752 protein-coding genes, 15 tRNA genes, 1 other RNA gene, 13 pseudogenes and 1 riboswitch (1 of these 782 cut by a window edge) are annotated in these 877,620 nt (G+C 62.4%); of the genes and pseudogenes, 301 read left to right on the top strand and 480 right to left on the bottom strand.

Annotated elements, in window-relative coordinates; all coding sequences use genetic code 11:
- Positions 1-618: 618 nt before the first annotated feature.
- Positions 619-1,131, bottom strand: a complete 513-nt coding sequence (locus tag JMY24_RS06770; protein WP_236597327.1) for an antitoxin Xre-like helix-turn-helix domain-containing protein — start codon at positions 1,129-1,131, stop codon at positions 619-621.
- Positions 1,132-1,179: 48 nt separating this feature from the next.
- A complete protein-coding gene (locus JMY24_RS06765) occupies positions 1,180-3,231 on the bottom strand; it encodes a hypothetical protein (RefSeq protein ID WP_201701567.1) in 2,052 nt (683 codons plus the stop codon).
- A gap of 232 nt (positions 3,232-3,463) precedes the next feature.
- Between JMY24_RS06765 and JMY24_RS06760 the strand changes: the two genes are divergently transcribed.
- Entirely contained in the window at positions 3,464-3,622 is a 159-nt protein-coding gene (locus JMY24_RS06760) for a hypothetical protein (RefSeq protein ID WP_164853833.1), read from the top strand.
- 205 nt (positions 3,623-3,827) lie between these two features.
- Positions 3,828-4,207, top strand: a pseudogene (locus tag JMY24_RS06755) (DDE-type integrase/transposase/recombinase); the annotation flags it as partial.
- 670 nt (positions 4,208-4,877) lie between these two features.
- On the opposite strand, the gene JMY24_RS06750 reads toward JMY24_RS06755, so the two are convergent.
- From JMY24_RS06750 to JMY24_RS06740, 3 genes are all read right to left on the bottom strand, one after another.
- Positions 4,878-5,072 (bottom strand): hypothetical protein, encoded by a 195-nt coding sequence (locus tag JMY24_RS06750; RefSeq protein ID WP_236597326.1) that lies wholly within the window; start codon positions 5,070-5,072, stop codon positions 4,878-4,880.
- A 367-nt stretch (positions 5,073-5,439) separates the two neighbouring features.
- Positions 5,440-6,183 (bottom strand): acetoacetyl-CoA reductase, encoded by a 744-nt coding sequence (gene phbB, locus JMY24_RS06745; RefSeq protein ID WP_128598212.1) that lies wholly within the window; start codon positions 6,181-6,183, stop codon positions 5,440-5,442.
- 250 nt (positions 6,184-6,433) lie between these two features.
- The gene (locus tag JMY24_RS06740; RefSeq protein ID WP_164853835.1) at positions 6,434-6,994 is read right to left on the bottom strand and encodes a phasin family protein; all 561 of its coding nucleotides are present in this window, start codon (positions 6,992-6,994) and stop codon (positions 6,434-6,436) included.
- A gap of 1,283 nt (positions 6,995-8,277) precedes the next feature.
- Between JMY24_RS06740 and JMY24_RS06735 the strand changes: the two genes are divergently transcribed.
- Both JMY24_RS06735 and JMY24_RS38270 read left to right on the top strand, forming a co-directional pair.
- Positions 8,278-9,081, top strand: coding sequence for a hypothetical protein (locus JMY24_RS06735; protein WP_128585131.1), 804 nt, complete (start codon positions 8,278-8,280; stop codon positions 9,079-9,081).
- Positions 9,082-9,176: 95 nt separating this feature from the next.
- Positions 9,177-9,431, top strand: a pseudogene (locus JMY24_RS38270) (dicarboxylate/amino acid:cation symporter); the annotation flags it as partial.
- Positions 9,432-10,386: 955 nt separating this feature from the next.
- On the opposite strand, the gene JMY24_RS06725 reads toward JMY24_RS38270, so the two are convergent.
- Genes JMY24_RS06725 through JMY24_RS06690 form a run of 8 tightly spaced genes read right to left on the bottom strand, consistent with a single transcriptional unit; the run spans position 10,387 to position 16,905 of the window.
- Complete coding sequence (locus JMY24_RS06725; protein WP_128585132.1) at positions 10,387-10,707, bottom strand: Rieske (2Fe-2S) protein; 321 nt, start codon at positions 10,705-10,707, stop codon at positions 10,387-10,389.
- A 1-nt stretch (position 10,708) separates the two neighbouring features.
- Complete coding sequence (locus JMY24_RS06720) at positions 10,709-11,077, bottom strand: SUF system Fe-S cluster assembly protein (RefSeq protein WP_128585133.1); 369 nt, start codon at positions 11,075-11,077, stop codon at positions 10,709-10,711.
- Between the two features lie 8 nt (positions 11,078-11,085).
- Complete coding sequence (gene sufU, locus JMY24_RS06715; RefSeq protein WP_128585134.1) at positions 11,086-11,541, bottom strand: Fe-S cluster assembly sulfur transfer protein SufU; 456 nt, start codon at positions 11,539-11,541, stop codon at positions 11,086-11,088.
- Positions 11,538-12,791, bottom strand: coding sequence for a cysteine desulfurase (locus tag JMY24_RS06710; protein WP_201701565.1), 1,254 nt, complete (start codon positions 12,789-12,791; stop codon positions 11,538-11,540). Before JMY24_RS06710 ends, sufU begins: the two co-directional genes overlap by 4 nt.
- A complete protein-coding gene (gene sufD, locus JMY24_RS06705) occupies positions 12,788-14,122 on the bottom strand; it encodes a Fe-S cluster assembly protein SufD (protein WP_128596274.1) in 1,335 nt (444 codons plus the stop codon). The genes JMY24_RS06710 and sufD overlap by 4 nt, the downstream gene beginning before the upstream one ends.
- Positions 14,119-14,910: a Fe-S cluster assembly ATPase SufC gene (gene sufC / locus JMY24_RS06700; protein WP_128596273.1), complete on the bottom strand. Its 792-nt coding sequence runs from the start codon at positions 14,908-14,910 to the stop codon at positions 14,119-14,121. Before sufC ends, sufD begins: the two co-directional genes overlap by 4 nt.
- Before the next feature lie 43 nt (positions 14,911-14,953).
- Positions 14,954-16,402 (bottom strand): Fe-S cluster assembly protein SufB, encoded by a 1,449-nt coding sequence (sufB, locus tag JMY24_RS06695; protein ID WP_201701563.1) that lies wholly within the window; start codon positions 16,400-16,402, stop codon positions 14,954-14,956.
- Entirely contained in the window at positions 16,399-16,905 is a 507-nt protein-coding gene (locus JMY24_RS06690) for an SUF system Fe-S cluster assembly regulator (protein WP_128585138.1), read from the bottom strand. The genes sufB and JMY24_RS06690 overlap by 4 nt, the downstream gene beginning before the upstream one ends.
- Before the next feature lie 1,366 nt (positions 16,906-18,271).
- On the opposite strand from JMY24_RS06690, the gene JMY24_RS06685 reads away from it, so the two are divergent.
- From JMY24_RS06685 to JMY24_RS06675, 3 genes are all read left to right on the top strand, one after another.
- Positions 18,272-19,129 (top strand): DMT family transporter, encoded by an 858-nt coding sequence (locus JMY24_RS06685; RefSeq protein WP_236597325.1) that lies wholly within the window; start codon positions 18,272-18,274, stop codon positions 19,127-19,129.
- A gap of 148 nt (positions 19,130-19,277) precedes the next feature.
- On the top strand, positions 19,278-19,880 hold the full coding sequence (locus JMY24_RS06680) for a DUF1326 domain-containing protein (protein WP_128585140.1): 603 nt from the start codon (positions 19,278-19,280) through the stop codon (positions 19,878-19,880).
- Positions 19,881-19,925: 45 nt separating this feature from the next.
- On the top strand, positions 19,926-20,720 hold the full coding sequence (locus JMY24_RS06675) for a DUF2182 domain-containing protein (RefSeq protein WP_128596271.1): 795 nt from the start codon (positions 19,926-19,928) through the stop codon (positions 20,718-20,720).
- 531 nt (positions 20,721-21,251) lie between these two features.
- Here the strand turns inward: JMY24_RS06675 and JMY24_RS06670 are convergent.
- Positions 21,252-21,566 carry a hypothetical protein gene (locus tag JMY24_RS06670; RefSeq protein ID WP_128596270.1) on the bottom strand — a complete coding sequence of 105 codons (315 nt, stop codon included), beginning with the start codon at positions 21,564-21,566 and terminating at the stop codon, positions 21,252-21,254.
- 195 nt (positions 21,567-21,761) lie between these two features.
- Positions 21,762-22,475, bottom strand: a complete 714-nt coding sequence (locus JMY24_RS06665; RefSeq protein WP_128596269.1) for a glutathione S-transferase family protein — start codon at positions 22,473-22,475, stop codon at positions 21,762-21,764.
- 688 nt (positions 22,476-23,163) lie between these two features.
- Here JMY24_RS06665 and JMY24_RS06660 point away from each other — a divergent pair.
- Both JMY24_RS06660 and JMY24_RS06655 read left to right on the top strand, forming a co-directional pair.
- Positions 23,164-24,408 carry an MFS transporter gene (locus JMY24_RS06660; RefSeq protein ID WP_236597324.1) on the top strand — a complete coding sequence of 415 codons (1,245 nt, stop codon included), beginning with the start codon at positions 23,164-23,166 and terminating at the stop codon, positions 24,406-24,408.
- Positions 24,409-24,450: 42 nt separating this feature from the next.
- Positions 24,451-26,211, top strand: a complete 1,761-nt coding sequence (locus tag JMY24_RS06655) for a winged helix-turn-helix domain-containing protein (RefSeq protein WP_128596267.1) — start codon at positions 24,451-24,453, stop codon at positions 26,209-26,211.
- A 138-nt stretch (positions 26,212-26,349) separates the two neighbouring features.
- On the opposite strand, the gene JMY24_RS06650 is transcribed toward JMY24_RS06655, so the two are convergent.
- Positions 26,350-26,601, bottom strand: a complete 252-nt coding sequence (locus JMY24_RS06650) for a hypothetical protein (protein WP_128596266.1) — start codon at positions 26,599-26,601, stop codon at positions 26,350-26,352.
- A 228-nt stretch (positions 26,602-26,829) separates the two neighbouring features.
- Here JMY24_RS06650 and JMY24_RS39880 point away from each other — a divergent pair.
- Positions 26,830-27,038, top strand: a pseudogene (locus JMY24_RS39880) (hypothetical protein); the annotation flags it as partial.
- 202 nt (positions 27,039-27,240) lie between these two features.
- Here JMY24_RS39880 and JMY24_RS39565 read toward each other — a convergent pair.
- Positions 27,241-27,409: pseudogene (locus JMY24_RS39565) on the bottom strand (DUF1269 domain-containing protein); the annotation flags it as partial.
- A 346-nt stretch (positions 27,410-27,755) separates the two neighbouring features.
- Here JMY24_RS39565 and JMY24_RS06640 point away from each other — a divergent pair.
- The 5 genes from JMY24_RS06640 to JMY24_RS06620 are packed head-to-tail and all read left to right on the top strand — an operon-like array spanning position 27,756 to position 32,337.
- Positions 27,756-28,904 (top strand): c-type cytochrome, encoded by a 1,149-nt coding sequence (locus JMY24_RS06640; protein WP_128585143.1) that lies wholly within the window; start codon positions 27,756-27,758, stop codon positions 28,902-28,904.
- Positions 28,905-28,917: 13 nt separating this feature from the next.
- Positions 28,918-30,675 carry a cytochrome c oxidase subunit I gene (gene ctaD, locus JMY24_RS06635; protein WP_128596265.1) on the top strand — a complete coding sequence of 586 codons (1,758 nt, stop codon included), beginning with the start codon at positions 28,918-28,920 and terminating at the stop codon, positions 30,673-30,675.
- Positions 30,672-31,283 carry a cytochrome c oxidase subunit 3 gene (locus JMY24_RS06630; protein WP_128596264.1) on the top strand — a complete coding sequence of 204 codons (612 nt, stop codon included), beginning with the start codon at positions 30,672-30,674 and terminating at the stop codon, positions 31,281-31,283. Before ctaD ends, JMY24_RS06630 begins: the two co-directional genes overlap by 4 nt.
- Positions 31,280-31,987, top strand: a complete 708-nt coding sequence (locus JMY24_RS06625) for a heme-copper oxidase subunit III family protein (protein ID WP_128596263.1) — start codon at positions 31,280-31,282, stop codon at positions 31,985-31,987. Before JMY24_RS06630 ends, JMY24_RS06625 begins: the two co-directional genes overlap by 4 nt.
- 8 nt (positions 31,988-31,995) lie before the next feature.
- Positions 31,996-32,337, top strand: a complete 342-nt coding sequence (locus JMY24_RS06620) for a cytochrome C oxidase subunit IV family protein (RefSeq protein ID WP_128585147.1) — start codon at positions 31,996-31,998, stop codon at positions 32,335-32,337.
- A 183-nt stretch (positions 32,338-32,520) separates the two neighbouring features.
- Here the strand turns inward: JMY24_RS06620 and JMY24_RS06615 are convergent, their stop codons facing one another.
- Positions 32,521-33,078 (bottom strand): hypothetical protein, encoded by a 558-nt coding sequence (locus tag JMY24_RS06615; RefSeq protein ID WP_128596262.1) that lies wholly within the window; start codon positions 33,076-33,078, stop codon positions 32,521-32,523.
- Positions 33,079-33,173: 95 nt separating this feature from the next.
- Positions 33,174-33,548 carry a DUF1488 family protein gene (locus JMY24_RS39225; RefSeq protein WP_413231221.1) on the bottom strand — a complete coding sequence of 125 codons (375 nt, stop codon included), beginning with the start codon at positions 33,546-33,548 and terminating at the stop codon, positions 33,174-33,176.
- Between the two features lie 364 nt (positions 33,549-33,912).
- Between JMY24_RS39225 and JMY24_RS06605 the strand changes: the two genes are divergently transcribed.
- Positions 33,913-34,434 carry a hypothetical protein gene (locus JMY24_RS06605; protein ID WP_236597323.1) on the top strand — a complete coding sequence of 174 codons (522 nt, stop codon included), beginning with the start codon at positions 33,913-33,915 and terminating at the stop codon, positions 34,432-34,434.
- Between the two features lie 156 nt (positions 34,435-34,590).
- On the opposite strand, the pseudogene JMY24_RS06600 reads toward JMY24_RS06605, so the two are convergent.
- A pseudogene (locus tag JMY24_RS06600) lies at positions 34,591-34,750 on the bottom strand (IS256 family transposase); the annotation flags it as partial.
- Between JMY24_RS06600 and JMY24_RS06595 the strand changes: the two are divergent.
- Both JMY24_RS06595 and JMY24_RS06590 read left to right on the top strand, forming a co-directional pair.
- A complete protein-coding gene (locus JMY24_RS06595) occupies positions 34,717-35,163 on the top strand; it encodes an ABC-type transport auxiliary lipoprotein family protein (RefSeq protein ID WP_236597322.1) in 447 nt (148 codons plus the stop codon). The pseudogene JMY24_RS06600 and the gene JMY24_RS06595 sit on opposite strands and share 34 nt — an antisense overlap.
- Before the next feature lie 78 nt (positions 35,164-35,241).
- Positions 35,242-35,742 carry a DUF2244 domain-containing protein gene (locus JMY24_RS06590; RefSeq protein ID WP_128597814.1) on the top strand — a complete coding sequence of 167 codons (501 nt, stop codon included), beginning with the start codon at positions 35,242-35,244 and terminating at the stop codon, positions 35,740-35,742.
- Between the two features lie 38 nt (positions 35,743-35,780).
- Here JMY24_RS06590 and JMY24_RS06585 read toward each other — a convergent pair whose 3' ends face one another.
- Positions 35,781-36,005, bottom strand: coding sequence for a hypothetical protein (locus JMY24_RS06585; RefSeq protein WP_164853801.1), 225 nt, complete (start codon positions 36,003-36,005; stop codon positions 35,781-35,783).
- Positions 36,006-36,136: 131 nt separating this feature from the next.
- Here JMY24_RS06585 and JMY24_RS39560 point away from each other — a divergent pair.
- The 4 genes and pseudogenes from JMY24_RS39560 to JMY24_RS06570 all read left to right on the top strand — a co-directional run.
- Positions 36,137-36,328: pseudogene (locus tag JMY24_RS39560) on the top strand (GlxA family transcriptional regulator); the annotation flags it as partial.
- Positions 36,329-36,350: 22 nt separating this feature from the next.
- A complete protein-coding gene (locus tag JMY24_RS38250; RefSeq protein ID WP_236597338.1) occupies positions 36,351-36,521 on the top strand; it encodes an AraC family transcriptional regulator in 171 nt (56 codons plus the stop codon).
- A 362-nt stretch (positions 36,522-36,883) separates the two neighbouring features.
- Positions 36,884-38,914 (top strand): alkaline phosphatase family protein, encoded by a 2,031-nt coding sequence (locus JMY24_RS06575; protein WP_128597812.1) that lies wholly within the window; start codon positions 36,884-36,886, stop codon positions 38,912-38,914.
- A gap of 266 nt (positions 38,915-39,180) precedes the next feature.
- A pseudogene (locus tag JMY24_RS06570) lies at positions 39,181-40,389 on the top strand (methyl-accepting chemotaxis protein); the annotation flags it as partial.
- A 467-nt stretch (positions 40,390-40,856) separates the two neighbouring features.
- Here the strand turns inward: JMY24_RS06570 and JMY24_RS06565 are convergent.
- The 20 genes and pseudogenes from JMY24_RS06565 to JMY24_RS06480 all read right to left on the bottom strand — a co-directional run bounded on the left by JMY24_RS06565 (position 40,857) and on the right by JMY24_RS06480 (position 58,699).
- Positions 40,857-41,159, bottom strand: coding sequence for a putative quinol monooxygenase (locus tag JMY24_RS06565; RefSeq protein ID WP_128588464.1), 303 nt, complete (start codon positions 41,157-41,159; stop codon positions 40,857-40,859).
- A gap of 143 nt (positions 41,160-41,302) precedes the next feature.
- Positions 41,303-41,710 (bottom strand): annotated as a pseudogene (locus tag JMY24_RS06560) (AMP-binding protein); the annotation flags it as partial.
- 42 nt (positions 41,711-41,752) lie between these two features.
- Entirely contained in the window at positions 41,753-42,565 is an 813-nt protein-coding gene (locus JMY24_RS06555; RefSeq protein ID WP_128597811.1) for an ATP-binding cassette domain-containing protein, read from the bottom strand.
- On the bottom strand, positions 42,565-43,575 hold the full coding sequence (locus JMY24_RS06550) for an ABC transporter permease (RefSeq protein WP_201701561.1): 1,011 nt from the start codon (positions 43,573-43,575) through the stop codon (positions 42,565-42,567). Before JMY24_RS06550 ends, JMY24_RS06555 begins: the two co-directional genes overlap by 1 nt.
- The gene (locus JMY24_RS06545; protein WP_128597809.1) at positions 43,575-44,684 is read right to left on the bottom strand and encodes a sugar ABC transporter substrate-binding protein; all 1,110 of its coding nucleotides are present in this window, start codon (positions 44,682-44,684) and stop codon (positions 43,575-43,577) included. The genes JMY24_RS06550 and JMY24_RS06545 overlap by 1 nt, the downstream gene beginning before the upstream one ends.
- 405 nt (positions 44,685-45,089) lie before the next feature.
- Entirely contained in the window at positions 45,090-46,775 is a 1,686-nt protein-coding gene (locus tag JMY24_RS06540; protein ID WP_128597808.1) for a cation acetate symporter, read from the bottom strand.
- Complete coding sequence (locus tag JMY24_RS06535; protein WP_128597807.1) at positions 46,772-47,095, bottom strand: DUF485 domain-containing protein; 324 nt, start codon at positions 47,093-47,095, stop codon at positions 46,772-46,774. Before JMY24_RS06535 ends, JMY24_RS06540 begins: the two co-directional genes overlap by 4 nt.
- Before the next feature lie 115 nt (positions 47,096-47,210).
- Positions 47,211-48,197, bottom strand: coding sequence for an NAD(P)H-dependent flavin oxidoreductase (locus JMY24_RS06530; RefSeq protein ID WP_128597806.1), 987 nt, complete (start codon positions 48,195-48,197; stop codon positions 47,211-47,213).
- Positions 48,198-48,232: 35 nt separating this feature from the next.
- The gene (locus JMY24_RS06525; RefSeq protein WP_128597805.1) at positions 48,233-49,441 is read right to left on the bottom strand and encodes a CaiB/BaiF CoA transferase family protein; all 1,209 of its coding nucleotides are present in this window, start codon (positions 49,439-49,441) and stop codon (positions 48,233-48,235) included.
- A gap of 40 nt (positions 49,442-49,481) precedes the next feature.
- Positions 49,482-50,294 carry an oxepin-CoA hydrolase, alternative type gene (locus tag JMY24_RS06520; RefSeq protein WP_201701559.1) on the bottom strand — a complete coding sequence of 271 codons (813 nt, stop codon included), beginning with the start codon at positions 50,292-50,294 and terminating at the stop codon, positions 49,482-49,484.
- A gap of 4 nt (positions 50,295-50,298) precedes the next feature.
- On the bottom strand, positions 50,299-51,429 hold the full coding sequence (locus JMY24_RS06515; RefSeq protein WP_128595068.1) for an acyl-CoA dehydrogenase family protein: 1,131 nt from the start codon (positions 51,427-51,429) through the stop codon (positions 50,299-50,301).
- Positions 51,430-51,439: 10 nt separating this feature from the next.
- Complete coding sequence (locus tag JMY24_RS06510) at positions 51,440-52,648, bottom strand: acyl-CoA dehydrogenase family protein (protein ID WP_201701557.1); 1,209 nt, start codon at positions 52,646-52,648, stop codon at positions 51,440-51,442.
- Between the two features lie 12 nt (positions 52,649-52,660).
- Positions 52,661-53,842, bottom strand: a complete 1,182-nt coding sequence (locus JMY24_RS06505) for an acetyl-CoA C-acyltransferase (RefSeq protein WP_128595067.1) — start codon at positions 53,840-53,842, stop codon at positions 52,661-52,663.
- A 38-nt stretch (positions 53,843-53,880) separates the two neighbouring features.
- A pseudogene (locus JMY24_RS38240) lies at positions 53,881-54,155 on the bottom strand (3-hydroxyacyl-CoA dehydrogenase); the annotation flags it as partial.
- Between the two features lie 243 nt (positions 54,156-54,398).
- Positions 54,399-55,346, bottom strand: a complete 948-nt coding sequence (locus JMY24_RS06500) for a LysR family transcriptional regulator (RefSeq protein WP_236597321.1) — start codon at positions 55,344-55,346, stop codon at positions 54,399-54,401.
- A gap of 110 nt (positions 55,347-55,456) precedes the next feature.
- Positions 55,457-55,711, bottom strand: coding sequence for a zinc-binding dehydrogenase (locus JMY24_RS39345; RefSeq protein ID WP_328809171.1), 255 nt, complete (start codon positions 55,709-55,711; stop codon positions 55,457-55,459).
- Between the two features lie 151 nt (positions 55,712-55,862).
- Entirely contained in the window at positions 55,863-57,095 is a 1,233-nt protein-coding gene (locus JMY24_RS06490) for an ABC transporter substrate-binding protein (RefSeq protein ID WP_128595065.1), read from the bottom strand.
- A 100-nt stretch (positions 57,096-57,195) separates the two neighbouring features.
- On the bottom strand, positions 57,196-57,534 hold the full coding sequence (locus JMY24_RS39340; RefSeq protein WP_328809170.1) for an AMP-binding protein: 339 nt from the start codon (positions 57,532-57,534) through the stop codon (positions 57,196-57,198).
- Positions 57,531-57,698 (bottom strand): hypothetical protein, encoded by a 168-nt coding sequence (locus JMY24_RS38230; protein ID WP_236597319.1) that lies wholly within the window; start codon positions 57,696-57,698, stop codon positions 57,531-57,533. Before JMY24_RS38230 ends, JMY24_RS39340 begins: the two co-directional genes overlap by 4 nt.
- Positions 57,699-58,096: 398 nt before the next feature.
- Positions 58,097-58,699, bottom strand: a complete 603-nt coding sequence (locus JMY24_RS06480) for a TetR/AcrR family transcriptional regulator (RefSeq protein WP_236597318.1) — start codon at positions 58,697-58,699, stop codon at positions 58,097-58,099.
- Between the two features lie 165 nt (positions 58,700-58,864).
- Between JMY24_RS06480 and JMY24_RS06475 the strand changes: the two genes are divergently transcribed.
- The 4 genes from JMY24_RS06475 (at position 58,865) to JMY24_RS06460 (ending at position 62,701) form a co-directional block, all read left to right on the top strand.
- Entirely contained in the window at positions 58,865-59,647 is a 783-nt protein-coding gene (locus tag JMY24_RS06475; protein WP_128595063.1) for an SDR family oxidoreductase, read from the top strand.
- A 63-nt stretch (positions 59,648-59,710) separates the two neighbouring features.
- The gene (locus JMY24_RS06470; protein WP_128595062.1) at positions 59,711-60,499 is read left to right on the top strand and encodes a crotonase/enoyl-CoA hydratase family protein; all 789 of its coding nucleotides are present in this window, start codon (positions 59,711-59,713) and stop codon (positions 60,497-60,499) included.
- Between the two features lie 141 nt (positions 60,500-60,640).
- Entirely contained in the window at positions 60,641-61,621 is a 981-nt protein-coding gene (locus tag JMY24_RS06465; protein ID WP_128595061.1) for an NAD(P)H-dependent flavin oxidoreductase, read from the top strand.
- Between the two features lie 303 nt (positions 61,622-61,924).
- Complete coding sequence (locus tag JMY24_RS06460; protein ID WP_128595060.1) at positions 61,925-62,701, top strand: enoyl-CoA hydratase-related protein; 777 nt, start codon at positions 61,925-61,927, stop codon at positions 62,699-62,701.
- A 34-nt stretch (positions 62,702-62,735) separates the two neighbouring features.
- On the opposite strand, the gene JMY24_RS06455 is transcribed toward JMY24_RS06460, so the two are convergent.
- The 3 genes from JMY24_RS06455 to JMY24_RS06445 all read right to left on the bottom strand — a co-directional run bounded on the left by JMY24_RS06455 (position 62,736) and on the right by JMY24_RS06445 (position 64,638).
- On the bottom strand, positions 62,736-63,170 hold the full coding sequence (locus JMY24_RS06455; protein ID WP_128595059.1) for a MarR family winged helix-turn-helix transcriptional regulator: 435 nt from the start codon (positions 63,168-63,170) through the stop codon (positions 62,736-62,738).
- Positions 63,171-63,441: 271 nt separating this feature from the next.
- Positions 63,442-63,924 carry a DUF4440 domain-containing protein gene (locus JMY24_RS06450; RefSeq protein WP_128595058.1) on the bottom strand — a complete coding sequence of 161 codons (483 nt, stop codon included), beginning with the start codon at positions 63,922-63,924 and terminating at the stop codon, positions 63,442-63,444.
- Between the two features lie 402 nt (positions 63,925-64,326).
- On the bottom strand, positions 64,327-64,638 hold the full coding sequence (locus JMY24_RS06445) for a hypothetical protein (protein ID WP_128587911.1): 312 nt from the start codon (positions 64,636-64,638) through the stop codon (positions 64,327-64,329).
- A gap of 279 nt (positions 64,639-64,917) precedes the next feature.
- On the opposite strand from JMY24_RS06445, the gene JMY24_RS06440 reads away from it, so the two are divergent.
- Positions 64,918-66,270, top strand: a complete 1,353-nt coding sequence (locus JMY24_RS06440; protein ID WP_201701553.1) for an MFS transporter — start codon at positions 64,918-64,920, stop codon at positions 66,268-66,270.
- Positions 66,271-66,292: 22 nt separating this feature from the next.
- Here the strand turns inward: JMY24_RS06440 and JMY24_RS06435 are convergent, their stop codons facing one another.
- Positions 66,293-68,830 carry a penicillin-binding protein 1A gene (locus JMY24_RS06435; RefSeq protein WP_201701552.1) on the bottom strand — a complete coding sequence of 846 codons (2,538 nt, stop codon included), beginning with the start codon at positions 68,828-68,830 and terminating at the stop codon, positions 66,293-66,295.
- Between the two features lie 170 nt (positions 68,831-69,000).
- Between JMY24_RS06435 and fabV the strand changes: the two genes are divergently transcribed.
- Positions 69,001-70,197, top strand: a complete 1,197-nt coding sequence (gene fabV, locus JMY24_RS06430; protein ID WP_201701546.1) for an enoyl-ACP reductase FabV — start codon at positions 69,001-69,003, stop codon at positions 70,195-70,197.
- 101 nt (positions 70,198-70,298) lie between these two features.
- Here the strand turns inward: fabV and JMY24_RS06425 are convergent, their stop codons facing one another.
- Positions 70,299-70,928, bottom strand: coding sequence for a glutathione S-transferase family protein (locus tag JMY24_RS06425; RefSeq protein ID WP_128595055.1), 630 nt, complete (start codon positions 70,926-70,928; stop codon positions 70,299-70,301).
- A 236-nt stretch (positions 70,929-71,164) separates the two neighbouring features.
- Here JMY24_RS06425 and JMY24_RS06420 point away from each other — a divergent pair, with 236 nt between their 5' ends.
- Both JMY24_RS06420 and JMY24_RS06415 read left to right on the top strand, forming a co-directional pair.
- Positions 71,165-71,530 (top strand): hypothetical protein, encoded by a 366-nt coding sequence (locus tag JMY24_RS06420; RefSeq protein WP_128595054.1) that lies wholly within the window; start codon positions 71,165-71,167, stop codon positions 71,528-71,530.
- A 206-nt stretch (positions 71,531-71,736) separates the two neighbouring features.
- Entirely contained in the window at positions 71,737-72,669 is a 933-nt protein-coding gene (locus JMY24_RS06415; protein WP_128595053.1) for a LysR substrate-binding domain-containing protein, read from the top strand.
- Between the two features lie 119 nt (positions 72,670-72,788).
- Here JMY24_RS06415 and JMY24_RS06410 read toward each other — a convergent pair whose 3' ends face one another.
- From JMY24_RS06410 to aldA, 4 genes are all read right to left on the bottom strand, one after another.
- The gene (locus tag JMY24_RS06410; protein ID WP_201701544.1) at positions 72,789-74,450 is read right to left on the bottom strand and encodes a GMC family oxidoreductase; all 1,662 of its coding nucleotides are present in this window, start codon (positions 74,448-74,450) and stop codon (positions 72,789-72,791) included.
- 60 nt (positions 74,451-74,510) lie between these two features.
- Complete coding sequence (locus JMY24_RS06405; RefSeq protein ID WP_128595051.1) at positions 74,511-75,728, bottom strand: mandelate racemase/muconate lactonizing enzyme family protein; 1,218 nt, start codon at positions 75,726-75,728, stop codon at positions 74,511-74,513.
- Positions 75,729-77,048 (bottom strand): MFS transporter, encoded by a 1,320-nt coding sequence (locus JMY24_RS06400; protein WP_128595057.1) that lies wholly within the window; start codon positions 77,046-77,048, stop codon positions 75,729-75,731.
- A gap of 217 nt (positions 77,049-77,265) precedes the next feature.
- Positions 77,266-78,717 (bottom strand): aldehyde dehydrogenase, encoded by a 1,452-nt coding sequence (gene aldA / locus JMY24_RS06395; protein ID WP_128595050.1) that lies wholly within the window; start codon positions 78,715-78,717, stop codon positions 77,266-77,268.
- Between the two features lie 270 nt (positions 78,718-78,987).
- Here aldA and JMY24_RS06390 point away from each other — a divergent pair, with 270 nt between their 5' ends.
- Entirely contained in the window at positions 78,988-80,157 is a 1,170-nt protein-coding gene (locus JMY24_RS06390; RefSeq protein WP_201701542.1) for a porin, read from the top strand.
- 10 nt (positions 80,158-80,167) lie between these two features.
- Here the strand turns inward: JMY24_RS06390 and JMY24_RS06385 are convergent, their stop codons facing one another.
- The 6 genes from JMY24_RS06385 to nirB form a co-directional block, all read right to left on the bottom strand.
- Positions 80,168-80,656 (bottom strand): MgtC/SapB family protein, encoded by a 489-nt coding sequence (locus JMY24_RS06385; RefSeq protein ID WP_128585518.1) that lies wholly within the window; start codon positions 80,654-80,656, stop codon positions 80,168-80,170.
- Positions 80,657-80,766: 110 nt separating this feature from the next.
- Positions 80,767-81,462 carry a type IV pili methyl-accepting chemotaxis transducer N-terminal domain-containing protein gene (locus tag JMY24_RS06380; RefSeq protein WP_128595048.1) on the bottom strand — a complete coding sequence of 232 codons (696 nt, stop codon included), beginning with the start codon at positions 81,460-81,462 and terminating at the stop codon, positions 80,767-80,769.
- 106 nt (positions 81,463-81,568) lie between these two features.
- Positions 81,569-82,936, bottom strand: a complete 1,368-nt coding sequence (locus JMY24_RS06375) for an MFS transporter (protein WP_128595047.1) — start codon at positions 82,934-82,936, stop codon at positions 81,569-81,571.
- Between the two features lie 179 nt (positions 82,937-83,115).
- A complete protein-coding gene (locus JMY24_RS06370; RefSeq protein WP_128595046.1) occupies positions 83,116-87,345 on the bottom strand; it encodes a sulfite reductase subunit alpha in 4,230 nt (1,409 codons plus the stop codon).
- A gap of 42 nt (positions 87,346-87,387) precedes the next feature.
- Positions 87,388-87,741 carry a nitrite reductase small subunit NirD gene (gene nirD / locus JMY24_RS06365; RefSeq protein WP_128595045.1) on the bottom strand — a complete coding sequence of 118 codons (354 nt, stop codon included), beginning with the start codon at positions 87,739-87,741 and terminating at the stop codon, positions 87,388-87,390.
- A 32-nt stretch (positions 87,742-87,773) separates the two neighbouring features.
- Complete coding sequence (nirB, locus tag JMY24_RS06360) at positions 87,774-90,314, bottom strand: nitrite reductase large subunit NirB (protein ID WP_201701540.1); 2,541 nt, start codon at positions 90,312-90,314, stop codon at positions 87,774-87,776.
- A 778-nt stretch (positions 90,315-91,092) separates the two neighbouring features.
- Between nirB and cobA the strand changes: the two genes are divergently transcribed.
- Entirely contained in the window at positions 91,093-91,872 is a 780-nt protein-coding gene (gene cobA / locus JMY24_RS06355) for a uroporphyrinogen-III C-methyltransferase (RefSeq protein ID WP_128595044.1), read from the top strand.
- A gap of 79 nt (positions 91,873-91,951) precedes the next feature.
- On the opposite strand, the gene JMY24_RS06350 is transcribed toward cobA, so the two are convergent.
- On the bottom strand, positions 91,952-92,836 hold the full coding sequence (locus JMY24_RS06350; protein WP_128595043.1) for an MOSC domain-containing protein: 885 nt from the start codon (positions 92,834-92,836) through the stop codon (positions 91,952-91,954).
- A 394-nt stretch (positions 92,837-93,230) separates the two neighbouring features.
- Between JMY24_RS06350 and JMY24_RS06345 the strand changes: the two genes are divergently transcribed.
- Both JMY24_RS06345 and JMY24_RS06340 read left to right on the top strand, forming a co-directional pair.
- On the top strand, positions 93,231-93,635 hold the full coding sequence (locus JMY24_RS06345) for a heme-binding protein (protein ID WP_128595042.1): 405 nt from the start codon (positions 93,231-93,233) through the stop codon (positions 93,633-93,635).
- Between the two features lie 175 nt (positions 93,636-93,810).
- Positions 93,811-95,982 carry a malate synthase G gene (locus JMY24_RS06340; RefSeq protein ID WP_128595041.1) on the top strand — a complete coding sequence of 724 codons (2,172 nt, stop codon included), beginning with the start codon at positions 93,811-93,813 and terminating at the stop codon, positions 95,980-95,982.
- 202 nt (positions 95,983-96,184) lie between these two features.
- Here the strand turns inward: JMY24_RS06340 and galU are convergent, their stop codons facing one another.
- Together galU and JMY24_RS06330 are read right to left on the bottom strand one after the other, a co-directional pair.
- Complete coding sequence (gene galU, locus JMY24_RS06335; protein WP_128595040.1) at positions 96,185-97,123, bottom strand: UTP--glucose-1-phosphate uridylyltransferase GalU; 939 nt, start codon at positions 97,121-97,123, stop codon at positions 96,185-96,187.
- Positions 97,124-97,423: 300 nt separating this feature from the next.
- Entirely contained in the window at positions 97,424-97,579 is a 156-nt protein-coding gene (locus JMY24_RS06330) for a hypothetical protein (protein WP_164853494.1), read from the bottom strand.
- 242 nt (positions 97,580-97,821) lie between these two features.
- On the opposite strand from JMY24_RS06330, the gene JMY24_RS06325 reads away from it, so the two are divergent.
- Positions 97,822-99,039 carry an acyltransferase family protein gene (locus tag JMY24_RS06325; protein WP_201701538.1) on the top strand — a complete coding sequence of 406 codons (1,218 nt, stop codon included), beginning with the start codon at positions 97,822-97,824 and terminating at the stop codon, positions 99,037-99,039.
- 224 nt (positions 99,040-99,263) lie between these two features.
- On the opposite strand, the gene JMY24_RS06320 is transcribed toward JMY24_RS06325, so the two are convergent.
- The 3 genes from JMY24_RS06320 to JMY24_RS06310 all read right to left on the bottom strand — a co-directional run bounded on the left by JMY24_RS06320 (position 99,264) and on the right by JMY24_RS06310 (position 105,460).
- Positions 99,264-101,729, bottom strand: coding sequence for a glycosyltransferase family 4 protein (locus JMY24_RS06320; RefSeq protein ID WP_128595039.1), 2,466 nt, complete (start codon positions 101,727-101,729; stop codon positions 99,264-99,266).
- Entirely contained in the window at positions 101,726-103,192 is a 1,467-nt protein-coding gene (locus JMY24_RS06315; protein WP_128595038.1) for a flippase, read from the bottom strand. The genes JMY24_RS06320 and JMY24_RS06315 overlap by 4 nt, the downstream gene beginning before the upstream one ends.
- Before the next feature lie 66 nt (positions 103,193-103,258).
- Positions 103,259-105,460 (bottom strand): NHL repeat-containing protein, encoded by a 2,202-nt coding sequence (locus JMY24_RS06310; protein ID WP_201701537.1) that lies wholly within the window; start codon positions 105,458-105,460, stop codon positions 103,259-103,261.
- Between the two features lie 778 nt (positions 105,461-106,238).
- On the opposite strand from JMY24_RS06310, the gene JMY24_RS06305 reads away from it, so the two are divergent.
- The 3 genes from JMY24_RS06305 to gmd are packed head-to-tail and all read left to right on the top strand — an operon-like array spanning position 106,239 to position 109,183.
- On the top strand, positions 106,239-107,339 hold the full coding sequence (locus JMY24_RS06305) for an acyltransferase family protein (protein ID WP_128595036.1): 1,101 nt from the start codon (positions 106,239-106,241) through the stop codon (positions 107,337-107,339).
- The gene (locus JMY24_RS06300) at positions 107,336-108,100 is read left to right on the top strand and encodes an SGNH/GDSL hydrolase family protein (RefSeq protein ID WP_128595035.1); all 765 of its coding nucleotides are present in this window, start codon (positions 107,336-107,338) and stop codon (positions 108,098-108,100) included. Before JMY24_RS06305 ends, JMY24_RS06300 begins: the two co-directional genes overlap by 4 nt.
- A 39-nt stretch (positions 108,101-108,139) precedes the next feature.
- Positions 108,140-109,183: a GDP-mannose 4,6-dehydratase gene (gmd, locus tag JMY24_RS06295; RefSeq protein WP_128595034.1), complete on the top strand. Its 1,044-nt coding sequence runs from the start codon at positions 108,140-108,142 to the stop codon at positions 109,181-109,183.
- Positions 109,184-109,347: 164 nt separating this feature from the next.
- Here the strand turns inward: gmd and JMY24_RS06290 are convergent, their stop codons facing one another.
- From JMY24_RS06290 to JMY24_RS06245, 10 genes are all read right to left on the bottom strand, one after another.
- Entirely contained in the window at positions 109,348-110,514 is a 1,167-nt protein-coding gene (locus JMY24_RS06290) for a glycosyltransferase family 4 protein (protein ID WP_201701535.1), read from the bottom strand.
- Between the two features lie 52 nt (positions 110,515-110,566).
- Positions 110,567-111,796, bottom strand: coding sequence for a glycosyltransferase family 4 protein (locus JMY24_RS06285; protein WP_128592320.1), 1,230 nt, complete (start codon positions 111,794-111,796; stop codon positions 110,567-110,569).
- Complete coding sequence (locus JMY24_RS06280; protein ID WP_236597317.1) at positions 111,793-113,253, bottom strand: glucose-6-phosphate isomerase; 1,461 nt, start codon at positions 113,251-113,253, stop codon at positions 111,793-111,795. The genes JMY24_RS06285 and JMY24_RS06280 overlap by 4 nt, the downstream gene beginning before the upstream one ends.
- A 63-nt stretch (positions 113,254-113,316) precedes the next feature.
- Positions 113,317-114,501, bottom strand: coding sequence for a glycosyltransferase (locus tag JMY24_RS06275; protein WP_201701531.1), 1,185 nt, complete (start codon positions 114,499-114,501; stop codon positions 113,317-113,319).
- A 75-nt stretch (positions 114,502-114,576) separates the two neighbouring features.
- On the bottom strand, positions 114,577-115,509 hold the full coding sequence (locus tag JMY24_RS06270) for a glycosyltransferase family 2 protein (protein ID WP_201701595.1): 933 nt from the start codon (positions 115,507-115,509) through the stop codon (positions 114,577-114,579).
- Positions 115,510-115,565: 56 nt separating this feature from the next.
- Positions 115,566-117,764 (bottom strand): polysaccharide biosynthesis tyrosine autokinase, encoded by a 2,199-nt coding sequence (locus JMY24_RS06265; protein ID WP_201701593.1) that lies wholly within the window; start codon positions 117,762-117,764, stop codon positions 115,566-115,568.
- 222 nt (positions 117,765-117,986) lie between these two features.
- On the bottom strand, positions 117,987-119,228 hold the full coding sequence (locus tag JMY24_RS06260; RefSeq protein ID WP_128595031.1) for a polysaccharide biosynthesis/export family protein: 1,242 nt from the start codon (positions 119,226-119,228) through the stop codon (positions 117,987-117,989).
- Entirely contained in the window at positions 119,222-119,677 is a 456-nt protein-coding gene (locus tag JMY24_RS06255) for an arsenate reductase/protein-tyrosine-phosphatase family protein (RefSeq protein ID WP_128592331.1), read from the bottom strand. The genes JMY24_RS06260 and JMY24_RS06255 overlap by 7 nt, the downstream gene beginning before the upstream one ends.
- A gap of 65 nt (positions 119,678-119,742) precedes the next feature.
- Positions 119,743-121,191 (bottom strand): UDP-glucose dehydrogenase family protein, encoded by a 1,449-nt coding sequence (locus JMY24_RS06250; protein ID WP_201701529.1) that lies wholly within the window; start codon positions 121,189-121,191, stop codon positions 119,743-119,745.
- Positions 121,192-121,220: 29 nt separating this feature from the next.
- A complete protein-coding gene (locus tag JMY24_RS06245; RefSeq protein ID WP_128595030.1) occupies positions 121,221-122,618 on the bottom strand; it encodes an undecaprenyl-phosphate glucose phosphotransferase in 1,398 nt (465 codons plus the stop codon).
- A 655-nt stretch (positions 122,619-123,273) separates the two neighbouring features.
- On the opposite strand from JMY24_RS06245, the gene JMY24_RS06240 reads away from it, so the two are divergent.
- Positions 123,274-124,851 (top strand): mannose-1-phosphate guanylyltransferase/mannose-6-phosphate isomerase, encoded by a 1,578-nt coding sequence (locus tag JMY24_RS06240; protein ID WP_128595029.1) that lies wholly within the window; start codon positions 123,274-123,276, stop codon positions 124,849-124,851.
- 107 nt (positions 124,852-124,958) lie between these two features.
- Here JMY24_RS06240 and JMY24_RS06235 read toward each other — a convergent pair whose 3' ends face one another.
- Together JMY24_RS06235 and JMY24_RS06230 are read right to left on the bottom strand one after the other, a co-directional pair.
- The gene (locus JMY24_RS06235; protein ID WP_201701528.1) at positions 124,959-126,365 is read right to left on the bottom strand and encodes a transposase; all 1,407 of its coding nucleotides are present in this window, start codon (positions 126,363-126,365) and stop codon (positions 124,959-124,961) included.
- A 568-nt stretch (positions 126,366-126,933) separates the two neighbouring features.
- Positions 126,934-127,230: a YciI-like protein gene (locus JMY24_RS06230; RefSeq protein WP_128591851.1), complete on the bottom strand. Its 297-nt coding sequence runs from the start codon at positions 127,228-127,230 to the stop codon at positions 126,934-126,936.
- Between the two features lie 442 nt (positions 127,231-127,672).
- On the opposite strand from JMY24_RS06230, the gene JMY24_RS06225 reads away from it, so the two are divergent.
- From JMY24_RS06225 to JMY24_RS06215, 3 genes are all read left to right on the top strand, one after another.
- Positions 127,673-127,966 (top strand): PsiF family protein, encoded by a 294-nt coding sequence (locus JMY24_RS06225; RefSeq protein ID WP_128595028.1) that lies wholly within the window; start codon positions 127,673-127,675, stop codon positions 127,964-127,966.
- 235 nt (positions 127,967-128,201) lie between these two features.
- The gene (locus tag JMY24_RS06220) at positions 128,202-128,654 is read left to right on the top strand and encodes a hypothetical protein (protein WP_128595027.1); all 453 of its coding nucleotides are present in this window, start codon (positions 128,202-128,204) and stop codon (positions 128,652-128,654) included.
- A gap of 351 nt (positions 128,655-129,005) precedes the next feature.
- A complete protein-coding gene (locus tag JMY24_RS06215; RefSeq protein WP_128591857.1) occupies positions 129,006-129,593 on the top strand; it encodes a BPSL1445 family SYLF domain-containing lipoprotein in 588 nt (195 codons plus the stop codon).
- Positions 129,594-129,933: 340 nt separating this feature from the next.
- Here the strand turns inward: JMY24_RS06215 and JMY24_RS06210 are convergent, their stop codons facing one another.
- The 11 genes from JMY24_RS06210 to mltG all read right to left on the bottom strand — a co-directional run bounded on the left by JMY24_RS06210 (position 129,934) and on the right by mltG (position 141,187).
- Positions 129,934-131,001, bottom strand: a complete 1,068-nt coding sequence (locus JMY24_RS06210) for a glycosyltransferase family 4 protein (RefSeq protein WP_128595026.1) — start codon at positions 130,999-131,001, stop codon at positions 129,934-129,936.
- A 265-nt stretch (positions 131,002-131,266) separates the two neighbouring features.
- Entirely contained in the window at positions 131,267-132,430 is a 1,164-nt protein-coding gene (locus JMY24_RS06205) for an AAA family ATPase (RefSeq protein WP_128595025.1), read from the bottom strand.
- Between the two features lie 109 nt (positions 132,431-132,539).
- On the bottom strand, positions 132,540-133,949 hold the full coding sequence (gene otsA / locus JMY24_RS06200) for an alpha,alpha-trehalose-phosphate synthase (UDP-forming) (protein ID WP_128591796.1): 1,410 nt from the start codon (positions 133,947-133,949) through the stop codon (positions 132,540-132,542).
- Positions 133,950-134,159: 210 nt separating this feature from the next.
- A complete protein-coding gene (locus JMY24_RS06195; protein WP_201701526.1) occupies positions 134,160-135,395 on the bottom strand; it encodes a mechanosensitive ion channel family protein in 1,236 nt (411 codons plus the stop codon).
- A 266-nt stretch (positions 135,396-135,661) separates the two neighbouring features.
- Positions 135,662-136,018: a Rap1a/Tai family immunity protein gene (locus tag JMY24_RS06190; RefSeq protein WP_006048979.1), complete on the bottom strand. Its 357-nt coding sequence runs from the start codon at positions 136,016-136,018 to the stop codon at positions 135,662-135,664.
- Positions 136,019-136,193: 175 nt separating this feature from the next.
- Positions 136,194-136,934: an ankyrin repeat domain-containing protein gene (locus JMY24_RS06185; protein ID WP_201701525.1), complete on the bottom strand. Its 741-nt coding sequence runs from the start codon at positions 136,932-136,934 to the stop codon at positions 136,194-136,196.
- A gap of 46 nt (positions 136,935-136,980) precedes the next feature.
- Positions 136,981-137,775: a TatD family hydrolase gene (locus JMY24_RS06180; RefSeq protein ID WP_128595023.1), complete on the bottom strand. Its 795-nt coding sequence runs from the start codon at positions 137,773-137,775 to the stop codon at positions 136,981-136,983.
- A 34-nt stretch (positions 137,776-137,809) separates the two neighbouring features.
- Entirely contained in the window at positions 137,810-138,334 is a 525-nt protein-coding gene (locus JMY24_RS06175; protein ID WP_128595022.1) for a GNAT family N-acetyltransferase, read from the bottom strand.
- Positions 138,335-138,427: 93 nt separating this feature from the next.
- A complete protein-coding gene (locus JMY24_RS06170; protein ID WP_201701523.1) occupies positions 138,428-139,462 on the bottom strand; it encodes a DNA polymerase III subunit delta' in 1,035 nt (344 codons plus the stop codon).
- 94 nt (positions 139,463-139,556) lie between these two features.
- Entirely contained in the window at positions 139,557-140,177 is a 621-nt protein-coding gene (tmk, locus tag JMY24_RS06165) for a dTMP kinase (protein WP_128595021.1), read from the bottom strand.
- Complete coding sequence (mltG, locus tag JMY24_RS06160) at positions 140,177-141,187, bottom strand: endolytic transglycosylase MltG (protein ID WP_128592069.1); 1,011 nt, start codon at positions 141,185-141,187, stop codon at positions 140,177-140,179. Before mltG ends, tmk begins: the two co-directional genes overlap by 1 nt.
- A gap of 77 nt (positions 141,188-141,264) precedes the next feature.
- On the opposite strand from mltG, the gene ygfZ reads away from it, so the two are divergent.
- Both ygfZ and JMY24_RS06150 read left to right on the top strand, forming a co-directional pair.
- Positions 141,265-142,365, top strand: a complete 1,101-nt coding sequence (gene ygfZ, locus JMY24_RS06155) for a CAF17-like 4Fe-4S cluster assembly/insertion protein YgfZ (protein WP_128595020.1) — start codon at positions 141,265-141,267, stop codon at positions 142,363-142,365.
- 121 nt (positions 142,366-142,486) lie between these two features.
- Positions 142,487-143,380, top strand: coding sequence for an NRDE family protein (locus tag JMY24_RS06150; RefSeq protein ID WP_201701591.1), 894 nt, complete (start codon positions 142,487-142,489; stop codon positions 143,378-143,380).
- On the opposite strand, the gene JMY24_RS06145 is transcribed toward JMY24_RS06150, so the two are convergent.
- The 5 genes from JMY24_RS06145 to JMY24_RS06125 all read right to left on the bottom strand — a co-directional run bounded on the left by JMY24_RS06145 (position 143,381) and on the right by JMY24_RS06125 (position 148,864).
- Positions 143,381-144,340 (bottom strand): alpha/beta hydrolase, encoded by a 960-nt coding sequence (locus JMY24_RS06145; RefSeq protein ID WP_201701521.1) that lies wholly within the window; start codon positions 144,338-144,340, stop codon positions 143,381-143,383. It abuts the gene before it with no gap.
- A gap of 79 nt (positions 144,341-144,419) precedes the next feature.
- The gene (locus JMY24_RS06140) at positions 144,420-145,313 is read right to left on the bottom strand and encodes an SDR family oxidoreductase (RefSeq protein ID WP_201701519.1); all 894 of its coding nucleotides are present in this window, start codon (positions 145,311-145,313) and stop codon (positions 144,420-144,422) included.
- A gap of 196 nt (positions 145,314-145,509) precedes the next feature.
- Positions 145,510-146,508, bottom strand: a complete 999-nt coding sequence (locus tag JMY24_RS06135) for an NADP-dependent oxidoreductase (protein ID WP_128595018.1) — start codon at positions 146,506-146,508, stop codon at positions 145,510-145,512.
- 166 nt (positions 146,509-146,674) lie between these two features.
- On the bottom strand, positions 146,675-147,160 hold the full coding sequence (locus JMY24_RS06130; RefSeq protein WP_128595017.1) for a PaaI family thioesterase: 486 nt from the start codon (positions 147,158-147,160) through the stop codon (positions 146,675-146,677).
- A gap of 177 nt (positions 147,161-147,337) precedes the next feature.
- Entirely contained in the window at positions 147,338-148,864 is a 1,527-nt protein-coding gene (locus tag JMY24_RS06125; RefSeq protein WP_201701589.1) for an aminotransferase-like domain-containing protein, read from the bottom strand.
- A gap of 214 nt (positions 148,865-149,078) precedes the next feature.
- On the opposite strand from JMY24_RS06125, the gene JMY24_RS06120 reads away from it, so the two are divergent.
- A complete protein-coding gene (locus tag JMY24_RS06120; protein ID WP_128595016.1) occupies positions 149,079-149,435 on the top strand; it encodes a hypothetical protein in 357 nt (118 codons plus the stop codon).
- Positions 149,436-149,539: 104 nt separating this feature from the next.
- The gene (locus tag JMY24_RS06115) at positions 149,540-150,058 is read left to right on the top strand and encodes an LEA/WHy family protein (RefSeq protein ID WP_201701517.1); all 519 of its coding nucleotides are present in this window, start codon (positions 149,540-149,542) and stop codon (positions 150,056-150,058) included.
- Between the two features lie 25 nt (positions 150,059-150,083).
- Here JMY24_RS06115 and JMY24_RS06110 read toward each other — a convergent pair whose 3' ends face one another.
- The 3 genes from JMY24_RS06110 to JMY24_RS06100 form a co-directional block, all read right to left on the bottom strand.
- Entirely contained in the window at positions 150,084-151,262 is a 1,179-nt protein-coding gene (locus JMY24_RS06110) for an acetyl-CoA C-acyltransferase (protein ID WP_128595015.1), read from the bottom strand.
- A gap of 125 nt (positions 151,263-151,387) precedes the next feature.
- Entirely contained in the window at positions 151,388-153,472 is a 2,085-nt protein-coding gene (locus tag JMY24_RS06105) for a 3-hydroxyacyl-CoA dehydrogenase NAD-binding domain-containing protein (RefSeq protein WP_201701516.1), read from the bottom strand.
- 184 nt (positions 153,473-153,656) lie between these two features.
- Positions 153,657-155,342 (bottom strand): 3-(methylthio)propionyl-CoA ligase, encoded by a 1,686-nt coding sequence (locus tag JMY24_RS06100; protein WP_201701515.1) that lies wholly within the window; start codon positions 155,340-155,342, stop codon positions 153,657-153,659.
- A 343-nt stretch (positions 155,343-155,685) separates the two neighbouring features.
- Here JMY24_RS06100 and JMY24_RS06095 point away from each other — a divergent pair, with 343 nt between their 5' ends.
- The 5 genes from JMY24_RS06095 (at position 155,686) to JMY24_RS06075 (ending at position 159,733) form a co-directional block, all read left to right on the top strand.
- Positions 155,686-157,242 (top strand): protein adenylyltransferase SelO, encoded by a 1,557-nt coding sequence (locus JMY24_RS06095; protein WP_128595014.1) that lies wholly within the window; start codon positions 155,686-155,688, stop codon positions 157,240-157,242.
- Positions 157,243-157,292: 50 nt separating this feature from the next.
- Positions 157,293-157,715, top strand: coding sequence for a peptide-methionine (R)-S-oxide reductase MsrB (msrB, locus tag JMY24_RS06090; RefSeq protein ID WP_128592333.1), 423 nt, complete (start codon positions 157,293-157,295; stop codon positions 157,713-157,715).
- A gap of 384 nt (positions 157,716-158,099) precedes the next feature.
- Entirely contained in the window at positions 158,100-158,630 is a 531-nt protein-coding gene (locus JMY24_RS06085) for a septation protein A (protein ID WP_027778365.1), read from the top strand.
- A 1-nt stretch (position 158,631) separates the two neighbouring features.
- Positions 158,632-158,943, top strand: a complete 312-nt coding sequence (locus JMY24_RS06080; protein WP_201701514.1) for a BolA family protein — start codon at positions 158,632-158,634, stop codon at positions 158,941-158,943.
- 10 nt (positions 158,944-158,953) lie between these two features.
- Positions 158,954-159,733, top strand: a complete 780-nt coding sequence (locus JMY24_RS06075; protein WP_128592632.1) for a peptidylprolyl isomerase — start codon at positions 158,954-158,956, stop codon at positions 159,731-159,733.
- 179 nt (positions 159,734-159,912) lie between these two features.
- Here the strand turns inward: JMY24_RS06075 and purL are convergent, their stop codons facing one another.
- Positions 159,913-164,007 (bottom strand): phosphoribosylformylglycinamidine synthase, encoded by a 4,095-nt coding sequence (gene purL / locus JMY24_RS06070; RefSeq protein ID WP_201701513.1) that lies wholly within the window; start codon positions 164,005-164,007, stop codon positions 159,913-159,915.
- 377 nt (positions 164,008-164,384) lie between these two features.
- On the opposite strand from purL, the gene JMY24_RS06065 reads away from it, so the two are divergent.
- From JMY24_RS06065 to pgi, 3 genes are all read left to right on the top strand, one after another.
- Positions 164,385-165,683, top strand: coding sequence for an FAD-dependent oxidoreductase (locus JMY24_RS06065; protein WP_201701512.1), 1,299 nt, complete (start codon positions 164,385-164,387; stop codon positions 165,681-165,683).
- A gap of 101 nt (positions 165,684-165,784) precedes the next feature.
- The gene (locus tag JMY24_RS06060; RefSeq protein ID WP_201701511.1) at positions 165,785-167,371 is read left to right on the top strand and encodes an NAD(P)H-hydrate dehydratase; all 1,587 of its coding nucleotides are present in this window, start codon (positions 165,785-165,787) and stop codon (positions 167,369-167,371) included.
- A gap of 406 nt (positions 167,372-167,777) precedes the next feature.
- Positions 167,778-169,400: a glucose-6-phosphate isomerase gene (gene pgi, locus JMY24_RS06055; protein WP_128595012.1), complete on the top strand. Its 1,623-nt coding sequence runs from the start codon at positions 167,778-167,780 to the stop codon at positions 169,398-169,400.
- Between the two features lie 141 nt (positions 169,401-169,541).
- Here pgi and JMY24_RS06050 read toward each other — a convergent pair whose 3' ends face one another.
- Positions 169,542-170,228, bottom strand: coding sequence for an ABC transporter ATP-binding protein (locus JMY24_RS06050; protein WP_128595011.1), 687 nt, complete (start codon positions 170,226-170,228; stop codon positions 169,542-169,544).
- Between the two features lie 28 nt (positions 170,229-170,256).
- Here JMY24_RS06050 and JMY24_RS06045 point away from each other — a divergent pair, with 28 nt between their 5' ends.
- Together JMY24_RS06045 and JMY24_RS06040 are read left to right on the top strand one after the other, a co-directional pair.
- A complete protein-coding gene (locus JMY24_RS06045) occupies positions 170,257-170,946 on the top strand; it encodes an arylesterase (RefSeq protein ID WP_193414873.1) in 690 nt (229 codons plus the stop codon).
- 117 nt (positions 170,947-171,063) lie between these two features.
- A complete protein-coding gene (locus JMY24_RS06040; RefSeq protein WP_128589651.1) occupies positions 171,064-171,405 on the top strand; it encodes a hypothetical protein in 342 nt (113 codons plus the stop codon).
- Between the two features lie 239 nt (positions 171,406-171,644).
- Here JMY24_RS06040 and JMY24_RS06035 read toward each other — a convergent pair whose 3' ends face one another.
- The 8 genes from JMY24_RS06035 to tig all read right to left on the bottom strand — a co-directional run bounded on the left by JMY24_RS06035 (position 171,645) and on the right by tig (position 180,890).
- The gene (locus JMY24_RS06035) at positions 171,645-173,582 is read right to left on the bottom strand and encodes a SurA N-terminal domain-containing protein (RefSeq protein ID WP_201701510.1); all 1,938 of its coding nucleotides are present in this window, start codon (positions 173,580-173,582) and stop codon (positions 171,645-171,647) included.
- Positions 173,583-173,665: 83 nt separating this feature from the next.
- A tRNA-Asp gene (locus JMY24_RS06030) sits at positions 173,666-173,742 on the bottom strand.
- 56 nt (positions 173,743-173,798) lie between these two features.
- Positions 173,799-173,874, bottom strand: a tRNA-Val gene (locus JMY24_RS06025).
- A 144-nt stretch (positions 173,875-174,018) separates the two neighbouring features.
- On the bottom strand, positions 174,019-174,411 hold the full coding sequence (locus JMY24_RS06020) for an HU family DNA-binding protein (protein WP_268960749.1): 393 nt from the start codon (positions 174,409-174,411) through the stop codon (positions 174,019-174,021).
- A gap of 246 nt (positions 174,412-174,657) precedes the next feature.
- Positions 174,658-177,081, bottom strand: a complete 2,424-nt coding sequence (gene lon, locus JMY24_RS06015) for an endopeptidase La (protein ID WP_128595009.1) — start codon at positions 177,079-177,081, stop codon at positions 174,658-174,660.
- 199 nt (positions 177,082-177,280) lie between these two features.
- The gene (gene clpX / locus JMY24_RS06010) at positions 177,281-178,552 is read right to left on the bottom strand and encodes an ATP-dependent Clp protease ATP-binding subunit ClpX (RefSeq protein WP_006048928.1); all 1,272 of its coding nucleotides are present in this window, start codon (positions 178,550-178,552) and stop codon (positions 177,281-177,283) included.
- A 180-nt stretch (positions 178,553-178,732) separates the two neighbouring features.
- Positions 178,733-179,386 (bottom strand): ATP-dependent Clp endopeptidase proteolytic subunit ClpP, encoded by a 654-nt coding sequence (clpP, locus tag JMY24_RS06005; RefSeq protein ID WP_006048927.1) that lies wholly within the window; start codon positions 179,384-179,386, stop codon positions 178,733-178,735.
- A 157-nt stretch (positions 179,387-179,543) separates the two neighbouring features.
- Positions 179,544-180,890 carry a trigger factor gene (tig, locus tag JMY24_RS06000; protein ID WP_128590116.1) on the bottom strand — a complete coding sequence of 449 codons (1,347 nt, stop codon included), beginning with the start codon at positions 180,888-180,890 and terminating at the stop codon, positions 179,544-179,546.
- 434 nt (positions 180,891-181,324) lie between these two features.
- Here tig and JMY24_RS05995 point away from each other — a divergent pair, with 434 nt between their 5' ends.
- Together JMY24_RS05995 and JMY24_RS05990 are read left to right on the top strand one after the other, a co-directional pair.
- A complete protein-coding gene (locus JMY24_RS05995; protein ID WP_201701509.1) occupies positions 181,325-182,470 on the top strand; it encodes a glycerate kinase in 1,146 nt (381 codons plus the stop codon).
- Positions 182,471-182,534: 64 nt separating this feature from the next.
- Positions 182,535-182,987 carry a MarR family winged helix-turn-helix transcriptional regulator gene (locus tag JMY24_RS05990; protein ID WP_128595008.1) on the top strand — a complete coding sequence of 151 codons (453 nt, stop codon included), beginning with the start codon at positions 182,535-182,537 and terminating at the stop codon, positions 182,985-182,987.
- Positions 182,988-183,619: 632 nt separating this feature from the next.
- On the opposite strand, the gene JMY24_RS05985 is transcribed toward JMY24_RS05990, so the two are convergent.
- Positions 183,620-185,152, bottom strand: a complete 1,533-nt coding sequence (locus JMY24_RS05985; RefSeq protein WP_201701508.1) for a DUF3999 domain-containing protein — start codon at positions 185,150-185,152, stop codon at positions 183,620-183,622.
- A complete protein-coding gene (locus tag JMY24_RS05980; protein WP_201701507.1) occupies positions 185,149-188,511 on the bottom strand; it encodes a DUF2339 domain-containing protein in 3,363 nt (1,120 codons plus the stop codon). The genes JMY24_RS05985 and JMY24_RS05980 overlap by 4 nt, the downstream gene beginning before the upstream one ends.
- A 517-nt stretch (positions 188,512-189,028) precedes the next feature.
- Between JMY24_RS05980 and JMY24_RS05975 the strand changes: the two genes are divergently transcribed.
- Positions 189,029-189,316, top strand: a complete 288-nt coding sequence (locus JMY24_RS05975; protein WP_128594988.1) for a hypothetical protein — start codon at positions 189,029-189,031, stop codon at positions 189,314-189,316.
- Between the two features lie 78 nt (positions 189,317-189,394).
- Here JMY24_RS05975 and JMY24_RS05970 read toward each other — a convergent pair.
- A tRNA-Leu gene (locus JMY24_RS05970) sits at positions 189,395-189,481 on the bottom strand.
- Positions 189,482-189,698: 217 nt separating this feature from the next.
- Here JMY24_RS05970 and JMY24_RS05965 point away from each other — a divergent pair.
- Positions 189,699-190,535: a squalene/phytoene synthase family protein gene (locus JMY24_RS05965; protein WP_128594987.1), complete on the top strand. Its 837-nt coding sequence runs from the start codon at positions 189,699-189,701 to the stop codon at positions 190,533-190,535.
- Positions 190,536-190,602: 67 nt separating this feature from the next.
- On the opposite strand, the gene JMY24_RS05960 is transcribed toward JMY24_RS05965, so the two are convergent.
- Together JMY24_RS05960 and JMY24_RS38225 are read right to left on the bottom strand one after the other, a co-directional pair.
- Positions 190,603-191,766 (bottom strand): DUF1501 domain-containing protein, encoded by a 1,164-nt coding sequence (locus JMY24_RS05960; RefSeq protein ID WP_128594986.1) that lies wholly within the window; start codon positions 191,764-191,766, stop codon positions 190,603-190,605.
- A gap of 469 nt (positions 191,767-192,235) precedes the next feature.
- On the bottom strand, positions 192,236-192,562 hold the full coding sequence (locus JMY24_RS38225; RefSeq protein WP_128589772.1) for a hypothetical protein: 327 nt from the start codon (positions 192,560-192,562) through the stop codon (positions 192,236-192,238).
- 229 nt (positions 192,563-192,791) lie between these two features.
- Between JMY24_RS38225 and ompR the strand changes: the two genes are divergently transcribed.
- From ompR to JMY24_RS05940, 4 genes are all read left to right on the top strand, one after another.
- Positions 192,792-193,526: an osmolarity response regulator transcription factor OmpR gene (ompR, locus tag JMY24_RS05955; protein ID WP_006048917.1), complete on the top strand. Its 735-nt coding sequence runs from the start codon at positions 192,792-192,794 to the stop codon at positions 193,524-193,526.
- Positions 193,527-193,573: 47 nt separating this feature from the next.
- Positions 193,574-194,923, top strand: coding sequence for an ATP-binding protein (locus JMY24_RS05950; RefSeq protein ID WP_128586474.1), 1,350 nt, complete (start codon positions 193,574-193,576; stop codon positions 194,921-194,923).
- A gap of 222 nt (positions 194,924-195,145) precedes the next feature.
- A complete protein-coding gene (locus JMY24_RS05945; RefSeq protein ID WP_013588377.1) occupies positions 195,146-195,694 on the top strand; it encodes a peroxiredoxin in 549 nt (182 codons plus the stop codon).
- A gap of 74 nt (positions 195,695-195,768) precedes the next feature.
- Positions 195,769-196,287 (top strand): carboxymuconolactone decarboxylase family protein, encoded by a 519-nt coding sequence (locus JMY24_RS05940; protein ID WP_128586475.1) that lies wholly within the window; start codon positions 195,769-195,771, stop codon positions 196,285-196,287.
- 99 nt (positions 196,288-196,386) lie between these two features.
- Here the strand turns inward: JMY24_RS05940 and ispF are convergent, their stop codons facing one another.
- The gene (gene ispF / locus JMY24_RS05935) at positions 196,387-196,866 is read right to left on the bottom strand and encodes a 2-C-methyl-D-erythritol 2,4-cyclodiphosphate synthase (RefSeq protein WP_128594985.1); all 480 of its coding nucleotides are present in this window, start codon (positions 196,864-196,866) and stop codon (positions 196,387-196,389) included.
- A 45-nt stretch (positions 196,867-196,911) separates the two neighbouring features.
- Positions 196,912-197,625: a 2-C-methyl-D-erythritol 4-phosphate cytidylyltransferase gene (gene ispD, locus JMY24_RS05930; protein WP_201701506.1), complete on the bottom strand. Its 714-nt coding sequence runs from the start codon at positions 197,623-197,625 to the stop codon at positions 196,912-196,914.
- Between the two features lie 120 nt (positions 197,626-197,745).
- Between ispD and mfd the strand changes: the two genes are divergently transcribed.
- From mfd to mscL, 4 genes are all read left to right on the top strand, one after another.
- Entirely contained in the window at positions 197,746-201,228 is a 3,483-nt protein-coding gene (gene mfd / locus JMY24_RS05925; RefSeq protein ID WP_128594983.1) for a transcription-repair coupling factor, read from the top strand.
- 220 nt (positions 201,229-201,448) lie between these two features.
- Positions 201,449-202,699, top strand: coding sequence for an acetylornithine deacetylase (gene argE / locus JMY24_RS05920; protein WP_128594982.1), 1,251 nt, complete (start codon positions 201,449-201,451; stop codon positions 202,697-202,699).
- A 71-nt stretch (positions 202,700-202,770) separates the two neighbouring features.
- A complete protein-coding gene (locus JMY24_RS05915) occupies positions 202,771-203,805 on the top strand; it encodes a pyridoxal-phosphate dependent enzyme (protein ID WP_128594981.1) in 1,035 nt (344 codons plus the stop codon).
- Between the two features lie 97 nt (positions 203,806-203,902).
- Positions 203,903-204,349: a large conductance mechanosensitive channel protein MscL gene (mscL, locus tag JMY24_RS05910; protein WP_128586479.1), complete on the top strand. Its 447-nt coding sequence runs from the start codon at positions 203,903-203,905 to the stop codon at positions 204,347-204,349.
- A gap of 125 nt (positions 204,350-204,474) precedes the next feature.
- On the opposite strand, the gene JMY24_RS05905 is transcribed toward mscL, so the two are convergent.
- The 3 genes from JMY24_RS05905 to JMY24_RS05895 all read right to left on the bottom strand — a co-directional run bounded on the left by JMY24_RS05905 (position 204,475) and on the right by JMY24_RS05895 (position 208,722).
- Entirely contained in the window at positions 204,475-206,448 is a 1,974-nt protein-coding gene (locus JMY24_RS05905) for a hybrid sensor histidine kinase/response regulator (RefSeq protein WP_128594980.1), read from the bottom strand.
- A 50-nt stretch (positions 206,449-206,498) separates the two neighbouring features.
- The gene (locus JMY24_RS05900) at positions 206,499-207,002 is read right to left on the bottom strand and encodes a response regulator (RefSeq protein WP_128594979.1); all 504 of its coding nucleotides are present in this window, start codon (positions 207,000-207,002) and stop codon (positions 206,499-206,501) included.
- Positions 207,003-207,111: 109 nt separating this feature from the next.
- The gene (locus tag JMY24_RS05895; protein ID WP_128594978.1) at positions 207,112-208,722 is read right to left on the bottom strand and encodes a sensor histidine kinase; all 1,611 of its coding nucleotides are present in this window, start codon (positions 208,720-208,722) and stop codon (positions 207,112-207,114) included.
- A gap of 334 nt (positions 208,723-209,056) precedes the next feature.
- Between JMY24_RS05895 and JMY24_RS05890 the strand changes: the two genes are divergently transcribed.
- On the top strand, positions 209,057-209,548 hold the full coding sequence (locus JMY24_RS05890) for a hypothetical protein (RefSeq protein ID WP_006048904.1): 492 nt from the start codon (positions 209,057-209,059) through the stop codon (positions 209,546-209,548).
- Positions 209,549-209,925: 377 nt separating this feature from the next.
- On the opposite strand, the gene JMY24_RS05885 is transcribed toward JMY24_RS05890, so the two are convergent.
- Positions 209,926-212,448: an AsmA family protein gene (locus JMY24_RS05885; RefSeq protein ID WP_201701505.1), complete on the bottom strand. Its 2,523-nt coding sequence runs from the start codon at positions 212,446-212,448 to the stop codon at positions 209,926-209,928.
- A 219-nt stretch (positions 212,449-212,667) separates the two neighbouring features.
- Between JMY24_RS05885 and JMY24_RS05880 the strand changes: the two genes are divergently transcribed.
- Both JMY24_RS05880 and JMY24_RS05875 read left to right on the top strand, forming a co-directional pair.
- Positions 212,668-213,378 carry an ABC transporter ATP-binding protein gene (locus JMY24_RS05880; protein ID WP_128594976.1) on the top strand — a complete coding sequence of 237 codons (711 nt, stop codon included), beginning with the start codon at positions 212,668-212,670 and terminating at the stop codon, positions 213,376-213,378.
- Complete coding sequence (locus JMY24_RS05875; RefSeq protein ID WP_128594975.1) at positions 213,375-214,181, top strand: ABC transporter permease; 807 nt, start codon at positions 213,375-213,377, stop codon at positions 214,179-214,181. The genes JMY24_RS05880 and JMY24_RS05875 overlap by 4 nt, the downstream gene beginning before the upstream one ends.
- Before the next feature lie 246 nt (positions 214,182-214,427).
- On the opposite strand, the gene JMY24_RS05870 is transcribed toward JMY24_RS05875, so the two are convergent.
- From JMY24_RS05870 to JMY24_RS05855, 4 genes are all read right to left on the bottom strand, one after another.
- On the bottom strand, positions 214,428-214,991 hold the full coding sequence (locus tag JMY24_RS05870) for a DUF6013 family protein (protein ID WP_128594974.1): 564 nt from the start codon (positions 214,989-214,991) through the stop codon (positions 214,428-214,430).
- A 201-nt stretch (positions 214,992-215,192) separates the two neighbouring features.
- A complete protein-coding gene (locus JMY24_RS05865) occupies positions 215,193-216,209 on the bottom strand; it encodes a zinc-binding alcohol dehydrogenase family protein (protein ID WP_128594973.1) in 1,017 nt (338 codons plus the stop codon).
- A gap of 119 nt (positions 216,210-216,328) precedes the next feature.
- Positions 216,329-216,469, bottom strand: a complete 141-nt coding sequence (locus JMY24_RS05860) for a hypothetical protein (protein ID WP_164853481.1) — start codon at positions 216,467-216,469, stop codon at positions 216,329-216,331.
- 12 nt (positions 216,470-216,481) lie between these two features.
- Positions 216,482-217,237: an alpha/beta fold hydrolase gene (locus JMY24_RS05855; protein WP_128594972.1), complete on the bottom strand. Its 756-nt coding sequence runs from the start codon at positions 217,235-217,237 to the stop codon at positions 216,482-216,484.
- Between the two features lie 749 nt (positions 217,238-217,986).
- On the opposite strand from JMY24_RS05855, the pseudogene JMY24_RS05850 reads away from it, so the two are divergent.
- Positions 217,987-218,175, top strand: a pseudogene (locus JMY24_RS05850) (LysR family transcriptional regulator); the annotation flags it as partial.
- A 202-nt stretch (positions 218,176-218,377) separates the two neighbouring features.
- Here the strand turns inward: JMY24_RS05850 and JMY24_RS05845 are convergent.
- The 5 genes from JMY24_RS05845 to JMY24_RS05825 form a co-directional block, all read right to left on the bottom strand.
- Positions 218,378-218,686, bottom strand: coding sequence for a hypothetical protein (locus tag JMY24_RS05845; RefSeq protein ID WP_128594971.1), 309 nt, complete (start codon positions 218,684-218,686; stop codon positions 218,378-218,380).
- Positions 218,687-218,736: 50 nt separating this feature from the next.
- Entirely contained in the window at positions 218,737-221,817 is a 3,081-nt protein-coding gene (ligD, locus tag JMY24_RS05840) for a DNA ligase D (RefSeq protein ID WP_128594970.1), read from the bottom strand.
- 130 nt (positions 221,818-221,947) lie between these two features.
- On the bottom strand, positions 221,948-222,973 hold the full coding sequence (ku, locus tag JMY24_RS05835) for a non-homologous end joining protein Ku (protein WP_201701504.1): 1,026 nt from the start codon (positions 222,971-222,973) through the stop codon (positions 221,948-221,950).
- A 162-nt stretch (positions 222,974-223,135) separates the two neighbouring features.
- Positions 223,136-224,380: a cytochrome P450 gene (locus JMY24_RS05830; protein ID WP_128594969.1), complete on the bottom strand. Its 1,245-nt coding sequence runs from the start codon at positions 224,378-224,380 to the stop codon at positions 223,136-223,138.
- Between the two features lie 152 nt (positions 224,381-224,532).
- Entirely contained in the window at positions 224,533-224,940 is a 408-nt protein-coding gene (locus JMY24_RS05825) for a hypothetical protein (RefSeq protein WP_201701503.1), read from the bottom strand.
- Here JMY24_RS05825 and serB point away from each other — a divergent pair.
- Positions 224,923-225,762 carry a phosphoserine phosphatase SerB gene (gene serB, locus JMY24_RS05820; protein WP_128594968.1) on the top strand — a complete coding sequence of 280 codons (840 nt, stop codon included), beginning with the start codon at positions 224,923-224,925 and terminating at the stop codon, positions 225,760-225,762. The genes JMY24_RS05825 and serB overlap by 18 nt on opposite strands.
- Before the next feature lie 86 nt (positions 225,763-225,848).
- Here serB and JMY24_RS39220 read toward each other — a convergent pair whose 3' ends face one another.
- The 13 genes from JMY24_RS39220 to JMY24_RS05760 form a co-directional block, all read right to left on the bottom strand.
- Positions 225,849-225,980, bottom strand: a complete 132-nt coding sequence (locus JMY24_RS39220) for a hypothetical protein (protein ID WP_268960745.1) — start codon at positions 225,978-225,980, stop codon at positions 225,849-225,851.
- A 36-nt stretch (positions 225,981-226,016) separates the two neighbouring features.
- Positions 226,017-226,478, bottom strand: a complete 462-nt coding sequence (locus tag JMY24_RS05815; RefSeq protein ID WP_128594967.1) for a hypothetical protein — start codon at positions 226,476-226,478, stop codon at positions 226,017-226,019.
- Between the two features lie 171 nt (positions 226,479-226,649).
- Positions 226,650-227,834, bottom strand: a complete 1,185-nt coding sequence (locus JMY24_RS05810; protein WP_201701502.1) for a cystathionine beta-lyase — start codon at positions 227,832-227,834, stop codon at positions 226,650-226,652.
- Between the two features lie 128 nt (positions 227,835-227,962).
- Positions 227,963-228,649 carry a hypothetical protein gene (locus tag JMY24_RS05805; protein WP_201701501.1) on the bottom strand — a complete coding sequence of 229 codons (687 nt, stop codon included), beginning with the start codon at positions 228,647-228,649 and terminating at the stop codon, positions 227,963-227,965.
- A 49-nt stretch (positions 228,650-228,698) separates the two neighbouring features.
- Positions 228,699-229,883, bottom strand: a complete 1,185-nt coding sequence (gene bktB, locus JMY24_RS05800; protein ID WP_128591814.1) for a beta-ketothiolase BktB — start codon at positions 229,881-229,883, stop codon at positions 228,699-228,701.
- A gap of 75 nt (positions 229,884-229,958) precedes the next feature.
- Positions 229,959-230,894, bottom strand: a complete 936-nt coding sequence (locus JMY24_RS05795; RefSeq protein WP_128594964.1) for a sugar kinase — start codon at positions 230,892-230,894, stop codon at positions 229,959-229,961.
- A gap of 3 nt (positions 230,895-230,897) precedes the next feature.
- A complete protein-coding gene (rimO, locus tag JMY24_RS05790; protein ID WP_128594963.1) occupies positions 230,898-232,289 on the bottom strand; it encodes a 30S ribosomal protein S12 methylthiotransferase RimO in 1,392 nt (463 codons plus the stop codon).
- A gap of 234 nt (positions 232,290-232,523) precedes the next feature.
- A complete protein-coding gene (phaR, locus tag JMY24_RS05785) occupies positions 232,524-233,168 on the bottom strand; it encodes a polyhydroxyalkanoate synthesis repressor PhaR (protein WP_201701500.1) in 645 nt (214 codons plus the stop codon).
- Between the two features lie 129 nt (positions 233,169-233,297).
- On the bottom strand, positions 233,298-234,038 hold the full coding sequence (locus JMY24_RS05780; protein WP_128594961.1) for a 3-ketoacyl-ACP reductase: 741 nt from the start codon (positions 234,036-234,038) through the stop codon (positions 233,298-233,300).
- Between the two features lie 210 nt (positions 234,039-234,248).
- On the bottom strand, positions 234,249-235,430 hold the full coding sequence (locus JMY24_RS05775; protein ID WP_128594960.1) for an acetyl-CoA C-acetyltransferase: 1,182 nt from the start codon (positions 235,428-235,430) through the stop codon (positions 234,249-234,251).
- A 127-nt stretch (positions 235,431-235,557) separates the two neighbouring features.
- Positions 235,558-237,432 carry a class I poly(R)-hydroxyalkanoic acid synthase gene (gene phaC / locus JMY24_RS05770; protein WP_128591687.1) on the bottom strand — a complete coding sequence of 625 codons (1,875 nt, stop codon included), beginning with the start codon at positions 237,430-237,432 and terminating at the stop codon, positions 235,558-235,560.
- Between the two features lie 651 nt (positions 237,433-238,083).
- Positions 238,084-238,944 carry a peptidoglycan editing factor PgeF gene (pgeF, locus tag JMY24_RS05765; RefSeq protein ID WP_201701499.1) on the bottom strand — a complete coding sequence of 287 codons (861 nt, stop codon included), beginning with the start codon at positions 238,942-238,944 and terminating at the stop codon, positions 238,084-238,086.
- Positions 238,941-240,218 carry an RluA family pseudouridine synthase gene (locus JMY24_RS05760; RefSeq protein ID WP_128594958.1) on the bottom strand — a complete coding sequence of 426 codons (1,278 nt, stop codon included), beginning with the start codon at positions 240,216-240,218 and terminating at the stop codon, positions 238,941-238,943. Before JMY24_RS05760 ends, pgeF begins: the two co-directional genes overlap by 4 nt.
- Positions 240,219-240,256: 38 nt before the next feature.
- Between JMY24_RS05760 and JMY24_RS05755 the strand changes: the two genes are divergently transcribed.
- Positions 240,257-241,117 carry an outer membrane protein assembly factor BamD gene (locus JMY24_RS05755; RefSeq protein WP_128590908.1) on the top strand — a complete coding sequence of 287 codons (861 nt, stop codon included), beginning with the start codon at positions 240,257-240,259 and terminating at the stop codon, positions 241,115-241,117.
- Between the two features lie 76 nt (positions 241,118-241,193).
- On the opposite strand, the gene rlmD is transcribed toward JMY24_RS05755, so the two are convergent.
- The 6 genes from rlmD to surE all read right to left on the bottom strand — a co-directional run bounded on the left by rlmD (position 241,194) and on the right by surE (position 247,460).
- Entirely contained in the window at positions 241,194-242,660 is a 1,467-nt protein-coding gene (rlmD, locus tag JMY24_RS05750; RefSeq protein WP_201701498.1) for a 23S rRNA (uracil(1939)-C(5))-methyltransferase RlmD, read from the bottom strand.
- Positions 242,661-242,758: 98 nt separating this feature from the next.
- Entirely contained in the window at positions 242,759-243,535 is a 777-nt protein-coding gene (locus tag JMY24_RS05745) for a 3'-5' exonuclease (protein ID WP_027778413.1), read from the bottom strand.
- A 4-nt stretch (positions 243,536-243,539) separates the two neighbouring features.
- Positions 243,540-244,619: an RNA polymerase sigma factor RpoS gene (gene rpoS / locus JMY24_RS05740; RefSeq protein WP_128590902.1), complete on the bottom strand. Its 1,080-nt coding sequence runs from the start codon at positions 244,617-244,619 to the stop codon at positions 243,540-243,542.
- A gap of 11 nt (positions 244,620-244,630) precedes the next feature.
- Positions 244,631-245,569, bottom strand: a complete 939-nt coding sequence (locus JMY24_RS05735) for a peptidoglycan DD-metalloendopeptidase family protein (protein WP_201701497.1) — start codon at positions 245,567-245,569, stop codon at positions 244,631-244,633.
- A gap of 5 nt (positions 245,570-245,574) precedes the next feature.
- Positions 245,575-246,705, bottom strand: coding sequence for a protein-L-isoaspartate(D-aspartate) O-methyltransferase (locus tag JMY24_RS05730; protein ID WP_201701496.1), 1,131 nt, complete (start codon positions 246,703-246,705; stop codon positions 245,575-245,577).
- A complete protein-coding gene (gene surE / locus JMY24_RS05725) occupies positions 246,702-247,460 on the bottom strand; it encodes a 5'/3'-nucleotidase SurE (protein ID WP_201701495.1) in 759 nt (252 codons plus the stop codon). Before surE ends, JMY24_RS05730 begins: the two co-directional genes overlap by 4 nt.
- Before the next feature lie 208 nt (positions 247,461-247,668).
- Between surE and JMY24_RS05720 the strand changes: the two genes are divergently transcribed.
- The gene (locus JMY24_RS05720) at positions 247,669-248,643 is read left to right on the top strand and encodes an NADPH:quinone oxidoreductase family protein (protein ID WP_201701494.1); all 975 of its coding nucleotides are present in this window, start codon (positions 247,669-247,671) and stop codon (positions 248,641-248,643) included.
- Between the two features lie 132 nt (positions 248,644-248,775).
- Here JMY24_RS05720 and JMY24_RS05715 read toward each other — a convergent pair whose 3' ends face one another.
- The 8 genes from JMY24_RS05715 to ffs all read right to left on the bottom strand — a co-directional run bounded on the left by JMY24_RS05715 (position 248,776) and on the right by ffs (position 257,594).
- The gene (locus JMY24_RS05715; RefSeq protein ID WP_128590801.1) at positions 248,776-249,600 is read right to left on the bottom strand and encodes an ABC transporter permease; all 825 of its coding nucleotides are present in this window, start codon (positions 249,598-249,600) and stop codon (positions 248,776-248,778) included.
- A 57-nt stretch (positions 249,601-249,657) separates the two neighbouring features.
- Complete coding sequence (locus JMY24_RS05710; protein ID WP_128590803.1) at positions 249,658-250,470, bottom strand: ABC transporter ATP-binding protein; 813 nt, start codon at positions 250,468-250,470, stop codon at positions 249,658-249,660.
- A 92-nt stretch (positions 250,471-250,562) separates the two neighbouring features.
- Positions 250,563-251,600 (bottom strand): ABC transporter substrate-binding protein, encoded by a 1,038-nt coding sequence (locus JMY24_RS05705; RefSeq protein WP_128590805.1) that lies wholly within the window; start codon positions 251,598-251,600, stop codon positions 250,563-250,565.
- Positions 251,601-251,762: 162 nt separating this feature from the next.
- Positions 251,763-253,022 (bottom strand): CaiB/BaiF CoA transferase family protein, encoded by a 1,260-nt coding sequence (locus JMY24_RS05700; protein WP_128594955.1) that lies wholly within the window; start codon positions 253,020-253,022, stop codon positions 251,763-251,765.
- A gap of 69 nt (positions 253,023-253,091) precedes the next feature.
- A complete protein-coding gene (gene recR, locus JMY24_RS05695) occupies positions 253,092-253,688 on the bottom strand; it encodes a recombination mediator RecR (RefSeq protein WP_201701493.1) in 597 nt (198 codons plus the stop codon).
- A 305-nt stretch (positions 253,689-253,993) separates the two neighbouring features.
- Positions 253,994-254,320, bottom strand: coding sequence for a YbaB/EbfC family nucleoid-associated protein (locus JMY24_RS05690; RefSeq protein ID WP_006048866.1), 327 nt, complete (start codon positions 254,318-254,320; stop codon positions 253,994-253,996).
- Between the two features lie 79 nt (positions 254,321-254,399).
- A complete protein-coding gene (gene dnaX, locus JMY24_RS05685) occupies positions 254,400-257,192 on the bottom strand; it encodes a DNA polymerase III subunit gamma/tau (protein WP_201701492.1) in 2,793 nt (930 codons plus the stop codon).
- A gap of 303 nt (positions 257,193-257,495) precedes the next feature.
- An RNA gene (gene ffs / locus JMY24_RS05680) (signal recognition particle sRNA small type) lies at positions 257,496-257,594 on the bottom strand.
- A gap of 427 nt (positions 257,595-258,021) precedes the next feature.
- Between ffs and trxA the strand changes: the two genes are divergently transcribed.
- The 8 genes from trxA (at position 258,022) to JMY24_RS05640 (ending at position 266,953) form a co-directional block, all read left to right on the top strand.
- Positions 258,022-258,348, top strand: coding sequence for a thioredoxin TrxA (gene trxA / locus JMY24_RS05675; protein ID WP_006048864.1), 327 nt, complete (start codon positions 258,022-258,024; stop codon positions 258,346-258,348).
- Between the two features lie 236 nt (positions 258,349-258,584).
- Positions 258,585-259,853: a transcription termination factor Rho gene (gene rho, locus JMY24_RS05670; RefSeq protein WP_006048863.1), complete on the top strand. Its 1,269-nt coding sequence runs from the start codon at positions 258,585-258,587 to the stop codon at positions 259,851-259,853.
- 190 nt (positions 259,854-260,043) lie between these two features.
- The gene (locus JMY24_RS05665; protein ID WP_128594953.1) at positions 260,044-260,643 is read left to right on the top strand and encodes a MerR family transcriptional regulator; all 600 of its coding nucleotides are present in this window, start codon (positions 260,044-260,046) and stop codon (positions 260,641-260,643) included.
- A complete protein-coding gene (locus JMY24_RS05660) occupies positions 260,640-262,196 on the top strand; it encodes an MFS transporter (RefSeq protein WP_128594952.1) in 1,557 nt (518 codons plus the stop codon). The genes JMY24_RS05665 and JMY24_RS05660 overlap by 4 nt, the downstream gene beginning before the upstream one ends.
- 15 nt (positions 262,197-262,211) lie before the next feature.
- Positions 262,212-263,048, top strand: coding sequence for a M90 family metallopeptidase (locus JMY24_RS05655; protein ID WP_128594951.1), 837 nt, complete (start codon positions 262,212-262,214; stop codon positions 263,046-263,048).
- A gap of 168 nt (positions 263,049-263,216) precedes the next feature.
- Positions 263,217-263,483, top strand: coding sequence for a type B 50S ribosomal protein L31 (locus JMY24_RS05650; RefSeq protein WP_102634036.1), 267 nt, complete (start codon positions 263,217-263,219; stop codon positions 263,481-263,483).
- 330 nt (positions 263,484-263,813) lie between these two features.
- On the top strand, positions 263,814-265,571 hold the full coding sequence (locus tag JMY24_RS05645; RefSeq protein ID WP_128594950.1) for an ArnT family glycosyltransferase: 1,758 nt from the start codon (positions 263,814-263,816) through the stop codon (positions 265,569-265,571).
- A 2-nt stretch (positions 265,572-265,573) separates the two neighbouring features.
- Positions 265,574-266,953: an MATE family efflux transporter gene (locus JMY24_RS05640; protein ID WP_128594949.1), complete on the top strand. Its 1,380-nt coding sequence runs from the start codon at positions 265,574-265,576 to the stop codon at positions 266,951-266,953.
- Positions 266,954-267,167: 214 nt separating this feature from the next.
- Here JMY24_RS05640 and JMY24_RS05635 read toward each other — a convergent pair whose 3' ends face one another.
- Together JMY24_RS05635 and JMY24_RS05630 are read right to left on the bottom strand one after the other, a co-directional pair.
- Positions 267,168-267,605 (bottom strand): carboxymuconolactone decarboxylase family protein, encoded by a 438-nt coding sequence (locus JMY24_RS05635; protein WP_128594948.1) that lies wholly within the window; start codon positions 267,603-267,605, stop codon positions 267,168-267,170.
- Positions 267,557-268,057 (bottom strand): MerR family transcriptional regulator, encoded by a 501-nt coding sequence (locus JMY24_RS05630; RefSeq protein WP_128586631.1) that lies wholly within the window; start codon positions 268,055-268,057, stop codon positions 267,557-267,559. The genes JMY24_RS05635 and JMY24_RS05630 overlap by 49 nt, the downstream gene beginning before the upstream one ends.
- 293 nt (positions 268,058-268,350) lie before the next feature.
- On the opposite strand from JMY24_RS05630, the gene JMY24_RS05625 reads away from it, so the two are divergent.
- Entirely contained in the window at positions 268,351-268,971 is a 621-nt protein-coding gene (locus tag JMY24_RS05625; RefSeq protein WP_201701491.1) for a ComEA family DNA-binding protein, read from the top strand.
- A gap of 103 nt (positions 268,972-269,074) precedes the next feature.
- Positions 269,075-269,611 (top strand): YidB family protein, encoded by a 537-nt coding sequence (locus JMY24_RS05620; protein ID WP_413231220.1) that lies wholly within the window; start codon positions 269,075-269,077, stop codon positions 269,609-269,611.
- A 207-nt stretch (positions 269,612-269,818) separates the two neighbouring features.
- Here JMY24_RS05620 and clpB read toward each other — a convergent pair whose 3' ends face one another.
- Together clpB and JMY24_RS05610 are read right to left on the bottom strand one after the other, a co-directional pair.
- The gene (clpB, locus tag JMY24_RS05615; RefSeq protein ID WP_128586629.1) at positions 269,819-272,416 is read right to left on the bottom strand and encodes an ATP-dependent chaperone ClpB; all 2,598 of its coding nucleotides are present in this window, start codon (positions 272,414-272,416) and stop codon (positions 269,819-269,821) included.
- A 162-nt stretch (positions 272,417-272,578) separates the two neighbouring features.
- Positions 272,579-273,088 (bottom strand): Rrf2 family transcriptional regulator, encoded by a 510-nt coding sequence (locus tag JMY24_RS05610; protein ID WP_128586628.1) that lies wholly within the window; start codon positions 273,086-273,088, stop codon positions 272,579-272,581.
- Positions 273,089-273,386: 298 nt separating this feature from the next.
- On the opposite strand from JMY24_RS05610, the gene JMY24_RS05605 reads away from it, so the two are divergent.
- A complete protein-coding gene (locus JMY24_RS05605) occupies positions 273,387-273,929 on the top strand; it encodes a group III truncated hemoglobin (protein WP_128594946.1) in 543 nt (180 codons plus the stop codon).
- A gap of 115 nt (positions 273,930-274,044) precedes the next feature.
- Here JMY24_RS05605 and moaE read toward each other — a convergent pair whose 3' ends face one another.
- The 6 genes from moaE to JMY24_RS05575 form a co-directional block, all read right to left on the bottom strand.
- Positions 274,045-274,521, bottom strand: a complete 477-nt coding sequence (gene moaE, locus JMY24_RS05600) for a molybdopterin synthase catalytic subunit MoaE (protein ID WP_128594945.1) — start codon at positions 274,519-274,521, stop codon at positions 274,045-274,047.
- Between the two features lie 17 nt (positions 274,522-274,538).
- Complete coding sequence (gene moaD, locus JMY24_RS05595) at positions 274,539-274,796, bottom strand: molybdopterin converting factor subunit 1 (RefSeq protein ID WP_128586625.1); 258 nt, start codon at positions 274,794-274,796, stop codon at positions 274,539-274,541.
- Between the two features lie 24 nt (positions 274,797-274,820).
- Positions 274,821-276,173, bottom strand: coding sequence for a molybdopterin molybdotransferase MoeA (locus JMY24_RS05590; protein WP_201701490.1), 1,353 nt, complete (start codon positions 276,171-276,173; stop codon positions 274,821-274,823).
- A 224-nt stretch (positions 276,174-276,397) separates the two neighbouring features.
- Complete coding sequence (gene thrC, locus JMY24_RS05585) at positions 276,398-277,849, bottom strand: threonine synthase (RefSeq protein WP_128594944.1); 1,452 nt, start codon at positions 277,847-277,849, stop codon at positions 276,398-276,400.
- Positions 277,850-277,857: 8 nt separating this feature from the next.
- The gene (locus tag JMY24_RS05580) at positions 277,858-279,189 is read right to left on the bottom strand and encodes a homoserine dehydrogenase (protein ID WP_128594943.1); all 1,332 of its coding nucleotides are present in this window, start codon (positions 279,187-279,189) and stop codon (positions 277,858-277,860) included.
- Between the two features lie 161 nt (positions 279,190-279,350).
- On the bottom strand, positions 279,351-280,598 hold the full coding sequence (locus JMY24_RS05575) for a pyridoxal phosphate-dependent aminotransferase (RefSeq protein ID WP_128594942.1): 1,248 nt from the start codon (positions 280,596-280,598) through the stop codon (positions 279,351-279,353).
- Positions 280,599-281,162: 564 nt separating this feature from the next.
- Between JMY24_RS05575 and JMY24_RS05570 the strand changes: the two genes are divergently transcribed.
- From JMY24_RS05570 to JMY24_RS05520, 11 genes are all read left to right on the top strand, one after another.
- Positions 281,163-281,537, top strand: coding sequence for an Mth938-like domain-containing protein (locus JMY24_RS05570; RefSeq protein WP_128590785.1), 375 nt, complete (start codon positions 281,163-281,165; stop codon positions 281,535-281,537).
- A 514-nt stretch (positions 281,538-282,051) separates the two neighbouring features.
- On the top strand, positions 282,052-283,773 hold the full coding sequence (locus JMY24_RS05565) for a glycosyltransferase family 39 protein (RefSeq protein ID WP_128594941.1): 1,722 nt from the start codon (positions 282,052-282,054) through the stop codon (positions 283,771-283,773).
- A gap of 25 nt (positions 283,774-283,798) precedes the next feature.
- The gene (locus tag JMY24_RS05560; RefSeq protein ID WP_128591355.1) at positions 283,799-284,170 is read left to right on the top strand and encodes an SMR family transporter; all 372 of its coding nucleotides are present in this window, start codon (positions 283,799-283,801) and stop codon (positions 284,168-284,170) included.
- A 194-nt stretch (positions 284,171-284,364) separates the two neighbouring features.
- Positions 284,365-285,525, top strand: coding sequence for a DegT/DnrJ/EryC1/StrS family aminotransferase (locus tag JMY24_RS05555; RefSeq protein ID WP_201701489.1), 1,161 nt, complete (start codon positions 284,365-284,367; stop codon positions 285,523-285,525).
- 6 nt (positions 285,526-285,531) lie between these two features.
- A complete protein-coding gene (locus JMY24_RS05550; RefSeq protein WP_128591350.1) occupies positions 285,532-286,584 on the top strand; it encodes a glycosyltransferase in 1,053 nt (350 codons plus the stop codon).
- Complete coding sequence (locus tag JMY24_RS05545; protein ID WP_201701488.1) at positions 286,581-287,516, top strand: formyltransferase; 936 nt, start codon at positions 286,581-286,583, stop codon at positions 287,514-287,516. Before JMY24_RS05550 ends, JMY24_RS05545 begins: the two co-directional genes overlap by 4 nt.
- A complete protein-coding gene (locus JMY24_RS05540) occupies positions 287,513-288,556 on the top strand; it encodes a bifunctional UDP-4-keto-pentose/UDP-xylose synthase (RefSeq protein ID WP_128594939.1) in 1,044 nt (347 codons plus the stop codon). Before JMY24_RS05545 ends, JMY24_RS05540 begins: the two co-directional genes overlap by 4 nt.
- Before the next feature lie 13 nt (positions 288,557-288,569).
- Entirely contained in the window at positions 288,570-289,463 is an 894-nt protein-coding gene (locus JMY24_RS05535; RefSeq protein WP_128594938.1) for a polysaccharide deacetylase family protein, read from the top strand.
- Positions 289,464-289,647: 184 nt separating this feature from the next.
- A complete protein-coding gene (locus tag JMY24_RS05530) occupies positions 289,648-290,109 on the top strand; it encodes a peroxiredoxin (protein WP_020065818.1) in 462 nt (153 codons plus the stop codon).
- 355 nt (positions 290,110-290,464) lie between these two features.
- Positions 290,465-292,327 carry a PhoH family protein gene (locus JMY24_RS05525; RefSeq protein WP_201701487.1) on the top strand — a complete coding sequence of 621 codons (1,863 nt, stop codon included), beginning with the start codon at positions 290,465-290,467 and terminating at the stop codon, positions 292,325-292,327.
- A 216-nt stretch (positions 292,328-292,543) separates the two neighbouring features.
- Positions 292,544-293,773 (top strand): C40 family peptidase, encoded by a 1,230-nt coding sequence (locus tag JMY24_RS05520; RefSeq protein WP_201701486.1) that lies wholly within the window; start codon positions 292,544-292,546, stop codon positions 293,771-293,773.
- Positions 293,774-293,852: 79 nt separating this feature from the next.
- Here the strand turns inward: JMY24_RS05520 and rfaD are convergent, their stop codons facing one another.
- The 3 genes from rfaD to JMY24_RS05505 are packed head-to-tail and all read right to left on the bottom strand — an operon-like array spanning position 293,853 to position 296,247.
- On the bottom strand, positions 293,853-294,878 hold the full coding sequence (gene rfaD / locus JMY24_RS05515) for an ADP-glyceromanno-heptose 6-epimerase (protein WP_128594937.1): 1,026 nt from the start codon (positions 294,876-294,878) through the stop codon (positions 293,853-293,855).
- Positions 294,871-295,797, bottom strand: coding sequence for a D-glycero-beta-D-manno-heptose-7-phosphate kinase (gene rfaE1, locus JMY24_RS05510; RefSeq protein ID WP_128594936.1), 927 nt, complete (start codon positions 295,795-295,797; stop codon positions 294,871-294,873). Before rfaE1 ends, rfaD begins: the two co-directional genes overlap by 8 nt.
- 60 nt (positions 295,798-295,857) lie before the next feature.
- The gene (locus tag JMY24_RS05505) at positions 295,858-296,247 is read right to left on the bottom strand and encodes an acyltransferase family protein (RefSeq protein ID WP_128594935.1); all 390 of its coding nucleotides are present in this window, start codon (positions 296,245-296,247) and stop codon (positions 295,858-295,860) included.
- Between the two features lie 319 nt (positions 296,248-296,566).
- Here JMY24_RS05505 and JMY24_RS05500 point away from each other — a divergent pair, with 319 nt between their 5' ends.
- On the top strand, positions 296,567-297,373 hold the full coding sequence (locus JMY24_RS05500) for an SDR family NAD(P)-dependent oxidoreductase (protein ID WP_128586508.1): 807 nt from the start codon (positions 296,567-296,569) through the stop codon (positions 297,371-297,373).
- An 85-nt stretch (positions 297,374-297,458) separates the two neighbouring features.
- On the opposite strand, the gene JMY24_RS05495 is transcribed toward JMY24_RS05500, so the two are convergent.
- The 8 genes from JMY24_RS05495 to JMY24_RS05460 form a co-directional block, all read right to left on the bottom strand.
- Positions 297,459-298,469, bottom strand: a complete 1,011-nt coding sequence (locus tag JMY24_RS05495; protein WP_128586509.1) for an inorganic phosphate transporter — start codon at positions 298,467-298,469, stop codon at positions 297,459-297,461.
- Positions 298,469-299,095, bottom strand: coding sequence for a DUF47 domain-containing protein (locus JMY24_RS05490; protein ID WP_027798850.1), 627 nt, complete (start codon positions 299,093-299,095; stop codon positions 298,469-298,471). Before JMY24_RS05490 ends, JMY24_RS05495 begins: the two co-directional genes overlap by 1 nt.
- Positions 299,096-299,243: 148 nt before the next feature.
- A complete protein-coding gene (locus tag JMY24_RS05485; RefSeq protein WP_020065810.1) occupies positions 299,244-300,629 on the bottom strand; it encodes a replicative DNA helicase in 1,386 nt (461 codons plus the stop codon).
- A 165-nt stretch (positions 300,630-300,794) separates the two neighbouring features.
- Positions 300,795-301,247, bottom strand: coding sequence for a 50S ribosomal protein L9 (gene rplI / locus JMY24_RS05480; protein WP_128594933.1), 453 nt, complete (start codon positions 301,245-301,247; stop codon positions 300,795-300,797).
- 27 nt (positions 301,248-301,274) lie between these two features.
- Positions 301,275-301,550 carry a 30S ribosomal protein S18 gene (gene rpsR / locus JMY24_RS05475; protein WP_006048825.1) on the bottom strand — a complete coding sequence of 92 codons (276 nt, stop codon included), beginning with the start codon at positions 301,548-301,550 and terminating at the stop codon, positions 301,275-301,277.
- A 2-nt stretch (positions 301,551-301,552) separates the two neighbouring features.
- Positions 301,553-301,852 carry a primosomal replication protein N gene (gene priB, locus JMY24_RS05470; protein ID WP_128586511.1) on the bottom strand — a complete coding sequence of 100 codons (300 nt, stop codon included), beginning with the start codon at positions 301,850-301,852 and terminating at the stop codon, positions 301,553-301,555.
- Positions 301,853-301,902: 50 nt separating this feature from the next.
- The gene (gene rpsF / locus JMY24_RS05465) at positions 301,903-302,277 is read right to left on the bottom strand and encodes a 30S ribosomal protein S6 (protein WP_006048823.1); all 375 of its coding nucleotides are present in this window, start codon (positions 302,275-302,277) and stop codon (positions 301,903-301,905) included.
- 365 nt (positions 302,278-302,642) lie between these two features.
- Entirely contained in the window at positions 302,643-303,557 is a 915-nt protein-coding gene (locus JMY24_RS05460) for a LysR family transcriptional regulator (protein ID WP_128594932.1), read from the bottom strand.
- Between the two features lie 156 nt (positions 303,558-303,713).
- Here JMY24_RS05460 and gcl point away from each other — a divergent pair, with 156 nt between their 5' ends.
- The 4 genes from gcl (at position 303,714) to lysM (ending at position 308,494) form a co-directional block, all read left to right on the top strand.
- Positions 303,714-305,489: a glyoxylate carboligase gene (gcl, locus tag JMY24_RS05455; RefSeq protein WP_128586513.1), complete on the top strand. Its 1,776-nt coding sequence runs from the start codon at positions 303,714-303,716 to the stop codon at positions 305,487-305,489.
- Between the two features lie 95 nt (positions 305,490-305,584).
- Positions 305,585-306,394 carry a hydroxypyruvate isomerase gene (gene hyi / locus JMY24_RS05450; RefSeq protein WP_128594927.1) on the top strand — a complete coding sequence of 270 codons (810 nt, stop codon included), beginning with the start codon at positions 305,585-305,587 and terminating at the stop codon, positions 306,392-306,394.
- 105 nt (positions 306,395-306,499) lie between these two features.
- The gene (locus JMY24_RS05445; protein WP_128594926.1) at positions 306,500-307,408 is read left to right on the top strand and encodes a 2-hydroxy-3-oxopropionate reductase; all 909 of its coding nucleotides are present in this window, start codon (positions 306,500-306,502) and stop codon (positions 307,406-307,408) included.
- Between the two features lie 588 nt (positions 307,409-307,996).
- Positions 307,997-308,494 (top strand): peptidoglycan-binding protein LysM, encoded by a 498-nt coding sequence (lysM, locus tag JMY24_RS05440; protein WP_128594925.1) that lies wholly within the window; start codon positions 307,997-307,999, stop codon positions 308,492-308,494.
- Positions 308,495-308,618: 124 nt separating this feature from the next.
- Here lysM and JMY24_RS05435 read toward each other — a convergent pair whose 3' ends face one another.
- From JMY24_RS05435 to JMY24_RS05410, 6 genes are all read right to left on the bottom strand, one after another.
- The gene (locus JMY24_RS05435; RefSeq protein WP_201701485.1) at positions 308,619-309,650 is read right to left on the bottom strand and encodes an asparaginase; all 1,032 of its coding nucleotides are present in this window, start codon (positions 309,648-309,650) and stop codon (positions 308,619-308,621) included.
- Between the two features lie 75 nt (positions 309,651-309,725).
- Positions 309,726-310,652, bottom strand: a complete 927-nt coding sequence (locus JMY24_RS05430) for a CysB family HTH-type transcriptional regulator (protein ID WP_128594924.1) — start codon at positions 310,650-310,652, stop codon at positions 309,726-309,728.
- A gap of 71 nt (positions 310,653-310,723) precedes the next feature.
- Positions 310,724-311,782: a sulfate/molybdate ABC transporter ATP-binding protein gene (locus JMY24_RS05425; protein ID WP_201701484.1), complete on the bottom strand. Its 1,059-nt coding sequence runs from the start codon at positions 311,780-311,782 to the stop codon at positions 310,724-310,726.
- Positions 311,782-312,816, bottom strand: a complete 1,035-nt coding sequence (cysW, locus tag JMY24_RS05420) for a sulfate ABC transporter permease subunit CysW (protein WP_128594923.1) — start codon at positions 312,814-312,816, stop codon at positions 311,782-311,784. Before cysW ends, JMY24_RS05425 begins: the two co-directional genes overlap by 1 nt.
- Entirely contained in the window at positions 312,813-313,709 is an 897-nt protein-coding gene (gene cysT / locus JMY24_RS05415) for a sulfate ABC transporter permease subunit CysT (protein WP_128594922.1), read from the bottom strand. Before cysT ends, cysW begins: the two co-directional genes overlap by 4 nt.
- 150 nt (positions 313,710-313,859) lie before the next feature.
- Entirely contained in the window at positions 313,860-314,909 is a 1,050-nt protein-coding gene (locus tag JMY24_RS05410) for a sulfate ABC transporter substrate-binding protein (protein ID WP_201701483.1), read from the bottom strand.
- Between the two features lie 312 nt (positions 314,910-315,221).
- Between JMY24_RS05410 and lexA the strand changes: the two genes are divergently transcribed.
- From lexA to JMY24_RS05395, 3 genes are all read left to right on the top strand, one after another.
- Positions 315,222-315,872: a transcriptional repressor LexA gene (gene lexA / locus JMY24_RS05405; RefSeq protein WP_128594920.1), complete on the top strand. Its 651-nt coding sequence runs from the start codon at positions 315,222-315,224 to the stop codon at positions 315,870-315,872.
- Between the two features lie 129 nt (positions 315,873-316,001).
- The gene (locus JMY24_RS05400) at positions 316,002-316,358 is read left to right on the top strand and encodes a hypothetical protein (RefSeq protein WP_128588647.1); all 357 of its coding nucleotides are present in this window, start codon (positions 316,002-316,004) and stop codon (positions 316,356-316,358) included.
- A gap of 113 nt (positions 316,359-316,471) precedes the next feature.
- Positions 316,472-317,140 carry a DUF2939 domain-containing protein gene (locus JMY24_RS05395; protein WP_128594919.1) on the top strand — a complete coding sequence of 223 codons (669 nt, stop codon included), beginning with the start codon at positions 316,472-316,474 and terminating at the stop codon, positions 317,138-317,140.
- 169 nt (positions 317,141-317,309) lie between these two features.
- On the opposite strand, the gene JMY24_RS05390 is transcribed toward JMY24_RS05395, so the two are convergent.
- Positions 317,310-317,774 (bottom strand): universal stress protein, encoded by a 465-nt coding sequence (locus JMY24_RS05390; protein ID WP_128588649.1) that lies wholly within the window; start codon positions 317,772-317,774, stop codon positions 317,310-317,312.
- A gap of 276 nt (positions 317,775-318,050) precedes the next feature.
- On the opposite strand from JMY24_RS05390, the gene nodI reads away from it, so the two are divergent.
- Both nodI and JMY24_RS05380 read left to right on the top strand, forming a co-directional pair.
- Complete coding sequence (gene nodI / locus JMY24_RS05385; RefSeq protein WP_128588651.1) at positions 318,051-318,965, top strand: nodulation factor ABC transporter ATP-binding protein NodI; 915 nt, start codon at positions 318,051-318,053, stop codon at positions 318,963-318,965.
- Between the two features lie 28 nt (positions 318,966-318,993).
- Positions 318,994-319,821: an ABC transporter permease gene (locus tag JMY24_RS05380; RefSeq protein ID WP_128594917.1), complete on the top strand. Its 828-nt coding sequence runs from the start codon at positions 318,994-318,996 to the stop codon at positions 319,819-319,821.
- Positions 319,822-319,914: 93 nt separating this feature from the next.
- Here the strand turns inward: JMY24_RS05380 and JMY24_RS05375 are convergent, their stop codons facing one another.
- Positions 319,915-320,337, bottom strand: a complete 423-nt coding sequence (locus JMY24_RS05375) for a hypothetical protein (RefSeq protein ID WP_020065791.1) — start codon at positions 320,335-320,337, stop codon at positions 319,915-319,917.
- 212 nt (positions 320,338-320,549) lie between these two features.
- The gene (locus tag JMY24_RS05370; RefSeq protein WP_201701482.1) at positions 320,550-321,602 is read right to left on the bottom strand and encodes an NADP(H)-dependent aldo-keto reductase; all 1,053 of its coding nucleotides are present in this window, start codon (positions 321,600-321,602) and stop codon (positions 320,550-320,552) included.
- Between the two features lie 141 nt (positions 321,603-321,743).
- On the opposite strand from JMY24_RS05370, the gene JMY24_RS05365 reads away from it, so the two are divergent.
- From JMY24_RS05365 to JMY24_RS05345, 5 genes are all read left to right on the top strand, one after another.
- Positions 321,744-321,956, top strand: coding sequence for a DUF3820 family protein (locus tag JMY24_RS05365; RefSeq protein WP_006048800.1), 213 nt, complete (start codon positions 321,744-321,746; stop codon positions 321,954-321,956).
- Positions 321,957-322,229: 273 nt separating this feature from the next.
- A complete protein-coding gene (locus JMY24_RS05360; RefSeq protein WP_128588657.1) occupies positions 322,230-322,595 on the top strand; it encodes a hypothetical protein in 366 nt (121 codons plus the stop codon).
- A gap of 161 nt (positions 322,596-322,756) precedes the next feature.
- On the top strand, positions 322,757-323,758 hold the full coding sequence (gene dusA, locus JMY24_RS05355) for a tRNA dihydrouridine(20/20a) synthase DusA (RefSeq protein ID WP_201701481.1): 1,002 nt from the start codon (positions 322,757-322,759) through the stop codon (positions 323,756-323,758).
- Between the two features lie 88 nt (positions 323,759-323,846).
- Positions 323,847-323,922, top strand: a tRNA-His gene (locus tag JMY24_RS05350).
- A gap of 382 nt (positions 323,923-324,304) precedes the next feature.
- A complete protein-coding gene (locus tag JMY24_RS05345) occupies positions 324,305-324,577 on the top strand; it encodes a hypothetical protein (RefSeq protein WP_128588661.1) in 273 nt (90 codons plus the stop codon).
- A 113-nt stretch (positions 324,578-324,690) separates the two neighbouring features.
- On the opposite strand, the gene JMY24_RS05340 is transcribed toward JMY24_RS05345, so the two are convergent.
- Positions 324,691-324,933, bottom strand: a complete 243-nt coding sequence (locus JMY24_RS05340; RefSeq protein ID WP_128588663.1) for a DUF6566 family protein — start codon at positions 324,931-324,933, stop codon at positions 324,691-324,693.
- A gap of 150 nt (positions 324,934-325,083) precedes the next feature.
- The gene (locus JMY24_RS05335; RefSeq protein WP_128588666.1) at positions 325,084-325,281 is read right to left on the bottom strand and encodes a hypothetical protein; all 198 of its coding nucleotides are present in this window, start codon (positions 325,279-325,281) and stop codon (positions 325,084-325,086) included.
- Positions 325,282-325,458: 177 nt separating this feature from the next.
- Here JMY24_RS05335 and JMY24_RS05330 point away from each other — a divergent pair, with 177 nt between their 5' ends.
- The gene (locus tag JMY24_RS05330; protein ID WP_128594915.1) at positions 325,459-325,773 is read left to right on the top strand and encodes a hypothetical protein; all 315 of its coding nucleotides are present in this window, start codon (positions 325,459-325,461) and stop codon (positions 325,771-325,773) included.
- 8 nt (positions 325,774-325,781) lie between these two features.
- Here the strand turns inward: JMY24_RS05330 and JMY24_RS05325 are convergent, their stop codons facing one another.
- From JMY24_RS05325 to ssuD, 4 genes are read right to left on the bottom strand one after another with little or no spacing between them, the layout of a single operon-like run.
- Complete coding sequence (locus JMY24_RS05325; RefSeq protein ID WP_128588406.1) at positions 325,782-325,997, bottom strand: TOBE domain-containing protein; 216 nt, start codon at positions 325,995-325,997, stop codon at positions 325,782-325,784.
- Between the two features lie 47 nt (positions 325,998-326,044).
- Positions 326,045-327,058 carry an ATP-binding cassette domain-containing protein gene (locus tag JMY24_RS05320; RefSeq protein WP_128594914.1) on the bottom strand — a complete coding sequence of 338 codons (1,014 nt, stop codon included), beginning with the start codon at positions 327,056-327,058 and terminating at the stop codon, positions 326,045-326,047.
- Entirely contained in the window at positions 327,055-327,921 is an 867-nt protein-coding gene (gene ssuC, locus JMY24_RS05315) for an aliphatic sulfonate ABC transporter permease SsuC (protein ID WP_128594913.1), read from the bottom strand. The genes JMY24_RS05320 and ssuC overlap by 4 nt, the downstream gene beginning before the upstream one ends.
- A gap of 51 nt (positions 327,922-327,972) precedes the next feature.
- Positions 327,973-329,133 (bottom strand): FMNH2-dependent alkanesulfonate monooxygenase, encoded by a 1,161-nt coding sequence (gene ssuD / locus JMY24_RS05310; protein ID WP_128594912.1) that lies wholly within the window; start codon positions 329,131-329,133, stop codon positions 327,973-327,975.
- 416 nt (positions 329,134-329,549) lie between these two features.
- On the opposite strand from ssuD, the gene JMY24_RS05305 reads away from it, so the two are divergent.
- Positions 329,550-329,975, top strand: coding sequence for a hypothetical protein (locus tag JMY24_RS05305; protein WP_128588413.1), 426 nt, complete (start codon positions 329,550-329,552; stop codon positions 329,973-329,975).
- Positions 329,976-330,061: 86 nt separating this feature from the next.
- Here JMY24_RS05305 and JMY24_RS05300 read toward each other — a convergent pair whose 3' ends face one another.
- Together JMY24_RS05300 and JMY24_RS05295 are read right to left on the bottom strand one after the other, a co-directional pair.
- Positions 330,062-331,192 (bottom strand): enoyl-CoA hydratase/isomerase family protein, encoded by a 1,131-nt coding sequence (locus JMY24_RS05300; RefSeq protein ID WP_128594910.1) that lies wholly within the window; start codon positions 331,190-331,192, stop codon positions 330,062-330,064.
- 160 nt (positions 331,193-331,352) lie between these two features.
- Complete coding sequence (locus tag JMY24_RS05295) at positions 331,353-332,351, bottom strand: TetR/AcrR family transcriptional regulator (RefSeq protein WP_128594909.1); 999 nt, start codon at positions 332,349-332,351, stop codon at positions 331,353-331,355.
- Between the two features lie 136 nt (positions 332,352-332,487).
- On the opposite strand from JMY24_RS05295, the gene JMY24_RS05290 reads away from it, so the two are divergent.
- Positions 332,488-333,486 carry an NAD-dependent epimerase/dehydratase family protein gene (locus JMY24_RS05290; RefSeq protein WP_201701480.1) on the top strand — a complete coding sequence of 333 codons (999 nt, stop codon included), beginning with the start codon at positions 332,488-332,490 and terminating at the stop codon, positions 333,484-333,486.
- Here the strand turns inward: JMY24_RS05290 and JMY24_RS05285 are convergent.
- Positions 333,446-333,730 (bottom strand): DUF1488 family protein, encoded by a 285-nt coding sequence (locus JMY24_RS05285; RefSeq protein ID WP_128594908.1) that lies wholly within the window; start codon positions 333,728-333,730, stop codon positions 333,446-333,448. The two genes, JMY24_RS05290 and JMY24_RS05285, sit on opposite strands and share 41 nt — an antisense overlap.
- A gap of 205 nt (positions 333,731-333,935) precedes the next feature.
- Positions 333,936-334,229 (bottom strand): hypothetical protein, encoded by a 294-nt coding sequence (locus JMY24_RS05280; RefSeq protein WP_128594907.1) that lies wholly within the window; start codon positions 334,227-334,229, stop codon positions 333,936-333,938.
- Between the two features lie 162 nt (positions 334,230-334,391).
- Between JMY24_RS05280 and JMY24_RS05275 the strand changes: the two genes are divergently transcribed.
- Entirely contained in the window at positions 334,392-334,583 is a 192-nt protein-coding gene (locus tag JMY24_RS05275; RefSeq protein WP_128588423.1) for a hypothetical protein, read from the top strand.
- 44 nt (positions 334,584-334,627) lie between these two features.
- Positions 334,628-335,008 carry a hypothetical protein gene (locus JMY24_RS05270; protein ID WP_128588424.1) on the top strand — a complete coding sequence of 127 codons (381 nt, stop codon included), beginning with the start codon at positions 334,628-334,630 and terminating at the stop codon, positions 335,006-335,008.
- A 98-nt stretch (positions 335,009-335,106) separates the two neighbouring features.
- On the opposite strand, the gene JMY24_RS05265 is transcribed toward JMY24_RS05270, so the two are convergent.
- Both JMY24_RS05265 and JMY24_RS05260 read right to left on the bottom strand, forming a co-directional pair.
- Positions 335,107-335,439, bottom strand: coding sequence for a DMT family transporter (locus JMY24_RS05265; protein ID WP_413231225.1), 333 nt, complete (start codon positions 335,437-335,439; stop codon positions 335,107-335,109).
- A gap of 10 nt (positions 335,440-335,449) precedes the next feature.
- On the bottom strand, positions 335,450-335,947 hold the full coding sequence (locus JMY24_RS05260; RefSeq protein ID WP_128594905.1) for a heme-degrading domain-containing protein: 498 nt from the start codon (positions 335,945-335,947) through the stop codon (positions 335,450-335,452).
- Positions 335,948-336,276: 329 nt separating this feature from the next.
- Between JMY24_RS05260 and JMY24_RS05255 the strand changes: the two genes are divergently transcribed.
- The 7 genes from JMY24_RS05255 to JMY24_RS05225 all read left to right on the top strand — a co-directional run bounded on the left by JMY24_RS05255 (position 336,277) and on the right by JMY24_RS05225 (position 341,723).
- A tRNA-Met gene (locus tag JMY24_RS05255) sits at positions 336,277-336,353 on the top strand.
- Positions 336,354-336,626: 273 nt separating this feature from the next.
- Positions 336,627-337,172: an NUDIX hydrolase gene (locus JMY24_RS05250; RefSeq protein ID WP_128594904.1), complete on the top strand. Its 546-nt coding sequence runs from the start codon at positions 336,627-336,629 to the stop codon at positions 337,170-337,172.
- A gap of 9 nt (positions 337,173-337,181) precedes the next feature.
- Entirely contained in the window at positions 337,182-337,919 is a 738-nt protein-coding gene (aat, locus tag JMY24_RS05245; protein WP_201701479.1) for a leucyl/phenylalanyl-tRNA--protein transferase, read from the top strand.
- 139 nt (positions 337,920-338,058) lie between these two features.
- Positions 338,059-338,880, top strand: a complete 822-nt coding sequence (locus JMY24_RS05240) for an arginyltransferase (RefSeq protein ID WP_128592519.1) — start codon at positions 338,059-338,061, stop codon at positions 338,878-338,880.
- A 95-nt stretch (positions 338,881-338,975) separates the two neighbouring features.
- Positions 338,976-339,998: a quinone-dependent dihydroorotate dehydrogenase gene (locus tag JMY24_RS05235; RefSeq protein WP_201701478.1), complete on the top strand. Its 1,023-nt coding sequence runs from the start codon at positions 338,976-338,978 to the stop codon at positions 339,996-339,998.
- A gap of 157 nt (positions 339,999-340,155) precedes the next feature.
- Positions 340,156-340,950, top strand: coding sequence for a cystine ABC transporter substrate-binding protein (locus JMY24_RS05230; protein ID WP_128594901.1), 795 nt, complete (start codon positions 340,156-340,158; stop codon positions 340,948-340,950).
- A gap of 113 nt (positions 340,951-341,063) precedes the next feature.
- Entirely contained in the window at positions 341,064-341,723 is a 660-nt protein-coding gene (locus tag JMY24_RS05225) for an amino acid ABC transporter permease (RefSeq protein WP_128591788.1), read from the top strand.
- A gap of 190 nt (positions 341,724-341,913) precedes the next feature.
- Here the strand turns inward: JMY24_RS05225 and JMY24_RS05220 are convergent, their stop codons facing one another.
- From JMY24_RS05220 to JMY24_RS05195, 6 genes are all read right to left on the bottom strand, one after another.
- Positions 341,914-342,891, bottom strand: a complete 978-nt coding sequence (locus tag JMY24_RS05220) for a Gfo/Idh/MocA family protein (protein ID WP_128594903.1) — start codon at positions 342,889-342,891, stop codon at positions 341,914-341,916.
- 272 nt (positions 342,892-343,163) lie between these two features.
- On the bottom strand, positions 343,164-343,904 hold the full coding sequence (locus JMY24_RS05215) for a FadR/GntR family transcriptional regulator (RefSeq protein WP_201701477.1): 741 nt from the start codon (positions 343,902-343,904) through the stop codon (positions 343,164-343,166).
- Positions 343,905-344,200: 296 nt separating this feature from the next.
- Complete coding sequence (locus JMY24_RS05210) at positions 344,201-344,812, bottom strand: flavin reductase family protein (protein ID WP_201701476.1); 612 nt, start codon at positions 344,810-344,812, stop codon at positions 344,201-344,203.
- Positions 344,787-345,656: a class I SAM-dependent methyltransferase gene (locus JMY24_RS05205; protein ID WP_128594899.1), complete on the bottom strand. Its 870-nt coding sequence runs from the start codon at positions 345,654-345,656 to the stop codon at positions 344,787-344,789. Before JMY24_RS05205 ends, JMY24_RS05210 begins: the two co-directional genes overlap by 26 nt.
- A gap of 131 nt (positions 345,657-345,787) precedes the next feature.
- The gene (locus JMY24_RS05200; protein WP_201701475.1) at positions 345,788-347,698 is read right to left on the bottom strand and encodes a serine aminopeptidase domain-containing protein; all 1,911 of its coding nucleotides are present in this window, start codon (positions 347,696-347,698) and stop codon (positions 345,788-345,790) included.
- 178 nt (positions 347,699-347,876) lie between these two features.
- Entirely contained in the window at positions 347,877-348,842 is a 966-nt protein-coding gene (locus JMY24_RS05195; protein ID WP_236597316.1) for a glycosyltransferase family 2 protein, read from the bottom strand.
- A gap of 232 nt (positions 348,843-349,074) precedes the next feature.
- Between JMY24_RS05195 and JMY24_RS05190 the strand changes: the two genes are divergently transcribed.
- Positions 349,075-350,532 carry an oligosaccharide flippase family protein gene (locus JMY24_RS05190; protein ID WP_128594898.1) on the top strand — a complete coding sequence of 486 codons (1,458 nt, stop codon included), beginning with the start codon at positions 349,075-349,077 and terminating at the stop codon, positions 350,530-350,532.
- A gap of 116 nt (positions 350,533-350,648) precedes the next feature.
- On the opposite strand, the gene JMY24_RS05185 is transcribed toward JMY24_RS05190, so the two are convergent.
- The 6 genes from JMY24_RS05185 to JMY24_RS05160 are packed head-to-tail and all read right to left on the bottom strand — an operon-like array spanning position 350,649 to position 358,717.
- Complete coding sequence (locus JMY24_RS05185; RefSeq protein WP_128594897.1) at positions 350,649-351,803, bottom strand: glycosyltransferase family 4 protein; 1,155 nt, start codon at positions 351,801-351,803, stop codon at positions 350,649-350,651.
- On the bottom strand, positions 351,800-354,274 hold the full coding sequence (locus tag JMY24_RS05180) for an NHL repeat-containing protein (RefSeq protein WP_128594896.1): 2,475 nt from the start codon (positions 354,272-354,274) through the stop codon (positions 351,800-351,802). The genes JMY24_RS05185 and JMY24_RS05180 overlap by 4 nt, the downstream gene beginning before the upstream one ends.
- 13 nt (positions 354,275-354,287) lie before the next feature.
- Entirely contained in the window at positions 354,288-355,445 is a 1,158-nt protein-coding gene (locus JMY24_RS05175) for a glycosyltransferase family 4 protein (RefSeq protein WP_128594895.1), read from the bottom strand.
- Positions 355,442-356,620: a glycosyltransferase family 4 protein gene (locus JMY24_RS05170; protein ID WP_128594894.1), complete on the bottom strand. Its 1,179-nt coding sequence runs from the start codon at positions 356,618-356,620 to the stop codon at positions 355,442-355,444. The genes JMY24_RS05175 and JMY24_RS05170 overlap by 4 nt, the downstream gene beginning before the upstream one ends.
- Before the next feature lie 25 nt (positions 356,621-356,645).
- On the bottom strand, positions 356,646-358,184 hold the full coding sequence (locus JMY24_RS05165; RefSeq protein WP_201701473.1) for an O-antigen ligase family protein: 1,539 nt from the start codon (positions 358,182-358,184) through the stop codon (positions 356,646-356,648).
- Entirely contained in the window at positions 358,184-358,717 is a 534-nt protein-coding gene (locus JMY24_RS05160) for a GNAT family N-acetyltransferase (RefSeq protein ID WP_128590977.1), read from the bottom strand. Before JMY24_RS05160 ends, JMY24_RS05165 begins: the two co-directional genes overlap by 1 nt.
- Before the next feature lie 273 nt (positions 358,718-358,990).
- Between JMY24_RS05160 and JMY24_RS05155 the strand changes: the two genes are divergently transcribed.
- The 10 genes from JMY24_RS05155 to JMY24_RS05110 all read left to right on the top strand — a co-directional run bounded on the left by JMY24_RS05155 (position 358,991) and on the right by JMY24_RS05110 (position 372,784).
- Positions 358,991-359,239: an acyl carrier protein gene (locus JMY24_RS05155; protein ID WP_128594893.1), complete on the top strand. Its 249-nt coding sequence runs from the start codon at positions 358,991-358,993 to the stop codon at positions 359,237-359,239.
- Positions 359,236-360,492: an acyl-CoA dehydrogenase family protein gene (locus tag JMY24_RS05150; RefSeq protein WP_201701472.1), complete on the top strand. Its 1,257-nt coding sequence runs from the start codon at positions 359,236-359,238 to the stop codon at positions 360,490-360,492. Before JMY24_RS05155 ends, JMY24_RS05150 begins: the two co-directional genes overlap by 4 nt.
- Positions 360,492-361,556 (top strand): amino acid--[acyl-carrier-protein] ligase, encoded by a 1,065-nt coding sequence (locus JMY24_RS05145; protein WP_201701471.1) that lies wholly within the window; start codon positions 360,492-360,494, stop codon positions 361,554-361,556. Before JMY24_RS05150 ends, JMY24_RS05145 begins: the two co-directional genes overlap by 1 nt.
- Positions 361,553-362,638 carry a DUF1839 family protein gene (locus JMY24_RS05140; protein ID WP_128594892.1) on the top strand — a complete coding sequence of 362 codons (1,086 nt, stop codon included), beginning with the start codon at positions 361,553-361,555 and terminating at the stop codon, positions 362,636-362,638. Before JMY24_RS05145 ends, JMY24_RS05140 begins: the two co-directional genes overlap by 4 nt.
- 41 nt (positions 362,639-362,679) lie before the next feature.
- The gene (locus JMY24_RS05135) at positions 362,680-365,355 is read left to right on the top strand and encodes a glycoside hydrolase family 2 protein (protein WP_201701470.1); all 2,676 of its coding nucleotides are present in this window, start codon (positions 362,680-362,682) and stop codon (positions 365,353-365,355) included.
- Positions 365,356-365,981: 626 nt separating this feature from the next.
- Complete coding sequence (locus JMY24_RS05130) at positions 365,982-366,716, top strand: Crp/Fnr family transcriptional regulator (protein ID WP_006048767.1); 735 nt, start codon at positions 365,982-365,984, stop codon at positions 366,714-366,716.
- A 36-nt stretch (positions 366,717-366,752) separates the two neighbouring features.
- Complete coding sequence (locus tag JMY24_RS05125; protein WP_128594891.1) at positions 366,753-368,162, top strand: undecaprenyl-phosphate glucose phosphotransferase; 1,410 nt, start codon at positions 366,753-366,755, stop codon at positions 368,160-368,162.
- 2 nt (positions 368,163-368,164) lie between these two features.
- On the top strand, positions 368,165-369,118 hold the full coding sequence (locus JMY24_RS05120; RefSeq protein WP_128594890.1) for a glycosyltransferase family 2 protein: 954 nt from the start codon (positions 368,165-368,167) through the stop codon (positions 369,116-369,118).
- A gap of 37 nt (positions 369,119-369,155) precedes the next feature.
- Complete coding sequence (locus JMY24_RS05115; protein WP_201701469.1) at positions 369,156-370,349, top strand: polysaccharide biosynthesis/export family protein; 1,194 nt, start codon at positions 369,156-369,158, stop codon at positions 370,347-370,349.
- A gap of 23 nt (positions 370,350-370,372) precedes the next feature.
- The gene (locus JMY24_RS05110; RefSeq protein WP_201701468.1) at positions 370,373-372,784 is read left to right on the top strand and encodes a polysaccharide biosynthesis tyrosine autokinase; all 2,412 of its coding nucleotides are present in this window, start codon (positions 370,373-370,375) and stop codon (positions 372,782-372,784) included.
- A 242-nt stretch (positions 372,785-373,026) separates the two neighbouring features.
- On the opposite strand, the gene JMY24_RS05105 is transcribed toward JMY24_RS05110, so the two are convergent.
- Positions 373,027-373,449: a helix-turn-helix domain-containing protein gene (locus JMY24_RS05105; protein WP_128589937.1), complete on the bottom strand. Its 423-nt coding sequence runs from the start codon at positions 373,447-373,449 to the stop codon at positions 373,027-373,029.
- Positions 373,450-373,718: 269 nt separating this feature from the next.
- Positions 373,719-374,933 (bottom strand): glycosyltransferase family 4 protein, encoded by a 1,215-nt coding sequence (locus tag JMY24_RS05095; RefSeq protein WP_128594887.1) that lies wholly within the window; start codon positions 374,931-374,933, stop codon positions 373,719-373,721.
- Positions 374,934-375,100: 167 nt separating this feature from the next.
- Here JMY24_RS05095 and JMY24_RS05090 point away from each other — a divergent pair, with 167 nt between their 5' ends.
- A complete protein-coding gene (locus JMY24_RS05090; RefSeq protein ID WP_128594886.1) occupies positions 375,101-376,429 on the top strand; it encodes a glycosyltransferase in 1,329 nt (442 codons plus the stop codon).
- Between the two features lie 63 nt (positions 376,430-376,492).
- Here JMY24_RS05090 and rpiA read toward each other — a convergent pair whose 3' ends face one another.
- The 3 genes from rpiA to rnr form a co-directional block, all read right to left on the bottom strand.
- Complete coding sequence (gene rpiA, locus JMY24_RS05085; protein ID WP_128589941.1) at positions 376,493-377,188, bottom strand: ribose-5-phosphate isomerase RpiA; 696 nt, start codon at positions 377,186-377,188, stop codon at positions 376,493-376,495.
- Between the two features lie 63 nt (positions 377,189-377,251).
- Positions 377,252-377,995: a 23S rRNA (guanosine(2251)-2'-O)-methyltransferase RlmB gene (gene rlmB / locus JMY24_RS05080; RefSeq protein WP_020065733.1), complete on the bottom strand. Its 744-nt coding sequence runs from the start codon at positions 377,993-377,995 to the stop codon at positions 377,252-377,254.
- Between the two features lie 194 nt (positions 377,996-378,189).
- A complete protein-coding gene (gene rnr / locus JMY24_RS05075; protein ID WP_201701467.1) occupies positions 378,190-380,688 on the bottom strand; it encodes a ribonuclease R in 2,499 nt (832 codons plus the stop codon).
- Positions 380,689-380,993: 305 nt separating this feature from the next.
- On the opposite strand from rnr, the gene JMY24_RS05070 reads away from it, so the two are divergent.
- Together JMY24_RS05070 and JMY24_RS05065 are read left to right on the top strand one after the other, a co-directional pair.
- Positions 380,994-381,080: transfer RNA gene (locus tag JMY24_RS05070), tRNA-Leu, on the top strand.
- Between the two features lie 208 nt (positions 381,081-381,288).
- Positions 381,289-381,375: transfer RNA gene (locus JMY24_RS05065), tRNA-Leu, on the top strand.
- Positions 381,376-381,487: 112 nt separating this feature from the next.
- Here JMY24_RS05065 and JMY24_RS05060 read toward each other — a convergent pair.
- The 3 genes from JMY24_RS05060 to JMY24_RS05050 all read right to left on the bottom strand — a co-directional run bounded on the left by JMY24_RS05060 (position 381,488) and on the right by JMY24_RS05050 (position 383,677).
- Positions 381,488-382,234 carry an SDR family NAD(P)-dependent oxidoreductase gene (locus JMY24_RS05060; protein ID WP_128594885.1) on the bottom strand — a complete coding sequence of 249 codons (747 nt, stop codon included), beginning with the start codon at positions 382,232-382,234 and terminating at the stop codon, positions 381,488-381,490.
- Between the two features lie 4 nt (positions 382,235-382,238).
- The gene (locus tag JMY24_RS05055; RefSeq protein ID WP_236597315.1) at positions 382,239-382,796 is read right to left on the bottom strand and encodes a cupin domain-containing protein; all 558 of its coding nucleotides are present in this window, start codon (positions 382,794-382,796) and stop codon (positions 382,239-382,241) included.
- A 137-nt stretch (positions 382,797-382,933) separates the two neighbouring features.
- Positions 382,934-383,677, bottom strand: coding sequence for an SDR family oxidoreductase (locus JMY24_RS05050; protein WP_201701466.1), 744 nt, complete (start codon positions 383,675-383,677; stop codon positions 382,934-382,936).
- Positions 383,678-383,783: 106 nt separating this feature from the next.
- On the opposite strand from JMY24_RS05050, the gene JMY24_RS05045 reads away from it, so the two are divergent.
- The 3 genes from JMY24_RS05045 to madM all read left to right on the top strand — a co-directional run bounded on the left by JMY24_RS05045 (position 383,784) and on the right by madM (position 386,358).
- Positions 383,784-384,707: a LysR family transcriptional regulator gene (locus JMY24_RS05045; RefSeq protein WP_201701465.1), complete on the top strand. Its 924-nt coding sequence runs from the start codon at positions 383,784-383,786 to the stop codon at positions 384,705-384,707.
- A gap of 473 nt (positions 384,708-385,180) precedes the next feature.
- The gene (madL, locus tag JMY24_RS05040) at positions 385,181-385,576 is read left to right on the top strand and encodes a malonate transporter subunit MadL (RefSeq protein WP_128586761.1); all 396 of its coding nucleotides are present in this window, start codon (positions 385,181-385,183) and stop codon (positions 385,574-385,576) included.
- A gap of 14 nt (positions 385,577-385,590) precedes the next feature.
- Positions 385,591-386,358 carry a malonate transporter subunit MadM gene (gene madM, locus JMY24_RS05035; protein WP_128586759.1) on the top strand — a complete coding sequence of 256 codons (768 nt, stop codon included), beginning with the start codon at positions 385,591-385,593 and terminating at the stop codon, positions 386,356-386,358.
- 182 nt (positions 386,359-386,540) lie between these two features.
- Here madM and JMY24_RS05030 read toward each other — a convergent pair whose 3' ends face one another.
- From JMY24_RS05030 to JMY24_RS05015, 4 genes are all read right to left on the bottom strand, one after another.
- On the bottom strand, positions 386,541-387,455 hold the full coding sequence (locus JMY24_RS05030) for a LysR family transcriptional regulator (protein ID WP_128586757.1): 915 nt from the start codon (positions 387,453-387,455) through the stop codon (positions 386,541-386,543).
- A gap of 130 nt (positions 387,456-387,585) precedes the next feature.
- The gene (locus tag JMY24_RS05025; protein WP_164853736.1) at positions 387,586-387,750 is read right to left on the bottom strand and encodes a hypothetical protein; all 165 of its coding nucleotides are present in this window, start codon (positions 387,748-387,750) and stop codon (positions 387,586-387,588) included.
- Between the two features lie 49 nt (positions 387,751-387,799).
- The gene (locus JMY24_RS05020; protein WP_027775273.1) at positions 387,800-387,997 is read right to left on the bottom strand and encodes a hypothetical protein; all 198 of its coding nucleotides are present in this window, start codon (positions 387,995-387,997) and stop codon (positions 387,800-387,802) included.
- 522 nt (positions 387,998-388,519) lie between these two features.
- Positions 388,520-389,221, bottom strand: coding sequence for a FadR/GntR family transcriptional regulator (locus JMY24_RS05015; protein WP_128586755.1), 702 nt, complete (start codon positions 389,219-389,221; stop codon positions 388,520-388,522).
- A gap of 322 nt (positions 389,222-389,543) precedes the next feature.
- Between JMY24_RS05015 and JMY24_RS05010 the strand changes: the two genes are divergently transcribed.
- The 4 genes from JMY24_RS05010 (at position 389,544) to JMY24_RS04995 (ending at position 394,634) form a co-directional block, all read left to right on the top strand.
- On the top strand, positions 389,544-390,554 hold the full coding sequence (locus tag JMY24_RS05010) for a zinc-binding alcohol dehydrogenase family protein (RefSeq protein ID WP_128596971.1): 1,011 nt from the start codon (positions 389,544-389,546) through the stop codon (positions 390,552-390,554).
- A 16-nt stretch (positions 390,555-390,570) separates the two neighbouring features.
- Positions 390,571-391,704, top strand: coding sequence for a mannitol dehydrogenase family protein (locus JMY24_RS05005; protein WP_128596972.1), 1,134 nt, complete (start codon positions 390,571-390,573; stop codon positions 391,702-391,704).
- 90 nt (positions 391,705-391,794) lie between these two features.
- A complete protein-coding gene (locus JMY24_RS05000; RefSeq protein ID WP_128596973.1) occupies positions 391,795-393,081 on the top strand; it encodes an MFS transporter in 1,287 nt (428 codons plus the stop codon).
- 5 nt (positions 393,082-393,086) lie between these two features.
- On the top strand, positions 393,087-394,634 hold the full coding sequence (locus JMY24_RS04995) for a UxaA family hydrolase (RefSeq protein WP_128586746.1): 1,548 nt from the start codon (positions 393,087-393,089) through the stop codon (positions 394,632-394,634).
- A gap of 84 nt (positions 394,635-394,718) precedes the next feature.
- Here JMY24_RS04995 and JMY24_RS04990 read toward each other — a convergent pair whose 3' ends face one another.
- Positions 394,719-395,552 carry an oxidoreductase gene (locus JMY24_RS04990; protein WP_201701464.1) on the bottom strand — a complete coding sequence of 278 codons (834 nt, stop codon included), beginning with the start codon at positions 395,550-395,552 and terminating at the stop codon, positions 394,719-394,721.
- Positions 395,553-395,715: 163 nt separating this feature from the next.
- Between JMY24_RS04990 and JMY24_RS04985 the strand changes: the two genes are divergently transcribed.
- Positions 395,716-396,627, top strand: coding sequence for an AraC family transcriptional regulator (locus JMY24_RS04985; protein ID WP_128596974.1), 912 nt, complete (start codon positions 395,716-395,718; stop codon positions 396,625-396,627).
- A 295-nt stretch (positions 396,628-396,922) separates the two neighbouring features.
- The gene (locus JMY24_RS04980; RefSeq protein ID WP_128596975.1) at positions 396,923-397,930 is read left to right on the top strand and encodes a sulfonate ABC transporter substrate-binding protein; all 1,008 of its coding nucleotides are present in this window, start codon (positions 396,923-396,925) and stop codon (positions 397,928-397,930) included.
- Between the two features lie 99 nt (positions 397,931-398,029).
- Here JMY24_RS04980 and JMY24_RS04975 read toward each other — a convergent pair whose 3' ends face one another.
- The 8 genes from JMY24_RS04975 to JMY24_RS04940 form a co-directional block, all read right to left on the bottom strand.
- Entirely contained in the window at positions 398,030-398,503 is a 474-nt protein-coding gene (locus JMY24_RS04975; protein WP_128596976.1) for a VOC family protein, read from the bottom strand.
- Between the two features lie 465 nt (positions 398,504-398,968).
- The gene (locus tag JMY24_RS04970; protein WP_128596977.1) at positions 398,969-399,235 is read right to left on the bottom strand and encodes a hypothetical protein; all 267 of its coding nucleotides are present in this window, start codon (positions 399,233-399,235) and stop codon (positions 398,969-398,971) included.
- A 117-nt stretch (positions 399,236-399,352) separates the two neighbouring features.
- Positions 399,353-400,195 (bottom strand): IclR family transcriptional regulator, encoded by an 843-nt coding sequence (locus JMY24_RS04965; RefSeq protein ID WP_128596978.1) that lies wholly within the window; start codon positions 400,193-400,195, stop codon positions 399,353-399,355.
- Positions 400,196-400,265: 70 nt separating this feature from the next.
- The gene (locus tag JMY24_RS04960) at positions 400,266-401,807 is read right to left on the bottom strand and encodes an AMP-binding protein (protein ID WP_128596979.1); all 1,542 of its coding nucleotides are present in this window, start codon (positions 401,805-401,807) and stop codon (positions 400,266-400,268) included.
- 26 nt (positions 401,808-401,833) lie between these two features.
- Entirely contained in the window at positions 401,834-403,615 is a 1,782-nt protein-coding gene (locus JMY24_RS04955; RefSeq protein WP_128596980.1) for an ABC transporter permease subunit, read from the bottom strand.
- Positions 403,616-403,625: 10 nt separating this feature from the next.
- Positions 403,626-404,687 carry an ABC transporter ATP-binding protein gene (locus JMY24_RS04950; RefSeq protein ID WP_128596981.1) on the bottom strand — a complete coding sequence of 354 codons (1,062 nt, stop codon included), beginning with the start codon at positions 404,685-404,687 and terminating at the stop codon, positions 403,626-403,628.
- A 10-nt stretch (positions 404,688-404,697) separates the two neighbouring features.
- Positions 404,698-405,759, bottom strand: a complete 1,062-nt coding sequence (locus tag JMY24_RS04945; protein WP_128596982.1) for an ABC transporter substrate-binding protein — start codon at positions 405,757-405,759, stop codon at positions 404,698-404,700.
- Between the two features lie 145 nt (positions 405,760-405,904).
- On the bottom strand, positions 405,905-406,666 hold the full coding sequence (locus tag JMY24_RS04940; RefSeq protein WP_128596983.1) for an enoyl-CoA hydratase/isomerase family protein: 762 nt from the start codon (positions 406,664-406,666) through the stop codon (positions 405,905-405,907).
- 999 nt (positions 406,667-407,665) lie between these two features.
- Between JMY24_RS04940 and JMY24_RS04935 the strand changes: the two genes are divergently transcribed.
- The 3 genes from JMY24_RS04935 (at position 407,666) to JMY24_RS04925 (ending at position 409,662) form a co-directional block, all read left to right on the top strand.
- Complete coding sequence (locus tag JMY24_RS04935; protein ID WP_128596984.1) at positions 407,666-408,433, top strand: glycosyltransferase family 2 protein; 768 nt, start codon at positions 407,666-407,668, stop codon at positions 408,431-408,433.
- Positions 408,434-408,536: 103 nt separating this feature from the next.
- Positions 408,537-408,944, top strand: coding sequence for a hypothetical protein (locus JMY24_RS04930; protein WP_128596985.1), 408 nt, complete (start codon positions 408,537-408,539; stop codon positions 408,942-408,944).
- 91 nt (positions 408,945-409,035) lie between these two features.
- Positions 409,036-409,662, top strand: a complete 627-nt coding sequence (locus tag JMY24_RS04925; RefSeq protein WP_128596986.1) for a dihydrofolate reductase family protein — start codon at positions 409,036-409,038, stop codon at positions 409,660-409,662.
- Positions 409,663-409,754: 92 nt separating this feature from the next.
- Here the strand turns inward: JMY24_RS04925 and JMY24_RS04920 are convergent.
- From JMY24_RS04920 to JMY24_RS04900, 5 genes and pseudogenes are all read right to left on the bottom strand, one after another.
- A pseudogene (locus tag JMY24_RS04920) lies at positions 409,755-410,231 on the bottom strand (substrate binding domain-containing protein); the annotation flags it as partial.
- Between the two features lie 37 nt (positions 410,232-410,268).
- Positions 410,269-411,105, bottom strand: coding sequence for a DeoR/GlpR family DNA-binding transcription regulator (locus JMY24_RS04915; protein ID WP_128596987.1), 837 nt, complete (start codon positions 411,103-411,105; stop codon positions 410,269-410,271).
- A gap of 65 nt (positions 411,106-411,170) precedes the next feature.
- Positions 411,171-412,172: a 4-hydroxythreonine-4-phosphate dehydrogenase PdxA gene (pdxA, locus tag JMY24_RS04910; RefSeq protein ID WP_128596988.1), complete on the bottom strand. Its 1,002-nt coding sequence runs from the start codon at positions 412,170-412,172 to the stop codon at positions 411,171-411,173.
- Positions 412,173-412,234: 62 nt separating this feature from the next.
- The gene (locus JMY24_RS04905; RefSeq protein WP_201701463.1) at positions 412,235-413,569 is read right to left on the bottom strand and encodes a four-carbon acid sugar kinase family protein; all 1,335 of its coding nucleotides are present in this window, start codon (positions 413,567-413,569) and stop codon (positions 412,235-412,237) included.
- A complete protein-coding gene (locus JMY24_RS04900) occupies positions 413,566-414,546 on the bottom strand; it encodes a 2-keto-3-deoxygluconate permease (protein ID WP_128586367.1) in 981 nt (326 codons plus the stop codon). The genes JMY24_RS04905 and JMY24_RS04900 overlap by 4 nt, the downstream gene beginning before the upstream one ends.
- Positions 414,547-414,816: 270 nt before the next feature.
- On the opposite strand from JMY24_RS04900, the gene JMY24_RS04895 reads away from it, so the two are divergent.
- Both JMY24_RS04895 and JMY24_RS04890 read left to right on the top strand, forming a co-directional pair.
- Positions 414,817-415,674, top strand: coding sequence for an AraC family transcriptional regulator (locus JMY24_RS04895; protein WP_128595502.1), 858 nt, complete (start codon positions 414,817-414,819; stop codon positions 415,672-415,674).
- 44 nt (positions 415,675-415,718) lie between these two features.
- On the top strand, positions 415,719-416,126 hold the full coding sequence (locus JMY24_RS04890) for a DUF2000 family protein (RefSeq protein ID WP_128595503.1): 408 nt from the start codon (positions 415,719-415,721) through the stop codon (positions 416,124-416,126).
- A gap of 38 nt (positions 416,127-416,164) precedes the next feature.
- Here JMY24_RS04890 and JMY24_RS04885 read toward each other — a convergent pair whose 3' ends face one another.
- The 4 genes from JMY24_RS04885 to JMY24_RS04870 all read right to left on the bottom strand — a co-directional run bounded on the left by JMY24_RS04885 (position 416,165) and on the right by JMY24_RS04870 (position 422,204).
- A complete protein-coding gene (locus JMY24_RS04885; protein ID WP_128595504.1) occupies positions 416,165-417,814 on the bottom strand; it encodes a methyl-accepting chemotaxis protein in 1,650 nt (549 codons plus the stop codon).
- 130 nt (positions 417,815-417,944) lie between these two features.
- Positions 417,945-419,330: an MFS transporter gene (locus JMY24_RS04880; RefSeq protein WP_128595505.1), complete on the bottom strand. Its 1,386-nt coding sequence runs from the start codon at positions 419,328-419,330 to the stop codon at positions 417,945-417,947.
- Between the two features lie 144 nt (positions 419,331-419,474).
- Positions 419,475-420,860 carry an MFS transporter gene (locus tag JMY24_RS04875; protein WP_128595506.1) on the bottom strand — a complete coding sequence of 462 codons (1,386 nt, stop codon included), beginning with the start codon at positions 420,858-420,860 and terminating at the stop codon, positions 419,475-419,477.
- A gap of 252 nt (positions 420,861-421,112) precedes the next feature.
- Entirely contained in the window at positions 421,113-422,204 is a 1,092-nt protein-coding gene (locus tag JMY24_RS04870) for a porin (protein ID WP_128595507.1), read from the bottom strand.
- A gap of 319 nt (positions 422,205-422,523) precedes the next feature.
- Between JMY24_RS04870 and JMY24_RS04865 the strand changes: the two genes are divergently transcribed.
- The 12 genes from JMY24_RS04865 (at position 422,524) to JMY24_RS04810 (ending at position 434,865) form a co-directional block, all read left to right on the top strand.
- Positions 422,524-423,102 (top strand): UbiX family flavin prenyltransferase, encoded by a 579-nt coding sequence (locus tag JMY24_RS04865; RefSeq protein WP_128595508.1) that lies wholly within the window; start codon positions 422,524-422,526, stop codon positions 423,100-423,102.
- A 279-nt stretch (positions 423,103-423,381) separates the two neighbouring features.
- On the top strand, positions 423,382-424,569 hold the full coding sequence (locus tag JMY24_RS04860) for an FAD-dependent monooxygenase (RefSeq protein ID WP_128595509.1): 1,188 nt from the start codon (positions 423,382-423,384) through the stop codon (positions 424,567-424,569).
- A gap of 58 nt (positions 424,570-424,627) precedes the next feature.
- Positions 424,628-425,167: a VOC family protein gene (locus JMY24_RS04855; protein WP_413231219.1), complete on the top strand. Its 540-nt coding sequence runs from the start codon at positions 424,628-424,630 to the stop codon at positions 425,165-425,167.
- Positions 425,164-426,525 carry a fumarylacetoacetase gene (fahA, locus tag JMY24_RS04850; RefSeq protein WP_201701462.1) on the top strand — a complete coding sequence of 454 codons (1,362 nt, stop codon included), beginning with the start codon at positions 425,164-425,166 and terminating at the stop codon, positions 426,523-426,525. Before JMY24_RS04855 ends, fahA begins: the two co-directional genes overlap by 4 nt.
- Positions 426,522-427,286: an alpha/beta fold hydrolase gene (locus JMY24_RS04845; protein WP_128598685.1), complete on the top strand. Its 765-nt coding sequence runs from the start codon at positions 426,522-426,524 to the stop codon at positions 427,284-427,286. The genes fahA and JMY24_RS04845 overlap by 4 nt, the downstream gene beginning before the upstream one ends.
- Before the next feature lie 60 nt (positions 427,287-427,346).
- Entirely contained in the window at positions 427,347-428,150 is an 804-nt protein-coding gene (locus JMY24_RS04840; protein ID WP_201701461.1) for an FAD binding domain-containing protein, read from the top strand.
- 26 nt (positions 428,151-428,176) lie between these two features.
- Positions 428,177-428,638, top strand: a complete 462-nt coding sequence (locus JMY24_RS04835; RefSeq protein ID WP_128598686.1) for a CoxG family protein — start codon at positions 428,177-428,179, stop codon at positions 428,636-428,638.
- Between the two features lie 30 nt (positions 428,639-428,668).
- Complete coding sequence (locus JMY24_RS04830) at positions 428,669-429,178, top strand: (2Fe-2S)-binding protein (protein ID WP_128598687.1); 510 nt, start codon at positions 428,669-428,671, stop codon at positions 429,176-429,178.
- Positions 429,175-431,526, top strand: a complete 2,352-nt coding sequence (locus JMY24_RS04825; protein ID WP_201701460.1) for a xanthine dehydrogenase family protein molybdopterin-binding subunit — start codon at positions 429,175-429,177, stop codon at positions 431,524-431,526. Before JMY24_RS04830 ends, JMY24_RS04825 begins: the two co-directional genes overlap by 4 nt.
- On the top strand, positions 431,516-432,241 hold the full coding sequence (locus tag JMY24_RS04820) for an enoyl-CoA hydratase/isomerase family protein (protein ID WP_201701459.1): 726 nt from the start codon (positions 431,516-431,518) through the stop codon (positions 432,239-432,241). Before JMY24_RS04825 ends, JMY24_RS04820 begins: the two co-directional genes overlap by 11 nt.
- A 35-nt stretch (positions 432,242-432,276) precedes the next feature.
- Entirely contained in the window at positions 432,277-433,842 is a 1,566-nt protein-coding gene (locus JMY24_RS04815; protein WP_128594447.1) for a UbiD family decarboxylase, read from the top strand.
- Between the two features lie 90 nt (positions 433,843-433,932).
- Complete coding sequence (locus JMY24_RS04810; RefSeq protein ID WP_128594446.1) at positions 433,933-434,865, top strand: LysR family transcriptional regulator; 933 nt, start codon at positions 433,933-433,935, stop codon at positions 434,863-434,865.
- A 111-nt stretch (positions 434,866-434,976) separates the two neighbouring features.
- On the opposite strand, the gene JMY24_RS04805 is transcribed toward JMY24_RS04810, so the two are convergent.
- From JMY24_RS04805 to JMY24_RS04790, 4 genes are all read right to left on the bottom strand, one after another.
- Complete coding sequence (locus tag JMY24_RS04805; protein WP_128594448.1) at positions 434,977-435,768, bottom strand: SDR family oxidoreductase; 792 nt, start codon at positions 435,766-435,768, stop codon at positions 434,977-434,979.
- 91 nt (positions 435,769-435,859) lie between these two features.
- On the bottom strand, positions 435,860-436,600 hold the full coding sequence (gene fabG, locus JMY24_RS04800) for a 3-oxoacyl-ACP reductase FabG (RefSeq protein ID WP_128594445.1): 741 nt from the start codon (positions 436,598-436,600) through the stop codon (positions 435,860-435,862).
- Between the two features lie 43 nt (positions 436,601-436,643).
- Positions 436,644-437,990, bottom strand: coding sequence for an MFS transporter (locus tag JMY24_RS04795; protein WP_128594444.1), 1,347 nt, complete (start codon positions 437,988-437,990; stop codon positions 436,644-436,646).
- A 98-nt stretch (positions 437,991-438,088) separates the two neighbouring features.
- Positions 438,089-439,027, bottom strand: coding sequence for a beta-keto acid cleavage family enzyme (locus JMY24_RS04790; RefSeq protein ID WP_128594443.1), 939 nt, complete (start codon positions 439,025-439,027; stop codon positions 438,089-438,091).
- Positions 439,028-439,236: 209 nt separating this feature from the next.
- Between JMY24_RS04790 and JMY24_RS04785 the strand changes: the two genes are divergently transcribed.
- A complete protein-coding gene (locus JMY24_RS04785; RefSeq protein ID WP_201701458.1) occupies positions 439,237-440,262 on the top strand; it encodes an AraC family transcriptional regulator in 1,026 nt (341 codons plus the stop codon).
- 146 nt (positions 440,263-440,408) lie between these two features.
- On the opposite strand, the gene JMY24_RS04780 is transcribed toward JMY24_RS04785, so the two are convergent.
- The 5 genes from JMY24_RS04780 to guaB form a co-directional block, all read right to left on the bottom strand.
- Positions 440,409-442,277 (bottom strand): serine hydrolase domain-containing protein, encoded by a 1,869-nt coding sequence (locus JMY24_RS04780; RefSeq protein WP_201701457.1) that lies wholly within the window; start codon positions 442,275-442,277, stop codon positions 440,409-440,411.
- A 667-nt stretch (positions 442,278-442,944) separates the two neighbouring features.
- Positions 442,945-443,715, bottom strand: a complete 771-nt coding sequence (locus tag JMY24_RS04775) for a DUF72 domain-containing protein (protein WP_128594441.1) — start codon at positions 443,713-443,715, stop codon at positions 442,945-442,947.
- A 237-nt stretch (positions 443,716-443,952) separates the two neighbouring features.
- On the bottom strand, positions 443,953-445,536 hold the full coding sequence (guaA, locus tag JMY24_RS04770) for a glutamine-hydrolyzing GMP synthase (RefSeq protein ID WP_128586376.1): 1,584 nt from the start codon (positions 445,534-445,536) through the stop codon (positions 443,953-443,955).
- A gap of 221 nt (positions 445,537-445,757) precedes the next feature.
- Positions 445,758-446,564 (bottom strand): hypothetical protein, encoded by an 807-nt coding sequence (locus tag JMY24_RS04765; RefSeq protein ID WP_201701456.1) that lies wholly within the window; start codon positions 446,562-446,564, stop codon positions 445,758-445,760.
- 6 nt (positions 446,565-446,570) lie between these two features.
- Entirely contained in the window at positions 446,571-448,031 is a 1,461-nt protein-coding gene (gene guaB / locus JMY24_RS04760; protein WP_128595300.1) for an IMP dehydrogenase, read from the bottom strand.
- A 245-nt stretch (positions 448,032-448,276) separates the two neighbouring features.
- Here guaB and JMY24_RS04755 point away from each other — a divergent pair, with 245 nt between their 5' ends.
- Positions 448,277-449,254, top strand: a complete 978-nt coding sequence (locus JMY24_RS04755) for a DMT family transporter (protein WP_201701455.1) — start codon at positions 448,277-448,279, stop codon at positions 449,252-449,254.
- A gap of 30 nt (positions 449,255-449,284) precedes the next feature.
- Here the strand turns inward: JMY24_RS04755 and JMY24_RS04750 are convergent, their stop codons facing one another.
- Positions 449,285-449,617 (bottom strand): RnfH family protein, encoded by a 333-nt coding sequence (locus JMY24_RS04750; RefSeq protein ID WP_128595301.1) that lies wholly within the window; start codon positions 449,615-449,617, stop codon positions 449,285-449,287.
- Complete coding sequence (locus JMY24_RS04745) at positions 449,614-450,051, bottom strand: type II toxin-antitoxin system RatA family toxin (RefSeq protein WP_128592344.1); 438 nt, start codon at positions 450,049-450,051, stop codon at positions 449,614-449,616. Before JMY24_RS04745 ends, JMY24_RS04750 begins: the two co-directional genes overlap by 4 nt.
- Before the next feature lie 112 nt (positions 450,052-450,163).
- Between JMY24_RS04745 and smpB the strand changes: the two genes are divergently transcribed.
- Positions 450,164-450,610 carry an SsrA-binding protein SmpB gene (gene smpB, locus JMY24_RS04740; RefSeq protein ID WP_020065648.1) on the top strand — a complete coding sequence of 149 codons (447 nt, stop codon included), beginning with the start codon at positions 450,164-450,166 and terminating at the stop codon, positions 450,608-450,610.
- Positions 450,611-450,848: 238 nt separating this feature from the next.
- Here smpB and JMY24_RS04735 read toward each other — a convergent pair whose 3' ends face one another.
- The 3 genes from JMY24_RS04735 to ppsA form a co-directional block, all read right to left on the bottom strand.
- The gene (locus JMY24_RS04735; RefSeq protein WP_128595302.1) at positions 450,849-451,781 is read right to left on the bottom strand and encodes an SPFH domain-containing protein; all 933 of its coding nucleotides are present in this window, start codon (positions 451,779-451,781) and stop codon (positions 450,849-450,851) included.
- A 60-nt stretch (positions 451,782-451,841) separates the two neighbouring features.
- Positions 451,842-452,297 (bottom strand): NfeD family protein, encoded by a 456-nt coding sequence (locus JMY24_RS04730; protein ID WP_128590932.1) that lies wholly within the window; start codon positions 452,295-452,297, stop codon positions 451,842-451,844.
- A 166-nt stretch (positions 452,298-452,463) separates the two neighbouring features.
- Positions 452,464-454,869, bottom strand: coding sequence for a phosphoenolpyruvate synthase (gene ppsA / locus JMY24_RS04725; protein WP_128590934.1), 2,406 nt, complete (start codon positions 454,867-454,869; stop codon positions 452,464-452,466).
- A gap of 579 nt (positions 454,870-455,448) precedes the next feature.
- Between ppsA and ppsR the strand changes: the two genes are divergently transcribed.
- Positions 455,449-456,264, top strand: a complete 816-nt coding sequence (gene ppsR, locus JMY24_RS04720; protein ID WP_013338896.1) for a posphoenolpyruvate synthetase regulatory kinase/phosphorylase PpsR — start codon at positions 455,449-455,451, stop codon at positions 456,262-456,264.
- Here ppsR and JMY24_RS04715 read toward each other — a convergent pair.
- The 16 genes from JMY24_RS04715 to rpsB all read right to left on the bottom strand — a co-directional run bounded on the left by JMY24_RS04715 (position 456,258) and on the right by rpsB (position 472,868).
- A complete protein-coding gene (locus JMY24_RS04715; protein ID WP_128590936.1) occupies positions 456,258-457,076 on the bottom strand; it encodes a TrmH family RNA methyltransferase in 819 nt (272 codons plus the stop codon). The two genes, ppsR and JMY24_RS04715, sit on opposite strands and share 7 nt — an antisense overlap.
- A gap of 155 nt (positions 457,077-457,231) precedes the next feature.
- On the bottom strand, positions 457,232-458,029 hold the full coding sequence (gene rnhB, locus JMY24_RS04710; protein WP_201701454.1) for a ribonuclease HII: 798 nt from the start codon (positions 458,027-458,029) through the stop codon (positions 457,232-457,234).
- A complete protein-coding gene (lpxB, locus tag JMY24_RS04705; protein ID WP_027775319.1) occupies positions 458,026-459,195 on the bottom strand; it encodes a lipid-A-disaccharide synthase in 1,170 nt (389 codons plus the stop codon). The genes rnhB and lpxB overlap by 4 nt, the downstream gene beginning before the upstream one ends.
- 3 nt (positions 459,196-459,198) lie before the next feature.
- Complete coding sequence (lpxA, locus tag JMY24_RS04700; protein ID WP_128595304.1) at positions 459,199-459,987, bottom strand: acyl-ACP--UDP-N-acetylglucosamine O-acyltransferase; 789 nt, start codon at positions 459,985-459,987, stop codon at positions 459,199-459,201.
- Between the two features lie 88 nt (positions 459,988-460,075).
- Positions 460,076-460,540 carry a 3-hydroxyacyl-ACP dehydratase FabZ gene (gene fabZ / locus JMY24_RS04695; protein WP_128586273.1) on the bottom strand — a complete coding sequence of 155 codons (465 nt, stop codon included), beginning with the start codon at positions 460,538-460,540 and terminating at the stop codon, positions 460,076-460,078.
- 182 nt (positions 460,541-460,722) lie between these two features.
- On the bottom strand, positions 460,723-461,859 hold the full coding sequence (lpxD, locus tag JMY24_RS04690; RefSeq protein ID WP_128595305.1) for a UDP-3-O-(3-hydroxymyristoyl)glucosamine N-acyltransferase: 1,137 nt from the start codon (positions 461,857-461,859) through the stop codon (positions 460,723-460,725).
- 224 nt (positions 461,860-462,083) lie between these two features.
- Positions 462,084-462,605: an OmpH/Skp family outer membrane protein gene (locus JMY24_RS04685; protein ID WP_193414809.1), complete on the bottom strand. Its 522-nt coding sequence runs from the start codon at positions 462,603-462,605 to the stop codon at positions 462,084-462,086.
- A gap of 47 nt (positions 462,606-462,652) precedes the next feature.
- The gene (gene bamA / locus JMY24_RS04680) at positions 462,653-464,965 is read right to left on the bottom strand and encodes an outer membrane protein assembly factor BamA (protein WP_128586270.1); all 2,313 of its coding nucleotides are present in this window, start codon (positions 464,963-464,965) and stop codon (positions 462,653-462,655) included.
- A 67-nt stretch (positions 464,966-465,032) separates the two neighbouring features.
- A complete protein-coding gene (gene rseP, locus JMY24_RS04675; protein WP_128595306.1) occupies positions 465,033-466,448 on the bottom strand; it encodes an RIP metalloprotease RseP in 1,416 nt (471 codons plus the stop codon).
- Between the two features lie 7 nt (positions 466,449-466,455).
- Positions 466,456-467,661: a 1-deoxy-D-xylulose-5-phosphate reductoisomerase gene (locus JMY24_RS04670; protein ID WP_201701453.1), complete on the bottom strand. Its 1,206-nt coding sequence runs from the start codon at positions 467,659-467,661 to the stop codon at positions 466,456-466,458.
- A gap of 10 nt (positions 467,662-467,671) precedes the next feature.
- Positions 467,672-468,493 carry a phosphatidate cytidylyltransferase gene (locus JMY24_RS04665; RefSeq protein ID WP_201701452.1) on the bottom strand — a complete coding sequence of 274 codons (822 nt, stop codon included), beginning with the start codon at positions 468,491-468,493 and terminating at the stop codon, positions 467,672-467,674.
- The gene (gene uppS, locus JMY24_RS04660) at positions 468,487-469,269 is read right to left on the bottom strand and encodes a polyprenyl diphosphate synthase (protein ID WP_128586267.1); all 783 of its coding nucleotides are present in this window, start codon (positions 469,267-469,269) and stop codon (positions 468,487-468,489) included. Before uppS ends, JMY24_RS04665 begins: the two co-directional genes overlap by 7 nt.
- 154 nt (positions 469,270-469,423) lie before the next feature.
- Entirely contained in the window at positions 469,424-469,984 is a 561-nt protein-coding gene (gene frr, locus JMY24_RS04655) for a ribosome recycling factor (protein WP_027775328.1), read from the bottom strand.
- Between the two features lie 100 nt (positions 469,985-470,084).
- Positions 470,085-470,798, bottom strand: coding sequence for a UMP kinase (gene pyrH, locus JMY24_RS04650; protein ID WP_006048674.1), 714 nt, complete (start codon positions 470,796-470,798; stop codon positions 470,085-470,087).
- Positions 470,799-471,019: 221 nt separating this feature from the next.
- Positions 471,020-471,901 (bottom strand): translation elongation factor Ts, encoded by an 882-nt coding sequence (gene tsf, locus JMY24_RS04645; protein ID WP_128586266.1) that lies wholly within the window; start codon positions 471,899-471,901, stop codon positions 471,020-471,022.
- 214 nt (positions 471,902-472,115) lie between these two features.
- Positions 472,116-472,868 (bottom strand): 30S ribosomal protein S2, encoded by a 753-nt coding sequence (gene rpsB, locus JMY24_RS04640; RefSeq protein ID WP_006048672.1) that lies wholly within the window; start codon positions 472,866-472,868, stop codon positions 472,116-472,118.
- A 461-nt stretch (positions 472,869-473,329) separates the two neighbouring features.
- On the opposite strand from rpsB, the gene map reads away from it, so the two are divergent.
- The 3 genes from map (at position 473,330) to JMY24_RS04625 (ending at position 478,930) form a co-directional block, all read left to right on the top strand.
- Positions 473,330-474,139, top strand: a complete 810-nt coding sequence (gene map, locus JMY24_RS04635; RefSeq protein WP_128595307.1) for a type I methionyl aminopeptidase — start codon at positions 473,330-473,332, stop codon at positions 474,137-474,139.
- A gap of 30 nt (positions 474,140-474,169) precedes the next feature.
- Positions 474,170-476,749 carry a [protein-PII] uridylyltransferase gene (locus tag JMY24_RS04630; RefSeq protein WP_201701451.1) on the top strand — a complete coding sequence of 860 codons (2,580 nt, stop codon included), beginning with the start codon at positions 474,170-474,172 and terminating at the stop codon, positions 476,747-476,749.
- Between the two features lie 123 nt (positions 476,750-476,872).
- Complete coding sequence (locus JMY24_RS04625; RefSeq protein WP_413231218.1) at positions 476,873-478,930, top strand: pseudouridine synthase; 2,058 nt, start codon at positions 476,873-476,875, stop codon at positions 478,928-478,930.
- 145 nt (positions 478,931-479,075) lie between these two features.
- On the opposite strand, the gene def is transcribed toward JMY24_RS04625, so the two are convergent.
- From def to JMY24_RS04600, 5 genes are all read right to left on the bottom strand, one after another.
- Positions 479,076-479,609 carry a peptide deformylase gene (gene def / locus JMY24_RS04620; protein WP_128590576.1) on the bottom strand — a complete coding sequence of 178 codons (534 nt, stop codon included), beginning with the start codon at positions 479,607-479,609 and terminating at the stop codon, positions 479,076-479,078.
- Positions 479,606-481,672 (bottom strand): NAD-dependent DNA ligase LigA, encoded by a 2,067-nt coding sequence (gene ligA, locus JMY24_RS04615; RefSeq protein WP_201701449.1) that lies wholly within the window; start codon positions 481,670-481,672, stop codon positions 479,606-479,608. The genes def and ligA overlap by 4 nt, the downstream gene beginning before the upstream one ends.
- Before the next feature lie 192 nt (positions 481,673-481,864).
- Positions 481,865-483,196, bottom strand: a complete 1,332-nt coding sequence (locus JMY24_RS04610) for a cell division protein ZipA C-terminal FtsZ-binding domain-containing protein (RefSeq protein ID WP_201701448.1) — start codon at positions 483,194-483,196, stop codon at positions 481,865-481,867.
- A 117-nt stretch (positions 483,197-483,313) separates the two neighbouring features.
- Positions 483,314-486,832: a chromosome segregation protein SMC gene (gene smc, locus JMY24_RS04605; protein ID WP_201701447.1), complete on the bottom strand. Its 3,519-nt coding sequence runs from the start codon at positions 486,830-486,832 to the stop codon at positions 483,314-483,316.
- A 159-nt stretch (positions 486,833-486,991) separates the two neighbouring features.
- Positions 486,992-488,008 (bottom strand): DMT family transporter, encoded by a 1,017-nt coding sequence (locus JMY24_RS04600; protein ID WP_128595309.1) that lies wholly within the window; start codon positions 488,006-488,008, stop codon positions 486,992-486,994.
- 485 nt (positions 488,009-488,493) lie between these two features.
- On the opposite strand from JMY24_RS04600, the gene dapC reads away from it, so the two are divergent.
- The 6 genes from dapC to cls all read left to right on the top strand — a co-directional run bounded on the left by dapC (position 488,494) and on the right by cls (position 495,189).
- Positions 488,494-489,711: a succinyldiaminopimelate transaminase gene (gene dapC, locus JMY24_RS04595; protein WP_128595310.1), complete on the top strand. Its 1,218-nt coding sequence runs from the start codon at positions 488,494-488,496 to the stop codon at positions 489,709-489,711.
- Between the two features lie 195 nt (positions 489,712-489,906).
- Entirely contained in the window at positions 489,907-490,734 is an 828-nt protein-coding gene (gene dapD / locus JMY24_RS04590) for a 2,3,4,5-tetrahydropyridine-2,6-dicarboxylate N-succinyltransferase (protein ID WP_128595311.1), read from the top strand.
- On the top strand, positions 490,734-491,099 hold the full coding sequence (locus JMY24_RS04585) for an ArsC family reductase (protein WP_128589294.1): 366 nt from the start codon (positions 490,734-490,736) through the stop codon (positions 491,097-491,099). Before dapD ends, JMY24_RS04585 begins: the two co-directional genes overlap by 1 nt.
- 216 nt (positions 491,100-491,315) lie before the next feature.
- Positions 491,316-492,455 (top strand): succinyl-diaminopimelate desuccinylase, encoded by a 1,140-nt coding sequence (gene dapE / locus JMY24_RS04580; protein WP_128595312.1) that lies wholly within the window; start codon positions 491,316-491,318, stop codon positions 492,453-492,455.
- 26 nt (positions 492,456-492,481) lie between these two features.
- On the top strand, positions 492,482-493,366 hold the full coding sequence (gene prmB, locus JMY24_RS04575; RefSeq protein ID WP_128595313.1) for a 50S ribosomal protein L3 N(5)-glutamine methyltransferase: 885 nt from the start codon (positions 492,482-492,484) through the stop codon (positions 493,364-493,366).
- 335 nt (positions 493,367-493,701) lie between these two features.
- Positions 493,702-495,189 carry a cardiolipin synthase gene (gene cls / locus JMY24_RS04570; protein ID WP_128595314.1) on the top strand — a complete coding sequence of 496 codons (1,488 nt, stop codon included), beginning with the start codon at positions 493,702-493,704 and terminating at the stop codon, positions 495,187-495,189.
- Between the two features lie 24 nt (positions 495,190-495,213).
- Here cls and JMY24_RS04565 read toward each other — a convergent pair whose 3' ends face one another.
- The gene (locus JMY24_RS04565; RefSeq protein ID WP_020065613.1) at positions 495,214-495,693 is read right to left on the bottom strand and encodes a glutathione peroxidase; all 480 of its coding nucleotides are present in this window, start codon (positions 495,691-495,693) and stop codon (positions 495,214-495,216) included.
- A gap of 135 nt (positions 495,694-495,828) precedes the next feature.
- Here JMY24_RS04565 and JMY24_RS04560 point away from each other — a divergent pair, with 135 nt between their 5' ends.
- Positions 495,829-497,781 carry an ATP-binding cassette domain-containing protein gene (locus JMY24_RS04560; RefSeq protein ID WP_201701446.1) on the top strand — a complete coding sequence of 651 codons (1,953 nt, stop codon included), beginning with the start codon at positions 495,829-495,831 and terminating at the stop codon, positions 497,779-497,781.
- A gap of 142 nt (positions 497,782-497,923) precedes the next feature.
- Positions 497,924-499,054 (top strand): CaiB/BaiF CoA transferase family protein, encoded by a 1,131-nt coding sequence (locus JMY24_RS04555; protein ID WP_128595316.1) that lies wholly within the window; start codon positions 497,924-497,926, stop codon positions 499,052-499,054.
- Positions 499,055-499,174: 120 nt separating this feature from the next.
- On the opposite strand, the gene JMY24_RS04550 is transcribed toward JMY24_RS04555, so the two are convergent.
- The 3 genes from JMY24_RS04550 to alr form a co-directional block, all read right to left on the bottom strand.
- Entirely contained in the window at positions 499,175-499,453 is a 279-nt protein-coding gene (locus tag JMY24_RS04550; RefSeq protein ID WP_128595317.1) for a DUF2866 domain-containing protein, read from the bottom strand.
- 145 nt (positions 499,454-499,598) lie between these two features.
- On the bottom strand, positions 499,599-500,975 hold the full coding sequence (radA, locus tag JMY24_RS04545; RefSeq protein WP_201701445.1) for a DNA repair protein RadA: 1,377 nt from the start codon (positions 500,973-500,975) through the stop codon (positions 499,599-499,601).
- 107 nt (positions 500,976-501,082) lie between these two features.
- Positions 501,083-502,153 carry an alanine racemase gene (gene alr / locus JMY24_RS04540; protein ID WP_201701444.1) on the bottom strand — a complete coding sequence of 357 codons (1,071 nt, stop codon included), beginning with the start codon at positions 502,151-502,153 and terminating at the stop codon, positions 501,083-501,085.
- Positions 502,154-502,371: 218 nt separating this feature from the next.
- Between alr and lplT (JMY24_RS04535) the strand changes: the two genes are divergently transcribed.
- Positions 502,372-503,679, top strand: a complete 1,308-nt coding sequence (gene lplT / locus JMY24_RS04535) for a lysophospholipid transporter LplT (protein ID WP_128588794.1) — start codon at positions 502,372-502,374, stop codon at positions 503,677-503,679.
- A gap of 61 nt (positions 503,680-503,740) precedes the next feature.
- Positions 503,741-504,550 (top strand): bifunctional hydroxymethylpyrimidine kinase/phosphomethylpyrimidine kinase, encoded by an 810-nt coding sequence (thiD, locus tag JMY24_RS04530; RefSeq protein WP_128595319.1) that lies wholly within the window; start codon positions 503,741-503,743, stop codon positions 504,548-504,550.
- A 10-nt stretch (positions 504,551-504,560) separates the two neighbouring features.
- On the opposite strand, the gene JMY24_RS04525 is transcribed toward thiD, so the two are convergent.
- The 4 genes from JMY24_RS04525 to tsaB all read right to left on the bottom strand — a co-directional run bounded on the left by JMY24_RS04525 (position 504,561) and on the right by tsaB (position 508,228).
- On the bottom strand, positions 504,561-505,646 hold the full coding sequence (locus JMY24_RS04525) for a DUF1853 family protein (protein ID WP_413231217.1): 1,086 nt from the start codon (positions 505,644-505,646) through the stop codon (positions 504,561-504,563).
- An 80-nt stretch (positions 505,647-505,726) separates the two neighbouring features.
- Complete coding sequence (locus tag JMY24_RS04520) at positions 505,727-506,944, bottom strand: uracil-DNA glycosylase (RefSeq protein WP_201701443.1); 1,218 nt, start codon at positions 506,942-506,944, stop codon at positions 505,727-505,729.
- Positions 506,931-507,425 (bottom strand): ribosomal protein S18-alanine N-acetyltransferase, encoded by a 495-nt coding sequence (gene rimI, locus JMY24_RS04515; RefSeq protein ID WP_128595322.1) that lies wholly within the window; start codon positions 507,423-507,425, stop codon positions 506,931-506,933. The genes JMY24_RS04520 and rimI overlap by 14 nt, the downstream gene beginning before the upstream one ends.
- Positions 507,422-508,228, bottom strand: coding sequence for a tRNA (adenosine(37)-N6)-threonylcarbamoyltransferase complex dimerization subunit type 1 TsaB (tsaB, locus tag JMY24_RS04510; RefSeq protein WP_201701442.1), 807 nt, complete (start codon positions 508,226-508,228; stop codon positions 507,422-507,424). Before tsaB ends, rimI begins: the two co-directional genes overlap by 4 nt.
- Positions 508,229-508,449: 221 nt before the next feature.
- Between tsaB and JMY24_RS04505 the strand changes: the two genes are divergently transcribed.
- The 3 genes from JMY24_RS04505 to aceA all read left to right on the top strand — a co-directional run bounded on the left by JMY24_RS04505 (position 508,450) and on the right by aceA (position 512,546).
- Positions 508,450-508,719, top strand: a complete 270-nt coding sequence (locus tag JMY24_RS04505) for an acyl-CoA-binding protein (RefSeq protein ID WP_128595324.1) — start codon at positions 508,450-508,452, stop codon at positions 508,717-508,719.
- 427 nt (positions 508,720-509,146) lie between these two features.
- Positions 509,147-510,769, top strand: coding sequence for a DEAD/DEAH box helicase (locus tag JMY24_RS04500; protein ID WP_201701441.1), 1,623 nt, complete (start codon positions 509,147-509,149; stop codon positions 510,767-510,769).
- Positions 510,770-511,238: 469 nt separating this feature from the next.
- Positions 511,239-512,546, top strand: a complete 1,308-nt coding sequence (aceA, locus tag JMY24_RS04495; protein ID WP_027775357.1) for an isocitrate lyase — start codon at positions 511,239-511,241, stop codon at positions 512,544-512,546.
- A gap of 313 nt (positions 512,547-512,859) precedes the next feature.
- Here aceA and JMY24_RS04490 read toward each other — a convergent pair whose 3' ends face one another.
- Both JMY24_RS04490 and JMY24_RS04485 read right to left on the bottom strand, forming a co-directional pair.
- Positions 512,860-513,294 carry a universal stress protein gene (locus JMY24_RS04490; RefSeq protein WP_020065598.1) on the bottom strand — a complete coding sequence of 145 codons (435 nt, stop codon included), beginning with the start codon at positions 513,292-513,294 and terminating at the stop codon, positions 512,860-512,862.
- A 203-nt stretch (positions 513,295-513,497) separates the two neighbouring features.
- Complete coding sequence (locus JMY24_RS04485; RefSeq protein ID WP_201701440.1) at positions 513,498-514,400, bottom strand: LysR family transcriptional regulator; 903 nt, start codon at positions 514,398-514,400, stop codon at positions 513,498-513,500.
- A 147-nt stretch (positions 514,401-514,547) separates the two neighbouring features.
- Between JMY24_RS04485 and JMY24_RS04480 the strand changes: the two genes are divergently transcribed.
- Complete coding sequence (locus JMY24_RS04480) at positions 514,548-515,411, top strand: (S)-2-haloacid dehalogenase (RefSeq protein WP_128595326.1); 864 nt, start codon at positions 514,548-514,550, stop codon at positions 515,409-515,411.
- Positions 515,412-515,503: 92 nt separating this feature from the next.
- Positions 515,504-517,105, top strand: coding sequence for a malate synthase A (aceB, locus tag JMY24_RS04475; protein WP_128595327.1), 1,602 nt, complete (start codon positions 515,504-515,506; stop codon positions 517,103-517,105).
- 149 nt (positions 517,106-517,254) lie between these two features.
- On the opposite strand, the gene JMY24_RS04470 is transcribed toward aceB, so the two are convergent.
- Positions 517,255-517,656, bottom strand: coding sequence for a gamma-glutamylcyclotransferase family protein (locus tag JMY24_RS04470; RefSeq protein ID WP_128595328.1), 402 nt, complete (start codon positions 517,654-517,656; stop codon positions 517,255-517,257).
- Positions 517,657-517,797: 141 nt separating this feature from the next.
- Here JMY24_RS04470 and JMY24_RS04465 point away from each other — a divergent pair, with 141 nt between their 5' ends.
- Positions 517,798-518,712, top strand: coding sequence for an AraC family transcriptional regulator (locus JMY24_RS04465; protein WP_128595329.1), 915 nt, complete (start codon positions 517,798-517,800; stop codon positions 518,710-518,712).
- A gap of 16 nt (positions 518,713-518,728) precedes the next feature.
- Here JMY24_RS04465 and JMY24_RS04460 read toward each other — a convergent pair whose 3' ends face one another.
- From JMY24_RS04460 to gltX, 5 genes are all read right to left on the bottom strand, one after another.
- A complete protein-coding gene (locus tag JMY24_RS04460) occupies positions 518,729-519,193 on the bottom strand; it encodes a GNAT family N-acetyltransferase (protein WP_128592648.1) in 465 nt (154 codons plus the stop codon).
- 143 nt (positions 519,194-519,336) lie between these two features.
- Positions 519,337-519,413 (bottom strand) — tRNA-Asp (locus JMY24_RS04455).
- Positions 519,414-519,492: 79 nt separating this feature from the next.
- Positions 519,493-519,568: transfer RNA gene (locus tag JMY24_RS04450), tRNA-Glu, on the bottom strand.
- A 178-nt stretch (positions 519,569-519,746) separates the two neighbouring features.
- Positions 519,747-519,822: transfer RNA gene (locus JMY24_RS04445), tRNA-Ala, on the bottom strand.
- Positions 519,823-519,972: 150 nt separating this feature from the next.
- Complete coding sequence (gene gltX / locus JMY24_RS04440) at positions 519,973-521,382, bottom strand: glutamate--tRNA ligase (protein ID WP_201701439.1); 1,410 nt, start codon at positions 521,380-521,382, stop codon at positions 519,973-519,975.
- Positions 521,383-521,782: 400 nt separating this feature from the next.
- Between gltX and JMY24_RS04435 the strand changes: the two genes are divergently transcribed.
- A complete protein-coding gene (locus JMY24_RS04435; protein WP_201701587.1) occupies positions 521,783-522,742 on the top strand; it encodes a patatin-like phospholipase family protein in 960 nt (319 codons plus the stop codon).
- 108 nt (positions 522,743-522,850) lie between these two features.
- Here JMY24_RS04435 and JMY24_RS04430 read toward each other — a convergent pair whose 3' ends face one another.
- The 6 genes from JMY24_RS04430 to JMY24_RS04405 all read right to left on the bottom strand — a co-directional run bounded on the left by JMY24_RS04430 (position 522,851) and on the right by JMY24_RS04405 (position 530,128).
- The gene (locus JMY24_RS04430; protein WP_128595330.1) at positions 522,851-523,516 is read right to left on the bottom strand and encodes a C40 family peptidase; all 666 of its coding nucleotides are present in this window, start codon (positions 523,514-523,516) and stop codon (positions 522,851-522,853) included.
- Between the two features lie 136 nt (positions 523,517-523,652).
- Positions 523,653-525,236: an ABC transporter ATP-binding protein gene (locus JMY24_RS04425; RefSeq protein ID WP_128595336.1), complete on the bottom strand. Its 1,584-nt coding sequence runs from the start codon at positions 525,234-525,236 to the stop codon at positions 523,653-523,655.
- A 77-nt stretch (positions 525,237-525,313) separates the two neighbouring features.
- A complete protein-coding gene (locus JMY24_RS04420; protein ID WP_128589567.1) occupies positions 525,314-526,420 on the bottom strand; it encodes an ABC transporter permease in 1,107 nt (368 codons plus the stop codon).
- Positions 526,420-527,457: a microcin C ABC transporter permease YejB gene (locus JMY24_RS04415; RefSeq protein WP_020065585.1), complete on the bottom strand. Its 1,038-nt coding sequence runs from the start codon at positions 527,455-527,457 to the stop codon at positions 526,420-526,422. The genes JMY24_RS04420 and JMY24_RS04415 overlap by 1 nt, the downstream gene beginning before the upstream one ends.
- Positions 527,458-527,531: 74 nt before the next feature.
- Complete coding sequence (locus JMY24_RS04410) at positions 527,532-529,403, bottom strand: extracellular solute-binding protein (RefSeq protein WP_413231216.1); 1,872 nt, start codon at positions 529,401-529,403, stop codon at positions 527,532-527,534.
- A gap of 377 nt (positions 529,404-529,780) precedes the next feature.
- Entirely contained in the window at positions 529,781-530,128 is a 348-nt protein-coding gene (locus tag JMY24_RS04405; protein ID WP_128595333.1) for a hypothetical protein, read from the bottom strand.
- Between the two features lie 271 nt (positions 530,129-530,399).
- Between JMY24_RS04405 and JMY24_RS04400 the strand changes: the two genes are divergently transcribed.
- The 6 genes from JMY24_RS04400 to JMY24_RS04375 all read left to right on the top strand — a co-directional run bounded on the left by JMY24_RS04400 (position 530,400) and on the right by JMY24_RS04375 (position 535,261).
- Positions 530,400-531,209: a GntR family transcriptional regulator gene (locus JMY24_RS04400; protein ID WP_128595334.1), complete on the top strand. Its 810-nt coding sequence runs from the start codon at positions 530,400-530,402 to the stop codon at positions 531,207-531,209.
- Complete coding sequence (locus JMY24_RS04395; RefSeq protein WP_128595335.1) at positions 531,206-532,945, top strand: fumarate reductase/succinate dehydrogenase flavoprotein subunit; 1,740 nt, start codon at positions 531,206-531,208, stop codon at positions 532,943-532,945. Before JMY24_RS04400 ends, JMY24_RS04395 begins: the two co-directional genes overlap by 4 nt.
- Before the next feature lie 12 nt (positions 532,946-532,957).
- Positions 532,958-533,203: a 4Fe-4S dicluster domain-containing protein gene (locus tag JMY24_RS04390; RefSeq protein ID WP_020065580.1), complete on the top strand. Its 246-nt coding sequence runs from the start codon at positions 532,958-532,960 to the stop codon at positions 533,201-533,203.
- A gap of 39 nt (positions 533,204-533,242) precedes the next feature.
- Positions 533,243-534,265 carry a HEAT repeat domain-containing protein gene (locus tag JMY24_RS04385; protein ID WP_236597313.1) on the top strand — a complete coding sequence of 341 codons (1,023 nt, stop codon included), beginning with the start codon at positions 533,243-533,245 and terminating at the stop codon, positions 534,263-534,265.
- Positions 534,262-534,585 (top strand): DUF971 domain-containing protein, encoded by a 324-nt coding sequence (locus JMY24_RS04380; RefSeq protein ID WP_128595337.1) that lies wholly within the window; start codon positions 534,262-534,264, stop codon positions 534,583-534,585. Before JMY24_RS04385 ends, JMY24_RS04380 begins: the two co-directional genes overlap by 4 nt.
- Before the next feature lie 145 nt (positions 534,586-534,730).
- The gene (locus JMY24_RS04375; protein ID WP_128595338.1) at positions 534,731-535,261 is read left to right on the top strand and encodes a hypothetical protein; all 531 of its coding nucleotides are present in this window, start codon (positions 534,731-534,733) and stop codon (positions 535,259-535,261) included.
- Positions 535,262-535,510: 249 nt separating this feature from the next.
- Here the strand turns inward: JMY24_RS04375 and JMY24_RS04370 are convergent.
- The 7 genes and pseudogenes from JMY24_RS04370 to cysS form a co-directional block, all read right to left on the bottom strand.
- A pseudogene (locus JMY24_RS04370) lies at positions 535,511-536,139 on the bottom strand (class I SAM-dependent methyltransferase).
- A gap of 385 nt (positions 536,140-536,524) precedes the next feature.
- Positions 536,525-536,618 (bottom strand) — tRNA-Ser (locus tag JMY24_RS04365).
- Between the two features lie 189 nt (positions 536,619-536,807).
- Entirely contained in the window at positions 536,808-538,058 is a 1,251-nt protein-coding gene (locus tag JMY24_RS04360; RefSeq protein ID WP_128595339.1) for an aspartate kinase, read from the bottom strand.
- 409 nt (positions 538,059-538,467) lie between these two features.
- Entirely contained in the window at positions 538,468-539,916 is a 1,449-nt protein-coding gene (gene tilS / locus JMY24_RS04355) for a tRNA lysidine(34) synthetase TilS (protein WP_201701438.1), read from the bottom strand.
- A gap of 59 nt (positions 539,917-539,975) precedes the next feature.
- Positions 539,976-540,947 (bottom strand): acetyl-CoA carboxylase carboxyltransferase subunit alpha, encoded by a 972-nt coding sequence (locus JMY24_RS04350; protein ID WP_128589679.1) that lies wholly within the window; start codon positions 540,945-540,947, stop codon positions 539,976-539,978.
- Positions 540,948-541,072: 125 nt separating this feature from the next.
- A complete protein-coding gene (locus tag JMY24_RS04345; protein ID WP_128595340.1) occupies positions 541,073-542,152 on the bottom strand; it encodes a DNA-3-methyladenine glycosylase family protein in 1,080 nt (359 codons plus the stop codon).
- 47 nt (positions 542,153-542,199) lie between these two features.
- Positions 542,200-543,597, bottom strand: a complete 1,398-nt coding sequence (cysS, locus tag JMY24_RS04340) for a cysteine--tRNA ligase (RefSeq protein WP_201701437.1) — start codon at positions 543,595-543,597, stop codon at positions 542,200-542,202.
- Positions 543,598-543,928: 331 nt separating this feature from the next.
- Here cysS and JMY24_RS04335 point away from each other — a divergent pair, with 331 nt between their 5' ends.
- From JMY24_RS04335 to JMY24_RS04320, 4 genes are all read left to right on the top strand, one after another.
- Entirely contained in the window at positions 543,929-544,741 is an 813-nt protein-coding gene (locus JMY24_RS04335; protein ID WP_201701436.1) for a tetratricopeptide repeat protein, read from the top strand.
- Positions 544,742-544,789: 48 nt separating this feature from the next.
- On the top strand, positions 544,790-545,374 hold the full coding sequence (locus tag JMY24_RS04330; RefSeq protein ID WP_027775382.1) for a peptidylprolyl isomerase: 585 nt from the start codon (positions 544,790-544,792) through the stop codon (positions 545,372-545,374).
- A 176-nt stretch (positions 545,375-545,550) separates the two neighbouring features.
- A complete protein-coding gene (locus JMY24_RS04325) occupies positions 545,551-546,045 on the top strand; it encodes a peptidylprolyl isomerase (RefSeq protein ID WP_128589675.1) in 495 nt (164 codons plus the stop codon).
- Between the two features lie 52 nt (positions 546,046-546,097).
- Positions 546,098-546,895: a UDP-2,3-diacylglucosamine diphosphatase gene (locus tag JMY24_RS04320; RefSeq protein WP_128589673.1), complete on the top strand. Its 798-nt coding sequence runs from the start codon at positions 546,098-546,100 to the stop codon at positions 546,893-546,895.
- Between the two features lie 68 nt (positions 546,896-546,963).
- Here JMY24_RS04320 and cysE read toward each other — a convergent pair whose 3' ends face one another.
- Both cysE and JMY24_RS04310 read right to left on the bottom strand, forming a co-directional pair.
- Positions 546,964-547,944, bottom strand: coding sequence for a serine O-acetyltransferase (gene cysE, locus JMY24_RS04315; protein ID WP_236597312.1), 981 nt, complete (start codon positions 547,942-547,944; stop codon positions 546,964-546,966).
- 212 nt (positions 547,945-548,156) lie between these two features.
- Positions 548,157-548,996 (bottom strand): RNA methyltransferase, encoded by an 840-nt coding sequence (locus JMY24_RS04310; protein ID WP_128595342.1) that lies wholly within the window; start codon positions 548,994-548,996, stop codon positions 548,157-548,159.
- 418 nt (positions 548,997-549,414) lie between these two features.
- Here JMY24_RS04310 and JMY24_RS04305 point away from each other — a divergent pair, with 418 nt between their 5' ends.
- Together JMY24_RS04305 and lplT (JMY24_RS04300) are read left to right on the top strand one after the other, a co-directional pair.
- Positions 549,415-550,218, top strand: coding sequence for an inositol monophosphatase family protein (locus JMY24_RS04305; protein WP_128587174.1), 804 nt, complete (start codon positions 549,415-549,417; stop codon positions 550,216-550,218).
- A 227-nt stretch (positions 550,219-550,445) separates the two neighbouring features.
- Positions 550,446-551,744, top strand: coding sequence for a lysophospholipid transporter LplT (gene lplT, locus JMY24_RS04300; protein WP_201701434.1), 1,299 nt, complete (start codon positions 550,446-550,448; stop codon positions 551,742-551,744).
- A 1,008-nt stretch (positions 551,745-552,752) separates the two neighbouring features.
- Here the strand turns inward: lplT (JMY24_RS04300) and JMY24_RS04295 are convergent.
- Both JMY24_RS04295 and JMY24_RS04290 read right to left on the bottom strand, forming a co-directional pair.
- Positions 552,753-554,303, bottom strand: a complete 1,551-nt coding sequence (locus JMY24_RS04295; RefSeq protein WP_128595344.1) for a LamG-like jellyroll fold domain-containing protein — start codon at positions 554,301-554,303, stop codon at positions 552,753-552,755.
- 112 nt (positions 554,304-554,415) lie between these two features.
- A complete protein-coding gene (locus tag JMY24_RS04290) occupies positions 554,416-559,164 on the bottom strand; it encodes an RHS repeat-associated core domain-containing protein (RefSeq protein WP_201701433.1) in 4,749 nt (1,582 codons plus the stop codon).
- Positions 559,165-560,156: 992 nt separating this feature from the next.
- Between JMY24_RS04290 and JMY24_RS04285 the strand changes: the two genes are divergently transcribed.
- Both JMY24_RS04285 and JMY24_RS04280 read left to right on the top strand, forming a co-directional pair.
- Positions 560,157-560,816: a hypothetical protein gene (locus JMY24_RS04285; RefSeq protein ID WP_201701432.1), complete on the top strand. Its 660-nt coding sequence runs from the start codon at positions 560,157-560,159 to the stop codon at positions 560,814-560,816.
- 46 nt (positions 560,817-560,862) lie between these two features.
- Positions 560,863-561,384 carry a hypothetical protein gene (locus tag JMY24_RS04280; RefSeq protein ID WP_201701431.1) on the top strand — a complete coding sequence of 174 codons (522 nt, stop codon included), beginning with the start codon at positions 560,863-560,865 and terminating at the stop codon, positions 561,382-561,384.
- Between the two features lie 66 nt (positions 561,385-561,450).
- On the opposite strand, the gene JMY24_RS04275 is transcribed toward JMY24_RS04280, so the two are convergent.
- On the bottom strand, positions 561,451-563,223 hold the full coding sequence (locus JMY24_RS04275; RefSeq protein ID WP_201701430.1) for an AIPR family protein: 1,773 nt from the start codon (positions 563,221-563,223) through the stop codon (positions 561,451-561,453).
- 1,029 nt (positions 563,224-564,252) lie between these two features.
- Here JMY24_RS04275 and JMY24_RS04270 point away from each other — a divergent pair.
- Positions 564,253-564,636, top strand: coding sequence for a hypothetical protein (locus JMY24_RS04270; RefSeq protein ID WP_128595352.1), 384 nt, complete (start codon positions 564,253-564,255; stop codon positions 564,634-564,636).
- A 33-nt stretch (positions 564,637-564,669) separates the two neighbouring features.
- On the opposite strand, the gene JMY24_RS04265 is transcribed toward JMY24_RS04270, so the two are convergent.
- From JMY24_RS04265 to JMY24_RS04250, 4 genes are all read right to left on the bottom strand, one after another.
- Complete coding sequence (locus tag JMY24_RS04265) at positions 564,670-564,882, bottom strand: hypothetical protein (RefSeq protein WP_128595353.1); 213 nt, start codon at positions 564,880-564,882, stop codon at positions 564,670-564,672.
- A 448-nt stretch (positions 564,883-565,330) separates the two neighbouring features.
- Positions 565,331-565,855, bottom strand: coding sequence for a hypothetical protein (locus JMY24_RS04260; RefSeq protein ID WP_128595354.1), 525 nt, complete (start codon positions 565,853-565,855; stop codon positions 565,331-565,333).
- Positions 565,856-565,886: 31 nt separating this feature from the next.
- Positions 565,887-566,198: a hypothetical protein gene (locus JMY24_RS04255; RefSeq protein WP_128595355.1), complete on the bottom strand. Its 312-nt coding sequence runs from the start codon at positions 566,196-566,198 to the stop codon at positions 565,887-565,889.
- 25 nt (positions 566,199-566,223) lie between these two features.
- Positions 566,224-566,427: a helix-turn-helix transcriptional regulator gene (locus JMY24_RS04250; RefSeq protein ID WP_128595356.1), complete on the bottom strand. Its 204-nt coding sequence runs from the start codon at positions 566,425-566,427 to the stop codon at positions 566,224-566,226.
- Positions 566,428-566,514: 87 nt separating this feature from the next.
- On the opposite strand from JMY24_RS04250, the gene JMY24_RS04245 reads away from it, so the two are divergent.
- From JMY24_RS04245 to JMY24_RS04235, 3 genes are all read left to right on the top strand, one after another.
- Positions 566,515-567,621 carry a hypothetical protein gene (locus tag JMY24_RS04245; RefSeq protein ID WP_128595357.1) on the top strand — a complete coding sequence of 369 codons (1,107 nt, stop codon included), beginning with the start codon at positions 566,515-566,517 and terminating at the stop codon, positions 567,619-567,621.
- Between the two features lie 222 nt (positions 567,622-567,843).
- Positions 567,844-569,364 carry a hypothetical protein gene (locus tag JMY24_RS04240; RefSeq protein WP_201701429.1) on the top strand — a complete coding sequence of 507 codons (1,521 nt, stop codon included), beginning with the start codon at positions 567,844-567,846 and terminating at the stop codon, positions 569,362-569,364.
- Between the two features lie 334 nt (positions 569,365-569,698).
- The gene (locus JMY24_RS04235; RefSeq protein WP_128595360.1) at positions 569,699-570,130 is read left to right on the top strand and encodes a hypothetical protein; all 432 of its coding nucleotides are present in this window, start codon (positions 569,699-569,701) and stop codon (positions 570,128-570,130) included.
- 149 nt (positions 570,131-570,279) lie between these two features.
- Here JMY24_RS04235 and JMY24_RS04230 read toward each other — a convergent pair whose 3' ends face one another.
- The gene (locus tag JMY24_RS04230; protein WP_201701428.1) at positions 570,280-571,605 is read right to left on the bottom strand and encodes a hypothetical protein; all 1,326 of its coding nucleotides are present in this window, start codon (positions 571,603-571,605) and stop codon (positions 570,280-570,282) included.
- 476 nt (positions 571,606-572,081) lie between these two features.
- Here JMY24_RS04230 and JMY24_RS04225 point away from each other — a divergent pair.
- Positions 572,082-572,768: pseudogene (locus JMY24_RS04225) on the top strand (IS5 family transposase).
- A gap of 398 nt (positions 572,769-573,166) precedes the next feature.
- Here the strand turns inward: JMY24_RS04225 and JMY24_RS04220 are convergent.
- Together JMY24_RS04220 and JMY24_RS04215 are read right to left on the bottom strand one after the other, a co-directional pair.
- A complete protein-coding gene (locus JMY24_RS04220; RefSeq protein WP_128595362.1) occupies positions 573,167-573,931 on the bottom strand; it encodes a hypothetical protein in 765 nt (254 codons plus the stop codon).
- Between the two features lie 1,255 nt (positions 573,932-575,186).
- Positions 575,187-575,954 carry a hypothetical protein gene (locus tag JMY24_RS04215; RefSeq protein ID WP_128595363.1) on the bottom strand — a complete coding sequence of 256 codons (768 nt, stop codon included), beginning with the start codon at positions 575,952-575,954 and terminating at the stop codon, positions 575,187-575,189.
- Positions 575,955-577,113: 1,159 nt separating this feature from the next.
- Between JMY24_RS04215 and drt5 the strand changes: the two genes are divergently transcribed.
- The gene (gene drt5, locus JMY24_RS04210; protein ID WP_201701427.1) at positions 577,114-578,595 is read left to right on the top strand and encodes an antiviral reverse transcriptase Drt5; all 1,482 of its coding nucleotides are present in this window, start codon (positions 577,114-577,116) and stop codon (positions 578,593-578,595) included.
- 605 nt (positions 578,596-579,200) lie between these two features.
- Here drt5 and JMY24_RS04205 read toward each other — a convergent pair.
- Together JMY24_RS04205 and JMY24_RS04200 are read right to left on the bottom strand one after the other, a co-directional pair.
- Positions 579,201-579,533, bottom strand: a complete 333-nt coding sequence (locus tag JMY24_RS04205) for a hypothetical protein (RefSeq protein WP_193425111.1) — start codon at positions 579,531-579,533, stop codon at positions 579,201-579,203.
- 117 nt (positions 579,534-579,650) lie between these two features.
- Positions 579,651-580,094 carry a hypothetical protein gene (locus JMY24_RS04200; protein ID WP_128595364.1) on the bottom strand — a complete coding sequence of 148 codons (444 nt, stop codon included), beginning with the start codon at positions 580,092-580,094 and terminating at the stop codon, positions 579,651-579,653.
- A 74-nt stretch (positions 580,095-580,168) separates the two neighbouring features.
- Between JMY24_RS04200 and JMY24_RS04195 the strand changes: the two genes are divergently transcribed.
- Positions 580,169-580,378, top strand: a complete 210-nt coding sequence (locus JMY24_RS04195) for a hypothetical protein (RefSeq protein WP_128595365.1) — start codon at positions 580,169-580,171, stop codon at positions 580,376-580,378.
- A 126-nt stretch (positions 580,379-580,504) separates the two neighbouring features.
- Here the strand turns inward: JMY24_RS04195 and JMY24_RS04190 are convergent, their stop codons facing one another.
- The 9 genes from JMY24_RS04190 to JMY24_RS04150 form a co-directional block, all read right to left on the bottom strand.
- On the bottom strand, positions 580,505-581,281 hold the full coding sequence (locus JMY24_RS04190; protein ID WP_128595366.1) for an energy transducer TonB: 777 nt from the start codon (positions 581,279-581,281) through the stop codon (positions 580,505-580,507).
- 179 nt (positions 581,282-581,460) lie between these two features.
- Complete coding sequence (locus tag JMY24_RS04185; protein WP_128595367.1) at positions 581,461-581,973, bottom strand: hypothetical protein; 513 nt, start codon at positions 581,971-581,973, stop codon at positions 581,461-581,463.
- 58 nt (positions 581,974-582,031) lie between these two features.
- Complete coding sequence (locus JMY24_RS04180) at positions 582,032-583,024, bottom strand: hypothetical protein (protein WP_128595368.1); 993 nt, start codon at positions 583,022-583,024, stop codon at positions 582,032-582,034.
- Positions 583,025-583,094: 70 nt separating this feature from the next.
- A complete protein-coding gene (locus JMY24_RS04175) occupies positions 583,095-583,289 on the bottom strand; it encodes a hypothetical protein (RefSeq protein WP_128595369.1) in 195 nt (64 codons plus the stop codon).
- 121 nt (positions 583,290-583,410) lie between these two features.
- Positions 583,411-583,791, bottom strand: coding sequence for a hypothetical protein (locus tag JMY24_RS04170; protein ID WP_201701426.1), 381 nt, complete (start codon positions 583,789-583,791; stop codon positions 583,411-583,413).
- A 135-nt stretch (positions 583,792-583,926) separates the two neighbouring features.
- Positions 583,927-584,133, bottom strand: a complete 207-nt coding sequence (locus JMY24_RS04165; protein WP_128595371.1) for a hypothetical protein — start codon at positions 584,131-584,133, stop codon at positions 583,927-583,929.
- Positions 584,130-585,059: a hypothetical protein gene (locus JMY24_RS04160; protein ID WP_128595372.1), complete on the bottom strand. Its 930-nt coding sequence runs from the start codon at positions 585,057-585,059 to the stop codon at positions 584,130-584,132. Before JMY24_RS04160 ends, JMY24_RS04165 begins: the two co-directional genes overlap by 4 nt.
- Before the next feature lie 2 nt (positions 585,060-585,061).
- The gene (locus tag JMY24_RS04155; RefSeq protein WP_201701425.1) at positions 585,062-586,297 is read right to left on the bottom strand and encodes a hypothetical protein; all 1,236 of its coding nucleotides are present in this window, start codon (positions 586,295-586,297) and stop codon (positions 585,062-585,064) included.
- 9 nt (positions 586,298-586,306) lie between these two features.
- Entirely contained in the window at positions 586,307-586,618 is a 312-nt protein-coding gene (locus tag JMY24_RS04150) for a hypothetical protein (RefSeq protein WP_128595375.1), read from the bottom strand.
- A gap of 376 nt (positions 586,619-586,994) precedes the next feature.
- Between JMY24_RS04150 and JMY24_RS04145 the strand changes: the two genes are divergently transcribed.
- Positions 586,995-587,456 carry a helix-turn-helix transcriptional regulator gene (locus JMY24_RS04145; RefSeq protein ID WP_236597311.1) on the top strand — a complete coding sequence of 154 codons (462 nt, stop codon included), beginning with the start codon at positions 586,995-586,997 and terminating at the stop codon, positions 587,454-587,456.
- Here JMY24_RS04145 and JMY24_RS04140 read toward each other — a convergent pair.
- Positions 587,434-588,726, bottom strand: a complete 1,293-nt coding sequence (locus tag JMY24_RS04140; protein ID WP_128595376.1) for a tyrosine-type recombinase/integrase — start codon at positions 588,724-588,726, stop codon at positions 587,434-587,436. The genes JMY24_RS04145 and JMY24_RS04140 overlap by 23 nt on opposite strands.
- 196 nt (positions 588,727-588,922) lie before the next feature.
- Between JMY24_RS04140 and mutS the strand changes: the two genes are divergently transcribed.
- The gene (gene mutS / locus JMY24_RS04135; RefSeq protein ID WP_128595380.1) at positions 588,923-591,589 is read left to right on the top strand and encodes a DNA mismatch repair protein MutS; all 2,667 of its coding nucleotides are present in this window, start codon (positions 588,923-588,925) and stop codon (positions 591,587-591,589) included.
- Complete coding sequence (locus JMY24_RS04130; protein WP_201701424.1) at positions 591,576-593,021, top strand: hypothetical protein; 1,446 nt, start codon at positions 591,576-591,578, stop codon at positions 593,019-593,021. Before mutS ends, JMY24_RS04130 begins: the two co-directional genes overlap by 14 nt.
- Here the strand turns inward: JMY24_RS04130 and JMY24_RS04125 are convergent.
- Positions 593,001-593,546 carry an FKBP-type peptidyl-prolyl cis-trans isomerase gene (locus tag JMY24_RS04125; RefSeq protein WP_128587171.1) on the bottom strand — a complete coding sequence of 182 codons (546 nt, stop codon included), beginning with the start codon at positions 593,544-593,546 and terminating at the stop codon, positions 593,001-593,003. The genes JMY24_RS04130 and JMY24_RS04125 overlap by 21 nt on opposite strands.
- Positions 593,547-593,578: 32 nt before the next feature.
- On the opposite strand from JMY24_RS04125, the gene JMY24_RS04120 reads away from it, so the two are divergent.
- Together JMY24_RS04120 and JMY24_RS04115 are read left to right on the top strand one after the other, a co-directional pair.
- Entirely contained in the window at positions 593,579-594,829 is a 1,251-nt protein-coding gene (locus JMY24_RS04120) for a cupin domain-containing protein (protein ID WP_201701423.1), read from the top strand.
- Positions 594,830-595,062: 233 nt separating this feature from the next.
- Positions 595,063-595,326 carry a hypothetical protein gene (locus JMY24_RS04115; protein WP_084166713.1) on the top strand — a complete coding sequence of 88 codons (264 nt, stop codon included), beginning with the start codon at positions 595,063-595,065 and terminating at the stop codon, positions 595,324-595,326.
- Positions 595,327-595,511: 185 nt separating this feature from the next.
- On the opposite strand, the gene JMY24_RS04110 is transcribed toward JMY24_RS04115, so the two are convergent.
- The 3 genes from JMY24_RS04110 to JMY24_RS04100 form a co-directional block, all read right to left on the bottom strand.
- Positions 595,512-597,776 (bottom strand): ATP-dependent DNA helicase, encoded by a 2,265-nt coding sequence (locus JMY24_RS04110; RefSeq protein ID WP_201701422.1) that lies wholly within the window; start codon positions 597,774-597,776, stop codon positions 595,512-595,514.
- A 64-nt stretch (positions 597,777-597,840) separates the two neighbouring features.
- Positions 597,841-598,059: a DUF465 domain-containing protein gene (locus JMY24_RS04105; protein WP_020065556.1), complete on the bottom strand. Its 219-nt coding sequence runs from the start codon at positions 598,057-598,059 to the stop codon at positions 597,841-597,843.
- Between the two features lie 178 nt (positions 598,060-598,237).
- A complete protein-coding gene (locus tag JMY24_RS04100; RefSeq protein ID WP_164853540.1) occupies positions 598,238-599,362 on the bottom strand; it encodes a hypothetical protein in 1,125 nt (374 codons plus the stop codon).
- 162 nt (positions 599,363-599,524) lie between these two features.
- Here JMY24_RS04100 and JMY24_RS04095 point away from each other — a divergent pair, with 162 nt between their 5' ends.
- Complete coding sequence (locus JMY24_RS04095) at positions 599,525-601,873, top strand: Tex family protein (RefSeq protein ID WP_201701421.1); 2,349 nt, start codon at positions 599,525-599,527, stop codon at positions 601,871-601,873.
- Positions 601,874-602,027: 154 nt separating this feature from the next.
- Here JMY24_RS04095 and JMY24_RS04090 read toward each other — a convergent pair whose 3' ends face one another.
- The 17 genes from JMY24_RS04090 to ndk form a co-directional block, all read right to left on the bottom strand.
- Positions 602,028-603,914, bottom strand: coding sequence for a potassium transporter Kup (locus JMY24_RS04090; protein ID WP_201701420.1), 1,887 nt, complete (start codon positions 603,912-603,914; stop codon positions 602,028-602,030).
- 327 nt (positions 603,915-604,241) lie between these two features.
- Entirely contained in the window at positions 604,242-604,832 is a 591-nt protein-coding gene (locus JMY24_RS04085) for a phosphoribosyltransferase (protein WP_020065552.1), read from the bottom strand.
- 3 nt (positions 604,833-604,835) lie between these two features.
- A complete protein-coding gene (locus tag JMY24_RS04080) occupies positions 604,836-606,182 on the bottom strand; it encodes an adenylosuccinate synthase (protein WP_128595383.1) in 1,347 nt (448 codons plus the stop codon).
- A gap of 248 nt (positions 606,183-606,430) precedes the next feature.
- On the bottom strand, positions 606,431-607,582 hold the full coding sequence (locus JMY24_RS04075; protein WP_128595384.1) for an ATP phosphoribosyltransferase regulatory subunit: 1,152 nt from the start codon (positions 607,580-607,582) through the stop codon (positions 606,431-606,433).
- A 228-nt stretch (positions 607,583-607,810) separates the two neighbouring features.
- Positions 607,811-608,002, bottom strand: coding sequence for a DUF2065 domain-containing protein (locus JMY24_RS04070; protein ID WP_020065549.1), 192 nt, complete (start codon positions 608,000-608,002; stop codon positions 607,811-607,813).
- A gap of 42 nt (positions 608,003-608,044) precedes the next feature.
- Positions 608,045-608,950 (bottom strand): protease modulator HflC, encoded by a 906-nt coding sequence (hflC, locus tag JMY24_RS04065; RefSeq protein ID WP_128595385.1) that lies wholly within the window; start codon positions 608,948-608,950, stop codon positions 608,045-608,047.
- Between the two features lie 12 nt (positions 608,951-608,962).
- On the bottom strand, positions 608,963-610,357 hold the full coding sequence (gene hflK, locus JMY24_RS04060; protein WP_201701419.1) for an FtsH protease activity modulator HflK: 1,395 nt from the start codon (positions 610,355-610,357) through the stop codon (positions 608,963-608,965).
- A 47-nt stretch (positions 610,358-610,404) separates the two neighbouring features.
- Entirely contained in the window at positions 610,405-611,577 is a 1,173-nt protein-coding gene (gene hflX, locus JMY24_RS04055; RefSeq protein ID WP_128595387.1) for a GTPase HflX, read from the bottom strand.
- 73 nt (positions 611,578-611,650) lie between these two features.
- Positions 611,651-611,887: an RNA chaperone Hfq gene (hfq, locus tag JMY24_RS04050; RefSeq protein ID WP_006051315.1), complete on the bottom strand. Its 237-nt coding sequence runs from the start codon at positions 611,885-611,887 to the stop codon at positions 611,651-611,653.
- Positions 611,888-612,030: 143 nt separating this feature from the next.
- On the bottom strand, positions 612,031-613,368 hold the full coding sequence (gene der, locus JMY24_RS04045; RefSeq protein WP_128595388.1) for a ribosome biogenesis GTPase Der: 1,338 nt from the start codon (positions 613,366-613,368) through the stop codon (positions 612,031-612,033).
- A gap of 605 nt (positions 613,369-613,973) precedes the next feature.
- Positions 613,974-615,119 carry an outer membrane protein assembly factor BamB gene (gene bamB, locus JMY24_RS04040; protein WP_128595389.1) on the bottom strand — a complete coding sequence of 382 codons (1,146 nt, stop codon included), beginning with the start codon at positions 615,117-615,119 and terminating at the stop codon, positions 613,974-613,976.
- Positions 615,120-615,195: 76 nt separating this feature from the next.
- Complete coding sequence (locus tag JMY24_RS04035) at positions 615,196-615,825, bottom strand: YfgM family protein (protein ID WP_128589056.1); 630 nt, start codon at positions 615,823-615,825, stop codon at positions 615,196-615,198.
- 78 nt (positions 615,826-615,903) lie between these two features.
- On the bottom strand, positions 615,904-617,244 hold the full coding sequence (gene hisS / locus JMY24_RS04030; RefSeq protein ID WP_201701418.1) for a histidine--tRNA ligase: 1,341 nt from the start codon (positions 617,242-617,244) through the stop codon (positions 615,904-615,906).
- 20 nt (positions 617,245-617,264) lie between these two features.
- Positions 617,265-618,581 (bottom strand): flavodoxin-dependent (E)-4-hydroxy-3-methylbut-2-enyl-diphosphate synthase, encoded by a 1,317-nt coding sequence (ispG, locus tag JMY24_RS04025; protein WP_128589058.1) that lies wholly within the window; start codon positions 618,579-618,581, stop codon positions 617,265-617,267.
- A gap of 86 nt (positions 618,582-618,667) precedes the next feature.
- A complete protein-coding gene (locus JMY24_RS04020; RefSeq protein WP_201701417.1) occupies positions 618,668-619,753 on the bottom strand; it encodes a helix-turn-helix domain-containing protein in 1,086 nt (361 codons plus the stop codon).
- 217 nt (positions 619,754-619,970) lie between these two features.
- Positions 619,971-621,122, bottom strand: coding sequence for a dual-specificity RNA methyltransferase RlmN (gene rlmN / locus JMY24_RS04015; protein ID WP_128595391.1), 1,152 nt, complete (start codon positions 621,120-621,122; stop codon positions 619,971-619,973).
- Between the two features lie 160 nt (positions 621,123-621,282).
- Positions 621,283-621,708, bottom strand: a complete 426-nt coding sequence (gene ndk / locus JMY24_RS04010) for a nucleoside-diphosphate kinase (protein WP_006051306.1) — start codon at positions 621,706-621,708, stop codon at positions 621,283-621,285.
- A 319-nt stretch (positions 621,709-622,027) separates the two neighbouring features.
- On the opposite strand from ndk, the gene JMY24_RS04005 reads away from it, so the two are divergent.
- Positions 622,028-622,726 (top strand): Bax inhibitor-1/YccA family protein, encoded by a 699-nt coding sequence (locus JMY24_RS04005; RefSeq protein WP_020065536.1) that lies wholly within the window; start codon positions 622,028-622,030, stop codon positions 622,724-622,726.
- A 117-nt stretch (positions 622,727-622,843) separates the two neighbouring features.
- On the opposite strand, the gene JMY24_RS04000 is transcribed toward JMY24_RS04005, so the two are convergent.
- From JMY24_RS04000 to JMY24_RS03955, 10 genes are all read right to left on the bottom strand, one after another.
- On the bottom strand, positions 622,844-623,617 hold the full coding sequence (locus JMY24_RS04000; protein ID WP_128595392.1) for an MBL fold metallo-hydrolase: 774 nt from the start codon (positions 623,615-623,617) through the stop codon (positions 622,844-622,846).
- 6 nt (positions 623,618-623,623) lie between these two features.
- Positions 623,624-624,763: an outer membrane protein assembly factor BamC gene (bamC, locus tag JMY24_RS03995; protein WP_128595393.1), complete on the bottom strand. Its 1,140-nt coding sequence runs from the start codon at positions 624,761-624,763 to the stop codon at positions 623,624-623,626.
- 124 nt (positions 624,764-624,887) lie between these two features.
- Positions 624,888-625,814: a 4-hydroxy-tetrahydrodipicolinate synthase gene (gene dapA / locus JMY24_RS03990; protein ID WP_020065533.1), complete on the bottom strand. Its 927-nt coding sequence runs from the start codon at positions 625,812-625,814 to the stop codon at positions 624,888-624,890.
- A 43-nt stretch (positions 625,815-625,857) separates the two neighbouring features.
- A complete protein-coding gene (locus JMY24_RS03985; protein ID WP_201701416.1) occupies positions 625,858-626,454 on the bottom strand; it encodes a class I SAM-dependent methyltransferase in 597 nt (198 codons plus the stop codon).
- 17 nt (positions 626,455-626,471) lie between these two features.
- Positions 626,472-627,674, bottom strand: a complete 1,203-nt coding sequence (locus JMY24_RS03980; RefSeq protein ID WP_128595395.1) for a tryptophan--tRNA ligase — start codon at positions 627,672-627,674, stop codon at positions 626,472-626,474.
- Between the two features lie 6 nt (positions 627,675-627,680).
- Complete coding sequence (locus JMY24_RS03975) at positions 627,681-628,343, bottom strand: site-2 protease family protein (protein ID WP_128585994.1); 663 nt, start codon at positions 628,341-628,343, stop codon at positions 627,681-627,683.
- Positions 628,344-628,390: 47 nt separating this feature from the next.
- Entirely contained in the window at positions 628,391-629,026 is a 636-nt protein-coding gene (locus JMY24_RS03970) for an L-threonylcarbamoyladenylate synthase (RefSeq protein WP_128585993.1), read from the bottom strand.
- 178 nt (positions 629,027-629,204) lie between these two features.
- Positions 629,205-630,035, bottom strand: coding sequence for a 3',5'-nucleoside bisphosphate phosphatase (locus JMY24_RS03965; RefSeq protein WP_128595397.1), 831 nt, complete (start codon positions 630,033-630,035; stop codon positions 629,205-629,207).
- A gap of 130 nt (positions 630,036-630,165) precedes the next feature.
- Complete coding sequence (locus tag JMY24_RS03960) at positions 630,166-631,050, bottom strand: alpha/beta fold hydrolase (protein WP_128595396.1); 885 nt, start codon at positions 631,048-631,050, stop codon at positions 630,166-630,168.
- A gap of 103 nt (positions 631,051-631,153) precedes the next feature.
- Positions 631,154-632,053: a ferritin-like domain-containing protein gene (locus tag JMY24_RS03955; RefSeq protein ID WP_236597334.1), complete on the bottom strand. Its 900-nt coding sequence runs from the start codon at positions 632,051-632,053 to the stop codon at positions 631,154-631,156.
- Between the two features lie 213 nt (positions 632,054-632,266).
- Here JMY24_RS03955 and JMY24_RS03950 point away from each other — a divergent pair, with 213 nt between their 5' ends.
- The 3 genes from JMY24_RS03950 (at position 632,267) to JMY24_RS03940 (ending at position 634,408) form a co-directional block, all read left to right on the top strand.
- Positions 632,267-632,791, top strand: a complete 525-nt coding sequence (locus JMY24_RS03950; protein ID WP_027775412.1) for a gamma carbonic anhydrase family protein — start codon at positions 632,267-632,269, stop codon at positions 632,789-632,791.
- 74 nt (positions 632,792-632,865) lie between these two features.
- Positions 632,866-633,813, top strand: a complete 948-nt coding sequence (hslO, locus tag JMY24_RS03945) for an Hsp33 family molecular chaperone HslO (protein WP_128585991.1) — start codon at positions 632,866-632,868, stop codon at positions 633,811-633,813.
- A gap of 211 nt (positions 633,814-634,024) precedes the next feature.
- On the top strand, positions 634,025-634,408 hold the full coding sequence (locus tag JMY24_RS03940) for a hypothetical protein (RefSeq protein ID WP_128595399.1): 384 nt from the start codon (positions 634,025-634,027) through the stop codon (positions 634,406-634,408).
- Positions 634,409-634,560: 152 nt separating this feature from the next.
- Here JMY24_RS03940 and ftsB read toward each other — a convergent pair whose 3' ends face one another.
- From ftsB to JMY24_RS03895, 9 genes are all read right to left on the bottom strand, one after another.
- The gene (gene ftsB / locus JMY24_RS03935) at positions 634,561-634,992 is read right to left on the bottom strand and encodes a cell division protein FtsB (protein ID WP_128595400.1); all 432 of its coding nucleotides are present in this window, start codon (positions 634,990-634,992) and stop codon (positions 634,561-634,563) included.
- Positions 634,993-635,109: 117 nt separating this feature from the next.
- Positions 635,110-636,393, bottom strand: a complete 1,284-nt coding sequence (gene eno, locus JMY24_RS03930; protein ID WP_020065521.1) for a phosphopyruvate hydratase — start codon at positions 636,391-636,393, stop codon at positions 635,110-635,112.
- Positions 636,394-636,590: 197 nt separating this feature from the next.
- On the bottom strand, positions 636,591-637,445 hold the full coding sequence (gene kdsA, locus JMY24_RS03925) for a 3-deoxy-8-phosphooctulonate synthase (protein ID WP_020065520.1): 855 nt from the start codon (positions 637,443-637,445) through the stop codon (positions 636,591-636,593).
- A complete protein-coding gene (locus JMY24_RS03920) occupies positions 637,442-639,115 on the bottom strand; it encodes a CTP synthase (RefSeq protein ID WP_128595401.1) in 1,674 nt (557 codons plus the stop codon). Before JMY24_RS03920 ends, kdsA begins: the two co-directional genes overlap by 4 nt.
- A gap of 121 nt (positions 639,116-639,236) precedes the next feature.
- Complete coding sequence (locus JMY24_RS03915) at positions 639,237-640,040, bottom strand: alpha/beta fold hydrolase (RefSeq protein ID WP_201701415.1); 804 nt, start codon at positions 640,038-640,040, stop codon at positions 639,237-639,239.
- 280 nt (positions 640,041-640,320) lie between these two features.
- Positions 640,321-643,080 carry a DNA internalization-related competence protein ComEC/Rec2 gene (locus tag JMY24_RS03910; protein WP_201701414.1) on the bottom strand — a complete coding sequence of 920 codons (2,760 nt, stop codon included), beginning with the start codon at positions 643,078-643,080 and terminating at the stop codon, positions 640,321-640,323.
- Positions 643,081-643,203: 123 nt separating this feature from the next.
- Positions 643,204-643,992: a TatD family hydrolase gene (locus tag JMY24_RS03905; RefSeq protein WP_128595403.1), complete on the bottom strand. Its 789-nt coding sequence runs from the start codon at positions 643,990-643,992 to the stop codon at positions 643,204-643,206.
- Positions 643,993-644,128: 136 nt separating this feature from the next.
- Positions 644,129-644,872, bottom strand: a complete 744-nt coding sequence (gene lolD / locus JMY24_RS03900; protein ID WP_193414918.1) for a lipoprotein-releasing ABC transporter ATP-binding protein LolD — start codon at positions 644,870-644,872, stop codon at positions 644,129-644,131.
- A complete protein-coding gene (locus JMY24_RS03895) occupies positions 644,865-646,118 on the bottom strand; it encodes a lipoprotein-releasing ABC transporter permease subunit (protein ID WP_128592115.1) in 1,254 nt (417 codons plus the stop codon). The genes lolD and JMY24_RS03895 overlap by 8 nt, the downstream gene beginning before the upstream one ends.
- Before the next feature lie 422 nt (positions 646,119-646,540).
- On the opposite strand from JMY24_RS03895, the gene JMY24_RS03890 reads away from it, so the two are divergent.
- The 5 genes from JMY24_RS03890 to JMY24_RS03870 all read left to right on the top strand — a co-directional run bounded on the left by JMY24_RS03890 (position 646,541) and on the right by JMY24_RS03870 (position 653,588).
- Positions 646,541-647,788 (top strand): regulator, encoded by a 1,248-nt coding sequence (locus JMY24_RS03890; RefSeq protein WP_201701413.1) that lies wholly within the window; start codon positions 646,541-646,543, stop codon positions 647,786-647,788.
- Between the two features lie 49 nt (positions 647,789-647,837).
- A complete protein-coding gene (gene recJ / locus JMY24_RS03885; RefSeq protein WP_201701412.1) occupies positions 647,838-649,544 on the top strand; it encodes a single-stranded-DNA-specific exonuclease RecJ in 1,707 nt (568 codons plus the stop codon).
- Positions 649,545-649,707: 163 nt separating this feature from the next.
- Positions 649,708-650,812, top strand: a protein-coding gene (gene prfB / locus JMY24_RS03880) for a peptide chain release factor 2 (RefSeq protein ID WP_128595404.1) whose coding sequence is annotated in 2 segments (ribosomal slippage) — positions 649,708-649,788 and positions 649,790-650,812 — 1,104 coding nt in all. Because the reading frame shifts where the segments join, the coding sequence is not laid out codon by codon here.
- 182 nt (positions 650,813-650,994) lie between these two features.
- The gene (gene lysS, locus JMY24_RS03875) at positions 650,995-652,581 is read left to right on the top strand and encodes a lysine--tRNA ligase (RefSeq protein WP_236597310.1); all 1,587 of its coding nucleotides are present in this window, start codon (positions 650,995-650,997) and stop codon (positions 652,579-652,581) included.
- A 242-nt stretch (positions 652,582-652,823) separates the two neighbouring features.
- Positions 652,824-653,588 carry a glycine zipper 2TM domain-containing protein gene (locus JMY24_RS03870; RefSeq protein ID WP_201701411.1) on the top strand — a complete coding sequence of 255 codons (765 nt, stop codon included), beginning with the start codon at positions 652,824-652,826 and terminating at the stop codon, positions 653,586-653,588.
- A 97-nt stretch (positions 653,589-653,685) separates the two neighbouring features.
- On the opposite strand, the gene iscX is transcribed toward JMY24_RS03870, so the two are convergent.
- The 10 genes from iscX to JMY24_RS03820 all read right to left on the bottom strand — a co-directional run bounded on the left by iscX (position 653,686) and on the right by JMY24_RS03820 (position 660,893).
- Positions 653,686-653,883, bottom strand: coding sequence for a Fe-S cluster assembly protein IscX (iscX, locus tag JMY24_RS03865; RefSeq protein ID WP_013588918.1), 198 nt, complete (start codon positions 653,881-653,883; stop codon positions 653,686-653,688).
- Positions 653,884-653,898: 15 nt separating this feature from the next.
- Positions 653,899-654,240 (bottom strand): ISC system 2Fe-2S type ferredoxin, encoded by a 342-nt coding sequence (gene fdx / locus JMY24_RS03860; protein ID WP_128592140.1) that lies wholly within the window; start codon positions 654,238-654,240, stop codon positions 653,899-653,901.
- 169 nt (positions 654,241-654,409) lie between these two features.
- A complete protein-coding gene (hscA, locus tag JMY24_RS03855) occupies positions 654,410-656,281 on the bottom strand; it encodes a Fe-S protein assembly chaperone HscA (protein WP_201701410.1) in 1,872 nt (623 codons plus the stop codon).
- 104 nt (positions 656,282-656,385) lie between these two features.
- Positions 656,386-656,913 (bottom strand): Fe-S protein assembly co-chaperone HscB, encoded by a 528-nt coding sequence (gene hscB, locus JMY24_RS03850; RefSeq protein ID WP_128595406.1) that lies wholly within the window; start codon positions 656,911-656,913, stop codon positions 656,386-656,388.
- Between the two features lie 153 nt (positions 656,914-657,066).
- The gene (gene iscA / locus JMY24_RS03845) at positions 657,067-657,390 is read right to left on the bottom strand and encodes an iron-sulfur cluster assembly protein IscA (RefSeq protein ID WP_102630760.1); all 324 of its coding nucleotides are present in this window, start codon (positions 657,388-657,390) and stop codon (positions 657,067-657,069) included.
- Between the two features lie 130 nt (positions 657,391-657,520).
- Positions 657,521-657,934 carry a Fe-S cluster assembly scaffold IscU gene (gene iscU / locus JMY24_RS03840; RefSeq protein WP_020065505.1) on the bottom strand — a complete coding sequence of 138 codons (414 nt, stop codon included), beginning with the start codon at positions 657,932-657,934 and terminating at the stop codon, positions 657,521-657,523.
- Between the two features lie 71 nt (positions 657,935-658,005).
- Entirely contained in the window at positions 658,006-659,229 is a 1,224-nt protein-coding gene (locus JMY24_RS03835; protein ID WP_128591887.1) for an IscS subfamily cysteine desulfurase, read from the bottom strand.
- A gap of 72 nt (positions 659,230-659,301) precedes the next feature.
- Positions 659,302-659,832, bottom strand: coding sequence for a Fe-S cluster assembly transcriptional regulator IscR (gene iscR / locus JMY24_RS03830; protein ID WP_006051269.1), 531 nt, complete (start codon positions 659,830-659,832; stop codon positions 659,302-659,304).
- Between the two features lie 141 nt (positions 659,833-659,973).
- Positions 659,974-660,462 carry a low molecular weight protein-tyrosine-phosphatase gene (locus tag JMY24_RS03825; RefSeq protein WP_128595407.1) on the bottom strand — a complete coding sequence of 163 codons (489 nt, stop codon included), beginning with the start codon at positions 660,460-660,462 and terminating at the stop codon, positions 659,974-659,976.
- A 191-nt stretch (positions 660,463-660,653) separates the two neighbouring features.
- Positions 660,654-660,893 carry a hypothetical protein gene (locus JMY24_RS03820; protein WP_128595408.1) on the bottom strand — a complete coding sequence of 80 codons (240 nt, stop codon included), beginning with the start codon at positions 660,891-660,893 and terminating at the stop codon, positions 660,654-660,656.
- A 266-nt stretch (positions 660,894-661,159) separates the two neighbouring features.
- Here JMY24_RS03820 and JMY24_RS03815 point away from each other — a divergent pair, with 266 nt between their 5' ends.
- On the top strand, positions 661,160-661,687 hold the full coding sequence (locus JMY24_RS03815; RefSeq protein WP_201701409.1) for a hypothetical protein: 528 nt from the start codon (positions 661,160-661,162) through the stop codon (positions 661,685-661,687).
- Positions 661,688-661,896: 209 nt separating this feature from the next.
- Here JMY24_RS03815 and JMY24_RS03810 read toward each other — a convergent pair whose 3' ends face one another.
- The gene (locus JMY24_RS03810; protein WP_128595410.1) at positions 661,897-663,312 is read right to left on the bottom strand and encodes a LutB/LldF family L-lactate oxidation iron-sulfur protein; all 1,416 of its coding nucleotides are present in this window, start codon (positions 663,310-663,312) and stop codon (positions 661,897-661,899) included.
- A 10-nt stretch (positions 663,313-663,322) separates the two neighbouring features.
- Positions 663,323-664,045, bottom strand: a complete 723-nt coding sequence (locus JMY24_RS03805; RefSeq protein ID WP_128595411.1) for a (Fe-S)-binding protein — start codon at positions 664,043-664,045, stop codon at positions 663,323-663,325.
- Positions 664,046-664,224: 179 nt separating this feature from the next.
- Here JMY24_RS03805 and JMY24_RS03800 point away from each other — a divergent pair, with 179 nt between their 5' ends.
- Positions 664,225-665,037, top strand: coding sequence for an IclR family transcriptional regulator (locus tag JMY24_RS03800; RefSeq protein ID WP_128595412.1), 813 nt, complete (start codon positions 664,225-664,227; stop codon positions 665,035-665,037).
- 97 nt (positions 665,038-665,134) lie between these two features.
- Here the strand turns inward: JMY24_RS03800 and pbpG are convergent, their stop codons facing one another.
- A complete protein-coding gene (gene pbpG, locus JMY24_RS03795) occupies positions 665,135-666,316 on the bottom strand; it encodes a D-alanyl-D-alanine endopeptidase (RefSeq protein WP_128595413.1) in 1,182 nt (393 codons plus the stop codon).
- 771 nt (positions 666,317-667,087) lie between these two features.
- On the opposite strand from pbpG, the gene JMY24_RS03790 reads away from it, so the two are divergent.
- Entirely contained in the window at positions 667,088-667,660 is a 573-nt protein-coding gene (locus tag JMY24_RS03790) for a phasin family protein (protein ID WP_128589476.1), read from the top strand.
- Positions 667,661-668,000: 340 nt separating this feature from the next.
- Here JMY24_RS03790 and lpdA read toward each other — a convergent pair whose 3' ends face one another.
- The 3 genes from lpdA to aceE form a co-directional block, all read right to left on the bottom strand.
- Positions 668,001-669,794: a dihydrolipoyl dehydrogenase gene (gene lpdA / locus JMY24_RS03785; protein WP_201701408.1), complete on the bottom strand. Its 1,794-nt coding sequence runs from the start codon at positions 669,792-669,794 to the stop codon at positions 668,001-668,003.
- Positions 669,795-670,055: 261 nt separating this feature from the next.
- Positions 670,056-671,720 carry a dihydrolipoyllysine-residue acetyltransferase gene (gene aceF / locus JMY24_RS03780; protein WP_201701407.1) on the bottom strand — a complete coding sequence of 555 codons (1,665 nt, stop codon included), beginning with the start codon at positions 671,718-671,720 and terminating at the stop codon, positions 670,056-670,058.
- An 85-nt stretch (positions 671,721-671,805) separates the two neighbouring features.
- Complete coding sequence (gene aceE, locus JMY24_RS03775) at positions 671,806-674,514, bottom strand: pyruvate dehydrogenase (acetyl-transferring), homodimeric type (RefSeq protein WP_128595414.1); 2,709 nt, start codon at positions 674,512-674,514, stop codon at positions 671,806-671,808.
- Positions 674,515-674,789: 275 nt separating this feature from the next.
- On the opposite strand from aceE, the gene fixL reads away from it, so the two are divergent.
- The 3 genes from fixL (at position 674,790) to folD (ending at position 679,162) form a co-directional block, all read left to right on the top strand.
- Positions 674,790-677,306, top strand: coding sequence for an oxygen sensor histidine kinase FixL (fixL, locus tag JMY24_RS03770; protein ID WP_201701406.1), 2,517 nt, complete (start codon positions 674,790-674,792; stop codon positions 677,304-677,306).
- Positions 677,303-677,950 (top strand): oxygen response regulator transcription factor FixJ, encoded by a 648-nt coding sequence (fixJ, locus tag JMY24_RS03765; protein WP_128590393.1) that lies wholly within the window; start codon positions 677,303-677,305, stop codon positions 677,948-677,950. Before fixL ends, fixJ begins: the two co-directional genes overlap by 4 nt.
- 351 nt (positions 677,951-678,301) lie before the next feature.
- Positions 678,302-679,162, top strand: a complete 861-nt coding sequence (gene folD / locus JMY24_RS03760) for a bifunctional methylenetetrahydrofolate dehydrogenase/methenyltetrahydrofolate cyclohydrolase FolD (RefSeq protein ID WP_201701405.1) — start codon at positions 678,302-678,304, stop codon at positions 679,160-679,162.
- Between the two features lie 323 nt (positions 679,163-679,485).
- On the opposite strand, the gene JMY24_RS03755 is transcribed toward folD, so the two are convergent.
- Positions 679,486-680,628 (bottom strand): acyltransferase family protein, encoded by a 1,143-nt coding sequence (locus JMY24_RS03755; protein WP_201701404.1) that lies wholly within the window; start codon positions 680,626-680,628, stop codon positions 679,486-679,488.
- A gap of 257 nt (positions 680,629-680,885) precedes the next feature.
- Between JMY24_RS03755 and JMY24_RS03750 the strand changes: the two genes are divergently transcribed.
- On the top strand, positions 680,886-682,994 hold the full coding sequence (locus JMY24_RS03750) for a M3 family metallopeptidase (RefSeq protein WP_201701403.1): 2,109 nt from the start codon (positions 680,886-680,888) through the stop codon (positions 682,992-682,994).
- A gap of 150 nt (positions 682,995-683,144) precedes the next feature.
- Here JMY24_RS03750 and JMY24_RS03745 read toward each other — a convergent pair whose 3' ends face one another.
- Complete coding sequence (locus JMY24_RS03745) at positions 683,145-684,437, bottom strand: amidohydrolase family protein (RefSeq protein WP_128595415.1); 1,293 nt, start codon at positions 684,435-684,437, stop codon at positions 683,145-683,147.
- A 212-nt stretch (positions 684,438-684,649) separates the two neighbouring features.
- Between JMY24_RS03745 and JMY24_RS03740 the strand changes: the two genes are divergently transcribed.
- Entirely contained in the window at positions 684,650-685,348 is a 699-nt protein-coding gene (locus JMY24_RS03740; protein ID WP_128595416.1) for an aspartate/glutamate racemase family protein, read from the top strand.
- 106 nt (positions 685,349-685,454) lie between these two features.
- Here the strand turns inward: JMY24_RS03740 and JMY24_RS03735 are convergent.
- Positions 685,455-685,531: transfer RNA gene (locus JMY24_RS03735), tRNA-Met, on the bottom strand.
- Between the two features lie 114 nt (positions 685,532-685,645).
- Complete coding sequence (locus tag JMY24_RS03730) at positions 685,646-685,933, bottom strand: hypothetical protein (RefSeq protein WP_128586433.1); 288 nt, start codon at positions 685,931-685,933, stop codon at positions 685,646-685,648.
- A gap of 190 nt (positions 685,934-686,123) precedes the next feature.
- On the opposite strand from JMY24_RS03730, the gene xth reads away from it, so the two are divergent.
- Positions 686,124-686,900, top strand: coding sequence for an exodeoxyribonuclease III (xth, locus tag JMY24_RS03725; protein WP_128586434.1), 777 nt, complete (start codon positions 686,124-686,126; stop codon positions 686,898-686,900).
- 70 nt (positions 686,901-686,970) lie between these two features.
- On the opposite strand, the gene JMY24_RS03720 is transcribed toward xth, so the two are convergent.
- The 4 genes from JMY24_RS03720 to glnA form a co-directional block, all read right to left on the bottom strand.
- Complete coding sequence (locus JMY24_RS03720; protein ID WP_201701402.1) at positions 686,971-689,148, bottom strand: prolyl oligopeptidase family serine peptidase; 2,178 nt, start codon at positions 689,146-689,148, stop codon at positions 686,971-686,973.
- 188 nt (positions 689,149-689,336) lie between these two features.
- Complete coding sequence (gene ntrC / locus JMY24_RS03715; protein WP_201701401.1) at positions 689,337-690,854, bottom strand: nitrogen regulation protein NR(I); 1,518 nt, start codon at positions 690,852-690,854, stop codon at positions 689,337-689,339.
- Between the two features lie 48 nt (positions 690,855-690,902).
- Entirely contained in the window at positions 690,903-692,045 is a 1,143-nt protein-coding gene (gene glnL / locus JMY24_RS03710; protein WP_128595417.1) for a nitrogen regulation protein NR(II), read from the bottom strand.
- 143 nt (positions 692,046-692,188) lie between these two features.
- Complete coding sequence (gene glnA / locus JMY24_RS03705; RefSeq protein WP_128586436.1) at positions 692,189-693,604, bottom strand: type I glutamate--ammonia ligase; 1,416 nt, start codon at positions 693,602-693,604, stop codon at positions 692,189-692,191.
- Between the two features lie 438 nt (positions 693,605-694,042).
- Between glnA and JMY24_RS03700 the strand changes: the two genes are divergently transcribed.
- A complete protein-coding gene (locus JMY24_RS03700) occupies positions 694,043-694,507 on the top strand; it encodes a rhodanese-like domain-containing protein (protein WP_020065476.1) in 465 nt (154 codons plus the stop codon).
- 78 nt (positions 694,508-694,585) lie between these two features.
- Here the strand turns inward: JMY24_RS03700 and JMY24_RS03695 are convergent, their stop codons facing one another.
- The 4 genes from JMY24_RS03695 to JMY24_RS03680 form a co-directional block, all read right to left on the bottom strand.
- Entirely contained in the window at positions 694,586-695,416 is an 831-nt protein-coding gene (locus JMY24_RS03695; protein WP_128595418.1) for a competence/damage-inducible protein A, read from the bottom strand.
- Positions 695,417-695,446: 30 nt separating this feature from the next.
- Complete coding sequence (locus JMY24_RS03690) at positions 695,447-696,280, bottom strand: EI24 domain-containing protein (RefSeq protein WP_128595419.1); 834 nt, start codon at positions 696,278-696,280, stop codon at positions 695,447-695,449.
- Positions 696,281-696,430: 150 nt separating this feature from the next.
- On the bottom strand, positions 696,431-697,426 hold the full coding sequence (locus tag JMY24_RS03685) for a sterol desaturase family protein (protein WP_201701400.1): 996 nt from the start codon (positions 697,424-697,426) through the stop codon (positions 696,431-696,433).
- A gap of 63 nt (positions 697,427-697,489) precedes the next feature.
- Positions 697,490-698,509 carry a YVTN family beta-propeller repeat protein gene (locus JMY24_RS03680; protein WP_128595420.1) on the bottom strand — a complete coding sequence of 340 codons (1,020 nt, stop codon included), beginning with the start codon at positions 698,507-698,509 and terminating at the stop codon, positions 697,490-697,492.
- A 576-nt stretch (positions 698,510-699,085) separates the two neighbouring features.
- Here JMY24_RS03680 and JMY24_RS03675 point away from each other — a divergent pair.
- Positions 699,086-701,962, top strand: a complete 2,877-nt coding sequence (locus tag JMY24_RS03675; RefSeq protein WP_128595421.1) for a YadA-like family protein — start codon at positions 699,086-699,088, stop codon at positions 701,960-701,962.
- 315 nt (positions 701,963-702,277) lie between these two features.
- Here the strand turns inward: JMY24_RS03675 and hrpA are convergent, their stop codons facing one another.
- Positions 702,278-706,696, bottom strand: a complete 4,419-nt coding sequence (hrpA, locus tag JMY24_RS03670; protein WP_201701399.1) for an ATP-dependent RNA helicase HrpA — start codon at positions 706,694-706,696, stop codon at positions 702,278-702,280.
- A gap of 23 nt (positions 706,697-706,719) precedes the next feature.
- Between hrpA and argA the strand changes: the two genes are divergently transcribed.
- The 3 genes from argA (at position 706,720) to proP (ending at position 710,709) form a co-directional block, all read left to right on the top strand.
- The gene (argA, locus tag JMY24_RS03665; protein WP_020065469.1) at positions 706,720-708,108 is read left to right on the top strand and encodes an amino-acid N-acetyltransferase; all 1,389 of its coding nucleotides are present in this window, start codon (positions 706,720-706,722) and stop codon (positions 708,106-708,108) included.
- Positions 708,109-708,221: 113 nt separating this feature from the next.
- Positions 708,222-708,497 (top strand): oxidative damage protection protein, encoded by a 276-nt coding sequence (locus JMY24_RS03660; protein ID WP_027799933.1) that lies wholly within the window; start codon positions 708,222-708,224, stop codon positions 708,495-708,497.
- 742 nt (positions 708,498-709,239) lie between these two features.
- Positions 709,240-710,709: a glycine betaine/L-proline transporter ProP gene (gene proP / locus JMY24_RS03655; RefSeq protein ID WP_128595425.1), complete on the top strand. Its 1,470-nt coding sequence runs from the start codon at positions 709,240-709,242 to the stop codon at positions 710,707-710,709.
- A gap of 187 nt (positions 710,710-710,896) precedes the next feature.
- Here the strand turns inward: proP and JMY24_RS03650 are convergent, their stop codons facing one another.
- From JMY24_RS03650 to JMY24_RS03630, 5 genes are all read right to left on the bottom strand, one after another.
- Complete coding sequence (locus tag JMY24_RS03650; RefSeq protein WP_128595426.1) at positions 710,897-711,391, bottom strand: metallophosphoesterase family protein; 495 nt, start codon at positions 711,389-711,391, stop codon at positions 710,897-710,899.
- A gap of 126 nt (positions 711,392-711,517) precedes the next feature.
- Positions 711,518-712,324, bottom strand: coding sequence for a hypothetical protein (locus JMY24_RS03645; RefSeq protein ID WP_201701398.1), 807 nt, complete (start codon positions 712,322-712,324; stop codon positions 711,518-711,520).
- Between the two features lie 2 nt (positions 712,325-712,326).
- Entirely contained in the window at positions 712,327-712,902 is a 576-nt protein-coding gene (locus JMY24_RS03640; RefSeq protein ID WP_128592419.1) for a TMEM175 family protein, read from the bottom strand.
- Between the two features lie 181 nt (positions 712,903-713,083).
- Complete coding sequence (locus tag JMY24_RS03635) at positions 713,084-714,484, bottom strand: FAD-containing oxidoreductase (RefSeq protein ID WP_201701397.1); 1,401 nt, start codon at positions 714,482-714,484, stop codon at positions 713,084-713,086.
- A 126-nt stretch (positions 714,485-714,610) separates the two neighbouring features.
- Positions 714,611-716,908, bottom strand: a complete 2,298-nt coding sequence (locus JMY24_RS03630) for an EAL domain-containing protein (RefSeq protein ID WP_201701396.1) — start codon at positions 716,906-716,908, stop codon at positions 714,611-714,613.
- A 252-nt stretch (positions 716,909-717,160) separates the two neighbouring features.
- Here JMY24_RS03630 and JMY24_RS03625 point away from each other — a divergent pair, with 252 nt between their 5' ends.
- Complete coding sequence (locus JMY24_RS03625) at positions 717,161-717,742, top strand: lysozyme inhibitor LprI family protein (protein ID WP_128595428.1); 582 nt, start codon at positions 717,161-717,163, stop codon at positions 717,740-717,742.
- Here JMY24_RS03625 and JMY24_RS03620 read toward each other — a convergent pair.
- The 4 genes from JMY24_RS03620 to JMY24_RS03605 all read right to left on the bottom strand — a co-directional run bounded on the left by JMY24_RS03620 (position 717,739) and on the right by JMY24_RS03605 (position 721,519).
- Complete coding sequence (locus JMY24_RS03620; protein WP_128595443.1) at positions 717,739-718,281, bottom strand: nucleoside deaminase; 543 nt, start codon at positions 718,279-718,281, stop codon at positions 717,739-717,741. The genes JMY24_RS03625 and JMY24_RS03620 overlap by 4 nt on opposite strands.
- A gap of 87 nt (positions 718,282-718,368) precedes the next feature.
- Positions 718,369-719,511: a BMP family ABC transporter substrate-binding protein gene (locus JMY24_RS03615; RefSeq protein WP_128595429.1), complete on the bottom strand. Its 1,143-nt coding sequence runs from the start codon at positions 719,509-719,511 to the stop codon at positions 718,369-718,371.
- A gap of 159 nt (positions 719,512-719,670) precedes the next feature.
- Complete coding sequence (locus tag JMY24_RS03610; protein ID WP_128595430.1) at positions 719,671-720,024, bottom strand: helix-turn-helix domain-containing protein; 354 nt, start codon at positions 720,022-720,024, stop codon at positions 719,671-719,673.
- A gap of 61 nt (positions 720,025-720,085) precedes the next feature.
- Entirely contained in the window at positions 720,086-721,519 is a 1,434-nt protein-coding gene (locus JMY24_RS03605) for an aminotransferase-like domain-containing protein (protein WP_201701395.1), read from the bottom strand.
- A gap of 167 nt (positions 721,520-721,686) precedes the next feature.
- Here JMY24_RS03605 and JMY24_RS03600 point away from each other — a divergent pair, with 167 nt between their 5' ends.
- Entirely contained in the window at positions 721,687-724,035 is a 2,349-nt protein-coding gene (locus tag JMY24_RS03600) for an FdhF/YdeP family oxidoreductase (protein ID WP_128595431.1), read from the top strand.
- A gap of 50 nt (positions 724,036-724,085) precedes the next feature.
- Here the strand turns inward: JMY24_RS03600 and JMY24_RS03595 are convergent, their stop codons facing one another.
- The 6 genes from JMY24_RS03595 to JMY24_RS03570 all read right to left on the bottom strand — a co-directional run bounded on the left by JMY24_RS03595 (position 724,086) and on the right by JMY24_RS03570 (position 730,648).
- Positions 724,086-724,589, bottom strand: coding sequence for a M48 metallopeptidase family protein (locus tag JMY24_RS03595; RefSeq protein ID WP_128595432.1), 504 nt, complete (start codon positions 724,587-724,589; stop codon positions 724,086-724,088).
- Between the two features lie 79 nt (positions 724,590-724,668).
- Entirely contained in the window at positions 724,669-725,967 is a 1,299-nt protein-coding gene (locus JMY24_RS03590; RefSeq protein ID WP_128595433.1) for an L-fuconate dehydratase, read from the bottom strand.
- 42 nt (positions 725,968-726,009) lie between these two features.
- A complete protein-coding gene (locus tag JMY24_RS03585; RefSeq protein ID WP_201701394.1) occupies positions 726,010-726,951 on the bottom strand; it encodes an ABC transporter substrate-binding protein in 942 nt (313 codons plus the stop codon).
- Positions 726,952-727,040: 89 nt separating this feature from the next.
- Positions 727,041-728,066, bottom strand: coding sequence for an ABC transporter permease (locus JMY24_RS03580; protein ID WP_027775470.1), 1,026 nt, complete (start codon positions 728,064-728,066; stop codon positions 727,041-727,043).
- 16 nt (positions 728,067-728,082) lie between these two features.
- Positions 728,083-729,594, bottom strand: a complete 1,512-nt coding sequence (locus tag JMY24_RS03575) for a sugar ABC transporter ATP-binding protein (protein ID WP_128595435.1) — start codon at positions 729,592-729,594, stop codon at positions 728,083-728,085.
- A 295-nt stretch (positions 729,595-729,889) separates the two neighbouring features.
- Positions 729,890-730,648, bottom strand: a complete 759-nt coding sequence (locus tag JMY24_RS03570; protein WP_128595436.1) for a hypothetical protein — start codon at positions 730,646-730,648, stop codon at positions 729,890-729,892.
- A gap of 118 nt (positions 730,649-730,766) precedes the next feature.
- On the opposite strand from JMY24_RS03570, the gene JMY24_RS03565 reads away from it, so the two are divergent.
- From JMY24_RS03565 to JMY24_RS03555, 3 genes are all read left to right on the top strand, one after another.
- Positions 730,767-730,943 carry a type II toxin-antitoxin system HicA family toxin gene (locus JMY24_RS03565; protein WP_128585363.1) on the top strand — a complete coding sequence of 59 codons (177 nt, stop codon included), beginning with the start codon at positions 730,767-730,769 and terminating at the stop codon, positions 730,941-730,943.
- A 58-nt stretch (positions 730,944-731,001) separates the two neighbouring features.
- Positions 731,002-731,421: a type II toxin-antitoxin system HicB family antitoxin gene (locus tag JMY24_RS03560; RefSeq protein WP_128585364.1), complete on the top strand. Its 420-nt coding sequence runs from the start codon at positions 731,002-731,004 to the stop codon at positions 731,419-731,421.
- Between the two features lie 437 nt (positions 731,422-731,858).
- The gene (locus JMY24_RS03555; protein WP_128585365.1) at positions 731,859-732,233 is read left to right on the top strand and encodes a hypothetical protein; all 375 of its coding nucleotides are present in this window, start codon (positions 731,859-731,861) and stop codon (positions 732,231-732,233) included.
- Positions 732,234-732,521: 288 nt separating this feature from the next.
- Here the strand turns inward: JMY24_RS03555 and JMY24_RS03550 are convergent, their stop codons facing one another.
- The gene (locus JMY24_RS03550; protein WP_128595437.1) at positions 732,522-732,992 is read right to left on the bottom strand and encodes a hypothetical protein; all 471 of its coding nucleotides are present in this window, start codon (positions 732,990-732,992) and stop codon (positions 732,522-732,524) included.
- Positions 732,993-733,586: 594 nt separating this feature from the next.
- A tRNA-Leu gene (locus JMY24_RS03545) sits at positions 733,587-733,671 on the bottom strand.
- A 228-nt stretch (positions 733,672-733,899) separates the two neighbouring features.
- Between JMY24_RS03545 and JMY24_RS03540 the strand changes: the two genes are divergently transcribed.
- Genes JMY24_RS03540 through JMY24_RS03515 form a run of 6 tightly spaced genes read left to right on the top strand, consistent with a single transcriptional unit; the run spans position 733,900 to position 739,853 of the window.
- Entirely contained in the window at positions 733,900-734,967 is a 1,068-nt protein-coding gene (locus JMY24_RS03540) for a LacI family DNA-binding transcriptional regulator (RefSeq protein WP_128595438.1), read from the top strand.
- A gap of 47 nt (positions 734,968-735,014) precedes the next feature.
- Positions 735,015-736,094 carry an ABC transporter substrate-binding protein gene (locus tag JMY24_RS03535; RefSeq protein ID WP_128595439.1) on the top strand — a complete coding sequence of 360 codons (1,080 nt, stop codon included), beginning with the start codon at positions 735,015-735,017 and terminating at the stop codon, positions 736,092-736,094.
- Positions 736,091-736,915 (top strand): ABC transporter permease, encoded by an 825-nt coding sequence (locus JMY24_RS03530; protein ID WP_128595440.1) that lies wholly within the window; start codon positions 736,091-736,093, stop codon positions 736,913-736,915. Before JMY24_RS03535 ends, JMY24_RS03530 begins: the two co-directional genes overlap by 4 nt.
- A 49-nt stretch (positions 736,916-736,964) precedes the next feature.
- Entirely contained in the window at positions 736,965-737,870 is a 906-nt protein-coding gene (locus JMY24_RS03525; RefSeq protein ID WP_201701393.1) for an ABC transporter permease, read from the top strand.
- Positions 737,867-738,979, top strand: coding sequence for an ABC transporter ATP-binding protein (locus tag JMY24_RS03520; protein WP_128585369.1), 1,113 nt, complete (start codon positions 737,867-737,869; stop codon positions 738,977-738,979). Before JMY24_RS03525 ends, JMY24_RS03520 begins: the two co-directional genes overlap by 4 nt.
- Before the next feature lie 46 nt (positions 738,980-739,025).
- A complete protein-coding gene (locus JMY24_RS03515) occupies positions 739,026-739,853 on the top strand; it encodes a phosphodiesterase (protein WP_128595441.1) in 828 nt (275 codons plus the stop codon).
- Between the two features lie 21 nt (positions 739,854-739,874).
- Here JMY24_RS03515 and JMY24_RS03510 read toward each other — a convergent pair whose 3' ends face one another.
- The gene (locus JMY24_RS03510) at positions 739,875-740,372 is read right to left on the bottom strand and encodes a DUF2569 domain-containing protein (protein WP_128595442.1); all 498 of its coding nucleotides are present in this window, start codon (positions 740,370-740,372) and stop codon (positions 739,875-739,877) included.
- A gap of 185 nt (positions 740,373-740,557) precedes the next feature.
- Here JMY24_RS03510 and JMY24_RS03505 point away from each other — a divergent pair, with 185 nt between their 5' ends.
- The gene (locus JMY24_RS03505) at positions 740,558-741,760 is read left to right on the top strand and encodes an MFS transporter (protein WP_201701392.1); all 1,203 of its coding nucleotides are present in this window, start codon (positions 740,558-740,560) and stop codon (positions 741,758-741,760) included.
- 13 nt (positions 741,761-741,773) lie between these two features.
- Here JMY24_RS03505 and JMY24_RS03500 read toward each other — a convergent pair whose 3' ends face one another.
- From JMY24_RS03500 to JMY24_RS03480, 5 genes are all read right to left on the bottom strand, one after another.
- The gene (locus JMY24_RS03500; RefSeq protein WP_236597309.1) at positions 741,774-742,223 is read right to left on the bottom strand and encodes a response regulator; all 450 of its coding nucleotides are present in this window, start codon (positions 742,221-742,223) and stop codon (positions 741,774-741,776) included.
- Complete coding sequence (locus tag JMY24_RS03495) at positions 742,223-742,855, bottom strand: response regulator (RefSeq protein WP_128585374.1); 633 nt, start codon at positions 742,853-742,855, stop codon at positions 742,223-742,225. The genes JMY24_RS03500 and JMY24_RS03495 overlap by 1 nt, the downstream gene beginning before the upstream one ends.
- Positions 742,856-742,973: 118 nt before the next feature.
- Positions 742,974-743,546 carry a ferritin-like domain-containing protein gene (locus JMY24_RS03490; RefSeq protein WP_128595445.1) on the bottom strand — a complete coding sequence of 191 codons (573 nt, stop codon included), beginning with the start codon at positions 743,544-743,546 and terminating at the stop codon, positions 742,974-742,976.
- Positions 743,547-743,629: 83 nt separating this feature from the next.
- A complete protein-coding gene (locus JMY24_RS03485; protein WP_006052455.1) occupies positions 743,630-743,791 on the bottom strand; it encodes a DUF1328 domain-containing protein in 162 nt (53 codons plus the stop codon).
- A 108-nt stretch (positions 743,792-743,899) separates the two neighbouring features.
- Positions 743,900-744,076: a DUF1328 domain-containing protein gene (locus tag JMY24_RS03480; RefSeq protein ID WP_020065435.1), complete on the bottom strand. Its 177-nt coding sequence runs from the start codon at positions 744,074-744,076 to the stop codon at positions 743,900-743,902.
- Between the two features lie 241 nt (positions 744,077-744,317).
- Here JMY24_RS03480 and JMY24_RS03475 point away from each other — a divergent pair, with 241 nt between their 5' ends.
- A complete protein-coding gene (locus tag JMY24_RS03475) occupies positions 744,318-745,871 on the top strand; it encodes a sensor histidine kinase (protein WP_128595447.1) in 1,554 nt (517 codons plus the stop codon).
- A 228-nt stretch (positions 745,872-746,099) separates the two neighbouring features.
- Complete coding sequence (locus JMY24_RS03470; RefSeq protein ID WP_020065433.1) at positions 746,100-746,234, top strand: entericidin A/B family lipoprotein; 135 nt, start codon at positions 746,100-746,102, stop codon at positions 746,232-746,234.
- A 249-nt stretch (positions 746,235-746,483) separates the two neighbouring features.
- Here the strand turns inward: JMY24_RS03470 and JMY24_RS03465 are convergent, their stop codons facing one another.
- Positions 746,484-747,278 carry a DUF4397 domain-containing protein gene (locus tag JMY24_RS03465; RefSeq protein WP_128591907.1) on the bottom strand — a complete coding sequence of 265 codons (795 nt, stop codon included), beginning with the start codon at positions 747,276-747,278 and terminating at the stop codon, positions 746,484-746,486.
- Positions 747,279-747,640: 362 nt separating this feature from the next.
- Here JMY24_RS03465 and JMY24_RS03460 point away from each other — a divergent pair, with 362 nt between their 5' ends.
- Positions 747,641-749,674 (top strand): NADPH-dependent 2,4-dienoyl-CoA reductase, encoded by a 2,034-nt coding sequence (locus JMY24_RS03460; protein ID WP_128595448.1) that lies wholly within the window; start codon positions 747,641-747,643, stop codon positions 749,672-749,674.
- A gap of 60 nt (positions 749,675-749,734) precedes the next feature.
- On the opposite strand, the gene JMY24_RS03455 is transcribed toward JMY24_RS03460, so the two are convergent.
- The 5 genes from JMY24_RS03455 to JMY24_RS03435 form a co-directional block, all read right to left on the bottom strand.
- The gene (locus JMY24_RS03455) at positions 749,735-750,664 is read right to left on the bottom strand and encodes an EamA family transporter (protein WP_128590161.1); all 930 of its coding nucleotides are present in this window, start codon (positions 750,662-750,664) and stop codon (positions 749,735-749,737) included.
- A gap of 425 nt (positions 750,665-751,089) precedes the next feature.
- Positions 751,090-751,335, bottom strand: coding sequence for a pentapeptide MXKDX repeat protein (locus JMY24_RS03450; protein WP_128590158.1), 246 nt, complete (start codon positions 751,333-751,335; stop codon positions 751,090-751,092).
- Between the two features lie 113 nt (positions 751,336-751,448).
- Entirely contained in the window at positions 751,449-752,240 is a 792-nt protein-coding gene (locus JMY24_RS03445) for a molybdopterin-dependent oxidoreductase (RefSeq protein WP_128595449.1), read from the bottom strand.
- A 32-nt stretch (positions 752,241-752,272) separates the two neighbouring features.
- A complete protein-coding gene (locus tag JMY24_RS03440; RefSeq protein WP_128595450.1) occupies positions 752,273-752,911 on the bottom strand; it encodes a cytochrome b/b6 domain-containing protein in 639 nt (212 codons plus the stop codon).
- A gap of 26 nt (positions 752,912-752,937) precedes the next feature.
- Positions 752,938-753,786 carry a DUF1223 domain-containing protein gene (locus JMY24_RS03435; RefSeq protein WP_128595451.1) on the bottom strand — a complete coding sequence of 283 codons (849 nt, stop codon included), beginning with the start codon at positions 753,784-753,786 and terminating at the stop codon, positions 752,938-752,940.
- Positions 753,787-754,347: 561 nt separating this feature from the next.
- Between JMY24_RS03435 and JMY24_RS03430 the strand changes: the two genes are divergently transcribed.
- The 6 genes from JMY24_RS03430 (at position 754,348) to JMY24_RS03405 (ending at position 761,573) form a co-directional block, all read left to right on the top strand.
- Positions 754,348-754,767, top strand: coding sequence for a GreA/GreB family elongation factor (locus JMY24_RS03430; RefSeq protein WP_128590149.1), 420 nt, complete (start codon positions 754,348-754,350; stop codon positions 754,765-754,767).
- A 238-nt stretch (positions 754,768-755,005) separates the two neighbouring features.
- Positions 755,006-755,124, top strand: a riboswitch (TPP riboswitch).
- Positions 755,125-755,215: 91 nt separating this feature from the next.
- On the top strand, positions 755,216-757,147 hold the full coding sequence (gene thiC, locus JMY24_RS03425) for a phosphomethylpyrimidine synthase ThiC (protein WP_201701391.1): 1,932 nt from the start codon (positions 755,216-755,218) through the stop codon (positions 757,145-757,147).
- A 265-nt stretch (positions 757,148-757,412) separates the two neighbouring features.
- Positions 757,413-757,625, top strand: a complete 213-nt coding sequence (locus JMY24_RS03420; RefSeq protein WP_128590851.1) for a glycine zipper 2TM domain-containing protein — start codon at positions 757,413-757,415, stop codon at positions 757,623-757,625.
- Positions 757,626-757,879: 254 nt separating this feature from the next.
- On the top strand, positions 757,880-758,407 hold the full coding sequence (locus JMY24_RS03415; RefSeq protein ID WP_201701390.1) for a hypothetical protein: 528 nt from the start codon (positions 757,880-757,882) through the stop codon (positions 758,405-758,407).
- A 252-nt stretch (positions 758,408-758,659) separates the two neighbouring features.
- Positions 758,660-760,258 carry an L-lactate permease gene (locus JMY24_RS03410; RefSeq protein ID WP_128595453.1) on the top strand — a complete coding sequence of 533 codons (1,599 nt, stop codon included), beginning with the start codon at positions 758,660-758,662 and terminating at the stop codon, positions 760,256-760,258.
- Positions 760,259-760,646: 388 nt separating this feature from the next.
- Entirely contained in the window at positions 760,647-761,573 is a 927-nt protein-coding gene (locus JMY24_RS03405; protein WP_201701389.1) for a DMT family transporter, read from the top strand.
- A gap of 178 nt (positions 761,574-761,751) precedes the next feature.
- Here JMY24_RS03405 and JMY24_RS03400 read toward each other — a convergent pair whose 3' ends face one another.
- Together JMY24_RS03400 and bamC (JMY24_RS03395) are read right to left on the bottom strand one after the other, a co-directional pair.
- Positions 761,752-761,907 carry a hypothetical protein gene (locus JMY24_RS03400; protein ID WP_164853549.1) on the bottom strand — a complete coding sequence of 52 codons (156 nt, stop codon included), beginning with the start codon at positions 761,905-761,907 and terminating at the stop codon, positions 761,752-761,754.
- Between the two features lie 174 nt (positions 761,908-762,081).
- A complete protein-coding gene (gene bamC, locus JMY24_RS03395; protein WP_201701388.1) occupies positions 762,082-763,314 on the bottom strand; it encodes an outer membrane protein assembly factor BamC in 1,233 nt (410 codons plus the stop codon).
- A 343-nt stretch (positions 763,315-763,657) separates the two neighbouring features.
- Here bamC (JMY24_RS03395) and JMY24_RS03390 point away from each other — a divergent pair, with 343 nt between their 5' ends.
- The 3 genes from JMY24_RS03390 (at position 763,658) to JMY24_RS03380 (ending at position 767,669) form a co-directional block, all read left to right on the top strand.
- The gene (locus JMY24_RS03390) at positions 763,658-764,119 is read left to right on the top strand and encodes a DUF2844 domain-containing protein (protein ID WP_201701387.1); all 462 of its coding nucleotides are present in this window, start codon (positions 763,658-763,660) and stop codon (positions 764,117-764,119) included.
- A gap of 264 nt (positions 764,120-764,383) precedes the next feature.
- Positions 764,384-765,649 (top strand): DUF3443 domain-containing protein, encoded by a 1,266-nt coding sequence (locus tag JMY24_RS03385; protein ID WP_201701386.1) that lies wholly within the window; start codon positions 764,384-764,386, stop codon positions 765,647-765,649.
- Positions 765,650-765,791: 142 nt separating this feature from the next.
- Positions 765,792-767,669, top strand: a complete 1,878-nt coding sequence (locus JMY24_RS03380; protein WP_128595457.1) for a glycosyl transferase family 1 — start codon at positions 765,792-765,794, stop codon at positions 767,667-767,669.
- A gap of 204 nt (positions 767,670-767,873) precedes the next feature.
- Here JMY24_RS03380 and JMY24_RS03375 read toward each other — a convergent pair whose 3' ends face one another.
- The gene (locus JMY24_RS03375; protein WP_201701385.1) at positions 767,874-768,446 is read right to left on the bottom strand and encodes a hypothetical protein; all 573 of its coding nucleotides are present in this window, start codon (positions 768,444-768,446) and stop codon (positions 767,874-767,876) included.
- Between the two features lie 302 nt (positions 768,447-768,748).
- On the opposite strand from JMY24_RS03375, the gene leuA reads away from it, so the two are divergent.
- Entirely contained in the window at positions 768,749-770,467 is a 1,719-nt protein-coding gene (gene leuA / locus JMY24_RS03370; RefSeq protein WP_128595458.1) for a 2-isopropylmalate synthase, read from the top strand.
- Positions 770,468-770,596: 129 nt separating this feature from the next.
- Here the strand turns inward: leuA and JMY24_RS03365 are convergent, their stop codons facing one another.
- From JMY24_RS03365 to JMY24_RS03330, 8 genes are all read right to left on the bottom strand, one after another.
- On the bottom strand, positions 770,597-771,364 hold the full coding sequence (locus tag JMY24_RS03365; protein WP_128585673.1) for an amino acid ABC transporter ATP-binding protein: 768 nt from the start codon (positions 771,362-771,364) through the stop codon (positions 770,597-770,599).
- Positions 771,364-772,041, bottom strand: coding sequence for an amino acid ABC transporter permease (locus tag JMY24_RS03360; protein ID WP_128585674.1), 678 nt, complete (start codon positions 772,039-772,041; stop codon positions 771,364-771,366). The genes JMY24_RS03365 and JMY24_RS03360 overlap by 1 nt, the downstream gene beginning before the upstream one ends.
- A 22-nt stretch (positions 772,042-772,063) precedes the next feature.
- Positions 772,064-772,846 carry an amino acid ABC transporter substrate-binding protein gene (locus tag JMY24_RS03355; RefSeq protein ID WP_128585675.1) on the bottom strand — a complete coding sequence of 261 codons (783 nt, stop codon included), beginning with the start codon at positions 772,844-772,846 and terminating at the stop codon, positions 772,064-772,066.
- Positions 772,847-773,194: 348 nt separating this feature from the next.
- Positions 773,195-774,646, bottom strand: a complete 1,452-nt coding sequence (gene hydA, locus JMY24_RS03350; RefSeq protein ID WP_128595460.1) for a dihydropyrimidinase — start codon at positions 774,644-774,646, stop codon at positions 773,195-773,197.
- A gap of 52 nt (positions 774,647-774,698) precedes the next feature.
- A complete protein-coding gene (locus tag JMY24_RS03345) occupies positions 774,699-776,210 on the bottom strand; it encodes an NCS1 family nucleobase:cation symporter-1 (protein ID WP_201701384.1) in 1,512 nt (503 codons plus the stop codon).
- Positions 776,211-776,335: 125 nt separating this feature from the next.
- A complete protein-coding gene (gene preA / locus JMY24_RS03340; RefSeq protein ID WP_128595461.1) occupies positions 776,336-777,664 on the bottom strand; it encodes an NAD-dependent dihydropyrimidine dehydrogenase subunit PreA in 1,329 nt (442 codons plus the stop codon).
- Positions 777,665-777,724: 60 nt separating this feature from the next.
- A complete protein-coding gene (locus JMY24_RS03335) occupies positions 777,725-779,074 on the bottom strand; it encodes an NAD(P)-dependent oxidoreductase (RefSeq protein ID WP_128595462.1) in 1,350 nt (449 codons plus the stop codon).
- A gap of 203 nt (positions 779,075-779,277) precedes the next feature.
- Positions 779,278-780,558 (bottom strand): Zn-dependent hydrolase, encoded by a 1,281-nt coding sequence (locus JMY24_RS03330; protein ID WP_128595463.1) that lies wholly within the window; start codon positions 780,556-780,558, stop codon positions 779,278-779,280.
- Between the two features lie 301 nt (positions 780,559-780,859).
- Here JMY24_RS03330 and JMY24_RS03325 point away from each other — a divergent pair, with 301 nt between their 5' ends.
- Positions 780,860-781,612, top strand: a complete 753-nt coding sequence (locus JMY24_RS03325) for a TetR/AcrR family transcriptional regulator (protein WP_128595464.1) — start codon at positions 780,860-780,862, stop codon at positions 781,610-781,612.
- Positions 781,613-781,637: 25 nt separating this feature from the next.
- On the opposite strand, the gene boxA is transcribed toward JMY24_RS03325, so the two are convergent.
- The 4 genes from boxA to JMY24_RS03305 form a co-directional block, all read right to left on the bottom strand.
- Positions 781,638-782,879 (bottom strand): benzoyl-CoA 2,3-epoxidase subunit BoxA, encoded by a 1,242-nt coding sequence (boxA, locus tag JMY24_RS03320; RefSeq protein WP_128595465.1) that lies wholly within the window; start codon positions 782,877-782,879, stop codon positions 781,638-781,640.
- 87 nt (positions 782,880-782,966) lie between these two features.
- A complete protein-coding gene (boxB, locus tag JMY24_RS03315) occupies positions 782,967-784,394 on the bottom strand; it encodes a benzoyl-CoA 2,3-epoxidase subunit BoxB (RefSeq protein WP_128595466.1) in 1,428 nt (475 codons plus the stop codon).
- Positions 784,395-784,461: 67 nt separating this feature from the next.
- Positions 784,462-786,132 (bottom strand): 2,3-epoxybenzoyl-CoA dihydrolase, encoded by a 1,671-nt coding sequence (gene boxC / locus JMY24_RS03310; protein WP_128595467.1) that lies wholly within the window; start codon positions 786,130-786,132, stop codon positions 784,462-784,464.
- A gap of 114 nt (positions 786,133-786,246) precedes the next feature.
- Positions 786,247-787,242: a helix-turn-helix transcriptional regulator gene (locus tag JMY24_RS03305; RefSeq protein WP_128595468.1), complete on the bottom strand. Its 996-nt coding sequence runs from the start codon at positions 787,240-787,242 to the stop codon at positions 786,247-786,249.
- A gap of 181 nt (positions 787,243-787,423) precedes the next feature.
- Here JMY24_RS03305 and JMY24_RS03300 point away from each other — a divergent pair, with 181 nt between their 5' ends.
- From JMY24_RS03300 to JMY24_RS03270, 7 genes are all read left to right on the top strand, one after another.
- The gene (locus JMY24_RS03300; RefSeq protein ID WP_128595469.1) at positions 787,424-787,891 is read left to right on the top strand and encodes a DUF4863 family protein; all 468 of its coding nucleotides are present in this window, start codon (positions 787,424-787,426) and stop codon (positions 787,889-787,891) included.
- 8 nt (positions 787,892-787,899) lie between these two features.
- Positions 787,900-789,495, top strand: a complete 1,596-nt coding sequence (locus JMY24_RS03295; RefSeq protein WP_128595470.1) for a 3,4-dehydroadipyl-CoA semialdehyde dehydrogenase — start codon at positions 787,900-787,902, stop codon at positions 789,493-789,495.
- A gap of 127 nt (positions 789,496-789,622) precedes the next feature.
- A complete protein-coding gene (locus tag JMY24_RS03290; RefSeq protein ID WP_128595471.1) occupies positions 789,623-791,227 on the top strand; it encodes a benzoate-CoA ligase family protein in 1,605 nt (534 codons plus the stop codon).
- An 8-nt stretch (positions 791,228-791,235) separates the two neighbouring features.
- On the top strand, positions 791,236-792,090 hold the full coding sequence (locus tag JMY24_RS03285; protein ID WP_128595472.1) for an alpha/beta fold hydrolase: 855 nt from the start codon (positions 791,236-791,238) through the stop codon (positions 792,088-792,090).
- A gap of 181 nt (positions 792,091-792,271) precedes the next feature.
- Positions 792,272-792,595, top strand: a complete 324-nt coding sequence (locus JMY24_RS03280; protein ID WP_128595473.1) for a hypothetical protein — start codon at positions 792,272-792,274, stop codon at positions 792,593-792,595.
- Positions 792,596-792,673: 78 nt separating this feature from the next.
- Positions 792,674-794,785, top strand: coding sequence for a phosphocholine-specific phospholipase C (locus JMY24_RS03275; RefSeq protein WP_201701383.1), 2,112 nt, complete (start codon positions 792,674-792,676; stop codon positions 794,783-794,785).
- Between the two features lie 222 nt (positions 794,786-795,007).
- Positions 795,008-796,807, top strand: a complete 1,800-nt coding sequence (locus JMY24_RS03270; RefSeq protein WP_128595474.1) for a methyl-accepting chemotaxis protein — start codon at positions 795,008-795,010, stop codon at positions 796,805-796,807.
- 28 nt (positions 796,808-796,835) lie between these two features.
- On the opposite strand, the gene JMY24_RS03265 is transcribed toward JMY24_RS03270, so the two are convergent.
- The 3 genes from JMY24_RS03265 to JMY24_RS03255 form a co-directional block, all read right to left on the bottom strand.
- Entirely contained in the window at positions 796,836-797,216 is a 381-nt protein-coding gene (locus JMY24_RS03265) for a DUF5594 family protein (RefSeq protein ID WP_128589001.1), read from the bottom strand.
- A gap of 84 nt (positions 797,217-797,300) precedes the next feature.
- Complete coding sequence (locus JMY24_RS03260) at positions 797,301-797,489, bottom strand: hypothetical protein (protein ID WP_087751272.1); 189 nt, start codon at positions 797,487-797,489, stop codon at positions 797,301-797,303.
- Positions 797,490-797,626: 137 nt separating this feature from the next.
- A complete protein-coding gene (locus tag JMY24_RS03255; protein ID WP_128595475.1) occupies positions 797,627-798,535 on the bottom strand; it encodes a LysR family transcriptional regulator in 909 nt (302 codons plus the stop codon).
- 146 nt (positions 798,536-798,681) lie between these two features.
- Here JMY24_RS03255 and JMY24_RS03250 point away from each other — a divergent pair, with 146 nt between their 5' ends.
- From JMY24_RS03250 to JMY24_RS03240, 3 genes are read left to right on the top strand one after another with little or no spacing between them, the layout of a single operon-like run.
- Positions 798,682-800,802 (top strand): 3-hydroxyacyl-CoA dehydrogenase NAD-binding domain-containing protein, encoded by a 2,121-nt coding sequence (locus tag JMY24_RS03250; protein WP_201701382.1) that lies wholly within the window; start codon positions 798,682-798,684, stop codon positions 800,800-800,802.
- 48 nt (positions 800,803-800,850) lie between these two features.
- Positions 800,851-802,059, top strand: a complete 1,209-nt coding sequence (locus JMY24_RS03245) for an acyl-CoA dehydrogenase family protein (protein WP_128595476.1) — start codon at positions 800,851-800,853, stop codon at positions 802,057-802,059.
- Between the two features lie 12 nt (positions 802,060-802,071).
- The gene (locus tag JMY24_RS03240; protein WP_128595477.1) at positions 802,072-803,202 is read left to right on the top strand and encodes an acyl-CoA dehydrogenase family protein; all 1,131 of its coding nucleotides are present in this window, start codon (positions 802,072-802,074) and stop codon (positions 803,200-803,202) included.
- Between the two features lie 218 nt (positions 803,203-803,420).
- On the opposite strand, the gene JMY24_RS03235 is transcribed toward JMY24_RS03240, so the two are convergent.
- The 4 genes from JMY24_RS03235 to JMY24_RS03220 form a co-directional block, all read right to left on the bottom strand.
- On the bottom strand, positions 803,421-804,359 hold the full coding sequence (locus JMY24_RS03235) for an aldo/keto reductase (protein WP_128595478.1): 939 nt from the start codon (positions 804,357-804,359) through the stop codon (positions 803,421-803,423).
- 111 nt (positions 804,360-804,470) lie between these two features.
- Complete coding sequence (locus JMY24_RS03230; RefSeq protein ID WP_128585881.1) at positions 804,471-804,770, bottom strand: ArsR/SmtB family transcription factor; 300 nt, start codon at positions 804,768-804,770, stop codon at positions 804,471-804,473.
- 42 nt (positions 804,771-804,812) lie between these two features.
- Positions 804,813-806,678 carry a biosynthetic-type acetolactate synthase large subunit gene (gene ilvB / locus JMY24_RS03225; protein WP_193425131.1) on the bottom strand — a complete coding sequence of 622 codons (1,866 nt, stop codon included), beginning with the start codon at positions 806,676-806,678 and terminating at the stop codon, positions 804,813-804,815.
- Positions 806,679-806,905: 227 nt separating this feature from the next.
- On the bottom strand, positions 806,906-807,484 hold the full coding sequence (locus JMY24_RS03220) for an AraC family transcriptional regulator (protein ID WP_128595479.1): 579 nt from the start codon (positions 807,482-807,484) through the stop codon (positions 806,906-806,908).
- A 372-nt stretch (positions 807,485-807,856) separates the two neighbouring features.
- Here JMY24_RS03220 and JMY24_RS03215 point away from each other — a divergent pair, with 372 nt between their 5' ends.
- Positions 807,857-808,882, top strand: a complete 1,026-nt coding sequence (locus JMY24_RS03215; RefSeq protein WP_128595480.1) for a GlxA family transcriptional regulator — start codon at positions 807,857-807,859, stop codon at positions 808,880-808,882.
- Positions 808,883-808,890: 8 nt separating this feature from the next.
- Positions 808,891-809,409, top strand: a complete 519-nt coding sequence (gene mug / locus JMY24_RS03210; protein WP_128595488.1) for a G/U mismatch-specific DNA glycosylase — start codon at positions 808,891-808,893, stop codon at positions 809,407-809,409.
- Here the strand turns inward: mug and JMY24_RS03205 are convergent.
- Positions 809,382-810,302, bottom strand: coding sequence for a LysR family transcriptional regulator (locus JMY24_RS03205; RefSeq protein WP_128595481.1), 921 nt, complete (start codon positions 810,300-810,302; stop codon positions 809,382-809,384). The two genes, mug and JMY24_RS03205, sit on opposite strands and share 28 nt — an antisense overlap.
- A gap of 369 nt (positions 810,303-810,671) precedes the next feature.
- On the opposite strand from JMY24_RS03205, the gene JMY24_RS03200 reads away from it, so the two are divergent.
- Positions 810,672-811,346: an antibiotic biosynthesis monooxygenase family protein gene (locus tag JMY24_RS03200; RefSeq protein WP_128585877.1), complete on the top strand. Its 675-nt coding sequence runs from the start codon at positions 810,672-810,674 to the stop codon at positions 811,344-811,346.
- Between the two features lie 65 nt (positions 811,347-811,411).
- On the opposite strand, the gene JMY24_RS03195 is transcribed toward JMY24_RS03200, so the two are convergent.
- The gene (locus JMY24_RS03195; RefSeq protein ID WP_128585876.1) at positions 811,412-811,612 is read right to left on the bottom strand and encodes a copper chaperone; all 201 of its coding nucleotides are present in this window, start codon (positions 811,610-811,612) and stop codon (positions 811,412-811,414) included.
- A 597-nt stretch (positions 811,613-812,209) separates the two neighbouring features.
- Between JMY24_RS03195 and JMY24_RS03190 the strand changes: the two genes are divergently transcribed.
- The 3 genes from JMY24_RS03190 to JMY24_RS03180 are packed head-to-tail and all read left to right on the top strand — an operon-like array spanning position 812,210 to position 816,459.
- Positions 812,210-813,835: an MFS transporter gene (locus JMY24_RS03190; RefSeq protein WP_201701381.1), complete on the top strand. Its 1,626-nt coding sequence runs from the start codon at positions 812,210-812,212 to the stop codon at positions 813,833-813,835.
- A gap of 12 nt (positions 813,836-813,847) precedes the next feature.
- The gene (locus JMY24_RS03185) at positions 813,848-814,924 is read left to right on the top strand and encodes an HlyD family secretion protein (RefSeq protein WP_128595483.1); all 1,077 of its coding nucleotides are present in this window, start codon (positions 813,848-813,850) and stop codon (positions 814,922-814,924) included.
- Positions 814,921-816,459 carry an efflux transporter outer membrane subunit gene (locus JMY24_RS03180; protein ID WP_128595484.1) on the top strand — a complete coding sequence of 513 codons (1,539 nt, stop codon included), beginning with the start codon at positions 814,921-814,923 and terminating at the stop codon, positions 816,457-816,459. Before JMY24_RS03185 ends, JMY24_RS03180 begins: the two co-directional genes overlap by 4 nt.
- A gap of 691 nt (positions 816,460-817,150) precedes the next feature.
- On the opposite strand, the gene JMY24_RS03175 is transcribed toward JMY24_RS03180, so the two are convergent.
- The 10 genes from JMY24_RS03175 to JMY24_RS03130 form a co-directional block, all read right to left on the bottom strand.
- Entirely contained in the window at positions 817,151-817,954 is an 804-nt protein-coding gene (locus tag JMY24_RS03175) for a transglutaminase-like domain-containing protein (RefSeq protein ID WP_128595485.1), read from the bottom strand.
- A gap of 880 nt (positions 817,955-818,834) precedes the next feature.
- The gene (locus JMY24_RS03170) at positions 818,835-820,028 is read right to left on the bottom strand and encodes a GGDEF domain-containing protein (protein ID WP_128595486.1); all 1,194 of its coding nucleotides are present in this window, start codon (positions 820,026-820,028) and stop codon (positions 818,835-818,837) included.
- A 468-nt stretch (positions 820,029-820,496) separates the two neighbouring features.
- Positions 820,497-821,441, bottom strand: coding sequence for an electron transfer flavoprotein subunit alpha/FixB family protein (locus JMY24_RS03165; RefSeq protein WP_201701380.1), 945 nt, complete (start codon positions 821,439-821,441; stop codon positions 820,497-820,499).
- A 22-nt stretch (positions 821,442-821,463) separates the two neighbouring features.
- A complete protein-coding gene (locus tag JMY24_RS03160) occupies positions 821,464-822,213 on the bottom strand; it encodes an electron transfer flavoprotein subunit beta/FixA family protein (RefSeq protein WP_201701379.1) in 750 nt (249 codons plus the stop codon).
- Entirely contained in the window at positions 822,210-823,850 is a 1,641-nt protein-coding gene (locus JMY24_RS03155; RefSeq protein ID WP_128597835.1) for a GMC family oxidoreductase, read from the bottom strand. The genes JMY24_RS03160 and JMY24_RS03155 overlap by 4 nt, the downstream gene beginning before the upstream one ends.
- Positions 823,847-825,070 carry a CaiB/BaiF CoA transferase family protein gene (locus JMY24_RS03150; RefSeq protein ID WP_128597836.1) on the bottom strand — a complete coding sequence of 408 codons (1,224 nt, stop codon included), beginning with the start codon at positions 825,068-825,070 and terminating at the stop codon, positions 823,847-823,849. The genes JMY24_RS03155 and JMY24_RS03150 overlap by 4 nt, the downstream gene beginning before the upstream one ends.
- Positions 825,063-826,841, bottom strand: a complete 1,779-nt coding sequence (locus JMY24_RS03145; protein ID WP_201701378.1) for an FAD-dependent oxidoreductase — start codon at positions 826,839-826,841, stop codon at positions 825,063-825,065. The genes JMY24_RS03150 and JMY24_RS03145 overlap by 8 nt, the downstream gene beginning before the upstream one ends.
- A gap of 12 nt (positions 826,842-826,853) precedes the next feature.
- Complete coding sequence (locus JMY24_RS03140) at positions 826,854-828,035, bottom strand: acyl-CoA dehydrogenase family protein (RefSeq protein WP_128595511.1); 1,182 nt, start codon at positions 828,033-828,035, stop codon at positions 826,854-826,856.
- A gap of 20 nt (positions 828,036-828,055) precedes the next feature.
- Entirely contained in the window at positions 828,056-828,880 is an 825-nt protein-coding gene (locus tag JMY24_RS03135) for an HpcH/HpaI aldolase family protein (RefSeq protein WP_164853553.1), read from the bottom strand.
- A 12-nt stretch (positions 828,881-828,892) separates the two neighbouring features.
- Complete coding sequence (locus tag JMY24_RS03130; protein ID WP_128595513.1) at positions 828,893-830,374, bottom strand: NAD-dependent succinate-semialdehyde dehydrogenase; 1,482 nt, start codon at positions 830,372-830,374, stop codon at positions 828,893-828,895.
- 238 nt (positions 830,375-830,612) lie between these two features.
- On the opposite strand from JMY24_RS03130, the gene JMY24_RS03125 reads away from it, so the two are divergent.
- The 4 genes from JMY24_RS03125 to JMY24_RS03110 all read left to right on the top strand — a co-directional run bounded on the left by JMY24_RS03125 (position 830,613) and on the right by JMY24_RS03110 (position 835,282).
- On the top strand, positions 830,613-831,641 hold the full coding sequence (locus JMY24_RS03125; protein ID WP_128595514.1) for a TRAP transporter substrate-binding protein: 1,029 nt from the start codon (positions 830,613-830,615) through the stop codon (positions 831,639-831,641).
- A gap of 77 nt (positions 831,642-831,718) precedes the next feature.
- Positions 831,719-833,590 (top strand): TRAP transporter large permease, encoded by a 1,872-nt coding sequence (locus tag JMY24_RS03120; RefSeq protein WP_201701581.1) that lies wholly within the window; start codon positions 831,719-831,721, stop codon positions 833,588-833,590.
- Between the two features lie 34 nt (positions 833,591-833,624).
- Positions 833,625-834,335 (top strand): GntR family transcriptional regulator, encoded by a 711-nt coding sequence (locus JMY24_RS03115; protein WP_128595515.1) that lies wholly within the window; start codon positions 833,625-833,627, stop codon positions 834,333-834,335.
- A 17-nt stretch (positions 834,336-834,352) separates the two neighbouring features.
- On the top strand, positions 834,353-835,282 hold the full coding sequence (locus JMY24_RS03110) for a D-2-hydroxyacid dehydrogenase (RefSeq protein ID WP_236597308.1): 930 nt from the start codon (positions 834,353-834,355) through the stop codon (positions 835,280-835,282).
- 285 nt (positions 835,283-835,567) lie between these two features.
- Here JMY24_RS03110 and JMY24_RS38220 read toward each other — a convergent pair whose 3' ends face one another.
- Positions 835,568-836,005 (bottom strand): hypothetical protein, encoded by a 438-nt coding sequence (locus JMY24_RS38220; RefSeq protein ID WP_236597340.1) that lies wholly within the window; start codon positions 836,003-836,005, stop codon positions 835,568-835,570.
- Here JMY24_RS38220 and JMY24_RS03100 point away from each other — a divergent pair.
- From JMY24_RS03100 to JMY24_RS03080, 5 genes are all read left to right on the top strand, one after another.
- Positions 835,962-836,351, top strand: a complete 390-nt coding sequence (locus tag JMY24_RS03100; RefSeq protein WP_236597333.1) for a DUF5131 family protein — start codon at positions 835,962-835,964, stop codon at positions 836,349-836,351. The two genes, JMY24_RS38220 and JMY24_RS03100, sit on opposite strands and share 44 nt — an antisense overlap.
- A gap of 2 nt (positions 836,352-836,353) precedes the next feature.
- Positions 836,354-836,932 carry a deazapurine DNA modification protein DpdA family protein gene (locus tag JMY24_RS03095; protein WP_128595518.1) on the top strand — a complete coding sequence of 193 codons (579 nt, stop codon included), beginning with the start codon at positions 836,354-836,356 and terminating at the stop codon, positions 836,930-836,932.
- Positions 836,854-837,153, top strand: a complete 300-nt coding sequence (locus JMY24_RS39555) for a helix-turn-helix domain-containing protein (protein WP_128595519.1) — start codon at positions 836,854-836,856, stop codon at positions 837,151-837,153. Before JMY24_RS03095 ends, JMY24_RS39555 begins: the two co-directional genes overlap by 79 nt.
- A 422-nt stretch (positions 837,154-837,575) precedes the next feature.
- On the top strand, positions 837,576-837,812 hold the full coding sequence (locus JMY24_RS03085; protein WP_128595520.1) for a DUF4224 domain-containing protein: 237 nt from the start codon (positions 837,576-837,578) through the stop codon (positions 837,810-837,812).
- Positions 837,813-837,919: 107 nt separating this feature from the next.
- Positions 837,920-838,672 carry a phage integrase central domain-containing protein gene (locus JMY24_RS03080; RefSeq protein ID WP_128595521.1) on the top strand — a complete coding sequence of 251 codons (753 nt, stop codon included), beginning with the start codon at positions 837,920-837,922 and terminating at the stop codon, positions 838,670-838,672.
- 241 nt (positions 838,673-838,913) lie between these two features.
- Here JMY24_RS03080 and JMY24_RS03075 read toward each other — a convergent pair whose 3' ends face one another.
- The 16 genes from JMY24_RS03075 to JMY24_RS03000 form a co-directional block, all read right to left on the bottom strand.
- Complete coding sequence (locus JMY24_RS03075; protein ID WP_201701377.1) at positions 838,914-840,149, bottom strand: acyltransferase family protein; 1,236 nt, start codon at positions 840,147-840,149, stop codon at positions 838,914-838,916.
- Positions 840,150-840,331: 182 nt separating this feature from the next.
- Positions 840,332-840,408: transfer RNA gene (locus JMY24_RS03070), tRNA-Pro, on the bottom strand.
- A 61-nt stretch (positions 840,409-840,469) separates the two neighbouring features.
- A complete protein-coding gene (locus tag JMY24_RS03065; protein WP_128585173.1) occupies positions 840,470-840,883 on the bottom strand; it encodes a MerR family transcriptional regulator in 414 nt (137 codons plus the stop codon).
- A gap of 46 nt (positions 840,884-840,929) precedes the next feature.
- A complete protein-coding gene (locus JMY24_RS03060) occupies positions 840,930-841,340 on the bottom strand; it encodes an integration host factor subunit alpha (RefSeq protein ID WP_012433735.1) in 411 nt (136 codons plus the stop codon).
- Between the two features lie 69 nt (positions 841,341-841,409).
- Positions 841,410-843,845: a phenylalanine--tRNA ligase subunit beta gene (pheT, locus tag JMY24_RS03055; protein WP_128595524.1), complete on the bottom strand. Its 2,436-nt coding sequence runs from the start codon at positions 843,843-843,845 to the stop codon at positions 841,410-841,412.
- A gap of 184 nt (positions 843,846-844,029) precedes the next feature.
- Positions 844,030-845,043: a phenylalanine--tRNA ligase subunit alpha gene (gene pheS, locus JMY24_RS03050; protein WP_164853555.1), complete on the bottom strand. Its 1,014-nt coding sequence runs from the start codon at positions 845,041-845,043 to the stop codon at positions 844,030-844,032.
- 158 nt (positions 845,044-845,201) lie between these two features.
- Positions 845,202-845,561 carry a 50S ribosomal protein L20 gene (gene rplT / locus JMY24_RS03045; protein ID WP_006052502.1) on the bottom strand — a complete coding sequence of 120 codons (360 nt, stop codon included), beginning with the start codon at positions 845,559-845,561 and terminating at the stop codon, positions 845,202-845,204.
- 29 nt (positions 845,562-845,590) lie between these two features.
- Complete coding sequence (rpmI, locus tag JMY24_RS03040; protein WP_006052501.1) at positions 845,591-845,788, bottom strand: 50S ribosomal protein L35; 198 nt, start codon at positions 845,786-845,788, stop codon at positions 845,591-845,593.
- A 246-nt stretch (positions 845,789-846,034) separates the two neighbouring features.
- Positions 846,035-846,559 carry a translation initiation factor IF-3 gene (gene infC / locus JMY24_RS03035; RefSeq protein WP_074263967.1) on the bottom strand — a complete coding sequence of 175 codons (525 nt, stop codon included), beginning with the start codon at positions 846,557-846,559 and terminating at the stop codon, positions 846,035-846,037.
- Between the two features lie 49 nt (positions 846,560-846,608).
- A complete protein-coding gene (gene thrS / locus JMY24_RS03030; protein ID WP_128595525.1) occupies positions 846,609-848,516 on the bottom strand; it encodes a threonine--tRNA ligase in 1,908 nt (635 codons plus the stop codon).
- A 251-nt stretch (positions 848,517-848,767) separates the two neighbouring features.
- A tRNA-Val gene (locus JMY24_RS03025) sits at positions 848,768-848,844 on the bottom strand.
- A gap of 138 nt (positions 848,845-848,982) precedes the next feature.
- Complete coding sequence (locus JMY24_RS03020) at positions 848,983-851,226, bottom strand: RelA/SpoT family protein (protein WP_201701376.1); 2,244 nt, start codon at positions 851,224-851,226, stop codon at positions 848,983-848,985.
- A gap of 69 nt (positions 851,227-851,295) precedes the next feature.
- The gene (locus tag JMY24_RS03015) at positions 851,296-851,649 is read right to left on the bottom strand and encodes a RidA family protein (RefSeq protein ID WP_128595526.1); all 354 of its coding nucleotides are present in this window, start codon (positions 851,647-851,649) and stop codon (positions 851,296-851,298) included.
- Between the two features lie 81 nt (positions 851,650-851,730).
- Entirely contained in the window at positions 851,731-852,642 is a 912-nt protein-coding gene (locus JMY24_RS03010; protein ID WP_128595527.1) for an alpha/beta fold hydrolase, read from the bottom strand.
- Between the two features lie 287 nt (positions 852,643-852,929).
- A complete protein-coding gene (locus JMY24_RS03005) occupies positions 852,930-853,571 on the bottom strand; it encodes a CoA transferase subunit B (RefSeq protein WP_128595528.1) in 642 nt (213 codons plus the stop codon).
- A gap of 2 nt (positions 853,572-853,573) precedes the next feature.
- Complete coding sequence (locus JMY24_RS03000) at positions 853,574-854,278, bottom strand: CoA transferase subunit A (protein ID WP_128591947.1); 705 nt, start codon at positions 854,276-854,278, stop codon at positions 853,574-853,576.
- 240 nt (positions 854,279-854,518) lie between these two features.
- Here JMY24_RS03000 and JMY24_RS02995 point away from each other — a divergent pair, with 240 nt between their 5' ends.
- On the top strand, positions 854,519-855,064 hold the full coding sequence (locus tag JMY24_RS02995) for a LuxR C-terminal-related transcriptional regulator (RefSeq protein ID WP_020069520.1): 546 nt from the start codon (positions 854,519-854,521) through the stop codon (positions 855,062-855,064).
- A gap of 137 nt (positions 855,065-855,201) precedes the next feature.
- Here the strand turns inward: JMY24_RS02995 and JMY24_RS02990 are convergent, their stop codons facing one another.
- The gene (locus tag JMY24_RS02990; RefSeq protein ID WP_128591949.1) at positions 855,202-855,645 is read right to left on the bottom strand and encodes an acyl-CoA thioesterase; all 444 of its coding nucleotides are present in this window, start codon (positions 855,643-855,645) and stop codon (positions 855,202-855,204) included.
- A gap of 239 nt (positions 855,646-855,884) precedes the next feature.
- Complete coding sequence (locus JMY24_RS02985; RefSeq protein WP_128591951.1) at positions 855,885-856,661, bottom strand: SDR family oxidoreductase; 777 nt, start codon at positions 856,659-856,661, stop codon at positions 855,885-855,887.
- Between the two features lie 187 nt (positions 856,662-856,848).
- Here JMY24_RS02985 and JMY24_RS02980 point away from each other — a divergent pair, with 187 nt between their 5' ends.
- A complete protein-coding gene (locus JMY24_RS02980; RefSeq protein WP_201701375.1) occupies positions 856,849-858,522 on the top strand; it encodes an electron transfer flavoprotein-ubiquinone oxidoreductase in 1,674 nt (557 codons plus the stop codon).
- Between the two features lie 58 nt (positions 858,523-858,580).
- On the opposite strand, the gene JMY24_RS02975 is transcribed toward JMY24_RS02980, so the two are convergent.
- From JMY24_RS02975 to JMY24_RS02960, 4 genes are all read right to left on the bottom strand, one after another.
- Positions 858,581-860,056 carry a glycosyltransferase family 9 protein gene (locus JMY24_RS02975; protein WP_201701374.1) on the bottom strand — a complete coding sequence of 492 codons (1,476 nt, stop codon included), beginning with the start codon at positions 860,054-860,056 and terminating at the stop codon, positions 858,581-858,583.
- Positions 860,057-860,106: 50 nt separating this feature from the next.
- Positions 860,107-861,207, bottom strand: coding sequence for a chorismate synthase (gene aroC, locus JMY24_RS02970; RefSeq protein WP_128584746.1), 1,101 nt, complete (start codon positions 861,205-861,207; stop codon positions 860,107-860,109).
- A gap of 101 nt (positions 861,208-861,308) precedes the next feature.
- The gene (locus JMY24_RS02965; RefSeq protein WP_201701373.1) at positions 861,309-863,282 is read right to left on the bottom strand and encodes an MFS transporter; all 1,974 of its coding nucleotides are present in this window, start codon (positions 863,280-863,282) and stop codon (positions 861,309-861,311) included.
- 210 nt (positions 863,283-863,492) lie between these two features.
- Entirely contained in the window at positions 863,493-863,951 is a 459-nt protein-coding gene (locus JMY24_RS02960; protein WP_020069514.1) for a CBS domain-containing protein, read from the bottom strand.
- Between the two features lie 241 nt (positions 863,952-864,192).
- Here JMY24_RS02960 and JMY24_RS02955 point away from each other — a divergent pair, with 241 nt between their 5' ends.
- The 3 genes from JMY24_RS02955 to JMY24_RS02945 all read left to right on the top strand — a co-directional run bounded on the left by JMY24_RS02955 (position 864,193) and on the right by JMY24_RS02945 (position 866,964).
- Complete coding sequence (locus JMY24_RS02955; RefSeq protein ID WP_201701579.1) at positions 864,193-865,572, top strand: O-acetylhomoserine aminocarboxypropyltransferase; 1,380 nt, start codon at positions 864,193-864,195, stop codon at positions 865,570-865,572.
- Positions 865,569-866,402, top strand: coding sequence for an alpha/beta fold hydrolase (locus JMY24_RS02950; RefSeq protein ID WP_201701372.1), 834 nt, complete (start codon positions 865,569-865,571; stop codon positions 866,400-866,402). Before JMY24_RS02955 ends, JMY24_RS02950 begins: the two co-directional genes overlap by 4 nt.
- A gap of 241 nt (positions 866,403-866,643) precedes the next feature.
- The gene (locus tag JMY24_RS02945; protein WP_027776586.1) at positions 866,644-866,964 is read left to right on the top strand and encodes an Mpo1-like protein; all 321 of its coding nucleotides are present in this window, start codon (positions 866,644-866,646) and stop codon (positions 866,962-866,964) included.
- Between the two features lie 37 nt (positions 866,965-867,001).
- On the opposite strand, the gene JMY24_RS02940 is transcribed toward JMY24_RS02945, so the two are convergent.
- Positions 867,002-868,315, bottom strand: coding sequence for a YihY family inner membrane protein (locus tag JMY24_RS02940; RefSeq protein ID WP_128595531.1), 1,314 nt, complete (start codon positions 868,313-868,315; stop codon positions 867,002-867,004).
- 165 nt (positions 868,316-868,480) lie between these two features.
- Here JMY24_RS02940 and wrbA point away from each other — a divergent pair, with 165 nt between their 5' ends.
- The 4 genes from wrbA to JMY24_RS02920 all read left to right on the top strand — a co-directional run bounded on the left by wrbA (position 868,481) and on the right by JMY24_RS02920 (position 871,844).
- On the top strand, positions 868,481-869,083 hold the full coding sequence (wrbA, locus tag JMY24_RS02935; protein ID WP_128584750.1) for an NAD(P)H:quinone oxidoreductase: 603 nt from the start codon (positions 868,481-868,483) through the stop codon (positions 869,081-869,083).
- Positions 869,080-869,487 carry a DUF2069 domain-containing protein gene (locus tag JMY24_RS02930; RefSeq protein ID WP_201701371.1) on the top strand — a complete coding sequence of 136 codons (408 nt, stop codon included), beginning with the start codon at positions 869,080-869,082 and terminating at the stop codon, positions 869,485-869,487. The genes wrbA and JMY24_RS02930 overlap by 4 nt, the downstream gene beginning before the upstream one ends.
- A gap of 46 nt (positions 869,488-869,533) precedes the next feature.
- Positions 869,534-870,958: an FAD-binding oxidoreductase gene (locus JMY24_RS02925; protein WP_201701370.1), complete on the top strand. Its 1,425-nt coding sequence runs from the start codon at positions 869,534-869,536 to the stop codon at positions 870,956-870,958.
- 67 nt (positions 870,959-871,025) lie between these two features.
- Positions 871,026-871,844 (top strand): metallophosphoesterase, encoded by an 819-nt coding sequence (locus JMY24_RS02920; protein WP_128595532.1) that lies wholly within the window; start codon positions 871,026-871,028, stop codon positions 871,842-871,844.
- Between the two features lie 57 nt (positions 871,845-871,901).
- Here the strand turns inward: JMY24_RS02920 and JMY24_RS02915 are convergent, their stop codons facing one another.
- Both JMY24_RS02915 and JMY24_RS02910 read right to left on the bottom strand, forming a co-directional pair.
- Positions 871,902-872,060: a hypothetical protein gene (locus tag JMY24_RS02915; protein ID WP_164853559.1), complete on the bottom strand. Its 159-nt coding sequence runs from the start codon at positions 872,058-872,060 to the stop codon at positions 871,902-871,904.
- Between the two features lie 355 nt (positions 872,061-872,415).
- Positions 872,416-873,354 carry a LysR family transcriptional regulator gene (locus JMY24_RS02910; protein ID WP_128595533.1) on the bottom strand — a complete coding sequence of 313 codons (939 nt, stop codon included), beginning with the start codon at positions 873,352-873,354 and terminating at the stop codon, positions 872,416-872,418.
- Positions 873,355-873,509: 155 nt separating this feature from the next.
- Between JMY24_RS02910 and JMY24_RS02905 the strand changes: the two genes are divergently transcribed.
- The 3 genes in view from JMY24_RS02905 to JMY24_RS02895 are tightly spaced (at most 11 nt apart) and all read left to right on the top strand, a layout consistent with a single transcriptional unit that may run on beyond the window.
- Positions 873,510-875,360 (top strand): efflux transporter outer membrane subunit, encoded by a 1,851-nt coding sequence (locus JMY24_RS02905; RefSeq protein ID WP_413231224.1) that lies wholly within the window; start codon positions 873,510-873,512, stop codon positions 875,358-875,360.
- Positions 875,361-875,371: 11 nt separating this feature from the next.
- On the top strand, positions 875,372-877,582 hold the full coding sequence (locus tag JMY24_RS02900; protein WP_201701369.1) for an FUSC family protein: 2,211 nt from the start codon (positions 875,372-875,374) through the stop codon (positions 877,580-877,582).
- Positions 877,572-877,620 carry the start of a DUF1656 domain-containing protein gene (locus JMY24_RS02895; protein WP_128585618.1) on the top strand. It continues 152 nt past the right edge of the window, so only the first 49 of its 201 coding nucleotides appear in the window; it begins with the start codon at positions 877,572-877,574; its stop codon lies beyond the right edge, outside the window. Before JMY24_RS02900 ends, JMY24_RS02895 begins: the two co-directional genes overlap by 11 nt.

The following is an 877,620-nucleotide window of genomic DNA, read 5'->3' as shown; positions in this document are numbered from 1 at the left end:
GGAACTGGCACAACGAAGGCAGCCGAACCAGACACGCAAACCTGGCCGTCGGTCTGCAGGATCTGTCTGAACGGACTGACACGCCCTGCCCGTTCACGCGCGGTCCTTCAATGCTACGTGAGATTCAAACCGTTAAAGACAGAGTCAAACTCAACGTCAAAACCCGACATTTCTAAATAGCTGCCGCCACGACATCTTGAAATGGCTAGAACATCGTGTTGTAGAGGCTAAGTTGTAAAGTCCGCTTTTAGCCACGTTCAAATGTCCGCTTTTTCGACGCGTAAGCTGTCAGTGCGAGAACCTAAAGTTCGAACTTCTCGGGGGCTTTTTGATGCGAATTCACAGAATTGGTGCCAACTGCGAAACGGTCGAAGCATTGCTGCCTCAAAAACCTAGATAGCGAGAAGTCGGTACTTTTCCGTCTTTCTGACGCGTGCGTGCGTTGTTTCGAATCAATGCGTCCCAAGTTGCTCTATGTTGAAGCGATGGGTGCTCAAGGAAATTAAACCAGCTACGTCGGTCTTTGCCGGAATCGCTTTTCAACTGCGCCGGCTCTATACACTCAATCTCGATACTTGGGGCATCATGACTGGACCAAACGATGCCGACGGCAGATATTCAGCCGAGCGAGCTATCGCTCCCGCTCCCGCTTCCGCTTCGGTTCGATTTGGTACTTCGAGAACGACCTGCCGCATGGCTTATAACTGATTCGCAGGCAAATCGTGCGCGCAAGTCGGTATCCACAAGGCTAAGCGCTGTCGCACCCTCCAGCGCGGCGATCGGGGTCTTGAGCCAGGCGAGCGCCGGGTCGAGGGCTTCAAAAACCTCCGCAGCCCGCGCGACCAGGCGCGCAAGTCGCAGCAGCTTAGCTGACTCTTCACGACTCAAGACACCTTCGCGCTTGCGGCGTGCCAAGGTCCGCTTAGGAATATCGAGTGCCTGCGCCAATTCCGCTTGCGTTAAGCCGATTGATCTAAGCATGGCGTCGAGCGCCCGCGATGAAATTCCATGGCGGACCACGTCCACCCACTCAAGACCCGATCGGGGCGCACGCGGGAAGACAGTGCGGCCTTCGAGCAGTGAGTCGGCTGACACCCTTCCGATAAGATTCACGAGTTTACCTTCTGCCATTTGGCATTGATTTTTACACCAAAATGGCAGAATCCATCGGCCGCTGTCCTATCCGATGCGCTGGCACGACGAAGCCGGCCGCCCGAAAAGGATATAGTGAACATCCGTGTTGCTACCGCTTCCGGGAGGTGCAACTTTATTTATGCCGAAGCCAAACGCGGTGAACAGGTTGCCCGGGTCCGAATCTGTCAGTGGCGCCTGCCGAATAGTTACGTAGTCACCGTATCGGTCCGTACCCACATCGCTACCGGTCGTGATGTATGCAACGTAATCTCCCCAGAAACCGACCACATGATTCTCGTAGTTGCCGTTGCCGCCGTACTCAAACGAAATCCCGACTTCCCCGGTACAAAAGTTCGTCGACAACGCCGGATAACCGAATGCGTAGCTGTTATTCCAGATTTGCACCTGCTGGATCTTATTGAAATTATTGCTCCGGTCGAGCGTCACCATTTCAACGTGAGGCTGACTGAAGTTACTGCCAGTCCCTGCGGTCCACGCAAACCATATCTGATTTCCTGAACGCGTTGCGCCGATGATGCCGTTTCTCGGGAAAGAGTTTCCGTTCGGACCATTGAAGTTCTTCGCGAGCCAGTCTCTGCCATCCGGTGTCGTGGAGGTTGGCGCGTTGTTCGCCCAGCTGGAAATGCCGATATCTCGCCAGAAATACGTATTCGAGCCTTCTGCCAATGAGAAAACCCGCAATGTGGCGTTGCCGTTGTGACCCGCCCAGAACACTTCCCCACCTGTGTTCTGTGTGATGTGATCACCCCATGTAATCGACTGAGGCCCATTCGAAGGATTGGTGAAATCGAGCGTGATGGTCCCTCCTGCCTGAATTCCAGTCAAGGACGTTCGAACGACCTGAAATCCGGTGGTGCAGCCGGTGGGACAACCATTGCCGTCACCCGCGTCCCAACTGATATACAGCGAGTTGTTCCCTACGGACAGATCGGGATAGTCAAAGCCGGTGCCGGCGGGCTGACCAAAGAGCTGCGGTGTCAGGTTCCAATAGGTCCAGGCCGTACCACCGCTGCTTTTAATGTCAGCGGGACTTGCCATCGCCAGCCGGTAACCGGTGCCCTGAAGCAGCCACACGAACCGGTCGATGCTCGGCACGTACTGGACAATCTGATCACAGCAAAATCCGACCGCGTCGTTGGGAAATATCTTCGTTGGATCCAATTGAGTAAACGTATTGCCACCGTCGGTCGAGTAAGCAGCGAGCCAGTTTGCCGTGGCGAAGACAACTCCCCCGCCGGATGCACCGCTCGGCTCGGCGCAAACCGCGGCGGAATCGCCGCTGCAGTTGACGCCGGCGGACGTCGCATTCAACCCGTTGTTTGCTTTGAACGTAATCGCTGGTGGATCGCCAAAAGGAGCAGGCATTGCCCCTGTACTGGTGGGTGTTGGCACGCCCGGTACAAACGGTGTCGTCGGTACGGGAGGCGCTGCCTGATTGACGTCGTTATCGAAATGAGGCGGCTGATGGGGAAACCTCCCGCCCTTTACGGTAGAACCTGGAATCTGAATGGTTCCTACGTTGGCCTGACCCGGAGCATCAGGTGGCAAAACAATGACCTGCTTCACGGAAAAGTCGCGCCGTTCCGCTTCGTGGTGCTTGTCTTTATCCTTAAGTTCGTGTTTCTCTTCATGCGCGCGCATATCACGAGAGAAAGGACTATTTCGTACACTCGCGCTGTCTTCCTCATTGTCCTTTTTTTGTAATTCGTAAGTGCCGCGCACAATGAGGACGTACTCTTTTCCTGCAATCAATTGACCACGGCTGAAACTGGCCTCAACGATTGCGCCTCTCCCGGCTCTTATATTGCCAATGCGCAGTGGGAGCGGACTTAGCAGGCCGGCAGCGTTGAGATGGATCGCGTCTATCCTGACGTCGATTACATCTTTTCCACTCGTGTTCACAAGCTCAGCGGCAACCTGAACCGTGTTTGGCTGTCCGAGTGCCGCTCCCGGGGAACCCAACTCAAAGACACGTTTCGACTGTTCTGCAGTAGAGTCGACGACAGCAGCAACGAGAAATGACATCAACAAAACTTTCAGCCACGTCAAGGCTTTGATGGAGTGTCTCACGTTCATGTCTGCCTCCGCTTCTATCCGGCGTCGACGACGCTGCCGGTGACGACCCCACTGTGTGCTAGCGAAAAATGTGAACGACTTTAATCAGGCCGTTACACGAAATTCGCCCGGCCAATGTAGCAAGACAATGCGTGAAATTTTGGACTGTCTACCGTCCGCAGAAAACAATGGGGAGCACGAGTCGGGCAGGAGTGGAATTTTGTGAATATTGTCCTGCCAGGTGCGTAGAACCATGATAGTTCGCAGCGGTTCGATTTCAAGTAACTTCGTGGATAACCGCTGTTTCTTTATCCCTCCCGTGACGTCGGGCAACCTCTTCGTGCTCGTCATGAACGTTGACGCAGACGCGATGACACTCGCCCTTACCATCAAGACGATCGGCATCCAGTAACAACCGGGAAGCGCTGCAACGGCATAAGGCCCAGGATGGATCCCCGGCCCGGATAACCTTGTCCCATGCTTTGGCATGTTATGCCCAGTCGTTTAACTGCTGATTAATTAGGATGCCACATGAGTATAGCCGACGATATCAGCACCGCAACCACGGCGCTGGCCGGCGTTGTCAGGTTGCGAGGCCGGTCGGATAAGATGGCGCGATGAAGAAACCGAATTCGCGCTATCACGGTCACCGTTTTCCCGCTGAGGTCACCAGCTGCGCGGTTCGATGATATTTCCGCTTCCAGTTGAGCCTGCGCGACATTGAAGTGCTGCTGTTCGAGCGCGGCGTGATCGTGACATACGAGACCATCCGATGATCGTGTGACGAGTTTGGTAAGGGCTTTGCTCATCGCGCAAAGCGGCGCGACGCAAGCCGGGTAGTACATCGCATCTCGACGAAATGTTCGTTACGCGTCGTGGAGAACCGTATATGCTATAGCGGGCGGTTGACGAGTACGACGCCGAGCTCGACGTCCTACTGCAAAAGCGGCGCGACATAACCGCGGCCAAACGCTTCTCCAAGCGTGTGCTGCGTTCGTGCTATCTCTGATTGCGACGTCGTCACTTCATAGGATTCCGCTTCAAACTGTCTCCCCACACGGGCAAATGCGCTTGCGTTGGACGGTTTACCGTTACTTCGAGGCCAATGGTGCCAGAGTGCGTGACGCGCACGAGGAGCCAGCTGCCGCCTTCACGTGAACGCCTCAACAAGCGCCATGCATCCCCCAAGTGGCGAGCCTCGACCAGCGAAACTTTCCAACCGGGATTCGCGTCCATGGAGGTATCGGTCTACGAGCGTTCTTCGTCTCCAACCGGGGAAAGAAGAGACTCAAGCAGCCTCCCAAGCCTTGCCCGCTGCTGCGGAGTCAGCCCTCTCGTAGCGCTTACCTGCTGAACTCGTCCGCGCCAGTAGGTCCGGCTGAACACTGAATCTACGCCATCCCCTGACAGAATCCGTTCAAGATGGGCAAGCGCGCCCTCAGCTGTTTGCGGCGTATAAGGGCTCGCCCGACCTGCGGGGCCCTTTTCTATCGTTGTTTTCATCCACTTCTCTCCTGTGGTGACCGATTCAATCCGCTCCGGACGCCAGCCTTCGGTTGAGCCTGTTCCTGTGGAAGTCCGATGCGGCGTGGCCGGCCGGACAGCGACCACGCCCTGCAGGCGACGCGTCGAGGTGATCCATCGCACGCGTGCAGCATCGGCAATGGTTAGCAAAGCTCGACGGTGGCCACCCACGGCATTTTCTCGAACTCTCTGAGAACGTCGTTGAGCGACCCGGCGAACGTTTTGGTAAACGAGATGGTCATGTCCTCGAAGCCACGTTCGCTGCGGGTCACAATCTGGACGCGCTCGACGTCATGCGCGACCGGCATCAGCACCTGCCAGACCGCAGCGACCCGCATGCCGCCGCTCCTCGTACGAACTGTAATCTGATGGCCTGTGCCCGTTGCTAGACTGGCAGTTTCCGGCGGCATCCTTCAGCCCCCTGATATTTTGTCTGTTGTCCATACGAGTGGCGCGATCACATTCGCCCGCGTGGTTGATGCCACCACTCATGATGATTCAGGTGTCGTAGCAGTCTTGCCCGTCTCCGCTCACGGCGATAGTGACCGATCACCATGAGCATCGCGATACCGAGGGCCGAGCCCCCGATGATCAGGCCCATCCAGGTTTCACTCATGACACATTCCTTTGAGCGCGGGTTGTATGTGAATGGCTCACGCCGGTTCGCGCGGTGCCGGTATGAACCGGCCGGGCGCGCGTGTCGCGTTACTGCATATGCTGGCCGCCATTGATCGCGATATTGGAACCGGTCACAAAGCCGGCATCGTCCGAGCACAGGTAAAGCACGAGCGCCGCCACCTCTTCGGGCTTGCCCAGACGCCCCATCGGGATATGCGGCAGGACCTTCGTATCGAGGATTTCCTGCGGAATTGCCGTGACCATCTTCGTCGCAAGGTAGCCCGGTGAAATCGTATTGACGGTGACCCCCTTGCGCGCCACTTCCAGCGCCAGTGATTTGGTGAAGCCGTGCATGCCAGCCTTGGCCGCGGCGTAGTTGGTCTGGCCAACCGAACCCTTGGAACCGTTGACGGACGAGATATTGACGATGCGCCCCCAGCCGCGTTCGGTCATGTCTTCGCAGAGCGGCCTGGTCATGTTGAACACCGAGTCCAGATTGGTGCGAATGACCGCGTCCCAGTTGACCTTGCCCATCTTCCTGAGGGTCATGTCCTGCGTGATCCCGGCGTTATTCACCAGAATATCGACCGGACCGACTTCAACCTGGATCCTTGCCGCACAGTGCTGGCATGAGTCATAGTCGGCGACGTCAACCGGGTACGCGCGGAAGCTACGGTCCCGGGTTTCCATGGCCGCTAGCCATTCGGCTGCGCCGATGTTGTTCGGCGAGTGCGTGACTACAACTGCATAACCCGCGTCATACAGCTTCGTGCTGATCGCTTCTCCGAGGCCGCCCATCCCGCCCGTCACTACAGCGATTCGTTTCGTCATCATTTCCATCCGTGATCGTAGTAACTGCGAGGATCTTGAATACCCAATGGCTGCCTCGCAAAACCCGCCATTGCGTTCCCACAAAGCCGGGCCGCCTCCAGCGTTGAGCAGGAACGGCGTCGGCATTGATTGAACTGCGCGGGTTTTTCTAGGTTTGTGGTATTGCGCGAATGGAGTCCGGTGCGCCTGCGAGCGACAACCAGCCGCGACGGCGCACTGCTCTATAGGTGAAGGGAGCCTCCCACTTGCTCTACGTCTTCTTGGCGCGCTCGTTAGAAGGCGACGCAGCGTTTTCGCTGGCACCGGTGAGCATCGCGGAAACATTGGCCTGCGCGACTTCTACGACGCTCCGAACCGACTTGCGCACCGTTTCCGCCCTGTCGCTGGCCGTCGACAACGCTGATTTCATGGTGACGGCCGGCGTCTCTGGCCCCGCCGGCGCATGCTTTGCCCAGTTACCGATGCGGGCCAGTGCATCGCGGCTGAACTGGTCGCAATACACGTCGATGATCTTTGCCGAGGCGGACTGGGTCGTGACCACAATGTCATGGACTTGCTGCTGGTACGACAACGTCTTTACTACAGCGGACTGGGCCAGGCGCATCGGAGAAGCCAGCCACTCTGCGCCCGCCGCGTCGGGATTGATGTCCTGAAGACGCGCGGTACCTTTGGATAAAACGGAGCGTCCCGCCTGCAGATTCAGGCCGGCCAGTTTCAGTACCCCTTCAAACGCCTCGATGGCCAATGAAAAGGAGGTGAAAACATTCGACTTGTAGCATTGCATCAGTTCGTCACACGAAAATGCGTTCATTGCCTTCCCTGATTGATGTGAAACGATTCCCTGACAGACGCACCGCAATGCCATTGATCTGCTGACTCGGGATTGAGCTCCGCGCTCATCATTGGTACTACTAATGTCTCTGAACGCAACTGCATCACGTATCTCGGGCTCAGCATATAGACGAAACCCCGTGCGCCCGCCTCCCGGCCGGACGGCGAAAGACGATTACAAGCGATTTGTCACGTGCGCCGCGGCCGAGCATCTCGACGACGTGATGCACCGTATGCAGTTACATATAGTGGGATTAGAGGTTTTATTCTAACCGCAAAATGTTACATAATTTTGCGGTGCAGCTAAGTATTTACCCCTATGGTTGTTGACGCAGCCGCTCACAAGAGGTGCTGTTTGAGCAGGTCGAGGGCCGAACAACACCTATAGACTTTCACGTCGCGCGTTTTTGCCAGCGCCTACAAGAATCGGACATCGTCACACGGCACGACGGTTCTGGTCAGCCACGGAGTATCGAGAAGTCCCGGTTTTTTTGACTATCGGATGCGTTGTCTCCCGGGTGTGGCGAGCTTTGGTTTTCGGACAGGCCCCCAGCTCCCCAACGGAAGACGAGTGCCAGAGCGAAACCCTGCAGAAGAAAGACCCGCAACCTGGGATCTACCTGCGCGGTGTCGTGGGAACCATGTTCACCGATGCCGAGGCGATCCGCTATTTCCTGAAGTTGGCTCGCGAATACCAGGCAAACCACGCGACGAACTGAAGATCGATGCACCACCAGGTTCGCTTGCTTCCCAGGCGTCAGTCCGTTCGTCGACCTACTGACCTTGTTCGATGTACTCGAAAAAACAATGCGCGGAGGCAAACCTGTGGATGATCTGTTCGGGGCCAGGACTAAGCCTGTTTGCGTCGCAAAGTTGGCGCTGTTGAAGCCGAGGCCAAGATGATGGAAATCGCTGGGCTTTACCGGTCGGCGAGTGTTGGTGTGGAAGTTCGCTTAGCGCTAGTGATGTTCGTTGGAACTGGATGAAACTAAGCATCAGGGTGGCGTGCTGTCGATCACGGCCTTGCCGCGTTCAGGCTGCGTGTGCCAGATCGCATCAGGCAGTGACCGGCCAGTTAGAGCCGTTCGCGGAAGGTGCATGAACGGCCGTTGCTCGGCTGATTTCTGTCGTTCGCGATGCCGCTGGCCATGACACGAAGGCGCAAAGTATCTCTGGATTGTCCGTCTAGTTCGAACGTTCCCAGACTAGACCCCAACAGAGCAAGCGGCCACTTGGATCTATACTTGGGCAGTTGGAGACACCATGGCTAATCACGACAGGCTGCATCCGCTACGTCCGCTCCTGAAGAATTGGGTCTGGGAGCATGGCCGAATCGGTACTCGCTATCTGGACTGCATCGATGGCCAAATCAAGTTTGACGAAGGCAAGAAGTCGCGCTTCGCGGCCGAAGAATACATTTTCGTGCCGCTCGACAAGGATGCTGACGACGATGCGTCTGTGGAGGGTCCTCAGATCCAGGAGGCGGGTCTTGCCCGGTTTTTGAGGGCAGCGCAGTTGGGCAAGCCGGAGGAAGCCGGCTCTATGGTGGAGGTCCAGCGCGCAGTGCAGGACTGCGTGGAACTTGGCCTGTTCAGCTCATATCAGATTGACGCTCAGGAAGCCTCTGCACGCTATGCGCAGGAGCCCATGTTCGACGATGAAATCCGCGCTGCGGTTGTCGACGATATCCGGCGTATTTACGCAGGCGCGCGCGAGCAACTGTCGCTGTACGATTTCAGTGTACTTTACGGCTTGCCCACTCCGTTGCTCATCAACGAGGCGCCGTTCATCGACTGGCGCGTGCGCGCTAGTCCGGCTCTTCCGTTCGTCTCGCTTCCTCTTGGACCTTACTGCCTGCTGGTGGGTGCGCCGTCGGGCCGGAGCAGCCGAATTGGCCCGGTGGCCTGGAAGTCCGCTGCCACAATGGGACCGTTGAAGGACCACAACCGCCAAATCGCGGCGCACTCACGTTTGTGGCTGGTGGCGACCACCGATGACCAACTCGTCGCTGTACAAAGCCGCTTGGCTGCGGCCTGGAGCCCCAAGCCGGAGGATGCGAAACCCTGACGAAGTCGGCGGGAAACGCGCGCCCGGCAGTGGCCGATTCATGAGGGCCCAGGCGTAAGCGAGACAACAACCTTGCTGTAGAAATACCCATGAAGAAAGGACTGGCTGTTATTTTCGGGGTTTACCGCTTCATGTCGATGGCGATCGCCACGTGCAACACGATCGGCAACAGCGTCGCTACTGTGGTGGTCGCGCGTTGGTCAGGTAAGTTCGACGCCGAAGTCGCCAGGCGTCATCTCTATCCCGAGCGTTATCCGGATGTCGCTTAAGCGGATCAGCGCGCCACGGACAGCAATCTTTCGCCTGAAAACTTCAGCCAGGCGAATCCTCATCCGGCCACGCCTCGATAATTGAAGTTTATCGGGCACACAGCACAGACGCATGGCAGAGGCGGCTGGGATCAGTTCGATCCTGCTGCTTTCCGCTTTCGAGTGCGGAGTCGTTCGCTGAACTCCAATGATCTCCGCCAGTTTGCACTTAACCTCGAAACGCCCACCATGAATATGAGAACTGAAACCGACGCGTTCGGACCCGTGGATATTCCCACGCATTGCTATTGGGGCGCGCAAACGCAGCGCGCGCTGAACGTGTTCGGGGGTGGCAGAAGAGCGCTTTCCCGCTGCGCTTATACACGTGTTCGGTTTGCAAAAAAGGTCGGCGCGCGCGCGCAAACCGCGCGTGCGGCGCTTTTGAACCGCGTCTCGCCGATGCAATCGAGGCAGCCGCCACGGAACTGAGCGAGGGGCGATGGGACGAGCACTTTCCGCTAGGTACAGGGGTTTTTCCAGAACGCTGCACAACGATATGACCTTGGCGAGTGCTTGACTGCCGATCGATTTGCTTTGCATCTTCGGTACGATACAGAGCATCCTTAGCCACAGGAGATCCGGTTCGACGTCCCAGTGCACAAATCCGCACCGGTCGCCTTCGCAAGTAATTAATTGGCAAGTGCCTTGACGAAGGCTTTTTGCGAATCCTGCTTGTTGCAGGGCCTCGTTCCAGCCAAACGCCAAGGTAACGAAATCCTTCATCGTTCGCCGGTACGTGTCAAATAGCCATTCCGAGTCTCCGGGTACGGCCTGTCTGAAATCCAGATTCATAACAACACCCAATCGCGTGAGGCAAGTCTTCACCAGAGTAATGGATACCAGGGATTGGACTCAACCCGTCAGGGCCAGCGAACGTCAACCGATGCCTATTGCCGCTAAACGGCCGGCTCCGATAACCATCCACCGATGTGTGCTGCATGACCTCGCCTCAAATGTTCGCCCAGCAAGACGACAAGCCCTTCCTCTTGACCTCATTTCAATCCCACCGCCCGTCCCGCACCTGGACGGCGCCCGCCTCGATCCGCACCGGAAACACCGCCACATCCTCATAAGCCGGCGGACCCAACACCTTCCCCGTCCTGATGCAAAACCGCGCACCGTGGCGCGGACAGATAACCACGTCGCCTTCCACCACACCGCCTGTCAGGATGCCGCCGTCGTGTGGGCAGATATCCTCGATTGCATAACAGGTACCACCGACATTGAACACGGCAACCTGTGCGCCATCGACCTCGACGCTGCGAACACCGCCGACCGGGAAATCCTCAACCGCGGCGACATCGACCCAGTCAGACATATCAAAGCATCCCCAATTGCAGGCGTGCCGCGTCCGACATTCGCTCTCTTGACCACGGCGGATCCCACACCAGCTCGACGTGCACGTCGTTCACACCGTCCACGGAAAACACCGTATCCTCAACCGTCGCCGGAAAGGTCTGCGCGACCGGACAGCCAGGTGCGGTCAACGTCATGCGGATTTCGACGCGGCCTTCGGCTTCGTCCACGTCAAGACCATAGACAAGCCCCAAGTCGTAGATGTTGACCGGAATCTCCGGGTCGAACACGGTGCGCAGCGCGTCCATCACGCGTTCTTCAAGACGTTCTGTTGTTGCGCCACTGCCAGGCTGTGCGGCCTCGGCTCGCTTCAGCCAGTCGAATGTACTCATCGTCTGCCTCACTCTGTCGAAACGGGGCGGTCCTCGTCGTGCAGCGCGGCATGCAGCGTATGCCACGCAAGCGTCGCACACTTCACGCGCGCGGGAAATTCGCGCACGCCGGACAGCACCGTCAGTTTGCCCAATGCCGACGCGGCTGCCGCCTGCCCTGCAGCGGGTGTTGTCACCATGTCGTGAAAACGTCCGAACAGCGCTTCGGCCTCCTCTTCCGTTTTGCCTTTCAGCGCCTCGGTCATTAGCGACGCGGACGCTGTCGCAATCGCACAGCCCACGCCTTCGAAACTTGCGTCCTTGACGACGCCATCCTCGATTCGCAGATACAGCGTGATCTGGTCGCCACACAACGGGTTGTAACCCTCGGCCTTGTGATTGGCGTCGACCAGCCCATGACAGTTACGCGGCCGCCGGTAGTGGTCGAAGATGACTTCCTGATACAGGTCGCGCAGATCGCTCATGAGCCAAATACCTCCCTGACCCTGCCGAGACCTTCGATCAGGGCATCGATATCCTCACGCGTGTTGTAGAGGGCCAGTGACGCGCGCACTGTCGCCGGTACGCCAAACCGCTGCATCACCGGCATCGCGCAGTGGTGGCCCGCCCGCACGGCGACGCCGTGATTATCGAGAATCGTGCCGACATCATGCGCATGCACGCCGTCGAGCACGAATGACAGGATGCTCGCCTTGTCGCGTGCAGTACCGATAAGACGCAGGCCCGGTATCACCCGCAATGCATCCGTTGCATAAGCAAGCAGGCCGGCCTCGTGCGCGGCGATGACTTCCATGCCGATGCGGTCGACATAGTCGAGCGCCGCGCCCAGCGCAATCGCGCCGGCAATGTTCGGCGTGCCTGCCTCGAACTTCCACGGAATCGCGTTGTATTCCGTTTTCTCGAACGTCACCGAACGGATCATGTCGCCGCCGCCCTGCCACGGCGGCATCGCCTCAAGCAACGCAGCCCTGGCGTACAGCACGCCGATACCAGTCGGCCCGTAAGCCTTATGCCCGGAGAACGCGTAGAAATCGCAATCGAGCGCCCGGACGTCGACCGGAAGATGCGAGATGGCCTGTGCGCCATCCAGCAGCACCGGCACGCCCTTCGCGTGCGCCGCTGCAACGATCAGCTCGACCGGATTGATGCTGCCGAGCGCGTTAGCCAGATGCGTAATCGCGACCAGCCGCGTACGGTCGTTCAACAAGCGCTCGTACGCGCCGGCATCAAGTGCGCCCGTATCGTCAATCGGCACGACTTTCAGCACCGCCCCGGTTTGCTCGCAGACCATCTGCCACGGCACGATATTCGAATGGTGCTCCATCGCGCTGATCAGGATCTCGTCGCCAGGCTTGAGCTGCGGGCGCGCAAAGCTCTGGGCCACGAGATTGATCGCTTCGGTCGTGCCACGTACAAACACGATCTCGTCCGGACGCAGCGCGTTGATGAAGCGTGCGATCTTCGCGCGTGCTGCTTCGAACGCATCGGTCGCACGCTGCGACAGCAGATGCACGCCGCGGTGCACGTTGGCGTTGCTATGCCGGTAGTAGGCGTTTTCAGTGTAGATGACCGAGGCCGGTTTTTGCGTAGTCGCGCCGTTGTCGAGATAGACCAATGGCCGGTCATGCACGCGCTCGCCCAGAATCGGAAAATCGGCCCGCCAGTACTCGACATTGCGCGGATCTGGCGCCTGCATCTGTTCGATCGGCTTCATAGCAGCTCCCTGATGCGTTCGCCTTCCGGGGTGCGCGCGAGCAGCAGCCGTTCGAGCCGACCGCGGAGCGATTCGATGCGCACACGTTCGACAATGTCGCGCGCAAATGCGTATGTCAGTAGCGCCCGCGCCATGCGTTCCTCGACGCCGCGCGCACGCAGATAGAACAGCTGGTTCTCGTCCAGTTGACCAACCGTCGCTCCATGTGTGCATTTCACATCGTCGGCGTAGATCTCGAGCTGTGGCTTCGTGTCGATTTCCGCATCGCGCGACAGCAGCAGGTTGTAATTCACCTGATGCGTGTCCGTTTTCTGCGCATCGCGATGCACGATAACGCGCCCGTTGAACACGCCGCGCGCGGCACCGTCGAGGACGCCGCGGTAGTATTCGCGACTCGTGCCATGCGGCTCTGCATGATCGATGCGCGTGTGGTGATCGACGTGCTGCCGGCCGCCGGCGAAATAGAGTCCGTTCAACGTAGCTTGCGCGTTTTCGGCGTTCAGGCTCGTGCCGATGCCCGTGCGCGACAACGCGCCGCCGAAGGCGAACGCATGCGATGCGAAAGAACTGGCGCGTTGCTGCGCAGCAGCTACCGACGCGATATGAAACGCCTTCGAGCCTTCCTGCTGCAACCGGTAGTGCTGCACGTCCGCCTGTTCGTCTGCGACGATGCGGGTAACCGCATTGGTCCAATACGCGTCGTCGCCCACCCCTACGAAGTGCTCGACGATGGTGCAGCCGGAGCGTGCTCCTGCACGCACGACATTGAACGGCTGCACCGCAAGACCGGCTTCGTCAGTCAGGAATAGCATGTGCAACGGTTGGTCGATGACCTCGCCAGGCGGTAGCAAGACGGCAAAGCCGTCTGCCAGAAACGCCGTGTTTAGCGCGACAAAACCGTCCGCATGAGTTTGTGTGGCAATCGTCGCTTCGAGTCGTCGCGGCATTTCTCTTAACGCCCGCGCGATCGAGCCCACAAACACGCCTTGCGGCAAGCCATTCAGTTTCGACAGACGCGGCACATGACGACCATTGACGAATACGAGTCGATGACCACCAGGGTCCAGCACGAGTTCGTCGACGATGCGTCGCAGGTCGCCATCGTCGGTGCAGCCGTTGCGTTGTGGCGCGAAATGCCAGGGACGCTTGCCAATCGACGACACGTTCGTGTACTTCCAGTCCTCGTGGCGCGTGGTCGGAAAACCGAGCGCTCCGAACTGTTCGAAGGCGCTTCGGCGCGCGGTACGGAGCCACGGCAACTCAGCGCCGGGCAACGTCTTCGCGAGTTGTCCAAAAGCCTGGTGGAAGAAGTCGAGAGATTCGTTTTTCATGGGTGCCCCGCACTTGCTACACTGGGTGCGCTGGCTGATTGCACGGCCTCATCTTCGATCCAGCCATAGCCCTTGCGTTCCAGCTCCAAGGCCAGATCACGCGCCCCCGACTTTACGATCCGGCCGTTCGCCAGCACATGCACGCGATCCGGCACGACGTAATCCAGCAGTCGTTGATAGTGCGTGACCAGCACAATCGCCCGTTCTGGACTGCGCATGCTGTTGACACCGTGCGCAACGATCTGCAGCGCATCGATATCGAGTCCGGAATCCGTTTCGTCGAGAATCGCGAGCCGGGGCTCCAGCACCGCCATCTGCAGGATCTCGTTGCGCTTCTTTTCTCCGCCGGAAAAGCCTTCGTTGACTGCGCGGTACAACAGGGTCTCGTCCATCTGCATCAGCGTCATCTTGTCTTTGACCAGTTGCAAAAACTCCATCGCGTCGAGTTCCGGCTCGCCACGATGCCGGCGCTGCGCGTTCAACGCTGCCTTCAGCAGATAGACATTGCTCACACCGGGTATCTCAACGGGATACTGGAACGCGAGAAACAGACCTGCGTGCGCGCGTTCCTCAGGCGTGAGCGCCAGCAGATCGCGACCGAGATACGAGACCGTGCCGTCGGTGACGACAACGTCCTCGCGCCCTGCCAGCACGTGGGCAAGCGTGCTCTTGCCCGAGCCGTTGGGGCCCATAATCGCGTGCACCTCACCAGTCTTCACGCTCAGATCGATGCCGCGCAGGATTTTCTTGCCGTCGACTTCGACTTGCAAATTGCTGATTTCAAGCATGGTTCCAATCCCTCGCGAATCGCCGTGGGCCAAGCAGTAACGGTTAGCCCACACTGCCCTCCAGGCTGACACCGAGCAGCTTCTGCGCCTCGACAGCGAACTCCATCGGCAGCTCCTTGAAGACTTCCTTGCAGAAGCCGTTCACAATCATCGACACCGCATCTTCCGCAGACAGCCCGCGCTGCCGGCAATAGAACAGCTGGTCTTCGCCGATGCGTGATGTCGACGCTTCGTGCTCGACCCTCGCGGTCGGGTTCTTGACCTCGATATAGGGAAATGTGTGCGCGCTGCAACGGTCGCCGAGCAACAGCGAATCACACTGCGTGTAATTGCGCGCACCTTCGGCCGCACGGCCGACTTTCACAAGGCCGCGATACGCATTCTTTCCGCGGCCCGCTGAAATGCCTTTCGACAGAATCGTGCTACGCGTATTGCGACCGAGGTGAACCATCTTCGTCCCGGTATCGGCCTGTTGATAGTGGTTGGTCAGCGCCACCGAATAGAATTCACCGACCGAGTTATCGCCCTGCAGGATCACGCTCGGGTACTTCCAGGTAATCGCCGAACCGGTTTCCACCTGAGTCCACGAAATCTTCGAATTCGCCTCGCGGCAATCGCCACGCTTGGTCACGAAGTTGTAGATGCCGCCCTTGCCCGATGCGTCTCCCGGATACCAGTTCTGCACGGTCGAATAGCGGATCCGTGCCCCTTCCAGCGCAATCAGCTCGACCACAGCGGCATGCAGCTGATTTTCGTCGCGCATCGGTGCAGTGCAGCCTTCCAGGTAGCTCACATACGCACCCTTGTCCGCAATGATCAGTGTGCGCTCGAACTGCCCGGTGTTCTGCGCGTTGATGCGGAAGTAGGTAGACAGCTCCATCGGGCAGCGCACGCCCGGCGGGATGTAGCAGAACGAGCCGTCGCTGAACACGGCGGAATTCAGCGCAGCGAAGAAATTGTCGGTATGCGGCACCACCGAGCCGAGATACTTCTGCACCAGCTCGGGATGATGCTGCACGGCATCCGAGAACGAACAGAACACGATGCCGAGTTGCGCAAGCTTTTCGCCGAACGTCGTGGCGACCGAGACGCTGTCGAATACCGCATCCACCGCGACGCCTGCCAGGAGTTCGCGTTCTTGCAGCGGCACACCCAGCTTTTCGTAAGTACGCAGCAGTTGCGGATCGACTTCATCGAGACCCTTCGGACGATTCCTCTGCGCCATCGGCGCGGAATAATAGACGATGCTCTGGTAGTCGATCGGCGGATGCCGGACCGTTGCCCAATGCGGCTCGGTCATGGTGAGCCAGTGCCGATAGGCCGCGAGCCGCCATTCGAGCATGAACGCCGGCTCGTTTTTTTTCGCGGAAATAAGCCGGATCACGTCCTCGCCCAGCCCGCTCGGCAACGCGTCGGCCGCCAGGTCGGTCACGAAACCATGCTGGTATTCGCGACTTATCAGGTCGTCGAAACCGGTTGTGGATACGCTCATGCGCAGCCTCCGTCAGTCGTTTTGCGCGCCAGTGGCGTCGCGTTCGTGCGGCGGCCGGGAATGCTGCGCGCGCGGATCGCGCTGATATCGACCGCGCGCAAGGTCGGTCCCGCCATGTCCGCCAGCGTGACCTGCTGTAACGCCTCGTAGATCACGCGATTGACCTTCTGCCAGTTGGCGCGCACCGCGCACACCGCCTCCTGGATGCACAGGCCTGGCTGCGTGCTGCATTCAGTGATCCCGATCGGGCCGTCGACCGCGGCGATCACCTCCGCCAGCGTGATCCGCTCGGGCGGTCGCGGCAGCAGGTAACCGCCGTTCGTGCCGCGCAGCGACTCCACGACACCGCCCCGCGTCAGGACTTTCAGCATCTTTGACACGGTGGGCATCGCGACGCCGGTCGCCGCCGCAATGCTGCTCGCGCTATGGACGGCGTCCGGGTCGCGCGCCATCGCGGTCATGATCACCGTGCTGTAGTCGGCGAGTTTGCTCATGCGCAACATCGCAATACCTCCCGTCTCAATCAGAACCATCTTTGTCCTGATTAGACCGAAATGAAACAGACACGTATGCAGTGAAGGACACCGTCCTGCTTGGGATTTGTAGCCGCGTCGCCGACCGCTTCCCGTTTCCGGAGAAGCATTTTGATGTACGACGGTACTAGATTTCATTCTAGACCTGTATGCAAGACCTTGTTAGTGCATAGGTCTTCGTGAGGAGCGGCTATGGAACGCCATATCGCCCACGATTGCCCACGCGCCCGTCCAGACACCAATTGTTTGACACCTAAAATATCGACCAGATTAAAGGCCAGAATCCACCAGCGGAACGGGCGTTCGTATCGTCTGTGTCGAGGCAGGCCCAGCCCGGCTGTGGTTTGGGCTGTTGACGAACGCGTATCGTGGCTCAACCCCCAGGAGCCGACGTAATCGCCGGGCTGTAGTCGCCGTGACCCGCTAACTTGCCTTCCTTCTGCACAAGATATGGGTGGATTGCTCCGACTTCCGCTGCGGGTCGATGGAGGCGACGGCATGATGCAAACCGCTCACCAAAACTGAACCTTGCTGGAAGAGTCCGAAGCGTGGACGATTGTCGGGAAGCAGCCGCAACTGACTGCCGCGCCCGAGCGCGCCCAGGAGCGAGGCTCTGCATTCCTGTCCGGCCAATGCGTGCAGCGCGCCGTGATTGACGAGTCGACTGCGGAAAGAAGCGTGACCCGCGCAAAAGACGTTCGGAGATTGGCCCTTGACCGCCCAATTAAAGAAGCGGCCATTCGAAAGCTGTGCCGGGAAGCTGCCATTCCGCGGTAATGCGCGCTACAACCTTTGCGATAGTGGTATGAACGGCACCGGGCCATACGCCAGCAGACAGCAGACAGCAAAACGTGCGTCCTGAACGTGCCTTGAAGACGCGTCGTCTTGCTCCTCATGCAAGTCTCAGCTTGGCAATTCTGGGGAGTCTCTCAGGCGCGGACGCCCAGCAACAGACCGATGCCACGACGCCTGCCGAACGGGCGTACGAGACCTTCTTTGTGCAGTGCGGAGGACTGCTGATATAGACAACGCACTCTTTGACATGCCCCGAATGGACGGTGTGACTGCCTCGGGCCGCCAATGTCGCACACGAGGGAATTGCGAACATCCCTATGCCGGGGCACGTGCGTCAATCCGCTAACATCAAACCCGGTCCGAGAGTCCAGAAGCAGATCTGCTTGCACGGCTATCGTCGATTCGCATTCAGTGCCACCATTCTGAACCAGGCGCCGCCCCGACCGTCGACTGTGGATCGCCCCAACACGATCGCCGCTCGCACTGGCAGCGCAACGGCCGGATACTGGCGGAAGATTCAGGGCTTTTAGAGAGATTTTCAGTGTCGCCCGTGCGTGTCACTGTCCTGACGCTGCTTGCAATGGTGGCGTTTGCAGCGAATTCGTTGCTATGCCGGCTGGCCCTCAAGGGCACCGGGATCGATGCAGCGAGTTTTACGTCAGTCCGCATCGCGTCGGGCGCCCTGGCGCTCTCGCTGATAGTGCGGCTCCGGGGCGGCAGGCTGGGCGGCGCCGGAAACTGGCTGTCGGCGCTGGCGCTGTTCGCCTATGCTGCCGCATTCTCGTTTGCATACCTCAGCCTGCCGGCGTCCACTGGAGCCCTGCTTCTGTTCGGCGCGGTGCAGACGACCATGATTGGCTACGGCATCCGAAAGGGCGAACGCTTTGAAAGCCGGCAATGGATCGGATTGATATGCGCGTTGGGGGGGCTTGCCGGGCTGCTGCTTCCCGGTCTCTCGGCCCCACCTCCCGGAGGCGCTGTCCTTATGCTCGGCGCGGGCGTCGCTTGGGGCATCTATTCGTTGCGCGGTAAGGGCACGGGAAATCCCACCGCGGTGACGGCCGGCAACTTCCTGCGCGCTGTCCCACTTGCCGCTGCGCTCAGCGCCGCCATGTCCGCCCACGCTTCGATCGATTGCGCCGGTTTCTGGTACGCAACGGGTTCCGGCGCAGTGGCCTCCGGCATTGGCTACGCCATCTGGTACGCGGCGTTGCCCGGTCTGAAAGCCGGCAATGCCGCCACGGTGCAGTTGAGCGTGCCGGTCATCGCGACGCTCGGCGCAGTCGGATTTCTTGGAGAGAGCGCGACCATCCGAATCGTGTTGGCCTCCTTAGCAATCCTCGGAGGAATTGCCCTGGTTGTGGTGGGTCGGGGAACCCAGCACGACACGCGGGCGTAAAAGCATGGCGAGTCGCGAACCCACACAAGACGCTGCGCCGACGCCATGGGATTTCTTTTATCCCAGCCTCCCCACGTGGGCACGGGGTGCATATATTTAAAGTCTGGTACTGATCATGTCCGGGGAATGCACAACAGCGGAGGTCATCATGAGCTACAGCCTGGAGGGACGCCTACTGGAAGTCTGCGAGTGCAAGGTGCTTTGCCCGTGCTGGATCGGCGAAGATCCCGACAACGGCACTTGCAGGTCGACAGTCGCTTATCACTATGACAAGGGGGCGGTGGACGACGTGGATGTTTCGGGGCTGACGATCGCGCTTGCGTGCTTCATCCCGGGCAACGTCTTGCAAGGCAACTGGCGGGTGATCATTTTCGTCGACGAACGTGCCAGCGATGCCCAATTCGAAGCGCTCGCCAGCGTCTACCGGGGTGAGCGGGGCGGCCCACTAGCCGACTTTGCCAAACTGTTCGGCGACATCGTGGCGATCGAGCGTGCCGCGATCGATTTCGATGTGCGCGAGGGTAAAGGCACTCTCAAGGTCGGCAACACCACCTACGCCGAACTCGAACCCTATCTTGGACCTACAGGCGAGCCGACCAAACTGGTCGAAAGCATTTTCTCGACGATTCCTGGCTCTCCTGCATTCGTCGGAAAGGCCAGCACGTTCCGGATGCAGGATCAGAAGCTCGGCATCGACCTTGATCTGAGCGGCCACAACGCCATCCAGGGGTATTTCACGTTCCAGGCGTGATGCACCTCGCAACCGCAGTCGCTGACATACCGCCCGGGCATCGCAATGAGTGCGACTTCGCAACCCCGTCTGTTCGTGCCGCTGGCGGTCACGCTGGTCGCCGCGGCGTGGCTTACCCTATGGGTTTGGGACAGCAGCCCGTACGCGCGCTACCTGCATCAAGTCGACTGGTCTGAAACCGGTCTGGCCGGGCTGTGCAGCGTGGCCCCGGCAGGCCTCACCGTCATTCCAGCGGTTTTGCATACCGCTGCGTGGCTACTGATGATCGTGGCGATGATGTTGCCAACAATGCTTCCGTTGCTGCAGATATTCGAGCGGTTGACAGCCGCGCTCCCGGACCGGAAGCGCCTGCTGCTGTTCGTGATGCTCGGTTATTTGTCCGTGTGGAGCGTCTTCGGCCTGTTTGCCCACGCAAGCGATGCCGGCCTGCACGAACTGGTGCGGCGGACACCGTGGCTGGTGTGGCATGGGTGGGTCGTCGGTGCCTCAATCTTGGGGCTCGCTGGCGCGTATCAATTCAGTTCGCTCAAGTATCGATGTCTCGACAAGTGCCGGTCTCCGCTGATGTTTGTCAGCGAGCAGTGGCGCGGCGGCAACGTTCGTCGGAACAGTTTCCTGCTCGGGATACGTCATGGCCTGTTTTGCGTCGGATGTTGCTGGACGCTGATGTGCCTGATGTTTGCCGTCGGCACCGGCAGCATTGGATGGATGCTGGCGCTCGGCGCGGTGATGTCGGCAGAAAAGAATCTGCCCCAGGGTCGCAAATTGAGCACGCCGTTAGGCGCCGCGCTGCTGGGATGGGCGGCGCTGATCGTCGTCAACGTCCTTCGACAGGCCTGATCGGCCTGGCTGCGATGTCTGGCGTCGATGCTTGCCAATTTTGTTAGAACCGCTTTCCCTAGTGCCCCAATGTGGGGGCCGCTTCTACCGAAGTAAGATCGTCGCTGTCGGAATGCGGCGTTCGCGACCGTCTGCTTTTGCCGGCACCGATGGCTGCTCAGGGTCGACTACGGAAATTCGCCGAGCACCGGGCCCGCATCGACCACCGGCCTCCCAAGAACTTCCGGGTTGGCACAAAGCGCCGCTCACACCCGTCGCCGGTGGGACATTCAGGGCGTCGGCTCCGCCCCCCACAACCGGCCATCCGAATGCCAAAGACGAAGACGAAGACTCCGTCATCCGCCATTGCCGACACTCGCCAGCCATGTAATTTTGCTGTCGTTAGCCCCGATGGAGGTGAACGCCCGCTTCGCGGACGACCCCGGCCGGGGACCGTCCCGCCGGGCTTTCGAGACTCGACCAGACGTGCGCGTCTGGAAGCGGCCGAAAGCGGCTTCAATTTGTCGCTCAGAGTTTCACAACCTCACCGCCCTAATACGCCAGATAGGCCCGCTCGCGCTCTTTTGCCCAATCCCGTCCCGGCCAGAAGACGATTACAACAATCGGAGTAAGCATGCCAAAGAGAATCGACATACTTATCCAGAACAGGTCATTGTTCTCCAGCAACAGTACGTTCTTCCAGTCAAAGCTCCGGTAATCGATATCGAAAGGATTCGGCTTGTATCCGAACAGCCATGCGATTATCGAATGGGCGTACTCGTGCGGGAAAGCAGAGACCCAAAGAGACAGGATAAAGAAAACGGGCGTGAGCATGACAAAAGCAACAGGTCGTTTTGCATTTTTCATCTATTTACTCCCGGTGCAATTCAAGTTCTCCAGCTTCTTACTCCTGCTTATGACCCGCGATGTTTCCTCGGTTCCGCGCCATTCGTCCGCTGTCTGGCGTGCAGTCAGATGATTTTTATCTCTCATGCATGGGTCTGCGCCATACGATAAAAGCAATACGGCCGTCTTCGGATTATCCGATGCCTTAGGGGTCGTTCACACTGCCGAATCGCTCCCGGTCGTGCCGATCCGGTCATGGATGGCTTCGCAATGGTGCACGAGCGCCGGACGGGAGAGCACGTATTGCTTCAACGGTGTATCGATTTCGTAAAAATAGATATTGGCGACGAAGCCATAGATCGCTGCGTCAACGGTGGCAGGATCGCCGCCGAAAACATAGCTGGTGTCGCCGAACAGATCCGCCACGACGCGCAGATTCGCGATACCTCGCGCATAGACCTGCTCCGGTTCATATCGGCCAATGCCCTGATAGTGGTACCGCAGGCGGTTGTATTCGCGAGCGGCTTCAAGATCATTCGCTTGAACGTCCGGGTGGGCGGCAAGCACGGCGTCGCGAAAGGACGGCCAGAAGCGCTCGTCGCGCCAGCGTGAAAAGCTCATGATCCAGTACAGGTCGTCGAGCGTTCGACGGATCATATAGTCCAGATTCAACTGCTTTCGCGAAAGCGCGCGGTCGATGTCCAGATCGTACTGACGTGTTAAATGAGCGATGATGCTGTCGCTGTCGCCGATCGTATCGTCGCCATCAAGGAGGTAAGGCAATTGACCACGCGGCGCAGGGCTTGTGTCGAGGACATGACGATGCTCAAAGGCGAGCCCGCACAATCGCATGAACGCAAATACCTTCAGACCAAAGGGATTGTTATCGGCGACGCCAAAGAGATCCGGATAGGAGTAAAGCGTCAGCATAAGCACTCCTTTTCTGCGACAGGAACCAATTCACTAACGTCAGAGAGAAATACCGGACATTCGTTGGCCATGCTACTTCATTCTGCCCATTCCAAGGGATAGCCGGCCGCTATGCGTCTGCGGCCAAGGCAAACGGCTCGCAATGCACGGCTCCTGCATCGTTCGAGTTCCGGTCCGCGGGTCGTAGGGTCCGCTGCATAGAGCGGGCAAACGTCGCCATATCGTTGCTGGCTCTGCATGCGTATGCAGCCAGGAACGCCGCCATTGACTGCTCCGTTTCGGGGCGAACCGTCCTGCAGTCAACGATCGCGGCCGCGCATCGACCAGTGTGAGCAGTCGAGAATGAAACCGTTCGCGATGGAGGTGGAAGTCGACATCCTACCGGGTGCCCAAAAGGATTAACGTACCCGGTAGCGCAGTTGTATTCGACGAAACTTCGCGTTTCGATGAAGTATCCAGCGTATCTGTCGATCACGGAACACAAGGCGAAACTAAAGACCTTTCGTCTAAGTGGATTGTCGTCCATCATATTTGAGCCAGAACGATCATGCGCCATCGTGGAAGCCAGATTGACATGGTGGTGGCTGAACACGTCTCTCCGGCGGACGTCCACTTAAAATGGTCGTTGTGCCTGGCGATATCAGGGATTTCCATGCTCGACGATTCGCTCCCATTCCGAAAGGAGTCGATGACAGCGCACCAACGCTGGACCATTCTGGTCGCCAGTACCGGGGGAGCGCTCGAGGTATTCGATTTCGTCATCTTCGGATTTTTCGCGCGAAGCATCGGCAGCGAGTTCTTTCCACCACGAAGTGGCATGTCGCCGGAGACCTTGTCATTTACGGTGCTGGCCATTGGGTACCTTTCCAGGCCGGTGGGAGGCATCTTCCTTGGCCGGCTCGGCGACACGCATGGCCGGCGCCTCGTCTTCGTGTCGTCCGCGATGATCGCCTCTGTTTCGACACTCCTCATTGGAATACTTCCTTCATACGCTGTATGGGGCGCGCCCGCCTCGGCGCTTCTACTCGTACTCCGGCTCATCCAGGGTCTCTGCCTGGGCGGTGAGCTGCCAGGAGCAGTCGTCTACGCCGTTGAAACCGCGCGTGGTAGGCCTGGTGTTCTGTGCGGCATCGTGTTCGTCGCGGTCAACCTTGCGTTGCTTCTCGCGACGAGCATTAATCTTGCGGTGCAATGGGCGTTCACACCCGAGCAAGTCAATGCGTTCGGATGGCGGATTGGCTTCCTGCTTGGTGGGACGGTCGGGCTGTTGAGCTTTGCCCTGCGCCGGACCCTTGCGGAGACCGACGAATACGCGCGGGCCATTGGCGCCCGGCATCGCGAGCCTCTTGCCGCCCTGCTTCGCAACCATTTCGCTCCCCTGACGACAGGCGCTGCCGCATGTCTGCTGGTGGGTGCGTCGGGTGGCGTCTTTATCGGATTCACGCCAAGTTATCTGCAAGGGCTTCGATACGACGCGCAGCAGATCGCGAGTGCCCAGACGCGGTACCTGATCGTCGTGGCAGCCTGCATTCTCGTGACGTCGCACGTTGGCGACCTGATGCCGCGCCGTTATGTTTTCAGGTCGGGAGCCGTCTTGTCCGCGCTGTTCGCACCGTTCTTCTTCATTGCGGCCGCCCGTCACTACGCCAGCCTGCCTGTGCTGTTCGTGATGGCCGGCGTCGTCGCCTCGCTCGCCAACGGAACCTTCGCGTGCGCGATTGCAGAGATGTTTCCAGTCGACGTCCGATTCAGCGGCGTTGCCACCGCCATGAATCTCGGTTTGGCCGCGTCGCTGGGACTGACGCCGCTCGCGGCGAATATCATCGTTTCCAGTCTGCACTGGACGACCGCGCCCGCGCTCGTCATTGTGTTGTGCTCGGCGCTTGCATTCGCGGCGTCATTCGGGATGAAGCGAGAGCGGACGGCGCGCTGACGTCGTCGATGCGAACAGGAACCCGCGATAGCAGGAGCACAGATGAACCCGCCAGAATCCGTCAGGATCGCGGATGTCGAACTCAACATTCAGCGCTACGAATTGCGCCGTGCAGGCGAGAAGGTCAGTCTCGAGCGTCTACCGATGGAGTTGCTGATCCTGATGGCATCCCGTAACGGGCAACTCGTCACGCGTGCGGATATCGTGAGAGCGCTGTGGGGCGCAAATGCGTATCGAGAAACGGACAACAGCATCAATACGGCGATTCGAAAAATCCGCGTCGCGCTTCATGATGATCCGGTGAACCCGCAGCACGTCATCACGGTGAAGGGCAAAGGCTATCGCCTGAATAACGTGCGGCCCGTGTCGGAGGAATCGGTACCCGCCCCGCAGGAAGCCGTGCGGATACTGGTCCTGCCGTTCGAAAACCAGACCGGCGATTCCGGCCAGGACAGTTTCTGCGACGCGCTGGCCGACGAAACCTCCGCCAATGTCGGCATGCTCGATCCGGAGCGCATCCTTGTCATTTCGAGGACGACGGCCGCCCGCTACCGACGGGTCAGCAAAAGTATCGCGGAGATCGCGCGCGAACTATCGATCGACTACGTGTTGGAAGGTTCGCTCAAGCGGGACGGCGTGAAGATTCGTATTCTGGCGCAACTGATTCGTTGCTTCGACCAGGTACAGATCTGGAGTCGCGCGCATGAGCCGATGGCGAGCGGAGCGCTGGAAATCCAGAAAGAGGTTGGAACGGCGCTCGCCCAGGAGGTATCGCCAGCGCTCGCGGAACAGCAACGGCACATGCTGGCGAGACGTTTGCCGGTCGATCCGGCAGCGCACGATGCCTACCTGCGCGGGCGTTACTACTGGACCCGCCGCGTGCACTTCGATGCAGGGTTTGCCGCGCATCACGCGCTGAGCGACGAGGACTTCGTTCGCGCGCGCGGCTACTTCGAGCGCGCGCTAGAACGGGACCCGACTTACGCGCTCGGGTATGTGGGGATGTCAAACGTCTTCGGCGCCACGGCGACACACGGGGTCTGTGCACCGTCGGAGGGCCACCCGAGAGCGCGGGAGGCGGCGTTGCGAGCACTGGAGCTAGACGCAGATCTTCCAGAGGCTCACCAGGCGCTAGCCGGCGTGCACTACTTCTATGACTGGGACTGGCACCGGGCAGAGGAGGAGTTCCTCGAGGCGTTACGGCTCAACCCAAGCCACGCTGAAACGAGCCGCCTGTATGCAAGACTCCTGCTGGTGCTTGGGCGAGAAGCGGAAGGCAGAGCCCAGTTCGAGCGTGCCGAAAAGGTCGACCCGCTCGGGTTCGAAGGGTCACGCGTATTTGGGCTCGTACAGGCGGGCAAATACGACGAAGTGATTCGGGAATGCCAGAACACTGGGCATGGCAACCGCTCCCCGCTTATCTATCAGCTACTGGCAACCGCATATGAGGAGCAGGGTCAATACGAGGAGGCTGTCGAAGCGACCATCGATGCACTCACGCGGTGCAACGAATTCGCCCGCGCAGAGACTATTCGCACGGTCTGGGACTCCGGGGGGTATAAAAAGGTCCTGCAATGGTATTTGCAGGACTTGATGGCGAGGCATCAAAGGCGCTATACGTCGCCGTTTCTGTTTGCGGAAATTTACGCGAGGCTCGACCAGCCGGACGAGATGTTTCATTGGCTCGACGTTGCGCTTGCCGAACATTCGCCGCGCCTGTGTGAACTTCGTACCAACGTATGGTTCCATCGCTTTCGGTCAATGGGGCGGTTCCGGAGTGTCGAAAAGCATATTGGCTACTGAGCCTGGGAGCAAAGCCCCATCGGCTCGGCGGAAGAGTCCCGGGCAGATCTGTAGCCTGCCACCGTTACGCGCGCGATGAGTGTTTTCGCGGACACTCATCGTGCGGGACGGCGGTCGCGCAAAGCCGTTGCGCGGCAGTCAATGGTGGCGGAACGTATTGTTCACGATACGGCTATGCTCCCCGGATTGCTGGGAGTTGCTGAGGTCCGGGTAGACCTGCTGCCGTGCTGTACTCGTTACCATTCCCGCTTCACCCCTTGACGCGTCGGTGACGCCTCCGACATCCTGAGCAGACGGTGCGGTTCCCGACGGTACGGGTTTGTCTTGTGCCCACGCGTGTCCCAGGAACATGCCGATGGCGCAGATTGCCACAATTCGAATCGTCTTCATGTCAATTGTCTCCTATCCACAAGTGCGGAAACGGTCAATGCATGACTGGCCGTAAGGCGATCCCGGACGGTTCCCGCGAGAACGCGGCGTCGCGTTGCTATCGCTTCGTCAATACTGCGATCAGACCGTCTCCTGCGCCATCGACTCAATCTAAAGAAATTGTTAACGCGTGCCAGATTGCGGACTCCTACTCGAAGGGCCGCGCGCATCGTTCCAAAGACATGTTCGACGGTTCGCCGGCGCACGGTCATCGCATCCGGCGTCCCGTTCAAGCATTGGATGGGCTACACGCACTTCCTGACGCGCAGGCTGCCCAATGTAGGTACCGAGATGAGTTTGACGTACTCGCCTACAATCTCACGCGAGTGCTGAGAATCCTGGGCTTTAAGAAGACGATGAAGGCGATGCGGCTGGGAGTGGATGAGCACCCCGCGTGATCCCGAAACAGAGCCCTTAACCTCGCCTGGAACGCATCAGCGGGGTTCACCTTCTCGTCGACGCCGTGATAGCCGTAAGGCAGTCAAACGCGTCGCTGGGTCAGGGTCACACGCCGCAATGAAATTCCATCGGGTTCCACACAACCTGGGTCGTCTGGCGACGTTCGTCCGTCACTAACGTGCTTTATTTGCCGTCTTCTGAAGCGCCGAAGCCAGCACCTGCCAACGTCATTGCGACGACGGCGCCGCCCGCAATGGCGAGCTCCGCGGGAGCGGTACACCAGAGCCACGAGGCCGAGAAGCGCGCCAGTCGCACCGCCGAGCGCCACGCCGCGTTCGACAGAGTGCGCGACCTCGCTGCTTTGCAGCAAGTCGTCGTACGCACGTCGCACACGTGAACAGACCTAAACAGCCGGCGCCCTCGGGAAACGGCCGCCTCGGCGACCAATGCCTGGAGGCGGCCGCTTTGCATTGCATCACGCGGCAAGTGACTCCTCCATTCGCGCGATCCGTATATGGGCGCCCTTTCCCCTTGCGCTGCCTTGCGCGATGCAGAGGAGAGGACTACCTTTGATTTAGAGCCGCTTATAACGCTCAGTGAAGCGGTCCTGGCACAAGCGCCGGCGCAGACAGTACCCGAAGTACGGCAAGGCGGCACAACGACGCCAGGAGCATTTTGTTAGCGGCTCCAGCGAGTGACGCGCAGCGAGGTGACCTATGTCGCTTGCGATTGCCCTGTTCCTGATCATCGTATTGGCGGTGGGGTTTCACTTTGCCAGTCCCTGGTGGATCACGCCGATCGCCTCGAACTGGGTGCGCATGGACGACATGCTGACCATCACGCTTGTCATTACCGGCGCGCTCTTCATCGCGATCAACCTTTTCATCGTGATCGCACTGGTGCGCTACCGCAACCGCAGGGGTCATCGCGCTGCTTACGAGCCGCACAACAGGCGGCTGGAATGGTGGCTGATCGGGCTGACCACTGTCGGCGTGGCAGCATTGCTGGCACCGGGGCTCTTCGTCTACGCAGACTTCGTACGGCCGCCGCCCAACGTGCTGCAGATGGAAGTGCTCGGCCAGCAATGGCAATGGCGCTTCCGCTTTGCCGGCCCCGGAGGCAAGCTGGGCACGACGGACGTCCGTTACATCAGCAACGACAACCCCTTCGGCCTGAACCCCGGCGACCCCAACGGCCGTGACAACTACCTGATCGAGACGCCCGAGGTACACCTGCCGCTCAACCGGCCGATCCAGGTCTTGACACGGTCGCGCGACGTGCTGCACGACTTCTACGTACCGCCGTTCCGTGCGCGCATGAACATGGTGCCCGGCATGGTGACCACCTTCTGGTTTACGCCGACCAAGGCAGGGCGTTACGACATCCTGTGCGCGCAGCTCTGCGGTATCGGGCACTCCAACATGCGCGGCGTGGTGGTGGTAGAAGACGAAGCAGCCTTCTCGCGCTGGCTGGCGAAGCAGAGCACGTTCGCGCTGCGGCAGCAGGCAAGGGTGCAGGCCGCAACCGCCGCTGCAGGCGGCAACGCCCAGGCGCTTGCTGACCAGGGCAAGACGCTCGCAGAGGCCAAGGGCTGCTTCGCCTGCCATACCGTGGACGGCAGTCCGCGCGTGGGCCCCACATGGAAGGGCCTGTACGGCAAGACCGAAACGATGGCGGACGGCAGCACCGCAAAGGTGGACGAAGCCTATCTGCGCGCCTTCATCCGCGACCCGAAGGCCCGCGTCGTGAAGGGCTTCGCACCCATTATGCCGAACTTCGACCTGAGCGAGCAGGAGCTGACCGCGCTCGTGACCTACATCCAATCGCAAGGCGGCCCGGGCGCCATCAGCGCAGCCAAACCCTAGCGGAGCAGACGCAATGCCCTACGCACACACCGACCACGTCCAGCAAAGTTTCTGGACCCGCTATGTCTGGAGCCAGGACCACAAGGTCATCGCCGTGCAGTATTCGCTGACGGCCATCGCCATCGGCCTGGTCGGCCTTGTGTTGTCGGACCTGATGCGGTTGCAGCTCGGCTTTCCGGGCAAGTTCAGTTTCATCGACGCCAACCACTACTACCAGTTCGTCACCATGCACGGGATGATCATGGTGATCTATCTGCTGACGGCGCTGTTTCTGGGCGGCTTCGGCAACTACCTGATCCCGCTGATGCTGGGCGCGCGCGACATGGTGTTCCCGTTTCTGAACATGCTGAGCTACTGGGTCTACCTGCTGGCCGTGCTGGTGCTGGTGGCGAGCTTCTTCGTGCCAGGCGGGCCGACCGGCGCTGGCTGGACGCTGTATCCACCCCAGGCCATCCTGCCGGGCACGCCGGGCGTGGAATGGGGCATCGTGTTGATGCTGGTGTCGCTGGCGATCTTTATTGTCGCGGCAACGATGGGCGGCTTGAATTACGTCACCACCACGCTACAGGCGCGCACGCGCGGCATGACGCTCATGCGCATGCCGCTCACGGTGTGGGGCATCTTCATCGCGACCATCCTGGCACTGCTGGCGTTTCCGGCGCTGTTCGTGTCGGCGGTGATGATGCTGCTCGACAGGACACTCGGCACCAGTTTCTTCATACCGGCCGTAGTGTCGATGGGGCAGACGCTCAAGCATGCCGGTGGCAGCCCGCTGCTGTTCCAGCACCTCTTCTGGTTCTTCGGGCATCCTGAGGTCTACATCGTCGCGCTGCCGGCCTTTGGCATCGCGTCGGACCTCATCAGCACGCACGCGCGCAAGAGCATCTTCGGCTACAGGATGATGGTGTGGGCCATCGTTGCCATCGGTGCGCTGAGCTTCGTAGTCTGGGCGCACCACATGTTCATCGCCGGCATGAATCCGTACTTCGGCTTCTTCTTTGCCACCACCACGCTCATCATCGCCGTCCCGACCGCCCTCAAGGTCTACAACTGGGTGCTGACCCTGTGGCGCGGCGATATCCACCTGACCGTGCCGATGCTGTTTGCCATCGGATTCATCAGCACCTTCGTCCTGGGTGGGCTGACCGGTCTCTATCTCGGCAACGTAAGCGTGGACATTCCGCTGTCGAACACGTACTTCGTGGTGGCGCACTTCCATATGGTGATGGCCGTGTCGCCTATCCTGGTGGTGTTTGGCGGCATCTACCACTGGTATCCAAAGGTGACGGGCCGCATGCTCAACGACACGCTCGGGCGGGTGCACTTCTGGGTCACCTTCATCGGTACCTATGCGATCTACTTCCCGATGCACTATCTCGGCATTCTGGGCATGCCGCGGCGGTATTACGCGTATGAGGGCTACAGCTTCATTCCATCTTCGGCGCAGGCACTCAACACGTTCATCACCGTCATTGCGCTGATCGTTGCAGTGGGGCAGTTGCTGTTCCTGTACAACCTGGCGCGGAGCCTGGTGCGCGGCAAGCGTGCCGACGGCAACCCCTGGCGGGCCACCACGCTGGAATGGCAGACGCCGCAAACGCCGCCAGTGCATGGCAACTGGGGCGCCGCGCCGCCTGTCGTTTACCGCTGGGCGTACGAATACAGCCCTCCGGGGCAGGAGGAAGACTTCGTCCCGCAAAACCAGCCGCCTGCGACGGCGCCTGAACCGTCCTCCCACCCGACGCTTCAACCCGGAGAGGCGCGCGAATGACCACACTGCCCCGCTCCTTCGTTCCTGACGCGCCACCTGTCTCGCCAAATGCGAGCCGCATCGGCCTGATCGTCTTCATGGCGGTGGCAACGACATTGTTTTCACTGCTGCTGTTCGCCTATGCAATGCGTATGCGCGAGCCCGACTGGCAGCCGATCCCGCATCCAGCGCTGCTGTGGTGGAACACCGGCGCGCTGGTGCTGGCAAGCATTGCGATGCAGCGTGCGCGGCAGATCTCGTTGCACCGCGCGGCGTGGCTGGTGGCGGGCGGTGTGCTGGCGGCCGTGTTCGTAATCGGACAACTGGCCGCCTGGCGGATGCTGTCGGCGGCCGGGCAGACCGTCACCGTCAATCCCTCGAATAGCTTCCTTTACCTGCTCACCGGCCTGCACGGGTTGCATGTGCTGGGCGGGCTGGTGGCCTGGGCCGTGACGATCGCGCTTCTCCTGCGCGCGGACCCCTTCCGAACCCACCGCGCCATCGCGCTTTGCGCCATCTACTGGCATTTCCTGCTGGCTGTCTGGCTCGTGCTGCTGGCTGCGATGTGGTGGATCACCCCTGAGTTCGTCGCCGCCATCTGCGGGCCGCTGTATGGAGCCGCGCCATGACCACGCCCACGCTCCCAACCGAATCCGCTGCCACCACGCCCAACGACGCTGGGCCTGACGGCTGGCGCGGCATCGTCACGGACTGGTCGGCCGACCGCGAAGCCTTCAAGGTGCCGTGGGGCAAGGCGATGATGTGGATCTTCCTGCTCTCGGACACCTTCATCTTCAGCAGCTTCCTGATCGGTTACATGACGGTGCGGATGTCGACCACGGTGCCGTGGCCTGACACTTCCAAAGTGTTCGCGCTCACTGTGGGCGGCGTGGATGTGCCTTTGCTGCTGATCGCCATCATGACGTTCGTCCTGATCAGCAGCAGCGGCACCATGGCGATGGCTGTCAACTTTGGCTACCGGCGCAACGCAAAGCGCGCCGCCGCACTGTTGCTCGCGACCGCGCTGCTGGGCGCGACCTTCGTGTCGATGCAGGCCTTCGAATGGACCAAGCTGATCGTCCATGAAGGTATCCGCCCTTGGGGCAACCCGATGGGCGCGGCGCAATTCGGCGCGTGCTTCTTCATGATCACGGGGTTCCACGGCTTTCACGTGAGCTGCGGTGTGATCTATCTGCTGCTGATCGCACGCAAGATCCTGCAGCCGGGGTTCACCGAGCACGGCAACTTCCAGATCGTGGAGATTGCCGGCTTGTACTGGCACTTCGTCGACCTGGTGTGGGTGTTCATCTTTGCGCTGTTCTATTTGTGGTGAGGCAGACCATGGACCACACCGATCCCGCCCATCGACCCGACGCCGCGCATGCCCAGCAGCATCCGATCGGCATCTACCTGAAGATTTGGGGTCTGCTGTTCGTACTGAGCACGATGTCGTACATGGTGGATTACTTCCACGTGCAGGGCCTGCCGCGCTGGGCGCTGATCGTCGTGCTCATGATCGCCAAGGCCGGGCTGATCGTGTCGATTTTCATGCACATGATGTGGGAGCGGTTGGCGCTGGTGTACGCCATACTGATGCCGCCCTTGGGCTTGCTGGTGCTGCTGGTGCTGATGGCTGCCGAAGCGCATCACACCTTCGGCATGCGGGAACTCTTCTTCCACTGATCCCTGCGCCGACCGTTCCTCAGGCGTGTGCCTGGAACGCACCGCTCTGAATAAAAAACGACCCGACAAATGAACTGCACCCAAAGGTTGGATCAGTGTCCAACTTTGCGGGGGGCAGTTCACAAATGCCGGGCCGTTTTTGTTTCCTGGCTCGCTGAAAATCTCGACGAAAAATACCCTCAATCAGGCGTGCTTCTCACTGAATTCGTTGAGCGGTACAGGCTGCTTGAGCGGATCGAAGTCGGCCCACCGCCCTTGTTGCCAGCGGCCGGTCGCGCGTTCAATCGCCGCGCCTCCCGCATCGCGGAGCACCCGTGCGGCGTCCAACTGGCTGTCCGGCGACACGTGTACGGCCACCAGCACACCGGAATCACGGGTTCCTTCGTTGCTGGCTTCATGCGTGCGCATCATCGCGCCGACCAATGAACCGACATACGCACTCACCCCGGCCGCGATCAGCGACACGATAAGCGGCGCCGAAAACGCCGCGAAGATCCCGACGCCGACCACCGCGCCAACCGCTGCGCCAATCGCGACGCCCATTTCGGCACCCTTCGGCGCCTCCGTCGCGTTTGCATCGGCGCTGATATCGCCGCCGGGCCGAAAGCGTGCGTGCTGGCCGATCGGATTGACGAAAAACAATGTGACGTCCTCCTCGACAAAACCGGCATTGATGAGCCGTTGCGCCGCGTCTTCAGCGGCGGGGAATGTCGTAAAGCGTGCTGCGACGATGAGTGACATGTGGCCTCCTTCCATCGTTGACTAGCGGTTGCAGACTATGCCGCCCCACCTCACTCGCGCCGACACAGAGGTGCATGCGGTGGCACGCGCCGCGACTATGCCGTGGTGCCGCGATCGGGTTCCATGCCGTCCACTCTGAACCGTCCGCTATGTAACACTACTCCTTTGCCGCCGTTCTGGTCGATCGCTTCCGCGCAAACCGAACGGATAGGATTGCGCCGTTGTCGAAAGCAGCCATTGAGGCGGATTCCAGCGCGGAATGGGCGTCGAAATGATCTTCCAGTGCCTCGGCGGTAATTGCCGCACTCAACCGGCTCGCCGTCGACGCGCGCCGTAAAGCGCACTGTCAGATTCACGCCGTCGAAGACCGGCCTGTCGTCGGGAAAAGTGATGTGCATTAGGGAATCCTCATAGGCTGGCAGCAGCGGAATTGCACTCATGCCGAACCACCGGATCGTGTCGCCGTTCACTTCGCCGGCCTGGCAGACTTCTGCGTCGAGCCGTCGACGGCGAGCACCGCTGCCTCATAGCCATTCAGCCTGTTAGCCATGCGTTTTCTCCTTCAACGTCGATGCGGGGAGCGTGGCTTCGCAGGCATTTGATCCTCCACTGCGAACTAAAAGATTAATTATCGATCCGCTGGCAGGACTGCCGCGACCAACAACTGACGTGCCTCAAGGGTCTCTTGCACGTACAGTTCATCACGCCACGTCGTCGCCAGAGCGAGGATCATCCGTCGCGGTGGCGATAGCCATGCGGCGCTATCAATCTCGCGAGTTGGAGGACTAGAATGAATTATCCGAATCAGTCGGGAGAGATATTGTGGAACTTCACTTGAATTCCCATCATTTCACACACGGCCGGCCTGACTGGCGGGCAGCCGTGCTGGCAGGCGTCATCGCGGGCGTTGTGTTCCTGGCGTTAGGGGTTATCGTGATGGCACTGATGACAGGCGCAAGTCTGCTGGAGCCCCCACGCATGGTCGCCGCGATCATGCTGGGACGAGGCGCATTGCAATCGTCGCAAGCATTCTCAGTTGGCATCGTGCTCGCGGCCTTTGTGGTGCATTTTGCCCTTGCCATCGTATTCACGCTTATCCTCGGTCTGATCATGACGTCATTCAACCTTGACTCGAGCATGGGGATGGCTTCACTGGCTGGTGGCGCTTTCGCTGCAGTCGTTTACCTGATTAATTTTTACGGCATGACACAGTTTTTTCCGTGGTTCGCAGAAGCACGCAACTGGGCCAGCCTGCTCGTTCACATCGTCTTCGGTATCGTGGCGGCGAATATGTACATGAGACTGGAACGCAACACATCCCGCGGGGTCAAGGCGGACGCGGGCGGCCCGTCGTAGTCCGGTGCCGTGTTGATCAACCGGTCTCCAGAGCAGAAAAGGCTCGCCGCGCAACACATGAGCACCTAGTCGAGATAGGGATGGTGGGCCAGACGAGACGAAAGAAAAGCCAAGCCGGAAGATCGGCCAGCGCCCGAACGGAGCACGCCGTATCGGTGCGAGTTTCTGCTGAACCGGTTGATCGTCATGAATCGGCTCGCCGTCTCTGAAGGCAATGCCTGCGAGCAACAGCTTGATCTTTTCGGGACCGTCGCTGCGGCGCCACGTTTTTCACGCATTTGCGTGTGCGCGTGGTTCGATGACGCACGATCGCGAATACAACGAAATGCGTCGCCAGGTTTTCTTGGGTTCCATCAGCTTGAATGCAAGCAGGACCTGACGAGCCGGCTGCCTCCAGGCGTGTTCATCTTCCCGGACGCGCCGGTGCCGCCCAACACTCGGATGCTCGTCGTCGCGATGCTCGATGCCGAGACCGATGCGTGCGAAACGGTGACATTTCAAGCGGGGTGGACGCTGCAATCGGGGCAGGCCGCCCGCGCTACCTTGACGCAACAGACGACGCTCAAGGCGGCGCTGGAGAACCGCGGCGCGGCGGCGCAGGCCGCTGCGCTGCGCCGCATTCTCGGGGCGTTGGCCGACCGGATCGCCGCGTCGTTCGTCGCGCGCTGGCAAGCTGGAAATGCCGATACATCCCGTCATTCGACGAGGGGCAGCGTCTCGAACGAGTGATACTTACGAAGGCAGAGCGGGCAGCGCGGCACGCGCATTGTCCGTCACGAATGGCCCCACGACGCGGGACTTTCGATCATGTACGCATACTTCAGGCGGTCGTACCGGCCTGGCCCTTTCGACGACGAGGGGGGTGTGCCGAGCCGCGAGTGGCGCATCAAGCGCAACTGCTCCCTCACGCCGCGGCAGTCGCTCGCCGCGACCGTGTTCCTCATGGCGCTCGAGCTCGCGATCGGCGTGGCAGCGTCATTCGCATTCGGCGCGTGGCTCACGCTGCCCTTCTCGATGCTTTGCACCGTGGCCGTCGGCATTGCGTTTATCGCCTACTCCAGGCACGCAACGGACGGCGAGGTACTGACGTTCGCGCCCCCGTTCGTGATCGTCGAAGTACACGAGTGCGGACGCCGCACGATGTATCGGATGAATGCGGCCCGCTTGGCCGTGTCTCTCGGCGACAGCGATGGCGCCGTCTATCTTTGCGACGGCTGGCAGCGTATACCCGTCGGACGGCAACTGCCTGCCGCCGCCCGCGCGGAGTTCGTGCGTCAATTGCGCCGCTTTATCGTGGCCGACTGCTGACATGCTGGCCAATGATGGCCAGGCATGTCTGATTGGCCTCACAGCAACACGCCGGGCGCCCCTACGATGCCGATGCCGCACGCGATGCTCACGCCAGTGATCGGAGCCATGCGAAATGCGCCGCGCACTCGCTCTGCAGCGGGCAACACAGGGCCGCTCGCCAGCGCGATCAGCGGTCCTGCAACCAACGGCATCAGCAAAGCGTTGAGCACGTCGGCGGCGATGTTGAGCGACAGCGGGTCCGACACGCGCGCGACGGACACCGAACTACGACCACTGTTGACCCCGTAGAACCATCGCGCGTCGACCGCATGCAAGGCCAGCGACCAACAGCAACACCACCTTCATCGGTGGCGGATGTTGCGCTCATCTTTCGGTGGCGCTGTTGATCGACATGAACCGGACTTCGCAGGCGTCCTTTGCAACGCTTCTTCACGAACACGGACATACCGACACGCTCGTCGCGCGTGCCCAGCAACAGATGGAGACGACGTTGCAACAGGGCTTCCGGTTAAGCGATCTGGCGGCATCGCTTGCGGTCAGCGAACGCACGCTCAATCGCCGTTTCAAGGAAGCCGTCGGGCTCGCACCTTTGACGTACCTGCAGAATCTGCGTATCGAGGTCGCGAAGCGTTTACTGTGTCGGTTATGGCGATACCAGCACATTCCGGCAATTGTTCAAGCGCAAGACCGGGTTGTCCCCGAGCGAATATCAAATGCGGTTTTCGCGTGCTGCAGCGGCACAGGTAGAAAGCGAGCAAGGCAGCAAACGCAGTTGAGGCCTCGCCTTTCGCCACATCGCGCCAGGACTCCCGTCGTTTCTCTCCACTCTCCCCCGCATCTTTGTTTGTATCCCAAAGTATCTGCAACAGACAGGGAGCGCGTTGAGCTTCGATTACTCACGGTAGCGCGCTCCCTTAAATGCACTGCGGTGCGCCTTCGAGTACCACATGGCCGAGGAGTCGTCGCGTCCGCCCGCCGGCTCGCCACTATCAGACGCATATCAGTGATCATTCGCCATATTCCATGCTTGGCGCCATATGAGACGCTGACGACAGCCCTTTGTAATCCAGGCGACTCTCAACGTTCATAGCCCGCTTCTAAGGTCTTACCGTTGTAACCAACGGTAAGGAGACGGGTAATGGCAGCCTTTCGTTTTTCACACTCATGTAATCAGGGATACTTCCGTATTTCCTTAGCGGCTTTCGCAGGTGCAGCTGCGTTGGCGTTCTCCAGTTGGCCCGCAGGCGTGACTGCTGCAGGTGGCGACCATAAGTTGGAAACGCAAACACCAATTAAACATGTAATCGTTGTAGTCGGAGAGAATCGAACCTTCGACCACGTTTTCGGCACGTATCAGCCGGCACACGGCCAGTCGGTGTGGAACCTGCTTTCGCAAGGCATCGTCAATGCAGATGGCTCGCCGGGTCCGAACTTCAAGAAGGCGCAACAGTACGAGGCGCAGTTGATCGGACCCGCAAGGTTTTCGCTTGCCCCGTCGAACAAGACCCCGTACGGGACGCTGCCTGCTCCCAACACTGGCGGATCACCTACTGCTGCGAGCGACGCAAGCCCGCCACCTTTCGCCAGTCACGATGCGGCTGTTCACGTTGAGGGCGAAGCGCTCGAGGCATCCGACATCGATCAACTGCTAAGCGGCGCATCGGGACTGCCGAAAGATGTGAAGGACTCGCGCGTAGCCAACTACAACGCTTTGCTGAACGGTCCATTTCTGCTTCAACCGCCGCTTTACGACGCGTACATGGGTGGCCCTGTGCACCGCTTCTATCAGGCATGGCAGCAGTCGGACTGCGATCTCGCCCACGCAAGCCGCGAAAATCCGAGCGGCTGCCTCGGCGATCTTTTTGCGTGGGTCGAAACCACTATCGGTGCGGGCAGCAATGGCAAACCACAACCCACGCCGTTTGACGACCAGACCACCGGTGAAGGCTCGAATGCGCTCGGGTTCTACAACGTGAACAGCGGGGACATGCCGTACTTCACGCAGTTGGCGCGGCAATACTCGATGAGCGACAACTACCACCAACCGGTAATGGGCGGCACGGGAGCGAACAGCATCATGATTGGTGCCGCCGACGCATATTTCTATACGGACGGTAACGGCCATCCCGCAACACCGCCATCGGACCAGATTGAAAACCCGAATCCTTTGTCCGGCACCAACAACTGGTACACGCAGGACGGGTATTCCGGTGGCAGTTACAGCGACTGTTCGGATTCGAGTCAGCCGGGCGTCGGTCCCATCCGCCGTTACCTCCAGTCACTGCCCTATCACCCGAAGCCTAACTGCGCGCCAAAGCACTATTACCTGCTGAACAACTATAACCCCGGCTACAACGGCGACGGCACGGTACTCGACACGACTCAATCGCCTTATACGATCCCTCCGTCACCCGTACGGACCATCGGCGACACGCTGCTTGATCGCAACATTGCCTGGAAATACTACGGCGAAGGGTGGCGTAGTTTTATCAAGGATCCGTCGACAAGCGTCTATTGCAACATCTGCAATCCGTTCCTGTATGAGACGTCGATCATGACGAATCAGCAGGTGCGCGATACTCATCTCGCAGATTTGCCGGATCTGTATGCGGACATACAGGCTGGAAACCTGCCCGCGGTATCGTTCGTGAAACCTGGCGGACTGCTCGATGGACATCCTACGTCGTCGAAATTCGGGCTCTACGAGGCGTTCGTAAGAAAACTCGTCGACGCGGTGAAGAGCGATCCGAAGTTGTGGGCCAATACAGCGATCCTCATCACCACGGACGAAGGCGGCGGATACTACGATTCAGGCTACATCCAGCCCATCGATTTTTTCGGCGACGGCTCACGTATCCCTATGATCGCAGTTTCGAAGTATTCCGTAGGAGGACGAATTTCGCACGGCTACGCCGACCACGCGTCGGTGGTCAAATTCATCGAACGGAACTGGGGACTTCCGACGATTACAGAACGCAGTCGTGACAATCTGCCAAATCCTGTCCAGCGCCGCGATAACCCGTATGTGCCAGTAAATTCCCCCGCCATAGGCGACCTGTTCGATCTTTTCGACTTCGACCGGGATTCCGACGATCACGGTCATCACGACGGACGTCACCGGAACGACGAAGACAGCGGCAACGGCGGTAAAGGCTGGTGGCCGTTCTGACTGGACCTTACGTTCTCGCTTGCAAAGCGTGACGACGAGGAGCACGGCTGCGCATGTCGGCGGCCGTCCCCAAGGCCTTTATGTAGTGTGTTTGTGTTTGCGGTGCCAGAACAGTTTCTCCGTGCGTTTCCGTCAAATCTGCTTTCGACTATTCAGATCATCCCATGCACTGCCGTAAACCCTGAGAGTAATCGCCCGACCGCAGACCGCAATGGTGTCAGACACGATGCGCACGGTACGGCGTCCACTTCATCTCTCAGGCTTGCATGAAACTCGCATTGAAGCTCCCGCTCGGCTTTGCCGCGGCACTCTTCCTGATGTTCGCCGGCGCCATGTACGGCCTTTACTCGATGCATCGCTCGCTTGGCGAGTACGACGAGCTTGTGCGCATACACGTCGCGAACGAGCGCATGGCCGCGAATACCCTTGTGAACTTCAAACTGCAAGTGCAGGAATGGAAAGACGTGCTGTTGCGTGGCAAGGACCCGGTAAAACTCGACAAGGGATGGGCCGCCTTCGAGAGACAGGAGCGCCTTGTCGACGACGAGACGAAAGTGTTGCTTTCAACGCTCGATGAGCCCGGTACTCGTGCGATCGTCGAGCAGTTCGCCAACGCGCACGCGAGTATGGGCAATGGCTATCGGAAGGGACTGGAAGCGTTCAAGGCCAACGATTTCGAGCCGACAGTCGGTGACCGGGCCGTGGCCGGCGTCGATCGCGAGCCGGCGCGTTTGCTCGGTGACGTGGTCGAGCAGATCGCGAGGAAGACCGCGGCGATGTCGGCGCAAGCCGACCGTGACGCGCGTCGGGCCGGCGCAATCAGCCTGGCGCTGATGTTGGGTGCCTTCGCAGCGGGACTGAGCGGTGCGATGCTGTTCAGCCGCTCAATCACCCGACCGCTTGCAACTGCGGTACAGGTAGCGCGCAGAGTTGCGCAGGGCGACCTGACTTCGAAGATACACATAGATCGCTCGGACGAGCTCGGCGCTTTGCTGAAAGCACTTGCCGACATGCAATCCAGTCTGCTAAGCGTCGTGGGCACGGTGCGCCGCAACGCGGATGGCGTCGCGATGGCGAGTTCGGAAATCGCGGCAGGCAATCTGAGTCTGTCCGCGCGTACGGAAGAGCAGGCCGCCTCTTTGGAGCAAACGGCGGCCAGCATGGAAGAACTGACGAGCACGGTGCGCCAGAATGCCGGGAATGCGGGACTCGCGTCGTCGCTTGCTGAAAAGGCATCCGACACTGCGACCTCCGGTGGCACCGTGATGCAGAGCGTCGTCAGGACCATGGAAGGTATTAGCGAGAGCTCGTCAGAGGTGAGTGAGATTATCGCGGTAATCGAGGGTATCGCTTTTCAGACAAACATCCTGGCACTCAACGCGGCCGTTGAGGCGGCTCGCGCCGGCGAGCAAGGGCGAGGATTCGCAGTCGTCGCTGGCGAAGTGCGTGCGCTCGCGCAGCGAAGCGCGGCTGCGCGGTCGTTTAATGTCTGAACGGAGGCCCGCGGCGCTAGATATCGCTCTGGGCATGCAAGAACGAGGTCCATGCGTGCCCATCGATCGGGCGGACCGATCACAATTGGTCGGAGCTGGCTGGTAGCAGATCAGGTGCCCGCCCGGGGCCCAGAGGAGTTCGTTCGGCACTGCAGGCGCAACAAGCACGCAATGACCTCGTCCGCCGCAATTTCTTACGGGATAGGCGCCAGCCGGACGCTGCAGAGGAAAAAGGCCATTCGCCATACCTCGCGAAACCAGGAATGACGTCAACGGACTCCTTGAAGTGGGCAGCTACGGCCCTGGCCTGGTCCCCGCAGGATCAACAGATGCCGTCGCGCCGTCCGGTGGACGCTCGTCGCGGATCTCGCCTTCAGCAAGGTTTGCTGCGTCGCCCACGCGCCGGCAGCCGGCTACGAGGTAGTCCTGACCGAACTTCGATTCAGGTTCTACCCGGGCAACTTTGCCGCCAACACGTCGACCTTCTCGATCGTAGGCGGTTGCGCGAAGAGTTCTGGCGCCTGCGCCATCAGCGCCGCGGCGACACGCCCCGACAGATGGGCTTGCCGACCTGCCTCATCGGGGAAGGCGTCGAAGATACCAAACGTCGACGGTCCCAGTCGGAGCCCGAACCACGCGATCGTAGACGGCTCTTCCTGGACGATCGGCAGACCGTCACGGAGGAAGTTTTCTACATCCGCTTCCCTCCCCGGCTTGGCTTCCAATCGAACGAACAAGGCGACATTGACCATTTTCAATCTCCTTCGAGTGTGTTGGTGATGCTACGCCACTTTGGCGGCGTAAGCATCCGTGACTCGCACCGAGTAGACCAGTGCGGCACCGACATTGACCGCAATCGCGACCTCCAGGGCCTCGACGATATGTTCGCGGCTGCCCCTGTTTCACTGCCCGTCGTCCCCGTCGTGTAAAACGCCGTTGCCCGTGTATTCTCGTCAAAGTCGGAAAATTCATAGTTCTCCGAACTTGCGGCAAGCATTGCTGCGTATTCAGTGGAAAGCGGAATGGAGCGCGTAGCGACCTCGCTGCCCTCTTCGTCGCTCCAGACGAAGGTGCACACCGTTTCGAGCTGGACTTAGATCGCCTCGACGACGGGCATAAAATCGGTGTGATCGAACAGTATCTCCACGCCAGCGTGATCGATCGTATAAGCGATCTCTTCCTGTGACAGGCGCACATTGACCGTCTGCAGGACGGCGCCCATCATGGGAACCGCGAAAGAGCATGCAAGATAACGGCGACTGTCCCAGTCCATCACTGCGACGGTGCGACCCGCATCGAAACCGGTCGGCGTTGCCCGTCCGGTCATAGCGTCTGCTTAGTGGACTCAATCCGCGCCACCGGCGCGCATTGCCCGGTACTCCCGTCGCACGATGTCCATGAGTTCGGACACGGAAGTAAGCGCGCTCTTCTGCTCGTAGGTCACCCGGCCTCGCTGCATCAACATGATGCGATCGGCGATATCGAGCGTCTGCGCATAGTTGTGCATGATCATGATGATGGAAAGGCCGCCCTTTTCCTTCAAGCGCATCAGGAGGTCGACGATGAGCCCCGCTTCGCGTGCGCCCATCGCGGCGAGCGGCTCGTCGAGCAACAGAATCTTCGCATTGGAATACACGGCGCGCGCCACGGCGATGGCTTGACGCTGCCCGCCCGAAAGGCGCTCCACGGGCACGTCCACCGAAGGCACATGCACGCCGATATCATCGAGACACTGCGCCGCGCGCTCACGCATCTGCTTGTGGTCAAGCAGCCTGAACGGTCCGCGCCGGACAATCTCGCGGTTCAAAAACATGTTGTGGTAAATACTCAAGGAATTCGCGAGCGCGAGATCCTGATACACGCATTCGATACCGAGCGAACGCGCATGATCGACCGAGCGCAACAGCGTCTTCTCGCCGCCGATGTACAGCGCGCCGGCCGTTTGCTGATGGAAGCCCGTGAGGATCTTGACGAGCGTAGACTTGCCCGCGCCGTTGTCGCCGAGCACACCGAGAATTTCGCCCTTGCCGAGCGTGAGTGAGACGCCGTCTAGCGCGGTCACCGCACCGAAACGTTTGACGAGGCTCTCACCGCGCACGGCGAGCGGCGCATCGGACGTGGCATTCGCGCCTAAGGAGGAGGTTTGCGATTCGTCCATCAGCGCCCTGCCTTACGGCGAATGCGCCCGACGTGGATGTTGAAGATCATCGCCGCCAGAATCGCGGCGCCAAGAATAATGTTGAATGTGAACGCGTTGATGCCGATGAGCGTGAAGCCGTCGTTGAGAATGCCGAGCACCGCCGCACCGATCAGGCCGCCCACGATGGTGCCTGATCCGCCCGTGAGCGGCGTGCCGCCGATCACGGCGGCGGCCACGGCAAGGAACATGATCTGATTACCGCCCGCCTGTGGGTCGATCGAGGTAATGCGAAAGGCTTCCAGGATGCCGGTGAGGCCCGCGAGCACCGCGGCGAGGATGAAGTTGCCGAGCCGCAGCCGGTTCACATGCAGGCCAACTTCACTAGCGCCCAGTGGATTCGCGCCCGCAGCCTGAGTATGCAGTCCCCAGCGGGTATGCCGCAAAAGCACATGCATTGCGAAGGCGATCGCCACAGTCCAGATAATCTCGCTGTAGCCCCACGCTCCCATGAATGCCGAGAATGCAGGCGATCCCGGCGTGGGCGCGGGCGTACCGCGCGAGACGGTGAGCGTGATGCCGTTGATCAGAAAGAGCGTGCCGAGCGTGGTGACGAACGAGGGCAGCCTCAGCCACACCGTCACGGCGCCGTTCACGAAGCCGATGACCGCCGCGGCCGCGAGCCCCACGATCACGGCGAGCCACATGGGCGAACCTGCGTCGTTCGCAAACACCATCATGAACGGCGCGAATGCGAACACCATGCCCGCCGATAGATCGATGTCGCCGCCAATCATCAACATGACTTCGCCGAACGCGATGATCGCCACCGGCGCGATGAACTGCGAAAGGTTGATGAGGCTCGCGTTGGTGAGCAGGAAATCGTGGTTCGCGAATTCAAAGTAAGCGGCTAGCAGCACGGCCACGAGCAGGATACGCAGTTCGGCCGCCCAGTGTGACGCGAATGAAGCCCCCGCGCGTCGGGGCACAGGGGCCGCTTCAACCTTGCTGGCTTCGTTCACTGTATCCATCACGACCTGATTGCGCCGCTCATCGGAACGATTTGCGGCTTGGTGGTCTTGCCTTCATAACGTGTCGAGGTATTGAGGTAGGGCTCAACGGTCTCCCTGGTCACGAATTTCAGGCCGGTGTTGGCGTCGGCCGGCCCGACCAGCCCGCCCGAGGACAGGAACACGAACGCCTGCATCACCGTATAGAAACCCTGCACGTACGGCTGCTGATCGATGGTGAAGTCGAGGAAGCCTTCGTGGATGAGCTGGACCGTGGTCGGCAGGAGGTCGAAGCCGCCACCGTGCACGCCCTTCGACGGAAGGTTCGATTCCTTCATCACCTGCGCGACGCCCTGCGTGCTGCCCGCATCGACGGCGAACATCCCCTTCAGGTTTTGGTGGCCCAGATAGAACGACTTGATCTTTGACAGTTCCTCGTTGACCGTCGCGCCAGTGGCCACGGTCTGGATGTCAATCTTCTTGCCGGACTTCTTGATGGCGTCGCTCGCACCGTCCAATCGCGGCTGAATGTTGAGCTGCCCCGGCGTTGCAATAAAAAGCGCGACCATGCCGCTGTCGATGAGGCTCACGATGCGCTCGCCCATCTGGTAGCCGGAGAGATACAGGTCCTGGCCGACATATGCGAGGCGCGGATTCTTCTTGCCGCGCGGCGCATCGGCGTTATAGGCGAACACCGGAATGCCGGCGTCGAGCGCGGCCTGGATCGGCCTGTCGAAGGCGGTCGGATCGACGATCGGCACAGCGATGGCGTCGGCCTTCGCGGCAATCGCCGAGTTTACGGCGCGGACCATTTCGCCCGCGTCCGAAGTCGCCGAGCCGGTCCACTGATAATCCATGCCGAGCAGCGAGCAGGCATCCTGAATGCCGTATTGCGTGGGCACGAAGAAAGGATTGGTGGTGACGTGATTGACGAACACGATTCTCCACTTCTTATGCGACGGAAAAGCTGCCTCGGCAGCCTGCGCGGTGCCGATCAGCCCGCCAGCACCGCCTGGCCCACCCATCAGCGAGAGCGCCGCGGCTACTCCCGTGCCCCGCATTAGCGCGCGCCGCGCCGCGCTGAATTTGTCAAGGCTGTGTTCCTGATCGTCATCACGCTGCAGTGCCATCTCTTCCTCCGGTTCTTTTCTTCGTTGATCGGTGCGATTGAAGCGGTCGACGTTGAGTCGATCGCATGCAGATGCTGGACGGCAGCGGAGCGCTGCGCAACGCGGAACTCGGGTGTGGAGACGGGCAACCCGATCTGAAAGTGCTGGATATGCGTCGTGTGGTACCGAAAATGTTAGTGCAACGAGGTTGCACCTCCTAATCCATGTATACCCCTAACTAGTCCTGCCATCGAATGGGCCGTAAGGCGATCGCCGAACAAAGGAATCGACAAAGTGAATATGTGGGATTTATGCCCCACGATGAGCACGACGGCGAGCTACCGCAGGAAAACAACTATGTCACTTGCCGTGCAGAGATTTCGCTCGACGCTGCATGTAGCACTGACTGCCTCTTGAATAAGCGCTTCAATGATCGACGGCCGTCATGGGCAGCAAGCCCGTCTGCCCATAAAACTCCTGCAAGGCAAAGGCTTCCCGTTCCCGCTGCGCGCGAGCACTGCGGTCCAGCACCGAGAAGAACCAGATTCCCGCGAACGCGAGGGGCACTGAAACCAGCGCGGGATTGTCGAGGAACACAGGCGCATGCGCGTGATGCAGCACGTCGACCCAAACCGATTTCGACAACAGCGTCAGCAGTACGGCGGAGATTAGCCCAAGCGCACCGCCGATGACCGCGCCGCGCGTCGTCATGCCCCGCCAGAATATCGACGACACCAGCACCGGGAAGTTGGCACTCGCCGCGATGGCTGCCACGAGGCCGACCAGAAACGCCACGTTGACGTGCTCGAAGAGAATACCGAGTCCGATTGCGACAACGCTCAGTATCAGCGTCGCGACGCGCGAGATGCGCATTTCATGTGCCTCGTTCGGTTTGCCCCGTGCGAGCCAGCACGCGTACAGATCGTGCGAAACCGTGGCGGCTCCGGAGAGCGTGAGGCCCGCGACTACGGCCAGGATCGTCGCGAAAGTTACGGCGGCGATGAAGCCGTAGAACAGGTTGCCGCCCACGGCCTGCGCCAGCTTGACCGCAACCATGTTCGAGCCGCCGAGCAGATCGCGAGTGAGATTGAAATGTCCGTCCGTCGCCGTCTTGAAGAACTCGGGATGCTGTGCGAGCAATGCGATCGCGGAGAAACCGATGACAAACGTAAGCAGATAGAAGTAGCCGATGAACCCCGTCGCGATGAATACGGACTTGCGCGCCTCTTTCGCGCTCGGCACCGTGAAAAAGCGCATCAGGATATGCGGGAACCCCGCTGTGCCGAACATCAGCGCGATACCGAGCGACAACGCGTTGAGCGGATCCTTCAGCAGCTTGCCGGGCGCCATGATGCTGAGCGCGCCGGGATGAACGTCGACGGCGCGCCGGAACATCTCCTCGGGACTGAAGCCGAACTGCGCCAGCGCGGTCACAGCCATGAACGTCGCGCCGCACAACAGCAGCACGGCCTTGATGATCTGCACCCAGGTGGTTGCCGTCATGCCGCCGAAGAACACGTAGACCACCATCAGCGCGCCGACGATCACTTCCGCCATCCAGTACTGCAAGCCGAATAGCAACTGGATCAACTTGCCCGCGCCGACCATCTGCACGACCAGATAGAAGACCACGACGACGAGCGACGTGCTCGCCGTCAACAGACGAATCGGCGCCTGCTCGAAGCGGTAGGCAACCACGTCGACGAACGTGTATTTTCCCAGGTTACGCAAGGGTTCGGCGAGCAGGAACATTACAAATGGCCAGCCGACGAGAAAGCCGATCGAATAGATCAGACCGTCGAATCCGAACAGATACACCATGCCCGAAAGCCCCAGGAACGATGCCGCCGACATGTAATCGCCGGCGATCGCGAGCCCGTTCTGGAAACCGGAGATACCGCCGCCCGCGCTATAGAAGTCGCGCGTCGTGCGTGTTCTACGCGATGCCCAGCGTGTGATGCCGAGCGTCACGAGCACGAACAGCAGGAACATGCCGATCGCAACGGGATTCAGTTCGACGTGATTGGGCACCGGGCCTTCGATGCCCGACGCGCGAGCGAGCGAAGCCGTCGATGCGAGACCCGCGTACAGCAGAGAGCGAACGAGCTTCATGCTTCACCCTCCTTCGGGGCGTTGACGAGCAGTGCCCGCATCGAAGGATCGAGCGTGCGGTTCGCGTGAAGCACATACCAGCCGGTCAGCCCGAGCGCCACCGCAATGATGCCGACGCCCACGACAACGCCGATCGTTGTCGTGGCGCCCGCATACAACGGTCGCGCCAGCAGATGTGGCGCCACCGCGACGAAGAGGATGAAGCCGTAGTACGCGGCGATCATCAGCGCAGTCAGCGTGAAGCTGAAACGGCGGCGTGACGCGATGAGCCGCCGGTACGCGGGGCTCGCCTGAATTGAATTGATGTGGCCTTGCTGCATGCGTTTGTCTCCAGCCTGTCGTCCGTTGTCAGAATGAATGAGCCTCTTGGGCTCGATGCAACCGCTCTGCGGGCTTCTGTCGGCACCGCTTGTTTGCTTGAATGCTTGCGCAGCGTCAGTGGCTCGCCAGCCGTCCCATCGCCTGCCGCATGTCGCGCTCGAACCGGCTCACGATGTCGGCAAGCGGTTCGATCCTGTCGGTGAATGCGAGCGACTGTCCCGCAGCGAGCAGCCCCTTCGACCAGTCGCCCGTCACGTACGCGTCGCGGCCAATCTTGCCCGCGACCATCGGCATCAGGTCGCCAATCGTGATGTCCGGGATCTGTGCCTCGAGTTCCTTCACGGCGGCCGTCGTCTCGTTGCGCAGCGTCCGCACGGTATTGCGCACGGACTGCATGCACAGATCGGTATCGGTCGGTCCGGCTTCCACCAGACGGCGCTTGTAGTCGTCGTGCGCCCAGATCTCCTCGGCCACGGCGAAGCGCGTGCCGACCACCACGCCCGAAGCGCCCATTGCGAGCGCCGCGGCAAGCTGCGAGCCGCGACCGATGCCACCGCCGATCAGATAGGGAATGTCGAGCTGACTCTCCGCCCATGCGGCGTTCACGAACGAGCCCACCATGTCGAGTCCGGGATGGCCGCCGCATTCCGCGCCGACGATCGCCACGGCATCGACGCCGACGGCAGCCGCCTTGACCGCGAACCGAACCGCGGGCACCTTGTGGAGCACCTTGACGCCGGCCTCTTTGAGCAGCGGCATGAATTCCTCGGGATTGCGCCCCGAGGTTTCGACGCATTTGACGCCTTCATCGACGATCAGCTCGAACACGTCGCGCATTTTTTCGCCCGGGACGAGCTTCGGCAGCATCGACACGTTGACGCCGAACGGGCCGCCCTCGCACAGTTCGCGGCAGCGCCGGATCTCGGCGCGCAGCGCATCGGGTTCGGGGAAGCTCGCGGCCGTGATGAAGCCGATGATGCCGGCACGCGAGGCCGCAGCGACATAGTCGGCATCGGCGAGCCACATCAGGCCACCGGCGACGATCGGGAGCCGCGTGCCAAACAGTTCGGTCACGGCGTTGGAAAAAGCAGCCTGGCTCATTGGAAAGTCCTTGTGCAATAACGCGCGATCCAGCGTCACACGACGCCTTCTGCCTTCAGTTGCGAAAGCCGTTCGGCGGACAGCCCGAGCAGCGACTGGAGCACTTCGCTCGTGCCTTCGCCGAGTTGCGGCGGGGCGCTGCGGACCGGGAGGCGCGCGCCGTCGAAGCGATACGGCGGTGCGAGCACGTGCGTGCTACCCGCTTCGGGATGCTCGAACGTCGTCAGCAATCCGGCTTGCGACGCGCGCGTCGAGGTGAGCGCCTGATGCAAGCCGAGCACTTCGCCGCACGGAATCCCCGCGCGCGTCAGACACTCGAGAAGCAGCGCGCGCGGTCTGCTGGCAATCTCGCGTGTGAGTTCGGGCACAAGCGTTTCGCGGTGCGTCGCCCGCACGAGATTCGTGCGATAGCGGTCGTCGTCGAACAGATCCGGCCTTTCGATCACCTTGCGACAAAAGCGCTCGTACTGGCCGTTGTTGCCGACCGCAATAACGAGCGGCCCGTCCTGCGCATCGAATACACCGTACGGCACGATCGAAGGATGCGCATTGCCATAGCGCGGCGGGTCCTCGCCCATCAGCATCGACTCCAGCCCGTAATACGAAGTGATCATCAGGCCGCAATCGAACAGCGCCATTTCGACATGACGCCCCTTGCCCGTCTCCCGACGCTGGTACAGCGCGGCCAGCACTGCTTGCGCGGAGTACATCCCCGTGAACAGATCGACGGCCGCCACGCCGAACTTGAGCGGCGGCTGATCGGCATTGCCGTTGAGCGCCATCAGCCCCGCCTCGCCTTGCAGTACAACGTCGTAGCCGGGACGCGCCGCTTCCGGCCCGCGCCGGTCGTACCCGGAGATCGAGCAATAGATGAGGTCCTCGCGTCCTTCCTTGAGTTGCTCATAGCCGAGGCCAAGCTTTTCGGCACCTCCGAACTTGAAGTTCTGGATCACGACGTCGCTCTGGCGCGCCAGCTCCCGCGCGATCTGCTGCCCGTCTGCAGTTTGCAGATCGAGACACACCGAGCGTTTGTTGCGGTTCACGCTGTTGAAATAGGCCGTTTCGGTCGTGCCGACACGTATGCCCCAATCGCGCGTATCGTCGCCGCGCTTGGGATGCTCGACCTTGATGACTTCTGCGCCGAGATCGCCGAGCACCATCGCGCACCACGGCCCCGCCAGCACGCGGGATAAATCGAGAATGCGAACACCGGCAAGCGGCAGGGAGGAATCGAGGTTGGACATGACAGATCCGGAATGACAAAGGATGACGAAGGCGCCGCGTCTAGTGAGAAGTGGCTTCGGACGCGCGGCGCAACGCTGAAAAGTCGGCTGCGCGTTTGTCGAAAAAAGCGTTGATGCCTTCCGCCGATTCGTCGTCGCCAAGCGATTCCGCCATGTAATCGGCTTCGAGGTCGAGCTGCGCTTCAACCGTGTTTCCGCCTGCCTGGCGACACAGACGCTTGATCCGTGCGATCGCCCGCTCGGGTCCCGCCGCGAGCGATTGCGCGAGCGCAACGGCTTCCGACAGCGCACTGCCCGGCTCGACAAGGCGGTTAGCAGCGCCGAGCGCATGCATCCGCTCGCCCGTCACAGGTCGCCCCGTCAGACACAGCTCGGTCATCAGCTGACGGGAGAGGACACCGGACAGAAATGCCGTCGCGCCGCCGTCGGGCGACAGCCCGACCTTGACGTATGCCACGGAGAACGACGCATTGCGCGCGGTCACCAGCATGTCGCACGCGAGCGCGATCGACAGCCCCGCTCCTGCTGCCGCGCCTTCGACTGCCGCGATCACCGGCTTGCCGCAATCGCGCAGCGAGCGAATCATGTCGTGCAGACTTTCGATGCCCGCGCGCCGCTCGGGCGCTGCCACCGCGCGCCGTTGCGCGAGCCGTTTCAGGTCGCCGCCGGCGCAGAACGCGCCGCCCACACCCGTCAGCACGATCGCGCCGACTTCCCGATCGTTTTGCGCCGCTTCGACGGCAGCGGGAAGCGCCTTGTAGACCTCGGCCGTGAGCGCATTGCGCGCCGACGGATTGTTGAAGGACAGCACCTGCACCGCGCCTTCGCGGCGCGCAAGGATAGGTTCGTTCATCGCGTTAGCTCCGGTTCAGAGTGATATAGCGTTCGAGATGGTGATCTTCGTCGCCCAGTTGATGGTCGATCATCACGAGGCGCTTCGCGTAGTGGGCAAGCGGCAGTTCCCACGTCATCCCGATGCCGCCATGCAGCTGGATGGACTCTTCGGCCACTTGTGTACCGACGCGCCCGATCGTGTACTTGGCCGCCGACAGCGCGCGTTCGCGCTCTACCCGGCTCGCGTCAAACGCAGCGGCCGCATTGATGACAGCCGAGCGTGCCTGCTCGATCTCCAGTAGCAGATCTGCCATGCGGTGCTGCAATGCCTGGAAGCTGCCGATCGCGACACCGAACTGCTTGCGCGTGCGCAGGTACTCGAGCGTGTGCTCCTTCGCGACTTCCATCGCCCCGAGCGCTTCGGCGCACAACGCGAGCACACCCGCGCCGATGCTGTGCTCGAGCGTCGTATAACCGGCGTCGCGTTCGCCGAGCAACGCGGTGTCCGGAAGACACACTTCGTTCAGGCAGAGTTCGGCGGCCCGTCCGCCGTCAATCTTCCCGAAGCCGCGCAGTGCGACGCCTTCCGTCTCTCGCGGAACGACGAAGAGCGAGATGCCGTCTTCGGCATCGGCCGCACCGCTGGTGCGCGCCGAGACGAGAAAGAAGTCGGCCTCGGCGCCCTGCTGAACGACGGCCTTCTTGCCCGTCAGCACCCACCCATTCGCACTGCGCACGACCCGCGTTGTCACCTTCGCGAGTTCGTAGTGCGAGCCGGGTTCGTCGTGCGCGAGCGCCGCGACAGCGTGGCCTTCGATCAACCCTGTTATCAGCGCCTTCTGCGCGTCGCTGCCGGCCTGGGTCAGCGCGTGTCCGACGACCAGCGCGCCAAGGAACGGCTCGACCACGAGACCACGTCCGAGACTTTCGAAGACAACGGCAATGTCGAAGCCCCGTCCGCCGAAACCGCCGTCGGCCTCGTCGAAGAGCGCGCCGACGACGCCCAGTTCCGCAAAGCGAACCCATAGTTCGCGGCTGAAGCCCGACTCGCTGCGCGCGATTTCATCGCGCTTCGCGAAGCCGTACTGCTCGCTGACGAAGCGGTTGAGCGTATCCGCCAGCATTCGGCGGTCTTCGGTATGCTGGAAATTCATCGCGATCCTCTTACAGTCCCAAGATCATCTTCGAGATGATGTTCTTCTGGATTTCGTTGGAGCCGCCGAAAATCGACAGCTTGCGGTTGTTGAAGTAGAGCGCGGCGGCGCTCGCGGCCTCGTCGGGGCCGATCGGCGCGTCGTCGAAACCTTCGTGCAGCGCCTCCTCGACAAACGGCTGTGCGTATGGCCCCATCGCGCGGCGCGTCAACGACGACAATTCCTGGCGAATCTCCGTGCCGCGAATCTTGAGCATCGAGCTCTCCGCACCCGGCACGCCGCCGCCCGATACCGCGGCGATCACGCGCAGGTTGGTCGTCTTCATGTTCTCCAGGTCGATTTCGACGCGGGCAAGGCGCGCCGCGAAGAACGGATCGTCGGCGAGCGGGCGGCCGTTGCGCGTCACCTTCTGCGCCGCGCCGCGCAAGCGCGCCAGCGCCGCAACTGAAAAGCCGACGCCCGCGATGTTGGTGCGCTCGTAGGTCAGCAGATACTTGGCGACCGTCCAGCCCCTGTCTTCTTCACCGACGAGATTCGCGGCGGGCACGCGCACATCGGTGAAGAACACTTCGTTGATCTCGTGTTCGCCTTCGAGCGTGATGATGGGACGCACTTCGACGCCGGGCGAGTTCATGTCGACCAGCAGGAAGCTGATGCCCTCCTGCTTGCGTACATCCGTCGCCGTGCGCACGAGACAAAAAATCATGTTCGCGTGCTGGCCGAGCGTCGTCCACGTCTTCTGGCCGTTGACGACGTAGTGCTCGCCTTCGTCGTCGATGCCGCGCACCGCGCTCGTCTTCACCGATGCGAGATCGGAACCCGAACCCGGCTCCGAATAGCCCTGGCACCACCAGTCGGAGCCATCGAGGATGCGCGGCAGCCAGTGACGTTTCTGCGCTTCGCTGCCGTACTTGATGAGTACGGGACCGAGCATGTTCACGCCGAACGGCACGATGCGCGGCGCGCCCGCCAGCGCACACTCGTTTTCGAAGATGAACTTCTGCACGGCATTCCAGCCCGGGCCGCCGTATTGTTCGGGCCAGTGATTCGCGAGCCAGCCCTGTTCGTTCAGGATCGCGTGCCATTCGGCCATGTCGCCGCGCGTGAGGCGCAAGCCGTTGCGCACCTTGCCGGAGAGCCTCGGCGGCAGTTTGTCTTTCAGGAAGCGCACGACGCGCTCGCGAAAGGCTTCCTCTTCGGGGGTAAAGTTCAGATCCATATCCTGTTTCCCTCAATAGATTTCGAACAGGCCAGCGGCGCCCATGCCGCCCGCGATGCACATCGTGACGACTGCGTACTTGACGCCGCGACGGCGGCCCTCGATGAGGGCGTGGCCCACGAGTCGCGAGCCCGTCATGCCGTACGGATGGCCAATGGAGATCGCGCCGCCGTCGACGTTGAGGCGCTCGGACGGAATGCCCAGGCGCTGCTGGCAATAGACTGCCTGCGACGCGAAAGCTTCGTTGAGTTCCCACAGACCGATGTCGCCGACCGTCAGCCCATGGCGTGCGAGCAGCTTCGGCACGGCGAGCACCGGGCCGACACCCATTTCATCCGGTTCGCAGCCGGCTACCGCAAGGCCCCGGAATGCACCGAGCGGGGCGAGGTTCGCGCGCTCGGCGGCTTTCGCTTCCATCACCACGCAGGCCGAAGCACCGTCGGAAAACTGTGACGAGTTGCCTGCCGTGATGTACTTTTCCGGACCCTTGACGGGAGCGAGCTTCGCAAGAGCCTCCATGGTGGTGCCGGGGCGATTGCAGGTATCGGCAGAGACCGTCACCTCGCGCTGACTGACAGTGCCCGTCTCCTTGTCGGTTACGGCCATCGTGGTCGTCACGGGCACGATCTCGTCGGCATAGCGGCCGGCGAGTTGTGCTTGCGCCGTGCGCCGCTGGCTCTCTACCGAGAAACGGTCCTGCGCTTCACGGCTGATGCCGTAGCGCTGCGCCACGATGTCGGCGGTGTCGATCATCGTCATGTAGAGCGACGGCTTGTGCTCGACGACCCACGGGTCGAGCGCGGTCACGCCGTCTTCACGCGTGCGGATGCTGGAAATGCTTTCGACGCCGCCCGCGATCATCGCCGGCGCGCCGTCGACAACGATGCGGCCGGCCGCCATCGCGATGGCCTGCAGGCCGGACGCGCAGAAGCGCGTCACCGTCGTGCCGGCGATCGACAGCGGCAAGCCCGCGCGGATCACGCTCTGGCGCGCGATGTTGCGGCCCGTGTTGCCTTCCGGATAGCCGCAGCCGAGGATCGCATCCTCGATCAGTTCCGGGTCGATGCCCGAGCGTTGTACGGCTGCTCGCACGGCGAACGAAGCGAGCGTGGGACCGGGTGTGATGTTGAATTCTCCACGATGCGCTTTGGTCAGCGGCGTGCGCGCGGTGGAGACAATGACGGCTTCTCGCATGGTCTGAGTCGGCAAAGAGAGATGAAGAGTTGAACGGATCAGGCGGTGTGGTTGAGGCTCGGCAGCGTGGCGCCGCGCTCGTCGAGATCGACGATCAGCGGCGACGGTTGCCAGAACACCGGGTGCTATTTGGCGAACTCGCGGATGTCGGCGGGCACCTTCGCAAGACCAACGGTGTCGGCGTATTGCATCGGCCGCCGCGATGGCGCGCAAAGCCATAGCCGTAGAGCAACGTCACGTCCACATCGAGCGGACGCAGCGCGATGCGCTGATGCACGACGTTCGCGCCTTCGTTGATCATCGCCGCCATGTAGCAGGGGTGGATTGTCGACGGTGACGACAGGAATACGGTTGCGCAGCTCACGCCTGATGGCGTGTGCGGTCGGGTCGGAAGTCATATTCCGCGTCTCCATGTATTTCGTGTTGACTGATTGTTGAATGCGCAGCGCGCATTGACAATCCAACTGACAGTTGACGAACTGTTAACTGAAAATTGACGCCGGACGCGGGAAACTCTTGCGGGGCGAGATGACGCGCCTGTTGATGTGGGCCCGGTCTAGCTCCAGGTTTGGGCGAGCGACAGGATTTCCGCGCGCAGATAGTCGATCAGGGCTTGCGTCGCGGTCGACGGATAGCGATTGGGCAGCGTCACGATATACAACGTGTTCTGCATGCCGGCCACGCGAAAATGCGGCAGGACTCGCAGCAATTCGCAGCTCGTCGGCGCATGCGGCACGTAGGCCGGCAGCAGTCCGATGCCCATGCCCCGACACACGGCTTCCGTCAGAAACGGATAGTCCGATGACTGTAGTGCAGGCTGCATCGTGATCACGTGGACGTCTGTCTCGTCCTCACGGTGCGTGAGCGTCATCGTGACGCGACGGCCGGGATACGCTGAGGCGATCAGCGTCTGCTTTTCGAGGTCGCTCGGGCAGTCGATCGGACCGTGCTGGTTGACGTAGTCGGCTGACGCAACCAGGTTCCAGTCGATCGAACAGATGTTGCGCGCCACGTAATCGAGCGGCGGCGTCACCGTGATTCGTATCGCGACGTCGACTTCCGCTGCGATCATGTCTTCGATCCGGTTGTTGAACGTGACCGTGAGCGTGATGCCCGGATGCATGCGCGCGAACTCCAGCAGCTTGCCGCCGAGAAACATCCTGCCGAAACCGGTGGGCACGCTGATACGAACCCGGCCGCTCAAGGTCTGGCCGAGGCTGTCGATAGAGGCCCGCGCCGTGCTGAGGTCTTCGAGCATGCGCTGCCCGCATTCGTACAGCGTGTGGCCAGCTTGCGTCAGTTCCAAGCTGCGGGTCGAGCGGCGCAGCAATTGCGCGCCCGTTTCGCGTTCCAGCAGTTTGAGCCGCTGACTGATATTCGCGCGCGTCATCCCCAGCTTGCGCGCGGCCGCGCTGAGGCTACGCGATTCGACGATCTCGACGAACAGGCCGATCAGGTTCAGGTCCATGGTTTGATGGTGCGTGCGATTGCGTGGCGATCGCATGCAACCGCTTCCCGTTTGCGGCATAGGCCGATAGTTTAAGTCTGCGTCAACCATGGCCTTCATGCGAATAGCGACGATGGCTTTGCGTCGCTGGTGGCATTAGGCGAAGTTCAGCGCTGCGCGAACGCCGGCAGCGGCCTGGCGTCGTGTGCTGCGCTTTCGGCGGCCGCGAAGGCTTCGTGTGCGCGATCGACGCCGTAGCGGCACGCTACCGGCGGCTTCAACGTGCCCTCGGCCATACGATCGAGCAGACTGCTCAGCGTCCGGCTGCTTTCACTCGCCGCGTTTCGCGCGCGCCACGAGAAGATGAACCAGCCGCGCACCTCGGCAGCAGAGTAGACCAGCGCCGGGGCGAAAACCGGCATCTCGAACGACGCCGGGCCGGTCTGACGATGCGACGGCAACGCTCGCCGTTGCGTTCGATTATTCGCTACGACCAATGTGCCGGGACCTTCCGCACCGATTGCTTCGGCTGCTCGCGGATTGAATTCTGCGGCACCGCGCCGGCGGACAACATCACTTCTTGACAAGCGGACATGCACTTTCCGCCAACGGCCTGAATGCCTTCTCACCCGGTATGACGGCCTTTACGGTGTAGTAATCCCATGGGTATTTCGACTCGGAAGGTTTCTTGGCCTCCACGAGATACATGTCGTGCACCATCAGGCCATCCTCGCGAATTCTTCCGTTCCTGGCAAAGAAGTCGTTGATAGGCAATTCCCGCATTTTCTTCATGACCACGCCGGTTTCGTCGGTTCCGGCGGCCTTTACCGCCCGCAGATAATGCAAGGTGGACGAATAGTCCCCCGCGTCGGTCTGCTCCGGCATACGGTTTGCCAATGCAAAGAACCTTTTGCTCCACTTGCGTGTCTCCTCATCCCGATCCCAGTAAAACGCAGTGGAGAATTCGAGGCCCTGCGCTGCTTGCAACCCGATCGCATGCACGTCGGCAAGAAAGACCAGCAAGCCGGCCATCTGAGGCCCGCCGCTACGCGTGAGCCCGAATTGCTGCGCCGCTTTCATCGCATTGACAAAATCGCCGCCTGCATTGGCTAATCCGATCACCTTGGCACCGGAGGATTGCGCCTGCATCAGGTAAGTGGAGAAATCGGAGCTATGCATCGGGGCCCATGCAGTCCCGAGAACGCTGCCGCCCTCAGACTTGATCGCATTCGACGCATCGCTGACCAATGCTTTGCCGAATGCGTAATCGGCCGCGACGAAGTACCAGGTCTTACCGCCTTGGCGCATCATCTCGCGTGCGGTTGTGCGGCCTAGCGCGTACGTGTCATACACATATTGAACGCTGACGGGCGTGCATTTCGAATTGGTGATCTCTGAACTCGCCGGGCCTGTCGCGATGGCAATCCTGTTTCGCTGACGGGCCAGGTCGATAACAGCAAAGGCGACACTCGAGTTCGTTAGATCAGTAACCATGTCGACGTTGTCACGGTCGAACCATTCGCGCGCTTTGCTCGCTGCGATGTCGGCTTTGCTTTGATGGTCCGCATAGACGACTTCCACCTTGATGTCAGGGTTCTCCTTCATGAAGTCGTCCGCCGCCATTTTGACGGCTTGCACGGCACCGCGTCCGCCGAGCGTCGAATAAATGCTCGACATGTCGGTCAGGACCCCGATCTTGACCACACCATGCGAGAGCTGTGCCTGCGTAGCAATTGCCGATACGCTGGGGAGCACCGCTAACGCAGTGCAGGTCGCCAGCAACACCGCTTTCCCTTTTGTCCACATCGTCTCTCTCCTGTCATCACAAGTGTCAATAGTCGATTGGCGTTGTGGCGAAACCGCTCACAACGGCCTTAATACGGGGACGCTTGCCGGCCTACTCTGCTTATGCTGGGCAAGGAACGTTGCAACCGATCCGACGCACCGCGCAGCGATTGTTTTTTTCGAATACTTGCTTGAGTGACAACGTAAGCGGTGTACCGCCCGACCGCGCGAGGCAACGACCGCGCACGCGCTGGCTACTGGTGGCCACGAACGAGAGATTCTTGTGGGTGAGCATGGCGGCTTTAGGCGCGCCGGTCGTGCCCGTCGTATAGATCATGGCCGCGACCTGCTCCTCGTCCTCCTGCACGGGTTCCGGCTGCGCCAGGTCATTCAGCGGCCCGAGCATCAGTTCGCCGACATAGACGAGCAGCTCACAGTCGCCTGCGCGCGCCCGCGTCACGCAGACGGTTGCGCAAGTGCGTCGACGGCCTCGCCAGGCTCGCCATAGGTGAGCGTGTGCGACTCGTCGGCGGGCGCGGCCTGGTTCGGACACGCCACGGCATGCCGGGCGAACGCTTCTTGAATGCGACGCATGGCCGGAACGAGCGTCTCCTTGAAAGTCATACCGTCTCCTGGATTCTTTTGGTGTCCGTCCGGCCAAGGACATGTTCATCTCATGACGAGTCGTACGGGCAACGAAAATTTTGTAGTGATTTTCGAACGATTGGTCGTTTTTGTCGAGATCAGTTCGCTTTACACCTTGTCAAATGACATTTGACAGTGTCGCCGCCCATACACATCTACCCCCAATGAGGCCACGAGGCACCGTCGGAATCAACGTTTGAATCCATGCAGGAATGCGAACTTGATGTTCGCTGTGGCGGGTTTGATGAACTCTCCTTCCGCGGTCCTGATGACGCGCTCAGTGTTGCGCACAGCGAGGCCGATATGGAATGGGGCGTGTCCCGGCCTCCTCCATGCGCCCGGATGACTGCCGGACTGTCCTGACAGGGGGTAACGGCTCATTCCCGTTCATGCATTGCCAGCAATTGTCGTTTGGCTGCGGCCAGCACCGCGTCAGACCGCTTTTCGTCGGCCATCACCCGGGAAACCACCAGGGCTCCGATCATCGCGCTGACAGCGAATACCGCCTTGTCAGGGTCGTCAGAGCTCAGCGCAGTGTCAATCTGATCGATGAACCGTTCGATGTGGGCCGACATGGTCTCGCGCACCGGCTCGTCCTCACGCGCCACGTCGCCCGCGAGCGCCGCAATCGCACAGCCTGTTGTGCGTGAATCCCGATGCGGGCGACTCAGGTAGCTGCGCACCGTCTTCTCATAATCCGGCGTCGCGTCGCCCCGATTCGCCTCGAATGCGGCCTTGCCATCCTCCATCGCCCGTTCGAGCGCGTGCGCCAGCAACTCCGAGCGTGATGCGAAGTGACCATAGAAACCGCCATGGGTCAGGTTGGCGCTGCGCATCAGTTTCCCGACACTAAGGGATTGCAGTCCGCCATCCCTGATTTGCTCGGCTGCCTGGCTCAAGATGCGTTCTCTGCTGCGCGCCTTGTCCGCCTGTGAGTGTCCCATCGAATGCACCTCATACCTTGTCTTGACATTCTGCATTTTGCCCGTCATTCTCCTGCATGACAATCATCATGCACATAGACAATAACTGCAAAGCCTGAACCGGACGAACCTGGCATTGATCTGGAGGACTACGACGTGCCCTTCGCCAGGCATCTACATCCTGCAGGATGTCCGGCCCCATCCATCGACAAGGAGACTCTAATGACTGCTGTGGCGGATCTCTTCAACCTGAAGGGCCGAACGGCCCTCGTCACCGGCGGGTCCAACGGCTTGGGCCTGCAGATCGCCGAGGCGCTTGGCACCCAGGGTGCCCGTGTGGTGATCTCGGCGCGCAAGGCCGACGCGCTTGAGTCGGCACAGGTACATCTGGCCGGCCTCGGTGTCGACGCAAGCTGGATCGCGGCAGACAACGCCAACGAGGACGATGTCGAGCGCCTCGCCAACGAAGCGATTGAACGCCTGGGCAAGGTCGACATCCTCGTCAACAACGCTGGCGCCACATGGGGCGCAACCATGGCTGATCATCCGCTTTCGGCTTGGGACAAGGTCATGAACCTGAACGTACGGGCGATCTTTCTTCTCACGCAGCAGATCGGAAAGCTGTCGATGATCCCCAATCGCTATGGCCGCATCATCAACCTTGCCTCAATTGCCGGCCTCAGGGGCAACGGTCCCACGGGCCAGCCGACCATCGCTTACAACACCAGCAAGGGTGCGGTCGTCAATTTCACCCGTGCGCTCGCCGGCGAGTGGGGGCCGTACGGCATCACCGTCAATGCGCTCGCGCCGGGCTTCTTCCCGTCGAAGATGACGAGGGGAACGATCGAGAAGGTCGGCATCGAGAAACTGTCCCAGCGCGCGCCTCTGCAGCGCATCGGTGATGACGACGATCTCAAGGGCGCAGCCCTGCTATTCGCCAGTGACGCAGGCAAGCACATGACCGGACAGATTCTTGCCGTGGACGGCGGCGTGACTGCCGTCTGATGCGATCCGGCTTTATATCCAATCCGTTCGAAGTGCCAATCCGCCTCAGCGAAGGAGACGATCATGAGCAATGCAGCAACAACGCCCGAAGTCCGGATGACGATCGAGGACCATATCGCGATCATCTCGGTCGACAACACGGCCAAGAAGAACGCCTTCACCCCGGAGATGATGCAGCAGCTCTCGCAGCGGCTGACCGAGTTCGACGACGACAACAACCTGTGGGTGGCCGTTCTCGATCCCGCTGGCGAACACACCACTGCCGGCCTCGACATGCCTAAGTTCTTCGGCCCAACCGCTACGGCAAAGCCGATCCCCGACGACCAGATCGACCCCTTCGGCCTCGAAAAACGCTGTCGCAAGCCGGTGATATCAGTGGTCCATGGCATTACCTACACGATAGGCCTCGAGCAGATGCTGGCCTCGGACATTGTGATTGCGGCCGACACCGCTCGCTTCTGCCAGATGGAATCGAAACGCGGCATCGCGCCGCTGGGTGGCGCGCACTACCGCTACCTCACCCGCACGGGCTGGGGCAACGCGATGTACCACCTGTTCCTGTGCGACGAATTCCCCGCCGATGAGGCATACCGCTGCGGCTTCGTCCAGGAAGTACATCCATACGGGCGGCACCGCGAGCGTGCGATGGAGATCGCCCGGGCGATCTCCAAGGTCGCGCCGATCGGCCTGCGTGCGACCAAAGCGGCGGCTCTGACCTTCATCGAGCACGGCGAGCAGGCAGCGATTGCCGTCATCCCGCAGATACGCGAAGCGGTCTTCGCATCGGAGGACTTCAAGGAAGGTATTCAGTCCTTTGTCGAGCGTCGGGAGGCCCGTTTCACGGGGCGGTGATTCTGCTGATTCACACGTGAATTGCCACTAGCTTCGGTCCGGCGGCAACGCGTGGAAACGGACGCGGCTTGATGGCATTGCCGGCCCAGTTTCGACGGCTATCCCGGCGCACCACTACCATCCATTCAAGAGAGATTCGCAATGAAGACGCAAATCACCGAATTGTTCGGCATCGAGCATCCCATCATCCAAGGCGGCATGCACTACGTCGGATTCGCCGAACTAGCCGCAGCGGTGTCCAATGCGGGCGGCCTGGGCATCATTACGGCGCTGACGCAGCCCAGCCCGGAGGCGCTGGCGGGCGAAATTCGACGCTGCCAGGACATGACGGACAAGCCGTTCGGCGTCAACCTGACTTTCCTCCCCGCACGCAATCCGCCGGATTACCCGGGCTACGTGCGCGCGATCATCGATGGCGGCGTGAAGATCGTCGAGACCGCTGGGAACAATCCGCAGAAGTGGCTGCCGCTGCTAAAGGAAGCCGGAATCAAGGTGATTCACAAATGCACATCGGTGCGGCATGCACTGAAGGCCGAGAGCATCGGCTGCGACGCGGTCAGCGTGGACGGCTTTGAATGCGGTGGCCATCCCGGCGAGGACGACGTCCCCAACTTCATCCTGCTGCCCCGTGCCGCGGACGAGCTCAAGATACCGTTCGTCGCCTCGGGCGGCATGGCCGATGGCCGCTCGCTTGTAGCGGCACTCGCCATGGGCGCGGCCGGCATCAACATGGGCACCCGCTTCGTGGCGACCCACGAAGCGCCGGTCCACCAGAAGGTCAAGCAAGCCATCGTCGCAGCAACGGAACTGGATACGCGGCTCGTAATGCGCCCGCTGCGCAATACCGAACGCGTGCTGAACAACGCCGGGGTCGAGCGCCTGCTGGAAAAGGAAAGACGGCTCGGCACCGACATCGCCTTCTCGGACATTGCGGACGAGGTAGGTGGCATCTATCCGCGGGTCATGAAGGACGGTGACCTGGACGCCGGTGCGTGGTCATGCGGCATGGTTGCCGGACTCATTCACGACATCCCCACGATCGGCGAGCTGGTCGAACGAATCATGCATCAGGCCGAAGAAATCGTTGCGAAGCGACTTCACGGGATGCTGTCTCAGGCTTGAACAAGGCCGGGTTCGTAGCGCTGGCAGCCTGTGCCGACAGAGTCGCGCCGTCAAGCCGGGTGCCTGACGTGTGACCTCTGGCGCTCGGCCGAAGCGCATGAATACGCCTTCGTCGAGTGCTACATCGACGAGGGGGCAGCCGGCGGCGCAGCTGCATTGATGTCAAGTTTCAGTTAACAGCCCGTCAACTTCTAGCAGGTGTGTTTCGCATGCGAGCAGATTTATACTTCGCATGCGAACATTTAAACGCGGCGTCCCAGAGGAGGTACATCTCGACGCCGCAAATTTTTAGGAGGCAAGCTAATGACCCCGGAAATCAAAGTTGAGCTATCAGGTAGTGGTGTACTGTCCATCACAATTGCGCGGCCGGACAAGAAAAACGCTCTCACTAACGATATGTATGGCGCACTTGCAGATGCCATCGCGAGCGCTAGTGACGACGAGGTCCGTGTATTGTTGATCCAGGCCGATGGAGACACATTCACGGCCGGCAACGACGTCTCGGAATTCGCTGCGCAGTCGACAGGCAAAGGCCCGAAGGAACGCAACGTTGTCCGCTTTCTGCGAGGTCTGGCGAATGCCACTAAACCGATCATTGCTGCAGTCCAGGGCAAGGCTGTTGGCGTTGGAACGACTTTGTTGCTGCATTGTGACTACGTACTTCTCTCCGAAGATGCGCAATTGGTAACGCCCTTCGTGAATCTGGCACTCGTACCCGAAGCCGCCTCAAGCTACCTGCTTCCGTTGCGAATCGGGCATGTCAAGGCGTTCGAAATGTTCGCTCTTGGGGAAGCCGTTCCAGCGAACGCTGCCGTTGCATGGGGTATTGCTAACAAGGCGATCTCCAACGCGGAACTTCGTGCAGAGGCACGCCGTGTCGCCGAGAGAATCGCCGCAAAGCCGATCGGGTCGCTGACCGCGATGAAACGACTGATGCGAGATGCAGAGACACTGGTAGCTCAGATGGATTGCGAAAGCGCCATCTTCGTGGAGCGACTTGCAAGCGCCGAAGCGAAAGAAGCCTTCGCGGCGTTTGCCCAAAAGCGCCAGCCGGATTTCACGAGAATCGTTCGACAATAGGAGCGGTACGCACCAGGGGCCACCTTCGGTGCCCCTAGTTCGGGTTCTCGTCAATGGACGAAAACTTCTCCTGCAAACTTGTCAGCCATCGCACGACGACCTCAATCTCAGACGCTGTAAACCCATCTATCAGCAGGGTATTCAGGTCAGCGAGAACTGCCTTCGAACGCTTCAGTGCAGCGCGCCCGTCTGCCGTCAGCCACAGCCGCGACGCGCGTCGATCGAACTCATCCGCGTGGCGTTCGATGAGACCAGCACGTTCGGTTCGATCGACCAGTCCACTCATTCCCGGCGCCTTGAGGTCAAGGGCTGCCGCCGCTTCATTCGTGAGGGCTCCGTCGTTCTTTGCCAGAAAAAAGAGCAGGCCAGCCTGCGCTGCTGTCACTCCACCGGCGGCTGTCCTCGCCTGCGACCACCGATGCAGGCGGCGCTGACCCACATTCAGTAGATAGACAAGCCGATGATTCATTTTCGAAACCTCGCCCTACGTTCCAGTCACTGGAGGCCAACAGAATAGTAATTCGCATGCGAAATATAACATGCGCCGTACTACAGGAAATGGGAGGCTTTTGCCGGACGCGAAGTTCGACCAGAAGATTTTTGCAAGATAGTTGTGGTTAGCACTTCAGGTTCACGCACTACGTGAAACGTCGCATGTCATGCTCGCTGACCTTCGACGGAAGCCTCGCATGACGACATCCTGGACGATCACCATGATCGATCCGCGAGCCACACCGGCCTCATTCCTTGTCCGGCATCGCCGACGAGTGATGACTGGTAATCAGCCATTGCGTCCCGTCCCAGCGATAGGTGTACGTATAGCGCGCCTTCACAACAACGCCAGTTCTCGCGAACGTGAACGTGTAAAGCCCCGCGTCGACGGCGGAATTGCAGCCGACCTCGACGAAACGAAGGTCGATCTTTCCGGAGGGACTATCTTGCAGAAAGTGATGGAAATAGTCCTCCTTGTCCGCAACCGTCAGACGCGGCTTGCTGGATACCGTCGCGAGAAGAATCGACCGTTGCGCATAGTTGGCGACCACCTTGTGCGGATCGCCGGTTTGCAGAGACTGATTCCATCGATCAAATAACGCCGCGATCTCGCCCTCTGTCACGACCTTGCAACTGCCGGACTGCGCCGACGATGCATTGTTCGAGGCGGTGTGATCTGCGGCGCATCCTGCGAGCGCCAGCGCCAGGACAGCAACGGTAAGCGACTTCATGGCGGCACCTCTTCCTTCAGGAGCAGGAAGAAGCTGCGTACGCGCTTACTCTTCCCGGCAAGTCCGAGGGCGACGCGGAGACAACCTGTGGCCGATCTATTGCTGCGTCCGCAAGCGGGACGCGCTGTCGCCAATTCAGGCAGACCGTATCGGAAAGAACAAGCCGAGTTGAACAAGCACTGTGGGGCTCGTCTGTGCGCTAGCGAACACTTTCTGCCGCTTATCCGCAAGCCGTATTGCATGGCAATGCAAACACGCGCGACGCAGAACCCGCCAGGCTCCGGGCCATCTTCGTAGCGGGACCAAGGGACACCAGGGACAACAGCTCGCAACCTTCGACATCAAATAACGGCACACACTACGTGACATTCGCTAAAGCGTGTCGCGCAGCGCATCTCTGCGCTAGAACTTCGGATGACATTCGAAGTTGACCGACGACGCATGCGTCGTCAGCATCTCCACCCCGCTCACCGTTTCCACATTGATGCTGCTCTGCATGCCGCGCCGCTCGCAGTAATCGCGCGCTTCGTTCAGCGCCTCGCCGTGCGCGCGCGCCCATGCCATGCGTCCGCCCGTCGCGCTTGCCGCGACTGTGTACGTGCCGGGTTTGTCGGTTGCGACGACATGCGTCGAAGATGCGCAGCCGGCAAGCGCGCCTCCTATCGCGAGCGCCGCAATGGCGACGCGAGCCCAATCGCGAAGCTTGTTCAACATGATGCACCTGGATTTTCTGATCGTTTCGTGACCGCGCACCGAGTCGTTTCGGGGCGGTCGGTTCGGTTTTCCCGCAGCCGCAATTATCCGGAATAACGCATGCGAGATCAGCCTCACGGCTCGAAAACACTGTTGCCCTCACATGAACAATCTGTGCAGATGCAGCATCGACGAATGGCGCGCTGGAACTGTTTAAAGCGCTTCCCGAATCGTGGCCGAGCGACTAGTCTGTAACGACCTCTTCAAAACCATCCGGACAATGAACTGGAGGAGACATCGATGGAACTCGAAGCACGTACCATGAAACGTGTGACGGTTCGGCTCGTGCCGTTCCTGATCGTCTGCTATTTCGTCGCCTATCTGGACCGCGTGAACGTCGGCTTCGCCGCGCTGCAGATGAATAAGGCACTCGGGCTTTCCGCAAGCGCATTCGGCTTTGGCGCCGGGATTTTCTTCATTGCGTACTTCTTCTTCGAAGTGCCGTCCAATCTTCTGCTCGAAAAATTCGGCGCGCGCCGCTGGATCGCGAGAATCATGTTCACGTGGGGTTTGCTTGCCGGTGCGATGGCGTATATCCCACATATCGCGCAATACACGGGACTGTCGGCGGCTCATGTGTTCTACGGCTTGCGCATTCTGCTAGGCGTGGCCGAAGCGGGATTCTTCCCCGGCGTCATCTTCCTGCTCACATTGTGGTTTCCCGCCGCGTATCGAGGCCGCGTGGTCGGCTATTTCATGGCGGCGATTCCGCTGTCGACGGTGATCGGCGGGCCGATCTCGGGCGCCCTGCTCTCCATGGACGGCTTCGCCGGCCTCGCCGGCTGGCAATGGGTTTATCTGATCGAAGCCCTGCCCGCGCTGATCCTGGCGTTCGCGGTGTGGTTCTACCTGACCGACAAGCCGGCCGACGCAACCTGGCTCGCCGCCGATGAGCGCGACTGGCTCGTCGCACGTCAGAAGCAGGAACGCGAGCATCGCGAAGCCGTGCATGCCTTCAGTGTGAAAGAAGCGCTCCTCAACCGGCGCGTGCTCGCCATCGCGCTCATCTACTTCGGTGCCAACGCAACCAACTACGGCCTGAGCTTTTTTCTGCCGCAGATCGTCAAGGCCTTCGGTCTGACTAACTTGCAGACGGGCTTCGTGACGTCGCTGCCGTATATCGTCGGCGTAATCAGCATGGTTTTCTGGGGTCGTCATTCGGACCGCAAGCTGGAACGCAAACGCCATGTGGCGATCGCGCTGACGGTCGCAGCGCTCGGCATCGCGGCGTCGGCCGGGCTCGATAATCCAGTGCAGAAAATGATTGCGCTGTCGATTGCCGGCTTTGGTATTTTCGGCTGTCTGCCGGTTATCTGGACCCTACCGGCTGCGTTCCTGTCGGGCGCCGCGGCTGCCGGCGGCATCGCGGCGATCAATTCGCTCGGCAATCTCGCTGGATTCTTCGGACCTTACGCGATGGGCTGGATCAAGGACAGCACCGGCGGTTTCGGCGCGGGACTGCTCTGCCTCGCAGGCGCGGGCCTCGTCGGCGCGGCGGCCGCGCTGCTGCTGCATCACGACCCCTCGTTGGAAGCGTCGGCGGGCACGGCGAGACGCGACGCGTCCGCGCGGCCCCCGGTCGCGGAATACTAGCCGACGCGGCGACGCCTGGCCGTCAAGGCGACCTGCTCGCGGCGCCAGCTTGACTCCCGGCGCCGATGGCGTCCGGCGGCACGACGTCGTCCGGCGTGGGCGTCGGCGCCGATGCCGCCGTGCCGGCGCCCTGCGCGTCGCCGTGCACAGGCTCGCTGCCGAACACCGAAGTCGTTGTCGAGCCGGAAGCCGTTGCCTCGCCGGGCGTCGGCAGCAGCGGCGGTAACGCCCGCGATTCCGCGCTGGCCGCCGCTGCTGCACTGGCAGCAGCCTCAGCCGTCACACCCTCTGCCGCCGCCCCCGGCGAAGCCGTCGCCGCCGGCGCTCGCCGCGTGGTGTTGCGAGCCGTCACGGCCGTCTGAGACTTCACCGCCGGCGACGGAAACAGGTGCTGGAACCACGCCCGCAGCCGCTCGGAACGCTCCGCGAACCAGCCGGGCTGCTGCTCGGTGGCGAACCTCACGCGTGTGTCGACCAGCTTCGAGCGCTGCGCGCGCTGGAAGAAGTCGCCGACGATCGGCAACGCGCTATGCGCGCCCTGTCCCCAGTAGTCGCTGCGCAAGGTCACGCGGCTGTCGTTGAAACCAACCCACGCGCCGGCCACGAGTTGCGGATGAATCAGGATGAACCAGCCGTCCGCGTTGCCCTGCGTCGTGCCGGTCTTGCCGGCCACGTCGCCGCGCACGCCGAAGCGCCCGCGTATCGCCGATCCCGTGCCGCGGTTCACGACATCGCGCATCACGTCGACAAGCGTGCGCGCGGCGTCCGCGGGCAGTTCCTGTTGCGGTTGCGCCGGCGCGAAGTCGGCCAGCACTTCGCCGTTGCGGTCTTCGATGCGCGTGACCATCACCGGCTCCACGTATCCGCCGAGGTTGGCAATCGTCCCGTACGCCGACACCATCTCCTTCAGCGTGACGGGGCTCGTGCCGAGCGCGAGCGACGGCACGGCATCGAGCGGGCTGTCGCGCACGCCCATGGCGCGGGCGAGCCGCGCGACCTTGTTCGGGCCGACCGTTTGCATCAGTTGCGCGGTGATGCGGTTGCGCGAATACGCAAGACCGTCGCGCAGCGTGATCGGCCGCTCGCTCGGCTCTTCTTCGTCGCTCGGACGCCAGACTTCTCCGCCCGCCAGTTGTATTTCGACCGGCTGATCGACGAGTGTGTCGCTTGGCTTCGCACCCGCCTCGAAGGCCGCCGCGTAGACGAACGGCTTGAACGTCGAGCCAGGCTGACGGCGCGCCTGCTGCACGTGGTCGAACGGATCCTGGCTGAAATCGCGGCTGCCGACCCACGCCCTGATCTGGCCGTTGCGCGGGTCCATCGCGAGAAAATCGGCCTGCACGCGGGTCTTGGATTCGCAGACCGACTGCACGAGGTTGCGGTCGGACGACACGCGTTTGAGCGCGTCGTCGTCGGTCAGGCCCGAGTCTTTCGCGGCGCGAAAGTCGGGCGTTTCGCGCAGGAACGCCGCGAGCAGATCCTTGCCGTTCGAACAGCCCGAGCGGCTGCCCCACGCCGCATTGGCGATGCCTTGCAACTGGTTGCCCTGCAGGTTCACCGCCTGGGTGGCCATGGTCTGCAGGCGCGAATCGATCGTGGTGCGCACCACGAGGCCGTCCGAATAGATGTTGTAGTCGTTACGATCGGCCCACGCCGCGAGCCACTTGCGCAGTTGCTGCGCAAAGTGCGGCGCGGGTCCCGGCGGCTCGGTCTGCCGCTCGAAGTCGATGCGCAGCGGGCGTTTTCTGAGCGTCTCGAACGAGGCGGGCGTGAGCTTGCCGAACTTCACCATCTGTGCGAGCACCGTATTGCGCCGCTGCAATGCGCGCTCCGGGTTGAGCACCGGATTGTAGTAGCTGTTGCCCTTCAGCATGCCAGCGAGCGTCGCGCTTTCGAGCACGTTCAGGTCCGACGCGGACTTGTCGAAATACGTGCGTGCCGCCATCTCGATGCCGTACGCGTTGTAGAGAAACGGCACCGTGTTCAGGTACGTTTCGAGAATCTCGTCCTTCGTGTAGAGCGCCTCGATCTTGAAGGCGGTGATCGCTTCCTTCAGCTTGCGGGTCAGCGTCGGCGCACGGCCGATTTCGTCCGGATAAAGATTGCGTGCGAGTTGCTGCGTGATCGTCGATCCGCCCTGCCGGTCGCCGGAAAACGTATGCAGCGCGGCCGATGCCGTGCGCCGCCAGTCCAGCCCGAAATGCTGATAGAAGCGATGATCTTCGGTGGCGATCAGCGCATTGACCACATTCGGCGAGATGTCCTTGAGCTTGACCCACTCGCGGTTGGACGGCTTGAACTCGGCGAGCAGCTTGCCGTCCGCCGAGAGAATGCGCGCGGGCTGCTCGATCTTGGCCTTGCGAATATCGCCGATACCCGGTGTGAACGGAATCAGGATCAGCACATACAGCACGAACAACAGCGGAAGCGCCGCGCAGGCGCGCAGCACGCCCCGGCGGGTCGGATGGCGCAGGTGCCGCAGCGCCCCGGCCACGAGCGGGTTCGCGCGGGTCAGACCTCGGTCGAGGGTCTCCAGAATCAGGGAAATAAAACGCTTCACACCAGTTACCGTCTGCTGGAAAAGGCTGAATCCTACCAAGATGTGCGGCGCGGCTCGATTTCCGGCCGGCGAGGCGGCCCGCTCGGCGCTCCTCATGACCGATCCCGCGCGCCACGCCAGGAGCCGGCGCGGGCCACTATAATGTCGCCAATTCCGACAAGAGGTGCTTCATGATCATCAAACCGCGCGTGCGTGGCTTCATCTGCGTAACCACCCATCCGACGGGCTGCGAGGCCAACGTCAAGGAACAGATCGAATACGTCAAGGCACGCGGTCCCATCGCCAACGGTCCCAAAAAGGTGCTCGTGATCGGCGCATCCACGGGCTACGGACTTGCCGCGCGCATCACGGCGGCGTTCGGCTGCGGCGCGGATACGCTCGGCGTGTTCTTCGAGCGCGGCGGCAGCGAAAGCAAGGCCGGCACGGCCGGCTGGTACAACAGCGCGGCGTTTGAGAAATTCGCGAGCGCAGAAGGCCTGTACGCGACGAGCATCAACGGCGACGCATTTTCGGACGAAGTAAAGGCACGCACGATCGAGGTCATCAAGCGCGATCTCGGCCAGGTCGATCTGGTCGTGTACAGCCTCGCCGCGCCCAAGCGCACGCATCCGAAAACCGGCGAAGTGTTCAGTTCCACGTTGAAGCCGGTCGGCAAGGCGGTCAACCTGCGCGGCATCGACACGGACAAGGAAGTCATCAAGGAAACCGTGCTCGAACCTGCCACGCAAACCGAAATCGACCACACGGTCGCGGTAATGGGCGGCGAAGACTGGCAAATGTGGATCGACGCGCTGCTGGAAGCCGGCGTGCTCGCGGACGGCGCAAAGACGACCGCGTTCACCTACCTCGGCGAAAAAATCACGCACGACATCTACTGGAACGGCTCGATTGGCGCCGCCAAGAAGGACCTCGACCAGAAAGTGCTCGGCATTCGCGAGAAGCTCGCGGCCAAAGGCGGCGACGCGCGCGTCTCGGTGCTGAAGGCGGTCGTCACGCAAGCGAGTTCCGCGATTCCGATGATGCCGCTCTACCTGTCGCTGCTCTTCAAGGTCATGAAGGCGAAAGGCACGCACGAAGGCTGCATCGAACAGGTCTACGGCCTCTACAAGGAGAGCCTGTACGGTTCGACGCCGCACATCGACGACGAAGGGCGTTTGCGCGCGGACTACAAGGAACTGGACCCCGACGTGCAAAACCAGGTTCAGGCGCTGTGGGACCAGGTGACGAACGACAACATCTACGAACTGACCGATTTCAGCGGCTACAAGACGGATTTTCTGCGTCTTTTCGGCTTTGAGATTGCGGGCGTCGATTACGAGGCCGACGTCAATCCCGACGTGCAGATTCCGCGGCTCGTTCAGGTCTGAGCGGTTGCGTTCGTGTTTGCGGGGCCGTTGCGGCCCCGCGTCGTTTGTCCGGGTTGCCCTCTTCCAGTTTCCCTTCTGTTCTCCTCTGCTCGCTGCCGCGCTTACGGCGTGCCGTTGCGGCAGTATTCGCGATAACCGTCGCGCTCCGCGAGACGCGTCATATAAGCGGCCACGGCAGGCAGATCGTCGTGCTCAATCGGCGTTTCGAGCCAACGGTTGATCGACAGCGCGATCAGAATGTCCGCGAGCGAGAACGCGTTGCCCGCGATGAACGCGCCGGTACGCTGCAACTGCCCTTCGACGATCGCCATATGCTTCGCCCAGTTTGCCCGCGACGACTCGATCTGCTGCACGTCGCGATGCGCCGGCGAGTGCCGCACGAGCGCGAGAAACGCGTAACTCCACGAGCGGTTCAGTTCGCTCGCCTGCCAGTCGATCCACTGGTCGCATCGCGCGCGCTCGCGCGGGTCGCCCGGATATAGCGACTCGCCGCGATCCCGGTAGCGGCCGGCGAGGTAGCGAATGATCGAGTTGGATTCCCACAGTACGAAGTCGCCGTCCTTGATGACGGGGACCATGGCGTTCGGATTGAGCGCGAGAAATTGCGGGTCGTTGGTCGGGCGAAACCCCGCGCCCCAGTCTTCCTGCTCGAACGCGAGGCCGAGCTCGGCGCAGGTCCACAGCACCTTGCGCACGTTGATGGATGAAGTCTTGCCGAGGATTTGCAGCATAGGACGTCGGATGCGGTGATCGGGGAAGAACCCGTTACGTTAGCGCCTCGCGGGATTTTCCGCTGCTCGCGCTGCGCCGGCGCGGGCGCCGTGTTGGGACCGCGTTGGGACTGCGTGTGCGCCAGGGTACGCCCGGGAATTGCCGCTGGTGAATTCTGCGTGATATTGTTAATAAATGCGGAGGACGGCTGCACGCCGCCTCCACCGGAAAGCACTTTACCGCAGCGAGCGTCGCCATGAGTGATGTACGCCACCATCTGAGTCCGCGAGACCGTCTGGAGCTGTTGTGCTGGCTCACATGCGGCAGCCTCGGCGCTTATTACCTCAACGAGGACTGGCCCGACGCGGCGTTCCACGTACAGGCCGCCCACAAATGGCTCGACCGGCGCGCGCGCGAAGCCGACTGGCTCTCCATTGCGAAGTTGTCGGCGACCGCGCTGGAGATTGCGCGCAGGCACGCGCGCTTTGTCGACGCCGACTGGGCGCGCGACGCCGTCGAAGAAATCCTGGACACCGACGAACTCGATCCACAAGCCCGGCTCGTGCGGCAGGTTCTTGCGGATTGCGAGAAGGCGTTGGCGGATCGGCGCACGGCGGATTAACTTTTCCAGTAAAACCCGGGTTCACGCGGCTGCGTAACGGTTCGACGAACAGTTCTGCGTTCCTGCCGGTTTCCCGCGCCCTCAGCCGGGAAACCGGCGAAAAGCCCCATGCGGCGTGCATCGCTTCGCGCGCCGCAAACGCTAGAATACCGGGCACATCGCGCACGGCGCGCCTCCTTCCCCGGTCGAACACCTTGAAACGCAAAATGCCCGCGCTGAATGCGCTCAAAGCCTTTGAAGTGGCTGGCCGCACGGGCAGCTTCACACGCGCCGCGGAATTGCTGAACGTCACGCAAAGCGCGGTGAGCCGGCAAGTGCGCCAACTGGAGGCGCAGATCGGCGAGACGCTGCTGCAACGACATCATCACCATCTGGAGCTTTCTGCCGCCGGCCGCGTACTTCTGCAAGCGCTGCAGCAATCGTTCGACCGTATCGAACTCACTGTACGCAGCCTGCAGGAGAAAACGCATCGCAACCGCCTGCGCATCAACGCACCGCCCACCTTCACGAGCCGCTGGCTGATGCCGCGCCTCGGCCGGCTGCGCGACGCGCATCCGCACCTCGAATTGAGCCTGTCCACTCGCGTCGACGACAAACTCGCGGAGTCAGGCGTGCTCGACTGCGCGATCCGCTTCGGTAACGGCGAGTGGGAAGGTTTCGACAATCGTCTGTTGATGAACGAACGGCATATCGCAGTCTGCGCGCCGGCGTTGCTCGCGCGGCAGGCTGGCCGGGCGGCTATCGATCTCAACGAGTTCACGCTGCTGCATGTGCTGGCAAGCACGGATCAGCGTTACCTGACCTGGCAACACTGGCTGAAGGCCGCCGGAATCGAGAATGTGGATACGCGCGGCGGTTATGAATTCGATCTGCTCGACCACGCGATTCGCGCGGCCATCGACGGCCTCGGCGTGACGATCGCAGACCGCCACATGATCGCGCGGGAACTCGCCGAAGGCCGGCTCGTGCAAGTGTTGAACGTGCACGTCGACGGCCACCAGTCGTACTGGCTCGTCACCCGCGCGGGGCAGGACGAGCTGCCGCACGTCACGCTGTTTCGCAACTGGCTGCAGCAGGAGATCTGGCTCGGCGAACGGGCTTTCGAGTCGTCCGAGGCGGTGCCGTTGGGCGACGTGTAGCGATCGCCGCGGCGTGGATGGTGGCTACCGCGTCGATATTGCAGATATGAAAAAGCCGCGCCGATCGATTGTGACCGGCGCGGCGTTTCAGACACCCTCTGAACAAGGGCCAACCCTCATCAAGCAGCGGTGGCGAACTCGGCCACATGAGGCTCGCGCGCGACGTGCGCGGCCGCGTCCTCGAGAATCATGTCGGCGCCCTTCTCCGCGACCATCATTGTGGGCGCATTGATGTTGCCGGAGGTGATGTTCGGAAAGACCGACGCGTCCACCACGCGCAATCCCGCAACGCCATGCACGCGCAAACGCGCATCCACAACGGACGTGCGCGAATCGCTGCCCATCGCGCAAGAGCCGCACAGGTGATAGATGGAGCCGGACTGCTCGCGAAAGTACTGCAGGAAGCTTTCGCGGCTCGCCACCTGCGGCCCCGGCGAGATTTCCTCGACCGTGATTTCCTTTAATGCGGGCGACGCCATTACCTTGCGCACGAGTTCGCAGCCCTGGATCACCTCGTCGATATCCTTTTGCGTAGTCAGCGCGTTCAGGCGGATTTTCGCGGCGTCTTCCGCACGGTTCGACGCGATTTCAATCGAGCCGCGGCTCGTCGGCCGGCAAGGGTTGAACGCAAGCAGGAAACCCGAATACGGTTCCGGTTCCAGATTCGCCTTGTTGCTCTTCGGAATGCGGTACGACAGCGGATTGAAGTAAAGCTGCAGGTTAGGTTGCGCTTCGCGCTCGCTGCCTCTGAAAAAACCGCCCGACTGATTCACACTCATCGCAAGCGGCCCCTTGCGCGTGAGCAGATACTGCAAGCCCAGCTTGAGCTTGCCGACGAGCGGCCGCAGTTCGTCGTTCAGCGTCTTCACGTTCGCACGGTAGTAGAAACTCACGCACAGATGGTCCTGCAAATTCCGGCCAACCGCGGGCAATTCTTTGATCGTCGTAATGCCGTGTTTCGCGAGCAATGCGCTATCGCCGAGGCCGGACAGTTGCAGCAGCTTCGGCGAATCGACCGCGCCGGCAGCGAGAATCACCTCGCGCTTAGCCATGAAACGCCGGGCCACGCCGTTCTGCGTGACGCTCACGCCGATAGCGCGGTGCCTGCCCTCGAAAAGAACGCGATTGGCCAACACATTGTGTTCGACCGTGAGATTCTTGCGCGCGAGCGCAGGATGCAGATACTCGAAACTGCTCGACGAGCGTTGGCCGTTGCGCGTGTTGACATCGTAAATGCCGGCACCTTCGAACTGTGCGCCGTTGAAGTCGTCGCTGCGCCGGTAGCCGGCCTGGTCGCAGCCCTTCAGGAACACATGACAGATCGGATGTGCGGCGTCTTTCATCGGCGAAATGCGGATCGGGCCGTGAGCACCGTGATATTCCGTGTCGCCGAGCGGATGCGATTCGAGCTTGCGGAAATACGGCAGGACGTCGCGAAATGCCCAGCCTGGATTTCCGGCTGCCGCCCAATCGTCGAAATCGTGCGGTTGACCGCGCACGTAGATCATCGCGTTGATCGAACCGGAGCCGCCCTGCACCTTGCCGCGCGGACAATAAATAGGACGGTTATCGAGTTCTTTTTCCGGTTCGCTGTAGTACATCCAGTTGTAGGTTTCGTTGTAGTACGTCTTTGTGAAACCCACCGGAACCTTGAACCAGAACGAGCTGTCCTTGCCGCCCGCCTCCAGCAGCAGCACCGAGTATTCGCCCGACGCCGACAGGCGATTGGCGAGAATGCAGCCCGCCGACCCGGCGCCGACGATGATGTAGTCGTAGTTCATGCTCTATGTCGCCAGAGTGGCGCTCAATCGATTGAATGCTTGTACAAGGCCGCGCGACGTTCAGCCCCTGGCCGGCGCGAGATCTTTCACGTCGGCGGGTTGCGCGGCCATTTGCAGATGCAGGCGCTCGCCCGTGTACGGCGTGTGCTGCGCGACGACTGCCATGTTCAGTTCGACGCCGAGGCCAGGCTCGCGCGACGGGATGATGTAACCGTCTTCCCACTGCAGCGGTTTCGTCAGCACGGCCGCGTGAAAACCGTCCCATGTGCCGATGCTTTCCTGGATCAGGAAGTTCGGCGTGCATGCTGCCAGCTGAATGCTCGCCGCCGCACCGATCGGACCGTTGTACAGATGCGGCGCGATCTGCGCGTAGTACACCTCGGCAAGTGCGGCAACCTTCTTCGCTTCGAGCAGGCCGCCCACGCGCGCCACGTTCAATTGCAGAATAGACGCAGCACCCGCCTGCAGCAGCTTGAAGAATTCGTACTTCGTAGTGAGACGTTCCCCCGCTGCGACTGGAATGCTCGTGTGCCGCGCGACTTGCGCCATCGCGTCTTCCTGACCCGGCGGCACCGGCTCTTCGAACCACAGCGGGTCGTATTTCTCGAGGCGCTTCGCAAGCCGGATCGCCGATGAGGGCACCATCTGCCCATGCGTGCCGAACAGCAGATCGGCCTTGCTGCCCACTGCTTCACGTACCCGGCGGCAGAACGTCTCACAACGGTCGAGTACTTCCATGGACAGTTGATGCCCCGAGTAAGCCGTGTACGGCCCCGCCGGATCGAACTTCACCGCGGTGAAGCCGCGCTTCACGTTCTCGGCCGCGCATTGGGCGGCCAGGTCGGGATCGTCGTAGTCGTATTCGCCGCGGCTGTTCTTCGGGTACAGATACGTGTACGAACGCAGGCGCGGATTGACCATGCCGCCGAGCAACTCGTAAACCGGCTTGCCTGCTGCCTTGCCGATGATGTCCCAGCACGCCATTTCGAGTCCGCTCACCACGCCCATCATCGTCAGGTCGGGCCGTTGCGTGAAGCCGCTCGAATACGCTTCGCGCCAGAGCCGCTCGATATGATGCGGATCATGATCGAGCAGGTAGCGGGAAAACACATCGTCGACGATATGCGTTATTGCTTTCGGATGGAACGTGGCCGAATAGATTTCGCCGACGCCTTCAATGCCGCAATCGGTCTTCAGCTTGACAAAGATCCAGTACATGCCGCCTACGTGCGGCGGCGGTACGGCAACGACATGCGTTTCGAGCGAGACAACTTTCATTTACGCAACCTCTTTCCTGTTGAGCATGCTTCTGAGCGCGAGTCCGGCGAAACCGCCGAGCGCCGCCATCGCGGCCACATAGCCGAAGTACAGCTGATAGCCGAATACGCCCGGGAACGTCTGCGTCAAGTAACCGTTGATGAGCGGAAGAAACACATCGGGCGAATAGCCAAGTACGGAGATGAGACCGATTGCAAGGCCCATCGTGGAAACCGGAATGTTGCAGCGATCCAGCAGCGACCAGTAAAGCCCGCGAATCGCGTAGGTCAGAATGCCGATGAACAGCACGAGAAACACCAGCAGCACATGGCTCGAAATACGCGGCGCGGCCATCAGTCCGATTAGCGACAGCGCGGCGAGGAAGAGCGCGATAACCAGCACGGACACCTTCGAATAACGGTCGCCGAGAAAGCCACCGCCAATGCCGCCGATTGGCCGCATCCACAGCTTCAGAGTGGTGATCGTTCCGGCCATGACGACCGTCAGGCCGATATCGCCTTCGTGCAGATAGGCGGAAAAGCTGTAGGTTGCCCAGAACACCTGGTAGCCGCAGAACACAATGGCTGCGACGAGCCACAATTCGGGAATTTTCGCGAGCGTTGCGAGATCGGCGAATACGTTGCTGCGCCGACGCGCTGCGCGATTCGCGGCGTCGGCGCGGGCGCCCTGCTCGCCTTGCGGATCCTTCACGAGCACAAGCACGACGCCGAGCGCGATGCACAGGAACGCATACATGTAGACGACCATTCTGAAGCCGGCTGCGACAGTCTCGCCTCTCGTCTGCGTTGCCCACGCGAACAGCGTGATGGCGACCGTCGCGAGCATCGCTTCGATGAGACCGCGCCCGCCGTCGAGCAGACCGAAGAAGCGCCCTTGCTCGTTCGTGCCGGCAATCATCGTGACGCGCTTGATGACGGCGGCCCAGAACGTGAGGCCGGTCGACAGGCCCCAGCCGCCGAAGATCAGCATCAGCATCGGGAACGACGGCGCGCTCGAATACCACAGCCCCAGCGCACCGGTTGCGATCAGCGAGAAACAGATCAGCAAGCGCGGCGCGATGCGATCCGCGAGCCAGCCGCTCGGCAGATAGCTCAGCAAGAAAATCGTCCCGAGTGACGAATACAGATAGCCGAGCTGGCTATCGGTGATATGGAACACTTCGAGCATGGTCGGCTGATAGACCTGCCGCAGATACAGAATCGGATAGATCGCGCCGGCGGCGAGCACCAGCAACATCAGCTGCGTATAGCGGCGCCCCTTCGTGTGTTGCAGCGCGGCTTGCGCGTCTGCTTTTATGTCGCCTTTTATGCCTGCTTCCATCTCGCCTAACGCGAGCGCTGCCGGGGTCGAAGACGATCGAACGGGTTGAGATGACACGTGAGCCTCCTGAGGGACACAGTGCCGCATGAGCGGCCTGTGCGTCTCCAATATGTTTTGTTATGAGTGGCAGCGCTTCGCTGCCTCTGGACGAAGCAAGGCAAGCGCACGCCGTGCCTTGCGGACTGCCATGCACGGCGCGGCGCGCGCCGGTTCTACATCAGTACTTCATGACGACGAGACGGGTCTGCGTGAATTCGAGCATGCCGTGCTTGCCGTCGTCGCCGCCGAGCCCCGAGCGTTTCCAGCCCGCATGGAAGCCCTGATACGGATCGGCCGGCGTGCGGTTCACGTAGAGTTCGCCGGCCTCGATACCGTTGGCGACTTTCATCGCGCTGCGGTAGTTCTCCGTGTAGAGCACTGAGGACAAGCCGAACTGGTGGTCGTTGGCCATTTCGAGCGCTTCATCGAGCGTTCGGTATTTGACGACCGGCATGACCGGACCGAAGGTCTCTTCCTGCACGATCTCCATGTCCTGACGGCAGTTCGACAGCAGCGTGGCCGGATAGAAAAAGCCTTTGCGCTCCGCCGACGCAGGCAGCTTGCCGCCCGTTTCGAGCGTCGCGCCCGCTGCAATCGCCCGCTCGACCATCGCGTGGATCGACTGTCGCGACGCTTCATTGACGAGCGGACCCATCAGCGAAGGCTGCTCGCTGCGGTCGCCGAATTCGACCGCGCCCATGTGGCGCTTGAGCAGCGCGACGAAGCGGTCGTGCACGCTTTCGTGCACGTAGACACGTTCGATCGCCGTGCAAAGTTGCCCGCAATGCGTGGTCTTCGAGGCGACCAGTTCACGCGCGGCTGTCTCGAGGTCGGCATCGGCCTCGATGATGGCGGGCGTCTTGCCGCCCAGTTCGAGCGACGGCTTGGCGATATTCTCCTTGCAGTACTCGAGCACCTTGCGGCCCGCGCCGACGCTGCCCGTCAGCGTGATCATGCCGATCCTGGGATGCGTGCAAAGCGCCTGAGCCGTCGCATGGTTCATGGCCAGGATGTTGACGACGCCCGCGGGCAGCCCTGCCTTCTCGACTGCCCGCGCGATTTCGAATGCCGAGGTGGGCGTGTTGTTGCTCGGGCGAACGACCACCGTGTTGCCGGCGATCAGCGCGGGCGCCACCTTGCGCATGAACGTATAGACCGGATAGTTGAACGGGATCAGGCAGGCAACCACGCCGATCGGCTCCCGATGCAGCACGAGGTTTTCATCGGGCGTATCGCTTGGAATGACCTCGCCTTCGATGCGGCGCGCCCACTCCGCGTGGTAACGCGTGATCTGACCGGCGTAGACGGCTTCGCTGGTGGCGTCGGCGACGCTCTTGCCCGATTCGAGCGCAAGCGCGGCGCCAATGTCCGGCGCGCATTCGGTCAACGCGTCGGCGAGCTTGTGCAGATACGCGCCCCGCTCCGCGGAAGGCAGCTTGCGCCACGCTTTCTGAGCGACCGCGGCGGCGTCCACTGCTGCAATGACCTCGGCGGGGCTCGCGGCCGTGACGTGCGCAATGAGCGCTTCGGTGGCGGGGTTGTAGACGGCGATCAATTCCTGATCGGCGCAACCCGCTGCGGCGGCGGGTTCGAGGAAACGGCCGTTGGCAAAGTTTCGGTCGAGTCGCATGTTTGTCTCCTTCTTCTTGCTGTGCGGGAAACGCATGGCCAGTCGTTTCCGGCTTCATGCGAAAGTGCATGAACGGAATTTTTGTCTGGGTCATGACCGGCCACAAGCGAATAATTCGCGGGACAAACATTCGAAAAAGTCACGTTTATCCAGGGATGTGCCTCATTCGAGAACCCGCTCACGAATAGCAGAATCCGGGCTTCGCCAAAAAGCAGCGGCCGCGCCGAGCCTCGGCCACACGCCGCTCATTACCAATGTCTGGAGCTCTCGATGATAAAAAAAACCTTGTCCGCTACCGCTACCCTCAGTGCTCTCGCAGCCCTTGCGTCACTGGCTGCTCCGTGCGCGTTCGCACAAAGCAGCGTGACGCTCTATGGCGTGCTCGACGAAGGCCTCGACTACACGAACAACGCCGGGCACGGCGCAGTGTGGGAGATGGCGAGCGGCTACGCGCAGGGCAGCCGTTGGGGCCTGAAAGGTTCTGAGGATCTGGGCGGCGGCATGAAAGCCGTGTTTCAGCTGGAAAACGGCTTCGACGTGAACTCGGGGCGGCTCGGCCAGGGTGGCCGCATGTTCGGCCGCCAGGCCTATGTGGGATTGAGCGACAGCCGCTTCGGCACGCTCACGTTCGGCCGCCAGTACGACTCGGTCGTGGATTACCTCGCGCAGACCACGGCTAACGGCAATTGGGCCGGCTACCTGTTCGCGCATCCGTACGACAACGACAACACCGACAACTCATTCAGACTCGGCAATAGCGTGAAATACACGAGCCCCGAAATAGCGGGCCTGCAGTTCGGGGGCGTCTACAGCTTCAGCAACGACACGAACTTCGCCAATAACCGCGCGTATAGCTTTGGCGCCCAGTATGCAACCGGCGGTCTGCTGATCGCGGCAGCCTATCTGTGGGCAAACAATCCCGGGGTGGGCGCGACAGGCGCGATCACCGCGAACGACGCGAGTTTCATCGCCGCACGCATGCGCGTTTTCGGCGGCGGCATCGACTATACGTTCGGCTCGGCTACTGTCGGCTTCGCTTATACGAACTCCACCTATAAGAGCCCGACCGGCAATGGCTATGTCGGCATTCCGCTCGCGGCGCCGGGCGTCGCATTGAACACGCTCAGGTATCAGAACTTCGAAGTGAACGGCAAATATCAGTTCACGCCCGCGTTTTTCGTCGGTACGCAGTATGTGTACACGATCGAGAACTACGATGCATCGTCAGGCAGCGTAAAGCCGAAAATCCATTCGGTCGGACTGATGGCGGACTACAACGTGTCCAAACGCACGGACGTGTATGTGCAGGGCGAGTACCAGAAGGTCACGGGGGACTCGACCCATTCGATTCTCGACAACGCGTTCATTCCGGGTGTGCAGGCGCCTTCGTCGACTGGCACACAGGTCGCCGTGCGCGTCGCGCTGAGGCATAAGTTCTAACGCTCGCGTGCTATTTGCCGTCGGGCATGTTGCCTTTTACCAGGCGCGCGCTCAACAGGATCAGCAGCGCGATAACCACGCTGAGAATCGCCGTGGCCTCGCGCCCGAGGCCCGCGGCCACACCGACGCCGGCGCTGAGCCAAAGGCTTGCCGCCGTCGTCAGGCCGCGCACCTCGCGCTGCGCACTGAGCTTCATGATGGCGCCCGCGCCGAGAAAGCCGACGCCGGACACGAGTCCTTGCAGCACGCGGCTCATGTTGTCCTGCGAAAAACCCGCTTGCAGCGGCACGACGACGAACAGGGCCGCGCCCACCGCCACCATCATGTGCGTGCGCATACCGGCGTCGCGCCGCGATATTTCCCGCTCGAAACCGATCACGCCTCCCAGTATCAGCGCGAGCCCGAGACGCATCAGCACCTGCGTTACATCGGCCGGATCCCCGAGATCGGAGAATTCTGCCTTGGCCGTTGCCCACACGGCCTGCCATCCGCTGTTCATGTACTTGCCTCGACGTTTGCGAAAACGCCAAGCATAGCCGGGATGGGCACGTGTGGGCAGGTGGGCCGGCGATAAGTATCAGGCGCGCTGCGCGTTGCGCGAACTACTTATCACGCGCCAGAAGTTTTCTTCACGAATGCGCTTACCACTGCCTCCAGTTCCTTCGTGATCGAAGTCATTACGCCGGCCACGACCGCGAACTCGCGGCCGGTCACGTCCGTGCGGCTCGCCACGATCTGGCCGTTGAAGGACACGATATGCGCTTCTTTCGCGATCGACTTGATCCGCTCGATCAAGTGCTGTTGCTCTTTCTTCTGAGCACGCGCAATGCGGCGGCTTTCCTGTTCGTAGACCGCTGTCACGCCATGCAGGTCGCTGAGCAACGGGTCCGCTGACGCGATCAGGGCCTCGACGGCACGTTCGGGGCTCGCAGAGTCGCGCGCTATGGCGTCGAGCGCTGTGCCCGCCAATGCGATGAAGTCCGTGATCTTCTTCGCGACGTGTCCGCTGCCGCTCCCGTTGCCATGAAAAGCCTCGCGCAGAGCGGGCGAAAAGAGCCCCGGCAGACCATCGCGGCCTTGCACCAGTGCCGCATGACTGTCCGCAAAGGTGCGCAACGTCTCTTGCGCGACGGCGAGCGCGCCCTCGCTTCGACGCAGCGCGAGCATTGCCTTGAAGACGATGCGCTGCGAAAGCATCCGTTGACGCCCTGCAATGTTGATCAACGAGCTCAACACTTCGCTGGACACGTCCGCTTGCGCTGGGTCGGACCGTGCGCCCTGAAGCCGTTCTATTGTTGTGAGCATATCTACTTCTGAAGATGCCGATCGGCGGGCCGCGTCGGCGCGCAATTGCTTGAGCGTCGACGCGGCCGTTGATGCGCTGGGTTACTGCTTGTCGTTACACGGTGCCTTACTCGGTTGCATGAGCGTGCATCACGCCCGATTGCATCGACCACGCCATCCACGGCCGGCGCAGCGCGACGATTGCGACAAACGCACAGGCGGCCAGCGCGCCGAAGGTGGCAAAGCCCATCTGATATGAACCGGTGCTTTCCTTCGCCATGCCCATCACGACAGGCAGATAGAAACCGCCAATGCCGCCCGCCGCGCCGACGATGCCCGACATCAGGCCGGTGCGGCCGGCCCAGCGATGCGGCACGAGCTGGAACGTCGCGCCATTGCCGAGGCCAAAGGCGAGGTACAGGCAAAGCAGCAGCGCAATGCCGCCCGCGAGCGTAGGCATGACCGCGGCGAATACGAAGTCGCACACCGAGATGATGGCGAGCAGCACGGTCAGTGCGCGCACGCCGGAGACCTTGTCCGCGATCAGGCCGCCAAGCGGACGCACGAGCGCGCCGGTCGCGGCGAGAAGCGCCATGAAGAGGCCCGCATCGATCTTCGACAGTTGATAGAGATTGGTAAGCAGCAGCGACACATACGAGGACATACCCACGAAACCCCCGAACGTGATGCTATAGACGAGCATGATGACCCACGTGTCGCGCTCCGCCAGCACCGCGCGATAACGCTTGGGCAGCACCGCGATGGCAAGCAGCGCGCCGATCACCGGCAACAGCAGCACACCGGTCTTGCCCGAACCGAAGATGCCCGCTTCGACCAGCAGCACGAGCACGATCAAGCCGACGAGCGTCACCACGAAGCTGCCGAATGCGCGCAGCACGCTGCCCGTCTTCACGCCGGAGTCGTTCGCCCAGAAGTACAGCGTGATCCCGGCGATAGCGAGCAAGGGCAACGCACCGCCCGTTGCGGCCTGCCAGCCGTAGTGAGTGGCGAGTTGCGGGAACAGGAAACCGTCGAGCACCGCGCCGATGTTCCCCGCGGCGGCGAGTCCCAGCACGAGACCCTGGACCTTCGGCGGATAGTTGCTGCCGGCCATCGGCAATGCAACGGCGAAGCTCGCACCGCCCACGCCGAGGAACACACCGAGCACGAGCAGCAGCGTGTACGACGGAACGAACGGCAGCGCCGGCAACACAATGGTCGGCACGGCCGAGAGCAGCACGCCGAGCAACGCAATGCGCTTACCATGCGCCGATTGATAGAGGTTGCCGAGCGTCACCCGCAAGATCGCTGCGGATAGAACAGGCACAGCGACGAGCAGACCTTGCTGCGCGGGGGTCATCGAGATGCTCTTGCTGATGAACGGCGCGAGCGGGCCATATAGCACCCAGACCGTGAAGCCGGTATCGAAATAGAGGAAACACGCTACCAGCGCGCGCCAGTCTCCACTCTTAAGGGAGCGCATCACGTTTTTCATCAGACATCCTCACTAAACTGATTTTCAGATCATTCGGCTGACCGCATGCATCGTCACGCACCGGAATGATCACTATGTTGGAACCCGCGTTATCTATGCAACGTCTATGCCATGCGGGCCCGATCTTTAATGCAGAACTGCGTACTCGTTGAAGCTTGAATCCGATGCGCGCATCGCGCTCAATAAACGTCGCGTGCGTAGCGTTTTTCCCGCGCGAGGCGGCTCACGTATTCGCTGGCGTTGTCATCGCTCATGCCGCCGTGTTTTGCCACCACTTCTTTCAGCGCGGCGTCGACATCGCGCGCCATGCGATTCGCGTCGCCGCATACGTAGAAATGTGCGCCCTCTTCGAGCCATGCCCACAGCTGAGCGCCGTGCTCGCGCATGCGGTCCTGCACATAGATCTTGTCGGCTTGATCGCGCGAGAAAGCCACGTCGAGGCGAGTCAGCACTCCGCTGTCGCGCAGTGCTTCGAGTTCGTCGCGATAGTAGAAATCGCTCGCGGCATGTTGCTCGCCGAAGAAGAGCCAGTTGCGTCCCTTGTCCCCGCGTGCACGGCGCTCGTGCAGAAAGCCGCGAAACGGTGCAACGCCGGTGCCGGGACCGACCATGATCATCGGCGTATCGGATTGATGAGGAGGACGAAAGTGCGCCGACTTCTGCACGAACACCGGCACGTTCACGTCGCCAGCACGGTCCGCAAGAAACGTCGACGAGACGCCTTTGCGATGACGCCGGCCATTGTTGTAACGCACAGCCGATACCGTCAGATGGACTTCGCCCGGATGCGCTTTCGGGCTCGACGCAATCGAATACAAGCGCGGCTGCAGGCGCTTGAGCATGCCCGTCAATTCGGTCGCGGAGAGCTTCACGGGAAACTCGTGCAGAACGTCCGCAAGCTGTTGGCCCCACAGCCACTGCTTGAGGTCGGTGCGGCGCTCGGGCGTGAGCAGTTCGCGTAGCGCGCCGTTGCTGCTGCGCGATGCGATGAAGGTGAGCGCGTCCGGATTCGGACGTGCAATCTCGTAGTGTTTGCCAAGGGCATCCGCGAGTCGCATCTCGCCCGCACTCGCAACATGCACCGGCGTATCCGCGCTCACGCCTACGAGTTCGATCAGTTCTTCGACCAGTTCCGGGCAGTTGCTCGGCCACACGCCGAGCGCGTCGCCCGCTTCGTATTCGAGGCCCGAGTCGCCCACGCTAAGCGAGAAGTAGCGCGTGTCCTTCGCCGCGCCCTGCTTGTTCAAACGAAGGTTGGTGACGAGCCGCGAAGCGGCGGGACGCGTCTTGGTCGGCACGGCGCCCGGCACCACTGCGTTGATCATGCCGTCCGGCGGCACCGCATGCAGCGCGGCATCTTCTTCGTTGATTCGCACGATCACGCGTTCGAGCCACGCGTCCGCGCTTTCCTGATATTCGCCGTCGCAATCGATGCGCTCCATCAGACGCAGCGCACCCTGCGCGGCGAGACGTTCGTCGAGCCGGCGGCCGTAGCCGCAGAACTGGTCGTAAGTGCGATCGCCGAGCGCGAGCACTGCGAAGCGCACACCGTCGAGACGCGGCGCGCCATCGGCGCACAATTGCGTCCAGAAACCTTGCGCGTTGTCGGGCGCGTCGCCGTCGCCGAAGGTGCTCGTCATCAGCAGCACGTACTGCGCTTTTGCGAGCGTCGACACCGCATAGTCGGCCATGCACGAGGTACGGATTTCGAATCGGGATTCCATCAGACGCGTCGCGTAACGCTCGGTGAGCGATTCGGTGTTACCCGTTTGCGAAGCCCACAGCAACGTGACCTTCGGGCGCGTGCGCACGATTCGCACGCCGGACTCCTGCGTGTCCGCATGTGCGTGGTTCAGCGTCGCATTCGCTGCGCTCGCGTGCGTGGCGCCGCGGCTATAGAGACCCGCGAGCAAGCCGTCCACGTACAGACGGTTCGTGGAGTCGAACGGCGCGCTACCCGGCAGAACCGGCACGGCATCGATGCCGTGTGCTTCCGCCGAACGCAGTCCGCTGACGAAGCCAGCAAGATACGCACGCTCGCGGTCATTGAACGACGGCGTCGGCACCGCCGGCAATTGAAGGAGATTCGTGAGTGCTTCGATACGCGGCATGTTTGCTTCCCTCGCGCTTGCCGGCAGTTCGGTGGATGACGCGCCGCTCGCGGCGCCACTCATCGAGCCGCGCGCCGCCTCGCCTTCTGCCGCCAGTTCGGCCAGCGTGCCGCCGTCCTCAGCCGGATCGGGCTGCACGGTGTCGTGCTCCACGCGGCTTAGCGCAACTGCGCAGAACTTCAGTTCGGGCTGCTGCGAGACCGGATCGATTGCGTCGCTCGTCACCGCGTTGATGCACAGGTCGTCGCCGAAAACATCGTTCCAGTGCATCGGTGCGAAGCAATTGCCCGCGCTCACGCGATCGCTCACCACTGCGGGCAGAACCGCGCGGCCGCGACGCGAGCGGATTTCCACCGGGTCTTTCGGTTTGATGCCGAGCGTGACGGCGTCTTCCGGATGAATCTCGACGAACGGACCCGGGTTCAGCTTATTGAGCATCGCCACTTTGCCGGTCTTCGTCATCGTGTGCCATTGATGCTGCAAGCGGCCCGTGTTCAGCACGACCGGAAATTCGCGATCCGGCAACTCGGCCGGCGCCGCGAAGGCGCGCGCAAAGAACATTGCGCGGCCGCTCGCCGTCGGAAACACGAGCCGCGCACGCGTGCCGTCGGCTCGCTGCAGGAGCGGCTGATTAACGCCGTCGTTGATGTAGCGAAGCGGATTGCGCCCGGCGCAATCGTCGGATGCCAGCGGCCATTGCAAGGGTGTTTCCTTCAGGCGGCGATGGCTCGCACCGCGCAGGTCGTAACCGGTTTTCGGATTCGACGCGCGCGTGATTTCCGCGAAAACTTCTTCGGCGCTTGCGTAGCTGAACGCGTTAGCAAAGCCCATTTCGCAGGCAATTCGCGCGATGATCTGCCAGTCTGGCAACGCCGCGCCTGGCGGCTCGATGCCCTTTTGCATCAACGTGAGATTGCGCTCGGAGTTGATCATCACGCCTTCGGCTTCGGCCCACAGCGCGCCAGGCAATAGCACATCCGCGTAACGGTTCGTCTCGGTATCGAGGAACGCGTCCTGCGCGATTACGAGTTCCGCCGCGCTCAAACCGGCAATGGCGTTCTGCCGGTTCGCGACGCTCGCGACCGGATTCGTGCAGATGATCCAGCAAGCCTTGATCTCGCCCGCGGCCATACGCGCGAACATGTCGATGGTGCCGTTGCCGACCTCAGTACGCAACGTGCCCTTCGGAATGCTCCACAGGTCTTCGATAAACGCTCGGTCTTCGTCGACCAATACGGATCGCTGCCCCGGCAAGCCTGGTCCCATGTAGCCCATTTCGCGACCGCCCATAGCATTGGGCTGCCCGGTCAACGAGAACGGTCCGCTGCCGCGGCGGCAGATCTTGCCCGTCGCGAGATGCAGGTTGCAGATCGCGTTCGTATGCCATGTGCCATGCGTGCTCTGATTGAGGCCCATGGTCCAGCAGCTCATCCACTCCTTCGCGTTTCCGATCATTGCCGCGGCGCGGCGGATGTCGTCGACGCAAAGGCCCGTGATTTGCGCGACGTTCTCGGGTGTGTAGTCGGCGAGAAACGCGGGCATCGCGTCCCAGCCAACGGTGTGCTCGTCGATAAAAGCGCTGTCCGTATGGCCGTTTTCGTGCAGCAGATGCAAGAGGCCGTTGAGCAGCGCGAGGTCGGTGCCGGGCTTGATCTGCAGGAACAGGTCCGCCTTCTCCGCGGTCGCGTTGCGGCGTGGATCGACAACGATCAGTTTTGCACCGGCCTTCACGCGGTCCATCATGCGCAAAAACAGAATCGGGTGACAGTCGGCCATATTTGCGCCGATCACGAAGAACAGATCGGCGTGGTCGATATCGTCGTACGATCCCGGCGGACCGTCCGCACCGAGCGAGAGCTTGTAGCCGCTGCCCGCGCTCGCCATGCACAAGCGGGAATTCGATTCGATGTTGTTGGTGCGAACAAAGCCTTTGGCGAGCTTGTTCACGAGGTACTGCGCTTCTATCGACATCTGGCCCGACACGTAAAACGACAACGCGTCCGGTCCGTGTTCGTCGAGCAGCTTGCGCAAGCGCGCGGCGGTGTCGGTGATCGCTTGCGCCATCGGCAGCGGCGCCGGGTCCTGGCCGCGCGCGTGACGCACGAATGCGCCTTCCAGACGACCCGACTTGCGCAACGCGACGTGCGCCGATTGCCCTTTCGTGCAGAGACGCCCGAAGTTCGCAGGATGCTCCTTGTCGCCGGAAATCTTGACGACCTGTCCGTCCTCGACGTGCAGCACCATGCCGCAGCCAACGCCGCAGTACGGGCACACGGTTTTTACGTTAGTCGAAGACATAGCGGGCAACGTCGAGCAATAAGTTAGTGGAAACCGCGCGACTCAAACCGCGACCCACACCTGGCCGTTCTCCACGCGCGTGGGGAACGTGCTCACCGAATGCGCCGGCGTTTCAAGGCATTCGCCGGTGCGCAGATCGAAGTGATGCTTGTAGATCGGCGAGGCGACCACCACGCGCTCGCCGAGACTGCCGATCAGGCCGCGTGAGAGCACCGCTGCGTGCGAGCCCGGATCGAAGTTTTCGATCGCGTATACGGCTGCCTTGTCTTCGTCCATGTTCACGTGAAATACGGCGACCTGTTCACCGTTGACGAGCGCGCAGACTCCCGTGTTCGGAACGATGTCGTCGAGCGTGCACACAGGCGTCCAGGTTTTCGGCAAGCGGTCGTTACTCATGGCGGAACTCCTTGTTCAATGACGCGAGAGAATCAAACGGTTTCGGCTACGACAGGAATGGCGGCAAGCTTCGATTGACGTTCGTCGTGCGTCGCCGGGCGAATCTGTCCGCGTTCCTCGACGAAGCTCACGGTGCTGTCGGACTGGTCGCTATTGACGAAATGGCGGAAGCGCTTGCGCGTTTCGGGATCGGTCACCGCCTTCTTCCACTCGCATTCGTAGGTGTCGATCACGCGCTGCATGTCCGCTTCGAGTTCGTCGGCCACGCCCAGGTGGTCGTCGACCACCACATCGATCAGATACTGGAGCCCGCCTTCGAGGTTCTCGCGCCACACGCTGGTGCGTTGCAGACGGTCGGCGGTACGCACGTAGAACATCAGAAAGCGGTCGATGTAGCGCACGAGCGTATCGCGGTCGAGGTCGGAGGCGAGCAGTTCCGCGTGACGCGGCTTCATGCCGCCGTTGCCGCACACGTACAGGTTCCAGCCCTTGTCGGTCGCGATGATGCCGACGTCCTTGCCCTGCGCTTCCGCGCATTCGCGTGTGCAGCCCGAGACGCCGAACTTGATCTTGTGCGGCGTGCGCAGGCCCTTATAGCGGTTCTCCAGCTCGACCGCGAGGCCCACGGAATCGCCGACGCCATAGCGGCACCACGTCGAGCCGACGCACGACTTCACGGTGCGCAGCGATTTGCCGTATGCATGGCCCGACTCGAAGCCGGCCGCGATCAGCTCTTCCCAGATGAACGGCAGTTGCTCGACGCGCGCGCCGAACAGGTCGACGCGCTGGCCGCCGGTGATCTTCGTATAGAGGCCGTATTTTTTCGCGACCTGAGCGACGGCGATCAGACCGTCGGGCGTGACTTCGCCGCCCGCCATCCGCGGCACGACCGAATACGTGCCGTCGCGCTGAATGTTGGCGAGGTAGTAGTCGTTGGTGTCCTGCAACGACGCGTGCTCTTTCTTCAGCACGAACTCGTTCCAGCACGACGCAAGAATGCTGGCAACCACCGGCTTGCAGATATCGCAGCCGAGACCGTGGCCATGCTTCGCGAGCAGTTCGCCGAAGCTGCGCACGCCTTCCACACGCACGATGTGATACAGCTCCTGGCGCGAATACGCAAAGTGCTCGCACACATGGTTGTTCACCGCGAGGCCCTGCTTTTTCATCTCGGCCTTCATCACCTGCGTGACGAGCGGCACGCAACCGCCGCAGGAAGTGCCCGCGGTAGTTGCGCATTTGAGCGCGCCGATGTCGGTCGCGCCCGCGCAAACGGCGGCGCACAGGTCGCCCTTCGACACGTTGTTGCACGAGCAGATCTGCGCGGCGTCCGGCAGCGCGTCGACGCCGAGTCCCGGCTTCGCCTTGCCGTCGCTTTGCGGCAGGATCAAAAATTCGGGGGACTCCGGTAGCCCGATGCGGTTGAGCATCATCTGCAGCAGCGTGCCGTATTCGCTTGCGTCGCCGACCATCACGCCGCCCAACAGATACTTGCCGCACTCCGAGACCACGAGCTTCTTGTAGATCTGCTTGCGCTCGTCGCTGAACTGATACGCGCGGCTGCCCGGCGTATTGCCATGCGCATCGCCGATACTCGCGACGTCCACGCCCATCAGTTTGAGTTTGGTGCTCATGTCGGCGCCCGCGAATTCGGCGGGCTCGCCCAGCAGTTGTTTTGCCACCGTGCGCGCCATGTCGTAGCCGGGCGCGACGAGGCCGAAAAGCTGACCGTTCCACAGTGCGCACTCGCCGATTGCATAGATGTGCGGATCGCTCGTGCGGCATGCGTTGTCGATCACGATGCCGCCGCGCGCGCCGAGCGTCAGCCCGCTTTCGCGCGCGAGGTCGTCGCGCGGACGAATGCCCGCCGAGAACACGATCATGTCAGTGTCGAGATGCGTGCCGTCCGCGAACTGCATGCGGTGCGTGCCCTCTTCACCGTCGACGATCGCCGTGGTGTTCTTCTGCGTGTGCACCGTCACGCCGAGTTCTTCGATCTTCGTGCGCAGCACGCGGCCACCGCCTTCGTCGACCTGGACCGCCATCAGGCGCGGCGCGAATTCGACCACATGCGTTTGCAGGCCCATATCGCGCAGCGCCTTCGCGCATTCGAGACCCAGCAGCCCGCCGCCTACCACCGTGCCGGTCTTCGAGCGCGCGCCGCACTCCTGCATCGCCTCCAGATCGTCGATGGTTCGATAAACGAAGCAATCGGTGCGCTCGCGTCCCTGCACCGGCGGGACGAACGGATAGGAGCCGGTCGCGAACACGAGCTTGTCGTACGGCAGCGTCTCGCCGGTCGAGACCGTCACGGTGCGCGCGGCGCGGTCGATCGCGACAGCCTTCGCGTTGAGCTTGAGCAACACGTTCTGGCGTTCGAAGAAGCCTGGCTCGACGAGCGAGAGGTCGTCCGCCGTCTTGCCTGAAAAGAACTCGGAGAGGTGCACGCGGTCGTACGCCGGACGCGATTCTTCGCACAGCACCGTGATGTCGAGGCCGTGCGCGGCGTCTTGCGCCAGACACTCGACCAGTTTGTGACCGACCATCCCGTGACCGATAACGATGATTTTCATGACCGCGGTTTCCTCAATGTGCTGGGCATCGGTCGCCGCCATGCCGTCATCGGCAATGCGGCGCCGGAAATAAAAACGGCGTCCCGCGAACCCAGTCGATGACTGAATTCGGGGGACGCCGTTGTCCTGACCTGGTACTGCGGCAAGTGCTTTGTATGGCACTCGCGGCGGATCCACGTTGATCCGATGGCACGACTAAATGCAAGGGCTGTGCCAATTGCACGCAATGTGGCACGTGCGCCCTATTGCGCGGGGCTTCGCGCACAATTGCACGAGTCGTCGACGCCACGGGCGCGCGACGCATTTCGATGCAAGCCAGCACAGCGATGGTGCGACGCAGCACTGTGCGCGTGCCAAAAGCGGGCGCGTGGCCGGTGCATGCAATTCCAGCACGGCGAGCCCCGGGGCCACGTCGCGCTCTGTTAATGAGCGGCTGGCAGGGCGTCGGCTACGCGTTGGAACGCGCATCGCCGGAGCTTCGACTCGAACGGATACGCCGCGCCGACGTCACCTCGCGCGGCGTTGGCCTGCTCCTTGCATAAACGTTGGCGTATGAATACCGCTCCGGCAACGCAGCCGGCGCAACTCGACGGCATCACCTGGCAAAACACAACGCAGTGCCTCGCCAGATTGCGAATCAATGAGCGGCAAGTGAGCGGCAACTGAGCAGCATCGGACAACGGCGTCCCCTCGTGACCATCACGGGCGGACGCCGTTTTTTGTTTGGCGCCGGCGGCACCCTGCCCGCCGGCCACAGAGAGAAGCTAAGGACATCGCGATGAACACGAACTCGGGCAAGGTCACGTTATTGAGCGCGGGGCCAGGAGAACTGGATCTGCTCACTGTGCGAGCCGCGAACGCCCTCGCCGCCGCAGACGTCGTGCTGCTCGACGATCTGGTCAATCCCGAGATCGTGACGCTTGCGCCGCAAGCGCGCGTGATTCGGGTCGGCAAGCGCGGCGGCTGCCGTTCGACGCCACAAGCGTTTATCGAGCGCCTGATGCGGCGTTACGCGCAGAAGGGGCTGCACGTGGTTCGCGTGAAAGGCGGCGAAGCGCTGCTATTCGGCCGAGCCGGTGAAGAACTCGCGACGTTGCGCGACGCGGGGATTCCTGTCGAGATCGTCAATGGCATCTCGTCGGGCTTCGCTGCCGCGGCGGGGCTCGGCATTTCGCTCACGCATCGCCGTCATTGTCACGGCGTCACGTTCGTCACCGCGCACACGGAAGATCACGGCGAACCGGACTGGGCTGCACTGGCGGCGACCCGAACGACGCTCGCGATCTATATGGGGATGCGGCGTATCGGCAGCCTCGCCAGCGCGTTGCTCGCGAGCCTGCCTGCCGGGACGCCGGCTGCGGTCGTTCAATGGGCTGGCGGCGCCAATGAGCGGCGCTTGCTGACGCGCCTCGACCGCCTCGCGGCCGATGCCACAGATGCGGGCTTCGGCAGTCCCGCGGTCATACTGATAGGCAGCGCGATCGGTGAAAGTGTGGAGACAGGTTGGACGCAAGATGCGTCATCGCGCGATGACGCGACGCATGCTCGCGCCGCGTGAGGGCGTTGCACTTCACGCCAGCGCCAGCGCCACCGCATCTATAGAAACGCGACCGTTGCAAACAGCGGCCGCACATACACTAGTCGCCAAAGCCCAGCTCTGCTTCGACTGCCTGGCCGACGCGCAGCCATGCGCCCGCCCCGCTCGTCACTAGCGCGTTGTTGCCGAAGGTGACTGCGCCGTTTCGCTGCGGGTTCGCACGATAGACGCTCATCGTGTCGGTCGGTTCGTCCGGCCAGTTGGGATCGCGCTCGCCCTTCGCCTGGTCGATGGTCGGCATCGGGCAGCGTGCGCAAAGTTTGACAAGGCGCAGTTCGAGACCTTGCGCGCTGTCCGCAGTCGCATCGTCCACCCTCAGCGTTTCAACATAGTCTTCTTCGTAAGCATCGAGCCCGCTTAACACGAGGTTCGGACGAAAGCGATCGATCGGAATGGACGGTGCGCCCTTCGCATTCAGGCGCGTGTTCAGGTCGTCGAGCGACGCCTGGCCGATCACGAGCAGTGGGAAGCCGTCGGCGAAAAGCGTGGTGGCGCCGCCCACACTCTCCGTATAAGCCGGATCGACAATGCGCTCGCGCTGCGGATCTGAGCGCAACAGTCGCACCGGCATGCCGAGAAATGCGGAGAACCACTCGGCGCATTCGTCGCCGGTGTCGAGTCCATAGGCCGCGTCACGCCAAACCGTGGTCGCGACCCTCGCCGCCGTATCGAGTAGCGCGGCGTCGAGCGGCGTACGCAATTCGCTCATGCCGGGCGCGCGGATCACCAGTTCTTGTGCAGCGATCTCGACCTTGATCAGCGCCATGCGTGGATACGCGCGCTGCGTGAGCATTGCGCCATTCGAGTCGACGGCCATCCAGCCGCGGTCGTATTCGAGGCCCGTGGACAACACGCGCGCTTCGTTCAACGCGATGCCCGCGCAGGATTTGATCGGATAGACAAAAAGCTCGCTGATGGTCGGCATGATGTGGGGCGTGGACGTTGAATGCGCGAGCGGCGGATCACGCACTCGCTCGTTTTTTTATGGCAAGTCTTGAATCAAGGCTCGATTGTAGATCGGTTCGGCGCTGTGGCCGTGTTCGAACGGCGCTGCCGGGCGTCGGTTTCGGGCCGTTTTGCGTCGGGTAATCCCGCATGGCGCTCTTCTGATGCGCCGCTCGGCGCCGGCCATGACAGGTGGCCACTGAAGGCGCCACCGCTGGCGCCACCGATGTCCCACTGAAGGAGGCCGTTTCTTCACATCGCGCTTGGACGTAGAATCCCCAATCAGGCTGATTCGCAAGGGACCTGCCGCGGACGTTCGCCTTTCACGGTCCCTGCACGTCGCACCCTACAATGAACGAGACAGGAAATTGATTATGCTGAGCAAACCCGTGTTGACCGTAGCCGAAACGACCCGGATCCTCGAAGCCGCGCGCGCGGAAGCCGAGAAAAACAAGTGGGCCGTCGCAATCGTCGTGGTCGACGACGGCGGCCACCCGCTCGGCATGCTGCGTCTGGACGGCAGTGCGCCCGCGAGTTCGTACATCGCGACTGAAAAAGCCCGCACTTCCGCGATCGGACGGCGCGAAACCAAGGCGTACGAGGACATGATCAACAACGGCCGCACCGCGTTTCTCAGCGCGCCGCTGCTCGGCACGCTCGAAGGCGGCGTGCCGGTGATCGTCGAAGGCCAGGTGGTCGGCGCGGTCGGTGTATCGGGCGTGAAGTCCGACCAGGATGCGCAGATCGCCAAGGCCGGCATTCAGGCGCTTGGCGTCTGAGTCAGCCATGGCGATGGCTCTACCCATCGCCAACGCGAGCGCAATCACGAGTGCCGTCGTGATTGCGTTGTCCTGGACCCGAAACGCAACAATCCGAAACAGGATCGTCCCAGCAGTAGCCCCAACGCGGGCCGATGTCCCCACGTCGGCCCCACTCAGACAGATGGAGCAGTCGATGACTCAGATGAACCCGCGCGGCGGATTGCAGGTCGCCGCCAATCTCGACCAGTTCGTCGAAACCGAAGCCCTGCCCGGCACCGGAATCGACAGCGCCGCATTCTGGTCGGGTTTCGACGCCCTCGTGCACGAGCTGGCGCCTAAAAACCGTGCGCTGCTCGCCGAGCGCGACCGCCTGCAAACGGAACTGGACAACTGGCATCGCGCCAATCCCGGGCCGGTGCGCGACTTGCGTGCCTATCGTGCGTTTCTTGAAGGCATCGGCTATATCGTGCACGCGCCGGCGAGCGTGAAGGCTACGACCGATGAGGTGGACACCGAAATCGCCGAACAGGCAGGTCCGCAACTCGTGGTGCCTCTGTCGAATCAGCGCTATGCGCTGAATGCGGCGAACGCGCGCTGGGGCAGCCTGTACGACGCACTGTACGGCACCGACGCGATTCCCGAGACCAACGGCGCCGACCGGCAGAAAACTTTCAACCCGGTGCGCGGCGCCGCGGTGATCGCCTATGCCCGCAAGTTTCTCGACGAAGCAGCGCCGCTTGCGAACGGCTCGCATGCCGATGCGACGCGCTATAGCGTGGAAGGCGGCAAGCTGTCCGTCGCGCTGAAGAACGGTACGAGCGAACTCAGGACGCCCGCGCAATTCGTCGGCTACCAGGGCGAGGCGAGCGCGCCGTCGGCGGTGCTGCTCAAACATCACGGGCTGCACTTCGAGATTCAGATCGACGCGAACGATTCGATCGGCAAGACCGACGCCGCGCATGTCAAGGACGTGGTGGTCGAAGCGGCGGTGAGCACGATCATCGACTGCGAAGACTCGGTTGCAGCCGTCGATGCGGACGACAAGGTTCAGCTCTATCGCAACTGGCTCGGTCTGATGAACGGCGATCTGACCGAAGAGGTCACGAAGAACGGCAAGACGTTCACGCGCCGTCTGAACGACGACCGCGTGTACGTCGCCGCGAACGGCACGGCGCCCGTCGTACTGCATGGACGCTCGCTGCTGTTCATTCGCAACGTCGGTCATTTGATGACCAATCCGGCTGTGCTGACGAAGGATGGCGCCGAGATTCCCGAAGGCATTCTCGACGCTGTGATCACAACGCTGTGCGCGCTGCACGACCGCAAGCACAAGTTGAATTCGCGCACTGGCTCCATCTATATCGTGAAGCCGAAAATGCACGGCCCCGCCGAAGTCGCGTTCGCGAGCGAACTGTTCGCGCGCGTCGAAGATCTGCTCAAGCTGCCGCGCAACACGATCAAGATGGGCATCATGGACGAGGAGCGCCGCACGAGCGTGAATCTGCTCGCGTGTATCGCCGAGGCGTCGGAACGTGTGGCGTTCATCAACACGGGCTTTCTCGACCGTACCGGCGACGAAATGCACAGCGCGATGGAAGCCGGCCCGATGATGCGCAAGGGCGACATGAAGTCGAGCGCATGGATTGCCGCATACGAACGCAGCAACGTGCTCGTCGGTTTGCACGCGGGCCTGCGCGGCCGCGCGCAGATCGGCAAGGGCATGTGGGCAATGCCCGACCTGATGCACGCCATGCTCGAACAGAAGATCGCGCATCCGAAGGCCGGCGCGAACACCGCGTGGGTGCCCTCGCCGACCGCCGCAACGCTGCATGCGCTGCACTATCATCAGATCGACGTGCAGGCGGTTCAGCAGCAACTGGAGCGCACTGACTATGCGAGCGTCCGTGACGAACTGCTAGACGGCCTTCTGACGATTCCCGTCGTCGAAACGGCCAGGTGGAGCGCCGACGAAATCCGCGCCGAGCTCGACAACAACGCGCAAGGCATTCTGGGCTATGTGGTGCGCTGGATCGATCAAGGCGTGGGCTGCTCGAAGGTGCCCGATATTCACGACGTCGGCCTGATGGAAGACCGCGCGACGCTGCGTATCTCGAGCCAGCACATCGCGAACTGGCTGTATCACGGCGTGGTGACGCGCGAGCAGGTCGAAGAGACATTTAAACGCATGGCGCAAGTGGTCGATCAGCAGAACGCCGGCGATCCGCATTACAAGCCCATGGCACCCGGGTTCGACACCATTGCGATCAAGGCCGCGCAAGCACTCGTGTTCGAAGGACGCCAGCAGCCGAGCGGCTACACGGAACCGTTGCTGCACAAGTTCCGTCTGCAAGTGAAGAACGGCTGAGCTTGATATCGCGCCGCGGCTCGAAGAAGTTTGAAGTTCGAGCGCGGCAAAAAAGGACGGGCGCCCGCGTGATTCGGGGCGCCCGTTTTCAATGCGCGCGATGTTTCGCGCGCTTCTGCGTGATGCTTGGATGCGATCTCGCGCCAATTACGCCAGTTGCGCCAATTGCACGAATCGCGCGATCAGGCTGTCCCGGCTCGGATCAAGCCGCTTCGGCCGTGTACTGAGGCTCCAGGCTTTCCGGATTTTCCTGCGTATTGCCCTGCGTATGTGCCTGCATGTATGCATGCAGATACGCTTCGAATTCCTCCTTCACCTCCGGATGACGCAGCGCGAACTCCACCGTCGCCTTCAGGTAGCCGAGCTTGCTGCCGCAATCGAAACGCGTGCCGAAGTAGCGATACGCGAGCACCTGCTCTTCAGTGAGCAGCGACTGCACTGCATCGGTCAATTGCAGTTCGCCGCCCGCGCCCGGCTTGAGCGCGCGAATGTGCTTGAAGATGGTCGGCATCAGCACGTAGCGGCCCACCACGCCGAGGTTCGACGGCGCATTGTCAGGCGCCGGCTTTTCCACGATACCCGAGAGCTTGATCACATTGTCTTCCCACTCGCGGCCGTCCACGACACCGTACGAACGGCTGTCTTCGCGCGCGATGGTTTCGACGCCGATCACCGAGCTGTGATAGTGATTGAACGTATCGACAAGCTGGCTCATGACGGGCTTGGAGCTGTGCAGCAGGTCGTCGGCGAGAATCACCGCGAAGGGGCTGTCGCCCACCAGCTTTTCGGCGCACAACACCGCGTGGCCCAAGCCGAGTGCTTCCGCCTGACGCACATAAAAGCAGTCGACGTTGGCCGGTTTGATGCTGCGCACGAGGTCGAGCAGCTTCTGCTTGTTACGCGCCTCGAGTTCAGCTTCGATCTCATACGACTTGTCGAAATGATCTTCGATAGCGCGCTTGCTGCGGCCCGTCACGAAGATCATTTCGGTGATGCCGGCGGCAATCGCTTCTTCGACAGCGTACTGAATCAGCGGCTTGTCGACGATAGGCAGCATTTCCTTCGGACTCGCCTTGGTAGCCGGCAGGAATCGTGTCCCGAGGCCCGCTACGGGAAACACGGCTTTGGTGACTTTCAGCATGGTAGGCATTCCCAGATCGGTTAGAAATTGGTGTCCGCGGGCATGGCGGCCCCGCGACGTGGCCAGAAAGGCTAACAAAAAATCTGCGCTAGATCACGCGTGAATTTCACAAATAATGCTTAATGCGCCCGATTCACATCTATTTGCGCCATTTCTGAAAGACTTAGGCAACATTTACTTTGCAAAATCGAATTGTTTTCGGGCGATTCCGAAAAAATTACCCATGGCGTCGCTCGTGCCGGAGCGCGCGACGCCCTTCCGCCAGCAAACGCATCGGCGTTCATCGGCCCTTAGTGGCCCTTACCGGCGGGCTTCCTCGTTTTCGTCCAGTTGCGGCAGCTTGCCTGGACTGATGCGGAAACGGCGGATGGGCTCATTGCGCAGCGCCTCGCGATAAGCGGAGGCGCCGACGAGGATCAGTAGCACGGCGATGCCGGCAAGCAAATGCAGGTTCATGACTTCACCTCTCATCAGGAGAATCCGTGCTGTAAGTTAGCACGACAAAAGCGATAAATAATTGTCCAGACGCATTCTGCTTATGCGCAATTACAATTGGTCACAAAAGCCGCTTAAATAGAAAAAAGGCTGTCATTTTTTTATTCATTTTTTGTGCGCGCCGTGCACTAGCATGTGATGCACCGCGTGCGCGAATCGCGCGCGCGGACCCGCATTGCATTACTTCAAATAAAGGACCGCGCATGAGCGACTCAGCACTGGATGCCGCCGGCTCATCCCTGCCCCTCTCCCCGCCTTTGAGGCCTGCCGCGCCGCGCGCACAAAGCGACGCACGCGCCGACAGCGCCGGCAAGGAACATGTGATCGATGCAATGCGAGGCTTTGCCGCGCTGCTCGTCGCGTATTTCCATTGCCGTCAGATCGAATGGGTCGGCATGCAGGCGTTTCATCAGAATGCCGGGCATTCATTGAGTTTGAATACGATTGCCGCTTATCTGACTTTCCCTATTGCATGGGGATCGGCGGGCGTGCCGATTTTTTTCGTAATCAGCGGCTACTGCATTCACCGCAGCGGCGCGTTACGGCTCGCTAACAACCCGGCTTACCGGCTGGACGCAGCCAATTTCTGGGTGCGCCGCCTTACTCGCATTTATCCGGTGCTGCTTGCCGCCTTGCTGCTGACGCTCGCGCTCGACTGGTTCAGTCTGCAATTACCGCCTGTCAGTCACAAGATTCGCGAGATCGGCGTAGAGGCGTTTCTCGTCAACCTGTTCTCGCTTCAAGGCGTGGCCGGCAAGACGTATGGATCGAACGGCGCGCTATGGACTCTTTCGCTCGAAGTGCAGTTTTACGCGATCTACCCGTTGCTATTCGCGCTGCGTCGACGTATCGGCATGACCTCCGTGCTCGCGATCGTCGCCGTGGTCAACGTCGTTTCCGCCTATGTGCTCGAACGGCATGACATTCAGTTCTTCACGTCGTACTGGTTTTCGTGGACCCTCGGCGCATGGATTGCCGACGCAAGAGCCCGCACCTCCGCACAGACTGGTTCGCCGCGGTGGCTCTATGCGCTCGCCGCTGCATTCATCGCGCTGGGTTGCGCGGCGTTTCACTACGGTCAATACGGCGCGTTCCAGCTCTGGGCAATCGGCTTCGCGTTCTATCTGTACAAGGCGCTGGAGCGCGGCAACGGCAACCAGCGCGACGGTTGGGGCTTGCGGCTTTTGTCGCGCTTTGGCGACTTCAGCTTTTCGCTGTATCTGATTCATCTGCCGATCTTCGTGCTGCTTTCGTCGCTGCTGTTCCGCTCTTCATTGCAGATGTCGATCTGGCCGTCGTTTGGCTACATGCTGGTGGCCGTGCCGGCCGCTTACGTGTTCTACCGGCTGGTCGAATTACCGGCGATGAAGTGGTCCGCCAGTTTCAAGCCGAAATCCGCTAAAGGCGCGTTCGGGAAGTAGTCGTAAAAAAGCGGGGCGAAAGTCAGTGACGTCCGCCCCGCTGCGCCAAATGACAGGAACCGGCCGAGTCCCTGCCTACCCCGCGTCAATCGTTTCAGTAACAGTGCTTCTGGCAGTGCCTCTCGCCGCATTGTCCGGCGCGCGTCGGCGGTCTCGGGCGCGATTCATCGAGCGACGCGCTTCACCGCCTTCGTGCTTCTTGCAGCACATACAGGTCACGCAGGTCACGCGCCGGCAGCCTTGCCCGGCTCCGCCACACGGCTCAGGATCCGCTCCACGCTCTCGACATAGTTCACCGTACCGAAGCGGCTCAGCGCCGTCCTGTAGCCGTTTTTGACGAGCTTGTCGCGCAGTTCGTCGTTCGAGCGCAGTTCGGCTAGCGCGTCGGCCAAAGCATGAGCATCGCCCGGCGTGCACAGCACGCCGTTCTCGTAGTCGTCGATAATTTCAAGTACCCCGCCCGCGCGCGCGGCCACGACCGGCCGTTGCGCGAGCATCCCTTCGACGATCACCCGGCCGAACGGCTCTGGCGTGATCGACGTGTGCACCACCGCGTCCACCGCGCACATGCAGGCGGGAATATCGTGCTGGAAGCCGAGAAAATGCACGCGGTCGCCAAGACTATGCGCGGCGACGAACGCATGCAGTTCGATCTCGTACTGATCTTCACCGAAGAGCGGCGCGCCAACCAGCACCGCGTGCATGTGCGGATTGAGCACTAGCGCCTGCAGCAGCACATGCTGCCCTTTCCAGCGCGCGAGGCGGCTGAACGAGCCCACCAGAAAGGCGTCTTTCGGCAGGTTCAACTTTTCGCGCAGCGCGGCTTGCGGCACGTTGCGCAAGGCGTCGAACGGTGCCGCGGAAATGCCGTTGAACACTACGTCGATGCGCTTGTTGTCGAAATGCGTAAGGTCGGCGAACGCGCGCGCCGAGGCGGCCGAATTGGCGATCACATGCGTGAGGCCGAGTCGCGCGCACCATTTGATGATCGCGAGCTGCTTGCCGCCGAAATGCTCCGGACTCACGATGTCGCGCAGATGCCAGACCACCGGGCGCCTCGCGAGCTTGCCGGCGACCGCGCCGATCACCATTGCGCGCTGCGTGTTCGCATAGATCACCTGCGCATTGCGCGCGCGTCTGGCCGTCGCGCGAACGAGCGACATCAGGCCCATCAACGCCTGACCCTTCGGCAACGAACCGCCCTGCTTGCGCACGTTGCGCAGCGCGCCCGCATCGAGCACCTCGACACTGGCGCCCGCTTTGTCGAGCGCGGTACGGAACGGGCCGTCGTCGAACAGTACGACTTCCATGCGCGAGCGCAGCGCCTTGACGATTTCGAGCAGCGAAAGCTCGGCGCCGCCTAGTACGCCGCTTTGATCGACAGCGAGAATGCGCGGCGCATTCGCGGCCGGCTCCGCTTCATACGGCGCGTACGGCGGCAGCGTCGCGTTGTGCAGCGCGGGCACGGACGCCCGCACATGGGCGAAAAAGCGTTCCCTGAAGTTCGCTGCGGAAAAACGCTCGGCGTTCGCGCGGCAATCGGTTGGCGAAAAACGCTTCACGTGTCCATCGAAACGCTCGACCGCGGCGATGATCGACTCCGTGCTCTGCTCGTCGAAGAACATGCCGGTCGGACGCGGCTCCGACAGATCGCGCACCGTTTCGAGCGCACCGCCCTTGCCATACGCGATGACAGGCGTGCCGCACGCCTGCGCCTCGACCACCGAAATGCCGAAATCTTCCTCGGCGGCGAAGACGAAAGCCTTGGCGCGGCTCATCCGATCCTTCAACACCTTGAACGGCTGGTAGCCCATGATCTCGACATTCGGCCCCGCCTTCGCGCGAATCTTCTGCATGTCGGGACCGTCGCCGATCACGACAAGTTTTCTCTCAGGCATGCGCGCAAACGCCTCGACAATCAGGTCGATTTTCTTATACGGCACCATCCGCGAGGCGGTCAGATAGAAGTCTTCCTTCTGCGTGCATAGCGTGAACGCTTCGACGTCGACAGGCGGAAAGATCACCTGCGCATCGCGCTGGTAGACCTTCCTGATCCGCCGCGCGATGAAGTCGGAGTTCGCGATAAAGCCGTCCACCGAATTCGCCGTGCGGATGTCCCAGTTCCGGATGTAATGCAAAATGAGCCGCGCCATTGCCGACTTCGGCCCGCTTGTCAGTTTCGACTGCTGCAGATACTGGTGCTGTAAGTCCCACGCATAGCGGATCGGCGAATGCACGTAGCTGATATGCACCTGGTCCGGACCGGTGAGAATGCCCTTGGCCACTGCGTGGCTGCTAGAAATCACCACGTCGTAGGCGGATACATCGAGTTGCTCGATCGCGAGCGGCATCAGCGGCAGATACGTGCGGTATTTGGTGCGCGCGAGCGGGAGCTTCTGGATAAACGATGTGGTAACGGGCTTGCCGCGCAGAAAGCTGCGGTCGTCGAGAAAGTCGACCAGGCTGAACAGGTCCGCGTCCGGAAAGCACGCCACTATCTGTTCGAGCACCTTCTCCGCGCCAGCATAGGTAACGAGCCAGTCGTGCACGATCGCCACGCGCACGGCTTTATCGCCGCGCAATGCCGCACGCCGCGGCGGCGCGTCAGCCGTAGGAACGGTGGTCAGTTCGGCCAGCGCGCTGCGCGTCGGAGCTTGCAGCACGGCTTCTTCAAGGACTTCGTGGTTCATGCGCTTTTCCTCGGATTCAGTCGCAACAGCAGTGAACGCGCTAGATCGCGCAAGGCGGGTGTCATTGTGATGGACCAGGCGATGTTCGCGCCCACCATCAACAGGCCGGCGACGATCGCCATGGCGAGGCCCGGCAGGAAGCTGGAAAGCCAGAGGCTCGCCAGCAGGAAAGCGAGGTGGGCGAGCATGTCGAGCGCGATTTGGCGCGCTCGAATCGCCGAAAGCCGCAACAGCACCGCGTAATCGAATAGCGCGCGGCCGGCCACTGCGATCGCCGCGCCAGTCAATCCGAAATGCGTGATGCCAAACCACAAAGCCCCCGCAAACAAGGGCAATTCGAATAAACCGACGCGCGCGGCCGTGGCCGGATTGACCTGCGACTGGATCAGGATCCGCGTCACGTTGGCCTGGCCCACGAGCCATACCGCGACGATCATGATGCGTCCCACGGGCGCCGCGACGGTCGCGATTTCATTGCCGACCCAAAGATGCAGGAACGGTTCGAGAACCAGCATCGCGATCAACGCGACAGGCGTGAACACGCCGTTGAGAAATTCGAGCGACTGCTGCGTGATGGTGTCGGCGTCCGCGCGGCCTACGGCGGAAAGCCGTGGAAACAGCGTGCGCACCATCGCGGTGGGCACGATGTTCAAGCGCGTCACGAGGTTTTGCGGCACCGTGTAATACGTGACGAAGCGCGCGCCGAGGCTCGTGCCGAGCATCACGCGGTCGAGCGATTCGGCGATCATGTTGGTGACGCTCGCAATCAGCATCCAGCCGCCAAAGTTGAAGAGCCCTTTCGCCACGCCGAACTGCGGCGGCAGAATACTGCGTATTTCAAGCACTTTTAGCGCGGACCGGCCGAGCAGGATCGCGGCGAGAATGCGCGCGAAAACCGCGGCGGCGAGCACGTTCTGCAAGCTCGCGCCGAGCCACAGCGCCGCGCCGAGCGGCAGCAACTGGAACAGGAACGTGCCAATGGTCTGATTCGTGTTGTAGACGCCGAAGCGTTCCGCGCCGTTGATTGCGCCGGCGAACACCCACGAGACGTTCGCAATCGGAATCGCCACCGCGAGCCACGGCAGCGCCATGTACACCTCATGCTGCAGTTCCGGCGACACCTTCGTGAAATACGCGGTGTACAGAAATGCGCCGAAATAAATGATCAACCCGCCGATCACGCCCGTCACGAGATTGAGCCACGTCGCACTCCAGAACACGCGCGCGCTCTCGTCCTTGTTGCCCGACGCGCGCGCCTTCGAAATGTGATTCTGCGCGGCCATGCTCATGCCCAGATCGAGAATTCCGAAGTAGCCGATCAGCGTCCACACGAGGCTGATCACGCCGTAGCGCTCGACGCCGAGCAGCCGGATATACGACGGCACGGTGACGAGCGAGACGAAAGTCGGCAGCACGAGACCGAAGAAGTTGATCGCTACGTTCTTGAGAATGCCTTTGTCCATCGGATGCCCTGGGTTCGACTACGATTGCCTGTTTTTTTCGTCATGCGTGGTGTTGCCGACGAGTCGTCAAGGTTTCCAGCGGTACATCAGCACCTTGCCGCGTGCGTCTTCCTCGACGAATACCAGGTACTCGCCGTTGGCTCGCTTCGCCGCGCTGATGCCGTTGGGTACGTCGACCCAGCCGGACGCCCGACCCACTTCGGGGCCGGGCCGGATCACACCGAGTTCGCGGCCGCTGTCCTTGTCCCACACATGCACCGCGCCCACCGGTTCGACGCCGAAGATGTATTGCCGCTCGACCGTGAGGCCGATAATCGTCGCGATGGGCTTGCTCTGCGTTTGCCATGGCAGCGCGATTGAATAGCGTTGCACCGGCTTGCCGCTCGACCATTTGTCGTAGCGCACCAGCACGCGGCCCACTTCCTTCCAGAAGCCCCGATCGAACGGCGTGTCGGGCGTATAGCCGCTCACGTACATCGTGTCGGTGTCGGGTTCGTAGATCGCGCGATGCAGTTCCGTGAACGGTTGTGGCACCGGGTACTGCGTGAGGTCCGAATATGAATAGACGGGGTTGCCCTTGGCATCCAGACCGCCGAAGCGAAAGCGATAAATGCCCTTGGTGTCACGCGTGCGCCAGATGTCTCCCGCGGTGTCGACCCACCAGCCCCAACCGCCCGCGAGCTTCGTGCCGCTCGTGTTCGGGGCGAATTCGTCGGTATTGAATTTGCCGTCGCCGTTCGTGTCGCGCCAGATCCAGTCGCCGCCCGGCGGCGCGTTCGGCACCCTGGCGACCGCGCGCTCGCGGCCAGCGATAAAGCCGGACGGAATCGCCGTCTCGCCATCGCGTTGCGGATCGAAGCGATAGATCTTCAGATGGTCCGCATACATGTCGGTCAGGTACAGGAACGTGTGGCCCTTCAGCTTGCGGGCAATCGGCAAGCCGGGATACTGATCGGTGTGGAAGACCGGGTCGTCCGGATATTTGAAGCGGTTAGACAGGAATCCGACATATTTCCAGTCCTGCCCCGCGGGCTTCGAAAGATCGAGCTCGAAACGCTTGTTTCCGGTATACACACTGTCTGGCCGCGACGGATCGATCCACGCGCCATCGACGAAAAGCAGTCCCTGCACGAGCCAGTTCTGCTTGCCGTCAGGCGCGTAGCTTTCGAGCGTCGCGCCGAGGCCCGCGCCGATCGGCTCATAACGCGGGCCGATGCCGTTGGTCGATACATAGACGTTTCCGCTCGCATCCACGCCTACGCCTGTTAGTCCGTTGAAACGTTGCGGTCCCGGCCTTCCCGCGACGCCGCTAAAAATCCCGCCGCGCTCGCCCAGTGAGCCCGACTGCGCGTAACGGCCAGCGTTCTTGCTAAAGAACAGCACCTGCTGTCGCGGGCCGTTGTCGGCGATCAGAATGCGGCCTTTCGCGTCGGCGGCGATATCGACTGCCAGGGTATCGGCGGGCAGTTCGATGTTCTCTTCGATGCGCTTGCCGCCCGGCGTGTAGTGCTCGACATGCGGCGCGCGATCGTTGCGCGTACCGCTCAGCACCCACAGCGTGCCGTCCGGCGCAAGCGTGATCCGGCCAGGCTCGTGCACGCTCCACGCGGCCTTCTGCTGCATCGACTCGGCGTCGTACACCTCGATGCGGTCGCGCGCCGTATTGGCCGCATAGAGCGTGGTCTCGTTAGCCGCGAGTCCGCCGATTTCGGCGCTCGTGCCCGTCGGCACTTCGTTCATCATCAGGAAGCCGGCCGCGAGTTGCGCATGCGGATCAGCCGCTTTCGCCGCGGGCTGAAACGGCGCGGCACGCTTTGGATCGGCAATCTGCCGGCGCGAAATGCCGAACCACTGCTTGCCTTTTGCCGGCCACACGCCCTGCTCGACCAGCCGGCCTTTTTCGTTGCCGACCGCAATGGCGACAAAAGCGTACTTGCGATTGATCGCGATCGCGTTGCCGCCGCTGTTGCCCCAGCCATGCGTGCCGCCCGCGAAGCCGACCATCTTGCCGTTCTGATAGACGCTCGCCTCGGCGCCGCTTTCGTCCCACGGCGCATTCGTATAGACCTTGCCGTCGGGCGCGACGGCGATCGCCGTGATGTTGATCTGCGCCCACGTGCCGTCGCCGAAACCAAACGTGTTGCCGATCCATGACGTCTTCGCGTTCAACGCCGTTTCCGCCCGAGCCGTCAAACTGGCTGATGCAGCAGCCAGTCCGACGACGCACGCGAATACCGCGAGCCAGCTTTTGAACGTGAAACGGGGCAAGGTATGTCCTCCAGTCGATGCGAACCGATGCTTTGACAGAACTGTGATGCGGGTACGCGAATATGCGAGCGTGCTGACACGAGCGCCAATGCAAGCGCCATTGCAAGAGTTATGGCAAGCGCCATTCATGAACGCGCGCGGTTATCGGCACATAGCAAACTCAGTGAAAGATGACGGCGCAGCGCGAAGCTTGCTTTCCGGCACGGCGTCAGCACACGCGCCCTCCCGCTTCGGTCACGCAGGCGCGCCACGCTGCGATACGCCGCGTCGAACGAACGCGGTGCGCGGCGCACGCGCAGTCCTTGGCCGCCCAATCCGCAAGGTTCACATTACGCGTAAAAAACGCCGCGACGAAAATCGAAAATAATTCAAAAATATTCGCCGCTTTAAAACGATGCGAAAGAAATCATTTTAAAAATAGATTGAAAGAAAATATGGCCGTCCAAGGTGGCGAACGATCCATGCACGCACCGCTGTCGCTCATCTTTTTACCAAGCCACGCAGTGTGGATGGTCACTTCATCACGTTATTTGCAACCAGAGTGCACCCATCGTCATGAGCGCGACACAAGCATGGAAACGTCGCGCAAATGCATAACGAAACACCCTGTTTCAATCTGATTCATTTATCCATTTCATTCCCGTTTTTTCGCGATTTTCTTTTGCCTAGAATCAATTGCATCAACGTCGCGGCCGCAGCGGGCGCCACTGGCTTTCTGCCCTGCTCGCGGCTCCTCGCGGCTCCTCGCGGCTCTTCCGCTTCACACCATGGACGGTTCATGACTGCTAGCGCACTGCCCACAGCGCCTTCCCATTCACGCCGCATCGTGCAGCTCGACGGCTTGCGCGCGATCGCCGTGTTAGCGGTGTTCGCGCAGCACGCGTTGAAAGCGCCGCTGTGGATGGGCGTCGATCTGTTCTTTGTTCTCAGCGGCTTTTTGATTACCGGCATCCTGCTAGAACGCAAGGCGCGCGAGCAGTCGTACTTCGGCTACTTCTACGCACGCCGTGCACGGCGCATCCTGCCGCCCTATCTGCTGCTGATGGCGGTCTCCTCGATCCTGTTCGGCTTCGGCTGGGCGCAGCACTGGCAGTGGTACGCATTCTTCGCAACGAACATTGGCGACGCGCTGAATCAGAGCGGGCACGACAGCCTCAATGTGCTGTGGTCGCTTGCGGTTGAAGAGCAGTTCTATATCGTCTGGCCGTTCGTGATTCTGTTCGTGCCCGAACGTGCGCTCGCGTGGGTGGCCGCCGCGCTGGTCCTGCTCGTGCCGGTGCTTCGCGCAGTTGCCACGCCCTGGTTCGATTCGTTCTGGCCGATCTATTACCTCACGCCGTTTCGCATGGATCTGCTCGCGGCCGGCGCGCTGCTTGCCGTCGCCGTGCGGCGCGATCGTCACGCACTCGAACCGTTCAAGGGCGTCGCGGTGCTGGGCGTGATCGCTGCCCTCGCCGCGCTCGCCTGGCTGCATCTGCACTTTCCGCGGTTTCGCGCGGCCAATACGCCGCTGTCGAATGCGGGGCTTTACAGCATTTCGTTGGTGCTTTGCACGTCCGTCGTGGTCATCGCCCTGCAAAGCAAGGGCATCGTCAAACGGCTGCTGTGCAATCCGGTGCTCGTGTACATCGGTACGATCAGCTACACGATTTATCTGATTCATCTGAGCGTGCTCTATGCGCTGTGGCCCCTGCAAATGAACCGCTATGTGACCGCGGCGCTCGCGCTCGCTATCACGATCGCGTACGCGAGTCTCACGTGGTTCGGGTTTGAGAAGCGCCTGATCTTCGGTTCGCGCGGCAACTTGCATACGACAACCGTGGCCACCGGTGCGGGCGTGCCGAGCGCTGCGCCGCAAGTACCGCAAAGCCGCGCATGAGATGCCCCGCACGGCCCACGGCGGCCGCGATATTCGCGTCGCTTGCGGCACTGTCTCTGTCTGCGCCAGCCGGCATCGTTCAAGCCGCTCAAGTGCAGGTGCAAGCGCAGATTCAAGCGCAGACACAGGTGCTGATCGACGCATACGGCGATTCGACGACGCTCGGCATTTCATGCAGCGAAGGCCATTGCGCGCCTCAAGCGCAGAACGCCGTGGCTTATCTGCAGGACGAGTTGCAGACGCATCATGGCGACCGTGTGCGCGTGGCCAACTATGGAATGGGCGGCACGATGGCCACGCAATTGCTCGACGGCACGGGCAATCGGCGCGCCGGGCCTACCGCCGGTTTGCCATGGCGCGAACGGCTCGCGGCGTCGCCCGCGCGGATCGTGTTGATCAACTACGGCATCAACGAAGTGATGCAGAACCAGACGCCCGAGCAGTTCTACGCAGCGCAAACCGCGCTCGTCAAAACCGCTCGCGCGCTCGGCAAGGAGCCGGTGCTGGAGACGGCGAATCCGATGCCCGATAACCGGCTGAATGCGCGGCTTGCCTCGATGGTCGCGATGACGCGCCGTGTGGCCGCCGAACAGCAGGTGCCGCTCGTCGACCAGTTTGCGTACATCAGCAGTCTGCCGGACTGGAAGACGTTGATGTCCGACGGCGCGCATCCGAAGCCTGGGTTGTACAGGCTCAAGGCCGAGCAGGATTTTCAGGTCGTCGAACCGCTGGTGCGGCGGCTCCTGGATGGCACGCTCTGAGGTGCTCTTTTTTTCTTTTACCAATATTGAAGGCAAGCTATGAGCCAACCACGCAAAGCGATCATCACCGGTGTGTCCGGACAGGACGGCGCCTACCTGACCAAATTGCTGCTCGACAAGGGCTATCAGGTAACCGGCACCTATCGGCGTACGAGTTCCGTGAATTTCTGGCGCATGCGCGAGTTGGGCGTGCTCGATCATCCGAATCTGCGTCTCGTCGAACATGATCTGACCGACCTCGGCTCGACACTGCGCCTGCTCGAAGGCGCGCAGGCCGACGAGTTGTATAACCTCGCCGCACAGAGTTTCGTGGGCGTGTCGTTCGACCAGCCGGTGACGACCGCCGAGGTGACCGGCATCGGCGCGCTGAATCTGCTTGAGGGCATCCGCATTCTCAATCCGAAGATGCGCTACTACCAGGCGTCGACGTCGGAAATGTTCGGGCTCGTGCAGGCGGTGCCGCAACGCGAGGACACGCCCTTCTATCCGCGCAGCCCCTATGGCGTGGCGAAGCTGTTCGCGCATTGGTCGACGATCAACTATCGCGAGTCGTATGGTCTTTTCGCGAGCAGCGGCATTCTGTTCAATCACGAATCGCCGCTGCGCGGCCGCGAATTCGTGACGCGCAAGATCACCGACACGGTTGCCAAGATCAAGCTCGGCAAGCAGGACGTGCTGGAACTCGGCAATCTGGGCGCGAAACGCGACTGGGGTTTCGCGCTCGAATATGTGGAAGGCATGTGGCGCATGCTGCAAGCCGACGAGCCGGACACCTTCGTGCTTGCGACCGGCCGCACTGAAACGGTCCGCGACTTCGTGCGCATGGCGTTCGCGGCGGCGGATTATCAGATCGAGTGGTCAGGCAAGGAAGAGCGCGAAACGGGCATCGACGTGGCGACCGGCAAGACGCTCGTACGCGTGAATCCGAAGTTCTACCGGCCGGCCGAAGTGGACCTGCTGATCGGCTGCGCGGACAAGGCGCGCGAGAAACTCGGCTGGCAGGCGCAAACCACACTCGAACAACTGTGTCACATGATGGTTCATGCGGACATTGGGCGCAATCAGCATCACGAGACGTTTTAATCAGCGGCCGCGCACGCCCGCATCGCGATGATGCGGGCAACACCGCGGCGATGCAGTGGCGGCGGCACAAAAGTAAGCGTAAGAAAAAGGCGGCGGCTCCCTTGTACTGGAGCCGCCGCCTTTGTCATTTCCTTCCGCAAGTCTCAGCAAATCTCACTGCTCGATCAATGCACCCCGCCCGCGGCAATAGCCTCGCTATACACCGACGCGACCCGTTTCGCGATCACCGAGTTATCGAAGTTCTCGCGCGCATAGCGCCGGCACGCATCGGCATCGGGCAGCTTCAGCGAGCCGCTCAGCGCGCCGGCTAGTCCTGCCGCGATCGCCTTCGCGCCGGTCTCCGGCAGCACCAGATCGGGCGACAGCCCCGCGACGGCCTCGGGCAGGCCGCCAACCGGCGTCACCAGCACCGGCGTGCCAGACGCGAGCGACTCGACCGTGATGAGACCGAAGCCTTCGAGCGCGACTGTCGGCACCACGCTGATATTCGCCGCGCGATAAAGCGCCGCCAGATGCTGATCCGGCACGAAGCCGAGAAGCTTCACGTTGTCCTGCAAGCCGGCCTCGTCGATGCGCGATTGCAATTCGTCCGCGAGACGCCCCTTGCCCGCGATCAGAAGCAGCACATCAGGGTGGCTCGGCTTGAGCAGCTTGACCGCGTCGATCAGATCCTCGAGGCCCATGCGGCGCACGAGACGCCGCACCGCCAGCACGATCGGCCTGTCCTGCGGCAATTGCAGTTTCAGACGCGCCTCGGCGGGCGTGACCGGCAGATTGAATTGTTCGACGTCGACGCAGCCCGGCACCACGCGCACACGCTCCGGCGAGATGCGATAACGCGAAGTGAGAATCTTGCCGAACGCCTCGGACAACACGATGAGACGCGACGAGCGCGCATAGACCGATTGTTCGAGATAACGCTTAGCGCGCTGGCCGAGTGAATCCGCGCCTTCAACATGGCTCTCGTCGGCCCACGGTCCCTGAAAATGCGAGACCTGCGGAATGCCGCGCGTCACGTCGAGGCCCGGAAACGTATAGAGCGCGAAGTGCGACGAGATCACGTCGGGCCGCGACGTGCCGATTTCCTGGCGCAGCGCGCGGCGCGCGGCCATCAACCGCAAAGGTAGCGACTGGCCCGCGGAGCCGAAACCGTTGATCGCGCCGCCCGTGTCGGCGGCGACCTTCGGCGAGCCGGCCACGACGCCGCGCACGGCGACGCCCGCGCCCGGCAGCGCGCCGACGAGCGAGTAGTACATGCGGTCGAGGCCGCCCGCGCGTTCCGGGAACCAGTGCATCCCGATCTGCAGCGATTTGATTGAGCTTGTCGTCATTGTCGTTGCCTCTTTGTATCCGGTGAGTTGTGGTGGACGGTCGCGCGTCGCGTCATTCAACGCGCTTGTGTCCGGCCAGCGTGTTCAGCGTGAGCGCGTCGGTCTTCGCAACCACTGCCGCCTCGGCTTCTTTGCGCCGGCGATTCTTCTGCTGCCCTTCGATCTGCCGATACAGCGCGATATATTGCGCGGCCATGCGCGCCCAGCCGAAACCGGTCGCGAGTTCGTTGGCAGCCACGCCCATCTTGCGACGCGCGTCGTCATCGGCGGCGAGGCGTGCGACCGCTCCCGCAAGCGCCTTCGGATCGTCCGGATCGTCGAGCACGATTCCGCATTCCGGCGTGATGATCTCCGCGCCCCCCGCAGTGCGCGCGGTCACGACCGGCAGCCCGGCCGCCATCGCTTCGAGCAGCGACAGGCTCATTGCCTCGTAACGCGACGGAAACACGAACGCATCGACCGAATGCATCAACACCGGCATCTCTTTGACGAGCCCGAGAAAGTGCACGCGATGCGCGATGCCGAGCGCCTTCGCCTCGTCCGGATACGGACTGCCCGGCAGAAAACCCGCCACCGCGATATGCACGTGCTCGGGCAAATGCTTGAGTGCGGCGAGCACGGTGCCGAGGTTCTTGCGCGGAGTACGCAGATCGCCGACGAACAGCAGCAAGAATGCGTCTTGCGGTAAACCGAACTTCGCGCGATCGCCGGTGGCCGCGGCAAAGCCGCGCGTATCTACGCCGTTGTAGATCACGTCGACACGGTTATCGGGCGTGAGGCCGATCGCGCGGATTTCATCGGCGACCTTCTGCGACACCGCCGTGATGACCTTCGAGCGCCGGTAGGCCCAGCGCTCGAGCAACGCGTTGCAGCGCGTATACACCGACTGATACGCGGACCACGCGCCCTTCGTGAGACCGAACGGGTAGTACTTGCTGCCGAGCCACCCGCTATGCACGAAGTGCGACGTGTTGACGTCGGCAGGCATCCACGTGATAAAGCCGTTCACATGGAGCACGTCGTATTCGCGGCGATGCGAGCGCAGCCACATCGCGCTCTTGAATGCGAACACCTGCTGGCGTAGCAGATTGGTCGGCCACCAGCGGCCGATTTTCATCGGCACCCAGCGTACATTCGGATGAACGAGCAGATCGGGCGCCACGTGCGAGGCGATCAGCGTGACGCCGATATTCTCGTCGAGCGCCGCGCGCGCGATCTCGTGGTTGACGCGCCCCTGGCCGTCGTTATGGCGCACAACGTGCGTGACAATGGCGACTCTCAATCAGTGCCTCCGTGGAAAAGTTGCGTGCGGAATAACGTACCGGCGCGGTTGATTTTTTCGTAATGCACCGCGGAAAGAATTGAAAAAACGCTCATGAAAAGCAGCAGCCCGCCAGTGCCGACCAGCGAATTGGTGAACACCAGCATCGCGAAAGTCGCAAGGCACAGGCTCAGACAAGCGGACACGTACTTGTCGTTGCGCAGCTTGAACGACGCAAGCACGGCGCGCGTCAATAGCCAGACGATGCCGGACATGTAAAGCAGCGTGCCGGGCCAGCCGAGCACGAACGGGATGTTCATCACGCCGCTGTCGAAGTTGCCGTACTGGCCGAGCTGGCCGCCGTCGTTCGAGAGCTTGGTCGAGGTGCCGGTCGCACCCATGCCTTCGCCGGAGACATCCGTAAAGGCCGTTTTGGCGAAGGTTGCATAGAACTGGTTGCGGGCCGCGTAGCTCTGGTCGTCGTTCAGATTGACGATGGTCGACAAACGCGCCTGCATACGCTCGGCCACCGGACCGACGGCGAGGAGCGGCACGCACAGTCCCGCGAGCAACACCGCGCTCGCGACAATACGCACCCGCACCTTGTTGTTGGACTTGATCAGCTGGATCAGCAACGCGATGACCCAGCCGCCCCATGTGGAGCGCACGAGGCTTAAAGCAAACGAAAAGAAACCGAGCGCCGCGGCGACCCAGCGCACGCGATGCGTGGCCGCCATCACGTACACCATCGCGCCCATCATCGCGAACGCGAACGGCCCTGACGAATTCATCGTGCTGAATACGCGCACGCCCATCGGCACCGGGTCGCCTTGCGAGTTCATCTGCGAGCCGAGCATCCACAGTGCGTCCCACTGCGGCATGATGAAAAACTGGATCAGACCGTAGCCGCCCATCACGAGCATGCCCCAGATGAATGTGTTCACTATGGTGTCGCGGTACAGCGGATACTGGCGCGTGTTCGCCATGATGTGAAAGCCGATCAGAATCGGATACAGCCAGTTCGCGAGGTCGTAGGTGGCCGCGAGCGGACCGCTCGAAATCACGCCGACAAGATAGGCGTAGACGAGTCCGAGCAGGATCAGCAGCACCGGAAGGCCGCGCCGTTGTCCGAGCAGCCTGTAGTAGCGTACGAGCGATAACGCGCTGATCATCGTGACGGCGAGCGGCGCGACCTGGATCAGGCTCGTCGGCGTGAACGAGCCTTTGGACCAGTCGGCGAGACGGCGCACTTCCGGGCTCAGGAACCAGAGCCACCACATGAAGCCGATATAGCGCGCCGGGCTCTTGAAGTAGAGCCACAGGCCCGTCCCGATTGCGAGGACCGGAAACGCGAGCGTAAGCACCGTGCCTTGATGCGCGACGATCAGCACGGCCGTGACCAGCCACAGCATGGCCGCGGGCAGCCACTCGCGGCGTTTGCGCGACGCGGTGCGCGGCGCGCGTACGGTGCCGGGCATCCCAGGACCACCCGGCATGCCCGGTGTGGGCGGAAGGTCGGCTCGCGGAAGCGTCGACATCGCTTAGAGGCCCCCGCGCGGTTCTTGCGCGGCGCTGCGTTGACCACGAGCGCCCACCGCCTTGTCCGCGTCCGCAGAAGGCGCCACGCGGCCGCGTGCGGCGGCGCCGCGAGCGCGCAGCATCTCCTGCGTGATCCGCACATGCTGCATGGCGTAGTGCTGCGTGGTCAGATCGCGCGACAGCAAACCGGCAGCCGCTGCCTGCGCCTGGCGCAAGGCGTCTATCGGCGCGGCGGCGAGTCGGTCGACCGCATCGCGCAACGCAGGCGCATTGAACGGCGGAATGTACGCGGCCTCGGCCGCCGGAAAATAATCCTGCAAGGCGCCGACGTCGGTAGCGACCATCGGCTTGCCGACTGCCGCCGCCTCCAGCATCACGGTGATGCCCGACGCGTGCGTGTTCGGCCGCAACGGCACGACGATCACATCGGCCCAGTCATACAGTTCGCGCTGTTTTCTGATGCCCGAAAACAGCGCGATTTCGACGTTCGGCGCGCGCAGCGACGCGGGAATGCGGCGGCGCGTGGCGAGCTTCACCGTGTAGCGCGCGTCGTTGCCGAACGCCTTGATGAGCGTGTCCCAGTCGCGGTCGCGATCGTTGCCGATCGCGGCAATGCGGATCGGCGAATGCGGCTTCCATTCGGTCGGCGGCTTGACCGGAAAGTCGCGCGTGTTCAAACCGTAGAGCAGCGGCTTCGCGTCACGATTGAAATAGCGCTTGCATAACGCAGCGTTTTCGCTCGCGAGCGTGGTCAGCTGATCGGCGCGAGTCATCAGCTTGCGGTACAGCCACTTACGCACGATTCCATACGAAGGCCATTTGTCGAGCAGCCACACGCTTTGCGCGAGCAAAAGCGGCGAGGATTCCGCGCCGGCCTTACGCCCGCTCAGCAAAAGCATCAGCGCGGCCGACAGCCATTCCTGTTCCGTGTGCGTCCAGATCACATCCGAGCGCAACATTTCCGCGCGATTGCGCCATGTATGGATGAAGTCGAAGCCAAACGCTGCCTTCAGAGCGCGCCGAACAAGCCGCATCGGCTTGCCTTCGCGAGCGTCCTGCGAATAGGTGAGCGCAAAGGCGTCCGATTCGGCGTGGTGATACCCGTACAGACAACCGATGTTGTCGCCCGGTCGATAGAAACGCGGATCGGCGCCGTAAAACAGATGAACGTGGACCTTCGTACTCATGCAGACACTCCCTTTGCCGATGCTGTAGCGTGTGAGGCGCTGTGTGCTGCTCGCGCCCGTTGCATTCGCCGCCGCTCAGGCGGTGCGCGACAGCGCGCGCCGGGCTTCGTGCGCGCCGGTACGCACCGCGCGCCAGCGCGACAGCTTCAGGCGCGCCTGTTTCGACACGAGTGCTAGCGCCGCATGCGTGAGGCCCGGATAAACACGCGTGCCGACGAGCGTCCACCACCACCACGCGGTTTCGCGGCGCAACGGCGGCAACTGGTCGCGCAGGATCAGATGGAAATTGAACGCGGCATTGCGCAACGCGGCCATGGTTTGCGCATCGCGCCGGTCGTCGTCGAAACGTTCGGCGGGGAAATGATCGACCGCGACGCGCGGGTCGTACATCAGCTTCCAGCCGGCGTTCTTCACCGCGAGGCTGAACGCCATGTCGTTGTGAACCTGGGCGCCCGCGCCGCGCAGCCTTGCGTCAAAACGGATGTTGCGCACCGCGTCGCGCCGGTAGCTCATGTTGGCGCCCTTCAGAATGTCGACTTCGCGTGCGCTGCCCACGCCGAGATGATGGTTGCCGATGATCTTGCCGTGCGCCGTGACCTTGCCGACCAACGGCCGCTCGCCGTCCAGCACGCGGCCTTTTTCGTGCACCCAGTCGCGCCCGCCGAGCGCGCCGAGCCGAGCGTCGCTCTCAAACGCGGCTGCTATGCGTTGCACCCAGTCGGGATGAGGCGCGGCGTCGTCGTCGGTGATTGCGATCACGTCGCCGTTGGCGGCGTCGAGTCCGCGATTGAGCGCCGCGACCTGGCCAGGCGCTTCGACCAGCGCTACCGAGAGCGGCAGCATGCCCGGCACCGCCGGATCGCGCAGACACATATGGGTCGCCTCGTCGTCGGCGCGCGCCACCACCACGACTTCATCGGGCGCGCGCGACTGCCGTTGCAGCGCCGCGAGGCAGCGCGCGAGGTCGGCCGGGCGGCGGTAAGTCGGAACTAGTACCGTCACTTTCATTGCGATGTCCTTATTGCGATGTCCTTTGTTATTCATCGTCGTGTGCTCCTGCCCGATCAGGTGCTCAGATATTCCTGGACCGCCGCATAGCTGCGGTCGTAGCCGCCGCGAGCCCGCGCCGGCATGCCGTTGAAGATGCCGCCCTGCACGTGCACGCCGGCTGCGCGCAGACGCTTCAACGCGTCGGTGATCTCGCCCTCGCTATGCATGCCCGAACGCATCACGAAGAAGGTCGAACCCGCATACGCGCCGATGATCGACGCATCGGTCACCGCGAGCACCGGCGGCGTGTCGATCAGGATCACGTCGTAGCGTTTCGCAAGACCGTCGAGGTATTGCGGCAGACGCGGCGACATCAGCAGCTCGGACGGATTGGGTGGACGGCGCCCGCACGAAATGAAACTCAGGTTCTCGATCTCCGACGCGCGGATTGCCTCCTCCAGCGAGATCTGGCCGCTCAGCAGTTCCGACAGGCCGTTTTCCTGCGTGCCGCCGAGGAAGCGTTCGAGCACGCCGCGGCGCATGTCGCCGTCGATCATCAGCACGCGCTTGCCCGAATGCGCGAGCAGCACCGCCAGGTTGACCGTGAGGAAGCTCTTGCCGACGCCTGCCATCGGGCCCGTGAGCATGACGATGCGGTTCTTCGCGTCCATCATCGTGAACTGCATCGACGTGCGCAGGCTGCGCAAGCTCTCGACTGTGACGTCCTTGGGACGCGCATTCGCGAGCACCGAGCGCAGACGTTCGCCGCCGCGCTGGAAGCCGTTTTCGAGCAGCGTCTGCTCCGCGCTCATGGGCACGAGCCCGAACACCGGCAGATGGAACGCGCGCTCGATGTGCTCCGGGTCGTCGATGCCCTTGAACATATTGCGGCGCAGGAACACGAAGCCGGTGCCCGCAATCAGCCCGAGGATCGTGGCCGCCGACAGGATCAGCGCCTTCTTCGGCTTGACCGGTGCGCCGGGGCGCAGCGCGGCGTCGACGATATGCACGTTGCCGCCCGTGCCGGCCTTCTGCACCGAAAGCTCCTGCACGCGATTGAGCAGCAGCACGTAGATGTCTTCCGCCACCTTCGCGTCGCGCTGCAACTGCACGGCCTTCACTTCGGTGGCCGGCAGATCGCGGAAGCGGTCCGCGTATTTGGTGCGCTGCGCCTGCAACTCGGCCATCTGCTCGCGCGCGGCCTTGAGCATCGGATGGTCGTCGCCGTAACGCTCGGTGAGTTGCGCCATCTGCAGACGCAAGCCGGCGATCTGCTGCTCGTACTGCACGCTGCCTTCGAGGTACACCTTCGCCTCGTCGCTCGCATTGATCGAGCCGGACTGGCGCTGATACGCGGTCAGCGCGGCCTCGGCGCGTTCCAGGTCCGACTTCAGGCGGGGCTCCTCGCTCTTCAGGAAGTCGAGCATCTTGCTCGCGTCGGCCTGTTTGTTCGAAATATGCTGACGCACGTATGACTGCGCGAGCGCATTGGCGACGAGTGCGGCATGCTCGGGGTTCTTGTCCTCCAGTGAAATCTGGATCACGCCGGTTTGCTTGCCCTGCTCCTGCACGTTGATTGCCGACTGGAACGCGCTGATCGCGTCGAGATCGTTCGCGCGGACCACCGTGAATTCCTCGCCCGGACGCGCGACCAGTTTGTTCACCAGCATCGTCACGCCGCCGCCCTGCGCCTGCTGCCCGACTTGTCCGCGCAGCAGCAGCGCGCCGTTTTCCGCATGCAGTTCGTAACGGCCGCCGTCGAGCGCCTTCATGGTGAGCTTCTGGCCTTCGAGTGCGGGCAGCACGTCGATCGACTCGATGTCGGCCACTTCACCGCCCCACGCATACGACGTCAGGCCGAGCCAAGGCCGCGCCGGCGCGCCGGGCGTCGCCATGCGGGCGGCAATGCTGCCGAGAAGCGGCAGCGTCTTCGGCGTGACGCTGAAGTTCAGCTTCATCTGCTCGACCACAGGACCGACGACGCCGCGGCTTTTGATGATTTCGATCTCGGCGTCTGTCGGCAGCGAGGTCGAGCCGCTCGTGATCGCGGCGCCGGTCTGCGTCTGCGTGAGCGCCTGCGACGTGTTGTCGGCCTGCTCGACGCGCACGTGCGCATCGGCTGAATAGATCGGCTTGGCGAGCACACAGTACGCGCCGGCAATCGCGACGACCGCCGCGGCGATTGCGATCAGCCACCAGATGTCGTCGAGGATCACTTGCAACAGTTGCCCGAGAACGACGTCCTCTTCTTCGGTCCTGAGCGGACCGGTGATGTGTGGAGAGATTTGATTGCTCACGATTCGATCCCGTATCGGTTGCTTTTGCGGTTGCGTGCGTGCATCTGCTTCGGCGTTTGCTTATCTGTTTGCTGATGTGTCTGCTTATCTGCTGATGTGCTCGTTTCGTGCGTTTGCTTCCTGTCTTCGTCTCGGTCCCGCGCCGCGGCCATCGGAGGATGGCGCGGCGCGGCGCGGGGCCGTCGGCGGCTCAGGCGCTTAGCGCGTGAGCTGCTTCAGGTAGAACAGCGTCTGCACGCTCGGCAACACCTGCTGCAACACACGGTTGAACGTGGTCGATGCAGCGGTGCCCACATACACGACGTCCATCGGCTGCAACTGGAACTGCGCGGACAGCATGATTGCGTCGGGCTGTGTCATGTCGAGGCGGTACACGTCCGGCGTCGTCGGATGCTCGCGCATGCCGCGCATCACGAAGATCTGGCGTGGATTGGCGTCCGTATCGAGAATGCCGCCCGCTTGCGTGAGCGCGTCGGCAATCGTGAGACGGCCCTTGAGCATCGGCAGCTGGATCGGCGTCTTCACCTCGCCCATCACGAAGATGCGGCTGTTGCTGCGGTCCGGCACGTTGATCACGTCGCCGTTTTGCAGCATCACGTTCTGAGTGGTGTCGCCGGCATCCAGCATGCGGTTCGCATCGAGCACATAGAGCTTGTTGTTGCGCGTGAGGCGCACGCGCTGGATATCGGCGTCGGCAGTCGTGCCGCCCGAGCGCGTCAGCGCATCGACCAGCGTGAGCGGCACGTCGCTCACCGCGAGCGGGCCAGGCGTCTTCACTTCGCCCGTCACCTGCACTTTCTGGCCGCGGTACGACAGCACGCGCACGTCGACCTGTGGATTGCGGATATAGCGCACGAGGCCGCTCGCGAGCTGATCGCGCAGTTCGCCGACGGTTTTGCCCGCGGCCCGGATGCGGCCGACGAACGGGAAATAGATGGTGCCGTCGGCAGCGATGGTCTGGCCGTACGGATCGGCCTGGCCCGGCAGCGCTGCCGTGTACGGCTGCTGCAACGCGCCGGCGATGGTCTGCGTGCTGGTGCCGCCCGCCGACAGCGTGCTGCCCTGCGGCGTGGTCAGTTCAGGGTGATCCCACACGGTGATGCCGAGAATGTCTTGCGGCGAAAGCCGGTAGACGTATTGCGACGGATCGCTGAAGGTCGACGTGGGCAGCGGGCGCGGCGGCGCGCTTGCTTCGGCCTGGGCTTGCGCAGCGACGACGCTCGCGTCGATTACATGGACCGGATAGGTTTCCGCGGGCTGGCTCTCGTGCTGGCCGTCGTCTTTCAGACGCGACGTGTCGAGATAGTTGCCCGGTGCAGTGGCGCAGGCCGACAGAAACGACGTCAGCAGCAGCGTGGCGGCGAACCTGGCTTTGAGGTTCGCTCTGAGGTTTGCTTTGCGATTCGCGAATGCGTGTGTAGCGTGTATTTTCATCAGCATATTTTTTTCAGCCATCCCATGACCAGGTGTTCGATGAGCACGAGACTCTCCCTGTAAGCGGATTCCTCGCCGCCGTGCGGATCGGCGACGTCGGGCACGTCTTCCCACTTGCCGAGCGGGAAGACCTTGCCGCGCGAAGCCGGATCGAGCGCTTCGACTTCGCTCACCTGCGCGCGCTCGCTCACGAGCACGAGATCGGCGGACCGCACGAGTTGCCGGTCAAGACGCCGCGAATGATGCGTTCCGGAGGCGACGCCGCGCTCGGCGAGCAGGCGTCGCATGACCGGGTCCATGCCGTGACCGTTCATCGCCCGCACGCCCGCCGAATGAAACGCAATCGACCCCGCCGACGCATGCGTGCGCGCGGCCTGGCGTGCCTTGAACAGCATTTCGGCGGCAGGCGATCGGCAGACGTTGGCGTGGCACACGATCAGAACATTGGCGAACATGTCGGGGCTCCGTGAAGATGCGCGGCGGTTCAGCATGCAAGCATGCAAGCGACCTGCGAGCCGGCCTAGTGGCCCGCCTCCGCTGCCGCGAGCGCGTCCGCCGGCGTGAGCGGCAGGCCGTTTGCGCCGACTCGCGCGGGCGCATTGCGCAACGCATGCTGACGGCCGATCGCGTGATACTCGATGCCGAGTTCGAGCAGCGTGTCCGGTTCATACAGGTTGCGGCCGTCGAAAATGAGCGGCGTCTTCAGAATCGCTTTCAGCGCGTCGAAGTCGGGGCTCTTGAAGACCTTCCACTCGGTGAGGATCACGAGCGCGTCGGCGCCTTCGGCAGCTTCCATCTCTTCGCTCGCGAAATGAAGGCGTGAGTGCTGCTGCGGCACGTCCTTCAGATCGAGCGCGAACACGCGCTTCGATTCGTCGATTGCGACGGGGTCATATGCTTTCACGCGTGCACCGCGGCGCAGCAGCTCGGCGATCAGCGCACGGCTCGGCGCTTCGCGCATGTCGTCGGTATTGGGCTTGAACGCGAGGCCCCACACGGCGAACGTGCGGTCCGACAGGTCTTCGCCGAGGCGCGCGACGATCTTCTGCGCAAGCACCTTCTTCTGCGTATCGTTGACGGCTTCCACCGCTTCGAGAATGCGCAGGTTGGCGTTGTGATCGGCGGCCGTGCGGATCAGCGCCTGCACGTCTTTCGGAAAGCACGAACCGCCATAGCCGCAGCCCGCATACAGGAAGTCGTAGCCGATGCGCGGATCGGAGCCGATGCCGCGACGCACGGCCTCGATATCGGCACCCACGCGGTCGGCCAGATTCGCAAGCTCGTTCATGTAGGAGATGCGCGTGGCGAGCATTGCGTTCGCCGCGTACTTGGTGAATTCCGCCGAGCGCACGTCCATGTAGAGCGTGCGTTCGCGGTTGCGGTTGAACGGCGCGTAGAGGCGCTTCATCAGTTCGCGCGCTTTTTCGCCGGGAACGTCCTCGTCGCAACCCAGCACGATGCGGTCGGGCCGCGTGAAGTCTTCGACCGCCGCGCCTTCCTTCAGGAACTCGGGATTCGACACGACCGAGAACATGTGATTGAGATTGCGCTTCTCGAGCTCTTGCGCGACCGCCTCGCGCACGCGCGATGCCGTGCCGACCGGCACCGTCGACTTGTCGACGATCACCTTGAAGCTGGTCATATGGCGGCCGATGTTGCGCGCGGCGGCGAGAACGTATTGCAAATCGGCGGAGCCGTCTTCGTCCGACGGCGTACCGACCGCGATGAACTGGATGTCGCCGTGCGCGACCGCCGCTGCGACATCGGTGGAGAACGTGAGGCGGCCGGCCTTGCGGTTGCGCGCGATGATCTCCTGCAGACCCGGTTCATGGATCGGCACGCCGCCGTTGTTGAGCACGTCGATCTTGCGCTGATCGACGTCGAGACAGAAGACGTCGTGGCCGATGTCGGCCAGACATGCGCCCGTTACGAGGCCTACGTAGCCACTACCGATGATCGTCAGGTTCATGTATTACCTCGCAGGAAATTTGAGTTGGTTCAATATGCGTTGTTGCCGACAAAGCCCTTCCACAACGTCAGCACGACGATCTTGATGTCGAGCCAGAAGGTCCAGTGCTGCATGTAGTACAGATCGAGCTTGACCCGGCCCATCATCTTTTCGATGCGGTCTGTTTCGCCGCGATAGCCGTTGATCTGCGCCCACCCGGTGATGCCCGGCTTGATCCGGTAGCGGTGCATGTAACCCTTCACCAGGTCCTTGTAGATGTCGTCGTGTTCGAGCGCATGCGGACGCGGCCCGACCACCGACATCTCGCCGCGCAGCACGTTGATGAACTGCGGCAGTTCGTCGAGGCTCGTGCGGCGCAGGAACGCGCCGACAGCGGTAATGCGCGGGTCGCGCCGCGTCGCCTGGGTGATCCTGCCGGCCTCTTCCTTGTGCACTTTCATCGAGCGGAATTTGTAGATCTCGAACTCGTTTCCGTCGATGCCCTTGCGCTTCTGGCGGAAGAACACGGGGCCCGGCGAACTGAGCTTGACCATCGCCGCGATCACGAGCATCAACGGAGCGAGCGCGGTCAATGCGGCGAGCGCAAAGAGCCGATCGAAGATGCGCTTGGGCAGCACGCGCAAATCGGTGATCGGCGACGCCGCCAGATTGATCGCCGGCACGCCGAGCAACTCGACCATCGGCTGATTGAAAAGAGTCAGGCTGCGCACATCCGGAATGAAGCGGATATTCACGAAGTCGTTGCGCAGATCCATCACGAAACGATGGATCTCCTTCTCCTTCGAGATCGGCAGTGCGAGCCATAACTCGCGAATCGCGCGCTGACGCACGAGCTCGATCATGCGCTGGTAGTCCCGCTCCACGGGCACGCCTTCGATCGAGTCGGACGTATCCGGGTCTTCGTAAGGGTTGATGGTGGCGTCTTCGTCGAACACCACTACCGGGCTGAAGCCCGCGTCCGGGCGGCTGCGCATCTGCTGGATCAGAAAACGCCCATACGGCGCGCCGCCCACAATCGCCACCGCGCGCTGATTGAAACCTTCGCGGCGCAGTCCGCGCAGAATCGAATAGACGATCACCTTCGTGACGATCAGCAGCACGATGGTGGCGACCGCCCAATACACGAGCCACAGCCGCGACAGACTGTCCGCGCGATGCAGGCTGAAGCTGATCAGCACGCCGGTGACTTCCACCATCGCCCAGCCGCCCGCGACGCGGCACAGCAGGTCGTACAGCGGCTTGCCGCGCCACGACTGATAGATGCCGAGCGCCGGAAAGAACACCACCACGAGCAGGACGTCGAAGGCGAGCGACACGCTTTGCATATCGTCCAGCCACACCACTTCCCCGCTGTGCACGGCCGCCGCGATCGCGGCGCCGAGCGCGACCATCGCGATGTCGATGATTCTCGATAGAACGCTCAGCATGTGCTGCCCCTCAGTTCGTCAGTCAAGTGCCATCCCGTTGGTTAGTCGGCTGGTGGGTTCAAATTACGCGGCCTCTTCAATCCGGCAGCAGCGCACAACGCCGGTATTCGCGTTGGCGAATAATCGCCCGACGCGAAACCGATTGAAGCCGTGCTAATTGCAATTCCGTTCCTCGCATTGCCAACCGGATGCTCGGCCGCAGCGAAAAACGTGTCTCGGAATGAGTGAATGTCCTTCTGCAGGTATAGATAAAGCGTTATTAAAAATCGCTTCGCAAGGCCGCAAAAATCTCAAAATGTATCGGTCAATTTTTTGCGTTTTTTATGCAATTTATTCGGTATATTTTACCGGCAAATATGCGATATCGCGGTGAGAACGGCTTGCGTTGCGCCGATTCACGGCGTTCCCAGGCCTCAAATCTTGTTCGCACCCTACCGCTTGGACCGATAGTCTCGTTCATGCGTCAGCGTAAAAAAATGCGTCGGCTGTTTTTTTCGCTTAATTTTTATTTTTGGAAAAGCAGCGGTGACATTCTTTGTTCACGGGACATTGAATTTATAGCGCGCTTTATATAGTTTTCATTTAACGCGCTTTTATTGATTTCGCCCTTCGTGATAAAACTCGATGCATTCACCCAGCCCCCGAGGAGTCCATCATGACAGCTCCGGTTACGGCCACGTCCGCCGACACCCGGTCCACGCAAGCGACGTCCGCGCACGTCAAACTCAAGGTCCATCCCGTGATTCTGGCGGGCGGCTCCGGCACGAGGTTGTGGCCGATGTCGCGCGAACAGCACCCTAAGCAGTTGATCGGCCTGCTCGGCGAAGATTCGCTGCTGCAATCCACCACGCGCCGTCTCGACGGCCTCGAGGCCGGTTATCCGCTGACCGGGCAACTCGTCGTGGTGGCCAACGAGGAACAGCGCTTCACGACCGCGGAGCAGCTGCGCACGAGCGGCAAACCGACTCGGCTGATTCTCGAACCCGTGGGCCGCGATACGGCGCCTGCGCTGACCGTGGCCGCGCTTTCAATCGCCGCGCAGGACGAGGACGGCATCATGGTCGTGATGCCCGCGGATCATGCGGTAACCGACATCGACGGATTTCATGCAGCGGTTGCCGCAGGCGTGCAGCACGCGGCGGCGGGCAATATCGTCACGATGGGCATTGTGCCGACCCGCGCGGAAACGGGCTATGGCTATATCCGGATCGGCGCGTCTATCGCTACGCCTGGCAATCCTGATGAAACACAGGCACAGGATGCCGCCAACGCAAATGCAGACGCGCACGCTCCGATCACCGCGCACAAGCTCGACCGCTTTGTCGAAAAGCCCCACCTCGAACTTGCGCAGCGCTATGTCGAATCGCGTGAATACTGGTGGAACAGCGGCATTTTCATCATGCGAGCGTCGACGTGGCTGAAGGCGATCCGCCACTTTCAGCCCGCCATTTACGAAGCATGCGACGCGGCTTATGCAGGCGGCAAAGCGGATGGCGACTTCTTCCGCCTGCAGCGCGATGCGTTCAGCGCGTCGCCTTCCAACTCGATCGACTATGCAGTGATGGAGCAACTCGGCAACGATCAGACCGCGGCCTCAGGCATCGTCATGCCTTTGCAGGCGGGCTGGTCGGACGTGGGTTCATGGGATGCGATCTGGGACATCTCTGAGAAAGACGCCGAGCAGAACGTCGGCCGCGGGCGCGTGATGTTCGAAGGCGCATCTTCCACGTTTGCCCATTCGGAAGGACGCCTGATTGCCTGCGTGGGCACGCAGGATCTGGTCGTAGTCGAAACGGCCGACGCCATTCTCGTCGCGGATAAATCGCGCGTGCAGGACGTCAAGAAGGTCGTGGCGCGCATTCGCAGCGAGGGCGGCCTCGAAGCCGCCAATCATCGCAAGGTGCATCGCCCGTGGGGCAATTACGATTCCGTCGACACCGGCGAGCGCTTCCAGGTCAAACGCATTGTCGTGAAGCCGGGCGCTCGCCTCTCGCTGCAAATGCATCATCACCGCGCCGAACACTGGATTGTCGTGCGCGGCACCGCACTCGTCACGCGTGGTGAAGAGCGCTTTATCGTCTCCGAAAACGAATCGGCTTATATCCCGCTAGGCGTTACGCACCGTCTTGAGAATCCCGGCAAGATGCCGCTCGAAATGATCGAGGTGCAATCCGGTTCGTATCTCGGCGAAGACGATATCGTGCGCTTCGACGACACATACGGACGCCAGTGAAGCACTGAATCACGTACGCGAAGTCAGTTGCAGGCACGGCCCTGAATCACAGCGAATGAAGCGGAAACCTGCGGCGGTTGCTCCGACAGCCGCGGGGTACTGCGTGCTCATCCCGCGTGGGAGATGAGTTCTGTGTATGACGGATAACGCTCTGCTGCTTCGCGCTCGGTGACTGCATGTGCTGCCGCGTCGGCAGCATTCACCGCATTTGCAATATTCACCGGGCCTGATGACGCGGTCACTGCGGCCGGTTCGCCCGGATAACGCCGCAGCGGTCCGCGAAACGCAGTCAGAGGACCATGCAACGGCGCGCCATGATGCGCGGCGACCGGCTCCGGCAAATGACGCATGCCGGGTAACGGACGAGCCGGCGCCGCAGCATACGGCGCGTGGCTTGCTGGTCCATTTGGCGCATAGGCAGGCTTGTGCGCTTGCATTGGCGTTGCATGCGGTTGCGGCGCGCGAGCCTGCGGCGCGGCTTGCGCTGCGGCCAGCGTGCGGCACTCGCGATCGACCCACTGCGCCGCCCACTCGAACGCATACTGCTCGGCGGCCTGAGGATCGGCGAAACGCGGACCGACGAGGCCGGAACGCTCCACGCGCCTGCCGTCCATCATGATCTCCGCCCATGCGCGATACATGTCGTTAGGCACGCGCTCGGCGGCGACATAGATCAGATAGCCGTGCCGCTCGGCGACTTGCCGGCCGCGCGGTGCGAGACTCGCCGGCAGCGGGCTGCGCTGCAAGGCCGCTGCCGGCATTGTGCGCGCCGAGGCAATAGCCGAATCCAGACCCTGCATGGCGGCGCCAACCGCACCGGCTTCGCCCATTGCGCGCAAGTCCGCGCGCAGCGCAGGGCGCGGCGCGTAGGCGACCGACGGCGTCGGGAAGGCCGGCGCGCGCGCTACAGCCCGTGGTGCATAGGGTGCGGACGGTGCCGATGGTGTGTACGGTGCGTACTGTTCGGTTGGTGCGACATTGTCGATACCCGCCAACTGACGTGTGATGTCCGCAAACGGATCGGCCGAACGCCAGTTGCGAGCGTGAGACGGAAGAGCCGCGTGCAGCGCATTCGCGGCGTTGCCGCTCGTGCCGGGCGCCTGCCAGGACTCGGGGCTTTTCCACGACACACCACGCGGCGCCTCGTCGCGCGATCTTGAGGTTTCTGCCGCCTGCGCCGCCGGCTTGCCCACAGGCTTCGCCGCAACGAGCGGCGTAGGCTGAGGGACGTACGCGAACGTGCGCCCGGTCCTGGACAGAAGCCGAACCATCTCGAGCAGCGTGCCGTTCAACTGCCATTCTTCAAAACGGCGCCGGCAAGTAGGACCCGAAGGATACCGGCCCGGCAGCTTCGACCACGGCTCTCCAGTGGTCAGGATCCACAACACTGCATTGGCCACGACACGTGGGTCGGCGCGGGGTCGCCCGCGTCGGTTCAGACGGACGGCCGGCTCATCTGAGACAAGCGCTGCCAGCAGCGCCCATTCGTCATTGCTTAGCTCATCGAAAAACATGGATTTTCTCCACGCAGCCTGGCCGGGCCGCGGCTTTGGGCTGACCACGGATTCAACTTTCACGATCCGTGTGTAGCCCTCGGTTGCACAAATATGTTTTGTACGTTCTGTCTGGTGATCAATACCGCCCTGTGTTAGTGCGGTTTGTCCCTATTGCGAAGCACAGAACGTGGTCTCACTCGTGCATGGGAGAATTGTGCACGAAGCATACCATCACCAGGGTTTGCGTGAATATCGTTGCGACAAGTGTTACGGATAGAAACAAACTTCTTTTGTGCATTCGATCATTTCACGTCAAGCCGTAACGGAAATGCTTGCTGCGATAGCACCGGTTTTGCTGTAGCGAGCCTGAGAATTCGCAAAAGCCGCGAATAACCAATACGAATTCGGCGGCGCGACGGCACTCGAAATCTTGCTAAGTCTTTGCACGGCCGCCTGGGCCGGTTCGTTGTGAGCGCATCGAGTGCACGGTGCCGACTCTCGATGACATCGATGTGGCAAGAAAGCCTTCCCGCGTCTTACCAACAACGCGGGCGAAACACCTCGCCCGCACGTTCGTCGGCGTCTTCTAACGGACCGGACTGGCTGCGTCCTCGCCGACCACGGTCGTCCATTCGCGCACGCGCCAGCGTGTCACAAGGCCCGCTTGCACGTACGGATCCGCCTTGGCAAAGGCCTCGGCGGCTGCGGGCGACTCGCCGGTGAAAAGCAGCACGGCGGTGTCGACGGGTTCGTTCAACGCGCCGGCGAGCAGCAGTTCGCCGCGCTCCGCCGCAGCCCACGCAAGTTTCAGATGCCGCTCGCGGTGTGCGCCGCGCTGTTCGAGATAGTCGGGCACAAGATCATAGGTCAACAGGTAGTGCATCGCATGCTCCTCTGGTTGGTCTGACACGTCAGCATCGGCGCCCCAACGCGCACGGCTGCGCGGCAGATAGATTTCAGCATTTCCGTCCGGATTTCCTTACCAATTGCCATTCGTGTGCGGGCGCAGCAAAAAAACAATGCAGCGCGAATTTTTCTCATTCCGGCACTCGCGGCGGCAACGGCCCGATTTACAGCCTCAACTGCATTTGTAGATTAATCTGCAATGCATAACATAATGGCCGGTCGGCGATGCGCCTTTTGAATTCCGCGAATGCCGCAACCGCTGCTCCATCAGGGAAAACGCGCGGGTGCGCATGTCAACGCAAACGCGGTTTTGGCCGTTGATGCAGACAGCATTTGCCATAATGGACCTGCCGAGGGCCGGATGCGTCGACGCCCGCGTGCATGAAGACCAAAACGTTTTTACACCGATGGAGTGTCACATGAAATTTCAATCCGCAATCGCTGCACTGGTACTCGGCACCGTCCTCGCTTCGCCCGCGTTTGCAGAGAACAGCCAGCAAACGAAGATGGCGGACTGTAACAAGCAGGCCGCCGACAAGAAAGGCGACGAGCGCAAGGCGTTCATGAAAACCTGCCTTTCCGCGAAGCCGGCTGCCGCACCCATGAGCCAGCAGGACAAGATGAAGGAGTGCAACGTGCAAGCCACCGGCAAGAAAGGCGACGAGCGCAAAACGTTCATGAAGAGTTGCCTGTCATCCGCGCCGGCTAACTAAGCTGCGGGCATCGCCGGAAAGCGCCGCGCGCCTCGCGCGGCGCCCGATCCTCGCAATATGCTGTCTGCGTTTTTCACATACCCGCTTTCCCCGCCCTTCTCCGTCCCTCTCCGTGCCGCCGCCCGAACGCGCCGTTTTTCTTCTATGATGGCTGCGGAGACGGCCCACCCCACACAATATCCATACGGGCCGCCATCTTGTCGTTGATGCCGAAAAGCATCGATTGGAGGCAAGGATGGTATCGAAGCATAAAAACCGCTGGTTGAGGCGGTGGCTGGTCGTCATCGTATTTTGGGCCGTGCCCGTGGCGATCGTTGCAGTCAGCGAGATTCGCGAGGAGATGGCCTACAACGCCGTCGACCTCGAGCGCGCGCTGACCACCTGGAATTTCACCGACGCACAGCGTGCCGCCGGCGCCCCCGCCCGCTGCCATGGCAAGCCCGACGAGGCGCAAGCCGCCGGTTGCCCGGCCGATGTGCTTGCGGCCAACGCGCCGCGCCAGCAGGACGCCCGCAACGAATACAGCGTGCGCCGCTCTACCCTGATGGTTTATCTGTGGCATGCGTTCGTCGGTTACTGGATCGTGCCGGCGCTCACGCTGCTTGTCGTGGGTGTGCTGATCGGCGGGGTTCGGCGCGCACTCAGGCGCCCGCCGGCGGTCAAGAGCCCGGCTAACCACGGCGGATAGTGTGCGGCGTCGAGACAACACTTTTCGTTCGATCGTGACGCGAATCGCAGGGCATCCGAATCGGTAAAAATTGGCATCTGCATGGGTTTCCGTGCGCCCGCCGCACGACAACCCGCAAGCGAATCGGCGTCGCCATGAGCCCGTTCGATCACGCTTTCTGCGCCCCGCGAGGCTCGTTGCGCGAGCCGGTCAGATTTACAGCGCGTCTTTTTCGATCCCCCGCAAAGCCCCGCCGCATAAGGCTTTTCGCCTATACGTACGAGGGCGCCTTTTAGCGTGCCGTGTGATATAACTCAGAAGGCAGCCGCGCAACTTCCGCAGCTGCGCCCCGGAACCATACGGAGAAAAACGATGCAAAGACGACACTTCATGATGAAGACTACCGCTGCGCTCGCTTTCGGAGGCCTTGCACTTGCCGGTTGTACCACCAACACGGGCGGCCACGACACACCGGCCACCGACGCGTCCAAACGTCAGTCGATCGACGCCAGCGTCGACGGCACCATGTCGCGTCTGTACTCGACCGTGAAGGGTTCACACGAACTCGTCTCGAAGGCGCGCGGCGTGCTCGTGTTTCCGTCGGTGCTGCAGGTTGGCTTCATCGTCGGCGGGCAGTACGGCGAAGGCTCGCTACGCGTGGGCGGCAGCACGGTGGGCTACTACAGCACGATTTCCGGCTCGTTCGGCTTGCAGGCCGGCGCGCAGTCGAAGGCCATCATCTTCCTGTTCATGACGCAGGACGCGCTCGACAAATTCCGCAGTGCCGACGGGTGGTCGGTAGGCGCCGACGCTTCGGTCGCGCTCGTGAAGATGGGGGCGAACGGCGCGGTGGACACCAACACGGCTACGGCGCCTGTCGAGGTATTCGTGCTGACCAATACCGGCCTGATGGGTGATCTGTCGTTGCAGGGCACGAAGGTTTCGCGCCTGAAGATCTGAGAATCTGGCGGCGGACCAGCGGCCTCGCATCGCGAACAACCGCTCGCGGACGTATGCGGGCTGCGCGTCCGTTTCGCCTGATTCCCGCAACGGTGTCCGGGTTGGACGCGGGGCTTGCGCAGTGTGAACCGCGCAAGGCATCGCAGCGCGCGGCAATCTCACGCCAGGCCGGCTCCGCCGCGGAGGCCGGCCTTGCCCACCTTTTATCCGTTCAACTTACGGTTCCGGGAAACGGTGCGCGGACCAGGCATGAGCTTCTCGCAATGCGCAAGTGCGCAAGTGCGCACGTTGGCCCGGGGGCCAATCGTGCTGAACCGTCTGCGCGTCCCGCTCGCGTCGGTCAACGCCCCGAGCTGTCCACCACCTTCAAGCGCGAACGCTTTTGCGCGCGAATCACCGACTGATACGCGTCCACATATTGCTGCGCCATCCGGTGCGATGTGAAGCGCTCCTCGAAGCGCTGACGCACGCCGGCACGCGGCATCTTGTGCAGCCGGTTGACCGCAGCGACCGCGCCGATCTCGTCTTCAACGATAAAGCCGGTCAAGCCGTCTTCGAGCACCTCGGGCACCGAGCCGCGATTGAACGCGACGACCGGCGTGCCGCACGCCATGGCCTCGATCATGACGAGGCCGAACGGCTCGGGCCAGTCGATCGGAAACAGCAGTGCATGAGCGCCTGACAGGAATTCGGCCTTCTGATGATCGGCGATCTCACCGATGAACTCGACGTGCGGCAAGTCCAGTAGCGGCCTGATATCACGCTCGAAATATTCGCGGTCCGCGGTGTCGACCTTTGCCGCGATGCGGATCGGCATGCCGCAACGCCCGGCAATGCGGATCGCCGTGTCGACGCGCTTCTCAGGCGAAATGCGCCCGAGGAACGCGAGGTACTTCTGCTCGACCGGCTGCGGCGTATAAAGCTTCTCGGGCAGGCCGTGATACACCGTGGTCAGCCAGCGAGCTTGCGGCAGCGGATGGCGCTGCGCATTCGAAATCGAAATGACCGGCGCGGTGTTGAATGTGTCGAACACCGGCTGTTGCTCGGGCAGATCGAGGCGGCCGTGCATGGTCGTGACGAACGGTGTCTCCTGCCGCTTGAACACCGAGAACGAGTAATAGTCGAGGTGAAAATGCAGGACATCGAACTCTTCGGCCTGGCGGCGCACGAGTTCCATCAGCAGCATGTGCGGCGCCACGCGGTCGCGAATGCCGGGATCGAGGCGCAGCGCGCGCGGCCAGACGGGCTCCAGCTTCGCGCTCGTCACCGAATCGCCGCTTGCGAACAGCGTCACGTCATGGCCGAGTTCGACGAGCGCCTCGGTGATGTACGACACGACGCGCTCCGTGCCGCCGTATAGCTTCGGCGGCACCGATTCGGTCAAGGGGGCGATCTGCGCAATCTTCATAGTTGTCTCCGTGAACTGACGGCTAGCGGCGCTGACTTGTCCGGCGGCCGGTTGATACCGCCTTGTTAGCGGCGCCGGGACCTGCAAGCAGGTCTTCCGTCTCTCGATTGATGCGCTGAGGCCGGCGCGCGCGCCACAGGCATCGAAGCATTATTCCCTGGCAGGCGCTAAAAAGCGCCCGGTATTGCATTTTTTGGGCGCTGTTACATTCAGCTTACATCGCACGGGACATCGAAATATGAGGGTCGCTCATACGTTTCCGGCCTCAACGCGACGGCCATTTCCACGGCGGTATATCGCGCTCTTCGGCATCGGCGAGACGCGTTGCACCGAAATGCTTCTCGAGCACGATCGACTCGCTCGCGTCTTCGCGCTCGAGTGCCGCGATCAGCCGCGCCGCATGCGATACGACAAGCACCTGTGAGTGCGCGGCGGCCCGCACGATCAGCCGCGCGAGCGCCGGCAACAGGTCCGGATGCAAACTCGTTTCGGGCTCGTTCAACACCAGCAACGCGGGCGGACGCGGCGTCAACAGCGCGGCCACCAACAATAAATAACGCAAGGTCCCGTCTGACAGTTCTGCGCCCTTTAGCGGACGCAGCAGGCCGTGCTGCTGCATCAGGACTTCGAAGCGGCCGTCTTGCGTCGCTACCTCAAGCCGCGAGCCGGGAAATGCATCGTCGATGGCGGCGTCGAGCGCAGCAGGGTCGCCGATCTCGCGAATGGTTTGCAAAGCCGCGGCGAGATCAACGCCGTCGTCGGAGAGCACCGGCGTATGCGTGCCGATTTGCGGCGTGCGCGCGGGCGCATCGACGTCTGTCCGGAAATGGTCATAGAAGCGCCACGAGCGGATCTGTTCGCGCACCGCGATCATCTCCGGCGCGGTGCGCGGGTCGGCGAACTCCGTCATCATGCTGTCAAAGCTCGCGACGGGTTGCGGGACCGTCTGCCAGTCGCCGTTTTCATCGCGCGTGCGCAGCGCCGCTCCTTGCCGGTCCACCAGCAACGCCGACGGCCGCAGCACCGGTCCACTCCAGATGCACTCGCGCTTGATGACGGGATCGAGCACGAACCTGCTTGTACCCGGATGCGGCAAGCCCAAGTCGATTGCATAGCTGAACGGGTCGCCAGCGAAGCCGAGCCGCAGACTCACCGGTGAGTTGCGGGTCGTGCCTTGAACCTCGAATTCGCCGCTCAGCATGCCTCGGGAAAAACGCTCAGGGCCGGCCCATAAGGTGGACGGCAAGCCGCCTTCGCGCGCGAGCGACGTAATCACGCCGCCACGCGCCGTATCGGCAAGCAAGCGCAGCGAACGATAGACGCTCGACTTCCCGCTGCCGTTGGCACCTGTGATGACGTTAAGCCGCCCCAGCGGCACGATCAATTCGCGCAACGACCGGTAACCGGCGATGGCGAGCGCGCTCAGCACGCGGCCACCCGTGGATACGATGTCCCGGAGGCCGCAGGTACCGCGCTACCTCCCTTGCCCCGTTTGCCCCGCCTGCATGCGCACGTCACATCCCGTTTCGGACCGCTCATTACTTATGCCCGCCGCCCACGGCCGGCTTCTGCAGCGGCACGCTGCGCAGGTCACGCAGGAAGCTGTCGCGCCACACGCCGAGATCGTTCTTGCGCAGCGCCGCCATGTTGATCTCGTGACGCCGCTGGCGCGCGTCGAGCGGCATTTGCAGCGCGCGCTGCAACGCCTCGCACATGCCGATCGCATCATGCGGATTCACGAGCAGCGCGCCTGTTAGCTCATCCGCGGCGCCCGCGAAAATGGACAGCACGAGTACGCCCGGATCGTCGGGATTCTGCGCGGCGACATATTCCTTCGCGACGAGGTTCATGCCGTCGTGCAACGGCGTGACGAAGCCGATCTGCGACTCGCGGAACAGCGACATCAATTTCCAGCGGTCGTATTGCTGGTTCAGATAGCGGATCGGCGTGTAGTCGAGGCCCGAATAGCGCCCGTTGATGCGCCCTGCTTCGTACTCCAGATCCTGACGGATTTTCTGGTATGTGGCGACGTCCGAACGCGTGGGCGGCGCAATCTGCACCAGCGTGACGTTGCCGCGCCATTCGGGCGAACGTTCCAGCAGATGCTCGAACGCGCGAAAGCGTTCGACGAGCCCCTTCGAATAATCGAGCCGGTCGACGCTCATGATCAGCTTGCGGCCTTCGAGACTTTGCTTCAGATCGAGCACGTGCTGACGGCTTTCGTAGCGCTTTGCCTGCTCTGCAATCTCGTCCGGAAACACGCCGATCCGGTAGACGCCAGTACGCAGCTTGCGGCCGAACGCTTCGACGAGACCGTTCGACACCGAGCCGCGCGCGTGACGGGTGACGTAATCGTGGAACGCCTCCTGATCGGTTGCGGTCTGGAAACCCAGCAGGTCGTAGCACGACAGCGACTTCACCAACTCCTCGTGCGGCGGAATGTTGAGCAGAATCTGCGGCGCCGGAAACGGAATGTGCAGGAAGAAACCAATGCGGTTCGTGATGCCTTCGCTGCGCAGCGCTTCCGCGAACGGGATCAGGTGATAGTCGTGAATCCAGATCACGTCGTCTGGCTCGAGCAGCTTGATCAGCTTATGCGCGAGCCACGCGTTGACGCGGCGGTAGCCCGCATACTCCTCGCGCTCGTAGCGCGCGAGGTCGTTGCGGTAGTGGAACACCGGCCACAGCGTCGCGTTCGAGAAGCCGCGGTAGTACTGGTCGTAGTCCTTGCGCGTAAGACCCACCGTCGCGAAGGTGACCGCGCCGTCCTGTTCGAGCGTCGGCCCGGCATTGGCGACGGTCTCGCTGACCACGTCGCCGCTCCAGCCGAACCACACGCCTCCGGCATCCTTCAGCGCGCCGAACACGCCGACGGCGAGCCCGCCCGCCGATCCTTTGGTTTCCGTCGGCGTTGCGACGCGATTCGACACGACGATCAGTCGGCCCATGTTGCTAGTCCTCCTTGTTGCGCGCGACATCTGCCAGGGTGCAGCCGGCGCTCGTCACGCAGCGAGCGCCTGACAAACTTTCGCATGGTGCACGCCATGTCGCGCCGAGTTTATGAGTAAGTGGACGGTTCGACCCTTTGACGTCCGATCGGTTGCATCGCCGACGGCGTCGGTCCGAGCAGAAAACTTCATGCGGACGCCTGCGGTCCGCTAGGCAGTTTCTTTTGCCTTGTGCGACGGCGCTGCCGCGGCCGCCGCCTGACCAGGCCGGCTCGCCACCGGGTCTGCCTCAGTATGCGCCGCCGTGCTGCCGGCCGGCGTCCGAGCGCTGCGCGGCACCCAGTCGAGCGGCTCGCCCTTGCCGTTTTCGAGTTCTGCGGACACTTCCGCACGTGCGCGCGGCAGATACTGCGGATAGTGCTTCTGGATGAAGTCGAGCAGCCCTTCGCGTACGCGACAGCGCAAATCCCAGTTGAGCCCGGAATCGAGCGAACTGACGAGCGCGCGCAATTGCATCGAGCGCTCGGTACCCTCGGTGACTTGCAGAACCTGCACGCGCCGGTCCCACTCGGGCGCCGCCTCGACGATGCGCGCAAGTTCCTCGCGCAGCGGCGCGAGCGGCATCCGGTAATCGACGTAGAGAAACACCGTGCCGATAATTTGCGAACTGCTGCGCGTCCAGTTCGAAAACGGGTTTTCGATAAACCATTGCAGCGGCACGATCAGCCGCCGCTGGTCCCACAGACGCACCGACACATATGTTCCGGTGATCTCCTCGATGCGCCCCCATTCGCCCTGAATCACGACGACGTCGTCGAGCCGGATGGGTTGCGACAGCGCAATCTGCAAGCCGGCGATCAGATTGCCGAGCACCGGCCGCGCGGCGATACCGGCAACCAGACCCGCCACGCCCGCCGATGCAAGCAGGCTCGCGCCGATCTGCCGGACATTCGGGAAGGTCATCAACGCGCCGCCCACGCCGACGATCACGATCACGAGCATCACCGAGCGAGCCAGCACTCGCGCTTGCGTATGGATGCGGCGCGCTTGCAGATTGTCGGCGGTATCGAGCGGATGCGCCTGAATGATTGCCTCGCCGATGGCCGCCGCCGAACGCACCGACAGCCACGTCAACGCGCCGATCAGCGCGATCGCCGCGGCGTCGCGCAACGGCGAGATGAAGGTGAGCGTGTCAGGCGCCTCCCACCATACGGCTTCCAGCGCGAGAATGATGAGAACGAACAGCGAAGGCTTGTCGATATAGCGCAGCACGACACTGGTGAGCGGATAAGGCCGCGCGATTCGGGTCACGACACGTGCGCCCACGCGGTGCAAGCCGATGCCGATCAGTACGGCGACGACCGAGATCATCAATGCGCCCAGCCACGTATGCAGCGGTGCTTCGGCGATGCGGTCAAGGTGGTCGAGTTCTTCGAGAAAAGGCATGAAGGACAACCTCCTTTTCGATTGAGTGTGGACAGGCCGGCGGCCAATGAAACGCGGCGACGGCACAAAGTGACGCGCGCCGCGGGACGAACCCGCCGGACGCGCTCGTGAAGGCGCGCTGAAAAACACCGTGAAGCGCCTTCGACGCGGACGCGCGAATCGAAAGATGCGCTCCGCTTTTCGAGCCGGCCGCGCACGTGCAGCGTGGCGTCCGGCTCATGGGAGAACGTGTGTGCGTCGTGCAGCACACGTCCTTTCAGCTCATATCAACTTCCGCTTTTGCAAGGAAACGCTTTGCCGAGTCCCAGTGAGATCGCCGTGCTCGCGTTGTAGCCCGCGACGATCGGATTCTCCGCGATGTACTTGCGTACCGCGTCGGTCAGTTGCGCCGAGCGCGCGTCCTGGGGCAAGCAGAAGTATTGCCCGACGCGCGGGCCCGTAGTGCCGCCGATCGCGTCGATAGTGTTGAAGATGCCGTCGGCGGCGCCTTCGATGTATGCGGCGCACGCACTGCGCGACGCTACGTCGGTCTTCGTGCACAGCTTGTTGAGGTCGCCTCCCGTGAACGCGGCTGCCGACAACGGTACGGCAAACGCGCTGGCGAAAATCAAAGCCCGCAGCATGGTGTTCCTTTCCAGGGTCGTTTATCAGGCGGTCTGTTGCCGCATGCGGACGGCGCGCGAACGCGCCGCAACAAAGTCGTCATTCTGCACTGTTTTGCGATGCGGCAGCAGGCCGGCAGCCGCGATCTCAGGCAAGGAGCGCTGTACACCGGCGTATGCCGGTGCGCCGCGCGCTCTACTTTTGCTGCATCTGCTGCAGACGCGCGGTCAGGCCTTCGACCACGTCCGGCTCCTTGTAGGTCTTCGCGAAATCCAGTGCGGTGAGGCCGATCTGATTCTTGACCGTCAGGTCCGCGCCGTTGTCGAGCAGCAGCTTCACCGTCGAAACATGGCCGCCGCGCGCCGCCATCATCAGCGGCGTGGTGCCGTTCGGGGAGCCTGCGTCCACGTAGGCGGAATGGTCGAGCAGCAGTTTCACGATGTCGTCGTGGCCGTTCGCGGCCGCGTAGTGCAGCGGCGCCCAGCCCTTCTTGTTCACTTCGGCGTCCTTCGCGATCAACTGTTTGACGAAGTCGATGTCGCCGTTCAGCGCGGCCATCATCATCGCGTTTTCGCCGGCTTTGTCCTCGATCTCGACGTTGGTTTTCGGATTCGCAAGCAGCGCGGCGCCGACCTTGTCCGATTTCTCGCGCGCGGCCAGCACCAGAAGCGGCATGCCCTGATTATCGACGCTGTTCGGGTCCATGCCCTTGGCGAGCAGTTTCTTGACACCGTCGACGTCGTCGAACTTGACCGATTTGATCAGCGAATCGATCGGCGCGGCCTGGGCCGGCGCCGCGATCAGCGAACTCAGCGCCGCGCACGCCACCGTGGCCGCCAGCGCGGCGCGGGAGAAGCTGCGGCGCGCCGACGTGCATGCGGCACGGGCCGTTTGAGCGGCTTGCCGCGCGTGGGTCAAAGTGGAATCGTTCATCATGTTTTACTTTAGGGGTGGCCCCTATCCTATTGATGTTTATCCGCTTTCACACCGCGCCGACTGGCGCGGGAAGCTTGAAGAGACGGAAAAAGTTCTGCGTGGTTGCGGCGGCCAGCGCTTCGTCCGTCATGTCGCGCTGCTGCGCAATGAAACGTCCGACATAACTGACGTACGCAGGTTCATTAGGCTTGCCGCGATACGGCACCGGCGCCAGGTATGGCGAGTCGGTTTCGATCAGCAGGCGCTCCAGCGGCACGCGGCGCGCGACGTCCTGCACGTCGGTCGCGCTCTTGAAGGTGACGATGCCCGACAGCGAGATGTAAAAGTTCTGCGCAAGCGCCTGTTCGGCTACGGCCCACGGCTCGGTAAAGCAATGCATCACGCCGCCCGGCTCGCTCGCGCGCTCCTCGGCCATGATGCGCAGCGTGTCTTCCGACGAAGAGCGCGTATGGATGATGAGCGGCTTGCCGGTGGCATGCGCGGCACGGATATGCGTACGGAAGCGCTCGCGCTGCCATTCCATATCGGCGATCGAGCGGCCTTCGAGGCGGTAGTAATCGAGCCCCGTCTCGCCGATTGCGACCACTTTCGGATGCTCGGCCAGCTCGACCAGTTCGGCGACGCTCGGCTCGCGCATGTCCTCGTGGTCGGGATGCACGCCCACCGACGCGTACACGTTCTCATGCCGGCTCGCGATTTCAAGCACGGACGGCAGCGTTTCCAGATCCACCGACACGCACAACGCGTGCGTGACCGAGTGGCTTCGCATATTCTCGAGCACCTGCGGCAGGCGGTCGGCGAGTCCTTCGAAATTGATGTGACAGTGCGAATCGACAAACATGATGATGTCCTGCAAATGAATGACCCGTGGCGGGTCAGGCTGCCGCGCCGTGCGCGCCGAGGCGCTTGCCGAGGATCACCAGATCGCGCTCCACGCCGTCCAGCACGGCCACGCGCGGCAGCGAGCCCCATGTGTCGAAACCGAAGCCGCGGAACAGGCGCAGGCTCGCCTCATTGTGACCGAAGATAAATCCCAGCACGGTGTCGATGCCTAGCGCCGGCGCCGCCGCCAGCGAGGCCGCCAGCAACTGCTTGCCGAGGCCCTTGCCGCGCGCGCTTTCGTCGAGATAGATGCTGACTTCGGCGCTGCGCTGATAGGCGGGACGGCCATAGAAGTCCGAAAAGCTCAGCCATGCGATGACACGGCCAGGCTGTTCGGCGTCTTCGACGACCCATAGGGGACGTTTCTGCGGCCCGTGCGCGTGAAACCATGCAACCCGGCTTTCGACGCTGACCGGTTCGAGATCGGCGGTCACCTGGCGCGAGGCTACCGTCGAGTTGTAAATGGCGACGATGGCAGGCAGATCGTCGAGCGTGGCATCGCGGTAAGACAGGCTCATGGTGCTTTCAGATTGAATTGAAGAAGCGGCTAACGTGTAAAGCGCTAACGGGTGGAAACGACGTTCGCCGCGCGTCTCGGGCGCCGCCTTGCGTCATGCAAAGAGCTCGCGGTAGCCAAGAAACAGCTCCTCGAAAACGAGCCGCGCGTTCAGCGGATGATTCTCGACCGCGCGTTGGCGCGTGACGGCCCGCATGAAGCGGGCGAAAGCGCTCGCGTCGGCTTGCGACGCACAGCGCGTCAACGCCGCCGACGCCTGCGGAAAATACCGCGGCGCGCCCGCGGTGCGCTGCGCCAGCAGATCGTACATCCAGCGTTGCAGCCAGCCGAGCACGAGCGGCACCGGCAGCTTTTGCAGCGCCTCGCCGCACGCGAAGGCGTCGCACTCGGGGCCGGCGGCCAGTTGCTTGAGCGTCCAGTCGCGCAGCGTGCGGTTTTCGTCGCTAGCGAGCGCGAGTGCGGTCAGCGGCGCGCCGCCTGCCTCTGCGAGCAGCGCCGGCGCCTCGGACACGCCTTGCGCCGCGAGCCACTGGGTCGCGGCCTGGGGCGCGGGCAAACTCATCGGCCATTGGCGGCAACGGCTGATGATGGTGGGCAAAAGCCGGTCGATCCGCGCCGACACCATCAGGAACACGACGCCAGCAGGCGGCTCTTCGAGTGTTTTCAGCAGCGCATTGGCCGCCGCAATGTTGAGCGCCTCCGCCGGAGCCAGCACGACCACGCGGGCGCCGCCGCGGTGCGAACCCACGCCGACGAAGTCGAGCAAGCCGCGAATCTGCTCGATCTTGATTTCCTTGCTGGGCGCGCGCGTTTTTTTTCCTTCGTCCGCATCGGCTTTTTCGGCTTTCTCGTCCGCACCGTTACCGATGCCGGCTTCGGCCGCCAGCGCCTCGGGCACGACAATACGGTAATCGGGATGGTTGCCTTGGGCGAACCAGTTGCACGCGACACACGCGCCGCACGGTTCGCCGTTTTCCCGCCGGTCCTCGCACAGCAGGCCCTGCGCGAGATGCTGCGCGAAGCGCAGCTTGCCGATGCCCGCCTGTCCATGCAGCAGCAAAGCGTGCGGCCAGTGGTCGCGCAATTGCTGCAGGCGGTTCCAGTCATCGGTTTGCCACGGATAAATCATCTTTTCTCTTTCTGATCAGTCAGTTGGACGCGTTAGCTGAGATATTGCACGAGAATCTAGTTGGCAGATAACAAACGCTTATATTGATTTAACATCAAAGACTTGCAAGCAACTCTTCAAGATGTTTCTGGATACGCGCAATGCTCTGCGAAGAGTCAATGATAGCGAAACGATAAGGCGCTTCTTCCGCGCGCCGCAGATATTCGGCTCGGGTGCGGTCAAAGAATGCGGTCGATTCGCTCTCGAAGCGATCGGGATCGCGCGCCGCACTGCGCCTCTCGTTCGCGATCTCGGGCGCGAGGTCGAACAGCACCGTGAGATCCGGCTGGAAGCCGCCTTGAACCCAGCGCTCCAGGGTTTCGAGCTTGTCGCGCGGCAGCCCGCGGCCGCCGCCTTGATAGGCAAAGGTGGCGTCGGTGAAGCGGTCGGACAGCACCCAGTCGCCGCGTGCGAGCGCCGGTTCGATTACTTCGGCCAGATGCTGGCGGCGCAGCGCGAACATCAGCAGCGCCTCGGTTTCGAGATCCATCTTCTGATGCAGCACGATCTCGCGGATCTGCTCGCCGAGCGGCGTGCCGCCGGGCTCGCGTGTCATGACCACCGAGCGGCCGGTGGCCGCCACCTTCTGTTCCAGCCGCTCGCGGAACCAGGCCAGATGCGTGGTCTTGCCGGCGCCGTCTATGCCCTCGAACGTAATGAATCTGCCGCGCGCCATTATTGCCCTCGAATGTATTTGTCCACGGCCTTGTTGTGATCGCCGAGGGTGTCGGAAAAGATGCTGCTGCCGTCGCCGCGCGAGACGAAGTACAACGCGCTGGTTTGCGCAGGGTTCATGGCCGCCTGCAGCGACGCCACGCCCGGCAGCGAGATAGGTGTCGGCGGCAGGCCCATCCGTGTGTAGGTATTGTAGGGAGTGTCCGTCTGCAGGTCCTTCTTGCGGATGTGGCCGCTATAGCTCTCGCCCATGCCGTAGATCACGGTCGGGTCGGTTTGCAGCGGCATGCCCACGCGCAGACGATTCGCGAACACGGCGGCGACCATCGCCCGGTCGGATTTCTTGCCGGTTTCCTTCTCGATGATGGACGCCATGATCAGCGCATCATACGGCGTCTTGTACGGCAGGTTCGGCGAGCGCGCGAGCCACGCTTCGTCGAGGCGCGCGCGCATCAGCCGATATGCGCGGCGGTATACGTCGAGATCGCTCGTGTTCTTGTCGAACAGGTAGGTGTCCGGGAAAAACAGCCCTTCGCCGTTGCCGATCGACGCCTCCGGTGCGCCGATCGCGCTCATCAGCTGCGCGTCGTTCATCCCGACGCTGTCGTGCTTGAGCGCCGGATTGGCGTCCAGTTCCTGGCGCATGCGCTTGAACGTCCACCCTTCGATGATGGTCGCGACGTATTCGTTGACGTCGCCGCGAGCGATTTTTTGCAGCACTTCGTACGGCGTAACGCCGGTCTTGAACTCGTAATTGCCCGATTTGAGTTCGCTCTGAAGACCGAGCAGCCGCGTCATGACGATGAACAGTTCAGGCTCGACCGGCACGCCGCCGCGGTTCAGTTGCAGCGTGACGCTGCGCAGACTGCTGTGCGGTTTGACGGTGACGTCGAGTTGCGCGGGGTTAAGCTCGAGCGGGCTGTTGGCCCAGTGGTATCCGCCAGCAATCGCGGCTGCGGCCAGCACGACGATAATCGAGCCGGCGACGAAACATTTCTTGAAGAGGGACATGAAAACGTGACTGGGTTGGACTGCATATAATACTTGTTTGCCTTAGCTAAAGTCAGAATTGACTGTTCCAGGAATCCATGAACACACCGCTCGCTACCGCTTCAGGCAACCCTTCCGCAACTGCTTCAGGCGCTGTTCCTGCCACCTCCGGCGGCGCGCCCTCGGGCCAGTCCGCCACGGCGCTGCCCGTGCTGCCGCGTCCGTCCGCCGATGAGTTCGCCGCAGTGCTCGAACACGGCGCCTACATGGCGCTCACGCAGTTCGGCGTGATCGACGCCACCGGCGACGACGCCGCGAGCTTCCTGCACGGGCAGTTGACCAACGACACGCAACACCTGGACGCCGCGAACGCGCGTCTCGCGGGTTACTGCTCGGCAAAAGGACGGCTGCTGGCGTCGTTTCTGACGTGGCGCAGCGGCGACACGATCCGTCTGCTGGTCTCGAAAGACGTGCAGGCGGCGGTGCAAAAGCGCCTGTCCATGTTCGTTCTGCGCGCCAAGGCGAAACTCGCGGATGCAAGCGGCGAGCTCGCCGTGATCGGCCTCGCGGGCGATGTCCGCAAGGCGCTGTCCGGCGTATTCGACGCGCTGCCCGACGGTGTTCACGTGAAGGTGGACGGCGCAGCCGGCTCGCTGATTCGCGTGCCCGATGCATTCGAGCGTCTGCGCTATCTGTGGATTGGCCCGAAAGCGCAAATCGAAACTCACTTGCCGCAGCTTCGCGAAAAGTTGAAGCAGGTTTCGCCGGCAGTCTGGGACTGGCTCGACATCCGCGCAGGCGAGCCGCGCATCACGCAGCCGGTGGTCGAGCAATTCGTGCCGCAAATGGTCAATTTCGACGTGCTCGGCGCGGTCAATTTCCGCAAGGGCTGCTATCCCGGCCAGGAAGTGGTGGCGCGCAGCCAGTATCGCGGCACGATCAAGCGGCGCACGTCGCTCGCCAACGTGGCGGGCGAACTCGATACGGTGAAGGCCGGCGCCGAACTCTTTCACTCCGACGATCCGGGCCAGCCATGCGGCATGGTGGTGAACGCGGCATCGGCGCGTGACGGCGGCGTCGATCTGCTGGTCGAGACCAAGCTGGCGGCGCTCGAAAGCGGCTCGGTGCATCTAGGCGCGGCGGAAGGTCCGGCGCTGCGGTTCCTCGCGCTTCCGTACGGCCTGCCCACCGAGGTTTGAACGCCCTCCTGGATGCGGCGCGGCGCAGTTGGACGAAAAGGCGCCGCTTTCTCGCGGCGCCCTCGCGAGAACTCCTGCCCGCCATGTCGCTTCCGAAGCCCCCAACAGGGAGACGCCCCCGATGTGCCTGATCGTCTTCGACTGGCGACCCGATGCGGTCGACGGCCCGATCTTCACACTCGCCGCGAATCGCGACGAATTCTTCCGGCGCACGGCCGAGCCGATCGCCTGGTGGAGCGACGCGCCGGGCGTGCTGGCCGGCCGGGACTTGCTGGGCGGCGGGACGTGGCTCGGCATGTCGCGCGACGGCCGTTTTGCTGCCCTGACCAACTACCGCGCGCCGCACGAGATGCGCGCCGATGCGCCGACCCGCGGCACCCTCGTCAGCGACTGGCTGGCTTCGGCCAGCGGCGGCGCGAACGGCAGTGAGAACAGCAGTGAGAACAGCGGTGAGAACCGCAGCACAGACGGCGGCCCGCACGAAACGCCGCTGGCCTATCTGCAACGCGTGGCGAAAACCGGCGACATGTACAACGGCTTCAACCTGCTGGTGGGCGACTGGACGCGCCGCGAACTCGCCTGGTATTGCAACCGCTCTAACGTCGCCCCTGCGCTGCTTACGCCCGGCACACACGGCATCTCAAACGCGGTGCTCGACACGCCGTGGCCGAAGCTCGTCAGAAAGCGGGCCGAATTGAGTACGCTCCTCACGCGCAACCCGATGCCGCCGCTCGAACGCCTGATCGACCTGATGCGCGACCCGCGCGTCGCCCCCGACGATGAGTTGCCTGCCACCGGCATTGCGCTCGAGCGCGAACGGGCGCTGTCGGCGGCGTTCATCGAAACGCCCGAGTACGGCACGCGCGGCACGACGGCGCTGCGGGTAGTCGCGAACGCCGAGATGGTCAGCGTGGCGGTAGCCGAGCGAAGCGACGATAACGGCTCACACCGGATCGCGCGCCCGGGCGACTTCGAGCGCAGCTTCGCGTTCAACGTCGAGCGGCAAATCGCGTAATCATTGCTCGCCGAATGCCGTGCGCAATGCTGCGGCGGCCTCCGCATGCGCGTGCGCAACATCAGGCACGAAGCCGCCCATCTTGAAGAACTCGTGGATCATGCCCGGGTAGCGCCTGAGTGTGACTTCGTTGCCATGGTCGCGCAGCTTCTGCGCATAGGCGTCGCCTTCGTCGCTCAGCGGATCGTATTCGGCAGTCGCGATCCAGGCTGGCGCGAGTCCGCTGAAGTCGGGTGCGCCGCGCTTGCCGTCGAGCGGCGCGAAACGCCAGTCGTCGCGATCGTTCGTGTCGCGTACGTATTGATCGAAGAACCATTGGATCGTCTCGCCCGAGAGCAGGAAGCCGTCGGCAAGGCGCGAGTGCGAATCGGTCTGCTGATAGCCGGCCGTGCCGGGATAGATCAGCAACTGCAGTGAAAGCGCGATGCCGGCGTCGCGCGCGAGCACCGCGCAGACCGTGGCCAGCGTGCCGCCCGCGCTGTCGCCGCCTACCGCAAGCCGCTTGGCGTCGATGCCGAATTCCGCCGCGTGAGCATGCAGCCAGACGAGCGCGTCGAAAGCGTCGTCGACGGCGGTCGGGAATTTGTGTTCGGGCGCGAGCCGGTAATCGACCGACAGCACTGTGCATTTTCCGTCGCGCGCCAACATGCGGCACAGCGCATCGTGCGTATCGATGCTGCCGACCGTGAAGCCGCCGCCGTGATAGTAGATCAATGCCGGAGCCGGCTCGGCCCAGCCCGGCTCGACGGCCTGATAAAGACGCGCGCGAATCGTTGCGCCGTCGCGCGTCGGTACGCGCAGGTCTTCGACGGCGAACATCGGCGCGCTCGCGATCTCGAGAATCGGCGCGCTTTTCTCATACGACGCGCGCGCCGCTTGCGCAGTCATTTCATGGAGCTTCGGGCGCTTTGCGCGCGCGATCATGTCGAGCACCTGCTCGATCTTCGGATTCAGCGGCATGTGACGCAGGTAACGTTGAATGGCGCATACGCGCCGCAGGTTGAAAAGTGGCGCGCGGCACTGCGCGCAACGAGCGGCTCTAGTCGGAACCCGCGTGCCTGACTTCGGGCTTCAGCGACATCGGATCGGTGGGATCGCGCAACTGCTCGATGTCCTCGTGACGCAGTCTCACCGTCGCCATGATCGCCGGGTGCGTAAGGATATAGAAACGGCGCGCGGCGATGGCCTCGAACGTGATGCCGGCAACCTCTGCGGCACTGAGCTTGCCCGATTGCACCGCGCGCTGCAGTTGCTTGCCCGCAGCGATCTGCGAGCGCGTCGGGCGGCTCTCGTTGCGCAGTTCAGCGGGCCGCGAGCGCTCGGCATCGGCGATGCCCGTGGGCACGAACGCCGGACACAGCAGCGAACAGCCGACGCGGCCGCTCGCCTCACGTCCGGCCTGCGCGATTTGCAGGTCGTGATACAGCGTCTCGGTAAGCGACACGACCGCGTGTTTCGACGCGTTGTAGACGCCCATTGCGGGCGGCGACAGCAGGCCCGCGACGGATGCGGTGTTGACGATATGCGCGGGCTCGTTCTGCGCCAGCATGATCGGCGCAAACGCACGCACGCCGTGCGCGACGCCCATTACGTTGACCCCGAATACCCACGACCAGTCGTTGGCGGAACTCTCCCACAGCAAGCCGCCCGAGCCCACGCCCGCGTTGTTGAACAACAGATGCACCTTGCCGAATGCATTGAGCGCGGCTTGCGCGAGCGCCTCCACCTGCGTTGCGCTCGACACGTCGGTCGGCACGCCGATCGCATCGGCCCCCGCCGCGCGCAACGTATCGACGGCCTGCGCGAGCGCGTCGGGGTTCACGTCGGCGAGGACGAGCTTCATACCGAGCGCCGCGCCTTTCTGCGCGAACGCGAGGCCGAAGCCGCTAGCCGCGCCGGTGATGACCGCGACTTTGCCTGCAAATTCGAACATCCATGGACTCCTTTGTGTGCGGCTGCAAGTGCGAGCGCGAGTGCGAGTGCAAGTGCAAGTGCAAGTGCAAGTGCAAGTGCAAGTGCAAGTGCAAGTGCGAGTGCAAGTGCAAGTGCGAGTGCGAGTGCAAGTGCAAGTGCAAGTGCAAGTGCGGCTCCGGGCGCTTTAATCCGCCGGCCGCCGCAATCGCATCACATCAAATCAACCTCACAAGCTGCTTGCCGAAGTTCTTGCCTTTCAGCAAGCCGATGAACGCCTCGGGCGCCGCATCGAGCCCTTGCGCGATGCTTTCGCGATAGTGCAGCTTTTTCTGCGCGACCAGCGTGCCAAGCTGCTTGAGCGCTTCCGGCCAGACATCCATATGCTCGCTGACGATAAAGCCCTGCACGAGCAGACGCTGCGTCAATATCAGCGACGGGTGCTTGAGCGGCACCGGCTGGCCGTCGTAGCCGGCAATGAATCCGCAAAGCGCGATGCGGCCGGCCGGGTTCATGCGTGCGAGCGTCGCGTCGAGCACTTCGCCGCCGACGTTCTCGAAGCAACCGTCGACGCCGTTCGGCGTCGCCGCCTTCAGGTCCTGATAGAGGTTGCCGGCCTTGTAATCGACGCAGGCGTCGAAGCCAAGTGTCTCCACCACATAACGGCACTTCTGCGGACCGCCCGCGATACCCACCGCGCGCGCTCCCGCCTCTTTCGCCAGTTGGCCGACCACGCTGCCCACCGCTCCGCTCGCCGCGCTGACAACGACCGTCTCGCCAGCCTTCGGCGCGATGATCCGGTTCAGTCCATACCACGCGGTTACGCCCGGCATGCCGACCGGTCCGAGATAAGCCGACAGCGGCACATGCGTGTCGTCGACTTTCTGCATACCTGCGCCGTTCGACGTGCCGTACTCCTGCCAGCCGAACATTGCGACGACCTTGTCGCCGACCGCGAACTTCGGATTCTTCGACTCGACCACCTCGCCGACCGTGCCGCCGATCATCACTTCGTCGAGCGGCTGCGGCGGCGCATACGACTTGCTGTCGTTCATACGGCCGCGCATGTACGGGTCGAGCGACAAATAGTGATTACGCACGCGTACTTCTCCGTCGGCAAGCGGTGCAAGCGGTGTTTCGACGAGGCGGAAGTTCTCGGGCGTGACGGCGCCTTGCGGACGCGAAGCCAGCACGAACTGACGGTTGATCTGTGGCATGACGATCGTCTCCTTGGTTTGCTGATTGTGAATTGCCGACTACGGGTTGCGGGCTATGCGTTGCCGACCGCATATTGCCTGCGGCAATGCAGCTAGTCGCGCGCTCGGCCTGCGCTCGGACAATGCGGATGCAAACGCCGTGTGCCTCGCACGCGTTCGCACGTGTTCAGCCGTCGCTAGGACCGGGTTTCGCCAATGGGTCGCTGCGCAAGCGCTGGCGTGTCACGTCGCGGCCCACCGCAAGACGGCGCATGTATTTGAATGTGCCGAGCGCCTTGGCGACGAAGTGCCCTTCGCTATCGCGGATCTCGCCTTCGCAATAGGCCATTGTCGTGGAGCGGTGCAGCACGCGGCCTGTCGCGCGCAACTCGCCGCGGCCGGGCTGCATGAAGTTGACCTTCATTTCGACCGTGACCACGCCGACACCGTCGCCCGCGAGGCTGCGCGCGGCCATCGCGAGCGCAACGTCGGCGAGCGTCATCGTCACGCCGCCGTGCGCGACGTCCCACGTGTTCATATGCTCGGGCAGCAAAGGGAGCGTCACTTCGCTGACGCCGTCCGCCGCCGACACGAGTTGCGCGCCGAGCCGGTCGACAAAGGGGCTCTCGGGCAACGACGCGCCCGTCGCAGTGGATAAAGATGAATCGGTCATTGCGGCTTCAGGTTGGCTTGTCTTGACATGAGGGCGGCGCACAACTCGCAATGAATGTGCGATGCAGCAGCATTCACGCGACGACGCACCGCGCCAAAGGAGAGGAAATGATACCCGCTATGGCGCTGCGCAGTGACGAGCAAAACTTCGGCTCGTGGCACGCGGGGCGCGACGCGTTCACGCCGCTTGCGCCGCCGCGCGCGCGGCCATGGCTGTTGCGAGCCGGCCGAGCTTGAGCACGGCTTCATCCGCGAGTTCGAGGTCCGTGCTCGGACAACTCAGCCTGATGAACCGATCGAAGCGGCCCGCGTTCGAAAACACAGTGCCCGGCATCACACGAATGCCTTGCTTCAAAGCGGCATCGAACAACGCGGCCGACGACACGGCGTGCGGCAACTCGATCCAGAAGAACATGCCGCCAGCGGGCGGCGTAAAACGCGTGCCATCGGGAAAGGAGGCGCCGATTGCCGCCGACATCCGCTCACGCTGCAACCTCAAGCGATCGCGCAAACGCCGCAAATGCCGTTCATACGCGTTCGTTTCGAGAAACCCTGCAAGCACGACTTGCGACAGCTGCTCGTTATGACGCGACTGCGCAAACTTGAGCATGCCGATACGCGGATGCCAGCGCCCGCCGTTGATCCAGCCGATCCGCATGCCGGGCGCGAGCGTCTTGTTGAACGACGTGCAGTGGATCACGGTGCCGTCGGTGTCCCACGCCTTCAGCGAGCGCAGCGGCTGCGCGCTGTCGACCAGCTCTCGGTACGGGTCGTCTTCGATCAGCGCGATGCGGGCTCGCGCGCACAGTTCGACGAGCCTCGCCTTGTGCGAATCGGGCATCACGCTGCCAAGCGGGTTCTGCAAATTCGGCACGACCACCACGGCCTTGATGTCGGGATGGGTTTGCAACGCGAAGTCGAGCGCCTCGATCGCGAGCCCGCTGCTCGGGCTTGCTGGAATTTCGAGTGCGCGCAACCCAAGGCTTTCCAGCGCCTGGAGCAAGCCGAAGAAACAAGGCGACTCGACGGCAACGGTGTCACCCGGTTGCGTCACTGCTCGCAACGCAAGATTGACCGCTTCGATGCCGCCGTGCGTCATGATGATGTCGTCCGCGCCGATCTGAATGCCCGCATCGAGCGCGCGGCGCGCAATGATCGCGCGCAACGCGGGGTCGCCCTGATCCGGCCCGACCGCGGTCAACAATGTCGGCCGCCGGCGCAACGCGCGCAGCGCGGCTTTTTGCAACGCGTCCGTCGGATAGAGGTCCGCCGAAGCGGTCGCACCGCCGAGGTTGAATGCGTCCGGATAGCGTTGATATTGCGAGACGATCGCCGATATCGCCGAGTGAATGCCGACGAACTGCGCGGCCTGCGGCAGGGTCGCTAGATCGGGTTCCGACGCGGCGGGTAACGCAGCGCGTTGCGAAGCGCGCACGAAGTAGCCGGCGCGCGGCCGCGCCTCGATTAGCGCTTCGCGTTCGAGCAGGCGATAGCTCTCGGTCGCCGTCGCGAGACTTACGCCGTGGCGCTGCATGAACGCGCGCATTGACGGCATGCGCTCGCCGGGCCGCAGCACGCCGCTACGGATCGCGCGGCGGTAGTGGCCCGCCAGTTGACGGTAAAGCGGCTGGCTCGCCGTGGAATCGTCCGCAGGCGCGAGGTCCGCGCAATGCGCGGAGCGCGGTGACTGCGTGACGGTGTGCATCGGCGTGTGCGTGTGCATGTAGGTGGATCGGCTCATAAGCCGATGGTGCGCACAGCGGGGGCGCCGCGACAGATACACATTCTCTTCATTTCGACCGATACAGCGTGCCAAACCGCCGTCTTGTAGCGGTTCAGATTGTCGATGACTGAGGCTGTTTTCACGGGCACCTGCTCAATATGCTGGATGGCATGCAAACGGTCTCAAGGAAACGGTCATGTCAACTCGCCCCACCGTCAATCTGTCGCGCCTCGCTGCCGGCCAAGTCGCCCTGCAGGACGTCCGCGCACGAAGCACTGTGGTCGCCGTTGAAGGCGATCTGCAGTTGGCGTTTCGCGATCATTCGCTCGCCTGGCTCGGCGATGCCGTTCCATTGACGTCCGTCACATTGCACGAGGGCCAGTGCTTCGTGGCACGGCAACACGGCATGATATCGATCAGTGCGGCGCATGCGCAGGCTGCGGCCTTCGTGGTGCAACCGTCGCTCGCTGAAAACGGAGGCTGTAGCGCGACAGGTCGAGCCGTGCTTTGGCTGGCCACATTCCTGAAAGCGACGCTGCGGCGCGCAACCTGAGACGCCACCTGAGTAACCACCCGAAAGGCCGCATGAGAGAGCCCCGCGGCCCCGAGATCGCCAGCTACAATGCATGACCCCATCCGCTCTTCGAGGTGCCGGTCATGTCCTTCGTCCGCATGCTGTTCAGCGCGCGTCTGTTCCGCGTGGCCGCGTTATGCGCTGTGTTCGCGCTCACGGTGAGCGGCTGCGCCGGATTCTTCGGCGGCGACCCGTTGCGCGTGAGCGTCGCCGGCATCGAACCGATCGAAAGTCAGGGCTTCGAGATGCGCTTTAACGTCAAACTGCGCGTGCAAAATCCGAACGATTCGGCGGTCAGCTTCAATGGCGTATCGCTCGATCTCGAACTGAACGGCAAGCCGTTCGCGAGCGGCGTCAGCGACCAGAGCGGTACCGTGCCGCGCTTCGGCGAAACAGTTGTCAATGTGCCGTTGACGGTGCCCGCATTTGCCGCCGTGCGCCAGGCATTCGCGTTCGCGGGCGCGATGCAGGGCGGCGCCGCGCAGTCGGGGCAGATTCCCTACATTTTGCGAGGCAAACTCGCGGGCGGCCTGACCGGCACGACGCGCTTCGTCGATCAGGGCGCGTTGAGCCTGCCCGCGGCCGGCACGGCCCTGCCCTGATCACGTGAAGCGCTGACCCAGGTAATTACGCGACTTCGAACAGCCCCGCCGCGCCCTGCCCGCCGCCGATACACATCGTCACCACGACCAGCTTCGCGCCGCGCCGCTTGCCTTCGATCAGCGCATGCCCGGTAAGCCGCGCGCCCGACACGCCATACGGATGGCCGACTGCAATAGCCCCGCCGTTGACGTTCAGACGGTCATGCGGAATGCCGAGCTTGTCGGCGCAATACAGCACCTGCACCGCGAACGCTTCGTTCAATTCCCACAGGTCGATGTCCTCGACTTTCAGGCCCGCCTGCTTGAGCAGCTTCGGCACCGCGAAAACCGGGCCGATGCCCATCTCGTCCGGTTCGCAGCCGGCCACCGCGAAGCCCCGGAAAATGCCGAGCGGCTGCAGCCCTTCGCGCTCCGCGACCTTCGCGTTCATCACCACGCAAGCGGACGCACCGTCTGAGAACTGGCTCGCGTTGCCCGCCGTGACGACGCCGCCCGGCAGCGCGGTGCGGATTTTCGATACACCTTCGAGCGTCGTGTCCGCGCGAATGCCCTCGTCGCCGCTGACGGTCACTTCTTTCGTGTACAACTGCCCAGTCGCTTTGTCGGCGACGCCCGCGAGCACCGTCAACGGCACGATCTCGTCCTTGAACCTGCCGGCTTCCAGCGCCGCCGCGGCGCGCTGCTGTGAGCGCACGCCGTATTCGTCCTGACGATCTTTCGAAATCGAATAGCGTTTTGCGACGTTCTCGGCGGTCTGCAACATCGACCAGTAGATTTCCGGCTTGTTCCTGCTGAGCCAACCGTCGGTCATCATGTGCTGGTTCATCTCGTTCTGCACGCACGAGATGGATTCGACGCCGCCCGCGACGAACACGTCGCCCTCGCCGGAAATCACACGTTGCGCGGCCAGCGCGATGGTTTGCAATCCCGACGAACAGAAACGGTTCACCGTCATACCCGGAACGCTGACCGGCAAGCCGGCGCGCAGCGCGATCTGCCGCGCGATGTTCATGCCCGTCGCGCCTTCAGGATTGGCGCAACCCATGATCACGTCCTCCACGCGCGCCGGGTCCAGCTTCGCCCGTTCGACGGCGGCGTGCGTTACGTGCCCGCCGAGCGTCGCGCCATGCGTCATGTTGAAACCGCCGCGCCATGATTTGGCGAGCCCCGTGCGGGCGGTCGATACGATTACGGCGTCAGTCATGCGAGTCTCCTGCGTGTAGATGGCGATGGTGGCGCATGGGTCGGTGCGGGCGATCTCGCCGCCGCGCGGCAATGACGCGCGCCACCTCTGTCGTTCGATATGAGCGGCGTGTGCTGCGCGCCACGTCAGCCGTTAAAGCCCCGGCCTTGGGCCGCGAGTTCGGCGATGCGCGGCGCAAGCTGCCACGCGTCGCCATTCGGTTGCGATGCGTAGCGGCGAATCGCGCGCTCGACGTTGTAGAGGCCGACCGTGTCCGCGTACAGCATCGGGCCGCCGCGATAGAGCGGAAAGCCATAGCCGGTCAGATACACCATGTCGATGTCCGACGCCTTCGACGCAATGCCTTCTTCAAGAATCTTCGCGCCTTCATTGACGAGTGCGAATACCAGACGCTCGACGATCTCGTCGTCGCCGATCTTGCGGCGCTGCGTATTCGTTTCCTTCGAGTGAGCGACGATCATTTCGTCGACCAGTTTCGACGGATACGCGGTGCGGTCGCCCGCCTTGTAGTCGTACCAGCCGCCGCCGGTTTTCTGGCCGAAGCGCCCCGTCTCGCACAAACGGTCGGCGATCTTCGAATAATGCATCTCCGGATGTTCCTGATAGCGGCGCTTGCGGATCGCCCAGCCGATGTCGTTGCCGGCCAGATCGCTCATGCGGAACGGGCCCATCGCGAAGCCGAATTTTTCAATGGCCCGATCGACTTGCGCGGGCAGCGCGCCCTCTTCCAGCATGAAAAGCGCCTGGCGGATGTACTGCTCGATCATCCGGTTGCCGATAAAACCGTCGCACACGCCCGACACCACCGCCGTCTTTTTGATCTTCTTCGCGAGCTTCATGACGGTGGCGAGCACGTCTTTCGCGGTTTCCTTGCCGCGCACTACTTCAAGCAGCTTCATTACGTTGGCCGGGCTGAAGAAGTGCATGCCGACCACGTCTTGCGGCCGCCTGGTGAAAGCGGCGATCTTGTCCACATCGAGCGTCGACGTGTTCGATGCGAGGATCGCGCCGGACTTCGCAACTTCGTCGAGACGTTTGAACACCTGCTCCTTGACGCCGAGTTCCTCGAACACCGCTTCGACGATCAGATCCGCGTTCTTCAGGTCGTCATAGGAAAGCGTGGGCGTAATCAGCGCCATGCGCTCTTCGAGCGCTTCGGGCTTGAGCTTGCCCTTCTTCACACTTGCTTCGTAGTTCTTGCGGATCGTGGCGAGGCCGCGGTCAAGCGCCTCCTGTTTCGTCTCAAGCAGCGTGACGGGAATGCCCGCATTGATGAAGTTCATCGCGATGCCGCCGCCCATCGTGCCCGCGCCGATCACCGCGACCTGGCGGATCTCGCGCACTGGCGTATCGGCAGGCACGTCGGGAATCTTGCTCGCCGCGCGTTCGCCGAAGAACGCGTGACGCAGCGCACGGCTCTCGGGCGTTTGCACGAGCGCGACGAAACATTCGCGCTCGACCGCGAGGCCCTTGTCGAAGCCGTTCTTCACGCCCGCCTCGACTGCGTCGATGCATTTGAGCGGCGCGGGGAAATTCTTCGCGAGGGTTGCGACGCTATTGCGAGCGAACTGGATAAAGCCTTCGGCATTCGGATGCTCGATCTTGCGCTCGCGCACTTTGGGATGCGGGCCTTCTTTTGCGCCGACCTTGCGCGCGAACGCGAGCGCCGCTTCGGCGAGATCGCCTTCTGCGAGTTCGTCGAAGAGGCCGGAACGGGCCAGCTGCTGCGACATAACCGGCGCGCCGGAAACAATCATGTTGAGCGCGGCTTCGAGGCCGATTGCACGTGGCAGACGCTGAGTGCCCCCCGCGCCCGGCAGAATGCCGAGCTTCACTTCGGGCAACGCGATCTGCGCGCCGGGCGCTGCGATCCGGTAGTGCGCGCCTAGCGCGAGTTCGAGCCCGCCGCCCATCGCCACGCTGTGAATCGCTGCGACCACCGGCTTCGCGCTGCTTTCCACGGTCTTGATGACGGTGGCGAGAGTCGGCTCCTGGGTGGCTTTCGGCGTATTGAATTCGGTGATGTCGGCGCCGCCCGAGAAGGCTTTGCCCGCGCCGGTCAGCACGATGGCCTTGATGGCCGGATCGTTCTGCGCACGCTCGATGCCCTCGACGATTCCCGCCCGGGTCGACAGGCCGAGGCCGTTGACGGGAGGATTGTTCAGCGTGATGACGGCCACGCCGTCATGGGTTGTGTAGTCCACTGCCATCTGCCTGCCTCCGTGCGACGCATCGCATTCTTGAGATGAGGCGGCGCAGCGCGCGCCGCCCGTCCGGTTCCACCAGCCGACTTATGTCTGGCTTAAGTGCTCCAACCTTCGTCTCGAGTTCAGGTCGGCCGTTCCGGTGTCAGCAGGCAGAATACACAAAAAAGCACGCTCGTTCAATTTATCGTCAGGCGGGGTTTCCCCTGGCAAGCGGGCAGTCTCCCTCGTACATCTGGTCTTCCAGCGCCGACGGCAGCACATGGTCGCGGAAGATTTCGCGCAGCTTCAGCTTTTGCAGCTTGCCCGTGGCCGTATGCGGCAATTCGTCGACGAACACCACGTCGTCGGGAATCCACCATCTGGCGACCTTGCCGTTGTAGAACGCGAGCAGTTCTTCGCGCGTCACGTCGAGGCCCGCGCGCTTGACCACAGCCAGCAGCGGACGCTCCGTCCACTTCGGATGAGCGCATGCGATGCACGCCGCCTCCGCGACCGCCGGATGCGCAATGGCGACGTTCTCGACGTCGATAGAACTGATCCACTCCCCGCCCGACTTGATGACGTCCTTCGAGCGGTCCGTGATCTGCAAAAAGCCATCGCGGTCGATGGTCGCGACGTCGCCGGTCGGGAACCACCCGTCCACGAGCGGCGAGTCGTCCTTGCGGAAATACTGGTCGATCACCCAGGGCCCACGCACATACAGATCGCCGAACGCGACGCCGTCCCACGGCAACTCCGCGCCGTCGTCGCCGACGATCTTCATATCCACGCCGTAAAGCGCATGTCCCTGCTTTTCGAGCAGTTTGCGCTGCTCCGCCAAGGGGCGTTGCGATTGCTCCCAGGTCAGCTTCGCCAACGTGCCGAGCGGCGACATTTCGGTCATGCCCCAGGCGTGAATGACCTGTACGCCGTAGTCGTCCTCGAAAGTGCGCAGCATCGCGGGCGGACACGCGGAGCCGCCGATCACCGTGCGCTGGAGCGACGAAAAGCGCACGCCGGCATCGCGCAGATGGTTCAGCAGGCCGAGCCAGACGGTCGGCACGCCAGCCGAATAGGTGACGCGCTCACGCTCCATCAGTTCGAACAGCGACTTGCCGTCGAGGTCCTTGCCGGGAAAAACGAGCTTTGCGCCGGTGAGCGGCGCGGCGTGCGGGATGCCCCAGGCGTTGACATGGAACATGGGGACGACGGGCAGCACGGAATCGCGCGCGGATAAGCTCATTGCGTCGGGCAGCGATGCGCCGAACGCATGCAGCACCGTCGAGCGATGCGAGTACAGCGCGCCTTTCGGGTTGCCGGTGGTGCCCGACGTATAGCAGAGATACGACGCCTGACGCTCGTCGATTGGCGGCCATTCGAAATTGCCGTCCTGTGCGTTCACGAGCGTTTCGTAACTCAGCGCGGGCGTTTGCATCGCCGGCAGATGTGCTTCGTCGGCGAGAGCGACCCAGCCGCGTACTTTCGGGCATTGCGGCGCGAGCACGTCGACGAGCGGCGCGAAGGTGGTGTCGAACAGCACGTAGGCATCGTCGGCATGATTGACGATGTACGCAATCTGGTCGGAAAAAAGGCGCGGGTTGATCGTGTGGCACACGGCGCCGAACCCGGTCGTGCCGTAATAGGTTTCGAGATGCCGGTAGCCGTTCCACGCTAGCGTCGCGACACGGTCGCCGGGCTGAACGCCGAGCGCGATCAAGGCCTGCGCGAGCTGCTTCGCACGCCGTTCGCAATCGCGATAAGTGTAGCGATGCATGTCGCCTTCGATACGCCGCGACACGATCTCGGTGCTGCCGAAATGCCGCGCGGCGTGCGCGAGCAGCGAGGACACGGTGAGGGGCACATCCATCATCTGGCCAAGCAGCGGCATCGTCATAAAGGGTCGTCTCCTGGCCTTTTTCTTTTCAGGGTGCGGACAAGGGAGCGCCGTTAGAGAGAAACCGGCGCGGCAGTGAAATTGCTGAAGCAATCGACAAGCGGGTCATGCATCCGCCAACACTGGAACGTCTGTATCGGCCCACACTCGGGCCGCACTCGGGCCACAGGCGGACCACACACGGTTCACGCACGGTTCACGCAGGGTTCACGCACGGTTCACGCACGGTTCACGCACGGTTCACGCACGGTTCACGCACGGTTCACGCACGGGCCGAATGCCGGCCCACCAGCAGCGCCGCGGGTGCGGACTTACAATATCGGTTAATAGTGAGGCGCTCAACATGTCGTTTTCCCCAAGCATTGCAAGCCTGTCAGGGCCTTTGGCGGCACTTTCCGAAGCTCTTACCACCCCCACCGAAAGCGCGTTTGCGCGGCTCGGCAGCACGTTTCTCACGCGTCTGCCGGCCACGCCGCTGAGCGCGCCGTACCTCGTCGGTTTTTCGGCCGAGACCGCCGCGCTGCTCGGGTTAGAGCCGGGCCTCGAAAAAGATCCGGCGTTCGCCGAGCTGTTTTCGGGCAACGGCACCCGCGAATGGCCGGCAGAGGCGCTCCCCTATGCGTCGGTGTATTCGGGGCATCAGTTCGGCGTGTGGGCGGGCCAGCTCGGCGACGGCCGCGCGCTCGGACTCGGCGAAGTGGAACATGGCGGTCAGCGTTTCGAGCTGCAGTTGAAAGGCGCCGGGCGCACGCCCTATTCGCGCATGGGCGACGGCCGCGCGGTGCTGCGCTCGTCGATTCGCGAGTTCCTCTGTTCAGAGGCCATGCATCACCTTGGCATTCCGACCACGCGCGCGTTGTGCGTGATCGGCTCAGACCAGCCGGTGCGGCGCGAGGAGATCGAAACGGCTGCCGTCGTTACGCGCGTCGCGCCGAGCTTCGTGCGCTTCGGCCACTTCGAGCACTTCTATTCGAACGATCGCACCGACGCGCTGCGCGCGCTCGCCGATCACGTGATCGAGCGCTTCTATCCGCATTGCCGCGAGGCCGACGATCCGTATCTCGCGTTGCTGAACGAGGCGGTGTTGTCCACCGCGGATCTGATGGTCGAATGGCAGGCAGTCGGCTTCTGCCACGGCGTGATGAACACGGACAACATGTCGATCCTCGGCCTGACCATCGACTATGGTCCGTTCGGCTTCATGGACGGCTTCGACGCAGGCTACATCTGCAATCACTCCGACTCGCAGGGTCGTTATGCGTACCGGATGCAACCGCAGATCGCGTACTGGAATCTCTTTTGCCTCGCGCAAGGACTGCTGCCGCTACTTGGCGAACGCTACGAGGAAAGCGCGCGCAACGACAAAGCGATCGAAGACGCACAACGCGTGCTCGGCGGTTTCAAGGACCGCTTCGGCCCGGCGCTCGAGCGGCGCATGGCGGCGAAGCTCGGTCTCGAGACCGGGCACGACGGCGACGCGCAGTTGGTCAACCGCCTGTTCGACGTGATGCACGCGAACCGGGCGGATTTCACGCTGACTTTTCGCAACCTCGCCCGTATGTCGAAACACGACGCGAGCGGCGATGCGCCGGTGCGCGATCTGTTCCTCGACCGCGCTGCGTTCGATGCCTGGGCGAACGAGTATCGCGCGCGCTTGTCCCATGAAACACGCGACGACGCCGCGCGCGCCATTGCAATGAACCGTGTGAACCCCAAATTCATTCTTCGCAATCATCTGGCGGAAACGGCGATCCGCCGCGCGAAAGAGAAGGATTTTTCCGAACTGGAGCGTCTCGCCGCCGTGCTGCGTCGTCCGTTCGACGAGCAGCCCGAGCACGAAGCGTATGCCGGGTTGCCGCCCGACTGGGCGAGTTCGCTGGAAGTCAGCTGCTCGTCATGACACGCAAGTTGCAAGCCGCTCTCACTACAAGCCCGAGACAGGAACCGACCATGAACAATCCCGACGACCTCAAGCACGACACCCCGGCGGTGCAGAAAGACGACGCCGAGTGGCGCGAGCAGCTTTCCGACATCGAATATCAGGTGACGCGCCATGCTGCCACCGAGCGCCCGTTCACGGGTCGTTATCACGATCACTGGGAGCGCGGCATCTATGATTGCGTCTGTTGCGGCACACCGCTGTTCGAATCGGATACCAAGTTCGACGCAGGCTGCGGCTGGCCGAGCTACTTCAAACCGATCGACGGCGAAGTGATCGCCGAGAAAACCGACCGCTCGCACGGCATGCTGCGTATCGAGGTGCAATGCAAGAATTGCGGCGCGCATCTCGGCCACGTTTTCGAAGACGGACCGGCGCCGACAGGTCTGCGCTACTGCATCAATTCGGCTGCGTTACAATTCGACCCCAAGTAACGCAGTGCCGGGAGTCTGCGCGCTCTGTGCCTCAACTGGCGAATTGCGGTCGGCGTCGGCGAGCAGTCTCGCGTCTGCCGGCGCGGCACCGCGCCGAAGCAGCCTTTAGCAGTCAGGCGCGGGCACAGGCAGACATGTGCGGCGCAGGCGACCCGAACCGCAGGTAGACGCAACTGGCAGTAATCTGCGGCATCAGAGGGTGAACTGGTCGTCCGGCGCGGCTCATCGCGTCATGCAGGCCGCACGGTTCACGTGGGCTGCGACGGCAACCGGTTCGCCTCGCCCGACGCCGCGTCCGGTTCTGCGCTGCGTGCCGCGGGGCGCCTCGTGCTCGACGCCGCGCACTTGCCCCTCCGACCCACTCTCCGACTTCCCGTCAGATAAATGAAATTCCTGTTCGATCTGTTCCCGATCATTCTGTTCTTCGTCGCCTTCAAGGTGTGGGGCATCTTCACGGCGACCGCAGTGGCGATCGTCGCCACGCTGGTGCAGATCGCGTGGGTGGCCTTCCGCCACCGTAAAGTCGACCCGATGCTGTGGGTGAGTCTCGGCGTCGTTACCGTATTCGGCGGCGCGACACTCGTTCTGCACAACGACACCTTCATCAAGTGGAAGCCGACTGTGCTGTACTGGGCGTTTTCTGTCGTGCTGATCGTGTCGCAACTCGCGTTCAACAAGAACCTGATCGAAGCGATGATGGGCAAACAGATCACGCTGCCGCATGCGATCTGGGGCAAGCTGAGCGTGATCTGGGCGATCTTTTTCGTGCTGCTCGGACTGCTCAATCTGTTCGTCGCGTACAACTACACGACCGACCAGTGGGTCAATTTCAAACTGTTCGGCGCGACAGGCTGTCTGGTGGTGTTTATCGTCGGACAGAGCTTGTGGCTGTCCAAGTACATGAAGGAGGAATGACATGAGCGATACGTTCATGCACGCCACCACCGCGGAGCGTGCCGCGCTGATCGAAGCGCGCCTCACCGCCGCGCTCGCGCCCGTCGCGTCGATCCAGATCACCGACGACAGCGCTCGGCACGCCGGCCACGCCGGCGCTGCCGCCGGCGGTCATTTCAGTGTCACGATCGTGGCTGCCGCATTCGCCGGCAAGCCCCGCGTGGCGCGGCATCGCATGGTGTATGATGCGCTGGCCGATGGCATGCAGCGCGGCATTCATGCCCTTGCAATCACGGCTTACACGCCCGAAGAATTCGCTTTGTTGCCCCGCTAGGAAACTTCCGATGACCTTGAAGAAAACCCGTCTTTGGGTATTGCTGGCTGCGTTTGCGGCCGCACCTGCATTCGCACAGAACATAGCCGTCGTGAACGGCACGCCGATTCCGAAAGCACGCGCCGACGCGCTGATCGACCAACTGGTTCATCAAGGCCAGCAAAACACGCCGCAACTTCAAATGGCCGTGCGTGAAGAACTCGTCAACCGCGAAATCCTGATGCAGGAAGCGCTGCGCCGCGGCCTGCCGAATCGTCCGGACATCAAGGCGCAAATTGCTGTCGCTCAGCAAACCGTCGTGCTGCGCGCACTGATCGAAGACTTCGTGAAGAAAAACACGCCGAGCGACGCGGAAGTCACCGCTCGCTACAACGCGCTGATCAAGGACGCAGGCGGCAAGGAATATCACCTGCATCACATCCTCGTGGAGAACGAGCAGCAGGCGAAGGACCTCATCGCGAAGATCAAGGGCGGCGCGAGCTTCGAGGATCTCGCCAAGCAATTCTCAAAGGACCCGGGATCGGGCAAGAACGGCGGCGACCTGGACTGGTCGGACCCGAAGGCTTACGTGCCTGAATTTGCGGACGCGGCCACGCATCTGCAGAAAGGCCAGATGTCGGACACGCCGGTGCATACGCAGTTCGGCTGGCACATCATTCGCGTCGACGACGTGCGCAGCATTACGCCGCCGCCGCTCGAGCAGGTGCGCCCGCAGATCGTGCAGCAGATCCAGCAGGAAAAACTGCAGGCATTCGAAGAAGGTCTGCGCAAGAACGCGAAGATTCAGTAAGCGGCGATCCGCAAACTTCGATATTGTTCGCAAAAAGCCCCGTTCAGTTGATGACTGAACGGGGCTTTTTTAATGTCGCGCTCAACGCCGCATTTCGTGTCCGTCAAGGGCGCGCGCGCTGGCGACGCGGGGTACGCAAGGAAGTTGCGGTCCCGCGAGGCCGATCCCGCTCTACCCCATCACCCGAGCCAGCGGCGAGCGTTCTGGAACACGCGCATCCACGGGCTTGCGTCCGTGGCGCCCTCGCCCCAGCCTTCCGGATGCCAGCTCATTTGCACCGCGCGATGCACGCGCTCCGTGTGCGGCATCACGACGGTGAAGCGGCCATCGGGCGTGGTGACGGACGTGATGCCGTCCGGAGAACCGTTCGGATTGAACGGATACTGCTCCGTCGCCTGACCACGGTGATCGACGTAACGCATCGCCACCGCGACCTTCGACGCATCGCCTTGCTGCGAGAAGTCCGCATAACCCTCGCCGTGCGCAACCGCGACCGGAATGCGCGAACCTTCCATGCCGGCGAAGAAGATCGACGGCGACGCCTCGACTTGCACGAGCGAAAAGCGCGCCTCGAACTTTTCCGACTTGTTACGCGTGAACTTAGGCCATGCTTCGGCGCCGGGGATCATCGACGCGAGGCTGCTCATCATCTGGCAGCCGTTGCAGATGCCGAGCGCGAACGTGTCCGCGCGGCCGAAAAACGCCGCGAACATATCGGCCAGTTGCGAGTTGAAGCGAATCGCCTTCGCCCAGCCTTCGCCGGCGCCGAGCGTATCGCCGTACGAAAATCCGCCGCACGCCACCGCACCCGCGAAGTCCGCCAGGTCGGCGCGGCCCGCAAGCAGGTCGCTCATGTGCACGTCGTGCGCGTCGAAACCGGCGCGGTCGAACGCATACGCCGTTTCAAGGTGTGAGTTCACGCCCTGCTCGCGCAGAATTGCCACGCGCGGACGCGCGCTCTTGCCGACGTACGGCGCGGCCACGTCCTCCGCAGGGTCGAAGGTCAGCACCGGGGTGATGCCCGGATCAGCGGCGTCGAGCAGCGCGTCGTATTCCGCGTCGGCGCAAGCCGGATTGTCGCGTAGTCGCGAAATGCGCCAGCTCACCTCGCTCCACGTGCGATGCAGTTCAACACGCGGCGCTTCGTAGACCTTCTTCGCGTCGCGATAAATTTCGATGGTGTCGCGGTCGTTGATCTTGCCGATCACATGCGAGCACGCCGACAGACCGTGCTCGCGCAACGCGGCCAACACCGCGTCGCGGTCGGCCGCGCGCACCTGGATCACGGCGCCGAGTTCTTCGGTAAAGAGCGCGCGGATCGTGCGGTCTTCGCGGCGACCGCTCGTCTGCTTCGCCCAGTCTTTTGCGTCGCCGTAATCCGATTCGTGATGCGGATCGAGCACGAGCATGTCCACATTCAGCGACACGCCGACGTGACCCGCGAACGCCATTTCACATACGGTCGCCCACAGGCCGCCGTCGGAGCGGTCGTGGTAGGCGAGCAGCTTGCCGTCCTGGTTCAGCGACTGGATTGCGTTGAAGAAGCGTTTCAGGTCTTCCGGATCGTCCACGTCAGGCACCGTATCGCCGATCTGCTGCGTAACCTGCGCGAGGATACTGCCGCCCAGACGATGCTTGCCGCGGCCGAGGTCGATTGCGATCAGCACGGAGTCGCCCACGCCGTCCGCACCGCTTGCGCGACGCAGTTGCGGCGTGAGGTGACGGCGCACGTCTTCGACCGGCGCAAATGCCGAGATGATGAGCGAAACCGGCGCGACGACTTCTTTCGCAACGCCGCGGTCTTCCCACTTGGTGCGCATGGACAGCGAATCCTTGCCGACCGGAATGCTGATACCGAGCGCCGGGCACAGTTCCATGCCGATCGCCTTGACCGTCTCGTAGAGCGCCGCGTCTTCGCCCGGTGCGCCACACGCGGCCATCCAGTTCGCCGACAGCTTGAGCTTGTCGAGCGACGCGATCGGCGCCGCCGCGATGTTGGTGACCGCCTCGCCGACTGCCATGCGGCCCGACGCCGGCGCGTTGATGACGGCGAGCGGCGTGCGCTCGGCCATTGTCATCGCCTCGCCGCGAAAGCCCGCGTAGTCCATGGTCGTGATCGCGACGTCGGCAACCGGGACCTGCCACGGGCCGACCATCTGGTCACGCGCCGTCGTGCCGCCCACCGAGCGGTCGCCGATCGTGATGAGGAACGACTTGCTCGCGACCGTAGGATGACGCAGCACGCTCACGGCGACTTCCGACAGCGCGATGCCGGTCACATCCACCGGCTGGACCTTCGGCTCGACGCGCTTGACGTCGCGATGCATGCGCGGCGCCTTGCCGAGCAGCACCTCCATCGGCATGTCGACCGGTTGATGCGCGTTGTCGTCCTTCAGTTCGGGATCGATCAGCTTCAGCTGACGTTCGGCCGTTGCCGTGCCGATCACGGCGAACGGGCAGCGTTCGCGCTCGCACATGGCCTTGAAAGCGGGCAGATCGGCGGGCGCGATGGCGAGCACGTAGCGCTCCTGCGCTTCGTTCGACCAGATCTCGCGCGGCGACAGGCCGCTTTCTTCGAGCTGGATTTTGCGCAGATCGAAGATCGCGCCCTTGCCCGCGCCGTCGACCAGTTCCGGGAACGCGTTCGACAGACCGCCCGCGCCCACGTCGTGAATGCTCAGGATCGGGTTCTTGTCGCCGAGTTGCCAGCACGCGTTGATCACTTCCTGCGCGCGCCGCTCGATTTCCGGGTTGCCGCGCTGGACGGAGTCGAAGTCGAGTTCGGCGGTATTGGTGCCGGTCGCCATTGAACTCGCCGCACCGCCGCCCATGCCGATGCGCATGCCCGGGCCGCCGATCTGGATCAGCAGCGACCCTTCCGGCAGGTCGTGTTTGTGCGTGTGCTGATCCGAAATATTGCCGATGCCGCCCGCAATCATGATCGGCTTGTGATAGCCGCGCACCACGCCGGCAACGTTCTGCTCGTAAGCGCGGAAATAGCCGCCCAGATTCGGCCGGCCAAATTCGTTGTTGAACGCTGCGCCGCCGAGCGGTCCGTCGATCATGATTTGCAGCGGCGACGCAATGCGATCCGGGCGGCCATACGCTTCATGCTTGTCGTTCGGATTGCGATGCGCGAGCGGCTCGGCGACATCGCGTGCGTTTTCCCACGCCTCGACGCCGTCGGGCAATTCGAGATTCGACACCGTGAAGCCCGCGAGACCGGCCTTCGGACGCGCGCCGCGACCGGTCGCGCCTTCGTCGCGGATTTCACCGCCCGCGCCGGTCGCGGCGCCGGGGAATGGCGAGATCGCGGTCGGGTGGTTGTGCGTCTCGACCTTCATCAACGTGTGCGTGAGTTCGACGCTGCGGCGGTAGTGCTCCGGCAGTTCGTTCTCACCAAGCTGCTCCGGCGTGCGCGGGAACCAGCGCTGGGCCATGCCGCCGGCCATGATCGCCGAGTTGTCCGAATACGCGACGATCGTGCCTTGCGGGTTGAGCTTCTCGGTATTGCGGATCATGTTGAAGAGCGAGATGTCCTGCTTCTCCCCGTCGATGGTCCATTCCGCGTTGAAAATCTTGTGGCGGCAGTGCTCGCTGTTGGCCTGCGCGAACATCATCAGTTCGACGTCGGTCGGATTGCGGCCGAGTTTCGTGAATGCGTCGACGAGGTAGTCGATCTCGTCGTCGGCGAGCGCGAGGCCTAGTTCCGTGTTCGCTGCTTCCAGCGCGCGTCGGCTTTGGCCCAACACGTCGACGGTTTGCAGCGGCTTGGCCGGCAGTTCGTCGAACAGATGCAGCGCATGATCGCGCGACGGCGCGACGCTCTCGGTCATGCGGTCGTGCAACGCGGCGGCGACGGCCTCGCGCGCTTCGTCGGAAAGCGCCTTCTTGCCGCCCAGCAGGCCGCTTTTCAGCGTGACCGTGTACTCGACGCCGCGCTCGATCCGGCGCACCTGTGTGAGCCCGCACAGGTGCGCGATGTCCGTTGCCTTGCTGGCCCACGGCGACACCGTACCGAAGCGCGGCACCACCAGAAACGTCTCGGCCGCGCCGCGCTCTCTGGTTTCTTCGAGCGGATGGCCATAGTGCATCAGCGCCTCGATCTTCGCGTTGTCTTCAGCGGAAAGCGGGGTCTGCGCGTTGACGAAGTGCAGATATTGCCCGCGCACGCCCGTGATGTTCGGGTCGATGCGCGTAAGCGTTTCGAGCAGGCGGGTTTGACGGAAATCGGAAAGGGCCGAAGCGCCGGGGAAACACGAGAAGTGGGCCATGGACTTGACGTTGCGTCGCTCAATGATGCCGAAGAGTCGCGCGTGATGGCGACATGAGGCGGAAAGGAAGTCCGGGATTATACCCCGGGAACGGCCATCCAGCGGGCCGCGCCATGGGCCCGGAATACGCTGCGCGCGTGCCGCGAGCGGCGCCCGGGCGGCAGCGCGCATGGCCATGCGCGGGCGTTGACTGCTATCATTCGCCCTTTCATCAGATCGGTGCGAGCAAGGTTTCGGCCTTGCCGCCGGCAGCATGTCGCGAGTCCTGCCCGGATCGGATCCGGGAGTCATGTCTTCGCGCCATGCCCGGCCGCGCCGCATGTCACGCCTAGCGGGGCTCGCACAACGGCCCCCGCCCGGCAAATCGAATCAGAACAATGGATGTCATCGTCATTGGCGGCGGGATTGCGGGCGTCGCCACCGCTTATCAGCTACGCGCCGCCGGCCATCGGGTATGCGTCGTCGAGCGCCACGCCACCGTCGCGCAGGGCGCGACCTATGGACACGGCGGCACGGTCCTGCCGACGCCGCTCGACGTCTGGTTCGGCCCGACTTTCATGGCGAGCCGCCAGAATGCGAAAAACGGTGTGATCAGCAAGCCCGGCTTCAATGGGCCGGCGCGCCAGTTCGTGAAGAAGCTGGCCGAATTGCAGGAGCCGGACGAGTTCGGTCGCCAATACCGGTTGTTGCGTCCGCTTATCGAGCTGTCGCGCGAAGCGATGGCCGACATGGAAGCGCGCTTCGGCTTCGAGTTCGAACAGGCGAGCGGTCTCCTCTATCTGGTCCGTTCCGCGCAGGAGTGGCAGCAGTTGCAGCCCGCGCTCGGGCTGCTGTCGCTCTACGAAGTGCCGCATCATGTGCTGAGCCCTGCGGAATGTGCGGCGTACGAGCATTCGGTGCGCACCGAACCGGAATTCGCGGGCGGCGTTCTGTTCGAACACGAGCGAACCGCCAATTGTCCGCTGTTCACCAAGCTCATCAAGCAGACGCTCGACACCCAGGGCGGCGTGCAGTTCATGCTCGGCTGTGAGGTCTCGGCGATCCGCCTCGACGGCCAGCGCGCCGCTGTTGAACTCGCGCCTCGGCCGGGCGCGGCGTCCCGGTCGCGCGAAGTCGATGTGATCCACGCGGACGCGATCGTGGTCGCCGCCGGTCACGGCAGCCTCCCGCTGCTCGAACGCCTCGGCCTCGCCTTGCCGCTGCATCCGCTGCGCCTGCATACGCTCGTCGCGCCTATCGCACATGAGGAATGTGCGCCGCATGTCGCTATCGTCGACGCGATCAAGCGCATTGGGATCAGCCGGTTGAATCACCGCTTGCGCATTGCGGGCGGTGCGGTCCTGCAAAGTGCCAATCTGATCGACAAGCCGCTCGGTGAAGCGCTGACGAAAGAAGCACTGGCGCTGCTAGGCCAGGCGACACATGACTGGATTCCGGGCGCGGCACGTATCTCCGCGGCCTTGCCTTGGGAAGGCATCAAGCTGCTGTCGCCCGACGGCTTGCCGGTGGTCGGCAACGCGCTGCATCCGCGGCTTTTCGTCAATGTGGGGCACGGGCCCGCAGGTTGGGGCCTCGCGTGCGGCGCCGGCAAGCTGATTGCCGATCTGGTCGCGGGCAAGACGCCGGATCTGCCCGAGGAAACACTCGCCGCGCTGCGGGCGGAGCGGTTCAAGTAACAGCGCGTGCGCCGGAATCGACGCATCGCGCGCACATCGGCACTACCATAGCGATTCCAGACGCTCTCGCACCTTGCACAAAGGTGACCGCCCGCCTCGCCATGACCGAAGCCGACCTTACGCCGCCGACGCTGATTCGCCCGCATAACCGCGCCCTCCCGCTGCTGACGCTGACCGACCTGCGGATCGCGGAATCGCAAGCCGCCGCTTCGCTGCCGGCGCACACGCTGATGGACCGCGCCGGCAAGGCGGCAGCCAGCTTCCTGCTCGAACAGCTCACTCGCGACACGTCGGTTGAAAAATCCAGGCAGCGCGTCTGGCTGATAGCCGGCCCCGGCAACAATGGCGGCGACGCGCTGATTCTCGCGGCGGAGCTGCACAAAGCCGGCATCGCAGTCGAATTGTGCATGCCCGTGGAAGTGAAACCGGACGACGCCCGCTGGGCGCTCGCCACGGCACGTGCATCCGGCGTCGCGATCACCACCGCGCCGCCTGCCTCGCTCGACGGCTACACGTGGCTCGTCGACGGCATGTTCGGCATCGGCCTCGCGCGGACGCTGGAAGGCGTGTTCGCTGCGACCGCGCGCCAGCTCTCTCAACGCAGCCAAACCCGGCCGCACACAGGCGGCGTACTTGCGCTCGACGTGCCGAGCGGCCTCGACAGCGACACGGGCACGATTGTCGGCGACCGCGACGCAGCCGTGCGCGCGACGCACACGCTCACCTTCATCGCCGCCAAGCCGGGGCTCTTCACCGCACAAGGCCGCGATCTCGCCGGCTCGGTAACGGTCGCGCCGATCGGCGTCGACTGCAGCGCGCGCACGGCGGTGCAACTGAACGCACCCGAACTGTTTGGCTCGTTCCTGCCGCCGCGCGATTTCGCGACCAACAAGGGCACGTTCGGCAGTCTCGCGGTGGTCGGCGGCGACACAGGCATGTGCGGCGCGCCGATTCTCGCGTCACGCGCGGCACTCTACACCGGCGCGGGCAAGGTCCACGTCGCGTTGCTGGGCGCGGGCGCCCCGCCCTACGACCCGCCTCATCCCGAACTGATGCTGCATGCCGTCGACGATTTGCCGCTCGACAAGATGGATGCGCTGGCGCTCGGCTGCGGCATGGGCCACGGCGAGCGCGCCACGCGGGTGTTGCACGATGTGCTGCAACTCGATGTGCCGAAGCTCTTCGACGCGGACGCGCTCAATCTCATTTCAAAAGACCCCACGTTGGCCGCGGCCGTCACCGCGCGGGGCGTGCAAGGCGATCCCTGCGTGCTCACGCCGCACCCGCTCGAAGCCGCACGCCTTCTTGGCACGGAGGTTGCCGGCGTACAGCGTGACCGCCTCGGCGCGGCGCGCGCGCTCGCCGCGCGCTTTGCCAGCGTGGTGGTGCTAAAAGGCACCGGCACGGTCGTCGCGGCCCCCGACGGCCGTCTCACGATCAACCCGACCGGCAATGCCGCGCTCGCGACGGGCGGCACCGGCGACGTGCTCGGCGGCATGATCGGCGCTTTGCTCGCGCAGCACTTGCCGGGCTACGAGGCGGCGTTGGCCGGCGTCTACCTGCACGGCCTCGCCGCCGACACGCTGAGCGCGCAAGGCCACGGTCCCGCCGGCCTCACGGCTGGCGAACTCGCGCCGATGGTGCGCAGCTTGTTGAACCGCATGTTTTATCCATCGGTGCAATCGTGATGTTGCGTGAGTGTACGGAGCGGTATCGATCGGAATTGGGCCGCATCGGCTACTGGCTTCCTGCGCGGCGTTGCGTCAAAGCGCTGCCGCCTGTCACGCAACGCCGCTATACTGAGTAATCGAGTGAGAAGTGCGTGAGCAACTGCGCTGACCGGTCGTAACTACGGCAGCACGCGGACTGCGCGCGAATTGAGCGTTCTTGCTGCGCGCACACTGGCTGACGGCACGGCGGTTCGCACCGGTCACTCGCGAAATGCGGCGGAATCAGCCGGCGTTCATCGCTGCGCCGGCTTTGAAAGCTCACCGCGAACCCGGCCGTGCTGCCTCGCTCTATCAGCATCGTTGCATCATCCTCGGCGGCGCTTCGCGCGCGCCTTTCTTTGTGCCCCTTGGTTAGACGGACGCTATGACCCAGAATTCGCTCCCCTCCTGGTCCTCTCTGCAAACGCACTACGCGCAGATCCGCGATGCGCATCTGCGCGACTGGTTCGCCCCTGGGAACGACCCAGCGCCGACGCGTGCCGAGCGCTTTGCGTTCGCGGGCGGCGGCATCGCCGCTGACTTCTCGAAGAACCGCATCACCGACGAAACCCTCAAGCTGCTCGTGCAACTCGCGCGCGAAGCCGGGGTCGAGAAACGCCGCGACGCGATGTTCGCAGGCGAAGTCGTCAATCCCACTGAAGGCCGTGCCGCGCTGCACACCGCGCTGCGAGCGAGCAACCCCAACGCGCCGTTCCATCAGCAGGTGCAGGCCGAACGCGCGAAAATGGCCGCATTCGCCGATCAGGTGAGGAGCGGCGCCTGGACCGGCTACACAGGCAAGCGCATTCGCCACGTGGTGAACATCGGCATCGGCGGCTCGGACCTCGGGCCGAAGATGGTCGTGCACGCACTGCATCATCTGGCCACGCCGGAAATCACCACGCACTTCGTGTCGAACGTGGACGGTGCCGATCTCTACAACGTGATGCAGCAGATCGACCCCGAAGAGACGCTCGCCATCATCGTTTCGAAGACTTTCACGACGCTCGAAACCATGACCAACGCGCGTTCGCTGCGTGACTGGTTCACGGAAAAAGGCTGCCCGGAGAACGCGCTGGCGAAGCACTTCGTCGGTGTGTCGGCGAATCCCTCCGAAGTCGTCAAGTTCGGCATCGCGAAAGAGAACGTGTTCGAGATGTGGGACTGGGTAGGCGGCCGATATTCGCTGTGGTCGGCGGTCGGTCTGTCGATCATGATCGCGGTCGGGCCGCAGCAGTTCGGCGAGTTGCTCGCCGGCGCGAACGACATGGACGAGCATTTCCGCACCGCGCCGCTCGACAAGAATCTGCCGGTGCTGCTGGGCATGATCGGCATCTGGTATCGCAACTTCTTCGGCTCGCAAAGCTATCTCGTCGCGCCGTACTCGGAGGCGCTGCACTTCCTGCCGTCGTATCTGCAACAGCTGGAAATGGAGAGCAACGGCAAGTCGGCGCGTCTCGACGGCGCAATGGTCGACTATCCGACCTCCGCGGTAACGTGGGGCGAACCGGGTACGAACGGTCAGCATGCGTTTTTCCAGATGCTGCATCAAGGCCCGACCATCGTGCCGATCGACTTCGTTGCGGTGCTCACTCCCGAGCATCCGCTCGTGAGCCATCATCCGAAGCTGCTCGCCAACTGCTTCGCGCAAAGCGAAGCGTTGATGCTCGGCCGCACGCTCGAAGAAGCGAAAAAGGTCGCCGGTCCGGACAAGCCGGAGCTGGCGCCGCACCTGGTGTTTCCGGGCAATCGCCCGACCACCACGCTGCTCGTCGAGGCACTCACCGCGCGTTCGCTCGGCGCGCTGATCGCGTTGTACGAGCACAAGGTCCTGGTCCAGGCGTCGGTATGGAACATCAATCCGTTCGATCAATGGGGCGTCGAACTAGGCAAGATTCTCGGCAAGGTGGTCGAGGCCGATCTGACGGCCTCAAGCGTCGACGAAAAGAAACACGATTCGTCGACCTCCGCGTTGATCGCAAGGGCGCGCGCGGCTTTGAAGCGCTGACGCTTGAACGCCGGTTGGTCGCAACCGGCGGGTTTCACGCGCTTCGCGATGGGTGAAGTACAAAGCGGGCCATTCGTGGCCCGCTTTTTTTACGGTGAGCGTATGTGTGGCTCCGACTCTGGCTTCGACCCAGCGTGCGCGTCAGGCGAGACGCCCGGCCTCGATCGTTACGGTCGTATCGCAGCGGCGCGCCAGTTCCACGTCGTGCGTGACGAGAATCAGCGTTGCACCGTTCGCGCGGTTCATCTGGAACATCAGGTCGATTACTGCGTGGCCGGTCGCAGCGTCGAGACTGCCCGTGGGTTCATCGGCGAAGAGAATCGCCGGATGCGTAACGAACGCGCGCGCCAGTGCGACGCGTTGCTGCTCGCCGCCCGACAGCAGCTTCGGATAATGGCTGGTGCGCTGGCCGAGGCCGACCTGGTCGAGCAGCCCGCGCGCACGCAGTGCGGCTTCGCGCGTACCAATGCCGCCTTGCAGTTCGAGCGGCAACGTGACGTTTTCGAGCGCCGTCAAATGCGGCATCAACTGGAACGACTGGAACACGAACCCGACCGAGCCGCTGCGCAATGCAGCACGCTCGTCTTCGTTCAAAGTGGTGAGCTCGCGGCCGAGTAGCCGAACCGAGCCCGAACTCGCGCTGTCCAATCCTGCGAGCAGTCCAAGCAGCGTAGACTTGCCCGACCCGGACGCGCCGACTATCGCGACACTGCTGCCGGCTTCGATAGCCAGATCGATGTTGTCGAGAATGGTCAGTTCGCCCGTCGCATCCTTAACCTTCTTGCACAAACCCCGCACTTCAATGACTGGATCAGTTTTGTTTAGCATAGTGAAGCGTAGGTTGAAAGTGCGCGCCATGAAGCTTCGCGCGAATGCACTGACTTCGGCAACGAGCTCGGTGGCAAGCGGCTCGGTCATAGTGGCCGCCGCCCTCTTTTCGGCGACCTTCGCGGTTCGCGCAGCCAATGCGCCGGAACCGGCCAAGCCGGTGATCGTCGTACTTGGCGATAGCATCTCCGCCGAATACGGCTTGCCCCGCGACACTGGCTGGGTCGCGTTGATGCGCCAGCGCCTCACGGAAGAGCGAATCGATTATAGCGTCGCCAATGCAAGCATTAGCGGCGATACGACGAGCGGCGGGCGGGCCCGCTTGCCGGCGCTCATGCAACGCTTGAAGCCCAGCATCGTGATCGTCGAACTGGGTGCCAACGATGCATTGCGCGGCGTGCCGCTCTCGACTACTGAAGACAATCTGCGCACGATCATCGAGCAGGCTCAGCAGGCTCACGCGAAGGTCGTGCTCGTGGGCATGTACGTACCGCCTAACTACGGCCCGGACTATACGCAAAAGTTCCATGGTCTATACGGCCAGCTCGCGAAGCAATTGAGCGTGCCGCTCGTGCCTTTCCTGCTTGCCGGCATCGCCGATAAGCCCGACATGTTCCAGGCTGATCAGATTCATCCGACGCAGCAGGCACAGCCAGTGCTACTCAACAACGTGTGGCCCGCTGTCAAGCCACTCCTTCGTACAAGTTCGTCGCACTGAAAAGCTGCTGTCGGCTTGTTTCCGAAACTACGGGGAACACGGATCCGCGAGCTTGATCTGATGCTTGCGCAATCCCGTGTACCCGGCTCGATACCGAGCGACTTATGAGGAGATAACGTGAAATACTTACCGTTAATCGCTTTGACCGTGGCAATTTCCGCCTGTGCCGCTCAGCCGCCGGCTGGCGTCCAGTCCGTCGGACAGAGCCAGCAAGCGCCGAAGGCCGTTGCGACCTGCATCGCGCAAAAATGGGCAGACGGCTCCCAGCAGCAAGTCGTGTCGCAAGACACCCTGGCCAACGATCAGGCTGTAGACGTGTATGTCCCGGGCCAGCAGCCGCCCAACGGCGCGGCCGCCGTGGTGCGTCCTTCGTACTCGGGCAAGGGCTCGTGGGTCGGTTTCCGCGCGAATGGAGCAGCGGGCAGCGACGCCACCAGCGCGATCAGTTCTTGCCTCTGACCTAAACCCGCTGATCGACGCAAATCGTTCGGTGAGCGTCGAGCTTGCCTGATGTCAGCTTCGAGACAGATTCGAAAATGAAAAAAAAGCCCCGCATTTGCGGGGCTTTTTTGTGTTCGCGCGTTCGGCGCGGCTTGCATGATTTCGCTGCGGGCGAGGTGCGGGTCGAGTGCGAGTCGACGTGCACCGAAGGCGCGCTGCGAACACCTACGCGCAAGACGAGCGCGTTGCCGCGAAGCTTACTCGTCGCTTGCCTGCGCGTTGCTGCTGTCGAGCGAGCCATACAGCTTTACTTTCGATCGGGCACGCAACGCCTGAACGTAGGCCTCTGCTTCGGACTGCGACTCCACCTGCGCGATCTGCTGCTGCGCCGCGGCCAGACGCTGCGGCTCCACCGCCGCAGCCGCGACGACGGCATTCACACGATAGATTGCATAACCGTCGTCACCGAGATCCACGCCGACGTATGCCGGCAGTTTTTGCGCATCGGCCTTGTAGATTGCGCTTAGCGCAGCGGGAGGCACGCCTTGCGCGTCGTTGCGCGACACCTTCAACGGAGACGAGAAACCCGTGGTCGCCTTCGACTTCTCGAACTCCGCGAGCTTCGCGATGCCGTCTTTGTGCGCGGCTTCGTTTGACTGAGCCGCAATGACCTTCTGACGCACCTTGTCCTTGATCGCGTCGAGAGCCGGCACGGCCGCAGCTTTATAGTCGGTGACGCGCGCTGCGATCAGCGTGTTGGCTCCGACGTCGATTGCCTGCGTGTTGTTGCGCGCCACGGCTGCGTCGTTCGCGAACACGGCGGCGAGGAATTTCGCGTTGTTCAGCGGGCTGTCAGGCGGCAGCTTGGGATCGGGCTGCGGAGTGACCGTGGCCGTCTGCAACTGCAGCTTGTACTTGTCGGCGGCAGGCTGCAGGCTCTTCGCCTTCTCATAGACGATCGACATGAAGCCCTCGGAGTCGTCGCTGAATGCTTTGCTCGCCAACTGCGTTTTCAGGTCTCTCGAGATCTGGTCTTTCACTTCGTCAAAAGGCTTCGTGACGGAGGGCTTCACGTCGGTGACCTTGACAATGTGATAGCCGAAGTCCGTTTGTACGATGCCGCTGACTTCGTCCTTCTTCAGAGCGAAGACGGCATCGTCGAACGCCTGGCCGCCTGCAATCATGCCGCGCCCGAAGTAACCGAGATCGCCGCCCTTTGCAGCCGACCCAGGATCCTGCGAGTTCTGTTGCGCGATCTGAGCGAATTGTTCAGGATGCGCCTTGACCTGTGCGAGCAGCTCGTCAGCCTTCTGTTTCGCCTTGGCCTTGTCGGCCGCACTCGCGTCTTTCGGCGCGGTGATCAGAATGTGGCTGGCGCGTACCTGGCCTTCGGTGCGGTAGTGCGCGATGTTGTCGTCGTAATACTTCTTCAGGTCGGCGTCGCTCGGCTGCACCGACGCGGCGAGCGTGGCCGGCGACATCACCAGATACTGAATGGTCGCCGTGGCCGGCGTAGCGAAGTCGTTACGGTGTGCGTCGTAGTAGGCCTGCAATTGCGCGTCGGTGGGCTGCACCTTCGCGGCATAGTCGCGTGGGTGGAAAGCGATGCCCTGCACTTCGCGTTGCTGCTCAGCGAGTTCGGTCAGATGCTGAGCGAGCGTTTTCGACGTGAACGCGCTGCCCTGAATGCTTGCAGGTAACTGCTGCGTGGCGATGCTGTAGCGCACGCGCTCGTCGTACTGGTCGGGCGTCATACCCTGCATGGCAAGCAGTTGCTTGTAACGGTCGACGTCGATCGAGCCGTCCGGGTTCTTCAGCGACGAGATCACCGGATCGTTGAGCAGCATGCGGCGCACGGCGTCGTCGGATGCGGTCAGGTGCAGGCGCTGGGTTTCATCGGCGAGCACGCGTTGTTCAATCAGGCCGTCCAGCATCTCGCTGCGGCGTTGCGGCGTATCGAACGCCTTCATGTCGAATTGCGCGCCGAGCATCTGACGGGCGCGGTCGAGCTGTTGACGCATCGCATTGTCGTACTCTGCGCGCGTGATCTTGTGACCGTTGACGCTTGCGACGTTTGCACTTTCGTCAAAGAAGCCGCGAAAGCCCTGAATACCCACAAAACCCAGCCCCGGCACAATGACGAGGATGAGCATAAACATCATCAGGCGTTTGTGATTGCGGAAAAAATCGAGCATGCGTGAGTGCCAAAAACAGAACGCCCGATCTTACAACAGCGGGCAATAAAAAAGGCGAACCGGAGTTCGCCTTTCGAGGATACTGGCGGAGTGGACGGGACTCGAACCCGCGACCCCCGGCGTGACAGGCCGGTATTCTAACCGACTGAACTACCACTCCTTATACTGCGCTTTCACTGCGTCACTGCGCTGAAACACTTTAAGAGAATCTGAAACTGGTGGGTGCTGAGAGGCTCGAACTCCCGACCTACGCCTTGTAAGGGCGCCGCTCTACCAACTGAGCTAAGCACCCGGCTTCATGATTCATGTGCTTCTGCTATTGCTGCCTGATTGGTCCGTCTCGCCTGATTGAACAACAACCGAAACGAGCAGCCAGTAATTCAAATTCGCCGCCCTTCTTTCTGGCGAACCTGCTATTTCTCAAGCAGCAAGCCCATTAGTTTAGCGCATCCTTTAGCGCTTTGCCAGGCCTAAATTTCGGCACCTTGGCCGCCTTGATTTTGATCGCGTCGCCGGTCCGCGGATTGCGCCCCGTGCGAGCCGTGCGCTTGCCAACGGCAAACGTGCCGAAACCAACCAACGTCACCGAACCGCCTTTCTTCAACGTGCCTTTCACACCGCCGATCACTGCGTCGAGCGCGCGTCCGGCCGCAGCCTTCGAAATCTCCGCTTGCTGCGCAATGTGATCGATCAATTCCGTCTTGTTCATCCTTACCCCCGAGAATGTTTTAAAACCGAACGGCGCTTTGCAGCGCCTGACATCATCTGGCCGGCGGCAACGCCGGGCCGAGTCATTAGAATTGGCCGAAACCCACGTGTCAACCGGGATTGAGCCTGATTCAGGCGGTTCTGACGGTCTATTTATCTCGCGACGTGGATGTCGGCTTGGGATGCCGACTTGGGATGCATTAGATGCGGGCGCAACGAGTTAGCACGTCAGCGGTTCGCTGTTCACGTGATTCTTGATGCAATCACGAGGCACGTTGCTGCAAGTGTCTTCCAGATCGTGCGGCAATAGAAAACCCGCGGCCGTTAAGACCGCGGGTTCTTGTACAGCAAGGATTTTGCTGAAGGCTTAGTGCTTCACGACATCCGTGGCGCCGGAGTCCTTGCCGGGCTCGGCCGCAACGGGCGACGCAGGCTTCGGCTCTTCTTCCGGCAACGGCGACGGCACACGTTCGAGCGCCAGTTCGAGCACCTTGTCGATCCAGCGGACCGGCACGATTTCGATCGCGTTCTTCACGTTGTCCGGAATCTCCGTCAAGTCCTTGACGTTTTCTTCCGGGATCAGCACCAGCTTGATGCCGCCGCGATGCGCCGCCAGCAGCTTCTCTTTCAGACCGCCGATCGGCAGCACTTCGCCGCGCAACGTGATTTCGCCTGTCATCGCGACGTCGGCCCGCACCGGAATACCGGTCAGCACCGACACCAGCGCAGTCGTCATAGCGATACCAGCCGAAGGACCGTCTTTCGGCGTTGCGCCTTCAGGTACGTGGATGTGAATGTCCTGCTTTTCGAACGCTTCGTCCTTGACCCCAAGACGACGCGAACGCGAGCGGACCACCGAGCGCGCTGCTTCGACGGATTCCTTCATCACGTCGCCAAGCGAACCCGTGCGAATCACATTGCCCTTGCCCGGCATCACGGCGGCTTCGATGGTCAGCAGATCGCCGCCCACTTCCGTCCACGCGAGACCCGTGACCTGGCCCACCTGATTTTCCTTCGCTGCCAGACCGAAGTCGTACTTGCGCACGCCGAGGAACGTATCGAGGTTGCTGCCGTCGACCTTCACCGCGCCTTCCGCCTTCTTCAGCAGAAGCATCTTCACGACCTTGCGGCAGATCTTCGAAATTTCACGCTCGAGCGAACGAACGCCCGCTTCGCGCGTGTAGTAACGAATGATGTCGCGGATCGCGGTTTCCGTCACATCGACCTCGCCATCCTTGAGGCCGTTGTTCTTCTTCTGCTTGGGCAAAAGATAACGTTGCGCGATGCTGACCTTTTCGTCTTCCGTGTAACCCGACAGACGGATCACTTCCATCCGGTCGAGCAACGGCGGCGGAATGTTCAGCGAGTTCGACGTCGCCACGAACATCACGTCCGACAGATCGAAGTCCACTTCGACGTAGTGATCGGCGAACGTATGGTTCTGTTCCGGATCGAGCACTTCGAGCAATGCCGACGACGGATCGCCGCGGAAATCCTGACCCATCTTGTCGACTTCGTCGAGCAGGAAGAGCGGATTGCGCACACCGACCTTGGTCAGGCTTTGCAAAATCTTGCCCGGCATGGAACCGATATACGTACGACGGTGACCGCGAATCTCGGCTTCGTCGCGCACGCCACCGAGCGCCATACGCACGAACTTGCGGTTCGTTGCGCGAGCGATCGACTGGCCCAGCGACGTCTTACCAACACCCGGAGGCCCAACGAGGCACAGAATCGGCGCTTTCACCTTATCAACACGTTGCTGAACCGCGAGATACTCGAGAATGCGTTCCTTCACTTTCTCGAGACCGAAGTGGTCTTCGTCGAGCACGCGTTCCGCATTCGAGAGGTCGTTGTTGACCTTGCTCTTCTTGCGCCACGGCAAGCCGATCAGCGTATCGATATAGTTGCGCACGACCGTCGCTTCAGCTGACATCGGCGACATCAGCTTGAGCTTCTTCAGTTCGGCGTCGGCCTTCTTCTTTGCTTCCTTCGGCATGCGGGCAGCCGTGATGCGCTTCTCGAGTTCTTCGAGGTCCGCACCTTCTTCGCCTTCGCCGAGTTCCTTCTGGATCGCCTTGACCTGCTCGTTCAGGTAGTACTCGCGCTGGCTCTTCTCCATCTGGCGTTTCACACGCCCACGGATACGCTTTTCAACCTGCAGGATGTCGATCTCGGCCTCGAGTTGCGCGAGCAGATGCTCGAGTCGCTCGATAACCGGGAACATTTCCAGGATGTGCTGTTTCTGGTCGAGCTTGAGCGGCAGATGCGCCGCGATTGTGTCGGCCAGACGCCCGGCTTCGTCGATACCCGACAGCGACGTCAGGATCTCAGGCGGGATCTTCTTGTTCAGCTTCACATACTGATCGAACTGCGACACGATCGCGCGGCGCAGCGCTTCGGTTTCAGCGCTGTCGGCGTGGTCGGGCTCGAGCGGCATGACTTCGCACGAGAACTGCGTTTCCTGTTCTTCGATGGAAAGCGTTTTCGCGCGCTGCAAGCCCTCGACGAGCACCTTTACGGTGCCATCTGGCAGCTTCAGCATTTGCAGGATGTTGGCAATACACCCTACTTCGTACATGTCCTTTTCGGTCGGTTCATCTTTCGCAGCCGTTTTCTGGGCGACGAGCATGATGTGCTTGCCGCCTTCCATCGCTGCTTCGAGAGCCTTGATCGACTTCGGGCGGCCTACGAAGAGCGGAATCACCATGTGCGGGAAAACGACTACGTCGCGCAGCGGGAGCAGCGGGAGCGTAATGCGTTCCTGCGGGAGGAGTTGGGTTCCTGACATTTCATTTCCCCATGAGTGGAATCAGTTCGTTCGATAGGTGAGGCCAGCAGAAACTATTGCAAGGCCTCCGCGTGTGGGAAAAGTTCAGTGACTCCGAAGGTTCAGTGACTCCATTGTGAAAACAACCATTCTGACCACACGATAAACGAAAAAGCCGTTCACGTCGCCATGAACGGCTTTTTGCAGTACCCGAAGCCGATCAGTTCGAACCCGCGACTTTGGGCGCGTCTTCGTAGATCAGTAAGGGTTTGCCGTCGCCGTCAATCACATTGTCGTCGATGATGACCTTGCTCACGCCTTTCATTTGCGGCAGGTCGTACATCACGTCAAGCAACGCCTGTTCCAGGATGGAGCGCAGCCCGCGCGCACCCGTCTTGCGACGAATCGCCTTACGCGCCACGGCCTGCAGCGCAGCCGGGCGAATTTCGAGCTCGACGCGTTCCATGTTGAACAGCTTGTGGTATTGCTTCACCAGCGCATTCTTCGGTTCGACGAGGATTTTCATCAACGCCGCTTCGTCGAGCTTCCCGAGCGTGGCCACCACCGGCAGACGGCCGATCAGCTCCGGAATCAGACCGAACTTGATCAGATCTTCCGGTTCCACTTCGCGCAGCACTTCACCGGCGTCTCGGTCCTGCTTGCTCTTCACGCTTGCGCCAAAGCCGATGCCGGTCTTTTCAGTACGATCGACGATGACTTTTTCAAGCCCGTCGAACGCGCCGCCGCAGATGAACAGAATGTTCGTGGTGTCGACCTGAATGAAGTCCTGATTCGGATGCTTACGGCCGCCTTGCGGGGGCACCGACGCCATCGTGCCTTCAACCAGCTTGAGCAGCGCCTGCTGCACGCCCTCACCCGACACGTCGCGAGTGATGGACGGGTTGTCCGACTTCCGGCTGATCTTGTCGATTTCGTCGATATAGACAATGCCGCGCTGGGCCTTGTCGACTTCGTAATTGCAGTTTTGCAGCAGCTTCTGAATGATGTTCTCAACGTCTTCGCCCACATAACCCGCCTCAGTCAGCGTGGTTGCGTCTGCAATGACAAAGGGAACGTTCAGAAGACGCGCGAGCGTTTGCGCGAGCAAGGTCTTGCCCGAACCGGTCGGGCCGATCAGCAGGATGTTGCTCTTGGACAGCTCGATCTCATCCTTCTTGTCGAGATGCTTCAGGCGCTTGTAGTGGTTGTACACCGCAACCGCGAGAATTTTCTTCGCGCGTTCCTGACCGATCACATACTGGTCAAGAATTTCACGGATTTCCTGCGGACTCGGCAGATCGGACTTGGACAAGCCCGCCTCGATGCCCGCGCCTGCTGCTTCATCGCGAATGATTTCGTTGCACAGGTCGATACATTCATCACAGATGAACACCGACGGGCCCGCAATCAGTTTCTTAACCTCATGCTGGCTCTTGCCGCAAAACGAGCAATACAACAGCTTTTCGCTGTTAGAACCTTTCTTGTCCGCCATAGATGTGTGAGCCTCCGGACACTCGATTACATGATACGCCGTTTGCCCCCGCCTCGCAGTTGGGCGCGGCCGGGCTGAGCAATGTGACGGCGTTTGCCGCAGGCGCTCGGACGAGTCTTGATTATTTCACAACCGATCAGACGCGGGATTTGCCCCGATTTAGCGCAAACCCGCACCCGATCAAGGACGCTTGTGGGCTACCTGATCGACCAGACCGTAGGCTTGAGCGTCGTCGCCGGACATGAAGTTGTCACGATCGGTGTCGCGTGCAATACGCTCGACGGGTTGGCCAGTGTGGTGCGCCAGCAGATGATTGAGCCGCTCCTTCAGGTACAGAATTTCGCGCGCCTGAATTTCGATGTCCGACGCCTGACCGCGGGCGCCGCCCAACGGCTGGTGGATCATGACGCGCGAATTCGGCAGCGCGAAGCGCTTGCCCTTTGCGCCTGCTGCGAGCAGGAAAGCGCCCATGCTCGCCGCCAGCCCCATGCACAGCGTGGAAACGTCCGGCTTGATGAACTGCATCGTATCGTAAATCGCCATGCCGGCCGACACGGAGCCGCCCGGGCTGTTGATATAGAAATAGATGTCCTTGTCGGGATTCTCGCTTTCCAGAAACAGCATTTGCGCGACCACCAGGTTGGCCGTCTGGTCGTTCACCTCGCCCACCAGGAACACAATGCGTTCCTTCAGCAGACGCGAGTAGATGTCATACGAGCGCTCGCCCCGGCCGCTCGTTTCCACGACGATCGGCACCAGTCCGAGCGCCTGCGCTTCGAGATCCCGGGACGACTGGGAGGTCAACGTGTCCAGCATTTGGGCGCGAAAGGTCATGCAATGGATCCTTGTCTGGAAATATTCTAAATATCAGATGCTAGACAGGTGTGGTCGACCAGCCCGTATTCAAGTGCACACAAACCGCACAAAAACAGCACAAAAAAACGGCGTGCGGGCCGTCACTCCGACAGCCGGCACGCCGTTGCAGCGACGCTTATGCTTGCGCCGTTGCGCTTGCCAGTTCTTCGAAGCTCACTTCCTTGTCCGTCACCTTGGCCTTGCTCAGCACGAATTCGACGACGTTGGCTTCAACGACGTACGCTTCCATTTCAGCAAGACGTTGCTGGTTCGAATAATACCAGCGGACGACTTCCTTCGGGTCTTCGTAGCTTTTCGCGAACTCGTCGACTTCTGCGCGGATCTGCTCCGGCTTGGCCTGCAGGTTGTTCGCCTTCACCAGTTCGGCCAGCACGAGGCCCAGCTTGACGCGGCGCTCGGCCTGTTCCTTGAACATAGCGGCAGGAATCGGCGCATCTTTAGCGTTCGGCACGCCACGCTGTTCCAGATCCTGACGCGCCATTGCCACGAGACGCTCCTGATCCTGCTCGATCAGCGCGTTCGGCACGTCGAGTTCCGAGATCTTCAGGAGCGCGTCCATCACCTGATTCTTGACGATGGCTTGCGTGCGGCGCTTCGCTTCACGCTCCAGATTGTCTTTGATCTCCGCGCGCATCTTGGTCAGGTCGCCGTCTTCAATGCCGAGCGACTTCGCGAATTCCGCGTCGATTTCCGGCAGGTGCGGCCACTCGATCTTTTTCATCGTGATCGTGAATTGTGCCGTCTTGCCGGCCACGTCCTTGCCGTGATAATCGGCCGGGAACGCCAGATCGAATTCCTTCGTTTCGCCGACCTTCAGGCCGGTAGCTGCCTTTTCGAATTCCGGCAGCATGCGGCCTTCGCCCAGCACGAACGCGAAGTCTTCAGCGCTGCCGCCCTCGAACACTTCACCGTCGATCTTGCCGACGAAGTCGACCGACACGCGATCGCCTTCCTTGGCCGCCGTGTCACCGCCGCCGTCGCCGTGCTCGCCGGCTTCGCCGCGAGCGTGGAAATGCACGCGCTGCTTGCGCAGGATTTCAAGCGTGCGGTCGATTTCCGCTTCGCTGATGGTCGTCGTGGTGCGCTCGATTTCAGCCGTGGCGACGTCGCCCAGCTTCACTTCCGGATAGACCTCGAAGGTCGCGTCGAAGGCGTAATCGCCCTCAGTAGCGTCGGCCTTCGGCGCGAAGCTCGGCTGGCCTGCGACGCGCAGGTTTTCGGCGCGGCTGATGTCGAAGAATTCCTTGCCGACCTTGTCGCTCAGCACTTCAGCTTCCACCTGGCCCGAATACTGTTGCGTCACCATCTTGAGCGGCACCTTGCCCGGGCGGAAACCCGGCATGCGCACGTTCTTCGCGAGTTGACGGATACGCGAGTCCACTTCCTTCTGCACGGCGTCCTTCGGCAGGGAAATCGTTACGCGGCGTTCGAGCTTGCCGAGGTTTTCAACAACGTTAGCCATGGCTTCAATCGTCCTAAAATTATTCGAGCGAATTCAGTTATCTTCTCCGTGCCGCATTTGCGCGCCTGCGCCGCGGGCTTGCAGGCCACCGGCAGCACGGTTGAGTCCAAAGAGCCGAATATTTTAGCAAACTATTTGCGCGGCTAACCGGGATTCGATGGTTGCGCGCATTTTTATCGGCATCCGGAGCCCTTTCGGGCGCTTTTTGAAGCGGTTTCGCGCTTCTCGCACGACGCAGCCGGCGCGAGAGCCCTGCATTGTGGCTCCACACATCACCACGAATGACGATGCCGGCTATGCCGATCGGGATATTCAGTCGGCGCGGCCATGCTGATAAGCTAGCGAACGCGCTCGGGGCTGCGTTGCGTCCGTTAAACAGCTCGCCTCGCCAGCGGCTTCGCCGCCCGGCAATACTCCAACCATTCAGAGACACCATGCCCAATTCGCCGTCCTCGCCTGTCGTCGTCATTGCCCCGGATTCGTTCAAAGGCTCGCTCGGTGCCGAACAGGTCGCGCAGGCGATCGCGTCGGGGGTACGGCGCGCCCGCCCGGACGCCGAGGTACGAATCTGCCCAATGGCGGACGGCGGCGAAGGCACGCTCGACGCCATGCTGACGAGCGGCGGCGAGCGCCGCAAGCTGACCGTGCGCGGCGCGGCAGGCCCGGTGCGCGAAGCGCTGACAGGCGTGCTCGCCGACGGCAGCGCGATCGTGGAAACCGCGGAGATCGTCGGCATCACGGACCCTGTTGGAATGGGCGTGCCTGTTCAGGCGCGCAACACGCGCGGCATGGGCGAAGCAATCAGCGCGCTGCTCGACGCAGGCGTGCGGCGGTTTTTCGTCGCGCTCGGCGGCAGCAGCACGAACGACGGCGGCGCGGGCCTGCTCGCGGGTCTCGGCCTGAAACTATTCGACGCCCAGGACAGTGAACTCGAACCGACGCCCGAGCAACTGGCTCGCGTTGCGCGGGTCGACGTTTCACAACTCGACGCGCGGCTCGAACATACACAGTTCATCGGCATGTCCGACGTCGACAATCCGCTTGCCGGCGAGCACGGGGCGACAGCGGTTTTCGGCCCGCAAAAAGGCGTCGAGCCGGAGCAGGTCGCCACCATCGACGCCGCCCTCGCCCGCTACGCCGATCTGCTCGAAGCAGCGCTCGGCCGCACGGCCCGCGACCTTCCAGGCGCGGGTGCCGCAGGTGGACTCGGCTTCGCGTTGCACATGCTCGGCGCGCAGTTCGAGCCAGGCGCGGAAACGGTCGCGCGGCAGATCGGCCTCGACGCGGCACTGCAGGGCGCGAACTGGCTGATCACCGGCGAAGGACGCTCGGACGTGCAAACGCTGCACGGCAAGGCGCCCTTCATCGCGTGCCGTCATGCGCAGGCTGCGGGTGTGCCGGCCACGCTGCTATCAGGCGCCGTGGACTCCGCAGCACTGCCGCGTCTTGCCGAATATTTCAGTGGTTGCTTCTCGCCGGCCCCTGGGCCGATCACGCTTGAATTCGCGATTCGCGACGCTGCACGTCTCCTGGCGGATGAGGCCGAACAACTGACGCGTTTGAAGTACGGCGCGCGTTGACCCGGCGGCATGGTTGCGGCAACAATCACAGCGCCTCAACCGCGTTACTCATCACGGGAAGACCATGAAGGACTCCGCCAAAGCCGGCTTGGAACAGCTCCTCACATATCGTCTGCATGTACTCAACAAGCTCGCGGAGCGTGGTATCAGCGAGCGTTACCAGGACAAGCTCGGCGTGACGTTGCCGGAGGCTCGCGTGATCGCGTCGGTGGGATCGTTTGGACCGTTCTCGATCATGGAACTCGCGAGGCATGCCAATCTCGACAAGAGCCAGGCGAGTCGCGCCGCCGAGGCTTTGATCAGACAGGGCCTCGTCAAACGCGAAGCCAGTGCCGAAGATGGCCGCGTGGTGCTCGTGTCGCTCACGCCCGAGGGCCGCGCGTTGTATCGCAGGGTCATGCCGATTGCGCGCAAGTGGAACGGCGACCTGTTCGACTGCCTCGACGAGAAAGAGAAGCTCGCGCTTGGCGAAGCGCTCGATAAAGTCATCGAAACGATGACTGCGCCTGACGCGTAAGCCACGAGTCAAAAGCGGCCGCGAGCACTGCGCGAGTTTCACTGCGCAGGGGTGTCGCTCGCGGCGGGTTTATTTCACTATTTCGCGCTGGGCTGCGCGCGTGGAATCAGCTATGGGTTGTTTGCGCATGCTCCGCGCTGCAAATCAAGCATGAGTCGCATGGGTTCTTGGCGTCGAAACAACCATGAGTTGCATACGCTCCAGGCGTCGAACCAACCATGAGTTGCATACGTGCCTGGCGCCGGCCAACCATGAGTTGTATACGTGCCTGGCGCCAAACCGACCATGAGTTGCATACGTGCCTGGCGCCAAACCGACCATGAGTTGCATACGTGCCTGGCGCCAAACCGACCATGAGTTGCATACGCTCCTGACGTCGAACCAACCATGAGTTGCATACGTTCCTGACGTCGAACCAACCATGACTTGCATACGCTCCAGGCGCCAAACCAACCATGAGTTGCACACGTTCCCAGCGCCAAACCAACCATGAGTTGCATGCGCTCCAGGCACCAAACCAACCATGAGCTCCACACGTCCCTGGCGTCAAACTCACTACGAGTTGTGCACTTCTCGACCTTCGAACCCAGCCACGAGCCTCGCGCGTCGCTGACTATTCGAACGCCCGCAATTCACTCGTTGCCATCGGGCTTATGCCCGGCTTGCGTCGTGCCCGCCACACCACCGGTCATTGAATTGGCTGCATTCTGAGCAGAAGCGCCCGCTGCAGGGCCTGTGTCCGTTCCAGCGGCAGGCGTACCCGCAAAACCACTCGCCGCACTTCCCGGCACCGCTGCCGCGGCATCACCGGCCGGCATCTTGTGCGATACGCTGCGAGCAAGGCGCCAGGCTATGGCCGCAAGCGCTCCGATGGCGAGAACCAGAGCGGCCCACAGCACATAGCGACGGTATGCATCGGCACTCGCCGCCGACGGCGCATTCGCATTCTGCGCGAGCGCGACAGGTTCGCCGACGCGCGCCGTGGCCACCACCGACGAAGCTCCCATCAGCAGTTCGTCGCGCCCGAGCGCCGTCGATACCGCCGCAGCATTGCCCACGCCGATCGTAAAAGGCGCCGAGCCGCGCGCGACGAAGGTCAACGTCGCGGGGCGCCAACCCGCCGCGATAGTCAATGCTCCGCTTCCCAGCCCGCCGTTGCGCGTGTCGACGACCACGCGCCAGTGACGGTCCGTGTCGGGCGTCAACTGCAGCGAAGGATTGTCCTGTTCGACATCGCCGTTATGCAAACGGAAGAGCGTCGCGCTCGAAACCTCGTGCCACGCCGCGCCGAGTGCGCCGCGTGAGTACACGACGGCTGGCGCGACCGTATTCGGTTGCGGCAAATGGAGCCGCAAGCGGTCGATGGGGTAAGGTCCGCCAGTCGAGAAAAAATATTCGCCCGCCTTGGGTCCCGCCTGCGCCACGATGTTCTCGCGCCATTCACGCTGCTTGTCCGCGAGTTGCGCGCCACCGGAGCCGGCCGCCTGCACTTCCACGTTCATGGATTCGAGGTACGGCGCGCCGTCGAGCCAGTGCAAGCGCAAATAACGCGCGTGCGCGCCGCTCAGCTCGATCCGGTCCTGGCTCAGCGTGCTGCCGTTGTAGCTGACCTTGAGCAATTGCGCGTCGCCGGCGGGCTGCCAGTTACGCAAGTCGTCGCTCGACTCCACCGACACACGCCCCTGGTAGTTATCGTCACGAAGATGAACCACCAGCGCGCTCGCGCGGCCCTCGTGCGAGGCCTCCCCCCCGTCGATCAGATCTGTGTCGTGCTGGGCGCGGCCCGGCGGCGCAGCGGTGGCACGCAGCGAGCCGTCGGCCGCGATCGTCACGCCGAGCGGCGCACCGGTCTGGTCCGCCGGCGCCGGGCGCAGCGGAAACCATCGCGCGGGGCGCAAAGTCGGCGGCGTGCGTGCCGGCTCGCGCGGTCCCTCGAGCGAATACGGCACGGGCTCGCCCGCGCCGTTGAACACGCGCACGTCGCCGAGATCGTTGCGCTGACTGGCGGCGTAGACGGCGGCCGGCAGCGTTACGCTGTAATAGGCAGCGCCCTCTTCGAGCTGGAGCGCAAAGTGCCTCGCGAAATCTTCAGCGCAGGCAGGCGCCGCGGCCCACGCGGACACGATCGCGACGCACCAGGCCGTCACCTTCAGAAAATGCTTCATTGTTCAGTTTCCCCGACCACCAGCTTGGGCGGCAACGGCGAGAAGTAGCCGATCAGCAGCAACATCAGGCCGATGCCGATAAACGATACGATCCGCTCTATACCGGTCACGTGCGACAGGTCGAACAGGAACAGTTTGACGACAGTCGCGGCGAGCAATGCGCCGCCGATGAACCAGACGACACGGCTTGCCCGCCGCGTGGCCCAGATCATCGTCGCGAGTGCGCATAGCGTCCAGAATACCGATACCGACGCCTGCACGAGCATCGACTGCGACATCTCGACGAACTCGTATGGAACCGCGGTCCAATGGTGCAGCGTGCGCAGCAGCATCGCGTTCAACCAGACAAAGCCGGTTGCCCCGGCCAACACCTGCAAAGGCAACCGGTAGTCGCCGAGCGGCACGCCGAGACGACGAATGCGCACCAGCCACAGCGCGGCCAGCGCGAAGACCACGGCCTGCACCAGATCGAGCGGATTGAGCAACGGCAGACGCGCCCACGCGCCGCCGTCCTGCGTCAGATTCGCGTAGAACGTCCAAAGCCACATCACGAGCACTAGCGGCGTGGAAGCAATCGCGCACAGCCGCACGATGCTGTCACGCCTCGCGAGCCACAAACCCGCGAAGGCGAACGCGCTCCAGCCGACCAGAAACACCTGCTGCAACGCGAACGACGCGAGCACCGCGCCAATATCGTACGCCGCGTCGAAATGATGGTGCAATGTACGCAGCAGCAATGCATTGAACCACAGGAACAATGTCGCGAACACCGCGTAATCGAAAGCACGCGGATGCCAATGCACGCCTAATGCGCGTAGCCTGCGCAACCATATTGCGCAGGCGACAAACGAGAGTATCTGAGCCACGTCGAGCGGGTTGAAGACCGGCAGCCAGAAGAGCGGCGCCGCGCTGCCGTCGCTCGTGACACTCGCTATGCTCCACGCCCACAGCAACGCGGCGAGCGGCGCGGCAGCCCACACCTGATATGCCCGCGGGAACCGTGCGACCGGCCAGCGCAAACGGTGCGCTGCGCCCGCCACCACCAGCAGCAGCGAGCCGAAGCCGTACGCCCACGCGCTCCAGCTCCATGCGCCTTCGGGCACGTAGGCGCGCAACGCCCAGTAACCTTCGAGGGCGGCGAGCGCGCCGGACGTCCAGAACATCAGCGTGTGCAGCGGCGCGAGAACGCGATCGCCGACCTCGCGCTGTTGACGCCACAGCAGCGCGTAGGCGCAGACTGCGGCCAGCATGCAAACCAGCCAGCCATAACCGCTCACCGGCTTCAGATCCAGCGTGAAGAGACCCACGGTCAGCGCAGCGAGCACGGGCACGAGAGTAAGCGCCGGCCATTCGGCGAGTGGCCAGCGCAGCTTGCGGCGCAACCCGTGCGCGAGCCACGCTGTGAGGACGGCGAACAGAGCGATGAGCGCAGAGCAGAAACGCTCACGATCGGCCGGCACAAACAGCCGCAGGTACGTCTCGATTTCATCGAGGCCGCCGCCCACCCACCACAGCAAACCCCACAGACTGGCGGCGATCCCGATCTGCGGCATCCATGCATGCCACTCGCGCGCCTCGCTGCGGCCGTGCAAGCGCCAACCGGTGAAGATGCCGGCGAGCGCGATCAGCACGCTCGCCAGATAAGCGCCGTTCAGTACGAACAATGTCGGCGCATGGTTGAACGGCGCGAGGGTGCCGACGACGAATGCGCCAGCCGCGGCCAGTTGCATCAGCAAGCCGAAAGCAAATGCGACGAGACGCCGTTGCCGCACCGCAAGCCACGTGAGCGCGGCGCCTTCGATGGCCCACGTCGCGCTCGTCGTCGGTCCCGTGAACGCGAGCGGTACGGCGAGCGTGGCGAAAATCACCGCGAGCGCGAACATCGAGTCGAACAGCATGCCGAGGCGTCCGCGGCGCGGCGCCAGCCACCCCGCGATTGCCAGGTAAAAGGCGGCAAGCGCGACCGCGCTCCATGCGAGCCCGAACTCGGTGCCCTTCAGCAACGCCGTTTGCAGGCCGATTGCAACGAGCGGCGTGCCGAACACGAGCGTACCGTCGACATAGTGCCTGAGCGTCAACTCGCGACGAACCGCGTAGAGCAGCGCGATACCGACATACATGACGAAGAAGAGGATCAGGAAGGGCTCGGTGGTGGCCAGCAATTCCGGGCGATAGGCAGTTGCGCCCCACGCCGCCCCGATCGAAAACGTGAAAACGAAGCCAAGAAGATTCAGCGGACGCCATGCCTTGAACCACGCAATTGCAAAGATGCCCGCATTGAGCAACGCGTAGTAGCTAAAGAGCATGACATGACTGCCGCCGCCCGTGGACAGCAGGAGCGGCGCGAGAAAGCCGCCCGCGCTGCCCATGAACGCGAGCGAAGGCGCGTTCTGCCGTACCGCGAGAAACGCGCTGAGCGCGCACGTTGCGACCATCAGCGGCAAGGCAGCGGCGGCGGGCAGCAGATGATAAAGCCGTGTCGCGGCGAACACCGTCAGATACAGCGCGCCGACGCCGCCGCCCTGCAGCACGAGCCCATACGCGCCCCGACTATCGCCGATGCGCCAGCCGAGCACGAGCAAGGTGGTCGCCGCGAGTGCGACGCCGGCGAGGCGGAATTCGATCGGCAGCAGACTGTTGTCGGCGGCGTATTTGAGCAGAAACGCAATGCCGAAAAAAAGCACGACGATGCCGACACGCACCACCGTATTGCCGCCGAAAAGCCAGTCCCGGCCCGCTTTGAAAAGACGCTCGACGACACCTGGGCCCCGCGGGGGAGCCGGTGCAGTTTGGACATGCGAGCTATCGGCGATGTCGGCTTGCGCGGACGCGACGGCTGGCGCCAACGGCGAGGTGTGCGCGTGCTGTTCGACTGACGCGGTGGCATTCACATCGACCGATGGGTGCTCAACCGGGTGCTCAGCCGGGTACTCAACCGCCGTTCCTGCCGCGAGCTTCACGGCCTCTTGCGGCGCGATTGCATAGCGATGTTTTGCGGGGCCACGCGAGGCCTCGTCGGGCGTCGCGGCGTCGCTTTGTGGTTGCGCTTGCAGCTCGTTGTCGACCGGCCCAAGCTCCGTACTTTCGCGCAGTTGCCGGATTTCGGCGCGCAGCGACATGACCTCGCGTTCCAGTCTTTCGACGCGCCCCGCCAGGTCGCCGGGCACGTCCGGCGCATCCATGGTCATGGGCAATGGAACTGACTGTTGCCCGGCATGCGCGGAATTCTTTTTCCGCAGGCGGGCGAGCGCGAAACCCGCCACCGCGCCGAACAATGCGCCGTAGCCGATCGGCAGATCGTTCGACAACGAGACCAGCATGCCGACCACAGCGCCCAGCACGGCAAATATCACGCTCATCGCATCCCTCTTTTATTGTCTTCTGCGGCGATATCCGTACGGTGTAAGGCTCGGTCGCACGGATTGATTCGCGAGTGCTGCATTGGCAAACCAGCGAAAATCGGCGCGCAGAATAACATGTATAGCGAGGTTTTCGACCGGCTATCGGCTTCGACTTGATAACGAGCCGTATTGAAGCCAATTGAACTGAATTCCGGCATCTTCCGTCCGACATTTGCTGAAATTTCCGCGGCCATTATGTGATTCGCGAGCGCCGATAAATCGACGTGGTCACCTGGCAAATCAAAGCCGGAGTGACGGTCATTGGCACGCCGCATATCTGCAGGTCATTCGCGCAGGAGCACGCCAAGTGATTATCCGCTCGCCACATTCCGGCAACAGCGTCCCTGTCTTCGCGGCAATGTACCAACCGTGTCAAAATTCGGGGTCCGCCGCCGCGCCCCGGTTATCGGTCGCATTCAGTCGATGACCCGCGCGGCGTGCAAGTCGATCGTTTAATCTATTCAGGAAAGTTTTAGTGGATATCAACAAACAGATCGCGGCGCTCACTGCGTCGGAACTCCAGACGGCCGGCGCGAGCCAGGCGACGGCAATTGCAGTCAGCGTGCTGCTGCGCCATCTGCGCTCGCCGGAACTGGCGAAGCTGTTGTCGTCGGCATTCGAAAACCATCAGGCGGTCATGCTGCAAACGCCGTGGCCCGATCAGATGCTGCAGGCGTTCGAATCGACTCGACGTTTTCTCGAAGGCGCCGCGCAAGCCGACCTTCCGGGCATGCAGGCACCGCCGGAAACACCGGTCGCCTGAGCGCGCTCGAACAAGCGGCCCGAAAACGAAAAACCCCGCCAGTCCAATGACTTGACGGGGTTTTGCGCTACAGATAAGTGGTGCGAGGGAGGGGACTCGAACCCCTACACCCTTGCGGGCGTCAGGACCTAAACCTGGTGCGTCTACCAATTTCGCCACCCTCGCAGCCGGACAAGCGTTGTGCGTCTTGCCCGATGTCCTGCATGCTTTGCGCGGCGCCCGAAGGTGCGCGCCCAAAAGCGTAAGCGCGAGATTCTAACGCATTGATTCGCGCTTGTCTGCAACTGCCGCGCATCTGTCCTTACGCCGCCGATGCTACAATTTTCGGCTTCATGCACGCTTGCCGTGCTCTCTTCGCCTGCCCTTCCCCACATTCCAGCCCGTGAATTTCGACGAATATTGCCAGCAAAAAGCGGCGCCGCCCGGATCAAGCACTTACTACGCGCTCCGGCAAGCTCCCGCAGCCAGTCAGCCGCGCTTGACCGCGCTGTTCGCACTGCGCCGCGAGTTCGAGGAAACGGTCAAGGAAGTCAGCGATCCGGCCATTGGCCGCACCAAGCTTGCATGGTGGCAGAACGAACTGGCCGGCCTCGCTGCGGGCACGCCCACGCACCCGGTTTCAAAGGCGCTCGCGGCCTCGCTGCCCGACGCAAAGGCCGAATACCCTGCGCTGCAGGCGCTGTTGAGCGGCTTCGAGATGGATCTCGACCAGGCGCGCTACCTCGACTACCCAAACTTGCGGCGCTATGTTCAAGCGGTAGGCGGGACGTTTGCCGCGCTAGTGGCGCGCGCCGCGAGGACGAACGCGCCCGCCGACGGGTCACAAGCGCCGGGTTGGTCGACGCAGTTAGGCGAAGCACTGCTGCTCGCACAACTCGTGGTCGAAACGGGCAACGATGCGCGCCACGGCCGCATCTACATTCCTATTGACGAAATGCAGCGCTTCAATGTGACAGCGGCGGACCTGATCAATCGAAAATATAGCGACGCATTCACTGAGCTCATGCGCTTTCAGACGAAGCGCGCTCGCGATGCCTTGCAAACGGCGCTCGTCGCTGTGCCGGCCAGCGAGCGCCGATCGCAGCGCGCGTTGCTCGCGCAAGGAGCGCTCGCTTCCGCTTTACTGGATGAAATCGAGCGCGACGGCTACCACGTGCTGCATCAACGTATCGGGTTGACGCCGATCCGCAAGCTGTGGATCGCCTGGCGCGCGAAGTGAGTGCCGCCGCGCGCCATTTACGGGCCGCGTCGTGCGGCGTCCGGTCTGGCGTCGAGCGCGCCGGCCGTCAAGCGCGCAGCAAAGGCAGCGGCGCAAACTGCTGGCGTAAAATCGCCGCGGCATCGAGCCCCCACCACCTCGCAAGTACAGTCGCGTAAAGCCGGCGGAAGTCAACGGCGACAGGCAAGTTGCCATGACCGTCGAGCCGTCCAAGCTCAGGCGGCGCACCGTGCAAGCCCCCGAGCACACGTCCGCCCATCATGAAATGCGGCGCCGACGTGCCGTGGTCCGTACCGTCGCTGTCGTTTTCTCGAGGATGCCGCCCGAACTCGCCGTAAGTCATGACGAGCGTGTCGTTCCAACGGCCCAGTTCGATCAGCGCCGATCTCATCGCTGTCAGGCCTTCGGCAAGCTGCTTCAACAACGAGCGGTGCCTGTACGGCTGGTTGCGATGCGTGTCGAAGCCGTTTAGCGTCAGGCGAATCGCCGCGACGCCGCCGCTTTTGCCCGCTTCAGCGCGCGGCATATAGTCGGCGTGGAGCATGTGCATTGCTGTTTCGATCGACGCACCGAACGCGCTGCAAGGAAAACCGGTCGCCAGTTGCGGCGCGCGTGGCATTGGCTTGGTCCGCCCGCCATCGTATGTCATGGTTTTTGGGGCGCCAGCCGGTTGCGTGGGATTCAAGAGTGCTCGCGTACGAGCGCCATTCGCGAGCGGTCCCATTTCAGCATTGCCGATGACCACACCGTCCACGGCGAAACCCGCGGGCAACGGGGCGCTTCTGAATGCGCGAGTGAGCCAGCCGTCGCGCAGATACTCATCGGCGTGCGAAGCCGTGTCCCATATCTCAACTGAGCGGAAATGCGAGAGATTGGGCTGCGCGTAGCCGACGCCCTGGATAATCGCCAGTTGCCGGCTTTGCCAAAGCGGCATTAACGGTTCCAGCGACGGATGCAGCGCCGTGCGGCCGTCGAGCTGGATAGCGTGCTCGCGCTTGATGCCGATCTTCTTGCGAAGCCGATAGTACGCAGGATCGGCAAACGGGATCACGGTGTTCAGGCCGTCGTTGCCGCCTTTCAACTCGACGAGGATCAGCAGGTTGCCGAACCCGGCACGCAGCGCGGGAAGCTGCATTGCGGTATGCGCCGCCGGCTGCGCGCGAACCGCACGAGGCAGCCAGAGAGTCGCGCCGGCGGCGGCGCTCATCGAGAGAAAGCTGCGTCGTTTCATGATGTACTCGCGTCGGTGACTTCTTCCGTTGCAGGCTCGGTTTTTCAGGCGATAAGCCGGGACGGTCTGCAATGCGCAAGTGTGCGCTCTGCGGTCGAGGGCTATGCATGTACGAAGCCTACGCGCGTTGCTGCCGTGACGCACCTTGCGTGATGGCGCCGCGCATTGGTCAGTGCGTCCGCCGCGCATTCGCATGCCGCTGATGCTTCCGCATGCACAGTGCAATGAGCGCGATCAATGACGAGAATGAACTACGGCCGCATATGCCTGCTCCTCACATAACGTGTGAGCGCAGCGGGCAAAACGTGAAATGCTGGATAGAAACAGGAAACGCGCGGGAAGCGCAGAACGAAAACTCAAGAGCGTCAGGACAGCGACAACGATCAACACCGCATGAAGCAACGTATCAAGCAGCGCATGAAGCAACGCAACATCAGGGCAACCACAGCAGACAACGCAAGCAAAGCGCCTACCGCTTGTAAAGCTCGCGAACAGCGTCTTCGATATGCTGTCTCAACAAACGACGTTCGTCCGGCGTCATATGTCCGTCACGGCGGCGTTGATCGAGATCGGGGGGAACTGCGGTACGCAACATTGCGTCTGATGCAGGACGCTCGACGCTGGAATTGTGGCGGCTTGCCCTTGAATTGCCTGCCCTGGGCGCGCGCTCGCTCGCAGCTCTGTCGGCGGAAGGCTGGGCGTGGGCGAGCGTTGGTCCCAATGTGCCTGCGAGCGTACCGGCAACCGCCAGTGCAATCACGCTCAGGCGCACATTCGGCCAGACCCCTCCCTTCATGTTGTTCCCTTCGTGGCGCGGCAACCGGCTACCTCAAATGCGTATGACAAACCCGGTAACGAGCCGGGCGCGTGGGTTTTAGTCGAGTGAAGTATCCACCGAACAGCCGCATTCAGTAAAGGAGTCTAACTGCCACCGCTTTACGTCGTGCCACAGTGCGGGTAAATTTTGTAACTGACTGTAACTCGATAAATGATGCAAACGCGCACCACTTTCTAATCGCGCTAAGATGCCGACCATGGAAACCAAAAACCCTTCGAAAATCCTCGTCGTCGATGACGATCCGCGCCTGCGCGATCTGCTGCGCCGTTACCTCGGCGAGCAAGGCTTCAATGTCTATGTAGCCGAGAACGCGCCTTCAATGAACAAGCTCTGGGTGCGTGAGCGGTTCGATCTGCTGGTGCTCGACCTCATGCTGCCAGGCGAGGACGGCCTGTCCATTTGCCGGCGCCTGCGCGGCAGCAACGACCGTACGCCAATCATCATGCTGACGGCCAAGGGAGAAGACGTCGACCGTATCGTCGGGCTTGAAATGGGCGCGGACGACTACTTGCCGAAGCCCTTCAATCCGCGCGAACTGGTCGCGCGCATTCACGCGGTGTTGCGCCGTCAGTCGCCGTCGGAGCTGCCGGGCGCGCCGTCGGAAACGACTGAAGTCTTCGAGTTCGGCGAGTTCGCGCTGAATCTCGCCACCCGCACGCTCACCAAGGCCGGCCAGGAAATTCCGCTGACCACGGGCGAGTTCTCCGTGCTCAAGGTGTTCGCGCGTCATCCGCGCCAGCCGCTGTCGCGCGAAAAGCTGATGGAACTGGCTCGCGGCCGCGAGTACGAAGTGTTCGACCGCAGCCTCGACGTGCAGATTTCCCGTCTGCGCAAGCTGATTGAACCGGATCCGGGCAGCCCGCGCTTCATCCAGACCGTTTGGGGTCTTGGCTACGTGTTCATTCCCGACGGCGCAGCCTGAGTTTGTTCACGTCTCCTGCTTTTGTTTTCAGATAAGAAGAAGGGCCCATGCGGATCGACCGGCGCCTCCTGACGCTCGCGTTCGGCGGCCTTTTCTGGCGGACCTTTCTGTTGATCGCGCTGTTGATCGCAGTGAGTCTCGCCGCGTGGTTCCAGAGCTTCCGGGTGATCGAACGCGAGCCGCGCGCGCAGCGCGTGGCGTTGCAGCTCGTCGCGATCGTGAAGCTCACGCGCACCGCACTCCTGTATTCCGATCCCGATCTGCGGCGCGCATTGCTGCAAGACCTGGAAAGCAATGAAGGGGTGCGCGTGTACCCGCGCGAAACAACCGACAAGTACAAGCTCCAGCCCGACGAGTCGCTGAACCGGCTGATCGAACACGACATTCGCGGCCGTCTCGGCGACGATACTGTAATCGCGCAGAGCGTCAACGACATTCCCGGCGTCTGGATCAGCTTCAAGATCGACGACGACGATTACTGGGTCGCGCTCGACCGCGATCAGCTCGACAACGCGACGGGCCTGCAATGGGCCGGCTGGGGCGTGTTCGCGCTGGCGCTATCGCTCTTTGGCGCAGCCTTCATCACGAGTCTCGTGAACCGCCCGTTCGCCCGTCTCGCGATGGCCGCGCGCAAGGTCGGCTCCGGGCAGTCGCCTGAACCGCTGCCCGAGCGCGGCATGGGCGTGGCTGCCGAAACCAATCGCAGTTTTAACCAGATGGTTCAGGACCTCGAGCAGCTCGAGGCCGACCGCGCGCTGATGCTCGCCGGCATTTCGCACGACCTGCGCACGCCGCTCGCACGGCTGCGGCTCGAAACGGAAATGAGTCCGTCGGACCAAAGCACGAAAGACGCAATGGTCGACGACATCGAGCAGATGGACATGATCATTGGCCGCTTCCTCGACTATGCGCGCCCGGTGCAGCGCGTGCCGGAACCTGTCGATCTGTCAGTGATCGCGAGCGAGCTCGCGGCGCGCATGCAAAGCGAGGACAGCATGCGGCTTATCACGCGGCTCGCGCCGTCGGCGGTGATCGAAGCCGACGAAACGGATATGCGGCGGGTCGTCGGCAATCTGCTGGAAAACGCGCGCAAGTATGGTTTGAGCGATGGCGACGGCATCCCGCACGTGATCCTGGAAACGCGGGTGTCGCATTCGCGCGTGGAACTGTCGGTGGTGGACGAAGGCCCCGGCATTCCGGAAGATCAACTGGCGCTTGTCACACGTCCCTTCTACCGCGTGAATTCAGCGCGCACTCAGGCGAACGGCACGGGCCTCGGCATGGCGATCGTGCAGCGGCTGGTCGGCCGTTATCGGGGCGCACTGCGCTTGCGGAATCGCACGCCAGGCCCGGGCCTCGAAGTCACCATCGAGTTTCCTCTTGCCAAGGGCGTTTAAGCGAGCTTGCGGCCCCGTGTCGGCCTAAGAACGCCCGCGCCCCACGCACCATGCACGCACTCCGGATGCCCGCTCCGTTGAATAATAACTATCCGGGTCGTTAGAAAAAAACTATTGAGGCGATAGTTCAATAGAGCTATAGTGAAAAGCCTGTCACGCGCTCGTGATGACGCGCTGGTAGCCTCAGCATGCTTTTTTTCCAACACACGAAGGAGCACTCGCATGAAAACCGTTGGCGACAAACTCGAAGCGTTCACCGTCACCGCTGCCAAGCCTGGCTTCAACAATCACGAGGAAAACGGCGCCTCGGCGTTCGAAGAAATCACGGAGCAGTCGTTCCCGGGCAAGTGGAAAATCATCTACTTCTACCCGAAGGATTTCACGTTCGTGTGCCCCACGGAAATCGTCGAGTTCGCCAAGCTGGCGAAAGACTTCGAAGAGCGCGATGCCGTGCTGCTAGGCGGCAGCGTAGATAACGAATTCGTGAAGCTCGCCTGGCGCCGCGAACATAAGGACCTGAGCAAGCTGAACCACTATTCGTTCGGCGACGTGAAGGGCGAGTTGATCGACCAGCTCGGCGTGCGCGACAAGGAAGCGGGCGTGGCGCTACGCGCAACGTTCATCGTCGATCCGGACAACACGATCCAGCACGTGTCGGTGAACAACCTGAACGTCGGCCGCAATCCTGAGGAAGTGCTGCGTATTCTAGACGGCTTGCAGACGGACGAACTCTGTCCGTGCAACCGCGCAGTCGGCGGCGCAACGCTGTAAGCCGTGCCGCCCGAGCCCGCCACGCTTGAAAAAGCCCGCGGGCTTTTTTATCGACAACCCGATAGGAGATGACAATGGAGTTCCTGGCTTCCATTAAGGCGCTCATACCCGACTACGCGAAAGACATCCGCCTGAACCTGGACGGCACGATCGCGCGCTCGTCCCTCGAAGGCAACGACGCGGTCGGCGTCGCGCTGGCTGCCGCCTTCGCCGCCAAAAGCACCGTAATCGTGAACGCGATTCGCAACGCGGGCGTGCTCTCTCCTGAAGAGACGAACGGCGCGCTGACCGCCGCCGCGTTGATGGGCATGAACAACGTCTGGTATCCGTACGTCGAGATGGCGGAGAACGCGGACCTGAAATCGCAACCGGCGCAGTTACGCATGAATGCCTACGCGTCGCACGGCGGCGTGGACAAGCGGCGCTTCGAGATGTACGCGCTGGCGGCTTCGATCATCGGCAAGTGTCACTTCTGCGTGAAGTCGCACTTCGATACGTTGATCGCCGAAGGCATGAGCTCGACGCAGTTGCGCGACGTGGGTCGCATCGCGGCCGTGATCAACGCGGCTGCGCAGTGCATTGCCGCCGAATAAGCTATCGGCTTCCGGGTCTGCCTCGCCTGAACCGGCGCAGCGGCGAACTTTTTCGCCGCCGTGCGCCCGGCTCCCGATGCGGCAGTGCCGACGGATGCATCAGCCCTTGATCAGCAACACCACGGCTTGCGCTTCTATGCCCTCGCCTCGGCCGAGATAACCGAGCTTCTCATTGGTCTTGGCTTTGACATTGACCTTGTCCGTCGGCAGCCCGAGATCGGCGGCAATGTTCGCGCGCATGCCTTCGATATGCGGTGCGAGCTTGGGCGCCTGCGCCACCACGCTGCTGTCCACGTTCGCAATCGCGAAGCCCGCCGCCTTCACGCGAGCCACGCATTCGCGCAGCAATACGCGGCTGTCGGCGCCGGCGAACTTCGCATCCGTATCGGAGAAGTGACGGCCGATATCGCCCATCGCGGCGGCGCCGAACAGAGCGTCGGTGATCGCGTGCAACAGCACGTCGGCATCCGAATGGCCGAGCAAGCCGCGCTCGTACGGAATCGTCACGCCGCCAATAATCAACGGACGCCCCGGCACCAGCGCATGCACGTCATACCCTTGCCCAATTCTGAAATCCATCTGCGTCAAGTCCTCAAGTCCGTTCACTAAAAATCAAATCGTTCATCACGATGCCGAAGTGCGCAGCAGAATCGCCTCGGCGAGATCGAAGTCTTCTGGATACGTCACCTTGAAGTTTCGCAAGCTGCCTTGCACCAGCTTCGGCGCATGCCCGGCCCATTCGATCGCGCTCGCTTCGTCGGTCAGGTCGTGGCCGTCGGCCTGCGCGCGCAAGATCGCTTCGCGCAACATGCCGATGCGGAACATCTGCGGCGTTTGCGCCTGCCACAAGCCGTCGCGCGATTCGGTGCGGGCAATGCGCCCATCCGCCGATGCCACGTCGAGACGCTTTAACGTATCCGCGACCGGCAACGCCATGATGCCGCCTACCGCATCGTCCCTGAGCGCGCCCGTCAGCGTGCGGATCAAGCCAGGCGTAATGCCCGGCCGGGCCGCGTCGTGCACGAGCACCCAGTCGTCGTCGCGCGCGTTGAATTCGGTGAGCGCATGCAGGCCGTTGAGCACCGACGCCTGGCGCGACGCCCCGCCGCAGCGGCGCACGGCAAACCGCAAGCCGCCGAAGCGGCGCGCGTCGAAGTGTTGGTCGTCGGGCGCGATCACGACGAGCGTTTGTGCGAACTCACTGCAGGCGTCGAACGCGGCGAGCGAATAATGCAACATGTCGCGGCCGGCCACAGTGCGATATTGTTTGGGCATCGCGGCGCCGGAACGGCTGCCGGTGCCTGCGCACGGAATCAGGGCAAATAGACGGGAAGTCACGAGTGCGGATGCCGCGAGGTCAAAGTAAAGGACGGATTTTATAATAGGTCCTTCGCATCCACGCCCCGACACGCGTAAACTTGGCCGTCCGTGTGAGCCCGAGGCCGCCTTTTCTCTTCTATGCCAGACATCGCCGCATCATCGCAGTACTCCCCGCCCGTCGCGCTCGTCAAAGCCGGCCAGCGTTTCGCCTTCGACGGCACGCACGGCTCGTCCGACGCGCTGCTGATCGCCCGCTACCATCTCGCCTATCGCGAGAAGGTGCCGCTGCTCGCCGTCGTGTGCGAAAGCGCCGTGGACGCACAGCGCCTGTCGCAGGAAATCGGCTTTTTCGCGCCGCAGGCGCGCGTGCGCCTGTTGCCCGACTGGGAAACGCTGCCTTACGACACCTTTTCGCCGCACCAGGATCTCGTTTCCGAGCGCCTCGCCACGCTGCACGATCTCGGCGAAGGCCGTTGCGACATTCTGCTCGTGCCCGCCACCACGGCGTTGTACCGGATGCCGCCAGCGTCGTTTCTCGCTGCCTACACGTTTTCGTTTTCCCAGGGTGAACGTCTCGACGAAGCAAAGCTCAAGGCGCAGTTGACGCTGGCCGGCTACGAACACGTGAGCCAGGTGGTGCGTCCGGGCGAATACTGCGTGCGCGGCTCACTGCTCGACCTTTATCCAATGGGCTCGCCGTTGCCCTACCGGATCGATCTGTTCGACGACCAGGTAGACTCGATCCGCGCGTTCGACCCCGACACGCAGCGCAGCCTGTATCCGGTGAAAGACGTGCGTCTCCTGCCTGGCCGCGAGTTTCCGTTCGACGAAGCCGCGCGCACCGCTTTTCGCAGCCGCTGGCGCGAGACGTTCGAAGGCGATCCGAGCCGCGCGTCGATCTACAAGGACATCGGCAACGGCGTGCCGTCCGCGGGCATCGAATATTATTTGCCGCTTTTCTTCGACGACACCGCCACGCTGTTCCACTATTTGCCGGAAGGCGCGCAACTCGCGTTCATCGGCGATCTCGAGGCGGCGATCCGGCGCTTTAGCAACGACACGAAGCAGCGCTACAACTTCCTGTCGCACGACCGCGACCGGCCCATTCTGGAGCCGCAGCGCCTGTTCCTGTCGGACGAAGACTTCTTCGTACTCGCGAAACCGTTCGCGCGGCTCGTGCTGCCGGCCAACGCAGGCGGCGGCTGGTCCACGCCGCTACCGAATCTCGCGATCGACCGTCACGCGGAAGATCCCGTATCGGCGTTGCGCACCTATCTCGACACCACGCCCAACCGTGTGCTGTTCGCTGCCGAATCGGCGGGACGGCGTGAAACGCTATTGCAGCTGCTCGCGGACAACCATCTGAAGCCCGCGTCGAGCGACAGCTTCCAGGACTGGCTGACGGGCGACGCGCCTTTTTCGCTCGGCGTCGCGCCGCTCGCGAACGGCTTTGCGGTCCCCGTGGACGGCATCGCGATCATCACGGAAACGGAGCTTTATGGGCCGCTCGCGCGGCGCGCCGGTCGCCGCCGCCAGGAACAGGCTAGCAACGTCGATTCGATGGTGCGCGACCTGTCGGAGCTCAAGGTCGGCGATCCGGTCGTGCATTCGCAGCACGGCATAGGCCGCTATATGGGTCTCGTCACCATGGATCTCGGCGAAGGCGAGACCGAGTTTCTGCATCTCGAATACGCGGGCGACAGCAAGCTCTACGTGCCGGTCGCGCAGTTGCATGTGATCTCACGCTACAGCGGTGCCGATCCCGAAAGCGCGCCGTTGCATTCGCTCGGCTCGGGTCAATGGGAAAAGGCCAAACGCAAGGCCGCGCAGCAGATTCGCGACACCGCCGCGGAACTGCTCAATCTGTACGCACGCCGCGCCGCGCGTTCGGGCCACGCGTTCGCGCTCGAACCGAAAGACTATGTGAAGTTCGCCGAGAGCTTCGGCTTCGAAGAAACGCCGGACCAGGCCGCGGCGATCGCAGCCGTGATCGGCGACATGACGAGCGGCAAGCCGATGGACCGCCTCGTATGCGGCGACGTGGGCTTCGGCAAGACCGAAGTCGCGCTGCGGGCGGCCTTCATTGCTGTCATGGGCGGCAAGCAGGTCGCGCTACTCTCGCCCACCACGCTGCTCGCCGAACAGCACACGCAGACTTTCTCGGACCGCTTCTCCGACTGGCCCGTGCGAATCGCCGAACTGTCGCGCTTCAAGTCGACCAAGGAAGTCAACGCGGCGATCCAGCAGATCAACGAAGGCAGCGTAGACATTGTGATCGGCACGCACAAGCTGCTGTCGTCGGACGTGCAGTTCAAGCGGCTCGGACTCGTGATCATCGACGAGGAACATCGCTTCGGTGTGCGGCAGAAAGAGGCGCTCAAGGCGTTGCGCGCGGAAGTGGATGTGCTCACGCTCACCGCCACGCCGATCCCGCGTACGCTCGGCATGGCGCTCGAAGGCCTGCGCGACTTTTCTGTTATCGCGACCGCGCCGCAAAAGCGTCTGGCGATCAAAACTTTCGTGCGTCGCGAGGAAGAAAGCGTGATTCGCGAAGCAATGTTGCGCGAACTGAAGCGCGGCGGCCAGGTTTACTTCTTGCACAACGAAGTCGAGACGATCGAGAATCGCCGGCAAATGCTCGAAGCGCTCGTGCCCGAGGCACGCATCGCGGTCGCGCATGGGCAGATGCACGAGCGTGAACTCGAACGCGTGATGCGTGACTTCGTCGCGCAACGTGCGAACGTTTTGCTGTGCACGACGATTATCGAAACCGGCATTGACGTGCCGAGCGCCAACACAATCCTGATTCATCGCTCGGACAAGTTCGGCCTCGCGCAACTGCATCAACTGCGCGGACGCGTGGGACGCTCGCATCACCAGGCGTATGCGTACCTGCTCGTGCACGATCCGCAAGGGTTGACCAAGCAGGCGCAACGCCGTCTCGAAGCGATCCAGCAGATGGAAGAACTCGGCTCGGGCTTCTATCTGGCCATGCACGATCTGGAGATTCGCGGCACGGGCGAAGTGCTCGGCGACAAGCAGTCGGGCGAGATTCACGAGATCGGCTTTCAGCTTTACACCGACATGCTCAACGACGCAGTGAAGGCGCTCAAGGACGGCAAGGAGCCAGACCTCACCGCGCCGCTCGCCGCCACGACCGAGATCAATCTGCACGCGCCGGCGATTCTTCCCGCCGACTATTGCGGCGACGTGCAGGAGCGTCTGTCGCTGTACAAGCGCCTCGCGAATTGCGAGCACAACGATGCGATCGACGGCATTCAGGAAGAACTGATCGATCGCTTCGGCAAGTTGCCGCCGCAAGCGCATGCGCTCGTGGAGACGCATCGTCTGCGACTTGCGGCAAAGCCGTTGGGCATTTCGAAGATCGACGCGGGCGAAGCGGTGATCGGTTTGCAATTCATTCCCAATCCGCCAATCGACGCGATGCGTATCATCGAGATGGTGCAGAAGCACAAGCACATCAAACTGGCGGGCCAGGACAAGCTGCGTATCGAAACGCGCAGTCCCGATCTTGCAGTGCGGGTGGCAACGGTCAAGGAAACGTTGCGGGCGTTGGGCTCGCCAAGCCGGGGCACTACGGCGGCGGCTGCGGCGCGTTAGGTTCGGTATCGAGCCTCCGCGTTCCCGTTGCGTGCCGTCGCGCCGTCGAGCCGTCGAGCCGTCGAGCCGTCGCGCCGTCGGCATGGCGCTGCGCGGCTGCACAAAAACGCGGTACGTCTAGCGCTTTCCGGCAATGCTGCGGCGCGCAAAACGCGCGCCGCAGCATACGGGGCGGCTTTTTTTGGGTATGATCGAAAGACTCAAATGCCGGAGTCTTGTCATGTCTCATGTCGCTGATTCAGCGCAGTCCTCGCAAACATCCGCAACTGCTTCGTCCGCTTCCGCCTCTGGCACCACGCCTGTCTCGCTTCCCTGGGTCACCCGTCTCGTGTCGATGGACACGGTAAGCCGCAATCCGAATCTCGGTCTGATCGAAACCGTGCGCGACGAATTGCGCGGGCTCGGCATTGAAGGCACGCTCACGCACGACCCCAGCGGCAAATGGGCCAACCTGTTCGCAACGATCCCCGCACACAACGGCGAAACGAACGGCGGCGTGGTGTTGTCGGGCCATACCGACGTGGTGCCCGTCGACGGTCAGCAGTGGGACAGCGATCCGTTCAAGCCGGAAATTCGCGGCGACAAGCTCTACGGCCGCGGCACTTGCGACATGAAAGGCTTTATCGGCGCGGCGCTTGCACTCGTGCCCGACATGCAGCGCGCGAAGCTCGCCAAGCCGATTCACTTCGCGCTTTCATTCGACGAAGAAGTGGGCTGCGCGGGCGCGCCGCTTCTGATCGCCGACCTGATGAAACGCGGCGTGAAGCCGGACGGCTGCATTGTGGGCGAGCCGACCAGCATGCGGCCCATCGTGGCGCACAAGGGCATCAACGCTTATCAGTGCTGCGTGCGCGGCCAGGCGGCGCACTCGTCGCTCACGCCGCAGGGCTTGAACGCGATCGAATACGCGGCGCGCCTCATCTGTTATATCCGCGACGTGGCCGATCAGTTCCGCGAGCAAGGCCCGTTCGACGAACTGTACGACGTGCCGTTCACCACCGCGCAAACCAGCACGATCGTCGGCGGCAATGCAATCAATACGGTGCCGGCCGAGTGCAAATTCCAGTTCGAATTCCGCAATCTGCCCACGCTCGACCCCGAACCGATCTTCGCGCGTATCGACCAGTACGCACGCGAAACACTGTTGCCGAAAATGTTGCGCGAGCATCCATCGGCGGCAATCGAGATTACGAAGATCGCCGCGGCGCCCGGACTCGATTCGTCTGAGCAGGCAGCCATCACGCAACTCGTGCGCGCGCTGACGGCGGACCAGGACAAGCGCAAGGTCGCTTACGGCACGGAGGCCGGGCTCTTTTCTCTGGCGGGTATTCCGAGCATCGTGTGCGGGCCCGGCGACATTCAGCAGGCGCACAAGGCGAATGAATTCGTCGCGCTGGATCAGCTCGTGCAGTGTGAACGCTTCTTGCGCAAGTTCATTCACAGCATGTCCGTCGAAGCGCATGCGCACTGAAACCGTCGCCTGAGCAACGAGCAATAAAGCAAAACCGCACCTTCACTACCGCGCCCTTCTCGCCCACGCCCATGTCAACCGCCACGCCGCAGCACACCGACCATACGATCGACGGCGAGCCGATCCCCACTCTCGACGACATCGCCGCGCAGCACTTCGCGCTGACGCCGTGGGTGGCTCGAACGCCGGTGTTCGACAGGCTCGACTTCGCGTCGCTCGAAGGTACGGTGGTGAACTTCAAGTTCGAACTGCTGCAAGCGGGCGGCAGCTTCAAGGCGCGCGGCGCGTTCACGAACCTGCTAGCGCTCGACGAAGCACAACGCAGCGCGGGCGTCACGTGCGTGTCGGGCGGCAACCATGCAGTGGCCGTCGCGTATGCGGCCATGCGGCTCGGCATCAGCGCGAAGGTGGTGCTGTTTCGCGCGGCGAATCCGGCGCGCGTCGCTCTGTGCCGGCAATATCGCGCGGAGATCGTGTTCGCCGAAGATCTTGCGGAAGCTTTCGAACTCGTGCGCCGCATCGAGGCCGAAGAAGGCCGCTATTTCGTGCACCCGTTCAACGGTTATCGCACGGTGCTCGGCTCCGCCACCCTCGGCTACGAATGGAGCACGCAAACGCCCGACCTGGAAGCCGTGATCGTGCCGATCGGCGGCGGCGGTCTCGCGGCCGGGGTGGCCACGGCCATGCGGCTCGCGAATTCGGGCGTGCACGTATTCGGTGTCGAGCCGGAAGGCGCTGATGCGATGGGAAAAAGCTTCGCCGCCAATCACACGGTCAAGATGGGCCACATGCACGGCATTGCAGATTCATTGATGGCGCCGCATACCGAGGAATACAGCTATGAGTTGTGCCGCCGCCATATCGACGAACTCGTGACCGTTTCAGACGACCAACTCCGCGCGGCCATGCTCACCTTGTTCGGACAACTGAAGCTCGCTGTCGAGCCCGCTTGCGCCGCCGCTACCGCAGCGCTGCTCGGACCACTGCGCGAGAAGCTGCAGGGCAAACGCGTGGGCGTTCTGCTATGCGGCACGAACACGGACCCGGTCACTTTTGCTGCGCATATCGAACGCGCTCGCCAGGGTGTGTCACAGTTTCCGGCATAAAAACAATCCTTGTTTTTCCGGGCTTTCCGGGCCGAAGGGCTGGCCTATCTGTCTGAGATTGGTATGATTTGGTCATCGATATCCAGGAGGAAACCCTATGAGCATGGTCAAGGAATTCAAGGAATTCGCCCTTAAAGGCAACGTGATGGATCTCGCGGTCGGCGTCATCATCGGCGGCGCGTTCTCCACCATCGTCAATTCAGTTGTGAAAGACCTGATCATGCCGGTGGTCGGCGTCGCTACGGGCGGCCTCGACTTTTCGAACAAATTCGTTCGCCTCGGCGCCATTCCGGCGAGCTTCAAAGGCAACCCGGAGTCGTATAAAGACTTGCAGACGGCGGGCGTTGCGGTGTTCGGTTATGGCTCGTTCATTACCGTGGCCATCAACTTCGTCATTCTCGCGTTCATCATTTTCCTGATGGTCAAGTTCATCAACAATCTGCGCAAGCCGGCCGATGCGGCGCCGTCGGAGCCGCCGCAGCCGGCCGAAGACGTGCTGCTGTTGCGTGAAATCCGCGACTCGCTGAAAAACTCGCCGCGCTAAGCCAACGGTCGGGCGAGGCACGCTCGCACACTTTACCCAGAAAAAAGGCCTGTTGCGACGCACTCGCAACAGGCCTTTGCTTTTGATACCCGCTCACCGCTCACAGCAGTTGTTCACGCTTCGCGTTACGCCTGCTTTCGCGCCTTCGTGTTGATCGCGCTCTCGATCATTGTTTCGAGCTGCGAGAAATTGACCGGCTTCGTCAAATGCGAGGTGAAGCCGGCGGCAAGGCAGCGGCGTACGTCTTCGTCGGTGCCGAAACCGGTCAGCGCGACCGCAGGCGTATCCCAATGCTCGCGATACGCCTTGATGAAGTCGAGGCCAGTGCCATCGGGCAAGCCGACGTCGCTGATAACCAGATCGAAATTCTGCAACTGCGTGGCGGCCAGTGCGTCGTCCACACGGCCCACCGTGGTGACGTCGTGGCCGAGCGTGCGAATCAGCTGCTCCATGACCTCGGCCGTATCGACGTGATCTTCGACTAGCAGAACGTTGAGCACGCCCGCGGGATGCACATGCTCGGGCAATACCGCCTGTGACCTTTGTGCAGGCGCCGCCGCGGTCGGCAGCGTGATCGTGAACGTAGCGCCGCAATGCGGACCCGGGCTTTGGGCCGTGACCGTGCCGCCATGCACGTCCGTTAGCGCCTTCGTGATCGCGAGGCCGAGACCTAGCCCGCCGAACTGCCGCGTCATGTTCTGATCGCCCTGCTCGAACGCGTTGAACAATTTGCCAATCTGTTCCGGCTCGATGCCGATACCCGTGTCTTCGACGCAGATCTGCACGTGCATGCGCTCATCGCGCGTGCGCACATAGATGTGTCCACCGTCAGGCGTGAACTTCGCGGCGTTGCGAATCAGGTTCCATAGCATCTGCTGCAGGCGCGCGCGATCGGCAAGCACGTAGTGATGCTGCGCGTCCTTGTGCACATGCACGTCCTGCTGCTTGACCTGAATCTCGCTGCGGAAGAGTTCGAGCACGCTGTCTATTACCTCGTGCACGTCGACCGTTTCGAGCGACAGGCGCAGCTTGCCGTTGGCCACGCGCGTAAGGTCGAGCAGATCGTCGATCAGGCGCGCCTCCAGTTCGACATTGCGACGGATCATGCGCACGCTCGAGCGCGCCTGATCCGGCAGATCGGGAATCATCTCGAGTACGCTTGCACCGGCCAGCACCGGTGTGAGCGGCGTGCGCAGCTCGTGCGAGAGCATCGCGAGGAAGCGGTCTTTCGCGCGATTCGCTTCTTCGGCGATCTGCCGCGCCGCCTGTTCAGAAGCGAGAAGACGTTCGCGTTCCTGCATGGCTTCGCGCTCCGAATGAACATCGGTGCAACTGCCGAACCATTTGCTGAAGTTGCCTTCAGTGTTGCGCGTCGCGACCATGCGCGCGTCGAACCAGCGGTACTCGCCGTCGCGGCGGCGAATGCGCATTTCGTGCCGATAAGTGCCCGCATTGCTCGCCACCGCTTTCAGCCAGCTACGGCGCACTTCTTCGCGATCGTCCGGATGCACGGCGTCGAGCCAGGCCAAACCATGCGAACTGTTTTCGCCAAGGCCGGTGTAGTCGTACCACTGCTTTGACAGGAAATCGCAGTCGCCCGAGGCATTGCAGGTGAGCACGAGGTGCGGCAACGCCTCCGACAGGTTGCGGTAATGCTGCTCGCGATCGCGCAGCAGCAACGCTTCTTCCGACGCGCGCTGCAAGCGCACTTGCGACAGCACCCGCTCCACTGCTTCGGGCAGGTAATCGAGGTAATCGCCGGACTTGGGCACCACGTCGGACACGCCGGCGCGCAACGCCTCGATTACGCGCGACTCGTCCGTAAAACCTGTCACGAGGATGGCGGGAATGCGCACGCCTTCCGAGCGTAGCCGGCGAAAAAAGTCGAGCCCCGTTTGGGGCCCGCTGAGTTGATAGTCGAGCACGAGCAGGTCCAGACCGCCGGCGGCGAGCCGTTCGCGAGCCGCCTCGACGCTTGCGCAGACCCAAACGCGGCAGCCGGCGCGTTCGAGCGACTTGCGCGCGAGCCGCAAGATGCCCTCGTCGTCATCGAGGACGAGAATACATGCTGCGGGCGGCGGGGACACTTCTTCGAACATGCGCGGGTCGCGGTCAGTAGGTCTGGAGAGTATGTGGCAATCCTGTCACGTCATGATGACGCAGTGAAGCGATGCCCGGACGGCAGCTTGACCACTTGCAGGAAGAAGCCGAGGCGGCGCACCGCTTCAATAAACGCATCGTACTCGACCGGCTTTGTAATGTAGACATTGCAGCCGAGTTCATAGCATCGCGCGATTTCGCGAGGGTCGTCTGTGGTGGTCAACACGATCACGGGCACGGGCGCCGTTTGTGGCGACTCCTTCAGGCGCCGCAACACCTCGAAGCCATCGACGCGCGGCATCTTCAGGTCCAGCAGTACGACTGAATTCTTCAGATCTTCGGCATTCGCATGACGGCTTGCGACGCTGTCGCCCACCGCTGCGGCGGTGCCACCCGCGTCTGCGCCGAAAAAATAATCCAGCGCCTGCTGACCGTCGCGAAAGCGCACAAAGCCGTTCGAAATGCCGGCACGGCGCAGATTACGCTCGACGAGCGTGGCATGGCCGTCGTCGTCTTCGATCAGAATAATGCTGACCGTTTCCCCGTGACTCATATGCCCTCCATTCTGTCGGTTCGACCCGGTTCATGCAGGTGCGGCGCATGCATTGACCGATGCGACGCGAATCGTTCCATGCAACTTTTCGCACGGCACCCGGCGCGCTTCAGGGGCGTGCGGGCTGCTCCGGCAACACCACGAAAAAGGTCGATCCAGCGCCTTGCGCCGACTCGACCCACACGCGCCCGCCATGCCGCTCCACCGTGCGCCGCACCACTGCCAGACCGACTCCGTCGCCGTTCGCTACATCGCCGTGCAGACGTTGAAATGCACGGAACACCTTCGACATATAGGCGGCCGGAATGCCCAGGCCGTTGTCGCGCACATAGTACGTGCGCATGCGAACCGCACGCGGTCCGTTTTCGTCGACGGGCTCCGGTTGGAGCGCGCCAATCTCGATGCGTCCGTTGCGCGCCGGGTCCAGGTAATTCAACGCATTGCCAATCAGATTGCTGAAGATCTGTTCGATCGCGCCCGGGTCGCCCCATGCCGGCGGCAACTCGCGTACGGTAACGACCGCGCCGCGCTCCTCGATGGCTCGCTGCAAGGTATCGGCGACGCGCGCCACCGCGCGCGCGACGCTCACCCGTTGCCATTGATATTCAAGCCGGCCGGCACGCGAAATTCGCAACAGCGCTTCGATGATCGCCGCAGCCCGCGTGACCGCAGTACGCAAGTAGTGCAAGGATTCGCGCACATCGCCGTCGAGAATATGCGCCATACGTTTTTGTTCCGCTTCCGGCAGCCGCGCTTCGACGACAATGCTGTCCAGCTCATTGCACGAGACCTGCAACTCCTTCGAGAAACCTTGCAGGTTCACGAGCGGAGAGCGCAAGTCGTGCGATACGCTGTAGATAAACATTTCGTTGTCTTGTGTCTCCTGGCGCAGTTCCTCATTGACGCCCGCCAGTTCCTGCGCGCGCGCCTCAAGACGCGTCTTGAGCGACGCCTGTTCGGCCTCCGCCTCGCGCAGTCGCGCGCCTGTCTGATGCAGCACGGCGTCGAGCGCCGCGATTTCGTCGTTGCCGGACAGGCGCGCGGCAAGCGGCCGCCCGTTGCCGAGGCGCTCCGCGTTATCGGTCAGCACCTCGAGGCGCCGCCCAATGCTGCGCGCAAATACAACTGCAGTAGCGGCCCAGATCAGCATGGAGCCGATCACTGCGGCGATCAACGCATATTGCTGATGTTCGCGACGCCGAACGAGCGCCGCCGAGCGTTCCGCATCGAGACGCGAAGCCTCTTCGCCAAAGGCCGCGAGTTCGTCGCGAAATGCGGCGACTGGCTCCGGCAACGGGCCACTCTCGAGCGCAGCGAGCGATTGCGGATTGCGCCCGTCACGCAACGCCTGCGAAACCATTACGGTTTGCGCGCGATATGCGTCGATTGCGCGCTTCATCTTATGAACCCGCTCTACCTGCTGCGGCGTATCGGCAACCAGCGCGTCGAGCTTCGACAGACGGTCGCTCACGTCGATCCACACCGTATGCCGGTCGAGCAACGACGGATCGCCGATCACCATGCCGGTACGAACCCGAGCCGCCTGGCGCAGTAGCGGATCGACAATTGCCGATGACTGGTAAAGAATCTGCTTGCTATTGGTAACCCATTGCGCGGCCTGGGCTGTCTGCTCCTGAGTATCGAAGACGACGCCAAGAAGCGCCAGCTCCACCAGGCTGGGCACTGCGATCAGCAGCAGACCCTTGGTGAATAATTTCATGTTCGCCCGAAGGTCGTTCACGCAGCGGCAGCTCGCGGGAACCCGCCAGCCAGACGGGCCATTATCGACGTGAATCGGCAATATTTCAACGTGAGCGCAGGATGGTCGCGCCCACATAAAAAAGACATTTTTATTGGTGCAAGATGTTTTTTCGGCGCGTCGTGCGTCTATGATGGAGTCAGATGTGCTGGAATGCGAAGGCGCGCGGCGAGGCGGTTCGGCATGATTCGTGCGGGAGTCGGTGAGGCGGCGGTGTCGTCGAATCATCGTGAATCCGGCCTTGTCGTATGCTATAAAAGATCGACGTGCGGCGCGCGAAGCCGGGAGTTGTCGCATGAGGACGCTGCGTTTCTTGCAATTCTTTTTCAGGCGAATTTTTATGTCCTTCCCGAAAAAGCGTAGACGCGCGAAGGTGGACGGCGATGAGTCGTTCCTCGCGGTACTGCGGCATTTCAAGCCCTTCGGTCAACTCGACACCAAGATCGCGCGCGCTCGCGCGCAAGACGAGCCGGTCCTTTATGCACATGTGTTGCCCGGACTCGACGTGCTTCTATGCAGCGTGCGCGGCGCACATCCTCCTTACCCGGCCGCGGCCGAATTGCGGCGGCGCTGCATCGAATCCATTACGAATGCACTGGAACAGCCGCTCGACGGTCTCGAGAACGGCGGTTACTGGTATGAAGCGGACGGCTTCGGATTCCTGGTATTTGCGAGCCGCGCTCGCGGCAAGATCCTGACCGAGTTCGGCGCAACACGCGTGGGTGCGCGTCGCGGAGTACGCCGGCAAGATGCGGCGGGCGACGCAACGCCGCGGTCGTTGCGATAGGCGGGCCCTCTCGCCCGTTCTTGCGCGTTGTCGTAGGCTTTTGCTGTCGTCAGCGGTGTCGTCAGCGCTGTTGTCAGTCTTACTGTGTCGCGCATGCTCCTCCGGGAGAAGCGCGGCGTGTTGAAAAGCTGCCAGCACGAGTCCTGCACATAGAGCTACCGCGAGCTTTCTCTTTCCCTTCGCCTCATTCCTTCTCTTTCATCGCGCGACGTCATTCGCTCGCGCGAACCGATCACATCAGTTCCGCGCCATTGTGCTTACGCCGACTCCGCGCTCCCTGCGCTATGTCGAAGGCACGCTGATCAGCCATAAAAAGACGAACGAAAAGCCGCCGCCAAGGGTCCAGTGGAACCAGTCCGCCGGCAGAAAAAAGTGCATCAGCTTCCCTTGTACTGGGCTGCGCTCGCGGGCGAAACGGTCGCGGGCTTGCGTCCAGTCGGCGCAGGCGCTGAGGCCGCCGACGCGGCCGACGCCGCCTCCGCTGAACGCTTGTTGACCGGCACCCCCTCGAGCGAAATGGCGGGCTTCGGCTTCTGTTTGGTGCCAGGCGGCGGCGCCGTCGGAGCCTGCCGGACTTGCGACAGCAATTGGGTGCACGGCAACGGCTTGTTATTGCTCGGCGCGAGCAAGGGCAGCAGCGCCGCAAATGGATTGATCAGGCCGAGGCCCACAGCCGCGCCGCCCCGCAACGCCAGCGCGCCCACGTTCACGCCGACGTGCGGGTCCTTGAACGTGCCCTTTGCATACAGTGGGGAGCGCAACGAGAACACGCGGAACCCCTTCGTATGCGGATGCACGCCGAGGTCCATGGTTTCGTCGCGCAGATTGACGTTGCCGTCGATGTCGATCACGGCGTCGTCGGTATCGAGTGCGAACACGCGCGAATCGAGCACGCCATTGGTCGCAACAAAATCCGCGGCGGCACAGTTGATCTTCACGTCCCGGTTGCCGAAGAGCTTTTCATACACCACATTCGCGACGTTCAGGCCCGCGGCTTCCATCAGCAAGCGGCTCACCGTACCTTCGGTGACGAGCGCCTTCACCTCACCGTTCGAGGTGGCGGCGAGCGCCGCGGGCGAATTGCCCGTCGCGGTCAGCGCGGCGTCGCCATTGATCTCGCCCAGCGCGTTTTGCATCGTCTTGAAGTTCGGAAACAGCTGCTTTAACTTCAGATGTCGCGCGGTGGTCGCAAAGCGTCCCTTCAGCGGCGCGCTGCTGCCGTCCAGATGAATGTTGGAGGCGAGCGTGCCGCCGGCTACGCCAAACTTCAACGGCTCGAGCGACAGCACGCCGTCTGTCATCACGACGTGGGTGTAGAGATCGGTGATCGGCAGATCGACGTTCTTGACGATGCGCCGGCCGGTGAACTTCACGTCGGCGTCGATCGCCTTCCAGCGGTCGGTGCGGAACTCCTCGACGGGCAAGGCCTTGTTCGACGGCTGCTTGGCCGCATCGCCACGCTTGGCCTTGCTCGCGTTGGAGTCCGCGCCGATCACCGGCGCGAGATCCGAGAACTGCAGCAGGTGCGACACGAGTTCACCCTGCAACAGCGGTCGCGGTCGGCGCGCCGTGTAGGTCAGCGAGCCGTTCAGGTCGCTGCCGCCCACGCGGCCTGTAAAGTTTTCATACTTGAAGACGTTGCCGGTGGTCTTGAACTGACCGACGAGGCGCCCTTCCGTTGCGTAAGGCGGCGTGTCGGGCAGCGTCACGCCCGTCAGCGAATAGAGTTTTGCCATGCTGCTGCCCTGCACCCACAGGCGCATATCGACGGCGGAAAGATGCGCCGGGTCCGTGAGCGTGCCCACGAGACCGACGTGCAGGTCGCCTGCCTTCACATCGGCCTGAACGGGGAACGGCCGGTTGGCGTCCTGGAGCGCCAGCACACCGCCCACTTTGCCGCTGCCTGAGACCGGCGTTTTGTTGTAAGTGCCTTTCAAGGTCCAGCCGATTGCATACGGCGGCACCTCGCGCTGCGCGCCCCGCGCCGCGCTCGTGCTCTCGGCGCTAGCACCGCTCGCACTCGATGCCGCTGCCACGTCTGCACCGCTCGCGCCAGACGCCGCTGTGACTGCCGCGCCGCTTGCGCCTTTCGAACCGCCCGCGGTGAGCCCACCCGTGGCGCCTGTCGCCGCCGTCGTGCCGGATGCATGGATGTCCGTTGCAGAAGCGCCTGAAGCCGCCGCCGCGGAAGCGGCCGAGGCCGCCTGCGCATCAGCCTGGGCGCTCAATTTTTTCGCGCCGTCCTTGCCGACCGCTTCCGCCGATGCCTTGCGCGATGCCTCTTCCTGCTGCTTCATTGCCTCGCCGATCGGAATCGGCTGACCGAGCGTATCGACGACCATCTGCACATCGACCTTCTTCTGCTCGTCGGACAGCGCGATATTGCCCTTCGCGAACACGATGTCGTGCAACTGCAGCTTCCACTGCGACGGCGTTTTCGACGACGGCAGCTGGAACGTCCAGTTATTGCGCCCGTCGACCATGCGTTCGAGATCAACAGAAGGATTCACGAGGTTGATCGCGGGGATCACGATGTTGTGCGCGATGAGCGGCAGCACCTTCACCTGGAAGTCGATCTCGTCGAGCGTCGCGAACTGCGGGCGCTTCGCCCAGTCGGGGTTCGCTATCGTGATGTTGGCCGCCGAGAAGCGCGGCCAGGGCACCCAGCTTTTCCAGCCGGTTTCGCCGACCGGGTGCCGGAAACCCACCTTCAGATCGCCATTGATGGTGAACTGCCGACCGATCGCCTGCGTAACCTTATCGTTGACGTAGGGCCGCGCGCGGTTCCAGTCGAATGTGAGAATGAAAACGGTGAGCGCAACCACGAGGATGACGATGATCGCGAGTATCCATGCGACGATTTTGCCGACCCGTCTTCCCGCCGTGCTCGACCGTGCCATCAAAAGGCTCCCTTGTTGCTTGTTGGTTGTCGATCGCGCAGCAGATATTGTGCCCGCCAGCGCCGGCGCAGTGCTTCGTCGCTTCGTCGCTTCGTCGCTTCGTCGCTTCGTCGCTTCGTCGCTTTATGCGCGCGGTGCGGCTCGGCGGCTCGCGGCCGGTCTCAGTCCACTTTATGATGCTGCATCGCGCACCCCGCCCTCTACGCACCACCTGTTTCCATGACCGATGTCCCCTTCCTCTTCGCCGACGGCATCGTCCGGCGCGATGCATCGCGCGGCCAGACCCTGCTTCAGTCCACCACTTTCGCGCTGCACGCCGGCGACCGTGTCGCAATCACCGGAGCGTCAGGCTCGGGCAAGAGCGTGTTCCTTCGGGCACTCGCGCTGCTCGATCCGCTCGACGCCGGACGCGTCGTCTGGCATGGCGCGCCCGTCGCCCGAGCCGCGATTCCGCGTTACCGGCGCAGCGTCGCCTACATCCGGCAGCGGCCCGCGCTGCTCGACGGCACAGTCGAAGATAATCTGCGTTACCCGTTCGAACTGCGTGCGTATCGCGATACCCGCTTCGACCGCGAACACGCGGCCGATCTGGTCGCGCAGGCGGGCCGTTCGGGCGATTTTCTCGCCAAACGCGCAAGCGAACTGTCAGGCGGCGAAGCGCAAATCACCGCGCTGATTCGCGTGCTGCAACTCGCGCCCGAAGTGCTCCTGCTCGACGAACCGACTGCGTCACTCGACCCCGAGTCGTCGCACGCCATCGAAGGACTCGTGCGCGCATGGTTCGACGCCGATCGCCGTGCTCACGCTTCGATCTGGGTCTCGCACGATCCGGCACAAGCTGCTCGCATGAGCGAGCGCCATCTGACGATGCATGCGGGCGTCCTCGAAGAGCCCACCGTCGCGTCCGCACAAGGAGCGCCCAGCCGATGACATTGCAAAACCTGAGTCTTTGGGACGTCGCGATCGCCGCGTTGCTGATCGTCGTGAACGGCGTGGTGTCGGTGGCACTCAAACTCGATCTCGAACGCAAGCTCGCGTGGGCCGCTGTGCGCACCGTCGTGCAGCTGCTCGCGATCGGCTATGTGCTGGGTTGGGTGTTCCGCTACGACCACTGGTTCGTGGTGCTGCCGTTGATGACCGTGATGACGCTGATCGCCGGCTTCGCGGGCGCGCAGCGCGGCAGCCGCACATATGCGGGACAACGCGCGGACAGTGTGCTATCGATCTGGGTCAGTTCGTGGCTGGTGGCAGCGGTTGGGCTCTTCGTCGTGATCCGCATTCACCCTTGGTACGAACCGCAATATGCAATTCCGATTCTCGGCATGATCCTCGGCAATACGCTCACAGGCGTCTCGCTTGGCATCGAACGAATGACCGAGGAACTGACCGCCCGGCGCGACCGCGTGGAGATGGCGTTGGCGCTCGGCGCAACGCGCTGGGAAGCGGCACAGGCGCCCGCTCGTCAGGCGGTGCGCGCGGGTATGATGCCGACGCTGAACCAGATGGCCGTGGTCGGCGTAGTCAGCCTGCCCGGCATGATGACCGGCCAGGTGCTAGCCGGCCAGTCGCCGTTGCAGGCGGTGCGCTATCAGATCGTAATCATGTTCCTGATCGCGGCATCATCGGCGCTCGGCACGGTGGGCGCGGTGCTGCTCACCTACCAGCGCCTCTTTTCGGCGGAGCACCGGTTTCTGTCGGCGCGGCTGGTCGAACGGGCCGGCGTGCGGCGCTGAACCGCTTAGACTGGATCCGGCGATCCGGCGATCCGGCGATCCGGCGGTTCAGCGGTTCAGCGGTTCAGCGGTTCAGCGGTTCAGCGGTTCAGCGGTTCAGCGGTTCAGCGGTTCAGCGGTTCAGCGGTTCAGCGGTTCAGCGGTTCAGCGGTTCAGCGGTCCAGCGGTCCGGCGATCTCGATCTTGCGATCCGGCGATCTGCGATCCAGCGGTCCGGCGGTCCGGCGGTCCTACGATCCGGCGCGGTCAGCGTTTCGCGCTGATCGCGACGACCGTGCCGTCACTGAGCGTTAGCGTCTTCGTACTGCCATTCACCGGCATCGTAAAGCGCAGCACCTGGCTCACGCTGACATCGTTCGGACACTTGAGCGATTTTCCACCGGCCGTGACAGTCTTCACGCCATCTGGCTTGTGCGCCTGGAAGCTCAATTGCACGGTCGCGGTGCCGTCGTCGGCGACGACCGGCGCGAGGCGGATCTGCGTCTGGCGGATCATCGCGCCATTGGAGTCGAGCGGCAGCGACGCATAGTTCGGACACGCATCCGTCGCCGGAATGGCGCCCCCGGGCGGCACCGTCTTCCACGTGAAGTCGTCCGACTGACCGGAGCGGATGGTGCGCGTTTCCTGCGAGTTGCCGAACTGTTTGGATGTGACGCGGACCGTGTAGCGAATCGGACCGTCGAGGGCGGATTGCGACGTCACCGTGATCGGCGTGGCCGCATGAGCGGCAGGCGCGAGCAGGCCGCAACAAAGCACGCAAGCGAGAGAAGCGACAACTGGAACGGCGGAGAGTTTGAAGCTGGAGCTCATACTGTCACCTCGTTGTTGTGCCGCTGCATGCCCGCGCAAGTGCGGCTGCCCGCGCATGATCCTGGTGCAGCGCGCGGAAGCCGCCGGCGGACGCGAGACACGCAACCGTTTTAGCATGATGCGTCACCAGTCTACCGCCAAGCGATGCCGCGCGCGCTCCCTGGGCATCGGGTGTTACCCCGCTTGCGTGGACTCGTTTTCTCAGAAGCCGGTCAGGACGAGCTTGCCGATCGCGCGCCCTTCTTCGAGCAGAGCATGCGCGCGGCGAAGGTTCGCCGCATTGATCGCGCCGAGGTGTTGGCCGACGGTCGTGCGCAACGTGCCGGCATCGACGAGACGCGCCACCTCGGTCAGCAGCTTGTGCTGCTCGATCATGTCGGGCGTGCCGAACATTGAACGCGTGAACATGAACTCCCAGTGAAACGCGGCGCTCTTAGCCTTCAGCAACTCAACGGGCACCGGCTTGCTGTTTTCGACGATCGAGCAGATGCCGCCCTGCGGTTTGACGAGCTCGGCCGCGACCGGAAAGTTCTTGTCCGTGTCGTTGAACATCAGCACGTAGTCGACCTGTTCGATGCCGAGTTGCTTCAATTGAGCGGGCATGTCGCCGAAGTGATCGACCACATGATCCGCGCCCAACTCTGTTGCCCATTTCGCCGACTCGGGACGCGACGCGGTCGCAATCACTTTCAGCTTCGCGAGCTGTTTGGCCAGTTGGATGCCAATCGAGCCGACGCCGCCCGCCCCGCCGAAAATCAGCACCGTGCGCCCTTCGTGCGCGCCTTGCGGCGAGACGCCGAGGCGATCGAACAACGCTTCCCATGCGGTGATCGCCGTGAGCGGCAACGCGGCCGCATGGGTGAAATCGAGCGACGCGGGCTTGCGTCCGACGATCCGCTCGTCAACGAGATGGAACTCGCTATTCGCGCCCGGTCGCGTGATGCTGCCCGCATAGAACACGGGATCGCCAACCTTGAACAGCGTCACGTCCGGACCGGTTGCGACAACCGTGCCGGCGGCGTCCCAACCGAGCACCCGCGGCGCTTTTTCGACGCTGTCTTTCGGCGCACGCACCTTCGTGTCGACCGGATTCACCGAGATGGCCTCGACTTTCACGAGCAGATCGCGACCAGTTGCTTCAGGTTTCGGGATATCGACGTCGATCAGGGCTTCGTCGTGGTCGATGGGCAAATAGCGATAAAGGCCAACGGCTTTCATAGGTGCTCCCGTGTTTGTTCCGATGAGGTTGAAGAACCGGTGAAGCCGGCGCGGGCTTGAAGCCGCTCGCGTCATGTCAGGCAGACCGCCGATCCGTGGACTTGATCGTAAGCCCTCTCTTACTTTGGTAGAAGCGGCATCGTTCCGTCGCGGACATCGACGTACGCGCGCTGGAAGGTCCGCTCCACTGCGTCGAAGTAACGGGTATTGCGCAGTGCCCAATGCGCCGCTTTACCGATCTGATGCCAGTTTCCGGTCATAGGCGCCTCCGGTCAGGCCGCGAGCTGGGCGACCATCCCGCTGACGATTCGGCAGAACCCGTCGGGCTCCTCGAGCATCATCATGTGGCCGACTTCCGGCTGGACCACATAGGACAGCGCCGCAGCGTGCGCCCAGTCCGGGGCGTTCCATCCAGCCGCCGATCTTTCGCCAGCGAGCATGAAGAAGGGCGTACCCCGCTCGACGACCATGCGAATGCGCGAAAGGAAATCGGGCGCGCCGGTTTCCGCCACCACCGCGCGCGCCATTGCCTGAATCGTTTCGCGCGGTTGGTTTGCGAGTGCGGTGCGCGCCCACTCGAGACGCTGCTGCCTGACGGCAATGCCGCCGTTTTCAAGCCAGCCCTGCGGATCGGCGACGAGGCGCGCGTGCTCCGCCTGCCACGCGGTGGCATCCACACCGGCGATTTTCCAACACCAGAATGCGTCGTCGAGCGTGAAATTTCCTTCGACATTAATCACCCCGCGCACAAGGTCGGGCGCGGACGCGGCAACGAGCATTGCGACTGCGCCGCCTACACTGTGTCCCAGCAGGACACTCGGCGCGCTGACGTGCTCTTGCATATAGCGGATCACATGCGCCGCCTGGCCCGCCAGCGTGATCGGCTCGACCGCGCTGTCTCTCAGCGCGCCGTAGCCGATTAGATCGGGGGTATGAACATCGACGCCGGCTATGCGCCGGTTCGGTGCATAGAAGCTTTGTGACCCAAACAGGCCGTGAATCATGACCAGCGGCATAGCTTTACTCATGGTGTTTCACCTGGCAATTGCTGCGTCGCGCACCTCGATATGCGCCGCTCCAGATTTATTATTTGATAATAGAGGCGTGCATATTTCCGTTTATCGCAACCGAGCTTGTTATTTATCAAGTTTTCACGCAACAAAAAGACCGCTTCGATTTTATCGATGCCCCGTAATATTGAAACATGACAAGTTCATCCAATTCAAAATGAGATATCCATCCTAGCGAACCAACGATTCTCAGGCGCCATCAACATGATCAATCCATGAATGCAGCAAACCCGCTGAGCGGATGAGCATCGCAAAATTCGTCGCTCTCATTAGACGCGGAATCAACACGTCTCGCGGGGATACAGCGATAAATTAATACCCCTAAGTAGAGTGCATCAATCTATCTAATTGAATATAACAAGATATAACGCTATTTAGTTTCGTATGAAGCTTTAATCTTGTCAAGCGCAATGGATCCGTTAACGAAAATTTAACGATTGGCCACGATTATGATTTTTCCAAAAAACGTTGCAACCTCTTGAAATTCCTCGGTGCATCCATGCGCTTTACACATAATACCTTGACGCAAACAAAGACAATATCATGCGAATGGCATCAAACGGCCCCGTCATTTTTTAAAATGCCAGTTCGATAATGAGACGGGAAACAAACCCGGGACTTGCAGAATAGAGACGTCGACAAAGGTGCTACGAAAATCTCGGTACTAAGAAAGTTTTCTTATCTCGAGGCACACGCTTGGGAATTAAGTCGCGCCGCTTTTGTTGCGCAGCGGCGAACTGGTCAGCGTGCTCGAAAACTATCCGCTCGCCGAGAAGGAGGCGATTCGGGCTGTGTACCCGAGCCGCGCGTTCGTACCGCCCAGGACGCTCGCGTTCATCGACTTTCTTGCCGGGCATTTCGGCGTTCCGCCTTATTGGGACGCAGAGCCGGAGTGAGGTCGGTGACGTTGGAAATCACTGATCTGAGAGCGAGGCGGACCGCACGAAGGCCAGCCCATTGGTGAAGTTTGCACGAATCGGCCTCCACCACCTTCAGTTCGGCACCCCTCGACCTCAGTCAGTCTGCCCCTCGCCCCAAGCCAACTTCACGGCCATCCGCAGGCGGGCCTATGGTTCCCCGAAGTCGGCTTGCAATGCCTCACGAGTCGCCCCTGCCGCCTGCCGTACCTGGCGATTTCTCGTCCGTGTTGACGTCGGCCTGCGCGTCGTTCTGCGTCTTTTCCTGATACTCGCCGCCACCGCGGCGGTCCGTGTCCTGCAGGCCGCGTTCGACGTCGCTATGCGCCTGTTTGCCGATAGGTCGTGGCTCTTCGTCGTGCTGCGAGCCGGCGCTCTGGTCGCTCTCATGCGGCAACGGCGCGGCTGCGTCCTGCAATGACTGCGGATCCTTCTCGGCATGCGGATCGGCCTGCTTGCCGCCGTCCGACGATTGCGGTGTGCTCTTCATAGCCAGCTCCTTCTATCTGTTCGGTATTGCACTCGACGCGAACGCGCCGGCTACGCTCCGTTCAGGCGTTTTCTCATTGCCGCGGTGATACGCTGGCGCGTCTTCGAGTAATCGGCCCACGGGTCGTTCTTCAGATTTGCAAGACGCTCGTGCAGGTTCTCGATATTCCACTGATCGCCGCCGGTGGTCGCCGCGACTTCGTCCCAGGCGAGCGGCACCGAAACGCCCAGCCCCGGCCGCGCCCGCGCGGAAAACGCAGCGACCGTGCTCGAGCCGCGGTTATTGCGCAAATAGTCGACGAATATCTTCTGCTTGCGATTTTGCGCGCCCATTTTCGCGCTGAAATACTTGGGCAGCGTGCTAGCCATGTGCTGAGCGACGGCCTGCGAAAACTCCTTCACCTCGTCCCAGCCCGCGTGTTTCGACAGCGGCACCACGACATGGAAGCCCTTGCCGCCGCTTGTCTTGCAAAAAGACGTGAGGCCGAGTTCGTACAGCAGCGAGCGCGTCAGTTGAGCGGCCTCGATCATCCGGTCCCAGCCGAGCGACGGATCCGGATCCAGGTCGAACACGACGCGGTCCGGCTTCTCGATATTCGACGCCACACCATTCCACGTGTGAAATTCGATCGTGCCCATTTGCGCGGCGCCGACCAGTGCCTTCACGCTCTCCACCGTGATGAGCGGAGGATGACCGGGGTCGAGCCCGGGGTGCTGTGTGATGTTCGGGATCGACAGCTTCTGGCTGTGCTTCTGGAAAAAGAGCTCACCGCCAATGTCCTCAGGCGCGCGCACGAGCGACACGGGCCGGTCCGCCACATGCGGCAACATCCATTGCGCGACCGATTCATAGTAGTGCACGAGGTCGATCTTGCGCGCGCCGGTGCTCTTGTCGATCACGCGGTCCGGGTGCGATACGCGAACGCCGGCGACTTCGGCGGGCGACGCGGATTTTGTCGGCCGCGGCGCAGCGGATTTTGTGTCCGCGGTTTCTCCTTTTAATGTGGTGGTTTTTGCTGTTTTGCTCGCTGGTTTCGCCGCCGCCGTGGTCGTAGCCGTTGTTTCGCCACCGGTTTTGGCCGTCGATTTAGCCGCCGTTTTGGCCGTCACCTTCGCGGTGGATTTGGCGCCCGTTTTGGCTACCGCTTCGGCGCCCTTTTCCGTGCCATTGCTTGTGCCCTTACCTGCGCCCTTTTCCATGCGCATTCCCGTTGCTTCTTCCCCCGTTGCCTTACCGGCGGAGCGCCTCTTACTTGCGCCCGAAGTCTGCACGTCGCCATCAGTCTCAGCCGCCGCCCGCCGTCCCGAACGTTTCTTCGGCGCCGTGTCGGATTCGACCTCAATATCCGTTTGTCGTTGCACGTCGTCCCCCTTGCGTGGTGCTTCCTTGACGATCTGGCGCGCCGGCTTGTCGCTGCGCAAACTGACGAACGACGCCTGGCGCACGATACCGTCGCTCGTCCATTCCGCGAAATTGCATTCCGCGACGAGCACGGGCTCGACCCAATGCACTGGCGTGCGACTGCGCTCGCGCGGCGGGCTTGCGAACGGCATGCGCTTCGTCTCGTGTGCGTCGAGTTCTTTCTTCACCGAGCGCAGCAAGGCGGCGTCGAAACCGGTGCCTACGCGCCCGGCATATTGCAACTTGCCCTTGCTGTCGTGCACGCCGAGGAGCAGTGCGCCGAACGCCGCGCGGCTGCCCGATGGTTCCGAATAGCCGCCGATCACGAACTCCTGGCGTCGGCGGCACTTCAGCTTGATCCACGTGGCCGAGCGGCCGGACATATAGCCGCTGTCGCGCCGCTTACCGATGATGCCTTCGAGCGCCATGTCGCACGCGCTTTTCAGCAGATCTTCGGCGCTGAACTCGAAGTCGTTCGAAAAGCGCAGCACGCTGTCGTCGACCGGTTCGAGCAGCGCGCGCAGGATTGCGCGTCTTTGCTGCAGCGGCACGCCGCGCAAGTCGTAGCCGTTCAGAAACGGCACGTCGAACAGATACACGACCATGTCTTGCGGCCGGTTCGAATCGAACGCGTTTTGCAGCGCCTGGAAGTTGGGCACGCCGTTCTCGTCGAGCACCACCGCTTCACCGTCGAGCCACGCGCTTTCCAGGCCCAGTTGTTCGAATGCCTTCACCTGCTTGCCGAACTTCGCGGTCCAGTCGTTGCCCGCTCGCGTGAAGACCTGCACATTGCGGCCCTTCGCGTTCGCGTCGATGCGGGCGAGCACGCGATAGCCGTCGAACTTGATTTCGTACGACCAGTCATCCCCAGGCGGCGCAGCATCGACGAGCGTCGCCAACTGCGGCTTCAGCGTCGCAGGCAGTTTCGCTGCCACCGCACCTTCTATCGCGGGCGACGCGGCCAGTTCGCGCAACGACTCGCTGCTGCGCGTCGCCACGATGTCCGGACGCTTCGGATCGCCGCGTACGGGGGCCGCCTTACCTTTCTTCGCGGCAACCTGCTTGTCGGGCCGCTTATCTGATTGTTTATCTGTTTGCTTGCTCGTCTGCTTGCCAGCTTTCCCGTTGCGGGCCGGCGTCGCGCCGAGCACGCTGCCGGGCTGTTCTGCGAGAACATCGTATTCGCTCTCGGGACGCGCCTCGTCGTCGCGTTCCTTGATGAGCAGCCACTGCTCCTTGTCGGCATTGCCGCGCATGTGGCTGCGCACGAGCGTCCAGCCGCCGCGCAGCTTTTCGCCGTGCAGGTGAAACTTGAGCTTGCCGGCCTGATACGCACGCGCCGCCTCGGCCGCGCCGCCGACCGGCTCCCACGTGCCGCGATCCCAGACGATCACCGTGCCCGCGCCGTAATTACCCGGCGGAATTTCGCCTTCGAACGAACCGTACTCGACCGGGTGATCTTCAACGTGCACAGCGAGACGCTTGACCGACGGATCGAGGCACGGCCCTTTCGGCACCGCCCATGAAAGCAGTGTGCCGTTCAGTTCGAGACGGAAGTCGTAGTGAAGGCGCCGCGCGTGGTGCTCCTGGATGACGTACGACAAGCCCTCGTCCGGTCCTGGCCGCGCCGCGTTGCGCGCGCCGCGCTTCCTGGTCGCCTTGGCGCCGGCAGGCTCGGGCGTTTCGTCGAAGCGGCGCTTGCGGTTGTAGAGGTCGAGTCGGTCGTTCATGGCGCGGACTCCATCGGGGTCGAGATAGCGATGGCTTGCGGCGCTTGAACCGAGCGGTCGGATCGGGGCACGACCGGGTTCGTGCCGAAGTTCGTGCCGCTATCTGCGCCCCGTTGCGCTCGCCGCTCCATCATGCCGCCGCGCGGCGCTTGCGCGCAGTCGTCGACTTGGCCGTGGCACGTCCGCCGCCACTGCCGCTGCTACTGCCGCTTCCACTCGATCGAGGCGCGCTTGTCGAGCGCGTCGTGCGTGGCTTTTTACGCGACGCCGTCGAGCCGCTGTCCTCTTGTGAATCGCTATCTTCGTCGGCAGTCTCGTCGGCGGCAGCGCGCTTGCGCGTGCCCGAAGCAGGCTTGCTCTTACCGCGTCCAAGACTGCGCTTGAGCAGGTCGGACAAATCCAGAATGTCGGCCGATTGACGCGACTCGCGCGGCGCTTCGATGTCCGTGATTTCCTCGGTCTTGCCCTCGCGGACCTTCCGGTCGACGAGCGCCATGATGTCGTCGCGGAACGTGTCGTGGTATTTCGACGGGTCCCAGTTGTCGCTCATGTCGTCGATCAGCTTCTTTGCCATATCGAGCTCGCGCGCGCTGACACCCGCCGCCTTGGTGCCTTCGGCGGGCAGCTTGAATTCGTCGAAGTCGCGCACTTCCTCCGCCCAGCGCAGCGTGTTCAAGGCAAGCACCGGCCCGACCGGAATCAGTGCGGCAAGATGCTGCTTGTTATGCAAGACGACACTGGCCACGCCGACCTTGCCCGACGATTTCATCGCCTCGCGCAACAGCGCATAGACCTTTTCGCCCTTGCGGTCGGGCGTCAGAAAGTAAGGTGTGTCGAGATAGAGAAAAGAGATGTCGGGTGCGTCGACGAACGCGAGAATATCCACCGTCTGCGTGGATTCGGGATTCGCCGCGCGAATCTCGTCATCCGTCAGCACCACGTACTTGTCCTTCTCGTATTCGAAGCCGCGCACGATGTTATCGCGCGTCACGTCCTTGCCCGTGCGCTTGTTGATCTGCTTATAGCCGACCGGATCGATCGTGCGCTTATCGAGCAGGTTGAAGCCGACCTTCTCCGACTTCGTGGCCGGATACAACTGCACCGGTACGTGGACAAGGCCGAAGCTGATCGCGCCTTTCCAGATCATGTGTGCCATCGTGCGCTCCCCTAGGCCTAAGACCCATGAAGAAGCACCAAGCGTGCCACGGTTTTCCGACCACGCGCGGCGCGGGGGCGTTGGCCTCCGCGCACGCCGCGCTGTAAGTCTTGCATGATGGCGGCAAAAACTACGGAGTCCCCTGCATTGCCGCCTGCACCTCTATCGGCAAATGAGCGGTACGGAAGCGAACCCGCGAAACCTCACGCGCCCGCCGCGCGTCGGCTCGCCGTCCAGTCGATAAGATGGAAAACGCTGGATGAAACGGCCGATAGCAATGCGTGCCTCGAGCCGCGCGAGCGACAGACCCGCGCATTGATGGATGCCGAAACCGAAAGCGAGGTGCCGGTTGGGCGCGCGGCGGATATCGAAGCGGTCGGGCTCCGGAAACTGGTCCGGGTCGCGATTGGCCGCGCCGATGCACAGCGTAATCGGCGTGCCGCGCGCAACCGGCAAGCCGCCTATCTCAGTGTCGACTGTCGTCATGCGGTTGCCGAGCTGGTTCGAACTCTCAAAGCGCAGGCATTCTTCGACTGCCGATTCGATCAACGACGGTTCTTCCAGCAGCGCGGCGCGCTGATCCGGCCATTCGGTCAACGTGACAAGCCCGTTGCCGATCAGGTTCGTGGTCGTTTCGTGACCGGCATTCAGAATGAAAATACAGTTCTGCAGCAACTCTTCTTCCGACAATTGCTCGCCGTCGCCGCTTTCCCCGCGCTCGCCTTGAATGAGGCGCGTGAGGACATCGTGTTGAGGATCGCCCGGCTCGCGCCGGCGCCGCGCGACCAGATCGCGCAGGTAATCGACGAACTCGCTCACGGCGCGATTGCCCCGCTCGAACTGCGCGTCGGTGAGCGACGGCTCCAGCGCGCCGAGAATTGCGAGCGACCAGTCGCGCAACGGCGCGCGTTCCGCGTGCGGCACGTCGAGCAGATTGCCGATGATCTCCACCGGAATCGCCGACGCGAACTCGCCGATCAGATCGATGCGCTCGCGTTCGGCCGCGGCATCGAGCAGGCCGTCGACGAGGCGCACCAGACCGGGCTCCATTGCCGCTATCGCGCGCGCGGTCAATGCGCCGGCGATCAGCTTGCGCACGCGCGTATGGCGCGGCGGATCGTTGAACACGAGGCTCGTGGTGTGATGCGCGTAAAGCGGCGAGTCGCCGTACTTCGGCTTGAATTCGACGGTCTTGTCCGAACTGAAGGTCTTCGGGTCGCGGTATACGGCCTGCACGTCGCGAAAGCGCGTGAGGAAGAGCGACCCGTCGGGCATGCGCTTGACTGGCTCATGAATGCGCAATGCGCTGTAGACCGGGTATGGGTTCGCGTAGAACTCAGGGCTCAGATGGCGCAGATCGAAGTCGCGCGCGAGGATGGCTGTGTCGCCGGCGGTCGCCGTGGGCATGCGTTGTCTCCGTATGGTGTGCTTTGTTGCTCCTGCATCGCAATGACCGTGCTCCGCGCTTTCGATGCGCTCTCGCTGCGCTTTGCGAGCGTTGGTCGATGCCTTTCTCTGCACGCTTCGCGCAGCGCTCGTTGATGGAGTTCTCGCGGCGACTAGAAGGCGTGGATGCAGTGAGCGTCGAGCGTCGTTTGGCTCGTCAGTATGAACCAGGCACGCAGGGATTGCATTGCCGCTAACCCGCGTTTGGCGCGTTTGGCGTTTGGCGTTTGGCGTTTGGCGTTTCGGCGTTGGGCGTTGGGCGTTGAGCGTTTGGGCGTTTGGGCGTTTCGGCGTTTCGGCGTTTCGGCGTTTCGGCGTTTCGGCGTTTCGGCGTTTCGGCGTTTCGGCGTTTCGGCGTTTCGGCGTTTCGGCGTTTCGGCGTTTCGGCGTTTGAGCATTGCCGCGATGGCGCGATGGCGCGATGGCACATCCCGTCGAACCGTTACAATAAGCGGATTTCCCGCGAGCCCTGCGCTCGCCTTTTCCTGGTCAATGCGTCGTTCATGAACCTCGTCATCCAAAGCCCCGCGCCGATTTCCGCCGATCACCACAAAACGCTCGTTGCGCTCGCACGCGGCTCGCACGCCACCGTTGTCGACGCAAGCGCGATCCGCATCGCCGGCGCCGATATCGCGCAGCGTCCGGACCTGGACGTTTATTGCGGCACGCATCGGCTGGACTACGCGTTTGTCGAAGCAGGCCGCAAGTTGCACGACTTCGGCCTTGTCGCGATGGACATGGATTCGACGCTGATCGCGATCGAATGTATCGATGAAATCGCCGACTTCTGCGGTCTGAAAGCGGAAGTCGCCGCCATCACCGAGGCCTCGATGCGCGGCGAGATCAAAGACTTCAACGAAAGCCTGACGCGCCGCGTCGCGCTTCTGAAGGGACTCGACGCAAGCGCGCTCGAACGCGTTTATGAAGAACGCCTGCAGCTTTCGCCGGGCGCCGAGCAAATGCTGGCTGGCGCGAAAGAAGCGGGACTGAAAACGCTGCTGGTGTCGGGCGGATTCAACTTCTTCACCGAGAAGCTGAAGGCACGGCTCGGCCTCGACTTCACGCGCGCTAATACGCTCGAAATCGTGGACGGCAAGCTGACGGGCAAAGTTCTCGGCGAAATCGTCAATGCCGATGTGAAAGCGCGCACGCTGCGCGAGACCTGCGCGCGGCTCAACATTGACCCGTCGCGCGCAATCGCGATGGGCGATGGCTCCAACGATCTCAAGATGATGGCCGAAGCGGGACTTTCCGTTGCGTTCCGTGCGAAGCCGGTAGTACGTGAAGCGGCCAGCGTGGCGTTCAACTACGTGGGGCTGGATGGGTTGTTGCGGTTGTTTTGAGGTTAGATGCCAAGGTGGGGTGGTTGCGTCTTCGTTGCGTCTTCGTCGTGTCTAATGGCTGCGCGAGGTAGCGCAGCTTGGACAGACTATCTTTCCGTAAACGCCCAGAGCAACGCCACGACCATGAAGAGAAGGTCGATAGCCATTACGATCGAGGTCCACTTTAAGATACGCCAATGATTTTTCTCCGATGCGAGGAAAGTTACTAGCTTGTTCATAAGTGCCTCCTTGAGAGAGCCAGTATAAATGCTGCACTATCCAATAAATCGGCTCACGTAGATGTGTAGGATTGCCAATAAGATGGCCGAAACACAGGTAGACACGATCGAACAACCGATTGCCACTCGCGAAAAACTCCCTCCGGTCGGCTGCGTGGAGTGGTGACTAACACGTCTAGCCACCCTGCCGTAGTGAGCGTTGAGAAGGCAAGACATGACGATGATGGAACATACGAAAGCCAGCAGGCAAAAAGTCACCATGCCGAACTCAAGAACGGCGACTGCCCTGCCGCCCTGCTCCAACGCCGTCACCAGCTCATAAACCCCGGCGGCGCACAACCCGATCGCACACCAGAACAGTTGCCCATCTTTGACCGAGTCCGCGATCAGTTCCTTCGCAACCGCCCAGCCGTGTGCGGGCGCGACCAGCGCCAAGGTAAAGATCGGGCCGATGATTGGCACACCGAGATTGAGCAACATCCACAAAAACAGGTTCATCGAAGCGCGCCATCGTGCCTGGCAGTGAGGTCAGATGTACACGATCGTACCGGGTCGAGATGGAGCCTAACAATCAGCCAAACGGCCAAGGCGTTGGGCGCAGCATAAGAAAAAAGCCCACCGTGAACGCATCACGGTGAGCTTGTCTCACTGCGCCGACGCAGCGTCAGTTCACGCGAGTGCCGCGAGACACTGCTCGATATCCGCTTGCAAATCGGCTTCTTCCTCGAGGCCGATATAGAACCGCACCAGCGTGCCGCGATGCGGCCACTCGCCTTCGGTACGCATCGACGCAATGTCGTACGGCATCACGAGGCTATGCGCGCCGCCCCAGCTCCAGCCAATGGCAAAGAGCTCCAGCGACTCGCAGAAGGTGTCGACCTGCGCGGCGCTATAGCGGCCGTCGAACACGACGGAGAATAGTCCGCCAGCTCCCGTGAAGTCGCGCTTGAAGAACTCGTGGCCGGGACAGTCTGCAATTGCCGGATGCAACACCGCGGCGATCTCCGGCCGCGTCTTCAGCCACTGCGCGAGCGCGAGCGCCGAGCGGTCATGCTGCTGGAAACGCACCTGCATCGTCGGCAGGCTGCGCAGGATCAGCGAGCAGTCGTCCGACGATACGCCGAGGCCCATGCGCATGCGCGCCGCCTTGAGCTTCAGATGCAGTTCGCGATCGACGGTAATGGTGGCCCCCATCAGCACGTCGCCGCCACCCGACTGATACTTCGTGAGCGCCTGCACCGAGATGTCGACGCCGTGATCGAACGGACGGAACCCGAGCCCGGCGGACCAGGTGTTGTCGATTGCCGTCACCACGTTGCGGGCGCGGGCGACCGCGGTGATTGCCGGCACGTCGGCCACTTCCATCGTCACGGAACCGGGCGCTTCCAGCCAGATGAGCCGCGTGTTCGGCTGGATCAATTCGGCAATGCCCGCACCGATCATCGGGTCGTAATAACGAACCGTCACGCCGAAGTCGCGTGCGAGCCAGTCGCCGTGATCGCGGTTCGGCGAGTAGACGTTGTCGGGAATCAGCACGTCGTCGCCCGATTTGACGAGCCCGAAGTACACGTTCGAAATAGACGACAGGCCCGAAGGCTGCAACAGAGCATGATTGCCGCCCTCGATCGCGGCAAGGCGCTGCGCTAGAGCGAGCGACGTTGGCGTTGCGTGCAGACCGTAGCGCCATTGCGCGTCGTTTTTCCAGTCGAGCGCGCGCATGGTCGCGAGGTCCGGAAAAACGACGGTCGACGCGCGCGTGACCGGCATGGAGAAAGACTCGAAGCCCGGCGTGAGCTTGTCCTCTGCATGCACGATGCGAGTCTGCAAAGCTCGTTTGAGTTTGGATTGGGTCATGGTGAATTCAATGAAGAAAGACGATGCGAAGAGCGGAGAACGCCGCGCCGCTCACGCAAGAGTAGACGAGTCGGCGGAATTTCGCCGCGCCGGGCGCTGGAGCCGCGAGCCCCGCGCTACGCGCAGGGTCACTCGCCGGTTTGCAGGTTGCTGACGCCGCCTACCGGCCGCCCTGCTCCCGTTGGCGCTGCCGGCGGAGCGGCGGCTGCGGGCGCCGTCGCAGCGGGGCGAGTCGCGGAAGCCGTGCCGCCCGCAGCGGCTTTGCCGTCTTTCGCAGTAGCAGCAGCGGCAGCCGCCGCCGCGCCGGCTGCCGGCACCGCTTGCCCTGCTGCCAGCGGCTTGAGATCGAATGGCTGCGGGTTTGAATCGTCGACGTTCATCCGGTCGCCGGCCACCGAACCGTCCGCCGCGAACTTGCCGACCCAGTTGCCGGTAATGTGCGTGCCGTCGTTCGATTCCTCGACTTCGAGCGTGTCGCCATCACGGTCGCCGGCGATCAGGATCACTTCACCGGTGTCCGTGAACTGATACTCGCCATGAACGCCGGACGGATCGTCCGTCTTCGGGCCGAGGCGCAGCACGATCTGGCGTGAGCCGAGCATGCCGCTGTAGCGCGGGAACCTGGCGAACTCGGGGCTCGGCTTGAGCGGCAACTGGATCGGCGGGGGCGCGGCGAGTTCCTTTACCGCGTCGCTTTGCGCCCAGGCCGTTTCCGGCGACAACGCCACCGCGCTCACGGAGAGCAATGCGGCAACGCTCACGGCCGCCCAGCCGCGCCGACGCATCGCGCCTTTAACCGATTTCGATTCCTGCATCCGTTCCTTCCTCAATTGCCTGACTACTGCTTGCCACGCTTCCGGCCATTCAGATCCGTTCGAAGATCGCGGCGATGCCCTGTCCGCCGCCGATACACATCGTGACGAGTGCGTAGCGCCCGCCAATGCGCTGCAGTTCGTACAGCGCCTTCACGGTGATCAACGCGCCGGTCGCGCCGATTGGATGGCCGAGCGAAATGCCCGAGCCGTTCGGGTTGACCTTGGCCGGATCGAAGCCCAGTTCCTTGCTGACCGCGCAGGCTTGCGCGGCGAACGCTTCATTGGCCTCGATCACGTCGAGGTCCGCAACCGTCAGCCCGGCACGCTCGAGCGCCTTGCGGCTCGCGGGCACAGGACCGATGCCCATATAGGCGGGATCGACGCCCGCATGCGCGTACGAAACGAGCCGCGCCAACGGCTTGATGCCGCGCTGTTCGGCAACGCTGCGCTCCATCAAGACGACGGCAGCGGCCGCGTCGTTGATGCCCGAAGCGTTGCCCGCCGTGACCGTGCCGTTTTCTTTCGCGAACACGGGCTTGAGCTTCGAGAAATCTTCCGCCGATGCGTTCATGCGCGCGTGTTCGTCGGTATCGAACACGGTGTCGCCTTTCTTCGACGGAATCGTGATCGGCAGGATCTGTTCCTTGAAGTGGCCGCTCGTGATCGCGTTGGCGGCGCGGCGATGCGATTCGAGCGCGAGCGCGTCTTGTGCTTCGCGCGAAATGTCGTATTTGCGCGCAACGTTCTCAGCGGTCACGCCCATGTGAACGGACTGGAACGGATCGTTCAGCGCGCCGACCATCATGTCGACGAGGCGCGCGTCGCCCATGCGCTGACCGAAGCGCGCGGCGGGCATCGAGTAAGGTGCGCGGCTCATGTTCTCCGCGCCGCCGCCGATCGCGATGTCCGCGTCGCCGAGCAGCACGCATTGCGCGGCCGACACGATCGCCTGCAAGCCCGAGCCGCACAGACGGTTCACGGTCAGCGCGGGCGTGTGCTGCGCGACCCCGCCGTTGATCGCGGCCACGCGGGCAAGATACATGTCTTTCGGTTCGGTATGCACGACGTTGCCGAACACCACATGGCCGACTTCGTCGCCTGACACGTTCGCGCGTGCGAGCGCCTCGCGCACGACGCGCGCGCCGAGATCGGTCGGCGGAAAGTCTTTCAGACTGCCGCCGAAGCCGCCGATTGCCGTACGCACACCGCTCACCACCACCACGTCCCGTTGCATTGCTCGCTCCTCGTTTAGTCTCTCAAGATGATTGGCTTTGGCTCGACCGGTATCGCGGCGCGTAATGCGCGGCGCTCAGCCGGCCAGAATCTGTTCGACCGCCGCCCGCGAAGGAATCGGCGCAACTGCGCCATAGCCTTGCGTGGACAGCGCCGCGGCGACGTTCGCATAACGCGCCGCTTCGAACGGATCGTCGCCTTCGACCAGCCGCGCGATGAACGCGCCGCCAAAGCAGTCGCCCGCGCCGGTTGCGTCGACCGCATTGACGACGTGGCCCGGCACGACGCGCCGCTCGTCGGGCGTCGCGATGTATGAACCTTCCTTGCCCAGCTTCAGCGCAACCACGCGCGGGCCGTGCGACAGAAGGAAATCGACGATCTCGTCGCGACCGGTCAAGCCCGTGAGTTCGGTGACATCGTCCCAGCTTGGCAGGCAGATGTCGGTCTGACGGATGGCTTCGAGCATCAACGCGCGGGCCCGGTTCAACGGCCACAGCTTCAGGCGCAGATTTGTGTCGAAACTTACCCGCACGCCATTGGCGCGCGCATGCGCAATGGCTTCGAGCGCGGCGTCGCACGCGCTCAGGCTGATCGCGAGACTGATGCCCGACAGGTGAACGACTTTGGCAGCGGCGATTGCGTCGAGCGGCAGGTCGCGCGGCGCATAACGGCTCGCCGCGGAACCTGCGCGCAGATAGTCGAACGCGTGGCCGTCCGGGCCATGCGAGACGAAATAAACGCCGGTGGACGCATGCGGGTCGACGCGTACGAGCGCGGTATCCACTTGCTCGCGTTCCCACAGATCGATCAGCAGGCGCCCGAAATGATCGGCACCGACCGCGGACACGAACCCGGTGCGCGCGCCTTGCCGCGCGGCCGCGATGCAAAAGTTCGACGTGTCGCCGCCGAAACCCTGCAGATAGTTCGGTTCGTCTTTCGCCGACTGGTTGAACTCGATCATCGCCTCGCCGAGCGCGAGGATTTCCGGTTTAGCTGACGTGCTTGCCGACATCGCTCAGACCTCGCCCCACAAGTCGTGGCCGTCCGCGCCGGTGATCTTCACCGACACGAAATCGCCGACCTTATAACGCTTCGACGCCTTCACGGCGGGGGCGATATACACGACGCCGTCGATCTCCGGCGCATCCGCGGCCGTGCGGCCAATACCGCCGTCAGCGTTGATTTCGTCGACCAGCACTTTCAGCGTCTTGCCGACCTTCTTCGCGATCCGTTTCGCCGACACTTCCTCGGCCACTTCCATGAAACGCGCGCGGCGCTCCTCGCGCACTTCATCGGGCAACGCGCCGTCGAGTTCGTTCGCCGTAGCGCCTTCGACCGGCGAGTAGGCAAAGCAGCCGACACGATCCAGTTCGGCCTCGCGGATGAAGTCGAGCAGCGTCTGAAACTGTTCTTCGGTCTCGCCCGGAAAGCCGGCGATAAACGTGCTGCGGATCGTCAGGTCCGGGCACATTTCGCGCCACGCCTTCACGCGCTCCATCACTTTCTCGGCGTTGGCCGGGCGCTTCATGCGCTTCAACACTTCAGGATGCGCGTGCTGGAACGGCACGTCGAGATACGGCAATACGTGACCTTTGTACGGACCTGCCGCCATCATCGGGATGACTTCGTCCACGCTCGGATACGGATACACGTAGTGCAGGCGCACCCACGCACCGTATTGCGCGGCCAGTTCGCCGAGTGCGCCGACCAGATCGGTCATACGCGTCTTGATTGGCTTGCCGTTCCAGAAGCCCGTGCGATATTTGACGTCGACGCCGTACGCGCTCGTGTCCTGCGAAATGACGAGCAGTTCCTTCACGCCGGACTTGAAAAGATTTTCCGCTTCGAGCATCACTTCCGCGACCGGGCGCGATACGAGATCGCCGCGCATGGACGGGATGATGCAGAACGTGCAGCGGTGATTGCAGCCTTCGGAAATTTTCAGATACGCGTAGTGACGCGGAGTGAGCTTCACGCCCGCGGCCGGCACCAGATCGACGAACGGATCGTGCGGCTTCGGCAGATGCGTGTGCACGTGCTGCATCACTTCGCCCAACGCGTGCGGACCGGTGACGGCCAGCACCTTCGGATGCACTTCTTCAATGAGCCCCGAGCCGCTCGCGCTCTTCTTCGCGCCAAGGCAGCCGGTGACGATCACCTTGCCGTTTTCATTGAGTGCCTCGCCGATGGCGTCGAGGCTTTCCTGCACCGCTTCGTCGATGAAGCCGCAGGTATTGACGACCACGAGGTCCGCACCGTCATACGTGCCGGAAATTTCATAGCCTTCGGCGCGCAGCTGGGTGATGATCTGCTCGGAGTCGACGAGAGCTTTCGGGCAACCGAGGCTGACGAAGCCGACCTTCGGACTTGAAGGCGTCGGCGAGGTGGAGGGAATGGTCTGCGGCATAGGTGAATCCGGCGTATAGCGGTGACGTGGCGACAATGGGGACGATCGGGACAGCGCGGCAAGGACAGGGAACTGGAAACTCACGACGCCCAGATCCGAAGAACCAGCGTCCCGCGCACGCAACCCGCTATTGTACCGCGCTCGCGCCGCCCAGCCTGCTGCGCGCCGCACCATCCGTGCTGCAAGCCCGCACCGCCATGCGGCTGCACGCCGCGCCTGGCCGCGCTCGGACCGCTACTTCTTTTCCGGCTCGGGATTGGCCTGCGGGCTAGCCGGCGCCGCGGTGTTGGCGCTGCCCGGCACGTTGGCCGCGCCACCCGGCACGTTGACCGCGCCGCCCGGCGTGAACGGGAATGTGGCGAACATGGACTTCGCCTGGTTCTGCATCTGCTCCTGCATCTGCACGAACATGTTCTTCGACTGCTCGATGTAGCTCGTCATCATTCCTTGCATCATCGGCGCCTGCATGTTCATGAACTGCGACCACACCTCGGGGTTCATCGCCTTGCCTTCATACAGGTTCTTCGACTGATCGGCGAGCTTCGCCTGAATGTCGATGAAAGCCTGAATGTTCTTCTCCAGATAGGTGCCCATCATGCCCTGCATCGCGTGCCCGTAGAAACGGATGATCTGCGACAGCATCGACGACGAGAACATCGGCAAGCCGCCGCTCTCCTCCTCGAGGATGATCTGCAGCAGGATCGCACGCGTCAGGTCTTCGTTGCTCTTCGCATCGATGACCTTGAAATCCTCCTGGTCCAGCACGAGCTGTTTGACGTCCGTCAGCGTGATGTACGTGCTTGTCTCGGTATCGTAGAGCCGACGATTCGGATATTTCTTGATCAGTCGTTCGGCTGCTTTCTTTGTAGTAGTGGTCATGTAACGCCTTTGAGCGCAAGTAGAGCGCGGACGGCGTGCCGGCTGCGCAATCGGGCATTTGCGCAACCGGGACGCCGCCGGAACCATCCGAGCCAGAACGCGCTGCCTTGTGAGCGGCGCGCCTGTAACTCAGCCCATATGCAATCCGCCGTTCAGCGAAAAATCCGCGCCCGTGGAAAAACCGGATTCTTCCGACGCGAGCCACGCCACGATCGAGCCGATCTCGTCCGGCTGGCCGAGGCGGCGCACCGGAATCGTCGCAACGATCTTTTCCAGCACGTCCGGGCGGATCGACTTGACCATGTCCGTGCCGATGTAGCCCGGCGACACGGTGTTGACCGTCACGCCCTTGGTGGCCACTTCCTGCGCGAGCGACATCGTAAAGCCGTGAATGCCGGCCTTCGCGGTCGAGTAGTTGGTCTGTCCGAACTGCCCCTTCTGCCCATTCACCGACGAAATGTTGATGATGCGGCCCCAGCCGCGCTCCACCATGCCGTCGATCACCTGCTTCGTGACGTTGAAGAGACTGGTCAGGTTGGTATCGATCACCGCGGTCCAGTCTTCGTGGGTCATCTTGCGGAACACGACGTCGCGCGTGATGCCCGCATTGTTCACCAGCACGTCGATCTCGCCGACTTCGGCCTTGACCTTGTCGAACGCGGCCTTGGTCGATTCCCAATCGCCGACGTTCCCTTCGGACGCGACGAAATCGAAGCCCAGCGCCTTCTGCTCCTCGAGCCACTTCACGCGGCGCGGCGAATTCGGGCCGCAGCCCGCGATGACCCTGTAGCCTTCTTTGTGCAGCCGCTGGCAAATGCTCGTGCCGATGCCGCCCATGCCGCCCGTTACATACGCAATTCGCTGTGTCATGACCTAGACTCCGTTATCGTTTTCGAGGCGCCGACCGGCTGCCCCGACCGGCTACCTATCCCCTCGCCTGATGCTTGATCTCGCCGCCGTCTCGCGAACGGCTGCGAGGCCGCTACAGCGCTCGCGCGCCGCGTGCCGCGAGCGGCGCGCCTGAACACCCGGTCTGGCACCCGCTGGTGCCTCGCGCGCGCAGGCGGCACGCGCGCCCGATCAAACCCGCTCGAGCGCCAGTGCGACGCCCATGCCGCCGCCGATACACAGCGAAGCGAGACCCTTCTTCGCATCGCGCTTCTGCATTTCGTACAGCAGCGTGACGAGAATCCGGCAGCCGGACGCACCGATCGGGTGGCCGATCGCAATCGCCCCGCCGTTCACGTTGATCTTCGACGTGTCCCAGCCCATCTGCTTGTGCACCGCGAGCGCCTGAGCGGCGAATGCCTCGTTGATTTCCATCAGGTCGAGATCGTTCACGCTCCAGCCTGCGCGCTCCAGACAGCGGCGCGAAGCCGGCACCGGGCCCATGCCCATGACCTTCGGATCGACGCCCGCGTTCGCGTAAGCCTTGATGCGCGCAAGCGGCGTGAGACCGAGCGCTTCGGCTTTCTTCGCGGACATCACGAGCACCGCCGCCGCGCCGTCGTTCAGACCCGACGCGTTGGCCGCCGTCACCGTGCCTTCCTTCGAGAACGCCGGCTTGAGGCCTGCCAGCGCTTCGGCCGTCACACCGTGACGCACGAACTCGTCGGTGGCGAAACGCACCGGGTCGCCCTTGCGTTGCGGAATTTCGACCGGCACGATTTCGTCGTCGAAACGGCCGGACTTTTGAGCGGCTTCAGCCTTGTTCTGCGACAACGCCGCAAACGCGTCCTGCTGTTCACGCGTGATATCGAATTCCTTCGCGACGTTTTCCGCCGTCACGCCCATGTGATACTGGTTGTACACGTCCCACAGGCCGTCGACGATCATCGAGTCGATCAGCTTTGCGTCGCCCATGCGGAAACCGTCGCGCGAACCCGGCAGCACGTGCGGTGCGGCGCTCATGTTTTCCTGACCGCCGGCGATCACGATGTCCGCGTCGCCCGCAATGATCGCGTTGGCCGCCAGCATGACCGCTTTCAGGCCCGAACCGCAGACCTTGTTGATCGTCATGCCGGGTACTGCCGCAGGCAGACCGGCCTTGATCAGCGACTGGCGCGCCGGATTCTGGCCCGAGCCCGCCGTCAGCACCTGCCCCAGAATCACTTCGCTCACCTGCTCGGGCTTCATACCCGCGCGTTCCAGTACCGCGCGGATCACCGTCGCGCCGAGCTCGGGCGCTGGGATCTTCGCCAGCGACCCACCGAATTTGCCTACTGCCGTACGGGCGGCCGATACGATCACAACATCAGTCATTTCGATATCCTCCGGGCACATCGGCTGATTACGCCGCAGCCCGTCACGTTAAAAATCTCGTTGCTCGTCAAAAATCGCCAGCTTGTCTGCTTTCCTGCGTTCGGTCGAACCGCACGCCATGTCCGCCTCACTCGCGCTGCCGCACGTAGCGCCCCGGCGCCGGTTCGATGACCGGGAATTCCTGGGAGCCCGCCGCAGCGCGCGGCTTCACCTTCTTGCCGCCGTACTGATCGAGCCATGTGGTCCACTCGGGCCACCAGCTGCCGGGCACTTCTTTCGCCTCGCCAAACCATTCGTCGGGGGTTTCCGGCAACTCCCCGGTTTCGCTCTCGAGCGTCCAGTAACTGCGCTTCTTTTTCGCGGGCGGATTGATCACGCCGGCGATATGACCCGACGCGCCGAGCACGAACTTCAACGGTCCGGCGAGGAGCGGCACCGACGCATAAGCCGTTTGCCACGGCACGATATGGTCTTCGCGCGAACCGTAAATGAAGGTGGGCACGTCGACCTTCGACAGGTCGACCGGCTCGCCGCAGGTAGTCAGCGCACCCGGCTCGCGCAGACGGTTCTCGAGGTACGTATTGCGCAGATACCAGACATACATGGGGCCCGGCAGGCTGGTCGAGTCGCTGTTCCAGTACAGCAGGTCGAACGGCACCGGCGTGCGTCCCTTCAGATAATTGTCGACCACGTAGTTCCACACGAGGTCGTTCGGCCGCAGAAACGAAAACGCGTTGGCGAATTCGACGCCGCGCATGAGTCCCGGCGGCGTACCGTTCTTGCCGCCGATGGTCTGCTCGCGCATCTGCACATGCGCTTCGTCGACGAAGATATCGAGCACGCCCGTGTCGGAGAAGTCGAGCATCGTGGTGAGCAGCGTCATCGACGCGGCCGGATGTTCGCCGCGCGCCGCAGCGACCGCGAGCGCAGTGGCGAGCAGCGTGCCGCCTACGCAGAAGCCGAGCGTGTTGATCTGCTCACGCCCGCTGATCCGGCTCACCGTTTGCAATGCCGTGAGAACGCCCTCGCCGACGTAGTCGTCCCACGTTTTATGGGCGATCGAGGTATCCGCGTTACGCCAGGAGATCAGAAACACCTGGTGTCCCGAATCGAGCACATGCGCGACCAGCGAGTTCTCCGGCTGCAGGTCGAGAATGTAGTACTTGTTGATGCACGGCGGCACGATCAGCAGCGGACGCTCGCGCACGGTCGCCGTGCGCGGCTTGTACTGGATCAACTGCATCAGCTCGTTTTCGAAAACGACCGAGCCTTCGGTGGTCGCGAGATTCTCGCCGACCACGAAGCGCGACTCATCTGTTTGCGAAATCTTGCCGCGCTGCATGTCGGTAAGCAGATTCATCACGCCCTGACGCAAGCTCTCGCCGTGACTTTCCAGCAAGGTCTTCTGCGCCTCGGGATTCAACGCGAGGAAGTTGCTCGGCGATGCGGCGGCAGTCCATTGCTGAACTGCAAAACGGATGCGCTCGCGCACCTTCGGTTCGGCTTCCAGAGCATCGACCATTTCCTGCAGATAGCGTGCGTTCAGCAGATACCATGCGGCGGTGAATGCGAAGGCTGGCGTGGAACTCCATGCGTCGGAACTGAAGCGGCGGTCCTTGAGTTCGGGCGCCTTTGGCGCTGCGCCGTTGCCGCTCGCCTGCTGGAGCAGGACCATCGCTTCGCGCGTGTAGTCGGCTTGCAGTTTCTGCAGACGTTCGGGCGGAATCGCCGCGGCTGGCATAGTCAATCCTGCCAGCGAAGGCATGGCGGGCATCGCGCCCGCTGCCAGCTTGCTGAAGTCAGGCATGCCTGGGAAGCCAGGAAACGTCGCTGGAAACGCCGCAGGAAACGCCGCCGAAAACGACGGCATTTGCGGCAAGCTCCAAGGTGCCGCGCCTTGCGCTGGAGGAACCTGCGGCATGGCGAACGGCGTGCCGTTGCCACCGGGTGCCGCGCCGAGCGCGCGCCACGCGTTCAACCAGGCGTCGAAAAATTGCTGCATGCCGGCGGCCGGTGTTGCTCCGCTCGTATCGGCCTGCTGCGTATGCTCCTTCGAGGAGTCGGTGCTGGGGGAAGCTGAGGAATGAGAAGCTGCCATACCTGCTTTTGACCGGTAAGTCCTTGCGGACGGTTGAGAGGCAGGTTCTTGCGCACGTGGGCGATCGCTCGCGCCCTCGTCACGCCCTGTCCCATGTACGAGGAGCTGTGAGAAACATTCTTGCTCCCCATCGCAAGGCATGTCAATGCTTGTTCCCGATTTTGCCGCAGTGCGATAGTTTTTTAATTATCGTTTTCCCTGTATAGCCTGTCGTGATTTTCGGCCATATGTCCTGCGCATGTCGGATCGCGAAAAAAACACGCGTTCTACAGCGCTTTAATCACATTTATGGATTGCAGCGGAACTCTCAATCTCGGCCGTTTTATCGACTCGAGTGAGTTCCGGCAGCGCAGCAAAAAGCGTAGTGCGCACGCTCCGAGAAGAGAGGCATACGCATGCTCGTAGATAATGCGGCGCGCGACGCGCGCGAATGATTGCCGTGCGCCGGGGCAGCACGTTAATCGTTGCAGCGCCGTCGTCGAAGATCATGCGCAGCGCGTTAATCGCTGAACGTTAATCGCTGAACGCTAACCGCTGAACGTTGGTCGCCGCGCGTCAGTCACCGAGTGTCTGTGCCTGATCGTCGAGCCAGATCAAAGCGGCCATCCGGCCGGTCTCGCGATCGCGACGATACGAATAGAACCGCTCGCGTTGCGTGACCGTGCACAGATCGCCGCCGACAATGCGCGTCACGCCGAGCCGCTGCAAGCGCAAGCGAGCCAGCGCCGGAAGGTCAGCAAGATATTTGCCGGCGTTCCGCGGATGCTCGACAAAAGCACTCGCCGTGGCCTCGCGCTCGCTTTCTTCCGTGCCGCTCATGAAGGCGTCGCGCACGTCCGGACCGACTTCGAACGAGTCCGGTCCAATGCACGGTCCGAGGTACGCGTGCAACGCGCCCGCTTGCACGCCGGCGAGTTCCGCGACGCGTCCGGCCGTTTGCTCCACGATGCCTGCCGCGAGTCCGCGCCATCCCGCATGCGCCGCGCCGACTGCGCGCCCAGCTTCGTCGCACAACAGCACCGGCATGCAGTCGGCGATCATCACCACGCAGGCGATGCTCGCGCGATCGGTAACGCTCGCGTCAGCCTGCGCCGGCGCGCCGCTCGCGCGCGCCTCGCGAAGCGCGTCTTCCGCACGCACGATGCGCGCTCCGTGAACCTGATCGAGCCACGCTGCCTTGCTCAAGCCCGTTAGTTCCAGAAGCCGCGCGCGATTGGCGGCGACGGTCGCCAGATCGTCACCGGATTTCATCCCGAGATTCAGGCCGCCGGGCTGGTCCGCGCCGTCGCGCCAGCGCCCGAACGGCGGCTCGCTCACGCCGCCGTCGCGCGTGGTGACGAGCGCGCGCACGCGGGGCGCCACGTTCCATGCGGGTTGCACGACATCGGCAAAGCTCAGTTGCGGCAGGCTCGTCATGCGCGATCGTCCTCGTCTTGCTCTGGATGGTCCGTGGCTGCGTCGTCTTCATCGTGCTCATCGAGGTCGTCCATCTCTTCGCCGGGGGATGCTTCGTAGCCGTCTTCCTCATAGTACGTCTCGTCGAACTCGCCCGCATCGTCGCGGCCGAGACCGAGCGCCGCCGACAGCGCCGCGATGTCCTCGGGCACGTCGGCGCGCCATTGCATCGTGCGGCCGGTTTTCGGGTGAATCAGACCGAGACGCCATGCATGCAGCGCCTGACGCGCGAACTCGCCAGGCAGCGGCGCAACCGAGCGCTTGCCGCGGGCGCGGCCATAGACAGGATCGCCAAGCAGCGGGTGGCCAATGTGCGCGCAGTGCACGCGAATCTGATGCGTGCGGCCCGTTTCAAGGTCGCAGTGGATCGCGGTGACCGGCTGACGCTGCCAGATCGCCGTATCGACGCGCCGGAAATGCGTGCGCGCCGGTTTACCCGATGCGCCCGTGACCACCGCCATGCGGGTGCGTTCGCGCGGATCGCGGCCGATCGGGGCGTCGATCGTGCCTTCTTCAGGCATGTTGCCCCACACGAGCGCGAGATAGCGGCGCTTCACCGTGCGCGCCTGCAACTGGCGCACGAGGTCGGTCTGCGCTTCGAGCGTGCGCGCAACCACCATCAGCCCTGACGTTTCCTTGTCCAGCCGATGCACGATGCCCGCGCGCGGCAAGCCCGCCGCCGCGTCGCCATAGCGGTACAGCAGACCGTTCAGCACCGTGCCGCTCCAGTTGCCGGCCGCTGGATGCACGACCATGCCGGCCGGCTTGTTGATGACCACGAGCGTGTCGTCTTCGTAGACGATTTCCAGCGGCACCGGTTCGGGCGTGAAAGCGAGCTGTTCGGGCAGCAGATCCGGCACGAGTTCGATCGTCGCGCCGAGCGGCACCGGCTGGCGGATTTTCGCGGGCTTGCCGTCGATGCGCACGCGCTCCGCCTCGATCCAGCTTTGAAGACGGTTGCGCGAAAACTCGGGGAACACACGCGCAAGCACCTTGTCGAGGCGCTCGCCTGCCAGTTCGTCGGGCACTACGACATTGCGCGGCGTTTCGTCAGTGACACGGTTCGCCACGGTGGGTACCGTGCTCGCCGCACGGGCCGCGCCGAGCGCGTCGGCGCCGAGATCGTCGTCGAGCGAATCCGCGCCCAACGCGTCGGAGGGGTCGGCGCTTACGTTATAATCTTCGTTGCTATTCCCGGCACCGGTTGCAGCGCCTGGAGTATTTGAGCGGGTCATTGAGTCTGGGTCACCTGGACGTAAAGCTAGACTGGAAAATGCGAGCCTTGAACACCATCACTAAAGCGGCGATCAATTTGAAGGCCCTGAAGAACGCGGCCCGGAAAGTGGCCGGATACATTGCGTGTGCCGCAGCCGTCGCGGTTGTTGCGGCTTGCCACGGCCTGCCGGAGAAGACCGACGAAACGGCAACGTGGAACAACAACAAATTATATACGGAGGCGAACGACGCCTTGAGCGGCGGCGATTTCGGCAAGTGCGCGAAATACTTCGAAATGCTCGAAGGCCGCGACCCGTTCGGCCACTTCGCACAGCAGGCGCAGATCAACGTCGCGTATTGCAGTTGGAAAGACAATGAAGCCGCGGCCGCCGACCAGGCTATCGACCGCTTCATCCAGCTTCACCCGGATCACCCGGACATCGCCTACGCGTACTACCTGAAGGGCATGATCCACTTCAACGACGACCTGGGTCTCTTCGGCCGCTTCTCCGGTCAGGACATGAGCGAGCGCGATCCGAAGTCGCTGCGTGAGTCGTACGACGCGTTCAAGGTCGTCGTCGACCGTTACCCCAACAGCAAATACGCGCCGGACGCCGCACAGCGCATGCGCTACATCGTAAACGCGCTGGCGTCGCACGAAGTCCACGCGGCGGACTACTACTACCGCCGTGGCGCCTATGTGGCTGCGATCAACCGCGCGCAACTCGCGTTGAAGGAATACAAGAACGCACCGGCTATCGAAGACGCACTGCACATCATGATGCTGTCGTATGAGAAGCTGAACCAGCCGCAACTCGCCGACGACACGAAGCGCGTCCTGGCCGGCACCTTCCCCGACAGCCCGTATATCACGGGCCATGCACGGCCGGGCAAGGAAAAGTCGTGGTGGCAGTTCTAAGCCGCGCGGCACGCTGAAAAATCGGCTGCAAGTGAAAAACGCCACGACCCAGGTCGTGGCATTTTGCTTTGCGCGTTCAGTCCAGGCGTTCGCGGGTGCGTTCGTGTGTCCGTGAATCGCGCTCGAACAACGCAATCGACTCCACGTGCGACGTGTGCGGGAACATGTTGACGACGCCAGCACCCACCAGCCGGTAGCCCGCCTCATGCACGAGCAGACCCGAGTCGCGCGCAAGCGTCGACGGGTTGCAGGACACGTAGACGATGCGCTGCGGCAACGGCCCGTTGCCGCTCTGAGCGATCTCGGCCAAAGCTTTCGCGACAGCCAGCGCGCCTTCGCGCGGCGGGTCGATCAGGAACTTGTCGAAGTGGCCGAGCGCGCGAATGTCGTCGGCGGTGACTTCGAAAAGATTGCGGCACGCGAATGACGTATGCCCCGCCACGCCGTTCAGCTCGGCGTTGGCGAGCGCCCGCGAGGTCAGCACTTCGCTGCCTTCGATACCCACTACTTCCTTCGCGACACGGGCGAGCGGCAGCGTGAAGTTGCCGATCCCGCAGAACAGGTCGAGCACTCGGTCGGTGCGCACAGGCGCCAGTAGACGCAGCGCGCGGCTCACGAGCACACGGTTGATCGCGTGATTGACCTGCGTGAAGTCGGTCGGCTTGAACGGCATCCGGATGTCGTATTCGGGCAGCGTGTAGTCGAGCTGCACGTCGAGCGGATAGAGCGGCGCGACAGTGTCGGGCCCGCCTGGCTGGATCCAGAACTGGACCTTGTACTCGTCGGCGAACTCGCGCAGCACCTGTTCGTCAGCAGGAGTCAAAGGTTCCAGGTTGCGCACGACGAGCGCCGTCACCGACGAGCCGACCGCCAGTTCGAGCTGCGGCATGCGATCGTAAATGGACAGCTTGCGCACCATGAAGCGCAGCGGCATCAGCATTGCCGACACATGCGGCGGCAGAACTTCGCAGGTTTTCATATCCGCGATGTAGCTGCTCTTCTTCTCGTGAAAGCCGATACGCATGCCGCCTTTTTCCGGCAGGAAACGCACCGCGAGACGCGCGCGGTAGCGGTAGCCCCAAGCCGGTCCGTCAATCGGCCGGAACACCGTTTCAGGGCGTAGCTTCGCCAGATGCTGAAGGTTGTCCTCGAGCACGCGCTGCTTGACCGCGACTTGCGCGCGAATATCCAGATGCTGCATCGAACAGCCGCCGCAAGTGTCGAAGTACACGCACTTTGGCTTGGTGCGCATCACGCTTTCGCGGAACACCTGAACGACTTCGGCTTGCTCGAATTTCGGCTTGCTGCGATGTGTCGAGTAGCTCACGCGCTCGCCGGGCAGCGCGCCTTCGACGAAGACCACCTTGCCGGGCGTGCCGTCCTCGCCCTCCATGCGGCCGACGCCGCGGGCTTCCATATCGAGCGAAACGATTTCAATGACCGGTTCATTGCCGGTGATGACGTGCGCTGGCGCAGGAGCGGGCGTCTTATGGTATTTCGACGGGCGCTTCGGCGAGCGACGGTGGGGGGCAGTTCGGGACACCTGCTACTTCCTGGCAAACTTTGGGGAAAGGCGAGATTGTAGACGAAGCGCCGGGCGACGCCTTCGCCCCACGCGCATCTCCAGCACCGCCTGCACCGCTACTGATCGAACGCCGCCAGATACTCCGCCCATTGCGGCGCCGTTTCGAGCGCCAGCGCGTTCTTGACGAGATTGATCTCGTCGGCGTATTCCGCCGCGGAAAATGCGCCGCGAATGAGTTGGAAGCGGCAATAGAGCAGATACGTATTCACGACGTCGGTCTCGCAGTAATTGCGGATTTCCTCGATCCGCCCTTCCTGATACGCATGCCACACCTGGCTGCCGTCCATGCCCATCTTGCCGGGAAAGCCGCACATTTTCGCCAGCGCGTCGAGCGGCGCGTTGGCGCGCGCCTGGTACATTGCGAGCACGTCCATCAGGTCGGTGTGGCGCGCGTGATAGCGGCTAATGTAGTTGTTCCACTTGAACTCGCGGTCGTCCTCGCCAAGATCCCAGAACCGGTAAGCGGGTATCCCGTTGACGAGCGCGCGATAGTTCAGCACCGGCAAATCGAAGCCGCCGCCGTTCCACGACACGAGCTGCGGCGTGTACTTCTCGATCACGCGATAAAACGACTGCACGAGCGCCGCTTCGCCGTCTTCCAGTGTGCCGAGCGAGCGCACGCGAAAACCGTTGTTATCGCGGAACACACAGGAGATCGCGGCGATCCGTTGCAGATGATGCGGCAGAAAATCGCTGCCGGTCTTATCGCGGCGGGCGGCAAACGCGTGCTCGGCGACTTCGGCGTCGCTCATCGTGGCGGGCAAATCTTCGAGGCGGCGGATGCCGGCGACATCGGGAATCGTCTCGATGTCGAAAACAAGAATCGGTGTCATCAGGTTAGAGAACGGCGTCTTTCCGAACGCCGTTGGAGGCGAAAAAGCGCTTCAACCGCACGAGCGCTTCCTGTTGGATCTGGCGCACACGCTCGCGCGTGAGGCCCATTTCATCGGCGAGCTCTTCGAGCGTGGCGGGCTCGATGTGGTTCAGGCCAAACCGGCGTTCGATCACATGACGGTGCTTGTCCGACAAACGCGCAAGCCACGCGCGCGTGAGCGTTTCCAGTTCGCGATGCTGGACCTCGGCGTCCGGCGACTGGCTCTGGTCGTCGGACAACAGATCGAGCAGACTGCTGGCCGGATCGAGATCGAGCGGCGCGTCGAGCGACGCCGTGTGCTCGTTGAGCGCAAGAATGTCGGTGACTTCGTCAGTGGTCTTACCAGTCAGATACGCGATGTCGTCGATGCTTGCGTCGCGGCGCTCGGCTGCTTCGCCCGAATTCATTGAATTTTTTTCCAGATGGCGCTTCGCACGCAACACCTGATTGAGCTCGCGAATCACGTGCACCGGCAAGCGCACGGTGCGCGCCTGGTTCATGATCGCGCGCTCGATGCTCTGTCGTATCCACCAGGTCGCATAAGTGGAAAACCGGAAGCCGCGCGTGGGATCGAATTTCTCGATGGCGTGCATCAGGCCGAGGTTGCCCTCTTCGATCAGATCGAGCAGCGGCACGCCGCGGTTCAGATAACCCTTAGCGATGCTGACGACAAGCCGCAGATTGCGCTCGATCATCACCTGCCGTGCTTCGAACTCACCCGCCTTCGCAAGACGGGAGTACTTCTGCTCCTCTTCGACTGTGAGGAGCGGCTTTACGCTGATGCGATTCAGATAATGCTGGATCGTGTCGGCCGTCAGCTCGGCCTGCAGCAGCGCGCGGAAATCGTCGGCGTCGGGCACGACCTCGGTCGCGCCTTCGCGCGCGTCGCCGCCTTCTTCCGCGCTTTGACGGTCGTCGAGTTCGCGCTCGTCCGCCGTCTCTTCTTCCGCTTCGGAAGCGCCGCTTTGGTCCACCGAAGCGGACGTGGCATCGCTGATCGTTTCAGATTCGGCTTGCGGCAGGCGGCGCTTCGATTTCGGCATGGTCGTATCGCTTATTGCGGCGGCAAATACTTCAGTGGGTCGACAGGTTTACCCTGTCGGCGAACTTCGAAATGCAACATGACGCGGTCTGAATCGCTGTTACCCATCTCGGCGATTTTCTGCCCTTTCGTTACCGCGTCCCCCTCTTTTACCATCAAAGAGCGGTTGTGTGCATACGCGGTGAGATAAGTTGCATCATGCTTGATGATAATGAGATTGCCGTAACCACGCAGCCCATTTCCGGCATAAACCACACGGCCGTCGGCGGAGGCCTTTACCGCGTCGCCCGCCGCGCCGCCAATATTGACACCTTTGTTTGTCGAATCGTTAAACGTACCGAGCAGCGGACCGCGCACCGGCCACGTGAAGTTCACGTTGCCGGATGCACCGGCGCTCGATTCGCTCGCTGCACCAGCACTGGACGGCGGCGTGAGCGCAGCGTTGTTCGCAGTCGCACCGTAGATGGGCGGCGCGGCGACGCCGGCCACAGCACCCGCGGACGGCGACGTGCCGTTCAGCGGCGCGCCCTGCACTGTGCCGGTGCTGCCGATGGGCGCGGTGGTCACGCCGGGCGTCGACGCGGCGCCATTGGCGCCTGGCGGTACAACGCGCAGCAGTTGATCCACCTCGATCTGATTCGGGTTCGTGAGATTGTTCCACGCGGAAATGTCACGGTAGTTCTGGCCATTCTCGAGTGCGATCCGATACAGCGTGTCGCCGGGCTTCACGCGGTAGTAGCCCGGCGGCGGCGGCCCGAGCGGCACTGGCGGCTGCTGCGCTGCCTGTGTGCTGAGCACGTTGCCGCCGGAGCGGTCGACGACCGGCGCCTGATCGAGCCGGGATGCACAGGCTGTCATCAACAGGGACAAGGCGAGCACGCACACGCTGCGCTGGGTTACGGACATGGGGACATTCAGGCTGGTTCTTTGCATCGCGCGCAACATACTCATCGGTGTCAAATCACTCCGGATTTTAAGGGTACAAAGAAAACGCGATCAAGCCGCGACTCGCGCCACTGCGCCGGTCCGAGACGCTCGACGAGCGTCAATACCTGGCTCTGACCTTCCTGCGAGCCGACCGGCGCGATCAGACGGCCGCCGATCGCGAGTTGTTCAAGTAATGCTTGCGGTACGTCGAGGCCCGCGGCGGCGATCAGAATCGCGTCGAAAGGCGCCGCCGACGGCAGACCCAAACGCCCGTCGCCATAGTGCAGCCGGATGTTCGGAATTCGCAGCGGACGCAAGTTTGTCTTCGCGCGCTCGGACAACGGCTTGATCCGTTCGATCGAATACACCTCGCGCGCAACCTGGCTCAGCACCGCCGCCTGATAACCGCAACCCGTGCCGATCTCGAGCACATTGGTCAGCGCGCGGCCCGCCGCAGCGAGTTCGATCATTCGCGCGACCACCGACGGCTTCGAGATAGTCTGGTGATGCCCGATCGGCAGCGCGGCATCTTCGTAGGCCTGAACCGCGAGACCCGGATCGACGAACATGTGGCGCGGCACGATCGACATTGCGTTCAACACGCGCTGATCGGTGACGCCGTTCGCACGCAGGCGTTCGACCATGCGTTCGCGAACCCGTTCCGAAGTCAACGCCATGGCGCCGTTCAAAGCGACGTTCGGCGCGGCGCTGCGCTCCACCGAGCGGGTTGCGGGTTTTGCCGACGGCGCCAACTGCGCAGCGGGTTTAGCTGGTGTTCGCGCGGGCGCGGGCGCTGGCGCCAGTGCAGCGGTCCTGCCCGAAGACGACGGACGCACACTCGCACTCTGCACGACGGGCCTCGCCGGCGCTTTGGCTGCAGGCGCGGCAAGCGGCTTTGGCGGCGTGATGACTTGCGGCCTTGCTTGTGCACCGACCGGCGACTTTGCCGGGACCGGCGTCTGCGCTCGACCTTGCTTCGACGGCGCTTTGCCCGCCGCACCGGGCTGCAGATTCTTCGCGGGTTGGTGCCGCGCATTGAGCGCCGCATTCGCGGCAAGCGCCGCGGCGCGCACTTCGCCCGGACGGCCTTCGGGCCGGCGCGGCTCGCGCACGAGATCCTCGAGACCGAGCGGGAAGCGCTTCGCGCGCTCGCTCGTCATGAAGCGCCGCTGCCCGCGCGCGCCCAGTCGCGCGCCGCCGGCAGCATTTGCGTGTGAGTCAGATCCAGCTGCAGCGGCGTGATCGACACATGGCCGTTGGCGACTGCGTGGAAATCCGTGCCTTCGCTTGCATCGCGCGCGCTGCCCGACGGCCCGATCCAGTAGATCGGCTCGCCGCGCGGATTGGTCTGGCGGATCACCGGCTGCGACGGGTGCCGCTTGCCAAGACGCGTGATATGCCAGTCGCGCAATTGCTCGTACGGCAGGTTCGGAATATTGACGTTCAGGAGCGGATGCCCCGGCAGCGGATGCGCGAGATAGTGCGCGACGATGTCCGCGGCGACGCGCACCGCCTCTTCGAGATGCACCCAGTCCTTGTCGACGAGCGAGAATGCGATGGCCGGCACACCGAACATGATGCCTTCCGTAGCCGCCGCGACGGTGCCCGAATAAAGCGTGTCCTCGCCCATGTTCTGACCGTTGTTGATACCCGACACGACGAGATCGGGCGTGTGGTCGAGCATGCCCGTCAGCGCGATGTGCACGGAATCGGTAGGCGTGCCGTTCACGTAGTAGAAACCATTGGCTGAGCGCAGCACCGAAAGCGGCCGCGACAACGTCAGGGAATTGGACGCGCCGCTGCAGTTCTGTTCGGGCGCCATCACGGTCACGTCCGCGAGCGGCTTGAGCGCGTCGTAAAGCGCGCCAAGCCCGGGCGCCAGATAACCGTCGTCGTTGCTGAGTAGAATTCGCATGCGGCGATTGTAACCGAGGAAAGAAGGCGCGCGAACGACACGGCAGGCGTGTTGCGCGCACCACGCTAAGCCTGGGCGCCGGCCTCGCGATACAGGTGCATGCGGCTTGCGGCAACGCGAGCTGCGCTCGGGCAAAGGAGATAAACGCACGGTCGTACGGATGCTTTACACTCGAAGCGACTGCGAACCCTGACCGAATGGAGACACGATGCGCGCGATACGCTGCAACCAGTACGGGCCGCCCGAGAGCCTCACCGTAGAGAACCTGCCGGACCTTCTGCCCGAGACCGGCCAGGTCGTGATCGACGTGAAGGCCGCCTCCGTCAACTTTCCCGATGTGCTGATCATTGAGAACAAGTATCAATTCAAACCGCCGCTGCCCTTTACGCCCGGCTCCGAAGTCGCGGGAATCGTGCGCGCGGTCGGCGCAGGCGTCACGCAGTTCGTGCCCGGCTCGCGCGTGGTCGCGTTCACCGGTTCGGGCGGCTTCGCGGAGCAGGCCGTCGCGAGCGCCTCGGCATGCGTTCCGCTCGCGGACGGCGTCGACTTCGAACTGGCCGCGGCGTTCACGCTGGCGTATGGCACCTCGCACCATGCGGTCGTGGATCGCGCCGCGTTGCAAGCTGGCGAGACGATGCTCGTGCTCGGCGCAGCAGGCGGTGTCGGCCTTGCAGCTGTCGAAATCGGCAAGGCGCTCGGTGCTCGCGTGATCGCGGCCGCTTCGAGCGACGAAAAGCTCGCTATATGCACAGAGCATGGCGCGGATGCGACGATCAACTACAGCACCGAAGACTTGCGCGAGCGCATCAAAGCGCTCACCGGCGGCCACGGTCCGGACGTGATCTACGATCCGGTCGGCGGCGCGTATACCGAGCCGGCGTTTCGCAGCATCGGTTGGCGCGGGCGTTATCTGGTGGTGGGTTTTGCGAACGGCGAGATCCCGAAGCTGCCGCTCAATCTGACGCTGCTCAAAGGCGCAAGCGTGGTCGGTGTGTTCTGGGGAGATTTCGCGAAGCGCGAGCCCGAGCGCAATCACGCCGCCTTCGAGCAGATGATCGGCTGGATACGCGAAGGCAAGCTCAAACCTTACGTGTCGGCCCGCTACCCGCTCGAAGAAACGGGGCGCGCGCTGCGCGATATGGCCGAGCGCCGCGTGATCGGCAAGGTGGTGATTACGCCATGACTGGAGGCGCGCCCGTGGCTACGGTACGGCTGCGGCCCGCAGCCAACCGTCACTGGGCGTTCGGCAAAATAAAAACAGCGTGTGGCTTTTCAACTCACACGTTGCTTTTCTCTTGCACGGCGTTTGCGATCCCTAAAGCTTTTCGGTATCGCCGGTCTTCGGCTGCCACTTCATCAGATGCCTTTCCCCCACGCCGACGATCGCGTCGAGAACCAGCGCGAACGCGGTCAGCACCAGAATGCCGGCGAACACCGTGTTGATGTCAAAGGTGCCTTCGGCTTGCAGAATCAGGTAGCCCACGCCGCGCGCCGAGCCGAGATACTCGCCCACCACCGAGCCGACGAACGCCAGGCCCACCGACGTATGCAAGCTCGAAAACACCCAGCTCATCGCGCTCGGCAGATAAACGAAACGCAGCAGTTGCTTGCCGTTCGCGCCGAGCATGCGCGCGTTGGCGAGCACGACCGGGCTCACTTCCTTCACGCCTTGATACACGTTGAAGAACACGATGAAGAACACCAGCGTGACGCCCAACGCGACCTTCGACCAGATGCCGAGACCGAACCACACGCCGAAGATCGGCGCGAGAATCACGCGCGGCATCGAGTTCGCGGCCTTGATATACGGATCGAACAGCGCGCTCGCGAGCGGCGAGAGCGCTAGCCATAAACCGACGCCAAGTCCCAGCGCCGTGCCGAGCGCAAACGCGAGCACGGTCTCGAGCAACGTGATCCACAGGTGCAGATAAATCTCGCCGGTCGTGAACCACTCCCAGATCCGCAGCAGCACTTTTTGCGGTTCGCCGAAGAAGAACGCTGCCTTGTTCGGGTCGTCAAAATAAAACGCCGGCAAGAGCGTCGGGCTAGTCAGCACGTACCAGAGCACGAAGCACAGCACGAGCAGCAGCCATTGCCAGATCACCAGATTCGCCCGATTGGGGCGCAACGTCTTCCACATGACTCGGTTTGCCTTAGACGATTGATAGACGTAAAACGTGACGCGCGCGAACAGTCATTACACGGCGGTCAGTTGTTGCTGATAGCCCTTGAGCACCTCGTCGCGCAGCACACTCCAGATCTGCGCGTGCAATTCGACGAAGCGCGGATGCGAGCGGATTTCCGCGACGTCGCGCGGACGCGGCAAGTCGATCGTGAATTCGCCGATGGGATGCGTGCCCGGCCCCGCCGACAGAACGACCACGCGGTCGGACATCGCGATCGCCTCGTCGAGGTCGTGCGTGATGAAGAGCACTGCTTTGCGTTTGGCTGCCCACAGGTCGAGCAACTCGTTTTCCATCAGCTGACGCGTCTGGATATCGAGCGCTGAAAACGGTTCGTCCATCAGGATGATGTCCGGATCGAGAATCAGCGTCTGCGCCATCGCCACGCGCTTGCGCATGCCGCCCGACAATTGGTGCGGATAGCGGTCGCCGAAGCCGCCGAGGCCCACGCGCTTGAGCCATTCGTCCGCCTTGTCGCGCGCCTCGGCTGGCGGCACGCCGTGAAACGCGAGGCCCGCGAGCACGTTGTCGATAGCCGAGCGCCACGGCATCAATGCATCGGCCTGGAACATGTAACCCGCGCGCCGGTTGATGCCCTTCAACGGCTCGCCGAATACGCTGACCGTGCCCGACGACGGCCCGAGCAGACCGGCGCCGACGTTCAGCAACGTGGATTTACCGCAGCCGGTCGGGCCCACTACGGAGACGAACTCGCCCGGCGCGATTCTCAACGTGGTGTCCTTGACCGCCGTGTAGCGCTGCGCGCGGTTGTCGCGCGCAGCGAACGTGCAAGTGATGTTTTCGAGCGCCAGGGCTGCAACGGTCATCGTTCGACTCTGTTCGTGAATCGGTTTGGAGTGGGACGCCACGCGTCGAGCGTGGCGTCACGTTACGCTACGTCCCGCTATGAGGGACGACCTTAGGCCTTCACCGTGGTCAGCGCTTTCTTGACGAAGTCGTTCGTCCACGTCTTCGACACGTCGATCGGCTTGCCCTGCACCGCCGGATCGAACGCCTGCAAGGTCTTGAGCGCCGTCGCCGGGCCGTCGACGGGCATCAGGCCATCGGGCGACATCGCTTCCTTCACGTGCTGCCATGCGTCCAGATAGACCGCGCGATCTCCAAGCAAGTAGCCTTCGGGCACCGTGTTGATGAGTTCGGTGCCGGTCGCGGTCTGCAGCCACTTGAGCGCGCGCACCATCGCGTTGGTCAGCGCCTGCGTGGTGTTCGGATTCTTCGTGATGAAACTTTGCGATGCATACAGGCACCCTGCCGGCATGTCGCCGCCGAACACGCTGCGCGTGTCGGCGAGCGTGCGCGTATCGGAGACGACGCGAATCTCGCCGGTACGTTCAAGTTTGGTCATCACCGGGTCGAGATTGGCGAGCGCGTCGATCTGCCCGGACTGCAGCGCCGCGATTGCGCCGGCGCCCGCGCCGACGCCGATGAACGCGACGTCTTTCGCGGTCAGCCCGCCCTTGGCCAACACGAAGCTCGCCATGATCGAAGTCGACGAACCCGGCGCCGTCACGCCGATTTTCTTGCCCTTCAGATCGGCGATCGACTTGTAGTTCGGCATGGTCTTCTTCGACACCGCGAGCACGATCTGCGGCGCGCGTCCCTGCAATACGAATTCGCGGAACGACTGCTTCTGCGCCTGCAGCAGCAACGTGTGTTCGAACGCGCCGGAGACGACATCGGCGCTGCCGCCCACCGCCGCCTTCAACGCTTGCGAGCCGCCGGCGAAGTCGGAGATCTCGACGTCGAGTCCTTCGTCCTTGAAGTAATTGCGGCGCTCGGCAATCGTGAGCGGCAAATAGTAGAAGAGGTTTTTTCCGCCGACAGCAATGGCCACCTTCGTGGTTTCCAGTTTGCTCTGTCCGAAAGCGAGCGGTGCGGCCGTCAGCGTGGCGCCAGCAAGCGCGGCGGTACCGGCGAGGAAGCTTCTGCGATGCATGTTCGTTGTCTCCGAGTCTCTTGCAAAATCTGGTCTTGCGATTTTATTTGTTCGGCCGCAGCGGGCGTGGCTCGCATGCGTTGCTCATCTGCGTGGCTCGCATGCGTTGCTCACCTGCGTCGCCCACATGCCCAGCCCAAATGCGCGGGTCGCGCACGGTGCTCACACGATTTGTTGCGCGTGCAACCTTGCGATGTGGTCTGCATCATAACCTAGCGATTGCAGGACTTCATCCGTATGTTCACCCAGTTCGGGGCCGAGCCAGCGCGTCTCGCCGGGCGTCTCCGAGAGCTTCGGCGTGACCGCCGGCAACGTGATCTCGCGGCCGTCCTGCCACTTGAAGCGCTGGATCATCTGGCGCGCCATGTACTGCGGATCGGTGAACATATCGGCCACGCTGTAGATGCGGCCCACCGGCACGTCTGCTGCGTTGAGCACCGCGAGCGCTTCGTCTATCGTGCGCGTGGCGAGCCACGCGGCAATCGCAGCGTCGATTTCCTGCGTGCGCGGCACGCGGCCGTCGTTATGCGCGAGAGCGGGATCGTTCGCGAGGTCTTCGCGTTCGATCGCGATCATCAGGCGCCTGAAGATCGGATCGCTATTGCCGCCGATCACGATGCTGCCGTCGCGGCAAGGATAGGTATTGGACGGCACGATACCCGGCAACGACGCGCCGGTACGCTCGCGCACCATGCCATAGACGCCGTATTCGGGCACCACGCTTTCCATCATGTTGAAGACGGCCTCGTACAGCGCGACGTCGACGACCTGCCCCTTGCCGCCGTTCACCTGCTTGTGATGCAGCGCCATCAGCGCGCCGATCACACCGTGCAGCGCCGCGATCGAATCGCCGATGGAGATGCCGATGCGCGGCGGCGGCAAATCGGGATAGCCGGTGATATGCCGCAAGCCGCCCATCGACTCGGCGATCGCGCCAAAGCCGGGCCGGTCGCGATACGGTCCGCTCTGGCCGTAGCCGGACAAGCGCACCATCACGAGCCCGGGGTTTTCCGCCGACAGCACGTCATAACCGAGCCCAAGTTTCTCGAGCAGACCAGGCCGGAAATTTTCGACGACGATATCTGCTTCGCGCGCGAGACGCCGCACGATCTCCTTGCCCTCCTCGGCCTTCAGATTGATCGTGACGGATTTCTTGTTGCGCGCCTGCACGGCCCACCACAAAGAGGTGCCGCCGACTTCCGGATAGAGCTTGCGCCATTTGCGCAGCGGATCGCCGCCTTTAGGGTCTTCGATCTTGATCACGTCCGCGCCGAACTCGCCGAGAAAGCGGGCGGCAAACGGCCCCGCGATCAGCGTGCCGAGTTCCAGCACCTTCACGCCGGCAAGCGGGCCTGATTGGCTTTGCGGCGCCTCTTTCGCCTCTTTCGCCTCGTTGACGCCTGATTCGGGAGTTGCGCTCATAGTCTCCTTTGTTCTGTTCTGTATTTGCGGCGGCGACGCCGCTTGCACGGGCTGCAGCGCGCGGTGTCGCTACATCGAGCGGCGGTCGAGCATTGCGCGGGCGATCGTGCCGGCGTCGACGTATTCGAGTTCGCCGCCCACCGGCACGCCGCGCGCGAGGCGCGTGACGGCGAGGCCGCGCGCCTTGAGCGTCTGCCCGAGGTAATGCGCGGTCGCCTCGCCTTCGTTGGTGAAATTGGTTGCCAATACGACTTCTTTCACGACGCCGTCCGACGCTCGCCTGACCAGTCGGTCGAAATGTATCTCCTTCGGGCCGATGCCGTCGAGGGGACTCAGACGGCCCATCAGCACGAAGTACAGACCGCGGTACGTCATGGTCTGTTCGAGCATGATCTGGTCTGCAGGCGTTTCGACGACGCACAGCAGCGTCGGATCGCGCTCGGGATCCAGGCACACTTCGCAGATCTGCGCTTCGGTGAAGGTATTGCACTTCTCGCAATGCTGCAGATGCTCGGTCGCGAACAGCAACGCGCGGCCGAGCTTTTCGGCGCCGTCGCGGTCGTGCTGCATCAGGTGGTACGCCATGCGTTGCGCGGACTTTGGCCCGACTCCGGGCAGCGTGCGCAGCGCTTCGACGAGCGCCGACAAGGCGGAAGGTTGTTTCATGCGAATCGGCGTCGAGGTGGGTATGCCAGGGCAGGCGGGTTTGTGATGCGGTTGGGCGTGTAGCGGTTCTTCAGACTCTGTCAGACTCTGCCCGCCTTCGGATGGATCGCGCAAGCGCGTATGCATCGCGCAGTCGGCGACCGTCGATATGCGGTCCGCAAAGTGCGCGCCGCACTCGCGCGGCGCGGAACGGCCGGCTCGAATGCGAACTCCGTGCTTGCGACGCACAGCCATCCCGCGACGCTTGTCGCTCACGCGCCGCGTTAGCTAAACGTTCGCGCCCGCTCCGGCGTGCCGCGTCACTCTCAGAACGGCAGCTTGAAGCCCGGGGGCAACGGCAGGCCCGAGGTCATGCCGCCCATTTTTTCCTGGGCGGTGGCTTCGGCCTTGCGCACGGCGTCGTTGAACGCAGCGGCGACGAGGTCTTCCAGCATGTCCTTGTCGTCGGCGAGCAGGCTCGGATCGATCGACACGCGGCGCACGTCGTTCTTGCAGGTCATCGTCACCTTCACGAGACCGGCGCCCGACTGGCCCTCGACTTCGATCTGAGCGAGCTGCTCCTGCATCTTCTTCATGTTTTCCTGCATCTGCTGGGCTTGCTTCATCAGCCCGGCGAGTTGACCTTTCATCATGGAAATGCTCCTTCTTGATAGCGTGAAATTCGAAAATCGCGCGCGCCTCAGTGTGTTTCCGGCGTGATGGCGCGGCGAATCAGTGAACGGTGGACGCGCCGTTCGGGCCGGCGTCCGGATTAATCGAGCTAATCGGGCGGATCGAGCCCGGCACGATGCTCGCGCCGAACTCGCGGATCAGCGACTGCACGAACGGATCGGCGCCGATTTCGCGCTCCGCTTCCTGCTGGCGTTGTGCCCGCATGGCGGCGTCGTGAGCGGCTGCCGTGCGGCGCGCCGGGCCGACTTCGACCTGCACGTCGACATGCTGGCCGAGCCTGTCGACGAGCGCGCTTTTCAGTTTCGCGACTTGCGAGGCTTCCGCGTATTGCGGCACGGGCACATTCAGTTTCAGCGTATTGCCTTCGAGCGCCATCAGTTCGCTGTTGAACGCCAGCTGATACGAGATGCCCTTGAGCGGCAGGTCGACGGCGAGCGCGGGCCAGTCGCCTTTGAACCCGAGCGGATCGAGCGGCACGGCGGGCGGCAGCGGACGCTGATCGACGACCGGCGCGGTCGCAGACGTCGGCGCGTTCACGCGGACGTCGTCAGGGCCGCTGTCGAACACGGGCATGTAGTTGTCGTCGGGCGGTCCGTAGTAGCCGTCATCCGATGCCGAAAGCGGCACGTAGTCGTCTGGCGGCATGTCGTCCCATGGAGGAACCGGCGAGCCGTTTGACTGCGACTCTTTGCGCGCCGCAGATTGAGCCGGCGCCGCTGCGGGTGCTGCCGCGCGAGCGCCCGATGCGGACTCCTGCTGTGCCGCGCCGCGCGGCGCGCCGGGCGTCGGCACCGGAACCACCACGCGCGGCGCGGCCGGCTTCGGAATCGAGGGCGCCGCAGGCTTCGCGGTCGAGGCGGCGTTCGCGCGGCCACGGTCGGACGACACCTTCAGGCCGGCGCTGCGCAGAACGTCGAGCGCGGCGCTCGCGCCGCCTGCGCGGCGCGGCGGTGCATCGGGCAACATCGCAGGCGCGGGTTCAGCCGCTTCATTCGAATCGGTCGCGGACGCGGCTTCGCTCGCGCGCGCGAACGCGGCGGCAGCCGGTGCGCTGAGCGTGGCGGGCGGCGTGCTTTCCGGGGACGCTGTTTCTGCGGACGTCGATTCCGATACAAGCGCAGCAGGCGTATCCGCTGCTGCGGGCGTCGGCGCGGTTCGAGAGGGCGCTAGTTCGGCGGTTACTGAAGCGGACGCTGCATGGGCAGCGCTCGTGTCCGACGCCTGGGCATGGTTGCCGACAGACACAGCGGGCTCATCGTCCCACGGAGCCAACGCATGCGCTGGCGTACCATCCGAAGCGGCGGATGTTCCCGCGGCGGGCGTTCCCGCGGCCGGCGCGGGCGCATCGATGCGCGTGGGCGTCTGGGCGGTAGTGGCTTCGTCCTGGATCGGCGCCGACTCTGTTTTGAACGCCGGGTCCGATTTTGCCGGCGCCGGATTTTGCGCCGTGTGTTGAGCAGCATCGCCGGAGGCGGATACAGCTTGTGTGCTTGCCGCGACGTCCTGCCTCCGACTGACGCTTGCAGGTGCGCTCCCGGCAGGACCGGCAACGCCTGCTGGTTCCCGAACCGGCTCAGCCGAGGAAACAGCGCCGCGCGAGCCCGCCGCTACCCGTGCGGGCGACGCAGCAACTGCCGCCGACAAACCCGCCGCCGCTACCGCGGGCGTCCCCGCCCGCTTCGCTCCGCTCGCGCCTGCCTGACCGGCTTGCCGGCCAGGCCCGGCTGCTCCACCCCCGCCGCCCGTTGGAGCGGGCTCGAAGGCCAGCATGCGCAGCAGTGTCATGGTGAAACCGGCGTATTCGTCGGGCGCGAGACCCAGCTCGCTCCGGCCGATCGTCGCAATCTGATAGAACAACTGCACCTGTTCGGCGCTGAGCGTATCGGCAAAGCGGCGCAGGTCGCCCGCCTCCGGCCACTCGTCCAGCACCGACGACGGTGCGAACTGCGCCCACGCGATGCGATGCAGCAGGCTCGCGAGATCCTGCAATGCGGTCGAAAACGACAGGCTGCGCAGCGCCATTTCGTCGGCAACCGACAGCACGGCTGCGCCGTCGCCTTCGGCGAGCGCGTCGAGCAGTCGGATCAGGTAGCTCTGATCGAGCGCGCCAAGCATGCCTCGCACGGCCTCTTCATTCACCTGATTCGCCGAATAGGCAATTGCCTGGTCGGTCAGCGAGAGCGCGTCGCGCATCGAACCGTCGGCGGCGCGCGCGAGCAGACGCAACGCCTGCGCCTCGTACGGCACCCTCTCTTCGCCCAGGATGTGTTCGAGATGCGAGACGATGTGGCCGGCCGGCATCTGCTTCAGATTGAATTGCAGACAGCGCGACAGCACCGTGACCGGAATTTTCTGCGGATCGGTAGTGGCGAGAATGAACTTGACGTGCGACGGCGGCTCTTCCAGCGTCTTCAGCATTGCGTTGAAGGCGTGGTTCGTGAGCATGTGCACTTCGTCGATCATGTAGACCTTGAAGCGCGCATCCACCGGCGCGTACACCGCGCGCTCCAGCAGCGCCGCCATTTCGTCTACGCCGCGATTACTCGCCGCGTCCATCTCGACGTAATCGACAAAGCGCCCTTCGTCGATTTCACGGCAGGCCCGGCAGACGCCGCACGGCGTGGAGGTCACGCCGGTTTCGCAGTTCAGCGCTTTGGCGAAGATGCGCGACAGCGTCGTCTTGCCGACGCCACGCGTGCCGGTAAACAGATACGCGTGATGCAGACGGCCGCCGTCGAGCGCGTGCGTGAGCGCGCGCACCACGTGCTCCTGTCCGACGAGCGACGCGAAATCTTTCGGCCGCCATTTGCGTGCGAGAACTTGATAGGTCATCGGGAAATTGTATCAGTAACAATGCCGTGCAAAACCGATTCGCGAGCCGACGCAAACGCGCGTGGCTGCACAATTGAACTGCGCGATTGAAAGCGGCTAATGGCACGATAGAAAAAAATATTGGCGACAGCGCCGAGCGTCGTCGCAGATCGTATGCGCAACGCACAGGGCCGTGCGGCAGAAGGCTTGGAGCGCATGAGCACACGCGCGGTGCGAAGAACAGCACAGAGGCGACCGGCATCTGAAACAGACGCGATCCGAACAAGCGCAAGGGGAAGAAAACAGAACGAACAGAAAGAGGAAGGTGACGAGCCTGACCCTCGGCACTGGTGGAAAACGGCTGTGGCTGCTTCGTTCCCGACCTGACCAGGTTGACCATCCCTCCATGCGAGGAGGCCCGTCACGAAACATTCTATCACCGCCTGGCTCTTCGCGCGACTGTTAATACGGCCAAAGTGCAAAGCGCGAGCCAAATCGCCGCCGTTCGCGCCTAGCCGCACGGATCGCGCCGCTCACTTGAGTTTGCTCGCCGCACCTCCACATAGGCTACGTCGTAGTGATGAAACACGGTGGCACTTCATCGGCAGCCGTCGGCCCCACTGCCCCTGATGGGTACTATCGCCCCCGGCAACGCATAGCGAATTAAGCTAAACTGCCGTACGGATGACCCGCAAGCGCGAGCCTTCCGCCCATGCCGAATCGTCCTCGACTTTTCGCGCGCAGGTGGTGAGGTTCGCAGTGCGGTTAAGCGAACGGAAGTTTCCCTAGGTTTTGACGTATCGTGGCGAGCAATTCAGGCGGGCCTCGAACCGATAGAGGTATTCATACAATGAGCGAACAAATCAAGCATATTAGCGACGCATCGTTCGAACAGGACGTCGTGAAATCCGATAAACCCGTGCTGCTCGACTTCTGGGCTGAATGGTGCGGTCCGTGCAAGATGATCGCGCCGATCCTCGACGAAGTCGCAAAGGATTACGCCGATCGCCTGCAAATCGCGAAGATCAACGTCGACGAACATCAGTCGACGCCGGTCAAGTTCGGCGTGCGCGGTATCCCCACGCTGATCCTGTTCAAGAACGGCGCCGTTGCAGCACAGAAGGTCGGCGCATTGTCGAAGTCGCAACTCACCGCGTTCCTCGACGGCAACCTGTAAAACGGTCACGCGGGCGCGCCGCGAGGTCCACCGGACCAGCGCGCGCCTCGTCCGCCCTGTTGTGGGACGACAACGTTTCCCACAAGAAACATGCCGTAGCGCCCCACTGGCGGAAACTGGCGTGTGCTATGCTAGAATCCGCAAAACGTCGAAAAGACGTGTAAGTCCTTGAGCGGTTCCGCTCACTTCTCCTCCCAGATTCCATTTCGTCGCACCTTCTCCTGCGGGTTCTCCGTATGCATTTATCCGAGCTTAAGACTCTGCACGTGTCCGAATTGATCGAGATGGCCAATGGCCTCGAGATCGAAAGTGCGAACCGCCTGCGCAAGCAGGAATTGATGTTCGCCATTCTAAAAAAACGAGCCAAAACGGGCGACACGATCTTCGGCGACGGCACGCTTGAAGTGCTGCCGGACGGCTTCGGCTTCCTGCGTTCGCCGGAAACCTCCTATCTCGCCAGCACGGATGACATTTACATCAGCCCGTCGCAAATCCGCCGCTTCAACCTGCATACGGGCGACACGATCGAAGGTGAAGTGCGTACGCCGAAAGACGGCGAACGCTATTTCGCGCTGGTAAAGGTCGACAAGGTCAACGGCCAGCCGCCGGAAGCCTCGAAGCACAAGATCATGTTCGAAAACCTGACGCCGCTGCACCCGAATAAGGTGCTGCTGCTCGAACGTGAAATGCGCGGTGAGGAAAACGTCACCGGCCGCATCATCGACATGATCGCGCCGATCGGCAAAGGCCAGCGCGGCTTGCTGGTTGCGTCGCCGAAGTCCGGCAAGACCGTGATGCTTCAGCACATCGCGCACGCCATCAAGCAGAACCATCCTGACGTCGTACTGTTCGTGCTGCTAATCGACGAGCGTCCGGAAGAAGTGACGGAAATGCAGCGTTCGGTGGCCGGCGAAGTGATCGCCTCCACGTTCGACGAACCCGCCGCGCGTCACGTGCAGGTCGCCGAAATGGTGATCGAAAAAGCCAAGCGCCTCGTCGAAATGAAGAACGACGTGGTCATTCTGCTCGACTCGATCACGCGTCTTGCGCGCGCGTACAACACCGTCGTGCCGGCTTCGGGCAAGGTGCTGACGGGCGGTGTGGATGCCAACGCATTGCAACGCCCGAAGCGCTTCTTCGGTGCGGCGCGCAATATCGAGGAAGGCGGCTCGCTGACCATCATCGGCACGGCGCTGATCGAAACCGGCAGCCGCATGGACGACGTGATTTACGAAGAGTTCAAGGGCACCGGCAACATGGAAGTGCACCTGGAGCGCCGTCTTGCAGAAAAGCGCGTGTACCCGTCGATCAATCTGAACAAGTCCGGCACGCGCCGCGAAGAACTGCTGATCAAGCCCGAAGTGCTGCAAAAAATCTGGGTCTTGCGCAAGTTCATTCACGACATGGACGAAGTCGAGTCGATGGAATTCCTGCTCGACAAAATTCGCCAGACGAAGAGCAACTCCGAGTTCTTCGACATGATGCGCCGTGGCGGCGGCAGCTAAAAGCTGCGCCTGCAAGCCGCGTGAAAAAACCGCTCGTCATCGACGAGCGGTTTTTTTTCGCCCAGCGGATCTGCAACGGTGCGAAGGTATCACCTTCTATGTCACGGATCGTAAGCCGCAGGTGCCAACCTATACGTGAACGTACACGTTGTAGTAAAATCCGGCGAAGCTCTTCTGTCCGCCCATGCTCATGTCGAACGACTCACCTGCCCTGCTTACCGTTCGCGACGCTGCAGAGCGCCTCGGCGTCACGCCTCGCACGTTGAAATACTACGAGGAGCGCGGGCTTGTATCGCCCGCTCGCAGCGAAGGCCGCTACCGGCTCTACGACGACGAGGATCTGCAGCGGTTCGGGCGCATTCTGCGTTTGCGTTCGTTGGGTTTCTCGCTGCACGGCATCACCGAAATGCTCAAACGGCCGCTCGAACCGGTCGCGGGCGGACATCGCTTCTCAACCGAATCGCTGCAGCAGATTCACGACGCGATCGCGGGACAGGTGGACGCACTCGACGCACGCATTCAAGCCATGCGCCGGGAGCTCAAGGAAGCGCAGAAGCTGCGCGACGAATTGAGCCCCGACCTGGATTATCTGAAGCGCCGTCTAGCGGGCGAGAACGCGGACGCCCTGCTCGAACAGCGCCGCAACGCGCTGGCGAAAGGCGCGAAAGCCGCCAAAGCCCGTAAAGACCTTGAAGCCCCTAAAGCCGTCAAACGTCAGGAAGCCGGCACGACACCCGCTGCGAAGCGTGTGAAAAAACCACGCGCCTCTACTGCGCGCGAGCGCTCGTGAGCACAGCGTGGCCTCGCGCCCGGTGGCCAGGCGCGGAGAAGCTGCGTGGCGATTTCTTCCCCTGGGTGCTGGCGGTCGTCACGGGTCTCGACTATTTCGACAACTCGATCTTTTCGTTTTTCGCGAGCTATATCGCGGGCGGCGTGAACGCGTCACCGGACGAACTCGTGTGGGCTTCGAGCGCCTACGCGTTTGCGGCGGTGCTGGGCATTCTGCAGCAGGAATGGTGGGTCGAGCGCTTCGGCTACCGGCGCTATGTAGCCGGCTGCATGCTCTTCTACGCCGCGGGCGCCGTAGCCGCCGCGCTGTGCGAATCGTCAGTTGAACTCGCGTTCGCGCGCGGCTTTCAGGGCTACTTCATCGGCCCGATGATGGGCACCTGCCGCATTCTGATCCAGATGAGCTTCACACCCAAGGAACGCCCCGCCGCAACCCGGGCATTCCTGATCCTGATCGTCCTGAGCAGTGCGCTCGCGTCGCTGATCGGCGCCCAGCTAGTTTCGGATTTCGGCTGGCGCGCACTCTTCGCCTGCACCGCGCCAGTCGGCATGCTGTTCGCGGTTCTCGCCGTGCTGGCACTGCCCGACGCGGGCAACCGTCTGCCCGAGGAGCGCGGCTCTGCGCACTTCTGGCCGTACATCGTGTTTGCCTTTGCGCAAGGTGCACTGCAAATCGTCATGCAGCAGGTGCGTTTCCAGTTGTTCAGCGCGTCGCCCGGTCTGATTCTGCTCACGCTCGCCGGCATCGTCGCGCTCGGCTGCTTTGCGTATCACCAATGGCATCACCCCGCGCCGCTCATGCGCCTGCACGCGTTGCGCGAGAGGGTGTTCCAGGTCGGTCTCGTGCTGTACATGTTCTATTACTATCTGTCGACTGCGTTCAGCTATCTGCTTTCGCGTTTCCTCGAGAGCGGTCTCGGCTACCCGATCGAGAACACCGGGCAACTCGTCGGCGTCACGTCGCTGATTTCCGCGAGCGCGCTCTTCATCTATCTGCGCTTCGCAAAACTTCTGACGCGCAAGAAGCGGATCATCGTGCCGGGTTTCGCGATCGCCGCGCTCACGGCCGCGTGGATGACCCGCATGTCGCCGTCCGTCGGGGAAGCGGCGCTGGTGGGACCGCTCCTGTTGCGCGGCCTGCTGTTGCTGTTCATCGTGCTGCCGGTCGCGAATCTGACCTTCAGAATCTTCGCGATAGAGGAATTCGCGCACGGTTACCGGTTGAAGAATATCGTGCGGCAACTGACGATCTCCTTCGCCACAGCTTCGGTGATCATCGTTGAGCAGCATCGGCAGGCGTTGCATCAGGCGCGACTCGCGGAGTTCGTGAATCCGTACAATCCATTGTTTCAGGACTCGCTTGCCGGGCTCACGCGCGCGCTATCCGCCGCCGGACACTCGTCTTCGGACGCGCATTCGCTTGCGGTCGTGGAGATCAGCCAGGCGGTGGCGCGGCAGGCCAGTTTTCTGACCTCGCTCGACGGCTTCTACTTCCTGATCGGCATCGCGATTTGCGGCGGGATTTTCGCCGCGTGGCAAAAACAGATCGACTAACGGTTTCATCGGCCCATGCTTTCGAAACTCACTCAATGGCTCGGCGCCCGCCGGCGCGAGCGCGCGCTGCGCAACTACGCAATTGGCGATGACCTGTGGCAGGCGACGCTCGATGGCCTGCCGTTTCTCGCGCACCTGGATGCACCGGATCTCGCGCGCCTGCGCGAGATGAGCAGCCTTTTCATCGCGCAAAAGGAGTTCTCGACCGCGCACGAACTGGAGTTGACCGATGCGATGACTGTCGCCATTGCGGCCCAGGCGTGCTTGCCAGTGCTGAATCTGAGCCTGGATCTGTATCGCGGATGGGTCGGCGTGATCGTGTATCCGGGCGAATTCGTGATCCGCAAGACCGTCGAGGACGAAGACGGCGTCGTTCACGAGGTCGAGCACGACGCGAGCGGCGAAGCGTGGGAAGGCGGCCCCGTCGTGCTGTCGTGGGAAGACGCGCAGATGACGGACGGCGCGGACGCGTACAACGTGGTGATCCACGAATTCGCGCACAAGATCGACATGCTCAACGGCGAGGCGGACGGCCATCCGCCGCTCGTGCGCCGCTGGCACGCGCCACTCGACTCGCAAGCCTGGGCGGACGTGTTCGACGCCGCCTACGATCAGTTCTGCGCCCGCGTCGACGCGGTGCCGCAGCGCCGCTGGACGCGCTTCGAGCGCGAATCGCTGATCGATCCATACGCCGCGGATCATCCGTCGGAATTTTTCGCGGTGTGCAGCGAGGCGCTGTTCGTCAAGCCACAAGCGTTCGAAGCGGAGTATCCGGAGCTATATCGGCTTCTCGCCCGATATTATCGTCAGGACCCGGCGCGAGTCGGCCTGACGTTCGCGCCCCCGCAATAAGCGAAATGCGGGCAAAACGCCGGCAAAAACCTGACAGAATTCGTCAAGCGACTGATTTTCTGGCATAATCGCCGTTTTTCGACCATAGGCAAGTGGCTCGCGCCTAGATGCAGTCCGCGCATGAGCGGCCGCACGCGGGTTGGCTACCGCCAGATTAAAGGAAAGATCATGAAAGAAGGCATTCACCCGAATTACCGCGAAGTCCTGTTCATCGACATGTCGAACGACTTCAAGTTTGTGACGCGCTCGACCATCCAGACGCGTGAAACCGCCGAATTCAACGGCAAGACCTACCCGCTCGCCAAGATTGAAGTGTCGTCGGAATCGCATCCGTTCTACACCGGCCAGCAAAAGATCATGGACACGGCAGGCCGCGTCGAGAAGTTCAACAAGAAGTTCGGTTCGCGCGCTACCGGCAAGGCAGCAGCGAAGTAATACCCGCCGCTTTGGCTTGCTGGGCAGAATCAGGCCGATTCGGCTACTTTCGTCCGGCAGCGAAGCAGCAAAAAGAAGGGCAGCGCGAGCTGCCCTTTTTTGTCGCCTGCGCGCAACTGGAAAGCCGGCGCCACCGTGGCGAGAGTTCGAGCCGCCGCACACGTCGGACCGACGGCTCGGTGTAGCAGCATGCTCAATGCCGTTGCAGGCCATTACCGACCGTGACGCGCATAGTGGCTCCCGACTACAATGCCGGATGCTCCAATAAGGCCGTGCCAGCCGGACCCGCAGTCCAGTGGCGGCTTTCGCTTATTAAATATCCCAAACCGCATGAGACCTGTCGTTCGCCTCACTGCTTCCGCGACCAGTGCGCTCCCGCGCTGGCTGCTGTTGACCATCTGTATCGTCTACGCGTCGTTCGGCCTGTTCGGCCGCGATCCGTGGAAGAACGAGGACGCAGCCGGCTTCGGCGTGATGTGGACCATGGCGAACGGCAGCGCGCACGACTGGCTCCTGCCGAATCTGGTCGGCAAGTACCTGACTGAAGACGGCCCGCTTGGCTACTGGCTCGGCGCCAGTGCCATCCGCGTGTTCGCGCCGTGGGTCGATGCAAGCAATGCGTCCCGTGTCGTTACCGGCCTGCTGTTTTGCGTGGGCTGCGCGTTCGTCTGGTATGCCGCCTACCTGCTCGGCCGACGCGCCGAAGTCCAGCCGTTCAAGTACGCGTTCGGCGGCGAGCCGGAACCTCGCGACTACGGTCGCACGCTCGCCGACGGCGCCCTGCTGATCCTGCTCGCCTGCTTCGGCCTCGCCGAGCGCGGCCACGAAACCACGCCACAGTTGGTGCAGTTCGTGTGTATCGCGATGCTCGTCTACGGGCTCGTGCGAATGATCGACAAGCCGATTCAGGGCGCGTCGATCTGGGGCCTGGCGATGGGCTTCGTCACGCTCGCAAGCAGCCCCGTGCTGGTCGGCGCGCTTCTGCTGGGCACGCTCGCCATGACGCTGATCGTCCGCGAGACGCGCTCGCGCTGGCTGCTGCTTGCGGGTCTGCCGATCGCGCTGGCGCTCTCGGTCGCGTGGCCGATCGCCGCGCTCTCGGCTTTTCCCGTCGACGCTGTCTGGTATCTGAACCAGTGGGTACACGTCAGCCTGAGTTCGTTCGCGGGCCCACCCGGCTCGGTCGCGGCTTACGCGCTGAAAAACCTGCCGCTCTTCACGTGGCCCGCATGGCCGCTCGCGCTATGGGCGTGGTTCAGCTGGTCGGGTCTGCGCCGCGCGCCGCACGTCGCGATTCCGCTTTCGGTGATCGGGCCGCTGCTGGTGCTCGTCATCTTGCAGAGCCATCAGTCGAACCGGCTTTATATGTTGCTGCTGCCCGCGCTCGCCGTGCTGGCCACCTTCGCGCTGCCCACGCTCAAACGCGGTGCCATTAACGCAATCGACTGGTTCGCATTGCTCAGTTTCACGATTCTCGGCAGCTTCGTCTGGCTCGTGTACGTGGCCGGGTTGACCGGCTTCCCGCATCCGCTCGCGCGTAACCTTGCGCGTCTCGCCCCGGGCTTCGCGCCGCAGTTCAAAATACTTTCGTTCGTCTGCGCGGTCGCTGTGACCGTTTGCTGGTTCGTGCTCGTGCAATGGCGTCTCGCGCGCCATCCGAAGGTGCTGTGGCGCAGCGTCGTGCTCTCGAGCGCCGGCACGACGCTCATGTGGGTGCTGCTGATGACCTTGTGGCTGCCGGTCGTCAACTACAGCCGGACTTACAAGGACGTCGCCGAACAGATCGCGAGTCACTTGCCTGACGACTACACCTGCATATCGCCGGTGCGCCTCGGCAATGCGCAAATTGCGACCTTCGCGTATTTCGGCGACATGCACTTCTCGTTCAATCAGGATTGCGACGTCATTCTGCGCCAGGACACGCAGGACTTCGGCGAGCCGAGCGCGATGTCCGACTTCATGTGGAAACTGGTCTGGGAAGGCCGCCGCGTGGCCGACCGCGACGAACGCTTCCGTTTGTATGTGCGCATCGACCGTCCGAAGCCGCCGGTCGTCAAACGGCGCAACTGGCATAAGAAGCCTGGCTGAACATGCTCGCCGACGTACGGAAAATCGCTGGGCTCGCGTGGCCCGTGCTGATCGGTCAACTGGCCATCATCGCTTTCGGCGTAATCGACACGGCCATGGTCGGGCGTTACTCGGCTGTCGATCTCGCCGCGCTGGGCCTCGGCTCGTCGATTTACATCTCCGTCTACATCGGCTTGACCGGCATTCTCACCGCGCTGCAACCGATCACCGCGCAACTGTACGGCGCGCGCCGCTATCACGAGATCGGCGAGGAAGTCCGGCAATCGCTGTGGCTCGCGCTGGCGCTTACTGTCATCGGCTTTCTGATCCTGTTCTTCCCCGGCCATCTGTTGCATCTCGCGCGGGTGCCCGATGCGCTGCACGAGCGCACGGTGTCGTATCTGCGAATACTTGCATTTGGCCTGCCTGCCGGCCTCGTGTTTCGCGTCTACGGTTCGATCAGCAATGCAGTGGGCAAGCCGCGACTCGTGATGATTTTGCAGATCGGCGCGCTGTTGCTAAAGGTGCCGCTCAATACGTGGTTCATTTTCGGCGGCCTCGGCGTGCCGGCGCTCGGCGGCCCCGGCTGCGCGCTTGCCAGCACCTTGATCAACTGGGGGCTCGCGCTCGTCGGCATGTTGCTGCTTACCCGTGTCGACGTCTTCACGCCCTTCGCGATCTTCAAGCGCTTCTGCTGGCCCGTCTGGCGGCGCCAGGCCGCGCAGCTGCGGCTAGGCATTCCGATGGGACTGTCGTATCTGATCGAAGTCACGTCGTACACCTTCATGGCGCTCTTCATCGCGCGCTTCGGCACGACGACGCTCGCCGGGCACCAGATCGCCGGCAACATCGGCGCGGTGTTGTATATGACGCCGCTGTCGATCGGCATCGCTTCGTCGACGCTGGTCGCTCAGGCGCTCGGCGCACACCGCCCCGAGGCCGCACGCACATTGTCGCGCCACGGAATCATGATGGCGGTCGCCCTCGCCTGCTGTTACGGCGCAGTGCTGCTCGTGCTGCGACCATACGTGATCGAAGGCTATACGCCGAACGCGCAAGTCGTGGCGGCGGCGATGCCGCTCGTGCTGATCGTCGTCTGCTATCACCTGTTCGACGCGTTGCAGATCACCACCGCGTTCGTGTTGCGCGCCTACAAGGTCGCCGTCGTGCCGACCGTGATCTACGCTGTCGCGCTCTGGGGCGTGGGTCTCGGTGGCGGATATCTGCTCGGCTTCAATGTGACCGGCGCGATCCCGCCCTGGCTGACGGGGGCGCGCGGCTTCTGGGTCGCGAATACGGCGAGTCTTGCGATTGCGGGCATCGGCTTGCTGCTTTACTGGCGCGTGGTCAGCAAGCGGCATGTGCGCGCGGGCGCGGCAATGCGATCCGAAGCGGCTGATTGAAGGCTACGTTGGCGGCATTGCGCAATGGCGCCGGTTGGATGCCATCGGTTGGATGCAAGACTTAGACGCCACCGCTTAACACCACCACTTGGCATCACCGCTTCGCATCACCGCTTGTCCCTAAAAACCGCAGACAGCCCACGCACGTGGCTCGTGTCTGCGCGAACCGCGTGCTCTAGCGGCGTGCGTCGCTTCCCCGGCACGTTCCGCATGCTCAACCCGCATGCGTCACGTCCTCCGCCTGTTCCGGCCGCGCCTTCTGCAACGCCTGATCGTGGCGATCAAAAACCTCGCGCGCGGCGAACAACGCGTTCAATGCCGCCGGGAACCCTGCATACAACGCCATCTGCATGAACACCTCGACGATCTCCTCGCGCGTGCAGCCGACGTTCAGCGCCGCTTCGATATGCACCTTGAGCTGCGGTTGCGCGCAGCCGAGCGTCGCGAGCGAAGCGATGGTGGCAATCTCCCGCGCGCGCAGATCGAGTTGCGGACGGCTGTAGATATCGCCGAAACCGAATTCGATCAGCAGACGCGCGAAGTCAGGCGCAATCGGTGCAAGCGCGGCGATCACCTGCTCGCCGGCAGAACCGTCGATTTCCCTCAGTTTGTTCCAGCCTTGCGTGTAGCGGTCGTTTTGCGCGTAGTCCATGGTGAGTCCTTTTCCGAGTGTGAGAACGATGACGTGTCGTCGATCCGTCGTGACTGACTCTCCGCTGCGGACATCTGGCCGGCTGCTTCGCCTTCGTAATACGCGATCTTGTCGACGATCGCGCCAAGGTTGGCCTGCAAGTCGGCGATCCGCGCCAGAACCGCATCGCGATGCGCCACCAGCAGGTCGCGGCGCGCACCGATCGTCTGCTGACCCTCGGCACGCAGCGCCGCGAAGGCCTGCATGCCGGCGATCGGCATGCCGGTGGCTTTGAGGCGCATCAAAAATCGCAGCCAGTCGAGGTCGGCCGGCGAATACAGGCGATGTCCCGCCTGCGTGCGGCCAACCGCGCGAATCAGCCCGGCCTGCTCGTAATAGCGCAGCGTATGCGTGGAGACGCCGATGGTGTCGGCGACTTGCCCGATGGTGAGTGCGTTCGACGTTTTCGACATGACAGGACTCAGGTTAGGACTTCGAGTGCACTCTAAGTCAAGTGCGCCGCGCTGTCATTCTCACGCGACCTCGCGGCTCAGACGATGCGAGCAATCCGGCTCACAACCGCCTTCTTACCGGGCAAAAGGTTTAAAGATTGTTCATGGCGATTTACTTGCCATTGATCGGTCGGTATAAATCGTCGGCGGTCGCCAATAAGAGCGCGCGTTTGTCCTATGCTTAAGCGCAGCGCCTGCTGACACTTCGCGTCGTCCGTTCCCGGCTAACTTTTGCCCTCAATGGAGTGCTTGCCATGCTGAAAAAGCTTGTGATGCTGTGCGTTGCCTTGGCGTTGTCGCTGTCGGCGGGATTCGCGGCCGCAGTCGAAGTGAATTCCGCCGATCAGACCGCACTCGAATCGGTCAAGGGCATTGGGCCCGCGCATGCTAAGGCAATCATCGAAGAACGCACGAAGAACGGGCCGTTCAAGGACGCCGACGATCTGGCCACGCGCGTCAAAGGCATTGGCAACAAGTCGGTCGTAAATCTGGAAGCGGCGGGCTTGACCATCAACGGCTCGTCTTCGCCGCCAACGGGCGCGAAGCCCGCGGCGAAGTCCACGGCCACGAAGACCGCGCCTGCGGCCAACACCCCGGCCAACACCACAGCAACCACCACGGCGACCACAACCGCAACCCCGGCCGCGCCTGCCGACGCTTCAGGCACGAAAGCTTCGAAGTCGTCGAAGAAAAAGGCCAAGGCCGCAGCCTCGGACGCGACAGCGGCATCCGCGCCGGCGGCCACTGCCACAGCACCGGCAGCACCCGCCGCGGCAGCCAGCGCGCCTGCCGACGCGTCCGGCGCGAAGGCCTCGAAGAAGAAAGCGAAGAAGAGCAAGGCCGCGTCGGCAGCCGCGGCTTCGGGCGGCGCATAGCGAACCTGCGCGCAGAAATCGGATCAGAGACTGACTAAATCAGCAAGGTAGAGCGCCAGCAGCGAAGTTCCGGTGCAATCCACGCGATCCGCGTGGGACGAGCATGCCGCACCTGCCTGCAGCGCGCCTACCTTCCCCCGACGCCGCGCAGCCGCGCGGCGCGTCACCCGCCGACCCGTCATCGACGTGTCGGCATTCAAGAGAGACCGTCATGAGCCTACTCGACACCCTCGGTTCCCTGGTTGGCAAATCGCCCGAAGGCGGCGGCCAGCAAGCGCTGATCGCAGCCGCACTCGAATTCGTCAATAGCCAGCCGGGCGGCCTGAACGGCCTGATCCAGCGCTTTCAGGAGAAGGGCCTCGGCGACGTCGTATCGTCGTGGGTCAGCAACGGCGAGAACCAGCCGATTGCGGCCGATGCTTTGCATAGCGTGCTCGGCTCCGAAGCCGTCACCGGGCTCGCCGCCAAAGCCGGCGTGCAACCGGATCAGGTCACCGGCCTGCTCTCGCAGATCCTGCCTCACGTGGTCAACGCCGCAACGCCGGACGGCGAAGTGCCGGCCGAAGGCAAGCTGAATGCGACAACCGTGCTTGGCGCGCTCGGCGGCCTGTCCGCGCTGTTCGGCAAGGGCACTGCGTAAGCGGGCTGTGCGACGCAAGCGGCACCTCGCCTGTTCATTGAGCGGGCAAAAAAAAGCGGCAACGAAGGTGACTTCGTTGCCGCTTTGTCATGTGTGGAGCTACCGCGCGAGGCGGCCTGGAGTAGCGGGCGTCCATTCACATCAATGCGTGGATCGGCGCGCCGCCTCGACGCGCCGCGCCAACACACGGCATCAACACAACATGAATTAATGCACCACTCGCTCGAACACCAGGTTGCCGTCTTCCAGCTCGACCGGAATGACGTCCTTCGGACCGAACTTGCCGGCCAGAATCAGCTTGGCGACCGGGTTCTCGATCTCCTGCTGGATTGCGCGCTTCAATGGCCGCGCGCCGAACAGCGGATCGTAGCCGACCTTGCCGACGTGCTCCAGCGCCTCGTCCGACACCACCAGTTGCATGTCGAGCTTGGCAAGCCGCTCGTGCAGACGCTGCAGCTGGATTCGCGCGATGGACTGCACGTTCGAGCGATCGAGCGCATGGAACACCACGACGTCGTCGATACGGTTCAGGAACTCGGGGCGGAAGTGCAGCTTCACCTCTTCCCACACGGCGTCCTTCACCGCTTCCTGCGGTTCGCCGACCATGGCCTGAATGACCTGCGAACCGAGGTTCGACGTCATCACGATCACCGTGTTCTTGAAGTCCACGGTACGGCCCTGGCCATCGGTCATGCGGCCGTCGTCGAGCACTTGCAGCAGCACGTTGAACACGTCCGGATGCGCCTTCTCGATTTCGTCGAGCAGAATCACGCTATACGGCTTGCGACGCACGGCTTCCGTCAGATAACCGCCCTCTTCGTAGCCCACATATCCGGGCGGCGCGCCGATCAAACGCGCGACGCTGTGCTTCTCCATGAATTCGCTCATGTCGATGCGGATCAGGTGATCTTCCGAATCGAACAGGAACGCCGCCAGCGCCTTGCACAACTCGGTCTTACCTACACCCGTCGGCCCGAGGAACAGGAACGAACCGTACGGACGGTTCGGATCCGACAGACCCGCTCGCGAGCGGCGGATCGCATCGGCCACCGCGCTGATCGCCTCGTCCTGGCCGATTACGCGCTCATGCAGCCTGTCTTCGATCTGCAGCAGCTTTTCGCGCTCGCCTTGCATCATTCGCGAAACCGGAATACCGGTGGAGCGCGACACGACTTCCGCGATTTCCTCCGCGCCGACCTGCGTGCGCAACAGACGCGGACGCGTCGGATTGTTCTGCTCCTTCGCTTCGGCCTGCGTGACTTCCTTTAGCTGCGCCTCGAGACCGGGCAGCTTGCCGTATTGCAATTCCGCGACCTTTTCGAGCTTGCCTTCACGCTGCAAGCGCGTGATTTCCGCGCGCGTCTTGTCGATCTCTTCCTTCAGTTGCGCGCTGCCCTGCACCGCCGCCTTTTCCGCGGTCCAGATTTCTTCGAGGTCCGAATATTCGCGATCGAGCCGCTCGATTTCTTCTTCAATCAATTGCAGACGCTTTTGCGACGCTTCGTCCTTCTCCTTCTTGACGGCTTCGCGTTCGATCTTCAACTGGATCAAACGACGGTCGAGCCGGTCCATCTCTTCGGGCTTCGAGTCGATTTCCATCTTGATCTTGGACGCCGCTTCGTCGATCAGGTCGATTGCCTTGTCCGGCAGGAAACGATCGGTGATGTAGCGATGCGACAGTTCAGCCGCCGCGACAATGGCCGGGTCGGTGATGTCCACGCCATGGTGCAGCTCGTACTTCTCCTGCAAGCCGCGCAAAATCGCGATCGTGGCTTCGACTGTCGGCTCGTCGACGAGCACCTTCTGGAAGCGGCGTTCGAGCGCAGCATCCTTTTCGATGTACTTGCGATATTCGTCGAGCGTAGTCGCGCCGACGCAATGCAGCTCGCCGCGCGAGAGCGCCGGCTTCAGCATGTTGCCCGCGTCCATCGCGCCTTCGGCCTTGCCCGCGCCCACCATCGTATGAATTTCGTCGATAAAGACGATGGTCTGCCCTTCGTCTTTCGCGATGTCGTTCAGCACCGCCTTCAGGCGCTCTTCGAATTCGCCGCGATATTTCGCGCCGGCCAACAACGCAGCCATGTCGAGCGAGAGCACGCGCTTGCCCTTGAGCGTTTCCGGCACTTCGCCGTTGACGATCCGCTGCGCGAGCCCTTCGACGATCGCCGTCTTGCCCACGCCCGGCTCGCCGATCAGCACCGGATTGTTCTTGGTGCGGCGTTGCAGGATCTGAATGGAACGGCGGATTTCGTCGTCACGGCCGATCACCGGGTCGAGCTTGCCGGCTCGCGCGCGCTCGGTCAGGTCGACGGTGTACTTTTTCAGCGCCTCGCGCTGGCTTTCGGCGTCCTGGCTATGCACTTGCGAGCCGCCGCGCACAGCGGCAATCGCGCTTTCGAGCGACTTGCGCGACAAGCCATGCTGGCGCGCGAGGCGGCCGGCTTCGCCTTTGTCGTCCGCGATCGCGAGCAGGAACATTTCGCTTGCGATGAACGTGTCGTTGAGCTTTTGCGCTTCCTTGTCGGCCTGATTCAGAAGACCCGTGAGTTCGCGGCCGATCTGCACGTTGCCGTCCGTGCCTTGCACCTGCGGCAGACGCGTGATGGCGTCGTCGAGCGCGGTTTGCAGCGCCTGAACATGCACGCCGGCGCGCGAAAGCAGTGAACGCGCGGACCCGTCCTGCTGGGCGACGAGCGCCGCGAGGACGTGAACGGGTTCGATGTATTGATTGTCATGGCCGACCGCGAGACTCTGCGCGTCCGCCAGCGCTTCCTGGAATTTAGTGGTGAGTTTGTCGATTCTCATGCGAGACCTCCAATTTCGATTACCACCAAAATGAGGCGTTTTATTCAGGTTTCAAGCGCTTTTTTAACGTCGCGACCGAGTTTTGAACATCTCCCGCGAAGAAAATGCGCGGCCGTGCGTCACAGCCGCGCTTAGGTCGCGTCCGGTCGCGCCCGGTCGCGCTCAGGCGATCGGCACCGACTTGTCGCTCGCCGCCGTGACAGGCGCCATCGGCATGACCGGAATGACGGTGCGTATGCCGAGCAGCGCCGCCAGCGGACCTTGGGGACCCGCAACCTCGTCGATCGTATGGCGATCGAGTTCCGCGAGAAAAGCGTGACGCGCCGCCTCGAGCGCGCCGCGCAACCGGCACTGGGGCGTAATGACGCAAGCGCGGCGTTCGCCGTTCTGATCCGGCAGGCAGGCAACCAGCGCGAAGTCGCTTTCCGTTGCGCGCACGACCTCGCCGACAGTGAGGGCGCGGGTCCGTCCGGCAAGCCGCAACCCGCCGTTGCGGCCGCGCACGGTTTCCACCCAGCCGAGTTCGCTCAGCTGCTGCACCACTTTCATCAGGTGATTCTTGGAGATACCGTACGCCTGCGATATGTCCTGAATGGTCGATAAACCCTCGCCCCGAACGGCGAGGTATAAGAGGACGCGCAGCGAGTAGTCGGTGTAGTCGGTCAGTCTCATGGGTGCAGTATCACAATGAGCGCAAGCCGCGATCCGTGGGATAACCGCGTCGATGCAAGGGTTGCCGGAGGCCGCAGCTTCGCCATAAGATGCACATGGCACATATTTATTATGCTGCTTGAGTAAAAGCCGGGCGTTCGACGCCCATGGTAACGTTTCCCGCCGCGCCCATTCACAGGAAAAGCGCGCTTTTTTCAGTCCACTTCTGTGGAACTCGCTTTATTTGCGGCGGTTCGTGCCCGTGCGTGGCGCGCTGTGGCAAGCGACGAACCGATCGTCGCATACTTCCGGAACTTGCATGAAGCCTTCTTTTCCCGCCGCGCCGGTTGTCGAGCGCGCCGCCGAGCCTGATGAAGCCAATATTCGCGAGCTTGTGTACGGTTTTTACGATCGCGTACGTGCGGATCCGCTGCTCGGGCCGGTTTTCGATGCGACGCTAGCTGGCCGCTGGGACGATCATCTGCCGAAAATGTGCACGTTCTGGGCGAGTCTCGTGCTGGGCGCGAAGCAGTACCGCGGCAATGTGCAGCAGGCTCATCAGCCGCTCGAAGGGATCGAGCCGCAGCATTTCAGCCGCTGGCTGTATCTGTTCCTCGACACTGTCGAGTCGCGTTATGAGCCGGCCGCCGCGGTCCGCTTCATGGAACCGGCGCTGCGCATCGCGCAAAGTTTGCAATTGAGCCGCTTCGGTTGGGACTACAAGATTCCGGTTGAACAGCAGGCGTTGCTCGAACGAGTGGCGCCAAAGCGCACGCCCTGCGACGATGAGCCGCAGCTTCCCGCGCGACCGGCTGGGGAGCCGTTTCCGACGCGCATTATCGGGCGGTCACGCGACGAGTGACGACGACGGCGCGGCGCGAGCTGCGCGCTCGTCACGCTCGTCACGCTTGTCCCGCCCGTCAGGTAGTCACCCTCGTCACGCCACACGCCACTCGCGCGACTAGCGCGGCAAACGCCTACTCCAAAGATCCGTTCCCGGATTCGATGCCCCATCGCGCGAGCGCGGCATCGTCGGTCACGCGGGCGTCGACCCACCGCTCGCCCGCGTCGGTCTTCTCCTTCTTCCAGAACGGCGCCTGCGTTTTCAGATAGTCCATCACGAATTCACACGACGCGAACGCATTCCCGCGATGCGCGGCCGTGGTCGCCACGAGCACGATCTGGTCGAGCGGATAAAGTTTGCCCACGCGATGCACGATCAGCACTTCGATACCCGGCCAGCGCTGACGTGCGCTTTCCACAATTGCTTCGAGCGACTTCTCGGTCATGCCCGGATAGTGCTCGAGTTCCATTGCCTCGACCATGCTGCCCTCGTTCAGATCGCGCACGGTGCCGACGAAGCACGCCACGGCGCCTATCTTCGGATTGCGCGCGCGCAGCGCGGCGACCTCGGCGCTGAGGTCGAAATCTTCGGTCTGGACACGTACGGGCATGGCGGGCTCCTTGCGGTTCAACCGCCTGTCACGGGCGGGAAAAACGCGACCTCGCAACCGTCGCTGATTCGCGTGCCGGCGTTCGTCATCACGTGATTGCAGGCCATGCGCAGCGCGCGGCCTTCGGCGAGCGTGTCGGCCCAGATGCCGCCGCGCACGCGCAGCCAGGCGCGCACGTCGCCGACGGTTGCGACGCCCTCGGGCACGTCAACCGTTTCGTCGGCCAGATCGAGTGCTTCACGCACGCTCGCAAAATATCGCAGTTGAATCTTCATTGGATGCCGCCGGCGTCGCCGGCCTCAATTCAGCAATTCGGAAAAGGGAATGAAGCGCACGGTTTCGCCGGCGCTGATCGCATGATTGGGCGGATTGTCGATCAGACCGTCGCCCCATACCGTCGACGTCAGCACGGCCGAGCTCTGGTTCGGAAACAGATCGAGCCCGCCGGCGCTGTTGATGCGCGCACGCAGGAATTCGTTGCGGCGATCCGCCTTGCCCTGGGTGAAGTCCGCGCGCAACGACAGCGCGCGTGGCACGACGGCTTGCACGCCCGCCAGCCGCAAGATGAACGGACGCACGAACAACAGAAAGGTCACGAAGCTCGACACAGGGTTGCCCGGCAGACCAATGAAAAACGTTTCGGCCGACGATGGCAAAGACGCTGCAGCGGTTGCATCCGTTGCAGCGGAAGCGTCGTTGGCGTTGGCGTTGGCGTTGGCGTTGGCGTTGGCGCTGGCCTCGGCGTTGCCCTCAGCCCCGCCCGCGCCGCGGCGCACGGCGCCGAACGCGAGCGGCTTGCCTGGTTTCATCGCGATCTGCCACATCGCGAGGCGCCCTTCCGCCTCGACGGCCGGCTTCACGTGATCTTCCTCGCCGACGGACACGCCGCCGCACGTCAGGATGAGATCGTGCGCGTGTGCGGCTTCACGCAGCATGTCGCGCGTCGCATCGAGCCGGTCGGCGACGATGCCAAAGTCGCTCACCTCGCAGCCGAGCTTCTCGAGCAGTCCGCGCAGTGTGAATCGATTCGAGTTGTAAATCGCGCCGGGCTTCAGCGGCTCGCCGGGCATAGTCAACTCGTCGCCGGTGAAGAAAACGGCAACCCGTACGCGGCGCCGCACTTCCAGTTCGGCGCAACCGACCGACGCGGCAAGCCCCAACGCCTGCGGCGTGAGCCGCGTGCCGGCCGGCAGGATGACCGAGCCGCTGTGAATGTCGGCGCCTTGCGCGGTGATCCATTCGCCTGGTCGGGGGCTGTGCAAAATCGTGACCTCATCACCGTCGGCTTCCGTTTGCTCCTGCATCACGATGGCGTCGGCACCCTGCGGCACGGTCGCGCCGGTGAAAATGCGGGCTGCCGTGCCGGGCTTCAGCGGCTCGGGCGCATGGCCGGCCGGAATGCGTTGCGACACCGGCAGACGGCGGTTGCCGTGCGTCGTCACGTCGGCCGCGCGAATCGCGTAGCCATCCATTGAACTGGTGTTCATCGGCGGCACGTCGAGCGGCGAGACCACATCGGCCGCGAGCACGCGGCCTGATGCTTCGAGCGTCGGAATGAATTCGCTGCCGATGACCGGGCTCGCAGCGCTGAGCAGGGTCGCCAATGCGTCGGCGGTGGCGAGCATCGGAGCGCGGGGCGTGGGTGTGGACATCTGGGGTTCGAAGCCGCAGGTTAAAAGAACATTGTAGCGGCCGAAGGCTGAGCCTTGTCGGGCCCGCGCTTACTGAAGGGTTTTGCGGCTCGTACCGGAGTTTTCAGGGGTTCGCCGCAGCGGGTGCGGCAAGCGTCGCATCGATCGCCGCCCGAGCGCGCGGCGTAGATTCAGCACTGCTGGTTCAGCCTGTCACGCGGGCCGCCAGCCCGCGCTCCAGTCAATTACGCACTCGTGTTCGCCACGATGAAGTCCTTCACGCGCTGTGCGTCGGCGGGCAGCACTTCGAAACGCTGCGGCAGCGACTCCAGTCCCGTGAAGGCGGCCGGACGCTCGGGCTCGCGCAACAGCGCTTCGCGAATCGTCTCGCCGAACTTGATCGGCTGCGCCGTCTCCAGCACGATCATCGGCACGCCGGGTTGCAGATGTTCACGCGCGACCTTCAGGCCGTCTGCCGTATGCGTGTCGATCATCGTGTCGTAGCGCTGGAAGACGTCGCGAATCGCTTCAACGCGGTCGTCATGGCTGCTGCGCCCCGACACGAAGCCGAACTCCTTCACGCGAGCAAAGTCGCCGCTCGCAGCGAGGTCGAAACCGCCCTTTTCCTCGACGTCGCGGAACAATTGCAGCACGCGCGCCGGATCGCGGCCGAGCAGATCGAACACGAAACGTTCGAAGTTCGACGCCTTCGAAATGTCCATGCTCGGGCTGCTCGTGTGATACGTCTCCGCGGCCTTGCGCACGCGGTAAATGCCGGTGCGGAAAAATTCGTCGAGCACGTCGTTTTCGTTGGTCGCCACGACGAGTTTCTCGATCGGCAGCCCCATCATGCGCGCGATGTGACCCGCGCATACATTGCCGAAATTGCCCGACGGCACCGTGAACGACACGCGCTCGTCGTTGCTCTTCGTCGCGGCAAAATAGCCCTTGAAGTAATAAACGACCTGCGCGACGACGCGCGCCCAGTTGATCGAATTGACCGTGCCGATCTTGTATTTCGCCTTGAACGCGTGATCGTTCGAAACGGCTTTGACGATGTCCTGGCAATCGTCGAACACGCCTTCGACCGCGAGGTTGAAAATGTTCGGATCTTGCAGGCTGTACATCTGCGCGGTCTGGAACGCGCTCATCTTCTTGTGCGGCGACAGCATGAACACGCGAATGCCCTGCTTGCCGCGCATTGCGTATTCGGCGGCGCTGCCGGTGTCGCCCGAAGTCGCGCCGAGAATGTTCAGCGTTTCGCCGTGTTTTGCGAGCGCATATTCGAACAGGTTGCCGATCAACTGCATCGCCATGTCCTTGAACGCAAGCGTCGGACCGTTCGACAGTTCCAGCAGCGACAGCGGCGCGCCGTTCTCGACGCCGAGTGTTTTCAGCGGCGTGATCTGCTCCGCGCCTTCGTCGTCGCGTACGTTGCAGTATGTCTGCGCCGTGTAGGTCTTGCGGGTCAGCGCGCGCAGGTCTTCAGCGGGAATGTCGTCGCTGAATTTCGACAGTATCTCGAAGGCAAGGTCCGCATACGGCAGCGTGCGCCAACGCGCAAGTTCGTCGGCGCTGACGCGCGGGTATTCGGCCGGCAGATACAGCCCGCCGTCTTTTGCGAGACCGCCGAGCAGAATGTCGGAGAAAGTGTGGCGCTCGCCGGCTCCGGCGCCGCGCGTGGAAAGGTAGTTCATAGTTCGGCCTAGTTCAGCGCTTCCATGCGCAGCTTCGTGACTTGCGAGACAACGGTCTGCAGCGCTTCGATCGACCTGATCGCCGCGTTGACGTTCTTTTCAACCGTTTCGTGCGTGATCAGGATGATGTCGGTCTCGCCCTTACCGTTTGCATCCACGTGCTCCGATTCCTTTTGCAGGAGCGCGTCGATCGAGATGCCGGTGTCGGCCAGAATGCGCGTGATGTCGGCCAGCACGCCGGTCACGTCCGCGACCCGCAAACGCAGGTAGTAGCCGCTCGTCACTTCGTCGATCGGCAGGATCGGCGTGCTCGACAGGCGGTCCGGCTGGAAAGCCAGATGCGGCACACGATGCTCCGGGTCGGCCGTATGCAGGCGTGTCACGTCGACCAGATCGGCGACCACGGCGGACGCCGTCGGCTCCGCGCCCGCGCCCTTGCCGTAGTACAGCGTGGTGCCGACTGCATCGCCGTGCACGACGACCGCGTTCATCGCGCCTTCCACATTGGCGAGGAGGCGCTTTTCCGGAATCAGCGTGGGGTGCACGCGCAATTCGATGCCCTTGTCGGTGCGCCGCGCGATGCCGAGCAGCTTGATGCGATAGCCGAGTTCCTCGGCGTATTTGATGTCGATTGCGGCGAGCTTGCTGATGCCCTCCACATACGCGCGGTCGAACTGCACCGGCACGCCGAACGCGATTGCGCTCATGATCGTCGCCTTGTGCGCGGCGTCCACGCCTTCGATGTCGAAGGTCGGATCGGCTTCGGCGTAGCCCAGTTCCTGCGCGGCCTTGAGCGCGGTCGCGAAGTCGAGCCCGCGGTCGCGCATTTCCGAAAGAATGTAGTTCGTCGTGCCGTTGATGATGCCCGCGATGTACTGGATGCGATTGGCCGTCAGACCTTCGCGCAGCGCCTTGATGATCGGGATGCCGCCCGCCACCGCCGCCTCGAATGCGACCATCACGCCGTTGGCGCGCGCCGCTTCGAAGATTTCCGTGCCGTGCACCGCGAGCAGCGCCTTGTTGGCCGTGACCACGTGCTTGCGATTCTTGATCGCGCGCAAAACCAGGTCGCGCGCCACGCCCGTGCCGCCGATCATTTCCGCGACGATGTCGATCGACGGATCGTCGACCACCGCGTTGAAGTCGTCGGTGAGCGCCACGCTCGCCGCGTCAGCGCCCAGCGCCGCGGTCGCCTTCGCCGGATTGCGCACGGCAATGCGCGCAACCTCGATGCCGCGGCCGGCCCGGCGTTTGATTTCTTCCTGATTGCGGCGCAGTACCGTGAAGGTGCCGCTGCCTACCGTGCCGAAGCCCAGCAGTCCAACTTTGATCGGTTCCATGCAGCGTGTTTTCGAGTAGATGTTGAAAAAGTGCCCCCAACCCTGGTGCTTTGCCCCAGGCCCCGAGGGGGTGAGAAAACTTGGGCGGCCCGGCGTTTTCTCACGAGGAAACGGGTGTCGGGTGCGATGCGCCGCCGAAGCCGCGGATCGCCTATTGTGCGCTAGGCCGTGTGACGTTTGCGATAACCGTCGAGAAAACGCGCGATCCGGTTGATGGAATCCGCGAGGTCGTCGACATTCGGCAGGAACACGACGCGGAAATGATCCGGCGTTTTCCAGTTGAAGCCCGTGCCCTGCACGAGCAGCACGCGCTCTTCCAGCAACAGGTCGAGGATGAACTGCTGATCGTTCTGGATCGGATAAACCTTAGGGTCGAGGCGCGGGAACATGTAGAGCGCCGCTTCCGGCTTCACGCAGCTCACGCCGGGGATAGACGTGAGCATGTCGTACGCGAGCTCGCGCTGTTTATAGAGGCGCCCGCTCGGCACGATCAGGTCATTGATGCTCTGATAGCCGCCAAGCGCGGTCTGGATCGCGTACTGGCCCGGCACGTTCGGACACAGGCGCATGGAAGCGAGAATGCCGAGTCCTTCGAAGTAGTCTTTCGCGTGACGGCGGTTCTCGCCGGTCAGGCCCGAAATGAACATCCAGCCCGCGCGGTAGCCGCAGGAGCGGTAGCTCTTCGACAGGCTGTTGAACGTGACCGTCAGCACGTCTTCCGAGAGCGCCGCCATCGACGTATGCGTCTTGCCGTCGTAGACGATCTTGTCGTACACCTCGTCGGCGAAGATCACGAGGCCGTGCTGGCGCGCTATCTCGATCAGGCCCAGCAGCAGTTCGTCGGAGTACAGCGCACCGGTCGGGTTGTTCGGGTTGATGACGACGAGCGCGCGGGTGTTCGGCGTGATTTTCGCGCGGATGTCGTCGAGGTCCGGCATCCAGCGGTTCGCTTCGTCGCAGATGTAGTGCACCGGCGTGCCGCCAGCGAGGCTCACGCCGGCCGTCCACAGCGGATAGTCGGGCGCGGGCAGCAGCACTTCGTCGCCGTCGTTGAGGAGCCCCTGCAGCGCCATCACGATCAGCTCGGAGGCGCCATTGCCGATGTAGATGTCATCCAGTTCGACGCCGTGCACGCCCTTTTGCTGCGTGTAATGCATGATCGCCTTGCGCGCGGCGAACACACCTTTGGAATCCGAATAGCCGGACGAACCGGGCAGGTTCAGGATCATGTCCTGAATGATTTCGTCGGGCGCCTCGAAACCGAACGGCGCCAGATTGCCGATGTTCAGTTTGATGATGCGGTGGCCTTCTTCTTCGAGCCGTTTCGCATGTTCGAGGACGGGCCCGCGAATGTCGTAGCAGACATTCAACAACTTGTTGGATTTGAGAATCGGTTTCACGGCGGGCACTTCATCCTGGTTAATTGGCTTGGAGCCGCGGGTCTGCAGCTTCGGGCGAACGGGCACGGGCACGGGCAAACAACTAAACGCGCCAGCCGGGTTCGCGGATACGGGCAAACGGGCGCGGCCGGCGCGGGTCGGGCCGCCCGTTGCAGCCACTTCCCGAGGTTCTGTGCAGAGTCCGGTCAGCGCGCATTGCGGCGGATTGCGCCGATGCAGCAGTGAGACGGGCTAAAGCAGGCTAAATGCAGGCTAAAAGCGGAACAAAAGCGGACGAAAGCGGGCAAAACCAGGGCACGTAGCCGATAGGCCCGCCCCGGATCGTCAGCGCGGCTTGTGGCGGCGCATGCCGAGAGGCGCCGCTGGGCGGCTAAAAAGTTATAATTTAGCGGATTTTGGCCGACTTCCGCAATGCACCAACCGTAATGGGACCGTGACGGAACCGTAACGGAACCGCAACGGGAGCTTTTTCGACCCTTTCGTGTCCCACTCGCGTCTGACCGCCCTGCTCGCGCTTGCCGCGATCAGGCCGCCAACACGCATGATGTCTCGCGACGACTTCGGAAAACGAATTTGAAATTACATCAGGATTCCAGCGGCGCCCTCAATACCGTGACCGGCTACGGCGCCGGCTATGTCGAAATCAATCTGGTGCGTCATTCCGGCAGCCTTCTCGTGCTTCCGGAAGCGCCTGTCATTCCCTGGCCCGTCTCCTCCTTCGAGCAACTGAGCCCCGAGCTTTTCGCGATGCTGGTCGAGCCCGCGCCCGAAGTGGTGATCTTCGGCAGCGGCGAGCGGCTGCGGTTTCCGCACCCGCGCCTGACCGCCGCGCTCACCGCCAAACGCATCGGCGTCGAAACGATGGACTTCAAGGCCGCCTGCCGCACGTACAACATTCTGATGGCCGAGGGCCGCAAGGTCGCGGCCGCGTTGCTGATCGAAGGCTAGCGGGCCTGGCGGATGGTGCGAAGACGGCGCATCTGTCGCGTCTGCGGCCTTGAGTCGACCGCCGCGGCTCGAATTGCGCGGATGCGTTCAGCTAGTGTTCCTGTCGTGGCCCACAGTGCTGCCCGTATTGCTGGCTCAAGGGCGCCGAGTGAGCGCTTCACGCGAAATGCAGCAGCCCCGCGCTCGCCGGGTCACGGACGATCACGTACACTGCGCGCCATCCGTGCGAAGCCGGCGGTCTGGATATGAGCGATTGCGGCTCGCGTTGACGTGGCTGCGCGAGCCGCTCAGCTAGTCGCGGCAGCGGCCGACGCCTGTTCGCCGGGCGCCCGACGGCGCAGGCAGCCGCGCGTTCAGCGGCGCGCGAACTGCGCCGGGCGCAAGAGCAGCCATAAGACCCGGCGCGAGCCAGGGCATAGCAGCACCGCGGCTGGCTACGTAGTTCAGGCCTGCCGCCAATTCCGAATAACAACGCAGCGCCGCCAATGCGGCGTTGCCAGAAAGGTTTAAATCCATGAACGATACGCCGTCGAGGCTACCGCTCAACCGCACCGCGATCCTGCTGCTGGTGCTGGCCCTTGCCGTCATCTGGTTCGTGCCGCTTGGCTGGCGCCATCTGCTGCCGAGCGACGAAGGCCGCTACGCCGAAATGGCGCGCGAAATGTTCGTCACCGGCGACTGGATCACGCCGCGCTACAACGGCTACAAGTACTTCGAGAAACCGCCGCTGCAAACGTGGGCCAACGCGCTCACGTTCGCGTGGTTCGGCATCGGCGAATGGCAGGCGCGGCTCTACACGGCGCTCGCGGGATTTGCCGGCGTGCTGCTGATCGGCTTCACGGGCGCGCGCGTGTTCAATGCGGTCACCGGCGTGTTTGCAGCGCTGGTGCTCGCGACGTCGCCCTACTGGAACCTGATGGGCCACTTCAACACGCTCGACATGGGCCTGTCGTTCTGGATGGAACTCACATTGTGCGCATTGCTGCTCGCGCAGCGCCCGAATCTCAAGACCGCCTGTGTGCGCGGCTGGATGTGGGTGTGCTGGGGCTCGATGGCGCTCGCCGTATTGTCGAAGGGCCTCGTCGGCGTCATTCTGCCGGGCGCCGTGCTGGTGCTCTATACGTTGGTCGCGCGTGACTGGGCGGTGTGGAAGCGCCTGCATCTGATCGGCGGCCTCATCGTGTTCTTCGCGATCGTCACGCCGTGGTTCGTGCTGGTGCAGCAGCGCAATCCCGAATTTCTCAACTTTTTCTTCATCGTTCAGCAGTTCAAGCGCTACCTGACGCCTGAGCAGAACCGTCCCGGGCCGTTCTATTATTTCGTGCCGGTGTTGATCGTCGGTTTCCTGCCCTGGCTCTCGGTGGCACTGCAAAGTGTGCGTCACGCATGGCGCCTGCCGCGCCAGCCGAATGGCTTCGCGCCGGTCACGATGATGCTCGTCTGGACAGGCTTCATCTTCCTGTTCTTCAGCGCGTCGCATTCCAAGCTGCTCTCGTACACGCTGCCTATCGCACCGCCCATCGCGCTTCTGATCGGAATGTATCTGCCGCTCGTCACGCGCGACCAGTTGCGCCGCCATCTCGCCGGCTATGCACTGTTTCTCGTAGTGGCCGCGTTCGCCGCGCTGTTTCTGCCGCGCTTCGGCAGCCAGCGCAATCCCGCCGAACTGTACGCGGCGTACCGCACGTGGGTACTGGCCGCGCTTGCCGTCGCGTTCGTGCTGACGCTCGCCGCACTGTGGTTCAATCGCCGCAGCAGCGCCGGCAGTCTCGGCACGATCGCGAGTTTTGGCGCGGCGTGGCTTTTGCTCGGCACGATCGCCGGTATCGGTCACGACGTGTTCGGCCGCCTCAGTTCCGGCGCGCCGCTCGCGCCCGCGATCAAGGCCCAGATGGCGAAGTTGCCGGCCGACACGCCGTTCTACTCGGTCGGCGTGCTCGATCACACGTTGCCCTTCTACGTCGGCCATACGATGACGATGGTCGAGCATCCGGACGAACTGGCGTTCGGCGTGTCGGTGGAACCGCAGAAATGGCTGCCGTCGGTAGAGGCGTGGGTCGAGCGCTGGAAGACCGACCGCTACGCGCTCGCGCTGATTCCGCCGTCGACTTACGACCGGCTCCTGAAAGAAGGCCTGCCGATGCAGGTCGTTGCCCGGGACTCGCGCCGCGTCGTCGTAATGAAGCCGCTCGCTGCAGGCGCGGCGGCTACGCCGGTAGAAAAACCGCAACAGTGACCCCATATCAGGAGCTCCATACCCGATGAACCCGATTTCCCTCTTTTGTATTCTTGCCGGCGTCGCGTTGAATGCCGGCGCGCAATTGCTGCTCAAAGCCGGAACGAATGCCGTTGGACACTTCGAATTCACCCGTGCGAACATCGTGCCGATTGCTTTTCGCATTGCGACGCAGCCGCCGATCATCGGCGGTGTGGCCTGTTATGTGATCAGCCTCGCCGTCTGGATCGTCGGGCTGTCGCGCGTGGATGTGTCGATCGCCTATCCGATGCTGTCGCTCGGCTATGTCGTCAACGCTTTCGCCGCGTGGTATCTGTTCGGCGAAGTGCTGTCGGTGCAGAAGCTGGTCGGCATCGGCGTGATTCTGGTGGGCGTGATCATAGTCGCGCGCAGCTAGCGCACCGCGAAGAAACCGCGGCAAAGCTGCCGCAAAGATAGCGTAAGCCGGCATCCGTACCGGCTAAGCAAAACGTAAGGTTGATCGCGGTATGCTCCGCGGTTTGCACCCTTTTTAGCCTTGGCCTGGATTTGCGCGTAGTGTGTGTCCACCGCGCCTTCAGGCCGCGGCCTTTTCGATCGAGCGAAGCATTCATGACCCAGTCAACCGTTCCGCCGCTGCCGTTCCTGCCGTTCGTCAAACCGGAGATCGACGAAGAAACGATTCGCGGGGTAGCCGACGTTCTGCGCTCGGGCTGGATCACCACCGGCCCCCAGAACCAGAAGTTCGAGGCGGCGCTCTCTGAATTCTGCGGCGGCCGTCCCGTACGCACGTTCAACTCCGGCACGGCCACGCTCGAAATCGGACTGCGCATCGCCGGCGTGGGCGAAGGCGACGAAGTGATCACGACGCCCGCTTCGTGGGTATCGACCAGCAACGTAATTTACGAAGTCGGCGCGACGCCGGTGTTCGCCGACATCGACCCGGTCACGCGCAACATCGACCTCGACAAGCTCGAGAAGGCGATCACGCCGCGCACGAAGGCGCTGATTCCGGTTTATCTGTCCGGCCTGCCCGTCGACATGGACCGTCTGTACGCGATCGCGCGCGAGCATAAACTGCGTGTGGTGGAAGACGCCGCGCAGGCGTTCGGCTCGACGTGGAACGGCAAGCGCATCGGCGCGATCGGCGACATGGTCTCGTTCAGCTTCCACGCAAACAAGAACCTCACGTCGATCGAAGGCGGCGCACTGGTGCTGAACAACGAGGACGAAGCCGTCCTCGCGCAGAAATACCGACTGCAGGGCATCACGCGCACGGGTTTCGACGGCATGGACTGCGACGTGCTCGGCGGCAAATACAATCTGACGGATGTCGCCGCGCGCGTCGGCCTCGGTCAGCTACCGCACCTTGAACGCTTCCTCGCGCAACGCAGGAAACTGGCGCGCGCCTACTTCGCCGGCTTTGAGGGCGGCGCGGCGCTGAAGCTGGGGGTTGGACTGCCGTTCGCCGACTTCGAGAACAGTAACTGGCACATGTTCCAGATCACCTTGCCGCTGGAGAAGCTTTCGATCGACCGCGCCGGTTTCATGGGCCAGTTGAAAGAACGCGGTATCGGTTCGGGCGTGCACTATCCGGCCATTCATCTGTTCTCGCTGTACCGCGCGCGCGGCTTTACGGAAGGCATGTTCCCGCACGCCGAGCGTTTCGGCGCGACGAACGTCACGTTGCCGCTCTTCACACTGATGAACGAAGGCGACGTGGAGCGCGTGTGCCGCGCGGTCAATGAAATTTGCGAACAATACGGAAAATAAGCGGAAATGATTTATACGGAACAACGCGCCGTCGCACCGGAAGTGTCGATCATCATTCCGGTGTACAACGAGGAAGCCGGGCTTGCGGCGCTATTCGCGCGGCTCTATCCGGCGCTCGACGCGCTCGGCACGTCTTATGAAGTGATCTTCATCAACGACGGCAGCCGCGACAAATCCGCCGCGCTGCTCGCCGAGCAGTTCCGCGCGCGCCCCGACACGACCCGCGTGATCCTGCTGAACGGCAACTACGGGCAGCACATGGCGATTCTCGCGGGCTTCGAGCAGTCGCGCGGCGAGATCGTCATTACGCTCGACGCCGACCTGCAAAACCCGCCGGAAGAAATCGGCAAGCTGGTCAACAAGATGCGTGAAGGCTTCGACTACGTCGGCACGATTCGCCTGCAACGTCAGGACAGCTTGTGGCGCCGCAAGGCTTCGCGCGTGATGAACCGGCTGCGCGAGCGCATCACCCGCATCAAGATGACCGATCAGGGCTGCATGCTGCGCGCGTACAGCCGGCACATCATCGACACGATCAATCGCTGCGGCGAAATCAACACGTTCATTCCGGCGCTCGCGTACACATTCGCGCAGAATCCCGTCGAGATCGAAGTTGCGCACGAGGAGCGCTTTGCCGGCGAATCCAAGTACTCGCTCTATTCGCTGATCCGCCTGAACTTCGACCTCGTGACCGGCTTCTCGGTCGTGCCGCTGCAGTGGCTGTCGTTCATTGGCGTGATCCTGTCGCTCGGCTCCGCGGCATTGTTCGTGCTGCTGCTGATTCGGCGCTTCATCATCGGGGCGGAAGTTCAGGGTGTGTTCACGCTCTTCGCCATTACGTTCTTCCTGCTCGGCGTGATCATCTTCGCGCTCGGACTGCTCGGCGAATATATCGGTCGAATCTATCAACAGGTGCGCGCCCGTCCGCGCTATCTGGTGCAGACGATTCTCGAACAGCGCGACGGCGCGGCCGTGGTTGAAATGCCGCGTCAAACCGTCGTGCAAGCGATTCAACCGGCGCCGCTCGCCGACCATCACGACGAGGGCCCGAACCGATGAAACCGCGCGCCGTCGTATTCGCGTATCACAACGTCGGCGTCCGCTGCCTGCAGGTACTGCTCGCGCGCGGCGTCGACGTGGCGCTCGTCGTCACGCACGAAGACAGCCCGACCGAAAACATCTGGTTCGGCAGCGTGGCGACGGTCGCGGCCGAGCACGGCATTCGCGTGGTGACGCCCGCAGACCCGAAGAGTCCTGAATTGCGAGCGGCCGTCAGCGCCGCACATCCCGACTTCATCTTCTCGTTCTACTACCGCCACATGTTGCCGGTCGACCTGCTCGCGCTCGCCGCGCGCGGCGCTTACAACATGCACGGCTCGCTATTGCCCAAGTACCGCGGCCGCGTGCCGACCAACTGGGCAGTGCTGCACGGCGAAACCGAAACCGGCGCGACGCTGCACGAAATGGCCGCGAAGCCCGATGCGGGCGCGATCATCGCTCAAACGCCGGTGCCGATTCTGCCCGACGACACCGCCGCGCAAGTGTTCGACAAAGTCACGGTGGCCGCGGAGCAAACGCTGTGGCGCGTCTTGCCCGCCTTGCTCGCTGGCGAAGCGCCGCATCTGCCGAACGATCTCGCGCACGGCAGCTACTACGGCGGGCGCAAGCCGGAGGACGGCCGCATCGACTGGACCCAGCCGGCGCAACAGGTCTACAACCTGATCCGCGCAGTCGCGCCGCCCTATCCCGGCGCGTTTGCCGACATCGACGGCCGGCGCTTCGTCGTCGCGCGCGCGCGGCTTGCGGCGCCCGGCGCGCTTCGCCCGGATTTGCCGCCGGGCCTGCACGTAAGCGATAATGGTGTTTTCGCGATATGCGGCGACGGTCGCGCGATCGCCATCCACGAATTGCGGCATCAGCACGACGGCACTGAAACCGTCGTCACTCCGGCCGAATTCGCCCAGCTCATTCAAACTCCCCGACATTTATGAAGAAAGTCCTGATCCTGGGTGTGAACGGCTTCATCGGCCATCACCTGTCCAAACGCATTCTCGAAACGACCGATTGGGAAGTCTTCGGAATGGACATGCAGACCGAACGTCTGGGCGATCTCATCAATCATGAGCGGATGCACTTTTTCGAAGGCGACATCACGATCAACAAGGAGTGGGTCGAATATCACGTCAAGAAGTGCGATGTGATTCTGCCGCTGGTCGCGATCGCCACGCCGGCCACATACGTGAAGCAGCCGCTGCGCGTGTTCGAGCTGGACTTCGAAGCGAACCTGCCGATCGTGCGCTCGGCGGTCAAGTACGGCAAGCACCTCGTATTTCCGTCGACCTCCGAGGTCTACGGCATGTGCACGGATGAGCAATTCGATCCCGAAGAATCGCAACTGTCGTACGGTCCGATCAACAAGCCGCGCTGGATCTACGCGTGCTCGAAGCAGTTGATGGACCGCGTGATCTGGGGCTACGGCATGGAGGGTTTGAACTTCACGCTGTTCCGCCCGTTCAACTGGATCGGCCCGGGCCTCGACTCGATCTACACGCCGAAGGAAGGCAGCTCGCGCGTGGTCACGCAGTTCCTCGGCCACATCGTGCGCGGCGAGAACATCAGCCTCGTCGACGGCGGCGCACAAAAGCGCGCGTTCACGGATATCGACGACGGCATCGGCGCGCTGATGAAAATCATCGAGAACAAGGACGGCGTCGCGACGGGCAAGATCTACAACATCGGCAACCCGACCAACAACTTCTCGGTGCGTGAGCTCGCGCACAAGATGCTGACGCTCGCCGCGGAATTTCCGGAATACGCGGACACCGCGAAAAAGGTCCAACTGGTCGAGACGTCGTCGGGCGCGTATTACGGCGCCGGCTATCAGGACGTACAGAACCGCGTGCCGAAGATCGACAACACGATGCAGGAACTCGGCTGGGCACCGAAGTCGACCTTCGACGAAGCGCTGCGCAAGATTTTCGAAGCGTATCGCGGCCACGTCGGCGAAGCACGCGCGCTCGTCGAACAGTAATAAGGGCTGATCCTTGGCCCGAATCGTCCTGAAGATCGACGTTGACACGCTGCGCGGCACACGCGAAGGCGTGCCGAATCTCGCGCGTATTTTCGACCGCTTCAAGGCGCGCGCTACTTTCCTCTTCAGCCTCGGCCCCGATCACACAGGTTGGGCAATGCGCCGTGTGCTGCGGCCGGGCTTTTTGCAGAAGGTGTCGCGCACGTCGGTGGTCGAGCACTACGGGCTCAAGCAGTTGATGTACGGCGTGCTGCTGCCGGGGCCGGACATCGGAGCCAAGGCGTCGGCGGAAATGCGGGCGATCCACGAAGCCGGTTTCGAGTGCGGCATTCATACATGGGATCACGTGTACTGGCAGGACAACGTGCGATCGAAAGATCGCGCGTGGACGTCGGCGCAAATGCAGAAAAGCCACGACCGTTTCATTGAAATCTTCGGTGCACCACCCGTCACGCATGGCGCGGCCGGCTGGCAGATGAACGGCCATGCGTTCGAGCAGATCGACGCCTGGGGCATGCACTACGCGTCCGACGGCCGGGGCCATTCGCCGTATTTTCCCGTGGTCGACGGAAGAACGCTTGCGCATGTGCAGATGCCGACCACGCTGCCGACGCTGGACGAAGTCCTCGGCGTGGACGGCGTGGACGAACACAACGTCGCGGCCTTCATGCTGAGGCACACGGAAAACAATCCGCACGATCAGGTGTTCACGCTGCACGCGGAACTCGAAGGACAGAAGCTCGCGCCGATCTTCGAACAGTTGCTGGAAGGCTGGCGTGCACAAGGCCACACGTTCGCGACCATGGGCGACTACTACGCCACGCTGGACCGCGGCGCGCTGCCATCGTACCCTGTTACGTGGGGCGAAATTCCAGGGCGCTCCGGCGAACTGATCGTCCAGCCGTGACTGGCCGCTCGGCGTGCTGAATTCACGCAGCCATTGAGTTGCTGTCCGGCAGCCCGCCCTGACGACTCAACCGCCACGCGAGAATATGCGCGCACCGGTAGCCCCTTCCCCCAACTCGATGCCAGGCCGACGCCGCCTTGTCGGATTCACAAGGCGGCGCCGCCCATAACAACCGGAGAACCTCGTGTCCATCGCAGTCGACCAACCCATCCCCGACTTCACCGCTCCCGCCACCGGAGGCGAGATCACGCTGTCCAAACTGCGGGGCAAGAAGGTGGTGCTGTATTTTTATCCGAAGGACAACACGCCCGGCTGCACGACCGAAGGTCTGCAGTTTCGCGATCTGTATCCGAAGTTCAAGAAGGCCGGCGCGGAGATCATCGGCGTGTCGCGCGACAGCCTGCGCTCGCATGACAACTTCAAGGCAAAGCTCGAATTGCCCTTCCCGCTGATCTCGGATCCGGAAGAAAAGCTGTGCGCGCTCTTCAACGTCATCAAAATGAAGAAAATGTATGGCAAAGAAGTACGGGGAATCGAACGCTCCACGTTCCTGATCGATAGTGACGGTGTGCTGCGCACGGAGTGGCGCGGCGTGAAGGTGCCCGGGCATGTCGACGAAATTCTGGAGGCTGTACAAGCGCTTTGAGGCGCGTTATATTGGGTTGCAATGAGTGCCTGTCCACCCCAAATTTTTCGTCGCTGCGCCACACTCGACGGCCGCTTTGCCGGATGCATCGGGTCCGTCGGAGTCGTCAGGCGCAATGCGAACACCGTAGGCGAGCCGCTTGCCCCGTACGCCGGGGCGGCGGCTTTTTCAATTGCGCGCAGCCGTACGTTCACTCGGCCGCGCGTTACCGTTAAGGAGCCGATCGAAGACCAGGCGAACCGGCATCTCTAGACCGAATGCGCGCCTCCGGGCGCAAACTGCGTGCGCAACATCGGCACGGGCAGAATGCGACAGGCGGCGCACGATATGTGACCCGATAATTTCGAGGGAAACCATGCCTTTGCCTACCCCCCCCAGCAAGCTCGGCAATCTCCTGCCGCCTGACGAATACAAGGCCAAAGCCGCCACACCGGCGCGCTCCGCTTCGAAGAAACAGGCCGAAGGCGAATCCGCGGAGTCGGCCGATTACGGCCGCGCGAACGTCGCCACGCCCATGTCGCACGCCGCCAATGCCGCGACCACGTTGCGGCCGGTGCCGGCATCGTCGGCAGCCGCAACGGGGAACGCGGCGGACGAGGCCGCTCAGGCACGCGGCGCGTCGGGCTCCGGGCGCAAGACGAGGCAAACCGCCGCGCTGCTGCAACCGGTTCCCGGTGCCCGTCCGCAAGCCGAACCCGCTGGCGAGCCGCAGCCGGTCGTGGCACGCACGCCGAGCGCGAAGCAGCCCACGGCGAGCACGCCGGCCGCCGCGCCTACCGCGCGCGGCACGAATAAAAAACGCGGCACCGCCGCCGAGCCGGTCGAAGTTCAGAAGCTCTTCGTGCTGGACACGAACGTGCTGATGCACGACCCGAGCTGCCTGTTCCGTTTCGAGGAACACGACGTCTATCTGCCGATGATGACGTTGGAAGAACTCGACAACCACAAGAAAGGCATGTCGGAAGTCGCGCGTAACGCTCGCCAGGTGAGTCGCACGCTGGACGCACTGGTGGCGAACGCGGGCAATATGTCCGAAGGCATTTCGCTCGCGCGTCTGGGCAGCCGCGAGGCGTCCGGGCGTCTGTACTTCCAGACCAAGCTGACCGCGATCGAACCGGTCGAAGGTCTGCCGGAAGGCAAAGCCGATAACCAGATTCTCGGCGTCGTGCGCGCGTTGCAGCGCGACCGGGCGGATCGCCAGGTCGTGCTGGTGTCGAAAGACATCAACATGCGCATCAAGGCGCATGCGCTGGGCCTGCCTGCCGAAGACTACTTCAACGACCAGGTACTCGAAGACAGCGACCTGCTGTATTCGGGCATCCGCGCGCTGCCGCAGGACTTCTGGACGAGACACGCGAAGGGCATGGAGAGCTGGCAGGACACCAAGACGGGCACCACGTATTACCGTGTGACCGGTCCCTTGTGCCCGTCAATGCTCGTCAACGAATTCGTGTATCTCGAGCCGCAGAACGGCGAGCCGGCGTTCCACGCGCTGGTGCGCGAGCTGAACGGCAAGACAGCGCTGCTGCAAACGCTGCGTGACTATGGCCACCACAAGAACAACGTGTGGGGCATCACAGCGCGCAACCGCGAGCAGAACTTCGCGCTGAACCTGTTGATGAACCCCGAGATCGACTTCGTGACGCTGCTCGGCCAGGCCGGCACCGGCAAGACGCTGGTTGCGCTCGCGGCGGGTCTCGCCCAGGTGCTCGACGACAAGCGCTACAACGAGATCATCGTGACGCGCGCCACGGTGCCGGTTGGCGAGGACATCGGCTTTCTGCCCGGTACGGAAGAGGAAAAGATGCAGCCGTGGATGGGCGCCTTCGACGACAACCTCGAAGTGCTGCAGAAAACCGACGACGCCGCCGGAGAATGGGGCCGCGCCGCGACTCAGGAACTGATCCGCTCGCGCCTGAAGATCAAGAGCATGAACTTCATGCGCGGACGGACGTTCGTCGACAAGTATCTGATCATCGACGAGGCGCAGAACCTGACGCCCAAGCAGATGAAAACGCTGGTCACCCGCGCGGGTCCCGGCACGAAGATCATCTGCCTCGGCAATATCGCGCAGATCGACACGCCTTATCTGACGGAAGGCAGTTCTGGCTTGACCTATGTGGTCGACCGTTTCAAGGGCTGGGCGCACAGCGGCCATGTGACGCTCGCGCGCGGCGAGCGCTCGCGCCTTGCCGACTACGCGTCAGAAATCCTTTAAGAATCAATTAGCTGGCTGTACCTTGGAGCCGCGCCCGGAGATTTCCGGGCGCGGCTTTTTCATTGCGGCGGCGTCTTTAGGCAGCGTCTTTCGGCAGCAACACTTAGCGCACGAACTTCAAGTAATTTGTCAAGAGTTCTTGCCGCTTCCGCGTTTCACCGGCTACCATCCGGACATCGTCCGCCTTTAAACGAGCGTTTACCGCTTTACTCTTTCATGCGCCGACTTGCGTTTTCGCTGCTGACCGTGCTGTTGCTCGCCGCCTGTGCCGGCGCGCCGCAGAAGACGTCGTCGCGCGGCTCTTCAGGCGGGGTTGTCGTCGCAAACGGCGCGTATCGCGCGCCACCACCCGGTTTCCCCAACTTTGTCGACCACAGCATTGGCCGCGAGGAAATCTCTATTCAGGCGATGAGCCTCGTCGGCGTGCCCTACCGTTGGGGCGGCAACACGCCCGATAGCGGCTTCGATTGCAGCGGCCTGGTTCGCTATGTCGTGGCGCGCGCGGCTTCGGTGAATTTGCCGCGCACGACCGCCGATATGAGCGGACGCGGCGAATCGGTCGAGCCGGACGAGATCGCGCCGGGCGATCTGATTTTCTTCAACACGACCGGTCGCGCGCACTCGCACGTGGGCATCTACGTGGGCAAGCTGCGCTTTGTGAATGCGCCGTCGACGGGCGGCACGGTGCGGCTCGATTATTTGACCAATCCGTATTGGGCGAAGCGCTTCGACGGCATTCGCCGCGTGGCCGGACCGGCCGCGAAGCCGGCACCGTTCGACGCGCCTAATTATCAGGCAGCGGCGCCGCAGACGGAGCGTGCGGTAGCACAGGCGGCGACCGCGGCATATGGCGGCGGCGAGGCGACGGCGGCGAATGCACCAACAGCTGCGAGCCGAGCAGCCCCCGTCTATGTCACCGGTTCGTCGCCCTCCCGAGCGACAGCTCGCGCCGGCGCGGAGCCGCGCGCGCCATCGACTGCGGCGGCCGAGCCGGCCCTAGCGGCCACGCCGGTAGCGCGCGCGGCCCAGGCCGATCCCTTCGAACCTCCCCCGCCTGGCATGAGCGCGGCGCAGATTCAGGCGCGCGCAGCAGGCGCGGTATCGCCGACGCCTGTTCTGTCGGCTCAGGCAAGTGGGTATGACGGCGGCGCCAGCGCACCGGCTCTACGGCAAGCCGCTGCAGGTGCCCCGCCCCTTTCCCGAACGGCAACCGCGCGCGAAGCCGATGCAATCGACGCAGCCGCCGATGCGTTCGAGCCGCCGCCGCCTGCTTCGGTCGCGGCACGTCAGGCACGCCTGGCGCGGCAGGCGGACGCGGCAGAGCGCGCACCGGCCGACACTGGCAGCGTGCAGATCATGCGAGCCTCGACGGCCTCACGAGGCCTCGCTGCCCCCTCGCAAACCAACGACGACCCGATCGCCCGTTTCGCCAACGGGAATTTCTAACTAGACGGTGTGTCTGGCCCGTGCGCCGCGACACTCGCGCACGGACAGACGTCGACGGATCAATGGCATCGCCAGCAGGTCACAAAGTGGCCGCGTCCTTTTCAAGACCGAGCAGTCGCTCGACATACGCACTTACCCCTTTTTCGACGTCGGCGAATACATGATCGCAGCCCGCGGCCCGCAGGTTGTGCAGATTCGCCTCGGTAAAGCACTGATACTTGCCGTGCAACGCGCGCGGGAACTCGACGTATTCGATCAGCCGCTCGGCGACCATGCGATCCAGCCCCAACGCGCCCAGCTTTTGTGACGCACGGACCGCGTTGACCGCGCTCAGCGCGACGTCGTTGAAGGGCTGCGCGCGGCCGGATCCCAGGTTGAACACGCCGCTTCTATCTGGATGATCGAAGAACCACAAATTGACAGCGACAACGTCGTCGATGAACACGAAATCGCGCATCTGCTCACCGGGGCCATAGCCGCCATAGCTGCCAAACAGCTGCACCTTGCCGTGCGCCCGGAACTGATTGAAATGGTGGTAGGCCACCGATGCCATGCGCCCCTTGTGTTGCTCGCCGGGACCATAGACATTGAAGTAGCGGAACCCCGCAATCTGGCTGCGCGACGCCGGCAAAGCGCGGCGCACCACCTGGTCGAACAGGAGCTTGGAGTAACCGTAGACGTTCAACGGCCGTTCAAATGCAGGATGCTCGATGAAGCCGCTGGAGCCGCTGGAGCCGCCATAAGTGGCAGCACTCGATGCGTAGAACAGTCGAGTGCCCGTCGCCATACAGGCGTCGAGCAAGGTCTTGCTCGACGCGTAGTTGTTGTCGAGCATATAGCGACCGTCGTGCTGCATGGTGTCGGAGCACGCGCCTTCATGAAACACCGCGTCGACATGGCCGTAGCGCCCGCTTGCGAAGGCATCGTAGAACGTGGACTTGTCGCTGTAGTCGCTGATCTGCAAATCGACCAGGTTGTGGAACTTGTCAGCGGACGTTAGATTGTCTACGGCAATCACGTTCGTTATGCCGCGCGCGTTCAGCCCACGCACAATATTGCTGCCGACAAACCCGGCAGCACCGGTCACGATAATGCGCTCAGACATGCCGATTGAGTTCCTCGAGTGTGATGGGCGCGGTGCCAATCTTCCCAACTACAACACCGGCGGCCGCGTTAGCGAGCCGTGCTGCACTTTCCATGTCATGGCCTGCACCCAGCGCGGCGGACATGGTGGCAATCACTGTGTCGCCCGCGCCGGAAACGTCGTAGACCTCGCGCGCCTGTGCGGGAATGCGAACGTGCCGGTTCTCGACAATGAGGCTCATGCCCTCCTCGGATCGGGTAACGAGCAACGCTCCAAGCTCCAGTTCGTCGCGCAGTTTGAAGGCGCGCCGCTCGAAGTCCGACTCGCCATTCCACTTGCCCACAGCCTGCGCGAATTCATCGCGGTTCGGCGTAACGACGCTTGCGCCGCGGTATATCGAGTAGTCCGGCCCCTTCGGATCAATCAGAATGGTTGCATTCGCGGCCCGCGCGTCGCCCATCATCATGCGTAGGTGCGCGAGGCCGCCTTTGCCGTAATCCGAGAACACGACGGTCTTGCATGTTTTCAGCTTCTCCCGGAACTGGGCCACTAGCGGAAACAACAACTCGTGGTCCGGACGCTGTTCGAAGTCAGCGCGCACGATTTGCTGGTTGCGTGAAATGACGCGAAGCTTCACGGTGGTTTGCAGTGCTGGATCGCGGAGGAACGCGCAGTGAACGTTGCGGGATTCCAGCAAGGACTGCAAAGCACGCCCATCCTGATCGTCGCCCACGACCGACAACAGCGTGGTCTGAACACCCAGGTTCACCGCGTTGACGGCGACATTGGCTGCGCCGCCAGCCACGTCTCGCGTGCGCTGAACGTGAACCACGGGCACGGGTGCCTCCGGCGAAATACGCGTGCTGTCTCCAAACCAGTAGCGATCCAGCATTACGTCACCGGCGACGATGACGGAAGCCGATGAGCAATCTAGACTCACTTCAGAATTCCTTGAGATAGTGTTTTACGACGTTTTAAAACGTGGCGAGCAGAATGCGGATCAACCGCTTTCGGCTTCACGGGCCGTGTTGCCCGCAGCGGCCGGTTCATAGCGACCACGCGCTGGTGCGGCCTCGCCATACGCCCTGGCAAGCTTGCGGCCATGCAGACGGGCCGGCACTTCGATCAGGCGATAGGTCAGTTCGGCCAGGACCACTGTGCAACTCAAAAAAACGCTGGTGAGGAACAGCAGGTCTGTTGTGTTCGCGCGGTCCATTCCACTGAATGGCGAGAGGTGAAGCCCCAACGCAATGACTGGCCCATTGACCAGATAGATCGCATACGACCTGTCGCCGACCCGGCTGGCAGAAAGCGATTCCATGCCATGGTGGTGCCAATAAGCCCACTGCTGGATGTTGACCACGTTAAGAATTCCGCCGAACAGCGGCATGCGTTGCTTCAAGTAGATGGTGTGTCAGGACAAAAACGCTGCGGGCAAGTCAAATGATGCACCAACCCGCTTCTTATAATTCGCTATCCTTAATTAATAATCGCGATCGACGAACAAGCGGTACGGGCCAAACGCGCGGACATTCTCATAAATGAGATGGTCAGCCGACGCTGCCTGACGTTTCCACACAACACACCACATCAATCGGATTCATCCGATCGACGCGCTCACAAGCGCCGCCAGCAATCGCGACTCCGTCAGCACACGTTGGCCGCCGATCTGCTATCGTCATCGATATTCTTCCGAACGGGTGGCGACAATGGATCTCGGGCTGAAAGACAAAGTGGTGCTGATCACGGGCGGCAGCAAGGGAATCGGCTTCGCGTGCGCCCGGGCTTTCGCGCTGGAAGGCGCGAAGGTGGCAATCGTTTCGCGTGATCCCGCGAATCTGGCGCGCGCCTACGAACAGTTGAAGCAGGAAGGCTTGCATGTGCACCGCACGCGCGCCGATCTGCATGAGCCGCATAGCGCCGCCGACATCGTGGAGGAAGTCAGCACGGCCGTCGGCCCGATCGACGTACTGGTCAACAGCGCCGGCGCGGCCCGCCGCTACGACCCCGAAACGCTCGACGCGGATGCCTTCCGCGCCACGATGGAAGCCAAATATTTCCCTTACATCTACCCGCAGCAGGAAGTGCTGCGCCGCATGGCCGAGCGCGCGAAAAGCGGCAATCCTGGCGAGCCCGGCACGATCGTCAACATCATCGGCATGGGCGGGAAGATCGCGAGCGATATCCATATCGCCGGCGGCGCCGCCAACGCTGCGCTGATGCTGGCCACGGTCGGCCTGGCCCACTACTACGCGCGCTACGGCATTCGGATCAACGCGATCAATCCGGGCGCGACGCTCACCGAGCGCGTCGAAGAAGCGGTCAAGCTCGAAGCAACGCAACAAGGCATTCAGAGCGCCGAAGCGCTCGCGCGTGGACAGGCGAAGGTGCCGCTTGGGCGTTACGCAAAACCGGAGGAAATTGCAGATGTCGCGCTGTTTCTGGCAAGCCGCCGCGCAAGCTATGTGACGGGCGCGATCGTCCCGATGGATGGAGGCAGCGCGCCGCTGATCTGAGCGATGCGCGCTGTTTGTCGAGGCTGTAGCGCTGCGGTTGCGGAGCGAACGGTCTTGCCGCCCGCCCCGCAGCCCGTAGTTGTAGTTACAGCAAGCGGTGACCGAGCCACCAGGCGGCGGCGGCGAGCGCCGCTGACGCCGGAATCGTCAGAATCCATGCCCAGACGATGTTGCCGGCCACGCCCCAGCGGACTGCGCTCAGCTTCTGCGTCGCGCCCACGCCGACGATCGCGCCGGTGATCGTATGCGTGGTGGACACTGGAATACCGAGCCAGGAAGCGGTGAACAACGTGATCGCCCCGCCCGATTCGGCACAAAAGCCGCCAACGGGCTTGAGCTTGGTAATTTTCTGACCCATGGTGCGGACGATTCGCCAGCCGCCGAACAACGTGCCAACCCCCATCGACAGATAGCAGCCGCCGATCACCCACAGCGGCGGCGCCTCCGCGATCGACGATGCATAGCCGGTCGCGATCAGCAGCATCCAGATGATGCCGATGGTTTTCTGCGCGTCGTTACCGCCGTGGCCGAGGCTGTACAGACCAGCCGACACGAGTTGCAGACGCCGGAAGCGCCGGTCGACCTTGCTCGGCGGCGTACGGAAATAAATCCACGACACAGCCAGCATGAAAAACGAACCGAGCACGAACCCGAGCAGCGGCGAAATGAAAATAAACGCTACCGTCTTCAGCAACCCGTCGAGGTTGAGCGAACCCCAGCCCGACTTGGCAAGCGCCGAGCCGACGAGCCCGCCGATCAGTGCGTGCGAGGAACTCGACGGAATGCCGTAGTGCCAGGTAATCACATTCCAGCCGATCGCGCCCACTAGTGCACCGAAAATCACGTAATGATCGACGATGCCGGGGTCTATCGTGCCCTTGCCGACAGTCGCGGCCACTTTCAGGTGAAACACGAAATATGCGACGACGTTGAACGCCGCGGCGAACGCCACCGCCTGTTGCGGCTTGAGCACACCTGTCGAGACGACGGTGGCGATCGAGTTTGCCGCGTCGTGAAAACCGTTCATGAAGTCGAAAACGAGCGCGACGGCGACCAGGCCGGCGACGACCCAGATAGCAAGTTGTATCGATTGCATTATGCGTTTTCCAGCACGATGCCTTCGATGATGTTTGCTACGTCTTCACACTTGTCCGTGATCGTTTCGAGCAATTCGTAAATGGCTTTGAGCTTGATCAGGGTTTTGACGTTGTCTTCTTCGCGGAAAAGCTTGGACATGGCCGAGCGCAGCACCCGGTCGGCCTCGGACTCGAGGCGGTCGATTTCCTCGCACGCCTTCAGAATCTGGCTCGCCTGCTTCATGTCCGACAACAGGCTGACGGCGAATTGCACCCGCTCGGACGTCGCCGTGCAGATGTGCGCAAGCTGGCTCGCCTCGGAAGTGACCGACTGGACGTCGTAAAGGGAAATAGCGGTGGCGACGTCCTCCATCAGGTCGAGGATGTCGTCCATCGTGGTGATCAGCTTGTGGATCTCATCGCGGTCGAGCGGCGTGATGAAGGTCTTGTGCAGCAGGTCGATGGTTTCGTGCGTGAGTTTGTCTGCAGCCTTCTCGGCTTTTTGCACGTTTTGCTTATGAGTTTCGGCGTCTTGCAGATTGTCGATCAGCAGCTCGAGTTCGCGGCTTGCCGAGACGATGCACTGTGCGTGCGCATTGAAAATATCAAAGAACTTGCCCTCGGTGGGCATGAATCGACCGAACATTGGGATCCCGAAAATTGGTCACATTATGGCTGACATAAAACCGCCATATTGTACCGTTGCGGGCCCGATGTAGCACTTTGCAAAGCGCGCTTACAACAGCGGCCATTGCGTTTGCGCGGTCTTTGCGCTGCGCCGCCGCTATTCGCGCTTAATCGCCGTAAAAATTCTGCGCGCCCGCAAAGTTGTCGAACTTCGTGTATTGGCCGTGGAACGTGAGCCGAACCGGTCCGATCGGGCCATTCCGCTGCTTGCCGATAATGATTTCCGCCGTGCCTTTGTCCTGGCTGTCGGGGTTATACACTTCGTCGCGGTAAATAAACAGGATCACGTCGGCGTCCTGTTCGATAGCGCCCGATTCGCGCAGGTCCGACATGATCGGCCGCTTGTTCGGACGTTGTTCCAGACCGCGGTTGAGCTGCGACAAAGCGATGACCGGCACATCCAGTTCCTTCGCGAGGCTCTTGAGCGAACGCGAGATTTCCGAGATTTCGGTGGCGCGGTTTTCACCCGAAGACGATCCGCTCATCAGCTGCAGGTAGTCGATGATGATGAGCCCGAGCTTGCCGCACTGACGCGAGAGCCGCCGCGCGCGTGAGCGCAGTTCCATCGGGTTCAGACCACCGGTTTCGTCGATAAAAATCTGCGCCTCGCTCATTTTTTGCACGGCGTGCGTGAGCTTCGGCCAGTCCTCGTCGGTCAGACGGCCGGTTCGCATGCGGTGTTGATCGAGGCGGCCGACCGAGCCGAGCATACGCATGGTGAGCTGCGAGCCCGGCATTTCCATTGAGAACACAGCGACCGGCAAGCCGTATTCGACCGCAACGTACTCGCCGATGTTCATCGAAAACGCCGTCTTACCCATCGACGGACGTCCCGCAACAATGATCAACTCGCCGCCGTGCATGCCCGAGGTCATGCGGTCAAGGTCGACAAAACCGGTCGGCGTGCCGGTCACGTCGCTCGGATTCGCGGTGTGATACAGCGTGTCGATCCGCTCGACGACCTGAGTCAGCAGCGGCCCGATTTCCAGAAAGCCCTGCGTGCCACGCGCGCCGTCTTCCGCAATCGAAAACACCTTCGATTCCGCCTCGTCCAGCAATTGCCGGACTTCCTTGCCTTGCGGATTGAAGGCGTCGGCCGAGATTTCGTCGGCAACGGAAACCAGCCGGCGCAGCACCGCGCGGTCGCGCACGATTTCCGCATAGCGCCGGATATTCGCCGCGCTCGGCGTGTTCTGCGCGAGTGCGTTCAGATACGCAAGGCCACCGACCTCTTCCGCCTTGCCCGACGTTCCGAGCGCTTCGTAAACGGTAATGACGTCGGCCGGGCGCGTCGCTGCGATGAGCTTGCCGATGTGCTCGTAGATAATGCGGTGATCGTAGCGATAGAAATCGCTTTGCGACAGGAAATCGGCAATCCGGTCCCATGCCGCGTTGTCCAACAACAACCCGCCCAGCACCGATTGCTCGGCCTCGATCGAATGCGGCGGGACTTTCAGCGACTCGAGTTGGGGATCTTTGGACGGTGCGTTCATGGAGAGGAATTATCGTGGAAATCAGGCGACCGCGGCCAGCGGAACGAGCAAAAAATAACGGGCACAAAAAAGGCAGGGGCCGGTTGCCCGGCCCCTGCCCTCAGCCAGCAACAACCTGGCCAATACTATCTGATGCTTGATGCGGTCGATTCAGACGCGCTCGGCTTAAACGTGCTCGCCGAGTACCGACACCGTCACGTCGACAACCACGTCGGTGTGCAGCGAAACCTGAACCGGGTGGTCACCCACCGTCTTCAGCGGGCCTTCCGGCAGGCGAACTTGCGCCTTTTCAACCGCGAAGCCTTGCTTGCCCAGTGCTTCGGCGATGTCGGCGTTCGTCACCGAGCCGAACAGACGGCCGTCCACACCGGCCTTCTGGCCGATCTGAACCGTCGAACCCGCCAGCTTTTCGCCTTGGGCTTGAGCGGCAGCCAGCTTTTCAGCGGCGGTCTTTTCGAGTTCAGCGCGGCGGACTTCGAATTCGGCCAGCGCTTCCTTCGTTGCACGGCGAGCCTGCTTGTTCGGGATCAGGAAGTTACGTGCGTAACCGTCCTTGACCTTCACGATATCGCCCAGGTTGCCCAGATTGACGACTTTTTCCAGAAGAATGATTTGCATTCGGATGCTCCTTATCGCGTCGTCGGGTTAGGCCTTGTGCTGGTCGGTGTACGGCACGAGCGCGAGGAAACGTGCGCGCTTGATAGCCGTGTCCAGCTGGCGTTGATAGTGCGACTTCGTACCCGTGAGACGCGCCGGCGTGATCTTGCCGTTTTCGCCGATGAAGTCTTTCAGCGTTTCGATGTCTTTGTAGTCGATGTATTCGACGCCAGCAGCCGTGAAACGGCAGAACTTCTTACGCTTGAAGAGCGGATTTTGTTGCTGACGACGCTTGTCGAATTTCTTACCAGTCGGGCGGGGCATGTTCAGTCCTTTCCAATGTCCTGCAATGCTGTGATGTGAAATACCAGAGTTCTTGCGTTGCGGTGCTTTTTTGCCAGGAAGCCTGTGAAGAGCGTTTCCACGCCCATCGGACAGCTTTCCAGCTTACCGCTCGCCTCACCTGCGGCTACCGCCTGCATGGTCAGTTCGACTTGCCGGGCAATACCGGCTTCGACGACTTCCGTGCGGTGCTGCAACGTGCAGCTGGCAATCGGAACGCCGGCGGGGGTGTACCGCACCGGTTCGCGTTCGACGACGCTGGCTGTGAGCTGCAGCCGGTTCATGAAGCCTTTGGCAAGGGCGACGCTTGGTCTGGTAGCTTAAATAGTGTGTCTTAAGCCTGCGCTTCGGACGGTTGCGTAGCAGCCGACTTCTTGGCTTCTTCGCGCTGCACTTCCTTCATCATCGGCGAAGGGCCGGTTTCGGCTTTCTTCATCTTGACGATGAGGTGACGCAGAACGGCGTCGTTGAACTTGAACGCGTGTTCCAGCTCGTCGAGCGTGGTCTGGTCGCATTCGATGTTCATGCAGACGTAGTGAGCCTTCGCGAGTTTCTCGATCATGTAGGCCAGTTGGCGACGGCCCCAGTCTTCGATACGGTGGATCTGGCCACCGTGCGACGTGATCGTGCTCTTGTAACGCTCGATCATGGCGGGCACCTGCTCGCTCTGATCGGGATGCACGATAAAGACGATTTCATAATGACGCATACACACTCCTTGTGCTGACTTTTGGATAGAAGCCACCCGGGCGTCGAACCGGTGTGGCAAGTGAGAAGCCGAAGATTGTAGCCTGATTGGGGACGGGCTGCAAGGCATTGCATCGTCCGAAGGCGTGATTCGGGCGTGTTTTCAACGATTTAGCGTCCTCGTTGCACGCGCCGCATGAGCCAAGACCGCTCGAATTTACCCACCAAGCGCGCTGCGCCGCTCGCAAACGCGCCCTCACCCCCGCTTCGCGGCCGGGCCTGCGAGCCCGCTCCGAGCCTCGAGCCCGGTCCAGCCAAAGCGCGGCAGCGTCCCGAGCGCACTACCCGGCCATGCCCGCGCGTGTCAGCCCACTGCGTGTCAGCCCACTAATACGCCGGCCGGTTCCAGTAATCCTCGCTCGCGTAGATCTCTTTCAGATAATCGATGAAATAGCGCACCTTGGCCGGCACGTAGCGCTGCTGCGGGTAGACCGCGAGAATGTCGTAGTCGGGCAGCGCGAATTCGTCGAGCACCGTTTGCAGTTCGCCGCGTGCGAGCTGCTGCTGGATTTCCCAGGTGGACCGCCAGCCTAGTCCGAGCCCTTCGGATACCCAGCGGTGCAAAAGTTCGCCGTCGTTGCAATCGAGCGTGCCCCCTACCCGCACCGTGACGAGCTTGCCGTTGCGGCGAAAATACCAGCCGCGGTTCTGGCCGCCTTGCAGATTGAACGCAAGACAGTTGTGCCGCGGCAGGTCTTCGAGCGTTTTGGGCTTGCCGTGCCGGCGGAAGTAGTCGGGCGTGCCGCACACCACGCGCCGGTTCGAAGCGAGCTTCACCGCGACGAAGTTCGGATCGACCGCACCGCCGATGCGTATCGACAGGTCATAGCCCTCGCGCACCAGATCCACGACGCGGTCGGTCAGGTTGAACGACACCTGCAATTCCGGCTTGTCGGCGACAAACGCCGGCGCGAGCGGCGCGACGTGCTTGCGGCCAAACGCAGCCGGCGCCGACACGATCAGATGGCCGTTCACCGCGCGGCGCCCGGCGCTCAGTTCGTTCTCGGCCTGGTCCCATTCGGTCAATAGTCCGCGGCAGCGCTCCAGAAAGGCTGCGCCGTCCTCGCTGACCACGAGCCGCCGCGTCGAGCGATACATCAGCTTCACGCCGAGGCGCTTTTCGAGAGCGTCGATGCGCCGCCCGAGGATCACCGGCGACACGCCCTCCTCCAGAGCCGCGGCCGCAAGGCTACCCGCGTCCGCGACGCGCACGAAGGTTTCAATCTGCTTGAAGCGATCCATGGCGGTCTCCTTGCGGGCGCACACTGCTTGTGCCCGCATTCCATACTTTTTGTTTCGAAATAAGCGACGCGGACTGATCTTATCAAACCTTTAGGTCGAGCCTAAAGTGCGTTCAAGAGCCTTATTCGCCAATTTCCAAACATTGAGGAGACATTCATGGCCAAGATGAGAGCCGTCGACGCCGCCGTGCTGGTGCTCGAAAAAGAAGGTATCGACACCGCGTTCGGCGTGCCGGGTGCAGCGATCAACCCGTTCTACTCGGCCATGCGCCGCGCGGGCAACATCAGCCACGTGCTCGCGCGCCATGTCGAGGGCGCTTCGCACATGGCCGAAGGCTATACGCGCGCGCAGCCCGGCAATATCGGCGTGTGCATCGGCACGTCGGGTCCTGCCGGCACCGACATGATCACCGGTTTGTACTCCGCTCAGGCCGACTCGATCCCTATTCTGGCTATCACGGGACAAGCGCCGCGCGCGCGCCTGTACAAAGAAGACTTCCAGGCCGTCGACATCGAATCGATTGCGAAGCCGGTCACCAAGTGGGCCGTGACCGTGCGCGAGCCGGCGCTCGTGCCGCGCGTGTTCCAGCAGGCTTTCCATCTGATGCGCTCGGGCCGCCCGGGACCCGTGCTGGTCGACTTGCCGATCGACGTGCAGGTCGCCGAAATCGAATTCGACATCGATACGTACGAACCGCTGCCGGTCTACAAGCCGAAGGCAACGCGCAAGCAGATCGAAGCCGCGCTCACGCTGCTCAACGATTCCGAGAAGCCGCTGATCGTCTCGGGTGGCGGCGTGCTGAACGCAGCCGCCGAGGATCTGCTCGTAACCTTCGCCGAAACCGTCGGCGTGCCGGTGATTCCGACGCTCATGTCGTGGGGCGCGATTCCCGACGACCATCCGCTGATGGCCGGCATGGTCGGCCTGCAAACCTCGCACCGTTACGGCAACGCGACGATGCTCGCCTCTGACTTCGTACTCGGCATCGGCAACCGCTGGGCGAACCGTCACACGGGCAGCATCGACGTTTATACGAAGGGCCGCAAGTTCGTGCACGTGGACATCGAGCCGACGCAAATCGGCCGCGTGTTCGGTCCGGACCTCGGCATCGTGTCGGACGCGAAGGCCGCGCTCGAACTGTTCGTCGAAGTCGCCGGCGAATGGAAAGCCGCAGGCAAGCTGAAGGACCGCAGCGCATGGGTCGCCGATTGCCAGCAACGCAAGCAGACCATGCATCGCAAGACACACTTCGACAACGTGCCGATGAAGCCGCAGCGCGTCTACGAAGAGATGAACCAGGTGTTCGGCCGCGACACGTGCTACGTGAGCACGATCGGTCTTTCGCAGATCGCCGGCGCGCAATTCCTGCACGTCTACAAGGCGCGCAACTGGATCAACTGCGGCCAGGCCGGCCCGCTCGGCTGGACGATTCCGGCCGCGCTCGGCGTGCGCGCGGCGGATCCGCAACGGCCGATCGTCGCGCTCTCGGGCGACTACGACTTCCAGTTCATGATCGAAGAACTCGCGGCCGGCGCGCAATTCAAGCTGCCGTACGTGCATGTGGTCGTGAACAACTCGTACCTCGGCCTGATCCGCCAGGCGCAACGCGCATTCGACATGGACTTTTGCGTGCAGCTCGGCTTCGAGAACATCAACTCGCCGGAAACCAACGGCTATGGCGTGGATCACGTCGCGGTGGCCGAAGGTCTCGGCTGCAAGGCGATTCGCGTGTTCAAGCCGGAAGAACTCAAACCGGCGCTGCAAAAAGCGCAATCGATGCTCTCCGAGTTCAACGTGCCGGTGGTGGTCGAAGTGATTCTCGAACGCGTAACCAACATCTCGATGGGCGCGGAGATCGACGCGATCAACGAGTTCGAGGAACTCGCCGTGACGCGTGAAGACGCGCCGACTGCGCTCAGCATTCTCGACTGAGCTTTACCAGCCGATCGCGGGGGCGCGATTGCACCGACTGCATTGCAATCGCGCTATGAAGTTTTTCAATGACCGACCAAAGAGACCTGAGCGCTATGCCCAAATTCGCAGCGAATCTCACGATGCTTTTCAACGAAGTTCCGTTCCTAGACCGCTTCGCGGCCGCAGCTGACGCGGGCTTTAACGCCGTCGAATTCCTGTTTCCGTATCCGTACCGGATCGCCGAGTTGAGCGAGCGTCTTCAGCAGAACCGGCTGAAGCTCGTGCTGCACAACCTGCCCGCGGGCAACTGGGAAGCCGGCGAGCGTGGCATTGCCTGCCTGCCCGATCGCGTGAGCGAGTTTCAGGAAGGCGTGGGCCGTGCGATCGAATACGCGAGCGCGCTGAAGGTGCCGCAATTGAACTGCCTCGTCGGCATTCCGACTGCGGGCGTGGATGCTGACAAGGCGCGCGCGACTATTGTGGATAACCTGCGTTTTGCAGCGGGTGAATTGAAGAAGGCCGGTATCAGGCTGCTAGTCGAACCGTGCAATTCCTACGACATTCCGGGTTTCGCATTGAACCGTTCGAGCGAAGGCCTCGACGTAATTCGCGCAGTGGGCTCGGATAATCTGTTCCTGCAATACGACATCTATCACATGCAACGGATGGAAGGCGAACTCGCGGCAACGATCAAAAAGAATCTGCCGCAAATCGCGCATATCCAGCTAGCCGACAACCCGGGGCGCAACGAACCGGGTACCGGCGAAATCAACTACCCGTTCCTGTTCGAACTGCTCGACTCGATTGGCTACGACGGCTACGTCGGCTGCGAATACAAGCCACGCACGAACACCACTGCCGGCTTGTGCTGGGTGCAGAGCGTGGCCGGGCAAACGCGCGGCGCGGCGCACGCCGCAGCTTGAACGATGCACTGAACACCGCATCGGACAGATCAGGCGCGCGACGCCTCGCAAGGGCTCCCGTGAAGGGACCGCAAACAACACTGAAAATACTGGAGATTCAGACACATGGCAAAGATCGGTTTCATCGGGCTCGGCATCATGGGCGCGCATATGGCGCGCAACCTCATCAAGGGCGGTCATACACTGTTCGTGAACGGGGCGTATCCGGTGCCCGAAGACCTAGGCAAGAGCACGAACGTGGTGGCCAATTCGACCGCTGTCGCGCAAGCCGCCGACATCGTCATCATCATGGTGCCCGACACGCCTGACGTAGCCAACGTTCTATTCGCCGACGACGGCGTCGCCGCCGGCCTCGCGGCAGGCAAGCTCGTGATCGACATGAGCTCGATCTCGCCGCTCGATACTCAGGCGTTCGCGAAGAAGATCAATGCGCTCGGCGTCGACTACCTCGATGCGCCCGTCTCCGGCGGCGAAGTCGGTGCACGCGAGGCAACACTCACGATCATGGTGGGCGGCCCGGAAAAAGCCTTTGCGCAGGCAAAGCCGCTGTTCGAACTGATGGGCAAGAACATCTCCCTGATCGGCGACAACGGCGCGGGTCAGACGTGCAAGGTCGCGAACCAGATCATCGTGGCGCTGAACATCGAGGCCGTGGCCGAAGCGCTGCTGTTCGCATCGCGCTCGGGCGCCGATCCGGAACGTGTGCGCAAGGCGTTGATGGGCGGCTTCGCTTCATCGCGCATTCTGGAAGTGCACGGCGAGCGCATGACGAAGCGCACGTTCAATCCGGGCTTTCGGATCGAACTGCATCAGAAGGATCTGAACCTCGCACTCGACGGCGCGCGCAAGCTCGGCATCGCGCTGCCGCACACCGCGAGCGCGCAGCAATTGTTCAGCGTATGCGCGGCGAACGGCGGCAAGGCATGGGATCACTCGGCGATGGTTCGCGCACTCGAAATCATGGCGAATTACGAAGTCGCGCAAGCGCCGGATAGCGAAGCGAAAGCAGCTTGATCTTGCGGCGTTTCTTCGCGGCTTGCGGATCAGCAACAACAACGGCCGCATGCACGGAGAAACGCGGATAGCTCAGTAATACCGATTGCCGCGGATGTTGCCTCGTCAACGCCACGGCAATTGCAAGTGGGGCGCCCGGTTCGTCGCGCGGCATCGCGGCGGAACGGGCAAATCGTGCCGCTCTGGGCTGAGAGCGGCAAAGTGGGGTCCGCAGCGGCACCCGGCGGCGCCGGGGAAGCCTTGGTCGGTCAGACGTCGTCGTCGGGTGTCCGGCTGTCGGATTCATCTTCAGGCTTTTTCCGCCAATCACTCGCGCTGCGCGCTCGCTCATGCGCCGCCAGGATGCACGCACGTTTGCATTTGCTTGCAACTTCGTGCCCTCTTCCCTACCTTTCTTGACACTTCGTCACCCGCTTTCTCCTACACTCGTGAGTCATTGCATGCATGCGGTCGCTCGTCCCGCTTTATCACGACATGCGCGTTGTGCGGCTTGCTCCGTTCGGGAGCGCTCCATGGCCCCGTGCATCGCAATGAGTGCTTAACCTGTACGCAATGCATGCTTGCGTACCAACATGAGGAGTGTGATCGATGGGTATTCTCAGTTTCATCAAGGAAGCCGGCGAAAAATTGTTCAGCGCCGCGTCCACGCCGGCCAAGGCCGAATCCGCGCCCGCCGCACCGGACCTCGCCGCGCTGAACAAGACCGCGGGCGACGCGATCGCCACTTACATCCGCACCCAGGGACTGGACGCAATCAATCTGCAGGTCACCTACGACGGCACGAGCCACACGGTCACCGTATCGGGCCAGGCCGCCGACCAGGCGACCAAGGACAAGATCCTCGTGGCAGCCGGCAATGTGCAGAACGTCGACAAGGTCGACGACCAACTGAGCGTGACCGCGCCCGCCGCGGCACCCACGCAGTTCCACACGGTCGTGCCGGGCGACAACCTGTGGAAGATCGCCGAGAAGTACTACGGCAGCGGCGCTAAAAACGACGTGATCTTCCAGGCCAATACGCCGATGCTTAAAAGCCCGGACAAGATCTATCCCGGCCAGGTGCTGGTGATTCCGGCTGCGCAATAACCTGTTGCAAATGCCCGCATGGCGCGGGCAAAAAACACTGCGGTAAAAGACAACGCGGCGCTCGAAGTCGTTACTCGAGCGCCGCGTTTTTCATCCGACAACTTTTGTTGAACGCCGCGAGGCGTCAATAGGTATCGAACGCTTTTTGCAAAGCGACCGGTCCCGCGCCGCCTGCGGCCAATGCCAGCATCAGCAGCACACGCGCCTTGTACGGATTGAGCGAGCCGGCGCTGACAAAGCCGAGGGCATCGTCGGCGGCTGCGCCATTGCGCATCACATGCCCTGAGCCCACACGCGACGAACGCACTACCGCGACGCCCTGCGAAGCGGCATCGGCCAGAGCCTGTGCAAGCGACACGTGAATCGAGCCATTACCCGTGCCCGCAACGACGATGCCGCGCACGCCGGCTGTCACGAGCGCATCGACGGCAATGCGCGACACGCCGGCATAGCTCGCAACGATTTCCACATGTGGCCAATCCGCGCCGATCACGAATTCAGTCGAAAGCGTGTGCGGACGTACCACGCTGCGCTGAAACTCGACGCGCCCGTCCTGCACCCAGCCAAGCGCGCCTATTTCCGGCGACTGAAATGCATCGACGGCATACGTGCTCGTCTTGACCACGTCACGCGCACTGTGAATCTTGTTGTTGAATGCAACCAGAACGCCCTGTCCGCGCGCGCCCGCATTTGCCGCGACGGTCACGGCGTTCAGCAGATTGAGCGGTCCATCGGCGGACAACGCGGACGCGGGCCGCATTGCGGCTGTCAGCACCACCGGCTTGACGGACTTGATAGTCAGATGCAGCAGATACGCCGTTTCTTCCAGCGTATCCGTGCCATGCGTGACCACCACGCCGTCGATGTCGTCGGCGGCAAGCAGCGCGTTGATACGTTGCGCGAGCGTGGTCCACAGCGGCATCGCCATGTCCTTGCTGTCGACGCTCGCAATCTGCTCCGGCGCGATGCGGGCCACCGTCGACAACGCCGGCACCACGGCCAGCAATTGCTCGACGCCGACCACGCCGGCCTGGTACCCCGACGTATTGGTGGCGTCCGCGGCCGCGCCGGCAATCGTGCCGCCGGTGGCGAGCACGGCGATGCGCGGCAGCGGCCCGGCGGCGTTGGAAGAGGAAGAAGAGGTCTGTGGGTTCATGGCGGCGATTGTAAGCGATGATGCGCCGCCGTCGCGCGCCTTTGAACCGGTCAAAGAAGCTTCGCAGTTAGCGCTTCACACTGCCTCGCGCAACTGCGCGGCGATTTCCGCCTCGGTCAGTTGAGGCGCGAACATCTCGATCAACCGGTACGCATACGCGCGCAAAAACGCGCCCTTGCGCAAGCCGACCCGGGTCGTGCTCGCCTCGAACAGGTGTTGCGTGTCGAGTGCGACCAGTTCGGTGTCGCGCTTCGGATCGTAGGCCATTGCCGCGACCACGCCGATACCCATGCCGAGTTCGACATAGGTCTTGATCACGTCGGCGTCGATCGCGGTCAACACCACGTCGGGCAGCGCCCCTGCTTTCGCGAACGCCTGGTCGATATGCGAGCGGCCCGTGAAGTCCTGGTCATACGTGACGATCGGGAATTCGGCGATTTCATCTAGCGTCAGATTGGGGCGGCCGACGAGCGGATGATCCTTCGGCACGACCACGACGTGATGCCACGAATAGCACGGAAACGTGACGATGTCGGGGAAACGGTCGAGCGCTTCCGTGGAAATGCCGATATCCGCCTCGCCGTTGATGATCATCTGCGCGATCTGTTGCGGGCTCCCTTGGCGCAGCGCCAGATGCACCTTCGGAAAAACCTCGGTGAATTGACGGATCACCTTCGGCAGCGCGTAGCGCGCCTGCGTGTGCGTGGTCGCCACCACCAGGTGGCCGCTGTCCTGATCCGCGTACTGGCGCGCGACGCGCCGCAAATTCTCCGCGTCCAGCAGCATCCGTTCGATCAGTTGATGCACCGCCTTGCCCGGCTCCGTGAGACCCGTGAGCCGCTTTCCGCGTCGAATGAAAATGTCGACGCCGAGTTCGTCCTCGAGATCCTTGATCTGTTTCGATACGCCCGACTGCGACGTGTACAGCACGTTCGCCACTTCGGTCAGGTTCATGTTCTGACGCACGGCCTCGCGCACGAAGCGCAATTGCTGGAAGTTCATCTTGAAGTGTCCGGTTCAGCGAGAGTTGAGTTATTCGAGTTATTTGAGTTCGTTCGCATCGGGTCACGCGCTCATTGCGCCGGGAACACCCGCAGCGCGCGCGGCACCGCCGTCACGCCGTCGCCGACCGCGAGCCGCAGCTCGCGCCAGGCTTCCCGATCGAGTTCGGCTTCGAGCAGATTGCCCTCGCGGCCCGCGAGCTCGACCCGCACGGAGCCGCCCAGTGTCACGACGCGCCGCACATCGACGACGATACCCTCGCGATGCCCCGCCGACTGTGGATACAACTGCAGGTCGTGCGGACGCACATAGGCGAAAGCCGGACCGCTGAAGTCGGTGCTGATCGCGACCGGCAACGCCGCGCCGTCCACCACGAATCCGCTCGCGTCGACGTTGCCGTGCAGGCGGTTTGCCGCGCCGAGAAACTCATACACAAACGACGTTTGCGGATGGTCGTACACGTCCTGCGGACTGCCGACCTGCTCCACGTGTCCGCGATTGAGCACGACGATACGGTCCGCCACTTCGAGCGCCTCTTCCTGATCGTGCGTGACGAAAATCGTCGAGATATGCAGATCGTCATGCAGACGCCGCAGCCAGCTGCGCAATTCCTTGCGGACCTTGGCATCGAGCGCGCCGAACGGTTCGTCGAGCAGCAGCACTTTCGGCTCGACGGCAAGCGCGCGAGCGAGCGCGATACGCTGCCGCTGTCCGCCCGACAGTTCCGACGGATAGCGTTGCGCGAGCCAGTCGAGTTGCACGAGCTTGAGCAACTCATGCACCTTCTCGCGGATCACCGCTTCGGACGGACGCTCCTTCCTCGGCTTCACCCGCAGCCCGAACGCCACGTTCTCGAACACCGTCATATGACGGAACAGCGCGTAATGCTGGAACACGAAGCCCACTTCGCGCTCACGGGCGCCGACGGTCGCGACGTCCTGGCCTTGCAGAACTACCTGGCCGCCGTCCGCGTATTCGAGGCCTGCGATCACACGCAGCAACGTGGTCTTGCCACACCCCGAGGGCCCGAGCAGCGCAACCAGTTCGCCCGGCGGAAAATCGAGCGAGACGTTGTCGAGCGCGACGAAATCGCCGAAGCGCTTTTGCAGGTTACGTACGGTGATACCCATTACAGCTCTCCTTGCTTGAGCGGGTGTTGCTGCGAAGATTGCATGTTCAGCGGCTGCGCGGTCGACGGCAAAGCGGACGGCAGCGTGACTGGTCCGGCGTGCGCCGGCACGTCGCGGGCGTCCGACAGTTCCGCCGACATATGACGCTCGGCGAGCAGTTTCAGCGCGAGCGTCACGAGTGCGAGCAAGGCCAGCACCGACGCCACGGCGAACGCCGCCGAGAAGTTGTATTCGTTGTAGAGAATTTCGACGTGCAGCGGCATCGTGTCCGTCTGACCGCGAATATGGCCCGACACGACCGACACCGCGCCGAACTCGCCCATCGCGCGGGCGTTGCACAGAATCACGCCGTACAGCAGGCCCCATTTCACATTGGGCAGCGTGACGCGGCGAAAGATCTGCCAACCGGAGGCGCCGAGCACATGCGCGGCTTCCTCTTCGTCGTTGCCTTGCGCCTGCATCAGCGGGATCAGTTCGCGCGCGACGAACGGGAACGTCACGAAGATCGTCGCGAGCACAATGCCGGGCACGGCGAAGATGATCTGCACGTTATGCGCTTGCAGCCATGGACCGAACCATCCTTGCGCGCCGAACATCAACACGTAGATGAGACCCGAGATCACGGGCGACACCGAGAACGGCAGATCGATCAACGTGGTGAGGAGCGCCTTGCCGCGAAACTCGAACTTCGCGATGCACCACGAAGCCGCGAGGCCGAACACGAGATTGAGCGGCACTGCAATTCCCGCCGTAATCGCCGTCAGCTTGATGGCTGCCAGCGCGTCCGGATCGGCGAGCGATTCCAGATAGAAGCCAAGTCCCTTGTTCAACGCCTGATAAAACACGGCAACGAGCGGCACGACGAGAAAGAGCGCGAGAAACAGTAGCGCAATGCCGGTCAGAATCCAGCGCACGAGCGGCGGTTCGGTAATCGGATCGGGCCGGCGCGCGATATTCAGTGGCGCGCGCGGAGCGACGGCGTGCGCCTTGACGCTGTCGGCGTTATCGACGTGACCTGCTGATTGGCGGCTCATTGCACACCTCCGCCAATGCTTGCAACGCTCGCTGCGCCCGGCGCCGGACCCGCGCTGCCGCGGCTCGTGCGGCGCTGCAGATACCACTGCAGCGTATTGATGAAGAGCAGCATCAGAAACGAGACGACGAGCATCACGACGGCAAGCGCCGTAGCGCCGGCGTAGTCATACTGCTCGAGCTTGGTGATGATGAGCAGCGACGTGATTTCCGACTTCATCGGCACATTGCCCGCAATGAAAATGACCGAGCCGTATTCACCCAGCGCGCGGGCAAACGCGAGCGCGAAGCCCGTCAGCAGCGCCGGCAACACCGCCGGCAACACCACGCGGCGAAACGTCAGCCAGCGCGATGCGCCGAGGCACGCGGCGGCCTCTTCCTGCTCGCGCTCGAACTCTTCGAGCACCGGCTGCACCGTGCGCACGACGAACGGCAAACCGATAAAGGTCAACGCGACCAGCACGCCCACCGGCGTAAAAGCCACCTTCAGACCGAGCGGCTCCAGAAACTGTCCGATCCAGCCGTTGCCCGCGTACACGGCCGCGAGCGAAATGCCGGCCACCGACGTGGGCAGTGCAAACGGCAGATCGACCACGGCGTCGACGATGCGCTTGAACGGAAACCTGTACCGCACGAGCACCCATGCGACCAGAAAGCCGAACACCGCGTTGATCAATGCGCCGCCGAGCGCGGAGAAGAATGTCAGCCGGTACGAGGCCAGCACGCGCGGCGAACTGACGGCGCGCACGAACTGACTCCAGTCGAGAGACGCCGTCTTCAGAAAGGTCGCCGCGAGCGGAATCAGCACCACGAGGCTCAGATAAGCCACCGTGATGCCGAGTGTCAGGCCGAAACCGGGCAAGGCACTTGGTTTGCGGAAGGTCAACGTGGTCATGCTCGTTACTCTTTCAGTTGATGCTCGTGTTGCCGGCCGCCAGGTCCTGATCGGCCAAAAGCGCGCCTATGGCGCGCTCCGGAAAGTGACGCGCCGTGGCGCGTCGCGTTGCCTCGGTCCACGCCTGCTGCGGCGCGGACCCGGGCTGTGTTACTGCGGCTGGTAGATCGAATCGAACACGCCGCCGTCGGCAAAGTGCGTCTTCTGCGCGTTGGCCCAGCCGCCGAACGAATCGTCGACCGTGTACAGCTTCAGCTTCGGAAACTTCGAGGTCAGTTCGGCCGGAACCTTGTTCGAACGCGGACGGTAGAAGTTCTTCGCGGCGATTTCCTGGCCCTGCTCGCTATAGAGAAAATTCAGATACGCTTCGGCCAGCTTGCGCGTGCCGTGCTTGTCGACGACCTTATCCACCACCGCCACCGGCGGCTCGGCCAGGATGCTCACGGACGGCACGACGATTTCGAACTTGTCCGGACCGAATTCCTTCAGCGACAGAAACGCCTCGTTTTCCCACGCGATCAGCACGTCGCCAATGCCGCGTTGCACGAAGCTGGTGGTCGCGCCGCGCGCGCCGGAATCGAGCACGCCGGCATTCTTGTACAGCTTGCCCACGAATTCCTTGGCCTTCTGGTCATTGCCGCCCGGCTGATGCGCGGCATACGCCCACGCCGCGAGATAGTTCCAACGCGCGCCGCCCGAGGTCTTCGGATTCGGCGTCACGATCGACACGCCCGGTTTGGCCAGATCGTCCCAATCCTTGATGTGCTTCGGATTGCCCTTGCGCACCAGAAACACGATCGTCGACGTGTACGGCGACGCGTTGTCGGGCAAGCGCTTCTGCCAGCCTTTGTCGATCAAACCTTTGTTCGCGATCGCGTCGATGTCGTAAGCCAGCGCGAGCGTCACGACGTCGGCCTGCAAGCCGTCGAGCACCGAGCGCGCCTGCGCGCCCGAACCGCCGTGCGACTGCTTGAACGTGACGGTCTCGCCGGTCTTCGCCTTCCATTCCTTGGCAAAAGCCTGGTTCACGTCCTGGTAGAGCTCGCGAGTCGGGTCGTAGGAAACGTTCAGCAGCGTCGTGTCGGCGGCTTGCGCGTGGCCGGCCGCGCCGAGGGCGCCGAGCGCGGCTGCCGCGCCGAACGCGAGCGCGGCGATGAGTTTTCGGCTCCTGCCCGCCCGACCCGTGTCCTGATAATTCATGCCAAGTTCTCCGCGTGTTGGTGCGCTGAAACAGCGTGTGGTGTTGTTTTGCGTCGGATCACGTGCACATGAGCGCGACTGGAAGGCCAGTCTATCGAAGCGCTTTCATCATTAAAAATAATGTTTATTCATTTTTTAATACGCAAAAGTGGTAATGACAGCCAGATAAGGCGTTGCGGCACGAAAACGGATGTTTGGACGTCGATTTACGACGTTGCAGCGAGGCGTCCGCTCCCGAACTTAAAGTAAAGCTTGAATTGCGCCGGATACTGTATAAAAATACAGGCACCTGTTCATCCATACAGTGGCGCCATGACCAAACTCACCGCACGACAGCAGCAGGTTTTCGATCTGATCCGCCGGGCCATAGAACGCACCGGTTTTCCGCCCACGCGTGCGGAGATCGCCGCCGAACTGGGTTTCAGCTCGGCCAATTCGGCTGAAGAGCATCTGCGGGCGCTTGCCCGCAAGGGCGTGATCGAACTCGCGGCCGGCGCGTCGCGCGGCATTCGCCTGCTTGCCGGCCCGGACGACGCGCCGCATCAGTTCACGTTGCCGCACGCCAGCATCATGCAGCTGTCGCTGCCGCTCATCGGCCGGGTTGCCGCCGGCAGCCCGATCCTCGCGCAGGAACATATCGCGCAACACTATGCGTGCGACCCGGCGCTCTTCTCGAGCAAGCCCGATTACCTGCTCAAGGTGCGCGGGCTGTCCATGCGCGACGCGGGTATCTTCGACGGCGATCTGCTCGCGGTGCAGAAAAGAAGCGAGGCCAAAGACGGCCAGATCATCATTGCGCGGCTTGGCGACGACGTCACGGTCAAGCGTCTGAAGCGCCGCGCGAACGGTATCGAGCTGATTGCCGAGAACCCCGATTACGAGAACATCTTCGTTGAGACAGGCAGCGCGGACTTCGCGCTCGAAGGCATCGCTGTCGGGCTGATCCGCCCGGGCGAGTTCTGATAGCGCCGGGTTGGCTCAATGAGCAACGCGCTCAGTGCGTCATTAGTGCGTCCTCAGTGCGTCACTAGCCAACCGCCCGCCTGCTCACCGACTAAAGCAGTACTCATGTTGAATCGCCCGGAGAGACTCATGGAACGCCTTGCCCGCCTGTTGCCGTTTCGCCAGTTCGGCCGTCTGCGCCATCTGCGCAAGCTGGTGCCTTGCTCACTGATCGAAGCGTCCACGGCCGCTACCGCGTCGCTGTTCGACTCGCCCGCTCGCGGCTCCGACCTGCAGGCCGCGTTGCCGTCTTCACTGCCGGCATTCGCCCGCGTGTCGCTGAATTCGGGGCTCAATACTGCGGAGCCGGAGCGCCGCGCGCCGGTGCGCGTCTACCATGGGCCGTCGCGGCTCATCATGGTCGGCACCGTGGATGCGGTGTGCCGCATGATCGACCGTTGCATCGCCGAGGAAACCAATGTCCACGGCGCGGTGTTCGAGTCCTGATGATCTGAGAGGTGTGCGGGCGCGTCGAGGCCACATGCTTTGTGGCAGCGCACGGATCGTTTCAGCGTGGCCGCGGTCCACGTTAGATCACACCTGATGGAGATTTCCGCTCGATGGCAGTTTCAACAACCAAGAAGAAGCGCAGCGCCCGTCCGCTGATCGTCACGCTGGTAGTTGTCGTGGTGATCGCGGCGTTGGGCTTTGCTTATGCCTCGCCGTATATCGCGCTCAATAACCTCAAACGTGCGGCCGACGCACGTGATGCGCAGACGGTGAATCGGTACGTCGATTTTCCGGCGTTGCGCGAAAGCCTGAAGCAGCAAGTCACAGGCTTGCTGACGCGCCGGCTGGACTCACATGGAAACGGCAATCCGTTGGCTGCGATCGGCGCGATGATTGGCGTCGCATTGATCGGCCCGCTCGTCGACGCGTATGCAACCCCCGACGGCGTGGCTGCGCTGTTGAACGGCATGCCGCCGCGAGGTGAGCCCGGTGAGCGGCCGAACGCTGCGCCGGTCACAGGCAATCCACCCGCTGCCAGCGCGTCTGCATCGCCCGGTGCGGACACCGACGCGCCTGGCGGCGCTACTGGTAATGCGAGCGACAACGCGACCAGCAGGGGCGCCCCGCCGCAACCGCCGCAAACCACAGCCGGCTATCGCAGCCTCAATGAGTTCGCCGTCACCTACCAGCACGGCGCCGGGGACGCGCGTTACTCCGCCATCTTCATGCGCGAAGGTCTCTTCACGTGGAAGCTGGCGGCGGTCAATCTGAACGAGTAAGCGTCAGGAGCGGCGTGTCAGACCGAACACTCACGCCGCCGATCAGACTGAACGCACTCGCCGCTCACGCCGCACAATCCGCCCACCCCGCGCTCATGCGGCCGAACGCTCACGCCCCGCACCAAGGCCGCATGCCTGGCGCGTGTGGCCGCACGCCCGAACGGCACTCTCAGGCCGCTTCTTGCTGCTGCTCTTGCGCTGAAGAACACGCGACCAGAATGCTGCATGACACTCGGTCGAGCAGCGGTGTGTTGCCTGCGCCCATCCACCATCGGGACAAGCCCGTGCGGCAACGGTGGCCCACCACCACGAGGTCGACGTGCAACTCATTGGCAAGATTGGCGATCTCGTCGATCGGATGGCCGAACGCAAAGTGTCCCTGAGCGTTTACGCCGCGCTCGGTCAGCCAGTCCACGCCCTCTTGCAGGATATCCCGTGCAGTCTTTTCGAAGCTGCCACACGCGACGTCCGTCAGCAGGCCCGCGCTTTGCGCAATGCTCGAGCGCATGTCCACCACCGAAAGCAGATGCGTTTGCGCCTTCAGATCCAGCGCAAGGTCGGCGCCGCAACGCAGAGCCTTGCGGCCTTCGCGCGAGCCGTCGTAGCACAGCAGGATTTTCTGGTAGCTCGCCATCGTTTTTCCCCTTTCCGCGAAAGCGCGGTCTGAATCAATCATGGTGCGCCGCAATTCAGCTTGCAAGGGATGGAAAACGCTAAGTGCGATTGTCGCGTGCCCCGGCCTTGTGCATCCGAGGCGCGCTCCGCCGGGACAGTGCGCGCGGCGCTTATGCGGCGGTGCAAGAACGCGCTGTGCGGCGCGCTCCTTGAACCGCCACTTCGCAGCCGATGACCTAGAATGAGCAGCCTTCCCGTCGATTCGCCTCTTTTGCCTGAGTCTCGATCCAATCCAATGTCCGACACCGCCATCGAATTCCAGCAGGTTGAAAAAAGCTACGGCGAAAAGAAGGTTGTCGACGGACTGTCGTTTCATGTCGACGCCGGAGAGTGCTTCGGCCTGCTCGGACCGAACGGCGCGGGCAAGACCACCACCTTGCGCATGCTGCTCGGCATCGCCGCGCCGGACGCCGGCTCGATCCGTCTGTGCGGCGAGCCGATTCCCGGCCGGGCGCGTATCGCGAGGGCGCGCGTCGGCGTGGTGCCGCAGTTCGATAACCTCGATCCCGACTTTACCGTCCGCGAAAACCTGCTGGTGTTCGGCCGCTACTTCGGCTTGAGCGCCGCGCAATGCCGCGCGATGGTGCCGTCGCTGCTGGAATTCGCGCGTCTGGAAAGCAAGGCGGACGCGCGTGTGAGCGAACTGTCGGGCGGCATGAAGCGGCGCCTCACGCTCGCGCGAGCGCTCGTCAACGATCCCGACGTGCTGATCATGGACGAGCCGACTACCGGCCTCGACCCGCAGGCGCGGCATCTCATCTGGGAGCGACTGCGCTCGCTGCTCGCGCGCGGCAAGACGATCTTGCTGACCACCCACTTCATGGAAGAAGCCGAGCGGCTATGCGACCGGCTGTGCGTGATCGAAGAAGGACGCAAGATTGCGGAAGGCGCGCCAAGGGAGCTGATCGAGTCGGAAATCGGCTGCGACGTCATCGAGATTTTCGGCCCCGATCCGTTCGCATTGCGCGATGAGCTTGCGCCGCTCGCACAGCGAACCGAGATCAGCGGTGAGACGCTCTTCTGTTATGTGAACGACGCCGGGCCAGTGCATGCGCGACTGAAGCAGCGAGCGGATCTGCGCTATCTGCACCGCCCGGCGAATCTCGAGGACGTCTTCCTGCGCCTCACTGGCCGCGAGATGCAGGACTGACTTCCATCGACACTGCAAGAGACACGCAATGGATGCACGCACGTACCGAAGCAACGAAGCCACCCCGCCCATGCAGGCCCCTTTCGCCGCAATGCCCGCGAACGCGGTCAACTGGATCGCGGTGTGGCGCCGCAACTACCTTGTGTGGAAGAAGCTTGCGCTCGCATCCATGTTCGGCAATCTCGCCGATCCGATGATCTATCTGTTCGGCCTTGGCTTCGGCCTCGGGCTGATGGTCGGACGCGTCGACGGCGTGTCGTATATCGCGTTCCTCGCAGCGGGCACGGTTGCGTCGAGCATTATGATGTCCGCGAGCTTCGAGTCGATGTATTCGGGCTTTTCGCGCATGCACGTGCAGCGCACCTGGGAAGCAATCATGCACACGCCGTTGACGCTCGGCGATATCGTGCTTGGCGAAGTGATCTGGGCGGCCAGCAAGTCGGTGCTGTCGGGCGCCGCGATCATGCTGGTGGCGGGCGCGCTCGGCTACGCCAGTTTTCCGTCCGTGCTGCTCGCGTTGCCCGTCATCGTGCTGACGGGCCTCGCGTTTGCAAGCGTCGCGATGGTCGTGACCGCGCTCGCGCCGTCGTACGACTTCTTCATGTTTTATCAAACGCTGGTGTTGACGCCGATGCTGTTGCTCTCCGGCGTGTTCTTCCCGATCTCGCAGTTACCTGCCGCCGCACGCGGTGCGGCCGAGGTCCTGCCTCTGGCGCACGCAGTCGATCTGATCCGTCCGGCCATGCTTGGGCGCCCGCTCGACAACGCGCTGTGGCACGCGGCCGTGCTGGCAGCTTATGCGGTGGGCGGGTTTATCGTCGCCGCCGTGCTGTTTCGGCGCAGGATGATGAAGTAACTCGTGCTGCGCCGCAGATATGCGCGGAGAATTCGAGGGCGGCTGACCCGAGAAGTCAGCGCCCACGAATAAGCTTGCGGCACGGACGCGAGTTCAGTCCTCTTCATCGGTCCAGGGAATGTCGACGTCCGAGATGAACGCGACTGTCGCAAACGGGCCGCCTTCGTGTCGCCCGATCTTGCCATCGGCACGCTGCCATTCCACCCGGAACATCGTGCCCGGATCGTCGGCAATTAGCCGCACGGTGCGGATCTCGTCGGGATCGGCGTCCTCGACCGGACCGTCGAGCGAAATCTGCAGCTCTTGCGGCCACAGACCGTCGGCCGGATCGTAAATCTTGTCGCCGTCCGGAATGAGTGTGAACGCTTCGACGCCGATCGTCGCCGAGGCATCCACGATCATTTTGGCTAGCGCGCGCAGCAGCGCGGTGGCCCGCGCCGAATTTGCCTGACGGATTGCGAGGTCCCCGCGCGTCAGCGCCTGCTCAAGTTTTGGGTTTGTTTTTTGTTGCGCCATTCGATGTCCTGAGTGCTATCGCCGAGTGTGAACAGCGCGGCTGAAAACCCGCCGCCGCTGCCGATTTTTCGGGCTGCATCCTACCATTCGTGCGCGCCGCGCCACCCGCAGAAGCACGACACGAACGGAGAAGCCCGTCCTGCTCACCACAGTTTAGGTCGTGATTTGCCGACAGGGAGAGACATTTGCCTTTCGTTGCATGTCCAGCGAACTCAAGGCGCCGGGTTCGGCTGCATCTGATGCAGTGCGTCGATTTCATCGAGCACGTCCTGCGGCAGCTTCACGTCGACGCTCGCAATGTTCTCCTTCAACTGATCGAGCGAAGTCGCGCCAATCAGATTGCTCGTGACGAACGGCCGGCTATTGACGAAGGCAAGCGCTAACTGGGCAGGCGACATGCGATGGCGCTTTGCCAGTTCGACGTAACGCGTGGTGGCCTGAATCGCTTGCGGCTTGCTGTAGCGCTGGAAGCGCTCGAACAGCGATATGCGTGCGCCAGCCGGCCGCGCGCCGCCTTCGTATTTACCGGACAGCCAGCCGAAGGCAAGCGGCGAATACGCGAGCAAGCCGATATTGTCGCGGTGCGCGTACTCGGAGAGCCCCGCCTCGTAAGTGCGGTTCAGGAGACTATACGGATTCTGGATACTGACGATACGCGGCAAGCCGAGCTTTTCCGACGCGCGCAGGAACTGCGCGACGCCCCACGGCGTTTCGTTCGATACGCCCACATGGCGCACCTTGCCCGCCTTGACGAAGTCGGCGAGCACGGACAGCGTTTCGTCGATAGGCACCGTATATTCGTCGTCGACCCACGGATAGGCCGGACGGCCGAACGTCATCGTGTTGCGGTCCGGCCAGTGCAACTGGTACAGATCGACGTAGTCCGTTTGCAGACGCTTCAAGCTGTCGTTCAGCGCCTCAGTGAGGTTCTTACGGTCGAACTGGTTGGACTCGCCGCGGATATGTCGCGGGTTATGCGGCTGACGCGCGGGCCCCGCGATCTTCGTGGCCAGCACGATTTTTTCGCGCTCGCTGCGATGCTTCGCGAGCCACGTGCCGATAAATCGCTCGGTCGAGCCTTGCGTCTCGGCGCGCGGCGGCACCGGGTACATCTCTGCGGTATCGATCAGGTTGACGCCGTGATCGAGCGCGTAGTCGATCTGAGCGTGCGCGTCCTGCTCTGTGTTCTGCTCGCCCCACGTCATGGTGCCGAGTCCGATCAGGCTGACCTGCACATCCGAATCGCCGAGTCTGCGGTATTCCATGGAAGCTTTCCTATTCGTTGGATGGACATAAACCGCTGACGTTACCATGCCCGCGCGATGCCTGCAGCACGGCTAGAATGCCGTGCTGGCGTGCAGTGCAAGCGCGCCGCGCCCAACATTCCTTTGCGCCGGTCCATCACGATGAATCCCGAACACCTCGAACTGCTGGTCACACGTGTGATGCCCTACGGCAAATACAAAGGCCGCCTGATCGCCGACCTGCCTGGCCATTACCTGAACTGGTTCGCGAGCCAGGGCTTTCCGCCCGGCGAGATTGGACGGCTACTCGCACTGATGCACGAAATCGATCACAACGGGTTGTCGTCGTTGATCGAACCTTTGCGCAAGCGTTGAAGCGTTCCTACGACCAACCGCATCGCATGATAAGGGCGGCCACGCGCTGTTCTGTTGCAGAAGATTAACCGGGTGTTACCGCGCGATGGATGCTCCGATGCGGTTCCGGTCGCAGCATGCTGCGCTCGCCGTGGAGTACCGGTTCGGCGCAAGGATGAGCGCTGCGCAGGCACGCGGTGCGATCGTAATGTGCGGACACAAATGCGGCTGAACTCCCGGGCCCGCGATCTTTCTGATCCTTTATGTCAGGACGGGTCAGGACGGGAGACAACTGTGAGCAGGCTCTTTGCATCGATGGCATTGCTGGCCGTGGTGGCGGGCGTCAGCGGATGCGCAGTCGCGCCCGCCTATGACTACGGCTACGCCCAACCCTATTACCCCGGTTATGGCTACGGATACGGAGCGCCCTATGCGCCGGTGTACGGCACGGTCGGCATCTGGGGCGGTTGGGGCGGACCATGCTGTTATTACCACGGCGGTGGCGGCCACTGGGGCGGTGGCGGTTGGCATGGCGGTCACGGCGGAGGTAGCGGTGGCTGGCACGGCGGCCATGGCGGCGGATATGGGGGATATGGCGGATCGCACGGCGGCAGCTCGTGGAGCGGCGGCGGTGGCGGGCATGGAGGACGCAGCCATTGAATGAAGTGGTCGCTTCGGCGACCGCCGACTTGAGGCGCCTGTCTGCGCTCTAAAACAGCTGATCGGCGAATTCAGCGAGAGCGCGAGCCATTCGAGCGTTGCGAGGCAATCGCCTGCATTGCGTTAAAATTCCGGTTTCGATTCAAGCCGTTTGGCCGCCCATGTCTTCAGCTAGCACTCCCAGTCCGCGCCGCGTCAGCGTCGCCCCCATGATGGACTGGACCGATCGTCATTGCCGGTCGCTTCATCGCATCATCTCGCGTCATACGTGGCTCTACACGGAAATGGTGACGACCGGCGCACTGCTGCACGGGGATGTGCCGCGCCATCTCGCCTTCACGCCCGACGAAGCGCCCGTTGCGTTGCAACTCGGCGGCAGCGAGCCTGGCGATCTCGCGCGCTCGGCGAAGCTTGGCGAGCAGTGGGGCTATGACGAAATCAATCTGAATTGCGGCTGCCCATCGGAGCGGGTGCAGCGCGGCGCGTTCGGCGCGTGTCTGATGAACGAGCCGCAACTGGTCGCCGACTGCGTGAAGGCGATGCGCGACGTCGTCTCCGTGCCGGTCACGGTCAAACATCGAGTCGGCGTGGATGCCGTCGAGGACTACGGCTTCGTGCGCGACTTCGTCGGCACGATCGCAGACGCCGGCTGCAACGTCTTTATCGTTCATGCGCGCAACGCGATCCTCAAAGGCCTGAGCCCGAAAGAGAACCGCGAGATTCCGCCGCTCAAATACGACTACGCGTATCAACTGAAGCGCGACTTTCCGCAACTGGAGATTGTCATCAACGGTGGGATCAAGACGCTCGACGAAGTGCAGACACATCTCGCACACGTCGACGGCGTGATGCTCGGGCGGGAGGCGTACCACAATCCGTATCTGCTGGCCGACGTGGACGCGCGTTTCTACGGGTCGACGCAAGCGCCGCTCACGCGCGAGCAGGTCGAGGCGAAGCTGATTGAATATTGCGCCGCCGAGATGGCCCGCGGTACGTACCTCGGCGCGATCACTCGTCACGCCCTCGGCCTCTATCGAGGCGAAGCAGGTGCTCGCGGCTGGCGCCGAGTGCTCTCAGATAGCAAGCGCCTCGCTGCGCGCGACCTCACTATCTTCAACGAGGCGAGACAACATCTGCGTGAGCCTGCCGAAATTTTTGAATAAAGGACTAGGCAAACGCGGAACGTGTTCGTATAATCTCGTTTCTTCGTTGACGAGCCAAGTTTCCGGCAAGTCAAAGCAGATATCAGTGGTGGCTGTAGCTCAGTTGGTAGAGTCCAGGATTGTGATTCCTGTTGTCGTGGGTTCGAGCCCCATCAGCCACCCCAAAGAATTTCCGCAGTAAAGATTGAAAATTGATTGGCAAGCGGCGTTGTGAGAAATCACAACGCCGTTTTTGTTTTGGGCCTTTGGTTATGCTGTTCGCTTCGGTGATCTAGCAGTTCTCTTCTGGTCCGCCAATCACCTCATAAAACCCCTTCCCGATCAGGTCTTTACCCCGCATCGACCGCTTGGCGATCGGGGCCAGACCGGCGCTCACCCGCGCCCACTCTACGACTCGCGGATTATTTCATCAGCAAGAATAGTGCTTTCAAATTATCGGCACAAATTTTCGATAGTAGGGGTATACACTGCCTCCATCGACGTTGCAGACACAGCCCCGGCTTCGGCAACGCCATCTCGAAAGTCGAACATTATTGGAGGTACACCATGAAGACCAAATTTATCGCCGCCCTTCTCGTTGCCGTTTCCGCCTCGATCGCCGCGCCTGCTTTTGCGAGCGGCTACGGCCCGGCACCTTTCTATCGTCCGTCGGTCGGCGCACCGGCTTCGCAACAAGGTCAGAATGCGCAGACTGTCGCGGCCGAACGGGCTAACGCTGAATCGAACGCTTACGGCGGCGTGAACAACGTGTCGTCGCAATCGGGCTCGGCCACGCGTGAATCGACTTCGGGTCCGCAGTCGGTTTTCTTCGGCCACTAAGCATTCGCCGTCAAGCTTGCTGCCCTGGCGGCAAGCACGGTGGGCGCCGAGCATCGGGTTCCGATGCCGGCGCCCTCTTTCGTTTACGTGCCTAAGACGCACCTAAGACGTGCCTAAGCGGCAAGACCTGCGTCGATCACTTCGCGCGCGGCGCGAAAGCCTGCTTCGGCCGCGGCGTGCTCGGTGGGCCAAAGGCTGTCGATGTGCACGAGCCGCCAGTCGACTACCACTGCGTTCTCGCGCAACACCCGGAAATGCGCCTTGACGCCAGTGAGCACCTGTTCGACCGCGACTTCGATGTCGTAGTCCTGATAGCGCTCCTGGTAATCTCCCATGTCGAGCCCCGTCGGCTCCATGTTCACCTCCACGTCTCGCGCGGGCTCCTGAGGACATTCGTAGCGCCCAGCGTGCCGGCGCTGGCGTTCGCACGGCACCCTGCGCCGTGAAAACGCCGTTACATGCCCTGATCCCCTGATGCGGCACCGCGTAGTCGCCGCCGTTCATGCTCAATCGCAATCGCCTGAAAGGTACTGCCTGCCGTTACAGGTGATTTCGACTTCGTCCCCGCTTGCCTCGGTGACGAGCCCGCAGGCGAGCAGTTCGGCGGTTACGGTCTGCGGGAATTTTGGCGGCGGCTGACCCACGCCGACCTCGTTCAAGCGGCGCAACGCTTCGATTGCTTCGGGACTCAATGACTTCGACATGGCTGCCTCCGCCGAAATGGCTAAATTCATCCTAGCAAGTTTCGAGGGCGAATGCAGTCGCGTTGGTGCATCGTCATGACCGAATGGCTTAGCGCGTGAATTTTCGCCGGCAACCCGGGTCTACCCCGGAGCCTCACGCAATCGGACGGGCCGCGAAGCACGCAAAAGGAGAAGGAGATGAAGCGAAGCACTCTGACAGCTCTGACCGCAGTCGCCGCACTGGCAGCGACGTGCATGGGCGAAACGGCGGCCTGGGCGGAAACGGCCAAAGCGCCCCAAGCCGGATCAACAGATTCCAGGAACTCGACTGCGCAAGCAAAGCAGCCGGCGGCGCCGGGCGACGCCGCGTCGTCGATGGCGAAGCCGCCCGAGGCGGCCTCCGGCTCGACAGGGTCGAGCAACCCGGACAACATGCCGATCAAGCGTCCGCGCAAGCCGACCAACGACAAAATGATGCACGAGCCGCCCGCGAGCGGTGCGAACGCGAAATAGCGCGGCGCTTACAGGCGCGCGATCGAGACCTCCGTCGACTTGACGAGCGCGACGACTTCCGAGCCGACCTGCAGTTCGAGTTCGTCGATCGAGCGCGTGGTGATCACCGAGGTCACGATGCCGAACGGCGTGTCGACATCGACTTCGGACACGACCGGTCCACGGATGATTTCCTTGACCTTGCCTCTGAACTGATTGCGTACGTTGATTGCGGAAATGCTCATTGCGAGTGGCTCCAGGGAAGCGATTGAAAACAGTCAGTCAAGGAATGTCAGACAGCCCAGCGGACGTCTGTAGGCCGCCGGAAGCGGCCCTGGCTACGTGTGCCGGGTGTGCCGCGTGCGTCTTCGGGCTGGCCGGACAACGCGTCGTCGTTCGGCGCATTCTTCAGCACGCGCTGCAGCACATGCTCTTCGAGCGCCGCGAAGCCCGCCGACGCACGCGCTCGCGGACGCGCGAGCGGCACCGGCTGATCCAGCGCGATGCGCCCTTCTTCGATCAAAAGGATGCGGTCGCCTAACGCGACGGCCTCGTGCACGTCATGCGTGACGAGCAAGGCGGTGAACTTGTGCTCGCGCCACAGGCGCTCGATCAGCGAGTGCATTTCGATGCGCGTCAATGCATCGAGCGCGCCGAGGGGCTCGTCGAGCAGCAGCAATTGCGGACGATGCACGAGCGCCCGCGCCAACGCGACACGCTGACGCTGACCGCCGGAAAGCTGCGCTGGCCAGTCGTTGGCGCGCTCCAGCAAGCCGACTTCGGCCAGCACCGCACGCGCGTCTTCCCGCGCGCTGCGGGGCAGTCCCAGCATCACGTTCTGCAACACGCTTTTCCACGGCAACAGGCGTGCGTCCTGGAACATGATGCGAGCGTCGAGCGGCCGGCCGTCTTCGGCACGCTTTTCGAGCACCCCGGCCGTGGTCTTCTCCAGACCGGCGACGAGACGCAGCAACGTCGATTTCCCGCAACCGCTACGGCCGACGATCGCGACGAAACTGCCGCGCTCGATCGACAGGTCGAAGTCCGTCAGCACTTTGCGATCGCCATACTGCTTGCCGACACCGCGCAACTGGACCGAATAGTCGGCTGCGCCGTTTGCCCGCTGTGTACCGTTTGCTCCGCCAGCGGCATTTGCGTCGCGCACATAACCATGCGCTGTGTCGCCATGCCCGGAGTCAGCGGCTACGTCGGCGTCGCGATCGGCGACGCGGGCCTGCGCCAGTTCCGCTTCCAGGTCGCTGCCCGCGATGCCGCCGAACGACGCTGAAAATGTCGTTGCGCTCATGCCTTGCCTCCCCGTTGATAGGCCGGATGCCACCGCAGCGACACGCGCTCCAGGCTTTTTGCCAGCACGTCGGCGACTTTGCCGAGCGCCGCGTACAGCAGAATGCCGACCACGACGACGTCGGTCTGCAAAAATTCGCGCGCATTCATCGTCATGTAGCCGATGCCCGACTGCGCCGAGATCGTCTCCGCGACGATCAGCGTCACCCACATCAGCCCGAACGCAAAGCGCACGCCGACAAGAATCGACGGCAAGGCGCCGGGCAGAATCACATGACGGTAAAGTGCGAAACCCTTCACGCCGTAGCTGCGCGCCATCTCGATGAGATTGGAATCAACCGAACGGATGCCGTGGAACGTGTTCACGTAGACCGGGAAAAACACGCCCAGCGCGACGAGAAAAACCTTCGCCTGCTCCTCGATGCCGAACCACAGGATCACGAGCGGGATCATCGCGAGCGCCGGAATATTGCGGATCATCTGCACGGTCGAATCGAGTGCGATTTCGACCGGTTTGAAGAGGCCCGTCGCGAGCCCGAGCACGAGACCGATCCCGCCGCCAATCGCAAATCCGGACACCGCGCGCCACGTGCTGACCTTGACGTCCGCCCACATCTCGCCCGACTGGATCAGCGACCACGCGGCCTTCACGACGGCGAGCGGTTCAGGCAGAACTCGCGTCGACAGCACGCCGCTGCGCGCGGCGGTTTCCCAGGCGAGGAGAATAAGAAGCGGTGCGACCCACGGCGCGAGCGACGCGCCGACTTGCCGCAACGACCCGGAAGCGGAGACGAGCACGGAACCGAAGCCCGCGCCGCCGCGCGCGCCCTCATTCCGATCCGCACTCACAGTGTATTGAGCCATGGTTATTTCCCTCATTGCATGTCGAAGATGCCGTACCGAGGCGGGCGGCGCTCAGCTCGCGCTCGCCGCCTTCGGCAGATAGTTGTTGCCGACGATCTCGCCGAACGGTCCCGACAGCGGCCCGTTCGAAGTCTTGCCCTGTCGGTTCGGCAGCAGCGGGAACACGAGTTCGGCAAAGCGGTACGACTCTTCGAGATGCGGATAGCCGGAGAGGATGAACGTCTCGATACCGAGGTCCGCGTATTCCTTCATGCGCGCCGCCACCTGCTCCGGGTTGCCGACGAGCGCAGTGCCCGCGCCGCCTCGCACGAGGCCCACGCCGGCCCACAGATTCGGATAGACCTCGAGCTCGGCGCGCCCACCTCGTTTGCCGCCGTGCAGCGCGGCCATGCGGCGCTGGCCTTCGGAATCCATCTTCGAAAAGGAGGCCTGCGCACGCGAGATGGTTTCGTCGTCCAGCTTGCTGATCAGCTTGTCGGCGGCGGCCCACGCTTCTTCTTCGGTCTCGCGCACGATCACGTGCAGGCGAATGCCGAAGCGGATCGTGCGGCCGTGCGCGGCGGCGCGGGCGCGAATATCGGCGATCTTCTTCGCAACCGCGGCGGGCGGCTCGCCCCACGTCAGATAGGTGTCGATATGCTCGCCCGCCATGTCGTGCGCGGCCGGCGACGAACCGCCGAACCACAGCGGCGGATGCGGCTTCTGCACCGGCGGATACAAGGCCTTGCCGCCCTTCGACTTCAGATGCTTGCCGTCGAAGTCGATCGCGTCGTTCGTATGCGCGGCCGTGAGCAGCTTGCGCCAGATGTGCAGGAATTCATCGGTGATCTCGTAGCGCGTGTCATGATCGACGAACACACCATCGCCCTCCAGCTCGGCCGCGTCGCCCCCCGTCACGACATTGATCAGCAGGCGCCCGTTCGACAGACGGTCGAACGTCGCGGCCATGCGTGCGGCAAGACCCGGCGACGAAATGCCAGGCCGGATCGCGACGAGAAACTTCAGGCGCTTCGTCGCGGCGATGAGGCTCGATGCGACGACCCATGCGTCCTCGCACGAGCGGCCGGTCGGCAGCAGCACGCCCTCGTAGCCGAGCGTATCGGCGGCGACGGCGATCTGCTGGAAGTAGTCGTAATCGGCTGCGCGCGCGCCTTGCGACGTACCGAGATAGCGGCTGTCGCCATGAGTCGGAATGAACCAGAACACATTCATTTACTGCTCCCTGCGAATTCAAAACTGGATTGAATGAAGACGGTGCATGCCGCGCAGGCAAACGCGAAGGCAAAAGCAAACGCCGGCGCAAACGCGGGCTGCGCGCATCCAGCCGGTCATCGGGCATGAACCGGGCGATGCATCGCGAAAGAACGGAAGATGCGCTATCTACGCTAAGGGCGACGGCGGCAAGCGCCGTCTGCATGGAAAAAGAGTCTATGGACCGAAGCGCGGCTTTTGAACGATTTTTTTGAGCTTAGGTTTTCCACTTCCGTGATTAGCCCGACGCTAAAGCATACGGACGCGACGCTTCGCGCAACCGGAAAAGCGGCCTCCGCTGGCTATAATGGCGCACGTTTCCAATAATCCGGTGCGGGCAACGCGAACGACGCGCCTGTACCCTGGCGGTGCAATGCATGCAAAAACTCATCCTGCCGTTCGTCGCCGGTTTTCTGGCTTCTCTGTTCTTTCATGAATCGACGCTGGCGCTGCTGAACGCAGCCGGTGTTACCGATCAAAGCGGTTTTTCGACTGCCCCGTTTCTACCGCTCGGCCTGCCCGAGTTCATTGCGAACGCAATCTGGAGCGCGTTCTGGGCCGTACTCATGGCGTGGCTCCTGCGCGTCGCGCCCGAGCGCCGTGCGCCGTGGCTGCCCGCCTTCGTGTTCGGCGGCATCGTGTTGACGGCGGCGAGCGTATTCGTCGTGGATCCGCTGCGCGGCATCTGGCCGAGCGGCAATATGCTGCCGCGCCTCGCCATGGGTTTCGCCGCGAACGCAATGTGGGGCTGGGGCGCGCTCGTCTTCATGCGCGCCTTCATGGCAAGCGAAGAGGTGGATTGAGCGGCACCACCGCCCAGCCGCCTCTACGGCGGCTCAGGTGGCCCGACTCGACAAGCGGCGTTTCGATCGTACGGGCCGCACGTGCCTTAACCGTGCAGATCCCGCAGCGGATGTTCGCTGGCCGGCCACGGGCTTTCGAACATTTTCGCGACATCGGCAGCGCTCACGTCTTCAATGCGCGCGAAGCGCCAGTGCGGCGCGTTGTCCTTGTCGATAATGCGCGCGCGAATCCCTTCCACCGCGTCGCCTTCCAGGAAACTCGAACGCGTGAGATCGAGATCGCCGCGCAGCACTTCCGACATCGAGCCTTCCGCGCGCGTCACCACCTCCAGCGAAACGGCCATAGATAGCGGTGAACGCTCCCGCAGCACGGCGATGGTCTGCTCGGCCCAATCGGCGGTGTCGCGATCGCACTTCTGCTGAAGCGAAGCGAGAATGCGCGGCACGTCGGGCAGCGCAAAATGCCGATCGATCAACCGCCGCGCGCGAGCAAGCGGCGACTCCTTCGGCTGCGGCGCGACCTGATAGGCGCGGCTCTCTCGCTCGACGCACGCAACCACGTCGGCGCCGCGCTCGAACAGTTCGCTGCGCAAGGTGTCGATGAGCGCGGGCAGCGCGACATCGTCCATATAGACGTCGGCGAGGCCGGCGTACAACGCGTCGGCGGCACCTATCGCTTCGCCCGTCACCGCGAGATAGCGGCCAATCGCGCCGGGCGTACGCGCGAGAAACCAGCTCGCGCCGACATCCGGGAAAAGGCCGATGCGCGTTTCCGGCATCGCCATCTTTGTCGACTGGGTCACGACGCGCAGGCCGCCGGTACGATGCGCGCCCTGCGAGATGCCCATGCCGCCGCCCATCACCACGCCGTTCGTCAACGCGATGTAGGGCTTCGGGTAAGTGAAGATTGCGTGATTGAGGCGGTATTCCTCGATGAAAAACGCGTCGCGCGCTTCGTGCTCGCCGCGTTTCGCCGACTCGTACAGGAAACGGATATCGCCGCCCGCGCAGAACGCGCGAGGATGCTGGCTGCGCACGACGACCGCAAGCACATCGGGATTTTCGCGCCAGTCGTCGAGCGCGGCGTGCATCGCGCGGATCATGTCGATCGACAGCGCGTTGAGCGCCTTCGGCCTTTCAAGCTCGATGAAACCGATGCGGTTGGCTACGTAAGTCGCGACTTCGTCGCTAGCTGCGGGCGAGGCGAAAAGAGACATGGGAGACAACGCACGGCGGCGCAAAGACGTGGAAACGCAACGTTATCACGGCCCGCGAGTCGGGGCCGGTTTGCGGTGCAAGGTGGGGAACGAGGGTAGCGCTCGCGGCCTCGCGCGACTTCGGGCGGGGACGTCCCAAAGGTAGGCACTGAGCCGCTGTCTACCGCGTCTTCCTGGCTGCGCGACGCCGGGTAGGTGCAGGTTCTGCGTCCGAACCGCCCTGCGTCTCGGATTGCGTCTCCGCTTGCGTGTCTGCTTGGGCATCCGCTTGGGTCTCGGTTTGCGCCTTGGCTTCCGTCTCGGCTCGCGCCTTGGATTGCGCCTCCGCTTGGGTCTCGGCTTGCGCCTTGACTCGCGCCTTGGCTTGCGCCTTGACTTGCGACGAGCCTTCCGCGCCCGTGGCGCCGGCCCTCTTCCTGCGCGAAACCGCCGCGTTAGCATTGGAGCTTGCGATGCCATCCGGATCTGCATCCGCAGCGACACCGCCCGCCCCAAGCCAGGTGTCCAATGCGATTCCCACAACGGTGTCGAGTGGCGCCGACGGAAAAACCGGACACGTCAGATGGAGCGCGACGATGCCATGCAGCGTCGCCCAGAAAGCGTCGGCCCACACCCTCGCATCCACGGATGCAGCAAGGCGCCCCGCCGCTTTCAGCTCGTTTAGCGCGGAAATCATGAATTGCAAGGCCGCGGCGCCCGGGTCGTCTTCCGTGCCGGGCTGCACCGCCTGAATGCCCGTTTGCGCCCTGCCCACAGCCGACGGACCGGGCGCCGCTGCGGCTGTCTTGGCGCCGAGCGCCGCGCCCGTATAGCTCGGATCTTCCATGAAGATCAGCCGGTACGTTTCCCGATGAGCGACGCCGAAGGCGACATAAGCGCGCCCCATCGCCTTGAGCCGTTCAGCTGGGTCGGCAATCCCCGCGAGCGGCTCGAAGGTCTCCAGCAACTGCGCATAGCCTTCGGCGCATAGCGCCCGGGCAATTTCGTCGCGGCTCACGAAGTGCAAATACAGCGCGGCAGGCGAATACTCGATCGCTTCGGCGATCTTGCGCATTGACAGAGCGGCAAAGCCTTCACGCATCACGATATGTCGTGCGGCCCCGAGGATGCGTTCCCGCAACGCCTGCTTCTCCCGATTCTTTCTTTCAGCGATTCCCATGCAAGGCATTTTCCGGTTGACAAACTGAAAAGTCAAATTAAACTGAACACCGTTCACTGAACACTGTTCACAAAATTTTGACAGATCAACACACGGCGTGCATCCCGGCTCGCCGCGTCACAAGAAAGGTACCGTCATGCACAGCGAAGGAAAGGTCGGCCTGTTCGGAGCCGCCGGCGCCGCCGGCCGGATCATCGCGGCATCGCTTGGCGCGGCGGGCCGCGACTACCGCGTCGTGGGCCGCTCGCGGGAAGCGTTGGTTGCCGCTTTCGGCCACGATCCGCACGCGGAGATCGTCACGTGGAATCCTGACGATCCGGCTTCGATCAGCGCTGCGGCGCAGGGACTGCAGAGCGTCGTCTATCTGGTCGGCGTGCCCTACGACCGCTTCGCCGAACACCCGCCGCTGATGCAGAAAACGCTCGCAGGCATCACGGCAGCGGGCGTGGAACGTTTCGTTCTGATCGGCACCGTCTATCCATACGGTCGTGCGCGCGGCAATCCGATCCGTGAGGACCATCCTCGCGAGCCGCACACGTTCAAAGGGAAAATGCGGCTCGCCCAGGAGAATCTGGTGCTGCAGGCGCATGGAAAAAACGGACTGTCGACGCTGGTTCTGCGGCTACCCGATTTCTACGGCCCGGGCATCGAGCGCAGTCTGCTCAACGGCGCATTCGAAGCTGCCGCAAATGGAAAGCGCGCGCAGATGATCGGCCCCGTGGATGTGCCCCATGAATTCATTTATCTGCCGGATATCGGAGCCGTGGTCGAGAAGCTTACGCGCACGCCGGAAGCGTACGGGCGCTGGTGGCACCTCGCCGGCGCGGGCACCATCACGCAGCGCGAAGTGGCACGACAGGCTTATGCGCTCGCGGGCGGCCAACCCAGGCTGATGGTGGCCGGCAAGACGATGCTGCGCGTGCTCGGCCTCTTTAATCCGCTGATGCGTGAACTGGTCGAGATGAACTACCTGATGACCGAACCGGTCGTGCTCGACGACTCCGCATTGACGAAGCTGATCGGTCCGATCGCGAAGACGTCTTACGAAGAAGGCGTCCGGCAGTGCATGGCCGCCGCGCGCGGTTCTTCTCTCTCTAGCGAGCCGCATCCCCCGGCGGAAAGTGCCCGCTCTTGAGCAGCACAGGCGTGCCGTTGCTGATCTGCAAATGCTCGCGCGCCACGGCTTCTATGCGCGGACGTCCGGCGTCGAATGCGCGCATCCAGCCTTCCAGGTCTTCGGAGTGTGCGCCGAAGTGATCTTCTAGCGCCTCGACGGAGATTGCGCACGGCACGGGCTCACCATCCACCAGCGCGGGAAAGACAACGGTCAGATTGGAATCGCGGTAGGCTGGCGCGCCCGCGGGAAACCTGATTTCCATAGTCGCCTCATCAGAAGTATCCGGCACACAACCGGAGCCCGCGAGAACCGGCCGGCCCCGGACGACCCGAATATGGTACTCGCGCGGCCGGACTGCGGTCCACCCCGCCGCGGCGCCGGAATCGCGAGGAGCGTCGGCATGGGTTCGAGTGCGGGCTTGCTCGTCAGTCGCCCTCATGACTTGCCTCGGAGCAGACGGTCGACGTTCATGACTTGCCTCCCAACAGACGGTCGACGTAGTCGCGCGCGGCCTGTTCAACATAGGCGAGCGCCTCTTCTTCGCTGCCAAACCGTTGCTGGTCGCCGAGATCGAGCAGCGTCTCCATCCGGTGTGCATCGTCCGGACCAAGCTCGGCCAGGCTGACCGAGCCGACGTAGGTGCCGCCGGTGCCATTGGTGCCGTCGGTGCTGTCGGTGCCTTGGGCGCCGGCCGCCGGCACGAGGCGCGCGGCGGCACTGATGTAATAGCCGCGGTAAGGGCCGCTGACCCGTTCAGCCATGTTCGTTCTCCTCGTTGCGATAGATCAGGTAAGGCGCGCGGCGATCGAATAAGTTCTGCGCGCTTTCACAGTTGCACTTGTCGGATCCGTACAGGTCGAACCGGTTCGACGGCACGCTCCGTGCTGCTGCAGTGCCTCCATTTCGAGTTCAGCGAGCGCAATATGGGAAAATATTTTCTGCACGATCACGAACTGCCCGAGCCGGATGCGGCGAATCGATGGTTTGCGTATGCCGAAAGCCATGACATCGACATCGCGAAAGCCATCAGCATCTGGGAAGACGCGGCCACTGAAAGCGGTGCCGAAAGCCGCCGCCTCGTCAGCGCGGCGGGCATTACTGTCGAAACGCCCTGAGCTTGCGCGCGTGGCAAGCCAACACATCAAAGGAAACAATCACGATGCATTTCATGACGCAATGGCCGGGCCGAAGTCATTCGCCGCGTGGCAACGCGCGGGCTCTGCTGCGCCACACGTCCCTTCTTCTCGCATTGCCAGTAACAGTTGCGCTGGGCGCGGGCCTGGCAGGCTGCGCGTCGTCCAACACGACATCGCTCATCAATCTGCCGAACGGCCAGACCGGCTTCGCGGTCAATTGCAGCGGCGCCGACGCCGGTTCTAGCTGGGCCTCATGCTATGTGCAGGCGGGCAAGGCGTGCGGCGCGACAGGCTATGACATCGTGTCGAAAGACAACGACGAAGGCGGGACCGCGGGCGGCAGCGTGACGAACGTCGTGTCGGCCAACGTCAAGAGCCGCTCGATGATCGTACGCTGCAAGTAAGAGCCGACATTCCCGGCAAGCGCAGCAAAGCCCGAACGCATGCACAACGGATGCAAACGGATGCAGCCAGAGCCCAGGCGGTGCGTCGGGCTCGCGCTTCAGTGCGCCTGCATTTTCGAGAACATGTTCAGCACGGCGACTCCGGAAATGATCAACCCGAGCCCGATGACGGCCGGCACATCGGGCACCTGCCCATAGAGCAGAAGCGCGACGAGCGTAATCAGCACGATGCCCGCGCCCGACCACACGGCGTAGACGATGCCGACCGGAATGCTCCTGAGCGTCAGCGACAGGCAGTAAAAGGCGACGCCATATCCGAGGACCACCACTGCCGACGGCACGAGCCGCGAGAAACCGTCCGACGCCCGCATGGCGGACGTGGCAATCACCTCGGCCACGATCGCGATGCCAAGCAATGCATAAGGCGGCACCCGCATCGGTTCAGGCCTTTGCAAGCGCGAGCTTGCTGTAGTCGTGACCGAGGTGCGCGCAGAGGGCTTCCACCACGAACTCATGATCGGCACGCTGCGGCAAGCCGGACACCGTGATCGAACCGATCACGCCCGCACCCGAGACCGTCAACGGGAACGCGCCGCCGTGCGATGCATATTCGGTAACGGGCAGGCCATGCTTGTCCGCGAGCGTACTGCCGGCCTGCTGCATTTTCAGTCCGATCGCATACGAGCTGCGCCGGAAATGCGCGACCGTGTTGCCCTTGCGGCGTGCCCAGTCGACGTTGTCCGGCGTCGCGCCGTCGAGCAGGCTGAAGAACAGAGGCTGACCGAATGTGCGCACGTCGATGGCGGCAGCAATGCCGCGTGCCTTCGCGACCTCGTGCAGATAGGCGCCGATTTGCCATGCGCGGTCAGCATCGAATTGGGGGAACACGAGCGCGTGTTCCTGAGCGGCAATGATCTGCAGGTCGTGAGCGATGTCCATGGAGTTCCGGGGCAAGGTGTGAGTGCGGGCTCGTCGTCGTGCATTCGCGACCGACTCGGCGTGGAGTCGGCGTGGAGTCGTCTTGAGTCCCACGCAAATGGCGTGACGGCGCGCCGGGAGACTCCGATTCTAGCGCAGCGTCTTGCAGCGGCCTTGCGCGATGCGACGCCGCCCACGCATCGCGCGACGCGTTTTGCAGGAAGCTGTTCGGCGAGCGCTAGTCGCTAGTAATTGCCGGGAACTGCAAGCGGCAGTCCGCTCGTTAAACGACTACCGCATCGACTATTGCATCGGCTCCCGGTTTGGTCTATACTCTTTTCTTCGACGGACGCGGGGTGGAGCAGTCTGGCAGCTCGTCGGGCTCATAACCCGAAGGTCGTAGGTTCAAATCCTACCCCCGCAACCAAAAGCTGGAACGTCGAAAACAACATTGAAGGCTTGCCATATGGGCAGGCCTTTTTTGTTTGCGCGGCCGTCTTTTCGCGTCGATAGTCCTGGCATGAGTCGATGCATACGAGCCGCGTCATCAAGCTCACGCATGAGCACACTTATAAGCGCACCCACGCCCCTTCACACCGCCCGCTTGCCGGCACCGCCTCCATCACGCGTCACCATCACCGCGCACGGTAAAACGCCGCCCCAGTGATAAACTCCTAGCACCCTTTCTTGTGCCTTTCCTATGAAATTCTGTTCTGTCTGCGGCCACGGCGTCAGCCTGAGCATTCCGCCGGGCGACAACCGCGAGCGCTTCGTATGCGGCAATTGCGGCACGGTGCACTATCAGAATCCGCGCAACGTCGTGGGCACCGTTCCGGTCTGGGACGACAAGGTGCTGCTCTGCCGCCGCGCAATCGAACCGCGCTACGGCTACTGGACGCTGCCAGCAGGCTTCATGGAAATGGGCGAGACCACGGCCGAAGCCGCTTCCCGCGAAACGCTCGAAGAAGCCGGCGCGCGCGTCGAGGTGCAGAATCTCTTCTCGCTGCTGAACGTGCCGCATGTGCATCAGGTGCATCTTTTCTACATGGCGCGCCTCCTCGATCTGGACATTGCCGCGGGCGAGGAAAGTCTCGAAGTGAAGCTCTTCGAAGAAAGCGACATTCCGTGGGACGAGATTGCGTTTCCCACCGTCGGACAAACGCTGCGCTTCTTTTTCGCCGACCGCGCGGCCGGCAGCTTCGGCCTGCATACGGGCGACATCTTCCGCTCGCTGCGCGAAGGCTGAGCGGCGCGCATGGTTCCCTGGCTCGGACCCGACGAACCGTTTCCGCCCGTCGAGCGCGCGCTCGGCGCGGCAAGCGGCGCTCCGGGCCTGCTCGCCGCGAGCGGCGATCTGCTGCCGTCTCGCCTTATCGACGCGTATCGTCACGGTATCTTCCCGTGGTATTCGGACGGCCAGCCCGTGTTGTGGTGGAGCCCCGACCCGCGCATGATCCTGCGCCCTGCCGAGTTCAAGGTGTCGCCGTCGCTGCGTAAAACGCTCAAGCGCGTGTTGCGCGACGACGCGTGGGAAATCCGCGTCGACCACGACTTCGCAGCCGTGATGCGCGCCTGCGCAGAGGCGCCGCGTCGCGGCCAGCGCGGCACGTGGATCACCGCGGACGTAGTGGACGCCTATTCGTCGCTGCATCGCGTGGGGGACGCGCACAGCATCGAAACATGGTTCGAAGGCGAGCGCGTGGGCGGCTTGTACGGTGTCTCGTTCGGCAAGATGTTCTTCGGCGAATCCATGTTCGCCAACGTCACGGATGCCTCGAAAATGGCGCTGGCCGCGCTTGTCGGGCACTTGCGCCGTCACGAAATAGAAATGATAGACTGCCAGCAGAACACGTCGCATCTGGCGTCGCTCGGCGGTCGCGAGATAGCGCGCAAAGCGTTCATCGCGCATGTTCGCGCGTCTGTCGACGCACCGCGCATTCCCTGGCGCTTCGACAAGACCGTGTTGCTCGATGTGCTCGCGCGAGCGGCGTAGGAAGAATCAGGCCGAATCCGGATCCGTTCAATGAAACGCGCGGATCGAGTGCTGCAAAATGAGCTGCAACACGATCTGCAAGACAAGTTGCAACGCGCGCCGGGTTTGCATTACCAGAGATGCTTCGAGAGCTGCCAACGTGACTCATCCTAACGAGCTGCCTCTTTCTCCGCTTTCGGCGCTGCAATTTTATGCAACGGCGCCCTATCCCTGCAGTTATCTCGACGGGCGTATCGCGCGCTCGCAAGTCGCGACGCCCAGTCACCTGATCAACTCGGACGTCTATACGGACCTCGTCAAGGCGGGCTTCCGGCGCTCAGGTGTGTTCACATATCGGCCGTATTGCGACGGTTGCCGCGCTTGCGTGCCCGTGCGCGTGCCGGTCGACCGGTTCGAGCCGAACCGCACGCAACGGCGCGTCTGGAAAAAGCATGGCGACATGATCGCCACGGTCGCGCCGCTTCACTACGACGAGGAACACTACGCGCTCTATATGCGCTATCAGTCGGCGCGACATGCGGGCGGCGGCATGGACCGCGACAGCCGCGACCAGTACGAACAGTTTCTGCTGCAAAGCCGGATCAACTCGCGGCTCGTCGAATTCCGTGAAGCGCTGCCGGACAAACCCGAATCGCCCGGCCTTCTGCGCATGATCAGCATGATCGACATTCTCGGCGACGGGCTCTCGTCCGTGTACACGTTCTTCGAGCCGGGACTGCCGCATACGAGCTTCGGCACGTACAACATCTACTGGCAGATCGAGCAGGCGCGCAGCCTGAAGTTGCCGTATGTGTACCTCGGGTACTGGATCCGCGAGAGTCCGAAGATGGCCTACAAGGCCAATTTCAGGCCGCTCGAAGGTCTGATCGACGGCGTATGGCGCGTACTCGATCCCGCAGGCGTCGATCTCGCGCCGGTCGGCGCGGCGTCGCAGGGCAAACGCGGGCCGCTGCGGCCTTAAGTGGCGAGCGCCACTCCTGCCCCGCCTTATCTCATTGATAGCGCAAAGCCGGTAAAATAGCGGGTTCCCATTTTTTGGCCGCCCGGCTTCGTCCTGTGTTCAGTTCCCTCTATCCGCTCATACGCGCCCAACTCTTTCGCATGGATGCGGAAGACGCTCATCACCTGACCTTGCGTGTGCTCGGCGCTGCGGGCCGCACCGGCCTCGCCGGCGCGCTCGCCGCGCGCGTGCCTGACGCGCCGCGCACGGTGATGGGGCTGACGTTCCGCAATCCCGTGGGGCTTGCAGCAGGGCTCGACAAGGACGGGGCGTCTATCGACGGGCTCGCCGCGCTCGGCTTCGGCTTCATCGAAGTGGGCACGGTCACGCCGCGCGCGCAGCCCGGCAATCCGCGGCCGCGCATGTTCCGCCTGCCCCAGGCGAATGCCGTGATCAACCGCATGGGCTTCAACAATGCGGGCGTCGACCAGTTCGTGAAAAACGTGCAGGCCGCGCGTTATCGCGGCATTCTCGGCCTGAACATCGGCAAGAACGCCGACACGCCGATCGAGCGCGCCGCTGAAGACTACCTGTATTGCCTCGAACGCGTCTATCCGTTCGCGAGCTACGTGACGGTCAACATCTCGTCGCCGAATACCAAGAACCTGCGCCAGTTGCAAGGCGCCGGCGAACTCGACGCGCTGCTCGCGGCGCTCAAGGACAAGCAGCAGCGTCTTGCCGACATGCACGGCAAGCTGGTGCCGCTCGCGTTGAAGATCGCACCTGATCTCGACGACGAGCAGATCAAGTCGATCGCCGACACGCTGTTGCGCCACCGCTTCGAAGGCGTGATCGCGACCAATACCACGCTGTCGCGCACCGCCGTCGCGGGCATGCAATATGGCGACGAAGCGGGCGGGCTGTCGGGCAAGCCGGTGTTCGACGCGTCGAACGAAGTGATCCGCAAGCTGCGCGCCGAAGTCGGTGAGTCAGTGCCGATCATCGGCGTGGGCGGGATCTTTTCCGGCGACGATGCCCGCGCGAAGCTCGCTGCCGGCGCCTCGCTCGTTCAGCTTTATACGGGCTTCATCTATCGGGGACCGGCGCTCGTTGCCGAATGCGTGCAGGCGCTTCACTGACTCCACGGCGCAGTGGCAGTCGCAGTCGCAGCGGCACGCGGACTCAGGCTCGCGGCAACCGGGTAATACAGACATGAACAAACGGTATTTAGCGTTCGGCATTCTGCTTTGTTAAGCTTTCGTCCGCTAAAACGACATACGAACAAAAAGGAACACAATGCAACTCGGGTTGTTGAAGAAAGTTTTCGTCGCCGCTCTGATCGGCGCTTCGTTCACCGCGGTCACGGCCCATGCCGACGATCTGCTGGACCAGGTCAAGCAGCGCGGCACGCTGCGCATCGGTCTGGAAGGCACCTTCCCTCCGTTCAATTCGAAAGCGCCGTCGGGCGAACTGGTCGGTTATGACGTCGACATCGCCAAAGCGGTGGCGGCGAAGCTCGGCGCCAAGCCCGAATTCGTCACAACCGAATGGAGCGGCATCATTGCGGGCCTTCAGGCCGGCAAGTTCGACGTGATCGTCAACCAGGTCGGCATTACGGATGCGCGCAAGCAGGCGCTCGATTTCTCGCCCGCTTATACGTACTCGGCCGCCCAATTGATCCAGCGTAAGGACGACACGCGCCAGTTCAAGTCGCTCGACGATCTGAAGGGCAAGAAACTCGGCGTCGGCCTTGGCACCAACTACATGGACATGGCGAAGTCGGTGCCCGGCATCGACGTGAAGACGTACCCGGGCGCGCCCGAATACCTGCGCGATCTGGCGGCGGGCCGTCTCGACGCGGCGCTCAACGACCGTCTGATGCTCGCGTATCTGTTGAAGAACTCGCAGTTGCCGCTGCGCACCGGCGCGAATGTCGGCGCGGGCAACCCGTCGGGGATTCCGTTCAAAAAGAACAACCCGAAGTTTTCGAAGGCAATCGACGACGCGATGACGCAGCTCGAAGCAGACGGCACGTTCGCGAAGATCTCGGACAAGTGGTTCGGCATCGACGTGAGCAAGCCGATCAAGTAACCGGCTTCGGATGAAACGAAGGGCGGCATCCCCGGAATGCCGCCCTTCGCACTTTTGCAGCACGCGCCCAGCCTAGGCGATGTGCGTCTCGCGCGCCAACCCGAGCACCGCTCATGTCCACCACTTCCCTGCTCGTTCAATCGCTTCCTGTGCTCGCGCAGGGCGCTGTCCTGACGGTCAAGTTTGCAGTTCTGTCGATGTTCTTCGGCCTGATCGCAGGCGCCGTGCTCGCGCTGATGGGCGTGAGCCACAGCCGCACATTGAACTGGATCGCGCGCATTTACGTGAGTGTGATGCGCGGCACGCCGTTGCTCGTGCAGATCTTCGTGATCTACTACGGCTTGCCGAGCTTCGGAATTTCGCTCGACCCGACGCCGGCCGGCGTGATCGCGCTGTCGGCAAATGTGGCCGCGTATCTGTCGGAGAGCATGCGCGGCGCGATCCTCGGCATTCAGCGGGGACAATGGCTCGCCGCCTACAGTCTCGGACTCTCGCGACGTCAGACGCTGCGCTACGTGATCGCGCCGCAAGCCTTGCGCATTGCGGTGCCGAGTCTGTCGAACAGCTTGATCAGCCTGATCAAGGATACTTCGTTGGTGTCCGTGATTACGGTGACCGAACTGCTGCGTAGTGCGCAGGAAATCATCGCATCGACGTACCAGCCATTGCCGCTCTATCTCGCGGCAGCGGCCGTCTACTGGGTGCTGTGCCAGATACTCGAACTGCTGCAGCGCTGGTATGAACGGCGGCTCGCGTTGCCCTCCAGGCACTGAGCGCCGGGCGGCGGGCATTCAATACTGAACGCGCGGCCGGAGCTTGTGCTAGAGACTGAGCCGCCGCTAGCCGGTCCCCGCCGGCTAGCGGCTCGCGAGGGGCGCGGCCTGGTCCAGCGGCACGCCGAAACGCTCGAAACGCGGCGCGTAATGCCGCAAATCGTACTGCCCCCGCATGGGGCGCTTCGCGTCACTCGCCCGCAAACCTAAGCCCTAACGCCGCGCGCGCGGCATCAGCCATCGCGATCATCTGCAATGACTTGCTGTGCGGCATTAGCGGACTCTCGATCTGTCCCGCGCGGATCAGCTCGCAGAAATGCGCGGTCTCGTAGTTCAGGCCACCGCCTTCGAACGGTTCGTCGAGCTCGATCACGCGACCGTCGGCGTAGCGGATGGTCGCGCGCGACGGGTTCCACCACGGCTCGTGAATCGTCACGTGCCCGCTTTTCGCCATCAGCAGCGCGTCGCCCTTGCCGTGCAGGTCGAGTCCGCAGAAGAGTTGCGCGATGCCGCGCTCATGCTGGCTGTTCAGGCTCGCGAACGTATCGACGCCGGTCGCACCGAGGCGCCCGAGCGTTTGCACGTCGAGCGGCGCGCCGAGCCAGTCGACGGCGAGAAACATCTCGTAGATGCCGATATCGAGCAGCGCGCCGCCCGCATGCTCGAACGACAGCGACGGGTGATCGTCGGGCACGCCCGGCACCGAACAGCCGGCCCGCACGAGCCCGACTTCGCCAATCGGATCGTCTTTTAGATGCGCCTGCAACTTTCTGTACAACGGATAAAACGGTGGCTTCATCGCTTCCATGAAGAGGCGCTGGGCGCGGCGCGCGGCGTCCTGCACGCGCTCGAGTTGCGGCCTGTTGATCGCGGCGGGCTTTTCGCACAGCACGTGCAGGCCGGCTTGCAGTGCCGCGATCGCGTAACCGGCGTGGCTGTCCTGAACGGTGGCGATATAGAGCGCGTCGATCCCGCTGGCGAGCAGTGCATCGAAGCTCGCGCAAAGCCGGCCGCCGAATTCGTCGGCGAAAGCCTGCGCAGGCTCGGCGCGGCGCGACCACACGGCCGCGAGGCGCGCGTTGGGCACATAGGCGAGGCCTTGAGCGAACCGGCGCGCAATGCGGCCCGTACCGACGATTCCCCAACGGATCGTGCCGTCCGATGGGATTGCTTGCGTTGCGTTTGCGGCGGCGTTTGTGGCGGCGTTAGTGGCGGCGTTTGTCGGGGCATCTGTGCCCGCGTTGATCACAGCGTTTGTCACGATCACCTGGCGTCCCTGCGGTTAAGAGCAAGGCGCTATTGTCGCGCATGCCGCCCGCAGGTGTGTCGTCGTGGGGAAACGCATCACGTCGGTGGCGCTGCAAGCATGACGATCAGCAAATTGGCGCGCCGCTGCGGCAACGCGCGCAGCAGCGCCAGAAGCCATACGTCGGCTCGGCGTTATCCGGCGTTTCCGCCATGCGCGGGCGGAACCGGCGGCGCTACGGCAAAGGTGCCGGCGATCTCTTTGGTCGTGAAGTCGATCATCGCCATCGACGCGAGCTCGGCTTCTTTCGGGTCACGCCGCTCTATCGCTTCCACCACGCGCCGGTGTGAGTTAATCGCCGTCTCCCACATCCCTTCCTTCTCGTTGACGATCCGATTGCCCGACGACAGCGCCCCGCGAATGATCGCCGCCATCTGCTTGAAAAACTGATTGCCGCTCGCGACGACGATGCGCGTATGGAACAGTTCGTCGGCTTCCTGATAGCCCGGTTCGGTGGGACGGATCACGCGAAACGCCTCGAACGCATCGCGCACCGCGGCGATGTCGGCCGCGCTGCCGCGCGCCGCCGCCTGCGCCGACGCGCGCGGCTCGATCAGAATGCGAAACTCGATCACGTCGCGCAGGAACAGCGGATCGGGCTTCGCGCGAAAACGCCAGTTCACGACGTCTTCGTCGATCATGCGCCAGTCGCTCATCGGCCGGATGCGCGTGCCGATCTTCGGACGCACATCGAGCATGTCGCGCGCGAGCAGCATCGACAGCGCCTCGCGCATAACGGTGCGGCTCACGTCGAACTCTTTCGACAGCACGTCCTGCGGCGGCAGTATCGCGCCGTACTTCTCCTCGACGATGCCCGTGACGAGCCCGTCCATCACCTTGCTGACTAGTGATCGATCTTTGTTTCCCTGTTCCATGACCCTCTCCCCGAAGCGGTGTTTGCCCCCGCGTAGCCTGTTGATAAACCGCCGTTCTTTGTGTGTTTTATCGTCACGTGGTGTTCATCCACGCTACGTTGCTAGCTTCACAACGGTTACGCCAGTTGGGACACTTCCTGACAGGGTTATCCCTCTGAAGAATTGTTTCTTCTATGTAACGCGCTACGTGCCAAAGGGCCACAAGCTTGCGTTTCAAGCATGCCTGCGGCCTTGACTTTGCATGGTGCGACGACGCACGTTGTGAGACAAATTGTCTGAACCCAAACGGCCTGGAATCACTCATGGCTCCTCGCAAACGATGGGCCCGGTTCAACCTGTTCGCAGTGCGCGGATGCAGGCAATGCGTGTGCCGGTGTCGCGATCTGCGAACCGGCCACCGACCCATAGCGTCCGCCGAAGAAAATGAGCGGTGCGTGCTCGTCGAGCGAAAACACCAACACCTCGCCGACGAACAACGTGTGGTCGCCGCACGGATGCCGGTCCACTACACGCGCCGCAAAGCGGGCCGCCGCATGTTCGAGCAGCACCACGTCCGCAAGCCCGTCGACGCCCGCGAAGCGCGGCGCAAGCCGGCTCTGCGGCTCGCCCGCGAAGTGGCGGCTGTGCGCCTCCTGGGCGTCCGACAACACGCTCACGCCGAACACCGCGCAGCCCATCAGGCGCTCGTGCATGCGCGCGTGCTGTCCGACCGACACGACGATCAGCGGCGGCCTGAGCGATCCCGACATGAAGGCGTTCGCAGTCATCGCGTGCAGGCGTTCGCCGCTGCCTGTCGAGATCACGACGACGCCGGTCGCGAAGCGCCCGAGCGCATGCCGAAAGCCCCGCTCGTCGAAGTCCGCGTCTGCTGCGCGCGGATCATTAAGCCGAAGTGCGTCGGCTTGCATGGCCGCTCTCCTGACCGAAGCGATACGCCGCAAGCGGCTTGTGCGCGATGAAGTGAAACCACCAGGCGTCGCTGTCCTCTATGTCGTCGGCAATGCGCCTGCCATCGCAACTGCCGAACACCGCATCGCATTGCAAGCCGACCTGCGCGAGTTGCCGGCGCTGTTCGCGAAGCGTCGTGTAGACGATCACGATGCCAAAGTTGTGAGCCGCCGCTGTCTTGACCGAGTAACCGCCGTAGTCGCGATTCAGCTTCACGTTACGCACGTAGTTCAGCGTGCCGAGCTGGAAGCGGCGCATTGAACGCAGCGTGCGCCAGCCGAGCCTGAGCGGATTGAAGGTGAACTGCGGCAGCAGTTGCCAGATGTTCTCGCGATAACCAGGGCCGCCGCGGTTGTGCGACGAGAACAGCACATAGCCGCCCGGCCGCACTACGCGATACATTTCTTCGAGGATCTTCACGCGACCGTCGTAGTCCACGCAATCGATACCGTTCCAGCTAAACGCAGCTAGCCCGTAATGATTGGACGGCAGCTCCGACATGTCGCGCGCATCCATATGCCGCAAGTCGCGGCCGGGATAGCGCGACCTCGCCATGTCGAGCAGCTTTGGCGTGTAGTCGACGCCGGTGTAGTCGTTCGAGATTGCGAGCATCAGCGCAATGGTGCGCCCCGTGCCGATGCCGATGTCGAGCAATGGCGTCGCCTCGCAGCGCGGCGCGAGCCACTGGAACGCGGTCTCCTCGCCGGCGTCGGAGAAAGTCTTGCCTGCGGCGAAAACGCGCGCTGCGTCGCGCGAATTCCACGCCACGCGATTGATGCGGTCCAGATCGGATTGTGTCTTCACGGCACTCCTCCAGCGTATCGGAGTGCGCCGCAAAAAGTAAAAAACGTCGGCTCGCCAGACGGCGCACTGGCGAGCCGATCGGGACAGCGCGCCGTCAACGCCGCGGCGCGTGGCACGCTGTCCCACGAGTTTCATCTCGCTTCTCCGGTTAGGCGAAATGCACGCGCATGCTTGACAAGCCATTGCGCCGCACGCGTACGGGACCCGTTGCAATGCGCCGCAACAGAGTCGCCGGCTTCGGCTTCGGCTTTCGCTTTGACTTCGGCGGCACTGAGCTTCTCGCCAAACTGGCTGCGATAGAAGTCCTCGAAATGCGACATCACGTTTTCCTGCGCGCTTGCGGACAGAATCGCGTGGTCGGTGCGCTCGCAAAAAATCACGCGAACGCGGTTCAAACGCTGCAATCTGATGCCACGCACTCCGAAGTACTTTTCGAGCTCTTCGACCCCTTCGTCGAGCACGCCATAAAGAAGGCGCGTCTCGACGCCGCGCGCTTCGAGCGCGGCAAATGGCCGACGCTCCTCGTTCGCGCCAAGCTCCAGTCCGGTGATTCGCTCGATCCGATCGGCAAGCGTCGCTCGTACAAGCGCCGCAAAACGGGTAGCCAGTTCGCGCGCAACGGGCCAGCCGCCCGTCTGCCCTTTGACGACGCGAAGCCATTTGCGCGGCTCGCACATCGAGCGCAGATAGCTGCGCGTCGAACCGATCGCCGCGACCCGCACGGTCGGCTTGCCGTTTTCATCGCAGATGTTGCGCCATGTGAATTTCTGCAGATTGACGAGCATCGCGCCCGTCACCGCCGGCTCGCGCGACGCGGCATGGAGACCGACGTAGGCGCCCGCGCAGATGCCAAGCAGCACCGCACCGCGGTGGCCGCGCGCCGTGAGCCAGCGTGCGGCACAGGCGGCGTCGTCGGCGCCGTCTTGCGCGTAGAGCGCATCGAGCGTTACTGCATCGAGCGAAGGCTGACTGTCGCCGAGTCCGCCGAGATCGACGCGAAGCGAGGCAATACCTTGCCGCGCGAGACGCCGCGCAAAACGCACGCCGAGCCGCGCGTTGCCGATTCTCGACACTGCGCCGGTGTTGACTATCAGGACCGCGGGCGCGCTTGCGCCGCCGCTCGTCGCTGAATGAACAAGAGGCGCGCAGTAGATGCCGAACAGTCTGCCGCCCTCGATCGGTACGGGCGTTTCGGTGACACCCGCTTCGACGATGTGGCCTTCGACATCGCCCGCGTATGCACTCCCGCTCGGCACCGCTGCCGTGCTGGCTGTCGAGTCTCCCGCCAGCCAGTTTTCAATCGACTCGAACGCCGCGCGCGGTATCTCGCTGTCGAGCGCCTCCATCATGAACTTGCTGTATTCGCCGAAGCCCTGGCGCTCCACTTCGACGCCCTGCTCCCGATAGTGCTTGACCAGTGCATCGACGCGCGTCGCGTCCAGCGAATCGAGCACCAGCACGCGCCTCGCGGGTGACGGCGCATCGCGCCGCAGATCGACCGCACGCAGGCTTTCGATGGTATCGCGATAGAGGCGAAAGCCGTACGCCTCGACGAACTCGTCGGTGTCGGGCTCAGGCGTGCAATCCATTGCCGCGGGCATCGACAGCCATTGACGATATCCGGCGCGCAACTCACGCTGATAGTTTTTGCCGGACAGCACGGGCGAGAGCAGCACGAGACCGTCGACGTCGCCCAGTTCCTGAGCCGCGAGCGCGGCGAGCGTGCCGCCAAGCCGCAGGCCGCATAAGCTCACGTGTTCGATGCCCGCCGATTGCCGCAGCAACGCCACGGCCTTCCTGATGCCGTCGATCCACGGCCGCCAGAGGCCCGGCTCGCTTGCGTCGCCCGCCGAGTCGCCCGTGCCTGGATAGTCGAAGCGCAGCACCGAGACGCCGCGCATAGCGAGCCGCTCGGCGAGCCGGCGCATGCCGCGATAGGTGCAAAGCGCGTCGTAGCCGAATGGGTAGCAGAGCACCACGCCATGCGGCCCGGCTGCAGGATGCAACCAGCCGAACTGGCCATCGAAGACTACTGGCCTCACGCTACGCTCCTCACAAGTCTTCTTTCGGGCATTACAGCAAAGCCCGCCCTTCGCCTCTGTACGCCCTGCCACATTGCCGCTGCCGCATTGCTTCTGGCACACCGTTTCTGCCACACCGCGTCTGCCACATGCCCCGGCAACACGCATCCGCACACGCGTCGTACCGCCGGGCGCCGGCTCAACCGCCGGGCGGCATGCGGCCGCCAAGCGTCGAGCGCGTGGCAAGCAGCAGGTGGTACAGAAAACGCGCGCGCAGCCGGTCGCGCAACGCGTAATGCTTCGACAGCAGCACGCGCCACGCGGCGCGCGCGTCACCGGCGCGCGCATATGCGGAAGCGGCGCGCGGTGCGACGCGCCGCAGCGCATCGTCGCGCGCGGCATGTGCGGCAGCGGGCACATCGCTCGCGCACAACTGCGCGAACGCGTGCATCGCGGGCAACGCATGCGTCGAGATGGACAAGGCCGTCTCGCGCGAAATGGAAACGAACTCGTCGACGAAGCAAACAGCTGCCGCCTGCACGCACAGGCGCAAACCGAAATCGAAATCACAGGCTTCGCCGACTTGCGCAGCGAGCCGATAACCGATGCGTCGAGCGGCCAGCGTATCCACCAGATAGCCGTTGTTCGGGAACATCTGGTCGATGCCGGCGAGCGCGGGCACGGCGAGCCGTCCCGCGCGCTCAGGCACGCGCCGGTAGTCGCGATTGAGCCGCGCGGTGGCCTCCGGCCGTGGCGTGCCGTCGTCGGCGATCACGCGCTGTTTGCCGAATGCAGCGGTCAATAGCGGATGAGCGCGCCAGCACGTATCGAGCGTACTGAGCGCATGCGGTTCGAGCAGATCGTCGTCGTGCAGCAGCACGAGCCGTGCGCCGCGCGCCCGAGCGAAGAGGCGGTTGACATTGGATGCCTGCCCGAGCCTGGGCCGGTTGCGTTCGTAGCGGATCGGGTGCTTCGCGCGCGCACGGCAACGCTTGACCATCTGCGCCGTGCGCTCGTCGCTCGAATCGTCGCCGATGACGATTTCGAACTCGCCGTACGTCTGCGCTTCACAACTTTCGATGGCTTCTTCGAGCAGACCCGGTCGATTGCAGGTCGGTATGCAGATCGAGATGAGCCGCGGGTTTAATTCTTTCGATTCCTTCACGCTGTCCTCGCGATGCCCGTTCACCGGCCGTATGCGGTCGATGCTGATTTAACCGCGACGCAGAGCGCCCATCTGTACGCCCAGCCACACACGCAAGCGGCGCACGAGCGCAGTATCCAAGCCTGCGACAAGCCGACGCCCTCGTGCGGAACGCGCTCGTGGGTGCGGCCGCGCACCGACAACGCCCCGCACCGACCGCACCATTGCACGACATTCCCGCGGACAGCGCACCATGGAAAGAAGTATCGTCAGGAACATCGTCATCAACTTTGCAGGAGCGATTGCTCCGACGTTCATTTCCCTCGTCACGGTGCCCGCCTATATCCATCTGATGGGCGTGGAACGCTATGGCGTCATCAATCTGGTGTGGACGCTGATCGGCTATTTCAGCGTGCTGGATCTCGGCACGAGTCTCGCTACCGAAAATCAGATCTCCAAAGCGCGCGCCGCCAACGACGACTCCCTCGAACGCATTTTCTGGAGCGCGTGGTTCATGAACCTCGGCACCGGCATCGTGGGTGGGCTCATCATTTATGCGGGCACCGTCATCTACATCACGCACGGTGTCAAGATCGAGCCGGAGTTCCAGCGCGAGGTGATGGCGAGCTTGCCGTGGATTGCGGTGGCCGTTCCCATTGCCAATGTGTCATGGGTATTCGCAGGCGCGATCAACGGGGTGGAACGCTTCGCGAGCTTCAACGTCAATCAGACGCTCGGCACCGCGCTCTTCCAGTTGTTGCCCCTCGCGGCGATCTTCTGCTTTTCGCCTTCGCTTGCCGTGGTCATTCCGGCCGCGGTTCTCGCACGGCTCTTCGCCGGTTTGATGCTCGGTGCCGCGGCGTTTCGTGCAATCGGCATTCGCCGCGTGCGCATGCCGCAATGGCGCGTGATGGCCGAACTGTTCCGTTATGGTCGCTGGATGCTGCTCTTTTCCGGCGCCGGCATGATCGCGTCGACGCTCGACCGCGTGCTGGTCGGCGCGCTGCTCGGCGCAAGCTTCGTGACTTACTATGCGACGCCGCAGAACCTGATCACGCGTCTGAATCTGCTGCCTGTCGCGATGGTGCGCACGCTTTTTCCGCGTTTATCCGCCGTGTCGCGCGCGGATGCCGACGCGATCGCGCATAGCGCGCTCGCATTGCTGAACGGCGCGTTCACGCCTTGCCTGATCGTTGCGATGTTCGCGCTCAAGCCCTTCCTTGTCGTGTGGCTCGGGCCGACAGTGGCCGCTGCGGCGCCCGTCGCGTGCGTGCTGATACTCGCCGTATGGCTCGGCGGCCAGGCGGGCATTCTCGGCATACTCATCCAGGCGCAGACCAGTCCCGCCGCAATCGCGGGCGTCAGCTGGGCGCAACTGCCCGTGTTCGCCGGCGCGCTGTGGTGTGGCATCCACTGGTTCGGCATCATGGGCGCGGCGGTCGTGGTGGTGTCGAAGGCGCTGTTCGACTACGCCATGCTGCTTCACTTCGCCCGGCTGCACGTCGGTTCCATAGTGCGCAATATGCTCGTGCATCTCGCCTTCCTGCTGGTGGCACTCGCGCTCGCCGAGTCGATCAGCGCGCCGCCCTCACTGATTGCCGCCGCACTCGTCCTGGTGTGCGCGAATCTGGCTCTGTCGCTGCATGGCTCCAGTGAATTGCGCAGCCTCGTGTACAAGATCTGGACCAGGCTGACTTTATCGGCAAGCTGACGTCTCGCCACACCTCCACGACGTATGGTGGTGGTCTACGAATCATTCGTGGTTATTGTGCCGATGAACTTACGCAGACACAGTGAAAACCGCCCGCTGTGAGCGCAACGCCGCGCTTACAGCGGCGTCGAGTGGCTCACACTTTCCGCCATGCCGGCACGAGCTGCGTCGATACCTCGCGTGGCAATGGTGGCGAAGCGGCGCGGCTGGCAACTTGCAAGCGTGCGTTCGTAGATCGCCAGATAGCCGTCGCTCACGCGCTGCACGCTGAACTTCTCGAGATCCTGCACCGCGCGTGCGGCCAATCCGGCGCGCCCGGCCGGATCGGTCAGAAGCCGCTCGAGCGCCGTTGCCAGCGTCACCGGATCATGCGGCGGCACGAGCACACCCGCCTCGCCCCCGTCGAGCATCTCCGGAATGCCGCCCACGCGCGTCGCGACGATCGCGCATCCCTGCTCGCGCGCCTCGCACAGCACGAGGCCCGCCGGTTCGTTGTGCGAGGCCAGCACGAACACATCGGCTTGAGCGAGATAAGCCCGCGGATCGGCGACAAAACCTTCGAAACGCGCATGTCGCGCGAGGCCAAGTTGCGAGGCCAGTTGCTCCATCGCGTTGCGGTCCGGACCTTCGCCCACGAGATACAGCACTGCGCCGGGCACGCGCTCGCGCAGCGCGGCAAACGCGTGCAACAGGTCGCGTATGCCCTTGCGTTCGTACATGCCGGCCAGCGTCACGATGCACGGATGAGCGAGTACAGGTAAGCGCGGCGCGATTGCGTCGGCGAGCCGAGGCGTGCCGAGCGCGCCGTTGCGCACGACGCTCAAGCGCGACTTCGGAATCCCACGCCGCTCCATTGCGGCGGACACCGCTTCGCTGACCGCGACAACGCGGTCGCCCACACGCATCATCGTCGCGCTCTTCTGAAATTCGTTGTGCACCGTTGTGACCAGCACGAAGCGTCGCCGAGGCACACCGAAGCGCGCGATCAGCGCGCCCGTCATCATGTGCGCATGCACGACGTCAGGGTCGATTTGCGAAACCAGCCTGTTGAAGCGCGCCACCATCGCCGGCACGCGTAAAGGCCGCGGCGATTGCGGCAATAGCACATGACGCACACCGTGCCGCGCGAGCAGTTCCTCGAATCCGCCGCCACCCGAGGCCACCGTTACGTCGTGTCCGGCGCGTGCCTGCATGCACGCGAGATCGACCATCACATTGACGATGCCGTTGCCCACATTCAGCGCATGATTGGCGAGATGGATGATTTTCATGGTTTTCCTGCAACGTCGATGGAGTTGCGATGAGCAGCCGCGAGCGCGGCCGTTGACGGCGTGAACCGGTACATCAATGCCTTGCCGTGCGCGTCTTCTTCGACGAATACGAGGTACTCGCCCGACGCGAGACGATGCGCGGTGACAGGCATCGGCACGTCGGCCCAACCGCTTGCCGAGCCGACCTCCTTACCGGGTGTGAGACGGCCGGTTTCGCGCCCGCTCGCGCGGTCATACACCCGCACGGCCGCGCTGCGTGTTTCGACGGCGAAGATGTAGTCGCCCGCCACCGCAAAGCCGTTGATCGAGAGCCAATCCGGCGGACCGCGGTCCGGCAGGTCGATCAGGTAGCGCAGCACCGGCTTGCCGGTTTTCCAGTGGTCGTAGCGGGCAAGCTGTGAACCAGCACTATTCCAGTTGTCCTGAACAAATGGACGCGCGCGCGTCGAACCGGAGACGAACATTGTGTCGTCGTCGGGAAAGTAGTTGAGCCGTGCGACGCGATAGAACGGCGCAGGGGCCGGATATTGCCGCATCGCCCCGTAACGGTAGACGGGATTGCCGACGCGGTCGAATCCTTGCAGCGGAAAGCAGCGAATGCCGGCAGCCTCGGTGCCCTGCCAGACGTCGCCGCGGCTGTCCACCCACCAGCCTCGCATTGCGGGCGCATCGGCGCCGTTGCTGCTCTGATCGAATGCGGTACGGGAGAAGTCGCCCGCGCCCGTCACGTCGCGCCAGATCCACTCGCCGTGCGCCGGCTGATTGCGCGGCCAAGGTCCGTCGATGTGCGATTGCGCGAACAGCCCCGACGGAATCGCCGTCTCGCGATCTTCGGCGAAACGATAGATGCGCAGATACGACGAATACATGTCGGTGGTGTACAGCAGCTGGTGTCCGCCGATGTCGCGCACCATCGGCATGCCCCGCTGGCCGCCGAGGTACAGATGAAAGTATGGATCGTACGGGTAGCGGAAACGGTCGGCGGTATAGCCCGCATACGACCACTCGTGGCCCGGCGCGCGCGTGAGATCGAGCGTGAAGCGCTTGCTGCCGCTATACACGGACGGCGGATCGCCGTCGACGAACTGCGCGCCGTCGACGAACAGCAGCCCTTGCAAGCTGAAGCGCTGTCGCCCATCGGGCGTATAGCTTTCGAGCAGCGCGCCGTCGTAAGTGCTCGGCCCGGTGCCGAAGGGGCGCGGACCCGCACCGTTCATCGACACATAAATGTTGCCCGCGCGATCGACGCCCACGCCAGTCAAACCGTTGAAGCGCCGGGGCCCCGGCGCACCCGCGCGTCCAGCGTAAATGCCGCCCTTCTCCCCTAAGCTGGCCGTCAATTTCATGGCCGTTCCTTGTTGCATATTGCCCGCCGACGTGCCCGTCCGGGCGCTCGCTGCCGCACCTGCGAGCGCGCCGGCGTCACCGGTAAAGATCAGGATCTGCTGGCGCACGCCGTTGTCCGCAACCAACAGGCGCCCGCGTGCATCGACGGTCAGATCCACCGGCACGACGCCTTCGGACAACGGCAATTCGCCGATGATTGCCCCATTGCGCGCATGGTGCACCACGCGTTGCGCGCCGTCTGTGCGGCTGTTCTCCAAGATCCATAGCGAACCGTCGGGCGCAAGCGCGAGGCGGCCCGGCTCGCGCACCGGGAATGCGCCGATTGCCTGCATGGTCTGCGCGTCGAACACCTGCACGCGATTTTCAAGCGCGTTCGACACAAAGAGCCGCGTATCGTCCGCGGCCAAACCACGAATCGCGTAGTCGGCCTTTGCGGAATAAGTGGCGATCAGCAGGAACGCGAGCCGGCTGCCGGCGGGATACTTCACCTGCCCGGCGAACGGCACGCCGTCGCGAATGTCCGCGCGACTGCGGCGCGAGATACCGGTCCACACTTCCCCTTCGCGTGGCGACGGTCTGTGCTTTGCGGTTTCGTTGCCGAGGCTCACCATGGTTTGCGCGACGTACACGTACTCGTCGTTCGCGGCAATCGCGTCGCCCCCCATCATTCCCCAGCCATGCGTTTCGCCACCGTGACGGAGCAGCTCGCCATTGCGGTACTGACCGAGTTCGCCACCGCCCTCGTCCCAAGGTGCGTTAGTGAACACGTCGCCTTGCGGCGTGACGGCGATCGCCTGTATGTCGATCTGCATCCAGCGCTGGTCCCCGTAGCCCCATGTATTGCCGATCCATGACGTTATATAGGATGACGAAGCATGCGAACTGGCCGCTTGTGCGTCGGCTGCGGAATTGCTGGCCGCCGCGTGGGTCGCTTCGGCCACTTGCAACATCTTTGCAGCCGCGGGTGGAGCCTCCAGCTGGCCCGCAGAGACCCCACCGCCCGGCAGACGACGAACGCCCGCGCTGTGCTCCGATTCGCCCGCCGCGAGCAGCACGACCAGCGGCAGCGCGAGAGCGCCCGCGCACACTAGCCGCTCGAATGTTTTGCGTGTGATGCGTCGCATGATTACCGGCGCGTCAGAACACGTCGATCGCTTCGCGATAGATTTGCGCGACCTGTGCGGCCACCACCGGCCTGTCGAAGTTCTCACGCGCATATGTGCGGCATGCCTGTTCGTCCGGCAACTTGAGGCGACCGAGCAACGCATCGGCCATGCCTTCGCCGATTGCCCTGTAACCGCCAGACGGCAGCACCAGATCGTGCGACAACGGCGCCACGGCTTCAGGCAAGCCGCCTACCGGCGTGACCAGAACCGGCGTTCCGGCAGCAAGCGATTCGATCGTCGTAAGGCCGAAGCCTTCTAGCGATACGGTCGGCACGACCGAGAGGTCGGCCGCGCGATACCACAACGGCACGGTCTCGTCCGGCACGAAGCCGGTAAGCGTCACGTTTCCCTCGAGGCCGCGCGCGGCGATGCGCGCCTGCAACTGCGCGGCGAGCGGGCCCTTGCCCGCAATCGTCAGCAGCACGTCGGGCAGCAGCGGCTTCACGATCGCCATCGCGTCGATCAGATCTTCGAGCCCCATGCGCGACACGAGACGGCGCATGCAGAAAACCAGCGGCCGGTCCGCTGCCAGACCGAGTTGCCGGCGCGCTTCGAGCCTCGTCATGCCAGTGTCGAAGTGCGCGACGTCGACGCATCCTGGCACGATGCGGATGCTGTCCTCACTCACGCCATAGGTCTCATGAAGCAGGCGGCCAAAAGCCCGCGACAGCACGATATGACGTGTCGCGCCGCGATACACGAAGCGTTCGAGCGCCACACGCAACGCGCGCGATAACCCACCTCCGCCGCCCGGATACGATTCCGCCGCCCACGGCCCATGAAAATGCACGACCTTCGGCACGCCGCGAAACACGCCTGCCGTCGGCGCTGCATAAAGCGCGAAATGCGTCGCGACGATGTCGGGCATGCGCGCGGCCCGCAGCACACGCGAATGCCTGCGCGAGGCCAGCAACCGCTCGCCCAGTTGCGCCTGCGCGCCTGCGAACGATTGCACGCGGCCACCGGAAGCCTTGACCACATCTGCACTGCCCGCCACCATGCCGCGCACGTTCACGCCTTGCGCGGGAAGCGTATCCACCAGCGCCTGAAACATGCGATCGAGGCCGCCTGGCCGTTCGGTGAACCAGTGCATGCCGATTTGCAGCGAATCGATTGGAGCCGCGCTCATAGTTTCACCGGCTCAGTCGTGCAGGCGGGCGGCAACGGTTGTGCCGCGCGGCGTGCATGCACCTGCTCGTAGACGGTCAGATAGCGCTCGGCCATGGCCTGCCAACTCAGGCTTTGCGCCACCTCTCTCGCGCGCGTGCCGAGGCTTCGCGCGTAGTCCGTATCGCTCGCGACACGCATGATCGCGGCGCCGAGCGCCGCAGCGTCGTTAGGATCGTCGAGCACCACGCCGCTGCCCGGCGCAATCACTTCGGCGCCTCCGGCGGTGCGCACCGTGATTACCGGCAATCCCGCGGACAGCGCCTCCAGCAATACCAGCCCCATTGGTTCGTAGCGCGAAGGAAACACGAACGCATCGACCGAACGCATCAGCGCGGGCATGTCCATCACCATGTCGGTGAAGTGCACGCGCGCGCTTAGTCCGAGCGATTCGACCAGCGCCGGATACGGGCTGTTGTGCAGAATGCCCGCGACCGCGAGATGCACGTCGGCGGACGTATGGACGAGCGCGTGCAGCACAGTGTCGAGGTTCTTGCGCGACATGCGCAGATCGCCCGCGAACAACAACATGAACGGTACTTGCGGCAAGCCGAAACGCGCGCGTTCACATGCGCCGGGCCTGAACTCGTCGACATCCACGCCGTTATGAATTACCTGCATGCGTGCCGCGCCGACACCCAACGCCCGCACCTCGCCCGCCACTTTCTGCGAAACCGGCACGATGATCTCGGTATGGCGAAACGCCCATTTCTCGCACGCAATGTTCAGCCACGTGTAGATAACCTGATACCCGTGATAGAAGCTGTGCAGCAGACGAAACGGATAGAAGCCGCAGCGATACCAGCCGTCGTGCACGAAGTGCGCCGCGTTGACGTCGGATCGAGCCCATGCAATGAAGCCGTTGACATGAACCACGTCGAACTCATTGCGGCGAGCGCGAATCCACGCACCGCAGCGCAAAGCGAACATCTGATATTGAATCAGCCGGGTCGGCAGGCGGCTCGTCGCAACGCGCACGAAACGCACGCGCGGATGCGCGATCAGTTCCGCAGCTGCTTCCGCAGCGAGCAGCGTAACCGTATGCCCGGCGGCCAGCGCCGCCTGTACGATCTCGTAGTTCACGCGTCCTTGCCCATCGTTCTTGCGCACGACATGGGTAACGATGAGAATTCGCATCCTGTTGTCCTTCATCTGTAATGCATCAGGTCCGCGAAAGAGCCGCGCCATTCGTGGCGTGCCGCGCACGCGCATAGCGCGAGGAAATCACCGGCAAGGTCACGCCGAGAAAGAAAAACATCCCGGATACGGAGGTGAGCGTGTTGATGAAAACCATCATCGAGAAGATGGCGACGGCCACACCTACGCCGGAAATAGCGAGAAGATCGGTTGGATGCGATCGGCTCGCGCGGTACGCGCGCCACAGCAACATGAGCACGCCTGTCGCGTAGAGCAGCGTGCCTGGCCAGCCCATCACGAAGGGCACTTCCATCAGGCCGCTGTCGAAGTCGGCTATCGTGGACGCAGATTTGTCGTCGGACAGCTTGGTGCCCTGACCCGTCGTGCCGAGGCCCTGGCCCGCAATATCGGTGAGTGCCGACGAGAGGAATGTCTTGTAGAACTCCGCTCGCGCCTGGTAGCTGTTGTCCTCGCCGATGTCCTGTATGGTGCTGAAGCGCCGCATCACGGGCTCGGACACCTGGTCGATCATCATCAGCGGCGCGGCCATTACGGCAAGGCCGAATACGCCGGCGAGCAAACGCATCCGGCTCCTGCCGTCGAGCATGGCAAATGAATAGCCGAGCGCGATTGCAAAGCCGCCCCACGTACTGCGCGCGCTGGTGAGCAGCAGCGCGGGAATGCCGACACAGCCGAGCACGATGCGCGCTTTGCCGCGCGCCGCGAGCGACATCAGCAAGATAGTCATTATCGTGACCGCGAACGGCCCGCAAGAATTCATCGTGCTGCTGATGCGCATGCCGAACGGCACCGGCTGCCCCTCGGATTCCATCTTCGAAGCGATCAGCCAGAAGGCATCCCACGGCATGGGCGAAACAAATTCGAGCAGGCCGTAGAGACTCATCAGGAGTCCGCCGTAAATGAACGTCTTCAGCAGGACCCGGTGGTATTCCGGATAATGGCGCCACGTCACGGTCATATAAAACGCGACCATCACTGGATAGAGCCAGTTGATCAGCGTAAAGGTTGCGGCAGCAGGACCGGCTTGCGCAAACCCCACTGCATACGCGTAGAGAAGTGCGATCACGATCAGCAGAAGCGGTGCGGCCCGGCGCTGGCCGAACGCGGAGACGTGCTTGACGAGCGTGAACCCCATGAGTGCGACCGCGAGCAACGGTGCGACCATGATCGGGCTTTGTTGATTGAACGCTCCGTTCACGAAGTCCGCGAGACGCCTCACCTCCGGCGTGAGAAAGAAAAGCCAGCAGACGAAGCCGAGGTAATGCGCCGGCGAGCGCCGGTACAGCAACAGCGCGACGCCAAAGGCGCCGGCTGGAAAGAACAGCTCGACCACTCTGCCCTGATGCAGCAGGATGAGGCCCAGCGTCGCGCCGAACAGCAGCAACGGCCAACGCAGCGGGTGACGCAGCGTTCTCGACGCACGGCGAGAGCGAGCGGCTCTGGCAGCTCGCGCTTCGCTCCCTGTCGTTGCGCCGTGCCTGCCGTCAGCCGACGTGCGCAGCGCGAGCCCCGCGCTCGACGGCGTGATCAGCACCGGCTCCATCACAGCATCTCGAACGTGTTGACGAGCGCCGCACCGTCGCGCTCGCGCCGCCGCAAGGCAGCGAGCGGCTGCGAGGTGCGCATCTGCCGCGTGAGGCCGATGAAAGGCACGCCATGTTCGAGATATGGGCCTTCCGTCTTGCGAAAGCCGAACTGCTCGTAGAACTCGCGCAAACCGAGCGGCGCGCACACACGCGCGGCGTGCCCCGGCCAACGCTCCGCAATGGCCTGCAACACGCGCTCCACCAGCATTTCGGCGGTACCGTCGCCGCGCCGCAGCGGGCTCGTCAATACCTTGTCGATCGTGATCTCGGGGTCTTCAGCATCGCCGGGCCGCACGCGAGCGTAGGCGAGAATCGGCATGGGCCGCCCCATGTCCTCCACGGCGAACACATGCAGCGAGCCCTCGTCGCGGCCATCGGCGTCGAGGTAGACATGCGATTGTTCGACGACGAACACCGCGCTGCGCGCCCGCAGGATCAGGTACAGCTCGCGTGCCGAAAGCTGCTCGAATTCCAGCGTTTTCCAGTTCATCACGTTCCCCAGCGGAATCTTTTATGTTCAACGGGACCGGCGCCGCACGCCGCCCGCGTGGGCCTCGTTCGACACGCCGGCCCGTCTGATGGCTACACGTTAAGGTCCCGATACACGCGTTTCCGTGCGGCATCGCACTGACGCTGTGCGTTGGCGATTCTTAAATACGAGGCACCGGATCGCGCATCACGTCGCGAATAAAAATCGTCCACATGCATTCGTCCACGTCGGCGAACGCGAAGAGACCGCTGCACAACTGAGGGGTACACCACCATGAAAACCGCATTGCGACGCATCCTTTCCGAATCCGCTCGCCTCGACGTGTCGCCGGAGAGCCTCGCGGACGATGCCGATCTCTATGCCGCCGGCCTCTCCTCCCTCGCGACCGTGCATCTGATGCTCGCAATCGAGGATGAATTCGACATTGAGATTCCCGACCGTATGCTCACGCGCCGGCTGTTCTCGAGCATCGATTCGATGGCGGCCGCGATCACCGAGTTGCAACAGGCGAAAGCAGCATGAACGCCCCTCTGCTGGATCCGGCTGCTTCGGCGGCTGCGACCGCGCCCGCGGCACTGGCGGCGATCGAGTCCGAACCCGCCTGGCGCGCGGCGGCGCAACGCTGTGCAGCGGTAGCCGCACAGTTCGCCGACGCCGTCGACAGCGACGCGCGGTTTCCCGCCGAAGCGTTCGCGGCGCTCAAGCGCGAACGCCTGCTCTCGGCGATGGTGCCGGCCGCATACGGCGGCGCGGGCCTCTCGCTCGCGGACGTCGGCGCGATCTGCGAAACGCTTGCTCAAGGCTGCGCGTCCACCGCGATGATCTATGCGATGCATCAGATCCAGGTCGCGTGTATCGACGAACACGGCAGCGAGTCGCCATGGCACCGGCAGTTGCTCACGCAACTTTGCGAGCATCAATGGCTTTTTGCATCGGCAACATCTGAGGAAACGATCGGCGGCAATATGCGCACGAGCGCCTGCGCGGTCGAGGCCGACGCCGAGCGCTTTTCGATCGAAAAACTCGCGCCGACGATTTCATATGGCGCGCATGCGGACGCAATTCTGGTCACTGCTCGCCGCACTGCCGAGTCGGCTGCCGCGGACCAGGTGCTGATCGTCGCGTTACGCGATGAAACGCTGCTCGAAAAGCGCGGCGTCTGGGATTCGATGGGCATGCGCGGCACCTGCAGCGAAGGCTTCAGACTGGTCGCCAGCGGTCTTGCCGGGCAGATCCTGCCGACGCCCTTCGCCGAGATCGCCGACCAGACCATGCTGCCGGTTTCGCACACGCTGTGGGCATCGGTATGGACAGGTGTGGCCGCCGATGCAGTGAATCGAGCGAAGGCCTTCTACAGGGCCCAGGCGCGTTCTAAGCCCGGCGCGATATCGCCGGCCGGCATGCGCCTCGCGCATGCTGTCGGTTTGTTGCAGATGATGCAGGCGCGTCTTTCGGTGGCGCTCGACGCGGCGCGTGCAGCGCACGCCGCGCGTCTTCATGAATCGCAGGCCGATGCGCCGCTCGCGGCGATGCTCGGCTTCGCGTCCGACATGAACACGCTGAAGACCAGCATCTCCTCGACGGCACTGGATGTCGTGCACGAAGTGATGATGATCTGCGGCATGGCCGGATACAAGAACGGCACGCCGTACAGCGTGGGACGCCATTTGCGCGACCTCTACTCAGCGCCGCTCATGATCAATAACGACCGCATCGCGCAGAACACCGCGAGCCTGCTGCTCGCGCAGCGTCCTGCCGCGCCGGGGAGAGTGTGATGAATACGATGACCGATACCGCTGCTATCGCTACCGCCGCGACTGGCGGCGAACACATTGCGCCGAGCTTTCGCGACGAGTTGCTGGCCGCGGGCCTGTTGATAGACACCGGCGAAAATGGACTGTATGGCCGTAGCCAGGTTTTCGAGGATGTCGTGGATCGGCTGAACGCGGCTATCACGCACCTCGGAGCCGATCAGGATGCCGAAGTATTGCGCTTTCCACCGGCCATGCGCCGGACAGACTTCGAGGACAGCGAATATCTGAAGAATTTCCCCGACCTCGCCGGCACCATCCACTCGTTTTGCGGCAACGACATGGGCCACCGGCGCCTGTTGCAAGCGCTCGACGACGCGATGATCGCAAGCGACGACGATCGCAGCGACGAATGGATGGCTCAACAAAAGCCCACGCGCGTCGTGCTGACACCGGCCGCCTGTTATCCGGTCTATCCGGTGCTGGCGCGGCGCGGCCCGCTGCCTGCGGGCGGGCGCACCATCGACGTGCTCTCGTATTGCTTCCGCCACGAGCCTTCTCTCGATCCCGGCCGCATGCAGATGTTTCGTCAACGCGAATATGTGCGGCTCGGCAACGCGCACGAGGTAATGGCGTTCCGTCAGATGTGGATCGAACGCGGTTCGCTGCTCGTCTCGCTGCTGCAATTGCCTGTCGAAGTGGACCTCGCCAACGACCCGTTTTTCGGGCGGGGCGGGAAAATCGTCGCCGATAGTCAGCGTGCCCAGGCGCTCAAGTTCGAACTGCTGATTCCCGTTGCGAACCCCGACAGCAAAACCGCGTGCCTGTCGTTCAACTATCACATGGACCACTTCGGCAAGATCTGGAAGATTGCCTGCGAAGACGGCACGCTCGCACATACCGGCTGCGTCGGCTTCGGCATGGAGCGCATCACTCTCGCGCTGTTCCGTCATCACGGACTGGACGTGAAAGCGTGGCCCGACGACGTTCGCGCATTGCTATGGGGCGATACTGCAACGCGCGTCGCGCAGGGCATGGCACAGATGCAGGCGTTGGCTGCTGCACCGGGCACCGGAGACGGCGCATGACTCCATCGCAGAGGCGCTTGCCGGGAAACACGTTCTCCACATTCCAGTTGCCTCGGCACCGCGCATTGTCCGCTCACGCTGAGCACGTTTCATCGCGAGCCGCGGCACTTCGCGCGGGAGAAGCGCGCCCGCGTCAGCATGAGCCGCATGCATTGCATCAGGGCGAGCGCGTCTGGCAGGAAACCAATTGCTATGTGGACCTGTGGATCGAATTGCTGCACGGCTTCGGTCTCGATCCGCGCGCCGCGTTTGGCTTCACGGTCACGCAGGACTTCGAAGGCGATCAGTTCACGTTCTTCAAGTTCCCCCTTGAAGACCTGGAGCGGCTCTACGGCACGCAGGTCCAGGAGCTCGCGATCTACGACTCTCTCGAAGCACGCGTGCTCGCGCAGACTCTGCGCGGCCACACCGTGCTCGTCGAAGTAGACGGCTTTTATCTGCCGAACACGCGCGCCACGTCGTATCGTCGCGAGCATCCGAAGACCACGGTGGGCGTCGACTTCATCGACCCGGACGCGCGCCGCCTCGGCTATTTCCACAACACCGGCTATCACATGCTGGATGGCGAGGACTACGACGGTGTATTCCGCAAGCTGCCGCAATTCGCACAGCAGCCCGACCTGCTGTTTCCCTACGTCGAATTCGCGAAGCAGGCGCGGCCCGCGCTGGAAGGCACGGCACTCGCTGAAGCGTCGGCGGAACTGTTGTGCGCGCATCTGGGCCGGCGGCCTTTGACGAATCCGATCTCCGAATGGCGTGCCGCATTCCCGGGCCACCTCGATACGCTGCTCGCGCGCGGTGAGGCGTTCTTTCACCCGTACTCATTCAATCTGATGCGGCAGCTCGGCGCGAACTTCGAGTTTCTCTCCAAGTATCTGCTGTGGCTCTCCGAGCAAGGCTTCGAGATTCCCGCGACGATTCCCGCCGCCGCGCAGCGTATCGCGTCGGAGTCGATGGTCATGCAGTTCCGGCTCGTGCGCGCGATCGCACGCGGACGCCGCGACCCGTGCGACGACTGCTTCGACGTGCTCGAAAGCGCTTACGAACAGACACTGCCGCCGCTCGCCGCTCTCGTGTTGTGACGCATGCGCCCCGAGCCCCGGGGACTCATCAGGAACCCGCCGTGGATGCACTGACGACCGACCCGGTGCCCGAACACGATGACATAGGCGGCTTGCCGGCTGCCGCGCTCGACGTTGCACCTGCGCATGCGCAAACACCAGGCTCGCTTTCACATGCCGCGCAAGCCGCACATGCCACGCAAGCCGTGCAACTCGCGCCCGACGACATCTGGCCGCAGCGACTCGACACCGGGTGGCAATGCGTCAGTACGCCGGCCGGCGCATGTGCGTCACCGAACGAGCTGCCAGCCCACGGCTGGCTCACGGCGCAAGTGCCCGGCACGGTGGCGAGCGCGCGCCGAGCCGCGGGTCGCTTCGACGTGGCGCATCCCGACCCCCTCGCCTTCGACGATCACTGGTATCGCGTTACGCTGAACGGCACGGGCAAACGGCGCTTGCGTATGCACGGACTGGCGACCATCGCGGAAGTCTGGCTCGACGGCGTCAAACGCCTCGAATCCGATTCGATGTTCGTCGCACACGACCTCGACGTCGAACTGAACGGCAGCGCGACGCTCGACATATGCTTTCGCTCTTTAGCGCCAGCGTTGGCGGCAAAACGCTCGCGCGCGAGATGGCGGCCGCGGCTCGTCTCGCCGACCACTTTGCGCAACGTCCGCACGACGCTGCTCGGCCACATGCCGGGCTGGTGCCCTTCTGTACACGCGGTTGGCCCGTGGCGGCCAGTCGAGATGCTGAGCGATGCACGAAACGCGGTCGACCACTTTGAAGTCGCGAGCCGGATCGACGGCGACGACGGTATTGTTTCGCTAACGCTACATTTCGTTCATCCGCACGATGCCGCGGCGTGCCGCGCTTCACTCAGTTGCGGCGGCCACGTTTCGTCGTTGCAATGGCGCGATGCCTGCACGCTGACCGGCAGCGTGCGGGTGCCGGGCATCGAGCGCTGGTGGCCTCACACGCACGGGGCGCCCACTTTATATCCGCTTCTATTGCACCTCGATGACAGCGGGGTATTCCCTCAACCGCTGGGCTCGATCGGCTTTCGTGAGATCGCAGTGGAACGCGGCGCGCACGGTACGGGCTTCGCGCTGCATATCAACGGCGTGCCGGTGTTTTGCCGCGGCGCGTGCTGGACGAGCGCCGATCTCGTCACGCTGGCCGGCAGCGAAGCGGAACTCCGGCACGCCTTCGAACTAGCCCGCGGCGCCGGCATGAACATGCTGCGCGTGGGCGGCACGATGGTCTACGAGTCCGACCTCTTCTATTCACTCGCCGACGAATACGGCGTGCTCGTGTGGCAGGACTTCGCGTTGGCGAATTTCGACTACCCGAAGGATGCGGCCTTCAGTGCGTCGATCGAATGCGAAGCCGCGCAGTTTCTCACCCGCACGCGCCGCTTCGCCTCGCTCGCGGTGCTGTGCGGCGGCAGCGAGGCCGATCAGCAGGCCGCGATGTTCGGGCTGCCGCCTTCGATGCGCGTGCAATCAGTATTCGACGAGCTGTTGCCCGCCATCGTCGCTCGCGAACGGCCGGACGTGCCATATGTGAGCAACTCGCCGTCAACAGGCGTGTGGCCGTTCTCCACTAATGAGGGCATCACTCACTACTATGGCGTGGGCGCGTATCAACGGCCACTCGACGATGCACGCCGCTCGCAGGTGCGGTTTGCCGCCGAATGTCTCGCCTTTGCCAATGTCCCCGACGACGCCACGTTGAATGAAGCGCTCGGTACGATCCATCCGCACGATCCGCGCTGGAAAGCCGCAGTGCCGCGCGATCCCGGCGCAGGATGGGATTTCGACGACGTCCGCGACCACTATCTTCAGACGCTTTATGACGTCGAGCCGGCGCGCCTGCGCTACGAAGACCCGCAGCGCTATCTGGACGTGTCGCGGGCGGTGGTGGCTGAATTGATGGGCGAGGTGTTCGCCGAATGGCGCAGGACCGGGTCGGACTGCGGCGGCGGACTCGTCTGGCAGCTTCAGGATTTGCGACCGGGCGCCGGCTGGGGGTTGATCGACGCGACCGGACGGCCTAAAAGCGCTTTGTACGGCCTCGCACACACGTTGCAACCCGTACAGGTGCTCCTCACCGACGAAGGCCTCAACGGCCTAGATATCCACCTGATCAATGAGCGCGCGCAAACGTTGTCAGCGCAACTCGAGCTTGTCTGTCTGCGCGACGGCCGCGTGAAAGTTGCGCAGGCGAGCCGCGCGGTGCAACTCGCGCCGCGTGCCACCGCGCGCATATCCGCCGCCGACTGTCTGGGTCAGTTCTTCGACCTGACGCATGCGTACCGCTTCGGCCCGCGCGCGCACGACGTGACGATCGCGACGTTGCGCGATGCGGCGAGCGGGCAGATCGTTTCTGAAGCGTTTCATTTACCGGAGCGGCGAACTGGCGAGCGTCACGAACTGGGTTTGACCGTCACAGTGGAGCGCGCCGGCGACGGCTGGCAGCTGGTGATAGAAGCGCAGCGCTTCGCGCGCTTCGTTCATATCATTGATGCACACTACCGCGCCGCACGCGACTGGTTCCACCTCGCGCCGAACCGTCCTTGCATCGTGCCGCTGATTCCGCTCGCGCCGTATGCATCGCAAAGCGCGATGGTTGCGCGCGCATCGAACGCCGGCTTTAAAGCTGATGCAACAAATGCGGCACCCGCCGGTGAAGTGCGTGCGCTCAATGCCGCGTGCCGCACGTTCTACCGGTAAACGTATCTTCTACCGCTGATTCCTTCGCAGGGCGCGTAAAACCTCGCGCTGCGCGAATGCATTCTGTTTGCGGCGGCCCACCACTGTCGGTTTTTTCGCGACTTCTGAAACCACAAACGATGAACCGTACGGCAGCGAACGCAGAGCGTTGAACACATCTGAATCAATTCCGGCACATCGCGGACATCGCGTGAAGCGGTGCCTGGAAAGGCCCGGTTCCCCTCAGTGCTTGCTGCGCGATACCCCTGCCAACCGGCGCTAACCCAATCGGATCAAGCACTTGGCTCATATTAAAACAGCGTCCACGACGCCCGCCGCGACGATGGCCGATGTACAGAATTGAAACAAAAAGCCGCATACGAGCACACCGATCAATCAGGGCGTTCTCGCTGCGTCGCACCAGTCAGGCTTTTCCCCATGGTTGGCACAGTCCTCGCTAATAGAAGAACGCGACACCGCGGCGCCGTAGGGGAGCAACGAAAACGGCGCGGCGCATCAGGAAAATACGGGGCCGGTTCTATTCATCCTCCCGCTGCTCGCAATGCAGCAGGACTTATAAAAGGATGCGGGAATCGGATCAAAAACAGGAAGACGCGCATACGCGCGCCTTCACGCGAGGACCGATCATGTTGACACTTCAATCAGATCTGCATGGAAACCATTTGCTCGGCGCATTGCCGTCCCACGAATGGCAAGCACTTGCTCCGCACCTCGAACTGGTTCATCTGCGCACTGAACAACTGCTCTGCGATTCGGGCCAACGCATTCACCATGTGTACTTCCCCACTACCGCAATCATTTCGATGCTGTCGACGATGGAAGACGGCAGCTCGGTCGAAATCGCCGCGGTCGGCCGCGAAGGCATGACGGGTGTGCCGGTGCTGACGGGCGGCGAGACCATGCCGAACCGCGTGCAGGTTCAATGCGCCGGCTTCGCGTACCGGATGAGCGCTCAAGCTCTGAAGCAGCAATTCGCACGCTCCGATTTCCTGCGCCGACTGATGCTGCTCTACATGCACGCCCTTCTCACGCAAGTGGCGCAAACGGCAGCCTGCAACCGCCATCACGCATTGAACAAACAACTGTGCAGATGGCTTCTCATCGAGGTGGACCGTGTCGCGTCGAACGATCTGACGGTGACGCAGCAATTGATCGCCGACATGCTCGGCGTGCGCCGCGAGGGCATCACCGAAGCGGCCGGCAAGCTGCATGACGAAGGCCTGATCCATCATAGCCGCGGGCATATCAAGGTGCTCGACCGCAAGGGGCTCGAAGCGCGTGCGTGCGAATGCTACGGACTCGTCAAGCGCGAGTTCGACCGCCTTCTGCCGCGCCTGCGCCAGGCTGAGACTGTCGAATAAAACACCGCACCGTTCGACTACCTCGCAGAGTCAATAATGTTCAGGAATACTGCGCGATGCCTCGACGCAATCTTCGTGATCGCGGGAGGCCTGCTCGCCCATTGGATGCGGTTTTCGACGCTTGCCGCATTGCCGGATACGGAACGCCTGCTGATCGCGTTTAACTGCGTGCTGGTGCTGCTGATGTTTCCCGGCTTCGGCGTGTACGAAACATGGCGCGGCAAGCCTTTGATGTCGATGCTCGCGAGAGTCGCGGCTGCATGGCTCGCCGTCGTCGCCGGTGCGTTGCTGCTCGCGTTCACGCTGCATCGCATGGATGCGGTGTCGCGCTTGTGGCTCGCTTATTCCACGCTGATCTCCGGCGTGCTGATCATCGCGACCAAATGCGCGGTGCACGTGGCGTTGCGCAGCGTACGCCGGCGCGGCATGAATTTCCGCACGGTTGCAATCGTCGGCGCCCCCGGGTTTGCGCGCACGCTGCTCGCTCATCTGGAACACGCGCCGCAAGCGGGCTTCAAACCGGTCTGCGTATTCGATAGCAGCATCCACACGAGCATTCATGCGAGCACCGAAGCGTCCGGCGCTTACGGCGCGCGTCTGAACCGCCTGCCGGTGCTGAGCGACCTGAACGCATTTGCCGCAAAAGTGCGGGACGAGCACGTGAACGAAGTATGGCTCGCATTACCCTTATCAGAAGAACGCATGATCTATCGTTTCCAGCGCATGTTCAGGAACGACTTCGTGAATCTGCGCTTTATTCCCGATGTACGCAGCCTCTCGCTTTTCAACCACTCGCTCGTCGACGTGGTGGGTTTGCCCACGCTGAGCCTCGGTGCACCGCCGTTCTCGCCGCCGCAGATGTGGCCGAAGCTGATTTTCGACCGCCTCTTCGCGGCCGCCGCGCTGATCGCGCTTGCGCCGGTTTTCCTGGTGCTTGCCGTCGGCATCAAGCTCACTTCGCCGGGACCGGTGTTCTTCCGGCAGACCCGCAAGGGCGCCGACGGCGAGACGTTCTCGATCTACAAGTTCCGTTCGATGACCGTGCATCAGGAGGCGCATGGCGAGCTCACCCAGGCCTCGCGCAATGACGCGCGCGTGACGAAGCTCGGCGGCTTCATGCGCCGTACGAGCCTCGACGAACTGCCGCAGTTTCTGAACGTGCTGCTCGGCCAGATGTCGGTGGTCGGCCCGCGTCCTCACGCAATCGAGCACGACGATCTCTACAAGGACCAGGTGTACGGCTACATGCACCGCTACCGGATCAAACCCGGCATTACGGGCTGGGCGCAGGTGAACGGCTATCGCGGCGCAACACGCAAAGTAGAAAAGATGGAAGCGCGCGTGAAGTTCGACCTCTTCTATATCCACAACTGGTCGTTCTGGTTCGACATGAAAATCGTCTTCATCACGATCTTCAAGGGCTTTGTCGGCCGCAACGCATTCTGATCATGCCGCTACGTGAACCGCTCGTGAAAGTCTCCGTGATCGTGCCGACGTATCGGCGCACCGCCGATCTGGCGAGGTGCCTCGCGGCGCTCGACGCACAGGAGCGCCGCCCAGACGAAGTGATCGTGATCGCCCGTCACGACGACCATGCGACGCTCGACTGGCTGCGCACGCGCGAGGCCAACCGGCCCGATCCGCGCCGCTGCGTCGTGCTCGTGCATAAGCCGGGTGTAGTGGCCGCCTACAACCTCGGCATCGAAAGCGCGTGTGGCGACGTGCTGTGCTTTACCGACGACGACGCCGCTCCGCATTCCGACTGGGTCGCGCGAATCGCTCGCGCATTCCAGAGCGATCCGAGTCTGGGCGGTCTCGGCGGGCGCGACATCGTGCATGAACGCAACGGCATTCTGCAGGGGCAGAAGCCGTGCGTGGGCATCGTGCGATGGTATGGCCGCACGATCGGCAATCATCACATCGGCCACGGCCAGGCGCGCGAAGTCCACGTGCTCAAAGGCGTGAACATGGCGTTTCGCCGCGAGGCGATCGGCACGCTGCGCTTCGACGCGCGCTTGCGGGGCAGCGGCGCGCAGGTTCATTGCGAAATGGGCTTCAGCCTCGACGTGCGGCGGCGCGGCTGGACGCTCGTCTACGACCCGGCGCTGCTCGTCGAACACTTTCCCGCTCAGCGTGGCGACGAAGATCAGCGCTTCACATTCAACGACACGGCTTTTTATAACGCGTCGTTCAATCTCCGACTCATCATGTGCGAACACCTGACGCCGCCTGGCCGATGGGCGTTCGTCGCTTACTCGACGCTGATCGGCGATCGCGCGGACCCGGGGTTCCTGCGCGCATTGTCGCTGGCATTCGAGCGCGGCGGACTGGCGCTTGCGCTTCGCAAATGGCGAGTGGGTTTACGCGCAATGCGCGGGGCATGGCAGGAAGCGGTGCGCTAACTATCGACGTACCGGCTACACGCGAAGGGACCATAAAATGACTATCAAAACAATTGCCGCGGCGCTCGCGGCTGCATCTCTATGCGCCTGTTCATTGGCGCCCGGACCGTACCTCGACACCAAACGGCTCGAGCCGCCCGCACCGCCGGAACAGACCGCCGAGAAGTTTCCGGTGCATGCAATCGACGTGGGTTATTTCCGCGAGCAACGCGCGGCCACCGTTCCCGCCGTTTGTCCGTTGACGTGCCTTACGCCGCAAACGCGCGGCCTTTACGAGTATCGGCTCGGGATCGGCGACCAGTTGACCATCATCGTTTGGGATCACCCCGAACTGACGGGCGGCATGGGCCTCGCAACCGGCACGCCGCCGTTGCCGGGCGGCAGCGCTGCGCCCTCGCCCGGCCCCACGCAGACGCAAGGTGCGACGCCCATCGCGCCCACCACGATGAGCAGCGGCGAAGGCGGTCTCACGGTGCGTGTCGCCAACAACGGCACGATCTTCTTTCCGCGCGTGGGCCGCATGAAGGTGCAGGGCATGACCGCGCAACAGGTTCAGGAAGCGTTGACGAAGGGGCTCGCGCGCACGATTCGCGACCCGCAACTCGACGTGCGCGTGTCGGGCTTCAACAGTCAGTCGGTGCAGGTGACCGGCAACCTGCGCACGCCCGCGTCCGAAGCGATCACCGATGCGCCGCTCACCGTGCTCGACGCGATCAACCGCGCGGGAGGCGCGCTGCCCGACGCGGATCTGCAGAACGTCGGCGTCACGCGCGACGGCAAACGCCATACGGTCGACGTGGCCGCGCTACTCGAAACCGGCGATCCGCAGCAGAACGTGTTGCTCAAGGACGGCGACATCATCGACGTGCCGGATCGCTCGAACAGCCGCGTATTCGTGCTCGGCGAAGTCAACAAGCCGACTTCGCTGCCGATGAACCGCGGCCGTCTCACGCTCGCCGACGCACTCACCGGCGCAGGCAGTCTCGATGTGAAGACCGGCGATCCGCGATACGTATATGTGGTGCGTGGCGCCGACAAAACGCTGACGCCGGACGTCTATCAACTCGACATGACGCAGGTGGACGCGTTGATGCTGATGACCAAGTTCGATCTGCAACCGAAGGATGTGGTGTACGTGCAAGTGTCGAATGCCGCGCGCTTTAATCGCGCACTCGAACAGATCACGCCGACTCTGCAGTCGTTGTTCTACACCGTCCAGTTGTCCAGATAAATTGCTTGCAACGGAGTATCGACATGAGTACGTATGACATGCTGGACCACGGGCCGGCGCCGGGCGGCGACGAAGACGCCGTGATGCGCGATCTGCTGCGCACGGTCACGGAACAGATCTGGTGGGTAATCGGCATTGCGGGCAGTGTGATTCTCGCCGCGGTCGTCTATACGAAGATCGCCACGCCGGTCTATTCCGCCGATGCGCTGCTTCAGGTCGACGCGCAAAGCAACGGCAACAACGCGCAAGGTCAGAAGCTGCTTTCGTTGATGCCGAGCGTGGGCCCGATGCGCACCGAGGCCGAGATCGAAATCATCAAGAGCCGCGCGGTGGTCGAGCCGGTAGTCGAGCAGTTCAAGCTGAATTTCAGCACCTCCGCCAACACCGTGCCGGTGCTGGGCAAGATTGCGTCGTTGTTCGCGAGCCCTGGGCATCCGTTCGCTGCACCGTTCGGTCTGACCGAATATGCGTGGGGCGGCGAGCAGTTCGAGGTTGGCTCGATCGTCGTGCCGAAGGCGCTCGAAGGCGCGCAACTGACGCTGCATGCGCTCGACAAAGGCCGCTACGTACTGACCGATGCGCGCGGCGCAACGCTTTTGACCGGTGTGGCCGGAGCGCAGGCGCAAGGCCACGACGTCACGCTGTTGGTGAAAAAACTGGTGGCCCGTCCCGGCACCGAGTTTTACATCACGCGCTTTAATCAGCTTGACGCAGTGTCCGCGCTGTCCACTTCGTTGCAGGTCACCGAGAAAGGCCGTGACACGGGCGTCGTGCAATTGTCGTATTCGGGCACCGACGCCCACGCAATCACCGCGATCACGAACGCCGTGGCCGCCTCTTATCTGAAGCAGCGCACCGAACGCGCACAGGAAGAAGCGAGCCACATGCTCGACTTCCTCAACAGCGAACTGCCACGCCTGCGCGCCGAGGTAAAGAAGACGGAAACCGCGCTATCGGAGTATCAGTCGAAAGTGGGCTCGTTCCAGCCGACTCAGGAAGCGGGCGTGTATCTCGCCGGTGGCCTCGACTATGAGAAGCAGATCGCGGCGCTGCGCATTCAGCGCGCGCAATTGCTGCAGCGTTTCACTCCCGAAAGCCCGGAAGTGCTGCAGGTCGACTCGCAACTGGCCGCAATGGCCCGCGAGAAAGCGCGCTTCGAAGACCACTTCACCACGCTGCCGAGTTCCGAGCGTAACGCGCTCGCATTGCAACGCGATGCCAAAGTCGCCGAGGAAATTTACGTCGCGCTTCTCAACAAGATCCAGGAGCTGTCGATCTCGCGGGCCGGTACCATCGGCAACGTTCACATCGTCGATGAAGCGTTGCTGCCGTCGAAGCCAGTGCGTCCGAAGTCGGCGCTGATCATTTCGGCGGGCACGCTGCTCGGTGTGATCGGCGGCATTCTGTTTGCGTACTGCAGGCGCAAGTTCTTTACCGGCGTGGCCGATCCGGAATTCGTCGAGCGCCGCTTCCAGTTGCCGATTTTCGGCGCGATCACATTCAGTCCGGAACAGGCGCGCAGCGACCGGCAACTGAGCGCGACGCGCGGAGCTGCCCTCGCCGCACCTCGTTCGCGGCCGACCGAGGTGGAAGATGCCACTGCGTCGTCAAGCGGCATCGCGGGACTGTTGTCGTCCCGCTCGCGCGCGAATGCAGCAGCAGACGAAGCGCGAAGCGAGCCGGTCGGCACACAGACCGTGATTGCATCGGGCAGGACGCCGGTGCGCCCGCTCCTCGTCAAGACGCATCCGTATGACACGACTGTCGAAGGCTTGCGCGGCCTGCGCGCGACGTTGCAGTTCGGCCTGCTCGACGCGCCGAACCGCATCATCGCGATTACGAGTCCGGCGCCGTCCGACGGCAAGAGCTTCCTGAGCGCGAACCTCGCGGCGCTGATCGCCGAATCCGGCAAGCGGGTGCTGCTTATCGACGCGGATTTGCGGCGCGGTCGCCTCGCACAATATCTCGGGCGCTCGCCTGAAGGCGGGCTCACCGAGTTGCTGACAGGCCAGGTGGACCTTGAAACGGCGGCACGCGCGACGGGCGTCGCGGGTCTGCACTTCATCGCCGCGGGCACTTACCCGCCGAACCCGTCGGAGATTCTCACCTCGTCCCGGTTCAGCGAAATCCTTGCGCGTTTCGAACAGCAGTTCGATCTGATCATCGTCGATACGCCCCCGCTGCTCGCGGTCGCCGACGCCGCGGTGGTCGCGAATCTCGCGGGCTCGACGGTGCTCGTGATGCGCGCCGGCGCGCACACCGAAGGCCATCTCGCAGAAGCGTTGAAGAAGCTGCGCCGCGCGCGTGCGCGTGTGGTCGGCGGTGTGATGAACGCTGTACCGCTGAAGAGTCACAATAAAAACGGTACGTATGACTATGCTTACGCATACACGTATGCGACTGCCCATTCTGACGACACCAGCACGAAGGGCTGATTCACGCTGTGAGCGGTAAAAGGTAAGCTATCGAGGGCTGCGCTGCAGGAAGGCGCGGCCCTTTTTCTATTGCCGCGTCGACGTGCAATGATGCAATGATCCAATGATGCAAGCGGCGCTGAAGCTATAGCAGACAGGACGCCGGCGGCGGAAAAACCGCCGGCGCAGAACGAGTGAGACGTCTTGAGTGAAAGCAGCGGCGCAGGCCGATCGCGGAAGATCACCGCCGCCTGACCACGGCCTTATAGAAACGCGCTGACGTCCGTCTGGAAACGCTGGGCAAGAGCCTTGGCGACCTTCTTGCTGATCGAACGGCGGCCCGCCAGGATATCGCTCACCACCGTCGGGGATGCGATGCCCATCAGGTCCTTCTGCTTCAGGCCGTGCGTCTCCAGCAGATGCCGCAACACCTCGCGCGGCTCCCCTTTCGGAAGCGTCGTATTCTGCGCTTTCCAGTTGCGCACGAGCTCCGACACGATCGCATGAAGATCGGCAAGCGGATCGTCCTCCTTGCCGTTCAGATGGGCGGCAAGCGCGCTGGCGAGCTCGACCATCGTCTGGTAATCATGCTCGTTGCGAATGGGAGTAATGGGCACGTTAGCCTGCAGCGCGGCCCAGCTTTGAGCAATGTCGGGAAAGGATCCCGGAAGGCGATCGGCATTCATGAGTGTAGGTTCTTCCTCGTCCAAAGGTCGTGCTCGCATGCGTCACCACGTGACGAACGAATAACGACTGCCTGTTGTAATGAATCGCCGCGACAATCCGTGCCGGCTGCCGCCGCGTCGACGACCGTGTATCGAGGCGGCCATGACCCACGCTGGCGCCTCCCCCCGGATAGCCGCTCGGGTGGCATCGCCCGGCGGCTTGTTCGATGATGCTGCACTGCTGAAACAGGTTTGAATCGCCGCGCAAGGAAGCTCGCGAAAGCCTCGGCTCATCGTCCCCAACTGCTCCGCGACGCCGGCTGTGGCCAGCCGACCTCGTCGGTGACGAGATCGGTGCCAGCCTTCTCCGCTACCGTCGCCTCGCTGCGCAAGCCCGCCGCGGCGATCGTACGTGTGACCTCGGCCATGAACGCGCGACGAAACACGGCCGACGAGAACCGCTCCGCGTTCGCACGGCATGCGGCTGGCGTGATCTGCTCGCGCTGCCGCTCGAAACGGTCGATGGCATCGAGCATCGACACGACAGTTTGTCGTCCGAAATAAACGCCTGTAGGATGCGCTTCACCGACAGGCACGACTGTTTCGAGCGCTCCGCCCTTGCCGAAGGCAATCACGGGCGTGCCGCACGCCTGTGCTTCGAGCGGGACGATGCCGAAGTCCTCTTCGGCAGCAAAGACAAAAGCCTTCGCGCGCTGCAAATAGTCCTTGAGAACTCCGGCCGGTTGATAGCCGAGTATCGTCACATTCGGCCCAGCCTTGGCGCGAATCGCAGCCATTTCGGGTCCGTCGCCGATCACGATCAACTGGCGATGCGGCGTTGCGCTGAACGTCTCGACAATCAGATCAATGCGCTTGTACGGCACCATTCGCGAGGCCGTCAGATAAAAGTCGTCCTTGTTCGTGCATAGTTCGAACTGGTGCACGTCGACGGGAGGCGGAATCACGGCCGCGTCACGCCGGTAGGTTTTCATCATACGGCGCGCGACGAATTGCGAATTGGCGACAAGACGGTCCACGCTATTCGCCGAATGCGAATCCCAGCCACGCAGATAATGCAGCAGCACGCGCGCGAGCCAGGACCTGGGCCCGCGCGTCAATCCCGCTTCACGCAGATACTGATGCTGCATGTCCCACGCGTAACGCATCGGCGAGTGCACGTAACTCACATGCGTTTGATCGGGTCCGACGAGCACGCCCTTCGCAACCGCATAGGAACTCGTGATAATAAGATCGTAGCCCGAGAGGTCGAACTGCTCGACCGCGAGCGGCATCAACGGCAAGTAGGCGCGGTAGCGGCGGCGCGCGAACGGCAGGCATTGAATGAATGAGGTGGTGACCGGTTTGCCGCGCAGCGGCCGGCGGTCTTCGAGAAAATCGACGAGACTGAAAAGATCCGCGTCGGGAAAGCATTCGATGATCTGCTCGAGTACTTTCTCCGCGCCGCCGGGTGCGACGAGCCAGTCGTGCACGATCGCAACTCTCATGATCTCCTTATCCTCAGTCAACGCCTCTGGGCTTAACAACGAGTGTATGTGGCGCTTCGTTTGCTGCGTGTGCGCGTGCACACATTCGACGCGCGACGGGACGCGAATAATTAATCATCGCCATTCGCCTCTTGCGAACGCACAAAAACCAATTAATTCGCCTTCCTATGCGCCCTACGCTCGACGCCTCTCCGCTCGCTACCCCGCTGCCGCTCGTCTCGCCGGTGTTCATCGACCCAGTTGCCGCGCCTGCCTCGCCGGTCGGCTCCGGCGCGCCCGCATCCACAGTCAGGCACACGGGCGCATTGCCGCGCGTGCTGTTCGTCGATCAAAGCGGCCAACTCGGCGGGGCCGAGTTCGCGCTACTGCAATTGGCAGAACATTGCAGATCGCACAGCGAGGTCGTATTGCTTTCCGACGGTCCGTTTCGCACGCGTCTTGAAGCGCTCGGCGCACGTGTGCAGGTGATCAACGACGCGAGTGTGTCGGGCATCGCGCGGCAAGCGTCGGCCTTGAACTGTTTGCGCGTGCTGCCGGGCATCGTGCGGCAGGTCCGTGCTCTTGCGGCACGCGCGCGCACGTTCGACGTACTGTTCGTCAACACACAAAAAGCGCTTGTGCTGGGCGCGCTTGGCAAGGCGCTGTATCGCAAGCCTGTGATCTGGTATCAGCACGACATTCTCACGCGCGAGCATTTCGGGCGAGTGCAATTGAGCGTTATCAAGTGGGCGGTGCGGCTTGCGGTCGACCACGTGATCGTCAATTCGCAGGCGTCGGCGAGATCGCTTGCAGCGCTCACGGGCCTTGCGGCAGACTCGGTGCCGGTCGTCTACAACGGCATCGACGCGAGCGCCTTCGATCGTGTGGATGGCACCGACATCGGCTCGCTCAGGCAGCGCCTCGGCTTGCCAGAGCACGCTTGGCTCGCCGGCCTGTTCGGCCGCCTCGCGCCGTGGAAAGGTCAGCACATCGCGCTCGACGCGTTGGCGCGATTGCCCGATGCACACCTCGTTCTGGTCGGCGCACCGCTATTTGGTGAGGATGCCTATGCGCAGCGTTTGCGCGATCAGGCCGCCGCGCTCGGCATCGCGGAGCGCGTGCACTTCGCGGGCTTTCAGGACGACGTGCCCACGTGGATGAAAGCGATGAATGTGATCCTGCACACGTCGACGGAGCCCGAGCCCTTCGGACGTGTGATCGTCGAGGGCATGGCGGCGGGCCGCCCGGTGATCGCGGCAGCCGCGGGCGGCGTAACGGAGATCGTGCGGCATGGCCGCAACGGCTGGCTCGTCAAGCCCGGCGATGCAGCGGCGCTCGCCGAGGCAATCGCTGTCTTGCGCACAGATCCCGCGCTTGCACAGCGCCTCGCGCAACAGGCGCTGATAGATGCACAAGCGGAGTTTTCGGTGGAGCGGTACTTGGAGCGAATGATCGACGCGTTGACGGCCGCGATGCAGCGCCCCAGTGACAGAACGAATACTCAGGCGAGCCGCTAGAACGCGTGCCGCCGCTCAAACGATGGATGCGTGCGAGCCCGCGTGAGAAGGCTCGCGCGTGACTCAGTCCTTGCGGTATTCGATTGTTTGCACGCCGGTGTCCGTGCCGAGCAGGCACAGATTTGCGCCGCGCGCCGCGAAGAGTCCAACCGTCACGACGCCTGGCCACGCGTTGATGTGCATTTCGAGCGTGCGCGGGTCGCTAATGCGCAGACCTTTGACGTCGATGATTTCGTTGCCGTTGTCGGTGATGAACGGGTCGCCCTCTTTCGTGACGCGCACCACCGGCACACCGCCGAGCGCGGTCACGCGGCGGCCGATTGCGGTGCGCGCCATCGGCACCACTTCGATCGGCAGAGGAAAATTGCCGAGCGTGTCGACGAGTTTGCTCGCATCCGCGATACATACGAACACGTCCGATACCGACGCGACGATTTTCTCGCGCGTCAGCGCGCCGCCGCCGCCTTTGATCATCGCGCCGCTGTGGTCGATCTCGTCCGCACCGTCCACATAGACCGGCAGCGAATCGATTTCGTTCAGATCGAGCACCTTGAAGCCGTGCGACTGCAGGCGCGCAGTGGTGGCGAGAGAACTCGACACTGCGCCGCGATAGCGCGCCTTGTTGGCGGCCAGCGCGTCGATGAAACAGTTCGCGGTGGAGCCTGTGCCCACGCCGATCAACGAGCCTTCCGGCACGTTGGCGTGGACGTAGTCGGCGGCGGCCTGGCCGACCAGTTGCTTGAGTTCGTCTTGAGTCATGGGATGCAGGCTCGCAGTAAAAAACGCTAGTTTACCGGAGTAGAAGCCTCGGACCGGCCGGAATTACTTCTTCACCGCCCGCTGCCTGACCGCCTCGAACAGACACACGCCGCTCGCCACGGACACGTTCAGGCTCTCCACGGTGCCAGCCATCGGAATCTGCATGACGACGTCGCACGTATCGCGCGTGAGGCGGCGCATGCCCTCGCCTTCTGCGCCCATCACGAGTGCAACGGGACCGTCCAGCTCCGTCTCATAGAGGCTCTTGCTGGCCTCGCCGGCCGTGCCCACGACCCACACGCCGGCGTCCTTCAGTTCGCGCAACGCCCGTGCGAGGTTCGTCACGGTGATGTACGGCACGGTGTCAGCGGCACCGCTCGCGACCTTCGCGGCCGTCGCGTTCAGGCCGACCGCACGGTCACGCGGCGCGATCACCGCGTGCGCGCCGGCAGCATCGGCGACGCGCAGGCAGGCGCCCAGATTGTGCGGGTCCGTTACGCCGTCGAGCACCAGAATGAGCGGCGAACCATTGATGCCGTCGAGCAATTCAGCCAGGTTCTGCGCGAGCGGCATGTCGCCCGCGCGCGCCACCACGCCCTGGTGACGCTCGGTGTGCGCGAGGCCCCACAGGCGCGTTTCGTCGGCGGCGATGAGACGCACGCCCGCTTCCTTCGCCACGTGCAGAAACTCGGTCATGCGACGGTCCTTGCGCGTGGCGTCGTAATAAACATCTTCGACTGTCGACGCATCGTGCCTGATACGCGCGGTGACTGCGTGGAAACCGTATAGAACCTTGTGACGTGCCATGACTGATACAACCTTTGATTGAGCGCGACACGATAGCCGCGCTGCTGTGATGAATATATGTGCCTGTTCGCGATCCAGCTAGCGCGTGCATCCGGCATTGACCGTAGATCGAACCAGGCAGATGAAACGAACACCGCGCGCAACCGGTACGTGTTGACGTACCCGCTGCGCGCGGTTCAAGCCACGAGGCGGCTTTAGCGCTTCTTGCGCACCGTCGGCTTGGACGCCGGTTTGGGCGCCGCGCCGTGTTTCTTCGCGGCACCGCGCGCGGCGCGTGCTTCCTTGACCGCAGCGCTTTGTGCGGGAGCCGCTTTCTTGTGGCGCGCGCCCGGCGCGGCGCCGCCTTCCACCGGCGGCAATGCGCGCACGCGCGCGCCGCCGTTTTCGCCGGACGACTTGTCGGCCGCCACGCCGCGGACCGGGTGCGGCTTGATCGGCGTATCCCGCACGAGGCGGAAGTCGATCTTGCGCGCGTCGAGGTCCACGCGGCTCACCTGCACACGCACGCGATCCGACAGGCGGTAGCGAATGCCGGTGCGCTCGCCGCGCAGTTCGTTCTTGATCTCGTCGTACTGGAAGTAGTCGGAGCCCAGTTCGGTGACGTGCACGAGACCTTCGATGAAAAGTGAATCGAGCTGCACGAAAATGCCGAACGACGTGACACCGTTCACCATGCCGCCGTATTCTTCGCCGAGCTTGTCGCGCATGAAATAGCACTTGAGCCACGCTTCGACGTCGCGCGACGCTTCGTCGGCGCGGCGCTCGTTGGCCGAGCAATGCAAGCCCAGTTCTTCCCAGATCGCCACGTTGTTCGAACGCGAACGGCCGCTTTTTTCGTCGTCGGCCTGCTGCATTGCGCGAGCGCGCGGCGACAGCGCCGTATTCAGCGTGACGCCTTGTGGCGGCTCCGGCTGATACTTGCGGCCCTGCAGGATCGCGTAGATCGCGCGGTGCGTGAGCAGGTCGGGATAACGGCGGATCGGGCTCGTGAAGTGGGCATACGCCTCATACGCGAGACCGAAGTGGCCGATATTGTCGGGGCTATATACGGCCTGTTGCATCGAGCGCAGCAGCATGGTTTGCAGCATCTGCGCGTCGGGCCGTTCGCGGATCTGCGCCATCAGCGCAGCGTAGTCGCTTGCGTGCGGCTTGTCGCCGCCGCCGAGCGTGAGGCCCATGCCGCGCAGGAACGTGCGCAGATTCTCGAGCTTCTCCGCAGTCGGCCCGGCGTGCACGCGGAACAGACCCGGATGCTTGTTGCGCTTGAGGAAGTCGGCGGCGCAGACGTTCGCGGCCAGCATGCATTCCTCGATCAGCTTGTGCGCTTCGTTGCGGGTACGCGGCACGATCTGTTCGATCTTGCCCTGCGCATTGCAGACGATGTACGTCTCGGTCGTATCGAAGTCGATCGCGCCACGCTTCTGACGCGCGGCGAATAGCGACTTGTAGACGCCGTACAGGTTCTGCAGTTGCGGCAGCAGCGCGGCGCGACGCGTAGCTTCCGGACCCTTGGTGTTCTTCAGCACCGCGGCGACTTCGGTATAAGTCAGACGCGCGGCCGAATGCATCACGCCGGGATAGAACTGATACGCCTTCACTTCGCCCCGCGCGGTCACGATCATGTCGCACACCAGCACGCAACGGTCGACGTTCGGATTCAGCGAGCACAAACCGTTCGACAGTTTTTCCGGCAGCATGGGAATCACGCGGCGCGGGAAATAGACGGACGTGCTGCGTTCGATCGCGTCTGCGTCGAGGCCGCTTTTCGGATGCACGTAATGCGAGACGTCCGCGATTGCGACGATCAGGCGGAAGCCTTCGCCGCGGCCTACCTTGACGGGCTCGCAATACACTGCGTCGTCGAAGTCGCGCGCGTCTTCGCCGTCGATCGTGACGAACGGCACGTCGCGCAGGTCGATGCGGTGACGCACGTCGGCCGGGCGGACTTCGTCGGGAAGTTTCGAGGCTTCGGCAAGCGCGTCGGCGCTGAACTCGTGCGGCACGCCGTACTTGCGCACTGCGATTTCGATTTCCATGCCGGGGTCGTCGATATCGCCGAGCACTTCGACCACGCGGCCGAGCGGCTGCGAATGACGACTCGGAAAATCGGTCAATTCGACTACCACCACCTGACCGACCTTGGCCTTCTTGGTGTTCTGCGTGATCAGGATGTCATGGCCAATGCGCTTGTCTTCGGGCGCGACGATCAGCGCGCCGTTCTCGTTGAGCAGGCGGCCGATCACACGCTTGTTGGCGCGGTCGGTGACCTCGACGATATGCCCTTCCGGCCGGCCGCGCCGGTCATAGCCGACGATGCGCGCGAGCACGCGGTCGTTGTGCATGACCTTCTGCATTTCGGCGGTGGGCAGGAACAGATCGTCCTGGCCGTCGTCGCGGATCAGGAAGCCGTAGCCGTCTCGATGGCCCTGAACGCGCCCCGCGACGAAGTTCGACGGATGAGTCAGTTGATACAAATTGCGCTGATCGAGCCGGATCTGGCCGTCGCGCTCCATCGCGCCCAGGCGCTTGAAGAACCCCTCGCGCTCCTGGCGCTTGATCGACAAGGCTTCAGCGATGTCGTTGGCGGCGAGCGGCGCTTCGCTCGTACGCAGAACGCCGAGGATTTCCTCGCGGCTCGGAATCGGATACGGAAATTTGCTCAAGGGCTTGTCGATGATTTTTTCTCGTTGCATGGACGTCGGTCTGCGATGTGGCTCGGCTTAAGAAGCGTTTGCAGCGCGCATGATTCGCGCCTGCCGTTGCACTGAAAAGACTCTCTCGGGTCCGGCTCGTTCAAGGCTGAGTCCGACGGGCTTGTGCACCGTGCCAACGAACTACTGCGAGGCATTCTAACACCCGTCCGGCGCGCCACGCGGGCCGTCAATAGTCGCCGGGAAGCCCGCGCAGCCTCGTCGACGGGTTGTTTAAGCAAGTTTTGAGAAACGCTTGACAGGTTCCATTCTGTCGCTATAATGGCGGTCTTTGCTGTTCATCACCTGCCCAGGTGGCGAAATTGGTAGACGCACTAGGTTCAGGTCCTAGCGGTGGCAACACTGTGGAGGTTCGAGTCCTCTCTTGGGCACCAAGATTCAAAACTAAAGCCGCCATGTTGCATTGGGCGGCTTTAGTTTTTGTGCAACGAGTTTTGATTTGAGGTCATGCGGTCTGATTACCGTTCGTCGGCATTGGATGCATTACTCGTGGCGGTAAAAGCGAAGTTTGCTAGTTTGTTTATAAGCGGGGATTGACACGCTGCATCAGCCCGCTAAAATAGCGGTCTAGCTTGAAAACGTGCCCAGGTGGCGGAATTGGTAGACGCACTAGGTTCAGGTCCTAGCGGTGGCAACACCGTGGAGGTTCGAGTCCTCTCCTGGGCACCACAGTTGTTTCGGCGTAAGCCGCAGTAGTTCGAGAAACCCCGTAAGATCAACGTCTTACGGGGTTTTTTGTTGCCTGCGATCCGGTGAGTTCAACGTGCGCGATCTGCCCCATTCAGAACGGACTGATGCCTGACATGCCACCGTCGACTGCGAGATCGGCGCCGGTCACGTACCCCGATGCATTCGACGCAAGGAAAAGGATCGCGGCCGCAACCTCGGCGGGTTCGGCCGGCCGCTTCATGGGAATCGCATTCGACCATTGCAAAAGTTGCGCCTCGGATATGCCCAGCGTATCGAAGATCGGCGTATTGGCAACTCCTGGTGAAATGCTGTTCACGCGCACGCCGAGTTCGACCAGGTCGGCCGCAAAGCACTTTGCCAGCGAGACCACCGCCGCCTTCGACGCGCAATATGCGGAAAAATTTTTCGTGCCCTGACTGGCCGCGAGCGACGCCACGAGAACGATCGACGCAGGTCGGGCCAGGAACGGCAGCGCCTCTCGTACGGTCGAGTACACCCCGCCGACATTGATGTCGAGAACATCGGAAAACTGCTGCAGCGTCGTTTCGCGCAGCGGAGTTTGCCGGGAGATACCCGCGTTCGCGACCAGCACATCGACATCGCATTGAAAATGGCCGACCGCTGTTTGATATAGCCGTTGCATGTCTTCCGGGTTCGCGGCATTGGCCATGACCGGCAACGCATTCTCGCCGAGCTTGTCCGCGGCCAGTTGGAGTTTTTCCGCATTACGCCCGCTGATCACCACGCGCGCGCCTTCGGCTACGAATCGTTCAGCGGTTGCGAAGCCTATGCCGCTGCTGCCGCCTGTCACCACTGCCAGAGCATGCTCGAGCTGCATCGCGTTATCCCCGCAGGTTGACGACTAATGCGCGGCCTGAGCGGATTGCGCGCGTCGTATGGCCAGTGCCTTGCAGATCACCCGCAACGAAAACCGCGCCCGCTGGAAAACGCTGCGCTGCGTCCGGTCCTTGCACGCTGATTTCCAGTTCCCCTTCGAGCACCACGACATATTGCCGTGATGGCGGGTTATGCCAGCCGAGAAAGTAGTCACCATCGAATTCATGCATGAGCACGCTTTCGCATGGCAGCGGCGAAGACAACGACACGGCAACACCCTTGAACAACACCGGACTCGGTTCAAAGGCCTGAATGGTTTTGAAGTTCGAGTGTCCGTCGGCGCTCGTGTATATCTCGATGCATTCCATCGGTTCTCCTTTTGCTGTCAACGGAGAGGCGCAAGCGGTTCGGCAAAGCACAGACGATTCCACGCGGCCATCAACCGCTTGCGGACAACAATCGAGTCTAGGAGGTGAAACCGAAAAGATCACGCCGACTTTGTTTGAATCGGCGCTTTGACCTGCATCCGCAAGAACATGGCGGTGGCGCACGACATGTGACATCGACACATGCCGAAGCGTCAGTCAGTCACCGCCGGGAAAAGACGGCTCGGCATACGTGCCACATAGCCGACCGACCGGCGCGCGGCAAGGCGCACCGCTCGAACGAGCCACGCTGGAACTCGACATACGGTCGAGCACTATGCGTTGAAGCCACCGTCGATGGTCAGGCTCGCACCCGTGACGAACCCGGCGTCCGGTCCGACAACATAAGCCACCATGCCGGCGATCTCGTCAGGATGTGCATGGCGTGGCAGCGCCATCAAGCCGTGCAATGCCGATGCAAAGTCGCCGCTCTCCGGATTCATGTCGGTGTCGGTCGGGCCAGGCTGCACGTTGTTGACCGTGATCCCGCGCGGGCCAAGGTCGCGCGCCAGGCCTTGAACCAGCCCGCGCAGCGCGGACTTGCTCATCGCATAAGCAGCGCCGCCCGCAAAAGGCATACGCTCCGCGTTGCAACTGCCGATGTTGACGATGCGCCCGCCATTTCCCATGTGCGGAAGCACCGCTTTTATGGCCACGAACACGCCGCGCACATTGACTTCCAGCGTCTTGTCGAAGTCTTCCAGCGAGAAGGTGTCGACCGTGCCCATCAACAGCACGCCGGCGTTGTTGACCAGGATGTCGATCTTGCCGAGCGCCGCCGCTGCGTCATCGACGGCGCGCGTCAGTGCAGCCGCGTCGCCTGCGTCGGCCTGTAGCGCGATGGCGCGCCCGCCCTCACGCGTGATGCTTTCGGCGAGATCGTTCGCAATCGCCGCCGAGCCTTTGTAGGTGAACGCGACAGCCGCACCGTCGCGAGCCAACCGCCGCACGATGGCGGCTCCGATCCCGCGGCCGCCGCCGGTTACAAACGCCACTTTGCCATTGAGGGTTGAATTCATGATGTCGTTCCTGGTTGAATTGAGTGCATGAAGTATGGGCTCGACACCTAATTACCGGTAGCGTCTAATGTAGAGTTGGTCTTTCAACCATTTGTATCAAATCACGATGGAAGCGTTGAACTCGATCGAGTCGTTTGTCCTTAGCGCGGAGTCGGGCAGCTTTTCGGCGGCGGCCCGGCGCCTCGGCCTCACGCCCGCGGCGGTCAGCAAGAATGTGGCTCGACTCGAGGCGTCGCTCGGTCTGCGTCTTTTTCAACGCAGCACGCGAAACCTGACGCTCACGGCGGCCGGCGAACGTTTCCTGCGGGACGTGGCCGATCCGTTTTCCGCAGTTCGCGATGCCATTGCAAATGCAGCCACGCATGAAGGCAAACCGTCCGGCTCGCTGAAGGTCAGCATGGCGCTCGCATTCGGTCGCGAGTATCTGGTGCCGTTGCTCGGCGAGTTTCTTCAACGCTACCCCGCGATCGTTCCCGACTGGCACTTCGACAACCGCCCGGTCGACCTGATCGCGGGCGCATTCGACGCCGCGATCGGCGGCGGCATCGAACTCACGCCGGGACTCGTGGCACGCGAACTCGCGCGGACCCACGTGATCGTGGCGGCTTCGCCTTCGTATATGGCGACACGTGCAATGCCCCGCCATCCCGGCGATCTGGCTAACTTCGACGGCATCGTGCGGCGCTCGGCTACATCGGGTCGCCTGCGTACATGGACGCTGCGTAACCAGGTTGGCGAGCAGGCCGAGGCCGAGTGCCGTCCGAGGCTGATTTTCGACGACCCCGAGGCGATGGCCCACGCGGCCATGCTAGGGCACGGTGTCGCATTCCTTCCAATGCCGCACGCGGCGCGCTGGCTTTCGAGCGGAGCGCTGGTGCGCCTGCTACCCGGCTGGTATGCGGACCATGGGCCGATTTCGATCTATTACTCGAACAAAAAACTCCTTCCGGAAAAAACACGGGTGTTCATCGACTTTGTGGTCGCTGCGTTCCGGGAGCAAAGGCTCGCGTCGAAATTCGACGCTCGATGACACTAGATTCACGGCCAATCTGTCGTCGCGACGCTCGCGTGGGGTGGTCAGCGCTCGCGGTCAAAAGATGATTACCTGCCTCTGATCGCGACTCGACAGCCGCCAATTTGCCCGTTGCACGCCGCGCGAGGGAAAACCCCTAAACCGTGAGACGGGCTCGTACGCCCCGCCCCGCATGGGTCCCGGCATCGCGCACCTGGAATCGTTAGCCTCACGATAACGAATGCCTGGCGAACGTCATTGAACGGGTATCTCGCGCTCCCATAGACTCGCGCCATGCTATCGACAGTCCGATGAAAACCACCTCAGCGGTGGCAACGAACCGGGCACTGGTGCGAGCGTTTTCACGCACATAACACTGCCTCGCGAGAGGCCAAAAAAACAATTAGCAACCGCCCTGCATGAGGTGAGAGTAAGCAGATCGCGAGCTCTGGCCGACAGCTTTTGCACGAGACACGGGACAGGAGACACGAATGATCATTTATGGAACTGCGCTGCTTGCTTTTTGCCACCTGGCCGGTCTGTTTCTCGGTGACCTGCTCGGGCTCGCCATCGGCGTAAAGACGAACGTTGGCGGAGTCGGCATTGCGATGCTGCTACTGATCTTCCTGCGGCTCTATCTGCACGGCAAGGGTCTGCTGCCCAAGGAAACCGAAGCGGGCGTGGGGTTCTGGGGTGCGATGTATATCCCCGTCGTGGTCGCGATGGCGGCCAACCAGAACGTCGTCGCCGCGCTCAAAGGCGGCCCCGTCGCGCTCCTTTCGGCATTGGGCGCCGCAGCCTTGTGCGCCGCCTGTATCGCCGTGCTGTCACGCACCGGTCGCGACAGCACGTCGTTCCTCGGCAGCCCGCAACCCGAAGAAATCTGAAGCAGGAGCCAGCCATGATCCAGATGCTCGACAAAGTACTGATACACAACGGCCTCGTCACAGCGTTTGCGCTGGTCGGGCTCATCATGTGGGTGTCGTCGGTGATTTCGCGCAAGCTCACGTTCGGGCGCGTGCACGGCTCGGCGATCGCTATCGTGATCGGACTCGTGCTCGCGTACTTCGGCGGAGTCTTCACCGCGGGCCAGAAAGGTCTTGCGGACCTGCCGCTCTTCGCCGGCGTCGGCCTGATGGGCGGCGCGATGCTGCGGGACTTCGCGATCGTCGCGACGGCCTTCGAGGTGCAGGCCACCGAAGCGCGCAAGGCCGGGCTCATCGGCGTCGTCTCGCTGCTGCTCGGCACAGTGCTGCCGTTCATCGTGGGCGCAAGCGTCGCTCATGCGTTCGGTTATACCGATGCGGTCAGCATGACGACCATCGGCGCGGGTGCGGTCACCTACATCGTCGGACCGGTGACGGGCGCGGCGATCGGTGCAAGCTCGGACGTAATCGCGCTCAGCATCGCGACGGGCCTCATCAAGGCGATCATCGTCATGATCGGTACGCCGCTCGCGGCCGGCTTCATGGGACTCAAGACGCCCCGATCCGCAATGATCTTCGGCGGCCTTGCGGGCACCGTCAGCGGCGTGAGCGCGGGACTGGCGGCCACCGATCGGCGGCTCGTTCCTTATGGCGCGCTGATTGCCACGTTTCATACTGGCGTGGGCTGCCTGCTCGGACCTTCGCTGCTGTTCTTCACGACGCGCGCACTGGTCGGCGGTTGAGCTTTATCGCAGCCGGGTTTTCGCGGATGGCGCGTGGCGACCTTGGTGCGCCGTCATGCACCGCCTCGCGACGCGCGCGCGAGCGGCCACGAACACGGGCGCTAACTCTTATGCTTCGCGCGCCTGGAACCGGCCGTCGCTTCGCATTGCTCGACACTCGACGAAGCCGCGGCCCGAAAACATCAACCGGCGTTTCTCGTTCGAAGTCGGCACACTGCCATGAGCGCGAGCAGGTTCGGATCGCGCTCGCGTGCCCGCAGGAAACTGACGCCGATCGTCTGGCGCATCATATATTGCGGTTTGAGCGGGATGAACTGCACCTTGTCGCCGAATACGCCTCGCACGCGGCCGGGCAACAGCGTATAGCCGACGCCTCCGCTTACCAGGTTCATCAGCGAATAGATGTCGCCCACTCGCATCGTCACGTTGGGGGTGAACTCCGCGACGCGAAACGCTTCCTGAAAGCCGTGATAAGTAGCAAACCCCTCGCCGAGCGAAACGAAGGTTTCGTCGCGGCAGTCGCGCAGATCGACGGCCTCCAGGTTTGCATACGGCGAATTCGAGGGCGCGGCGAAGAAAATATCGTCTTCGAAAAGCGGAATGGATTCGACCTCGGGCTCGGCATCGGGCAACGCCATCAGCGCCGCATCTATCGCGCCCTGCTTGAGCTTTTCGATCAGTTCCGCATTCGGACCGAGCACCAGTTCGACCTGAAGCGTCGGCCGCCGTACCTTGATGTCGACGACGATGCCCGGCACGGTCCTGATAGTCAGTGAATAAAGCGAGCCGATCTTCAGGCGATCCGACGAATAGCCCGCGGCCTCGCGCGTCGCGCGGATGCCGTCGGACATCAGCGTGATGACTTCTTGCGCGACGTCGGCGAGCATTTGCGCCGCGTCGGTGGATTTGAGGTTGCGGCCTTCGTGGCGAAACAGTGCGCAGCGCACACCCTGTTCGAGCGAGTGCAGCGCGCGATGCACGCTGACCGTGCTCACGTTCAGCGCCTCGGCCGCCTTCGCGAGACTGCCGGTCTGCATGAATGCGAGCAGCACTTCCAGTTTGCGGAAGGTGATCTCGTCGTCGATTCGGTCGCGCATGTCGAGCTGTGGAACGGTCGAAACCGTCGATTATCGGCTCGCGAGCGCCTGCGGCAAATAGCGTTAATCCCTCACGGGCTGAGCGAAACAGCCAGCGCGGGCGCGCGTTGCGTCAGTTGAATCAGTTGAGTCAGTTGCGTGGCTGATGGCGCTGCCAGTACCACCCGGGCATCTGATCCAGTTCCCGTAGCAGCTTGCTGCGGCGATGTTCTCGCCGATAGTGACCTACTGCAAAGACGGCCGCGATCACGAGAACCGCTACGCCCATCACGATGCTAACTAATTCTTCGTTCATTACCGCCCTTCGTTCAGTACAGGGATTCTGGACGTGGCTGCTGCGCGGCTCAGCGCTTTCGCGCCACGGCGTTGAGCATTGAATGTCCCGCGCCGGTCACATGCAGGCGCTGGTGACCGCAAGCGAGTTCCTCCAGTGCAACCAGTTGGCGTTCAAGCAGCGTGTCGAGTTCTTGCCTGCACATATCGATCTGGTCGGGCGCGGCCTTGACCAGCATCAGCGTGGCGAACTCTTTTGGACTCAGCATGAGTTGTCTCTCACAATTTTGTATTAATGAAGACGGAAGAACGAATTACCTCTCAGTCGTTTCATTCCGGTAATTTCCGACATTTATCCCATGTATGAACTGGATGCGAGTCGGGGATGCGTCGGGTGAACATTCTAAACTGAAAGGTACGGTGTTTATCAAACGAATAAACCATCGGCGTTTGAGGATGATAGTCGTTATTTAAACATATGATATACAGCGTCGCGGAAATGGCCGGTCGGCCCTGATTTCCACCCATGGCGATCTGGACGGGCGCCGCGGCGTGCGGGCGGCTATTTACAGGCAAATGCTTTGTTTATCGTCAAACGTTATTGGCTCGCACATTAAACCTGGCCGGAAATAAAATCGACACTTAATTACTTCGCCAAAAATGGTGGAGGCTGTTCGAACTGGTTCAAACAGTATTAATCCGCGCAGCGCGAATATTCGCAAGTCGTTAATTCGCCGTGAAAAAGACACGAACAACGTTCCGCTTGCGGCGCAGTTACCGCACCATGGCTTTCAGCTGCCTGTACCGAGCGACCCAACCCAGCGAGCCTCGGAGGCTCGCAAATGCGAGCGCATGGCGGCTTGCGCCTCCAGTGGATCGCGCGCACACAGCGCCCCGACGATCCTTTCGTGCTCGACGAGCGCCGCGCTCCATGTCGAGGCATTCTCCGTTTGCATTCGCAGCTTTTCAGCAATGGGCGCGTGTCGCTCGTCGAACAGTTCGCCAACCAGCCGTGTAAACACCGCGTTCTGCGCGATCTCGGCGATGCAGATATGAAACTGCCGGTCTGCTTCCACCGGCGAGCCGCCTTGCGCAATCGAGCGGCGCATGTCCGCGACGAGTGCTTGCAGACGGGCCAGCCCCTGGTCGGTGAGACGCGCGCATGCCAACGATGCGACACAACCTTCGATTGCCGCTCTCGCCTGCATGATGTCGCTGGGGCTATCGCCTATTTTGTCGCGAAGCGCGTCCGGGACCGGTGCGATGGAGCGAACGAAGACTCCCGCGCCCATCCGGATCTCGACGACGCCTTGTATCTCGAGCGCGATCAACGCCTCGCGCACCGAAGGTCGCGACACGTTCAGCTGCTGCGCGAGATCGCGCTCGGGCGGAAGCCGGTCGCCCGTCGACAGATGGTTTGTCGCGATATAGGCCCGGATCTGATCGCCGATCAGGTGATAGAGCCGACGCGGCTGTACCGATTTGAGTTCCATGGTCCAAATCCCTGACGTACCCAACTGGCCTGACCATGCACGTCGCAAATGCAGGAAAAGCGCGCGGTTATGCTGAGAATATGCGCACCAGCGGCGCGTCAAACTCCGTATTTACCCGCAAATTGCCAAAGTGGCTTGACCAATTCTGAAAGGGAAAGCTATTCTACGTTCAGCGAATGCAAGGCTATTCAGCTTCGGTCCCGCTTTGGATCAGATCAGGCGGCAACGGCGCCGCTGTCAGGGCAGCCGAACCACGCCCACATAGACGATGTTTCGTCTTGCCCAACTTTTCGATAAAAAAGCCCACATAGGTCATTTAGTCATGCTTACAGTTGTCTGCGAGAAGCCCGGCACTCTTCGATCCGAAACGCGCTCGATTCCCGAACGTGGGCCGGGCGAAGTGTTGCTCAGGGTCAGGCGCGTCGGTGTATGCGGAACCGACATGCACATCTTCACGGGCAATCAACCGTACCTCGAATACCCACGCGTGATGGGCCACGAGCTGTCGGCCACGGTCGAGGCAGCCGATGCGGAGTCCGGCCTCGCTGCCGGCGACGCGGTCTACGTCATGCCTTATCTGTCGTGCGGCAAATGTATTGCCTGCCGCCACGGCAAGACCAATTGTTGCGTGAACATCAAAGTACTCGGGGTGCATCGCGACGGCGCGATGACCGAATATCTAAGCGTCCCCGCTCAATTCGTTCGCAAAGCGGACGGCGTTACGCTCGATCAGGCCGCGATGGTCGAATTCCTCGCCATTGGCGCGCACGCAGTCCGACGCGCGGACGTCAGCGCCGGCCAGCGTGTGCTGGTCGTCGGCGCGGGCCCGATCGGCATGGCTGCGATGATATTCGCGGGCCTTCGGGGCGCAACGGTCACCGCGCTCGACTCCAGAGCCGATCGCTTGAACTTCTGTTCCGGGAAGCTAGGCGTGGCAGCGTCAGTCGCCGTCGGCAACGGCGATGTCGAAGCGCTGAGCGAGCTGACCGGCGGCGAATTCTTCGATGTGGTGTTCGACGCAACCGGCAATGCGGACGCCATGCGCCGTGGCTTCGAATTCATCGCGCACGGTGGAAAATATGTGCTGATCTCCGTCGTGAAGGACGTCATATCGTTCTCGGATCCGGAGTTCCATAAGCGCGAAGCGACGCTGCTTGGAAGCCGCAACGCGACGCTCGAAGACTTCGATACGGTTCTGGACGCGATGCGTGCGGGCAAAATCCCCGACGCGGCTTTGAACACGCACCGCTTGCCGTTGTCGTCTCTTCCCACCGATTTCGCGAAGCTGCTCGATCCGTCAGCCGGCGTCGTGAAAGCCATCGTCGAATGCTAACGAACGGAATCCGAGCATGACAAACACGCCCTGTCCGATCCTTCAGTTCGGGACCAGCCGATTCTTGCAGGCGCATGTCGACCTGTTCGTCTGCGAAGCCGCGCGTCGCAATCCAGATCACGCGCTCGGAAAAATCGCGATGGTGCAGACCACCGCGAGCGCACAAAGTCGTACGCGCATCGACGCGATCCGGGCAAACGCGCGCTACCCCGTTCGCATTCGCGGCTTGCATCGCAAGGAAACCGTCGACCTGACCATCGAATGTGACAGCGTTGCACAAGCGCTGCATGCCGACGACGACTGGCCGCTGTTGCTCGAACGCATCCGCGACGAAGTAGAAGTGATCGTTTCGAATACCGCGGACAACGGCTATGCGCTCTTTGCCGAAGATACCGCATCGGTGCTCGACGGCCGCACAGCGCCACGCGGCTTTGCGGCGAAACTGGCCGTTCTGTTGCATGAACGCTATCGCGCGGGAGGCAAGGCGATTACGCTGCTGCCGTGCGAACTGGTTTCGCGAAACGGCGACGTGTTGCGAGATCTGGTGCTTTCGGTCGCGCGCGGCTGGCGGATGGAGGCTGACTTTCTGCGCTATCTGACGAACGATTGCATCTGGGTGAATTCGCTGGTCGACCGGATCGTCTCCGAAGCCATCGAGCCGGTCGGCGCCGTAGCCGAGCCGTATGCGTTATGGGCGATCGAACAGCAGGAAGGCATGGTATTGCCCTGCCGTCACGAAAGCATCGTCATTACCGACGATCTGGCGCACCACGAACGATTGAAGCTCTTCCTGCTGAACCTCGGTCATACGATGCTTGCGCAATGCTGGCTCGATTCGCAAGGCGAGCCGGCCGCCACCGTCCTCGACGGCATGCGAAACGAATCGTGGCGTGCAACGCTCGAATCGACATGGAAGGACGAAGTGCTTCCCGTGTTCGAAGCGTTGGGCCAATTGGAAATTGCCACGAAGTATCTCGACGATGTGCGAGACCGCTTCAGCAATCCGTTTCTCGCGCACCGGCTTGCCGATATCGCCGGCAACCATCAGGAAAAGAAACAGCGCCGGCTCAAACCTGTCGTTGAACTCGCCAGCGAACTGGGCGTGCGGGTCGAGCAAAAGCGCCTCAAGGCTGCGCTAGCCGGTACCTAGTCGTTCATAATCGGTTCGTTACCGGTCTTGATCGAAACAGGCGGCCCAGCTCGAAGCGAGAGGCCGTCACTAAAAACTAAGGAGACAAATATGCGCAACATGCGTTGGATAGTGATACTGCTGTGCTTTCTTGCTATCGCGATCAACTATATCGACCGCGCGAACATGGCCGTCGCGGCGCCCGCCATCCAGAAAGCTCTGGATATCGGTCCCGCTCAAATGGGTCTTATCCTGAGCGGCTTCTTCTGGACTTACGCGTTGATGCAAATGCCGTTCGGCTGGTTCGTCGATCGGGTTGGTGCGCGCATCGCGTTGCCGCTCGCGGTTGGCTGGTGGTCTCTTTTTACGGCGCTGACGGCGGCAGCGAGTAGCGTCGGCGCCATGTTCGGTTGCCGTCTGCTGCTAGGCATTGGCGAAGCCGGTGCCTATCCTTCGTGTGCCAAGCTCGTGAGTCAATGGTTCAAGCCCGCACAACGCGCGCTTGCTACAAGTATCTTCGACAGCGGATCGCGCGTCGGCTCGGCATTATCGATTCCGGTGGTGGCGCTCATCATCAGTGGGCTCGGCTGGGAAGCGTCGTTCGTCATCACGGGCGTGGTCGGCTTCGTTTGGGTTCTCGGATGGTTTCTGGTGTACCGCAATCCCTCGCGCGGCGATCTGACCGGCGAGTCCGATACGGCTGCCCCGCAAGACGCCGTCCCTGGTCAAAAGGTGCCGTGGCTTTCGCTCTTCAGGCATCGCACGCTGTGGGGCATGATGCTCGGCTTCTTCTGCCTGAACTTCGTCATCTATTTCTTCATTACCTGGTTTCCCAGCTATCTTGTTCAGACGCGCGGTTTTTCGCTGAAGTCGCTCGGCACACTCGGCATGATTCCGGCGCTGATGGCGATTCCTAGCGGCTGGCTCGGCGGCTTCGTTTCCGACGCGCTGTATCGCCGCGGCTGGAGCCTTACTAAGGCCCGCAAGACCTGCATGGTCAGCGGTATGCTGCTGTCGTCGGTCATTACGCTGTGCGCATTCACGACGAACATCTACCTGATGCTCGCCTTTTTCGGCATCGCTTATGGAAGCCTCGCATTCGCCGCCGCGAGCATCTGGTCGCTGCCCGCTGACGTCGCCCCAACGCCCGATCACGTCGCCTCTATCGGCGGCATCCAGAATTTCGCGTCGAATTGCGCGGGCATTGTGATCACCACGTTCACCGGTCTGATGGTTTCGTTGACGCACGGCTCGTTCACGATTCCGCTGTGCGTGGCGGGAGGCTTCTGCGTGCTTGGCGCGTTCAGCTACCTCGTCATTGTGAAGAAGATCGAGCCGTTGCCCGTCGACAGCGATGCAAACGACGCTGCGCGCAGCCCCGCTCATTCAACGGTATGAACACCATGTCCAGTCAATCGACACAATTTGATCCTGCAGTCATTCGCCTGCACGCAAACGACGACGTCGTCATCGCAACCCGGCAGTTGATGTCGGGCGCGCGCATCGCGTCGGAAGATCTCGTGGTCGCCGGACTGATTCCGCCGGGCCACAAGATCGCGACACGCGCTATCGCTGCCGGCGAGCCGGTCAAACGCTACAACCAGATCATCGGAATAGCGACGCAGCCGATCCAGCGTGGCCAGCACGTCCACGTTCAGAATCTCGGCATGGCCGAGTTTGCGCGCGCTCACGAATTCGGCGTCGCTGTGCATGCAACGCAATATGCCGCCGAGCCCGCGACCTTCATGGGTATTCGTCGCGCCGACGGGCGAGTTGCGACGCGCAACTTCATCGGCGTATTGACGAGTGTGAACTGTTCGGCCACCGTCGCGCGTGCCATCGCCGATCACTTCCGGCGCGACGTGAATCCGCACGCTCTCGCCGACTATCCGAATGTCGACGGCGTCGTCGCATTGACGCACGGACTAGGCTGCGGCATCGATACGCTCGGCGAAGGGCTTGCGGTTTTGCGGCGCACGCTTGCCGGATATGCGGTTCATCCGAACTTCCACTCGGTGCTGTTCGTCGGACTTGGCTGCGAGACGAACCAGATTGCAGGCGTGCTCGAGTCTGCCGGATTGAAGGACACGGAACAGTTGCGCAGCTTTACGATTCAGGATTCCGGCGGATCGAAGAAAACGATAGAGCGTGGCATCGAGATGGTGAACGAGATGCTCGCCGATGCTAACCGTATGACGCGCGAGCCGTTGCCCGCATCGCACCTGATCGTCGGTTTGCAGTGCGGCGGATCCGACGGATACTCCGGCATTTCGGCCAATCCCGCGCTCGGTGCAGCGGTCGATCGTCTGGTGCAGCACGGCGGCACGGCGATTCTCTCGGAGACGCCGGAAGTGTACGGCGCGGAACATCTGCTCACGCGGCGCGCCGTCAGTCGCGCGGTAGGCGAAAAACTGCTGGCACGCATTGCGTGGTGGGAAGAGTATTGCGCGAGAAACGGCGCGGCGCTCGACAACAATCCCTCTGCGGGAAACAAGGTCGGCGGCTTGACGACGATACTCGAGAAGTCTTTAGGCGCGGTTGCCAAAGGTGGAACGACAAATCTCGTCGACGTGTATCAGTACGCCGAGCGCATCGACGCGAAGGGATTCGTCTTCATGGATTCGCCAGGTTACGACCCGGTGTCCGCGACAGGCCAGGTCGCGGCGGGTGCGAACCTGATCTGCTTCACGACAGGGCGAGGTTCGGCCTACGGCTGCGCGCCCTCGCCTTCGCTGAAACTCGCGACGAATACCGCGTTGTGGGAACGGCAGGAAGACGACATGGACATTAATTGCGGCGGCGTGATAGACGGATCGGCTTCGATTGAAGAACTCGGAGACGCTATCTTCGCGCGCATGCTCGAATGCGCATCGGGTGTGCCTTCGAAAAGCGAAGTGAACGGCTACGGACAAAGCGAGTTCGTGCCCTGGCAGTTGGGCGTGATCACCTGAAGACAGCAGCGGCACACGTTGCCGCTCGCGCCGTCCTCCTTTGCTTAAGCACAATGCGATCACGCTCTTCATGCAGCAGCACGCTCAGGCGTCGGTAGACAGCGTGACGGATTCCCACGTGGCGATTTCATCGGTCAGTGCCGACAGTTTCGCGCGCACGAGGCTAAGCGCATCGCTGCCAAGCAGAAGATGCGTGGGGGGCCGCTCGGCAGCGATCGCTGCCAGCATCGCGCGGGCAGCCTTGACAGGGTCACCGGTCTGCTTGCCGCTCTTCTCTTCGCGAGCCTTTCGCACGGGATCGAACAAGGCGTCATAGTCCGGGATGGAGCGCGGCGTGCGGGCCATCGAGCGGCCCGCCCAGTCCGTGCGAAAAGAGCCCGGCGCGACGGCGGTCACCGCGATGCCGAACGGCTGCACTTCCTTTCCGAGCGCTTCTGAAATGCTCTCTAGCGCGAATTTGCTGCCGCAATAATAGGCGATGCCGGGCATCGTGATGTAGCCGCCCATCGACGTGATGTTGAGAATGTGGCCGCGGCGGCGTTTGCGCATATACGGCAGTACCGCTTTGATCACTGCCACCGCGCCGAATACGTTGACGTCGAACTGCCGCCGCATCTCGGCGAGCGGCGACTCTTCCATGACGCCCTCGTGGCCGTAACCGGCATTGTTCACGAGGACATCCACCGGGCCCACGCTTGCCTCCACTTCGGCCACGACGCCGTCGATAGCGTCGAAGTCGGTCACGTCGAGCACGCGGCCGAATGCCCTGTCGGGCGCAAGCGCCTCGAACTCGTTTTTTGACGCGTGGCTGCGCACCGTGCCGACCACACGGTGACCCGCAGCAAGCGCTTCCTGAGCGAGCGCGCGGCCGAAACCGCTACTCACGCCGGTGATAAGCAAAGTCTTGATCGATGCCATGACGCCTCTTTTCGCAAGTTGAACAGAAAGTGCATACTATTCTCTTCACCTTGCCAATTTGAGGCCGAATCGTGGGTTTTTCTTGCCTATTCTTATGACCGCTCGGAGACCACCCCGCGAGACGGGCGCTGCCCGCCAACCTCTTCGCAAAGACCAGCGGAAGATGGCCGCGCTACTGCGCGCACTGGCGCCCGAAGAGGGCTACAACCTGACGACGCTGCCTGGCGTGCGCATCTTGCGCTCGGACCGGCCCTTGTCGTCCACGCCCGTGCTGTACGACCCGGGCATCGTGATCGTCTGCCAGGGACGCAAGCGTGGCTATTTCGGCGATCAGCTTTACGTGTACGACGAGCAGCACTATCTTGCGGTGTCGGTGCCGGTGCCCTTCACAATGGAGACCGACGCGACCCCGGAGCACCCGCTCCTCGCTATCTACTTGCACCTCGACTTCAAGCTGGCCGCGGAACTGATAACCGAGATCGAACGTCATGAAATGGCCGACCACGCGCAAGCGCCGCAGAGCATGATGTCGAGCCCTATGGACGAGGCGCTGCAAAACTCCGTGCTGCGCTTCCTGGAAGCGATGAACCGCCCGCTCGATGCAGCGGTTCTCGGTCCCGGCCTCCTGCGCGAACTGTACTTTCGCGTCCTCACAGGCGCGCAGGGCAACGTGATGCGCGCCGCGCTGGCCATGCACGGGCAGTTCGGCAAGATCGGCAAAGCGCTGCGCCGGATTCATTCCGACTATGCCGGCGCGCTCGACCTCGCCGAACTCGCGAGCGAAGCCGGCATGAGCGTTCCCACGTTTCATACGCATTTCAAGGCCATCACGCATACATCGCCGATGCAGTACGTGAAGTCGACGCGCTTGCACCAGGCCCGCCTGCTCATGTTGCGACAGGACATGACCGCCGAGGCAGCAAGCAATGCGGTCGGTTATGCGAGCACGTCGCAGTTCAATCGCGAGTTCAAGCGGCTTTTCGGGCTCACACCTGCCGCAGAAGCGCGGCGCATGCGGGCAAGTTTCGCGATTCCGCCCGCGCATGCTGGTTCGGAGTATGTCTCTTCGCATTGAGGCCGATGGTCGCGGCATCGTTCACCATGCCGCCGCTTGAATGACCTCGCTTGCCGCACGCGCCCGCGAAGACCGGGGACGATTGCGCATGGCCGGAAACCCGTGCTTCGTTGAGTCGCCGCGTGCCCAGCCTTGCAGAGTTCGCGTCGACGCTATCGTCGATTCGCTGCTTTTCTTATGCGCAAACATTGGTTGGATTTGCGCGCGCCTCGATTTAACGTCGCCAGTTCAACGCGAATCTCGCGCGATTGCGACAGTCCGCGCGGCCACCTTTCACGCACAGAGCCAGGCACCGATGAGCACACGCAACGATTCGATCGACACACGCAGGCGCCGCCTCCTGCAAGGCGCGGCAGCCGGCTTGACGGGCGCCGCGCTCGGCGGCGTACTTTCGCCTGTCGCGCCCTTCACGAGCAGCGCTGCCCATGCGCAAGGCAACAACAAACGCATTCGCATCGGCTTTCAGAAGTACGGCAACTTCGTCGTGCTCAAGGCGCGCGGCACGTTGGAAAAGCGGCTAGCGAGCGAGGGAATCGCGGTTCAGTGGCTCGAGTTCCCTGCCGGACCGCAGTTGCTGGAAGGGCTGAATGCGGGCGCAGTGGATGTGGGTACCGTCGGCGAGACGCCACCGATTTTCGCGCAGGCGGGTCGCGTCGACTTCGTTTATATCGGCAACGAGCCGCCAGCGCCGCGTGGCGAAGCGATCGTCGTCCCGAACGATTCGCCGATTCGCAGCGTGGCGCAGTTGCGCGGCAAGAAGGTCGCGTTCAACAAGGGCTCGAATGTCCACTTCCTGCTCGTCAAGGCGCTGCAGCAGGCGCAACTGTCGTATTCGGACATTGAGCCCGTCTACCTGACGCCCGCCGACGCGCGCGCCGCGTTCGTTCAGGGCAGCGTGGACGCATGGGTGATCTGGGACCCCTATCTGGCCGCCATCGAAAAGCAGGCTAATGCGCGCACCATCGCGAATGGGGACGGGCTCGTGCGCAACACGCAGTACTACGTGGCGGCGCGCAAGTTCGCGGCGGCGCAGCCGCAACTGCTGAATGCGCTGCTCGAAGAGATCAACGCGGTAGACAGTTGGGGACGCGACAACGTGACCGAGGTGGCCACGTTGCTGTCGCCGCTCGTGGGACTCGACGCGGCCACGCTCGAAGTCGCGCTCAAGCGCACCGGCTACGGCGTGCAGCCGATCACCGACGCCACCCTTGCCTATCAGCAACAGATCGCCGACACCTTCAGCGCCCTCAAGCTGATTCCAGGCAAGCTGAGCGTCGTGGACGCGCGCTGGAAGGCGAGCTGACGAGCCCATGCAAGCGCCCGGGGTCCGCATATGTCGCGGAGCCCGGTTTCATCGGCTCGATTCGCGCAACACGCCGTACGAAGTGCCAGGCGCCAGGCGCTAGTCCGCCGTGCCTGCATACGCCGCCTTCAGCGCGGCGACGTCGAACTTCACCATCTTCATCATGGCCTCGGCGGCGCGCCGCGCTTTTTCCCGATCCGGGTCGGCCATCATGGCGATGACGTCGGCCGGAGCAATCTGCCACGACACGCCGAAGCGGTCTCTCAGCCAGCCGCAGGCGTCGGGCGTGCCACCGCCTTCGAGAAGCGCGTCCCAGTAGCGGTCCACTTCCGCCTGATCGGCACAATTCACGAGGAGCGAGACGGCGTGGTTAAACGGGTCGTTGCCGGCGGAGCTCATTGCGATGAACGGCTGTCCGAACAGAACGAACTCGACGACCTTCGTGGCGCCGGCGCTCGGCACCGACGTGACGCGGACTACGCGCGAGTCCGGAAAGATGCTTGTGTAGAAGGCCGCAGCCTCCTCGGCTTCGGTGGAATACCAGAGAAAGGGGGTGATCTTCTGAATCGTCATTGAGCGTCTCCTGTCAGTATCGGCCAGATGGGCGGCGAGGCCGCATGCCGCTATGGGGACGACGAAGGAAGACCATCAAAATCGACACGCCGGGAAGAAAATTTCGGCTCTCGAGCCGCCTCCGGATGACACATCGACTCCGTCGCTCCACCGGAGCCGATTATAGGCAACGAAGCGCTTCGCTATCCTTCCGATGCGTCCCGGTGCGGCGCTGCCGGGCACGACGCCGCGCACACCGCCATCGAAATCGCGGCGCACGTGGCAATCGGAAAGAGGCAGCCGGGAGCAGATACACCGTCCGGCTGACGCAGCACCCTCCACGCCTCGCCTCGCCTCGCAGCGCTGCATGCATCGAGGTTCTCCGCGCCCCGAAAGAACAACGGTTGGATGCGCCGCTACGGCACGACGCTGACTGGGGTCGTCGCCCGGGTTTGCATGCATAGGCGACGACCGTTCTCGTTGCCTTTACTGCTTGACCTCACCCGTTCGGCCCGGCCCGGACGCTCCCTCCGGCGACATTGCATTTGCGCGCTTGTCCATCAGCGTTCCCGGCTTGTTGCCGGGCGCGCCCTGCGCCGCGGGTTCGTCGACGGTGCGCCCGGCCTGTCCAGGCTGAGCTTGCTTGCCGCTTTGCGTGCCGCTGTTCGCCGGCGCGTTACCACTTTGCTGCGCATAGGCCGTGCTGCCGACGCACAGCACCAACGCGATGCCTGCCACTTTCACCATATTCATGACTGTCTCCCGATTTCACGGCGCGCTTGCCGTTTTCGGAGAATCCAGCATGGAGCGTGCCGCGGACGGAATGACGACGCGCAGCGCCCGGCACAACCAGGGAATACGGGAGCGGCGCTATTCGACGCGCCGCCGTGTGGAGATTGCAGAGGCGGTGGAAATGACCAGATCGGCGAAGCGCTTTTCGTCGCGATCCGCCTGCCAGCGCGAGCGCGCCACCGCAATATTGACCGCGCCGATGCCGCGCCCGCGTGCGTTCGTAATCGCGGCCGCCGTCGAAATATCGCTCACGAAGTATTCGTCTTCGGTATGCGCGTAGCCCTGCTTGCGGATCTGCGCGATACGCTCCCTGATCTTGCGCGGCTGGTAGACGGTGGCTGCGGTGTATGGCACGAGATTCGTGCGCGACAGAATGTCGTCGATCTCGCCGTCGGCGAGCGTCGCCAGAATGGCGAGGCCGGGCGCGGTGCAATACGCGGGCAGCCGCGAGCCGGTGATGACGTGCGCGTTGAACACGTTGCGGCTCACGATCCGCAGCACGAACACAATGTCCGTGTCGTCCAGCACGGTGAGGTTGGTCGCCTCTTCCGTCTCGGAGCCGAGTTGCTGCAGATAAGGCGTCGCCCGGCTCACCAGATCGTTCGACGTGAGATAGTGATATGTGAAGTCGAGAAGCCGCGGCGACAGTTCATACTTGCGGCTGTCCGGGTCCTTGAAGAGATAGCCGAGCGCGGCGAGCGTATAAGTGAAGCGCTGCGTGGCGCTCATGTCGAAACCCGTGAACGACGAGATCTCCGAGAGCGACAACTGACGCTTGCTGCCGTCGAACGCGGTGAGCACCTTCATCGCCTTTTCCACGGACTGCACATAAAGCGAAGACGCGGTCGGGTCGGCCGCTTCGGTCGGCGGCTTTGCCGCAGAAGTTTTGCGCTTGCGCGGGGCTTTGGGCTCGTCGCTCATCAGGTTAGTTTCTATCCGGTTCGAACGCAGAATTATCGCATAGCCCTAAAACGCTATCTATATACGATAGCTACTGCTTTGCGGTTGCGAGCCGGTCCCACGCGTCGGCGGTGTCGCGGGACAGCAGGTGTTTCTTCACGCGCTCGCTCGCCGTCATCTCGAAGCCGGGCACCGCGCGGTAATAGCGCGGCAACTGGAAACTCGCGAGACGCTCGCACGCCCACGCGTGCAATGCCTGCCACTCCACCGGTTCGTCCTTGAACTGCACGTCGAGCAAGATATCCTGCTCGCCGATCACCGAGGCGACGCCAATTGCCGCGCTCGCGCGGATCGCCGGATGTGCCGCGAAAATGCGTTCGATTTCCCAAGCGGACACGTTCTCGCCGCGCACGCGCATGCTGTCTGTCTGCCGGCCGATAAAGAACAGATCGCCGTCCGCGTCGCGACGCGCGCGGTCGCCGGTATGAAGCCGGCCGTTGCGCAAAGCGGCTTTCGTCGCGTCGGGATTCTTCAGATACGCCGGCAAAAAAGTGCCCTCCACCTTGCTTGCCAGCACGATCTCGCCCGCCTCGCCCTCTTTCACAGGACGGCCGTTTTCATCTAGCAATGCGATGTCTATCCAGGGCAGCGCGCGGCCGATCGAACCGGCCTTGCCCGTCACGTTCGCCGTCGCGAAGCTCGAACATTCGGTCATGCCGTAACACTCGCGCAACGACACGTTCAGCCGCGTCTGGATCGACTCCCACGACGAAGCGCTCACGCCCGCGCCCCACGCTACGCGCAGCGTGTGCTCCACAGGTTGTTCCCTGCGGGGCAACTGCATCAGGATATCGAGCACGCCGCCGAGATAATGCAGTTGCGTTGCGCCCGCGCGCCCGATCTGCTGCCAGAACTGCGATGCCGAGAAGCGCGGCACAGCGTGCAGCGTCACGTTGGCAAGAAACGGCAGCAACAGCATCTGCGCGCCGCCGATGTGGCACAACGGCTCCCACAGAAAGAGCCGGTCGCCGTCGCGCACGTCCGCCACGCGAAGTGCCGCCTCGCTCGCAATGCGCATCATCCTGTGCGTGAAGACGACGCCCTTCGGCGCGCCGGTCGTACCCGACGTGTAGATGATGCACAGCGGGTCGTGCACGCCGATGGCCGGCGTCGCGAACTCCGCGCTCGTGTCGTGCGCATCGAATGCCGGCAGATGCGTGCGCCGCGCCGCGCCGCGATCGAGCTGCGTCGTCAGCGCGTCGAATTCATCGTCGACGACGAAGAGCTTCGGCTCTGCATGCTGCAGCAGATATTCGAGACCCGCCGCGCGCAGCTTCGTGTTGACGGGCACCCACACCAGACCGCTCAAATGCAGCGCGTAGATCAAATGGATATGCTCGGGACTGTTGCCGAGCATCACGGCGACGCGGTCGCCCTGCTCGAGACCTTGCGCGGCAAACCAGCGTTGCAATTGCACGACGTGACGAGCGGCGTCTTCGCACGTGATTGCGCGATCCTCGAAATGCACGATGGCGCGCGCTGGGTCGCGGCGCAATCCCGCTGCGAGCAGCGGTACACAGTCGAGCTCGTCGTTGGCGTGCCGATGAGCGAAATATTCTGGATAACGATGCATGTGTGAACCGGTCGAAATACGAAGACTCAGCGCGTCTTGCGCTTGAGCCAGGAGGAAACCGCGACGACGAGCGCGATCAGAATGACGAGCGTGGTCGACACGGCTGCAAGCGTCGGCGTAATCGCGAGCTGAATGTCGTCCCACATCTGCTTGGGCAGCGTCGAGTTGATGCCGCCGGAAACGAAGATCGCGATCGTCAGGTCGTCGAACGAAACGAGGAATGCGAACAGAAACGCGGCCGTCACGCTTGCCATGAGAAGCGGCAACACGATCGACGTGATGCGCCGCAATGGCGACGCGCCCATCACGCGCGCGGCGTCGTCGAGACGCCAGTCGAAGCGCTGAAAGCCGGCAGCGAGCGTCACGACCACATACGGAATCGCGAGCACCGTATGGCCGATCACGAGGCCGAGGTTAGTGCCCGTGAGCCCAAAGCGCCCGAACAGATATAGCAGGCCGACTGCCACCACGATACGCGGCACGATGAGCGGTGCGACCAGCAGCGCGAAGATCGGCTTGCTCGCGCGGCGCGGCATGCGCGTCATCGCGAGTGTGGCGCCAAAGCCGAGCAGCAGCGACAGCAGCGCGGTGCCGAGACCCACTTCGAACGAGCGGACAATCGCGCTTTGCCACACCGGCGAATCCATGAACGTGCCGAACCAGCGCACGCTGAAAAGTTTCGGCGGGAAAGAAATGTAGTCGCTCTTCGTGAACGCATAGGGAATCACGGAAAGCACCGGCACGACGAGCACGACCATGATCACGCACGTATAGAAACCGAGCGGGCTCACCGCGCGCGCGCCCTCTTCGGCGTGCGTCTTGCGGCGCATCATGAACGGCGCGAACACGCGCCCCGCCGCGATCAGAAGCGCGAGCTTGACGCCTTGCGCACGCGAGCCGCGCTGGCGCTCCGCGACTTCGCCAGTGAGCGACGTGAGGCCCACCATGCGGTCGTACACGAAGAAGATCACGATCGAGCAGACCAGCAACACGGTCGACAGCGCACCTGCAAAGCGCATGTCGAAAAGCTCCAGCACCGACGAGATAACGAGTTGCGCGACCATCGTCTCCTTCGGCGAGCCCAGCAGCGCCGGCACGATAAAGAAGCCGAGGCTCGATATAAACACGAGCAGGCCGGCCGCCGCGACACCCGGCGACGACAGCGGCAGAAACACCGTGAAAAAGCTCGTGCTGCGTTCGGCGCCGAGCGTTTCGGCGGCTTGCGCGAGCCGATCGTCGATGCCGCGCATGACCGGCAACATGGTCATCACGGCGAGCGGCAGCATCGAATGCACCATGCCGATCAGCACGCCGGTGAGCGACGGAATGGTGCCGCTCGTCTCGCGCACGAGGCCGAGCGACAACGCGATGGTCGACAGCACACCCGTCTTGGAGAGCAGCAGCATCCATGCGTAGGTCTTTACCAGATAACTGGTCCAGAACGGCAGCATGATCCACAACAGCCAGCGTTCGCGTGCTCGCTCGGACAGACGGCTCAGCATATAGGCGACCGGATAGCCGAGCAGAATGGATAGCGCCGCCGTCATGAACGAAATGGCGAAGGTGATCCACAGCACCTTTGCGTAGACCGGCGTGCGCGCAATGCGCTCGAACTGCGCGAAACCGACCTGCCCTTCGGCGCTGACAAGTCCGCCTTGCAGAATTTCGCCAACCGGCACGATGAAGAACACCAGCAGGAACAAAAGCGTCGGCACGATCGGCAAAAAGCGCATGCAGCGCGCGATCCAGATGGACCGGCCGCGGCGCGAGGCTTCGTTCTCGCGGTGCGCATGAAGAGCGATGGTCATCGTGGTCCTCTCAGGCGTGCAAAAGCGTCGTGCGATACGGGTCCCACACGAGGCCGACCTTGTCGCCGATGCGCGGCGAGAGACTGCGCTCGCAGCGCACGGTGAGTTCGCTGCCGTCGTTCATCGCGAGTTGCACGCGCGTATCGCTGCCGAAGAACACGATGTCCGCAATCGTGCCGTCGACAAAGCCGCGTTCCGGTTCGACAAGGCGCGGCGCCTCCGGGCGGACCAGCAGCGTGTGGCGCGCGCCGGATGCAACGGATGCGTTCATCGGCAGAGGAATGCGGCCGCCCGCCGCGAGCAGAATCGCCTCGCCGCTCGCGCCACGTGCGTCGTCTAGCGCTCCTTCGAGCAGATTCGAATGGCCGATGAAGCCGGCCGCAAAGCGCGTCGCGGGACGGTCGTACAGATCGGTGGGCGTGCCCACCTGCTCGATGCGCGCCTGATTCATCAGGCAGATGCGGTCGGACAGCGTGAGGGCTTCGTCCTGATCGTGCGTGACATACACGAAGGTTGCGCCGAGTTCCTTATGCAACCGGCGAATCTCCGACTGCATATGCTCGCGCAGTTTCTTGTCGAGCGCGCCGAGTGGCTCGTCGAGCAGAATTACCGAAGGCCGGTACGCAAAACAACGAGCAAGAGCAATGCGCTGTTGTTGCCCGCCCGACAACTCCTTCGGAAAACGCTTGGCATATTCGGTCATGCGCACCATCGCGAGCGCGTCGTCGACGGCCCCGCGCACTTCTTCGCGCGACTTGCGTCGCATGCGCAATCCGTATGCGACGTTGTCCCACACGCTCATGTGCGGAAAGAGCGCGTAGCTCTGGAACACCATGCCGATGCCTCGCTTGCCGGGCTCGACATGCGTGACGTCGCGCCCGTCGATCTCGATACGGCCCGCGCTCGGCGCGACGAGGCCCGAGATCATCTGCAACAGCGTGGTCTTGCCCGAGCCCGAGGGACCGAGCAGCGTCAGGAATTCGCCGGCTTGTACGGCGAGGTCCGTCGGTTCCAGCGCGACCGCATCGCCGTAGCGCTTTGCAATGCCGATCGCCTCGAGCTTCGAACTCATGGTGCCGTCCTTACGAAATGATCCACGAATTGAACCGCTCAGTGACTTTCTGACGGTTCGCTTCCCACCATTGCGGACTCGGCAGCCGCATATCGCGAATGTTGTCAGGAGCCGTGGGCAACAACGTCGAGCGGTCTTTGGGGATCGTCTCGAACGCTTTCTTGTTGGTGGGACCGTAGGCAAGCGTGCGCGTGAGCAGCGCCTGACGCTTCGCATCCGCGCAAAAACGCACGAACTGCTTTGCCGCGTCCGCGCGCGGCGTGCCCTTGGGAATGCCCCAGCCTTCGATCGAATAAAGGCCCTGGTTCCATACGATCGTGACCGGCGCGCCGCCGTCCTTCGCGGCCTGCGCGCGGCCGTTCCACGCCGAGATCATGTCGACGTCGCCGCTCTGGATCGCCTGCATGGCTTGCGCGCCCGAGGTCCACCAGATGTTGACGTGCGGCTTGATCTTGTCGAGGCTTTTGAACGCGCGGTCCACGTCGAGCGGATAGAGCTTGTCGAGCGGCACGCCGTCGGCGAGCAGCGCCTGTTCGAGCGTGTCGAGCGGACTGCGCCGCAGGCAGCGGCGGCCGGGGAATTTCTTCACGTCCCAGAAGTCCGCCCACGATTTCGGGCCGTTGCCCTTGAACTTGTCCGCGCGATACGCGAGCACGGTCGAATACACGTCTACACCGAGCCAGTTCGGCGTGATCGCTTCGGGCATGATGTCCGGATAGTCGCTCGCCTTCAGGCCGATAGGTTCAAGCAGGCCTTTCGATTCGAGGTAAGGAATATCCGCCGACAGCGTGAGCGTGGTGACGTCCCACACATAGTTCTTCGTCTGCACCATCGCCGCGAATTGCGCGACGGGCTGCGATTCACGCGCCACGCTCACGACCTTGATACCGGTCGCTTTCTCGAACGGATCGTAGAACGCTTCGCGATACGCGGTCGTATAGGGACCGCCCGGGTCCGACACCACGATCTGCTTCGATTGGGCTCGCGCGGCGAGCGGCATCGCGCTCGCCACGGCAAGCGCGCCCGCGCCGTGAAGAATGCGACGGCGCGTTGCATTGAAGTCTTGCGTCATTGTTCAGGTCTCCCGCACATGGGTTGAGATTGGAACGGCTCGACTTTGCCTCGGTTCTGGCGGCTTTGGGCCTGGCTTCGGGCCTCGCTTCGGCCTCGCGTCTGACCTCGCATCGGGCCTCGCATTCGGCCTCGCTCGCTGCCGGCTACTTTCCGCGCTTAAGGAAGAACTCTTCCATCATGCGAGCGGGTTCGCCCGAGTCGTACGCTTCGCGCTGAATGCGCTCGCCCGCTTCGATGCAGTCGACGAACCCCGGCTCCGTCATCTCGCGAAAGCGCTGCTTGTCCAGACGCATCGCGACGGGCGGCTTGGCGGCGAGTTCGGTGGCAATTTCCAGCGCCTTCCCGAACACCTTGTCCTCGTCGACCAGATGATGGATGAGGCCGATGCGATGACACTCGTCCGCGTCCATCAGACGGCCCGTCAGCGTGAGCTCGATGGTGCGCGACATGCCGAGCATCGAGTTCATGATCCAGGGACCAGTCGTGCTGGCAATGCCCGCGTTGATCTCCGGCTGACCCATGCGCACGCCTGCATGCCCGACGCGGATATCGCCGAGCAACGCCACCTGGAATGCCGAGCCAGCGGCCGTGCCGTTCAACGCCATGACGAGCGGCTTGGCGAGGCTGCGCAGCGCCGTGTAATAGCGCTGCCATTCCTTGACCCACGCCACCGCGCGTTCGCCGTCGAAATCATGTGCCTCCGACAGGTCCTGGCCTGCCGAGAACGCCCGGTTGCCCGCACCCGTCATGATGATCGCGGCGACGTCCGGGTCGTTGTTGAAGCGCTCCAACGCCTCGATGATCATTTCGCGCATCGGCGTGGTCCACGCGTTCAAACGCTCGGGACGATTGAGGGTAATGACCGCGACGCGGCCGTGATTCGAGAACAGCACGTCATTGTTCATGAGTTATCGCATCGCAATAGTTGATGGTGTAATGCAATATAGGCTCATCAAAATTATGGTGCAAGCGGGTTTACCAGAGAGATGGCAGGCGCGCTCCAGCCGCGCGGGACAGGTGCGGCGCGGCTCTCGTTCGACGTTTGCCGTGCAGTGAGTGTCGGGGCCCGGCCAGCGGGCGCTCAGGGAGTGTCGGGTGGCACGTGAGACGGGCGGCAAGGGATCTTGCGGCGATGCTCGGGGAGCTCCCTTTGTGGGTTCGAGCGTGCTTATTAGTTAGTTAGTCGATCTGACACGATCGTGTCGACGTCCGCTATCAAGCTTCGTTCTGTGAAGGAGGAGTTGAACCGCTGGGCTGGCGCCCAACGACGGCGGCATACGACAGCGCGCCGCCGCGACGCACGCGCAGAAGTTTTGCGCCGCTGGGGACGATCACGATAGATCGCGGAGCGAGGAAAGACAGAATCGACGCGCAGAAAAAAGCCGCAGACAAGCTGCGGCGAACAAACACACACGCCGAACGTTTGGGAACGCTGACGCCTCTCGAATCGTAGCCACGTTTGCGGGGCATGAACATCGGGTGTTTTGTATGAAAGCATGCCCTGATCGCGTCAGAAGCTTCTGGCACGTGCTTGTCGGCGCAACCGGCCCTTCGTCAAGTCGCGAAAAAACAACGCGAAGCGCACGACGGGATTGCCACACGCACGACAGGTGATGGAAGCGATCGCCGGGGACATCCGCACAACAATGTAAAATCACCCGCCGGCCGAACGCTAAAACCCGTACTCACGCAGTAACCCCGGTGCACGTGTATCGCTTTGTCAACGAGCAGCCGCCGCCCGAAGGGGCAGGACGGTTCCCCGCATGGCGTCTTCGGCTTCCTGTTCGTTAGCAGCACCGCGCACGATTGCGCGCCCGGCACAAATTGATTGTCACGATGACCAACGTGCTCGCGCCCGGATGGTAAAACGCCAGCCGGTCCAACCCATTACTTCAGGTTTCGATTTGACTCCACTATCCGTCTACGTTCTCACCTACAACAGCGAGCGTTATCTGGACAAGGTTCTGACGGCCGCGAAACGTGCCGCGGATGATCTACTGATCGTGGACAGCGGCAGCACCGACGCAACGCTGTCGATTGCGGCCAAACACGGCGCACGAGTCGTGCATCGGCCATTCGACAATTTTCGCGCGCAACGGCAGTTCGCCAACGGGCTCTGCTTGCACGAAACCGTGATGTTCTTCGATAGCGACGAAATTGCGAGCGACGCGCTAATCGACGAAGTACTCGCACTGAAAACCCGCGGCTTTGATCACGACGCGTATGCCGTCAGGCGGGACTGGGTGGTCATGGGTAAGGTCATTCACGCGCTGCTGCCGATCTCCTCGCCGGACTATCCGATCCGCATCTATCGGCGCGCCACGCTGCGTTTCACCGACCATAGCGTTCACGAAACCCTCACCGGTTACGACAACTGTGGGCGAATCGAGTCGCCGGTCGTGCATCGTACGTTCGAGACCGCGACGGAGATGAAAACCAAACTCGATCTGTACACGGACCTCGCCGCCACCGACCTGCTGGATAAAAGAGAGCCGGCTCGCGTGCTGTGGCTCAAAAGCTGGATCAGCCCATTGGGGGCCTTTCTGAAGTGGTACATCCGCAAAGGCAATGTCCGCGACGGCCGCATCGGTCTAACCCTCGCGCTTTACGCTTCCTCCTATACGCGCCGAAAGTACCGCAAAGCGCTCGTGCAACTCCAGGGAAATCGTTGAGGTGCTTTTTTCTCCCGGCGCGTGAGAGCAGAATGAAAACCCGCCGCCCAAACTGAGCCGTGCGATCTAGCCAGCATCGCATCCTACCGACCGGGAGTTTCCTATGATCGTATCGATGAATACGTATTTCGATGTTCCCGGCGGATTGCGCACGGGCACCGTCGGGCTGACACTGGCGCTCTTCGTCTCCAGCGCCGGCGCCGCGTCGGCCTGTCCAACAGTGATCACGACGCCGGCCGGCAGCGCGTTCGACATGGCCTCGCTCATTTCAGACAGCGGCTCGCCGCTGGCGGCGCTCGCGAAGCTGCGCTCCGTGTTGTCGAAGCTCGGTTGGGGAGCCCGTTGCAGCATGCTGCGAAACGTGGCCGCATGTGACGAAACGGTCGAGCTTGCGAAACGGGCGGTCGTCGCGCTCGAAGCCTGCGCAGGCCCGACGCCGCCCAAGACGGGCGCCGATAAGCCGGGCGAACAGAGCGGCGATAAAATCCAATCCGCGCGACTAGGTCAATGAAGCCGTAGGCTGCGGGGCCGCCTGTCGATCCACACGCTGCTCGTTCGTCGTATCTGCGGGACCGATCGGGTCCGTCGATCTGGAGAACGTTATGCGCAAGCTCACTGTTTGGGCTTTCATCAGCCTGGACGGCGTCATTCAATCAGCCGGCGGCCCGGGCGAAGATCCCAGCGGTCAATTCCGTTTCGGCGGCTGGATGGTGCCGTATGCTGACGAAGCCATCGGGCAACATCTGCAGGATCTGCTCTCGCAGCCCTTCGAATTGCTGTTGGGCCGCTGCACTTACGACATATTCGCCGCGTACTGGCCGCACGTGCCGGCCGATTCGCACAGCGGCGGCATCGCCGATCTGTTCAACAGCGTAGCGAGGCACGTGGCTACACATCGGCCGGACACCCTTGATTGGGAGCACAGCCATGCGCTGAAGGGCGGCCTGGGCGACGCGATACGCGCGCTCAAACGTCGGGACGGCGCCGATCTATTGACGTTCGGCAGCGGTGACATGGTGCGCCAACTGCTCGCAGAAGATCTGGTGGACGAACTGCGCCTTCTGATCTACCCCGTCATGCTCGGGCCCGGCAAGCGCCTGTTTGGGGACAACGCACGCGCGCGTGCCTTCACTCTGACGCACTCGGCCGCGACGCCAGGCGGTGTGCTGATCACCCGCTACGTCCGCAATGGTGAAGTGCGCACAGGATCGTTCGACGAAGACGCCTGACGATATGTGCGATATGTGTCACTGCAATGCGTGTTCGATCGGGAGGCTGTCTGAGGATCGTGCTCGTCGCGTTCTCTGTCGAAACAGCACAGCTAGCCACGTTTCTTCGCCGCGCGGTCCTGCTGCGGCTGCCTCGCGCGAAGCTCCGACGGATCGAGGAAGAAGCTCCGATTGCCGGCCACGCGCTCGACCATGAAGTCGATAAACGTCTTCACCCGCAGCGACTGTTCGGTGCGATGTCCGTAGTAGATATAAACCATGCCGTACTCAGTCACGTGCCGCGTCAGCAACGGTACGAGCCGGCCGCTTCTGATATGAGGCGTTGCGTTGAAACTACCCAACTGCCCGATACCAAGACCGGACAACACCGCCTGTGTTTCCATTTCCGTATCGTTCACGCAGATGGCGGCGGGCACATCGCGATAGACGATCTCATCGCCAATCTGGAACTGCCACTGAGCCAGCTTGCCCGTGTTTGCGCGCCGATACCCGGTGCAGCGATGTTGAGCAAGCTCGTCGATGGTCCGCGGCGCGCCGTTGCGCTCGATATATTCAGGCGATGCGCACACTTTGCCGCGCAACGCGCGCGGTCACCGCGGTCGTACTTCAGCCCGACGGAGCGACCGTACGTCGAGGCGCAGCTTCGCCAGGCGCCGCCGCAAGCGGCGAGCTATCGACATCCGCTGTCTCCACGACGACGCGTCCTAGCGCTCTGAACGGCGCAAGACGCGCCTCGTCGGCGACGTTCGATGTAATGAGTCGCCAGTCGCGTTCGAGCGGAGTCCAGTGTTGCTGTCGCGAGCGGCCGAGTTTGTCGGCGTCGGCGAGCACGATGACTTGCGCCGCGCGCCGGACGATGCAGTCTTTCAGATACGCCTGCTGCGCGCTCGCTTCGCAAAGTCCGAATTCGGCGACCACGCCATCGGCGCCGAGAAACGCCTTGTCGACGCTCAAACGGCTCAGCGAAAGTTCGGCGAGCGGCCCGAGCGTGCTCATGCTCGAATTGCGCAAATCGCCTCCGAGCAGCGTCAGATGCACGCCCGGTGCGTTCGCGAGCGTCATCACGGCAAGCAGATTATTGGTGACCACGTGAAGATCGACGCGCGAGCCGAGATGCCGCGCGAGTGCGGCGCAAGTCGTGCCGCCGTCGAGCAGTACCGTATCGCCGTCGTGCACATGCGCGGCAGCCGCGCGCGCGATGGCTTCTTTCTGTTCGCGCTGCGTCGCCTTGCGTTCCTCCAGCGACGCCTCCGGCTCATGCGAGCCGATCAGCGCGGTCGCGCCGCCATAGGTGCGCACGAGGCGGCGCTGGTTCGCGAGCGTCGTGAGATCGCGCCGGACCGTTGCCTCGGACACGCCGAGCGCGGCGCTCAGTTGTTCGACGTTGGCGTCGCCGGTCACAACGAGATCGAGAATCGCGCGATGGCGCTCGGACGCTTTCATGGCTGTCATCTGCAGTAAAGAGGCTGCCGATCTTACACCACGGCCGCCGCGCCACTTGCCCTGCTTCAGCCTCGCCGCGTGGCGAGTTCGGCGCCCTGGCGAAGTGCCTCGAGCAAGCTGCGCTCGTCGGCGATGCCCTTACCCGCAATGTCGAATGCGGTGCCGTGATCGACCGACGTGCGGATCACTTCGAGGCCCACGGTCACATTCACGCCGGCTTCGAGGCCGAGCACCTTCACCGGGCCGTGGCCCTGATCGTGATACATCGCGACCACCAGGTCGAAATCGCCGCGGCCCGCGCGGAAAAACAGCGTGTCGGCGGGCAGCGGCCCCGTCACGTCGAGCCCGCGTTCCTGCAGCACTTTCACGGCCGGCACGATCTTCTCTTCTTCCTCGCCGTAACCGAACAGGCCGTTTTCGCCGGCGTGCGGATTGATGCCGCACACGCCGATGCGCGGCTTCGCAATGCCGGCCTTCACCAGCGTCGCGTTGCCGCGCTCGATGGTGCGTTGCACGAGACCCGGCTCGATCTTGCGGATCGCGTCGATGATGCCGATATGCGTGGTCACGTGGATCACGCGCAGTTGCGGCGCAACCAGCATCATCGACACCTCGTCGACGCCCGTCAGGTAGGCGAGCATTTCCGTGTGGCCGGGAAACTTGTGGCCGCCCGCGTGCAGCGCTTCCTTGTTCAGCGGCGCAGTGCAGATCGCGTCGATCTGCTTCGCCTGGGCGAGTTGAACCGCGCGCGCGATGAACTGATAGGCGGCGTCGCCGGCGACTGCCGACAACTGGCCAAACGGCATGTCGGCGGGAATCAGGTCGAGGTCGATGCAGTCGATCATGCCCGGCTCGTAGCGCGCTTCGGCCGCTTCCTTGATGCGGCGGATTTTTGCGGTGCCGCCGACGATCTCGTTCGCGCGTTCGAGCCGGCGCGCGTCGCCGATCACGAGCGGACGGCACTGCTTGTAGACGATGTCGTGCGCAAGGCTCTTGACGATGATTTCCGGGCCGACGCCCGCTGCGTCGCCCATCGTGATGCCGATGACTGGGAGGTAGTTGCTCATGATGTTTTGCCTGGTCCTTGATGTCTGCCTGTCCTGCCCGCCTGATTGCGCCGATGCGGCGCTCAGGCTGGATCGTGTGAGCCGTGTGCGCCGTTCGAGCCGTTCGAGCCGTTCGAGCCGATGCCCGCGACCGCCGACGTTGCCGGCGTTTCGCGCAGATAGCGCCACGCCGCAAACAGCGCGTGATCGGTGCCGAAGGCGCCCGCCTTCGTGACGATACGCAGATGCGGCTGTGAGGCGCGCGCGTCGACCGGCTTGCCGACGGCCACGCCCGCTTCTATCTCCGCAATCAGTTCGACACTGCCGACGCCGACGGCACTCAGCATCGCGCGCGCGGTTTCACCGCCCGTCGCGATTAATCCGCCGAGCGCACCGAAGTGCGGCTCGACGAGCGCGGCAAGTGCCGTGGACAGCAGCGCGCCTTCGGCGGGATCGAACGCGTCGTCGCGGCCGATGCGCAGCAACAGATCCGCGCGCGTAGCGATCACCTCGCCAATGCGCGCCCGCCATGCGGGCCAGTCGGGGTGACGCTCTGCGTCGCGCAGCATCGCGGGCGGTACGGTCAGTTCCGCCATGCCGGCACGTTCGCGCAACATCGCGCACTGCCGGTCCGACACCGCCGAAAGACTGCCCACGAGAATCAGCACCGGCGCGTTTTCATCGCGCGGTTGCGACGCGCACTGGGTCTGTGCCGCCGCTCGGGCGTCGAACAGACCTGCGAGGCCCGCGATCTCGCGCGCGAGGCCGCCCGAGCCGACCCAGAACAGCGCCTCGCTCATCTGCGTCGTGACCTGAGCGAGCGTCAATAAATCCTGCCTTGTCTCTGCGTCCACCACCAGTGCCTGCTTGCCGCTCGCTGCCACCGCTGCGATCCGCGCGGCGAGCGTGTCGGCACCTTCGCGCAACGCGTCGACCTCGAGTTGCGCCGTCGAGAGGCCGGCTTCCGCGAGCATCGCGTGCAGGTCGGCGGCGCGGCCGGGATTGTCGAGCTTCCACGTGTCGGTGGATTCGAGCGGTTCGCCGTGCACGAAGACGCGACCGCCGCGCAAGGTGCGGCCGGTCGCGGGGAACGCAGGCGCGACGATCGCGAGGCCGGCTAGCGGCTGCAACGCGGCGACCTCGGCCGCCCAATTGCCGCGCAGCGTCGAGTCGATTTTCTTGTACAGACGCCGGCCGGGCGCGCGCAATGTCTGCCAGGCCGCCGCGCTACGTTGCGCGGCCTGGGCGGGCGTGAGACGGCGGGTGTCGGTGTCGGCGGCGATCACGTCGGCCGCCTGTGCGTCGAGCCCATGCGCCGGCACGTCGAGCGTCACGATGGTGCGGTGCCCGGCGCTCGCAAAGCCGATCGCGCAATCCGCGGCGCCGGACAGATCGTCGGCGATGATCAGTATGCTCATCGCGCCAGTTCCCTTGCCTCGCGGCGAACCTGCACGCGTTTCGCGACGGCGGCTGTGAGGATCGGAGAAAGGATCGCGGTCACCACCACGCACGCGGCCACGAGCAGTGTCGCGCTTTTAGCAGCCTCTGAGTAGACCGGGTTCGCCGCCGCGATCAGCGCCGGAACGGCGGCCGCATTACCCGCCGTATTCGCTGCCGCGACGCCCGCGACACCGGTGCCGCCCGTCAGACGATCGGCCAGATAAAGCGGAATGCCCGTGACGATCACAACCGCGATGCCGAGCCCGATGCCGAGTACGCCAGCCTGCCACACCTTGTGCAGATCGAGGCTCGCGCCGAGCGCCAGCGCGAAGAACGGAATCATCACCGGTACGGCTTTGCCGAGGAACGCGCGCATTTCGCGGTCCAGGTTACCCAGCAGCATGCCGAAAACCAGCGGCAGGACGCTGCCAACGAGCGTGGGCCACGGGAACGCCGACAGACCGGCGACGCCCAGCGTGACCATGGTCAGGAAGGGACCCGATTCGAGCGACATGATGGTGTAGGCGCCCACGTCTTCCGAGCGGCCATATTGGCCCATCAACGCCATGTAGAGCCCGCCGTTGGTGTCGTTCATTGCCGCAACGACGGCAAGCGTCGACAGGCCGGCGAAAAGTCCCGACGAAATCGGCTGTTCGCCGAGGAAATGCCCCATCACGACGCCCACAATGATCGCCGCACCAACCTTGGTGACGAACAGCGCGCCGCCCTTTTTCAGCAGATAAGGCGTGGCTTTAACGTCGATGCTCGCGCCCATGCAGACGTAGAACACCGCGAGAATCGGCAGCGCGCCGGTGAACAACGCGTTGGTGAACGAGCCGAAAAATTTCGGCATGCCCGGCAGGAAGGTCGCGACGAGCGCGCCTAGCAGCAACGGGACGATCATCATGCCGCCGGGTACGCGTTCAATGCCGCGCTTTATGTGTATTTGGGCCATACGAGTCTCCAGTCTGTTCCGATCTGATTGATTTGGTCACTAGTTTGATTGAAACAATCAGAATGCAGTGTACTTCTTCCAGGAAGCTTGCGCAAATCGATCATTTGTTTGATTGATGTGAGCAGACGGCGAGCCGCACGGCGCGCGCAGCACGCGGTTATGCTTTTCCGTGAACCGCCTGTGGCAGGCCTGCGCCGTCGGTGCGACACGTATAGCGGCCACGTACACTGCGGCCAGGAATAACGAGCAACCACGAGGAGCGAGTAAGCAATGACGAGCGCGGCGTTCTCCCCCGCAGGTTCTGACAACTGGCTAGAGGCGCGGCGCGATCCGGAGACGGGCATCGAGAGCCTGCGCGCGCACTTCAGCGGTCACGCGTACGATCCGCACGATCACGACGACATGCTGATCGGCTACACCGAACAAGGTGTGCAGCGCTTCCGGTGCCGCCGGTCGCTGCACACGAGCGTACCGGGCCGTGCGATCCTGATCGAACCGGGCGCGTTGCATGACGGCCATGCGCCGGAAGCGAGCGGCTTCACTTACGCGATGTTGTACCTGCCGCAAGCCTGGGTCGAACGCGCGACCCGCCGCCTGAACGTTCCCGGTCTCCAGCGGGTCGACGCGGCTTTTGCGCATACGCTCGTCGACGACAGCGGCCTCGTCGGCGCGATTCAGCAGGCGTTTCTCGCGATCTACGGCAATGAGGGACGGCTAGCGCGCGACCAGACGTTAGACCGCCTTCTCACACGGCTCGCGGGTCACCTATGCGATATGCCGATGGCGGACGGCGTGGCTATGTCGGCCATGATCGCCCGAGTCCGCGATTTCCTGCACGACCACATGGACGGCAACGTCGGGCTCGATGAATTGGCCAGTATTGCGGGGATAGACCGGTTCCGGCTCACGCGCCTGTTCCAGCAAGCGTTCGGCACGTCGCCGCACGCGTATCTGGTCCGCTTGCGCCTGCGCGCGGCGCGCAGACTGCTGGCAAACGGCCGCACGCCCGTGGAGGTTGCCGCAGAAGTCGGATTCGCGGATCAAAGCCATCTCGGCCGCTGGTTTCGCCGTGCGTACCGGATGACCCCAGCCGCCTATCGGCGCATGTGCACGAACGTTCCAGACTGATTGCTCCGGTTCGCCGATCATGAGCGCCTCACCGAGGAGCAATCATGTTCGATACGAAGGTAGCCCTGATCGTGCGCGACGATCTGGCAGTCTGGCAAAAACTCAATGTGGCCGCGTTTCTCGCGACGGGTGTCGCCGCCGCGATACCCGAAGCGTTGGGCGAGCCCTACGAAGATGCCGCGGGGCGCCGATATGGCCGCATGCTGGGTCAACCGATGCTGGTGTTCGCCACCGATCTTTCCGGGCTGCAAGCTGCGCATCGGCAAGCCCTCACGCGCGAACTCACGATAGTGCCGTATGTGCACGCGATGTTTTCAACCGGCCACGACGCGGCAAATCGCGAGGCTTTTCGTGCGCAGGATCTGGCGAATCTGGACCTCGTGGGTCTTGCGCTGCACGGGTCGAAAAAAGCCATCGACAAAACGGTGAAGGGGCTGAAGTTGCACTCGTGAGTCGGCACGAGCGCCGGGCGAGACGACGCTCGCCGCGCTCAGCCGATACGAAAAACCGCGACCTGCCGGCTCAGCTGCCGGGACTGTTCGTCGAGTAGTTGCGCGCACGCGCTCGCCTGCTCGACGAGTGCCGCGTTTTGCTGCGTGATCGAATCCATCATGGTCAGTGCGGCATCGACCTGCTCGATGCCCGTACGCTGCTCTTCGGCTGAGGTAGCCATTTCGCTCATCGCTTCCCGAAATCGTCCGGCTGCATCCAGTACGACCCGGATCGCCCGTTCGGCATGTGTGACGAGCGTCGAGCCGTCTGCGGCCGCACCCACGGAATCCGCCACCAGCACGCCGATTTCTTTCGCAGCCGTCGACGCATGTTGCGCGAGAGAACGTACCTCTGCGGCGACGACGGCAAAGCCTCGCCCGTGCACGCCTGCTCGCGCGGCTTCAACGGCTGCGTTCAATGCGAGGATGTTCGTCTGGAACGCGATGCCTTCGATAATCCCGGTGATGTCCGCGATCTTTCGCGAACTCGCGTCGATGCAGGCCATCGTGCTGCTCACCTCGTCGACGGCACTGTTGCCTTCGTTCGCGGCGGACGCCGCCTCGTGCGCGACGGCATACGCTTCTTGCGCGCGCATCGAGTTGCGCCGGACCGTCTCCGTCAGCCCGCTCATGCTCGCGGCTGTCTCTTCGAGCGATGCAGCCTGCTCTTCCGTACGCGAAGACAGATCGAGCGTACCGGCAGCAATCTCACCGGCGGCAGCCCCAATCGACTCGCAACTGTCGCGCACCGTCGTCACGGTTCGCGCGAGCCGCGCTTGCATCTGTTGAAGTCCGTCGAGCAGTTGCCCCATTTCATCGGCGCGATGCCGGGCAACCGGGCGGCTCAGATCTCCTGCCGCAATGGCATCGAAGTGCGCGAGCGCCTCGCGAAGCGGCGCAAAGATCGCGCGGCGCAGCGTTAGCCAACTGAACGCCGCCGCGGCGATGCCGAACACGAGCATCGCCGTCGATCCCGCAAAAAACAGCTTGAAGTAGCGTTCCGCCTGGTCGTAGCTGCGCTTTGCGTTGGCGTAGAGCGCGCGCTTGAGCGTGTCGTTCGCGCCGCTCATGTCATTGAACAGCTTGCTGAGCTGCGATGTACCGATCCGCTCTGCGGTGGACCGGTCACCCGCCTGGAGAGCGCCGATGAATGCCCGCATTGCGACACGCATTGCGTCGCGGCGCTGCCCGGCGGCGGCGATGAGCGCGTCTTCGCCCGCTTCGTGCGGCTCTGCCACGAAATTGCGCCACTCATCGTCCGACTGAGCAAAGAACTCGCCCGCGTGGCCAATCTGCTCCCGTGCATGGGCATTGTCCGCGCTCGCCATCGCACCGCCGAGCACGAGCCGGGTGCGGGCGATCAGCAGCTCCGCGTTGCCGATGTGGACCGCTGCCGTCAGCTTGTTCTCGTACGTATCGCGCGTCGCCTCGTTCGCGCGCCATGTGCCTGCGAGCCCAAGCACGCCGATGGCCGTCATCAGCGCGGCGAGCAAAGCCATGGTCAACGCAATGCGCTGCTGCAACGAGATGGCTTTGCGCCGCCCGACAGGTGCGCCCACGGCATCTACCGCGCTGAACGCATCGGCCTCGTTTATGAGTTCTGGATCAGGGGCCGGTGCAACGACATCGGCAGTGGAAATGGACAGCATGATGCAAACCTCTGCTTTGTGAATTCGCACGAATGTTGTCGTGCGGTGTCTTTCTCATTCGAATCTGACCTGACGAACGCCTGCTCGACGGCTCGCGCCGATGTGCCGCCCTGCTTACGCAGGTATGCGCTCACGCCATCGACTCGCGTGCCTCTCGCCGCCGGTTCCAGCCCAGCCAAACCGACAACAGCGCGATGAAAACGAAGACGCTCGACACGTTCGTGAAAAGATTCGCAACGGGCAAATGCATCGCCAGCAGCACGCCACCCAGCAACGAGCCGACCACCGAGCCAAGCTTGCCTACGCCGATAGCCGAGCCGACTCCCGCCGAGCGCAACATCGTCGGATAAAGCATGCCGGCCACCGCGTAGAGCGCGAACTGACTGCCGATCACGCATACGCCGCTCATGAACGACGCGCCATAAAGCCACAGTGCCGGCATCGGCATACCGAGCGAGACGCAAACCGGAAGGCCGAGCAATGCGAGCAACAGGATCACGGCGATGCCGTAGCGGTCTACGCAGCGGCATAGCGCGAGCGCGCCGACTGTCCCGCCGACCGGAAACATCATGGCGGCCTTAGCCGCTTGCGCCGGTGGCAGAGCGCTCATGCCGAACAGAATCGGAAGCCAGTTCTGCAGGAAGTGGAGCGCAAGCGAATTCAGCACGAAAAGCGCCCACAGCAAAGGCGTCACGCGGACAAGGCCGTTGCCGAACAACGCGAATGGCGTGGCCCGGATACGCTGTTCATCGTCGACGATATAGCGAATGGCCTGCTGATTTTCCGCGGCCTGCGAAGCGCCATCCAATCCCGCTGCCGAACCCAGGCGACGCGCGATGCGTGCCACTTCCCGCGGCGCGCGCCCTTTGAGGATCAGGAAACGGACAGACTCGGGCAACACGACGAACGACACAATGGCCACCGCGACGGCCGCCACGCCGCCCACCTGGAAAAGAACCGGCCAGCCGAAGCGCGGCAGCATCCACGACGCGATCGCGCCGCCACCGCCCGCGCCAATCGAAAAGCCCGAGAACATCAGCGTGATCCACGTCGCACGCCGCGCCTTGGGCGCATATTCGGACACGAGCGCGACGGTGTTGGGCACCACGCCGCCCATGCCGATTCCCGCGAGAAAACGAAGCGCCGTAAGCTGATCCAATGACGTTGCAAGGCTGCAGGCAAACGTTAGTAAGCCGAACCAGAAGACGCCATAAATAATCGTCAGACGCCGTCCGACGCGATCGCCCATAAAGCCGAGCAGCAACGAACCCACCAGCACGCCGAGAAGGCCGTAGCCGAACAGATGGCCAAACTCAGTGGCCTTGACGTGCCACGCGCGTATCAATGTGGGCGCCGCATACGCCGCGGCGACCTGATCGTAGCCATCGATCAGCACGATCACAAAGCACCATGCAATCAGACACAAAGAAAAGCCGCGCAGCTTTTGCCGCTCGATCAGCGCGGTTATGTCGACCGCGGGTGCAACGGCGTGATTGTTTTCAGGGAGCACATTCATCGCATGCATCCCACGCGAGCGCAGCGTATGGCGCCCGCCGACTCGCGTGCAAAGTAGCGGCTCATCAGGTCTCCTTTATCGCGGCTGTCCATATGCCTCGGACGCCCGCCGTTTGCTTTTATGAACGCGTCTGTCCGTCACAACTCACGAGTCGCCCAGCGCTGAGCGCATCTCCTTGATGCGGGCGTCGTCCTGTTTGTGCTGTTCGCCGAATCGCGCCTTGTACAGTACGGCCAGCACCGTCGAGAAGATGGTGGCGAGCAGAAAGAGACCGGACGCCGCATAGAACATCTGCGAGAAAGGCAGATGCATCGACAGCAGAATGCCGCCGACCACCGGCCCCGATACCGAGCCGATCTTGCCGACTGAGATCGCGCTGCCCACCCCTGCCGAGCGGAACGACGTCGGGTAGATCATGCCCGCGACGGCGTAGAGGCCGTACTGTGCGCCGACCACGCAGAAGCCCGTCGCGAACACTGCAAACATCAGCCACGCCTCGGACATGCCATGCCCAAGGAAAGCAACGACGGGGCAGCCAATCGCCGGCAGGGAGATGATCGCGAGCACGCCGTGACGATCGACGAAGCGGCACAGAATCAGTCCGCCCAGCACGCCGCCCACGGAGAACATGGTCGTGATGAGACCGGCGCTCTGCGGATCGATGCCGACACCTTCCATCAGAATGGGTAGCCAGTTCTGCAGAAAGTACAGCGCCATCGAGTTCACGATGAACACGATCCACAGCAACGGCGTAATTCCACGCAGGCCGTCGGAGAAGATCAGCTTGAGTACGAAGCGCTTCTTTTCCTGTACTTCGCCGGGCACGAACTGCGCGTCGGCCGCAAGTGCAAGTTCCGGACGCAGGCGCGCGACCAGCTTGCGCACCGTTTCGACACTGCGTTGGCGTACCACCAGCAGCTTCGCGGATTCCGGCAGCGTCAGCATCAGCAGAATAGCGACCGCGAGCGAGCCGATGCCGCCTACGACGAACATCACCGGCCAGCCATAACGATGAATGAGCGCCGACGAAACGAGGCCCCCAGAACCCGCGCCGATGGAAAACCCGGAAAACATCAGGGTCACCCACGTGGCGCGCAACCGTTTGGGCGCGTATTCGGCGACCAGCGCCACTGAATTCGGCACCACGCCGCCCATGCCGAGACCGGCGATGAACCGCAGCAGCATCAGTTCATGTAACGAAGTCGCCCACACCGACAAAAGCGTGAGCAGGCCAAAAAACAGACTGCCCGACACGATCGCACGCTTGCGGCCGAACCGGTCGCCGAGATAGCCGAAGATAAACGAGCCGATCAGCGTGCCGAAGAGACCTGCGCCGAATACGGGCCCAAAGCCGCCGCGTGCGACATGCCACTCCTTGATGATCGCGGGCGCAGCGAAGGACACCGCCGTCTGATCGTAGCCGTCCATCAGCATGATGAGGAAGCACCAGAACAGCAAGCCGATGGCGAAACGTCCTGTCTTCTGCTCTTCTATGAGTGTCGAGATGTCGAATGTGCGGTCTGCTTGCATGTGCGTCCCAATGTGCCGATCAGACGGTTGCGCGCTGTTGCTGCGCGCCCCGCTTCTTTCTACTTCCCGCTGGCGCCGCCGAGGGGAGCCTCAATATACGGCCGGCCGGCGGGCTACAGAATCAAAAAATCCCGATCATGAAATCGAAAAAGGTGAAGAAAGCCTGCTGCGCGTGCTCTGCTGTGAATCCGCGCTCTGTGGTCCATGTGCGCTCGCCGTCTTCGCGTCATATGTACCGGCAGGCGCGATGCGTCAAAACATCTGGTTGATACCGATACGCGCAACCGTCTGCGCGCTGGAGCTCGACGGTTGATAGCCGAACTGCTCCGCTTTCGCATTCGTGCCCGAAGCGCGCTGCAAACCGACACCTGCGTAGATCTGCGTGCGTTTGGACAGATAGTGCGTGAGAAACAGGTTGTACTGGTTGTACGTCAGACCGTCGAACATCGAACGGTTGTACGAAATGCCCATCACGTAAAAGCGCTTGCCGCCGCTCAGGTCGATGTTGACGCCGACCTGATAGTTGCGCTCGGTCACCGAGCCATGCGCGTTTTCGAGCTTCACGTCGGTAAACGTTGCGTGCGGAATGAAGTCGCCCGCCGTAACGGAGCCGCCAATCGCAATGGTGCTATAGCGGTCGGCGTTGAACATGGTGCCCTGCTTGAGTTGCTGACCGAGCACCGAGGTCACGCCGAAGACACCGAACAGGTCGGCCGTGCGGTTGTGCGACATCGTGTACGCCGCGCCCAGCTTCACCATGCCGTTCTGGTAACGCGCACCCACGCTGTACTGCCGCCCTTCGCTAAAATTCGTCTGGTTGCCGAAGCTGTTCATCGCACCCGCCTGGAAGCCGCGGTAGTCGATTGACTCGTACTTCACCGAGTTGTCGAGCGCCCGCGTGTTGGCCAGTCCGTCCAGGTTGCCGACGGTGTAGAACGACGAGATGCCCGGCACCGAGTTGTTCAATGCGCCCACGTATTCGTACACGTAGTCGGGAATGTGGCCGAGACTCAGCGAGCCGAACCGGCTGTTCGCAATGCCCACGTACGCGTCACGGTTGAAGAAGCTCGTCGGATTGATCTGTGCGCCGGTGTTGGTCAGAAAGCCCGACTCGAGCCGCGCGAAAACCGTGTTGCCGCCGCCAATGTCCTCCTTGATCAGAAAGCCGAAGCGGTCTGGCGTGCGCTTGCCTGCCGACTCCTGATACAGATGCGCCCCGCGCGAGTTCGAAACCAGATCGACACCCACGTCGACGCTCCCATAGAGCGTCACCGATGACTGCGCGAACGCTGGACACCCCACAACAAAGGCGCAACCGCCTAACAACAGACTCGTCGTTCTCAACAAATGTCTCCAATGTTTTTTTTGCGCCGGCCGCATGTATGCGTGCCGATCCCCATGTGGCGGCTGGCTGCGAGATCGCTGCGCGTTCACTGCGCGTTTCGCTGCCTTTTGCCAGATGTTGGCGAGAGTGTAGCCAATGCATTTAGCGTTTTGAATCGGAAATTATTTATCAACCCATCGAACAAAACGAATAAAGTCTTTAATGGTCGGTAAAAACACCAGGTAGACGCGATTAATTGGCGGCCGCGCTTCTATTAGCGGGAACCCGGTGCTAACATCCGCCGCGTCGAGATTATGGATTTGCATTCGGGAGAACCGTATGGATATGAGAGGCATGCCGCCGCGGCGCATGGTGGTCGGTATTAGCGGCGCGTCGGGCGTCGTCTACGGCGTGCGGCTGCTGCAGTTGCTGCGCAAGCTGGACATAGAAACGCACCTCGTGATGAGCCGGTCGGCGCAAGTGACGCTCGCGCACGAGTCGGACTACAGCGTGGCCGACATCCGCGCGATGGCCAGCGTCTGTCACTCGAACACCGACATCGGCGCGTCGATTTCGAGCGGCTCTTTCCCGATGATGGGCATGATCGTCGCGCCCTGTTCCATCAAGACGCTATCGGAAATCGCCACCGGCATGACGAGCGGCCTGCTCTCGCGCGCCGCCGACGTGACGCTGAAAGAGCGCCGCCGTCTCGTGCTGATGGTGCGCGAGACGCCGCTGCATCTCGGCCATCTGCGCACCATGGCGGCCGTCACCGAAGCGGGCGCAATCGTCTATCCGCCGGTGCCCGCCTTCTATGCGAACCCGGAGTCGCTGACCGATATGGTCGACCATACGCTTGGCCGCGTGCTCGACCTGTTCGGGCTCGACACCGCGACGGTGCAGCGCTGGGGCATGTGAGCCCGCCGTCACGCCCCGGTTAGTTCACAATTACCTTCACAATTACCTCTAATTGCCTTTCAATTACCCATCCCGTTTGCGCAACCGAGGGTTTTCCCAACCCTTTCCCGATTATCAAAATTCAGTGATGAGCCATTCGGATTAATTTGCTTCTTTCGCGTGACGCGCTGAATTAAAGTGATTCCCGATTTCACCGGGTTTACCACTGACAAATATTATCGATTGATTGATAAGCAGGATCGATAAAAGCGCCCATTACGAAAGAGGTCGAATCGTCGAATGAAGATAGTTATTGCAGGCGCCGGTATCGGCGGATTGACGGCCGCTGCCGCGTTGTTGAAAAAAGGTTTCGATGTCACGGTCTTCGAGCAGGCGCAGGCGCTCAAGGAGATCGGCGCCGGCGTGCAACTGAGTCCGAACGCAACCCGCGTGCTGTATCAGCTCGGCGTGGGCGACGCGCTTCAGGGGCTCGCCTGCGAACCGCTCGGCAAGCGCGTGCGTCTGTGGAACACGGGCCAGACCTGGCGGCTGTTCGATCTGGGCGCCGAATCGCGGGAAATTTACGGCTACCCCTACTTCACGCTGCATCGTGCGGATCTGCATCAGAAACTCGCCGACGTAGTGCGCGCAATGAAGCCGGACGCGATCCGCCTGAACCATAAGGTGGAGAGCTTTACGCAGCACAACGGCAAGGTGCTGGTGCAGGCCGTGAACGGCGAAACGTGCGAAGGCGACCTCCTGATCGGTGCGGACGGCGTGCATTCGCGTGTGCGGCACGCGCTCTTCGGTCCCGACGAGCCGGTGTTCTCAGGCGTGATGGCGTGGCGTGGCGTGATCGACGCGAGCAGGCTGCCCGAGCATTTGCGGTCGCCGTATGGTGCGAACTGGGTCGGGCCGGGCGCGCACGTCATCCACTATCCGCTGCGCGGTAACGGCTTGATCAACTTCGTCGGCGCCATCGAGAAGTCGGGCTGGCAGGTCGAATCATGGTCCGAACGCGGCACGCTCGAAGAATGTCTCGCCGATTTCGAAGGCTGGCACGAAGACGTGCGTACGCTGATTTCCGCGATCGATATCCCTTACAAATGGGCGCTGATGGTGCGCGAGCCGATGACCCGCTGGAGCCACGGCCACGCCACGCTGCTTGGCGATGCGTGCCACCCCACGCTGCCGTTTCTCGCGCAAGGCGCCGGCATGGCGATCGAGGACGGCTATCTGCTCGCGCGCTGCCTCGAACGCCATGCGCACGACGTGCCTCGGGCGCTGCAGCGCTATGAAGCGCTGCGGCTCGAGCGCACCTCGAAGGTCGTGCGCGGATCGGCGGCCAACGCAACGCGCTTTCACAACCCGCAGCTGGCCCACGCGGAAGGCGCCGCCGCCTACGTCGATCGGGAATGGAGCGAGGAACGCGTGAAGGAGCGCTACAACTGGCTGTTCGAATACAACGTCGACACGGTCGAGGTCTGATCCGCGCTGACTTTCATTCGACGCTGCCCCGTACGACCCAGCAATACAAGGAGACACTGTGTCCATCGCTCTCAACCCCGCGGCGCCGGTGCTAGGCCTGCATCACTTTGCGTGGCGCTGCCGCGACGCGGAAGAAACGCGTCACTTCTATGAAGACATTCTCGGCCTGCCGCTCGTGCACGTGATCCGGCTCGATCGTGTACCGAGCACCGGCGAACATTGCCCTTACGTGCACCTGTTCTTCGAAATGGCCGACGGTTCGAACATCGCGTTCTTCGATCTGGGCGACGCCACGGCCGCGCTTGCGTCGCCGAACACGCCTGCGTGGGTCAATCACATTGCGCTGCGCCTCGAAACACTCGATCAGCTCGAATCGATGAAAGCACGCCTGATCGGCAACGGCGTGGACGTGCTCGGTGTCACGGATCATCACTTCGTGCGCTCGATCTACTTCTTCGACCCGAATGGCTTGCGGGTCGAGTTGACAGTGCCCGTTGCGCCCGCCGAAGAACTCGCGGGTTATAAAATGCGGGCCCGGCCGGCGCTCGACGCGTGGACCGCTGAAAAAAGCAAAGCATCGGAGACACGCCCCGCATGAGCGCGCTCAATCCCACGCACGATCCGGCGCGTCGCAGCTGGATCGAATCGGCGAACACCGGTAACGCGGATTTCCCCATCCAGAACCTGCCGTTTGGCGCATTCGTGCGCGACGGCGAAGCGCGCACCGGCGTCGCAATTGGCGATCGCATCGTGGATCTGCGTGCGGTGCATGACCTGGCGCTGCTGGACGGCGACGCGGCGCTTGCCTGCGCGGCGGCTCGCGACGGCACGCTGAACGCGTTGATGGCGCTCGACACCCGCCATGTGAGCGCCTTGCGCGCCGCGCTGTCGGCGCTGCTCGAATACGATGCGCCCGCACGTCCGCGGCTCGAGTCGTCGATCGACGCCGTGCTGCCGCGCATGAGCGATGTGGAACTCACACTGCCCTGCACGATTGGCGACTACACCGACTTTCTGACGTCGCTCCATCACACCGAGCGGCATGGCCGCTACAAGGGCCTCGTCGACCCGCTTCCTCCTGCGTTCAAGTCGCTGCCGATCGCATACCATGGGCGGGCTTCATCGCTGCGCGCGAGTGGCGGCGCAGTGCGGCGCCCCTACGGCCAGTATCGCGACGCGGACGGCAACGTGTGTTTCGGCCCCGCGCCGATGCTCGATTTCGAACTGGAACTCGCTGCCGTGATCGGTCGCGGCAACGAACTCACGCAAGCCGTTCCAGTCGACCACGCTCGCGCTCACATCTTCGGCTATTGTTTGCTCAACGACTGGTCGGCCAAAAGCATTCAATGGTTCGAGCAGGTGCTCGGGCCGTTCCTTGGAAAAAGCTTTCACTCGAGCATCTCGCCGTGGATCGTCACCGAGGAAGCGCTCGCACCGTTTCGCAAGGCAGCGCCTCGGCGCGCGGCGAACGATCCGGTTGTCCTGCCGCATCTTCTCGGCGAAGAAGACCAGCAAAGCGGCGGTCTGAATCTGCAGCTTTACGCGCATCTGTCCACGGCTGCGATGCGGCGCGTGCGCATCGATCCGGTGCGGATCACGCATACGCGTCTCGACAATCTGTACTGGACGTTCGCGCAGATGGTCGCGCATCACACGAGCAACGGCTGCAATCTGCGCACGGGCGACCTGCTCGGCAGCGGCACGATTTCCGGTGCGAGCGATGAGTCGCGCGCCTGTCTGACCGAATTGACCAATGCCGGCAAAAACCCGCTGACGCTGCCGGGCGGCGAATCGCGCGTCGCGCTCGAAGACGGCGACGAAATTGTGCTGAGCGCGCGAGCGAGCGCGCCGGGCGCCGTGTCGATCGGATTCGGCGAATGCCGCGGATATATCGCTCCCGCTTTGCCGTACCCCCAGCGTTCAACGCATCAACGCACGGAGAGCACTGAATCATGACGACGCTCAACGGCTTCGCGCAGTTCGGACATGGTCCGCACAAGGTCATCGTGCTGAACGGCTGGTTCGGCAGCTCTTCCGACTGGAACGCGCTCACGCCCGCGCTCGATCCTGAACGCTTCACCTACGCGTTCTTCGACTATCGCGGCTACGGGCTTTCGCGCGACATTCACGGCGCATTCACGTTCGACGAAGTGGCAAGCGATGTGCTCGCCCTCGCCGACCATCTCGACTGGTGGCGCTTCAGCCTGGTCGGCCACTCGATGGGCGGCATGGCGATGCAACGCGTGCTGCTCGCGGCGCCGGAACGCATCGTGAAAATGGCGGGCATATCGGCCGTGCCCGCATGCGGCTCGCGCATGGACGACTCGCGCCTCGCGATGTTTTCCGCCGCAATCGACGACGTGGCCAGGCGCGCAGGCATCATTCACTTTTCGACGGGCAGCCGGCTTGCCGCGCGATGGAGCGCGCACCTCGCACAGCAATCGCAGCGCGAGTCGCGGCGCGAAGCTTTCGCGGCGTACCTGCCGCATTGGGCAACGGGCGATTTTGCCGCGCAAGTGGCAGGCAATCCGACGCCGGTCAAGCTGTTTGTGGGCGAACATGATCCGGCTATCACCGCGGATCTGACAACGGGCACGTGGCTGAAGTGGTATCCCAATGCCGCGCTGGAAACGTTGCCCAATGCCGGGCACTACGCAATGTACGAAGTGCCGGTGGCGCTTGCCACCGCACTCGAAAACTGGCTCTCGCAGCCGTAACGGACCGCATCCAGCAGTCAGGCATGCGCACGAGAAGACGCACATGCCGCAGGAGACACAATGTACGAAACCACCTATCTGCGCGCGGCATCGCTTGACGAGGCTGTCGGCTGGCTGCGCGAGCATGAAGAAGCGCGGCCGCTGTCGGGCGGCATGACGCTCATTCCCACACTCAAGCAGCGCCTCGCCGCACCGTCGCACCTGGTCGATCTCACGCGGATCGACGCACTGCGCGGCATCGAAGTGCGCGGCGGCGTTTTGCGCATTGGCGCGCTGACGAAACACGCGGAAGTGGCGGCCTCGACCATCGTGCGCGGCGCGATTCCGGCGCTCGCGTATCTGGCAGGTGTCATTGCCGATCCGCAGGTGCGCAACCGCGGCACGCTCGGCGGCTCGGTCGCGAACAACGATCCCGCCGCCGACTACCCCGCCGCCGTGCTCGGCCTGAACGCCCACGTGCTCACGTCGTCGCAACGCCGCATTGCCGCCGACGAATTTTTCGTCGACACGTTCGAGACCGCGCTCAGCGCGGACGAACTCGTCACCGCGATCGAGTTCGCGATCCCGGCGCGGGCGTCCTATGCGAAGTACCGGCATCCGGCGTCCGGCTACGCGGTGGCCGGCGTATTCATCGCCCAGTACGACGATGCGATCCGCGTCGCGGTGACGGGCGCGGGCGCGTCGGTGTTCCGCTGGTTCGATGCGGAAAACGCATTACAGCAGGACCTTTCGCACGCGGCGCTCGCGTCGCTGTGCATCGACCGCGATACGCTCCCCGACGACGACAACGCGTCGGCGCCGTATCGCGCCCATCTGATCGAAACCTATACCCGCCGCGCGTTGCACGCGCTGCTCGCGCCGTAACGGCGCGTTCATCGAGGAGACAATGAATGGAATTTACCGGATCGCAAACCATCGCGGCATCGCGCGAACAGGTATGGCAAGGACTCAACGACGCATCCGTGCTGCAGGGCTGCGTTCCTGGCTGCGAGTCGTTCGAGGCCGAAAGCGAAGACCGCTACAAGGCGGTCGTGGTGGCTTCGGTCGGACCCGTGAAAGCGCGCTTCAAGGGCACGCTCGATCTGTCCGATCGCGACGCGCCGAACGGCTATAGGATCGTCGGCCAGGGCGAAGGCGGCATCGCGGGCTTCGGCAAGATGACGGCAACCGTGACGCTCGCCGACGCCGAAGACGGCACGCTGCTCACCTATGTGGCGCAAGCGCAGGTCGGCGGCAAGCTTGCGCAGATCGGCTCGCGTCTCGTGTCCTCGGTGGCCAACAAGCTCGCCGCTGAATTCTTCAAGCGCTTCAACGCAACGCTCACCGCAACGAGCCAGAGCGCCGCGCAATGAGCGTGCAAGAACGGGAAACACAGGTGAATCATGGTTGAAGTCCAATTGCAGGTGAACGGCGCGGACGTCACGCGCGACGTACCCGATAACACGCTCCTGGTCGAGTTCCTGCGCGAGCATTTGCGCCTCACGGGCACGCACGTCGGTTGCGATACGAGCCAGTGCGGCGCGTGCACGGTGCATCTCGACGGTCAGGCCGTCAAGTCCTGCACCGTCCTCGCGGCGCAGGCGAGCGGAGGCCAGGTCGTCACGGTGGAACGTCTCAATGCGAAGTGCGGCGGCAAGCTCCACCCGGTGCAGGATGCCTTCGTTCAATGCCACGGGTTGCAATGCGGCTTCTGCACGCCGGGCATGATCATGTCGAGCGCGTTCTATCTGCGCGAAGAGCCGGCGCTCGACCAGGCGAGCATCAGTCATGCGCTGGAAGGCAACATCTGCCGTTGCACGGGTTATGTGAACATTATCGAAGCGGTTCGTCATGCGGCGCGCGAAATGTACCCGGATGCGCCGTTCGCGAAGACGGAGGCGCGCACGTCATGATCGGCAAACCGATACCTCGCGTCGAAGACCAGCGCTTCGTTACCGGCCGCGGCCAGTACACGGACGACATCCACGTCGACGGACAGTTGCATGCGGCCTTTTTGCGCTCGCCGCATGCGCACGCCGTGTTGCGTTCGATCGACATCGCCGCCGCGCGTGAAGCGCCCGGCGTTATCGCAGTGCTCGTCGGTCAGGATTATCTCGACGACGGCTTCCAGGGCGTGGACCATGTCCCTAATCCTGTCGATGCGATCGACGCGACCAGAAAGGCTTTCCTCACGTCGCTAACGGGCTCGATCTTCAATCAGCCGCATATTCCGTTGCCGACAGATCGCGTGCGCTATGTGGGCGAGGCGATCGCCATGGTGATCGCCGAGACGCCACTGCAGGCGCGCAACGCAACGGAGTTGATCGAAGTCGATTTCGACGTGCTCGACGCCGTCGTCAACGGCGTCGACGCGATGCAGCCGGATGCGCCGCAACTGTGGGACGGCGCGCACGGCAACCTGTGCTTCCAGACGCAGATCGGCGAGCGCGAACGAGCGCGCGAGATCATCGCCGGAGCCGATCATGTGGTGCGCCGCGAGTTCCATCACAGCCGGCTCGTCAATTGCCAGATGGAGCCGCGCAGCGCAATAGGCGCTTATGACGCGGCAACCGACGTATACACGCTGATCTCAGGCAGCCAGGGCGCCGTGCGCCAGCAGCTTTGCCTCGCGCTCGCGCTGAAGGTGCCGCCTGCGCGCGTGCGCGTCGTATGCCCGGACACCGGCGGCGGCTTCGGGCCGCGCTCGTTCATTTACGTCGAACAGCTGGCTGTAGTGTGGGCCGCGCGCCGCATCGGCCGGCCCGTGAAATGGACGAGCGATCGCAGCGAAGCGTTTCTCTCCGACTATCAGGGGCGCGATGCGATTATCCGCTCGGCCATCGGCTTTTCAAAAGACGGCCGCATTCTCGCAATCGACAACGAGTGGATCGGCAACGTCGGCGCGCACACGGTCTCGTATGTGCCGATGTCGAACGGCACGCGCATCATGACGACCGTCTACCATGTGCCCGTGGCCGCCGTGCATGTGAGTGCGGTATTGACCAACACGGTGCCGACGGCGCCTTATCGCGGCGCGGGCCGTCCCGAGGCAACGCATGTGATCGAACGCATGCTCGACCTCGCCGCGGCGGAACTGCACATCGATCGCGCGGAAATTCGCCGCCGCAATCTCGTGCTGCACGACAAGCTGCCCTATCGCAGCCCCATGGGCCTCACGTACGACAGCGGCGACTTCGCGCGCAATATGGCGCGCGCCCTGACGCTCGCGCAATGGGACAGCTTCGAGGAGCGCCGGGCGCAGTCCCGCGCCAATGGACGGCTGCGCGGCATCGGCCTCGCCAACTACATCGAGTCGCCGGTCGGCGCGCCGCGCGAGCGCATCGAGCTGACCGTGCACGCGGACGGCAGCGTCGATATCGTGTCGGGCACGCAATCGACCGGACAGGGCCACGAAACTACTTTTGCGCAAGTGATCGCGCATCACCTGGGCGTACCGATGGAAGCCGTGAAGCTGCGCACGGGCGACACCGCGTTCGTGAGCGTGGGCGGCGGCAGCCATTCGGATCGCACGATGCGGCTCGGCGGCATGCTGCTTGTCGATACCGCAAACCAGATCATTGCAACGGGCAAGCGCGTGGCCGCGGCGCTGTTCGACGTGGACCCGCAAAGCGTCGAATTCGCCGATGCGCACTTCACGGTGCCGGCTAGCGGCCAGCAAGTGAGTCTGGCCGACATCGCGCTACACGTCTCGAAAGACGGATTGCCCGGCGCGCCCTCCACGAAGACGCTGCACGCGCACGCGGAGGTCACCGCTCGCGTGCCCGCGCATCCGACGGGCACAGCCGTCTGCGAGCTCGAGATCGACCCGGACACCGGCATGGTGGCACTCGTGAACTACACATCGGTGGACGACGTGGGCCAGCCGATCAATCCATTGATCGTCGAAGGTCAGGTGCACGGCGGCCTCGCGCAAGGCATCGGCCAGGCGCTGTCCGAGGGCTTCTATATGGACCGCGAGACCGGACAGGTGCTGACCGGCTCATACATGGACTACGGCATGCCGCGCGCCGGCGTGATTCCGCCGCTCAATGTCGAGTTGACGGAAGATCCGACGCACGGCAATCCGCTGCGCGTGAAAGGCGGCGGCGAAAGCGGCATCACGCCTGCCACGGCCACCATTTTCAACGCGCTGGCAGACGCACTGCGCGAGTACGGCAACGACGAACTCGCAATGCCGGCCACGCCGAAGGTCGTCTGGGAATACATTCACCGCGCGCAAGGAGGCGCTCATGTCAACTGAATCCGTGGCTATTCGCCGTCAGGGCGCGTTGCTCGAAGTGGTGCTCGACAGGCCGGAGAACGGCAACCTGATCGACCAGCCGATGAGCGATGCGATCATCGCAGCCGTTAGCACGATCGACGACGACACCAAGCTCGTGCGCATCGTCACGAGCGGCAAGGACTTCTGCAAAGGGCGTCAATCGCCGATGCCGCCGGCCGGCGCGAAGCCGTCCGCGGAAACGCTGCGCCGCGTGGTCGCCGCGCCGCCGCTCGCGCTGTACGATGCGCTGAAGGCCGTGCGGGTGCCGGTGCTGTCCGTCGTGCGTGGCGAGGCGATCGGCGTGGGCTGTGCGCTCGCGGGAGTGTGCGACGTCGCGCTCGCCGCCGACGACGCCGTCTTCCAGATTCCCGAGATGGAGCGCGATATTCCCCCGACGCTCGTCATGTCGGCACTGCTCGGACGTGTGCCGGTTAAGACGGTTGCGCATATGGTGCTGAGCCGCGCGCGGCTCTCGGCTCATGAGGCGCTGGCAGCGGGACTCGTGAGCCGCGTCGTGGCCGCCGCGTCCCTCGACGCCGAAGCCGATGCGCTCACCGAAACGCTGCTCGGTTGCAGTGCGGTCACGCTGCGTGCGGTCAAGCAGTTTCTGCACCTCGCTCCGGAGATGCCCGCCGCGGCTTCGAGCGGCTTTGCAGCGCATCTCGCAGCCACCGCGCTGTCAGCACGCTTCTGAAGGCCGCGCGCCGGCCTCTGCACAAGGACACTACATTGAGACCCAAGACCACCATTGCTTCCACCGCGCAAGGCGCGCAATTGCCCGACCTGGAGCGCTTCCGGCTGCGGCGCTTTCTCGAATCGCTCGACGAGACCGAACTCGAGCGGCGCAACGAGCCCGTCGATCTCGCGGATATCGCCGGCATCATGGAAGGCAATCCGCGCGCCGTGTGGTTCGCGAAACCGGCAGGCGGCAGCGTGTCGCTCGCGGGCAGCGTGGCGGCTAGCCGCTCGCGCCTCGCTCGGGCATTCGACACGACGCCTGGCCAACTGCTCGAAGTCGTGCGCGATCGTCTGCGCACGAAAGGCAAGCTCGTCGAAGTGAGTCGCGAACAGGCGCCCGTTCAACAGGTCGTGCTCACCGGCGACGCTTGCGACTTCACCGCGCTACCCGTGCATTTGCAGCACGACCTGGATGGCGCGCCGTATATTTCGGCGTCGATCGATTTCGCTGTCGACCCCGACACCGGCTGGACCAATGTCGGCATTCGCCGGCTGATGCTGCGCGGGCGACGCATTGCCGGAGTCGACCTCGTTGCGCCGTCCGATCTGCGCGCGATCTCGATTGCGCATTCGAAGCGCGGCGAGCGACTGCCGATCGCGTTCGCCGTGGGCTCGCATCCCATCGATCACGTTGGCGCGACGATGCGGATTCCCGCCGACGAGCTCGAACTCGTTGCAGCATTGCGCGGCGCACCGATGGGTGTGGTCAAATGCGTCACCAACGACCTGCTCGTGCCCGCCGACGCGGAGTTCATCCTCGAAGGCTATCTCGACGAGCGCGGCCACGCGGAACCCGAAGGCCCTTATGGCGAATTCCTGGGCTATTACGGCGGCATTAAGACCAACCCCGTGTTTCATCTGACCGCCATCACGCATCGCAAGGACGCCGTGTTTCAGACGTGCACGATTGGAGGCCGCACGATGGCGCGCACCGATACGGCTCAACTGGCCGCGCTGCGCACGGAAGTGACCGTATGGCGTGCGCTCGAAACGGCTGTGCGGGAAATCAAGGCGGTCTATGCGAGCCCGGCAACGGGCGGCATGTTCAACGTGCGTATCGCGATGCAACAACGCGTTCCGGGCGAAGCGCGCAACGCCATCGCGGCTGTGTTCGCGTCGCTCGCCAACGTCAAGCACGTCTTCGTGGCCGACCCCGACATCGATATCTTTTCCGACGAACAGATGGATTGGGCACTCGCCACACGCTTTCAGGCCGACCGCGACCTCGTGATGCACAGCGGCATGCGCGCGATGCCGCTCGACCCTTCTCTTGCCGGGGCGACGGTGACCGCGAAGCTTGGCTTCGACCTCACGCTGCCGCTGCTGCGTCCGGGCGAAGAGCGCGATCTGGAACATCGCGTGCCGACGCCGCCTGCTCTCACCGGCGCGCGTTTCGAGTCGCTCGAAGCCGCGCTCGAACACGGCCCCAAGCGTTTCACCGAACTGATGTCCGCGGCAGGAACGCGCGACGGGCGCGAAGTGGTGCGTTGGCTCGAAGATACGGCCGCGCGCCGCGTCACTGTTCGCGACGACGAGGGACGATACGGATTTGCATGACAGGTCGGGTGTGTCCCGGTCGCGGACATTCGTGCACGGCGATAGAATCCGGGCAGCCCTCTCGTGCCCTGCCCCCAAGGATCGTCGCAGATGAATCTGTCCCTGAAGCAACTCAAGGTGTTTCTTGGCGTCGCAAACGCGTCGAGTTTTACAAAGACCGCACAGAGCATGCATCTGAGTCAGGCAGCGCTGAGCGCGATCATCCGCGAACTGGAGACGCAACTCAATTGCCGGCTGTTCGAGCGCACCACGCGGACTGTCGCATTGACGGAAGCGGGCCGCCTGTTCTATCCGACGGCCATGAAAATCGTCGACACGCTCGAGAAGTCCGTTATCGAACTGAACGAGCTTGGCCGGCAGAAAAAGGCTTCGTTGCTGCTGGGCTGCACGCCCATGATCGCCGCGAGCCTCATGCCGCAAGTGCTGGCGCGTTTCGCCGAGACGAGTCCGCAAGCACAGCTCGAACTCGTCGACCGTCCTCCAGGCGAGCTCCTGAAGATGGTTGAGGAAGGCGATCTCGACGCGGCGTTCGGCATCTTCTTTTCGCAACTGTCGGGCATAGATCGCGTGCCCATTTTTCCGACGCGGCTCGTCGTCGTGTCATCGACAATGGAAGGCGCGCATGGAATCGGCAAGGTGCCGCGCGACGGCGTGCAATGGCGCGCGCTCGAAGGGCTGCCGCTCATAACCTTGCCGAAGGACAACCCGTTGCAGCGGCTGATAGAAGCTTCGCTGTCGAAAGAAGAAGTCACTGCGGGACGGCGGACGGTCGTGGGTCACCTGCAGACCGCCGTCGCAATGGCTCACGAAGGACTTGGCGTCGCGATCATGCCGTCGTTCTGCGAACACATCTGCCGTCACTATCAGGTGCGCATCGACGTGATCCGGCCCGAAGTGGAATTTTCGTTCTATCGGATCACGCGCAGCGGCCGCGATACGCTGCCCGCGTTGGATCAGTTCACGCAAATGTTCGCGGCGGCGGCGCAGCTTAGTCCATCCAACGCGGCTTCGAGAGCAAGGTAAGCGCCTTGGCGTGCGCAGCGCCCCGTTACCCGCATTCGCGACGCGTAACCACGTAACCGTGCAACGTTCCAACGCCGCTTCGCCGTCTCCCGCATACAAGCCGGCATCGCTTCATAAATACTCGACGTTGCCATCCACGCTGATTGCCTGCCCCGTCACATTGCTGCCCGCCGGCGACGCGAGAAACAGTGCCATTGCCGCGATGTCGTCGACCGTCACCATGCGGCGCAGCGAGATCTTCTTCAGATACTCTTCGCGCATCGTGTCAAACGGAATACCAAGGGCCTCTGCACGAGCGGAGATCACGCGGTCCATCCGTTCGCCTTCCACCACGCCGGGCAGGATCGCGTTGACGCGGACATTGCTCGGCCCGAGCTCCGCAGCGAGCGATTTGACCAGCCCCACGATTGCCCATTTCGTCGACGCGTATGGGGTTCGGAACGGATACCCCAGACGTCCCGCGACAGATGACATCGCGATGATGCTCGCGCAGTCCGATGTCTCCTTCAGCACCGGCACCGCCTTGCGCAGGAAATAGAACTGACTGTTGAGATTAGTGGAAACAGTGCTTTCCCATTGCGCGGGGTCGAGTTCCTCCACGGCCCCCGTAGGTCCCGCGATGCCGGCGTTATTGACCAGAACATCGAGTCCGCCGAGCTTGCGCCGCGCGTCGTCGATGATCTGATCGACCTGTGCCTGCTTCGACACGTCGGCGATACCCGCGTGCAATTTGGGGAACCGCAATCTGGCCTCATCGATGGCGGCCTGGTTTACATCACAGATATAAACCTCTGCTTGCGCCTCGATGAACGCTTCGGCGATCGCCAAGCCGATCCCCGCAGCACCTGCCGATATGAATACCCGCAGCCCGGGCCTCGGCTTCAAAAGATCAATGATGCTCATGCTCGTGCCTCTCTCATGTTTTTCATATCGCTCGTCATGCGGCTTGTGGTGTGGCTCGAAGTGCGGTTCGAAGTGCGGTTGATAACGCTGCTCACAGCGTGAGTCCTCCGGTGGCCTCGATAACCGCGCCGTTGACATAGCTTGCTTCGTCGCTCGCGAGGAACGCGTAGATGCTGGCGATTTCCTCGGGCTTGCCGAGCCGGCGCAGCGGCACCTGGTCGCGCATCTTCGACAACACATCTTCGGGGATCGTCTTGAGGATAGGCGTGTCGATGAAACCCGGCGCAACCGCATTCACGCGAATACCTTTCGGACCGAGCTCGCGACTCCATGTCTTCGTGAAGCCGATCACGCCGAACTTGGCTGCGGCATAGTTCGTCTGTCCGTAGTTACCGTAGATGCCCACTACGGAACTCGCGTTCAGGATGACGCCCGAGCCCTGTTCTATCATGGTATCGACAACTGCCTGTGCCGTATGGAAAACGCCGCGAAGATTCACGTCGATCACGTCGTCGAATTGCTGCAACGTCATCTTCTGCAAACGGGCGTCGCGAGTGATGCCCGCGTTGTTGACCACCACATCGATGCGCCCATACTTGCCGCGCACTTTGGCGACCATTTCATCGACTTGCATGCGATTCGTGACGTCGACGGCGAATGCGTCAGCCTTCCCGCCCGCTTCGCGACACAAATGCACGACCGTCGCCACCGCATCCAGATTCATGTCGCAAGCGATCACAACCGCCCCTTCGCGTGCGAACTTCAATGCAGTTGCCGCGCCGATCCCCTGCCCCGCGCCTGTAATGATGGCGACTTTACCGTTCAGTTTCATCGTTGAATATCCTTCCTGTAAAAGCCAGGCTCGTACATGCCCGCTATGGTTTCATCTGTGCAGCCGGCTCGGACGACACAAGCACACCGGCCTCGCTGCGCATTGCTCGTGCCAGCACAGGAACCAGTGCGAGACCGAGCACCCCGGCAATCAGAATCACTGTGAAACCGGCATCGCTTCGACCGGAGGCTGTTTCTGCAATACCGAACAGATACGGTCCCACGAAGCCGCCAATCAACCCGATCGTGTTGACGAACGCAAGGCCGGCGGCTGCCTGAATGCCTTGCAGACGTTTCATCGCGATCGCCCAGTAAGACGGCAGCACGCCGCCAGCAAAGAATGCAGTGACAGTGAGCAGCGCGATTCGCGCGGCGGGATTCGTCACGGCAAGATATGCGCAAGCACCGACGATAAGCCCTGCGGTCAGAATGCCGAGAAACAGACAGTCTCTATCCGTTCGGCGGTGGATACGCGGGAGAACCAGCACGCCAAGCAGAAAGCCGAGACCCACGCTCGCCGAAAGAAAACCGACCACGAGCGACGAATCCACATGCATCTGGTGGATGATGGCGGGCGTAAAGAAGTACAGTCCGACGAACGCGACCTGATTCAGAAAATAGATGATACCGATCAGCACCGTAGTGGGCCGTTTCAGAGCGGCAATCCAGTTTGCGGACGAATAGTCGGCGCGGCCGTGCCCGTCGATCACCGCATGCGTCTCCAGCACATCGCGCTCGGCCGCCGAGAGCCATCGTGCGTCGCGCGGCCGTTCGGGCATCTTGAAGAACAATACGATGCCGACGATCACGCTCGGAATGCCTTCGATCATGAACATCCATTGCCAGCCATGCAGGCCGCCGAAGCCGTCGAGTTGCATCAACGCCCCGCCCAACGGATTTCCCAGCATGAGCGCGAGCGCCGGCGCAATATAAATCCAGCCGACCACGACAGGCCGGTCGTGAGGCGCGAACCAGAGCGTCACCATATACATCAGCGCAGGGAAAAGGCCGGCTTCCGCAATGCCCAGCAGAACGCGCAACAAGTAGAACGAGGACGTTCCCTGCACGAACATCATCGCCGTCGACAGAATGCCCCACGTCACCGCGATGCGTGCGATCCAGCGGCGCGGACCAACCTTGTGGGCTGCCAGGTTGCTCGGAACTTCAAGCAATGCATAGCCGAGAAAGAAAATGCCTGAGCCGAAACCATACGCAGCGGCGCTGATGCCCACATCCGCCGCGAGCTGAAGCTTCGCGAGCGCGACGTTGGTGCGATCGAGGAAGGACATGAAGTAGATGGCGCACATCAACGGAATGAGTCTGGCCATTGCTTTGTGCGTGGCGATGCGATGCAACTGTCCGACCCGCTGATCGGCGGAAGCGGTATCCATAACGTCGTCTCCAATATTTGAAACAGCTCTATTTTTTGTTGTTGCGAGGCAGATCGAGACTCATCGAATGATGGTCTCGCAGCAAGTACAGATCGCGGCTACAGGGCGACCTGGTCGGCGCCCTTGAGGCCCAGCATTTTTCGCGCGTCGGTGGGCGTGGCGATCTCCAGCGATAGTTCTTCGAGAATGCGCCGGATCTTGCGGACCTGTTGCGCGTTGGTCTCTGCCTTCACGCCCTTCGCGAGATACACACTGTCTTCCAGACCCACGCGCACATTGCCGCCCATGATCGCGCTCATGGTCACGAGCGGCATCTGATGCCGACCTGCGCCGAGCACGGAGAAATGATAATTTTCGCGGCCGAACAGCCGGTCTGCGGTCGAACGCATCAGCAGCATGTTTTCTGGGTCGGCGCCCAGACCGCCCAGAATCCCGAACACCGATTGAATGAAAAACGGCGGTTTGACGAGGCCCTGATCGACGAAATGCGCGAGGTTATACAGGTGGCCCACGTCGTAGCATTCGAATTCGAAGCGCGTGCCGCTTGCCCCCAGTTCCAGAAGAATGTTGCGAATGTCCCTGAACGTGTTGCGGAAGATCATGTCTTCCATTCCTTCGATGTAGTCCTTCTCCCAGCCGTAGCGCCACGACGAAATTTTTGCGGCGACGGGATGAATCGAGAAGTTCATCGAGCCCATGTTGAGCGAACACATCTCGGGCCTGGCCAGCCGCGGGTACGCAAGACGTTCTTCGAGCGTCATGCGCGTGCTGCCGCCTGTCGTAATGTTGATGACGGCGTCGGTCGCTTCGGCGATCGAGGGCACGAAGGCCTTGAAGATTTCCGGGCTCGGTGTCGGGCGGCCGTCAACTGGATCGCGAGCGTGCAAGTGGATGATGGCGGCGCCCGCCTGAGCCGCTTCGATCGCCTGATCCTTGATCTGCTCGGGCGTGATCGGCAGAAATTCCGACATCGACGGGACATGCGTTGCCCCCGTGATCGCGCATGAAATGATGACCTTTCGGCTCGTGTCGCTCATTGAAATATCCTCAAATGTGGACATGACCCGGCGCACTGTCGTGCGCAACCGGATCACGCGTCCACGTTGTCTCCAGATTGTCTGCAGACGCTACAGCCGCTGTGCAGGCGCATCGTCTTGTGTAGTCAATCTTATTTCGATACGATCGCCGGGGTAAGGTCATTTCCGGACATGGAGATGTCCCCCGAGGACAATCTGCGGAGCTTTTTTTGGCATCGACTCGCCCGTTGCTCAATGAGCGTATCTACGCACCGTACAAGATCTCCGCGCTGGTCGAAGTCCTCGCGGAGCAAGGCATTGCGCCCGAAACCAGTCTGAAGGGAAGCGGCCTGACGGTGGATCAACTCAACGACGCGTCCGTGATGACATCGGTGCGTCAGTATGCAGTTGTGGCTCGCAACGCGGTGCTGCTCTCGCGCGATCCCGCGACGCCGTTCAAGGTCGGCTCGCGTCTGCACCTGTCGGCATACGGCATGTACGGCTATGCGTTGATGTCGTGCCTTTCGTTGCGCGATTACTTCCGTCTCGGCGTCAAGTACCATCGCCTCGCGACACCCACGGTCACGATCGAGTGGACCGAGTATCCGGACAAGGCTGTCTGGTCGTTTCCGGACGCGTTCGTTTCGAGCCCGTCGCGCGAACTCCGCGAGTTCATCATCGAGCAGCAGTTCACGCAGCATGTCACTCATCTGCAGGATGTAGCCGGTCATAGCTGCCCGCCGCTCAAGGCATGTTTCTCGTACCCTGCTCCGGCACATGCCGGTGTCTATTCGCAGTATCTCGGCTGCCCGTGTTTTTTCGACGCGCCGCAATGCGAGCTCGTCTACGACAGCGCGATTCTCAACCAGAAGCCGCAACTCGCGCACAAGCTCACTGCAACGCTGCTACAGGAAACGTGCGATCGCCTGATCGGGCAGGCGAAGACTTCGGTCGGCACGTCCGGCGAGGTGTACCAGATTCTGATGAGCATGCCGGGTGTTTTTCCAGGCATGGAGGAAGTGGCGACGAGGCTGAACCTGACGAGCCGGACCTTGCGGCGTCACCTTGAAGCAGAAGGAACCTCTTTCGTTGCAATCGTCGACGATGTGCGCTGCTCGCTCGCTATCGAATACCTGCAGTCGACACGAATGAGCACCGAAGATGTCGCGATGCTTCTAGGGTTCAGCGACGCTGCAAACTTTCGCCGCGCATTGAAGCGGTGGACAGGGAAAGGGCCTGGTGAATTGCGACGGTGAGCGGCTCTCCAAAGCGCTCTGTCAGCGATTGAATGCCTGTATCGCGAATGCAAAAGTACTCCCCGGGCGTCGATACCGTCGCAGTGCGCGAGCGCGATGCCGTTGACGGAAACTCGCGAGGCCCGACGGCATGGAAAGCTTGACCATCAGATCCGCGCGTAGATAGAACTGCCGATCGTCAGCGTCGTGGCACTGGTCGACACGAAACGGATCTCGTAGAGGTCGCGCCCGAAATTGCCCGGCACTTTGACGGACATGCCGCCGAGCGTGTCGCTCACCGGCACGAACAGTTGGTAGCGAAGATCTTCGTTGCCGTACAGCACGTAGCCCGGAAGTTCGCTCAGTGTCGCGAAAAACCCCGGCGGATTGCCAAGAACGACGATCGGTACGGCGCTTGGCGAATCGTTGGTCAATGTCCATTGCGTGCCGATGCGTTGCTGCCACGCGCTGTCGAGCGCCGCGAGCGGTGCCATTTGCTGACCGACGGGCAACGTCAGATACGCGTAGCCCGCGCCCGGCACGACCCGCTTCATCAGATAGCGATAGTTGAACGCATTTCCCTCGCTGTCGTTGCCCGACACGACTGCGAAGCGATACGAGACCGTATCGGTATCGCTCCACCACCAGCCGTCGCTGCGATACCGGTATGCGCCGATCTGCGCCCAGCCTCGAGTATGGGCGTCCCACTGGTTGATCTGCAGACTACCGTCCGCGTTGGCGAGCACCTGATACGGCGAATCGGAATTGCCGTAGATGCCCGCGCCGCTCGCAATGCCCGGCCCCGAAGCGACCGGCGGCGCCGTGGTACTGATCTTCGCCGGCAGCGACGAAATCGTGCCGTCTTCTTTCAACGCCGACAGCACCAGCGTTTCAGCAATCGCGCGAGCGTTGTATCCCGCATTGCCGGTTACCAGCAGCGCGAACTGCGAGCCGGGCACGACGAAAAATTCGGTCGAGTAGAACGCAGTGCCGCCGTCTTTTTCCCAGCCGAGCACGCCTGCAGCGTTGAGCGCCGGCTGTACCACGGTGTCCCAGCCGAGACCCCAGCGCCATTCGGGCGACGGGTTGATCGTCAGGCTTTTCGTCTGGTCCGTGCCCATCTCCGCGATGCCCGCCGCGGAGACGATGCGCTGTCCTTCGAACATGCCACCGCCGTAGATCATCTGCGCGAGATTCATCATGTCGGCGGGCGTGGAACTCAGTCCTCCGGTCGCGTACGCATTGACGAACTCCTGGTGCTGCGTGCCGTTCACGTACGGCAACGAGAACGATCCGCTGGAAGGCACGCTCGTCAGATAGCTGGAGTTCGTCATCTTCAGCGGCGCGAGAATCTCCGAGTGGACGAAGTCCACGAAGCTCTGGCCCGTCACGGCGAGCACGACCTGCTCGACCATCGTGAAGCCGTCGTTGCAATAGACGGCCAGTTCACCGGGCAGATGCTTCAGGTGCGAGTTGGCGAGTTCGGCTTGCGTGTCGGCGGCATAGCCAGCGACCGGCTCAAACGTGAAGAGATTGCGCCCATTTGTGCCGGGCAGACCGGACGCATGCGACAGCAGATGACGCATGGTGATCTGAGCGTATTGCGGCGACAGCATCGTGAAGGTCGGCAGATATTTGACGATCGGTGTGTCGAGCGTGATCAGTCCACGATCAACGAGGATCGTCGCCGCCAGCGCCGGGAACAACTTACTGACCGAGCCGATGTTGAAGCGCGTCTGCGGCGTCGCCTTGATCTGCCCCGGCACGGACGCCAGCCCGAACGCCTGCTGCCAGACCACCGCGTTGCCTTTGACCATCGCGACTGAAATCGCCGCGACGGGACTCGACGGATCACTGACGGCCTGCTGGATCATCTGTTGACCAAGCGCAATGGTCTGCTGATAAGGCGTCGAATGGAGCTCGTCGTTGCCGCAACCGGGCAGCACGGCCGCGAGCACCCCGGCGCCCGTGTAGCCGAGAAACTGCCGCCGCCCTTCGCTGACAAGACCCTCGTGATTGCGGTTGCACCTGGCCACGGCATTCCCCTTCGTTCAAGTTTTCCAGGACCTGCGAGCAGCGTTTTCTTCAACCGCGACGCCGCCGACGCGGCGAAGCCATTTTCCGCAAGTTTGACGCAGCAGGACGGCGTTTTTGAGTGCGCTACCCTGCGCCAAATCATAGCGGCGCGGTGCAAGCGCGAATAGCGAAGTGTCGAGATGCTACGAACCTTTGGCTCAAGAGTGCGCCCAAAGAGTGCCAGACACCTGCGCGGCGCAGCCGGCTCAGCTCGCGAACGAGATCTACATATTGTTCGAGCCGGTTCGCGGATCTCCAAGGCTGGCGTGATCGAGGTTCGGTAAACCGGCCGAATACTTCGGTCGCAGCGGGTTCATTAGCTACACATTCACGGCTGGCATGGGCCAACCACTGCAGACCTTCACCATGACGTTCGCAGCGAACGTTCGGCGCTCGTCGACGAACTCCGCGCGACGCTGGATCACGAACGCCTGCCCGTCGCGTTGAAGCTGGCCGCGCTGCCTGATCGGACTCGCGGCTTCGGCCATGTGAAGGAGCGGAAATATGGCTGCGGTGGCGACCGGGAGAGCAGCGCTGGTAGCAAACTACCGCGTGACTGAATCGCTCGCTGCGACTGCTTGAGATGCAGGCGGCGGCATGCCTGTCAGACTCGTTCGAACGGCCCGCCTAGCCAGCCGCTTCCTCTAGTTTTTCCATCAGCATCAAGGCGTTCGGAACCGCCTCGCCGTGCGCGGTGTTGTCGAAAATACACCAGACGTCCGCCCCGGAATCTCGGGCCTCGACAATCCGCGCCGCGACCGCTTCGATGAACGGCTCGTCGTAGGCCGAATAGTAGATTCGAGGCGAGCCGTGCAGACGGATGTACAAGGTTTGCGGATCGCCCACCGGTTCCACGCCGGCGACGGGCGGTGGATGCGCGCGCACGCAGGCGACCTTGCCATCTATTAGCGTCTGCGCGGCGTCGTCGGTGAACCACGTCGCATGGCGCGGTTCGCAGACGACGCGCACGCTTGTGAGGTCACGCAGTAGCGCAAAGAAGTCGCGTGCGATGGATTTTTCAAATGCAAGGCTCGGAGGCAACTGCAGCAGCAGGCAGGCCAGTTTCTCGCCCAACGGCGCGAGTTCCGCGAGAAATGCGCTCATGGCGGCATCCGCGTCGCACAACCTGAGTTCGTGCGAGACCGTCTTCGGGATTTTCACGGAAAACCGGAATGCCTCGGGCACGGTTTCGGCCCAACGGGCGTACGTTTTCGGCTGATGCGAGCGATAGAACGACGAGTTGATTTCCGCAGCAGAGAAGATCCGCGCGTAGCGCTCGAGATGGCTCCCCTGCGTGGGAAATCGCGCCGCGACGTTGGGCGACAGCGCCCAGCCAGCACAGCCGATAAGTATCGGCGATGCGGTTTGAGGATTCTCGCGATGCGTCGAATGGGTCATGCGTGTAGGCGGAGCAAAGTCTGGGCCCATGCGGCGTTTTGATGCCGCAGGGCTATCGGCTAGATGCGATACCTACAAAAAAGGCCCGCGAGAAAGCGGGCCTGGCGAGATGCTGACGACGGGAAAGCTGCGCAGGAGCAGCGTTCCCGGGAAGACCTCTGGCGTCGATGACGGCTTTGGTCTTTTGCGTCGGTTAATGGACCGGATGTGCTCGACCTGCGCTCCGGTTCTTACCGGTTACTCCCACTCGATCGTCGCCGGCGGCTTCCCCGAGATGTCGTACACCACCCGGTTGATCCCGCGCACTTCATTGATGATGCGGTTCGACACATGCCCCAACAACTCATGCGGCAGATGCGCCCAATGCGCGGTCATGAAGTCCAGCGTCTGCACGGCGCGCAACGCGACCACGTACTCGTAAGTGCGGCCGTCGCCCATCACGCCGACGCTCTTCACCGGCAGAAACACCGCGAACGCCTGGCTTGTCAGGTCGTACCAGGACTTGCCGGTTTCCTTGTCGATGAACGTGCGCAGCGTCTCGATGAAAATGGCGTCTGCGCGGCGCAGCAGGTCCGCGAAATCGCGCTTCACTTCGCCGAGAATCCTCACGCCCAAACCCGGGCCGGGGAACGGATGGCGATACACCATAGCCGGCGGCAAACCGAGCTTCACGCCAAGTTCGCGCACTTCGTCCTTGAACAGTTCGCGCAGCGGTTCGAGCAGCTTCAGGTTCAACGTCTCAGGCAGGCCGCCCACGTTGTGGTGGCTCTTGATAGTCTGCGTCGCCTTCTTGCCCTTGCCCGCCGATTCGATCACGTCCGGATAGATCGTGCCTTGCGCGAGCCACTTGGCGTCGGTGAGCTTGCCGGCTTCCGTCTGGAACACCTCGACGAACTCCGCGCCGATGATCTTGCGCTTCGCTTCCGGGTCGGTCACGCCTTCCAGCTTGCGCAGGAACACGTCGCTTGCGTCGACATGAATCACCTTCACGCCCAGGTGATCCGCGAACGTAGCCATGACCTGCTCGGCTTCGTTCAGGCGCAAGAGGCCATGATCGACGAACACGCAAGTGAGTTGATCGCCGATCGCGCGATGCAACAGCGCCGCCGCCACCGACGAATCCACGCCGCCCGACAAGCCCAGGATCACATGCTCGTTGCCGACCTGCTCGCGAATCTTCGCGACTGCTTCGTCGATGTAGTGGCCCATTTCCCAGTCGGGCCGCGCGCCGCAAATCTGCAGCACGAAGCGCTCGAGCATCGCACGGCCTTGCACGGTGTGCGTGACTTCCGGATGCCATTGCAGGCCGTAGAAGCGGCGCGTCTCGTCGGCCATTGCCGCGATCGGGCACGATTCCGTCGACGCCATCAGCGCGAAGCCCTGCGGCATTTCGAGCACCTTGTCGCCGTGGCTCATCCAGACCTTCAGCATGCCGTGACCTTCCGGCGTGGTGAAGTCGCTGATGCCTTCGAGCAGGCTCGTGTGATTGCGCGCGCGCACTTCGGCATAACCGAACTCGCGCAAATGGCCGATGTCGACCTTGCCGCCCAGTTGCTCGGCCATGGCCTGCATGCCGTAGCAGATGCCGAGCACCGGCACGCCGAGTTCGAACACCGCTTGCGGCACGCGCGGCGTGTCCGTTTCGGTGACCGAACTGGGGCCGCCGGACAGGATCACGCCCTTCGGCGCAAAGTCGCGGATGAACGAAGCATCGACGTCGTAAGGATGAATTTCCGAATACACGTTGGCTTCGCGAACGCGACGTGCAATCAGTTGGGTGACTTGCGAACCGAAGTCGAGGATCAGGATCTTGTCATGCATGGCAGCGGACGGAGTCAAAAGTGAGCGGATACGGAATGCCGCGCACGAAGCGCGGCGTTGAATTCAAAGCGGTCCACGCGGACACGCTGAGCAGCGGATGCGATGGCGAAACGCGATGATGAAGCCAGTGTGCGCCTGCCCCGCCACAGCTGCAGAGGCCTGCCTGGGGCACGCGCGTACGGATTGCGGTTGCTTTGGCGAATGCAGTGGCGCGCGGCGCGTCAGCCATGAAACGGGGGCCGGGGCGCATTGGGCGCATCGGCAGCGGCATTGCGGGCTTCGTCGCGCGCGGTAGCAGCTTCCGCGCGTGCAGCGCGTTCCGATGCGCTGAGGCCGGGCTCGTCGGCTGCCGGATGCAACGGCGCGGAAGATGCCGGGCCGAGCGGCCGCGTGGCCGGAGCAGCAGGCACGGCCGTCGCAGCAGGCATAGCCGGCTCGACGAGCGGCTCCGCGCGATACACCGGGAAGCCCGCCGTGGCAGGAACCACGGGCTCGCGCCGGCTATCCATGCTGCTTGCTGTGTTGCTGGCCGCTTCGTTCGCCGCCCTGTTGGCCGCATTCTTAGCGGCGTCTTTCGCAGCCTGCTTTTCGGCACGCTCGGCGGCAGTGGCCTCAGCGACGCGCAACTTCTCGCGCCGCCGCACAGCGCCCGACAACCGCACGCCGCCCAGACCCAACACCAGCAGCACCACGCCCGTGAGCACCGCGACGATCTGCCCGAAGCCGGTCAGCGCCGGCGTATGCAAACCGAGCAGCCAGACCAGCATCAGCACGCCGGTCAACCAGTTCACGTGGCCCACAACCCTTGCAACCGACGACGTCAGCCCGCCGTCGATCGACGCATGCAACGCGAGCCACGCGAGCCCGATCAACGCAACGCCAAACGCCTGGCCGACCAGCGCCGGCTGCGTTTGCACCAGCAGCAGCGCGTTGTACAACGAAGTCCACGGCGTCAGCAGGAACAGCAGGCCGAACGCGAGCAGCAACAACGCGTCGACGATCAGTACAGCGCGCAGCAATGGCTTCATTGGCGTTTAGTCCACGTGGTAGTTGGGCGCTTCCTTGGTGATTTGCACGTCGTGCACATGCGACTCGCGCAAGCCCGCGCCCGTGATCTGCACGAACTCGGCCTTGTCGTTCATCTCGGCAATCGTGCGGCAGCCGCAGTAGCCCATGCTGGCACGCACGCCGCCGATCAGCTGGAACAGGATCGCGTTGACCGAGCCCTTGTAGGCGACGCGGCCTTCGATACCTTCCGGCACCAGCTTGTCGATGTTTGCCGAATTGTCCTGGAAGTAGCGGTCCGCCGCGCCGTCCTTCATCGCGCCGACCGAGCCCATGCCACGGTACGACTTGTACTGGCGGCCCTGATACAGGAACACGTCGCCCGGGGCTTCTTCAGTGCCGGCGAACATGCTGCCCATCATCACGGCATTTGCGCCCGCTGCGAGCGCCTTGCTGACGTCGCCCGAAAAACGCACGCCGCCGTCTGCGATGACCGGCACGCCTGTGCCCTTCAGCGCTTCGGACACGTTCGAGATCGCAGTGACTTGCGGCACGCCGACGCCGGCGACGATTCGTGTCGTGCAGATCGAGCCCGGGCCGATACCGACCTTCACACCGTCCGCGCCGTATTCGACGAGCGCCTTGGCTGCCGCCGCGGTGGCGATGTTGCCGCCGATCACCTCGACGTGCGGGAAGTTCTGCTTGACCCAGCGCACGCGCTCGAGCACGCCCTTGCTGTGACCGTGCGCGGTGTCGACGACGATCACGTCTACGCCCGCCTGAACCAGCAGTTCGACGCGCTCTTCGTTGTCCTCGCCGACGCCGACCGCCGCGCCCGCGCGCAGCTTGCCGTGTTCGTCTTTACAGGCGTCCGGGTGCTCGGTCTGCTTGGTGATGTCTTTCACCGTCATCAGGCCGCGCAGTTCGAATGCGTCGTTGATGACCAGCACGCGCTCGAGGCGGTGGCTGTGCATCAGCGCCTTGGCTTCGGCGAGCGAAGTGCCTTCCTTGACGGTCACGAGCCGCTCACGCGGCGTCATGATGTTGCGCACCGGCTCGTCCAGACGCTCTTCGAAGCGCAGGTCGCGATTGGTGACGATACCGATCAACTGCGCGCCCTCCACCACCGGGAAGCCGGAAATGCCATGCTGTTGCGACAGCGCAATGACGTCGCGCACCTTCATTTGCGGCGGCACCGTGATCGGATCGCGCACGACGCCCGACTCGAAACGCTTCACCTTGGCCACTTCACGCGCCTGCTCGGCCGCCGTGAGGTTCTTGTGGATGATGCCGACTCCGCCCATTTGCGCCATGGCGATAGCGAGGCGGGCTTCGGTGACGGTGTCCATAGCGGCGGACACGAGCGGCATATTCAGGGAAATATTGCGGGTCAGCCGGGTCTTGAGGCTGGTGTCGCGCGGCAGAACATCGGAGAAGGCCGGGACGAGGAGCACGTCATCGAACGTGAGTGCTGTTTGGATCAGACGCATGGCAAATCCTATAGGCGCAAAAGCGAATTATACGCGATACCTCCCCGCTTTTCACTGCGCGAACAGCAGCTTAGCGAATTTCGGGTGCTTTTTTTCGTGGCTTCGCGCCCGCGATTTCGCTTCGTCTTTCGCCTCGGGTTCGATCGCGTTTCGTTTGCTCGCCTCGAATGCAGAATCAAACAAGACGCGCCGGGCGCCCAACGGCTAATCTGCGGACCATCCCGGTTTTCTTGCAGGAGCAGTCGATGCAGCGCGGTGTCGCATATGGAGTGATAGCTGGAGCGTTGTGGGGCATGGTTTTTCTGGTCCCGCGCGTGCTGCCGGATTTTTCGCCGCTTCTGCTGTCCGCCGGCCGCTACACGATGTACGGCGTCGTCTCGCTGGCGGCGGCGCTGCCAATGGCGCGCTCGCTCGTCAAACGCCTGACTCGCGAGGACCTGGTCGCGCTGGTCAAACTCGCGCTGGCCGGCAATCTGCTGTATTACCTGCTGCTGACTGCCGCTGTGCACCTGGTCGGCATTGCGCCGGCGTCGCTGATCGTCGGCGTGCTGCCCGTCACGGTGACGCTCATGGGCCGCGGCGACCACGGCGCGGTGCCGCTCGCCCGCCTCGGCTGGCCGCTCGCGATGGTGATGGCCGGCATCGCCTGCATCAATATCGACGTCTTCACGGTCGCCGACGGCACGCCGGTCAGCGTTCTCACCAAAGTGCTCGGCCTCGCCTGCGCGGTCGGCGCGCTCGGCTGCTGGACATGGTTCGCGGTCGAAAACGCTCGTTACCTGCAGCGGCAGACGCATTTCAGCGGCAACGAGTGGTCCGTTTTGTGGGGCGTAGTGACGGGCATGCTCGGCGCCGCGCTCTGGCTCGCAGCCGCCGCGCTTCCGCCGGGCGGCCCGCAAGGCGAACTTGCGTCGGGCCGCTGGCACAGCTTCTGGATGCTCAATCTCGGTCTCGCGATTGGCGCGTCGTGGCTCGGCAACGGGCTGTGGAACGCGGCGTCGAAGCGGCTGCCACTCACCCTTTCCGGCCAGCTGATCGTGTTCGAAACGCTGTTCGCGCTGCTCTACGCGTTCATTTACGACCAACGGCTGCCGCGGCCGCTGGAGATCGCCGCGATCCTGTTATTGGTGGCGGGCGTGTGCTGGTCGGTGCGTCAACATGCGGATGACGACTCCGGAGGCGCCGCGCCGATTGGGAAGAAGGCGCACGGTTCGGCGCCTTGAAGCGGGCGGTGCGCCCACGAACCGGCGCGCCTACCGCGAATCCTTGTTCTGCCAGCGGCGCCCTTCAATCGAGCCCGCCTTGCGGGTTTTCTCGACCCGGCGTTGGCGAGACACCTTCGGGTCCACCAGCAGCGGCCGGTAGATCTCGACGCGGTCGTGATCGGCCAGCGGCGTATCGAGTGGCTTGAGCTTGCCGAACACGCCGACCTTCTGCGTGCCGAGATCGATCTGAGGATAACGCTGCAAAATGCCGCTGGCCTCGATCGCCTGCATGAGTGTGGCGCCCGCGGGCAGTTCGACGGCGATCAGCACCTGCTCGGTGGCGAGCGCATAACAGACCTGAACCGACAGACGTTCGCTCATGCCTTACCGTAGCGCTGATCGGCGCGCTTCACGAACGATTCGACGAATGTATTGGCGATGTGATTGAACACCGGCCCAATGATCTTCTCGAGAATGATGTTGGTGAACTCGTAGTGCAGCGCGAATTCGATCTTGCAGGCGTCCGCGCGCAGCGGCGTGAAGCGCCAGAAGCCGGTGAATTTGCGAAACGGGCCGTCAGCGAACTCCATGTCGATACGCGTGGGCCGCTCCATGCTGTTGCGCGTGGCAAAGTGCTGCTTGATACCCTTGAAGTTGATGTCGATCTTCGCCTCCATGCTGGTATCGTCCCGATGGCGGATCTCCACTCCTCCGCACCAGGGCAGGAAGTTGGGGTAATCGGCGACGTCGGTGACGAGGTCGAACATCTGTTCCGCCGAATGGCGGATCAACACGGTTTTCTGGACATCTGCCATAAATTGAACAGCGCGCGGCGAGGGTGGGCAAGCGGGTTGAAAAGCGCGGCGGGCTTTCCTTGCCCCGCTTTGCTAAAATCGTGATTTTAAACGAGTTGGGCACTTTCCATTCATGAGCATTATCGACAACAGAAAAGCCTTCTACGACTACTCAGTCGAAGAACGCTATGAAGCAGGGCTCGTGCTCGAAGGATGGGAGGTCAAGGCCTTGCGCGCCGGCCGTGGCCAGATCAAGGAAGGTTACGTCGTGATCCGTAACAACGAACTGTTCCTGATCGGCACGCATATCAGCCCGCTGCCCGAGGCCTCGACCCACATCACGCCCGATCCCGTCCGCACACGCAAACTCCTCTTGCATAGCGAGGAAATCAGCAAACTGATCGGCAAGGTCGAACAGCGCGGCTATACGCTCGTGCCGCTGAACTTCCACTACAAGGGCGGCCGCGTGAAATGCGAAATCGGTCTCGCCAAGGGCAAGAAGCAGCACGACAAGCGCGAAACTGAGAAAAAGCGCGATTGGGAACGCGAAAAGGCGCGTCTGATGCGCTCGCCGGGCTAAGGTCTTACAGGATCTGCGTCGTTCGCTTTACGCGACGCGGGAGAAGTATCGCGCGGATATGCCGCACTTTGCCCGAGGCCGCCGCGTCTTTTTTCGCCAGATCTAACGAGAATGGCCCGCACTGATGCGGGCCATTCTTTTTTCCAGCGCCGTTTTCGAAAGCTCTCACGGCCGACTCGCCCGTGCCTCGTTCGGCTCGGTCAGCGCGGGCCGGACAGCACATTGGCTATCCATGTGCTCAGCGCGCGTCTACCACGCCCTTGCCTTTATTCACGATGGCTAGCGCCGACGCGATCATCGAACTCATCTCGGACAGGTTGCCAGGTACGATCAGTGTGGTGCCCTGCTTCGCCAGATTGCCGAACGCGTTCACGTATTGTTCGGCGACCTTGAGGTTCACCGCCTCCATGCCGCCGTTCGACTGAATCGCAGCGGCAATTTTCTGGATGGCCTGCGAATTGGCGTCCGCAACGGCAAGAATCGCCGCGGCCTGACCTTGCGCCTGGTTGATCGCCGCCTGCCGCTCGCCTTCCGATTTCTGGATCGCCGCTTCGCGCCCGCCCGACGCGATATTGATCTGCTCCTGCTTGCGCCCCTCGGACGCCGCAATCAACGCGCGCTTCTCACGCTCGGCGGTGATCTGCGCCTGCATCGCGTGAAGGATTTCCTTCGGCGGCGTCAGATCTTTAATCTCGTAGCGTAAGACCTTCACGCCCCAGTTCGCCGCAGCTTCGTCGAGGGCGGAAACAATGGCGTGATTGATGAAATCGCGCTCCTCGAAAGTCTTGTCGAGTTCGAGCTTGCCGATCACCGAGCGCAGCGTGGTCTGCGATAACTGTGTGATCGCGAACACGAAGTTGCTCGACCCATACGACGCCTTCATCGGATCCGTGACCTGGAAGTACAGCACGCCATCCACCTGCAACTGCGTATTGTCGCGCGTGATACAGACCTGGCTCGGCACTTCGAGCGGAATTTCCTTGAGAATGTGCTTGTACGCAATCCGGTCGACGAAAGGGAATACGAAGCTCAAACCCGGCGTCAGCGTGCTGTGATAGCGGCCGAGGCGCTCCAGCACCCACGCGTGCTGCTGCGGCACGATCTTGATGGTCTGCGCCGCCAGCACGATCACGATGACCAGAAACACCGCCCCGACGATGGTCGAATCCATATCTGCCCTCCAAAACCGTTAGTTGGTTTAATTAATTTCTGCGAGGCCCGCCGGTCAATGTCAAAGATGCGCCGCATTGGGCCGCGCGTGCTGCCTCGCGGCGACAACGAGGCAACTGCCGCGCAACTCCTTGATCTCGTAAGTGTGCGCATCTTCCGGCTCTCCGGGCGCGAGTTCGACGTCCCAATCCGCGCCGCGATAGCTGACTCGCGCACGGCGCTCGTGCCAGGCCGGCACGTTCACCGTCTGTCCGATGTCGAGATTGACGTCTGGATTCCTGGACGCCTCCGTGCGCCTTCTGCGGCCGAAACGCGAACGCCGCAACACGAGCACCGCTGCGAGCGCGACGATCGCCGCGACGGCGAACTGCATGTCTGCTCCAGCGCCCGCGATATGCGCGATAGCCGCAGCGACGCAACCGAGCGCGATCATCAGCAAATAGAAAGTGCCGCTGAGCAACTCCAGCACGACCAGCACACCGGCCCCGACCCACCAGAACAGTCCACCTGGCGCCACGTCGACCTCCACAAAGCAAAACACCCCGGATCTACCGGGGTGTTTATAGCACGAAGCGGAGGCGGATTACCGGCGCCGAAGGTGCGGTTGGACCTACCTTTGATGCGCCGTTGATATGCCGCACCTTTCGTCATGCGTGCCGCTTAGGACGCGGCACGCGCAACGCTTACTTCGTCGACGATTTCGCCAGCTGCTGCCATGTCTCGATGATCGTGTCCGGGTTCAGCGAGATCGACTTGATGCCTTCGTCCGTCAGCCATTGAGCGAAGTCGGGGTGATCCGAAGGACCCTGACCGCAGATACCGACGTACTTGTCCAGCCGCAGGCACGTTTCGATCGCGCGCTTGAGCATGAACTTGACCGCCGGGTCGCGTTCGTCGAAATCGACGGCCAGCAGCTCCATGCCGGAGTCGCGGTCGAGGCCGAGCGTGAGTTGCGTCAGGTCGTTCGAGCCAATCGAGAAACCGTCGAAGAATTGCAGGAATTCTTCGGCCAGAATCGCGTTCGACGGCACTTCGCACATCATGATGAGCCGCAGGCCATTCTCGCCGCGCTTCAGGCCGAACTTCTCGAGCAGCCCGACCACGCGCTCCGCCTGCTTCAGCGTACGCACGAACGGCACCATGATCTCGACGTTGTCGAGGCCCATCTCTTCACGCACCTTCTTCAGCGCGATGCATTCCATCTGGAACGCTTCGGCGAAGTCTTCGGCGATGTAGCGCGACGCGCCGCGGAAGCCCAGCATCGGGTTCTCTTCGTCCGGCTCGTAACGCGAACCGCCGATCAGCTTCTTGTACTCGTTCGACTTGAAGTCCGACAGACGCACGATCACGGGCTTCGGATAGAACGCCGCAGCGATCGTCGCGATACCTTCGGTCAGCTTGTCGACGTAGAAAGCGCGCGGCGATGCGTGACCGCGAGCGACGCTTTCCACGGCCTTCTTCAGGTCCTGATCGATGTTCGGATATTCGAGAATCGCCTTCGGATGAACGCCGATGTTGTTGTTGATGATGAACTCGAGCCGCGCGAGACCCACGCCTGCATTGGGCAGTTGCGAGAAGTCGAAAGCCAGTTGCGGGTTGCCGACGTTCATCATGATCTTCACCGGGATCGGCGGCAGTTCGCCGCGCTGCACTTCGGTGATTTCGGTTTCCAGCAGGCCGTCGTAGATCTTGCCTTCGTCGCCTTCCGCGCACGACACGGTCACGAGCGCGCCTTCCTTCAGCACGTCGGTTGCGTCGCCACAGCCCACCACTGCCGGCACGCCCAGTTCGCGTGCGATGATCGCCGCGTGGCAGGTACGCCCGCCACGGTTCGTAACGATCGCGGATGCGCGCTTCATCACCGGCTCCCAGTTCGGGTCGGTCATGTCGGCGACCAGCACGTCACCCGGCTGCACACGGTCCATTTCCGACGGATCGTGAATCACGCGCACCGGACCCGCGCCGATCTTCTGGCCGATCGCGCGGCCGGTGGCCAGCACGTTCGATTGTCCCTTCAGCTTGAAACGCTGCTCGGCCTTGCCGGTGGCCTGGCTCTTCACCGTTTCGGGACGTGCCTGCAAGATGAAGATCTTGCCGTCACGGCCGTCTTTGCCCCACTCGATGTCCATCGGACGCTCGTAGTGTTTTTCGATGATGACTGCGTATTTGGCAAGCTCGATCACGTCTTCGTCGGTGATCGAGAAGCGGTTGCGCTGTTCGTGCGGCACGTCGACAGTTTTTACGCGGCCTTCTTCACCGGCCTTCGTGAATTCCATCTTGATCAGCTTCGAGCCGATCGAACGGCGGATGATCGGATATTTGCCTTGCGCGAGCGTGGTCTTGTAGACGTAGAACTCGTCCGGATTCACCGCGCCTTGCACGACGGTTTCGCCCAGACCATAGCTCGACGTGATGAAAACCGCGTCTTTGAAGCCGGATTCGGTGTCGAGCGTAAACATCACGCCGGCCGCGCCGACGTCCGAACGCACCATGCGCTGCACGCCCGCCGACAATGCGACTTCAGCATGCGTGAAGCCCTTGTGGACGCGATAGGAAATAGCGCGGTCGTTGTACAGCGACGCGAACACGTGCTTCATGCGATCCAGCACGTCTTCGATGCCGACCACGTTGAGGTAGCTTTCCTGCTGACCCGCGAACGATGCGTCCGGCAAGTCTTCCGCCGTTGCCGACGAACGCACGGCAAACGAAAGCTCTTCAGGCGAGCTGTTTTGCAAGGTGTCGAAACCTGCGCGGATGTCAGCCTCGAGTTGCGGCTGCAGCGGCGCTTCGATGATCCATTGACGGATCTCCTTGCCCGCTTCGGCGAGCGCCTTCACGTCGTCGACGTCGAGCGTCTCGAGACGTTTGGCGATGCGTTCGGTCAGGTTGTTGTGATGCAGGAAGTCGCGGAAAGCCAGTGCCGTCGTGGCGAAACCGGTCGGCACGCGCACGCCCGCTTCGGCGAGTTGACTGATCATCTCGCCTAGCGACGCGTTCTTGCCGCCTACAATCTCCACATCGGTCATCCGCAACTGCTCGAACGGAACTACATACGCCTTATCCTTTGCGACGGTAACTGCGTTAGTCATACAAGCCCCTAAGTGTGAAAGAAATTCACGGCTGTGCAAGTGGGCTCGAACGCGAGACGCTTATTGGAAGCGTGACCTCGCGTCTTGCACAACCTGTTGGAGAAGCAATCGCTTGCGGCGCTTGTGCCAATCACTGATGCAACGCGCTTGTGCAACGCGCTTGTGCAATGCATCACGCCGACAAAGAAGGCGACGAAGCGCGCGAATGGTGGGATTTAGCGATCGATGCGCCGCATTCCGTGCCGTTTTACGCCCGATAGCGTAGCGTTGAACCACCGTTCGCGGCGAGTTAGACGCCAATCGCCTGCAATTGCTTATCCAACAGGTTGCCGCTATTCTACCGTGCCGACTCTCGAAATGTGACAGTCGGACGAGAATTGCGCCTCGAACCGCGCCCGGACCGCCTGCGCGGCTCTTTCGATGTTTTTCAAAGAGTCCACGAGTGCGTCCCGGCGCAGTAGCGGTGCCCACGGCGCGTTGTTTGACGCCGCTGTTTTGCGGTCAGCCACCGCGCAGCGAAATCAACGCAGCGATGTTCCATTCGAGCGCTTTTTGCCGCTCACGTTCCCTGCCCCACTGATGCCGCCCACCGTATTCATCGTCTCCGACGGTACCGGGATCACTGCCGAAACCTTCGCGCATTCGATCCTCTCCCAGTTCGACCAGAAATTCCGCCTGGTTCGCGTGCCTTTCGTCGACTCGACGGAAAAGGCCTATGCCACGCTCGAAAAGATCAACGAAGCGATCCAGCAGGACGGCCGTCGCCCGATCGTGTTTACGACGCTCGTGGACAGCGCATCGAATCAGATCGTCAAGGGCTCGAATGCGCTAGTGCTGGACATGTTCCAGACGTTCGTCGAGCCGCTCGAACAGGAACTGGAACTGAAGTCGAGTCACGCGATGGGGCGCGGCCACCAGAACGCGGACACCGAGGAATACAAGAACCGGATCGAGGCGATCAACTTCTCGCTCGCGCACGACGACGGCCAGTCGAACCGCAATCTCGCCGATGCCGACGTGATACTCGTTGGCGTGTCTCGCAGCGGCAAGACGCCGACGAGCCTGTACCTGGCCATGCAGTACGGCGTGAAAGCGGCCAACTATCCGCTGATTCCCGAAGATTTCGAGCGGGGAAAACTGCCTACGCCGCTATTGGCGCATCGGCAGAAAATGTTTGGATTGTCGATCGATCCGCAGCGCCTGTCGGAGATCCGTAACGAGCGCCGGCCGGGCAGCAAGTACGCCGCGCCGGAGAATTGCCGTTACGAGATCAACGAGGCCGAAGCGATGATGCGTCGCGAAGGGATCAAGTGGCTGTCGTCGACGCACAAGTCGATCGAAGAGATTGCGACCACGATCCTGCAGGAGATAAAGCTGGACCGGCCGTCTTATTGAGCAGCGGGAAAACGCGTGTCGCGGTGCATGTTCGCGGCGCGCTGTTGTCTGCATTGCTCGAATACGCACACAGCGGCCGCGGCCGCGACATTGAGCGACTCCATGCCGCCCGGCTGGGGAATCGTCACCCGCAATGAGACGGCGTCACGCCAGATTTGCGATACGCCGGCCCCTTCGTTGCCGAACACCCACGCAAGTTGTCCGCTCAGGTCGCAATCGTAGATCGCCTCTGCGCCGTGCGAGTCCGTAATCACGACAGGCACCGCGAGGCGTTCGATCAACGTCTGCGCTTCGACATCTTCGTGGATCTGCAGCAGGAAGTGTGCGCCCATGCCCGAGCGCAGCACCTTGGATGACCACGCGTACGCCGTGCCCGGCGCGCAGAACACGTGTTGAATACCCGCGGCGGCTGCGCTGCGCAAGATCGAACCCACGTTGCCTGCGTCCTGCACGCCGTCGAGCACGACGCATGTTTGCGCGACCGTCTCCGGCAGCGGCGTGTCGAGCTTTTCCACGAGCAGCAGAATCCCGACGCCGTGCACGACATTCGACAACTGTCCGAACAACGCATCCGGCAACGTTACGATGCGCTGTTCGTCGATGCGCGAAACGATGGCCTGAGCTTCGTCGTGACGAAGCGCGCCGTCGGTGACCACGCACATTTCCGGCTGCCCGGCGACATCGAGATAAGCGCTCGCGAGGTGGAAACCTTCCAGCAGCGCATGGCCGCTGCGACGCTGTTGATGCGTCGAACCGGCGAGCGCCTTCAGGCGTTTATAGAGCGGATTGTCCCGCGAGGTGATAGCTTTCACAGGCAGCGAAGACGGTGAGGGTCAGGAAAAAGGTTAGCGGAGTGAGCATGGCTAACGGGAGCAAAGCGGGAGTAAAGCGGGAGCAAAGCGTTACGCTTGCTGCAAATCGCGGCACTGGGTGTGGATGGAGCCGCCTGCCACGTCCGCGCAAATACTCACGCGCCGCTGTGTTCGCCGAACGCGTCGCGATCGAGCATTGCTTCGTCCAGCATGCCGTGCGCCAACATATCCGGCACGACGATAACTTCGCCTGCGGGCAGCGGCACCCCAGTGCCGAATCGCAAATGCGCCTCGCGCACGGGCGCGAACGAGCGCCGGTGATGCTCGCAGGGACCGTGCTCCCGCAACGCCGCGAGGTGCTGCGGCGTGCCGTAGCCCGCATGCGCATTGAAGCCGTACAGGGGATACGTCTGGTGCAATTCCAGAAGCATCCGGTCGCGCGTGACCTTGGCAAGAATCGACGCCGCCGAAATGCATTTCACGAGCGCGTCGCCACCAATCACTGCTTCGCTACGAACGCTCAATGTAGGGCAGCGATTACCGTCGATCTTCACCAGCGTGGGCGTCACGGACAGCCCTTCCACCGCGCGCTTCATCGCGAGCATGGTTGCGTGGAGGATGTTCAGCGAATCGATTTCTTCGACGGTTGCCGATGCAATGCAGTAAGCAAGCGCGCGGTCGACGATCTTGTCGTACAGCTCGTCACGCTTTTTGGCGCTCAACGCTTTCGAATCGTCGAGGCCGCGAATCATCGGCTTAGACGGATCGAAAATGACGGCTGCAGCCACGACCGGACCGGCCAGCGGTCCGCGCCCTGCTTCGTCTACGCCGCAAATAATGTCGTCGGGAGTCTCGAAGTTAAGGCCGCCCTGCCGGCCGGCCGATCCGGCCGCGCCTGCGACGGCCGCGGTCTTGCGACGTGGCGCGCGCGCGTTGGTGCGTTCGTTGCTCACGGCCGCGCCTTGCGCTTTTCGACGACGCTCGCGACGACTTCCGCCGCACGCTGCGCGGTGTTTTGCTTCAGCACGTGATGCATCTCCGTGAAGATTTCCGTCAGCGTGCGCCGGTTGGCTTCATCGCGCAACTGTTTCAGCGTGGCTTCGGCCAGCGCTTGCGGCGTCGCGAAATGCTGGAGAATTTCCGGCACCACGAAACGCCCCGCCAGAATGTTCGGCAAACCGACATACGGCAGATAGCCCTGCCGGCGCATGATCTGGCCGGTCAGCCAGGGCACCTTGTAGGAGATGACCATCGGCTTTTTCAGCAGCGCCGCCTCGAGCGTGACGGTGCCGCTTTTCACGAGGATCGCGTCTGCCGCCGTCATGGCGAGTTGCGACTGGCCGTCGGTAATTGTCAGCGCGAGGCCGGGGTGCGAGTCGACCAGCGGGCGCAGCATCTCTCGCAACGCGGGCGTCGCCGCCGGCATCACGAAACGGAGACCGGGCTCCTGATGCTGCATCATTTCCATCGCCGCGAAGAACGTTGGCCCGATCAGGTCGATCTCCGAGCGGCGGCTGCCCGGCAGCACCGCGATGACAGGACCGCTTTCCGCGATACCGAGCGTCCGGCGCGCGCCGAGCGTGTCGGGTTCCAGCGGAATTTCGTCGGCAAGCGGATGACCCACGTACGAAGCCGCGACGCCCGCTTTTTCGAGCAGCGCCGTTTCGAACGGGAACACGCACAGCATATGGTCGACGGCCTTCGCGATCTTTTTGATGCGCCCGCCGCGCCACGCCCAGATGGACGGGCAAACGAAGTGAATCGTCGGAATGCCCGCCTCGCGCAACGGATGTTCGAGCCCGAAGTTGAAGTCAGGCGCGTCCACGCCGACGAACACCGCGGGCGGCTCGGCCAGCAGTTGGCGCTTCAGGTCGTTGCGAACACGCAGGATTTCGGGAATGTGCCGCAGCGCTTCGACATAGCCGCGCACGGACAGCTTTTCCATCGGCCAGTGCGCGTCGAAACCGGTGGCAATCATGCGCGGGCCGCCGATTCCGTAGTAGTGCGTGGCGGCAGGCAGGCGGCTCGCGAGGCCGTTCAGCAGCGACGACGCCAGCAGGTCGCCGGACGGCTCGCCGGCCACCATCGCGATGCGTAGCGGACTGGGTTGCAATGCCATCGCTTAGCGGATGATGCCGCGCTGCGACGCTTCGACGAATGCCAGCAGCGTTCGCACCGGCTCATCGCCGTCGCCGCCGGCCGACGCCAGCTCACGCAACTGCACTTTCGCTTCTTCGAGCGACAGGCTGTTCTTGTACAGCAGACGGTACGCGGAGCGCAGCGCCGAAATCGCGTCCGGCGAGAAGCCGCGGCGGCGCAGACCTTCGACGTTGATGCCGTGCGGCTCGGCCTTGTTCCCGGCCGCGATCACGAACGGCGGAATGTCCTGCACGAGCGCCGAAGCGCCGCCCAACATGGAGTGAGCGCCGATGCGCACGAACTGATGCACGCCCGACATGCCGCCGACGATCGCATGGTCGCCAATCGTCACGTGGCCGGCCATCTGCGCGTTGCTCGACAGAATCACGTTGTTGCCGACATGGCAGTCGTGCCCGATGTGCACGTACGCCATGATCCAGTTGTCGTCGCCGAGCGTGGTCACGCCCGCGTCCTGCACCGTGCCGGTGTGGATCGTGGTGAACTCGCGGATCGTGTTGCGGTTGCCGATTTCGAGCCGGGTGGGCTCGTCTTTGTACTTCATGTCCTGCGGACGGCCGCCGACCGATGCATAGTGGCCGATCCGGTTGTCTTCGCCGATCGTGGTGTAGCCTTCGACCACGCTATGCGAACCGACGGTGGTCCGGGCGCCGATCGTCACATGGGCGCCGATCACCGCATACGGTCCGATTTCGACGGATTCGTCGAGTTGTGCGCCCGGTTCGACGATCGCAGTGGGATGAATCCTGCTCATGCGTCCTCGCTTCTGATTCTGTTGCGTTGTCTGGATGGGCTGGGTCGCGCCGGCTGCCTCATGAGGCGCCGGCTGCCCGAACAGTGACTCAGGCGTCTTTGTCGGTATGACGCACCGCGCACATCAGGTCGGCTTCCGCCGCCACCGCGCCGTCCACCTCGGCTCGCGCCTTGAACTTCCAGATGCCGCGCATATGCCGCTCGAACGTGCAGTTCAGGATGAGCTGATCGCCCGGCTCCACGACGCGCTTGAAGCGCGCGTTGTCGATACCGACGAACAGGTAAAGCGTGTTCGACGGGTCGCTCGGCTCTTCCGAGAACGTGAGGAGCGCTGCCGTTTGTGCGAGCGCTTCGAGGATCAGCACGCCAGGCATGACGGGACGCGTCGGAAAGTGTCCCTGGAAATACGGCTCATTGATCGACACGTTCTTCAACGCTTTGATGCACTTGTGCGGCTCGAGTTCGAGCACCCGGTCGACCAGCAGGATCGGGTAACGATGTGGCAGCAGCGTGAGAATCTTATGAATGTCGAGATTGATTTTTTCGGTGCTCATGGTGTTTCTGCTCACGCATTGACTGCGCGATGATGACTGCGGATGCTGGTGCAGGTGGGTTGGTAACGCGTGCTGCCGGCGCTCGCCGTGACCCGGGGCCGTGCCACCGGGTCACGGCAACCGTCTTCGCTTCCTGATATTCGCCCGCCATTTTACGCGGTACTGGCGGGCCGCCCAGAAATCTAGCTTTTGTCGCTCTGTGAATTGCCCGTCGCGCCGGATGCCGCAGGCGCTGGTTTGCTGGCCGGCTTTGCGTCCGGCCGGTCAGCCGCGGCATTTTCCAGCGCCTTGATACGGTCGCGCAGCTTGTCGATATTGCGCAGCAAAGCCGCGCTTTTGTTCCAGTCAGCGTGGTTCACGGCCGGGAATGCGCTCGTGTACATGCCGGGCTTGAGCAGCGACTTCGACACCCCTGACTTCGCGGTGACGATGACATAATCGGCGAGCGTCACGTGCCCGGCAATCCCGACCGCGCCGCCGATCATGCAATGACGGCCGATGGTCGTGCTGCCCGCGATACCCGCGCAACCAGCGATTACCGTGTAGGCGCCGACCTTGCAGTTGTGGCCGATCTGCACGAGGTTGTCGATCTTCACGCACTCTTCGATGATCGTGTCGGCCATTGCGCCACGGTCGATCGTGGTATTCGCGCCGATTTCGACATCCGCTGCAATCGATACGCCGCCAACTTGCGGAATCTTCACCCAGCTACCGGTACGCGCTTCGCCTTCGCCGACGAAATCCGGCGCGAAGCCGAATCCGTCGGAGCCGATCACCGCGCCCGCGTGCACGATTACGCGCTCGGCCAGCTTGCAGCCGTGATACACGGCCACATTCGGATACAGATGCGAACCCGCGCCGATGCGCGTGCCGCGGCCAATGACGACATTCGCGTCGAGCCGCACGTTTTCGCCGATGACCGCACCGGCTTCGACCGTAACGTGCGGTCCGATCACCGCGCTCGCGGCGATCTGCGCGGACGGGTCGATCGTCGCACTCGGATGAATACCGGGCGCGAGCTTCGGCGTAGCCAGGTCGATGAAGGTTTGCGCGACGCGCGCGAAGTAAGCGTACGGATTCGGCGTGACGATGAAGTTACGGGCGCTGCGGGACGTGAGCTTCGCCAGGTCGTCGGCATTGATCAGCACGGCGCCGGCCTGGGTCGTCTCCACTTGCGACAGGTACTTCGGGTTGGCGAGGAACGCCAGTTGGTCCGGGCCTGCCTGGTCGAGCGGCGCGAGGCTGCTGACGCGCTGCGAACCGTCTCCTACTACTTCACCGCCGAACCGTTGGACGATGTCCTCGAGCGTAAATGCCATGCCTGTCCTGTCTCCTGCTGTTCAGTGCGTCTTGTCAGAGTCACCGGTTGGAGCCTCGCCCCGGCGCGCCCTGCATATGCCGAGCGCGGTTTCGGCGTGCTTCGGGTTCGCGTAAAGCTGTTTGGAGGCCACCAGACGGCGTGCGTCGTGCGCGGCGTTTGCATTCAACGCCCTTGCCGAGGCCGCCTTTTCAACCGCTGCTTGCAACGCTCCTGCCTGTGCTCTCAGTTGCCCGAGGCCGCGAGAGCCTTGAGCACCTGATCCGTGATGTCGATGCGCGGGCTCACATACACTGCTTCCTGAACGATCAGGTCGTAATGCTGCGCCTCGGCGATCTGCTTGATCACCTTGTTCGCGCGGTCCAGCACCGCCGCCAGTTCTTCATTGCGACGCTGATTCAGGTCTTCGCGAAACTCGCGCTGCTTGCGCTGAAAGTCCGTGTCGAGTTGCGACAGATCGCGCTGCTTTTGCGCGCGATCCGCCGACGACATCGACACACCGCTCTTGTCGAGCGAATCGGACATCGACTTCAGCTTCTGCGCCATGTCCGCGAGATCCTTGTCGCGCTTGGCGAACTCGGCCTCGAGCTTGACCTGGGCCGCCTTTGCCGCAGCCGATTCCCGCAGAATCCGGTCCGAATTCACCGCGGCAATCCTGGCTTCCTGCGCGTGCGCTACTCCGACGCCCAGCGTCATTGCCAGCGCCAGCGCGCAAGCCACACGTTTCGAAAACATACCGGTTAGCAAAGTGATCCTCTCGATACTGTTGTTTGGCGAGCTGTCCGCAACGCGGATCAGAACGCCGTTCCGATCTGGAACTGGAACTTCTGGTACTGGTCGCCCGTATGCTTGGTGAGCGGGAAGCCCAAGCTCAGCTTGAGCGGTCCGATCGGCGAAATCCACGCGAGGCCGACACCATAGCCGTAACGCAGGCCGTTAGCGCCGTTCGACGTGGCGGCGGTGCTCGCGTCGGCCCACACGTTACCCGCGTCCAGGAACGTGAACACGCGCAGGGTTCGATCATAGCCGGTGCCCGGCAGCGGGAACGTCAACTCGATATTGCCGACAAGCAGCTTCGAGCCGCCGATCGGATCGCCGGTGGTCGCGTCGCGCGGGCCGAGCGAACTCGGCTCGTAGCCGCGGACCGAACCGATACCGCCTGCATAGTAGTTCTTGAAAATCGGGTATGGCTTGCCGCCCATGCCCTTGCCGTAGCCGCCCTGGAAGTTGAAGCCCAGCACGAAGCCGCGCGAAAACGAGTAATAGTACTGCGCGTTGATGTCGGCCTTGTAATACTGGGTGCCGCCGATCGGCGTGCCGTATTCGGCATTTGCCTGCGTGAAGTAGCCACGGCTCGGCACGAGCGCGCTATCGCGCGCATCACGCGACCAGCCTACCGTAAGCGGCACGTTGTTCGACACGCGGCCAAAGTCCTGAACGTATTGCTTATACGACGCTGGCGTATTGCTGTCCACGTCCAGCTGGTTCTGCTCGAGACCCGCGCCGAAGTACACCGTATCCACTTCGGAGAACGGAATACCGAACTTCAGGTCGCCACCAATCGTAACGATCTTGAAGCTCGAATCGGTCGAGTAGTACAGCGGCTGATAGGTACGGTAATAGACGTCGGTAATACGCTTGATGCCGTCGACCGTGAAATACGGATCGACCTGCGTAACCGTCAACGTGCGGTAGGTTTTCGCGGTATTGATGTTCACCGCGAGGCTCGTGCCCGAGCCGAACACGTTGTCTTGCGAGACGCCGGCCGACAGCACCACTTTGTCGGTCGACGAAAAGCCGGCGCCCAGCGTAATCGCGCCTGTCGGCTTTTCAGCGACCTTGACGTCAACGTCGACCTGGTCAGGCGTGCCTTCCACGGGGATCGTGGTCACGTCGACGTCGGTGAAATAGCCGAGACGATTGATACGGTCTTTCGACAGTGCGAGGCGGTTCGAGTCGAACCACGAGCTTTCGAGCTGACGCATTTCGCGACGCACCACTTCGTCGCGCGTACGCGTATTGCCGACCACATTGATACGGCGCACATAGACGCGGCGGCTCGGGTCCACCTGCAGCGTCAGGTCGACCTTGTGGTTCGACTGGTCGATCTGCGGCTGCGCGTTGACGGTCGCGAAGGCATAACCGTATTCGCCCAGCTTGTCGACGATCGCCTTGGTGGTGGCCTGCAGCTTTTCAGCCGAGAAGCGATCGCCCGGTTTGATCTTGATGAGCTTGGCGAGCTCCGGCTCGCGGTCGAGCAGATTACCGGCCAGCTTGATGCTCGAGATCGTGTACGGCTCGCCTTCATGCAGCGTGACCGTCAGATACATGTCCTTCTTGTCCGGCGTGATCGACACCTGAGTCGACTCGATATTGAACTCGAGGTAGCCGCGGTTCAGGTAATACGAGCGGACATTTTCGAGGTCGCCGGTGAGCTTGTCTTTCGCGTACAGGTCGTTCTTCGTGTACCACGAGAACCAGTTCGGCGTGGACAACTGCATTTCGTCGCGCAGCGTGCCCGTGCTGAACGCCTTGTTGCCGATAAAGTTGATCTGACGGATCTTGGCGCTAGGCCCTTCGGCCACCGAGAACAGCACCGAGACGCGATTGCGGTCGATCGGCGTGATCGTGGTCGTGACTTCGGCTGCGTAGTAGCCGCGCGTCAGGTACTGACGCTTCAGCTCCTGTTCGGCCTTGTCGACGAGTGCCTTGTCGTAGTAACGGCCTTGCGACAAACCCACGGCGCGCAGCGCCTTGGTCAGGTTTTCCTTGTCGAACTCGTGAATGCCCGCAAAGTCGATCGTGCCAATGGCCGGACGCTCCAGCACCTGCACGACGACCACATTGCCTTCGGTCGCGATCTTGACGTCGTTGAAGAAGCCCGTTGCGTACAGTGCGCGAATGGCTTCCGATGCCTTGTCGTCGCTGAACGTGTCGCCCTGCTTGATAGGCAGATAGGCGAACACGGTGCCAGGTTCGACGCGTTGCAATCCCTCGATCCGGATGTCTTGCACCACGAAGGGCGTGGTTGCGTGAGCAACCAGCCCATGCGCGGCGAATGCCGCGGTTATAACCGTCTTCGGAACAAAGCGATGAGGTTTAAACAACGTGCTTCCCCAGTGTGTATAGCTGCATCAGGTCGGACGGTCGCCATTGTTAGCGCCGCCGGACACTTTAAAAGTGGATTAAACGAGCGAGATCGTTGAACAGTGCAATCGCCGACAAAGCGACGATGCAGGCGAGACCCGCCCTCTGAAAAACGAGTTGCCAGCGATCGGAGACAACTTTACCGGTCACAGCTTCAACCAAATAATATAACAGATGACCCCCGTCCAATACCGGAATTGGTAGCAGGTTCAGTACACCGAGGCTAATACTGACGAGGGCCAGGAACGACAGAAATGCAGAAGGACCGAGACGTGCGCTCTTTCCCGCGTAATCGGCGATCGTCACTGGACCCGACAGATTTTTTAGCGAAGCGTCGCCGACGATCATGCGGCCGAACATACGCACCGAATAAACCGCCAGATCCCACGTACGGCGCGCGCCCAGTTGAAGGCTTTCGAAAGGTCCATAACGCACGTTGATCGACGGCACCTGGGTCGCCAGTTCGGCGCCGATGCGGCCGACCTGCTGCCCCGTTGCCGGGTCGCGCTGTGCCTGCGGAACGATGCTGATGTCTTCGAGTTTGCCCTGCGCTTCACCCTGCGCTTGACCCTGCATCTGGCCGCCGGCCGCGCGCTCCACTTGCAGCGTCAAAGGCTTGCCGGCGTGCGATTTTACATACGCGATGAAGGCCGTGGCGTTGTCGGTTGCGATGCCGTTGATCGCACGCAAGCGGTCGCCCGGAACAAGCCCGGCTTTCTGCGCCGCGCTGCCCGGCTGCACACCCGCAACGGTCAGCTTGCCGCCGCCGGGTTCAAAGCCGAGGCGCGACATGAAGTCGTCGTCTACGTCCTTTTCGCCGACACCGCGCAGGTCGAGCTGGAAGTCCGACGTGCCGCCCGGGCCTTTCGCGCTCAGCACGACACGTTTGTGATCGAAGGCCGCGCCGAGCAGTTTCCAGCGCAAGTCCGACCAGGATCGCACCGGCTCGGAGTCGGCAGCGTTCTCCGTGCGCACCGCCACCACCGTCTCCCCGCCTTCGAATCCGGCGACGGCAGCCGCCGTGTTCGGCGCGGGCACGGCCAGAATGGCTGCGGGTTCTGTGACGCCGGTGGCGAACACGAGGCCGAACAGCACGATGGCCAGCAGGAAATTTGCAACCGGCCCCGCCGCGACGATGGCGATACGCCGCCACACCGACTGCCGGTTGAACGCATGCGGCAACGCTTCGGCGGGAATCGGCGCGTTGCCTGTCTCACGCTCGTCGAGCATCTTCACATAGCCGCCGAGCGGCAGCGCGGCCACGGTCCATTCGGTGCCGCTCCTGGGACTGACCCACTGGAAAAGCGGCTTGCCGAAGCCGATCGAAAAGCGCAGCACCTTGACGCCGCACAGCCGCGCCACGCTGTAATGCCCATATTCGTGGACGACCACAAGCACGCCAATCGCAACCGCGAAGGCGAGCACTTCGATCAGCAGATTCATAAGCGCCTCACTGGACGGCGCGTTCCGTGCGGCGGGCGGCGTCAGGCAGACGCGCGATGAATTCGGCAGCGGCGCGACGCGCTGCGGCGTCTGCTTCGATCACATCTTCGAGCGCATGCGCGCTGCCATTCGGCAACCCGTTGAGCACCGAGTCGACCACTTGCGCGATCGCCATGAAACCAATCTGGCGCGACAGGAACGCTTCAACAGCAATTTCGTTAGCGGCGTTGAGCGCCGCACTGGCGAGGCCACCTTCGGCCAGTGCCTTCATCGCCAAAGCCAGACAGGGGAAACGCGCGTAGTCCGGTTTTTCGAACGACAGCGACGCGATTTCCGCGAGGTCCAGCTGCGCGACGCCCGAATCGACACGATCCGGAAATGCGAGCGCATGAGCGATGGGCGTACGCATGTCCGGGTTACCGAGTTGCGCGAGCACCGAGCCGTCGGCGTACGAAACCAGCGAATGGATCACGCTTTGCGGATGGATCAGCACGTCGATGCGATCGCCCGGCAAGCCGAACAGCCAATGAGCCTCGATCACTTCGAGGCCTTTGTTCATCATCGTGGCGGAGTCGACCGAAATCTTGCGGCCCATGACCCAGTTCGGGTGCTTGCAGGCTTCTTCCGGCGTGACGCCGGCAAGGGTGGCCGGTTCGCGCGTTCGGAACGGGCCGCCCGACGCGGTCAGAATGATCTTGGACACGCCGCCATGCAGCGCGGCTTCGCGCGGCAAGCACTGGAAAATAGCGTTGTGTTCGCTGTCGACCGGCAGCAGAACCGCGCCGTTGTCGTGGACCGCGTCCATGAAGATGGCGCCCGACATGACCAGCGCTTCCTTGTTGGCAAGCAGAATCCGCTTGCCGGCGCGCGCGGCGGCGAGGCTCGGCGCGAGACCGGCCGCGCCCACGATTGCCGCCACGACCGTGTCGCAGCCGCTGGCCTTCGACACGTCGACGAGCGCCTGGGCGCCATACGTCACTTCGGTCTTGCAGCCCGCTTCGCGCAATTTGCCCGCGACGCGTGCCGCCGTGTCGGCGTCGCCGACCACCGCGACTTCCGGCCGGAAACGCAGGCATTGCTCGACGAGCTTGTCGCCGTTGCGGTGTGCGGTAAGCGCATAAACCGAAAAACGCTCGGGATGACGCGCGACGACGTCGAGCGTGCTGTCTCCAATCGAGCCCGTGGAACCGAGCAATGTCAGACGTTTTTGCATATCTCTTTCTCTAGCCGAGCAGCAGCATGGCAAGCGGCAGCACCGGCAACAATGCGTCGATGCGGTCGAGCACGCCACCGTGCCCCGGCAACAGGCCGCTCGAATCTTTCACGCCGGCCTGGCGCTTCATCATGGATTCAAAAAGGTCGCCTACGACGCTGAACACCACCAGCAGGGTCAGCGCGAGCAGCGCACGCAGGGCGCCCCAGTGCGCCCACAAGCCGGAATACAGGGTCGGCTCGAACGCACGCAAAACAACCGCCGCCAGAGCGACGATCATGACGACGAGCCAGCCGCCGATCGCGCCCTCCCACGTCTTGCCCGGGCTGATGGCGGGCGCGAGCTTGTGCTTGCCGAACGCCTTCCCCGAGAAGTATGCGCCGATATCGGCGAGCCATACCAATAGGAGCAGCGACAGCACGAACGGCACACCCTGGATGCGCGCGGCGACGAGAGCATGCCAGCACGCGACGAATATCACAATGCCGGCAAGAAACAGAAAGTTACGCCATGCGCCCTGCGCGAGCGTCGGCTTGCGCAGCAGCACGAATGGGCCGGCGATCACCCAGAAAATGGCGGCCGCTTTGTAAAACGGCCGTGCATCGTCGACACCGATGCCAAGGCGCGTGCTTGCCACTAGCGCCACTGCCGCCACCAGCGCGTAAATGACCGGGCCCGCGCCGCCAAGCTTGAGCAGGCGCGCCCACTCCCACGCAGCGAACACGACGACGAACGCAATCAGCGCGCCGAACGCGCCGACCGGCGCGAACAACGTGACGGGCAGGAACACTGCCAGGAGGACGACCGCCGTGATGACACGGGTTTTTAGCATGGAAGCGAATCGACGTTTTGCGATTGCGGCTCGAGCTGAGCACTGGTGCGGCCGAAACGGCGCTCGCGCTCCGCATATGAAGCGATCGCGTGGCCGAGGGCGTCGGCGTCGAAATCCGGCCAGAAGGTGTCGGTGAAGTAGAACTCGGTGTAGGCGAGCTGCCACAGCAGGAAATTGCTGACGCGCCGCTCGCCGCCCGTGCGGATGAACAGATCGGGCTCCGGCGCATACGCCATGGACAGATGCTCGGCAAACGATTCCTCGTTCACCTCGACCGCCTTGCCCGCCAGCGCCGACTGCTCGGCGAGCTTGCGGGTGGCCTGCATGATGTCCCAGCGACCGCCGTAATTGGCTGCAATGGTGAGCGTGAGCCGCGTATTGCGCGCGGTCTTGGTCTCGGCGCGCTTGATCAGATCGCGGATGCGCGTATCGAAACGTTCGAGATCGCCGACCACCCGCAAACGGATGCCGTTCGCATGCAGCTTGCCGATCTCGCGCTCGAGCGCGGTGACGAACAGGCGCATGAGGAACGACACTTCCTCGTTCGGCCGACGCCAGTTTTCGGAACTGAAGGCAAACAGCGTCAGATATTCGACGCCCTGGCGGGCGCACGCCTCGACGGCTGCACGCACAGCGTCGACGCCGCGCGTATGACCGGCCACGCGCGGCAAGCGGCGTTGGGTGGCCCAACGGCCGTTGCCGTCCATGATGATCGCGATGTGTCGCGGCACCGCAGCGACATCAGGCACGCGCACGGTTGAACTGGTGTAGGTCATGGCCGTCGGGACAATAACTGCAAATGAAGAAGTGAAAACCTTGAATTGGTGAGTGCTCCCAGACCTGGCGCTGTACGGTTCGCACTTTGCGCCAGCCCCTGAAGGGGCAGAAAAAGCTGCGTCGGCTCCGCGTTTCCGACGGAGCCGAGCCGCCTTACACCGTCATGATCTCTGCTTCTTTGGTCACGACGAGCTTGTCGATTTCAGCGACGAATTTGTCCGTCAGCTTCTGAATATCGTCGCCTGCACGACGCTCGTCATCTTCCGAAATTTCTTTGTCTTTGACGAGCTTCTTCAGTTGCTCGTTAGCGTCGCGGCGCAAATTGCGGACAGCGATCTTGGCCGTTTCGGCTTCGCTCTTGACCACTTTCGTCAGCTCGCGGCGGCGTTCTTCGGTCAGCGCCGGCATCGGCACGCGGATCACATCGCCCTGGGTAGCTGGGTTCAGACCGAGGTCCGACTCGCGGATCGCCTTTTCGACGACCTGGACCATCTTCTTTTCCCACGGCTGCACGCCGATCGTACGTGCGTCGATCAGCGTCAGGTTCGCGACCTGCGAAATAGGCACCGGCGAGCCGTAGTAATCGCACTGGATGTGATCGAGCAGGCCCGTGTGCGCACGGCCCGTACGGATTTTCGACAGATCGTTCTTGAACGCGTCGATGGAACGCTGCATCTTTTGCTCAGCGCCCTTCCTGATATCAGCCACAGACATTTTTAAACCTCCGAACCTTCAAAACGGTGCGAGCCGGCCAGCACGCGCGATATGCGGCGGCCCGGGCTCGCGTCAAAGCCCACGTTATGTGAACGAGAGTTTACACGTGGACGAGGGTGCCCTCGTCCTCGCCGAGCACGATACGCTTGAGCGCGCCCGGCTTGACGATCGAAAACACGCGGATCGGCAGCTTCTGGTCGCGGCACAGCGCGAACGCGGTGGCGTCCATGACCTGCAGATTGCGGCCGATTGCCTCGTCGAAGCTGATCGTGGTGTAGCGCGTCGCGCTCGGATCTTTCTTCGGGTCGGCGGAGTAGACGCCGTCAACCTTGGTGGCTTTCAGCACGACTTCGGCGCCGATTTCCGAGCCGCGCAGCGCGGCGGCCGTGTCGGTCGTGAAGAACGGGTTGCCGGTGCCGGCCGCGAAAATCACGACTTTGCCTTCTTCGAGCTGGCGAATCGCTCGCGGGCGGATATACGGCTCGACCACCTGGTCCATACGCAGCGCGGATTGCACACGCGCCTCGATGCCCGCATGGCGCATGGCGTCCTGCAGTGCCAGCGCGTTCATCATGGTGGCCAGCATGCCCATGTAGTCGGCGGTGGCGCGGTCCATACCGGCCGCGCCGCCCGCTACGCCGCGAAAAATATTGCCGCCGCCGATCACCACGGCCAACTGCGTTCCAAGACGGACCACTTCGGCCACATCCGCCACCATTCGTTCGATGGTCGCGCGATTGATGCCAAAGGCATCGTCGCCCATCAGAGCTTCACCGGAGAGTTTGAGCAGGACGCGTTTGTAGGCAGTGGGCATAGGGGTATCCAGATCGCGCAGAACAGGGCAACAACAAGGGACTAATGTAGGGGTGAAATGCTGATTCGGGCAAGCGCCGCCAAATTGATGAACCCCTGAGGTTCGTCAGCGGCGGCTGCGCAGCGGGGGTCGACCCGCGCGCAGCCTTGCGGCGCTGCCGACCGCGGCACAGTCTTGCTCTGCCGCGGGTACAACGGTACTAGCCGAAGCTCGGGTGAAGCTTATTGTTGCTTTGCAGCAGCCACTTGAGCGGCGACTTCAGCAGCGAAGTCGTCCTGCTTCTTCTCGATGCCTTCGCCGACCACGAACAGCGCGAACTTCTGGACGCTCGCATTGCCGGCCTTCAGCATCTGTTCGATCGTCTGCTTGTCGTTCTTAACGAACGTCTGGTTGAGCAGCGACACTTCCTTCAGGTACTTCTGCACGCTGCCGTCGACCATCTTCGCGACGATTTCAGCCGGCTTGCCCGATTCGGCGGCCTTCTGTTCAGCGATGCTGCGTTCCTTGGCGATCAGATCCGCCGGCACGTCGTCCGACGACAGCGAGACCGGCTTCATGGCTGCGATGTGCATAGCCACGTCCTTGCCGACCTGCTCGTCTGCGCCCGTGTACTCGACCAGCACGCCGATGCGCGTACCGTGCAGATACGCAGCCAGCTTGTTCGACGTCTCGAAACGCACGAAACGGCGGATCGACAGGTTTTCACCGATCTTGCCGACCAGCGCGAGACGCACTGCGTCGACGGTCTGGCCGTCGAGCGGCAGAGCCGACAGCGCTGCGACGTCAGCCGGGTTTTGCGTTGCGACCAGCTCGGCGACCTTCTTCGAGAAAGCGAGGAAGTCGTCGTTCTTCGAGACGAAGTCGGTTTCGCAGTTCAATTCGACGAGCGAACCCGCATTGCCGCCGATGAACGAGGCGACCACGCCTTCAGCCGTAACGCGCGATGCAGCTTTGCTCGCCTTGTTGCCCAGCTTCACGCGCAGCAGCTCTTCAGCGCGCGCCATGTCGCCGTCGGCTTCCGTCAGCGCCTTCTTGCATTCCATCATCGGCGCGTCGGTCTTCGCGCGCAGTTCTGCAACCATGCTTGCGGTAATTGCCGCCATCATTTGCTCCTTGAGTTCGGTCTGTGTTGCTTCTGTAGCACGCCGCCCGGACTTCGATACCGGCGGCAAGAATTCGTTTCAGCGTTATGCGCGTTTTTTTGCGGATAACGCGTCGGGCACCGCCCCAACCAGAGACAGCGCCCCGCTGCGACGTCGCGACTTAAAAAAAGGGGGCCTGTAGAAAGCCCCCTTTTTTGCCGGACACGGGGCAGCTTTACGCTTCCGCGTTGACCTCGACGAACTCGTCGCCGTCGTCGCCGCGTGCAGCCTGCACCACTTCGTTGACCGCATTGGCGCGGCCTTCGAGGATCGCGTCAGCCACGCCAGCCGCGTACAGAGCGACGGCCTTGCTGGCGTCGTCGTTACCCGGGATCACGTAGTCGATGCCTTCCGGCGAGTGGTTCGTATCGACCACTGCGATGACCGGCACGCCGAGCTTGTTAGCTTCGGTGACGGCGATCTTGTGGTAGCCGACGTCGACCACGAAAATCGCGTCCGGAATGCCGCCCATGTCCTTCACGCCGCCAATCGACTTTTGCAGCTTGGCCATTTCGCGTTCGAACAGAAGCGCTTCCTTCTTGCTCATGCGTTCCGTTTCACCTGCTTCCAGCGCTGCTTCCATGTCCTTCAGGCGCTTGATCGAAACCTTCAGCGTCTTGAAGTTGGTCAGCATGCCGCCGAGCCAGCGTGCGTTGACGTACGGCATGCCGGCGCGCTGCGCTTCCTGAGCGATCGTGTCGCGCGATTGACGCTTCGTGCCGACGAACAGGATCGTGCCGCGGTTCGCTGCCAGTTGACGCGCGTACTTCAGCGCGTCGTTGTACATCGGCAGCGTCTTTTCGAGGTTGATGATGTGAATCTTGTTGCGATGACCGAAAATGAAGGGGGCCATCTTCGGGTTCCAGAAGCGCGTTTGGTGACCGAAGTGGACACCGGCTTCCAGCATTTGACGCATGGTAACTGCCATGAAAATCTCCGCGAGGGTTGGGTCTTAAGCCGGCTGCCGTATCCGCCGCGCTGCCAGGTCAAGTCTTGCCTGGCTACGCGCCGCGAACACCCTGGGTGCGCCGGCTTGCGAGTCTGCTGCCCGATACTGCTTCTTCCCGTGGCTCGGGCAGCAAGTGCCATGGGAAGCGTCAACCCCATCCGCTTGAACGCTGCCTACTGTCGTGAGGCAGCCGCAAGAGAGGGATCGACTCAGCCAAAGATTATAGCATGCGACTATCGGCCGACTCAACCTGCCTGGTGCTCCCGCTCGCTACCGCGGGTTGCACCCGGGCGCTCGCCGCCGCATCGCGCGCCACTGCAAAGCCATGAATGGCGCGGCGCCGCTCCTGGCGCAAAAGCCGTCTGACGAGCGCCAAAACGCTGCGGCACCGGGAATATGGTGCGATAATCCCGGAATAAATCGCATTTCAGGCCCGACTCATGGCTATCACGCTCAAAAACGAACACGATATCGCGCAAATGCGCGTCGCTTGCAAACTTGCGAGCGAAGTGCTCGATTACATCACGCCGTTCGTCGCCGCCGGCGTCACGACCGGCGAACTCGACCGCCTGTGCCACGAGTACATGCTGAAGGAACAGGGCACGGTCCCCGCGCCGCTGAACTATCAGCCGCCCGGCTATCCGCCCTACCCCAAGGCCACCTGCATTTCTGTCAACGACGTGATCTGCCACGGCATTCCCGGCGACAAAACGCTCAAGAATGGCGACGCGCTGAACATCGACATCACGGTGATCAAGAACGGCTATTTTGGCGATACGAGCCGGATGTTCATCGTGGGCGAGGGTTCGATCCTTGCCAGACGGCTCGTTCAGACCACTTTCGAGTGCATGTGGCTCGGCATCGACCAGGTGCGCCCGGGTGCTCATCTCGGTGACATCGGCTATGCGATCCAGAAGCACGCCGAGGCGCACGGCTACAGCGTGGTGCGTGAATATTGCGGCCACGGCATCGGCACGGTGTTCCATGAAGACCCGCAGATTCTGCACTATGGCCGTCCCGGCACGGGGCTCGAACTGCAAGCCGGCATGATTTTCACGATCGAGCCGATGATCAACGCCGGCCGCCGCGACATCCGCACCATGCCCGACCAGTGGACGGTCAAGACCAAAGACCGCAGTCTCTCGGCGCAATGGGAGCACACGGTGCTCGTGACGGAAACCGGCTACGACGTCCTGACCGTCTCCGCCGGCACGCCCGCGCGCCCGCCGGTGGTCGCCGCCACGGCCTGACCGATTTCGCCCCCTGACCGCCAGCCGCCCATGAGTAGTGTTCCAGCCGTCGCCCCGTCCCATGCCAGGTCGCTCAAGGCGGACTACAAAGTGGCCAAAGCCCAGTTGCTGGAACGCTTCAAGACCGCCACCAACGTGGAAGCGTTGATGGCGGCGCTTTCGCGCACCACCGACGACTCGCTGCGCGCCGCCTGGAACACCTGCGAACTGCCCGCCGATCTTGCGCTGGTCGCAGTGGGAGGTTATGGCCGCGGCGAACTGGCGCCGCATTCGGACATCGACATCCTCGTGCTGCTCCCCGATGCGCCGCTCGAGCACCTGGAAGCCCGCATCGAGCGCTTCATAAGCCTTGCGTGGGATCTCGGGCTGGAACTCGGCAGCAGCGTGCGCAGCGTTTCGCAGTGTCTCGAAGAAGCCGCCAACGACGTGACCGTGCGCACGTCGCTGCTGGAAGCGCGGCGCATTACGGGCAGTGCGGCGCTGTTCGACGACTTCGTAAAGCGTTATCGCGAGGCGCTCGACCCGAAAGCGTTTTTTCAGGCCAAAGTGCTGGAAATGCGCCAGCGCCACGCCAAGTTTCAGGACACGCCTTACGCGCTGGAGCCCAACATCAAGGAAAGCCCGGGCGGACTACGGGATCTTCAGCTGATTCTATGGATCACCCAGGCGGCCGGTTTCGGGAGCAGTTGGCGCGAACTCGAAGCGCGCGGCCTGATCACGGAGCGCGAAGCACAGGAACTGCGGCGCAACGAAGGCTTCCTGAAGTCGCTGCGCGCCCGGTTGCACGTCACCGCCGGGCGTCGTCAGGATATTCTGGTGTTCGACCTGCAAACGCCGGTGGCGGAAAGTTTCGGCTACAAACCCACCGCCACCAAGCGCGCGAGCGAGCAGCTGATGCGCCGTTATTACTGGGCGGCCAAGGCGGTCACGCAGCTTGCCACGATTCTGATCCAGAACATCGAGGCGCAGCTTTTCCCGAGCACGAGCGGCATTACTCGGGTGCTGTCGGACCGCTTCGTCGAAAAGCAGGGCATGCTCGAAATCGCGAGCGACGATCTGTTCCAGCGCGAGCCGAACGCGATTCTCGAAGCGTTCCTGCTGTATGAGCAGACGCCGGGCGTCAAGGGTCTGTCGGCACGCACGCTGCGCGCCATCTACAACGCACGCGAGGTGATGGACCAGCACTGGCGGCGCGATCCGGAAAACCGGCGCCTCTTCATGGACATCCTGAAGCAGCCGGCCGGCATCACGCACGCGTTGCGCCTGATGAACCAGACGAGCGTGCTGGGGCGCTACCTGCTCAACTTCCGGCGCATCGTCGGACAGATGCAGCACGACCTGTATCACGTCTACACCGTCGACCAGCACATCCTGATGGTGCTGCGCAATCTGCGGCGCTTCGCGGTCGCCGAACACGCGCATGAATATCCGTTCTGCAGCCAGTTGATCGTGGGCTTCGACCGGCCGTGGGTGCTGTACGTCGCGGCGCTGTTTCACGATATCGCCAAGGGTCGCGGCGGCGACCACTCCACGCTCGGCATGGCCGACGCGCGGCGTTTCTGCCGCAATCACGGCATCGAGGGCGAAGACGGCGAACTGGTGGTCTGGCTGGTGCAGCAGCATCTGACCATGAGCCAGGTCGCACAGAAGCAGGACACGAGCGACCCGGAGGTCATCAAGCGTTTCGCTGAACTGGTCGGCAACGAACGGCGTCTGACCGCGCTGTATCTGCTGACGGTGGCCGACATCCGCGGGACCAGTCCGAAAGTCTGGAACACGTGGAAGGGCAAGCTGCTGGAAGACCTGTACCGCGCGACGCTCGCGGTGCTCGGCGGCGCGCGTCCGGACGCGCATTCGGAACTGGAATCGCGTCAGGAAGAGGCGCTCGCGCTGCTGCGCCTCGAGACGGTGCCGGAAGGCGCGCAGAAAGCGCTGTGGGACAAGCTCGACGTCGGCTACTTTCTACGCCACGACGCGGCGGACATCGCATGGCAAACGCGCGTGCTCTACCGTTACGTCGAGACGCCCACGCCGATCGTTCGCGCCCGCCCTTCGCCGATCGGCGAAGCGCTTCAGGTGCTCGTGTACGTGAAGGACCAGCCGGATCTGTTCGCCGGCATTTGTGCGTATTTCGACCGCAACGGCCTGTCGGTGCTCGACGCGCGGGTCAGCACCACGCGTCACGGGTATGCGCTCGATAATTTCCTCGTCGCGCATACCGAAGAAGACGTGCATTATCGCGACATTGCCAATCTCGTCGAGCAGGAACTGACCGCGCGCCTCACCGGCGACGGCACCTGGCTCCCGGGGCCGTCGAAGGGCCGTTTGTCGCGGCTGTCGCGGACCTTCCCTGTTACACCGCGCGTCGATCTTCGGGCCGACGAGCGCGGCCAGTACTACATCCTGTCCGTGTCGGCGAACGACCGGCCAGGCCTTCTTTATTCGATCGCGCGCGTGCTGGCCGAACACCGGGTCGGCGTCGCGTCGGCGCGGATCAACACGCTCGGCGAACGCGTCGAAGACGTGTTTCTGCTGGATGGACACGGTCTGTCGGACAACCGCCTGCAAATTCAGGTCGAGACGGAACTGCTGCGCGCGATTGCAGTGTGAGATTTCATGCGAGTCAAATTAACAGCCAAGCACCCGCGGCCGGTTTCGTCCGAACGCGCCCCTGTCCGTAGCGGCAGCACGTCGGCGCGTAAGCCGACACGGCCGGCAGGACCGAAATCGTCGATGGCTGGCCCGAGCGGCCCGCGAGGCGAAGGCGCGGGCACGTCGTCCAGCGGCAAGCGTCCGGCTGGCGCGGGCGGGCGGACGCCGCGCCCTCCCCGCGAGGAAGGCTCGTTTTCCCGCGAGCGCGACGCGGGCGGAGCCGGCGGCGCACGGCGCGCGACGTCTGACCGGCCGCCGCGCCGCGAAGGCGCGGGCGCGCCTGCGCGGCGCTTTGAAGGAAGCGGCGAGCGTGGTCCGCGGCGTGAAGGTGGTGAGCGCGCGCCGCGCAGATTCGAAGATGGTGGGGAACGTGCGCCGCGCCGGTTTGAAAATCGCTCGGCTGGGGACGAGCGGGCGCCTCGTGGCGCTGGCGGCGAGCGCGGTGAACGCGCGCCGCGTCGTTTTGAGGATCGGACGGGTGGTGGCGACCGTGCCGAACGCGCACCGCGCCGGTTTGAGGATCGGACGGGTGGTGGCGACCGTGCGCCCCGCCGCTTCGAAGACCGTGCGGGTAACAGCGAACGGTCGCCCCGTGGCCCTGGTGGCGAACGCGCTGAACGTGCCCCGCGCCGATTCGAAGATCGCGCGGGCAGCACCGACCGTGCGCCCCGCCGCTTCGAAGACCGTGCCGGTAACAGCGAGCGGTCGCCCCGTGGCCCGGGCGGCGAACGCGCTGAACGCGCCCCACGCCGTTTCGAAGATCGCGCGGGCAGCACAGACCGCGCCCCCCGCCGCTTCGAAGGAAACGCGGATCGCGGCGCCCCGCGCAGCTTCGACGGCAATCGGACACCGCGCCGGGACGACGGCGAACGCCGTCCGTTCAGCGGCCCGCGAGCGGGAGCAGGCCGTCCCTCGGAAGGCGGCCAGCGCGGTGAGCGTCCGATGCGCGGTGAACGCGACGCCTCCGACCGCCCCCGCTTCAGCGCAGACCGTGGCGCCTCGCAAGAGCGCCGCGGCGGCGAGCGCGGACCGCGCAGCGACAGCGCGCCGCGACGCGTAGAGGGCGAGCGCGGCGAGCGAAGCTTTGCAAAGCCCGTCAAGAGCGGCTACGGCGACCAAGCCGATCGTCCGGTCCGCGCGCCTCGTGGCGAACGAGGCGAACGCGCACCGGCTCGCCGCGAATTCGGCGACCGCGCCGCGACGCGCACGGACCGTGCAGAACGGCCGGCGCGCAGCTTCGACAAGGCACCGGCCGCCGAACGCCGTTTCACCGGCGACCGCCCCGCCCGAGCCAGCAAGCCGCGCGGCGTCGCTCCGGCCGAACACCGCCCGCACGCAGAGGCTGCCCCGCGCACGCCGCGTCGCGATATCGAGGATGCGCCCGGCACCTTGCGCCTGTCCAAACTCATGTCCGAACTGGGCCTGTGCTCGCGCCGCGAAGCCGACGAATGGATCGAGAAAGGCTGGGTGCTCGTCGACGGCGAACGGATCGACACGCTAGGCACGAAGGTTCGCCCCGATCAGCGGATCGAGATCGATCCCGCTGCCGAGGCCGTGCAAGCAAGCCAGGTCACGGTGCTGATCCATAAGACTGTCGGCTACGTGTCGGGCCAGGCGGAAGACGGCTATCAGCCGGCCATCACGCTCGTCACGCCGGAGAATCGCTGGGAAGGCGACCACTCGGACATTCGCTTCTCCGTCGCGCATCTGCGTCAGCTCGCGCCGGCCGGGCGTCTGGACATCGATTCGACAGGCTTGCTGGTGTTGACGCAGGACGGCCGCATCGCCAAGCAGCTGATCGGCGGCCATTCCGAGATCGACAAGGAATACCTGGTGCGCGTCGCCTACGGCGAGCACACGGTCGACGTCGAAAATCACTTTCCGCCGGAAAGCCTCGCGCTCTTGTGCCACGGTCTTTCGCTCGACGACGTGCCGCTCAAGCCCGCGCAGGTCAACTGGCAAAACGGCGAGCAGTTGCGCTTCGTGTTGCGCGAAGGAAAAAAGCGCCAGATTCGCCGGATGTGCGAACTGGTCGGCCTTGAAGTCATTGGCCTCAAGCGTGTACGTATGGGCCGTGTGATGCTTGGCGCGCTACCGCCAGGGCAGTGGCGCTACCTCGCAGCGGACGAGTCGTTCTGACGCCCGCCAGCAAGCTCAGAGGCTCCGCGATCGACCGCTTCGCTCGATCTTGAAGCGCATCGAGCGCCGTAGCGGCCCAACAAAAAACCCACGCAATTGCGTGGGTTTTTTTATTACCACCGCGCGGCATCGACGAACGGCCGCATCAATCGTCGATATTCGGATCCATGTCCGGAAACAGCACTTCTGTATAGCCAAACTTGGCGAAGTCGGTGATCCGCATCGGATACAGCTTGCCGATCAGGTGATCGCATTCGTGCTGTACGACGCGCGCATGGAAACCTTCGGCGACGCGGTCGATCGGCGTGCCGTACTGGTCGAAGCCGTGATATTTGATCATCGAAAAGCGGCTGACCGCGCCGCGCAGGCCCGGAACAGACAGGCAGCCCTCCCAGCCCTCTTCCATATCCAGCGAAACCGGCGTGACGGTCGGATTGATCAGCACCGTTTCCGGTACCGGCGGCGCGTCCGGATAGCGTTCGTTGCTGCCGAACCCGAAGATCACCACCTGCAGATTGACGCCAATCTGCGGCGCGGCGAGCCCCGCCCCGTTCGCGTGGTGCATGGTCTCGAACATGTCCTTCACGAGCTCATGCAACTGCGGCGTGTCGAAGTGATCGACCGGATCGGCAATGCGCAGCAGGCGCGGATCGCCCATCTTGAGAATTTCGCGGATCATAACTGCCCCTCCAGGAGCTTACGCATACCATCTTCGTCGAGTACGGGAATGCCGAGTTCCTCGGCCTTCGCTAACTTGCTGCCTGCTTCGGCCCCCGCCACCACATAGTCTGTTTTCTTGGACACCGAGCCGGCCACTTTCGCGCCGGCCGCTTCGAGCATTTCCTTGGCCTCTTCGCGAGCGAGACTCGGCAAGGTACCCGTCAACACAACGGTCTTGCCGGCCAGCATGCCCTGCGGCGCCTTCGGCGCGGGCGGCCCTTCGGGCCACGTGACCTTGCCCGGCGCGCGCAGCTGTTCGATCACCGTGCGGTTATGCTCTTCGGCGAAAAACTGGTGAATGGATTCGGCGACGACCGGCCCAACGTCGTTCACCTCCAGCAATTCTTCCACCGAAGCTTCCATGATCGGGTCGAGCGAGCCGAAGTGTTTCGCCAGATCTTTCGCCGTGGATTCGCCGACATGGCGGATGCCGAGCGCGTAGATAAAACGGGCAAGCGTAGTGTGCTTGGCCTTCTCGAGCGAGTCGAGCAGGTTCTGCGCGGACTTGTCGGCGAAACGGTCGAGCTCTGCGAGCGTCGAGAAGCCCAGGTTGAACAGATCGGCGGGCGTGCGCACCAGATTCTGTTCTACCAGTTGGTCGATGATCTTCTCGCCCAGCCCGTCGATGTCCAACGCGCGCCGCTGCGCGAAGTGCCACAGCGCCTGCTTGCGCTGCGCCGGACAGAACAGGCCGCCGGTGCAACGCGCAATCGCCTCGTCGGGCAGCCGTTCGATGTTCGAGCCGCACACCGGACAATGCGTGGGCATCACAAATTCGTGTGCGTCATCCGGGCGACGCTCGATGAGCGCGCTCACCACTTCCGGAATGACGTCGCCCGCGCGCCGCACGATCACGGTGTCGCCGATACGGATGTCCTTGCGGCGCACTTCGTCTTCGTTATGCAGCGTGGCGTTCGTGACCGTCGCGCCGCCGACGAACACGGGCTCGAGGCGCGCCACCGGCGTGATCGCGCCGGTGCGCCCGACCTGCACGTCGATCGCGACCAGTTTCGTCAACGCTTCCTGCGCCGGGAATTTGTGCGCGAGCGCGAAACGGGGCGCACGCGACACGAAGCCGAGCGCGTCCTGCTCGTCGCGCCGGTTGACCTTGTACACCACGCCGTCGATGTCGTACGGCAGCTTGTCGCGCTTCTCGCCGACCGCATGGAAAAACGCGAGCAGACCTTCGGCGCCCTTCACGACCGCGCGCTCCGCATTGACCGGCAAGCCGAGTTCCTTGTACCAGTCGAGCAGTTCGCTATGCGTGGCCGGCACTTCGACGCCTTCGAGCACGCCGATGCCATACGCAAAAAACGACAGTGGCCTTTGCGCGGTGATTTTCGAATCGAGCTGACGCAGGCTACCCGCCGCGGCATTGCGCGGATTGGCAAACTCCTTGTGACCCGCGGCGCGCTGGCGTTCGTTCAGACGCTCGAAGTCACGTTTGAACATTAGCACTTCGCCACGCACGTCGAGTATGTGCGGCACGCGCTTGCCCTTGAGTTTCAGCGGAATGGAGCGAATCGTCCGGACGTTTTCAGTGACGTTCTCGCCAGTCGTGCCGTCGCCGCGCGTGGCGGCCTGCACGAACACGCCGTCCACATAGCGCAGCGAGATCGCGAGGCCGTCGAACTTCAACTCGGCCGCGTAGTCGACCGGAACCGGCGGCTCCTTCGCATTGTTACCGAGTGCGTCGCCCACGCGCTTGTCGAACGCGAGAATGTCTTCGTCCGCGAAACCGTTGTTCAGTGACAGCATGGGCTGGTCGTGGACGACCGGCTCGAACCCGCTCGCCGCCTCGCCACCCACGCGCTGAGTGGGCGAATCAGGGACGATCAGATCGGGATGCTCCGCCTCGATGCTCTCCAGCTCCTTGAACAGCCTGTCGTACTCCGCGTCCGGCAAGTCCGGCTGGTCGAGCACGTAGTACGCGTAATTGGCGCGTTCGAGTTCCGCGCGCAGCCACGCGGCCCGCTTGGCCGGAGCGCTGGTTGCTGGATCTGAGACGGGAGTTCGAGCCATGCTGTAGGGCGCTTCTTCAGTGAAATTGGACAGTGGATTATCGCAGGAAGCGTGCCCCTTTACATCGGCCGAATGGCCAGCTTGCGGACCGGAGCGCGAGTATGCGAAAGTCGGCGCCGCGACGCTTCAGAACGACAACGGCCGCGCATCGCGCGGCCGTTGTCGTTCTGAAGGCGTCTGGAAACGCGGCGGTTACTGACTGAACAAACGCCGCGTGGCCGGTGAGCCTGCAGGAATGCCGGCCTGTTCGAGCTTCGCGTAAAGCGTCATCAGCTGCTTTTCGATGGCGAGCAATGCGGTCTCCGGCAACGGACGACGGCCGTCGTCCACCACCCGCCCGCCGATGCGCTCCGCCAGCGACTTCGCGTAGTCGCACATCAGACGGAACGGCAAGATGTCTTCGTCGGCCACCGGCACGTCGAGCACCAGCGTGATCATCTGGCCGCCCTTGTACGTGAGGTCGTCGCGCAAGAAGTTCGTGTCGCCGAATTGCAGCATGAACACGGGACTCTGGCGCGCGTCCAGCTTGACGAAGCGCGTGCCGTCGCGCGAGAGCAGCAAGCCGTCTTGCGATGCCACGGCTTGCACGTAATTGGCCGACCAGGGCGCGCCGTCGGAGAGCACATTGATCGACAACTGCGCGTCGCACTGTGCGGCGAAACCGTCAAGCTCACGCGCCATCGCGACTGTTTCGAGCATGTCGGGAAATTCCGGCGATGCGTCGATTGCGTCGGCGAACTGCTGCACGCCCGTCACGAACTCGGAGAACTCGAGTTCGTTCAGCGCACCGCTGCGATTGGCCAGTTGCGCGGCCGCGCGCAGCTCTTCATAACGCGCGCCGTTTTGCAGCAACTCCCACGCGCCGCCCTCCAGCTTGCCTTCGATATGCACCGGCTTGCTGCCGGCGCGGCGCAGACGCTGCGCAAGCGGAATCACCTTGTCGCCCGCAACCGGTCCGTTCAGACGAATCGGCACGATGCAGTCGATGCGGCGATCGACGATAGCCGGCGGCGCGGACGAAATCGTCGTGGCAGCCGGCAGAATCGGCTCGATCTGCTCGTCGGTTTCGCGCGAGGTGGTGCTCGCGGGTTGTTGACCTGCTGCTGCCGCTGCGTCCTTGTCAGCGCCGGCACCTGCCCCGCCCTTAGTGCCGCCTTCAACCTCGGCATCGTCGCCGTCCGACAGATAGCCGTTCGGTGTGGTCGTCTCGGCCTGAATGTCGGCCGGCGTATCAAGCGGCGCGGCGCCTACCGGTACGCCAAAAGTCGGCTCGACGCGGGCCGACGCCGTATCGGCAGACGACTCCGCGCCCACTACCGGCTCGCGGCGCGTAGTGGGCCGAGCCGGTTCGATGAACGGGCTCTGCTCCTGATGGTCCTCGCGCGCAAAATTCTCCGCGGCGTCCGCGGGCATGGGCCGCGGCATCTTGCGGCGCACCTTTGCACTCTGCCACGCGTTGTACACGACCACGCCCCCGACCACCACGGCACCCGCGCCGATCAAACCGAGTGTCAACTCGTCCATGCATGCTCCATCAGCAATTCTTTATCTGCGCGGCCTCTCGCCCGCCCCACGTATCGCGCGGCCACTGGCCGCAGCGCTGAACGCGGGCGCCCGCGCTTCCTTGATTCAAACGAAAACTTAAACGATATTCTGGGCGAAACCCGCAGCCGTTTCCATGTCGACGGCAACGATGCGCGACACGCCCTGCTCCTGCATCGTCACGCCGATCAGTTGCTGCGCCATTTCCATCGCGATCTTGTTGTGCGAGATGAAAAGGAACTGGGTTTTGTCCGACATCGCGCGTACCAGGTTCGCGAAACGTTCGGTGTTGGCGTCGTCTAGCGGCGCGTCCACTTCGTCGAGCAGACAGAACGGCGCGGGATTCAACTGGAACATCGCGAACACGAGCGCGGTTGCCGTCAGCGCTTTTTCGCCGCCCGACAGCAAGTGGATCGTCGAATTTTTCTTGCCCGGAGGCTGCGCCATCACCTGTACGCCGGCGTCGAGAATCTCGTCGCCGGTCATGATCAGCTTCGCCTGGCCGCCGCCGAAGAGACGAGGGAACAGTTCGCCGAAATGACGGTTCACTTCGTCGAACGTGCCTTGCAATAGCGTGCGCGTTTCCGCGTCGATCTTGCGGATTGCGTCTTCGAGCGTCTCGATCGCGCTCGTCAAATCGGCCGATTGTGCGTCGAGGAACGACTTGCGCTCGGTGGCCGCCTTGAGTTCGTCGAGCGCGGCCATGTTGACCGGACCGAGCGCGGCGATCGCGTTGTTGATGCGCGTGACTTCGCCCTGCAGATACGACGGCTTCATGTCCGGCGTGAGCTTGGCCTGCAGCTCCGCCTCGTCAACGCCCGCTGCCGCCAGTTGCTCGATGAACTGCTCGCCGTTCAGCCGCGCGGCCTGTTCCTTCAATTGCAATTCGTTGATGCGGTCGCGCAGCGGTTGCAGCGCGCGCTCGGCGGTGAGACGCGTTTCGTCGGCGGCGCGCAGCTTGGCGGTCAGGTCGTCCAGTTCGAGACGCGCCGCGTGCAACGCCTCTTCCTTGACCGCGCGAATGTCGAGCGCGTCCTGCAAGCCTGTATGAGCGGTCTGCTCGTTGATGGTTTCGAGTTCGGCGCGCGCGTCTTCGAGCGACGCCGCCACGCGCTCGCTCTGCTCGTGCGCGACCTGAATGCTGCGCTTCAATTCGTCGATGCGGTTCGCCATGTTGCGCGCGGCGAAGCGCGCGTCGGTCGCGGCCCGGTCGAGATCGCGTGCCTCGCCGCGTGCAGCGGCAAGCGCTTCGTCGAGCGCCTCGAAAGCCAGTTGATGGTCTTCGAAACGCGCCTGCAATTCCGCGAGTTCGCCGTCGTAACGCTCGAAATTGGCTTCGGATTCCGCACGCATCGCACGTTGCTCTTCGATCTGTGCATTGATCTCTTCGAGCTCTTCGCGAATCTGCGTGCTGCGCTGCGTGTAACGCTCGTGCGCCTGCGTGAGCTTGAGCACGTCGAGTTGCAACGCATGCACGCGCTGGGTCGCGCGCTCGGCCTGCTGACGCACGTCGGTCAGCGCCTGCGCCGCCTGCGTGTGCGCGGCTTCGGCGCGGATCGCGGCAGCCTTCGCTTCGTCGGCGAGCAGTGCTTGTGCGCGCACCTGACGCGCGAGATTTTCGATTTCCTGCTGACGGGCCAGCATGCCGGCCTGTTCCGAATCGGCGGCATACAGCTGCACGCCGACGCGCGTCACCACGTGCCCCGCCTTCACCACAAACGAGCCGCCTTCCGGCAGTTGCGAGCGCATGCTGAGCGCCTGCTGCAGGTCGTCGGCGACGAACGCAAGGCCGAGCCAGTCGTTCAACACCGCACGGATGCCCGCGTCGTCGATACGAACGAGCGACAGCAGCGGCCGCAGAGCGGGCGACGCCGCGACCGGCTGACCGGCGACAGGCGGTGCGTAGAACGCCAGCTTGGCCGGCGGCGCGTCGGTAGCGAACGCCTTGACCCAGTCGAGATTCGATACTTCGAGCGCGGCGAGCCGCTCGCGCAGCACGGCTTCGAGCGCGGCTTCCCAACCGGGCTCGACGTGCAGCTTCTTCCAGAGTCGCGGCAGGCCGCCCAGCTCGTGCTTTTCGAGCCACGGCTGAATCTTGCCTTCGGTCTGGACGTTTTCCTGCAACTGCTTGAGCGCGGCAAGGCGCGCGTCGAGCTGATGAATCTGCGCGCTTTCCGCCTGCACGCGCTCCTGCGCGGCACGCCGTTCGGCGTCCAGACGAGGCAGCGTTTCCTGCGCATCGGCAAGGCGCGTCTGCGCGTCGTGCAAAATCTCTTCGTGCTCCGCGAGTTGCATGCGCAACTCTTCGAGCTGTGCTTCGTCGGGTGCGTCGAGGCCGCCTGCTTCCGCCTTCAGCCGCTCGTGACGCTGCTGCAACTGCTGCAACTGCTGATCGGCATTGCGCTGGTGCGCCGCTTCCAGCTTGAGCGCCTGTTCGGTCTGCGCGATGCCGCCGCGCTCCGCGTTCAGTTCGGCTTGCGCATCGCGCCAGCGCGCTTCGAGCGCGGGCATTGCGTCGTGCTTCGCGGCGGCTTCTTCTTCGGCGAGCGCGGCCTTTTCTTCGGCGACGGCGAGTTGCTCCTCGGCATCTTCGAGATCGCCTTGCGCTTTTTCAGCCTGCGATTGCCACTGTTCACGCTGCGCGGTCAGCGCAGCGATTTGCGCCTGCACGCGGTTACGCGATTCGACGATGAACTTGATTTCGGCTTCGAGCCGGCTCACTTCGGCATTCGCTTCGTAGAGCGCGCCCTGCGCGCCCTGCATGGCGTCGCTCGCCGAATAATGCGCGACGCGCAGCGTTTCGAGTTGCGCTTCGACTTCGCGCAGCTTCGCCGTTTGCGCTTCGAGGTCGATCTGCGCCTGTTCGATGGCGCGCTGCTGACGTTCCTGCTCGCTGCCAGCCTCGTTCTTGCGCAGCAGCCATAACAGGCGTTGCTTCTCTTCGCCGTCGGTTTGCAGTTCCTTGTAGCGCGTGGCGACCACCGCCTGCGCTTCGAGCTTCTCGAGGTTCGTGCCCAGTTCGCGGACGATGTCCTCGACCCGCGTCAGATTCTCACGCGTGTCGTGCAGACGGTTCTCCGTCTCGCGGCGGCGTTCCTTGTATTTGGAGACGCCCGCGGCCTCTTCGAGGAAGACGCGCAGTTCTTCGGGCTTCGCTTCGATCAGGCGCGCGATCATGCCTTGTCCGATGATCGCGTAGGCGCGCGGGCCGAGACCCGTGCCGAGGAAGATGTCCTGAATGTCGCGGCGACGCGCCGGCAGATTGTTGATGTAGTAGCTAGACGTGCCGTCGCGCGTGAGCACGCGCTTCACGGCGATCTCGGCATACTGGCCCCACTGCCCGGCGGCACGCCCGTCGGCGTTGTCGAACACGAGTTCGACGCTGGCGCGGCTGCCCGGTTTGCGCGCAGTCGAGCCGTTGAAGATCACGTCCTGCATCGACTCGCCGCGCAGCTCCGAGGCGCGCGATTCGCCGAGCACCCAGCGTACGGCGTCGATGATGTTGGACTTGCCGCATCCATTGGGTCCGACCACGCCGACTAGCTGGCCCGGAACCTGGAAATGCGTGGGATCGACGAATGACTTGAATCCAGCGAGTTTGATCGAGGTCAGACGCACGGCGATTTCGCTGTTTGAAAGGGAGAAAAAATAGGTGGCTCACGAAGGCCGCATGAGCCGTCCGCCGCTGCAGCGATGCGGCCCGCGCTCCTTGCCAGCCCTCGAGACATGGGTGCCGGCTGCACGCGCACCGCGCATGCGCCAGCTAATGAGGGGCAATCATACCATCGCCCGTGGACGGTTCTTGCCGTCCTTATGGTCGTCGCGCTTGTCGATGTCGGCCTCGCGCTCGCTCGCGGCGCCCGGGTCCTCGCTCGGGTCCTGACTGGAGGGATCGGGGGGCATTGTCTTCGTGCGATGCATCCAGCTCGACAGCGCCGAAGCAAGCACGATGCACGCGCCGCCCGCCCATTCGCGCGGGCCGGGCGTCTCGCCGGCGAAGAGCCACGCGGACATGGCCGTGACCACGAGCTCGAACAACATGATGATCGATGCCCGGTTGGCCGGCACGCGCGACAGGCCGTATTGCACGAGCATGTTGTTCGACGCGAGCAGGAAACCGAGGCCGAGCACCAGCCAGGCGGCGGTACCGAGATGTGCGCCGGTGGGCGGCGCGGGCATCGCTTCGAATAGCGACGCGCAAGCGCCGAAAATCGCCGCGCCGCCGAAGATGGTCGCGGTGCGCATCTCCGGCTTCATCTGCGGCAATACACGGCTTGTCTTCAGGATCAGGACGTTGCTCATCGCGAAGCCCATGCCGCCCGCGAGCCCTGCCCATTCCGCGAGGTTGCCCGGCAGGGGAATGCCGAGCTGCGGCGACCACAGCATCGTCATCGCGCCTGCCAGCGACAGCGCGGCGAGACCCGCGCCGGCCCACGTCAGGCGTTCATGCAGGATGAAGTGCGCGAAGAGCGCGGTCCAGGCAGGCGTCAGATAGAAAAGCAAAAGCACGCGCATCACCTGCCCGTGGATCGATCCCCATACGAAGCCGAGGTTCGTGATGCCCGCGGCGAGCGCGAGAGCCGGCAGCAGCCAGTGCCAGCGCACGGTTTTCAGCGCCCGATGGCGCACCAGCAGCACGAACAGGCAACCGGCGCCGCTCGTCAGCGCGCTCGCGGCCGTGCCGGTCAAGCCAAGCGCTGCGAGCATACGCAGCGGATACCAGATCATTCCCCATACCGACGCGCCCAGCATGATTGCGAGCGTCGGCCAGCCTGTGCGAAGCCAGTTCGTCATGGCGACGGGCTCCTCGAGACAGTGCTGCGGGTGATGCGGATGACGGTGCTGTTCGTGCCACGGACTGCGGCGTTCTCGCACGTTCCTCGTCCGGACGTCTCCTCGATTGCTGCGTACATTGCTGCTCCTGCCTTGTCTCTGCGCGGACTATTACGTTCCGCGTCGTTCCCGCTGCAGCGCATTGCCTGCGCCGCCTGGCGAGTGGTGCTGCCTTGGTTGATGCCTGGTTGGTGCCTCGTTGGTGCCTGGTCGACGCCGATTGACGACCGGCTGGTGCCTGATTGGCGGTGCTGGTGGGCCTGGCCGATGCCCGCTTGCCGCCCGCTTGATCGGCGGACCACACCCGCTAGCGACCCGACGCCAGCCCCCGGCGCGCACGCTATAATCCCCTGCTCGCCGCCGCTGCTATTTTCGCGCGGCGCGGCCCAGCGCATGCGCCGTCGTGCATCTTTCCGCGCCCTCTTCGATCAGGCTCGATCCGCCCAGTGAATCCGCTACTCGACTCCCTCCAGCCCTATCCGTTCGAAAAGCTGCGCGCGCTTTTCAAAGACGTCACGCCGGCTACCGGCCTCGCGCATATTAGCTTCGGCATTGGCGAGCCGAAACATCCGACACCCACGTTGATAACCGACGCCGTAATCGCCTCGCTCGGCGGCCTCTCCGCGTATCCGGCCACGGTAGGCTCGCTGCCGTTGCGCGAGTCGATCGCGAAGTGGGTTACGCAGCGCTACAGCTTGCCGCCGGTGGATCCCGCCACCCAGGTGCTGCCGGTCTCGGGCTCGCGCGAGGCGCTGTTCGCTCTCGCGCAAACGGTGATCGACCCGAAGCGCAATGCGACAGGCGAGCCTGCGATCGTACTCTGTCCGAACCCGTTCTACCAAATCTACGAAGGCGCGGCGATTCTCGCGGGGGCGGAGCCCTACTTCGTCAATAGCGACCCGGCGCGCAACTTCGCGTGCGATTACCCCGCGGTGCCGGCGGACGTCTGGGCCCGCACCCAACTGCTTTATGTCTGCTCGCCGGGCAATCCGACCGGCGCGGTGCTGACGCTCGAAGACTGGCGCGAACTCTTCGCGCTGTCGGACCGCCACGGCTTCGTGATCGCCTCCGACGAGTGCTATTCCGAGATCTATTTCGACGAAGCCAACCCGCCGCTCGGCGGCCTCGAAGCCGCGCACAAGCTCGGCCGCGGTTATGACAGGCTCGTCATGCTGTCGAGCCTGTCGAAGCGCTCGAACGTGCCCGGCATGCGCTCGGGCTTCGTCGCGGGCGACGCCGCGATTCTCAAGGACTTCCTGTTGTACCGGACGTACCACGGCGCGGCGTTGTCGACGGTGTATCAAAGCGCGAGCATCGCAGCCTGGAACGACGAGGCGCACGTGCGCGAGAACCGCGCGAAATACGTGCAGAAGTTTTCCACCGTCACGCCGATGCTTGCCGCGGTGCTCGACGTTCGCCTGCCCGACGCCGCGTTCTATCTGTGGGCCGACGTCTCGCGCACCGGCCTTACGGACACGGAGTTCGCCCAGCGTCTTTACGCCGACTATAATGTGACGGTTCTGCCGGGCTCGTTCCTCGCGCGTACCGCGCACGGCGTGAACCCCGGCCGCAATTTCGTGCGCCTCGCGCTCGTCGCCGACGTCCACGAATGCACGCAGGGCGCGCAACGAATCGTCGATTTTTGCCGCGGGCTCGCGGGCTGAGTTTTCCGCCGGCGGGTTGTCGGCGGGCTGTCGGCGGGTCGTCAGCGGTCGCCGGCTGGTTGCCGGGTCCGTAGCCAGGCTCGTCGTTAGATTCGTCGCGTGGCATGCCGCTGATTGTTCCTGTTCCGTTTTCCCGGCGAACGCCGTGCGCACCGCCTCCCTTCTTCAGACTTCAACTCTTCAGAAAGCACGCATATGTCGCAACAACTTCAGCAAATCATCGACACCGCCTGGGAAAACCGCGCCGAGCTGTCGCCTAAGGCCGCGCCGGCCGACGTGCGTGAAGCCGTCGCGCACGCAATCGAGCAACTCGACAAGGGCGCGCTGCGCGTCGCCGAGAAGAAGGACGGCGACTGGGTCGTCAATCAATGGCTGAAGAAAGCCGTGCTGCTGTCTTTCCGCCTGGAAGACAACGCGCCGATGCCGGCGGGCGGCTACAGCCAGTTCTACGACAAGGTGCCCTCGAAGTTCGCCAACTACACCGCTGAAGATTTCGCCGCCGGCGGCTTTCGCGTCGTGCCGCCCGCCATCGCGCGCCGCGGCTCGTTCATCGCGAAGAACGTCGTGCTGATGCCGTCGTACACCAACATCGGCGCTTATGTCGACGAAGGCTCGATGGTCGATACGTGGGCAACCGTCGGTTCCTGCGCCCAGATCGGCAAGAACGTGCATCTGTCGGGCGGCGTGGGCATCGGCGGCGTGCTGGAGCCGCTGCAGGCAAACCCGGTCATCATCGAAGACAACTGCTTTATCGGCGCCCGTTCGGAAGTGGTGGAAGGCGTGATCGTCGAAGAGAATTCGGTGATTTCGATGGGCGTGTACCTGGGCCAGAGCACCAAGATTTACGACCGCGAAACCGGCGAAGTCACGTACGGTCGCATCCCGGCGGGCTCGGTCGTGGTGGCGGGCAACCTGCCGTCGAAGGACGGCTCGCACAGCCTCTATTGCGCCGTGATCGTCAAGAAGGTCGACGCAAAGACACGTGCGAAGGTCGGCCTGAACGAGCTTCTGCGAGGCGACTGATGGCGCGCGGCACCAAGACTGTCGTCTACGGAATTCCGAACTGCGACACCGTGAAGAAAGCGCGCGTGTGGCTCGAAGAGCACGGCGTCGAGTTCGAGTTTCACGACTTCAAGAAAGCCGGCGTGACCGAGCCGCTCGTGCAGGACTGGCTGAAGGACGTCAAGCTCGACGCGTTGCTGAACCGCCGCGGCACCACATGGCGCGGTCTGTCCGACGACATGAAGGCGGCTGCGGACACCCAGCCGGGCGCGATCGCGTTGATGATCCACAAGCCGTCGGTCATCAAGCGGCCCGTGCTGGTGATCAACGGGCGGGTGAAGTCGCTTGGTTTTTCGCCCGAAGAATATACGGCGCTGTTTGCGTGAGCATGGCGCTGTTTGCGTGAGCATGGCGCTGTTTGCGTGAGCGCCGCGCGGTTGCCAAAGCGCGCGGCACTGCGCTCAGGCGCTGCGCCGCCTGCCCTGCCGCTGCATTGTGTTGCTTGAGCGCGGCCTCGCCGCGTTGCGTCAAAGCTGTTGCCGGCTGCGGTGCGTCACCGCCAGCCGGCATTTTTTCATCCCAAAGTGGCTTGTATCGAATCCATGTCCGGCACCCTCGCCCTTACCGAACAACTGATCGCGCGCGCCTCCGTCACGCCCGACGATCAGCATTGCCAGCGCCTCCTGATCGAACGCCTGTCCGCGCTCGGCTTCGAGCACGAAACCATCGAATCGAACGGCGTAACGAACCTGTGGGCCGTTAAACGCGGCGTAGACGGCCACGCGGGCAAGCTGCTCGCGTTTGCCGGCCACACGGACGTGGTGCCCACCGGCCCGCTGGAGCAATGGCAGTCGGCGCCCTTCGAACCCACGCATCGCGACGGCAAGCTGTACGGTCGGGGCGCAGCCGACATGAAAACCTCGATCGCTGGCTTCGTGGTCGCGAGCGAGGAGTTCGTCGCGGCGCACCCGCGGCATCGCGGCTCGATCGCGTTTCTGATCACGAGCGACGAAGAGGGCCCCGCCACCGACGGCACCATTAAAGTCGTCGAGGCGCTGCAAGCGCGCGGCGAGCGCATGGACTACTGCATCGTCGGCGAACCGACTTCGAGCACGCAGTTCGGCGACACGGTGAAAAATGGCCGGCGCGGCTCGATGTCGGGCAAGCTCATCGTTAAGGGCGTGCAAGGCCATATCGCTTATCCGCATCTGGCGAAAAATCCGGTGCATCTGCTCGCGCCCGCGCTGGCCGAACTCGTCGCCGAGCGCTGGGACGACGGCAACGAATACTTCCCGCCCACCACGTGGCAGGTGTCGAATATCCATAGCGGCACGGGCGCCACCAACGTGATTCCCGGCCACGCGGACGTGATGTTCAACTTCCGCTTCTCGACAGCCAGCACGGTGGAAGGTTTGCAGCAACGCGTGCATGCAATCCTCGACCGGCATGGGCTCGAATACGATCTGCAGTGGACAGTGAGCGGGCTGCCGTTCCTCACGCCGCACGGCGATCTGTCGAACGCGCTGGCCAAAGCGATCAAGGAAGAAACCGGCGTGAACACCGAACTGTCGACCACCGGCGGCACGTCCGACGGCCGCTTCATCGCGCGGATCTGCCAACAGGTGGTCGAGTTCGGCCCGCTGAACGCCAGCATCCACAAGATCGACGAACATATCGACGTCGCCCACATCGAGCCGCTCAAAAACGTGTACCGCCGCGTGCTCGAACAACTGATCGCTTAACCGGGAAATATCCAAGGACTATTGCGATGACGCTGCCCTTTTCCACTGTCCGCGACCTGCTGCGTTTCGCGGTGTCGCGCTTTAACCAGTCCGGGCTCTCGTTCGGCCACGGCTCGGCCAATGCGTACGACGAAGCCGCCTATCTGGTGCTGCACACGCTGCATCTGCCGCTCGACCTGCTCGATCCGTTCATGGACGCGCGCTTGAGCCCGGCCGAGATCGACGCGGTTCTCAACGTGATCGAGCGCCGCGCCACCGAACGCGTGCCGGCTGCGTACATCACGCAGGAAGCGTGGATGCACGGCTTTCGCTTTTACGTCGACGAACGCGTGATCGTGCCGCGTTCGTTCATCGGCGAGTTGCTGCAAGACGGGCTGCAACCTTACGTTGAAGATCCCGAACAGGTCAGCGCCGTGCTCGAACTTTGCACGGGCTCGGGCTGCCTCGCGATTCTCGCGGCGCACGCGTTTCCGAATGCGGACATCGACGCGGTCGATCTGTCCGCGCCGGCTCTCGAAGTCGCCGCGCGCAACGTGGCCGACTACAAGCTCGAAGAGCGCATCGCCCTTTTCGAGGGCGACCTGTATGCGCCGCTCGCTGAGCGCCGCTACGACGTGATCATCAGCAACCCGCCGTATGTGAACGCCGCGTCGATGCAGGAGCTGCCCGCCGAATATAAGCACGAGCCGGAAATGGCACTCGCGGGCGGCAGCGACGGTATGGACATCGTCCGGCGGATCATCGCCGCCGCACGCAACTGGCTGACCGAAGACGGCGTGCTCGTGATCGAAATCGGCAACGAGCGCCAGCATGTGGAAGCGGCCTTCGGCGGATTGAACCTCGTATGGCTGTCGACGAGCGCCGGCGACGATAACGTGTTCCTGATTCAGGCGGCGGACCTGCCGGTCTGAACCCGTCAGACAGTGGACCGGAGTTGAGGCTTAGGTGTCGGTCGCAGTGAGTGCTTCGGCTGCTCACTGCGACCTGATGCAAAGTGCTTGCTTTGCTCCTGTCAAGAACGCTCGACCAGAGCTGACGCTTTAGCTGCCGGTCATCGGTCACAGTTAGCGCCTCAACAGCCATTGCGACACCGTGCAAACGGTGGCCGTAGTTTCATCCAATAACCCAACTCGCCCCCAACCCGCGCGCCTTCGGTAAGATGAGCGCCGTTAGCTAGTTAGCTCGTTAGCCACCCGTGTTCGTCTAGCGAGCCCGCGCAGCGCTTCATCCATCCCTTCGCTCGCCTATGCAATTCGACCTGCTTCACGTCGGCACGCTGGTGGCTCTCGCCCACATACTCGGCGTGGCCGCGGCATGTCACGCGATTCTCAATACGCGCACGTCACAAGGCGCGATTGCGTGGGCCGTGTCGCTGGTCGCGATGCCATATCTCACGCTCATCCCATACCTCTTTCTCGGGCGCAGCAAATTTGCGGGTTACGCCGACGCGCGCCGCGTCGAAAACGAATTGCTGCGCGCGCACGCGCATCCACCGGAGTGGGACAGGCTTGCTTCGTCGGCGCAACTGCCCGCGCATGCGCTTGGCGGCAGACTCGTCCACTCGCTCACACGACTGGGCGGCATGCCGTTTCTGCCGGGCAATTCCGTGCGCACGCTGGTGAACGGCACCGCGACATTCGAGGCGATTTTCCAGGCCATCGAGAACGCGCGCCATTACGTGATCGTGCAGTTCTTCATCGTGCGCGACGATGCGCTCGGCGAAATGTTCAAAGACGCACTGATAGCGAAAGCGCAGCAAGGCGTGCGCGTGTATTTCCTCTACGACAGCATTGGCAGCTTCGACCTGCCGCACCGCTATGTCGCGTCGCTGCGCGCGGGCGGCGTGGACACGCGTCCGTTCGCCACCAATCGCCGGTTCGTCAACCGGCTGCAACTGAACTTCCGCAATCATCGCAAGATCGTTTCCGTCGACGGCGAACGCGCTTTTGTCGGCGGGCACAATGTCGGCGTGGAATATCTGGGCGGCAAGCCGCCGCTCTCGCCGTGGCGCGACACTCATATCGAAGTGCGCGGACCGGCGGTCGCCAGCATCCAGTTCGTGTTCACCGAAGACTGGTACTGGGCAACGCAGCAGTTGCCGCAACTCGATCTACCGCCGGCGCCGCCGCCCGACCTCGCGGCGCCGTCGGACCCGGCCTACTCCGCGCACCCGGCAACGGGCCACGACATGCACTGCCTCGTCGTGCCGAGCGGTCCGGCTGACAAGCAGGAAACCTGTTCGCTCTTTTTCGTCGAAGCGATCAATGCTGCGCGCGAGCGCATCTGGATTACGACGCCCTACCTGGTGCCCGACGAAGCCGTGTTCTCGGCGCTGCGGCTTGCAGCGCTGCGCGGCGTGGACGTCCGCATTCTGATTCCCAGCCGGCGCGATCATGTGGTGGTGTTCGAAGCGTCGAAACTGTATGCGTACGATTCGCTGCGCGCGGGCATCCGCATTTTTCGCTACCAGCCGGGCTTTCTGCACCAGAAGGTCGTGCTGATAGACAGCGTGGCGGCGGCGGTCGGCAGCGCCAATCTCGACAACCGTTCGTTTCGCCTGAACTTCGAGATCATGGTGATGACGGTCGACCGCGATTTTGCGAAAGAGGTCGAGGCGATGCTGCTCGCCGATTTCGCCGAATCTCGCGAGATAGATCGCAACGAGTACCGCCACGCGAGCGCGTTGCGGCGCGTGCTGATGCATGTGGCTCGACTGTTCTCGCCAATTCTTTGAAGCATCGCAGCGCGCACTGCGGAGTCACAGCAGTTTTTCGATGTCCTCGACAATCGCCTCGGGCTTGGTCAGAGGCGCATAGCGCTTGACCACATTGCCGTCACGGCCGATAAGAAACTTCGTGAAGTTCCACTTGATCGCTTCGAGACCCAGCAGGCCGGGCGCCTCGCCGGTCAGATAGCGGAACAGGGGATGCGCGTTCGCACCGTTCACGTCCACCTTGTCGAACATCGGGAAAGTCACGCCGTAGTTCTTTTCGCAGAAGCTGCCGATTTGCGCCGCGTCGCCCGGCTCCTGCTTGCCGAACTGATTGCATGGAAAGCCCAGCACCGCGAGCCCGCGCGCCGCATAGCCCTCATACAGCTTCTGCAAGCCCGCATATTGCGGCGTGAATCCGCATTCGCTCGCCGTATTGACGATCAGCAAGACCTTGCCTTCGTACTGCCCGAGGCTCACTTCCTCGCCGCCTAGCGTGCGGGCCGAAAAAGAATAAATCGATGTCATGTGCTCTCCCCAGGAAAGCCGTCAGTCTATGCCAAAAGCGCGGCGGATACAGTCGGCCGAATGGCTGATGCCGGCTAAGCGCCCGGTGTCATCCCCGGCAGTCTAAAATAGCGTTTTTCTCAAGCCGGCCTCTTCGTGATCCGCTTTAACCAGTTCAGCCTCGCGCGCGGTACCAAGCCGCTCTTCGACAACACCACGTTCACCCTGAATCCCGGCGAAAAGGCGGGCCTCGTGGGAGCAAACGGGGCTGGCAAGTCGACACTGTTTGCCGTGCTGCTCGGCGAACTGCACGCGGACGGCGGCGATTTTTCGATCCCGCCAACGTGGCGGATCGCGCACGTCGCGCAGGACACACCCGCTGCGGACAAGACCGCCCTCGCCTATACGCTCGACGGCGACGCCGCGTTGCGTGCAATCGAAGCGCAGATCGCGGCCGCCTCCGCCGCGCACGACGGCGCGGCCGAAGCAGAAGCGCACGCAGCCTTTGCGGACGCCGACGGCTACACCGCGCCCGCGCGCGCCGAAGCGCTGCTGCTCGGCCTCGGTTTCACGCTCGACCAGACCCGCGAACCGGTCAGCAGCTTCTCGGGCGGCTGGCGCATGCGGCTGAATCTCGCGCAGGCGCTGATGTGCCGTTCCGACCTGCTGCTGCTCGACGAACCGACCAACCACCTGGATCTCGACGCGATCGTCTGGCTCGAAGACTGGCTGCACCGCTATCCGGGCACATTGATCGTGATCTCGCACGACCGCGAATTTCTCGATTCGGTCTGCAACGTCACCCTGCATCTCGAACAGCAGCAGATCAAGCGTTACGGCGGCAATTACTCGCAGTTCGAAGTGCTGCGCGCGCAGCAGATTGCGTTGCAACAGAGCGCATACGAAAAGCAGCAGCGCACGGTCGAGCATCTGCAGAGCTACATCAACCGCTTCAAGGCGCAGGCCACCAAGGCTCGCCAGGCGCAAAGCCGCGTGAAGGCGCTCGAGAAGATGGAACTGATCGCGCCGGCGCACGCCGCGTCGCCGTTCACCTTCGAATTCCGCACGCCCGATTCCGCGCCGAACCCGATGATGGTGATGGAAGACGTGCGCTGCGGTTACCACAGCGAAGAAGGCGTCGAAATTCCGATTGTCGAGCGCGTGATGCTGTCTATCCAGAACGGCCAGCGCATCGGGCTGCTCGGCGCGAACGGCCAAGGCAAGTCAACGCTGATCAAGACGCTGGCCGGCACGCTCGCGCCGCTCGGCGGCCACGTGCGCGAAGGCAAGGGTCTGCGCATCGGCTACTTCGCGCAGCATCAGCTCGAAACGCTGCGCGCGGACGACACGCCCTTGCAGCACCTCGCGCGCCTTGCGCCGGATACGCGCGAGCAGGAATTGCGCGACTTCCTCGGCAGCTTCAACTTTTCGGGCGAAATGGCGACGTCGAAGATCGCGCCGTTCTCCGGCGGCGAAAAGGCGCGGCTCGCACTCGCGCTGATCATCTGGCAGAAACCGAACCTGCTCCTGCTCGACGAGCCGACCAACCACCTGGATCTCGAAACCCGGCACGCGTTGACCATGGCGCTCGCGCAGTTCGAAGGCACGCTGATCCTCGTGTCGCACGACCGGCATCTGCTGCGCGCCACGACAGACCAGTTCATGCTGGTCGCGAAGCACCGCTTGCAGGAGTTCGACGGCGATCTTGACGATTACCGCGACTGGCTGCTGCAACATGCGGCCGAGCAGCGCGCGGCATTGAAGGCGGGCAATGCGGCGAACGGCGCGGCGAATGGCACCGACAACGGCGCGGACGGCGGCGTGAATCGCAAGGAGCAGCGTCGGCTCGAAGCGGAAACGCGTCAGAAGCTCGCGCACCTGAAAAAGCCGCTGCAAAGCCGTATCACGAAGATCGAGAAGGAAATGGACGCGCTCAACGCGGAGAAGGCGACGCTCGATACGTTCGTCGCCGATCCTGCCAGCTACGAGCCGGCTCAAAAGAGCAAACTGACGGACGCAATTCGCCGTCAGGCAGACGTGAACGCGCGCCTTGAAGCACTCGAAGCCGAATGGCTCGAGACACACGAGGAACTCGAACAAATCGGCTAGCGGGACGCTGTCCGCGATCCGCGCCGGCATCGACGAGAGGTTGGCTTTGTCATCTGCGATGTCCTCCGCTGCATCTTCCGTTTCAGCCGCCGAATCGGCTTCAGAGGCGGCGTCCGCCCCGCCTCCGTTAAGAGGCCTGCGCGTGCTCGACCTCACGCGCCTGTTGCCCGGCCCGGTCGCCGCGCTGCGGCTTGCCGAACTCGGCGCCGAAGTGCTGAAAATCGAAGCGCCCGGCGCCGGCGACCCGACGCGCACAATGATGCAGTCGTCGAGCGACCGCGTGGCCGGACGGCCCGGCGCGTTTTACCGGCTAGTGAATCGCGGTAAGCGCGAGACGCGGCTCGACCTGAAATCCGAAGCGGGACGCAATGTGCTGCGAGCGCTCGCGGCGGAAGCGGACGTGTTGATCGAAAGCTTCCGGCCGGGGGTGATGGATCGGCTCGGCGTGGGCTACGCGACGCTGCGCGCGGTTAATCCGCGGCTTGTGTACTGCGCGATCAGCGGTTACGGCGCACGCGGCCCGTTCGCTAATCATGCCGGGCACGATCTGAATTACATCGGCTACGCGGGCGTTCTCGATCAACTCACGAGCCGCGACGGCGCGCCAATCGTGCCCAATTTCCAGATAGCCGATCTGCTCGGCGGCGCGCTCAGCGCGGTCACGCAAATCCTCGCCGCGCTATGGCATGTGTCGCGCGGCGGCGAAGGCCGTTTCGTCGACGTTTCGATGACTCACGCCACTCATGCGCACAACGTGATTGCGCAGGTCGCGCTCGCCAATGAAGACTCCGCGAGAAATGCCACGAGAAACAGCGCGGCCAGCACCGCTGGAAACACGGCGCGAAACCCAACGGAAGAAACAGCGGCAGGCGCGGGCCTGCTGAACGGCGGCGTGCCCTGCTACAACCTGTACCGTACGCTGGACGGCCGCTGGCTCGCGGTGGGCGCGCTGGAGCTGAAGTTCTGGGAAAGCTTGTGCATGGCGCTCGACCGCCCCGAGTGGGCCACGCGCCACTGGAGTCTCGGCCAGGTGATCGGCGGGCCGGACGCCGTTGCGCTCACGCAGGAACTTGCCGACGTCATCGGCACGCGTGCTCTCGATGAATGGGTCGCGTTGCTGGAGCCGCTCGATTGCTGCGTCTCGCCGGTCTTGACGGCGGCCGAAGCGGCCCAGCATCCGCTGTTTAATCCGCAAGCGCACGAAGATCATGACGAGCCGGACGAATTCACGGACGAATCAGGAGACCGGAACGACGCGCACCCTGAAGCGTGACGGGAGCACGATTGAACCGCAACTCAAGAGCAACCGAAGCGCAACTCGAGCGCCGACAAAGCGCAGTCGAAGCCTGACCCAAGCGCAACGCGCCTCAACGCCTCGCGCCGGCCTCCAACCTCATCGGCGCGCCACCGTCTGCCGCGGCAAGGTCTGACGCGGCGTCTTTTCGTCGTCGTAGAGCAGATGCTTGCGGCCTTCCACGTGACGATTAATCGTGGCGCGCACCTCGGCGGCGGTCGCGTCGCCGGCGACCACGCGGCGCGAAATCTGCCCCGTTCTGTCGATCCACTCGACAATCCGGCAAGTGCCGCCCCACGGCTGATGAATGGGCGCTGAGACCCGGCAGCCGCGCACCTGTATCGGCCCCTCGGCTATGGTTTCATGTGACTGTTTCAAGGCGCGATCCTTTTTCGGGCATCAGAAGGGATGCAATAGCCTTGCAGCTTAAGGAAAAAGGAAGGGCTTGTTGGTTACAACCAACCTGGAGATATTTACGGCGCATTACGGCGCGCGCGGGGCGCACCACGCGCGCTGTGGGCGTCTACTCGAGCGTGCGGACCCGGTCGATAGCCTGTTCGATGCGCTCGACCGCAACGACTTGTAAGCCTTCTATCGGCTGCTTGGGCGCGTTGGCCTTCGGAATGACGGCGACCGAAAAGCCGAGCTTGGCGGCTTCCTTCAAGCGCTCCTGGCCGCGCGGCGACGGCCGGATCTCGCCGGCAAGCCCCACTTCGCCGAACACTACGAGCCCCTTCGGCAGCGGCTTGTTGCGCATCGACGAATGAATGGCGAGCAGCACCGCGAGATCCGCGGCCGGCTCGGTGATCTTCACGCCACCCACCGCGTTCAGAAATACATCCTGATCGAAGCACGCGATGCCCGCGTGCCGATGGAGTACGGCGAGCAACATAGCCAGCCGGTTCTGCTCCAGGCCCACGGCAAGCCGCCGTGGATTCGGCGCGTTGGCGGAATCGACCAGCGCCTGCACTTCGACGAGCAGCGGCCGCGTGCCCTCCTGCGTGACCAGCACGCACGAGCCCGGCACCGACTGCTCATGCTGGGACAGAAAGAGCGCCGACGGATTCGCGACGCCGCGCAAGCCGCGCTCGGTCATTGCGAACACGCCGAGTTCGTTGACCGCGCCGAAGCGGTTCTTGATCGCTCGCACGAGGCGAAACGACGAGTGCGTGTCGCCCTCGAAGTACAACACCGTATCGACGATGTGCTCCAGCACGCGCGGCCCCGCGAGCGCGCCTTCCTTGGTCACGTGGCCGACCATGATGATCGTGGTGCCCGACTGCTTCGCGATGCGCGTCAATTGCGCCGCGCACTCGCGCACCTGCGCGACCGAGCCCGGCGCCGACGTGAGCGCGTCGGAATAGACGGTCTGGATCGAGTCGATGACTGCGACGTCGGGCTGCTGTTCCGCAATCGTCGCCTGAATTCTTTCGAGCTGGATTTCGGCGAGCAATTGCAGCTCGCTCGCTTTCGAGCCCGGCTCCAGCAGCGACAATCGTTGCGCGCGCAACGCAATCTGCGCGGCCGACTCTTCACCGCTGATATAGAGCGCGCGCTTGTCGGCGGCGATTTCGGCGAGCGATTGCAGCAGCAGCGTCGATTTGCCGATGCCCGGATCGCCGCCGATCAGCACCACGCCGCCCGGCACGAGGCCGCCGCCGAGCACACGGTCGAACTCGCCGACGCCGGTGGAAAAGCGCGGCACGTCGGACGCTTCGATATCGGCGAGACGGCGCACCGGCGCACTCTTCGCGAGCGACTGGAAACGGTGCGTGGAAGGCGCTTCGGCGACCGATTCGACGAGTGTGTTCCAGGCCTGACAGGACGGGCACTGGCCCGCCCACTTTGGCGTTTGACCGCCGCATTCACTGCATACGTACAACGTTTTTGCTTTTGCCACGCGTTCTTGCCTGGTTACTGTTGTTTGCTGTTCTTGTCTTGACCGCGCCGTTCGATGATGCAGCGCGCCCCGCTATTGGCCCGGCGATATTACGCGTTTGCCGCACATTACTCGGCACGCACCGGCACGCGTGGCGCGACCGCGCACATCAGCTCGTAGCCGATCGTGCCGCAGGCGCGCGCGACGTCGTCGATGGGCAGCGACGCGCCCCACAATTCGACGCGCGAGCCCACGTTCGCAGTGGGAACCGGCGTGAGGTCGACAGTGAGCATGTCCATGGACACGCGTCCCACGACTCGCGTGCGCACGCCCTCGACGATCACCGGCGTGCCTTCCGGCGCGACTCGCGGATAACCGTCCGCGTAACCGCATGCCACCACGCCGATGCGCATCGGCCCACGCGCCTTGAAGAGCGAACCGTAGCCGACCGTCTGGCCTTCCGCGATGGTTTGCACGGCGATCAGTTCCGACGTGAGCGTCATGGCAGGTTGCAAGCCCGTGCCCTCGATCGCCACGGACATGCCCGACGGCGACGCGCCGTACAGAATGATGCCCGGGCGCACCCAGTCGAAGTGCGATTGCGGATGCCACAGCGTGGCCGCCGAATTGGCAAGGCTGCGCGTGCCGGCAATGCCCTGTGCGCCGCGCTCGAACGCTTCCATCTGATGAGCCACGCCACGCTCGCTGTCGGCGTCGGAAAAATGGGTCATCAAGGTGATCTGACCGACGCCCTGGCAGGCGCGCGCGCGCTCCCACGCCGCGCGGAATTTCTCCGGCGTGTAGCCGAGCCGGTTCATGCCGCTATTCATCTTCAACTGTATGTTGACAGGCTTGGAAAGCCGCGCCATTTCAAGCATGCGCAACTGCTCGTCCGAATGGAGCGCCGTGGTCAGGCTATAGCGGTCGATGACGTCGATATCCGTCGGACGAAAAAAGCCCTCGAGCAAAAGAATCGGGCCGGCCCAACCCAATTCACGCAACTTCACGGCTTCTTCGAGGTCCAGCAATCCAAAGCCGTCTGTTGCACGCAGACCTGGGAAAGCGCGCGCGAGGCCATGGCCGTAAGCGTTGGCCTTCACGACCGCCCAGATCTTCGATTTAGGCGCATAGCGGCGCGCGACGGCGAGGTTATTGGCGAGGGCGGAGGTGTGAATCGTGGCTGAGAGGGGGCGCGGCATGGAGTATTTTCGTAAAGACGCTTGCGAATCAGCGGCTTACAGAGCGTTTTCAACGCGCGGCAGCCCGCTGGGCGGTGCGATCAAGGATTCTGCTAGTCTGAATGCAGCTATTTTCATGATATAAAGCCGTGCGCACAACCCATTTCGAACGGCATAAGCCCGGACGCATAACAAACGGCCGGGGCGGACAGACCGCAGCGAGGACAGCATCGCATCAGATGAAAAAAGGTTTTTACACCATCATGGCCGCGCAGTTTTTTTCGTCGCTGGCCGACAATGCGCTTCTGATCGCTGCTATCGCACTGCTGAAAGATCTACACGCCCCCAACTGGATGACGCCGCTGCTCAAGTTGTTCTTTGTGCTGTCGTACGTCGTTCTCGCCGCCTTCGTGGGAGCCTTCGCCGATTCGCGTCCCAAAGGACGCGTGATGTTCATCACGAACACGATCAAGGTGCTCGGCTGCATCACGATGCTGGTCGGCGCGCATCCGCTTCTTGCGTACGGAATCGTGGGTTTTGGCGCGGCCGCGTATTCGCCCGCCAAATACGGGATTCTCACCGAACTGCTGCCGCCTGACCGGCTCGTTGCCGCGAACGGCTGGATCGAAGGTACCACGGTCGGCTCGATCATTCTGGGCACGGTGCTCGGCGGAGCGCTGATCAGTCCGCATATTGCGGCGCCGATCCTGCGGCACCATATCCCCACGGTCAACACGCCCGCTGAAGCGGCGATGCTGGTCATCATGGTGATCTATGTAATCGCCGCGCTCTTCAATCTGCGTATTCCCGACACGGGCGCGCGCTACCCGAAGCAGGAACGCGGCCCGATCAAACTCGTCACCGATTTCGCCGACTGCTTTCTCGTGCTGTGGCGTGACAAGCTCGGGCAGATCTCGCTCGCGGTCACGACGCTGTTCTGGGGCGCGGGCGCGACGCTGCAATTCATCGTGCTGAAGTGGGCGGAAGTGTCGCTCAATATGTCGCTCTCCGAAGCGGCAATCCTGCAGGCGGTGGTGGCCGTCGGCGTCGCGGGCGGCGCCATCTACGCCGCCTCGCGCGTGCCGCTGAAAAAGTCGCTGTCGGTGCTGCCGGTGGGCATCATGATGGGGCTTGCCGTGATGCTCATGGCCTTCTACACACGCAACCTCTTCCCTGCTCACTGGGGGCTGTACTTCGGCCGGTTGCACGTGCCGGGTTATCTGATCGTCGCTTATATCTTCCTCATGATCGTCGGCGGCCTGTCGGGCTTCTTCGTCGTACCGATGAATGCGCTGCTCCAGCATCGCGGCCATGTGTTGCTGTCGGCGGGTCACTCGATCGCCGTGCAGAACTTCAACGAGAACCTCTCCGTGCTCGTCATGCTGTGTCTGTATGCAGTGCTCGTCTGGCTCGACGTGCCGGTCACGGCGGTCATCGTGCTGTTCGGCACCTTCGTCTGCCTGATGATGTGGCTCGTGATGCGGCGTCACCAGGCGAATCAGCGCGCGTTCGACTCAGTCGCGCTGATCGGCGAAGTCAAGCACTAACGCGTCGGGGCGTGTCCACTTCTTCTGCCGCCCTCGCGCCTTTACCCTTTCCCGCTTTGCGATGACCCAACCGATTCCCAATGTGCTGACGATCGCCGGTTCCGATTCCGGCGGCGGAGCCGGCATTCAGGCCGATCTGAAGGCTTTTTCGGCGCTCGGCGTTTATGGCGCGAGCGTGATCACCGCGCTCACCGCGCAGAACACGCGCGGTGTCACCTCGATCCACGCGCCGGACGCGGGCTTCATCACCGCGCAACTCGACGCCGTGTTCGACGACATCCGCATCGACGCGGTGAAGATCGGCATGCTCGCCAACGCGTCGATTGTCCGCGCGGTTGCCGACGCGTTGCGCAGACACAAGCCCAAGCACGTCATCCTCGATACGGTGATGATTTCGAAGAGCAATCACGCGCTGCTGCTGCCGGATGCGGTCGCCGCCTTGCGTGAAGAATTACTGCCGCTCGCCGATCTGCTGACGCCCAATCTTCCCGAAGCCGCCGCACTGCTCGGCGGCGTGCAACCGGCTGCCGACGAAGCCGGCATGGTCGAGCAAGGCGAAGCACTGCGCGCGCTCGGCGCTCGTGCGGTGCTGATGAAAGGCGGCCATCTGAGCGCGACCGATAGTCCGGACTGGCTGGTCCAGGAAAGCGGCACGCTGCGACTGGGCGGCCCGCGCGTGCCGGTGAAGAACACACATGGAACGGGCTGCACGCTGTCGTCGGCGATTGCAGCACTGATGCCGCAACGCGACGATCTGGCGAGCGCGGTCGCGGATGCCAAGGAGTACCTGACCGGTGCATTGCAGGCGAGCGATCGGCTCGACGTCGGCAACGGCGTCGGACCCGTACATCATTTCTATCGATGGTGGTAACGCGGCCGCCCTACTGCCTCGCATAGGCCTGGGCTAGCTCAGGCCACTCGTCAGGCACGACGAAGCCACGCGAGCGTTCAACCAGGTTGCCCGCGGCGTCCTCTGCCAATGCGGCGATCATGGTCGGCCCCGGTTGCTGAGCGCTTCGAGCGGTGAGCGTTAGCGGATCGATCAACGTACTCCTGGCGGTCTGCTCCGCGTCTTGACGATAGCGCCGCGGCGCGAGCCATTCGAGCCGCGGCAAGATGCGCCAATGCGGCGCATGCGCCGCCGCGAAGTCCGGCCACTCACTACGTGTCACCCACCAGCCGCGGCCATGCGTGGGGTCGAGTTCGACCGGATCTGCCGGCGTCTCGCCATGCCTGTAGAACAACCATCCTTTGATGAACATTTGCGGTGTCCACGGACCCGGATAACCCGTCGACGCAAAGTCTTCGCGCGCGCTCAAGGGCAATTGATGATTGAGCAGATGCGCGAGCTTGAGGTCGAAGCGGTCCTTGAGGTTCGGACCGACATAGTTCGATAACTGCGGTGATACGGACGGTGACAGCGGCGCTGACAATGGCGCTGATAATGGTGCTGACAAGCCGGCATCTGACCGTGACGCGGTTCGCGAGTCGACACCACCGGCATGCAGATAGCATTTCACCGCAAGCTCCCAGTGAAGCTGCGCACCCTCGTGCGTGTGCAGGAGGAAATCGCATTCGCCGAGCGTGACCCCTGCGCGCCGTAGCGGCACGCCCGCCGCGATCAGCCGCGCCGTCGGGCCATGTTGCAGGAACCAGCCGAGCAGGCGTTCGGCGTAGCGCCCGAGGCGAGTGATGCGCGTTGCGGCGAGATCGTCATGCAACGGGGCGGGCGCTGCATCGAGCGCGCGCAGCCAGTCGACAATCTCGTGCAGTTGCCGCGAGGTCGCGAATGGAGTCGCGAGTTCGCCCATCGGCGGTTGCGGACGCAACAAATCGGCGCTCAACAGCAGCCATGCCAGATCGCGAACCGCGCTGTCGCCCAGACTGTCGAGCAATGTGGAAAGAGCGGCATCCGCGCTTGCGGCGTCCGCGCTGGCAGCATCCGCGCCGGCGGCATCGCCGCTCACAACAGCCGCCCTGACTGAGTCCGCCCCGGCGGTGTTTCCGTGCGCCGTCGCAGGACGACGCGCCTCCGGCTCATCCGCGCTCACTGTTTCGCCGCGTTCGACGCTGCGCCACCGGCCGCAAGCCACGTATCGCGAGCGAGACACAAATCGGCCCAAGCCTTGGCCTTGTCCGGCAGGCTACGCAGCAGATAGGCCGGGTGATAGGTGACGATTACCGGCACACCCTCGTACTCGTGGACGCGGCCGCGCAACGACGAAATGCTCGCGTCGGTCTTGAGCAGGCTTTGCGCGGCGAAGCGACCGAGCGCGACGATCAGCTTCGGTTTGACGAGCCCCACCTGGCGTTGCAGATAAGGTTCGCAACGCTCGACTTCGTCGGGCTCCGGATTGCGGTTGCCGGGCGGCCGGCACTTGATGACGTTCGCGATAAACACGTTGGTGTCGCGCGCCAGCGTGAGTGAACGCAGCATGTTGTCGAGCAGCTTGCCGGCCTGACCGACAAACGGCTCGCCCACGCGGTCCTCGTTCTCGCCGGGCGCTTCGCCGATCAGCATCCAGTCGGCGTTCCGATCTCCCACGCCGAAAACAGTCCTGGTGCGCTTCTCGCACAGCCGGCAGCGCTCGCAGGTCGAGACCCGCTCGCTTAGCGCGTCCCAGTCGAGCGTGTGGATGGCGGGAGGTTCGGGCGTGTCGCGGCGCGCGTGCATGGGCGCGCTAGCGTCGCCCGGCGGTTGAAGCGGGAGATCGTCGAACCAGGCGAAGTCGTCGGCAGGCGGAGCGTCGAACGAGGACGGCTCTTGCATGCGCGGCTCGGCGGTTGCTGGATCACGGCTTTGAGCGGCAAGTGGCGCGCGCTGTTGGGTCGCCTCCGGCGCAGGCCGTGGTTCGCGTTTTTCCGATTGACCAGCGAAGCGCGCGGAATCTTCAGCACGCTCAACCGGCTCTGCCTGCTGCAAATCATCGCGCGGCGCAATTGGCGCTGTTGGCTGGGACCGCTGAGTCTCGCGACCTGGCGCATCGTTTCCAATACGCGTTTGGGCCTGCACGGCGCCGTCGGCTTGTCGCGACGGCTCTCCCGCGCGCAAAGTGGGCGTGGGCGACGTCTGCGGCGTCAACCCGATCGAAGAAGGCTCGCGTGCATCGAGCCGCGTGAGGTCGCTCGCACCGTGCGCACGCGGCGCGTCGGCGCCCTGCTCCGCGCCGGCCCCGTCAGCCGCTTCCTGCGTCGCGGCCATCCCGCGACGCACCCAGCGCGGCGCGAGCCCGAACTCCTCCAGTACCGATTCATGCAGCGCCATCCGCGCCCTCCCTGACAAACGATAAACGCATCACGATGGCGTCCTCCCGGCTGCGATGCCGCGCCGGATAATAGTTCTTGCGCCGGCCGATCGACGCGAAGCCGAAACGCTCATACAACCGGATCGCGCGATGATTCGACGGCCTCACCTCCAGCAGCAGACCGTCCAGTTTTTCGGCACGGGCAATGCGCACGGCCTCCCGCAGCAGCGCGAGTCCTGCGCCCGCCCCCTGAGCGGCGGGCGTCACGCACAGATTCAGCAAATGCATTTCGTCGACGACCGGCATCAGCACGCAATAGCCGATCAGCGTGCCCGTAACATGCCGCAGACAAACGCCGAAATAGCCGTTGCGCAGGGAGTCGCCGAAATTGACGCGACTCCAGGGGAATTCATAGGCGAGCTTTTCAATCGCGGCCACTTCGTCGAGGTCGCCTTCGGTCATCGGCGACATGTAGCGGTCCGCCAGCAGCACGCCGCTCATTGCCGTCCCTCGCGAGACTCGGCGTGATGAGCGAGCGCCGCAGCCTGCCCCGCCTTGGCGGCCTTTTCCGCGATGCGCTCGGCCGTGGTTTGCGCGACCTTGTTGCGTATGTATTCGGGCGCGGCCTGATCGGCCGGGACCGTGCGGCCCGCGTGGAATGCGCGCAACGCGGCGTACGCGAGCGGCAGCGCATGCGGCAATGCTTCCTGATCGACGCTTCGGGCAGCTGCGAGCGCCGGCAGCCGCGCGCCGAAGGCTGCGGCGGCGTTGCCCGCGAGCGTGAACGGTTCGTCGGGTAATACGAGCCGCTCGGGCGCATCGAGCGATGCGCTTTGAACGGTGCGCCATTCGCCTTCGACGTCGTCCCACGCGTAGTCGGCCCAATAGATTTCGTCCATGCGGGCGTCGAGCGCGGCCAGCACGCGCGTGGCGAACGGATCGCGGCGCCGGGCACTCTCCGCGCAGACGAGCAGCGTGCTGACCGGCACGACCGGCAGATCGAGGCCGAACGCCAGGCCTTGGGCGACGCCAGTCGCGGTGCGAAGACCGGTGAATGAGCCGGGACCGGAACCGAACGCGATCGCGTTGCAGTCGGCCAGTGTGAGACCGGCTTCGTCGAAAAGTTCGCGGATTGCAGGCAGCAGACGGGTGCTGGACACGGCGCCCGTCTGTTCGTGACGGACCCACGCACGCGGCTCGGCGCGCCCGTGGCCCGCTGCGCCGACGTCGACGGCCGCGGACAGAAGCGCTACCGAGCAGAATTCGGTGGAAGTATCGAGGGCAAGAAGCACTGTTTGAGTCATGGAGCGTATTGTAATCGGCGCCGCGCGCGCGGATGCGGTTTGGTCTCGGGCGCAACGCGTGTCGTCGCCACGAGATCCACGGTCGCATGGCCGCTGATTCAGAAGCCGGCGTGAATTCCGTGCTCGCAGGCGCCTTGCGTTTGGAATAAGCCCTCAGCACGCCGCGGCATGCAATTGCTATGATCGTCGGCCACCTAACCATCCCGCCGGAGAGCACCACGATGACGGACCTCGCCACGCAATTCATTCAAGCCCAGGAACACGTCAAGCAACTGCCGGAGCGTCCGGGCAACCTCACACTGCTGCGCCTCTACGCCCTCTACAAGCAAGCCAGCGAAGGCGACGTTCAGGGCGACAAGCCGGGCTTCACGGACATCGTCGGCAAATACAAGTACGACGCGTGGGCCGCGCTCAAGGGCACCGCGCAGGACGCCGCCAGGCAGCAGTACGTGGAACTGGTCGAATCGCTGAAGAGCGGTGCGTCCGCATAAAGTCCAGGTGACGCCGAGCCCCTCGCAGCGGGGCGTTGCGTAACCTAACGCGCGAGAGTCGCGCTCGGAAATGTCTTAACAGTGGCGCAGTGCAACAAATACCTATACAATGTTGCCTGCGCTTCACTGCTTTGCCCGGTTTTAATAATCGGCGTTTGCGGCGCAGCGCCTCGTAGCGTTTAGCTCCAATCCAGTTTAGAACCTGTCCCCTCCTGCCTAGCCCCCTACGGGCGATCATGTCCCAGGCTGGCGGCAAGCCATGTTGGCCTGTCGCATCCGATACAGCTTCTAACGAAAAGCTCGCCTTTATTGTTGCGAGTTGCCCCCGTTTTTCGATTTGCTCGCTGCTTCTTTGCTCGCTGAATCCGACGACTTGGGTATGCCGATTGGCGCCGACGTTTTAATTCCCTGTGTTTCAAGGATTCTCATGACCTCGAGCAATACCCCCAGCAGCCCGTTGAACGCCATCGCCGATCAGGCCCTCGGTCTCGCCGACGCACCCGTGCAAGCCGCAGCCGTTGCTGCCGCGCCGGCCGTCGTCGCTGAAGCCGCCGCGCCCGCTGGCCCGACGTTCGCGTCGCTCGGCCTGTCCGCGGATGTCGTCTCCGCGCTGACCGCCGCTGGCTACCAGAACCCGACGCCGGTTCAGCAACGTGCTGTTCCGGCTGGCATCGCCGGCCGCGACCTGCTGGTTTCGAGCCCGACCGGTTCGGGCAAGACCGCTGCCTTCATGCTGCCCGCCATCGAACGTTTCTCGCAGTTGCAAAAGTCGCAAGCCAGCCAGCCGCGCGAGCCGCGTCCGGCCGACGGCGCACGCACGCGCCGCCCGCAACCGGTTGCCCGTCCGACCATGCTGGTTCTGACGCCGACCCGCGAACTCGCGATGCAGGTCACCACCGCCGCCGCCACGTACGGCAAGCATCTGAAGCGCCTGCGCACCGTCAGCATTCTGGGCGGCGTCGCTTATGGCCAGCAATTGATGCTGCTTGCAAAGAACCCGGAAATCCTGGTTGCCACGCCGGGCCGTCTGATCGACCACCTCGAACGCGGCCGTATCGACCTGTCGCAACTGCAGATTCTCGTGCTCGACGAAGCTGACCGCATGCTCGACATGGGCTTCATCGAAGACATCGAAACGATCGTCGCGGCCACGCCGGCCACGCGTCAGACCATGCTCTTCTCGGCCACGCTCGACGGCAAGATCGGTTCGCTGACCGGCCGCCTCCTGAAGGATCCGGAGCGTATCGAGATCGTTCAGCGCCTGGAACAGCGCACCAACATCGCGCAAACCGTCCATTACGTCGACGACCGCGATCACAAGGACCGTCTGCTCGACCATCTGCTGCGCGACGAGGGCCTCGACCAGGCTATCGTCTTCACGGCAACCAAGATGGACGCGGACCAACTGGCCGGGCGTCTTGCCGACGCCGGTTTCGAATCGGCCGCACTGCACGGCGATCTGCCGCAAGGCGCGCGTAACCGCACCATCAAGGCACTGCGCGAGCGTCGCGTTCGCGTGCTGGTGGCAACGGACGTCGCCGCTCGCGGTATCGACATTCCGGGCATCACGCACGTGTTCAACTACGATCTGCCGAAGTTCGCCGAAGACTACGTGCACCGTATCGGCCGTACTGGCCGTGCCGGCCGCTCGGGTATCGCGGTGAGCCTCGTGCATCACGCCGAACAGGGCGCGCTCAAGCGCATCGAGCGCTTCGTGCGCACTCCGCTGCCGGTCAACGTCGTCGTGGGCTTCGAGCCGCGCAAGTCGGCTCCGTCGGGTAACGGCCGTCCTGGCTTTGGCGGCCGTGGCCGTCCGGGCGGCGGCAATGGCGGCGGACGCCGCTTCGGCAGCGGCTCGGGCAAGCCGGCCGGTAACGGCAGCAGCTCGCGCAGCGGCACTGGCGGCGGCTGGGCCGGCAAGTCGGCTGGCGGCGGTTCGCGTGATGGCGGCTTCGGCGGCGGTTCGCGTGAAGGCTTCGGCGGCTCGCGCGACGGCGGCTACGGCGCACGCCGCAGCGACGGCCCGCGTACCGCGCGTCGCGGCAGCTAAAGCGCGCAAGCGCTCACGGCCAGTAGCGGTTTGCCTGCTTCGATGCGGCAGCCGCGCCTGGCTGGTGGAAGCTAGACGTAATGAGTTGTGCAGACCCCGCAGCCTCTTGCTGTCGTCGGGTCGGACTGAAAACCGGTGCCCAGGCACCGGTTTTTTTTCGCCCGTGCTCCATCCCCTCCCAAATTTCACGATGTGCAAAAATTTTTTGCGTCGTAAAAAATCGTGCTGCACGGCACAACATGACGATTGCAAGATGGGAAAAATCGTTTCTTAATGCGAAACGAAATTCGTAACCTACTGATTCTACGCAAGAATAAATATCAGAAAATCGCATGCGGGCGGCTATTGCGTGTCCATTGATTTGCCTAGACTCTTATATAAGACTTCACGAAACGGAACGCCTCAGCGGCTGACCGCTTCCACGAAGACAGAGCTCACCATCCATTTTCAGGCAACCAAGGAGCAAATCATGACGACGCGCGAAGAACAAGCCCGCCAACTTCAACAGCAATGGGAAACCGATCCGCGCTGGAAAGGCGTCAAGCGCAGCTACACCGCCGAGGACGTGATCCGTCTGCGCGGCTCCGTGCAGGTCGAGCACACGCTCGCCAAGCGCGGCGCCGAAAAGCTCTGGCATAGCGTGAATACCGAGCCCTTCGTCAATTCCCTCGGCGCGCTGACCGGCAACCAGGCGATGCAGCAGGTCAAAGCCGGTTTGAAAGCCATCTATCTGTCGGGCTGGCAGGTCGCGGGCGATGCGAACGTGGCCGGCGAAATGTACCCGGACCAGTCGCTTTACCCGGCGAACTCTGTGCCGCTCGTCGTCAAGCGCATCAACAACACGCTGACGCGCGCCGACCAGATCCAGTGGTCGGAAGGCAAGAATCCCGGCGACGAAGGCTATATCGACTACTTTGCGCCGATCGTCGCGGACGCCGAAGCCGGCTTCGGCGGCGTGCTCAACGCTTTTGAACTGATGAAGGCGATGATCGAAGCCGGCGCTGCAGGCGTGCACTTCGAAGATCAGCTTGCGTCGGTCAAGAAGTGCGGCCACATGGGCGGCAAGGTGCTGGTGCCGACGCGCGAAAACGTCGCCAAGCTCACGGCCGCGCGTCTCGCCGCGGACGTATCGGGCGTGCCGACCGTTCTGCTCGCTCGCACCGACGCGGAAGCAGCCGACCTGATCACGTCGGACGTCGACGAAAACGACAAGCCGTTCCTGACCGGCGAGCGCACCGTCGAAGGTTTCTACCGCACCAAGCCGGGTCTCGAACAGGCGATTTCGCGTGGCCTCGCCTACGCGCCCTACGCCGACATGATCTGGTGCGAAACGGGCAAGCCGGATCTCGAGTTCGCAAAGAAATTCGCCGACGCGATCCACAAGGAGTACCCGGATCAACTGCTGTCGTACAACTGCTCGCCGTCGTTCAACTGGAAGAAGAACCTGGACGACGCGACCATCGCCAAGTTCCAGCGCGAACTGGGTGCGATGGGCTACAAGTTCCAGTTCATCACGCTGGCCGGCTTCCACGCGCTGAACTACTCGATGTTCAACCTCGCGCACGGCTATGCCCGCAATCAGATGACGGCGTTCGTCGAGATGCAGCAGGCCGAATTCGCCGCCGCGGAGAAGGGCTTCACCGCCGTCAAGCATCAGCGTGAAGTCGGCACCGGCTACTTCGACGCGGTCACGCAAACGGTCGAGCGCGAAGCATCGACGACCGCATTGCACGGCTCGACGGAAGACGAACAGTTCTTCGACAAGAAAGTCGCGTAACGGCCTCGCGGCCCGATCGCGAAACGTCAGCAGACAGACGGTGGAACAACGGCGAAGCGGTTTTGCCGGAGTTCCGCCGTCGACAGGGAGGAGTCTCGCCATCGGCGCATCGGCGCATCGGCGCATCGGCGCATCGGCGCATCGGCGCATCGGCATATTACTGCGCCGCGCCGATGGCGGGTTCTCGCAAGGCGGGGGCTAGACAGAAAGCCAGCACAACGCATTGTGCGGCGAACGGACGACGCGCCGGCGCATCGCCGGCGCGTCTTCCCGCCGTCGGCTGCAACGTTGTGGAAACGAGCGCGCGCAAAGTTCAGCGGTACACGAGCACCGGGATTTTAGTATGCGTGAGCACCCGCTGCGTTTCACTGCCGATCAGCAGGCTGCCCAGACCGCGACGCCCGTGTGAAGCCATGAAGATCACGTCACACGCGCCCCGCTCCGCCGCTTCGATGATGCCGAGATACGGCGCCGGATGCACGCTGGTGCGCCTGTCGACGACCACCCCGACACGGCTCGCGGCGAGTTCCACTTCGCGCAGATGCTGCTGCGCTTCGCGTTCGCTGCGTTCGAGAAACTCGGACGGCGGTTCGACAACGATGTCGGAGAACGGCGCGTACGGATATTGCGGCAGACATGCATAGGCGGTGATGCGCGCGCCGACCGCCTGCGCGAGATCGATTGCGCCGGCCATCGCCTTGCGCGAGAGATCTGAACCATCGGTCGGAACGAGAATGTGCTTGAACATGTGCCCTCCGTATCCGTGTCCAGCCGCCCTGCCGGCTGCGCTCGGCGCGGCATTGCCGCGCTTTTTTCACGCCCGTGAACAGCACATGCGTCAGCGCCGGCCGAGGCTTTGCGTACTGGCCTCAAAAGGATTGTAGGTCGTGGATACCTCCCGCAAACCGTCATCGAGGGTCTGTCCGAATATGGAAAACCCGTTGCGCCGCGTCAGCCCCAGTATTCCGGAAGGCCATACGTATGCTTGAGAAAATCCAGAAAGAGCCGCACCCGCAGCGGCAAATGGCGGCGCTGCGGAAACACCGCATGAATTCCGATGGGCGGCGCGGCGAACTCGTCGAGCACGCTCACGAGGCGTCCCGCCGCGATGTCCGCGCCGACTTCCCACCACGAACGCCACGCGAGCCCGTGGCCTTCGAGACACCACTCGTGCAGCACGGCGCCGTCGGAGCATTCCATCGTGCCGGACACCTTGATCGATACGACCTTATCGCCCTGCTGGAACATCCAGCCGCGCTGCTGGTTGGCGCTTGCACCGAGCGCGAGACAGTTGTGCTGCGCAAGATCCGCAAGGCTGTGCGGCGCGCCGCGCCGGCTCAGATACGACGGCGACGCCACGCACACGCGCCGGTTTTCACCGAGCTTGAGCGACACGAGCGAAGAATCGGGCAATTCGCCGAGCCGCACCGCGCAATCGAAACCTTCGTTGACCAGATCGACGAGCCGGTCCGACAGATCGAGCGTGATGGAAACATCCGGATGCGCGACCGTGAACGCCGGCACCAGCGGTGCGACGTGGCGGCGCCCGAAGCCGGCCGGCGCCGAGAGCCGCAAGTGGCCGCTCGCCTTGACGCCGCCCGCCGACACGCTCGCCTCGGCATTCTGCATGTCGTGAATGATGCGCTGACAATCTTCGAGAAACGCCGAGCCTTCGAAGGTCAGCGTGATCTTGCGTGTCGTGCGCACCAGCAATTTGACGCCGAGGCGTTCTTCGAGCGCATCGATACGGCGTCCGATGATCGCGGGCGCCACGCCTTCGGCAAGCGCCGCGGCGGACAGGCTGCCCTTCGCGGCGACAGTGACGAAGGTCTCGATCTGCTTGAATCGGTCCATGGAAGGGTGCCGTTAGCGCGGCGAAGTTGGCCGGTGCGCGTCAGATTAGGTTCATGAAAGTAAAAGATCAAGTGATCTTTGCCCTCTTTTTTAGCGCAGAGCAGCGCTAATACAATCCGTCCTGACCTCTGACAGGAGCGCACGGCAATGTCGGCCACAACGACACTCTCCCTTAAAGCAGTGATTTTCGACGCCTACGGCACGCTTTTCGACGTGCATTCGGTGATCGCTGCCGCGGAGCAGATCTTCCCCGGACGCGGCGACGCCCTCTCGCAGTTGTGGCGTCAGAAACAGATCGAATACACGCAGTTGCGCACGCTGGCCGATGCCGGCGGCGACGCCGCGCACTACCGTCCGTTCTGGGACGTCACGCTCGACGCTCTGCGCTTCTCCGCGAAAAAGCTTCAACTCACGCTCGGCCGTACCGCTGAAAAGCGTCTGATGGATGAGTACGCGTGTCTGTCGGCGTTTCCCGATGCTGTGCCTGCGCTGCGTTTGCTGCGGGATGCGGCGTCTGGGTCTGGGTCTGGCTCTAAGCCCGTGTCGGCATCCGCATCCCGACCCTCACCTGCTACATCCTCTGCGGCTGGCACGTCAGGCGGATCGCGCCCCGGCCTCGCGATTCTGTCGAACGGTAACCCTCAAATGCTCGACGTCGCGGTGAAAAGCGCGGGTATGAGCGGCCTGTTCGACCATGTGCTTTCCGTCGACGCCGTGCGCGCATACAAACCCGCGCCCGCCGCCTATGCGCTCGGCACGCAAGCCTTCGACGTGGATCCGCGCGAGATCGTCTTCGTGTCGTCGAATGGCTGGGACGTCGCCGGCGCAACCTGGTTCGGCTTCACGACGTTCTGGCTCAACCGACAGAACGCCCCGCTCGAGGAACTGGGCGTGACGCCGCACGGCACGGGTGCGGGCATGAGCGATCTATTGGCTTTTCTGAAGACCGTCACATTTGCCGGACGCGCCCACGTCACAACGAGCCGCATACGCCACAGCCCCGGCGCATGACGCTCGCCTCCGGCAACTCATCGAATCAACTGAATCCACTACCACCGCATTTCAACTTTGCATTTTGCAATCTGACCGACCAAGGAGAAAACATGGCGAATCCGCTGTCATCGTTGTCGCTGCCGCAGGGCATGGAAATCACCGCCGAAATCAAGCCGGGCTATGAAGCGATCCTCACGCGCGAGGCGCTCGAACTCGTCGCCGCGCTGCATCGCACGTTCGAGCCGCGCCGTCAGCAGTTGTTGGAGGCACGGGCGGAGCGCACGAAGCGGCTCGACGCCGGCGAGCGTCCCGACTTTCTCGCCGCGACGAAGAGCGTGCGCGACGGCGACTGGACCATCGCGCCGCTGCCGAAAGACCTGCAATGCCGCCGCGTGGAGATCACCGGCCCGGTCGAGCGCAAGATGATCATCAACGCGCTGAACTCGGGCGCGGATTCGTACATGACCGATTTCGAGGATTCGAATGCGCCCAGCTGGGACAACCAGATCACCGGCCATATCAATCTGAAGGATGCCGTACGCCGCACGATCTCGCTCGAGCAGAACGGCAAGAGTTATAAGCTGAACGACAAGGTTGCCACACTGATCGTGCGTCCGCGCGGCTGGCATCTCGACGAAAAGCACGTGAAGGTGGACGGCAAGCGCGTGTCGGGCGGCATCTTCGATTTCGCGCTCTTCATGGTGCACAACGCAAAGGAACTGGTCGCGCGCGGCTCGGGCCCCTACTTCTATCTGCCGAAGATGGAAGGCCATCTGGAAGCGCGCCTGTGGAACGATATCTTCGTCGCGGCGCAGGAAGCGGTCGGCGTGCCGCGCGGCACGATTCGCGCGACGGTGCTGATCGAAACCATTCTTGCCGCGTTCGAGATGGACGAAATCCTGTACGAGCTGCGTGAACATAGCTCGGGGCTGAACGCCGGCCGTTGGGACTACATCTTCTCGGCGATCAAGAAGTTCAAGTCCGACCGCGACTTCTGTCTCGCCGACCGCTCGCAGATCACGATGACCGCGCCGTTCATGCGCGCGTATGCGCTGTTGCTGCTGAAGACGTGCCATCGCCGCAACGCGCCGGCGATCGGCGGAATGAGCGCGCTGATTCCGATCAAGAACGATGCCGCCGCGAACGACAAGGCAATGGCCGGCGTGCGCTCCGACAAGGCGCGCGATGCCGGCGACGGCTATGACGGCGGCTGGGTTGCGCACCCGGGCCTCGTGCCGATCGCAATGGAGGAATTCGTCAAGGTGCTGGGCGACAAGCCGAATCAGATCGGCAAACAACGCGACGACGTGCTCGTTACTGCCACGGACCTGATGGACTTCCGTCCGGAAGCGCCGATCACCGAAGCCGGTCTGCGCAACAACATCAACGTCGGCATTCACTACCTGGGCTCGTGGCTCGCGGGCAACGGCTGCGTGCCGATCCACAACCTGATGGAAGATGCCGCTACCGCCGAAATTTCGCGCTCGCAGGTGTGGCAGTGGATTCGCTCGCCGAAGGGCACGCTCGACGATGGCCGCAAGGTGACTGCTGAGCTGGTGCGCGAACTGGCCGTGCAGGAACTCGACAAGGTGAAGCAGGCCGTCGGCGGCGATACGAAACCGTACGAACGCGCGGCTCAAATCTTCGAAGAGATGTCGACGTCGGAGCAATTCACCGACTTTCTGACGCTGCCGCTTTACGAAGAAATCTGAACGCGAACGCTCGTCGGGTTGTAACGACGACCGCGTGCAACGATTGACCAACTGAACGGCCCGACAGGCGCATGCCTGGCGGGCCGTTTCTTATGCGCGAGGAGCGCATATAAGCACATACCAGCGCATACGAGCGCGTGGTGGGCGTGTCAACGCGTCGCGCGATACTCGACCCAATCGCCGGACTTGATCTCTTGCAGCCCCTTCACCGCGTGAGGCGTGACCGGATAGAAGCGACAGTTCACGACGTTGCCGTCCACTTTGACCATCACTTCACGGGCCAGAAAGCGATCTTCGACGCCGGGATACACCGCTTCGATCTCATCGAGCACGGCGACGAGTTCATCGTCGATTTCGTAAACATCGCCGGTTACATCCACGCCCTGCTCGTCGACAACGAGTCCCGGATACGAACCGAAGTCGAACAGATGGCCGCGAACCGTGGCCGTGCCGAGCAGATTCGGCTCGGCTATTTCATTGCGAGCCGCGGCTTCGCGGATGTCGTTCACTTCGCCCGCCCGCAGCGTGCCGTATACAAAGACGGTTTGCATCGTCGTTCGTGCTCCTCGAATAGGTGGTCGGTCAATCGGGACATTATGCAACGTCCGAAACCATGCACGCTCTACAATGAGAATCCGCTCATGTTGGGGCCTAGAACCCGCAGCGTTTTGGTCCGTAAATCGACTTTTGCCATGACTCCGTACGCCGGCTCGGACCGGTCCAGCTTCGTCAGCTTGACCGACACTCCGCCAGAGTTTCAGCCGAACGACACGCATCCTATTCGCGTGCGTTCGCGCCCCATGCCGATGGGTTCTCACTTCGCGCGTCATACGCACGCCTGGGCGCAGGTCGCGTATGCATCGCGCGGCGTGCTGCGGGTGGCGACAACCGGCACGACGTGGATGGTGCCGCCCTCTCGCGCGATATGGCTACCGCCGCACGTCACCCATGAAGTAGTGGCCGTCGAAGACGCGTTCCTGCGCACGCTGTACATCACCGAAAGCACGGTGCCTGCCGGGCTCGACGCCCCACGCGTGGTCGAAGTCTCGAACCTGCTGCGCGAAGTGATCGCCGCGCTGGACACGCCCGGCATCTCGCCCGCGCGCGAGCAGTTGCTCGGCGCGCTTGCGTTAGATGAGCTGACCCGTTCGGAGCCACTGCCGCTGTCGGTGCCCATGCCGAACGAGAAGCGGCTGCGCGCGCTCTGCGAGGCGGTAATCGCGGATCCGACGCCCGGTGAATCGCTCGAACAGTGGGCGGCGAGCGTGGGAGCGAGTACGCGCACGATCGCGCGTCTCTTTCGCCAGGAGCTTGGCGTGAGCTTTTCTCAATGGCGGCAACAGGCGATTCTCGCGCGGGCGATTCCCCTGCTGAGTCAGGGACGGCCGCTGTCGCATGTCGCGCAGGAGTTGGGCTATCAAAGCCAGAGCGCTTTTTCCGCGATGTTCCGGCGCGCGTTCGGTGAAAGCCCACGTGCGTTTATCGAGCGGGGCTCGGAGCATCGACTGGAAAATGGAGAGAATCGCGACGACGCGCAGCTGAACGACCATGCCGACCAGCCGGCCGCCTCGAACCGCGCGGACGCGGCGAGCGGCGGGGAGCGCTAAACCGCCGACTGGCGGCTCAAACGCGCCGCGCGAGATGACGGATCGCGCCAAGCTGGGCAAGCCGCGGGCCGGCCAGCTTATAGCCTTTGCGCTGATAGAGCCGCGCCGCGGGATTGTCGACGAACACACGCAATTGCAGTTCGCGCAGTCCGCGCTCGCGTGCCCATTGGTGGGACATATCCAGCAGATAGGTGCCCGCGCCGAGCCGCCTGTATCCCTCGGCAATCTGCACGTCGCGGATATGAAGCGAATCGCCTTCCTGCGTGATGCGCAGCACGCCAATCGGCTTGCCGTCCATTTCGAGGATGAAATTCTCCGACTCGCGCCAACTGCCGAGAAACAGATCGCCGCGCCAGACGAGATGATGCCGCTGATAATAGCCGCCCATGTTGCTATGAGTCAGCGCCTCGGCGAACTCGAAATCGTCCATGCCGGCTTTGCGCAGATGGAACGGTAACGGAGCTTCGGTTGGATCGAACATGGCGGCACGGCGAAGAGAAGTCGGGTCAACGGTAAAACAGGCCGCGCGCGCTGGCAATGGCTGTTTGTCCCGAGCATATCCAGGCGGGACCGTCAGCGGAAATAAAAAAAGCCCACTTCTTTCGAAGTGGGCTTTTTCCAATCTGGCGGAGCGGACGGGACTCGAACCCGCGACCCCCGGCGTGACAGGCCGGTATTCTAACCAACTGAACTACCGCTCCAGATTTTTACACCTAGCAAGCAAGCTGCGCTCGCTCACCGGTTGCACCGTTCAACTTCCAACCGAACGACGCTGATGTTTGGCGTCCCCTAGGGGATTCGAACCCCTGTACTCACCGTGAAAGGGTGATGTCCTAGGCCTCTAGACGAAGGGGACATAATCTTTTCAGACATGTCTTTTACTCGCCGCTGAGTCGGATTAACTAGCGCAACGCCAACTGCTAGTTATTTATTCCGTCAACTGCGAAGACCGCTATTTTAACTACGATACTGCTGCTTGTGAAGTCTTTTTTGCTACAAGTTCCATGGTTAGGAACGACTTCACTCTGCTCTGATGGTGGAGGTAAGCGGGATCGAACCGCTGACCTCTTGCATGCCATGCAAGCGCTCTCCCAGCTGAGCTATACCCCCTTGCAGAACAGAAACGAGATTCTAGAGGCCAATTTGCGCTTTGTAAATACCCTTTGAGCAATCGCATGCGACTTTTTTCCGAAGTCGCATGCAAACAATCTCAATGCGTCCGCGAACGCGCTCGGGACCACTTGCTGGCCGTTCCACGCGTCATGCCAACGCCTTCTCGATCCGACCGACAACCACGTCGCGACCGAACAGCATCAGCACCATATCAATCGAAGGCGTATGCGTCGTACCGGCCACTAGCAGCCGGACCGGCATCGCCAGTTGCGGCATTTTCAGCTTGTGCGCGCCGAGCGTTGCCTTGAGCGCAGCGGCGATCGCCTCCTTGGTCCATTCCACCGTCTTCAGTGCAGCGGCAAGATCGCCGAGCGCCGGGCGCACAGCGTCAGTCACATGCTGCGCTAATGCCTCGGCGTCGGGAGCGGGCGTGCGATAGAACATCGCGGCGTTCTCCGCGATCTCCTTGACCGTCGACGCACGGTCCTTCAACAAGCCCACGACCGCCGTCAGATCCGCGCCCTGAGCGATGGTGGCCTCGTCGATACCCAGCTCCGCGAGGAACCGCCGCGCGAGTCCGGCGAGGCGGGCGTTATCCGCTTCCTTGATGTAATGCGCGTTCAACCAGTTCAGTTTGTCATGGTCGTACTGCGCCGGAGACTTGCCCAAATGCTCGAGATCGAACCATTCGACGAACTGCTCGCGCGAGAAAATTTCCGCGTCGCCATGCGACCAGCCAAGGCGCGCCAGATAATTGACCACCGCCTCCGGCAGATAGCCGGCGTCACGATAACCCATCACGCTCATTGCGCCGTGGCGCTTGCTCATCTTCTCGCCCTGCTCGTTGAGCACGGTCGGCAAGTGCGCGTACACCGGCGTTTCACCACCGAGCGCCCGCAGAATGTTGATCTGCCGCGGCGTGTTATTCACGTGGTCGTCGCCGCGAATCACATGCGTGATGCGCATATCCAGGTCGTCGACCACCACGCAGAAGTTGTAGGTCGGCGTGCCGTCCGGCCGTGCGATTACCAGGTCGTCCAGCTCCTCGTTCGAGATCTCGATACGCCCTTTCACCGCATCGTCCCAGGCCACCACGCCAGTGAGCGGATTCCGGAAGCGCAGCACCGGCTGCACGCCCGCCGGCGGCTCGGGCAGCACCTTGCCCGGCTCCGGGCGCCATGTGCCGTCGTAGCGCGGCTTTTCGCCGGCTTCGCGCTGACGCTCACGCAACGCGTCGAGTTCTTCCGTCGACATGTAGCACGGGTAGACGAGCCCCGCGTCCTGCATCTGTTTCAGCACTTCGCGATAACGGTCCATGCGCTGCATCTGGTAGAACGGGCCTTCGTCGAAATCGAGGCCGAGCCATTCCATGCCTTCGAGGATCGCGTCCACAGATTCGGTCGTGGAACGCTCCACGTCGGTGTCCTCGATCCGCAGCACGAAGGTCCCTTTCATCTTGCGCGCGAACGCCCACGGGTACAGCGCGGAGCGAATGTTGCCGAGGTGAATGAAGCCGGTGGGACTCGGTGCGAAACGGGTACGAACGGAGGTGGTCATTAGCGGTTACTCGAAGACTGGCGCCGGCGCAGGGCAAGCATCGCCCGTAAAGCGCGGCAGCGAACCGCGCCCATACGGCACGACGGCTGCCGCGCATGGACACGAAGGAATTGAGGCGAAAGTCGAATTATACCTTTCGTGAGCGCGCGGCCTGCCCTCGTCCGAACGGGCTATTGACGGCCACGGGCACCGGCTGTGCAACGTTTCATTACCGGCCGCCGCGCACGTGCCGCTTTGATTTATGATGTGCGCGCGCTGAAGCGGCGACGCCGCCATCCGCGCATTGAACGGCTATTTGCACTTGCCCTGACCCTTGCCTGAGCACGGCGAAACGTGGCCGCTCGCGCCGAACACGCTCGACGCGCCCGACACGCCCCACACGCCGTTGCTGGAGAACTCGTTGAAACCTTCGTCGCCTCGTTACGGCCGTCGCAATTTTTCGCTCGCGGCCGCCTCCGCGGTACTCGCCGCCTGTACCACCGCGGGCAGCAGGATCGACGGCGTGTCGTCGTCGAATACGGCCACAGCCGCGCCCACCCCGAACACGCCACCGCTCGACAGGCCGCAGCGGCCCATTCGGGTCGCCCTTGCGCTAGGCGGCGGCGCTGCGCGCGGCTTCGCGCATATCGGCGTGATCAAGGCGCTGGAGGCGCGCAATGTCCAGGTCGATCTGGTGGCCGGCACGAGCGCCGGGTCGGTGGTCGGCGCGCTTTACGCGTCGGGCATGAACGGCTTCGCGCTGAACAAACTGGCGTTGAACATGGACGAAGCATCCATTAGCGACTGGGCCATGCCGTTTCGCACACGCGGCTTTCTGCAAGGCATCGCGCTGCAGAATTATCTGAACACAACGCTCAACAATCGGCCGATCGAGAAGATGGCGAAGCCGCTCGGCGTAGTCGCAACCGACCTGAAAACCGGCCAGCCGATACTCTTTCAGCGCGGCAATACCGGCATCGCAGTGCGGGCGTCGTGCAGCGTGCCGTCGATTTTCGAGCCGGTCAAAATCGGCGGGCATGAGTATGTGGACGGCGGGTTGGTGAGCCCGGTGCCGGCGTCGTTCGCACGCAAGATGGGCGCGGACTTCGTGATCGCCGTGGATATCTCGCAGCGCCCCGAAAGCGGCCTGACGGCCAGTTCGTTCGACGTGCTCATGCAAACCTTCACGATCATGGGCCAGACCATCAAGGCATATGAGCTCGACAAATACGCCGACATCGTCATCCGGCCGAATCTCGCCGCCATGAGCGGCAGCGACTTCTCGCAGCGCAATGCCGCGATTCTGGCCGGCGAGGAAGCCGTCTCGAAGATCATGCCGGAGTTGCAACGCAAGCTGGCCGCGAGCCGCGCAGCGGCTTAGGGTGGCTCCAGCGCCGTCGACTCAGGAAATAGACCCGCCCAAAACGCAAAAGCCTGCTTCAAACGAAGCAGGCTTTTTGTTGTGGCCGAAGCACCGGCGCAGCAAAAATCAGTTATTGCCGCCGATCGTCGCAGTCACACGTTTGCGCAGATCTTCGCCCTCCTGGTACGACGTCTCGATCCGGCGTGCACCGGTGAAGCGCTTTTCCCAGTAGCCGCTATCCATGTCGTCCACACGGATCGTGCTGCCCGTGGAGGGCGAATGCACGAACTTGTTGTCGCCGATATAGATGCCCACGTGGGAGAACGTGCGGCGCATGGTGTTGAAGAACACCAGATCGCCCGGCTTCAGGTCGCTTACGCGGACCTTTTCGCCGACACGGCTCATTTCCTCGGCGCGGCGCGGCAGCGCCATGCCCAGCGTGTCCTGGAACACGTAGCGTACGAAACCGCTGCAATCCAGCCCGGAGTCCGGCGTATTGCCGCCCCAGCGGTAGCGAACGCCGATCATGTTCAGCGCGCCGACAACCACGTCGCCAGCCTTGCCGGCCATGCCGGACAGGAACGATCTGGCGCCGCCGTCAGCGCTACCGGTGAGCGTTTGCGAATTGGAGGAAGACGATGAGTTCGCCGCGTTGCTCGGCGAAAATGAGGCATTCTGATTGAAACTGCTGACTTCGTCGGCGAAAGCGCCGGGAGCTGCTGCGATCAAGACGCCAATGAACATCCCGGCGACGGCGCGCGTGCAAGCCTGGGTCAAATTTCTGTGCTGCATTGGTCGGTATTTTTTGCTAAAGAATCAGTGGGATACGGAAAAAGTTTGGTCGATACTAGCCAGTAAGTATTCACATGTCAAAACAAATAGAAAAATACAATCGAGACCCGCACCCAATTGGTGAAAGGGTGAAAAATCAGCGGTCCAATGCCGCTTTCAGGAGCTTTCGAGTGTAGGGGTGCGCGGGCGTCGCAAAGATTTTCTCAACCTCTCCGCTTTCCACGATAGAACCGTTTTGCATCACAGCCACGCGGTGCGCCATCGCCCCGATCACGGCCAGATCGTGGCTGATGAAAACAAAGCCCAAGTTGTATTTTTGTTGCAGCCCGGCGAGCAGTTTGAGCACTTGCTGCTGGATAGAAACGTCGAGTGCGCTGGTCGGTTCATCCAGGATAAGAATCCGCGGCTCGACCACGAGCGCCCGTGCAATGGCTATGCGCTGGCGCTGGCCGCCGGAAAACTCATGCGGATAACGGAGCAGCGCAGTCCGGTCCATCCCAACCTCGCGCAGCACGGCAACCACCCTGTCGCGCCGCGCTTGCGGCGTCATTTGCGGCCGGTGCAGCGCCAGCCCTTCGCCGACGATCCGCTCGATCGTCTGACGAGGCGAAAGCGAGCTGAACGGGTCCTGGAACACCACCTGCATGTTCGAACGCAACGCGGTCTGGTCCGCGCCGCGGTAGGTAGCGAGCGCCCTGCCCTGAAACTCGATCTCGCCGTGCGCTGTTCGCTGCAGTCCGAGCAAGGCCATGGCGAGCGTCGATTTCCCCGAACCGGATTCTCCAACGATGCCGAGCGTCTCGCCCTGACGCACCGAAACGCTCGCGTTTGCGACCGCGCGGAACCGCCCGGCCCGGAACCAGCCCGCGAATCCCGGCAGCTTCGTTTTGAAATCGACGGAAACGTCGCGGGCTTGCAGCAGCACCGGCGAAATAGGCAGCACCGGCACGACCGTGCGCTGCGGCCGGCTTTCCAGCAGCCGTTGCGTGTAAGGATGTTGCGGCGACTCGAACACCTGCTCGACCGGCCCGCTTTCGACCAGAACGCCTTTTTCCATCACCGCAATGCGCTGTGCAAAATGCCGCACGAGGTTCAGGTCGTGCGTAATCAGCAGCACCGCCATGCCGCGCTTTTGCGCTTCGTCGCGTTGCAGTTCGAGGAGCAGCTCGACGATCTGCGCGCGAATCGTCACGTCCAGCGCGGTAGTCGGTTCGTCGGCGAGCAGCAGACGCGGACGGCACGCCAGCGCCATCGCGATCATCGCCCGCTGCCGCTGTCCGCCCGAAAGTTGGTGCGGGTAGCTGTTCACGCGCTTGCCCGGCTCGGGAATGCCCGTACGGCCCAGCAGCGCGACCGCGCGCTTGCGGGCTTCCGCCGGCGACACGCCGTCGTGCACGACGATCGTTTCCGCGATCTGGTCACCGACCGTGTAGAGCGGATTGAGCGCGGTCATCGGCTCCTGAAAGATCATCGCAATGTCCGAGCCGCGCATGCCGCGCATCTCACGCTCGCTTTTGGCAAGCAGATCCTCGCCGTCGAACCGGATCGAGCCGCTTACCTGCGCGTCGCTCAGCAGACGCAAGATAGACAGCGCGGTTACGCTTTTTCCCGAGCCCGATTCGCCGACGAGCGCAACGCGCTCGCCGCGCTGGATCGCCAGCGTGACGTCGTTCACCGCCACTGTGTCGCCGAAACTCACATGCAGATGATCGAGCTCCAGAAGCGGCGCGGCATTCGCCGCTTCGGCGCCGTCGTGCCCCTGCCCCTTGCGCTGTCCTGGCGCTTGCCGTTGAGCGGTCACTGATTGCCCCCAGCGCGCATTGCATCGGAGATGCGGGTATCGAGCGCATTACGCAGCGCGTCGCCCATGAAGGTCAGCAGCAACAGCATCGCGACCAGCACGCCGAAAGTGGACAACGAGATCCACCACGCGTCGAGATTCGCCTTGCCCTGCGCGAGCAGTTCGCCGAGGCTCGGCGTCGGCGAAGGTACGCCGAGGCCGAGAAAGTCGAGACTGGTTAGCGCGAGAATCGCGCCGCTCATACGAAACGGAAGGAACGTGATCACGGGCGTGAGGCTGTTGGGCAAAAGGTGCCGCCACATGATCTGCCAGTTCGACAGGCCCATCGCCCTCGCCGCGCGCACGTAATCCTGCTGCCGATTGCGGAGGAACTCCGCCCGCACGTAGTCGGACAAGCCGATCCACCCGAACAGGGAAAGCAGCACGATCAGCAGAATGAAACCCGGCTCGAAGATCGACGAAAAAATAATCAGCAGATAGAGCTCCGGCAACGCGCTCCAGATTTCGATCAGACGCTGCCCGACGATATCGGTACGTCCTCCGAAATATCCTTGCACGGCGCCGGCGGCAATGCCGAGTATCGTTCCAATGAAAGTCAGCACGAGCCCGAACTCCACGGAAACGCGAAAGCCATACAGCAGTCGAGCGAAAACATCGCGGCCGCGGTCGTCGGTGCCGAGCCAGTTTTCACGCGAAGGCGGCGCCGGGTTGGGCGCCTTCGAGAAATAGTTCAGCGTGTCGTAGTAGTAATGGTTCGGCGGATACACGGCGAAGTTGCCGGGCGCGTCGAAACGCTGCTTGATGTAGGGATCCAGATAGTCGGCAGGCGTTGGGAAATCTCCGCCGAACGTGGTCTCCGCGTAGGTCCTGAAAAGCGGGAAATAGAGGTGGCCGTCGTAGCGCACCACGAGCGGCTTGTCGTTCGACCAGAGTGGACCCGCAAGGCTCGCGGCAAAGGCCACCACGAATATGATGAGGCTCCAGTAACCGAGACGCTGCTGGCGAAAGCGCCGCCATACACGGCGCGCGGGCGAAGGCGAGACGAATGCACGCGCGGGTTCGACGCGCGCCGCTGCATCGGCTGAAAGGCGGGCTCGATTCATCAGCGTTCCAGTTGTTCGAATTGGATGCGGGGATCGACCCACACATAGCAAAGATCGGACACCAGCTTCGTCGCGAGACCGATCAACGTGAACAGGTACAGCGTGCCGAGCACGACCGGGTAATCGCGCCGCACGACCGATTCATACGACAGCAAGCCGAGACCGTCGAGCGAAAAAAGCGTCTCTATCAGCAGGCTGCCTGTGAAAAAAGCGCCGATAAACGCAGCAGGAAAGCCGACGATCAGCGGCAACATTGCGTTGCGAAACACATGCTTCCACAGCACGCGTTTTTCGGAGAGACCCTTCGCGCGCGCGGTCAGCACGTACTGCTTGCGAATCTCGTCCAGAAACGCATTCTTCGTGAGCATCGTGATTACCGCAAAACTGCCGACCACCGAGGCCGTGATCGGCAACGCGATATGCCATAAGTAGTCGAGGATCTTGCCCACGACGCTCAGTTGCGCCCAGTTATCCGACGTGAGATTGCGCAACGGAAAGAGCTGCAGGAATGTGCCGCCGCCGAACAGCACGAGCAGCAGCACGCCGAGCACAAAGCCCGGAATCGCGTAACCGATCAGCACCACGAGGCTCGTCGCGATATCGAAGCGCGAGCCGTTGCGCACCGCTTTCGCGATGCCGAGCGGCACTGAAATCAGATACGTGAGAAAGAACGTCCATAAGCCGATGCTGATCGACACCGGCAGCTTCGATACGATCAGCGACCACACGCTCTGATGGCGGAAATAGCTCTGCCCAAGGTCGAACGTCGAAAACCGCTTGAGCATCAACACGTAGCGCTCGAGCGGCGGTTTGTCGAAACCATAAAGCGCTTTCAGTTGCGCGACCTGCTGCGCGTCGACACCGTTATGCGCGCGCAGACCGAACGGCACAGCGCCCTCCGCGCCCTTGCGCAGTTCGTGTTGCATCTGTTCGACGGGGCCGCCGGGCACGAACTGGATCACGACGAACGTGAGTGTCAGCACGCCGAGCAGCGTCGGGATCATCAGCAGCAGTCGTTTGAGAATGTAGCTCCACATGGCGGGCGTTTCCGTTGCGAGGGCGAGGTATGAATAGCGATAGCGGGGACCGAGTGAGCAAATTTGCCGCTACGTTACTGCGGCTGTGCCTGCGTTGCTGCTTGCGGCTGCGCGAACCACCACGTCGATGTAATCCAGCCTTCGGCTCCATAGTACAGGGGCAGCGTCGACGGCCACGCGAGCCCGCGCTTGAACGCCACGCGATGCGTAGCGCTGTACCAGTGCGGCACGACGTAGTAGCCATGCATCAGAACGCGATCGAGCGCATGCGTCGCGTCGAGCAGTTGCTCGCGCGACTGCGCCTGCACGAGTGCGCGCAGGATCGCATCGACCGCAGGCGACTTCAGTCCGATCATGTTGTCCGAGCCGTTCGTGTCCGCCGCCTTGCTGCCGAAGCGCTCGATCTGTTCGGAGCCGGGCACCTGTACGTCGGGCATGCGGATCGTCGTCGTGTCGAAGTCGAATGCATCGAGCCGCTTCTGATACACGGCAAAATCGGCGACGCGAAACGTTGCGGTGATGCCGAGCTTTTTCAGGTTTCGAATGAACGTCGCGACGATCGGCTCCATTTGCGCGGCCGACCCTGAGTCGTCGAGTATCTCGAACTCGAACGGCTCGCCCTTTGCGTTGCGCAGCGCGCCGTCGCGATACGTCCATCCGGCCTGCTGCAATAACGCGCGTGCTTGCAGCAGATTTGCGCGTAAGGAGCCAGGCGGGTCGGTGTCGGGCTGCTTCGGCGGCGGCCCGAAAACCGCCGGATCGAGCTTCGCGCGCCACGGTTCGAGCAGCGCCAGTTCACCTGGCGACGGCAGGCCCTTGGCCTGCAGATCGGTGTTGGCAAAGAAACTGTCGATACGTGTGTACTGATTGAAGAACAATTGCCGGTTCAGCCATTGAAAGTCGAGCGCGAGATCGAGCGCCTTGCGCACGCGCACGTCCTTGAACAACGGCCGCCGCGTGTTCAACATGAAGCCCTGCATGCCCGTGCCGTTGTGTTGCGCGAACACCTTCTTGATCAGCTCGCCGCTGTCGAACTTCTTGCCGACGTCGCGCCGCACCCAGTTTCGCGCGACGTACTCGACGAGCGCATCGTATTCGCCGGCCTTGAACGCCTCCAGTCGCGCGACGTTATCGGAATACAGCTTGTAGACGATGCGATCGAAGTTGTGCGTGCCCGCACGCACCGGCAGTGCCGCGCCCCAATAGTCTGGATTCCGCCGGTACGTGATCGTGCGTCCGTTGTCGTAGCGCTCGATCAGATACGGGCCGCTCGTGACCGGCTTTTCGAACGCCAACTGATCGAACGGGATATGGCTGCCGTCCGGCTTCAATCCCCACTTGCGCGAGAACACCGGCATGCCGCCGGCGAGCAACGGCAACTCGCGATTACGGTGCTGAAACTCGAACCGCACGGTGTGCGGATCGACAACCACCGCGCGGACGATCTGGCCGAAGATCGACATGAATTGCGGCGCGGCCTGCGGACTCTTCAATGTGTCGAGCGAATACTTGACGTCCTCCGCGGTGACCGGGTCGCCGTTCGCAAACCGCGCGTGCGGATTGATATGGAATGTGGTCGACAAGCCGTCCGGCGCGACCTTGATATCGTCGGCGAGCAGTCCATACGCGGAAGCCACCTCGTCGCTGCTGCCGGTCGTCAGGCTCTCGAACAGCAGGTCGACACCGGGCGCGGTGTTGCCGCGCAAGGTGAACGGATTGAACTTGTCGAAGCTGGTGAGGCGGCTCGGATTGGCCAGTACGAGTGTGCCGCCCTTCGGCGCATTCGGATTGACGTAGTCGAAGTGCTTGAAGTCGGCTGGATATTTCGGCTCGCCGTACTGCGCAATCGCATACACCGCGTGCGCTTGCGGCGCTGCGAACCAGCCGGCGGCGGCCAGCGCGCCGCACAAGATAGCGACACGGGCCTTGCGCGATGAACGGGACACGAGCGCGGGACCGACACACGAAGGCCTGGAAATCGTGCATTCACATGCACGAGGCGATGAAACCCGTCGCGAGCCAGTTGTCATAAGCGCCTTGGTGATCAGTGGGCAATTGCGTTGTCACGGAATTCTACCCAATAAACCCGCGCAAACCGTAGCTGCGACTGCCACTCATGAGGCGGACGCGCGATTAGCGAAGATGCCGCGATCGGCTCGCGAAGGCCTCGCCCAACACAAGCGTGCGCTTTCTCACGGTGTCGTCTGACGCGCAGTGTTTGTGCGCGAACGGCAATTGCGCAGATCCGATCAAGCGATGCGCGAGAGCATGAAAAAACCGCCCATCGGGGCGGTTTTTATCATCACTACAGTTCGTCCAGCGTTCAATGCCAGCCGCGATGATGATCGTAGTGATCGCGACCGTAGTCGTAACGGCCGGGGGGATGATGACGATACCAGTCGTTGCGCGCCCAGTAGCGGCGGCCGTCCCAGTAGCGGTCTCCATGCCAGCCGATCACGATAGCCGGAGCGCCGTAATAGACGGGCGCGGGCTGATACACGACGGGCGGCGGAGGCGGCGGAGGCGGCGCATACACAGGCGCCGGCGCGACATACACCGGCGCGGGAATGCCGATATTGACCCCGATGTTGACCCCGCCGGCCATTGCGGCACTCGACGCGCCCAACGCGATAACCCCGATCACAAGCGGAACAAAACGAGCGGACTTCATGGATTACCCTTGGAAGAATGTGTTGTTGGCGGAAATATAGCGCAAGGTCGCGAACGGCGTATTTCAACTTTGTAATAACTGATGCATAAGATCGCAGGCGGCGCGGGACGTTACGTGTCGTTACATTCGACGCTGTTCCAAGCCAAAGCGTCGAAATCCTCAACGCGACAGCCTAGCTGCCCGGCGAGAAATACATAGCAGAAAAGCTTGGTTTGAAACGAGACGACGTCTTACTAGACTGCACGTCATCTTGTCATAACAAGTTTGAGCAATGTCGAAAACGACTCTCGTGCCGGTGCCCGCCGATTCGCCAACCGTATCGGCCGCGCCTCTTCCGCTCTACGCGCAGATCAAGGACGTCCTGCGCGAGCGCATACTCGACGGCAGCTATGCGCCGCATTCGCAGATGCCGTCGGAACACGAACTGTGCCGCATGTTCGACGTGAGCCGCATCACTGTGCGCCAGGCGCTCGGCGATCTTCACAAGGAAGGCTTGCTATTCAAGCTGCATGGCAAGGGCACGTTCGTCTCGAAGCCCAAGGCGTTTCAGAACGTCGCGTCGCTGCAGGGCTTTGCAGAGGCCATGTCGTCGATGGGCCATGAAATCGTCAACCAGCTGCGCAGTTGCAAAACTGTCGAAGCCGGACGCCACATTGCCGCGCGTCTGAACCTTGCCGAGGGCGCGCCTGTCACCGAGATTCATCGTGTCCGGCTGCTCAATCGCGAACCGGTGTCGCTCGAATTGACGTGGGTGCCGCAGGCGCTCGGCAAGCGCCTCGCGAACGCGGACCTCACGACACGCGACATATTCCTGATCCTCGAAAACGACTGTGGTGTGTCGCTAGGTTATGCCGATGTATCCATCGACGCGATCCTCGCCCACGACGACATCGTCGACGCATTGCGCGTCGAAGAAGGCAGCCCCGTGTTGCGTATCGAGCGACTCACGCATGACGCGTCGGGTCAGCCGGTCGATTTCGAATACCTGTACTTCCGCGGCGACGCCTTTCAGTACCGGCTGCGTATCGACCGCGAAAAAGACCTGCAAGAGAGCAGCAAAAACGCAATGGAGGCACGATGAACACACATGTACTCGACTACGACGTCGTGGTGGTCGGCGGTGGAACGGCGGGCCCGATGGCCGCCATCAAGGCGAAGGAGCGCGATCCGTCGCTAAAGATATTGCTGATCGAGAAGGCCAACGTGAAGCGCAGCGGCGCGATTTCGATGGGCATGGACGGTCTGAACAACGCCGTGATTCCCGGTCACGCGACGCCCGAACAGTACACACGCGAGATCACGATCGCGAACGACGGCATCGTGGATCAGGAGGCCGTGTATGCGTACGCGCGCCATAGTTTCACGACGATCGAGGAACTGAACCGCTGGGGCGTCAAGTTCGAAAAGGACGGCAACGGCGACTATGCGGTAAAGAAAGTGCATCACATGGGCTCATACGTGCTGCCGATGCCCGAGGGCCACGACATCAAGAAAGTGCTGTACAGGCAGCTTAAACGCGCCCGTGTGGCGATCACCAACCGGATCGTTGCCACACGGCTATTGACCGATTCGCAAGGGCGCGTTTGCGGCGTGCTGGGCTTCGATTGCCGCACGGCCGACTTTTACGTGGTGCGCGCTAAAGCCGTCATCCTGAGTTGCGGTGCCGCGGGAAGGCTCGGGCTCCCGGCATCGGGCTACCTGATGGGCACATACGAAAACCCGACTAATGCCGGCGACGGCTACGCGATGGCCTACCACGCAGGCGCCGCGCTCGCGAACCTCGAGTGTTTCCAGATCAACCCGCTCATCAAGGACTATAACGGCCCCGCTTGCGCGTATGTGACAGGGCCGCTCGGCGGCTTCACTGCGAATGGCAAGGGCGAACGCTTCATCGAATGCGATTACTGGAGCGGCCAGATGATGTGGGAGTTCTATCAGGAACTGCAAAGCGGCAATGGGCCTGTATTCCTGAAGCTCGACCATCTCGCGGAAGAAACGATCCAGACGATCGAACAGATTCTGCACACCAACGAGCGTCCGAGCCGCGGCCGCTTTCATGAAGGACGAGGCACCGATTACCGCACACAGATGATCGAGATGCACATTTCGGAAATCGGCTTTTGCAGCGGGCACAGTGCGTCGGGCGTGTACGTCAATGCGCGTGCGGAGACGACCGTGCCGGGCCTCTATGCCGCCGGCGACATGGCGGCAGTGCCGCACAACTACATGCTCGGCGCGTTTACCTACGGATGGTTCGCGGGTCACAACGCGGCAGAGTACGTAGCGGGCCGCGAACACGCCGCCGTCGACGAAGAACAGATCGACGCGGAACGGGCGCGCATTTATGCGCCGTTCGAGCGCGAGAACGGCATCGCGCCCGCGCAGGTCGAGTACAAGCTGCGCCGCATGGTCAACGATTACCTGCAACCGCCGAAGGTTACACGCAAGATGGAAATCGGCCTGCAACGCTTTGCGGAAATCACTGAGGATATCGAATCGATATCGGCGAATCATCCACACGAACTGATGCGCGCGGCAGAGGTGCGTGCGATACGCGATTGCGCGGAAATGGCCGCACGTGCGTCGCTTTTTCGAACCGAGAGCCGCTGGGGTCTTTACCACCATCGCGTGGATTACCCACAGCGCGACGATGAGCAATGGTTCTGCCATACGCATCTGCGCAAGGACGCCAATGGCCGCATGACGAGCGAAAAGCGTGCGGTCGAACCCTATATCGTCGCGCTCGACGAAAACGAACGCGATGCCTATCGGAGCCTGCGTATCGGCGAGCCCGCCCTCGACCCCGCAACCGCCTGACGGAGTAACACGATGTCTTTTACGCCGCACGATATTTTCCAGCGCAGTTCAGCCCCCGTCACGATCGACGAAAGCAAGTGCATTGCTGAAAAAGGCTGCACTGTATGCGTCGATGTCTGCCCGCTCGATCTGCTCGCAATCGACATGAAAAAAGGCAAGGCGTATATGCAGTTCGACGAGTGCTGGTACTGCATGCCTTGCGAACAGGATTGTCCGACGGGCGCGGTGAAAGTGTCCATTCCATATCTTCTGCGTTGAGCGATGCGCGACGTTCCTTCTTTCCATTCAAGTCCATCCATGTCCCACGCGACCGATCCGACCGACCCGACCAATCCGGGCGATCCGCTCGATACCATGCCCGGGGAAGCAGCCGCCCTTCTGTCACGGCTCGCCGATAACGATGCCGTCGTGCGCCGCATTGCGCTGATCGAACTCGCCGATCTCGAGGACGTCTGCGTCGTAGCGCCCATCGTCGCAGCGCTACGGCGCGACACATCGCCAGAGGTGCGCGGCGAAGCGGCCCGTTTGCTTGCTTCATGGGAGCGCGACGACGTGGTGGACGCTTTATGCAACGCATTGCTCGATCGCGACGCCGAGGTTCGCGCGAGCGCCGCGCAGAGCCTGTCGGAACTCAAGCAGGCGTCGTCTGGCGCGATACTGCTTGAGTGGCTGAAGCAACCCGAGCCGTTCGTGCGTTCGGCGTTGTTGCGCCCGCTGCGCGAGCTGCGGGTCGCGGACGCGCTTGCACCCGCGCTGCAGGCACTCGCCGATGCGGACGCCAACGTGCGCGCCGAAGCCGTCGGCGTCCTGGGATGGTTGAAGAATTCCGTTGCGCTTAGCCCGTTGGCATCTCTTGCGACCGGCGACGCCGATGCATCGATCCGGCGCGCCGCGACTGCGGCACTCGGCTTCGCGCCGCCGGCCCAAGCCGAGACAACGGCGGCGCTCCTCACCGCCCTGCACGACGACGCGTGGCAGGTGCGCGAAGAAGCTGCCACGACGCTCGGCAAACTGCGCGCCGCCGAATCGCGCGATGCGCTTATCGAAGCACTCGGCGACGCCTACTGGCAAGTACGTTTGCGGGCACTGCGCGCGTTGGGTCAGATCGGCGACGCCGCCAGCGCGACGCACGTCGCCGCCCTGCTCTCGCATCCGATTAGCAACGTGCGCAAGGAAGCCGCGCTTGCGCTCGGCGAAATCGGCGAAACGAGCGATGCGCAGATGCTCACCGCACTCGAAGCCGCACGAACCGACGCGGACCCGGAGGTACGCAAGGCGGTGCGCATCGCGCTGGCGCAGATCGCCGGGCGCATACGATGAACGCGCCCGAGCTGGCGGCGATCGACGCGGCTAGTGCAAGCCTGTCCATGCGCTGGCCGGACGGTGCGGTCGCCCAGTTGCCGTTTGCCGTGCTGCGCTCGTCATGCATGTGCGCACAGTGTCGCAAGCGCAGGCTCGATGGAGATACGCCATCGTCGTCATCCGACGTGAAGCTGCTCGACGCGCGGCCGTCGGGCTACGGTCTGCAACTCGTGTTCGACGACGGGCATGAGCGCGGAATCTTCCCTTGGGTTTATCTGGAGCGGCTGGCGAAGGATCTGCAGAAGACAGCGGAACGTCAGGAATCCAGAACGCTATAACGACCGCACGCCAGGCTTCTTACTCGCTACCTAATCACGAACATGGCCCGCTCAAATGAGAATCCTCCCATTTTTGCGACGAACTCACGCACTGATACTCGTCGACCAGACAGGCGCACCGCCGCGCATAACGATGAGATAGGCAATGAAAGTGTTTTTGTTGAGCGACCTCGTCGCTCAGGAGCTGGCGTGCATGCAGATTGACGGGAAGTGGCTCTCATTTGCGCATTTCACAGAGTCGGCGCAGCTTTGGGTCTCGCGTCATACACCAGACCTCAAGCTTTCTGAAGCGTTCTTGCAGGAGATCGAACGTGAGGTTCTGGAGATTGCAACCCGACTCTCCGACAACCAAGCCGTTCCGGCAGACTATTCGCAATCACCGCGTCTGTTCGACGATCTTCTGACAGCCAACTACGCGCATCCTTTGGGCGAGCAAGCGCTGTCCGCAACGCTTGCGGCCTGCCGCGAAAAGGGTCCCTGCGGTCCTTTATGTGCGGCATTGAACGGCCGCACGCTGGCGCAAGGCGTCGCTTCCTGTGACCACGCGGCTGCGCAGGCGCTGACTTGCCACCCGGCGCTTTGCCGATTGGTGTGCAACGTGGCGGACCGCGCTGAGTTGGCTGATCTCAGTGATCGTGCTAATGCAGGCGCCGATGGCAAGGACCACAGCGTCTGAACTCGCTAATGCGTCGACTCAGAGCGCGCTCGTGGTCTCCGGAGGAAAGGGGTCTGCGTTCTACGGGGGCATTTGTCGACAAACTGCTGCTTGCCGTACGCGGCGTATCGATGCAGTCCGGAATCTCCGATTGAGACTTCATCGACCTGTATGTCAAGCGCGCGATGACCGCGCGGCCCTAACGGTCTGTCTGCTGGCGGACTGGCAGTGAGTTTCCGAAGTGCCTCACCTCAGGGGGCCCTGAGATATCTATGCCGTAAGCGTGATGCGTTTCTCGAAGCCGAGTCGCGTCCATGTCACTCCGCTATTTCGATTCGCCTGTTGGACCGACGGGGTAACGACACGGAATACGGCTTGCAAACCCGCAACGCGTGCAAGCTCGATTGTTTCTTCTGGCGCGACGTCGAACATGCGACGCCCGTGCGGAACGGGCCCATGGCGCAGCGACATGATCAGCACGCCATCCTCTCGTAGAAGAGAACTCACGCGAGGCATCGCGCGGCGCCGCTGTTCGTGATCGAGATGCATCCACACCGCAGTCAGCATGATCACGTCGAACGTTTCGTTCATCGAATTGATGATGCGCAGATCGGGGAGACTGTCGTCAATCCATTCGATGCGCGACGACTGATGCAAGTCGATGGCTGCAGTGCGCAGTTCGTCGACCGGTTCGACGGCTACCACCGTGTGCCCCATCGCTGCTAACGCAGCTGCATCCGTTCCGATCCCGCACCGATGTCGAGAACGCGCGACGGGGCGTCCGGCAACAGGTGTAGAACCTGAGAGTGCTGGTCGGCGAATGAAATGCTCTGCCATCGCCGGATAAGACTCCCGGCTTCTTGCGCATAGCCTTCGGTGCCGCTGACCTTGATGAGCATTGACGGTGCCTCGGGTTCGACGGGTTCGTCGGATCGACTGCCTTGCCTTTAGCTGACTCGAATCGGGCGTATCAATCGAAAATCGACTTCCAGGCGCGTTCCGCCGCACGGTTGTGGTGACGCGTGGCCGGGAACGTGCCACGGGCGGCCGGGCGTTACTCCGGCTGCTATGTCCGCGCCACTGTGTCGGGCGATTTCTCCGACCATACGCTGGCGAGTGATGCGCACCTTCACACCCGCAAAGCAGGCGCCCGTGGGTTTGTTTATTGTGCGCTGTTCGTCCACGTAAGGGCTCGCAAACTGAGCACCGATAGCCGCTCATTACGCGACCGACAAAACAAAAACCCCGTAAGTCTTCCGACTTACGGGGTTTCGCCACCATCACTGGCGGAGACGGAGGGATTCGAACCCTCGATCCAGGTTTTGGCCCAGATGCTCCCTTAGCAGGGGAGTGCCTTCGACCTCTCGGCCACGTCTCCCAAACTTTCGGTCGCGCAGGGAGTCAGCGCGACGAAGCCAAGATAATAGCGGGCCGAACCGCCAAGGTCAATGTCTGACGAACGCTTTTTGTGCCAATATCGTCATTGAATTGGGATTTTTTTCGCACAGCCGCGCAAACAGATATAAACGACCGGGGCGCTCGTGTACGCCCCGCCGTTTGCGTCGAATTAAGCCTGATCCAGTTCGAACGCCTTATGCAGCGCGCGCACCGCGAGCTCCATATACTTCTCGTCGATCAGCACCGAAATCTTGATTTCGGAGGTCGAGATCATCTGGATATTGATGCCCTCTTCCGACAGCGTGCGGAACATCGTGCTCGCGATGCCCACGTGCGAACGCATGCCCACGCCCACCACCGAAACCTTCGACACCTTCGGATCGCCCAGCACCTGTTCGGCCTGAACGTGACCCTTCACCTGGTTCGTGAGAATGTCCATGGCGCGCTGATAATCGCCGCGACCCACCGTGAACGTGAAAGCCGTTTTGCCTTCGACGCTCTGGTTCTGGATGATCATGTCGACGTCGATATTCGCGTCCGCCACCGGGCCGAGAATCTGATACGCAATGCCCGGCTTGTCGGGCACACCCATCACGGCGATGCGAGCTTCATCGCGCTGAAACGCGATACCCGAGATGACTGCTTTTTCCATGGTCTCGTCTTCTTCAAAAGTAATCAGGGTGCCCGACTTCATTTCAGTGTCGAGCGGGATGAGCGGATCGGTCAGGCTCGACAGCACGCGCGTCTTCACCTGATATTTGCCGGCGAATTCCACCGAGCGGATCTGCAGCACCTTGGAACCCAGGCTTGCCATTTCCAGCATTTCTTCGAACGTCACGCGGTCGAGCCGACGCGCCTCTTCCACCACGCGCGGGTCGGTGGTGTACACGCCGTCGACGTCCGTATAGATCAGGCACTCGTCCGCCTTCAACGCAGCCGCGACCGCAACCGCCGAGGTATCGGAACCGCCGCGGCCGAGCGTGGTGATGTTGCCGTCAGGGTCGATACCCTGGAAGCCCGTGATCACCACGACCTTGCCCGCGTCGAGATCGCGCAGAACGCGTTCGCCGTCGATCTCGCTGATGCGCGCTTTGGTGAACGCGCTGTCTGTCCTGACCGGCACTTGCCAGCCGGCGTAGCTGACCGCGTCGACGCCGGCTTCCTGCAACGCGATGGCGAGCAGACCCGAGCTGACCTGCTCGCCCGTGGCGGCGATCATGTCGAGTTCGCGGGGGCTGGGCTGAGTCGTGATCTCTTTCGCGAGCCCGAGCAGGCGGTTCGTTTCGCCGGACATTGCCGACGGCACGACTACCATCTTGTGACCGGCCTTATGCCATTTCGCGACGCGCTTGGCGACGTTCTTGATGCGCTCGACGGAGCCCATCGAAGTGCCGCCGTATTTATGTACGATGAGTGCCATTGTCGTTCTGAACTGGAGGAGAAACCGCGCTGGCGCGCTCGCGACGACCGCACAAAAGCACAGGGGCGCAACGTCTCGTGAACGGCGGCAAAGTGTGTGGCGGCGTAAATGCAGCGCGCGTGCAGCACGCGCGGATTTGCCCGTGATTGATCGCTAATGGCTTACCGGAAAACTCGGATCACGATCGGAAAACCGACAAAAGCGACGGCAAAAGCGGGTCGGGCAAACAAGTTAACGTACCCGATCGTACGCAAAAAGACAAGCCGCAAAGCCCGCGGCGAGGCTTGCAACGCCGCCAGCAAAGGCTTGCAGGGCGCGCGTCAGCATCGTTTTTCGTAGCCTCATTCGACCGGTACTCGCGCCCTATTTGAAGACTCACAGGGTGATAACCGCGCGACCGACCGGCCGGTCAGGCGATCAGCAGGTCCTCGCGCCACACGATCGTTACGCAAGCCTCGCCGGGCGACAGCTGTAGCGGCAACGCCGCGCGATTCACGCCGAGCAACGGCACGAACAGCAGTTCATCGCCGATATAAAGCAGCGGCACCTCGCGCTTCCACGCAGGAATGCCGCGTTCCTGGAACAGGTTCTTGAGCGTTCGACTGGGCGCGCCGGGCACATCGCTCGTGCGCATGCGTTCGCCGCCGCTGCGCGAACGCGCGCTCAGCAACCCACGCTGTAAGACGCTAACCGGAATCGCATCGAATTGAGCAGCGCTAGTCGACGAAGCCAGGTCGACCGCTTCAAACACAAACGTGCCGCGCCATTGCGGCAAACGCCACGTCGCTTCGCCGCGCCAGACGAGTTCGCTGATCTCGCGTTCGGCGAGCGCGGACTCGTCGGCGGGATCGCTGCTATCGCCCGCTTCCCAATACACGAGTCCACGATAGCTGCGCAACGCATGCCCTGCGTGGTCGATACGCAAGCGGTGCCCGTCGCCGCCCTCGCCCACTTCACGCAGTTGACGAAGCGCGTCGCCAAGACGCGCGCTCGATGCGGCGACGAAGCGCTGCGAGCGCATCCAGTAACGCATCAGGTTGAGCGCGCGGTCGTCGTCGAGGGCGATGAGTGCGTCGTGCGAGAGCGCACGCCCATCGTCGCGCGAGACAACGTCGAGGTCGATACGCGCGAGTTCGTCCAGCAAGCGTTGCGCCGCCGCGGCGTGGGACGCGGTGCGGGCCAGCGCATCGCGAAAACCGGGAAAGTGCACGGCCAACGCGGGCGTGACCTGGTGGCGCAGCGCGTTGCGTGCATAGCGCGTGTCCGCGTTCGATTCGTCGTCGATCCAGCGCAGATGGCGTGCGCTCGCATACTGCTCGAGTTGCGCGCGCAGCAGATGAAGCAAGGGCCGCACGCGCACCGCCGCTGCACCCGCTGGCGAAAACTCCGGCGCCATTGCCGCCAGACCCGCGAGGCCGGCGCCGCGCAGCAGTTGCAGCAGCACGGTTTCCGCCTGATCGTCCGCGTGCTGCGCGAGCCATAGCGAATGAACGCCGTGCTCCTCACAAAGCGCGTCCAACGCGCGATAGCGGGCCTCGCGCGCGGCGGCCTCCACGCTTACACCCGCATCGCGCGACACCTCGACGCGCCGCGCCGCGAATTGGACGCCGCGTTCCAGCGCGAACGCATCACAATGCGCGAGCCACGCATCGGCGTTCGCGCTCAAGCCGTGATGCACATGGAGCGCCAAGCAACGCGACGCGCCCGCGACACGCACGGCCGCATCGAGCAGCACGCTCGAATCGACGCCGCCGCTGAATGCGACCGCAATCCGGGCATTAGAAGGCAAAGCGGCTAGCGCAACGCCGACCGCCTCGAGGACGAGGCGGTCGGCGGGCGATTCGGAGGTAGAAGTCACGTCGTCAGCGCAGTATTAATGCGTCATGCGCCGATGGACGAAAGAGAACACGCGCGGGCTTAGGCGCCCGGCGTTGTCTCCTTGAACTTGCCGTACGACATCAGGCGTTCGAAACGGCGTTGACGCAGGTCGTTGATACTCATGCCCTGGAACTGGCGCAGCGAATCGGCGAGCGCGCGGCGCAGCATGGCAGCCATGCCCTTCGGGTCGCGATGCGCGCCGCCGAGCGGCTCGTTGACGATCTTGTCGATCAGGCCGAGCGCTTTCAGACGATGCGCGGTGAGGCCGAGCGCTTCCGCTGCTTCCGGCGCTTTCGCCGCGCTCTTCCACAGAATCGACGCGCAGCCTTCCGGCGAGATCACCGAATAGGTCGAGAATTGCAGCATCAGCACGCTGTCGCCGACCGCGATGGCAAGCGCGCCGCCCGAACCGCCTTCGCCGATGATCGTCGCAATCAGCGGCGTTTTCAGTTCTGCCATCACATACAGATTGCGGCCGATGGCTTCCGACTGCCCGCGTTCTTCAGCACCGATGCCAGGATACGCGCCCGGCGTGTCGATGAACGTGAAGATCGGCAGGCTGAATTTCTCGGCAAGACGCATGAGACGCTCGGCCTTGCGATAGCCTTCCGGTCGCGGCATGCCGAAGTTGCGCAGCGCGCGCTCCTTCGTGTCGCGACCCTTCTGATGACCGATCACCATGCAGGCCTGGCCGTTGAAACGCGCAAGTCCGCCGACGATCGACAGGTCGTCCGCATAGTTGCGGTCGCCATGCAGTTCGTGGAAATCGGTGAAGAGCTCGCTCACGTAGTCGAATGTGTACGGGCGCTGCGGATGTCGGGCGATTTGCGAAACCTGCCACGGCGTGAGGTTCGCATACAGATCTTTCGTGAGCTGCTGGCTTTTCTTCGACAGCCGCTCGATCTCTTCCGAAATATCGACGGCCGAATCGTCCTGCACGAAGCGCAATTCTTCGATCTTTGCTTCGAGTTCAGCGATCGGCTGTTCGAAATCCAGAAAGGTGGTCTTCATTGGTTTTAATCCTTGGACTTACCGGCAGCGCGTATTCTAACTGCGCTCGCCGATGTCTAAACCACTTCGCAACTATCAACAGCTAACAATTGATAGTCGCGAAGCGGCATCGCTTCTTGTTTGCTTCAGTAGTCGACCGGCAATGGGTCCAGACTACGCCACATGTACCACGTGGCGACGGTGCGCCACGGCTCCCAGTTCGCTGCGACCTCGCGCGCTTCACTGCGCGTGACGGGCTCGCCGCTAAAATAATTGACGCTGATTGCGCGAATCAGACCGAGGTCGTCGAGCGGCAGCACATCCGGACGCGACAGGTTGAAGATCAGGAACATCTCCGCGGTCCAGCGGCCGATGCCGCGAATCTGCGTGAGTTCGGCGATCACGGCCTCGTCTTCCATCGACCTCCACTTGCCGACGTGCAGCGCACCCGAGACGAAGTGCTGCGCGAGATCGAGCACGTACTCCGCCTTGCGTCTCGACAAGCCGCAGGCAGTCAGCTTTTCCTGACCCAGCTTGATGAACTGCTGCGGCACGAGCTTCGGACATGCGGCTGCGACTTTCGCCCAGACGGCCTGTGCGGACGCCACTGAAATCTGCTGACCGACGACCGAGCGCGCGAGCGTGACAAACGGGTCGCCGCGACTTAGCAAATGCACCGGACCGAACTTCGGAATCAGCTTCTTCAGAATGCGATCGCGCTTGACTAGATCGGCACACGCCTTGTCCCAGTAGTCGGGACGCGTCACTTCGGGTACGAGGCCGCCGATCTGCACCGGCACCGCGACTTCGCTTGCGCTCGCCGCTTCGCCGCCCGCCGGGGACGACGCACGCGTCTTGCGCACGATCTCGGCTCCGTCACCCTCTTGCGCCTTCGCGACGCGCGCGAGTTCCTGCACGTCGCCTGCAAGTTCGGCGGGCAACGCGCCGTTGCTGCTGCCGCTATTCAAGCGCGACGTTTTGCCGGACGATGCCTTCCCGCGTTTCGCAACCGGCGCGTGCACGGACGTGCCGTTGAGCGCACGTTTGACCGCAGTCTTTTTCGACGCGCCGGCCGCGGTCTTTGCCGCCGCGTCCGCGCCTTTCGACGATGCTGCTTTCACCGCGCCGCTTGCCGCGCGAGCCGACGTTCGAGTCGACTTTGCCGCGGCTGCTGCGTTTGTTTGAGACGTAGCTCGTTTAGCCGGCGTCTTCGTGGCCGTTGCCATCCTGCCTCCTGCCTGGCGAGTCGTTCAGAGGGAAGTACGAGGTGCGCTCACACGCGCCGCCACTCGGTCAACCCGCCGGGTTTGTCTTCAAGTGCAACGCCGGCCTCGAGCAATTCGGCCCGGATCCGGTCTGCTGCCGCATAGTCTTTCGCCTGCTTGGCGGCCACGCGCTCGGCGATCTTCGCTTCGATCGCGGCGGGTTCGAGCGCGCCTTGTACCGCGGCGCCCGCTGCCTGCTGCAGGTACGCACGCGGCTCGCGCCCGAGCAACCCGAGCACCGCGCTGAGCGAGCGCAATTGACGGGCCAGCGCGGGGTCGCGCGTGCGGTTCACTTCAGTTGCCAACTCGAACAACACCGATACTGCAACCGGCGTGTTGAAGTCGTCATTCATTGCTGCCTGGAAACGTTGCGCATGCGCTTCGTCCCAGTCGAGCGCGGCGCCGTCCGGCGTGACGTCCTTCAGCGCGGTGTACAAACGGCCGAGGGCGTTGCGGGCGTCGTCGATATGCACGTCGCTGTAATTCAACGGCGAACGGTAATGCGCGCGTGCGATGAAAAAACGCACGACCTCGGCATCGTACTGCGCCAATACTTCGCGAATCGTAAAGAAATTATTCAACGACTTCGACATCTTCTCATTGTCGATCTGCACGTAGCCGTTGTGCATCCAGTAATTCACGAACGTTTGACCAGTAGCAGCTTCGCTCTGCGCGATTTCGTTTTCGTGGTGCGGGAACTGCAAGTCCTGCCCGCCGCCATGAATGTCGAAGCGTTCGCCGAGCAACGTGCAACCCATAGCCGAGCATTCGATATGCCAACCGGGACGGCCGCGTCCGTACTTCGAATCCCAGCCCGTGTCGGCCGGTTCGCCGGCCTTCGACTGCTTCCACAGCACGAAGTCGAGCGGATCTTCTTTGGCGTCATTTGCGGCGACGCGCTCGCCCGCGCGTAAATCTTCCAGAGACTTGCCGGAAAGCTTGCCGTAGCCGGCGAACTTGCGCACCGCGTAATTCACGTCGCCGTCGCTCGCCTGATACGCGTAGCCGTTCGCTTCGAGCTTCTCGATCATGCCGAGCATCTGAGGAATGAAGTCGGTGGCGCGCGGCTCGATGTCGGGACGCGCGATGCCGAGCGCGTCTGCGTCTTCATGCAATGCATCGATGAAGCGATCGGTCAGCGACTTGATCGTCTCGCCGTTTTCGACGGCGCGGCGAATGATCTTGTCGTCGATGTCCGTGATATTGCGCACGTACGTTACCTCGTAGCCGAGCGTGCGCAACCATCGCTGCACGATGTCGAATACGACCATCACGCGCGCATGACCGACGTGACAATAGTCGTACACGGTCATCCCGCAGACGTACATCCGCACGACGCCTGCTTGCAGGGGCACGAAAGTTTGCTTGTCACGCGCGAGCGTGTTGTAGATGCGCAGTGATTCCATAGAGAACGGTGCGTGGGCCGAAAGAAATCCGCAATGTGTTTCGTGCGTGCCGTCCCGCAAACACAAGACGGCCGGGACGAACTTTTGCCTGACTGTTACCTGACTCCAAGCCGGGCTGTTGCTTGACTATTACCCAACTGTGTCTGGCTATGTCCGGCTGTTGCCCGACTGTTGAAACACGCACAGCAGCAAACCGGTGCACCTGGTGCGGCGGTCAGACTGCTATCAAGGCGGAGACGACCACGAGTGGCGAAAAGACAGCCGGCGGTTCGACGGAACGCGCAGACCTTTTGTTAGAATGGCTCGGAGTATAACATCCAGACCCGAGCCTATGAAACCTTCCAGCGGCCGCGCGCGCAGCGCTGCGACCCTTGCCGCGACGGCCTTCGAGAGCCCCGTGCGCAACGCCCGCCGCGGCATTGCGCGCGACCTTGCACGCAGCCTCGCACGTGCCGTCACGTTGCGCTTTACCGTGGCTGTCGCCCTTGGCATTGTGCCGGGCGCCGCCGCGTTCGCGCAGAAAACGCCGACCGTGTCGCAAGGTCCCGCAGTGCGCGACAACACGCCTGAAATCGACGCGTCCATCGCGCAGAAAGACTGGCAAGCCTCGTTGACGCAGCTCGACGCGCGCATCGCCTCGAACCCGCGCGACGCGCAGGCTAAGTTCAAGCGCGCCACGGTGCTCTCGCATCTGAACCGCGACGACGAAGCGATCACCGCGTTCACCGAACTCACGCAGTTGTACCCCGAGTTGCCCGAGCCGTATAACAATCTCGCCGCGCTGTACGCGAAGCACGGCCGTTATGTGGAAGCACGCGCGGCGCTTGAAACCGCGACAAAGGTGAACCCAGGCTACGGCCTCGCTTATGAGAACCTGGGCGACCTCTACCTGCGCATGGCCAACGAAGCGTACCGGCGCGCGCAGAGCCTCGGTAAGGCAAGCGCCACGACCACGCAGCGCATCGCCGACATTCAGAAGATCGTGTCGCCGCCCAAAACGGGCAAGTCGACCAAACGAGCCGCTGCAGTGCAAGAGAACTATACGGACCGCGCCACGGCGAACATGACGCAAACGCCGAGCTTCCAGTACGGCGGCGCAAACGGCTCGCTCGCCATGCCGCCTTACATGGCGCCCTCGCAATAAAGCCGCCACGCTCGCGGTTATACGTTTTTTCCAACCCTGAGGATCTTCATGAAATGGTTGATGTTGGCGCTCGGCAGCGCCGCCCTGATCGCAAACGCACCCGCGTCCGCGCAGTCCGGTTCGCAAGCCGCGCATCCGTCCGTCCTCCTCAAGACGTCGGAAGGCGATATTCGCGTCGAGTTGTATCCTGAGAAAGCGCCTAAGACAGTCGCCAACTTTCTCGACTATGTGAAGTCCGGTCAGTACAGCGGTACGATCTTTCATCGGGTCATTCGCGGCTTCATGATTCAGGGCGGCGGTTATACGCAGAGCTTCGCTGAAAAGCCCACGCGCGCGCCGATTCCGCTCGAAAGCCGTAACGGTCTGAAGAACATGGCAGGCACCCTGGCCATGGCGCGCACCAGCGATCCGAATTCGGCCACTGCGCAGTTCTTCATCAACACGGTCGACAACGCCGGCCTCGACTATCCGAATCCGGACGGCAACGGCTACGCAGTGTTCGGCAAGGTCACGAGCGGCATGGAGGTCGTGAAGAAGATCGAAGGCACGCCCACCACCACGCGCGGCCCGATGGGCGACGTTCCGCAGAAGCCGGTGGTGATCGAGTCGGCTAGCGTCGTCAGCAGCAAGTAACAGTAGAACAGCGAGTACAACAGCACTAACGGAACACGGAACGCTCGCATCCAAGCGTCAGATCACGCCCCGGCGCGGCCCGCCGTCGAACGCATGAAGCGCCAGGCAAGCGCACGAAAGCACACGACGGCTCACCGCGCCTCTTCCACCCACCCTGTTCATCAAAGGATTCCATCATGGTTGAACTGCATACGAACCACGGCGTCATCAAACTCGAACTGGACGCCGAGAAAGCGCCGAAGTCGGTTGAGAACTTCCTCAACTACGTGAAGGCCGGCCACTATGACAACACGGTGTTCCACCGTGTGATCGACGGCTTCATGATTCAGGGCGGCGGCTTCGAACCCGGCATGAAGCAGAAGCCGACGGCCGAGCCGATCAACAACGAAGCGAACAACGGCCTGAAGAACGTGAACGGCTCGGTCGCAATGGCTCGCACCAACGACCCGCATTCGGCAACCGCGCAATTCTTCATCAACGTGAACGACAACGACTTCCTGAACCACTCGTCGCCCACACCGCAAGGCTGGGGCTATGCAGTGTTCGGCAAGGTGGTCGAAGGCCTGGACATCGTCGAGAAGATCAAGAAGGTCAAGACGGGTTCGAAGGGTTTTCATCAGGACGTGCCGGTTGACGACGTCGTGATCGAAAAGGCCGTGATCGTCGACTGATTGCCGGTCGCAGGCGCGCTCACACTATAAAAACCAGACTCAGGCACCTTCAATGCTGCAAGAAACGCCGCTGCGAAGCGTCGCCGCGGGCGTGCCTGGCGAGGGCAAACGCCCGCACGCCGCACGCCCGTTTTTGTTTCTCTCCGACATTCATTTGAGCGGGGCGATTCCGCGCACGGTCGCCGCGTTCGAACACTTCATTCGCGTCACAGCCGACCAGGCGGATTCCGTTTTCATTCTCGGCGATCTGTTCGAATACTGGATCGGCGACGACATGCTCGCCGAGCCGTTCGTCGCGCGCATGGCCGCGCTGTTGCACACGCTGACCGAGCGCGGTATCGCGCTCTACATCATGCATGGCAATCGCGATTTTCTGCTCGGCAAGCGCTTCATGAAAGCAGCCGGCGCAATCTGGCTACCCGACCCGTTCGTGATCACGGCATTCGGCACGCGCATCGCGCTCGCGCACGGCGATCGCCTGTGCACCGCCGATCGCGGTTATCAGATCTTCCGTGCCTTGGCGCGCAACCGTCTCGCGCAGATGCTGTTTCTCGCGTCGCCGTTTTCCTGGCGTCAGGCGCTCGCGGAAAATATGCGGTCGAAAAGCGAACATGGGCGCTCGCGGCCGGTCTCGCTGAAATACGACGTGACCCCGAAAGGCGTCGCGTCGCTATTCAAATGGTCCAAAGCTGCAACCATGATTCACGGCCACACGCACCGCCCTGCGCGTCATCGTGAGCCCGGCGGAATACGCTGGGTACTGCCGGACTGGGATCTCGATCATGGCGAACGGCGCGGCGGCTATCTGCGTATCGACGCCGACGGGATCCGGGCATTGCCGCTCGACTGAGCGCGATGCATTCGTGCTCTTAACCGCTGCGCGCCGCGGCGTCGCCGCGAATACACCGTCGATTCAGATCAACGCCCCACCACCGCCCCATCCAGCTTGCCCGCAATCGCTGCGGACAGGCGCCGCAAATCCAGCAGCGCTGCGTCAGCGCCTTGCAGTCCTTCGAGACTCGTGCCGAGATGCTCGAGCGCCATAACGATTTCGTCGATGCGTTTGGCTTGCGTGGCCGCATGATCGATGAGACCGTGAATGGCGAGCGACACGGGATCGTCGGCATTCGGCGTGATGCCGTATGCGCAGAAGCCGCTGCGCTCGACGGCGAGCTTGCCGCTCTCGGGGCTCGTGCCGTCAGCGGAAGCGGGTTCATTCGTTGCAGCATCGCGAGCCGCGCTCACGCCGCCGTTGACAGCCGCATTTGGAGCCGCATTTAGAGCCGAATGGGCAGCCGCATTGGCAACGCCGTTGACCCCAGCATTGGCAGCCGCCCTCGCAACGACAGCAGCCGCGGCAGCCGCGGAAGCAGTTGAAGCCGCCGCCGGCACAATGACTCGCGCCGGATTGCCCACAGCGGTGCCGCCAGCCGGCACGGGTTTGGTCACCACCGCATTCGATCCGATCTTCGCGTCCGCGCCGATCGTGAAACCGCCTAACACCTTCGCGCCCGCACCTACGATCACACCGCGCTCGAGCGTCGGATGCCGTTTCGCGCCGCGCGTGAGCGACGTGCCGCCGAGCGTCACGCCCTGATAGATCGTGCAATCGTCGCCGATCTGCGCGGTCTCGCCGATCACCACGCCCATGCCGTGATCGATGAACACACGCCGCCCGACCGTCGCCCCGGGATGAATTTCAATGCCCGTCATGAAGCGCGCCATCTGCGAGACGAAACGCCCGAGCCAGCGGCGCCGCGCCTGCCAGCATGCGTGCGCGAGCCTGTGAAGCACCAATGCGTGCAAGCCCGGATAACACGTAAGCACTTCCCAGGCACTGCGGGCAGCGGGATCGCGCTCGCGGATCGTGGCAATGTCTTCGCGAAGTCTCGTGAACATGGCAGGGACTGTGTTGTGTGGGAAGGAGACCGCATGCGCTAACCGCAATGCGCGTGCAGCAGCGCCGCATAGCAGCGCGGCAGCTTTGCTTAGAACGTTTCGAGGATTGTAGGGCGGTTCCCGAAAACCTGCCGGAAGTCCATGTAGCGCAAAAGGTCGTCGTGCTAGCCAGGCTCCGCCAACTGGCCACTCGTTACACCGGGCGCGCCGCCCTACTGCACGCCGTCGTCCTTGTGGCCCGTCTTCAGGAGGATGTGTTTGGCGATGCCGCGCACGATGTTGACTTCCTCGCGCTCCAGGCCCGAGCGCGCGAAAAGCCGCCGCAAGCGCGACATCAGTTTCTTCGGATTCGCGGGGTCGAGAAACTCGAGCGCGACGAGCGCGCTTTCGAGGTGCGCGAACATGCTTTCAATTTCATTGCTCGCGGCACGTGCGCCTGCCGGCTCGGCAGATGCGGCTGCCGTTTGCGGCGCACCCATCGCGGGCGCGGTTGTGTCGGCGCCGCTCGTCAGATAGATCATGCGCAGCTCGTACGCCAACACCTGGACCGCTTGTGCGAGATTGAGCGAACTGTAGGCAGGATTGGCGGGGATGTGTGCGAGCGCGCTGCATCGCTCGACGTCTTCATTCGATAAGCCAGTGCGCTCGTTGCCGAACACGAGCGCGATCTCGCCGTGCAACGCTTCGTCGCGCGCGAGACTTGCGGCTGCGCGCGGCGTCCATTGCGGAGGACCGTATTCGCGCTGCCGCGCGGTCAACGCGATCGACCAATGCACGCCGGAGAGTGCATCAGCGAGCGTCGGCACGACGTGGGCCGAAGCGAGCACGTCGTCGGCGCCGCTTGCCATTGCAATGGCTTCCGGATCGCTCTGCACATGCGGCACGCGGGGCGAGACGAGCACGAGCCGCGAGAAACCCATGGTTTTGAGCGCACGCGCGGCGGCGCCGACGTTGCCCGGATGGCTCGGCTCGACGAGCACGAAACGCGTGGAGGTGAAGCCGCCGCGCAAGTCGGCCACGGCGGGATCGGAAGAATGGTGGGTGTGGTCCACGATGAAGTTCTGCAAGCGAAAGAACGCGTATGGTAGCGCCAACGAGGGCAGACCCCGAAATACGCGCGATGGCGCACACCGCATTGCACGTCATATGGCACGTCGCATCGCATGTCACGGCCCACACTGCGCGTCCGTTGAAATGCGCATGACGGCCCTGCCCGCCTCGAACGCTGCCGCGACCTGCGGACTGAGGTAAAATATCGCGATTCGCGTCCGGCACAGTCAGTGCATGCAACCGGCAAAGCCGGGCGCTTCGTTCTTATTCAATTCGTCTCCGTTGGCGGAATGCGCACCGGTCGTGTACCGGGCGAGCATTCCGTGCTGTTTCTGCGCCTCATCGAGGGCGCCAATTAGTGTGCGCGTAGCGCCCATTCACCGGCAAGCAGCCGTGCTGCCCCGGCACAAGGATCAATCCATGCATCCCATGCTCAATATCGCTGTCAAGGCCGCGCGCCGCGCAGCTCAGATCATCAACCGCGCGTCGCTCGACCTCGATCTGATTCAGGTCAGCAAGAAACAGCACAACGATTTCGTCACGGAGATCGACAAAGCGTCTGAAGCTGCGATCATCGACACGCTGAAGACCGCCTATCCCGATCACGCGATCCTCGCCGAAGAATCCGGCAAGTCGGACAACGAGTCCGAGTACCAGTGGATCATCGATCCGCTCGACGGCACGACCAACTTCATTCACGGCTTTCCGTACTACTGCGTGTCGATCGCGCTGGCTCATAAAGGCATCGTGACCCAGGCCGTGGTCTACGATCCGACCCGCAACGACCTCTTCACAGCTTCGCGTGGCCGCGGCGCGTTCCTGAACGACCGCCGCATTCGCGTCGCCAAGCGTGACCGGCTGGCCGACGGCCTGATCGGCACCGGCTTTCCGTTCCGCGAAACCGACGGCCTCGAAGCCTATGGCCGCCAGTTCGCGGAAATGACGCAGGCGTGCGCGGGCCTGCGCCGTCCGGGCGCCGCGGCGCTCGATCTCGCAAACGTCGCTGCGGGCCGCATGGACGGCTTCTTCGAGCAAGGCCTGAACCCGTGGGACGTCGCCGCGGGCAGCCTGCTGATTACCGAAGCCGGCGGTCTGGTGGGCAATTACACCGGCGACTCCGACTTCCTGCACGTTGGCGAAGTTGTCGCCGGCAATCCGAAGATCTACGCGCAGATGGTGCCGATCCTGTCGCGCTACAGCCGTACTCGCCAGCAAGCGGCTTAAGGGCAGCGAATCAAAGAATCGCAACGGGCAGAATCACGACAAGCGGCTTCGGCCGCTTTTTCGTTGGCGCGCCTGCATCGTGCAAGCGTTCGTGCTACAAAGCGGGAAGCCGCGCCGGCGCACCTCCCTCACCGGCTGCATTTCGCGTTCTACGCTGCGCCCGCATGCGCGCCTCGTCTGCGCCTTTATCTGCGCCTAAGGCTTGCGCGCAGCTTCCCATCCGCTTCATGAAAAAAGGCTTCTACACAATCATCGCGGCGCAGTTCATTTCGTCGCTGGCGGACAATGCCCTGCTGATCGCCGCCATCGCATTGTTGTCCGTGATCCGTTCCGCCGCGTGGGTCACGCCGTTGCTGCAGATTTTTTTCACCGTCTCGTACGTGCTGCTCGCGCCGTTCGTCGGCGCGTTTGCGGACGCCATGCAAAAGCGCCACGTGATGTTCATCTCGAATGCGCTGAAGGCGAGCGGCTGTCTGTTGATGATCGTGGGCGTGCATCCGATGATCGCCTATGGCGTGGTCGGCTTCGGCGCGGCCGCGTATTCGCCCGCGAAGTACGGCATTCTCACCGAGCTGCTGCCGGCCGAAAAACTCGTCAAGGCAAACGCATGGCTGGAATCGGCGACCGTGCTGTCGACTATCGTCGGCACGATGGTGGGCGGCGCGCTCATCAGCACATTCGCCGATAAATTCGTTGCACACGCTCATCTGCCGCTGATCCGCTCATCGGCCGATCTCGCGATGTTCGCCGTGATGCTCACCTATGCGATCGCAGCGGGCATCAACATGTTCATTCCCGACACCGGCGCACGTTATCCGAACCGCCTGTCCGAACCGACCAAGCTCGTCGGCGACTTCTATCATTGCTTCAACGTGCTGTGGGCCGACAAGCTCGCACAGATCGCGTTATGGGTGACGACGCTGATGTGGGGCGGCGCCGTGACGCTGCAACTGCTCGTGCTGAAGTGGGCCAATGTGAACCTCGGCTTGTCGCTCTCGAAGGCGGCCGTCATGCAAGGCGTCACCGGACTCGGCATTGCCGTCGGCGCGGCAGCGGCGGCCGCGCTGATTCCGCTGCGCCGTTCGCTCACGGTGCTGCCGGTCGGCATCCTCACCGGCGCGGTGGCGATTGCAATGGCCTTCTACAACAAGAATCTTTTTCCCGCGGGTGCCGGCATCCACATCGGCTCGTATGTCGCGCCGGCTTATATCCTTCTCGCCTATCCGCTGATGATCCTGCTCGGCGCGCTGTCCGGCTTTTTCATTGTGCCGATGAACGCGATTCTTCAGCATCGCGGCGCGACGCTGCTGTCCGCCGGCCATTCGATCGCGGTGCAAAACTTCAATCAGAATCTGGCCGTGCTGCTGATGCTCGGCGCGTACGCGCTGCTGCTCACCGCGAAGATGCCCGCGCAATGGATCATCGTCGTGTTCGGCGCGTTCATAACGTTCATGATGTGGCTCGCGAAACGGCGCAGCGCGGCGAACGAACGCACCGCCGATATGCGCGCGCTGCTCGAAGAATGAGGTCGGCACGAGCGCGAAGTATTCGTGCAATTCGTGCATGTGGCACGTGTCTGCGCGAGCTTGCTGTGCCTGGGTTTGCTTGCGCCTGCGCGGAACATGCTTGCCTGCGCCTGCACCCCGAGCAATTTGCGTGACAGCGTGGGTTGGCCATCCGGCCAGGGTCCGCTTGCCGCGCCGGCGGGTTAAACTCACGCCCTGAACAGCTAACGCAAAAAGATACCGAGGATGGGCACTCAAACCGCAGCGGCCAGCGACGTCGCACAACACACGCCAATGATGCAGGGGTGTTCGGGCCTTACTGAGTAACGGCTCGAGGCCTAACTCATACGGCGGCCCATACCGAAAAATGCGAGGCTTCCAGCCGGATTCAACCGGCAAGCCCGAGTTGCGCCAGAATCGACGCCAGCCGTCCCCCCGACAAGCCCCCGAAGAATACTACCTATATATTGCGTTTCGGCCCGATTGCGACCGCGCCACGCCGCGCGCAAGGTGAGTCGATACGGGGGCCTGCTGTTGATCGGCAAACGCGGCAGTACGGGTGCGCAGTGTCGACCGGCGTTCGAAAGCGTGGACCGCATCGGCTGATATCGATACGTCCGGCGACATCCCGCTACCCATCTGCGCAATCAGCGCTTAGCCACTCATTTCGTCGCCGCCTTCGGATGCGCTACGTCCGTGCTGTATTGAGAAGCCGCTGCCGGTCGCGAAAGTCGCTTGTCGACCCGCACCAGACCGTCGCATCGGCATGATGCGATGACCGCTTCCGGAGCCCCTTCGGACGTCCGTTCTCACGCCGTGTATCCGCCACGGAAACTCCTAAATCGATTTTGTTCATGAACTGACTGCCGTGCGACTGACGGCGTGCCCCGCTTGGCCAGATCTCTCGTCGTCTTCCTCCGCAATGCCGCAATTCGTCGCGCCTGTTCCTAGCTGTCAACCGATGCGCTCCACGTCGTCGCGCTCGTTTTCAGCGCCTTGGTCTTTCCGATATGCGCGAGAAGATTCTTCTTATAAAACCTCGATTACGAACAGTTGGTCAGTGAAGTTACCCGCCGCATCCGATGCGCGAACGGTGAAATCCCAAGCGCCGGGCAGAGCGATAAGCGGGCCGATACTGGTCAGCACTCCGGCAGACGAAAGGCTCATCACATCCGGCAAGACTGACTCTTGCGACAGTGAGTAACTGACCGGTGGCTGTCCGAAAATAGTCGTGAACCGTATCGGCGTAAAAGCGCGGCCCCGGAAGCCGACTAACTGAGGCGGAGTGGTGAAATATGGTTTCGTGACGATTTTTCCGAGAAGATCCGCGCTATAAATATCCGCCACCTCATTAGCCAAAAGCGCGCGGCTATATAGTGTTACTTCGTCAATACGTCCGGTGAATCGAGAGTCACTCACACCGGCAACAAAGTCTGAGCCGATGGTTATCGGGGCTGCCGCAGGCTCGTAGATAAGCTGAAACTGGTCCAGGCCGCCTTGCGCGGCGACTTCGGCCCCGTTGACATAGAGGCGCTTGGCGGAGCCGTCGAAAGTAGCGGCTAGATGCGTCCATTGGTTCTGGGTCAGGGTTACCTTATCTGCAAGCAGCTTAACGTTCGTCGCCGTTTGAGACTCCGACGGACTTCTGTGTCGGGAGTAGAAGAGCGGGCTACCGTTGAATACACTGAGTTTCCATGCGTTACTGTCAACTGCTGCAGCGCCTCTTGCAATGATAGTTTGCTGGCTGTTGTCTTGCGGCAGGATCGTGGGAAATATCCACGCTTCTGCCGTCAACTCGGTGGGTCTCAACGCAGGGCTAGTCTCGGTAGGACTGATCTGTGCTGGACTATCCTCGACGCGCACGTACACTGCCCCGTCAAAGTCGAACGCCCCGCCGACCTTTCCAGGCGCAATCCTCGGTTGGACACCCGTCGTTCCGATGAGAAAGGCGCCATTATGTTCACCAACCAAATCGCTCGCATCCGACTCGCCGCGCCAAAAGGCGAGAACGCCCGGAGGCAGCGGTACGGCAGTCCCGAACCTCGCGCGAACCGTTTTGTCGCCGTTCATCACGACAGTGATTGAGGGAGCGGTACCGCTCACGTCGCCTGTCCAGCCGGCGAAGGCGCCCGGCGTAAATGGATTCGCCGTCAAGGTTACCGTCTCGCCTGGGATGTAGCTCCGCTTCATTGGGTCGACCGTCACCGACCCACCGGCATCGCTGTAGGCGGTGAGCATAGGCGCCGGAGGAGGCGGAGGATCGGTGCTTAGCGTCAGCGCCGCCGCTGCGCTCGTGACGCTTCCAGCACTGTTGGTCACAGCGACGGAATACTGTCCTTTGTTTGTGAGGCTGATATCGGTCAGCAACAGACTGTCGCCTGTCGCTCCGGGAATGTCGGTGCCATTGAACTTCCACTGATACGATATCCCGCTCGCGTCAGCTACTACGACTGAGAACGACACAAGTTCCCCTAGCCCCACAATCTGGCTAACGGGTTCGCCAGTGATCTTCGGCGGCGAGACAGCTTTCACTGTCCGGCTCGCCATATTCCCACTGGCATCGAAGGAATATATAAGCATCGACTCCTCCCGGGCTCATCGTGAACTTCGCGTGTATCGCCAACAGTGAATTGATCCGCTAGCATCGCAAGCATTACGCTGCGCTCGCTGCCTTCAAACGGCACCGGTGTGTTCAGGGCTCTTCACACACCGGCGCAGGATTGCAGGGCGAAGGCACTTCTTCCCAGTCAAATATTTGCACACATGGATCGCGCGGAGGAGGCTGGCACTCAACCCAGGTCACGGTGTACAAAGTGTCGAGATGGGAACAGTCGCAGCCCAAATTCGCGAACTCCGCTATGAGCGATTCAAGCGGTTGCAACTGGGGGTCAGTGCCAAGCAGGCAGATGAGGAAGCAGGGGTCCGGTATGCTTTTGGTTAGCTGCTGACAAGTCGTCCCAGGCGCTGCTGGAGGTACCGGTGGAGGCGGCGGCGCTTTTGGCCCAACAGCCTGCAGTCCTCTCAAATCTGTTCGGTTTATAGGATCATTAGCGACGTAGCCGTATACGTTCGGCCCCTCTTTAAATTCAACGTTTCTCAATGGATCCCGAGAGGCCCAACGTCCGACATTCGAATCGTAGACGCGAAATAAAGTAGGGTGAAGGGACATTGCGACAAACATCCCAGCGAATCCGAAGTCAGCCTCAATGTCCCCCGCTACACGAGTCCGACGTCCGAACGGATCGTAGGTGTAGCGCGCGTGGACCGTGCCGCGTATGTCCGTTAATTCGCGAATAGAACCTAGGTGGTCCCGTGTGTAAAACAACGCTACGGCCTGCGGACCACTATTAACGACTACCCCCCACGGGAGGAAGTGCTTGACTGTCGAACCGTCAGAAGTCCGTTCTTCGCAAATCTCAGAGTCCGACCACAGGTAACGCTTGTTGGCTACCTCTGTACCACTCACCGTCTGCCGCAAGCCGACGCGGCGTCCGACCCCGTCGTAGCTGAATTCCGTTCTCTGTTCGCCTGTAATGATGGCCGTTAGTCGCTGTTCGCCGTCCCATTCGTAGCTGGAAGGCGCGGCTGAATCATTGGCGACGGTAGTCAGCTGGTTCAGTGAGTTATAACTTGAAGCTGTCGTAGTAGAGCCGATCTGCTCGGAGAGTCGGTTCCCCGCCAAATCATAGCCATAAGCGTAAGCAATCGGCGAATTTCCACTCCGGTCGGCGACAGCAGTTTTGAGTTGATCTGCGTCATCATAGCCCAGCGTGTACGAAATCCCGTCATCAACTTGCGTCCATGTACTGATCCGGCCCGTAGGCGTGTCGTAGCTGTATATAAATTTGGGAATTACAACTTGCCCCCTGACGTGCGAGATTTGCTGAAGGCGGCGCTCAGGAACGTCCGCATAGCTGAATCTAGTTACCGGACCTACCCTACCGCCAAGAACGAGACTGGAGTGGGTGATAGTCGCTAACCGGGGAGAGGCGCCGTCGTAGGTGTACCCGGCGTGAAATCTGAAAAGCGGTGATCCGAAGATATTCGATTCGCTGAAAAGGCGATTCGCTGCATCCTTGGCGTAAACAGAACTGACCTCGTTGATCTTCCTTGCGTTGCGCCTTCCCAGTTCGTCGTACTCGTAGGATATCTTGCTATTAGGAAGCTGTCCGACGATAGAAGCAAGTTTTCCTGCGCCGTTCCTCGAAAAAGGGCTGCGGATGGGATGGTACGTGTAAAAGGTAGTACCCGTTCCATCCGTCATTGAGGACACTCGCTCGTAGTTCGCGTCGTAAGTGAAGGTTACGTGCGGAGTTGGAACAGCGACATTGGCATAGCTGATTTCTCGAAGAGTACCGTCCCGGTAGTAGTTGTATTGCGTCACCTGAAGCTTTTCATCAATCCGTTGACGTAGGCGACTAGTGGTAGCCTCGTAGCGATACGAGACTGTTGAGCCGTCTGGGTACACCTTGCTTTTAATGCGACCCTGCAAATCGTGGAACCACGTCGTCGTACGCCCCATCGGGTCCGTCAACCGCCTCAGGGCCCCACATTTGCACCACTCAAAAAGGGTCTTTCGATTCAGCGGGTCGGTGCGGCTGCTAAGCTGACGCACAGGGTTATATTCATACAGCGTAACTCTGCCTGCGCGATCTTGCACTGATGTTCGGTCAAGGCCCGTGTACCCTAAGGTCGCAAAGGTGTTGTCGGGATACGTAATCTTCCGTATCCGGTCGAGGTTGTCATATTCGAAAGCGAGCGAGTACCCATCCGAATCGGTGTGAACGTGAATGCGGCCGACCTCGTCGCGTTCTATGGTGATAGACGCTCCAGCCAACGGACCCTTCACTGTCGTGAGAAGGCCGTCTTTGTACAGGTATTCGGTCGTGTCTCCGTTTGGTTTAATCTCCTTGGTGATCTGGCCAAAAGAGTTGTACTCGTATTTCGTCGTCTGTCCAGCTGCGTCCATCCTTGCAACTGGTAGATGTTGGTCGTTATAGGTAGTCGCAGAAAGCAATTCGCTCTGACCCGCGCGAGTCTGCCGGACCTCTAAAAGGTCGATTCCATTGTTGGGATCGTAGCCGTAAGACATGGTGCGGCCAACGGGATCGACCGTTTTGGTGACATTGCCGAACTCGTTGTATTCGTAAGTGTAGATCTGCGTGGACCCATCGTCGAGGACCCTGCCGACGTGGGCAGGTTTGTTTGTGCTTCCGGACCAAATGGAGGAGTCCTCTACCGAGCCTTGGCCGTCATAGTCATACCAGACTCGGTTCTCCAGCGGCGCTTTAAAGCTCTCAAGGATGCCTGCTGTAACGTGCTGATCGACGTGAAGCCAGTGGTAGATTCTCGCCTTGGCATAGTCCATCGCAGGGGGGGTGACAGTGTTATTAGCCGCGTGTGCGAACGCCTGCCTGTCCCAGTAAAACGTGTTCCGGAAAGTAAGAAGATCGTTATCAGTCGCCATGCCGCCGGGCACGCTGTGCGGCGGCTCGGATCCGTCACCCGAGCCGCCCGGCGTGAACACCAGGCCACGAGTCTGGTTAAATTCGACATACTCGCTGTTGCCATCCGGATACGTGATCTTTAACGAGCGGGTGTTGCCCGGCTCGGTCTTCGAAAACGTCGTTGTGCCGTAGGGTGTTATCAATTTAACAATGAAATCGCTCTTGGACCCGTCTGCACCGTCGAGGTCATAGCTGAACGTGCACTGGTGGCCCATTACGTCAACGATAGCGACGAGCCGCCCGGACAGGTCGTATCGGAAATGAGCGGAGCGCCCAAAAGGGTCGGTTACCTTGGTTATTTTGAACGGGTCGGGGTTATCGTAAAAAATGGTTGTGACCTTAGCGATCGACTGACCAACGGGGACCGGACCGGTGACCGGACCGGTGGCATCGAAAATTTTGACGATCCGCAAGCTTCTTCCAAACTGGGGACTCGGCAGCCCGACGCTCTGATATTCAAGCGTGACGGCGTTTCCGAAGGGATCGATGACCTGCGTGAGAAAGACCTTCCGGGACTGGAACGCCTTATCGCTTTCTGCAAAGATTCTCTTGCTCCCGTCTCTGCAGACCATCTCGTAAGAGTCGGCTGAGGTGCGGGTTAGCCTCGTCTGGTCGAGTTGCTGGACTGCGAACGTTTTGGTGGCGGGGTCAAAACCACCAAATGTTCTGACTCCGCCGCCCATGATGTAGTAGTCGACATCGTTGCTAGAGCCCTTGTCGACAATGTAGGCCAGCCAATCGAACGTCCATTTGTATCCGAGGTTCGAATAATGAAAACCGGTCGACGGTTGAGCTGCCTCTCGCTGGCTGTAGCGCACTCTGAAGCGGACCTCGGGACCGAACGCAGGAGCATAGCCGACGGGCTCGTCGATAATGTTCAGGCTCACTAGCATCAAGTGCACCCTTGCGACAGCCATGCCCTTGCAGTCGTCGCTGTCCTTGTTGCACGAACTGCCCCCCCCAGAGGTGTGCGGGTCGCATGGACCATGTGGCTTCGGATCGTTGGAAGTAGTGACTCCCTTCCCCCATACTTGCTCGCCTTCATGAGCGTCTACGGCACGCCAGCCGCGTGGCAGGTCCCCCTGCGGAATGAGAAAGTAACCGCTGGTCTCTTCGTCCAGCGCCGCCCCGGTGGCCATGACATTGCCGCCGAATGTCGGATCCTCAAGCAGGTAAAGATCGCCTTCTTGCCGAATCACCGCGGCGAAATGATCTAGCCTGAAATGCGCCACAGAGGGCACAATGATTGATGCGTGTTGCGCGCGGAAGGCCATCTGATAGTCGAGGCCCAGTTTTCCCGACAACTTTGCCACTTGGTGCAAGTTGAAACCTTTCGGCGTCGATGCAGTGGCGTTGATCACATCAGTCCTGGGGTTATGCGGATCTACTGACTGCTTGATGCGGTGTAGGGCGAGAGGGCCACACCGGAACGCCACGTCGGGACGCATGTTCATGGTCCAGAGTCCTTCCCGAGCGCCACAAATCAGTTCCGTGGCGGGGCCGCTGAACACATGATCCGCAAGAGAATCGAGGAGGATTTGTAGATCGTCCTTGCGTCCCAGCCGCGCATACATGTACGCCAACTCGCCGACAATGCGGTCGGTTAATGGCTGGGCGGCCCTGGCTGTGACCAATTTAGCGAGATCCCACGCGTCTTCCCAAACGCCTAGGGCCTTCGAATAATGCCCACTGTGGAAATACGCAAGCCCCAGGTTGAGCATTAGCGGAAGTGCCCACGGCGACCTTGGGTGCGCGGTGAGAAAAGCAGTCACACTTGAGAAATCGTCACGGTCGGGCCGCTGCGTATATTCTTGTAGCGCAGTCGACAGCGCAGCGTTTTCGGCGGCTGTGGGATCGCTGCCTACTGGTATCAACGGCTCATTGAATACGCGAGCGCCAAAAGTGAACTCTGCTGTGGGGCTAGATGAAGGCATGGCAGCTCCGACTTATTCAATACGGGCCTGCTCGAAACGTCGGCTCGCCGGGCAAAACGAATAGATTAGTGATAGGCGGAAACAGGGAGCAACGCAAGCGCTTCCGGTCGTGCTCACGAATCCACGAAATCGTCTCGGGACCGAAACATTTCGGTATCGGTTGATCATTAGCTGGTTACTACTGATCCCCCAAGATGTGATCGATCGAAGTTCCCTTTGGAACGAAGGCGTCGAAACCCCATTGAGCTTTTTGCCGGCGTCCCAAGACGCGCGATCGAATTCGTTCGCGAAAGTGTTTACAACGCGTGCGATGGTCGCTGAGCGACTTTGCCAAAGGGTCGACGCGCAGGCGAAAAAAGTGGAACCTAGCGGCTAGCTAAAGACCGGTTTCCGGTGGGAAGCCGACGACTGAACGTCCGTTCGACCGTAACCGCGAATGTCGCGTGATGGCCGGTCTCTGCCTGACGGCGATCGGCGGCACGCGACCCCGGAACTGCCGTTGCAGTCGCGCGACTACATGTCCGCTCCTTGCTAAAGTTGGCACATTGAACGGTCGATTGATGTGTAGGCGCGCCTAAGCAGCTATTCGCATACGCACACCCGTGGCGAAGTATTGAGGATGCCATCGACTCAAGCGACCACCGTCGCATGAGTCGGGGCAATTACCTACGTATGCAGAGATAGGCGCCTATCAGGGCGCCCGCTCCCGTGTGAATCGTGATAAAGCGCGCTGGCGTAGGCAGTCGCAGAATAGCGATAGCACAAAGCGTAGTAACGCCATACTTTGGTAGCGGTTAGCGTATGTACACGCGTCGAAACCGGCTGAAATCGTTGCAACGCTTCGGCTTGCCGAGTTTCCGCCGCAGTGGAACCCGGCTCACGCTGCGAGACTGGACCCTTTCTGTGACGAGTCGGCTTTCGCGGCTTGCTTTCCTTCCAATTGCGATTATCCTTAGATCTTGCTTACGATCCGTCGCCTGCGGGAGTCTGCAATGAAGCTCGTTCGGATGTGTCGTCGAATAACAGCAGCGGTTTTCGTCATGTCCACACCGTCAGTTATAGCGCAAGGCACTTGCGACTGCACCCCCGAACTTCCTATCGATTGCAGGATAGATCACGAGCAGATCTATAACATCGCCGGTTGCCGCGCGGAGGCGGGGTTGGGGTGGAATTGGCTGGGAACTGTATCAAGCGGACGCCCCACAGACACTTGCGTTGCGACGGCTCCTCTTGGTTATATCGTGACTGACGTCGTTGAGACCAATAGGTCGGTGAATCACGGCCTTATAAGTTACTCGAACGTTGCACCCGATACCGATTACGATGTTAGGGAAATTATTGATACCGCTTATCAGGATGCCTTTGATATGTCGGCGTCACTTTCTGATAAAAATGAAAAAAAAGAGATCCAGGAACGCATAAAACAGCAACATAAAGAACACTTGGACATCTACGAAAGGTATAAATCCAATCGACAAGCCGTGATGGTGAAAGCCACTGCCTACCCGCAGGGGGGTCCGGGGAACTTAAAGCAAAGTTGGGCCAAAGTGGAGGTCCGATTCAAGGTCCGGTGCATTGCACCAGTCAATATCGAGCAACAGATACAGAGACGAACGGGTTTGGACAAAGCAAAGTCGGCAGCGGCGAAGTGACATCGGTCGAACGCATTCTCGGCATACCACTCGTTCGGAATATCTCATGGCCGACCACAAGTTGGGCTCGCGACCGCAGTTTCTTAGCGCTATTTACCACAGCCCCGTCAGCCTGCTCGCAAAAGTCATCCGCGACGGCGACGCATTAATTCTGGCTCTGCGCGACTGCAACGAGTCGGCAGTTCACGACTCCCTGTTTAATTTCTCTGTCAGTGCCTTCCATCTTGTCGACTGGGTGAAGAAACTTCGGCCCGACCTCGAGCAGAAGGTCAATGACTTACTAAACGGCTCCGAACCTCTTCGGGCGTGCCGCGACCTCGCCAACGCAAGTAAGCACGTCATCTTGAAGCTAGATGAGGGCCCGTACAAGCAATATCCTCCCGTACTGCAAGATGCTGTCAAACGTTCAGCACCTGCAGCAACTAGCACGCCCAATACGCCGGCATTGCCCCCGCAACCATGGCGGCTCAAGGTCCAAATGCAAGACCGCACAATCAGAGTTGAAGAAATAGTGGAGGAGGTCATCGATCAATGGCAAAGGTTTTTTACTGACAACGCCATTGCGTAATTCCCGCGCCTGCAAGCCGAAACCGTCACCTCTCCGAATAGCCCTACCCGCGGCCAACGCCCGGAGTCATTCGACTGAAACGGCTATGCCCTGTAGGGTTGCTTCCACGGATGGGATCGCACGTAAGGCTCCCAGTTGCGTGCCTACCTGATCGACGATTCTCTTCAGCGCGTTGTCCTCGTCTAAATAAGCTGCGAAATCTTCGCCGATTCCCTGCACTACAAATGGCAACACCATTTTAATAACCGGCACCCATTTTATTACGAGGGATTCAATCTCGTTATTTGCGCGCAGAGACTCGTGATACGTGAATTTCACCGTCTTTGCGTTTAGAGGTTTCCCGCATATAATCGACGCCAATGCGCCGACCACTGCGATCACGAAATTTTTCGAACGCAGTCCTTGAAGAAACGCCAACCAGGTTTTCTCTTGCTCTGTGGGCGTAGCTTTATCGTTCAGCTCTTTTTTTATTTGTTCGATCGCCTTTGAGACTGCTACCGCCACAAGTAAGTGTTGTGCTTTGGTTTCATGAAAAGCGCTATCATAGACCGTTTTAGTCTCAAATACATAGTTTTTGCCTCGATTAGCACTCACATAATCGCCGTGCAACGCCACCAACGGTTGCGCCGCGATCTCAATCCCAATTTCTGCAGCGGCACTATCAAACCCCCGTTTTAAAGAATAGGTGTGGCCCAATTTACTGAATTCAAGTTCGAGTTGTTTCTGCTCGGAACTGTTGCTGTAATGATCCCAAGTCGTGATGTAATTCTGAGTATTATTATATTCAACGATTTTTTTTACTTTTTCGGGGTCGTTGCACACGATGACCTTGCATAAAACGTTAATTTTCCCGATCGCTTCAAGGTCTGTCGCAGACGATACCGATCCGGTGGTCTGTGCGCCATTTATAATCGAGATGCCCTCGAACGTCTTGAGGTCATCGCTCACCGCCGTTGTGAGAATCGAAATTCCGTTATTGAAGACAAAAAAATCATTTGGCGCATTTTCAGCAGTAGCACGGATAGCGTTGTTTATTTTCTTCCTGCGGCTCATGCCCATGAATCCTCGGTAGTTAGCCGAGAATAACTCATTGCCATGTTTTTGAAAGAGCTCATAGAGCCATCGACCGTTCACGAATCCGATATGCGCCTTCCAACCGTCGCCTTCCTGGCTGCTAATGATCTGGCCATCAAACTCAACACTCTCGCGTACAACGATTTGCTGCGAGTATGCAATGTACAGCTTCTCCATTGAGCTGCAGCCAAGTTCTTTCTGGGTGACCAGAATCTCTTTTCCGGCGAAGGCATTTCGCAGGTAAGCAGCGCAGGTCTCCAGCTCTTTCCTAACATTCTCTGTCTCGCCGCAATTGTGCGTGTACAGCAATTCGATACCGTCTAGCTCATCGGCTTCGAGTAGCGCGCGCACTTCGATAATTTTTGTTCGCAACTTTTCGGGAACATCCTTCAGATCCCCAACCGTTAGCCACGCAAGTCCGGCGTTGAGATCCGAGGCCTTGTTTGCTGACGCTGCTACCTTGAAGACTCCGTTCGCCGTGTAATACCCTTGAGCGATGTAAAGGGTGGAGTTCTGAACGTAGAGGAAGTCGATCTTCTTGTCACCCGAACCGTCGGTCAAGCCGTCAGCAGCTAACTTGTCTATATCTGGTTCGTCGAGATAAGCAGCCATACACCAAAGCTGATGCGCATTTCCTTCACCATATTTATCGATGAGGTCTTTTCTTTTTCGGAATGCTTCGAGGTGAGTCATGTTCGCGTGAGAGTAATGAAGGCGGCCCAGTATCGCGTTGTCGAAACCCGCCGTCAACAACTTGCGAGTCATCGGCACGCGCTCTGTTGAGCGCCGGCGGGGTCCACCCGTCGCCGCAACTGCACGACTGCTTTCTGAGTACAACGGCCGCCTGAATGTCAAAGAGAGGGACTAGGGAGAAGTCCCTTCGTGGCCGAGAGCACCAGCTCCGTGAGCGTTCTACACAGCTGACGGGGGATGGCCGGTTACGGAGCGGAGCCGACGCCTGAATGTCGAACCGTCGATGCATGTGAGAGGCGGTTTTTTGGCCGGACTGCGACCATCAACGACTGCGTATCTCGCGCCAGCCAGCCCGAGCGTCATAGATCCGGATCATCCCGCCTGAAACAGGTCGGCTCGCTCCAAGACAGAGGCCGGCGCTCATTTCCGCCTGGGAGCAGCCTCTGCTGCTATCTCCTCGGCCTGAGCTTGTCGCCCGAGCGGCTGACAGGGGTCGAGCATTGCGCTAACAAATCTCGCGGCGGCAAAAGCTATCTCGAACGCCTCAATTAGGTCGTCCGACACGATGGGGTCTATTGACCTGTTCACGCCGACTAGGCCGCACCCTTAATGGCACTTCACACAAACCGGTGCGCGAGCTGGTACGGGCGCGCAACGTGGACGACCGGCGCCTACATGCGCTATCGTGTATGGAAGGTGGCCGGGCCGGCCGCAACCAGGAGTCGTACGATGCAATCTGTAATCGAAGCTTTCGAGCGCCCGATGACGCGCAGGCTGTACGCGGTCGCTGTCGCCGTCATACTCGCGGAAGCGCTGCTTCGGCACTTCTGGACCCAAGCGCCGCATCTAAGTCCTAGTTGCGCCTCACGCACCTCGCCATAGTGGACGCGCATGGTGTCCTCGCTATTGTGCAGCGAAACCACTACTCACCCGATGGCCTCGCCGAGGAGAGAATCCTAGAGCAAACCACCAGCGCGGCCACGAAGCGCATGGGGTAGGATCGGCGGGACCGTAACAGAGGGTCGGCATTACGTCGGCCCTTTTCCGTTGCAAGTCGTTGATTTCAAGGGCTCAAAATTGAGCCTCACACGGGGAGCAGCGATGGACGACTTAGATTCCGCAAAGGCACTGGTATTCGGCTTCAGCGCCTTCACGTGCCAGATACGAGGCTATTGGATGGCCGGGGAACTGAAGGGCGGCGACCCAGTGGTGACGATCCGCGAACACGCCGAGCAAATGGCCCCGTTCCTCTGCCTCACACCCGCGCAGTCGGTCCTTTGGATGAAACTGCTGCCAGACGAATCGCTCTTGTGGGGCGTGGGGCCAGGCATCCTAATGCGGGTCGGCGCGGAAACAATCACGGCGCTCGAACTCATCGAGGGCGGCGGCGACGAAGACATAACCTTGTCCAAGCTCGCAATCGTCCTTAACGATGTCTGCAACAAGCTCACAGCCCTGCCGGCGCCCTCGCATCAATCGGCGTAGGCGCACACATCAGCGCACCACGCCGAGCCCGTCTTAGCCACGCCACTCTTCGGTTACATTGATCCACGCGGATTCGGTCGCCTTCAGCCAGACGCCATTCGCGCCCTCCTCCCACGTGTACGTCTTTTGGCGCATCACCGCACCCTGCTCGAAACACGTGTCTGTGAGCACGTTGCTATTCGCGTCGTACGTGTATTGGTGCGGCAGCGCACCCGGTTCAAACGTCACGCCGTTCGCGTCCTTCACTAAGAGTCTTACGCCTTCTGCCATTTCATTACCTTTTGATTCGCTACGTTGGATTCACTCGGTAGGAGTGCTTACGCAAAAGGATGGCATCACTACAGCGCGTCGAGCGGGCAAAAAAAGCCCACTGCGAACAGTGGGCGAATCGGTTTTTGGATTGATACGCAGCGTGAAGCCACCAGACCATGCTCGCGTCACGATTCGCAGTTCGCCACATAGCAACAAACCCCCGGATTACCGGGGCCTGTATCAGACGTTCGTGTTGTTCGACGGCACAGTGACGCGATGCGTCATGCCGGAAGAAGTCGGCAAGGGGACCGTCGTGCTGAGCCTCTTCGTCTTCGTAGCGCCGCCGACGTTGGTGTTGTTGGTCTGTTCGACAACCACCGTGATCTGGCTCGCAATGCCGTCGCGAGCCGCGCGAGGGTGGCCCGGGATACGTTGCTGGCGCTTAGCCGACCTGGCCGTTAAGGCAAATCGACTTGAGCATTTTGCTGGGGCTGTACAGCGTAAATACCGACGTGCGGCTCACAGCGCGCGGGTTCGATGCAAGGTGGCAAGCGAGGCGCGCTTGCACGGCTTGGCACAGCTTTGCATCGAGTTCGGCGATCACGGCATCGAGTTCGCGCGCTTGGATTTCAGCCTCTTCCTTGTGGGCGGTCGCTTCAGCCGAGCGCAGCGCAGCGGTCGCGTTTGACAAAACCGCATTGCGGGTATTCAAGGATGCTTGCGACTGGCTCAGAAGGTTCTGAATATCGGCTTGGTCGTCTTGCGACAGGCGCAACTGCATTGCCCACTTGCCAGCCGGATCGCCGCCCTGTTTCGTTTCGCGCACGGCTTCCTCACCGCGCGCACGCGCTTCAGTGAGGCGCACCAGCAGCGCGGAATTCGCATCCGCCGCGGCCTGAAGCGACGTGCCTGCTTCGGTATGAGCAGCGCGGGCGCGGGCGAGGTTTTCGAGTGATTGAGTGGTCATCGTAATACTCCAATGGGTTCAGTGGTCGGGCTTAGATGAGGCTCGAACGGGTATCGGGAATCGTGCGGACGGTCAGGTGAACGCGGACGGCATTGAGGCGCGCATTACGGGCTTCCTGAAGGGTTTGCGAGGCGACGCGAATAGCAGCCTCATGTTCGGCGGCTGCGGACTGTTCAGCGGCGCGTTTCGCAGCTTCTGCGGCGGCCTCTTCGTTGGCGAGTCGCTGCGCTTCAGCCTCAAGCTCGCGAACGTATTCGCGCAGCCTGGCCGTAGGGTCGCCAGCGGTGAGCGCCTTCGTGAGCGCAGCGCGGGCCGCTTCGATCTTCGTCTTCAGTTCGGACACATTCGCCTCCTTTTTTTCGTTGCCATCACTTCTCCGTTTGCGGCTCGCTTGCCGCGCTCAACCATTTCAAAATCGCCGACTTCAGCCAGCGCTTCCGTTTGCCCAGCAGGATCGGCTCAATGAAAGCGCCATCCTTGACCATCCCATTGAATGTGGACCGGCTCACCGTCAGCAGCGTGGCGACCTCATCAGCATTCAGGAGGATCGGGCCGTCGTCACTTGTGCTCACGGCTCCTCCGTAGGTTCGAGTCAATTCGAGCTGAATCAACCCATATCCGCCACTATCACGTCACGACACGCGACCGCAAGAGGATTCATGCGAGCGCGAATAAAAGCCCTCAGACTCGAGTGGATTGAATTTCTGGATTTGAAATGGGGAGAGCGGCCCGGCAGCCCGCAAAGCATGTTCGTGACCGCACGATTTCGCTTGACGAAAGTCGTCAAAACCAACGCGGGACGCCGCAAAGGAACGCAACCCATGTATCACCAATTCAGCGAGAGCAGTCCGTCGCATCTTCGGCTCATGGCCCAGCTTGGCTATGACGCGCAAGAGCAAATGGGCAAGAGTCAAGCCCATGCCAGTTTGCTTCACAGCACGTTGGGCAACTCAGGTAACACGCACGCTGCATCGCATGCGCCCGCAAATCCGCAGCGCGTAATTCAGCGCAGCGCCGTATCCGATATCGACCGCGAAGCAGAGCGCAAGTACGGCGAACGCATGACGGCATTGCAGCGCCAACGTGCCAAGCGCGGGGATAGCCGCCAGGAGGCCGAACAACTTCGTCGCATGTCTGAAGCGCGCACCAATGGCGGCATCAATGACGAAGACGACGAGGAGATCGGAGCAGACGGCGTACCAGTAACGCGTGGCAAGAAACGCGCGAAAGGCTCGTTTGAACGCCTGAAAAAGTCCCTCGCAGCGAAGGCCACCGATTCAGTCGAGACACTCATGAAATCTCTGCGGACTATCTACGGCCCGCGCACATCTATGGCGAAGGCGGCCGGCATCGAGCACGGCGAGTCGTTTGAGGAGCGCTATGGCATCGGTGGCGCTCACGTTTCGCACGCAGTCGGGCCGCGCACCGCTCGCCCGGCAGCGTCCACCGCATCACTTGCGAAATCCATTGAAACCGTCCGCGAACGCTTCGACAAAATTTTGGGAGTCACACCCATGCAGAACTTGAATAAAAAGGTTGTCGCCACCTCTGAAAAGCTCGCTAAGAGCCTTCCCATTGGCCCAGTGCGCGGCCTGCGCATGGCAGCCCCTCAGTACAGCGCGGAACACGTCGAAGGCGCAGCGCAAATGGCGCTCGCCCACGGGGCCATTGATGCACAATCGGCCCAAGTGATCGCCAACAGCCTCGCGCTTGGCGGCGTAGGCGCAGTGCCCAGCGCATTAATGGCGAAGCTGCGCGGCGAGTAACTCTGCAGATTGCACACAGTTTCGAGCCCGGTTCGCCGGGCTTTTTCATGTCGAATCGTTGTACGAAAACCACGATTCAATAAGGTTTTCTGGACATATCCGCGCGCCCCGGTAGTGACGCCAGCCTCTATCCATTGAAACGAGATAGGCGGGCATCACATGAGGCATGCAGCACGACACGAACCCATTGGCCGCGCGATTGGTGGATGGCCGATTGCCGTCATGACGATGGCCGACGTGGTCTTGCGCACAAACCCCGACTATCCGCAGCTCCAAACCTTCCATTGCAGTAGTCTGCGCTGCGATATCAGCCCCAGCGCCTGCGCGGCCAACTACACGCGCACAGACCCGCCGATCTCATGCAAGGGCTGCCCGATTGGATCGGCGCACGCCGGCGGTCTGAACCACCGCAACGAGACCGACCGCCACACCAAGGCAGATGCCGCAAGGGCCTTGGCCTGCATCCGTTGCGAAAAGAGTGCTCACACCAACAAGCGCCTCATTGGCCGCATGAGATTAGTGAGATCGGCGACCCTGTGCGTGTCGTGTCTGAACAGACAGCTTGAGGTCGAGAAAGGCGCGAACAGTAAGGGTGCAATGCCACGCCTCGTTCTAAAGCCCGCTTCCGTCACCATTGAGAAGGACGGCGTGCGCTGTAAGCTTGACATCGGCCTGCGTATGAACTGGCACGAGTGCGCCCGTTACGTCGAGCGTATCCACGCGGACGCGACCGTGATCAAGATCGTCTTCGACGGCGAGACTGTTCAGCAATACAGCCTTTGGACGCCGCTGCCGTTCTCGCCGTGGGAACCCGGCATGGTTCGCGACGAGAAGCCTAGTAAGCCGAAGCGCACATACACCAATCGCAGCACGCGGATCGCCAGCAAGAAGACCAGCGCCGCTGCATCGCCCGTTGATTGGGACGATTGGGATACGCCGCTCTACAAGGTCCGAATGCCGGTCGAATCCGATGAAAGCGACGCCGATAGCAGCCGCCAAGCGCGCCGCTGCGGATGGTTGCGGCCTATGTCCGAAGAGGACGACGCAGCCTATCGTGTGTCGTTCAATGAGCCCGCACTTGAACCCGAATCCATCGCAGCGTTTTGGGATGGCATGAACGCCGACGGCCTGCCTGAATTCGTGCAGTGGCTTTGCGAGGACTGGCCTACGCTCAAGCGCGCCCCCCGAATGGAAGCCGAGCGCCGCAGACAAGGCAATCCTGAACCGCGGCCTGTCCGATCACCTAGTTGGCTGCGCAGTGTACGGATATCCGAAGAGGCAGCAAGAGGCCGCAGAGCCCCCGCGACCGCCGCAGATGCCGCGGCATCGCCCGAAGTGGTCGATCCTGCCGTGAGCGATTCCGAGCGGACTGAGCGCGAATCCGAATGGGCTGGATGCTACCTCGTGCGCGACGGCATGACGACGCACGTTTGCGACTACGTCAAAGAGCGCGGCATCAGCGACGAAGAGGCAGCCATCGTTCTCGGCATGTGCGATCCGGACTACACCGACGAGCCCGAGGCCGCCGCGACACTGGAACCAGAACCGGAACCCGCGCCGGAACCCGCGAAGGCCGAGCCCGCACCGAAGAAACTCACCGGCAAGCAACTGCGCAAGCTCGAAAAGGCCGAGCGCCGCGCCGAGCGCCAGCAAGGCGAGCCGCAGCCCACACCGAATCGTATGCCCGCGAAACAGACGGCCATTGCCGCGCGTGCTTACGCCCTTCTGCACGCTGGCAAATGAAGGCTCATTTTGACTGAACCGGCCAGCGCTGGGGTCACTCGTTGCTATTCAACACGCCAGCGAGGCCGAGCGCAATAAAACCAGGGCGCGCTGGATCTTTCGCTGCCACTGCGGCGGCGAAATAAACCTGCACATAAAGCGCGTGCGTAACGGTGAGCACACGACACGCGGCACATGCGGGGCCACGCCGAAATTTCCGCCCCCACCGAAGGCCGCTATAACCTGGCCCGTCCCTCGCATCGTTGGAACCGACGGCAAGCCGGTCAGCCCGGTCTGGCGCGCACACGAAAATAACGTGACGATCTAATCGAACCAGCACCCACCGAGACGCAGCATGAACACCATCCACCTGCACGACAAACGCCAGCACCGCGCATTTAAGAGCTTGAATCAAGAGCTTTTCTGCCCGCATACGATCAACTGGCTCCTCTGTGAGGGCCTGAAGTATCGCGGCGAGCACGACCACATCAACCGCTTCGCGCTCGCAATCGCTGGCTTCATGTTCAACGAGCAGAGCCCGCTGCGAGGCCAGGCAATAAACTCACCGGGCACGTTCGTACGCTTAACCGCCATCGAACGCGCGGGCAGCAACGAGCGCGGGAAAGCCGCATGGAGGGTGTATGCGATTGCGGCAATACCGTCGTTATCGGCGTTCATTCGAAGAGTCACGCTGCTCAACGTCTCTGACCCGCAATCGCCATTCGAACCCGCGCGACGTCAACGACGGCTCACGGGATATCAGCGGTCGTCCGGGCCTACATTTTAGCCGCCAAAATGCTGGTCTTTTCGATCGGCCGGCGATAGCGAAAGCGGCCGTTGAAGACTTAGTCACCTGTCTTCCTCTTTTAGGAAAACCACGACTTACGGCCGAGTTTGAAATCAACCGGCGAACCGGCGAGTCTTTTAGAAGGCGCACTACATACTAGCGACAAACGTTGCAATTGCTCCTGCCGCACTGAGAACTGTCGGGGCAATGTCCTTCACTGCGCCCGCAGCTTCCTTGAGGCCTTCAACGGTGATGCCTAAAAAACCCTTATTGGGATTTGCCTTCGAGACTTCGGCTGCGACAAGTTCAGTCATCTGTGCCACTCGCTCCGTGTCCTCCGGACGTTTGTCGCCAGCCTCACTCAACGCCACTCGAAGCTCTTCCACTAGGCCTACAAACTCTTTCTTTCGATCATCGCCCAAGGTAGGTGCCTGCTTAACTATCTGCGTGACGTTGTCGAGTTTCGACTTGATGTTCACCGGCCCCACGACGCCGGAAACGCTTATGTTGTCCTTTGACATATCTACTACTCCAAGATGATTTGCAACGATGTTGATAATATCCCCTCGAACGCGCTCAGAATAATTTCCACTCCCACCACTTTTTTGAATTAATGCGGCGCGATATCGGAGCACCTTTTCCTGCTCCTTTAACTCAAGATAGTCCTGTTGAAAAATTCCGATTTCTTCATTCAATCTTTCGCACAAGCCTTCCATGTCGTCAATGGAGACAATCTTTGGCTGATATTCTTTTGGAACTTTCTTGTAAAACGCGTAATTAGGGTTTTGCGAAAAAATGACGCTTGGAGTTAATGTCGAGCGAGCCGCGCCTAGCAAGTACGTCTCAGAAGGCGAGAGGTTTTCAGCAAACGACAGACAAAGAGACGAGCGGGCGACCAACGATTCATATGGCTTGGCGTATGAAAGACAATCTTCCGTCGCTGGAGCCACTATTGTGTTGTAACGCAATAGCCCCAGCGCCCTTTCGATCTTATGCCGCTGAACCTCAGAGAGTGTAGACGCTCCAATGAACAAGCAACTCCGCTGTCCGATACCGGATTCGAAGGTAGGCGGTGGCTCGGAACCAATGTAGCCTTTTAGCGTCTGGAGAGCATGTCGATGATTCCGCACCTCCCGGAGGTAATGGCTACGAGAAAATCGCTGCTGGAGTAGACTATCTGATACCGTATTGCTCGGCAACACGTCTTCAACAAATACAAGTGCCGGCTTCTTCGCCCGAATGCAGAGGGCTAACTCATACAAAATGTAATCAGATGGCTCCGGGTCTCGATATGGCAACACAGCAATCAGGCCATCCGTGCTTCGGAGGTGGCGTTCCGGCTTCGCCGAATTTAGCTTATCAGAAGGGGGATCGAGGCTCGGTATCAGACCTTCGCTCAGCATAAGCTCTTGAAAGAACTCGTTGATGTCGTTCTCAGAAGGGCGGTAACTATGTGAGTAATAGATTACGAGCATCGGTCACCTTCGCATTCGCAAGTCATCCACGCGAAACTTTGCGAGTGAGTGATCCATCAATACCTAACGCATCCCATCGCAACGTGTCACATGTCGAATAATCGTTGACTGAAAAAACAATAAACAATTCAAATTCGCGGCATTCCCTTCGGTCAGATTACAGCTACCGGTTTGTTAGATTTCCGCGCATATGCAACCACGTGCGCAGTGCCCCCTACCACCTTCCGCCCTTTTCCCGTCCCAGACTGCATCAGTAACTCAGAATGTTCGACGAGACGTTGGCCCGCGTAAAAAACGCTTCCTCGCAAGGCAACCCGAACGATAACGTTTCGACAGTTACAGCTTGAACTAAAAGAGGCGTTGTTGCACAAATCGGGCCGCTGCGCGTCGAGTTGACGTTTACGCGCAACGGTCGGGATGACTGTGCTGTTAACTTCACGTCTAACTGCGTAGATTCTCGACTTTTGCCCGCGAAGATGCACAAGGACGAACACAAGGCGAGCGAGCCCAAAGGGGTGTACCGCGTCAGGAACGGGCCTGAATACAACACGGGTTTGATCGCGAGAGGCAACGTGACCCTGTGAATTGATGAGGGCGTACTGACGCAGGCACCCGAGGCTGGCTCGCCCAGACGCGGCCGACTTCGCGTCTATAGTGACGCGGTGATCGAGATGCTGCTCGGGCTCAAGCAGGTTTATCGTTTGCCCCTGCGAGCGCTTCAGGGTTTCGCTCAAAGCCTGTGTAAGTTCGCCTTCGCTGATCTGCCGGTACCCAATTACACGACGCTGTGCTGCCGCGGGCAGGAGTTGAACATGGTCCTGCCCGCGCTGCGCAGCGGTAAGCCGCTGCATTTGGTCGTCGACAGCGCGGGGCTGAAGCTCTACGGCGAGGGCGAATGGAAAGTCCGCAAGCACGGCCATTCGAAGCGGCGCACCCGGCGCAAGGTGCATCTGGCGATGGACGCCAACACCGATCAGGTCTGCGTGGCGCTGATGACGCATCGGGACTTGGTTGAGATCCTGATGTACCGGCTCAAGACACTCACGGCCCATAGCCTGTGGGAACACTGTACCGGTCCGCAAGCCACCGATGTGTCGATCCGCGTAGGCGTGCTCAACCGCATGACGACGCTCGCTCGCCCGCAGTGCGTTCCCATCGCCTAAATGACCGATCACCGGAGTCCCTTTGTCTTCAATTCGATTTATGCAACAACGCCACTAAAAGATGGCGGTAGAGCAGGAGATCGACTTCCTGTGCGTCAATCCATATTTTTTGCATGGAATCAGCACACGCGCAAGTTATTTCCCGTTTTCAATACACTTTGCGCAAATAGCTGATCCGCCCCCGCGGCGAGCGACGACAAACCAGTGATCGGCGAATACCGACCTATGAACTCCGGCATTTCCGCTTGAATGTACGGAAGCGCTGAAGGCGGAAGGTTGTGGTGCCCGGTCACTCCCAGATTCACAGTCACCTCAACCCTACCGTATGGCGATATTGCAGGGAGGATGACACGTTTTTCTTCGCTGTGGAAGCAAGGGACGACAGCGGCCAGTGCCCGCTACAGTTGCGTATCCGGATTGTCGATGGACGCAGCGATCTGCTTTGCGATTGCGATTGCTGTCGGAACGACGGACTTAAGAGAATTGGCAGCTTCGACTAGACCGGACGCCTTTATGTTTAGTGCAGATTGACGAGGCTTTTGTCTAGAAAACTCTTCCGCAAGATCCGACGCTTGTTCGGCCACCAGTTCCGCATCTGACAATTGCGCCGCTGGGGCACCCGCAAGTGCAACTCGGAGTTCTTCCAAGAGCGAGACAATTTTTTCCTTGCTTCCTTCCTTCATGCCGTCTGCGGTTTGCACCGCTTGGACTGCGTGATTGAGGTGGCTCAGGATGTTTACTGGGCCTGTAACGTTCGAGATGTTCAAGTGATAATTCGTAGCCAAGATTCGCTCTGCTGAGGTTGCAGTGGCGGTGTAGCTCCGGGCCAGCATTTCGTCAAGCCAGAGATGAAGGCTGCAGTAGGTCCATTCATAACCAGCCGCAGTAGTCCCAAAAAGGCCGCCATCCGGCTCAGGACGTATTTGCCGATATTCCTTTTTGTACTCGGCCCAGGTACGAAACGGAACTTCACACGTCAAAAACACAGATTGGGTTCTGCCTTCAAGGATTTCAATCGCCTTCAGGGATATCGGCGGGGGCTCTCGCTCTTCGACTTTCCCCTCAGCGGCGACATACCGCTTCATGAACGAGGCGTATTCGAAGGCCTGTCGCTGAAGCCGCTCGATCGCGGTCCTAAGATCGATAAGATCGGAATGTGGCATGGGACTCTCCGGTACCCAACTTAAAATCGGGAAAAATTTTGGCCCATCCCTGCAAACTGCTTGGCCTGTCTTGGAGCAGAAAGTTCAGCAAACTGCTGCCATCCGTTGATGGCAAATAACGTACTTCAGCTACGTCATAGAAACCGCGAAAGGAACACAGATCCCGTGGCCGCTCCGGTTCCTGCTTCGATACCTCCCGAACTACTCGAACAGGTCCCATGTGACATATATGATAGTCACGAGGGCTGCGGACGTGGCGGCAATAATCCACAAGCAGCCGTTGTGCTTCCGAAATGCGCGGTGCAGAGATCTTGCGACCGATCAGCAGCAGGCCGCGACTGTAGACGGTAGTCTATATGCCTCCCTGAGCCGCCGGCGACGCTCCGAATATGGTCGCCCGGAATCATCGGATCGGGCCACGGCAACTTAACTTCAAGGCCTAGACGAAGGTGAGCCGCGTTTGCTGGTCGTATGATTTATCCAGCGTGGTTGCGCCTAAGTAGGCACGATAGTCGCAACAGGTTGACAACGACTTCGCCGTGTCTAGGTCACGATTGCGTACCGTTTCTTCCAGCCGCGCCTTAAAGTTCGTTGTTGATGCGAACTTGGCTGCTCTGGCGAGAGGCCGCTCTGGCTGACATGCCGCGCGGAGGGCATGTGCAGCGAAGGACCGTTATCAGGGAGTGATCCACGCTCGAATGCCAATGCAACGCCGCAAGCGACTGACCGTTCGTGGGCAGCCATAAGACAGATCTCTTGATATCGCTATGCGCTCGAATACACTGCGTCACCCGGCAGACCCTCTTTACAGACGCTGATTTCCGGAGCGCTCGCCCGAACGGCGCCGAGATATGGTAATCCCCTGGAACTGACGACAGAGGCGGACCCATGGCAAACCCGAACAGGCAGCGCGGGCCACGTAATCGCCGTTACTCTCAACGGCACTTACGATACGGACGTATTTATCCGGCGACCGGATGGCAGCGGCGAACATCCGACGAAGATCAGCTGACGCCATTCTTTTCCGAGGGCATGACAGAAGGAGAAGCACTTGAGCGCGCCTTGGAATTCGTCGTAATCGGCGTGCGCTGCTCCGCTTAATCGGGCAACACCTGCCCCTTCGTTTCCTCGGGGTAGGTCTGAGCGGTCCAATACAGGCAAATCGCCGGTTTTGCGGAGCCCGGAAGGTGGTGGCGAAACAAACACTATCCCCTTGCAGTGTCGGGCCGTCAGAGCGTTGGACGCCCTCTCCTGCTTAGTGAACATCGATAATCTCCGTTTCCCAGCCGTTACCCAGCCGCATCCCTTCCGCCGCGTCAGCCACTTCGACCACCTGGCGCACGTCTTCCTTCACAAGCAGCACCGTCACGCGTGCCGGCATGGGACCCTTAGGCTTCCCGGCGAACTCCGACAGCGACAGCCGTACGCGTTCAAGCTCGGCCTCCATCTCCGCGTCTTGAACGTTTCGCAGCGCCTGGACGATCCGCATCACAGCCAGCGCAGCACCAGCGCCGCCCTCTGTGCCGACCTTCTTCATGGCGGCATAGACCTGCGAGCGAGCCGCCTTCGTCTCATGCACGTGACGTGCATTGATGGCCTTCTGGCGAGCAAGAATCGCGGCCTTCACGAAGTCCTCTCGCTCGGCGGCATCGAGACCTTCAGGGATGGTCGGATCGTCGGCGTAGGACGGCGCAGGGGTTTGGGCGGCAGCCGGCGGCACGAAGACATCGGCCGCGACGCGCGACGGCGCAGTGGACGGCTCGGGTGCGTACACGTAGGGCGCGCGGGTCGCTGGGTGTACGGGATTTCCTGTAACTTTTGAATCTGACGGCGCAGCGTTGCCATGCACCTGCACAGGGACACCGATACCCTTCTGCCAGCCCCGCTCCTTTGCCTTTCTTGCGACTAAATTCTTGCTGCAATCAAGGAGTTGGGCGATTTTCCCAAGTCCGAGACCCGGCTCGGTTTCGTAGCGCTCCCGGGCTCCAGCCCACGCCTCGTCGGTGATTTTCTGCGCGGTCATAACGGGCCTGCGATTCGTTCGAATAGACCAATCATCGCGTCCCGACCGGGCGGCGTACACCTTTCGTACACAGCCGTACACACCACCTCACGTATAGGAGAACCGGCCGAACCTGAAAAGTGCACACGGCTACTAGAGCGCGCCACCTCACACGAAAGTCGATCGCGATAACGTGCATCGCTCGGCGGACGCATTTCGACGCGTTTGAGCCAGTCAGCATCGGCGCCGATCTGCTGTCTTGCCGATATGAGAGATTCCCTCGCAGCGCTGCAATCGCTCACTAGTATCAATACGTTTCGTGCAGTGGGATGGCGCGGTCTGGTAGCTCGTTGGGCTCGTAACCCGAAGGTCGTACGTTCAAACCTACCCCCGCAAGTAAGCAGCCCAAGGCTTACAGCCGATTTCGTGCGTCTCCGGAAATCATCCTGTGTCGAGCATAGGACCTTCTCAGGACAATCGCCGCGAACTTTAGCCGAATTTGTCGAAACATCGAACCCGCCCCGAGCCGGTCTTTTGTTGTCCGTTGATCGAGCGCAGGCTAGCGACATGATGCCGATCATGTAGCAGCACTACTTCCACGTCCTGAACTGCTCCACTGCCTTTAGCCTAACTAATGATGCGAGAGCGGCCCGAGGCTCGCGTCTCCATGCCCGCCGATCTCGCTTCGCGCTCTCGTGTTTCGATAATGTCCCCGAGCACTGAACTGATATCGTTCGGCCTGGTTCGGAGCTTCGGGCTTAAGAAGGTGAACGCCGCCGCGCGCCCCGATGTCTTCCGACCCGTTGTCATGCCGCCGTCCGCCATCGCGCGCGAAACGCCGACAGACGCGCACGCAATGACGATAGACGATTCTGCAGGCGCTACGCCCTTAACTCCTCGACTTACTCCAAATTGGAACGGCAGGGCACACGCCTGTTGATATACGCGTGGGTCGCAAGGCGCTCATAACGGCCATAGCGCGTGAGCATGGGAGCGGCGAATTACGGTTGAGCAAAAAGCGACCCGCGCGGCGGCAAAACTCTAATTCGGCGTTACAAATGGCAAACGTTCTAGTAGAGTGAGAAAACTGCTTACCGGGGGGTTTTGCGGGGGTCGTCCGAAGATGAACGGCTTGCGCATCATCCAAAATGCATAGCTACATGAGCGCGATTCATTCTATATGTCAACAGTTGAATTCTTCAAGGCGGATTTCCCTGCCACTCTGTTTCCGCTGAAAACTAACTGGTACATGGTGGATAAGCACAGCGCTGAGATTGATAAGTACATCTATCAGAAAGTCTTGGACGAAACGAATGAGGCGGACAATTTTCTACCGCAACAACGGGTGTACGCAACGAAGCCACGCGGGCATCTAAGGCGAACGGTGAAGCTAGATCCCGTCGCCGAATATTTCATCTACGACCTCACGTTCCGGAATCGCGCAATCTTTCGGGGCGAAGTAAGCACCACGAGGCGAAGCTTCGGTTATAAATTTGCGAAGGGCTCGCAAGTTCTCGTTCATACAGCGTATCGGGCATACAAGGCATCCGTAGCGGATGGGGAAAAGGAATACAAGCACAAAATCCAGTTTGATATAGCCTCCTATTTCAATAGTATTTACCATCATGATTTAATGAATTGGTTTGCCGGAAAGGCGGCCGTCTCCGATGCCGACGCGCAGGCATTCGGAAAATATTTTAGGGAAATCAATGCTGGTCGAAGCGTAGATTTTTTGCCACAAGGCATCTATCCCTGCAAGATGCTTGGGAACGAGTTTTTAAAATACATCGATCTGACAGGGTTTTTGAAATCGTCGCTGATTGTCCGTTTTATGGATGACTTCAATCTCTTTGATGATGACCCTTCCGTATTGCAACAAGATTTCATTCGCATCCAACAATTGCTAGGCCAAAATGGATTAAATATAAATCCCTCCAAGACGTTCGTTGATAAATCGTTGGAGGATGTTCAAGACACGCTCTCCGAGGTTCAGAAGTCCTTGGTTGCGATCGTGTACGAGTACTACCATATCGAAACCGCTTCGGGGGTTGAGCTAATCGAGGTTGAGGAAGAAGTTAAGAAGAACTTAAGTCCAGAGCAAATTGACGCGTTGCTTGCCTTGCTGAAAGACGAAACACTCGAAGAGTCCGACGCCGAACGCATACTGATCTTTTTGCGGTCGCACAGTGACAGCGTGCTTGAGCACATTCCGATGCTTTTGGCACGATTCCCCAATCTTATGAAACATATTCATGCGATTTGCGAGACGATTAGCGAAAAAAAGGAATTGGCATCGGCGATTATGAAATTTCTAAATGATAATTCGTTCTTTTTGGAATTTCAGTTGTTTTGGTTAGCCACCATCGTAGAAGATTTTTTGATGGGAGTCGGCATCTATGGGGAAATTTTACTAAAACTCTACGAACTTTCGGCTGATTTTAAAATAGCGCGCGCGAAAGTTCTGGAGATTCCGGAGCAAGGATTTGGCTTTAAAGAAATTCGCGGCGAATTTCTCAAGACCGGTCAGTCTGATTGGCTTTCTTGGGCGTCTGCGATTGGCACACATTCGTTGAAACCTGCAGAGCGCAACTACGCACTCACGTATTTTTCAAAAGGTTCGACAATGAATTATCTGATATCCGAGTGCGCGAGGAAGATATAGATAGCTCTGGCCCGCTCCGCACGGCTCTGTTCACGCCAGGGTCAAATTACCGAAACGCGTCGAGTCCCAGCCCCGTTACTGTCGCGCAAGCGTCGCTTTATAGCCGATTTTTGGCACGTCTGCGCCACCGACTTTGGACCATGGCAGGCGATTTAATACACGAGATCTTTCCCGCGCGGACGCTCGCAACCGGCTGAAAGGCGGAAAGCGCGCAACCGGCGCGACTCGGCGCGGGCGCTTACACAGAACTTGCTTCCTGTGGGCAGTCGGACAGACTTACCCGGAAGCCGGAACTATGCGTGCATGGCAGCCGCGATCGGATCGCGGCGTAGCGCTGACGCAGCATGCTCTCAGTGCTTATGCTCGTGACCGATTTGCTCGTGGGTTACCCTTGTTCTGTTTTGAGTCGCGCGCTTTTCGGGGCTCGCGAGACAGCGACAATGCCGTGCAGCACGATATACACTCGGCCGCCCGTGGCCTCTGCCAGGCACTGCGCAGCAGAGACCGCTACGGCATGAATCAGGCTAGCCGTTGGAACTCGCGCCCGCTCCAACGCGCGGATTTCCTCAATCAGGTCATGGGGAAGCATTGGACCTCGCTGCTGTTTAGCGAAGCGGATGCGCGCGGAACCCCGGGCGCGGCGTCGTGTGATATGGCGCGTACTCCTGAAGCTGACTCATGATCGACCAGGTGCTGCTGTAGGCCGCATGCAGGCGCGGATCGGCGACCGACGATTTGAAATTCGGATAGTCCAGCCTCATTATCTGCTCCGCGAGCGCGGCGGCGACCTCCTCGCGAGCGATTCCCGCTCTGTATAGGTAGTCTCTGCCTACCGACTGCGTGACCTTGGCGTCTGGGAAAACTGCTTCAATATCGCCCTGACGGCGTGCGCGCACGAGAAGCGTGCCAGGTTCGTCGGATGCGTCAACAATGCTCAAAAACGATTCAGAAAGGCAAATCCACATGAGAAACCTCGGGGTGTGTTTGTCCCCGGCGATGCATCGAAGGCTCGCCGCCAGACGCGAAAATTAGATAGGTGTCGGGGAGATCGGCGCTTACGCGCCCAAATCGTCTAGGACCGACATCGCGAGGTTGATCCCGAGTTGAGCCAGTTCGGCGACGTCGGTATCGCCAAGCTCCACGATCCCAAGAAACAGATTTTTCGCGGTGCGGTGCGCGGAAGCCGCGCGCGAAAGGCAATCAACGACGCCGATCACGTCGCCAGAGTTCGCGTGCTCACGGCACTCGGTCGACGCATCGCCGAGTGTTCGGCAACCCAAACGCGCTAGGTCAACGACGTCGTCGCCCGCTGCCGCAAGCGGTTCAATTCTGGAGAACAGCGTCGCCAGTACTCCCAAGGCCGTCATGGCCGTACGCAAGGTGCTATCGGGATTTCCAAGCAGGAAACGCTGAAGGATTGAATTTTGATTGAGGGATTGCGCTGCGTTCATTGCTTGCTCCGGGTTTTTCGTGTTGTGTGCTGCGATGGAACGGATCATAGACTTTCGTAGCTACACAATACAAGCCTTTTTCAAAATATTTGTAGCTACGTAACCTCGTGTATCATCGCGGCATGACTACGAAATCCAAACGCCTAGAGGACGTGGACCGGAAGATTGGGCGTCCGACGATCAATCCGGATGGCGAGGCCATGACGCCGCGCCAAGTGCGCATGGATGACGCCCGCTGGGAGAAGTGCCGCAGGCTCGGCGGCGCAGGATGGATTCGAGACCGCATTGACGAGGCGAACGATCCAGCAGAACCGCCCAAGCGCCGCAAGTAAGCGCGTAGATCGGCGTATTCTCCACGAACAAACGACAAAGCCCGCACTATCGCGGGCTTTTCCTTTTGGTGCGCTCGGCGTCACTGCGGTGGCCGGGCGGTACTCGCATGCCCATCGAAAGAGCAGTCAGCCCGCCGGCCGCAGCGTAATCGCGAACGCAGCGGGCGCGCGGCCATCCGAATCGGTCGGCATAGGGTCCGCACTCTGGACGGCCTTGAGCGCGGCAGCGTCCCATTGCGGGTTACCGCTGCCGCGCTGGACCGTCGCGGAAAGCACAGTGCCGCTCGGCGCGCAGTGGATCGCGATCTTGGTCTCAAGACCCGACGAGGGTCCGTCCCATTCGATGTACGGGCGAACGCGACGGCGCGCCCTATCAGCATACGTCTCCGAAGACTGCATGCCGCTAATCCCAGGGGCCGATGCAGCGTCGGCGGACGAAGCCGATGCAGGTTCGCTCGCTGCCACGCCAAGCGTCGGAGCGCTCGTGCTGTCAGGCACCGGCGCGGGCGCGGCGTCGGCGGTCGCCGTGGCTTGACCGGCGGCGACATCAACCTGCGAGGTGTGATGCAATGCGCCAGTGATCACCATCAGCGCCGCGACAGTGATGCCGCACACGAGGAGAGCCTTCCTGTTCGATGGCGTCCGGGCGGGGCGCTCGAACGCCACTTCAAGGTTGTGGTGCTCTGCTTCGCGAGGCGTGGTCGGACCGGTCATCGGCGCGACGGGCTTGCCCACCCGGACCGTCCCGCCCTGCCCCGGCTTGAACTGGTGGCCACACGCGAGGCACGTGATGCGGATGCTTGCGCTTCCGAAGATGCCACCCCTCCACCAGTTATAGCCGCGCATGCCGGAATGAAGTTGCGTGCCATAGCACTTCGGGCAGCAAATCTTGGTTTCGTTCATGATGTTTTCTTTTTCCGGCCGGTCTTTTTCATGGTCTGCGCCGTTGGCACTAGAGAGTTGTATTTGATGATCCTATGTGTCGCGGACAGAATAGTCTCATGGCATTTACAGAAAGACCGGTCTCCCCGGGCTTTTTATTTCTTGATGCGCTCGGCTTCAATGCCACCCGTTGGCGGCCCCTATTGCAAGGTCTTCGGCGCGGCCACGAACACACTGCCGCGCGCCTCGGCAGCCAGCAGGGCCTGCAGTTCATCGCGGGAAACCCTCGCCACCTCCAGGCAGTAGTGGACATTCGGGTCGCTGCAGAACACCCGCAACTGAAGCAGCGGGCCGACCCTCTCGGCTGCGGGCTCGACACCTGCCTCGACCAACGGAACAAGCGTGGTCGTCGGCATGAAGTCTTTCGCGCGGGCCGGGTCCGCTCCCAGGAGCACCAAGCGGGTTTCAAGCGCCATGATCGGGCTCACCTCATTCGACAGGCTGTCGAAAATAGCCACCCACGCGAACAGAAACTCGACCAACTCGATGCGGCGCACAGTGGCGATCAGTTCCGCCTCAGCATCGCCCGCATCACGGCAGCGGTCCTCATTGGCGAGTGCGCCGGCAAGATCGGCAAACCACTTCTGCGATAGCTGGCGGATGCACTCTACCTGCTCGTCGGTCGTTGCCATCGGCATTTTTTGGTCTGTCATAACACTAATTCTCGTTAGTTGATCGCGGCCCGGGGAAGTCCGATCTGCGGAGCAGCGGTTAGAACGGAATCGAATCGTCCATTTCTTCGAGGCGCGGAAGCTTCGTGGGAACGAGCTTCAGGGGCTGCGGCGCGACATTCTTAGAGGGTGCGTGTGCGGGCCCGAAAAACGGCACTTCGGATGCCTGCGCATACAGCTCAGTGACGCCATTCAGATACGAGCGGGCCAGTGCAGCCAGGCCGCGATGATACTTGTGCTGCATCCACGGCGCGCGGGTGAACGCGCGGTAGCGCGGGCAGGCGTGGTCAACCTTCGACAGGCCGTGCTTCGCCTTCCAGACCTTCGAGAATTCGATTGCGAGGTCGTGCCATTCCTTCGCATATTTTTCGTGTTCGTGAGCGGCGACCACAAAGTTCAAAATCGCGGCTTCGAGCGTGCGGCCCGGAACATGCTCATCGAACAACCCGCCCGGCTCGCCCAGCGGGTTGAGCGCATAGTGCGCGTTCGCCGCCAGAATGCGCTGATACTTCGCGGCCATTTCCGCATCAACAATGGCGAAGTCCTCTTCGCCCATGCAGTCGCGATAGAGGCCGTACGGCGTGCCGCTCACGTTCTCATACTCGCGCTCCTCCGCAAGAAACGAACGGCCGACATGATGGCGGTAAAACGCCATCGCGTTCGGCATGAACTCGGCGGGGATGGTTTCCTTTGCAACGCTTTCAATGAGCGCTATGTCGGTCGTCACAACGCACAAGTCCTCGCCTACATAGGCAAGCGTCTTGCCTTCGGCCAGCAAGCGCGGCGCGTCCTTCTCGTTCGTGAGGAGTGCGGCAGCGCCAATGCCAAGGCCACCAATCTCCACGATGCGCTTATACAGCTTCGAGCGTCCAACAGTCTTGAACGAATGAAGTTCGTAATGCATGACCGGGATAGATGCCGGATCGAACACCGGCAGCGTCGGATCGAACGTCTTCGGCGTGGCCTTCGTCACGGGGGCATTCTTTGCTGCAGCCTTCTTCGTTGCTTTTGCTGCGGGTTGTTTCTTTGCCATGTCGATCATCCTTACCTTTCAGTAGTACTACGTGTTTGATTGTGTTGCCGATCACTCGGCGGTGTACTGCTTAGGCTTGCTTGCTCTTCGAAACAAACTCGACAAGCGCGGCGCGGGCCAGTTCCGGCACGCTGCGGCCGTCGCGCTGGCTCAATGCCTTCAGCGAGTCATAGAGCGGCGTCGGCACTTTCAGATTTAAACGTTCTTGCTGCACTTCGATTCTCTCCTGTTGAGTGAGTAATGAAATTGTGCCCCACTGCGACACGGCCAAATCACCCAGAAGCCACCTGAGACACACGGGAGCCCGCCACACGGGGCGAGACGGGCGACCAGGTGGTGTTCGTCAATCACGAATGAGCTTCGTCGGTCTGCATACGGTTGATCAGTTAAAACACTTCCCCCGCGTCCTGCGCCCCGCCGTCGCGATACTTCACTTCGCCCTCGCGCAACATCGCAGCGAGCGTGTCCTGCACGGCCTTGTGTGCCCATAGCGCGGGGAACATGCTAGGCAGATACTTGAGCAATATCGGGTCACCGGAACCGACCGTGTTGACCTCGTTGACGGCCCCGTGCTGCTCGCCAAGCGACGTGGCGGCGCGGTAGCTCTTAGGCGCACGGCCGGGCTTCGAACTGGCACGCCACCGGACCTCAGTCATACCGGAGGAATGAAGCACCTTGTTCGCGGCAACGGCCGACAAGGGGATGGAATTCGTGTTGAGCACTTCGGTCAGGCTCACCGGCTGCTCGTTTTTGTTCGTGTCGCTCATGTTTATCTCGCTTATGTACGTTTCGATCAGGAGGCTTTAGAGAGGCTGGCGGACCCTGGCCGATGCACCATCGCATCGCGGAAAGGTCGCCAAGCCGGCCATGGCCCGGATTTCGCGCCGGGCGCGTATTCCGAATCAGTGGGCCACCACCTTTTCGCGTAAGCGGGTCTCATCATCGAACTGATGCGTCGGCGAGCCATGAATCGGGCGGCGGCCGTGGACCGTCTCGATTGCTTTCAGTGCAAACTCGATTTGATGCGTGTTGACGTTCTGCCTCGCCCTGAAGCGGTCGATTAACTTCCATGCGAAATACAGGCCAACACGCGCACCCGGTTCGCTCATACGGCCACCTGTTCTGCGACCACCGCGCGCACGGCGGCACCGAACTTCCCATCGTCGGACAAACGCGCGAGCGCCATGATGCGGGCAAACGCATTGGCGTAGCCGTCCTGACGCACACGCTCTGCGGCCTTGCGCGCCTCATCGTCGGCGGGGCGCGCGGCGAGAAACTCCGCGACCTTGCGCGCACTCTCGGCCTTCACCGGATCGGGCTCGGCGACTTCCGGAACCCATTCGGTAGCGGGCTCATTCATGCGGCCAAGCGTGGCGCGCAACTTCTCGACCTCGCTTTGAATGCGGTTGCTCGGCGCGGGCGGCGCAGACAGTGCGGGCAGATTGCCGTCCGCGTCGTACGGAGGCACCTTGTCCGGGGGCGGCGGCAACAGTGCGGCCAGCACAACGCCCTGCTCTTTCGTAATGCGGCCACTGCGCACCCCATCACGCAGCGCCTCGCGGCGATACACGCCGTCATGATCGGAGCCGCTGCTGGACACGAACCATGCGGCACGCAAGCCCCCATTCTTCGCGGCCGTCACCATGCTCTCGTAACGCTCCACGAACGCCTTCGAAGCGTTGAAGCGTTCGCGCGCTTCGAGCAGCGGGCGCGCGACCTCGAACGCGGCCAGGTGCTCGCGGGTCGTCAGCGCGAACTGGCCGCCTTCGATCTGAAGCATTTCACTAAACGCGGTCGGCGCTTCAGGCCAGTCAGCCGGGTCTTTCGGCAACAGCGCAAGGATATCGGCAAGCACAGGCGTGCGGCGGCTGTTGCGCTTGTGGTGCTCAATCGCGTTGCCCACCTGCATGATGTTGTACGGCGTCAGGTGACCCATCCAGTCGTCAACCACGGCATCCAGCGGCGCGGGCTCGCGGTAGTTCGCGAAGCAGGTTTCGAGCGCCGTCTTGAACACGGCCTTGTCGTTGTTTTGCATGGTTAGAATCCTACGTCGTCGTCTTTTTGGGTATAGCTGATAAGCGCCGGGCGCTGCTGCGCGATTGCGAGCCGTGGGGCGTCGAACTGAATCACCTTCGCCGTTCCGTCGGCGTTGTACATATCCGGATGGTTGCGGCGGTTCTCGGCCTCTGCGCGTGCCTGCTTCGACATGAACCCGTTGCCCTGCTTGCCCGCCTGCACGGGTTGCAAATCCTTGAGGTACGAATCAGGGTAGAAACCGCCGTGCCCCTTCTCAGCGCAGTACGTCACAGCCTGCGCGAACGTGATGCCGACCTTGGCACCGTCGCTGCGCATGCGGTCGAACGCCGTCAGCGTCGGCGGCAGGCGCTTATCCTTGCGGACCTTCAGGAAGTCAGCCGCCACCTGCGAATCGACACCTTCAGCCAGCAGGTACGCAACCGAGTCGAACGTCTGCGCCTGAGATTTTTTGTCGACGGTCGCGGCCTTTGCTTTCGTCGCTGGCCTCTCAGGATTCGGCGGTGCGTCACCCAGCAAGTCCACTTGCGCCGGTTCCGATTTTTCGGGCACAGCTTTTTCGGATTCGGATTCGGATTCGGATTCGGATTCGGATTCGGATTCGGATTCGGATTCGGATTCGGGGGCGGGAGGGAGCGAAGCGACGCGCGCAGCGCTGCCTTTCTCCTTTACATTCCCTTCCACTCCATTCCCTTCCATTCCCTTCCCTTCCGGGGGTGAACACCCGTCGAACACTCCGGGATCGTTCGGCGATTGTTCGGCGAACACTTCGCGAACACCATCAGAACATTCGCCGTCGCCGTGGCTAGGGCTCGCCGCTTGTTCGCCTTGTTCTACCGTAGGCTTCGGTGCGCTTTCACCTTTCTTTGCGGCGGCTGCATTGGCCGCACGACGCCTCGCGACACCTGCGGGAACGGTTCCGTCGGGGCTCGGATGCTTGTATGTCGGTTGGTCGATCTTTTGATGATGCCAGCCGGTTACTTGCCAGTACATTTCGCCGATAGCCTCGTATTCCGATACGAGCCCGTGCTTAATCATTTCATCGACCAGCGCGCGAACGCCTGCGGATGAAAGGTCGTCATCACACGGGAACACTTCAGCCTTCAGGCGTTTAGCATTCGCAGAATGAATGCCCGCGTCATCGCAGAAATTCCACAGGCCAATGAATGCCAGGCGCGCATCGCGCGACAGCTCCATGACTTGGTCGGAAGTCCAGAATTCAGGTTTGATGATGCGCATACGAGCCATTTACGCACCCGCGCCGTTCGCGCCGTTGATCGGGTTGAGGTGAAGTGTGTAGTCAACACCCAAATTCGTACGGCGGGCCGAAACGTAGCCAAGCTCGCGCAATTCGGCGAATGCCTGGTAGACGATGCACTTTCCGGATTTGCGGCGGGCGTGCTGCGTCAGCGCGATTACGTCAGGGACGTTCGGCACGTAGCTTGGGGGTTTTGATGCGAGGAAGGTAAGGACGGCGCGACCATTCAGAGAAAGGCGCTTGTCCTCGGCGAAGCGGCGGAAGTCTTCAGCCGTTGCGACTGGTTGCGTTGCGGGTTGCATTGCTTCGTTCTCATTGAATTAACGGTTTCTCATGACGCCTCCTGGGGAACCCGGCCCGTTGCCGGTTGAGAAAGATTATGGTGGAGATTCCGCAATTCGACAAGACGAAACACAAAAAAACATCAACTAAATCAATGAGTTCTGCGTCATAAGCAGAAGTGAACGGTCATTCAAAATATTAAGTTATTGATCGACAAGCCGATATCGAGCATATGTAAATTTTCAACTTCAGCGGGCCGGGAAAGCGACGCGTTGGAAATCGTCCACACGCAGAAACGTCCCGTTGCGCGACGTGCGCGTTGATCGAATACTTGAGTCTCAGAGGGCGAAACCGCAGGTGCGGCGTCGCCCCTTTTTCGTTAACTGGACCGAACACATGAGCGAGAACCCACTTTTTTCCGCCTTTTTTGAAGGCTTCAAGCCAGCCCGCCAGCGCGAGCGTGCAGCACTTACCATCTATCGCGCGCTGGAAGCTCGTAACGAGGTCGCTATGCAGGACGTTGGCGGCGGATCGTCACACGCACCGGCACGCGCACCACGCCGCACGCGTACGACATCGCGCAAGCCAGCATCGGGTGACGGCGACTCGGATTCGGACGGCGACGGACCCGCGCGGCGGCGCGTTCAACCGCTGTTTTACGACCTGCCGGACGTGGCCGATGCACTGTCACTTTCGACGCGCGGCGTGCAGCGCCTGGTGCAGGAAGGGAGTTTTCCGAAGCCTCGCGCCATGAGTGCGAGGCGTGTGGCGTGGCTCGTCTCGGATGTGGAGCAATGGGCGATCAGCCGTCCGACCGCCGACATGCTCCCACCGGCTAATGCGGGTTGCCGGTCTTGATGGGCTCGGCGGCCAGTTCTTCGAGCCGCTCGGACAGCTTCGTCAGCCAGACTCGTTTCTCAGCGTCGTAGCCGTGCCGGTTGTACACGCCGACAATCCCGGGCGGCACGTGCCCAAGGATCGCCTCTGCTATTTCCGATGGACAGCCGAGCGCGGCGAGAGTGGTCCGGACGGTGCGACGCAAGTCATGGGGTGACCATTTTTCCACCGGCAGGCGCGGGCGCTCCCAGTTCGGGCGCGTCTTCGAATGAGGCATATGAAACCAGACGCTCGTCTGTATCACCTTCTGCTCGACGTGGCCGCCAGTCTCAGACGGGAACAGGAAGCCCTTGCCATGCACGCCCATGCGCCTACGTATGATCGTCTCAGCGCGGCCCACCAGCGGCGTCCGCATGTCGGTTGCGTGGGCTCGCTTCGCGTTCTTTGTCCTCGCCTTTGGGATCGTGAGCCAGAGACCATCTGGCTCCTCTGTGAGCCATGCGCCTTCGGTTGCGCATATCTCAGCGCCTCTTAATCCGGTCCAGAGGTAAGTCGTTAGAACATCATCCACCAGGCGGGACAGGTTCGGCAGCCACGGTATCAGCGTTCCGAGTTCGATGGCGCTCAGGACTCGCTTCGTGGTCACCCGCTCACCGGCCACGATCCGGCCAGAGGATTGCAACTTTCCGCGCAGTATGTCGCGCCAGTGGTTGCTTGCGTCTTCGGGGAGCCTGCCCGAATCCATCGCATAGGACCAAGCTGCGGCCAATTCCCTTTTTAGGTTGGCGGCCTGCACCGGGATCACCTCATGACTCTTGATCAGGTCGAATGCGTCGCGGCGCTTCACAGTCGTCGCATCCATGGCGGCGAACTTCCCGGGAACCATCTTAGCGAACATGCGGCGCACTTCAGCCGCGCCCTTCTCTTTGCGATGCACATTGACGTGCCCATGCACGTAGTCGCGCAGCACGTCGGCGACCGTCGGCGAGCCATCGACCTTGGCCGCACCCTCCGAGACCGCTGTGCGCGCCGTACGTCGCTCGGCGGCTGGGTCCTCGCCACTATCCCGAGCCGCACGCAGCTTCTCCCAGTTGTGGACGGCGGTAGCGACACTCATTTCCGGCCATGTGCCGATCTTCACCTGGCCGAGCCGACCATCAGGCGTGCGGTAGCGATACGTCCAAGTCTTGCGGCTGGCGCTCGCGATAAGCCGCAGGCCAGGCGATCCATCAATTAGAATGTGCTGCCCGGCAGGCAACAATTTTGCCGTTCGTGGGTCGAAACCTTTCATGATTTCAGTATAGGTTTCCCGGTGCAGCCCCATGCCGAGCCGGTATAGGTTTACGATACCACGGTCGAATTTTCCATACTAGCGAGTGGAATGTACTGACACATTGCGGCGCTTTCTGGCGCGAACAGAAGACGTATGCAGAACCGGCAGAACCAATAGGAGTAAGGCATTGCAGGCAGCAACCCCAGGCCCAGTAATGGATAACGAGAGGTCACACACGCCAATGATGCAGCAGTACCTGCGCATCAAGGCGGAGCATCCCGGCACGCTGGTGTTCTACCGGATGGGCGACTTCTACGAACTCTTTTTCGAAGACGCGGAAAAAGCCGCACGTCTGCTCGATCTCACGCTCACGCAGCGCGGCGCGTCGGCGGGCAATCCGATCAAGATGGCGGGCGTGCCGCATCACGCGGTCGAACAGTATCTCGCGAAGCTCGTGAAGCTCGGCGAATCCGTCGCAATCTGCGAGCAGATCGGCGACCCGGCCACGTCGAAAGGTCCCGTCGAGCGCAAGGTGGTGCGCGTCGTCACGCCGGGCACGCTCACGGACGCCGCGCTGCTGTCGGACAAAAACGACGTCTTTCTGCTCGCCATGTGCGTCGCGCACAACCGTCGCGGCGTCGCGACGGGCGTCGGCCTCGCGTGGCTGAATCTCGCGAGCGGCGCGCTGCGTCTCGCGGAAGTCGCACCCGATCAGGTGGCCGCGGCGCTCGAACGGATCGGCCCTGCGGAAATTCTGGTTGCCGACACCGCTGCGGATTCCGCGAGCTGGACGCCGCCCACCGGCGCGCGCGCACTGACTCGCGTGCCCGCATGGCATTTCGATGTCGCCTCGGGTACGCAACGTCTGTGCGATCAACTCGAAGTGGCGGGCCTCGACGGCTTTGGCGCGCATTCACTCACCTGCGCATGCGGCGCGGCCGGCGCGTTGCTGCTGTACGCGGCGGCCACGCAAGGTCAGCAACTGCGGCACGTGCGCAGCCTGAAGGTCGAGTACGAGTCCGAATATATCGGCCTCGACCCTGCCACGCGGCGCAACCTGGAAATCACGCAAACGCTGCGCGGCACCGAGTCGCCCACGCTGTGCTCCTTGCTCGACACGTGCTGCACGACCATGGGCAGCCGTTTGCTGCGGCACTGGCTGCATCATCCGCCGCGCGACCCGCTGGTCGCGCAGTCGCGTCAGCAGGCTATCGGCGCATTGCTCGAGGCGCCCGCGGGTGCGGACGTCGACTCGCTGCGCAGCGCGTTGCGGCACATCTCGGACATCGAGCGGATCACCGGCCGTCTTGCACTGCTTTCCGCGCGGCCCCGCGATCTGTCGAGCTTGCGCGATACCTTCGTCGCCCTCCCCGAGCTTCGCGCGAAGGTGGCGGCTGTTTCATCGAATGCGGATTCGCTCGCCCGCATCGACGTGTCGCTCGAACCGCCGCAAGCTTGCGTCGAGTTGCTCACGCGCGCCATTGCGCAGGAGCCGGCCGCCATGGTGCGAGACGGCGGCGTCATCGCACGCGGCTACGATGCGGAGCTCGACGAGCTCAGGGATATTTCGGAGAACTGCGGGCAGTTCCTGATCGATCTTGAAACGCGTGAACGCGCGCGCACCGGCATCGGCAATCTGCGAGTCGAATACAACAAGGTGCACGGCTTCTATATCGAGGTCACACGCGGCCAGACCGACAAGGTGCCCGACGACTATCGCCGCCGTCAGACGTTGAAAAACGCCGAGCGCTACATCACGCCGGAACTGAAGACGTTCGAAGACAAGGCGCTGTCCGCGCAGGAACGCGCACTCGCCCGCGAGCGTTCGCTCTACGACGCGCTGTTGCAGACGCTGCTGCCGTTCATTCCCGATTGTCAGCGCGTCGCGTCGGCACTCGCGGAGCTCGACCTGCTGACCGCCTTCGCCGAACGTGCTCGCGCGCTCGACTGGGTTGCGCCGAGCTTCTCGCCGAACGCGGGCATCGAAATCGAACAGGGCCGTCATCCGGTTGTCGAGGCGCAGGTCGAGCAATTCATCGCGAACGACTGCACGCTAACGCCCGAGCGCAAGCTGCTGCTGATCACCGGCCCCAACATGGGCGGTAAATCGACCTTCATGCGCCAGACGGCACTGATCGCGCTGCTTGCATATGTGGGCAGCTATGTGCCGGCGCGGCGCGCGGCGTTCGGCCCGATCGACCGCATTTTCACGCGCATCGGCGCAGCGGACGATCTCGCCGGCGGCCGTTCGACGTTCATGGTGGAGATGACCGAAGCCGCTGCGATCCTGAACGACGCGACGCCGCAAAGCCTCGTGCTGATGGATGAAATCGGCCGCGGCACGTCTACCTTCGACGGTCTCGCGCTCGCATGGGCCATCGCGCGGCATCTGCTTTCGCACAACGGCTGCCATACGCTTTTCGCGACACACTATTTCGAGCTGACGCAGTTGCCCGCCGAATTTCCGCAAGCGGCCAACGTGCATCTGTCTGCGGTCGAGCATGGGCACGGCATCGTGTTTCTGCACGCCGTCAACGAAGGCCCGGCGAACCAGAGCTATGGCTTGCAGGTCGCGCAGCTCGCCGGTGTGCCGAACGCAGTGATTCGCGCGGCGCGCAAGCATCTCGCGCATCTTGAACAGCAGTCGGCGGCGCAGCCTACTCCGCAGCTCGACCTGTTCGCCGCGCCGCTGCCAACGTTGCTCGAAGACGCGGACGACGAACGCGCCGCCGGTAGTGAAGCGGCTTCGCCATCGCCCGCAATGAAAGCGCTCGTCGAGCGTCTGCGCGGCATCGATCCGAACGATCTGCGGCCACGAGAAGCGCTCGATCTGCTGTATGAACTGCATGAGCTGGCCGCCGCGCCGGATGCCGATCACTGACGCACGCCGCTGTCTTTCGCAACGTCCGTGCCGACTCGGCGCGGCATTGACCATTGCCATTCCCATTACCTTTACGCAAGCGTGCGGCCGGGGGCGGTTCGCCGCCGTTTTCGCGTCTGTCTTTGCTTTCCTGTTGCCCGCAACGGCGACGTATGCGGCAGCGCCAGGCTATAGCTTCGCGGTCATCGCGAACACCATGCAAAGTCCCGCCGACGAAGCTCCGACACAGCGGCTGATCGATGCAATCGGCCGGGAACGCGGCGTGTCGTTCATCGTGTACGACGGCAATCTCAAAGGCCCGAAAGAAGCCTGCCGCGATGCGCTGTATGAACGCCGGCATGCAGTGCTGGAAACGTCGCGGCCCGCGCTATTTTTCATTCCGGGTCAGCACGACTGGATCGATTGCGCGAGCTCGCAGGCCGGAGGTTTCGATCCGGTCGAACGGCTCGACCAGCTCCGCCAGACGCTCTTCGGCGACGCCAACTCGATGGGCCAGAACGCGATTGCGTTGACGCGCGAGAGCGAGGTGTCGCGCTTTCGTCCGTATCGGGAAAATGTGCGCTGGCAAGCGGGAGACACCGTATTCGTCGGGCTGAATGTGCCGAGTCCGAACAATCATTATCTGACTGCCGGCGGACGCAACGGCGAGTTCGAAGACCGGGTGATCGCCAATGCATTCTGGCTCGAGCATGCCGGCGAATTTGCGAAGCGCCGCGACGCCCGCGCGATAGTTGTGTTCATTCAGGGCGATCCCGATCCCGAGCGCTATGAGCGGCCCGAGCGTTTCGCGTGGCTGCGCTTCGGGCGCAATCCGCGCCGCGACGGATTCCTGGAGTTCAAGCGCAGCCTCGTGAAGCTCGCGCAGATCTTCCCGGGCCCGGTGCTCGTCATCCACTCCGACGACGAACGCGCAAGCGCGGGCTTTGTGATCGATCAGCCGCTACGCAATGACAAGGGGAACCTGGTGACGAACCTCACGCGTGTCGCGCTTGCGCCGCATGACCGTCTTAACCAGTGGATTCAGATAGAAGCGGACTTCGGCAGAAAGCCGCCGTTTCGCGTGACCGTGCGCGACGTACCGCCGCAAATGCCGATGCCCACGGCGCCTCCGTTGCTGCGGGAGGAGTCCGCCGCCTCGATGCCGGCCGTGCCGTCGCTTGGGTCGTCGCCTGGGCCGTCGCTTGCGCCCTTACCCGCGCCGGCCTCGGACTTGCCGCCGCTATTTCAGACACCCGGCCAGCCGCAACCGGACTCTCAGCAACTCGACCAGTTGCCGCGCATTCCAGCCGACCAGGGCGGCGGCGGATACGGACCCGCCACGTCGGTTCCGCCTGCGCAAACAGTCCCGTCCGCGCAGCCGCGCATGCCGGGCGCCGCGGGGGCTTCCGGCACTCCCGGCGTGCCTGCAAGCTCAGTGCAGCGTAGGCCCTGACTTGCCGCTCTCGTCGTCAGCCTCGTCGTCTTCGTCGAGCACTTCGAGGCCGTCGGCGCCATGCGCGTGTTCATGCTGAATTTCGTCTTCGGTCGCCGGACGCACGTCTTTGACCGTCAACGCAAAACGCAGCGCCATGCCGGCTAGCGGATGGTTGCCGTCGAGCACGACTTTGTCTTCCGCGACGTCGGTCACCACGTAGACGAGCGAATCGAGGTCCTCGTCGCCTTCTTCCGGCGTGCCCTCGAACTGCATGCCGACCTCGAGCGGTTCCGGAAAGCGATTGCGCGGCTCGATCTTCACGAGGTCCGGATCGTACTCACCGAATGCATCTTGCGGCTCGAGCTGGATCTGGGTCTCGAAGCCGGCCTCGTGGCCGTCGAGCTCTTCCTCGATCTTGGGGAACGTGCCATCATAGCCGCCGTGCAGATAGACCATCGGCTCGTCGCTTTCTTCAATCAGATTGCCCTGCGCATCCGACAGCTTGTAGGCGACCGACACGACGGTGTTCTTTGCGATTTTCATTCGATTCTCCAGAATACAACTCACATTATACGATGCCCAAGCGGCCCACTGACCACCCGGCCGAAGCAGCTTCGGCACGCAATTCGTCATCGGCTAAAAAGCCGGCTACCGCGATTCTTCCGCCTTCGCCCGAAACACCAACGCCATTGCTCGGCAACCTCACGCCGTCGCAATTCATGCGCCGGTACTGGCAGAAAAAGCCCTTATTGATCCGCCAGGCGATTCCCGATGTCGAGTCGCCGCTCACGCGCGACGAGTTCTTTGAACTGGCGGACCAGGATGAGGTCGAAGCGCGCCTCATCACGCACTTTCGCAATAAGTGGCAACTTGAACACGGACCCTTTGCTCCGGACGAACTGCCGTCGCTCAAGCAACGCGCGTGGACCCTGCTCGTGCAGGGCGTCGACCTCTACGACGATCGCGCGCGTGCCCTGCTGGACCGCTTCCGCTTCGTGCCCGATGCGCGTCTGGACGATCTGATGATCTCTTATGCGACCGACGGCGGCGGCGTCGGCCCGCACTTCGATTCCTACGATGTGTTTCTTTTGCAAGTAAAAGGCAAGCGGCGCTGGCGCATCAGTTCGCAGAAAGATCTGACGCTGCAAGCGGGACTGCCGTTGAAAGTTTTACAGAACTTTGAGGCGGAACAAGAGTGGGTGCTGGAGCCGGGCGACATGCTGTATTTGCCGCCGCACATCGCACATGATGGCGTCGCCGAGGGCGAGTGCATGACGTGCTCGATCGGCTTTCGCGCACCGTCGGCCGGCGAGCTGACGGCCCAGTTTCTCTACCATCTGGCCGAACGCGGCGAAGCAAACGGGCAGCCCGGGGCGCTTTACCGCGACCCGCAGCAGCCTGCCGTAGACCGGCCGGCCGAACTGCCTGCCGCGCTGGTCGAACGTGTTGGCGCAATCCTTGCTGGCATCAAATGGAATGAGCAGGACATTGCGTCGTTCCTTGGCACGTACCTCAGCGAACCCAAGCCGAGTGTCGTCTTCGATCCGCCGCAAAGGCCGCTCAACAAGGCGCGTTTCATCAGTCAGGCATCGAGCTTAGGTGTGCGACTGGACCGCAAGACGAATTTGTTGTACAACCGCCGTTTTTTCTTCGTAAATGGAGAGAAAACGTCGTTCGACGGCGCGAAAAAATGGTTGTTTGATCTCGCCGATTACCGGTGTCTGAGTGCGAAACGCTTTGTAACACTCTCACACGATTCGTCGGTGACAGCACGGCTGCACGAGTGGTATTGTGCGGGCTGGATACGGATGGGCGAGCTTGCCTAGCCTCGCGTGTCTGTTATACACAGTACATAGAAATTTTGTATGAGAAAGACAACGTATTGACCCCGGATTTATGGATTGTCAGTACGAAAGTGCATATAATTTCCGCCCAAGCCGTAGGGAAGATTCCTGCTCGTCACAAGAGCGTCTCCACCAGCGGCCCAGGTCGGTGTTGGAGCACATTACCGGTATTATTTTGCGCTGTTGCTTACCTTTAACCATAAAAGGACGTGATCATGAAGAAATCCCTCCTCGTAGCATCCCTGTTGGCAGCTGTGGCACTGGCTGCATGCAACAAGAGCAACGACCAAGCCGCTGCCCCGGCTAGCGACGCAGCTGCCGCTTCGGCACCGGCTGCTGCTGCAGCTTCGGATTCGGCTGCTGCTGCTTCGGGTGCGGCTGCTGCTGCGAGCGACGCTGCTGCTTCGGCTACCACCGCTGCTTCGGACGCAGGCGCTGCCGCTTCGGCTGCTGCTCCGGCTTCGGGCGCAAGCCAGTAAGCTGTCGCGTAGGGTTCGCCTTAGGGCGAAAACTGCATCGGGAAATCGTCTCGATTTCCCGAGCGGTAAAACAAAACGCCACGAACTCACGTTCGTGGCGTTTTGTCATTCAGGCGCCGTTTTCGCTACGGCATTAATGCGATCGAAGCCGGTTATCGAAACGGAATGCGGCTATTGAAGCGCGGCTATTGAGCGGCCTCGCCGCTCTCTTCGAAAAACTCGCGCACCACCTCGATTTCACGTGTGCGCTTGAACGGCGGCAAGCTCTGCCAGATTCGGCGTCCATAAGGTTTTTCAACGAGACGCGTGTCGCAGATCATCAAGACGCCACGGTCGGTTTCCGCGCGGATCAGACGGCCCGCGCCCTGCTTCAGCGTAATGACAGCCTGCGGCAGTTGATGAACCGCAAACGGACTCAGACCTTTCTTCGTCAGCGCATCGAGACGCGCTGACAGAACCGGATCGTCAGGCGGCGCAAATGGCAGCTTGTCGATGACGACAAGCGACAGCGCGTCGCCGCGCACGTCGACGCCTTCCCAGAAGCTCTGACTGCCCACCAGAATCGCGTTGCCATAAGCGCGGAACCGGTCGAGCAATTCCGTGCGGCTTGCATCGCCCTGCACGAGCAGCGGATAGTTCCACCCGCGCGCTTCGATCACATCTCGCAGCTTGGCGGAGATTCGGTCCACGGCGCGCAGCGTCGTACACAACATGAATACGCCTCCACCAGACGCTTCGATCGCCGGCAAGGCTGCGTCGAACACAGCGTCGGTGAACGTCGGCGACGACGGCTGCGGCAAATTGCGCGGCACATACAGAAGCCCTTGCGACGGATAGTCGAACGGGCTCGGCAACGTCATAGAACGTTTGGCGTTGAGTCCCATTTGCGCGGCATAGTGCGCGAAATCGCCGCGCACCGACAACGTGGCCGACGTGAAGATCCACGCACGCGGCACGCCTGCGCGCTGCTTGGCGAAGATCGGCGCGACCGAGAGCGGCGTCTCGTGCAACTGCACCGTATGCGCGAACACTTCGATCCAGCGCACCTTCTCGTTGGGATCGGCACGCTCGCTCCGGCCTTCAGCGGAGCCGCTCTGAGCCGTGTCGACCGCCTGACGTTCGAGCTCGGTAGGCGGCGTCGTCCAGCCGGCAAGCACGCCCTGCAACTCGCGAGCGCGGCGCAGACAGGCGCCGATCGACTCGGCGCGTTCGGCTTGCGTTGCGAGCGCGGAGGTCAGCGCGTCGAGTTCGGTTTCGAGCGCTTCGAGTGCAGCAAACAACGGATGATCGTCCGGCAACTGACCGATCGACAAACGCACTGAGTCTTCCTTGAACGCGAGCCGCACGTCACGCGCGGCGCGTTCCAGTGTGGAACCGAGCTTGACCCAGTCGACCGCGTCACGTGCGTGACCCAAACCCTCGGCGACGCAATCGCGTGCGAGTTCCAGAAACTGCGCCGTGGAAAGCGTCTCGCCAAAAAACAGCGTGGCGGTTTCGGGAAGCTGGTGCGCTTCGTCGAAGATCACGGTGTTGGCCGTGGGCAGCAGCTCCGCCATGCCGGTATCGCGCAACATGATGTCGGCGAAAAAGAGGTGGTGATTGACCACCACGATGTCGGCCTGCTGCGCTTCGCGGCGTGCCTGCATTACGAAGCAGTCCTTGTAATGCGGACATTCCTGACCGAGACAGTTATCGCGCGTGGACGTGACCATAGACCACACCGCCGCGGTTTCCGGCACGCTCGCGAGTTCGGCCTTGTCGCCCGTGCGCGTGATCTTTGCAAACCGGACGATGTCCTGCAGATACGACGTTTCCTGGCGCGACGGCAAGCGGCCGTTGTCCGCCGTGCGCTGCAGATAGTAGTGACACAGATAGTTCGCGCGGCCCTTGAGCATGGCGACCGACACCGGCACCGCAAGCGCGTCGCGCACGGTCGGAATATCGCGCTGAAAGAGCTGGTCCTGCAGATGCTTGGTGCCCGTCGAAACGATCACCTTGCCGCCCCACAACATGGCGGGCACAAGATACGCATAGGTCTTGCCGGTACCGGTGCCCGCCTCGACGATCAGCGTGTTCTCGCCGCCATCCAGGCCCTGGGCTTCGTCGGCTTCTACCGTTTCGGCTGCGGTATCGGCAACGCCGGTTTGCAGGCGCCGCGCCGGACGCTTTTGCGCCTCGAACATTGCGGGCTCTGGCATCGCGCGGCCCGATGCTTCCATCGCGGCTGCGACGGCACGCGACATTTCGATCTGCGACGCGCGCGAGCGATAGCCGTCAATCTGCCTGGCCAATAAACCGTTGTCGGCGAAGATCTCGTTGATCTCCGCGGCGCGGCGTGGATTGAGCGACGCGCTCAGCGCGGACGCGGCGGGACGCGGCGCGGGTGTGCCGGTTTGTGACGCGTCGTCGGCGGCCGTCGCGCGGCCGGAAGTTTCAAGCTGTGAATTCAAGGCAAGCGTTTCCTGCAAAATCCGGCTCGCGCGGCGCGCGCCCGGCGCCTGCCAGGCCGCGAACTCAGGCGCGTACGTCCGGTTCGAGCTGCAATTGCAGCAAGATGATGGTGTCCTTGACCTTGAGTTTGCGCTTTTTCAGGCGCTGCAACTCGAAGTCGTCGATGCCGGGCTCATCCGACATTCGGCCGATCAAACGGTCGAGCCCACTGTGCTCGGATTCCAGTTGCAGAATCCGGTCGCGAAGTGTGTCCGCGTTGATGACGTGATGTTGATCGCGCATGCTCGCCTCCGCTCGACTGTTGCGTGGGCTGCATGTTCGCCATGTTCAGCCCGTTGCCTGAGGTTGCTGTCCGGCTCAAAACGCGCTACGACTTACGACTGCCTGCACGCATGCGCGCACTACTGCGATACTGCAACCGCGCAGGCGCCCGCCACACGAGCGCAACGCCGCGCGCGGCTCACTGTTGCTGCTGCTTCTGCTGCTCTTCGAGTTGCTTCTGCTGCTTCAACTGGTCCTGACGTTTCTGCTCCGCTTTTTCGGCGGCCTGCTTCTGGCGCGCTTCGATGTCGGCTTTGTGCTGGGCCGCATCGGCCTGCTTTTTCTCGAAGCTCTGCTGCTTCTCTACGCGTTCCTGAGCCTTTTGTGCGCCCTGCTGACGAGCCTCGTCGAGCTTGCGTTGAAAGTCGGCCTGCTTCTGATCGTAAGCCTGCTGATTGGCCGCGGCCTTAGACGGGCTGATGCCGCGCTTCGCCTCGTCGATTGCGTGCTGACGCTGCTTTTCCTCGTACGCCTGCGCGTTGGCGGCGCGCTGCGGCGCCTCGGCACTGCGCTGCGCCTCGTTCAACTGATGTTGACGCTGCTTCTCTTCATAAGCCTGGGCGTTGCGCGCGTCTTCGGCGGCGCGCTGCGGCGCGCTCGCTTCGTCCTGCGCGCGCTTGAGCTCCGCCTGCTCGTCACGTTTGCGGGCGCGTTGTGCACGCTCCTCGCCGTCGAGCGCGAGCTGCTCTTTGCGGATCTGCGCCTGCACCGTGCGCATCTGATCGCGCGCCTTGTTCAAGCAGTGATTGACGAAGAACGTGCTGTAGCAATTATGCTCGGCGACGCCGTAGCGGTAGTTGTTTTCGTCGCTGCGTTGGTTGAGCACTTTCTGCCGCGCGTCGAACTCGCTCTCTCCCGGCGTCGCGCTGTCGCCGCTCGCTGTGCTGTCAGCTCCGGCATTCACTGAGCCATTCGTTTCGCCACCGACGCCACTGCCCTGCTCCGCCGATGCCGCGCCTCCGGTTGCCGAGCCCACGGGCTTGACGGTAGGCGCAATAGCGCCGCTTTCAGGCGCTACGGATTGCGCCGAAGCAGGCGCCGATAACGCGAACGCGGCAGCCATCAGGCACGCCGCGCACGACACCACGAACGCCCTGCCGGAAACCGGCGTGCTCACTTCGGCGCCACGCGTCACTCGCCCACGCGACGTGAACGGCCAGCGCACTGCGAACGGCGGCAAATGTGGCGAGCGGGAGACCGGGTGCGAGCCCAGGCGGTTGAAAGAAAAGGAGATTGGCAACGTCGTAGAGGGGCAACGGAACATGCCCGAAATTCTATCACCCCCGGCGGTTGAGCCCTTTGGCATTTGTGGCAAAATGCCCCGCTCTAGCAACCTGGTCGCAGCGCGCACGCACTGCGTGCCCGGCGCCGCAAGGCGCCGCCGGCGCACGGCCCTTGACCGAGTCCGCAGGAAACCCAAGAGCTTATGACGGAAACCGTAGCACTCAAGATCGTACAGCGCATCGCCGCCGAACTGTCCGTACAGCCGCGCCAGGTCGCGGCCGCGGTGCAACTCCTCGACGAAGGAGCGACTGTTCCGTTCATCGCCCGCTACCGCAAGGAAGTGACCGACAATCTCGACGACACGCAGTTGCGTAACCTCGAGGAACGCCTGCTGTATCTGCGCGAACTGGAAGACCGGCGCACGGCGATCATCGCGAGCATCGACGAACAGGGCAAGCTCACCGACGAGCTGCGCAATGCGATCGAGGGCGCCGACAGCAAGCAGGTGCTCGAAGACCTGTATCTCCCGTATAAGCCGAAGCGCCGCACTCGCGCACAGATTGCCCGCGAAGCCGGCCTGCAGCCGCTCGCCGACGCGCTGCTCGGCAATCCGCTGCTCGACCCGCAAACGGAAGCCGCCGCGTATGTGGACGCCGAGAAAGGCGTCGCCGACGTGAAGGCCGCGCTCGACGGCGCCCGCGACATCCTCTCCGAGCAGTTCGGCGAAACCGCTGATCTGCTCGGCAAACTGCGCGATTACCTGTTCAATCAGGGCGTGGTGTCGTCGAAAGTGGTCGAAGGCAAGGAAACCGCTGAAGAAGAGAAATTCCGCGACTACTACGACTACGCGGAAACGATCCGCACGGTGCCGTCGCATCGTGCTCTCGCCCTTTTCCGCGGCCGCAATGCGGGCGTGCTGATGGTCAAGCTGGGCCTCGGCGAAGAACTCGACGCACAGGTGCCCCATCCGGGCGAAGCGCTGATCGCACGTCACTTCGGCATTGCCAACCAGAACCGTCCGGCCGACAAGTGGCTCTCCGACGTGTGCCGCTGGTGCTGGCGCGTGAAGGTTCAGCCGCACATCGAAAACGAACTGCTGACCAACCTGCGCGACGAAGCCGAACACGAAGCGATTCGCGTGTTCGCGCGCAATCTGAAGGACCTGCTGCTGGCCGCACCCGCGGGGCCGAAGGCCGTGATCGGCCTCGATCCGGGCATGCGCACCGGCGTGAAGGTCGCGGTGGTCGATCGGACCGGCAAGGTACTCGCCACCGACGTGATCTACCCGCACGAACCGCGCCGCGACTGGGACGGCTCCATTGCGAAACTCGCGCGCATCTGCGCGCAGACGCAGGCCGAGCTGATCAGCATCGGCAACGGCACGGCGTCACGTGAAACGGACAAGCTCGCGAGCGAACTGATCGCGCGTCATCCGGAATTCAAGCTGCAGAAAATCGTCGTGTCCGAAGCCGGCGCGTCGGTGTACTCGGCTTCCGAACTGGCCGCCAAGGAATTCCCCGACATGGACGTATCGCTGCGCGGCGCGGTGTCGATCGCGCGGCGTCTGCAAGACCCGCTCGCCGAACTCGTGAAGATCGAGCCGAAGGCAATCGGCGTCGGGCAGTATCAGCACGACGTGAATCAGCGCGAACTCGCGCGCTCGCTCGACGCGGTCGTCGAAGACTGCGTGAACGCCGTGGGCGTGGACGCGAACACGGCGTCGGTCGCCCTGCTCGCGCGCGTGTCCGGGCTGAACGCCACGCTGGCTCGCAACATCGTCGATTATCGCGATGCGAACGGCCCGTTCCCGTCGCGCGACCATCTGCGCAAGGTGCCGCGTCTCGGTGACAAGACGTTCGAACAGGCTGCGGGCTTCCTGCGTATCAACAACGGCGAGAACCCGCTCGACCGCTCGTCGGTGCACCCGGAAGCGTACCCGGTCGTTGAACGGATCCTCGCGAAGATCAACAAGCACGTTGGTGAAGTGCTCGGCAATCGGGATGCGCTGCGCGGCTTGTCGCCGGGCGAATTCGTCGACGAACGTTTCGGCCTGCCGACCGTGCGCGACATTCTGCTCGAACTCGAAAAGCCGGGCCGCGATCCGCGCCCGGAGTTCAAGACGGCGACGTTCCGCGAAGGCGTCGAGAAAGTCAGCGATCTGACGCCGGGCATGGTGCTCGAGGGCGTCGTCACGAACGTCGCGGCTTTCGGTGCGTTCGTCGACATCGGCGTGCATCAGGATGGGCTCGTGCACGTATCGGCAATGTCGACGAAGTTCATCAAGGACCCGCACGAGGTCGTCAAGGCCGGACAGATCGTCAAGGTCAAGGTGCTCGAAGTCGATGTGAAGCGCCAGCGTATTGCGCTCACCATGCGCCTCGACGACGAGTTCGGCGCGGCGGCTGCGCGCAGTGGCGGCGGTGCCCAGCAGGATCGCGGCAACTTCGGCCGCTCGGGTGGCAATGGACGCGGCGCGCCGCAACAGCGCTCGCGCGAACCGGAAGCAGGCGGCGCAATGGCTGCGGCATTCGCGAAGCTGAAGCAGAAGTAAGAAGTCCGTGCGTTCGGTGTAGAAGCGCTTATGCACCACTGAACGCGCGCCTTCCACCACGCGTCAGCCAACAAAAAACCCACGCATTTGCGTGGGTTTTTTGTTTCCAGCGGGGCATTTCGCGATGCACACGGACAAGCCACACTCTGTGCCGTCAGATCTCGATCTTCGTACCCAACTCCACAACGCGATTAGCCGGAATACTAAAGAAGTCCGTCGGCTTGGCGGCGTTCTGGTGCATCCATGCGAAGACACGCTCGCGCCACACCGACATGCCTGGCAATTGTGTCGGCACGACCGTTTCGCGCGCGAGGAAAAACGACGTGTCCATCAACTCAAAGGTCATGTCGTTCGTGCGGCCGATTTCGGTGAGCACCGCCTTCACGTCCGGCGTCTCGTTGAAACCGTATGCGGCCTTGACGAGATACAGACCACCGTCGATGTTCTTCACCGTCACCCGCTCCGTGTCGTTCACATACGGAATGTCGCGTGTGACGAAGGTCAGGAAGATCGTGCGCTCGTGCAACACCTTGTTGTGCTTCAGATTGTGCAGCAGGCTGACCGGCACGAGCGAATCGCTGCCCGTCAGATAGATCGCCGTACCCGAAACACGATGCGGCGGATGCGCGAGGAGGCCTTGCAGGAACGGCATCAGCGGAATACCGTCGGCGGCCGTGCGCTCTTTCACGATCATCCTGCCCTTGAACCATGTCATCAGCAGGAAGAACAGCAGCGCGCCGATGCCGAGCGGCAGCCAGCCACCCTCTTCCACCTTCAGCAGATTCGCACCGAAAAAGCCTAAGTCAATCGTAATGAACACGGCGATGATCAGCCCGACGAGGAACTTGTTCCAGTTCCACACCTTCACCATCACGACACAAGCGAGGATGGTGGTGATGACCATGGTCGCGGTCACCGCAATGCCGTATGCGGCCGCAAGATTGTCCGAGCTCTTGAACGCAATCACGATGCACAGAATGATGAACAGCAGCATCCAGTTCACCACTGGCACATAGATCTGGCCGATTGCGAGTTCGGATGTGTGCAGGATCTTCATACGCGGCACGTAGCCGAGCTGGATCGCCTGGCTCGTCAGCGAATACGCGCCTGAAATCACCGCCTGCGAAGCAATCACGGTGGCGACCGTCGACAGTACGACCAGCGGCAGCAACGCCCATTGCGGCGCGAGCAGGAAGAACGGATTCTCGATCGCCTTCGCGTCGTGCATGAGCAACGCACCCTGGCCGAAATAGTTCAGCACCAGCGACGGCATGACCAGCACGTACCAGCCCATGCGGATCGGCTTGGCTCCGAAGTGGCCCATGTCCGCGTAGAGCGCCTCGGCGCCCGTCAGCACCAGCACCACCGAACCGAGCACGACGTACGCTTGCAGCACATGCGCAGCCATGAAGGTGTACGCGTAATACGGGTTCAGCGCACGGATCACATTCGGCGATTGCACGATATGCCAGAGCCCGAGCGCGGCAAGCACCACGAACCACAGCAGCATGATCGGGCCGAACAGCCGGCCGACCGTGGCCGTGCCGTGCCGCTGGATCCAGAACAGCAGCACGAGGATCACCATGGTCAGCGGCAATACGAGATGCGACAGATGAGGCGCCGCAATCTCCAGGCCCTCGACTGCGGAAATCACCGAAATGGCTGGCGTGATTACCGCGTCGCCATAAAACATGCAGGCGCCGAAGATGCCGAGCATCATCAGCAAGCCGGCCATTTTCGATTTCTCGTCGAGCGAACGCAGCGCCAGCGCCATGAGCGCAAGCACGCCGCCCTCGCCGTTGTTGTCCGCGCGCATCACGAACAACACGTACTTGATGCCCACCACGATCACGATGGCCCAGAACAGCAGCGAAATCACGCCCAGGATGGATTGATCGGTGAGTGGGATGCCATGCGACGGGCTGAAGGCTTCTTTCAGCGCGTACAACGGGCTCGTGCCGATATCGCCGAACACCACCCCGATCGCAGCGACCGCGAGGGAAGGCAGTGGCTGTTTGTGCACGTGATTGTTATCTGTCATAAACGCGAGGAAATCCGTTCCCAGGGCGGAAAAAACGACCGCTATTCTAAACCGCCTGCCTGAAGCCGCCCGGCTTGTTGTGGATACACCACGTGGATGGTCCGCGCAGTGTAGCACTGCGATATGTGCGCGTCTGCTGTGCGAGTCGCTGTGCTGCGAATGTCATCGCACGCTGCGAAGCGTAGACGCCGCTGACTGCGCGCGCATAAAAAAACGGAGCCCAATCGGGCTCCGCTTCGGATGCGTTGCATGGACACGGTGCAGCACTGAGTGCCGCTAAACGTTGCGATGCCCGCCGCGCATGTACGGCACGTGCGGCACATCTCATCAGTTTCCCGAGGACTCCTGCGCTTGCGCGACGCCGCGCTTGATCCACGCGCCGAGGTTGTGCGGACGAACGGTGTCCCACTCCTCGAACGGCTGATGAATCCACGGATTCGTAGGCAGATACTGCACGTGATAATCGGGCTTCACTTTCGAACACCCTTTGTACCAGAGCACTGCCGAACGCACCGCCGTGATCGCCGGATAGCGCTCTTTCAGATGCTGCTGAACACGTGCGAGCGTCACGCCCGAATCGACGAGGTCGTCGACGAGCAGCACGTTGCCGTGCAGTTCGCCGCGCGTCATCGTGATGTATTGCGCGATGTCCAGTTCGCCCTGCTCCGTGCCGGCCGCTTCGCGATACGAACTCGTGGCGAGAATAGCCAGCGGCAGATCGTAGATACGCGAGAGCTGGTCGCCCACGCGCAAACCGCCGCGCGCGAGGCACAGGATCTTGTCGAACTTCCAGCCTGACTCATGCACCGCCATGGCGAGCAATTCGATCAGCCGGTGATATTCGTCCCAGCCGACCCAGAGGTTCTTGTCGTCGTTGCGCGGATCTTTCATCGCAATCATGGGGAGACCTTGCACCATCGCTTAAGCCTTGAACGGATGACGAAGCAGAATGGTCTCGTCGCGGTCCGGACCCGTCGACACCATGTCGATAGGAATGCCCGCCACTTCCTGAACGCGCGACAGATACGCACGTGCGTTCGCCGGCAGCTTGTCCCATTCCTTGATGCCGACGGTGCTTTCCTTCCAGCCCGCGAAGGTTTCGTACACCGGCTCGCAGCGCGCGACTTCCGACGCGCCGCGCGGCAGCAGATCGACGTTTTTGCCGTCCACCGTGTAGCCGACGCAGAGCTTCACTTCTTCGAGACCGTCGAGCACGTCGAGCTTGGTCATGCACAGGCCCGACACGCCATTGATCTGGATCGAGCGGCGCAGTGCTGCAACGTCGAGCCAGCCGGTGCGGCGCGGACGGCCGGTGACCGAGCCGAATTCCTTGCCGACGGTGGCGAGTTCCAGGCCGATCGCCTCCTGACGCGCGGCGTTGTCCGCGTCGTACAGTTCGCTCGGGAACGGACCCGAACCGACGCGTGTGCAGTACGCCTTCGTGATGCCAAGAATGTAGTTCAGCTTTTGAGGACCGACGCCCGCACCCGAAGTCGCCGCGCCCGCGACGCAATTGCTCGACGTGACAAACGGATAGGTGCCGTGGTCGATGTCGAGCAGCGTGCCTTGCGCGCCTTCGAACAGCAAATTGCTGCCGGCGGCGTTCGCGTCGTACAGACGGCGCGATACGTCGGTGACCATCGGCTTCAGACGGTCGGCATAGCTCAGCATCGTGTCGAGCGTTTGCTGGAAGTCGACAGCGGCGACGCCCAGGTACTGCGTCAGCACGAAGTTGTGATAGTCCAGATTTTCGCGCAGGCGTTCAGCGAAAGTCTCCGGCTCGAAGAGGTCTTGCACGCGCAAGCCGCGGCGCGCCACCTTGTCTTCGTATGCGGGGCCGATGCCGCGGCCGGTAGTGCCGATTTTGCTCGCGCCACGGCGCGCTTCGCGGCCCTGGTCGATAGCAATGTGGTACGGCAGGATCAGGGTGGTGGCTTCGGAAATGAACAGGCGTTGCTGAACGTCGACGCCGGCGGCTTCGAGTTCGCCAATTTCCTTGAACAGCGCTTCCGGCGACAACACGACGCCATTGCCGATGTAGCACGCGACGCCGGGATGCATGATGCCCGACGGAATCAGACGCAAGATGGTTTTCTTGCCACCGATGATAAGCGTGTGACCGGCATTGTGACCGCCCTGGAAGCGAACGACGCCGTGGGCGTGGTCCGTCAACCAGTCGACGATCTTGCCCTTGCCTTCATCACCCCACTGGGTCCCCACGACGACGACGTTACGCCCGGGGTTCACATTCACTGCGCTGGCAGACATGTTGTTTCGTAAGCTGGTTAAAAACGTATTCTACCTAGGTTCGCGGAAGCATCCGGAATTTTTCCGTTTCCGCTCAACGGTATGCACGTTATGGTGGGTATTGCCAAGAAGCGCGGTTTCTAACCGCGCCGCGTTCGGCGACTCATGCACGTTGCGTGCGAGGCGCTCCGATAGGCCGGCAGAAATAGCTCTCGAGCGGCTCGTATCGGAACGGCCTCGGGAATCCGCTCAGGAACACAGGAACCCGCTCAGGAGCGCGGTTCAACCGTCCATGCGCCGTTGCGCTCGACCAACACGCGGTCGAACGCGAATTCATCCAGGTCGTGCTCGTGGCCAGGCAGCGCCTGAATCACCACTTCGCCGGCATCGCGCAATGCGGCGACGCTCACACGCAGCGCGTCGTCGTGCTGCCATGGCGCGAGGATCGCGCTGCTGCGCGCTTCGACCGGCGAGATGCGCGCCACTTCGCGCAGATCGAGCGAAAAGCCCGTTGCCGCCCGTGCCCGGCCATAAGCCTGCCCGACATGGTCGTAACGGCCGCCGCGCGCAACCGCATTCGGCACACCGTCCACGTATGCCGAGAACATGACGCCGCTGTGATACGCGTAGCCGCGTAGATCGGCGAGGTCGATCATCACTTCGGCGCCTTCCACCTGGCCCGCGAGGAATGCGAGGTCGTCGAGCGCGCGCGCGATAGCCGGCGCATTCGGCAAGCGGGCGCGCGCCTCTTCGAGCACTGAGGCGTCGCCGTAAAGCGAGGGTAGCGAGCGCAATGCATCGCGTTTCACGGCCGTGAGGTTGGCGGTCAATTCGACGAGCCGCGGTACGTCCTTGCCCGCCAGCGCGTCGTAGAGCGATTGCCCCAGCTCGGCGGCCGCCGGTTCCGCTTCGATCAATGCGGCGAGCACGCCCGCGTGGCACAGGTCCAGACGCACCTTGGCCAGCCCCGCGAGACGCAGCGCATCGAGCATCAGCTGCTGGATTTCCAGATCGGCTTCAAGGCCCGCATGACCGTAGATTTCGGCGCCGATCTGAATCTGCTCGCGCGTCGCGTGCAGGCCGCGTGGCCGCGTGTGCGCGACATTTCCGGCGTAGCAAAGACGCGTCACGCCCTGGCGATTCAGCAGGTGCGCGTCGATACGCGCGACTTGCGGCGTGATGTCGGCGCGCAGGCCGAGCGTGCGTCCGGACAACTGATCGACCAGCTTGAAGGTGCGCAGATTCAGATCGTGGCCGCCACCCGTCAGAAGCGACTCGATGTATTCGAGCATAGGCGGCATGACCATCTCGTAGCCGTACGAGCGGAAACGGTCCAGCAAATGGCGCCGCAATTCTTCGATCTTGCGGGCTTCCGACGGCAGCACGTCGGCAATGTTCTCGGGAAGTAACCAGGTCGACATCGATACAGTCCTACGACGTTGAACACGGCGGCTGAGTGCGCCGGTAAATGAATGTGGTTGGCGGGCCAGGGCTCGATTCTGGCGAGTTCGGCGACTTCGCGACATGCCCGGCTTGCGTGAGACCGACAGCGCGCGCTCCGGCGCGGGCCTCCGCCACGCAAGCGAGCGACCTTGCTCACACCTGAAGTCGCGCCGCGCGCGGCATCGCGCGCCAGCCGGCCCGCTGCCTCAGGTCACGAAAAACAGCAGAATCAGCCCGAGCAGCATCACGATCAGCCCGCCGACACGAATCTGATGCGCGGGTCGTTCCGCTATTCTACGGAACGTGTCGCGCCAGGCGCTCGGAAAAACGAACGGGAACATCCCCTCGATAATCAGCATCAACGCGATCGCGAGCAGTAACGAGCCGACTATATCCATGCGAAAGAAGGGGCCGCGATGCGAATGCCGCGGCGTTCCGAATTATTGGTGTTTGCGCGGGGCCGCGGAAGCGTCCGGGGCGGCGCCGCCGGTCGAACTACGCATGAAGCGGAAGAACTCGTTGCTCGGATCGACCACGATCACGTCGCCTGGCTTGAAGGTCTTCCGGTACGCCTGCATGCTTTGGTAGAACTGATAGAACTCCGGGTCGCTGCCGTACGCTTGCGCGGCAATCTCGGCTGCGTTTGCGTCGCCCTCGCCCTTGATGGTTTGCGCCTGGCGGTAGCCGTCCGCGAGAATCGCCTGCTGCTGGGCAACGGCGTCCGCCCGGATCTTGTCGGCTTCGGCGGCGCCCTTCGCGCGCTCGTCGGCCGCGATCTGCTCGCGTTCGGCGATCATCCGCTTGTAGACCGAGTCAGCCATGGCGGCCGGAACATCGACCCGCGTCAACTGGACGTCCACGACCGACACGCCCAGCGACGCCGCGGTCTTTGCCATCGCGGCGCGGGCTTCGTCGGCGAGTGCCTGCTGTTTGGCCAATGCATCGGACAACGTGTACTTGCCGAACGCGTCGCCGAGCGCACTGCGTGCAACGAGCGCGATGCGGTCCGGCAGGCTCTGCACGTCACCCTTCGTTTCGGCCAGCAGTTTCAGCGGATCGGTCACGCGATATTTGACGACAGGGTTCGCCAGCAGATCGTTCTTGTCGGAAGTCACGTAGCGGTCTTCGTCCGGCGAGTCGAGCGACTGGATGCGGTTATCGACCAGCGTCACGGTTTGCAACGGCGGAGGCAACTTCACGTGCAAGCCAGGACCGAGCAAGGTAGGAGCGGCGTCGCCACGCGGCGACAACACTGCCATATGCCGCTGGTCGACAACGAATACCATCGACGAAGCGGCAAACAGCACGATGACAACTGCAATGACGAGCGCAATGATCTTGTTCATGATGTGCGCCCCTTATTGAACGTCGTCTTCGCGCGTACGGCTGCGGAAGGAGTCGCGTGAACGTAGCGCGTCGCTACTGGCCGCCGCGCGGCTGGCGGGTGTGGCGGCTGCGGCAGACGCAGACACTGCAGGCGCTGCCGCCGGCGATCCGCCTGCGGCCGGTGCACTGGAATTCGCTGCTTGCGGCGCGCTGCCGGCAGCGCCGCCCGATGCCGCCGTGGCGGCTGCGCCAGCATCGGCCACGCGCTGACGAGTCTGCTCGACCAGTTTGTCGAGCGGCAGATACAGCACATTGTTGCCGCTCTTGCTGTCCACAAATACCTTCGTCGTATTCGAATAGATCTGCTGCATGGTTTCCAGATACATGCGCTCGCGAATCACGGCGGGCGCTTTCGAGTACTGCGCATAAACCTGCTTGAAGCGCTCGGCGTCGCCTTGCGCCTCAGCCACCGTTTTGTCGCTGTAGGTTTTTGCGTCGTCGACCTGGCGCGCCACATCGGCTTGCGCGCGCGGCAGCAGTTCCGCGGCATACGCCTGCGCGTCGCGCTTCGCACGCTCGTTCTCCTGACGGACCTTGGCTGCGTCGTCGAACGCGGCCTGCACCTTGTCGGGAACCTGCACGCCCTGGATCGTCACACCGGTCACGGCGAGGCCGGACTGATATTCATCGAGCGATTGCTGGATAGCCGCCATTAACTGCTGACGGATTACTTCGCGATCCTGACCAAGAATTTCATCTGTGCTGCGTGCGCCGACGATGCCGCGCACCGCCGCCTGCGCGGCCTGCATCACGCCCTGGTCGGGATCGACGCTGCGAAAGAGGTAATCGGTCGGCCTGCGAATCTGGTACTGCACCGCAAAGCGCACGTCGACGATATCCGCGTCGTGCGTGAGCATGGACGCGTCTTTGACGTTCGCAAGACGCACCACGTTATTGCGGCCGATTTCCACCTGGCGAACCTGGCCGATATTGACGAGCTCATGAGCTTCGAACGGATATGGCAGGCGCCAGTGCACGCCTTGCCCTGCCGTATAGCGATACTTGCCGAACTGCATCACAACGCCGGCCTGGCCGTCTTGCACCACGAACACGCCGCTGCCGAGATAGATCGCGATCAGCACGCCAATTACGATGCCCACGCCGATGCGTGCGCCACGACCGTTGTCGGGACGCCCACCGCCGACACCGCCGCCCTTGCGGCCGAACATCCGGCTCAGACGGCGGTTGAAATCCCGCCACATCTCGTCGAGATCGGGCGGACCTTCACCTTCCTTGGTCTGTGGGCGCTTGGGCTCACCCGGCCGCTGGCGCTCGCCATTGCCGTCGCCACGGCCCCAGCGCGGATCGTTCAGTGAAAGCATGGCGCGCATGCGCAGCCAGATACTCCGCTCGTTGTAATCGTTCACCTGTGTTCGTTCACCAGAGTAGACAGCGGGTATGCAATTGGAACGGGTCAGTGCCCGAGTTCTGAGACCTTGCGGTCGTCGCGCGGTGCCGCCGACCGGTCTTCTTCCGAGGAGTCGTGCGGCGTGTCGGACAGAGCTTCGGCAGTAGCGATCTCAGCGATGGCCGCGCGCAATGTGTCCAGCCCCTGCCCCGTGCGCGCGCTCAAAAAGACGCGCGAAATATTACCATACTCCTCCCGCTCGACCGCGTCCCCACGGGCCGCCAACTCCGGCACCGCGTCGATCTTGTTGAACACCAGCACCTGCCGGATCGTGTCCGCACCGATCGCATGCAACACCTCGTTCACCTGGTCGATCTGATCGAGACGCACCGCACTCGACGCGTCGACGACATGCAGCAGCAGATCGGCGTGGATCGTTTCCTCGAGCGTGGCGCGAAACGCGGCAACCAGTTGGTGGGGCAGTTCGCGAATGAAGCCGACCGTGTCCGACACCACCACCTGCCCCGCTTCGTCCCCGAGATAAACGCGACGGGAGGTCGTGTCGAGCGTAGCGAACAACTGGTCGGCCGCATACGCCTGCGCCTTCGTGAGCGCATTGAAGAGCGTGGACTTGCCCGCGTTCGTATAGCCGACCAGCGACACCGACATGGTCTGATTGCGCGAGCGCTGACGACGCTGCGTGCCATGCTGACGGCGCAGCTTTTCGAGCCGCGTCTTGAGCGCCTTGATGCGCTCGCCGATCAGCCGGCGGTCGGTTTCGAGCTGCGTTTCGCCTGGACCGCGCAACCCGATACCGCCTTTTTGCCGCTCGAGGTGGGTCCATGCGCGGATTAGCCGCGTCGACAGATACTGCAATTGCGCGAGTTCCACCTGCAGCTTGCCTTCATGACTGCGGGCGCGTTGCGCAAAAATATCGAGGATGAGACTAGTGCGGTCGACCACGCGCCGATTAAGCGCTTGCTCCAGATTGCGCTGCTGGGCAGGCGCAAGAGCGTGGTTGAAGATGACGAGTTCGATGTCGTTCGCCTCACACGCGAGACGCAGTTCTTCGGCCTTGCCGCTGCCGACGAACATCTTCGCGTCGGGACTGGCCCGGCGCCCGGTGAGGGTGACTAGAGGATTCGCGCCCGCGCTTTGCGCGAGCAGGCTGAGTTCTTCGAGACTGGCTTCGAAATCGATCTTACCGAAGTCGATGCCGACAAGCGCTGCATTGATCAAATTGGAGGGTATCAAAATGAGGCGGCCGGAGGTGATCGCCAACGGGCGACGCTACGCCGGCCGCGACGGGGGTTTAGGACTGTTCAGAATCCGGGTGGAAATTCACCGGACGGGCTGGCACGACAGTCGAGATTGCGTGCTTGTAGACCATCTGGGTGACCGTATTCCGGAGCAACACGACATACTGGTCGAACGATTCAATGTTCCCTTGAAGCTTGATGCCGTTGACCAGGTAGATCGACACCGGCACATGCTCTTTACGCAGTGCGTTCAAAAACGGGTCTTGTAACAATTGCCCTTTGTTGCTCATAGCAAACTCCGTATTTTTTTGCAGGTTGACTAAATTGACGACGGAAGAAAAAGGTATCCGCCGTCAACCGCTACACTATAGCTGATTTTCGTTTTCGCGCGGGCACCCTGCCTAAGCGGCCAAACCCAACGCACATGCGGGTTTCAGCCTTTGTCCGCGTAAGGGTTCGTCGACGATCTGAACTCTATTCGCAATGGAGTCCCGGTCAGCTTGAAAGTTTCGCGGAAGCGGTTTTCAAGGTAGCGTTTGTACGTTTCGGTGATCGCGTCGAGTGCGTTGCCATGAATCACAATGATCGGCGGATTCTGTCCGCCCTGGTGCGCGTAGCGCAATTTCGGCCGCACCGGACCACGGCGGCGCGGCTGCTGGAATTCCACTGCATCGATCAGCGCGCGCGTGAGCTTCGGCGTCGGCAGCTTGGCCATTGCCGCTGAATACGCGTCGTCCACCGATCGCATCAGCGGACCAATACCCGTCTTTTCCGCCGCAGAAATGAAATGGAACTTGGCGAAGTCGAGGAATTTTAGTTTGCGTTCGAGATCCGCCTTGGTGCGCTCGCGCACATGCGAGTCAAGCCCGTCCCACTTGTTCACGCCCACCACCAGCGCACGGCCTTGCTCCACCACGAAGCCGGCGATATGCGCGTCCTGCTCCGAAATGTCCTGGCGCGCGTCGAGCAGCAGAATCACGACATTCGCGTCCGAAATCGACTGCAGCGTTTTCACGACCGAGAACTTCTCGATCGCTTCGAACACCTTGCCGCGGCGGCGCAAGCCAGCCGTATCGATCAGCGTGTACGGCTTGCCCTGGCGTTCGAAGTCGACGTAGATCGAATCGCGCGTGGTGCCCGGCATATCGAACGCGATCACGCGCTCTTCGCCGACCAGTGCGTTGATCAACGTCGACTTGCCGACGTTCGGGCGGCCGACGATCGCGATCTTCACGCCGCGCGCTTCTTTCTCGTCGTCGCTTTCCTCGGGCTGACCGGCGTATGCGACGCCGAGCGCCTCATTGATCATCTCCGTGACGCCGTCGCCGTGCGCCGCCGAAATCGCGCGCGGATCGCCGAGACCGAGTTCGTAGAAGTCGGCGGCGACCGTGCTGTACTTCATCCCCTCGGCCTTGTTGACGACGAGGAAGATCGGCCGGCCGGTCTTGCGCAAGTAGTCGGCAATCGCCTTGTCTTGCGGCGCAAGGCCATTGCGACCGTCGACGATGAACACGACGATGTCCGACTCTTCCACCGCCTGGCGCGTCTGGCGCGCCATCTCATGGAGGATGCCGTCTTTCGCGACGGGCTCGAAACCGCCGGTATCGACGACCAGATACGGCCGCTCCCCGGTACGCCCCTCGCCGTAGTGGCGATCGCGTGTGAGGCCGGGCAAATCGGCGACGAGCGCATCACGCGAACGCGTGAGACGATTGAAGAGCGTGGATTTCCCCACATTGGGGCGCCCTACGAGGGCAATAACGGGTTTCATCAGATGTTGTTCACGGTGAAACGCGGATCGGAATCGACCGTCCGCATTGCGACGCCATTGCGCCGCTAGACGGCAGCGTTTGACGAAAATTATCACGAATTCGGCCAGCCCCGGATGCGCTGTCCATATGCGCGCCGAGGCGGACGGGGGTTTGACTGTATGCGCAGCGCGGCGAGGCTACGAGGCTTCATTTTGCTGCGGGGCGGTTCGCTCGTGAGTTGCGCTGCCCGTCTGGCAATGTCGAAAGGCGGTGCCGCAAGCGGCGAACAAGCCACACTGGTCGTTTCTGTTGGCCCTTGTGTGCGTCGCCTCTATGCGCTGCCGTTGGCCGCCGCTCTTCTCTACGGCCCTCGCTAGCTGGCTTTCTCAGCTGCATTTGTCGGCCGCTTTCGTTGGCCGCTTTCGTTGGCCGTTTTACTTAGCCGTTTTGGTCGGGCCGCCGACCCAGCCAGTGCGACGGAATTCCATTTCCATACTTACTTTGCGACGCTGCCTGCGGGACGACACGTGTTCCGCAGAACGCATAGAACACGGCAACTGCATCCGCCGCGAAAAAGCGCGCGGCCGGCAAAGCCGGCCTGCCCGCTTGACGGCGTTCGCTCAAATCAGCGCGGACGATAACCGTACAGGTCGCCGTCGCGCGTTTGCACGACGAGCGTCTCGCCGGCCAGCACCGGCGCTGCCGAAATCGCGCTGCCGTCGGTCTTCATGCGTGCGACCAGCGTGCCGTCGTCGCGCGACAAGAAGTGCACATAACCCTGATAGTCGCCCAGCACAGCCGCACGACCGAGGATGAACGGCACGCCCAGTTCGCGATTCTTAAGCTTGTCGTTCTTCCACAGCTGCGTGCCATTGGTGACGTCGAACGCGGATACAACCGACCAGTCGTCCGCCGCGACGACCGCGCGGTCGTCCTGCGCAAGACCGCTCGCGCTCGAGAACGCCTTTTCCCACAACGCACGGCCGGAGTTCGCATCGAAACAGCCGATCTGCCCTTGGAACGTCACCGCGCAGGTTTCCGAACCGACCAGCGTGGGCGGCCCGGTCACGTCGTTGATGCGCTCGACTTCGGTCACGCCCTTCGGATAGGAGACCGGCGTTTGCCAGTAATTCTCGCCCGTCTGCAGATTGATCGCGGCAAATGCGCCGCCAGGGAACCCGGCCAGCACAGCCGCGTCGCCCGCGAAAGTCATACCAGAGGACACGCGCAGGTTCAGCGGCACCGCGCGGTTGCGATAGTTCCACTTCTGCTCGCCGGTTTGCGCATTGAATGCGACGATCTGTCCGTCCACAGTACGCACGACCACGAGACCGTTGCCGACGAGCGGCGGCGAAATGATTTCGCCCGGTGCCTTGGCCGTCCACAATTGCTTGCCGTCCGCGCCGAGCACATAGACGTCGCCCTTCAGGCCGCCGACAGCCGCCAGCGTGCCGTCGCTGCCGACACCCGCGGAAATGTCGTCGTGCAGCTTGACTCGCCAGATGTCCTTGCCGGTTTGTGCGTCGATCTTCGCAACCGAGCCGTTTTGGCCGGCCGCATACACGGCGTCGCCGACCGCAACGGGCGAGAACAGATAACGGCCTGCCTTACCGACGCTCGTCTTCCAGGCTTGCTGCACGTCGAGCACGGGTTTGAACTCGGTGAGCGGCGTCGGCACGCGGCGCTCGTCTTTCGTGGATGAGCATGCCGCGAGAGCGAGGACGGTCATCGCACAGACAACGGGCACAGCGTAACGTTTCAGCAGATTCATCGGTGGACGAAGCATTCAGGAAATAGGTTAAAGAAAGACCGGTTGGTCGTTGCACGCGGTGCACCGCACCCGGCGCTTAGCCGCCCAGCGCGTCCAGCTTGAACTGGATCAACTGGCGTGCGGAGCTGTCATTCTTCGACAGCGATTCCAGCGCGAGCTTGTAGGCCGCGCGCGCGTCGTCACGCTTGCCCTGAGCGGCGAGCAGATCGCCGCGGCCGTTCGCGACGATGCCTTTGAACGCATCGGACTGCGGCTCGGCGAGCAGTGCGAGACCCTGGTCGTAAGCCTTTTCGTCGAGCAGAAGCGAAGCAAGCCGCAGCTTGGCGATCTGCTTGAACTCGTCGTCCTTCGCGTGATCGATGGTCCATTGCAACTGGGCTTTTGCCGCGGCTTCGTCGCCTGCGGCATAGAGCGCCTTGGCGGCGCCAAGCGCGGTCATTTGCGCATAGGCCGTGCGGCTGAACTTGTCTTCCATGTCAGCGGCGACGCGCGTGATCTTCGCCTTGTCGCCCGATGCCACGGCCTGCTGCACCTGGTCATACAACACGGCGGCTTCCGCCGCCTGACGCCGCTGCCAGAAATTCCAGCCGTTCCAGCCTGCCGACGCGACCAGCGCCACCAGCACGATCCATGTGGTTGCGTTACCCCATTGCGCCCACCAAGTCTTCAGACCTTCAATCGATTCTTGTTCGTCGTGGTAACTCATTGCCCGGCGATTTCCTCTTTCTTGCTACGTGTGCGTGTCGAGCCTGATCGGTCACCAACCGGCTCGACGACATCGCGATCAGTCGTCGCCATCTTCGGCGGTTGCAACCATCGCATTGATTAGAAATTCGGTCAAGTCTTCGGCGGGCACGTTGTGTTGCTCGTTTTTACCGCCGCTGGCACTTGTATCTCGCAGCGGTTTGACCCCGACGGTACCGTTCGCGATTTCATCTTCGCCCATCACTACCGCGAACGCGGCGCCGCTTGCGTCGGCGCGCTTCATCTGCGATTTGAAGCTAGCCGACTGGCCGTCGGCGCTGCAATGCAGGATCACGTCGAGGCCGGTGTCGCGCAGCCGCTCGGCGATGATGAAGGCCTGCTCGCGTGCGGCGTCGCCCTGATGGACAACGTAGACGTCGCAACCTTCGTCTTCAGGCACGAGCTGATCTTCCTTCAGCAACTCGAGAATTCGCTCGATGCCCATTGCCCAACCGCAAGCCGCCGTGGGCTTGCCGCCCAGCTGCTCGATCAGCGGATCGTAACGGCCGCCCGCCGCGACCGTGCCTTGCGCACCCAGCTTGTCGGTCACCCATTCGAACACGGTCAGATTGTAATAATCGAGACCGCGCACGAGACGCGGATTGATCTTGAACGGAATGTTGTTCGCTTTGAGAATGCGCTGCAAACCTTCGAAATGCGCGCGCGATTCCTCGCCGAGGAAATCGATCAGCTTTGGCGCGTTCTGCGCGACTTCCTGCAGCGCCGGATTCTTCGTGTCGAGCACGCGCAGCGGGTTCGTGTAGAGACGGCGCTTTGCGTCTTCGTCGAGCACGTCCATGTGCTTTTCGAGGTATGCGATCAGTTCGACGCGATGCGCCGCGCGTTCTTCCGCAAGACCGAGCGAATTGATTTCGAGCTTGATGCCGGTCAAGCCCAGGTCGTCCCACAAGCGCTGGCACATCATGATGATTTCAGCGTCCGCGTCCGGACCGGCAAAGCCCAACGCTTCCACGCCGACCTGATGGAACTGGCGATAACGACCGCGCTGCGGACGCTCGTGACGGAACATCGGGCCGATGTACCACAGGCGCTTCGGGCCGTCGTACAACATGTTGTGCTCGATCGCCGCGCGCACCACCGCCGCCGTATTTTCCGGGCGCATGGTCAGGTTTTCACCGTTCAACGCGTCGGTAAAGCTGTACATCTCTTTCTCGACGATGTCGGTCACCTCACCGATACCGCGCGTGAACAGCTGCGTGTGTTCGACGATCGGCGTACGAATATTCTGGTATCCGTACGAACGCAGCATCGACTTGACGGTGGTTTCAAAAAATTCCCACAGCCCGGCGTCCTGCGGAAGGATGTCGTTCATTCCCTTCACGCCGGACAGCTTTTCGAGCTTTTTCTTCTGTTCAGTCATCTGTATTCGATAGCCGATGTTTAGTTGAGCGCCTCGGCGCGGCCGTAGCGGCGCTCGACGTAGTCACTCACGATTTGCTGGAATTCTTGCGCGATGTTCTCGCCACGCAGCGTCTTCACCTTCTCGCCGTCGATGAACACCGGTGCCGCCGGATTCTCGCCCGAACCAGGCAGGCTGATACCGATGTTCGCCTGCTTCGACTCGCCCGGACCATTGACGATGCAGCCCATCACCGCGACGTGCATCTTCTCGACGCCAGGATACTGATCACGCCACACCGGCATCTGCGTGCGCAGATACGTCTGGATTTGCGAGGCGAGTTCCTGGAACAGCGTACTCGTGGTGCGGCCACAGCCGGGGCATGCGATCACCATCGGCGTGAATGAGCGCAGGCCCATGGTCTGCAGAATTTCCTGCCCGACGATGACCTCGCCGGTACGCGACCCACCCGGCTCCGGCGTGAGCGAAATACGGATCGTGTCGCCGATGCCCTGCTGCAACAGCACCGACAGCGCCGCCGTGGACGCGACGATGCCCTTCGAGCCCATGCCCGCTTCCGTCAAGCCGAGGTGCAGCGCGAAATCGCAACGGCGCGCGAGTTCGCGGTACACCGCGATCAGGTCCTGCACGCCGCTCACCTTGCACGACAGAATGATCTGATTGCGCGCAAGACCGAGTTCAACCGCGCGCTCGGCAGAGCCGATCGCAGACTGGATCAGCGCTTCGTACATGACGCTTTGCGCTTCCCACGGCGTCGCGCGCGCAGCGTTTTCGTCCATCATTTTCGCGAGCAGGTCCTGGTCCAGACTGCCCCAGTTGACGCCGATACGCACCGGCTTGTCGTACTTCACCGCCGCTTCGATCATCTGCGCGAACTGGGTGTCGCGTTTCGCGCCGTGCCCAACGTTGCCGGGATTGATCCGGTACTTCGACAACGCCTCCGCGCATGCGGGGTAGTCGCGCAGCAGCAAGTGGCCGTTGTAGTGAAAATCGCCGACGAGCGGCACCGACACGCCCATGCGGTCGAGCTGCTCGCGCACCGCCGGCACGGCCGCGGCCGCCTCCGGCGTGTTGACCGTGATACGCACCAGTTCCGAGCCGGCTTGCGCCAGTTCCTTGATCTGGATGGCCGTGCCAATCGCGTCGGCGGTGTCCGTGTTCGTCATCGACTGGACGCGCACGGGCGCATCGCCCCCGATGGTGACGAGCTGGCCGCCCCAGCGGACGTCGACCGCATGCGACTTGCGCCGCGCAGCCTGGCCGCCGAACACCGGCTCGTTAGACACGATCTTGCTACTGGATTGGGATTGAGCTTCGGATTGCATCGAAAAACCCATTTACGCCACACGCGCCACACAAAAAACGTGACGCCTCAATTGAAAAAGCGCCGCGGTCCGGTTGGCCGCGGCGCACACCGTCTGTATCAAGGCAGCGCAAAGCGCGCCACATTGCCTTTCGCCGCCGCATATTTCGACGGATCAACCGGCTGGCCGTCTAGCGTCAACGACTCAAGACCGGCCTTGTTGCCAACCGTGACCTTGAAAGGCGCCTCGCCCGTCACTTCCTTCGTATCGCCCGCATGCACGAGGCCGGAGAATACTTCCTTACCGTCCTTGCCGCGCACACTGAACCAGCTGTCCTTGGTCACGCGCAGCGCAATGATTGCCGACCCCGCGACCGGCGCCGATGCTGTCGCCGCTGCCTTCGTTGATTCACCGGCGACCGCCGGAGCGTTCGCGGCAGGCGCCGCCGTGACGGGCGGCGCGGAAGCCGGCGCAGTATCGGCCGCAAGCGGCACGGGCATCGGCGTAGCCGACGCTGCATTCCGAACGCCAGCTTGCGCCTCGGACTCGGACGCAGCCTCTTGCGCAGTTGCCTCCGAACCAGTTGCCGGACCTTGCGCGACAGCGCCCGACGCACCTGTGGCGCCGCCGGCCCCGCCATTCGCGCTCGCCTTCAGGCGCGCGAGCCATGCCGTCGAATCGCCCCCATTGGTGTGCCACATGGCGAGCGAAATTACCGCGACGATCACCGCCGCCACGCCCCACAACCACGAGCGGCTTTTTTGCGCGCCGCCGCCAAGCGACAGAGACACGCGGCCGCGCGGCAAGTCCTTGCCCGAGGATGCGGGCATCGACAGATCCGGCGCAGCCACACCCTTCTCGCGGCGCAACGCCTGCGTGAACGGAGCAGGATCGGCGCCGAGCATCTTCGCGTAGCTGCGCACCACGCCGAGGGCGAAAGTGGTGTCCGGCAGGTGGCTGATGTCGCCCGATTCGAGCGCGCGCAGCTTGGCGGGTGCCACTTTCAGCCGGGCCGACACGTCTTCGATCGACCAGCCCTTCGATTCGCGCAGTTGCGTCAAGCGCGCGCCAACCGCCGCAAGCGAGTCCAGGCCCGGCTGCGCAACAGGCTGTACGACAGGCTGCACCGCCGCCCGCGTGGCAGATGCCGGGTGGCCTTCGTTCGTGTCTGTGTCCTGCGGCTGCGGGTGCTGCGGCTCACTCATCCCAAATCCTTTCGCGTCGATTCTTTTTTCACTCGTGCGACCGGACCGGTCCAAACTTCATGTCCGAATCGCAGACCGTTTATAACAAAATGCGCGGCCTCATGTGCCGCTTCCGATCGATTCTGCAAACTTTCTTTTCAATTGCCGGCGTACCAGGCGCTTTTGAGCATTGACGGGCGCCTCGCGCCCTAATACCCGCAGGTGCCGCCCTTCCGGCCTACACGGCGCGAACTTCGATGATCTTCGCTGCCTTCCCGGTGCGCTCAGCGAGCCGCGTGCGGTCTTTCACCGCACCGGCCAACTGACCGCAGGCAGCGTCGATATCATCGCCGCGTGTTTTACGCACCGTGGTGACGACGCCCGCGTCCATCAACACTTGTGCAAACCGCTTGATCTGTTCCTGCTTCGAGCGCACGAGGCCCGACTCGGGGAACGGATTGAACGGAATCAGATTGAACTTGCATGGGACGTCACGCGTGAGCGCCAGCAGTTCGCGCGCTTGCGCTTCGCTGTCGTTCACGCCGTCGAGCATGCAATATTCGAAGGTGATGAAATCGCGCGGCGCGACTTTCAGATAGCGCTGGCAAGCCGCCATCAATTCGCGCAGCGGGTATTTTTTGTTCAGCGGCACCAGCATGTCTCGCAGCGGATCGCTCGGCGCATGCAACGAAACAGCCAGCGCAACGGGCAGATCGGCGCCAAGCCGGTCCATCATGGGCACGACGCCCGAGGTCGACAGCGTGACGCGCCGGCGCGACAAGCCGTACGCGTTGTCGTCGAGCATCAGGCGCATGGCGGGCACGACCGCGTCGTAGTTCAGGAGCGGCTCGCCCATACCCATCATCACGACGTTCGTGACGACGCGCTCGCCTTTGCCGTCGCCGCCCGTGGCGCGACCGCCGTCCACACCACGCGACGCCCGCAGCGCGAACTCGGCCATGCGCAGCTGGCCGATGATCTCGCCGGTCGTGAGATTGCGGGAGAAACCCTGCTTGCCGGTCGAACAGAAGCGGCAGTTCACCGCGCACCCCGCTTGCGACGACACACAGAGCGTGCCGCGCGTTTCTTCCGGGATGAAAACGGTTTCGACTGCGTTGCTGTTGCCGACGTCGATCAGCCACTTACGTGTGCCGTCGGTCGAAATATGGTCGCTGACGATGCCCGGCATCGAAATCGTAGCGCGGCCTTTCAGCTTTTCGCGCAAGGACTTCGCGAGATCGGTCATGCCGTCGAAGTCTGCAGCGTTGTACTGGTGGATCCAGCGCTGCAATTGCTTGGCGCGAAACGGCTTCTCGCCCAGGCTGTCGCAATAGGCGACGAGCCCTTGGGCGTCGAGGTCGAGAAGGTTGACGGTGGAACTGCTCGTCATATCGAATCCTGCCATTTCAGTGCGAGACTGCGTTCATGCAACAAGCTGCATGAACGCAAAGCCGTTCGCGCCCATCCCTGCTGCTTTTACCTTACTACTTTGCCCAGCGATTCGTGTGACTAGACGAAACCGGCTGCACAACCGCCGGGGCAATCAAGCATTAGCGCGAGTAGACGTTCACTTGCGGGAAGAAAAATGCGATTTCAACTGCAGCCGTTTCAGCGGCGTCCGAACCGTGCACCGCGTTTGCGTCGATGCTGTCGGCGAAGTCGGCGCGGATCGTGCCCTTTTCGGCCTTCTTCGGGTCCGTTGCACCCATCAGGTCACGGTGCTTCAGGACGGCGTTTTCGCCTTCCAGCACCTGTACGACCACCGGGCCCGAAATCATGAACTCGACCAGGTCCTTGAAGAACGGACGTGCCGCGTGCACCGCGTAGAACTTCTCAGCGTCGGCGCGCGACAGATGAACCATGCGCGAAGCCACGATCTTCAGGCCAGCGTTTTCGAAACGGCTGTAGATCTGGCCGATCACGTTCTTGGCCACTGCGTCCGGCTTGATAATCGACAGGGTGCGTTCGATCGCCATAAAAACTCCAAAAAATTAAGAGGTTACAGATTCAAATGAATCCGCTATTGTAGCATGTTCCCGTGTATGATTGCGATTGAACCCTTACAGCATTGAAAGACTCCAAGCAGGAGTTTCTGAATACTGGTAGCGTAGTCCTCGTGGGCACTTTTTAATGCACTTGAAGTTGGTGATGGCATTGAAACTCCTCGCCACCGCACCGATCTTAGGAACGAGTACTTCGTGACGGGGGCGAAAAGCCTCCGGCACGGCCGCTGCAAGAGCGCTGGATAAACCGCTGATACCACTACGCAACACGCTTCTGACGTAAGGAGAGACCATGAACGATCATCCGTATAGCTTTGGCCGCACTGGCGCGGTCAGCACGGTGGAAACGCGTAACCGCGTGCTACGAAACACCTACTGGCTGCTCGCGCTGTCCATGATTCCGACAGTGCTCGGCGCGTGGGTGGGCCTCGCCACCGGGTTCTCGCTGTTCGCCGCTACAAGTCCCGCCATGAGCATGCTGGCGTTCTTCGCGATCGCCTTCGGCTTCATGTTCGCGATTGAGAAAACGAAAGAGAGCGCCGCCGGCGTGTTCGTGCTGCTCGGTTTCACGTTCTTCATGGGCTTGATGCTGTCGCGCATTCTTGGCTTCGTGCTGGGATTCTCCAACGGCCCGTCGCTGATCATGCTCGCCTTTGGTGGCACCGGTGTGATTTTCGCCTCCATGGCAACCATTGCCACCGTCAGCAAGCGCGACTTCTCCGGTCTCGGCAAGTGGCTCTTCATGGGTGTGATCGTGCTGCTGCTGGCGTCCGTCGCCAACGTGTTCCTGCACCTGCCGGCGCTGATGCTCACGGTTTCCGTCATGGCCATCGTGATTTTCTCGGCGTATATGCTCTTCGACGTCCAACGCGTCGTGAATGGCGGCGAGACGAACTACATCACGGCAGCGCTCGCGATCTATCTCGACCTTTACAACGTGTTCGTGAACCTGCTTGCGCTGCTCGGCATCTTCGGCGGCAACCGCAACTAAGTTCTACGCGTCGAACCCAGGCGCGGCGGCGCTCAGTCCCACCCGCCGCCGCGTCGTAGAAAAAGCCCATAACGATCGCTCGTTATGGGCTTTTCTCATTGGGTAATACGACAACGCTCACAGATCCAGCCACTCAAACCCTTCGGCCTGCGAAGCCACTACGACTTCAGTCGGCGCCGCGCCCAACACGCTTGCCATGGCAGCCTGCGCCAGTTCCGGCAGATTATTCTGCTGACTCAGGTGTGCGGCCACCAGGTGGCGCAGACGGGAGCGATCGAGCGAGGCCAGAATTTCGGCCGCGGCGTCGTTGTTCAAATGCCCGTGATTGCCGCCGATGCGCGCCTTCAGCGACTGCGGGTAGCGGCTGCCGGCTAGCATTCGCACGTCGTGATTGCATTCGAGCACCAGCGCGTCGCAACCACTCAAGACCGAACTGATATGCGGGGTGGACGTGCCCACATCCGTCAGCACGCCAAGGCGGCTCGCGCCATTTGAGAACACGTATTGCAACGGCTCGCGGGCGTCGTGAGGAACCGTGTACGGAAGAACGCTCAGGTCGCCGATCGCCACAGCCTCATCGCCCCACAGCACTTGCAGGTCAACATTGGCCTCGTCGGCACCCACCGCGCGGGCGGTGCCCCAGCTCATATACAGCGGAATCGACCACTTGCGCGCCAGCGTCAGCGCGCTGCCGATGTGGTCGCTGTGTTCGTGAGTGATCAGGATAGCGTCGAGATCTTCGGCGCTAGAGCCGAGCCGCGTCAGGCGCCGCTCGACTTCCTTGGCGGAAAAGCCGCAGTCGAGCAGCACGCGCGTGGTGGTCGCGCCGCTTTGCGCTTCCACCAGCAACGCGTTGCCTTCACTGCCGCTGCCAAGACTTGCGAATCGCACAGCCCGTTAGTTCAGTTGCGCGTGCAGGAGCGTCACGATGCGCTGCGCGTCGGATGAATTGTCGATCTGCCCGTTCGCGTCGAGCACCGCCACTTGCGTCACCGTGTCACCCTTCGGGCGCACGTTGACGAGAAACTCCTGTCCCGGCTTTTTCGAAGAATTGCCGCTGTAGAACAGCTTGCCGAGAAGCCCTTCTTTCTTCAGTTCCTGCATTGAATCGGCGTAGCGCACGTAGTAGATGCCCTTCGCGCGATCGCGGTTGTCGACGGTGAAATTCGTGCGGTCGAGCGCGAGGCCGACGCGCAGCCATGCACGGTCGAACGATTCCTGAAGATCCAGCGTGGACGTGCCTGCGCTCTTGTCGAGCGTAGCCGGTGCGGTAGCGGGGCGCGCCTCCGTCAGCAGCTGCTTCGACTGCGTTTCGGTCAGGCCGAATTTCTGCATCAGTTTCGTCAGAAACAGCGCTTCGAGCGCCGGATCGCGCGGACGCTCTTCCCAACGCGACGACGTCTTGTCCTGCCCCGTCAGCACTTCTTCCATTGCGCTGTGGGTGACGGAAATATCGGTAGTCTCCGACGGACCACGCGACACGAGCGTGCGGAAACTGTCGCGGGTGCCTGACGAATAAGCGAAGTCGATCACCTTGCCCACCGTACGGCGGAACCAGTCGTCTGGAATATTGGCGCGGTTTTCAGCCCAGTCGGTCACCATGATGCCGGTTGCCGGCGCGTCGGTTTTCAGCGCGAAGCCGTTCTCCTGCCAGAACTCCTGCAATTGCGGCCACAGTTGTTCCGGCGAGCGGCCGTCGACCACCAGCCAGCGGCGGTCGCCGTCGCGCTCGATGTGCATGCCATACGGGTCCTGCGCGGTCGGCTGGCCTTCCGTGGAATTGCCGGCAGCCGTAACCGCGCGCTTCGTGGCGCCGCCCAGCGCCAGATTGGCCGGAGGAGCGACGTAGCGCTGATCGGTCGGCGTGGTGGTCAGATCGCCGGGCACGGCGAGCGGGGGCGCACTGCCAGCGCCTTTGTAATTCACGCGATCGGAAGCGAACCAGTCGTTCAGGGTGTCACAGCCGGCGAGCGTCACCAGGGCAAGCGTCAGCGCCGCCATGCGGGTTGCGTGGAGGGAAAGTGCGGAACGTTTCATGAGGTCCTTCGTGATGCTGGAACGCGGTGCCTGGTTCTGTGTGCCGGGAACGTGGGCTGGATCGACGTCGGTTAAGGGAATGCCAGTGGACTGGGTGAGCGCCGAGGGTACGCGGACGGGCCGCCTAGCCTAGCAGGCCCGCTTCGCGCAGCGCGCCGCGCACCACTTCATGGTATTGCGCGTCGAGCGGCGTAAGCGGCAGGCGGATTCCGCCCTGCACACGACCCAATTGCTGCAGTGCCCATTTCGCCGGAATCGGATTCGATTCGATGAACAGGTTCTTGTGCAGCGACAGGAGCTTCAGATGAATCTCGCGGGCTGTCTTTGCGTCCGCAGCCAGCGCGGCCTTGCACAGTTCGCTCATGGCGCGCGGCGCGACGTTCGCGGTAACCGAGATATTGCCGTGACCGCCGAGCAGCATCAACGCGATTGCCGTGGGGTCGTCGCCGCTGTAGATGCCGAAGTGAGCCGGCGCCGACTTGATAAGATGCGCGGCCCGATCGATATTGCCCGTCGCTTCTTTCACGCCGATGATGCCCGGCACCTGCGCACAACGCAGAATCGTCTCGTTGCTCATGTCCGCGACCGTGCGGCCCGGCACGTTATACAGGATCACCGGAAGGTCTACCGTTTCGGCGATTTTCGCGAAATGGCGATAGATGCCTTCCTGCGTCGGCTTGTTGTAGTACGGCACGACCTGCAGCGTGGCGTCCGCCCCCACTTCTTTCGCCTGGCGCGTGAGTTCAATGGCCTCTGCAGTCGAGTTGCCGCCCGAGCCCGCGATCACCGGAATCCGGCCCGCCGTGTGCTCGACCGCGGTCTTGACCATCAGCACGTGTTCTTCGACCGACAACGTAGCCGACTCGCCACTCGTGCCAACGACGACGAGCGCATTGGTGCCCTCCGCGACGTGCCAGTCGATCAGCTTGCGAAATGCCGGCAGATCGAGGCTGCCGTCTTCGAGCATCGGGGTGATGATGGCAGGAATGCTGCCGCGAATCTGAACGCCGTCGTTGCCGCGCGGGTTGCCGGATTGATTGCCGTTAGTCATGAAACGCCATGAATTTGATCAGGTAAACCGCGATTGTAGCGGATTAGACAGGCAACTCGTAACAAGGCGGGGGCGCCGCCTGTGCGGAATTGTCTGAGCGGTCCGGCTCCAGAATTGCGCAGATGCGCTGGACGTAAGCCGGGCGTGGCTGCGCGAGAAAACCGTCCTGAAACGCCACCACTCGCAACCGGGCGCGCACCACCTCGAGCAGCTCGCCGGGCGCGAGCAGGAACGCGGGATTAGATGGCTTGCCCACCCTTTCGTTTCCTTGCGCGAACGTCTCGTAAACCAGTACGCCGCCGGGCGCGAGCGAGCGCATCAACTGGGGAAAAAGCGGCCGGTGCAGATAGTTCGTGACGACCACCGCGGCGAACCGCGCGTGCGACGCCAAAGGCCAAGGAGCGTTTTCGATGTCGGCCGCGACCGGCGTGACGAGCGGCTCGTCGGCCAGCGCATTCAGCGCGGCCGCGTCGCGGTCGATCGCCGTCACCTGATGGCCCAGCGACGCAAAAAAGCGCGCGTGCCGCCCCGCGCCAGAAGCCACGTCGAGCACCGCGCCGCCCGCCGCGACCAGATGCGCCCACTGACGCACCCAGCGCGACGGCTCGCCCAATCCATGCATGACAGCGGTCGTGCTCATCGCGTCAACGCGGTCGTTCAGTTGTACGACAGGCCCATGGCCTCGCGCACGTCGCGCATCGTTTCCGTGGCGAAGCGGCGGGCCTTGTCACAGCCGTCGGCGACGATCGCGCGCAGCAGCGACGGATCGTCCATGTACTTCTGCGCGCGCTCGAGCATCGGCTGCTGTTCGCGCAGGATGCCTTCGATCACCGGCTGCTTGCATTCGAGACAACCGATGCCCGCCGAACGGCAACCCTTCTGAACCCACTCGTGCGTGGTTTCGTCGGTATAGACCTGATGCAGTTGCCACACCGGGCACTTGTCCGGATCGCCCGGATCGGTGCGGCGCACGCGTGCCGGATCGGTCGGCATGGTCCGCACTTTTTTCGTGATGGTCTCGGCGTCTTCGCGCAGACCGATCGTGTTGCCGTACGACTTCGACATTTTCTGACCGTCGAGGCCAGGCATGCGCGACGCTTCGGTCAGCAGCGCTTGCGGCTCGACCAGAATGATCTTGCGCGAACCTTCGAGGTAGCCGAACAAACGCTCACGGTCGTTCATCGACAGGCTCTGCGATTCCTGCAACATGGCGCGCGCCTGTTCGAGCGCTTCGTCGTCACCGTCCTGCTGGTAGGCGTTGCGCAGTTCGTGATAGAGCTTCGCGCGTTTGCCGCCGAGCTTCTTCGCGGCTTCGTTGGCCTTCTCTTCGAAGCCCGGTTCGCGGCCGTACAGGTAATTGAAACGGCGCGCGATTTCGCGCGTCATTTCCACGTGCGGCACCTGGTCTTCACCGACCGGCACGAGCGAGCCGCGATACAGCAGAATGTCCGCCGCCATCAGCACCGGATAGCCGAGAAAGCCGTACGTGGACAGATCCTTGTCCTTCAGCTTTTCCTGCTGCTCCTTGTAGGTCGGCACGCGTTCGAGCCAGCCGAGCGGCGTGCTCATGCCGAGCAGCAGCGCGAGCTCGGCATGCTCCGGCACCTTGCTCTGAATGAACAGCGTGGCCTGCGCCGGATCGATACCTGAAGCGAGCCAGTCGATCAGCACGTCCCACACGTTCTTTTCGATCACCTCGGGCGTTTCGTAGTGGGTCGTCAATGCGTGCCAGTCGACCACACAGAAGAAGCACGGGTATTCGGACTGCAGCCGCACCCAGTTTTTCAGCACGCCGTGATAGTGGCCGAGGTGCAGCGACCCGGTGGGCCGCATGCCGGAGAAGATACGGTCTGGGAACATGGTTATTTAGAAAAGCGAAACAAGTGGAGTCAGGATTGCGGTGATCGCGCTATAACCGAGTGTAACGAGCGGGCCGAGCCAGTAACGCGTCAGCGTGCCCGTCATGACCAGCGCCATGACGATGAAAAAGCCATACGGTTCGAGTCGCGACAACGTGATGGCCTGCCGCGGCGGCAGTAGCGCCATCAGCACGCGGCCGCCGTCGAGCGGCGGCAGCGGAAACAGATTGAGCACGCCGAGCACGAGATTCACGCCAACGCCCGCGCCCGCCATGCGCGTGAAAAACGGTTCGTCGACAGCCGTCACCGCCAGCGCCACGCCGAAGAGGCCCCAGATGAGCGCCTGCACGAAGTTGCACGCGGGGCCGGCGGCGGCGACCCAGAGGCTCCCCCAGCGCGGATTGCGCAGGTTGCCGAAAGCGACGGGTACCGGCTTCGCATAGCCGAACATGAACGCGCCGCTCGTCGCGAAGTAAAGCAGCAACGGAATCGCAATCGTGCCGAGCGGATCGATGTGCCGCATCGGATTGATGGAAACGCGGCCGAGCACGTAGGCCGTGTTGTCGCCGAGCCAGCGCGCGACGTAGCCATGCGCGGCCTCGTGCAGCGTGATCGCGAAAATCACCGGCAACGCGTAGACCGCGATGGTTTGTATCAGGGAAGAATCCATAACTCGCTATTGTAACAATGCGATTGCGTGCGTCTGTCCGCTTTCGCTCATGCCGTCTCTTCGAGACCGAATGGCGCGAGAGAACCGCGCCCTGCCCGCACCAGCACCGGCTCGTCGCCGGTCAGATCGATCACCGTGGACGGTTCGCACACGCAGGCGCCGCCGTCGATCACGAGATCCAGTTGCTTCTCCAGCCGCCCGCGGATTTCCTCGGGATCGTTCAGCGGCGCGGATTCCCCCGGCATTATCAGCGTCGAGCCGAGCAGCGGCTGGCCGAGTTCGCCGAGAATCGCGAGCGTGATCGCATGATCCGGCACGCGCAGGCCGATCGTCTTGCGCGACGGATGCGACAGGCGCCGCGGCACTTCCTTGGTCGCCTGCAGCACGAAGACGTAGGGCCCCGGCGTCACGGATTTGATGAGCCGGTACTGGCGGTTGTCCACCATCGCGAAGTTCGACAGTTCCGACAGATCGCGCACGAGGAGCGACAGCAGCTGCTTTTCATCCAGCCCGCGAATCCGGCGCAGGCGTTCGACCGCGTTCTTGTCGTCGAGATGACAGGCGAGCGCGTAGCTGGAATCGGTCGGCAACGCGACCACGCCGCCGTCGTTGATGATCTGCACCGCCTGTTTGACGAGGCGCGGCTGCGGGTTATCTGGATGAAGCCGAAAGTATTGGGACATGGCGGCTAACGATGGCTGAGGATCGACGGCAAATTATGGCGAATGAGCGGGACGCGCGCGACGCCCGGAGTGACCGCCCGGATCTGCAGCGAACGACGCAGATCCTTACGCGGGGAGCGAGCGAGCGCGCAAACGGCCGGCTCCCGCACGCGACGTGCCGCACTGGCACGGCGCGCGTTCACAGCCAGCGTTCCCAGACGGGCTTGAGATCGGAAGGAAGCGGCGGCAACGTGCCGAGTTCGACGCGGCCCTCGCCGGGCGCGTGGAAGTCCGAGCCACGCGAAGCCTCGAAGCCGAAGCGGCGGGCCACGTCGGCGTATTCGCGGTATTGATCGGGCGTGTGGCTGCCTGTCACGACTTCGATCGCCTTGCCACCGAGGTCGATGAATTCGGCGAAAAACGCGTCGAATTCGACCGGCGAGTACGCGTAACGGCCCGGATGCGCGACGATCGCCTCGCCGCCCGCGGCCTTGATCCAGCCGACCGCGTCCGCCAGCTTCGCCCAGCGGTGCGATACATAGCCGGGCTTGCCGTCGCCGAGATAGCGGTTGAACACGTCTTGCGTGGAACTGGCGTAGCCGCTCTCGACCATGAAGCGCGCGAAATGGGTGCGCGAGATCATGTCCGGGTTCGACACGTATTTGAGCGCGCCCTGGTAGGCGTCGGGGATGCCGAGCGTGGCCAGTTGCTCGCCGATCGCTTCCGCTCGCGCGGCCCGCCCGTTGCGGGTGCGCGCAAGGCCGTCGATCAGCACGGAACTCGTGGGATCGATGCCGAGCCCGACGATGTGCACCGTACGCGCCGCCCAGGTTACCGAAATTTCCACGCCGCTGACATAGCTCATGCCGAGTTCCGCGGCTGCTTCACGCGCTTCGCGCTGGCCGGCCAGTTCGTCGTGATCGGTCAGCGCCCACAAGGTCACGCCCCCCGCATGCGCACGGCGCGCGACATCGGCCGGCGCAAACTGGCCGTCGGAAACGGTGGAGTGACAGTGGAGGTCGGCGTTCATCATCGTCTGGAGAAGGTTCTGCAATCATTTTACTGCAACGCAGTAAGTGACCGCAGGGCAATCTCTCGCCGTCGTTTCTCCGTTAGCCTGCTGCGCCGGCTGCGCGGGCACCCTCGCGTTTGCAATCGCGCTACGCGCAGAATCCCTCGATCAGCGCCGCCACCTGCTCCGGCTGGTCGTGGTGCACCATGTGCCCCGCCTCGTCGATGATCTTTTCGCGCCAATCCGGAAAAGCCTGGAAGCGCGCCTTGAATTCGTCGAGCGGAATCTCGCCCGCAATCGCGGCGAGCGTCGGCGAATGGGCGGCTTCGACGTGCAGCACCTTCGCGCTCACCTTGCGCCAGACGGCCATGACCTCGTCCAGCCGGTACAGCGTCGGGCCACGCAGCTTGTGCGCCGGGTCGGCAAGCAGCATGAAACGCCCGTCGCCGTCCGGCTTCGACCAATGCTCTGCAAGAAACTGCGCGCGCGCTGCGGCCAGACGCGGATTCGTCTTGACGAGGCGGCCGGCCACTTCGTCGAGCGACGCATAGCGCTTCAGCTTCGGCGGATCGCGCAACTCGTCGAGCCAGTTTTGCAGACGTTTCGGCGACTGCGCCGCATGGGAAGGTGCAAGTCCAAAGCCCTCGAGGTCGACCACGCGGCGCACCCGCCCGGGCCGCACGCCAGCGTACAGGCAGACGATGTTCGCACCGAGGCTATGCCCGACCAGATTGACCTGGCCGGTCGGCGCATAGTGATCGAGCAACGCGTCGAGATCGGCAAGGTAATCGTGGAACCAGTAGTGGCCGCCGCCGCTTTGCGCCACCGGCCAGTCCGAAAGGCCGAAGCCGCGCATGTCCGGCGCAATGACCTGCCAGTCGCCGCCCAGTGCATCGACGACGAACTGGAATGACGCCGCCACGTCCATCCAGCCGTGGAGCATGAACAGCGCCGGCGCATCGGGGTTGCCCCAACGCCGCACATGCAGACGGACGCCTCGCACGGCGACGAACTCGGAGCGGGAAGTGTTCATGATCGGTTACGAAAAAAGAATGGTCGTTCTATTATAACGAGATAACCGTACGAAGGGCTGACGCAAGCCGTGACAAACCTCAGCCACGGGTTGCCGGGTCTGTCTATGCGCTGCCTACGTCAATGCCCGCCAGCGCGGCCAGTTCGGCGAGTTCCGTGTCGTCGAAACCAGCGTCGCGGCGCGCTTCGAAATTGAACGGACCACGCAATTTCGGCGCGTGATACTGGTCGGCAAGGCGCGTGTACGTGACGTGCGGATCCAGACCGCCCTCGTCGCACAGATACCGAAACCACCGGTTGCCGATCAGCACATGACCGATTTCGTCGCGCAGGATCACGTCCAGAATCGACGCCGACGCATGATCTCCCGCCTGCTGCAAACGCGCACGGATAGGCGGAGAGGCGTCGAGGCCACGTGCTTCGAGCGTGCGTGGCACCAGCGCCATGCGCGCGAGCACGTCGCCACGGGTGCGTTCGCACATGTCCCATAGACCGTCGTGCGCGGGAAAATCGCCATATGCATGGCCGTAATCGGCGAGCCGCGCTGTAAGCAGCGAAAAGTGATACGCCTCTTCGGCTGCGACCTTGAGCCAGTCTGTGTAGAAGGCGGCGGGCATGCCGGCGAAGCGCCAGACGGCGTCGAGCGCCAGGTTGATCGCGTTGAATTCGATGTGCGCGAGCGCGTGCAGCAACACCGCGCGCCCTTGCGGCGATTGCATGCTGCGCCGCCCGAGCTTGCGCGGCTCGACGAGGTCAGGCCGTGCGGGGCGGCCCGGGAGTTCCGGAGGTTCGTCGAGTTCGAGTTCCGCAGGGCATGGCGCGCTGCCGTCGAGTACGGCGGCATATAACGCGCGCGCCGCGGCCGCCTTGGTGACCGGATGGGCTTCGCGCAGAGCGGCGAGCGCGGCGGTGCGCGCGCACAGCGGCCGACCGCTGGTGCCGGGCGCGGGTTGATCTGCCGAACCGGACGGCGCGCAGGAATCTGGTAGAACGGCGAACATCATCAGATATGAATCGGTAAATGCAATGGGAATGATGAGGAAGACGTGATCGGGCTGGCGCGGAACCGTCTTGCGAGGCCTAAGCGTGACAACCACACAACCGTTTACAATACTCGATTCGACAATCGCGAGCGCCGGACGCAGCGACGAAGAGCCGCCTGCCACGCACGGGCGCGGCCCGTCCCGCGCCCGGCGACCGATCCACGAGGAGACAACGTGACCATTTACAAGCTTGGCGACGCCGCACCGACCATCCACGAAAGCGTATTCGTCGCGGACTCCGCGACCATCATCGGCAATGTGACGCTCGCGGAAAATTCGAGCGTCTGGTTCGGCGCGACGCTACGCGGCGACAACGAGCCGATCACGTTGGGCGCGGGCAGCAACGTTCAGGAGAACGCGGTCCTGCATACCGACCCCGGCTTTCCGCTGACGATCGAGCCGAACGTCACGATCGGTCATCAGGTGATGTTGCACGGCTGCACGATCAAGGAAGGCTCGCTGATCGGAATTCAGGCGGTGGTCTTGAATGGAGCGGTAATCGGCCGCAACTGTCTGGTCGGAGCGGGCGCCATCGTGACCGAAGGCAAGGTGTTTCCCGATAATTCGCTGATTCTCGGCGCGCCCGCTAAGGTGGTGCGCGAATTGACCGAGACGGATATCGCCAACATGCAGCGCGGCGCGGCAAGCTATGCCGAGCGCCGCGAGTATTTCAAGGCGCAGCTCGTGCGCATCGGCTGACCGGCCGGGCGCGCAGCGCGCACGGCGCGGACACGGCATATCGCCGTGGCGCGCCATTCGACTGAGGAAAAGTTGTGAGCGACCAGTTGCAAAAATTCATGTTCAGCGCGGCGCCGGTGCGCGGCGAAATCGTTTCTCTGCGCAATACCTGGCAGGAAGTGCTGACGCGGCGCGAGTATCCGGCGCCGGTGCGGACGATTCTCGGCGAGATGATGGCCGCATGCGCGCTGTTGTCGGCGAATCTGAAGTTCGACGGGACGCTGATCATGCAGATTTTCGGCGACGGCCCGGCCAAGATGCTGGTGGTTCAGTGCAGCTCCGATCTGTCGATGCGCGCCACGGCCAAGCTTTCCGGCGACGAAGGCACGATCGGCGAGAGCGCCTCGCTGGTCGAGTTGCTCAATGCAAGCGGCCACGGCCGCTGCGTAATCACGCTCGATCCGCGCGACAAGAAGCCGGGTCAGCAGCCGTATCAGAGCATCGTGCCGCTGTCGGGCGTGGACGGTCCGCTCAACTCCATGGCGGAAGTGCTCGAGCACTACATGCATCACTCGGAGCAGCTCGACACGCGCCTGTGGCTCGCGGCGAATTCCGACCGCGCGGTCGGCATGCTGCTGCAAAAGCTGCCGGGCGACGGCGGCATCGTCCCGCATCCGGGCGAGCTGGATGCGGACACGTGGGAGCGCGTTTGCACGCTGGGCGGCACGCTGTCACAAGACGAACTGCTGAAGGAAGAACCGGAAACGGTGTTCCGGCGGCTCTTCTGGCAGGAAAACGTTCAGCATTTCGAGCCGGCCGCCGCGCGTTTCGAGTGCACCTGCTCGCGTGAAAAAGTGGGCTCGATGCTGAAGATGCTCGGTCGGGAAGAGGTGGACGGCGTGATCGAGGAGCGCGGCCACGTCGAGATTCATTGTGAGTTCTGCAACCAGCGGTATGAGTTCGACCCGGTCGATGTGGCGCAACTTTTTCTCGCTAACGCACTCTCACAAGGTGTGACGCCGGCCGCTGGGCAACGGCACTGAAACAGGTGGCCAAGCGGGCGCTTTCCGCGCTCGCGGCGGCGTCCTCGGTTGAACTGATGACGCCTGCCATCACTTCCATTGTCATTAATCGCGCGCCCCGCTCCGGGCTTTTGCACACATAGGCGGCGCGGTATCTTTGACGTTGTGAGGCTGCGCCACTCGATGCCGCTGCACATGTTTTACTTAGGTATCCGACTGATCGAGACCGAACATGAGCATTTCTATCTCGCTGCTACGTCCCGCGCGCACCCTCGCCACGTTGACGGCGCTGGCCGGCGTCACTGCGTTGGCCGGTTGCATGATGGACCCGCCGGGGCCCTCGCCCATTTACAGCCGGCTGCCCGCCGACCAGTCGGGCATGGCCAGCGCCGCGCAACCGCTCACGCCCGCTGAGCGCGAGCGTTACGACGCAATCGACCAGCAGGTCATGGCCGAGCAAAACCAGGCAATCGCCGCCGAAAACGCCGCGCAGGCGTGGTCGCGCTATTACAGTCCGCCCGTGCCGGTGAGTGTGTACGGCAGCTATTACGGCGGTGGATGGGGACATGGCTGGGGCACCGGTGTCGGCATCGGCTACGGGCCTTGGGGCTGGTGACGAACTGAGCGCGCCTGGTAGCGCTGGAACGCTGGCGATCACAGCGTTCCGGCCGCGGTTTCGCCTGTTGAATGCTCGCTGATGTAAAAAGGGCGCGGGTCAATTGACACCGCGCCCTTTTTTTCGCCTTCGCATTGAGTCGCCGTCAGCGCTCAGTGCGCGGGCTTCTTGTCTTTCGCTGCCTTGCCGCCGTGCTTGCGCTCGGGCTTCGCACGCGACTCCGGATTCGGCACGACATGCAGCGGTGCCGACGACACTTCGCCGCGGGTCGAGGTGGAAGCCGAAGGCGCGTTTGCCGTCGGCAAAGGTGCGTTCGGGGACACGAATTGCACGAACACTTCGCTGTCCTTGACCATGCCCATTTCGTAGCGGGCGCGCTCTTCGACGGCAGCGGTGCCGTTCTGCAAATCCTGCACCTCGCCCTGAATCCGCTCGTTACGCAGTTTCGCGTCGGCGTTCTTTTGCATCTGCTGCGCGAGCTGCTGCTGCAGTTCGTGCACGCGCAACCAGCCGCCATGGCCCCACCAAAGCGGATACTGGATCAACGCCAGCAGAACAATCAGTACAGCAGTGACGAGCCGCATGAAGTAAGCACAATAAATACGCGCCGCCCTGCGCTATACGCAGGGCGGCGAGGTCAATCAGACACGAAGAAAAACCGGCTCATCGGTCAGCGCTAGAAACAGTCCAATCACGACGAATTAGCGCAGATTGTAGAACGCCGACTTGCCCGGATAGCTGGCGATATCACCGAGGTCTTCCTCGATGCGCAGCAACTGGTTGTATTTCGAGATGCGGTCCGAGCGCGACAGTGAACCCGTCTTGATCTGTCCGGCGTTCAGGCCGACAGCGATGTCCGCAATCGTCGAATCTTCCGTTTCGCCCGAACGATGCGAAATCACAGCCGTGTAGCCGGCCCGCTTGGCCATCTCGATCGCGGCGAAGGTTTCCGTCAGCGTGCCGATCTGGTTGATCTTGATGAGGATCGAGTTCGCGATGCCTTTCTCGATGCCTTCTTTCAGGATGCGCGTGTTGGTCACGAACAGGTCGTCGCCAACCAGCTGGATTTTCTTGCCGAGCTTGTCGGTCAGAAGCTTCCAGCCTTCCCAGTCGCTTTCATGCATGCCGTCTTCGATCGACACGATCGGGAACTTGTCGGCGAGCGTGGCGAGGTAGTCGGTGAATTCCGCCGACGACAGTTGCAGGCCTTCGCCCGCCAATTGGTACTTGCCGTCGTGGTAGAACTCGCTCGCCGCGCAGTCGAGCGCGAGCAGCACGTCTTCACCGGCGCGGTAGCCGGCTTTTTCGATCGCTTGCAGGATGGTCGACAGGCATTCGTCGTTGCTGCCGAAGTTCGGCGCGAAGCCGCCTTCGTCACCCACCGCCGTGCTCATGCCGCGGTCCGACAGGATCTTCTTCAGCGCGTGGAACACTTCAGCGCCGCAGCGCAGTGCTTCGCGGAAGGTCGGCTGGCTGACCGGCACGATCATGAATTCCTGGATGTCCAGGCTATTGTTCGCGTGCGCGCCGCCGTTGACGATGTTCATCATCGGCACCGGCAGTTGCATCGCGCCGGAGCCGCCGAAGTAACGGTACAGCGGCAGGCCGGCTTCTTCAGCGGCGGCCTTCGCGACGGCCATGGACACGGCCAGCATCGCGTTTGCGCCGAGGCGCGACTTGTTGTCCGTGCCGTCGAGTTCGAGAAGGGTCTTGTCGAGGAAAGCCTGCTCGGAAGCGTCGAGGCCCATGATCGCTTCGGAGATTTCGGTGTTGATGTGTTCGACTGCCTTCAGCACGCCCTTGCCGCCGTAGCGGCCGGTTTCGCCGTCGCGCAGCTCGATCGCTTCGCGCGAACCGGTGGACGCGCCCGACGGCACCGCGGCGCGGCCCATGGTGCCCGACTCGAGCAGCACGTCGCATTCGACGGTGGGGTTGCCTCGCGAATCGAGAATCTCTCGACCGATGATATCTACGATAGCACTCATGGTTTCCTCAAGAAATGACGATGAATTCTTTACTGTGACACTGTATCTCGCACGCGCTCGTTCCGATCCATGCAAAGCACGATCTACCGACAGACAGCCTACGCGCCGATACGTTCGACGACCATTGTGCGCATTCGCCGCGTGCCCGCCTGAATGGGCGGCTCAAGACGCGAGCCGACATGCGGCGAATACCTGAATCAGTTGAAATCGCTTTCGAGGAACGGCGCGCGCTTGACGGCCTGATCGAGCGTGACGAGCGTCTCGAGCAGATCGGCCATGCGGTTGAGCGGCACGGCGTTCGGACCGTCCGATTTGGCCTGCGCCGGATTCGGGTGCGTTTCCATGAAGAGACCCGCGACGCCGACCGCCACCGCGGCACGCGCGAGCACCGGCACGAATTCGCGCTGCCCGCCCGAGCTCGTACCCTGCCCGCCCGGCAACTGCACAGAATGCGTGGCGTCGAACACAACCGGCGCATTCGTTTCACGCATGATCGCGAGCGAACGCATGTCGGACACGAGGTTGTTATAGCCGAACGACACGCCGCGCTCGCACGCCATGAAGCGGTCTTCCGACAGACCGGCCTCGCGTGCCGCGTCGCGCGCCTTGTCGATGACGTTTTTCATGTCGTGCGGCGCGAGAAACTGGCCTTTCTTGATATTGACCGGTTTGCCCGAACGCGCGCACGCGTGGATAAAGTCTGTTTGACGGCACAGGAAAGCCGGCGTTTGCAGCACATCGACCACTGAGGCGACCTGTTCGATCTCGTGCTCCGCGTGAACGTCGGTCAGCACCGGCAGGCCGAGCTGACGCTTCACTTCCGACAGGATGCGCAACCCTTCGTCCATGCCCAGACCGCGAAACGATTTGCCACTACTGCGATTGGCTTTGTCGTACGACGATTTGTAGATGAAGGGAATGTTCAGCTTCGCGCAGATTTCCTTCAGCCGGCCCGCCGTGTCGATCGTCATTTGCTCCGATTCGACGACACAGGTGCCCGCGATCAGGAAAAACGGCTTGTCGAGCCCGATTTCGAAATCGCCCAGTTTCATGCTTTCTCCCCGACTTCGTTCGTGACGCGCGACTGCTGACGCGCGAGCGCTGCCTCGACGAACGACTTGAACAGCGGATGGCCGTCGCGCGGCGTGGACGTGAATTCCGGGTGGAACTGCACGCCGACGAACCACGGGTGCATGCTGCGCGGCAGCTCCATCATTTCCGGCAGATCTTCACTCGGAGTACGGGCGCTGATGATAAGACCGCCGGCTTCGAGCTGGGGCACGAAGCGGTTATTGACTTCATAACGGTGACGATGACGCTCGTTCACATCTTTGCCGTAGATCTCTTCGGCCATGGTGCCGGGCTTGATCGGGCAACGCTGCGAACCGAGGCGCATGGTGCCGCCGAGATCGGATTCTTCGGTACGCTTTTCGACACGGCCTTCGCGGTCGTACCACTCGGTGATCAGCGCGACCACACGGTTCTCGGTTTCCTGATCGAACTCGGTGCTGTTCGCGTTCTTCAGCCCGACCACGTCGCGCGCGAATTCGATTACGGCCAGTTGCATGCCGAGGCAGATGCCAAGATACGGCACCTTCGCTTCGCGTGCATAACGGATCGCCGCGATCTTGCCTTCGGTGCCGCGACGGCCGAAGCCGCCAGGCACGAGCACGGCGTCGAGATGCTTGAGACTTTCGACACCCTGCGTTTCGATCTCTTCGGAATCGATGTACTCGATGTTCACGCGCGTCGACGTATGCATGGACGCGTGGCGCAGTGCTTCGATCAGCGACTTGTACGACTCGGTCAGGTCGACATACTTGCCGACCATGCCGATCGTGACTTCGTGTGTCGGGTTTTGCAGCTTCTCGACGAGGTCCGCCCACATGGACAGATCGGCGGGCTTCGGCGTGAGCTTCAGCTCTTCGCAGATGATCGCGTCGAGACCCTGATCGTGAAGCATCTGCGGAATCTTGTAGATGCTGTCCGCGTCCCACACCGAGATCACGGCGTCTTCCGGCACGTTCGAGAACATCGAAATTTTCGCGCGTTCGTCGTCCGGAATGCGGCGGTCGGCGCGGCACAGCAGCACGTGCGGCGAAATACCGATTTCGCGCAGCTTCTGCACGCTGTGCTGCGTGGGCTTGGTTTTCAGTTCGCCGGCAGTGGCGACCCAGGGCACCAGCGTGAGATGCACGAAGCACGCGCTGTTGCGGCCCATGCGCAAGCTCATTTGACGCGCGGCTTCGAGGAACGGCAGCGATTCGATGTCGCCCACCGTGCCGCCCACTTCGACGATAGCCACGTCCGGCTCGCCGCAGGTGGCCGACGCCGCGCCACGCTCGATGAACGCCTGGATTTCATTCGTGATGTGCGGAATGACCTGCACCGTCTTGCCGAGATAATCGCCGCGGCGTTCCTTGCGGATCACCGATTCGTAGATCTGGCCCGTGGTGAAGTTATTGGCCTTGCGCATCTTCGTGCTGATGAAGCGCTCGTAATGGCCGAGGTCGAGGTCTGTCTCCGCTCCGTCTTCGGTCACGAACACTTCGCCGTGTTGGAACGGACTCATCGTGCCGGGGTCGACGTTGATGTATGGATCGAGCTTGAGAAGGGTGACTTTAAGACCGCGCGATTCGAGGATCGCGGCGAGGGAAGCGGCGGCAATACCCTTGCCGAGGGAAGATACTACGCCGCCGGTGACGAAAACATATTTGGTCATCGCTGGATGCTCGCGGGAAAAACGGATTATACCGTAAAGCAGGGTCTCAACCCAGCAAAATGCGAGCGGCCCCGGCACGCATGCGCCCCACGCAAACCACCAGTGACCGGCGCGCGCAGCGTCAGCCGCGCTGCTCCAGTTCGCGCAACATCCGCTGCACGGCACGCGCGGTTTCGATCGGCTTTTCCATTGGAAAGAGGTGGCTGCCCTCGATCCATTCCACGTGGCCGCCGGTAGCACGGCGCGTGGCGCGCAAGCCGACCTGACGGATTTCCCTGGACCGCGTGCCGGCGATGAATCCGACCGGCACCGGCGCGCCGCGCGCGAGCCGCGCGCCGAGCGTATGCGGCAAGGTCCGGTAGATCTGATATTCGATGCGGCGATCGAACGCGAGGCTGCGCGAGCCGTCGTGCGAAACCTGCGGAATGCCGAACTCGATGTAGTCGGACAGCATGCGCTCGTCCCAGCGTGCGAACGCGGGCTTCGAATGGAAATGGCGCCATGCCTCGTCGCGACTGCCCCAGTGAGTGCGGCGTGTGCGCGTGGCGGCTGCGGGCGAAAGCCGCTCGTCGAGCCCGGTCCATTGCGACACGCGCAAAATGCTGCTGCGCCAGCCTGCCACCACCGGAGAGTCGAGCATCACGACGCCCCTCACCCACTGCGGTTTCTTCAGCGCGGCCATCAGCGACAGATAGCCCCCGAGCGAATGTCCCACGAGCCACACCGGCTGCTCGTAGCTGCGCTCGATGTCGTCGAGCAACTGCTCGACGAGATGCGGCCAGTCCTGCGTCACCGGGTAGCGCGGATCGTGCCCGATTCGTTCGATGTGGCGCACTTCATAGTCGTCGGAGAGTTCCGCAAAAATCGTCCGGTAAGTCGACGCGGGAAAACCGTTCGCGTGCGAGAAGTGAATGATGTTTTTCAACTGCGGCTATCTCCGTTCTGTTTATTCGCGGCGGGTGAAGCCTGGCGGTGTCTCGCGGTGCTGAGTGTTGCGGTGTGGTGCTGCTTGGTGCTGCTTGGTGCTGCTTGGTGCTGCTTGGTGTTGTCCCGGTGCTCCGTCGTGACGTTTGCAATGCGGTTCCCGTTGAGAGGCTCCGCTTTCCCACCTGCTCCATGGCTGCTTTGCTGTGGTGTTTTGTTCGTTGCTTTCCGTACTTCTTTTGTGACCCATCCATTCTGCGCAGCCGCAGCCGGCGATCCGTTCATCGATCCATCCAGTAACGCCGATGAGTGTCGCGATAACGCTCGACCGTCACCGCCGCATCGCTCGCATGCGCGCCTCGTCGCCCGGCGAAATCCGGGTCGATGAGAACGCGCACTGCGCCATCCGCATCGCTGCGTCCAAGTTCAATATGCCGCGCCGAGTAACGCGCCAGCACGCCCGCACTGGGATGATGAAACCGGTTGCGATAGCCTACCTGAAATAGCGCGACGAGCGGGTCGATAGAATCGAGGAACGGCTCAGTCGACGACGTCTTGCTCCCATGGTGTGGGACCACCAGCACCTGAGCACGCAGCATCTCGCGATCGCGCGACAACAGCACGCGTTCAGTTGGCGCCTCGATGTCGGCGGTCAGCAGCGCTGCAAGGCTTGTGGCTTGCGCCTGCTCGTCCGGCGCGCTGGCCGACGGATCCGCCGTGTTTTGCGATCTCCCCTCCAGCGCACGCTCCACTGCGCTGATCGCTCCACCATCCGCTACGCCACCCGCCATACCCTCCAATCCCACGCCCTCCCCACTCCCCTCACCTGACTTCGCAACTACTCCCGGCAACGTGCTCACGCGCAGCACGCAGCAATGCGCGTTCGGTTTGCCTTGTAGCGGCCCGGCGTCAGGCCAGAGCATCGAGAATTCGACACCGTCCCACTGCCAGCGCTGTCCCGCAGCACAGGGCAGCGTCTGCGCGCCCCGTTGCCGCGCATTCGCCCATAGCGCATTGGCCGGCGCGAGAGCGGCGACCATCTGACGGACTTCGATTGCATCCAGCACGGCCGGCGCGCCGCCCGAGTGATCGGAATCTGCGTGGCTGACAATCAGCGTATCCAGGACGTTGACGCCGTGCGCCTGAAGATACGGCACGACGACTCGCTCGCCCGCGTATGTGGACTCCGGGCCCGGCCCCGTATCGAACAGCAGCACATGATGCGCCGTCTCGACCAGCACCGACGTGCCTTGCCCAACGTCCAGCGCGGTCAGCCGGAAGCTGCCGTGGGGCGGCCCGGACGGCGCTGGCGCGAGCAACGGCAACCACGCGAGCGGCGCCGCCCAGCGCAGCGGCCAGCCGCGCGGCGCGAGACACCAAAGCACGCCGGTCGCGGCGGCGGCGAGCGCCCATCCGTCCGGCTGCGGCAACCACCACAGCGCCCACCTCGGCCCGGACAGCCACTGCAATCTGCCAACCATGACATCGAGCAGCGCGTGCGCCGTACGAAACGCGTAGGCATCAAGCGGCGCGGGCAACACGACGCCTGCCAGCACCGACGGCGTGACGAGCAGGCTTACCCACGGAATCGCAAACGAGTTCGCGAGCGGCCCGACCAATGGTATCTGCGCGAACCAGTAGATGGTCAACGGCGCGAGCGCGACGGTGACAGCAAACTGAACATGCGCGGCGCCGTGCAGCCGTTCACCGAAAGCGCGAATGCGGTTCACGGCAGCGGCACGCAGGCGTGACAATTGGCCGGGCGCGCCGCCCTGTTCGTCCGTCTCGTGCGTGCGCTGTTCGTGGTTCTGCACCCGAGGCCGCCCCGACGTGGCGAAAAGAATCGCCGCCACCGCGCAGAACGACAACCAGAATCCCGCCGAAACAACCGCCCACGGATCGATCAGCAACACGAGCCCGAGCGCCGACGCGAGCACGGCCGAGCGCGGTACATTGCGCCCGCTCAGGTAGGCGAGCGCAACGACGCCGGCCATCCACAGCGCGCGCTGCGCGGGTACGTTGAAGCCGGCCAACGCAGCATGCAACGCGGCGAAGATCGCGCCGCCAGTTACCGCGACGAATTGCGCGGGAACGTGCAGCGGCCAGTTGCGGCCGATCAAACCCGAGCGTCGCCACCACGCTCCGCAAAGCCAGGCCGCGAGCCCCGCGGCAAAGCCGATATGCAATCCCGAGATCGCCACCAGATGACTCGTGCCCGTGGCGCGCATCAATTGCCAGTCGGCGGCGCTCACTTCGTCCTGTGCGCCGATCGCCAGCGCGACGACGATGCCGCGATGCGGCGCGTCCGCGAGCACCGCGTCGATCCGCGCACGCAGCGCCGCGCGCCAGCGGTCCACCGTCACGCCGACGCCGCGCGCTTCCGGACGCAACCGCACCGCCTGCGCCGCCGCGCTCACATATCCGGTGGCCCGCACGTTCCGCGCAAGCAACGCGGCTTCCGCGTCACGCACGCCAAAGTTCGCATTGCCATGCGGCCGTTTCAGACGCACGCGCAGACGCCACCGTTCGCCGGGCTCGAGCGGCGGCGGCGGTGCTTCGTCGGCGATCCATGTCAACTGGACGACGTGCGGAAACCTCACCGGCTCGCGTGGTGCCGACTCAACGGCGAGCGCGTCGGCCGACTCCACATCGAAAAGAAAGCGAACGCCCTTATCGTCGCGCGTGGGCAAACCTTTGATGTAGCCGGTCACCTCGATGTCGCGGCCTTCCCACGCAACCGGCAGGCTCGCCGCAAGCCGTGCTTCGGCACGCCACGCCGCATAGCCGAAGCCGACGCAGCATGCCGCGCATGAGAGCGCACCCCAGCCGGCGAATGAGCGCAACCGTCGAAACGGCCAGCTGGAAGACGCCCTGTGCTCGTGATCTGCAATGTGAGCACGCCCACGCAAGGCCCACACTGCGACAGCCGACGCGGCGCAGCCCAACGACACCACCGCGCACCAGCCGCCCCAACCGGGCAACGCCGCCTGCCGCTGGAGCCAGACGACGCCCAACGCAAATCCACACCACCATGCACGCATCCGCCCTCCGCCCCGCACCGGCTGTACGCGGACGAGACGAAGCAACGCACGGCGCAACGCGCAAGCATGCCGCCGGACGTGGGTCTCGCCCGGCGCGAACCACTCGAAAATCAACGAAACCGATTATGCAGAGGAAAGCGCGAGACGCGGCAGCGCGGCGAGCGCGTTAGCCGTTGTGCCTAGGGCGGCTTCGTCCACCGCCATGCCGCGCAATTGCGCGAGGCCCGCGCCGATGGCTGGAATCTGCTCGGGCGAGTTGCGCTGCTTGTAAATCCACGAAGGCGCAATGTCCGGCGCGTCGGTCTCGACCACGAGCGCGTCGAACGGCAACTGCTCTGCAAGCCGGCGAATCTGCCGCGCGCGCTCGAACGTCAGATTGCCGCCGAAGCCGAGATGCATGCCCTGGTCGATATACGCCTGCGCCTGCTGGAAGCTGCCATTGAATGCATGCGCGATGCCGCGGTGAATCTGATGCCGGCGCAAGCCTTTGATGACCTGATCCTGCGATTTACGCACATGGCAGATCACCGGCAGATCGAATTCGCGCGCGATCTGAAGTTGACCGTTGTAGAAGAATTGCTGGCGGGCGTCGTCGAGGCCGTCGACGAAATAATCCAGACCGATCTCGCCGATGCCGACGAAACGCGGGTCGTCGAGGCTCGCCTCGATTTCCGCGCGCAGCAGTTCAAGGTCGTGTTCCTGCGCGGATGGCGTGAAGAGCGGATGAATGCCGAGAGCATATGCGCCGCCGTCGAAGCGGTGCGCCAGCTCGCGCACGGCCGCGAAGTTCTGCCGGCCGATGGCGGGAATGACGATACGCCCCACACCCGCGCTCTTCGCCGCGGCCGCGACGTGCTCGCGGTCGGCGTCGAATTCGGAAGCGTCGAGATGGCAGTGCGTATCGATCCACATGAGTTGCCTCGCTGACAAAGCGGATTGAGCGGATTGAGCGGCTCAAACGGCTCAAGCGGCCGGCATCGACATTTGCAGCGCGGCTAACCACGCGGCCACGCCGAGCCATTTCAAGGTCTATGCCGCTTCGCCGCCGTCACACCGGAACCGGCGGCTCCTCATGCAAAATCCCTTCGCGCAGCCGCATGATGCGGTCGCACCGCCCGGCCAGTTCGGGGTCGTGAGTGACGATCACGAAACTCGTTTCGAGCGTTCGGGACAGTTCGAGCATCAGATTGAAGACCGTGTCCGCAGTGCCGCCGTCAAGATTGCCGGTGGGTTCGTCGGCGAGCACGCATGCCGGCTTCGTGACCAGCGCCCGCGCAATCGCCACACGCTGACGCTCGCCGCCCGATAGCTCGCCCGGCCGATGTTTCGCGCGATGCGCCATGCCGACGCGCTCCAGCACCGCGAGCGCTTCGCGGCGCGACGCTTCGGTCGTCATGCGGCGGATCCGCAACGGCATTGCGACGTTATCGAGTGCGGAAAACTCCGGCAGCAGATGATGGAATTGGTACACGAAACCGAGCGCGCGATTGCGCAAGTCGTTGCGTTCGCGTTCGGAGAGCTTCGTGAACGGCTTGCCCATCACCGAGACGTGGCCGGCGCTTGGATCGTCCAAGCCGCCGAGCACATGCAGCAGCGTGCTCTTGCCGGAACCGGACGCGCCGACAATCGCGAGTTTCTCGCCGCGCCGCACGCTCAGTTCGGCGTTGTTGAGCACCTGCACATTCAGACCGCCCTGCACGAACGACTTCGAAATGCCGGTCGCTTCCAGCACGTAGGGATGCGGCGTCAGTTCCTGAGCGGCCATGGGTAGAGTTGCTGAACGGTCATTCATAGCGCAGCGCCTCCGCCGGACGAACTTTGGCACCGCGCCAGCTTGGGTAAAGCGTCGCCACCGCCGACATCAGGAACGCGATGATGCCGATTCGCGCGACGTCGGCGGGAATCAGTTCGGACGGCAGCTCGCTGATGAAATACACCGACGGCGGCAAGAACTGCACGCCGATCATATGCTCGATCATCGGCACGAGCCATGGAATGCTCCACGCGATCAGGCAGCCCAGCGCAACGCCGGTTGCCGTGCCGATAAAGCCGATCGTCACGCCCTGCACGACGAAAATCTTCATGATCGAACCGGGCTGCGCGCCGAGCGTGCGCAGAATCGCGATGTCGGCCTGCTTGTTGGTCACCGTCATCACGAGGGACGACACGAGATTGAACGCCGCGACCGCGATGATCAGCGTGAGAATGATGAACATCATGCGTTTTTCGATCTGCACCGCCGAGAACCAGGTCTTGTTCTGCTGCGTCCAGTCGCGGATATACAGGTCGCCAGACAGACTGCGCGCAAGCTGATGCGCGACTTCCGGCGCGCGCTGCATGTCGGTCAGACGCAGCCGCACGCCGGTCGGCGCGGGCAGCCGGAACAGCGCCTGAGCGTCCTTGATATTGATCAGCGCTAGCGTGCTGTCGTACTCGTAATGCCCCGACTCGAAGATGCCCACCACCGTGAACTGCTTCAGGCGCGGCAGCATGCCGGCCGGCGTAATGGTGCCTTCGGGCGCGACCAGCGTGATCTTGTCGTTGACGGCCACGCCGAGATTGGTCGCGAGGTCCGCGCCCAGCACGATGCCGAAGTCGCCGGGCACGAGATCGGTGAGCTTGCCGCCTTTCATCTCCTTGCCGATGTCGGACACCTGCGGCTCGAGCGTAGGCTCCACGCCGCGCAACGCGACGCCGCTGACTGCGTCCTGGCGCGTGAGCAGCGCCTGCGCTTCCACATAAGGCGCGGCGCCGATCACTTCCTTGTTCTGACGCGCTTCCTGGGCCGTGAGTTGCCAGTTAGGCATCGACCCGGTCGGCGAAAAGATTTCGACGTGCGCGAGCACCGACAGCATGCGGTCGCGCACTTCTTTCTGGAAGCCGTTCATTACCGACAGCACCACGATCAGCGCGGCCACGCCGAGCGCGATGCCCGACATCGAAACCAGCGCGATGAAGGAGATAAAGCCGTTGCCGGTCGTGCGTTTGCCGGCGCGGGTGTAGCGCCAGCCGATCTGCCATTCGTAGGGAAATTTCAAGCGAGTCCTTTTCTGCGTTCTTCGGCTACCCGAGCCCCGTGCGGTGTCTTGCATCTGGCGATGTGTCCGGCGATGCGTCGGCCATATGCCTGCCGTTGCGCCTGCCTTCGCGTCGCGAATGCGGCCCGAGTGTCCTGATCATTGGTGTCGCGGCAATCCGGATGGTTCCGGTCCGACGTTGCGGCGCAAACCCGCCCCGCATTGCCGATGCCGCCACCGTCAACCAAGCGCGAAGTTTGCCATACAATGCCGCGCCGCCGCATAAACGGACTGCCGACGGGACGGCTAGCGGGACCGCTGGGGAGACTGCTGGGGGACCGCTGCGCGGACTGCCCGGCGGAACTGCCGCGAAGGCGGCGACCCATTGCCGACCCGCGCCAACCGGCCGTGCCTATCGAAACCGCAGCGCGCTTTGCCCTACAATGCGCAGCATCATGCACGCCGACCGCCTCCATCTTCTGCTTCCTTTCGCGCTGCCCGCCGCGGCCGAGGCCTCCACCGCCCTACACGACATCCGCAGCCCCGCCCTCGACCGACTGGTCGCGCGTGCGACGCTCGTTGAGCGCGTAATCGGCGAGGATTTCCAGCGCACGCTGCCGCACGAACGGTGGATCGCGCGTCAGTTCGGCGCGCTATCGGCCACCGCGGCCACCTCGGCCACCTCGACAGGCGTGGCGGGCGCGCCAGGCGCGCCGAGCGGCAGTGGCGCAAGCGGCGCGGCAGCAGCCGACGAAGCCCCGCTCGCGCCCTACATGCTGCGCGCCGACGGCGGAGAGCCCGGCGACGCCACGTGGGCCTGCGTGCAGCCGGTGCACGTGCGCATCGCGCATGACCATCTGGTGCTGATCGACCCGGCGTCGCTCGATCTGTCCGATGACGAAGCGAGCGCGCTGCTCGCGGTGGCCCGGCCTCTGATCGAAGAACTCGGCGTGCGCATCGAGGCGCCGAAGCCCGCGCGCTGGTACCTGTCGGGCGACGGCTTCGGCACGCTGGCCGGTGCATCGCCGTTGCGCGCGAGCGGCCGCAACATCGAAATCTGGTTGCCGCACGAAGCGCATTCCGGCGAGCGTTCGCGTGCATGGATGAAGCTGCAGAACGAAGTGCAGATGGCCTGGTTCGAGCACCCCGTGAACGAAGCGCGCGAGGCGCGCGGCCTGCCCGCCGTCAACTCCATCTGGTTTCACGCGCAAGGCGCGGCGCGGCCTGTGCGCAGCCCGTTCTCGCGCGTTTTTTCAGACGCCGCCGCGACGCGCGGCCTTGCACTTACAGCCGGCGTGCCAGTCGGCGCGCCGCCCGCTTCGTTCGCGGCGCTGTCGTCGCTGGCAGAGCGCCGCGGTGCCAACGTAGGCGGCGAAACCACAACCCGTTCGAGCGATGCCGCGAACGATGAGCGGCACACCGCGGCGCACGCGCGAAACACCACACTCGTGGAACTCGACCCGTTCTCCGCGCCGTACATCGAACAGGACTGGGCGCGCTGGAACGCGGCCTTCGCGGCGCTGCAAGGCGACTGGTTCGAACCGGCGCTCGAAGCGCTGCAATCCGGTGCACTTGCCGAGCTCGGCCTGACCTTGTGCGGCGACACCGGCTCCGTCACGCTCAGCATCACGCGCGGCGATTTGCGCAAATTCTGGCGACGGCGCCTGCTCGCCTCGCTTTTCATCGAATGATCGATTGCATGACCGACCATACCGACGACCATACAGACGGCCTTTCAGAATGACCCGAATCGTTACGCGCGCCTGTTCTCCTGTCGACGCCGAAATTCTCGTGCGCCACGGCCTGCATCCGGTACTCGCGCGCCTGTATGCGGCGCGCGGCGTGTGCCTGCCCGATGAAATCGAAACCGGACTCGCGCGCCTCGTGCCGCCCGCCGCGCTGAAAGGCTGCGAAGACGCTGCCGCGCTGCTCGCCGACGCGATCCAGCAAAAGCATCGCATGCTGGTCGTGGCCGACTACGATTGCGACGGCGCCACCGCGTGCGCGGTCGCGGTGCGCGGGCTGCGCATGTTCGGCGGTCAGATCGACTATCTGGTCCCGAACCGCTTCGAATACGGCTACGGCCTCACGCCCGAGATCGTCGCGCTGGCCGCGCGCAACGCATCGGGAAAGCCCGACCTGCTGCTTACGGTCGACAATGGCATCGCGAGCGTGGACGGCGTCGAGGCAGCCAACGCTCTTGGGATCGACGTGCTCGTCACCGATCACCATCTGCCCGGTGACCAGTTGCCCGCTGCCCGCGCGATCGTCAATCCGAACCAGCCGGGCTGCGAGTTTCCGAGCAAGTGCATCGCGGGTGTCGGCGTGATGTTTTACGTGCTGCTCGCGTTGCGCGCCGAATTGCGCCGCCGCGGCGCGTTCAGCGACGATTTCCCGGAGCCGCGCCTTGACGGCCTGCTGGATCTCGTCGCGCTCGGCACCGTCGCGGACGTCGTGAAACTCGACGGCAACAACCGCGTGCTGGTCGCGCAAGGTTTGCAACGCATCCGCAAAGGCAAGATGCAGCCTGGCATCGCCGCCCTCTTTCGCGCCGCCGCGCGCGACGCCCGCAACGCGTCCGGCTTCGACCTCGGCTTCGCGCTCGGCCCGCGGCTGAATGCGGCGGGACGCCTGTCGGATATGTCGCTCGGTATCGAATGCCTGACGACCGACGACGTCGGCCGCGCGTGGGAACTCGCCCAACAGCTCGACACGATGAACCGCGAGCGCCGCGAAATCGAAGCGGGCATGCAGCAACAGGCGCTCGACGACCTCTCGTCGATCGACCCAGACGGCGCGGCCACCATCACGCTGTTCAATCCGGCCTGGCACCAGGGCGTAATCGGCATCGTGGCGGGACGGCTGAAAGAGAAATTTCACCGGCCTTCGTTCACGTTCGCACTCGCCGACGACAGCGGCCAGCTCGTCAAAGGCTCGGGGCGCTCGATCGCGGGCTTCCATCTGCGCGACGCGCTCGATCTGATTTCGAAGCGCGAGCCCGGCATGATCGTCAAATTCGGCGGCCACGCGATGGCGGCGGGCTTGACGCTCGCCGCCGCCGACGTGCCGCGCTTCACGGCCGCGTTCGAAGCGGTCGGCCGCGAGTGGCTCACCGACGACGCGCTCTCGCGCACCGTCGAAACCGACGGCGAACTGGAAGACGCGTACTTCACGCCGCAATTCGTCGAAATGCTCGACGCCGCCGTCTGGGGCCAAGGGTTTCCGGCGCCGGTGTTTTCGGGCGAATTCGACGTCGCGTCGCAGGCTCTCGTGAAGGACAAGCACCTGAAGCTGCAACTGATGCGCGGCCGCCAGCGCTTCAACGCGATCTGGTTCAATCACACCGACACGCTGCCCGCGCGCACCACGGTGGCTTACCGGCTTGCGAGCGACACGTGGAACGGCGTCTCGCGCGTGCAGCTGATCGTCGAGCACGCGGCGAGCTAGAGCGCCTTTAACGGCTTCGCCGACGCCGCTGCGCGAATCTGCCGCGGCGTCGAAAATCTCCGCAAAATCAATCCCAAACACACGCCGGATCGCCAATGCGCCTGCGGCGCGGCACGCCGATCGGCTATAATTTCACCTTTTTACGAAGCTATAAAAGATCGACATGGAAGCGGAACGTCTCAACGCGATCGAAGCCTCTCTGGCGGACCTGCGCACGCGCGCGGCCGACCTACGGGGGTATCTTTGACTACGACGACAAAGCACTGCGTCTAATCGAAGTCAACCGGGAACTCGAAGACCCGGACGTCTGGAACGACTCGAAACACGCCCAGGCGCTCGGCCGGGAGAAGAAACTGCTCGACGACACCGTCGGCAAACTCACGTCGCTCGACAACGACTTGCGCGACGCGCAAGACCTGTTCGACATGGCGCGTGAAGAAGGCGACGACGAAACGCTGATCGCCTGCGAAACGGACGCACAAGCGCTCGAACAGCGCGTCGCCGACATGGAATTTCGCCGCATGTTCGCGAATCCGGCCGACCCGAACAACGCGTTCCTGGATATCCAGGCCGGCGCGGGCGGCACCGAGGCGTGCGACTGGGCGTCCATGCTGCTGCGCCAGTACCTGCGCTACTGCGAACGCAAGGGCTTCAAGACCGAAGTGCTGGAGCAGACCGACGGCGACGTCGCGGGCATCAAGAACGCCACGATCAAGATCGAGGGCGAATACGCTTACGGCTTTCTGCGCACCGAAACCGGCGTGCACCGCCTCGTGCGCAAGTCGCCGTTCGACTCGTCGGGCGGGCGTCATACGTCGTTTTCGTCGGTGTTCGTGTATCCGGAAGTCGACGATTCGATCGAGGTGGACATCAACCCGGCCGATCTGCGTATCGACACGTACCGCGCGTCCGGTGCGGGCGGTCAGCACATCAACAAGACCGACTCCGCGGTGCGTATCACGCACTTGCCGTCGGGCATCGTCGTGCAGTGCCAGAACGACCGCTCGCAGCACCGCAACCGCGCCGAAGCAATGGCCATGCTGAAATCGCGCCTGTACGAAGCGGAAATCCGCAAGCGTCAGGCCGAGCAGGACAAGCTCGAAGCGGGCAAGACCGACGTGGGTTGGGGTCACCAGATCCGCTCGTACGTGCTGGACAACAGCCGTATCAAGGACCTGCGCACCAACGTCGAAATCAGCAATACGAAGAGCGTGCTCGACGGCGATCTCGATCCGTTTATCAGCGCGAGCCTGAAACAAGGCGTCTAAGTGCGACCGGCGCGGCACGGCTCACAACGCCGCGCCGCGCCGCATCTTTTTACCGCCTGAGGTCTGTCACCGACTGGCTGTCCGCAAGCCGGCCACCGCGATATGAGGCGCTGATTGCGGCTGATTGATTGCAGGCCACCGATTGCGGACCACCGATTGCGGACCACGAATACCAAACCATCATGAACGAACCGATCCAGCCTAATGCGGCCCAGCCTGATGCGGCCCAGCCTGATGCGGCCCAGCCGAATGCGGCCCAGCCGAGCGTCGTGCCCGAGGTGGACGACAACAAGATCATCGCCGAGCGCCGCGAGAAGCTGCGCGAGTTGCGTGAGCAAGGCGTCGCCTATCCGAACGATTTCCGTCCCACGCATCATGCGCAAGATCTGCAATCGCAGTTCGAGCAAACCGACAAGGAAGCGCTCGAAGCAAACCCGCTCGAAGTAGCGATTGCCGGCCGCATGATGCTCAAGCGCGTGATGGGCAAGGCAAGCTTTGCGACCGTGCGCGACGGCTCGGGGCAGATCCAGTTCTTCATCACGCCGGCCGACGTCGGTCAGCAAACGTACGACGCCTTCAAGAAGTGGGACATGGGCGACATCGTCGCGGCGCGCGGCGTGCTGTTTCGCACCAACAAGGGCGAGCTCTCCGTGCGTTGTACCGAACTGCGCCTGCTGTCGAAGTCGCTGCGTCCGCTGCCGGACAAGTTCCACGGTCTGTCGGACCAGGAGATGAAGTATCGCCAGCGCTACGTGGATCTGATCGTCACGCCGGAAACGCGCAAGACGTTCGTCGCGCGTACGAAGGCAATTTCGTCGATCCGCAAATTCATGGCCGACGCCGACTTCATGGAAGTCGAAACGCCAATGCTCCACCCCATTCCCGGTGGCGCGGCGGCCAAGCCGTTCACCACGCACCACAACGCGCTCGACATGCAGATGTTCCTGCGCATCGCGCCTGAGCTGTATCTGAAGCGGCTGGTGGTGGGCGGCTTCGAGCGCGTGTTCGAGATCAACCGTAACTTCCGCAATGAGGGCGTCTCCGTGCGCCACAACCCGGAATTCACGATGATCGAGTTCTACGCGGCCTACACCGATTACAAGTGGCTGATGGATTTCACCGAGCAGTTGATCCGCCAGGCCGCGATCGACGCACTGGGCACCGCGACGATCACGTATCAAGGGCGCGAACTCGATCTGGCCAAGCCGTTCCACCGTTTGACGATCACTGAGGCTATCCAGAAGTACGCGCCCCAGTACACGAACGAGCAGTTGGCCGACAGCGCGTTCCTTCGCACGGAACTGAAGAAGTTCGGCGTGGACGCGTCGCAGCCGCAGTTCCTGAATGCGGGCGTGGGCTCGCTACAACTGGCGCTGTTCGAAGAGACCGCCGAGTCGCAACTGTGGGAGCCGACGTACATCATCGACTATCCGGTCGAGGTGTCGCCGCTCGCGCGCGCATCGGACAAGGTGGAAGGCATCACCGAGCGATTCGAGCTGTTCATTACCGGCCGCGAAATCGCCAATGGCTTCTCGGAGCTGAACGATCCGGAAGACCAGGCGGCGCGCTTCAAGAAGCAGGTCGACCAGAAGGACGCCGGCGACGAAGAAGCCATGTTCTACGACGCCGACTATATCCGCGCGCTCGAATACGGCATGCCGCCGGCGGGTGGCTGCGGTATCGGCATTGACCGTCTGGTCATGATGCTCACTGACAGCCCGAGCATCCGCGACGTGATTCTGTTCCCGCATCTGCGTCGCGAAGACTGAGCATTACACTGTTTTCTTTGGAAACGCCCGGCTCTCATGCCGGGCGTTTTGCGTTGTGCGTTGTGCGGGGGCCAGGCACTGCGTTGGCTAGTCGTGCATGTAACCATTAGTAAAAGCCCCGCCGCCGTACGTACCGGAAAGCGCCGTTTCCGGCAAATCGTTACAATTGGAAACGTCCCGTGGATCGATTTCACGGAGACTTGGTCTCATTACAAGTCACTCTGCCAAAGACGGAGGCGAAGATGGATCGACCCAACACGCAACCCGCCACGCCAGTGGCGCAGAACCCGGCATCGTCGACATCCCAGCGGCGGCTCCATCCGCTCGTCGCGACCGCTGCGGGTGCTGTCATTATCGCGAGCCTCGTCGCGACGGCGGCAATTACAGGCATGTTCCCCAAGGCGTCCAGCACCGGCGAGCCCACCGGCCAGACGCAGGCGGCGCAGGTCCTGCCGCAAAGCGGCCAGCCAGCGGTGGTCGATTCGGCGGCGCCGGCCAACCCGTCGGCGCAGCAGAGTTCCGGTCAGATCGTCCAGCAGCCCGCGCCGCAGCAAGCCGAACCGCAACCCCAGCGCGCGCCGGCACCGTCTCCCGCGCAGCAACAGTACGCGCAACAGCAACAGGCACAGCCCGCGCCGCAGTATGCTCAGCAGCAGCCGACGCAACCGGCCTACTGCGCGAGTTGCGGCACGGTCGTCGCAATTTCCGAAGCGCGTCAGGAAGGTCATGGGACCGGCATTGGCGCGGTCGGCGGCGCGGTGGCGGGCGGCGTGGTCGGCAATCAGTTCGGCAGCGGCAATGGGCGCACCGCAATGACACTGCTCGGCGCGCTCGGCGGCGGCCTTGCCGGCAATTCAGTCGAAAAGCACATCCGCAGCACGACGTCGTATTCGGTGCGGGTTCGGATGGAAAACGGCAAGACGCGCTACTTCACGTATCACGAAGCGCCGCCATTCCAGCAAGGACAGCGCGTTCGTGTGCAGAACGGCACGCTCGTGGCGGACTGACGCTGCGCATCTGATCTGACGTGCATAAAAAAGGCGACTCCAATGGAATCGCCTTTTTCTTTACCGCAGCCGCATCAGCGCAAGCCGCCTCGCAAACTCAGTAATCCGCGTCTTCGATCCATGCAGCCTGGATCGCCTCGAGGATCTTTTCGTTCGACCGGTTCGGATCGTCGTCGAATCCTTCCAGTTCGGTGACCCAGCGGTGCAAGTCGGTGAAGCGCACTTGCTGCGGATCGACGTCCTGATGCTTGTCGGTCAGGGCCATCGCGATGTCTTGCGTATCGGTCCACTTCATGGCTGCGTCCTCCTGTTAGTGATTTTCCTTCGCGTGATTGATCGAGTAACGCGGGATTTCGACGACCAGGTCCTGCTCGGCCGGCACAACCGCCTGGCACGACAGACGCGAAGCCGGCTCGAGCCCCCACGCCTTGTCCAGCAGATCGTCCTCGTCTTCCTCGGACGGCGTCAAGGCGGCGAAACCCTCACGCACGATCACGTGACAGGTCGTGCAGGCGCACGACTTCTCGCAGGCATGCTCGATTTCGATGCCGTTATCGAGCAGGTTGTCGCAAATGCTCTTGCCGGGCACGGCTTCGATCACCGCGCCTTCCGGGCACAGTTCGACGTGAGGCAGCACAACGATTTGAGGCATACATTTTCCGTTTGGGTCCGAGGCGCGGCCTCTACCAGGTTCGCGCCATTTTACTGGCGCCACGCGGAGTTTTTAAGTCCGCGCGGCGCGCTTCAGTTTCTGCGGCGAGCCGCCGTTTGCCGATGCTTGCCGCCGCTTGCCGGCGCTGTCAATGCAACCGGCGCGAGCTTCAGATCTCGTCGAGCTTGCGGCCGGCCAGCGCGCGGCGAATGCCCTTGTTCATGCGGCGGGCTGCGAATTCGTCGGTGCCTTCGGCGAGTTTTTTGGTTGCTGCTTCGATCGCGTCCACGTCGTCGCTCTGCGCGACATTGCGCAAGGCGGTCAGCAGCGCGTCGAGTTCCGCGCGCTCGCTGTCGTCGAGCAGTTCGGCGTCGGCGGCGAGCGCCGCGTCGGTCGCTTCGACGAGACGCCGCGCTTCGACCTGCGCCTCGCGCAGCGCACGGGCGCGCATGTCGACTTCAGCGGTGGAGAAGCTGTCTTCGAGCATTCTGGCGATGTCGTCGTCGGCGAGACCGTACGACGGCTTCACGACCACCGACGCCTCCACGCCCGAGCCGAGCTCGCGTGCAAACACGGACAACAGGCCGTCCGCGTCCACCTGATAGGTCACGCGGATGCGCGCCGCGCCGGCCGCCATCGGCGGAATGCCGCGCAGCTCGAAACGCGCGAGCGAGCGGCAGTCGCTGACGAGCTCGCGCTCGCCTTGCACGACGTGTATCGCCATCGCCGTCTGGCCGTCCTTGAACGTGGTGAAATCCTGCGCGCGCGCGACCGGAATCGTCGAATTACGCGGGATGATTTTCTCGGTCAGACCGCCCATTGTCTCGACGCCGAGCGACAGCGGAATCACGTCGAGTAACAGCCAGTCGTCGCCGTCCGCGCCGCGGTTGCCGGCGAGCAGGTCGGCCTGGATTGCGGCGCCCAGCGCGACGACCTGGTCGGGATCGAGATTGACGAGCGGCGGCTGGCCGAAGAACGATTCGACCGCGCGGCGAATCACCGGCATGCGCGTCGCGCCACCCACCAGCACAACGCCCTTGATCTCTTTGGTCGTAACCATGGCGTCGCGCAACGCCTTTTTCGTCGGGCCGAGCGTGCGTTGCACGAGCGCCTGAGTGATGGCCTCGAAAGTGGCCTCCTCGATCGTCAGATCGATCCTGGTGGCGCTGGAAAGCGTCACGGCGAGGGTTGCCTCAGCCGCGTCCGACAACGCCTCCTTGGTCGTGCGCACGCTGTCGAGCAGCAGCCGCACGTCTTCGGGCGCGAGCGTTTTCGGCGCGATGCCGGCCTGCTCCAGCACATGGCGATACAGCGCGTGGTCGAAATCGTCGCCGCCGAGCGCCGAGTCGCCGCCTGCCGCGAGCACTTCGAATACGCCTTTCGTAAGCTTCAGAATCGACAGGTCGAAGGTGCCGCCGCCGAGATCGTAGACGGCGTACAAGCCTTCCGAGCCGTTGTCGAGGCCGTAGGCAATCGCGGCCGCGGTCGGCTCGTTCAACAGGCGCAGCACGTTCAGGCCGGCCAGACGCGCGGCGTCTTTGGTCGCCTGGCGTTGGGCTTCGTCGAAGTAAGCGGGCACCGTGATCACCGCGCCGACCAGCTCGTCGCCAAGCGTGTCTTCAGCGCGCTGGCGCAGCGTCGCGAGAATCTCCGCCGATACTTCGACCGGACTCTTCACACCGTCGACGGTACGGATCTGCACCATGCCGGGCGCGTCGATGAAATCGTAGGGCGCGTTTTCGGCACCCTCCACTTCCGCCTTGCCGCGTCCCATGAAACGCTTGACGGAGACGATCGTGTTGCGCGGATCGGTCGCCGCCTCGGCCTTGGCCGCGCGGCCGATACGGCGGCCGCCCTTCTCCAGGTAACGCACCACGGAGGGCAGCAGCACATGGCCGTCTTCGTCGGGCAGCACATCGGGCACGCCGCTGCGCACGGCGGCGACGAGGGAGTTGGTCGTGCCGAGGTCGATACCGACCGCCAGACGCCGCTGATGAGGCGCCGGCGCCATGCCGGGTTCGGAGATTTGCAGTAAGGCCATCTGGATCTTCTCGGAGCCGTCAGACTCCGTCCTGAAATTGCGTTGCTGGATGTAATGCCAATGCCGCTTTGCACCGCTGCGATGCGACGCTGCAAACGAGCCGCCTAGTTTTCGAGCCGCTCGATCTGCGCGCCGATTTCCGCCGCCACCCGTTCGATAAACATCAACTGCCGCACCGCCTCGCCCGCCGCCTGATTTACGCCGCTGTCGAGCAACGCGCCGAGCTTCTCGATACGCACGCGTTCTTCGTCGCGCAATTCAGTGAGCAAGGCGTCGAGCGCGTCGACGTTCTTTGCCGCGGCGGCGTCTTCAATACCTTCACGCCACTCCATCTGCTGCATCAGAAACGCCGGCTCCATTGCGGTGTTGTCGTGCGCGCCGACGTCGATGCCACGCAGATGCAGCAGATACGTCGCGCGCTTTAACGGATCGCGCAGCGTTTGATACGCCTCGTTCGTGCGCGTCGCCCATTGCATCGCGATGCGCTTTTGTGCGTCGCCGGCTGCCGCGAAGCGGTCTGGATGCACTTGCGCCTGGACCGTGCGATACGCGTGATCGAGCGCGTCCGAATCGAGCGCGAATTGCGCAGGGAGACCAAACAGGTCGAAGTGGCTATCTTTCAGCGAGACCATCGGATCAAAAAAATTCCGTCGAGAAAAGCGCATTTGAGCGGAGGTCGAGAGCGTAGCCGGCTCAACAGGGCTGCACCTCACGCGAAAACCGCGGAGCAAACTAAAAAGGCGGCCCGCGCCGCCTTTGGTCCGCTGCACGCGGAAGTGTTCGAGTTAGACGCGGAACGACTCGCCGCAGCCGCACTCGTCTTTCACATTCGGGTTATTGAACTTGAAGCCTTCGTTCAGCCCTTCGCGCGCGAAGTCGAGTTCGGTTCCGTCGATATATGCAAGGCTCTTCGGGTCGACAATGATCTTCACGCCGTTGCATTCGAACACCTCGTCTTCGGGCGCGAGTTCGTCCACGTACTCGAGCTTGTAAGCCAAGCCGGAGCAGCCGGTGGTGCGCACGCCGACGCGCAGGCCCACGCCTTTACCGCGACGGGTCAGATACTTCTGGACGTGCTGTGCTGCCTTCTGGGTCAACGTAATTGCCATAGCGTTTCTCATTGCGCGGTGCGTTCCGACGCACCGCTGCCCTGCCTGCATCAAATGTCGCTCATGCCTGACGGCGCATGTAGCCGCGCCGCCCGCTTCCCTTCACCCGATCGCTCCCGAACCCAAAGCTTCAAGCGTGTTGCTTGTCGCTTTCTTCGACCGCTGCGCCGTGACGTTGCTTGTAGTCGGCGACCGCTGCCTTGATCGCGTCTTCCGCGAGAATCGAGCAGTGGATCTTCACCGGGGGCAACGCGAGCTCTTCGGCGATCTGCGTGTTCTTGATCGACATAGCCTGATCGAGCGTCTTGCCCTTGACCCATTCGGTGACGAGCGAGCTCGATGCGATCGCCGAACCGCAGCCGTACGTCTTGAACTTCGCGTCTTCGATGATGCCGTCCGCGCCCACGCGGATCTGCAGCTTCATCACGTCGCCGCAAGCGGGCGCGCCGACCATGCCGGTGCCGACCGTGTCGTCGTCTTTCGCAAACGAGCCGACGTTGCGCGGGTTTTCGTAGTGATCCAGAACCTTGTCGCTATAAGCCATGATTACACTCCTTAATTCGTTTCAATCTGCCAATCGGATAAAAGCGCGATCAAATTCGACCAGCCGGCGCGTCAGTGCGCTGCCCACTGAATGGTCGAAATGTCGATGCCGTCCTGATGCATTTCCCACAGCGGCGACAGATCGCGCAGCTTCGAAATTTTCGTCTTCAGCAGATTGATCACGTAGTCGACGTCCTGCTCGGTCGTGAAGCGGCCCACCGTGAAGCGGATCGAGCTGTGCGCCAGTTCGTCGTTACGGCCGAGCGCGCGCAGCACATACGACGGTTCCAGCGAAGCCGACGTACACGCCGAACCCGACGACACCGCCACGTCCTTCACCGCCATGATCAGCGATTCGCCTTCGACGAAATTAAAGCTGATGTTCAGGTTGTGCGGCACACGCTTTTCCATGTCGCCGTTCACATACACTTCTTCGATCTCCGACAGCCCGCGCAGCAAGCGGTCGCGCAGCATGCGAATGCGCTCGTTTTCCGTTGCCATTTCTTCGCGCGCGAGCCGGAATGCTTCGCCCATGCCGACGATCTGGTGCGTCGCCAGCGTGCCCGAACGCATGCCGCGCTCGTGACCGCCGCCGTGCATTTGCGCCTCGATACGCACACGCGGCTTGCGGCGCACGTACAACGCGCCGATGCCCTTCGGGCCATAAGTCTTGTGCGCCGAGAACGACATGAGGTCGACCTTCAGCTTTTGCAAATCGATCTCGATCTTGCCTGTGGCCTGCGCCGCGTCCACGTGAAAAATAATGCCTTTTTCACGGGTGATCTCGCCAATCGCCTCGATGTCCTGAATCACGCCGATCTCGTTGTTCACCGACATGATCGACACGAGGATCGTGTCCGGGCGAATCGCCGCCTTGAACTTCTCCAGGTCGATCAAACCGTCGTCCTTCACATCAAGATACGTGACTTCGAAGCCTTCACGCTCGAGCTCGCGGCAGGTGTCGAGCACGGCCTTGTGCTCGGTCTTCACCGTGATGACGTGCTTGCCTTTGCTCTTGTAGAAGTGCGCGGCGCCCTTGATCGCGAGGTTGTCCGACTCGGTTGCGCCCGAGGTCCAGATGATTTCGCGCGGGTCGGCGTTGACCAGCGCCGCGACGTTCTCGCGCGCTTCTTCGACTGCGCGCTCCGCCGTCCAGCCATACGAGTGACTGCGCGATGCGGGGTTGCCGAACTGCTCGCGCAGATACGGAATCATCTTGTCCACCACGCGCGGGTCGACCGGGGTCGTCGCGCTGTAGTCCATGTAAATGGGCAGGTGGGGAATGTCGTTGTTCATCTATCGCTCCGGGGACGTCGTGTGCTCTGGCTTCTGAATTCGCTATGGGCTGCGGTGATGTCGTGCCGCGCCTCAGGAACCGGCCATGTTGAAAACGGAATTGGGCCCTTTAGGCGCCACGCGGACCGGCTCGACCGCCGGCGCCTCGCTGCGCCTGTCGCGCAGGACGGCCGGCGCGCCTTCGCGCGAACGCTGCTGATCGACCAGATCTTTCAGGGAGACCGAATCCAGGTACTCGACCATTTTCTGGTTCAGCGTGGACCACAGCTCATGGGTCATGCAATGACCGTCGTGCTGCTTCGTGCCCTCGCACGAGCCCTTGCCGCCGCATTGAGTTGCGTCGAGCGGCTCGTCCACCGCGATGATGATGTCGGCCACCGTCACGTCTTCAGCACGGCGGGCAAGGTTATAGCCGCCGCCCGGTCCGCGCACGGACTCGACGATTTCATGGCGACGCAGCTTGCCAAAGAGCTGCTCGAGGTACGACAGGGAGATATGCTGGCGCTGGCTGATACCCGCAAGCGTCACCGGGCCCTGCTCCTGGCGCAGCGCCAGGTCAATCATCGCCGTGACGGCGAAACGGCCTTTCGTGGTGAGTCTCATATGTATGGGGAACCGCTATTCTCGACAAGTTTTGTCAAGTATAAATACATGAGCGATTTAGTCAAGTATCCCTATCGCGATTTGGGTCATTCGCTTAATTGTTAGCGCGTCTTTTTGGCCGCGACCAGCGGAGCTAACCGATCAATTGGGGACTAGCGCCGCAATAAGGCCGCGGCACGCTGCTTCGCATTGGTCGAGAACCTGCTCGAAGCCTTCGGCTCCGCCGAAATAGGGATCGACAACTTCCCGTGACCCGCCCCATCGAGCGTCGGTCTCGGGCACGAACTCCATTAGCAGACGAATCTTGTCCCGCTGGTCCGGCGGGCACACCTGGCGCAGCGCGGCCACGTTCTTGTCGTCCATCGCGATCAGAAGATCGAAGCGGTCGAAGTCGATCCCGGCGATCTGCCGGCCGCGCAACGCTGCGAGGTCGTAGCCCCGGCCGCGCGCCGCGTGTAGAGCGCGCTCGTCCGGCGGCTGGCCGATGTGCCAATCGCCTGTGCCTGCTGAGTCGATCAGGATGCGTTCACCGAGCTTCGCCTCTTCGACGAGACGGCGCATCACGCCTTCCGCGGTAGGCGAACGGCAGATGTTCCCGAGGCACACAAAGCAGATGGACACGGTTTTCATCAGGGGCTTCTTCTGACGCTTCACAGCGCACTGGTAGTACAAATCCGAGATAAGTCCGCGGCAAGCAACACGCCGCCCACACGGCCTGACGAGATGAAAGGCGACGCCTGCCGCGCGGTGCCGCGATTATACAAAGCCGCGCCGAATCTCGCCCGCAGCCCAACGCTTGATGCGGCCGGTCGTTCGTAGGCTCAGGATGCCTGCGGCAGCGGCAACACCGTGACGGCGCGCAACGGCTTGGCCGGCGGTGACGCTGCGTCGTCGATCATGCCGTACGAGACGGCGCGCGCGAGTTCCGCGGTCAGCTGCTCGGCGGCAAGGGGCGCCTGCGAAGCACGCGAAGCGCCATCGGCGCAGATCTGCATATACGCCAGCCCCGCCAGCGCGAGGACGAGTGCGAGAGGCCAGTACACCGCTATTGTCTTTTTCATGATGTCGTTCTTCCGAAGATGGCTCGCGAGTTCAACGCTCACTATGCCCATCACGAATCCTATAGAAAGAGCTAATCGAGAAAAACCCGGCCGCGCGTGATACAGCGTTGCGTGTAATGGAACAGTGAAACGATGTGCCTGCCAGCAGTGCCATATATGATCAGGCCTGGCACAGAACTTAACTCCTTACAAAAGCATACAAAGCTAGCGCGACAGATGAGCATAATTGCGGTCTGATAGACATGAACTCTTGGCTCGGGCTTGAAATGAAACGCTTTGCACCCCTCGGCGCTGTCGCCGTCGCCGCTCTTCTAGGTGGCTGTGCCGTCTATCCGGACGGCACTCCGATGTACAGCAACGGCTACAGCACCTACGACGGTTACGACGGCTACGGCGCGCCTGTCCCGCCACAGACCAACGTCTACATGGGTTACAACAACTACTACGGCCCTGGTTATTACAACGGCCCCGGGCGCTACTACGGGCCGGGACCGGGATATCGCGGTTATCCGGGACATCCGTACCACGACGGGGACAACGGCAATCACGGCGGCAATGGCAATCACGGCGGCAACGGTGGATGGCACGGCCAGTCTGGTGGCGGCCCGCCGCCGCAAGGCGCGGCCGGCGGTCCGCGCGGACCGAGCGGGTCGAATGCGCCGCGGCCTGCCGCCGCGCCTCCGCCGCCAGCACCGACGCAACAGGCAGGAGGCGGAGGTGGCCACGGCAATGGCGGCGGGCCGGCGGTGAGAGGCAATCCGAATCGCCCGTCGGGCGGCCCGACGGATCACTAAATGGCGCTTGAGCGGCCCAGACGATGCGCAAGAATCGCCTACAGCGCACTTGTCATGGGCCTGCATTCACGGTGATTTGCTTGCCGCGTAATTGCACAGGCCTGCAGGAATGGCGCGCGAGCCGCTGGCTCGCGGGCCGCCGCCACGAGAGTGGCACCTCTGCTCCGTTATCCGCCTTGCAGCGGAACGCGCAGCGCGCTCACCCCCAATCAGCCGATATGACTGCGCTGGGCGGCGTATAACTCCCTGAACGTGCGCCCCACAGGCGCGGGCATGTCACGGGTGTCTGTCCAGCCGGCGCCGGCTAGCGGCAACTTCGCAATCGACCGATTGCTCCCGCCCATCCGCTCCAGCACACGCACGGCGAGCTTCGTGACAACGGCATACATCTGCGGATGCAGCGCCATAAAGCCCCATACAGCCAAGCCCGCGCGCTCCTTCCATGGACGCAGCCGCCGCTCCACCTGCTTCTCCCGCAGCTTGCGCAACAGGTCGGACAAAGGAATCCCGACGGGGCAAACGCTATTGCACTCGCCGCACAGCGTGGCCGCCTGCGGCAGATCCAGCGCCTTGTCGAGGCCGACATAACTCGGCGTCAGCACCGAGCCCATGGGTCCCGGATAGACCCAGCCATACGCGTGTCCGCCCACTTTCTGATACACCGGACAATGGTTCATGCATGCGCCGCAGCGAATGCAGCGAAGCATCTCCTGGAAATCGCCGCCGATCAGCCCCGTGCGCCCGCCGTCGACGAGCACCACATACATGTGCTCCGGCCCGTCCTGATCGCCCTCGCCTCGCGGTCCGGTCAGCAGGGAGAAGTAATTCGACGTGGTCTGGCCGGTCGCGGAGCGCGGCAGCAGACGCATGGCCGTGGCGAGGTCTTCGAGTGTCGGCAATACCTTCTCGATGCCGGTTACGGCCACATGCACGCGCGGCATGACGGTGCACATGCCTTCGTTGCCCTCGTTCGTGACGAGCACGACCGAGCCGGTTTCCGCGATCACGAAATTGCCGCCCGTCACGCCCATGTCCGCGCTCATGAAGTGCGGACGCAGCACCTGCCGTGCTTCGAGCGTCATGTCGGGAATTTCGGTGAGGCGCGGCCGGCCATGTGTTTTGGCGAAGAGGTCGGCGATCTCGTCCTTATCCTTATGGACGACCGGCGCGATGATGTGGCTCGGCGGCTCGTTGCCGTTGATCTGCAGAATGTATTCGCCCAGATCGGTTTCGATGGACTGCACGCCCATTTGCCCGAGCACTTCGTTCAGGCGCATTTCTTCGGTGACCATCGACTTGGTCTTGATCACCTTCTTCACGTCGTGCCGGCGTGCAATGTCGCCGACGAGCCGCGCCGCCTCCTGAGTGGTCTCCGCAAAGAGCACCGTGACGCCGCGCCGGGCCGCCTCGCGCTCGAAGGTCTCCAGCCACACGTCGAGGTTTTCGAGCGCGCGGTTGCGGCGCTCCTTAAGCGCCGCGCGGGTGGCGGCGAAGTCGATTGCCGTTAGCGCGATGGCGCGGGCGGAAACGAACTTGGTGGACAGCTTGGTCAGGTTCTGCTGCAACCGCTGGTCTGCGAGTTTCTGACCGGCGCGCGCCTTGAATTGCATGGACTGGATTTGCATGGCGATCCCCTCAAACGTCCCCGGCCAGCACTTGAGCGATGTGCAGCACGCGGGTCGCGGTATCGCCGGTACGCCTCAAACGCCCTTCAATATTGAGCATGCAGCCGAGGTCGCCCAGCACGACCGTGCCCGCACCGCTGTCGCGGATATTCGCGCATTTTTCGTCGACGATCGCTGTGGAAATGTCGCCGTACTTGACCGCGAACGTGCCGCCGAAGCCGCAGCAGTGCTCACAGCCCTTCATTTCCGTCACCGCCACGCCCACTTGTGCGAGGAGCTCTCGCGGCTGCGCCTTGACGCCAAGCTCGCGCAGACCCGAGCACGAGTCGTGATAAGTGACTTGCCCCACGAACTCGCCCGGCTGCAATTGCACATGGGCGACATTGACGAGGAAATCGGTAAGCTCGAAGACCTTGGCGCGCAGCCTGCCAAAGCGGTTCATCAGTTCGGGATCGTCGGCAAAGAGGTCGCCGTAGTGCGTGCGGATCATACCGCCGCACGAGCCCGAGGGCACCACCACGTAATCGAACTGTTCGAACTCCCGCAGGGTCTTCTCGGCGAGATCCCGGGCGATGCGCCGCTCGCCCGAGTTGTACGCGGGCTGCCCGCAGCATGTTTGCGCCGGTGGGACCACCACTTCAAAACCCGCGCCCTCGATCAGCTTGATCACCGAGAATCCGATTTCGGGCCGCATCAGGTCGATGAGACAGGTGACGAACAATCCGACTCGCATGAGCCCTCCTCCGGGAAAACGTCCCTGATTATCCGCTGTTTGGCGCACAATACCAACGCCTGGAAGGTGTAGGACGAATGCCTCGCCGAATTCGAAGAGCTCTTCCAAGTGCGTTCGCTTTTTTCACGATACGAGATACAATCAATTTCCGCTGTTTGACGCGTCAACTGATTCTTCTTATGAGCGACACGAACCCGGATCCCAAAACTTCGATCCAGGTGATCGAACGCATGATGCGCCTGCTCGACGCACTCGCCGCGCATAGCGACCCGGTCAGCCTGAAAGAACTCGCCATCCGCACGCAACTGCATCCGTCCACCGCGCATCGCATCCTGAACGACATGGTGATGTGCCGGCTGGTCGATCGGTCTGACCCGGGCACGTACCGGCTCGGCATGCGCCTGCTCGAACTGGGCAACCTGGTGAAAGCGCGCCTGTCGGTGCGCGACGCGGCGCTCACGCCGATGCGCGAACTGCATCGGGAGACGGGCCAGACCGTGAACCTGTCGGTGCGTCAGGGCGACGAGATCGTCTACATCGAACGCGCGTATTCGGAGCGTTCCGGCATGCAGGTGGTGCGGGCTATCGGCGGACGTGCGCCGCTGCATCTCACCTCAGTGGGCAAACTTTTTCTCGCCGCCGACGAATCCACGCGCGTGCGCGCCTACGCGACACGCACGGGCTTGTCTGGCCACACGCAGAACAGCATCACCGATCTCGCCAAGCTGGAGCGCGAACTGTCGCATGTACGCCAGCAGGCCTGCGCGCGCGACAACGAAGAACTCGAACTCGGCGTGCGCTGCATCGCCGCGGGTATCTACGACGATACGGGCAAGCTGGTCGCTGGCTTGTCGTTATCCGCACCGGCCGATCGCCTGCAGGATTCGTGGCTCGGCCAACTCAGCCAGACCGCGCTCGTGATTTCCGAGGCGCTCGGGTATCGGCCGCAAGCCTCCCAAGGGCATGGCCATCATCAGAATTCGCACGCGTAATGCGAAAACCGCCCGCCGAATGAAAAAAGCCCCGCAGCAGTGCGGGGCTTTTTAGTTTGAGGCGGCCCGCCGGCCAACCGGCCGTGCGCGAACAAGCTCAGGTGCCGGGACCGCTGGCGTCGGCGCTCGTGATGCGCGCCTGATCGCCGCCGTTGTCGAGCCACGTGCGCAGCCGCGTGGCATCTGCGAAACGCGAATACTTGCCCGACGAATCGAGCAGCACCATCACCATCGGGCGTCCGTGAATGTTGGCTTGCATCACGAGGCATTCGCCTGCTTCGTTGATGAAACCCGTCTTCTGCAGACCGATGTCCCACGTCGGGTTACGCACGAGTGCGTTGGTGCTGTTGTAGGCGAGCGTGCGCTTGCCGGTGTAGACCTCATAACTATGATCCGTTGAGAACCTGCGGATCAGCGGATATTGATATGCCGCGTTGACCATCTTCACGAGGTCGCGCGCGCTCGATACGTTCTGGCTTGTCAAACCCGTCGGATTCTCGAAGTGCGTCTCGATCATGCCGAGTTGCCGCGCCTTCGCGTTCATGGCGGCGAGAAACGCCGGGCGGCCACCGGGGAAGTAGCGCGAAAGCGCTGCAGCCGCGCGGTTTTCCGAAGCCATCAGCGCAATGTGCAGCATGTCTTCACGCGAGAGCACCGAGCCGACCGACAGGCGCGAGCCGGTGTTCTTCTCGTAATCGCGGTCTTCGTCCGTGACTTCGAGTTGATCGGTCATCGGCTCTTTCGAATCGAGCACGACCATTGCCGTCATCAGCTTGGTAATGGACGCGATCGGCACCACGGCGCGCGAATTCTTGTCGAAGAGCGGCTCGCCCGTGTTCTGATCGACTACGTACGCGACGCTCGAGCGCAGCATCAGCGCGTCCGGCGTTTCGTGCAGGCCGAACGCCTGGCCAACGGTCGGCTGCCGCGGCTCATACGCGACGCGCCGCACCACCGAGCGATGACGTCCGTTCGACGTGTAAGTCACACGCTTGCGCTTGGCGCTCGCGCGGGGCGCGTCGTCGTCAACGGCAGCGGTCTTCGCCTCCGCGCCTTTGCCCGCTCTAGCGGCCTTGCTGGACGCCTTGGCGGTGGCGGCTGGCTTTGTCGCGGCTTTCGCGTGTTTCGAGGTTTTTGCAGATGTAGCGGGCGTAGCAGCGAAAGTGCTCACTGGGGCGCCAAGTGCGGCCGCGAGGACCATGGAGGCGGCCACCGACAACGCGGTGCTGCGCGCCGCGCCGTGGATCACTTTCAGCGACGAAAACATGTCGGTTTTCATGGGTGTTCTGTAGGGAGCGGCGAGAGATTTCCGCAAGTGTAGTAAAACAACGAAAATTTAGCAATTTGAAGCACTTATCGGCGCTCCTTAAACCGGCTTGTAAGCTCCGATCGCAAAAATACAAATAAGTGCCGCGCGTCGATCGAAAAAAACGATCAGGGCGCCGAGCCTCGCCGTCGCCGTCCCGCTCAAAAAGGGCGTGATCCTTCAAGCATAACGGCAATTTCGAGACAACCTTGATGAGGGGAAACGCGAGCGCCACACAAATACAGGCGCAGCGCCTCAGGCAACGCTTTGACCGTATGGCGCCCGGCACGGTCTTAAATGCCCGCTGCAAATCGAATGACGCGCATTCGACCAGCATCAAGGATTAACGTTCCGTGACACTTTATGGTTTACATCGATTCGCTTCCACCGCGATCTTTTGTTAAATGTCCACCTGCGACGCCATTTTGCGGCGCACTGTTGGCCTACGAAACTGGGCACCTTTTTCCGGAACGAATTACCGAAAACTGCCGCACCACGGCAGCGCAACGGTCAATTCGACCGCGTCATTCGCCTGTCATGCGGCGCGCATAAGCTATTGTTTTCTAAGTGGTTTGTTAAAATTGTGCGATGCACAAAAACCGCTTGACATTCGTTGGCGGCATCTTAAAATAGAACCCATTGCTGCGATGCACAATCATCGCGGTCCTGGCAGACGAATCCGTACGTCTCGCCACCACCCAATGCGGTCTGCAAAGATGGGCCGCGATTCCAGGAGCGTAAACCATGACTTTGCTGACCCCCGAGCAATTCGCTGCAGCCCAGAAAGCCAATTTCGAAACGCTGTTCGGCCTGACGACCAAGGCGTTTGAAGGCGTCGAAAAGCTGGTCGAACTGAACCTGCAAGTCGTGAAGTCCACGCTCGCGGAAAGCCAGGAAAATGCCCAGCGCGCGCTGTCCGTCAAAGACGCGCAAGAGTTGCTGGCACTGCAAGCAAGCCTCGCACAGCCCGTCGCTGAAAAGGCCCTGTCGTATGGCCGTCACGTATACGAAATCGTCTCGGCAACGCAAGGCGAATTCGCCCGCGTAGCGGAAGCGCAATTCGAAGAGCAGAACCGCAAGGTTCAGTCGCTCGTCGAAAACGTCGCGAAGAACGCGCCGGCCGGTTCTGAAACCGCTGTCGCCGTGATCAAGTCGGCCATCACCGCCGCCAACACCACGTACGAAACGGTTCACAAGGCCACCAAGCAGGCTGTCGAAATCGCAGAAAGCAACTTCAACGCAGCCGCTACGGCCGCGTCGAAGGCAGCTTCGCAAGCCGCAGCGCAAGCATCGCGCTCGGCCAAGAAGCCGGCCTAATATTCGGGCCTCGCTCTTTGGGCTTGCCCGGGAGCGCGACTTGAAGGCTGTATTTGCGCCGGCCCAGCTCACCGCTGCGCCGGCGCTGCTGTAAGCAACAGCGTCGTGCCGTTGCCGCTCACACGGTTTCAATTGGCCGAACGCTCCGATACGTTGAACGACGTATCGTTTGCCCGGCGAAGCGCCGGGATTTTTTTTGCGGCTTTTGCGTCCTGGCTGGGGTGCGATCCGGCGACAAATATTTCCCTCTCGCTGTCCCAAATGAAAACGGCGCGCCCCGCAAAGGGCGCGCCGTTTTTTCATCAGCGCCATCCGCACGAATGCGGATGTGCTGAGCGCATTACTTCTTTTTCTGCGGCGGCAAGTCCGTACACACGCCTTCGTAGAGTTCGGCAGCCATGCCGATCGATTCGCCGAGCGTGGGATGCGGGTGAATCGTCTTGCCGATGTCGGTTGCATCCGCGCCCATTTCGATCGCGAGGCACACCTCGCTGATCAGGTCGCCTGCATTCAGGCCGACAATCCCGCCGCCGATCACGCGATGCGTTTCTTCGTCGAACAGCAGCTTCGTGAAGCCCTCGTCGCGCCCGTTGGCAATCGCGCGGCCCGAAGCGGCCCACGGGAACACCGCCTTGCCGTACTTGATGCCCTCGGCCTTCAACTGGTCTTCCGTCTTGCCGGCCCACGCGACTTCGGGATCGGTGTACGCGACCGACGGAATCTGCAGCGCGTCGAAGTACGCCTTCTCGCCGTGAGCCGCTTCGGCGGCAACGTGACCTTCGTGCACGGCTTTATGCGCGAGCATCGGCTGACCGACGATATCGCCAATCGCAAAGATGTGCGGCACGTTCGTGCGCATCTGCTTGTCGACGTCGATAAAACCGCGATCCGTCACCGCCACGCCGGCTTTGTCCGCGCCGATCTTCTTGCCATTCGGCGAGCGGCCGACTGCCACCAGCACCAGGTCGTAGCGTTGGGCTTCGGCCGGGGCCTTTTCGCCTTCGAACGACACGTAGATGCCGTCGTCTTTCGCCTCGGCAGCGACCGTTTTGGTCTTCAGCATGACGTTCGCGAAACGCTTGCTGTTGTACTTCTCCCAGACCTTGACGAGATCGCGGTCAGCGCCTGCCATCAGGCCGTCGAGCATTTCGACGACGTCGATCTGCGCGCCGAGCGTGGCGTACACCGTCGCCATTTCCAGGCCGATGATGCCGCCGCCGATCACCAGCATCCGCTGCGGAATCTGACGAAGTTCGAGCGCACCGGTCGAATCCACCACGCGCGGATCTTCCGGAATAAACGGCAGCTTCACCGCTTCCGAGCCCGCGGCGATGATCGCCTGCTTGAACCTCACGACCTTCTTGCCGCCTTCGGTCTGCACTTCCATGTGATTCGGATCGACGAAAGAGCCGGTCCCCGTCACTACTTCGACCTTGCGCATCTTGGCCATGCCAGCGAGGCCGCCCGTCAGCTTTTTGACGACGCCCGACTTGAAGTCGCGCAGCTTGTCCAGATCGATCTGCGGCTTTGCGAACGTGATGCCATGAGCGCCGAGCGCTTCGGCTTCGTCGATCACAAGCGCGGTGTGCAGCAGCGCTTTCGACGGAATACAGCCGACGTTCAGACAGACGCCGCCCAGCGTTGCGTAGCGCTCGACGAGCACCGTCTTCATGCCGAGGTCGGCCGAACGGAACGCGGCGGAATAGCCGCCAGGGCCAGAGCCGAGCACGAGCATGTCGCATTCGATGTCCGCGCTGCCCGAGAAACTGCCTGCTTGCGGCGCGGGTGCGGCGGCTCGAGGCTTCGCCGCGTCGGCCTGAGGTTTCGCTTCAGCCGGCGCTTTCTCGGGTTCCGTGGCCGCAGCCTTAGGCGCATCTTTCGCGGGCGCCGCGTCCGCCGACGTTTCGACGAGCGCGATGATCGTGCCTTGCGAGACTTTGTCGCCGGCCTTGACGCGGACTTCCTTGACGGTGCCGGCGGTATCGCTCGGCACTTCAATGGAAGCCTTGTCGGACTCGAGCGTCATCAGCGCCTGTTCGTTCTCGATGACGTCGCCCGGTTTGATGTTGACTTCGATGACATCGACGTCCTTGAAGTCACCGATATCCGGCACTTTTACTTCGACGAGACTCATGGTGTCCCCTTCTCTTGTTGATAGTGATGAGCAAAGAACGCGCAACGTCGAGCCCAAAAAGCTGGCAGCGCGGCAGACAGAGTCATCCTTTTCCGTCCGCCCAAGCACGCGCCTTTGTTTTGCCTACCTTTCTTTGGCGAGGCAAAGAAAAGTAGGTACCGCCCCGCACAGGGGCAGCGCCAACGGACCGACATGAAAGCAGGTTCTACAGAGAGACGCGGAGCACCGCAAAAACCGGCGCCCCGCGCAACCTCACCACTATCAAAGAATCACACGCCGGAAATCGGCAAGAAGCGCTCCGAGATACGCATTGAAGCGCGCAGCTTCAGCTCCATCGATCACGCGGTGGTCGTAAGACAACGACAGCGGCAGCATCAGCTTAGGTACAAACTGCTTGCCGTCCCACACCGGCTTCATCGCGCCACGCGACAAGCCGAGAATCGCGACTTCGGGCGCATTGATGATCGGCGTGAAATTCGTGCCGCCAATACCGCCCAGCGACGAAATCGAGAAGCAGCCGCCTTGCATCTGGTCCGGCTTCAGCTTGCCATCGCGCGCGGCCTTCGACAGATCGGTCATTTCCTTCGCGATTTCGACGAGACCCTTCTTGTCCGCGTCGCGAATCACCGGAACCACGAGACCGTTCGGCGTATCGGCGGCGAAACCCACGTGGTAGTACTGCTTGAACACGAGGTTGTCGCCGTCGAGGCTCGCGTTGAACGTCGGGAATTTCTTCAGCGCCGACACGACGGCCTTGATCACGAACGCCAGCATCGTGATCTTCACGCCGGCCTTTTCGTTTTCCTTGTTCAACTGCACGCGCAGCGCTTCGAGTTCGGTGATGTCCGCTTCGTCGTTGTTCGTGACGTGCGGAATCATGACCCAGTTGCGATGCAGGTTCGCACCGGAAATCTTCTTGATGCGCGACAGCGGCTTCGGGTCGACCGGACCGAACTTCGTGAAGTCGATCTTCGGCCACGGCAGCAGATTCAACTCGCCGCCGCCGGCCGCCGCGGGCGCGGCTGCACCGGCCGGCGCTGCGCGCTGGCCCGTCATGACGCCCTTGATGAAGGCGGTCACGTCAGCTTGCGTAATGCGGCCTTTCGGACCCGTGCCCTGCACCTGCGTCACATCGACACCGAGTTCCCGCGCGAACTTGCGCACCGACGGCGAAGCGTGGCTCGGATGCCGCGCGCCGCCCTCGCCGGCCGGAATCACCGGCGCTTGCGCGAGTGCGGACGGCGAAGCCGGAGCGGGCGAAGGCGTGACGGGCGCGTCCGACGGCTTTTCGGTTTCCTGCTTCGGTGCGGCGGCGGGCGCCGGGGCCGGAGCCGCGGCGGCGCCTTCGGCTTCCACCACGACGATGACCGAGCCTTCGGAAACCGTATCGCCGACCTTGACCTTCACTTCCTTGACGACGCCGGCGGCCGAGCTAGGCACGTCCATCGTCGCCTTGTCGGATTCGAGCGTGACGAGCGACTGCTCTTTCTCGACGCGATCGCCGACCTTCACCGCGACCTCGATCACGGGAATGTCTTTGTAATCGCCGATATCCGGCACCTTGACATCCTGCAGGCCTCCGCCGCTTGCAGCAGGAGCAGCAGCGGGAGCAGGAGCGGCAGCGGGGGCAGGAGCAGCAGCAGGCGCTGGTGCCGGAGCGGGCGCAGGAGCAGCCGCACCGCCTTCTGCGCCATCCAGCACGACGATCAGCGAACCTTCCGACACGTTGTCGCCGACCTTGACCTTCACTTCCTTGACGACGCCGGCGGCCGAACTCGGCACGTCCATGGTCGCCTTGTCGGACTCCAGCGTTACGAGCGATTGCTCTTTCTCGACGGTATCACCCGCCTTGACCAGCACCTCGATCACAGGAATGTCCTTGTAATCGCCGATGTCCGGCACCTTGACTTCGATCGCTTGACTCATTGTTAGTGTCTCCTGGGCCGCGCACGCGCCTGCCCCTGTCGATCAGGAACAGGCACGCGCGCCGTGGCACACGGGGAATGATGCCTTAGACGGTCATCGGGTTGGGTTTGGCGGGATCAAGGTTGTACTTCTTGAGCGCCTCGGCGACGACCTTGCGTTCGATCGTGCCCTCGTCTGCCAGTGCGTTCAACGCGGCCACCGTGACCCAGTAGCGGTCGACTTCGAAGAAGTGGCGCAGCTTTTCGCGCGTGTCCGAGCGGCCGTAGCCGTCCGTGCCCAGCACGACGAAACGTTGCGGCACGAATGCGCGAATCTGCTCGGTCAGCGCGCGCACGTAGTCGGTGGAGGCAATCACCGGGCCAGGCGCGTCCTTCAGGAGCTTCTCGACGTGCGAGACCTTCTTCTCTTCGCTCGGATGCAGCAGGTTCCAGCGCTGCACTTCGTGGCCTTCGCGCGCAAGTTCGGTGAAGCTCGGCACGCTCCACAGGTCGGCGGCGACGCCCCAGTCGTTCTTCAGCAGGTCGGCGGCGGCGATCACTTCGTTGAAGATCGTGCCCGCGCCCATCAGCTGCACGCGCGGCGCGCTCTTGTCGAACCCGCTGTCGGCTTCGGCCTTGCGGAACGCGTACATGCCCTTGATGATGTCGGCCGCTACGCTCTCGCCCTGCGGAATCGCCGGGTGCTCGTAGTTCTCGTTCATCACCGTGACGTAGTAGTACACGTCTTCCTGTTCAGCGACCATGCGGCGCAAACCGTCTTGCATGATGACCGCGAGTTCGTAACCGAACGTCGGGTCGTAGCTGATGCAGTTCGGCACCGAAGCGGCCCACAGCAGCGAGTGGCCGTCTTCGTGTTGCAGACCTTCGCCGTTCAGCGTCGTGCGGCCCGCGGTTCCGCCCAGCAGGAAGCCGCGCGAGCGCATGTCGCCCGCGGCCCATGCGAGGTCGCCGATGCGCTGGAAGCCGAACATCGAATAGAAGATGTAGAACGGGATCATGATCTCGCCGTGCGTCGAGTACGACGTCGCGGCTGCGATCCAGTCCGACATGCCGCCGGCTTCGTTGATACCTTCCTGCAAAATCTGACCGGTTTCCGACTCGCGATAGAACATCAGCTGGTCGGAGTCTTCCGGAATGTACTTCTGGCCGTCCTGATTCCAGATGCCGATCTGACGGAACAGCCCTTCCATACCGAAGGTACGCGACTCGTCAGGCACGATCGGCACGATGCGTTTGCCGAGCGCCTTGTCCTTCAGCAGGATGTTGAGAATGCGCACGAACGCCATCGTCGTGGAAATCTCGCGGCCTTCGCCGGTGCCCTTCAGGAGCGGCTCGAATGCCGACAGATCCGGGACCGGCAGCGACTCGGCCTTCTGACGGCGCGCGGGCAGATAACCGCCGAGTTCCTGGCGGCGGGCGCGCATGTACTCGAGTTCCTTCGAACCTTCTTCGAACTTGAGGTACGGCACGTTCACGAGGTCTTCGTCGGCGATCGGCAGACGGAACTGGTCGCGGAATTTCTTCAGCTGCTCCACCTGCATTTTCTTCTGCTGGTGGGTGATGTTCATGGCCTGGCCGGCTTCGCCCATGCCGTAGCCCTTGATCGTCTTCGCGAGGATGACGGTCGGCTGGCCCTTGGTCTGAGTGGCTTCGGAAAACGCCGCGTAAATCTTGTGCGGGTCGTGGCCGCCGCGGTTCAGATTCCACACGTCTTCGTCCGACCAGTCGGCGACCAGCGCCTTCAGTTCCGGCGAATTGAAGAAGTGCTCGCGGACAAACGCGCCCGACTCCGACTTATACGTCTGATATTCGCCGTCGACGACTTCCATCATGCGGCGCATCAACGCGCCCGACTTGTCGCGCTGGAATAGCGCGTCCCAGCGGCTGCCCCACACGACCTTGATGACGTTCCAGCCCGCGCCGCGGAATTCGCTTTCGAGTTCCTGGATGATCTTGCCGTTACCGCGCACCGGACCGTCGAGGCGCTGCAGGTTGCAGTTGATCACGAACACGAGGTTGTCCAGCCGTTCGCGGCCGGCCATACCGATCGCGCCGAGCGATTCCGGTTCGTCCGTTTCGCCGTCGCCGAGGAAAGCCCAGACCTTGCGGCCCTCGGTCTTTGCGATGCCGCGCGCCTGCATGTACTTCATGAAGCGCGCCTGGTAGATCGCCATGATCGGGCCAAGGCCCATCGAAACGGTCGGGAATTGCCAGAAGTCGGGCATCAGCCACGGGTGCGGATACGACGAGATGCCCTCGCCGCCCACTTCCTGGCGGAAGTTGTCGAGCTGCTTTTCAGTCAGACGGCCGAGCAGGAACGCGCGCGAGTACACACCCGGCGACGAATGGCCCTGCACGAACACGAGATCGCCGCCGTGTTCGGGAGACGGCGCGTGCCAGAAATGGTTGAAGCCGACGTCATACAGCGTGGCCGCCGAAGCGAACGACGCGATGTGGCCACCCACATTGGTGTCCTTGCCGGCGCGCAGCACCATGGCAATGGCGTTCCAGCGCGTGTACGAGCGGATGCGGTGTTCGATGTCCTGGTCGCCGGGAATCTTCGCCTGACGCGTGACCGGAATCGTGTTGATGTACGGGGTGTTGGCGGAGAACGGCAGATGTTCGCCATGCACGCGGGCAAACTCGATCTGCTTCTCGATCAGGTAGTGGGCACGGTCGGGGCCAACAGCAGAAATCACGCCATCCAGCGCTTCGAGCCATTCGCCGGTTTCCTGGGGATCGTCGTCTTTCTCAGCGGCGACATATTTCATGACTTCGTCGGGTACAGCGGACATGCTCGTCTCCTGGATATAGAGGAACGCTCTTTGGACAGACGACGCGGACGAAGCACGGCCGCGGCAGCTTCGGCCGATTGTAATAAGGGTCCCGACGTCCACGCAACAAAATTTTCGAATTACGAGATCGGTTCTCATAATGCGGAAAATTGTTGCGGCGCAACCTGATTTGACTGCCTTTTGACGGATACGCGAGCTAGTGTGCGCCGATTAACGGCACTTTCCGTGATTTTTTGCGCCATTTGGGAGGTACGCGCTGCGCTACAATGCCACGCATGTTGACCGAACGGCTTTTCGCTCGCTCGGCGCGCACCGCCGGTTCGCCGGCGGATTCGACGCCGTCCTCCCGCTGGCACCATGGACCATGGTGGTCGAATTCCTATTTGCTGACGCCGCTTCTGTCGATCCTGGTTTTCCTGGTCGTCATGAGCCTGATTCTGTGGAGCCTGAACCGGCGCGAGCAGCAGCAACAGGAAGACACGCTTTACCGTAACGTCGCGTGGGCCCAGCAGCAGATCCGCCTGTCCATGACGGGCGCGCAAGAACAGATTCAGGCGCTCGCGCGCGACCTGGTGGCCGGCCATGCCGATCCGCAGTCGTTCCAGGTGTCCACCACGGACATCATGCAGGGGCATCCCGAGATCCTCTACATGAACTGGTACACGAGCCAGCAGCAGCCGCGCTGGCCCAGTACCGCGCTGCCGGTATTCGGCCAGCGGCTCGCGAAGCCCAACGACACCCAGATGGACGAGGCAGTGAAAGCCGCCTTCACCGAAGCGCGCAGCACGCGCCGCCAGGTCTACTCGCCGCTCATTTACGACGACCTCGGCAACGGCTATATCACGTTGCAAACGCCGGTCTATCGCGACCGCGAATTTCTCGGCTCGATCGCCGCCGTGTTTTCGGTGGAAGGCATCCTGAAGCACGACATCCCGCCCGAGCTGTCGGCCAAGTACAAGATTTCGATCGTCGACGCGAACAACCGCGAGCTGACCACCACGTCCACGCGCCCGCGCCTGCCGCGCGACATGTTCTACGACCTGCCGCTCGACCCGCCGGGCCAGGGCGTCTCGGTGCGCGTCTATGCGTTCCCGCAAATGACCAACTTCACCAACAACACACTCGTGTGGCTGGTGGCAGGTCTGTCGTGTTTCGTGCTGTGGAGTTTGTGGAGTTTGTGGAAACACACGCGGCAGCGTTTCGAGGCGCAACAGGCGCTTTACGCCGAAGCGTTTTTCCGTCGTGCGATGGAAAATTCCGTGCTGATCGGCATGCGTGTGCTCGACATGCACGGCCGCATCACCCACGTGAACCCGGCGTTTTGCCGCATGACCGGCTGGGACGAAAGCGACCTGGTGGGCAAAACCGCGCCGTTCGCTTACTGGCCGCGCGACGCTTATCCGGAAATGCAGCGCCAGCTCGACATGACGCTGCGCGGCAAGGCGCCCTCGTCGGGCTTCGAATTGCGCGTGCGCCGCAAAGACGGCTCCACGTTCCACGCGCGCCTCTACGTATCGCCGCTCATCGACAGCTCGGGCCGTCAGACCGGCTGGATGTCGTCGATGACCGACATCACCGAGCCCAAGCGCGCGCGCGAGGAACTTGCCGCCGCGCATGAGCGCTTCACGACCGTGCTGGAGAGCCTCGACGCCGCCGTCTCGGTGCTCGCCGCCGACGAAGCCGAACTGCTGTTCGCCAACCGCTACTACCGGCACCTGTTCGGAATTCGCCCGGACGGCCACCTGGAATTGGCGGGCGGCGGGTTCGATAGCGCACAGGCGTCGTCGGATTCGATCGATATGGTGGATACCTACGCCGGACTGCCCGCCGCCGCGTTGACGGAGAGCACGGCCGACGCGCAGGAAATCTACGTGCAAAGCATCCAGAAATGGTTCGAAGTGCGCCGCCAGTACATTCAATGGGTGGACGGCCACCTCGCGCAGATGCAGATCGCAACCGACATCACCACGCGCAAGCAGGCGCAGGAACTGTCGCGCCAGCAGGATGAAAAACTGCAGTTCACGAGCCGGTTGATGACCATGGGCGAAATGGCCTCGTCGCTCGCGCATGAACTGAATCAGCCGCTCGCCGCGATCAATAACTATTGCTCGGGAACCGTTGCACTGGTTAAATCCGGTCGGACGACGCCGGACAACCTGCTGCCCGTGCTCGAAAAGACCGCTCAGCAGGCGGTGCGCGCCGGCATGATCATCAAGCGGATTCGCGAGTTCGTGAAACGCAGCGAGCCGAAGCGCCAGGCTACTCGCGTCGCGGACATCGTCGCGGACGCGGTGGGCCTCGCGGAGATCGAGGTGCGCAAGCGGCGCATTCGCATCGTCACCGACGTGCGCTCGCGGTTGCCCGTCATTTACGTCGACCCGGTGCTGATCGAGCAGGTGCTGGTCAACCTGCTGAAGAACGGCGCCGAGGCGATGGCCGAAGCGCGGCCCAATGCCGTCGACCCGGTGATCCGCGTGGTCGTGCGGCTGGAAAGCGGCTTTGTCTGCATCAGCGTCGTCGACCAGGGTCCGGGCGTCGACGAAGCGACAGCCGAGCGGCTGTTCGAACCGTTTTACAGCACCAAGTCCGACGGTATGGGCATGGGGCTGAACATTTGCCGTTCGATTATCGAATCGCACCGCGGCCGTCTGTGGGTGGTCAACAACGTCGAATCAGACGGCCACATCACGGGCGCCACGTTCCATTGCAGTCTGCCTATTGGAGAGCCCGACGGCCCGAGCAACGGCGGGTCAGAGGCGCCGACACCACAAACCGTTACGGGAGAGCTATGAACAGCCCAGTCACCACACAGGAAACTGTCTTTGTCGTCGACGACGACGAGGCCGTGCGAGATTCGCTGCGCTGGCTGCTGGAGGCGAACGGCTACCGCGTGCAGTGCTTCTCCAGCGCCGAGCAGTTCATCGACGCATGGCAGCCGCATCAGCATCCGGGCCAGATAGCCTGCCTGATTCTCGATGTGCGGATGTCCGGCATGAGCGGACTGGAATTGCAGGAGCGTCTGATCGCCGACAATGCGTCGCTGCCGATCATCTTCGTGACGGGTCATGGCGATGTGCCGATGGCAGTGTCCACGATGAAAAAAGGCGCGATGGACTTCATCGAAAAACCGTTCGACGAAGCCGAGTTGCGCAAGCTCGTCGAGCGCATGCTCGACAAGGCGCGCAGCGAAAGCACGAGCGTGCAGCAGCAGCGCGCGGCCGCCGAGCGTCTCGGCAAGCTCACCGCCCGCGAACATCAGGTACTCGAGCGGATCATTGCCGGCCGCCTGAACAAGCAGATCGCCGACGACCTCGGCATCAGCATCAAGACGGTCGAAGCGCACCGCGCGAACATCATGGAAAAGCTCAACGTCAACACGGTCGCCGACCTGTTGCGACTCGCGCTGTCCAACAAGCCGCAGCAAACGGCACAGTAAGCTCCGGCGGCGTGCTTCAGGCACGCATTCGGGCACGAATTCGGGCAGGCTTCTTGGGCACGCGTCGCGCAAATTCAGAGGCCGTCGCCCGCGTCAGCCGCAACGGCCGGACTACCCAGTCCGGCCTTTCGTCGGCTCTCCCTCGCTATTTCTTCGTCAAGGCAAGCGCTTGAGTCGATGGGGCGTCATCGGCATGGCCGCGCACGCCGGTATAATGACGGACTTTGCAGCGGCGCCTAGCTCCAATTTGCGTCGCGCGCTTTTCATGTGCCGACCCGTTCCCGCTGAAAAACGCCACGGTACGCGGCACGCGCGCTGCTCCGCTTTCCATACTGCCCCTCTCGACCGACCATGACTGCCAAACTGATCGACGGCCTCGCCCTTTCCAAGACCCTGCGCGCCGACGTGGCCGCGCGCGCCGCCGCCCTCACCGCCCGCGGCCATCAGCCGGGGCTTGCCGTCGTGCTGGTCGGCGACAATCCCGCAAGCGAAGTCTATGTGCGCAACAAGGTCAAGGCGTGCCACGACAACGGTCTCGGCTCATCGCTCGACCGCTATCCGGCCGATCTGCCGGAGGCCGAACTGCTCGAACGTATCGACGAACTGAATCGCGATCCGCAAATCCACGGCATTCTCGTGCAGCTTCCGCTGCCGCCGCATATCGACAGCCACAAGGTGATCGAGGCGATCGCGCCCGAGAAAGACGTGGACGGTTTTCACGTCGCCAATGCCGGCGCATTGCTGACCGGCCAGCCGCTGTTTCGCCCGTGCACGCCGTACGGCGTGATGAAGATGTTTGCCGCTTACGACATTCCGCTTCAAGGCGCGAACGCGGTGGTGATCGGACGCTCGAACATCGTCGGCAAGCCCATGGCGCTGCTGCTGCTCGACGCGGGCGCCACGGTCACGATCTGTCACAGCAAAACGCGCGATCTGGCCGCGCATACGCGCAACGCCGACATCGTGGTGGCCGCCACCGGCCTGCGCAACATTCTCACCGCCGACATGGTGAAGCCGGGCGCGGCCGTGATCGACGTCGGCATGAATCGCGACGAAGCCGGCAAGCTGTGCGGCGACGTGGATTTCGCGGGCGTCAAGGAAGTGGCCGGCTACATCACGCCGGTGCCGGGCGGTGTCGGCCCGATGACAATTACCATGTTGCTCGTCAACACGATCGAAGCCGCGGAACGTGAGGCCGCACTGAACGCTTGACGTAAAAAAGAAAGCGCTGAGCGTTGCCCTGCCCCGCGCTTTCAACTCGCTTCGTACCCCACCCGGAGGCCGGCTCTCGCATCAGTTCGAGCCGACCTCTCGCCTCGCTTCCTGCCTTACCTCCTGCCTCACTTCCAGACCACCCTCGCGTCGCTTCCAGCCGACGTCTCGTCATCTCCTCGCCCCACTCCCCGCCCGCTCATCTCGCACGTCTGTCTCGCACGTCTATCCCACACGCATCGCATCGCACGGCGTTGCCGACCCAGCAGACGCAACGCACTACTCCAACCTGGATTCACCGCCCCACACGTTCACCGCGCGGTTTAGCGCACGGCCTGCTCGCTCACCGACACGCCGTCGGGGCGCGGCGTCCGCCGGCGCGCGAGGCGCCCACGGCACCACTTCAGCACCGGCCGCTCGACGCAGTGCCACGACAAAGCCGCGCATAGCAGGATAAGCGGCGCGGCGACCAGCACCGCCGTCACATGGCTCAAATGCGGAGCGATATTCGCGACGCATTGCTGCACCATGAAGCCATACAGATAGATCCCGTACGAGTAGTCATGGCGCGGCACGAACCGCCGCAACAGCGGCGTCGTCCCGATCCACAGTACGCCGTACACGAAGGCCAGATAGAACAACGGCTGCGCGCCGGCCGTGTCGCGGAACACCAGGAACACCATGGTGAATGCGAGCGCTGTCAGACCGTCGATACCGATACGCTCGCGCAAGCCATACAGCAGCATGCCGAGCATGAAGAACGGCTCCGGCCAGAACGAATAGCCGCCAGGCGTCTCGCTGAAGTCGCGCAGGCCGATCTGTACGAGCGGCAGCGAATGCGGCGTCAGATGCGGCGGCAAATGCACGCGCAGCACGAAAGCCGCAATGCCGAGCGCCGCCGCGAGCGCGGCACCACGTGCGCTCGACAGCAGCCCGAGCAGGCCGGTGGCGAGCACGATCAGGTAGCAGCGTACTTCGAGCGGCAGCGTCCACAACGGGCCGCAGACATCGACGGGAAAGCGGTTGTGTTCGAACACGCCCGGCAGCGCCCAGCCGGTTTTCATCACGATGGTCGAGAAGTTGTCGAGGTTCGCCCACGTCATGCCCGAACTGAAATACTGGCGCAGCGGCAGCGTCGTAAAAAGCGGCCCGACGATAAACACGGTGACGAGCGATCCAAGCGCGACAGCCGGCCACAGGCGCGCAATCCGCAACACGGCGAAGCGCGGCACCGAGCGTTGACGGTCGAAGCTAGCGGTCACGAGCATGCCGCTCAGCAGAAAAAACGCGTACACACCGAGCGCGCCGAAACCGTCGAAACCCAGCGCGTTCTGGACCCAGTCGGTCGTGCCGTCCGGCGACTGCAGCAGATACGAATGGCCATACACCACGGCCACGGCGGCCAGCAACCGCACCAGGTCGAAATTGTTGCCGTTGCGCGATAGAGCGTGCGAAAGCGGGTTCATCGGTACCTCTTGCTGAAAAGCGTCGCAACGCGATAGACACGTCAGAATGCGGCGCGGCACCATTTCGCACCGTTCGCTTTCGCACAAAAGCGCTACGGGCCGCGACATCTGCTAATTTGTGTGCCGGCGATTGGAATCGGCGCGCCCCGCCCCAATAATGCTGATGTGCGGTGTTATAAGCCGTCGCAGCGCGCACGCGGCCCAAGCACCGATTAAAGTACCGATTACCCGTTCACCCGCGTCAGACAGGAAGCCTCATGTCCACTACCGTCTCGAATCACGACAATCCGCTCCTCGATTTCTCCGACCTGCCGCGCTTTGGCGACATCCGCCCCGAACATGTCACGCCCGCACTCGACGTGCTGCTCGCCGATGCGGCCGCCGCCGTTGAGCGCGCCGCCCAGCCGATCACGCCCGCTTCATGGGCCGATGTCGTCGAGCCGGTCGAGCGCGCGACCGAACCGCTGTCGCGCGCCTGGAGCGTCGTCGGCCATCTGAACGCCGTCGCCGACACGCCCGAGCTGCGCGCCGTGTATGGCGAGAATCTGCCGCGCGTCACCGAGTTCTGGTCGAGCGTCGGGCAGAATCTTGCGCTCTACGAGAAGTACAAGACGCTGAGCGCGAGCGATGAATTCGCCTCGCTGACGAGCGAACGCAAGAAGATTCTTGGCAACGCGCTGCGCGACTTCCGTTTGTCCGGCGCGGAATTGCCTGAAGACCAGAAGCCGCATTTCGCCGAGTTGCAGGAACGTCAGGCAGCGTTGTCGAAAGCGTTTTCGGACCACGTGCTCGATGCGACCAACGCCTACGCGTATTTCGTCGAAGCCGGCAACGAGTCGGAACTGGCCGGCCTGCCGGAAGACGTGATCGAGGCCGCGAAGGAAGCCGCGGAGCGCGAAGGCAAGACCGGCTACAAGTTCACGCTGCATTTCCCGTCGTACTTTCCCGTCATGCAGTACTCGGAAAACCGTCCGATACGCGAAGCGATGTACCGCGCATATGTGACGCGCGCATCCGAGCTGGGCCCGCAATACGGCAAGGGCAAGCCCGAGTGGGACAACACGTCGGTGCTCGCCGACCAGTTGAAGCTGCGTGCCGAAGAAGCGCATATGCTCGGCTATAAGAATTTCGCCGAGGTATCGCTCGCGCCCAAAATGGCCGAATCGCCGGAACAGGTCATGGCTTTCCTCGAAGACCTCGCCACGCGCGCGCGCCCGCATGCGGAGCAGGACTGGAAGGAGTTGCGCGAATTCGCCGCAAGCGAGCTCGGCTTGAGCGATCTGCAACCGTGGGACATGACGTTCGCCGCCGAACGTCTGCGTCAGAAGCGCTATTCGTTCTCGGAGAACGAAGTCAAACAGTATTTCCCGGAAGACGCTGTGTTCAAGGGCCTGTTCAAGGTCACGGAAACGCTCTTCGGCGTGCGCATCCGCCGCGATGAAGCAGCCGTCTGGCATCCGGACGTGCGCTTTTTCCGCGTCGAGAACCAGGACGGCGGCCTCGTCGCGCAGTTCTATCTCGACTTGTACGCACGCGAAGGCAAACGCGGCGGCGCGTGGATGGACGACGCGCGCGGCCGTCACAAGCATACGCATGGCGGCGTGCAAACGCCGGTTGCTTATTTGACCTGCAACTTCTCCGCGCCGGTCGGCGGCAAGCCGGCCTGCTTCACGCACGACGAAGTCATCACGCTTTTCCACGAGTTCGGGCATGGCCTGCATCACATGCTCACGCGTGTGGATGAGCTCGGCGTTTCGGGCATCAACGGCGTGGAGTGGGACGCGGTCGAACTGCCGTCGCAGTTCATGGAAAACTTCTGCTGGGAGTGGGACGTGCTCTCGGACATGACTTCGCACGTCGAAACCGCGCAGCCGCTGCCGCGCGAACTGTTCGACAAGATGCTTGCCGCGAAGAACTTCCAGAGCGGTCTCGGCACGCTGCGCCAGATCGTGTTTTCCATGTTCGACATGCAGTTGCATACCGGCTTCGACGCAGCCGGCACGAAGAACGCGACCGAACTGGCAAGCGAGATCAACGAGCGCTTCCATGTCGTGCCGCAGGCGCCGTTCTCCCGTTGGCCGAACACGTTCAGCCATATTTTTGCCGGCGGTTATGCGGCGGGCTACTACAGCTACAAGTGGGCAGAAGTGCTGTCCGCCGACGCCTACGCAGCATTCGAGGAAGCGGCGCAGGCCGCGAGCGGCAGTGTCCTCGACCAGACAACCGGCATGCGTTATCGAAAGGAGATTCTCGAAGTGGGCGGCAGCCGTCCGGCGATGGAATCGTTCAAGGCGTTCCGCGGGCGTGAGCCGAACATCGACGCCTTGCTGCGGCACAACGGCATGACGCCCGCCGCGGCGCATTGAAACGCTGCATGATGCGCGGAGGAAACCCTCGGCGCATCGTTTAGCGCATCATTAGGCGCCCCGAGCAGCGCCTCGATCAGCGCCGATGTAAAGAAGCCGGTGTTCCGCGCGAGCGGACACCGGCTTTTGTTTACTCGAAACCTGCCGCCCTCAGCCGCGATGCAGCTTGAAATCCACCTCTGCGGGACGCCCTTCGAGCGAGAGCGCCGCACGGGCAGCCGGCGCACGGCTCACCACCTTGCCGCGGCTTATCACCACCAGTCGCGCCGCGCGCAAGCGGATCGCTTCGACGGGATTGCGCGCGTCGAGTAGCACGAGATTGGCCGCGCAGCCGGGCGCGACGCCGTAGTCTTCAAGACCGAGAATGCGTGCGCCGTTCACCGTGACCGCGTCGAAACACGCGTGCATGCCTTCGACGCCCGTCATCTGCGCGACGTGCAAACCCATGTGCGCGACTTCGAGCATGTCGCCCGAGCCCAGGCTGTACCACGGATCCATCGCGCAATCATGGCCGAAGGCGACGTTGATTCCTGCGGCCATCATCTCCGGCACGCGGGTCATGCCGCGCCGCTTGGGATACGTGTCGCTGCGTCCCTGCAACGTGATGTTGATGAGCGGATTCGCGATGGCTGCAACGCCCGATTCGCGCATGAGCGGCAAGAGCTTGCTCACGTAGTAGTTGTCCATCGAATGCATCGAGGTCAGATGCGAACCGGTGACGCGCCCATGCAAGCCGAGACGCTGCGTCTCGGCGGCAAGCGTTTCGATGTGGCGCGACATGGGGTCGTCCGATTCATCGCAATGCATGTCGACGCGCAAGCCCTGCTCCGCCGCATACTCGCACAGCATGCGCACCGACTGCGCGCCGTCGGCCATGGTGCGCTCGAAATGCGGAATGCCGCCGACCACGTCGACGCCCATTGCAATCGACCGCTTCAGGTTCTCGAAAGCGCCGGGGCTGCGCAGCACGCCGTCTTGCGGAAACGCCACCAGTTGCAGATCGAGATACGGCGCGACGCGGCGTTTCACTTCGACGAGCGCCTCGACAGCGAGAAGGCGCGGATCGCATACATCGACGTGACTGCGGATTGCGAGCAGCCCACGCGCGACCGCCCAGTCGCAGTACTGCATCGCGCGTTCGATCAACGCGTCCTGCGTAAGTTGCGGCTTCAGCTCGCCCCACAACGCAATACCTTCGAGAAGCGTGCCCGACGCGTTCACGCGCGGCAAACCGTAAGAGAGCGTCGCGTCCATATGGAAATGCGGATCGACGAACGGTGGCGTGACGAGCGAGCCGGCAGCGTCGATTTCCTCGCGCGCTGCGGCGGCGAGATGCGGCTCCACGGCAACGATGCGCCCCGCTTCAATGCCGATGTCGAGCGGCTGCCCGGGTTGCGGCGCGACGCTTGGCGGCAGCATCGCGCGGCGGATGATCAGATCCATATCTCGCTCCCTTATGTGTGTCCGTCCGCTTTGTGGCTGATGACGATTCTATCGGCGTCAGAAAGTAAGCGCAGGTTTTGTCCGGCGTTTTACCAGGCGTTTTATCAGCTTGCCGTACCGGCGAGCGCCGCGAAATCCGTACCGGCTGCATGCACCGTGGCGCACCTATACTGGGCTCAGTCATCAGGACGCATTGATTCGGGAGCATACAGATGAAGACGATAGGTGTGATCGGTGGAATGAGCTGGGAGTCGTCAGCCGAGTATTACAGGCTGCTCAACCGTCACGCAAAGGCGCGCCTTGGCGGTCATCACAACGCGCGTAGCCTGATGCTGACCGTGGACTTTGCGCCGATCGAAGCAAATCAGCGCGCGGGCGACTGGAGCGCGCTCGGCGACCAGATGGCCGACGCGGCGCGTCAACTGGAACGCGGGGGCGCCGAGATCGTGATGCTCGCCACCAACACGATGCATCGGGTGTATGAATCGATCGAGCAGGCGATCAACGTACCGTTTCTGCATATCGCCGATCCGACCGGCGCTGCGCTGCGCGCGGCAGGCGTCGAGCGGGTCGGCTTACTCGGTACGCGCTATACGATGGAGCAGACGTTCTACACGGGCCGCCTGCGCGAACGCTATGGACTCGAGACTTTGGTGCCCGAAGAAGCCGAACGCGCGGACATACACCGCATCATTTACGACGAGCTGTGTCACGGCAACGTGAACAGCGAATCGCGCGCGGTGTATCAAAGTGTGATCGAATCGCTGGCCGCGCGCGGCGCGCAAGCGGTGATTCTCGGATGCACCGAAATCACATTGCTGATCAAGCCGGAAGATTCTGTTCTGCCCGTTTTCGATACCACAGCGTTGCATGCGCAAGCGGCGGTTGAGTGGGCAATTGGAGCGCAGTAGATACGGATGACGGGCGATTGCGATCCATCGCAATGGCAACGCAGGAATTCGGGTGCCACAAGTTAAAAAGCCCGCTGGTTTGCGCCAGCGGGCTTTCAACAATGCTTGGTTGCGGGGACAGGATTTGAACCTGTGACCTTCGGGTTATGAGCCCGACGAGCTGCCAGACTGCTCCACCCCGCGTCAGAGAAAAAGGATTGTATAGAGATGTTCGCGCTACGTCAAACGATCCCTCAACAATCGCATGATTCATTCGTGCGAAGCACAAACACAAGCGTACACGCGAGCATCTGTGGCTCAAAGATCGAGCACTGTCGCGCCCTCGATCTTGCCGTCGATGATATCCGCGCCGTACTGGCTCGCGCTGCGTTTGGCCACGCCGAAATCGGAGAAGGTTGCAGGCAGCACCAGACGAAACACGCGGCTCGCCTTCGAACCGCTGATTGCGCCGGGACGACACACACGCACCGCGACGTCATAGCCTTCCGCGTGCCGCTTGTGCCCGTCGAACTTATCGAACGCCCGCGAGAAAACCAGCGGATGCACTTCGAAGTCCTTATAAACATCGGGATAAAGTTGAGCCATGATGCCCTCCGCTGCACGCCGGTGCCTGGGTAAGTCAAACTGTGAGTGTGATCCCCACTATACGCCGCGCGCGTCGCGCATCGGCTTTTTATTTTGTTCGTTCCGCACGGTTCGAGCCGCGCGAAAATCGTCTCGTCCCGTGTGCGCTGGTAAGCTACGGCTCCTGCGCCATTCAGCTTGAGAATTTCCCGTGAAAATCGCCACCTGGAACGTCAACTCCCTCAAAGTCCGCCAACAGCATGTGATCGACTGGCTGGAAACCAGCGGCACCGACGTGCTGTGCCTTCAGGAACTGAAGCTGCCCGACGAGAAGTTCCCACGCGCCGAACTCGAAGAAAAAGGCTACCGCAGCTGGTTCGCGGGCCAGAAGACGTACAACGGGGTCGGCATCCTCGTGCGCCAGGGTCTGAATGTGGACGAAAGCAGCATCGTGCGGAATATTCCCGGCTTTGAGGACTTGCAGCAGCGCGTGGTCGCGGCGACCGTCGAAGGCGTGCGTATCATCTCCGCGTACTTCCCCAACGGCCAGGCGCCCGGCACCGACAAGTTCGCGTACAAGCTCCGCTGGCTCGCCGCGCTGCACGACTGGATCAAAAGCGAAATGGCGCTGTATCCGAAGCTCGCGCTGCTCGGCGACTACAACATCGCACCGGACGACCGGGACGTGCACGATCCGAAAGCGTGGGAAGGTCAGAACCTCGTGTCGCCGGAAGAACGCGCCGAGTTCGTGCGGCTGATCGAACTGGGTCTCGTCGACGCGTTCCGTCAGTTCGAGCAGCCCGAAAAGATCTATTCGTGGTGGGACTACCGGATGATGGCGTTTCGCCGCAACGCGGGGCTGCGCATCGACCATATCCTGCTTTCAAAGCCGCTCTCTGAAGCGTGCACGTCATGCGAAGTCGATAAGGTGCCGCGCAAGTGGGACCAGCCGTCGGATCATGCACCGGTCGTCGCGCAGATCGGCTGACGAACACTGGCAAGATCCGGCCAGGTTAAGCAACGTCAAGCGCGCTTGCTGAATAGGCTTTCACGAAGCCTCAAGCGGAAGCGCTCAGCGTTCGCCATAGAAACTCGAAAACCATCGCATCGTGCTCGGCCTGCTCCAGTTCATCGGAGCCGCCGTGCCCGCCGTCCGTATTCTCGCGATACCACACGTTGTCCACGCCGAGCGCCTGCATGCGCGCGGCCATCTTTCGCGCATGGCCGGGATGCACGCGATCGTCGGCGGTGGATGTCGTGAACAGGACCGGCGGATACTTCACGCCCGCCGACACGTTGTGATAAGGCGAGTAAGCGGCGAGCGCGCGCGCGTCGTCGGGATCGTCGGGATCGCCGTATTCGTCGATCCATGACGCGCCTGCATGCAGCAGGTGATAGCGGCTCATATCGAGCAGCGGCACTTCGCAGATCACCGCGCCGAACAGATCGGGGCGCTGGACCATGCACGCCGCCACCAGCAGGCCTCCGTTGCTGCCGCCCTGAATGCCCAGTTGCGCGGCGCTCGTCACGCCGCTCGCGACGAGCGCTTGCGCCACTGCGATGAAGTCGTCGAATGCGCGTTGCCGTTCCTCGCCTTGCGCCGCCGTGTGCCAGCGGGTACCGAACTCACCGCCGCCGCGAATGTGCGCGACCACGTACACGCCGCCACGCTCCAGCCAGCCGATGCCCTGCCCCGTCAGATAGCTGGGCAGCAACGGAATCGCGAAGCCGCCGTAGCCGGTCAGCAGGCAGGGCCGCGAGGATTGCAAGGCCGGCTCGTTTTCTGCCGAGTCGATGCGTTGCTCATCCCGCGCGGCCCGCGGTCCGATCACCGTGTACGGCACACGTGTACCGTCAGCGGAGACCGCATGTCCGCGCGTCACCGTGAAGCGTGTCGCGTCGAACTGCGTCGGCCAGCGCTCGAGCAACTCCCACTCGCTGAGATCGTCGCGGGCAAGATCGGCGAGCCAGTACGCGGGGGGCTGCAGATAGTCATCGGTATCGACGAACACCTCGTCGTTCAGCGTCGCCTCCACCGGCGAGACGTCGGCTTGCCCGTCCGGGTGCGATGGGAAGACGCGCCGCTGCCACTGCCATGACTGATCCGCAATCTGCGACGTCGTGAACAACAAGGTCTTGTTCTGCACGTCTTCAAGATAGGAGACGATGAGCTGGTTGCGCGTATGCGTCCATTCGCACGCGGAGGTCTGCTCAGTGGGCATGAAGAGCGGCGTCACGTCGCGCTCGCCGCGCAGGAACGCGGCCTCGCGAATCGCCAGCAACGCGCCGCCCGGGTACACGACGCCATTGCAGTGCCAGTCGAGGCGCGGCTCGAGCAACAGCCAGCCCTGCCAGCCGCTCACTCCAACATGCGACGGCACGTCATAACGGCGCCAGGCGTCGGCGGGAGCGGGAGCGTGAGCGCCATCCACGCCGCTCGCGTCGTCCAGGTAGTACGTGTGCGAATCGAAGAAATCGACGCTGCTCACCACCGTGTGCCGCTTTTCCACCGGATCGTAATGCCCTTCCACGCCGATATCGCTAAATGCCCCCTTGAACACGACGGGTGCATCGGCGAGCGCCGTGCCGCGCGTCCAGCGCCGCACTTCGCGCGGATAGCCGGAGCGCGTCAGGCTTTTGCGACCATTGTCCCAGCCCACGTAAAGCGTATTACGGTCGATCCACGATGCGGTGTGCTTGCCGGCCTTCGCGATCACGAATCCATCGTCGATAAAACGCTGTGCGTCGATGTCGAACTCGCGGACCACCAGCGCGTCCGAGCCGCCCGGCGACATCGTGATCAGCGCGCGATCGCCGTCGGGATAGAGAATGTCGAACTCCGAGCACACCCACGGCGTTCCTTCTGCTTCGCCGAGTGCATCGAAGTCGATCAGGTTCTGCCATTCGGGCTTGCCACCGCGCCATGCGGCCCAGGTCGTGCGCCGCCAGATGCCTTTGGGATTACGCTCGTCCTGCCACAGGTCGTACGCCCATTCTTTCCAACGGTCTGGAATCACCGGACGTTCGCGCGGCAAATAGGCATCGGCGAGACGTTGCCTGAGCGTTTCGAATGGCGCGCCGCTGCACCATGCGGCGCGCGTGCGGGCATTCTGCCTGTCGACCCACGCGAGCGCTTCAGGGTCGTCGAGCGCTTCGAGCCAGAGGAACGGATCGGGAGAAAGCGGCCAGGATAAGGAACCGGGAGAGTTGGGAGAAACGGAAGAAGCAGAAGGCATCGTCGGCTGTCGAAGGAAAACAGCGTTGATTATGCCTTGCGTCCGCGCGATCCTGCTTCAACGGGCTCGCGCGACTCGCGATGAAGGGCTACCGGGCGCAACAGCGCGATCGACCAGGGCGGGCGCCGTGCGCGCCACCCTGAGCCGCCGCGCCCCGCTCAGTGACGGCCTGTGACCATCAATGAGCGTCAAGGCTCGAGATTGAGTTCCTGAATCTTGCGCGTAATCGTATTGCGCCCGATGCCCAGACGCTCCGCCGCCTCGACCTTGCGTCCGCGCGTGAAGTCGAGTGCCTCGCGGATCACAGCGGCTTCGAAGCGGCGGGCGAGTTCGTCCATCACATCGGCGGAATTCTCGCGCAAGAGGCGTGCGACTTCCGTGCGCAAGCCACCTTCCCACGCGCTAACGGGCGAGGCGACCGGCATCCCGCCAGCCGCTGCGGGATGCGCGGCCGCATTCATGCCGTTCAGCGCCGCAGTACCCGCAAGGCTTGCGTCCGCCGCGCCGAGCGCGGCGCCGCCACCGCCAGCAAGGTCGGTTGCGCCGGCCTGCGCGGGACCGAGATCGGGCGGCAAATCCTTGATCTCGATGGTCTGCGCGGGCGCCATCACCGTCAACCAGTTGGCGAGATTCTCCAACTGCCGTACGTTGCCCGGAAACGGCAGCGACGCCAGATAGGCGAGCGCCTCTTCCGACACGCGCTTGGACTCGACGCCAAGATCGCGCGCGCTTTTTTGCAGGAAGTGCCGCGTGAGCAGAGGAATGTCTTCGCTGCGCTCGCGCAATGCCGGCAAACGCAAGCGGATCACGTTGAGACGGTGATACAAGTCCTCGCGGAACAAGCCCTGACGTACGCGCGATTCGAGATTCTGGTGCGTCGCCGCGATCACGCGCACATTCGCGCGCAGCGGATTGTGCCCGCCGACACGGTAGAACTGACCATCCGACAGCACGCGCAACAGACGCGTCTGCAAATCGAACGGCATATCGCCGATTTCGTCCAGGAAAAGCGTGCCGTTCTCGGCCTGTTCGAAGCGACCCTGGCGCATTGCCTGCGCGCCGGTGAACGCGCCGCGCTCGTGGCCAAATAGTTCGGATTCCAACAGATCTTTCGGGATTGCAGCGGTGTTGAGCGCAATGAACGGACCGTTCGCGCGTGGGCTATGTCGGTGCAGCGCACGCGCGACGAGTTCCTTTCCGGTGCCCGATTCGCCGGTAATGAGCACGGTTGCCGCGGAATGGGACAAACGTCCGATCGCGCGGAACATGTCTTGCATCGCCGGTGCCTGGCCGAGCATTTCCGGTGCATCGGCAACGCGCTCGTCCCACGTCTGTTCGCCGCGCATGCTCTCGTCCACCGCGCGACGGATCAGTTCGACGGCCTTGTCGACGTCGAAAGGCTTCGCGAGATATTCGAAGGCGCCGCCCTGGAATGCGGCCACCGCGCTGTCCAGATCCGAAAACGCCGTCATGATGATGACGGGCAAGCCCGGCACCTTGTCACGCACGGTTTGCAGCAGTTCGAGGCCCGAACCTCCGGGCATTCTGATGTCCGACACCAGCACCTGCGGGCTGTCGTGATCGAGCGCCGCCGACGCCTCGCGCACATTCGCGAAGCTGCGAGTCGCGAAGTTTTCGCGAGCAAGGGCTTTTTCAAGCACCCAGCGAATCGATTGATCGTCGTCTACTATCCAGATCGGCTTCATATAGGTCTGTCAGAAGTCTTGAGATGCCTGCAGTGTGCAGATGCGGTGTTAGCAGTCGAGCGGCAGCAGAATCTGAAACTCGGTGTGGCCAGGCCGGCTTTCCACTTCGATCAGACCGTCGTGTTGTTGCACGAACGTCTGCGCGAGCGTCAGACCGAGACCGCTGCCATCCTCGCGCCCCGATACGAGCGGATAGAAGATGCGGTCACGGATTTCCTCGGGAATGCCGGGGCCGTTGTCGATGATATGCAAGTCCAGTGCCAGCTTACATAAGCGTTTCGACACCGTAATCTTGCGTGCAATACGCGTGCGCAGTTCGATGCGCGCGTCGCCTTGCGAAATGCGTTCGCGCAATGCTTCGGCCGCGTTACGCACAATGTTGAGGAGCGCCTGGATCAGTTGCTCCTTGTCACCGCGCAGGTCGGGCACGCTCACGTCGTAATCTCGCTCGATGGTGAGGCCGCGCGGAAACTCCGCGAGAATCACCTGGCGCACGCGCTCGCACACTTCGTGAATATTCACGTCGCCGACGATATGCGGATGACGGTGCGGCTCGAGCAACCGGTCCACGAGCGTCTGCAAGCGATCCGATTCCTTGATGATGACCTGCGTGTACTCACGCAATTCGTCGCGCTGACGCTCGCCCAGTTCGAATTCGAGTAACTGCGCCGCGCCGCGAATGCCGCCGAGCGGATTCTTGATTTCGTGCGCGAGATTGCGGATCAGCTGTTTATTGACGGCCGTGAGGTCGTTGATGCGCTCCTCGCGGTCGGTGCGCAAATGGCGCTCGTTCTCGAACAGTTCGAGCAACACGTAGTCTTGCGCGCTTTCCAGGAAGCCGACGATCGCATGCACATGCAGCGGCTCGTGACCGGGCCGCTCGAGCACGGCGTCCAGATGCGTTGCGTGAAAACGGTGCGCGGCGATCGAGGTGATGGTCGCGACCAGTTCGTCCGCATTCGAGAAGATGTCCGGCCACGCCATCTGCGTCAACTGTTTGCGCGAAAGCTCGAGCATCGACTCGGCCGACGGATTCGCAAACGCAACGCGCAGCGTGCGCTTCTCGAGTATCAGCACGACGGTGGGCAATGCCTCGAAGCCCGGCAGCAAACCGGAAGCGACGAGCTGCGCGTCATCCGACAGCGTCTGCTCGTGCCCTTTGCGCGCCTTGATCAGATTTTTTAGAACCATCTTGCAGTCTGGCCGATAGGAGATGGTGGCAAATCATTGCGCCCGGTCCAACGAAAAAGGGACGGCGCCGCCGTCCCTTCGTGACCGATCGCGAGCGTCGGACAAAGCGCTTCGCCGTTCAAAGGGCGAAGCGCCATTGCCGCTTACAGCGAGTAGTACATTTCGAACTCGATCGGGTGCACCGACTGACGATAACGCTGCAGCTCGTTCGTCTTCAGTTCGATGTACGCGTCGAGCATCGAATCCGTGAACACGCCACCGCGCGTCAGGAATTCGCGGTCCGCGTCCAGCGCGTCCAGAGCCTGATCGAGGCCGGCGCACACGGTCGGGATCTTTGCATCCTCTTCCGGCGGCAGGTCGTACAGGTTCTTGTCGGCGGCTTCGCCCGGGTGAATCTTGTTCTGCACGCCGTCCAGACCCGCCATCATCAGCGCGGAGAAGCACAGGTACGGATTCGCCATCGGATCCGGGAAGCGCGTTTCGATACGGCGGCCCTTCGGGTTCGATACGTGCGGAATACGGATCGACGCCGAACGGTTGCGTGCCGAGTAAGCCAGCTTCACAGGTGCTTCGAAGTGCGGCACGAGACGCTTGTACGAGTTCGTCGACGGGTTCGTGATCGCGTTCAGCGCGCGAGCATGCTTGATGATGCCGCCGATGTAGAACAGCGCGAATTCCGACAGGCCTGCATAGCCGTTGCCCGCAAACAGGTTCTGACCGTCCTTCCAGATCGACTGGTGAACGTGCATGCCCGAACCGTTATCGCCGACGATCGGCTTCGGCATGAACGTTGCCGTCTTGCCGTACGTGTGCGCGACGTTCTGGATGATGTACTTCATCTGCTGCAGCCAGTCGGCGCGTTGCACCAGCGTCGAGAACTTGGTGCCGATTTCGTTCTGGCCCTGGCCCGCGACTTCGTGGTGATGCACTTCGACCGGAATGCCGATCTGTTCGAGCAGCAGACACATTTCCGAACGGATGTCCTGGAACGTGTCGACCGGAGCGACCGGGAAGTAGCCGCCCTTCGTGCCCGGACGGTGGCCGGTGTTGCCGCCTTCGAATTCCTTCGACGACGACCACGGTGCTTCTTCCGAGCCGATCTTGACGAAGCAGCCCGACTGATCCGTATTCCACTGGACCGAGTCGAAAATGAAGAATTCCGGTTCCGGACCGAAGAAGGCCGTGTCGCCCAGGCCCGAGCTCTTCAGATAGGCTTCAGCGCGCTTGGCGAGCGAGCGCGGGTCGCGCTCGTAGCCCTTGCCGTCCGCCGGTTCGACGACGTCGCAGGTCAGCACGAGCGTGGACTCTTCGTAGAACGGGTCGATGAAGGCGGTGTTCGCGTCCGGGATCAGCAACATATCCGATGCTTCAATGCCCTTCCAACCGGCAATCGACGAACCGTCAAACGCATGGCCGCTTTCGAACTTGTCTTCATCGAATGCCGACACCGGCACCGAAACGTGTTGCTCTTTGCCGCGCGTGTCGGTGAAACGGAAGTCGACAAACTTGACGTCTTCGTCTTTGACGAGTTGAACGACGTCGGCCACGGATTTACTCATAACCTATCTCCTGATTAACGAATTCGGCGGATTTCAGCCGCCGCCCAATCTAGCTGACCCGTCCCGGCGCGTCCACCCCTCAATGATGAAGAGTGAATGTGAAAATCAGCCGCGGCAGATCGATCGGGCCCATTAAAGCAGCAACTGTGCCATGTATGCTCCAACAAGGCGCGAAGCCATGGGACGCGCGCGTTGCCGGGGAATTCGCGCACCGCATGACATGCGACCCTGAAATCGCGGAGTGGCTCGAAGCACCTAATTGAGGCATTTATCCGCAGACATTAGCCGCGCCGGTTTATTTTGGTGCATTTGGAGTATTTTGCACCACTTAAGGGCATTCAAGTCGACCGCGCACTACGGCGAGACAGGCAGCATCTGGACGCCGCGCTAGCCCCGGAGGCCGCGCTAGAATGGTCTTTTGGTCAAGGAGACTGGCTCATGAGCACACTAGAACAGCTGTACTCGCAGGCGGACAAACGCCGCACCGAAAACCAGTTGCCTTACGCTGGCGCGCTCTCGCCGGCCGAGGCGTTCGAACTGCTGCAACTCGATCCGCGCACGCGTCTCGTGGATGTGCGCACGCGTGCGGAACTCGACTGGGTTGGCCGGCCGGTGATCGGCGACGGCCAGTATGCGCATGTCGAATGGACGCGCTATCCGGGCGCCGTGCCGAATCAGGAATTCCTGCACCAGTTGAGCGACGTTGCGTCGCCCGATACGCCGGTGCTGTTCCTGTGCCGCAGCGCCGCGCGTTCGAAGCTCGCTGCCATCGCCGCAGCGCAGGCCGGCTTCACGAAGGCCTACGATCTGCTGGAAGGCTTTGAAGGCGACAAGGACGGCCAGGGCCACCGCAAGACCGTCTCTGGCTGGTGTTTTCGCGGCTTGCCGTGGATCGGCGCTTAAAGGCGGTTGCATACCGCCCTGGCGAAGCCGCGCGGCACACGCGGTCGAAAAAAACCCGCATTAGCGCACAGGCGAAGCTCAGGCGCGGGGCTTCGCCGCTGCCGCCTCGTGCTCGACGATGTCGCCGCCTAGCAGGTGCACGCCTTCACGCAGCTTCACGAACGCCGCTGCAACCGCCTCCGGCTCCCCCTTCACGCCGAGGTCGATGTGATGACGCGCATACACGCCGCCGCGTTCGGCGTCGCCCACGCTCGGCAGACTGAACACGCGCACGCCAGGAAAATCGTGTTCGATCTTTTCCATTAGCGGCGTTACGCGAGACTCGGGCAGCTCGAACACCAGCAACGACTTTTCCGCGTGCGGCATGGCGTGATGCAGGTGCGCGTAGTGGGTATCCAGCACCCATTCGATCATCGGCCAGGCCATGACCGGAAAGCCCGGCACGAAATAATGCTCGCGGATCGAGAAGCCCGGAATCTTGTTGTAGCCGTTCGGAATAATCTCTGCGCCTTGCGGATACGTGCCCATATTCAGACGATGCAGGTTCTCGGGCGAGTTCAGGTCGAGCGGCGTCGCTGCGGTGGCCGGATACATGTCGCGAATGCGCTCCTGAATCAGCTTCTGCGCTTGCGGATGCAATTCCAGCGGCACGCCGAGCGCCGCAGCCGCGCATTGACGCGTATGGTCGTCCGGCGTCGCGCCGATGCCGCCCGTCGAAAACACGATATCGCCGGAGCTGAAAGTGCGCCGCAGCGTTGCGGTGATACGGTGCGGGTCGTCGCCGATATACTCCGCCCAGCCAAGCGACAAGCCACGCGCGCCCAGCAGTTCGATGACTTTCGGCAAATGCTTGTCGACGCGCCTGCCCGACAGAATTTCATCGCCGATGATGATGACGCCAAATGCCATTGCCGCCTCTTTGGTTATCTCGTTTGTTGATCAATAAGGAACCGGTGCAGTTTGCCGCACGCCCCCTGCCTCGTCCGCGCGCATGCGTTGCAGCGCCCGCAAACAGTAGTAGCCGAACCACAGCGCCGAAAATACGAGGATGAATGCATAGATCCAGATCGTCACCGCGGTGATGACCGGGAACAACACGATGAGCCACACCGACGACGCCCACAACAGCGTCGGCAACGAACCCAGCAAACCGCTCGCGACGCCGATCAGCAGCAGCGGCAAGCGGAAACGCCGCACCAGCGCACGCCGTTCGTCGCGGCTGGCGTGCAGCGCGAGCGCGTCGTAGGTCATCACGCGATAGGTCAGCCAGCCCCACAGCAGCGGCGGAATCAACGCGAAAAACGGTGGCACGAGCCACAGTGGCAGCGTGACGATCAGCAGCACGAGACATACCAGCGTCGTCCAGAGCGCTTGGCCGAGGCTGCCGTACCACGTTCCGCCGCGGCGCATTTCGAGGCTCGGGAACTGGCGCGTCGACAGGAAGCGGATCACGGCCGGCATCGACAGTGTGGCGATCAACAGCAATACCGTGACGACGATCAGCGGAATCGTCATTGCAATCACGAGGAACGGCGCGATGGCCGCGTGCAGTCCGGAAAAGCCAAGCGAGTCGAACAGATGGTAGAGCGTGACGGTAAACGACCAGCTTTCAAGCCAGCCGCGTGTCGCGCCGATCAGCGTTTGCCACGAGAACCACAGGATCACGCCCCACCCGACTGTTGCCGCGAGGAACGGCAGGAAGGTCAACCAGAGCATGCGCGGGTGGAGCGCGCTTGCGAGCGCGCGCCCGAACGAGCGCAACAGATCATTCATGCGAGCCAGTGCCGGTGAGTGCAACGATGGAATTAAGGAAGCGGCGCGCCGGTTACTGAATGAAGACCGTGCGCGCGAACGTGGACAGCATAAACCACGTGACGCGCCGCCGGGGAAACCGGCGGCGTGCGAAGAAACTAAGCGGCAGGCTCAGACCGCGGTCGCGCCGCCCTGATTGCGCCGCCGTGCCGACAGACGCCGGCCGATGCGCGCGAAGGCGAGCCAGTGCTGCGCCCAGAAGCCTTCGCCGTAGCCGCGGCCCTGGAGTTGATCACTGATTCCGGTCGGCTCCATCTCGCGGCTCCACGAGACGCTCCGAAACAGTATGTCCCACCACGGAAACAGCACGCCGAAGTTGCAGCCGTATTTCAGACCTTCGTGACCGTAGCCGATCGCATGATGGCGCCGATGAAATGTCGGGCTGACCAGCAGACGCTCTCCGAGCCAGCCGAAATACAGGCGAATGTTGGCGTGCTGCACGCTTTGCGCGAGGTTCGTGATAGCGACCAGCACGACGAATTGCGACGGCGGCACGCCGATCACGAGCGCGATTACCGCGAAGAACGACGCCTGCAGCAGATCGTCGAGCAGATGGTTGCGGTCGTCGGCCCACAGCGACATTTGCTGCTGGCTGTGATGCACCGCATGCAACTCCCACCAGACGCCAATGCGGTGCTGCCAGCGGTGATACCAGTAACCGGCGAAATCGAGCACCAGAAGGTACATGACAAAAGTGACGAGCGGCTGCGTAGTCACGCCCGGCCACAGATTGTCGAACTCGATGTTCGAGATGTCATGCAGGCGCAGCCACGCCTGGACATGGTCGAAAAACGGCTGCAGCGCAAAAAAGAAGAACAGGTTGAGAATGCCCAGCTTGGCGATCCACGTGTAGATCACGTCGACGCGCACCGCCTTGCGGTTCTCCCACTGCTCGACCGGACGCAGCGCTTCCAGCGGCCGCAAAATCGCGTACATGGCCAGCACTTCGAGGACGCCCACGATCACCCAGTACAGGCTGTCGTACGTGTCTTCGTCGTAGTCCATCAGATTGAAGTGGAACAGCAGCGGCTGCACCACGTCGACGTACAGCAACGTCTGCAACGCGGAGACGAAGCTGTCGAGAGAGGACGAAATCAGATGGAACATGGCGCTGGTCGGGTTACTTCGATCGTTGCGGCTCGCTCAGAAGCGGCATGGATAGCTGCATTATCACGCGCCATTCGGCGCCGTAACCGGCGCACGATTAAAGAAATAGATGCCATGCGGCGAACGGCCCACCGCAATGGTCTGAATCAGCTTGCGCGTGTTCAGGTCGATGATGCCGACGTGCTTCGCGAAGCGGAACGTTACCCACAGATACCGTTTGTCGGCGGAAAGTTCCATGTCGTCTGGACCAGGCAACAAACCGGTGATGTCGCCGACATTGGTGAGCGAATCTTCGTCGATGATGCTGATCGTGCTTGCCACCCGGTTGGACACCGCGACGTGCTTGCCGTCGGCGAGCGAGCGGAAGTTGTGCGCGCCGTTGCCCGTGTGAATGGTCTTGACGACCTTCTGCGTGTGCCAGTCGACCACGGCCACGTAGTCGGCGCCGGTCATGCCGACGAGCAGATACTTCTCGCCCGGCGTCATCCAGAGCCCTGCGGGGACCTTGCCGACCTTCATCTTCCACTTGACGGTTTGCGTGGCCAGATCGATCGCGGCGAGTTCGCCGGAGACCTGCAGCGTAACGAACACCGTTTTGCTGTCGTTCGTGAAAGCCATGTGGCTTGGCATGACCGCAAGCGGCAGACGCGACGCGAGCGTCATCTGGTTCTTCTGGCCGTCGTAGTGATAGATATCAAGGCGGTCGAGGCGCAGACCGGTGGTGACGAGCCACTTGCGATCAGGCGAAAAGCCGATCTGGTACGGGTCTTCTATGTTTTCGACCCAGCGCTGCACCTGCCCCGACTTGGGGTCCACGAACATCAGGTTGTTCGACACCGAGTTCGCCACAATCAACGACGAGTTGTCCGGCGTCACCATCAGGTGATGCGGTTCCTTGCCGGTCGGTACTGTGCCGATAACCTGGCGGGTCGTCTCGTCGATAAGGCTCAGCGTGGCTTCGGCGGAATTCAGCACGATCACGTTGTTGGCATGGGCCGCCGGAGAAACAAAGCCTGTGGCGGCTACGAGAGCCAAGCCCGCGGCGAACGTGGCTGTCACGCCAGGAAGAAAAAATTTACGCATGAAAACTCACTTCGGAGAACAACCATCATTGTAGAACGTTTGCCCCGGCGTGCGGTTGACGCAGATCGGGTTGCCGCGCACGGAAAATGAAGGGCCGGATGGGAAGCTTGTTGAACTCTGGAATCTGCTTCGTAATGGCGACAGCGGCGCCATAAAGTCAGTCTCATTTAAGCGGGATAACAATAAGAAAATCCGCATCAAGAATTATCCGAATTAGGAATGACCGCGATTATTCTCTGTTCTATTCTGGTTTATGACGAGATTAATTCATGCATTTAAGACGGCCGAATTTGTTTTGCATATTTTCGGATTTCGCTTATTTCCGCCGTTCATAGCGCGCTCTGACAATCTCGCGTGCTCATCGTCCAACCCTCAATCCCGTGGGCGTTTCGAGTGTGACGCAGATAATCCGGGCGTGGGCAACCACACGACAAGCAATAGTCAAATAATGGCAGCAACAGGCTTTGCATTTATAGCCGACATTTTTGCGCGCGATCTGATTAATGGGCGATGACGCCTTCTCTGATTATCTCGTCCACTCCGGCCACGAAACAACAGCGCGGAGTTTCAAGACAAGTGAATAAAATCCATCAATCAATCTGGTGCGAAGCGACGGCAACGTGGGTAGCGACGCCCGAAACCTCGACGGCGAAAACAAAGCGCGGTTCTACGCGCAGGAAGCTGGTTGCACTGGCGGTAGCCGCGGCGGCTACGATATTGGGTGGGGCGAACGCGATGGCAGCAGGCGCCAATTCCACTCAGGCGGGCCCTGGCGCCAACGCCGCCGGGGACAACTCCGTTGCGCTGGGAGTGACCGCGACCGCATCGGGTGCGAGTTCCATTGCTGAAGGTGCGGGCGCGGCCGCGGCGGGAGACAATTCGATTGCAGTCGGCCTGACGGCACGAGCCTCTGGCACGAATTCAATCGCACAAGGTGCGGGTTCCGCTGCTTTAGCCGACGGTTCCACCGCCCTGGGCGTGGGTGCGGTTGCAAACGGCTTCCGGTCGATTGCGACCGGAGCGGGCGCCGTGGCGTCGGGCTCCGATTCGGTTGCAACAGGGACGGCATCCGTTGCAGTTGGTGCTCGCGCGGTTGCTACAGGACTGCTGGCAACTGCAAACGGTACCGACTCTATCGCGGCCGGGTCAGGAGCGCTCGCAGACAAGGACGGCAGCACCGCGTTAGGCAGCGTTGCGACCGCTACCGGAACGCAGTCGACCGCCGTTGGCTATGGCGCGACGTCCAGCGCATTCCGCACTGTCGCGCTTGGCTATGCGGCTACGGCGTCAGGCAATAACGCATTTGCCGGTGGTCCCTCGGCTACGGCCGCAGGCGGAAACTCCACGGCGCTTGGCTATGTCGCTTCCGCTACGGGCTCGAACTCGGTCGCGATCGGTTACAGCGCCGCGGCCTCCACTGACAACAGCGTCGCACTCGGCGCTCAGTCCACCACGGGAGCGGACCTCAGCAAACCCGGATATGTACCGGCTGGCGCCGATCCCAGGACAATTGCGGCTATGGTCGCAAAGGGCGAAGTATCAATCGGCTCTCAAGACAACGAGCGCCGCCTGACGCATGTCGCGGCCGGAGCGGACGCAACCGACGCCGTCAACGTCAGCCAGCTGCAAGCCGCTACCGCAAGCGCCTCGCGCTACTTCAAGGCAAACGGCAACGGCCTGAACGACGGCACCGACGACGCATCGGCGACCGGCTCCAATGCGGTCGCCATCGGCAGCTCGGCACTTGCCGCGGCCCAGGCCAGCTTTGCCGCCGGCATCAGCTCCCAGGCGCAGGGCAATTTCAGCACCGCGGTTGGGGGCTTTGCCACTGCGTCAGGCGACGGCTCCACTGCTCTCGGCTATCAGGCGAGCGCAGCGGGGCTCAATTCCGTTGCCCTCGGCTATCAGGCAAGCGCGTTAGCGCTCAACTCCGTGGCACTCGGTTATCAGGCTAGCGCCGTCGCCGCCAATTCCGTTGCGCTCGGTCAAGGCTCCAACGCCGATCGCGCCGGAACCGTCTCGGTCGGCTCGGCCGGCAACGAACGGCAGATCACGAACGTCGCGGCCGGCACCGAGGCAACCGACGCCGTCAACCTCAGCCAGTTGCAAGCCGTCAGCGCGAACGCCTCACGCTACTTCAAGGCAAACGGCAACGGCCTGAACGACGGTACCGACGACGCATCGGCGACCGGCTCCAATGCGGTCGCCATCGGCAGCTCGGCACTTGCCGCGGGCCAGGCCAGCTTCGCCGCCGGCACCAGCTCCCAGGCGCAGGGCAATTTCAGTACTGCGGTCGGCGGCTTGGCCAGTGCTTCTAGCGACGGCTCCACCGCTCTCGGCTATCAGGCGAGCGCAGCGGGGCTCAATTCCGTTGCCCTCGGCCATCAGGCAAGCGCGGTAGCGCTCAACTCCGTCGCGCTCGGTTATCAGGCAAGCGCCGTCGCCGCCAACTCGGTCGCGCTCGGTCAAGGCTCCATCGCCGATCGCGCTGGAACGGTCTCGGTCGGCTCGGCCGGCAACCAACGGCAGATCACGAACGTCGCAGCCGGCACAGCCGACACCGACGCCGTCAACGTCGCACAGTTGAAAGCCGTAAGCGACCAGGGCGCCGCCAACGCCGCGAAACTCGACGGTGCGGTGATGTACGACCAGGACGCCAATGGCAACGTCGACAAAAACAGCGTCACGCTGGGTGGCGATGCAGCTAGCGGCGGCACCACCATCCACAACGTCGCCGCAGGCGTCGACGCTTCAGATGCCGTCAACGTCGGTCAACTGAACGCGGCGATCACCGGCGCCGTCAACAACGCCGTGGTCAACGCAGCGAATCCTTTCTTCAGCGGCGAAGGCAATCGCGACACCGAAGGTGCCGTGTCGTCGGGCGTGCACTCGGTCGCAGGCGGCGCGAACGCCCAGGCCACCGGCGCGAACGCCAGCGCAATCGGCGCGAATTCCACCGCAAGCGGCAACAACGCGACTGCGCTCGGCGCGGCCGCCACCGCTAGCGGCACGAATTCCGTCGCCTTGGGCCAAGGCTCGGTCGCCGATCGCGCGAATACGGTATCCGTCGGCGCCGCGGGTCAGGAGCGCCAGATCGCCAATGTTGCAGCTGGCGTGCAAGGCACGGACGCAGTCAACGTCAATCAGTTGCAGCAGAGCGCGCGCGGCGCGGTCGGCGAGGCGCGCAACTACACCGACGACCAGATCCGCTCGGCACGACGCGATTCGTACGGCGGCACCGCATCTGCCCTGGCCATGGTCGGACTGCCTCAAGCCGTGCTGCCCGGTCACGGCATGGTCGCGGTGGCCGGCGGCACCTATGGCGGCCAGTCAGCGCTTGCCATCGGCGTGTCGCAGTTGTCGGAAACGGGCAAGTGGGTCTACAAGCTGCAAGGCAGCACGGACTCGCGCGGCCAGTTCGGCGCATCGGTCGGCGCGGGTATGCACTGGTAATCGAGTGCAGCCGGACTGGCGCACTGCAGTCCAGTCCGGCGCTGCGTCTGCATCACGGTGCCAAATATATGGAGTCAGCAGGTAGGCGCAGGTCCGACGCCGGCCTGCGCATGTTCGCGCGTGACACCCGTCCCCCACATGGAACGGGTGTCGCGCGCCTTTTTGACCCAGCGCGGCGAAAAGCGGGGAAAGCGTTGGAAGCCCGGGCCCCGTAGCCAAGCACATCTTGCGACAACCAGCTGAACCGGCATGCGCGGACGAGCCAAACGCCCGAGCCCCAGCCCGGGCATTCGCGCGCCCCGGCTTGCGCGAGACTCACCGCTGCATCGAATCCCACACCTTGTGAAGCCGCTTGACCGACACAGGCATCGGCGTGCGCAACTCCTGGGCGAACAGCGAAACGCGCAGCTCCTCGAGCAGCCAGCGGAACTCGGACAGACGTGCATCGGGCACGCCCCCGCGCTGCGCAACCGCGCGCTGATAATTCTGCAGCAGCGGCTGGAATTCGGCGAACTGCCGTGCGTCGCGCGCAGGATCAGCCTTCAGTTTGTCGATCCGCAAAGCGATACCCTTCAGATAACGCGGAAAATGCGTGAGCTGCGAGTACGGGGTGTCTACCACGAATCGCTTGCCGATTAGCGCGTCGAGCTGGTTCTGCATATCGGCGTGCGCAGCCGTGAACGACTTCGCCTGCGCCAGCTTCTTCAGTACCGACGCGTATTCGCCGAGAATCTGCCCAACCAGTCGCGCAATCTCCTGCGCCAGCAACGTCAGCCGGCTACGCCCTTCATCGCGGCGCGTATGGAAACTGACGTCGTCGTCGGGCAGCGGATCCTGCAGGCAGGCGCGATCGAGCGCGGTGTCGATTAATTGATCGCGCAACTCTTCCTGCGTACCCCGCGTCATGAACTGCATCGCCATTTCGCGCAAGCCCGGCAGATTTTTCTCCAGATACTTGATCGGCTCCTTCAGTTGCAAGGCGAATAGCCGACGCAGACCCGCACGGTGAATACGCGCGGCCTCATCCGGCGAATCGAACACCTCGACGTCACAATGCGTGCCGCGATCCACGAGAGCCGGGTAGCCGAATAACGTCTGCCCGCCGCGACGGATTTCGAGCAACTCGGGCAGCTTGCCGAAATTCCAGGTGGTGAGGTTTTCATACAGCGCCGTGCCGCCCGCGCTGCCTTGCAACGGCGTCTGCGGCGCCGGCGCAGCCGCACCCTTCCCTCGCTGTGCCGGACCGCTGGACGCAGGCGCCGTCCGCGGCGCTCCCGCCGCTCCCACCGCTCCTGCACCATCCGTGCGCGAACCGGCCACGTCCGCCAACGCCGCGCCTGCCGCGCTCGATGCAATCTTCTGGAAGTGCTGCTGCGCCTGGCCGCCCAGCTCTGCCCGTAGCTGCGACAGGTTGCGCCCCATCGCGAGTTGCCGCCCGTGTTCGTCCACGACCTTGAAGTTCATGAACAGATGCGGCGGCAAAGTCTCAAGCTTGAAGTCCGACTGTTTCAGCATGAGTTGCTTCTGCTCGCGAATATCGGCGATCAGCGCTTCGAGTAAACCGCCAGCACCAAAACGCGGCCCGCTATGCCGGTCGACGAAACCGGCCGCATATTCCGGCAGCGGCACGCAGTGACGCCGGAGCTTCTGCGGCAGCGACTTGAGCAGCAGTTGCGTCTTCTCCTTCAGCATGCCGGGCACGAGCCATTCGCAGCGCCGCGCGTCGACCTGATTGAGTGCATACAGCGGCACGGCGAGCGTGACGCCGTCGCGCGGAGAACCCGGCTCGAAGTGATAGGTGAGCGCCATTTCGACGCCCGCCATCGTCATCCGTTTCGGGAACAGATCGGTCGTCACCCCCGCAGCTTCGTGCCGCATCAGGTCGTCGCGCGACAGATACAGCAGGCGCAGCTTGTCCTCGGGCTGACCGCTTTTCTTCAGTTCATCGCGATACCAGCGCTCGAACGACGCGCCGGTGTAAATCCCCTTGGGCAGCGCCTGGTCGTAGAACGCGAAAATCAGTTCGTCGTCGACGAGCACATCCTGACGGCGCGACTTGTGTTCCAGTTGCTCGATGTCGGCAAGCAGCTTGCGGTTGTGCGCGAAAAATCCAAGCTTGGTGTCGAACTCGCCCTCGACGAGCGCGCCCCGAATGAAAAGCTCGCGCGCCCGCGCAGGGTCCTGTTTGCCGAAGCTCACGCGCCGCCGGTGATAGATCGGCAGCCCGTACAAAACCGCGCGCTCGAAGGCCGACACCTGCGCCGCGCGCTTCTCCCAATGCGGTTCTGAAAGCGACTTCTTCAGCAAATGCGCGCCGATTTTTTCGATCCACTCGGGCTCGATCTTCGCAATGCAGCGCGCGTACAAACGGCTCGTCTCGACGAGTTCCGCGGCCATTACCCACTTGCCCGCTTTCTTGACGAGCGCGGAGCCCGGCCACAAATAAAACTTGATGCCGCGTGCGCCGAGGTAGTACGGCTCGTCGTCGGCTTTCAGTCCGATGTTGCCCAAGAGGCCCGTGAGCAGCGCCAGATGGATCTGCTCGAAAGTCGCTTCAGCTTCGTTCAGACGCCAGCCGTGTTCACGCACCACCGTCAGCAGTTGCGAATGAACGTCGCGCCATTCGCGCAGACGCAATTGCGACAGGAAGTTCTTCCGGCATTCCTCGTGCAACTGCTTGTTCGATTTCTTGTGCGCGATCGCTTCTTCGAACCAGTTCCAGATTTTGAGCCACTGCAGGAATTCCGAGCGTTCGTCGGCAAACCGGCGATGCGCCTGGTCGGCCTGTTCCTGCGCCTCGATCGGCCGGTCGCGCGGATCTTGCACCGACAACGCGCTCGCGATGATCAACACTTCCTTCAGCGATTGCTGATCGCGCGCGGCGAGAATCATCCGGCCGACGCGCGGGTCGAGCGGCAGACGCGCGAGTTCGCGGCCGAGCGGCGTGAGCTGATTGTCGTCGTCGACGGCGCCGAGTTCGTTCAGCAGTTGATAACCGTCGGCGATCGCGCGGCCCGGCGGCGGTTCGATAAACGGAAACGTCTCAATCGCCGTCAGATGCAGCGACTTCATGCGGAGAATTACCGACGCGAGCGACGAGCGCAGAATCTCCGGATCGGTAAAGCGCACGCGGCTCTGGTAATCGCTCTCGTCATACAGGCGAATGCAGATGCCGTCGGCCACCCGTCCGCAGCGCCCTGCCCGCTGATTCGCGGCGGCCTGCGAGATCGGCTCGACCTGCAACTGCTCGACCTTGTTGCGATACGAATAGCGCTTCACGCGCGCGAGGCCTGTATCGACCACATAGCGAATGCCCGGCACCGTGAGCGACGTTTCCGCCACGTTCGTCGCGAGGACGATGCGCCGCGCGTTGGAGGTGCGGAACACGCGTTCCTGGTCGGCCGCCGAGAGGCGCGCGAACAGCGGCAGGATTTCCGTATGCGGCGGATGATGCTTGCGCAGTGCCTCGGCGGCATCGCGGATTTCACGCTCGCCGGGCAGAAACACGAGCACGTCGCCGGGACCTTCGCGGCACAGTTCGTCGACGGCGTCGACAATCGCTTCCATCAGATCGCGGTCGCGCTCCTTGCCGGTCTCGCGCTGACTCTTCGCACGGTCACGCGACGCCGGACCGCCCGATGTGCCTGACGTACCCTGCGCCGCTTTCACAGCGGGGCTGTCCTCGTCGATCGGACGGTAGCGCACCTCGACTGGATACAGCCGCCCGCTCACTTCGATTACCGGCGCGGGCTTTTCCTCGCTGCCGAAGTGGCGCGCGAAACGATCGGCGTCGATCGTCGCCGACGTCACGATCAGCTTCAGATCGGGACGCTTGACCAGAATTTCCTTCAGGTAGCCGAGCAAAAAGTCGATGTTCAGACTGCGCTCATGCGCCTCGTCGATGATCAGCGTGTCATACGCTTTGAGCAGCGGATCGGTCTGCGTTTCGGCGAGGAGAATACCGTCCGTCATCAGCTTGACGGATGCGCCCGGCGACAGATTGTCGGTGAAGCGCACCTTGTAGCCGACCACTTCGCCGAAAGGCGTGCCAAGCTCCTCAGCGATGCGCCGGCCCGTCGCCGAAGCGGCAATGCGGCGCGGCTGCGTGTGGCCGATCAACCCCGAGCCGCCCGCGCCGAGGCCGCGCCCTAGCGCGAGGCAGATTTTCGGCAACTGCGTGGTCTTGCCCGAGCCGGTTTCACCGGACACGATCACCACCTGGTTTTCGGCGATCGCCTTGGCGATTTCGTCGCGACGGCCGGAGACCGGCAGGGCTTCAGGGAAGGTGATCGGCGGAACGGGATTCGGCTGGACGACGCGCGGTTCACGTGCGGCGCGCGGTTCGCGAGGCGGTTGCTGGCGCGATGGCTTGTCAGCCTCCGGCCGCTCGCGCTGCCCGCGTTGGTCGCGTTGGTCGCGCTGCCCGCGCTGGTCGCGCTGCCCGCGTTGTTTGCGTTGTTCGCCTGGTTCGCGCGATTCAGCTCCGTCACGCGTCTCGCCCCGCGGCTCGCCGCGCTCGACATCCTTCACCGTGCGCGACGGATTCTTCTCGTTCGAAGACGCCTGCGCGCCTTCGCCGGCACGATGCGGCTCGCGCGCCTTGCGAGGCGCGTCCGGGTTGCCGCGGTTCGCGTCCTTTTCGGGGCGGCGCTTCGCGTCGCCGGAGTTCGCCTGATCGGCGGCCGGCGCCGCATTCTCGTTCGCCGCGGCGGGACTTTTGGGTACATTCGACATGGGGGCGCATTATAATCCCCGGCATGAATTCCCAAACCGACCTCGTCCCCGCGCCCGCGAGCGTTCCGGCCCCCGCCGGAGCAACGGAAAACCTCGCACAGCACGCGCAATTCGTCGACTGGATGCGCTCAGTCGCCCCTTATATCCACGCGTTCCGGAACAAGACGTTTGTTGTCGGTTTTGGCGGCGAAGTGGTGCATCAGGGGCTCCTGAATGCGCTCGTGTCCGACATCGCGCTGCTGCAGGCCATGGGCATCCAGATCGTTCTCGTGCACGGCTCCCGGCCGCAGGTCGAAGAGCAGATGAGTCTGCACGGCGTCGAGTCGGAGTTTTCGCACGGCATGCGCATTACCGACGCACGCGCGCTCGAATCCGCGAAAGAAGCCGCCGGCGAAGTGCGTCTGGATATCGAGGCCGCCATCAGCCAGGGCTTGCCGAACACGCCGATGGCGCACGCGCACATCAGCGTCGTATCGGGCAACTTCGTGACGGCGCGCCCGGTCGGCATTCTGGACGGCGTCGACTTCGCGCACACAGGCGTGGTGCGCAAGATCGACGCGGATTCGATCCGCCATTCGCTCGCAAGCCGCAAGCTGGTGCTGTTGTCGCCGCTCGGTTTTTCGCCCACCGGCGAGGCGTTCAATCTGGCAATGGAAGACGTCGCCTCGGCTGCCGCCATCGCGTTGCGTGCCGACAAGATCGTGTTCCTGACCGAAACGCCCGGCCTCATGCAAGCCGGCGAAGACGGCACCGAACTGATCCGCGAACTCTCGCTCGACGACGCCTACAAGCTGCACGAAAGCGGCGAAGTTACCGGCGACGCGGGCTTCTATCTGAAGCATTCGATCCGCGCGTGCCGCGGCGGCGTGGCGCGGGCGCACATCATCCCTTACGCGCTCGACGGCAGTCTGCTGCTCGAACTGTTCCTGCACGACGGCGTGGGCACGATGATCTCGTACGAGAATCTCGAAAGTCTGCGCGAAGCCACGCCGGACGACGTCGGCGGCATTCTCGCGCTGATCGAGCCGCTCGAATCGGACGGCACGCTGGTGCGGCGCGGCCGCCATCAGATCGAGCGCGACATCGACCATTTCTCGGTGATCGAGCACGATGGCGTGCTGTTCGGCTGCGCGGCGTTGTATCCGTACACGCAGGAGCGCATCGGCGAAATGGCTTGCCTGACGGTCGCGCCCGAAGCGCAGGGCACCGGTGACGGCGAGCGCCTGCTCAAGCGCATCGAGCAACGCGCGCGGGCCCGCGGGCTCACACGCATTTTCGTGCTCACCACGCGCACCGAGCACTGGTTCCTGAAGCGCGGCTTTGTCAAGGTCACGGTCGACGACCTGCCCGAAGACCGCCGCCGACTGTACAACTGGCAGCGCAAATCGCTCGTGCTGATGAAACAGCTCTGAGCGGCCCCATATAAAGCGAGCGCCCGTCCTCGTATCGATACGGTAATTATTTTTTTATGGGACCGGAGTAAGTGCCGAAGCACTCACTCCGGTCGACACAGGAGAAGCACAGCATGACTCGTATGGTTCAATGCGCGAAGCTCGGCAAGGAAGCCGAAGGCCTCGATTTCCCGCCGCTGCCGGGCGAACTCGGCAAGCGGATCTACGAAGGCATTTCCAAGGAAGCGTGGCAGGCCTGGTTGAAGCAGCAAACCATGCTGATCAACGAAAACCGTCTGAACATGGCCGATCCGCGTGCCCGTCAGTACCTGATGAAGCAGACCGAAAAGTTCTTCTTCGGCGAAGGCGCGGATACGGCGCAGGGTTACGTGCCGCCGCCGGCTGAGTGAGCGCGAATCGAGTGCTCCTCACTCGCGACAGTAGCGACGAAATCCGCGCCTCGTGCGCGGATTTTTTTCGCCCTTCGCCTGCCGCTGAACTCTCCAAACGGTACATTTTGGCGCCCTTGAAAGCGCCTTTTCAAGACCGATTCGATCGCCGGAATCTCCCGTCCCGCAAGGGATTGAGCGCCCTCGCCCAACCGCGGGCGCAAAACCGGGTTTGCACGATCCTCTGTCATCGTGCTAACATGTGCGTCGTTCCAACAGCAATTCACCTACATTCGCGTTCACTGACCTTGCGACCCGCCATGTGCCTGCACTGCGTGAGTCCATCGCGATGGAACAGTTTTTATACAAGAAGGCTTGTCGGTCGTATCGCAGTTTGAAGTTGCCCTTCGGTCATCCAGGGGTCATTCAGGCGGCGAATAAAGCACCGGCCTTTTTCGTTTCAAGCCTTCCAGTGGCGTAGGTCCGGCTTCCAGCCGCCCGCGTCCTCATGCATCTGCCCCCCTTCCACGGCCACGCAGGTGCAACAGTCAACACAATTTAGACGAGTGTTTTTTCGCGACCTGGCTCGCGAGGCACGGGCGATTGCGGCGTTTGCCGCGCTTTCCGCGTTCAACTTTCAACGCGCGCCCATTCTTTCGCCCCTAGCGGCGCAAGAACGCCATCGCCCCGTTTGCGAAACTGCACTTCCAGCAACCGTGGCGGAACGCATCATGAGTTTCGTCGCAGTCATCGGAGTTTTACCTTGACCGCTTCCAGCAACGGCTTCTGGCGACATCAGAAACAAGAACAGCGCCTTTCTCTCGACGACATCACCGTCGTCGACAACTCTCTCCTCAAGCGTGCCGTCGGCGCCATGGCGCTCGGCAACGCAATGGAATGGTTCGATTTCGGCGTGTACAGCTACATCGCTGTCACGCTCGGCAAAGTGTTCTTCCCGTCGTCGAGCCCGTCCGCCCAGTTGATCGCCACGTTCGGCACGTTTGCCGCGGCGTTTCTCGTGCGCCCGGTCGGCGGCATGGTGTTCGGGCCGCTCGGCGACCGCATCGGCCGTCAGCGCGTACTCGCAATGACCATGATCATGATGGCGATCGGCACGTTCGCGATCGGGCTGATCCCGAGCTATGGGTCGATCGGCATCCTCGCACCGGCTCTGCTGCTCGTGGCGCGTCTCGTGCAAGGCTTTTCGACCGGCGGCGAATACGGCGGCGCGGCCACCTTCATCGCCGAATTTTCGACGGACAAACGGCGCGGCTTCATGGGCAGCTTCCTTGAGTTCGGTACGCTGATCGGCTACGTGCTCGGCGCGGGCACGGTAGCGGTGCTGACGGCGACGCTGTCGAACGACGCGCTGCTCTCGTGGGGCTGGCGTGTGCCGTTCCTGATCGCCGGTCCGCTGGGCCTGGTGGGTCTTTATATCCGGATGAAGCTCGAAGAAACGCCCGCGTTCAAGAAGCAGGCCGAACAACGCGAAGCCGAAGACAAGGCGCTGGCCAAGCAGTCGTTGCGCGATCTGCTCGTGCAGCAATGGAAGCCGCTGCTGCTGTGCGTCGGCCTCGTGCTGATCTTCAACGTGACCGACTACATGGCGCTCTCGTATCTGCCGAGCTACCTGTCGGCCACGCTGCACTTCAACGAATCGCACGGCCTTTTCATCGTGCTGCTCGTGATGGTACTGATGATGCCGATGACGCTCGCAGCCGGCCGTCTGTCGGACACGATCGGCCGTAAGCCGGTGATGCTGTTCGGCTGCGTGGGTCTGTTCGCGCTGTCGATTCCCGCCCTGCTGCTGATCCGCATGGGCACGCTGGTGCCGGTGTTCGCCGGCCTGATGATTCTCGGCGTGCTGCTGTCGTGCTTCACGGGCGTGATGCCGTCGGCGCTGCCGGCGCTGTTCCCGACGAAGATCCGGTACGGCGCGCTGGCCATCGGCTTCAATATCTCGGTGTCGCTGTTCGGCGGTACGACGCCGTTGGTGACCGCATGGCTCGTCGACCGCACCGGCAATCTGATGATGCCTGCGTACTACCTGATGGGTGCGTCGCTGATCGGTATCGTCTCCGTGGTGGCGCTTCGCGAAACCGCCCGCAAGCCGCTGCTCGGCTCGGGCCCTTGCGTGGCGACGCGCGCCGAAGCGCACGCAGTACTGCGCGGCGAACGTGAAGCCGAAGAGATGGACGAACGCTACGCAGCCACCGCTACGGCGCGTGCCTGATTGCCTGCGGCGCGGTAGCCGCGGTAGCCGCGGTGGCGCGACACGGGCGATGACTTCGGAAGTCGCCGCTGACCGCGGTACCAGGCTTGACTGCGGTAGTCGCACTAGCGAAGCCGACTAACCGCGCGGCATTCCAGTTACATCGACAGTAGTCACCCGACGGGCCGGCAGATTTGCCGGCCCGTTTTCATTTGAGCAGCAGATCGAATCTCGCATGCGCGCGCGAGCCTTCGACCGTCAGAATGCCTGCCGACACCGGCAGCTTGAAGCGCCGCGGCCCCGCACTGCCGGGGTTGACGAACAGCACGCCGTCGCGCTCGCCGATCGACGGCTTATGCGAATGGCCGGTCACCACCACGCCGATACCCTCGTTGCGCGGATCGGCTGGCACGTCGGCGATGTCATGCACGACAAGAATCGCTACCTGCTGCACGTTGAGCGTCGCATGCGTCGGCAGCGACGCGGCCCACTCGCCGATGTCGTTATTGCCGCGCACGACGGTGAGCGGTGCGATCTGTGCGAGCGCCCCGAGCACGGCCTCGTTACAGATGTCGCCTGCGTGGATGATGGCGTCGCAGCCCGCGAGATATTCGAGCGCTTCTGGACGCACGAGGTTGTGCGTATCGGAGATGAGGCCGATGCGGCTCGACGGCACGCGGCGGGTAGATGAAGATGAAGTCATGAAGACAGTATCCGTGAAGCTCGCGCCTGCTCGCAATCAGCCTGGCTGCGCGCGGACCCGCTGCGCTCAGGCCCGCTTCGTTCAAGCTCGTTGCGCGTGGGCGCTCGCTCGCAAGCATCCGCGAAATCAGTCCACCGACTGCCGCAACGATGTTTCACGCGACACCGCTTGCAGCGGTCGCCTCGAATCCAGCATGCACCGCGTTGCGCCCTGCGCGACGACAGAAATCGCCGACGCGCACGCAAAGCTCAGCCACACGCCGTAGCGCGGCAACATCGCCGCTGTCACCGCGAAGAACGCCGCAAACGAGCCGCGCCCTATCACCATGCCGCGCATCAGCAACGCAACGAAGCCGGCGCCGTGTTCGCGTTGCGCCGACACGGCGAGCACGATGCCGAGCAACGGAAATACGGATAGCAGCCCGCTCCACGTCGCACCCATCGACGCCGACAGGCTCGTGACTGCGAGCGTCAGGAGCGCACCGGCAAGCATGCGCACAGCAAGGTCGGCCGCACCGAGGCGCCCGGCCGGCACGTGCCCCGTCACGCGCGGCAAGGCCCTCTGCGAAACCGCGACAGCCACGCAAGCCGCGCCCACCGCCCAGACGAGCGAGTGACGCAGATGCGTGAGCGACAGCGCCGCTGTCAGCCACCCGCTCATGCCCGCAGCCAACGCAAGCGGCCACGCCGACCGGCGGCCGCTCCATGCATACGCCAAATTGAATGCTTCCGACGCGGCAATCGCCGCAATGGAGGCGACCGACGCCTGCGCTGCGAACGAAGGCCCGCGCTCCAGCGCGAGCAGCAGCACGATCGGTCCTGCGACGACCGGCAGGCCCGCGAGCCATCCCGCGACCGACGGTCCCCACAAGCGTCCCGCGATCGTCAGCGCGGCGAGAAACGCCGGCACGAGCGCGAGCTTCAGCGCAAGCACGCTCAGGCTTCCAGCACGTGCTCGATGCGCCGGTCCGGCACCAGCCACCATGCGGCAGCAAGCGCGTAGAGCGCCGCCGAAATCCACGGCGCGACGAACGCGAGCGCAATGCCCGAGAGATAAATCGCAACCGACACTTTGCCTTTGATGTCGTTGCCCACCGCTTTTGCGAGCGTCGAGTCGCGGCCGTGCTCACGGATCAGCGTGCGCGTCAGGATGAAATACGCGATCGCCGACATGAACAGCACGACGCCGTACATGGCGGTCGGCCACGAAGCCAGATGATTCTCGCCGACCCAATGCGTGACGGCGGGAAGCAGCGACAGCCAGAAGAGCAGATGCAGATTGGCCCACAGCACGCCGCCGTTGACCCTTTGCACCGTATGGAACATGTGATGATGATTGTTCCAGTAAATGCCCACGTAGATGAAGCTCAGCACATAGGCGCCGAACACCGGCACGAGCGGAGTCAGTGCGGCGAGATCGAAGCCTTCCGGTACCTTGATTTCGAGCACCATGATCGTGATGATGATGGCGATCACGCCATCGCTGAAGGCTTCGATGCGTCCCTTGCCCATCGGCTGTTCCTCGAATGAATGCGATTGAATGCGATTGAATGCGGGTCGATGCGGTTGCATGCGGGTCGATGGTGGCCAATGCGGCACGCCTTCACCCCGCGGGCGGCCCGCGCCGCTGGCGATTATCCGCGATGGTGCGACGCTTTGTCGATGCGCGCCGCGCTCGGCTTAGTTCATCGGCTTACTTCATCGGCTTCAGACCGTCGAGCAAGGTCGGCACCAGTTCGCTGATGGTCGGGTGAATGTGCATCGCGTATTGCAAGGTGGGATACGGCGCGCCCGCCGTCATGATGTCGATGAAGGTATGAATCGCCTCGTCGCCTTCTATACCGTGGATCGTCGCTCCGAGAATCTGCCTGGTGTGGGGGTCGGCAAGCACCTTCATGAAACCGTCGGTCTCCCCGCGTTCGCTCGCGCGGCCCACGCGCGACATTGGCATGGTCGCGATCAACGCTTCGCGGCCGCTCTTTCGCACGTCGTCTTCGGAGAGGCCGACGCGCGCGAGCGGCGGATCCACGAATACCGCGTACGCCATGATCCGCTTGTCGACGGTGCGCGTGCCGCCATCGAGCAGATTGGCCACGACGATGTGGTAATCGTCGTAGGACGTATGCGTGAACGCGCCTCGTCCGTTGATGTCGCCGATCGCCCACACGCCCGGCACGTTGGTGCGCAACTGGCCGTCCACGGGAATCGTGCCATGCCGGTCTGTTTCGATGCCGGCCGCGGCGAGGCCGAGATCGTCGGTATTCGGTTTGCGGCCGGTTGCGAACAGCAGATGCGACGCCTCGAGCGCCGGAACATTCTGCTCGAAGCCGATACACACTTCGTTCTCACGATGCGGATGCGGCTCGACGCGCGAAGGCTGCACACCGAAACGGAACTCCACGCCCTCGCGGGCGAGCACGCTTTGCACTGACTCCGCGAAGTCGGCGTCTTCGCGCGTGAGCACGCGATCGCCGCGTACCAGCACGGTCACTTCGCTGCCGAAGCGGCGAAACACCTGTGCGAATTCGAGCGCGATATAACTGCCACCGACGATCACGAGCCGGCTCGGCAACTCGGTTATCTCCAGCAGAGTCGAGTTGGTGTAATAGCGGGTTCGCTCGATGCCTTCCAGCGGCGGCACCACGGCGCGCGTGCCCGTATTGAGGAAAATCTCGTCCGCGCTCAGTTCGTGCAGCACGCCCCCGTCCGGCCCGCTGACAGCAAGCGTGTGCGGCCCGGTGAAGCGCGCATGGCCGTTGAACACCGTGACGTTCTCGGTGCCCCGCAGCCAGGCCTCCACACCGTCGTGCGACCGGCCGACGATCTTGTCCTTGCGCGCCTTCACCGCCGCCAGATCCACGCCGACCGCGCCGCCAATGTGCACGCCGAGCCTCGCCGCATGGCGTGCCACATGCGCCGCGCGGGCGCTCGCCACATACGCCTTGGTCGGCGTGCAGCCGACGTTCACGCAGGTCCCGCCGAACGCCGCGCGCTCAATGACCGCCGTGCGGCGGCCGCTCTTGCCAAGACGCACGGCGAGCGGCGCGCCGCCCTGTCCCGTGCCGATCACAACCGCGTCGAAGTGCTGTGCCATCGCAAGTCTCCTGGGGCTCAGATGCAGGTCGTTGCATCTTACGCCCAGTCTCCGGCGCGGTTATGTCACGCTGCCAGTCCGGGCGGATGGAGAGCCCACTCGACATACGCCAACGCGGCGCGCGGGTCAGGTCGCCGCATAGGCATCCGCCAGCGCGCGCGCATATGCGCTCGCTCCCACGGGCCGGCTGTACAGATAGCCCTGCTGTTTGTCGCAATCGATCGAACGGAGGAATGCGGCCTGTTCCGGCGTCTCCACGCCTTCCGCGGTGACGTTCATGCCGAGCGAATGCGCCATCGCCACCACGGCCTGCGTGATCGCAATGGAATCGCGATGATCCGGCAAGCCCGCCACGAACGACCGGTCGATCTTCAGGTTATGCAGCGGAAAGCGCTTCAGATACGACAGCGACGAATAACCGGTGCCGAAGTCGTCGACGGAAATACGCACGCCCGTTGCGCTCAATGCGAGCAGCATGGGCAGCACGGTGTCGCTGTCGCTCATCAGAAGCCGCTCGGTGATTTCCAGTTCGAGCGCCGCCGGCTCGAGCCCGGAATGGTCCAGACAGCGCCTGATCCGCTCGACCAGACCGTCGTTGAACTGGCGCGGCGACAGATTCACCGCAACGATCAGATCCGGCGCGAGCGTGCGCCGCCACTGCGCCGCCTGCTCGCAGGCACGGGCGAGCACCCAGTCGCCGATCTCGACGATGAGTCCCGCGTCTTCCGCGACCGGGATGAATTCCGCCGGCGAGACATTGCCGAGCTCGCTGTTATACCAGCGCAGCAGTGCCTCGGCGCCGATGGTCCGGCCGGCGTGACTATCGACGATCGGCTGATACACGAGACTTAGCTCGTGGGCGGCGAGCGCGCGGCGCAGCGACTGCTCGATCACGAAGCGGCGCTGCAGTTGCTGATTGAGCTCCGCAGTGAAGAACTGGAAGTTGTTGCGCCCGCGCTGCTTCGCGTGATACATCGCCGAGTCGGCGTTGCGCATCAGCGTCGGCGCGTCCTGGCCGTCTTCGGGAAAGCGGCTGATACCGATCGACGCGCCCAGGTAGTACTCGTTGTCCGCCACCGCGAAAGGCACCGCGATTTCGCTGAGGATCTGACGCGCCAGCCCGACTATCTCCTCGTTGCGTTCGCAGGCGCTCACCACGATCACGAACTCGTCGCCGCCCACCCGCGCGAGCGTATCGTCCGGGCCGACGCAGCCGGCGAGCCGCTCGGCGACGCTTTTCAGCAATGCGTCGCCGGCCTCGTGACCAGCCGTGTCGTTGACTTTCTTGAAGCCGTCGAGATCGACGAACAGCACGGCGACGCTCGTGAACTCGCCGCTGCAGTTGGGGTTGCCGGGCGCGAACAGGCTGTTCATGCGCTCCGTCAGATAGGCCCGGTTATAGAGCCCGGTGAGGGAATCGCGCGTTGCGAGGAATTTCAACTGGCGCTGCGCCTCGCGCACCGGGCCGATGTCGGTAAACGAGATCAGCACGGAGTCGGGCTTGCTCTCGCCGGGCTTCAGAATGGGCACCACGTTCTCGGTGATCCAGATCACTTCGCCGTTCACCAGTTCGATCGCCAGTGTGATGCCGAGCATCGGCTTGCCGCTCGCGAGCACCTGGGCGACGGGCCGCTCATGGTCGGCCACGGGCGAGCCGTCCTCGTGAAAGCCGCGCACCATCACCGTGCGGATGCTGCGTCCGACAATCTGCGGCCCGGTGCGCAACATGCGCTGCGCGCTCGGATTGCAGGCCAGCACGACGCCCGCGCGCGACTGCACGACAATGCCCTCGATCAGATGATCGACGACGAGCCGATGATGCTCCTCGCTGTTCGCAAGCCGCTGCGCCATTGCGTCCTGATGCACGGCGAGCCCGACGCTGCGGCTGATATCGCGCAGCATCGTCTCTTCCTGCGCGGTAGGCCGGCGCGGCGCGCGATGATAGACGGCGAACGCGCCCAGCACCGCGCCGGCGTCGTTCAGGAACGGCACCGACCAGCACGCGCGCAAGCCGTGCGGCAACGCTAGCGCACGGAAATCCGCCCACAGCGGATCCGTCTCGATGTCCTCGACCACCACCAGCCGCCGCTCGTGCATCGCCGTGCCGCAGGAGCCCGCGCTCGGACCGATCGGCGCACCGTCGATCGCCGTGCTGAACTCCGCCGGCAGCGACGGCGCGGCGCCCATCTTCACGTGGACGCCGTCGTCGTCGAGCAGCAGGATCGAGCACGCCGCGCCCCCGCCCAGCAGCGCTTCCGCGCGGTGACAGACTTCTTCCAGCAATTCCGGCAACGGCGTATTGCGCGTGATCAGCCGCAACACGCTGCGCTCCGACGCCAACACCTCTTCGGCCAGATCCGGCCGGTAGCGGCTAGCCTCGGGCGTTGCTCCTACCTCCATGCGTGATGTCGCTTCGCGGTTCATATATGCGCCCCCCAACCCAACATCGGCAAGAATGCGTAAGCAGCGCATCAGGGTATACCCGCTAAACGCGAAGATGTGCCCCGGCAGTGCTTCCATTGGCCGTGCATTGCGCTATTGGGGGCGTCGGGCGGGCTCGCGCGAGGCAATATCTAGTAATCACTCGAGGGAAGTGCTGCGTTTTTCCGGCGTCCGCATGGCGCGCGATCGGACGATCATCCGTTGCATGAAAAACCATGCAACGCGTGAATTGTCATGAAAATCGTCCGCCCCGTTCTGATCGCCGCGCTGCTGATCGCGCATTCGTCCGTGCATGCCGCGAGTTTCAACTGCAACAAGGGCCGTTCGTTCACCGAGAAGATGATCTGCACCGACACGGCGCTGTCGCGTCTCGACGACACGCTGGGACAGCTCTACTGGAAAGCACGCCGAAGGGCGCCCGACCGGCGCGCCTTCATCGCAGACAGCGACAGCAAATGGGCGTGGCGCGAGGCCAATTGCCGCGACGCTGCGTGTCTTGGGACGTGGTACGCAACGCGTATCGACGAGCTTGAGCAATGGCTTGCGAGCCTGCCGACGAGCGCGCCGCCTGCGTTGGCGCAACCCTCCGAACCTGCCGATGCGCTCAAGCCCGCGCCGCCGGACCGCCCGCGCAAGCCGTCCGTGCCCGTGCCTTCTACCGCCGATACAGCCATGCGCCAATGCACGGCCGCGCATCCGGGGATCGCGATCGGCGAGCAGTGTCCGAGCGTCATCAAGCAGAACGACAGCCGGTGGAAATACCGGCCGCATGGCGGCGACTGGTTCTGCGGCGTCGCGATGTTGGAACCGAGCTAGCGGCTATTCCAGAACCTGCGTTGCACGTCCATCACCTCGGCCTCGACTTCGGCGACCGGGCCGATCACCTCGACGCGCTTCTGACAGTGATCGAAGACGTACCGGCAATCGACGCTCATTGTCGGATTCTCGGCGTGATCGCCGGTCGCCTCGAGCAGACGCTTCTCGGTCATACCGAACACCACCCGGCCGATGTTCGCCCAATACATCGTGCCCGCGCACATGCAACACGGTTCGACCGACGTGTACAGCGTGCAACTCCACAAGTACTCTGGTGTGAAGTTGAGCGCCGCCACGCGAGCGAGTACCGACTCCGCATGATTCACCGTGTCGACGTTGCCCTGCTCCATCAACACGGTTTCCTGGTCCGGGCCGACCAGCACCGCGCCGAACGGATGATGCCCGAGCAACGTCGCCCGCTCGGCGATCCGGCTCGAATGCCTCAGATGCCGCACGATCTGCTCGTGTGTGGGCGTCAAGCCCTGCGGCGGAAAGCAAGCCGCATCGGCACTGGCGGTTGCGCTGGCGGTCGGGCTCACCGCCGCGCTCGGAACAGTCAGACTCACGGGCGATCTCCTGGTCGTTGTTGTCGGCAAGCCGGGACGTTCAATGCGGCTCGCGCTACCTTACTTCGGCAGCGAACCGTCGACGCCCTGCACGAACCAGTTCAAACGCAGCAGCTCCGCGTCGCTCAGCGACTTGCCCGCCGCAACTTTCACTGCACCCGACTGATCCGCGATCGGCCCGGCGAACGGGTTGAACTTGCCCGAGACGATATCGTCGCGCTTCTGGCTCAACGCCTTCTGCGCAGTCGGCGACACCGCTTCGGTGTTGATATCGGCGAGGTCAATCGCCTTCTCTTTGAGGCCCCACCACACCGGCGCGTTGTTCCATGTGCCCGCCATTACCTGCTGCACCAGATACGTGTAATACACGCCCCAGTTGCTCACGCACGCGCCCAGTTGCGCATTCGGCCCGAACTTCTTCATGTTCGAGTCCCAGCCGAACGCGTGTACCTTCTTCTGCTCGGCGGTCTGCATGGTAGCTGTCGAATCCGTGTTCTGGATGAGGACGTCCGCGCCCTGGCCGATCAGCGTTTCGGCGGCCTGCTTCTCGCGGCCGGGATCGAACCAGCTATTGATCCACACCACTTTGACGCGCACCTTCGGGTTCACGGAGCGCGCGCCCATCGTGAACGCGTTGATGTTGCGCACGACTTCCGGCACCGGCACCGATCCCACGAAGCCAAGCGTGTTCGACTTCGTCGTATAACCGGCGACGAGCCCGGCGAGATAGGCGCTCTGGTATGTGCGCACGTCGTACGTCGCGAAGTTGGCCGCTTTCTTGTAGCCGGTCGCGTGTTCGAACACCGTGTCCGGGAAGTCCTTGGCGACCTTCAGTTCGAAGTCCTGGAAGCCGAAGCTCGAGCCCACCACGATCTTGTTGCCTTTCGACGCGAGATCGCGGAACACGCGCTCAGAATCCGCGGACTCCGGCACGTTCTCGATGCGCGTCACCTTGATCTTGTCGCCAAACTTCGCCTCGACCTCTTTCACGCCCTGTTCGTGCGCATAGGTCCAGCCGGCGTCGCCGGGATTGCCGAGGTAGACGAAGGCAATGCCGACGGGCTGCGCGGTGGCCGCCGACGCTGCCGTTGCAGCAACGCCGAGGCTGAGGCCGACGGTTGCGGCACATGCCGCAACGAGCGCCGTTCGGACGGTCTTGATACGCAATGATCGATGCAGCGCTCGCGCCAGCGTTGTTTTCATGAATTCTCCGAAATCGATTGAGGGGTTCGCCTGGCGCCCGTTGTTCCGGGCAAGGCTCCAGCATAGGGGGCCATATTCCGAGGTCAATTTCAGAGGAAAAATTATTCGCTGTTATCCCGTGTATAACGAAACTGATATTGCTGCGGTCGCCGCGATCAACTAGTGGAGGCTCGGCGGCTGCGTGTCGTTGGGATCGGGCGCCTCATCATCGCCCGCCGCCCCGCCCTCGCCGAACAGCTCCGCGCACACATCCCGGCCGGTCTCGCTCAGACGCGCGGTGCCGGCGCCTTCCTCGTTGAACGTCGTCTCCACGAGACCGCCGTCGACGAGCGCCGTCAACTGCCGCCGAAGCGCGCTCATCGGCACGTTCGCCTGCTTGGAGAGCCTCGCCAGCGACCACGCGCCGCTGGCCCTCTCCCGGCCGGGCCTCGCCTCTCCGAAGCTTTCGCGATGCGCGCGCCAAAGCTGCCCCAGCACGGCTATCAGCACCGGATCGATTTCATCGTCATCCATTCGTGTCTCCTTCTTGATGTTTTATCTGCCGACCTCTGCTGCACCGACTCGTGCAAGCGCTTCACGCCATCTGCGTCACCAGTTCGCCGAGTGTCTTCAACGCCGCCTCGCTTTGCGCAGTCCACGGGTAGCTGTAATTGAGCCGGATGAAATGGCGAAAATCGTTGCGCGTCGAAAACATCATGCCCGGCCCGACCGTGATGCTGCGCGCGAGCGCCGCCTGATAAAGCCGCATTGAATCGACACGCTCGGGCAACTCCACCCACAAAACGTAGCCGCCTTGCGGCGTCGAGATACGGGTGCCGGCCGGAAAAAAACGCCGCACCAGCGCGGTCATGATGCTCGCCTGCTGCCGGTAGACCTTGCGAACATGCCGCAGATGCCGGTCGTAACCGTCCTGTCGCAGATAGTCGGCGACCGCGACCTGCGGCACGGAAGGCGTAGTGAGCGTATTCAGAAACTTCAGCTTCTCGACCTGAGCACGATAACGCCCCGGCAACGCCCAGCCTATCCGGTACGACGCGGTGAGGCTTTTCGAAAACGACGCGCAATGCAGCACGAGCCCTTGCGTGTCGAAGCTTTTCAATGTCGACGGCCGCGTCTCGCCGAAATACAACTCCTGATAAACGTCGTTCTCGATCACGGGGATCTGATGCGCGGCGAGCAATTCGACGAGTTGCCGTTTGCGCGCGTCCGGCATCTGGAAACCGAGCGGATTCTGGAAGTTCGGCATCACCATGCAGGCGGCGATCTTCTGTCGCGCGATCACCTGCGCGAGCGCATCGATGTCGATGCCGTCGACGGGATGCGTCGCCACCTCGATCGCGCGCATTCCGAGTCGCTCGATCGCGTGCAGCATCGCGTAGTAGGTCGGCGATTCGACGGCCACTGTGTCGCCAGGCTTGGCGACCGCCTGCAGGCTCAAGTTGATCGCCTCGGTGGCGCCCAGCGTGATGACGATCTCGCCCGGATCGACCGGCATGCCGTTCTCGGCGTAGCGCCGGGCGATCTGCCGGATCAGCTCCGGGTTGCCGGGCGGCAGATCGTCGATCAGGTTCCAGCTCGCCTGACGGCGGGCAATCGCGTTCGCGTACTGGTTGATGCGCCGCCATGGAAATAGCGATGGATCGGGATACGGCGAGCCGAACGGCACGGCGTCGTGCGCGCGGATGCTGCGAAGCGTCGACAGAACGAGGCGGCTAACGTCCACTTCCGCGGCGACGGGCGCCACCAACGGCGCAGGCTTACCGCCCGGCAGCCGCGTCTCGGGCCTGAACGCTTGCAGCGCGGCTTCGCGCACGAAATACCCCGATTGCGGTCGCGTTTCGACAATGCCGCGGCTCTCCAGCAACGCGTACGCATGCAGCACCGTCTTGATGCTCACGCCATGCTGCTGGCTCGCCTGCCGCACCGACGGAATCCGCTCGCCGGCCGCGAACACGCCCCGGCGCACGGCTTCGGTGATTTCATCGGCGAGCTTTTCGTACAGTTTCAAGGACGTGGCTCAAGGGAATGGATCGTTTGAGACGCCAGTCTATGACAAAACGCATGCAACTGTATCCCTTCCCTTTTTGATTTTCTGTATGCTGCACTGCGATTGGAACACAGTAGTCTTGGAACATCGGCTCGAAAAGCCATGACAAGACCACGCGCGGCAACATCATGAAAAAATCCGACACACGCAGCGAATCCGGTAGCGAAGCTCGCATCGAGCCGTACAAGCATCCGGCAGCGGGCTGGGGCGCGCTCAAATACGTCGCCATCAACCTGATCAAGGAAAAGGTGACGGGCGGCAACTACCGCACGCTGCTCAAACAGAATCAGCCGGACGGCTTCGACTGCCCCGGCTGTGCATGGCCCGACCGCGAGCACGCATCCACGTTCGAGTTCTGCGAGAACGGCGTAAAAGCGGTGGCCGCCGAGGCGACCAGCAAGCGTGTCACGCCCGCGTTCTTCGCGGAGCATACCGTCGCCGAACTGATGACGCAGTCCGACTTCGAGTTGGAGCAGCACGGCCGCCTGACCGATCCGCTCGTCTATGACGCGATGCGCGACCGCTACGTGCCGATCGGCTGGGACGAAGCGTTCGATCTGATTGCAAGCCATTTGAAGCGTCTCGACGATCCGGATCAGGCCGCGTTCTACACGTCGGGCCGCGCGAGCAACGAAGCGGCCTTCCTCTACCAGTTGTTCGTCCGGATGTACGGCACCAACAATTTCCCCGATTGCTCGAACATGTGCCACGAAGCGACGAGCCGCGGCTTGCCGCACACCGTCGGCATCGGCAAGGGCACGGTGACGCTCGACGACTTCGAACATGCCGACACGCTGCTGATATTCGGCCAGAATCCGGCGACCAACCATCCGCGAATGCTCGGCGAACTGCGCGAGTGCGCAAAGCGCGGCGCGACGATCGTGTCGATCAATCCGCTGAAAGAACGCGGGCTCGAGCGTTTCGCGAGCCCGCAGCATCCAGTGGAAATGCTGACTATGGGCAGCACGAAGATCAGTTCCGTGTTCATCCGCCCGAAAGTCGGCGGCGACTTCGCGCTCATCAAGGGCGTCGCCAAGCGCGTGATCGAACTGGATGACGAAGCGCAGGCTTCCGGCCTGGAACGCGTGCTCGACGTCGCGTTCATCGCCGAACATACGGTCGGCTTCGAGGCATTCGCCGAAGATCTGCGCGCGGAAAGCTGGGAGACCATCGTCGCGGAAGCAGGCGTGCCGTTCGAGGATGTTCTGAAGCTCGCCGACATCTACGTGAAGGGCCGCGCGGTGATCTCGACGTGGGGCATGGGCCTCACGCAGCACAAGAATTCGGTGCCGACGGTACAGCTACTGTCGAACCTCATGATGATGCGCGGCAATATCGGCCGGCGCGGCGCGGGCCTGTGCCCGGTGCGCGGACACTCGAACGTGCAGGGCGACCGCACCGTCGGCATCGAAGAGAAGCCGACGCAGGCGTTTCTCGACCGGCTCGGCGAGGCCTATCGTTTCGAGCCGCCGCGCGAGCATGGGCTCGACGTCGTCAATACGATTCAGGCGATGCTCGATGGCAAGGTCAAGGTTTTCATCGGCCTTGGCGGCAACTTTTCGATTGCGACGCCCGACACGCCGCGCACGTGGGAAGCCATGCGGTCGTGCGATCTGACCGTGCATATCACGACGAAGCTCAACCGCAGCCACCTCGTGCATGGCCGCGACGCGCTGATTCTGCCGACGCTCGGCCGCACCGAGATCGACTTGCAGAACGGCGTTGCGCAAGGCGTGAGCGTCGAGGATTCGATGAGCATGGTGCACATCTCGTACGGGATGAACAAACCGGCGTCGGAGAATCTGCTGTCTGAAATTGCGATCGTCGCGCGCATGGCGCATGCGACGCTCGGCAGCGACAAGGTCGACTGGCTCGCGCACGCCGCGGATTACTCGCTGATTCGCGACGGCATCGAAAAGGTGATCGACGGCTTTCACGATTACAACGAGCGGCTCAAGCGCCCGGGCGGCTTCCATCTGGGCGTCGCCTCGCGCGAGCGGATCTGGAAAACGCCCACCGGCAAGGCGCAGTTTCTCGTGCATGCAATCGCGCTCGACACGCCGATTCATCGCGCGCGCGAACAACACGGCGAGCGCCTGATGACGTTAATGACAACGCGTTCGCACGATCAGTACAACACGACTATCTACGGTCTCGACGACCGTTATCGCGGCGTGTATGGACAGCGGCGCGTGCTGTTCGCCAACAAGGACGACATCGCGATGCTGGGGTTTGCCGCGGGACAGCGCGTGGATATCACGAGCGTGTGGGCCGATGGCATCGAGCGTCACGCAGATGGCTTTCTGCTAGTCGAATACGACATTCCGCGCGGTTGCCTCGGCGCTTACTATCCGGAAACGAATCCGCTCGTGCCGCTGTCGTCGGTCGCGGACGGTGCCGGTACGCCCACTTCAAAGTCGATTCCGGTGTTGCTCAAGGCGTCGGCAGTTGAAATGGCTGAAGCGGTCGCCGCTTGAAAGGACGATGACGTGCCGCGTGCTTCCGCCAGGAAACACCGCGGCACGTATCAAGTCTGACTCTTCGCCGACTCGCGATGGGTCAGGTAAAGCCGCAGGTCGAACTCGATCTGGTGGTAACCCGGCTGCATAAACTCGCACAGACGGTAAAACGCCTTGTTGTGATCGCTCTCTTTCAGATGCGCGAGTTCGTGCACGACGATCATTTTCAGAAACTCCGGCGCCGCCGTTTTGAATAACGACGCAATGCGGATTTCCTTTTTCGCCTTCAACTTGCCGCCCTGCACGCGCGAGATGCTCGTGTGCAGGCCCAACGCGTGACGCACTACGTCGAGCTTGCTGTCGTAGGTGACTTTGTCGATCTGCTCCGCGCTGCGCAGATGCTCGCGCTTCAATTCCGAGCAGTACGTGTAAAGCGCGCGATCCGTCTGCACTTCGTGCGTGTTCGGATAGCGCGCGGCGAGATAGGCGCCGAGCTGATCGTCGGCGATCAGATTTTTGACTTTCTCCAGCAATGCGGGCGGATAGCCGCTCAGGTATTTCAGATGGTGCATGGTCGTGGCTTTGCGTTGGCGCCGCCTGAAAATGCGGAACGCTAAACGCCAAGTTTACACGGCCAAACCAGACAAGCGCTCAAGGGCGCCAAATGGGACCGTGAGGAAAGTCATGCTGGTCGAGCGAGGCCGCGTGCATTTCGATGCTGTAGCCCGGTCGCTGCGGCGGCATATAACGGCCATTGCGGATCACGACTGGATCGACAAAATGCTCATGCAAGTGGTCCACATATTCGAGCACCCGGTTTTCGAGCGACGCCGACACGCAGATATAGTCGAACAGCGAAATATGCTGCACGTACTCGCATAAGCCGACGCCGCCCGCGTGCGGACACACGGGCACGCCGAACTTCGCCGCCATCAGCAGCACGACGATCACTTCGTTCAGACCGCCCAAACGGCAACTGTCCACCTGACAAAAATCGATTGCGTGCGCCTGCAGCAACTGCTTGAACATCACGCGATTATGGCAATGCTCGCCCGTCGCCACTCCAATTGGCGCAAGCCGCCGGCGGATCGCCGCGTGACCGAGAATGTCGTCGGGGCTCGTGGGCTCTTCGATCCACCACGGGTCGAATTGCGCGAGATACCGCATGTTCGCGATGGCTTCATCCACATCCCATACCTGATTCGCGTCCATCATCAGCTTGCGGTCCTGGCCGATCTCTTCGCGCAGGATGCGAGCGCGGCGCATGTCCTCGTCGAGATTGCCGCCGACCTTCTGCTTGAAATGCGTCCAGCCTTGAGCGACGCCTTCGCGCGCGAGCCGGCGAATCTTATCGTCGTCATAGCCGAGCCAACCCGCCGACGTCGTGTACGCAGGATAGCCATGCGCGAGCATTTCGTTCTCGCGCTCGCTTCTCGTGGCCGCGTGACGATGCAGCATCGCGATGGCTTCCTGCGGCGTGATCGCGTCCGTCACATAGCGGAAGTCCAGACACCGCACGAGTTCTTCCGGGCTCATGTCGACAAGCAGTTTCCACACCGGCTTGCCTTCTGCTTTTGCCCACAGATCCCACGCCGCGTTGACGACCGCAGCCGTCGCCAGATGGATCGCGCCCTTGTCCGGACCGATCCAGCGCAACTGGCTGTCCGAAGTCAGCACGCGCCAGAAAGCGCCCATGTCCGCGGCAATCTCTTCGAGCGTTCTACCGACGACGAGCGGAGCCAGCGCCTCCACCGCCCTCACGCAGATCTCGTTGCCGCGCCCAATCGTAAATGTCAGCCCGTGGCCGGTAAGCGCGTGCGGCGCGTCCGTTTCAAGCGTGACGTAGGTGGCCGAATAATCGGGCGCGGCGTTCATCGCATCTGAGCCGTCGAGTGAACGCGAAGTCGGAAACCGGATGTCCCTGACGGACAGCGTGGTAATCGTGGTCATGTGAGCACGCTCCTCGACGGCGGTTGGTAAAGCGGCGATCAATCAATCGTAGAGCACGGCCGCGATCTTCGGATCGTTCATGTTGCTCTTGTCGTACCAGTAAAAGCCGGTGTCGACTTTCTTCGGCAGCTTCTCGCCCTTGAGCGCCTTCACCGCGGAATCCACGACGCATTTGCCGATCCCGATCGGGTTCTGCGTGATTGCGCCGGCCATCAACCCGGAGTTGATGTCGTCTTTCTGCTCCTTGCCCGAGTCGTAGCCGATCAGCACGAGCTTCTTGCCCGACTCCTTGACGCCGATCGCGGCGCCTTCCGCCGAACCCTCGTTGGCGCCGAAAATGCCCTTCAGATTCGGATTGGCCTGGATCATCGCCTTGGCGATTTCCGCCGACTTCAGATGGTCCCCGCCCCCGTACTGCACCGAGACGATCTTGACGTTCGGATGCTTGCTCTTCATCTGGTTGAGGAAACCGTCGCGGCGGTCGATGCCCGTGCGGCTCGTCTGATCGTGCACGATGACGCCGACTTCCCCGGCATTTCCGATCGCCTCGGCCATCTTGTCGGCGGCGAGAGCAGCTGCGGCGAGATTGTCGGTCGAGCAGGTCGTGAGCGGAATGTCGCTGTCCACGCCGGAGTCGAACGCAATGACCGGAATCTTCGCGGCCTGCGCTCTTCGCAAAAGCGGAATGGCCGCCTTGCTGTCGAGCGCGGCGATGCCGAGCGCCTGCGGTTTTTTCGCGAGCGCGGCCGACAGCATGTCGATCTGCTTGTCGACCATTGCCTCCGTCTCCGGTCCTTCGAAGGTGATCCTGACCTTATGTTCCTTCGCGCCCTGTTCGGCGCCCGCTTTGACCGCCTGCCAGAACTGATGCTGGAAGCCCTTGGAAATCAGCGGGATGTAGACCTCGTCCGCGTGTGCCAGATTCGCCCCGCCGACGAGCGCGCCGACGCCGACCACGACGCCGAATAGTTTTCGATTCAACATGAAATATCTCCTCCTGAGGTGTGGACCCTTCTTCTTCAGCCGTCCAGGAAGCCTTGTGGGGCCTCCCGTTGTTGATGTTGTCGCGAGCGTCAGCTCTTCCTGCGTCGCAAGATGTCCGCGTAGACCGCAAGAATGATGATGAGCCCGGTCACCACGATCTGCCATTCCTGAGCAACGGACATGATGCGCAAGCCGTTGGTCAGCACGCTCATAATGAATGCGCCGATGATGGTGCCGAGTATCGTGCCCGAGCCGCCGGAAAGCGAGGTCCCGCCTATCACCACGGCCGCAATCGCTTCGAGCTCGTAACCCTGGCCGAGCGCCGGCTGCGCCGAATTCAGGCGCGACGCGATCAGCAAGCCCGCAATGCCGCAGATCGCGCCGCCGAGGCCGTAAATCGCGATCTTCCACCTGTCGACGTTCACGCCCGAGAGCCGCACCGCTTCTTCGTTGCTGCCGAGCGCGAACGTGTAGCGGCCAAGCGCCGTGCGATTGAGCGTGATCGAACTCACGATTGCGAGAAAGAACAGAATCAGCACTGCGTTAGGAATCGGCAGGCTCGGCACCAGATAACCGATCAAAGAGTCCTGCGAGATCATGTAGAAGTTTTCGGTGTCGGTGAAATAGATCGGCTTGTCGGCCGACACCACAAGCGAGAGCCCCTTGAGCAGCAGCATCATGCCAAGCGTGGCGATGAACGGCGGTATTTTCATCTTCGCGGTGAGCGTGCCCGAAATGGTGCCGCAAATCGCGCCCGTGCCGATCGCGGCAAGTACGCCGAGCCACATCGGCAAATGCCAGTAGGTGAGAAACACGCCGCAAATGACCGCGGTGAAAGTCATCAACGTGCCGACGGACAGATCGATGCCGCCGGTAATGATGACGAACGTGGAGGCAATCGCCAGCACACCGTTGACCGCCGTCGCCTGCAGAATGCCGAGGATGTTGTCCATCTGCATGAAAGCGGGCGACGCGAAGCTGAAAAACACCAGCAGCAGGATCAGGCTCGCGAAGGCAAGCAGCTTCTGCAACGCAGTCGGCGAGAAGATGCGGGCTCTGAGGCCGGTCAGGCGCCGCTGGCCGGTCAGCGCGGAAGAATCGGGTTGCATTGTCATAGCGTCCTCTCGCGGCTCACGCCGCTTTCAGTGTTTGGCGCTGCGTGGCCAGATGCATGATGCGCTCCTGGGTCGCCTGCTCCGCTGGGAGTTCACCGGTAATACGGCCCTCGCACATCACGACGACGCGGTCGCTCATGCGCAATATCTCCGGCAGTTCCGACGAAATCATCACGATCGCCTTACCCTCGTCCGCGAGCGAGCGCAGCAGCTTATAGATTTCGCTCTTCGCGCCGACGTCGATGCCGCGCGTCGGTTCGTCGAAGAACAGCACGTCGCAGTCACGCTCGAGCCACTTCGCGATCACGATCTTCTGCTGGTTGCCGCCCGACAGCAGCCGCACTTCCTGCGCGGCGGACGGCGTGCGGATCGCGAGAAGATTGATGAAGTGGGATGCGCGGCGGCGCATCCGCGCGCGGCGCAGAAAAAAGTTGAGCGACAGAAAATTGCGCAGGTTCGACATGACGATGTTCGATTCGACGTCCATGCCGGTGGCGAGCCCGAAGCGCTTACGGTCCTCCGACAGATAGCCGATGCCATGCGCCACAGCGTCGCTCGGCGTTCTGATCGAAGCCTTCGCGCCTTTCACGAAGATCTCGCCGGACTCGACCGGATCGGCGCCGAACACGGCCCGCGCGACCTCCGTGCGGCCTGCGCCCATCAGGCCGGCAAAGCCCAATATTTCGCCTTTGCGCAGCGTGAAGCTCACGTCCCGCACGAGCGGGCCGGCGTGCAGGTTTTTGACTTCGAGCGCGATTTCGCCTTGCGACGCGGCGCTCCCGGCGGGCGCAACGTCGCTCAAGGTCCGCCCGACCATCATGCCGATGATCGCCTCGACGCTCGTGTCGGCGGCGGCGACGGTGGCCACGTACTCGCCGTCGCGCAGTACGGTGACGCGATCGGCGATCTGCTTGAGCTCGTCCATCTTGTGCGAGATATAGACGATGCCGACGCCGCGCTGCTTCAGTTCACGGATGATGCGAAAAAGCTCGGCGATTTCGGCGTCGTTGAGCGCCGAGGTAGGCTCGTCCATGATGAGCACGCGCGAGTCGAACGACAAAGCCTTGGCGATTTCGACCATCTGCTGGCTCGCAACCGTCAGGTTGCCGACCATGGCGCGCGGGTCGAGGTTCACATGCATGCGCGAGAGGATTTCACGCGCCTGTGCGTTGAGCTTGTCTTCGTCGAGAAAGAGGCCAAGCCGCCCGCGAGGCTCACGGCCGATGAACATGTTCTGTGCGACCGTCAGGTGATTCATCAGTTGGAGTTCCTGATGAATGATGCCGATGCCCGCGGCTTGCGCGTCGCGCGGGCTCTGCAACTCCACGGGTTGGCCGCCGAGCAGAATCTCGCCGGAATCGCGGGTGTACACGCCGGCCAGGATTTTCATGAGCGTCGATTTGCCGGCGCCGTTCTCGCCCATCAGCGCGTGGACTTCGCCCGCGATCAGGTCAAACTGCACGTCGTGAAGCGCCCGCACGCCGGGAAAGCTCTTACTGAGCTTTTTGACGGAAATCAGCGGGGTCATGGCGCGAAGCCGATGGCGAGCGGGCGGCGAACGCCGGCCTCAACCCGAAAGACGGGTCGCGAAAGCGCCGGGCGGCCCGGTTTTATTCGATTGAAATCGCAACGAGAAGCCAGGCACATTGCTGGACCCCCAAACCGATGTGCGACGATTCTACGACGCGCGGCGGGAGTGGCTCAAGCTCAGGCATTCCCCAGTGTGTGCAGTGCTTACGTGGGTGGGGATTTGTGCACAGTTTGGGATTGGGGAGGGTTCGGACGATTGCTTATGCCGGCTGCGGTCCGGACGACCCAGCACGTTAGCTCAACGACGTTTTGACCAGACCCTTGAAGTTGTCGGCATCGAAGATCACCGTCTTCCCGGTGTAATAGTTCGCGCGCTCGAACTGCTTTTTGCCGACAGCCTTCTGACTTTCGACCACAGCCAGGACGAAGCCGGGAGTCTTTTGCATGCGGTATTGCATGTGAATGACCTCTGCCTCCAGCAGACGAGTCGCTCCGGTAGCCGCGATGACAATGAGCGGCGTAGGTGTGCTGATCACGTGATCCGCAAGCAACCCGCCCGAAATCGGAAGCTGCACATTCTCATGATGATCCAGACCGAGCTGTGTAGCCACGTCAAAGACGGCTCGGGTGAGACGCTCCTTGAAATCACTGGGGTGCCGGTCGGCGCGTGCGGTAGCAAGCGCATAAAGATGCTGAGCAGCTTCGGCGACGCGAAAAATGGATGGTGCAATCAGGCGCGTGTCGCGGCCTTTCACGACCAATGTCTCGTCATCGTCCATGCTGACCGGTCCATTGTCAGGTAGATCTTCTAACCATCGCTTGACTACCTCAGACTCGGTATCGCCGTCCGCCATATTTGCAAACATGGCGGCGTCGCCGTTTTCGTCGACACGGTAACTGCCATCCGATTGTGGACGGACGCGCACAACGATCCGGTCGGACGTTCCTGGATATTCTATGGGCGTGACAATACGCTGCACACCCTTCTCGTCGGCATAGACCTCGAAGAGTGAGCAAATAGAGCGTTTGATGTCGTCTACAAGGAGTTCCATAGGTTCAGTTGCGGCTTATCGACGTCTGGATCAAGTGCCACTCCACATGCCTTGCAAAACAGTTAATATTAAACATTAATGTTTAATATTAACACATGTTAAAAAACGCGCAGGGACGGTGAAGCAGAGTGAGTCAAGAAGGTGGTTCGCCGAGCGGGAAGCGACGTTCAAGGAAGGCGCAGCACACACGAAGGTCTACCTGAACGGCAAGCAAACCACCGTTCCCAGACACCCGTCAACGGGACTTAAAGAGGGAACCAGACGGGCGATTTTGAAGCAGCTTGGATTTAAATGAGGGACGGCCCCGCAAAGGGCCTTCTCGGCACCGTTTCTCAGCACATTGGAGTTTTGATATGTCGCGCTATCCAGCCCGGCTCGAACCGGCAGAAGAAGGCGGATTCGTGGTCACCTTCCGGGATATTCCGGAGGCCATCACCCAAGGCGATACCCTCGATGAGGCTCGCTCTATGGCCGCTGATGCGTTGCTCTCGGCAATGGATTTTTATTTCGAGGATAAGCGGCCGGTTCCGGCGCCGTCCAAGGTAAAGAAAGGCGAGGAGTTGATCAGCATTCCCGCGAGCGTGTCGGCAAAGGTTCTTTTACTGAACGAGATGCTCGCGCAGAGGGTCACGCCGTCAGAACTCGCGCGTCGCTTGAATGCCCGACCGCAGGACGTAAATCGGATCGTGAACTTGGGGCACGCCACGAAGATTGACACGATTGCCGATGCGTTTGAAGCGCTCGGCAGGCATCTGGAACTCAGCGTCGCATAGCTCCGACTAGCTGAAAACGCGCCGGCGAGCGGCTTATTTGCAGGACGATGGCTTCCAAACCGCATGTGGCCGCGCCGTCTGGTTGTCCGCCAGAATCGCCTTCGCCGCCTCGTCCGTCAGCACATCGCCTCCGCCGACGTAAATCGGCTTCGTTCAGTCACACCCGGTATCAACAAACCGGGTCTTGACCTGCATCAACGGCTCCGCTGCCTGCGCCTTCAGCTGGTCGGCTTTATTCGTCGCGCAACCGTCGCTTGTCTTCGCGCAACTGTTGCATCAACTGCCCCGCCCACACGATGCAGCACCCGAGATCTGGCGCAACGACTAAACCGGCACCATTCGCCCGGCTCCCTGCGAGGCGGAAGAAATATCCTCAAAGTATGCTCAAGTTTTCTGGAGATGGTGCCGATAGTCCGCTTTTAACGAGAGGGGATGACATGCACCCAATTATCGAACGCTCTTTCGGTGGATTGAACCGCGCGTATTACATCCGAAATTTCCTTTTCGGCCTGATCTTTCCGGCGATGATTTACTTCGTTTTCAGTCACGGAAAGGGCGCAGCCTCCTTTGGGCTAGTTGCGTTCGTAATTTGTTTTTCCATACTGAACACCTTCCTCTACCCGTACTCACGCTTTGTGTACGAAAGCGTCGTCGACTACATCGTTGGCCGGAATGTCTTCTTCGTGAATGCAATCATGATGCTCGTCGTAAAGATCATGACGATGTTCATCTGCTGGTACTTGGCGATACTCATTGCCCCGCTGGGCCTTGCATATCTACTTTTGCGCAATCGCGCTAGTACCGCCGCATAGTTTGAAGATCGGCAGGTTACGAAAAGCCCATGAACTGTGACAGCGCGATTCCGGCGGGCTGTTCTCATGCGGCCATGGGTTTGGCGGTCCAATGAGAGTCGCCGAAAGCACGCACCGTTGCCCACATGAGCCATCGGCGCCACGCAGGCTGCCTACGCGTTGCGGCGTCAATCTCAAGGCGCAATGCAAAATAGCCCGCTGTCTTTCGACTAGCGAGCTTTTTTGGACGCATCTTTCCGGAGAGAGACTCTAAAAATTTCGGTGAGGCAATCCAAATTTGATGGCTGTCTACGCTATTGCCACCACCTTGAATGCGCCCATGAGAAAAAGCGTTACAGACGCGGCCGCCAACAGCCACACGGCGCCCGATGCAACCCAGAGATCCCATGACAACTTCAATGTCGAAAGTGGCGCCACGCTCAACAGCACCGCCATGCATCTTTTGATAAAAAAGAAGTTGTAGACGAAGCCCGCAATCCAACAAACGATCATGGTGATGAGGGCCAATATCAACCGTGCGACAAAGAGATGAACGGCCTCCAGCGCGAGTCGATGTACTGTGGCATCGGTGTTGTAAGCCTGCGCTAACGCCGCAGCTCCGGCGAGGCCACCGCCATTGAATATCGCTAGGTGCTTAATGACCTCAAACCCCCAATTCACCACCCCTTCGGTGAAGACGTCACTCGCAGTGCTTATCTTCTGTGCGACTGTCGCTCTCGCCTCGTAAGGGAGGTCTTTCAAGAATGGATCGGTCGTCATGTTCTTTTCGTGGCGATTTGTGCTGGGGATAACGGTGAATCAATATCCACCCGGTCTTGACTGCGCGGAGCGTGCACCGCAACGTGACCCGTCGGCCGCGACCTGCCAATCGTATTGACAGTTCCCCGGGTAAGGGCTGTCGCTTGCCGGCGCGGTAGAGCCACCTCCGCCTCCAGCCTTAGCAGCAATCACCACGGCAGTGACCACTAACGCAGCAGCCCCGACAGCTTGAGCGACATGCACGCGCTTCAGGCACCTCTCCTTGTCCTCGCTGTTCTTACACCAGCTGGCGCAACCGGTGAGCGAAAGGACAAGCCCCCAGATCATTAGATTCTTTTTCATAGCAGCATTCACGGCTGCTTTCTGTTCCTTCTTTAGGCTTACGCACGGTTAGTGTTTCCCCCTATCTCAGCTCTGTCTGCAACCGAAACGGCGATCCGCGCGCGATCGAGGCGGTGCAGATGGCAATCAAGGTTGCCGTCGCCCGGATTGGCCAGAAGAGGTAGGGCTGCGAAATCGGTTTTCGGGCAGAAAAACCCGCACCCTGCATGCGCCGGAAAGCGGCTGAAACGGGCGGGAAGCTTATTGGAAGGCTGGTGCCGGGGACCGGACTCGAACCGGCAAGCCGTGAAGCGGCGGATTTTAAGTCCGCTATGTTTACCAATTTCATCACCCCGGCGAGGGTGGGTAAAACGCGTGGACGCGCATTCTACCATTGGCCGCCGGGCCGGCCAAACGCCCGCAACGCCGCGCATCGACCCGGCAACACCAACACACCCGCGCCACACTTCACTGCGCCGCCCTCGCCTTCAAACCAGACGATCCGCCACCAAAACCAACGTCATCGCCAAGTCACAAACCTTTCCGATAATCCGCTCCTGAAAACGTTTACAACCGAGCGGAAATCATGACCCCGACGATCAAGGATGTCGCAGCGCACGCGGGCTTTTCCATCGCGACGGTCTCGCGCGCGATCAACGCGCCGCACACCGTCAACCCCATCACGCTCGACAAGGTGCGCCAGTCCATCGACGCGCTCAACTTCCGGCCCAGCCCGCTCGGCCGTCAACTGCGCGGCGAGCGCACGCGCCTGATCGGCGTGATCGTGCCCACGCTCGCCAACCCTGTGTTCGCGGAGTGTCTGCAAGGCATCGACGAACTCGCGGCGGCGCAAGGCTACCGGCTCATGCTGATGACGACCCAGTACGACGCCGAGCGCGAACGCCGCGCAATCGAAACGCTGCGCGAGCATCGCGTGGAAGGCCTGATCCTGACGGTCGCCGACGCCGACACGCACCCGCTTCTCGACGAACTCGACCGCGACGGCCTGCTCTATGTGCTGATGCACAACGACACGGTGCGGCGTCCGTCGGTGTCCGTCGACAACCGTCTCGCCGCCTACGAAGGCGTGCGCATGCTGATCGCGCACGGCCATCGCCGCATCCTGATGCTCGCCGGCACGCTCGCTGCATCCGATCGCGCGCGGCAGCGGCATCTCGGCTACACACAAGCAATGCAGCAAGCCGGCCTCGCGCCCGCACCCGCGCTTGAAGTCGACTTCAACGCGGACGAACTGGCGCTCTCGGTGCTCGCGCATCTGACAAGCGGCCCGAACCGTCCGAGCGCCCTCTTCTGCAGCAACGATCTGCTCGCAATGGTCGTAATGCGCGGCCTGCGCCGCGCGCGTCTGCAGATTCCGCGCGACATGTCGATTCTCGGCTTCGACGGTCTCGCGATGGGCGAACTGCTGTCGCCGCCGCTCGCAAGCGTCTGCGCGCCGAACCGCGAGATTGGCTGCGCAGCCTGGCGCCGTTTGCTGACACGCGTCACCGCAAATTACGAAGGTCTCGGCGAAACGCCGCTTGCGCTAACGCTGCCGCACAGTTTGCGCGAAGGCGCCACTATCGCCGCGATCTCAAACCGCAGCGACGCGAGCGCGACGCTTGTCAGCCAGCGCCTTCATCTCCTACCTTGAACATCCCGCCTGAACCACCCGCTCTCTTCCATTCCAGGAGAACCGCAGTGATCCGCTCTTCCGTACGCCTTGCATCGGCAGTTTCACCGCTGATGCGCCGCCTCACCCAATCCACCGTCGTCGCGCTGTGCGCCGGTACGCTCGTGACCGCCGCGCTTGCCACCGTCACGTCGCAAACGGCGCATGCCGATGAAACCGCGATCTGCTACAACTGCCCGCCCGAATGGGCCGACTGGGCAAGCCAGATCAAGGCGATCCAGCAGAAGACCGGCATTCGCGTGCCGTTCGACAACAAGAACTCCGGCCAGTCGATCGCGCAGTTGATGGCCGAGCAGAAAAGCCCGGTGGCGGACGTGGTGTATCTGGGCGTCTCGTCGGCTTTCCAGGCGAAAGACAAAGGCGTCGTCGAGCCATACAAGCCCGCGCATTGGGACGACATTCCCGCAAACCTGAAAGACCCGCAAGGCTACTGGTTCACGATCCACTCGGGCACGCTCGGCTTCTTCGTCAACAAGGACGCTCTCGAAGGCAAGCCCGTGCCGCGCTCGTGGGCCGACCTGCTCAAGCCCGAGTACAAAGGCATGATCGGCTATCTCGATCCGTCGAGCGCATTCGTCGGCTATGCAGGCGCAGTCGCGGTGAATCAGGCGCTCGGCGGCACGCTCGATAACTTCGAACCGGGCCTCGACTGGTTCCGCAAGCTCAAGGCCAACGCGCCTATCGTGCCGAAGCAGACCGCCTACGCACGCGTCATGTCCGGTGAAATTCCAATTCTGCTCGACTACGATTTCGACGCCTATCGCGCGAAATACAAGGATCACGCGAACGTCGAATTCGTGATCCCGAAGGAAGGCACGATCTCCGTGCCGTACGTGATGAGCCTCGTGAAGGGCGCCCCGCATGAAGCGAACGGCAAGAAGGTGCTCGACTTCGTGCTCTCCGACGAAGGTCAGAAACTCTGGGCCGATGCGTATCTGCGCCCGGTGCGCGCAAATGCGATGAGCCCGCAGACCGCCGCAAAATTCCTGCCGGCAAGCGAGTACGCACGCGCAAAGCCCGTCGACTTCGGCAAGATGGCCGAGAAGCAGTCGAGCTTCGGCGAGCGTTATCTGCAGGTGATGCATTGAACGACATTACGTTCCCGCTGCGCTGGCGCATTGCGCTGATCGCGCCGGCGCTGGCGGTTTTCATCGCGTTCTGGCTGTTGCCGATGGGCGCCCTCGCGCAACTGAGCGGCGACGGCCACGCGTTCGCCACCTATCGCGCGATGCTGACAAACCCGCGTTATATGTCGAGCCTCGGCGCGACGATCGTGTTGTCGGCGGCCGTCACGGCGGCTACGTTGGTGCTTTCGGTGATCGCCGGTTTGCTGCTCGCGCGCCGCGAGTTCGCGTTCAAGCGCACGCTGCTCGCGCTGCTTACGTTTCCGCTCGCGTTTCCTGGCGTGGTAGTCGGCTTCATGGTCATCATGCTCGCGGGACGCCAGGGGTTGATCGGTGCGCTGTCGCTCAAGCTCACCGGCGACCGCTGGGTGTTCGCCTACTCGATGAGCGGCCTCTTTCTCGGCTACCTGTATTTCTCGATTCCGCGCGTGATCGTCACGGTGATGGCGTCGGCGACCAAGCTCGATGCATCGCTCGAAGAAGCCGCGCGCTCGCTCGGCGCGTCGCCGTGGCGCATTACGCGCGACATCGTGTTGCCGGCGCTGTCGCCCGGCTTGATCGCGGCGGGCGCAGTGTGCTTCGCGACCGCGATGGGTGCATTCGGCACGGCATTCACGCTCGCGACCGACATCGACGTATTGCCAATGACCATCTACACCGAGTTCACGCTCAACGCGAACATGATCACGGCGGCAGGACTTTCGATCGTGCTCGGCATCGTCACGTGGGCGGTGCTTGCATTGGCGCGCAGCGTGAGCGGCTCAGCAGTGGCGGCGAGCGCATGAGCGGCGTCATTCGAAACAGCACGGACTCAACCGGACGCAGAACCTCTTGATGAATTCCATTACCTCCTCTTTGCCCTCGGAGGCAAAGCCCCGTACGCGGCTGCGCCCGCCGGATGCAAGAGCGTGGCTCGCAGCGGGCCAGTGGCTCGTCACGCTGCTGCTATGCGCGTTCCTGATCGTGCCGGTTGTCATGTCGATCCTCGCGGGCGTGACCGTCAACTACTTCAAGGGAATCTCGAGCGGATTCACGCTGCGCTGGCTCGCCGAAGTGTGGACGCAGTATCACGGCTCGGTGTTCCTGTCTCTCGAAGTCGCGGCGGTCACGTTGCTTATCACGCTGCTGACCGGCGTTCCCGCAGGCTACGTGCTTGCGCGCAGCAAGACGCGGCTCTCACGCATCGTCGAGGAATTTCTCGTGCTGCCGATTGCGCTCCCGGGTCTCGCATCGGCGCTCGCGCTGCTCGTGGTGTACGGCGGCTTCACGATGTTCCGCATGAGCGTGGCGTTTATCGTCGTCGGGCATGTGGTGTTCACGCTGCCGTTCATGGTGCGCGCGGTTGCCGCGGTGTGCGCGAGCAGCGACCTGCGCACGCTCGAAGAAGGCGCGGCGAGTCTCGGCGCGAGCTTCATGCAGCGCTTCGTGACCATCGTTCTGCCGAACGCGAGACCGGGCATCGTGGCCGGCGCGCTCGCGGTGCTAACGCTTTCCATCGGCGAATTCAATCTGACGTGGATGCTGCACACGCCCGATACGAAGACGCTGCCGGTCGGTCTCGCCGACACGTACGCGTCGTTGCGCATCGAAATCGGCAGCGCATACACGATTCTCTTTTTCATCATGACGATGCCGCTGCTCGTCGCAATGCAATGGCTCGGCGTCGATGCAACGGGCCAGCGCAACGCGGCGAAAAAACGCATCGCCGCTCCTGCTTCGAATTCCGCTACGACACCATGAAACTCGCCTCTACCGCTGTGTCCACTTCTGTTGCCGCTTCGGTCCCAATCACGCTGACGCAATGCGCGAAAACGTTTCGCGGCACACGCGTGCTGGAACCGGTCGATCTTCATATCGAAGCCGGTGAGACGCTCGTGCTGCTCGGCCCGTCCGGTTGCGGCAAGACCACGACGCTGCGCATGATCGCAGGACTCGAAACGCCCGACGCCGGCGGCCGAATCGCATTCGGCGACGACGACGTCACCGCACTGCCTATCGAAAAACGTCAGGTGGGCATGGTGTTTCAGAGCTACGCGCTCTTCCCTAACCTGACCGTGCGCGGCAACATCGGTTATGGATTGAAGATCAAACGTGTGCCGATAGAGACAGCGCGGCAACGCATCGACGAGTTGCTCGACATGATGCGTCTGACCGCGCATGCCGATAAGCCGATCGACCAGCTCTCCGGCGGCCAGCGTCAACGCGTGGCGCTGGCACGAGCGCTTGCCGTGCAGCCGCGCGTGCTGCTGCTCGATGAACCGCTCACGGCGCTCGACGCGCGTTTGCGCGACGCATTGCGCAGCGAGATGAACACGCTGCTGCGCGAACTGGGCATTACGACCGTGTACGTGACGCACGACCAGGCCGAAGCCATGGAACTGGGCGACCGCATCGTCGTGATGAGCGCCGGGCGTATCGAGCAGATCGGCTCTCCGCGCGACATCTACTATCGGCCTGCGAATCGCACCGTCGCGCAGTTCGTCGGCACGATCAACCGCGTCGCCGGCGAGCGCCGTGACGGCATGTTGACGACCACCGGCGGCGCCGTGCCGCTGCCTCCAACGCACACGCACACGCACTCGGACACTCACACGCATTTCGCGGCGCAGGCAAGCTCGGAGCACGAGATCTTCTTCCGCCCCGAAGACGCGTTTCTCGCCGATCCCGCTCATGCGCAACTGCGCGGCCAAGTCGAAGCAAGCGCGTTTCTCGGCGAACGCACACGCCTGACGATCAGCGGCGCGGCACCGGATGCGCTGCTCGTCGACGTCGCGGGCCGCGTCGAACTGGCGCGCGGCACGCCGGTCGGCATCTCGATCGTGCAGGACGCGCTGATTGCGCTATCGTAACAAGGCGGCGCTGTTTTTATGAGCGCGCTCAAACAAGGACTATCCCATGCTGCTGGCTCAAATTAGCGACCTGCATATCAAGCGGCCCGGTGCGCTCGCCTATCGCCGCGTCGATACCGCCGCGTATCTCGTGCGTTGCGTCGCTGCACTGAACGCGCTCGTTCCTCGTCCAGACGCCGTGATCATGACCGGCGACCTCGTCGACCAGGGCGACCCGCAACAGTACGAACACCTGAAGACGCTGCTCGCGCCGCTTGAACTGCCGTACTTCCTGCTGGTCGGCAATCACGACGACCGGGCCGCGTTGCGCGCCGCGTTTCCCGACCGCGCGGAGTTGCATAGCGGCGGCGAATTCGTCCAGTACGCAGTCGATGTCGGCGCAATGCGCGTAATCGCTCTCGATTCGCTGGTGCCGGGGCAAAGCGGCGGTACGCTCTGCGACGCGCGGCTCGCGTGGCTCGCGGCGCAACTCGACGCGGCGAGCGGCAAGCCGACCGTCGTCGCGTTGCATCATCCGCCGTTTGTTTCCGGCATCGGACATATGGACGAGCTGCGGCTCGTTCCCGCTGCGGCGGCCAAACTGGCTGCGCTGATCGCGCGCTATCCGAACGTGGAGCGCGTGATCTGCGGGCATGTGCATCGTCCGATGTTCGTGCGCTTTGGCGGCACGATTGCATCCGCAGTGCCCGCGCCCGCGCATCAAGTCGCGCTCGATCTCCGCGACGACGCGCCGTCGGCGTTCGTGATGGAACCGCCCGCGTATGCGCTGCATCGCTACGATGCGGCAACGGGCCTCGTCACGCATCACGCGTATGTCGATGCCGCCGACGGTCCCTATCCGTTCTACGAGCCGGAAGGCGCGCTGATCGACTGAGCACGCGTTCATTTCATACGGTCAGCGATTGACGAACGTTCGACGCACGCGCCGCGACACTCTGAAGTACGGTATTCCGAGCGCGGCCGCGACGATTGCCTGCATCAGGCCGTCGAACGGAATCGCAATGTCGATACCGATTGCATGCGTCATGTAATCGCTCGCCAGATAGGCGCCCGTGCGCATGGCCAGAATCGCGCCAAGCCACGCTTGCACGTGTACGTTAAAGCGCGCGGATCTGCGCGCGACGAGCAGCGTCAACCACCCCGTGCCCGCTACGATAAACGCGCCGATCATCACATTCGCGCCGACCATGACGATCACCGTGCGATACCAGCCATGTGTTCCGGCGCGCGCGAATACCGCAAGCAATTCCCATTCGAGCATCATTTCCAGCGGGTCGCGCATTGCGAATGCGGTAGCGAGCGCCCACGCCGCAAGACAGATCAGCGCGATGAGCAGGCATCCGCCAATGCGCGGGGACTGGCGTTGAGTCGAGCGTGTCGTGGGCTCTTTCATGAGATCGTGCGGAGTTGGCCGAGGTAGCGCGCCGATTCTACGAATCAGAGCCCGGCAAAGTTCGCATTTTTGTCACAAGCGCCCATTGCGCGCGCATGGCAGCGAGTCAGCACAATCCGGTTCGCTCCGGTATGATCGGCACGCTTGAGGACCGTGCATGGGCCGGTCCGCCCACAGCCTCTCTCATGTCCACTTCGAACGCGTCCACTCCCGCTTCCGCCGACCGGTCGCTGCGCGGCCTGCTGCTTCTGCTCGCGACCATAGCGGGCGTCGCGGTCGCTAACATCTATTACAACCAGCCGCTGCTCGACAACTTGCGGCAGTCGTTCCCCGCGAGCGCGTCGTGGGTCGGCGCGGTGCCGGCCGTCACGCAGCTCGGCTACGCGGCCGGCATGTTGTTGCTCGCGCCGCTCGGCGACCGCTTCGACCGGCGCGCGTTGATCCTGCTGCAGACTGCGGGCATGTGCGTCGCGCTTGTCGTGGCGGCCGCGGCGCCCACGCTGTCGGTGCTGATCGTCGCGAGTCTCGCGATCGGTGTGCTCGCCACCATCGCCCAACAGGCGGTGCCGTTCGCCGCCGAACTCGCGCCGCCGTCCGAGCGCGGCCATGCCGTTGGCACGGTGATGAGCGGTCTGCTGCTCGGCATTCTGCTGGCGCGGACCGCTGCGGGCTTCGTTGCGCAATACCTGGGCTGGCGTGCGGTATTCGCCGCTTCGGTGGTCGCATTGCTGGTGCTCGCGGTGGTCATCATCCTGCGTCTGCCGAAGAGCAAGCCGACCTCGACGCTGCCCTACGGCAAGCTGCTCATGTCGATGTGGCATCTGGTCGTCGAGCATCGCGCGTTGCGAGAGGCTTCGCTGACGGGCGCCGCGCTCTTCGCCGCGTTCAGTATCTTCTGGTCGGTGCTCGCGCTGTTGCTGGCGGGCGCGCCGTTCCATCTCGGACCGCAGGCGGCAGGACTGTTCGGCATCGTGGGCGCCGCGGGCGCGCTCGCTGCGCCTCTTGCCGGCAAGTTTGCGGACCGGCGCGGACCACGCGCGATCATCACGCTGTCCATCGTGCTGGTGGCGATCTCGTTCGTCGTGTTCGGCGTATCCGCGAAGAGCATCGCGGGACTCGTGATCGGCGTGATCGTGCTCGACGTCGGCGTGCAGGCCGCGCAGATTTCGAATCAGTCGCGCATTTACGCGCTGAAGCCCGACGCGCGCAGCCGCGTGAATACCGTGTACATGGTCGCGTATTTCATCGGCGGGGCGATCGGCTCAGGCGTCGGCGCAGCCGTGTGGCCGGTTTTCGGATGGGTGGGCGTGAGCGTCGCAGGACTGCTGTTCGCCGGCCTCGCCGCATGGAATCATCTGGCGCTCCAGGCTCGGACTGCCAACGATTGATTGCGTCGAGCGCCTAGCCGTTGCTTCGCGCGAACGCGTACTCGTGCAGCGCGTCGATCACGCGATCGAATTCGAAAGACTTGTCGTAGAAGTGGCGCACGCCATACTGTTCGCAGCGCTCGCGATAGGCCGGCAACGCGTGATTGGTCAGCACCGCGGCGAACACCGAGTCGATCAAACCTTCCCGCTGCAAATAGGCCAATACGGGTACGCCGGAACCCTGTTTCAATTGCAGATCGACAATCACCGCGTCGAATGCCTCGTCGCTCAGGAGCGCAATGGCTTCGTCGGCCGAATCGGCATATGCGGCCACACGCAGCGAACCGGACGCGTCGATGGCCTCCACCAGACTGCGGCGGATCAGCGGCGAATCCTCGATAAGCAGCACGCGCAACGGTGCGCGGCTGGCTGACTCGGCAACGGTGTTCGATTCGCTGTTCATCGGGATTTTTCGATCGTCCATTATTCGATCAAGCCGTTCTTGATCGCGTAATAAGTCAGATCGGCATTGTTCGCCAAGCGCATTTTCTCGAGCACGCGTGCCCTATACGTGCTCACCGTTTTCACGGACAAATGCAGCTCCTCGGCAATCTGCGTGGGAATCTGACCCGCCGCGAGCTTGCAGAAAATCTGAAACTCGCGCTCGGACAGCGCTTCGTGCGGCCGTGCCGCCGACGGTTTGTCGAGATTGTCGGCAAGCGTGTCGGCCACCGCCTCGGATAAATAACGATGCCCGCGCGCTACCGCACGAATCGCGCGCACGATTTCGTCGGGCTCGCAGTCCTTGTTCAGATAACCGTTCGCGCCCGCGCGCAGCAGGTTGATCGCGTACTGGCTCTCCGGATAGCCGGAGAGGATCAGCACGCCCTGCTCCGGGCGCACCTGCTTGATGACGCGCAAAGTGTCGATGCCGTTCTTGTCCGGCATCGCAATGTCGAGCAGCACGACGTCGAATGCCTGTTCGCGCACGAGGCTGATGGTTTCGTCGCCGGTCGCGGCTTCCGCCGCGACGCACATATCCGGCTCGTCGGCGACGAACTGTCTGAAACCCCCTCGGACGATCGCGTGGTCGTCAGCTATCAACACTCGAATCATCGGCTTGGTGTCCGTACGATGGAAACGCTCCAAAGCAGACATTGTAATGACGTCGCGCCGCACGTCGGCGTTATCGCGGCCGGAACCGCCGGCCGCAAGCTCGCCATGCCGGGCGCAATCACTCGCGTCCTTCGAGCAGGTCGGCCATATCGTCCGCATGCTCTTCCTCGACTGCGAGAATTTCTTCGAACATACGCCGCGTCGTGACGTCCTTCTCGCCGAGATAGCGGATGATCTCGCGATAGGTGTCGATTGCGATGCGCTCGGCAACCAGGTTCTCGCGGATCATGTCCGTCAGGTTCTCGCCTTCCTTGTACTCGGAATGCGAGCGCGTCTTCAGACCGTCCGGCGCAAAGTCCGGCTCGCCGCCAAGCTGCACGATGCGCTCGGCGATACGGTCGGCATGTTCCTGCTCTTCGGCCGCGTGCTCCGCGAATTCGGCGGCCACCGCTTCTGAGTTGATTCCCTTCGCCATGAAGTGATGCCGCTTGTAACGCAGCGTGCAGACGATTTCGGTCGCCAGCGCGTCGTTGAGGAGCTTGAGCACCGTGCCGCGATCCGCGCCGTAAGTTTGCGTGACCGGACCATCCGACATGTGCTTGCGGGCGTCGTCGCGGATCTTCTGTATGTCCATCACGAACGGGTCGCTCGACTGCGATGCCGCGCCTTGGGCGCCAGGTGTGTTCGCCATTGAATTTCTCCTTTATCCGTATTGGGGGATGGGTGCATCACGCAAGATGCCCGCGCGATGCGCCGATAGAATCATGTTCAGGTCTATGTTCGGAATACGCCGAGCAGCAGCGTGACCACGAACACGACGAGGAAAATATAGAACAGTATCTTCGCGATTTCCGCCGCGCCCGCCGCGATTCCGGTGAAACCGAACACCGCAGCAATAATGGCGATGACGAAAAAGACGATGGCATAGTGAAGCATGGCGACTCTCCTTCTTGTTGGTATCCGCGGGGATTCTCGTGCGCTCGGGTTGCGCGTGCCGCTTTGCTTAAGCGCCTGTTTCAGGCGCCTCGACGAGGCAAAGCGGCGCTAATCGACGATTTTTTTCGTCACCACGAAGCCGAGCACGAGGAACACCACGCACAGAATCAGGAATACGACAAACAGGAACTTCGCAATTGCCGCCGCACCCGCAGCTACGCCGGTGAACCCAAGAAGGCCGGCGATCACCGCGATGACGGCGAAGAACAACGCCCACTTCAGCATGATGGCTTCCTCCAGAAACAGTGAATGGGATCAGGGTCCATCCTATCCAGCCGGGGCGGCGGGCGCATTCCGACGCACTCCGGTTTTCGTGTGAGAATCCGCTTACATTGGATTACGGCCGCTTTACGCGAGGCGGCCCCGGACGCGGATTCGCCACGCGGAATGGCCGCGCCGGCGCGCGGGCGCGCACCCGCAGCGACGGCGGCGGACGCTACACTGATGCGTGTCCAAGGAGTAGAACGTGTCAAACGTGCAGAACGCGGCTGACGTGCGCAATAAGGTGCACAACAAAGTGCAGAACGAAGTGCTAACCGAAGCGCAACACGAAGCCCAAACAGAATCGCAAAACCAGGCCCCTCAGCCCGGCGCCGCGGCCCGCCTGAGCAACTGGATGCGCAACCGTAGCTGGGCGATCGCGATGACCGTGGCGATCGTGATTACCGTCGGCGGGCTGGTGATTCTTGAAACCGCGCGCGAGCGCATCGCCGCCGAGTACGAGACGGCGCTCGAAGCCCGCAATGTCACCGTGCAACTCAGCACGCTCGCGAGTCAGCTATCGCGTCTGAGCGCGCAGCAAAGCGATTTTCTTCTGACGAAGCGCGACGCCGCGGCTCAAGATTTTTGCGCGACCGCCGTAAGCATCCGCGACAGCGAGCAGCCGCTGGAGCGCTTTTACCGCAGTCCAAAAGCCGACGGAGCGGAGCTCGCGAGCTTCACGCAAATCCGCGCGCTGATCGACGCGCGAATCGGCGCGGGTGCGGCCGCCTTGCAGCGCGCGGCGCCCCGCCCGCTCGATCTGAGCGCATGCGGCAACGCGAGCCGCTCCGACGCGGTAGATGCGGCGCTCGTCGACAGCACACTGAGCCTGCTGCGCGACAACGAAGAGCGGCGCGCGCAACACGCGCTCTCCGCGAGCCGTGCCGATCAGCGCATTTCGACGCTATGCGCGGCTGGTCTGTCGGCGCTCAATATCGTGTTGTTCATTCTGCTGTTCCGCAATCTGGGCATTCAGATCGACCGACAGGCGCGCGTGCAGCGTCAATTGATCACACAACAAGGCGAGCTCGATCAACTCGTGAACGAACGCACGCGTCAACTGGAGGCACTCGGCTGGCATTTGCAGGCCGTCAGCGAAAACGAGAAGACGCAACTCGCGCGCGAGCTGCACGACGAACTCGGCGCGATTCTGACCGCGAGCAAAATGGACGTGGCGTGGGCAAACCGCAAACTGAAGGAGAGCGACCCCGACATCTCCGAGAAGTTAAAGCGCGCGCTCGCTAATCTGGACCAGGGCATTGCGCTCAAGCGCCGCATCATCGAAGACATGCGGCCTACCGTGCTGGCAAATTTCGGTCTCGTGACCGCCCTGCGCACGCTCGCCGACGAGGCCGCGCAGCGCAATAACTGGACGCTGAACCTGCAGCTTCCCGCCGACGACATCCAGCTCGACGAGCAAACGGAAATCGCGCTCTTTCGCGTGGCGCAGGAATCGTTGACGAACGCCGCGAAGTACGCGCGCGCGTCGCAGGTGTCGATCGGCTTGCAGGTCGGCGAGGGCCGGGTCACGCTCGATATCGCCGACAACGGCGTGGGCATCATGCCGGCCGATCTGACGCGCACGCACACCCATGGACTGCTCGGCATGCGTCAGCGGGTCGCCGCGCATGGCGGGCAGTTCGACATAAGACGCGGCGTGCCGAGAGGCACCGACATTCATGTCGTGATGCCGAGCGTCAGCACGGCGGCGCAGCCGGGCAGCAACCCGTTGCCGTTCCCCGCGCGCACTCAGGTCTAGCCGCGTTGCACCGCCATTGAATCAGCTGCTGTTCGTCGTTGTAGGAGTGCGCCGACGCCAACACCAGAGCGCACCTACAACAAAATCGCAGCAAAGCCGACAGCGCCGCCCGCACCCTTTTTTTACCATGCAATCAGACCGGATCGACTGGCGCAAGCCACGGTCGGCAGCTAGCACAGCCGCTAGCGGGACACGTCTACCGATACCTTCTCGACAAGGAGAACTCTCATGAATCGACTGATCGCTTTGCTTCTCATCGCAGGCACGGCCGCGCTCGCCGGCTGCAACACCATGGCAGGTGCCGGCCAGGACATCTCGAAGGGCGGCGATGCCCTCACCAATTCGGCTGAAAAGGCGAAGTAAGTCGTTCTTCGTCGAGAGGCTACGCGCCGTCGCGGCGCATGGCCGCTGGGTTTGAACGAAACCCGCTGCGGGAAACCGCAGCGGGTTTTTTATTGAACGCGGTCATGTCGAGTGCAGGTATCGAGTGCATGTATCGAATCCATCTGCACAAAACAAAGCGGCGACCCACTTGCGTGGATCGCCGCCCCGTCCTCCCCAGGACTTGCCGCTATCGCTTGCGCTGCAATGCGCGCATGCTTTCTAGCGAGCTTATACGCCCGTCAGCGTGTTCGACAATTCGATGCTCGGTGTGCTCGTGTTGCCGTTCTGCACGACGAGCAGATGGATCTGCCCCACCGCCAGCTGGCTGAGAGCGCCGCCAATCGGCACCGACGTAATGAGCCAGTCAGCGTTGTTCGACAAGGTGAACGACTGCGACTGATAGATCGGCGTCTTGCTGCCCGCCGCCGTCGCGATCAGCACATACTGGCCGCCCGACACGTAGATGGAATCCTGGCCGCTTGCAGGCACCGCGTTCTTGAACGACACGCCGGCCATCGTCGGGGCTACGGTGCTGATGCTCGTGTTGGTAGACTGGACCAGATACAGGTCGAGGTTCGGCGCGTTGCCCGATGCGTTAAAGCCCCGCACGCGCGCGCTATTCGAAAGCAGACCCTTGTCGAACGGATCGTCGATCAGACCGATGTCCGGTGCCGCCGAGCCCGGCAACGCGAGCACCGTATATTCGTGGCCCTTTGCAACGTTCGGGAAATTGCCGCTCGCGAGCGCGGTCGTCGTGCCGGTCGCCGCATACCCGACGTTCGTCGAGCCCGTGTTGATGTTCGTGAAGTTCGTCACGCCCTTATACGAGACATTCGTCTGTCCCGACGGTGCGGTGCCGTTCACGAGAAAATCCACGGCCGGTCCGCTCGGGATCGCATGCACGAAATGGATTTCCGGGTTGGTCAGGCCGAGCTCCTTGCCTACGTCGTCGGAGCCCCCGCCGCACGCGCTCAGTACGGATGCAGCGGCAATCACGGCCGCCATGGTTCGGATCAGTTTCATTGTGTTCACCTATATCGATGTCGGGCTCTCCGCCCATTCATATGCGGGCGCACGCTTTGGCGACAGTGCCATCTGAAACCGTGTTCGATGCATGTTCGAACGGTCCCGGTCCGGCTGTCCCTAGCGAAGCACTCCCTCCTATCCCTGCGCGCATCACCCCTTTCTTGAGGCGCAGCGCGGTCCGTGTCGATGGACGCTCGCAATGAGCAATGGCTGTGCCGCAACCATCGAATTGGCTTATCGAGGCGGGAGAATGTCTTACCCGGCAACATCTTGCGAGCATTAGAAGATTTCCTCAGATGGTGGGCACGAGCGCGCGGTGTATCGTCCGTGCGCACCCCATACTTACAACGGCAGCCTGTATGTCTTACCAACACTTACTCGCAGAGCTCGACCTCGGTTTCACCCGCCTGCGCAATCGCGTCGTGATGGGGTCCATGCATACGGGCATGGAAGACCGCTTCTGGAATTATCCGAAGCTGGCCGCGTACTTTCGCGAGCGAGCGAAGGGCGGCGTGGGACTGATCGTCACCGGCGGCATCTCGCCGAATCGCGAAGGATGGCTGCTGCCGTTCGGCGGCACGCTCAACTCGGTATTCGATCTGCGCAATCATCGGCTGCTCACGCAAGCGGTTCACGAAGAAGGCGGCAAGATCGCGCTGCAGATCCTGCACGCGGGGCGTTATGGGTATCAGCCGCTGGTTGTGTCGGCATCCGCATTGAAGTCGCCGATCTCGAAGTTCAAGCCGCGCGCGCTCAGCATTGCCGGCATTGAGAAGACAGTGCGCGACTACGCGCGCTGCGCGAAGCTCGCTCAACGCGCGGGCTATGACGGCATCGAAATCATGGGCAGCGAGGGCTATCTGCTCAACCAGTTCCTTTGCCCACGAACCAACCGTCGCACGGACCGCTACGGCGGCAGCATCGAGAACCGCATGCGGATCGCGTGCGAGATCGTCGAGCGGGTTCGTGAGGTTTGCGGGGAGCGCTTCATCATCGTGTACCGGCTCTCGCTGATCGATCTGGTTGAAGGCGGCAATACGTGGGATGAAACCGTGCAGGTCGCACAGGCGCTCGAAGCGGCAGGCGTGACGATGTTCAACACCGGCATCGGCTGGCACGAGGCGCGCGTGCCGACCATCGTCACCTCGGTGCCGCGCGCCGCGTTCGCCGCGCTGAGCGCGCGACTGAAGGCCGCGGTGAAGGTGCCGGTGATCGTCTCGAACCGCATCAACACGCCCGAGGTCGCGGAGGCCTTGCTCGCCGACGGCGCCGGCGATCTGATCTCGATGGCAAGACCGCTGCTCGCCGATCCGGAGTTCGTGCTGAAAACAGCCGAAGGACGCACGCACGAAATCAACACCTGTATCGCGTGCAATCAGGCATGTCTCGATCACACGTTCAGGAATCAGCGCGCGAACTGCCTCGTCAATCCGCGCGCGGGGCGCGAAACCGAGCTGGTCTATCGACCGCTCGCGAGTCCCCAACTCGTGCGCGCTGTCGCGGTGGTCGGTGCGGGACCGGCGGGATTGTCCGCGGCGACGGTGGCGGCATCGCGCGGACATCGCGTGACCTTGTTCGATGCAGGCGCAACCATCGGCGGCCAGTTCAATCTGGCCATGCGCGTGCCGGGCAAGGAAGAGTTCAGCGAGACGATCCGCTATTTCCAAAGCCAGCTGGAGCGGCATGGCGTCGACGTGCGGCTCGGCACCCGCGTCGACCCAGCGCTCCTCGCCGCCGGCGCTTACGACGATATCGTGATCGCGACCGGCATCGTGCCGCGTCGCCCCGCGATTGCAGGCATCGATTCGCCCAATGTCCTGTCCTACGTGGATGTGCTGCGCGGCGCGCCTGTGGGACGCCGCGTCGCCGTGATGGGTGCCGGAGGCATCGGCTTCGACGTCAGCGAGTTCCTGCTGCATCCCGCGGGCGAGCCCTTGCCGATGCCGCGTGACGCGTGGCTAGACGAATGGGGCGTCGATCTTTCCGTGCGCGAACGCGGCGGCTTGAAGCCGCCCGCTCCGGCCCGGCCGTTTCGGCAAATCTGGCTGTTGCAGCGCAAAGCGGGCAAGCTCGGCGCAGGGCTCGGCAAGACCTCGGGCTGGGTGCATCGGGCGACGCTCGCACGAAACGGCGTGAAGATGCTCGCCGGGGTGTCGTACCTGGAAATCAGCGAGCGCGGTTTGAAGATTTCCCATGGCGGCGTCGAAGAATGGCTGGAGGTCGACAACATCGTCGTGTGTGCAGGGCAGGAATCGCTGCGCGATCTGCATCCGCGGGAGCCGGCGGCTGCAAGTGGCCCGCGCTATCACGTGATTGGCGGCGCGGCGCTCGCCACCGAACTGGATGCAAAGCGCGCAATCCGCGAAGGCGCGGAACTGGCCGCACGGCTTTGACGCACGACTTGGGTGGGGCCATGGGAGCGCCCTGCCCGCATCAACCGCAGGCGTCGCCCTTCAGGCGAGCGCTTTCTTCCGATAGTCAAGCCAGAAAGACAACCCCACGCTGACCAGGATCACGACGGTCGCGATCACCGTCGAATGCGTAACGGGCTCGCCGAGCAGCAACGCGCCGAGCGCCACCGCAACCACCGGATTCACGTACATGCAACTGCTCGCAATGATCGGGCTCGTATGCCGTATCAGAAAACCGTAGGCGACGTAGGCGGCCATGGTGCCGATCAGCATCAGATAGACGAACGCGAGCACCGGCAGGAAATGCACTTCGAGCATGCGCTCGCCCGAGACCCAGGCGACCATGGTCGACATTGCGCCGCCAAGGCCGATCTGCAGCGACGTGGACAGGAACAGGTCGGACGGCAGCTTGAGACGCCCCGCGAGATGCGCGCCGCCCGCCCAGAAGAGCGCGCCGCACAGAATCGCGAGGCTGCCGCCCGCCGAACCCGGCGCACTGTCGCCATGGCTCAAGATAGCAATACCGACGAGCCCGAGCCCAACCGCGAACCACTCGCCTTTGCCGATCTTGCGTCCCGCCACCGCCGCGATTACCGTCGCAAAGAGCGGCACGGTGGCGACCATTACCGCGGCAGTGCCCGTGCCGACCGTGCGCATGCCGTATGCCAGCATGCCGCTCGACAGCCCGACCAGCATCGTGCCGACGAGCCCGGCGTTGCGGATCTCCGCCATGCTTGGCCAAACCGGATTGCGGCGCGCCGCGAAAACGAACAGCCCGACGCCGGCGAAAAGGTTGCGCAAGCCAGACATCAGCAACGGCGGAAACGAGCCTAGCGCGACGTGCACCGCGAGATAAGTCGAGCCCCACACCACATAGACGACGCCGAGCGCGAGCGCGATCTGACCGTTGCGCGACTGCGGCAAACGGATCGGGAAACCACGCGAAAAACGGCTTGAAAATTCCAGCGACATGCGTTTCAACCCGTCCATGCCGTTCGAGGCGCCCGCTGAGGGGACGGCGGACACCGCATCGGCGATGCGGTCAGACGGGCGAGGCTGGCAGACATGGTGGTGGAGCGAAGGACTATGGTTGGCTGACAGAGAAAGCCAGACGGGTAATGCAACGCCGCGCCGGCCGAGCGGTGGCTCGGGTGGATTCGCGGCTGACACGCGCCGAATTCATGGCGCGCATCGCATTATGCAGTAAGCGCCCACGGCGCCATGCGAAAGAATCGTAACTTTTGGTGCGCATGCAACAAAAAACCGGGGCTTAACCGCACCCCGGCTTTGCGTCTCTATTTGCGCACGAAAGCGCCGCTCAATGCAGCGTGCATCGAAACCGGCTGTGCGGCGCAAGCCGCACCACGCACGCTGATGTGCGGCTACGGCTGGGCCGTCTAGTTGCTCATCGCGCCCGACGCCTCGTGCTTCATGCCCGTTGCGTCGCCTTTTTTCATCTTGTCGTGCTTCATGGTGTCCTTCTTCATGTGGTCCTTCGACATGCTGTCCTTGGACATGGAGTCTTTCGACATCGAATCATGCGACATCGAATCGTTGGACATCGCGCCGCTTGCCTGCGCGAACGCGGCGCCGCCGCTCATCAGAAAGGTGACGGCCACTGCTGCGATTGCAAATTTCTTCATGGGATAACTCCGTTTGTTGTGGATCAATCGAACCGGCTCGAGCCGGCGTTTTTCCGAAGCTTCTGCCGCCCGGGGTCGCGCATGCGCGCGGCACATGCGGCGACCCGCGCGCGTCAGGAGCCTCCGAACCAGTTGTAGCCCTGGTCGACCCAATAGCCGCCAGGATACGTGTTGGTGACGAACATCTCTACAATGTGCTTCGGGTTCTTGTAGCCGAGCTTGGTCGGCATGCGCAGCTTCATCGGGAAGCCGTATTTCGCGGGCAGGCGCTCGCCGTCGTAGGAAAACGTGAGCAGCGTCTGCGGATGCAGCGCGGTGGGCATGTCGATGCTTTCGTAGTAGTCGTCCGCGCATTTGAAGCCGACGTACTTCGCACTCGTGTCCGCGCCGATGCGACGCAGAAAATCGCCGAACGGCGTGCCGCCCCAGCGACCTATCGCGCTCCACCCTTCCACGCAGATATGCCGGGTGATCTGCTCCGCGTGCGGCAGCGCGTACAACTCGGGCAAGCTCCAGACGCGCTGGCCGGTCACGAGGCCGCTGATTTTTAGCTTGTAGCCGGAAGCGTCGACCTGCGGCACTTCGTCGATACCGTAGTAAGCATTGAACGGAAACGGCCGCGTGATTTGCGCTTCCGTGTAAGTCGGCGCCAGTTGCTTCGGATCGAACAACGCGGCTTGCGCGCGGTCGTTCAGGCGCGAGACGGCGGTGAGAAACTTGTTGACCGATTCGTCGTCGGTCAACGAGCAGCCGGTCAGCATCGACAAACCGCCAAGCGACAGTAGCTGCTTGCCGAACAGACGCCGCGACGGCATTGAAAGCTCGCGCCTGACGTCGATCAGGATCGACTCACGGTCCAGCTTGCCGGCGGCGTTCGCCGCAGTGTTTTTGATGAGCTTGTTCATGATTCGGTATCCATAACATTCACGCGAACGATTTATCGTCCGCGCAACATGGCGAGCAGCGAGCGAGGCACGAGCGCGACCATCGCCAGATGAACGACGATGAACGCAGCCATCAGCGCCATCGCGCAGAAGTGGACGATGCGGGCGTTGTCGTAGCCGCCCATCAGCTCGCGCAGCAGCGGGAACTGCACCGACTTCCAGATCGCGAGCCCCGACAGCACGAGCACGAGCAGATCGAGAACGACGAACAGGTAGGCGAATTTCTGCACCGCGTTGTAGACCCGCAAGTCCGCGTGCGACAGCTTGCCGGTCAACGCGGCGATGAAATCGTGCAACACCGCGCGCGGCGAGACCGGCAAAAACTTGCGGACGAAGCGTCCCGTCGCGAGATTCATCGCGAGGTAAGCGAGGCCGTTGAAAACCAGCAGCCACATAGCAGCGAAATGCCATTGCAACGCACCGCCGAGCCAACCGCCGAGCGTGATTTCCGTCGGAATACGAAACGCGGGAAAGACCGGCGACGCGTCGTAAATGCGCCAGCCCGACAGCATCATGACGATCGCCGCGAGCGCGTTGAGCCAATGCGTGATGCGCACCCATACCGGATGTATCACGCCGCTTGAGGGCGCGGCAGGCGGTGCGCTGTCGCGAACAACATGAGGCGTTGCCATGAGAGTCTCCGTTGATTGACCCGCGCTCACTGGCAGGCGGCCAGTTCGGCCACCTGCAGCACGTCGCCGGTTGCTGCGTTTTCGACAAAAGCGACTACGCCGAATCTATCGGCGGACGCATTTGCGCTTTTGTGGGCCCCGGCATCGGCATCGTCGAAATGAATGTCGCGGCTAATTTGCGCATTGCCGCCGACGAGCGGCACCGGCCCGATCCACTGCCGCACCACTCGTTCGTGATGCAAGGTCGCTCCGCGGTTTTCGCCCGCGCCGACCTGCGAGCTCAGCGAGTTTTCGTACACTGCGACGTATGCATCGAGCGGCCCGGCGGTATCGGCAGCCTTGCTGTCAAAGCGTGCCGCGACGTTGAATGCGCCGCCCGTCTGCGGCTTCAGTTCGAGGGCGACGTTCGCTCGTGCAGGCTCAGCCACGAGCTTGCCGACGCGGCTTTCGAAACTGTCGCGTTGCGACCAGCTTCGCAACTCCCGCCCCGCCACGAAAACTTCAGGCGTGTAGATGGTGTGACCGCCCGCAAGATCGGTGAGCGTCTGCTGACGTTCGGTGAAGCGGTGCTGCGAGAAGCGGTCCGTCCAGCCGAGGCTGTCCCAGTAGTCGACGTGCAACGCCAAAGGCACGATGCTTTGCGTCGTACCGCTGTGCTTCCATTGGCTGAGCCACGCGTCGGCGGGCGGACAGCTATTGCACCCTTCGCTGCTGTAAAGCTCGACGAGCGCAACGCGATGTGCGGGACTGCGCGCGCTACACATCGTGCCGGCTGCATTTGCCAGACCGCTCGCGGACAACATCGCTATCGCGCTGAAAACTACGATGGCTCGCACGAATGGTCGATGTGCGCGGCGCATGACGATTGATTGCATGACGTGCTCCTGTCGGGATCTGCACGTTTGTCGATGCGCGCAGCAGGTTATGACAGCCCGCTGCAAATTTTTTTGACTGACGTTTGCATGCGTGTTCATCGCATCACCGTTCATCGCATTACCGTTTGTCGCGGCCCGACTGACAGCAGTGAAATGTTCGAAGGTCGCTGAAAGACGCCGTGCTAACATGCCCTTAGTCACCGCGCCGCTCGCTGTCTTCGCCAGATTTTCGCGGCGCGTCGTCCATCTTCATTCGACAACTGCCGGCCCTTCAATGCGCTCTCCGACTTCCCGTGCCCTCACCCGCTTGCGCCCTCGCCGCGCAACCGGTTGCGCGCGCGTGCAGTCCGCGCCGCAGTCAGCCGGCGAGCCGTCGCGAACGCTTCCGCCAAGAACGCTTCCGCTTCTCGCCGCCCGGCGCCCCACCTGACGCAGCTCGCTTCCCCGCCTGAAACCGCGTCGTCCCCAAGGGGACTTTCGGGGCGCCGGGCCGATCACATCCGCATGATGTTTCCTCACACAGATTGCAGCCAGATTGCAGATCGAATTGGAGTAGCCGCCGTGAAAACGACCAGAAGGACCAAGCAGTGTTACCTCACCGAACTCGACGTCGCCCGTCTTGAGAAGCACGCCGCTGCACCCGGCGCGGATGCACGTTTGCACGACATGCTCGACGACGTGCTGGAGCGCGCAGTTATCGTCGATTCGCGCGAGATTCCGGCCAACGTGGTCACGATGAACTCGCAGGCGACGCTCGTCGACGAAAGCAGCGGTGAGCACATGACCTGGACCGTCGTATATCCGCCCGACGCCGACTTCGCGCATGGCCGCCTGAATGTGTTCTCGCCAGTCGGCCTGGCGCTTCTCGGCGCGAAACGCGGCGAGCAGATTCGCTTCATGCCGCCAAGCGGCGCCGAGAAGGTGCTGAAGCTCGAAAAGATCCTGTATCAGCCCGAAGCCTCGGACGATTTCACGCGGTAAGCGAACAGGCCGCGTGGCGCAAGTGCTGCAGCGCGTCATATGCGGCGCGCCCGTCAATACAAGCATAGTGCGCAAATAGCGGATCGGCGGCCTGCAAAGACGTGCGCTTTCACGCCTGCGGATGCGGGCGTTCCCGTGGCTCAGAGCGGATCGGCGGCTCACGCATAACGTTTATACCGATCGCACACAGCATTGAAGACGGGTTGCCAAGCGGCGCCCGCCCGGTGTATCGTGTGCGCTGCTAACGCGGGGGTCCTGCGTTGCACGGGAGTTGGAGGTCCGTGCCACGTGGGTGAGAAATACCCTTTGAACCTGATCTGGATAATGCCAGCGCAGGGAAGCGTACGGATTTCGCACTCCAGCCTTCATGCCTCATCTCTCGCGAATTCCGACTACTTCCGTCTCGTCTCCTGCTTAGCGGCCCACATTGCTTTGACGGAGAACACGCATGAACGCCAACCCGAAGTTTCTTTCCGCCGACGCCCACGTCGACGAAGCCGCCGTCGCGCCGCTGCCGAATTCCCGCAAGGTCTACGTGACCGGCTCGCGCCCCGACATCCGCGTGCCGATGCGCGAAATCACCCAGGCCGACACGCCTGACAGCTTCGGCGGCGAAAAGAATCCGCCCGTCTACGTCTACGATACGTCGGGCCCCTACTCGGATCCCGAAGCGAAGATCGACATCCGCGCCGGCTTGCCCGCGCTGCGTCAGCGCTGGATCGAAGAACGCGGCGACACCGAACCGCTCTCCGGCCTCACGAGCGACTACGGCCGCGAGCGCGCCGCCGATCCCGCTACCGCCGAATTGCGCTTTCAAGGCCTGCACCGCACGCCGCGCCGTGCCATGCCCGGCAAGAACGTCTCGCAGATGCACTACGCGCGTAAAGGCATCATTACGCCGGAAATGGAGTACATCGCGATTCGCGAAAACCAGCGCCGCGCCGAGTATCTCGAGACGCTGAAGACGAGCGGCCCGAACGGCGAAAAGCTCGCCGCGATGATGGGTCGTCAGCATCCGGGCCAGGCATTCGGTGCAAGCGCTTTTGGTCCGAACGGCCTCACCGAGATCACGCCGGAATTCGTGCGCGACGAAGTTGCGCGCGGCCGCGCGATCATCCCGAACAACATTAATCACCCGGAAAGCGAGCCGATGATCATCGGCCGCAACTTCCTCGTGAAGGTGAATGCGAACATCGGCAACTCGGCGGTGACATCTTCGATCGGCGAGGAAGTCGACAAGATGACGTGGGCGATCCGCTGGGGCGGCGACACGGTGATGGATCTGTCGACCGGCAAACACATTCACGAAACGCGCGAGTGGATCATCCGCAATTCGCCGGTGCCGATCGGCACGGTGCCGATCTATCAGGCGCTCGAAAAGGTCAACGGCAAGGCCGAGGACCTGACGTGGGAGATCTTCCGCGATACGCTGATCGAACAGGCGGAGCAAGGCGTCGACTACTTCACGATTCATGCGGGTGTGCGTTTGCAGTATGTGCCGCTGACGGCCAAGCGCATGACCGGCATCGTGTCGCGCGGCGGCTCGATCATGGCGAAGTGGTGCCTCGCGCATCACAAGGAAAGCTTCCTGTACGAGCATTTCGAAGACATCTGCGAAATCATGAAGGCGTATGACGTGGCCTTCTCGCTCGGCGACGGCCTGCGTCCCGGCTCGATTTACGACGCGAACGACGAAGCGCAACTCGGCGAATTGAAGACGCTCGGCGAACTCACGCAGATCGCGTGGAAGCACGACGTGCAGACGATGATCGAAGGCCCCGGCCACGTGCCGATGCAGTTGATCAAGGAGAACATGGACCTGCAACTGGAATGGTGTGACGAAGCGCCGTTCTACACGCTCGGGCCGCTCACCACCGACATCGCTCCCGGTTACGATCACATCACGTCGGGCATCGGCGCGGCAATGATCGGCTGGTTCGGCACCGCCATGCTCTGCTACGTGACGCCGAAGGAACACCTCGGCTTGCCGAACAAGGACGACGTGAAGACCGGCATCATCACGTACAAGCTCGCCGCGCACGCCGCCGATCTGGCGAAGGGCCATCCGGGCGCGCAGGTGCGTGACAATGCATTGAGCAAGGCGCGCTTCGAATTCCGCTGGGAAGATCAGTTCAACCTCGGTCTCGATCCGGACAAGGCGCGCGAATTCCACGACGAAACGCTGCCCAAGGATTCGGCGAAGGTCGCGCATTTCTGCTCGATGTGCGGCCCGCATTTCTGCTCGATGAAGATCACGCAGGACGTGCGCGAGTTCGCGGCGCAACAAGGCGTCACCGACGACGAAGCGCTGAAAAAAGGCATGGAAGTAAAGTCGATCGAGTTCATGAAGAAAGGCGCTGAGATTTATCAGCGGCAGTAAGGCCACGCGCGGATATTGCGCCTTTGGCAGCCGCGCGCATTTCGATGCGCGCGCAACGTCTTGCAACACAAAGCCCGCCGCCAGCGGGCTTTTTTTCGCCCCGCGTTCAGGCACGACTCATGCTGCGCCGAAGGAAACATTTGATTACGAAACCGTCATTCTGCTGACAACCTCATACATCTGGAAACCGTCCGCAGCGATAAGATCAAATCCAACAACGTAAAACGACAGGCGGCTTCCAATCACAACAAAGGGAGTGAGCATCATGAAATCGATTCGTAAATTGGGTTCGCTTGCGGTGATCGTCACGGTTGTCGCGAGCCTTTCGGCGTGCGAGGGGATGAGCACGCGGCAACGGGATACCGCGATCGGCGCGGGTGTGGGTGGCGCGGCGGGTGCGGTCATTGGCGGCAGTGCGCTCTCCACGCTGGGCGGCGCGGCCGTGGGGGGCGTTATCGGCAATCAGGTCGGCAAGTAGCCTTCACCACCGCATGGCAGTGAAACGCGAGCCTGGGTGCAATGCCCCGCTCGCTTTCCGCTGACAAGACGTGCCCCGGGAAAAGCCGTAGGGAGCGCCGCGAAGTGGCGCGGCGCGCTGCCGCAACGAGGCGAAATACGCCGTTACGGTTTTGCAATCCTCTTTGCGCCGCGTGAGCGTAAGCTCGTGCAATGACGTACCGACGAAGGCGTCGGCTGCGTCGCTCGCAAGTTGCTTGCACACCGGAGCGCGTCATGAAGTCCCCCCTGATCGACTCTTTTCACCCCGTTCCCATGCGATCGCCGCTGCCCTCGCGGCGTGCGGCTGATTGCATGCGCCACCACATTCCCCACGGGGGATACCTAGGCCGCGGCCGGCTCGCCCTTTGCGTCGCCGCGGGCGCGCTGCTGCTGTCGGGCTGCTACTACCCTTACGGCTACTATCCGGGCTACTACCCGGCGTATTACGCGACGGTGCCCGCCAGCGCGGCACAACGAGAAGTGCCGGTCGGCACGGCAGGCGGCGTGGCCGGTGACCCACAGGCCGGGCAGCAAGCGACGCAAGGGCAGCAATTCGAGCAGCAGCCAGCCTCTTCGTATCCACCTGCCACCTATGCGGTCGCGCAACCGCCGGTGTACGTCGCACCGGCTTATCCCGCCTATTATCCGCCTCCGGTCTACCCGCCCTGGTACGGTTACGGCTATCCTGGCTGGTACGGTCCGGCCGTATCGATCGGCTTCGGCTGGTCGTCGGGCGGACATGGCCATGGCCACCATCATTGAACGAACTCATGTTCAACGGAGTCACCGATGCCGGCGCCCGCCGCCGGCATGCGCTCTTGCTTGCTCTCGTAGTTTCCCTTCTTGACGTGAGAGCCTCGGGCTCTATGCTTGGTTAAGCCGCACACAGTAACCGTTTAAAAGCGAGCCGACCGGTGCTTTCCTGCGCGGGCGGCGCTCATCCGTCCTGCACGAGCGACGCGTCCCGTCATTCGCAGTCACGCGTCGATTTCGAACAACAACGAAGGAGACGTGATGTTTCATCAACTACTCACTCCGGTCGGCAATTCCCTGCTTCCGTCGTTCCTCGTCGCGGCGTTGCCGATCATCGTCGTGCTGTTGCTGCTTGGCTGGGCGCGCCGGCCTGCGTGGCAGGCGTCGCTCGCGGGGCTGATCGTCGGCCTCGTCGTCGCGATTGCCGTGTGGCGCTTTCCAGTGGCGCTCGCGCTCGACTCAGTCGCCGCGGGCGTCGTGTTCGCGTGCTGGCCGGTCATGTGGATCGTATTCACCGCGATCCTGCTCTACAACATCGCGCAACGCTCCGGCCGCTTCGCGGCCTTTCGCATGTGGATGATCGACAACCTGCCGAACGACCGGCGCGTGGTGCTGGTCGTGGTGGGCTTTTCGTTCGGCGCGTTGCTGGAGGGAATTTCCGGCTTCGGCACGCCGGTCGCGATCACGAGTTCGCTGCTGATCCTGCTCGGTTTTCCGACGCTCGAGGCGCTCACCTTCACGCTCATTTTCAACACGGCGCCGGTGGCATTCGGCGCGCTCGGCGTGCCGATCACGGTGCTCGGCGCGGTCACACATTTGCCGGCCGATTCGCTCGCAAAAATGGTCGGCCGCCAGTTGCCGTTTTTCGCCTTGCTGTTGCCGTTCTATGTGATCGCCGTCTATGCCGGCTTTCGCAATATGGTGCGTATCTGGCCGGTGCTGCTGGTATCCGGCGCGAGCTTCGCGCTTACGCAGTTCGTCGCGTCGAACTACGTCAATTACAGCCTGACCGACGTTTTGTCGTCGATGGTGTCGCTCATCGTGACGATCGCGTTTCTGCGCGTGTGGAAGCCGGCCGCCGATCCCGCGTTCGCAATCAATATCGACCGCGTCGGCGAAGTGCGCGGCAAGATCGGCGGCAGCCAGGGCTGGTATCCGTGGATCATCGTGTCCGTCGTCGTGATCGTCTGGACCGTGGCGAAGATTTTCCTGATCGGCGACATCAAAGTGCCGTGGCCGGGCCTCGACAAAGCCGTGTTCATCACCTTGTACAACACGCCGTACGGGGCGATATGGGACTTCCAGCCGCTCGCAACCGGCACGGCGATTCTGGTCGCCGCGATCATCACGAGTCTGGTGGTCGGACTCGGCGCGCGCGAATTCGGCGCGGCGATCGTCGATACCTGGGTGCAGACGCGCATCGCGATTCTGACGGTCGCGACCATCGTCGGGCTCGCGTATCTGATGAACTACTCGGGGCTCACTTATACGCTTGGGCTCGGGGTCGCGTCGGTCGGACCGTTCTTTCCGCTGGTGTCCGCGTTCCTCGGCTGGATCGCGGTGTTCCTGTCCGGCAGCGACACGTCGGGCAATGCGCTGTTCGGCAACCTGCAAGTGGTTGCGGCCAATCAGTTGAATCTGAACCCCGTCCTGATGGCGGCGACGAACTCGTCAGGCGGCGTGATGGGCAAAATGATCTCGCCGCAAAATATCTCGACCGGTGTGGCGACGACGGACCTCAAAGGCAAGGAAGGCGTGGTGTTCGCCAAGACGTTCAAGCATTCGATTCTGTTGACCGTGCTGCTCGGCATTCTGGTTTGGCTGCAGCAGAATTTCCTTCAGGGAATGATTCCGCATTGAACGAGCGGTTGGCGCGGCGGGCGCGCTGGCTCTGCGCGCTCGCGTTTTTCCGCATGCGGACGGCGGACAAGGTGTTGCGTGAGCCGGTGCGGCACGCAGCCTGCCGCTTGACGCACTGCCGCGCAATACTACGATGGACGTTGACTGCGGCGCTCTCGCCCTGCCGCCTCGCCCGCGGCTCTCTCTTGCGTCAGTAACGGGATCGCAATTTTTCTCACATCAGCGTGAGAATTGCTCGCTTTGCGCGTCTTCCGCCCGCGCTTACGATCACGTGTGTCAGACGCCCTCTCCCGAAACTTGCCATTTCATTCGAAGCTGAAACGTTTCGTCCTATCGCGCTGATACGATGCGCAGGTGTCTCGACTCAACCGCGCGCGACGCCACCACAATGAATGCCAAAAATATCGTCCAGTTGCTGATCCTCGCGGCCCTGTGGGGCGCGTCGTTTCTGTTTATCCGCGTCGGCGTGACCGACTTTGGCGTTGCGCCGCTGATGGCGCTGCGCGTCGGCATCGGCGCGGCCTTCCTGATCGTCGTGCTGCTCGCGCGGCGCCCTTTGCAGCAATCGGCGACCATCCTGCGCACGCGCGCTTTTCCGCTGCTCGTGGTGGGCATTCTGAATTCGGCGGCACCCTTCTGCCTGTTCGCTTATGCGGAGTTGACGCTGTCGGCGGGCGTGACGTCGGTGATCAACGCAACCACACCGCTGTGGGGCGGCCTCGTGGCTTTCCTCTGGCTGCGCGACCGGTTGAGCGCGCTGCGCACGCTCGGCCTCGTGATCGGTTTCTTCGGCGTGCTGATGCTGGTCTGGGATCAGATGGCCACCCCGAACGGCTCGGCGGCGACGCCGCTGACAACCGCACTCGCAGCCGGCGCGGCGCTCGGCGCAACGCTGCTGTACGGCATCGCCGCCAATTACACGAAACGTTATCTGACCGGCGTCGACGCGCTGACCGTCGCCGCCGGCACGATGAGCGGCGCAACCATCGTGCTGTTGCCACTCGCGGTGATCTACTGGCCGAGCGCGCCGGTCTCGCTGCACGCGTGGGGCGCGGTGCTCGCGCTCGGCGTGGCGTGCACCGGCATCGCCTATATGCTGTTCTTCCATCTGATTGCGGTGGCCGGACCGGCGCGGGCGATCACGGTGACCTTCGTGATCCCGATCTTCGGCATTCTGTGGGGCGCGCTGTTTCTCGGCGAAGGCGTGTCGCCCGGCATGCTCGAAGGCTGCGGCGTGATTCTCGTGGGTACGGCGCTGGCAACCGGCGTGATCAAGCGCTTGCCGTGGGTCGGGACGCGCCGCGCGGATACGTGAGGGTTGCGCGACGCGTCGATGAGCAGGAATCAACGCGAACGGCGACGCTTTCGGCGTGCCGCCGCGAAGGGTTCGAATCGGGTCAGCGGTAGCGTCGTTACCCGCTGCCCCACGGCCCGACGTGCCATGACGCAACGCGGACGTCGCCCGTAGCACTGGAACCACCCGCTGTTGAAATTCAGCGCATCGGCCACGCCAAGTGCAGCGCGCCCGCATGACGAGTCCGCAGCGCTCGCGGCCGCCGCGGCTCCTGCGGACTCAAGGCCGCACCGCACACCAGCGCGAGAACGATCAAGCTCGCCGCCCACATCCAGTAAGGAATCACGTCGACCATGGCTGTCTCCCGCTGAGCGCTGGTTCGCACCGCCACTCATCGTGGGCAGGACGTGGGCACGCATCGTCTGGCGGAGCGGCAACGTGAACGCATCTCTCGCAAAATAAAAAACCCGCCCGGGACAATGCCCCGGACGGGTTTCAGACAGCCTGCCGCCGGCTACGGCGGCGCGCTTTAGTGCAACTGATCGGCCATCAGACTCATGATCTGCGTGGCCTGCGGGCTTTCGTCGACGCCACCTTTGTCGTCGACCACGGCCACGCGGGTCTGGTCAGGCGTCAGCGCGCGCACGTTCACGCGATACTGCTTGGCCACTTTTTCCTTCTTGCCGTGGAATAGCTGGCTCCAGAACCCCTGCTCGGCCGACGTCATGTCCTTCGGATCGACGTAACGCACGAAGTACAGACCCCGGCTCAGATCGCGGTCGTCGACGGTGAAATTGCTGCGGTCGAGCGCGAGGCCCACGCGCAGCCACGCACGGTCGTACGGCTCGCCAAGCGTCAGTTCGTTCGACGACAACTGCGCCGACGCATTCGCCGCGTCCGGATCGCGCACCGGCTGCTGTGCCGACAGGGCGACATTCTGCGCCGCAGTGGCCGCAGCCGCCGACTTGGCGCCCGACGTAGCCGCGTTAGGCGCCGTCTGCGCGCCGGCCGGCGACAGGTCCGCCGTCTGCCCGCCGCCCGACTTCGCGCGTGAATCGGCAAGCGCGAGCGCCGCCATCAAGCGCTTCAGGTATTCCTGTTCGAGGCCGGGATCGTTCGCCTTCGGCTCCCACGTGCTCGAGTCGTTGTTCGTGCCGGTCAGCGCCTCGCGCATGCCCTTCTGGCTGATGAACACATAAGTGCCGCCGTTCGGCGCCGCTTCGAGGCGCGTGCGGTACTTGTTGCGCTCGGAAGTCACGTAGCTGTTGCCCAGCGCCTTCGACAGCGTGCTGCGGATCAGACCGTCGTTGATCTGCGCGTGCGTTTCGTTCCAGTCGGTCTCCATCACGCCCTTGTCGCGCTGATCGACCACCAGCAGGAAGCCCTGCTCCTGCCAGAACCGGCGAATTTGCGGCCACGCGTCTGCCGGCGCCTTGCCGTCGATCACGAGCCAGCTTTCCGTGCCGTCGCGCTGGATATGCATATTGCTCACGGGCGGCACGACAGCGAGCGTGTTGGCCGCCGGCGCCTGGGCCTGCACCTGGCGCAGCGTGGACAGCGAGGTTTCGCCGCCTTGCGGGGGCAGCGAACGCTGATCGGGCGTCTCGTCGATCAGGTTCGGCGGGACGGCGAGTGACACCTGTTTCGATTTGGAGTCGCTCTTGTAGTCGACTTTGGTCGGCGACGACGTGCCGCAGCCGGCGACCAGCCCGCCCGCCATCAGCATTACTGCAAACCGCTTGGTAAGACGAAGATCAGTCATGTTCGGGGAATCCTTCCGCTACGCCACGGCAAGTTTCCGTGGATCAACCCAACATTTTACCGATCCCGGCGAGCCCTGTGCAAAAACCGGGGTTTGCCCGCCCGGAGGACTCACCCGCATGCGCCATATTTAACACTCGGCAACCATTCCGAATGGCCTGTCAGCTTCATGCGACGCGTCTGTCAGAACATTGTTTTCAAAGACTCTTTCCAAGCTTGGCGCACGTCACTTTTGCGATAACACGGGGCCGGGAAACGGGCGCCAGGCTTCGTCAGGAAGCGCGGGTGTTATCTTCAAATCGACTTAGCAAGAAGACCAAACGCGCCACGCCCCAGAGACTGCCATGTCCCAAGCCCATTTCTTCCACGTCATTAACGTGTCTGCGATCGCCGTCGCGACACTGTGCGTCAGCGCCAATGCTTGCGCTCAGCTCGGCGGTGTGATGCCGCTGAAGCCGGCGGGCAGCGCCGCGGCGCCGCAAAGCCTGCTGAACGGCGCGCTGCGCCTGCGCACATCGACCGATGCGGGCAACACCGCCATCAACGAATACGCGACCAGTGCGGGCGAAATCGTCGCCTATACGTGGCAGGGCCCGACGATGCCCGATCTCGTCGCCCTGCTCGGCAACTACGCCGGCTCTTACCGGGCAGGCGCTGCGGCCACCGTGGACGGCAATCTGCACGCGTCGCGCGTCACGCGGCCGGATGTGATCGTGGAATCGGGCGGGCCGATGCGCGGCTATGCGGGCCGCGCCTGGCTGCCCGGCGCGTTGCCGCCGGGCGTCAGGGCCGACGACCTCCGCTGACGCTTGTCCGGGCGCTTCCGGATGGACTCAGCGCTTTTTCCGGCGCCATTCCGGCTCCGTAGACCAGCGCGCAAGCCGCCCGGCACCAGCAGACGAACACGGCCTGACAAGCAACGCCGGCCGAGCGCGTTGTCAGCCGCGCAAATCTAATTTCCGCGCTTGTGCTGGACTTCAACCCGTTTCTGACAGGACGCGCCCAAAAGCGCCCCTGTGCGCCCCGAGTGCCAAGAACAACCCAAACATCTGCCGACCAACGTTGACGCCATGAAGCCCAACCTCTCACTCCCTGTTCTGCTCCTCGTCTGCGCCGCCCTTACGGCATGTGGCGGCGGTGACGGTGGCGGCAGCGGCCCGGCAACCGCCGCGGCGAGCAGCCCAGGTGCGGCGAGCGCGCCTCCCGCGTCGGCTCCGTCTGCCGCCTCGATCCCGAGCGGCACCGCCGTCGCACAGTCGAACACGCCTAACGTGCAGCCGATCGTCGTGACGGCCGCGCCGCGCCTCACGCGCAACATGCTGACCACGAGCGTCACCATCTGCCAGCCGGGCACGGACAACTGCGCGACCATCGACAACATTCAGGTGGACACCGGCTCGCACGGTCTGCGCATTCTTGCTTCGGCCGTGCCGGCTGGCTTGCAGCTCGCGGCGATATCGTCGGGCGCCGGGATATCCGGCGAATGCGCGGTATTCGGCGGCGGCTACGCATGGGGCGCGGTGCGCAGCGCGGACGTGCGCATGGCCGGCCAACTGGCCGCGTCGATCGCGATTCAACTGATTGCCGACCCTGCGGTGCCGACGGTCCCCACCGACTGCGCCGGGTCGGGTCCGTCGATGCTCACGCTCGACACGCTGCGCGCCAACGGCATTCTCGGCGTCGGCGTGTTCGCGGCCGACTGCGGCAGCGCCTGCGCGAACGCCGCGCTGCCACGCTGGTACTACGGCTGCGACGCGGGCGGCACCTGCCTGCCGGCCGCGCAACCTCTCGCACAGCAGGTGGTCAATCCGGTGAGCCGCTTCGCCCTCGACAACAACGGCGTGGTGATCGACCTTCCCGCGGTTCCCGACAGCGGCGCGCCCACCGTTTCCGGTTCGATGATCTTCGGCATCGGCACTCAGGCAAACAACACGCTCGGCAGCGCGCGGGTGTTAAAGGGCAACCCGCAGACCGGTTACGTGACGACCACGCACGACGCTCAAACGTACACGCAAAGTTATCTCGACACGGGCTCGAACGGCCTCTTCTATCGCGACACGCAGCTGCCCCAATGCGGCTACTGGTACTGCCCGAGTTCGACGCAGTCGGCGACGGCGACGATCGCCGGCACGGACGGCGCCGCGAACGCGGTCACGTTTTCGATCGGCAACTCGCGGGTTCTGTTCGCATCGGCGAACAACGCCTTCAACAACATGGCGGGCATAGCAAGCAGCGGCTTCGGCTGGGGTCTGCCGTTTTTTTTCGGACGCCGCGTATACACCGCCATCGCATCGCGCGCGACGTCGGCGGGGCCTGGTCCTTACTACGCCTTCTGAATCGAAGGCCGCATTTGCTGTGCTGAAAATTCGCAAATTCGTGGATGGGGCAAATTCGATATCGGCTGGCTGCGATAATCGTCGTTCGCGGCTAACGCATCTGGGAGATAGTTAGTCATGCATAGCTACCAACAACCACCCGATGCAAGAAGCCACTTTTTCGCTCGACGATTTCGAGCAGCTCGTCTACACACAGCAGCATATCCGGGCGTCGATCCAGCTCCTGTCCGCCTTCGCGCTACTCCAGCACAAGCGCGGCGTGCTGGACGAGAGCTTTCTTGCGTCGGGCATGGGCGGCCTTGCGCCCGCCGAGCAACGCACGCGCTTCTGTACGCGGCTCGCAAGCGCCGCCTCCACGCTCTTTGCCGACCCAGAATTCAAGCTGCCGGTTGAATGTTTCCGGCTCTTTCTGACGCTGCATGAATGGGTGGGTTTGCTGTTCTCGGTTACGCCGTTCGGCAATGCGGACCACGTCGCTTGCCACCTGAATCCGCGCGGCGCGCATGACAGGCAGTTTCTTGCCGGCGACCGTTTCGTCGAAAAGCTCTGCGTGCTGTATTCAACCGGCTCTGAAATGGAGCTGGACTTCGTCGCGCTGTGGGCGTACGACAAAGTGCTTGCGGCCTGCCTCGCACTCGTCCTGCTGGCGCCGGTTTTCAAGGGCTCGCCGAGCGCGCACCTCAAGCGCGAGGCACTGATCGAGTGGCTTCCCGGCAAACTGCAGCAGATCGGCGACCTCGACGATCTGCCCACCGCCTTGCTGCATAACGCCTACATGTTTTGCAGCTACGCGGAAACGCCGCGCCGTCATGAGATCAAGCGCGACATCAACGTTCTCGTGCGCCGCAAGCTCGCGCAACTCGGCTTGACCGACTTGCTGGCGGCACCGCGCAGGGCCAACGCCGCGAATCTTAGGACAGCCAGGACAGCGAAGAACGCCAAGCGCCGAAAGAAGCCGTTGATGATCGTCGTGCTCGAGTGGTTCGGCGGTGCGCATTCGATCTACCGCACGCACTCGCGCACTATCGAGGCGGCGCGCGAGCATTTCGAGGTAGTGGGCTTCGGCTTCGGCTATGCAATCGACGATATCGGGCGAGCGGTCTTCGACCGTTTTATCGAACTGGAAGACCCGGAATACATCGGCGAATGCCTGCGGACCATTCGCGACTTTGCGGAGCGCGAAAAGCCCGACGTGCTGTACATGCCGAGCGTCGGCATGTTCGTGATGACGGTATTCATGTCGAATCTGCGCGTCGCGCCGTTGCAGATCGCGGGCCTCGGGCACCCGGCCACCACGCACTCCGACAAGATCGACTACGTCAGCGTCGAGGAAGACTACGTCGGCGATCCAGCATGCTTCAGCGAACGCCTGATGAAGCTGCCGAAAGACGGCCAGCCGTACCGGCCTTCGGTTGCGTTGCCGGAGATCGCCGCGTGCATTCCGCCTGCGCGCGAAACGCTGGAAGTGGTCATTACCGCTAGCGCGATGAAGCTCAACCCCGGTTTTCTCGCTGCGTGCCGCGAGATCGGTGCGCGCGCCGCTACGCCCGTCGAGTTCCATTTCATGAGCGGCGTGCCGGCCGGCCTCGCGCTCGACCAGATGCGCGAGGTCATCGGACGCTCGGTACCGGGCGCGATCGTGCATGGGTTTCATCAGTACGCGAGCTACCTGGAGCGCGTGAATCGCTCCGATCTCTTTCTGAGTCCGTTCCCGTTCGGCAATACAAACGGGATCGTCGACGCGCTCACGCTGGGTTTGCCGGGCGTCTGCAAGCGCGGGCCCGAGGTCTTCGAAAGGATAGACGGCGCGCTGTTCGAGCGCGTGGGCATGCCGCCGTGGACGACGGCGGACAACGTCGAGGGTTATATCGCGGCAGCGGTGCGAATGATCGACGGGCACGACGAACGCACGGCATTGCGGCAGCGGCTAATCGATACGCACGCGGTTGAGCGCTGCTTTGAAGGCCGGCCCCAGGCTTTTGCGGAAAGCGCGCTAACGTTGATGCTGGAAAGCAGGTAGACAGGGCGATGTCGGAGCGGTGGATCGACAGTCACCTGAATAACGAAACCGCCGCCCGGCGATATTGTGAGATTAGTCAACCGCAGTGTGACCGCTCTTCTGTCCATACGCATGCGGTTCGTTGAAGCATGCGCATGGCCGGAAGCAGACAGCCATACACATGCTCAACCCCAGGCGCGCTATGAATCAGTCGGGTGACAGACCTTACTCGTCTGCTTCGCTCGCGTCCGCGTCGGACGGCGCCGCCAGCTTTGCTGGCGCTAACCAGCTAAACGTGTCCAGCGTGGGGCCATGGAACGTGCATTCGGCGGCTGCGGCCAGAATCAGCTTCTTCGGTTTGGTGGGCTTCCGCGCAAGCGCATCGGCTTCCGACGCGGCGACCGACGAAGCGGCCTGTGACACGCTTGACGCGCCCGAAGCCGAGGAACCACTAGAGCCGGACGCAGCCCACGCGGCAGAGGCCGAAGAGGCCGACGCCGCCCGCACACCCGAGGCCGCCGCCCTGCGTCCCGCCCGAACGCCCGACGCTGCCCGCGCTGACGCCGCCGCCACTTCCGACGCCGTCATCACATGTTCAATGGAACCTTCCACCACGACGCGTGAACCGTCGATACCGGCGCCCGTATGGCCGATCTTCAGCGTATCGGACGATTTTTCTGCCAGCTTGCTTCGCATCAACTGCTCGCACGCGTCCGAGTTCTTGTAGACAGCCGTGCAGGCCGCGAGGAGTGCTGCAGCGGTCGCGGCGCACGCGATAGTGACAATCCGAATCTTCATTGACGTTCCGTTTTTCAAGCCGTCGGGAATTGTAGCCTGGCGCCACGCGCGAGCGCCTCGCTTGACGCAGTCCCAATAATATGTTCCTATTGCGCACTATGTACCGCGCCCAGACCACCCTATCGCTACTACTAGCCCGCTCTACCGGGCTAGGTCTGCTGCTGCGCGCTTCCATCTGAAACACCCGAAGCACCGCATAATTCCCCAGTAACTGACCCAGCCCCGGTTTCCGACCGGCGGCGCTGCTTTGCGTTTTTGTCGTCCGGTCGACTACCAGCCTGTCGAACCCACGGACGATGAAAATGTTGAAGAACCCTGCTACCAAGTACCGCTCCTTCAAGCCCATCAATTTGATAGACCGCCAGTGGCCATCGCGCACCATCACGCGCGCGCCGATCTGGATGAGCACCGACCTGCGCGACGGCAACCAGGCTCTGTTCGAGCCGATGAACGCAGAGCGCAAGATGCGCATGTTCAAGACGCTGGTGCAGATCGGCTTCAAGGAGATCGAAGTCGCGTTTCCGTCGGCATCGCAGACCGATTTCAACTTCGTGCGCGAGTTGATCGAGGGCGGCCACATTCCGGACGACGTGACGATCGAAGTGTTGACGCAGGCCCGCGACGACCTGATCGAGCGTACGTTCGAATCGTTGCGTGGCGCGCCGCGCGCGATCGTCCATCTGTACAACGCAACGGCGCCGGAATTCCGCAAGATCGTGTTCGGGCTCGACCAGAACGGCGTCAAGGAACTCGCGCAAAAAGCCGCGCGCACGATGAAGCGTCTCGCCGATGCCGCGCCGGAAACGCATTTCACGCTGCAATACAGCCCTGAAGTGTTCAGCGGCACCGAACTCGAATTCGCGAAGGAAGTCTGCGACGCGGTGTTCGACATCTGGCAGCCCACGCCCGAGCACAAGGCCATCGTCAATCTGCCGGCTACGGTCGAGATGGCCACGCCGAACGTCTACGCCGACCAGATCGAATGGATGCACCGCAACCTCGCGCGCCGCGATTCGTTGATCGTGTCGGTGCACCCGCATAACGATCGCGGCACCGCCGTGGCCGCGGCGGAACTCGCGGTGATGGCGGGCGCGGATCGTATCGAAGGTTGCCTGTTCGGCAACGGCGAGCGCACCGGCAACGTGGACCTCGTCACGCTCGCACTGAATTTGTACACGCAAGGCGTCGATCCGGGACTCGACTTCTCGAACATCAACGAAATCGCGCGCACGGCCGAGGAATGTACGCAGTTGCCGGTACATCCGCGTCATCCGTATGTCGGCGATCTGGTGTTCACCGCGTTCTCCGGCTCGCATCAGGATGCGATCAAAAAAGGCTTCGCTGCGCAGAAACCGGACGCGATCTGGGAAGTGCCGTACATGCCGATCGATCCGAACGACCTGGGCCGCACCTACGACTCCGTGATCCGCGTGAACAGTCAGTCGGGCAAGGGCGGCATCGCTTACCTGCTCGAGCAGAGCTACGGCGTGGTGTTGCCGCGCCGCTTGCAGGTGGATTTCAGCTCGGCCGTGCAGCGCTTTACCGACGACAGCGGACAAGAAGTCACGCCGTCGCAGATCTGGGAACTGTTCCAGCAGGAGTACGTGCAGAACACAGCGCCGGTTCATTACATCGGCCACAGCCTGTCCGAGCAGGACGGACGCGAGCGCATCAAGCTCACTGTCGATATCAATGGCACCCGGCGGGTGTTGAACGGCGAAGGCAACGGTCCGCTCGACGCCTTGATGCACGCGATGGGTGTGCCCGTGCGCATCCAGCACTATGAGGAGCGCGCGTTGACGCAAGGCGCCGATGCGCGCGCGGTCGCCGTCGCCGAAATGGCCGGTGCGGACGTGACCGGCAGTGCGTTCGGCGTGGGTATCGACGCCAATCTGGTGACGGCGTCGATTCGCGCGGTGATCAGCGGCGTGAACCGCGCGTATGCTCGCGCCAATGAAGAGGCCAAGGCACGGTTCTTCGAAACGGCGCTGGACAACGAAGCCGAGCGCGCCGAAGCGTAAGACACCGGTAACGTGGCTCTAATGGCCTGATATGCAAGAAAGGGGCGCAGTTCACTGAACTGGCGCCCCTTTCTCTTTGTTGCATACATCAACGGCTTTTCTTATTGAAGGTACTCTCTCAGGCTCGCTTCACTCGGTCCATGCATCGGGCAAGCTGTGCGTCAACGTCGAGACGAAGCGCGCGGTTTCCTCCTGCTGCGGCCGCATGAACACATCGCGCGACGGACCCGACTCCACCACTACACCGTTGTTCAGGAACACCACGTCGCGTGCAATGGTGGCGGCGAGCCGCAAATCGTGCGTCGCCATCAGCATGGTCATGCCTTCATTCGCAAGCTGCTTGAGTACTTCGACCACTTCCGCGGCGAGACCGGGATCGAGCGCGGACGTGGGCTCGTCGCATAACAATACTTCCGGCGACGGCGCCAATGCGCGCGCGATCGCAACGCGCTGCTGCTGCCCGCCCGACAGCGTGACGGGCCACGCATCGCCCTTGTGCGCGATGCCAACCTTCTCCAGCAATTCGTCAGCACGGGCTCGCGCCTTTTCCTTGTCCCATTTCAGCACGGTGATCAGGCCTTCCATCACGTTCTGACGCACGGTGAGATGCGGAAACAACTGGAAGTTCTGAAACACCATGCCGGTACGACGGCGGATCGTCAGCACGGTTTCGCGCGAAGGCCGCTCGTCGGGGCTGAATCTGAGTTGCTGATCGCCGATTTCGAGCGAGCCGGCCTCGGGAATTTCCAGCAGATTCACGCAACGCAACAGCGTACTTTTGCCGCTGCCCGATGGTCCGATCAACGCGGTCACGTTGCCCTGCGCGAGGTGCAGGTCGACCGAATTGAGCACCCGGAGTCCGGAAAAATACTTGTCGATTTTTTCCAGTCGGATCATTAGTTGCCCGCCTGAAAGAGTGCATGACGGCCGAACTTGCGTTCGAGCCTCACTTGCGCCGACGACAGCACCGAACTGAACAGTAGATATACCAGCGCAGCCTCGGTATAAAGAATCAACGGTTCGTAGGTAACCGAAGCAATTCGCTGCGCTGCCTGAAACACTTCAGGCACAGTCAGCACAGCGGCCAACGACGTGTCCTTCACGAGCGCGATAAACGAGTTGGACAACGGCGGCAATGCGACGCGTGCGGCCTGCGGCAGAATCGCGCGGCGCAGCGCCTGTTCGCGCGTCATTCCCATTGAATATGCGGCTTCCCACTGCCCTTTCGGGATCGACTCGATCACTCCGCGAATCACTTCCGAATTGTAGGCGCCCACGTTCAGCGAGAAGCCGATAATCGCCGCCGTCAACGGGTCGAGCACGATGCCCACGTTCGGCAAGCCGTAGAAGATCACGAATAGTTGCACGAGCAACGGCGAGCCGCGAAACAGCCACACATAAAAGCGCACCAGCGCCACTGCCCACTTCGGCCCGAAGAGCCGCACCAGCGCGACAATAAACGCGAGAGCGAGTCCGATTGCAAACGAAGCCAACGTGAGCGGCACCGTAAACACGAGCCCCGCATATAGCAGAGGCCACAGCGACTGCGCCATCAGATGCAACCATGCCGGCATGATTCAGACTCGCGAAAGGCGTTTATTTGGAGACGTCTTTGCCGAAGTACTTCTGCGAGATCTTCGCGTAGGTGCCGTCTTTCTTCATATCCGCGAGCGCCTTGTTGATCGCCGCGACGAGTTCCGGGTTGCCCTTGCGGATCAGCACCGCGGACTTGTCGCTGCTTTCCGGCGACGTGTCCAGCGCGGCGATCTTCACCTTCGCATCCGGCTTGTGCTTCTTGAAGTCGAGGAACGACAGCGAATCGTTGACGGTTGCGTCCACACGGCCCGCGGTCAGCAGATCGATCGATTCATTGAAGCCCTGCACGGGAATCACTTCCGCGCCGTGCGCGGCGGCGATCTTGCCGAAGTTGCTGGTCAGTGTGTTGGCGGACTTCTTGCCCTTGAGATCGTCGAAGGTCTTGATCGCGTTGTTGTCCGAGCGCACGATCAGTGCCGCATGCGATGTGATGTACGGGTCCGAGAAATCATATTTGACCTTGCGCGCGTCGGTCACCGCGACTTCGTTGATCACCGCGTCGTAGCGGTTCACGTCGAGACCCGCGATCAGCCCGTCCCATTTGCCTTCGACGAATTGCGGCTTGACGCCGAGACGCTGCGCGATCTGCGTGCCCACTTCCACGTCGAAGCCAGTCAGCTTGCCGGATTCGTCGTGATAGGTGAACGGCGCATAGGTGCCTTCCGTACCGATCCTGAACACGCCCGAGGACTTGATCTGCGCGAGTTCATCGGCGGCGAACACGGGGCTCACGGTTACCGCATGAAACAGCGCGATCAGCAGAATGGAACGAATCGACTTCATGAGTGGCTCCCTAAGGTGGTCAGGCCGCATGCCTGGACGCGTGTTGGCAGTCCCGCCGGCGCTCGTGCCCGGCGGAGTGGGCGGACTGTAGCAAACGGCCTGCGTTTTTACAAAGGATCAGGTTTCCAATCCATATGCGCATCCGTGCTAAGCCGCAGCCATCGCCTCCACTATCACATGAATTTCAACTCTACAGCAGATGTGAAGACGCGGCATGCATCGCAACATGGAACATGGGCGGGACGCCATCGGGGAAAACGCGAGACAGTGGTGCCGCGGCGAATGCGCGGCGCCGAAAGGAAACGCGGCGCGAGCTTCCAGGCCCGCGCCGCAGTGGATGCTCAAGTGCTAGCGCTCGACTGGATGCGGCTCTTTCAGCTTGTTCGACACGCGGATCGCGTCGAAGTAAGCCGCATTTGGTGGGCGCTTCTGATACTGCCCGGCGCCTCGCACGGCACGCAGGTCGCCGTCGGTCCAGGCAAGCGCGCCGCGCGTAAGCGTATGCATTGCCACGCCTTGCACCGTCATGCCTTCGAACACATTGAAGTCGACTTTCTGATGATGCGTCTTCACGGAAATCGTCTTGCTTGCGTTGGGGTCCCATACGACGATGTCCGCATCGGCGCCGACACGCACCGCACCTTTGCGCGGATACAGGTTGAAAATCTGTGCGGCGTTCGTCGACGTAATGCGCACGAACTCGTTCGGTGTGAGGCGCCCGGAGTTCACGCCGTGATGCCAGAGCACCGCCATGCGATCTTCAACGCCGCCGCAGCCGTTCGGGATCTTCGTGAAGTCTTCGCGGCCCATGGCCTTTTGCGACGCGCAGAACACGCAGTGATCGGTCGCGGTGGTATGCAGTTGGCCGGCCTGCAAACCTCGCCACAAGGCCTCGCGGTGTTCGGCCGAGCGAAACGGCGGGCTCATCACATGCGCCGCGGCGCGCGTCCAGTCGGGATCGCGATACACGGCTTCGTCGATCACGAGATGCCCCGGCAACACTTCGCCGAATACGCGCAGCCCTTCGCTGCGCGCCCGCGAGATCGCATCGACAGCGTCTTTCGCAGAGACGTGCACGATATACACCGGCACCCCCAGCACCTGCGCGATACGAATCGCACGATTGGCCGCCTCGCCTTCGACTTCGGCCGGCCGTGACAGCGGATGCGCCTCGGGGCCCGTGAAGCCTTTTGCGAGCAGTTGTCGCTGCAACTGAAACACCAGTTCACCGTTTTCCGCATGCACGGTGGGCAGCGCGCCAAGTTCGAGCGATCGCGAGAAGCTGTTCACCAGTACTTCGTCGTCGGCCATGATCGCGTTCTTGTAGGCCATGAAGTGCTTGAAGCTCGACACGCCGTGCTCGTGCACGAGCGTGCCCATGTCGCGATACACCGAGTCGTCCCACCATGTCACGGCGACATGAAACCCATAATCCGACGACGCCTTTTCCGCCCAGCCGCGCCACTGTTTGAACGCTTCCATCAGGCTTTGCTTCGGGCCCGGAATCACGAAGTCGATGATGCTCGTCGTGCCGCCCGACAATCCCGCTGCAGTGCCGGTATAGAAGTCGTCGCTCGCGGTGGTGCCCATGAAGGGCAGTTCCATATGCGTGTGCGGATCGATGCCGCCGGGCATCACATACTGCCCGCCCGCATCGACGATCGCCGCGCCCGCCGGCGCTTCGAGGTCCGCTCCGATCTGCAGGATGGTGCCGCCGTCTTGCGGGTCGGCACACAACACGTCCGCTCGATACGTGTTCTCCGCGTCGATAATGGTGCCGCCGCGAATCAGGGTCGTCATGTTGCCGCCTCCTTATGAATTTGCATATGTCGCTACTACGTATGCGGTTATCTCACGCACTCGCGACGCGCGCGCTGGGTCCTTTGCTGAGTTTCATCCACGCGCTATACACGATCGACGCCAACGCGAGCCCGACGAACCATGCATACGTATAGAGCGTATTGAAGATCGACGGCACGTTCGCGAACGAAGCAGGAAACGCAGTGTGCAAAAACCCCGGCAGATTCGGCAGCACACCGATCACCAGCGCGACCACCGCGCCGATATTCCAGCCGCCGGTATAGCTATATTCGCCGCGCTCGTCGAATAGTTCGCGGGTATCGAGCCGTGTGCCGCGAATCAGGAAATAATCGACCATCAGAATGCCCGCAACCGGACCGAGCAGTGCCGAGTAACCGACGAGCCACGTGAAGATATAGCCCTGCGTGGTCGCGAGAATCTTCCACGGCATCATGACGATTGCGATGGTCGCGGTAATCATGCCGCCAACGCGATACGAAATGCCCTTCGGCCACAGGCTCGAAAAATCATAAGCAGGCCCGACGAGATTCGCGGCAAGATTGCAGCACATCGTGTCGAGCGTGAGGATGATGAGAGCGAGGCCTACGCCGATGCCCGTCATGCGGCTCGTCAGGTCGATTGGGTCCCAGATCGCCTTGCCGTAGATCACCACGGTGGCGGACGTCACCACCACCGAGATGACCGAGAGCAAGGCCATCGGCACCGGCAAACCGATCGACTGCCCGACAATCTGATCGCGCTGCGTTTTTGCAAAGCGCGTGAAGTCGGGAATGTTCAACGCGAGCGTGGCCCAGAAGCCGACCATGGCGGTAAGGCCTGGCCAGAACGTAGCCCAGAACATGCCCTCCTTCTTGCCGCCCGGCACGAATTGCGAAGGCGTTGCGAGCATCGAGCCGAGCCCGCCCGCTTTCGACGTCGCCCACCAGACAAGCGCAATGCACATCACGATCTTGATCGGCGCCGACCAGCTTTCGAGCCAGCGGATCGAGTCCGTACCATGCACGATGAAGTAAATTTGCAAAGCCCAGAACACAAGAAAACACGCGAGCTGTGCAATGGAAATGTCGATAAACGGCAAGGCTGCGCCGTGCAGCGCGTTGCCGGTAAGAATGTTCAACAGCGTATAGATCGCGCTGCCGCCAAGCCACGTTTGAATGCCGTACCAGCCGCAGGCCACGATGGCGCGCAGCATCGCCGGCAATTTCGCGCCCTGCGTGCCGAACGACGAGCGCACCAGCACCGCATACGGAATGCCGTGCTTCGCGCCCGCGTGGCCGATCAGCAGCATCGGCACGAGCACGATCAGGTTGCCTAGCAGCACGGTCAACACCGCTTGCCACGGCGACATGCCCTCTTCGGTCAATCCGGCCGCGAGCATGTACGACGCAATGTTCATCACCATGCCCACCCACAGCGCTGCGAAGTGATACCAGCGCCAGGTGCGCTGCGCGGGTCCGGTGGGTGCAAGGTCGTCGTTGTAAAGACTGCTGCCTTGCGCGCCGGCCGCGAATTGCGGATCGACGGGTTGCGCGGTCTGCTTCATCGAAAGATCTCCACTAGATCGTTGAAGCCCGCGCGGCTTCTGTCGGCGCGTCGGGCGTTAGAGAAAACACCGGTTCGTACTAGCGCTGCGCTTACAACCGCGCTTACAACGATTCGCCCTTTATTTCAGGCGGCTTTTGCTGCGTGGGCGGCTTCGGCGTTCGCTGACTCTGCCTCGACATCGCTAGCCGGAGCATTCACTCGCGCCGGATTGTTCGGATGCGTGGTCCAGTTCGCGTACTCGCCGTTATCCACGCGCTCCATGGTGATGCATTGCTCGACCGGGCACACATGCATGCACAGATTGCAGCCCACACATTCGGAGTCGATCACTTCAAAATGCCGGACGCCATCTTTTTCTTTCGTGATCGCCTGATGCGCGGTGTCCTCGCACGCAATATGGCACAGGCCGCATTGAATGCACTTGTCCTGGTCGATGCGCGCCTTGATGTCGTACTTGAGGTTCAGGTACTTCCAGTCGGTGACGTTGGGCACGGCGCGGCCGCGAATGTCGTCGAGCGTCGCGTATCCTTTTTCGTCCATCCAGTTTGCAAGACCGTCGGCGAGATCCGTGACGATGCGAAAACCGTAGTGCATGGCCGCCGTGCAGACCTGCACGCTGCCCGCGCCCAGCACCATGAATTCGGCCGCATCGCGCCAGGTCGAAATGCCGCCGATACCCGAAATAGGCAGGTTGGGCGTCTCCACGTCGCGCGCGATTTCGGCGACCATGTTCAGTGCAATCGGCTTTACTGCCGGGCCGCAGTAGCCGCCGTGCGTGCCCTTGCCGTCGACCATCGGCAACGGCGACATTGCGTCGAGATCCACGGCGACGATCGAGTTGATCGTGTTGATCAACGACACGCCGTCCGCGCCGCCCTTATATGCCGCGCGCGAGCCGAGCCGAATGTCGGTGATGTTCGGCGTGAGCTTGACGAGGCACGGCAGCTTCGTGCCTTCCTTGACCCAGCGCGTGACCATCTCGATGTACTCGGGCACCTGGCCGACGGCCGCGCCCATCCCCCGTTCGCTCATACCGTGCGGACATCCGAAATTCAGTTCGACTGCGTCGGCACCGGTGTCTTCCACGAGCGGCAAGATCCACTTCCAGTCGCGCTCATTGCACGGCACCATCAGCGAGACGATCATTGCGCGCTCGGGCCAGTCGCGTTTCACCTGTGCGATTTCGCGCAGATTGACGTCGAGCGGGCGGTCCGTAATCAACTCGATGTTGTTGAGCCCCGCGATGCGTTGACCGTTCCATTGCACTGCGCCGTAGCGCGAGCTCACGTTGACCACGTGCGGGTCGAGGCCGAGTGTCTTCCACACCACGCCGCCCCAGCCGGCTTCGAACGCGCGGTTCACGTTATAGGCTTTGTCGGTCGGCGGCGCGGACGCGAGCCAGAAGGGATTCGGCGATGTGATGCCGGCAATCGTACAGCGCAGATCGGCCATGTTCGGCTCCTTGGGGACGGCTGTTTTCTTGTGTCTTTCAGTGCTATGCAGCGATCGACGCTATGCGGCTTTCACTGCGGTGCGAGCGAACTGCGCATCGATGGCGGCGGCCGCGAGCTTGCCGTCCTGCACGGCTTGCACGGTCAGGTCGATACCGCCCGTGGCCGCACAATCGCCGCCCGCCCAGACGCCGGCAAGCGACGTCTGCCCGTTTTCATCCACAGCGATGCGGATGCCGTCGAGCGTCAGCAGTTCGCGTTCGATCCCTACCGGCACGAGCGTCTGGCCGATCGCCTTGAGCACCATGTCCGCTTCGATGACGAAGCGCTCCTGATCGCCCGCGCTCACTGTGCGTTCGAACTCGACACCCGTCAGCACGCCGCCCTCGCCGATCAAACGTACCGGCGTTGCATGCGTGATAAGCGTGACGCCGCAGGTTTGTGCGAAGTCGCGTTCGGCCCACGTCGCGCTCATGGATTCGACGCCGCGCCGATACACCATCGCTACCGATGTCGCGCCGAGCTTGCGGCTTTGCACAGCCGCATCCACAGCGGTATTGCCTCCGCCGATTACGACGACGCGGCGGCCCACTGGCACCGTGCCGAGGTCGCGCGCGCTGCGAACCTGTTCGATGAAGTCCACTGCGTTCATCACGCCGCTCAGTTCCTCGCCGGCCATTGCGAGTGCGCGCACGCCCGTGAGGCCAATCGCGAGAAACACGGCGTCGTGTTGCTTGCGCAGCGTATCGAGGTCGATGTCGCGCCCTAGCGCAACGCCGTTTCTTATTTCGATGCCGCCCACGGAGCACAGCCATTCCACTTCACGCTGCGCGAAGTCGTCGACTGTTTTATAAGCGGCAATGCCGTATTCGTTGAGTCCGCCGGCTTTGTCGCGAGCGTCGTAGATGGTTACGTCATGGCCCGCCAGTGCAAGGCGATGCGCGCACGCGAGGCCCGCAGGCCCCGCGCCTATCACTGCAACATGCCGGCCGGTTGCGGGCGCCCGCTTGAACAGCGCTTCGCCGCGAGCCATCGCCCAGTCGGTTGCATGACGTTGCAGCGCGCCGATCGCCACCGGCTTAGCGTCCTGGTGGTTGCGCACGCAGGCGCCTTCACACAGAATTTCGGTCGGACACACGCGCGCGCACATGCCGCCGAGCGGATTGGCCGACAGAATATCTACCGCCGCACCTTTCAGGTTGCCGTTGCCAATCTTCCGAATGAAGCTGGGAATGTCGATCGACGTCGGACAAGCGTTGACGCACGGCGCGTCGTAACAGTAGTGGCAGCGGCTCGCCGCCGCGGCGGCGGCGCTTGCGTCGAGCAAAGGTGCAATGTCGGAGAACTCGCAGGAAAGCTGTTCGGGCGACAGGCGCTGCGCGGCGATGTCGCCGGTTTGCTTGATGGCCATACACGTTCCTTCTGTCGATGTGAGGACGCAGCCGCACCTGCCGGCTCTCGCGTGAGCGAAGCCCGGACGGCATGTTTTTCTGGCGCTAGCGTGAAGCTGTTAATGCTGGTAATCCGGCTGGTAATCCGGCTCGCAGTCCGGCTCGCAGTCCGGCTTAGAATCAGAAGTCGGGACGGCGCCCGCAAGCGACGTTGATCCGCGCACTATGAAACCGGCTCGCACGCACGCTCCAGCATCGCGTGCAGCAATACGTTCGCGCCGGCTTCGATCCATTCGAAGGAGGCGTCCTCGATTTCGTTGTGGCTGATCCCGTCGACGCACGGCACGAACACCATTGAAGTGGGCGCGACTTGCGCGAGATAACAGGCGTCGTGCCCCGCGCCGGAGACCATGTTGCGATGCGAGTAACTAAAGCGCTCGGCCGCTGCGCGCACCGACTTCACGCAAGCTTCGTCGAATGCAACGGGCTCGTAGTAAAAGATCTGTTCGAGTTCGGTCTCGAGGCCGATGCCGCTCGCGATGCGCGCCACGCCCTCGCGCAACGTGGCATCCATCTTCGCCAGCACCGCGTTGTCCGGATGCCGGAAGTCGACGGTAAAGAACACCCGCCCAGGAATCACGTTGCGCGAGTTCGGATAGACCTGCATCATGCCGACCGTCGCACATGCGAGCGGCGCGTTATCCAGCCCGATGCGATTGACGAGGTCAACTACCCGCGCAGCGCCGAGCAGTGCATCGCGCCGGCGCGGCATCGGCGTCGGACCCGCGTGCGCCTCCTGTCCCGTGAGCGTGATTTCGTACCAGCGCTGACCTTGCGCATCCGTGACCACGCCAATGGTTTTCTGCTCGGCTTCGAGAATCGGCCCCTGCTCGATATGCAGTTCGAACGCCGCGTGCAATCGGCGACCGCCGCATGGCACATCGCCCGCATAGCCGATGCGCTGCAGTTCCTCGCCGATCGTCTTGCCATCCACGTCCTTGCGCGACAAACCGTATTCGAGCGAGAACACGCCCGCAAACACGCCCGACGCAACCATGGCCGGCGCAAAACGCGAGCCTTCCTCGTTGGTCCAGATCACGACTTCGACAGGATGCTCGGTTTCGATACCGTGATCGTTCAAACTACGAATCACTTCCAGACCGCCCAGCACGCCGTAGATGCCGTCGAAGCGACCGCCCGTTGGCTGCGAGTCCGCATGCGAGCCGGTCATCACAGGTAACGCATCGGGATTGCGTCCTGCGCGGCGCATGAACACGTTGCCCATCTGATCGACACTGACCGTGCAGCCGGCTTCCTTCGCCCAGCTAACTATCAGGTCCCGCCCTTCTTTGTCGAGATCGGTCAGCGCGAGGCGGCATACGCCGCCCTTAGGCGTTGCACCGATCTTTGCCATCGTCATCAGGCTGTCCCACAGCCGCTTGCCGTCGATCCTGATCGACGTAGCGGGCTCTGCCCGCTTTAGCGCTTCGGATACCGCGTTCATTCGTCTCGCTCCTTCCGGTGAACCGACATGAAACTGGTGCATGAGCGGCGGCTTTGGGGCGTGTCCGCACGACTGCGGTGCAGGTTCCATGCTCCCGGTTGCTTCTCATGGCGAGGGCAAACCCTGATGCATGTCCCGCTTTCTCAATCCTGTCCAGTTGGACAGGTTGTAGACGATTAACACCGTCAAATCAATGCCTTTCGTACGGCCGAACATAGAGCGAGAAGCGTGCCATTGCAATGCAGCAGGGTTGGAAGCGGCTTCTGAAATACGTGTGTCCGCAGCGCGTCAAGCGACTAGAATGAAGCGCGACGCGGCACCCATGCCGCCGAAGGCGAACATGAGAGACGACGACGTGGCTGGAGGCATCACGGAAAACGACGAAACGCGCGCACCTTTGCGGCGGCGCAAGGCGCACATACGCGAGACGAACGAAGCGCATCTTCTGGCCTGTGCGGAAGCGGTCTTCGCGGAACGCGGACTCGACGGCGCGAGCACCGCGATGATCGCCGAACGCGCGGGCTTACCGAAAGCCAACGTGCATTACTACTTCCCGACCAAGCTTGCGCTTTACCGGCGTGTGCTCGAAGACCTGTTCGAAGACTGGTACCGCGCAGCAGATACATTCGAATGCAGCGACGATCCCGTGGAGGCGATCGGCGGATATGTGCGCGCAAAGATGGAGTTGTCGCGGCGGCGTCCGCTCGGCTCGAAAGTATGGGCGAGCGAGATCATTCACGGCGCCGAGCATATGGAAGACATTCTCACGGAGCGCGTCAAGCCATGGCTGGACAGCCGTGTAAAAGTAATCGACGACTGGATCTCGCGGGGCCTGCTCGCGCCTGTCAATGCGCGAACGCTGATGTATATGATCTGGGCGACGACGCAGCACTACGCCGACTTCGACGCACAGATTCGCGCGCTCAAAGGCAAGCGCGCGTTGACGCAGAAGTCGTTCGAGGCGACGACCGAAGAAGTCGTGCAACTCGTGATTCGCGCGTGCGGGGCAGTCTCGCCCGCACAACGAGCGCAAGGCGCTGACCCTTCGCGATAGCAGCCGGCCATCTGGCGCGGCCGGATCAATACGTTTCCAGATGCAGGCGCCCTTCTTTCTTCAGCTTTGCCCACAGCGCCTCCCAATCTACCTGATGCTGCTCGCCGATCTCTTTCAGCGCTTGCAGCACACCGTCTTCCATACGCTTTAGCCCGCATACATAGATATGCGTATTGTCGTCCTTGAGCATCTGCGCGACGTCGACCGCGCGTTCACGCATCGCGTCCTGCACGTAGCGCTTCGGCTGACCCGGCGTGCGCGAGAATGCGAGATTGGTGTCGATGAAATCCTTCGGCAGATTAGTTAGCGGCCCGAAGTATGGCAATTCCTCTTTGGTACGCGCACCGAAGAACAGCATCAGCTTGCCAGTTGCGCCTTTCAGGCGGCGGCGCCGGCGATATTCCGTCATTGCGCGCATCGGCGCGGAACCGGTGCCCGTGCAGATCATCAGAAGATGCGAGTTCGGATGGTTGGGCATCAGAAACGTGCCGCCGAACGGGCCGATCACCGTGACCACGTCGCCCTTTTTCAGATCACACAGATAGTTCGAGCAGACTCCGTCGATCGAATCGCCATGCCGCTGCGCGACGCGCTTCACCGTCAGCGAGACGTTGTTGTAGCCAGGGCGCTCGCCGTCGCGCGGGCTGGCGATCGAATACTGGCGCGCATGATGCATGCGGCCGTCGGCCGTGGCGCCGGGCGGCAGAATGCCGATCGATTGGCCTTCGAGCACCGGAAACGGCATCGATCCGAAATCGAGCACGATGTGATGTATGTCGCTTTCGGTCGATGCGTCGGTGAGCCGGTAGTTGCCGACCACGGTCGCGGTAGTCGGTGTCTTGTGTGTGTAGAGGTTGACGTAAGGCTTCGCGGCGGACCACGGCGGCACGACTGACCCGCGCACGGTGTCTACCTCAATGCCGCCCGTATTCGCCGAAGCATCGTCGGCAGTCTCCGCAGCGGGCGATTCTTCCACTGCGGGCGCGGCCATTGTGTTCTGCTCCGGCAAGACGTCCCACATGAATTGCTCTTCGATCGGATACGCGTCGGCCTTCAACACGGTGCGCCAGTTGTCGATCGCGCCTGTCGGACACGGCGGCACGCATGCCATGCAGCCGTTGCAGACATCCGCCTTCACGACGTAGTTGTTTTCGTCGTGCGTGATCGCGTCGATCGGACAGGTCTCTTCGCAGGTATTGCAGCGAATGCAGATTTCCGGATCGATCAGATGCTGTCTGAGAACCTCGATCGACACTGGGCCGTTCATGACTTCCTCCACCATGTAGTGCTGCGCAAGCTTGCCACGCGCGCTTCGTGCAATTTCAACAACTCGTGCACTGCGCGAAACCTGCGTTCAGTTGAAGCGCACGTATTCGAAATCGACCGGCTGGCGGTTCACGCCCATCGCGGGCGGTGCAATCCAGTTCGCGAACTTGCCGGGTTCCGTGACGCGTCCCATGAGCGACGCAACGAATGCGCGGTCTTCCGGTGTGGCGAGCCACTTCGCTTCGTTTGCGGCCCACTCGGCTTCGCCGATCACGCGGCCGTCGGGCGACACGCGCGTGCCCGAAAACGTGCCGATCTGCCGGTTGAACGCTTTGTGCGGCACCGTCATGCGGAAGTCGATCCCGGCCTTTTCGAGCACCTTATTCCAGCGCCCGACGCCCGCGACGGAGTCCTTGATATAGTCGTCGCGCAGCACCTCGTTCATCGCGTTGAGCATGGGCACTTCGCGCTCCACGAGCTTGCCGTCCTGCACATCCAGCAGTTTGTAGCTCTGGCCGTTCAGTTGATGATCGTCGTCGCGCTTGCCCTCTTCATAGCGGCCCTTCAGGCCCGAGCTATAGAAGGTGGCCGCATTCGACGAATGGTCCGCACCGAACAGGTCGATCGTCACCGAGTAATGGAAGTTCAGATAGCGCTGAATGGTAGGCAAGTCGATCACACCGGCAGCGCGAATCTTCGCGACGTCGTCGGTGCCGAGTTCGTTCATCACCTGAGCAGTCCGCTGAATCACGCGCGAAACGCCTGATTCGCCGACGAACATGTGGTGCGCCTCTTCCGTCAACATGAACTTCGTGGTGCGCGCGAGCGGGTCGAAGCCCGATTCAGCGAGTGCGGACAACTGGAACTTGCCGTCGCGGTCGGTGAAGTACGTGAACATAAAGAACGCGAGCCAATCCGGCGTTTTCTCGTTGAACGCGCCGAGAATGCGAGGATTGTCGTCGTCGCCGGAACGGCGTCCGAGCAATGCTTCGGCTTCCTCACGACCATCGCGACCGAAGTAGCGATGCAGCAGATACACCATCGCCCACAGGTGGCGGCCTTCTTCCACGTTGACCTGAAACAGGTTACGCAAGTCGTACATGGAAGGTGCGGTCAAGCCGAGGTGTCGTTGCTGCTCGACGGAAGCGGGCTCCGTATCGCCTTGCGTCACGATGATACGGCGCAGATTCGCGCGGTGCTCGCCGGGCACGTCCTGCCATGCGGCTTCGCCCTTATGTTCGCCGAAGTGAATCTTGCGGTCCTGGTCACCCGGCGTCAGAAAGATGCCCCAGCGATAGTCCGGCATCTTCACATGATCGAAATGTGCCCAGCCTCCCGCATCCACGCTCACCGCCGTGCGCAGATACACGTCGTAGCCGTGCGAGCCTTCCGGGCCCATATCGCCCCACCACGACAGGAAGTTCGGTTGCCACTGTTCGAGCGCGCGTTGCAACGCGCGGTCGTCGGCGAGATTGACGTTGTTCGGAATCTTTTCGCTGTAGTTGATCGTTGACATGGTCGTTCCTTGCAATGCGGAAGGTGAGAGGCGTACGGGGAAGCGGGCGTCGCCTCGCGCTCGTGCGTCAAACTCGCGATACGTCGAATTGCGCCTTGCTGCCCTTGCCGTACACCTTGAGCGCGCCCTTCTCGCCCACTGCGTTCGGCCGGTTGAAGATCCAGTTCTGCCACGCGGTGAGACGGCCAAAAATGCGCGTCTCCATTGTTTCCGGGCCGTTAAAGCGCAGATTCGCTTCGAGTCCGGTCAGCGCATCCGGAGACATTGCCGCGCGTTCCTCGAGTGCGATCCGAATTTCGTCGGCCCAATCGATGTCATCCGGCGCTGCAGTGACAAGCCCCAAACGCTCCGCTTCGACCGGCCTGACCGCCTGGCCGATCAGCGAGCGCACGGCGTCGAGCGGTTCCGATTCTTCATAGAAGCGGCGCGCAAGCCGTGACTGATGCGTCACCATCGGATAGAGACCGAAGTTCGCTTCCGACAGCGTGATGGCCGGCTCCTCTTCCTCATTGCCCGGCAATGCGGCCATATACGAGCGATCCGCGGCAAAAGCGAGTTCGGCGAACGTGCCGGCGAAGCACGAGCCCGGTTCGATCAACGCAAACAACGAACGCGACGAAACGTCGATACGCGCGAGCGTGCGGCGCAACAAGCCAATCGTTTCGCGTACGAACCAGTGGTTCTTGTGCTGCATCAAAACCGCGTCGGCGGCGAGCACGTTGCGCGCGTCGCCTTCGGTTCGGAATATCCATGTGCCGACTTCAAGCTCGTTGGTGCGCATCGACAGAATGGCGTCGTCGAGTTCGCGAGCGAATTGCAGCGGCCACCAGTTCGCGCCCGCGGCGACGATCGCGTCGATATTCGCGGGCTGTTCCGTTTGCGGCGCTTTTGCGGTGAATGTCGCGATGCGTTTAGCGCGATCGATCGTGACGTCTAGCGTTTTATACGTGAGCCCGTCGTCGCGCTCTGTACGCTCGATGCGCGTGAGCATCACACCTTGCGCGTCAGAAGGACGATCGCTCTGCGCGGCGAGTTCGAGCGCGCGGGCCTGAATGGCCTGGTCGAACTGGTTCGGTTTGACGACCTCGTCCACGAGACGCCAGGCTTTTGCCCGCTCGCCGCGAATACCTTCGACCACCGTGCAGAAGATGTCGGCGCGATCATGGCGCACCTTGCGCTTGTCCGTGACTCGCGTGAGTCCGCCGGTGCCGGGCAGCACGCCGAGCAACGGCACTTCCGGCAGCGACACCGACGAAGAGCGGTCGTCCACCAGGTAGATTTCGTCGCACGCAAGCGCGAGTTCATAACCGCCGCCCGCGCAGGCGCCGTTCACCGCCGCAAGAAATTTGAGGCCTGAATGACGCGACGAGTCTTCCAGTCCGTTGCGCGTTTCGTTCGTGAACTTGCAGAAGTTGACCTTCCACGCATGCGACGAAAGACCGAGCATGAAAATGTTGGCGCCGGAGCAGAACACGCGGTCCTTCAGGCTCGTCAACACGACGGTTTTAACTTCCGGGTGCTCGAAACGGATTCGCTGAATGGCGTCGTGCAGTTCGATATCGACGCCAAGGTCGTACGAATTCAGCTTGAGCTTATAGCCGTCGCGAATACCGCCGTCTTCCGCGATGTCGATACCGAGCGTCGCCACCGGGCCGTTGAAACTCAGCTTCCAATGCTTGTACTGCGAGGGATCGGTGCGGTAGTCGACCGGCGCGATGGCGGTTTCTGCTGTGGACATGGGCGTCTCCTGGCTGGACGATGCAAATTGTTGATCGAACAATAGTGCACAGACAAACCCATGTAAAGCACTTTAATGCATGTTACGGTGTTAACCCCGACGTCTCAGTGCGTATCAGACGGCCCGCGCCTCGTCGGGCGACTCGGCTGCCAGCCGCGCGGCGAGGCGGTCGCGCAGTTGCAGATAGGCGTCCGCCAAGGTTTTCTCGCTCGTGTCGAAAGTCATATCCGCGCGGCCATACAACTCGCTGCGGCCGGCAAGGATGCGCTTCAGGTCGTCCATCGCTTCCTTGTTGCCGGACATGGGCCGCAGATCGCCCTGCGCGACGACCCGGCGCATATGCTCTTCCGGCGCCGCCTGCAGCCATACGGTGAAGCAGTGCGACAGCAGCGCATTGAACGTGCCGGACTCGGACACCAGTCCGCCCGGCGACGCGATCACCGCGCGTTCGTGCTCCTGTATCACCGCTTCGAGCGCGCGGTGTTCATACCGTCTGTAAGCGCTCGCGCCATATAGCGAATGGATTTCCGCTGGCGGGCAGCCCGCCAGTTGCTCGATTACCCGCGTCAGCTCGACGAACGGTACCTTGCGCTCCTGCGCGAGCATCCGGCCGAGCGTCGATTTTCCGGCGCCGCGCAGTCCGATCAGCGCGATCCGGTCCTTGCGATGCGGGTCGCGCGGCGCCTGCGCGAACATCTCGGCAAGCGCCACTCGCGCGCGCTGCAATGCCGCCTGATCGCGCCCGTGCAGCAGTTCGCGAATCAGGAACCATTCGGCGGACGCAGTGGTTTCGTCGCCGATCACCTCGGCCAGCGGGCAGTTCAACGTGGCCGCGATCTGCCGCAACACCAGCACCGACGCATTGCCGACGCCCGATTCCAGATTCGCGAGATGCCGCTCCGACAGGCCGGTTTCAGCAGCCAGTGTCTTGCGGGTCATGCCGCGCCGCGCGCGCAGCAGACGCACGCGCTCGCCCATCGCGGTCAAAAACGGGTCGCGCTCCTCGCGCTCGCCGGTGCGCTCGCCGCGCCCGCTCTCCTCGCCGACAGTTTGGAGCGGCGGCGAGTCGGACGGCGAGTTGGACGGCGACCCAACGTTATTCCGGTTCATGTTTTCTACCTAGATCCATCGATACATGTACTATAGTGCTTGACACACACTGGGTGAACGGTTAATTTTCGCCCAACATTGATCCACATACCAAGCTTGCCGCGATTTTTCGAGTGGCATTACGGAGACCGCGCAGCGCGTCACATGCATTAAGGTGCGTGCGCACAGTCCGGAGGCTCGCATGTCCCCATCCGATTTCCAGCTCCTGATAGCAGGCGTCACGGCGGAACTCGCCGGCCGGCCACTGAACGCCGAACTCGCGGACTGGCTCAACAGCACCTATCCCGTGGACAGCCAGACCTTTCGCGATCTCGCTGCCGCATGCCGCGCGGGAGTCGCGGAGGGCTGGCTGTGCAACCGGGAGGGCGGCGGCATCCGCTACGGCCGCATCTTCAAGGCGCTGCCCGACACCCACGGCTTTTCCGTCGACGTGGTCGACATGAAGAACATTGCCGGCCCGCATCATGTGCATCCGCACGGCGAGATCGATCTCATCATGCCGCTGACCGAAGGCGCGACCTTCGACGGCCATTCTGCGGGGTGGTGCGTCTATCAGGCAGGCTCCGCGCATCGACCCACGGTGGCGAACGGCGAAGCGCTCGTGCTTTATCTCCTGCCGCAAGGCGCAATCGAATTTACCGCTGCGTGAGTGCCGTCATGATCGAACTATTGAAGAACCACATAGCGGGCCAATGGGTCGCGGGAACCGGAGAAGGACAGACGCTGACCGATCCGGTAACGGGAGAAGCACTCGTTCGAGTGTCCAGCGAAGGACTCGATCTCTCACACGCGTTCCGCTTTGCCCGCGACGAAGCCGGCGCGGCACTTCGCGCGCTGACCTATGCTGAGCGCGCCGCGCGTCTCGCCGATGTCGTCAAGCTTCTGCAGGCAAAGCGCGACGACTACTATGCGATCGCTCTCGCGAACTCCGGCACGACGCGCAATGACTCGGCGGTGGATATCGACGGCGGCATTTTCACGCTGTCGTACTACGCGAGGCTAGGCGCATCGCTCGGCAATGTGCATGCGCTGCGCGACGGCAACGCGAGCGCATTGAGCAAGGATCAATCGTTCAGCGTGCAACACGTGCTGACGCCAACGCGCGGTGTCGCGCTTTTTATCAACGCATTCAACTTCCCGTCGTGGGGCTTGTGGGAAAAAGCGGCTCCCGCGTTGCTTTCCGGCGTGCCCGTCATCGTCAAGCCCGCGACTGCGACGGCGTGGCTCACGCAACGCATGATCGCCGATGTCGTCGACGCGGGCATCCTGCCGCGCGGCGCGCTCTCTGTGATTTGCGGCGGCTCGGCTGGGCTGCTCGACCAGATTCAGGCATGCGATGTCGTGTCCTTCACGGGCTCCGCCGAAACGGCCGCAACGCTGCGCGCGCACCCGGCGTTCGTCGCACGCGGCGCGCGGCTCAACGTCGAAGCCGACAGTCTGAACAGCGCGATTCTGTGTGCGGACGCCACGCCCGGCACGCCCGCATTCGAGCTTTTCATCAAGGAAGTCGTGCGCGAAATGACCGTGAAATCCGGGCAGAAGTGCACGGCGATCCGGCGCGCGTTCGTTCCCGACACCGCGCTCGATGCCGTGGTCGATGCGCTGAAAACGAAACTCGCGAAAATCACTGTGGGCAATCCGCGCAACGACGCCGTGCGCATGGGATCGCTCGTGAACCGCGCGCAATACGAGAACGTGCTGGCGGGCATTGCAGCGTTGCGTGACGAAGCGGTGCTCGCGTACGACGGATCGGCCACGCCGCTCATCGACGCCGATGCGGCTGTTGCTGCCTGCATTGGGCCGCATCTGTTCGTCGTCAACGATCCGGATAACGCGACGCTGCTGCACGATGTCGAAGTTTTCGGACCCGTGGCGAGCGTGGCGCCATATCGCGTCGCAAACGGCGTCGGCGAACTGCGCGAAGCGCACGCGGTCGACCTCGCGCGGCGCGGACAGGGCTCGCTCGTCGCATCGATCTATTCAAACGACGACGCGCACCTCGGCAGGCTTGCTCTCGAGCTCGCCGATTCGCATGGCCGCGTGCATGCGGTTTCGCCTTCCGTCGAGCAGAGTCAGACCGGCCACGGCAACGTGATGCCGATGTCGCTTCACGGTGGACCGGGACGCGCAGGCGGCGGTGAAGAACTCGGCGGTCTGCGCGCGCTTGGTTTCTATCACCGGCGTTCGGCGATTCAGGCGTCGGCAGCGGCACTCGATGTACTTACGCATCTCACTCATTCGCCCACGGCATGACGACCGGAGCCACGCAACAGAAGATGAAGACCGCCTAACGAAGAAGCGCACGCAGTAGCGCATGCAGGCATTCAGCGGATCATGAGCACATAACAGCCGGACCGCCCCCACTCGATGGAGGAGACATATGGAAGCCCTGTTCGAACCGGCTGCAAGCCAGCCCGCCGTCACGGTCGAGCCGCCGCCCGCGCGCTTTAATTTCGCGGCTCACCTGTTTGCATTGAACGCGCCGCGTGCGACGAGAACGGCTTATATCGACGACAGCGGTCACACGAGCTACGGCGAACTCGAAGAACGCGCACGGCGCTTTTCGAGCGCGTTACGCGGTTTGGGCGTGCATCCGGAAGAGCGTGTGCTGCTGGTGATGCTGGACACCGTGTCATTGCCCGTCGCTTTTCTTGGCGCGCTCTACGCGGGCGTCGTTCCGGTGGTCGCAAACACGCTGCTCACGCCGGCCGATTACGTCTACATGCTCACGCATAGTCATGCGCGCGCGGTCATTGCGTCGAGCGCGCTGGCCGCAAATGTCACGCAGGCCATGGAGACGGCCGAGCACGACGGCTGCCAGCTCATCGTCTCGAACCGCGCGTCGCCAGCACCTGAAGGCGAGCCGCTCGCGGTGCCTGTGCTGGAGGATCTCATCGACGCCGCGACGCCCGCCATGAAAGCCGCCACAACAGGCTGCGACGACATCGCCTTCTGGCTGTATTCATCGGGTTCGACCGGAAAACCGAAAGGCACGGTCCACACGCATGCGAATCTTTACTGGACCGCCGAGTTGTATGCGAAGCCGGTGCTCGGCATTGTCGAAAGCGATGTGGTGTTCTCCGCGGCGAAGCTGTTCTTTGCATATGGGCTGGGCAACGCGCTGACCTTTCCGCTTTCGGTCGGCGCCACTGCTGTGTTGATGGCCGAGCGCCCCACCGCCGACGCGGTTTTCGCCCGCCTCACGCGCTACCGTCCGACCGTTTTTTATGGCGTGCCGACGCTTTACGCGAGCATGCTCGTGTCGCCGAATCTGCCCGCGTGCGACGATGTCGCGATGCGCGTTTGCACGTCTGCGGGCGAGGCATTGCCGCGCGAGATCGGCGAGCGCTTTACGAGGCACTTCGGCTGCGAAATTCTCGACGGCATCGGCTCGACGGAGATGCTGCATATCTTCCTGTCCAATCGCGCGGGCGCAGTCGAATATGGCACGACGGGGCGCCCTGTACCCGGTTACGAAGTGGAGTTGCGCGACGACAGCGGTCGCCCGGTCGGCGACGGCGAAGTGGGCGATCTCTTTATCAAAGGCCCGAGTGCCGCGCTGATGTACTGGAGCAACCGCGAAAAAACGCGAGCCACTTTTCTCGGCGAGTGGATTCGCAGCGGCGACAAGTACAGCCGTCTGCCGAATGGCTGCTATGTGTATGCAGGCCGCAGCGACGACATGCTGAAAGTCAGCGGCCAGTATGTGTCGCCAGTCGAAGTCGAAATGGTGCTGGTACAGCATGACGCAGTGCTCGAAGCGGCCGTGGTCGGCGTCGATCATGGCGGCCTCGTGAAAACGCGCGCGTTCGTCGTATTGAAGCGCGAGTTTGCAGCGTCTGAGATACTGGTGGACGAATTGAAGGCGTTCGTGAAAGACCGGCTCGCGCCGCACAAGTATCCGCGCGATATCGTGTTCGTCGACGACTTGCCGAAAACCGCCACCGGAAAAATTCAACGCTTCAAACTGCGCGAACAGTCATAAGGTGATACATGCAGAATGCCGCTGTCGAAACCCCCGCTAGCCAATTCGCCGACTTGCCCGCCACGGCATTGCACGGGGCGCTGCGCATCGAATATCGCTGGTTGAACGGTGCACCCGCCAATGCAACGGGCGACGCAACGAGCCATGCGCCAATAGCCGTCTTCCTTCACGAAGGACTCGGCTCGATCGCAATGTGGCGCGACTGGCCACAATCGTTGTGCGAGCGGCTGGGAATGCGGGGACTCGTGTACTCGCGTCCGGGTTATGGTTTGTCGACACCGCGCCCTCACCACGTCAAATGGCCGATCAATTTCATGAGCGACCAGGCGCACGATATTTTGCCCGCACTGCTGGACGCACTCGACATCGGCCTGCACGAACGGCGGCGCATGTGGGTCATCGGACACAGCGACGGTGGCTCGATCGCGCTGCTGTATGCGGCGTTGCATCCCGACGCGCTGGCAGGCGCGGTGGCTATCGCCCCACACGTATTCGTCGAAGAGATATCGGTGCAAAGCATTGCGCAGACGAAGCTGCTTTACGAAACCACCGACCTGCGCGACAAGCTCGCCCGCTATCACGCGGACGTCGATTCCGCTTTCTATGGCTGGAACGATATCTGGCTGAATCCCGCGTTCCGCGGCTGGTCGATTGCGCAGCAGCTTGCGACGATCCGCAAGCCGCTGCTCGCAATACAAGGCCATGACGACAACTACGGCACGATGGCTCAGATCGACACCATTCCCGAGTACGCGCCGCATGCGCAGCTCGTCAAGCTCGACGCCTGCGGACACTCGCCACACCGCGATGCGCCGGACCGGTTGAACGAGGCCATTGCGGAGATCGTGACGCGATATCGGTAGCCACAGGTTGCGGCTTGCCGGCAGTCAACGGACGAGGCGACAGCCTCCTATCCCCATTCGTCACCAAATCCCCAAATTTCCAAAACTTCACAAAACTTACACAGGTGAGCGGCTATTCTTTTCGCACCGCTGACCTGGGCACCCCGATGCCCGCGCGTTCCCCCGTGCCGGAGACATCGCTATGTCCTTTGTGTCGAAGCCGTTCAGTGCCTTGCATCGCAAACGTTTGGCCATTGCGCTCATGGCGCTGCCGCTTTCCGCGCTGATCGCCGCCTGCGGCAACGACGACCCCAAGTCGCCGGATACGGGCAACGCTAGCTCTGCTCCGAATGCCGCCGATCAGGGCAACACCGCCGTCCTGTCGGCGAATCCTTCTTCAGCATCGCCCTCGCCTGCCGCCGTTACGATTCAAAGCCCAGCACTACCCGCATCAAGCGCCGACCCGGCATTGTCCGCCGCCGCTTCGACGCCCCTCGCCACACCTGTAATCCATACCGTTGACTGAGTCCCGCGCTTCACGCGCCGCTCATGCTTGCCGCGCTGCGTGGATCGTTTTCCCACTGAAGACACGAAAGCACATACCATGACCTCAAAAAACCGTCGTGATTTTCTACGCTCTGCCGCGCACGCGGCCGGTTCCGTCACCGCGCTGAGCATGCTGCCGCTCGGCATTCGCAACGCGCTCGCCATTCCGGCGAACAACAAGACCGGCACGATCCGCGACGTCGAACACATCGTGGTGCTGATGCAGGAAAACCGCTCATTCGACCACTACTTCGGCACGCTCAAGGGTGTACGCGGTTTCGGCGACACGCGCGCGGTCAACCTGCCCAATGGCAAGCCGGTGTGGTATCAACCGCTTGCCGCGGATCTGGGCTATGTCCTGCCGTTTCGCCCGAGCGCGCCGAACCTCGGACTGCAATTCCTGCAAGACCTCGCGCACGACTGGAACAGCACGCACGCAGCGTGGAACGGCGGCCGCTACGATCAATGGGTGCCCGCCAAAGGCACGACGACCATGGCCTACCTCACGCGCGAGGACATTCCATTTCACTATCAGCTCGCTGACGCATTCACGATCTGCGACGCCTACCACTGCTCGCTGATGGGCCCGACGGACCCGAACCGCTACTACATGTGGGCGGGCGGCGTAGGCAACGACGGCACCGGCGGCGGTCCCGTGATCGACAATTCCGAACTCGGCTACGGCTGGTCGACCTATCCGGAAGTGCTGCAAAACGCAGGCATTTCGTGGAAGATCTATCAGGACATCGGCACCGGCCTCGACGCCAAGGGCTCGTGGGGCTGGACCCAGAACGCTTACATCGGCAACTACGGCGACAACTCGCTGCTCTACTTCAACCAGTACCGCAACGCGCAACCAGGCAACCCGCTATACGAGAACGCGCGCACCGGCACCAACGCATTGAAGGGCGACAGCTACTTCGACATTCTCAAGCGCGATGTGCAGAACAACGCGCTGCCGCAAGTCTCGTGGATCGTCGCACCGGAAGCCTATTCCGAGCACCCGAACTGGCCTTCGAACTACGGCGCGTGGTACATCGACCAGGTCTTGCAGATTCTCACGTCGAATCCTGAGGTGTGGAGCAAGACGGTACTCCTGATCAATTACGACGAGAACGACGGTTTCTTCGACCATATGGTGCCGCCGTGCGCGCCGAGTTCGAGCGCGAACGGTCTCTCCACTGTCGACACCGTCAACGAAATCTATCCGGGCGATGCAAAGAACGTTGGCGCGCCGTACGGTCTCGGTCCGCGCGTGCCGATGCTCGTCGTCTCGCCGTGGTCCAAAGGCGGCTATGTGTGCTCGGAGGTGTTCGATCATACGTCGGTAATCCGCTTCATCGAACAGCGCTTCGGACAACAGCACAATCTCGGCGAGCCGAACATCTCGCCGTGGCGACGCGCGGTGTGCGGCGACCTGACGTCGGCCTTCAACTTCAGCAATCCGAACGACGCCTTCCCGACATTGCCCAGCACGAGCGGCTATGTGCCGGCCGACCAGAACCGTCATCCGGATTACGTGCCGCTGCCGCCGGCAATCCAGGCAGTCCCGCATCAGGAGCCCGGCGTGCGCCCCGCTCGCGCGCTGCCGTATGAAATGTTCGTGCGAGTACATGGCGAAGGCGCCGAAAAGACGTTGACCATGCGCTTCGTCAATACGGGCAGCGCGGGCGCAGTGTTTCTCGTCTATCGCGCGAATAGCCTCGAGGCGCCGCGCACGTACACGGTCGAGGCCGGCAAGCGCTTGCAGGATCAGTTCCCGCTGAATGCCGACGGCACTTACGATTTCACCGTGCACGGTCCGAATGGATTCTTGCGCCGCTTCACCGGCCGGCCGATTGCGCGCAGCTGGTGGGACGGCTCGGATATCGCGCGTCCCGAAGTGCTCGAAGGCTACGACGTCGTGAACGGCAATCTGCAACTGCGCCTTGAAAACATAGGCAGCGCGCATTGCAAGTTCACGATCGTCAATGCGTACGACCCGAAGCACACGATCAAACGCGTGGTGCGCGGCGGCGATACCGACGAGCTTTACCTCGATCTTCGCAATGCGCATGGCTGGTACGACCTGGCGATCACCGTCGACACGGACCCGCTGTTCGCCCGCCGTTTCGCGGGTCACGTAGAGACCGGCAAGAGCAGCATGAGCGATCCTGCGCTGGGCGCCTGATCGATCGATAACACCGACGCATGACAACGGCCGCTGCGATAAAACGCAGCGGCCGTTTTTTAAACGTTATCCTCAGACGAAATCAATAACGCATTCGCGTGAGGCTCCGCGCGCAAACACTGTGCAAGCGCGCTCAAGTCTTTCTGTTGCTGAGCCGTATACCGCGTATGAGGCACCCGCCTCATCCACTACGGCTCACTGCTCATCCGAAAGACCTCCAACATGTTCTCTTCCATTCGCGCGCGGATCGTTGCGCTGTGCGTCGCCATCGTCGTGGTGGCACTTGCTGCCAATGCGGTCCTTAATTATGTGGTCGCGAATTCGTATAACGCCGACGCCATCGACAGTAGTTTGACGGCAGTCGAGAGCGGTCATGCAGCCGGTATCAGCGACTGGGTTGCCGCCAACAGCCAGATGATCGACTCGCTGCAGAACGCGGTGCTGCAACCCGACCCGTCGCCGGCGCTCAAGCAGATCGCCACCGCCGGCAAGTTCACCAACGTCTATGTTGGCTACGCGGACAAGACAGCAAAGTTTTCCGATCCGACCGGCATTCCCGCCGACTACGATCCGACCGGGCGGCCCTGGTACAAGCAGGCCGTGGCAGCCGGCAAACCGGTGGCAACCCCGCCTTATGTCGACGTCGGCTCGGGTAAGCTGGTGGTCGCGTTCGCCGCGCCCGTGGTACGCGACGGCACCGTCAAGGGCGTGGTGTCCGGCGACGTCGCGATGGACAGCGTAATCGCCAACGTAAAGTCGATCCACCCGACGCCCGCGAGCTTCGGCATGCTGATCGATGCGAGCGGCAATATCGTCGCGCATCCGGATGCAAAGCTCACGTTGAAGCCAGTGTCCGATCTGGCGCCGGGACTCGCGGGCGAGAAGCTCGCCGCGCTCTTTGGCGCGCAACGTCCGGTGCAGATGGACGTAAGCGGCAGCGCCAAGCTGTTGCGCGCGCAATCCATTCCGGGCACGGACTGGTACGTGGTTGTCGCGCTCGATAAAGCGGAGGCAACCGCCGGCATGCGTTCGCTGCTGACCGCGTCCGTCATCGCGCTGATCGTGATTGCGGGCATTGCGGCGGCTATCGTCGCGGCGGTCACCGCGGTCTCGTTCCAGCGTCTGTCGAAAGTACGCGATGCAATGGACGACATCGGTTCGGGCGAAGGCGATCTGACGCAACGCCTGCCCGCCGTCGGCAACGACGAAGTCGCGCAGATCGCGCGTTCGTTCAACACGTTTATCGACAAACTGAGTCACGTGATGCGCCAGATTCGCGACGCGAGCGAGTCGGTGCGCGTGGCCGCCAATGAAATTGCAGCGGGCAACGTCGATCTGTCCGGACGCACTGAATCGGCTGCGGCGAGCTTGCAGGAAACCGCCGCGTCGATGGAAGAAATCACGTCCACGGTCACTCAATCGGCGAGCGCCGCGAAGCAGGCCGACACGACTGCGGTGTCAGCATCGCAGGTCGCCTCGCGCGGCGGCGTCGTGATCTCCGAAGTGATCACGACGATGGGCGAGATCGAACACGCGTCGGTGAAAATCTCCGACATCATCGGCGTGATCGACGGCATTGCTTTCCAGACCAACATTCTTGCGCTGAACGCCGCAGTCGAGGCTGCCCGCGCCGGGGAACAGGGTCGCGGCTTCGCGGTCGTGGCGGGCGAAGTGCGCAGTCTCGCACAACGCAGCGCGCAGGCCGCGAAGGAAATCAAGGCGCTGATCGAAGCCACCGTCGCGAGTGTGAGTTCAGGCTCGGGCCAGGTGCGCCAGGCGGGCGAAACGATGACGGAGATCGTGAGCAACGTCGCCAACGTGACGACGATCATTTCCGAAATCACGCAAGCCGCCAATGAGCAGACACGCGGCATTCAGGAAGTGAATCGCGCGGTGAGCCAACTGGATGAAATGGTTCAGCAGAATGCCGCGCTCGTCGAACAGTCGACGGCAGCTGCCGCCGCATTGCAATCGCAGGCGGTGAGCCTCGCGAGCGCGGTTACGCAGTTCAAGCTCGACTAGGCGATACGAAAAAGCCGGTGGCGCGGGCTCACGACTCGAAGTCGAGCCCGCCGATCAGTGCCACCGGCTCGGCCTGCGTATGCGAAAGAAAATCGAGTTCGCGCGCATGACGCCACGCCGCCAGCTTTCGCGGCAGCGCAGCCAGATAGCGAGAGAAGCGCGCCTGCCCTTCTTCTTTCATGAGCCGCTCGATCTCGTCGCTGTCCCACGTGAGATATAGATTCAACGGATGCGCGAATTGGGCGATATGCTCAAGCGGCGCGGCATGAATGCGCAAGCGCGTGGGACGGCCAGGGCCTTCATTTGGAAACACTTCCGTGTGCACGGTGGTAGCGAAGCACGCGGCGATGGCCTCGGCAATGCGAGGCGCAAACTCTTCATCGAAACGGGCGGCACTCTCTGGACGCATCTGATTCTCCGACTTGCTGCGCAATGAGCGGAGCATCGTAGCATGTAGCACGCGACCCGCTGCCAGCTCCCAGCTCGGCGCCGCTTATCCCACGCGCCTCGTTTTACGCGCACGATTGCCGCGCCGGCGAATCACGTAACTAACGAGCGCAGCAAGCGCCGCTGTCGCTGCATAACCTGCAAGGCGAATAGCCTGCTCCGCGGGCAGGCGCGCAATCAGCATTGCGACAATGATGCTTGCGAGCACGACGAGAAATGCGATTGTCCACTTCATTCCGGTCTCCGCTGACGTTCGTGACGTTCTTTATGTTCGTGGCGTACTGTCGCACGGCGCGTGCACGCTCTTTTTTTCACAGCATACTCGCGACAGCTACGTGAAGGGGCGATTGTGGTCGGCCGCAAACGCGCGGACTACGAAGCGCCGCCTCTTCCGCTTGCTCGCGCCTGTGCCAGAATGAATTCGATGAAAGTTGCCGCCGCGCGAGTGTGATGCCGGTTCGGCATGTAAAGCATGTACATGTTCGTACCGAAGATGCTCAGGCGCCATTCGTCGAGCGTGGTCACGGCATCGCCGCGTTTCAGGTCATCGTGAACCACATAATCCGGCAAGATGCCGACGCCTAGTCCCGCGAGCACCGCTTGCCGCAGAAACAGAAAGTTCTCGGAGATGATGGTCGGTTCAAGCAGCACCTCGTGGCGTTCGTCACCGAGATACGCGGCAACGCGCAATTGACGGCCCACCACCGCCGCCGTAATCAACGGCGTGGTGCGCAGATCGTCGAGCTGCATAGGCATGCCATGGTTTTCGGCGAACGCGCGCGAGGCACATGCAACGTACCTAACCGGCCCCATGTCGCGCGCCACGAGATTTTGCGGCGGCTCGGACATGACCCGCACGGCGATGTCCACTTCGTCGCGCATCAGGTCTTCCACGCGGTTCTCGAACAACACATCGAGCACGATGCCCGGATAGCGACGCTTGAATTCGATCAGCCACTCGGACATGACGAGTTGACCATAACCGCTCGGCACGCTTAGGCGCACTCGCCCCTGCAGGCTTTGCCCAAGGGTCGTCACCGATTCGCGCGCGGCCAGCAGCGCGTTCTGAATCGCGCGGCCGTGCTCATATAGCTGAAGACCGATCTCCGTAGGTTCGACGCGGCGCGTGGTCCGCCGAACGAGTTGCAAGCCCACCGAGCGTTCGAGCTGGTTCAGGTGATAGCTCACGTTCGCGCGGCTCATTTTCAGGCGCCTCGCCGCCTCGCTCAAGTTACCTGCGTCGAGTATCTCCACCAGCAAAGTCAGCGAATGGACGTCCACAACCGTGCCTTTGTCAAAGTTATTTTGACAGTCTGTCAACCGTTCATGTGATTGTCAATGAACCTTGACCACTCCACAATCAGGACAATTCGCGGGCGTGGTATGCCGCCGGCGCGCCCAGACAATCAGCCAGGAGACGACACGCCATGACCCTCACCACTTCAACCGACGTCGTGACACGCGAATTGCGTGGCAAGGTGCTGCTCGTCACGATCGATCACGCGCCCGTCAACGCGCTGTCCGCCGACGTGCGGCGCGGACTGCTCGCCGCAATCGAAGCCGCCGATAGCGACCGTTCGGTGCAAGCCGTGCTGATTGTCGGCGCGGGCCGCAACTTCATTGCCGGCGCGGATATTCGCGAGTTCGGCAAGCCGCCGGTGCCGCCGTCGCTGCCGGACGTGTGCAACCGGATTGAAGCGTGTACGAAACCAGTCGTCGCGGCGATTCACGGTGCGGCGCTCGGCGGCGGTCTCGAAGTGGCGCTCGCCGCGCATTACCGGATCGCCGTCGACGGCGCGAAGCTCGGCTTGCCCGAAGTGCAACTCGGGTTGCTGCCCGGCGCGGGCGGCACGCAACGCACGCCGCGCCTGATCGGCGCGCAGGCGGCGCTCGACCTGATGCTGAGCGGTCGCCATGCGAACGCGCAGGAAGCACTGGCGTTAGGGCTCGTCGACCGGCTTGGCAGCAGCGAGGACATTCTCGCGGAAGGGCTCGCGTATGTTCACGAATTGCTTGCCGCCCATGCACCAGTGCGCCGCACGCGTGACGCCGCTGCGTTGAGCGAGCGCGCCGCGAGCCTGGCTGCAGTCGCTACGGCGCGCGCCGAGACCACGAAAAAATCGCGCGGTCTGTTTTCACCGCTAAAGATCGTCGATGCGGTCGAAGCGGCGATCACGCAGCCATTCGAAGACGGCTTACGCCGCGAACGCCAACTCTTTCTCGAATGCCTCGACAGTCCGCAGCGCGCGGGCCTCGTTCACGCGTTCTTTGCGGAGCGCGAAGTGCTGAAAGCGCCCGAGACGCGCGACGCCAGACCGCGTGCGCTGAACGCCATCGGTGTCGTCGGCGGCGGCACGATGGGTGCGGGCATTGCCGTCGCAGTGCTCGACGCGGGCTTGCCCGTGACGATGATCGAGCGCGACGAAGCATCGCTCGGCCGGGGCCGCGCGCGCATCGAAAAGGTCTATGACGGCCTGATCGCGAAGGGCCGCATGAGCGCGGAGAAAAAGACTCAACTCATGACGCGCTGGACCGGCAGTACTTCATACGATGCACTCGCCAACGCAGATCTCGTGATCGAGGCCGTGTTCGAAGATCTGTCGGTCAAGCAGGCCGTGTTTGCCGAACTCGATCGCGTGTGCAAACCGGGCGCCGTGCTCGCAACCAACACGTCGTATCTCGACATCGACGCGATCGCGGCCAGCATCTCACGCCCCGCCGACGTGATCGGTCTGCACTTCTTCTCGCCGGCCAACATCATGAAGCTGCTTGAAGTAGTCGTGCCGAAAGCCGTCAGCGCCGACGTAGTCGCCACCGCATTCGAGCTTGCCAAGAAGCTGCGCAAGACGCCGGTACGCGCGGGCGTGTGCGACGGCTTTATTGGCAATCGCATTCTCGCCGTGTATCGCAGTGCCGCCGACGCAATGATGGAAGACGGCGCGTCGCCGTATCAGATCGACGCCGCAGTACGCGCGTTCGGCTTCCCGATGGGACCGTTTCAGGTGGTGGACCTCGCCGGCGGCGACATCGGCTGGGCAGCGCGCAAACGGCGCGCAGCGACGCGCAATCCGGCGGCGCGCTATGTGCAGATTGCCGACCGTCTGTGCGAGCGCGGCTGGTTTGGCCAGAAAACGGGACGCGGCTTTTATCTGTACGCCGAAGGATCGCGCAGCGGCCAGCCCGATCCGGAAGTCGAGGCGATCATCGACGCCGAGCGCGTCCGAGCCGGCATCACCCCGCGCAAATTTTCCGACGAGGAGATCATTCGCCGCTACATGGCCGCGATGATCAACGAAGGAGCGAATGTCGTGCATGAACGGATCGCGCTGCGACCGCTCGACGTCGACGTGACCTTTCTATACGGCTACGGTTTCCCGCGTTATCGCGGTGGCCCGATGAAATACGCGGACATGGTTGGCCTGCCGCGCATTCTCGCCGACATCCGCGAGTTTGCGAAAGAAGACCCGTTGTTCTGGCGAGCGTCGCCCCTGCTGATTGAACTGGTCGAGCGCGGCGCGGATTTTGCGAGCCTCAACCAGACTGCATGACGCGGCTCATTCTTTAGCGCAGCCGTTGAACATCACGAAGGAACCGCCATGGATCTGAACTTCACACCCGAAGAAGAAGCCTTCCGCGCAGAGGTGCTTGCGTTTTTGCGCGACAAACTTCCACAGCGCCTCGCCGACAAGGTGCATGGCGGCCGGCGCCTCACGCGTGACGACATGGCCGCGTGGCATGCGATCCTGAACGAGCGCGGCTGGCTCGCGAATCACTGGCCGGCAGAGTACGGCGGACCAGGTTGGAACGCGGTGCAGAAGTTCATCTTCGAAAACGAATGTGCGCTGGCCGGAGCGCCGCGCATCGTGCCGTTCGGCGTCAACATGCTCGGGCCGGTGTTGATCAGATACGGCAGTGAAGCGCAGAAGCGGCACTGGCTGCCGCGTATTCTCGATGGTTCCGACTGGTGGTGCCAAGGCTACTCCGAACCCGGCGCAGGGTCCGATCTCGCTTCGGTCAAGACCACTGCCGTGCGCGGCATCGACGCGGACGGCGAGCATTACATCGTGAACGGCCAGAAGACCTGGACCACGCTCGGCCATTACGCGAACATGATTTTCTGTCTCGTGCGCACGGCAACCGACGTGCGCAAGCAGGAAGGCATCAGCTTCCTGCTGATCGATATGAATACGCCTGGCGTCGAAGTCAGGCCGATCATTACGCTCGATGGCGAGCATGAAGTGAACGAAGTGTTCTTCACCGACGTGCGAGTGCCGGCTGCGAACCTGGTCGGTGAAGAAAACAAGGGCTGGACTTACGCCAAATATCTGCTCACGTACGAGCGCACGAATATCGCGGGCGTCGGTTTCTCCGTCGCGGCGTTCAACCGGCTGCGCAAGATTGCGGCGAAAGAGCAGCGCAATGGCCGGCCGCTTTCCGAAGACCCGCTGTTCGCGGCGCGCATGGCACGCGTCGAGATCGATCTGGAGAACATGAAAACGACCAACCTGCGTGTGATTGCGGCAGTAGCGGGTGGCGGCGTGCCGGGTGCCGAAAGTTCGATGCTGAAGATTCGCGGCACGGAGATTCGCCAGGAAATCTCTTCGCTGACGCGCCGCGCGATGGGGCCGTACGCGCAGCCGTTTATCGAAGAAGCATTGCACGACGGTTATCAAGGCGCACCGGTCGGTCCCGAAGAAGCGGCGAGCGCGGCTTCTCTGTATTTCAACAACCGCAAGCTGTCGATTTTCGGCGGCTCAAATGAAATCCAGAAGAACATCATTTCTAAAATGATCCTCGGACTGTAGGAGGCGCACGTCATGAAATTCCAGCATACCGAAGATCGCCGCATGCTTGCCGATACGCTGAACCGCTTCGTCAGCGAGCAATACGGCTTCGAGACCCGCGACAGGATCGCCCGTTCGCCTCAGGGCTATAGCGCTGAATTGTGGACTCGTTTCGCAGAGCTGGGCATTATCGGTGCCCTCTTCGATGAAACGAACGGCGGCTTTGGTGGCGGCGGATTCGACATTGCGGTGGTGTTCGAGAGCCTGGGCCGCGGCCTAGTGGTCGAACCGTTTCTCGATACGCTTATTGTGGGCCAAGCCATCGCACGAAACGGCAACGACACGCAACGGGGCCTGCTGGGCGAATTGATCGACGGCTCGCGCATCGTCGCACTCGCGCATGGTGAACCCGGCGGTCACTACGAACTCTCGCGCGTAACAACGCGCGCGCAACGCAAGGGCAACTCGTGGCAATTGAACGGCGCCAAAGCGGTGGTGCAAAACGGTGAGCACGCTGCCCTCTTCCTCGTGTCCGCGCGGACCGACGGCGCCGACGATTCAGAGGATGGCATAACGCTCTTTCTCGTGCCTCGCGACGCAGCGGGCGTCAGCGTGCGAGGCTATCCGAAGATCGACGGCGGACGTGCGGCCGAAGTCACGTTCGACAATGTCACGCTCGGCGAAGAATCGCTGCTTGGCGCGGAAGGTGCGGCCTTTACGACGCTCGAGTATGCGATTGCATGTGGTGTGCTCGCGTTGTGTTCAGAGGCTGTCGGCGCGATGGACGTCACGAAGGACTACACGCTCGACTACCTGCGCACGCGCAAGCAGTTCGGCGTGGCGATAGGCAGCTTCCAGGCGCTGCAGCACCGAATGGCCGACATGCTGCTGGAAATCGAGCAGGCCCGTTCGGCTGTAATCAATGCCGCAGCCGCGCTCGGTGCGCAACGCACGGTGCGGGAGCGTGCGGTGTCGGCGGCGAAGTACAGCATCGGCAGGATCGGCGCACTGGTCGCGCAGGAATGCATTCAACTGCACGGCGGCATAGGCATGACGTGGGAGTTGCCGCTCGCTCATTATGCAAAGCGGCTTGTGATGATCGATCATCAGCTTGGAGATGAGGATCATCACCTGGATAGATTCGTGCGATTGGGGCGTGAGTGAAGTCAGAACCGCGTCTCTGATTCACGCTCGCCGCCCCGTTCATTCATCAATAGCTGCGTGCAGATACTTTTCCTGGCGAGCAACGTGCAGCGAACGGTAACCGGGTACACGAAGACAAAGATCCGACTGCGAAAAGGGTTATGACTGACGCACGCGCTTCGACGGTTTGGGGACATTTCATGCTCGTTTCTGGCCAGCACGTGCGCCACATCGCAATCTCATTCAATGCGCGGGATAAAGCCCGGGTTGCCGGTCTTCACGACCTGGTTGAACCTCTGCCTGGTCTCGATCCGATTGATCTCTTCGAAGGCGTCAGCGGGAAGAGGTGAAATATTGAAGTTCTCGCGCGCACGGGCAGCGGTCTTCGGCGTCGTCAGCACAGCGGTGCCACGCTGCACCGCCCAGGCAAGCAGTACCTGTGCGGGCGTCTTTCCAATCCGCGCGGCAATCCGCGAAACGACCGGGTCTTCGAGCGGCCCGGGTCTTATTCCGTGACCCAACGGCGCAAACGCCAGGAACACGATCTCTTTCTTTTTGCAGAATTCCAGCAGTTCGTTTTCTGGAAGATAGGGATGCGCCTCCACCTGGACCACGGCCGGCTTTATTCTTGCCGATTCATAGAGCGGTACCAGTTTGTCGAGGCCGATGTCGGACAGACCGATCGCGCGGCATCTTCCCTCGTCGACCAGGTTTTCCATCGCCCGCCATGTATCGAGCAGGGTCACTCCTTCGTCGTAGAGAACGTTTCCATTTGCGTCACGGGGATCCTGCTCATCTCCCGATTGAAATGCAAACGGCGTATGAATGAGATAAAGATCCAGATAGTCAAGCCGAAGCCTTTCAAGGCTTGATTCGAAAGCCGGTTTGACACGCTCCGGGCGATGATTTGAATTCCACAGCTTCGTGGTCACGAAGATCTCTTCGCGTGCAATCCCTCCGGCTGCAAGTCCCACTCGCAACGCGTCGCCCACCTCACGCTCGTTCCGATATCGCTCCGCACAATCGAAGTGCCGATACCCGGCTTCCAGCGCGTCTTTCGTGGCGCTCGTCGTGGTGGCCGCATCGGCGATCAGCGTGCCGAAGCCGATCGCGGGCATGGAGCCGCCTCCGTGATTTAGCGCAATTCTTCTAAGCCGGAAATCGCAAGGCTCGATCATGACGATACCTCCGCATTGTGTGGTCGTCTCGACTTCCAGCATAGGATGATTTGTGAAGAACACCGGACGATTTCGACGAAGAGAAGAGAAGCGATGCTCCGCGCGCGGCGCTCACAAATGCAAACTGACCTGCCTGGCGAATTCGCGGATCACCTCTTCATTGCGCGATAGAAAGATCCACTGGCCTACTCGCGTCGGAACCAGAAGCTGCGCCTCTACCAGGCTTGCAACGTGTGCCGATACGGTGGACTGCGATAAACCACTGCGCGCGTGAATCGCATTTGGCGGTACGCCGTGACTGAAATCGATGTGACCCTGTGCAAAAACTTCGTCCGGCGTCTTCAACCACGCGAGGATCTCCCGCCGGAAGGGATTCGCAAGCGCCTTATGAATCAGGTCGACGTCAATCATGCCGTTTGCCGAAGATTGGAATAGAAAGCATTGAAAGCATGTTCAGAACATGTCTGCAGCCTGAAGACGCACTGCCCCTTCCTTTCCTGGCACCTGATTGGACCGCGACGGTATGAACGGCCCTGTGATCATGTTCGAATAGCTTTGACCCGGTCCTACCATTGGAAATACGTCGGCGTTCTGATCGATCATCACTTCCAGAAAAGCGGGCCCCTCGAACTCCACGAAAGCTTTCAGTTTGTCCTCGAGTTCGCTCAGCGCTTCGACGCGGCAGGCAAACTCGAAGCCGTCCGCACGCGCCGCCATCACAAAGTCCTTGCGATGAAGAGCCTTGTCGCTCACGAAAGTCCGTCCTTCGTAAAAGAGACGCTGCCATTGGCGGATCATCCCGTCACCGCGATTGTTGAGCAGCAAGACCTTCACTGGAACGCCATACGTGCTGGCCGTTTCAAGTTCTCCCACATTCATGCGAATACTGCCGTCACCGTCGATGTCGATTACCAGCGCATCGGGTCGCGCCAGTTGAGCGCCGATCGCGGCGGGCAGACCGAACCCCATCGTCCCCATGCTGCCCGAGGTCAGGAAGCTTCGAGGCTCGGTGAACTGGTAAAACTGTGCGGTCCACATTTGATGCTGGCCTACCCCTGTGCTGACGATGGCGCGCCCACCAGTGATTTCACTGAGCTTTTCAATCACACACTGCGGCTGAATCAGCGGGTTGCTGCGGTCATAGTTCATGCCGTGGCGCTGCCTGAGTTCCGTCACCCACTCGATCCATCCCGGAGACGACAGAGCAACGGACTCATGTTCCATCAATGAGCGCAATGCCTGCCTGGCGTCGCCAATGTGACTCCAATGCGCGCGCTTGACCTTGTTGATCTCCGCCTCGTCGATGTCGATATGTGCGACGTATCGCGCGCCTGGCGCGAACATTTCAGGGCGGCCGCCGGCGACCCGATCGTCGAATCGCGCCCCCACCGCAATCAGGAAGTCGCAGTCTTCAACCGCGTAATTCGCGCAGGCGGCGCCGTGCATGCCCAGCATGCCGAGCGATAGCGGGTGTTGCGCTGGTATCGCACCGAGGCCCATGAGGGTCGTCACGACCGGGATCTGATAACGCTCGGCGAACTGGTGCAACTCGGCCGTTGCGCCCGCCGCGATTACGCCGCCGCCCACATACAGCAGCGGTCGTTCGCTTTGTCTAAGGAGATCGAAGAATTGGGCGCCCTTGTGCTCGTCGAGACGAGAACCGTTCGCCACCATTCGCAACCGGTCGGAGTAACCTCGAAAGTGCAAGGTACCCTGCCCGTGATAATGACCGACCCAGTTCTGGATGTCCTTTGGCACATCGACGACAACCGGACCCGGGCGGCCCGTGCGCGCGATTTCAAATGCTGTGCGCAATGTCTGTTCGAGTCTGGCCGGGTCGGTCACGAGAAACACCTGTTTGGCGCACGCCGACATGATGTTGAAGACCGGCGCCTCCTGGAAAGCATCGCTGCCGATTGCCGCACGCGGCACCTGTCCGCATATGAGCACGACAGGGATCGAATCGCCGTTGCAGTCGGCGATTGGCGTGACTGCATTGGTCGCGCCAGGTCCCGACGTCACCATGAACACACCTACTTTTCCGCTCGCGCGCGCATAACCGGCCGCCATGAAGCCCGCCGCCTGTTCGTTGGCCGGCACAACGAATTTGATCTGGCGCTCGGGGTGTGCGGCGTGTGATTCGTTGAAGCGAAACACTGCATCGTAAGTCGGCAGGATCGCGCCGCCGCTATATCCGAACAGCGTATCGACGCCCTGCTCCGCGAGTACGCGCAGGATGATGTCGGCGCCCGACATCGGTTCGCCGGAAAGCGTTGGTGCCGGACAGACTTGTGAAGCAACGTTCGGATTTTGGGTCATGGCTGACTCGTATGGAAAACCGCCCCTGATGGAATCAGCGGCCAGGTCCCACCGGCGATAGCGCGGAAGAACCGTGAAGATGATTCTGCCAATGATCGAAACAGCACGCTCGACGATGCAGGCGCTTCACGGGCCAAAAGAGAACTCATCCGGGCCACCGGATCGTCGCAGCATTGGGAGAAAACGAAATGCGGCCGGTCGAGCACGTTTGCGGTGCACGCTTCGCTTCAAAAGCCTGGAGACAATAATGCTTTCGCGACGTCGCCGGCGATGGTGTCGCCGAGATCTTCTCCGACAAGAGACAACGCGAGATGGATACCCGCGCTCACGCCGCCCGACGAATATAGATTGCCGTCTTTCAAGCAGATCTGATCCGTTACAACGTGCACCAATGGATAGTCGCTTGCAAGGCGCTGTGCGTCGCGCTCACGCGTGGTCAGCCAGCGATGATTCGCGAGACCTGCGCGCGCTACGAGAAAAGCACCGTTCGACACCGACGCGATCTTTCTCGCGCTGCGTCCGGCGTTCGTGAGCCAATCCACCAGTTCGCGATGCTCGCGCTCGGAGCCCATTGCCGGAGAACCGGGCACCATGACAATGTCGAACGGTGTCTGCAAATCGCGCAGACACGCTGTCGTGCCCACCGCGGTGCCGTTCGAGCACATAACCGGCCCAGGCCGCGGCCCGACGACGTGTTGCTCGTAGAACGCGGCGCCGCATACGCGGTTTGCTTCCTGGAACACGTCCATTGGACAACTCACCTCGAGCATTTGAAAACCTGCATACACCATCATTGCGACACGCATGCGCCGTTACTCCGCGAGTCCACTCAAATCGATCGATCTTTCAAATCAACTTTAATCAATCGACGCCGCCCCGGAATGCATACATCCCGCGATACCTGGCCAATCAGCGCGTGATTTGGGCCACCTGGTGTCGCGGGCACTGCCGTGAGTTTTTATCTGACGTGCGGCGTTTCGGCCGGGCGTGCAGACGTCCGCTCTTTACACTGACGCAAAAGTCATTTAACGGTTACGGCGGGCGCCGTGCATGGCGGTTGCGGTAAGCTAGGCCATCGCTCGTTGCCGCCGCTTTTTGCGTTGCATGGCACTCCCCATGACGAAGCGTGGACCCATGGTGGTAACGGAAGCGCGTTCCTATTTGATGAAGGTCACGGCATGAAAGTCGCCATTGTCGTATTCGATGGTGTGCAGGCACTGGACGTTGCAGGCCCACTCGACGTATTCGCGGAAGCGAATGCAAATCTCTCCGAGCATCAGCGATATGAGGTGACGCTTGTCGGAAGCAAAGCCGGCACTGTGACATGCTCGAACGGGATGCAACTTTCCGTGCCGTCGGCTTTCGCCGATTCTCTCGCCCAATTCGATCTGGTTCTCGTCGCGGGAGGACCGAGCTTGCCTGATTACCGGCCACCAGCCCAATTTCTGAAGTGGTTGCAAACGCAGTCATATGGCGCCGCACGGTTCGGTTCGGTGTGCAACGGAGCGTTTGTACTCGGCCACGCCGGACTCATCGACGGCAAGCAGGTAACGACCCATTGGGCAGAGGCCGCCCGCCTCGCGGACGATTTCCCTTTGGCGTGCGTGCAGCCCGACAGGATTTTCATTCGTGACGGCCGGCTGTTTACGTCTGCCGGCGTAACAGCGGGCATCGACCTTTGTCTTTCGCTCGTGGCGGAAGACTGGGGACACGAGATGGCGGTGCGCGTTGCAAAACGCCTCGTTGTATATATCCAGCGGGAAGGCGGTCAATCGCAGTACAGCCCTTACATCGGTGCCGGCAAAGATGACAATCCGATCATCGGCAAAGTGCATCAGTACGTGACCGAGCATATAACCGACACGCTATCCATCGAACAACTGGCCAGCGCTGTTTCCGTCAGCCGGCGCACTTTTTCGCGGCTCTTTGCCAAATATGCGAAGGTCACGCCCTCCGCGTTTGTCGAACAGGTCCGCGTAGATACTGCGAGGAAGCTGCTCGAAGACTCGGACGCTCCGCTAAAAACCGTCGCATTCAAATGCGGTTTTCACAGTGCCACGCAGATGCGGACCACCTTCGCCCGGCGGCTCAATGTCACGCCAAAACAATATCGCCAACGCTTCCGCGGCACGGTCGAGTCGCGCCCGTGGACAGATGCGGGCGCCGGCATGCTGGTGGCGGCTCAAGGTGCGAGCCATTCGTGAGTTGCGCTATAGACACTCAGTCGCTTCCGGATGTTCTCGCGCCAGGTCTGTCGCTGATATTTTGCGGAATCAATCCCGGCATGCGCGCAGCAGCAACGGGTCATCACTTTGAGGGTAGAAGCAATCGCTTCTGGCAGACGGTGCATCTCGCGGGCTTCACTCCCGAACAGATTCGTCCTGAAGACGACTGCACCTTGCTGCGCTATGGTTGCGGGCTCACCACGGCGGTCTCACGTCCAACTGCGCGAGCGGGCGAACTTTCGCGATCGGAAATAGAAGCGGCCGCATCTGGATTCGAGCGGAAAATCAAATACTTTGCGCCGCGATATATTGCCTTTCTCGGCAAGATGGCGGTCTCGGCAATGTCGGGCAGACGCGATATTCAATGGGGACTGCAAGCCGACACATTCGGCGGTGCGCGTGCATGGGTGCTGCCCAACCCGAGCGGCCTCAATCGCGCATATAGCCTCGATTCGCTGGTGAGTGCCTACCGCGAACTTTACGTGGCCGTTGCATCTTCGTCCTGAAGGTGCGGATTGCTGCGCAGGCTATCGGTTACGAAATCGACGAACGCGCGCACCTTGCCGCTCGCACCCCGCCGCTCGATATGCAGCAGATTCACTGGGGTAGCCTCGGGCTCGAACGCCGTCAGGATAGGCCGCAGCTTGCCATCGAGCACCTCCGGCGCCGCTTGGTACGAAAGCAGTTGAGTGATGCCTACGCCATCGAGTGCAGCCAGCACCGCAGCGGGAGAGAGATCGACAATCATCCGTGGCTGAAGCCGGACCGGCACTCTCGAACCATGCTCATTGAACACCCATTCGAACGGACTGGACACGCCGGTAAACGACACACAGTGGTGGTTCATCAGTTCCCTGGGATGGCGGGGCTCCCCATGCGCGTCGAGGTACGCAGGCGCCGCATAGGTCCGGCGTCGTACCGACCCCAAGGGAACCGCAAATATCGTTGAGTCTCCGAGGTGGCCGATGCGAATCGCGATATCCACGCCCTCTTCCAGAAGCCGAGTCGTGCGATCGGCATAGACGGCATTGACGTTGACCTCGGGGTAGCGCAGCGCAAACGCGTTGATCAAGGGCGCAACGAACCGCTGCCCAAATAGAACCGGTGCGGAAACCGTCAACGTGCCCACGGGATTCAGGTGGTCTGCTGCGACGTTCGCGTCGGCCTCGGTGATAGCGTCCAGCACTTTACGGCAGGCATCGAGGTAGCCGACGCCCGCGTCCGTGGGCCGAACCGTGCGGGTGGTCCGTGCAAGCAGTTGCGTGCCAAGGCGCGCTTCAAGCGAATTCAGTGCCCGTGACACCGCCGGCGTCGACATTCCGAGCTTCTCCGATGCACCCGTAAAGCTGCCGCGATCGACAATGGCTACAAAGACCTCCATCTCGCGCAATTTGTCCATTTCAACTCCCCTTCCGGTCATCTACTGCGCACCAGGCGATTGTAGGCAACGTAATGCCTCGTCTCGTCGAACTGGCCACAAGAAGACCGAGATTGGCCGAAGGCCGGCTATTTGAGGCGGACGTGAACGCAATTCCTTTAGTGTTCGCTGTGTACCGCATCCGAACTATTAGTCTGACGGAAAAAGACTTCGTTTCCGCGCGCGACGCCTGTCATCACACCCGCTGACGAACTGGCAGATTTCCCGAACTTATTGGCCCAATATGGGGCGCGCTTGCGCTTCAGTAAATTCGATGCGTCACGGACAATCAATGCAGCCAATTACCCGACTGCGGGCCAATCGTATCGCTAAGCAAAGGAAGAGTCCGGAATGTTTTCTGCAATGCTCGAAGTGCATCCTCTACGTGAACAGTTCGATCTGTATCTCGGCATGGCAAAGATGCTACGCCCTGAACTCGAAAAGATCGTGGGGTTTATCGACAACAACCGCTATGCAAGTTTGACGCGCGACGGGTGGCTTCTTTCGCTGTCGACCTGGCGCGATGAAAAGTCGCTCGTGCGCTGGCGCACCACGACGAAGCATCATCAAGTACAACAGGCGGCGCGCGACCGGGTGTTTTCGGACTATCGCCTGCGCATTGGACAGGTCGTCGCGGATACCTGCTTGCCTGAGGGAGAAGTGCTGCTCGAACAGCGTCTGGATGTAACCGAGACAGGAGCGGGCACGGCGGTCACGCTTCTCGGTGCAACGTACGCGCCGGAGTGGATCGGACAGGCAGGAGCAGAGGCAGTTGTGAAGTCCATGGGACTCGATCTTGCGGCTTCCGGTCTTGTAGCGTGGGATGTGTTCGATGCGCTGATGACGCCCGGCGACGTGATCGCAGTGCTAACGTGGCGCGATCTTGCGGCCGCGGAGGCGTTCCAGCGAGAAGCCACGCTGCCAGCCAATGTGCACTTGCGACATATTCGTGTGGTGCGCGAGTATGGGATGTTCGATCGTCGTGAAGCACCTCAATACTTCAGCGACGCGCAGCCTGCTGCTTAGTACGCGAGGCGAACCCGGAGGCGGCTGCACATCGCCTCCCGATGATTCGCCCAAGTACCATCAACTTACGCCTCGACAATGCGCACGTCATAGTCCTCGTCGACGAAAGCGACGAGGAACTCCTCCGGCATTAACCACGAATCGACGCTCACGGTCTTTGCATTGACGTTCACGCTAACCTTGGCGTCCGCGTCGACCATTTTCATTGCATGCTCAATGGTCGGAACGTCGCCTGTGTGAATGTCTTTCTTCACCGAGAATTTCATCTCTCACCTCTCCAGTCAATAGAGTTGCAACTGCACGCGTTCCCGGCACAAGACATCAGGCTGCATGCAAGCCAGCACACGGTTCATGGCAATGCACCTCTCGAAAGAAGCATGGCGCGACGGCGCATCACCGGCTTGCTCTAACTATGGGCGCCGTGTGTCCCATTGAAAAGCCCGCGCTTTTGCGTTGGCCCAAAAACGAACAGAAATGGCCATCGTCCGCCTGATCGGTGAGCCACACATCTTCCTGCGATGTTCAGCACGAGTAATGTCGATTGGCTCGTCGAATCGAAAGAGACTATTCCAGAACACGCACATACGTTATGGCACTCAGGCTCATTGGCCCGATTCGCAAATGGAATGGCCAAATGCGCAAGCTCCATTGTCTTTTATGAAGGTCGACTGGTCTCCTAGAATTAATCAACCTCGATGCGGTACCCCCACGGCGCTGGCACACGTTGATCGGACGCGCCGGAACTACGAGGTCAAAGAATTGAACCGTACGCCGATTCGCCTCGATGTTTAACACTACCGAGCGTCGGCAAGCTCGGTGCCTGGCGCATAAGCCCAACGAATATTGGTAGATCTGCAGACCTCATGAACATCGCAACGCCATGGACAACTGGACCGGCAGAACCGAAGGAAGCCGAAACACCGGCACCTGTTGCCTTACGGGAACCAGACAGTCCAGCTCCAAACAACTCTGCGACATCGGCGTTATCGCCTCGCCTCGCAATCGGGTTGGTCGGGATGCTTCTCTCCTCATTGCTGGCGATAGTCAATGAGCAGGTGACCGCGGTCGCGCTGACGGATATCCGCGGTGCGCTGTCGATCGGACATGACGACGGGACGTGGCTGACCGCTCTTTTCGAGGCGGCAAACGTGACCACGATGGTATTTGCGCCGTGGTTCGCAATAACGCTCACGCTCAAGCGGTTCACGATCGGCGCGGTAGTGGCCACCATGGTGTTCGGATTTCTTTGCCCGCTGGCACCGAATCTGCCGACCCTTTATGTATTGCGAGTACTGCAGGGAGTGGCAGGCGGATGCCTTCCTCCGATGTTGATCATCGCCGCGCTGCGTTATCTTCCACCGAAGATCAAGCTCTATGGACTTGCTGGCTATGCACTGACTGCAACCTTCGGGCCGGCACTCGGAATTCCACTCGCGGCGCTGTGGACCGAATATGTGAACTGGCGGATGACTTTCTGGCAAATCGTACCGCTTGGCTTGCTTAGCTGTGTCGCGATCCAGCAAGGGCTTCCCGTAGAGCCGCTCAAACTGGAACGCTTCAAATCGTTCAACTGGAGCGGATTCGTGACAGGCTGTCCTGCTGTTGCGATGCTGGTCATTGGGCTATTGCAGGGCGACCGCCTCGACTGGCTCAATAGCGGCTTCATTCGCGTGATGCTCGGCGGTGGTGCATTGCTGCTGATCGCATTCATCGTGAACGAGTGGTTCCATCCGCTGCCGTTTTTCGGCCTGCGGCTGCTTAGCCGCAGAAACTTCACGCACGGACTTCTCACGCTCGCGGGAGCCGTGATCCTGCTGACCGGCATCGCCGTCATTCCGTCCCAATACCTTGCGAAGGTTCACGGCTACCGGCCGCTTCAAACGACGCCATTAGCGCTCCTCGTCGCACTTCCTCTATTGGTTGCGCTACCTCTGACCGCGGCCGTTCTGAACATCCAGCGGGTGGACCGCCGGTGGATTCTCGCCATTGGAATTTCGTTAATGGGCGTCACGTGCTTCATGGGAAGCTTCATGACGTCCGAATGGGTGCGCGAAAACTTCTACTGGCTGCAGTCGCTGCAAATCGCCGCGCAGCCCATGGTGATTCTGTCGATCCTGATGGGCGTGACTGGTGGCCTCGCTCCGACAGATGGCCCGTTTGCTTCCGCGATGTTCAACTCGGTGAAGGTTTTCGCAGGCGTAGGCGCGACAAGTCTCATCGACGGGCTAGGCACTGCCCGCCAGCATTTCCATTCGAGCATGCTCGTGGACCGGCTCGGCAACAACGCATTGATCGCAGCGCAAAGCGTCGGTGCGGATCATGGCCTCGCCACGCTCGCGCAACGTATTCACCAGCAGTCCATCGTGCTGACATCCGCGGACCTTTATCGCGTGATGGGCTGTATCGCGATAGCCCTGCTTCTTCTCGTACCCGTGTTACCGACGCGTATCTATCCGCCTTGGTGCACCACGCCGCCCTCTTCCCGCTGATCGACGAAATATATGTCAACTGTCATCCGACTCCCTTTGAAAACGCTTCGTCTCGCCGCGTATGTGTTAATACCCTGCGCCGTTGTACTGGTTTGCATATGGCTGTGGGCCGAGCCCGGCAGCGAGTCGACCAACGACGCGTATGTCACCGCCGATTTCACTCTGGTGGCGTCGCGCATCGCCGGCCAGCTGTCTGATGTGCCTGTGGCAGACAACCAGCAGGTGAAGGCCGGCCAATTGCTCGCGCGTATCGACGACCGCGACTTCCGGGCCGCGCTCATGAGCGCCGAAGCTGACGTGGCCGCCGCGAGAGCGTCTGTTGCGAACTACGACGCGGAGATTGCGCGGCACCCGTCGCTTGTCGATCAGGGGCGCGCGACGCTTCGCTCCGACGAAGCAGCCATCGAGTTCGCGCAAGCAAACGCATCGCGCTACCGCAATCTATCCGAAACCGGTGCGGGCACGACGCAGGAACAACAGCGTGCATCGAGCGCGCTCGCCGAGCAACTCGCACAACAGTCGCGCGATCGCGCGGTACTCGTCGCCACCCAGCAGAACCTCGAAGTCCTCCGTACCCAGCGCGACAAGGCGGCCGGCGCTCTCGCGCACGCGCAGGCCACTCTTGAGCAGGCGAAGCTGAACCTCTCCTATACGGAGATTCGTGCACCCATAGACGGGAAGGTCGGAAGACGTTCGGCCCGCGTTGGCGCATTCATTACGCCGGGTGCCCCGCTTCTCGCCATCGTGCCGCTTTCGGATGCGTATATCGTCGCAAACTTTCAGGAAAACCAGCTTGCAAGAATGCGCCCGGGAGCTACAGTGCGCATCAAGGTCGACAGTTTTCCGGGCGTCGTTATTCGAGGTCATATCGACAGTCTTGCGCCCGCTACCGGCGTCAGCTTTGCGCCCATCGCGCCCGACAACGCGACCGGCAACTTCACGAAAGTGGTGCAGCGTGTGCCGGTCAAGATCAGCATCGACCCGGGTCAGCAAGCGGCATCTGCATTGAGCGTGGGGCTTTCTGTCGAAACTGAAGTCGCTGTCGGCAAGCCCGCCGACGTGTCGATCAAGGAGGCGGACCTCAAATGAACGCGTGCGAGTTTTCCGTCCGTACACCGGCACTGGCTGTGTTGGTGTGCTTTGCGCTCAGCGGGTGTCTGGTCGGGCCCAACTTCGAGCGCCCAGAGGCAGCTGCACCTGATGTGTTCAATCGAACACAGTCCGCGCAGGCATTAAGCCGTCCGGTTGAATCGGAATTCAATCCGGACTGGTGGAAGCTCCTCAACGATCCCACGCTGAATTCGCTGGAAGAACGTCTGGGCGATGCGAACCTCGATGTGGCGGCGGCGTCCGCTCGCCTGCTGCAAAGCCGGGCCGAGCAACGCATTGTGGGCGCCGACCAATATCCGAGCTTCAATGGCGCCGCGTCGTATAACCGCGAGCGCGGCAGCATGAACGGCATCCTGTCGTTGCTCGGCGTTACTCCGACGGGAACGCAAACGCAGTCCGCTTCCGGTGCCTCGCCGACTGGCGTGGCGGCGTTGCCAGGCGACAAAGGCTCGCCAGCGTACGACCTTTATCAGTTCGGCTTCGACGCGTCATGGGAACTCGATTTCTGGGGACGGGTAAGGCGTGGCGTGGAGGCCGCCACCGCGATGAGCGAGGCGTCATATCAGGACCGGAACGCCGTGCTGTTGTCTGCACGCGCAGAACTCGCGCGAGACTACGTTCAGTTGCGCGACATCCAGGCTCTGCTGGAAATAGCGAAGCAGAACCTGGCAATCGCCCGCGATGCTACCAAGCTCACGGAAACACGAGTACGTGAAGGCGTCACTACGAATCTGGATGTCGCCAACGCTTCCGCGCAGGCGGAGTCGATAGAGAGCCTGATTCCGACTCTTGAGGCCAGCCGCGAAACAACGGTCAATGCAATTGGCGTGTTGCTGGGAATGCAACCCGGTGGACTGCGGCAAATGCTCAGCGAGGCCGGTGATGTACCCGCGTTGCCTCGCCAGGTACCTATCGGGTTCCCATCGGAAGTGGTGCAACGCAGGCCCGACATCAGGAGGGCGGAAGCCCAGTTGCACGCCGCAACCGCGACGATTGGCATGGCGAAGGCGGACTTCTATCCGCGCATATCGCTCAATGGCAGCGCGGGATTTCAGAGCCTTCAACTCTCGACTCTCGCAGACTGGGCGTCGGGCCAATTCGTGATCGGGCCGTCAATTACGCTTCCAATCTTCGAAGGCGGCCGCCTGAAGGGAACACTGCACCTGCGCGAGGCGCAACAGCAGGAAGCCGCGATCGTCTATAAGCGCACGGTGCTGCAGGCCTGGCGCGAGGTGGACGACGCCCTCGTCGTGTACGACGCCGAACAGCGGCGCAACGATCGGCTCAAAGAAGTGGTCAGCCTGAATCAGCGTGCGCTTGCAATTGCACGGCAACGGTACAAAGCAGGAGCCGTCGATTTCCTCGACGTGCTCAACGTGCAGAAGCAATTGCTCGACGCACAGAGTAATCTTGAACATAGCAAGGCGAACGCCGCCACTAATCTCATCACGTTATGCAAGGTACTCGGCGGTGGTTGGGAGTCGACTTATGGCCAACAGCAAGCGAGTCATTAGGATCATGAGCAGCGACGCTGCGTCTTCTGACAATCGACACGCAATCGGCAATTGCGGCATAAAGGGGTCAAAGGAAGGTATGTTGTTCCACCTACACGGTTCGATTCGTGATCCTATCGATCTATACCGGATCGTGCTTCAAACTGAGGTTAAAAATGAAAGTTTCTTTTTCTTCAATGCTGGTTGCCACGGTGATGTCCGCTGCATCGGGTCTCGCGTATTCGCAAACTGCCCAGCCGGTCCAGAATAGCCAGGGATCAGGCACGACCATGTCGCAACCTGCGGCAGCGTCGACCGGGTACGACTCTGTCGGATCGCAGCCCAGCAGATCGACCGCCAGCGGCAGAGCGCGAGACGGGGGCGTTTGTATAGTTGGCCTGTCTTGCGACATTTATCAAGGCAGCTAGCTCCGCCCGATGACCCATGTCACCGCAAGGCGTCGCGGCTGTGGGCCGATGAATGGTCCATGAACGACACCGTTCAAAGATGGCTTGCGCGTGCGCTACCGACCTACTCTCCGGTAGCGCTGACAGCGGGCCGTACCGTGCTTCGTGTCGACATGTTGGCGCGAAATGCGGTGCGGCTTCGACCGCTGTAGTTCAGCAACTGGCTCAGTTTGCGATGTCCCGCTCGGCGCGTCGGACGGAAGTCGACTGCCTCTTCTTAGACTGCGCGCTGGAACCGCCCGCAGTCATTCCGGCGCGCAGTGAACCTCGAATTTTATGAGCTTCGTCGGGCCGAACGTGTTGCTGATTGCTACGTCGGCGGCATCGCGGCCACGCGCCATCAGCACACGACCAATACGCGGCACGTTATTGCGCGGATCGAAAGTTTGCCATGAGCCGCCGACATAGGCTTCGAACCAGGCCGCAAAATCCATCGCACTCCAGGGCGGCGGCACACCGACGTCGCTGATATAGCCCGTGCAGTAGCGTGCCGGAATATTCATTGCACGGCACAGCGCCACAGCCAGATGAGCGAAATCGCGACAGACGCCGTTGCGTTCCTGCCATGCATCGAACGCGGTTTTGGTCGGGCGCGCGAATTCGTAGCCGAACGTAATATGGCGGTGCACGTAGTCGCAAATCGCCTGAACCCGGGCACCGCCGGGTGGCGTGTTCGAAAAGAGTTTCCACGCAATGTCGGAAAGCAGATCCGTTTCGCAATAACGGCTGCCGAGCAGAAATGCGAGACATTCGTCCGGGAGCGCTTCGACGGCATGCTGATAGTCAAACGGCCCACGCGTCTCCGGTTGATCCGAGACGTTGAGTAGCGCGCTCGTCGACAGCGAAATCAACCCTTGCGGCGCGACGAGGCGACTGCACAAATTGCCGAAGCAATCGCGATACTGCGTGATCGCCACCGGCGGATTCACGACCAGCAGATCGGCTGACAGCACGTCCTGAGCGTGCGAAAAGTGTGTGTTCAGCATCAACATCATCGGTGTCGGCTGCGCGCACTCATAGACCAACTCATAGCCCACGCGAAGTTTCATCGGACCATCCTTTCATTGATAAAGCGCGTGACGCGCTGCGCGCCCGGGACGCCGGTTGCCGGCGGTGACGTGGGTCGGGTGGAAGTCGGCTTGCACACCGTAAATGCGGCTGTTCCCGACTCAAGCGTGAGCTTGCTTGTAGCGGATGGTCGAACGCCTCATCCGAAAACGTCTCTACCGCTCGTGCAGCGAAACCGGTTGCGTCGCGTGAATGGACTGAGCAATCAGTGATGACAGACTGCGGATCGCGACCCGCTAAAAGAGGAAACAAGGTGCACGTGAAATCGCAGCGACGCTGCTTCTACTGGATCTCGTACACCTTGTCGAAATGCGCGCACGCACATGGGGCAAAGCGCCTACCCGTCACGTGCGCGTGTTGTTACTTTTTCTTTGCCACAGCACTCGGCGCGGAAGCCTTCGAGACAGGCGTCCTGAACAGATCCGTTCCGGGTGATGGCGACTTCTTGGGCTGTTTCGGCTTCTTCGCCTCGCGGTTACTACGCAGTTGACCTTTTGCCATTTTGCTCCCCCGTTTCGGCGGCCAGGGAAGAGGCCGCTCTCCTACTCATTCTGGACGCATTTCTGCTTACTGTCGCGATCTATTTAAAAGCGGCGCCTGGAGCTAGAAACCGGCACTAGGTTGCTGGTGCTGCGAGACGTCTCCGTGCCGTCAGTGCCGTTTCGACGACCGCTCCTGCCCGTGCACCGTTATGTGGCCTGTCGGGAGGCTCCGCCGGTGCATTCCGGCTCCGATCCGCTGTGACGGAGTGGCTGCGCTCTTTCCGCAGCGCTGCAGATGCCGCAGCAAACAACAATGAGCCAGTCCACGAGTGAGCCGGGCTTGCAATTCGAGCGGCGTGATATTGCGCCTTACGGGCGATCACGCGATATCGAGCGTGGAGGCGTCCAACGTCTGCCCAGGTGACTCGGTGACCACCCGGTTCCGCCCTGCGCGCTTCGCAGCGTAGAGCAGATGATCGGCGCGCGCGAGCATTGCCGCGACGGCCTCACCCGGCCGATACCGTGCAATGCCGGCACTTGTCGTGACGCGCAGCGTTGCGTCGATCTCGTCGAAGCGCGAAGACTCGAGCACGGTACGCAAGCGCTCGGCAATCCGGTACGCGAATTCCCCGTCGGTCCCCGGCAGCAGCAGCACGAACTCTTCGCCGCCGATCCGACCCACCACGTCTTTCTCGCGCACCGCCTCGCGCAGGATCGCGCCGAACTCACGCAGGACCGCATCGCCGGCAGCATGCCCGTAGCGATCGTTGATGGATTTGAAGTTGTCGATATCGAAAGCGATCAGTGCAAGCGGATAGCTTTTTCTATCCGCAACGCGATGCAACGCGATGCGTTCGAATGCGCGCCGGTTCAGCGTTTCTGTCAGCGAATCGAAATCCCGTTCGAGAACCAGCCGGTCGATTACATCCGACATCGCGACGGCCAGCAGGACGATGCCTAATACAGCGCCCATCAATGCGAGCGACAACTGAAGCAAAACCCAGAAGATGGTCTGCGCGAAAGGCGCGGTGCTGTGAGGCAGCGGTTGAACGACCGTGAGCGGCGTCCTGATGAAAAAGCTGGCGCCGCAGATAAGAAGCACCCAGAAAAGAATGTGATTGATCGTGCGTCCGTTGCAGCGCTTTCTAAACCGGACCGCGCAAAACAACATCAGCAGTCCGGCGCTGAGATTAAGTATATAAATGCGCACGAGCAGATTCGACGCTACGTAGGAGAAGTAATACATGCCTCCCATCAAGAGCGTGAAAATTAACGCATGCGTTGTCACGCGAAAATGAAGCGCGGCTCTGCGTAAGATGCCCTCTGCCAGCAGTTGCGTGCTGGCCACGTAAAAGCTCGCCGAAATGAGTGCGTTCGATCGCCATTCATCCGGCAAGTGCGCAATCTGTACGGTGGACCCTAAAGCAAATGCAAAGAACGATGCGGCGAGAAAGAGCGGATACCGCAGCCGCTTGTCGTACGCCCATGCACATGCAAAGCTGAGCGAAAAGACAAGCGTAATGCCTGGAATGATGAACTGGATGAGCTGGTTGGGCGTTATATGAGCGGGCATGTGCTCTCTCTCCGCTGCGCTGCCGGGCCCGGAATAGCCGGGCCTTTTCACGGCGGTTTGGCAGGCACGTGTCGGCGCCACCCGCCACTGACGACTCACTTATGAATGGCCGTGGCGTCCCCGCACGGCTGAAGGATTGTACGCCAGGTGAGCACTGCGATTGGTGCGAGCCCGGTTCAGGCACCCGCCCGGCACGCCTGCGAGCGGGACAAGGATGTCCGCGCCGATGCGCCTGAACTTCGTGGCGGCCTTGGTGGGCGTTGGCCGCTTCCCGTTTCCGTTGCGTTACCCTGTTGCTGCTCGCGGGCCTCGCGCGTTTCGTGTCGGGTCCGGTGAACCGATCATCGAACTGCTTGCCCGCGTCAGCGTTGTAGATATCAATACCTTGAAAGCGCCAGTTCCATTCATGCATATCGGATACTGGCGCACTTGGCTGCAACCTCCGTCGTGTGAGAGATGAGGGCTTAGCTACTTCAACGCATTGCGAAATTCAGGCACGACCGTGAACAGATCACCCACGAGACCATAATCGGCGACGCTGAAAATCGGCGCCTCCGGATCCTTGTTGATCGCGACGATCACCTTGCTGTCCTTCATTCCAGCGAGATGCTGGATCGCGCCTGAGATACCTACTGCCACATACAGTTGCGGCGCGACGATCTTGCCGGTCTGGCCGACCTGATAGTCGTTCGGCACGAAGCCTGCGTCCACTGCCGCGCGCGATGCGCCCAGCGCCGCGTTCAGCTTGTCCGCCAGCGGCTCGAGAACCTTCGTGTAGTTCTCGCCGTTGCCCAGGCCGCGCCCGCCCGACACGATGATCTTCGCCGACGTCAGTTCAGGACGATCCAGCTTCGTCACTTCGCGGCTGACGAACTGCGAGATGCCCGCGTCCGCGGCGGCTTCGATCTTCTCTACCGTCGCGCTGCCGCCTTCGGCTGCAACTGCGTCGAAGCCCGTCGTGCGTACGGTGATGACCTTGATCGGATCAGCCGACTGCACCGTGGCAATGGCGTTACCCGCGTAGATCGGGCGCTCGAACGTGTCGGCGGAATCGACTGCGGTGATATCGCTGATCTGCGCGACGTCGAGCTTCGCGGCAATACGCGGCGCGATGTTCTTGCCGTAGGCGGTGGCCGGCGCGAAGATGTGCGAGTAGTCCTTCGCAATGTTCAGCACCGTTGCTTCGATGTTTTCAGCGAGCCCTGCGGCCAGTTGCGGCGCGTCGGCCAGCAACACTTTGGAAACGCCGGCAATCTTCGCCGCCGCATCCGCTGCAGCCTGCGCATTCTGACCTGCGACCAGCACATGAACATCGCCGCCGACTTTCTGCGCGGCTGCAATCGTATGCAGCGTCGCGGCCTTGATCGACGCGTTGTCGTGTTCTGCTATTACAAGATTCACAAGATTCGTCATTTCATTCGTCTCCGTGCGCTGCTCACAGCACCTTGGCTTCGGTCTTCAGCTTCTCGACCAGCGTCTTCACATCCGGCACCTTCACACCGGCAGAGCGCTTGGGCGGCTCGACAACCTTCAGCGTTTTCAGACGCGGCGTGACATCGACGCCCAGGTCTTCAGGCCTGATCGTTTCGAGCGGCTTTTTCTTCGCCTTCATGATGTTCGGCAGCGTCACGTAGCGCGGCTCGTTCAGGCGCAGGTCGGTGGTGACCACCGCGGGCAGCGTGAGCGACAGCGTCTCTGCACCGCCATCCACTTCGCGCGAAACCGTTGCCTTGCCGTCGGCCACGACAACCTTCGACGCGAACGTTGCCTGCGGCAGGCCAGCCAGTGCGGCAAGCATCTGACCGGTCTGGTTCGAATCGTCGTCGATGGCCTGCTTGCCGAGAATCACCAGTTGCGGCTGCTCCTTGTCGACGAGCGCCTTGAGCAGCTTGGCGACCGCCAGCGGCTGCAATTCTTCCGCCGACTCGATCAGGATCGCGCGATCCGCGCCGATGGCAAGCGCCGTGCGCAGCGTTTCCTGCGATTGCGTGACACCGGCCGACACCGCGATCACTTCGGTCGCCACGCCCGCTTCTTTGAGACGCACTGCTTCTTCAACCGCGATTTCGTCGAACGGATTCATCGACATCTTCACGTTGGCAATGTCGACGCCCGTGCCGTCCGACTTGACCCGGACCTTCACGTTGTAATCGACCACCCGCTTGACACTCACCAGCAGTTTCATACCGTCTCCTTCGAATACGTCGACGACGCGTGCGCCGCCATTGGCGAACGGATCATGTCCGCCGCGCGCTCAGCCAGCATTAGCACCGTCGCATTGGTGTTGGTCGAGGTTATCGACGGCATCACCGAGCCGTCGACGATGCGCAGGCCTGTCGTTCCGCGCACCCGCATTTCAGAATCGACAACGCTCATTTCGTCCTCGCCCATCCGACAGGTACCAACCGCGTGGTACACAGTCGAGCCATTGTCACGCACGTATTGCAGTAGCGCTTCATCGGTGTCGGCCTGACGGCCCGGTACGGTTTCATCGACGATATAACGGGCGACCTCGGGTTGAGCGAAGATCCGCCGGCCAATCTTGAGTCCTTCCACCATCGTGTTGCGGTCGAGTTCACTGCTCAGGTATGACGGTGCAATAGTCGGCGCCGCCGTGATCTCGCTGCTGGTGATGTGCACATGCCCACGGCTCTCCGGGCGCATCTGCCAGACGCCGCACGAGACACCGGGCTCCGACTCCAGCACGCCGATCCGCCCCTCGGCAAAGCTGCCGGGCGCGATCACGAACTGCACGTCCGGACGGGTGGCGAGGCGCGTCTGAGCAAAGCCGCCGACGAGCGCCGCGCTATAGGTCAATACGCCGGTCCCTGACACGACGTAGCGCATCATCTCGCGCGCGAGCGCAAGACCGTGCGCGCGCTCGTTCGCCGTACCGGCACCGCGCACTCTATAGCCGAGCCGAACGACATAGTGGTCCTGCAAATTGTTGCCCACGCCAGGCAACGCGATCCGTGTTTTAACGCCTGCATTGTCCAGCACAGCCTTGTCGCCGATGCCACTCATTTCGAGCAGCCTCGGCGTGCCGACCACACCCGCGCTCAGAATCACCTCGCGGGTCGCGCGGATCTGCACCGGAATGCCCGCGCCCGTCGTCCCATTGATGCCGCTCACATGCGTGCCGTTCATCTCGAGCGTAGACACCTGAAGGCCGGTCACTACCGTAAGGTTCGGGCGCGCCATTGCCGGCCGTAGATAACCGCGCGCTGCGCTCGACCGGCGACGTCCGTCGCGCGTTTGCTGGTAGTACCAGATCGACGGACCGCGCGTGTCGCTGTTCGGATCATCGACGAAATCGAGACCCGCCTTCTGGGCGGCCTGGACGACCGCACCGCAAATCTCCGGCGGGTTCTTCACGCGGCTGACCTGGATCGGACCGTGCGTGCCTCGTTGCGGGCTGCTGCCCTCGGTCCACGTTTCCGAGCGGCTGTAAAACGGCAGACAGTTGTCGAAGTTCCAGCCATTCGCACCCGACCGCTCCCAGCTATCGATATCTTCCGCAAACGGGCGCACATACAGCAGGCCGTTAATGGCACTGGAGCCGCCGAGCCCGCGTCCGCGAGGAAATAGAATGGCACGGCCACTCGTCCCGGCGTCGGCCTCAGTGCGATAGCGCCATGTCACAGTGGGATGATCGAGCAATCGCACGAAGCCTGCCGGCACGTGGATGAACGGGTGACGATCGCGCTCGCCGGCCTCGACCAGAATCACTTTGACGGTTGGATCTTCGGTCAGACGGTTTGCGAGCACGCAGCCCGCCGTTCCCGCGCCGACGATCACATAGTCCGCTGTGTACGATTTCATGACTTCGCTCCGGCAGCGGCTAGTTCACGGCCTTCCAGCGCTGCGATCTCCTCCTCGCCGAAGCCGTATTCGGCAAGTACTTCGGCCGTATGTTGTCCGAGCGTAGGCGGCGGACGGCGGTAGGCGACAGGGCTGCTGTGAAAATTCACCGGACTCGCGATGTTCGTCACCCTTCCCGCGACCGGATGCTCGATCTCGACAACCGCATGGTTATGCGCGATCTGCGGGTCCTGCGTCAGCGCAGTGTGATAGTCCTGCACGACCGCGCATGGCACGTCCGCAGCGCTCAGATGCGCTACCCAATACTCGGCGGTATGCAGCAGAAAGTGCTGCTCGAGGATGACGTCGAGTGCATGCCGATTCGCAGTTCGCGCGGTGTTGCCGATGAAGCGTTCATCGCTCAGCAATTCTTCGCGGCCCAGCGCGCGGCAGAGGTTCTGCCAGAATTTCTCGGTGAAGCAGGCCGCAAAGAAATATCGGCCGTCGGAGCCCTGATAGTTGCGGTACGGCACCATCGTCGGATGCCCGCTGCCGAGACGCTCCGGCGCTTTGCCGCTTCTCAGCGTCTCGCCGTCGCGCGGAATGGTGCTGAAAAGCGCAGCCGAGAGCAGCGACGTATCGATGCGCTGCCCTTCGCCATGCCGTTCGCGATGTAGCAACGCGGCCGAAATCCCAAACGCGAGCAGCGCCGCCGCGCCGAAGTCCGGCAACGGCGCACCGAGCCGGACTGGATTGCCGCCCGCTTCACCCGTCATGTCCATGAGACCGGCCACTGCCTGCACGATCGGATCGTTCGCGGGCCATGCGGCGTAGGGACCGTTTTGTCCGAACGCCGACACGCTGGCGTAGACGATCTTCGGATTGCGCGCCTTGACGGCCTCGTAGCCGATGCCCAGCCGATCCACCGTGCCCGGCCGAAAGTTCTCGACGACAACATCCGCCCGCTCCGCCATGCGCAAAAACGCATCCCGCCCTTTCGGCGACTTCAGGTCGAGGCGGATGCTGCGCTTGTTGCGGTTTTGCGAGAGGAACTGCACGCTTTCGCCCTGGACGAATTGATTGCCCAGTTTGCGCGAGAGGTCACCCGCCATGGGCTCCTCGACTTTGACCACGTCCGCGCCGAGGTCGGCGAGCAGCACGGTACCGACCGGACCAGCGGTCATGACGGTGAGATCGAGAATGCGGTAGCCCGACAACGGGCCGACTTGCTTCTTATCCATGATGTGTCGCCTGCAAATGCGATGCGTTCGTAAATTCCGCGCGCGGGTAATCGAGCACGCCGAAGGCGAGACGGAACGGGTCGGCCTCACCACGCGTGATGGTCAACGCATGGCCGAAACCGGCATCGTCGCGCTGGGGAAAGTCGGTGCGGTAGTGGCTGCTGCGCGACTCGCGCCGCTCGATACACGCCTGCAAGATAACTTCGGCAGTGGTCGCCATGTTGTCGATCGTCAACGCATCGATCGCTTGCGGCGGCGTGGCAGCGCCACCCGCGGTGAACTGCGCGCGCGCCTCGCGAACGGCGGCTAACGCGATGTTCAGACCGCTCTGCGTCTTCTCGACGAGGCAATGCGCTTGCATCGCCGCGCGCAGATCGGCGGCGATACGTTGAGCGTCGAACGAGGCATTCGGTTTTAGCGCTGTTCCGAGGCGCGTTGCGAGCGGCGCTACGTCGTGCTCCCCCGGCGCGCCGCTGTCGCGCGCAAACGCGGCCGCGCCGGCGCCTGCGCGATGACCGAAAACCTGACCTTCGGCAAGCGAGTTGCCTCCCGGACGATCCGGGCCGCGCACGCCGCCCGCGAGTTCCCCCACTACGAATAGCCCCTCGATGGTCGACATCGCGTCGGTGTTCGTCATCCGCACGCCACCGTTCAGGCATTGGAACGCAATCCCGACGTCGAGCAGATCGCGCTTCGGGTCGAGTCCCTTCGCGCGCATCCAGCGCAAGGTGTTCGGAATAGTGGCCGCCAACCGCTCGTCCGGAATGTCGGCGAACGAGAAGTGCACCGCACCGCGCTCCGTACCTCTGCCCTGAGCGATTTCCGTTGCGATCGCGATATCGATGTAGCGCGATTCGTTCGAGATCGTGAAGGGGAACACTTTCTCGTCCATCGCGGCTTCGGGCGTCACGCCTGCCGGCAGGTAATCCGCGAGGAATTCGCGACCGTCGCGATTGAGCATTTTCGGATGCAGAATGAAGCAGGACTTGCTGAAGAGTTGCACGTAAGGATGAACCATCGCCGGTCCGAACTGGTGGAACTCCATGTTCACAAGTTCGGCGCCATGGCGGAAGCAGATGGCTTGGCCGTCGCCGGTCATTTCTGCTGTCGAGACTTGCTGCGAGAACAGACCGTGCGCACCGCCGGTGCCAAGCACAACGGCGTTCGCGGAGACCACCAGCAGCCGCCGCGATGCCAGATCCATCGCGACCACGCCGCTTACGCGCCCACTTGAATCACGCAACAGGTCGATGAGCGCCGCTGGCTGACGCGTCTCTACGCCGAGCTTCCTCGCTTCGTCCGCGAGCGCGCTCACGAAAGCTTTGCCTGTTTTTCCCTTCACGCCCAGCGCGCGCGCATACGTGCCGAAGTCGCTGCGGATGAGTTTATAGCCATCGTTGACGCGGTCGAACGGCACGCCGAGTCTGATCAGGTCAGCAATGCGCTTCGGTGCGTCCTCCGCCAGCACGCGCACCAGCTCGCGGTCGATGAAGCCGCCCGCCGGACGCATCGTGTCTTCGTAATGCACCGTGGCGCTGTCGTCGGCGCTGCCATAGCCGGCCGCTCCCATGCTCATGATTTCGCTCGCGCCGTGCACGGTGCTGCCGCCCTGCCCGACCGGCGCCTTTGCCAGCACGAGGACCTTCGCACCGGCTTGCGCCGCCGACACGGCTGCACGCGAAGCCGCGCCACCACCGCCAACCACTACTACGTCGGCTTGCGCGTAGTCGACGCCAAAGCCGAGTTTCTCCAATGTCTGAGCTGCCGTCACGTCTGTCTCCGCTTACGATTTAAGCGCGCGCGCCACGATGTTGCGCTGGATTTGATTGGTGCCGCCGAAGATCTGAAACATCTTGGCTTCGCGGTAATGGCGCTGCATCGCGTATTCGGCGGAGTAGCCATTGGCGCCCATGATCTGGATGCCGTCAGTGGCGACCTGCACGTACGTATCCGACGCGAAGTACTTCGCCTGTGACGACTCGACGTCGCACGTTTCGCCCTGGTCGAGCAGTTTGGCCGCGCGAAACGCCATCATGCGAGCAGCATCGACGCGAGTCTGCATGTCGGCGAGCAAGTGCGACACCGCCTGGAAATCGATGATCGACTGCCCAAACTGCTTGCGATCGTTCGCATACCAGCGTGCAAGATCGATCGCAGCCTGAGCGCCGCCCACGCACATCGCCGACAAAGCGATGCGCTCCTTCGACAGCACCGTGGTGAGCTTCTTCCAGCCCACGTGCAGGCCGCCCACAATCATTTCTCTGGGAACACGCACGCCGTCGTACACCACTTCGCAGGTGCGAATGGCGTGGCCGCCGAGCAGGTCGATCGGATTGATCGTGAGGCCCTTGGATTCCTTCGGTACCAGAAAGAGGCTGATCCCGTCGTGCTTCTTCGCTTCTGGATTCGTGCGCACAGCGGTCAAGATATAGTCGGCCTGCATCGCGCCGGAAATCCACATCTTGGTGCCGTCCAGTATGAAGTCGTTTCCGTCAGCCACGCCGCGCGTCGTCAGCGAGGCAGCGTCTGAGCCGGAGCCGTTTTCGCTTAGGGCGAAGGCGAGAAAGGCACGACCTTCAGCGAGCTTCGGCAACACCTCGCGTTTGATATCGTCCGGCGCGAAACGCGCCAGCGCGCCGCCCACCATGTTCACGTTCGCATTCCAGAAGCGCGCAAGCGCGATCGTGTGATAGGCGACGATCTCCAGATAGGCGGCCATGTCAAGATAGCCGCCGACGCCGCCGTACTCTTCGGGCAGCGTGATGCCGAACCAGCCCTGTTCCGCGGCCACCTTTACGAGTTCCGCTGGGAAGCGCTTTTCTTCGTCGCACTGACGGACATATTCCGGCGACGCGTGGCGCGTCAGCACACGATTCACTGAATCGCGGAATTCGAATTGATCGGCGTTCAGATACGGTTTAAGGTCGCGCCGGTTGACGAGATTGCTTGCGTATTCGGGATTCACTGTGTCTCCTCCTTGTCCGGTCAGGACACCTTGCGTTGCGCCAAGAGTTCGTCCGCCTGCCCGAGCGGAATTGCACGCAGCATTTGCGAACGCGACTTCGCCCCCGTCATCAGAAACGCGAGATCCGAGCCGCTGAGAATGAAACGCGCGCCTTTCTGCACGTAGGCGGTCATCAGCGCTTCGTCGTACACGCCGCCCACGCCCGGTACCTTGCCGTGCCGGTGGCATGCGGCGCACACGGCGTCGATGGCGGCCGCCACACGCGTATGGCCAAGCTGTCCAGTGATACCCAGATCCGCCGCAAGGTCGGTCGTGCCGACCAGCAGCACGTCGATGCCCGGCACCGCCGCGATCGCGTCGGCGTTCTCGAGGCCTTCGCGGGTTTCTATCATTGCTACGACGAGCACCTCGTCGTTGATCGCCCGAACCACATCGGCGATAGGAAGAGCCTCGAAGCCGACCTGCGGCAGCATGCCCGGGATCGACCGCCCGCCCGCCGGCGGGAAGCGGCACATATTGGCGATCTGCACGGCCTGTTCGGGCGTACTGACGTGCGGCACCACGATGCCCATCGCGCCGGTATCGAGCAGCCGTGTGGCGTGGAACGGCTCGTGGCCCGGCACGCGGATGATCGGCGTCACACCGCCCACCAGAGCTGCGGCGCAGATCTGCGCGGCGGTGTCGATGTCCATGGAATTGTGTTCCATGTCGATGAACAGCCAGTCGAAGCCAGCCGTCTGCGCGATCTGCGCGATGTCGACAGTGCGAGCCTGGCGCAGCCCCATGCCGAGGGCCAATTCACCTGCGGCCAATTGCGCTTTTGCGTGATTCTTGATGCTTTGCATGATGGATTCCATTCAGGCGGTTGCGTCGAGCGGCTCGTCGTCAGCCAGTTCGAGGTTGATGAATTTGGTGTCCAGGTAGTCGCGGATTGCGTTCGGACCACCTTCACGTCCAAATCCGCTGTCCTTACTGCCGCCGAACGGCGTCTCCGCCGTCGACGCCACGAACGTATTCACGCCGACTACGCCGGCCTGCAAGCGCTCGGTTGTTTCCAGCGTGTTGCGCATCGAGCGCGTAAAGACATAGGCCGCAAGCGCGAATGGCAGCCGGTTCGCTTCGGTGATGACTTCGTCCATCGTCGTGAACCGGTTCAGAGTGCCGACCGGGCCGAATGGCTCGTCGTTCATCAGGCCAATGTGCGGAGCGGGATTAGCGATGAGTGTCGGCTCGTAGAACCAGCCACGGCCGGATTGCGATGGACGGCGGCCACCGCATAGCACGCTCGCGCCTTCACTCACGGCTTCGTCGACGAGGCGTTCAATCGCCTCGCGGCGCTTCGACGTGGTCAGCGGACCGAGGTCGGTGTTCTGCTGAAGCGGATCGCCGACGCGTAGCGCCTTCGAGCGCTCGACCAGCGCCTTCACAGTCTTGTCGAAAATCGATTCGTGGATATAGAACCGCGTCGGCGACGCGCAAACCTGGCCCGCATTGCGGAACTTGCCCAGCGACGCGAGATGCGCGAAAGCATCAATGTCCGCGTCGCGATGCACGATCACGGGCGCATGGCCGCCGAGTTCCATCGTGACCTTTTTGAGCGTCTTCGCGGACATCTCGACGATCTGACGGCCGATGGGCACCGAGCCGGTGAAGCTGATCTTCGCCACGCGTGGATCGGCCATGACCGTCGGCGTAATTGCGTCGGCTTTGCCAATCACCAGATTGACCGCGCCCTCGGGGAACCCGGCGTCGAGGAAGCAGCGCACCAGTGCCATCGTCGCACCGGCCGCTTCATTTGACGGCCGGATCACGAGCGCGTTGCCGGCGGCCAGCGCCGGTCCCATCTTGCGGGCCAGCAGCAGCAGCGGGAAATTCCACGGCGTGAAGGCGGCGACCACACCGAGCGGCTCGTAATGCACCAGATACCGTCCGCCCTTGACGCGGCTTTCGTATGACATGCCGAACACACGGCGTGCTTCGTCGGCGAACCAGTCGATCGACTCGGCTGACGCGTTGGCTTCCCCATTGGCCTGGGCAATCGGCTTGCCGGTTTCCAGTGCCACGATTCGTGCGAGCTGCGGCGCGCGTTCGCGGATAAGCGTTGCGGCTCGGCGCAGCAGTGCTGTGCGCTCCCACGGTGTGAGCTTGCGCATTGCGGCTGAAGCCTCGGTCGCGGCATCGATGGCCTCTGTGACCTGTGCCGGCGTGGCCAGCGGCATATAGCCCAGCCGCTCTTCGGTCGCCGGATTGATCGAAACCTGCCCGTTGTCAGCCGTCGCAGGCTGCCAGCGACCGGCGATCAGCAAGCCGTGCTCGCGATAGTGCCCTTCTAGTTCCATTGCCTCCTCCTATAAGTATTACGGACTACCTGTCTTCCAGGTGCTTTCCCGGTGTTTCAGTGCATGCACTCTTTTTCTTATATCAACACCTTGACAGCTAAGTGTCAACACTTTTAGAGTGTGTGTCAGCGAAACAGGATCTGTCGCATGCACTTTCAATGTCGACGAATCGCTAAAAAGAACGCCGCGGCGCCGCCGAATGCGTCATGCACCCTCCCTTTCCATGGAGCGAGACAAAATGAGTTCGTATTCCCGTCGTACCTTTCTTCAAACCCTCGGAGCAGCCGCGGTGGCGACAACCGGGACCGGTTTGTTCCCATCGTCGGCTCGCGCCCAGACCGCGCAGTTCAAGTTGAAGTACGCGAACAACCTGGCGATGTCCCATCCGCTCAATGTCCGCGCAAAAGAGGCGGCGGACGCCATCAAGAAGGAAACCGGCGGCCGCGTGGAGTTGCAGATTTTCCCGAACGGTCAGATGGGAACGGATACCGACATGCTGTCGCAGGTTCGTTCGGGGGCCATCGACTTTCTCACTCAAGGTGGCGTGGTGCTGTCGACGCTGGTGCCGGTCTCCGCGATCAACGGCATCGGCTTCGCGTTCAAGGACTACAACCAGGTATGGGCGGCGATGGACGGCGAGCTCGGCAGCCACATCCGCAAGGCGGTTTCGAAGGTGGGCCTCATCGCGATGGAAAAACCGTGGGACAACGGCTTTCGCCATCTCACGAGCTCGGTCAAGCCGGTGCTAAGTCCGACCGACCTCAAGGGCCTGAAGATCCGCGTGCCGGTCAGCCCTCTTTGGACTTCGATGTTCAAGGCGCTCGACGCCTCGCCCACCAGCATCAACTTCAGCGAGGCCTATTCGGCACTGCAAACCAAGGTGGTCGACGCGGAAGAAAACCCGCTCGCGCTGATCGAAACAGGCCGCTTCTATGAAGTCCAGAAGTACTGCTCGTTGACCGGCCATATCTGGGACGGCTTCTGGTTCCTTGCCAACGCGCGTTCGTGGGGCAACCTGCCACCGGACTTACAGACGATCGTGGCGAAACACCTGAATGCGGCCGCGGTGGCTGAACGGGCGGACGTCGCGGCACTGAGCACATCGCTCGTCGAAACGTTGCGATCGCACGGCATGGCGTTCAACAAACCCGACATCCAGCCGTTCCGCGCCTCGCTGCAAAAGGCCGGCTTCTACGACCAGTGGCGCAAGAAATACGGCGATGAAGCCTGGGCGTTGCTCGAGAAGTACACGCAGAAGCTCGCATGAGCACGGACCACCGAAGAGTTTCTGGAGAACGAGTCATGACTTCCCGAGTTCATCCCGAGCAGGTGTTCGCCCACGACATGGGCGCGCCGAAGGAACGACCTGCGGCATCGAAGGTCGTGCGCGTCGGCAGCACACTCGAAACGGCCATCAAGTGGATCACCGAAGTGCCAGCTGCTTTGCTGCTGTTGGCCGAAGTGGTGCTGCTCCTCACCAACGTTTTCTGCCGCTACGTGTTGCAGGATCCGTTGATCTGGGGTGACGAACTTGCGTCGATCCTGTTCATCTGGCTGTCGATGCTGGGCGCAGTGGTGGCGCTGCGCCGCGGCGAACATATGCGACTGACGATGTTCGTCGCCAGGATGTCCCCGCAAAATCGCGCGTTTGCGGAGACAGTCGGAAATTTCATCGTGATGACTTTCGTGCTGCTGCTGGTTCGGCCGGCAACCGAGTGGGCGATGAACGAATGGATCATCAGCACGCCGGCGCTCGATCTGCCCAATGCGATTCCCGCGGCCGCGATTCCCGTGGCGGCTGTGCTGATGCTCGTGCTCGCCATTACACGGTTGCTCGAGCGCTCGTCGCTTCGCGATTGCCTGAAGGCTTTCGCGCTCGTGGCCGGTGTTGCAATAGCGCTTTACATCGCGCGGCAAGCGCTCGCGCCGCTGACCGCGGTGAGCCTGATTCTTTTTTTCGCCGTCGGCGTAATCACGATCATCTGTCTCGGTGTGCCGATCATGGTCGCATTCGGTGTGTGCACGTTTGCTTATCTTGCAACCGTCACTGGCGCACCGTTGACCATTGTCGTGAGCACGATGAATCAGGGAATGTCGAGCCTGATCCTGCTCGCCGTCCCGCTGTTCATCCTGCTGGGCGCACTAATGGAGGCGATGGGACTTGCCGAAGCGATGATCCGTTTCCTCGCTTCGCTGATCGGACACAAGCGGGGCGGCCTCGCCTACGTGCTAATCGGCGCCATGTACCTCGTGTCCGGCATCTCCGGCTCGAAGGTGGCGGATATGGCCGCGCTCGCGCCGGGCCTGTTCCCGGAAATGAAAAAGCGCGGCGCAAACGAAGGCGACCTCGTCGCAATGCTCAGTTCGGCGGCGGCCATGTCGGAAACCATTCCGCCCAGCCTCGTGCTGATAACGATTGGTTCGGTGACGGGCGTTTCGATCGCGGCGCTGTTCACAGGCGGCTTCATGCCCGCCGTGGTCGGCGCGGTAGCGCTCGCGGCAGTGATCTGGTTCAAGAGCCGCAGGGAAAGCCTGCAAGGCGTGCAACGGGCCTCCCGGGCCGAGATCGGCCGCGCATTTCTGATCTCGCTGCCTGCGCTCGCGCTGCCCTTCGTGATTCGCGCGGCCGTGGTGGAAGGCGTCGCGACGGCGACGGAGGTGGCGACAATCGGCGTGGCTTATACCTGTGCTGTGGGTTTGCTACTGTATCGCCGCTTCGACTGGAGCCGGCTCTATCCTATTCTGGTGGAAGCGGCGTCGCTGTCCGGAGCGATTCTGATCATCATCGGGTGTGCAACCGCGATGGGATGGGCGCTCACGCAGTCAGGCTTCTCCGCGCAACTCGCCTCTATGATGATGGCTGCGCCGGGGGGCAAGCTCGGCTTCCTGGCGATCTCCGCGATTACGTTCGTGATACTCGGCAGCTTTCTCGAAGGAATCCCGGCGATCGTACTATTCGGGCCGCTGCTGTTCCCCATCGCGCGCGCGATGGGCATCTCGGATGTGCACTATGCAATGGTCGTGGTGTTCGCGATGGGACTGGGCCTGTTCGCGCCCCCGCTCGGCCTTGGCTTCTATGCGGCGTGCGCGGTCAGCAAGGTGGACCCGACCACCGCGATGCGCCGCGTTTGGCCGTATCTGGGGGCATTGGCCGGGGCCCTCATCGTAATAGTGCTGGTTCCATGGGTATCGGTAGGTTTTCTGTACGTAAAATAGGCATCGAAAAAATGGCACAGACAAGGCAATCGTCATGAAAAGCGCGCTCAATGGTGCACCGAACAGCAAGGTGAACGCCCGCGCACCGGAGGTGATCGCGTCGAAACTCGACGACATCCGCGATCAGGTGCGCGCCATGATCCAGCGGGGCGAGTTGCGCCCCGGTGAACGCGTGAACGAGCAGGCGCTCGCCAACCAGATCGGCGTCGGCCGTAATTCGGCGCGTGAGGCGCTACGCTCGCTTGAACAGGCGGGGCTCGTACGCATCGTGCCGAACCGGGGCGCGGAAGTGCGGCGGCTGTCGCTGGAAGAGGCAATGGACCTCTACGAAATCCGCGCCGGACTCGCACGCACGGCGGGACGTCTCGCCGCACTGCGCCTGACGACCGACGAGGAGCATCTGCTCGGGCTCCTCCTTGACCAGATGGACGCGGCCGTGGCCGAGCGCGATAGCCGTCAGTATCAGACCCTGAACACCGAGTTCCACCGTCAGTTGATGGCGGCGACCAAGAATCCGCGGTTGATCACAATCAATCAGGCCGTCGAAGACGAGCTGACGCTCTACCTTCACAAGGGCGTGTATTCATTCACGCAGATGCAGCGCTCCTCGAAAGAACACCGCGAACTTTTCGAGGCGCTACGCGCGGGCCAAGCCGACGCGGCTGCGGAGGCTTTCGAGAATCACGTGCAGACGGGAAAGAAACGCATGCTCGACACCGTGTCCACGGGCCCGTCCGAACGTTAATGAAGTGGAGCAGCTTGTTGAAAACCATCGTCTTTCTTGACCGCGCGACGCTGTCGGCCGATCTACCGGATTTTCCGTTTCCGCATCGCTGGGTCGAATATCCGTCTACGACGCCGGAACACGTGCTGGAGCGTTGCCGCGACGCGCATATCGTCGTGACCAACAAGGTTCCACTGTCGGGCGATGTGATCGAGCAGTTGCCGCGACTGGAACTGATCGGCGTGCCGGCCGCAGGCGTCAATCATCTGGACACCGAAACATGCCGTAAACGGGGCATTGGTATCGTCGCGTGTCCGGGCTATTCGACGATCTCCGTGCCCGAGCACGCGTTCGCGTTGATGCTCGCACTTCGCCGCAACCTTATGCCTTACTGGCGCGACGTTTATGCCGGCGGCTGGAGCGGATCACCCACCTTCTACGCCGAACTGCATCCGATCCAGGATCTGCACGGATCGACGCTCGGTATCGTCGGTGCGGGTCACGGTGGAAAGCGTCTTGCCGAACTGGCCGGTGCGTTCGGCATGCGGGTGCTGTTCGCGGAGCGCAAGCGCGCGAGTTGCGTGCGCGACGGCTATGTGGCATTTGACCAGGTGCTGCGTGAGGCCGATACGATCAGCCTGCATTGCCCGCTTACCGACGAAACGCGGCATCTGTTCGGTCTCGCCGAATTCGAGCGAATGAAGCGCAGCGCGTCACTTGTGAACGCCGCGCGCGGCGGTATCGTCGACGAGGGCGCGCTGATCGAGGCACTCGACCGCAAGCTGATCGCAAATGCCGCGCTCGACGTCCTCGAGCAGGAGCCGCCCGCGCCAGATCATCCGCTGCTGTCCAGCGAGCGCACCGATCTGATCGTGACGCCGCATGTTGCATGGCGGACCCAGGTGGCCATGACGCGGCTCGTGACGCAACTCGCACAAGGCATCGAAAAGCATTACGCGCAGCATTGAGAACAGCACTTGAAGGGGGCCGTGCTGCGTCAGTGCCAGCGTGCAAGCGGCGCACGTACAGCGCGAGACGGCCAGCGTCGTCCCAGAGGAGATCAGCCAGCCGACTGTCGACGAGTATAAGCAGCAGGTCTAACCGGCCAAGGCGCAATCCAGCCTGTCGTATTGCGCACCGTCGACGGATTGATCTCCGAACGCCATGTGCAATCTGGCAGCTTTGTGCGACCGGGCAGGTCCTTGTTCTCGAATGACTAAGCAGCGGCGTGGGGCGCTTTGCTGAATCCTGCGCTATTGCAACGCCGTAAGTTTGAGTCCGGAACGCAATTCATGGACAACCTCTTCACGACTTCTTCGCTCGTCGGACACCTGCTCAATACCCTTTTGTAAAACCTTCTCGCAAAAAGTGATTCGGAAGCGATAGTAATCCGCATGCATTTGCGCGTCCATGACACGCTGCTCAGCCTGAAACAGCTCCATGCGCAAAGTTTTCAGCGCTTTTTCAGCCTGTTTCTCGGCAGTCGGCGCGTGATATGCAATCAGGTTAACAAGCCACCGCAGCATGACGAAGCCCTCCTCGCATGAAGTACTCTCCGCAGGTATCGAATCACGCGTCATACCGGCTACGCAACGACCGACCCTGGCCTTTAGTACGACAAAGGCTATCAAAGTCTGGGCAACGCTTGTGTTGCTTTCCGCACCTGTTGGGGAAAATGAAGCTTTGCCCATTTTATGGTCCGGGTTTGAAGCTGGATTGGTCGGCGAAGCTGTCGGCGTGGCTGTCTATTTCGCGTTATACGTGAGGTTCGTCGCTCTCACAAAGCTTGGCCGGGCAAGGCTAGCTACGGCCTCACTCGCTGACGTTGGACAACGCCGTCGATCCGACGTGGCGCCGCGATCTCTCCAACTGAGCGGGCAGACGCCTGACCTCGACTGGCTGCTGCTGACGAAGCGGATCGGCAATGTTATGTCGATGATCAGCGAGACGGCTCGGTATCGATTCGATCCTGATTGCCTCGAAACGCCATGCTCGCCCGATAACGCATGGCTCGGCGCGACTATCCGGAGGATGTGAGCGTGTACGCAGAACAAATCAAGCGCTGGTCGGAGAACGGGAATCTGCTGGCCGCAGTCGCTCAGGATTTCATGTGCGAGGCCCACATGCTGAAGATCACGGGCAAGACGATCCTCGAACACCAGCAGATGACGATCGAGCGTTACGACGCGCTGATGAAGTGCGATGTCGACGGCGTCTACATCATGCCGGTGCTGCAAGGCTACTCGCCGCAAGACTATGTGCGCCACATCGAAATGCATGGCGACCGCCTGAAGCATGGTGCGTGGGTTGGCGTTGGATCGGTGTGTAAGCGGAACGGCGATCCACGATCGATTGAGGCCGTACTGATGGCGATCAAGGCGGTGCGTCCCGATCTGCGACTGCACGGGTTCGGCCTGAAGTCGACGGCGCTGTCGTCGTGGATCGTACGGGCTCTCCTGTACACCGCGGACTCGATGGCGTGGAGCTTTGCAGCTCGCAAGCAGGGTCGCAATGCAAACGACTGGCACGAGGCAAAGGCATGGACCGAGCGAATCAACAGTCGGTCGCCCCCGGCGCAGAAGGGACTATTTACAGCGGAGGAGCTATGCACGATGTGACTGAAACCATCGGCGGCCGACTCAGGCGATTGCGTACCGACGCGCGACTGTCTGCGTCATCGGTAGCGCAGCGCATCCGCATGAGCCAGACGTACCTCTGCGAAGTCGAGCGCGATGAGCACATGCCGGGACTGACGATGGCCGCTGAGCTGGCAAAGCTATTCGGCGTGAGCCTTGACTACATCGCAGGCTTACGGACCACGAGAACAACCCATACGTGAAGAGGCACTGACACCATGACCACCGCCCCATCCGGCGCGCAGACAGGTACAGCCGTGCCGTCACAGTTGATCGACATAGACACGCGCATACGCGTCAGCAGCCTCTCGAGCTTGGGGTTCAGTGTCGAAGTAACCCGGGACAAGGAGGCTGTCTACGATAGGCTCTTCGGATCCCTCCCTACCAAGTCTAAGTTCGCCCTGCCATGGCGAACCAGTTGGGCCCACGGAGGTGACCGAGATCTCGTACCAATACTGGCGGTAGTTCCCGCGCGGGGTCATGTGGATCTCCCTGTTTCACGAATGATCATAGCACCGGTAAAAAAGACGATGACCCGATCCATCGCCATCGTTGGACGGCAACTTGCCATGATCGCCGCAGCACAACGAATGATTGAAATCACGCGCAAACACTGGGGTGTTACATGGCAGCAGTTCTAGACCAACCGATTGACCTGACTGAGGAAGAGATCGTTCGCATGACCGGCTACCGGCGGCTGGGCAAGCAGATCGAGACGTTGAAGTCGCTCGGGACTCCCGCGCGCCGGCGGCCAGATAATTCGGTTCTCGTCATGCGCGTGCACTGCCTGTATCCCGTTGGCTCGCCTGAACGCGCCGCGAACGACAGGCCCAAACTCAAATCCATCTCGCGCAAGAAATGAATCGACGTCGCAAAACACACCGCGGAATGCCAAAGCGGGTCTATCAAAGACACGGTGCGTTCTACTTCTACGCGCCGTCAAAGCTTCGTAATCCATGGACCGGCAAGATGCAAACATGGATACGGCTCTGCTCGATGGACGACGGCGAGCCGGCTATGTACTCCAAGCTTGGAGAGTTGCTGGGTAATAAGAGCTTGGTCGACGGCACGATGCCGAGCCTTTGCGCTGACTGGAAAGACCGCAAGCTGAACCGGTTTAGCGAAGAGGTGCAGAAAGAGTACCGGCGCATGGCCGACGTGATAGCGACCGCCTTTGAAGACTACACGGTAGCCCAGGTGACGACGAAGGACTGTCCCGACTTCCTGCGCGACAACTTCCGCGCGAAGCACAACACGGCGCAAAAGTACGCCAACGTGCTACGGAAGATGTTCAAGTTCGCGGTCAGCGAGAGAGGCTTTCGCCAGGACAACCCGTGCGATCAGCTCGACCTGTCCGACTATCAAACGAAGCGCCGCGAAGTGCTACTGGCTCATGCAGCGATTAAAGCAATTCGCGACGCCGCGCTGATCGGCAAGGACGGCTTGCCGACGGAATCTGGTCCGATGTTCCAATGCATCGTCGACATGTCCTATCTCGTTTGGCAGCGAGCCATCGACGCGCGCATGCTGCTCGAGACGCAAATCACCGACACCACGATTCGCTTCAAGCCCTCGAAGACTGCTGGCACGAGCGGCAAGGTCCTCGATGTGGAGATCACGCCGCAGATACGCGCGGTGATTGACCGCGCTAAGACCATCAAAAAGAAGTATCTGATTATCAGCCCGTACCTCTTCCCCACGCAAAAAGGCGGTGCGTACTAGTTCAAAGACCTGCGAGCGCTCGGCGCGACTGACGCGGCGAAGGCCGGCAAAGGACGAGCAGAGATCCAGACGCGTCTCGCGCATACGACCGGAAAGACGACGGAAATTTACATCAACGAGGCTATACCCGAGACATCATCGCTCGACTTGAAACTGCCGTGGTAACTGATGGACACTGCTTAGTTTGGCACTAGGAATCTCAGGCCCAGCCTAAAGATTCGAGCGGCATATAGCCATCCTTTCAGCCGGCTCTCTCGACTGATTGCACCGTGGTCGGGTGTTGATCGATAGGAGCGCGAGAAGCCGCAGGGCGCCCTTGAATTGATGGCAAAGCAGCGATCCAACTGCCCAATGCTATACCTGGTTTTTCAATTAGCATGTATGTCGCGATGCAAACCATCAAAAGCACCAATGCTGAAATCGCTTGCGCCATGAAGAATTGAGGCGAGCCAGTCAACGAGAAATCGAGTAGTGGACCAGACGTGAACATGAATGTGAGAACAGCGCCATGTGTCAAATACAAGCTGTAGCTGATGTCTCCTAGTCGGCGGGCACCAGTCAGTTTCAATAGGCCGAATAGCGACGTACCGGAAGCGACCAGCGTGAAGAACCCGCCGAGCAGCACGGACGCCAGTTGCGCATAAGCTGTGTCACAAAGCCAGAAAACGCCGACTAGCAACGCAATCGCTATCACCGAGCGTCCCGGGCCGTCACCGCGAATGGCGGAGTGTTCTCGATCGATCGATGCCGCGAGCATCCCGAGCAGGAACTGCGCGACAAAATACCGAGCGCCTGGGCCGATCACACCGTCGACGAAGAGCACAAACACCAAGGCAGCGATAACTATCGGAGTCGTTGTCCGGTTCTTCGCCAGGACTGCGAGAAACGGTAACGATGCATAGAACAACCATTCATAGTACAGCGACCACGACTGCCCGATAATGCCCAGCGTATTGGGAAAGTTGAGAAACGGCTCGGGGTTTTGCACCATGCCAAACGCTAGCCACTGCACCGCCTGCTTAGCGATATGCAAGGGTGATGTTCCTACTGGAATTCCTACCGCCTGTAGCGTTGCCAAGCCATACACGATCGCCACGAAACAATATAGTGGGGAGATGCGGAAAAAGCGCTTAACGTACAGTGGCATCCAACTTATCGATGTTTGTGCGCTGATCAGTCGTGACCAAAAGAGAAACCCAGTGATCATGAAAAACAACGCGACGCCCACCGATCCGAGCATGTCGTAGAAAGGAGAGGGAAATGTGGGTTCGCTTATAGTCGGGCGGAAATGACCCAGCACCGAATGATGAAAAAACACCGCGAGCGCAAGCAGTCCGCGCAGACCATCCAGTGAATGCAGCCGATTCGCCGAGTTGAAATCTGGCGTGTCAAGCCTAGAGAACAGCCTCTTTGGAGTGAGGACCAGAATCAAGCCAGCGGTTGTGGCAGCAGCGGGCCAAATGGCGTAATCGGTCATTGTTATTGCGCAAAGGGCTGTACGAGTCGCAAGGGCAGATTCTACCAGCCCATGACCCCGTGCTAGCGACGCCATGAATATTAGACAAACGTCTAATATTCTGTCTAAACAGTACTGTACGAACGCACAGTGCGGCAGGAAATGAAAAAGCCGCAACGCCTTACGGCGTGCGGCTTTGATCTTGGTCGGGGCGAGAGGATTTGAACCTCCGACCACCTGCACCCCATGCAGGTACGCTACCAGGCTGCGCTACGCCCCGAACAGCACAAAATTATAACAGACACTTCATTCGAAGAGAACCGTCCGCGCCAACAAAGCGACTAGCGATTCAACAGATCGATCACGTGCAGCAGTTCCTTGCGCAACTGCTCGACGTCGACGGCGACCGCGGGTGCTGTCGGCTCCGGCGGAACGAAGCCTTCGACCTGCTCGCCCATTTCAGCCGGCGCATTGTGCGCGCCGCCGCCATGTGAATCCAGGCGGTTGCGTGCACCGTTGATCGTGAAGCCCTGCTCGTACAGCAACTCACGAATCCGCCGGATCAGCAGCACCTCGTGATGCTGATAGTACCGGCGATTGCCGCGTCGCTTGACAGGCCGCAACTGCGTAAACTCCTGCTCCCAATAGCGCAACACATGCGGTTTGACGCCGCATAGTTCGCTGACCTCACCAATCGTGAAGTAGCGTTTCGCCGGAATCGGAGGCAAGACGACTTTTTCCATCGTCGCTGTCATCGTCAGTTAGCCGTCGTGGTGGGTTGCGCAGGAACGCGCCAGTCGATCAGCGCGTGAAGCTCGCTTCCGCGCCGTTCTCGACCAGAGCCTTCAGCTTTTGACTTGCATGGAACGTCACAACGCGGCGCGCGGCAATAGGGATTGCCTCGCCGGTCTTCGGGTTTCTGCCGGGACGCTGTGGTTTGTCGCGCAACTGGAAGTTGCCGAAGCCCGACAGCTTCACACTGTCGCCGCTCTCCAACGCATCCCGGATCACCTCGAAAAACGCCTCCACCATGTCTTTCGCTTCCCGCTTGTTGAGCCCGACATTGTCGAACAGCAACTCCGCAAGTTCCGCTTTGGTGAGCGTCGGCGTTTCAGTTGAAACGACGGCGGGTGATGTCGGAATTTCTCGAATCATGGCGCTGCGTTGCGCCGTAAGAAGGGCTTCGAAATCACTCGAGTTCATTTCATTCATATCTATCAAATGGCGCGCCATGCAGAAAACAAAGGATGCGGAAACAGCCGCGCAATTGTTAAATGCGGGTTATCCGCGCAACCGTGCGCCATATACTCGAGCCAGACGTTCCACCAGAGTCTGAATGGCCAGATCGACCGTTTCGTCCTGAAGGGTCCCGCCAGTATCTTGCAAGGTAACACGGAACGCAAGGCTTTTCTCGTGAGCCCCCAAGCCACCGGAAGTGTTTGATTTTGGACGGAATTCATCGAAAAGCACAACCTTCTGGACGGTCTTGCAGGCGGGCTCCGACTGAGCCTTCTGGAGCTCGTCCAGCAGCGCCTGCGCCTCGATTTTCTGATCGACAACTACCGCGATATCGCGACGCACCGGCGGGAATTTAGACACTTCCGACGGTGTGGGCAAAACGCGTTGCATTAATGCGTCCGCTTCGACTTCAAACAGAATCGGCGCATGCGGTAAATCATATTTTTGCATCCAGCGTGGATGCAGTTCGCCAATCCAGCCGATCGCGCGTCCATTCAGTTCGATGCGCGCGCTGCGCCCCGGATGCAGCGCGGGATGCTCCGCTTTGACGAAACGCGCGACTGCCGGCGCGAGCAGCGCTTCGACGTCGGCCTTCACGTCGAAGTAGTCGACGGTGCGCGTCGGCGCGCCCCACTGCTCCTCTAGCGCGGGACCGTATGCGAGCCCGCCGATCATCTTCGGCTGAGCAAAGCCTTCGACCGTCAACTCTCCGGCCTTGATCGACGGATCGTGCAGGAACACGCGGCCGGCCTCGAACACGCGCACGCGGTCCGCCGCACGGCGGTTCAGGTTCGTGCGCAGCACGTGAATCAGGCTACCGATCAGCGTTGTCCGCATGACCGACAACTGGCTTGCAATCGGGTTCAGCAGACGCACCGGCTTGTCATTGCCAGCGAAGTCCTGCTCCCATTCGGCGTCCACGAAACTGAAGTTGACCGTTTCAGCGTAATCGCGAGCGGCAAGCGCATGGCGGATCGCGTGGATCGAGCGACGCGTTTCGTTGGTCGCGCGCATTTCGCTCTTGGCGACTGGCGGGCGCGCCGGAATTTTCTCGAAGCCGTAGATGCGCGCGACTTCTTCGATCAGGTCTTCTTCGATCTCGATATCGAATCGGTACGACGGCGGCATGACCGAGAACGTGTCGCCGTCGCGTTCGAAGGCGAGGCCGAGGCGCGTGAAGATCTGCGCGATTTCATCTGCGCTGATCGCGATGCCGATGATGCGGTTCGCGCGGGACACACGCATCTTCACGGGCTCGCGCTGCGGCACGTTGACGACCTGGTCGTCCACGGGACCCGCTTCGCCGCCGCAAATGTCGAGGATCAGTTGCGTGATCCGCTCGATGTGCTCGACCGTGGTCGCGTAATCGACGCCGCGCTCGAAGCGATGGCCAGCATCGGTCGAGAAGTTGTACTTGCGCGAGCGGCCGCGAATGCTATCGGGCCACCAGAATGCGGCTTCAAGATAAATGTTGGTCGTGTCGAGCGTAACGGCCGTGCTGTCGCCGCCCATGATGCCCGCGAGGCTTTCAATGTGCTGCTCGTCGGCGATCACGCCAACCGTTTCGTCGAGCTCGACGGTGTTGCCGTTCAGCAGCTTGAGCGTTTCGCCCTTGCGGGCCCAACGCACGTCCATACCGCCGTGGATCTTGTCCAGATCGAACACGTGCGACGGACGGCCCAACTCGAGCATCACATAATTGGAAATATCCACGAGCGCGGAGATGCTGCGCTGACCTGAACGCTCGAGACGTTCGACCATCCATTGCGGCGATTTCGCACGCGCATTCACACCGCGGATGACACGGCCCGAGAAACGGCCGCAAAGATCGGGGGCTGAGATTCTGACAGGCAGCGTCTCGTCGAGCTTGACTTCGACCGGCTTGATCTCGAGCGGACGCAACGGCGCGCCGGTGATCGCGGACGTTTCGCGCGCCACGCCGAACACCGACAAGCAGTCTGCCTTGTTCGGCGTCAGCTTGATTTCAAAAATGGTGTCGTCGAGATTGAGCGTTTCGCGGATGTCCTGGCCAATCGGCGTATCTTCCGGCAGGATCAGAAGGCCGCTATGATCTTCTGAGAGCTTCAGTTCGCGCGCCGAGCACAGCATGCCCTGACTTTCCACGCCGCGCAGCTTCGAGAGTTTGATCTCAAACGGTGCGCCGCCCTCTTCGGCCGGCGGCAGTTGCGCGCCGACCAGCGCGACGGGCACCTTGATGCCGGGCGCCACGTTCGGCGCACCGCATACGATATTCAGCGTGGCGCCTGTGCCGGCGTTGACCTGGCAGACGTTAAGCTTGTCCGCATCCGGATGCTTGACGACTTCCAGCACCTGACCGACCACGATCTTCGAGGTCGGGGGCGCAGCCGGTCGCAGGTCTTCCACTTCGAGACCCGCCATCGTCAATGCGTGCGATAGCTCGTCCGTCGTCAGTTGCGGATCGACAAAAGTTCTCAGCCAGGATTCCGGGAATTGCATGGTTCTGTGTACGTTCTGTTCGGGTTAGGTCCGCGTGAGGCAGATGCATCGCGCAACTCGGCGTTCGGCAAAATCGCCAGTTGCCATGAGCTACCGCGAGTCACCGCCTTTCACTGCCGGGACGCTGTGGCGGCATGCACTGTGTGCATTACCGCGCTCTATGCTTGTCGCGCCATGCGTTCGTTCAAGCGAATTGACGCAGGAAACGCAAGTCGTTTTCGAAGAACAGACGCAGGTCTTGCACGCCGTAGCGCAACATGGTGAGCCGCTCGAGGCCGCTGCCGAAAGCGAAGCCAATGTAGCGCTCCGGGTCGAGGCCCATGTTGCGGATCACGGTAGGATGCACTTGGCCTGAGCCCGAAATCTCGAGCCACTTGCCCGCGTTCTTGCCCGTTTCGAACAGCATGTCGATCTCGGCCGACGGTTCGGTGAACGGGAAATACGACGGACGGAAACGCACCAGAATATCGTCGCGTTCGAAGAATTTCTTGAGGAAGTCGGTATAGACGCCCTTCAAATCAGCAAAGCTGATGTTCTCGTCGATCCACAGACCTTCGACCTGATTGAACATCGGCGAGTGAGTCGCGTCGCTGTCCACACGGTAGGTGCGACCCGGCACGATCACCTTGATCGGCGGCGTGTTGGTACGCGCGTAACGCACCTGCATCGGGCTCGTATGCGTGCGCAGCAGCAGTTGGCGCCCGTCGGCATCTTTGCCGTCGACGTAGAAAGTGTCCTGCATTGAGCGAGCCGGATGGTTTTCCGGGCTGTTCAACGAGGTGAAGTTGTACCAATCGGTTTCGATTTCGGGGCCGTCGGCCACGTCGAATCCGATGCTGCCGAAAATCTGTTCGACGCGCTCCCACGTGCGCATCACCGGGTGCAGGCTGCCCGTATTGGCGCCGCGGCCTGGCAGCGTGACGTCGATCGCTTCGGCGGCGAGGCGCTGATTCAGCAACGCGTCGGCCAGCGCCTGGCGGCGAGCCGTCAGCGCGGCTTCAACCTGTTGCTTGACGAGGTTGATCCGTGCGCCTTCTGTCTTGCGCGTTTCGGGATCGAGTTTGCCAAGGCCCTTCAACAGTTCCGTCAACGCACCCGACTTGCCGAGAAAGCGTGCTTTCTCATTCTCGAGGGTGGTGACGTCGGAGGCTTCTGCGAAGGCTTTTTGCGCGTCCGCGACAATCTGGTCCAGGTCCATTGATCCCATCATTTCAACGTCAGTGTTCAATCGAAGCAAAACTGGTTCTACCAACAAAAACGGGGCTCGGTGAGGAGCCCCGTTTTTGTTGCAGCGTCACCGAGACTACCGGATGTTCGCTGCAACGAACCACGCAGTGTTAATTGCCAGAAGCGCAATCAGGCTGCAACGGCGGCTTTCACCTGCTGAACGATCGCAGCAAAAGCAGCCTTGTCGAACACAGCCATGTCGGCCAGCACCTTGCGGTCGAGTTCGATCGAAGCCTTCTTCAGGCCGTTGATGAACACGCTGTACGTCATGTCGTGCTGACGCACCGCCGCGTTGATACGCGTGATCCACAATGCACGGAACACACGCTTCTTGTTGCGGCGATCGCGATAGGCGTACTGGCCTGCGCGCATGACCGCCTGCTTGGCGATGCGATAGACGTTATTGCGACGGCCGCGGTAACCCTTGGCCAGCTTGATGATCTTCTTGTGACGGGCCCGTGCGGTAACCCCACGTTTTACTCGAGGCATGTCTTGCTCCTATGAGTTTCGGTTAAGGGTTAAGCGAACGGCAGCATTGCGCGCACGGAGTTCAGATCGGAATCATGAACTGCCGTCGAACCGCGCAGATGGCGTTTGTTCTTGGTGGTCTTCTTGGTAAGAATGTGGCGCTTGAAGGCTTGACCGCGCTTGACGGTACCGCCCGGACGCACCACGAAGCGCTTTGCAGCACTCTTCTTGGTCTTCATCTTCGGCATGACAACTCCATTATTAGATGGATATGGGTGTGCGGTCGGCCTGATGGCCATTACCCGCCCTTCGAAACCCATTCCACTTGGTATGCAGACCGCCAATACCGCCGGCAGCCGCTTTTCGGAAACGGCGCGCATTTGCATAAGCGCCGTCTCGAAACCTGCTGATGCCGCACCGGACACCCGGCGCGACGTCGTTCAACTTTTCACAACCAGAACACGCGCCACGTGGCGCGTCGCCGCTCTGACCGCTTACTTCTTTTTCTTCGGAGCGAGCACCATGATCATCTGGCGCCCTTCCATTTTCGGCATTTGCTCGACCTGACCAACTTCGTCGAGGTCCGTGCGCAGGCGTTCCAGCATGCGCATACCGATTTCCTGGTGAGCCATTTCGCGGCCACGGAAACGCAACGTGATTTTCGTCTTGTCGCCGTCGTCGAGAAAGCGAATGAGGTTGCGCAGTTTGACGTTGTAGTCACCGTCGTCAGTGCCCGGGCGGAATTTGACTTCCTTGACCTGAACGATCTTCTGCTTGAGCTTGGCCTCGTGCTGCTTCTTCGCTTCCGAGTACTTGAACTTGCCGTAGTCCATCAAGCGGCAAACCGGCGGAACCGCTTGCGGCGCGATTTCCACCAGATCCACGTCTTGCTGCTCCGACATGCGGAACGCATCAGCAAGTTTCACGATGCCGAGCGGTTCGTTCTCGACTCCGACCAGACGCACCTCGGGTGCCGTAATTTCACCGTTGATGCGGTGCGCAGACTTATCAGTAGCGATGTTACGTTTCCTCTAAAAATTAAAAAAACGAGCCGCGCTGCCAAGTGGCTCAGTTGAACGACTGCACGTTCTGGCGCAGACGCTCAATGAAAGAATCGACAGGCATCACGCCAAGGTCGACACCACCACGGGCACGCACGGCTACCGTTTGGGCTTCACGCTCCTTGTCGCCGACCACAAGCAGGTACGGCACCTTCTCAAGCGTGTGCTCACGTATTTTATAGCTAATCTTCTCGTTGCGCAAATCGGCCTCTACTCTAACCCCTTGTTTTTGCAACGATTGGGCCACAGACTGTGCGTATTCGGCCTGACTTTCGGCGATATTCATCACCACTACCTGCATTGGAGCGAGCCACGCAGGCATTGCACCAGCATGGTGCTCGATCAGAATGCCGAGAAAACGCTCCATTGATCCGACGATTGCCCGGTGCAGCATGATAGGACGGCGACGGCTGTTGTCTTCCGCGACGTACTCGGCGCCCAGACGCTCCGGCAGCACCATATCGAGTTGCAACGTGCCGCACTGCCACGAGCGGCCGAGCGCGTCCTTGATGTGATATTCCACTTTAGGACCGTAGAACGCCCCTTCGCCCGGCAGTTCTTCCCAGGTCACGCCGCAAGCCGTCAATGCTTCGCGCAAGCCCTGCTCCGCGCGGTCCCAGGTCTCGTCCGTGCCGGCACGGGCGTCAGGCCGCAACGAAAGTTTGATCTCGACGTTGTCAAAGCCGAAGTCCTTGTACACGCTCATGGCCAGCGTGTTGAAGGCGATCGACTCGCTGATGAACTGTTCTTCGGTACAGAAAATATGCGCGTCGTCCTGCACAAAGCCACGCACGCGCATCAATCCATGCAGCGCGCCCGACGATTCATTGCGGTGGCACGAGCCGAACTCCGCGTAACGCAGCGGCAGATCGCGATACGAGCGCAGCCCGTGGTTGAACACCTGGACGTGACCGGGGCAGTTCATCGGCTTGATCGCGTAATCGCGCTTTTCCGATTCAGTCGTGAACATGTTTTCACGATAGTTCTGCCAGTGACCCGACGCTTCCCACAGCGACCGGTCCATGATCATCGGCGTCTTGATCTCGAGGTAGCCCGCGTCGTTCACGCGGCGGCGCATGTACTGCTCGACCTGCTGCCACAGCGTCCAGCCGCGCGGATGCCAGAACACCATGCCCGGCGACTCGTCCTGCATGTGAAACAGGTCGAGTTGCTTGCCGAGCTTACGGTGATCGCGCTTCTCCGCCTCTTCGAGCATGTGCAGATACGCGTCCTGATCTTCCTTCTTCGTCCAGGCCGTGCCGTAAATACGCTGCAACTGCTCGTTCTTCGAATCGCCGCGCCAGTAGGCGCCCGCCACCTTCATCAGCTTGAAGACCTTCAGCTTGCCGGTGGACGGCACGTGCGGACCGCGGCACAGGTCGGTGAAGCCGCCGTGCGAGTACAGCTTGATTTCGTCGGTAGCGGGAATCGATTCAATGATCTCAGCCTTGTACTTCTCGCCGATGCTCTTGAAGTAGTCCACCGCTTCGTCGCGTGACACGACGCGGCGCGAGACCGGCTCGTCTTTCTTCGCGAGCTCCTGCATGCGCTTTTCGATCTTCTCGAGATCTTCCGGCGTGAAGGGACGGCTATACGCGAAGTCGTAGTAGAAGCCGTTGTCGATGACCGGACCGATCGTGACTTGCGCTTCCGGATAGAGATCCTTCACTGCGTAGGCGAGCAGGTGCGCCGCAGAGTGACGAATGATATCGAGACCGTCTGCGTCTTTTTCGGTGACGATGGCAAGCGCCACGTCGTGGTCGATCAGCGCGGACGTATCGACCAGCTCACCGTCGATCTTGCCGCCGAGCGCGGCCTTGGCAAGGCCGGGGCCGATGGACGCGGCCACTTCGGCGACGGTCACCGGATGCTCGTACTGTCGAACAGAACCGTCAGGCAGACGTATCGAAACCATTGCGTTCTCCGTGGTGCCGACCGGCGGCGGCATATACATCAATCAAACAAGCCAAAAAAAATGCGGCCCCGCTTTCGAGGGGCCGCATTCACATTTCCTGCAAACTACACTGGCGAAAGTGGTCCTCGACTAGCGTCGCTCCGAAGTGGTTTCGGTCAACGTTCGCGGTGTCATAACCGTATTCGCCTTTTGCGCCACAGGCGCTTACTGCAGTTTGCGAAACCCCGGCAGTACCGGAATTTCTCTTTCGTTGGTAGGCTCGATTGGACTCGAACCAACGACCCCCACCATGTCAAGGTGGTGCTCTAACCAGCTGAGCTACGAGCCTGAAGAAACGAGATTATATGGAGCCCCACACTGCTTGGCAAGTACTTTTATGCACCGGCTTTAAATTGCGCTTACCCACATCACTCACTCGCTTGCGCATGAGCAAGTGAGCACATCGACTCAACATCGCGTCACTGCGTCAGCCTTTGCGCGACGCCCGCACGACACCCGTCACTTCGCCGAGCAGCGTGCAGGCGCGCTGAATTTGCGCGGCACTCGACACCTCGACGGTGAATTGCATGAACGCGGCATTGCGGCGGGTTTGAGTCTTCACACCGATCACATTCATTTTTTCTCGCGCGAACACTTCGGAGATATCGCGCAGTAAACCCTGGCGGTCCGTCGCGTCGATCGAAAGATCGACTGGATAAACCGATTGCCCCCGGCCGCTCATCACGTCCGCTGACCACGCCGTTTGCAACACACGCTCCGGCGCACGTTCGGCCATACGCAAAAACGTCGGGCAATCGCTGCGGTGAATCGACATGCCCTTGCCTCGCGTCACAAAGCCGGAGATGTCGTCAGGCGGCGCCGGACGGCAGCAGCGAGCTAGCTGCGTGAGCAGCGCGTCGACGCCGACCACCAGCACGCCTGTCGACGCACCGCGCGCCACGCTCGCGCCACTACTGCGTTTCTCGAATTGCTCGGGTACTTCGACCACCGGCTCAGGCGGCGGCGCATCGTGCAGCGCCTGCTCGACGAGTCGCAGACTGAACTCTTCCTTCCCGACGACCGAGAACAGATCGTCGGTAGTCTTGAAGCCGAGTTTCGCGGCGAGCTGATCCAGATTCACCGAGGTCTTGCCCTCGCGCTGCAGCGTCTTTTCGACCATTGCGCGGCCGCTCGCAATGTGCTCCTGCAACTCGACGGCGTTAAACCACGCGCGCACTTTCTGGCGCGCGCGGGGGCTGTGCAGATAACCGAGTTGTGGATTGAGCCAGTCGCGCGACGGCCCGCCTTCTTTGACCGCGACGATCTCCACCGTCTGGCCGTTCTGCAACTGTGTGTTGAGCGGCACCATCGCCCCGTCGACGCGCGCACCGCGGCACCGATGCCCCAACTCGCTATGCAGGTGATAAGCGAAATCCACCGGCGTCGCACCATGCGGCAACGCGATCACACGCGCTTGCGGCGTGAGCACGTAGATGTGGTCGTCGTCGAGCGTGGCCTGGCGCAGTTGCTCCCACGGCTGCGCCGCGCGCTTCTCGCCGTGCTCGCCCTCGGACACGTCGTCTTTCCACGCGAGCAATTGACGCAACCACGCGATCTTCTCGTCGTACTTCTCATTGGCGGCGAACTGACCGCCGTAGCCGCGCGTGCCGGCTTCCTTGTAGCGCCAGTGCGCGGCCACGCCGTACTCGGCGAACTGATGCATGTCGTGCGTGCGGATCTGCACTTCGAACGCACGGCCGTCGTCGCCGATCACGACTGTGTGCAGCGACTTATAGCCATTCGGCTTCGGTCGCGAGATGTAATCGTCGAACTCTCTCGGCACCGGCTGCCACAGGTTGTGCACGATGCCGAGCACCGTGTAGCAATCCTTGATGTCCGGCACGATTACGCGAAACGCGCGCACGTCGTACAGTTCGGCGAAGTCGAGTTCCTTGCCACGCATCTTGCGCCAGATGCTATAGATATGCTTCGGCCTGCCGCTTACTTCCGCGCGAATGTTCGCAGCGGCGAGTTCCTGCTGCAGACGTTCAATGGCCTGCGCAACATAGCTTTCGCGCTCAACGCGCTTTTCATCCAGCAACTTCGCGATGCGCTTATAAGTCACCGGCTCTTCGAAGCGGAACGCAAGGTCTTCGAGTTCCCACTTCAGTTGCCAGATGCCAAGACGGTTGGCGAGCGGCGCATAGATGTCGAGCGTTTCACGCGCCACGTCGGGCGACGGCGTGAGCTTCGCTGCCGCGTAATAACGCAGCGACTGCAGGCGCGACGCGAGCCGTATCAGCACCACGCGAATATCCTGCGCGAACGCGAGCAGCATCTTCCTCAGCGCCTCGACCTGCGCGCGCCGCGCGGCCTGCGCATCACGCCCCGCTTCGGGCATGGCGTTCTGCGCCGCGCGCAAGCTAACCGTGCCGAGGCGCAGCAGCTTGCGCACGTCGCCGACAAGTTGCGCGACTTCTTCGCCGAAGTTGTCGGCGATCACGCGCTCGGGGTCTTGCAAATGCGGCGTCAATGCGAACAACGCTGCCGCCAGCACGGCTGGCGGATCGACATTGAGCGTGCGCATGATCGACGCGGTGCCCGCCGCATGGTCCGCGAGAGACTCGCCCGATGACAGCCGCACCTCGCCGGCATGCTGACGCACGAATGCCATCGCTTCGTCGAAAGACGGAAGCGGATTCGGCGTGCTCGTAACGGTTTCGGAATTCATCGTGCGGCGGCCCACCGGGCCCAGGCAAATCAACGGAATTTCAACAACAACTGCTTGATCTTGCTTCGCCTAGCTGCGCTGCGCCGCGACCACGACGATTTCAACGAGGCACTTCGGGTTCGCGAGCTTCGCCTCAACGGTCGCGCGCGGCGGCGTCGCGCCTTGCGCAACCCACTCGTCCCACACCGCATTCATGCCGGCGAAATGCTCCATGTCCGAGATGTAGATCTGCACGGACAACAGATGCGATTTATCGCTGTCTACCTCGGCGAGCAGGCGGTCGATATGGCCGAGCACTTCGCGCGTCTGCCCCGTGATGTCCTGGTCCGCGTCTTCGGCGATCTGGCCAGCAAGGTAAACCGTACCGTTGTGCACGGCAATTTCAGAAAGACGCTTGCCGACATGGTGACGAATGACTGCCATGAAGAATCCTGAAGTAGGTGAAAGAAGATTGATCGGGATGCGCTATGCATGACGCGTTTGAACGCCACGCGCAACTGCATATTATGACGCGTCGCCGCCATTGCCGATAAAGAACCGCTTCGCAATGTCGATCTGATCCGCCGAAAGAAACGCCGGCGCGTGCCCGACACCGCTGATCTCGACGCTCGACACCGCACGCCCCGTCTCGACCATCCTGGCGACCGTTTCACGCGACAGCAGATCGGAAAGCTCGCCCCTCACCACCAGCACCGGCCCCTGGAAGGACGCAAGCGAATGCCATAGCGCGGCCTCGCCCAGTTTCGCGGTTTCTTCGGTGGTCGCGGCAAAGGGCTGCGCAATGCGCGGATCGTAGCGGAACAGCCATGTGCCGTTCTCTTCACGAATCAGCGGCGTATTGATCTCGCGCCATTCTTCCGCCGTAAGCGGACCGAAGCTGCGCGCGAGGAACGCCGCGTGATCGATGCCTTGCCGCAGCGAGTCGAAGCGCACGGGCTTGCCGAGATAATCGCCGATACGCTTGACGGCCTCCGGCTCCAGATGCGGACCGACATCGTTCAGCAGCAGCTTGCGGATAGGCGTGTCCGCGAGGCCCGCGAGGCCGAGCCCAATGAGACCGCCCATTGACGTGCCGAACCAGTCGACCGTTTCCACATTCAGCCGCGCAATCAGCGTCACCATGTCGGCGACATATTGCGGCACGCTGTATAAGTTTGGGTTGCCGAGCCACGAAGACAAGCCCCGGCCCGCCACATCAGGACAGACCACGCGGTAGGTACCGGCGAACTGTGCCGCTAACCGGTCGAAGTCGCGCCCCGAGCGCGTCAGGCCATGCACGCACAACAGCACCCGCGGATTGTCGGGATCGCCCCACTCGGTGTAGGCAATACGATGCAGGCCCGCGGCGCTCGCGCACTGCACATAACGTTGACGCGGCGCGGGCCGCTCGCCGGCGAAAGCTGTCGTTACGGTCATTTGTGGTCCTTGCAAAAGCGCTGCGCATGTGGCCTGGTGCGCCGTAACGCGGCGCAAAGAGACAGGCGGCGAAACTTCAAGTGATTGCTTCGAACGATTGTAAACCGCTTTGCCGCGTGACAAGGATCGGCCAGAAGGCATAGGACGAACGCAGCAAAACCCAGTGCCGCAAAAAGAAAAGCGGGCGAGACTCACGCCTCGCCCGCTTTACCCGTTTTTTGCCGTTTTTCTCGCCGCCTTGGCCGACTGCACATGCATCAGCCCGGCGGCAAACCCGACTACCGCGGTCAGCTCACCGCACTCACATCGAGCGGCGCGCCCGTCTTCGCCTTGATCTCGTCGACGCTCACGCCAGGCGCCAGTTCGGTCACCTTCAGGCCGTCGTCAGTGACTTCGATCACGCCGAGGTCGGTGATGATCTGATCCACCACGCCCACGCCCGTCAACGGCAGCGTGCATTCTTCGAGAATCTTGTGCTGATCGCCCTTCGCGACGTGCTCCATCAGCACGACCACGCGCTTGACGCCTGCTACCAGATCCATCGCGCCGCCCATGCCCTTGATCATCTTGCCGGGGATCATCCAGTTGGCCAGGTCGCCCTTCTTGCTGATCTGCATGGCGCCCAGAATCGCCAGATTGATGTGCCCGCCGCGAATCATCGCGAACGAATCCGCCGACGAAAAAATCGACGAGCCCGGCAGCGTGGTCACCGTCTGCTTGCCCGCGTTGATGAGGTCGGCGTCTACTTCGTCTTCGGTCGGCGACGGGCCGATGCCGAGCAGGCCGTTTTCCGACTGCAGCCACACTTCGACGCCCGTCGGCACGTGGTTCGCCACCAGCGTCGGCAGGCCGATACCGAGGTTCACATAGAAACCGTCCTGCAATTCCTTCGCCGCGCGCGCGGCCATTTCGTCACGAGTCCATGCCATGATCAGTCTCCTTTCGCGCGGACGACGCGTTGTTCGATGCGTTTTTCCGGATGCGCATTGAGCACGATGCGCTGAACGAAGATGCCAGGCGTATGAATCGCGTCCGGATCGAGCTCGCCTACCTCGACGATTTCCTCGACTTCCGCGACGGTGATCTTGCCGGCCATCGCACACATCGGGTTGAAGTTGCGCGCCGTGCGGCGATAGATCAGGTTGCCCGACTTGTCCGCCTTCCATGCCTTGACGAGCGCGATGTCCGCCGTCAGCGAATGTTCGAGCACGTAGTGGTTTTCGCCGAACTGGCGGGTTTCCTTGCCTTCGGCGATCAGCGTGCCGTAGCCGGTATTGGTGAAGAAGGCCGGAATACCCGAGCCGCCCGCGCGCAGCTTCTCGGCAAGCGTGCCTTGCGGCGTGAATTCCAGCTCGAGTTCACCGGCCAGATACTGGCGCTCGAACTCCTTGTTCTCGCCGACATACGACGAGATCATCTTCTTGATCTGGCGCGTCTCGAGCAGCAGACCGAGGCCGAATCCGTCGACACCCGCGTTGTTGCTGATGCAGGTAATGTTTTGCACCTTGGTGTCGCGCAGCGCCGCGATCAGCGCCTCGGGAATGCCGCACAGCCCGAAGCCGCCGACGGCGAACGTCTGCCCGTCCTTGACGATGTCCTTCAGCGCCTCGGCGGCGCCTGGGTAGACTTTGTTCATCAGTATGTCCCTTCCTTTATGGAAACCTGAAACCGTTTTCTTGCGGCTCGTGTGACGCGCTCAGGCGCGGCCCGACACGTCATTCTAGTCATCCGGCGGGTGCTGTGCGTCGAGCCTATGTAAAGCTTCGCGCAAACGCGCCCACGGACGCCTCACCGCGTTCTCATGTGCCCGAAAGAGTACGCTGCGTGCGCCATACGGCACAATACGCAAAAATACATAAGTACTTGCCGCCAGCCCATGCCCGCACTGGATTACCAAACCGCTTTTCATCTCGCGCCGATCGGGCTCGTGCTGTCGCGTGAGCGCATTATCGAAGACTGCAATGACGAACTGGCGTCGATCTTCGGCTGTCCGCGCGAGGCGCTGCTCGGGCAGTCGTTCCAGATTCTGTATCCGTCCGCGGACGAATTCGAGCGGATCGGCGCACGGATCCCGCCGATCATGACCGCCCAGGGCAGCTATGCCGACGACCGCATCATGAAACGCGCCAATGGCGAGCTGTTCTGGTGCCACGTGACGGGCCGCGCGCAGCGGCGCACCGACCCGCACGCAGCGGGCGTCTGGACTTTCGAGGATCTAAGCGCGACGCGGCGCGTGGCGGTCGAGTTGACGCCTCGCGAGCGGGAAATCGCCGCGCAACTGGTGACGGGCAAAACCAGCAAACAGATTGGACGGGCGCTGGAAATCAGCCCACGCACCGTCGACGTGTATCGCGCCCGGTTGATGCGCAAATACGATACGGGTAACGCTACTGAGCTGTTGCAACGCCTGCTCGGGCATTGACTGGCGCAGCCGCGCCGCGACACCGCTTCGTGCGAAGTCGAGGTAGGAGGTGAAACGGTAAAGTGAGGCCGCGAAGCCAAGCCTCAAATTGCGGCTCGACTTTGGGCCACCAAGTCGAACCGCAATGAATGGCGAACTTATGCGGCCGGCTCAGCCGCTTTCACCAGCGCGGCGCGCTCGATTGTCGCGCGCAACATGTCAGGAACCGGCACCGACTTGCCGGCCGCGTAGTCGATCCACACGCAGCGGGCGGCGCCGCGCGCATAGACGGTGCGGGGATCGTCTGCACGCACGAGTTCGAACCCCGTGTCGAAACTGCTGCGGCCGGGCGTCGCCACGCTCATGCGGCCGATCACGTCGCCGGGGTAATGCAGCTGCTTGAGAAACTCCATCGACGCATTCACGATCACCGGCCCCTGCCCATCCGCATTGCTGCCGGCGAGGCCGAGTTGCTCGAACCAGGAGATACGCACCTGCTCCATGTAGCGGAAATAGACCGTGTTGTTCACATGGCCGAATGCGTCCATGTCGCCCCAGCGGATCGGCATCGACATCTCGAAAACTGCGTGAAAATCGCTCATCGTGCTTCTGCTCTTCTTACTTCTCAAGGGATTGAATCGGGTGAAACCGTGGCCAGCCGGGCCGATGCCTGCACCTTAGCGCAGACGTCTTATTGGCAGAAGGCCCGCGCGCGTAAAAGAGCTTCTTCGAAATTGCGTTAATCGCCTGGCGCGCGGGACGATGCGCAGCGCACCGCGCGCCGAATCACCCCTTGACGCGACGCCCCCCCCAAATCACGCCTCGACTCGTACGCAGGCGTTCAGGCGAGACCGAAGCCGTCGTCGGCGGCGATCACCGAGCCGTTGATGAACTGCGATTCGTCCGCCGCCAGCAATAGCAGCAATCCGTCCAGGTCTTCAGGCTTGCCGACGCGATGGCGCGGCAGCATGGACACGAGCTTTTGCCCCTGCTCGGTCGACCAGTGATGATGATTGATCTCCGTGTCGATATAACCCGGACAAATGGCGTTCACATTGATGCCGTGCTTGCCCCATTCGAGCGCCATGGCTTTCGTCATGTGGACGACTGCCGCCTTGCTCATCGAATAGAGGCCGATTTGCGGCAATACGCGCAGGCCCGCCATTGACGCGATATTGATGATCCGGTACGACGGTTTCTGCGCGCTGTTGCCGCGCATGATCATGCGCTTGGCCACTTCCTGCGCGACGAAGAACGCGCCGCGGGTGTTGGTGTCGAACACATATTCGAAGTCGGCCGGCGTGACTTCTGACAGCTTCTGCGTAGTCGACACGCCCGAGTTGTTCACCAGAATGTCGATGGTGCCCGCCTCGGTCTCCGCATGCGCGACCGCCGACTTGATGCTCTGGTAATCGGTCACATCAAGCGAAACGACGTGCGCCGCGCCGCCCGACGCCTCGATTTCGGCGCGCAGTTCCTTCAGACGCTCGGTCCGCCGGCTCGCCAGCACGACCTTGGCGCCCGCCTGCGACAATACCTGAGCAAAGCGCTTTCCCAACCCGCTCGAGGCGCCTGTGATGAGCGCCACTTTGCCTTCCAGATTGATCGAACGGCCCATTGTCGTTCCTTGTTCGGTTGTAGTTGCGAATACGGTTGACGGTCGCGCTCTGGCTCATGCTCGGGTCAATACCCTAGCACACAAATAGAACGCTCGTGCTAATCTCTGCTGATCGGGTTGCGGTGCAAGAGACCATCGCCCACAATACGATCCCGAAAAAAGCATTCTAACGGTAAGAGGAGCATCAATGACCCCCGCAAGTCTCATTGAGCAGTACGGCCCGCGCGAGTCGATGGAATACGACGTCGTGATCGTCGGCGGCGGCCCGGCTGGCTTGTCCGCGGCGATCCGCCTGAAGCAGCTGGCGGCCGACAAGGGCGTCGAGCTTGGCGTCTGCGTGCTGGAAAAAGGCTCGGAGATCGGGGCGCACATCCTCTCGGGCGCGGTCATGGACCCCCGCGCGTTAAATGAACTGATTCCCGACTGGAAGGAAAAAGGCGCGCCTCTGGACGTCGAAGTCACCGAAGACCGCTTCCTGTTCCTCTCGGAAACCGGCGCGAAGAGCGTGCCGATCTGGGCGCTGCCCGACAATTTCAAGAATCACGGCAACTACGTGATCAGCCTCGCCAACGTCACGCGTTGGCTGGGCCAGCAGGCCGAAGCGCTGGGCGTGGAGATTTTCCCCGGCTTTCCCGCTGCGGAGGTGCTCTACAACGACGACGGTTCGGTAAAAGGCGTCGCCACGGGCAACCTGGGCATCGGCAAAGATGGCCAGCCGACCGAGAATTTCCAGCTCGGCATGGAACTGCACGCCAAGTACACGCTTTTCTGCGAAGGCGCGCGCGGGCATCTCGGGCGTCAGCTGAACGAGAAGTTCAGGCTGCGCGACGGCGTCGATCCGCAGGTCTACGGCATCGGCATCAAGGAGTTGTGGGAGATCGATCCGTCGAAACACAAGCCGGGGCTCGTGATGCACACGGCCGGCTGGCCTTTGCAGACGGACACGTACGGCGGCTCGTTCCTCTATCACATGGACAACAACCAGGTGGTGGTCGGCTTTGTGGTCGGCCTCGGCTATACGAATCCGTATCTCTCGCCGTTCGAGGAATTCCAGCGCTACAAGACGCATCCGGCGATTCGTCATTTTCTCGAAGGCGGCAAGCGCGTGTCGTACGGCGCGCGCGCGATCACCGCGGGCGGCCTGATGTCGCTGCCGAAGCTCGTGTTCCCCGGCGGCGCACTGGTTGGCGACGACGCGGGCTTCCTGAACGCATCGCGGATCAAGGGCTCGCATGCGGCGATCAAGACCGGCATGCTCGCCGCCGATGCTGCTTTTGAAGCCGTGCAGGCAGGCCGCACGAGCGACGAGCTCACGGCTTATCCCGAATCTTTCAAGACTTCGTGGCTGCACACGGAGCTTTACAAGGCCCGCAACTTCAAGCAGTGGATGAGCAAGGGCCTGTACCTCGGCACGTTGATGGTCGGTATCGAGCAGAAGGTGCTCGGCGGCAATGTGCCGTGGACGCTGCACCATCAGCATTCCGATCATGAGATGCTCAAGCCCGCGTCGCAATGCACGCCGATCACATACCCGAAGCCGGACGGCAAGCTGACCTTCGACCGATTGTCTTCAGTGTTCATATCGAACACGAATCACGAAGAGAATCAGCCCGCTCACTTGACGCTGAAAGATCCCACGGTGCCGGTGAACGTGAACTGGCAGACGTATGCGGGTCCGGAGTCGCGTTACTGCCCGGCGGCCGTTTATGAGTTCGTGAAGAACGACGACGGCAGCGAACGGCTGGTAATCAACGCGCAGAACTGCGTGCACTGCAAGACGTGCGACATCAAGGACCCGACGCAGAACATCGTGTGGGTGACACCTGAAGGCGGCGGCGGGCCGAACTACCCGAACATGTGAGCGGCGCCTCGCCTTCGCAACATATGCAGACGACCTCTGCGTTGCGAAGGCAACCCGCTCAGCCGCGCACCATTCCTTCGATGCGCGCGCGCACCCGCGCCACGACCGGTGCCCAGGCGCCCACTGCCGGTTGCCGGAACAGTTCGATCGAATCGTACCAGGGCGTAACCGGCGCCCCCACTCCCCAGAACCATGCCGATACGTGATCGATCATCAAACACGTCGGTACGCCGAGCGCGCCTGCCAGATGGGCAGGCCCGCTGTCGATCGTGACCACCAGATCGAGATTCGCCAGCAGCGCGGCGACATCGTCGAACCCAGCTTCAAAGTAACGAGTAGGATCGACGACGTCGAAGCCCCTTGCACGCCATTGCACGACCGTCTCACCACGTCCTGGCGACAGCGCGAAATACGTGACACCGGCCACGCTCAATAACGGCTCAAGTTGCTCGATTGGCACCGAACGCCGCGCATCGCGGATATGGTCCGGATTCCCATTCCACACGAGTCCCACTTTGCGATTACCGGGTTTGCCGTCGACGCAGGCTTGCACCCACCGCTGCCACGGTTGCAGACGTTGCGGGTCGGCGCTCAGATAGGGCGCGCCCCAACCCGTCGCCTCGAAAATGCCTAGACGTAAAGGCAAGCTCATCAGCCCGCAATGAAAATCAGGCTGCGTTTCGAGGCTTGTTTCGAGCCGCAGGTCGGCAGGCAGCGTCCGTTCGAAAAGATGTCGCAACGGCCCGTCGTGACCGAAAATGACCTGGCCGCCCTCGCGCCGCGCACGTTCGGCGAGCAGCGGCAGAAAGCGCACTGCCCACAGGCAATCGCCATTGCCCTGCTCGCCGTACACGACGAGGGTCTTGCCCGCCAGCGATTCTCCTTGCCAGGGCGCGCTGATCGCTGCGAGCGCGTGCTGCGCGTTGTTCAGATCGCCGGCGAACGCAAGGCGCGACTCGTAGTGCGCCCAGCCCTCGGCGAAACGCCCGCTGCGGATCTCGAGTTCGGACAAATCGAACAACGCATGCGCGTTATCCGCTGACAATGCGAGCACCTCACGAAGGAGCGCTTCGGCTTCCGCAAAACGCGCTTGCTCCTTGATACACAACGCCAGCTTATGAAGCGCGACGGGATTGCCCGGCACGAGCCGCACCGCTTCAAGCAGCAGATTCTCAGCAGTCGCGAAATCGTCACGATGTTGCGCGGCGGCCGACCGCCAGATCAATGCGTTCGCATCGGCGGGATGTTGTGAGAGCAGAAGTGCCGTGGCGGACTCGACAAGCACCCAATCGCGCACGACGAATGCCGTTTGCGCGATAGTGTGGAGCAGCGTCGGCTCACAGGCTGGATCGGCTCGATACGCGCGCACGAGCGCTCCGAGCGCTTCGCGTTGCAGCGCTTTGTCGCCGCCCGCGTGTTGCAGCAGCGTCTGGCCGAACACGAGACAGTCGCGCGCGACGGCGTGCGGCGCCGCGGCGCGTGCCCGCAACGCCGGAAGGATGTTGTCCGCCGGCTGGCTGGAGAGATGATTCATGCGAAAAGCGCAGTTCGCGCAATGCGATTGAAACGCGCGAACCGCGCCCTTTACGGCGCGCTTGCTGCGATCTTCGGCGTATTCACCGAGACGTCGCCACATTGCGCGCGGTGGCGCAACGCATGGTCGATCAGCACCAGCGCAAGCATGGATTCCGCGATGGGCGTGGCGCGAATGCCGACGCACGGGTCATGCCGCCCGAACGTCTCGACAATCGCCGGTTGCCCCGCTTTGTCGATTGAGCGGCGCGGCGTACGAATGCTCGACGTCGGCTTGATGGCGATCGACACGGTAATGTCCTGGCCGGTGGAAATACCGCCAAGCACACCGCCAGCGTTATTGCCGACGAAGCCTTCGGGCGTGAGTTCGTCGCCATGCACGGAGCCGCGCTGCGCGACGCTCGCGAACCCCGCACCGATCTCCACGCCCTTCACTGCGTTGATACCCATCATGGCGTGAGCGATGTCCGCGTCGAGCCGGTCGAACAACGGCTCGCCGAGCCCGACGGGCACGCCCGACGCCACTACGTTGATGCGGGCGCCAATCGAGTCGCCCTCTTTGCGCAGCGCGTCCATATACGCTTCGAGTTGCGGCACGATGTCCGCGTTCGGCACGAAGAACGGGTTCTCGCGCACATGCGCCCAGTCGACGAACGGCACGTCGATCTCGCCAAGCGCGGCCATGTAGCCACGAATTTCAGTGCCGAATTTCTCGCGCAACCATTTCTTTGCGACGGCACCGGCCGCGACCGTAGGCGCTGTCAAACGCGCCGACGAACGGCCGCCGCCGCGATAGTCGCGAATGCCGTACTTTTGCCAGTACGTGTAGTCGGCGTGGCCGGGACGAAACGTGTCCGCGATATTGCCGTAGTCTTTGCTGCGCTGGTCCGTATTGCGGATCAGCAGCGCAATGGGTGCACCAGTGGTGGTTCCCTCGAACACGCCTGACAGAATCTCGACCTTGTCTTCTTCCTGACGCTGCGTGACGTGGCGCGACGTGCCCGGCTTGCGGCGGTCGAGCTCCAGCTGGATGTCGGCTTCGGTGAGCGCCATGCCCGGCGGGCAGCCGTCGATCACGCAGCCGATAGCCGGGCCGTGCGATTCGCCGAAGGTCGTGACAGTAAAAAGCGTACCGAGCGTGTTGCCGGACATGAGCGTCGTCCAAAGGAATGCGGGGAAGACGCTATTATGCCAGCCCCTCGCAGCCCGGGACGCGCCGCGCGCCGGCTTATGACTTCAGGACAAGATCACGGCTACTTCCGCGCCCCGCGCAAGTCGGTGACGATTCTCTGAAGCAGCTCGGGCGTGGCGAGCGCCGGCTCGATCGGCTCGCCTACCGCCAGGGTCAGCCGGCTCATCACGCCCTTTTGCACGGGGCGCGGCCAGCGTGCGTCGTCGGCTCGGGAAAACACACTGCCCCACAGGCCACGCAACGCCATTGGAATGACCGGCGCGGGCGTACGTGCAATGATTTCCGTGACCCCGTGACGGAACTGATTCATGTCGCCGGTCCGGGTGAGCTTGCCTTCGGGAAAGATGCAGACCAGTTCGCCGTCGGCAAGCGCCTGTGCGCAACGCTCGTAAGCGCGCGCCAGCACCTGCGGGTCCTGATGCGCGGGCGCTATCGGAATCGCCTTCGCATGACGAAAAACCCAGCCCGCGAACCAGGTTTTGAAGATCTGATGGTCCATTACGAAGCGAATCGGCCGTGGACTCTCGGCCATGATCACGACCGCATCCACGAAGCTCACGTGATTGCACACGAGCACGGCCGCGCCTTCTTCTGGAATCCGCTCCGCGTGCACGAGGCGGATCCGATAGAACGTGTGCACGAGCACCCATGCGATAAAGCGCAGCAGGAACTCGGGCACCAGTGAATAGATGTAGGTCGCCACCACGATGTTGAGCAGCGCGGTCACGAGAAAAATGGCCGGAATACTGAAGCCGGCCGATGTCAGCCCGACCGCCATCAACGCCGAGACGATCATGAACAGCGAATTGAGAATATTGTTCGCGGCGATGATGCGCGCCCGGTGGCTCGGCTGGCTGCGGCTCTGGATCAGTGCATAAAGCGGCACGCTGTAGAAACCGCCGAACATGGCCAGCAGAAACAGATCGGCAAGCACGCGCCAATGCGCGGCGCGCACGAGGAACTCGCCGACGCTCAACAAGTGACCCGCGGCCGGCAACGCGTGGCTTGCGAAAAACAGGTCGATGGCGAACACGCTCATGCCGATCGAGCCGAGCGGCACGAGGCCGATCTCGATACGCCGCTTGGACAGCTTCTCGCACAGCAGCGAGCCGAGACCGATACCGACCGAGAAGGTGCCGAGCAGCACCGTCACGACGTCCGGATTGGCCGACAGCACATCTTTCGCAAAGCTGAAGAACGACGACAGGAACGTCGCGCCCACGAACCACAGCCACGATATGCCGAGCAGGCTCAGAAACACCGTGCGGTTTTCGCGCGCGAGCTTGAGGTTGCGCCAGGTCTCGCTGACCGGATTCCAGTTGATGCGCAAATCCGGCTGCGGCGCCGCTGTCACCGGTACGAAGCTCGATACGACGCGCCCCGCGAGCGCAATTGCGACGCAGGCACAAGCCAGCACCAGCGCGCCATGTTCGACGAAACCCGCGCCCGCGCCGCCGACAATCGTGCCCACCAGAATCGCGACGAAGGTGCCCATCTCGACCATGCCGTTGCCGCCGACCAGTTCCTCGCGCGACAGATGCTGCGGCAGGTATGAATACTTGACCGGCCCGAACACGGTCGAATGGACGCCCATCAGAAACGTGCACAGATACAGCAGCGGTGCGCTATGCAGCAGGAAGCCCGCGCCGCCGATCAGCATGACGACGATCTCGAAGGTCTTCACGAAGCGCGTGAGCATCGCCTTGTCGTACTTGTCGGCGATCTGTCCGGACGTGGCCGACAACAACACGAAAGGCAAAATGAAGATTGCCGAAATCATGAACGCCGCGGTCTTCGGGTCGACGCCTGAGAACCGCGCCGCCTGAAACGTGACGAGCGACGTGAAACCAATCTTGAAGACGTTGTCGTTCATCGCGCCCAGAAATTGCGTCCAGAAAAACGGCGCAAAGCGACGCTGGCTCAGCAGCTTGAACTGCGATTCGTGCTGGCCATGCTGGCGCGCCGCACGGTGGGCGGCGGCCGATCGCGACGTGGGCTGCGTGGGTGGCGTGGGGGGCAACGGGCTTTGACTCATGAAGTTCGTTAAAACGGATTCAGTAGCAGGCGTGAAGAAAAACGGCTGAAGGTCACATGGGGAACCTTGACGGCGCGCACAAAAAAAGCGCGCGCTCTCGCGCACGCCTTTATTCGATGTTTCGCCCCGCCGCCGCGCCCGAGCACCGCGGCGCCCTGGTCAGCCAATCACGCGGCAATACCAACGACCCTGCAAGCGGGCCATTGCGCATCAACGCGCCGGCTGCTGCCCCTGCTCTTCCGGCCAGTCGCGGATGTACGCCTTCAGCATGCGGTTTTCGAAGCCCTGCTCCTCGACCACCGCCTTCGCGACGTCGTAGAAAGAAATAACGCCCATCAGCGTGCGGCTCTCCATGACCGGCAGGTAACGCACGTGATGTTCGAGCATCATGCGGCGCACTTCGTTGACGTCCGTTTCCGGCGTGCAGGTGAGCGGATGATCGTCCATGACCTTGCGGATTGTGGACGTGCCCACGCTTCCGCCGTTCTCGCTCAGCGTAAGAATAATCTCGCGGAATGTCAGCATGCCGACCAGGTCGCCGTACTCCATGACGACGAGCGAGCCGATGTCGTGCTCGGCCATGGTGTTGACTGCGTCGTGCAGCGTGGCGTCTGGCGTGACCGTGAAAAGGGTGTTGCCTTTGACTTTAAGAATGTCGCTGACTCGCATGATTTGTCTCCCGAAATACCCGCTAGGCATGGTGATGCATCAATGACTTTCGATCCTAGCGGAAAGGCCCATAAAAGGAAAGCGGCCCGCCCATCAAGGCGCGGCGGGCTTACGCCGCCCTGCAAAGGCCGCGCGGCGCGCATGTGCATGGGGAAAACCGCGCTTGAAGCGGTTCGGGCCGGTGATACGATGGCCGCCACTTTCACCTTTCGCGAGGCTGTCCGTGGCCTCGCCGACCCGCATGTCCGCCAACCGTTTCGATACGCTTGCGCTGCACGCCGGCGCCGCTCCCGACCCCGCCACCGGCGCGCGCGCCACGCCGATCTATCAGACCACGTCGTTCTCGTTTCGCGACTCGGACCACGCGGCCGCGCTCTTCAACATGGAGCGCGCGGGCCACGTCTACTCGCGCATTTCGAATCCGACCGTGGCCGTATTCGAAGAGCGGGTTGCCGCGCTCGAAAACGGCGCGGGCGCGATCGGCACGGCAAGCGGTCAGGCCGCCTTGCATCTGGCAATCGTCACGCTAATGGGCGCGGGCTCGCACATCGTCGCTTCGAGCGCGCTATACGGCGGCTCACACAATCTGCTGCATTACACGTTGCGGCGCTTCGGCATCGAGACCACCTTCGTCAAACCCGGCGATGCCGACGCATGGCGCGCGGCTCTGCGCCCCAACACGCGCCTGCTGTTCGGCGAAACGCTCGGCAATCCGGGCCTCGACGTGCTCGACATCGCAACCGTGGCGCAGATTGCCCATGAGCACCGAGTGCCGCTTCTCGTCGATTCGACGTTCACCACGCCATATCTGCTGAAGCCTTTCGAGCACGGCGCCGACTTCGTCTATCACTCGGCGACCAAATTCCTGGGCGGCCACGGCACGACCATTGGCGGCGTGCTGGTGGACGGCGGCACGTTCGACTTCGACGCCTCCGGGCGCTTCCCGGAATTGACCGAGCCTTACGACGGTTTTCACGGCATGGTATTCAGCGAGGAAAGCACCGCCGCTCCCTTCCTGCTGCGCGCTCGCCGCGAAGGCTTGCGCGACTTCGGCGCGTGCCTGCATCCGCAAGCCGCGTGGCAGCTTCTGCAAGGCATTGAAACGCTGCCCTTGCGGATGGAGCGGCACGTGGCCAACACACGCCGCGTGGTCGAGTTCCTGGCCGGTCATGCGGCGGTCGAAGCCGTCGCGTATCCGGAGTTGCCGACGCATCCCGATCACGCGCTCGCAAGGCGTCTGCTGCCGCGTGGCGCGGGCGCCGTATTCAGCTTCAATCTGCGCGGCGACCGCGCCGCCGGCCGCAGTTTTATCGAAGCACTCTCGCTGTTCTCGCACCTCGCGAACGTGGGCGACGCGCGCTCGCTGGTGATCCATCCCGCTTCCACGACCCACTTTCGCATGGACGCCGCCGCGCTCGCCGCAGCCGGCATAGCCGAAGGCACGATCCGGTTGTCGATCGGCCTCGAGGACCCCGACGACCTCATCGACGACCTGAAACGCGGGCTGAAGGCCGCACAGAAAGCGTCTGGCTCAGCGGCGCCGCGAAGCGCGAAATCTGTTTCCGCCGAACCTCACGGCTCGGGCTCCCCCGCGTCAGGTTCCGGCCAGGAGTCCGCATGATTCTCGACGTTCAAGGTAAAGCCGCCTACGCCTACACCGGCGGCAAACCGTTCGACGCCAGTCTGCCAAGCACCGTCTTCATCCACGGCGCGGAGCACGACCATAGCGTATGGGCGCTGCAGACGCGCTACTTCGCGCATCACGGCTTCGGCGTGCTCGCCGTGGATCTGCCTGGGCACTGCCGCAGCGCCGGCCCGGCGCTACGCACGGTCGCGGCCATGGCCGACTGGCTCGCCGCATTGCTCGACGCCGCGGGCGTGCAGCGCGCATTCGTAGCCGGCCACAGCATGGGCTCGCTCGTCGCGCTCGACTTCGCGGGCCGCTATCCGCAGCGAACCACTCACCTGGCTTTGCTCGCCACCGCTTTGCCAATGGCCGTCTCCGACACCTTGCTGGAGGCCGCGCTGCACCGCGAGCCCGCAGCGATCGGCATGGTCAATCAATGGTCGCACTCGACGCTCGCCGCGAAGCCTTCGTGCCCCGGTCCCGGCTTCTGGCTGCACGGGATGAATCAGCGGTTGATGGAGCGTGTTTCGGCAAGGGGCGAAGCGAATCTCTTCCACACCGACTTCACCGCGTGCAATACGTACGCCGACGGCCTCGCGCGGGCCGCGCAGATTCGCTGCGCGACGCGCGTCGTTGTCGGCCGGCGCGATGCGATGACGCCGCCGAGAGCCGCGAAGGCGTTGGCCGATGCGCTGACGCAAGCAGGCGCACCGGTAGACACGGTAACGCTCGACGCCGGTCACGCGCTGATGACCGAGCAGCCGGACGCCACGCTCGACGCGCTGTTCAGCTTCGCTTGCACACCGCCACGCGACGCGGGCTAGCCGATGGGCGGTTGCAAGCCGGCGGCTTCACGTTTTGCAAGCCGTGAAAAGCCCTCACGATAGCGGCTGCGAAACGTCGGCGCCATCGTCCGAACGGCCAGGTTGCGCGAGGCACACGATAGCCGCACAATGGATCGAGCCTGTCCTTATCGAGGCGCCGCAGGCATGCAGGCGCGCTCGGGAAAAGAGAGTTCGCAGCGGCGGGCGCGCAATCGCAACGCGTAGCAATACGGAGGCCGTTATGGCTCATACCGCGCACACCGACCACTTCGCGAACTTCGCGGAGTTTTACCCGTACTACCTGAGCGAGCATCGCAACCAGGTCTCGCGGCGTCTGCATTTCGTGGGATCGCTCGGGGTCATCGGCTGTCTCGCCATGGCACTTGCCACCGGCGACTGGCTATGGCTGCCGGCCGCCGTCATCTGCGGATACGGCTTTGCCTGGGTCGGACATTTTTTCTTCGAGAAGAACCGGCCGGCAACCTTCCGTCATCCGCTTTACAGCCTGATGGGCGACTGGGTGATGTTCAAGGACATCTGCGTGGGCAAGATCTCGTTGTAGACCAGGCGCCTGATAGATCCGCCGCCTCGCACGACGCCTACGCCGCCTGATGCGGCATGGAGGACGCGCCGCGCTCGTTCTGTTCGGCTTCCGACTCGCGTGCCGCGGCACGGGCCGCGATCAGCGTCGCGAGCGTCACTTTGAGTTTGTCGTTCTCGAGCGCCGCCAGCAGCGTGGCGCCGTCCACCCGAGTAGACGCGAGCTGAAGCTGATACTCGAGCTCCGCGCGATCTATGACAAAGAGGTCGTAGACCTGCTGGACGGTGATCTGCGCCGGGTTCGCCAGCAGCAGGAAGTGCGGGCGCGAGCCGTCTTCCTCCAGTTGCGCGATCCATTCGATCTGTTCGAGCCGTTGCAGCAGATTAATGGTGGTATCCATATCGCGGCGGAGCATTCGCGAAAGCTCCGGCACCGTGTAGCCGCGCTTGCCGGCGTCGCGCGCTTCGCAAAGCCGTGCAAGCAGTTCGAGCGAATCGAAGAGATTGCTACCCTCGAAAGTCGGGCGATGAAACTGGCCGATCCTGATCGCAGGCAACGCCGAGGCGATCATCGCGCCCGCCAGCGTGATGAACCAGCACAGGTACATCCACAGCAGGAAGAGCGGCACTGCCGCGAATGCGCCGTAGACCGCGGTGTAAGTGGGAATTCGGCGCACGTAATAGCCAAAGCCGCGCTTGGAGAGTTCGAAAGCGATTGCCGCAGTGACGCCGCCGATCACCGCATCACGCCACTCCACGCGGCAATTCGGCAGATAGACGTAGAGAATCGTGAACGCGAGCGCCGTCAACGGCAATGCCGCACCCGTGAGCGCCCACTCGATCACCGGCGTCATGCGCTGGGCGGCGCTGAAGGTCATTGACTGCGTGAACAGATACGACGAGATAGAGAGGCTCACGCCAATCAGGATGGGGCCGAGCGTGATGATCGCCCAATACACGAGGATGCGCTGCGCGATAGGCCGCGCCTTGCGCACGCGCCAGATCACATTGAACGCGGATTCAATCGTCATCATGGTCATGACCGCCGTGAGAAACAGCAGCACCATGCCGATGGTGGTCAAGCCTTTCGCCTTCGCGGCGAACTGGTTCAGATATTTGAAAATCTGGCTGTTCAGTTGCGCGGGCATCAGATGATCCGCCAGGAAGAACTGCAGCGACTCCTGGAACGAACTGAAGAGCGGAAACGCGGTGAAGAGCGCAAACGCGACCGTGGCGAGCGGCACCAGCGCGAGCATGGTCGTGAACGTGAGACTGCCGGCCACCTGCGGAATACGGTCTTCGCTGCTGCGCTTCGCGGCGAACTGCGCGAGCCGCTTGAGCGTGTCGAGATCGAAACGCACCCTGGACAACAAACCTGCCTCCTTACTTCGTCGAACCGTGTTTCAGGACCGCATTGCACAACCGTGCGAAGTTCCTGGCGCGCGCCTGGCCGAATGGCCACCAATGGCTGTGAATCGCTGGGAACGGCCTGTGGAGCGGACCCAAGCCCTATAATACCCGTTCACCGATGAGGCTTAATGAAAGACATTCTCGTGCTCTATTACAGCCGTCACGGCGCCACGCGCGAACTCGCGCTGGCGATCGCGCACGGCGTCGACAGCGTCCCCGGCATGCAGGCGCGGGTTCGGACGGTGCCGCCAGTCTCGACCGTCTGCGAAGCGACACAGCCCGACATTCCCGCTGAAGGACCACCTTACGTCGAACTGCGCGACCTTGAGGAATGTGCGGGCCTCGCGCTCGGCTCGCCGACCCGCTTCGGCAATATGGCCGCTTCGCTCAAGTATTTCCTCGACGGCACGACGCCGCAGTGGCTTTCCGGCGCACTCTCCGGCAAGCCCGCCTGCGTGTTCACGTCCACCGGCAGTCTGCACGGCGGCCAGGAGTCCACGCTGTTATCCATGATGCTGCCGCTGCTTCATCACGGCATGCTGATCGTCGGCATCCCGTACACGGAGAGCGCGCTGAGCACCACGCAGACCGGCGGCACACCATACGGCGCATCGCACTTCGCACGCGCGGGCAGTGCCGAACACGGCATTTCCGCGGACGAAAAAACACTCGCCATTGCGCTCGGCGCACGCGTTGCGCGCACGGCGGCATCCATGAGCGAACGGCCGTGAACAGCCCAACGCCGCAAAAACGCGCCGCGGCATTTGGCGCGACCGCCGCCCTCATTGCACTGATCGCATTGTCGATTGCATGGGAATGGTGGCTAGCGCCGCTGCGTCCGGGCGGCTCGGCACTGGTGCTCAAGGCGTTGCCGCTGCTGCTGGCGCTGCCGGGCGTGTGGCGCCAGCGGCTCTACACGCTGCAGTGGGCGTCGATGTTGATCCTGCTGTACTTTGCCGAAGGCGTCGTGCGCGGCTGGAGCGACCGTGGCTTGAGCTCCCGGCTCGGCTGGCTCGAAGCCGCGCTGACTCTCGTCTTTTTTGTCTGCACGCTGGCCTACGTTGCACCTTTCAAACGCGCGGCAAAGCGCGCCGCGAAGCTGCGCTGCGAACATCCTGCAAGCGCGGACATCTGAACGTCACGCGCCCCCACTCTCAGCCCAAACCCGCTGACCGACCGACATGACCCAAACCGCCTTCCTCACTGCCTGCCGCGACGCCATCGGCGCCGCCCATGTGTTGACCGACGCGCACGACACGGAGCCCTACCTCACCGACTGGCGCCGCCGCTACACCGGCGCGGCCTGCGCGGTGCTCTGCCCGGCCACGCCCGATGAAGTCGCCGCGCTCGTGAAGCTGGCCGTCGAACACGGCATCGCGCTCGTGCCGCAAGGCGGCAACACCGGTCTCGCCGGCGGCGCCACGCCCGATTCGAGCGGTGCGCAGGCGGTCGTCAGCTTGCGGCGTCTGAACCGCGTGCGCGACATCGATCCGCACAACAACACGATTACCGTCGAAGCCGGTGTCATCCTCGCGGAAGTGCAAAAGCGCGCGGAAGAAGCCGGGCGCCTCTTTCCATTGAGCCTCGCCGCCGAGGGCAGTTGCACGATTGGCGGCAATCTTGCGACCAACGCGGGCGGCACCGGCGTTCTGCGTTACGGCAACACGCGCGAGCTCTGCCTCGGCCTCGAAGTGGTCACGCCGCAAGGCGAGTTGTGGGACGGTCTGCGCGGACTGCGCAAGGACAACACCGGCTACGATCTGCGCGATCTGTTCATCGGCGCGGAGGGCACGCTCGGCATCATCACCGCGGCCGTGCTGAAGCTGCATCCGCAGCCGGCCGCGCGCGTGACGGCGCTCGCCGCGCTTGCGTCGCCGCATGCCGCACTCGACTTTCTGTCGCTCACACAAAGCGTCGCCGGGCCGCTTCTGACCGGTTTCGAACTGATGTCGGATTTCTGCCTGCGACTCGTTGGCCGGCACTTCGAGCAGATGCGCTATCCGTTCGCGGAACCGCACGCACAAATCGTGCTCCTCGAACTGTCGGACAGCGAAAGCGAGGAGCACGCGCGCGCACTGTTCGAGCGTCTGATGGAAAAGGCGCTCGAAGACGGCGTGGTGCAAGACGCGGTGGTCGCGGAAAGTCTCGCGCAATCGCGCGCGTTCTGGAATTTGCGCGAACATATTCCGCTCGCGCAGGCTGAGGAAGGCCTGAACATCAAGCATGACATTGCCGTGCCGATTTCGCGCATCGGTCATTTCATCGAAGAAACCGACGCGGCGATCGAGCAGGCGGCGCCGGGCGCGCGCATGGTGACGTTCGGCCATCTCGGCGACGGCAACCTGCACTACAACGTGCAGGCGCCGGAGGGCGTGGACGCGCAGGCGTTCCTCGCGCAGTACCAGAGCCCGATCAACCGGGTGGTTTATGACAGCGTGCATCGGCATCGCGGCAGCATCAGCGCGGAACACGGGCTAGGTCAGCTAAAAATCGACGAGGCGATGCACTACAAGCCGGACGTCGAGGTCCAATTGATGCGAGCAGTCAAACGCGCGCTCGATCCGCTGAACCTGATGAACCCGGGCAAGGTGCTACGCTCGAACTAAAGCTGAAACTTCACGCCGAAGCCTGGCCCGCGCATGTCGACGCGGGTCACTCGCAGGAGCCCTATCCGTGAAAATTCGCGTGCTGTCCGATCTGCATCTGGAGAACGACGAGCCTGAACTCATTCCGCACGCACAAGCGGATCTCGTCGTGCTGGCCGGAGACATCCACAACCATGCGGCGGGCCCGCGCTGGGCCGCGCAGGCTTTCGACGGCGCGGTGCCCGTGGTCTACGTGCCGGGCAATCACGAGTACTACGACGGCGAGTTCGGAGCGCTAGAAAGCGCACTTCACGATGCCGCCGCGCAGGTCGACAACGTGCACGTGCTGAACAACGCCGCGCTCGTCGATCCGCAGGGCCGCTGGCGCGTGCTGGGCACGACATTGTGGACGGATTTTGCGCTGTTCGGCGCCGACAGCGCCGCGCTTGAAGAATCGATAGAGGCGTCGCGGCGCGCCATGCTCGACTTTCGCGGACTGATCCAGATGAACTGGCCGCAAGATTCGCAGGACTGCGTCCAGGACTCGGAGCGCGACTTTACGCCCGGTGACTCGCTCGCGCTGCACCGCCAGGCGCGCGCATGGCTCGAGAACGAACTCGCAAAACCATTTGCCGGCCAGACGATCGTGGTCACGCATCACGCGCCGCATCGGTTGAGTCTTGCAGAGCGCTACGCTCAAGACCGCGTGTCCGCCGGATTCGTCAACCACTTGCCGGAACTCGTACGCGCGCCGGTCGCGCTATGGATTCACGGCCACACGCATACGCCGTTCGACTACACGGTCAACGGCACGCGCGTGGTGTGCAATCCGCGAGGCTACTTCGACCGGCGCAGCGGGCAGTGGGAAAATCCGCAATTTGCGTGGGACAAGGTCGTCGAAATATAGCCCGTGGCGCAGGCAGCGGGTTCAGCTTCGCGCGGCCAGGGCCGCAAGCTCGAACGATTACCGCCCGCCCCGCTGCTTGCCGCTCTCCGGACGCTCGATCTTGATGGATGCGAGTTGCGGCTGCTGTTCGCGCAGGCGGCGCAGCAGGTCGCGAGATGCGGCAATGCCGATTAGTCCAAACATGACGGCCACGCCGATCATCAGGTGCGTATCCATGGAATCCTCGTCCTTCAGTGATTGCGATTGCCGAATCGTGGCGGCGAAATGAACGCACCGGCTGAAGCGGCAGCGTCATCGACACGGTATCAAATCGATTTCAGCCCGGAAGTAAGGAAATGTTGCGGCGCGGCGCTCATGTAACAGGGCGCTATCGGTTTGCTGCGAGCGCCGTCGCCGGGCGGTTGTCGTGAGGCGCGGTTCGAGGCGCTGTCTGGACCGCTGTCAAAGCCGCTTCAGAACCACCGCAGCCGCGCCCCAAGCCGGCGGCACCAGCATCGAGTCCGCCTTCGTCCGCTGGGCTGGCAGCCCATTCACCGAAAACCAACGTAGGCCAACCCCGGCCTCCCCCGCCTCACGTCCGCGCAAACTGCCGCAACTCTTCCTGATCGGCCGCGAGCGTCGCCGGAAGCTCGTCGCGCAGATGCTCGATCCATGTCCGGATCTTGGCGTCCAGATATTGACGCGACGGATACAACGCATAGAGATTCATTTCCTGCGACGTGTACTCCGGCAGCAGCCACACCAGCGAGCCGTTCCGCAAACCGCTGATCGCCGAGTAGATCGGGATCAAACCGACGCCCATGCCGCTCGCCACCCCGACAGCCATCGCCTCCGCCACGTTCACCTGGAAAGTGGCCGGGCCGAGCGTAATGGTTTCCTCGCCGTTCGGGCCGTCGAATGCCCACTTGTCGGACGGAAACACCGGCGTGACCATCTGCAGGCACGTGTGGGCTGCGAGGTCGGCCGGAGTTTGCGGCACCCCGTGCTTCTCCAGATAGGCCGGCGACGCGCAAACAATGCTGAACGCGCTGCCAAGGCGCTGTGACACCAGTCCCGAGTCGGGCAAGCTGGTGGCGAGCGTAAGCGATACGTCGAAGCCTTCGTCGAGCAGATCCGGCATGCGCTGCGCGAGCGTCAGTTCGATATGCACTTCTGGATACCGCTCCTGATAGCGGCCCACGGCCGGCACGACGTAGTGCTGGCCGAAGCTCGTCATTGCATGAACTTTCAGCTTGCCGGACGGACGCGCATGAGCGTCGCTCGCCTCGGCTTCAGCCTGATCGACATACGCGAGGATCTGTTCGCAGCGTTGCAGATAGCGCTCGCCGGCCTCGGTCAGCGCAATGCGGCGCGTGGTGCGGTTCAACAGGCGCGTGCGCAGATGCGCTTCCAGATCGGACACCGCGCGCGACGCATACGCGGTGGTCGTATTCAGGTGCTGCGCGGCACCCGTGAAACTGCCCGCTTCGACAACACGGACAAATACGCGCATGTTTTGAAGCGTATCCATACCTTTCCTTGATGATCGGCAGCGATTGTTACACGGTTTGCAAGGGCGATTATCTCAGCCGTCGTAAGAATGCCTTGCATTTTTACCGGTTATTCCCCAATCGATCCAAAAATATAATTGGCAACTCGGTTCTATAGCAACTTTTGGAGGAAATGGTGCAGTCTCCGGTACCAACAAGGATCACCGCAGCCGCGGTTCTTACGATCCTATTAACAATAGCCGGCTGCGCAAATACCGGAGGCATCGCGCCGCAGGCGAGGGGCACAGACCCGGCGTCGCTCGACGCCGGCAACGCCATTCGCGCGGCCGAGGCCGACGCGCAGTGGCCCGCCGCCGACTGGTGGCGCGCCTATAACGACCCCCAGCTCGACGCATGGATCGAGGCCGCACAGACGAACAACCCGAGCCTCGCCGCCGCTCAGGCGCGCGTGCGCCAGGCCATGTCGATGGCGGGCGTCGCGCGCTCCGCCTTGTCGCCGCAAGTGAACGGCCATCTGTCGATCCAGCGTCAGAAATGGGCCGACAACCTCTACTACGGTCCTGGGCCGCTCGCGGGCGAGCAGTCGTGGAACAACACCGGCACGCTCGCGCTGTCCTATCACCTCGATCTGTGGGGCAAGGACAAGAACGCCGCCGAGCGCGCTCTCGACGCCGCGCACGCCAGCGCGGCCGATGCCCGCGCCGCCCAACTCGAACTGCAAGCCAACGTTGTGCGCACCTACATCGAGATGTCGCTGAATTACGCGCTCCTCGACATCGCTCACGCCACCTTGCAGCAACAGGAGCAAATCGCCGACCTGGCCCGCCGACGCCTGAAAGGCGGCATCGGCACGCAACTGGAAGTGAGCCAGGCCGAAACGCCGCTGCCGGAATACGAACGCCAGATCGACTCGATCGAAGAAAACATCGCGCTCAGTCGCAACCAGCTCGCGGCGCTGGCCGGCAAGGGTCCCGGCGCGGGCGACTCGATCCAGCGGCCGGTGCTGTCGCTCGACGCGCCCGCAGGCTTGCCGAGCGCGCTGCCCGCGGAGCTGATCGGTCATCGGCCGGACGTGGTCGCCGCGCGCTGGACAGTCGCGGCGCAGGCGCGCGGCATCGACGTCGCGAAGGCCGAGTTCTATCCGGACATCGACCTGCTTGCGTCGATCGGCGGTTATGCGGCAATGGGGCCGCTGTTCCAGTTCCTGAAGAATCCGTCGCATAGCTGGAGCGCCGGACCGGCGCTGTCGCTGCCGATCTTCGACGGCGGCCGGCTGCGCTCGCAGCTTGGCGCAGCGTCGGCCGGTTACGACGAGGCGGTGGAGCGCTACAACCAGTCGATTGTCGGCGCGCTGAAGGACATCTCGGACCAGGTCATCCGCATGCGTTCGCTCGCGACACAGGCGCAAGACGCCGACCGTTCGGTCGCCGCCGCGCGCAAGAACTACGAGCTCTCGCGTGAGGGTTATCGGCGCGGTTTGACCGACTATCTGAACGTGCTGATCGCGCAGAATCAGTTGCTTCGGGCCCAGGAAGGCGTGGCCAGGATTCAGGCTGAGCGACTCGGCGTGCATGCGTCGCTGGTCACGGCCTTGGGCGGCGGGCTCGACGACCCGGCCAACGGTCCGCAAGCGAACCAGACTCTGCCGGGGCACGGCAAGGGCAAGACCGCCGTGCAACCCTCGAACGCGCCTGGCGCGAAAGCAGCGGTTGCGCCGGCCGCGATTGGCACGAGGGGGACGATTGGCACGACGGGCGAGCGCAACGCAGACCCCGCAGCGGAAACTACGCCGAAGCGCGCGGCGGCGACCCGCCATGCCGACACCGGCAACACCGCGTCGGCGCAAACGACTTCCGCCAACCGCACTGACCACAGCGATTCGACGCACACGGCACCGGCCAGCCATCCCGGCACAGGGAACACCGCGTCGGCGCAAGCCGGTGCCGCCGCCCGCCAAAGCCAATCCGCTGCCACGGCCTCCGAACATGCGCGCGCCGTTAACATCGGCGCCCCGGCGGCCGAATAAGGAAGCCCGCCATGTCCGCCTCCTCTTCCTGCGCCCCGCGCGCTTCGTCGTTCGCCGCCTGGTATTCGGCCGCCGCCGATTGGGCGCGCACCGACGGCCTCACGTGGATCTATCTGTTCAAGGCGCTCGCCGCGAGCTTCCTCGCGCTCGGTATCGCAATGAAGCTCGACCTGCCGCAGCCGCGCACCGCGATGACCACCGTCTTCATCGTGATGCAGCCGCAAAGCGGCATGGTGTTCGCGAAAAGCTTTTACCGGATTTGCGGCACGCTCGTCGGCCTCGTCGTGATGCTTGCGTTGATCGGACTGTTCGCACAGCAGCGCGAATTGTTCCTCGTCACGACGGCGATCTGGGTCGGCATCTGCACGGCGGGCGCCGCGCGTAACCGCAACTTCAGGTCCTACGGGTTCGTGCTCGCCGGATACACGGCCGCGCTGATCGGCATCCCCGCTTCGCAACATCCCGACGGCGCATTTCTGAGCGCGCTCACGCGCGTCGCCGAAGTCGTGCTGGGCATCGTCTGCGCGGGCGCGGTGAGCGGCCTCGTCTTCCCGCAGTTCGCCGGCTTGCAGATGCGCGGCACCGTGCGGGCACGTTTCTCCGCGTTCGTCGAATACGTGTCCGCGTCGCTCGCCGGCCGCAATGACCGCGCGCAGATCGAAGCGACCAATGCGCGCTTCGTCGCGGACATCGTGGGCTTCGAGGCGGCGCGCAGCGTCGCCGTGTTCGAAGGCCCGGATTCGCGGATGCGCGGCGGCCGTCTCGCGCGGCTGAACAGCGAGTTCATGACCGCATCCACGCGCTTTCACGCGCTGCATCAGTTGATGAACCGTCTGCGCGACGCCGGCACGCACGGCGCGGCCATCGCCATCGACGCGCTCGAACCGTACTTCAAGGAAATCGCGCCGTTGCTCGCGAAGTCCGGCGAACCCGTGTTGAGCGCGGCCGACGCCGCCCACGCCGCCGCGCAACTCGACGCGTACAAGGCCGAACTGCCGCGCCGCGTGCGCGCGACGCGCGCCGCGCTCGAAGCGCATCCCAATGCGCCGCTGCTCGACTTCGACACGGGCGCGGAACTGTTGTACCGCTTTATCGACGATCTGCATGCCTATGCCGCCACTTACGCATCGCTTGCCGTCGACAAGCACGAGCGCGAGCGCTGGGTGGAGCGTTATCAGCCAAAGACGAATGCGATCGCCGCGGGCGTCTCCGGCCTGCGCGCGGCTCTCGTGATGATGGTGCTCGGCGCGTTCTGGATCGCCACCGCGTGGCCGAGCGGCTCGACGTTGACGCTGAATGCGGCGACCGTTTGCGCGCTGGCGTCGTCGTCGCCGAATCCGAAACGCACTGTGTTCCAGATGGCGGCGGGCACGCTCGTCGCCTCCGTGATGGGCATGCTCGCGGTGTACGGCGTGTATCCGCGCATCGACGGATTTCCGCTGCTGTGCGCGGCGCTCGCGCCGTTCCTGCTGTTCGGCGTTTTCATGACCACGCGGCCCGCGCTCGCCGGCTACGGCGTCGGCTACTGCATCTTCTTCTGCTTTCTCGCCGGTCCGGACAACGTGGTTCATTACGACCCGAGCGCGTTTATCAACGATGCGATAGCGCTCGTGCTCTCGATGCTGGTGTCGTCGGTCGCGTTCGCCGTGCTGCTGCCGCCCTCCACGCCGTGGCTGCGCAACCGGCTGCTCGTGGATCTGCGGCGCCAGGTCGCGGTGGCGAGCCGTGCACGCCTCGGTCGCGTGCGCTCGCGCTTCGAGAGCGGCGCGCGCGATCTGATGTTCCAGATCAACGCGCTCGCGCAGGACGACCCGGCGGCGAAGCGCGACACGTTGCGCTGGCTCTTCTCGGTGCTCGAAGTGGGCAACGCGGTCATCGACCTGCGACGCGAAGTGGCTATGCTGCCCGCCGGCCCGCGCTATGCCAAGACGATGCCGTGGCGGGTCTCGCTGCACACGGTGTGCGATGCGCTGAGCGCTCTCTTCGAGCGGCCGCGCGCGGACCGTTTCGAGCGCGCGCTCGAAGCCACCGCAAACGCGATCCGCGCCGTCCAGTCGCTGCTTGCAGAGTTCACGCCGCCGCGCGACGAGCGCCACCAGCTGCAGCGCATTCTGAGTCAGTTGCATTTCATTCGTACCGCGTTGCTCGATCCGCAATCGCCGCTCGAACCGTTGATGAGCGCACGAGCCGACGCGTCACAAGGAGTTCCCCATGCCGCGTGACATTGCCGTTTTCGACGCCTACGTGCCCGCGATCGTTC

Source organism: Paraburkholderia kirstenboschensis, assembly GCF_904848585.1.
In the GTDB taxonomy this organism is placed as follows: Bacteria; Pseudomonadota; Gammaproteobacteria; order Burkholderiales; family Burkholderiaceae; genus Paraburkholderia; species Paraburkholderia kirstenboschensis.
Note: the sequence above shows the minus strand (reverse complement) of the source record. Positions and strands in the feature narration are given on the sequence as shown.

Bases quoted from the DNA above. Each gene is read 5' to 3' on its own strand.
- JMY24_RS04930 (WP_128596985.1), top strand. From the start codon at position 408,537: ATGATCGTATCGATGAATACGTATTTCGATGTTCCCGGCGGATTGCGC.
- JMY24_RS03375 (WP_201701385.1), bottom strand. From the start codon at position 768,446: ATGAAGATTCGGATTGTCACTATCGCGTGCGCCGCGACCGCTGCAGCA.
- JMY24_RS03220 (WP_128595479.1), bottom strand. From the start codon at position 807,484: ATGCGTGTCGCAATGATGGTGTATGCAGGTTTTCAAATGCTCGAGGTG.
- JMY24_RS05905 (WP_128594980.1), bottom strand. From the start codon at position 206,448: ATGTTCGAAGAAGTGTCCCCGCCGCCCGCAGCATGTATTCTCGTCCTC.
- JMY24_RS04905 (WP_201701463.1), bottom strand. From the start codon at position 413,569: ATGAGCATACTGATCATCGCCGACGATCTGTCCGGCGCCGCGGATTGC.
- rnr (WP_201701467.1), bottom strand. From the start codon at position 380,688: ATGCAACGAGAAAAAATCATCGACAAGCCCTTGAGCAAATTTCCGTAT.
- JMY24_RS04200 (WP_128595364.1), bottom strand. From the start codon at position 580,094: ATGATCCGTTCCATCGCAGCACACAACACGAAAAACCCGGAGCAAGCA.
- JMY24_RS05545 (WP_201701488.1), top strand. From the start codon at position 286,581: ATGAAACCGCGCGCCGTCGTATTCGCGTATCACAACGTCGGCGTCCGC.
- JMY24_RS06085 (WP_027778365.1), top strand. From the start codon at position 158,100: ATGAAATTCCTGTTCGATCTGTTCCCGATCATTCTGTTCTTCGTCGCC.
- JMY24_RS05650 (WP_102634036.1), top strand. From the start codon at position 263,217: ATGAAAGAAGGCATTCACCCGAATTACCGCGAAGTCCTGTTCATCGAC.
- aceE (WP_128595414.1), bottom strand. From the start codon at position 674,514: ATGTCCGCTGTACCCGACGAAGTCATGAAATATGTCGCCGCTGAGAAA.
- JMY24_RS05115 (WP_201701469.1), top strand. From the start codon at position 369,156: ATGACTATCAAAACAATTGCCGCGGCGCTCGCGGCTGCATCTCTATGC.
- ssuD (WP_128594912.1), bottom strand. From the start codon at position 329,133: ATGAATGTGTTCTGGTTCATTCCGACTCATGGCGACAGCCGCTATCTC.
- ligA (WP_201701449.1), bottom strand. From the start codon at position 481,672: ATGGCTCGAACTCCCGTCTCAGATCCAGCAACCAGCGCTCCGGCCAAG.
- JMY24_RS05940 (WP_128586475.1), top strand. From the start codon at position 195,769: ATGGAGTTCCTGGCTTCCATTAAGGCGCTCATACCCGACTACGCGAAA.
- JMY24_RS05815 (WP_128594967.1), bottom strand. From the start codon at position 226,478: ATGAACCTGTTTTTGTGGATGTTGCTCAATCTCGGTGTGCCAATCATC.
- JMY24_RS04160 (WP_128595372.1), bottom strand. From the start codon at position 585,059: ATGCAAAACAACGACAAGGCCGTGTTCAAGACGGCGCTCGAAACCTGC.
- kdsA (WP_020065520.1), bottom strand. From the start codon at position 637,445: ATGAAACTGGGCGATTTCGAAATCGGGCTCGACAAGCCGTTTTTCCTG.
- JMY24_RS05720 (WP_201701494.1), top strand. From the start codon at position 247,669: ATGCGCGCGATACGCTGCAACCAGTACGGGCCGCCCGAGAGCCTCACC.
- JMY24_RS04430 (WP_128595330.1), bottom strand. From the start codon at position 523,516: ATGCAGCACAGAAATTTGACCCAGGCTTGCACGCGCGCCGTCGCCGGG.
- JMY24_RS03400 (WP_164853549.1), bottom strand. From the start codon at position 761,907: ATGGTCGACGTGATTCCTTACTGGATGTGGGCGGCGAGCTTGATCGTT.
- JMY24_RS05620 (WP_413231220.1), top strand. From the start codon at position 269,075: ATGCCGCACCTGCCTGCAGCGCGCCTACCTTCCCCCGACGCCGCGCAG.
- JMY24_RS04220 (WP_128595362.1), bottom strand. From the start codon at position 573,931: ATGCCACATTCCGATCTTATCGATCTTAGGACCGCGATCGAGCGGCTT.
- JMY24_RS06405 (WP_128595051.1), bottom strand. From the start codon at position 75,728: ATGAAAGTTGTCTCGCTCGAAACGCATGTCGTTGCCGTACCGCCGCCG.
- JMY24_RS06555 (WP_128597811.1), bottom strand. From the start codon at position 42,565: ATGGACGAATCGCAAACCTCCTCCTTAGGCGCGAATGCCACGTCCGAT.
- JMY24_RS06185 (WP_201701525.1), bottom strand. From the start codon at position 136,934: ATGATGAACGATTCCACTTTGACCCACGCGCGGCAAGCCGCTCAAACG.
- JMY24_RS04120 (WP_201701423.1), top strand. From the start codon at position 593,579: ATGCCCAAGCGGCCCACTGACCACCCGGCCGAAGCAGCTTCGGCACGC.
- JMY24_RS06625 (WP_128596263.1), top strand. From the start codon at position 31,280: ATGACCACGCCCACGCTCCCAACCGAATCCGCTGCCACCACGCCCAAC.
- JMY24_RS03905 (WP_128595403.1), bottom strand. From the start codon at position 643,992: ATGTGGATCGATACGCACTGCCATCTCGACGCTTCCGAATTCGACGCC.
- pgi (WP_128595012.1), top strand. From the start codon at position 167,778: ATGACCCAGAATTCGCTCCCCTCCTGGTCCTCTCTGCAAACGCACTAC.
- JMY24_RS06250 (WP_201701529.1), bottom strand. From the start codon at position 121,191: ATGAACCTGACGATCATCGGTAGTGGCTACGTAGGCCTCGTAACGGGC.
- JMY24_RS06525 (WP_128597805.1), bottom strand. From the start codon at position 49,441: ATGTCCAACCTCGATTCCTCCCTGCCGCTTGCCGGTGTTCGCATTCTC.
- rpsF (WP_006048823.1), bottom strand. From the start codon at position 302,277: ATGCGTCATTATGAAATCGTCTTTATCGTGCATCCCGATCAGAGCGAG.
- mfd (WP_128594983.1), top strand. From the start codon at position 197,746: ATGCCAGACATCGCCGCATCATCGCAGTACTCCCCGCCCGTCGCGCTC.
- JMY24_RS03080 (WP_128595521.1), top strand. From the start codon at position 837,920: ATGCAAACATGGATACGGCTCTGCTCGATGGACGACGGCGAGCCGGCT.
- JMY24_RS03270 (WP_128595474.1), top strand. From the start codon at position 795,008: ATGTTCTCTTCCATTCGCGCGCGGATCGTTGCGCTGTGCGTCGCCATC.
- JMY24_RS06455 (WP_128595059.1), bottom strand. From the start codon at position 63,170: ATGAATCATCGGCTTGTCTATCTACTGAATGTGGGTCAGCGCCGCCTG.
- JMY24_RS02960 (WP_020069514.1), bottom strand. From the start codon at position 863,951: ATGCGAGTCAGCGACATTCTTAAAGTCAAAGGCAACACCCTTTTCACG.
- dusA (WP_201701481.1), top strand. From the start codon at position 322,757: ATGTCTTCAGCTAGCACTCCCAGTCCGCGCCGCGTCAGCGTCGCCCCC.
- ndk (WP_006051306.1), bottom strand. From the start codon at position 621,708: ATGGCGATCGAACGCACCCTGTCGATTATCAAGCCGGACGCAGTGGCC.
- phaR (WP_201701500.1), bottom strand. From the start codon at position 233,168: ATGACCACTACTACAAAGAAAGCAGCCGAACGACTGATCAAGAAATAT.
- aat (WP_201701479.1), top strand. From the start codon at position 337,182: ATGGTTCCCTGGCTCGGACCCGACGAACCGTTTCCGCCCGTCGAGCGC.
- nirB (WP_201701540.1), bottom strand. From the start codon at position 90,314: ATGAAAATCATCGTTATCGGTCACGGGATGGTCGGTCACAAACTGGTC.
- JMY24_RS05190 (WP_128594898.1), top strand. From the start codon at position 349,075: ATGGAAAGAAGTATCGTCAGGAACATCGTCATCAACTTTGCAGGAGCG.
- JMY24_RS06440 (WP_201701553.1), top strand. From the start codon at position 64,918: ATGGAACTCGAAGCACGTACCATGAAACGTGTGACGGTTCGGCTCGTG.
- nirD (WP_128595045.1), bottom strand. From the start codon at position 87,741: ATGAGTAACGACCGCTTGCCGAAAACCTGGACGCCTGTGTGCACGCTC.
- JMY24_RS04070 (WP_020065549.1), bottom strand. From the start codon at position 608,002: ATGGATATAGTCGGCTCGTTACTGCTCGCGATCGCGTTGATGCTGATT.
- JMY24_RS03955 (WP_236597334.1), bottom strand. From the start codon at position 632,053: ATGATGTTCGCCGTTCTACCAGATTCCTGCGCGCCGTCCGGTTCGGCA.
- JMY24_RS05380 (WP_128594917.1), top strand. From the start codon at position 318,994: ATGGATGCACGCACGTACCGAAGCAACGAAGCCACCCCGCCCATGCAG.
- ispG (WP_128589058.1), bottom strand. From the start codon at position 618,581: ATGGGTTTTTCGATGCAATCCGAAGCTCAATCCCAATCCAGTAGCAAG.
- pgeF (WP_201701499.1), bottom strand. From the start codon at position 238,944: ATGACGAGCCTGCCGCAACTGAGCTTTGCCGATGTCGTGCAACCCGCA.
- phbB (WP_128598212.1), bottom strand. From the start codon at position 6,183: ATGACGAAACGAATCGCTGTAGTGACGGGCGGGATGGGCGGCCTCGGA.
- JMY24_RS03240 (WP_128595477.1), top strand. From the start codon at position 802,072: ATGAAATTCCAGCATACCGAAGATCGCCGCATGCTTGCCGATACGCTG.
- mltG (WP_128592069.1), bottom strand. From the start codon at position 141,187: ATGTCCCTCTTCAAGAAATGTTTCGTCGCCGGCTCGATTATCGTCGTG.
- JMY24_RS04330 (WP_027775382.1), top strand. From the start codon at position 544,790: ATGAAATGGTTGATGTTGGCGCTCGGCAGCGCCGCCCTGATCGCAAAC.
- JMY24_RS02925 (WP_201701370.1), top strand. From the start codon at position 869,534: ATGACCCAAACCGCCTTCCTCACTGCCTGCCGCGACGCCATCGGCGCC.
- JMY24_RS05520 (WP_201701486.1), top strand. From the start codon at position 292,544: ATGCGCCGACTTGCGTTTTCGCTGCTGACCGTGCTGTTGCTCGCCGCC.
- JMY24_RS06530 (WP_128597806.1), bottom strand. From the start codon at position 48,197: ATGAGCCAGGCTGCTTTTTCCAACGCCGTGACCGAACTGTTTGGCACG.
- sufU (WP_128585134.1), bottom strand. From the start codon at position 11,541: ATGAGCGATCTGCGCGACCTGTATCAGGAAGTCATCTTCGACCACTAC.
- JMY24_RS05890 (WP_006048904.1), top strand. From the start codon at position 209,057: ATGAGGACGCTGCGTTTCTTGCAATTCTTTTTCAGGCGAATTTTTATG.
- JMY24_RS06130 (WP_128595017.1), bottom strand. From the start codon at position 147,160: ATGACCGATTCATCTTTATCCACTGCGACGGGCGCGTCGTTGCCCGAG.
- galU (WP_128595040.1), bottom strand. From the start codon at position 97,123: ATGCTGAAAGTCACCAAAGCCGTGTTTCCCGTAGCGGGCCTCGGGACA.
- JMY24_RS04360 (WP_128595339.1), bottom strand. From the start codon at position 538,058: ATGGCACTCATCGTACATAAATACGGCGGCACTTCGATGGGCTCCGTC.
- ompR (WP_006048917.1), top strand. From the start codon at position 192,792: ATGCCGACCATGGAAACCAAAAACCCTTCGAAAATCCTCGTCGTCGAT.
- iscX (WP_013588918.1), bottom strand. From the start codon at position 653,883: ATGAAGTGGACCGATACGCAAGACATCGCGATGGCCCTGACCGACAAG.
- JMY24_RS05250 (WP_128594904.1), top strand. From the start codon at position 336,627: ATGAAATTCTGTTCTGTCTGCGGCCACGGCGTCAGCCTGAGCATTCCG.
- JMY24_RS04020 (WP_201701417.1), bottom strand. From the start codon at position 619,753: ATGAGTGAGCCGCAGCACCCGCAGCCGCAGGACACAGACACGAACGAA.
- JMY24_RS05580 (WP_128594943.1), bottom strand. From the start codon at position 279,189: ATGGAACCGATCAAAGTTGGACTGCTGGGCTTCGGCACGGTAGGCAGC.
- folD (WP_201701405.1), top strand. From the start codon at position 678,302: ATGACTGCCAAACTGATCGACGGCCTCGCCCTTTCCAAGACCCTGCGC.
- JMY24_RS02950 (WP_201701372.1), top strand. From the start codon at position 865,569: ATGATTCTCGACGTTCAAGGTAAAGCCGCCTACGCCTACACCGGCGGC.
- JMY24_RS04895 (WP_128595502.1), top strand. From the start codon at position 414,817: ATGACGAGCGCGGCGTTCTCCCCCGCAGGTTCTGACAACTGGCTAGAG.
- JMY24_RS03640 (WP_128592419.1), bottom strand. From the start codon at position 712,902: ATGGGCAAGGGACGCATCGAAGCCTTCAGCGATGGCGTGATCGCCATC.
- lplT (WP_201701434.1), top strand. From the start codon at position 550,446: ATGAAAAAAGGCTTCTACACAATCATCGCGGCGCAGTTCATTTCGTCG.
- JMY24_RS04190 (WP_128595366.1), bottom strand. From the start codon at position 581,281: ATGAACGAAACCAAGATTTGCTGCCCGAAGTGCTATGGCACGCAACTT.
- JMY24_RS06550 (WP_201701561.1), bottom strand. From the start codon at position 43,575: ATGGATACAGTGAACGAAGCCAGCAAGGTTGAAGCGGCCCCTGTGCCC.
- JMY24_RS04470 (WP_128595328.1), bottom strand. From the start codon at position 517,656: ATGCAAACCGTCTTTGTATACGGCACGCTGCGGGCGGGCGAAGTGAAC.
- JMY24_RS06190 (WP_006048979.1), bottom strand. From the start codon at position 136,018: ATGCTGCGGGCTTTGATTTTCGCCAGCGCGTTTGCCGTACCGTTGTCG.
- bamC (WP_128595393.1), bottom strand. From the start codon at position 624,763: ATGAAACGTTCCGCACTTTCCCTCCACGCAACCCGCATGGCGGCGCTG.
- JMY24_RS05845 (WP_128594971.1), bottom strand. From the start codon at position 218,686: ATGAAGAGCACACCGCAATCGTCGGACGGCGGCAAGCAGGCCGATCCG.
- madL (WP_128586761.1), top strand. From the start codon at position 385,181: ATGATCATTTATGGAACTGCGCTGCTTGCTTTTTGCCACCTGGCCGGT.
- cysE (WP_236597312.1), bottom strand. From the start codon at position 547,944: ATGTTCACGAGACTTCGCGAAGACATTGCCACGATCCGCGAGCGCGAT.
- JMY24_RS04350 (WP_128589679.1), bottom strand. From the start codon at position 540,947: ATGAAGACCACCTTTCTGGATTTCGAACAGCCGATCGCTGAACTCGAA.
- JMY24_RS06215 (WP_128591857.1), top strand. From the start codon at position 129,006: ATGCAAAGACGACACTTCATGATGAAGACTACCGCTGCGCTCGCTTTC.
- JMY24_RS03975 (WP_128585994.1), bottom strand. From the start codon at position 628,343: ATGGATTCTTCCCTGATACAAACCATCGCGGTCTACGCGTTGCCGGTG.
- JMY24_RS05805 (WP_201701501.1), bottom strand. From the start codon at position 228,649: ATGCAGGAATCGAAATCGGTTAAAGGCGCGATGCGTCGGCGCGGCTGG.
- JMY24_RS04150 (WP_128595375.1), bottom strand. From the start codon at position 586,618: ATGCAACCCGCAACGCAACCAGTCGCAACGGCTGAAGACTTCCGCCGC.
- JMY24_RS06035 (WP_201701510.1), bottom strand. From the start codon at position 173,582: ATGCTCGATTTTTTCCGCAATCACAAACGCCTGATGATGTTTATGCTC.
- JMY24_RS06245 (WP_128595030.1), bottom strand. From the start codon at position 122,618: ATGCTGAGCGTTCTATCGAGAATCATCGACATCGCGATGGTCGCGCTC.
- JMY24_RS05745 (WP_027778413.1), bottom strand. From the start codon at position 243,535: ATGACACCGATTCTTGTTTTCGACATCGAGACGATTCCCGATGTCGCC.
- JMY24_RS04945 (WP_128596982.1), bottom strand. From the start codon at position 405,759: ATGACGCAAGACTTCAATGCAACGCGCCGTCGCATTCTTCACGGCGCG.
- JMY24_RS05375 (WP_020065791.1), bottom strand. From the start codon at position 320,337: ATGGCGCAACAAAAAACAAACCCAAAACTTGAGCAGGCGCTGACGCGC.
- JMY24_RS05945 (WP_013588377.1), top strand. From the start codon at position 195,146: ATGAAAACCGTTGGCGACAAACTCGAAGCGTTCACCGTCACCGCTGCC.
- JMY24_RS03085 (WP_128595520.1), top strand. From the start codon at position 837,576: ATGGCAGCAGTTCTAGACCAACCGATTGACCTGACTGAGGAAGAGATC.
- JMY24_RS06195 (WP_201701526.1), bottom strand. From the start codon at position 135,395: ATGCCTTTTCTCGAAGAACTCGACCACCTTGACCGCATCGCCGAAGCA.
- JMY24_RS05485 (WP_020065810.1), bottom strand. From the start codon at position 300,629: ATGAACGCACCGTCCAAAGATCCCCAACTCGAGTCGCTGAAAGTCCCG.
- JMY24_RS04115 (WP_084166713.1), top strand. From the start codon at position 595,063: ATGAAGAAATCCCTCCTCGTAGCATCCCTGTTGGCAGCTGTGGCACTG.
- JMY24_RS05540 (WP_128594939.1), top strand. From the start codon at position 287,513: ATGAAGAAAGTCCTGATCCTGGGTGTGAACGGCTTCATCGGCCATCAC.
- ygfZ (WP_128595020.1), top strand. From the start codon at position 141,265: ATGAACACACCGCTCGCTACCGCTTCAGGCAACCCTTCCGCAACTGCT.
- dapE (WP_128595312.1), top strand. From the start codon at position 491,316: ATGTCCGGCACCCTCGCCCTTACCGAACAACTGATCGCGCGCGCCTCC.
- JMY24_RS03920 (WP_128595401.1), bottom strand. From the start codon at position 639,115: ATGACCAAATATGTTTTCGTCACCGGCGGCGTAGTATCTTCCCTCGGC.
- JMY24_RS05160 (WP_128590977.1), bottom strand. From the start codon at position 358,717: ATGAACTGGAAAACGCTGGAATTCGAGCAGCTTTCGGCACGCGAGCTG.
- JMY24_RS03970 (WP_128585993.1), bottom strand. From the start codon at position 629,026: ATGTCCCAATACTTTCGGCTTCATCCAGATAACCCGCAGCCGCGCCTC.
- moaE (WP_128594945.1), bottom strand. From the start codon at position 274,521: ATGCCCGTACGTGTCCAGACCGAAGATTTCGACCTCAGCGCCGAGGTC.
- JMY24_RS04095 (WP_201701421.1), top strand. From the start codon at position 599,525: ATGACGGAAACCGTAGCACTCAAGATCGTACAGCGCATCGCCGCCGAA.
- JMY24_RS03480 (WP_020065435.1), bottom strand. From the start codon at position 744,076: ATGCTGAAGTGGGCGTTGTTCTTCGCCGTCATCGCGGTGATCGCCGGC.
- JMY24_RS04415 (WP_020065585.1), bottom strand. From the start codon at position 527,457: ATGTGGAGCTACATTCTCAAACGACTGCTGCTGATGATCCCGACGCTG.
- JMY24_RS06680 (WP_128585140.1), top strand. From the start codon at position 19,278: ATGAGCTACAGCCTGGAGGGACGCCTACTGGAAGTCTGCGAGTGCAAG.
- JMY24_RS05400 (WP_128588647.1), top strand. From the start codon at position 316,002: ATGGAACGCCTTGCCCGCCTGTTGCCGTTTCGCCAGTTCGGCCGTCTG.
- JMY24_RS05260 (WP_128594905.1), bottom strand. From the start codon at position 335,947: ATGGACATCGCTCACGACCTGCAGATCATTGCCGCTCAGGAACACGCG.
- rplI (WP_128594933.1), bottom strand. From the start codon at position 301,247: ATGCAAATCATTCTTCTGGAAAAAGTCGTCAATCTGGGCAACCTGGGC.
- JMY24_RS04585 (WP_128589294.1), top strand. From the start codon at position 490,734: ATGGCGCGCGGCACCAAGACTGTCGTCTACGGAATTCCGAACTGCGAC.
- JMY24_RS03175 (WP_128595485.1), bottom strand. From the start codon at position 817,954: ATGAAACTTCGCGTGGGCTATGAGTTGGTCTATGAGTGCGCGCAGCCG.
- dapA (WP_020065533.1), bottom strand. From the start codon at position 625,814: ATGACTAACGGCAATCAATCCGGCAACCCGCGCGGCAACGACGGCGTT.
- JMY24_RS06675 (WP_128596271.1), top strand. From the start codon at position 19,926: ATGAGTGCGACTTCGCAACCCCGTCTGTTCGTGCCGCTGGCGGTCACG.
- rlmB (WP_020065733.1), bottom strand. From the start codon at position 377,995: ATGGCACGTCACAAGGTTCTATACGGTTTCCACGCAGTCACCGCGCGT.
- argE (WP_128594982.1), top strand. From the start codon at position 201,449: ATGTCTCATGTCGCTGATTCAGCGCAGTCCTCGCAAACATCCGCAACT.
- JMY24_RS05665 (WP_128594953.1), top strand. From the start codon at position 260,044: ATGTCGAACGACTCACCTGCCCTGCTTACCGTTCGCGACGCTGCAGAG.
- der (WP_128595388.1), bottom strand. From the start codon at position 613,368: ATGAAACCCGTTATTGCCCTCGTAGGGCGCCCCAATGTGGGGAAATCC.
- JMY24_RS05810 (WP_201701502.1), bottom strand. From the start codon at position 227,834: ATGACCCAATCCAAACTCAAACGAGCTTTGCAGACTCGCATCGTGCAT.
- aroC (WP_128584746.1), bottom strand. From the start codon at position 861,207: ATGTCCGGCAACACGCTCGGTACGCTTTTTACTGTCACGACCTTCGGC.
- lolD (WP_193414918.1), bottom strand. From the start codon at position 644,872: ATGAATGACCGTTCAGCAACTCTACCCATGGCCGCTCAGGAACTGACG.
- JMY24_RS06240 (WP_128595029.1), top strand. From the start codon at position 123,274: ATGACAGCTCCGGTTACGGCCACGTCCGCCGACACCCGGTCCACGCAA.
- JMY24_RS03450 (WP_128590158.1), bottom strand. From the start codon at position 751,335: ATGAAGAAATTTGCAATCGCAGCAGTGGCCGTCACCTTTCTGATGAGC.
- JMY24_RS04180 (WP_128595368.1), bottom strand. From the start codon at position 583,024: ATGGCAAAGAAACAACCCGCAGCAAAAGCAACGAAGAAGGCTGCAGCA.
- JMY24_RS02945 (WP_027776586.1), top strand. From the start codon at position 866,644: ATGGCTCATACCGCGCACACCGACCACTTCGCGAACTTCGCGGAGTTT.
- dapD (WP_128595311.1), top strand. From the start codon at position 489,907: ATGTCGCAACAACTTCAGCAAATCATCGACACCGCCTGGGAAAACCGC.
- JMY24_RS05335 (WP_128588666.1), bottom strand. From the start codon at position 325,281: ATGTCGAAGTCATTGAGTCCCGAAGCAATCGAAGCGTTGCGCCGCTTG.
- JMY24_RS03165 (WP_201701380.1), bottom strand. From the start codon at position 821,441: ATGACGAATCTTGTGAATCTTGTAATAGCAGAACACGACAACGCGTCG.
- JMY24_RS03550 (WP_128595437.1), bottom strand. From the start codon at position 732,992: ATGACGACCGATCCATTCTTGAAAGACCTCCCTTACGAGGCGAGAGCG.
- JMY24_RS04520 (WP_201701443.1), bottom strand. From the start codon at position 506,944: ATGGCGCTGCATGAATCGGTACTGGAGGAGTTCGGGCTCGCGCCGCGC.
- JMY24_RS04075 (WP_128595384.1), bottom strand. From the start codon at position 607,582: ATGTCGACCTGGTTACTTCCCGAGAACATTGCCGACGTGCTGCCGTCG.
- JMY24_RS03120 (WP_201701581.1), top strand. From the start codon at position 831,719: ATGGGCGCGCCGAAGGAACGACCTGCGGCATCGAAGGTCGTGCGCGTC.
- JMY24_RS05990 (WP_128595008.1), top strand. From the start codon at position 182,535: ATGAAGGACTCCGCCAAAGCCGGCTTGGAACAGCTCCTCACATATCGT.
- JMY24_RS05505 (WP_128594935.1), bottom strand. From the start codon at position 296,247: ATGCCGCTGTTCGGCGGAATTCTTAACGTGGTCAACATCCAGCAGTGG.
- JMY24_RS03075 (WP_201701377.1), bottom strand. From the start codon at position 840,149: ATGACCGATTACGCCATTTGGCCCGCTGCTGCCACAACCGCTGGCTTG.
- JMY24_RS03625 (WP_128595428.1), top strand. From the start codon at position 717,161: ATGAAAATCGTCCGCCCCGTTCTGATCGCCGCGCTGCTGATCGCGCAT.
- JMY24_RS05290 (WP_201701480.1), top strand. From the start codon at position 332,488: ATGCACAGCGAAGGAAAGGTCGGCCTGTTCGGAGCCGCCGGCGCCGCC.
- ku (WP_201701504.1), bottom strand. From the start codon at position 222,973: ATGGCACACATGATCTGGAAAGGCGCGATCAGCTTCGGCCTTGTCCAC.
- JMY24_RS05060 (WP_128594885.1), bottom strand. From the start codon at position 382,234: ATGCAGCTCGAGCATGCTCTGGCAGTGGTGACAGGCGGCAGCAGCGGC.
- JMY24_RS06375 (WP_128595047.1), bottom strand. From the start codon at position 82,936: ATGAAAAACGTGATGCGCTCCCTTAAGAGTGGAGACTGGCGCGCGCTG.
- JMY24_RS04630 (WP_201701451.1), top strand. From the start codon at position 474,170: ATGAGTAGTGTTCCAGCCGTCGCCCCGTCCCATGCCAGGTCGCTCAAG.
- JMY24_RS06540 (WP_128597808.1), bottom strand. From the start codon at position 46,775: ATGAAGCTCGTTCGCTCTCTGCTGTACGCGGGTCTCGCATCGACGGCT.
- JMY24_RS03190 (WP_201701381.1), top strand. From the start codon at position 812,210: ATGAACATCGCAACGCCATGGACAACTGGACCGGCAGAACCGAAGGAA.
- JMY24_RS05900 (WP_128594979.1), bottom strand. From the start codon at position 207,002: ATGAGTCACGGGGAAACGGTCAGCATTATTCTGATCGAAGACGACGAC.
- JMY24_RS05950 (WP_128586474.1), top strand. From the start codon at position 193,574: ATGCGGATCGACCGGCGCCTCCTGACGCTCGCGTTCGGCGGCCTTTTC.
- otsA (WP_128591796.1), bottom strand. From the start codon at position 133,949: ATGGGCCGACTGATCGTCGTGTCGAATCGCGTCGCAACGCCGACGGAA.
- JMY24_RS05285 (WP_128594908.1), bottom strand. From the start codon at position 333,730: ATGGAAATCAGGTTTCCCGCGGGCGCGCCAGCCTACCGCGATTCCAAT.
- JMY24_RS05995 (WP_201701509.1), top strand. From the start codon at position 181,325: ATGCCCAATTCGCCGTCCTCGCCTGTCGTCGTCATTGCCCCGGATTCG.
- JMY24_RS05185 (WP_128594897.1), bottom strand. From the start codon at position 351,803: ATGAAAATCATCCATCTCGCCAATCATGCGCTGAATGTGGGCAACGGC.
- JMY24_RS06420 (WP_128595054.1), top strand. From the start codon at position 71,165: ATGAGTGATGTACGCCACCATCTGAGTCCGCGAGACCGTCTGGAGCTG.
- JMY24_RS03205 (WP_128595481.1), bottom strand. From the start codon at position 810,302: ATGGACAAATTGCGCGAGATGGAGGTCTTTGTAGCCATTGTCGATCGC.
- JMY24_RS05885 (WP_201701505.1), bottom strand. From the start codon at position 212,448: ATGGCACGGTCGAGCACGGCGGGAAGACGGGTCGGCAAAATCGTCGCA.
- JMY24_RS38230 (WP_236597319.1), bottom strand. From the start codon at position 57,698: ATGACTTTCAAGGAGACGCTCGTTCCGGCCATGCGTCGCATTCAAGAA.
- JMY24_RS06275 (WP_201701531.1), bottom strand. From the start codon at position 114,501: ATGAGTACGAAGGTCCACGTTCATCTGTTTTACGGCGCCGATCCGCGT.
- JMY24_RS05340 (WP_128588663.1), bottom strand. From the start codon at position 324,933: ATGGAGCCGACGGGGCTCGACATGGGAGATTACCAGGAGCGCTATCAG.
- JMY24_RS04195 (WP_128595365.1), top strand. From the start codon at position 580,169: ATGACTACGAAATCCAAACGCCTAGAGGACGTGGACCGGAAGATTGGG.
- JMY24_RS04240 (WP_201701429.1), top strand. From the start codon at position 567,844: ATGACGATGGCCGACGTGGTCTTGCGCACAAACCCCGACTATCCGCAG.
- JMY24_RS03805 (WP_128595411.1), bottom strand. From the start codon at position 664,045: ATGCGAGTCGGATTGTTCGTCACCTGTCTCATCGACCTGATGCGGCCC.
- aceF (WP_201701407.1), bottom strand. From the start codon at position 671,720: ATGAGTCAAGCGATCGAAGTCAAGGTGCCGGACATCGGCGATTACAAG.
- aceA (WP_027775357.1), top strand. From the start codon at position 511,239: ATGACGACGCGCGAAGAACAAGCCCGCCAACTTCAACAGCAATGGGAA.
- JMY24_RS05345 (WP_128588661.1), top strand. From the start codon at position 324,305: ATGAAGACCAAATTTATCGCCGCCCTTCTCGTTGCCGTTTCCGCCTCG.
- JMY24_RS03580 (WP_027775470.1), bottom strand. From the start codon at position 728,066: ATGACAATGCAACCCGATTCTTCCGCGCTGACCGGCCAGCGGCGCCTG.
- JMY24_RS04375 (WP_128595338.1), top strand. From the start codon at position 534,731: ATGAAAGTGTTTTTGTTGAGCGACCTCGTCGCTCAGGAGCTGGCGTGC.
- JMY24_RS03170 (WP_128595486.1), bottom strand. From the start codon at position 820,028: ATGCCCGCTCATATAACGCCCAACCAGCTCATCCAGTTCATCATTCCA.
- thrS (WP_128595525.1), bottom strand. From the start codon at position 848,516: ATGGTTTCGATACGTCTGCCTGACGGTTCTGTTCGACAGTACGAGCAT.
- JMY24_RS05045 (WP_201701465.1), top strand. From the start codon at position 383,784: ATGGAAGCGTTGAACTCGATCGAGTCGTTTGTCCTTAGCGCGGAGTCG.
- JMY24_RS04260 (WP_128595354.1), bottom strand. From the start codon at position 565,855: ATGACCACTCAATCACTCGAAAACCTCGCCCGCGCCCGCGCTGCTCAT.
- JMY24_RS05460 (WP_128594932.1), bottom strand. From the start codon at position 303,557: ATGGATCGCTTCAAGCAGATTGAAACCTTCGTGCGCGTCGCGGACGCG.
- JMY24_RS06615 (WP_128596262.1), bottom strand. From the start codon at position 33,078: ATGTCACTCATCGTCGCAGCACGCTTTACGACATTCCCCGCCGCTGAA.
- ilvB (WP_193425131.1), bottom strand. From the start codon at position 806,678: ATGACCCAAAATCCGAACGTTGCTTCACAAGTCTGTCCGGCACCAACG.
- JMY24_RS05050 (WP_201701466.1), bottom strand. From the start codon at position 383,677: ATGAATTCAACCCTCAATGGCAAAGTGGCGTTTGTAACCGGCGGCGGC.
- JMY24_RS03135 (WP_164853553.1), bottom strand. From the start codon at position 828,880: ATGCAAAGCATCAAGAATCACGCAAAAGCGCAATTGGCCGCAGGTGAA.
- lysM (WP_128594925.1), top strand. From the start codon at position 307,997: ATGGGTATTCTCAGTTTCATCAAGGAAGCCGGCGAAAAATTGTTCAGC.
- JMY24_RS05875 (WP_128594975.1), top strand. From the start codon at position 213,375: ATGACATTGCAAAACCTGAGTCTTTGGGACGTCGCGATCGCCGCGTTG.
- JMY24_RS06620 (WP_128585147.1), top strand. From the start codon at position 31,996: ATGGACCACACCGATCCCGCCCATCGACCCGACGCCGCGCATGCCCAG.
- JMY24_RS06460 (WP_128595060.1), top strand. From the start codon at position 61,925: ATGACCCCGGAAATCAAAGTTGAGCTATCAGGTAGTGGTGTACTGTCC.
- JMY24_RS04825 (WP_201701460.1), top strand. From the start codon at position 429,175: ATGATCGGCAAACCGATACCTCGCGTCGAAGACCAGCGCTTCGTTACC.
- JMY24_RS04215 (WP_128595363.1), bottom strand. From the start codon at position 575,954: ATGACCGCGCAGAAAATCACCGACGAGGCGTGGGCTGGAGCCCGGGAG.
- JMY24_RS06255 (WP_128592331.1), bottom strand. From the start codon at position 119,677: ATGTTCGCCAATGTTCTGATCGTGTGCCACGCCAACGTCTGCCGATCG.
- JMY24_RS03680 (WP_128595420.1), bottom strand. From the start codon at position 698,509: ATGCGTAAATTTTTTCTTCCTGGCGTGACAGCCACGTTCGCCGCGGGC.
- JMY24_RS05110 (WP_201701468.1), top strand. From the start codon at position 370,373: ATGAGTACGTATGACATGCTGGACCACGGGCCGGCGCCGGGCGGCGAC.
- JMY24_RS05710 (WP_128590803.1), bottom strand. From the start codon at position 250,470: ATGACCGTTGCAGCCCTGGCGCTCGAAAACATCACTTGCACGTTCGCT.
- JMY24_RS03740 (WP_128595416.1), top strand. From the start codon at position 684,650: ATGAAGACGATAGGTGTGATCGGTGGAATGAGCTGGGAGTCGTCAGCC.
- JMY24_RS05730 (WP_201701496.1), bottom strand. From the start codon at position 246,705: ATGACGAGCGAGCGCGCGAAGCGCTTCCCGCTCGGTCTCGAGGATCTC.
- JMY24_RS05025 (WP_164853736.1), bottom strand. From the start codon at position 387,750: ATGAACGAAGAATTAGTTAGCATCGTGATGGGCGTAGCGGTTCTCGTG.
- drt5 (WP_201701427.1), top strand. From the start codon at position 577,114: ATGTCAACAGTTGAATTCTTCAAGGCGGATTTCCCTGCCACTCTGTTT.
- JMY24_RS03540 (WP_128595438.1), top strand. From the start codon at position 733,900: ATGACCCCGACGATCAAGGATGTCGCAGCGCACGCGGGCTTTTCCATC.
- JMY24_RS04755 (WP_201701455.1), top strand. From the start codon at position 448,277: ATGCAGCGCGGTGTCGCATATGGAGTGATAGCTGGAGCGTTGTGGGGC.
- JMY24_RS03435 (WP_128595451.1), bottom strand. From the start codon at position 753,786: ATGCAATCAATCGTCATGCGCCGCGCACATCGACCATTCGTGCGAGCC.
- JMY24_RS05880 (WP_128594976.1), top strand. From the start codon at position 212,668: ATGACCGATGTCCCCTTCCTCTTCGCCGACGGCATCGTCCGGCGCGAT.
- JMY24_RS03280 (WP_128595473.1), top strand. From the start codon at position 792,272: ATGTCCTTTGTGTCGAAGCCGTTCAGTGCCTTGCATCGCAAACGTTTG.
- aldA (WP_128595050.1), bottom strand. From the start codon at position 78,717: ATGCGACTCGACCGAAACTTTGCCAACGGCCGTTTCCTCGAACCCGCC.
- JMY24_RS04275 (WP_201701430.1), bottom strand. From the start codon at position 563,223: ATGACTCGCAAGTTGTTGACGGCGGGTTTCGACAACGCGATACTGGGC.
- JMY24_RS05300 (WP_128594910.1), bottom strand. From the start codon at position 331,192: ATGTCTCTTTTCGCCTCGCCCGCAGCTAGCGACGAAGTCGCGACTTAC.
- JMY24_RS06150 (WP_201701591.1), top strand. From the start codon at position 142,487: ATGTGCCTGATCGTCTTCGACTGGCGACCCGATGCGGTCGACGGCCCG.
- JMY24_RS38225 (WP_128589772.1), bottom strand. From the start codon at position 192,562: ATGAAGGGAGGGGTCTGGCCGAATGTGCGCCTGAGCGTGATTGCACTG.
- JMY24_RS06125 (WP_201701589.1), bottom strand. From the start codon at position 148,864: ATGCACACCGTCACGCAGTCACCGCGCTCCGCGCATTGCGCGGACCTC.
- JMY24_RS03555 (WP_128585365.1), top strand. From the start codon at position 731,859: ATGCACCCAATTATCGAACGCTCTTTCGGTGGATTGAACCGCGCGTAT.
- JMY24_RS05500 (WP_128586508.1), top strand. From the start codon at position 296,567: ATGGATCTCGGGCTGAAAGACAAAGTGGTGCTGATCACGGGCGGCAGC.
- JMY24_RS06490 (WP_128595065.1), bottom strand. From the start codon at position 57,095: ATGTGGACAAAAGGGAAAGCGGTGTTGCTGGCGACCTGCACTGCGTTA.
- thrC (WP_128594944.1), bottom strand. From the start codon at position 277,849: ATGAACTACCTTTCCACGCGCGGCGCCGGAGCCGGCGAGCGCCACACT.
- JMY24_RS06510 (WP_201701557.1), bottom strand. From the start codon at position 52,648: ATGGATCTGAACTTTACCCCCGAAGAGGAAGCCTTTCGCGAGCGCGTC.
- rimI (WP_128595322.1), bottom strand. From the start codon at position 507,425: ATGAGCGGCGTGCTGCTGGCGGACCGCTACATGTCGCCGATGACCGAA.
- cls (WP_128595314.1), top strand. From the start codon at position 493,702: ATGCAATTCGACCTGCTTCACGTCGGCACGCTGGTGGCTCTCGCCCAC.
- rpsR (WP_006048825.1), bottom strand. From the start codon at position 301,550: ATGCCCCGCCCGACTGGTAAGAAATTCGACAAGCGTCGTCAGCAACAA.
- frr (WP_027775328.1), bottom strand. From the start codon at position 469,984: ATGTCTGTGGCTGATATCAGGAAGGGCGCTGAGCAAAAGATGCAGCGT.
- JMY24_RS03515 (WP_128595441.1), top strand. From the start codon at position 739,026: ATGCTGCTGGCTCAAATTAGCGACCTGCATATCAAGCGGCCCGGTGCG.
- JMY24_RS05390 (WP_128588649.1), bottom strand. From the start codon at position 317,774: ATGGCGAGCTACCAGAAAATCCTGCTGTGCTACGACGGCTCGCGCGAA.
- JMY24_RS03755 (WP_201701404.1), bottom strand. From the start codon at position 680,628: ATGAACCCGCTTTCGCACGCTCTATCGCGCAACGGCAACAATTTCGAC.
- JMY24_RS05275 (WP_128588423.1), top strand. From the start codon at position 334,392: ATGGGAAAATATTTTCTGCACGATCACGAACTGCCCGAGCCGGATGCG.
- fabZ (WP_128586273.1), bottom strand. From the start codon at position 460,540: ATGAGCACCGAAAAAATCAATCTCGACATTCATAAGATTCTCACGCTG.
- JMY24_RS04505 (WP_128595324.1), top strand. From the start codon at position 508,450: ATGACGGACCTCGCCACGCAATTCATTCAAGCCCAGGAACACGTCAAG.
- JMY24_RS05555 (WP_201701489.1), top strand. From the start codon at position 284,365: ATGACCCAGTCAACCGTTCCGCCGCTGCCGTTCCTGCCGTTCGTCAAA.
- JMY24_RS04775 (WP_128594441.1), bottom strand. From the start codon at position 443,715: ATGACCCATTCGACGCATCGCGAGAATCCTCAAACCGCATCGCCGATA.
- JMY24_RS03650 (WP_128595426.1), bottom strand. From the start codon at position 711,391: ATGACTTCATCTTCATCTACCCGCCGCGTGCCGTCGAGCCGCATCGGC.
- purL (WP_201701513.1), bottom strand. From the start codon at position 164,007: ATGGCCCACTTCTCGTGTTTCCCCGGCGCTTCGGCCCTTTCCGATTTC.
- JMY24_RS03000 (WP_128591947.1), bottom strand. From the start codon at position 854,278: ATGAACAAAGTCTACCCAGGCGCCGCCGAGGCGCTGAAGGACATCGTC.
- JMY24_RS05020 (WP_027775273.1), bottom strand. From the start codon at position 387,997: ATGCTGAGTCCAAAAGAGTTCGCCACGCTGATGCTGGTCAAGGCCGCG.
- priB (WP_128586511.1), bottom strand. From the start codon at position 301,852: ATGAACCGGCTGCAGCTCACAGCCAGCGTCGTCGAACGCGAACCGGTG.
- rpoS (WP_128590902.1), bottom strand. From the start codon at position 244,619: ATGCCGAAATCGAAGCGCCGCCTGCCGCAAGCCGAATCTGAAACGATC.
- JMY24_RS04270 (WP_128595352.1), top strand. From the start codon at position 564,253: ATGGACGACTTAGATTCCGCAAAGGCACTGGTATTCGGCTTCAGCGCC.
- pheS (WP_164853555.1), bottom strand. From the start codon at position 845,043: ATGGACCTGGACCAGATTGTCGCGGACGCGCAAAAAGCCTTCGCAGAA.
- JMY24_RS05395 (WP_128594919.1), top strand. From the start codon at position 316,472: ATGGCAGTTTCAACAACCAAGAAGAAGCGCAGCGCCCGTCCGCTGATC.
- rpsB (WP_006048672.1), bottom strand. From the start codon at position 472,868: ATGGCAGTTACCATGCGTCAAATGCTGGAAGCCGGTGTCCACTTCGGT.
- cysS (WP_201701437.1), bottom strand. From the start codon at position 543,597: ATGGAATCACTGCGCATCTACAACACGCTCGCGCGTGACAAGCAAACT.
- JMY24_RS04985 (WP_128596974.1), top strand. From the start codon at position 395,716: ATGGCCGCGCTACTGCGCGCACTGGCGCCCGAAGAGGGCTACAACCTG.
- JMY24_RS05270 (WP_128588424.1), top strand. From the start codon at position 334,628: ATGCATTTCATGACGCAATGGCCGGGCCGAAGTCATTCGCCGCGTGGC.
- JMY24_RS04960 (WP_128596979.1), bottom strand. From the start codon at position 401,807: ATGCATCGTTATCCAGAATATTTCGCTCATCGGCACGCCAACGACGAG.
- JMY24_RS04845 (WP_128598685.1), top strand. From the start codon at position 426,522: ATGACGACGCTCAACGGCTTCGCGCAGTTCGGACATGGTCCGCACAAG.
- JMY24_RS04810 (WP_128594446.1), top strand. From the start codon at position 433,933: ATGAATCTGTCCCTGAAGCAACTCAAGGTGTTTCTTGGCGTCGCAAAC.
- JMY24_RS05180 (WP_128594896.1), bottom strand. From the start codon at position 354,274: ATGCGACGCATCACACGCAAAACATTCGAGCGGCTAGTGTGCGCGGGC.
- iscA (WP_102630760.1), bottom strand. From the start codon at position 657,390: ATGGCAATTACGTTGACCCAGAAGGCAGCACAGCACGTCCAGAAGTAT.
- map (WP_128595307.1), top strand. From the start codon at position 473,330: ATGGCTATCACGCTCAAAAACGAACACGATATCGCGCAAATGCGCGTC.
- JMY24_RS04245 (WP_128595357.1), top strand. From the start codon at position 566,515: ATGCGAGCGCGAATAAAAGCCCTCAGACTCGAGTGGATTGAATTTCTG.
- JMY24_RS02985 (WP_128591951.1), bottom strand. From the start codon at position 856,661: ATGGGCCGTTCGATCAATCTGGAAGGCAAAGTGGCGCTCATCACAGGC.
- sufC (WP_128596273.1), bottom strand. From the start codon at position 14,910: ATGCTTGAAATCAGCAATTTGCAAGTCGAAGTCGACGGCAAGAAAATC.
- fabG (WP_128594445.1), bottom strand. From the start codon at position 436,600: ATGAAACTGAACGGTAAAGTCGCCATCATTACAGGCGCGGGGCAGGGG.
- gcl (WP_128586513.1), top strand. From the start codon at position 303,714: ATGGCCAAGATGAGAGCCGTCGACGCCGCCGTGCTGGTGCTCGAAAAA.
- JMY24_RS06225 (WP_128595028.1), top strand. From the start codon at position 127,673: ATGAAATTTCAATCCGCAATCGCTGCACTGGTACTCGGCACCGTCCTC.
- JMY24_RS03695 (WP_128595418.1), bottom strand. From the start codon at position 695,416: ATGGCATTTGGCGTCATCATCATCGGCGATGAAATTCTGTCGGGCAGG.
- JMY24_RS04100 (WP_164853540.1), bottom strand. From the start codon at position 599,362: ATGTTCCGTTGCCCCTCTACGACGTTGCCAATCTCCTTTTCTTTCAAC.
- JMY24_RS06050 (WP_128595011.1), bottom strand. From the start codon at position 170,228: ATGCTAAACAAAACTGATCCAGTCATTGAAGTGCGGGGTTTGTGCAAG.
- JMY24_RS04980 (WP_128596975.1), top strand. From the start codon at position 396,923: ATGAGCACACGCAACGATTCGATCGACACACGCAGGCGCCGCCTCCTG.
- JMY24_RS04805 (WP_128594448.1), bottom strand. From the start codon at position 435,768: ATGAGCATCATTGATCTTTTGAAGCCGAGGCCCGGGCTGCGGGTATTC.
- JMY24_RS06415 (WP_128595053.1), top strand. From the start codon at position 71,737: ATGCCCGCGCTGAATGCGCTCAAAGCCTTTGAAGTGGCTGGCCGCACG.
- JMY24_RS06735 (WP_128585131.1), top strand. From the start codon at position 8,278: ATGGCTAATCACGACAGGCTGCATCCGCTACGTCCGCTCCTGAAGAAT.
- boxC (WP_128595467.1), bottom strand. From the start codon at position 786,132: ATGTCCACAGCAGAAACCGCCATCGCGCCGGTCGACTACCGCACCGAT.
- JMY24_RS03520 (WP_128585369.1), top strand. From the start codon at position 737,867: ATGAAACTCGCCTCTACCGCTGTGTCCACTTCTGTTGCCGCTTCGGTC.
- JMY24_RS06120 (WP_128595016.1), top strand. From the start codon at position 149,079: ATGTCAACTCGCCCCACCGTCAATCTGTCGCGCCTCGCTGCCGGCCAA.
- JMY24_RS06545 (WP_128597809.1), bottom strand. From the start codon at position 44,684: ATGGCACTGCAGCGTGATGACGATCAGGAACACAGCCTTGACAAATTC.
- tmk (WP_128595021.1), bottom strand. From the start codon at position 140,177: ATGGCGCGCGGCAGATTCATTACGTTCGAGGGCATAGACGGCGCCGGC.
- fabV (WP_201701546.1), top strand. From the start codon at position 69,001: ATGATCATCAAACCGCGCGTGCGTGGCTTCATCTGCGTAACCACCCAT.
- ssuC (WP_128594913.1), bottom strand. From the start codon at position 327,921: ATGGCTCAATACACTGTGAGTGCGGATCGGAATGAGGGCGCGCGCGGC.
- JMY24_RS03910 (WP_201701414.1), bottom strand. From the start codon at position 643,080: ATGCGTGCATGGTGGTGTGGATTTGCGTTGGGCGTCGTCTGGCTCCAG.
- JMY24_RS05150 (WP_201701472.1), top strand. From the start codon at position 359,236: ATGAACGCCCCTCTGCTGGATCCGGCTGCTTCGGCGGCTGCGACCGCG.
- JMY24_RS05795 (WP_128594964.1), bottom strand. From the start codon at position 230,894: ATGTCGGCAAGCACGTCAGCTAAACCGGAAATCCTCGCGCTCGGCGAG.
- JMY24_RS06210 (WP_128595026.1), bottom strand. From the start codon at position 131,001: ATGAAGATTGCGCAGATCGCCCCCTTGACCGAATCGGTGCCGCCGAAG.
- JMY24_RS03440 (WP_128595450.1), bottom strand. From the start codon at position 752,911: ATGGCAACGCCTCATGTTGTTCGCGACAGCGCACCGCCTGCCGCGCCC.
- moaD (WP_128586625.1), bottom strand. From the start codon at position 274,796: ATGAAGATTCAACTGCGATATTTTGCGAGCGTGCGTGAAGCACTCGAT.
- JMY24_RS06410 (WP_201701544.1), bottom strand. From the start codon at position 74,450: ATGAACTACGACTACATCATCGTCGGCGCCGGGTCGGCGGGCTGCATT.
- ligD (WP_128594970.1), bottom strand. From the start codon at position 221,817: ATGAACGACCGACTCGACCTCTACAACCGCAAGCGCCGCTTCGACGAA.
- JMY24_RS05985 (WP_201701508.1), bottom strand. From the start codon at position 185,152: ATGAAGCATTTTCTGAAGGTGACGGCCTGGTGCGTCGCGATCGTGTCC.
- JMY24_RS05090 (WP_128594886.1), top strand. From the start codon at position 375,101: ATGCGCCCTACGCTCGACGCCTCTCCGCTCGCTACCCCGCTGCCGCTC.
- JMY24_RS06720 (WP_128585133.1), bottom strand. From the start codon at position 11,077: ATGAGTACATTCGACTGGCTGAAGCGAGCCGAGGCCGCACAGCCTGGC.
- JMY24_RS03660 (WP_027799933.1), top strand. From the start codon at position 708,222: ATGACTCGTATGGTTCAATGCGCGAAGCTCGGCAAGGAAGCCGAAGGC.
- hisS (WP_201701418.1), bottom strand. From the start codon at position 617,244: ATGACTGAACAGAAGAAAAAGCTCGAAAAGCTGTCCGGCGTGAAGGGA.
- JMY24_RS03275 (WP_201701383.1), top strand. From the start codon at position 792,674: ATGACCTCAAAAAACCGTCGTGATTTTCTACGCTCTGCCGCGCACGCG.
- JMY24_RS05430 (WP_128594924.1), bottom strand. From the start codon at position 310,652: ATGAACTTCCAGCAATTGCGCTTCGTGCGCGAGGCCGTGCGTCAGAAC.
- JMY24_RS06515 (WP_128595068.1), bottom strand. From the start codon at position 51,429: ATGAATTTCCAGCATACCGAAGACCGCCGAATGCTGGCGGATACGCTC.
- JMY24_RS38220 (WP_236597340.1), bottom strand. From the start codon at position 836,005: ATGGGCAAAGCTTCATTTTCCCCAACAGGTGCGGAAAGCAACACAAGC.
- JMY24_RS03750 (WP_201701403.1), top strand. From the start codon at position 680,886: ATGTCCACTACCGTCTCGAATCACGACAATCCGCTCCTCGATTTCTCC.
- JMY24_RS04145 (WP_236597311.1), top strand. From the start codon at position 586,995: ATGAGCGAGAACCCACTTTTTTCCGCCTTTTTTGAAGGCTTCAAGCCA.
- hrpA (WP_201701399.1), bottom strand. From the start codon at position 706,696: ATGTCGAATGTACCCAAAAGTCCCGCCGCGGCGAACGAGAATGCGGCG.
- JMY24_RS05495 (WP_128586509.1), bottom strand. From the start codon at position 298,469: ATGCAATCGATACAACTTGCTATCTGGGTCGTCGCCGGCCTGGTCGCC.
- JMY24_RS03415 (WP_201701390.1), top strand. From the start codon at position 757,880: ATGAAGTCCCCCCTGATCGACTCTTTTCACCCCGTTCCCATGCGATCG.
- JMY24_RS05000 (WP_128596973.1), top strand. From the start codon at position 391,795: ATGCGCAACATGCGTTGGATAGTGATACTGCTGTGCTTTCTTGCTATC.
- pbpG (WP_128595413.1), bottom strand. From the start codon at position 666,316: ATGAAAACCGACATGTTTTCGTCGCTGAAAGTGATCCACGGCGCGGCG.
- JMY24_RS06760 (WP_164853833.1), top strand. From the start codon at position 3,464: ATGATAGTTCGCAGCGGTTCGATTTCAAGTAACTTCGTGGATAACCGC.
- hscB (WP_128595406.1), bottom strand. From the start codon at position 656,913: ATGGTCTCGCTGAAAGATAGCCACTTCGACCTGTTTGGTCTCCCTGCG.
- JMY24_RS05715 (WP_128590801.1), bottom strand. From the start codon at position 249,600: ATGTGGAAGACGTTGCGCCCCAATCGGGCGAATCTGGTGATCTGGCAA.
- JMY24_RS03420 (WP_128590851.1), top strand. From the start codon at position 757,413: ATGAAATCGATTCGTAAATTGGGTTCGCTTGCGGTGATCGTCACGGTT.
- JMY24_RS04865 (WP_128595508.1), top strand. From the start codon at position 422,524: ATGGATATGAGAGGCATGCCGCCGCGGCGCATGGTGGTCGGTATTAGC.
- lpdA (WP_201701408.1), bottom strand. From the start codon at position 669,794: ATGAGTCTCGTCGAAGTAAAAGTGCCGGATATCGGTGACTTCAAGGAC.
- JMY24_RS05325 (WP_128588406.1), bottom strand. From the start codon at position 325,997: ATGAGCATTTCCGCAATCAACGTACGCAATCAGTTCAGAGGCAAGGTC.
- smpB (WP_020065648.1), top strand. From the start codon at position 450,164: ATGAGCATTATCGACAACAGAAAAGCCTTCTACGACTACTCAGTCGAA.
- JMY24_RS05870 (WP_128594974.1), bottom strand. From the start codon at position 214,991: ATGAGCTCCAGCTTCAAACTCTCCGCCGTTCCAGTTGTCGCTTCTCTC.
- JMY24_RS06060 (WP_201701511.1), top strand. From the start codon at position 165,785: ATGACCGAAGCCGACCTTACGCCGCCGACGCTGATTCGCCCGCATAAC.
- aceB (WP_128595327.1), top strand. From the start codon at position 515,504: ATGGCGAATCCGCTGTCATCGTTGTCGCTGCCGCAGGGCATGGAAATC.
- JMY24_RS04380 (WP_128595337.1), top strand. From the start codon at position 534,262: ATGAACGCGCCCGAGCTGGCGGCGATCGACGCGGCTAGTGCAAGCCTG.
- JMY24_RS04130 (WP_201701424.1), top strand. From the start codon at position 591,576: ATGCCGATCACTGACGCACGCCGCTGTCTTTCGCAACGTCCGTGCCGA.
- rho (WP_006048863.1), top strand. From the start codon at position 258,585: ATGCATTTATCCGAGCTTAAGACTCTGCACGTGTCCGAATTGATCGAG.
- JMY24_RS03125 (WP_128595514.1), top strand. From the start codon at position 830,613: ATGAGTTCGTATTCCCGTCGTACCTTTCTTCAAACCCTCGGAGCAGCC.
- JMY24_RS03455 (WP_128590161.1), bottom strand. From the start codon at position 750,664: ATGTCGCTGGAATTTTCAAGCCGTTTTTCGCGTGGTTTCCCGATCCGT.
- hflC (WP_128595385.1), bottom strand. From the start codon at position 608,950: ATGAACAAGATCATTGCGCTCGTCATTGCAGTTGTCATCGTGCTGTTT.
- iscU (WP_020065505.1), bottom strand. From the start codon at position 657,934: ATGGCTTATAGCGACAAGGTTCTGGATCACTACGAAAACCCGCGCAAC.
- JMY24_RS03260 (WP_087751272.1), bottom strand. From the start codon at position 797,489: ATGAAGTGGACAATCGCATTTCTCGTCGTGCTCGCAAGCATCATTGTC.
- JMY24_RS06220 (WP_128595027.1), top strand. From the start codon at position 128,202: ATGGTATCGAAGCATAAAAACCGCTGGTTGAGGCGGTGGCTGGTCGTC.
- JMY24_RS06750 (WP_236597326.1), bottom strand. From the start codon at position 5,072: ATGCGGGTCGCTGCGGTCTGGCAGGTGCTGATGCCGGTCGCGCATGAC.
- JMY24_RS04080 (WP_128595383.1), bottom strand. From the start codon at position 606,182: ATGTCTGCCAGCGCAGTGAATGTGAACCCCGGGCGTAACGTCGTCGTC.
- JMY24_RS04335 (WP_201701436.1), top strand. From the start codon at position 543,929: ATGAAACCTTCCAGCGGCCGCGCGCGCAGCGCTGCGACCCTTGCCGCG.
- JMY24_RS05525 (WP_201701487.1), top strand. From the start codon at position 290,465: ATGCCTTTGCCTACCCCCCCCAGCAAGCTCGGCAATCTCCTGCCGCCT.
- JMY24_RS03445 (WP_128595449.1), bottom strand. From the start codon at position 752,240: ATGAACAAGCTCATCAAAAACACTGCGGCGAACGCCGCCGGCAAGCTG.
- JMY24_RS03235 (WP_128595478.1), bottom strand. From the start codon at position 804,359: ATGATCGAGCCTTGCGATTTCCGGCTTAGAAGAATTGCGCTAAATCAC.
- JMY24_RS06135 (WP_128595018.1), bottom strand. From the start codon at position 146,508: ATGCCACAGATCAACCGTCAGTTCGTGCTGGCTTCGCGTCCGCAAGGC.
- JMY24_RS06710 (WP_201701565.1), bottom strand. From the start codon at position 12,791: ATGAAGCCGATCGAACAGATGCAGGCGCCAGATCCGCGCAATGTCGAG.
- JMY24_RS05120 (WP_128594890.1), top strand. From the start codon at position 368,165: ATGCCGCTACGTGAACCGCTCGTGAAAGTCTCCGTGATCGTGCCGACG.
- JMY24_RS04345 (WP_128595340.1), bottom strand. From the start codon at position 542,152: ATGGCAACGGCCACGAAGACGCCGGCTAAACGAGCTACGTCTCAAACA.
- JMY24_RS05690 (WP_006048866.1), bottom strand. From the start codon at position 254,320: ATGATGAAAGGTCAACTCGCCGGGCTGATGAAGCAAGCCCAGCAGATG.
- JMY24_RS03230 (WP_128585881.1), bottom strand. From the start codon at position 804,770: ATGATTGACGTCGACCTGATTCATAAGGCGCTTGCGAATCCCTTCCGG.
- cysW (WP_128594923.1), bottom strand. From the start codon at position 312,816: ATGAGCCGCCAATCAGCAGGTCACGTCGATAACGCCGACAGCGTCAAG.
- JMY24_RS05280 (WP_128594907.1), bottom strand. From the start codon at position 334,229: ATGGCTGAACGGGTCAGCGGCCCTTACCGCGGCTATTACATCAGTGCC.
- JMY24_RS02965 (WP_201701373.1), bottom strand. From the start codon at position 863,282: ATGAGTCAAAGCCCGTTGCCCCCCACGCCACCCACGCAGCCCACGTCG.
- JMY24_RS04795 (WP_128594444.1), bottom strand. From the start codon at position 437,990: ATGGATACCGCTTCCGCCGATCAGCGGGTCGGACAGTTGCATCGCATC.
- JMY24_RS03980 (WP_128595395.1), bottom strand. From the start codon at position 627,674: ATGTTCCCAGACCGTATCTTCTCCGGCATGCGGCCCACCGGGTCGCTG.
- JMY24_RS06345 (WP_128595042.1), top strand. From the start codon at position 93,231: ATGCTGAGCAAACCCGTGTTGACCGTAGCCGAAACGACCCGGATCCTC.
- JMY24_RS06385 (WP_128585518.1), bottom strand. From the start codon at position 80,656: ATGAACAGCGGATGGCAGGCCGTGTGGGCAACGGCCAAGGCAGAATTC.
- JMY24_RS04830 (WP_128598687.1), top strand. From the start codon at position 428,669: ATGGTTGAAGTCCAATTGCAGGTGAACGGCGCGGACGTCACGCGCGAC.
- JMY24_RS05625 (WP_201701491.1), top strand. From the start codon at position 268,351: ATGCTGAAAAAGCTTGTGATGCTGTGCGTTGCCTTGGCGTTGTCGCTG.
- JMY24_RS05560 (WP_128591355.1), top strand. From the start codon at position 283,799: ATGAACCCGATTTCCCTCTTTTGTATTCTTGCCGGCGTCGCGTTGAAT.
- JMY24_RS04925 (WP_128596986.1), top strand. From the start codon at position 409,036: ATGCGCAAGCTCACTGTTTGGGCTTTCATCAGCCTGGACGGCGTCATT.
- JMY24_RS05655 (WP_128594951.1), top strand. From the start codon at position 262,212: ATGCTTTCGAAACTCACTCAATGGCTCGGCGCCCGCCGGCGCGAGCGC.
- fixL (WP_201701406.1), top strand. From the start codon at position 674,790: ATGTTGACCGAACGGCTTTTCGCTCGCTCGGCGCGCACCGCCGGTTCG.
- JMY24_RS03610 (WP_128595430.1), bottom strand. From the start codon at position 720,024: ATGGATGACGATGAAATCGATCCGGTGCTGATAGCCGTGCTGGGGCAG.
- JMY24_RS05145 (WP_201701471.1), top strand. From the start codon at position 360,492: ATGAATACGATGACCGATACCGCTGCTATCGCTACCGCCGCGACTGGC.
- JMY24_RS03835 (WP_128591887.1), bottom strand. From the start codon at position 659,229: ATGAACAACGACATTCCCCACCTGCCCATTTACATGGACTACAGCGCG.
- JMY24_RS04750 (WP_128595301.1), bottom strand. From the start codon at position 449,617: ATGAGCGAACGTCTGTCGGTTCAGGTCTGTTATGCGCTCGCCACCGAG.
- JMY24_RS05855 (WP_128594972.1), bottom strand. From the start codon at position 217,237: ATGAGTAAAGCTATGCCGCTGGTCATGATTCACGGCCTGTTTGGGTCA.
- JMY24_RS05780 (WP_128594961.1), bottom strand. From the start codon at position 234,038: ATGACACAGCGAATTGCGTATGTAACGGGCGGCATGGGCGGCATCGGC.
- JMY24_RS06655 (WP_128596267.1), top strand. From the start codon at position 24,451: ATGAACCCGCCAGAATCCGTCAGGATCGCGGATGTCGAACTCAACATT.
- lpxD (WP_128595305.1), bottom strand. From the start codon at position 461,859: ATGGCATTTACGCTCGAGGACATCGTCCAACGGTTCGGCGGTGAAGTA.
- lpxB (WP_027775319.1), bottom strand. From the start codon at position 459,195: ATGGCATTGCAACCCAGTCCGCTACGCATCGCGATGGTGGCCGGCGAG.
- JMY24_RS06520 (WP_201701559.1), bottom strand. From the start codon at position 50,294: ATGAACGAACCTATCCTTGCGCGCCGCGAAGGCGCGGTGCAGGTGCTG.
- JMY24_RS04765 (WP_201701456.1), bottom strand. From the start codon at position 446,564: ATGAAGCCATTGCTGCGCGCTGTACTGATCGTCGACGCGTTGTTGCTG.
- JMY24_RS06270 (WP_201701595.1), bottom strand. From the start codon at position 115,509: ATGAAAGTGACGGTACTAGTTCCGACTTACCGCCGCCCGGCCGACCTC.
- JMY24_RS03345 (WP_201701384.1), bottom strand. From the start codon at position 776,210: ATGAAGCAGACCGCGCAACCCGTCGATCCGCAATTCGCGGCCGGCGCG.
- JMY24_RS02990 (WP_128591949.1), bottom strand. From the start codon at position 855,645: ATGAGCGATTTTCACGCAGTTTTCGAGATGTCGATGCCGATCCGCTGG.
- JMY24_RS05055 (WP_236597315.1), bottom strand. From the start codon at position 382,796: ATGTCACATGTCGTGCGCCACCGCCATGTTCTTGCGGATGCAGGTCAA.
- JMY24_RS03180 (WP_128595484.1), top strand. From the start codon at position 814,921: ATGAACGCGTGCGAGTTTTCCGTCCGTACACCGGCACTGGCTGTGTTG.
- JMY24_RS03115 (WP_128595515.1), top strand. From the start codon at position 833,625: ATGAAAAGCGCGCTCAATGGTGCACCGAACAGCAAGGTGAACGCCCGC.
- JMY24_RS06180 (WP_128595023.1), bottom strand. From the start codon at position 137,775: ATGTTTGTCGATTCGCACTGTCACATCAATTTCGAAGGACTCGCCGAC.
- JMY24_RS03185 (WP_128595483.1), top strand. From the start codon at position 813,848: ATGTCAACTGTCATCCGACTCCCTTTGAAAACGCTTCGTCTCGCCGCG.
- JMY24_RS03510 (WP_128595442.1), bottom strand. From the start codon at position 740,372: ATGAAAGAGCCCACGACACGCTCGACTCAACGCCAGTCCCCGCGCATT.
- JMY24_RS03485 (WP_006052455.1), bottom strand. From the start codon at position 743,791: ATGCTTCACTATGCCATCGTCTTTTTCGTCATCGCCATTATTGCTGCG.
- JMY24_RS03130 (WP_128595513.1), bottom strand. From the start codon at position 830,374: ATGGAACTAGAAGGGCACTATCGCGAGCACGGCTTGCTGATCGCCGGT.
- JMY24_RS04165 (WP_128595371.1), bottom strand. From the start codon at position 584,133: ATGAGCGAACCGGGTGCGCGTGTTGGCCTGTATTTCGCATGGAAGTTA.
- JMY24_RS03505 (WP_201701392.1), top strand. From the start codon at position 740,558: ATGTCCACTTCGAACGCGTCCACTCCCGCTTCCGCCGACCGGTCGCTG.
- uppS (WP_128586267.1), bottom strand. From the start codon at position 469,269: ATGACCTACACCAGTTCAACCGTGCGCGTGCCTGATGTCGCTGCGGTG.
- def (WP_128590576.1), bottom strand. From the start codon at position 479,609: ATGATCCGCGAAATTCTCAAGATGGGCGATCCGCGCCTGCTGCGCATT.
- gmd (WP_128595034.1), top strand. From the start codon at position 108,140: ATGAGCCAACCACGCAAAGCGATCATCACCGGTGTGTCCGGACAGGAC.
- ftsB (WP_128595400.1), bottom strand. From the start codon at position 634,992: ATGCGGCTCGTCACTGCTGTACTGATTGTTCTGCTGGCGTTGATCCAG.
- bamC (WP_201701388.1), bottom strand. From the start codon at position 763,314: ATGACTGATCTTCGTCTTACCAAGCGGTTTGCAGTAATGCTGATGGCG.
- JMY24_RS04400 (WP_128595334.1), top strand. From the start codon at position 530,400: ATGTCGAAAACGACTCTCGTGCCGGTGCCCGCCGATTCGCCAACCGTA.
- JMY24_RS06170 (WP_201701523.1), bottom strand. From the start codon at position 139,462: ATGATTTATCCGTGGCAAACCGATGACTGGAACCGCCTGCAGCAATTG.
- JMY24_RS06300 (WP_128595035.1), top strand. From the start codon at position 107,336: ATGAGATGCCCCGCACGGCCCACGGCGGCCGCGATATTCGCGTCGCTT.
- JMY24_RS05105 (WP_128589937.1), bottom strand. From the start codon at position 373,449: ATGAATGCCGATCGCCTTCCGGGATCCTTTCCCGACATTGCTCAAAGC.
- fixJ (WP_128590393.1), top strand. From the start codon at position 677,303: ATGAACAGCCCAGTCACCACACAGGAAACTGTCTTTGTCGTCGACGAC.
- JMY24_RS06390 (WP_201701542.1), top strand. From the start codon at position 78,988: ATGATAAAAAAAACCTTGTCCGCTACCGCTACCCTCAGTGCTCTCGCA.
- JMY24_RS03410 (WP_128595453.1), top strand. From the start codon at position 758,660: ATGTTTCATCAACTACTCACTCCGGTCGGCAATTCCCTGCTTCCGTCG.
- JMY24_RS04460 (WP_128592648.1), bottom strand. From the start codon at position 519,193: ATGTTCGATCCAACCGAAGCTCCGTTACCGTTCCATCTGCGCAAAGCC.
- JMY24_RS05980 (WP_201701507.1), bottom strand. From the start codon at position 188,511: ATGAGCGTGATATTTGCCGTGCTGGGCGCTGTGGTCGGCATGCTGGTC.
- JMY24_RS06145 (WP_201701521.1), bottom strand. From the start codon at position 144,340: ATGCCGCTGAATCCGAAGATCGAGCAGGTGCTCGACATGATCGCGCGC.
- JMY24_RS04670 (WP_201701453.1), bottom strand. From the start codon at position 467,661: ATGCAAAAACGTCTGACATTGCTCGGTTCCACGGGCTCGATTGGAGAC.
- msrB (WP_128592333.1), top strand. From the start codon at position 157,293: ATGAACAATCCCGACGACCTCAAGCACGACACCCCGGCGGTGCAGAAA.
- JMY24_RS03590 (WP_128595433.1), bottom strand. From the start codon at position 725,967: ATGACCACGATTACCACGCTGTCCGTCAGGGACATCCGGTTTCCGACT.
- JMY24_RS03985 (WP_201701416.1), bottom strand. From the start codon at position 626,454: ATGAGCACGACCGCTGTCATGCATGGATTGGGCGAGCCGTCGCGCTGG.
- JMY24_RS04950 (WP_128596981.1), bottom strand. From the start codon at position 404,687: ATGAGTTCGAAGCTCGAGGCGATCGGCATTGCAAAGCGCTACGGCGAT.
- JMY24_RS04790 (WP_128594443.1), bottom strand. From the start codon at position 439,027: ATGAGCGACACGAGCCGAAAGGTCATCATTTCATGCGCGATCACGGGG.
- sufB (WP_201701563.1), bottom strand. From the start codon at position 16,402: ATGAGCGTATCCACAACCGGTTTCGACGACCTGATAAGTCGCGAATAC.
- JMY24_RS03265 (WP_128589001.1), bottom strand. From the start codon at position 797,216: ATGCGTCCAGAGAGTGCCGCCCGTTTCGATGAAGAGTTTGCGCCTCGC.
- JMY24_RS03250 (WP_201701382.1), top strand. From the start codon at position 798,682: ATGACCCTCACCACTTCAACCGACGTCGTGACACGCGAATTGCGTGGC.
- bamB (WP_128595389.1), bottom strand. From the start codon at position 615,119: ATGAATCTGCTGAAACGTTACGCTGTGCCCGTTGTCTGTGCGATGACC.
- JMY24_RS04465 (WP_128595329.1), top strand. From the start codon at position 517,798: ATGACTCCGTACGCCGGCTCGGACCGGTCCAGCTTCGTCAGCTTGACC.
- JMY24_RS03065 (WP_128585173.1), bottom strand. From the start codon at position 840,883: ATGACAGCGACGATGGAAAAAGTCGTCTTGCCTCCGATTCCGGCGAAA.
- JMY24_RS03870 (WP_201701411.1), top strand. From the start codon at position 652,824: ATGGATCGACCCAACACGCAACCCGCCACGCCAGTGGCGCAGAACCCG.
- JMY24_RS04745 (WP_128592344.1), bottom strand. From the start codon at position 450,051: ATGGCAGATGTCCAGAAAACCGTGTTGATCCGCCATTCGGCGGAACAG.
- JMY24_RS04860 (WP_128595509.1), top strand. From the start codon at position 423,382: ATGAAGATAGTTATTGCAGGCGCCGGTATCGGCGGATTGACGGCCGCT.
- JMY24_RS03285 (WP_128595472.1), top strand. From the start codon at position 791,236: ATGCAGAATGCCGCTGTCGAAACCCCCGCTAGCCAATTCGCCGACTTG.
- JMY24_RS03600 (WP_128595431.1), top strand. From the start codon at position 721,687: ATGAAAAAATCCGACACACGCAGCGAATCCGGTAGCGAAGCTCGCATC.
- JMY24_RS05015 (WP_128586755.1), bottom strand. From the start codon at position 389,221: ATGGAACTCAAATCGGTACAGCCGCGTCGGCTCTATCACCTGATCGGC.
- tsf (WP_128586266.1), bottom strand. From the start codon at position 471,901: ATGGCGGCAATTACCGCAAGCATGGTTGCAGAACTGCGCGCGAAGACC.
- dnaX (WP_201701492.1), bottom strand. From the start codon at position 257,192: ATGACCTATCAAGTTCTCGCACGCAAATGGCGGCCGAAAGATTTCGCG.
- JMY24_RS05550 (WP_128591350.1), top strand. From the start codon at position 285,532: ATGATTTATACGGAACAACGCGCCGTCGCACCGGAAGTGTCGATCATC.
- JMY24_RS05435 (WP_201701485.1), bottom strand. From the start codon at position 309,650: ATGAACCCACAGACCTCTTCTTCCTCTTCCAACGCCGCCGGGCCGCTG.
- JMY24_RS06110 (WP_128595015.1), bottom strand. From the start codon at position 151,262: ATGACTGACGCCGTAATCGTATCGACCGCCCGCACGGGGCTCGCCAAA.
- rimO (WP_128594963.1), bottom strand. From the start codon at position 232,289: ATGCCGCAGACCATTCCCTCCACCTCGCCGACGCCTTCAAGTCCGAAG.
- JMY24_RS05305 (WP_128588413.1), top strand. From the start codon at position 329,550: ATGCAAAAACTCATCCTGCCGTTCGTCGCCGGTTTTCTGGCTTCTCTG.
- JMY24_RS03460 (WP_128595448.1), top strand. From the start codon at position 747,641: ATGTCTTACCAACACTTACTCGCAGAGCTCGACCTCGGTTTCACCCGC.
- JMY24_RS02955 (WP_201701579.1), top strand. From the start codon at position 864,193: ATGTCCGCCAACCGTTTCGATACGCTTGCGCTGCACGCCGGCGCCGCT.
- JMY24_RS06575 (WP_128597812.1), top strand. From the start codon at position 36,884: ATGGCAGCCTTTCGTTTTTCACACTCATGTAATCAGGGATACTTCCGT.
- gltX (WP_201701439.1), bottom strand. From the start codon at position 521,382: ATGACCACCTCCGTTCGTACCCGTTTCGCACCGAGTCCCACCGGCTTC.
- ntrC (WP_201701401.1), bottom strand. From the start codon at position 690,854: ATGAAGCCGATCTGGATAGTAGACGACGATCAATCGATTCGCTGGGTG.
- JMY24_RS04395 (WP_128595335.1), top strand. From the start codon at position 531,206: ATGAACACACATGTACTCGACTACGACGTCGTGGTGGTCGGCGGTGGA.
- JMY24_RS03380 (WP_128595457.1), top strand. From the start codon at position 765,792: ATGCAAGAAGCCACTTTTTCGCTCGACGATTTCGAGCAGCTCGTCTAC.
- JMY24_RS06445 (WP_128587911.1), bottom strand. From the start codon at position 64,638: ATGTTGAACAAGCTTCGCGATTGGGCTCGCGTCGCCATTGCGGCGCTC.
- pheT (WP_128595524.1), bottom strand. From the start codon at position 843,845: ATGCAATTCCCGGAATCCTGGCTGAGAACTTTTGTCGATCCGCAACTG.
- JMY24_RS06640 (WP_128585143.1), top strand. From the start codon at position 27,756: ATGTCGCTTGCGATTGCCCTGTTCCTGATCATCGTATTGGCGGTGGGG.
- JMY24_RS06670 (WP_128596270.1), bottom strand. From the start codon at position 21,566: ATGAAAAATGCAAAACGACCTGTTGCTTTTGTCATGCTCACGCCCGTT.
- rseP (WP_128595306.1), bottom strand. From the start codon at position 466,448: ATGAATCTGCTGATCGAAGTGCTCGCCTTCGCGGTTGCGATTGGCGTG.
- JMY24_RS06260 (WP_128595031.1), bottom strand. From the start codon at position 119,228: ATGCTGATGAAAATACACGCTACACACGCATTCGCGAATCGCAAAGCA.
- JMY24_RS05330 (WP_128594915.1), top strand. From the start codon at position 325,459: ATGAAGCGAAGCACTCTGACAGCTCTGACCGCAGTCGCCGCACTGGCA.
- JMY24_RS04600 (WP_128595309.1), bottom strand. From the start codon at position 488,008: ATGACGAACTGGCTTCGCACAGGCTGGCCGACGCTCGCAATCATGCTG.
- JMY24_RS03405 (WP_201701389.1), top strand. From the start codon at position 760,647: ATGAATGCCAAAAATATCGTCCAGTTGCTGATCCTCGCGGCCCTGTGG.
- guaB (WP_128595300.1), bottom strand. From the start codon at position 448,031: ATGCGTCTGATCCAAACAGCACTCACGTTCGATGACGTGCTCCTCGTC.
- cobA (WP_128595044.1), top strand. From the start codon at position 91,093: ATGAACACGAACTCGGGCAAGGTCACGTTATTGAGCGCGGGGCCAGGA.
- JMY24_RS04490 (WP_020065598.1), bottom strand. From the start codon at position 513,294: ATGTTCAAGCACATTCTCGTTCCGACCGATGGTTCAGATCTCTCGCGC.
- JMY24_RS06280 (WP_236597317.1), bottom strand. From the start codon at position 113,253: ATGCCCGGCACCGTACGCGCGCCGCGCACCGCGTCGCGCAAACGCCGC.
- JMY24_RS03800 (WP_128595412.1), top strand. From the start codon at position 664,225: ATGAGCGACACGAACCCGGATCCCAAAACTTCGATCCAGGTGATCGAA.
- JMY24_RS05170 (WP_128594894.1), bottom strand. From the start codon at position 356,620: ATGCGAATTCTCATCGTTACCCATGTCGTGCGCAAGAACGATGGGCAA.
- JMY24_RS05155 (WP_128594893.1), top strand. From the start codon at position 358,991: ATGAAAACCGCATTGCGACGCATCCTTTCCGAATCCGCTCGCCTCGAC.
- JMY24_RS06140 (WP_201701519.1), bottom strand. From the start codon at position 145,313: ATGTTCGAATTTGCAGGCAAAGTCGCGGTCATCACCGGCGCGGCTAGC.
- JMY24_RS05410 (WP_201701483.1), bottom strand. From the start codon at position 314,909: ATGAATTATCAGGACACGGGTCGGGCGGGCAGGAGCCGAAAACTCATC.
- JMY24_RS04090 (WP_201701420.1), bottom strand. From the start codon at position 603,914: ATGACAGATAACAATCACGTGCACAAACAGCCACTGCCTTCCCTCGCG.
- JMY24_RS03300 (WP_128595469.1), top strand. From the start codon at position 787,424: ATGTCCCCATCCGATTTCCAGCTCCTGATAGCAGGCGTCACGGCGGAA.
- JMY24_RS05735 (WP_201701497.1), bottom strand. From the start codon at position 245,569: ATGAGTATGTTGCGCGCGATGCAAAGAACCAGCCTGAATGTCCCCATG.
- JMY24_RS06630 (WP_128596264.1), top strand. From the start codon at position 30,672: ATGACCACACTGCCCCGCTCCTTCGTTCCTGACGCGCCACCTGTCTCG.
- JMY24_RS05865 (WP_128594973.1), bottom strand. From the start codon at position 216,209: ATGAAAGCCGTTGGCCTTTATCGCTATTTGCCCATCGACCACGACGAA.
- mscL (WP_128586479.1), top strand. From the start codon at position 203,903: ATGAGCATGGTCAAGGAATTCAAGGAATTCGCCCTTAAAGGCAACGTG.
- JMY24_RS04610 (WP_201701448.1), bottom strand. From the start codon at position 483,196: ATGGACGAGTTGACACTCGGTTTGATCGGCGCGGGTGCCGTGGTGGTC.
- JMY24_RS04965 (WP_128596978.1), bottom strand. From the start codon at position 400,195: ATGAGCGACGAGCCCAAAGCCCCGCGCAAGCGCAAAACTTCTGCGGCA.
- leuA (WP_128595458.1), top strand. From the start codon at position 768,749: ATGTTGAAGAACCCTGCTACCAAGTACCGCTCCTTCAAGCCCATCAAT.
- sufD (WP_128596274.1), bottom strand. From the start codon at position 14,122: ATGAAAAACGAATCTCTCGACTTCTTCCACCAGGCTTTTGGACAACTC.
- JMY24_RS03630 (WP_201701396.1), bottom strand. From the start codon at position 716,908: ATGAACCGCGAAGCGACATCACGCATGGAGGTAGGAGCAACGCCCGAG.
- boxB (WP_128595466.1), bottom strand. From the start codon at position 784,394: ATGTCAACGATCAACTACAGCGAAAAGATTCCGAACAACGTCAATCTC.
- rplT (WP_006052502.1), bottom strand. From the start codon at position 845,561: ATGCCTCGAGTAAAACGTGGGGTTACCGCACGGGCCCGTCACAAGAAG.
- JMY24_RS05490 (WP_027798850.1), bottom strand. From the start codon at position 299,095: ATGTTCGGTCGATTCATGCCCACCGAGGGCAAGTTCTTTGATATTTTC.
- cysT (WP_128594922.1), bottom strand. From the start codon at position 313,709: ATGACCACGTTGACCTTCCGCAAACCAAGTGCCTTGCCCGGTTTCGGC.
- JMY24_RS03745 (WP_128595415.1), bottom strand. From the start codon at position 684,437: ATGGATCTGATCATCCGCCGCGCGATGCTGCCGCCAAGCGTCGCGCCG.
- JMY24_RS06350 (WP_128595043.1), bottom strand. From the start codon at position 92,836: ATGCCGACCATCAGCGAGCTTTTTGTCTATCCGATCAAATCCTGCGCG.
- JMY24_RS05895 (WP_128594978.1), bottom strand. From the start codon at position 208,722: ATGAAATTATTCACCAAGGGTCTGCTGCTGATCGCAGTGCCCAGCCTG.
- JMY24_RS04880 (WP_128595505.1), bottom strand. From the start codon at position 419,330: ATGAATGTGCTCCCTGAAAACAATCACGCCGTTGCACCCGCGGTCGAC.
- JMY24_RS03465 (WP_128591907.1), bottom strand. From the start codon at position 747,278: ATGAAACTGATCCGAACCATGGCGGCCGTGATTGCCGCTGCATCCGTA.
- JMY24_RS04485 (WP_201701440.1), bottom strand. From the start codon at position 514,400: ATGGACCGATTCAAGCAGATCGAGACCTTCGTCACTGTCGCCGCGAAG.
- JMY24_RS03305 (WP_128595468.1), bottom strand. From the start codon at position 787,242: ATGAACCGGAATAACGTTGGGTCGCCGTCCAACTCGCCGTCCGACTCG.
- glnL (WP_128595417.1), bottom strand. From the start codon at position 692,045: ATGGTTCTAAAAAATCTGATCAAGGCGCGCAAAGGGCACGAGCAGACG.
- JMY24_RS03595 (WP_128595432.1), bottom strand. From the start codon at position 724,589: ATGCACCATCTGAAATACCTGAGCGGCTATCCGCCCGCATTGCTGGAG.
- JMY24_RS04890 (WP_128595503.1), top strand. From the start codon at position 415,719: ATGTTCGATACGAAGGTAGCCCTGATCGTGCGCGACGATCTGGCAGTC.
- JMY24_RS05230 (WP_128594901.1), top strand. From the start codon at position 340,156: ATGCAACTCGGGTTGTTGAAGAAAGTTTTCGTCGCCGCTCTGATCGGC.
- JMY24_RS03390 (WP_201701387.1), top strand. From the start codon at position 763,658: ATGTCCCAAGCCCATTTCTTCCACGTCATTAACGTGTCTGCGATCGCC.
- JMY24_RS05210 (WP_201701476.1), bottom strand. From the start codon at position 344,812: ATGCAAGCCGACGCACTTCGGCTTAATGATCCGCGCGCAGCAGACGCG.
- JMY24_RS39345 (WP_328809171.1), bottom strand. From the start codon at position 55,711: ATGCCGGTTTTCGCCCCGGCGCTGGTCTACTCTGCTGCCGAGGTGCGC.
- JMY24_RS03470 (WP_020065433.1), top strand. From the start codon at position 746,100: ATGAATCGACTGATCGCTTTGCTTCTCATCGCAGGCACGGCCGCGCTC.
- preA (WP_128595461.1), bottom strand. From the start codon at position 777,664: ATGGCCGATCTGCGCTGTACGATTGCCGGCATCACATCGCCGAATCCC.
- hfq (WP_006051315.1), bottom strand. From the start codon at position 611,887: ATGAGCAACAAAGGGCAATTGTTACAAGACCCGTTTTTGAACGCACTG.
- JMY24_RS03060 (WP_012433735.1), bottom strand. From the start codon at position 841,340: ATGAATGAAATGAACTCGAGTGATTTCGAAGCCCTTCTTACGGCGCAA.
- JMY24_RS06315 (WP_128595038.1), bottom strand. From the start codon at position 103,192: ATGGACAAAGGCATTCTCAAGAACGTAGCGATCAACTTCTTCGGTCTC.
- clpB (WP_128586629.1), bottom strand. From the start codon at position 272,416: ATGAGAATCGACAAACTCACCACTAAATTCCAGGAAGCGCTGGCGGAC.
- hydA (WP_128595460.1), bottom strand. From the start codon at position 774,646: ATGACGACCCTGATTCGCGGCGGCACCATTATCGACGCGGAGAACACG.
- JMY24_RS02900 (WP_201701369.1), top strand. From the start codon at position 875,372: ATGTCCGCCTCCTCTTCCTGCGCCCCGCGCGCTTCGTCGTTCGCCGCC.
- JMY24_RS06765 (WP_201701567.1), bottom strand. From the start codon at position 3,231: ATGAACGTGAGACACTCCATCAAAGCCTTGACGTGGCTGAAAGTTTTG.
- JMY24_RS04035 (WP_128589056.1), bottom strand. From the start codon at position 615,825: ATGAGTTACCACGACGAACAAGAATCGATTGAAGGTCTGAAGACTTGG.
- JMY24_RS06105 (WP_201701516.1), bottom strand. From the start codon at position 153,472: ATGGCAGTGGACTACACAACCCATGACGGCGTGGCCGTCATCACGCTG.
- JMY24_RS03585 (WP_201701394.1), bottom strand. From the start codon at position 726,951: ATGTTGAATCGAAAACTATTCGGCGTCGTGGTCGGCGTCGGCGCGCTC.
- JMY24_RS04885 (WP_128595504.1), bottom strand. From the start codon at position 417,814: ATGCTGTCCATTTCCACTGCCGATGTCGTTGCACCGGCCCCTGATCCA.
- alr (WP_201701444.1), bottom strand. From the start codon at position 502,153: ATGCCGCGCCCCCTCTCAGCCACGATTCACACCTCCGCCCTCGCCAAT.
- JMY24_RS03005 (WP_128595528.1), bottom strand. From the start codon at position 853,571: ATGGCATGGACTCGTGACGAAATGGCCGCGCGCGCGGCGAAGGAATTG.
- JMY24_RS05635 (WP_128594948.1), bottom strand. From the start codon at position 267,605: ATGGACTACGCGCAAAACGACCGCTACACGCAAGGCTGGAACAAACTG.
- JMY24_RS06045 (WP_193414873.1), top strand. From the start codon at position 170,257: ATGAAGCTTCGCGCGAATGCACTGACTTCGGCAACGAGCTCGGTGGCA.
- JMY24_RS03155 (WP_128597835.1), bottom strand. From the start codon at position 823,850: ATGAAATCGTACACAGCGGACTATGTGATCGTCGGCGCGGGAACGGCG.
- JMY24_RS05755 (WP_128590908.1), top strand. From the start codon at position 240,257: ATGCGAGCCTTGAACACCATCACTAAAGCGGCGATCAATTTGAAGGCC.
- JMY24_RS06100 (WP_201701515.1), bottom strand. From the start codon at position 155,342: ATGACGATGCCGCTGCTTGGCCAGATGATGGATGTGCCCCTCACCGTG.
- JMY24_RS04995 (WP_128586746.1), top strand. From the start codon at position 393,087: ATGTCCAGTCAATCGACACAATTTGATCCTGCAGTCATTCGCCTGCAC.
- serB (WP_128594968.1), top strand. From the start codon at position 224,923: ATGAACCTCGTCATCCAAAGCCCCGCGCCGATTTCCGCCGATCACCAC.
- JMY24_RS04295 (WP_128595344.1), bottom strand. From the start codon at position 554,303: ATGCTTATATATTCCTTCGATGCCAGTGGGAATATGGCGAGCCGGACA.
- JMY24_RS03635 (WP_201701397.1), bottom strand. From the start codon at position 714,484: ATGGCACAGCACTTCGACGCGGTTGTGATCGGCACGGGACAGGGCGGC.
- JMY24_RS05645 (WP_128594950.1), top strand. From the start codon at position 263,814: ATGAGACCTGTCGTTCGCCTCACTGCTTCCGCGACCAGTGCGCTCCCG.
- JMY24_RS02910 (WP_128595533.1), bottom strand. From the start codon at position 873,354: ATGGATACGCTTCAAAACATGCGCGTATTTGTCCGTGTTGTCGAAGCG.
- JMY24_RS03215 (WP_128595480.1), top strand. From the start codon at position 807,857: ATGAAAGTCGCCATTGTCGTATTCGATGGTGTGCAGGCACTGGACGTT.
- JMY24_RS03940 (WP_128595399.1), top strand. From the start codon at position 634,025: ATGAGCATTTCTATCTCGCTGCTACGTCCCGCGCGCACCCTCGCCACG.
- JMY24_RS05610 (WP_128586628.1), bottom strand. From the start codon at position 273,088: ATGAGACTGACCGACTACACCGACTACTCGCTGCGCGTCCTCTTATAC.
- JMY24_RS04840 (WP_201701461.1), top strand. From the start codon at position 427,347: ATGTACGAAACCACCTATCTGCGCGCGGCATCGCTTGACGAGGCTGTC.
- JMY24_RS39220 (WP_268960745.1), bottom strand. From the start codon at position 225,980: ATGAACAAGCTAGTAACTTTCCTCGCATCGGAGAAAAATCATTGGCGT.
- JMY24_RS06425 (WP_128595055.1), bottom strand. From the start codon at position 70,928: ATGCTGCAAATCCTCGGCAAGACTTCATCCATCAACGTGCGCAAGGTG.
- JMY24_RS06175 (WP_128595022.1), bottom strand. From the start codon at position 138,334: ATGAGCCTGTCTTACCGCGATGCCACGCTCGACGATCTGCCTGCCATC.
- guaA (WP_128586376.1), bottom strand. From the start codon at position 445,536: ATGCATGACAAGATCCTGATCCTCGACTTCGGTTCGCAAGTCACCCAA.
- JMY24_RS03325 (WP_128595464.1), top strand. From the start codon at position 780,860: ATGAAGCGCGACGCGGCACCCATGCCGCCGAAGGCGAACATGAGAGAC.
- JMY24_RS05860 (WP_164853481.1), bottom strand. From the start codon at position 216,469: ATGACCGGAAACTGGCATCAGATCGGTAAAGCGGCGCATTGGGCACTG.
- JMY24_RS06660 (WP_236597324.1), top strand. From the start codon at position 23,164: ATGACAGCGCACCAACGCTGGACCATTCTGGTCGCCAGTACCGGGGGA.
- JMY24_RS06480 (WP_236597318.1), bottom strand. From the start codon at position 58,699: ATGCAGAATGTCAAGACAAGGTATGAGGTGCATTCGATGGGACACTCA.
- JMY24_RS06305 (WP_128595036.1), top strand. From the start codon at position 106,239: ATGACTGCTAGCGCACTGCCCACAGCGCCTTCCCATTCACGCCGCATC.
- clpP (WP_006048927.1), bottom strand. From the start codon at position 179,386: ATGACCTTTCGCGCCCAAATGCTGGACACGTTGACCTCCCAGTCGTCC.
- JMY24_RS04405 (WP_128595333.1), bottom strand. From the start codon at position 530,128: ATGAAGTCCGCTCGTTTTGTTCCGCTTGTGATCGGGGTTATCGCGTTG.
- JMY24_RS05140 (WP_128594892.1), top strand. From the start codon at position 361,553: ATGACTCCATCGCAGAGGCGCTTGCCGGGAAACACGTTCTCCACATTC.
- JMY24_RS06650 (WP_128596266.1), bottom strand. From the start codon at position 26,601: ATGAAGACGATTCGAATTGTGGCAATCTGCGCCATCGGCATGTTCCTG.
- madM (WP_128586759.1), top strand. From the start codon at position 385,591: ATGATCCAGATGCTCGACAAAGTACTGATACACAACGGCCTCGTCACA.
- JMY24_RS06075 (WP_128592632.1), top strand. From the start codon at position 158,954: ATGACCTTGAAGAAAACCCGTCTTTGGGTATTGCTGGCTGCGTTTGCG.
- JMY24_RS03960 (WP_128595396.1), bottom strand. From the start codon at position 631,050: ATGAACACTTCCCGCTCCGAGTTCGTCGCCGTGCGAGGCGTCCGTCTG.
- JMY24_RS05295 (WP_128594909.1), bottom strand. From the start codon at position 332,351: ATGGGAATCGCTGAAAGAAAGAATCGGGAGAAGCAGGCGTTGCGGGAA.
- JMY24_RS06370 (WP_128595046.1), bottom strand. From the start codon at position 87,345: ATGTCTTCGACTAACGTAAAAACCGTGTGCCCGTACTGCGGCGTTGGC.
- JMY24_RS04140 (WP_128595376.1), bottom strand. From the start codon at position 588,726: ATGAAAGGTTTCGACCCACGAACGGCAAAATTGTTGCCTGCCGGGCAG.
- JMY24_RS05005 (WP_128596972.1), top strand. From the start codon at position 390,571: ATGACAAACACGCCCTGTCCGATCCTTCAGTTCGGGACCAGCCGATTC.
- JMY24_RS04500 (WP_201701441.1), top strand. From the start codon at position 509,147: ATGACCTCGAGCAATACCCCCAGCAGCCCGTTGAACGCCATCGCCGAT.
- tig (WP_128590116.1), bottom strand. From the start codon at position 180,890: ATGGCTAACGTTGTTGAAAACCTCGGCAAGCTCGAACGCCGCGTAACG.
- JMY24_RS03195 (WP_128585876.1), bottom strand. From the start codon at position 811,612: ATGAAATTCTCGGTGAAGAAAGACATTCACACAGGCGACGTTCCGACC.
- JMY24_RS05705 (WP_128590805.1), bottom strand. From the start codon at position 251,600: ATGCATCGCAGAAGCTTCCTCGCCGGTACCGCCGCGCTTGCTGGCGCC.
- JMY24_RS06465 (WP_128595061.1), top strand. From the start codon at position 60,641: ATGAAGACGCAAATCACCGAATTGTTCGGCATCGAGCATCCCATCATC.
- JMY24_RS04235 (WP_128595360.1), top strand. From the start codon at position 569,699: ATGAACACCATCCACCTGCACGACAAACGCCAGCACCGCGCATTTAAG.
- ppsR (WP_013338896.1), top strand. From the start codon at position 455,449: ATGCCGCCCACCGTATTCATCGTCTCCGACGGTACCGGGATCACTGCC.
- glnA (WP_128586436.1), bottom strand. From the start codon at position 693,604: ATGAGTAAATCCGTGGCCGACGTCGTTCAACTCGTCAAAGACGAAGAC.
- JMY24_RS04170 (WP_201701426.1), bottom strand. From the start codon at position 583,791: ATGAGCGACACGAACAAAAACGAGCAGCCGGTGAGCCTGACCGAAGTG.
- JMY24_RS06330 (WP_164853494.1), bottom strand. From the start codon at position 97,579: ATGAACCTGCATTTGCTTGCCGGCATCGCCGTGCTACTGATCCTCGTC.
- JMY24_RS05565 (WP_128594941.1), top strand. From the start codon at position 282,052: ATGAACGATACGCCGTCGAGGCTACCGCTCAACCGCACCGCGATCCTG.
- JMY24_RS06290 (WP_201701535.1), bottom strand. From the start codon at position 110,514: ATGACGACAAGCTCAATCAAATCGCTGCAGATCGGGATGCACTGGTTC.
- JMY24_RS04155 (WP_201701425.1), bottom strand. From the start codon at position 586,297: ATGCGCATCATCAAACCTGAATTCTGGACTTCCGACCAAGTCATGGAG.
- JMY24_RS03790 (WP_128589476.1), top strand. From the start codon at position 667,088: ATGACTTTGCTGACCCCCGAGCAATTCGCTGCAGCCCAGAAAGCCAAT.
- ispF (WP_128594985.1), bottom strand. From the start codon at position 196,866: ATGGATTTCAGAATTGGGCAAGGGTATGACGTGCATGCGCTGGTGCCG.
- JMY24_RS05125 (WP_128594891.1), top strand. From the start codon at position 366,753: ATGTTCAGGAATACTGCGCGATGCCTCGACGCAATCTTCGTGATCGCG.
- JMY24_RS03385 (WP_201701386.1), top strand. From the start codon at position 764,384: ATGAAGCCCAACCTCTCACTCCCTGTTCTGCTCCTCGTCTGCGCCGCC.
- JMY24_RS04915 (WP_128596987.1), bottom strand. From the start codon at position 411,105: ATGAAAGCGTCCGAGCGCCATCGCGCGATTCTCGATCTCGTTGTGACC.
- JMY24_RS03335 (WP_128595462.1), bottom strand. From the start codon at position 779,074: ATGGCCATCAAGCAAACCGGCGACATCGCCGCGCAGCGCCTGTCGCCC.
- JMY24_RS04325 (WP_128589675.1), top strand. From the start codon at position 545,551: ATGGTTGAACTGCATACGAACCACGGCGTCATCAAACTCGAACTGGAC.
- argA (WP_020065469.1), top strand. From the start codon at position 706,720: ATGAATTCCCAAACCGACCTCGTCCCCGCGCCCGCGAGCGTTCCGGCC.
- JMY24_RS03245 (WP_128595476.1), top strand. From the start codon at position 800,851: ATGGATCTGAACTTCACACCCGAAGAAGAAGCCTTCCGCGCAGAGGTG.
- JMY24_RS06725 (WP_128585132.1), bottom strand. From the start codon at position 10,707: ATGTCTGACTGGGTCGATGTCGCCGCGGTTGAGGATTTCCCGGTCGGC.
- JMY24_RS03730 (WP_128586433.1), bottom strand. From the start codon at position 685,933: ATGGCTCAACTTTATCCCGATGTTTATAAGGACTTCGAAGTGCATCCG.
- JMY24_RS03720 (WP_201701402.1), bottom strand. From the start codon at position 689,148: ATGCCTTCTGCTTCTTCCGTTTCTCCCAACTCTCCCGGTTCCTTATCC.
- JMY24_RS05320 (WP_128594914.1), bottom strand. From the start codon at position 327,058: ATGAGCGCAACGACATTTTCAGCGTCGTTCGGCGGCATCGCGGGCAGC.
- hscA (WP_201701410.1), bottom strand. From the start codon at position 656,281: ATGGCCTTACTGCAAATCTCCGAACCCGGCATGGCGCCGGCGCCTCAT.
- recR (WP_201701493.1), bottom strand. From the start codon at position 253,688: ATGAAACAACCTTCCGCCTTGTCGGCGCTCGTCGAAGCGCTGCGCACG.
- JMY24_RS04420 (WP_128589567.1), bottom strand. From the start codon at position 526,420: ATGAATCGAGCCCGCCTTTCAGCCGATGCAGCGGCGCGCGTCGAACCC.
- lplT (WP_128588794.1), top strand. From the start codon at position 502,372: ATGAAAAAAGGTTTTTACACCATCATGGCCGCGCAGTTTTTTTCGTCG.
- JMY24_RS03020 (WP_201701376.1), bottom strand. From the start codon at position 851,226: ATGAATTCCGAAACCGTTACGAGCACGCCGAATCCGCTTCCGTCTTTC.
- mutS (WP_128595380.1), top strand. From the start codon at position 588,923: ATGGATAACGAGAGGTCACACACGCCAATGATGCAGCAGTACCTGCGC.
- JMY24_RS05130 (WP_006048767.1), top strand. From the start codon at position 365,982: ATGTTGACACTTCAATCAGATCTGCATGGAAACCATTTGCTCGGCGCA.
- JMY24_RS04085 (WP_020065552.1), bottom strand. From the start codon at position 604,832: ATGGTGCAAGGTCTCCCCATGATTGCGATGAAAGATCCGCGCAACGAC.
- tsaB (WP_201701442.1), bottom strand. From the start codon at position 508,228: ATGACTCAAACAGTGCTTCTTGCCCTCGATACTTCCACCGAATTCTGC.
- JMY24_RS03355 (WP_128585675.1), bottom strand. From the start codon at position 772,846: ATGAAGTCGATTCGTTCCATTCTGCTGATCGCGCTGTTTCATGCGGTA.
- rpmI (WP_006052501.1), bottom strand. From the start codon at position 845,788: ATGCCGAAGATGAAGACCAAGAAGAGTGCTGCAAAGCGCTTCGTGGTG.
- JMY24_RS04105 (WP_020065556.1), bottom strand. From the start codon at position 598,059: ATGCGCGATCAACATCACGTCATCAACGCGGACACACTTCGCGACCGG.
- JMY24_RS03010 (WP_128595527.1), bottom strand. From the start codon at position 852,642: ATGACCGTAACGACAGCTTTCGCCGGCGAGCGGCCCGCGCCGCGTCAA.
- JMY24_RS05225 (WP_128591788.1), top strand. From the start codon at position 341,064: ATGTCCACCACTTCCCTGCTCGTTCAATCGCTTCCTGTGCTCGCGCAG.
- JMY24_RS06770 (WP_236597327.1), bottom strand. From the start codon at position 1,131: ATGGCAGAAGGTAAACTCGTGAATCTTATCGGAAGGGTGTCAGCCGAC.
- JMY24_RS06095 (WP_128595014.1), top strand. From the start codon at position 155,686: ATGTCGTTTTCCCCAAGCATTGCAAGCCTGTCAGGGCCTTTGGCGGCA.
- rlmN (WP_128595391.1), bottom strand. From the start codon at position 621,122: ATGACGAGCAGTTCCACCGTCAACCTTCTCGACCTCGACGCCCAAGGG.
- lon (WP_128595009.1), bottom strand. From the start codon at position 177,081: ATGTCAGGAACCCAACTCCTCCCGCAGGAACGCATTACGCTCCCGCTG.
- JMY24_RS05425 (WP_201701484.1), bottom strand. From the start codon at position 311,782: ATGGGTATCACCGTACGTAACCTGCAAAAGCGCTTCGGCGATTTCGTC.
- ppsA (WP_128590934.1), bottom strand. From the start codon at position 454,869: ATGACTAACGCAGTTACCGTCGCAAAGGATAAGGCGTATGTAGTTCCG.
- JMY24_RS04285 (WP_201701432.1), top strand. From the start codon at position 560,157: ATGAAGCTCGTTCGGATGTGTCGTCGAATAACAGCAGCGGTTTTCGTC.
- JMY24_RS05605 (WP_128594946.1), top strand. From the start codon at position 273,387: ATGAAGCCTTCTTTTCCCGCCGCGCCGGTTGTCGAGCGCGCCGCCGAG.
- fahA (WP_201701462.1), top strand. From the start codon at position 425,164: ATGAGCGCGCTCAATCCCACGCACGATCCGGCGCGTCGCAGCTGGATC.
- JMY24_RS04625 (WP_413231218.1), top strand. From the start codon at position 476,873: ATGGCTGGCCCGAGCGGCCCGCGAGGCGAAGGCGCGGGCACGTCGTCC.
- JMY24_RS06115 (WP_201701517.1), top strand. From the start codon at position 149,540: ATGTCCTTCGTCCGCATGCTGTTCAGCGCGCGTCTGTTCCGCGTGGCC.
- JMY24_RS04305 (WP_128587174.1), top strand. From the start codon at position 549,415: ATGCATCCCATGCTCAATATCGCTGTCAAGGCCGCGCGCCGCGCAGCT.
- JMY24_RS04665 (WP_201701452.1), bottom strand. From the start codon at position 468,493: ATGCTAAAAACCCGTGTCATCACGGCGGTCGTCCTCCTGGCAGTGTTC.
- JMY24_RS06590 (WP_128597814.1), top strand. From the start codon at position 35,242: ATGTACGCATACTTCAGGCGGTCGTACCGGCCTGGCCCTTTCGACGAC.
- JMY24_RS06470 (WP_128595062.1), top strand. From the start codon at position 59,711: ATGAGCAATGCAGCAACAACGCCCGAAGTCCGGATGACGATCGAGGAC.
- JMY24_RS04990 (WP_201701464.1), bottom strand. From the start codon at position 395,552: ATGGCATCGATCAAGACTTTGCTTATCACCGGCGTGAGTAGCGGTTTC.
- JMY24_RS06380 (WP_128595048.1), bottom strand. From the start codon at position 81,462: ATGCTCACAACAATAGAACGGCTTCAGGGCGCACGGTCCGACCCAGCG.
- JMY24_RS04955 (WP_128596980.1), bottom strand. From the start codon at position 403,615: ATGACCATCGCTCTTCATGCGCACCGCGAGAACGAAGCCTCGCGCCGC.
- JMY24_RS04940 (WP_128596983.1), bottom strand. From the start codon at position 406,666: ATGAACAATGACGTGCTGTTCTCGAATCACGGCCGCGTCGCGGTCATT.
- JMY24_RS04975 (WP_128596976.1), bottom strand. From the start codon at position 398,503: ATGACGATTCAGAAGATCACCCCCTTTCTCTGGTATTCCACCGAAGCC.
- JMY24_RS05830 (WP_128594969.1), bottom strand. From the start codon at position 224,380: ATGCCCACGGCGACCGCCGGCGACACAGCCATCCTCGCGCGCGACTTC.
- JMY24_RS03160 (WP_201701379.1), bottom strand. From the start codon at position 822,213: ATGAAACTGCTGGTGAGTGTCAAGCGGGTGGTCGATTACAACGTGAAG.
- JMY24_RS03815 (WP_201701409.1), top strand. From the start codon at position 661,160: ATGAAACGCTTTGCACCCCTCGGCGCTGTCGCCGTCGCCGCTCTTCTA.
- JMY24_RS03490 (WP_128595445.1), bottom strand. From the start codon at position 743,546: ATGGCGAACACACCTGGCGCCCAAGGCGCGGCATCGCAGTCGAGCGAC.
- JMY24_RS06320 (WP_128595039.1), bottom strand. From the start codon at position 101,729: ATGAACCACGAAGTCCTTGAAGAAGCCGTGCTGCAAGCTCCGACGCGC.
- JMY24_RS03200 (WP_128585877.1), top strand. From the start codon at position 810,672: ATGTTTTCTGCAATGCTCGAAGTGCATCCTCTACGTGAACAGTTCGAT.
- JMY24_RS05365 (WP_006048800.1), top strand. From the start codon at position 321,744: ATGAATCCCGAACACCTCGAACTGCTGGTCACACGTGTGATGCCCTAC.
- phaC (WP_128591687.1), bottom strand. From the start codon at position 237,432: ATGCAGCAATTTTTCGACGCCTGGTTGAACGCGTGGCGCGCGCTCGGC.
- boxA (WP_128595465.1), bottom strand. From the start codon at position 782,879: ATGAACGGCCCAGTGTCGATCGAGGTTCTCAGACAGCATCTGATCGAT.
- eno (WP_020065521.1), bottom strand. From the start codon at position 636,393: ATGAGTGCTATCGTAGATATCATCGGTCGAGAGATTCTCGATTCGCGA.
- JMY24_RS05095 (WP_128594887.1), bottom strand. From the start codon at position 374,933: ATGAGAGTTGCGATCGTGCACGACTGGCTCGTCGCACCCGGCGGCGCG.
- JMY24_RS02980 (WP_201701375.1), top strand. From the start codon at position 856,849: ATGACCCCCGCAAGTCTCATTGAGCAGTACGGCCCGCGCGAGTCGATG.
- wrbA (WP_128584750.1), top strand. From the start codon at position 868,481: ATGAAAGACATTCTCGTGCTCTATTACAGCCGTCACGGCGCCACGCGC.
- JMY24_RS06400 (WP_128595057.1), bottom strand. From the start codon at position 77,048: ATGGAAGCAGGCATAAAAGGCGACATAAAAGCAGACGCGCAAGCCGCG.
- JMY24_RS03295 (WP_128595470.1), top strand. From the start codon at position 787,900: ATGATCGAACTATTGAAGAACCACATAGCGGGCCAATGGGTCGCGGGA.
- JMY24_RS06080 (WP_201701514.1), top strand. From the start codon at position 158,632: ATGAGCGATACGTTCATGCACGCCACCACCGCGGAGCGTGCCGCGCTG.
- JMY24_RS03825 (WP_128595407.1), bottom strand. From the start codon at position 660,462: ATGAAAACCGTGTCCATCTGCTTTGTGTGCCTCGGGAACATCTGCCGT.
- JMY24_RS05165 (WP_201701473.1), bottom strand. From the start codon at position 358,184: ATGGAGCCGGTGCTGATCACGCCGTCGAGCGCGGGGCTCGCGCTGCGC.
- trxA (WP_006048864.1), top strand. From the start codon at position 258,022: ATGAGCGAACAAATCAAGCATATTAGCGACGCATCGTTCGAACAGGAC.
- rpiA (WP_128589941.1), bottom strand. From the start codon at position 377,188: ATGACTCAAGACGAACTCAAGCAACTGGTCGGCCAGGCCGCCGCCGAC.
- JMY24_RS03700 (WP_020065476.1), top strand. From the start codon at position 694,043: ATGAGCACACTAGAACAGCTGTACTCGCAGGCGGACAAACGCCGCACC.
- JMY24_RS39555 (WP_128595519.1), top strand. From the start codon at position 836,854: ATGGACCGAGCGAATCAACAGTCGGTCGCCCCCGGCGCAGAAGGGACT.
- thiD (WP_128595319.1), top strand. From the start codon at position 503,741: ATGACCCAACCGATTCCCAATGTGCTGACGATCGCCGGTTCCGATTCC.
- nodI (WP_128588651.1), top strand. From the start codon at position 318,051: ATGTCCGACACCGCCATCGAATTCCAGCAGGTTGAAAAAAGCTACGGC.
- thiC (WP_201701391.1), top strand. From the start codon at position 755,216: ATGAACGCCAACCCGAAGTTTCTTTCCGCCGACGCCCACGTCGACGAA.
- JMY24_RS04390 (WP_020065580.1), top strand. From the start codon at position 532,958: ATGTCTTTTACGCCGCACGATATTTTCCAGCGCAGTTCAGCCCCCGTC.
- JMY24_RS06505 (WP_128595067.1), bottom strand. From the start codon at position 53,842: ATGCGAGAAGCCGTCATTGTCTCCACCGCGCGCACGCCGCTGACCAAA.
- recJ (WP_201701412.1), top strand. From the start codon at position 647,838: ATGACCCGAATCGTTACGCGCGCCTGTTCTCCTGTCGACGCCGAAATT.
- JMY24_RS03525 (WP_201701393.1), top strand. From the start codon at position 736,965: ATGAATTCCATTACCTCCTCTTTGCCCTCGGAGGCAAAGCCCCGTACG.
- rfaD (WP_128594937.1), bottom strand. From the start codon at position 294,878: ATGTCTGAGCGCATTATCGTGACCGGTGCTGCCGGGTTTGTCGGCAGC.
- JMY24_RS03495 (WP_128585374.1), bottom strand. From the start codon at position 742,855: ATGATTCGAGTGTTGATAGCTGACGACCACGCGATCGTCCGAGGGGGT.
- JMY24_RS04320 (WP_128589673.1), top strand. From the start codon at position 546,098: ATGCTGCAAGAAACGCCGCTGCGAAGCGTCGCCGCGGGCGTGCCTGGC.
- JMY24_RS04385 (WP_236597313.1), top strand. From the start codon at position 533,243: ATGTCCCACGCGACCGATCCGACCGACCCGACCAATCCGGGCGATCCG.
- JMY24_RS02915 (WP_164853559.1), bottom strand. From the start codon at position 872,060: ATGGATACGCACCTGATGATCGGCGTGGCCGTCATGTTTGGACTAATC.
- JMY24_RS02975 (WP_201701374.1), bottom strand. From the start codon at position 860,056: ATGAATCATCTCTCCAGCCAGCCGGCGGACAACATCCTTCCGGCGTTG.
- pdxA (WP_128596988.1), bottom strand. From the start codon at position 412,172: ATGAGCAACTACCTCCCAGTCATCGGCATCACGATGGGCGACGCAGCG.
- JMY24_RS06450 (WP_128595058.1), bottom strand. From the start codon at position 63,924: ATGAAGTCGCTTACCGTTGCTGTCCTGGCGCTGGCGCTCGCAGGATGC.
- JMY24_RS05760 (WP_128594958.1), bottom strand. From the start codon at position 240,218: ATGACCCGCTCAAATACTCCAGGCGCTGCAACCGGTGCCGGGAATAGC.
- JMY24_RS03290 (WP_128595471.1), top strand. From the start codon at position 789,623: ATGGAAGCCCTGTTCGAACCGGCTGCAAGCCAGCCCGCCGTCACGGTC.
- JMY24_RS03560 (WP_128585364.1), top strand. From the start codon at position 731,002: ATGTCGCGCTATCCAGCCCGGCTCGAACCGGCAGAAGAAGGCGGATTC.
- JMY24_RS05960 (WP_128594986.1), bottom strand. From the start codon at position 191,766: ATGAAACGACGCAGCTTTCTCTCGATGAGCGCCGCCGCCGGCGCGACT.
- JMY24_RS06500 (WP_236597321.1), bottom strand. From the start codon at position 55,346: ATGCGATCGCCACGCAATCGCACGCACCATCAAACCATGGACCTGAAC.
- JMY24_RS05640 (WP_128594949.1), top strand. From the start codon at position 265,574: ATGCTCGCCGACGTACGGAAAATCGCTGGGCTCGCGTGGCCCGTGCTG.
- JMY24_RS05010 (WP_128596971.1), top strand. From the start codon at position 389,544: ATGCTTACAGTTGTCTGCGAGAAGCCCGGCACTCTTCGATCCGAAACG.
- JMY24_RS04290 (WP_201701433.1), bottom strand. From the start codon at position 559,164: ATGCCTTCATCTAGCCCCACAGCAGAGTTCACTTTTGGCGCTCGCGTA.
- JMY24_RS03360 (WP_128585674.1), bottom strand. From the start codon at position 772,041: ATGCCGGCATGGTTGCATCTGATGGCGCAGTCGCTGTGGCCTCTGCTA.
- JMY24_RS06665 (WP_128596269.1), bottom strand. From the start codon at position 22,475: ATGCTGACGCTTTACTCCTATCCGGATCTCTTTGGCGTCGCCGATAAC.
- JMY24_RS05175 (WP_128594895.1), bottom strand. From the start codon at position 355,445: ATGAGCGCGGCTCCAATCGATTCGCTGCAAATCGGCATGCACTGGTTC.
- iscR (WP_006051269.1), bottom strand. From the start codon at position 659,832: ATGAGACTCACCACGAAAGGCCGTTTCGCCGTCACGGCGATGATTGAC.
- JMY24_RS04900 (WP_128586367.1), bottom strand. From the start codon at position 414,546: ATGGCCCAAATACACATAAAGCGCGGCATTGAACGCGTACCCGGCGGC.
- JMY24_RS04230 (WP_201701428.1), bottom strand. From the start codon at position 571,605: ATGCTCGTAATCTATTACTCACATAGTTACCGCCCTTCTGAGAACGAC.
- JMY24_RS06740 (WP_164853835.1), bottom strand. From the start codon at position 6,994: ATGAACGCATTTTCGTGTGACGAACTGATGCAATGCTACAAGTCGAAT.
- surE (WP_201701495.1), bottom strand. From the start codon at position 247,460: ATGCGAATTCTACTCAGCAACGACGACGGTTATCTGGCGCCCGGGCTT.
- lysS (WP_236597310.1), top strand. From the start codon at position 650,995: ATGAACGAACCGATCCAGCCTAATGCGGCCCAGCCTGATGCGGCCCAG.
- JMY24_RS06340 (WP_128595041.1), top strand. From the start codon at position 93,811: ATGACTCAGATGAACCCGCGCGGCGGATTGCAGGTCGCCGCCAATCTC.
- JMY24_RS04005 (WP_020065536.1), top strand. From the start codon at position 622,028: ATGAACGATCATCCGTATAGCTTTGGCCGCACTGGCGCGGTCAGCACG.
- JMY24_RS06325 (WP_201701538.1), top strand. From the start codon at position 97,822: ATGAGCGACTCAGCACTGGATGCCGCCGGCTCATCCCTGCCCCTCTCC.
- JMY24_RS05775 (WP_128594960.1), bottom strand. From the start codon at position 235,430: ATGACTGATGTTGTGATCGTATCGGCCGCCCGTACGGCAGTAGGCAAA.
- JMY24_RS04280 (WP_201701431.1), top strand. From the start codon at position 560,863: ATGGCCGACCACAAGTTGGGCTCGCGACCGCAGTTTCTTAGCGCTATT.
- clpX (WP_006048928.1), bottom strand. From the start codon at position 178,552: ATGGCGGACAAGAAAGGTTCTAACAGCGAAAAGCTGTTGTATTGCTCG.
- JMY24_RS04875 (WP_128595506.1), bottom strand. From the start codon at position 420,860: ATGCAAGCAGACCGCACATTCGACATCTCGACACTCATAGAAGAGCAG.
- JMY24_RS06535 (WP_128597807.1), bottom strand. From the start codon at position 47,095: ATGCAGCAAGGCCACATCAATTCAATTCAGGCGAGCCCCGCGTACCGG.
- JMY24_RS04480 (WP_128595326.1), top strand. From the start codon at position 514,548: ATGTCGGCCACAACGACACTCTCCCTTAAAGCAGTGATTTTCGACGCC.
- JMY24_RS06565 (WP_128588464.1), bottom strand. From the start codon at position 41,159: ATGGTCAATGTCGCCTTGTTCGTTCGATTGGAAGCCAAGCCGGGGAGG.
- JMY24_RS03820 (WP_128595408.1), bottom strand. From the start codon at position 660,893: ATGAAAAAGACAATAGCGGTGTACTGGCCTCTCGCACTCGTCCTCGCG.
- JMY24_RS03685 (WP_201701400.1), bottom strand. From the start codon at position 697,426: ATGTTCCATCTGATTTCGTCCTCTCTCGACAGCTTCGTCTCCGCGTTG.
- JMY24_RS05630 (WP_128586631.1), bottom strand. From the start codon at position 268,057: ATGTCGAAAACGTCGAACGCACTCACCATCGGGCAAGTCGCCGACACC.
- prmB (WP_128595313.1), top strand. From the start codon at position 492,482: ATGACGCTGCCCTTTTCCACTGTCCGCGACCTGCTGCGTTTCGCGGTG.
- lpxA (WP_128595304.1), bottom strand. From the start codon at position 459,987: ATGAGCAGGATTCATCCCACTGCGATCGTCGAACCGGGCGCACAACTC.
- JMY24_RS03570 (WP_128595436.1), bottom strand. From the start codon at position 730,648: ATGGAACTCCTTGTAGACGACATCAAACGCTCTATTTGCTCACTCTTC.
- JMY24_RS03575 (WP_128595435.1), bottom strand. From the start codon at position 729,594: ATGACCCCGCTGATTTCCGTCAAAAAGCTCAGTAAGAGCTTTCCCGGC.
- JMY24_RS06230 (WP_128591851.1), bottom strand. From the start codon at position 127,230: ATGCACTACCTGTTGACCTATGATCTTGTGCCCGACTATCTCGAACAG.
- JMY24_RS04735 (WP_128595302.1), bottom strand. From the start codon at position 451,781: ATGGATTCGACCATCGTCGGGGCGGTGTTTCTGGTCATCGTGATCGTG.
- JMY24_RS03810 (WP_128595410.1), bottom strand. From the start codon at position 663,312: ATGCAAATCCAGTCCATGCAATTCAAGGCGCGCGCCGGTCAGAAACTC.
- hyi (WP_128594927.1), top strand. From the start codon at position 305,585: ATGCCCAAATTCGCAGCGAATCTCACGATGCTTTTCAACGAAGTTCCG.
- JMY24_RS04820 (WP_201701459.1), top strand. From the start codon at position 431,516: ATGTCAACTGAATCCGTGGCTATTCGCCGTCAGGGCGCGTTGCTCGAA.
- JMY24_RS04565 (WP_020065613.1), bottom strand. From the start codon at position 495,693: ATGACATCGATTTATTCTTTTTCGGCCCGCACGCTAGGCGGCGAGGAA.
- JMY24_RS03615 (WP_128595429.1), bottom strand. From the start codon at position 719,511: ATGAAAACAACGCTGGCGCGAGCGCTGCATCGATCATTGCGTATCAAG.
- JMY24_RS06065 (WP_201701512.1), top strand. From the start codon at position 164,385: ATGGATGTCATCGTCATTGGCGGCGGGATTGCGGGCGTCGCCACCGCT.
- JMY24_RS04125 (WP_128587171.1), bottom strand. From the start codon at position 593,546: ATGAAAATCGCAAAGAACACCGTCGTGTCGGTCGCCTACAAGCTGTCG.
- JMY24_RS03690 (WP_128595419.1), bottom strand. From the start codon at position 696,280: ATGAATGATCTGTTGCGCTCGTTCGGGCGCGCGCTCGCAAGCGCGCTC.
- JMY24_RS03890 (WP_201701413.1), top strand. From the start codon at position 646,541: ATGCGCAGCATCATGCACGCCGACCGCCTCCATCTTCTGCTTCCTTTC.
- JMY24_RS05915 (WP_128594981.1), top strand. From the start codon at position 202,771: ATGTCAACCGCCACGCCGCAGCACACCGACCATACGATCGACGGCGAG.
- JMY24_RS05030 (WP_128586757.1), bottom strand. From the start codon at position 387,455: ATGCGCGACCGAATCGACGACGAGATCACCTTCCGCAAACTGGAAGTG.
- JMY24_RS05445 (WP_128594926.1), top strand. From the start codon at position 306,500: ATGGCAAAGATCGGTTTCATCGGGCTCGGCATCATGGGCGCGCATATG.
- JMY24_RS02995 (WP_020069520.1), top strand. From the start codon at position 854,519: ATGCCCGCACTGGATTACCAAACCGCTTTTCATCTCGCGCCGATCGGG.
- JMY24_RS05370 (WP_201701482.1), bottom strand. From the start codon at position 321,602: ATGGAATACCGCAGACTCGGCGATTCGGATGTGCAGGTCAGCCTGATC.
- JMY24_RS05700 (WP_128594955.1), bottom strand. From the start codon at position 253,022: ATGAGCGCAACTCCCGAATCAGGCGTCAACGAGGCGAAAGAGGCGAAA.
- JMY24_RS03330 (WP_128595463.1), bottom strand. From the start codon at position 780,558: ATGAACGCGGTATCCGAAGCGCTAAAGCGGGCAGAGCCCGCTACGTCG.
- JMY24_RS04970 (WP_128596977.1), bottom strand. From the start codon at position 399,235: ATGAATATGGTGAAAGTGGCAGGCATCGCGTTGGTGCTGTGCGTCGGC.
- JMY24_RS06475 (WP_128595063.1), top strand. From the start codon at position 58,865: ATGACTGCTGTGGCGGATCTCTTCAACCTGAAGGGCCGAACGGCCCTC.
- pyrH (WP_006048674.1), bottom strand. From the start codon at position 470,798: ATGCCCACTGCCTACAAACGCGTCCTGCTCAAACTCTCCGGTGAAGCT.
- JMY24_RS05590 (WP_201701490.1), bottom strand. From the start codon at position 276,173: ATGTCCACACCCACGCCCCGCGCTCCGATGCTCGCCACCGCCGACGCA.
- JMY24_RS06235 (WP_201701528.1), bottom strand. From the start codon at position 126,365: ATGTTTTTCGATGAGCTAAGCAATGACGAATGGGCGCTGCTGGCAGCG.
- JMY24_RS05215 (WP_201701477.1), bottom strand. From the start codon at position 343,904: ATGGAACAGGGAAACAAAGATCGATCACTAGTCAGCAAGGTGATGGAC.
- JMY24_RS03015 (WP_128595526.1), bottom strand. From the start codon at position 851,649: ATGGCAGTCATTCGTCACCATGTCGGCAAGCGTCTTTCTGAAATTGCC.
- JMY24_RS06690 (WP_128585138.1), bottom strand. From the start codon at position 16,905: ATGTTGCGCATGAGCAAACTCGCCGACTACAGCACGGTGATCATGACC.
- JMY24_RS03365 (WP_128585673.1), bottom strand. From the start codon at position 771,364: ATGATCCGACTGGAAAAAATCGACAAGTATTTTTCCGGACTCCGGGTG.
- ctaD (WP_128596265.1), top strand. From the start codon at position 28,918: ATGCCCTACGCACACACCGACCACGTCCAGCAAAGTTTCTGGACCCGC.
- JMY24_RS03500 (WP_236597309.1), bottom strand. From the start codon at position 742,223: ATGGACGATCGAAAAATCCCGATGAACAGCGAATCGAACACCGTTGCC.
- JMY24_RS03150 (WP_128597836.1), bottom strand. From the start codon at position 825,070: ATGGATAAGAAGCAAGTCGGCCCGTTGTCGGGCTACCGCATTCTCGAT.
- fdx (WP_128592140.1), bottom strand. From the start codon at position 654,240: ATGCCTCAAATCGTTGTGCTGCCTCACGTCGAACTGTGCCCGGAAGGC.
- JMY24_RS03965 (WP_128595397.1), bottom strand. From the start codon at position 630,035: ATGAACGCCGACCTCCACTGTCACTCCACCGTTTCCGACGGCCAGTTT.
- JMY24_RS04835 (WP_128598686.1), top strand. From the start codon at position 428,177: ATGGAATTTACCGGATCGCAAACCATCGCGGCATCGCGCGAACAGGTA.
- bktB (WP_128591814.1), bottom strand. From the start codon at position 229,883: ATGCAACGGGACGTGGTGGTGGTGAGCGGTGTGCGTACGGCAATCGGC.
- JMY24_RS04185 (WP_128595367.1), bottom strand. From the start codon at position 581,973: ATGACAGACCAAAAAATGCCGATGGCAACGACCGACGAGCAGGTAGAG.
- lexA (WP_128594920.1), top strand. From the start codon at position 315,222: ATGACCAAACTCACCGCACGACAGCAGCAGGTTTTCGATCTGATCCGC.